We start from the raw sequence: 817,320 nt of genomic DNA, 5'->3' as shown, positions 1-817,320 counted from the left end.
CCTGCGGCCGGAGCAGTTCCCGACCGCTGAGCGCAAGGGCCCGTCCGGGTACCGACATGGCGCGCGCCTGGTGGGCCTGGCAGCGGCCCGAGCAGGCCGCCCACGCACTGCTGGACGCCTACCGGGCCAGCCCCGGCGAAGTTCACGACCGGCCAGCGATCCGCCGCATCGTCACCCAGCTCGCGGAACGGCACCCGCGCACCAGCGGCGTACGCGAACTGCACGCCGCAGTGACACGGATCATCTGACGCCCGTACGGTGGCACAGGCGCCCAGCCCCACAGGGCCCGGGGCGCTGCGCTTGAGCGCCTTCTGCGTCCAGCTCGGTCGGACGTGCTCCCGGCCGAGCAGCGGATCGAGTGGATGGAGAAGCTGACGAAGGTCCGGGCCGCGGCCCGGGCCAGTGTGACAACGCTCGAACACGTGGAAGCGCTGATCCCTGAAGGTCTGACCGGCCGGATCGGGTACGGGCGGGCCCTCGAGCGATCGGGCGCCCGCCCTCCTCGTTCGCCCTTCCTCGAAACAGGCCGCGGGCCCCGCCCTCCGGCAGCGCTGTCACCATCGCGATCACCCGGGATCGCAGCGCGCACAGGCGTGCTTGCCCAGGCAGGTGAGGCGGCGTGGGGTGCCGCAGCACCGCGGGGGTCCAGCCGTGAGCTTCATGAGTGCGTTGATGACGATCTGGACAGGACCTTCTTCGCGGAGCATCTGGTCGGCGGACTTGCCGTTGATGACGCGGTTGAGCATGTCCGGGGTGCAGCCGTTCAGCCGCAGCTGGGCCGCGATGCCGGGGCGCTACCGTCCGGCGATCTCGGCCCAGGCCCTGTCTTCTGCGGCCCGAGCCGCGAGCCTGGCCTGTTCCACGGCTTCTTGGCGGGTCTTCTCCGTGCGGGTGTGACGCCCTTCCCACGCAGGCGCAATGCCGTGTCAAGGGCGTCGATGCCCAGCAGCCTGATCCGAAAACGTCAGGAGAAGTGAAGGCGTCACCCGCTCACCGCCCAGGCACGTCAGACATGGCCCGACGGGTTCGCCGCGCACGGCTGGCAGATCGCGCGCCCCGACCACCGACACGCAGGCACCGACCCCCGGCAGCCACAAACGCGCGGCGCGCAATCGGGGAGCGGCGGGGCAGCAACCCTGGCCACCGGGGCAGCGGCGGCGGCACAGCGGTGATCGGCCGGCCGCAACAGAGTCGGGACACCACAGCGGCGAGAGACCGGACGGCGAGACAGCGACCGACACGCAGCCGGGCAGCGGCGGCCACCCGGCGGCGCACAACGGCCAGCGCTATAGCGACGCACGGCAACCCGACGGCGGGGCAGCAGGGCGGAGCGACCACCGCACCGCCCCCGCGGCACAGCGCGGCGCGACGGCGCGCCCGGCACACCGCGCCTGCTCGGTTACGCCGACGCGCGCAACCCCGACTCAGCACGCGGCGGTGCCATACGCCTCGTCGACGCTCCCCTCGACGAGGCCGTCGGCCGCCTCGTCGCACACATCCGACAGTTCCAGCCCGATCTCGTGATCGGACACGACGCCTTGGGCCAGCTGACCGGGCACCCGGACCACCGGCGCACCCACCAGATCACGCTCCTCACGGCGAGCGGCCGCTTCCCGCGCTGTTGTCCCGTGCCGACGCCGGGCGACGAGACCGCGTCCTCGCCACCGAGTACTTCACCCGTCTCGGCCTCACTCGCGGCGGCCCGGTCGCCTCAGCACTCACGGCCGGTCCACCCGGCCCTCGGTGAACCCGCTTCACGTCACGACCCACCCAGTGGCATCGGCCCGGGTCGATGAAGACGGACAAGGAGTCCCATGCCTAGTTCACCCCACCAATCCGGCCAGACAGATCCTCCCGCCACCCCGAGCAGCCCGCCAGGGAACAGGAACCCGACCGTCGATGCACCGGGTGCAGCCGTCGCGCTCAGGACCGGACGCTGCCAGTGCGAGTACATCGTGTACCAGGTGCAAGGGGCCCCGGATGGTCCGCACTTGTGTTCCTGTCGGCACGAGACACGGATCTCCGGCGGCCCCGCGGTCCTCTGGCTCGGCTTCCGCAAGGACGGGCTCACGTGGACCGGCCCCGGCGGCGAGCCGACGTGGTACGCGACCTGGCCTACTCTTCGCCGCGGATTCTGCCCGCGCTGCGGAACACACCTCGTGTCGGTCGCCGACGACTCACACATGATCACGGTCGCCGGCTTCAGCCTCGACGAGCGCAGCGGCACCGACCCCGTCGGACACTCCTTCCGCGACGAGGCGGCGCCGTGGATGACCATCACCCTCGATGACGCCCCGCTCGCTCCACAGCCCGCCTCCCCCTGACGCCTTCACACCGCCAACGGGAGACGCCACAGCTCGTCTTGCCCGCGCCGGCAGGGGCGGCGATGAGTACGCCGCAGTCGTCGAGGGTGGCGTCCGCGGCATGGAAGGAGGCGGTGTCGATCATGACTGTCGCCGGCCGCAGTACGGCGGAGCCCGTCTTCGCGCCCGCTGCCTGGCGCCCCTGGGCCAGCCGCTACCGGACGCCGACCGCGACCTGCTCCATGTACGTCTTCAGCGGTTCGAACCCCCATGCGGCCCGCAGCGTCTCGGCCTCTCCTGGGTGCGCAACGGGATAGAGAACGAGCGTGCCGTCGGGGCCTGGTGTCAGCTGGGTGCCGAAGATCAGTTGCTGTCCTCGGGCGATCCGTACCCGGTCCTCCAGCTGGGCTTCGTGTCGCGGGTCGGCGTCGCCTGCGGTCGCGAGCAGCTCAAGGCACTCCTGCTGGAGGTCGGGGTGCCGGTCGGCATGCTGTGCGAGCAGCGAGGCAGCCGCGGCGGCCTGCCGCCCGACCAGGGCCTCGCCCGGCCATCCGCGAGCGGCGATCAGCTCTCGCAGCGCAGCCTGTGTTCGCCTCGTTCCCTGTCAAGTCGTTGTGTTCAGCTCCAGGCGGTCGCCGCGGAGGCGGCATCGCGCTCGGATCTGATCACAGGAACGCCGTCAGCGACCTTGTGATGAAAGGGGCCGCTGACGGCGCTGTTGGGCGACGACCGGGTCGATGCCAGGTCGTGAACGGGATCTTGTGGAAGCTGTCCACCGGTACCGCCTGGCGTGACCTGCCCGAACGGTACGGGCCGTGGAAGACGGTCTACGAACGCTTCCGCCACTGGTCCGCCGACGGCACATGGGACCGGCTGCTGGCGCATGTCCAGCAGCACTCCGACGCCGTCGGGACCCTCGACTGGTCCATCGTCTGCGTGGACTCGACGACGGTGCGGGCACATCAGCATGCGGCGGGGTCCGAAAAGGGGGCCCTGGGAAGGTCTGCCATCTGACACCCCGAGCGCCTCAAGTTCGGCGACAAGCACGCCCACCTGGTCCTGGGCCGACACTCCGTCCTGCTGCCTCCCCGACTCGCCGTGCTCCTGCGGAACCTTGCCGAACAACCACTGCTGCGACCCCAGCTATCGCGAGTACACCCCGGCCCTCAATCGCTCCTCCGGGGCATGCGCCGCTGACCCCCCAGCCCGATCCTCGCCGACGTGACCGGGATGCACCGCCACACCGCAATCCGCTGGGTCGCCCACGCCCGACGCGAGGCCGCTCGAGCAGAGCACGAGGCCACCAAGCTGGAGAAGAAGGGGAAGGGTGCACGCTTACGCAGCAACCATCACGAAGCATCCAGATCATTATCAATCAGTGACATATCAGACACCAAGGCGCAGGCAGCGGCGGCGAAGTACTGCTCATCGGCACCATGCGCGAGGCCGAGGATGACGCCCTGGCTCAGGCCGACGAACAGCGCCCTGAGTGCGGTGGCCAGGCGTTGTGCCTGGTGCGGCGTTATGACGCTCCCGTTGTGCGACCTTCCCGTGAACAGCGCGATCAGGTGGTCCTCCTGCGATCGGATGGACTTGGCGAGTTGGGATCCCAGGTCTGGGTCGTGCAGGGCCATGTCCAGCAAGGTGATCTGGAGCGCCAGGCGAGAATGCGCATCGGGAGCGTCACAACTACGCCGGTAGTACCGGGCAAAGGCATTGACCGCTTCAAGCAGATCCAGCCCGGAGGGAACCGCCTGCTCTACCTCTTCGTAGTGCGGCCGCAGGTAGTCGGCAACCAAGGCGACCACCAGGCCGTTCTTGCTCCCGAACAGTGAGTAGATGGCGCCGGTGGTCAGGTCGGCCCGTTCGGCGATCTCCTCAAGCTTGGCCCCTTGCCCGTCTCGAGAGACTACCCGGAACGCAGCATCCAGCAAGGCGCGGCGGTTGCGTTCCTTGGCCTCTGCTCTCGTCATTCTCATAGAGCGATTATTGCCGTAATCTCGTTATTAGACCAGTCGGGACGAACTCAGGAAGGAACGCTCATGGCCCAGATCGTGACACCGCCAGCGACACGCCGGACAGTGGGGATCATCGCCGATGGCGTCTTCAAGGTGTTACTCGCTGCTGTCTACATCGTCGGAGCTGCCCCACTCGGTCGTCTGCTCGGCGTGCCCGCCTGGTTGATGGTTGCCTCTGGCGTGGCCTTGCTGATCGGTGGTGGGATCGAGATCGGATATGTACGAAGCCGCCCGGTGCGCACTTACACGCGGCTCATGGTTGCCTACGACAGCGGCTGGGTGCTGGCCGCCCTTGCCGGCCTCCTGATGGCGTGGCAGGGAAGCAGCGCCGGGGGTGAGGTGTGGATCGGGTACCAGACCGCCGCCCCCGTCGCGCTCGCCGCACTGCTGGTGGCCGCCAACCCCACGCAGACCGCCTAGGCGGTGTCTTCAAATGATCCTGTCTGGGATCGTGTGAAGGTTCCGCACCGGGACGGCCTGGCAGGGTGTCACCGAGCGGTGCGGACCGTGGGCCACGATGCGCACACGTTTCCGCAGGTGAGATGCGAGCGGAACGCATAGGGGTGACCGTTGATCACAGAACCCAGAGCACGTTGATCCGATCCAAGGCGTCATCGCGCGGGGACTGTGGGAAGCGACTCCCAAATCCGGCTGTGCCTCATGAACACACGCCGCAACGCCCAAAAGTGATCTTGCCGACGTGGGCACTCCTGTGACTTGCTGGTATCCGACAACCGTCTGTAGTGGGCGGAGAACGATCAAGGGCTGAGGCAGTCAGTGAACGATGAAGTGAAGAACGCTTACGACAACGCGATCGTGGCAGCGCTGCACGAGAATCGGCCGGTCATGCTCGTCCACGCCTCAAACGGTAGCTACCTGCGGCCCGTCGAGCTGAAGGGGGAGAGCCACGACAAGGGAGCAATGCTGGTTACCGCACTCGACTGTGCCACCAAGGAGGCGCAGGGCCATCTCTGGTACTTCACCCGTGGCGGCTCTTTCGGAGAGCGACCGCTGTACTTCATCGAGAGCGCCGCGGGCCAGGCGTCGCGCCCCGCCGGCGCGGGCGACGGCACGCCGGGGCCGCAGCGCCGGCGCATCACCGTCCACCAAGATGCCCCCAAGAGCGAGGCCGACGCCGTCCAGGTCGGCCTCCTCGACAAGGTCGGCGACAAGTGGCGCGGGAAGAACGGCGCTCCTGAGGACACCCAGCTCTGGATCGTCACGGTGACGCCGTGGGGCGGGATCACGTTCGTACCGATCACCCACCCCGACGCCATCCTGGGGTTCAAGGACCACGCGGTGACGGCCAACAGCGAAGTCCGTATCACCTATAACATGGCTGGGGACTTCACCGGGACGGCCATCAACGCGTTCTACCCACGGCTGCCCAACGAGTGGAACGTCCCGCAAAGCCACGTCTTCACGTGATCCGCTGCCACTGCCGCGTCACACCCGTCCCGAGCCAACGCCCGCACCGCCTGGAAGGCACCATCTACATTCCCGGGCTGTGAAGAAACTACTCGCGGCGTTGCGGACTCAGCGGCTGAGTGGGCGTGACCTGTGGGGATGTAAGGCGTTCACCGTCCATGAAGCGACTTGCACTCTCGATGACACTCGCAGCCACATGCACGGTCTCCCTGACAGGCGTCGCTCAGGGAGACGAGCCGCGCGCGGCTTCGGCAGCTCCGGCCGTGCAGGAGCTGGTGGGGCAGGGCACCGACGTCTGTCCCAGCAAGAGCCTGTGCCTGTACCAGGACCACGACCTGAACGCTCACAACAAAGACGGCAAAGTCTGGATCTTCCCCGTAGCCGAGGAGCGCCATGACTTCACTCTGGAAGGCCACGCCGCACAGAACCAGCCTTCCTCGGCCTACATGAACGTGTCCGATACCAAGTGGACTGCCTACCTGTTCGCCGACGAGCGATGCGGCTACGACGGGGACCGGAACCAGGAAGCCATTCAGTTCCTGGGGAGCCGACGCCTGGATGTGCTCCGAGATGTCAATGGCCGAGCGAAGCGGTATGGGTACTTCTACAGCAACGGCAGGTGGGACAAAGACAAGCGGTGGGGTATCACCGAGGAGACGCTGAACCTGAACGACCGGGCAGGATGCGTTACCACCGGAGCCTGGGACAACACGTACGCGATGCGTCCCTCGTACACAGGCAGTATGTGATCTTTCCGGCCTTGGCCCATCTTTCGTCGCGGCCCGCCGGGTTCGTCTGCGGGCCGCGACACTGCCGCCTTGAGGGTTGTCGTCCAATGTCACGCCCACATCAGGAGTGAGGCGAGCGTGACGGCTGCTTCGTAGGACTGGGCGGTCTTGTCATACCGGGTAGCGATGCCTCGCCACTGCTTCAAGCCGTTGAAGCAGCGTTCCACCACGTTGCGGTGCTTGTATGCCTCGCGGTCGAAGACCGGCGGGCGGCCTCCGCGGCTGCCTCGCCGAGCCCGGTTACGGACCTGGTCGGCCCGCTCGGGAATGGTGTGGGCGATGCCCCGGCGGCGGAGCCACGTGTGGATCGCCTTCGAGCTGTAGCCCTTGTCGCCCAGGACGTGATCAGGCCGTACCCTGGGCCGCCCGGGGCCGATCCGGGGCACCCGGACCGCTTCCATAACGGCGATGAACCGGGTGCAGTCGTTGGTGTTGCCGCCCGTCACGACGAAAGCGAGCGGACGGCCCCGCCCTTCACAGGCCAGGTGAATCTTGCTGGTCAGGCCGCCTCTGGACCGGCCGAGGGCCGGGTCGCGAAGCCCCCTTTTCGGGCCCCGGCCGCGTGCTGGTGAGCGCGGACGACCGTGGAGTCGACCGACACCAGCCACAAGGCCACCATCCCCGAACGCGTCGACCAGCTCGCCGGCCGCAAACGGCGTCGTGAACGACCTTGCGGGTTCGACAGGGCCGTCTACCGACGCCGCAACATCGTCGAACGCTGCTTCCACCGCCTCAAACAATGGCGCGGCATCGCCACCCGCTACGACAAGCGCCCCGACCGCTACCTCGCCGCCGTCACCCTCGCCGGCACACTCATCTGGCTCGACACATGATCGACAAGACGCTCCCTAGGGCGCTCGCACAGGGAAACCCACCCACCGACGGCGGGCCTGTGCGGGAGGACTGGGCGATGGCCACGACCGTCACCATGGCCTTCGCCGCCGGCGCCAACGGCCTGAACGTCGGCCTCGGGGCACCGACGCACGTCACGAACCCGGTGTTCGACGCGAAGCTGCCCGGCGCCTGGCTGGTCGACCTCTCCCACGTCGACCTGTCGAAGGTGAAGATCGCCACCAGAGCGGCCCGCCTGGCGAGAACGGCGGGCAGCTGCCGGCGGTGAAGCAGTCCGCTGAGACGGGCCTTTTTACGCGGGCTCCGAAGTCGCCGAACGGTAGCCACGCGATCCGGGAGAGGGGCCGACCTGGTGCACGACCTCGTCGCCGGCGGCGAGCTCGCCGAAGAGGAGATCCTTGACCCGGCCGTCGACTCCGCGGTGCTGACCGGTGTGCTGGCCCTGTACGGGGCGTGTACCTTGTCCGATCCGAGCACGGCGGCCGGAGTAGTGCCTGAACGCCGTCCACCACCTCGTACTCGCGATCACCCTGGCCAGCACTGACCTGGACCGATCGAGATCAGCGCTGCGCCGGGCGCCAGATCCGGCGGAGCGGGCAGGAGACATGCCGCAGCGGGAGGGGACCTACGGGCGGCGTAGTCCGCGGGGCGCGCCGGGGAGGCAGCAGCAGCGCGGATACGACCCGGGGAAGGGCCCGAAGCGCGGCCGAACAATGTGGTGGTCGGACGGCGGGCCCAGCGCGGCGACGGGGAGCCCGCCGGCGAGGCGGCGCGGGAGCGGCGGGTGAACGGCAGTCCGGAGTGCAGGCGCGGCCGGAGCGAGGCAGCGTCGCGGACTGGATGGGGAGGTGAGAGCTGCGCGTCGTGGCGGCACAGGCGATGGGCCGGACGAAGCCGCTCAGCAGCGAGGGCCCGACGGCGGGGCAGCGAGGGTGAACTCGGTGGCCGGAGCGCGGCTGTCGCGCGGACATCGGCGGCTGGCGATGCACCGGCAGCCGGCGGCGAGACCGGGCCCCGCCGGGACCGCGCCCGCGCCGCCCGGGTGTTGGCGCTCGGTACGCGGACCCGGCATCCCCATGTGGCGGCCCCCTTCTCGGTTTCGGCCCGCAGCCGGATGCCGGCGGACCGTGGTTGCCGCGGCCGTCACGCGGGCAGGGCCTCACAACTCAGGGTCGACGTGGACGAATGCGATGGCCGGCGTCTCGATCGCGACCAGGGCGTGTCGCGGCGGCCGCCGCGTTCCAGCCCGTGCCGATGCACGGCGTCTGGGAACTCGCACGCTGCCTCCGCCACCGGTCCGCGTGCTCTCCGTGCCGGGTCCTGCCCGGCGTAGCGGTGAGGACTGGCCCGGACGGTAGGCACGGCTGGTTGCACGAACCTGACCGGTGTGGGTCCGTAGAGCGGGACGTGCTACTCCTGTGGCCCGCCGGACGAGGGCACGTCTGCCGGTCGGCGGTATCTGCGATGTTCGGGCCTATCCCGCTCGGGTGCGACGGCCCGGCACGCAACACGGCATGAGTGTTGATCGTATAAGCAGCGTCGAACTGCACTCTTTCGGGGAAATGTTCGCATGCGGTCTGCCCGACTACCCTTGCATGAGTGGCACTTGGACTTCCCACATGGGAATTGTGTGCACGCGTTTGTCAGACGACGAGAAGGGTGAGGGGAATGGCGATGACGATCAAAAACGGTGTCTCGGCTGGCGAGATCATGGGTGTGACCTGGGTGAAGGCTCAGGCGAGCGTGGGGGCCGGTGAGTGTATCGAGGTGGCGGGCCTCCCCGAAGGCGGCGTGGCCGTGCGCAACTCCCGGGACCCGGAGGGCCCGGCGTTGATCTTCACGAAGGCGGAACTGAAGGCCTTCCTGGAGGGTGCGAAGGGCTCGGAGTTCGACCGTCTCGCCGTTTAGGGGCAACTGAAAGCTAAGCCTTGGTCATAATTTGTGCGGCGGGCATGCAAGCGGCATTCTGGGGGCAATTTTCTGCCTAGTGGTCCGGAGTTCGCATGCCCGCCGCCCGCAAGTCCCGCCTCGAGTCGGACGCCGACGTCATCCGCATACAGGCGTCGGACGAGCAGCGCCCCGCCGGCCGGCTGCTCGGTGATGAGCTGAGGTTCCACCGCGAGCGTCTCGGGTACACCCTGGCCGACGCCGCGCGGGTGATCCGGGCCTCGACCTCGAAGATCAGCCGTTTGGAGCGGGGGGAGAGCCCGGCCAAGCCGCGGGACGTCCATGACCTGGCCGTGTTCTACCGGCTGTCCCGGGAGCAGCAGGGTCAGCTCGACCAGCTGCTGGCGCAGGCGGGGAACGCCGACCTCTACGCGCAATTCGCCGATGTGACGCCCAACTTCCTCAAGCGCCTGATCCGCCTCGAGGGCACCGCCGAGAAGATCTCCGTCTTCGACCCACGTGTCGTGCCGGGGCTGCTGCAGATCGAGGACTACGCGCGGGCGCTGGTGTCGATGATGGAGCTCGGCGTCGCGCCCACTGACATCGAACGCATCGTCGCCCTGCGGATGAAGCGGCAGGTCATGCTCGACAAGGGTGTCCCCACCTTGGCCGCCCACATAAGCGAGGACGTGCTCTATCGGCCGTACGGTTCCGCGGACGTGATGGTGAAACAGATGGCGTTCCTCCTCAAGGCGACGCGGACCAACCGTGTCAATGTCCGTATCGTGCCCAAGGAGGCCATCATGCCTCCCTACCCCCTGTTCCACTTGACGTTCGGCGACCGCCAGGAGCTCGCCTACGTGGAACACCTCGACGGGGCGAACTACATCACGCAGAAGCCTCAGCTCGACAAGTACCGCCGACTGCTGGACAACGTCCGCGCGAGCGCGTACGACCGCGAGCAGAGCACCGCGGCGCTGGAGCAGGCGCTCGCCCACTGGGAGCGGCTGGCCGCCACGGACGGGCCGGCGTAGAGCTGCTGTGCGGGCCCGGGCCCGTTCCGTGGCGGCTTCACCGCGGTGTCATCCCGGAATGCGGGCGAGGCCGCCCCACTCCACCCAGTCCGTCGGCCTGAGGTGCATGGGGGGAGGCGCGGAGTCCGGTCGCCAGTCGATCACATCGACGAGCCCCGGGGGGTTCTCGATGTCCAGGCCGTCGAAGAAGCGTCGGACTTCGTGCTTCTCGCGGACCCGGCCCCATTTGCCGTTGGTCGCCACCGCCATCAGGTCGGTGACATCGCGGCGTACGACCGGGTCATCGCTCACCAGCTGGCAGATCACCATGTAGCTGCCGGCCGGAAGCTGTCTGGCGACGGTCTGGATCAGCCTGGCCGGGTCGTTCTCGTCGTCGGTGTCCGGCAGGCAGTGCAGGACGGACACGAACAGGGCTGCGATGGGCTCGTCCCAGTCGAGGAAGCCCTCGGTCGCCGCTCTGATGTCGCCCGTGCACCGCATGTCGTACCCGAGGACCTTGGTGTTGTCGTTGTCGTCCAAGAAGGTGCGGGCGTGGGCGAGGACCATGGGGTCGTCGTCGACGTAGACGACCTTGGCGTCCTTGTGGTGCCGCTGCGCGACTTCGTGCACGTTGTCCTGCGTCGGCAGCCCGGATCCGTGGTCGAGGAACTGGGTGATGCCTTTCTCTGCGGCCAGGAAGCGCACCACGCGTCTGAGGAAGTCCCTGTTGCTGCGGGCCAGCTGCTGGCTGCTGGGAGCGATCTTCAAGAGCTCGACGCAGGCGTCGCGGTCGACGTCGTAGTTCTCCGTCCCTCCCAGCAGCCAGTCGTACATGCGCGCGGCGCTGGCTTTGCTGGTGTCGATGACGTGAGTTTGGGGTTTCTCCCCGTAGGCCATACGCGCTCCCGTAAGCCCTGCGCGGGCTGGGTGTCGTGGACGTAGTGGGCTCATCCTAGGAGCGCTCCAAGCGGTCGGCTAGTCGCTCAATGGGACGTAGCCGACGAGCTGTTACACGCCACGCAGACGTGTGTGCCCCGGCGCACAACCCGTCTCACGGAGCGGTGTGCGCCGGGGCTCGGTTCAGCCTCCGCAGTGGCCCAGGAAGGTGCGCAGGTCACGCTCGGCGCCGCGCAGCAGGGCCCGTGCCTCGTGGTCAGTCAGGCCCATGAGCCCGGCGGCGTTGCCGACGGATAGCTGCAGGTGGTGATGCAGGAGCATCATGTCGGCCTGGTCTTCGCGCAAAAAGGCGTGGAACCTGCCCGCCCGGCCCGCAGCGCAGGCAGTCCGCTGGGCTGTCTCGGTGCGCAGGTCCCTCCACGCACGGGCGGCCGGGCGCTCGCCGCCGAGCACCGCGACCCACCGTGCGCCCAGGGCGTCGAAGACGACGTCGACGCAGCGCCGCGCCTCCACCTGGTCGTCGATACGCACCTGGGCGTAGCGCACGTAGGCGTCCCGGTTGGCTTCGCAGAAGGCCGCGAACTCCAGGCGGAACCGGGGCGGGCGTACCGCGTGGTGGCTGTGCCGCACCATGATCACCGATCCCCTTCCCGGGCGGCGAGCTGCGCGGCCCGCGCCTCCGCCCACAGACTCTCGAACGACGCCAGGTCCGCCCCCAGTACCGTCAGCACGTGGCTGACGACCGGCCAGTCGGGCACCGCCTGCCCGTCGAAGACCGCCCGGACCTCAGCCACGTCCCGGTCAGGCGGGCAGCTTGCGGCGAGATCCGGTAACCCGGCCGCGAGCCGCGCACCGCACAGCGCCGCACGGAGGCGCTCCGGGCTGTCACCCACGTCGCCCGGTGCCGGTTGGCCCCAGGCGTGCTGCCACAGCCACCGCAGCTCCTGCGGCTCGCCGCCCAAGGCGTGCGCCAGCATGTAGATGACCGACCACGGCGCGACCGTACGCCCTTCCAACACGGAGGTGAGGACGGGGAGGGGTAGGTCCGTGATGGAGGAGACGCGGCTCAGGCCGGCAGCCGAACGCTCATGCAGCGTGCGCAGGGCCGCGCCGAGGGCTTGTGCCGCACCGCACGATGCGGGCCCCGCAGGGCGCAGGATGAACTCACCGTCCGCGGGTGCGGGCGGTTCCCGGTAGGCCGGCCGAGCCGAGGGCAGGGGCACCCGTGCAGCGACCAGGCGGGAAGCGCGAACACCGCCCCACCGGGCCCGGGCCGATGCTTCGCTCAGGCGCGCCGCGGACGCCACCTCCTGCCAGTCCTGCCCCCGCTGACGAGCTGCGTCGACCGCCACGGCCGCCAGGCAGTCCGCGTCCTGGCACAGCCGTCCCGTCAGCTCCAGCACCTCCGGTAGGGGCAGCTCGGCGCCGGCGGTGTGCAGGTGCCGGGCGCGCGCGGACAAGTCGTGGCTGATCACGCGCCAGGCGTCCTTCGCCGGCCTGGAGGCTCGCCGGTCACGATCCCGTTGACGCTGTGCACGCTGCCGGCACGTCGTGTTGCAGTAGTCCCTGGGGCGTCCGCCCCGTTTCGATTGCTCGATGCCCTTCCCGCAGAAGGCGCACGGCGATGGTGCTGCCATCGAAGATCCCCTTTCGCCTGCCCCGGGGGTGGTCGCCCCACCGCTCCGGGGGCTTGAGCAGTCGCGGTCCCTGGTGGGTGCCGTACGCGTACGGCACCCACCAGGGGAGGTCCGGCGCTCAGCTCCGGCGCAGGTCCACGAACTCGCAGGTAGCTGCGGCGGGACCAGCCCACCACGCTCACCACCGTGAACCGGCGAGCAGCCACAGGCCGGAGGCGTCCGTCGCGACGGGCCGCACCCTGGTGACCAGGATGATGACGGTCACCAGGACGAGGACGACGATCAGCAGGCTCGCGCCCAGACGCAGGTCGAACAGCGCGGCGTTTCGGGTTTCACCATCACTCCGGGCAGGGATAATCCCGGGGGGAAGCACCGGGGAGTAAACGTCCACTCCCGGTTCTTTCCGTTGGTCACGTGCATTCCTTTCTGGGTTGTAGATGACCTGACAGGTGGCCCCGGGATGCACCCCGGGGCCACTTCCATGACAGCCCGCAGCGAGCCGGCCGTGATGGGGCACCCACAATATCGTCAGCCTGAGCCGTTCGCTCCACGATCCCAAGGCCTCCCCCCATGGGAAATGATCCCTCCATGCAAGGCGACCGAATTGTAGGATTCCTGGATCAGGTGACGCTCATTGGTGATCGATTTAGTATCTTTTTAGCCTTGGCTGGTCTGCTTTCTTTCTGACGCCACCCCTCGCGGCGGAGGTGAGGCGAGAAAACCGCAGGTCACACGGGGCTTCTGGGTGAGCGGGCGGCGGGACGGTAGTCCCACCTAAGAGGAAGGATCACTTCCACCCCCGCAGGCTCATGCATATGGGAAAAAAGCGAACTTGCGAAGGTGAATCGACCTCCCGATTCGCTACCACACCCCGAGGTGATCCCCCACAAAAAGCAGCTAATCAGGGGGGTGTGCGCTGTGAGGTCGAGGTAGACATCTTCGCTGGGCAAACGCCCGGCAGCCCGGATACCTGAAGACGGACAAACAAATCCAGTCGACGATGCACCACTAATTCGTTCATACGCCCGACGGCTGATCCACTCCGACACACGTACGAGTCCAGACTGGGTCATGGGCTTCAGCGTGCCCCAAGACGGCCCAGTGACAACGCCAGCCCACCACAGCCCAAGCTGGCCATCCAACAACGAGCGCGACGACGCCGCACTCGGCGGCGGCACGGCAAGGCCGCAGCGGCGCGGGCAGCGGAGCCCGTTCTTGGGCGCCAGCAGGTCCGCCGGCACGGCGCCGGGGACTGGACGGGGAGCCGGAGGCCGGCGCGCGACCCGGCAGCGCGGCGGTGGCCGGACGAGGCCGCTCGGCGGCGGGGGCCCGACGGCGAGGCGGCACGAAACAACTCGACGGCCGGCAGGCGGCCGGGAGCCCGACCGGGCGACGGACACGGGTCGGCGCTCGGCCGAATCTGCGCCGCCTTGCCAGCGGGGAGGTCACCGGCGGCGAGAGACGGCAGTCGGGCAGGCCCGCGGGCGGCGACCGGCAGCGCTGACCTGGCCGGTGGTGAACCTGCGCCGCGTGCTGGAGTTCTCCGTGGAAGCCGGGGTGCTCGACAGCGGGCGGCGGCCGGGCTGCCGGCGGCGCTGCGGGCGGTCTACTACCCGCAGCGCGCCTGTGGCAGTGCGGGCGGTGACCGCCGCCGCAGCGAGGGTGGTGTTCGCCGGGTGGCTGGAGGACCAGCAGCGCCGGGACCGGCACTTCGGCGACGCGAAGTGAGCACACCGAACGCGACGGCCGCACCGAGCGCCAGGAAGAGACCTTCACCGATCTGATCGCCGCACACAGCCGGGATCATCATCGGCCAGCGAGGCCGCGGGGCTCCGGTCGCGATCCTGCGCGGCATCTCGTACGAGGGCGGCGTGGCGGCGATGCTGTACCACAAACGGTGTCGATCATGACCGACACACGAGCGCGCAGCGCGGCGGAGCCGGGTCTCGCGCCGACCCCGGCCATCCTGACCTCGCCCTACTTGGCGCTGGCCGCGACCTGCTCGATGTACCTCTCCAGCGGCTTGAACCCCCACGCTGCCCGTAGCGCCTCGACCTCATCCGGGTTTGCCACAGGGTACGGGGCGAGGGTGCCGTCGGGGTTCTGTGTCAGCTGGGTGCCGAGGATCTGCTGCTGCCCTTGGGTGACCCGTACCCGGTCCTCCAGCAGAGTGCCGTGCTGCGGGTCGGCGTCGCCCGCGGTCACGGCAGCCGAGAGCAGTTCCAGGCACTCCTGCTGGAAGTCGGGCTGCCGGTCGGCATGCTGCGCGAGGAGCCACGCGGCCCCGGCGGCCTGTCGCCCGACCCTCGCCTCGCCCGGCCATCCACGCGCGGCGATCAGCTCTCGCAGCCAGGCTGTGTTCGCCTCGTCGACGGCCCGCCACCACTCCATCAGCTCCGGCGTCCGCTCGGCCGCCGGGATCAGCCGTACGGCCTGGTCCTCGTCCTGGCGCCGAAGTAGCTCCGCAGCCAAGTCCTCGTCGACCGCCGCCGGGGCCGCACGGCCACAACGCGGTCGATCGTCTCGAACAGCTCGCCAGCCAGTACCCGCGTGTCCTCGGGAAGGTTGAGCTGGTCGAGCGCGCTGCGCTCCACCCAGTGGACCGTGTGCTCGGGCGCCGCGTGCATGGCGAACGGCCGGTCGACGGCACCGACGACGATGTGGTCCCCGTGTACGTGGCGCCGATCGCAGCGGCTGTCTGCAGCTGCCGGCATCGACACCACATGCCACACCGACGCGGTCGCCGGATGCGGATACCCCTGGGGAAGCGGCGGCAGTAGGCGCACTCGGTGCCCCGTCTCCTCCAACACCTCCCGCGCCGCGGTCGCAAGCGCGTCCTCACCGTCCTCGGCGTGCCCACCGGGGACGAGTCCACCCCCGAGGCGAGGGTGTTCGATCACGCACAACCACCACTGCTGGCCGAACCGCGCGAAGGCGTAGCAACTCGCCGTCTCATGCACCACAGATCACTCATGCGCCCGATTCTCAGACCGATGGGCCGTCCACCGAACCGCTTCCGGACAGACTTGGTCGGCCGGGTGCGGCCCTTTGGGGGTAGGCACCGGAGCCGCATAACTGGGCCTGCGTCTCCTCGACCCCCGTGGGTGTCCTGCTGTCGGAAGGCCGGTGCCGACGGTAGGTATCCATCAGCCGATCAGGTCAGATGCGGTCCGCTTCGCTCAGGAATTCGCGGGCGCCGCGGAGACGGGTGCTCAGCTTCTGCTGGGTGGTGCGGCTGTCGAGCCGTACGTCGAGCCCGCCAGGTAGTCCCGTACCGGAGCGTCGCGCGGAGGGCAGCCGGCCCGGGTCGAGGCCGTCGCGGCGGGCGATGAGCTCGCCCAGCTCGTAGCGGCTCAGCGCGTCCGGGCCGGCGAGGTGGAACACGCCGGCGGCGTCGGATCGGGTGATCTCCCACAGGGCGGCGGCCAGGTCCTCCACGTGTACAGGGCAGCGGATGTCGTCGGTGAACAAGGCGCCCTGCCGGGTGCCGGCGGCCAGCGCGTGCACCAGCTGCTCGTGCTCGGACCGGCCGTGTCCGATGATCAATGAGGTACGGGCGACAACCGCGTCGGGGCACAGGAGACGTACGGCGGTCTCGGCAGCCGCCTTCGCGGCCCCGTACGGAGTGAGCGGGGCCGGAAGGCAGGACTCGTCGTAGCGGTCGCGGCCCGTCCCGGAGAAGATGGCGTCGCTGGAGACGTGCACCAAGCGGATGCCGCGGCGGGCCACGGCTTGGGCGAGTCGGATACCGCCTTCGGCGGTGACCGCCCAGTCCGCTCCGCCGCTCGTCGCGTTGATCACCACGGCCGGAGCCACCGTGTCGAGGACCTCCTCCAGGCGGAGCGGGGCGCGAAGGTCGAGGTGGTGCCAGGTCGCCCCGTCGTGGTCGCCGGGGCGGGAATGGAACGTAGCGGCCGGGGGCCGGCCTGCCGATGCCGCCTGGCATACGAGTTCGGTCCCCAGGAAGCCGCTGCCGCCGATGATCAGCACAGTCATGCCGCCTCACGCTACGGGCGGGGGCCCGCCGCCCAAGGCCATTTCGGCAGAACTCGCTGGTCTGCCGGCCGGGGAGACGCGAGCGGCGGACAATACCACCAGGGGCCTCCTCGCATACGTCCCCATTGTCGTCAAACAGCCCCTCACCGCCGGTCCCGGCACAACGGGCGGTTCGCCGCCGGGCTCTTCCGCCCGGGGGCCAGGGGATGGACGGGCCAGCCGTGGCTGGCGCACCAGCGGGCGATGGCGAGCGACTCAGCGACTGAACGGGAGGGAGCGGAGTCTCCTGCTGAGCTGCGGGAAAACCGCAGCTCAGCAGGCATATGACTCCACTATCAGCGACTGTACTTCCCTATATATGACGCACACGCGCACACGCATTACAGCTCATATACCCGGACCTTGAGTCGCTTCAGTCGCTGTCCCCAGGCTGCAAGGGCTCTGACCTGCACTTTTGATCAGCGACCGAAGACACGCGGAGTCGCTTCCCGTCGGTCGCTGCCTTGTCTGGGCAGCCAGCCGGTCACGAGGAAGTCCGCGCCGTCGAGCGCGGCGGCCGGATCGGTCGTCGCGGTCACCGTGTGGGGCAGTTCGACGTCCGGGAAGTACCCGGGGTTGCGGTGCGTGGTGTTGATCGCGTCGGCGATCTCGTCCCGGCGGGCGTGCATGGTCACGCCGGTGCCCGCGTCGGCCATGATCTTGCCCACGGCGGTGCCCCAGGAACCAGCGGAGAACACCGCCGTGCGGGCGTGGTGCTGGTTCACTGCGCGGGGTCTCCTTGCTGGGCACGGGTCTGTCGCCGGGCTTGCGGCGGGCACGGGCATCGTATCGGCCGCACCTGCTCCGGCCGGGTCTGCCTGGAGGCGCCGCAGGGTCAGCCGGACAGCTCGCCTTCCGCGGACCTTGGGGAGCATCCGGTGTGCCTCGCGGAGCATGTTCTCGGCCGGGCCTCGCCCAGCACGCGGCGCAGCTCGTCAGCGTGGGCGATCCACAGCTGGTGGAGCCGCTCCCACATCGCGGGCTCGCCGGGCCACTCGTCCAGGTGCTCCTGCGTCAGGCCGGCGGCGGCGACCTGATCGTGCCACGCCGGATCCGCGCCGCGCCGCAGCGCGCGGGTGACGACCAATCGGCCGCCCGGGGCCAGGACGCGGCCGAGCTCGCTCAGCGCCGCCGCACGGTCGGCCGCACCTCCCAGGGCGTCCACGCACACGATGCTGTGGGCACAGCCGTCAGGCAGGGTGGTGTGCTCCAGCTCCCGACGTGGAAGGCAGCGCGGTCGGAGGTCGAGACGAGGAAGTGAGCGCGGGGTGCGGTGGCCTGGGCGGCTACCACGGGTGAGAGGTGGAACCCGGCCAGGCGGACCGCGAGGGCTCGGGACAGCCACAGGCCGATGCCGCCGGCGCCGCATCCGGCGTCCACAAGGCGCTGCCCCGGACGCAGTCTCAGCCGCGCGGCCAGCAGCCGCAGCAGTGGTCAGTCGCAGGAGCTGGAGGCGGCGACCTCGGCCGGGTAGTCCTCGCCCATCGCCTGGGCGTACAGGCCGGCTACCAGGTTGGTGCGGGCCCGGGCAGCGTGGAAGGCGTCGTACTGAGCCGAACGCCCTTGCGTCGGCATGGGGGCCGGGCTGGTGGTGGGGTTCATCCGGGCATTGACCTTCCGGTCCGGGAGCGGGTGCCGGGGCAGACGACCTGCACGGCGTGGACGGGACAGTCCGGGACGAACAAGTCCAGCGCCACCGGCTCGTGAGCGGTGACCTGCTGGACGCCGCGGGCGATGCAGTCCGACTGTCCTCGATCGAATCGCTCTCCAGCTGGGTTTCTCTCAGCGGAATATGTGGAGATTCTCCTCAACCCACTGCCGGAACGGCCTGCCCGGGGAGTCGGTGACCCGTGAAACCGTGTCGCGCACTGCCAGCAGCTCGCTATTGACGTCCCCGCCCGTGATATCGAGCACCGCATCCGCGGCCTCCTCCCCGAAGACCGCGGCCATCTGAGCACGAGCCTCCCCCCGGCTGATCTCGATGAAGGGCACATCCCGCCCGAGTGCCGCCGCGATGGCCTCGACCTGCTGCCGGGCTGTCACCGGCTCCGGACCGGTCAGGGCATACGTCCGCTCTCGATGGCCGGGCTCGATCAGCGCAACCCGTGCCACCGTCGCGATGTCCGCCGGGTGGATCGTGGGCAGCCCGGTGTCCGCATACGGTGCGCGGACCGCCTCACCGCCGCGGATCGACGCCGCCCACATTAGGGCGTTCGAGGCGAACTGCGTCGGCCGCAGGATCGTCCAAGCCATGCCGCTGTCCTTGAGCAGCCGCTCGACCGCCAGGTTCTCGCTGGCGGGGCCCAGGTGCGGATGGGTCTGGACGGTAATGGACGACACCAGAACCACGTGCTCCACACCCGCCCGCCGGGCTGCCGCGAGGATGTCCGCGTCCGGGCCCATACGAGAGATGAGGAACAGCGAGCGCACCCCGTCCAGAGCGGGCTCCAACGACTCCGGCACCGCGAAGTCACCCTCAACGGCCTCGACCTCCTGGGGGAACGTCGCCCGTGAGGCGTCACGGGTGAACCCTTTCAGCGGCCCCGCACCGCATACGTGCAACTCCCTCACGAGTGCACTGCCAATGTTTCCGGTGGCTCCGGTCACGAGGATCATGAGCGCGTTCTCCCGCCGTCAGATGATCATCTTGAGGACACGCTAGAAGCTCAATCGCACTTCAGGTCAAGACGAACCCTGACCTTTCCCGCTGCCGGGCACACGCGCAAAGCCCGACGCTTGGCGCCGGGAACTGCGCGCAGACCCGGACACCAGGCCCCGTCACCCACCCGAGCCCCGCATCACGTCCCCGCTCGCCGACGCCACTCATCCCCTGGCCGGGGAAACTGCGCTACCGTGCCGTCGGCTGGACGCGCACCACCACCCGCCGCAGACCCGACGCCCACGCCGTCGGCCAGCGATCGGCCAAGGTCCTACGGGGCCCGCGCCGACGGCGGTATGACGACGCCGGCCGACGCCCTCGTCGAACTCCTGGTTACGCTCGCCCGCCGCCAGCACGATCACCGCGCGATCAACGCCTTCCGGCCTCGCCGGCGTCGCACGCACCGGACCGCTGCCCGCCGACCTGCACGAAATGGCCGTCTACTACCTCGCCAAGGCTCAGCGCGACCTCGGCGACTCCGCCGGCTCGCGCCAAGGTATGCGGCTCGTCGCCGACGGCCAAGGACGCCTGGCCCCAGCCGCCCAACGGGGCCTGGCTCACCTCGCCCGAGTCGCCGGCGACTTCCCCACCGCGTACGACGTGGCGCAGACCCTCGGCTGGGAAGGCCGCCCGCACCGCGTCGAGGGCGACGTCTTCTGGCCCCACGGCGGCATGGACCGCGCGGCCGCCGCCTACGCCACCGCCCGCAACCAAGCCGAGCTCGACGGTGAGGCCACCGTGAAGCGCCTTCGCCGCGAGGACGGCCGGGTGTGGCTGATGCCCCACAACTCGACGTACACCGCGCTTCTCTGGGGGCGAGGCTGTGTGCCGTGAGGTCTGTCTCACGTTGATGCAGCTCAGCGACCTGGTAGGTAGGTCTATACATCACGACATCTGTGGTGCTAGTGCCCTGGCAGGCAACGTTCGCGCCGTCGCGACGCCCGGCACTCCGAGAGCACGCACCGCAGGCCGCTCCTCGACGGGCGAACGGCGCCTGCCAGGGCACTAGGTCGTCGGGGTGATGGCGCCGAACGGCTCATAAGCAAGAACGTCCGAGTGAGTCGAGCCGGACCGTTCTTCGATGACGATGACCTCGATCGGATTTCCGTCCTCGTCACGGCCTACTCCGAGCGTGGCGCGGACCAGACCCGGCTCTTTTTCGCCGCGCAGCCGGGCTGCCTCCTGTTTCACCAGGGCTTGGACGCCCGCGTCGTCCGTGGCGGGAAGCCGCCGTGTTATCCACTTATCGGCGACCGTGTCGACGTGCGCAACCACAGCGACAATCTCGGTCAGCGACCGATCCCGCTCGATATCGGGGACCCGGTCGTCGATCGCCGCGCTGGGGATCGACGCGACCTGGTGTACGTAGTGGTCGCGTGCGGCGGCGGTGGTCCACAGCGATTGGAGGAACAGCGTCGGTTCTGTCGGTGCGTGCAGCACCGAGAACTGAATCAGCCCGTCAGACCAGGGCATCACCTCCAGTGCGCCGCGAGCGGCTTCGTCCGCCTTTGCCGCGGTGGGCAACCGCCACCAGCTGTCAATTCGGGCCTTGGCATCGTCATGGTGAGCGACAACGCGCGTCGGCCGCATCGCTCGGCCTTGGTTCTGGTGATCGGTCATGCTTCCACTCTGGGTGTTGAACATTTGTTGAAGGCAAGGCCTCGGTGGTGGGAGAGTGACGTCATGGCAGACACCAGGAATCCGACCGATGCGCCGCCGACCGCTGGTCCACCCGATGCTGGTTTGACCGTTGGCGACGTCGCTCGGGAGGCAGGGGTTGCCACTTCGGCAGTGCGCTTCTACGAGCGGTACGGCGTGATCCAGGCGGAACGAACCAGCGTCAACCACCGAGTTTTTGATCAGTCGGCGGCGTGTCGGATCAAGGTGGCCAAGTTGGCCCAGGGTGTCGGCTTGACCGTTCGTGAGATCGCGGAACTGCTCGCCGACCTGTCCTCTGATCCCCAGCCTGAGGACTGGGCCGGGATCGCTTGCGAACTGATGGACGAGGCTGAGCGTCGAGTGGCCGCACTGCGCAGCTGCCTGACGGAGATCGCCTCCGCCAGCAAGCTCTGCGAGGGTGTGGACCGGATGAGCTAGGAGCGTGGGTCAGTAACAGGCAACTGGTTGACGGGCTGTGAGCGGTGGGATCAGTTGCGGTCGTCCGCTCGGCCCTATGAGGCCGGGATGAGGTTCTGCCCGTCAGGTGGGAAAGATCGCGGAGCGCCAGCGGGTCGCCGCCGGGCGTTTGTGCGTGGCAGTGGTCAGCCTTGTTGGCGGAAGTCCAGCATGTGGAAGACCTTGTCGTAGCGGTGTTCGCCGACGGCGACGAAGTCGGTGAGACGGCCGTATTCCGTGAAGCCCAGCGAACGGTAGAGGTGCAGGGCATTGGTGTTGTCGCCACGGGCGTCCAGGGTGAGGACCTCGATACCCGCCTCCCGGGCGTCGGCGATCAAGGCAGCGGTCAGCGCCCGACCGACGCCACGACCATGGGCAGCAGCATCTACCGCGATCTTCTCCAGATCGGCGTGTGGCCGATGGGTCGGTCGGGCGTAGCGGAGCCAGTACCCCAACCCGACAAGCCGACGGTCGAGGTAAGCGGCACGCAGGGCCGCATCCCCGGCCTGCACCGCAGAGACGACGTCGCCGAGAAGTACCGCCACCTCATCCCGCGAGGGTGGTTCGACCCAGCCCAGCGCGGCGCCTCTACTGACCAGGTCCGCCAGGATCTGGTGGGCCGACTCCGCGAACCGGACCTCCAGCTCCGGATCGGAAGTCAGCTCCATGGCGTCAAGGATGGCGGGCGCAGTGGTCACACCGCTGGTCATGGCCGAATTCATGACATGCAGCCTAGGCCAGCCCCAAGGCCCAGCCGAGACCCCTCGCTCCAGCCGACCCGTTACTGACCCATGCTCCTAAAGCGTGTTGCAGAAGGTTGTGTTCAGGCTGGTCAGGGCCGGTTTTGGGGGTGGTCTGATCACGCGGCCAGGGCGAGGTTGTGCATGTGGGCGACGGCTTGGACGGCGCGGTGGAGCCCGTTGCCGCGCTGTCGGCAGTCGCGAAGAATCTTGTAGTGCTACTCATGACGACGCACCACGAACAGACCAACGGCGCCGCCACTTTACGGACACGACCTAGTGCTGTGACCGAGAAGGTTCGCCGGGAGGGTGCCGTGCACCCACGGCGTCACCTACTTCCACAGCTGCTACTCGGTCGGCGACGACAGCCTCTGGGAGTCAACCGACGCCGCAAGGGCATCGACCGACCTGGGCGGTGCTCACGAGCATTCACCAGACCCGCCCGGATAGCGCCCCGAGCTACGTGATCCTGGACAACCTGCCCGCCCACAAGAACTGGCGCATCCGCCGCTGGGCGCCTCCTCGGGTGGTGGCAAGTCCGTCACGATACGCAGCATCGGCGACATCCTCACCGCATGCGACGACGTCGTCGTCATCGACCTCGACCCGGGCGGCAACGGCCTGGAGCCCCTCGCTGAAGCGGTGGGCGTGCGGGTCGTCGGCCACGACCAGATGCACATCATCGAGGCCGTCCTTGAGAAGCTTCTGAAGATCGCCAAGGCGCGGGCGCTGCTGCTCGGCAAGCTCGGTATGGGCGGCAACTGGATGCCCTCCCGAAACTACCCGGCGATCGTCGCGCTCATCGACGAGTACCCGCAGCTGTCTCAGCGTGCGAAGGTCCTCGTCGTCGCGATCCTCCGCGTCGGCCGCAAGAGCCGGGTCCAGATCGGCCTCGGCGCGCAGGAAGCGACGAAGGACGCGATCGGTGCGGCCATCGCCGACAGCGTCGCGTTGAAGATCGTCGGCCCGTCGCGGCACCAGGACATCGTCCAGGTCTTCGGGGCCGGCGCGGGCGCGAACGGATGGCGGCCCGACCGGCTCCACCCCGCCCAAGGGGAAGACCCCGCCGACGCCGGCAAGGTCTACATCATGGGTGCCGGATCCACCGACCCGCTCATCCACAAGGTCATCGCCATGGGTGAAGACGAGGCCAAGCAGAGGGCCGCGGAGCGCGCTGCCGTCGGCCGGCCCTAAATCGACGCCGAGTCCCTGCACGCCGCGGGGGTCACCTTCGACGACCTCGACACGGTCCGGCCCCACGACGCGCTGCCCGAGCCGATCGAGCTCGCCCGAGCCGCTTTCACCGCGGCGGGCGACCCGGAGCGGATGACCACGGTCGACCTGTACGACGACGTCGCCGCGGCGTCCCCTGAACGGTGGGCGCCGGCCGCAGATGAGGAAGTCGACAAGGCCAGGGACCGCTACCTGGCCGCGCTGCGCAAGGCATGCGCCGACATCGCGCCGAAGGTCGACATGAAGACCCAGCAGTGGCGCGGAGGCCGCGGCTACTACCTCACCACCCTGATCGAGCTGACCGGCGAGGAAGCCCCTCAAGGGGTCTGAACCGCCGATCCGGGGGCGTGACGCTGCAGGTCAAGGCCGTGACGTACCCCGCGACGGGGGCGTGACAGGGCTGATCTGCCCGTGACGCGTCACGCCCCCGTCACGCCCACCCCCAACCCGCTGACCTGCGGCGTCACGGGTCGTCACGCGCCCCGTCACGCCCTATATGTCATAGAGGATCCAGAATCGAAGGAGCCCCGTCATGACCGTCTACGAGCCCACCCGATCCGGCCTCAAGCGCCTCCTCGCCGACATCCGCGAGGGCGTCACCTACTACACCGCGGCCGAGGCCCTCCACCCCGCAGGCGGCACCGAGACCGTCTACCGCGAGTGGCGCTTCGAGAAGCGGCGCCTCCTCGGCTGGTGTGTCATCGGCAGCAGCCGCTCCGCCGAGTACGTCCTCAGCAACGAGGGCGGCATCCACACCAGCCCCCCGGCCGGCGCCCGGCCCCTCTTCGACCGCGGCGGCGAGACGCATCTCCCTGACCCGCGGCGGGCCGTCCCCGAGGCGCGGCAGAAGGCCGGGGCCCGGCGATGACGGCCTACACCCGCACCCGGCCCGCGCCCGCCGTCCTTGACCTCGACGCCCGCCTCGCCCTCACCGAAGCGGCCATGGGTGTCCGCCTCGACGAGGCCGCGGTCGCCTTCGAGGTCAACACCGCCCACATCCCTAGTGAGGTTGTGTATCTGGCGACTGGGGATCTGCCTGGCGGCCCGACCTTCCCGACGGCGCCGGCCCCCGCCTTTGACACACCGATCGCCGACCTCCTCCAGCGCGCCCACACCCGGCTCCAGCGCGGCGGCTGGACCACCGGCCAGCAGCGCGACCCCCGCGGCGCCATGTGCCTCGTCGGAGCCATCCGCGCCGAAGACACCCGCGGCGACGCCGACCGGGCCTGCGCCTGGCTCCTCGACGTCATCCAGCAGCAGACGCCCGACGTTCCGACCGTCCCCGCCTGGAACGACCAGCAGACCAGCGCCAACAGCATCCTCCGCACCCTCGCCCGAGCCGCCCGGCTCGCCGCGGCGAACCACCGCTGAAAGGACCGCACCATGGGCTGGACCATCTCCCACAGCACCCCGCGCATCGCGCCCTCCTACACCGCTGCCGCCGCCTTCGCACAGCACGCCACCGACGTCCTGCCATCCCGCAAGTGGCGCGCTATCGCGCACCTCTTCGCCCCCCGCGGCGACGGCTACTTCGAGATCAGCCCGGTCGAAGCCGCCCGCATGGCGCCCGTCTTCCGCGAGGCGGCCCGGCACCGGCTCATGCCGCCCGACTGGGCCGACCTCGCCGGCCGCCTCGCCACCGCCGCCGACAACGCCGCCGACAACGCCGCCCGGCGTGGCGAGACCTGGGTGTGGAGCTGAACCGCGATCGATGCGCACAGCAACCGGTCCCGCCCCGCCGGGACAACGTCGGTGCGGGGCGGGACACGTGTTGGTGACAGATCATCCAAACAGCCCACATGAGCAAGGCCGCTGACGGTACGTTCGCCATCCCCCCCCCCACACACCACAGCCACCACCGTCGCCAGGGGACACCTTGACCCAGCCGCCGCCCGGCCACCAGCCATACCCGCCCCAGCAGCCCAACCCTCAGCAGCCCGGATGGGGCGCACCCCCGCCCCCGCCGAAGAAGTCGAGCACCGGGAAGATCGTCGGGTTCAGCTGCCTCGGCATCGTCGCCCTCATCATCGTGATCGGCGCCATCGGCGCAGCCCTCACCGGAAGCAGCGACACAGCCGATACGAGCAACAAGCCCGCCCCCGCGCCCAGCGCGTCCTCCGCCCCGGCCGAGAAGCCGTCACCTGAGAAGCCGCCGGCCGAGAAGCCCAAGGGGTCACAAGCCGACCAGTTCAAAGCCTTCGTCGCCAAGAACGGCACCGCCGCCGAGAAGAAGGCCGTCAAGCACGTGACGCGGGTGCAGGGCGCCGGCGAACAGAACAACCTCCTCGACACAGCCGAGATCCACACCGACTACACCGGCGGACTCCTCGGCCCCCACGGCGGCGACGGGAAGCTCCTCGCGTCCATCTTCGCCGAGTGGAAGGCCAGCAAGAACGGTCTCGTGACCGTGTACGACTCGGCGGGCGAAATCCTCGCCAACGGCAACTACTAGCCCGACCGCCACCCCGGCCCGACCAATGCCCCACGCGGGCAGCAAGACCGGCACGCCTGAAAACAGATGCCCCGCCACCGAGCGGGGCATCGCCACTCCCGACACACCCACACCATCCCTGGGGGGAACATGCACACCCGCGCCACCGCCGCACTCGCGGCACTCCTACTCGCCACACTCGCAGGCTGCGGCACCGAGCCCACCCCCGACAAGCAGGCAGCCGCTCCCCAGGCCAGCACCAGCGAAACGACGGGACGGAAACCGTCCCCGTCTGCTTCCACCCCCAGCAGCCCCCTTCCCCTCGGGACCCCCTGGAAATGGCACGGCCCGGCCACCGACGGCACCACCCCCACCAAGGGCTCTACCACCGCCCTCACCTACACCCAGCCCGTCGAAGACATGGACCCGCCCGGTGAAGGACTGGGCGTGAGCAACAAGGCCGTGTGGGCGCGCATCGAAGTCAAGGTCTGCAACGATGAAGGCGGGAGCATCAACGTCACCCAGTTCCCCTGGTCGCTCGCCTACGCAGATGGCGCCCAAGTCGAGGTGACCGGCCTGCACGGCGGCAACTTCCCCAAGCCGGAGTTCCCCACCAACGACAAACCCGTCAAGCCCGGCAACTGCGTCCGCGGCGGCATCATGTTCCCCGTCGAACCCGACCAGCGCCCCGAGCGAATCGTGTACCACCCGGACTCCATCGAGGAGCCGATCGAGTGGGCGGTACCGCCAAGCGGGGCAGCAGGCGACACCCGCAGCAAGCGATCCTCACAACAGGCGCGCGCTTACTCGTCACCCAGCTCCGGCTCCGGCACGACAGCTCGCGCCATCCAGCGGTCCGTGCCCACCGACTGACACGGTCGCAACGCCGGCCGCAGGCCCAGGATTGCGCACAACCGGGCCAGTTCCTGCTCGCACTCCTCCGGGCTGTCCGCTTGCACCGAGAACAGCGTCGCCATAGCAGCAGTCTCGTGGATAGGCCACGCCTATCGCAGAAGAACCCGTGATCGCTTGACGCTATTGGCTGGAATATGTCACAGTGCGTCCATCGGAACACACGTGTGTCCGCAGACCAACGAGCCCCCAGCTTCCGCCGGGGGCTCTCTGCATGTTCGGGGAGGCTCCATGCACCCGACCGAGCTCTACCCCGACGACCTCGTCTGCGAGCACGAAGCCGTGCAGGCCACCGGGGTGCCGGGCCCCGTTATCCGCCAGTGGGCTCGCCGCGGGAAGATCCAGCGCTTCGCCGGTGACCCGAAGCAGTACGCCGGCGCCGGGCACGAGTACAAGACCATGTACGCCCTCCCCGAGATACGCGAACACGCCAAGACTTACCGGCCGATGCCACAGCGCGCACGCCGCGCCGCCTAGGCGTCCCGCCCCCCATGGAGGTGCCTGTGCCGTTCGCACCTCCGACACGCTGCAGCCTGTCTGACTGTTTCGAGATCGCTACTGTGCGCGGACGATGCGACGGGCACCAGCCCGAGCCATGGAGGGGACGACCGTCTCCCCAAGAGCGCTATGGCATGAGCAGCGACACCGTGCGAGCGCTCAAGAGACGCGTGGCGCGACGGGACAACGGCTGCTGTTACGTCCGCGGAGGCGAGGATGCTGACGAGCTCGAGCACATCGTGCCTGTGAGCCAAGGCGGAGCTGCCCGGGATCTCGACAACCTCGGATTGATTCACTCGGATCCTTGCCATCGCGAGAAGACGGCCCGAGAAGCCGTCGAAGGAAGTCGGCGGGCACGGGAAAAGAAGATCCAAAAGGAAGACCGAAAAGGATGATCACGGCCGGGTAGGGGAGTCAAAATCCCGGCAGGAGATCATTTGGGGACCGCCGTCAAGAACAAGGTCGAGCTGTGCTTCACGCCGACGAACCCGTCCTGGGCGAACCCGATCGAGGCGCACTTCGGGCCGCGGCAGTTCACCCTCGCCAACTCCCACCACCCCAACCACACCGTCCGGACCCGGAAGTTGCACCGCTACCCGCGCTGACGCGGCCAGAACGCCCGGCACCCCGACGTTCTGGCCGCGCAATGTCGTGAACGCGCCCGCATCCGCGACGAGAAGGACATCCGCTGGCGTGGCAGACCCGCGGCCACCGCCGCCTGAATGACTACGGCACCGCCCGCACGGCCGCCCCGGCAGAGGCGACGTCCAGCCCGACAACGACTGACTCACCCTCCCAGCGACCGCGCTCCGAGACCGCCAGACCTATCAACGCCAGCTCTGCGGCCTGGTCCCGCAGGACGTACTGCTCACGACTCTCCTCACCCAGCCCATCCGGCTCGTTACGCTCCCAGGCCGCCACGGCGGCCTCAGCCACGGCCCTTGGCAACCGCACAGCGACCCGGCCGACCTGGGCCTGGACACACTCCCCGATCGCCGCAAGCACCTTCACGTCGTCTCGGTACCTCACGTACTGCTCTTGACTGTCCACATTGCGAGGCTACGCAGAGCTGATGGGTTCGTCACGACTGAATATCCCGGCCAACCTATGCGGTCACAGCACTAAGGCGTGTATCGAAAGTGCCTGGTGAGAATGGCGGAGAGCCCCATCTGTGATCCAGAATGATCGGATGGTCAGGCTTGAGACTTCCCGTTTGATCCTGCGCCGCTGGCGCGAGGAAGACGTTGCGCCCATGGCTGCCATCAACGCCGACCCCGAGGTCATGCGGTGGATCCGTGACGGCAGCATCCGTGACGAACAGCAGACTCGCGACGGGGTCCAGGCATGGGACAGCGAGTGGGAGTCACAGGGCTTCGGCCTGTTCGCCGTGGAGATCCGGTCCACTGGCGAGCTGGCCGGGTTCACCGGCCTTTCGGTGCCCGACTTCTTGCCGGAGGTACTGCCGGCGGTTGAGGTCGGCTGGCGGCTGGGACGTTCCCACTGGGGGCAGGGCCTGGCCACCGAGGCCGCTGCGGCCGCTGTACGGTTCGGGTTCGAAGAGCGAGGGCTGGAGCGGATCGTCAGCATCACTCAAGTAGGCAACGACGCCTCCGAACGGATCATGACCAAACTGGGGATGCATCCGGTCCGCGAGACCGTCAATCCCACCTGCGGTCGGCGAGTACGGGTGTACGAGTTGTCGTCGGACCAGTACGTCACAACCACTCGTTGATGGCGCCAACGAGGACGGCAGCCTCGCAGCGGACCGCGAGTTTGTCGTGCCTGGTGGCCACGGCCCGATGTCTCCGTGCGGACCCTCTCCTGTAACGGCCAAGACGCCTGCCATGATCGTCACCATGGGGACACACATCGCGACGGCCGGGGTGGCCGACTTCCATCAGGTCCTGACTGATCACCCCCGTTATTGGGGCGAACGCGACCTTCGGTCGCTACACCTTCTAGCACTGCTGCAGGAGTTCGGTTCCACCTGCTTGGTTGCCCGAGCCGAAGACGGAATCCGTGGGTACGTCTTCGGGTTCGTCACCCCAAACGGCACCGGGTACGCGCATCTGATCGCCACGCGGGACGACGCCCGTGGCACCGGTCTCGGGCGTCGTCTGTATACGGCGTTCGCCGAAGCAGCGGAACGTCACGGTGCACGGCAGCTGAAGGCGATCACATCAATCGAGAACACCGGCTCCATCGCCTTCCACCGCAGCCTCGGTTTCAACACGGAGATCGTCGACGACTACAACGGCCCCGGCCAGGCTATGGCCGTCTTCCACCGAGATCTGCCGCTCAACGTCTCCAGCCCTGACCAACCAGCCGTCACTGGTAATCGCTCCCCCGGCCGTTAGCTTCACCGACAGGCAACAGCGACGACGGCTGTCCCCTGGTGAACAGGGCCATCGAAGTTCAGGACCTTCTTTTAAGGGCTGTCCCGTAACTCAACGAAAGGACCAGCAGGACACCGTCGCAGAATCGACTTGTCCAATTCTGACCTGAATCGCGACCTCAACGGAGAACCGTCCAACCAGGGCAGACTGGACGCCAGCGAGCAGTCCCGGGAGTTACAGGACAGCCTTTAGCAGGGCGGCATGCAGGCGTGGCCAGACGCAGGCCTCGGTCCAGTCCCGCAGCCGACGCCAGGACGTCACACCTGAGCAGCCGCCCACGGTCTCTGCGGGGACATCGCACCACGCGACACCGGTCCGCAGCACGTACATGACGCCGGTGAGTGCTGCCCTTGTCGGGAACACGCAGCCGACCGGGGTAGCAGCGGCGCCGTTCGGGAGCGGGCGGCAGCAGCGGGGCTACACGCCCTCACAGGACGTCAGGAACAGGGTCAGCACGCATTCCTGACATCCTGCCGACAAGATCACTGAGCACAAGACCCGCGACTCAACTCACTGAAGCGACCAGTAGGGAGGCACGGGCCGTGGCACCCACCGCTGTTCGCGCCGCCGCCACGAATGCTGCGATCGCCGGGTGGGTGCCGCCGCCTGCGCGGAAGGCGACCTTCGAGCGGCGGAAGAGGGGCAGCCGGGTCAGGACCACGCCCTCGGGGGCGTGTGCGGTGGCCATCTCCGGTACGAATCCTGCGCCTTGGCCGATGGCGGCCAGTGCCAGGACCGTACGAAAGTCGTTGACCTGATGGCGGATGCGCGGCTGGAATCCGGCTGCCTGACAGGCGCGTACGGCCATCGCGTGACCGGTCGTGCCGTCCCGTGCCGTGATCCATGGGGACGTGGCCCACGGTCCGAGCAGCTCGGCCAGCGTTTCGCCGTGGGTGACGCGACCGGTGGCGGGAGCGCCGCCGGTGGCCAGGTACATCGGCTCTTCCAACAGGGGCACCTGGTCGACCGTGGTGTCCGGTGACGCGGGCACGAAGTCGTAGTCGTGGACGAGGGCCACGTCGAGTTCGCCGGCGCGTAGGCCGTCGGAGACCCGCGCCGAGTCGATCTCCTGCACCATCGGTTCCAGCGCGGGATGCCGCTGGGCCAGTTCGGCCAGCGTGGCGGGCACGATGGCGGGGCCGCCAGAGGGAAACGTCCCGATCCGCAGCGGCCCGCCGATGCCCTCGCGTGCCCCGGCCAGCTCGGAGACGGCCAGTTCGAGGCGTTCGAGGACGGCATTGGCGTGGGTGACGAGGGTGCGGCCCGCGGGGGTGAGCACCACCCGTCTGCCACTTCGTTCCAGCAGGGGTACGCCTGCCTCGCGCTCAAGCACGCTCAGCTGCTGGGAGACGGCCGAGGCGGTGAAGGTCAGCGCCTCGGCGACGGCCGCGATGGTGCCGCGTCGGTCCAGTTCGCGCAGCAGGTGGAGACGTCGGACATCGAGCATAAGGTGAGCTTACGCATAAGCGAAGAAATATGAACTGGATCTACTGAATCTGTGTCGGTCAGGGTGGACGTATGAACCCCGAAGCGAATCTCACCGGCCTGTTCGTCCCCTTGGTGACCCCGTTCACCGATGACCTGCGCCTCGCCCCGGACGCGCTCGCCTGCCTCGCCGGCGAGGCGCTGGCGGCCGGCGCTCGGGGACTCGTCGCCCTGGGCACCACCGCGGAGGCGGCCACGCTGACCACCGAGGAGAAGCAGGCGGTGGTCCGCATCTGCTCGGCCGCCTGCCGGGCACACGGAGCTCCGCTGATCGTCGGCGTCGGCACCAACGACACCGCCGCCGCCATCACGACGCTGCGGGAGCTCGCTCAGAGCGGTGACGTCACCGCGGCGCTGGTTCCCACGCCGCCCTACACCCGGCCCGGCGAGGCGGGAACGCTGGCGCACTTCACGGCACTCGCCGAACACGGGGGCCTGCCGCTGGTCGTCTACGACATCCCGTACCGCACCGGTCAGTCGCTCAGCACCGGCACTCTGAACGTGCTCGGGCACCTACCGGAGGTCGTCGGGGTCAAGTACGCGACCGGTGCGATCGACGCGGCCGCGATGGAACTGCTCGGCTCGTCGACACCGGACTTCGCGGTGCTCGGCGGCGATGACGCCGTCATCTCACCGCTGCTCGCGGCGGGCGCCCGCGGCGGCATCCTGGCGTCGGCCAATGTCCGCACCGCTGACTTCGCCGAGCTGATCTCGCTGTGGCAGCGCGACGCCACCGGACAGGCCCGCAGGCTGGGAACGGAGCTGGCCCGGCTGTCCGCCGCGCTCTTCGCCGAGCCGAACCCGACCGTGATCAAGGGGGTGCTGCACGCGCAGGGCCGTATCCCCAGCCCGGCCGTCCGGCTGCCGCTGCTGGCCGCCTCCGCTGATTCGGTCCGGCGAGCGGCGGACCTGTCCGCCACCAGGACCCACCAAGCCCACCAAACCCACCAAGGGACCGCGGCCTGAGAGAGACCCGCTCTCGTGCCACCACACTCCCCACATGGGCGAGCCGTCCAGGCGGCCAAGGCGGCGGGTCGATCCACAACGTGGACCTGTCAGCGGCTGATGAGATTGCGACGACGCCCGAATGAGATGTTGCTCGACGGATACCTGCAGACCCGTTGCGTCGAGCTGGCGGTTCACCTCGATGACCTCGCGCTCAGTGTCGACGCGCCATGCCGAGTGCCCGATGCTGCGCTCACCGTCGCGGTGGACGTGCTCGTTGCCGCCGCCCGGGACCGGTACGGCGACCAAGCCGCGCTGCATACGCTCGCCAAGCGTGAGCGCGACGAGGCCCCGCATCGGCAGGCGGTGGTAGGGGCGGCGTGATGATCACGGTGCCATCGTGGGACGGGGTCTGGCGTGGCCACAGTTCCGCCGGGTCGAACACCGAGAGAACGCTCGTCGGCGACAACTCAGGCTGGGTCTGGTGGGGGAAGCTCGTCGGCGAAGGGGGGCGGCCGGGCTCGGCCAGGTGAAGGCGAAGCGGTGGGAGGGTTCGTCGTACGTCACCGAGGCGCCGCAGGGGTCGAACCGGAAGCGACGGTGGATCCAGCCGTCGAGGGCGGCGAGGGCAGCGACCTCCGCGCGGAAGTCGGCGCCGGGGTGCGGGCAGTCAGGAAGGACATCGCTGCGGTTCCACGGCCCTGAGCAGGCATGCGCGGTCGTCTGCGCTGATCAGTCCTGCCGGAAGGGCCCCGTCCTCCAGCAACGCGCGCAGGGCGGAAGCGTGTGCGGCGAAGGCGGCCCTGCACCCTTCGCGTTCCGGGTGATCGGAGTCTTTCCCGAACAGCAGCACCCGGCGTTCGTCGTCGGCGTCGACGGACGAAGACAGCTCCGCGGCAACGGCCAAGAGGCCGACCAGGTCTGGCCGCACGGCGATGTCGGGGACGGCTGCCAGACGGATCAGGAAGGGTAGGGCGGCCGGCATCACGGCGCTCACGTGGAAGGTGCTGTTCATCAGGAGGTTCTCCAGCACAGGCAGGGTCTCGGGGCCGACTGCCTCATCCAGGAGACCGCGGAGCAGGGCCGGGACCCCCGCAGGGCACCCCGGAATTTTCGACCAGTCGACATCGGCGCAGCCCAGCAGCGCGGGGTGGTCGCATGCAGCCTGCTCCATCTCCGGATGTTCGCGGAGGAACCGAGCGACGGCAGCCTCTTTGACCGCCGTATCCATCACACACATCTCCATTGCCCTTGCTCTCACGACATCGCCCCGAACGGCGTCCGCGAGACTCTTCCCGGAGCTGGCGTCGAACGCAAGCACCAGACCGGTAGCTGCCACCTCCCGCCCTGAGGTAGTCGCGCCCCGGCCCGGCGCCAGATTCCGGGACAGTCCTTAGCCGGCTGCCGCCGCCGCTACGAGCGAGAAGCCGATCACTTTCTCGTCTTCACGAGCATCGCCTGCACCCTCATCTGCCACCGCAGACGCACCGATTGAGACGACTTCCAAAGGGCGGCGGTGTAGCCGGCGGGGCCCGACCCGATGACGACGACGTCCCGGACGCCGCCGCTCACCGCCGGTCACCTTCTCGCGTGTTGTCGGAGGGTCCGGTGTACAGCAGCAGGTTCCGGGACTCCGGGCCCGCGTCGCGCACGTGGTCCCGGGTGGCGACGGCCGTGAGCGCCTGGTCCAGTTCGACCGGCGTCGTGTCGGGGTGGCGGGCCAAGTGCACAGCCGCGGCGCCGGTCACCTCGGCGGTGGCCGCGGAGGTGCCGGTCAGCTTGACGTAGGAGCCGTCGCTGCGCGCGCCGGCGGTGGTGATGTCGGTGCCGGGTGCGAACAGGTGCACGCAGTAACCGTGGTTGGACCAGGCCGGGCGCCTGTCGTCGCGGCCGGTGGCGGCGACGGTGATGGCGGTGGTCTGTCGGGCAGGGGTCGTCTCGCAGGACTCGATCCCGTTGCCCGACGCGTCGCCGTTGCCCGCCGCGGCGGTGTAGGCGATGCCCTTGCCGGTCATCTGGTAGAGCTGGAGGTCGAGCACCGAACCCGGCTCGCCGGAGAAGCCGAGGTTGACGACGGAAGGGCCGTCGGCGTGGGCGGTGATCCAGTCGACCGCGGACATGATGTGTTCCAGCGTGCCGGTGCCGTCGCAGCCGAAGGCGCGCACCGACTGCACGGTGGCGCCCTTGGCGACGCCGGTCCACAGACCGGCGGCGATGGCCGCGGAGGCGGTCCCGTGGCCGTTACAGTCGCTTTCCCCGCCCGGGCGCCGCTCGATGGCGTCGTACGCACCGTGTGCCCGGCGGCCCCAGAACTCCCGGTGCGCGACACGGACCCCGGTGTCGACGACGTAGATGTCCACTCCCGTGCCGGTTCCGTGCGGCATGCGGTGGACGCCGTCAAGGGGCAGGTCGCGCTGATCCATGCGGTCCAGGCCCCATGAGGGCAGTGACAGCTGAATGCCGCCGAGCGCCGCCCGTGCGGTGCCCGTCCCCCGGACGGGCTGCTGCTTTCCTGCGACCCGGTAGACACGGTCACTGGTGATCGAGTCGACTCGGGGGTCCTTGTAGTAGGAGATCTTCTGTTCTTCGGTGAGCGAGACGGAGAATGCCTGGGAAGCGGCGGAGTACACCCGCCGCAGTTCGCCGCCGTGAGTGGCGATCATCTCCTGAGCCCGCCGGGTGACCGCCTCCTCGGTGGCCTCGGTGCCGTTGACCTCGATGATGTGGACGGTGGCGGCCAAGAACACGGACGGTGAGCGGTCGGCCGGGGTGGCGGACATGGCCGGGCCGGCGACGTTGCGGTCGACGGTGCGGCAGCGCTCGACGACGACCAGGGGAAACACCGGACCAGGACCCAGCCAGACCCAGGGTGGGGGGCCGCCGGAGGCATCGAGGCGGCCGACAGCACGCCGCACCCCGCTGCTACGGCCCCTGACGAACGGACGGAGAGCGAGGCATGAACTCTCATGTGTCGCACCCGAGCCGCCGAACCACCCCGAGAGGGGGTCCGAGGACCTGAAAACGGGCAAACGGGCCCATAATCGCTGCGGCGTGACACCCGTTCACGTGAGCGTGACACCGGTGCCACGCTCACGCTCCGTCGTCCTCGCCGGGGTAGTGCGTCTCGGTCCTCTGCCGTTGCACGTGGACGGTTTGTCACTGAAGTCGGATCGGGCCGCTGATCGGCCGGGTCAGGCGGGCTCGGGCGTGGCAGTGGGGCGGGCGTTCATCGCGGCCTCGGTGCTGGGGTAGGACGGCATGACGGTGCTCAGGCCGGTGAGATCGAGCATTCGGGACAGGCGGTCGGGGACTGCGGCCAGGGTCAGGGAGCCGTTTGCGGCCATCGTGCAGCGCATGACGCCGATCAGGGCGTTGAAGCCGGAGGAGTCGCAGAAGGTGACCCCGGTCAGGTCCAGTATCAGGTGCGGATGTCCTCGGGCGATGACGTCCAGTGCTCCTGTGCGGAGGGCAGGAGCGGTGTGTATGTCGATCTCTCCCCTGACGTGGAGGGCCGCCAGGTGTCCGTCGGTGTGGGTGGTGGTGAGGGTGAGGTCGTCGGTCACGGTCAGCGCTCCTGGTCGGCGCGGGCGGCGCCGGCGCCGGGCGTGGCCAGGGTGCGGGCCGTCGATGCGGCGGCCGTCTGGTCGGTGGCCGGTGCCAGGGGTACGGACAGCGCGAGCAGGGCGACGTCGTCACCGGTCCCGGTGGGCAGGTCCATGATGAGGGCGATGGTGTCTTCGATCAGGCGGCCGGCGTCCGGGGTGGTGCGGGTGGTGAGGAAGGCGGCCACGCCTTCCTCACCGAGCATGGTCCCGTCCGGCAGGCGGGCCTCGGTGAGCCCGTCGGTGTAGAGCAGCAGGCCGTGGCCCGGGGCGAGGTGGAAGGTGTGGGAGGCGAACCGGGCGCCTTCCAGTGCGCCCACGAGCATGCCCCCGCTGGGCCGTATCCCGTTCACCGCCATCGCGCCGTCATCCCCGTGCTGCAGGTGGAAGGCGGGAGGATGGCCTCCCATGGCCACGGTCACGGTGAAACCGCCGCCCGGGGCGGGCTGCAGGGTGCCGAAGACGCAGGTGCAGTACCGGCTGCCCATCGAGGGATCGAGGAGCAGGGCGCTGTTGAGGGCGTTGAGTACTTCGGTGGGATCGTCGTGGTGCTGGGCGGCTGCGCGCAGGGTGTAGCGGGTCAGCGAGGTGACGGCGGCGGCTTCGGCGCCCTTGCCGCACACGTCCCCGAGGAAGAACGCCCAGCGCTGTCCGCCCAGGGAGAAGACGTCGTAGAAGTCACCGCCGACGTCCCGGGGCGAGTCGGTCTGGTAGTGGCAGGCCAGCTCGAGCCCCGGAACCGTCGGCAGCGCGGGAGGCAACAGGGTGCGCTGGAGGGTGGTGGCGAACGCGGTGATCGCCTCCGTATCCCGCTCGGCCCGCGTCCGCGCCGCCTCCTCCGCCTTGCGGCGCTCCTGTTCCTCGCGTAGCAGCCGCAGGCCCGAAAGCCGCAACTCCATGGCGTCCAGAACCACCGCGGCCAGGTCGGCCAGGGTTTCGGTGTCGGCCTCGGTGATCAGACGCGGTGTGGTGTCCAGGATGTTGACTGTGCCCAGCCGGTGGCCGTCGGCGGTGATGATCGGCGCCGCCGCGTAGAACCGCACCCCCAAAGGACCGGTGACCAGCGGATTGGTGCGGGCGGTCGGATCGCTGAGGGTGTCGGGGATCACCAGCGCGTCATCGCGGAGGATCGCCGACCCGCACAGGCCAGGGTCCCGGCCGATCTGCGCGACCCCTTCCAGGCCGTGAACGGCCTTGAACCAGATCCGGTCGGCATCGACGATCGTCACGCTGGCCACGGGAACGTCGAACAGGCGGGCGGCCATCGCCGCGACCCGGTCGAAAGCCCCGTCGGGCGGAGTATCCAGGATGTCGTAGCGGCGCACCGCCTCCATCCGCGCCGCCTCCACCTCGGCCGGCGGTACCCGCCTCAGCCGCGGCTCACCCGGCGAAGCCTCGGGGGTACCTGACATCGCTCAGCTCCTGTCTACCGCGACGGAACCGGTCCCAGCGCCCAGTCCTCGACCACCGACCCTACGGCAGCAGCGAAACCCGCCTCTCCTCCTGGGCGACGAGATCCGCGAGGAGGGGCATCGGCCGCCTGTCCCCCGCTCAAGCACCGCAACCCGAACCTGCTCGGCCGCTGCAGCTTCACCGCCCGCGTCCCGGCCGCGGGCGCCCCGCGCCCGCGGCGCGACAGGGACGCGCCCGTGCTGGACGAGGACGACGACGGGAGCGGGCCGGACTGAGGGTCGCCGACCAGGGCGATGATGGGCTTGCGGGCCGTCTTGTGGCGGACTACGGCGGTCAGGCGCCCGCAACCAGCGTGCCGAGGGCCGTGCGCTGGTGGGTGACCGAGCGGCCTGTGCGGGTGGTCGTCGCCATGCCTGCCGATCTGAGCGCCGCCGCGTGGGACGAGGCCGTCGCGTTGCTGACGTGGAGGGCGCGGGCCAGGGACGTCGTGGTGTGAGGCTCGGCGAGGAGGCGCAGGGCGTCCAGCCGGGTGCGGCCCAGGACGGCGGCCAGGGCCTCGGCGGGGACGACCGGGCGCCCCGCGGTGGGCGGGAGCCCGGGACCGGCTGGGTATGTCAGGACCGCGGGATGGCCCGGGGTGTCCTGAAGAAGTGGGCCCGCCGGGTGGTGGAAGGTGGGCAGCAGAACCAGGCCGCGCCCGCCGAGGCACAGGTCGCGGTCCGGCGCTGCGCCGGGCCATTCCCACACGCCCTCACGGAGCCGGCTGCCCGGGCCAGGCCGGCCAGCGTGGCGGCCACGCCGTGTTCGGCGACGGTCAGGGCGTAGCGGGTGAACTCCCCACGGTGCAGATCCTGTACGACGGACCAGACCGGGGCGAGGACCGTCTCGTACGCGGCCTGCTGGGCGCGGTGCAGGGTGCGCCAGGCCGTCTCGTCGCCCGCGTGCAGGCCGCGGATCCAGCGAGGGGCGGGCACCTCCCCGTAGACCCGCTCCAGCTCGGAGCGGACGAGACCGGGGCTGTTGGCGGGGAGCTGTTCGAAGCCGTCGGCCATGGTGTCGCCGAGGACGTCGAGGAAGATGTTCTGGTCGGCCCGCCACAAGCACCGCTTGGAGCGACCTGCGGACGAGTGGAGCGACGACAGCTGGCAGCGCATCGGCCCGGCGGGCTGCCCGGCGAACTGACCTGGGAGGAGTTCACCGCGGCCTGCAGCGCGCGCCGGCCGAACATCACCAGCACCCGGCCGCTGGAGCTGATGCCCCGGTCCGGCGGCAGACTGTTCCTGCCGAGCCCCTACGTCGAACTTCTCGGCCGCTGGCGCGGCCGGGAGCCCGGGGCCGGGCCCGGACAGCCGGGCGGGCGGCGGCGGTGGACGGGGCCGGGCGGAAACCGCGCGTCGAAGCGACCGGCGCCTGTGCGAGCGGCCTGACGGACGCGACAGCACCGTCGACAGCAGGGTCGGGCGTCGACGGGGAAGGGTGACGTCGGCCGGCAGCCGGCGGAAGTTGAGCGCCGGCTGTTGGCGACGACGATCTCTTGGACGTCGGCGCGGAGCGCCTGGAGGCGGTTGTCGAGCAAGGGCTCGGCCTTGCCCGCCAGGGCGACGTGCAGCCGGAGGAAGATTTCGGGAGCCGGAGCGAACGACGTGCCAAGAGCGAAGCGACAGCACGTCGGCCGGACCGTTCGGGCAGCCGAAGGCCGGGGCCCCAGCCACGGACCGGGTCAGGCCGCCCCGGGGGCACGAGCAGGGCGCCGCGCGGCGGCGGCACGCAACGCCGGACGCAGCCGGAGGCCGGGGGCGGGCCGCGTCCGGACGCCGTGCGGGCGGCGCCGGAGCGGCGGCCCCCGGGGCGCGGCGGCCGGACGGAAAGCGGCAGGCGGCAGGCGGCAGGCGGCAGGCAGCAGACCGGCGGCACCACGGCAGGGGTCGGGGCGCGAGTGAGCACAGAGCCGGGGCGGCCCGGTACGGCACGGGTGGCGCCGGAACGGCGGTGGCGCGGCGGAAGGCCGCCGTGCCACCGCAGTGGATACCGGACTACCGGATCCAGCACAGCCCCGGAGGTTGGCCGCGTGCCGGTCAAGGTCCACCTCGGCGGCTGCGGGAAGAGCCGGAAGGCTCCCGGCCTCTCCGAGGCCACGGCGAGGCGGGCCCTGGCCGAGGGTGTCGCGGCTTGCCAGGTATGCCGGCCCGAGACCGAACGCGCCGATCCTCGACGCGGACTGGCCCCGGTGCACCCGGGGAATCGGCGCCGACGCGGGCGGGTAGCCCTACACGGCGGGGTGAAGGGGGAGGAGGCGCCATGAACTGTCAGCGGTGCGGCGCGCCGGCGCTTGAGCAGGGGGGCCGCTGGGTGTGCAGGGAGTTGTGCGGCTGGTCGTCGACGGCGCCTGCGCCCCGCGGCACAGATACGCTCGTCGGATGATGAGTAGCTGGCGGCCGGAGCCGGAGCCGGAGAGGGCCGCGCCCGTTACGCGCGCGCCCGAGATCACCACGACCGCGTGCAGGGAGTGCGGTGCGCAGGTGGCGGGGTTGAACGGCCGGTATGCGTGCGGGGTGTGCGGCTGGGTCAACCCGTGGTGGGAGGGCAGCAACACCTTGCCCGCCGCCGAGGAGGACCCCGACTACCCGGGGACCGCCCCGGCCTGACCTCGGCGCCGGGGGCGAGCCGGCCTTCCGTCCCGCGGCAGGCCCGCCGCCGCGGTTTCTTCGTCGGCGCCTTCTTCGGGCGCGGCATCTCGTGGACGGTCGCGCGCTCCTGTCTTGGCGGACGTCGGCGTCGTCACGGATGGCAGGGAGGACAGTACCTGGCTGGAAGGGGTCCGGTGTGACGTGGCCCCTGCCGCACCGACGCTGAGCGCTCCCGCCCTCAGACCCGACCTGCTCCTTGAGCATCGTCCCTGCGAGTGCTGTGGCGTGTGCGCAGTGCCTCATGCACGGAAGGGGCTACGGCCAGGATGGTGATGGCCTGGGTGATGTTCAGCATGCGGCTGATGAGTGGGGTCGGTGCGGCCAGGGTGAGCGTGGTGCCGCCCGCCTGGCTTCCGCGCCAGACTCCCAGGAGCATCGCCAGCCCGGAGGAGTCGAAGTGGTCGATGTGGGACAGGTCGAGCACGAGGTGACGGCAGGTGCTCTCCTCCAGCAGCGCCAGCAGCTGCGGGCGCAGCTCTGTGACCGTGTCGAAGGCGACGACGACCGGCAGCCGGGCCACGGACACGTCGCCGTGGCGCAACTGAACCGTCACCATGACGGGCCGTCCTCTCCTTGCCGAGGGTCACCTGCATGTCGCCGCTGCCCGGCCGGTGGGCAGACGGACTGAGATTGTCACCCGAGCCCCAGCCCCGTTTCCACTTCTCCCGGTCTCATGGGACTTGCGCGGCATGGTCGCCGCATGGGCTCATGGTGCCCAGGCGCGGGGGGGTCAGGGGGTGGTGCGGCCGGCGATGTTCCCGCCGGGGTCGTCGGCCAGCGCGATCACGGCGGTGACGCGCTTGCCGACCGGTTCCCGGCGCACTTCGTAGGCCTGGCTGACGGCAAGGGTGATCTCCAGGCCGTGGCGGCCCACTCGCTGAGGGTCGGTGGCGGCGACGTCCGGCAGGGCCGGGTCGCTGTCCCACACCGACACTCGTACCGCGCCGTCGCTGATCTGCAGATCGAGCATGACGGGGCCCGGTGCGTACTTCACCGCGTTGGTGACCAGCTCGCTGACCACCAGCTGCGTCATGCCCATCGCCCGCTCGGACACCGGCAGCCCGTACACGGCCTGCACCTCGGTCAGGAAGCCGGTCGCCAGATGCCGGGCCGCCCCGATACAGGAAGAGTCACCGTCGTAGGCGGCAGCCGCCGACAGCGAAGGGTTGTCCCCTGTTTTCTGTCCCTCGTCCCCCGCGGCCTGCTCCATACGCCCGCCCCGCCTCACATGATCATCACACGAAGTCCACGTTGTGTCCGCGAAGCATCGCACGGTCCCTTCCCTGCTGCCCCGCCCCAGGCGCTTCAGACCGGCCTGACACGGTTGACACCGCGCGGCGGCATGCGTTTGCGTGGACGACGGGCCTGGCAGCAGCGAGCGCCTCCCGAGGATCGGACGGAGACGGTATGAGCCAGGCCCTGCTTTCGGTCTCCCGGTACACCACCACCGCCAGTGGCGTGCACGTCGTCGCCCTGGCCGGGGACATCGACCACACCACAGCCGACACCTTCCACCGGGCCCTGACCGCACCGGACGGCTCCACGCCGCGCACGGTCCTCGACTTCCGCGACGTCACCTTCATGGACTCCAGCGGCGTCAACGTCCTCGTCGTCGCGAACAACGCCGCCCGCGCCCGCGGCGGATGGCTGCGCCTGGCCCACACCCCCACCCCCGTGCTCCAGCTCCTGCGCATCGTCGGCCTCGACGCCCTCCTCCCGCTGCACCCCACCCTCGAAGACGCCCTCGCACCCCGACCCGCCACCTGACCCCCGTTTCGGCACCCTGACCTCTCCCTGTCGGACACCGGGGCGTACTCCTCCTCGCGCAGCGCCGAGACCCGTACGTTCCTCGGCTCCAGCGACTGCTTCGCCTCACGGTGTCCCCGTTCGGTGAGCACCCACACCTGCCGCTGGCCGTCCTGGACCGATTCGATCCTCACCCGGCGGTGGCCTGAAGATCCAGGAGGTTGACCCGCGTCAGCTTGTCTTGCTGGTTGTCGGACCTGCGGCGACCCCTTGACTGCGGAGGCTGACCTGCGGGAACGCCCGGATCCTGGCGACGGGGCACGGAGAGGGTGATGGAGTGGGCTTCCGGGCCTGGTCAAGGGGCTGTCCCGGGGTCAGCCGTCCTTGAGGGCTGCCCGCGGCAGGCGTCCGCTGCGGGCCGCCGATGGCGTCAGCCCACGTCGGCCGCGCGTACCGGGTCTGGACGTGGCCCATGGGCGGCTTCGTGTCAGCCGTCCCGCTGGGTGACCGACCGGTCGCCCCGGCCGGCACGCCCTTCCCCGACACCGCGGAGCAGCTCACGGTTCGCTGGCATCCGCGGTCCACCGGACCTACGCGGAGGTGTCCGCCGCGGTCACCGAGGCGGTGGGGAGCCGGGGCGGCGGCAGGTCCGGATGGTGTGGCAGGCGACGTCGCAGGGGAGCGGGGAGCCACCAGTTCGCTGCGCCGGCCAGCTTCATCACGGCCGGGACGAGGAACGGGCGGATCACCACGGCGTCCAGGAGGACGGACGAGGCGACGGTGACGGCGATGACCTTCACCATGGTCACCTCCGTGGCCGCGAGCGCCAGGAGGACGACGAGGACCACCGCGGCGGAAGCGGTGAAGAGGGGCGCGGCGGCCTGGAGCCCCTCCGCGGTCGCGCGGGTCGTGTCACGGGTGCGGTGGTACGCCTCCGAGATGCGGGCGAGGAGCAGGATCTCGTAGTCCATCGACAGTCCGAAGGCGAGGAAGAAGGCGATCAGCGGCAGCATGAGGTCAGTGGTCCCGGTAGCGGTGAAGTCGCCGACCAGCCAGCGCAGGTGCCCTTGCTGGAAGATGAAGACCATCCCGCCGAAAGCCGCCGTCAGACTGAGGGCGTTGATGAGGAGGGCCTTCACGGGCAGGAACAGGCTGCGAGTGAAGACCAGCAGCAGGGCCAGTGTCCCGAGGACCACGGCGGAGAGCGCGCCGGGCAGCCGTTGGAGGACCACCGTGCGGGTGTCGAGGAACTCGGCGGTGACTCCGCCGGTGATGGCGGGCGCGGGGGCCGGCTGGGTGCGGATGCTCTGCAGCAGGTCGATGCCCTGGGGGCTGTAGGGCCGCGGTTCGGAGCTGATGGCCAGCCACGTGCCGCTCGACAGGGTGAACTGCCGCAGCCCTGTGCACGGGCTCTTGGGCGCCGGCGCGGCGGACGGCGTGCAGAGCGGGCCGAGAGGTTTCCCGTCCAGGTAGGTGCCCGTGGCGGTGCGCAGACCCTGCACCCCTGGCAGGCTGGAGAGCCGACGGGCGTAGGCGTCGAGGCGGGCGGCGCCGTCGCGGCCGGTCGGGTGCCAGTCGGGTAGGACGACATCGACTTCCGTCCCCACCTGCGGGAAGTCGGTGCGCAGGTCCTGCGCTGCCCTGACCACCGGGGAGTGAGCGGGGAGAGCCCGCTCGTCACTGAGGCTGAAGGCGACGTCCCGGAAGGGCAGCGCGAGCAGGAGCAGCAGTCCGCTCGTGAGGGCGAAGACAGCGAGGGGGCGGCGCATGACGGCGGTGGCCAGTGCGCGCCATCGGCCTGCGTTTCGGGCGGCGCGGCGCCGGCGAGCGAGGATGTCGCGGTTCGCCACGCGCTCGCCGAAGCAGGCGAGGGCAGCGGGGATGACGAGCAGGGACGCGACCGCCGCCAGCAGGACGACGCTGATGCCCGCGATGGCCAGGGAGCGCATGAGGGTGAGCGGGAACAGGAGGAGTCCCAGCAGGGAGGCGGCGACGACGGCTGCCGAGACGGCGACGGTCCGGCCGGCTGTGCGGAGGGCGTGGACGACGGCCTCGTCGTGTGAGAGGCCGGAGGTCCTTTCCTCGCGGTACCGGGCGACGACGAACAGGCTGTAGTCGACGGCCAGGGCGAGGCCGACGGCCGTGGTGAGGCTGAGGGCGAAGGCGGACACGGGTGTGACGGTGGCGATGGCGCGCAGGATCGCGGTGGCGCCGGTCACCGCCACGGCGCCGACGGCCAGCGGCAGAAGTGCCGCCGGGATGCTGCCGAACACCAGGATGAGCAGGACGAGGGTGGCCGGCATGGCCAGCAGCTCCGTGCGCAGCAGGTCCTGCTCACTGTGGAACTGCAGCGCTCGGGTGAAGGCGGCCTGGCCCGCTGCCTGGGTCTCCAAGGGGCCGTCGTGCTCGGCGGCCCGGGTGAGTACCCGCTCCGTGACGTCGAGCCGGGTCTGTCCGCCCTCCCCGAACCACAGGGCGACGAGGGCCGTCCGGCCGTCGGTGGAACGCAGCAGCGGATCGGGGGGCGGGGACGGCAGGTCCTCGGTCACCGGGTCGACCGGCCCCGTCCAGTACGAGTCGACGCCGGTGACGCCCGCTTCGTGCCGCAGGTCCTCGACGAGCCGGACGCCGGCGGCGCGCGCCGAGGCGTCGTCGACGGAGCCGGTGGTACGGGCGAGGAGCAGGAGGGGCGGCATGCCGCCGTGGGGTGCCTGGCCGAGCATGCCGCGTACACGGGCGGACGGGGTGTCCTCCGCGATCCAGCCGCCGGCGCCGAGGTGCGCCGAGACTCCGCTGGAGAGGAAGCCTGTCACGGCGACGAACAGGGCGGCGGCCGCCAGGACCAGCCGGCTGCGGCGTACGGCCCAACGGGCGAGCGCGGCCAGGGGGCCCGGGGGGTACGAGCGGTCTGGGTGCTGGGACTGCTCGCACCTCACGAGTGGCTCCTGCGGGGGGGGATGGACGCGTCGACGGGATCAGTTGCCGGACGGGATCACGCCGGGGGTTGGTAACCGAGCCGGATCAGGGCGCGCCTGGCGAGGTCGGTGATGCCCTGGGCGTTGAGGAACTCCAGCGTCGGCAGTTCGCAGCCCAGTCGGCGGCGGGCGGCGACGACGGCCTCGACGGCCATGAGGGAGTCCAGGCCGAGTTGGTCCAGCCGGCGGTCGCGGTCGAGGCGGGCCGGGTCGGTCTGCAGGATGTCGGCGAGGACCTGGGTGATGGCATCGGCCGCCAGGGTGAGGGCCTCGTCGGGGGTGGCGGCCGCGAGACGGTGGCGCAGGTGGTCGGGGCCGTCGTCCCGGGGCGTGTGGGCGGGGATGAGGCCGGCCAAGCGGGGCGTCTGCACGGCCGGCATCATGCTGCGGACGCGGGCCCAGTCGATGCGGGCGGCGGCGCTGACGTCGGTGTCCCGGGCGATTGCGTCCTCAAGGGCGGTGCAGGCTTCGCGGGGCGTGAGGTTGTCCAGGCCGAGTCGGGCGAGCATGTCGGTGATGCCGTGGCGGGCGGCGTAGCCGGTGTCACCGATGGCCCCCCAGGCCACGGTCGTCCCGGGCAGCCCCGTGCCGCGCCGGTTGCGGGTGAGCGCCTCGAGGTAGCCGTTGGCGGCGGTGTAGTTGGCCTGGTAGGCGTTGCCGAACCAGGTGGTCACGGACGAGCAGGCGGCGAAGAGGTGGAGGTCGCGGTCGCGGGTGAGGGCGTCCAGGTGTGCCGCACCGAGCATCTTGGGTGCCAGGGCGGTGCGGAGGCGCTCGTCGGTCAGATCGGCGAGCGGCGCGTCGTCCAGGGCCATCGCGGCGTGGAGCACGCCGCGCAGCGGGTGGGGGGAGGCGTCGACGGCGTCCAGTACCCGGCGCAGGTCGGCTTCGCGTGTGACGTCGGCCGTGTGGGCGGTCGCCTGGGCGCCGCGCTCCGCCAGGGCCCGGACGAGGTCCTCGGCGCCGGGGGTGTCGGCGCCCCTGCGGCCCAGGAGAGCGAGGTGGCGGGCGCCGCGGTCGACGAGGCGGTGTGCGAGGGCAGCTCCGAGGCCGCTGAGCCCGCCGGTGATCAGGTAGGTGGCGTCCGGGGACAGTCGCAGGGGTGGGTGGGACCTGTCGAGGGGCGGTGGCTCCTCGAAGGTGATGACGACCTTGCCGAGGTGGCGGGAGCGTTGCAGGGCGCGCAGGGCCTCACCGATCCGGGCTGCCGGGTAGGCCAGGTGCAGCAGTGGCCGGTAGGTGCCGTCCGTGATCCGTTGCGCCATCTCGTCGAAGCAGGTGCCGGCCTGGGACATGCGGCCGGAGATGAGCTGGTGGGCGTCGACGCCGAAGAAGGCGATGTTGTTGCCGAAGGGACGCAGGGCCAAGGGGGTCGAGGCGTAGATGTCGCGCTTGCCCAGTTCCACGAAGCGCCCGCCGGGCCGCAGCAGCTCCAGGCTGCGGCTGATGGCCTCGCCGGCGAGGGAGTTGAGGACGACGTCGACGCCCCGGCCGCCGGTGAGGTCGCGGACGTGCTCGGCGAATTCCAGGGTGCGGGAGTCGAAGACGTGAGGTACGCCGAGCATGTGCAGCAGGTCGCGCTTGGCGGGCGTCCCGGCGGTGGCGATGACGGTGGCACCGCGTGCCCGGGCGAGCTGGAGGGCGGCCAGGCCGATGCCCCCGGCGGCGCCGTGGACGAGGACGGTCTCGCCCGGCTGCAGGTGGGCGAGGCGTTCCAGGGCGTGGTGGACGGTGAAGTACACGACGGGCAGGGTGGCGGCTTCGGTGAACGACATCCCGTCGGGGACGGGGCCGACGAGGCGGGCGTTGACGGTCACATGCGAGCTGATGCTGCGGGGTGCGAGCGCGTAGACGCGGTCGCCCGGTGCGAGGTGGGTGACGGTCCTGCCGACGGCGGTGACGGTGCCGGCGCATTCGAGGCCCAGGGCGGGCCCGTCCGGCAGCGGTGTCTCCGCTCCCGGCGGCAGGAGACCCACGGCCAGCATGACGTCGCGGTAGTTGAGCGCCGCCGCTTCGACGGCGATGGTGACCTCGTCGTCGGCGGGGCGCTGCGGGCGGTCGGCCACCCAGGTGAGCCGGGGATGCAGCCCGGCGTCGTGCAGGCTCAGGGTGAAGGGCCCGGGGGCCGGGGCGTCGTGCGTGTCGGTGGCGGTCCGCAGGGCGACGGCGCGGGGGACGAAGCGTCCGCCACGGGTGAGGACGACCTCGTCCTCACCCGTGGGTCGGAGCAGTTCGGCCGCCAGGCGCCGGGCGTCGTCCGCGGGCCGCGGTCCGGCGTCGAGGGAGACGCGGCGGACGGCCAGGTGGGGGATCTCGTTGGCGAGGGAGCGCGTCGCGCCCCACAGCGCCGCGTCCTGCGGGACTCGGGGTTGCTCGGGGGCGGCGTGGATGCCGCTGGGACGCGTGACGATCCACAGGTCGACGGTGGTTCCGGCCGGCAGGTGCGAGGCGGTCCCGGCGAGGGCCCGTAGGAGGCCGAGACGAGTGACGGCCTGCTCGGTCGCCTCGGAGGGTCCGGTGTGGGGATCGCCGGCGTCGAAGACCAGGACGGTCTTCGGTGGCTGCTGGTCGCCCGCGAGCCGGTCCCAGTGCAGGGGGGCCTCGTCCAGATCGGTGAGGTGGACGTCCGCGCCCGTGCCGGTGAGGGTGTCGGCGAGGACGCGGGTCAGGTCGCTGTCAGGGCTTTCACCGGCGATCAGCCACCGGGTGTCCTGGTCATCGTGCGGCCCCGTCGGAGCGGGTGCGGTGGTGGTGGCCCGGTCGGTGCGGCGGGCGCAGAGCACGGAGTACTCGAGATCGGGCAGGGGTAGTTCGTGCCCGAGCTGGGCGACCTCGTCGAAGCCGCACTCCCGCAGCAGCGGGGCCCAGACATCAGCGGGGAGCAGTGGGGAGCCCTGCCGGAGTGCGGTGTCGGTGAAGTCCCAGAAGCCGTCGAGCGTCCCGAAGCAGGGCGCCAGCAGGCCGGGTTCGTGGGTCTCGTGGGCGAGGAGGTGCCCGCCGTCGGCGAGCAGGTGGGTGACGCGGGCGATCGTGGTGCGCAGGTCGCGGGTGGCGTGCAGGACGTTGGTGGCGATCACCACGTCGAAGGACGCCTCGCCGAAGCCCTGCTCGGCGGGGTCCTGGTTCAGGTCGAGGGTCCGGTAGTCGACGAAGTCGAACTCGGCGAAGCGGGCCTTGGCGGAGGGGAAGAAGCCGGCGGACAGGTCGGTGAAGGTGTAGGTGGTGCGTTCGGCCGGGAGATGGGGCAGCAGCAGGGCGGTACTGCTGCCGGTACCGGCCCCGACTTCCAGGATCCGCAGCGGCCGGTCGGCCGGCCAGGTGCGGACCTGCTCCCGCACCAGGGCGCGCAGCAACCGGTTGTGGAAGCGGGGCTGTGCGGCGTCGCTGTAGAAGTACTCGATCAGGTGGCGATCGGGTTCGTCGAAGAGCAGCGTCAGCGGATCGCGCTCGCCGCGCAGGACGTCGGCCAGGTGCAGGCAGCACCGGCCGAACAGGGAGATTTCGACGGCTTGGCCGGGGAAGTCCCGTACGAGCTGCTGGAACAGCTCCAGTGGCGGGGGGCCGTCCATGGCGGGGAGGTGCCAGCGGGCGGGCCGGTCGCCCTGGGGTGGTCGGGTCTGACGGATCACGCCGCGGGTGGCATGGGCGAGCAGTTCGGCCAGCCGGGCGTGCTGGGCCCGCATGCCGCCCGCCACCAGGTCGCCCGTGTCGAACTCCGTCTGTCCGGGCGGCAGGAGCCGAGCGAACGCATCGGCGATGAGACGGGCGCAGCACTCGCGGAGACGTTGCAGTCCGATCCCGTGGCCCTCTGCGCGCCAGGCGTCCTCCAGCCGGTCGCGGTGGGGCAGACACGCCTGGGCGAGGGCGGTCGGTGAGGGCAGGGGCGCCGGCCGGGCCGGGTCGGTGGTGCCGGGGGCGGCGCGCAGCACGTTGACGAGGTGCTGCACGGGTTCGGTCGGGGTGTTGCCCATGCGGCGCAGTCGGCAGCCGGTGAGTTCGAGGCAGACCTCGCCCTCGGTGTCGGACAGGGTGATGTCCCAACACAGTTCCTGCGGGCTGCTCTCGCGCAGGCGTACGTGGATCAGCCCGGTCTGCGGCGGGGTGTGCCACAGGCGCAGCGCTTCGGCGGCGACCGGGAGGAACGGCAGGTACTCGCCGTCGACGGTGGTCAGGCAGCCGCCTGCCTGCAGGGCGCCGTCGAGCAGCGCGGGGTGCACGTGGTAGCCGTCGGCGGGTTCGGTCAGGGTGTAGGAGGCGAGGACTTCCCCGTCCCCCAGGTGGAGGTCGGTGAGGACCTTGAAGGCGGGACCGTAGGTGAGACCGGCGCGGCGGGCGCGGGCGTAGTGCTCGGCGGCGTCCAGCCGGGTGTGCATGGGCGCGCGCAGGGCGGCGGGGTCGACGGACGCCGGGGCGGTGGCCAGCAGGCGCCGGACCCGGGCGCGGGCGTACGGCTGCCAGGGCAGGTCGTCGCCCGTGCGGGCGGCGATCTCCAGGGCCTGGTCGGGTTCGTGGTAGGAGACCTGCACGCGGACGTCGGCGGTGTCGTCGTCCCAGGGGATGTCGAGGGCGCGGGTGATGAGGAGGTGGTTCACCTCGACGGGGGCATCATGGACGAGCCGGCCGGCTGCGAGCGCCATCTCCAGGTAGGCCGCTGCGGGCATGACCACGGCGCCGGCGACCTGGTGGTCGGTCAGCCAGGGAAGTCGGGTGGGCTCCACCAGGTTGGACCAGGCGGCGTGTTGGACGGGGACGCGCGCCCCGAGCAGCGGGTGCTGGACGGGGGTGGTCTCGCCGGCGACGCGCAGCCACCACTGGGGGTCGCCGCGCCAGTGCCGTTCGCGCTGCCAGGGGTAGGCGGGCAGGCCCACGGTCCGGCCCGGCCGGGGGAAGAAGGCGTTCCAGTCGGCGCGGGCGCCGGCGGCCAGCAGTTGGGCGGCCGCGGTGTCGACGGCGGCGGGTCCGGGCACCGCGCGGGCGCAGGTGACCGCGGTCAGTGCCGGCCGTTCCAGGTCCTTGGTGGCCTTGCGGAGGTAGGGCCGCAGGACGGGATGGGGACCGATGTCGACGAAGGTGTCGTAGCCGTCGTCGAGCAGCGTGCGCAGCGCCGGCCCGAACAGCACGGGTTCCCGGACGTTACGCCACCAGTAGCGTGCTCCGAGGTCCTCGCCCGGGCAGATGGTGCCGGTCACCGTCGAGACGAACGGAATGCCGGTGGCGGTGGGGCGCAGCCCTTCCAGGGAGGAGATCAGCTCGTCCTGGATGGGCTCCATGGCGCGGCTGTGGAAGGCGTAGTCCAGATCCAGCATGCGGAAGAACACCGCGCGCAGCTCCAGGTCACGGCCCAGCGCGCGGAGGGCCTCCTCGGGGCCGCAGACGGTGACGTCCTGATCGCCGTTGACGGCGGCGATCTCCAGGGTGCCGGCGTAGGGGGCGAGTTCCTTGGCCGCCTCCTCCGCGGACAGGCCGATCGCGGCCATGCGCCCCCGGCCGCGGGTGGCGGCCTGGGCGCGGCTGCGTTCGGCGACCACGCGCGCGGCGGTGGGCAGGTCGAGGGCGCCGGCGACGTGGGCGGCGGCGATCTCGCCGACGCTGTGGCCCAGGACGGCGGCCGGGCGGATACCGCGGGCGCGCAGCAGTTCCACCAGGCCGATCTGGAAGGCGAAGAGCAGCGGCTGGGCGACCTCGGTGGCCTGGACGCGTTCGGGGTCGGCCGTGATCATCTCGTCACGCACCGACCAGCCCAGATGGGGGGCGAGGGCCTCGTCGACCCGGGTGAGGGCATCACGGAACACCGGCTCCTCACGCAGCAGGTCCGCGCCCATGCCGGCCCACTGCGAGCCGTTGCCGGCGAACGCGAACACCACCCGGCCGTCCGTCACCGCCTGACCGGTGGCGGTGGCGGCGGGCATCGGGAGCGCGCCCTCGGCAACGGCCGCGAGCGCCTCGGCTGCCGGGTGCGCACCGGAGGCGAGGACGACGGCCCGGTGCGGGTGGAGGGTCCGACGGCGGGCGGCGGTCCACGCGGCGTCGTAGAAACCCTCCGGGTCCTCCCCCCGCAACCGCTCGGCCATGTCGGCGGCCGCGGCCTCCAACGCCTCGGGGGTACGGGCGGAGACCACCACCGGCAGCGTGCCGTGGTGACGCGCGGGCGGGCCGGTGACAGGGGTCGCCGGTGCGGCGGCGAGGACCACGTGCGCGTTGGAGCCGCCGAAGCCGAAGGAGTTGACGCCGACCACCGGTCGCTCCCGGTCCAGGGGCCTGGCCTCGGTGCAGGGGTCGAGTCCCCAGCCGTCGAAGTCGATGCGGGGGCTCAGCGGCTCCGCGTGCAGCGTGGGCGGGATGTGGCGGTGGCGCAGGACGAGCAGGGCCTTGAGCAACCCGGCCATGCCGGAGGCGGCCTCCAGGTGACCGGTGCTGCTCTTGACCGATCCGATGGGCAGCGGCCCGGTGGTGCGGCGGCTGCCCAGGGCGCGCCCGATGGCGTCGCACTCGATCGGGTCGCCCACCGGGGTGCCTGTGCCGTGGGCCTCCAGGTAGGCGAGGTCGTCGCCCGTGACGCCGGCCTGGGCGTAGACCTGCTCCAGCAGTGACGCCTGCGCCTGGGCGCTGGGGAGGGCCAGTCCGGTGGTGCTGCCGTCGCTGTTGACGCCGCTGGCGAGGATCACTCCGTGGATGCGGTCGCCGTCGGCGAGGGCGTCGGCCAGGACCTTGAGCGCCACCACGCCGCCTCCCTCCGCGCGCACGTATCCGTCGGCCTCGGCCGAGAAGACGCGGCAGCGCCCGGTCGGCGACAGCATGGAGGCGGCGGAGAACCCGGCGAAGCCGAAGGGGCTGAGCAGGACGCTCACTCCGCCCGCGAGCGCCATCCGGGACCGGCCGGTCCGGAGGGTCTCGCACGCCTGGTGCAGGGCGGTCAGCGCCGAGGAGCAGGCCGTGTCCACCGTCATGCTCGGACCATGCCAGTCGAGGAGGTGGGAGACGCGGTTGGCGGCGTTGGTCGCCGCGAGACCTGCCATCGTGTACGCGTTGGGGGCGTCCGCGCCGGAGGCCTGCAGGTCGGCGTAGTCATGGCTCGACATGCCGACGAACACCGCCGTGTCGGAACCGGCGGTCGCGGCCTGGTCGATGCCGGCGTCGTCCAGGGCCTCGACAGCCATCTCCAGCAGCAACCTGTGCTGCGGGTCCATGCGCGCCGCCTCACGGGGCGAGATCCGCTGGAAGTAACCGGTGTCGAAACCGGTCACGTCCGCCAGGAACCCGCCTGCGGCCGTATAGCTCTTGTTGCTCTTGCGGCGCTTGGTGTCGACGAACCGGTCCGGGTCGAAACGGTCGGGCGGTACCGCGCCCACCAGGTCGCGCCCGTCCCGCAGCGCCTCCCACAGGGCGTCCGGGCCGCAGATGCCACCCGGCAGACGGCACGAGAGGCCCACGATCGCCACGGCCTGCATGTCGGGATCGGCGGGGGCCATGGTCACGGAGTTCTCCCGGTGCACGAAGAGGGTGGGGGCAGCAGCGCTGCGCGTGATGGCCGCTCGGCGGCGTGTTCCCGTCGCCGGAGCCTCCGCGATCTTAGGGAGTGGTGGCACAGCCCTTTGCGCCTGTTACTGCGTTCGGAGGAACGCGGTAGCTGGTGCCGACGCGTGACGAGGGGTTGCCGCAGGCGGATCACGGCGCTGCCGACCCCTATCTCCTCACCCTCAAGGATGAATATGCGGGGCCCCTCACCGGCCGCCACCTGCGGAGGGACCACATCGGGAGGTGGAGCTGCGTCAACACGCCACGCCCCCCTTCCCCTCAAGGGTCACGGAGGCCCGCCCGTCGGCCGGCCGCCGGTAGGGTCGCCGTCGTCTCGAAACCGTCCCGCAGAGCCCGCCCCCCGCACGTTCCGAGGCATCGCCTCAGTGTCGCGGCGGTGCTCACGAGCGCTCGGCCGGCCACGGCCGGCTCGATGGCGGGCCACGACCGAGACACCCTCGACGACGTTCCCGGAAGGTAGGCCATGAGCAGTTCACCGGTTGCCGCACCCGTCCGCAGCGATGTGACCGCGTGCGGCTGGTGGCGCCCGTGCACGGTGCAGCTCATCGGGGAGGTTCCGGACGGGCAGCGGGCACTGCGGGTGTTCCTGGACCGTCTGACCGCCTCGTTCGAGGACCAGGGGCACACCGTCCTCGACCGCTCCCACGGCGAGGTCGACCTGATGCTCATGTGCGGGCACATCCCGGACGGACCTCAGCCCCTGCGGGAGAGGATCCCCGAGACCTACCCCCCGTTGAGCGCGATGCTGCGCCAGCGCCACGGCCTGCGCCGCAACCCGCGCCACGTCGTGGCCGTGGTCGAGGTGCCCGAGCAGCTCAGCGCCCTGCCCCATGCGGAGGTCGTCGCGGCCGCCCGTACGGCCATGGGGAGGCTGGGCGCGGCCAAGGTCCTGTTCGTGTCGCGCGGTGACGCTCCCGGCCAGGTCCGTGAGGTGACCTTGTGCACGATGGAGGGCGGCCACCCCACCGAGGTGGACGGGATCGCCGACCGGGTGCGCGACCGGCTGGTCACCGCGGCATGCGCCCGACAGGTCGCCGAGGACTACGACACGGTCCGCGACGCCATCACCGCCGAGGCCTGGGAGGCCGGCGGGACCCCCGAGCGGCTGGCCGCCGCGGGTCGCCGGATGGGCGAGCTGGGCCTGTTGTCGCCGCCGTTGCGGGTGTCCGACTTCGTGTCGGAGCAGCTGGCCGACATGTACGAGATCTACATGGGGGTGCGGGGTTTCAGCGAAGGCATGCTGTTCGCCTTCGACCCCGAACTCGACTGCCTGGTGGTCAGCGCCTCGGGTTCCTGGGACGTCGACAAGCGGGCCTTGACGCGCGAGCAGGTCGTGGCCGTCGAACCGCGACTGGCCGACGGTCGACGCCTGCGCGTCCTGGCACCCAGCGGTGTGCTGCCGATGCAGCCCTCGGTGGAGACGTGGGAGGTCTGCGCCCTGATGGAGTCCTGCCCCACCGTCCGTGTCGCCAAGGACCCATCGGGTACGTGGGTGCTCGACCCGAACGGGGAACGCGAGGTTCCCCTCATCAGGGCGGGCGTTCACGCCCACGTCGGCGTCACCTCCAGCGACGACGCGGTGATCGAGACCGTGGAACCGGACCGCGAGGAGTTCCCTTACGGGTTCGGCTGCGGCACCGACCTGACCGTCGAGCTCGCCCGCAACACCGTGCGCCGCTCCCGCGCGGTCAACGACCCGGGCGACCCGCGCGCGTACGTCCGCTGGCCGCTGCTGTACCACGGCGAGATGGCCGTCGAACTGTGGAAGCCCGGCCTGCCCTCCCAGCCCTTCCAGGGCCTGCTCGACCTGTACGGCACGGCCGTGCGGTTCACTCCCGACGACGTGCCCCAGCCGGTATGAGCGGACACCGTCGCCGTCTCCGGCACCAGGACCCGCCATGCCCACAGCGGTGATCACGGGCGCCACGTCGGGCCTCGGACTCGCCTTCGCCACGCATCTGGCCAGGACCGGGCACGACCTGACGCTGGTCGCCCGTACCGAAGAGGACCTGGAGGACGCCGCTGCCGGGTTGCGGCGCCCCGGCCGCCGGGTCACCACCCTCGCCGCCGACCTGGCCACCGCCGCCGGCAGCCGCCGCCTCACCGACGGCCTGGCCGCAGACGTTCCGGACCTGCTGGTCAACAACGCCGGGATCGCTCTCGCGACGCCCTTCCCCACCGGGGACCTCGGTGCGGAGGAGGCCCTCCTGCGACTGAACATCGGCTGCGTGCTGCGCGCGACCCGCACCGTCCTGCCCGCCATGATGCGCCGCGGCTCCGGAGCCGTCGTCAACGTCGCGTCCGTCGCCGCTTACGGACCGACCTGGTTGGGCAGCACCTACCCGGCCAGCAAGTCCTGGGTACTCGCCTTCACCGAGTCCGTGGCCCGCTCCGCGCCGGTGAGGAGCAGTGGAGTACGGGTCATGGCCCTGCTGCCGGGCTACGTCCGTACGGCGTTCCACCGGCGGGCGGGACTGGAGGTCGGCCGCATCCCGCAGTGGATGTGGCTGAGCAGCGAACAGGTGGTCGCCGCCGCCCTCCGCGACCTGGCCGGAGGCCGCCTGATCAGCGTCCCGAGCCGCCGGTACCGGGCCTGCGCCTGGGGACTGCGCCACCTGCCGCGGTCCCTGACCACCGTGTTCAGCCTGGACCTCGGACGCGACCAGCCGGTGCCTCGCCCGGACGGTACAGCCCCCTCCGTGGACGCGGGGGTATGACCCTCCTCCCGACGGCTCGCCCCCACCGGGCTCAAGCGCGCCCCTCCCCCGCCCCCGCCACACCGCCCGGTCCGTGGATCGGCCGGGACCTCCTGCGCGGCAGCCGGGCGCTGCTCGCCCTGGCCGCCGCCGTGTCCCTGGCCTCGGCCGCCGCCTCTCTGGCCGGGCCGTGGCTGGCCATGGACGTGACGAGCGCCCTCACCCGGCGCGAGTCGATCACCGGACCCGCCGTGGGCATGAGCGTCGCCGTGCTGGGCGCGGCCGCGCTCCAGGCTCTGTGCGGATGGCTGCTGGCCACAGTGGGCGAACGCACCGTGCTGCGGCTGCGCCACCGGAGCGTGGACCACCTGCTGCGGCTACCCCTGCGTACGGTCCGCGAGGAGGGCGTCGGCAGTCTGACCGCCAAGGTCACCTCGGATGCCGCGCTGCTGCGCACAGTCGTCGAGACCGGTCTCGTCCACCTCCCCGTGGCGGTGATCGCCACCGCGGCCACGCTCACCGCCATGGCCGTCATCGACCCGGTGCTCACCCTGGTCGCCGCCGGCTCCTTCGGTCTGGCCGGCGCCTGCCTCGCCCTGATGACAGCCCGCATGAAGCACCTCGCGGGTGCCCAGCAGCGCGCCGTCGGGCGGCTCGCCCAAGGCCTCACCGCCCACCTCACGGCGCTCGTCACCGTCAAGGCCTGCCGTCACGAGGCCGCGGCCGGACGGAGCCTCGGACGGGCTGCGGCCGACGTGCGCTCCGCCTCTCTGCCCGTTTCCCGTCTCCACTGCCTCATCGGCCCCGTCGTCAGCCTCGGCCAGCAGGCCGCGGTCCTGGCCGTCGCCCTGGCCGCGGGACCGCGGATCGCGCGGGGCGAGCTGTCGCTGTCCGCCTTCAGCGGCTTCTTCCTCTACCTGCTGCACCTCTCTTCCCCCATCGCCGTCGCCGCCGTCGGCATCGGCCACCTGCAGACCGGTCTGGCCGCACGGGGCCGCTTCCAACGCCTCTTCGCCCTCCCGGCGGAAAGGGACGCACCCCGCCTGCCACCCGCCGCCCGACCGCCCCGCCCGGTGGCGGCGGTGGCATTCGAGGACGTCTCGTTCACCCACGCCGGGAACGGCCCCGTCCTGGACCGAGTGAGCTTCCGCGCCCCCGCCATCGGCCTGACCGCCCTCGTCGGCCCCTCAGGCGCGGGGAAGTCCACGGTGCTGGCACTGATCAACCGGCTCGTCGAGCCCGATCGGGGCGAAATCCGTGTCCTGGGGCGGCCCGCGGCCGACTGGCCGCTCGACGAGCTGCGCACACGCACCACCTATCTCGACCAGCAGTCCACCCTGGTGGAAGGCACGGTCCGCCAGAACCTTCGACTCGGCCTCATGCGACCGGTCGGTGACGAGGAGCTCATGGAGGCCCTGGAGGCGGTGGGCCTGCGCGAGACCGTCAGGTCCCTCCCCAGGTCCCTCGACACGCCGCTCGGCCGCGCCCTGGACCTCTCCGGTGGCCAACGCCAACGCCTCGCCGTGGCGCGCGTGCTGCTCACCGACAGCGAGATCGTGCTCCTCGACGAGCCGAACTCCCAGCTCGACAGCGCCAGTGAACGCCTCGTCACCCGAGCCGTCGAGCAGCTGGCCGCCACCCGCTGCGTCATCGTCGCCAGCCATCGGCTGTCCGCCGTGCGCGACGCCCGCCACGTCATCCTGCTCGACGGGGACGGAACAGTGGTCACCGGCGGCCATGAGCACCTGCTCGCCACCAGCGGCTCCTACAGGGCGCTCATCGCCGGTGGCGCCGCCACCCGCCGTTGAACGATGCCGGATACGCGGTGGAGCGGGAGACGCCTCACCGGGCCGTGCCGGCAGGCGCGGGTCCACCCTGCCGCGTGTCACCGGCGCCCCGGACCGCACAGCGCCACACGCCGCCGTCATGACCTCGACTTCGGCCGAGGCCGCCGAGGCACCGCTGGCCGTGGCCGCCGGCGAGGACAGCGACCGCGGTGACGGGCGTGGCGGGTCGGCCGGGGAAGGTCGTGGCCGCCTTCAGCGGCAACGGCTCGCAGTGGCCGGGCATGGGAGTCGACCTGCTGCGGGAGCCGGTGTCGGACTGCTAAGGCGTGTCTGATAATGATCACGTTGGGGAGACTTTCTCTGTGGAGGTCGACTGGCTGCCTGTGGGAGGGTCCTGCATGTGATCAGTCAGAATGGCGTCCGGGTCCGCGAGCTCGTACTCGAGGGCGGAGTTCGCCCTGCGGACGTCGTGCGTGTTCATCGCGAAGCTCTTCACGTGCTGCGTTCGAGCATCGACGCAGCCCACATCGATGCCTACAGCGATGACGCCTGGCCGCCCGAAGTCCTGGACTCGTATGAACGTGCCTTGTCACTGGCTCGGGAGGAGGTCCTGAGCGGTACCCGCTCCAGGCGCTCCGATCCCGGGATGGGGATCGACCTTGATGTCCGAGACGACGGGCACTTCAAGGTGCTGTCGGACTTGGCTCCCTACACGATCCACGCCGAAGGCTGGCTGGACGGTCGGCCGGTCTTCAGCGCCAGCGACTCGGGAACGGCCCTGTGGATCAAGGTAACGCAGGAACAGGAAGCAGCCCTTCTGTCCCGATTGGGTCAGCTGGGGATCCCATCGGGTGTGCTTGCCGTCCTGGCTCCCAGGCACTGAGCGCCTGCCACGCGGACTCGCGGAGCCGGAGGATCAGCGAGGCGAGGCGGAGTCACCTCTCGACGACGTTGCGGTGCTTGTACCCTTCCGCGTCGAAGGCGGGTGGTCGGCCGCCTCGGGAGCCCCGACGGAGCCGGTTGGCGACCTGGTCAGAGCGTTCAGGGATCGTAACGACGATGCCACGACGCCTGCACGAGGCACGGATCGCCCGGGGCTGACCCGGCGGTGGTGGCCGCCGCAGGAGACCAGCTCGTCCCCTACGCCCGGACGGCCATCACCGGCATCGCCGAAGGCCGCGCCTACTCGCAGCTGGGCTGGTGCAAGCGTGAGGACGCATATCCGGTCGGGGCAGCGCCTTGTACCGAGGAGGTCACTGGCGGACCGGGGTGGTGACGGTGACCTTCTCCGGGCCGCACCCGATGCGTTCGGCCTCGGCGGCGACGTACGCGGGCAGCAGTGTCCGGGTGAGGTCGAAAACGCCGTCGCTCGGGCGGTCCTTCTGTTCGATCAAGAAGATCACACGACCGGTCTGGCACGCGGCCGCGTACACGGCGCGCGTCTCGTTCACCGTGCCGTACCCCTTGGTCCCTCTGATGTGGGTGCCTCCGCGGAGCAGGTCGCGCGAGAACATCACGCTCAAGGCCGGATCGACCACGGTCGTCATGCGGACAGCGACGCCCAGGGTCTTGTAGCCCGCATCGCACACGCGCGCCGTCTCCGCGCTGCCACCGCTGACGCGCGTCCACGTCAGGTCCTCGCGGTACACGGTGGGCAGGGTGAGGCCCTTGACCCCGCAGAAGGACTGCGCAGTGGCGGCCTTCCGGTCGGTGAGCTCCGGGAGCCGGTCCGGCACCCGGTACGCCCCGGAGCACCCCATATCCCGCAAGACACCGTTCGCCGCGGCCACGACCGCGCGGGTCAGGGCGGCACGGTCCTCCCCCTGATGTCCAGAGTCGAAACCGGCCCTCCCCGTGCCGACGTCGACCACCGTCGGCGCGCGGGTGTCCCCCGCTGGGCCCGTGCAGCTCTCCGGGAGTGCCAGCCACGCCCGGGACGCCGAGGTCATTCCGGGCAGCCCCGCTCCCATGCCCACCATGTCGGCGGTGAGGAACTCCTCGGGCCACTGCCGGGCGTCGGAGCCGCGCAGCCCGTCCAGCGCGTGTACCCGCACGGTGAGCTGTTGCGCGGCCTCACCGTCGTCGTAGCCGGTGATGCGGCACTGCCCGTACGACAAGCCCAGATCAAGCGGGTCGTTCTCCAGGGCCTGTTCCTCGACCCTGGTCTCGCGACCACCGAACAGCTGCTCCATCGTCACGTCGTCGAAGGAGTCCCAGCAGGGAACGGCCGCGTGGCTCAGCACGGGCAGGGAGTCGGTGCGCCAAGCAACGGTCCCGGCGCCGAGGAGGGCGCCCGCGGTTCCGGCGGCGACGGCCGCACGGACTGTACGGCTCCGCAGCAGCCGCCTCAGGAAGGGCGGCCGAGCGGGGGCCTGGGCACCGCGATCCGCCTCGAGGCCCTCACCAGCAGCGCCGGCACCCTTCTCACGGCTGCCGCCGTCCATGCCGGACATCACGCCCCTCCCCCGGCCCCGCACCCGATGCGCTTGCTCACGGATGCGACGAAGTTCTCGAACACCTGCCGGTCGCCGGGGCGGCCGCGCCCTTGCAGTCCCGGCTCGACCCGCCCGTAGAAGACGGTGCGCCGGCCGTCGCAGACGGTACGCACGAGTCCCCTGTCGACGCCCTCGGGCAGCCCCTCGAACAGCGCCGCTATGCGCGGCTCACCCGCCATCACGAACTGCGCTGCCGGCTCGTCCTGCACCTGCCCTCTGACGGACCACACCGAGCAGGTCTGGAGGCGGTCACCGACCACACCCACCTGCTCCTCGTAGGAGGCCGTCTTGCCGAACTCGAAGACCAGACCGGGAATCCGGCACAACGGGGTACCGGCCAGCTCGTCCTTCCCGGCGACCTTCACCATGGGCGAGGACATGGCCGCGGGTGCGGCAGGTGCGCAGCCCGCTTCCCGCGCCGCGGTCCGGGCCGCGGCCAGCAGCATGCCTGCCACCTCGATCCGAGGGCCGATGTCGAAGCCGCCACCTCTGTCCCTCTCGGTGCGGATCGTCACCGCCGCAGGTCTGCCCTCGACGTCGCACGAGGAGGGCAGCACGAGCACGGCCCGGTCGCCGGCGGCGAATCCGGGGAGCTCGTCGGGCAGCGGGGAAGCGGAACCGTGGAGGTACCGGGCGATCCAAGCCTGGCGCTCGCGTGCCCCAGCGGGCACGGCTCCGTACTCCAGGACGAGCTTCCGATGGAACGTGGCGCGAACGTCCGTCGAAGCGACCTCGACCGTGCAGGTGCCGTGCGGCTCGTCGGCGGAAGGCGGAGCGGACTCCGTGGCCCGGCGCTCGGCCCCGGACCTCGCGAGCGCGCCCTCGCCCAGGAATTCCGGTCCGCTGTCCTGCTGCCAGGCACCCCAGCAGTAGGTGTCCCGGAAGGGCCCGCTGTCCGTGGCCCACAGTCCGAGCCCGGTGGCCGCCAGGGCCGCCGCCACCCCGGCCGCCATGAGCGCGGGCATCCTGGACTGCCGCCCCTGCGCCTTGCCGGCCATGCCGTTCCCCCTGCGAAACATCGGCATCAGTGCAAACACCCCGATGCTACGGCAGGGGACACGACCGGCCGCCGGTGCCTCCCGCCACCTCGCTACCCATCGACCGGCAGCGAACGCGCAGTCGGCAAGCCGTCCGCACCTCATAGCCCCTTCCCCCGCCAGTGTGCAAGGCATGCGCCGGGCAGCGGAGTTGACGCGGGCTCACCCGGCGCCAGGCCCGGCCGACTGCCCTACCTGCGCTGATGGCGCCGGCGCCGGCCTGCGCCGTGGCGCGCGCGGGGGTGTCCGGCCTGCCGACCAAGAGCTGGTCGCAGGACGGGCCGGTGCGACGACACCAGGCAGGGGCCGTGGACCCGTGCACCGCAGCAAGCACCATGGGAGGCGCTGCTCATGGGCGGCATTCTGCTGCAGGCGGCTGACACGGACATCGCCATGCCCGACAGGGCGGCGGCGCCGTCGGCGCCCCCCGCTCCCCCGCTCCCCCGGGCCGTCCAGCGCCGGAGGGCCGGACCTCCGCGTAGACCAGGGCCAGGGGCTTTTTCCGCACCGCTCGATAGGCGCACGCGCAACCGACCGGGCTCGTACACCTGCCAGCCGAGCGGGACGGACCGCCGGCGGACCTCCGGCGGCGGGCGCCTCAGTTCCCGGCTGCCACCGTCCCACCGCCCAGCCGCGCAGCCTTCGCCGGCGCCTGGTGGAAGCCGGCGAACGCGCTGACTCCCGCCCGTCCGCCCGACCCGGCCCGTCCGCGCGGTTCGCTTTCTGCGACGAACCCGAGGGCGACGTTGGGACCGGACCGCCCTGGGCGCGGTGCCCGGTCACCCCCGTGGCAGGCCGTCCGGCAGCGCCGCGTCTTGGGCCCCGTCTGCCGGGGCGGGGACCCGTACGGAGACGAGCCGCCGGACGTCGGCGGCTCGCCGGTGCCCGGAGCCGGAGCGCGACGCGTAGAGCTGTGATCCGTTGACGTCGTCGACGAGGAGGAGCAGGGTGGCCAGGCGGGTGGCGGGCTTGGGCAGGTCACCGCTACGCCTCGCACGGCAGCCCCCGCGGTACCGAGCCGAACCGCGTGCCGGAGCACCGGCGGATCTGCCGCGAGCCGACCTGGCGTGACCGGGCCGCGGGCCGGGGCGGGGGCCTGAGTGGACGGGCGCGTCGACGGCCGGGGTCCGGCGGTGCACCAGCGAAGGACGGCAGATCGCGGTGCGCCGTAGGGTACGGAGCGCACGCGAACCCCGCCCCGGGCTCAGTTCAGGCCCGCCGCGCCCATCGGGTGCTGTTTCTCGTCTTGCGCTGGGCGGTGTCAGGAGCCGTCGTAGTGGTCCCGGCTGCCGGACTTGGCCAGCCCTCGGCTGATCATGTAGCCGAAGGTGAGGATGACGATGTAGAGCCAGGCCTTGTCGGCCCGGAAGTAGTCGAGGTGGCCCTCCTCGGTGCCGACCAGCATGGAGGCGATCAGGACCGCGATCACGGAGGCGACGTAGACGAAGAACTCCGTCGTCTTCAGGGCCGACTTCGTCTCGGTCGACAGGCGCCGTGTCCCGTGTCCGGAAACGTCGGCACCGCCGCCGCGGCGACCAGGGGTACCGGCCGGGTTCGCACTGGTCATAGCAGGTTTCCCATCCGTTATGTGAAGTACGTAGTGCACTTCGCCGGGCTGAATCACGCCAAGATCGACGCAATCCACCTGAACGATTACCCACAAAACGGACAAATCAACGGCATATCGTGCTCACGGGATGCACCAGCTCGGTCGGGTTTCAGCGGCGGGTGCCTTCCCGCGCAGCGGCTCGGCTGACAGTACAGCCGCGGCAACGGACGGGCGGCGTGCCGCAGGCCGTCACCACCCGCACGAGCGTGGCAGCGCCGGACCACAGCCGCCTGCGGAACAGCAGGCCAGTAGCCGCGACGCGCTGGACGGAGACACCGGCGGGTGGGGGCAGGAGAGCGACGGCGGGCCCGGGCCCGCACGTGATGGTGGGAGCGGACCCGGAGTTCAAGCACACCGAGTGATCGGGCACATTCGGGGCAAGCGAACCGCGTGTCTGCTGCTGTTGCCCTCCTGATGTCGCATGTTCGTAGCGTGCTCCAGCACGCCGGATTCCGGCTCGTCGACGCGACTGACGACGAGACACCCGGTATGCGGGTCAGCAAGATCCCCTCCGGGGTGCTCGTACGCTGGACAGCACTCGGCGGGGCCTCGGAAATCTGTGGCTCGCCCTCCCCGGGCCGCTCCACGGGGTCGATCGTTCGTACCGCGGTCACAGCCGTACTGGCCGGCCACGGGTTGAGCGTCATGTCGACCGATGCGGCCGGTGATCTGATCGTCCTGCCCAGTGATCACATCCACTTTCACACCCCGTGAAGAGGCAGCCAGCCCGCCGATCCGGACGAGGCGAACACCGCGGTCGGGTGACCGCCCGGGCTGGGCACCGACCGGGCACACGACCATCGCCGCGGGCCCGCCGACGGTGTGGATCCGCGCTGGGCGGCGCGCTCCCGCCGGCACCCATCACCACCCGCGGCTGTGCCACTGTCGACACACGGCCGCGCCGACCCGCGCGTCGACACACACCCGCGGCGGGCAACCGAGCCGCCACCGCTCCCCCGCTCAACCGAGGTCCCCGTCACGGCACATGCCGTCGGGGCCCTCTCCGGCTACCCAAGGCCCCGCGTGGTGCGGCACATCACCGCAGTGTGCGCACGAAGTCGACGATCGCCTCGGTGGTGACTTCCGGTGCACTGAGCTGTGGGCAGTGCCCGGTGGCGTCGAGCGTGACGAGCGTGCTGCCATCGATGGCGGCATGCACATAAGCGCCCACCTCGCGCGGTGCGATCGCGTCCTGGGAGCACTCCAGGACCAGAGTGGGCACGCTCACCGTACGCAGGTCATCGCGGCTGTCGGAGAGGAACGTCGTGCGGGCGAAGACACGGGCGATCTCGGGGTCGGTGGCGCAGAAGCTGTTGGCCAGTTCCTCGCCGAGTTCCGGCCGGTCGGGGTTACCCATGATGACCGGGGCCATCGCAGCCGACCAGCCCAAGTAGTTGGCTTCCAGCGACTCGAGGAGTTCGTCGATGTCCGCGGCGCTGAACCCTCCCCGGTAGTCATCGTCGTCGATGTAGCACGGGGAGGGGCCCACCATCACCAGGGAACCGATGCGCTCGGGTGCGGCAGCAGCCGCGAGAACCCCGATCATGGCGCTGACCGAATGCCCGACGAACACCACATCGTGGAGATCCAGCTCTTCGCAGATCTCCACCACGTCCCTGGCATACCCGTCCAGGGAGGCATAGCGCTCCTCGCTCCATGCCGACAGGACGGAGCGGCCCGACCCGACATAGTCGAACAGCACTACCTGGAAGTGCTCCGCGAGCTCGGGTGCCACCAGGCGCCACATGTTCTGATCGCAGCCGAACCCGTGCGCGAGCATCAGCACCGGAGCGCCCGGACGCCCAGTCACCGTCACATTGTTCCTGCCACGTATGTCCATGCCGCCCATCCTCGCACCCGGCATGCCCTGCCCCCGGCCGACCTCTTCGAAGCCACCGATCCCACTCCGGCTGCGCACTGGTGCCACACCGGCGACGCCCAGCACAAGCGACAGGGGCGACGGACGGCGACGCCGGGTAGCGGCGTGGGCATGGCCGCGGCCCAGGCCGGCACGGGGGGGGGTACAGCACTCGGCCCGGACGGCGCCGCACTCGAAGCCTCCGCCTTCCAGGGCGACCGCTCCTACCTCACTACATGAAGATCGCAGACTGACACCCCCTCCACCCGCCCCCGAGCGGCGTCTGCCACTCCGGGGGCGCGGCGCGACCCGCGCACGGCCGCCACCGGGCCTCTCCGGCGCCAGGCCGTGAGCCGACACCCGGTCGTGTGGTGCCCGGGACGCGGGAGGGGGCCCGCGCGGTGTCCGGCGAGGGCCCCTCCCGTGGCCCCCGGTCGGGCCGTGACCGTCAGCCGGGTTCGTCCTTCTTGGGGGCGCGGTCCCCGCTGGGCCGGGGCGCCTCGTCGCGCGCGGGGCCGATACGGATCTCGAAGTCACCCGCGTACTTCTCGTGCCCCGCGATCACCGCGTCCTCGACGGCCTCCTCGGCCAGCTCGCCCCGGACGATCAGCGGGTCCTTGCGGAGGTCCTTCATCAGGGCCCAGCACATGCCGATCATCACCAGGACGAACGGGGCGGCGACCAGGATCGTCAGGTGTTGCAGGCCCGCGAGGGCGTCGCCCTTGCCCTCGCCGACGAGCAGCATCACGGCCGCGACGCCACCGGTCACCACGCCCCAGAAGACGACGACGAACCGGGCCGGTTCGAAGGTGCCCTTCTGGGAGAGGGTGCCCATGACGATGGACGCGGCGTCGGCGCCCGAGACGAAGAAGATGCCGACCAGGATCATCACGAGCAGGCTCATCACGCCGGCGATCGGGAACTCCTGGAGGACGCCGAAGAGCTGGGCCTCGGGTGTGGACGCGCCCCCGAGGTCTCCCCGCTCCCTCAGACGCATGGCCGTCCCGCCGAAGACGGCGAACCAGATCAGGCTGACGGTGCTGGGCACGAGGATGACGCCGCCGATGAACTGGCGGATGGTTCGCCCCCGGCTGATGCGGGCGATGAACATGCCCACGAACGGCGTCCAGGAGATCCACCAGGCCCAGTAGAAGACGGTCCAGCTGCTCAGCCAGTCGGCGACGTCACCGCCGCCGGTGGACGCCTCCGTACGACCGACCAGCGTGGGCAGCTCGTCGAAGTACGCGGCGAGCGAGGTGGGGATCAGGTCCAGGACCAGGATGGTGGGGCCGACGACGAAGACGAAGACGGCGAGGATCACGGCGAGGACCATGTTGGTGTTGGAGAGCCACTGGATGCCCTTCTCCACGCCGGAGACCGCGGAGAAGACGAAGCACACGGTCAGGACGCCGATGATGGTCACGAGCAGCCCGGTCCCGGCCTTGTCGAGCCAGCCCACCTCGTGCATGCCGCTGCCGATCTGGAGCGCGCCCAGCCCCAGGGAGGTGGCGGACCCGAAGAGCGTGGCGAAGATGGCGAGGATGTCGATCACCCGGCCGGGGACGCCGTCGGCGCGCCTCTGACCGATGAGGGGCACGAAGACGGCGCTGATGGTCTGCCGCCGCCGGCGCCGGAAGGTGCTGTACGCGATGGCGAGGCCGACCACGGCGTAGATGGCCCACGGGTGCAGGGTCCAGTGGAAGAGCGTGGTGGCGAGGGCCGTCTGCATGGCGTCCGCCGGGTCGGCGGGGTCGGTGCCCGGCGGCGGGGTGGTGTAGTGGGCGAGCGGCTCGCTGACGCCGTAGAACATCAGGCCGATGCCCATGCCGGCGCTGAACATCATGGCGACCCAGGAGACGGTGCTGAACTCGGGCTTCTCGTGCTCCTGCCCCAGCTGGATCCGTCCGTACCGGCTGATCGCGAGCCACAGCGCGAAGACGACGAAGCCCGAGGCGGCCAGGACGAACGCCCAGCCGCCGTTGTGCATGAGGCCGTTGAGCATGGAGTCGGAGACGCTCTCCAGCGTGTCGGTCGCCGTGGCGCCCCAGATCACGAAGCCCAGGGTGAGCACCGCCGTCACACCGAAGACGACCGGGTCGGTGACGGGCGCCTTGTCCTCGTGCGGGTGACGGCCGGGAAGGGCCGCCTTCACGGGTAGGCGCATCCTCTGCCCCGGTTTACGTTGCTCCTGAGACATAGGCGGCACCTTTCACGATCATGGCCGAATCTCGCTCTTGATACCCCCTATCACGTGGTTGATACCTGAGCCGGGATTCAACAGGCGTGGGGTCCACGTGCCTGAGGCGATACGCAGCGCGGATGGCGAGCGGCAGGGCACGAGCGCTCCGGCGGACTGCCGCAGCGGCACGAGGACACCGTCGTCGATCGCGCCCCCCGCACTCATGCCCCGGCCTCTGGCCAGGCGACCGTGCTCCCGCATCCCGGACGGCGGGGGGACCGACGGCCGGCCGGGGTACGAGCGGCGGCGCGGTGCGGCGCGCGGGCGAACGGTCCCCAGGCCGACTCTCGCCGAGCCCAGCGGACGGGTGAGCGGCCGGGACCGCTGGGAGCCGGTGAGCACGGCGGAAACGAGCAGCCGTATCCGGTACGACCCGAGCATCGGGCCGGCGGCCCGACGGCGACCCGAGCCGCGGCCACGGCGCCTGGCCGGCGGAGCCCGGACCCGGGGCCGGTCCGCGGCCCCGGCCGCCGGGTGGCGGGTGCCGACGGACGGGTGCCGGGTGGCGACGGACGGGTGCGCGGCAGGATGCGGGACCGCGGCCATGCAGGCCGACTCAGGCCGTGAGCCCCGCACGCCAGGTGCTCCCTCTGCAACCGGGGCGCCTTCCGAGGGCCGCGGGGGTCGGGGCGGCTGCCTTTCCGCGCCGCGCGCTGACCGGACCGCGACCGGGAGGGTGCCATCCGGATGGCACGGTCCGGATGCACCCTCCCGGACGGGGTCCGAGCCTGGGTCCATGGAGAAGGGGCCCAAGGTGGTGGTGCAGCCACCGGACAGCAGGGGGTTGCGCGCGATCAGCGTCGGCGGCACGACCGTCGGGAGCGCTTGGTCGCTGCGGGGGTTGCGGAAGGTCCTCCGCAGCGTCGGTCACCCGAAGGACCTGGACGTGCGGGACCGGAGGTTCGTCCAGTGGCGCGGCGGGGGCAGCGAGGTCTGGCCGGACCGTACGTGGCGGAGACGCATCGGTGGCGGGTTCCTGGTCATCGGTCTGCTCGGCTCCATGGTCCTGCTCGCGGTCATCGGCATCCCCGACGCCTTCGGAGCGCTGACCTTCGCGCAGCGAATGGCCGGCTTCGCGTTCGTCCTCTTCGGAGCCGTGGAGGGGGTGGCGGCACTGGCGGCCCTCGATTTCCGGGGCAAGCGCCGCTTCAGGTACACGGGAGCGGTCGTCCTCCTCGGGGTCCTCATCGCCCTGGCGACCCACTCGCTGCTGCTCTTCATGTGGTTCCAGGAAAGGGAGTACACCCCCTACCTACTGATGTACCTTCCGCTGTGGTTCTGGTCCGTCTGGGCGCTCCAGGCCCTCGTGCGGGAGGGGGCCTGGAAGGGCCTCCCCCACCCCCAGAGGTTCGCGGCCGGAGTCGCGGCCACGGCGCTCCTCGCCACGGTCAATCTGGCGTACTCCGCCGTCTACCAGCCCAGCGCCACCCCCGTCCTTCTCAGGCTCACGGCCCGCTTCGGGAAGCCGGTGCACGACCCGGTACGCCCGATCGTCCACCTGCCGGTGCGGCTCCACGCGAAGAACATCGGAAAGGTGGCGGCACGCGTCATCAACGACGAGTACTCCCTCTACGGGTACGCGGCGGAGTTCACCGCGAAGAGGAAGGGGGGCCTCAAGGAGCGGAGGGAGGCCCTGGAATTCGGTGAGGACGTGAGCCTCCACACCGGGGTGTCCGATGCGCGCACTCTCGGGGCCGGACGGTTCGTCGGTCCCGGCTCCTGGTTCGAGCCGGGTGACGAACACACCAAGGAGAGGGTGCTCCACCTGCCCGAGGACGCCGGGTACGACTGGCTGGAGGTCGCATTCGGCATGGAGATCATGAGGATGGATCGCGGGCGGATCGACGAGGAGTTCTACGTCCCCCACCATTCGTGGAAGAAGGAGGAGGGAACGCTGCACTGCCTTCCCGAGGTATGCGGGGACACCCTGATCCACCGCGGCAGGTTGCGCCACAACAACAACGTCCTCAACGTGACGCGCCGCCCTGTCTACGTCACCGCGAGCTGGACGCTGGATCCCGAGTGGTCGTACACGCACACGTTCCTTTCCTCCTCCCCCGATTTCACGCCCGAGGACGAGGCCGCCGCCGCGGCAGCCGACAAGGAGAGCGCGAGGGAGATCGAAAGGTACGGCATCTTCTACACCCACACGTCCGCGGTCACCCCCTTCAGGGCCCTCCTCGCACCGCGGGCGAAGCGTGGCTGACGTCGCGGGCCGTGCGGTCGTGCCGGGTCAGCGGCGGCAGGGCGGCGCGTACGGCAACGCCGTGGAGACGTACTCCTTCCAGCGCTCGGGGGTCATCGCGAACCGGGTGGCCGCGCAGACCACGGCCCGGGCGGCATCGGGGTCGGTCTGCCACAGGCGCAGCGTTCCGTCCTCCCCTCCGGAGATCAGCGTGCCGTCGTGCGGGGTGAACACCAGGGACCGGACGGTGCCCCGGTGTCCGCTCACCGGCGAGCCGTAGGCGGCGGTCCGGGTGGGATCGGCCGTGTCCCACAGGCGGATCTCCCCGATGGAGTTCCCCGCGGCGGCGAGCCGGCCGTCCGTCGAGAACCCGACGCTGTACACCGGCCCGCCGGCACGTGACGGGGCACCGGCGGCCACGGGTGACCGGGGGTCGGAGACGTCCCAGAACCGGACCAGGCTCTCGCCGCTGCCGGTCACGAGCAGGCGGCCGCGCGGGTCGGCGGCGAGTGCCATGACCATCTGCCCGCCGGCCGTGCCGCGTACCGGTACGGGTGCGGTCCCAGGTCCGGTCCTCCACACGCGCAACCTGCCGCTGACGGTGTCGCCCGTGTAGACGTGGCCGCTTGCCGGGGCCGCCGCGACAGCCCTCAGTGGGGGTGTGCGGGCGGCGAGGTGAGCGTTGTGGAGAGCGGCGGGGCGGGACGGGTCGGTGACGGCCCAAGCGCGCACACCGCCGTCGAACCCCCGCTCGTACCCCATTGCGGTGGCGATCAGGGTGTGCCCCTGAGCGTCGAAGACGAGGCCTCCGACCTGGTGGGGCAGCGCACCGGGTGCGTCGCTGACCCTCCGGGGGTGGGCCGGCGCCGCCACGTCCCACAGCCGTACGCGTCCGGCGACCTCACCGGTGGCCAGGACCGGCCGGTCCGAGGGCCCGGGGCGGAAGGACAGCGCGGACACCGTCCCGGGGGACTGCGGCAGGGTGCCGACGCGGGTGGGGCGGCGAGGGTCGGAGACGTCCCAGAGCGACACCCAGGCGCCGGACGCCGCCGCCAGGAGTCTCCCGTCACCGCTCAGCGCGACGGCGGCCACCCAGGCGCCGTGGTCCGTGACGACCAGGGTCCCCGGTATCCGCCACACCTGGATCCGGCCGTCCCCGCTGCCGCTGACCAGGGTCCGTCCGTCGGCATCGAAGGCGAGTTGGGTGAGGGTACTGGTGTGGCCGCGGAGCGTGGGGGCCACGGGGCGGGCGAAGGCGGGGGCCGCCACGTTCCACAGGTTGACGTCTCCGGAGTTCTCCCCGGTGGCGAGGAGGCGCCAGTCCGCGCTGAAGGCGAGGGCGGTCGCCTCGCTGCCGAGGATCAGGTGCTGGACCTGCTTCGGTTCGCCGGGGTCCGACGTGTCCCAGAGGTACACCTTGCGGTCGCTGGCCGCGCTGGCCATCAGGTTCCCTGTGGAGTTGAAGACCACCCGATTGACGATGGTGGTGTGGCCACCAAGGTTCCCTCCCAGTGCGGCCGGACGGGCCGGGTCGCTCACGTCCCACAGGCGCAGCAGGGAACTTCGGGGAGCGGTGCCGCCGCCGACCGCCAGGGTGGCGCCGACGGGGCTGAAGGCGACGGAGCCGACGTGCTGCCCGCGAAGCGACAGCACGGTGCTCACCCGCCGGGGTCGGCGGGGGTCGCCGACGTCCCACAGCTGCACGGTTCCCCGGGTGACCCCGTCGCGCTGGTCCTTCGTCCCCAGCGCCAGTGTGCGCCCGTCCGGGCTGAACGACAGGACGGGGACGGCACCGGCACCGGCCTGCGTCCAGGCGGACAGAGGCACGGGCCGCCGGGGGTCGGAGACGTCCACGAGCCGGAACGTCCCGTCCCCGGAGCCGACGGCCGCGAGGGCGCCCCGCGCGTCGTACGCCGCGGCGACCCGGATCCCCGGGCCCGGGGAGGCGGCGGTCCCCAGCACCTTCGCGGCGGCGTCCGGCTTGACGTCCCACAGCCGTACCCGGTCCGTGCCGGTGAGCAGGGTGCCGTCCTCGCGGAACGCCGTGGAGTGCACGATGCCGTGCGCGCCGGGCAGGGCCATCGGCAGGACGGTCCCCGATGCCCGGATGAGCCGGGTGCGCCCTTCGGGTGTGGGGCGCATCTCGTGGGCGACAAGGTCGAGTTGGGCGGCCAGCGCGGGGTCCGCGTCGCGCCGGCGGTCCGCTTCGGCGGCGACCCGGCTGAAGATGGCGTCGTTGCGCTGTCGGACGGCGAGTTCGCGCTGCTGCGAGGAGAAGACCGCCAGTGCCGAGGCGACGACGGCCAGGACGACGACGGTCACCACCGCGCCCTTCCGGACGAGTCGTGTCCGGCGCTCCTGGCGCCGGGATGCGGCGAGGAAGTCGGCGAGCAGCGGACCGACCTCTTCGGGGCCGGTGTCCTCCGCCCAGGCGGTAGCGGCCTCCAGCCGGCCGCCGGAGTAGAGCAGTCCCGCGTCCTGGCGCCCGCCGCGTTCCCAGGCCACAGCCGTCTCCTCCGCCGCCTGGCGGGTCAGCGCACCGCTGCCCGCCTCGGCGATCCAGCCGCGTAGCCGCGGCCAGGCCCGCAGCAGCGCCTCGTGGGTGATCTCCACGGTGGCCTCGCCGCGCTCCACCCCCTGGGTGAGCAGACGGGCGGCGGTGAACCGCTGGACGAGGTCGGGGAGGCGCTCCGGCCGGGACATCGCCAGGAGCAGGTCGGCGCGCGTACGGCGGCGCCGGCTCACCTCGCCGTTCTCACCGGTGCGGACCAGGGCGAGGAACATCTGCCGCACCACCTGGTGATCGGCGTCGTCCAACCTGGTGAATTCGTCTTCGGCGCTCGCCTGCACCGCTTCGGCGATACCGCCGGTGTCCTGGTAGCTGTCCACCGTGAGGGTGTCGTCGCGGCGCTGCTGCCAGGTGGCCCGCAGGGCGTGCGCGAGCAACGGCAGCCGACTCGTCTCGTACGACTGGCCGTCGACGCGCGTGGTGGCGCGCAGGTCGCGCACGATGACGTCGACCAGGCCCGGGGCGAGCTTCAGGCGGCTCCGCTCGGCCGGCCGGGTCATGGTCCTGCGCACCTCGTCCTCCGTCATCGGGCCGACGATGACCTGGCGGTGCACCAGTCCGTCGGCGAGGAAGGGGTGGGCGGCGCAGTCACCGTAGGCATCCGAGCGCAGCGCGTACACGACCACGGCGGCCGGCTCGTCACCGCCGGTGAGGCCGTGCAGCGCGTCGACGAAGCGGCGGCGGACGGCGGGGTCCGGGCAGAGGGTGAACAGTTCCTCCAGTTGGTCGACGACGAGGAGCAGCCGGGACCGGTGGTCGAGGGTGAGGCGGGCGCGGATCAGCGCGGACAGTGCTTCGCCGCCCTGCGACAGCGCCTCGTGGACGTCCGCCTCCTCCTCGTCCGTGAGTCGGGCGAGTGCCGACACGAGAGCGGCCAGCGGGGCATCGGACGGGGTGAAGAGGAGTTGGGGCCAGGCTTGCGAACCGGGTAAGCGCCCGTGAGCCACCGCGGGGAGCAGGCCGGCCCTCAGCAACGACGACTTGCCCGCCCCCGAAGGGGCGACGACCGCCAGCGGCAGACGGTCGGAGAGGCACTTCTCCAGGCGGTCCACGAGCCGGCCGACCAGCTTCTCGCGGCCGAAGAACCACGCCGAGTCCGTCATCTCGAACGGACGGAGGCCGGGGTAGGGGCACTCGTCGATCGACGAGGGGCCCGTGGTGCGCCCGTACTCCTCGGCAGCCGCGTGGAAATGGTCGTGGTGGACCACGACCACGTCCCCGAACGCCTGGTAGACGGCGCCGTGGCCCGAGGCCCAGGCCTGCAGCGTGACGTCACGCTCCGGACGCTGCGGGCGGCGCGGGCCGTGCGGGTCCGGAGCCGTCACCGGAAGCGTACGTTCAGGGTGTGGCCGGATTGGAAGACCTGGCCCTGGTCCCTGGCCTCGCCCCGCATCTCCACGTGGGTGGACCCGCCGTCGCCGGCCGGCCGGGCGTCGGCGTCGGCGTACTCGTCCCCACCGTTCTCTTCCGGGACCGCGGGCCCGGACGGTTCGGCGACGGCGGCGGCTCGGACGGACTCGGCGGACTCGGCGGACTCGGCGACGAGCCTCTCCAGGGCCTGCGCGGCCGCCGGTTCGACCATGAGCAGATAACGGAACCGCGCCTCCCAGGTGGTGACCAGCTCGGGGTCGGGCGCAGCCGGCCGTTCGTCCGACAGCAGTCGCGCCCGCGTCCGGTCGAGTTCCGCCGCCACCTGCTCGTCCGACGCCGCCGGCCGGTAGCGGCTCCACAGGTGGACGATCCCGGCGCGCGTCCGCTCCCAGGCGTCTGTGGCGACCGCGCTCACCATCGCAGCGGCCGCGGAGGCGGCCAGGGCCGCCAGGTGCTCATCCACGAGATACTCCCCGTCTTCGACTGCGACTGCCCGGACGCCTCAGGCCGGCGACGCCCGCGTCGGTACGACAACCCGACACGCCGTGCAGCCCTCCGGCAGCGGAATCGGACCCGCCCCACCGAACACGCGGTCCTTCCCCACCACGGTTCCCCGGCGGCCCCGTTCCTCCGGTGTTACCCCCTCCCCCGCACCTCACCCGTGGGGGCGCGCGACGGGAGGGCCGGCGGGGTGGCGTCGGCTGGTGGCGTCCGCCACCCGTGCGGCTCGTCCCGCACCGGGGCAGTGGATGCCGTCGGCAGCCGGTGAGCCGAGGATCACGTTCTTGAGGACGGGCGGCGTCCTTGAGCACGAAGAGCGGGTGTGGGTGAGGGAGGAGGCGATCCGGGACATCCGTTCTGAACGGCCGCGCCGGGCCGGCCCGCACGGCACGCGGCGCCGCCCCCGACCCGACCCGTCCGGGGCGGGGCCGGCGGGCGGCGACCGGGGTCACGCGGTGTGCGGGCAGGTGCCCCGGTACTCCGCGATCGACAAGCTCGGCCGCGGCAACGGGCACAGGAACCGCTCGTAGCGGGTGTCGTTGTCGATGAACCGCTTCAGCCAGCTGATGCTGTACTTCGCGATCGTCGTGTTCGACATGTTCGGCGTCAGGTGGTGGGCGTTGTTCAGCTCCAGGTACGCCCGATCCAGCGAGGACGGCAGGCTCTCGTAGAACGGTTCGGAGTGCGAGCGGACCGAGGCGACGGTGTCGCCGTCCGCTCCGACGATCAGGGTGGGCGTCCGGATCTCCGGCCAGTTCTTGTCCAGGTTCCACGCGGTGAGCGGGATGGCGGCCTTGAGCGAGGGCCGGTCCTTGGCCGCCTCCAGCGTGCCGCCGCCGCCCATCGAGTGGCCCATGACCCCGAGCCGCGTGCCGTCCACCCGGCTGCGGACGCTGCTGGTCTTCGTGAGGTAGTCGAGCGCGGCCAGCAACTGGTCGCCGCGGGAGGCCGGCTGGTCCGAGGTGGTGTTGGTGTCGATGGTGAACACCACGAAGCCCTGGGAGGCGAGCCGCGGCCCCAGCCAGGCGATCGAGGACTGGCGCGCGGTGTACCCCGGGGAGATCGCCACGGCGCCGAATGTGCCGTCGTCGGTGCTGGTCGGGTAGTAGATCGTGCCACCGCCGAACCCGGACACGCTGAACCGGGGGACCCTGGTCTCGGAGACGGCGTACGTGCCGCGCGTGGCCGTCACACTGGCCTCGGTGGGGGCCGGACCACGCTCGTAGGGGTTCTCGGCGGCGTTCGCGCCGCCGGTGAGCATGGTCGCCAGGCCGGCCAGCGCCGCCGCGGACGCGAGGGCACCCAGGATCGGGCCGCGGGACCGACGGCGGTGCCGCGCCGGACCGTTTCCCGGGGCGGGTGTGGACGACTGGGGAGTTGCCTGCATGAGCGGTTTCCTCTCGCCTCGTCCCCTGACGGCGGGTGCGCGGGCGGTCCCGGGAGCCGGTCGCCCAACGGCTGTCGACACGTGTCGTCGGCCGTGAACCGTGTCGTCGTGGAGGTCGAGGAGGACGGTGGTACGTGGATCGGGTAGGCGTCCGGGCCCTGTGGGACGGCAGGAGCGTGGGGCACTCCTGATGGGACGCCTGCGGCCGGTCCCCGGGGTCGCCCCGGGACGATCGGCCGGGCCCAGCGTAAGAGCGGGGACACTCCTGCGCATCGGTGGAACCACCAGTCTCACAGGTCACACTCAGCACGCTCACGGCCGCGGCCCGGGCCGCGTGCTTCTGCGCTGTTGAGCCACCCAATTCTCGCCAGGATGTCTTCAAACCGTCTGTTACGCTCCGGAAACGTAAGACAGGAAGCGGCAATGAACATGTACGACCAGACAGCCGACACGGGCGGCGACCGGGCCTCCCAGTTGTTCAAGGCTGCCGAGCGTGCTCGCCACGGCGGGCAGACCCACCGCGCTCTTGCCCTGCTCGTGGCCGCCCGCAGCACGGCCGGTGACAACGCGCCGCTGCGCGCCCGGGCCGAACTGCAGCGGGGCCTGCTCCTGTCGAGCGACGGCCCCGTGGCCGATGCCCACCAGACCCTGCTGCTCGCGGCCGAGTCGCTGGGGTCGCACGATGTGGAGGGCGCGGAGCAGGCCCTCGCGGCGGCGGCGGAAGCAGCCTGGGCCGCCGGCGACCTCACGGCCTACCTCCAGACGCTGGAGCGCCCCGCCGGACGCACCGCGGACGAGACGCCACCGGCCGAACGCCCCGAGGGTTCGGACGCCGCGGCGGCACCGTGGGGCGCCTTCCGGGCGGGCATGCGCCACATCGTGCTGCTCGACTTCGCCCGGGCGGCGCAGGAGTTGGAACCGCTGCTCGCGGCCGCGGCGCGCACACAGCAGCCGGACGCCCTGCTGTACGCGGGCCGCGCGGCGCTGGTGCTGGGCGACATCGCCGCCGCGCGGCGCCTGCTCGGCCGGGCCCTGGCGGCCGCCGGCGCCCAGGGCGTGTCCGGGCCGACCGCCCGCATCCTGGAGTTCCTGGCCTACGCCGAACTGCGCGCCGGCTTCCACCACCAGGCCCGTGCCCACGCCGAGGAAGGTCTGCGTGCCGCCCGCCGACTCGGTCAGCGCAACATCGGCGCCCAACACCACGCCCTGCTGGCACTGGTCTTCTCCCTGGTGGGCGCCGACTCCGCCACCGAACACCACGCCAAGGCCGCCCTGTCGGTCGCCCGGCCGCATGGGCTGCTCCAGGTGAGCACCATGGCGGAGTGGGCCCGCGCCCGTGCCGACCTGGGCCACGGCCGGGCCGAACAGGCCGCGACCCGTCTCGCGCCGCTGCTCCGACCGGGCCCCCGGCGCGGGCACTTCGGCCTGTGGATGCTCGCGGTGCCGTGCCTCGTGGAGGCGACGGTCCTGGCCGGACTGGACGAGGACGTCACCGACATGGTCGACCTGTACGCCGAGTGGGCCGCCCTGGGCGCCGATCCACAGGCCACGGCCCAACTGACCCGTCTCCGAGCCCTGACGGCCCGGGAAGAGGACTGCGACACTCTGTACCAGCGGGCTCTGGCGGAGCACGAGGCCGCCGACGGCCAGTTCGAGCACGCCCGCACGCTCCTGTCCTACGGCATGTGGCTGCGCCGCCGACGCAGACCCCTGGAGGCCCGGCGGCAACTGCGGGCCGCCCTGGTGGGCTTCGAGCGCTGCGGCGCCCTGCTGTGGGAGAAGCGAACACGGTCCGAGCTGCGGGCCGCCGGGGACAGCGCAGCCGGCGACGACGTCAGCGCTCTCGGGCGGCTGACTCCGCAACAACAGCGCGTGGCGGGCCTGGTGGCGTCGGGCGCCACGAACCGCGAAGTGGCCGCGCGACTGTCGCTCAGCCCTCGCACCGTGGACCACCACCTGCGCAACATCTTCAGCCAGCTGGGCGTCCGCTCACGGGTCGAGCTGGCACTGCTGATGAACGGCGACCGAACAGAACGGAGGGGCGGCGGGGGCGAGAACGCCTGACCGGGGCGGGAGCCGGGACGTCCGACCGGCAGGCGACAACACCTCATGGAACATGATCGCCGCAGATGGGGCCGCGCGGTCGGATGTTTCATGGGCTACCGCCCATGCAACACCCTCGCTGTTCGCGTTGTCGTCCCTTCGAGTCAGCGGAGGTCCTCGCCACCGACTCGCGCCTGTGGCCTGCCTGGCGGCTGGTGTGTGGCACGTTTCGCTCGTCTTGCGGTCCCACCCCGACTACGCCGGACAGGCGCGCGAGGAGCCCTTGCGGGCCGCGACGATGGCCGCAGGCGCGGCCACAGAGGCGAGGACGCCGCACAGAACGGCGAGGATCGGGTAGCTGGCGAAGGCGACGACGATGCCGGAGGCCAGGCCGCCGACGGCGCCCGCGATGGCGATGGCGACGTCGACCAGTCCCTGGACCTTGGCGCGGGTGGCCAGGGGCGTGCTGTCGGTGACGATCGCGGTGCCGGTGACCAGGCCGAAGCTCCAGCCGACGCCGAGCAGGACGAGGGCGAGGGCGATCAGGGGGAAGGAGTGGTCGGGCGCGAGGGCGGCGACTGCTCCCGCCGCGCACAGCGTGCCGGCCGTCACCACGCTCATCACCGTGGCGCCGAATCGGTCGACGAGGCGGCCGGCCAGGGGTGACGGCAGATACATGGAGCCCGTGTGCAAGGCGATGACCAGGCCGGACGCGGTGGTGCCGAAGCCGTGGGCGTGCATATGGACGGGGGTCATGGTCATCACGGCGACCATGACGAGCTGACTGAGGACCAGGACGACGACACCGACGAGCAGTCCGGGCCCGGGCCGGGAGGGGGAATCCGCCGGTGCGCTCTCGGCAGGAGGCGCGGGCAGGGTGCGGGCGAGCAGCAGCGGGTCAGGCCGCAGCCATACGAGGAGGGTGAGCCCAGCCAGCGTGAACGCGACCGTGGAGAGGAGGAACAGGCCGGCCGGCTCGGGCAGTCGGAGGGCGGTCGCGAGGTGCCCGGCGGGGGTGACGAGCAACGGTCCGGTGATGCCGCCGACGGTGGTGGCGACGATGACGGTGGAGGTGGCGCGGGCGCGCTGACGGGGTGCGGCGAGGTCGGCTCCCGCGTATCGGGCCTGGAGGTTGGACGTGGTGCCGGCGCCGTACAGGAACAGGGAGACGAACAGCAGGGCTGGGCTGCCGAGCGCGGCCGCGACGACGACACCGGCACCGCCGAGGGCGCCGGTGAGATACCCGGCGGCCAGTCCGGGGCGGCGGCCGAGGTACTGGGAGACGCGTCCGATGACGACGGCGGCGACGGCGGAGCCCGCGGTGAGCAGGGCGATGGGCAGTCCGGACAGCGAGGTGTCGTGGAGCATCTGCCCGGCCAGCAGCCCGGCGACGGTGACCCCGGCGGCGAGGCCGACACCGCTGAGGACCTGGGAGACGAGCAGCACGGTCAGGGTGCGCTTCTGCACCGCGGACATGGCGGGGGCGGGAGCGGTGACGGGCGGGGTGCGGGTGGGGGTGAGGGGCTGGTGGGCCATGTGTACGTACCTTCGGGACGCCGGGAGGCCGGGGGGCTACCGAGCGAGACGGTCGGTGGTCGTCAGGCGGCGGTCAGGGGTGCGCGGGACGGGAGAGCGCGGGCGAACTGGTCCGCGGTGCGGGCAAGTTGCCGTTCGACGTCGTCGTCGAGGATCACCGCGCCGTCCGGGGCGGTCGTGATGTGCCGGTCCAGGACGAACCGGCCCTGACAGACCTGGGCGCCGAGCGCGGTGAGGACCGGGCGCAGGGCGTAGTCGAGGGCGAGGACGTGGGCCGAGCTGCCGCCGGTGGCCAGGGGAAGCACCGGTTTCCCGGCGAACGCGTGCTGAGGCAGCAGGTCGAGGAAGGTCTTGAGCAGGCCGGAGTAGACGGCCTGGTAGATGGGGGTGGCCACGACGAGGGCGTCGGCCTCGGCCACCAGGCTCACGGCGCGGGCGAGCGACGCGTCGTGCGTGTCCGCGGCGAGCAGCGGTGCCGCGGGCAGTTCACGCAGGGCGAGCAGGTGGGTCCGGTGACCGCGGGCCCGCAGGCCCGCTGCGGTGTGCTCGGCGAGCAGGGCGGTACGGGAGGTACGGGACGGGCTGCCGGACAGGGCGAGGACGGTGGCCACGGGAACTCCTCGAAAACTCCCGGACAGGGAATCAGGGGACTTGGCGGTGAGGGGTGCGGGCGTTGGTGGGCGGCAGGCCCGCCCGTCCCGTGTCAGAGCGGGCTGTCGGGCATGCCGTAGGCGTCGGCGATCAGCTCGGTGGAGCGCAGCCGGGCCCGGACGGAGTGGCCGACGCTGCCGATCATGAGCTCGTCGGCGCCGGAGTCCCGCTGGACCTGGTTCAGGTGTCCGGTGACCTGCTCGGGGGTGCCGTGCGGGACGTGGTCCAGCCAGCTGTCGACGGCCTGGCGTTCCTGGGCGTCGTAGGTGTAGGCGTCCACTTCCTCGGGGGACGGCAGCAGATAGGACTTGCGCTGGAACATGCGGAGCATGGCGTGCGCGAGGGTGCCGGCCTGGCGGCGGGCCTCACGCTCGTCGTCGGATGCCGCGACGGTGAAGCTGACCAGCGCGTACGGCTCGGCCAGGGCCTCGGACGGAGTGAACCGCTCGCGGTACAGGCGCAGGGCGGCCACCACGTCGCGCGGGTTGAAGTGCGCGGCGAAGGCGAACGGCAGACCGAGCCGGGCGGCGAGCTGCGCCGAGTAACCGGACGAACCGAGCAGCCACACCGGCAGGCGGCCGGTGGGCGGGGCGACGCCGTTGAGCCGGTCCTGGGCGGGTCCCGGCACGGCGTACAGGCGGTCGGCGTAGGGGTGCCCGGCCGGGAAGTCGTCGCCGAGGAAGTGCAGCAGCTCGGCCACCTGCTGGGGGAAGTCCTCGGCGCCGCTCGCGCCGCGGCGCAGCGCGGCGGCAGTGGCGTGATCGGTGCCCGGGGCGCGGCCCAGGCCCAGGTCGATGCGGCCGGGGGCGAGGGCCTCCAGCATGCCGAACTGTTCCGCGACGACCAGCGGCGGATGGTTGGGCAGCATGATCCCGCCCGCGCCGAGCCGCAGCCTGCTGGTCTCCGCGGTGAGCCGGGACAGCAGGACGGGCGGGCTGGAGGTGGAGACGCCGGGCATGGCGTGGTGCTCGTTCGTCCAGTAGCGGGTGAAGCCGCGCCGGTCGGCGAGCCGGGCGAGTTCGATGCTGCCGGCCAACGCCTCCGCGGCGGTCTGGCCGGTGCCGGTCATGGCGGAGTCCAGTACGGACAGGGCGGCGGGGGCGGAGCCGTGGCGGGTGCCGCGGATCGGGTCGGTCACGGTGGTGCGGTCCTTGGGTGGTGTGGGAGGTGAGGGAGGGGCCGGACGCCGGCCGACAGCCGCGGCGGGTCCGCGTCGGCCGGCGCCCGTCCGTGTCCGGCGTGTGGGCCCGACGTGCGTGGGTCAGCCTCGGACGCCGAAGTCGACGCGGTCGGCGAGACCGGCGGCGGCGAAGGCGGCGACGAGCTCGTCGCGGCCCTCGGTGAAGTGGGCCCAGCTGTCGTAGTGGACGGGGACCACGCGGCCGGCATCGAGGATCTTCGCGGCCTGGGCGGCCTGGGCGCTGTCCAGGACGATCAGCCCGCCGTCGAAGACGTCAGGGAAGCGGGGTGCTCCGGCGAAGAGGAGGGCCGTGTCCACCGGGGCGAAGCGCTCGGCGATCTCCTTGACCGCGTCGAGGGACGCGTTGTCGCCGCTGACGTAGACGGTGGGCAGATCCTCGCCGGTCAGGACGAAGCCGACGACCTCGCCGCAGATCGGCTCGACCTCCTCGCGTTGGCCGGGGCCGTGGATGGCGGGCACGCCGGTCACGGTGACCGTGCCGGGCACGCCGTCCCGGCGATCGAGCTCGATCGACTGCCAGTCGGCGAGACCGGTGGCCGCCTGCCCGAGACGCTCCCCACCGCCGGGGGTGGTGAGCGTCAGAGGGACGTCGGCGAGCAGGGCCCGGCCGGAGGTGTCGAGGTTGTCGGCGTGCTCGTCGTGCGAGAGCAGGACCACGTCGACCCGGCCGAGATCGGCCGGGCTGCCGGCAGCCGCCGCCGTCTTGGTCAGCACGACGGCCGGTGCCTGGTGGTCGCCCGGGCCGTCGAAGGTCGGGTCGGTGAGAAAGCGCAGGCCGCCGTACTCGAAGAGGGCAGTCGGGCCGCCGAAGACGCGGACGGGGAACGGGGCGGTCTGCGGGGTCGGGGAAGACACGAAAAGAGTTCCTCACGGATAGATTGCACGTTAACCGTGACTCGACTGTAGGCATGTCTCACGGTTGGATGCAACCCGTACCATGAGAAGCATGGAAGAGTTCGTGACGGAAGAAGCCGCCCTGCCGTCGGCACCGGGCGAGGATGAGCACCCCGCCCTGGCCTTGGCCAACAGCGCCGTCGCGCTGCCCGGCGGGCACACGGCCGACCTCCTGGGCACCCCGGCGCGGGCCGAGCAGTGGCTGGCGCGGCGCGATCTCGCCCCGGCCGGCGCCGGCCTGGCGGAGGTGTGCGCGACGCAGCTGCGCTCGTTGCGCGAACAGGTCAGATCGCTACTGGCCTCCCGTGTCGCCGGGCAGCCCGCCCTGCCCGCCGCCGTCACGGCGATCAACGCCGCGATGACCCGCGTCCCGACCGCATCCCTGCTGCTCTGGGACGAGAAGAGGGGCCCCTACCGCGCCACACCCCACCCCACCACCGCGATCGTCGAGCACGCCCTGGCGGTCATCGCCACCGACGCCGCCGACCTGCTCACCGCCCCCGACGCCGCCCGCCTGACCGCCTGCGCCTCCCCTCCCTGCAACCGCTTCCTGCTCAAGCACGGCCGCCGCCAGTGGTGCTCCACCCGCTGCGGCGACCGCGCCCGCGCCGCCCGCGCCTACGCCCGGCGCACCGCGATGGAGTGACGACGCCACACCGCCGGCCCGACAGGACACGACAGCACCAGGCCCCCGGCGCAGCCGGGCCGCGCGGGCCACCACCTGACGTACACCTGGCCCGGCGGCCCGGACCGGGTCACGGCCACGGCCACGGCCACGGCCACGGCCACGGCCACGGCGAGGATCCGAGCCTCTGCCGCAGGGAGCCGTTGTCGTCGTGGTGGACGACCCCTTCGAAGCGCAACCGCAGCCCGTGCTTGTCCAGCAGCTCGGCCACGATCGCGTCGAGCTGTTCGCGGTGCTCCTTCGTCGGCGCCTGGAGGTGTGCGCCGCACCCGAGACCGACCAGGGGGAGAGCATGGAGAACACCGACCCGCAGCCCGCCGACAGCGACGACCAGGACCAGGACGACCGCGCGCTGAAGAAGGCCGTCGATGAGGAGGTCGATGTGCACGGCCGGTGCGCTGCGGCAGAGGCCCAGAAACTCACCAGGCGGGCCGGCCCCCTTCGTGCGCACGGCGTGCCGCTGCCGACGGTGGAGCAGTCCGCCGCGATGGACCTGGCGACCGTCGGCGAAGAGGTCGCGGCGCGGTGGCGGGACGACCGCAACCTGGGGGCGGGACCTGGCGGCCGGCGGCGAGCTCACCGCAGACGAAGTCCTCGATGAGGCGGTCGACTCCGCAGCGCTGACCGGGCTGCTGGCGTTGCAGGAGGCGCGCACCACATCCGATCCGAGCACGGTAGCGGAGTACGGCTCGAGCGCCGTCCCCCGCATGGCGCTCGCGGTCCCCCTCTTCGACTGCTGTCCGGCCGACTCGGGGGAGGCTGGGGCCCGGCACGGGCGGTGGACGCCGGAGGCAGGGCGGAGGGCAAGCGCGGCCGGTCCGCCTGGGCCGGGCGGGCCCGGAGACGGGTAGCCGTCGGCGGATGGAGGAACGGCGGACCGCGGGGAATCCGGCGATCGGCGCCGGGGCCGCGACGTTGGCGGCCAGGCAGCGGCCGGGCGGCGACCGGTCGCGGCGGGGCGCGGCGGGGCGCGTGCGCAGTGCATGGCGCGGCGACGGGCAGCCCCGCGGCGGCACGGCGCCGCGGTGGCGGCACGGCGCCTCGGACGGCAGGCGGGTCGGGTGCGGAGGGGCCGACGGCGGCTGCGGCCCGGAGGCGGCCAGGGGCGGACGCGGGAGGCCACCCGAGGGGGCCGGTGTCTTTCGCCGCCTCGTCCTCCCCGCAACCTCACGGTCATGGTGTTCGTCGGCGCACCGCTGTCAGCGGGGTGGGTGGTCGGTGCTGGGGCAGGTGGCTCCTGATCGGGGGAGGCGCAGGGTGGTCAGGTAGCGCTCGACGGCGGTCCGGACGCACGGGCTGCCCAGACGGAGGTGGACGGAGTGTCCGGCGCCTTCGTAGGTGAGCAGGCGGGCGCCGGGGAGCTGCGTCGTGGTGGAGCGGGCCTGGGTGAGGGGGGTGGAGACGTCGTAGCGGGCGTTGACGACCAGGGCGGGTGGAGCGCCTGCTGCCCGCAGGGGTTGCTGCGGGTAGGTGACGGGGGCAGGCCATCCGGCGCAGCGTGCGGCGCGTTCCAGGTGCATGCGGTTGCCGAAGACGCTGGGGGCGGCCTTCTTGCTGATGGCCCACATCCGGGCGGCCTGCCGGTGCGTGTCATTCCCGGTGTGCCAGTCGGCGCACAGCAGGGCGGTCTCCGCCTCCTCCGTGGCGGGCCCGGGGTCGCCGGGCAAGGCGGGCCAGGCCGGTCGGGTACGCGGCGGAGTGTGCAGGACGGTGTAGTCGTCCCATTCCTCGAACATCGCCGGCCATGAGGATTCGGAGGACTGCTGCAAGGAGAGGTTGCCCCATAGCAGCGCGTCGACGGACACGGGGCGTCCCTCGGCGTCGGCGAGTCGGTTCTCCTCCGCCGCGGTGAACAGCCGGCGGATCCCGGCGCTGATGGCACGGGGGCTGTGTCCGTGCTGTGCGCAGCTGGTGCTCGTCGCGCACCACTGGGCGGCGGCCTGGAAGGTCTCCTCCATCGCCGCGGCGGTGTCGCGGGTGAACGCGGCGGCGTCGAGGCTGTGGTCGAGGGTGCTGTCGAGCACCAGCGCCCGCAGTCGAGTCGGGTGGTACTGCGCGTAAGCCCCGCCGATCACCGTGCCGTAGGAGATGCCGAGGAAGCTGATGCGCGGTTCACCGAGGAAGGCGCGCACGGCGTCCACGTCCCGGGCCATGGCACGTGAGTCGACGTGGCCGAAGAGCCCGCCGCTGTGAGTGCGGCAGCTCGCGGCGAGCGCGCGGTTGTACGCCACACGGGTGCGGTGGGCGCGCTGGTCGACCAGTACCACCGGCATCTGATCGGCCATGGCGACCAGACGCGCACCACACTTGACGTGGACGTTGCGCGTGTTGAGGGCCACCAGGTCGAAGTGGTCGCGCAGGCGCTCCAGGGGACCGTCGTCCTCGTCCAGCAGTTCACCGACATCGTGCTCGCCGGGGCCGCCGTAGTTCACCACCAGCGTTCCCAGCCGCTGGGCCGGCCGCTTTGCGGGCTTGCGTGCGACGTCGAGGCGGATCGAGGGGCCGTCGGGTCTGCTCCAGTCCACCGGTACCCGCACCGTGGCGCACTGCGCCGTCCGCTTCGCGGGGCACGGTCGCCAGGCGTCTCCGTTCCCCGTGCCGAGCGCCGGTACGGTCCCCGCCGCCAGGCCGGCGCAGGCGAGCACAGCGGCAAGCAACCCTCTTTTTCGTGACACGTCACTCTCCCTGTTCGCGGTGATGTTGCGAACCTAGGGACGAAGCTCCGACGCCCTCGATGCGACACGGCGGCGACCCATATCTCATACGAGATGAGGGTGACTGCGAGCCACCGCCCATCGTCGGGTGTGATCGTGCAGAGTGGCCACGCAGCAGTCGGACGCGAGGACTGACGGGCGACACCTGCGCATCCCGTTCGCCAACCGCCTCCGCCACGTCGTCATCCAAGCCCACTGGATCACCGGATCACCTAATCACCTAATCACCGGCCGACGGAACCGGCGCACTTCGTCTGCTGCTGCGGCGGCGGCCCCGGAACGGAGAGGAGGGGGGGTGAGCGGCGCGCTGCACGGCCTGTGGCTTGTGCGGCTCGTCGTGGGTGATGAACCGGGCATGGCGCCAGGTATCGAAACGTACCCACTGGGGAGTGGCCGCGTCAGTCGCGTCGCTGCCAGGACCGTGGTGAGTGCACCGCTGGTCCTTTCACCGCTGGTACTCCACGACATCCAGGGAGTTCAGGGAGCAGCCCCACATCTTCTGCCCGGCCCACAGGGTCATCGGCACATGGGCCGAGGAGAACCCCTTGCTCCGCGGACTCGCCCGGCTGCACGCATCCGTCGATCAGCTGGCGTGTCGCGGTCAGGCAGGGGGGCGCCGCCTGGTGCCGCCGCCGCTGCCGTTCAGCGGGATCAGCGTCTCCAGATGAGCGCCTTTGACCCACGAGCCCAGCAGGTCGCGGTGCAGGGCCACGACGTCCTGGCGCAGTGCCAAGCCCAGCGCGGCCTTCGTGAACGTGCGGCAGGTGGTGACGAACAAGGCGACGTCCGCACCGTGCTCGAGACGGGCGGTACCGACGAACTTCTGCATGTCCTGCGAGGAGACGCTCCGGTGCGGCGCGTACTTCTTGCACTGGACGACCAGCTTGCGGCCGTCGGCCAGGTAGCCGACGACGTCCGCGCCCAGGTCGCCGCTCCTGCCGCTGACGACGACCTTCGTGCAGCCGTCCCGCCGGCACAGCTCCGCGATGTACGTCTCGAACTCCTGCCACGACAGGGCGTCGACCTCGGCCATGGACAACTCGCGCGCCCGGGCCTCCTCCTGGGCCCGCCATGCGCGGTCCCGGCCGACCGCACGGCGGTGCGCCCGCAGCAACGCCCAGCCGGCCCCGCCCAACACGGCTGCGGCGGCTACGGCCAGCAGGACGGGCCACACCATCGACCAGTTCGCGACGACCCACACCACTGCGGCCAGCGCCGCCACCACAGCCAGCCCTGCAGTTGCCTGCGGGTCCGCTTCTTCAAGCGCCGGCGCCGTCGACGTACCGCCATCGCTCCCCCGCTCCCCGGTCCCGTGATCCGCAGCGTGCGCGCGGACGGGCGCCGTCCGACCAGTTGCGCGTGCGGTGGGTCATCGGCCGGCCTGGGTGACGCTGCTCGCAAACTGCCCCAGGATGTTCACAATTCCCTGGCCGACCGGGGTGGGAGCGAGCAGAACGCCCAGCGCCAGGATGATGACGGCAGTGGTCCTCTCCTCGTTCCGACTGCGGGCCTGCGTACGACGCCGCAGCCGGAAGAAGACGATGACTGCGAGCAGCACGGACACGTTGATGGTCAGCAACCGCCCAGACCTCCCCAACCGATCGGCCGCCACAGGCGCGGGCGGCAGCCCGCCACCCCCGCGTTCTTGTGTAGCGAGGCGTGACTGATGTCGGAGGCGGGTTGCCGACGAATGGCACAAAGCCATCGGACCTGGCCGAATACCGCGCCGATCAGCTTGACCCTCAAGGCACCCGGGTGCTCAGGCGGGCCTCTGACGCCCTCATGGACGGCTGCCGGAACCGGCTCCGTCGACCGTGTACCGATCGGCAGCCGGTGGTGTTCAGCCTCGGTTGCGGGCTGGGCGCAGACATGCTCCTGCCGTACGAGACGTCGTTGCGTGCCGTCCACGACGAGCACGGTGTCCTTGGACGAAGCGCTTGTGGAGCCGGAGAGCGAGCGATGGCCCGAGGTGGTCGATGATGCGGTCCACCGCGGACTTCCCTGCCCCGAACCGCGGGGCGCGTGCCGCATCGTGAGACGCGCTCCCCAGTAAGCCGCGACCAGAAGGGCCAAGCTTCCGGCATACCCCCCCCGTGACGACTGTGATACGACCCGTCCGACCCCGCCACCGTGCTTACGGCGGCAAGCACTTCCGAGGGCCACCCAGCCCGACACGGGCTGCCTCCCGGTTCGAGGGACGCCGGCAAGGTAGCCAGCGGCGTGTGCTCCCTTCGTGCCTGGGGTCACGGACAGGAACACCCAAGCTGGTCCGGTGGAGGCGTGAGGAGTCCCCCCTCAGCATCACCGCCCTACCGGCCCGTGCATTGGGACGCGTCGCGATCGCACGTGCGGCCACGTACACAGGTGTGTCCGTTAGGGCACTCCCTGGACCGGGGCCAGACCCGCACGGCGATGACCTGCCCGAAGAGCCACACTTTGCGCGCCGGGCAAGCTTTCAGCGACCACGACCGCCCTCACCGACTACTGCGACGGCCGGTGACCGGATCCCACTCCCCCCGGTTCCACCTTGCCGGGCGACGGACGGAGAGGCGGCCGCGGCAATATACGGTCCGCAGCGGGTAGGCAGCGCGGCGGACGGTGGGGCGGCGGACGGCCGCACCACGAGCGTCCTGCGACGAACATGAGGGGCCCGGGGCGCGGGGGTGGGTGACTGGGGTCGGTGGCCGGGGAGTGGCACCCACTGAACGGGCTCGATGCAGTGGAGTGAGGCCCCTGGAGGGCGGCATATGTCCCCTCGACACGGCCGTGGACACGTGGACATGCGATGGGTGTGCATCGGAGTGGAGAAATAGCGTCGTCCCCGACGATGCCATGAACTGCCAGTCCGTCACGGTGCGCATCGCGTGCAGGCGGACCGCACCACATCATGGCCGCGCATCGGGTGCGCAGGGTGGACGTCATCGCGCGCGGGATGCGGGCTGTGCGGGGGGCCGGGATGGTGAAGCGCTTCGCGAGTGGTGCGATGCGCGGTGTGATCGCCCCACTGGCGACCGCGCCGCCCGTGAGAGGCACGATCGTGCCCCGAGCGGTGGGGCGCAGATCTTCCACGGGACGACCGGCGTCGTTTCCCTGCCCGCTTCCGGGGAGTGGTGGTCCTCGTGGCGCCCACACGGTCGCGCTCCAAGAGGTGTTCGACCCGTGGGTATCGGCCACGCACCGTATTCGGCGGACCGCGCAGGTGTTCAACTGAGTTCCTCGTCAGTCCCGCGGGCAACAGGCAGTCTGCCCATGCACCTCCACCACCGCCTGTACTGATCACCCCCACCCGGAAGGGACCCCGACACCGATCAGGCATCCGGGCTTCGAACGGACACGCCTGGCTCCGACGAAGGAGCGGTGGCGCCGCCCGGTACGCCTGCCTGCCCTGCCCATTCGACTCGACCTCGGCCGGCACACGATGTCCCGGGTCGGATCACGATCGACGGAAACGGACCGTATGACCACGCAACAGACCATCTCGCTTCTCGTCGGCCTCGCCGCCATGGTGCTCCTGGCGCGGCTGCTCGGCGCGCTGGCCCGCCGCCTGGGCCAGCCCGCGGTGATCGGCGAGGTTCTCGCCGGCATCGCACTGGGGCCGACCCTCTTCCACGGGGCGATCTCGGACGCACTCTTACCCACCGACATACGGCCTCTGCTCGGCGCACTCGCCGCGGTGGGGGTGGCCGTCTTCATGTTCATCGTCGGACTGGAGTGGGACGCGGCCCTGATCCGCGGAAGCGGAGCCATCGCCCCCAGCGTCTCGCTCAGCTCCATCCTGCTGCCCTTCGGGCTCGGCGCCGCCCTGGCCCTCTACCTCATGGAGGACCACGGCACCGGCAACAAGACGGCGTTCATGCTCTTCATGGGTATCGCCATGTCGATCACCGCTTTCCCGGTACTGGCCAGGATCCTGACCGACAGGGGCATGGCCCGTACACCCCTGGGCGTGGTCGCCCTGGCCTGCGCCTCCATCGACGACGTCCTCGCTTGGTTCCTGCTCGCCGCCGTGGTCGCCGTCAGCGGCTCGGCGGGCCCTGACGAGTGGCGGATCCTTCTGGCTGTCCCGTACCTGTTGGCCATGCTGTTCCTGCTGCGCCCCGCACTGCGCCGGATCGCGGACCGCCGCGGGTCGCTCCGGCTCACCCCGACCACCTTCGCCTGCATCCTCGCCGGCCTGCTGCTCTCCGCAGCCACCACCGAGTGGCTGGGCCTGCACTACATCTTCGGCGCGTTCCTCTTCGGCGTCGTCCTCCCCCGTAACGGCACGGAGCAGCTGCGCCGCGATGTGCACGATCGTCTCGGACAGATGAGCGGTACGTTGCTCCTGCCGGTGTTCTTCCTGGTCGCCGGCTTGAAGGTGGACCTCTCCGGGCTCGACGCCAGTGGGCTCGGGGACCTCGGGCTCATCCTGCTGGTGGCCGTGGGCGGCAAGTTCATCGGCGCGTTCGCCGCCGCCCGCCTGAACCGGATGCCGGTGCGCCAGTCAGCGGCACTGGCCACCTTGATGAACACCCGCGGCCTCACCGAACTCATCGTCCTCAACGTGGGCCTCCAACTCGGTTTCCTCAACCAGGAGTTGTACTCGCTCATGGTCGTCATGGCCGTGGTGACGACCGCGATGGCAGGTCCCCTGCTGACCTGGCTGCTGGGACGCCCCACCGACGCAGACCGCACCGACGCCGAGCCCCTCACGCCCGTCGAGGACTCCGGAGGCACCCACTCCCCCGAACACGCGAAGGGACACGCCCTATAGGAAACGGACCGCGCGGGGCGCCCTCACGTGTCCGACCGTCGTCGGCCGCAGCGGCAGCGCCTCGCCCGGAAGGGCCCCGCAGCCTCATCTCCAGCGCCCGCCTACCGCGTTGCCGACCCGGCCCGTCTCCGCCACCACGTCAGGAAGGGCGACCTGCTGGTCGGCCGCTCGGCGGCGTCAAGGCCGAGCCGGGCGACCACGGCTTCGGGCGGAGTCGGTGCCGGCCAGGAAGTCGGCGAAGGATGGTCGCTCCGGCCCTGGAGCCGGCGAAAGGGCCCCACCGGCGGGCCCTCAGTGTTCGTCACGTAGAGCGCGCCTGCGGTCGTGCAACACCAGCAGGATGGTCATCCCCATCACCGCTCCCAGGACGATGCCGGCCTCGCTGGTCAGTACCTGCGCCAGCGGGTACTCAGGAGAGGGCTGCGCGTCGGCGCGCGTGGAGGACAAGCTGTTGTAGGTGGCTTGGAGAAGAGCGTTCCCGATGAGATCCACGCCGCGGCCATGGGGAGCAGGAACCTCCGCGACCCGCGGCGGGTGGTCAGCACAAGCAGGCCCCACGCCCCCGCGAGGGCCCACGCGCCGGTGCTGAAAGACAGAAGGTGCCACCACATGTCACGTTCGTCGCGCAGGGCAGGGTCGATGCCGAGGGTGCCACCAGTCGCCCAGTACAGCTTGGTGACACCGAGAAGGATGCTGCCGGCGGCGACCAGCCCGGCGAGGCTGATCTGCAACTGCCGGGTGCTTCCCGGCCGCTCGGCGTAGTCGGTCGGGCCGCCAAGCGCCTCGGGCCACCGCGCCTTGGCGTACCCCGCCAGACCGAGCGGCAGACCGATGCCGATCCCGACGAGGGAGACCATGACGAGCATCTGTTCGTAGGCCCAGAGGTCGCCCGCGCCGGCCTGCTCGTCCCGGGCCATGGCGGCTGGGCCGAGCACCGGCGCCAGGAAGACCACGGGAACGAGCAGGCCGGTGCCCACCCATACGGGCAGGGCCACCAGCCATGCGGGCAGCCGCTCACCCCACGGCCTGCCGAACGCCATTGCCGACAAGACGGCCACCGCGGCGAGTAGCGCGGTGGCCGCGTTGATCGCGCGCCAACTGTTTTCACCCATCCGCTCGTGCGGAAGGAAGAGACCGAAGGTCCAGAAGATCTTGATCAGCAGGTACGGAGTGACCGCGACGACGACACCGTAGCCGCTGATGCGGCGCACTCTCAGCAGTGGTGACATGGCCGGCTCCTCAGCCGGAGCTTCGCCGCACGAGCCGGGGCGCATTGCATCGGTGTTCATGAGGTCCAACCTCCCGGCGATGCGGCCGGTTCGGATCCTCCCGCCGAACCATTCCGCTCCCTCTCACGGGGGAGGCACACGAGGAGGAGTCGTCCAGCGCTGTGACGGTGCGGGGCGCTCACGTGGACACCCCGCCCCCGCCCCCGGGAGCCCCCGAACCCGTCGATGTCCCGGCCGGCGCGGCCGGGCGGACGAGCGCATCGTCGGTGAGGCGGAGCCGGGTGCGCAGCGCGGTGTGGCCCGCATCGGTCACGGTGACCATCCGGGTCGTGCTCCGGCGCACCAGCCACGATGATTCCAGCGCGTGCCGGAAGAGCGCCGCGCCCACGGCGCCGGCCAGGTGCGGGCGCTGTTCCGTCCAGTCCAGACACGTACGGACATGAGGTCGCCAGGAGGCGTTCGGGCCGTCGTCGGCGATGCCGAGATCGCGCAGCCAGTCCCGGCCCGCGGTGGTGAGGGCCGGCCCGTAGTCCCAGGCCAGCAGACCGCGTTCCGTCGTCGCGTCGGTGATCGCCACAGCCGGCGCGCCCCCGAGATGGTCGTAACAGACGCGGGCCTGTGCCAGGGCGCGGCGACGGTTGGCGTCGGTCAGCGAGCGCACCGGGGCCGGCCGCGACCGGGCCCGGGCGGCCAGGTTCTCGATCATCTCGGCGGTGTCCGCGGTCGCCAGCCGCAGCAACCGATTCCGCCCCTGTCGCTCCTCGGCCAGGATGCCGCCCCGTACCAGCCGATCCAGGTGCGCGCTGGCGGTGGACCGTGCGACGCCCGCGGTACGTGCCAGCTCCGACGCGGTCCAGGCACGGCCGTCAAGCAACGCCAGACAGAACGCCGCGCGGGTACGGTCCGCCAAGAGCCCCGCGAACTCGGCGAGGTCGGGGCCGTCTGCGTAGGTTCCGTCGAAGCTGGTCACCCCTACAGTCTCGTCCGGCGACAGTTCGGCCGTCGACGAAGGGTCCGGATCCTAGGGTTGCCGTCCATGACGACAGCGACACGCACGCCCTCGCACATCGCGATAGCCCCGAGCATCCTCTACTTCGGTACCCCCGTCGCCCTGCTGACCACGGAGAACGAGGACGGCTCGGCCAACGTGGCCCCGGTCTCCTCCGTCTGGGCGCTCGGGCAGACCGTGGTGCTCGGCCTCGGTGCCGACAGCCGGACCGCAGCCAACCTGGCCACCCGGCCGGAACTCGTGATCAACCTGCCCTCTCCCGACCTGTGGGGCGCGGTGGAGCGGCTCGCCCCGCTCACCGGAGCGTCCCCTGTGCCCGCCGCCAAGCGGGCACGGGGTTACCGCTACGAGCCTGACAAGTTCACCGCGGCCGGCCTTACGCCCGCGCCGTCCGAGACGGTACGGGCTCCGCGCGTCGCCGAGTGCCCGCTCCAGCTCGAGGCGCGGGTCCGGCGCAGCTCACCGGACTCGCAGGGTCACTTCCTGATCGTGGAGTGTGCGGTGGCACGCGTCCACGCCGACCGGCGCATCGTCGTGCCCGGCACCCAGCACATCGACCCCACCCTCTGGAGCCCGCTCATCTTCAACTTCCGCCACTACCACGGCCTCGCCCCCGAACTGGGCCACTGCTTCACCTCGCAGACACCCACCGGGCGATGAGGAGGCGGGTACGACTCGAACCGCCCGTACGTCGAACCAACCCGTACACGCTGACCGGCAGGTTTCACCGGGAGCGTCCCCGGGCTGTCCTGTCAGGCGACCCGGTGCCTCAGGCAAGCCCATCAACGCCTGTCGTCCACGGAACGCGATGCCTCCCTCTGGGGCCCGCAGGCCTGACAACGCCCGTCCCTGTGTGTGGCACCAGCGCTGCGAATCATCCGAGGCAGCCCATACGGCTGGGGGCCTTGGATGGTCCGTGACCCCTCCAGGGGGCTCCTCCCTCCAGGGCCTCCAGCATCACCGTGGGATCAGTGCACGCTTGGCGGGATCATCGCGAGGGGGCGGGCCGGCCCGGGTCGCCGGCGGGGGTCATGCCGGGTCGCTCAAGGCGGCGTACCCCTGGCAAGGGCAGACGGGAGCCCCGAACCCGAGCGGTGCCAGCAGGCGGAGTGGTGGGCGGCGGCCGGGCCGGCTGCGGGCAGGAGGGCGGCGGCCGACCCCGACGCCTTGGCGGGCCGGGACCCTCTGTCGCGGGCGGCGGGACGGCGGGCGGCGGGACCCCGGGGCGGCGGGCGCTGGTACGGGCCCGCTGCCTTCGCAAGCTCCGGGTGGCGTGGCGTCCTGCCGTGACAGCGTGTGCCGGAACGCCCCGGTTCCCCTCCGGCAGCGCGGGGGGTCTGCGGCCATTGTTCGGAGAGGACGGCCGCCACCGGCCCCTGCTGCATCCGAGCGCCCGGCTGCCTCGGAGGCCGGGCGTGGCCTGTCGGCGCGTCACCGCCCGGCCTCCACGCGGACGTTGTCGGTGCGGGGCGGGAGTCACGCGCCCGGAACGTCCCGCCGGCGCCGGTGCCGGCGAGCCTGCACGCTGGGCGGGATCACGACCGTTCACACCAGCGGGGCTTCGCGCCCACGTCAGGGCGGGCGGACCCGGGGCACCTCCGCCCCCACCGGGACGCCGTCAGGCGGGGGCACGCCGACGTTCACGCCCCGAGGCGTTCACGGGTCTCCCGCGCCTGACGCAGGTAGGGCAGGGTGGCGGCCGGTTCGTCGCGGGCTATCTCCTCGAAGAGATCGCACGCTTCCCTGGCGGCGTCCCGTGCGAGCGCCGAGCGGTCCCCGGCGAGCAGACGGGCACGTGCCACTGCCTCCAGGGCGTGGGCGAGCAGGTCCCGGTGGGCGCGCCGCTCCCCGGCCGCCAGCGCGCGGGCGCTCTCCAGGGCCTCGTCGGTGAGCGCGGCCGCTTCCCGCGCGTGTCCGGCCTCGGCGAGGCGCAGGCCGTGCGTGGTGAGCAGGAAGGCCAGCGGGGAGCGCAGGATCGGGACGTGGTCGGCGTGCGGGCGGCAGAGGTCGACCGCCTCGGCGGTGCACCTGAGCGCTTCGGCGTGCCGCCGCGGGTCGGCCGCCAGCAGACGGCCGTGGCAGCCCAGGGCGCGGGCCAGCAGGAGTTCGTCCTCGAGGGTCGCGCGGTCGGCGAGGCCACGGCAGTGGACGACCGCTTCGCCGAGCACGTCGACGGAACCGTCCCGCTGCAGCTCGCCACCGACGAAGCCGTGCGTCACGAGCGCCTCCGCGGCGGCTCGCCGGCCCGCGAGCACCTGGTCCGCCGTCCTGTCGTCCGACCGCGCGTCGGCCGCCTCCCGGCCGATCCGCACCGCTTCGGCCCCCGTGTCCATCGCGGCGTCCGCGGCGCCCGCGTGGAAGAGCAGGAGCTGCGACTGGGCGAGCAGCCGCGCGAGCGCGGCCGCGTGAGCGTCGGGCGCGGCGGCGTACAGGGGCCTCAGTGCGCTGACGGCCTGACGTGTCACCCGCAGGGCGTGCGCGCGGTGACCGCTCCCCATCAGGCGGGCGCCGAGCACGGTCGCCGCCCGTACGGCCGCGAGTGCGGTGGTGGGGGTTCCCCGGCGCCGGTGGGCGGCGCGGCGGTGGCGGGCCGCTTCGGCGGCGGCCCTGAGCGCCGCGCGTTCCCGGCCGAGCAGCCACAGGTGATCGCCCTGGGCTTCCAGGTTCGCGGCCAGGGCCTCCTGGTGGCGCTCGGGGTCGTCCCGCGTGAGTCGACGGCCGATGACCACGGCGTCGTCCAGCTGCTCCGAGGCCCGTTCGCCGTGGCCCGTGCCGTGCAGGAGGGCGTTGGTGGCCGAGAGGGCGGAGACCAGGGTCTGCTCGTATCGCTGCGGCGCCTCGCGCGCCAGGGCCCGCAGGCGGTCCACGGCTTCGATGGCCGCGGTCGCGGCGTCCTCGTACCGGCCGAGGTCCACGAGGCACAGGTACTGCACGAGCCGGTTCCTCGCCAGTCCGTCCGCGTAGGCGCCGGAGCCGTTCGCCTCCAGCGCGGTGCCGAGGTCGACGGCCTCGTCGACGAGTTCGAGGGCGGTGGCGGGGTCGTCGAGTCGGTGCAGCAGCACGGCCAGGTTGTTCAGGCACATCGCGAGGTCGTGCGTGTGAGCGCCGGGATCGGCCGCCGCCAGGGACCGGTAGCGGGCCGCGGCTTCCTCCAGGAACGGCCTGGCCTCGTCGGGCCGGTCCGCGACGGTCAGGGTGTAGGCCAGGGTGACGAGGGCCATGGCGAGTTCGGACCGGAAGGCGGCGGGTTGCTGCGCGGCGAGTCGCCGGTAGCCGTCCACGGCCTCCTCGGCGGTCGCGATGGCACGGGTGTGCCGTTCGGCGGAGCTGAGCCGGTTGGCGAGGGAGTTGAGCGTGAGCACCAGCCGCGGACGGTGGCGGTCCGGATGGTCGTGCGCGAGGCGACGGAAGAGGCGTACGGACTCCTCGATCGCGTCGAGCGACTCGTCGGCCAGGCCGAGGTTGTCGAGGTCGATGGAGAGGTGGTTGAGGGTGGTGGCGAGGTCGGCGAGGTAGACGTCGGGGCGCGCCTCGGCGAGGACGCGGCGCATGGCGACGGACCTGCGTGACGCGGCCAGGGCTTCGCGGCGCAGGCCCATGAGCTGGGAGGCCGAGGAGAGCGTGGCGAGCGCGAGGGCGAGTGCGGGCCTGAAGGCGTCGGGGCGCGCCTCGACCAGCGTCTCGTGGAGGTCCACGGCGGCCCGCACGGCTTCGAGGGCTTCGGCGGGGCGGCCGGCGTCCAGCTGGTAGACGGCCTGGTTCTGGAGGGCGTCGGCCAGCAGGGGCGTGTACCGGTCGGGGTCGTGGACGGCCAGCCTCCGGCTGAGGGCGACGGCGCTGGTGATCGCGTGTACGGCGGCCTGGTGGTCGCCGAGGCTCCGCTCGGCCTCGGCCAGTGTGGTGAGCGCCTTGGCCCGGCGGTCGAGGGTCTCGGTTGCTTCCGCCGGTTCCACGAGGGCCAGGGCGTGGACGGCGGTGCGGGCGGAGCGGAGCGCGTCGTCACGACGGCCCAGCCGTACGAGGCTCAGGGCCCGGTTGCTGTGGCACGACCCCCACTCGGAGAGTCGTCGCGGATGCGGGGCGGGCAGGCCGCGCCACACGGCGATGGCCTCCTCGGCCGCATGGCGGGCTTCCTCGTGGCGGTCCATGTGCTCGAGGTGTTTGGACAGTTCGCGCAGGGCGACGGCGAGCCGGGCCAGCCGCTCGGGGTCGTCGCCGGCCTGTTCCCGGTGGACCTCGACGATCCTGTGGGCGAGGTGCAGGGCCCAGGGGGCGAGGTTGTAGGTGCTCGCGGGGAGGTGGTCGGCGAGCCGTTCCAGCTCCGGCAGGGGGACGTCCGGGTCGTCGCTGATCGCCGTGAGGGCGCGTACCAGCGGGTCGGGGGCCTCCACCTCGGTGGCCACGTCGATCGCGGGGCGTGCCAGGACGTCGCGGTGGCGGACGCACCAGCCGATCAGCTTCTCCTCGTCGAGGACGCCGCGCGCGCAGGCGCGGGTGACGAGGGTGAGGAACCGTGCCGCCTGCGCGGGGTCGGCGCCGGGCAGGAAGCCGTCGGCCAGTGCGGGCTCGTCCCTCAGTCCGGCGCCCACGAAGCGCTCGGCCAGCCGGTCGGGTCGCAGGTCTCCGACGATCCGGCCGCCCGTGACGGGGAGGGCGGCCTGGATCCAGTCGGACACCGCGCGGCGGCGGTCCTCGCTCTGGTCCCGCAGGAGCTCGACCCGGGTGAGGAGGCCGGCCATGTGCCGCCGGTCCCGCGCGCCGAGCGCGACGGCGGCGGTCATGGCGTGGAGCAGGGCTTCCTCGGAGAGCCCGGTCAGCGGGGCGTGCCCGTCGGCGACGTTCAGCCAGTGCCGTCGCTCGTGCGTCAGGAGTTGTTCCTCGACCGACGCCGTGTCGCCGGCGCGGTGCGCCACCGTGCCGCCCCCCGGGGCAGCGCGGCTGGTGGCGGCGTCGAGGAGGCCCACGAGGGCGGTCATCTGCAAGGTGAGCGGTGAGCCGAGACCGTCGTGGGCCGTGGGCGGCGCCAGGCGCTCGGCGAGGGTGCGCCAGGGGTGGTGCCGCCAGCCCGGCACGCGTGGGAGTGCCGAGGCGAACGCGCCGACGGCGTCCTCATAGGCGGTCGCCAGCGCGGTGGCGTCCGTCTCCTGCTCGGGCAGGGGCAGGTTGAGGGCTTGCGCCATGAGGGTCGACGCCGTCACGGAGGGGCGGCACACCCGGTCCGTCCACCACGCGTCGGAGCGGGCCAGGAGCAGGACCTTGACGTGGGCGTGGCGGTGGCGTGCGATCAGCTCCAGTACGGCCGCAGTGTCGGTGACGCGGGTGTCGGCCCCGTCGACCACGACCAGGAGTGGTACGGCCGGCGGGGGCAGGTCGCGGACGGCGTCCGCGCGTCCCTGGCCCAGCCGCAGCACGGCCCACTGCGGGGGCAGCGTCCGGCCGAACTCCAGGGCGAGACGGCTCTTGCCCCGGCCGCCCGGAGCGTGGAGCACGCACACGCCGGGTCCGGGCGTGCGGGACCAGGAACGCAGGGCGGCCAGTTCGCCGTCGCGGCCCCGGAAGGGCACCACTTCGCGGTCGGGCAGCAACAGCTCCGCGAGGGAGTGCGGGGCCTCCTCCGCGGTGCTGCCGTCCGGGTCGGTGAGGGCCGCGTACTCCACGGGTTCCGGTACGTGGTGCCCTCGAGCCCCGTACGCGTCGAGCGTCTCGCGGAAGCCCTTCGCCCGGAGGAGCACGGCGGCGGGTTCGGCCCGCAGTCGGGCAGGTGTGTGGCCGGGCAGGTCGGCTGTCACCACGGCGGTCAGAAGATCACCGCAGAGGACGGCGGCCCCCGACATACCGGCCCACGGTGACCCGTCGGCCTCCCGGACCCGCCCGGTGTTGCAGTCGATCTCGTACGTGCCGCCGATGAGACCGCTGCCGGGGCTGATGGTGCCGAACGCCTGCTCGACCTCGCCGGAGGGGTGCTCCGAGCGGGGGAAACCCCAGGCCCGGCACGGTACCGGGTCGCGCTCGGCGACGACCCGCCCCCAGCGCACCGGGCTCTCGGCCCCGCCGGACCAGTCGGCCGACTCGATGTGGACCAAGGCCGCGTCGACCCGTCCGCCCGCGTCCCCTGCGCCTACCGTCGACAGGGGGGCCTCCGGTTGGCCGCGCCACACGACCCGGGCCGCGTACCACTGTCCGGATCGGAGCGAGCGGAGCGAGGCGACCCGTAGAGGCTTGCCCACTCCGTGCACGGCGTGGGCGGCGGTCAGGACGAGGCGTGGCGAGATCTCGAATCCGGAAGCCCAACCCTGCCGGTGCGCCACGCGCACGACCCGGTTGCTGTCCACTCTTCCTCCACCAGGGGCGATGACGGCGGGCACGGCGTTCTTCGATCCGGGGTTCGACGGGGACGGCGTGGAGCTGAGGAGTGACGGCGGGTCCGCCCCGGACAGCAGGCACACCGATGGGACCCGTCGCGGGGTCAGCGGGCGCGCAGTTCCCCATCGCTCTCGGGCCGCGGGGCGATCTCGTCGTCGCCCGTCGCCGCGATCAGCAGCGGCCCGGCACCGTTCGCACCGCGCGGGGTGAGGGTGAAGTGGACCCGGTGGGTCCGGCCGCGGGCGACGCCGGCGTCCGTGTCCGCGGAGACCACCCAGGCGCGGAAGCCGGCCTTCACCCGGGCGTCCTGGCGCAGCTCGACCTGGAACTCCATCTCGATGGGGCCCACTTCGAAGGCGACGTCATGGCGGCCCCCCTCGGCGGCGGCCTCCAGCAGTTCGTCGCGCAGTGCGGCCACGGCTCTGGCGAGCTCGATCTCCATGCCAACCCCCCGTACCACGAAGCCCGGTAGCGTCGTCCCCGACGCCTGCCCCGACCACCAGGGCTCCCCGCGTGCGGCGGCCACGGCGTCCGGGCGTGCGTCCCCGACTGTAGCGACCGGGCGTGACCCCTGTCACAGACTTCGGCAACCTCTCCCGAGCGCCCCTCCCCCGCTCCCCGCGCCAGCGCCGTGACCGGCGACGTCATGATGCCCCCGTCACGGACGCGGTCCGACCGAGCCGCGCCGGGGCCCGGGCCGTGCCGGTCCCCGCGCCGCGGGCCCGGGCCGGCCCCCCGGGTGTCGGCGGGGCTACGCGCAGGAGGCCGGTGGGTGTTCGCCGTCCTCGCCCCGCAGGACGGCGAACACCCGGCCCGTGCGGTCCTCCGCGTACGCCACGGTGCACACGAGCTGCTGCACCGCGGCCGGTTCGAGCTCCAAAACGTCCAGGCCCGTACGCACCCGCAGCCTCCCCGGTTCGGCGGTCCGCGCGGTGCCGTCGTCCGGCCGGGTGGTGATCCGGAACCACGCGGTCTTCCGGGGCGTGGGCAGGGAGCGCAGTCCCGCGGCGCGCTCGTGCTCCAGCGGGCCGCGGAGCAGCATGGCGAGCGTCTTGTCGATGCCGATGCCGATCCGCCGCCGGACGAGGCCTCCTCGGCCGCCACTTCCCATCTCGGACGGGACGGGCACGTCCTCGATCGGGTGCTCGATCGGGCGGGCCACCGGCCGTACCTTGCCCTCCGGGCCAACGAAGAAGAGCAGGGTGCGGTCGTGCGCCGGCGGGAGCACCTCGACGGTGGCGGCTGGTGACGGAGCCCGCTTCGACGACGTCGGTCCGCTGGATCCCGCAGCCGGTGGCGCCGACCAGCGCCGCCCCGGCCCCGGCCAGCGCGAGGGCCCGTCTCATGCCGTGCCCTCCCCGGCCCTCAGCGGTCTCCCCACGACGAAGACGGCTTCGCCGCCCGGCCCGTTCACCGCCCGGACGGTACCGCCGCGGAGCCGTACGTTCTCCTGGGTGGTCGCCAGGCCCAGGCCGCTGCCGGTCGAGCGGCCGCGGGAGGGGTCCGCCTGGTGGAAGCGGTCGAAGACGTGCGGCAGGGAGTCCGGTGGGATGCCGGGGCCCCGGTCGGCGACCCCGGTGACGAGCCAGGTGCTCGCGTCATGGGCCCGGAACTCGGTGTACGGCCGCACGGTGACGGGCGGGCGGCCGTGGGCGGGGCGTTGCCGACCAGATCGGCGACGACCACGTCGAAGCGGCGTGTCCCGGCCGTCGGCCTGGTCGGCGCCGGTGGACAGGACGTGGTCGGCCGCGATCCGGGCGGCCCAGCGCCGAGCACCGTCCGCGCCTGCCGCGCGGCTCCCACGGACGGGCAGTCGGCCGGCGGCCTCCCGATGGGGTCGACCGCTTGGGTCCCGCCTTGGGACGGCGCGACGGCGGGCACTACCGGAGCGGGATGTCGACCCCGTGTTCGCTCAGGGGCCGCGGGCCGTGAATGCGCCGTTCGGCTCCGGTGATGGCCACGTCGTTGATGCTCGCCTCGCGGCGCCGCATGAGACCGCGAGCGTCGAACTCCCACAGTTCGTTGCCGTAGCTGCGCCACCACTGGCCCTCGGCGTCGTGCCACTCGTACTGGAACCGGACGGCGATCCGGTTCCCGTGGAACCCCCAAAGGCTCTTGCGCAGCGCGTAATCCCGTTCGCGCTCCCACTTCCGCGTGAGGAAGGCGACGATCTCCTCACGACCGGCAACGAACCTGTCCCGGTTCCGCCACATCGAGTCCGGGGTGTAGGCCGAGGCCACCCGTCGGGGATCGCGGGTGTTCCACGCGTCCTCAGCCGCCTGCACCTTCTGCAGCGCTGTCTCCTGCGTGAAGGGCGGGTAGGGCGGACGATCTTCCGGCACTGCTGCCCCCTCCTATTGAGAACGGTCGTTCTCCATCAACGCGGCCTACGATAGAGAACGACCGTTCTCAACGTCAAGGAGTTCCCGATGCCCGCCCCGATCACCGAGGAGCAGACCCGCCTCGACCGGCAAGCACTGCTCGACACAGCGGAGAGACTCTTCTACGAGCGAGGCGTCCAAGCGGTCGGCATGGACGAGGTCCGGGAAGCATCCGGACTGCCGTTGAAGCGGATCTACCGGCTCTTCGCCACGAAGGAGGATCTCGTCGTGGCGATGCTCCAACGCCGCGACCAGCAGTGGAGAGGGAACCTTGCCGCCCACGTGGAACGGTTCCCTGATCCTCGCGAGCGCGTGCTCGCGGTCTTCGACTGGCTTGCGGAGTGGTTCGCAGAGCCCGGCTTCCGCGGATGCGCCTGGGTCAACGTCCACGGCGAACTCGGGTCATCGTCCGAAGCAGTCCTGGCGGAGGTCCGGTCCCACAAGCAGGCGTTCCATGACCAGATCACGACGTGGGTCCACGCTGCCGGGGGGTCGGTGACCGAACCGGTGTTCCTGCTCGCCGAAGGGGCCATCGTCACCGCCGGCATCACCGGCGACCCGACCCCGGCCCGTCACGCGCGTACAGCCGTTGCGATGTTGCTCTGATGCGCCTTGCGGGCCTGGGGTTGTAACGCCAACAGGACACTGGGCGCAGCCAGTTGGGCAGCGACACGTTCGAGGCGCCCGGGCGCCGGACGAGACGGGTGGACGTGCGCGCGGGTGTGACCGGCCGGGCCGGGAGCGGCCTCGGTGTCGCTGCCGGACTCCGAACAGGCGGTCAGTGAGAAGGGCAGCATCGCTGCCACGGCCGCGGCGATCGCGGTACGGCGGATCCGCACGGTGTTCATTCGGGTTGCTCCTTGAGTTCGGTTCTCGGGTCCGGGGAGTGATGGGCGTTGCTGCCGGGACCGGCGTTCCTGGCCGGTCCCGCGTCTCAGGGGACGGTGACGAAGACGCTGTGCCAGCCGCTCGCCCCGTCGGGGACGGTCCGGGTGCGCCGCCCGGTCTGGACGGCTTCGGTGCCGTCGATGGCGCGGACGGTGATCGTGTGTCCGTCGGGGGTGGCCTTCCAGGGGAAGGACCACTGGCGCCAGGTGTCCACGGCGGCCTGGACGGCGAGGTCGGCGACCCCGCCGCCGCCACCGCGGTCGGTCTCACCCGGGAACCTGCCGCAGGGCCTGCGCAGCCCACCACCACTCCCCTGCTGTGTTGATGGCTCTACCCGACTGACAGGCGCCCAGCGGGGCCACAGGACGAAGGGCCCCAGCGCCTCCCACCGCGGGGCCCGGCACGGCAGGCGGCGCCGACGCTCGCCCGCCACGCCCTCCCGGATCGGCGTCCGCCGTCCGCCGTCCGGCGCTTCGGCGTCCGGTGCTCGCGAGCGCGGATCCGCTGGGCCGTGGCGGCCGCCCCCATCGGCTCGCCGGATCAGCGTGCCGGGCACGCCGTGTCGGTGCGACGAGGACGCCAGGTCCGCGACCGAACCGGACAGATTCGTTAGACAGACGAACAATTTCCTTACATAATTCTTAGGCATGGGAAAGACTTACGAACGCATCGACGGCCGGCTGCGCACCTTCATCGAGCAGCAGCCGATGTTCTTCACCGCTACCGCCCCGCTGGCCGGCGACGGTACGGTCAACCTCTCCCCCAAGGGCCTCAAGGGCTCCTTCGCCGTGCTCGACGAGGAGCGAGTCGCCTACCTCGACTTCGCCGGCAGCACGGCCGAGACCATCGCACACCTGCGGGAGAACGGCCGGATCACCGTGATGTGGTGCGCCTTCCAGGGGCCGCCCAACATCGTTCGGGTGCACGGCCGCGGCGAGCCCGTCTTCCGTGACGACCCGCGCTTCAAGGAACTGCTCACACACTTTCCGGACATCGACCCGACCCTGCACGGGCTGCGCGCGATCATCGTGGTGACGGCCGAACTCGTCCGTGACTCCTGCGGGTACGGGGTCCCCTTCATGTCGTACGACGAAGATCGCGATCTGCACGGCAAGCGCTTCTCGCGTGAGGACGACGCCTCGCTGAGCGCGTACTTCACCAGGAAGGACCACATCGCCCAGAGCATCGACGGCCTGCCCGGGCTGCCCCTCCCGCTGCCGCCCGGTGACTTCTGAGCCGGTTCTTCGCCCTTCGGCGGTGCCCTGGCCGTCGTACCTGCGGCCGGGACGCCGCCCTGGTGCCGACTGCGGGCCCACCGCCGGCCGCTCTTGCACCCGGTTTCCTGTCGGCCCCGCTCCACTGACGGCGGTTGATGTCGCGCCCGCCTGGGGAGCAGGCGCGACCGCTTCCGCGATGGCGGCCGACGAACGGAAGGCCTACAAGGCGAGTTCACGGATACCGAGCGGCCGGGCGCCGGCGCGGAGCGCGACGGCGGTGATCAGCTGACTGCCCGGCCGGTGTCGACCAGGTGGTCCGACAGCGGCGGACCGACCGCTGCCGTTGCGGAGTCAGGGTGAACCGGAGGGCAGGGAGCGGGGCACCGGCACCTCCACACCCTCGCCGCAGGCATCGACCGTGACCGCGATGCCGTCATCGCCGGCCTCATCCTGCCCCCTTGGACTCCGGCGTCGAAGGACACGTCAATCGGATCAAGATGCTGAAGCGCCAGATGTTCGACCGGGCCGGCTTCCAACTCCTCCGAAAGCGAGTCCTGCTGTCCTGACTCAAGCTGCGCCCGCGTGGCCTCGGTGCTACCCGACCCGCGCTCGCCGCCACTCCACTTCCTCGGCGGTCATCGGGGCCTGGATGCTGTACACGTCGCCGACCCGCAGATTGTCCGGCGTGCTGTACTCGCCGTAGGTGCCTATGACGGAGACGGCCACATGGGAATCGGGCTGCCAGAAAGTACGCAAATAAGGGACGTGCACCGGGATTTCCGGGATCTCCATCAGGGGGACGCCGCGCCGCACCAGAAGACGTTGCAGCTTTTCGAACCGAAGCCTGGGAGTGAACCGCCCGTACCGAGCACGAAGCGCGTCGTTGACGAGGGCGCGGTCCCGGTACGCGAGCCGGTGCACCTGCAGGGTGAAGTGGTGGCCCGACCAGGGATGGTCGGCCGAAGCGCGGTCCCAGTAGAACTCGGCGAGGCCGTAGTCACGGCACATGCTGCGGTCGCCGAAGGTGTTCTCAGCGAAGTCCGACCCAAGGACCCTGGTGACGTGGCCGGGAGAATCCGCAGGGCCCACGCCGAGCAAGGTACCGGTGGTGACGACGTCCACGTAGAAGGCCAGGGAATGCGGAGTCATGGCTGATCCTCGATGCGGTGTGGTGCAACGTGATGTGGGGGACGCCCCCACCGGGCGTGTCCGCCACCCGTGTCCACCTGCATGGGAACCGCCGGGCCCCGGTCGACCCGGTAAAGATCTTACTCCGCCCCCTGCCGCCTCCCGAATCGGTGTCAGAGGGCTGTCCGATCTCGCGGACGGAGCGGACGAGACGTGCGTGCCATGGGTGCGGCAGTCGGCCGGCGATCGCACCGCGACCACGTGATGGCGCCGGCGGCGTGCGGGGGCCGGGGTGGTCAGGTGAGGGCCGCTGCGGCTCAGTGCCGCCCGCCCGGTGTGGTTTCGTCCGGTCGGCTGCGCTTGCCGTGCCAGTCCAGTATCAGGACCGTGGCGTCGTCCCTGAGATTGCCGTGACAGGCGTCGAGCACGGCGGCGGTCAGGCTCCGGACGGCTTCTCGCGGATGCAGCGCACGGGTGTCGTGGACGGCCGCTGCCAGGTCGACGGCGGCGGCACCGCGCTCCTGCATGCCGTCGGTGAGCAGGACCAGGCGGTCCCCGGGGAGCAGTTGCAGCTCCTGCAGGCGGTAGGGAGCCGGCGCCTTCACACCGAAGGGCAGATTGACAGCGAGCTGGAGCTCTTCCACGGTGTTGTCGCGCAGCCGCAGCGGCCGGGGGTGGCCGGCGTTGACCAGTTCGCAGAGCCCTGTGTCGAGGTCGACGCACAGCAGCTGTCCGGTGGCCAGGCCGCGGCTGTGGTTCAGCATGGCCTGGTGGGCGTGGTGGGCTTGCTTGAGGGCGTCGCAGCCGCTGCGGCGGGCCCGGCGCAGGGCGCCGACCAGCAAGGTGGCAAGCAGGGCCGAGTTCGTGTCGTGGCCCATGGCGTCGGTGATGGACAGGTGCAGGGTGTCGCGGTCGAGGGTGTAGTCGTAGGTGTCGCCACCGATGTCGTCGGCCGGGATCAGCCCGGCGGCGAGGGTGAACTGGGGCGCCTCGCAGCAGGGGGCCGAGGGAAGCAGCTGGTGCTGGATCTCCGCGGCCAGGCTGGTCTCGGTGGTGCGTCGGCCCAGGTGGTACAGATCGGTGAAGCGGCGGTCCGTGACGATGATGTACGCCAGCGCGTGCGCCGCCTCGCGGACCTGCCGCAGCACGGTGTCGTCGGCGGACGGCAGGGTCAGCTCCAGCACCCCGATGCAGTCCCCGCGGTTGGTGACCGGCGTGATGACGCGCCGCCCGCCCTGACCGTCCGGTTCCACGTGTTGGCGCTGGCTCCGCAGAACGGCGTCGTAGACGCTGCCCTGCAGGTCGATCGGCGCGCCGAGGTCGGCGTCCTCGTCGCCGGCCGCGGCGAGGCGTACCAGCCGCTGGCCGATGAGGTCGACGAACAGGAAGGACACGCGCTCGGCACCGAACCGCTTCCCCAAGTCGTGTGCCACCACGTCGACGGACTCACCGGGCGGGGCCGCTTCCGCAGCGGCCAGCAACTCGCCCAGTTCCAGATCTCCACCCTCCACGACAACCTCCTATCGGCTGCCGAAACTCCTTCCCCGAGTCTCCGCGACATCACCTGATCTTCCCGTCTTGCCTGGTCAAGGCAGCGTGCGAGGTCGCGGCGAGCACATCCCGCGTCCGGCGGACAGCACCGGCGGGCGGCCGGACGGCCAGTGCGTCGGCAGCCGAGCGATGTGGCGGAAGCAGCAGGGCGACACACAGTGAGCGGTCCGGGGACGGCCCGATGAGCCCCGGCGAGACACGCGTAGCCGTCGGCGGTTCCGATGGTGGCGTGCAGAAGCTGCACCGGCAGGCCCGAGGCCGCCGCGCGCACGGGACGTGACGCGCGGACCGGCCGGGGCCCGGAGCCGAAGGACCCCTCGAAGCCGTCCACGACACCCGTGGGGAACCTCGATCGGGGCGTGGCGACCCTGATGGTGCGGTACGAGACCCGCGCGGGTTCCATGAAGGTGCCCGGGGCGGCCCACACGGAGAGCTCGGAGGACGGCAACGAGGTCAAGCTCGGAGTGCTGGTGAGCGACAGCAAGAGCAGACGCGGAAGGCTCAGCGGACGTGTCTACCCGGCGCTGCGGTCGATGCCGTACCCGTCTGGACCGGGGGTGCCCTGTCCCAGACCTCGACGGATCGCGATCTCCACGGGCGAGTAGGCGCCGTCGGCCCGCTCCAGTTCGTACGGCGCGGCCGGCATCAGCGGCGGCTGGGCCATGAGGCGCGGCCGCACGCCATGGTGTGGCTGCGCCGCGTGCACCAGGAACGGATGGCACAGGAAGACGTCGCCCGGGGACCCGGTGGCCAGGGCGAGTGGCCGGTGGTCGGACGCCGCCACCAGGTCGGGCGCGAGGTCCAGCCCGCTCGCCCCGTCCTCCCCGTACTCCTGCAGCACCTTCGGCACGTCGAGATGTGAGCCGACCCGGATCCGGGTCGGGGCGTCCCCCTCACCGACCTCGCTGAACAGGAACAACATCAGCAGCGCCCGGCCCCGGGAGCGCAGATTCGTGAAGTACCAGCTCTCGCCTTCCGGCAGATAGCTGCCCTCGATGTGCCAGCCCGCGTCGTCCGGCTCCTCCTCGTGCGGGAAGCGCAGCGGGAACGTGCCCAGTGAGTAGCGTGGCTCCCAGCGTCCCGCCCCGACGAGCAGGTCGTACGCTCGGTGCAGGGACGGGGAGTTGGGGGCGGCGGCGAACGGTCCCTGCGCCATGCCGGCGACCCAGTGCACGGGCTGCGTCCACGTCGCCGGATCGTCCGGGTCGCAGCCCGTCTCCCGCCACAGCAGCCGCGCGCAGTCCGCGGCCACGCGCGGCGCGACGGCGCCCTCCAACTTCACGAAGCCGTCGCCAAGGAAGCGGGATACCAAGGTCATGTCGTCCATGCCCCCATCGTGCGGCGACACCGGTCCCCCTCACCCGACACCGTCTGCACCGTCTTTGTCGGGTGTTCACCCGGGTCTTGGTGGTAGCGGGGCGCCAGACGCCGGGTCCGGGGCCGGGCGGCACCGACAAGCGGGGTGGCACAAGGCAGGGCGGACAGCGGCCGGGCCCACTGTGGCCGGGCAAGTAACCGGCGGCCCCGACGCCCCGGCGGGGGTGTCCTGTCAGCGCCCAGACGCCGGATCGAGTGACGGCACCGTCAACGCGTGACAGTGTGGGCCGCATGATCACAGAGGCCGACGGGCGACATCGAGAGCTGTTCCTTCGAGACGGCCTGGAGGCGGCAGACGTGGTGCTTGCCCACCGTGAGGCGCTTCGTGTCCTGAGGGATGACATCGAGACCGCCCACATCGACGCCTACAGCGACACAGCCTGGCCCTTGGAGGCGATACCCGCCTACGAGCGGCTCCTGTCGATGGCCCGGAGCGAGGTCGCCGCGGGCATACGGTCCGAGAACGACGATCCGATGGGGATCGACATCGATGTCCGTGACGACACACAGTTCGACGTGCTCCTGACGCTCGCGCCCTTCACCATTCACGCCGAGGCATGGCGGCAGGGCCGCGGGATCTTCAGCGCCAGCGACACGGGGACGGCCCTGTGGATCGCTGTCACGGCAGCACAGGAAGCGCGACTGCTGGCACGCCTCGACACCGCGGGTGTCGCCCGAAGCGTGTTCAGGACGCGACCGCGCAGGTGAGAACACGAGTCCTCCCCGTGGTCACGGCCTGGTCCCGGAACGTGGGCCGCGCACACGACAGGCCCGGCGGCGACACGGCGGCAGAAGCACGGGGGCCAGGGCTCAGCGCCCACGCGACCAGCGACATGGCACCAGCTTCGCAACAGCCACGACGGGCGCGCACGACGGGTGCGCCACGGTGCCAGGGCCCGGACACCGGCGGGTAGGCACGGCGGGGACTGCCACGCGAAGATCTCCGGACAGGCCACCCCGCCGTACAGCTCGGCGTGCCGGTCGACGCGGCGACAACGCGAAGCGCCCTGCCACCGCCTTGCTCGACGTCGACGCCGCCGACGGGAGCGTGCCTCATCGATGGACTGATCGGTGAAGCTCCGCCAGCTTGAAGGGCCTGGTCAGCGGGTGGCGCGACCTCGTTTCAGGGTGCTCGTGCCGGCCGTGGGCGGTAGTCCGTGGGCTGGATCGTCCGGCGGGGTGGTCGTGCCGATGAGTTCACCGTCCTCGAACGGTCTACTCAGCGACACGACCGTTCTCGACAGGAGTGCCATGTCCACCATCCAGCCAGTGATCGTGACTGCCGACCAGGATGTTCTGCTCGGCTTCTATACGAACTTGTTCGGCGCCGAGGAGATCTTCCGGGTACCGGAGGAAGGCCCGGCCTTCTACCTCGGCTTGCGCATCGGCGACACCGACCTCGGGCTGGTGGCCGAGGCGAACCCCGGTGCTGGGGCGGCGTCGCGGATCCTGCTCAGCATCGGTGTCGACGACGTCGACGAGACGCTCGGCCGGGTGGAGGCGCTGGGCGGTTCGGTCCGCAGCGGCCCGAACGACATGCCGTGGGGACAGCGCGTCGCCCACATCCAGGACCCCGACGGCAACCCGGTGAACCTGACCCAGCCGATCGCGGCCCGGTGACGCTGCTCCGGTGGCATGTGCTGATCGTGCGCTACCTGCGGTAGAGATCAATTGCCGGCCTCGGTGTTCGTCCCACCAGTACAAGGCCAACAGCATGGAGACCCGTGGCGGGTACAGCATCACCGTCGACCGCAACGCCTGGGACGCCCCGGTCGCCCTCGTCGGCTGACGACCGGCATGACGGCCTGGGTGGCGGCTGAAACGGGGGCGGTCCAGGGCGCCTGATCACGCCCGCTCTCCTGCGGTACGACCAGGTCGGGGCGTCCCCGCCTCCCACCCGAGCTCGCGGCCCTGCGCCGGCCCGCGGTCGTGCCCGGGGTGGAGAACGCCGCGCGGTTGCGGCGAAGGAACCGGTCCCCCGACCGGGGCCGGCGACTGGCGACTGGCACGCCGGTCCCGGTCGGGGGCTGCCGCCCGGCGCGGCAGCCCCGAAGGCTCCCGACGTGTGGCCGCGCCGCCGCGCTGGGCTCCCCCGACCGCGCGACGGACGATCTCCACACAGCGGCGGTGCGTGCGTCCGCCCTGGGCGGACGCACGCCAGGGCGGCGACCAGGCACGGCACCAGGGGGGCAGGCGGCCGCCGCAGCACGCCGATGCCGGCAGGGAGAGTCCCGGGCGGCGCGGATCCCACGCCGGTGGCCGGCGACCGACAGTCGCGAGGATGTTTGTTCGAGCCCAGACGGTGCAGACGTGAGCTAACACAGTCTTTATACCGAGAGACGGAGACACACCATGGGCATCATCGCGTGGATCATCATCGGCCTCCTCGCCGGCGCCATCGCCAAGGCCCTGATGCCGGGCAGGGACCCGGGCGGCATCATCATCACCATGCTCATCGGCATCGCCGGCGGCCTGCTCGGCGGCTGGCTCGGCAAGGTCATCTTCGGCGTCGACTCCATCGACGGGTTCTTCGACCTCTCCACCTGGATCGCCGCGATCATCGGCTCCGTCATCCTGCTCCTCGTCTACCGCCTCATCGTCGGCAACCGGCACTCGCACCGTCACGCATGAGCCGCTTAGGGCTCACTTCCCCCACAAACCCGGACGGCTCCCTCCCCCATCACGGGGGCGGGAGCCGTCAGCGCGTACAGGCCACCCGTGCCCATGCCCACGGTCGACCTCGGACCGGGTCGGCCCCTCCAGCGCGTCCGGCCGGGCCGGTGATGTGCCGCCCGTCCCGAGCGGGAACCCACCACCGCGGTTCCGCCGGGGCAGCCGGGCGTCGTGGTGAGCCGGGTGGTGGGTACCGGTCAGCGGGCCCCAGGCACTCTTGTGCTTTCCGTGTCCCTGGCGAACGATGACTCCATGCCTACGATCAGTGAACGATCCGTAGTCACAGCGGAGTCGAGCGTCCCGGCGTTCCTCGCACCGGCCCCTCCCCTGCCCTCCTCTCCGTCTGCGGGGTGTTTCCGCGCCGACGGGGGCAGCTGAGTGGGGCGGGACCAGGAGCGAGGGCTCCGGCCGCCGGCTGCCCCGACGGTCACCCCGTTGGCGACGGTGGGGCTCCTCGTCGACGGGCAGCCGCGGACGCTGTTGCTGAAGCTGGAGTCGTGGGGCGAACACGGCTCGGTGAAGGGCCGGACGGCGCAGGCGCTGTGGGCGGACGTCGCCGACCGGGTGACCCCGGAGGTGGGGCTGATCGAGTCGACGTCCGGCAACCTCGGGGTGGCGCTGGCCGCTGTCGCCGCGTCGCACCACGTGCCCTTCACCGCGGTCATGGACCTCCGCAGCAGCGCTGTGCTCGTCGAGGCGATCCGGGCTCACGGCGCCGATGTGGTGATGATCGACGAGCCGGACGGAGCGGGCGGCTACCTGCTGAGCCGGCTGTCGTACGTCGAGCAGCGGGTGCTCGCCGAGCCCCGGCTGGTCTGGCCCGACCAGTACCGCAATCCGGCCAGTCCGCGGGTGCACCGGGAGACGACGGCTCCCGAGCTGTGGGAACAGTCGTCGCGGCGCGCGATGAGCGTGGTCGTGGCGGTGTCCACGGGCGGGACACTCGCCGGATTCCGGGATTTCGCCCGCTCGGTACGGCCGGACTGGGAGCTGGTCGCGATGGACGTGGTGGGGTCCGCGGCATTGGGTGGCGCGGTCAGCGAACGTGTCCTGCCCGGCATCGGGGCGAGCCGGCCGTCGGAGTTCCTGCCGCACGGTCACCGGCCCACGGTGCGGGTCTCCGCGTCGGACGCCGTCCACGCCTGTCTCTGGCTGGAGGCGACCACCGGGTTGGGCGTGGGCGCCAGCTCCGGGGCCGCCATAGCCGCGGCCATGCGGCTGTTTCGCGCCGTGCCGGCCCGCGAGACGGTCGCCTGTCTGTGTCCCGACGGCGCGGACCGGTACCAGGGCACGATCTACGACCCGCGCTGGCGCAGGCGGCAGGCCCTCACGGGGCCGGATCCGTGCGAGGGGGCGGAGGTCCTGGAAGTGAGCTGTCCGCCGACCGGTGTGGAGGTGCGGAATCGATGAGCGTGCCGGGACTGGGAGACGACTGGTACGAGTCGGCCGGTGTGCGGGCGGGGCCGCGGCGCCTCCTGCGGGAGGAGTTGCACAGCGGGCGGCTCCTCTTCCCGCCCCATCTGGTGCCGTACGGGGACCATCCGCTGGTCGGTGCGCTGCCGCGGCACCGCAAGGACGCGCTCGTGGCACGTCACCTCTTCCAGTACCTGGAGTTCACCTCCCACTTCGAGACGCGCGTGGTCAACCGGGCGACCGAGCGGATCGCCGGGGGACGCTGCGGCGTGGACACGGCACGGTCCGTACGCCTGCAGGCCTACCGGATCTACTGCGACGAGGCGTACCACTCCCTCTACAGCCTGGACGCGGTGGACCAGATCGCCGCCGCCTGCGGTACCGCGCCGTTGCCCTACGACTTCCGGCCGTTCCTGCGGCGACTCGACGCGGCAGGTGAACAGCTGATGCCGGGGGAGCCGGGCCTGGCCCAGCTGCTGCAGGTCGTCGTCTTCGAGACTCTGATCACCGCGCTGCTGAACGACATCCCCCGGGACGGTCGCGTGCTGAGCCTCGTCCGCGACATCGTGCGCGACCATGCCAAGGACGAGGGCAGGCACCACGTCTTCTTCTCGCACTTCTTCGGCGAGCTGTGGATCCAGCAGGACGCCTCGGTGCGCGTACGCGCCGCCCGGTGCCTGCCGGAACTCGTCCGTCGCAGCCTGCTGCCCTACCTCGAACCGCTACGCCGGTCGCTCGTGGCCGCGGGTCTCACACCCGCCCAGGCGCAGGAGGTGCTGCACGACAGCTACCCGGACGACCGTGTGGACGCCGGCATCCGGGACACGGCCAGGCACACGCTTCGGCTCTTCGAGGACAACGGGGTCCTCGACGTGCCGGGCGCCAGGGATGCCTTCGCCGCCGCACGACTTGTGGACTGAGGGTTCCGGCCGCGTACGGCGACCACCGTCAGGCGCGTGTCCGTGCCGGGGCTCGACGGCGTGGGTCCGGCGGGCGGCCCCGAGAGACCGAAGGCTCCTGTGAGTGCTGTGAGGAGATGGACGATGAGGGAAGAGCTCCTGTTTCTCGACCGGCATGCCGTACGGGAGTGTGCCGCGCGGGTGGACCTGTGCGCCGTGACGGAGGAGGTCCTGCGGCGGCACGCCGAAGGCCGCACCGCCCTGCCCCCGGAGGGCTACCTGCCCTGGACCAACAGCGAGGGCGCGTACTGCCGGTCGCTCGCCATGCTGGGATCGATCGACGCCCAGGACGGCCACCTCGCGGCGTACGGGGTGAAGCTCATCAACGCGGCGACCAGCAATCCGGCGCGCGGACGGGAACGAGCGGCCGGGATCAGCATGCTGTTCGACCCGGAGACCGCGCGCCCCACGGTGCTGGCGGAGGCCGGCTGGCTGAGCGCGGCGCGCACCGCGGCCTACACCACGGTGAGCCTGCGTCACCTCGGGCCGGCGGAGTGGGACGCCCTGACGGTGATCGGATGCGGAACCCTGGCGCGGGCACACCTGGACCTCCTGACGGCGGCCTTCCCCGGCGTCGCCCAAGTGCATCTCCACGACCTGGACCGCACGCGGGCCCGGGACCTGGCCGGATGGACACACGAGCACCACCCGCGACTACGGGTGCGGGTGCACGAGGACACCGAGGAGGCGGTGCGCGCCGCGCCGGTGCTGCTGACGACCACGACGACCGACAAGGGGTACATCCCGGCGCACTGGCTTTCGCCCGGCACCTTCGTGGCGCACGTCTCCCTCGACGACCTTCTGCCCGACGTCTTCTCCACCGCGCAGGCCCTCTACGTCGACGATGTCTCACTCGTGGCGGAGAACCCGCGCCGTGTGCTGGGCCGCCTGATGGGCGAGGGGGCCGTCCTGCCCCCCTCGCCCGGCCCGTCATCCGGTGCGGGACGGGCCCTGGAGGGCACGCTGGGCCAGGTCCTCACGGGTGCCGTGCCGGCGGTACGGCCTTCGACGGGCCACGTGGTCAGCAACCCCTTCGGCATGTCCGTGCTCGACGTGGGCCTGCTGGCCCAGGTGCGACGGGTCGCCGAGGCCGAGGGCCGGGGACAGAGGTTGTCGCTCTTCTGAGTAGTCGTCCCGACGGGAGTGAAGGCACATGAAGGACTACCACGCACCGCCCCGGCCCCGCCCGGAGCACGGGCTGTTCTCCCTGTCCGAGCTCACGGACGCAGAGGTGGCGTCCCTGACGGCCCGCTCCGTGGAACTCTTCCACGACCAGCGTGCGCACGAGCGGCCCCTGGAGGGTGGCGCGGTGGGGGTGCTGTTCACCAAGACCTCCACCAGGACACGGACGGCCTTCACGGTGGGCGCGATCCGCCTGGGCGGGACGCCGATCGCCTACGGTCCGCACGACCTTCAGCTGAACACCGGGGAGTCGGTGCACGACACGGGCCGTGTCCTGGGATCCATGCTCGACCTGATCGCCGCCCGCACAGCCGCCCCCGTGGAGGAGATGAAGGACCTCTCCCGCTACGGCGGCATCCCGGTCGTCAACGCCATGAGCGCGCAGGAGCACCCCACCCAAGGGCTCTGTGACCTGGCGACCGTCATGCTCGCGCACGGTGACCTCAGGGGCGTCAAGGTGCTCTACGTGGGAGAGGGCAACAACTCCGCCGTGGCCCTGGCCCACGGACTGGCCACGGTGCCGGACGCACACCTGTGGTGCGCCACGCCCCGCGGCTACGAAGTGCCGGAGCGCGAACTGAGGGTCGCGGCGGCGCGGGCCGCCGCCGTCGGGGCGGTCATCGAGCAGGTCGACGACCCCGCGCTGGCCCCGCCCGACGTCGACTTCGTCTACACCACGCGCTGGCAGACCACCGGCACCAGCAAACCCGATCCGAACTGGCGCGAGACGTTCCGGTCCTTCCACGTCGACGACGTGCTGATGCGCCGCTTCCCGCAGGCGTCGTTCCTGCACGACCTGCCGGCCCACCGGGGCGACGAAGTGTCCGGCAGCGTCCTCGACGGCCCCCGTTCACTGGCCTGGACGCAGGCGGCCATGAAACTCCCCAGCGCCATGGCCGTTCTCGAATGGGCGATCGGCCGCACCGCCTGAGCGGCCACCCGCCCGCCCACCAGGAAAACCCACCGCATTCGGAAGGCCCTCATGCCGGACCTGACGCGCGTCAGCGGCTACACCCACCTCACCGACGCCGACCTCGTTCCACCCCCGTCAGACAGAATCTTCTTCGAACCCGCCGACACCGAGACCGGGGCCTGGGTCGGACACGACCTCGTCACGCCCGGCTGTGGAGTCCTCGACCTGGGGTCGGGCAGCGGCGCGGCGGCCGCGGCGATGTCCCGCTCCGGGGCCGGGCACGTCCACGGCATCGACGCGAGCGCCGACAGCGTCGCATGGGCGAACAAGCACCACGCGGTCGAGCGGCCCGGCGCCCGCGTCACCTTCGCCCGGGCCGACTTCTCGCTGCTGGACTCCCGGCGGCTACTGGCCACCGCGCCGCAGCCCCCGCCCCGGCCGCTGGTCGTGACCAGTAACCCTCCGTACGTGCCGATGGCCGAGGACGCGGAGGACAAGCGGTCCATCACCGCGGGCCCCGACGGCCTCAGGTGGGTACCCGAGATCATCGCGCACGCCCGCGCGCTCCGCTGCGACCTGGGACTCACCATCGGCAGCTACTCCAGTCCGGCCACAGCCGTGAGCATGCTGCGCGACGCGGGCTACCGCATCCGGACCGTCACCCTGTGCCCCCTCGAGCTCGGGGACTTCACCGTGCGGCACATGGAGCGCACGGCGACGCTCGAAGAGCGGGGAGAGGCCGTGCTGTGGCGCCGTGAGGAGGAGCGCCCCGCCTACTTCATCACCGGACTGGCCTGCCGCTGGACCGGGTCCGGCCGGGCCCGGACCACCGGGGCCCCGGACGAACTGACGGGCGCGGGGCTGATGGACCTCCTGCGTACCGCGGCACGCTCGGCCACGCCCCGGCTGGAGACCCTCGACGACGCGGGAGCGGACCTCTGGCCGGGGTCGGTGCGGGCGGTGGACCTGCCCGCAGCGGACCACCGCAACCACTGGTGAGAGCGCCCACCCGCGGTCCCAGCGGATCGGCCCCGCTCGACGCGGGTGCCGATCCGTCGCCTGGCGTGCCCCGGCGGTCGGAAGCGGGCACCGGCCGTCGGAAGCGGGCGGCCGTCAGAAGCGGGTACCGGCCGTGAGCAGGGAGCCCAGCGCCAGGGGACCGCCCCGTTCCCAGGCCGCCCGCTGCCTCGCGGCGCCCGTCCCCTCGGAGAGCAGCCGGGTGACCGCCCCGGCCACCCGGTCGAGGTCCCCGGCGTCCTTCAGCGCCGGAGCGACGTACTCCAGAAGTGTCGTGACGACGTCCGCGGCCGGTGCCGGCCGCAGGCGCACCGGATCGAACAGGGTCCCCGCCATGCCGTCGCGCGCGCCGTGCCACACGGCCGCCGACAGCAGCTCCTGGGGTACCGGCACGAGAGCCGAACCCTGTCGCACCTGGCCCACGAGGGTCGTCGTCAACGCCCTGACAAGGCCGGCGAACATCACCGCCTCCTCCGCGCCCACCTGTGTGTCCATGGCACGGATCTCGACCGTCGGGTAGCGGTCGGAGAGTCTCGCCTGCCAGTACAGCTGACCGCGGCCGCGGATCATCCCGGCCTCGATCAGTCCCGCCGTCCGCGCCCGGTAGTCCCGGGCGTCGGAGAACAACGGCGGCGGACCACTGACGGGCCACCGCCCGTACGCGATGGTGCGCCAGCTGGCGAACCCGGTGTCCCGTCCGTCCCACAGCGGCGAGTTGGCGGCCATGGCCGTCAGCGCCGGCAACCACGGGCGCAACCGGTTGAGCACCCCGACGCCCAGCTCCCGGTCCTCGACGCCCACGTGGACGTGCATGCCGTTGATCATGTGCTCATGGATCAGTGGCGGCGTGTCACCGGCCAGCTCCTCGTACGGCGGCCCCTCCGTCACCAGGACCGGGTCCGGCCCGCGGCACGGCCCCGCTCCGGTCGCCGCCACCCGGCATCCGGCCGCCGCCGCCGCTTCGCCGACCAGCCGGCGCATCCGTCCCAGGTGTTCGGCCACCTCGTCGAGTTCCCTGCACACCGGGGTGCCGATCTCGATCTGCGTCCGCAGCAGTTCGGGCGACAGGTCTCCCGGACCACTCCCCAGGAGCGTCCGGGCGCCCGACAGCACCCGGCTGTTCCGCGGCGCCGGGGAGAGGCTGTCCGCCTCGACCAGCAGGTACTCCTCCTCGACACCGAAGGTGGTCATCCGGCGCTCCGCCGAGGAGTCGGTCGCGGGCGAGCCGCCGGGCACCACTCGCCTCCACGATGCCGACCGTCCCGAACCGGAAGAGGTCTCCGCCTCACGTCTGGCCTCCCACGCCCGTTGTCATCGAGCCCATTCCTGCCCGCTGGGCACTGAGGCATTCCCGGCACGCCCACGATCCCCCGGACGACACCGCGACCGCGTGGCCGCCCGTCTTCCGGCACCCTGGCCGGCGGGCGTCCGGCCTCGGGCCGGCGGATGGGCGCCTGCCGGCCACGGCCGGCGGCACCGCCTCGCGTGAGGCCCGAGTGACGGCGCGCCCTGGCCGCGAGACGGCCTCGTCCGTCACCGCGCGGGGTCGTCCCTCTCAGCGGAAGTCCGCCGCGTGGTCCGCCGCCCACTCCCCGGAAGGACCGGGCCGGGGTGCCCGTGATGGCGCGCCGCCGACAGCGCCGTCGAGGCCGCAGGGCAGTCGCGGCGGGTTGCTGGGTGCGGTTGAAGGGGGCCCTCCGGTGAAGGGGGTCCATCCCATCCAGTCGGCGTGTCCGAAGCCCGGTGGCACGTCCGTGCCGGCCTCGGGAAGTGCTGCCGCTCCCGCGCACTACGCCAGGTCGGAGCTGCCTGAGCGGTACGGCAGGGCCCGGACGTGGTCGGGTGAGAGGTGCAGCTCGTAGGGCAGGCAGCAGTCGGAGCAGAGGGTCGCGACCAGTGTTCCGCAGGCGCAGACCTGGTTCAGTCCCCCATCGGGAGTAGCTCCGCAGCACGCCGCGGAGGCGTGCCGCGTCGTCAGCCCGCGGGAGTCATCCGGGTTGATGACGATATTGCCTCGCGGTCCCTGCGAGACCAGCGGCCGCCCGTCGATGTCGTGGAGAGTCCCCCGGCGTGGCATCACCGGGCCGGGTGCCTCGGCAACGGCGAGAGGCGGACCGTACGGTTCCGTCTCGATCGCGTAGCAGCCCGACGGCACGGTGGCCGGCGAGGGCCCCATCTCCTCCGTCTCCCACCATGGGTGGTACGGAGCCTCGGGTACCGCCAGCAGACGCTGCAGCGGCCCCGTCAGCGCAGCGCCGCAGGCGGCGCACGCGAACACGGTGGTCTCCGGTGCGGCCCGCTCGACCACGCCGGAGTCGGGTGCGGCGGCCTGCTCGCGGCCCAGCCGCAGACCGGCCTCATCCCACTGACGCTGATCCTCCATGGAGGGACCGTACTGACAGGCGCCGATCGTCCGGCAGCCGCCCCCGCCTCCCCCGAACCGGGACGGCGTGGAGCGGCCGGCCTCCGCATCCCTCACGCCCGGGCGGTCCGCCGGGTGGGCGGCGCGGAGGCCGGGTGACGGGCCCCGGTGGGGCGAGTCGGCCTACGGGCCGGGCGGCCGGAGACGGAGGTTCAGCGGGAGGTGTCGAGCACCAGCTTGCCGACCGTCCTGCGGGCGCGGAGGTCTTCGTGGGCACGCGCCGCCTCCGCGAGTGGGTAGACGCCACCGACCTGGGGCGTGAGGCGTCCGTCCGCGACCATCTCCAGCAGCTCGGACAACGGCTCGCGGAACATGCCGGGGCGGCCGATCGCGTGCATCAGCCAGAAGCCGACGACCGCACGGGAGCGGCCCATCAGCTGAGCGGCGTGGACCGGCTCCGGGGCCTGCCGGCCGGCCAGGCCGTAGGTGACGAGCCGGCCGAACGGCGCGAGGGCGGCGAGGGACTCCTCGAAGACCCGGCCGCCGGTCATCTCCAGGACCACGTCGACCTTCCTGCCTCCGTTGGCCTCCACCAGCCGGTCCTTCAGGCCGTCCCCGTCCGCGGCGACCGCGACGTCCGCGCCCAGGGCGAGGGCGAGGTCGCGCTTGTCCTGCGTGGAGGCGGTGGCGATGACACGTCCGGCGCCGAACGCCTTCGCGAGCTGGACGGCGAGGGAGCCGGTGCCCCCGGCGGCGGCGTGCACGACGACCGACTCGCCCGGGGCGACGCGTCCGCTCGTACGGAGCAGGTGCCAGGCGGTGAGGCCCTGCACGATCAGGGCCAGGGCCTGTGCGTCGCTCACCGACTCGGGAACGTCGATGGCCAGGTCCTCGCGGACCACCGCCTTCTCGGCGTAACCGCCGTTGCCGTCCGCGAGGGCGACGACCCTCCTGCCGTCCTCGGTACGGCCGACCACCTCTCCGCCCGGGATCATGGGGAGGGTGGAGCGGGACAGGTACGAGTCCTCGACCGCGTGCGTGTCCGCGTAGTTGACGCCGGCCGCCGAGACGTCGATCAGCAGGCGGCCGGGCTCCGGGCGGGGGTCGGGGACCTCCACCAGTCGCAGCACTTCCGGTCCGCCGAATTCGGTGACGTGTATCGCCCGCACAGTCGCTCCTCACTTCCCGGCATGCTCCGCGGTGCTCCGCGGAGCCCACGCCGCCACGCTCTCACCAGGCAAGAGACATTACCAACTGCTCAGTATGTGAACTGCGGCACACAGGTGGACCCATCGGGGTCCGGCACACCGGAGTGCAGCCGTCCGCTTACCGGTGTGCACACCACGAGCCGGGGTAGGCCGCCCTGCAGCGTTGCCCGATGGTCCTTTTCGGAAAGGGGAGACACACCATGACGAGGAAGAGCCCTGCCCGTCGGCTGCCGCCCGGCCCCGACCGTGACGAAGTCGCCGCCGACCTGAAGGAGAAGTACGACGCGGGTGCCTCCATCCGCGCGTTGGCCGAGGAGACCGGCCGCTCCTACGGAGCCGTGCACCGCCTCCTGGGAGAGGCCGGCGCCACCTTCCGCGCCCGCGGCGCCGCCACGCGCGAGAAGGCCGCGGCCTGAGCACCGCGCCGGACGTCCCGCCGGTACGCGGCGTGCCGCGTACCGGCGGGACGCCGCGGGCGCACCGGGAACCGGCGGGGCCCGTGCCGCCGGGCGCGGCACAGCGGGACACCGGGCGACCGGGGCGCACGGACCGGCGCGCCCGTCCCGCGCCACCTCCCGACGCAGACGGTCCCACGCGAATCGGCGGCGTGGGGTCGTCGGCCCGGGCGCGCGGGTCGGCGCGCCCCGGTCGCCCCTCGCCGTCGAGCCCGGTCAATAGGCGGTGGGCCAGCCGCCGCTCCAGCTCAGCAGGTTGAGGCCGAGCTTCGGCGCCCCGTTGTCCCTGCCGTCGTAGTAGTGGTAGACGAGCACGTCCCCGTCGGCGTCGGGCATGATGTCCTGGCCGCCGGGGCCGATCACGGATCCGTGTGACGCCATGACCACGGTGCCGCCGTCGTTGTTCATCGCGACGCCGTTGCGGTCGTAGTAGGGCCCGGTGGGCTTGGTGGCCCGGCCGACCTTGATCTTGTAGGTGGAGGCGGTACCGCTGCAACAGGTGTCATACGAGGCGAAGAGGTAGTAGTACCCGTTCCGCTTGACCACGGTCGGGCCCTCCACCGCCCTCGGCGCCGCGGAACGCGAGGCGAGCGAGTGGCGGGTGGTGTCCCCCGCGTACTGCTTGCCGGTCCCCGGGTCGAGTCGGATCATCTTGATCCCGCTCCAGTGGGAGCCGAACGCCAGCCACCACTTGCCGTCGTCATCGACGAACAGGTCCGGGTCGATCGCGTTGTAGTCGCTGGCGGCCGTGGAGGAGTAGACGATGCCCTGGTCCTTCCAACTGCCCGGCAGGCCGGTCGTGGAGGTGGCCAGGCCGATGGCGGAGACGTTGGAGCGGAAGCTGGAGACGGAGTAGTACATCAGGTACCGGCCGCCGTGATGGGACAGGTCGGGAGCCCACGGGTCGTTTTCGGCCGAGTAGCGCGACCACCAACCCGGCGGCGAGGCGAAGGCGTTGCCGTCGCGGCTGAAGGCGACACGGTCGGTGGAGGTGCGGACCTCCAGGTAACCGTGGGTGGAGTGGAGCAGATAACGCCCGTCGGGCGCACGGAACATGGTCGGATCGTGGACGACGACATCGCCCGTGACCCGCCCGGGACCGGGATAGGCGGACGCGCTCGACGGCACCAGGGCCAGCATGACGGCGGCGGGCAGGGCGAGGAACGAAGATCTGCGCAGAGTGCGGCTCACGCGCTTCTCCTTCTCGTGGGGATGAACATGCGACCTCCGTTCGGCATGGCGAATGGAGGTCGCGAGTTCGAACGGACGCTAGGAGGAAAGCGCTTGCGCGTCAACGCTTGGCGCAGACGCCCCCTGCGGGAAGTGGAGCCCCTGTCGCGTCACGCCCCACCTTTGGACTGCGCTCCCGTCCACGGCGCTGCCAGGCAGGGGTGGAGAGCGTCCGGACGCGTCACGGCCCGCACGAACACGGCGCACTCGCGACACCCTCGCCGCCGCCCCGAACCGGCGACCGGCGACCGGCGACCGGCGACCGGCGACCGGATGAGCCTGTTCGGGCGACCGGCCCCGCTGGGGTCATGAAGCCACCGCAACAGCCACACCCGAACCGGCAGTCGTGTCAAAGATGTTGACGCACCCGTGCCCTACCCCTACGGTCCGATCGACACGCCAGACGACGTTCGGTCTGCCGAACAGAAGGGGGAGTTCATGACTCCGCCCCTCGACAGACGCGGTTTCCTCCGGAGCGCCACGCTCGCCGCGGCCGCACCACTCGTGCCGTCCCTGCCCGCGAGTCCGGCGTCCGCCGCGTCCGGAACCGGCCTTCGCCCCGCTTTCGGCACCGGGGACAGTCGCGCCGGCGTCGCGTTGTCCGCTCCGTCCGCGTGGACGGTCAGACCCTTCCCCCTCACGAACGTGACCCTGAACGGCGGCGGTGTCTTCGCGGCCAAGCGCGATCTGATGCTCGACCACGGCCGCGGGTACGACGTCGACCGGCTGCTGCAGGTCTTCCGCGCCAACGCCGGGCTCTCCACCCGCGGTGCGGTCGCTCCCGGGGGGTGGGAAGGTCTCGACGGCGAGGCGAACGGAAACCTCCGCGGCCACTACACGGGCCACTTCCTCACCATGCTCTCCCAGGCGTACGCCGGCACCGGCGAGGCGGTCTACGCCGACCGGATCCGCACCATGGTCGGAGCCCTGGCCGAGGTCCGCGAGGCGCTGCGCCACGACCCGGTCGTGCTGAGCGTCCCGGGCAGGTTCGGTACGGCCGCCGAGAACGTCCGGGGCTCCCACCAGTATGTCGAGCTGCCCGGCGGTGTCCTCGGGTCCTCCCCGTCCCTGACCCTCTCCGCGTGGGTGAAGCCCACGCACGACGCCGACTGGGCCCGCGTCTTCGAGTTCGGCGACGACACCACCCGCTACCTCTACCTGGCCGTGCGCAACGCGAACGGCCACCCCCGCTTCGCCCTCACCACCAGCGGCCCCGCGGGCGAGCAGGGCGTCGACGGCACCGCCCCGCTGCCGCTGGACCGGTGGAGCCACCTCGCGGTCACGCTCACCGGCACCACCGCGACGCTCTATGTCGACGGCACCGCCGTCGGCCGGAACACCGCGACGACTCTCGATCCGGCGGCGCTCGGTACCCTCGCCCACCACTGGCTCGGCCGGTCGCACTACCCCGCCGACCCCGTGTTCGCCGGCGCGTTCGACCAGGTCGACATCTGGTCACGGGCCCTGTCAGCCGCCGAGGTCGCCGAACTGCGGGACGTACCGGCCGACCGGTCCTCCGCGGGCGCCGGCGACCTGGCCTCGTACCGCTTCGACGAGACGAGCGGATCCACCTTCGCGGACGCCTCGGGCCACGGCCGGGACGCCACCCTGCGCCGCACCTGGGGGGCGCCCAGCCACCCCGGTTTCCTCGCGGCGTACCCGGAGACGCAGTTCATCACCCTGGAGTCCATGACCACCGGTGACTACACCGTGGTGTGGGCGCCGTACTACACCGCCCACAAGATCCTTCGCGGGCTGCTCGACGCGCACCTCCACACGGGGGACGCCCGGGCGCTCGACCTCGCGGACGGCCTGTGCGACTGGATGTACTCACGGCTGTCCAGGCTGCCCGCCGCCACCCGGCAGCGCATGTGGAACATCTTCTCCAGCGGGGAGTTCGGCGGCATCGTCGAGGCGATCTGCGATCTGTACGCGGTCACCGGCAAGCCCCGGCACCTGGCGCTGGCCCGGCTGTTCGACCTCGACCGGCTCATCGACGCCTGCGCGGCGGGCGAGGACGTCCTGGACGGCCTGCACGCCAACCAGCACATCCCCGTTCTCACCGGGGCGGTCCGGCTGTACGACGAGACCGGCGAGGAACGGTACCTGGCCGCGGCGAAGAACTTCTGGCACATGATCGTCCCCACCCGGACGTACGGCATCGGCGGGACGAGTACCGCGGAGTTCTGGAAGGCCCGCGGGCTCATCGCCGCGACGCTCGGCGACACCAACGCCGAGACGTGCTGCGCGTACAACATGCTCAAGCTGAGCCGGTCGCTGTTCCTCCACGAGCAGGACCCGGCGTACATGGACTACTACGAGCGGGCCCTGCTCAACCAGGTCCTCGGCTCCAAGCAGGACCGGCCGGACGCGGAGAAGCCGCTCGTCACCTACTTCGTCGGACTGCGGCCCGGGCACGTGCGCGACTACACGCCCAAGGCGGGGACGACGTGCTGCGAGGGCACCGGAATGGAGAGCCACACCAAGTACCAGGACTCGGTGTACTTCGCGCGGCCCGACGGCGGCGCGCTCCACGTCAACCTCTACAGTGCGACGACCCTCACCTGGGCGGAGAACGGCGTCACCGTCACCCAGACGACGGACTACCCGAGGGAACAGGGTTCCACGATCACCGTACGCGGCCGCCGGCCCGCCACGTTCGACCTGCTGCTGCGGGTGCCCACCTGGGCCCGAAGCGGCTTCCGCGTGACCGTCAACGGCAGGGCGGCGCAGGGGACACCGGTTCCCGGCAGCTACTTCACGGTGTCCCGCACCTGGCGCGACGGTGACACCGTGCGGGTGTCCGTCCCCTTCTCGCTGCGCGTGGAGAAGGCACCGGACGACCCGACCGTCCAGACCCTGTTTCACGGCCCGGTCAACCTCGTGGCCCGCGACTCCCGGACGGACTTCCTCCGTCTCGCGCTCCACCGCAACACCGCGCTCTCCGGCAACCTGGCACCCGGCTTCACACCCGTGGACGGCAAGCCGCTCCACCACACCCTCGACGGCATCGAGTTCGCGCCCTTCTTCGAAGGGACGGAGCACCCGACCCACGCCTACTTCCGGCGCGTCGAGCCGCGGATCGTCTTCGGGGGCAGCGAGTCCGGCGTCGCCAATCCGGCCAGGGCCGACGGCACCACACTCCTCGACGAGATCTGGGCCGCCGCACCCTTCGCGACCAAGTCGGCCCTGGTGGGGCACGTGCGGATCACGGTGGGGGCCTGGGTGGCGGCGGGGCTGCTCGACCCGGCCGACGGCCGGAAGGTGGTGAGGACGGCCGAGAGGGCTTCCTACGTGGCCGGGTGACGAACGGCACGGGGCCGGGGCGGCTGTGCTGCGAAGGACGCGGATGTTAGCTTCCTTCCCGTGGGGGGACACCAGGACGACACCAAGGCTGCCTACGACGGGATCGTCGAGCTGTACGCGTCGATGTTCGCCGGCCGGCTGGAGACGCAGCCCTTCGCGCGGGCCATGATCACCACCTTCGCCGAGTTGGTGCGCGGGACGGGGAACCCGCGGGCGGCCGACGTCGGGTGCGGGCCCGGCCACCTGACGGCCATGCTGCGCGACCTGGGGCTGGACGCCTTCGGGCTCGACCTCTCCCCCGGCATGGTGGACCACGCCCGGCGGGCCCATCCGGCGCTGCGGTTCGACGAGGCGCGGATGGAGGCCCTGCCGGTCGAGGACGGCGCGCTCGGCGGCGTGCTGGCCCACTACTCGACGATCCACACCCCGCCCGGGGAACTGCCCGCGCTGCTCGCCGAGCAGGCGCGTGTCCTGGCACCGGGTGGCCTGCTCCTGGTCTCGTTCTTCGGGACCGAAGGACCGGATCCGGTCCGCTTCGACCACAAGGTGGCGCCCGCCTACAGCTGGCCGGCGGACCGGTTCGCCGAGCTGCTCGCCGGGGCCGGGCTCGTCACGTTCGCCCGGCTGCTCCACGACCCGGCCTCCGAGCGGGGCTTCCTCGACACCCACCTGCTGGCCCGCCGCCGCTGAAGGGTGCTCCCGCGGACGGTGGACGGCGGGCGCGGGAAGGCGCACCGTTGCACCGTACGGGAACGATTCAGTCCGAGCGGCCCCAGTGAAGTGCGGTGCCGATCCTTCCGTGCCGACGCCCGTCCGGGTCGGCGTGTCCTTCCTCGAAACCCCGGCCAGGAGGGCGGCCCGGCCGTCGCCGGCGTCCTCAGCGGCCGGGTCGAACCGTCCGGCCGCCTCCCCGTGAGCATGCCCCGGGAGCCGGGGGGCCAGCCATGGACGTACCTCGCTCCGCCGCTCGGCCACCGCGGGAATGCCGGGGCCTCGCTCATCGAGCGTCGGCGTTTCGGCCAGTCCCGCCCCGGCGCCGCCCTCTCGTGTCACAAGGGTCGGTGTATCGGGCACGAACGCGCATTCGCCTTGCATCGGGGTCTCCGCCACGTCCGAAAGACGTGTGTTCGACACGCGGAGCAGCGTCGTTGAGCTGGGCAACCGCTCACCGCGCCCTTTCGGAGGCCACCATGTACCCACCACCCCCTCTGCCGGCTCCTCTTCCTGCCGCTCCGCAGCCTGCGCCCGCCCGGCTCGCGGCGACCACGGCGGCGCCCCGGAGCGTCGTCGGCGCCCTCGCTCCGGTGCTTGCGGAGACGAGGTGGGCGGCATGACGAGCGGCGCGAACGATCCGCTGGCAGCCGCCGCGGAAGGTCCGTCGGCGTCCGAGCAGCTGCTGTTCGGGGGCGAGCTCACCTACGACTACGGGTGGGGCGCCCATGACGGTGCCTGGCTGAAGCTGGGATTGCTCTCGATGGCCGGTTCGCTCCCGAAGCAGGTGGCGGTGGCTGTCCGGCTGGCACGCGAGGCCGACCCGCGGGCGTTCACCACGGTCGCCGTGAGCGAGGTCGCCCGCGGCGTCACCCAGGCAGTGTCCCTGATCGCGGTCAACGCCCTCCTCGTCGAGCTGCTCGCCGCCGGGGACATCACGAGTCGGTTGCGCGCGGCGCTGCCGTCCCTCCTGCTGGTCGCGGTCCTCGCGGTCATCGGATCGGCGTGCGGGTCGGCCTCGGCCGCCGCCACGGGCATCCTGGAACCGAAGGCACAGCGGGTGGCGACCGAGCGGTACCTCGGCCTGGTGGCGCGGGTGGAGCTGGAGGCGATCGAGGACGACGCCTTCCACAAGCTGATGGACTCCGCCCAGTGGGGCGCGGACTCGGCCCGGCGGATGGTCGGTTACTGCATCGCCGTGGTCACCTCCGCCATCTCGCTGATCGCCGCGGCCGGCGTGCTCACCGTCCTGCACCCGGTCCTGCTGCCGCTGCTGGCGCTCATGGCCCTGCCGAGCGCGTGGGGTTCGCTGACCATGGCCCGGCACCGGTACATCAGCTGGCACCGCTTCGTCCAGCACGTACGGGCGGCCAAGCTGATCAGCCAGCTTCTGATCAACCAGCAGGCCGCGGCGGAGATCCGCGTCCATGACGCGGCCCCGTTCCTGCTGCGGCACTTCCGGCAGATGGCCGAGACCAGCGAGCGGGAGCAGACCAGGCTCGCGTGGACCGGCGCCCGCACCAACGTGATCGCGGACTCCGCACGCGGCGTCGCGACCGTCGCCACCTACGGCGCTCTCGGGCTGCTGTTGTGGCACGGACAGATGGGCCTCGCCGTCGCCGGCACGGCGGTACTCGCGATCCGTACCGGGGCGGCGAGCATCACCGACCTCGTCCTGCGCGTCACCGACGTCCAGGAGGAAGCCCTGTTCGTCGCAGACCTGGAGAAACTGTGCGAGGAAGCCACCCGGCGCGCCATCCCCACCGGCGGACTGGACGTCCCCGTGGACGCGGAGGAGATCAGGTTCGAGAAGGTGACCTTCACCTACCCGGGTGCCGACAAGCCGTCCCTGCTGGAGGTCGACCTGGCCATCCCCCGGGGCAGGACCGTGGCCCTGGTCGGGAGGAACGGCTCGGGCAAGTCGACCGTGGTCCGGCTGCTGAGCGGGGCCCGGCTCCCGGACTCCGGCCGGGTGCTGTGGGGCAGGGTGAGCACCGCGGAGGCCGACCGCGCGCAGGTCTTCGAGCGCGTCGCGATGGTCGCGCAGGACTTCTTCCGCTGGCCCTTCACCGCCCGGGTGAACATCGGCATCGGCCGCAGCAGCGCCGCGATGGACGACCGGAGCATCGAGGCGGCGGCGGCCTACGCGGGCGCCGACGAGGTCGTCAAGGGCCTCCCCCGGGGCCTGGACAGCCTGCTCACCCGCGGGTACAAGGGCGGCCAGGAGATCTCCGGCGGCCAGTGGCAGAAGCTCGGTCTTGCTCGCGCCCGGCGCCGCGACGGTGCCGTTCTGATCGTGGACGAGCCCACCAGCGCGCTCGATCCCGCCGCCGAGCAGCGGGTCTTCGACCAGATCCACCAGCTGGCCGGTTCCGGTCAGACCACGATCCTGATCACCCACCGCCTCCACAGCGTCCGGACCGCGGACCTCATCTACGTCCTGGACGAGGGCCGGGTCGTCGAGCACGGCACCTTCACCGAGCTCATGGACCCGACCACCGGCGTCGGCGTGTTCCGAGAGATGTACGAACTGCAGGCCCGTCAGTTCCTCACTCCTTCGCTGCCCACGCAGCCCACCCCGGCGGGAGCGACGCCGAGCAAGCCGACCGACGCCGTAGGTGAGGGGCGGACGCTGTCGTGACACCGTCCGTCCTGGAGACACGGACGTCCCTGGTGCGCTCCTGCTCGCGGGGGACCTCGGCACCTCACCCGCGTCGGTCGAGCCGGGCCCGGCAGGGGCCGCGACGCACAACGACCTCGCCACCGAGCCCGACGGGTCCCAGGGGTCCGTCGGGACCCACCCGGCCGGCACGGCACTGGGACCGGGACCGGGTCGACGCCGCGGCCCGGACCGGCGAGCACGCAGCCCTGTGCCGGATCCCGGTGGCCGCGGCCCGCCGCACCACGACCCAGGGCCGGCCCGTCGCCGCGCACGAGGGCCTGGCCACGACGGTGCCCCGGTACGTCCCGGACGCGGTGACGGCGGAGGGGCGGGCCGACCGGGCGCCGTCGGCAGGCCGTCGGGCGACTGCACCGGGGCTCCACGCGGTACGAGTTCGGGCCGCCTCGTCTCGGCCGGAGGGTGCGTACCACCAGCTTGGCCCGCCCCGTCCGCTTCGCCGACAGCCACCAGGCATGCGAGGCTGAGGCGGTCCGACTGCTTCCGGCGTATGCCCGCGGCGGAGTCCTGACAGGGGAGGCGGCCGTCACCCTGCCGCTCGGGCGCCGCCCCGATGGTGACGCGTGACCGGCGGGCCGGCGGCACACCGAGCCGCTCGACGTGCACCTGATCGCACGGCGCGAGGGCACGGCGGGGCCCGAGGTACTGCTCTCCCGGCGGGCCGGTGACGTCTACGCGGCAGGCTGCTGGCACCTTCCGTCCGGGCACCCCCTGGGCCGGGCGGGGCAAGGTCAACCCCTGCTGGGCGAGATCCCGGGCAACCCCTTGGAGGAAATCGGCTGGCCGGTGCGTGCGTCGAGCAGGACGCGGTCACCCACAGGGCGTTCCAATACCGCCGCCACCTGCTGCATCTTCGCCTGCTTGGTGCAGTCGCCGCGGCCTCCGCGCTCTTTGACGGAGGCCGACAGCACGACGCTGCCGCGTGTTTCCGGAACACCTACTGCGGGAGCGTCGTCGCACACGCCATGGAGCACGACGACGGTCACCGAGCGGCCGTCCGGGGAGATCCGGACGAGCTGGTCGAGTGCATGGCCGGGGATGTCACGGGCCGGCCCGATGGGTGGCCGCGGAGCTTCCGACGGGATGGCAGCGGCCAGCTTGAGGGGGGCGGCATAGCCCTCCAAAGTGAACAGCCAAGCCGGGACCATCGCCGGCCCGCGGGTGGTGGCCACACGCATCGCGCCCGGCTTCGCTCCGGTGACCGTCAGGTGCGGCTCTCCCCCCACACGGGTGGCAGCCAGGGACCAGTACGACTCCTCCACTCCCCTCAGCGGTCGGGTGAGCGACCCACCTGCGGCCCACGTCACCTGGCCATGCCTCGGCCAGGTGACGGGCAGCCTGCCGCCCAGGACGAAGCTCCGCTCCTCGAACGCCCGCCTATCCGCCGGGCTGCGCAGGCCGCCCAGCGGCAGCTGGGCTGTCTCACCCGTGGGGTGGTACCCGGCACGCCAGGCGGCGGCTGCGGTCGGCCCGTCCCAGGCTTCGGCAACCTGCCTGGCACGGTCCGCGAGCGCATCCGTGCCACCGGCAGCCGTCTTTTGGCCGTCACAACCGGAGACAGCTCCCAGGGCTACAGTCAAGACAACCCCGAGAAGCAGACCGACCAAGCACGACGCCCTGATGCGCATGTGACCTCCCGGTTGAGCGGAACGGCCGGCCGCCGGCCGCCGGCCGCCAAACGAGACTCGCTCACAGTCTCCGTGCGCGCAGTACGGCGGTCAGCATCGGGAGGGTGAACTCGCCGTCGGCGGTCTCCGGTCTGCTCGCGAGGAACGCGCGGCCCCGGCCGATCGTGGCCTCGCGTTCCCGTTCCGGCACGACCGGCATCCCAGTGCGCGTCGCGATGGTCGCGACGCGGGAGTCGGCGGTGGTCGAGCACCCGCGGGCCCCGCGCCGGCTCGAGCGCCCAGCGCGCCGCGGTCTGCGGCGCGTAGTCCGCGCGATGTTCGGCGTACGGCGGCCGCCGCTGTGCCGAACGACGAGCGGTAAAGCAGCCGTTCGTCCTCTTCCACGCGGTCACCCCAAGGGCGACCGCGCCGCGCTGCCACCCGCCCGCGCTGTCCGCTACGAGGACGAACGCCTCCACCGCCCCGCCGGACATCCGGCCCCGTCTTCCCCGCGCCGGCACGGAACACCTCGCAGCGCACCCGTTTCCGTTCACCGTGCGGCGGCGTTCACAGGGGGCGTTCCGGTGGTGGATGGCGGGGAGGACGGCATGCTGCAGGTCTCGGTCGAGGACACGGAGATCCGGCCCGGGAGGGCGCACCGGTGGCATCTCGTGCCGGTGTCCGGTGAGGGGTCGTCGGCCGTGCGGCGGCTGGCGGGCTACAACCAGGCGAAACACTTCACCGTCGCCCAGCACGCGCGCAGCGTGAACGAGCCGATCCGTTCCTATGTCGCCGCGACGTTCGAGGTCACCGAGCCGGTGGACCTGGACGCCCTCGGAGACGCCCTGCTGCATCTGGTCCGCCGCCACGAGGTGCTCCGCGCGTTCTACGAGCCGCTTGACGGGGACCTGTCCTGCGAGGTCCTCTCCCCCGGCGAGGTCGCCCTCAAGCACGTCGAGACGGACCAGCTGGAGACGTCGGCGCAGGTCGGCGCCCATCTGCACCAGGCGTTCCAGGAGGTCGAGACCCTCTCCTGGCCGCTGATCGCCATGGGCGCGGTGGTCCGGGACGACTCGGCCACGGTGTGGTTCTCGTGTGACCACCTGGTCACCGACGGGTTGTCCACGGCCATCGCGCTCGACGACATCGCCGGTGCCTACCGGGCTCTCACGGCCGGCGAGGCCCTCGCCCCGGTGGAGGCGGGCAGCTACCTGGAGTTCAGCCGGAACCAGCGCCGCGGGAACCAGGGCCTGCGCGCCGACGACCCGCGACTGGAGTACTGGCGGGACTTCACCGAGCGCGACGGCGGCCTGTTCCCCCGCTTCCCCCTCGATCTCGGCACCGTGCCCGGCCGCCTGTACGCGCCGGTCACCACCACCGAGCGGCTCCTGGACGCGCAGGGCGTCGAGGTGTTCGAGGCGGCGTGCGGGGCCCGCGGCGGGCGGCTGTCGACGGGGCTGCTCGCCGCGCTGGCCACCGCGGTGCGGGAGGAGGGCGGACCTGCGGTGTACCGGGGTCTCGTGCCGGTCAACGAACGCGGCAGGGGTGTCTACGAGCAGTCCGTGGGGTGGTTCGTCAATACCCTCCCCATCGAGTTCGCCGTGGGGAGGGTCGAGGGGTTCGCCGACACCCTGACCGCCGCCCAGACCGCCTTCGCGCGTATGCGGGCCCATGCGGGGGTGCACTTCGTACAGGCCTGGCGGCTGCTGGCCCCGGCCGAGTACGCCAGGCTGCACTACTGGCCACACGCGGTGAACTTCTACTCCTACATCGACTTCCGGCGCATGCCCGGCGCCGCGTACCACGGCGGGCAGCGGGCTCGCATGCACGTGTGGGTGTCCGGGTGCAACGGCATCCTCCACTGGTTCCACCGGGCCGAGGACGGTCTCCACGTCAACAGCATCCACGTCGACACCCCGCAGGCCCGCGTCACCCACGAGGCGCTGCTCCACACCCTCACCCGCACCGTCACCACGGTCTCTCAGTGACCTGTGGCTCTCGACGGCCGCTGCCCCGCCGGGCAGGCCGTGGGCGCCACGGTCTCCTCCCCCTCCGCTGCGACCGCCCGGGGTGACCGGCGGGAGTCGGGACGCGGCTACCGGGGTCCCGGCGCGAGGGAGCGGGCGGCAGGCCCTGCCCTGAGGGGCGGGCCTGCCGCAGGGCGCGGGGACTATCGGATGTGCGCCTTGACCTGGTCGTAGACCGTGCGGTCGGTGCGCAGCCCGCTGTGGTCGAGGCAGGCGGTGGTGGTGTTGACGGCTCCGTTGAGGGCGACGCTGCCCGCGGGGTTGATGACGCTGTCGCAGGGGGAGCCCCAGGTGGCGTAGCGGGGGGAGCCGGGGGTCTCGTCACCGGAGTTGAGGCTGTCGAGGAAGGCGGATCCCGGTCGCATTTCAACGCAGGGGGCGCCGCCGCACCAGCGCGCGGTCTCCGTGCCGTGGTTGGGTCCGGCCAGGGAGACCCACGCGTCGACCTCTGAAGCGCCGCCGAGGTTCTTCAGGTAGTAGCGGGAGGACAGGGCGCCCATGGAGTGGGTGACCACGTCCACCTTGGTGGCGCCCGTGGTGCGCAGGACGCGCGCGATCTCGTAGGCCAGTTGTTCGGCGGTGGTGGCGTTGGACTGTGTGGCGTCGTAGGTCCACGGATGGAGGTGGCCGGCCGGCCAGCCGTCCGCCCGGAAGCGGTCGGCCATGGTCCGCCAGGTGGAGCCGTCGGAGTTCCACCCGTGGACGAAGACGATCGGGTGGGGGCGGGCGGCCTGCTGTCGGCCGCCGACCGCCGACGCGGACGCGGGGGTCGGAAGGAGGGGCATGAGCGCGAGGAGGAGCGTGAACACGCTCCGCGACAGATTCCTGGTCACGCGCGGTTCATACCGCGCCGACGGCCGGAGCGACGGAGCCACACCCGTACGCTCACCCGTCCGGTAGCGAAGTGTCACCGCAGAAACGTGTCAGCTCGTCGAACGGAGGGCCTGCGGGCCTCGCGCGGTACGTCATCCGGGAGGGTCACCGTCGCGCCCCTGGACCGGGCAGGTCCCGTCGCGGGCGGGACTCCCCGGGGCCCGACCAGCCCGCCGCGCGGCTCGCGGTGCGGCGGTTCGACTCCGGCCGGCGGGGCGTGGAAGGCCGGGCGTACCCATGGGGCGCGTCATGGAGAAGCTGAGTACGCGCACTCATGTCCGACGCGGGTGACGGGGAGACACTCCGAGGCATGACGACGCTTCCACCCCCGGCCGAGGAGCTGCGGCTCCTCGACGCCGAGCTGTGGCACCTCGACGCCCGCCGTGCCGTCCTGCTCCGGCGCCGCGAGTGGCTGGTCCACACACTGCGCGCGGCTTCCGCCCAGCAGCAGGCCCAGGACCCCGGGGCCACGCCGTCGGCGTGGCCCGCCGGTGCCGGTACCGCCGCCCGCCGGCCGGAGACCGCGGCACCGAAGGTGCAGAACGTGCTGCTGCTCCTCGGCGGCACCCTGCTGACGATCGCCGCGATCGCCTTCACCCTGGTCAGCTGGGGGCAGATGGGGATCGCCGGGCGGGCGCTGGTGCTCGGCGCGGTGACGGTGGCGGCGCTGGGCGCGCCCGTGGCACTGCTGCGGCGCGGACTCGGCTCGACCGCCGAGGCGGTGGCGGGCCTCGGGATGGCGCTGACCGTTCTCGACGCGTACGCGCTGCACGAGGTCCTGCTCACCGGCACGGACGCTCTGCGGTTCGCGGCCGCCGCGGCGGCGGTCCTGGCCGGGACGTGGGTCGCGTACGGCGTGGGGGTGAGCGCGCTGGTGCCGCCCGCGCGGGAGGACGCGGCGCAGAAGGGCGCGGCGGGAGGAGGGGCGCGCCTCGTGCTCCGGCTCCCCCTTCCTCTCGCCGCGGCGACCGCGCAACTCCCCCCGCTTCTCTGGGCGCTCGCCATCGGCGCGGGGCCGCACACGCTGACGGCCGTGCTTCTGGTGGCCGCCGCCGCCGACACCGCTGTCGCACTGCGGGCGACACGACTGTCGGTACGGATCGTCGCCGTCGTCGGCGCGTGCGGCATGGGCGCCTCGGGTGTTCTCTCGGCCGGGTGGCTCTGCTGGCACGCCGCGGACCCGGGCTCCGCCGCACGGGCGGCGGCTCTGCTGGCCCTCGCCGCGACGATCGCCCTGGCCGCGGCCCGGTTCGTCCAGGAGCGGGACATCGCCGTCAACTCGGCCCTGGCCGGCGGTCTGTGCCTGGTCGCAGGGGTGGGCGGGGTGCTACGGGCCTCGGTACCCGGCCAGTGGACGGTGCCGGGATGCCTGGCCTGCGCGCTCGCCTTGGCGACGGTCGTACCGACGCGCCTGCCCGAGCCCGTGCGCCAAGGACTGGCGCGGGCTTCGCTGACCGTCCAGGGTCTCGCGGTGCTGTGGGCGGTGCCCCTGGTGGCCGGCACCCTCATCGGTCCGGCGGCCTGGGTGGGGCGGGTCTGGTCCGACGCGCCCCGGGGCACGCGGGCCACCGTGTTCGCCGAGGTGCCCTGGCCTCCGTACGCAGCCACCGTGCCGCTCGTTCTCGTCGTCGTGGCCGGTGTGCTGGCCCTGACCGGGCGCACAGCGGCCTGGCGCGCGGCGGCCACGACGGGCGCCCTCGTGCTGGGGTGGGCGACGGCGTTCGTGCTCCCCGCGGTGCTCGATTTCCCCTACCCTCACGGTCCTGTTCGGCGCGGCGGGTCTTGGCCGGGGACTCGGCCCGTTCGCGGCGCCCGCCTCGCTCGGGTACGCCACGGCCCTGGCGTGCGCGATCGGCACGTCCGCCGGCTGGCAGCCGCAGCACACCGCCCTGCTGGTCCTCGTCGTGCCCGGCGCCGCGGCAGTGGTCGCGGCACGTCTCGGCGGCTCGTCCGCTGTCGTTCCCGTCGAGGTCACCGGGGCTGTCGCGATGGTGCTCGCTGTCGTTCTCGCCGTGACCGATCCGCCGATGCTGGCCCTGGTGCTCTCGCTCGGTGCGGTCATCGCGGCGGGGACCGCGCTGCGGACGGAACGGCGAGCGGGCGGTCACGTGGCCGCCGTCCTGTTCGTGCCGGCCGCCTGGGTACGCCTGGCGGCCTGGGACGTCACCGCACCGGAGGCGTACACCCTGCCGGTGACCGGGGCCGCGCTGGTCGTCGGGTTCCTGCGCCGGCGCCGTGACCCGGCGCTGTCGTCCTGGGCGGCGTACGGTGCCGGACTGACCGTCACCCTGCTGCCGAGCCTGTTCGCCGCGTGGGAGGACCGGCACTGGCTGCGCCCCCTGGTGCTCGGCACGGCGGCGCTGGCCGTGACCCTGGTGGGCGCCCGGCACCGGCTCCAGGCACCGCTGGTCCTCGGCGGGAGCGTGCTCGCTCTGGTGGCGCTCCACGAACTCGCCCCGTACGTCGGCCAGGTCGTCGGTGCCCTCCCCCGGTGGGTGGCTCCCGCGCTCGCCGGTCTGCTGCTGCTCGCCCTGGGCGCCACCTACGAGCAGCGACTGCGCGACGCACGGCGAGTGCGTGAGGTGTTCGGGCGGTTCCACTAGGCGGAGCGTCCGCGCGGCCGGCTCATGGTCTCCCGACCATGCCCGACCACGCCCGGCCGCGCCCGGCCCCGCCGGCGAGGACCAGGCCGTGCGGCGACTGCCGCGCCGCGGTGACGGGTCGGGGACGCGGCGCCGCCCCCGGCGGACGGGCCGAGGGCGGCGACGCCCCCTAGCGCGCCACGCGGTAGCGGAGGTGGACGACTCCCGAGCCGAAGGTGCGGGTGTCGACGAGTTCGAGATCCACCCGGCGCTCGCGTCGGGGAAAGAACGGAGTGCCACCGCCGACCAGCACCGGGTGGACCACGGCCCGGTACTCGTCGATCAGCCCCGACGCGGCCGCCTCGGCGGCGAGAGTCGCGCCGCCGATCGCGATGTCGCCCTCGCCGGGCTCCGCGCGCAACCGCTCGATCTCCTCCGCCAGGTCGCCGGAGGCCAGGCGGGCATTGCCCTGCACCTCCGCCAGCGTGGTGGAGAACACCACCTTCGGGAGCGGCTTCCAGAGCGCGGCCCACTCGAGCATGGAGTCGTCGAGCGACGGGTCCTGGTCGGCGGTCTCCCAGTACAGCATCGTCTCGTACAGCCTTCGTCCCAGCAGGTGGACGCCGACCTCTCGGATCTCGTCGATCCAGAAGCGGAAGACCTCCTCGTCGGGCGCCGTCCAGTCGAACCCGCCGTCCGGCCCGACGATGTAGCCGTCAAGTGAGACGCCCATCGAATAGGTCACGCTGCGCATCGGAAGCCCTCCTCGGGAACGGGGTTCGACCCTACGGCCGCCGGACGCCGCCGACTCGTCGCGGCTCGCGGGATCCCTGAACCGAGGCGGTTCCCCCTGGGTCCGGCCGCCCCGACGCGCTCCGGCGGCGCGCTGGTGCGTCCGGCAGGTCGTGGTCGCCGCGCACCGTCCACCCGGTGCGACCGCGTGGGTGCGTGCGCGTCCGCAGCTCGGTGAGCGGCCCAGCCCGCACTCCAGGTGCTGCGGCGGGACGGTGCCCCGGCGCCGGGCAGCCGCCCGCCGCCGGGTGGTACCGCGGTGTCGGCCGGCCTGGCGGGCCGCCGCCGCGTCGCGGCTCCGTGCCGTCGAGGCGGCCCGCGCGGCGGACGCGGCCGCACGCGCCGATGCCCCCGCCGCGTCCCAGGCCGCCCGCCGGCCGGAGCCGCCGATTCCGTCCTCTGCCCGGGGCGGCGCAGCCGGGGCGGCCGCCGGTCGGACCGCCGCGGCCCGCGAGGCGGCTGGGGAGGCCCGGTCCGGCACGGCTCGGTCACCCGGCCGGTCGGGCACTGCCGAGGATGGGACCCTCAGCGTGGCGCGGCGAACACCGGCGGGTTCAGGCGGGCGAATCCTTCCTGCCGTTCGTAGGGGTAGTACGGGTACGGCGCCGTCCGATGGCTCGCCGCCTCGAGTTTCGCCAGGTGTTCGGGGGCGAGGGACCAGCCGACGGCACCGAGGTTCTGGCGCAGCTGCTGCTCGTTGCGGGCGCCGATGATGACCGAGGACACGGTCGGCCGCTGGAGCAGCCAGTTGATGGCGATCTGCGGCACGGCCTTGCCCGTCTCCTCTGCGACCTCTTCCAGCGCGTCGACCACGTCGTAGAGGTGTCCGTCGGCGACGGGCGGGCCGTAGTCGGCGGTGCGGTGCAGTCGGCTGCCGGGTGGGAGCGGTACGCCACGGCGGATCTTCCCGGTGAGGCGGCCCCAGCCGAGGGGGCTCCACACGATCGCGCCCAGGCCCTGGTCGCGGGCGAGCGGCATGAGTTCCCACTCGTAGTCGCGGCCGATGAGCGAGTAGTACACCTGGTGGGACACATAGCGGGGACGGCCGTGCTTCTCCGCGGCCGCGAGGGACTTCATCACCTGCCAGCCGGAGAAGTTGGAGACGCCGACGTAGCGCACCTTTCCCGCCTGTACGAGGGAGTCGAGGGTGGCCAGCACCTCTTCGACGGGTGTTCCGGCGTCGAAGGCGTGGAGCTGGAACAGGTCGAGGTAGTCGGTGCCCAGCCTGCGCAGGGCGTCCTCGCAGGCGGTGATGAGGCGGCTGCGGGAGGAGCCCGCGTCGCGCGGCCCGTCCCCCATGGGCAGGCCAGTCTTGGTCGAGAGGATCACCTGCTCCCGTCGGCCCTTGACCGCCTTCCCGAGAACCTCCTCGGAAGCACCGGCGGAGTAGACGTCGGCGGTGTCGAACATGGTGATTCCGGCGTCCAGGCAGATGTCCACCAGACGGCGTGCCTCCTGCGAGTCGGTCGTTCCCCACTCGCTGAAGAGGGGGCCTCGCCCGCCGAAGGTTCCGGCTCCGAAGCTCAGCGCCGGCACCATGAGCCCGGATGCGCCCAACCGCCTGTATTCCATGGGGACCTCTTCCACCGAGGGACAAGTTAACGGGTCTACAGTTTCTTTAACTGCCGCCAAGGTAGCAGCATCCGCCGACTAATGGAACTGGAGTGCCGTTATGCCTGAAGAAGCCGAGCCGGGCCGCGTACGACCCGGAGGCCGCACGGCCCGCGTACGGGAAGCGGTGCTGCGGGCGGCGGAAGACGCCCTGACCGAACTGGGCTTCAGCGGTCTGGACTTGGCCGACGTCGCCCGCCGTGCCGGCGTGGGCAAGACGACCGTCTACCGCCGCTGGGGAACGGCGGCGGGACTCGTGGCGGACCTCCTGTCCGACATGGCCGAGCAGTCCGCGCCACGCACCGAGACCGGCTCGCTGCTCGGTGACCTCAAGGCCAACGCCCGGCTGGTGCAGCGGACCTTGACGGACGCGCGGCAGGGACCGCTGTTCACGGCACTGATCGCTGCCGCCACCAGCGACGCGAGGACGGCCGCGGCTCTGCACCACTTCTACGACATCCGCGTCAGGGAGTGGGCCCCGTGCGTCCGGCAGGCCGTCGACCGGGGCGAGGTACCGGAGGGGACCGATGCCCACGAGGTGGTCCGCGCCGTCTCCGCCCCCCTCTACTACCGGCTGCTGATCAGCGGTGGCCGACTCGACGAAGCCGCTGCGGACCATGCCGCCGAAGCCACCGCGGCCGCGGCACGCGCCGGCGCGTACGTTCGGGACGGAACGGAGCCCGCGTAGCCCGCGAGGCGCGTCCCGGAGGGTCGGGCGGCCTGCGCGGATCGAGGGCGGCCCTGAGGTGGGGGCCGAGATCTCCGCGGCGGGGGAGGCGCGCCTCCGGGGTCGGCCGCGGCGCCGAAGGACCACGGCTGCGCGGTGGGGAGCCTCGGCCACCGAGACCCGGCCGCCGGCGGGGGCCTGCGCGAGGCCACCGACCGCGCCGCGGGGGCGGGGGCGACCGGCCCGGGCCGGGGGCGTCGACAACCCGACCCCCGCGCATGCGCCCCTCGGCCGGGTGAAGGCGAGGCCGGCCGACCCGGCGACGGGCCCGCGCGCCTTGTCGCCACTGCCCGGCAGGCCACCACCCCCACCCCGACCGACGGCGCCAGACGGTGGCGGGATGGAGCCACCGGCCTTCCCGCACCCGTCCGTCAGTCGGACGGCGGCCCGGCTTCGCCACGAGCACCGTCGGCCAGTCCGCGGACCTCGCTGGTGACCCTCTCCCACGCGGACGCGGGAACCTCGTGGCCGACCCCGGGCAGGAGGACCAGGCGCGCGCCGGGGATCCGGGAGGCGATGGCCTTACCGGCCGCGGGCTTGATGAGGGGGTCGTCCTCCCCGTGGAGGACGAGGGTGGGCCGCGATATGGCACTGATCTTCCCGCCGTGCCACTGGGCGCCGATCTGACGGCTCTGCGCCTGCCGGTCGTGTACGCCGCCGTCGACGTTGCGCACGGCGTTCTCCCGGGCCGCCGTCTCGTCGAAGGGTCGGTTCGGCGAGTTGAGGAGACGGGAGACGGCGACGGCGGCCGCGATGCTCCCTTCGGGGGTGTCGGGGAACCTCAGACCGGTGAACTTCGCCAGGGTCCCCAGTCGGATGTACCGCACGGCCCGCAGGCCCGAGGTGTCCCCGGGGACGGCGGCCATGGTCGTGAGCGTCCGAACGCGCTCCGGGTGCCGCAGCGCGACGCGCTGGGCGACGGCACCACCGAGGGAGACCCCCAGCAGATGTGCCGACGACCACCCCAGGGCGTCCATGACCGCGGCGGTGTCGTCCGCCATGTCCTCGGCGGTGTACGCCTCCCCGCGCCGGGCGAAGAGCGCGGAGACGGGGTTGCGGGCGACGGTTGACGGGAGGCGCGTCGACTCGCCGCCGTCGCGCTGGTCGTACCGGGCGACCGCGAAACCGCGTGCCGCCAGCATCCGGCACAGACCGTCGGGGAACCAGCGGCGGTTCGCGCCGAGCCCCATGACGAGCAGGAGCGGATCACCGTCGTCCGGCTCGGTCCACCGGTCGTACGCGAGCTGGACCGTGCCGTTCTCGGCCCAGCGGACCGGGCTCCACGGGCCGATCGATGACGAGGACATGGGGACCTCCCGTAACTGCGATCAGTGTTCGCAATTTAGTGTAGGGGAGGCACCACGAGGACGACCAGGACCGGTGCGAGACAGCCGCGGTACCGATGGGAGAGGTGGACGACGTGGCCGAGGAACGCGTGACCGTCTGGGAGCGCCCCGAACGCGGCACCCGCGGCCCCACGGCCGTGCACAGCCGTGCGGAACTGACCGCCGTCGCCGTCGAGTTGGCGGACAAAAGCGGCCTGGCGGCGGCGTCCATGCGTCGCGTGGCGACGGCGCTGGGCACGGGCCAGGCGTCCCTGTACCGCTACGTCTCCAGCCGCGAGGACCTCCTCGACCTCATGACGGACGCGGTGGTGGGCGAGGTCGACCTGGACGTCCCGCTGGGCGGCGGGCCCGTCGAGGACCTGCTCGCCCTCGCGTCACGCACCAAGGCGGTCCACCTGCGGCACCCCTGGCTGGTCGACGTCCCGCCGGAACCACTCCGACTGGGCCCGCGGGGGGTGGAGTACCTGGAGTACGCGCTGAAGGCGATGGCACCCACGCCCTTGCCGGGCCCGGCCAAGATGGAGGTCGTCGCCCTGATGAACGCCCTCGTCGCCCAGTTCGCCCGCTCGGAGATCCTGTCGAGCCGCGGACAGGCGAGCCGTCAGACGGCGCAGGCCGCCTTTCTGCGGCAGGCGGCCGGCCGAGGGAAGCACCCGCACCTCGCGGCGGCCATGGCCGATCACGCAGAGGCGGACGAGGCAGCCGAGCCGCAGGCCGTGTTCGAGCGGACGATGCGCCGGGTGCTCACCGGGCTCGTCGCCGGCTGAGGCGCCCGGTCACGCGTACGCGACGGCGCTCCGGACTTCCCCGTCGGACGGCTGCGGTTCGGGCCTGTCCGCCGTTGCGCCGACGGAGGCTCACGCCTTCCGGACGCCCGCCCGGCACGCCGGGTCGCCGTCAGCGGCTCCGGCCTGCGGCGGTCGCGGCGACCGTCATGCCCGCCCGCGCCCCCGGCCGGACGCCGGGGCGAGCGGGGTGAGCGGCCGGCTCCGCGGGGCCCGAGGGCCGCTGGGCCGGGCCTGTGCCCGAGCCCCGGTCTTCCGGAGGTTCGGACCATCTCGGCGAGACGGTGGCGGTGGCGGTGGCGCGAGCAGGACCCGTGCGCGGGGTGGGGCGCTGTCGGCCGGGGTGGCCGTGGTGGCCCTCGTGCCAGGGTGCGGCGGGGCGGAGGCCGGGGGCGCGGTCGTAAGACCCCACCGACGAGCCGGGCACACCCGCGGACGGCTGATCAGAGCACCGGCGGTCCCGCCTCGATGCGGCGCAGTACGGGAGGCAGGCGGTCCAGGTCGGGGCCGGTCTGGACCTGCCGCTCGTCCCACCAGGTGGCGCCGGCGTCGTGCAGCGGACCGATCACGTCCCTCGCCCTGGCCGCGTCCGGGGGCGTGGCACCGCCGAGCACGAACTCGAAGGGGCGCTCGTCCCCTGCCGTACGGTGCCGGCGCACATGGCCGACCAGATCCCGTACCTCGGCCACATCCGGTACGTGGCCGTGCCGGGCCGTCTCGAAGAGCGGGACCGCCCCGTCCCACCGCGCTGCCCGCCGCATGGGCGCGCGACGCGGCCAGAACCCGCCGATCCACACCGGCGGACGGGGCCGTTGCACGGTGGCAGGCAACAGCGTCACGTCCCGGACCTCGTAGTGCCGGCCGTGGTGGTTCACCGGCTCCCCGGACCAGAAACGGCTCAACAACTCCAGTCCCTCGTCCAGCCGCTCGGCCAGGACGCGTGGCTCGGCGGCGTCCCCGAAGCTGTGGTACTCGTCCTCGATCGGACCGCCCAGGCCGGCGGCGAAGACCACCCGGCCGCCGCTGAGGTGGTCCAGGGTGGCCACCTGGCGGGCGAGTTGCTGCGGTCGGTAGCGGGGGACCGGCGTCAGGAGGGTGCCCAGTCGGATCCGGGAGGTCGCCAGCGCGGCGGCGGTCAACAGCATCCAGGGGTCCGCGAAGGGGCGTCCCTGGTGTTGCCGGTGCAGTACGTGGTCCCAGACGAAGAGGCCGTCCCAGCCGGCCTGTTCGGCGGCGGCCGCCGCGGTCGCGACGTTACGGGGGTCGGCGAAGTCACCGAAGTTGGGGATGTTGACGGAGAAGCGCATCCCAGCAGGATGCGCAGCCGGCCGCGCAGGGACAATCGGATTCCCGGCCAGGTGGCTCCACGGCAGGCCGCCGCCCGGGAGCCGGGGACAGGGCAGGGTGCCGCGACCGACCGCCGTTCATCCGGGGCGGAGCCGGGGCCCGAGCCGCCCGGGAGCCGTCCGGTCGCTCACGGGGACGCCAGCGCGTGTCCGTGGGTGCCACCCGCGGGCCCGGAGCCCGCGGGTGGCGGTGGGTCAGCCCACCCGGCCGGCGGCGTCGCGGTGCCGGGCCACCGCCCGGCGCAGTGCGGCGTCCACGGCGGGCAGGACCTCGGCGATGTCCGTGTACTCCACGTATTCCACCGTTGCCACGGTGTGCAGCCCCTGGACCAGGAAGGTGTACTCCCGGCCCTTCTCCAGCAGCAGCACGATCGGCTTGTCGAACGCGCTGGCCCACCCGACCTCGATGTGGGTGCCCGGCGACGCCGGGTGGCCCGGCATCGCCACGAACACGTCCGCCTTGCGGATCTCGTCCTGGTCGATCCGCGTACAGACCTCCGGGCGCATCAACTCCGCGCCCCACGCCTCCCTGCGGTGGGCGTTGTGCACGGCGAGTCCCTGTGCCTCGAAGTGGTCGATGAGCACGGTGAAGGGCGCCTGCGCGTCCGAGGGCATCCGGCCGGTGAGCGGGTCCAGGAGCTGGATGAACGGTCCGGCCAGGAACAACGAGTCCACCCCGACCAGGTCCGGCGGTTCCGCCGCGGCGGACGGTGGAGTCGGGACCGGGAGGGAAGCGGCTGTGCTCGGAAGGGGGGTCGTGGTCGGTTCGGCGGTCATCGCGGGCCTCCGGGGCGTCGTCGGCTGTCTGGGGCGGTCGGTTGCGGGAGGATCCGGTTCAGCTCTTCACGAAGCACTGGATGTAGGCGTCGCCACTGGTTCCGTGGGTGTACTCCGTCGTGTCGTAGGCCGTGTACGGGTGCCGCACGACCCGGATCTCCCGGAAGTGCGGCAGGTACTGCCACCGCAGCTCGGGCTTCGTGCTGAAGAAGGGGATGAACACCCCGCCGGGCCGCAGGACCCGGACCACCTCGGGCATGGTCCGCCGCCACAGCGCCTCGTCCTTCCAGACCTCCATGTCCAGCGCCGGGTCGAAGAAGATGCCGTCGACGCTCTGCGAGGGCAGCTCGAAGATGCGCTGGAAGAAGTCGCCGCGCTCGATGCTCAGCGTGTCGGGCAGCTCCGGGTGGCGTTCCCGGAACAGCTCCTCCACCTCGTCGAACAGCTCCAGGACGCGGTGGCTTCGGGTGGCGGGGTTGGTGGCGATGCGGAGGGCCGACAACCCGAGGCCGAGACCGACCTCGTAGAAGTCCCGGCCGTACTCGCACAGCATGTCGGCGCCGGCCCACATCAGGTCGCGCTCCCAGGCCTGCATCGCCTGTTCGCCGCCGATGCTCAGCGTCACCTCGCCGTCCTGCTCGACGAGCTCGATGGCGGGCTTCGTCCCGGGGCCGGCGCCGGCCTCGGGCTTCGTGGCGTTCTCCATGACAGCACTCCTTCGCGTGGCGCGGTGGTGTGTGGACAAGGGGAGACGGGCCGGGCGGGGCGCGGATCACGCCCCGGCCGGTACGACGCCGAAGTGGCGCCGGGCCGTGGAGACGGCGAGGTCCTGCACGGCGAAGACGGTGAAGTAGTAGGCCTGCGGTGCCGTCTCGGGCCGGAAGGCGACCCGGAACGTCACGTCCTGGGGCTGCTCCCCCTTCGCCCGTACCTTCACCGTGGCGGGTTCCACCGTGGTGTCCTCGCGCAGATAGGTGGGCACGAACAGGCCCAGTCGCACGGGACCCGTGCGGGGCGCGGTGAGTTCGGCGCGTACGACCAGTTCACCGCCCTGTGCGGCCTCGTCGTCCGCGTGGGCGAGCAGGACGGGGGCGCCGGGCACCCGGAAGGTGACGTCACCGCACCGCATGCAGACCACGCAGAGCGTGTCGAGGATCTGCGGGAGCAGTCCGCGCCGGGTGAACTCCTGGGCGGGGCGCCCGCAGTGGCAGGTCACTTCGCGCACCTGCGGGTCGAGCCGACTGCGGTCGCCGAAGTGCGCGGGATAGTTCATGATCTCGTTCTCGGGATCGGCCGCCACCTGCTCGGCGATCGCGTGGTCGAGCGACTGGAGGTCCGCGGTCAGCGAGCCGTGGATCTCCTCGGCGGACTGGTCGGCGAGGTGGGTGGGGCGGGCCACCCACAGGTCGACCTTGCGGGCCAGCTTGGTGAGCCGGGGGCGCAGCGGGTGGCGCCCGGTGAGCAGCTCGGAGCCGAGCAGGGCGTTGAGCCGCTCCCCCACCGTGAGCAGCAGGGGGTCGGGCCGGTGGTCGGAGGGGACCGGGCCGGGCAGCGGCCGTGCCGGTGCGGCCGGGAGGCCGAAGCGCATGAACGCCGGGTACGGGTGCGAGCCGGCGAGGCTCGCGTTGAGGACGTCCACGGTGTCGGCGCCGTCGAGCGCGGCCCGCATCCAGGCGGTGTTCTCGGGCCGGTCGGAGTCGTGGACGGAGACCGCGGACGCCACGAGCCGGGCGGGGCCGTCCAGGGCGTTGAGCAGCAGCTGGTACTTGGGGTCGTACAGCGCGAGGTCGGCGAGCGGACCGCTGTTGCAGGCGCTGAGCACCACCTCCACCGCGCCCACCCGGTTCAGCGGGACCAGCTTGTCCTCCGGCTTGTAGCAGGGCAGGCCGTAGGAGCAACGCGGTCCGAGGAGGCCGGGCCGGGCCGGGGCCGCCTGGCTGAGACCGCAGATGGTGTACTCGCCCAGGTTGAGGCTGTCGTCCTTGCCGTGGCCCTGGAAGACGACGCGCCGCCAGGGGGTGTCGAGGATCTCGCCCTGGATGTCGGCGGCCGGCCGGTCGAAGTCGCGGTCGTCGAAGACCCGGACACCGGGCCGCCGGGGGGGCCGGTCGGTGTCGGTGAACAGCCCGACGGCGTCGACCTCCGGGGCGGCGGTGGCGTACTGCTTGGCGACGTTCCAGGCGACGGAGTCGCCGTCCCGCCCGCTGAGCAGGGTCAGGGCGTGCTCGGGGCCCCGGTAGGTGGACAGCAGCAGGTCGCGCACGGCGTCCAGGGTGAGCCGGTCGTACGCCCCGAGCAGCAGCACGGTGCCGGGGTGCCGGTCGCGGAAGGTCCGCGGATCGCCCATGTCGTCCTCGGTGAGCCAGGTACGGGCGAGCGGGCGCGCCAGTTCGAGGGTGCCGTCCGGGAGGTCCTTCGCGCCCAGGACGACACCGGTGTCGAGCGGGCGGGGCAGCGCGCTGCCCGCGTACAGCCGGGCGGCCAGGGCCATGCTCTCCGCCAGATCGGGCCGCCCTTCGACGGGTACGGGTACGGGCGTGCGGTCGGGCGCCCGCAGGAACGCCTCGACCGCGCCGGGCAGTTCCGCGTGGGCGACCGGGCGGAACGGTCCGGTGCCCGGCGGGGACAGGGAGCGCCCGTGCTGCCGTTGGTCGTTGGTGGCTGCGTTCATGAGGGGGTTACCTCGGGTTCCTGGGGGTCATCGGTGGGACGGGGGCCACTCGTCAGGGGCCGTGTGCGGGGGATGGTGGACCGGGGCTGCCGGGGCGGGCTCGACGTGTGGGAACCGGCCGGCGCCTGCCCGGGTGGGGCGCCGCTCCCCCGTCGCGGCGGGGAGCCGCTCCCCCGGGGCGGCGGGTGGTGTTCCGGCCCGGCCCGGGTGACACGGGCCGGGGGGCCGGCGGGCCCGATCCGCAGGGGTGGGGGCCCGTGTGCGGTGTTCCGACGGGGCGGGGGTCATGTGGTGTGCTCCGCCGTCTCGATGGCCTTCGTGCCCAGCAGCGTCCGGCAGGCGAAGGCCAGCGCCGCGCCGGCCAGCGCGGTCGCCAGGGCGACCGCGAACACCCCGCGCGGGCCGAGCGGTTCCATCAGCAGTCCGCCCACCTGCTGGCCCAGCGCGTCGCCCACGACGGTGGCCAGCGAGGCCCAGGTGAACGCCTCCGCCAGGAGCCGGCCGTCGGCGACCTGGCTGACCAGGGTCATCTCCCCCGCCGACACGAGCGCGATGGGCAGCCCGCCGACGGCCAGGGCGAGACCGAGGGTGAGGGGCGACGTGGCCAGCAGGGGCAGCCCGACGCCCAGCGCGAAGGCCAGCACCAACCACGGGAAGCGGCGGTGCACCGCCACCTCCGACGTCGACCGGCCCAGCAGCAGGGCCCCCAGGGCGCTGCCCACCCCCCAGCAGGCGTACACCACCCCGGTCCCCCCGGTCGATCCGTGCCGGTCGACGAAGGCCGGGATCGCGAGCGTCAGCAGCCCGACGGGTACGGCGCAGGTCGCCATGACGGCGGTCAGGACCGCCATCGCCGGTGTCCGCATCGGGCCCAGCCACGGGCGTCGGGTGCCGTGGGTGTCCGTCGGCTTCCTCTCCGGGACGCCGGACGGGAGGGGTGTCAGGGCCAGGCCCACGGCCCCGGCGCCGCCCATCGCGGCAACGGTGACGACGGCCGTCCCCGCCGACCCGGCGAGCATCAGCCCGGCGAGCATCAGCGGTGCCCCGATCACCAGTACTTCGGTGAGCAACGCCTCCCACAGGTAGGCGGTCTCCCGCTCCTCGTCCCGCAGCGGCAGCCGGGCCCACAGCGACCGCATCACCGCGTTGGCCGGCGGCAGGGCGATCCCGGCCGCGACGGCCGCGACGGGCTGCGCCCAGTCGCCGGGGCGGGTCGCCCACACCAGCAGCGCGAGCGCGGCGGGGTAGGCCACACCGGTGACGAGCAGCACCGCGCGCCGTCCCATGCGGTCCACCCGCCGCGCGACGAGCGGGCTGCCCACCGCCATCCCCAGGGTGTAGAGCGCGGCGACGAAGCCCGCCTGGGCGTAGCTGCCGCCCTGCTCACGGACCACGAGCACCATCGCCAGCGACATCAGGTAGACGGGCAGCCGGGACACCACGCTCCACCAGGCGGCCCCCGCCACGTGCGGGCGCGTCAGCAGGACGAGGAACTGGCGGGGCACACCGCTGGCCACGTGTTCGATCTCCTTCCGCGGCCATCGCCCCTCGGGCGCCGGCCGTTCGGCGTCCGGCCGCGGGCGCGGCCGTGTGGTCTTCGTTCTTGCGCTGTCGTCCCCCTGCGCCCGGCCTGGGGGGCCGTCGTCGTCGCGCCCGGGGTCTTCGGGGCCCGGATCTCGGGCCGGTGCGTTCGGGTCAGGGTCAGGGGGGCGCCGCCCCGGGTCGCGCGGCGTCCGGCTCCGGCACCGGATCGACCTCGATGCTGAAGGCCCGGAGTACTTCCCGCATGCGCTGTTCCACCTCGCTGACGGACGCTCCGGCGACGTGGACGTGTCCGGAGGCGTTGTGCGAGGCGCGGCGGCCGGTGACCGTCGCGCCGGCCTCGACCTTGAGAACGGCGTCGAGGACTCCGGGGATGCGCTTCAGCTCCTCGGCACCGGTCACGTGCCGGACCACGCCCGAGCGGGGAAGCGGCAGCAGCAGGTCGCCCACGCAGCGGCGGTGCCGGTAGCGCAGGTCGGGGCGGCGGCCGAGGTAGACGTCCAGGGTGGCGCCGAAGACGTCGAAGCCGTACGCGAGACCGTGGTTGGCGGTGATCTCACAGCCGGCCAGCCGGATCCCGATCTCGCCCATGCGGACCGTGTCGCCGTCCACGAAGAACTCGAGGTGGGCGTAGCCGTGGTCGATGCCCATGCCGCTCACGATGCGCTGGACCAGGTCCCGCACGTCGACGGGCGGCCCCTCCCCGTTCCCGACGCTGATGTTGGCGTTCATGGCACCGTCCACGATGTCCAGTGGCCGGCAGGGCATGGCGCTCGGCCAGGCGTCGAGCACCTCCCCGGCGTGGATGAGGGCGCACGCCTCCCATTCGATGCCGGCGAGGAACTCCTCCACCATCCACTCCCGCGCCGCGAAGTCGACCGCGGCGAGGTCGTCCGGGCCGTCCAGCCGGTGCGTGTCGACGCACGCGAAGGAGTCGACGGGTTTGAGGACGAGGGGCCAGCCGTGGCGTCCGGCGAAACCCATGACGTGCGAGGGGGCGCGCACGCGGGCGTAGCGGGCGGTGTCCAGCCCCAGTTGCCGGAACTTGTCCTTCATCGCCGCCTTGTCCCGCACCCACCGCACCTGCCGCGGTGTCAGGTGGGGCAGTCCGACGAGGCCGGCGAACCGCTGGGCGACGGCCTGGCGGGGTTCGGAGGGGTTGCAGAAGCGGGTCGGGCGTATGGGCAGCGAGTCGGCCCAGACGCGGTACCGGTGCGCCTCCTCCTCGAGCGGCACTCCCTCTCTCACCCAGAAGGCCGGCAGGTGCGCCGTCTCGCGCAGGTACTCCCGCGACAGGTCGCGCCGCAGCCCGGTGAAGCGGAGCAGTACCAGCCGGCCGTCCAGGGCCCGGGCCGCGTGGCGGGTGAAGGAGGACGCCCGGTCGTCGGCCATCAGCAGCGCCGGCGGCCGGCCGGCCGGCCGGTCGGGGACGCCGCTCACACCACCTCCAGGACCTGGCACACGGTCTTGGCGGCGACGATCTGCTCCTGTTCCGGCAGTTCGGGCGAGAGCGGTACGCACAGGGTGCGGTCCAGCAGATCGCGGGTGCGCGCGAACCCGTCGCGGCTCACGGCGAGCGGCCGGTCGGGCGCGTGGCTCCAGGGGAACCCGTCCGCGTACAGCGACCTGCGGGCCTTCAGCACGGGGTGGTCGGGGAGCAGGTACTTGTCGAGGGTCCAGTTGGCGATGCCCCGGGCGGTGAGCGCGTCGACGGCCGCGTCCCGCAGCTCCCGGCTCTCCCAGCGGAAGCGCAGGCTGACCTTCGCGTCACCGGCGGCCCGCGGCAGGACCCGCAGGTCCGGGCGGTCGGGCAGCAGCTCCATGGCGATGGCGTACATGCGCTCCAGACCGGCCAGCACCTCGTCGAGGTGGCGGAACTGCTGGGACTGCACGGCGGCCACCTCCTCGCTGGTGACGAAGTTCTCCCCGTAGTGGGCGTCCGCGTCCCACGTGGGGTAGCGACCGGGAACGCGCGCCGAACCGTGGTCGTGGTACGAACGCATCCTGGCCCATGCCTCGCGGTCACTGGTGACGATCAAGCCACCCTCACCCGACGTGAGCACCTTGTTGTGGTGGAAGCTGTACGTGCCCGCGTAGCCGGCCGTTCCGGCGTGCCGTCCGTCGGGCAGCCGCGCGCCGAGCGACTGGGCGCAGTCCTCGATCACGTACGGAACGTCCCGGGGGACGCGGGCCACGGTGCCCTCCATGTGGGCCACCACCACCCGCCGGGCGTCGGGGGGCAGCAGCGTGGGGTCCATGGAGAGGGACTCGTCCGCGTCGACGAGGACCGGGATCAGTCCGCAGGAGAGGACGGCGCCCGCCACGGCGACGAAGGTGACGGCGGGGACGTACACGACGTCCCCGATGGAGGGGCGGGTGGAGATCAGGCACAGGCGCAGTGCCTCGGTGCAGTTGTGCACCGCGAGGGCGTGGGCCGCGCCGAGGCGGTCGGCCACCGTCCGCTCCAGCCGGGAGGCCATGCTCTCGGACTCCGTCTGGTAGCGGAACAGCACCTTCTGCTCGACGACCTCGCGCAGTTCGCTCATGTCGGACCAGGCGAGGTAGTTGGCCCCGTAGGGCAGGAAGCGCTGACCGAGCCGTTTGTCGAGGGTCATCGCAGATCGCTCTCCCGGATCGGGTGCACCGAGCTGTCGACGACCATCTCCTGGCCGCGGTGGTTGCGCAGCAGCAGGCCGTCCGGTGTCTCGCTGTAGGAGGGCCTGGCGATGGGGATCTTGCCGATCCTGGTCGTCAGGACGTACTGCGGCACACCGAAGCCGGTGATGTGGCCCTGCAGTCCCTCCATGATCTCCCAGCCCTTCTCCACGGACGTCATGAAGTGGGAGACACCCGTGACGTTGTCGCAGTGGTAGAGGTAGTAGGGCCGCACCCGGACGCGCAGCAGTTCGGTCATGAGCCTGCGCATGGTCGCCACGTCGTCGTTGATGCCGCGCAGCAGGACCGTCTGGTTCCCCACCGGGATCCCGTGCCGCAGCAGGCGGTCCACCGCGGCGGCCGACTCCTCGGTGATCTCCTTGGGGTGGTTGAAGTGGGTGTTCAGCCAGACCGGGTGGTAGCGGGCGAGCATCTCGCACAGTCCGTCGGTGATCCGCTGCGGCAGCAGCACCGGGAAGCGGCTGCCGATGCGGATGATCTCGACGCTGGGGATGGCCCGCAACGCGGAGACGATCTCCTCCAGTTTGCCGTCCTGGTACGAGAGGGGGTCCCCGCCCGTCAGCAGGACGTCCCTGATCTCCGGGTGCTCCGCGATGTAGCGCAGGTCCTCGTCGTACGAACCGCCCTCGTCGTCACGGAAGTACGTGCCGTCGACGTCGGTCGTGTGGAACTTGCGGGTGCAGTGTCGGCAGTAGACCGGGCACGCCTCGGTGACCAGCATGATCACCCGGTCCGGGTACTTGTGCACCACGCGGTTGGTCTTGCGGTAGAACATGTCGCCGACCGGGTCGACCTCGGCGCCGGAGAACTCGGCGAGTTCCCCCATCGCGGGCACGGCCTGGCGCCGGACGGGGCACTCGGGGTCGTCGGGGTCCATCAGGGACGCGTAGTACGGCGTGATGCTCCAGCGGTACTTCCCCGCCGCCTTGACGATGGCCTCCTCCTCGTCGGGGCTGAGCCGGATCCACTGCCGGGCCTTCTCCGCGTTGGTGACACGCTTGCGCATGTGCCAGCGCCAGTCGCGCCACTGCTCGTCGGGGACGACGGGGCGGAAGGGCAGCGGACCTGCGTCCGGATCCGTGGCGGCGTCGGTCTCACCGGGGGTACGGGACATGGCGACTCCAGTGTCGACAGGGTGGGGCGGGGGTCGGGAAGCGCGGATCGCGCTCGCGCACGGGCAGGGGGACCGTTGGGGCTCGACGGGCGGGCTCCACGGCGTCGTCACGGGGTGGCGCGACGAGGTGCACGGCCGGGCCAATCCCGGCGGGGCGTCACGACGGCGGCGTCACGCGGGGCGTCACAGCGGGGCGAAGGAGAGCTGTCGCAGGGTGCGGGCGACGCGCTGGGCGCCGCGCAGGTCGTCCGGTGCGGCGGCGAGTTCCCGCCAGGGGTCGGCGGCCGGGTCCCGGGGCGCCGCCCACAGTTCCGGGTCGGCCGGGTCGTTGGCTTCCGGCAGGGACACCGCGCCGCGTGTCCGCTCGGCCAGGTCCCGCTGGACCGCGCCCAGCGGGGGCAGCAGGGTCAGGGGGGCGCGGCGCGCCTGGGCCAGGGTCAGCGCGGCCAGCGTGGGAGAGGCCAGGCACACGTCGGCGCGGGCGTGCAGCGCGTCCACGTCCGCCTCCGCTGCACGGTGGACGGTGATGCTCCCGGAGGTGCCGGCCGCCGCCGCGTCGGGGCCCAGGGCGGAGCGGACCAACGCTCCCGCGGTGTCGTGGACGATGTCGCAGTGGCCGGTGCGGCGTGCCGCCTCCCGGGCCAGGGCCACCATCGGGCCGTCCACGAAGGCCGCCGCCTCGGCCTCCGGCACGCCCCACAGCGACAGCAGCAGCAGCGTGCCCGCCCGGGTCCGGCCGCGGCTGAGACGGGTGGGGGCCAGCGTCCCCGTCGTGCGGACGTCGCGACCCGTCGGGCGTGGGCCGGGGAGCCACCCCGGCAGGTGCACCCGGTGCAGGGCACCGGCCGGCGCCTCGTCGGCCGGCGCCGCGCCGGGCTCGTGCCCGGAGCGCAGGTGCACCACGGGCACGCCGAGTGCGAGCAGCCGGCCGGTCGCGTCCCGGTCGTCACAGACGAGGGCCACGTCCGGCCGGGGTCCGTCGGGCTCGTGACCGGCGCGGGCGCCAGGTCCGGGGGCGCGGGTGAGACACAGATCACCGGTGTGGGCGGCGATCCGGCGCCCGGCCAGCAGGGAGTCGAGTGCGTCGTCCCGCGCCACCACCAGCAGGCGGTGGCGCGTCGCGGCCGGGACCTTCGGCGGGGTGGTGCTCATCGGTGCCTCCCTCCGTCTGCCTGTCGGGTCATCGGGTCGTCCGGGTGCCGGTCCCCCGGGCGTAGGGCGCCGGGCGGCCGGGCGCGGGGGTGGCGGGGCGCCGACGATCCGGCGGGTGGTCCCGCGTGGATGCTCGGGCCGGCGCAGGCCCGCCGGTTCAGTACTGCCAAGGGGTCGCCGTCCCGAGCCTGGCGACGTCGTCGCTGTAGCCTGCGGCGGTCGTGGAGCAGCCGGCGCACAGGTCCGGGCCGCGGTCGCGGAAGAAGTCGGCGTGCGCCCGGAACACCGGGGTGTCGAGACTGATCGCCCCGTTCTCGCGCAGCGGAGCACCTCCGACGTCACCGTCGGCCTCACGGTGCGGCAGGCAACTGCACGCGTACATCCGCTCGTTCCTGCCGTCGACGTAGATCACGTCGTCGACGACGTGGCACAGCGGTCGGGAGGCGCGTGGCGTCTGCGACTCGGTGAAGTACCGCTCCTGCTCCTCCGGCGTGTCGCCGTAGAAGCGCTTGCCCAGGGGCACGAGCCAGGTCTCGGGGTCGGCGTCGTACACCGGGTCGCACACCGCGCGGACCTCGTCCGGGTCGGGGTAGCGGATGGAACGGTCGAGCTTCAGTGCGGACAGTTCCCACTGCTTGACCCCGGCCTCGGTCAGCACGCGCTGGAGCTCCGGCATCTGGTCGTAGTTGTGCGGGCCCACCACGGTGTTGACACGGGGCAGCACACCGAGAGCCGCGGCCTCGCGCAACCCGCGCAGTCCGCTGTCGAACATCCCGGGGGAACGGCGGTAGACGTCGTGGGTGACGCCGGAGGACCCGTCGAGGCTGACGATGACCTGGGCGAGACCCGCCTCGGCGAGGGTACGGGCCATCTTCGGCAGCATGCTGCCGTTGGTGATCAGGGACATCCGCATCCCGGCCGCCGTTCCGGCGCGCACCAGTTCCACGACATCCGGGTGCATCAGCGGTTCCCCGCCGGTGAAGCGCACGTACCCCACCCCCGCGTCGCGCGCCTTGGGCAGCAGGTCGGTGAAGTCCTCCAGGGAGAACCGGAAGGTGTCGCGGGAGAGGGCGAACTCGCACATGAAACAGTCGGCGTTGCAGGCTTCCAGGATCCTGATGAAGAGATACCGCTGACGCTCGCGCATGGTACGGAACCTTCCGGGGGCGGCTCGGAGCTGCTGTGGTCTGTACGAGGGCGGTGCCCAGGGGCGGGGACCCGACGGTTCGCGCGGTGCAGCTGGGGACGCGGACCGGGTGGGAGGGTGACGGGGCCCCGGCTTCGACCGTGCGGTGGAGCGGTGGTGCCGACGCTCCACGGGTCGGACGGCCTGCGTGGTGCCGGACCGCGGCTCAGCTCACCGGCCGTGCCACCGGTCCCGGGCGAAGCGCCGCCGTGGCGGCGGCCGGTCCCCGGGGCGCGGTCGTCCGGCCCACCAGCGACAGCACGGCGTCGGCGACCTGGGCGGCGCCGCCGGTGCCGACCTGCGAGGCGAGCCCGCCCCAGCCCTGGTGCGTGCCGGCTGTGCGGAGGGCGCCCCGTATCGCGTCACGCAGCCGGCGGCGGGCCGCGTCCGCGCCGGGGCCCGTGGCCGTCTCCGCGATGCTCCCGTAGATCAGTGTCAGCGCGTGGTCCTCCCCTTCGGCCCGCAGGGCGAGCGCGTCGTCCTCGGCGAAGACGTCCTCGGGCCACCGGGTGCGGACGTCGGCCCCCACGGCCCGGCTGTGGAACCGGCCGTTGAACACCTGGCTGAGGTTCTGCGGCGGCAGGCACACGGTGGGCACGCCCATGCCGTCCGCCTCCAGCAGGGTGGTCAGGCCCGGAGAGGTGAGCAGGACGTCGGTCTCGGCGAGCCGGTCGAGGAACGCGCGGTGGGACAGCGGCCCGGCCGTCGTGCGGGGTGTGCCGGGCCGGCCGCCGGCGAGCCGGGCGCCCAGGTCGGAGGGTACGTTCCCCGCGATGTGCACCTCGCCGACCCCCTCGGCGGCCAGTGCCTCGACGGCCGCGGGCACCACGAGGCGCGGGTAATGCGACCAGTCGGCGAGCCTGGGGGCGCGCAGCCCGCCGAGGTTGATCAGGGCCTTGCGGTACGGGACGGCAGGAGGGCCCGCCGGTTCCCTCCGCGCCTCCGCCGGCGCGGCGGGCCTCTCCCCCGGGCCACGCGTCGCCGGCTCCGGCCCGGTCCGGCGCGGACGGCCCGACGGGGTGGCGACGATCGCGTCGACCCAGCGCAACGCCCGTACGGAGTCGAGCACGTCCCGGCACTCCGGCGGCAGTTCGACACAGCGCTGCGCGCAGTACACCGAGACGTCCAGGGGCAGGTCGCGACGGTCGCCGTCGGTCCAGAGGAACGGCAGGCTGTCCACGAACACCGTGGGCACCCCGGTCGCCTCCAACGCCATGGCCAGTGGCCCGTCGAGTACCACGAGCGCCGCTGCCACACGTTCGCTCCGGACGATTCGTCGCACGGTGTCGAAGGTGTCCCCGCCCGACTCCGGCAGGTCGTACCAGGTCTCCACGGGGTGCGCGGCGAGCAGCGGCCGGCCCAGGCCGGATCCGATGCCGACCAGCCGCAGGGGCCCGTCCGATCCCCGCTCGGCCAGCGCGGACAGGACGGCGCTCAGCTTCCCACTGCTGCCCCAGCCGAACTCCGCCCCGGCCAGGGCGATGGTCGTGGGCTCGGCCGCCCCCCGGAGGATCGCGCGGTCCGGGTCTCCGGCCGGCGACAGCAGATCAGCTACAGGATCCATCGGTCTTCCTCGACCTCCTTGAGAGCCGGATGAGCTGAATCGGGCGCTCCGGCATCCGGTGTAACGGTCACCTGCTTCGCGTGGTCGGGCAAGGAGGTGGTCATGACTTCGAGCCAGTCCTACGGACCGGCGGAGACGGCGGGGATCGGCGGGGATCCACGGTGCGTAGTGGACGCTCCCGCCCCATCGGAATACCCGGGGAAGCAGGGGAAGGAGGGAGTCGACGAACGCCTGCGGACGACCCGCGGAACGGGATCGATGGCCGGTATATGCCAGTGGCCAGCCACAGCAGGTCGTCCGAAACTCAACGACCTCCGCCGAATCCTGGCCGCCAAGCTGGCGCGAAGTGGTCAAAAAGGCGTGTGCCGGCTCCGTCCAGGGCAGCGGCAGCGGCGGCCGCGCGGACCGGTGCCGGCCCCCTCGGCACCGCCCGGACGCGGACCGACCGCGCGGTACGGCCGGGTCGGGCGCCGGCATCCGAGGTGGGCGGCACGCGCGGCGGAGGCAGGCAGCCACCGGGGGCACCCGCACCGGTCACTCCGCGGGTCGCAGCCCGGCACGCCGGCCGGTGGGACGGTGGGCGGGTGGGCCGGTGGGCGGGTGGGCCGGTGGGCCCGTGGGCCCGTGGGGAGGGAACGCCGGAGCCCCGGACGGCGGGGGCGCCGGCCGGGGCTCCGGTGTGGTGGTGGGTCAGTGGAACTGGGTGTAGGTGTTCCAGCCCGTGCCGAGGTTCGCGCGGGTGGCGAAGGGGTTGGCGGTGCCGGTGTGCGTGGCGGCGTAGCGGTACAGGGTGCCGCTCGGCGTGACCGCCAGCAGGTCGGCGCGGCCGTCACCGGTGAGGTCGCCCGCGCCGGCCAGGGCGTTGTAGGCGTTCCACCCGGAGCCGAGGCCGGTGCGGCCGGCGAAGCCGTAGCTCCGGCCGTCGCCGCGGTACAGGCACAGCGTGCCGCCCGAGCTGCGGGCGAGGAGGTCGCCCTTGCCGTCGCCCGTGAGCTCGCCGGGGCCGGTCAGGGCGTTGAACGCGTCCCAGCCGCCACCCAGCGAAGACGGGCCGTTGCCGTACTCGTAGGTGTACAGGTGGTCCAGGTAGACCTCGAGGGGGTCAGCGTGGCCGCTGACGTCCAGGGAGCCGGGGAAGTGGGCACGGGCGCCGGCCCAGCCGCCGACCTCGCCGATCTGGTCGCGGGCGGTGAGCGTTGCCGTTGTTGCGGGCGCCCGGCGGTGCGGGCTCAGGGCCCGCCCGGCGGGCCCGCTTCGGTGGTGCGTCCAGCTGCCCACGTGTATTCCATCTGGGTGGCGGTGCGACGGGCCAGCCGTTCGCCGAAGAGCCGGCTCACGATGTGCAGGCTGGCGTCGATGCCCGCGCTGATCCCGGCGGAGGTGACGATGTCGCCGTCGTCCAGCCATCGGACGTCGGTGCGCACCTGGATGTTCGGCCAGCGCCGGGCCAGTTCGTCCTGGTCTTCCCAGTGGGTCGCGGCCGGGCGGCCGTCCAGGGCTCCGGTGGAGGCCAGTAGGAAGGCCCCGGTGCAGACGCTGAACGTCAGCACGGAGGTCTTTCGGCGCCGGGCCAACCAGTCGATGACGTCCGCGTCCGCCTCGACCGCCGCGGTGACGCCGCCGGGGATCACCAGCACGTCGAAGGGGGGATCCTCGTCGAGGGTGTGATCCGCCGCGACCTTCAGCCCTCCGCGGCAGCGGACCGGGTGATCGGTCGCCGCGATCGTCAGCACGCGCAGGAGGGGTTCGTCGTCGGCGGTGCGGGCCAGCCGGCCGGCGGTGCTGAAGACCTCGAAGGGACCTCCCAGGTCGAGGACCTCGACCTCGTCGAAGACGAGCATCCCGAAAGTCAGCGGGACAGTGGTGTCTGTGGTGTTTGTGAGGTCTGGGTTCACTGGCTTCACCGGGTTCATGCGACAAGGGTCGGGCTTGACGGGCACCGCTCGACAGTGTCGGAAACGGCATGCACCGCTAGCATTCCGTCATGCGCCGTCACCGGATCGCCTGTCTGGCCTTCGATGGGATGCCCCCGTTCGAACTTGCCACAGTCGCGGAGGTTTTTGCGGTTGCCCGGCCGGAGCTGGACGTGGACTGGTGGTACCGGTTCGAGGTGTGCGCCGAGGCGCCCGGGCCCCACCGGGTCGTGGGCGGCTTCGACATCGTGGTGCACCACGGGCTGGACCGGCTCCGGCACGCCGACACCGTCATCGTCCCGGGGGTCGCGGACGTGCGCCGTCAGGTCTCCCCCGCCGTCCTGGACGCGCTGCGGGACGCGCACGCGCGAGGAGCGCGAGTGGTGTCCATCTGCAGCGGCGCGTTCGCTCTGGCCGCCGCCGGCCTGCTGGACGACAAGGAAGCGACCACGCACTGGCGGTATGCCCGTCTGCTGCAGGAACGCCATCCGGAGGTGACGGTCGACGCGTCGGTCCTCTACGTCGACCACGGATCCGTCATCACCGGCGCCGGCACTGCCGCCGGCATCGACGTCTGCCTGCACCTCATTCGCACCGACCACGGCGCCGACATCGCCACGCGCGTGGCCCGCCGCATGGTCGTGGCCTCGCACCGCGAAGGCGGCCAGGCCCAGTTCGCGGAGCATCCGGTGGACAAGGCACCGTCCGACGATCCGATCAGCAACGCCCTGCGGTACGCGCTGGACCACCTGCACCGGCGCCTCACCGTCGACGAACTGGCCGGCATCGCACACCTGTCCGTACGACAGTTCGAGCGTCGCTGCGTCGACACGGTCGGTCTGCCGCCAGGACGCTGGCTCACCCACCAACGGATCCGCACCGGCGCGACACTGCTGGAAACCGCGGACCATCCGATCGACACAGTGGCCGGCCTCGTGGGCCTGACCGTCGCAGGCTTCCGCCACCACTTCCGGGAGATCATGGGCGTCAGCCCCTCGGCCTACCGGCGCCAGTTCCCCGGCTGACCGGCCCCCCGAAGGCCGCGGCGACGCTCGCGGACACGACACCGTACGCGGGGGGAGCTGCCGGAGGCGGCGATGAGCAACCCCCGCCAGGGGAATCCGGGCGGCACCCGCGGCACGACCGTCCACGGGTCGTCCCCGCACCTGACGGCGCGACGCCCTCCCTCCGCACCGGGGGGACACCTGTGCGCCCACGATGAAGGTCGTGTCACCGGGGCCCTCCCAAATCCCGGTGTTCCTGGCGGACTTCGGGGAACCAGGGTGGTGTGCCGGTCCGACTACGGATCGGGTCTCAGGCTGATCGTCCCGAAGGAGTGGCAGATGACCACGCAGTACGGCAACCAGCCCACCGGACAGCAGCGCGCGGCGACCGGCAATGTGCTGAGCATCGTCGCGATCGTGCTCGGTGCGGTGGCTCTGATTTTCCTGCCGATCGTGTTCGGCGTGATCGGCCTGGTGCTGGCCATCATCGCCAAGGTCGTGAGGCACGAGCGACTCGCCACGGTCGCCCTCGTGGTCAGCGCCGTCGGACTGGTCGGCGGCATGATCCTCGGGGCCCTCGTCGTCAGCGCGTGAACGGAGCCCCGCACCGGGCCGCCTCGGCCGGTGCTCGGCCCCACCTGTGCGGTGGGCCGAGCACCGGCCGAGGCGGTTCCGCACGCGGCTCCCGACCCCGCGATGACAACCGACACAGCACGGCGGGCGGCGGGCGAACGGCCTGGCCGGTACGACGTCAACGTCGATCGTTCGCCGGCGCGGACGCGGCAGGCGCCGTCGCCCGCTTGGTCTCCGTCTGAGTCCTGTCTCGTCCCCGGGTCACCGCTGGAGGTCGGCGCAGCGTGCGCGTGGCCCGGGAACGACGGAGCCCCGCTCCGGAGCGGCCTCTTCCGCCGGTGCGTCCGTCCCGCGGGGGGCGATTCCCGGGCCCGAGTCCGGGTGCGGCCGGATGCCCGACCGAAGCGCCAGGGCGTCTTCGGTCACGCGCCATGACACCGCGGATCGAGCCCGGACGGCGGTCGGCGCCTAAGGTGCCTTCTTCACCCACGGCTTGACCCCGAGCTTTCCGGTGGTGCCGAGATCGAGGTTCGGGGTCACCGTGACGGGGTCGGCGCCGGCCTTCGCCCGGACGCGCACGTACGGCACGTTCACCGGCGCACCGGACTCGGTGGTGTTGCGCCACACCAGACTCGCGATCGCCGATTCGCCGGGGCCGAGCGTGACAGGCCGGGGCTGCCTGTCGGGCCCGGCACCGGTGGTGATCTCGCCGCTGCCCTGGAGGATCCTGACGCCGTCGACGGGCTTGCGGTCCTCGCCCAGGAGTTCCAGCAGCGGGTATCCCTCGACGGTGTACGGGCGCGTACCGCAGTTGTCGAGGTGCAGGCCCACGACCCGCAGTCCCATCGCCGCGTCGCCCTCGTCGGCGCTGACGCGGATCCCGGAGGAGGGGCATGAGCCTGCCTCGGCCGGTGCCTCACCCGCGGGGACCTTGGTCACTTCGAGCACCTTGGCCTGCGTCACCCGTGGCGTGGTGGGCGGCAGCACCCCGGCCCGGACCGTGCCGCGCACGGTCTTCCCGGGGCCGACGTCGCGCACGGTGGCCGTCTGGTTGGCCATGGCTCCACCGTCACGGCTCATGAAGGTGAAGACGATCGAGTAGGTCAGGGTCTCGGTGCCGTCGTTGGTGACCTCGTAGGCGGCGGAGACTCCCGAGTCGGCGGCGAGACTGTCGGCGGAGACGGTGAAGTCATCGGGCGTCGAGGGGGACGGCGAGGGGGAAGCCGGGGCGAGGGTCAACGAGGTGATGCGTACGCCGTCCTTGCCCGGATCGTCGACCTGCACGGACGACGGCGGCACGGCCGTACTTCCGCCCGAGTGCCCTGCGTCAGCGCGCTCCGTCCCGCAGGCCGTGAGCAGGAGGGCGATCGCGGCGAGGGACACGGGCAGGGGCGCGGTCGCGGAGAGGCCCTTGCGGGAAGAGGTCAGTCTGCTCATCCGGTCATCCCATCAGGACGCCGACGTACCACGCGTGGTGGGGGTCACAGCGGGGGTCACAGGGGTGTCACAAGCGGGGTGGGTAGCGCGGCGCCGAGCGGCCCGGGCAGCCCGGCACGACCCTGGGCGCCGCGGGCGCCGTCAAGGCGTTCGCCTTACCCGAGCAGTGCTCCCCGACCGGGCCCAGCTCCGCCTCGACTTGCAGCCACGCGACGTCGACGAGCAGATGCGGGCGTGGGTCATACAGCGCCTGGAGCGCAGTGGAGGCGGGGGCCGAGATGCGGGAGCGGAGTGCCTGGGGCGGCTGTCGACCCAGGCACCTCCCGACGGATCACCCCTGTCGGCTACGGCCGTGTGCCGAATCGGTCGACACCATGCGACTCGGCGACGCGCCGGGCCGCTCGGCGTCTTTCGGAACACACTGCACGCCACTGCCGAGCCAGGGAAAAGCGAGCGCGGAACACCAGCCGTTTCCAGGTGTACGCCGGCCTCGGCGAGACCGGCGCCACACTATGCGCGCGCACGCTCAGAGCGGCAGGCCCAGCCCACCCAGGAGGGCTCCGAGCTGCGGCACGACGCCATACACAGTGCCGGCCACAATGCCGACCACGCTGTCGACCAGACCACCGACGATGGGAAGACCCATGCCCCTACCTCCAGGTTCATTACTGCTTGGACGATTCAGCGGCAGATTATGCGGGTCGGGAAGGGTAGAAAGTGGAAAACGACCCCGAATCGGATGTCTTTTCAGCATTTCCCCCGGACAGGTCAACACGCACCGCATCCGGCCACCCGCCCTCCGCCCTGCCGGCCCCGCGACCGCATCGGGTCGGTCGCTCCTGAGCCGTGCCGCCCTGCCGCCTGCCCTGCCCGGCAGCCATGGTGACCGGTGCTCCCGCCAGGGGGCCCGACGAGCGCCCCGCCGTCGGCCGACGGCGACGCACCGCCACCGGGCCCGTCGACCGACTCCCCCGGCACCGGCGGCGCCGCTGACGCGCGAGGGGGCGGGACCCCGCGCGGGAGGTCCCGCCCCGCCCTCACCGCCTCACGCGGCAGTGGGCCGTGCGGCCGGGGTCAGAAGCGGTCCGGGGCGCGCTCCGGGAGCGGGGACCCGGGCAGCACGTCCCGCTCCTGGTTCCTGCGCGCCTCCGCGTTCGAGTCGGCCGTCGCCCGGCAGGTCACGTCCTTCGCCGGGAGCCTGCCGGTGAGCAGGTAGCCGGTGACCGTGCCGTCCGTGCAGGCGTTGCCGTTCGGGTAGACGCCATGGCCCTCGCCGCCGAGGACGGTGACCATCTTCGAGCCCTTCAGGACGGCGTGCAGGGCCTGGGCGCTCGGCAGCGGGGTCTGCGAGTCCCACTCGTTCTGGACGACCAGGGAGCGGACCTTGTTCCTCACCTTCGTCGCCGGTTCCACGGACCTGTCCCAGAACGCACAGGGCTTGATGCTGGACGCGAAGTCGCCGTAGAGCGGGTAGCGGCCCTTGTCCTCGATGGCGTCCCGCCGGTAGCTCTCGGGATCGCGGGACCACGCGGCAGAGTTGTCACCGCACACCACGGCCCAGAAGCTCGCCGTCATGTTGTCGGACGGCACCTCGGCGGCCTCCGTGGCGGTGCCGGCCGCCCCGGTTCCGGCGGATCCGGCGGATCCGGCGAGCACCGCGAGCCTCTCCGCGGAGGCGGGTTGGCCGGCCGCGGCCTTCCTGAGTTCCACGAAGGCCTCGCTGGCGTACTGCGGACTGAAGACCGCCTGGCGCATCCCGCTCCGGACGTCGTCTCCGGTGATCGACTGCCCGTCCATCTCGATGGGCTTCTCGTCGGCCTGCGCGACCAGGTCCCAGAAGGTCCGGTCGACCTTCTTCGGGGTGTCACCGAGGCCGTACTCCTCCGAACGCTCGGCGGCCCACGCGGTCCAGCGGTCGAACGCGGGCTCGGCGCCCTCCGCCCACCACTGGATCATCCCCCGCCAGGCACGCGCCGGATCGACCGCGCTGTCCAGCACGAACCGGTCGGCCCGGCCCGGGAAGAGCTGGGCGTAGACGGCTCCCAGGTACGTGCCGTACGAGTAACCCACGTACGAGATCTTCTTCTCACCGAGGACCGCCCGGAGCAGATCCATGTCCCGCGCGGTGTTGCGCGTGGTGATGTGCGGGAGCGTGCCGCCCGCCTTCTCCCTGCACTTGTCCGCCACGTCGCGCGCCCAGGCGACGTCCTTGCCGAACGTCTCCCGCTTGTACGGCCGCAGCCAGTTCTCCTCCTCCGGTTCCAGACCGCAGGAGACCGGGCTGCTCCGACCCACGCCGCGCGGGTCGAAGCCGATGAGGTCGTACTTCTGTCGTACGGACGCGGGAAGGCGATCCTGCATCCCCAGCGGCATGTGGAGCCCCGGACCCCCCGGGCCGCCGGGGTTGGAGAACAGGACACCGCGCCGCTTGTCGGGCGCGGTGCTCTTGATCCGGGATATGGCCATGTCGATCCGCTTGCCCCCGGGAGCCCGGTAGTCCAGCGGGACCTTGATCGTTGCGCACTCGAACTCCGCCGGGGAGTCGGCTTCGCACCGCTTCCAGCGCGGCTTCTGCTTCACGTACCGGTCCAGCGCGCCCTCGGCGGCGGCGGACGAGGAGACGGTCGACGGGGTGGCGGCCGGAGCGGCGGTGGCCGTCGACGTGGCGAGTGCGGGAGCCAGCGTCGCCGTCACACTCACGGCCAACAGGGGCGCGAGACGTCGTCTGCGCAAGGTGTCCATCCTTCCGGTCACATGTTCGGAAAGGAAGGATCTTTCAGGAACCGGCCACCCCTGCGGATCCCTCGCTGGGTTGCACCTCTCCTCCACCCTGGGGATGACACAACAGCCCTGTGTGGTCCTGGAGTTGTAGGGGCCTGAGCTGTCCTCGGCGACGGCCGGCACGCCGAGACGCTCGATCGTCCGAAGACGTCCCGGTGACCGTGCGGTGCTTCCTGGGCGGGGGGACGGATCCGGCGCCGCGGGTCGGCGATAGCGTGGAGTCGGGATCCGAGTGAGGAGGAGGACGCGTGCGGTTCGCTCTGGACGCACTGTTCGCCGGCGTGCCCGCGGAGCAGGTCGACGAGGCTCGTCGCTTCTACGCGTCGCGGGTGGCGGGCCGCGGCCCCGGCACCCTGGAGGAGCTCATCGAGGCACGAGCGAGGAGGACCGCTCCCCGGGCCGCCGATCCGCCCGCCGTGGAAGAGACGGTCGAAGCCGCGGAAGGGCGCGTACCCGTCAGGATCTTCACGCCCGTCGACGGTCCGCCGCGGGGCGTCTACCTGGATATCCACGGCGGCGGCTTCTTCATGGACTCGGCCGCGCATGGAGACGCACGCAACCGCGAGCTCGCCGACGCCCTGCGCCTCGCCGTCGTCAGCGTCGACTACCGGCTGGCGCCCGAGCACCCCTGGCCGGCGGCGCCCGACGACTGTGAAGCAGCGGCGCTCTGGCTCGTCCGGGAGGCCGACGCCCGCTTCGGAACGTCCCGGCTGGCGATCGGCGGGAGCTCCGCGGGGGCCACACTCGCCCTGGCGACCCTGCTCCGGCTCAGAGACAGGGGCGCCGTGGACCGATTCACCGGCGCCGCGCTCCAATTCGGCACCTATGACCTGAGCGCACGCACCCCGGCCGGTCGCCGCATCGCGGACGAGTACTTCCTCCAGGCCTACGCCGGCCATGTGGAAGACCGCACCGTCCCCGATGTCTCTCCCCTCTACGGCGACCTCGGCGGGCTCCCCCCGGTGCTGCTGATCGTCGGGAGCACGGACGTACTGCTGGAAGACAATCTGGCGCTGGCAGGCCGGTTGTCGGCGGCCGGCAATGACGTCGAGCTCCGGATCTACCCGGAGTCACCCCACGGCTTCACCGGCCACCCCACGGCGCTGGCCAGGACGGCGCTCGGCGACGTCGACTCCTGGCTGCGCGACCGCATCACGCGGTCGTAGGGACCTGCGAGCGGCGCCTGGTGCACAGCGGCCGGGCCGGCGCACCCGCGACCGCGCCGTCCGCTTCCGGCGGCTGAACGCCTCCGGCGGACCTCCGTCTTCGGCGGCACCGGTCACCGTCACCGTCGTCGCGACCCGGCGTTGCCTTCGTCCGAGCGGCAAGTCCCGCGTCGACGCCCACCACAAGCTCATCGACGTCTGGCTCCTCGCGCTCTGTACCGCTTGCGGGGAAAGGGTGAAGCTCACCGTCCTGGAGCGGACGCACGTGCGCTCCGTACGGCCCGAGCTGCTGGGCCGGCTGCACGACAACGACCCCGGCCTGACAGCAGAGCTCCTCCGGGGTCCGGTCGTGCGGCGCCGCAATCGCATCGCCCTCGACTGGGGCGACGCCTGGTGTCTCGACACCGGTGGGACGGAACACCCCGACCGCGAGGTGATCCTGGGCCGGAGCCGGTCGGCCGAGCGTCGGGGCGTCGGAGCCCGAAGGGGTCAGGCCGGAGTGCGCAGCCCCGCCAGGAGCCGGTCGAGCGCCTGCTCCGCGGCCTGCGGGTCCCCGCCCCGCGCGATCCAGAGCGCGGCCTCGTTCATCGCCCCCGAGAGCAGCCGGGTCAGGGGCTCCACCGGCTGGTCGGCGATGACGCCGGCTGCGGTGAGCGCCGTCAGCGCCTCCGCGAGGTGCCGGGCGGAGGACTCCTCGTCCAGGGCCCGCCACTCGTCCCAGCCCAGCACGGTCGGCGCGTCGACCAGCAGGATCCGCCGCACCGCAGGGTCGGACCCCGCGGCCAGGAAGGCCCGGCAGCCGGCCCTGAGCTGCTCCCAGAGGTCCTCGTGCCGCTCGGCTGCGGTCGCGACCCGCTCGCCCAGGTCCCGCTGGACCTCGGCGACGACGGCCCGGAAGAGGCCCGCCTTGCTGTCGAAGTGGTGGTAGGCGGCTCCTTTGGTCACCCCTGCGGCCCGCGCCACCTCGGCCAGCACCACGTGGTGGTACCCGTCGGCGGCGAACCGCCGCCGCCCTTCGGCCAGCAGCGCCTGCCGTGTGGCCGCCCGCTGCTCCGCCCGGTTGACCGCCATGGCGCGTACCGTCCCTTCCCTTTCACGTACCCGGGGTATGCTAACGTCACAATTCACATACCCCGGGTATGTGAAAGGAGCCGGAGGACCTCTGCGATGACGAACGAGCCCGAGACCGTGCCCACGACGACCACGCTCGGCGGCTTCTACCCGGTGCTCGCCACCCGGGACGTGGCGGCCTCCCGCGACTTCTACACCCGCCACTTCGGGTTCGAGGTGACGTTCGCGGCGGACTGGTACGTCAGCCTGCGCCGCCCCGACGCCCCGCACTACGAGCTGGCCCTCCTGGACCACGCCCACCCGACCGTCCCCGAGGGCCACCGGGTCGCGCTGCGGGGCGGCCTGCTGCTGAACTTCGAGGTCGGCGACGTGGACCGCGAGCACCAGCGGCTCGTGGCGGAGGCCGGCCTGACCGAGGTACTGCCCCTGCGTACGGAGGAGTTCGGCCAGCGCCACTTCATCGTCGCCGCCCCCGACGGTGTGCTGATCGACGTCATCACCGTCGTCCCACCCAGCGAGGAGTACGCCGCCCGGTACACCGGCGTCTGAGGTCCCGGGCGGGCTTTCGGACCGGAGCACCTGGCGGACCGGGGGCTGCGGCCTGCCGGGCTCGGGGCGCGCCTGCGCGTCGCCTCGCCGGGGCGCGTGTCGCCCGTCCGGGCCCCGTTCAGTCCTCGTCGCGGTGGGTGGGCCGGCCGTCGGTGAGCCCCCGGTAGTGCCGGTGCGGTGCCAGGCGCCAGGTCTCGTCGGCGGCGATCGCGTGCGTGATCCCTTCGCGGAGTCGCGGGAAGGACCTGCGCCCGCAGCACCGCGCGGGTGGCAGCACGTTCAGCGGCATCGACCGAGTGCACGTCCATCCGGAAGCCGACCGGATCCGGGTGGATGCCACGGCCGTGATCGCGGGGGTACGGAGCCACCCACGCTGCTCCCGGGACGGTGGTCCCGCTGTCGTGCCCGGTGAGGTACCGCAGGTCCGTGACGCGGGCCAGGCCGGTGCCGGGGCACTCGTGGATGTCGGTGGTGGTCAGTGGCCAGGCGCGGTGCCGGCGGTCTCCGATCGCGCGCGGGCATGGCAGGCAGGATGGCAGACGGTCGCGGCCGGTTCCGGGCGAGCGCCCGAGTAAGCTTACCGCCCCGCTGAGGGGCGGGATGCCCGCGGACGTGGAGGAGGCCCGCCGGAGCCCGGAGCGGTACGGACGTACGTCAGAGGTCGTCGCCGTCGCCCTCATAGTCGGCCTCGTCGGTGTCCTGGCCGGTCAGCGGGTCGACGCCGATGCCCGCGAGCAGCCAGTACGCGCCGCAGGCCGTGCGCCGCTCGTCCCGGACGTGCTCGGGGAGGAGCACGCCGCCGGTCCTGCCGGCCGGGTCGTCGAGCTCGAACAACGCCTCGTCCAGGCCCAGCCGCCCGATCAGCGGGCGGACCGTGGTGAGCAGCACCTCCTCGGGGCGCTCCGCCGCGGCCGGCGGCAGCACCACCATGAGCTCCACCAGGAACCCGCGGCGCAGCCCCGCCGGATCGGCCTGCTCGAACGTGACGCTCACGGGCGTCAGTTCGGCGACCAGCCCCAGGCACTCGCGCAGGGACGCGTCGGCCGTGGCCGCGTCCCGGGTGTTGAGGAACACCCGGGCCACGACGTCGGTCGGCTTGAACAACATCAGTGGGTCACCTTGCCGTCCCTGGAGATGTTGGCGTGGGAGTAGTCCTTGCCCTGGTTCTTGCTCCCGGCGAACGTCTCGAATCCCTTGCCCTTCGGGATCTGGACGTCCCACTCGTCCTTGCCGTCCTTGGCCCGGGTCCAGATGTTGCCGTACTTGTCCTCGAAGCCGCCGCCCCTGATCTGCGGGCGCTTCACGTCCCAGTCCTTGCGCGGGACGAAGGGCACGGGCCCGTTCGTGGGCAGACCGAACTTGTCCGCGGCCTGCACGTACCGCTTGTTCTGGTACATCTTCGCGGCGTCACCGGACAGCTTGTTCATCTTGGTGAGCGCGTCGTGCCACTGGTTCGGCGACAGGTGCTTCATGCTGTGCGCCGCCTTGCCGACCCAGTCGAGGTCGGTGGCGTGCTTGGCGAGGTTCTCGAACTTCTCCAGGTACTTCGCGAACTTCGCCGGCTTGGCGAGGGCGTCACCCGCGTACGGGATCAGCGCGGCGGCCGACAGGCCCGCGCCGGCGAAGTCACCGCGGAAGAGGCTGAGCAGGCCCGAGGCGCCGTCGCTGACGGGCGACGGGTCGAAGATGCCGGTGATGTCGAGCACCAGCGTCGCCTTGTCCGCGGCGGACAGTCCGCCCTCACCGCTCAGGTCGTCACCGTCACCGGGATAGTCCTGCTCACCGGTGCCGATCTCCGTGCCGTCGTCCTTCGTCGCCTCCTCGACGAGCTTCACCACGGCGATCAGGACCGCCTCGTACGCCGCCGCCGCGGCCTCGGCGGCGTCCTTGCCGGCGGCGATGGCGGCGGCAGCGGCACGGTCGGCCTGCTGGTAGGCGTAGTCGGCGGAGGCCGCCGCCCGCACGGCGGAGGCGGCCGCCTCGCTCGCGGACCGGCCGGCGGCGGCCGCCGCGTCGTTCGCCCGGTCGGCGGCGGCCCTGGCCTGACGGGCGGACTCGGCCGCCTGCTTGGCTGACGCGTCGGCCTGCTCGGCGGACCGGGCGGCGTCGGCGGCGTACACCTGGGCCGCGTCCGAGGCGTCCTTGGCCTGCCGGGCGTAGCCCTGCGCCGCCTCGGCGGCACCGCGTGCGTCCGCCGCGGCCTTGGCGCCCTCCGCGGCCTGCTGCTCGGCCTTGGCGGCGGACAGCGCCGCGTTGGCGACCAGACGCCGGACGGATGCCACGTGGACGGCCGTGTCGTAGTCCTTCTTCGCCGCCTTGTGCTGCGCGAACTGGACGAACTTGCGCAGCAGCGGCGGCGGGCCGGCGAGCGCGATCTCCGCGGCGGCCTTGGTGTGGGCGCCACCGCCGTTCATGATCCGCAGCGTCTCCGCGCGGTCGTCCTCCTCACGCGCCTTGTGCTGGCCGGTCTTGATGAAGTCCCGCAGCGCCTCGGTGGTTCCCGCGTCGATCGCGGCGCTGCCCTCGCGCCGTACGGCGGGCCCGCCGGTCTGCATGATCTCCAGCGTCCGCACGCGGTAGTCGTCGGCCATGACGGTGTGCTGACCGGTCTGCAGGAACTCCTTGACCCGCGCGTGGTCCCCGGCGAGTGCCGCCTCGGCGGCCGCCTTCATGGATGCGCCACCGGTCAGCAGCAGATGGGTCACCCGCGCGCGGTCGTCCTGCTCCTCGGCGACCTGACGGCCCGTCCGCACCCACGTCATGACGGCGGCGTCGCTGCCGGCGAGCGCCTCCTCCGCGGCCTTCCCGGTCCACGGACCGCTGTCCTTGGCGAGGTTCAGCGCCGCCTTGCGGGCCTTGGCCAGCGCGACGGCGGGCTCGGTCGAGGGCGCGGCGGCGTCGGCGAGGAGCTGCTTGGTCTCCGCGTCGCGTCGGGCGGCCTCGGCCTCGTCCCAGGCGACCTCCGCCTGCTGCGCCTCGTACTTCTTCTTCAGGTCCTCCGCGGCCTGTACGGCCTGGTCCTTGTCGGCCGCCAGTTCCGCGGCCTCGGTCTCGCGGGCGAGCTCCTCGGTCCTGCGGGCCTGGTCGGCGGCGGTCCTCGCCTCCTTTGCGGCGGCGAGGGACGCGTTGGCGTGGGCGGTGGCCTTGTTGGCCCAGTCGGCGGCCTGGCCCGCGTGCGCGGCGGCGTCCTCCGCCGCCGCGGCGGCGGCGTCGGCGTGCTTGGCCGCGCTGTCGGCGGCGGCGCGGGCCTCCTGCGCCGCGACGGCCGCCCGGGCGGCCAGCGACTCGGCGCGGTTGGCGGCGCTGTTCGCGATGGAGGCGGCGCGGCGGGCCTCGGCCGCGGCGGCGGCGGCCCGGCGGGCCTCGGCGCCCGCCGTCGCCGAGTGCGTTCCGGCCTCGGCGGCGGCAGCGGCGGCGGCAGCGGCGTTGGCGCCGGCACTGGCAGCGGCGCGGGCGGAGCCGACCGCCTGCCCGATCGCCTCGATCGCCTTCAGGACGGCGCCCGCCGCGGTGCGCGCGCCGGCGGCTGCCATACGGGCGTCCTGCGCGGCCTGGCGGGCGGCGGCGGCCTGCCCGGCGTCCTTCACGGCGGCGCTCGCCGAGTGGTAGGCGCGGGAGGCGGCCTGGCCGGCGGCGGCTGCGGCGGAGGCGGCGGCCGTGGCCGCGTTCGCCGCGATGCGGGCGGCCGAGGTGGCCTGGTTGGCCGCGCCGATGGCGGTACGGGCGGCCTGCGCGGCGCCCTGCGCGGCCTCGGCGGCCCGCCCGGCGGCCCGGCTGGCCTTCTTGGCGTCGTCCTTGGCGGCGGCGGTCTCCTCCGCCGCGCGCACGGCGGCCTTGCGTGCCTCCTCCGCGGCGGCCTGGGCCTTGGCGGACGCGTCCTTCGCCAGGTCGGTCTCCCGCTTGGCGCGCTTGCTCGCCTCGGCGGCGACCTCGGCGAGCTGGGTGACCGTCATGGTCTCCTGGTCGCGGGCGCGGGCGGCGTGCTGCCCGTTGTCCAGGAACTCCCGGACGTCGGCGGCGCTGCCCGACAGGGCCTCGCCGGCGGCCTGCCGGACGAGGGGGCCGCCCGTGTTCATGATCTGGATGGTGCGGAAGCGCTCGTCCTCCTCGCGGGCCTTGTGCTGCCCGGTGTTGAGGAAGGCGCCGAGCGCCTCGGGCGTGCCGACGTCGAGGGCCGCCTGTCCGGCGGCGCGCACGGCGCGGTCACCGGTGTTCATGACGCGCAGGACGTCGGCGCGCTGGTCGTGCTGGAACGGGTCGGGTATGCCCGACTCCAGGAACGCACGCAGGGCGGCGGGCGTCCCGCTCAGCGCCTGCTGCGCGGCACCGCGCACGCCGGGGCCCGCGGTGTTGAGCATCCGCAGGGCCGTCAGGCGGTCGTCCTCCTCGGCCGCGACGCGCATCGCGGTGTCCAGGAACTCCCGGACCTCGGCGTCCGTGCCGACGAGCGCCTGCTCCGCGGCGAGTCGGGTCGCCGGGCCCCCCTCCTGCCACGCTTCGACGACCTGGGCGCGGGCGCTCGGCGCCGGCTGGTCGGAGCCGGTCCGTGCGGGTGCCGCTTCCGCGGCCGCCGTGCCCAACACGCTCATGGCCACGGTGAGAGCCGTGGCCGCGAGCAGTGCCGGTCGCGAACGCCGTCTGTGCGGCGTGATGATCGGGTTCATGCCCCCTCTTCCCCTGGACTATCAGGGGGACACCGGTTCGCTGCCGCCCCCCTATGTCTACGGGGGAATGATCACACAAGTGACGGCGGAAAGAGGAGAACCGGGTCGCCGAGAAGGCCGCTCCGCCCCCTGCGGCGGCAGGCCGTTCCTCGGATGCCGGACCTGTCCTGATCCGCCCTTCACCGGGGCCGTGATCGGGTCCGCCGGTGGGCGTCTAGGGTCACGGTATGAGCAGAACGACGCCGCCGCGCCCGCTGGACATCGAGGCGCTCTTCCCGGAGCTGGCCGCACACCGCGGTACCACCACTCGGCTGCACCCGCGCCCCGGAGCACCCGACGTCACGGTCAGCTCCGTCGGCGGCCCGCTGCTGTGGCCGGCCGACGAACCGTGGCCGGTGTGCGGCGAGACGCACGGGCGCGGCCGCGGTCGACGGCCCGCGGACATCCACCGGTACCGCGAGGTCCTGGCGGAGGCCCTGGCACGCGACCCGGACTCCGGCCCGACCGAGGACGAGCGCCGTCTCCTCGACGAACTCGGCCGTGACCACGTCGTCGATCGGATCGGCGACACCGATCCGCTGCCGATGGTCGCCCTGGCCCAGCTCTACCGGCACGAGGTGCCCGATCTGCCCGCGGGGCCTGAGGGGTGCGATCTGCTGCAGGTGTTGTGCTGCCCCTTCGACCGGCACGGCCCCACCGGTCACGGCATGGCCCTGGAGTTGCGCTGGCGGCGGTCCGCGGAGGTCCGCGAGATCCTGACCGCGCCGCCGCAGCCCGAGGTCGTCGGCTATGAGGGCTACGTCGCCGAGCCGTGCGTCCTGCACCCGGAGCGGGTGACCACGTATCCGTTCGCCGGCGTACTGCCCGAGGAGTTGTGCGCGCGGCTCGACGCCTGGGAGGAGGAGGCCGAGGCGGCCGCGGAGGACGACACGGACGACACGGACGACACGGGCGGGCCGCCCGCCTACCAGTACGACCTGTCCATCCCGCCGGGTTGGCGCGCCGGCGGCTTCGCTTCCTGGCACGCGACCGACCCCTACCCGATGGACTGCACCGCCTGTGCGACGCCGATGGTCCTGCTGATCACGATCGACAGCTCCGAGTGGGACGGCGGCAGCAGGAGCTGGATCCCGGTCGAGGACCGGCCCCGCCAGGGCAGTCACCTGGAGTCGGCCACGCCCACCAAGGTGACGGTGGGCCGGTGGGGCGAATTGAACATCTTCGTCTGCCCGGCCGAGCCCACGCATCCCCACCGCTGGAGCATCCAGTAGTGGTTCGTGCCGCCCGTGCCCCACAGCGTTGTCGAAGATGCGTGGCGCGCACGCCTCGTCCCCGGCATCGCGCCATGTCCGAGGGCCGGCCCTTCGTACCCGGCGACGGGACGGGTACGGGCCCGTGCCCGGTGGCCGTGGCACCCTGCTCGCCTTCGCCGAGGGCTGGGACCGCGCGCCGTCCGGCGGCCCGACGACATCCCGGCGCGCGCTACGGCCGAACGGACGACACGGCACCTCACCCGGGTCGGACAGCAGCGGTGCGGGCGGCGGATGCCCCTTCCTGCGGGTCGCGCGGGTCGTGAGGGCGCCCTCGGCACCCTCGGCATCGGCCGGGGCGGCTGCGTGCCCGGCTCGGCGGTCCTCAAGTACGCGCGCCCGGCCGGTGGGCGCGGGACCGTGCACGAAGGGGCCCACTGGCCCGTGACCCCCGGGCGCCCGCCGTCGGGTCGCCCGTCCCCCGGGCCCGCACCCCGCACGCCTGGGGATCCGGGGGCTCCCGGCGGGACGGCGGTGGCCGGTGGGACGGCGGTGGCCGGTGGGGACGGCGGTGGCCGGTGGGGCTCGACCGAGCCGCTTCGCCCCATGGCGGCACGGCCCCCGGCGGTGACCGGGCGGGCGCCGGTACGAGCTGTGGCGCGCCTTCGGTGTGTCAGCGGGCGCGGCGGATCCGGATGGGGCCCCGGGCCCCGTTCGGCTCGACGGGACGGCCGCCCTGGGTGATCTCCACCTCGCCCGCCGTGACCAGCCGACGAGCCGCGCGGCGCGCCGGTTCCATGAGCGCGCGCCAGCCGTCGTCGTCGCCGTCGTACACCGCGCGTGCGGCGTCGGAGGGACAGATCGTCGCGGCCGTGCCACGACGCTCCAGCAGGTCCAGGATGGCTCGCTCCAGGCGCCGGTCCATCTGCCGCTCGATGTCCGTCATTCCGCCAGTATCGCCGTGGCCGGTCGCTCGGGGCGGACGGGACGAGGGCGGCGCCGCGCCGGCCGTCCCGTGCGCCGGGGTGTGCGGGGCCCGGGCCCCGCACACCGCCGTGGCCGCGCCGGATCGGCCCTCGACCCTGCTCGCAGCGTACGGAGACAGTGGGCCCGTCGGAGGCTCGTTCGATCACCTGGGGGGCGCCGCTCCGAATCACCGATCGGGGGGCGGCCGGCAGCGGACGCCCCTCCGGACATCTCTCCCCGCTTCCGGCCCGGTCCACGGCCGTACGCGGTCCCGGGGCGGGGAGTGCCGCTGACCGGTCCGCCGTGCGCACGCGAGGGCCACGGCCTGGCCACGGCCGGCGCGACACGACTCCCGACCGGCCCCGGTCGGGTGGGCTCTTCATCCGGTCCGGGAGCCAGGGCGATTGTCAGTGGTGGGTGAGACGGTAGGTCCATCGAGTTCGGAAAGAGGGGGAGTTGCCATGTCCGGAACCCAGAACTACATCAATCACGTCGCCCTTGTGCTGGATGCCAGTTCGTCGATGTCGCGTCTGAGCCACAAGGTCGTCGAAGTCGCCGACCAGCAAATCGCTTATCTCGCCCGTCGCTCCAGGGAACTGGACCAGGAAACGCGCGTCACGGTGTACGTCTTCGCCGACAAGGTGGAGTGCGTCATCTATGACAAGGACGTGCTGCGGATGCCGTCACTGAAGCAGTTGTACCGGGTCGGCGGGATGACGGCCCTCCTCGCGGCCGCCCTGAAGTCACAGCGGGAGCTGGCGCAGACCGCCCAACTGTACGGCGACCACAGCTTCCTGACGTTCGTCCTCACCGACGGCCAGGAGAACGCCAGCCACCGCTGCCCGGATTCCCCCACCAAGGACCCCCGTGAACTGGTGAGGGCCGTGTCCGAGATGATCGAGACGCAGGGGGTCAACTGGACGCTGGCCGTTCTCGTGCCGGACCAGATGGGCAAGCGGGAGGCCATGCAGTGCGGTTTCCCGAAGGACAACATCGCCATCTGGGACGCCACGAGCACCCAGGGCCTGGAGGAGGCCGGGCAGGTCATCCAGCAGGCCACCGAGAAATTCATGGTGGGCCGCACGAAGGGCATTCGGGGATCGCGGACGGTTTTCTCCACGGGCGCGGAGGCGGTCAACAAGGAAACCATCAGGGCGGCCGGCCTCACCCCGGTGAAGCCGTCCGCGTACCAGCTGATCCCGGTGACGCGTGACGCGGCGATACGGGACTGGGTCGTCGAAAGCGGACACACGTACCGTACCGGCGGCGCGTTCTACCAGCTGAGCAAGTCGGAGAAGATCCAGGCGCGGAAGCAAATCGCGGTATTGGAGAAGAAGACGGACCGGGTGTACACGGGAGACGAGGCCCGATCCCTGCTCCGCCTGCCGGACGTGGAAGTACGCATCAAGCCGGACCACAACGACGACTTCACCATCTTCGTGCAGAGCACGAGCGTGAACCGGAAGCTCGTCCCGAACACGCGGCTGCTGCTCATGCTCTGACCCGGCGTCCCGCCCTCGCTCCTGATCCGGGGACGAGGCCGCGCTGCCGGCTCGGGGCGGCGGCCCCCTGCGCCGTCGCCGTCCGCGTCCAACAACCCCGCCTGCTCTCACGGCACTTGGGCCGCGGGGTACAACCCTTTGCCGTGCCCCGCTGTCGAAGATCGTGAAGTAGCCGGATGACGGCTCATACGAGAGGAAGACTGATGGGATTTCTCGGCAGGTCCCTGCCGGCGGCGGCTCTCACGGCGGCCCTCGTCGGCGGCATGCCGGCCGCGGCGCCCGCGCACGCCGTGGTCGGGGGCAGCGAGGTGGGCGGTGAGGGTGACTGGATGGTGCAGGTCCACGTCACCCTCGCCGACGGCACGAAGCGCGTCTGCGGTGGCGCCGCCGTCGGCGGGAACCTCAAGGTGCTGACCTCGGCCGGGTGCGTGGCGGGGGCGAAGGAGATACGCGTCGCCTCCGGCATCACCCGCCTGGCGACGGACGCGGACTGGCCACCGCAGTACGAGGACGTGGCCATGCCCGGGTCCGAAGCGGAGCTGTCCTGGGTCCACCCGCAGTACGAACCGGCCACGGGGCGCAACGACGTCGCCCTGGTCAGCGCCCTCGGGCACATGAACACGCACGTCACCATCCGGCTGACGACCTCCGACGACACCGCCTCGTACGCGCCGGGCACCCCGGCGACCTTCCGGGGCTGGGGCAGTACCAGCGGTACCTCGTCGAAGCCCGCTCCGTCGGTGCGCGAGGCCACGCTGCCCCTGCGCGCGGACGAGGAGTGCGCCACCGCCCTCGGCGCCGCCTGGACCCCCGGCCGGATGGTGTGCGCGGGCGAGCCGGCGACCGGCGAGGACGCGGGCACCGTCGCGCCGTGCACGGGTGACGAGGGCGGCCCGCTGGTCGTCCGCGGCCGCCTGGTGGGCATCTACTCGCGCGGTACCGGCCCCGGGTGCACGTCCGAGGGCGGGCAGGCCGTGTTCACCAAGGTCAGCGCGTTCGTGGGCGAGCTCGCCCCGCGCATCCAGGCCACCAGTCTCGACGGCGATCCCCGGGCCGATCTCTTCGCCATGACCCCGGACGGCAAGGCGTACCACCACAACAGCACGGGCAGCGGCCTGTCCGCGCCGGTCCGGCAGCGGATCTCCTCGACGTACACCCGCTTCCGGCAGGCCGACCTCGACGGGGACGGCGCCCAGGACCACATCTTCCGCGACGCGGCGGGAGACCTCTACTGGCGCCACTGGGCAGTGGTCGAGATCGACCCGTGGGGTTACCCGGAGGCCCACGAGGAGTACGAGACGAAGCTGGGCTCCGGATTCGGCGCCATGCGCTCCCTCACGGTCCCCGGTGACCTGACCGGCGACGGCACGCCGGACATCGTCGCGGTCGATGCCGACGGCGTCCAGTGGGTCTACCCCTTCAAGGCCCCGTGGGGCGGACTGCTGCCCCGGATCAAGACGGGCACCGGCTGGGGCAGCCTGACCTCGTTCGGCAGCGGCGACTACACCGGTGACGGCAAGCCCGACCTCCTCACCCGCGACACCGACGGCAAGCTGTGGCTCTACCGGGGCACCGGCATCGCCGCCACGCCGTGGAAGAACCGCGTCCAGATCGGCACGGGCTGGAACTACACCGCCTACGCCGCGAGCGGCGACGTCGACGGCGACGCCAAGGCCGACTTCTTCGTCCGTGACTCCGCCGGGGACCTCTGGCTCTACAAGGGCACCGGCGACATCACGGCCCCGCTCAACAACCGCGTGAAGGTCGGCAGCGGCTGGAACGCGTACAGCCTCATCGGCTGAGAGCCGGTACACGCCGCTCCAACACCCTCCACCCTCGCGGGCACGGAACGAGGCCGCCGGCCGGACCCCTCGGCCGGCGGCCTCGCCGGTCGGGTGCCGCACTCGCTACCGGCAACCGCCCGGATCCACGCCGAATGGCCGCCGTGCCGTCGGTACCGGCCCGGGTCGCCCGCGGGGCCGGGCGAACGGCTTGCGGCTGCCCTGGCCGGCCCGTCGGGCCACCCGTCCCGGTGGCGGCCCCGCGGCCGGGGCGGGTCGGGACGCGCCGAAGGACACCGAGCCGGGGCTCGGTGTCCGTATCGGCTTGCCGGCCGTCGCCCGACCGGCTCACGTGCCGGCGGGATCAGCAGCGGACGTTGGTGCCGCCACCGACCAGGTAGCTGTTGTGGACCCAGCCGAGCTTCGTCGACGCGGTCCGCAGATACGTGAACCCGGCGGTCGTGCAGTGGTAGTCGACGTAGTTCGCCGTGGTGGCGCTGCCGGTGATCCCGCAGCTCCAGGCGGGTCCGGTGCGGAGGTAGACGTCCTGTGTGAAGTACTGCCCGTTCTGGCGCCTGTCACGGTCGAGGGCGGACACGCCGCAGGCGACGGCTTCCGCGGCGACCGCCGCGGGGGTGGTCGCCGCGAGGGTTCCCGCCGCGATGGCCACGGCGGCCAGGGGCATCAGGATCTGGCGAGTGCGAGGCATTCTCCGGTGTCCTCTCGGTCACGTTCCCGCCCCCGACAGGGGCGGCGGTCTCGCCCCGTCCGGGGCGACGGCAGGAGCGTGCCGGGCCGGGAGGAGCCGGAACAACAGGATCGCGCTGTCCCGGACGGGGGCGCCGCTGTCCGCCCTGCTCAGAGCGTGGTGCCGTGCCTGTCCCGGACACGTTCCAGGACGTCGGCCGGCGGGCCCGCCGTCGGACAGGTGGCTCCGCCTGACCGACGGGCCGTCCCGGCCCGGTGGGTGCGGTCCGTCCGCCGGGGCGGATCAGGGGGCGTGGGGGCCGCTCTTCACGAGCGTCCAGCTGCCGCCCTTCACCGCGTAGACCGACAGCCGGCGGTCGGTCGTGTCACCGTACTCGTCGAAGGCCACGCGACCCGTGACACCGTCAAACGCCACATCCGCCACGGCGTTCGCCGTCTTCGCCCGGGCGTCCCGGGCATCCCGGGGAAGGGTGCCGCCGTGGGCCGCCGCGACGGACTTCACCGCCTCGATGACGGCCCACGTCGCGTCGTACGCGTAGGGGCCGTACCAGTCGGCCGGTTCCGGGTACCCGGCCCGGCGGTACTGCGCGAGGAAGTCCTGTCCCCCTGCCAGGGCCTCGGCGGGCATCCCGATGTTGGTGGCGAGATCGCCCTCGGCCTTCGGGTTCGTCGCGATGAACTGCTGGTCGAAGACGCCGTCGCCGCCCATGAGGGGGATGCCGACGCCCGCCTGCTTGAGCAGCCGGGAGAGCGGCCCGGCGGTGGTGTGGTAGCCGCCGAAGTACACGGCCTCGGCGCCCGAGGCCCGCACCTTCGCGGCGAGTCCCGAGAAGGCGCTCTCCGCCGGGTCGACCCCTTCCGTGCCGACGACGGTCCCGCCCAGCTTCGTGAACTCGGCCCGGAAACCCGAGGTGAGGCCGGCGCCGTAGGCGCTGTTGTCGTCGATGACGAAGACCTTCTGCTTCCCCGCCTCGTGGAGGTACCGGGCGGCGAACGGGCCCTGGTCGACGTCCGTGGCGAGATTGCGGAAGTACGTCCTGTGCGGGCGGGACTCGGTGCCCTCGGCCCAGTGGGGGCCCAGCGTCAGCACGGGGTCGGTGTTGGCCGGTGACACGTTGACCAGGTTCGCCCGTGAGAGCGGTACCGCCATGGCGTGGGCGACGGCGGAGTTGACCGGGCCGACGACGCCCAGCACCCGCTCGTCGGCGATGAACTCCGTGGCGTTGGACCGGCCCTTGGCGGGCGTCGCCTCGTCGTCGAGAGCCTTGATCCGGAAGGTGACGCCGGGTACGTGCCGGGTCCGGTTGGCGTTCCTGACCGCCAGGTCGGCGGAGTTCCTGACCCCGAGGCCGAAGGAGGACAGCCCGCCGGTGAGTGGCGCGTCCACCCCGATCACCACGGTGACGGGCGGCGCCGCGGGGCCGCTGCCGGCCGCCCCACCGCCGCCGTCCGGGGCGTCGCGGTTGAGGGTCCAGGTCAGGAGCGAGCCGGCCGTGAGCGTGGCCGCGGCCACTCCCAGGACGGCGGAGCGCCGGGTGAGGGTACGCCGCCGGTCGGACGTCGTCTTGTCGGGGGCCTGTCGGCCCCTCCCGCCCAACGGGATCAGGTTTTCGGCGGGGGGCACGGGTGTGGCGGGGGTGCCCGGGGCGGTCGGGGCGGTCGATAGGTCCGGTGCGGGGTGACGGGGGGTGGCGGGGGTGGACGCGGGGTCCCAGGCCGTGGGCGTCGGCAGGAGTGGCGGGGGCGGTCGTTCCGCCTCCCGCCGCGTCGGGGTGGGGGCGTGCTCCGTCGGCGCGTCCGGTGCGGGTACTGGGGCGGGTGCCGGTGTGGGTTCCGGGGCCGGTACGGGTGCGGGTACCGGACCGTGTGCGGGGCCGGGGGCCGGTGTGGATTCCGGCGCCGGTACGGGTGCCGGGCGGGGCTCGGGCGGGGTCGGCTCGCTGGTGGCCTCCGCCCCGAGCCGCGAGGACCGGACCGCCGACGCCAGTAGTTCGGCGGCCTGGGTGGCGCCGGCGCGTTGCCGCGGGTCCTTGGTGAGGAGCGCGTCCAACGCGGGCGCCAGCGGGCCGGCGTGGGCCAGCGGCCGGTGAGGGCGGGTGAAGACGGCCACGGCGAGGGCGTGAAGCCCGTCGGCTTCGAACGGTGGGTGCCCCTCGACGGCGTGGTAGAGGGTGGCGCCGAGCGCCCACAGGTCGTTGGCCGGTGTCGGGCGCTTGCCCTCCAACTGCTCCGGCGGCATGTACTGCGGGGTGCCGATGACGATCCCGCTGTGGCTGAGCTTGGTCGTGGCGTCCGCGAGGTGGGCGATGCCGAAGTCGGTCAGGACGACGCGGTCCTTGGTCAGGAGGACGTTGTCGGGCTTGATGTCGCGGTGGATGATCCCCGCGTCGTGTGCCTCGGTCAGCGCGTCGAGCACGGCGGAGCCGATCTCCGCCACCCGCCGCACGGGCAGCCGTCCCTGTCGGCGGATGGCCGCGGCGAGGGACTCCCCACGGACGAACTCCATGACGATCACAGGGGCGCCGTGGTGCTCCACGACGTCGTGGATGGTGATGATCCCGGGGTGGCTGAGAGTGACCGCCGCGCGGGCCTCGCCGATGAAGCGCCCGAGCAGCGTGGCACGGTCGCCGTCGTCCAGGCCCGCCGGGAAGAGGATCTCCTTGACGGCGACCTCACGTCCGAAGAGTTGCTGGTCGACGCCCCGCCAGACCCGGCCCATGCCGCCCTGGCCGATGCGTTCGACGAGCTGGTACCGGCCGGCGATGAGTGCGGAGTTCTGCTCGGTCACGCGCACACTCTAGGTCCTGATCGGCTGATCGGGTGACGGAATGATGGCTTGATCCCGCACACCGGCTCGGCGACACGGTCCCCGTGTGCCGCGCACGGGGCGTGCCTCCGGCCGCCTGCCACCCCCCCCCTCCCCTGCACCCGCACCGGTGCCAGCGGGCTCGGCCACGGGCCGCGGCCGTTGGTGGAATCGGGCAGGGCCCTGCGGTGATGCAGTGGGGAAGCGCCCTGCGCTCGTCCCCGGACGATGGCGGCGGACCCGGTGTGCGTCGGCGGGTCATCCGCCGGGCTTCCTCGGGTCGGTCTTCGAGGATGACGACCCGGCAGGGGGTCGCGACCGGGGTGACCTGGTCGACGAGTTCGCGGGCACGGGCTCGACCGTCTCGACGACGGCTATCACCCCCCGCCTCCACCAGGGGCCGCGCCGCCGAGCCGGTCGGCACCGTTGCGGGGGCGTGGTCGAGGGCCCTGGTCGCCGTGCGGCGACCAGGGCCCCGGGGGTTCCAACACCATCCGCCGGTCGCCTACTGCCGTACCGGCGTTCTTGTTCCGCAGCTCCGCCTGGGAGGCCGGGCGTGCGGGGATCGCGGTTGCGTGACCGGGGACCACCTTCCCATCCGGGGTCTTGCGGTACCCGGGCGGTGCGGCTTCCTCGCCCGGGCGATCCAGATGGCGTCTGCCTCCTTCTTCTTTCTCTGCTTCGTGTTGCTGTACTGCGATACTGCTGACGACCCCGTGGGCCGCTCGGCCCGGCGGCCAGTGGCGGGACCCTGCTACCTCCCGGCCCCGTCACTCCGCCGCCGTGCCGCTTCTGCGGTGACTCGTCCGTGCGGCAGTTCGTCCCCTGCCGCCGTCACTCGATCTCGTTGCCTCGAGAAGAACACTAACCCGCCGCACAGGGAATGTCTACTCTGGCCAGTACAGGTTTTCTTCAGGGCCGAGCATGGCTTACCAGAAGTCTCCGGTGCCGGATACCTGCGCCGGCGGCAGCGTGGCGATCCGCAGAAGCCAGGGCGCGCCGAACCGCCGGTTGCCGACCTCCGTGATGAACAGCTACGGCGTATCCGAATGGCGGCTGCACCGTAGCCGTAGGTCGCGGCGCGAATCGCGCGCCCCCTCGACCACCTGGCGTCAGCCCCTTCGAGAGGCTGCCCGGTGCGGTCGCCCACCTCGACGTGCTGCCAGGAGCTGTCTTGTCGACCCGGGTCGGATCAGGGAGGGGTGTCCGGTGCGTACGATCGCGCGGCGGAGGAGCGAATCACGGGCGGAGCCATGGCGATCGACGACAACGCCGCCTGGATCCCCACGTCGTCGATGAGCTTCAGGGCCGTGTCGACGATCCGCCCGGCGTCCATCGGGGGCGCCCGCGCCGGTACGCGGGGGGCGGCGTCCGGCTCGCCCACCAGGCGGGGCTTCCGGGTACCGGCTGGGCCTCCGAAGACACGAAGCGGTCACCCTCTCGGCCGGGTCTGCTGCGGGCAGGCGGTCTGAGCAGCGGTTTCGGCCTGATCGTATCCGTCGTCCACCCGAGGCCGGCCCGCCGTGGGGTCACGCCGGGGTGGCGGGGCCCGGGGGCAGGTGCACGGTCATGACGAGGTGACAGGTCTCCGTGCCGGCGCCGCGGTAGGTGTGGGGCGCGTCGGCGTCGAACGTGGCCGTCTGTCCGGCTTCGACGGGGTGCTCGGTGCCGTCCACCACCAGGGTCATGCGGCCGGCGGTGACGCTGACGGTCTCGACGACCCCGGCCTGGTGGGGGTGACTGGGGTACTCCTCGCCGGGTTCCAGTCGCCAGCGCCAGACCTCGACGGGGGCCGGGCCCGAGGTCGTCAGCATGAGCCGGGCTTGACCACCTCGCGCGCCGGTCCACAGCGGCGTCACGGCGTCGGCGGTCACCACGCGGACGCGGCCCTCCGTCGGGCCTTCCATGAGCGCGGAGACGGAGACGCCGAGGGTGTCGGCCAGTCGGACCAGGGTGGCGAAGTTGGGGTTGCCCTGGGCCTTCTCCAAACCGACCAGGGCACCCTTGCTGACCTTTGCGCGGCGGCCGAGCTCGTCCAGGGACAGCCCGGCGCGGTGACGGGCCGCCCTGACGTTGTGCGCGAGCGTCCGCAGAGCTTGCTCCGCCTCGGCCATCCGATCGCCCTCCTCAGAGTGGACCACTTTGGTGTACCGCCCGGTCGTTTGGTTGACATAACCCGGTCGGTTCGCTGTACGGTCTGGTCGTTCGGTTGAATAGTAAGGGATGGATGTACCGTGATCGCTCTGCTGCTGGCCCTGGGCAGCTCCCTCGCCTACGGCTGTGCCGACTTCCTCGGTGGCCTCGGCGCCCGCAAGGCCCATGTGCTGCGGACCGTGATGATCGCGGCCCCGGCCTCCCTCGTGGTCGAGCTGCTGTTGTGGCCGTTCGTCGGGGCGTCGTTCAGCGCCGACACCCTCGCCTGGGGTGCCGCGTCCGGGGTCGCGTCGGCCGCCGCGTTCGCGCTGCTCTACCGGACCCTGGCGATCGGCCCCATGAACGTGCTGTCGCCCGTCACCGCCCTGGTGTCCGCCATGCTGCCCGTGGGCGTGGGACTGCTGCAGGGCGAGCACCTGGGCGCGGCCGGGCTGATCGGACTGCCGCTCGCCCTGGCCGCGGTCGTCCTGGTCAGCGCCGGTCACGGTGCCGGTTCGGCACGCCCCTCCCGTACGGCGCTCCTGCTGGCCCTGGGTGCGGGAGCCGCCATCGCCCTGCAGCTCGTCTGCCTGCACCAGGCGCCGTCCGACAGCGGGGTGGCGCCGCTGATCGTGGGCCGGGCCGTCTCCTCGGCGGTCACCCTCGCCGCCGCCGGGCTGCTGTACCGCAGGCTCGGCCCGGAGAAGCCGGCGTACGCGATGTCGGCGGCCGCGGGCGTGCTGGACTCGGTGGCGAACCTGCTGTTCCTGCTGGCCGCCCGCAGCGGCGACCTCGCCGTCGTCGCCGTGATCACCGCCCTCTACCCGGCCGGCACCGTCCTGCTCGCCCGTGGCGTACTCGCCGAGCGCATCCACCGCGGCCAGCTCGTCGGACTGGGCACCGCCGCGGTCGCCGTCAGTCTCCTCGCCCTGGCCTGACCACCCCCTCCCCCCGGTACGCACCGCGCGCCGGCGGCGCCGGCGGCGGTGCCCGGGCCTCGTCGGCCGCGGGAAGCTCTTACCGTCCGCTCCGTTCACCCCCGCCGCGCTCCGGCCACCCGTCCCGACCGCCGGCCCCGGCCTCCTCTCCGGCCTCCCGCCCGACCACCCGCTCCGCCCACCAGTCCCGCCCTTGCTCGCCACCCGCCCCGACACGTGAAACGGACCCGCCGGTGACCACCTTCCGCCTCACCCCCGCCGTCGCCGACGCCTTCCCCGACGCCCTCGTCGCCCTGGTCACGGCCGCCGGCCTGCGCGGCCGCGAGCCCTGGCCCGACACGGCCGTCGCCCTGGAGGGCCTGGAGCAGCAGCTCGCCGACGGCACCTGGCGACCCGCCGACGAGAGCGACCCCCGCATCGAGGCGTGGCACGCCGCCTACCGCTCGTTCGGCACCAACCCGCGCCGCGTCCGCCCCAGCGTCGACGCCCTCGGTCGGCGTCTGGCCAAGAAGGGCGTCCTGCCGCGCATCAACCCGGCCGTCGACTCGTACAACGCCGTCTCCGTCCGCCATGGCCTGCCCGCCGGTGCCTTCGACCTCGGCCACGTCACCGGAGACGTCGACATCCGGCACGCCGACGGGAGCGAGGAGTTCACCCCGCTCGGTGAACCCGACACGGTCGAGAACCCCAAGCCCGGCGAGATCGTCTACGCGGACGCCACCGGCGTCCTCACCCGCCACTGGAACCACCGTGACGCCCACCGCACCCGCGTCACCGAGGACTCCACCCTCGTGGTCTTCGCCCTCGAAACCCTCCGCGCCACCTACGACCGGCCTCTCCTGGAGAGCGCCGCCGACGAGCTGCGGCGCCTGCTCGACCCGCACGCCGCACGCACCACGGTGCACTACCTCGCCCCGACCCACCCGGAGGCCGACCTCTGATTCGGGGCACCGCCGCGGCCCACGTGCCGCCGGACGGCACGACACCCCTCCAGCCTCCTCGGAGTCGAGTCGAGTCGAGTCGAGTCGTGAAGGAATGGCGAATCTGAGAGCGCTCTCAGTCACATCTCTTGACGCCTTTTCCGAGCGGCACGAAAGTGAGCGGCACCCACCACCCCCACCCCCAGGAGTGCACGCATGGCGTCCCCCACGTCCTCCCGCTCGCTCTCCCGCCGCACCCTGCTCACCGCGACCGCGGCCACCGCCACGGCTCTCGCCCTCGGTCCGCGGGGCGGCGCGACGGCCTTTGCCGCACCGGCGACCTGCGAACTCGCCCTGGAGAACCGCTCCTTGCCCGGAACGGTCCGCGCCTACGTGACCGGCCGCGAGCAGGGCACCGGCCGCTGGGTGCTGCTGCGCCCGGGCGGCGGCGTCTACCGTCCCGAGTCCCCCGCCGCCCCGCTCACGCCGCTGCCCGTCGACTGCGCGATACCCCTCCGCCCGGCGGGCGCCGGCCCGGTCGTCCTGACGCTGCCCCAGATGTACGGCGCGCGGGTGTACTTCGTCCGTGACAACCGGCTCGACTTCTTCCTCAACCCCGGGCCCGCCCTCGTCGAGCCCGCCTTCGCCACGCCCGCCGACCCCAACTACGGCCGCGTCTGGTCCTTCGCCGAGTTCACGTTCAACCCGCAGCAGCTGTACGCCAACCTCAGTTACGTCGACCTGGTGACCGCTCTCCCCATCGGTCTGACCCTCACCGGCGACGCCACGCACACCGTCGCCCCGCTCCCGGCCGGCGCCCTCCAGCGGATCGCGGACGGACTCGTCGCCCAGACGGCGCGGGACGGCCAACCGTGGGAGAAGCTGGTCATCCGCGCCTCCGACGGCTCGGTCCTCCGGGTGATCTCCCCGCAGAACCTCATGGCGCCGTACTTCGACCGCCCCGACCGGATGCCGTTCCGCGACGCCCTCACCGGCTACATCGACCGCGTGTGGCAGAAGTACCGCACCACCGACCTGCGCATCGACCTCCAGGGCGGGCGCGGCGTCCGGGTGGGCCGGGTGAACGGGGACGTCCTCACCTTCACCGGTGGCCACACCTTCACCCGCCCCACGTCCAGGGACGTCTTCACCTGCAACCACGGCCCGTTCACCAACAACCCCGGCGACTCCGACGACCGCAAGGCGCTCCTCGCCTGCCTCGCCGCCGGCTTCAACCGGACGACCCTGCTCACCCATGCCGACCAGCCGAACGGCCCGGCCCCCTCGGACTACTACCGCGACCCGTCGACCAACCACTACGCGCGGGTCGTCCACGCCAACACGCCGATCGGCTACGCCTTCCCCTACGACGACGTCCGTCCGGACGGCCGGCCGGACGTCTCCGGTGCCGCGCACGACGGCAACCCGCGCCGCTTCACGGTGTCGGTCGGGTCGTGACCGGGCGGTGCCGGTCGGACCGGTACCGCCACCCCGTCGCCGGCCGGGCACGTCGGCCGCCGCCGCGACCCGCTCCACCGACCGGTCGGCACGCCGGGCGAGCCCGACCACGCCGGTCAGCCGCTCCACGGCCTGCGGCACCTCCCAGTCGTCGCGCCGCAGCCCGGCCAGTGCCGACGTCGGGGCGCCACGAGCAGGTCGGGGCGCCGGTCTCCAGCGACCGGACCAGAACGGCCCAGCCGGCCTCCGAGCGTTCCCGCTCCCTCCGCGCCGCGACAGTGGCCACCACCGCCTCCAGCGCCGCCTGACGCAGGCCGCCTCGCGCCTTTGTCCCCGGACCGGGCCGGGACGGCGCGCCACCGGCACCACCGCCGGGACGGCGCCCGTTCACCGCCGCCGCCGGGGCGGCGCGCCCGTCAGCACCCGCCGCAGTTGTGGTAGGTCACGTCCCAGTGGTTGCCCTCGTCGGCGTAGACGTTGCCGGAGCCGGACCGCCACTGGGGCGCGCCGTCGCCCGGACGCGTGCCGATGTAGGTGAACGTGTTCTTGATGTAGTTCCCGACGCAGGTGTACTTGCTGTAGTCGAGCTTGTAGCCGTTCCAGTGCGAGTAGGTGCCGCCGGCGTGGCCGGTCTCCGTGCCGCCGGTGATGTCGAGGGCGCAGCCGCTGGCGCTCTTCAGGGTCTGGGCGCCCTTGGCGGTGGCCAGGTTGAGCTGCTCGAACGACGTACAGGTGGGCTTGTTGCGGTCGGAGCAACCGCCGGACGACGACCACGTGATGCCGGACGAGCGGAACATCGAGGTCGCCGTGGCGTGACTGATCTTGGTGACGGCGTGGGCGTCGGTCGCGCCGCCGAGGACCCCGAAGCCCGGGGCGAAGACCGCCCCCAGGACCAGGGCGAGGGCGGTGAGCACGGAGCGGAGCCGCATGGGGTACCTCCTGCGAACGTGGATGCGGTGCGGGTGCCGGTGTGGATGCCGGGACGGGCGGTGCGCGAGCAGGTGGGGCAGACAGATGGTGCCGGAGCTCCCCGCGGGTACGCCAGAGGGCCTCGGGCACGCCGGCCGCCCGCGTGCGACCGCGGCAGGGATGCCACCGACCCTCCTCGGCTGGTGGCGCGACGACGGCGTTCACTCGTCCGGGCGGTCCTGCGGCCACCGGCGAACCGGGGTCCGCGCCGGTGTCGTCCCCGGAGACATGCGCACCGACGAGCAGCACATCGCCGTACCCGGGCGGCCCGCAGCGGCAAGGGGCCGCCATCGGCGCCACCACCCTGCGGCGCGGGCTTCCCAGGGTGCCGCCCCGACGAGCCGCTCGCCCCTCGCGTGACGTGGTTGATCATGAATTGACGCTCCTCACAGCGCTTCGCAGGCTGGGAGGGGGCATGGCGGAAGGAACGAAGGCCGTGACTGGTGGGCAGAGCGAACTACCCCGTCTGCTGACGGCGGCGGAGACGGCGGCGCCGGCGGACGCCATCGACGTGATCGCGGAGGACTTGAGCCGGCGTTTCCAGGCCACGGAGACCTCCTTCCTCATCGTGGACCTCACCGGGAAGGCGGTGGCACGGCTGTCCACCGCCGGGGCGGGAGGGAGTGGGCGGGAAGCGGAGCGGATCCCCCTGTTCGGCTCCGTCTACGAGCAGGTCATCCGTACCCAGCGGCTGTACTGGGAGTCGACCGGCCGAGGGCGGCGGGTGATCGTACCGGTCACCAACAGGGGGGACGCGATCGGACTGCTGGAACTGTTCCTGCCGGCCGACCCCGGCCAGGACGTCCTCGCCGCGGTCGGGGAGGCCGCGCACGCCCTCGCCTACATCGTGATCGCCAACGGGCGCTTCACCGACCTCTACACCTGGGGCAAACGCTCCAAGCCCCCCAGCTTGGCAGCGGAGATCCAGTACCAGCTGCTGCCGCCGTCACTGTCCTGCGAGGCGGCGCAGTTCACCCTCTGCGGGAACCTGGAGCCCTCCGAGAACCTCAGCGGTGACACCTTCGACTACACCCTGGACCGCGACACCCTGCACGTGTCGATCACCGACCCCATGGGCCACGACATCCGCGCCGCCCTGGCCGCCACGGTGCTGGTCGGCGCCCTGCGAGGGGCCCGCCGCGCCGGAGCGGACCTGATCGAGCAGGCCGACCTTGCGGACCGGGCCCTGTCCGAGCACGGCCACGGCCACGCCACCGGGCAACTGCTGCGCATCCATCTCCCCACCGGGCGCGCCCGGCTCGTCAACGCCGGTCACCCCTGGCCCCTGCGTCTGCGCGGGGGCACCGCGGTGGTGATCACCTGCGTGGTGGACCGCCCCTTCGGTCTGTCCGTGGTCGCGCCCCACCACTACCGCTACCGCGTGCAGGCCCTCGACCTGCGCCCCGGCGACCGACTGCTCATGATCACCGATGGCATGCTCGAACGCCACGGCGAGCGGGTCGACCTGCTCGCCCTGCTGGAACGCACCCGGCACCTGCACCCGAGGGAGGCCGCGCTGACGCTGACGTCCGCCGTCCGGGACGCCGCCGGCGGCCGGCTGGAGGACGACGCCACCGTGATGTGCCTGGACTGGCACGGCCCCCAGGAGACCCAGCGCCACGTCAGCTCCGGCGCGGACACCGGGCAGGCGTCGGCAGGCCGCCCACAGCAGCCCCTCTGACATCCGCCGTCCCCACGATGCTCGTCGGCTACCGGCACGACCTGATCGCTGACCGGGTCCGGCTGATCAACCGACTTCGCGAGGTCCTGGTTGGTATCTGCCCGGTCCTGGAACGGGCCTTCGAGTACCGCAAGCGCCCGGGTCTGATCGTGCTGACCGGCTACCAGACGCCGGCCGCCATCCGGCGGATAGGAGCGAAGCGACTGGCGGACTGGCTTGCCCGCCGCAACGTCCGAACCGCGGGTGTCTTCGCCGATCGTGCAGTGGAGGCCGCGATCTCACAGCACACGTCGCTGCCCGGCGAGGACCTGGCGGCGAAGCTCGTGAAGGGGCCTGCCCACCGCGTCCTCGAACCTGACGAGCGAATCAAGGAGAACGAGCAGGCCATCACCTCCCTGTTCCGCACCGACGAACGCGCCGAAATCATCGAGTCCCTCCCGGGCATGGGGCCGATCCTCGGAGCCGAGTTCCTTTCCATCGTCGGCGACATGACCTCGCACACAGACGGCGGCCACCTCGCCGCTCACGCGGGCCTCGCACCGGTCCCCCGGGACCCGGGGCGAAAGACCGGCAACCTGCACCGGCCCAAGCACGACAACCGACGCCTGCGCACATCTTCTCCATGTCGGCCCACATCTCGATGACTCTGCACAGGCCCTCCCGGGACTACTACCGCAAGAAGCGGAACGAGGGGCTGATCCATACCCAGGCCGTCCTGTCGCCGGCACGGCGCGGAGTCGACGTTCTCTGGGCCATGCTGCGGGACAAACACCACTTCAGCGCTGCCCCACCCGTGCCCGCAGCGGCTTGAGACGCGGCATGAAGACGCCCCGGCATCCAGTGATCCGGGGCGGTGTCAGAGTCGGGGTGAGGTGATCGATCGCATCCGTGCGGCTAGACTTCCCCGCCCGTCAAAGTGCCGGCCACGTCCACACCACCCATCTCATGGAAGATGGTTGGCAGTCCCAGGGCGCCGCACTGGTTGCCTGGGCTGCTGGCGGGCAAGGCGACACCGAGGCCGGTGATGATGCCGCCGTGCTGCTTCGTGGCACCACCGGCACGAGGGCCGCCGATGTTGGCGCAAGCGTTGTCGAAGGCAGCGTTGCCGAAGCCGATGATGGAGGTAGCGCTTGCGGGTGCAGCGATGCCGAGGGCGCTGCTGGCGGCGGTGAGCAGCGCCAGTGCGCCGGTGACGTGGATACGTGTCATGCACCGCCGACGCGTACCAGCACAGGTTGGACACGGGAGGCAGCCTCGTCCGACGCCTTGACACGGGGCATTGAGATGACCCGGGCGTGGGTTCAAAACCCGGTGCAGCCGGTCATGGACGTCTGGGAGCATGCCGCAATGCGTGACACCCTCGAACAGTTGGTCGTACGGCACACCCACCGCGTCCCCCTCCCCGCGCAGGCCGTCGGACGCGCCGTGTCCGCCACAGCCGCGGGCCCTGCCGGCCAGGGTGCCGTCGCGGCACGGCAGTTCGACGCCGCGCTGATGTCGGTGGGCTTCAAGCTGTCCGCGCGGGTCCTGGAGCACTTGTCGGGGCTGTCCGAGGGTACGGTCGTCGACACCGCCGTCCGTACCCTGCGCACGGTCCGTCAGATGGTCGGCGACCACGTCGAACACAACGTCTACTTCGTCGACTTCCCGGCCAACGTCCCCGACACCCTCGACTTCTGGCTGGGCTGCATCGCCGAGGCCCTCACCGACGACCGCGTGCGCGACAGCACCCTCGTCCGGCTGAGCGAGGGTGTGGTGGACCTGCTCACCCTGCCCTCGTACGGCCGTTACCGCCACACGTACGCCGAGGTGCTCGCCGCGCACGACGAGTTGGCCCCCGCCCTGGGCGACCGCACGACGGTGCTGCACCCGGGCGGTCCGTTGGAGGACGAGGTCACCGCGCTGTACCTCGCGCTGGCCGGGAGCAGCACCCCGCTCGGCGAGGACGCCCTGGGCGACCTGCGGTTCCTCGCCGGGCACTGCGCGGACGGGCCCCAGCCGGCGGCGATGCCCGTCCGCGAGAACCGCGCGCTCGTCAACCGGGCCCGGCTGGCGGTCGGCGCGGAGCCGCTGCTGGACACGGTCACCGACGTCCTCCGCCTGGCCTGCGCGCTGTCGGACGGTGACGTGACCCTCCGGGAGCCGACCCGGTTCCGCGCGCTGTCGCGGCCCGTGCGCCGAGCGCTGCTCGCGGGTCTGGACGCGGTCGTGGCGGCTTCCCCCGACAAGCTCGCCGACGTCACGGCGCACCGGGAGCCCTTCAAGCGTCTCGGGGAGCGCCTGCACCCGCACGAGTACCCGCGCTGGCCGCGCGCCGCCGACGTGTTCGCCGTCGCGCGCGGCGAGAAGGAAGCGCGGTCCTTCGACAGCCGGGTCGAGGAACTGCTCGGCGCGAACGACGTCCTGGGGGCGGTACGCCTGCTGAAGGCCGCGCCGGGCCGGTTGTTCCGGTCCGTGGACCGGCTGCTGCGCGTGGCCGCCGCCCAGGAGGAGCGTGACGCGGTGGTGGCCGCGGCCGAGGAGGTCGTGGGGCAGGTGTCGGGCCGGGTGGTGTTGTCGGTGCGGGAACACCTGCACAACCGCGCCGGGGTGACCGGGGAGCGCCGGGTCTTCGTGGGGCGGTCGGGTCGTGCCCGGGTCGCCCACGACGCCCGCCCGCCCGTACCGCCGGCGGAGCGCGAGCGCTTGACCGCCGCGCTCGACGACGAGGTGCGCCGCCGGCTCCCGGCCGTGGACCGGCTGCTCGTCGACCCCGACGTGCTCGACGTGGCCCTCCCCCTCAGCGGCAAGGCCACCACGTCCGGTCTGGGCGTCCTGCCCCGGGGCTCCCTCTCCCCCGTCGACGGCGAGCTGCTGCGCTTCTTCACGTACTGGAGGCAGACGGAACGCAGCACCGACTACGACTTGTCGGCGCTGATGCTGGACGCCGACTACGGGACCGTCGGCTGGCTCTCCTACACCAGGCTCACCGAGGTGGAGGGCGAGCACTCCGGGGACATCACGGACGCGCCCGACGGTGCCTCGGAGTTCATCAACCTGCGTCTGGGCGCCGTGCGCGGCGCGTTCGTCGTCCCCCAGGTGAACATCTTCTCGGGAGAGGGGTTCGAGGAGGCCGCGGAGTCGTTCTTCGGGTTCATGCTGCGGGACGCCGAGCAGGCGGGCCGCCCGTTCGAGCCGCGCACGGTGCGGATGAAGTCGGAGCTGCGCGGGACCGGCCGGGTCGCGCTGCCGCTCGTGTTCCTGCGGGGACCCGACGGCCGGTGGCGCGCGAAGTGGCTGCACCTGTACCTCGACGGCCACCCGGAGGCCAACCGGGTCGAGGGGAACAAGGCGTCGGTGGCGACGCTGCTGCGCGGCATCGTCGAACGCGACTACCTGACGGTCGGCTACCTCACCGGGCTGCTGGCCGAGAGCGGCACGACCGTGATCCGCTGGGACGGGACGGCCGTCCCGGACGGCCCCGTCACCTTCGTCGGCCTCGAACGGCCGGAGGGGTTGCACCCGGGGTCCCGGGTCATCACCCCCGGAAATCTCCGCGACGTGATCCCGGACTGACTGTTACCGTGGGCGGTGGCGAGGCCATGAAGGGGCTTCCTCCTCATTCCTCATGATCCAGTCCCTCCGCTTTCCTCGCCCTCGACTTCGGCCCTCCGGCACCGAACGGTGCCGGAGGGCCGCGTCGTCTCCCGGCCCGGCCGGTCGCTGCTCCCCGTCAGCGGCATCGGGCTCACGACGAGCGGAGCGACGGTGGCCACACCCAGTACGAGCGTGAGCCGACGGCCCCTCGGGACCATGCGGGGATGCCGGTCAGTCGAGGTAGTCCGCGCGCCCCTCGTCGTCGAGTGCGAAGGGGCCTTCGGGGATGACGCAGAATTCATTGCCCTCGGGGTCGGCCATCACCAGGAACCCGCCGCCGGCGTACTCGTCGAGTCGGCGCCCGCCGAGCGCCTCGACACGTTGCTGCTCCGCGGGCGGATCGGGTGAGGTGATGTCGAAGTGCATACGGTTCTTGACCGATTTGGGCTCGCCGGTTCGCTGGAAGCCCAGGCCCAGACCGTTCTCCCGCCGCAGCCACACATAGGGCCCCACACGTCCTACGACCGGCCTGCCGAGCAGCCCGGACCAGAACGCGGCAAGCCGCTCGGGGTCAGCGGCATCGACGATGAGGGTATGGATGCGCATGGGTGCGTCCGTCATGCCCTGATCCTCTCAGGCCACACAGGACCGCTCGGCGTCGCCAGCGCCCGCGCCGCGTACGGCCGCTGACGGCACGTCCGGCCGGCCGTCGAACCGCTGAGGGGCGTGAGGACCGGTACTGCAGCCGGAGTTCGGCGTGGGGACCAGCGGTGTCCCCGTCGTCAGTGGAGCCGGTCGAACGCTGCCGAGACAGAACGCCCGCACGCGGTTCGGCGGGTTCGGGAGGGCGCGGGCTCCGGCGTGTCACTCGTGACGGTTGCCCGCGCGTGCCGTGCGCCCGTGCCACCACCACGGTCGGGCATTCTGGCCGTATGCACGCCTATCGGGTCGCCACCACTCTGGCCGCGGCCACGCTCACGCTCGCGGGCTGCACCTCGGTCCAGGCCGACCACCCCGCACCCCCGCCGGTTCTCGCGGAGGTACCCGTCACCGACGGGCCCCCCGCGCCCATGCCGCCGGTCCCCGCCCCGGCTCCGGCCGCCGCGCGCGAGGAGCTCGCCGGCGCCGGCCGGACCCCCTCGCCCCTCCCCCGTCCGAAGGTCGCCCCGGCCGACGAGCCCGCCCCTCCGCAGGCCCGCGTCCAGCGGCCGCGGCCCCCGCGCGCGGACGCACCGGGACCGCGGCACGCCGCCGCGCCCCCTCCGCGGCCCGCCGTGGCACGGCCGGCCGCCCCGCGGGATCCGGCGGGCCGGAGTCGGCCCGAGCCCCGCAGCAGCGTCCCGATGCGTGAGTTGTGCACGGCGGCCCATGGCACCGTCGACCCGGCGATCGTGGCACTCTGCCGACGCAGCTACGGCTGACGGTCGCCCGGTCCGGCCCGGCGGGGCGGGAAGGCCCGGCGGGGCGGGAAGGCCCGCCGCGCCGGTCGGCGCGCCCGCCCGGCGGGCGGGGCGGGCGTCGGCACTGTGCTGCTCATGTGGCCGAGCGGGCAGCGAGGACGGTGTCGCCGCGCTTGCTGCGCGCCGTTCCGAAGACGAGGTCCCAGTAGGGGCAGCTCACGCCGAACCCGACGCTGTCGTCGCGGAAGTGGTGCTGCACCTGGAGGAGGAGCCGGCCGACTTCCTGCGCCGTCAGGCGGTGCTGCCGGCGACGACAGGAATTCCAGGTGGCCGACCTCGCCCTGGCCAGTCTCCTCGGCGGGGACCGCGCCGGTCCTCACCCCCAAGGGCAAGGCCCGTCCGGCCTCGGGCCCGTAGCGCCACGCCGCGAGGGGTACCGTCCTGCCGTCCCACAGCCGGCCCCGCACCAGCAGCGCCGCGTACCCGTGCACCAGCGTGCGCAAGGCCTTGCGCCGCACCGTCTTGCGCCGACGCGTCTTCCCGGGCAGCCCGAACTCCGATCACCACACGCACACCGGCCCGCGCGCGGACGACGGCTTGCCGGCACTGAGGGGCTACGGACACGGCCGTGACGGGCTGTCACCCCGGTCGATGCGTCCAACGATCAAGGGCCCCCGCGGCAACACCACCACGGCCCACGGTCGTCCGCCGCCGTGCGGGGACCGGTACGACAAGGCGGGCGGCGTACACGTCAGTCCGGACGCGGTGCACGACGGCCCGGACGCGGTGTGCGGTGGCCGGAGCGACGCGGGCGGGGTACGAGCGACGCGGACAGTGGCCGGAGCGACGCGGACGGTGGCCGGAGCGACGCGGACGGTGGCCGGAGCGACGCGGACGGTGGCCGGAGCGACGCGGGCGGGGTACGAGCGACGCGGGCGGGGTACGGCCGGCCGGTCTGCCCAGCCGGTGGCGGGACTCCCGGACGGGTCTCAGGGCCGCTCCGCGGTCAGGTAGCGCTGGATCGTCGGAGCGAGCCAGGCGATCAGCTCGTCGCGCCCCATCGTGGCCGCGGGCGGGAACCGCAGCACGTACCGGGCGAGCGCCATGCCGAGTATCTGCGAGGCCACGAGCGCGGCGCGGCGCGGGGCGTCCGCCGGGTCGGGGCAGACGCCGACCACCATCGGGCCCAGCTGGGCCTTGAAGATGTCGCGCATGCGCTCGGCACCCGCCTCGTTGGTGACACCGACGCGGAGCATGCCCGTCAGCACGTCATCGCTCTCCCACCGGTCGAGGAAGTGCGTGACGAGGACGGTGCCGACGTGCCGGGCGGGCACCGCGCCCAGGACCGGTATCCGCAGGTCGATGTCGGAGGCCGCGGCGAACAGCCCCTCCTTGTTGCCGTAGTAGCGCATGACCATCGACGGGTCGATGCCCGCGTCGCGGGCGATGGCCCGGATGGTGGCGCGCTCGTAGCCGTCGGCGGCGAACCGCTCGCGGGCCGCCTCCAGGATCGCGGCGCGGGTCGTGTCCGAGCGGCGTGTGGTGCGGCCGGAGGCGGGGGCGGCCGGCGAGGCGTCGGGGGCTTCTTGCTTCACGCCGACGAATGTAGGCCAACAGGTGTTGACGTGCCAGTCCCGGTCCGCCTAGCCTTGCCAACAAGCGTTGACCAACGGACGTTGGCCAACGGTCGTTGACTTGCTGGGTCGACTCGAGGAGGCAGGCATGACCAGGACCGGCACGGCCGATCAGCCGAACACCGACGTCGGTGCGCAGACGGACACGGACGTCGTCGTGGTGGGTGCGGGCCCCACCGGGCTCCTGCTCGCCGGCGACCTGGCCACCGCAGGGCTCCGCGTGACACTCGTGGAGCGCCGCCCCCGCACGACCGGCAACCTCACACGCGCCTTCGGCGTCCACGCCCGGACGCTGGAACTGCTCGACGCGCGCGGACTGGCGGACGAGCTCGTCGCAGGCGGCACGGCCCTCACCCGGCTGCGCCTGTTCGGCCGCCTGACGCTCGACCTCTCGCGGCTGCGTTCCCGATTCCCCTACCTCCTCGTCACACCGCAGTACGAGGTGGAACGCCTGCTGGAGCGCCGAGCCCGTGCCGCCGGAGTGGAGTTCCGTCACGACACGGCACTGCGCGCCCTGCGCCAGGACGCCGAGGGAGTCACCGCCGAACTCGCCCCTTCGGGGGACGTGGGGGCGGGCGGACGGCTGCGCGCACGCTACCTGGTCGGCACGGACGGCGTCCGCAGCACGGTCCGCGAGCTGGTGGGACTGCCGTTCCCCGGCCGCTCCGTGGTCCGTTCGCTCGTCCTGGCCGACGTCCGACTGACCCGACCGCCCGGGGACACACTGACCGTGGACGGCGCCGGCGACGCGTTCGTGTTCGTCGCCCCGTTCGGTGACGGCTGGTACCGGGTCATGGGCTGGGACCGCCGCCGCCCGATGCCGGACGACGCACCCGTCGACCTCGCCGAGATCCGCGGCATCGCGCGGCGGGCCTGCGGCTCGGACTTCGGGATGCACGACGCCCGCTGGACATCGCGCTTCCACAGCGACGAGCGGCAGGTCCCGACGTACCGCGTGGGCCGCGTCCTGCTCGCCGGGGACGCGGCCCACGTCCACTCGCCCGCCGGCGGCCAGGGGATGAACACCGGCCTCCAGGACGCCGCCAACCTCTCCTGGAAGCTCGCCGCCGTACTGCGCGGAGACCCGAGCGACCCCGAGGCGCTCCTCGACAGCTACCACGCCGAGCGGCACCCGGTCGGCACCGCCGTCGTCCGGGGCAGCGGGGCGGTCATCCGCCTCGCCATGGCCGGCACCCCCCTCCGGCGCGCCGCCCGGACGGCCGTGACGGGCCTCGTCACCACGGTCCGCCCCCTCTCCACCCGGGTGACGGAAATGCTCAGCGGGATCGGGGTGTCGTACGCCGCAGCCCGCGGGGCGCACCCCCTCGCCGGGCGGCGCGCCCCGGACCTCTCGCTCGCCGAGGGCCGCTTGTACGAGTTGTTGCGCGAGGGCGCCTTCGTCCTGGTCGCCCCGCAGGGCGACCGCCCGGCCTCCCCTGAGGTCACCGCCGCGGCCGGCAGGGTCGTTCGCGCCACGTGGGCACACCCGGATCGCCACGGCGCCCTGCTGGTCCGCCCCGACGGCTACATAGCCTGGGCGCGTGACTGAGGCGCGTCGGTCGAGACCGCGCCACGGCGCGTTGAGGACGCGTCAGGTCCCATCCGGGCCGGGTGGCCCGGTCGGGGCGGCCCGGTCGGGGCGGGTGGGGCCGCGGGAGGAGCGGTTGGCGGTCGGTCCGGGTCGCCGGGGCAGCGGGGGCGGGGTGCCCGGTCGGGCGCTGGTGGGGCCGCACGGGAGAGGGGTGGATCGGGGCGGTCCGTGGGCAGGGGTCGGGGCCCCGGGCGGCATGGGGCCCCGCCCCCTCCGGTCCGTCCGCGTCAAGCCGGCGTCCGCGTCTTGGCGGTGGCGGAGCCCGTGGCCGCGCCCGTGGCCGCGCCCGTCTGGGTCGCCCCCCGGGTGACCCGGTGGCGGCGGGTGGGCAGGCCGAGGGTGGGGTTGGCGACGCCCCAGACCGCGCCCTTGCAGACCAGTTCCTTGTACAGGGCGGCGAGCCGGCCGGTCAGGGCGGCGTTGACGGACCGGTCGTCGGCGGTGACGTACTGGATCAGGCCGTCGCTGCGGCCCAGGGAGATGCACTGGTTGAAGTAGCGGATGTGCCCGGTCGGCAGCTTGCCGCCGGTCAGGCGTGCCGCGATGGCGTCGGCGGCCTTCCACGCGGCCGGCGTGCCGGAGGCACAGGACATGCGCAGCGGCTTGTCGCCGGGGCCCATCGCCATGGCCGCGTCACCGACGGCGTACACGTCCGGGTGGGAGACCGACCGCATGGTGTCGTCGACCACGATCCGGCCCGTGCCGCTGACCTCCAGGGCGGTGGCCCGGGCGATCGGGTGGACCGCGAAGCCGGTGGTCCACACGGTCACCGCGGCGGGGACGGCCCGGCCGTCGGAGGTGCTGACGCGGTCCGCCTCGACACGGGTGACGGCCGCGTGCTCGTGCACGGTGATGCGGAGCTTGCCGAAGACCTTCCCCAGGTGCCCGCGGCCCTTGTCCGAGAGCCAGTCGCCGAGGCTGCCGCGGGTGACGAGGGCGACGGCGAGGTCCGGGCGGGCCTCGGCGATCTCCGTGGCCGCCTCCAGGCCGGTGAGACCGCCACCGACGACGACCACCGGCTGCCCTGCGTTCAGGCCGGCCAGCCGCTGGCGCAGGCGGAGTGCTCCGGGTCGGCTCGCGAGCTCGTAGGCGTGTTCGGCGACGCCGGGGACGCCCTGGTCGTCCCAGCCGCTGCCGAGGGCGTAGACGAGCGTGTCGTACGCCAGCGTCTCGGCGGCGCCGTCCACGCCGGTGACGGCGACGGTCCTGTGGTCGACGTCGACGCCGGTGACCCTGCCGAGCCTCGGCTCGACACCCGTGCCCGCGAACATCTCACCGAAGGGCCGGGGCGCCAGGTGCCGGCCGACCGCGAGCTGGTGCAGGCGGACGCGCTCGACGAAGTCGGGTTCGGCGTTGACGAGGGTGATGGCGACGTCGTCACGGTGGAGCCGCTTGGCGAGGCGGCCGGCCACGATGGCACCCATGTATCCGGCGCCGAGAACGATGATGCGGTGCTGCATGTCCATGCTCCTGTCTGCGGGGCCCGGCCCTGCTCTTGCGGGTTGCGCCCCTTGAACCGGGCAGCCGGCCGCTTCCTGACAGGAACGTGGTGTGAAGCGGCTCACATCGAGGTCGGGACGGCTCGCGGCGGGTCCGGAAGCACGCCCCGTACCGCGGTCAGAAGGCGTGGAAGAGGGGCTCCCCGCGGTCGGTCGCCGCCCACACCTCGGTGGCCCGCCGGAGCTTGTCCGGGTTGACCTGGTTGCGGAACGCGACGATGCCCTCCGCGGTGACCTCCAGGCAGATGACGCCGACGACCCGGCCGTCGAGGACGGCCACGATGGCGGGGCCGCCGTTGGCGGTCGTGGCGTGGATCCCGGGGGAGCCGCCGATGATGGCGCGCTTGGACTGCGCCGGCTTGAACAGGCCCCGCATGAACCTCGCGACCGCCAGGGCGCCGTCGATCGACCCGGCCCGGGCCGGGACCTTCCCGCCGCCGTCGCCGATCGAGAAGGTGTCGGCGGTGAGCAGCTTCACGAGCGGCTCGGTCCTCCCGCTGGTGGCGGCCGACAGGAACTCCTCGACGATCCGCCGGGCGGCGGCCTCGTCGACCGGGGTGCGGGACCTGCCGTCCGCGAGGTGCTTCCTGGCACGGTGGAAGACCTGCTGGCTGGCCGCCTCGGTGATGTCGAGGATCTGGGCGATGTCCCGGTGCGGGTAGTCGAAGGCGGCCCGCAGCACGTAGACCGCGCGCTCCTGGGGGGACAGCCGCTCCATGAGGGTGAGGACGGCGTACGAGACGGACTCGCGCTGTTCGGCGGTGTCGGCCGGGCCGAGCATCGGATCGCCGTCGAGGAGCGGTTCGGGGAGCCACTGGCCCACGTACGTCTCGCGGCGCGCGCGGGCCGAGGTCAGCTGGTTGAGGCAGAGGTTGGTGAGCACCTTCGTCAGCCAGGCCTCCGGAACCCCGACGCGCTCGACGTCGGCTGCCTGCCACCGCAGGAAGGTGTCCTGAACGGCGTCCTCGGCCTCGCTCGCGGAGCCGAGGAGGCGGTAGGCGATGGCCTGGAGGCGGGGCCTCGCGGCCTCGAACCGGTGCACGTCCTTCATGGTCAGCGGCATGGCCGGATCGTAGCGGGGCCACCGGCACGGTGGCGGGCGGGGCGAGGGCCGCACATCCGCCGACGAACGGACCGTCTCGTGGTTGAGATCAACTTCCCCCACGGCCTGCCCCCACACGACACGTTCGAGTACGACTTCGACGACGCCCTCAACGGGGTCGCGCCCAAGACGGGGATCTGCAGCGTCAGCCGCTGACCCCGGCGTCGGACCCCTGCCGTCGGGGTGGCCTTGCTCCCCGGGCGAGGGTGCTTGCTCGCCGAGTGGACGGTGGCCGTACCTCCGGTGCCAGGCCGGACCGTGTCGGGGCCGGACGCCCCGGCGCGGGCGTCCGCCCCCCGACCCCTCTCGCCCGACGAGGCGGCCGGGAGAGGACGGCGGGGGTGACGGTGTGCGCGGCCGTCCTCGCGTGCCCATCCCGCCCCCGGAGCGGCACGAGCCGGCGGGACGCCGACCGCGCCGGCGGGACGCGTTCCGTATGAGCGTCGTCCGGTTCCGTAGGACCGCCGTCCCCCTCATGGCGCGGCGACGGCCTCCGGGGCCCCGAGCGGCTCGTCACGGTTCCTCCCCGACCGGCCGGGCACGCCTCCACCCGCGCCGCCCGCTCGTACAACTCGTTCTTGGTGAGGCCCTCAAGGCCCTCCTCGCCGCCCCGCCGTCCGCCGCACTCCTCCTTCCCCCTCCCGGAGGCCGGTCCTCGTCAGCGGCCGGCGGGCCGCCGACGCGGCTCGCCCTCGGGCCTGCCCGGATGTGCGGACCCCCCGCCCTCGCCGATCCGCTCCGCCCACGGCCGCAGGTTCGGTGGGGGCGCCGCTCTCCGGCGGCGGGCGTCGACCGGCGCCGGCCGGGGCGCGCGGAGAGGCCGCCCCCAGCGGCGGCGGTCACGGACCGTCGCGGTCGGGTTCAACATTCGGACATAGATGTCCGATGAACGGATCAGACCTGGCGCATAACGGTCTTGTTTCGTTCGCTGGGATTTTCGAAGACTACTCCCGGTTATGTGATCTGCATCACTCAACACTCTGCGGCAGCCGTGGTAGAACTACGCAACTCCGCAGGTAGCACCACCCCTCGCCGCCACGCGGAGTGCCGGCAAGCACCGGCAGCACGACCAGGGTGATCACGTTCCGAGTCCGCGGAGCGCGGCCCCCAGGGTCGCCGATCGGACAACGGCGTTCGCTCAAAGACCGCACACCTTCCCGGCGCAACCTCCTCTGCGCCGGTACTGCGCCATCGAGGTAGCCCACCGTGTCACTCGACTCCATCACCACTTCCGTCGACGAAGCCGTCAGCGGATTCTTCGAGCCCATTGCCACCTGGCTCGGCGAGGTCGTCTTCTATTCCGTGCCCGTAGGCGGCACGGCACTCCCCCTCATCGTCGCCTGGCTGGTCGTCGCCGGCCTCGTCTTCACCGCCTGGTTCGGGCTGGTGCAGATCCGCAAGTTCAAACTCGCCGTCGACGTGGTGCGCGGGAAGTACGACGAGAAGGGTTCGACCGGCGAGGTCAACCACTTCCAGGCGCTGACCGCCGCCGTCTCCGGCACCGTGGGACTCGGCAACATCGCAGGTGTGGCGGTGGCCGTCTCCATCGGCGGCCCCGGCGCGACGTTCTGGATGATCCTGTGCGGCCTGCTCGGCATGGCCACCAAGTTCGTCGAGGTCACCCTGGGTGTGAAGTACCGCGAGGTCCACCCCGACGGCACCGTCTCCGGCGGCCCGATGCACTACCTGCCCAAGGGCCTGGCCGAGCGCTTCGGCAAGAACGGCAAGACCCTCGGCAAGGTGCTCGCCGTCATGGCGTCCTTCATGGTCCTGTTCTTCGGCCTCTTCGGCGGCAACCTCTTCCAGGTCAACCAGTCCTACGCCCAGCTCGTCTCCGTCACCGGCGGCGAGGACGGCCTGATGGGCTCGTCGGCCGGCGCGCTGTTCTTCGGCATCCTGGTCGCCGCGCTCGTGGGCATCGTCCTGCTCGGCGGCATCCGCTCCATCGCCAACGTGACCAGCAAGCTCGTCCCCGCCATGGCCGGCATCTACATCGCCGCCTGCCTGGTCGTCATCCTGGTGCACATCACGGCCGTCCCCGCCGCGATCGCCACCATCATCGAGGGCGCCTTCAACCCCCAGGGCGTCGCCGGCGGTGTCCTGGGCGCGCTGATCATCGGCTTCAAGCGGGCCGCGTTCTCCAACGAGGCCGGTCTCGGTTCCGCCCCCATCGCGCACTCCGCGGTCAAGACGAAGCACCCCGCCAGCGAGGGCTTGGTCGCCCTGCTGGAGCCCTTCATCGACACCGTCATCATCTGCACGATGACCGCGCTGACCATCGTCATCGCCAACCCGGCCAGTTGGGCCGAGGCCCGCGCGGGCGAGTCCATCGGCGGCGTCACCATCACCTCCGACGCCTTCGCCACGGTCATGCCCTGGTTCCCGTACATCCTCACCGTCGCGGTGATGCTGTTCGCCATCTCGACCGTGCTGACCTGGGGCTACTACTGCATGAAGGCCTGGGCGCACCTGTTCGGGCGCAGCCAGGCCAGTGAGATCACCTTCAAGGTCATCTACACGCTGTTCGCGGTCGCCGGCACCCTGCTGACGCTGCAGACCCTGATCGACATGGCCGACGCCGTGCTCTTCATGCTCGCCGTCATCAACATCATCGGTCTGTACCTCCTCGCCCCGGTCGTCAAGCGCGAGCTGAACTCCTTCCTGGAGTTCGTCCGGGCCCGCGACGCCGGTGAGATCACCGACGACACCCCGTCCGACGAGGACCAGGAGTCGGCGAAGGCCACTGTCTGACCGCCCCCGGCGGTCCGGCCCCGAGCGGGCCCGTGCACACCACGGCGTGGTGTGCACGGGCCCGCTCGTCGTGCCCGGGGAGCGGATTCCCGCAGGTGAAACGGGGTATGGCGGGAAAGAGACCGTCCGGTTAGGGTGTGAGGAACGCGTCAGCGCCGTGCCCGTGTCCAGGGCCCGCGGACGCGCGGTGTGCCGGGAAGTCTGGTCGGCGTCCTCAGGGCTCGTGTGCCCTCTCTCCCCCCGATTTCCCGGAGGTCCTTTTCATGGCCGACGCCCCGCGCGAGCGTTCCCCCTTCCTCGGACTCCTCCCCTTGCCGGAACGCATGGCCGTGGTCCAGGCGCTGAGGACGGAGACCGTCGGCGGCCTGGTCCTCCTGGCCGCCGCGCTCGTCGCCCTGGTGTGGGCGAACACCCCGTGGAGCGGGACCTACGAGCAGATACGCGACTTCCACTTCGGCATACCGGCCCTCGGCCTGGACCTGTCGGTGGAGCACTGGACGGCCGACGGGCTGCTCGCCCTCTTCTTCCTCGTCGCCGGTATCGAGCTCAAGCGCGAACTGGTCGTGGGAGAACTGCGCACCCCCGCCACCGCGGCCCTCCCCGTCATCGCCGCGCTCTGCGGGATGATCGTGCCCGCCGCCCTCTACGCCGTGACGGTCACGGCCGGCGGCGGCAGCATGGAGGGCTGGGCCGTCCCCATGGCCACCGACATCGCCTTCGCGCTCGCGGTGCTCGCCGTGCTCAGCACCCACCTGCCCGCCGCGCTGCGGGCCTTCCTGCTCACCCTGGCCGTCGTCGACGACCTCGGCGCGATCCTCATCATCGCGGTCTTCTTCACCGACGACCTGAACCTCGCCGCGCTCGGCGGGGCCTTCGCCTGCCTCCTCCTCTTCCACCTCCTCCAGCGCTTCCGCGTGCGCGGCTGGTGGTGGTACGTGCCGCTCGGCATCGTCACCTGGGCGCTGATGTACAACGGCGGTGTCCACGCCACCGTCGCCGGCGTCGCGATCGGGCTGATCCTGCGCACCACCCGCGACGAGGGCGAGACCGCCTCCCCGGCCGAGCGGACCTCCCACCTGCTCCACCCCGTCTCGGCGGGTGTGGTGGTACCCCTGTTCGCGCTCTTCGCGGCCGGTGTGGGGATCTCCGCCGGCGCCCTGGGAGAGGTCTTCACCCGGCCGGAACCGCTCGGTGTCGTCATCGGCCTGGTGGCCGGCAAGACCCTCGGCATCTTCGCCGGCACCTACCTGGCCGCCCGGTTCACCCGGGCGAAGCTCAACCCCGAGCTGGCGTGGGCGGACGTCCTCGCCCTCGCGGTCCTGGCCGGGATCGGCTTCACCGTCGCCCTGCTGATCGGTGAACTGGCCTTCCCCGACGAGGTCGTCTCCGAGCAGGTCAAGGCCGCCGTCCTCGTCGGCTCCGTGCTCGCCGCCGCCCTGGCGGCCCTCCTCATCAAGCGCCGCAACGCCGTCTACCGGCGCCTGTACGAGGAGGAGACCCGCGACGACGACCAGGACGGCATCCCGGACATCTACCAGCGGGCCGGCGCTGCGGAGCGCTGACCGACCGGACGACACGACCGTCCGCCCCCGCCCAGGGCCGGGTTGGCGGGGGCGGGGCGCCCGGGGCCGGGCGGGCGGGGTGGGTGGGGCCCGGCGGGGGTGCCCGGGGCGGGTGCGGGCCGGCCCGTGCCCGTGCCCGTGCCCGTGCCCGAGTTTCACGGGGGGTGACGTGTTCCTCCGCGGAACGCGCACGGATCATGATCCCCATGACGCACACTTCACGGCGCGGCCTGCTCACCCTCTTCGCGGCGTCGGCCGCCGCCCTTCCGCTGAGCGGCCTCGTCGCCACCCCGGCCCAGGCCGCCCCGCCCACACCCGCCCCCGTCGACCCCTTCCCCGGCCCGGCCGGCCTGACGTCGGCACGCTCCTCCGTGACGCTGCCGCCGCTCGACGCCTCCTACTTCGCCCCGGTGACCCTGGCGGCCCCGCTCACCGCCACGGTGCTCCCCGGCACCCCGGCCCGTACCGAGGTGACCTCCGGCGGCAAGCGCGTCGCCGTGCTGACCCGCGGCGCCCGGACCGTCGTCCTGCCCGGCCCGACGCGCACCTTCACCGAGAACAAGAAGCCGTTCGTGGACGACTTCGCGCGCACGCTGCCGGACACGTCCCTCCCGGTCGGGGACCGCCAGTACTGGGGCACGTCCTGGGGCGGCGGAAGATGGTCCGCCCTCGGCCCCGCCGACACCGACTACTCGGTCATACCGGGCACCGGAACCATCGCCCTGACCACGGATTACGCCAGCCGGCACGCCACCCTGCGCGATGACGAGATCACCGACGTCGACGTGCGGACCGTGGCCCGGTTCGACAAGGTGCCCACCGGCCAGGCCTGCTCGTACGCCCTGTCCTTCGGCTACCAGGACACCCACAACCACTACCGGGCCCGGCTGTCCTTCCTCACGTCCGGCGCGGTCGAGCTGCGCGTCGAGAAGGAGGTCGCCGACGCGGTCACCCAGCTGACGACGGCCGTCACCCTCGCCACGGGCGTGCCCGCGGGCACGGACTGGACGATCCGGGTACGCCGCCAGGGCAGCCGCATCCAGGTCAAGGCGTGGCGTTCCGCCTCCGCGGAGCCGTCCGCGTGGGCCGTGGACGTCACCGACGCGACCTTCGCCAAGGGACGCGTCGGGCTGCGCGCGCTCGCCAACCAGGGCTGCACCAACCTCCCCGTCAAGCTGCACGTCAGCCGGTTCGAGGTGAACGCGGCGAACTGGGCGACGCCGCCGAGCGTCACGCACGGGGAGTGGGTGCGGGTGCTCCCGGAGCCGTTCGACGGCACCTGGACCCCGGCGCTGGAGCAGACCATCCGCGGATGGGCCGGCTCCACGGTGCCGGACGTCCTCGCGTACGCGGCGATGTTCCTCGCCGGCGCCCCCGCGGTGACGAGCGGCGCCGGACCGGCCAAGGACAAGCAGGTCCTCGGCGCCGCCGGGTACGGCTACCTGGACCCGCAGGGTTACTGCTACGAGGGCGCCGACTTCCACGAGTACATGAACGTCGGCTGGACCTTCCCGGACGGCGCCCACACCGGCCCGTCCAGCAAGCAGGTCGGCAACCTCGACTGCTCCGGCTACACGCGCATGGTGTACGGCTACCACATGGGCGTCCCGATGGCCGCGGGCGCGGACACGTCCGGGACCCGCATCCCGCGCAAGTCCCGGGACATGGTCGAGTACGCGCCCGGCGTGCGCGTCGACCGGACCGGCGACGGCACGACCCCGCCCGCAGCGGCCCAGCTCCAGCCCGGCGACCTGGTGCTCTTCAACGCGGACTCGGGCGACGACAACGTGACGGTCACGGTCGACCACGTCGGCATCTACCTGGGCAAGGACGCGGCCGGGAAGCGGCGCTTCCTCTCCAGCCGCAAGACGGCCAACGGGCCCACCATGTCGGACCTGGGCGGCCCCTCGCTGCTGGACGGCACGGGAACCTACGCGAGGAAGCTGCACACCGTCCACCGCATCTGACGCCTCGCCCCTCCGGGGGCCCGGGCGGCCGACCTCACCCGCGTGGGCACCGGATCCTGGGGCGAGGCTTCCCCGGACCCTGGCCGGTCCGGTCCGGGGCCGGGGCCGGGGGGAGGGGCAGGCGCCGCCGCCGGCCCCCACCGCCCAAGCCCGGCCCGCGCCCCGGGTGCCGACCGGGGCCCCGACTGCCGCCCCCGCTCATCCGGCCGGGCGGGGGGCGGGGTGGAGGCCGAGGCGGTCCTCCTCGCCACCGGCCACCGTCCCGCTCCGCCCCACCTCGCCGGTCCCGACGGCGCCCTGGCCGCCGACCGGGCGTCCGCGGCACCGCGGAGGCATCACGGGTCGCGGTCCCACGGCCGGCGCTCGTCAGGCGGGAGTGGCAGCGCACCTGTCGTCGAGCGCGCTGCGCGGAGTGGGAGGGGACGCGGACCGCGTCACCCGGCGGCCGGCCGCCCGCCTCGTGCGCCGGTGACCGGTCCGGCCGTCGCCTCCCCGTGACGGGGTCCTCCGTGACCGGGTCCGCCCCGGGACGGTGCATCGAGCGGGGGCGGGGCGCCCGGGGACCCGGCGGTAGGCTCACCGTTCGTGAGTGTCGCGCGATCCGTCTCCCTGTTCGTCCTCGCCGCCCTGTTCGAGATCGGCGGCGCGTGGCTGGTGTGGCAGGGCATCCGGGAGCACAAGGGCTGGATCTGGATCGGTGCCGGCGTCCTGGCGCTGGGCCTCTACGGCGTGGTCGCCACCTGGCAGCACGACGACGACTTCGGCCGCGTGCTCGCCGCCTACGGTGGCGTCTTCGTCGCCGGGTCGATCGCGTGGGGCATGGTCGCCGACGGCTACCGCCCCGACCGCTACGACGTCACCGGCGCCCTGATCTGCCTCGCCGGGATGGCCGTGATCATGTACGCGCCCCGCGGCCACTGACCCGGTCCCGCCTTCCCCGCCAGGCCGGCGGCGGCGCCCCTGCCCGGACGCCGCCGACCACCACGGCCCCGTGACCGGTCACGGGGCCGTCGTCACCGCGTCCGCGGCGAACCTCCTCCGCCAGGCGAGCGCGACGTAGACCAGGCCGATGAGGACCGGGACCTCGATGAGCGGCCCGACGACGCCCGACAGGGCCTGGCCGGAGGTGACGCCGAAGGTGGCGATGGCGACCGCGATGGCCAGTTCGAAGTTGTTGCCGGCCGCGGTGAACGCCAGGGTCGTGGTGCGGTCGTAGGCCAGGCCCAGGCCCTTGCCGAGGAGGAAGGTGCCGAAGAACATGACGGCGAAGTACACCAGCAGCGGCAGCGCGATACGGGCGACGTCCAGCGGCTGGGAGGTGATGGTCCTGCCCTGCAGGGCGAACAGGATGACGATCGTGAACAGCAGCCCGTACAGCGCCCACGGCCCGATCTTCGGCAGGAACCTCGCCTCGTAGTCGGCACGGCCCATCGTCCGCTCGCCGACTCGGCGGGTGAGGAAGCCGCCCAGGAGCGGGACGCCGAGGAAGATGACCACGTTCAGGGCGATCTCCCCCATCGAGACGTCCAGGTGCTCGCCCGCGCCGAGGCCCAGCCAGCCGGGCAGCAGGTCGAGGTAGAACCAGCCCAGCAGGCCGAACGCGACGACCTGGAAGACGGAGTTGAGGGCCACCAGCACGGCGGCGGCCTCGCGGTCGCCGCAGGCGAGGTCGTTCCAGATGATCACCATGGCGATGCAGCGGGCCAGTCCGACGATGATCAGGCCGGTGCGGTACTCGGGCAGGTCCGGCAGGAAGATCCACGCCAGGGCGAACATGATCGCCGGGCCGAGGACCCAGTTGACGACCAGGGAGGAGATCATCAGCTTCCGGTCGCCGGTGACGGCGTCCAACCTGTCGTAGCGGACCTTCGCCAGGACCGGGTACATCATGATCAGCAGGCCGAGCGCGATCGGCAGGGAGACCCCGCCGACCTCCACCTTCGCCAGCGCGTCGTTCAGACCCGGAATCAGCCGACCGAGTCCGAGGCCGACCGCCATGGCCAGCAGGATCCACACCGCGAGGTAGCGGTCGAGGGTGGAGAGCTTCCTGACGATCGACTCGCCCCCGCCGCCGACCGGACCGGGGGCGGCGGGGGTGGTCTCGGTGGGGGTCACGGGCAGGCCCTCTTGTTCGCGGAGGCGGTACGGGCGGAGGCGGCCAGCTCGGCGAACTGCTCGGAGAGGCCGGCCAGGAGGTCGGGCTTGAGCCTGTAGTAGGTGAAGCGGCCGCAGGGCTCGGTCTCCACGAGGCCGGCCTCGCGCAGCACCTTCAGATGGTTGGACAGATTGGTCTGCTTGGCTCCGGTCTCCTCGACGAGGTGCGTCGTGCAGAGCGTCTCGCGCGCCAGCAGGGCCACGATCCGGAGGCGGAGGGGATCACCCAGCGCCCGAATCACATCAGGATCGACTGAAGTCAGCATGCGCTGATACTGTCACATCATCGTCCGCTGACACCAGCGGATGCTGAAGTCATCGGCGGCCGGTTCCGCCGTGCGACGGGAGAGAACGATCACCATGGCCGAGAAGCCGTCCGTCCTGTTCGTCTGCGTCCACAACGCCGGGCGCTCCCAGATGGCCGCCGCCTGGCTCGCCCACCTCGCCGGGGACCGGGTCGAGGTCCGCTCCGCCGGCTCCGCGCCGGGCGCCGCCGTCAATCCGGCCGCCGTCGCGGCGATGGCCGAGGTGGGGATCGATATCTCCGCCGAGGTCCCGAAGGTTCTCACCGTCGACGCGGTGAAGGCGTCCGACGTCTGCATCACCATGGGCTGCGGCGACACCTGCCCCGTCTTTCCGGGCAAGCGCTACCTGGACTGGCAGCTGGAGGACCCGGCCGGCCAGGGCGTCGAGGCGGTCCGCCCGATCCGCGACGAGATCAGGACCCTGGTCGAGCGGCTCATCGCCGAGATCGCCCCCGAGCCGACGGCCTGAACGACCCGCGCGGGCCGGCCGGCCCCCGGGGCGCGGTGCCGCTTGCCCCGTCTCGTCGGCCGCCACCACGCGTTCGTCCCACCGTGGGCGGTCGGCACCGCCGGGCGGCCACCCGGCGTCGGCGTGGACGCGCGGCGGACGCCGGCTGCGGACCCGCACGGACTCCGCCTGCGCCGGCGCCTTGCCCGTCGATGCCCGGAGGGCGGCCCTGCTCGCCGTCGCCGCTGACGGCGCGGGGCGCGAGCCCGAGGGCCGCGAGGTCCGGGCCGGGGCCGGGGCCGGGGCCGGGGCCGGGAAATTCGCTTCGGGTGGCGTGGGTGCGGGCCTATGGTGGCGCGGTGAAGACTCAGGTGATCATGATCAACGGTGGTTCCAGCTCGGGGAAGTCCGGGATCATCCGCTGTCTGCAGGCGGTCCTGCCCGATCCGTGGCTGGCCCTCGGGACGGACACCCTCGTCGAGGCGATGCCGGCGTCCCTGCAGACGTCGGAGGGCGGCATCGGTTTCGCCGCGGACGGCGAGGTGGTCGTCGGTCCGGAGTTCCGGAGGCTGGAGGCCGCGTGGATCGAGGGGGTCGCCGCGATGGCCCGCGCCGGCGCCCGGGTCGTCGTCGACGAGGTGTTCCTCGGCGGGGCGTCCTCGCAGCGGCGGTGGCTGGACGCCCTGGACGGGCTGCGGGTGCTGTGGGTCGGTGTCCGGTGCGACGCCGCGGTGGCCGCGGGCCGCGAGGTCGCCCGGGGCGACCGGACGGTCGGGATGGCCGCCACCCAGGCGGAGTCGGTCCACCGGGGCGTGAGGTACGACCTGGAAGTGGACTCCACCCACGCCGAGGCGATGGAGTGCGCGCGAGCCGTCGCCGCGCATGTCGTGTGACCCGCCGTCCGGCCCTGCGCTGCCGTGCTTCCCCTGCCGCGGGGCCGGGACGGGAGGCCGGGGCGATGGTGGCGCCCAGCGGGTACGGCGGGATCGGGCGGGCGTTGCCGCAGGGGGCAGGGCTGCGCATACGGGGGCCCATTCCACGACGTACGGGGGCGGTTCATGACGGTGGTGCGCGCGACGGCACCCGATGGTGCGGGTGGAGGACCTGCGCCGCTCGTACGGCTCCGGGCCCGCCGCCGTACACGCCCCGCGCGGGGTGTCCTTCGAGGTGGCGCGCGGTGAACTGGTCGCGCTGAAGGGCCGGTCCGGCTGGGGCGAGACGACGCCGCTCAACCTCGTGGGCGGTCTCGACACCCCGGACGGCGGCCGGACCACAGTGAACGGCACGGACCTCGCGGACCTGGGCGAGGCGGGGCTGTCGGAACTGCGGCGGGACCGGGTCGGCTTCGTCTTCCAGTCCTTCGGGCTGCTCCCGATCCTCACGGCCGCCGAGAACGTCGGCGTGTCGATGCGGCTGCGCCGGACCGACCCGGGCCGCACGCGAGGAGAGCGTGCGGCTGCTGCTGCATGGTGGGGCTCGCCGACCACGCCGAGCAGCGGCCGACGGGGCTGTCCGGCGGCCGGCAGCAGCGTGTCGCCATCGCGCGGGCGCTCGCCAACCGGCCGGCGCTGCTCCTCGCGGACGAGCCGACCGGCCAGCCGGACGCGGAGACGGGCCGCGCCCATGGTGGAGCTGTTGCGGGCCGTGGTCCGCGGCGAGGGTGTGACCGCGCTCGTGGCGACGCACGACGCGCAACTGCCGGACCTGGCGGACCGGGTGACTCCGGTACGGCCCCGTGCCGGCGGAACGTCAGCCTCCGCCCGCGGCCGCCGCCCCACCCCGCCGACCTGCGACGACACCCCGACACAATCAAGATCACAGATGTCCGTCCGCTCGGATACTCTGCATGGGCTCCACCGGCAGGGGACCTGCGGACGGCCCCCGGCCGACCCTCCCCGGCCGGCTCTGCCACCCGACTGACGAAAGAGGACACCCATGCTGCGTACCCGTCCACGACCCACGTGGATGGCCGTCGGCCTCGCCGCGGCGATAGGCGCCGGTCTGCTGTCGACCAACACCGCGAGCGCCGCCATCGGCACCCCCGACACGAGCGGCGCGTTCGCCCACACCGCCCAGGTCACCGTCGGCGACCCGTCCGACGCCCGCGGCTGCTCCGGCACGCTGGTGGCTGCACAGTGGCTGCTCACCTCCCAGAGCTGCTTCACCACCACGCCCGGCACCGGCATCACGCCCGGTCAGCCGGCGGAGGCGGTGAAGGTCACCGTGGGGGGTCAGGGCTTCACGGTCGCCGAGCTGTTCCCCCGCACCGACCGGGACGTCCTCCTGGCGCGGCTCGACCGCCCCGTCACCGGCGTGACCCCGGCCCGGCTCGCCGGCAGCGCCCCCGCGCCGGGCACGGCGCTCACCGCCGCCGGGCACGGCCGCACGAAGACCCTCTGGGTCCCGGACAAGGTTCACACGGCGGCCTTCACCACCACGTCCGCCTCGGCGACCGCCCTGGCCATCGAGGGCGGCCAGACCGGCGACGCCATCTGCCAGGGCGACGCCGGTGGCCCCGTGAGCAACGCCGCGGGCGAGGTCGTCGCCCTCTCCAGCCGCTCGTGGCGCGCCGGTTGCCTCGGCACCCCCGAGACGGAAACGCGCAGGAACGCCGAGGCCGCCCGCGTCGACGACCTCCGCCAGTGGGTCATGGACGTCCGCGCCGCGCAGCCCGGCTGGAAGTCCCGGAGCTTCGTCCAGACCGACCGGGGCGTCTTCCAGGGCGTCCGGCTCGCCGACGGCACCTGGACCGACTTCCGCGACGTGGAGGCGGAGGCCGGCAGCATCGGCGGCACCCTGGCGTCCGCCTCGGCCGTCGCCGCGGCGGGCATCGACCGTGACACCCACGTCCTCGCCATCGACGGTGCCGGAAAGCTGCGCCACGCCATCCGCAAGGCGGACGGCTCGTGGACCGCGTTCGGTGACGTCGGTGCCGTCGCCGGTGTCCTCGGCAACCTGAAGCAGGTGTCCGCCGTCTCCATCGGCCGCGAGCTGCACGTGGTCGCGCTCGCCGACGGCAAGGTCTTCCACACGCGCCGCGACGCCGACGGCCACTGGTCCCGGTTCGGCAACGTGCTCGGCGCCGCCGGCCCGCTCGGGACGGTGACGTCCGTCTCCACCGCCAGCGTCGGGGGTCAGCTCCAGACCGTCGCGGTCACCGGGGGCAAGCCGTACCACACCGTCCGCGACACCGCCGGGCAGTGGACCGCCTGGGGCGACATGACCAAGGCGGTGGGCGTCACCGGCCCCGTCTCCTCCGTCGCGATCGCCGGGGTGGGCACCGACGCGCACGTCGTCATCGCCACCGACAACGGCACGAAGCAGTACCACACCCTGCGCAGCGCCTCCGGCAGCTGGACCGTGTACGGCAGCCTCGCGGGCGTCCTGGGGACGGTCACCGCGAAGTCCGTCAGCGCCGCCCACGTCAACGGGGAGCTCCAGGTGGCCGCCGTGACCGCCGACGGCAAGCTCCTCCACACGACCCGGCACGCCGACCGCACCTGGGCCCCGGCCGTCCAGGTCGCCCTGACCGGCGCCACCGGGGCGCCGATCGGCCTGAGCATCACCGGCACCCTCTGATCCACATCCGACCGCCCGGCCGTACGGCGTCCCCACGCCGTACGGCCGGGCGGCTGCCGTACGGCTGCCCGGGCTGCTGTCGGGCGGCTGGGCGGTCCGTCAGACGAGGGTCGTCCAGTACAGCCAGAACCGCTGCAGCACGAGCACGCCGATGGCCAGGTACCAGGCGGTCAGCACCACGCCGTGGTAGCCGGCCACCGCACCCGCCGCCCGTAGCAGCCGCGGCGGCCCGCCCAGGTGCCCACCGGTGAGGGCGTGCAGGGCCGTGTACCAGAAGAGCGGGATCATCACCGCCCACACGACCATGCAGTAGGGACACAGCGCGCCGATCCGGTACAGGCTCTGGAAGACCAGCCAGTGCACGAAGACCACGCCGAGGACGACCCCGGCGGTGAGGCCCCACCACAGCGGGCGCGGCAGCGCGGCACCCGTCAGGAGCACCACCCCGATGGTGGTGACGACGGCGAACCCGCCGATCCCGAGCAGCGGGTTGGGGAACCCGAAGACCTCCGCCTGCGGCGTGCTCATCACGGACGCGCAGCTGAGGATGGGGTTGATGCTGCACGACGGGGTGTGGGAGGGGTCCTTCAGCAGGGCGATCTTCTCCACCGCCAGCGTGAACGCGGCCAGGAACCCGAGCGCGCCGCCGAGGGTGAGGACCACGGCGAGCATCCGCCGTCCCACGGCGCCGCCGCCCGCGGCCGTGGAGGCCGGGGCGGCGGCGGGCCGTGCGGTGACGGTCACTTGGCGAGTTCCGCGTCGATGGCTGCCCTGAAGTCGGCGAGCGACCCGATCTGCGGCCGGTGGCCGTTGACGAAGAAGGTCGGCGTGCCCTGGACGCCGAGCGCGATGCCGTCCCGGCGGTCCTTCTCGACGCGCTCGGCGGTGGCCGGGTCCTTCCAGTCGGCCTCGAACTTCTTCATGTCCAGGCCGAGTTCACGGGCGAAACCGCGGAACGTCTCCTCGTGCGACACCTGCTGGTCGCCCCAGCTCTCCTGGGTCTCGTACATCTTCTTGTACATCGCCTCGACCCGGCCCTGCCTGGCCGCGGCCTCCACCGTGCGGGCGGCCAGCTCGGCGTTGCGGTGGCTGGGTATGGGGAAGTACCGAATGACGAACGTCACGCGGCCCTTGTACTCCTCGCGCAACCGCTCCACGTCCGGGAACGCCGCCCGGCACGACTCGCACTCGAGGTCGAGGAACTCCACGACCGTCACCTTGCCGTCCTTCGCCGTCGACAGCCGGTGGCTGTCGGGGCGGACCAGCACCGACGCCGTGGCGGAGGGGGTCCCCTCACTCCCACCGGTCGTGGCCGGGGCCTCCGCGGAGACGTCCTGGGTCCGGTTGCCGGCCAGCAGCGCGCCGACGACCGCCAGGGCGACGGCGACCAGCGCCAGGGAGATCTTCAGGTTCTTCGTCATGACCTTCAACCGATGGGGTGGCAGGGACACGGGTGGTGCGCCTCCCGACCGGCGCCACGCGGCCCCGGCGGCGCACCGGCACACTAACGGACACGCGTGCGAGGCCCCCGCGCCGGGCCTTCGTGCGAGGCCCCCGCGCCGGGTCTTCGTGCGGGGATCCCGTCCGTCCGCCCGTCAGTTCGCCTCCTCGGCCCGTCCGTCCGCGTCGGCCCGTCGGCCGCACGAGCCGTCCGCGTCGTCGGTCCGTCGGCCGTCCGTGCGTCAGCGCCTCCGGCCGCCGCTCAGCTCCAGCCGCTCCCCCGGGAACCGCTCCCGGAAGCCGCGGTCGTGCGAGACCGCGACGACCGCCCCCGGGTACACCGCCAGCGCCGCCTCCAGGTCCTCGACCAGGTCGAGCGCGACGTGGTTGGTCGGCTCGTCGAGGACGAGCAGGGCCGCGGGCCGGGTGACCAGCCGCGCGAGCTGCAACCGGCGCTGCTGGCCCGCCGACAGCTCCGCGACCGGGACGTGCAGGTCCTCCTCGCGGAACAGGCCCAGCGTCAGCAGTCGTGCGGCGTGCTCCTCCAGCGGTCCGGGCCGGCCGGCCGCGAACGCCGCGACCAGCGGAAGCCGGGTGGAACGCGCGGGCAGCTCCTGGGGCAGGTACCCGGTCATGGCGGGGCGGCGCACCAGGCCCGTGTCGGGTTGCAGGTCGCCGGCGACGACCCGTAGCAACGTCGTCTTGCCCGCCCCGTTCGCGCCCGTGACCAGCAGGCGCTGCCCCGGCGCGATGGTCAGCAGCCCGTCCAGTCGCAGCCGCCCGGCGACCGTGACGCCGTCGAGCTCGGCGAGGGGCCGGCCGGCAGCGTGCGCGCCGCCGGCAGGCCGCCCGTCGCCTGCGGCGTCCCCGCCGCCGGCGGGATCCTCGCCGTGGGCGGACCGCTCGCCGGCGCCCGTCGTCAGGGCGGCGGTGAACCGCAGGGGCTCGGGCGGCGGTGGCACCGGGCCGCGGCGGAGGTGGGCCAGGCGTTCGCGGACCGCCCGGACCTGGCCGCCGAGCTTCGCCTCGTGCGAGCGACGGTGCTTGCCGAAGCCCTGCCGCGGGTCCCTGCCGGACGTGGCGAGGCGTCTCCCGGCGGCTTCGAGCAGTTCCTCGGCCCGGCACACCGCCTGGAGCCATTCCGCGTGCTCCTGCTCCGCGCGGCGCCGGGCCGCGGCCTTCGCGGCGCGGTAGCCGGCCCAGCCGTCGCCGTACCGGTGCACGGTGCGCGCGTCCCGGTCGACCTCGAGGATCGTGGTGGCGACGCGTTCCAGGAAGCCCCGGTCGTGGGTGACCGCGACCACCGTGCCGCGGTGGGCGCGCAGGTGTTCCTCCAGCCAGCGCACGGCCGTCGCGTCGAGGTGGTTCGTCGGCTCGTCGAGGAGCAACAGCTCCGGGGCGGCGGCCAGCACACAGGCGAGCGCGAGCCGTGACTGCTCTCCGCCGGAGAGCGAGCCGAGCACGCGGTCACGGGCGACGCCGGCGAGGCCTAGGCCGTGGAGGGCGGCGTCGACGCGGGCGTCCGCCTCGTACCCGCCGCGGTCCTCGTACGCGTCGAGCAGTTCGCCGTACGCGGTCAGCTCGTCGTCCGGCGCCTCGCCGAGGCGTTCCTCCGCCGCGCGCAACCGACGCTCCAGGTCGCGCAGGTCGGCGAGGGCGAGGTCGACGGCGTCCTGCACGGTGCGGTCGGGGGTGAGGTCGAGGGTCTGGGTGAGGTGCCCGGTGCCGCCGGGGAAGCGGACGGTGACCTCCCCCGCGTCCGGCTCCTCGGCCGCGGCGAGCAGCCGGAGCAGGGTGGACTTCCCAGAGCCGTTCTCGCCGACGACGGCGGCCTTCTCGCCGGGGCGGACGGTGAAGGAGACCTGGTCGAGGACGGTGCGGGTGCCGTAGGACTTGGTGATGTCCTTGACGGAGAGCTGTGCCACGGAGGCGGGCACGGCGGTGTGGGCGCGGTCGCGCATATGACTTTCCCTTGGGGGTGTGACGGGTCCACGGGCAGCAGGAACGGCGGCGTCGGCCGCGCCCGGACTCACACGAAGAAGAAGGAAGCCATGCGTCCCACGATAGCCGTGCGGGGCCGGGGCCGTCCTGGCGTTTTCGGGCGCCGCGGGTGGGGCCGCGGGCCGCGGGGTGCGCAACTCCCCTGGTGCCGGCCGGCGTTGTTGGCTATGTTCGGCTCCGGCACGCCTCGGCCGTCAGCCCGTACCGCCCGCGGTGACCCGACGGGCCCCACGGGCCCCGCCCCCCGGCGCGCCCCTGTCACCCGCCTCCCCGAGCCCCTCCCCCACCGTCCGCCCGGCGTACGGCTTCCGGTCCGCCCGCCGTGGCGCGGGAGCGCTCCCACCGGACAGCGAAAGGACACCCCGTGACCCTGCGAACACCCCTCCGCCGCCGCCTGGCCCCCTTGGCCGTACCGCTCGCCCTCGCCGCGGTCTGGCCCGGCCCCGCCGCCGCGGCCCCGGCGGCGTCCGGCCTGTACCTCGACCCGCACACGCAGGTGAGCACGTGGCTGGCGCAGAACCCCGGCGACGAGCGGGCGCCCCGCATCAAGGCGCACATCGCCGACGTTCCGCGGGCCACGTGGTTCGCCTCGTACGAGCCGCAGAGGGTCAGGGCCGACGTGCGGGCCGTGACCGGCGCGGCCGAGCAGGCCGGCCGGATTCCCGCCCTGGTCGCGTACATGATCCCCAACCGGGACTGCAACAGCCACTCCGCGGGCGGCGCCCCCGACCTGCCGCGGTACCAGGAGTGGATCACGCAGTTCGCCCAGGGGCTGGGCAGTGGCGAGGTCATCGTCCTGCTGGAGCCGGACGCCATCGTCCAGGCCACCCGCGGTGACCAGTGCCGGGGGGTCGACGTCCCGGCGCGGCTCGCCGCGCTGAAGCAGGCCGGCGCGACCATCAAGCGGACCGCGCCGAACGCCAGGGTCTACTACGACGCCGGGCACAGCGGCTGGCAGGTGGAGCCCCGGTACCTGCTGGAGGCGGGCGTGGCCCAGGGCGACGGCATCGTCACCAACGTCTCCAACTTCCGTACGACGGCGGACGAGACGGCCTACGGCAAGGCGCTGCTCGACCGGTTGGGCGCGCCCTCGCTCGGCCTCGTCGTCGACACCAGCCGCAACGGCAACGGCCCCCACCCGAGCGCCGAGTGGTGCAACCCGGAGGGTCGGGCGCTCGGCACCCGGCCCACCCTGACGACCGGTGACCCGCGGGTCCACGGCTACCTGTGGGTCAAGCAGCCCGGCGAGTCGGACGGCAGCTGCCGCGGGTACAAGCCGGCCGGCCAGTTCGACCCGGTCCTCGCCGACCAGCTCGTACGCAACGCGGCCGGCGGCCCCGGCCCCTCGGACCCGCAGCCGGAGCAGCCCGGCACCCGCGCCTGCGCGGCCGTGTACAAGCCCGGCTCGTCCTGGGGGACCGGCCACACCGCCGAGTTGGCCGTGACCAACGGCGGGGCCGCACTCGACGGATGGACGCTCTCCTGGACCTTCCCGGGTGGCCAGCGGATGACGCAGCACTGGAACATGACCGCCGTACAGGGCGGCGCCACCGTCACCGCCCGGCCGGTCGCGCACAACACCCGGCTGGACCGGGACCGGTCGGTGACCGTCGGGTACGCGGCCGACGGCGCTCCGGGCAAGCCGTCCGGGGTGACGCTCGACGGGACCTCCTGCACCGTCTCCTGACCCCGGCGGCGGGCGCGGGGCCATCCTGCCCCCGGCTGCGGGGGTGGGAGTGGGGCCGTCGGCGCCGGGGCGGCCCCGCGCCCCGGGGCGCGTCCGATGCGCGAGAGGCGTGCGGCGGTGTGCCGGCGGGGGGCCCGGCGGGCGGCTCCTCCCGCCCTGTCCCTCCCGCCGTGCCTCCCGCCCGTGGTCGTGGCCGGAGGAGGTGGCCGGAGGGACGGGACGGGAGGAGACTGGGACCGGGGGTACCCGCGCACGACCGGCGTGCGGGCTTCTCCACGGACGGGACGCTGCCGATGAGCGACCAGTGCCGCGACACGGACGGCCGGCGGATGCTGGCCGGCCTGTTGACCGCCAGCCATCTGATGCCCCTCGAACTGCTGCCGTCCAAGACCGCCGAGCACGCGGCGGCCGTGGGCTTCAGCCACGTGCTGATCTACCTCGGCGACCTCCAGCGGGAGGTGCTGCGGCTGCTGACCGGTGAGGGCCTCGACGCCGGGCGGGGGGCCGTGGGCGAGGAGAGCGAGCTGAAGATCGACGGCACCGTGGCGGGGCGCGCCTACCAGCACGGGGACATCCTGCCGGCGGGTCCGGCGGGCCAGGACGGGAACCACTGGTGGGTCCCCCTCCTGGACGGCACCGAGCGGCTGGGCGTGCTGCGGGTCACCACCGAACACGCCGACGCGCGCGCACGCGAGGACATGATCCTGCTCGCCGCGGTGATCGCCCTGATCATCGACAGCAAGCGGCGCAGCAGCGACTCCCACGCGCGGCTGACGCGGACCCAGCCGCTGAACATCGCCGCCGAGATGCAGTGGCACCTGATGCCGCCACGCAGCTACGCCGACGGCCGGGTGATGATCGCCGCCGCGATGGAGCCCGCCTACGCCATCAGCGGTGACGCCTACGACTACGCCACCGCGGGCCACGTGGTCCACCTGTCGATCCTGGACGCGATGGGCCACGACACCGCCGCCGGCCTGACCGCCCACCTGGCCATGGGTGCCTGCCGCAACGCGCGGCGTCAGGGCGCCGGGCTGGTCGAGATCTCGGAGCGGATCGAGGAGGCGCTGATCGAGCAGTACCACCAGCGGCGCTACGCCACCGGCATCCTCGCCGACCTCGACACCCGGAGCGGCGTGCTGACCTGGGTCAACCGGGGCCACCACCCGCCGGTGATCATCCGCGGCGGGCGCTGGGGCACCCACCTGAGCTGCCGCCCCGCGCACCCGATGGGCACCGACCTCGGCCTGCCCGTCACGCTGTGCCAGGACCAACTGGAGCCGGGAGACCGGCTCGTGCTGTACACCGACGGCATCACCGAGGCCCGGGGGGCCGGTGACCAGGAGTTCGGGCTGGGCCGCTTCACCGACTTCCTCGTCCGCCTCCACGCGGACGGCCTGCCGGTGCCCGAGACCCTGCGCCGCCTCGTCCACGCCGTGCTCGAGTACCACGACGGCCGGTTGCAGGACGACGCCACCGTGCTGTTCTGCGAATGGCTCGGTCCGGCGGCGCACCTCACCGACCGGGCAGCGGCCCTGGCCGGTCTGCCGTCCCGGGACCCCGCGGACCCAAGCGGTGCCGGCGGGAGCGCCGCGCCGTGAACGGGGACCCGCGGGTGACCGTCCGGGAGGCCGCGGACCACGCGGCCGTGGTCACGGTGGCCGGCGCCCTGGACCTCCACACGGCCGACGCCTTCCACGCGCGGGCCGCCGCCGCGATGGCCACCCACCGCCACCTGGTGCTGGACCTGACCCATCTCACCTTCTGCGACTCCTCCGGCCTCAGCACGCTGCTGCGCCTGCTCCGGCACGCCCGCACCGCCGACGCCGGCCTGGCACTGGCCGCCGTGCCCGCCCAGATGCGACGGTTGCTGGCCATCACCGGCGCGGACACCGTCTTCGCCCTGTACGACAGCCCGGCCGCAGCCCTGGCCGCCCACCACAGGACGGCCCGCCCCTGACGGACGGCGGCGGAACGGCCGCGGGCGGCCGTCCGATCCGCGCGCCGAGCCTCCGCCGGGGTGCGGTCGTGCGGCCCCCTCGAAGTCGTTTGGGCCGCCTGCGCGCCCCGTGGAAAGCTGGGCGCCGTGACGACGACGGACACGACCCGGGGCACGGGCAAGGAGCGGCTGCTGTACGGGTGCATGGGTCTCGGCGGGAGCTGGGACACCACCCCGTACGGCACGGCGGACATCGAGCAGGCCGAGGAGGCGGTCGCGGCGGCCCTCGACAGCGGCATCACGGTGTTCGACCACGCCGACATCTACCGGCACGGCAAGGCGGAGGCCGTGTTCGGCGAGGTGCTCGCCCGCGCGCCGGGGCTGCGGGAACGCATCGTCGTGCAGACCAAGTGCGGGATCCGGCTGGCGGACGGCGACCGGCCGGGGATGTACGACCTGCGGGGCGACACCATCGTCCGCCGGGTCGAGGAGAGCCTCGCCCGTCTGCGCACCGACGTCATCGACGTCCTGCTGCTCCACCGGCCGGATCCGCTGGCCGACCCGGAGGACGTGGCCCGCGCGCTGATGTCGCTGCACCGGCAGGGGCTGGTGCGGGCGTTCGGGGTGTCCAACATGAGCGCCGCCCAGATCGCCCTCCTGCAGGCGCACCTCGACGTCCCCCTGGTCGCCGACCAACTGGAGATGAGCCTGCGCAGCAGGGACTGGCTGGAGTCCGGAGTACTGGTGAACACCCCGCAGGCGGCGTCCGTCGGCTTCCCCCACGGGACGGTCGAGCACTGCCTCGCCCACGGGATCCGGCTGCAAGCCTGGGGCGCCCTCGCCCAGGGCCGCTTCACCGGCCGCCAGGAGACCGCCGCGGAGCACGCCACGGCGCGGCGCGTCGCCGCCCTCGCCGAGGCGAAGGGCACCACGCCGGAGACGATCCTCCTGTGGTGGCTGCAGCGGCACCCGGCACGTATCGCGCCGGTGGTCGGCAGCGCCCGCCCGGACCGCATCCGCGCGTGCGCCGACGCGGCGCGGCGCGAGCCGGACCTCACCCACGAGGAGTGGTACGGGCTCTGGCTCAGCGCCCGCGGCACCGCACTGCCGTAACGCCCGACCGGACGGGCGCGCGCCGTTCGGGCGCCGCTCGTGGGGGCGAGCCGGCCGGGCGGGGCACGCCGCCCGCCACCACCGCCCCCCACACCACCGTCCGCGCCCGTCGGCGCGCTCCTGCTCCGGGGGGCGGCCCGGGCCGCGGCGCCGTGCGGCGCGTCCGGCCCCGCGCGCCGGGTGCCCGTACGTCGCCGCGTCCGGTGAGCGGGCCCGGGCCGGGCCGACGGAGTGACCGGGACCGACGGGCCCGCGTGCGGGTGGTCGTGGTCCGTTCGCAGCAGTACGGCGTGCGGGCGCGGCCGGGACGGGGAACCGTGGGGGGCGTGCCGGCGGGGTGTCGGCCGTATCGGTCACAAGGAGCGAATGAGATGTCGGAACGCAATACCGGGCTTCGCAGCCTGCACGACCTGGGTCTCGCCGCGTGGTTCGGCGGCTCGCTGATGGGTGCGGTCGGCCTGAACGGCGCGGCCCGCAACGAGGGCGGGACGTGGCGGGACACCGCCCGGATCGCCAGTGCCGGGTGGGCGAAATGGACGCCGGTCAACGCCGCGGCGATCGCGGTCCACCTGGTCGGGGCCACCGGTCTGCTGGCGGCGAACGCCGACCGGGTCGCCACCCAGCGGGGCGTGGGCGCGTCCACCGTCGCCAAGACGCTGCTGACCGGCGCGGCCCTGGCCGCCACCGCGTACAGCCGTGTCCTGGGCAAGAAGATCGAGCTCGCCTCCTCCGACAGTCCCGAGGACGCGGAGAAGGCCGCCGACCACCCCGTCGACACCGACGAGGCGCAGCGCCGGCTGACCACCATGCAGTGGGTCATTCCCGCCCTCACCGGCGGCCTGCTCATCCTCAACGCCCTGCACGGCGAACAGCAGCGCCCCGAGGAGCAGGCGCGCGGCAGGTGGGAACGGGCCCGGTCGATGGTGCCGCCCATGCACATGGCGCACATGTCGCACATGGCGCACTGCGGGCGCCCGGCGGACTGACGCCGCCGTCCCGTCCGGTCCCGTCCGGCGCGGGACCCACACCAGGTGGGGACGACAACCTTCCCACCCCACAGAAGCGATTCGTTTCCATCCCTTCGGAGCGGTTACCCCACTGACATGGCACGGACACCAGAACCAGGGCACCACGGAGACGACACCCCCGGACGCCGCGACGGCGACGACCAGTACCGGGACCGGGACCGGCGGGGCGCCGTGCCCGACACCCCGCGGGAGTCGGACGGCATCGGCCCGGATCCGCAGGTGGAGCGCGACGCCCCCGACAACCCGACCGCCATGCCGAAGAGGTCGTGGCTCGCGGTGCTGAAGCGGACGGTCAAGGAGTTCACGGACGACGAGCTGACCGACCGGGCCGCGGCCCTGACGTACTACGGGGTCCTCTCCCTCTTCCCCGCCCTGCTGGTCCTGGTCTCCCTGCTGGGGATCGCGGGCAAGTCGGCCACCCAGCAGGTGATGGACAACCTGCAGAAGCTGGCCCCCGGACCCGCCAGGGACATCATCACGAACGCCGTGGAGCAACTGCAGGGCAGCGGCGGGACCGGCTCGTTCATGGCGATCGTCGGTCTGCTGCTGGCCGTGTGGTCGGCGTCCGGGTACATCGCCGCGTTCATCCGCTCCTCGAACGCCGTGTACGACATGCCCGAGGGCCGTCCCGTGTGGAAGGTGCTGCCCCTGCGCCTCGTCCTGACGGTGGTTTTGATGGTGCTGGCGGTCGTGAGCGCCCTGATCGTCGTCTTCACGGGCCCCCTCGCCCAGCGCGCGGGCTCGGCCCTCGGCGTGGGGGACACGGCGATGACGGTGTGGTCGATCGCGAAGTGGCCGGTCCTGGTCCTGCTGGTCACCATCATGATCGCGATCCTGTACTGGGCCGCTCCCAACGCCCAGGGCCGGGGGTTCAGGTGGATCACCCCCGGCAGCCTCCTCGCGCTGCTCCTGTGGATGATCGCCTCGGCCGGCTTCGCCCTGTACGTGGCGAACTTCGCCTCCTACAACAAGACCTACGGCACCCTCGCCGGTGTCATCGTCTTCCTGGTGTGGCTGTGGATCACCAACCTCGCGATCCTGCTGGGTCTGGAGTTCGACGCGGAGATGGCCCGTCAGCGCGCCATCGAAGGCGGCCACCCCAGGACGGAGGAGCCGTACGTGCAGCCACGCGACACGGCCAAGTGGACCGAGGAGGATCACCGGCGTCTCGACTGACCGCGCGGCGGTCCGCTCACACGCGCCCTCCCGGGGCCGTCCCGCTCGTCGGGGACGGCCCCGGGAGTCGTCCTGCGCGGAGGAGGCCGGGGCCGGCAGCCGACCTGTCCGGCGCGAGGGACGCGGCCGCCGACCCGCCCGGTGTGAGGGGACACGGGAGTCGGCCCTGCCCGGCGCCGGAGGGGCGGGAGCCGGTCCGCCCGACGGAACGGCCCCCGCGGCCGTCGCGGCCGATCCGCCCGGGTACGTGTGCTGGCCGCGGAGCCGGGCAACCGGCGCTCATGATGGATCTCACTGATGTGCGGGAGGGTGACCGCCGGCTCACCCGCCGCGCGGCCCACTGGACCTCGCCCCTGGCGCGGCGGGTACTGCCCGCCGTCGAGACGGCGGCGCAGCGCACCAAGCTGTGGTGGGCCGCGGCGGCGGTCATGTCGGCGGCCGGCGGCTACCGGGAGCGGAAGGCCGCGGTGGCCGGGCTGGCCGCCATGGGGCTGGCGGAGCTGGTGTCGAACGCCGTGTGCAAACAGCTCTACGAGCGGCGGCGACCTCCCGAGGAGCTGATCCCGCACGAGGACGTCCACGACCGGCCGGACAGCTCGTCGTTCCCCTCCGGGCACACCGCCGCCGCCGTCGGCTTCACCACCGGCGTCGCCCTCGTCCACCCGGCGTGGGGCGCCGTCTGCGCCGTCCCCGCCGCGGCGGTCGCGGTCCAGCGGGTCCACTCCGGCGCGCACTACCCGAGCGACGTCGCCGTCGGCGCCGTCATCGGACTGGCCGGCGGGTGGCTCGTCCACGAGGCCCCGTCGCTGTGGGTGCGCGCCAAGCTGTGAGCCGGGCGGCGCGGGCCCGCAGGGGTACGGCGTGACCCCCGGGACCACGGCGGAGCCCGGGGGATGACGGCGGACCCCGGGACCTGGCGGCGGGGGCCGCGACCGGTCCCCCGCTCCGGTCGCGGCCCCCGCCGCGCAGGCGGCACGAGGCGGGTTCAGGAGCCGCAGCAGCCACCCGCCGCCGGGGCCTCTTCGGCGGTGGGGGGCACGGTCGCGGACGCGTCGATCCGCACGAGCGGGGACTCGGGGGTGGCGCAGCAGCCGCCGTCGGTACCCGGCTGCGCGTCGGGGGCGTCGAAGAGCCCCGCGCCGCCGCAGACCCCGGTCTCGGGGAGGGTCAGCTCGACGCGGTCGGCTGCGTCCAGGTCGCCGGCGAGCGCGGCGGCCACGGAGCGGACCTGCTCGTGGCCGGTCATGGCGAGGAAGGTGGGGGCGCGGCCGTAGGACTTCATGCCGACCAGGTACACGCCCTGCTCGGGGTGGGAGAGCTCGCGGTGGCCGTGGGGGTGGACCGTGCCGCAGGAGTGCTGGTTGGGGTCGATCAGCGGGGCGAGCCGGACCGGGGCCTGGAGCCGCTCGTCGAGGTCGAGGCGGAGCTCGGACAGGAAGGACAGGTCCGGGCGGAACCCGGTGAGGGCGATCACCTCGTCGACCGGGTCCAGGCGGCGGCCGTCCTCGCCCACGAGGATTGGCCGGCCGTCCGCCGTCCGCTCGACGGCCCCGGTGCGGAAGCCCGTGACGGCGTCGGCGTGGCCGCGGTCGACGGCGGCCTTCGCGGCCAGGCCGAGGGCGCCGCGGGCAGGCAGCTGGTCGGCTTCGCCGCCGCCGAAGGTGGAGCCGGAGATGCCCCGCCGCAGGATCCACACCGCCTTCGTCCCGGCGCCGGCGTCCGACTCCGCGAGGTCGGCGAGGGAGGCGAGCGCGGTGAAGGCGGACGCGCCGGAGCCGATCACGGCGGTGCGCCGGCCCGCGTACCGGGCGCGGACGGCCGGGTCCCGAAAGTCGGGGACGCGGTAGGAGATCCGGTCGGCGGCCGCCTTCTCGCCGAGGGCGGGCAGACCGCTGCCGCCGGCCGGGGACGGTGTGCGCCAGGTGCCGGAGGCGTCGATGACGGCGCGGGCGGAGATCCGTTCCTCGCGGCCGTCGGCGCGGGTGACGTGGACGACGAAGGGCTGGACCTCGCGGTCGGCGTCGACGATGCGGTCACGGCCGGCGCGGGACACCCCGGTGACCGTCGCGCCGAGGTGCACCCGGTCGCCCAGGGCCTCGGCGAGCGGCAGGAGGTACCGCTCCACCCAGTCTCCGCCGGAGGGGTAGGTGGCCGGGTCGGGGCGGGTCCAGCCGGTCGGGGCGAGGAGCTTCTCGGCAACCGGGTCGACGACCTCGCCCCAGGAGGAGAACAGCCGGACGTGCGCCCACTCCCACACCGCCGACCCGGCGGCGGGACCGGCCTCCAAAACCAGGGGCTCGATGCCCCGGTCGACCAGATGGGCCGCGGCGGCCAGGCCGGTGGGCCCGGCTCCGATCACGACGACGGGCAGCTCGGCGGTGGCGGGCGCGTTCACGGCGACTCCTCTTGATTCGACGGACGTCAATGGCTTGCCCCGTCAGGATGGCAGCTGCATAGACAAGCGTCAACATAGACATGTGTCTATACAGGTGCGCTCAACCCTCTCTCCCGGCCCGGCAATCCCCCTCTGCTTCGACGCGTGTCAACATAGACACATGTCGAACACGAAGGTGCTGCCGCTGCTCGGAGCCGACGCCCCGGGTGCGGTGCCGTGCTGCCCGCCGCTGACCGAGCGCCCGATGACCGCCGAGGAGGCCGAGACGGCCGCGCGGATGTTCAAGGCGCTCGGCGACCCGGTCCGCCTGCGGCTCTTCTCCGCCGTCGCCTCCCACGAGGGCGGCGAGGCGTGCGTCTGCGACATCTCCGACGTCGGCGTCTCCCAGCCGACCGTCTCCCACCACCTGAAGAAGCTCAAGGACGCGGGTCTGCTCTCCTCCGAGCGGCGCGGCACCTGGGTCTACTACCGCGTCGAACCGTCGGTGCTCGCCGCGATGGGCAAGCTGCTGGCCCCGCCGACCGCGGCCTGACGACGACCGACGGACAGGGGAAGTACGTGACCACGCTGATCGTGCCGCTCACCGCCGAACACGCCGGCCAGGTCCTGGCGATCTACCAGGCGGGCATCGACGAGGGCGACGCCACCTTCGAGACCACCGCCCCCACCTGGGAGGCGTTCGACGCGACCAGGCCGCCCGAGCACCGCTTCGCCGCGCTCGACGGGAGCGGGACGGTGCTGGGTTGGGTCGCCGCGACGAAGGTCTCCGACCGGTGCGCCTACGCCGGCGTGGTCGAGCACTCCGTGTACGTCCACCCCGCCGCCCGCGGCCGGGGCGTCGCCTCCGCCCTGCTCGGCGCCCTCATCGACGCCACCGAGCGGGCCGGTATCTGGACGATCCAGTCCGGCGTCTTCCCCGAGAACAGCGCCAGCCTCGCCGTCCACCGCCGCGCGGGCTTCCGCGTGGTCGGCACCCGGGAACGCATCGGCCGCCACCACGGCGTCTGGCGCGACGTGACCCTCGTCGAACGCCGCAGCCCCGCCATCACCTAGGCGGGAGTCCGGGGGTCCGGGTGCCCCGACGTCCGGACGTCCGGAGGGGACCGCGCGGCCGGTCCCGTGCTCCGGTCGCGGGCCCGTCACCGGCCAGGACGCGAAGCGGGTCACGTCCGTCACGCGTGAGGCGCCCGTCCCGACCGCGCCACGCCCGTCGCCGTCACTCCTGGCGCAGGTGCGTCACCAGGTCGCGCGGGAGGCCGTGGGTGTCGTGGAGGTAGTGGAGGTCCTCCTCGTCGAGCGGGCCCCGGAAGCGGGGCCGGGCGAGGACCTGCCGGCCGCGTTCCAGGAGTCGGCGGAAGCGCCGCTCCTCCTCCAGGAGCGTCCGGGACACGAGGTCCGGGTCCGTGCCCTGCCGGAAGCGGTCCAGGGTGTGCCGGACCAGCTCGTCCGGCAGGTCGCCCAGGCTGCGCGACGGGTCGTCCCGCCACAGCACCGTCAGCACCCGCCGCACCAGGCGCCGCAGGACGTACCCACGGCCGGTGTGGGCCGGGCGGACCCCGTCGCCGAGCACGACGACGGCCGAGCGCAGATGGTCGCAGACGAGGCGGAGTGACCGCTCGTCGAGGGACGGCCACAGGGCCGGCACGGAGCGGCGCCAGGGGGCGAAGACGTCACTCTCGTGCACCGAGGACCGGCCCTGCAGGAGGGCGGCCAGTCGCTCCAGGCCGAGGCCGGTGTCGACGTTGCGCTGGGGCAGCGGTACGAGCGAGCCGTCGTCGAGTCGGCGGTGGCGCATCATCACGTGGTTCCACACCTCCACCCAGCGGTCGTCGCGGGTGGGCGTGGACTCGGGCGGGGTGTCGCCGGTCCACAGGAACATCTCCGAATCGGGACCGCACGGGCCGGTGGGTCCGTTGGACCACCAGTTGTCCTCCACGGTGAGTTCGACGGGGACGCCGAGGCCCTCCCACAGGTCGACGGAGGACGTGTCCGGTCCCACCCGGTCGTCACCGGCGTAGGCCGTGGCGTGCAGCATCGTCGGATCGATGCCGAGCCCCTCAGTGAACAGCTCGTACCCCCAGGCGAGGCTCTGGCGGCCCTCGTAGCCGCCCAGCGACCAGGTGCCGAGCATCTCGAAGACGGTCAGGTGGGTGGGGTCGCCGACCTCTTCCAGGTCGGTGGTGCGCAGGCAGCGCTGGACGTCGACCAGCCGCCTGCCCAGGGGATGGGGGCGTCCTTCCAGGTAGGGCGTGAGCGGATGCATGCCGGAGGTGGTGAACAGCACCGGGTCGCCGGGCGGCGGCAGCAGCGTCGAGCCGGTGACGCGGCGGTGGCCGCGCTCCTCGAAGTACTCGACGAACGTGCGGACGATCTGCTCGGTCTGCATGGGGTGGCTCCTTCGCGTCGCAGCGGGGAGGCGCCGGACAACGGAACCGCGCAGTCGTCGAAACCGGGGCGTCGAACGCCACGGGTCCACCGGCGGACCGTTTCCGGTCGCCGGTGGGACGGGGTTACGTCAGGCGGCGGCAACCGGCGAGCTGGTCGCTCGCGCGGTCGCGGTGGTGCTTCGGCCGGTGACGTTCATACGGGCCACGGTAACGCGCCCCGTCCGTCGGGGCAGCCGAATTTCCCGCCGGGCGGCCGGCTCGGCCCGCCGCCTCGTTCGACGAGTGACGGTCCGCGCCCCGGTGGCGGCGGGTGAACCGCGCCCCGGGGCGCGACGCGCACGGTGGACGGCACGACGGGGCAGCGCCCGGCGCCGCCGGATCGCCGGCGTGTCAGGCCCGTTCGCGGAGGTACGCCTCCAGTTCCGCGGCGCCGGTCAGCATCGCCCGCCCCCAGGCGGACAGCCGGCCGTGCCAGTCGGACAGCGTGCCCTCCAGCGGCTCCACTCCCCCGGCCGTCCGCACCCGGGCGATCAGCGGGGCGATCCGCTCCAGCGGGTAGCCGCCCCGCCTGAGTTGGTGGACCAGCCGGGCGTCCCGTACGTCGGCCTCGTCGTACACCCGGTACCCGGTCAGCGGGTCGCGGCGCGGGCGGACCAGTCCGACGCGCTCCCAGGTGCGCAGGGTCGCGGGCCGGATCCCGAGTCCGGCCGCGAGCGGTCCGATGAACGTGCCGCCCTGCCCGGCCGCCGCCGCGCCGGGCGGGGGTCCGCTGCCGCGCCCCAGGTCGCGCAGGGCGTCCTCCACGGCCCGCAGGGTCCGGCGGTCGTCGAGGAGCCGGGCGTGGCTCTCGTCGATGAGGTGGAACGCCTCCTCGGGCCGGTCCGCGTGGACCGCCCGCATGATCGACGCCGCCGTGCGGTGGCCGTGGCCGGGCACGAGCGCGAGGAACGCGCGCAGGGCCGCCGCGTGCAGCGGGGTGTAGGCGCGGTAGCCGCTCGGGGTGCGGTCGGCGGCCGGGAGGATGCCGGCCTCCTCGTAGTTCCTGACCGCCTGCGTCGACAGACCGTGCCCGCGCGCCAGGTCGACCGGCCGGAGCCGTCGATCACTTTGAAGGTTGCGCGTCATCATCCCCCCGTGCGTCGGCCCGGATGGCGAGAAAGTCTCCACCGAAGCTTCAACGATAGCGTTGAAGGCATGGTCACCGACATCACGGACACCGTCCACGCGGTCGACGCCGCCGCCGTCATGGCGCTGCTCCCGGCCCCACCGCGACTGCTCGCCCTGGGCGAGCCCACCCACGACGAGGAGGCCCTCCTCGACCTGCGCAACGACCTCTTCCGGCACCTCGTCGAGCGGGAGGGCTACGGCACCATCGCGATCGAGAGCGACTGCCTGAAGGGCCTGGTCGTCGACGACTACGTCACCGGGGGCGAGGGCACCCTCGACGCGGTCATGGAGCACGGCTTCAGCCACGGTTGGGGCGCCCACGCGGGCAATCGCGAGCTCGTGCGCTGGATGCGCGCCCACAACACCGGCCGACCCCCGTCCGAGCGGCTCCGCTTCGCCGGCTTCGACGGACCGCTGGAGATCACCGGCGCCGCGAGCCCCCGGCAGGCCCTCACCGCGCTCCACGACCACCTCTCGACCCGGGTGGACGCGGCCCTGCTGCCCTGCACCACAGCGACGCTCGACCGGCTGCTCGGCACCGACGACCGGTGGACGGATCCCGCCGCGATGACGGACCCGTCCCCCTCCGTGGGGCAGTCCGCCGAGGCCGGTCGGCTGCGGGTGCTCGCCGACGACCTGGTGGCGCTGCTCGACGCTCAGGCGCCGCACCTGCTCGCGGCGGGTTCGCGCGGCGACTGGGACCGGGCGCGCCTGTACGGGCGCACCGCCCTCGGACTGCTGCGCTACCACCACTGGATGGCCGACGCCTCATCCGCCCGCCTGACCCGGCTGGTGGGGGTGCGCGACCAGATGATGGCCGACAACCTCCTCGCCCTGGCCGCTCGGGGTCCGGCGCTCGTCCACGCGCACAACTCCCACCTCCAGCGGGCGAAGAGCTCGATGCGGATGGGCGGGATGCCGCTGGAGTGGTGGAGCGCGGGTGCGCTGGTGAACGCCCGGCTCGGCGAGGAGTACGCCGTCCTGGCCACGGCCCTCGGCACGCTGCGGCACCGGGGCGTCGACGCCCCGCCACCGGACACCGTCGAAGGGCTCCTGTACGCGCGGCCCGAGGAGCGGTGCCTCGTCGACGCGCCCCGGCTGGCCGCCGCCCTCGGTGACGTGCCTCTCGCGCCCCGCGTGTCTCCCTGGTTCGGCTACGCCCCGTTCGATCCGGCGCACCTGGCCGGCACCGACGGGCTCGTGTTCGTCAAGGACGTCGCGAGGGGCTGAGGGGGCCCACGGAGCGGGCGGTGGCGGACGTCCGACTTGATAGGCAAGTCGCCACTTGCCTATCGTGGCGGTCATGACGGAGGATGTGTTCAAGGCGCTGGCCGACCCCACTCGTCGGCGCATCCTCGACGAGCTGGTCGAGCGGGACGGCCAGACCCTGTTCGAGCTCTGCGCGCGACTGGTGACCGAACACGGCATCGGGCTGTCCCGCCAGGCGATCAGCCAGCACCTGGCCGTGCTGGAGGCGGCCGGCCTGGTCCTTCCCCGACGCGAGGGCCGCTACAAGTTCCACGACGTGAACACCGAACCCCTCGAGCACATCGTCAACCGGTGGCTCAGGCCCGATGCATCGGAGGACACCCCATGAGGATCCACCTGTCCAGCGTCTTCGTCGACGACCAGGAGAAGGCGGTGCGCTTCTACACCGACGTGCTCGGCTTCGTGCGGAAGCACGACGTCCCGATGGGCGAGGACCGCTGGCTGACCGTGGTCTCGCCGGAGGACCCCGAGGGGACCGAACTGCTCCTGGAGCCCTCCGGCCACCCCGCGGTGCAGCCGTACCAGACGGCACTGGTGGAGGACGGCATCCCGGCCACCTCCTTCGCCGTCGACGACGTGCGCGCCGAGTTCCACCGGCTGCGCGCCCTGGGGGTGCGCTTCACCCAGGAGCCGCTGGAGATGGGGCCGGTCACCACCGCCGTCCTCGACGACACCTGCGGCAACCTCATCCAGCTCGTCCACAGCGAGTAGGGCAGGACCCGCCCGGGCCCCCGGTACACGCCTCCCGGGGGTGGGGGCAACCCCACCCCCCTTCCGGCGGCCGGCCGGAGTGCCCCTCCCCGACGCCACATGATCGACTTCCCGTACCGGCAACACACGGGAGAGGACGGTCGGTTGAGGCTTCGCATCGGATACGCCGCGTGGATCGCGGGTGTCGTGCAGTTCTTCGTCATCCACGTCGTCGTCGAGTCCGCGTGGGCGCGACCGTACAGCTGGGCCCGGAACAACATCAGCGATCTCGGCAACGCGCACTGCGCCCTCCAGGCGGAGCCCGAGCCCCGGTACGTCTGCTCCCCCGAGCACGCCCTGATGAACGCCTCGTTCGTCACCCTGGGTGTCCTGCTCGTCATCGGCGCCGTCCTCACGTCCGGCCTGTGGCGCCGGGGCGTCGTCGGCGCGGTCGCCCGGTGCCTGCTCGCCGGCGCCGGTGCGGGCTTCGTCCTGGCCGGGCTGGCTCCCGCCGACATCGACGAGAACCAGCACCTCCTGGGTGCCCTCCTCATCATGGGCACCGGCAACATCGGGCTGGTGGTGGCCGGTTCCGGCCTGGCGGACGACGTCCCGCGCGCGCTGCGCCGGGTGACGGGCCTGCTGGGCGTCGTGGCGCTCGCCGCCTTCGGACTCTTCCTCTCCCACCGGTACCTCGGTCTGGGCATGGGCGGCATGGAGAGGGTCGCGGCGCTCCCGATCCTCCTGTGGTCGCTGGCCGTCGCCGTCCGCGGCATGCCGCGCCGGGCACCCCGAGCCGGCGACGGGCCCGCCATGGCGGCGGGCCGCACCCCCTAAGGGGTGCGGCCGTCACGGATCGGAGCCGCGGCGTCCGGGTGATGGGCTCCGGGACCCCGCGGGGCCCGGCGCTCCCCGAGGACGGCCCGGATGACGTGCCGGGCGTTGCGGGCCATGGCCGGGTTGGTCGTCCGGTAGTAGGGCAGCGCCACCAGTGCCTGCGCGAGCGTCCGCCCGCGGCCGCGGACCCAGGTCGCGTCGTCCACGCCGAGCTGCGCGCGGAAGACCTCCCGGGCGTCGGGTGGCAGGAGGTTCCACGCCGGGAACAGGTCGCACGCCGGATCGCCCGTCCCCGCGCACCCGAAGTCGATCACCGCGCTCAACCTGCCGCGGTGCACGAGCAGGTTGCCCGGCATCAGGTCGCCGTGCAGCCACACCGGTGGCCCGTCCCAGGCCGGGGCCCGCAGCGCCTCCTCCCACACGGCGGTCGCGGCGTCGCAGTCCACGCCCTCCCCCGGTGTGCGGCGCAGCTCCTCGATCGCCGCGCGGCTCTCCGCGTCCAGGGAGGAGACCGGGCCGCCGCGGTGGGCCCGCGGCCCGTCCGGCAACGTGAGGCTCCGCATGGCGGCCACGAACCCGGCGAGGTCCTCCGCCAGCCGCAAGGGCTCGGGCGGCGCCGCCTCGTCGGGGGGACCGCCCGGCAGCCACCGGTACACCGACCACGGCCACGGATACCCCTCCGCCGGCTCGCCCGCCCCGAGCACCTCCGGGACGGCGACGGGCAGCCGCGGCGCGAGCCGGGGCAGCCACTGCCGCTCCAGCTCCACGTCGCCGGCCGCGCCGGCCACCAGCGGCAGCCGTACGACCATGTCGTCGCCCAGCCGGTACATGGCGTTGACCGTGCCGCCGGAGGGGAACCGACGCACCGGCAGCCCCGCCCACCGGGGGAACCGCCCGGCGACCAGCCGCCGTACGAGGTCGTCGTCGATGGGGTGCTGGTCGGGGTGCATGCGCGCTGCGTCCATGGGACGCCATCCGACCGGCGGCGGGCGGTGGGCGTCCACCCCTTTTCCTGGCGGGCGGGGAGGGAGGACGCCAAAGGGCCGTCAGAGGTCCCACAGGAGGGCGTAGGCCGTCGGGATCAGGGCGTTGGTGGAGCCGTGGCGGCGGTTGCACACGGCGGCGAGCGCGCCGCCCCGGTCCGGTCGGAAGCCGAGGAAGGAGGTCTGGCCGGAGGTCGCGCCGCTGTGGAAGTACATCGTGCCCCCGTCGGCCGCCGGGTGCCGGAACCACGTCAGGGTGTGGGTGTGGCGGTGCCCGAACCCCCGGCGCAGTACCGGCCGGCGCACCTCGTGGAGCGCGGCGGCGAGGGGCGTGCCGTCGGGGGTGAGGTGCGCTTCGAGGAAGGTGAGCAGGTCGTGGGGGGTGGCCCGGACCGCGCCCGCCGCCTGGAAGCCGCCGATCCGCAGGGGTGGGGTGGGGGTCGTGCCGTCGGCGCGGTGCCCGGTGGCGTCGGTCTCGGGGCCGGCCGGCCGCAGCCCGGTCCCCGTGAGGTCCAGGGGGCGCAGGACGTGGCCGGTGACCAGCTCCTCCCAGGGGGTCGCCGTGGCGGCGGCGAGTGCGTGGCCGAGGACGGCGACGCCGAAGTTCGAGTACCGCCAGCGGGTGCCCGGCGCGTGGCGCGGACGGCTCCGCAGGAAGGCGCGGACGACCCTCCGGGAGGGGTAGCCGGCGTACGGGTCGGTCCCCCACCGGGGCAGGGCCTGGGCGTAGAAGTCGACGGGGAGCGGCGGCAGTCCGCTGGTGTGGGTGACGAGGTGGGTGAGGGTGATGGGGCCGCGGGGTCCGACGGTCGTGCCGCGCTCGGGGCGCAGACAGGAAGAGGCCGGGTCGGTCCCGTGCACCGCCCCGAGGTGGACGAGGTGGGCGAGCAGCAGTCCGGTGTACGGCTTGGACGCGGAGCCGAGTTCGTAACGCAGGCGGTCGCGCGGCGCGGGCGGCGGCGGCCCGGTGCCGCCGCAGCGGACCGTGCGGTGGCCGTGGCGGGAGAGGGCGAAGACGACGTCCGGGGCGTCGACCGCGCGCACGGCGTCGTCCAGCCGTGCGGCGTCGGTCTCCCGCGTCCTGGCGGCCGGGGCGCCGGGCGCCGGGTCGACGCTGGTCGACGCGGTCACGAGGGGGCCCCGTCGACCAGGGCGGTGAAGGCGCGCGAGGTGGCCAGTACGGAGGCGAACGCGGCGACCAGCGTGGAGTGGTAGACGATGTCGAACACGTCCTCCGGGTCGCCCTCGGGCATGCCGCCGATGGCGGGCATGGCGCCGTCGGGCTGCTGGGCCGCGGCGAACACCTCCCACGCGGCGGCGTCCAGCGTGGGGCGGGGCAGGCAGGCGTCCACGACGAGCAGCTCCCCGAGCAGGTCCCAGCGCTCCAGGTCGGCCCAGTCGTCGAGCCAGGCGGGCAGCCACAGGTCGAGGTAGCGGGCGATGTCCGGGGGGAGGCCGGCGGGGTTCTCGCCCCAGTCGGTCAGGTGGAAGACGGTGTGGGTGATGTCGTACCCGGTGCGGGTGACGACCGTCCACGGCTCCGGGGTGCGGGCGAGCCAGGTGCGGCCGGCCGCTTCGTCCTCGGGCACGGTCGGCGTGAGCCCGTAGCGGCGCTCGAAGGCGCTCAGGCACAGCCGGCGGACGGGGAGGAGTTCCGCGGCCTGCCAGCTGGCGAGGCGGTGGTTGACGCGGATCAGGCGGTCCAGCTCGGGCTGGGCGTAGCCGAGTTCCTTGAACGGCAGGTAGACCTCGAAGGGGATGGGCGAGAAGGGTTCGATCCGCTGGCCGCGGACCAGCATGCGGCCCCCGTCCAGGACGTCCCGCCAGGCGTGGTCGATGAGCTGGCGGGCGAGCGCGGCGTGGCGGGAGCCGGAGACGCCCTCCCGGAAGAGGACCTTGCAGATCACGGCGAGTTCCCCGACGGGTTTGAAGCGGTCGAGGAAGCCGGTCTCCGGGTCGACGTCCGGTTCGAGGCCGAACCCGTCACGGTGGGCGTGCAGCCACTCCAGCGCGCCCGTGCCGACCGATTGGATCAGACGGATCCCGCCCGGGCCCGTCATCCCGCCCGTGCCGGTCAGGCCGCCCGCGTCGGTGGTGCCGCTCATGCCGGTGCCTCCCGGAGGGTGTGCCGGTCGCCGCCGTGGGGGTGGCCGGTGCGGCGGGCCACGGTCAGGGTGGCGGCGAAGGCGGTCACCAGCGTCGAGTGGTAGCAGTTGACGAAGACGCGCGGGACGTCCTCACCGCGTGGCCCGCGGCCGACCTCCGGCAGGGCGCCGTCCCCGTCCTGCGCGGCGGCCAGTGCCGACCACGCGTCCTCGGTGACGTCCGGGGCGGGCGGGCTCGGCAGGCTCGCGGCGACGGCGAGCAGTTCGCCGCAGAGGTCCCAGTGCTGCGCCTCGACGCACGTGTCGAGCCAGGGCGGCAGCCAGGTGTGCAGGTAGGCGGCGATGTCGTCGGGGACGGTGTCGGGGTGGTGGCCCCAGTCCGTCAGGTGGAACACGACGTGCGTGAGGGTGTAGGCGGCGGACTTCTCGAAGAGCCACGGTTCGGGGAGGGCCCCGAGCCACGTGCGCCGCAGCGGCTCGTCCATCCGCCTGCGCGGTGCCAGCCCGGCGCGGTGCTCCGAGTTGAGGACGCCGAGCAGGCGGTTGGGCAGCAGCTCCGGCGTACGCCAGCCGCGGGTGCGCACGAGCAGGCCGATCAGTTCCTCGTACGGCGGGTGGCGCAGTCCCGCGTCGGCGAACGCCGCGTACACCTCGAGGGGGTACGTGGCGTTCGGCTCGAGGCGCTGGACGTCGAGGAAGAGGGCGCCGTCGCCGGCCTCGTGCCAGGCGTGGCGCACCAGGGCGGTCGCCGTCCCGTGGAGCGGCGAGCCCGGGGCCGTGCTGCGGCGGACGCAGGCGCACAGCTGGGCCAGTTCGCCGACGCGCTTCCACGAGGCGTTGGGGTCGGCATCCGGCTCCAGCGCGTGCGGCCCGAGGCGGAAGTCGGCGCGGTGGGCGGACAGCCAGCTCAGCGCGGCACCGGCCACTGCGGTCAGATCCGTCGGGCCGGCCTGGCCGGTCGGATCGGTCCGGCCGGTCGCGTGCGTCTCGTCCGTCGGCTCCGCCTCGCCTGCCGGACGTGTACGGCCCGGCCGGCCCGTCAGGTCTGTCGGGCCTCCGCGGGGCGGGCCCGCGGACGGCGGCGTCATCGGGCGTCTCCCCGGCCCTGCGCCCGCCCGTGCCGGGCGGCGTGGAGGTGCAGGGCCACGCGGGGGTCGTCGCCGCCCATCGCCGCGACGAACTCCAGCCCGGTGTCGAGCCCCAGCGTGTCCGGGACGTCGTCCAGGACCGACAGCCAGCGGCCCGCTCCGGCGGCCTGCAGCCAGCCCCGGCGGCGTACGGCACGGACGAAGCCGCGCGCGATGTCCACGGTCCGCCGGCCGGCGGCGCGAACCAGTGCGCTCTCCGCCGTCGATGGCGCGGTCGGCACGGACGACGCCTGGACAGCGGCCGGCACCGGGGGCGCCGCGAGGCCGGCGAGCAGCGCCAGCTGATGGGTGAGCGTCTGCCAGGGCAGGGTGTCCACCCATGCGGTGTCGGGTTCGTCGTCGTGCGGGACGATGGCCGCGGTGCTGAGGTCGCGCAGGGTGCGCGTCATCCCCCAGTGGGTCCAGCGCGAGGTGAGCGACGCGTCCGGGGCGGGCGGGAAGGCGATGACCGCCTTCTCGAAGAGTGCGAGGTCGTCGGGGTGTGGCGGGCTCGTGCCGAGGGTGCCGGGCAGCAGCGCGTCGGGGCCGAGGACGCGTACGGCCGCGAGCAGGAGGTCCTCGTCGCTGGTGACGGCCGCCGCCGTACCGGCGAACACCGCCGAGTGGTCTCCGCCCTCGAGGGCGGAGACCACCTGGGAAGCGAGGTCCTGCACAGCGCCTGCCAGGGGCGTCTGAGTGCCGGGACTCTCCATGCCGTTACCCGTCAGCGCTTCTTCGGACGGGGAGCAGGCGGTGACAGCAGCAGGCTGCCGGAGCCGCCCTTCAGGGCAAGTGCCGCGCATTCGCGGGTGTCACGGTAGAAGCCCTGGGCCTCGCCGGGGTTCAGTACCTGTTCGACCTCGGTGTCGAGCGCAGCCTTGACTTGCTCACGGGTCACGTTGTCCAGCGTCGCCATACCCCATCATCTCCTTTGGAGTGGGCATTCTTTCCTTGCACATCCAGCGCAGCACACACAGACCGACCTCGCAAATCACTCTTTGGGTGATTTGTCAATTAAAATAATGGCAAAGCGAGGTTTAGGTGCCTGGTTGTCACCGAACTCCCGGCGGGCGGATGCGCCGGGGAGCCCTCGCGCGCACAGTGGCGGAGAGGGCGTACCCCAACGGGCGCCGGCCCGGGGGCCGGTGCTCGTACGGCCGCCCTCGGCCCGGCGGAGGCGGCGGCACGCGGAGGCGGCACGCGGACCCATCGGCGTGACGTCGGCGGACCCCAAGGCCCCGTCTCCTGGGCCTGATTGACATCGCGGGCGCGTCAGTCGTCGTGATCTTGGTGTTGGTCATGGCGTACGGGGCGGTGGGAGGCTGGGGCCACCGCCGACCCCGGCGACGTGACCCGCGGCGAGAGGTGGCCCTCCATGCACGTCTTCCAGACGACGACCGGCCCGGTACGGGGCCTGCGGGCGTCCGCCGACGTCGTCGCCGTCCTCGGGATCCCGTACGCCGCGCCGCCGTTCGGCGCCGACCGCTTCCGGGCGCCGCGCCCGGCACGGCCGTGGACGGAGGTACGGGACTGCACCGCCTTCGGCCCGGTGGCCCCGCAGTCGGCCCGACTGCCCGGCGCCCCGGCGTGGTCACCCGGTGACGAGGACGTGCTCACCGTCAACGTCTGGACCCCGGCGCGCGTCGGCGGACGCCTGCCCGTGCTGGTGTGGATCCACGGCGGCGCGTACACCTTCGGCTCCTCGGCCCAACCCGACTTCGACGGCACCGCGCTGGCGCGTGCCGGCCTGGTGGTGGTCACCCTCAACTACCGGGTGGGTTTCGAGGGCTTCGGACACGTACCGGCCGACGAGCCGGACCACGCGGAGGCCGGCGGGCCGGGCGACGGGACGAACGCCCACCCGGACAACCGGGGCCTGCTCGACCAGGTCGCGGCCCTGCGCTGGGTGCGCGACAACATCGCCGCGTTCGGCGGCGATCCCGGAAACGTCACGGTCGCCGGCCAGTCCGCCGGCGCCACGTCCGTCGCCTGCCTGATGGTGATGGACCGGGCCCGGGGCCTGTTCCACCGGGCCATCGCGCACAGCGCCGCCAGCCCGTACGCCACCCCCGGCGTGGCCGCGGCGACGACCCGTGAGGTCGCCGCGGCCGCGGGGTGCGCCGCCACGGCCCGGGGCCTGGCCTCCACGAGCCCGCAGGCCCTGGTCGCCGCCTCGGACCGGGTCGTGGACGCCTACCGGAACGACCCGGCGTCCGGCTCACGCCACTACGACCCCGTGCTCTACGCGCCCGTCCTCGACGGCGACGTCCTGCCCACCGACCCCCTCGCGCGGCTGGCCGCCGGCGCGGCCCGCGACGTGGACCTGCTGGTGTGTCACACCACGGAGGAGTACTGGTTGCTCGACGCCGTCGGCAGCAGTGCCAAGGTCACCACCGACGAGCGACTCGCCCGTTTCGTCGAGGACTTCGGCCTCCCCGACGGCCTGGTCGCCGGCTACCGCGCGGCCATGCCCCACGCCCCGGTGCTCGACGTCTACCTCGCCGTCTTCGGCGACCTGCTGTTCGGCGAGTTCACCACCCGGCTCGCCGAACTGCACGCACGGGGCGGCGGCAGGGTGTTCCGGTCACGTTTCGACCGTCGGCGCCTCGAGCCGGACCGGGTGGTACGGGCCTGGCACTGCGCCGACATGCCGTTCGCCTTCGGCAATCTGGACTGTCCCCACCTGGAGTTCCTCATCGGCGGTCCACCGACCCCCGCCGACCGCGAACTGGCGGGTCGCATGGTGCGCGCCTGGGCCGACTTCGCCGCCACCGGGGAGCCGGGTTGGCCGCCGGCCGACGGGTCCCCCGCCCACGCCCACGTCTGGACCACCGACGGGACCCCGGCCGACGAGGTGCCCACCGGAGTGCGCGACCTGTGGGCCCGCGTCGACTTCCCGCTCCTGCGCCCGTGAACCGACGGCGGACACGGGCCCGGTGACCGGCTGCCAGGACGGCCGCACGGATCCGACCCCGGCCGCCAGGACGGCCGTACCGAGTCCGGTCGACGCGGCGGCCGGTCGGCCCTGCGGCCGACGGGCGCGGCGGTCGGACGGCATCGGCCGACCCTGCGTCCGGTCGGCTCGGCGGCCGGAGCGCCGGGGCCTGGCGTTCACACCGCCGTCACGCGGTGCGTGTGCGGAGCCGTCGCGTCGTCACCCACCGGGCGTACAGCAGGTGGGCGACGACCTCCGCGGTCAGGACCGCGACGACCTGCCAGGGCGCGAGGTGCCCCGCGACGCCGATGACCAGGAGCGGGACGCCGACGCCGGGCACCGCCCAGGTCGCCACGAGCAGGGGGCGACGGCCGAAGCGCAGGGCGATGCAGGCGTGTGCGGTGTGGTAGAGCGCCAGGCCCCCGGCGAGGGCGACCACCGCGCCGCGTGCGAGGTGCCCGTGCCCCTGCCCGGCCTCCTCCACGGCGGTGGCCAGACCGCCCGCCATGGCCACGACCCCCGCGGTGACGAAGAAGTGGAGGAAGGCGGTGACGTCCCGGGCGAGCGGGACGGCCCTGTCGCCCGCCGCCGCGCGCAACACGGTCTCCGCCGCCGCGGACCCGAAGTCGAAGTAGGACCACCACAGGGCGGCCAGCATGACGAAGCCGACGAGCGCCACCCACCCGCCGGCAGCGGTCCACTCGGTGTCCAGCGACCCGATCAGCCCGACGACCGACTCGCCGAACACGATGATCACGAAGAGCCCCACCCGCTCCACCAGGTGCCCCACGTGCAGTCGGCGCGGCAGCCCGGCACTCCGCTCCACGAACAGCACCCCGACCTCGGCCGCGAGCAGCACGCCCCAGATGACGAACCGCCACGGGGCCGGCACCAGGACCGACGCGGCCCAGCCGACGGCCGGGACGAGGCAGTACACCAGCGGCCGCCACCTGGGCACGAGCGCGTCGCCGGGGTGGATGGGCCGGGTGGTGGAGGGCCACCACAACCCGAGCAGGACGATGCGGGAGCCGGCGTAGCCGAGGGCGTACGCGGTGGAGCGTTCCCCCGTGGCCTCGGTGACGGCGACCGTCATGACCGCCAGGCTGAGCATGGCGGTGAGCATGAGGAGCCGACGGCGCGCGGTGTCGTCCTCGAAGAGGTTGGCGGCCACCGTGAGGTTGATCCACGCCCACCAGGGCGGCAAGTAGAGCGCCAGGAAGACCGCGAAGTCGGCCGGCCCGGGATCGCCGTGCAACGAGTGGGCGAGCTGGCCGGCCAAGGCCACGAACACGAGGTCGAAGAACAGCTCCAGCCACCCCGCGTGCCTGCTGTGCTCCACGCCTGGGGCAGTGGGGGGCGCGCCGCGACCAGCTCCATACCCTTCCATAACCTGACATACCACCACAGCGACCACCCGGCGGCCACCACCCCACCCCGGCCCACACCACGGTCGCGCCACCGGACGCGCCGACCGGAGCGCGCCTCCCGAGCGCCCCGTCGACCGACTTCCCCCCACCCCTCGGCCAACCCCGCTCCCACCGGGTGATGACGTCGCGACACCCGTACGGTGCGGTGGCGCCACGCCAGTCCTCGTTCACGTCTGCGACATCGGCCATGGATGTCCGCCCTTGATCGGGCGACGTGGCGCCCGCTGTCCGCCTGCGCCGAGCAGCCTGTCGACCATGCGGCGCGCACAGGCCGTCAGGCCTGTCGGCAGCAGGCAGCAGACCGGCTCATCGTCGGACTGCCCCGGAGGCGGGGACGACCACGGAGCCCGCTCGGCCGGCAGCACCATGGGGTGCGCGCCTTAGCGTCGGTCAAGGTGTCGTCGAGGCCGTGGGGGACGCATGGCGCCGTGCACCGGTGACGACGAGCGAGACGTTCTGCCCACCGAAGCCGAAGGAATTGCTGAGCACGGCCTTCTGGGGGGCGTCTCGTCGCTCTGCGACGACATCGAGATCGATGTCGGGATCGACGCCGACCGCGGTGAGGTTGCGGGTCGGCGGGATGACGCCGTGCTCCACGCTGAGGACGGCGATGAGTGCTTCGATCGCGCCGGCGGCACCGAAGAGATGACCGAGCGCCGCCTTGGGGGCTGTCACGGTGGCGCGGCCGAAGACCTCCCCGATCGCGTGCGCCTCGGCGACGTCGCCGACCGGAGTCCCGGTGGCATGGGCATTGATGTGGCTGATCTGCCCGGGAGTCAGACCGGCCTGCGCGAGGGCCTTCCGCATGGCCGAGATCTGACCGGAGCCGTCAGGAGCGGGCGCCGTGATGTGGTGGGCGTCGGCGGCGATGCCGGCGCCGGCGAGAACCGCGTGGACGCGCGCGCCCCGGGCGCCGGCGTGCTCGGCGCTTTCCAGCACCATGACAGCCGCGCCTTCACTGAGGACGAATCCGCTGCGGTCCGCGGCGAACGGCCGGGACGCGGAAGCGGGTTCGACGGTATGCCGCGACAGTGCTTTCGCCTGGGCGAAGCCGGCAACGGTGATCGGTGTGATCGCGGCCTCGGTCCCGCCCACGATCACCACGTCCGCCTCGCCGGCACGGATGAGACCGGCCCCCAGGGCGATCGCCTCTGCACCGGAAGAGCACGCCGAGACGGGCGTATGGACACCGGCCCGTGCACCGTATTCGATACTTATCAGCGCCGCCGCCGCATTGGGCATGAGCATGGGGACCGTGCGCGGCGAGACGCGCCGTGTCCCGGACGCCTCCAGTACGTCGTCCTCCTGCAACAGCGTCCGTACGCCCCCGATGCCCGTGCCGATCGCCGATGCGAGCCGGTCCGGTTCCACCTCCGGGGCCCCGGCGTCCGCCCACGCCTCGGCCGCTGCGGCCAAGGCCGCCTGCTGTGAGCGGTCGAGCCGCCTGGCCTGTGCCGGCGGCAGCGACTCGGCGGGGTCGATCGCCATCGTCCCCGCGACGGTGTCGGGGAGGCCGGCATCCTCGTGGCCTCGCAGGACGACCCCGCGGATGCCGGACTCGCCGGCAAGCAGGGCGTCCCAAGTGGACGCCACGTCCCCACCGAGGGGCGTGATCGCGCCGAGTCCGGTCACGACGACTTCAGTCCGGTGCATGCCTGAACCTTTCTTGTATGCGATACAAGCGAACGGGATTTTTGTATCACATACAATCGAGGCGTGGAAAAGAAGCGAACGGAAGCCCGATCGACGTCGGCTCGGTCACGGGACCGCGGTCGGGCGACGAGGCGCCGGCTGATCGAGGCGACTGCCCGGCTCTGCAAGGAGCGGCCCGGCGCCGAGGTGAGCGTCGCGGAGATCGCCAACGCGGCGGGCGCCTTCCCCAATCAGGTCACGTACTACTTCGGATCCAAGGACGCGCTCCTCGTGCACGCCGCCTTTCTGGGCCTGCTGCACGATGCCCGACGGATTGAGCGCATCGGTCGCCAAGCCCCGGACGCGGCGACATTTCGGCGCAACATCGCCCGCGCCGTACTGGCCATGCCCTCGCTTCCGTCAGTCACGCGAGCACTCGCCGCCGGGATCTCCAAGCCCGAACTCGCCCCCGTGGTCGACCGGCACCTCCAGCTGCTGTTCCGACAATCCGAGCGCTTCGTGAGCCAGCTCATCGACAGTCGCGGCTGGAGGGCCCGTCGACCGCTCAACGTGGAAGCCAGGACGTTCTGGAGCACCGCGCTCGGTGCAGTGCTTCTCGTCCGCGCCGGGGCGCACGGCACCGTCGGCGACCTCGACCTCGCGGGAACCTTGACCATCCACGACGAAGCCGATCCCGCTTAGCGCAGTCGAACAGGCCGGCGACGGCGTGCGCGGCTCACACCCGACGGTGGCCTCGTCACGGTCGGCATATGCGGCTTCGGTCCAGGTCCTGCGCGCAGGGGGTCACGAGGCCACCACGGTGGTGGAGACCTCGACCGGGATCGCCAGGCTGTTGGCCACGTAGCACTCGCGGTGGGCCCGCGCGGCCAGTTCCCGGACCTCGGTCTCGTCGGTCCCGGCGGCGACCTCGACGGTCACGTGCAGGTGGATCGCGGCCAGGCGGGTGGGCTCGGCGGCGAGGTCGAGGTGGCTGGTGGCCTCGTCGTCGTAGGCGAGCACGTCCACTCCGGCACGGGCGGCGGCGCCGAGGAACGACAGCATCTGGCAGGACGAGGCGGCCATGACCACGAGTTGCTCGGGGTTGAGCCGGTCGGCGTTGCCGCGGAAGGCCGGGTCGGCGCTCAGGTCGACCCGGGTGGTGGCCGGCGTGGCGACGGCGGTGTGGTCGCGCGAATAGGCGCGGACCCCGGCCGCGGTGGAGCCGTCCCAGTGCAGACGCGTGCGGTAGCTGTGGGTGTCCATGTCCGAACCGTAGGACCGGGACGCTTCGGCACCGGCCGAAGTGTCTTCGCCGTATCGTCACCTCCATGAGCCGAGACCGGGACTTCACGCGAGTGGGCAAGGCCCTCGCCGCTCCCGCGCGCTCCGTCTTCCTGAACCTGCTCATGGACGGGACCAGGCGGCCGGCCGGCGAGCTGGCGAAGGGGGCCGGGGTGAGCGCCTCGACCGCGTCGGAGCACCTGGCGGTGCTCGTCGACGCCGGCCTGGTGACCTGCGAGGCGCGGGGGCGGTGCCGCTACTACTCGCTCGCCGGCCCGCAGGTCGCCACCGCCCTGGAAGCGCTCGGCCTCCTGGCCGACCCGGCCCCCGTCTCCGGGTACCGACGCAGCCGTCAGACGCAGCACTTGGCCACGGCGCGGTTCTGCTACGACCACATCGCCGGCCGGCTCGGCGTCGCGCTGGCGGACACCTGGACACGCCAGGGGTGGCTGGCCGACCGAGGGTCGCTCGCGCTCACCGACGCCGGCGCCGACGGGCTGCGCGGGATCGGGGTGGACGTCGACGGCGCGGTGCGGGCCCGGCGCGCCACCACGCGGGCGTGCCCGGACTGGACGGAACGGCGGGCGCACCTGGCCGGCGCCCTGGGCGCCGAAGTCGGCAGACGGTTCCTCCAGGTGGGATGGGTGGTGCGGCACCGCTCCGGGCGGGGCCTCGACGTCACGGGGAGCGGCCACGACCTCCTCCGCGGGACCTGGGGAATCGACCTCACCCAGCAGGCTCCGCAACGGTGAGCGGGCGTCACCGCACGCCGGCCGACTGCTCGCCCGGGTCACCGCCGGGAGGCGGTCCCGACCAGTCGTCGCCCTCGACAAACTCCACGCGACGCCCGCGCCCACGGCACGCGCACGCGGCCGGCCCCCCGCCTCGGTGGAGGTGCCCGCCCACGGCGGTGCCTTCCAGCGGCGGACACGGCAGGTGCGTACGCGGCCGGGCGCCTACGAGGGCTCTTCCGGCGTGAATCGGTAGAGCTCCGGGACGGAGACCTTGATCGGCTCCTGGGTGGTCCGGGCGATCACGACCACGGCGGGTTCGTTCGGGTCCGGGTTCTCCTCCCGGTGCGGGACGAACGGGGGGACGAGGAAGAAGTCACCCGGCTCGGCGGCGAGTCGGACTTCCCGCGTGCCGTCGTGGTAGACGAACACGGGATGACCGCTGACCACGTAGATCCCTGCCTCGGAGTCGCCGTGGTGGTGGTTGTCCGTCGCGCTCAGCGGCGGGTTCTCCACCCTGCCCATCCACAGCCTCCTGGAGCCGACGGTACCGCCGCTGATGGCGGCGAAGCCGTCCAGTTCGTCGGAGCGGACGTGGTGGACCCGGTCGCCGAGCGGTGCCCCGTCAGCGGTGGGGGCGGTGTGCGGCGCGGTCCGGGCACTGCGGTGAACGGTCATCGCGTGACCTCCTGTCTGCCTGCGTGCGGCTTCTGACAGGTACCAGACTGCGGCGGGCGCCCGGGCTCCGTCACGTGCTGTTGCCGCAGCGGCACAAAGGACGGGAGCGGCGATCCCCCACGGGGCGGGACCGTCGGCGGTCACCGGTCCGGGGTCCGCCATTCGGGAGCGAGGACCGCCCAGATCTGTTTGTCGTGACGCACGCCCGCGTACGGCCACGCCTCACGCCGTACGCCTTCCAGTGTCATGCCGAGCCGTCGGGCCACGGCGGAGCTCCGGTCGTTGTCGGCCCGGCAGTGCCATTCGGCCCGGTGCAGGGACCGGGAGGTGAACGCCCAGTCCAGCAGCACGCCACACGCCCGCGTGACCAGGCCGTGGCCCTCGGCGGACGGCTCCAGCCAGCAGCCGATCTCACACGACCCGAGAGCGGTGTCGAAGTCGGTGAACATCACTCCCCCGACCAACACGTCGTCCCGCCGGATGCCGTACAGGCGGGCGCCGTCGGCGGCCTGACGTCCGGCGTACCGCTGCAGGGTGGCCCGTGCCCCGGCTTCGTCGTCGGTGACGAACCCGGCCCCGACCCACGGCCGGATGTGTTCACGGGCACGGTCCAGATGGTCGGCGAACTCCGCGGCGTGCCGGACCTCCAGCGGACCGAGGCGAGCACCGTCGCCCAGCGGCAGCGAGAACACGAGCACCTCCCCCTTCACATAACATGCGTTACGGAAATGTATCGTGTCGGCATGCCACGCACCAGGGGAGATCACGAGGCCCGTCGGCGCGACGTCTCCGCGGCGGTGTGGCAGGTGATGGCCACACGCGGCTTCGCCGGCCTGACCCTGCGCGCCGTCGCCACCGAGCTCGGCGCGACGACCGGCCTGCTCACGCACTACTTCCCCACCAAACGCGCCCTGGTGACCTACGCCCTCGACCTGCTCGAACAGCGGACCGGCTCCCGCCCGCGCCGCGGCACCGGTGAAGGTCTGGCCGCACTGAAGGACGCGCTGCTGGACATCCTGCCGCTGACCCCGGAGGCCACCGACGGCAACCGGATCTGGGTGTCCTCCTGGGACACCGCGCTCTCCAGCCCGGAGCTGAGCGCCGACTACGCCCGCAAGTACGCCCGGAGCCGCGACGGACTGCGCGACCGAGTGGCCGCGGCTCAGGAGCTCGGCGAGCTGCCCCCCGGCGATCCCGCACGCGTCGCGGCCGGCGCCCAGGCGTTCGTCCTCGGCCTGGTGGTGCAGGCCCTGTTCGACCCGGCGGCGTTCCCGCCGCGACGTCAGGTCGCACTCCTGGACGACTACCTGGCCGCCCTGGCCGCCCCCCGCCCCTCCGGCGGCGACCACGGGACCCAAGGCCCCTCCTGACGCGGGGACGGGGCGCGCCCGCGGCGGTGCACCGAAGGGGGGCCGTGGCGGTGAGGGGCGTCGGGCCACGGCGTACGGTGTGCGGGCCCCGGCACCCGCCCCAACAAGCAGGCATCCGGTGGCCCACCCGGCGCGGGAGGCGGGCAGTCGTCCCCACCGCGCTGGCGGAACGTTTCTCCTCAGCGTGGCGCGTCCCGGTTCACAAGCGCTCCTGGGCGATGTCGCCCTCGTCGGGTCCGTCGCCGCCGCGGGACTTCTTCCGGGCCTGGAGCAGGCGCAGGCGGTCCAGCCGGTTGATCACGGGCGAGGCGGTCACCCCGTGCAGGACCACGGAGGCCACCACCGTCGCGCTCACCACGGCCCACAGCGCGTCGGCCGGCACCCCGAAGCCGGAGTGGCCGAGCGCGTACGCCAGGTAGAACAGCGAGCCGACGCCGCGGACGCCGAAGAACGCCGTCACGACGCGTTCGCGCGGTCCCGCGGGGCTGCCCGGCTGGGCGACCCAGGCGGTGAGGGGGCGCACCACGAGCAGCAGGAGGAGGCCGACGACCACCCCCTGCCAGGTCAGGGCCGTCAGGGCGCCCTGCGCCACGAAGGCGCCCAGGAGGAAGAGGAGGGCCGCCGTGAGGAGCCGCTCGATCTGCTCGACGAAGTCGTGCAGCACCGTGTGGTAGCCGTGCGCGCGCTCGGCGGCGCGGATGCGGCAGGCGGTGACGAACACCGCGAGGAAGCCGTAGCCGTGGGCGAGCTCGGTGAGCCCGTAGGCGAAGAAGGTGGCGCCCAGGGCGACGAAGCCCTCCCGGTGCTCGGACAGCCGCATCGCGTGCCGGGAGGCGTGGAAGAACAGCCAGCCCAGGAGCTTGCCGACGGCGAGCCCCGCGAGCACGCCGACCGCGCACTTGTAGGCCACGTCGACGAGGAGCCACCGCCCGAACCAGTCGCTCACCGGCGTGGCCCCCGCGGCGGCCATCGCGATGGCCGCCATGACGACGGGGAAGGCGAGGCCGTCGTTGAGGCCGGCCTCGCTCGTCAGCGCGAAGCGCACCTCGTCCTCGTCGTGCTCGGACTCGGTGGGCGCGCCCACCCGGACCTCCGACGCGAGGACGGGGTCGGTCGGCGCGAGGACGGCCGCCACGAGCAGCGCGGCGGCCGGCTGCCAGCCGAGCAGCGCCCAGACGGCCAGTGCGGTCGCGGCGATCGTCAGGGGCATGGTGATACCGAGCAGCCGCCAGGAGGTGCGCCACGTCCGGCGGCCGAAGGGGCGGTTCAGGGCGAGCCCCGCACCCATCAGGGAGATGATCACGCACACTTCCGTGACGTGCTCGATCATCGCACGGTCGCGCACCGGGTCGATCTGCGGCATGGGGAGCGGCAGGAACTGGACGGCGAACCCGCACAGCAGGAACACCAGGGGCATGGAGAGCGGACGTCCGGCGACCAGCCGCGGCACGACCGCCGCCGCGAGCGCGCCCGCCCCGAGCAGGGTGAAGAGGAAATCAACCGAGGTCACCGCTCACGAATGCCCGCCAATGATCGATGGCACGCCGATCAGAGCTACGAATTCCGCTTCTGTCGTGGTGCGCCGCGTCGACGCGGCCGGTGTGCCCTTCCGGTACCGGCTCCGCCCCCTGGGGTCCCGCCGGCCCGTCCCGCCCCACGCCGGGGTCCGCGCCGGGGCCCGCGACCCGGGTGCCGGGTCGGGTCCGGCCCGGGGGCGGGTCGGGGCCGGGACAGGTCGGGGCCGGGTCCGGCCCGGGGGCGGGGTGGCCCGAGGTCGGGGGCGGGGGCTCACGCCCCGGTGCGAGGGCGTGGGCGGGTTCCGGAGGCGGTCCCGGCCGCAGCGCGGGAGAGTACGGCACCACCCGGGTGACGAGCCGCGTCCCACGACGATGATCCGACCGCGGCGGGGTAGGAGGACGGCGACCACCCCACCACTGCCACTGCCCCGAGGAGGCACAGGTGACCGACGACGCCTACTTGTTCCTGCTGGACGAGACCGCGACCCCGCTCGGTGTTCCGCCGGGCTCCGTCGGCGACCTCGCGTGTCTGGAGACCCCGGCCGTGCGGGCGTGGCTCGACGCGCACGGTGTCGCGGTGACCTCCCCGCGACTGCGCCTGGTGCCGCCGGAGGAGACGGCGGCCATCCCCGAGGGCGCGGAGCGCCTGCCGGTCCCCCTGGGCGACGAGGAGCTGAGCCGTCTGCGGCACGGCAACGCCCCGGAGTCCGTCGCCCGCCTGGAGGAACAGCTCCTCGCCTACCGGGAGTACACCGACGGGCGCGACGCCCTGCTCGGCCGGGCACTGGCAGCCGGAGTGCCCCTGGCGCGCATCGTGGAGCTGACCGGCGAGGAGCCCCGCACCGTCGCCGCGGCCGCCCGGTGAGCCGTAGGCGACACGACGAGCGGCGCGGCCCGGTTGAGCCGGGCGCGCGCCGCACGGTGGCAACGTGAGCGACATGGCCAAGACCGCACTGATCGTGATCGACATGATCAACACGTATGACCACAAGGACGCCGACCAGCTGCTCCCCTCCGCCCGGACCGTGGTGCCGGTCGTCACCGACCTGCTGCGCCGCGCCCGCGAGCGGGACGTCCCGGTCATCTACGTCAACGACAACTTCGGCGAGTGGCGCTCGCATCACGGAGAACTCCTCGACACGGCCCTGGCGGGGCCGCACGCGGACCTCGTCGAGCCGCTGCGGCCGGACGACTCGTCCCTCTTCGTCGTGAAGGCGCGCCACTCGATCTTCTTCGAGACCCCGTTGACGTATCTGCTGCACCAGCAGGGCATCGAACGGCTCGTGCTGTGCGGGCAGGTCACCGAGCAGTGCGTGCTGTACTCGTCCCTCGACGCGCACATCCGGCACTTCGAGGTGGTGGTCCCCCGCGACGCCGTCGCCCACATCCACGCGGACCTCGCCGACGCCGCCCTGCGCATGATGGAGCGCAACATGGGCGCGCGCGTGTGCGAGAGCCGCGAGCTCTGGGCCTGAGAGGACCGCGCGTGGACGCACCGGACCCGGGCCCGGCGGACCGCACGGACTCAGACCGGTGTACGCACGAAGACGCAGAACGGGTGGCCCGCCGGATCCGCGAGGACGTACAGCGGCTCGTCCGGGTCGTCATACCGGTCGAGCAGCAGTTCCGCGCCCAGGTCCTCCGCCCGCCGCCGCTGCCTGGTCAGCTCGGCCGCGTCCGGGACGGTGAGGTCGAGGTGGGCCTGCATCGGGACGTCGTGGGCGGGCCACGTCGTCCGGGGCAGGCGCTCGACCTGCTGGAAGGCGAGCTGGTTCACCCCGTCGGAGGTGCGCAGCACGAGCCAGTCGGGCTCGTCGGGTGCGCCGTCCGCGGGCGGTTCGTCGCCGGGGCGGTACGTCAACCCGAGCAGGCGCCGGTAGAACTCGGCCAGCTCCCGGGGCCTGGTCGTGTCGAGCACGGTGTGCAGCAGTTGGGGGTGCGACGTCATGGGCCTTCCTGGGGGTCTGTGGGTCGGCTCCTCACAGCCTTCCCGGATCAGGCCGGATGAGCCGCGCCCGTCGCCGTCACTTCCCCTCCCCTCTCCCCCGGCCCGTACCCTCCGCCGTCCCCGTCCCCGTCCCCGTCCCCGTCCCCGTCTCCGCCTCCGCCTCCGCCTCCACCGTGTCGTGCCGACCCCGCACGGCGGAGCGGAAGCCGAGGGGCGTGTGCCCGGTGCGGTGCTGGAAGAACTTGCCGAAGTTGGTGGGGCTGGAGAAGCCGAGCTGGGCGGCGATCCGGGCGACGGAGGCATCGCTGTGGGCGAGGACCCGTTTGGCCTCCAGCACCACCCGCCGGTCGACGAACTCCTTCGCGCCGAGCCCGGTTGCGGCGTACGCGGCCCGGGTGAGGGTCCGCGGCGAGTAGCCCAGCGCCCGGGCGTACTCCTCCACCCGCCGGCTGCGCGCGAAGTCCCGCTCGACCGCGTCCCGGAACCGCAGGAACGTCTCGTCGTGCTCCACGGCCGGCCCCGCTGCGGGCCGCGCGAGGTGGGACAGACGCAGGACGAGGACGGCGAGGAGGTGGCGCAGCGCGGCGGTGTGCGGTTCCAGCGGCATCCGTCCCAGGGCGTCGAACTCGTGCCGCAGGTGTTCGGCGGCCAGCCGCAGCGCCTCCGCGTCGCGGGGCGCCGGGGTGTGGACCGCCGCGCCGTACGGGTCGTCCAGGTGCGCGGCGGCGGCCGTGGCCGCGTCGAGGAAGTCCGTCTCGAAGAACACCACGGCGCCGTCGGTCCCCGTCATGTCGTGCCACTGCTGTACCTGACCGGGCCGCACCCACAGCCACGAGCCCGGTGGGACGGCGTGGTCCACGAAGTCCACCGCGTGGCGCAGGACGCCGACGGACGGTGCCAGCAGGTGGTGGAAGGCGGGGCGCTGCGGCGTCTCCAGGCTCCGCCGTGGCAGCCGGGCGGCCAACGCGGCGAGCGATCCCACCTCCACGCCGGACGGCACGCCGGCCGGAGCGACGAAGGGCACCTCCCTGATCCGCTCGGCGCCCCTGCCACCGCCCCTGTCCCCGCTCCGCGTCTGTCCCTTTTTTACCGTCATCAGTCCACAACCTACCCGGAGACCCCAGCAATGACCTCGTACGTTGAAGAAGGGCCGGAGAGCGCGCCATCGGGTGGAGTCCGATAAGGGCGACGCCGTGGCGCGGTCGTACCCCCCCCACGGACGTACCGGTGGGGCGATCCTGCCACGTGTTCGACGGAGCTCCCGTCACTCCCAGGAAGGAACAGTCGATGAAGATCGCGCTTTTCGGTGCCACCGGCATGGTCGGGAGCCGCATAGCGGCCGAGGCGGTGCGGCGCGGCCACGACGTCGTGGCGGTGTCACGCTCGGGCGCGTCGCCCGTGGCGGGCCCGGGCGTGACGGCCGTCGCCGCGGACGCGGGCTCCGTCGAGGCCGTCGCGACCGCCGTCGCGGGGGCGGACGTGGTGGCGTCGGCGCTCGCCCCGGTACGCGACGGCAGCGATCCTCGGGCCTCGTTCGCCGCACTGTACGACGCCTTCCTCGACGGCGTCCGGCAGGGCGGTGTACGCCGGGTGGTGATCGTCGGCGGCGCCGGCTCGCTGCTCGTCGAGCCGGGCACGGCCCTGGTGGACACGCCGGGCTTCCCGGTGGCGTACAAGGCCGAGGCGCAGGCCCACGCCGACCGGCTGGCCGCGCTGCGCGGGGTCACCGACCTGGACTGGACGTACGTGTCGCCGGCCGCGCAGATCGCCCCCGGGGAGCGGACAGGGGTGTTCCGTGTCGGCGGTGACGCGTTGCTGACCGACGCCGAGGGCAACAGCGCCATCAGCGCCGAGGACTACGCCGTCGCCTTCGTCGACGAGATCGAGCGGGGCGCACACCCGGGCACCCGGATCTCCGTCGCGTACTGAGCCGGCGGACGGCAGGGCCGCGCACGGACCGACCGCGCCCGGCCCTGCCCCCCGGACTCCCCGCAGGACGGGGGCGGATTCCGTCGACCGCTTCCTCCGGTCAGCACTCCGCAAGGGACGCCGTGCGCAAGGTCGTGTACTTCGTCGCCACCACCCTGGACGGCTTCCTCGCCTCCCCGGACGCGGACCACTCGATGTTCGTCGAGGGCGAGGACCACGGGGCCTGGGTCCTGGGTCCCGGGCCCTGGACCGGATGCCGGAGACGGTACCCACGGCGTACCGGCACCTGGTACCGGGCCCGGCGGAGACGGCGAACCGCCGGTTCGACACCGTCCTGATGGGCCGCGGCACCTACGAGCGGGGGCTGCGCGACGGAGCCACCAGCCCCTACCCGCACCTGCGCCAGTGCGTCACGTCCAGCAGCCCCGACAGCGTGTCCTCCTCTACGACTCGGCGTACGCACCGCAGCGATACGGCGTCGCCGAAGGCAGGATCCACGACAGCGGCGGCCCGGTCATGACGTACGCGAGACGCGACTGAGCCGGCCACCGCCCCGGGCGACGCAGGGCGACCCGTGTGGTCACGGCCCGGGAGGGCGCGGAGCCTGTCCGGTCCGGAACGGCAACCGGACCACTCCCGGCCCACGGCGGACCCGTTCAGGCTGTCGGCCTTCTGCCATCGTGGCCCCCTGTCACACCACGGGAGGTGCCACCGCGTCCCCCTTCAGGGCAGGAACGCGTAGAACGGGCCGTCAGGAGCGAGGTTGCTGGAGCACAACGTCACGTCCCGGCCCTTGAGATAGGCCAGCAACCATTCACTGAACGTCATCTCGTAGAGAGTCCAGGCCGGACTGTCGAACTCCTGAACCACGACGCGCCAGGGCGAAGAGGGGTCGTCGGGGACGCGAAGGAAGACCGCCTCACCCGTCGTGGCCGACGCCACCGGTATCAGCTCCCCGGGGTTCGGCCCCACCGGGCCCGGCAGGAACTCCGCCATGTCCTCCTCGCGCCACAGCTCGAGGTCCCCCCTGATGCTGTCGCCCAGGCTGTGCAGGAGGTGGCCGGCGGGGTGCGTCAGGTACAGCTGCCCGTTGATCTCGATCGAACCGTAGGCGTCCACGACGTCACGGAAGTCGGTGGGGAAGGCGATACCGAGTTCCCGCTCCAGCTCGATCCAGGGAGCCGGATCCGACCAGCCGAACCGGGGTTCGCCCAACAGGGCCGTGATCTCCGCAAGCGTTGCCACTCCTGGGGTCCTTCCGGAACGTCGGGCCGATGCCGTCACGGAGCCGACCGCAGGACGGGAGTCCCACCCGCGTGGTGGTGGTCCGGCGGTGAGGGAGGGTCACCCTATACGAGGACGACCTCACCGGCGCCGCCGCGCGTCACCGACCGGTCGGGGCGACGGGCTCCCGTGCCACGGGCCGTCCGGTGCGAGGGCGTCGAGCAGCGCGGGCAGCTGCGGTGGTTCCACCGGGTCGGCCAGCGTGGCCAGGTCCGGCCACGCGACCCAGGCGTGCGTGTCCAGGGCGGCCTGCTCGTCGGGGAGCAGACCGGTCCGCGTCAGGCGCGGGCGTTCGCCGGCGAACCGGGCGAGGAAGAAGTGCTCCGTCCCGACGTACCGCCTGCCGTTCCACCAGAGGTCCCTGTCGACGGGCACGGACCGGTCGAGGACGGCGGCCGGGTCGAGTCCGGTCTCCTCCGCCAGTTCGCGCCGTGCCGCCGTCAGCGGCGTCTCGCCGGGCTCGACGCCGCCGCCGGGCGGCTCCCACAGGTGCGCGCCGCCGAGGGGGTCGCGCCAGCGCAGCAGGAGGAGGCGCTGGGCGGCGTCCAGGCAGATGACCCGTGCGGCGGGCCGGTGCGTCGAGTCCATCCGGCCGACGGTAGGCGCCACCCAGGTCCTGATCAAGGCCGGGGCCCGTCGGCCCGGGCCTGGCCGGCGGCGGGACGATGGGCGGCGGGGACGGTGGGCGGCGGTGCCGTCAGACGCCGACCGCCTCCTCCATCTCCTCCTCGGCCTCCTCGGCCACCCCGGTCCGGTCGGCCCGGTTCACCGCCCCGGGCGTCTCGGGCGTCCCGGGCGCCCCGGCCGTCCCCGTCGGCCCAGTCGACTCCGCCTCCTCCGCGCGTCCCGGTGCGGCGCGGTCGACGGCCTCGTGGACGGGCCGGGCGGCGTGACGGGGCGTGGCGGCGTGGGCGCGGCGGGTCTCGGTGACGCCCGCGGCGACCGTCAGGGCGACGCCGGCGAGGAACCACAGCAGCAGGACGAGGACGTGCCCGCCGAGGTCGTGGCCGTCGAAGTACACGTGTGCGCGGGCGCCCTCGACGAAGCCGGCGCCGTTCCAGAAGGCGTGCAGCGAGGCGAAGAAGCCGGGCTGGAGTTCGGGCCGGTAGATGCCGCCGGAACTGGTGAAGTTGAGCATGACGAACAGCACCATGACGCCGAGGGTCGTCCACCGCTTGAGGTACGTGTGCAGGCCGACGCCGATGAGGAGGACGCCGGCGCCGTACAGCCACGCCATCGCCCACAGTCCGCCCAGCCCCCGGTCGACGAGGTGGAAGACGGGTCCGGCGAAGAGGGTGCCGACGAGGCTGACGACGAGCGACATGCCGGCGGCGAGGAGGGCGCGGACACGCATCGGCAGGACGGCTCCGGCGCCGCCGATGACGGCGACGGAGGCGTACGAGCCGATGCTGAGCGCGACGAGGAGGAAGAAGACGCCCTGGCCGGTGGGGTCGCCGTCGGAGACGGGCGCGACGTCCGTGACCTTGAGGGGGGCGTCCTGGGCGGCGGCCACCTTGGTGAAGACCTTCTCGACGGCCATGGCGGTCGTGTCGGACGAGGCACTGGCGACGAGCAGCTCGGGGTGGGCGCCGGGGACGTAGGCGCCGAAGCTGGACCGTTCGCGCAGGGCGGTCACGGCGTCGCCGCGGTCGGCCACGGTACGGACGTCGAGGGCGCCGGCGCCCTCGTCCTGGAGGGTCTGGGCGAGCACCTGGGCGGAGGGGCCGGAGCCGACGACGTCGACCCGCAGGTGGTCGGGGGCGGGGGCGTGGAAGGCGCCGAGGTAGGCGAGTCCCATGCCGACGCACATCAGCAGCGGGGTGAACAGGTGCCCGAGGACGTGGCGCAGCGCTCCCCGGGTGTTCGGTCCTGCGGACACTGGACCTCCATGGTTGGCTTTTACAACTAAAGGATCGTTGTACTATACAACTGAACCGATGCGCGTCGACCGACGGCGGGCCCGGCCGACGAGGGGTGCGGTGCACGATGGGCGACGACGCGCGTGAGACGTCCGTGGACGCCATCCAGCGGGAACTGACCGCCTTCGCCCGCCGCGCCCGGGCCGCGGCGGCCCGGCTCCACCCCGACCTGCCGCTCGTCTCGTACACGCTGCTCGCCCACATCCACGACCGGGCGGGGTGCAGCGCCACGGACCTGGCGGCCCACTACCTGCTGGACAAGTCGACGGTGAGCCGGCAGCTCGCCGGGCTGGAGCGGATCGGCCTGGTGGAACGCCGCACGGAGCCGGACGACCACCGCGTGCAGGTGCTGCACCCCACCGAGGAGGGGCGGCGCGTCCTGGCCGCCACGCAGGCCAGCCGGTTCGCCGCCTACGAGGAACGGCTCCGGGACTGGTCCGCCGAGGACCTCGCCCGGTTCGCCGCGTACCTCGTCCGGTACAACGCCGCCCTCACCTCCGACCCTCCGGACACCCCGCGCGGCTGACCGCCCGTGGGGTGACACGTCCCCCACCCGGGTCCCCTCGGCCGACCCGTACGGCAACCGCCGCGCGCAGGGGCCACGGTCACGCCCCTTCTCCTCGTATGCTGCGGCGGCACCTCCCGCCCGCGCCGCTCGCCGAGCGCCGGCGCGAGGCGGCACCCCCGGCCCCTCGTCGCGGCCGGTGACGCGGTGACAGGCGCGCCCGTGCGCGCCGGGACAGGTACGAGGTGAGGAGAAGGATGAGGCCGACGACATGGGGGGTGGCCGCCGTCACGGCGGCGCTGCTGACCGGCACCGTGCAGGCGGGCCCTGCCGGGGCGGCCTCGCTCCCCCTCTGCCCGACGGTGTTCGGGCACGGCGGTTACCCCACCGGCCCGAACTCCTGGGAGCGGGACCAGATCCGTCAGCCCAACCACCCGAGGGGCCTGGCGCAGCAGAAGGGCTGGGGCGCGAGCGGCGTCGAGGCCGACCTCCAGCTCACCAAGGACGGCGCCACGAGCGTGATGTGGCACAACACCACGACCAACGGGCTGACCGGCACGCGCAAGGCCATCACGGAACTGTCCTGGGAATCGGGGGCCGACCCGCTCAAGGGCCGTACGATCACGCGCGGGCCGTACACCGGGGAGACCGTCTACACCTTCCGCGAGTGGCTCGACAGCGCCGCGTCCCAGGGGATGATCCCGTTGGTGGAGCTGAAGGGCGAGGCGAGGCAGTCGCTGCTCCACACCGACCCGGCGATCCGCGAGGCCGGATGGGCGGAGGTCATCTCGCCCATGGTGGAGCGGGTCGGCTCGCAGCACATCATGATCTACACGCATGACGCGACGTTGAAGCCGGAGCTCGAACGGCGCGTCCTCGAGGCCGGTCTCGCCTCCTCGCTCACGGGCCACCCCTACTGGGTCGACGGGATCGGCTGGGAGGAGCCGCCCCCCGCGGCCTCCGGCAACCACGCCTCGTGGGAGCAGGAGTTGGCACTGCGCGGCTCGACGACCACGTCGGTGCGGATGGCCACGTCGTGGACGGCGGACTTCACCGCCTGGTTGAGCGAGAGATGTGTCTGACGTCCCGTCGACATCGGTCGCCCGGCCGGTAGGGCGGGGGCTCCGCGTCGGTGACGGCGTCGGCGAGGGCGGTCCGGCCGGGACGCGCCGCGGTCGCGGCCGTGGCACCGTGGTCCCATGACCATCGACGTGCGCCCGGCCACCGTGTTCGAGGACGTCCGGACCCTGGTCGGGCCCAAGTCACCGGACGCGAACGTCTGCTGGTGTCTGAGCTACCGCCTCCCGTCCAAGGCCAACAACGAGCTGCGCGGCCCGGCCCGCGGCGCGTACGTCGCCGAGCTCTGCCGCACCGCGCCCCCGCCGGGCGTGATCGCGTACGACGGTGACGAGCCGGTCGGCTGGGCCGCCGTGGCGCCGCGCTCCGCCACGTCCTTCGCCCGCAACCGCAAGATCCCGCACATCGACGACCTGCCGGTCTGGTCACTGTGGTGCGTCCGCGTCCGCCCGGGTCACCGGAAGCGCGGGATCTCGCACGCCCTCATCGCCGGTGCGGTCGACTTCGCCCGGGCCCAGGGCGCACCGGTCGTCGAGGCGTACCCGCTGGACAACGGCGGGGCCCGGGTCGACCTGACGATGGCGTACGCGGGGCTCCGCGCGAACTTCGAACGCGCCGGGTTCGTCCACGTCGCCGACACCACCTCGGTACTGGCCGGGCACCCGCGGGTCCTGATGCGCCGCGACCTGCGCTGAGGGATCGGCGGCAGGCCGGCGACTCCGGGCGACGCGGTACCGAGCCGGAGGGTCGCGGCCGGTCGGAGCCCTCCGGTCGGCGGGGTCCGTCCTGCCCCTCAGGCAGGACCGACCGGGAGCGAAGATCATCACTGAGGCCGATCATGCGGGTCCGCCGGAGCGTGATGCTGGGGACATGACACAAGATCCCGGCACGCTCGCCCAAGAGACCGCCGACCGACTCGCCGGGGACGGCGTCGGCGCGGTCGTGGCCGCGGTGGTGGGCGGCCACGCGGAGATCAGGGGCGCCGGACGCGTCGCGGTCGACCGGCCCGACACGCCCGGCGCGGACACCCTCTTCGAGATCGGCTCGGTGACGAAGGTGTTCACGGCGCTGTGCCTGGCGCGGCTCGCCGTGGCGGGCACCGTGGACCTGGACGAGCCGCTGGCCGCGCTCCTGCCCGAGGACGCGGTCGTGCCGTCACGCGGGGGCGCGGAAATCTCCCTGCGACACCTGGCGATGCACACCTCGGGGTTGCCGCGGCTGCCGAAGGGCATGTTCCTGCGGTCCCTGCTCCGCCCGGGTGCACCCGACCCGTACGCCGGCTGCACCGCCCGCGTCCTGCTGCGCGGTCTGGCGAGGACCCGGCTCGGCGCCCGGCCGGGAGAGCGCTTCCAGTACTCCAACCTCGGGGCCGGCCTGCTCGGGCTGGCCCTCGCCCGCCGGGCCGGCACCGACTACGCGTCGCTGGTGCGCCGGGAGATCTGCGCGCCCCTCGGCCTGGTGGACACCGTGGTGAACGTCGAGGGCGACCGGGCGGACCGCCTGGCCCAGGGGCACGACGGCGACCGGCGGCCCGCCCCGCCGTGGAACCTGGCCGACCTGGCCGGGGCGGGCGGACTGCGGTCGACGGCGACCGACCTGGTGGCCTTCGTCCGCGCGCAGTGGGACGGCCCGGCCGGGCCCCTCGCCGACGCCGTACGGCTCACCCGGGAGGTGGAGCACCCCACCGGCCCCTCCTCGTGGGCGCACCTCGGGTGGGTGGGCCACCGTCCGGACCCGGCCCGGGGCGGTCACGCGCAGATCTGGCACAACGGCGGCACCGGCGGCTTCTCCTCGTTCGTCGGCTTCGGCCCGGAGCAGCGGACGGCCGTCGTCGTCCTCGCCAACACCCGTACGTCGGTGGACGCCGCCGCCGCCCGCCTGCTCGCCACCCTCCAGAGGGAGCACGCCGCGCCGGCCCGGCCGTAGGGGCGGGCCGGCGCGGTTCCGGGGTGGCCGGTCGGTCGTGAGCTGGGCCCGTCGGTCGTGAGGTGACCGGCCGTGCGGCACCGGTCGGCCCGCGGCGACGGTGACACTCCGGCCTTGTGCCGGTACGGGACGTTCCGGCCATGCCGGGCCCGGTCCCCGGCCGGGGCGGCCCCCGACGCGGAACAGCGCCCCCGGGCCCGCGGAAACGGGGCAGCCCCCGGACCGAAAAGCCGGTCCGGGGGCTGCTGCCGCGCCCCTGGCGTCGTACGCCGCGCCCGCGTCACACCTCGCCGCGCCAGGCGCCCGTCGGGGTGCCCCGCCCCTCGATGAAGGACCGGAAGCGCTCCAGGTCACCGCTGACCTGCCGCTTGACGAAGCCCAGCTTGTCGCCGACCGTCTCCGCGACACCGCTGGGGTCGAAGTCCATCTGGAGCATCACCTTGGTGGTGGTGGCGTCGATGCGGTGGAAGGTGACGACTCCGGCCTGCCGCGCCTCGCCGTCCACCGTCGTCCAGGCCACCCGCTCGTCCGGAATCTGCTCGGTGATCTTGGCGTCGAAGGACCTCTCCACGCCGTTCACGTTGGTCGTCCAGTGGGTGAGGGTGTCGGAGAGCTGCTCGATCCGCTCCACGCCCTCCATGAACTGGGGGAACGTCTCGAACTGGGTCCACTGGTCATAGGCGGTGCGGACCGGGACCTTGACGGTGATGGATTCCTCGACCTGCGACATGGTGGCGTCTCGCCTTTCGCTCGTCGCCGCTCCCTGACGGGAGCCACGGGCTTGCCTCTTCCGGAGACGCCCGTATACCCCCGACCCGGACGGCCATGACGGGCGCCGGGGGAAACGGCCGCGCCGGCTCCGGGCGTCCGTGTGGCGCAGGGCCGCGCCACACGAACGGATGGACCCGCCCGCCCGGCCCGTACCCGCCTTCGGGCGGAGGAACGATGGCGGGGACCTGCCACCCAGGGGCGACGGGGCCGTGCCCGCCCCGCCACGACGAGGGGACACGCGGATGACCGACCGCGACGACCGCGACGACCGCGACGACCGCGACGACCGCGACGACCGCGACGACCGCGACGAGAGGATCGCCGAGTTCGGGAGGCTCGTCAACCTCTCCCCCCGGGAGTTGGAGGACTGGCTGGAACGGGACGAGTCCACGGCCGCGGGACAGCACCAGGACGGCGGCGAGAGCACCGGCCACGCCTCCGGCCGCCGCATCGTCGGGCTGCTGCGCACCTCCCCCTCCGAGCTGAGCGACGACGACGTCGCCCATATGCGCAAGGTCGTCGGCTACATCAAGCGGCACCTGGCCCAGCGCCCCTCGGGCGACGTCACGGACACCCGGTGGCGCCACTCCCTGATGAACTGGGGCCACGACCCGCTGAAGGACTCCTGACACCCGAGGGACCGGCGGCACCACGGGTGTGGCAGGGTCCGGGGTGACCGGCCCCGTCGCACGGACGGGCCGGCGCGTCGTCGTGGGCGAGGCCGTCGGAGGGGAATGTCGTGGCAGAGCCGTTTTCGGTGCCCGTCGTGGTGCGCGGCTACGAGACCGATACGCAGGGGCACCTGAACCAGTCCGTCTACCTGCAGTACGCGGAGCACGCCCGCTGGTCGCTGCTCCAGGAGGCGGGCATCCGGCAGGGCGACCTGCTGGGCAAGGGCCTCGGCCCGGTGGCCCTCGAAGTGACGGTGCGGTACCTGCGCGAACTGCGCGCGGGGGACGAGGTGCGGGTCTCGTGTGCCTTCCTGTGGGGCGCGGGCAAGACCTTCCGTATCGAGCAGACGATCCGGAAGGCCGACGGTACGGTCGCCGCCGAGGTGACCGGCGTCGGCGGGCTGATGGACCTGGACGCGCGCAGGCTGGTGGCGGACCCGCGCGAGCACTTCCGCGACCTCGCCGACCGCCCGCAGGTCATGGGCATCTGACCGGCCCGCAGGCGGGTCCGCGGAGCCGGGACGGGCGTGGAGCCGGGCCCGCGGTGGCGGGGCGGCGGTGGCGGGGCGGCGGCGGTGGACCACAGCGGAGATCCGGCTCCCCGCCCGTGAGCATGTCGGAGTCGATCCGACCGCCGGCCCGGCCCGCCCCGGAATCGGCCGCGCCCCCGGTCCGGGTCTCTCTCGCCGGCCCGTCGGGCGCTCCACACCGCGACGTTCGGGAGGCGGGGCGCCCTCGGTGCGCCGGCACGGCCGGTCGCCGACGTCGCCGGTGCCACCCCGGACCGACCCGCCCAAAGGCGGGCGAGGAGGGGCATCACCCCCGTTCTCCTTCCCGCGGGCGGTCCAGTCCGGACCGGTGCATTCGGGGCGGGCGGGTACACGCGTCGATGTGGGCGAATGACCGACGGTGAAGGAGAAGCGATGACCGACTCTTCGATGAAGGCTGTGGGCTGGGCCCGTTCCTTTCCCATCTCCGGTGGCGTGCGCGCCGGCAGGCAGTGGGCGCGCGAGCACCTCGAATCGCTGGGGTGGACGGAACAGGCGCCGGAGACGGTCGACGACGTGCTGCTCGCCGTCTCGGAACTCATCACCAACGCCCACGTCCACGCGCACAGCTCCGCGCAGGTGGTGCTGACGTGGGACAACCGGTGCCTGCACGTCAGCGTCCACGACGCGGCGGCCGAACTGCCCGCTCCGCGCGACCCCGACACCACCTCGCCGGGCGGTCGCGGACTCGCCCTCGTCGACGCCCTGTCCGACCACTGGCACACGCACCCCCAGAAGGACGGCAAGACCATCACGGCCTGCTTCACCCCGACCGGTTAGCGCTCCCCCGCCCTCCGGGACACCCGACCGGGTCACCCGGGAGGGTGGGCCGCCCCCGCCCGTCGCCATGGGGGACCCCCCTGCCGCCCACCAATGGTGATGCTGCCGGCGTGACCGACACACACATCCTCTCCCCGGACCCGGCAGGCCACCGCGCCCCGACAGGAGTCCCGGCACGGGCCCCGGCGCGCACCCGTGCCCGGGCCGGATCCGGGCCCGCGTCCCGCTCGCCGCCGCGCTCGGCGCCGTCGCCCTGCTGCCCCTGCTGCCGCCGGGCACCGCCACCGTCGGGGCCGCGCCCGCAGCCCACCGGGCGGCACCGCCGCGCACGCCGACGGCCGGGGAGGCGGGCATGGCCCGTCATCTGGACGCCATCCGCGACGACCCGCCGCGTCTGCGGGTCTTCTTCCGCCGCCTCCCCAAGGGCGCCGACCTGCACCACCACCTCGCCGGAGCGGTCCGCACCGAGCACCTGCTGCGCCTGGCCGCCGAGGACGGGCTGTGCGTCGACGCCACCATGACGGCCGTCCCCCCGCCCTGCGGCTCCGGCACCCGCCCCGCCTCCGACGCCCGCCGCGACCGCGCCTTCCACGACGCCGTCGTGCGGGCCTGGTCGATGCGGGACTTCCCGCCCGGAGGCGACGGCCACGACCACTTCTTCGCCACGTTCGGGAAGTTCGCCGAGGTCGCCCGGCGCCACCGCGGCAAGCAGCTCGCCCAGGTCGCGAACGAGGTCGTCGCGCAGAACCAGTTCGCGCTGGAGACGATGGTGGGCCCCGTGCCCGAGGGCGCGGAGGACCTCGCGGCCCGCACCGGCTGGGACGGTGACCCCGCCCGGACACACCGCCGGCTCCTCGCGGGCGGCGGACTGGACGCGCTGGTCACCGCGGCGTGCGCGGAGGCCGACGACGCCGACGCCGAGTTCCGCGCGGCGGCCCGCTGTACGACGGACCGGCCGGAACCGGGCTGCCGCCTGCCGGTCCGCTGTGTCTCCCACGTCCTGAGGGGCGGCCCGCCCGCGCTGGTGTTCACGCAGATGGCCCTGGGGATGCGCCTGGCCGAACGCGACCCGCGGTTCGTCGGGGTCAACCTCGTCCAGCCCGAGGACGGAGCCGTCGCCCTGCGCGACCACGACCTCCACATGAGGATGCTCGTCCACCTGCGCGCCGCCTACCCCGGGGCGCGCCTCCCCCTGCACGCCGGCGAACTGTGGCCGGGCCTGGTCCCGCCGCGCCACCTGCGGTCCCACATCCGGCAGGCCGTCACCGTCGCCCGCGCGGAACGGGTCGGCCACAGCGTCGGCCTCCGCCACGAGGACGACTGGCGGGACACCGCCCGTACCATGGCCGCGCGGGAGACCGCCGTGGAGGTCCCCTTCACCAGCAACGCCCAGATCCTCGGCGTACGCGGCGCGGACCACCCCTTCGAGACGTACCGCCGCTTCGGCGTGCCCGTCGTCCTCGCCACCGACGACCCGGGCGTCAGCCGTACCGACATCAGCGGCGAGTACCAGTACGCCGCCGAGGCGTACGACCTGTCCTACCCCGAACTGAAGGACCTGGCGCGCGCCTCCCTGGAGTACTCCTTCTTCTCCGGCGGGAGCCTCTGGTCGGGCAACCCCACCCGTCACGGCTACCACCGCGTCCGCGCCTGCCGTACCTCGTGGCCGGGCGCGGCACAGCCCGCGGTGGCATGCCGCGCCCTGCTCGCGGCGAGCCCCGAGGCGGCGATCCAGTGGCGCCAGGAGGCGGCCTTCCACCGCTTCGGGTCCCTCGTCGGCCACGGTGGGCCGGCCCCGGCCCTGTGAGGTGCGCCCGCCCCGTGCGGGGCCCGCACCTCCGCGGACGGCGCGGACTCGGCCCGGGTGCCGGCTCCCGTGAAGTTCCGGCGGGAGATTCGGCATGCTTGTTCGGAGTCGGGGTAGGCGCGCGACACTGGCCATCGATGAAGGGCTGCCCGTGCTCACACCTGCTCCCCAGTACCTGCGTACCCTGCTCGCCCGCTACGCGGACCTGCGCATCGCACAGAGCCGCGGCGAGAAGGGGCTCCAGCACCGCTTGGACGACGTCGTCTACACCCTGTGCGTCGCCACCGGCACCGCGTGCGTCGACGACGCCCTGGCGGCGGCGGACGCCATGCTGGCCTCGCGGGCGCTCGGGGTGGACCGCCCCGTCCTCGCGACGCAAGGCGCCGAGCTCGCGGCCTGATCCGGAGCTCGTCACGTCGCCCTCCACCCGCCCCCCGAACCGGCAGCGCCGGTATCGGCCGGGGCGGGTCGGCATGTACGGGGCCGGGGGTCGACCGGATCAGGTGCGGGGCCGGAGGGGGTCACGGCCCGGCCAGGCGGGTGACGGCCTGGGGGACGGGGTGGGGGCGGCGCCGGGGGCGGGCGGCAGGCCAGGCGGCCGGGGGCGGGCGTCAGGGCAGCGGGGCTGTGGGCCAAGCGGACCAGGCGGCCGGGCGGTCAGCCGAAGAGGCCGTCCGCGCCCGTCAGTTCCAGCAGGCGGTCGACGACCGGGCTGCTGGATCGGATGACGACGGTCTTGCCCTCTTCGAGGGCCTGGCACCGCAGGCCCAACAGGGCGTTGAGGCCCGAGCAGTCGACGAACCGCACGCCGTGCAGGTCGAGGTCGATGCCCTGGGCGGAGTTCCGCAGCGTCGCGCGCAGGTCGTCGCCGAGCCGCCGATCGGTGCTCAGGTCGAGCTCCCCGGCGACGGTGACCCGGACGCGCCGGCCCTCCGGCCGCACGTCGGCCGTCGCCAGTCGCGGTCCGGCACCCGCCGGCGGATCGGCGTTCACCGCCGGTCTGACCTTTTCCGCGGGCGCACGGTACGCATCCTCGGGCATGCCACGCCTCTCCCTCGCGTCCGTCTCCAGGCTTTCCCTCTTGCCCACAGACGTCAACAGATACACGAAATCCTATACGTGCTTTTGAATGCGTGAAGGCCACCTCGTTAAGGTAGGGGCATGGACGGAGTACCAGAGCCGCACACTGGATGGACTTTCCTGACCAACCACGCCCGGGTCCTTGCAGCCATCGCCGACGACCACACGAGCCGCATCCGTGACATCGCCGCGCACTGCCGCCTCACCGAGCGCGCGGTCCAGAAGATCATCGCGGACCTCGAACGGGACGGTTACCTCTCCCACACGCGTGAGGGGCGCAGCAACACCTACCGGATCGACCCGAACAGGGTCCTGCGCCACCCGGCCGAGGCCGGGCTCACCGTGGCCTCGCTCCTCTCCCTCCTCGTCCAGGACGAGAGCGACCGCGCCACCCCCGGCGCTCCGCGCCAACCGGCGACCCGCTGAGGCCGGGTACCGCCCGCGTCACACGGGGCGCCGTCGCGGGCGCCCGCCGTACGACGTGCTCCTCCCGTAGCCGGGGGCCTCACGGTCCGGGACATGAAGGCCGTGGCGTGACACGGCGTCCGCCATGCGGACGCCCACCTCGCGGCCTCCGGCCTGACCCCCGCTCACAGCACCGTCCTGCCGGGGCGCGAGGTCCTCGCCGACGCGGACGTACCGACCGGCGCGTGACCGGCACCGGTCGGTTGCCGCCGGCGGGTGGGAACCGGCGGACGGCCGGCGGCGTTCTCGTCCGTGAGCGGGTCGACCCCCCGCTCACGACGCGATGGACGGGGACGACGTGATCAGTGACAAGGCCAGGACGCTGTTCGAGGCACTGGACCTCGACCAGGACGGGATCCTGACCCGCGAAGAGGTGATCACCGCCCTGCGTGTGAGGGGGCCGTCCCTCGCCGCCTCCGGGGACCTGCCGTTCTGGGGGCTGGGAGACGCCGACGCTTCCTCCGCGCTCTTCGACACCGCCGACCAGAACGGCGACGCGGTACTGACCCTGGAGGAGTTCGCCGCGGTGGTCGACCGGCGTTTCGGCTGGCGCTGACGCCCGCTTGGACGGATCGGGACGTCTGAGGACGTCTCGGGCGGGGTGGGGCCCGGGGCGGCGCCGACGCCGCCGTACCGTGCGGGCGCGGCCCGCCGGTACACGGACGGCTCACCTGCCGAGGCACAGGGCGCGGTCGACGAGGTCGCGCCGCGCCTCCTCCTGGCGGGCCGCCGCGGCCGGGTCCGCCGGGCGGCTGTGGGCCGAGACGGTGACGGTGCGGCGGCCGTCCGCCGTGGTCGCGGCCAGGACGACGTAGCCGAAGCCGCTCCCCCCGTGCCCGAGGTGACTGCCGCCGCAGGACAGGGGGGTGGAGAAGACGCCCAGGCCGTCCCGCGTCCCGGCGGGGTGTCCGCTCCCCTCCGGCACGGGCACGGTGGTCCGCATCGCGGCGAGCGCGGCCGGCGTCAGCAACCGCCCGCCGGCGAGCGCGGCGAAGAAGCGGTTGAGCTCGTGCGCGGTGCCGGTCATGGAACCGTCCGCCCCGGTGTCGAAGGGACGGTAGGGGATCGTGGTGTCGACCAGGGGGCCGTCCTCGGCGAACTGCTGGTAGTCGGCCGCGTGCGGCTCCGGGAGGAAGGGCCAGACACCCGGGGTGTCCGTGCGGCGCAGGCCGAGCGGACGCAGGACGCGCTCGTGGACCTGCTGTTCCCAGGAACGGCCCGTGACCTTCCGGATGATCATTCCGGCGAGGACGTAGTTGGTGTTGGAGTACGCCCAGCCGGCGCCGGGCGCGAAGGCGGGCTCGTGGCGGACGGCCAGGGCGACGAGTTGCTCCGGTCGGTAGGAGCGCCACCGGTTGGCGTGGTACGTCCGGGCGCTCGGCTCGGGGAACACGTCGGCCGTGTAGTCGGGCAGGCCGCTGGTGTGCTGGAGCAGGTCACGGACGGTGATCTTCCGGCCGTCGTTGCCGGCCCCGGACACGACCCCCGGCAGCAGCTCCTCCACGGTCCGGTCGAGGGTGAGCCGCCCCTCGTCGACGAGTTGGAGCACGACGGTGGCGACGAAGGTCTTGGTGACGCTGCCGAGGCGCAGGTAGCCGTCCCGGGGGACGGGGCGGCGGCTGTGGAGGTCACCGACGCCGGAGCGGGCGGTGACCGCCCCCTCGGGGGTGTCGAGCCGGACGGACACGCCCGTGACCCCGGCGTCGCGCAGGGCGTCGGCGCCCTGCTGGACGGACCAGGCGGCGGGGGCGGGAGGCGAGGCGGCGGCCCTGGCGGCCGCGCCGGACGGCGGAACGGACAGGACGAGGGTCAGGACGGCGGCCGGGACGTGTGGACGGCGGAAGATCATGATCCGAGACTAGGAACGGCCCCTGTCGCCGGCCATCCGGACCACCCGCCGGAGGAGCGGGGGTTGCCCGGATGGACAGGGCGGTGGGCCGCGCCGGGCGCCGGTCGACCGGCAGGCGTCAGGCGACCGGCGACCGGCGGGCGTCAGAGCGTCGGGACGTCGGGGCGTCAGGCGACCGACGGCTGGAAGAAGCGTTCCGCCGAGGGTGACCGCGTGGCGGTCGGGGACGGGGGCCCGCCGCAGAACTCCGCCTCGATCACGTCGACGTAGAGCTTCCCGTCCGGCAGCCAGTCGCCGTTGACGTTGAACGTCAGCTGGTGCTCGCCGTCGACCGTGCCGACCATCGCGGACAGGGAGCCGTTGGTGCGGCCGCTCTTGCCCACCACCTCCACGCCGCAGGACAGCCGGGCGAACTCGACCCCCAGTCCGAAGCCCGTGCCGTCGTCCGTCGGGACCTCGTCGAGCATCCGCTCCAGCTGCGCCGGGGGCAGCAGCTCGCCGCGGAGCAGGGCGCGGTGGAAGCGGTTGAGGTCGCCGGTGGTGGAGATGACGTCCCCGGCGGCGCCCAGCCAGGTCATGTTCTGCTCGGTGGCGTCGTGGACCGGCGCGTCGGGGGCGCCCTGGTGCAAGCGGGAGTAGCCGACCGGGTGCGGCTTCGGCATCCTCGGCGACGTGCCGGGGAACGACGTGCCGCGCAGCTTCAGCGGCTTGATGATGCGGCGGGTGACCTCCTCGGCGTACGAGCGGCCCGTCGCCTTCTCGATGACCATCCCGGCGATCACGAAATTGGTGTTGGAGTAGACGGGCGCCCTGCGCGGGTCGGGATGCGGCGGGTACCGCAGGGCGATCGCCACCAGCTCCTGGGGCGTGTGGGTGTCGTACCGGTGCTCCGGGAAGCCGGGGCCGGCGGCGTCGTGGAGGAAGGCCTCGTCCCGCGTGTGGTTGGCGATGCCGCTGGTGTGGTCCAGGAGTTGGCGTAACGTCACCTCCGACCCGTCGTAGCCGTTGCCGTGCAGCAGGCCGGGCAGCCACTCCTCGACGGTGTCGTCCAGGCTCAGCCTGCCCTCCGCCTCCAGTCGGAGCAGGACGGTCGCGATGAACGTCTTGGTGATGCTGGCCCCGCGGAAGTGGTCGCGGGTCGTGCGCGGGCGGCCCGTGGCCGTGTCGGCGTGACCGGCCGTGGCGGACCACCGCCGGCCGCCGTCCCGTACCTCGGCTGCCGCCCCGGGCAGTCCGCCCTCCTCGACCAGCGCCTCCAGCGCCCGCCGGGTCGCTTCGTGACCGTGGCCCGAGGGCGCGGCGTGCGCGGTCGGCGCGAGCGTGGCGCACCCCACGACCACCGAAAGGGCCAGGGCTGACGAGGCGGTACGTACGGACCACTGCTTCATTGGGGCCTCCCCGGTCGCCGGGGGCAGGTCCTGCCCCCTGTGGGAGGAGGGACGCCGGGCGGGGACGACGTGGTTGATCCACCGGCGCGCGGAGCCCGGCACCGGCCACAGCCACGGCCGGCCCCGGTGGAGGGGAGCGGGGGCGATTCGTTCCGCCCTGCGGGTGGCTCCCGCCCCTCGGGCCCCGTGCGCGGCGGCCGGCTGCCCGGACCGGGCCGCGGCGGTACGGGCCGCCCGGGAGCGGCACGCACCGGGTGCGCCTGGCCGACGCGGCGGGGCAGGTGGCCGCCGCCATGGCCGCCGTCACCCCGCCCGGCATCCCCGTGCTCATGCCCGGTGAGGGCGCCGGCGCGCCCGACGGGCCGCTGCTGCGGTACCTCACCGCGCTGGAGGCGTTCGACCGCCGCTTCCCCGGTTTCCGCAGCGAGACGCACGGGGTGACCCTCGCCCCGGAGACCGGCGACTACCTCATCGAGTGCGTGCCTGCGGCCGACGGACCGGCAGGAGACGGACCCGGAGGCGCTGCTGCAGCAGACGCCGTGAGCCGACCGCCCGCCGGCAGGGCCGCCGCCGTCCCGGTCAGGGTGCGGCGGCGGCCGGCGACGCGGTGACGGCGTGCGCGAGTGACGGCTCGCGGCGGGTCCGCGACGCCCACCGGGCGGCGGGCCCGAGGGCGTACGACGCGGCCAGGAACAGGCCGCCGAGCAGCAGCCAGCCCGCCACGCCCCCTCCGATCAGCAGGGACGTCAGCACCAGCGGCCCGAGCGTGCGCGCGACGGTGACGCCCGTACCGAAGAAGCCCTGGTACTCACCGACACGTCCCGACGGTGCGAGGTCGAAGCCCAACTGCCAGGAGCCGGCCGACTGGAGCATCTCCGCGGCGACCAGCAGCACGGACCCGCCGACCAGGGCGGTCGTCGCGACCCAGGTCGGGCCGGCCGCCGAGACGGCGAAGACGGCGCACGTCAGGAGCGCGAGCACACCCGAGCGGCGCAGGGCGCGGGTGGCCGTGGCGAGGCCGGTGACCGAACGCGCGGCCCGGACCTGGAAGAGCACCACGGCACCGGTGTTGAGGACGAACAGCGCGGACACCAGCCACTCCGGGGCGTCGGTGCGCTCGGTGATCCACAAGGGTAGGCCGAGGCTGAGCAGCGGCATCCGCAGGAGCAGCACGGTGTTGAGGAGCGTGACGACGGCGTACGGCCGGTCGCGCAGCACGTCGAACCCCGCGCCCCCGGCGGAGGGGGCGGGCGCGACGGCCGGCAGCCGCAGCAGGAGGAGCGCGCAGAGCAGGAAGCCGAGGGCGTCGACGGCGAACACGCCGAGGTACGCCTCCCTGGTCCCGACGGCGAGCGCCGCCCCGCCGAGTCCGGCGCCGAGGGCGAGCCCGGCGTTGAGCGTCGCCTGCAGACGGGCGAGGGCGCCGGTGCGTTCGCCCGCCGGGACCAGTCCGGCGAGCAGCGCCTGCCGGGCGGCGGCGAGGCCGGACTGCGCGGTGGCGTAGAGGCAGGCGGCCGCGAGGAACGCCGGGAACCCCCGGACGAACAGGAACGACGCCACGGCGGCCCCGGTCGCCAGGGCGAGGAGGGCGGCCGTCCCGCGCGGGCCGCGGCGGTCGGCGACCCGGCCGAGCGGCACGCCGACGACCGAGCCGACCGCCCAGGCGAGGGTGAGGCCGAGACCGATGCGGGCGGGCGCGAGCCCGACGATGTGGGTGAAGTAGAGGGCGGAGGTGACGTAGTAGGCGCCGTCGCCCAGGGAGTTGGCCAACTGGGCGGCGGTGAGGGTCCGCTGGGGCCCCCGGGGCGGCAGGACGTTCGGCATGGCACGGACGGTACGCGGACGGTGGACCGCCTCCGTGGGACAAGGAGGCGCCGTCTTCCTGGGCCACTCGGGGCCGGCGGGGGCCACGTGGGGGCGAACCCCGACCCGACCGGCGAGGCACGCCCTAGGCTGGCCGTCATGGGGACGACGGGTGCGGAGGACGTCGACGCGGCGATCGGTCTCGCCACCGCCGCGCTGCGTGCGGTGGCGGACCGGGACTGGTCCGTCCCGGCCGCGCGGTCGGAGTGGAGCTGCCGCGACGTGGTGGTGCACCTCGCGCAGGACTTCGCGGGGTACGCCGCCCAGCTGGCGGGCCGTGTGGCGGAGGGGTACGTGCCGTTCGAGGTCGTGCCCGAGCCGGGTACCGCCCCGGACGGGCTGGTGCGCCTGGTGGAGGCGACGGGCGGGCTGCTGGCCGCGGCGGTGTTCCGGGCGCCACGGGACCTGCGCGCCTGGCACCCGTACGGCCACGCGGACGGTGACGGCTTCGCGGCGATGGGCGTCGTGGAGGCACTGGTGCACACCCGGGACGTCGTCGCGGCCCTGGGCGCCCCGGACTGGCGACCGCCTGGACCGTTGTGCGCCCGCGCGGTGGAGCGCCTCTTCCCGCAGGCGCCGCGCGACCGCGACCCGTGGCGGACGCTGCTGTGGGCCACCGGCCGCAGCGGGCTCGGCGATCTGCCGAGGCTGCGGGCCTGGCGCTGGTACGCCGACCCGATCCGCTCGGGTCGGCTCGTCCTGTGCGAGCTGTCACCGGACCTCGCCGCGGACCTGCACGGCGGCGGTGAGGGCGGTTTCGCCTGGGCGGCGGGAGGGCCCGCTGAGGGCACCCGGTTCGCCGGGGGCCTGGTCGAGCAGGCGCACGAGGCGGGCGCGTACCAGCCGGGCTGGGGCGTGTACGTCATCGTCCGCGCCTCCGACCGGCGCGCGGTGGGCGGCATCGGCTTCCACGCCGCGCCGGACGCGGACGGCGCGGTGGAGATCGGGTACGACGTCGTGGAGTCGGCGCGCGGCCGCGGCCACGCCACGGAGGCGCTGCGCGCGCTCGCCGCGTGGGCGTTCTCCCGACCGGAGGCGAGGGTGCTGCGCGCCACCGTGGAGCACGGCAACGTCGCCTCGCACACGGTCGTCGGGCGGGCCGGTTTCCGTCCGGTCGGCTCCGGCGACGGGAATGTCCGCTACGAACTGCGGCGCGGGGAGCTCCGACCGGGCTGACCAGGGCACCGGGGCGGCGGGGCGGCCGGGGCCCGCCCCGGCACCGGCCGCCCCGGCCCGGGACGCGTGCCGTACGGGCGCGGGGTTCCCGGGTGCCGGGCCTGATGCCGTCCGGGTGCCGCTCGGGTGCCGGGTGCCGGGTGCCGGGTGCCGGGTCCCGAGCGCCGGGTCCCGGGTGCCGGGTGCCGAGCGCCGGGTCCCGGGTGCCGGGTGCCGGGCCGGGCCGGGCGGCGCTGCGGGGCCGGGGCCGCTCGAGTGCCGCGCCGGGTGACCGGGCCGCGTGCGTCCGGGGGCCGGGGTCGGGCCGGGCGCCGGCCCCGGACGCACCGTTCCGCAGGGCCGGGACGTCTCTGCCCGTGCGTTCGCGACGCGTCTCGAACGCACCGGAACGGCCCGGCATGGCCCAGGAGGGGTGGGGTATCCGGTCGGGGACCCGAGCCGGCGCGGCCCCCCCCGGCCGTTCCGGGCACCTGGCCCCGCCACCCCTTCCTGTCCCGGTGGCGGGGCCACCTTCCGTCCCGTGCCCGCCGCCGGCTTCCCGCCGGGCACGGTCCGCCCGGTCCGCCGGGGCTCGCCGCTTTCCCCGGGAGCGGTCAGGACGTCTGCGGTTCCGCCCGGAGCAGGAGCATGGCGATGTCGTCGGTGTACCGGCCCGACCTCCAGGCGTGGCGGATCAGGCCGTCCACGACGAGGCCGGGGTCCTGGGAGGCGTGCGCGGCCAGGTACCGGGCGAGGTCGGCGGTGATGCGGTCGGGATCGGCGCCGGGGACCTCGATCAGCCCGTCGGTGTAGAGGGCGAGCGTCGTGCCGGGCGTGAGCAGCAGGTCGGTGACGGCGAAGGAGAGGTCGACGTCGACGCCGAGCAGCGGGGCCGGGTCGAGGGGCAGCGGTCCCGGCGGCCGGCCCGGCTGGTGCAGCAGCGGCGGTGGATGGCCCGCGCCCGCCAGGACGGCCCGTCCCCGGGCGAGGTCGATGTGCATGTAGAGGCAGGACACCAGCAGGTCGGTCTCCAGGTCGGCGAGGACGCGGTTCGTACGCGCGAGGACCTGGTCAGGCGCGGCGCCGGCGGTGGCGTGGATGGCCGTGCGTACCTGCCCCATGAGCGCCGCCGCGGCGACGTTGTGGCCCTGGACGTCGCCGATGACGGCCGCGACCGTGGTGGGGTCGATGCGGATGACGTCGTAGAAGTCGCCGCCGACGTTCATGCCGTGGCTCGCCGGGAGGTAGCGGGCGGCGATCCGCAGGCCCGCCACCGTGGGCAGGCTCCGCGGGAGCAGCGCCTGCTGGAGGCCGTGCGCGAGGTCGTGCACGGCGTCGTACAGGCGGGCGCGGTCCAGGGCTTGGGCGATCAGGCCGGCCAGCGAGGTGAGCACCGCCCGCTCGTCGGCGGTGAAGGGGCGCGGGTGGTCGTAGGAGAGGATGCAGCAGCCCACGGGGCGACCCGAGATGACGAGCGGGAGGAAGGCCCACGCCTGCTTGCCGCTGATCTTCGGGGCCCTCGGGTAGCCGCGCGCCATCTCCGCGGGGTCGGCGAAGAAGGAGGGGACGCCGGTGGCGAGGACGTCCCCGGCCGGGGTGAGGTCGGTGTCGAGCGGCAGCCCGTCGAGGCGGTCGATCACCTGGGGGTCGTAGCCGTGGTGGCCGGTGATCCGCAGCCGGCCGGCGTCGGCGGCGGACAGCACCAGACCGTCGGCGTCGAAGGCGGGCAGGATCTGCTGGGCGACGAGGTCGACGACGTCGCGGACGGCGACGGTCTCGGTCAGGGCGGCCGCCAGGTGCAGCAGCTGGTACAGCCGCCCGACCTGGGCGGCGCCCGGCGCCCCGGCACCGGCGGGGACGGCGCCGGGGGGCGCGGGGGTGGCGGTGCCGGCGGGCGCGGGAGTGGACGGTGCGGGCGGAGTCGTCCCGGGCGCGGTCGGCGCCGGCGCGTAACCGCCGGCGGGGGCCGGGCCAGGGGGCGCGGGCCCGGGGCCGTCGGGCGGGGTGGCGCGGGTGATGCGGACGCTGATGCCGCTCGCGTCCGGGTGGAGCTCGAAGCGCAGGTACGTGTCCGGAGGGCGCAGGGTGGTGAAGGCCACGGGGTCGCGGCTGATCACGGCGGTGCGGTAGTGGTCCTCGGCGAGGGGGGCGTCGAGCCAGGGCAGCGACTGCCAGGGGCGGGTGCCCCGCAGGCGGTCGGCCTCGCGGCCGAGGAGCGCCGCGGCGGTCGAGTCGAGGAAGGTGATCCTCCCCTCCAGGTCGAGCGCCACGGCCCCTTCCGGTAGGCGTTCGACGTAGTCGGCGGCGGCGTGGTGCGACGGGTCGGCCGCGCGGTCGGCGGTGACCGGGATGAGGCGGGGGCGGGTGGGCGCGGCGGCCGGGACGGGTGCCTGGTCGAGGGTGTGGGCGATGCGCCGGGCGGCGGCGGTGATGTGCCCCTGCTCGCGGCGCGTGGCGGCCTCCGGGTGGCTCGCCGGCCACAGCAGGAGCAGGGCGCCCCAGCAGCGGGCCCGGCCGGGCAGCGGGGCCGCCGCCAGCGCGAACCGGTACGGCAGGCCCGCGGCAGCGCGGGGGTAGGCGCGGGCCATGTCGTCCTGGGAGGCCACCCAGACCAGGCGGTCCTCCCGAACGGCGTCGGTGACGGGGAACGGGGCGGCTACGGCCATCCGGCTCCACGGCAGCGCCACCTCCGCGGGTACGCCGCACATCACCGCCAGGTGCAGCGCCTGGGCCGGCTCGTCGAGGAGATAGACGCCCCCGGCGGAGGCGCCGGTGCGCCGTACGGTGTCGGCGAGCGCCGTGTCGAGCCGGCCGGTGCCGACGGACTCCTCACCGCGCGGGGTCACCACGGCCCCCTGCGGCTCGGGCGGGGGGCCGGCACGTGGTGGCGCCCGGCGGGCCTCGCGGCCGGCCGGGGCGCAGTGGCATCCCGGCGACCCGTGCCGAACCCGGCGGGGACGTTCCCGGACCGGGCGGCGCACCCGTCACCCATACCAGGACAATACGCTCATCGCACGGGCTCTGCGTAGCGTCGCCCACCCGTGGCCCCGCCCCAGCGCCCAGCCGGCGGTCGACGGTCGACGGCCGGGTGGTGACGGGCCGCGCCCCGGTCCTGTCACCGCCCGACCGTCGCCCCGCCGCGACGCCACCACTCCCCCACGGCGGCGCCCCCGTCCGCGCGGAGCGACGATCGGGTCGCGCCGGCCGGATCGGACCCTGTCGGTCAGGGGTCGGTCAGGCCGTACCCGTCGTATCGGTCCGGTCGTCCGGTGGTGACGTGACGGCGCGGAACTCGACGGCGACGTCGTACAGGCCCGCGCTCGACGTGATGGGGGTCGTCGCGTCGTCACGCGCGGCTTCGGTGCGCTCCCTGAAGAGCGTGTCGGCGGTGGCCGCCTCCCACGCCTCCTGACTCTCCCAGTGCGCCACGTTGACCAGTTGGAAGCGGTTCTCCGACGAACGCGCCCGGTGGAGGCGGGAGTCGAGGAACCCTGGCTTGGCACTCATGAGCGCCGCCCGTTCCTCCCAGCGGGCGACGAAGGCATCGAGGTGCTCGGCTGTTATCTCGAAGACGTTGATGAACGTGACGGAAGTTCCCGGCGCGGTCACCGACGGGTTGTCTAAGGCCATGGGTCGACTCTATAGCCGCCCCGTACCACCGTGTCCGAGACCCCGAACGGCCCGTCGCAGCCCGCCCGTTCCCCGCGTCGGCGTACGGGGGGGGCGACGGGGCGACGGGGGCTGGTCCCCAGCATGATCGCCACAATGGGGTGGGGGTGACGGTGTGGCAGCGCCACCGGCCCCGGGTCCGCGGCCGTACGTCCGCCCCCGGCGCCGGCGCCCCTCCCTGACGACTTCTCCTGGAGGACCTGTGAAACCTCGGAAACTCCGCTGGCTCGTGCCGTTCCTCGCGGCACTGCTCGCGGTCGTGTCGCCGATGGCGCCCGCGCACGCGGCAGCCGCCGCCGACTGCGCCGGAACGGGGGTGGAACGCTTCGGCGCGGCCTCGGTCTCCGGGGCGATAGTCGGCGCCGTCGTGCACGAGGGGCGCGGCTACGTGGTGACGCGCGGTCAGACCCCGCCCATTCTGGCCGAGTACGACCTCGCGACGAAGAAGGTCGTGCGCCAGGTGCCCCTCACCGACTGGCCGGGCACCGTCGCCCCCGAGGGCGCGTGGGCCACCGTCGTCTCCGGCGGCAAGATCTACATCGGCACCTACCCGGCGCCGCTCCTCTACCGCTTCGACCCGGCGACGGGCAAGGCGCAGTACCTGAAGACGCTCGGTGGGGCGAGGGGCACCATCTGGAGCCTCGCCGCGGCACCGGACGGAACGATCTACGCCGGCACCAACCCCGACGGACGGGTGTGGGAGTACGACCCCGCCGACGGGGCTGCCAAGAGCTGGTCGCTCGCGACCGGCGAGCACCACGTGCGCGCCGTGGCCGCCGACGCGACCAACGTCTACGCCGGGCTCCTCGACACGAAGCAGCTGCTCGCCGTCAACCGGTCCACCGGCGCGGTGCGCGTGCTGGCACAGGGCGACACCGGGTTCTCCACGGTCTCCGTCGGTCGTACCCGGCTGCGCGCCGGCAGCGGCTCCACCCTGTACGACATGAAGACCGACGGCAGCGACGTGCGCAAAGTGTCGCTCGGCAGCAACTCCGCGGACTCGATCGGGGTGGCGCCGGACTACACCGCGTACATCTCCACCCGTCCCGCCGGTCACGTCTTCTCCTACCGCACCGGGGACGCGGCGCCGACGCTCGTGGGCACCGGCAAGCCGCAGGACGAGACCCGGCACCTCGCCGTCGACGGCACCACCCTCACCGGCTTCGCCGGCAGCGGCGGGGTGTGGACGATGGACCTGACGACCGGCAGGTCGGCGCACACCGACCTGGTCGCGGCCGGCCTCGCCGTGGGCGCCGAGCGCCCCCACTCCATCCTGCTCCACACCGACGGCACCGTGTGGGTGGGCGGCCACTTCGGGATCACCGTCCACGACCCGGCCGCCCGCACGTCGCGCGGCATCTGGGTGCCGGGCGAGCCGAAGGCCATGGCCCGCGTCGGCGACCGGGTCTACGCGGCCCTGTACCCCAGCGGCGAGATCCTGGAGATCGACCCGCGCGACGGCGACCGGGTGCGGTCCCTCGGCGCACTGGGACACGGGCAGCAGCGCCCCTGGGACATGGAGTACGACCCCACCACCGGCAAGCTGCTGGTCGCGTCCGTGCCGCCCGGCCCGAACCTGAAGGGCGCGCTGACCGTCATCGACCCCGTGGCGCGCACGATGAAGGTGTTCGTCGACGTCATCCGCGACCAGGGGCTGACCACGCTGAGCGCGGGCCCGAACGGCGTCGTGTACGTCGGCGGTGACGTCCTCGGCGGCGGTACGGCCGTCTCCACCCGGAGCACGGCCGCCGTCGCCGCCTTCGACCTGGCCACCGAGAAGGTGCTCTGGGAGACCGAGCCGCTGCCGGACAACCGGACGCTGCAGGACGTCAAGGTCCACGACGGCCTGCTGTACGGGGTCCTCAAGCGCAACGCCGGCTGGTTCGTCCTGGATCTGAGGACTCGTCAGGTGCTGCGCCACGGCACGCTGTCCGGCTACGGCGAGATCGAGGTCCACCAGGGCCAGGTGGTCGCCTCGACGTACTTCGGCGGCGGGAACGTCTTCCTGCTGGGCCCCGGCCTCGCGGAGCCCCGGAAGCTCGCGACGGGGCTCGGCGACGAGTGGCACACCGACCCGCAGCTGGCCTTCGAACCGGCCGGCTGGCACGCCTGGACGCTCGTCGGCCGCCAGCTCGCGCGCCTTCGCCTCGACCCGGCGTGCGCGCCGCCCCTGCTCACCTCCTGAGCGTGCGGTGCGGGGCCGCGTCCGCGCGGCCCCGCGGTGGCCCTCCCGGCCCCCGCCTCACGCCGGACCGGGCGGACCGGGCGGGACGGGGATGCCGGGCGGGACGGGGATGCCGGACGGGAAGCGGACGGTCAGCAGCGCCCGGTCGTCGGGCATGTCCGAGTCGTGCTGCTGGTGGAGGAGGAGGTCGCAGGTGCCCCGGGCGTCGAGACCGGCGGTCGTGCGGGCGGCCCGGGCGAGGCGTTCGAGCCCCACGTCGAGGCTCTCGCCGCGCCGTTCGATGAGGCCGTCGGTATAGAAGAGCAGCGTGGCGTCGGCCGGAATGGTGATCTCGGCCTGCGGGTACTCCGTGTACGGCACGGGGCCGAGCGGCGGGGCCAGCGCCCCCTCCAGGTACCGCGTGGTGCCGTCCGCGCCGATCAGCAGGGGCGGCGGATGGCCCGCCTTGGTGTAGCGCAGGGTACGGGTGGGACGGTGGTAGGCGGCGTAGCAGGCGGTCGCCATGCGGCCCTCGTGGTAGGTGCCGAGGAAGTCGTTGAGCTCCGCCATGATCGTCGGCGGGTGTTCGCCGTGGCGGCGGGCGATGCTGCGCAGCACGGTGTTGATCTGCGCCATCGCGGTGGCTTCGGCGATGCCGTGGCCGGCGACGTCGCCGATGGTGAAGCCGACGGTGTCGTCGTCGAGGAGGTGGACGTCGTACCAGTCCCCGCCGACGTCGACCATGTGCGTGCCGGGGGCGTAGCCGCTGGCGATATCGAGGTCGGGAACGTGCGGCAGGCGGGGCAGGAGGCTGCGCTGGAGCCGCTCGGCGAGGCGGTGCTCGTGCTCGAAGAGGCCCGCGCGGCGGACGGCCTGGGCGACCTGCTGGGCGATCGCGACGCTGTGCTCGACGTCGGGTTCGGCGTCGGGCGCGTAGTGGACGGCGAGGCTCCCCAGGTGGATGCCCTCCGTCTCCAGGGGGACGCGCCGTGCCGTCGCGGGCAACGGTGCGCGCGGCGAAGCGCCGGACCGCTCGTCGAGGTCGATCCAGGGCGTCGCCGGGTTCGGGAGGGTATCGGTGGGCCCCAGGGACGGCACGACACGCCGCACGTGGAGCTCCAGGGTCACCTCCACCGCGTCGAGCGCGGCCGGTGCGCACCGGTGGACCGCGTCGCAGACGTCGGTGAGGTTCCCGCTGGCCGCGAGTGCGGCGGTGAGCCGGTACAGGCGCTGCATGCGGGCGCGCGCCGCGGTCTCGGTGCGCAGCAGCCGGTCCCGCTCCTCGGCGATCGCGTGCCGGTAGGCCAGTTGCCGGTCCATGAGGCTGACCCGTTGGCTGAGGGCCACGAACCGGTCGCTGACGTCGAGGCGCACCAGGTGGATCTGGACCGCTGGTTCCTCGCCGCGCCACCAGGCGGCGCGGGCGCCGTGGCACCGCAGGCGCACGGGCGGGCCCTTGCCGTCGCGCACCGTCATGACACCGGGCAGCGGGGAGCCGCTGCGCAGCCACTGCCGGAGCCGCCCGGCCACCTCGTCGGCGTCGGTCACCAGCTCCAGCAGCTGTGCTCCGGGGCGCATGCCGTCGACCGTGCGGTGGGTCGCGGCGTTGGCGGCGAGGATCCGTCCCGAGGCGGTGCACACCATGACGGCGTGGGGCAGGGGCCGGGCGACGGCGTGGAAGACCGACAGGTCCATCTCATCCGCCCGTCGTCGTGGGGGCGGCCCCGCCGGTGCCGGTCGTTCCCGGTGCACCGGGCTCACTCGTCGCTCCCGGGTCACCGGTCGCGTGTGCCGCCGCACTGGACGCCCCGGGCCCACCGGCCGTCCCAGCCGCCCCAGGCGTCCCGGTGGTCCCAGTGGTTTCGGACGTCCCGGCCACCCCGGCCGCCCCAGGCACCCCGGCCATCCCGGCGTCGCCGTCCGCCGTGGGCGTCCGCGCGTCGCCGAAGTACTCGCGGCCGGGCTCGTCCAGCACGTCGAGGTCGGGACGCAGGTGCACGACCACGCGGCAGCCGGAGCTGCCGCGGGCGATGGTCTCCTCCAGCTCGACCCGCGCGTAACCGAGGTTCTGCGCGGCGATGGTGCCGAAGACGTTGGACGTCATCATGCACATGGACTCGCGACCGAGCACCTTCTCCGCGAAGGGGCAGCTGCGGCTGCCGAGGACGATCCTCTCGTCGTCCTGGGAGATGACGAAGAAGTCCCCCTTGATGCGCAGTTTGAGGTCGACCAGCACGTCGGCCACCTGCTCACGGGTGAGCCGCGGCGCCTCCAGGGCCCTGGTGTACGCCTCGTTGATCTGCGAACCGACCGACTGGCCGACCAGGCTGATGTAGCCCGACGCCTCCTCGAGCCCGACCACGGACTCCAGGGAACTGGCCAGTTCCCGGATGAGGCCACGCATGAACACGTCGCGGTCCAACGCGACGTCGAGTTCGTTCGCCGACTTCAGGGCCGCCCCCTTCCGTACGCAGTGGAGCACCGTGCGGCCTGCCGGCGCGTGCACGACTCCGGGCGCGGTCGCCCGGCGTTCGTGACCCCGTTCCTCCGAGCATAGGACGCCGATCACAGGTTGTTGACCCTCGCTTACACGACCGTCCGGACATGGGACAATGCCTCCCGCCGGTCCGGTGTCGACGCCCCGCGGCGCCTCGGACGGCGCCCGTTCCCACCGCCTCCACCACCGCGGGAGGCCGACGGCGGAGCCCTGGTCCGCGTGCGGCGGATGGGGCCGGAGCGGTAAATCAGCCGTGCTGGGAGTGCACTTCCGGGATGACCGCCGTCCCGGCCGCCGACCGGCCCTGGTACGGGGTGACGAGCCGGCCGGGCCGCACGTGCCACCACCGCGCGGGGCCGAGCCGGGTGAGCCGTACGGTGCCGCGTCCGCCGGGGGCGAGGAACGGCGCGTGACCCACCCGGAGACCGGCGATGTCCACGCCCGGCCCGCCGCCGGGAGTCGGTGGCCGATGCCCCGCATCGGCCGCAGAGCACCGGAGCCTGGCAGGGGGGCCCGACGCCGGCCCTCGCCGGCCGGAGCGTAAGGTAGGCCGGATGGCACCGTGTCTGGCCTCGTACCACCACCGGGAGCACCACGCCATTCCGCTCCAGCCGCATCGACCCGGCGGCGGACGGGGACTGCCGGACGGCGGGCGGGACGGGTCGCCGCCGCCGAGTTCCTCCCGGAGGCCGAGGCCGGCCGCCCGCTCGTCCCGGACGAGGCGTTCCCGGACCTAGTCCACCGTGGGCCCGTCAGCAGCAGCCGGGTCATCGGGTGCGGGAAGGAAGGCGGATCGCACCGGCCCGAGGACGTCCACGGGTTCATGGTGCTCTGCCACGTGGTGCGGCGGGGCGGCGGGGCGTGACGCAGCGGTGCCCCCTCCTCACGGCCGCGAGAAGGGGGACCTGCTCGCGGTCGTGGGGAGGGGGCACTCGGGGTGGGGCGGCGCGACGGCGGCCGGCGGGCGGTCGTCCGCGGGGAACCCCTGACGGACGCCTGCCCGGGTCAGGCGGCGTGACGGCCGTGACCGCGGGACCGTGCCGCGCCCGGCTCCCGCGAGTGGACGAGGCGCAGGTGACCGCGGCGGGCGTGCCGCGGCTGGGCGGGCGGTGCCGGCCGCGCCGACGGGTCCGGCGGAGCGAGGATGCGGTCCTCGTACCGACCGAGCAGCACGACGGCGAGGAGGAGGAAGGGCGGCAGCAGAATGCCAAGGACGAACACGGCGTCTCCCGGAAGGAAATGGGTGGTGTAGTCCGGGTTGCCGGGGTCCTCGCGACCATGGCCGCAAGTCTGTGAAGGTCTTGTGACCGAAACGGTGTCGGGGGTGGGCGCGTGGTCGATGCCCGCGCGCCCGGGGCGCACACCTCCCGTCACGTTCCACGGGGCGCCTTCGCGTGGCGCGGTGGGTAGTCCTGCGGGGTGAGACCCTCATGGATCGTTCAAAGCAGAAACGAATCGCCCTTCTGGGAGGCCCCCGCCCTCAGCGCGGGGCTGCCGCGCCCGCCCGTGAACACGGTGGCGGTGGACGTGCACCCGTGGGAACTGCGCCTGGGGGACGTCGTCCCCTTCTCCGACCACGTGGGGCGGCCCGTCATCGACATACGAGCGGTGAGCCTGGGCCAGCGGGCCCGGTGCCTGACGTTCGCGGACCTGCCGCCGGTGACCGTGCACGGCCGCATCCGCGTCTACCGCAGGTGTGAGCTCCGGGCCGCCTGACCCGGGCGTGCCCCCGGCCACGGACGCCGGGGGCACGGAAAGTGACCGGTGGCGCCCCCCGCGCCCCACCGGCCACGGTGCACCGGCCGAATGCCTGACCGCCCGACTGCCCGAAAGGACCGGACCGCCCTGACCGCCCGAACGGCCGGACCGCCCGAACGGCCCGGACCGCCCGCGCACCCGCGGCACCACCCCTCGCCAACCGGCCAACGGTCGGCGAAAACCGCGGCACAGGCAACGCGACGCGTCCCCATCGACTCTTGTTGGTCGTCAGACCGCCACTTTCACGATGGGACGCACGGTGGTTACGAGCAACGCGAGACGAGTGACCCTCGCCCTGACCGCGATAGGCGCCGTACTGGCGCCCACGACACCGGCTTTCGCCGCACCGGTTCCGCCCCCGGTGGACCTGCGGGCGGACGTGGACCGGGACGGCCGCGTCGACGTCACCGGGACGACCGACACGGCCGGCGAGGACGGGTGGACCGCCGACCGCGGCGCCGTGTTCCTCCCCAACATCGACGACGACACCAAGCGCTGCCCCACCGCCGGCCCCGGTGGCCGGCCCCTGTCCGACGCCGCGCTCGCCGCCTGCAACGACGCGGCCGACGCGGTCGTCAACGGCGGTGCCGACGCCACCGACCTGGCGCGGGTCCGCTCCGTACCCATGGCGAACCTCCCCGCGACCGCGACCGGCACCCTGACCCTCCGGGCCGGCGCCAAGAACACCCGGGTCTTCGTCAAGCGGGCCTCCGGGTGGATCCTCGTCACCGGCAAGACCCGGCTGACCGCCGCCGAGCTGCGCGCCGGGGTGGAGTTCGGCGTGGAGGCCACCGACGTCGTCCGCGACGCGAAGGCGTGGGGCGGGCGCGCCGTGCTCCGCCTGACGGTGACGGTGCCCGGCGGGCGGACCACGACCGACGACGTCACCCTGCGCGTCGCGCCGCTGCTGACCCACCACCACCTCCAGGCCGCCCAGCAGTTGATGGTGACCAAGGTGCCCGGCAAGGACGACTACGCGCGCCGCCAGCAGGCGTTCGTCGCCGGCCTGGCCCAGGAGGTGAAGTCCGCCGGGATCACCCCGCCGCTCCTCACGTTCGACAAGTACCAGGACGTGTGGGCGCAGGACTTCGTCGAACCCGGGTACGTGAGCATGCCCGCCGTCGACGGCCGGCGGCAGGTCATCCGCGTCATGCTGCGCTCGGCGCAGCCGGACCGGGAGTCGGGCCGCGAGCTGTTCGAGAAGCTGCGCGGCCGGGGCGTCGGTGTGGTGCAGGTGACCGGGGTCCGCGAGTCCGAGGAGTGGACCCTCAACTCCATGGGGAACCTCGAGACCGTCCCGCCGTACACCCACGGCGGTCGTTCCTTCCCCGCCGGGCGCATCATCATGGGCGAGCGCAAGGACTACGGCTCCAAGCCCGCGCAGGCCATGCGGACGCTGCTGGCCTCCCAGGGCATGCAGGACCCGCTGCTGCTGGACACCTCGTGGCTGCACGTCGGCCACGTCGACGAGTTCGTGCAGTTCCTGCCCGCCGACACCCCGCGCGGGTGGAAGATCGGCATCGCCGACCCCGAGGCGGGGCTGAGGCTGCTGCGTGACGCGCAGAAGGCCGGGCACGGCAAGGTGCGGATGTTCTCGGTGCCGGGGACGAAGGACACGCCCGCGCCCAAGGAGACCATCGACCAGGCCCTGGCCTCCCGGTGGCTCGTCGCGGACAACACCATGGCCGCCCAGCGGATCAGGGCCAACCTCGCGGTCCTGCAGCGCGAGACGGGTGTGACGGACGCCGAGGTCGTGCGCGTGCCGGCCCTGTACACGCGCGGCACCGAGGAGGCCGAGCGCGGGGACCGGGTCCCGCGGCTGACGCGGCTGGGCGCCGGCCAGGTGCCCGAGGCGGTCAGCGAGTACGGACAGCAGCGGGAGCTGACGCGCCGCACGGACCGCGCCGGTACCGCGGAGACCGTCATGACCAGCGCGTACGTGCCCGGCGCCGTCAACGGCATCCTGCTCGCCCGGGACCGCTACCTGGCACCGCGCCAGTGGGGCCCGGTCATCGGCGGCAAGGACGTCTTCACCGACGCGGTGACCGCCGCCTACACGACGGCGGGCATGCGGGTGTCGTACATCGACGACTGGTACACCTACCACCTCGGCATGGGCGAGGTGCACTGCGGCACCAACACGCTGCGCAGCACCGCCGACGCCTGGTGGAGGCGCTGACCGGGAAGGTGCGCGCCTCGGTCGGGTGACCGGGTGAGGGCCGCACGGCCCTCACCCGGTCACCCGGTTCCACCGGAGAGGGGTGGGGCGCCGACGGGACCTCGGCTACAGTCCGCCGGATGCCTCTTTCCCATGATGTCTCAGGTCAAGGCCCCGGTCCCGTCGTCGTCCTGCTGCACTCCTCGGTGTGCGACCGGCGCATGTGGGACCCGCAGGTGCCGGTGCTGACCGACGCCGGCTACCGGGTGGTTCGGTGCGACTTCCGCGGCTTCGGTGACTCCCCCGTCGCCGACGGCCCCTACGGCGACGCGGCGGACGTCGAAGTGCTGCTGGACCACTTGGGGGTCGAACGGGCCGCGCTGGTCGGGGCGTCGTACGGCGGGAAGGTCGCCCTGGAGGTCGCCGCGCACCGCCGCGACGCGGTGTCGGCGCTGGTGCTGCTCTGCTCCGCCCTGCCCGGCCACGAACCGGGAGCGGAACTGCTCGCCTTCGACGAGCGCGAGGAGGCCCTGTTCGAGGCCGGTGACCTCGCCGGGGCCGTGGAGCTCAACGTGGCGACGTGGCTCGGGCCGGAGGCGGACGACGACGTCCGGGGGCGGGTGCGGGCCATGCAGCGCCACGCGTTCGAGGTGCAGTCGGCCGCGGCGGAGGAGTTCTCCCCGGACAGGCGTGAGGTCGACCTGTCGCTGGTCGGGGCGCCGTGCCTGGCCGTCTCCGGAGCCCATGACCTGGCGGACTTCCGGGAGATCGCGCGGAGCGTGGCCGAGCGCGTCCCCGGCGCCCGCCACATGGAACTCCCCTGGGCCGGCCACCTGCCGGGCCTGGAGCGCCCGGCGGAGGTCGGCACGCTGCTGACCGACTTCCTCCGCGCGGCGGTGCCGGTCCACCACTGAGGCGTACGCGTCCACCGGGGCGCGCGGGTCTGACGCGTCCACCGGGTATGCGGGGCTGACGCGTCCACCGGGTGTGCGGATGTGCCGGGCGTGGAAGGGGGGTGGCCGAATCATGATGGGGCGGTGACACGGGCATTCGATGCCGTGGCTGCATCACCACCCCCAGGGAAGCGGATCGGCAAACCGCCGCTTCAAGGCGAGTGGTCGACGTTCCCGCGAGCTCCAGGAGTGCGGGCACCGCACCCGGGTGCCGCATCCCCACCGGGAGGACTCCCCCTCGCCGGACGACAGGGCGTCTAAGACCTCGGAGGGGCGGTCGGGGGCAGTTCGGGTACGAGACGGACGTCGTCCGGGTCGCGGAACGAGGCGATCAGGTCGGCCCTCCGGCGGCGTGCCCAGGCGGGACGCAGGGTGTGCAGCAGGGCGAACTGGCGCCGCCAGAGCGTCACGCGGAAGGGCTCCCCGTCCTGCGGCCGGCTCCGGGCCCACACGCCGGCGGCCTCGAAGGTGGCGTCCTGGAAGGCCCAGTAGAGCACGTCCTCGGGGTCGTGGGTGACGCGTTCCAGGACCTTCCGACCGCGCTCGTAGGCGAGGTAGCGCAGCTCGCCGTCGGCGCCGACCTCGATGAACGGGTAGGCCCCGTCGCGGGGCGTGAAGCCCGGCAGTCTGCCGGGCGCGATGCCGGCAAGCCGGCCCAGCCGGACCATCTCGTCCTCCAGGTACCCGCGGGTCGCCGCCCGCTCCTCGTCGGTCATGTCCGTCCACCTCGCCGCTCCCCCGCCGCGTGCGCGCAGGCCGTGTCCGTACCGACGGGCGGGTCGCGGCCAGCCTTCCCCGGACCGCGGCCGGGCCGCAACCTCGGCCGCGCCCGGCTGTGGCGGTACGGCGGCACGGAGTGCGCGGTACGGCGAGGCGCCCGGTCGGGCCGCGGAGGGGGTGCGGTCCGGCCGGGCGCGTGCCCGTCGTGCGTCGTGCGTCGTGCGTCGTCGGACGTCGGGCAACGGGCCTCCGTCGTCAGGCGTCCGAGCCGGACGCGTCGTCGTCCGCGTCGGCCGGGCGCGGGAAGTCCGTCGATCAGGCCGCCTTGCCCCGGCCCGCCGGGGCCGTCCCGGCGTCGACCCGCGTCTCCTTCCCGGCGCCGTCGGCGGTGCGGAGCTCGATGTCCCAGGTGCCGTCGTCGTCGAAGTCGACACCGGTCACCGTGGCACCGGCGTAGGCCCTGAGGGCCTCGGCCGTCGCCTGGGCGGCGTTCACCCCCGCCGAGCGCAGCGCGGCACGCTCGGCACGGTCGTCGTCCCGGTCACCCCGGTCGTCGGAGCGGTCGTCGAACCGGTCGTCGTCGGGCGTCACGGTGGCCTTCGCGGCGTCCACCCGCAGGTCGTGCTCGCGGTCGTCCTTGCCCAGTACCTCGACGTCCCAGTGGGTCCCGTCGTCGGCGGGCTCGACCGAGGCGACCACGCCGGGCGTGGACTTCAGCGCGGCGGCGATGGCCTGGGCGGCGGTGACGGGACCCGCCGGGGCCACCCGGTCGCCGTCGCGGTCGGCCTCGTCGTCCGTCTCGCCGTCCGCCTTGTCGTCCGCCTTGTCGTCCGCCTTGCCGTCGGCGGCGTCGTCGTCGCGGTCGGCCCGGTCCTCCGCCCTGTCCTCGTCGGCGTCGTCGGCTCCGTCACCGACGTGGTCGTCCACCACGGCCGCCGCCGTCCGCAGGGACGGCGTCGCGTCGCCGGTGGCCGCGGCCACCGCCGTGTACGTACCGCCGCCGACCAGGGCGGCCGCCGTCAGCGTGGCGATGACGAGATTGCGCTTCATGGGTGTTCCTCCTCCGTACCGACACGGTTCGTGCCGTTCGCCGATGACGTGGTCCACCCTGACCGCCGCACGCTGAAGGCAGCCTGAAGCCACCTGAAGGGTTCTTCAGCTCCGCTCTGCGACCCTGAACCCATGAGGTTGTTGATCGTGGAGGACGAGAAGCGGCTCGCGGCGTCACTCGCCGCGGGGCTGAGGGCCGAGGGCTACGCCGTGGATGTCGTCCACGACGGGCTGGAGGGGCTCCACCGTGCCTCCGAGGAGGCGTACGACCTCATGATCCTCGACATCATGCTCCCCGGCCTGAACGGCTACCGCGTCTGCGCGGCCCTGCGCGCCGCCGGCAACGACGTCCCCCTCCTGATGCTGACCGCCAAGGACGGCGAGTACGACGAGGCGGAGGGCCTGGACACCGGCGCGGACGACTACCTGACGAAGCCCTTCTCGTACGTGGTGCTCGTGGCCCGGGTCAAGGCACTGCTGCGCCGCCGGGGCCGGGGCGCGGCCCCGCCGGTGCTCAGCGTCGGGGACCTGCGCGTCGACACGGCCGCCCGCCGGGTCTTCCGCGGCGACGACGAGGTGGCGCTGACGGCCAAGGAGTTCGCCGTGCTCGAACAGCTGGCCGTGCGCCCGGGGGAGGTCGTCGGCAAGCCGGAGATCATGGCGCACGTGTGGGACTTCGCGTACGAGGGCGACCCGAACATCGTCGAGGTGTACGTCTCCGCCCTGCGCCGCAAGCTCGGCGCGCACCGCATCCAGACGGCTCGCGGTGCCGGATACCGGCTGGTGGCGGCGCCGTGAGGTCGGTACGCGCGCGGGCCGCGCTCGGTGCCACCCTCGTCGTGGCCGTCGCGCTGGTGGCGGTGGGCGTCGTCCTGCTCCAGGTGCTCCGCTCGAACCTGATCGGCCAGGCCGGCCTCCAGGCGGAGATCGCCGCGCGGGAGGTCGCCTCCCAGATCGCCCTGGACCGGCCGCTCGACCGGCTGGACCTCCCGGACGGCGACGAACGGCCGGTGCAGGTAGTCGAGGAGGGCGGCCGGGTGACGGCGGTGAGCGAGGGGCTGGAGGCGGTGACGGGAACGTCGAGCCGAACGGTCGCGCCCCTGCCCTCGTCGGCGTCCTCGCCCGGCGGCGGCCAGGACGACGGGGACGACACCGACGGCGGCGCCGACGGGAACGACGACGACGCGCCGGCACGCGGCGAGGTCAGCGCCGATCCGCCCCGCTTCACCTCCGGCAGCGCCACCGTCGAGGGGCGGGCGGCGGAGTACCGGTTCGCCGCGGTGGAGGTGACGTCCGGGGTCACCCAGCGCACCTACACCGTGTACGCGGGCGCGCCGCTCGCGGCGGAGCGCGACGCGGTGGGCACGGTACGGACCGCGATGCTGATCGGCCTGCCGGTGCTGCTCGCCGTGGTCGGCTCGGTGACGTGGCTGGTGACCCGCCGCGCCCTGCGGCCCGTCGAGGCGATCAGGAGCCAGATGGCCGCCATCACGGCGTCCGAGGACCTGTCGCACCGGGTGCCCGAGCCCGCGTCGCGGGACGAGGTGGCCCGGCTGGCCCGTACGACGAACGAGACGCTCGCGGCGCTGGAGGCGTCCGTGGAGCGGCAGCGCCGGTTCGTCGCGGACGCCTCGCACGAGTTGCGCAGCCCCATCGCGTCGCTGCGCACGCAGCTGGAGGTCGGCGCGGCCCACCCGGAACTACTCGACCTGGACGGGGCGGTGCAGGACACCCAGCGTCTCCAGCACCTCGCCGCCGACCTGCTGCTCCTGGCGAGGCTCGACGCGGGTGAGCGGCCGGCGGCGCGGCGGGTGGACATGGCGGAGCTGGTCCGGGAGGAGGTCGCGCGGCGCCACGGCGACCGCCTCCCCGTCACCGTGGCGGTGGACGGGGAGGGCTGCGAGGTGACCGGGTCGGCGGGGCAGTTGCGCAGGGTCGTCGCCAACCTGCTGGACAACGCCCAGCGGCACGCGACCGCCTCCGTGTCCGTGTCCGTGCGGGCCGCCGCCGGCCGGGTGGAGGTGGCGGTGTGCGACGACGGGGCGGGCGTCCCGGAGGCGGACATCGAGCGGATCTTCGAACGGTTCGTCCGGCTGGACGACGCCCGCACGCGGGACGAGGGCGGCGCCGGGCTCGGGCTGGCCATCGCGCGGGACGTGGCCGGGCGCCACGGCGGCACCCTCACGGTCGGCGCGGCGGAGGGCGGCGGTGCGCGGTTCCTCCTGTCCCTGCCCGGGGCGACCGGCACGGAGCCGGCCCCGACCGGTACGGGACCGGTCTGACGGGGCGGGCCGATCTGGGCGGCTCGTGCGCGGCCCGCGCCGCCCGGCCCGGCGCGGCCGGCGCGGCCTGGCGGAACTCGGCGGAGGCCCCGCCGAGGCCGGGCAGCCCTCGGCCTGGGTCGGCGCCGGCGGCGGGCCGGCGCGGCGGGGTCTCAGCCGTCGACGAAGGTGAGGCTGGTCGCGTCATAGCGGGTGCCCGCGACCCGATCGGTCGGGGCCGCGGCCTCGACCGCCGCGAGGTCCTCGGCGGACAGCTCGACGGTCAGGGCCGCGAGGTTCTCCTCCAGGTAGCGCTGCCGCCGGGTGCCGGGGATCGGCACCACGTCGTCGCCGCGGTGCTGCACCCAGGCCAGGGCGAGCTGACCGGCGGTCACCCCCTTCGCCGCGGCCAGTTCCTCCAGCCGCGCGACGATCGCGAGGTTCCGCTCGATGTTGCCATCGGCGAACCGCGGCTGGCCGCGTCGGATGTCCCCCTCCGCCAGCGTGTCGACCGAGCGGTAACGGCCGGTCAGGAAGCCGCGTCCGAGCGGCGAGAAGGGGACGAGCCCGATGCCGAGCTCCCGGCAGACCGGGGCGACCTCCGCCTCCGGGTCGCGGGTCCACAGCGACCACTCGCTCTGCAGCGCGGCGATGGGGTGCACGGCGTGGGCCCGGCGGAGGGTGACCGCCCCGGCCTCGGACAGCCCCAGATGGCGGACCTTCCCGGCGTGTACCAGCTCCGCCATGGCGCCGACCGTCTCCTCGATCGGCACCTGCGGGTCGACGCGGTGCAGGTAGTAGAGGTCGATGTGGTCGACGCCGAGCCGGCGCAGCGACGCCTCGCAGGCCTGCCGTACGTAGGCGGCGTCGCCACGGATGCGGGTGGGCTCGCCCAGGCGGTTGGCGAAGCCGAACTTCGTCGCCAGCACCACCTCGTCGCGGCGGCCGGCGACGGCCCGTCCGACCAGCTCCTCGTTGTGCCCGCCGCCGTAGAAGTCTGCGGTGTCCAGGAGGGTCACGCCGAGGTCGAGGGCGCGGTGGAGCGTCGCGATCGACTGCGCGTCGTCCGCGGTGCCGTAGCCGTGGCTCATGCCCATGCAGCCCAGGCCCTGGGCGGAGACCGCCAGGGCGCCCAGGTGGCGGGTGGGTACGTCGGTCATGCGGGTGCCTCCCGTGATCGGAATCCGTCCGCCGGTGACGCTAGGTGCTGGAGTGCACTCCAGGTCAACCGGCCGCCCGGCCGGGCGGCACACCGCCCAGGGGGTGTCCTGCCGGTCCGGTCGGATCACACGGCGCCCCCGCGAGGGAGCGCGCCGGGCGCGCGAGCCGACCTGTTCGGCGGGACACCCCAAGGGGGGCCGTCAGGGCGCTCAGCGGCGTACGGCGGGCTCGTCGAGGTGGGCGGCCGCCGTCCGCCAGGCAGCGGTCACGGCGCCCAGCGCCTGGGACGTACCGGTCGCGGCGTCGCCGGTCAGCGTGAGCGGCCGGCCGACGTGGACGTGCAGGCAGGGGCGGCGCAGTGGCGCGGTGACGAGGCCCGCGAGCTGCTTGGCGGCGCTTCCCGAGACGAGCCGCCGCGCCCCGGCCTGGCCGACGGGGACGACGGGCGCGCCGGTGCGCCGGGCGAGCCGGGAGAGGCCGCTGCGGAAGGCGCCGGGCGGGGCCTCGGCGGCGTCCGCGCGGCGCGGGAGGCCGCCCTCGGCGTAGAGGAGGACGACGCGCCCCCGGTCGAGGGCCGCCTCGGCCAGGTCGAGGGCCCGGGCGGCGCGCCGGTCGCCGCGGTGGACGGGGATGTGGCCCTCGCGGGCGAGGGCGCGGCCGAGCACGGGCACGCGCCACAGGCCGGCGGTCGCCATCACCACGGGCTGCACGCCGAGGTGGCGCAGGGCGGCGAGGACGACGGCGGGGTCGGCGAGCGACGTGTGGTTCGCGGCGACGATGCTGCCGGGCACCGGCTCCGCGCCGTCGTCCGCGGTGACCGAGAGGCGCCCGAAGGCGGGCACGAGGGCGTCGGCGAGGCGGCTGAGCAGCATGCGGGGCTCCCGGTGGCGTGGGCTGGTGATCGCCATCATGGGAGGCCGGGCGGCACGGGGCCTGAGCGCTCGTACTCGGGTGGGGCACGTCACCGTACCCAGGCGGACGGGCGGGAAGACGTCCCCTAGGGGGTGGTGCGGCGGGCGGTCTGCTCGCGGGCGGCGGCGAGGACGGCGTCGAGGAGGCCGGGGAAGAGGGCGTCCAGGTCGTCGCGGCGCAGGCCGTTCATCTTGGCCGTGCCCCGGTAGGTCTGGCGGATGACGCCGCACTCGCGCAGGACGCGGAAATGGTGCGTGGTGGTCGACTTGGAGACGGGCAGCTCCACGTGCGAGCAGGGCACCTCGGCGTCGGCCGCCGCCAGCTCGCGCACCACGCGCAGCCGCATCGGGTCGGAGAGCGCGTGGAGGACGCCTTCGAGGCGGATGTCGTCGCGCGGGGGGTGCGCGAGCTCGCGCGGGCCGGTCGCGGCGGTCACGGGTGTCACGGGGGCTCCAGACTCGTCGGGTCCCTCATTGTACGAAGGTCCTCGTAGTTTGACAGGTGGCGTACTACGAAGGTTATCGTACGAGCCGTCCATCGGTCCCCGTCCTTCCCGAGTGGAGTCCGCCGTGAGCGCACTGTTCGAGCCCCGCACCCTGCGGTCGCTGACCATCCCCAACCGCGTCTGGATGGCGCCGATGTGCCAGTACAGCGCCGAGCCCTCCGGCCCGCACGCGGGCGTCGCGAACGACTGGCACTTCGCCCACTACGCGGCCCGCGCCGCCGGCGGCACCGGCCTGATCCTGCTGGAGGCGACCGCGGTCTCCCCCGAGGGCCGCATCAGCCCGTACGACCTCGGCATCTGGAACGACACGCAGGTCGACGCGCTGCGCCGCATCACCGGCTTCCTCAAGGGGCAGGGCACGGTCCCGGGGGTGCAGATCGCGCACGCGGGACGCAAGGCGTCCACCGACCGCCCCTGGAAGGGCGGCGCCCCGCTCGGCCCCGACGCGCACGGCTGGCAGCCGGTCGCCCCGAGCCCGCTGGCGTTCGACGAGGGTCACCCGGTGCCGGACGAGCTGACGGAGGAGCAGATCGGCGCGGTGGTCGGGCAGTTCGCGGCGGCCGCCCGGCGGGCCCTCGACGCCGGCTTCGAGGTCGTCGAGATCCACGGTGCGCACGGCTACCTGATCGGCGAGTTCCTCTCCCCCCACAGCAACCACCGCACGGACGCGTACGGCGGCTCCTTCGACAACCGCGCCCGGTTCGCCCTGGAGGTCGTCGACGCGGTGCGCGAGGTGTGGCCCGAGGAACTGCCGCTCTTCTTCCGCGTCTCGGCCACCGACTGGCTGGAGGAGCGGGCGGGCTGGACCGCCGACGACACGGTGCGGTTCGCCGCGCTGCTGAAGGAGCACGGCGTGGACCTGCTCGACGTGTCGACGGGCGGCAACGCGCCGCGTGTGCGCATCCCGGTCGGGCCGGGCTACCAGGTGCCCTTCGCGGCGCGGGTGAAGGCGGAGACGGGCCTGCCGGTCGCCGCGGTCGGCCTGATCACGGAGCCCGGGCAGGCGGAGAAGATCGTCGCCAACGGCGAGGCCGACGCCGTCCTCCTCGGCCGCGAACTGCTGCGCAACCCGTCGTGGGCCCGGCACGCCGCCCGAGAACTCGGCGGCGACGTCCACGTCCCCGACCCGTACCACCGGTCGGTCTGAACCCCCGGGCGGGCGGCGGGCCCGGCAGACTGGGCGCGTGGACGACTACTCGCCGGTACACCGGGACCCCGCCCCCGACTCCTACGGACGCCTGCGCGTACGGACCGCCGACCTCGGTCCCGCGCGCTGGCTCACCCGCCACGACCCGTCAGGCGCGGGAGCCTTCGGGACCGTGGCGGGCGTCGCCGCCCCCGGCTTCGCCGCGTACGTCCGCGTCCTGCACCCCGCGTCCCTGGAGGAGCGGCCCGTGCGGTGGTCGACGGTGGCGGCGGCCCACGGGCGGCGGGTGGCGCCGACCTCGCGCTGGCACGAGCTGATCGGCATGGACGCCCTGTACCAGAACGCGTCCGTGTACGGCCTGCCCGGCGTGTGGGACGAGCACCCGGTGGAGGGCCCGACCCCGCCCGACGTGGCCCGCGCCCTCGTCCCGGTCCTCGCCCGCCACACCGGCACCCCCGACCACTGCTGGTACGGCCTGTGGAACGGCTACGGCCGCTGGGACTTCGACCACCTGCCGTTCTTCGAGAGGCCCTGCCGGGACGAAGTACTCCTCGGTGGCACGCTCGCCGACGCGGTGTCGCCGACGGACCTGGACCCGTTCGCCGAACTGCCGGACCTGTGGTGGCCGCAGGACCGCGCCTGGTGCCTGGGCGGCGACGTGGACCTGGTGAGCACATACGTCGGCGGGTCGGAGGCGCTGGTCGCCGAGGTGCTGGCGGCCCCCGGACTGGAGGCGCACCGGGTGCAGCCCGGCGACCCCGTCGGCTGAGCGGCCGGTACGCCCCCGTTGCGGCCGGTGTGGGGAGTCGCCGCCCCGGTGGAGCGACTCACTCGCGGGCCGGCCGGCCCCCCGGCGCCTGGAGGGACTCCGCGGTCTTGGCGGCCTCCGGGGCCACCGCGGCCTTCGGTGCCTCCGGGGCCTGGGAGTTCGCTGGGGCCTGGGAGTTCGTTGGGGGGTGTGGCTCGATGTCGTCCCCGGCCCCCGGGGCCGTCGCCCCGCGGCGGGGCGGGACCGGTTCCGGGAGCGTCCCGAAGAGCAGCGCTGCCGCGAGGGGCAGCAGGACCAACGGGCTCAGCGCCGTGGCGAGGGAGGTCGCGTCGGCGAGGGCCCCGACGAGCGGGGCGGTCAGTCCCCCGACGCTGACGGTGAGCCCCAGCGTGATGCCGGCGGCGGTGCCGACCCGGGACGGCAGGTAGTCCTGACCGAGCGTCACCTGCAGGGAGAACGGCACGTAGAGGCCGACGGAGGCCAGCGCCACGCACAGCAGGAGCACGGGGCCGGGCACGGTCACGATCCCGGCGACGGCGACGGCGGTGGCCAGGTACGACCAGCGGCAGACCGTCACACGGTCCCAGCGGTCGGCCAGTGCGCCGCCGAGGACCGAGCCCACCGCGCCGCCCAGGAACAGGACGAACAGCGCCGCCGTGCCGACCGCCGCGTCGCCGCCGGTGCGCTGCCGCGCGAGGAGCGGGACGAAGGTGCTCAGGCCGACGAAGACGACGGACCGGCAGACCACCGCCAGGGACAGCCGCAGGAAGGGTCCCGGCCGGTCGGGCCCGGCCGGGACCGCCGCGCCGGGCCGGGCGCGGTCGGCCTTCCGTACCGCGCGGATGGCGGGCAGGCACAGGACGCCGCCCACCAGGGCCGGCACCGCGAGCAGCGGCGACATGCGCAGCCCGCCGGCGGCCACGACGGCCGCCACCAGGAGGGGCGCGAGCGCGAACCCGACGTTGCCCCCGAGGGAGAACCAGGCCATCGCCCGGTGGCTGCCGCCCGCGGCCAGACGCGCGACGCGGGCGGACTCGGGGTGGTACGCCGCCACGCCCAGCCCGGACACCGCGACGAACAGCAGGGTGTGCGCGTACGAGCCGCCCACGCCGGCCAGGGCGATGCCGGCCCCGGCCAGGAGCGTGGCGACGGGCAGCAGCCAGGGCATCGCCCACCGGTCGGTGAGCAGCCCGAACAGCGGTTGGGCCACCGACGACAGCACGGACGCGGCGAGCACGACGCCGGACGCGGCGGCGTAGCCGTAGGCGTGCTCGGCGACGAAGTAGGGGACGAGCGAGGCCACGGCGCCCTGGTAGACGTCCACGCAGGCGTGCCCGACGGACAGCATGATGATCGGTTTGTTCCTCCGCACGGCCCCATCGTCCGCCGCCCGACCCCTGTCGCACTTCCGATAACCTGCCAGGCGATGACGCAGATCCGCCACCAGCCCGTCGCGCCGACCCGCGTGCAGAGCATGGCCACAGGAGCGGTGATCGACGCCCATCGGCACGACGACCACCAGATCGTCCACGCGGGGCGCGGGGTGCTGTCGGTGACGACGGACCGGGGCACGTGGGTGGCCCCCGCGACGCGCGCCATCTGGATACCGGGGGGCACCGTGCACGGCCATCAGGCGCACGGGTCGGTGGAGTTGCACCTCGTCGGCCTGCCGGTGACCGACAACCCGCTCGCGCTGTACGAACCGACCGTCCTCACCGTCGACCCGCTGCTGCGCGAGCTCCTCCTGGCGTACACCCGGCCCCCGCTCGACGACACCCCCGAACGGGCCAGGCTGCGCGCCGTCCTGCTGGACCGGTTGCGGGTCTCGCCGCAGCAGCCCCTGCACCTGCCGACCCCCACCTCGGCCCTCCTCGGGGCGGTCTGCGGGCTGCTGCGGGACGACCCCGCCGACCGGCGCACGCTGGTCGCGCTGGGCCGGGCGGTCGGCGCGAGCGACCGCACCCTGTCCCGGCTGTTCCGTGCGGACCTGGGCATGACCTTCCCCCAGTGGCGCACCCAACTGCGGCTGCACCGCGCGCTGGTGCTGCTGGCGCAGGGCGTCCCGGTGACCACGGTGGCGCACCGGTGCGGCTGGTCGTCCGCCAGCGCGTTCATCGACGTCTTCCGCCGCGTCTTCGGCCACACTCCCGGCGAGTACCGGGAGCGCCGGCCCCGCTGACGCCCGCGGGCGTCGCCCCCAGCGCCCACGCGGCTGCCCGTCCGGCCGCCGGAACGCCTGCGACAGGGCGGACTTCCCTACCGGAACGCCCTTTCGACTGCATTCCGGTCGAGACCGTTCCATTTCTCGGCACTATACAGGAAAGCGCATATCTACCCGGATAGCCAACTCGCTGACACGACGGGTACACGGGAGCGTACGGACCGTCACCGGAAAAGACCCACCCCCGGCTCTCCACAGGAAGATCGAACCCCGCCGCCCCGGCGCAGATCTCCGGCGACCCCGCCCCGCGCCGGGAAATACCGCAGCCACCTGCCCTTTTGACGCGACGACCCCCATCACCCCACCCGCCGCCGCCAGTTGGTCCGGTCCGGACCCTTGCGGGGACGGCGGCCCTTCTGTCAGATTCACCACAGCCGCACATGGCATGTACGCGACAGGTTTACCCGGCCGTCGCGTGCGCCCACTGCTGCATAAGTATGCAGTGCAGTCCTCATGAAGGACGCCTCCACCCCCACACAAGGGAGACGCACGTGCGAACAAGCAGACTGGTTCCGGCGCTCGCCGCCACCGCGATGGCCGTCCTCGGGCTCGCCGCCCCCACCGCCACCGCCCAGGTGCCGACGGTCGAGAGCGCGCCCGCCGCGGTGTCCGGGACCTCCGTCCAGCCGATCATCGGCGGCGGTTACGCGAACAACGCCCCGTGGGCGGCCCGCCTGTTCTCCAACGGCCGGCAGACCTGCAGCGCCTCGATCATCGCCCCGACCTGGATCCTCACCGCCAAGCACTGCGTGGGCGGCGGCGGGCTGTCCTTCCGCATCGGCAGCCTCGACCAGACCAGCGGCGGCACGGTCGCCAACGGCGTGAGTGTCTACAACCACGCCTCGTCGGACCTGTCCCTGGTGAAGCTCGACCGCTCCGTCTCGGGCACCTACGCCCGGCTCGGCCAGCCCGGCTCCGTGTCCGTCAACCAGACCGTGCAGGTGTACGGCTGGGGCGCGACGTCCCAGTGCGGCTCCGAGGCCAACTGCCAGTCGCAGTACCTCAAGGTCGCCAACGTCATCGTGAGCGGCGGGTGCCGCGACGCCTACAACGGCTCGGCCATCTGCGCCCGCCGCGGCGACGGCATCACGGCCGGCGGCGACTCCGGCGGCCCGATGATGGCGAACGGCGTGCAGGTCGGCGTCGCCTCCACCAGCGACCGGCAGACCACCACCGCGTACACGAACGTGACCGCGTACCGCTCCTGGATCCAGAGCATCGCCGGCGTCTGACCGGCCCCCCTCCCCCGCCGCGCCACGAGCCGCGCGCGACGGGGGAGGACACCGGGGCGGTGCGGGCCGGCGCGCTTCCCGGCGCGCCGGCCCGCACCGCCCTCGGCCGTGGTCGCCGCCTCCGTGTGCCGTGGTCACGCCTCTCGGTCGAGGCCACGGCACCGGTCAGCGGCCGGCGCCGACCGCCTCCCGCCCGTCCCGCTGGCGGGGCAGGGCCGGCAGCGCCGTCATGCTGACCGGCTCGCCGCCGGGCGCACCCCGCTGTTCCGCCCAGGACCGCAGCGCGGCCCGGCACGCGTGGTCCAGGTGGTGGAGACCGGAGAGGTCGAGCTCGACGCTGCGGTCGCGGGGCAGGGCCTCCAGCGTGTCGAGGATGCGGGGCAGCCGGAGGAAGGTCGCGTTCCCCGAGAGCCGGGCCCGTACGGGCCCGGTGCCCGCGTCCACGACGTCCAGCCTGACATGCGACGCGTCCCAGGCGGCCTTGGCGACGGAGAGCGCCAGGCCGATGAGAACTCCCTGGAACATGTCGATCGTCACGATGGCCACGGCCGTGACGACGAGGACGACCGCCTCGCCACGGTGCGAGCGCCACAGGGTGACCACGCCCCGGAAGGGAATCAGCTTCCACCCCGCGTGGACGAGGATGCCGGCGAGGGCCGCGAGCGGCACGAGCTCCAGGGTGGCCGGCAGCGCGGCGGCGAACACCAGCAGCCAGACGCCGTGCAGCACGCGGGACGCCTTGGTCCGCGCGCCCGCCTGCACGTTGGCGGAGCTGCGTACGATCACCGCGGTCAGCGGCAGCGCGCCGAGCAGGCCGCAGACGGTGTTGCCCGCCCCCTGCGCCATGAGCTCCTTGTCGTACGCGGTGCGCGGCCCGTCGTGCAGCCTGTCCACGGCGGCCGCGCTGAACAGCGATTCGGCGGAGGCGATGAGGGCGAAGGCGAGGACCGTGCCGACGAGGCCCGGTCCGGCCAGTTCGGCGAACGCGTCGAGCCCCGGGGGCTGGACGGCGTCCAGCAGGCCGTTCACCTCCACCGTGGCGACCGGCAGGTCCAGCGACCAGGTGAGGAACGCGGCGAGGACCACCGCCGCGAGCGCGCCCGGCACCGCGCGGACCCGGCCCGGCAGACGTCGCCACAGGACGATCAGGGCGACCGTTCCCGCGGCTATCGCGAAGGACACCAGGGCCGCCGGGCTGCGCACGACCTCGACGGCCGCGCCCGGCAGCCGGGCCACCTTCTCCAGACCGGAAGCCGGGGCGTCGACGCCGGCGGCGGCGTAGAGCTGGCCGGCGATGATGACGAGTCCGATGCCGGCCAGCATGCCCTCCACCACGGAGAGGGAGATGGCACGGAACCAACGACCCCACTTCAGCGCGCCCATGGCGATCTGGAGCAGTCCCGCCAGCAGGACGATGACACCGAGGACGGGCAGACCGTACGTGCGGACGGCATCGAAGACGAGCACGGTCAGTCCGGCGGCCGGCCCGGACACCTGGAGGCTGCTGCCGCGCATCAGCCCGGTGACGAGGCCGCCGACGATGCCGGTGATCAGGCCCAGTTCGGCGGGCACGCCGGAGGCGACGGCGACGCCGAGGCACAGGGGGAGGGCGACGAGGAACACCACCAGGGAGGCGGCGACGTCCTGCCGCAGGTGGGGGAAGCGGTCGCGCACGGTGCCCACCCCCCTCACAGGGACTCGAAGGTGTCGGTGGCCGCCCGGTGCTCGCGCACGGCGCCGGTGTGGACCTCGTAGTACCAGCCGCGCAGCGTGATCCGCCCCTCGCGCAGACGTCGGGCCACGCACGGGTACGAGCGGAGCCGCAGCAGCTGCGCCAGCACGTGGTTCTGCACGGGTCCCGCGACCGTCGGGTCGTCGTCCGCGCGGTGCCCGGCGGGTGCCGGCGCCGCGTGCGCGAGCCAGTCGCGGACGGCCGGGACGGTGCTCAGGTCGTCGCCGCGCACCAGGGCGCCGACCGCGCCACAGTGCGAGTGGCCGCAGACCACTACGTCCCGTACGCCGAGCACCTCGACGGCGTACTCGATGGTGGCCGCTTCACCGGAGGGCCGTCCCGTGCCGTACGGGGGCACGATGTTGCCCGCCGTGCGCAGTTCGAAGAGCTCACCCGGACGCGCTCCGGTGATCAGGGCGGGGACGACCCGGGAGTCCGAGCAGGTGATGAACAGGACGCCGGGCGACTGGCCTTCGGCGAGTCCGGCGAACTCCTCAGGGCGCTGTCCGAACGTGCGGGCGTTGTCGATGAGGGGTTGCATGGGTGATTCCTCCTGGCGCGCGCTGACGGCGCGTCGGGCTGACGGGGGGGATGTCGGGCGGGGGCGTCGGGGTGGACGCCATCCGGGACCGGGGTGGGAAGCGGGCGACCGGGGCGCGGGCCGTCACGCCGGGTCTCGACGAGTACGGCTGCGGACCACCACCTCCCTTCACGGGGAAGCGCTGCCGCGCTTACCCAAGGAAAGTTAAAGGCAAGGTCAATGAAGAGTAATGGCGCAGGTGGGGTCGGACTGTGAAGAGTTTCTGAACGGGTGGTGTTTTCGAATGGAAACAGCCAGAAGTCGACGGAAAACCGCCCCGCGCCCGAGGCGCAGAGGGGGCGCGGTCAGTGGCGCGGGAGGTCCCCGGCGCAGCCCCCGGGGTCATCGCCGCGCCGGAGCACCGGAGTCCGCCCCCGCTCCCGCTCCCGCGGCACGGCCCGGACGGCCGTCGGGGCGGCCCGGCGCGGACCGCCGCAGCCGGTCGCACACGGCCCGGACGATGGCCGGGGCGACGGTGGTCGCGGCCGCCTTCCAGGCGACGTTGGCGTTGACCTCGCAGATGTCGAACGCTCCGTCCGGCATGAAGAGCAGGTCCACGCCGGCCACGGTGAGCCCCAAGGTCCCGGCGGCACGGCACGCCAGGTCCTCCGCCTGCGGGTACCGCCCGGGGCAGGCCGTGGCCGTCCCGCCCCGGGCGAGGTTGGCCTTCAGCCGCCGCCCCGGGGCGGTGCGCACCTGGGACCAGACGGCGCGACCGTCCACCACGACGACCCGCAGGTCCCGGCCGTGGGAGGAGGCGCGGTACTCCTGGAAGAGGTAAGGCACCTCCTGCCGGAGGCAGCCGGAGAGGTCCTCCAGGGCATCACCGGTCGGAGCGAGGAAGACCCCGTCGCCGCGGTGGCCGCGCACCGACTTGACCACGCACGGCTCGAAGGGGCTGGCCGCCACGGCGGCGGCGAGCGGCGCGTCCGCGTAGGTGACGCTGTCCGGCACGGGCAGTCCGGCGGCGGCGAGTTGCTGGAGGTGCCAGAACTTGTTCACGCAGGACAGCACGGCGTCGATCGGGTTGAGCAGCAGCGCGCCCATGGCCCGCAGGTGCCGCAACAGGGTGATCTCGCGGTCCGCGCTGAGCCGGGGGGTGGGCAGCCGGGCGTAGACGACCTCCGGCGGATCCACATGGGTGCCGGTGAGGGTGCTCAGGGTGAGCCTCCCCGAGCGGACGCCCATGACGAGGGAGCCGGTGTGCACCACGGCGAAGCCGGCGCCCAGCGCCGCGTCCAGATGGGCGGTCAGCTCGCGGGTCACGTCATCCTGGTCGAGGCGGTCGCCCAGCAGCAGCCAGGCCCGCGCCCCGGTCGACGATCCGGACGGCGACCCGGTCGACGTCCTGGACGGCGACCCCGACGGGGGTGGCGCGGAGGGGGCACCGGCCGGACCGCCGGTCGGGGAAGCGCTCTGGGCGGGGGTGGGGATCGACACGGGAACTCCCTGGGGCATCCGGACACGGCCGACGTGCTCGTGCGACCCCAGCGACAACGATCACGGCACTACGCGGGTAACTGCGGTCCCGACGCCGCCCGGACCCGTCCCCACGCGGACATGTTCCGCCCTACATGGCGCCCACCGTCGCCACCATGACGACGACGCGGAACGCCTCGCAGGACACCACCCACCCCACGCCCCCCGCCCCACGCCCCCCTCCCCGACGGCGAGCACGGCGAGTTGCTGCGCGCGCTCGCCGAGCAGCGGGAGCTACTGCTGATCGCCATCCGCGGCGTCGACGACGAGCAGGCCGCCCGGCGGACCACGGTGAGCGAACCGGCACGGGGCGGGAGCGTGAAGCCCCTGGCGTCGGGCCACCGGGTGTGGACGCAGTTCACGGTCCGGGCGGACGGCGCGCTGCCGGACGGGATGCTCGACATGGACCAGTACCGGATGGCGGGCGGCGACACGCCGGCCGGGCTGGTGGAGGAGTACGCCGCCGCGGCCCGCGCGACGGGGGAGGCGGTCGCCGCGCTGCCGGACCCGGACTGCGCGGTGCCCCCGCCCCGGACCCCGGGGTCCCCGCCGGAGACCGTCCACCGGCCCGTGCGGCGGGTCCTGCTGCACCTGCTCCGAGAGACGGCCCACCACGCGGGCCACGCCGACATCATCCGCGAGGCGCTGGACGGCGCCGACACCACCGCCCAGCGCTGACCCCGTCCGTCCCCGGCGCACCCCGGTACGACGGCGCCGCCCGGGTCGTGCGACCCGGGCGGCGCCGTGCGGCATCGGGTCCCCGGCGCGGTCCGGCCGCGCCCGGGGACCTCGGCCGCGTCACTCCGCGACGACCTCCGGGACGTAGTCGTAGGCATCCGGGGCGAACGCCACGCCCGCCCACGCGGTCAGCCCGTCGCGCTGCCGCTCGTCCAACGGGTACACGTCGACCAGGGCGTCCACGGGCATGCCGACGAGCTCGGCCGGCGACGATGAGCGTGGTGCTCGCGGCGATGGCGCGGCTGGCCTGGGGGCGGGACGGGTCAGGTCAGGTCAGGTCAGGTCAGGTCAGGTCAGGTCAGGTCAGGTCAGGTCAGAAGGCGTAGCGGACGTCCAGCCACGGGGCCTCGGCGCCGATCAGAGCGCGCAGGGTGGTGAGGGACGCGGACTTGACGGTGTTGCGGTACCGGACGTTCCGGTCGCCGTTCTGGGAGACCTTGGGCTGCTGGAGGTCGGGGCGCCACAGCAGCTCTTCGGCGCGCGGGTGCCAGTCGAGGTTCACCTCGTGGAGGCGGTCGTTGTGGGTCAGCATGATGACCTCGGCCTTTGCCTGCTCCTTGACGCGTGTCGGCAGCACGTCGTCCAGCTGACGCAGCAGGTCGGCCCAGTCCTGCTCCCAGCCCGGCCGGACCACCACGGGCGACAGGTTGAAGTGGACCTCGTACCCGGCCTCGAGGAAGTCCGCCGCCGCGCCGATGCGCCGCTCGACGGGGCTCGTGCGGATGTCGAGCGTCCGGGAGTCGGCGTGGGGCATCAGCGAGAACCTGATGCGGGTGCGGCCCTGCGGATCCAGCTCCAGCAGGTCCGGGTTGACGAACTTGGTCGCGAAGGACGCCTTGGCGGTGGGCCAGCGGCGGAACGCCTCGACGAGGTCGGCGGTGTTGTCGCAGATCAGGTCGTCCACGGAGCAGTCGCCGTTCTCCCCGATGTCGTAGACCCACGCCCGCGGGTCGCACTGGTTCGGCTCGGGCTTCGTGCCCTGGGCGGCGACGTGGCGGCCGAGGTGGCGGACGACCTGCTCGACGTTGGTGAAGACCGTGATGGGGTTGGCGTACCCCTTGCGGCGCGGCACGTAGCAGTACGCGCACGCCATCGCGCACCCGTTGCTCAGCCCGGGGGCGATCCAGTCCGCCGACCGGCCGTTGGGGCGCGTGGTGAGGGAGGAGCGCTCGCCGAGGACGAGCGTCTGGCGCTTGACCCGCACCCACCGCTCCACGTTGCCCTCGTTGCCGTGGAGGTGGGGGATGCGCCAGTGCGAGTCCGTTTCCAGCACGCGGGCCTCGGGGAAGCGGGCGATGATCTGCCGGCCCCGGTGCGAGGCGGCCGCCGCGGGTTCGGCGTGGATCTCGGTCACGTCGAGCATCCGACGGGCCTCCGGCGAGTCCCGGAAGGCGCGGCGCCGCGCCGTTCCCGCGTCACCGGGCCGAGCGGCCGCCGCCAGCTCGTCGACGGAGAACAGTTCCTCCTGGCCGTCGTCCGCGCCGTTGGGGGGTTGCCGCATGACCACGGGGGAGCTCCGATGCCGGGGGGCGGAGGGCAGGACGCGCGGCCGCCGCCGCAGGGTCCGCCCGCGCTCGCACCGGGAATGGGCGAGCCACTCCCTACTGTACGAAATCGGACACGCTGACGGAGGGGCTCCGGCATCACCCGGGGCGTGGCGGGGAGCGGACGGAAGGGCGGCGCGGCGCTCCCCGGCGCCAGGCCCGGGGCGGGCCGGGAGCGCGCACCTGCGTGCTCTCCCCACTCCCCCGCTGCCCCGTACCCCTCCCGGCGCCCCTTCCCGTCCCGGGACGGGCGTGTCCCAGCAGGTCAGAGGGTCGGGATCCCGAGTTCGGTGAAGCGGCCGGGACCCGCTTGTCCGGCTTCCGGCGGGCTGCTCCCATGATGCTCACCGCCCCCAGCGGCCCGGATCGCCGGGCTTCAGCCCTGGACGGCGGCTCGCCCGAGCAGGGGCCTCCTCCTGGGAAGGCGCCCCCGCGGCGCCGGTGGCCGACCAGCCCGGCGCCGTCACGGACGGCAGCACACCCGCCTCACCGGCGGCCCGGCCACGGGGCCGGGCCGCCCCACCCATCCGTCCGGCCGGCAGTCGACCTGCCCGGAAGAAGGAGCACACCCATGAACGCAACCTCGCTCGCCCCGACCCACCGCGCCTCCGCCGAGGACCGTCCCACCCGCCCGGCCCGGCGTCTGCGCAGGCAAGAACGTGTCGGTGAACGTCCACACCAGGGGCCAGTACCACGTGCGCCGGCACAGAGGACTCGACCACCACCCCTTGTCCGCGTCCTGCGCTGCTCGTCGTCTTGAGCGGCGCTGCGGGGCGGCGCACGGAGCACGAAGGGCGTAGGAGTGGAAGCGTGCACCTCTCACCGCCGATCGAGCCGATGCCGGCCCGTCCCGCTACCGCCCTTCCGGCACCCGGGGCGAGGCCCATGCTATTCGAGCAGAAGGCCGACGGGTTCCATGTGCTTGTGTTCACCGGACCGCAGCCGTACCTCCAGTCCAGGCGCGGCGCCGATCTCGGCCCGGCCTTCCCGGAGCTCGTCCGGGCCGCGGCCGCCGCGGCGAGCGGCCGCGCGTCGTCGCTCGACGTCGAAGCAGTCCTCGACGCCGAGCTCGCCGTGTGGAGAGCGGACGGCCTCGACTTACCCACGCTGCAGGAACGGGCCCGGCGCCGGGGCGCCACGGCCGGGAAAGCGGCATCGGAGCGGCCGGCCCACCTGATCGTCTTCGACGTGCTCGAGATGTCCGGTGCTCAGGTCGGGAAACGAGGAAGCGCCCGGCCGGCAGATTCATGGCGCGTCGGCCGTGGTAGAAACAGTGACCGGTGGGTACCCAGGAGCGCGAACGTAAGGTGTACCGGCCGCTGCGGCGGGCCGGCCTCGAGGTGATCCCGAACGCCGTGCCGGACAGCACGATGCCGTTTGTCGGCGGATACCGTGCCGAGGACATCGTCGGCGGATTCTCCCACCGGTACGACACCCCGCGGCTCGTCGAGCGGCTCAATCAGGACTGGTACGACCTCGCCCGATCCTCGGGCCTTCTCGACCACCAGCGCGAGTTCCTCGTCCAGCTTCCACAGGGGACCCGGACGCACCAAGCGGCCCTGCGAGACCTGCACGGCGGTAGCCCCGCGCCCGCGGTCTGGACCCGGGTGCGGCTCCTGGACCGCTGGGACCTCATGGGCCGGGGCGCGGCATCGGCGTTCCTCGGTGTATTTGCGGGCCACCCGGGCTTCGCCATGATGGCGCTCGACGGCAGCGTGTACGTCCATGCCTCGACAGGCGAGATCGACGTCAATGTGCTCGCGGTGGGCCACCCGGACCGCTCGGAGAACGTCCTGCAGTATCTGGAATGGATCACGCTTCACGAAAGCCCCTACGTCAACCGCGAGTTCAGGCAGCGGATCGCGGTCTGGCTTGCGGGCCGCGCAGGGAGCCTCGACCCCTCAGACCGCTGACACGGAGCCCGTTGTCGAAGAGCTGAAACATCTCTGCCGCATCTCCGAACGACTCACGGAGCGCGGAGCCTTTGGACCAGAGAACCTGCGCGATCTTCAGGCCGTCGGCCGTCGCCCCGGCAAGATCGATGGCGCCTGCCGCGTCGGCCTCCGGGCAAACGCCCTGGCCACATATCCGGCGTGGGGAGGTAGAGCAGCGGCAGCACCTCGGCAAATCTTCGGCGACTTGGGCACCAAGGTGGCAGGACCGGAGGAGAACCGCTTGTGTTCGCCGGTGGTCCCGTCGACGCGCTTGTCGCTCACCCGCGGAGCCTTCACCTCGGTTGTTGATCGAGCCCGTGATCACGGCAGGGAAGGACCGGCACCGTTCGGTCAGCGGCCACCAGGGCGCCTACGCGATGCGGGAGATCGTGAACGCGATCCTCTACCAGGGTCGAACCGGCTGGCAGTGGGCCTGCCTCCCGCACGACCTGCCGCCGAAGAGCACGACGTACTACTACTTCGCCGCCTGGCGGGACGACGGGACTGACCAGGTCATCCACGAGCTCCTGCGCTGCCAGGTCCGTGAGCGGGCGCGCCGATCAGAGGACCCGACCCTGGTGGTGCTGGACACCCAGAGTGTCCACGCGGCCGCCGGGGTCCCCGCCGCCACGACTGGCCGGGATCCGGCGAAACGGGTGCCGGGCCGGAAGCGGGTGCCGGGCCGGAAGCGGGGCCTGGCCGTGGACGTGCTCGGCCTGGTCATCGCCGTCAACGTGCCGGCCGCGAGCGCGCACGACAACGCCGCGGGCATCGCCCTGCTGGAACAGGCCGCAGAGAACGCCGGCGGCACCGTCGAGAAGGCGCTGGTGGACCAGGGCTTCAAAACACAGGTCATTGCGCACGGCGACCGCCTGGGCATCGACGTCGAGATCGTCGAGCGCAACCCGCGGGAGACGGGGTTCGTCCCGCTGCGGAAGCGGTGGAGGGTGGAGCAGACCTACGGGATCCTGATTGCACCGACGCCTGGTCCGCGACTACGAGCACCGCCCTGCCTCCTCCGCCTCCTGGGTCCAGTGGGCGATGACCCACGTCATGGCCCGCCGCCTCACCGGTGCGAACACCCCGACCTGGCGCGAGGCGCAGGCGGTGAGCGCGTGAACATCCAGCCCCTGCTCGACGCGCTCGGCATCCAGGAGGACGCCGCCCGGACTCTGGCCGACGACCTCCGCACCCAGATCAGTGAACTGCAGACCCGGCTACGGGAGGCCGAAACCCACCTCGACCACCTCGCGATCACCCGGAAGGCCGCCTCCGCTCCCGCCACCGGCTCCCGGCCGTCCCGCCGGACCTGCCCGAGCACCCGGACTACCCCCGCATCCTCGGCGTCTTCAACGATGCGACCGGACCACTGCGGGCCCGGGACGTGTGCGAAGCACTCGGCCCCGAACTGCTGCCGCAGAACATCGAGGGCACCCGCGCCAAGCTGAAACGCCTGGTCACGCTCGACATCCTCACCGAGGTCGACGCCTGCGGCTTCATCAGGAAGCAGTGACCGCCGAGCACCGCGACCAGCAGCCCCACACCAGCCCGAATTCTGCTGTGTCTGTTCCCGCGGCCCGCACGACGCTAGCGTCGAGCCTCATGATCGTATGGCTCAACGGCACCCATGGCGCGGGCAAGACGACGACCAGTGCATTGGTGCAGCAGCTGATCCCGGATTCACGGGTGTTCGACGCCGAGAAGGTAGGCGAGACACTCATGGACATCACGCCGGGGCTGCCCGCGACGGACAACTTCCAGCACTGGCCGCCATGGCGGCCGCTCGTGGTCGAGACCGCCCGACGTGTTCTCGACTACACCGGCGGCACTCTGGTGATTCCCATGACCGTCCTGGTCGAGCAGTACTGGCACGAGATCAGCTCGGGCCTTGCTCAGCATGCCATTCCACTCCGGCACTTCGTCCTCCATGCCGACCAGGACACCCTCCGCGGACGCATCGCGGGCGACACCGTTCTTGGCCCCGACTCCCCATTCCGTCTCCAATACCTTGAGCCCTACGCCGAGGCGGCCCGCACGTGGCTACACGCCGAGGCCGAGGTCGTCGACACCACACACCTCACACCCGCCCAGGCCGCCCTGCAGATCGCAGAGGCCATCAAGAGTCGAGGAAGAACAAGCTGCCGGCGTCAAGCCCCGCAGGCACCATGAAGCCTGCCTAGGTGACAACCAGCGTGCTTCGGCTCAACCGGGCCAAGAGCTGTCCCGTGACTACGAGTCGTCCCGTAACTCCACGAGGCTGAAGGTCATACCATGTCAGGGTCAGTGCCGATGGCGCCGACCGAGCGAAGCGAACGCCCGAGGTCTCCGCTGAGGATGCGAGGGTGTCGCCGCCACCACCACAGGTCGGGTCCGGGCAACCTGTGGAACTGCTCGAGCGCCTGGCCGTCGTCGTCGACGGTCGCCGCCTCGTACCGGTCGTCCAAAGCTTTGCTCTGCGGGGTCCAGAGCTGCACGACGCCGGCGCGGCGACTCAAAGATCATTCACGGGACAGCCCTTGGTACTGCAGCCGCAGTTGCTGTGACCCGCGACTACCAGACCGATCGCTCAAGCCTGTTGACCCGCTGGAGCAAGTTGCTGCTACACAAGCTCGAACCTGACCGGCGCCACGGATGGTAGGGAGATTGTGTCGCCCTCAGCGAGACCTCGGGGGTCCTCGTGATCGACGGGCAGCACGATCAACATCGTGTGAGGCCGCGGCAGCCACCCAACGTCTTGAGGCGGATCGCAATACCCGATGTCGATCACCCGTACCAACTGCTCGGGAATACCCACGCCGCAGCTGTCGCCCGCAGATAGCGTCCAGGGGGCAGGATCGGTCTGGAAGAGGCTGAGCCGAGACTCGGAGGAGCCTTGCTTGCGCGGGATGGCGTACTGTCCGTTCCACCGGACTTCAGAGTCAGGATCGATCTGCTCCCATGGCCAGACGATGGACACGTTCCAGTCTGAGATCTCGACCACCCGTGTAGGGGTGAAGGCACAGCTGACACGCAGGATGTCGCCCACCTTGATCGTCTCGTCGTTCATGATCGCCCTGTCGCTCCCTGCCACGTGTGAACTGCACCGTAGCGCGCGGTTGGCGTGGAGCGGCTTCGTGCGGGAGCTGCGATGGGGTGAGAGATCACGGGCCTTAGACGTCATTTCAGTTGGCTAGTCGGCGGTGACATATGAGGGTCGCGGCGATGGCTGTGAAGGCGAGGAAGTGTTCCGGCTTGCGTTCGTAGCGGCGGTGGAGACGGCGGCAGCCGGACAGCCAGGACATGGTCCGCTCCACGACCCAGCGGTGCCGGCCCAGCCGCTGGGACGACTCGATGCCCTTGCGGGCAAGTCGGTGCCGGATGCCGCGGGAAGCGAGCCATCGCCGCAGGTTCTGGTAGTCGTAGCCCTTGTCACCGTGCAGCTTGCCGGGCCGCCGGCGTCGAGGGCCGCGACGCGAGCGGATGGGCGGGATGCCGCACACCAGCGGGATGAGGGCCTGGCTGTCGTGGAGATTGGCGGCGGAGATGCCGATCGACAGGGGCAGGCCCTGGCGGTCGACGATGAGGTGGATTTTCGATCCCTTCTTGCCACGGTCGGTCGGATTCGGTCCCGTCAGCTGCCCCCTTTGAGGGCCCGGACGCTGACCGAGTCGATCGCGCACCGCGACCAGTCCAGCTCACCCCGGGCACCGAGTTCATCCAGGACCAGGCGGTGAAGTTTGGCCCACACCCTGGCCTCGGTCCACTCGGTGAACCGGCGGAAGGCTGTCACGCCCGACAGTCCGAAGCCTGGTGGCAGTTGATTCCAGGTGCAGCCTGAGGTGGCCACGAAGATGATCGCGGCCAGCACCTCGCGGTCACCTCGCCGCCGGTGCCCACCACCCTGGGGGCGGACCGGCGCCGGCGGCACCACCCGCTGGAACAACGTCCACAGGTCTTCCGGCGCCATCCGCTCGACAAGCGCAGCAGTCATCACCCCAGACTGCCGCAAGATCATGCCAACTGAAATGACGTCTTAATACTGCAGCCACAGTTGTGGGGAAGCAGTGGCCACGGCGGCGGTAGTGGCTGAGGCGGGCTCGGTGCTGGTGACTGCGTCGTCAGCGTGACCAGTGCAGGATGTGTACGGCCTCGTGCCGGAGGCGTGGACGACCTTGGCCGGCAGGCGGCTGATCTCGCTCACACTCAGTCGGATCCGTCGTGGTTGCCTCCCCCTTTTTGGCCGGTGATGACCCGCAGCGCGGTCAGGTGGGCGACGGCCGCGAGGGCCAGGGTGATGTGCCCTCAGTCCCGTCCACGATCAACACGCTGTCGTCCGCGGCGAGATGCTCCACCACGAAGGACCGGACCTCGCAACGGACCGCGTCCGCGTCCCAGTCGGCCTGGTTCAACAACCGCTGCATGCAGTCCGGACACCGCTCGACGGCCTGCTCGGCGAGAGTCCAGCCTAGGGCGTATATCGAAAGTGGATCTTGGGGCGCGAATGATCACCGTTCATGGGTCGGGGAGATCTCACGGACGAGCAGTGGGCAGTGCTGGAGCCGCTGCTGCCGAAGGGCACGAAGGCGGGTCGGCCGCCCGTCTGGCCTCGGCGGCAGCTGATCGACGGCATACGGTTCCGGGTCCGGACCGGAGTTCCGTGGCGGGATGTGCCCACCGAGACGGGCTGTGGAGCCGGGTCTACGACCTGTTCCGCCGATGGCAGCGGAACGGCACCTGGCACCGCATCCTCAGCCGGCTCCAGTCCCTGGCCGATGCGAAAGGCGCGATCACGTGGGACCTGAGCGTCGACTCCACCGTGTGCCGCGCCCATCAGTACGCGGCAGGGGCACGCAAGCAGAGCGACCTGCAGAAGGAACCACCGGACGGCATCTTCACCGAGCCCGGAGATCACGGGCTGGGACGCTCGCGCGGCGGATTCACCACCGAACTCCGCCTGGCTGTCGAGCAGGGCCAGAAGCCCATGGCGATCGTGATCACGGCCGGGCAGCGCGGTGACTCACCGCAGTTCGAACCCGTACTGGCAAAGGTCCTCGTACCCCGCATCGGGCCGTGCCGGCCACGCGTCCGCCCCGATCGCGTGCGGGCTGACAAGGCGTACGCCTCCCGCAGAACCGCGCCTACCTACGCCACCGCGGGATCCGCTGCACCATCCCCGACAAGACCGACCAGGCACGCAACCGCCAGAAGCTCGGCTCCCGCGGTGGCCGACCACCGCGCTTCGACCCGGCCGACTACCGCGAGCGTCACGCGGTCGAGTGCGGAATCAACCGCCTCAAGAGGAACCGCGCCGTTGCCACGCGATACGACAAGCTCGCCGTCCGCTACGAGGCCACTGTCCTCGTAGCGGCCATCAACGAGTGGCTGTGACCTTCGGTCGTCACACGATGCGTTCCTTCTGTCCGGACTCCGGGAGCCCGGAGAAAGACATGGGCAGCTCTGGCTGGGCAGCGAGCGACCCAGCCAGGGCTACGGAGCCGTGTGCGATACCGTCTTGCTCGCCGGGCCACCTCAGCAAGACGCGGCAGCTGAATTTGAAATTCTGCCACTCGAAGTGCCGGTCGCGTACGCCACATGTTTTGTCGATGCCCCAGCAGGGCATGGAACACCCACAGAAACGCTAAAGCTGCCACCGACCGCGACGGTTGTCGTACTATTGTCTGCTGTCGATTGACCGCCATTCACAAATTGCGTTGTGGATGTAATGTTGATTGCGATTGTCTCGTCCCCCACGAAGTTATTACCGAAAACGCGAAGAGCGTTGAACGCTCCTGCAGTCAGCGTCAATTCGACGCCAACAGCGGCTTGTGCGGGCGTTCCACCGCCTCCCCCCGAGGTTCCACCGCCTCCCCCCGGATGGGGGCCCACGATGTGCAGGCTATCCAGTAGCTGGATGAGAGAGCGCGTGGAGATCGGAGCCGACAGGTCAAGGCGGCGACACAATTCGCGGACATTTCCATCGGGGTTATATTGCGGCAACACGCCTCTATCGCGAGCGCTATGGATTGCAGTTCGCAGTCTAGGCATGGCAATTTCCTCGTCAATTGTTCCCATTTGTCGCGTCTGTCGACACAGCAGATCGTTGATGCGAAGCGCTACTGCGGCCTTCGTTCACTCGAGTTCACATCTCAAGGAGCCGGCCTGTTGGGATGGTGGCCGGGTCAAGGGGATGCCAGCAAGTTAGATCCGGTCAGGCAAGGCCGACGAGGACGAGAACCAACCCTGTGCCCGATTCCAGGGGGGTCAGTGCTTTCCCGAGGACGGCGCCAAAGGCTGCGTCTCTGTCGACGGCGGCTATCGCATGACCTGGAGTCGAGGACGTCGTAAGGAGGTTGCCAACACGGATGGGCCGAGAAGAGGCATCCGCCTGGCACCAGACCTTGCCTGTGACAGCGACAGCCGATCGGCGAGCTCCTTCGCTTCCTTCGCGCGGGCGACGATCGAGGACGAGAGCCGGGGCGCGGTCCCCCGCGCCGGCGACGGCACCCGCCACGCTGGTGTCGTAGTCGTGTTTGCACGGCGCTAGCGACCCACCACTGTCCAGGACCACGACCGTGCCCGGGCCGATCTCGGCAGGGCCGCCTACTTGCTCAGAGACATCGAATTCTTCGGCTACATCTCCACCCGTCAGGATCAAGTCGCCGGTGACCTCAACGTCTCCCTGGAATACACCCGCCTTGCCCCCGCCCGGGTTGGTCAGAGCGACTGCGAATATGCCGTTGCGGCCCCTGGCGTATACGCCGGTGCCACCGTTGTCGTTGACGCCCGCCACGCCTGCCTTAGCGGCAATCTTGCCCACCCCAATGACGCCGTCTTCGGTATCGCTTACCCCGTAGACACCGTTCCCGGCTTTCCCTTCTCCCGCTACGCCGGTCCGCCCCCTGCCGTACAGGCCGTTTCCGCCGTGGTCGCTGACTCCGGCGACGCCGGATTTGGCGGCGGATTCGGTCAGTCCCAGAACACCGTCACCTCCCTTTCCGTGTCCCCACACACCGTTGAGGCCGCGGCCGTATAGTCCGTTGCCGCCGTTTTCGTCGACACCGGCAACGCCAGCCTTCCGGTGGCCTGACTGACTCCGAGAACTCCGTCATCCGTGTCGCTCGTTCCAAATACCTTCGCCATGACTGCTCCCCGTCCTGGTGTAGTTGGCTGGAATTGTCTACGCAGTTGTTGATTGTTGGGACCTGCGCTGTCGTCATGAGACAGCTCCGTCAAGTACTGCACCGCCTCGTGACCCACGGATAGGCGCAGGGAAATCGGTACCGGCATTCGTGAGCGGATAGGTTCCGCATAGGTCCGAATCTCACGGAGGTGAGTGGACGTGGCTGCGATACACCAGAAGCAGTAGATAATGTTGCCCAGCCTGAGCAGCGGCTGAAGATCGCAGCGAGAACGCAAGGGGGAGTTCCCCGAGAAGACGAGGCGGAGGGAGCCCTCAGCTATCGAGGGAGGGCGACCTGCGTCTAGTTCCAGACCGGCTGGCGAAGGGAACTGCCGCTTCCATGCACAAAGCCGGGAATGTGATGCATTTCCTGCTCCAATTCTCACCCCCTAAGCCCGGCAGGCGCAAGTTGGAAAGCCAAGGGTAACCGGGAGGAGCGGGTCCACGCAGGGCTGCGTCGTTCTCGCGAGGTGTCCTGGTTCCCCAGGTGCTGCCCAGGGTGGTCAGGGGTCAACTGTCGCCGCGTCCACACCTGCGGACGGCCCGGCTTGACGCCCCGCGGCAGCAGCGGCTCAAGCCGGGCCCACTGGCCATTCGTCAAAACCCCACGTCCCACGGGACCTGATCACCGACGAACAAGATCCACTTTCGCAACAGCCCCTAGTCCGCTTGGTTCGGATCTAGCGAGGCTTGTCATACTTCCCGAATGGAGATGCAAGCCGTGGAGGCGGCACGGCGTTGGCTGGCTCATCAGGGCGTCAGCCAGGTGCGCGACGGGTGGGTGAGCGACGAGAAGCCGGACGTGTTGCTCACAGCCAACCATGTGGCACATTCCTTGGCCGGCGATGTGTTTGCCGAAGACCTGGATGCAGCTGACCAGGTGCGGTTGGCCTTCGGGCTGCTGGATCTCCTTAACGAATACTGGGTCACGTGCGAGATCCGGTTCGCGAACGAAAGTGCGGAAGGCAGCCATCGCGGAAGTGGTGTGGTCCTCGAACCAGTCCACCCACAGCGAGTAGACGACGGCCTCGGCGTCCCGGTCCGCCTCCAACCGCAGACGGTAGCCGTCCCACAGCACGTCGGCCGGTAGGGCGATCGGAAGCCCTGGTCCGCCGAGCCCGTCGGGTTCTGGAGTGTTCGGGACCGGTGCGCTGGACGGTGAAGGAGCCGACGTACGGCACAGCCGTGCGGCTGCCCGTCCTGCACTCAGCCCTCTTCCGCGGTCTTCGGGCGAGCTTCCACGACGTCTACGGCGACCTGGAACCGGCTGCCGCACTGGCTCTCCTCCACCAGCTGAATCTCCCCACGAACACGCAGCACCTTGCTGAACTGCGCCATGTACTCGCCGCGGGGCACAAGAACCACTACCGCAGCCCCGGCGCCTGGGAGGATGCGGTTCGTTCCTGCTCATGAGTCGTGGGTCTGGCAGTCCAGAGAAGGATGCCACCGACGTAGAGTCCGGCTGTGTAGACGGTCGCCGTCCTTTCATGGCGAGTGGCGATGCCACGCCACTGCTTCCATCGGTTGATGCACCACTCGACGGTGTTGCGTTGCTTGTACGTCTCGCGGCCGAAGGCTGGTGGCCTGCCTCCCCGGCTCCCTCGACGCAAGCGGTGAGCGCGCTGGTCGGCCGGGACCGGGATGACCGTGCGGATGCCGCGCTTGCGCAGAGATGATGGCGGATGGCGCGGGCGGAGGTACGCCTTGTCGCCCAGGATCATGTCCGGGGTGGTGCGGGGTCGTCCAGCAGCGCGGGGAAGACGGAGACGAGCCATCACGTCGGTAACGACGGGCGCGTTCCCGGCCGGGCCGGGGGGTGAGGACGAAAGCCAAAGGACGGCATCGGCCGTCTGCCGCGTTGGAGGCATGGCGGCGCTGGTGGCAGTACCGCAGCTTCTGACTCAGGCTGCAGGCACTGAGCACGTTCGTCCGTACCCGGCTGTGCGCCTTCGGCAGTACGCCGACATGCCAGCGCGTGCGCGGCCTCCACCACCTGTTCCGGCACCTGCGGTGTGACCTCAGTAAGAAACAGCTCCATGACGCCGATGGTGTCGCCGACGTTCGTCAGTGGGGCCAGCACCCGCTGCCCCTGCCCGTCGTCCGGCACCCGCACGGTACGCAGGACCTCGTCGTAGACGCCGCTGTCGGAGAGGGGGATCCGCTCGGCGCGGTCTTCCGGAGGTGGCCGGCGGTGTCATGGGCCCGCAGCAAGCCCGGCCCAAGATGTCGGCATATCAGAAACGACACATACCCCGCGCGGACCCGGGTCCCGCAGGTTACGCGCGACGACGAGATCGAGGAGTCCACCGGCGCGGCAGCCTCCGTCGCCACCAGCACCTCAGCCAGCCCGATCCGGTCACGCGCCACACAGCCTCCAAGGTCGCGGGCCCTACCTCCCGCGAGACGACACATGTGGCGCGCTCGTGTGCGTGGGAAACTCTCACCCTGGCCCCTGCACCATGACCTGTGCCGAGGTGAACTGTGATCCCTCGGGAATGGATCTCGATGCTCCGGTGCTGTCGTAGGTGGATCAAGTCGGGGGCTGGACCCAGCTACCCCGGCTGCTGTTGCGTTTTTTGAGGGAGTGTCAGCAATGCCCGTTACACAGCCCGCTACCGAGCGTGTGCGCGTCTCCGCGGAGCACGACTGGTACGAGTCGGCCGGCATCTCGCTCGGCATTCGAGTCGGGAATTTGGTCTTCACATCGGGGCAGGCGCCCATTGACGCCCAGGGGGCCACGGTCGGCGCCGGGGATTTCGAGACGCAAGCTCGTCAGGCACTCGCGAATCTGTCGACGGTCCTGACGAACGCGGGCTCCAGCCTCGCCGACGTGGTCAAGGCGACTGTGTTCGTCACCGACATCGCACAGCAGGGCATCTTCGCCAAGCTGCGCGCGGAGCACTTCCCGGACAAGCCCCACCTCGCGGAGTCGTTCGTGGAGGTCTCCTCACTCGCCGACCCTGAGTGGATGATCGAGATCGAGGCAATCGGGCTCGTCCGGTGAACCTGAGCAATACGGACTCCTCGGTGGGGCAGGAGTCAAACCGTCGGCGTAGTGCTGCGACGGCCACCATGCCGTGAAAGATGTAGGTGTCGAACCCTGCCGGCCCACCGCCGGCGCTGCCACGGCGCCTACGGTGGGCCACTGCTCCCGGTACTCGGGGGGATAGTGTCCTTGATCTGCCGACGGCGCAAATAGCGACGATTGCGGCGTGATGGCTAAGAGTCGTCCCGTAATCCTGTAAGGCTGAGGGTCAGGCCGTGCCCGGGGCAGTGCCGATGGCGCCGGCCGAGCGAAGCGAACGCCCGAGGTCTCCGGTGAGGATGCGGGGGTGTCGCCGCCACCACCACAGGTCGGGGCCGGGGAGCCTGTGGAACTGGTCGAGTGCCATGCCGTCGTCGTCGATGGTCGCGGCCTTGTACCGGTCGTCCAGAGCTTTGATCTGTGGGGTCCAGAGCTGCACGATGTGGTCGTCCAGCAGGAGCCACGCCTCGTGCAGCCAGTTTCGGCAGTAGAGGTCGTTGGTGTACTCGTGGATGTAGTCGCCGTAGCCGCGCTCGATGTCGCTTGTCAGGGCGGCCCACGCATCCACCATTTCAGCGACCGTGAATGCCGTCCGCCAGCCGCGCTGGTGCAACAGTTCTCCGACCTCGGTTTCCGTAGCCACGGGTGGAGGTTCTCATGCCGAATCCGTCCGGGCGACTGAGTTGTGTCCAGCCAGAGGCAGGAGGGCCAAGATGAGACGATCTTGCCGTGGCCGGTGTGATCACGGCGTCGGAACCGTCCTGGATAGCCCCGTTCACCGGGCTGAAGCCGCGGCAGTTCGGCAAGCTGGTGACCGTGCTGCGCCGTGAGGGTGCGGACGCGGTCCGCACGGGCCGGCCGTGGAGCCTCCCGCTGGAGGACCGAGCCTTGCTGGTGGCCGCGTACTGGCGCACGAACCTCACCATGCGGCAGCCCGCGCCGCTGTTCGGGGTCTCGAAGTCGGCAGCGAGCCGGATCATCGACCACCTCGGGCCGATGCTCGCTCTCCAGCCCCGCAAGCGGTTCGCCAAGGACACCGTACTCATCGTGGACGGCACCCTGGTCCCCACCCGCGACCACACCATCGCCGAGCGGTCGGAGAACTACCGGTACTCCACCAACCACCAGATCGTCATCGACGCCGACACCCGCCTGGTCGTCGTGGTCGGCCGACCGCTCGCCGGGAACCGCAACGACTGCAAGGCATGGGAGGAATCCGGCGCCAAAGCAGCCGTCGGCGAGACCCTCACGATCGCCGACGGCGGCCACCCAGGCACCGGACTCGTCATCGCCCACCGCCGCAAGCACGGCCAGATCCGACTCCCGGACTCGAAAGAGGAACACAACAAGTCCCACAAGCAGGTCCGAGCCCGCGTCGAGCACGTATTCGCCCGGATGAAGACCGGGAAGACCCTCCCTGACTGCCGACTCAAGGGCGACGGCGTCCACCACGCCATGCTCGGCATCGCCCGCATGCCCAACCTCGCCCTCGCCGGACAGCCCTCAGGTCGTGTCCGCGGAGGGGATCGCTCATTGCTTGGTTCGTGGTGCGCCGGCATGAACAGACAGATGGGTCGCGGGCGTTGAACGCTCCGTTGCCGGCGGCGGGCCGGATGGGCAGGCCTGTGCGGGACCGGCGCCAGGTCGTCAACGGGATCTTGTGGAAGATGTCCACCGGGGCTACCTGGCGTGACCTGCCCGAACGCTGCGGGCCGTGGAAGACGGCCTACGAACGCTTCCGGCACTGGTCCGCCGACGGCACCGGGGACCGCCTCCTGGCCCACGTCCAGCAGCACTCCCACGCCGTCGGGCAGGTGGACCGGACCGGGGCGTCCCCGGACCCGCCCGACCGCGTCGTCACCGACAAGCCGGGTGGCCCGGGCTGCGTACGGCTGCTGCACGGTGCAGGCCGCGTCCTCTCGACGCGGGCGCGCAGGGAGCGTACGGGACTCGTTTCGCGTGACCGTCAGCTCGCCCGCCTCGTCGGGGTGACCAGCACCAGGGGGATCTTCCGGGTGGTCGCGGTGCGGTAGGCCGCGTACGAGGGCATCGCGTCCACCACCGCCGGCCACAGGCGGGCCGATTCTGACGCCGTGGCCGGGAAGGTGGCCCCGCCGACCTGGAGGGTGACCTCCGGGATGGCCAGCAGGTTCAGGTACCAGGAGGGGTGGCGGTCCGCGCCTGCGTTGGACGCCGTGAGGACGTACGCATCCCCATCCCGGACGTACGCCAGCGCCGTGCGGCGCAGCAGGCCGGACCTGCGGCCCCGGGTGGTCAGGAGCAGGTCGGCCACCCCGGGGCGGGGGTGGCCGCCGGTCTCCTCGAAGCGGCGGATGTGGTCAGCGACCCAGGGGGTCGGGTTGTCGTGGATCGTGTCGGTCATGCGGCGGACACTCCCGCGTGGGTCCGGTGCAGAGTCGGGAATTCGGCCTGGTCCAGCAGCGCGCGAGCGAAGTCCCCGTACGTGATCCGGCTGTCGGCGGCTGCCGGAGCGAGCACGTACCTGCCCGAGGGCTCGCCCTCATGGTCGAAGTCCCCCGCCGGGCTCAGTACCGCCCAGTCCAGCGCCTCCGGTGCGGCCGCCCGCAGGGCCTCGGTGCCGGCGCCATGGCCGACGTAGAACTCCCGCCACTCCTGTGGGTATCCGGGAGTATCCGTCAGCAAGTCGCCGGACGCGGTGGGCAGTACGGATGCCAGCCCGACCGACACCAGCCGCTTCACCCCGGCCGCCGGGAGCCCCTCCGCGAGGGCGCGGGCCACGGCTGGGAAGAACTCGCCGGGGGGCGCCCCGGGGTCGTACACGGCGACGATCGCCGCATCGTGCCCGACCGCGAGCCGTGCTACGGCCGCCGGGTCCGTCACGTTCCCCTCGGTCCGCCCGGCCGCCGTGACCTCGTGGCCCCGCCTGCGAGCCTCCGCCACGGCCGCCCGGCCGACCCGGCCGCCCGCGCCGAAGACGATGATTTTGCTGCTCTTTGCTTCCATGGGCAGGAGCGTAGGCCGAGGGCTGGTTTCCGACCGGATACCTCCCTACGGTGTGGATCATGACGAAGCCGCAGGCTGAACGGACCCCTTTGGATCCCGAGATGTTCGACCCCGTCTGCCCGTCCCCGCTGGTGCCGTTCCGCGTGGGCGACAAGTGGGCCGCGCTGATTCTGCGCTGCCTGCAGGACGGCCCGCGCCGATTCTCGGAGCTCAAGGTCCCGCTGCGTGGCGTCACAGCCAAGTCGCTGAGCCAGTCCCTGCGGAGGCTGCAACGGGACGGTTTCGTCGTACGGGAGGAGTACGAGGGCACGGAGCACCGTGTCGAGTACGCCCTGACCCCACTCGGCCGGGGCCTGCTGGGCCCGCTGGACGCAGCCTGCGAATGGACGCGGGAGCACTGGGACGAGCTGATCGACGCGCAGGAGGCAAGCCTTTCGGGGTCGGCTGATGTTCCAGCGCATCCTGTTCGTCCTGCATACCGTGATCGCATGGGACCACCTGCCGCACAAGCCGGGCTTCAGCTCGGGCATGACATGCCGGCGGCGCCTGGCCGAGTGGACTGAGGCCGGCGTGTGGCCCCGGCTTCGCGAAGCGGTTTCACCTTGGTCCGCCTCGTCCTGGTCGGCGAGGACGGGCGCGCCTGGACCCGGCCGACGAGGGATCGTCCTGACCGGCTTCCGCCCCGACCTGTCCTTCCTGGACGAGCTGCGCCTGGGCCTCGACGAACGCCCCAGGCGCCCGTCGAGCCAGTGCTGTGACCGGATTGGTTCGCCGCGTTGGTCGTTGCTTCCCGGCCTGCGATGCGCTCGGGTGGAATCGGCCTGGCCTGCCTGGACCTTCTGAGGACGGGAGACCGTCCCCGCCTGCTCAGTCGTCACGACGGGACTTCGTTGTCCAGGTGGCCACGGCTCGCTCGCGCAAGCTCGGGCAGCCCCTCACCTGCAGATTCTCCCAGGAGCAGGACGGGCCACTGTCGCAGCGCACAGGGCTCAGCCAGGCGCTCGCCAAGCTTGGCGTGTGGGAAGGCCCCGGGCGCCGAACTTCCGTGGCGGGCGGGCGCGTTGCGCAGTGCCATGGCCTGGAAGAAACGCGGTGTCGATCCGTGTTGCCTCCTGTGACGGACACCGTGATCCACAGCGCCTGCGAGGAGATATCGAGCATGACCGAGATCAGTACGGGCGACGGCCTGGTCACTTACATCAATGTCTTCACCGTCGCTCCCGAGAATCAGCAACGTCTCATCGAGCTGCTCCAGTACATGGCGCGGGAGGTCATGCCGAAGCAACCTGGCTATGTGCAAGCCAATATTCACCGGGGTCTTGAGGGCACTCGAGTGGCCAACTACAACCAGTGGCGCTCGCAAGCGGATCTGGCGGCCGCGCGCGAAGACGCCGACGTGCGGGCGTGCATGGAGCAAGTACTGAAGATCGCGACGCTCGACCTCGTACCGTACGAGGTCGTGTCGGTACACCGACCGTAGGTTCCTGGCCGGGAGGTTGTTCAGACTGCTGTTTGTGCTGTGGTCTGCCGCCCCAGCGGATGTTCCTCTCGCTGCGGATGCGGGCGCGTTCCTTGCCGGGCGGCGAGTACGCCGAGGTGGCGGGCGTCGGCGTTGCGCCGGCGCGGACGGCGGTGCAGGGCGCGAGCCTGCGCGGGATGGCTGCGGTAGGTGGGAGTGGGCCAGGGTGAACTGCCGCAGCGGGCCGACCTCGGCTTCACCCGCCAGACCTCTCAGGACGTCCCCCGCACGCCGGCCGGCCTTCCCGTCCACGCCACCTCGGTCCTCATCGGCGACGAGCACTACGACAACGAGCGCCTCGACAGCCGAACCCCTTGCGGGTTCCGCCGGCTGTGCCGGTCCCTTCTCGTTCTCGGGAGTCATCCGGGGCCGGCGGCGACCGGTACGGCGGCCTGAGGTCCGCTGACAGGCCCTGGCGCTGCTCCCCGGACGATGCCGGCAGGACGGGACCTGGCCGTCGGTCACTTCATCACCGACCGCCGCTGCTGAGGCTTGGGTACGACCCGCCGTATCGACGTCACAGGAGCCGGGCGAAGATCCGCGCCCCGTTGTGGAACGTGAGGGTGAGGCCTCTGACTGCCGGGGTCGCGTCCGGCCGGGTCGACCACCGCTCGATCGCCGCGACCTCCGGGCACTGCGCGCCCGCCAGCACGGCGGCGCGCCGGCTACCGGCTCGTCCGTGAAGGTGTCGCGCTTCGCCCCCTCGGGCAGCTGCCCGGTAAACTGCCACCTCGCCTCACGGCCACCGGCACCCGGCGTGATCCCGACACCGAACGGATGCCGGGTGTCGCCCGCCTCCGCCAAGGTGTGCACACGGGCGGCCCGGGGCCGGACGGTGGTGACGACGAACTCGGTGAAGCGGACAGGGCGCATGCGCTTGCCCTTCCGCGTGGGAGGGAGCGGCCAGTGCGCGAGGAGGGAGACCTCGACCCCGGCCCCCCGTACCCGGCTGCGGGCAGGAGGCCAGGGCGGGTGGAACCAGCACACCACCGAAGGCGGAAGGATCCGGGCCGCAACGGCCACCGGTGTGTACGGGAGCCGCCTGGCCGCCACCACGCCGGTGGGGTCCCGCTCCGGGCGCGAGGCACCGCCGGCCCGACCGCCGCCCGCCGGACGCACGGGGGTCCGGCGGGCGGTACGGGCCGTGGCTCACTCCTCGCCGTGCCCGAAGGGCGGGGCGCCGCCGCCCCCGCCGACCAGGTGGCGTTCCAGCCAGTCGGCCGCCGTCCGGCGGAAGAAGCGCCGGTTGTCCGCCCGTTGGAAGTCGTGCCCCTCGTCGCGGAGGGTCAGCAGCTCGGCGGGGATCCCGCGGTCGCGGGCCGCCCGGACGAACTGCTCGGACTCCCCCGGCGGCACGTTCGTGTCGTGCTCGCCGTGGACGGCCAGCACGGGCACGCGCAGGGCGTCGATCCGGTGGAGCGGGGAGAGCGACCGCAGCAGCTCGCGGTCCCGCTCGGGGTGGCCGTACTTGTGGGCGGCGGACTCGGCGATCCACGGCTCCGTCCCGGCGAAGAACGTCTGGAGGTCGGACATGCCGCACACGGCCACGCCCGTGCGGAACAGCTCCGGGTGCCAGACAAGGGACGCCATGACGAGGTAGCCACCGTACGAGCGGCCCATCACGCCCAGCCGTGCCGGGTCAGCGGGACCGGCGAGGACGGCGTGCGCGGCGCAGTCGGCGACGTCCTGGATCGCGGCGAACCGGCCGGTGCCGAGGTCGGCGTCGACGAAGGCCCGCCCGTGGCCCGACGAGCCGCGCACGTCCGGCGCGAACACGTCGACGCCACGGCCCAGCAGCTCGTGGTAGAGCGGGTCGAGGACGGGCCGCTCCTGCTCCTCCGGGCCGCCGTGCAGGTGGATCACGCAGGGGGCGGGCCGGGTGGGGCCGCGTCCGGGGGCGCGGTAGTACCAGCCGCTGAGCGGCGTCCCGTCGCGCGCGGTGAAGCGGTGCCGGACGGGGCGGGTGGGCCGGCGGCCGGGTGGTACCGCCTCCTCGTCACGCGACGACCACGGCGTCCGCAGCGGCTCCCCGGTGCCGGGCAGCCACCAGACGCCGGGGCGGCGCTGTGAGCCGCTGAGCGCGACCACGGCCGCGCCGCCCGTGCCGGCGGGCGCGACCCTGGTGGCGACCTCGTGGGGCAGGGCGACCCCGTGCCCGGCCGCCACCACGGTCCTCGGCCCGTCCGGATCACCGGGACCCTCCCACAGGTCCGGGGCGTCCGGGGTGGCCAGGCCGGCCAGGTCATTCGGGGCGTCCGACGGTTCCGGGGCGACCGGGACTTCCGGAGCGCCCAAGGTGTCCGGGGCCTCCGGCGCGTCCGCGAGCGGGCGGAACTCCAGGTCGCTCAGGCCGCCGTCGTTCCAGGCGAGGAAGGCGCCGCGACCCTCGGGGTCCACGGTGAGCAGCTCCAGGTCGACACCGTCGCGCTCGGCGGCCACCGACAGCCGGGTGACGCTCCCGTCGGGCGCCAGGTCGGCGGCGAGCAGGGCGGCGAACTCCCGGTCGGCGTCGCTGCGCAGCCACAGCCGCCGCCCGTCCGGTGAGAAGGCCCCGATCCACGGGTCCCCGTCGGCGACCGGCACGGCGGCCGCCGTGCCCAGGTCGGACAGGCGCACGACCACGGCCTCCCGCCGGTTGCGCGGGCCGCGCCGCAGGACGGCCAGCCGTCCGTCGCGGCTGACGTCGCAGATGCGCAGGGTGGCGGCCGTCCGCTCGACGGCGACCAGGACCGGCGCCGCCACGCCGTCCGGGTCCACGAGGTAGGCCGCGAGGCCGTTGCCCGCGCGCACCGTCGGCCCCTCGGGGCCCGGCCCGGTGGCCGTCCCCGTGAGCGTCCCGTCGAGCCGCGTCGTGTCGGAGAGCGTCCCGTCGAGGAGGACGCCGTCGCGGTACGCCCCGTCGCGGTACGCCCCGTCGAGGGCGGTCGCGTCGAGGAGGGCACCGTCCGCCGGTCGCGCGGCCGCTCCGGTGAACAGGTCGTCGTACCGCGCGTGGGTGGCCGGCCGGGACGCCGTCCCGTCGGGCAGGAGGACGGTCGGCGGCCGGACGGCGGGGGCGACGTCGCCGTGGTGCGCCCCGCCGAGGAGCACGGCGCGGCCGTCGCGCTCCCGCCACCCCGCCGGCAGTCCGACGGCGGACGGCTCGGCCGGTTCCGCCTCGCCCGGCGCGGACTCACCGGGGGCGTGCCCGGTCCCCTCCGCGGGGGCGGCGACCGTGACGGCCACGGCGGACCCGTCGTGGAGCCAGCACCCCAGGTAGGCGGAGGTACCGGGTTCTGCGCCCGCGAGGACGCGGCGCCCGGTGCCGTCGGGGCGTACGCACAGCACGCGGGAGTGCTCGCCGCCGCCCGGCCTGGTGGTGTAGGCGATCCACCGGCCGTCGGGCGACCACGCCACCTCCGACACGGGGTCCGGGCCGGCGTCGAGGAGGTGGGCCTCGCCGCCGTCGACCGGTCCGGTCCACAACTGGGGCACGCCGCCGCGGTCGCAGACGAACGCGACCTGTGCACCGTACGGGTCGGCCGACGGGTACCAGCAGCCGTGCGCCGTGAACCGCACCGGTTCGTCCCGGGCCCCCTCGGCCGGCGCCAGGAGGACGGTCGAGGGGGCGGCGACCGGGGCGTCCCCCTCGTCCCGCCGGGGACCGGTCAGTTGATGCCGTGCTTCTGCAGCCATAGCTCCAGCAACGCTACCTGCCACAGGCCGTTCGCTCCTCGCCTCGTACGGTGCTCCTCGGGCGCCGCCAGGAGCTCCGCCACGTACTCGTCCCGGAAGATGCCGCGCCCCTTGGCCGCGGGGGCCTCCAGCGCCTCGCGCACCCGCTCCAGGACCGGTCCGGCCATGTGCTTGATCGCGGGGACCGGGAAGTACCCCTTGGGCCGGTCCACGACCTCGGTCGGGAGCAGCTTGCGGCCGGCCTCCTTGAGCACGCCCTTGCCGTCGTGGGCGAGCTTCAGCTCGGGCGGGCAGGCCGCCGCGAGCTCGACCAGCTCGTGGTCGAGGAAGGGCACCCGGGCCTCGAGGCCCCAGTCCATGGTCATGTTGTCGACCCGCTTGACCGGGTCGTCGACGAGCATGACGTGGGTGTCCAGCCTGAGGGCCGCGTCCAGCGCGGTCTCGGCCCCGGGGGTGGCCATGTGCTCCCGGACGAACTGCATCGAGACGTCCTCGCCGGGGAGCATGTGGGGCTGCACGATGCGGGCGAGGTCGGCGTGCGTACGGTCGAAGTACGCCTCCGCGTACGCGTCGGCCGCGTCCGCCCGCACCGGCACGGCGAGGCGGGGGTACCAGTGGTAGCCGGCGAAGACCTCGTCGGCGCCCTGGCCGCTCTGCACCACCTTGACGTGCTCGGACACCTGCCGGGACAGCAGGTGGAAGGCGATCACGTCATGGCTCACCTGCGGTTCGGCCATGGCCGCGACGGCGGCGTCGAGCGCGCCCGACACCTCGGTGGACGGCACCATCAGCTCGTGGTGGTCGGTGGCGAACTCGCGGGCCATGAGTCGTGAGTAGTGGAACTCGTCGCCCTGCTCCCCGCCGGCCGACTCGAAGCCGACACTGAACGTGGCGAGGTCGCGCTGGCCCTCGTCGGCGAGGAGCGCCACGACCAGGCTGGAGTCGAGACCGCCGGAGAGCAGCACGCCTACGGGCACGTCGGCGACCATGCGGCGGCGGACGGCGACGCGCAGCGCCTCCAGCACGGCGTCCCGCCACTCGTCCGTGGTCATCCCGTCGTGCTCGGGGCGGCGGGTGTACGACGGCTGCCAGTAGTGGCGGTCGCGGTACGTGCCGTCCGTCTCGACCACGCGGACGGTGGCCGGGGGGAGCTTGGCCACGCCGTTGAGGATCGTGCGCGGTGCGGGGACGGTCGCGTGCCAGGTCAGGTACTGGTGGAGGGCGACCGGATCGATCGAGGTGTCCACCCCGCCGGCGGCGAGGAGGGCGGGCAGGGAGGAGGCGAACCGCAGCCGCCCGGGGCCGGGCGCCAGGTACAGCGGCTTGATGCCGAGCCGGTCCCTGCCGAGGACGACCTGCCCGGTGCGGTGGTCGACGAGGGCGAAGGCGAACATCCCGAGGAAGTGGTCGACGCACTGGACGCCCCACTCCAGGTACGCCTTGATCAGCACCTCCGTGTCCGAGGTGGACACGAAGCGGTGACCGAGGCCCTGCAGCTCCCGCCGCAGCTCCTGGTAGTTGTACAGGCAGCCGTTGAAGACGCCGGTCGCGGCGGCGTCGGAGCCGTCGGTCATCGGCTGGGCGCCCCGGTCGGACAGGTCGATGATCTTCAGCCGACGGTGGCCGAGGGCGACCGGGCCCTGGCTCCACAGGCCCTCGCCGTCGGGGCCGCGCGGGGCCAGGCGGTCGTTCATGCGCCGTACCGCGTCGACGTCGGGGCGGCCGCCGTCGAACCGTATCTCACCGCTCAGGCCGCACATCGCGTGTCACCCCCCGGGTGGAGCGCCTCGGCCGCCTCGTGGCCGGGCTGTCGTATGCCTCGGGCGGGCGGGCGACCCTGGGGTGTGGTATCGCCGGACATGCGGATCCTCCTTCTCGTGTGTTCCTCGTACATGGCGGCCCGGCCGGGTGGTCCGGGGGCCGTCGCGCGGGCGGGGTCAGCCGCCGATGGGCTCCACGGGGCCGCGGCGCAGACCCGCCCGGGCGGTCCTCGCGGAGGCCGGGACGTGGTCGCGGCGGCCGCCCGGGCCGCGGGTCAGCGCGATGAGCTCGTCCACGCAGGCGAGCAGGTCGTCCTGGGCGGCGGTGCGGCGCAGGCGGTGCGCGGCGCTGCCGTCGGCGAGGGCCTTCTCGCTCAGTTCCCGCACGGTCTCCCAGTCGCCGCACGCCTCCAGCTCCGGGCGGAGCCGGGCCAGCATGGTGCGGACGACGCGGGCGGCGGGGGCGGGACGGCGGGAGACCGGGTCGATCAGGTCGCCCTCCAGGCCGGAGCGCGCCGCCCGCCAGGTGGCCGCGCGCAGCCATTCGTGCCGGCCGCCGCAGCGCGCGGACGCGGTGCCGCCGGACTCGAAGCGGGTGGTCGCGCGCATCACCAGGGCCCGGAAGAGCGCGGCGATCAGGACGACCGTCTCGGCGCTCGGCGAGGAGTCGCAGACGCGGAGCTCCAGGGTGGGCTGGTGGTCGGAGGGCCGGAGGTCGTAGTAGATCATCCCGGGGTCGGTGACCACGCCGGAGTCGATCAGTTCGGCGACCGCGGCGTCGTAGGCGGCGGCGTCGGCGAAGCAGCCGGCGGGGCCGGCGGTGGGCCAGCGCTGCCAGAGCATGGTGCGCCAGCTCGCGTACCCGGTGTCCGCCCCGTCCCAGAAGGGGGAGCTGGCGGAGAGCGCCAGCAGGACGGGCGCCCAGGGCGAGATCATGCACATCATGCGGACCGCGGTGTCGCGGTCGGGGACGTCGACGTGCACGTGGGTGCCGCAGATGAGCTGTTCGTCGGCGATCTGCCGGTACTCGGAGACCATGTGCCGGTAGCGGCGGTCGGGTGTCACCCGGCCCGCGCCGGTGCCGGCGAAGGGCACGGTCCCGGCCGCCACGACCGCCAGGCCGTGGCCCGCGGCGTTGCCGCCGAGGCGTCCCCGGGACTCGATCAGGTCGGCCCACAGGGAGTCCATCGTGCTGTGCACGTCGCTGTTCGACTCGACGGTCGACTGCAGGAGCTCCGTGGTGTAGCGGCCCTTCGGCAGTCCCTGAAGCACGTCCCCGGCCCGTGGGACCAGCTTGCCGGTCTCCACCTCCAGGACATGGAACTCCTCTTCCACTCCCACATTGAGCGTCACCGTCACTCCTCCTGACCAGTGCGCGGCGTGACCCGCGCTCGCCCCAACCGGGTGCCCCGTAGCGCCGGCAACACGCCTGACCCATTTCGAAGCGGGCGACCGGGCGGGGTGGCGGCGGCGTCCGGGCGGGTCCCGGCCTCCCCCGGGACGCTGTCCCGGCGTCCCCTCCGACCTGGGGTGAGCCGCGTCTCACCCGGGCCGCGCGGCTTGTCTATGCAACAAGTTGCATAGAAGATCGGGGCATGGCGCTCGACCACGCGATCCTCGTCTCCCTGCTGGAGCAGCCGGGCTCCGGATACGAGCTGGCCCGGCGGTTCGACCGGTCCATCGGCCACTTCTGGACCGCGACGCACCAGCAGATCTACCGCGTCCTCAAGCGCATGGAGGGCGACGGCTGGGTCGACGTCCGGGACGTGCCCCAGCAGGGCCGCCCGGACAAGAAGGAGTACTCGGTCGCCGCCGCGGGGCGGGCCGCCCTCTCCGCGTGGCTGCGCGAACCGGTCGAACCCGAGAGCCTCCGCCACGACCTGGCCGTACGCATCCGCGGCGCCGCGTTCGACGACCCCGCCGCGCTCGTCCGGGAGGTCGAGCGGCACCGGCGCGCGCACGCCGACCGCCTCGCCCACTACCTCGCGGGAGAGGCACGCGACTTCCCGCCCCCGGACACCGCCGCGCCCGACGGCGCGGCGCCCGACGCGGGGCGCGAGCTGCAGCACGTCGTACTGCGGGGCGGCATCGCGTACGAGCGGATGACGATCGCCTGGCTCGACGACGTCCTCGCCACCCTGCGCCGCCTCACAGCCGCCGGTCCGACCACCGACGGTCCGAACGGCGACGGTCCGAACGGCGACGGCGCGGGCCCGGCCGGCGCGGGCCCGACCACCGACCGCCGGACCACCGACGGTCCGGCCGGCGGCGGCTGAGCCGCACGGTCCCGGACCCCTCCCCCCCGCCGGCGCAGCCGCGCACGCCCGCCCCCGCCGCCGGTCCGCACCCGCCGCCCCGGGCCGCGGCCCGCCCCGGCCCCGGCACCCACGACCACTCCACTCCGTTCCACTCGCGATCCACGCACCCTCACCAGGAAGGCGGACCCCATGGCCGACCCGCTGCTGTTCAACCCGCGCACCTACGACCCGGCGCACTTCGACCCCGAGACCCGCAGGCTGCTGCGGGCCACCGTCGACTGGTTCGAGAGCCGCGGCAAGCGCCGGATCATCGAGGACTACCGCTCGCGCGCGTGGCTGGGCGACTTCCTCGACTTCGCCGCGAAGGAGGGGCTCTTCGCGACCTTCCTCACTCCGGCCGGCGCCGCCGACGGCCACGCCGACAAGCGGTGGGACACCGCCCGCATCGCCGCCCTCAACGAGATCTTCGGCTTCTACGGCCTCGACTACTGGTACGCCTGGCAGGTCACGATCCTCGGCCTCGGCCCGGTCTGGCAGAGCGACAACGCCGCCGCCCGCGAGCGTGCCGCGCGGCTCCTCGCCGAGGGCGAGGTGTTCGCGTTCGGCCTGTCGGAGAAGAACCACGGCGCCGACATCTACTCCACCGACATGCTGCTGGAGCCCGACGGCGAGGGCGGTTTCCGGGCCACCGGCTCCAAGTACTACATCGGCAACGGCAACGCCGCCGGGCTCGTCTCCGTCTTCGGCCGCCGCACGGACGTCGAGGGCCCCGACGGGTACGTCTTCTTCGCCGCCGACAGCCGCCACCCGGCCTACCACCTGGTGAAGAACGTCGTCGACTCCTCCAAGTACGTCAGCGAGTTCCGCCTGGAGGACTACCCCGTCGCCGCCGAGGACGTCCTGCACACCGGCCGCGCCGCCTTCGACGCGGCCCTCAACACCGTCAACGTCGGCAAGTTCAACCTCTGCACCGCCTCCATCGGCATCTGCGAGCACGCGATGTACGAGGCCGTCACCCACGCCCACAACCGCATCCTGTACGGCCGCCCCGTCACCGCGTTCCCGCACGTGCGCCGCGAGCTGACCGACGCGTACGTCCGCCTCGTCGGCATGAAGCTGTTCAGCGACCGCGCCGTCGACTACTTCCGCTCGGCCGGCCCCGACGACCGCCGCTACCTCCTCTTCAACCCGATGACGAAGATGAAGGTGACCACGGAGGGCGAGAAGGTCATCGACCTGATGTGGGACGTGATCGCCGCCAAGGGCTTCGAGAAGGACAACTACTTCGCCCAGGCGGCGATCGAGATCCGCGGGTTGCCGAAGCTGGAGGGCACGGTCCACGTCAACCTCGCGCTCATCCTGAAGTTCCTGCGCAACCACCTCCTCGACCCGGCGGAGTACGCGCCCGTGCCGACCCGGCTCGACGCGGCCGACGACGACTTCCTCTTCCGCCAGGGCCCGGCCCGCGGCCTCGGCTCGGTGCGCTTCCACGACTGGCGCCCGGCCTTCGACGCGTACGCGCACCTGCCCAACGTGGGCCGTTTCCGCGAGCAGGCCGACGCCCTGTGCGCGTTCGTCACCACGGCCGCGCCCGACGAGGAGCAGAGCCGCGACCTCGATCTGCTCCTCGCCGTCGGCCAGCTCTTCGCGCTGGTCGTCCACGGCCAGCTGATCCTGGAGCAGGCGGGGCTGACCGGACTCGACGAGGACGTGCTGGACGAGCTGTTCGCCGTCCTCGTGCGGGACTTCTCCGCGCACGCCGTCGAACTGCACGGCAAGGACTCCGCCACCGAGGCCCAGCAGGTGTGGGCGCTGGGCGCCGTGCGGCGGCCGGTCGTCGACGAGGACCGCTCGGCCCGGGTCTGGCAGCGCGTCGAGGCACTGTCCGGCGCGTACGAGATGGCGCCGTAACCCCTCCCGGTGGGCGGCCGGACCCCTGGGTGGACCCCGGGTGGCCGGCCCCCCCTCCGCCGGGGTGGCCGCCCCATGTCGCCCGTCGGCGTGACCGGACAGGATCGGGGCATGGACATCACCCACCGCAAGCCGTCCAGGTCCCGTCTCGTCGTCGTGGCCCCCATGGTGGCCGCGGCCGTGGCCGCCGCCACGCTCCTGCCCGCCCCCGCCGCGACCGCCACGACCACCACCCCGGAGGCGACCACCACGTCGGCCGCGAGGACCGCGTCCGCGGTCGCCCGTGGGGGCGGTCGTGCCGCCGCGCCGGGGACGGTCGTGGCCGTCGAGGCCCGGGGCAGCATGACCGCGGCGGAGGTGTCGCTGAGCCTGCGGGACTCGGGCATCGACGCCTCACGGGTGCGGTACGGGGCGACCTGGTACCGCGTGCTGTACCGCACCACCGACAGCGCCGGCGCCCCCACCACGGCGAGCCAGCTCGTCGTCCTGCCGCACACCCGGCGCGCCTCCCTGCCGGTCGTGTCCTGGCTGCACGGCACCACCGTCCACCGCGACGAGGTCGCCTCCGTCAACCCCGCCTCCAACGACCGGCGGGCGGCGCTCCTCTTCGCCTCCACCGGACGGGCGGTCTCCGCTCCGGACTACGTCGGCCTCGGCAGGGGCGAGGGGTTCCACCCGTACGGCGATCCGGCCGCGACCGTCTCCGCCGCCGTGGACGGGCTGCGCGCCGCGCGCGCCCTCGCCCGGGGCACCGGCCGCGACCTGGTGCGCGAGGTGCAGATCAGCGGGTTCTCGCAGGGCGGCCCGGCGACGATGCTGGTGGGCCGGGCCCTACAAGAGGAGGGGCGCGACCCGTACTTCCGCGCGGGTGCGCTGGCCCCCGTGTCCGGCCCCTTCGAGCTGAGCGCCTTCGAGGCCGCGGCAGCCGACGACGCGGTCGACCACGCGCCCCTGTACCTCGCCTACTTCGCCACCGCCTGGAACCGCGTGTACGGCCTGTACGGCGCGCCCGCCGAGGCTTTCCGTGCCCCGTACGACCAGCGGATCGAGGAGCTCTTCGACGGCCGCCACAGCGCCCGGGACCTCATGGAGGCGCTGCCGGCCACCTCGCGCGAGCTGTTCACCCCCGCCTTCCTGGACCGGATCAGGAAGCCCGACGGCGAGCTCGCACGCAGGCTGCGGGTGCTTGACCGCACCTGCGACTGGCGGCCGGACGTCCCCGTGCACCTCTTCCACGGCAGCGGGGACCAGGACGTCGTCTTCGCGCACGCCCGGCACTGCGTCGCCCAACTGGAGCGGAACCGCGCCGATCACGTGCTCACCGATGTGGGGGCCGTCGATCACAACACCTCGGTGAAGCGGGCCCTGCCGCTGGTCGTCGACTTCTTCGACCGCCGGCGGTCCTGAGCCCGCCCGCCCCGCGGGTGCCGAAGGGCTGTCCCGTCACAGTTCCCTCGTCACACCTCTTTCGTCACACCTCCCTCGTCACACCTCCCCGCCCCAGGCGGCCGCGCACAGGGCGCGGTCGACCTCGTCCGCGTAGACGGCGGCCGCGAGCCACGACCGTGCGAAGTGACCGGTGTCCACCGGGAGCAGGCGGCCGAAGGGGTCGCGCCCGCGGTCGGCGGAGGCCGCGTGGAGCCGTTCGAGGAGGTCGGCCGCGGTGGCGAGCCCCTGCCGGCGCAGGTGCCGCGCGTCGGCGGCGGCGTCCCGGTCCAGCGCGAGCATCCGGCGGCCGCCCGAGACCGCCTGGTGCACGCGACGACGCAGGAGGTGCAGCGGGGACTGGTCGGCGACGGTATCGGGCACGGTCACCGCCGACCCGACCGGCGCGGTGGGCCCGTCGGGCGCGGTGGCTCCGGCCTGCCTGGGGGGCCCGGCCGGCATGGTGCGCCCGGCCTGCGTGGTGGGCCCCGTCGCGGCCGCCGGCGGGAGGTCCGCTCGCTGGAGCCGGTCGAGGCCCAGGTCGAGACGGGTCCCCGCCTCGGTGGGGTGCGTGGCCGCCAGGAGCCCGGCACGGGCGTGGGACGCCGGGACGAGGCGGGCGACCGCGCGCAGCGGCGTGCCCCGGGTCTCGGCGAGCAGGCGGAGGTTCTCCCGGTACGCGAGGTCGGGGTGGTCGTCGGCGGCGGTGAGGCGCACCGTCACGCCCCCGCAGGCGGCGAGGAGGCAGTCGCCGGCGGCCTCGCGGACCGTGCCGACGACGGAGAGGTCGAGGAAGAGCAGCCCGTGGCGCTCGCCGGCCAGGGCCCGCGCGACCTGTTCGGCGACCGGCACGGCCCACAGGCGGTCGAGCGGGTCCTCGTGCCACCCGGCGCCCCGGGCGCGTACGGCCCGGACGCCGAAACCGGCGCCGAGCCTGCCGTCCGCGGAGACGGTCGCCCCGGAGACCGCCAGACCCTCGCGGGAGAGCCGGCGGTGGGTGAGCGCCGTGTCGCCGAGGCGTACCGCGCGGTCGGCCGCGCCGGTGGCGCGCGCGGGACCGCCCGGCGCGACGTCCGACACCGTGTGAAGCCGACCCTCCGCATCCGTGGTCCAGGTGACGGCACCGGCGTAGCCGCTCGCCGTGACGACGGGCTCGCAGAACAGGCCGTAGAGGCGGAGGGACCCCTCGGGGGTGTAGGGCCGGCGGGCGGTGCCCCGCAGCTCCGCCAGCTCGGTCCCGGTGGCGTACGGCAGGCGGTGCGCGGTGGCGAGCAGGTCGCGGAACCGCCCGGCGAGGTCGGCCAGTCGGTACGCCGGATCCGCCGACCGCGCGGCGCGCAGGCCGTTGACGACGGCGACCGCCGTCGCGGCGGTGCGGGGCAGTCCGGTGAGGCGGGCGGCGTGGGCGGCGCGGAGCAGTTCCGCCTGGGCGACCGCGCCGGCGCCGTCGGTGCCGGTGTCGAGCACGGCGGCCGCCGCCCCCAGGACCGCCTCGGCGGCGGCGCGCTGTTCGGCGGTCGCGCGCGGGTCAGCGCCGGCGCCCGGGGCGTGGGGGCCCTCGGGGAGGGTGCGGCCGTCGGGCCCCGCGCGGCCGTCGGGTCGCGTGGAGTCGCCGGGCCGCGTGGAGTCGCCGCACCCGTCGGGCCGGTCGGGCGCGCTGGGGCGGGCCGGACCGTCCGGGCTGCCGGGCGCGTGGGGAGCGTCGGGTGCCGTGGATCCGAGGGGTCCGGTGCTCCCGTCACGGTCCGCGCCCGTGACGGGGTCCGCGTCGTGCCCCGTGTCGCCGTCGGCGATGGGCGCCGCCGAGGCCGCCGCGGCGCGGTGCAGACAGGCCGGCGCGAGGAGGCAGCCGCAGCGGATCGCCTCGGCGGTCGTCACCGTGCCGCCGGGAGCGTGCAGTTCGAGCTCCGTGTCGTCGTCGACGGCGATCCGGACGACGTCGCCGTCGCGTACGAACGGGCGGGCGGAGAGCTTCGCGATGCCGCCGTCCAGCCGCTTGCGCAGGCGGGGCGGGAGCGCGGCGACGAGTTCGGCGGTCACCTCGGGGGCGACGGCCGGCAGGTGCGGGCTCATGAGATCTTCTCCCCTACCCATTGGGCGAGTTCGAGCGGGCTGAGGGCGGCCACGGGCATGCCCGCGGCGACGAGCTGCGCCGCGACGCCCGTGGAGTAGCGGGGACGGCCGGAGTCGTCGAGGCTCGCGCAGCCGAGGACGTGGCAGCCCGCGCCGACCAGGGCGCGGACCTCGGCGAGGAGACCGCCCACGGGGTAGCCCTCCTCGAAGTCGCTCACCACCACGACGAGGGTGCGGGACGGCACGGTGACCAGCTCACGGGCGTGGCGCAACCCGGCGGCGATGTGGGTGCCGCCGCCCACGCTCACCTCCAGCAGGAGGGACAGCGGGTCGTGGACGTGGTCGGTGAGGTCGACGATTTGGGTGGAGAAGGCCAGGAAGTGCGTGGACAGGGTCGGCACCCCGGCCAGGACCGAGGCGGTGAGGGCGCTCCAGATCGTCGACGCCTCCATGGACCCGGACACGTCGGTGACGAGGACGAGCCGCCAGTCGGCGGCCCGCCGGGCGCGGGCGCGGAAGACCGGGCGCTCCGGGACGATCACGACCGTGCCGTCGGGGCCGGGGCGGGCCGTCGCGAGGTTGGCCCGCAGGGTGCGGGCCAGGTCGAGGCCGCCGCCCGGGCGACGGGAGGGGCGGGGCAGCGCCGTGCCGTGCAGGGCGGGCCGCAGACGGGTGGCCAGTTGCCGGGTGAGCTCGTCCACCAGGCGGCGCACCAGCGGGCGCAGCGCGGCCACCCGCGCCTCGGGCAGTCCGCCGGCGTGGCGCAGGACGGTGCGCAGCAGCTCGACGGAGGGGCGCACGCCGCGCGGGTCGAGTTCGGCGAGGACGTCCGCGCGGCCGGACGCGGCGGCCGCCGCGAGGACCTCCTCGCGCACGCCGGGACCGAACAGCGCCGCCAGCTCCCGCGACCACTCGCGCACCCCGGGGTACGGCGCCTCGCGGCCACCGCCGGGTCCGCCGGGACGGCCGCCCCGGCTGCCCTCGCCCCGCCCGGCGCCGTACAGCTCGTCGAGGGCGGTGGCGAGCGCGCCGGCCGCGGGCGGCAGCCGATCGGCACGGCGGCCCAGCACGAGCCGCCAGCGGTCTGCCGCGGCCAGCCGCCGCTCCCCCGCCGGGTCCGCCTGTTCCGCCCGTTCCGCCTGTTCCACCGGGAGCGCCAGGCCCGCCGGGAGCGCCGGGTTCCCCACGTGCGTGGCGGGCGCCGGGGCGTCGGCGTCGGCCTCCCCGTCGGTGCCGTGCCCCGCCGCCGGGGGCTCCGGCGCCGGCGGGGCTCCCCGTACGGCCGAGGCCCCGACCGCCGTGCCCCGCCCTGCCGGTACGCCCGGTGGGGTGGCTGCTTCCGGCGTCGTGCCGGTCCCGGGCGTCACCCCGGGCGGCGGTGGGGGCAGCAGCTCCAGCCGGTGCAGCGCGGCGCGGGCGGCGAGGTCCGCGCGGGTCCACAGCGCGAGGGCCGCGGGGTCGACGTCGCCGGTGTCGGCGACGCCCGCGCCGAGCCGCTCCTCGACGACGGCGAGCAACCGGTCGCGGGCGGCCGGGCTGAGGGTGTCGAACCCACCGCGCAGCGCGGGCAGGCGGGTGAGGAACTCCCCGTCGGGGAGATCGGCGACGCGGTCGAGCAGCGGCTCCAGCGCCACGGCGGCCGTCTCCAGCAGGGGGCCCGCCGCGGTCAGCAGCCCGGCGAGGCGCGCGGTGAGGGCCGAGCGCGACGGCGGGTCCCCGGCCGTGTCGACCCACGAGGCGGCGCGCGCGCCGAACCGCGCGGCCTCCTCGTGGCCGAGCAGGACCCGTACGGCGCCGGCCGCGCCGCGCATCAGCGGGGAGCCGTCGTCGGCGAGGCGCGCCAGGGCGGCGGCAGGCCGGACACCGCCCAGGAGATCGGCGCGGTGGGCGAGTTCGACCAGGGCGCGGGCGTCGGCGGGGTCCTCGGAGCCGGTGAGGCCGTCGATCTGGCGGACGGCGGCCGCGGTGAGCAGTTCCGTCGTCTCGGCCACCGTCCGCAGCCGGTCGTCGTCGGTGTCGAGACCGGGGACGTGCCCGGCGCGCACGCGGTCCATGAGGGACAGTCCGGCGAGCAGCTCCGGCAGCGTGGCCGCCGCGGGCAGGACCTCGGCGACCTCGGCGAGGCGTGCGTCGACGAGCGCGGGCAGGGCGCACCGCGCCGCCTGTTCGAGCCCGGCGAGGGCCTGCGCGGCCGTGGGTCCGCCGTCGGCGGCCTCGGCGCGGCGGCGTTCGCGCAGTACCCCCTCGGCGGCCTGCGCCGGCGTCACCCCGCGGGCCCCGGCGGCCGCGAGGACCGCCTCGGTGGCGGGCGTCCAGCGCACCTCCCACCGGGAGGTGAGGGCGTCGCCGCCTCCCGTACCGGCGACCTCGCGGGCCTCCGCGTACGGCACCCCGCACACGCCGAGCCGGTGCAGCAGCAGTTCCCGGCGGCGGTCGAGGTCGGAGCGGAGCGGGTCGAGTCGCAGGTCCACGGGGTCCGCCGCCCGGGTACCGGGGCCGGGCAGCCGCAGCTTGGCCACTTCGGCCTCGACCGCCGGCCCCAGGCCGCTGCGGGGCACGTCCGGCGCGAGGCGGCCGCAGCGGTCGCCGACGAGGACGCGCTCCATGGCGCGCGCCACGGCCCGGCCCCTGCCGTACGGCTCGCCCTGTGCGAGCACCGTCTGCACGGCCTCGACCAGTTCGCCACGGCCCGCGGCGGGCAGTCCGCGCAGCCGGGCGAGGTCGCCGGCCAGGCGGCTGATCTCGCGGGCGTCGACCGGGCCGGACGGGTGGCCCAGGGAGCGCAGTTCGGCGCAGATCCGCACCGCCGCCCGGAGCAGGGCGTCCTCCAGTGCGGCGGGGTCCTGGGCGGCCGTCAGGACGAGGTGCTGCCACTCGGGGTCGCGGATGCCCGCCGGGTATCCGGACCGCGCGTCGAGCAGGGCGTAGGTGTAGGGAATGAGCGACGTCGTCCACGTGGAGCCGCCACCACCCGTACCGCTCATGCCGTCCGCGCCGCCCTCACCGTCCGTACCACCCGCCCCGCCTCTCCCGGCCGCCGCACCGGCCGGGAGGGGCGCGGGGATGTCGTCGGGCGGTGCGAGAGCGGGGGTCAGCGCCGGGGCGTGGAAGGCGCCGACGACGGCGGCCGCCCGTTCGCCGTTGCCCGTGGCGGCGGCGAGGGCCGTACGCATCCACCGCTCCCGGCGCAGGTCCAGCGGGCTGATCCCGCCGGCCGCCGCGGAGTCCTGGCGCAGCGCCCAGCCGGTGAGGAGGGCGGCGCGGCGCAGTGCGTGCGGTGGGGAGCCGGGAGCGGCGGCCTCGACGAGGCGGTCCCACAGGTCGTCGCCGGGGCGGCCGGTGAGGCGGGCGCGCAGCGCGTCGTGGAGTCCCGGCGCGGTCCGGCCCGGTGCGGGGGCGGTGGCCGCCCGCCACGCCGGGTCGGCGAGCGGCAGGTCGCAGGCGACCACGGGGACGCCGTGCCGGGCGGCCCAGCGCACGGCGACCAGCTCGGGCGAGAAATCGGCGAACGGGTAGAAGGCGGGCGCGGCGCCGCCCTCGCCGGGGCCGCCCCGGCCACCGGGCACGGCGGCCAGGGCGACGGGGGCGCGCGTCCCCTCGTGGGCGAGCCATGGCAGCCACTCCCCCATCTCGGCGGGGAGTTCCACCAGCAGCACGTCCGGTGCGGCCTCCTCCAGCAGGGCGGGGACCACCGCGGCCAGGGAGGGCGCGTGGTGCCGGACGCCGATGAGGTAGGGGCCGGCCGGGTCGGTGAGGGCGGTGACGGCCTCGTCGGGGGAGAGGGTCACGGCCGTCAGCCCTCCAGGACGGCGCGCAGGTCCCACAGGGTGCGCCAGGTGGCGGAGCCCTGTTCGGCGCGGCGCCGCACGGGGCCGTCCCAGTAACCGAGCAGCCGGGCGGCGTCGGCGGGGTCGTCCTTGCGGACGACGCCCAGCAGGTGGCCGGGGAGGAGGCCGAGCACGTCCCGGTCGCCGGGGAAGTACGCGGCGGCGAGGCCGAGCGCCCCGGCGACGGAGACGGCCTCCGCGGTGCTCATGACGGTCGAAGGACGCTCCACCTCCCACCCCTCGGACGACCGGCCCTCCCGCAGGTCACGGAAGGCGGTGACGAGGGCCTCCAGCACGGTGTCGTCGACGTGGAAGGCCGCTCCGGCCCGCTCCACCACGGCCCGGGACTGCCGGCGGACCAGCGCGGTCTCCGCTTCGAGGTCGCCGATGGGGCCGACGGTCTCGAAGTTGAAGCGGCGCTTGAGGGCGGCGGACATCTCGGAGACGCCCTTGTCGCGGAGGTTGGCGGTGGCGATGACGTTGAAGCCGGGCGCGGCGTGGGCCAGGGCGTCGTCGGTGCCGGCGAGTTCGGGGACGGAGAGTCGCCGTTCCGACAGGAGGGACACCAGGGAGTCCTGCACCTCGGGCAGGCAGCGGGTGACCTCCTCGACCCGGGCGATGGCGCCGCGGCGCATCGCCGCGAGGACGGGCGAGGGGACGAGCGCCCGGTGGCTGGGGCCCTGGGCCAGGAGGAGGGCGTAGTTCCAGCCGTACCTGAGCTGGTCCTCGGTGGTGCCCGCGGTGCCCTGGACGACGAGCCCGCTGGTGCCGCAGACGGCGGCGGACAGCAGCTCGGACAGCATCGACTTGGCGGTGCCGGGCTCGCCGACGAGCAGCAGGCCGCGTTCCCCGGCGAGGGTGACGACGCACCGCTCGACGAGGGCGCGGTCACCGACGAACTTGCCCTCGACGGCGAGGCGGCGCGGAACGCCCTCGGGGGCCGGGGCGTCGTCGGGGAGCCGCAGCGTCCGCCCGTCGCTGCCCATGACGAAGGTGACGGCGGCGCGCGGGGTGAGCCGCCAGGCGGGCGGGCGCGGTCCGCTGTCGTAGGCGGCGAGGAAGGCCAGTTCCGTGGCGTACCGCTCCTCGGGCGGGACGATCTGCCGGGCGGCGCCGCCGGTGGTGGCGCGGGGGGTGGTGTCGGTGGTGCTCATCGGCGGCGGCCCTTCCGGGTGGCTCGGGTGGTCAGTTCTTCGAAGGCGGGGGCGTCACCGGCGCGTACGCGTTCCCAGGCGCGGGCGAACAGCTCCGGCACCGGCGTCAGGGGCACCGCGCGGGTCCGCTCCCGCACGGGGTACAGCCCCTCCTTCCAGGTCTCCAGGGGCAGCGCCGGGGCCTTCAGGTCGTGCCAGCCGCACGGCAGGAAGAGCGTGCGGCCGGCGCGGGCCCGCTTGGCCTCGACGACGAGGGCGGTCGCGGCGAGTTCGGCGCGGGCCTTCTTCGTCCGTGCGGGCCGCCAGCCGGTCCAGCGGGCGCAGGCGCGGTCCGTGGGGTCGGGCAGGGCGAGGAGCTGGAGGTACAGCGCCGCCGCGTCCTCGCTCAGTCCGTGGTGGGTGGCGACCTCGGTGACGAGCGCGGGCACGCTGACGGTCGGGTCCTGCGCGTGGCCGCCGTGGGGCGCGTCCACGGCACCGGCGGCGAGGGTGCGGGCCAGGTCGTCGCCGAGGACGGTCCGCAGGGCGTGCAGCCCGTCGGCGGCCCGGGCGCCGACCAGCCCTTCGAGCAGGCCGAGGACGGGGTCGTCAGGGCCGGTGAGGGCGGCCGGGCGCAGGAGTACGGCTTCGTTGTCGCCGTACCAGGGGCGCAGGACGAGGGCGTCGCCGACGGGCGTGAGGCCGCGGGCGCCGGCGCCGCCGACCGGCGGCAGTCCGTACGCCTTGCGGACCTGTACGGCCGTGGGCGTGCCCTTCTCCGTCCACGACAGGTGCAGGTCGAGGAGGAGTCCGGGGTCGGCGACGCGGGTGCGCAGGGCGGTGAGGCCCGCGGGCAGGGCGGCGCGCAGCGGGTGCCCGTACGGCAGGTGGTAGGCGAGTGCGGCCAGGGCGTGGACGGCTCGCGGCAGGTGGGACGCGCCGGGCAGGGCGGCGGGGTCGTCGGGCACGAGGTCGCCGTCGGCGTCGGGCCGCTGGACGGTGGTGCGGCTGAGCCACGGGGTGTGCCCGGGGTTCAGGACGGCCTCCGCCAGGTCGTTCGCCACGTCGGGGAGTTCGGCGGCGACCTCCTCCGGGAGGCGGACGCGGGAGCCGAGGCGCCCGGCCCAGAGGCGGGCGGCCGCGGCCGTGTCGGGTCCGGCTGTCCACAGTTCCTCGGGGTCGTCCGGGAGGAGGGCGGCGACGAGCGCGGACCGGTCGGCGGCTTCGACGGTGCCCAGCATGACCCGGCCGAGTTCGAACCGGCGGGGCTTGAGCCCGGTGGCGGCCTGCGTCCGCGCGTCGGCCTGGTGGGGCAGCGCGGCGAGGAGGACGGCGGCCTGCACGGGGCCGAGGCCGGGCGCGCACGCGTCGGTCAGGGCGGTGACGGCGTCGTCGTGCCAGGGGGCGGGGCCCTTGTCGCGGACCAGGCGGGCGACGGTGGCGAGCAGCTCTGCGGGGCAGTCCGGGGTCCGCTCGGTCTCCTCCCGCAGGGTGAAGTGGGCGACCGCGCCGAACGCGCCGGTCGGGTCGTGGTCGAGGGCGAGCCAGGACATCTGCCCGCGGCTGTCGTCGCGCCCCTGTGGGGCGAGGATCACCACGGTCCTGCCGTCCCGGCGCAGGACCTGCCCGGCGCGCTGCTGGTGGTCGTGCTTCTCGTCGAGCACGACTTCGCGGAGCCGGCCGGGGGGCGCGCCGAGGGGCCCCTCGGCGAGGGCGTCGAACAACAGGAGGAGCGCTTGGCGTTCGTCGTCGGGCAGGGTGGGTGAGGTGGCGCGGTAGGCCAGGGGGCGCAGGGCGGTGAGCAGGTGCGGCCAGCCGGCGCCCATGGTGGGGACGGTGCACGCCTCGCCGCGCCAGCCTCCGCCCAGGGCGTTGAGGCGTTCGGCGCCGGGCAGCGGTTTTCCGTCGGCGGGCTTGCCGGACAGGACGTGGTTGACGGCGTGGATCTGGCGCAGGATGCTCCAGCGCTTGCCGCTCCCCCACCAGAAGTGCCGGTGTTCGATGGCGACGCCCGCGGTGGCACGGCGGAGGGTCGCGTCGTCGCCGTGCTCGGGGCTGAGGTCGGCGAACATCTCGGTCGGCGTGGGCGGGGCCTGCCGGGCGGTGTCGGGCGTGACGAACGCCGTGGCCGCCTCCGCGTGACGGACCGCCGCGCGGACGACTGCCGTGACACCGGTGAGCAGCCGCTCGTCGGTGAGCGCGGGCAGGGCCTGCGACACGGTGAGCCGGGCGACGTCGTCGGCGGTCGGCCGGGTGGTGGTCACCCCGGTGGTGGTCGCCCCGGTGGTGGTCGCCCCGGTGATGGTCGCCCCGGTGGTGGCGGTCCCGGTGGTGGCGGTCCCGGTGGTGGCGGTCCCGGTGGTGGCGGCGCGGCCGGCCGTGGCCGCCGCGGCGGCCTCGGCACGGTGCTCCGCCAGCGCCCGCGCGGTCGTGCGCAGCAGCTCGGCCGCCTGTTCGTCGGTCAGGGCACGCAGGGCCAGGGAGCCCTGTTCGTCGCGGGGGCGCAGCGCGTGCCAGAAGGGGAGGGGCGGGACGTAGCGGGTGCCGGCGGCGAACTCCCCGCCCGCCCCACCCGGGGTGATGCGGCCGAGCTCGCCGGTGCCGGCGGTGCCGTCTCCCGGGAGGAGGGCGACGCCGCGCCGGGTGAGCACGGCGACGGGCGCGGCGCCGCCGGGCATGCGCAGGGCGCCGAGCGGTGTGGGGGCGGTGCCGTCGGGTCCGGCGGTGAGGGTGACGGTCCGGCCGTCGGGGGTGCCGGTGGTGGTGCGGGCGCCGCCGTCCTCGCCCTCGGCGCGGACCCACCGGCCGAGGACGGTGCCGTCGGTGCCGAAGGGGCTGCTCTCCAAGCCGGGCTGCATGGGCAGCAGTTCGCAGGCGTCCTGGAGGAGCCGTGCGCCGTCGCGGACGCCGGAACGCAGAAAGGCGGGGAGGGAGGCGCGGCCGTGAGTGCCGGTCGCGGGGTCGTACTCCAGCCACACGGCACGGCCCGACTGCCGGCCCTGGCGCCAGTACCCGGTGCCGTCGCCGAGGACGGGGCGGGTGGGCGGCAGGACGGTGTCACCGGCGTGCAGGGTCCGGCCGCCGGTCGCGCGGCCGCCGCCGGGCAGGGGCAGGGAGGGGGCGTCCGTGTCGTGGTGCCACCAGCGGGGCGCCGGGCGCTCGCCCCCGACGGTGAACACCTCGGTGGGCCGGTTCGACCAGTACCCGAGCTGCTTGTCCCCGTTCCACCACACGACGAGCAGTTCGCCGTCGGTGTAACGCAACGTGGGCCGCCGCCACCGGTCCCGGGGGCCGGGGATGCGCAGGTCGTGTTCGAGGAGCACCCCGTCGGGGCCGACCACGACGGCCAGGTCGCCGCGGCAGAGGATCAGCGCGGGCCACGCCTCCGTGACGTGGGTGGTGTCGTCGTGGCCGTTCTTCGGGGCCTGGGCGAGTCGCCGCACGGCGTCGTCGAGAGCGGACCAGCCCAGTTCGTCGAGGATGCCGGCGCGCAGGGTGCGGCCGAGGAGCGGCGCGGCCTCGTGGCGGGCGACGCGCGCGGTCGCCTCGGGGTTGACGCGCGCGGCGACGGGCCGGAACGGGCGGAGCCTGTCGAGGGCGGTGCGCGCGGCGGGCAGTCCCCGGGCGCCGTCGAGCGCGTCGGTCGCGTCGTCGAGCCAGTCGCGCAGGACGCCGGAGAGCACGGGGTGGGCGGCGACGCCGTCGAGGACGGCGGGGGTCGGCCGGCTCTCGCCGAGGGTGCTGACGGCGCGGTGGAGCAGGTCCCGGAAGCGGGGGTCGGCGCCGAGGGCGGTCAGGTCGCGCCGACCGGGGCCCTCGTCGGCGAGCCAGCCGTCGAGGGGCACGTGCGCGTCGGTGGGCGGGGTGGTGAGCGGAATGCCGGCGGCCACGCACAGGTCGAGCAGGTCCGGTTCGGCGCCGGAGCGCCAGCGGCCGGTGAAGAGGTCGACGGGGCGGCCGTCGGCGCGCAGCCGCGGCGCCATGCGGGCGACGAGGTCGAGGGTGGCCGAGGAGCGGCGGGAGGCGGCGGCGCCGTGCTTGCGGTGGGCGGCCCACCGGCCCAGCCACTCGGCGGCGGACACGCGGCCTTCGGTGCCTCCGGCGGGGTCGGCGGGGTCGGCGGCGGGGTCGGCGGCGGCGGGGTCGGCGCCACCTGCGCCGTCGGCTCCGTCGGCCTCACCGGTGAGGAGGGTGTCCGCGCCGGTCTCCGCCAGCAGCGCCAGCCACCACTCGTCGTCCTCGACGGCGCTGCCGAGCTCCCTGGGCAGGATCTCCAGCAGTCTGGCCCGCACCCCGGGGCGCTGCCCGGCGAGGACGGCCAGGGTGGGCCGGTAGGTGGTCCAGAAGGTGCGCGGGGCGCGGACGACGGCGGGTGAGGCGATCAGGTCGGCGACGAGGGCGCACTCCTCGGTGAGCCGGTGGAGCCCGGCCGCCTTGACGAGGGCGCGGGCGTCCTGCGGCAGCGAGGCGTACGGAGCCATGCCGGCGGCGCAGCGCTCGACGGCGAGCTGCCGGTACTGCGCCCACGCCTCGGCCGGTTCGAGGCGGCGGGCGAGGTCCTTGACGTGCTCTTTGAGGGCCTTGACCGTGAGCGCCCCGGCGAAGGCGAACTCCAGGAACACGGCCCGCTGCCGCTCCTCGTCGACGGCGAGGTTGTGCACCCGCTCCGCCTCGCGGGCCTTGCCGAAGAACGCGGAGGCGTAGGTGGTGTTCTCGTGCTGGAGGAAGATCCGGGCCGCCTGCTCGTAGAAGGTGGGCAGGAAGTGCGGGACGGTGCGGCCCAAGCGCTCGCCGAGGGCCTCGAAGCCCTGCTTGGCGGCGCCGGCGCGGGACTTCGCCTGCCGGGCGAGCCGCTCGACGTCCTTCACCAGAGCCAGGGCGTGCCGGCCGTTCGCGGGGTCGTTGACGAGGGCCCAGGCGGGGAAGCCGAGCGTCTCGCGGCGCACCTGGCCGACCTCCGGGGTCTCCGGTTCGCGGGCGAGACCCAGGAATTCCAGGGCGAGGTCCTCCGCCTCACCGAGCGTGCCCGGTACGAGGCGGACGACGCGCCGGTCGTCCAGCGCGGGGTGCGTGTACGTGCGCACGGTGAGCGTGTCGGCGTCCTCGCGGCTGCTGGTGCCGGGCGGCAGGACGGCGCCCGACTCCAGCAGGGCGGCCTCGGTGGTGTGGTCGTGGGTGCTCATGCGGCACGCTCCTCGTCCTCGATGTCGCGTCCCGCGTACAGCGCGGCCGCCATGCGCATTCCCTCGGACCAGGCGACGGGTCCGACCTCGCCGGTCCTCAGCGTCCGACCGGACCGGTCGCTCCAGGTGAGGGGGCCGGTCTCGGTCTCCTCGTAGCCGTCGTAGTCACCGATCCACACGCGGGCCTCGGTGAAGCGGCCATCCTCCAGCACGGGGCAGACGGCGTGCCCGCCCCGCACCCGGTAGCCGAGCTGGGTGGCCCGGCCGTGCAGGAAGCGCAACTCCTTGAAGACGCCGCCCGCGTACGTGTCGACGCTGCCGCTCCGCGCGTCGTGGTCGGCCGGCCGGTGCCACACCTCTCGGAAGAGCTGTCCGACGCGCTGCTCGACGCCGAGCTCGACGGCGAACTCGCGCAGGTCCTCCAGGTCCTCCAGGAGCACGGGGTGCGGGACCCGGACGAGTGCGGGGCTGACGCGCACCGTGTCGCCGTCGAGGTCGACCAGTCCGAGCCCGCGCCCGGGAGCGGCGTCCCGGAGGAACCCGGCCACCTCGCCGTCGTCCCCGGAGACGACGACGTCGCGCAGGGCCGTCTGCCAGGCCGGGTCGGGCCACACCCGCTCGATGACGGCGAGGGGCACGGGCAGCGAGCGCACCATCCAGCGCTCCACGTCGTCCTGGCACTGCCGCTCGTGCCGCTCCAGCCACTCGACGAGCTGCCGCAGGCCGACCACCGCCGGATCCTCGGCGATCTTGGCCGGTACGGACTTCAGCCGCCGTCCGGTCGCGTTGCGGCAGACGACCTTCCCGTCGTCGAGGGCGACTTCGTAGTCGCCCGCTGCCACCCACCCCATGCGTGCCTCCCCAGCACCGTGCTGATCTTTCGAACCGGAACGCTAGAGGACGCCACTGACAACGCCGCCCCACGGGGGTAGCTCCCACACCGCCCCCCGACCTGCGCTGACGGTGGGTCACCCGCTGGACGGGCGGCCGCCGGCATCCCCGGGTGCCCGGGATCCGCCGCGGAACCCCGGATCCGCGGCGGGGTGGCGCCGGCGAGGTCCTCTGTGCCGCCGCGCCCCGGCGCGCCACACTGGCCGCGTGCGAATCGTGATGATGACGGCGGGGTCGCGGGGCGACGTGGCGCCGTACACGGGTCTGGGTGCCGGCCTCGTACGGGCTGGGCACGAGGTGACGCTGGCCGCGCACGCGGTGTTCGAGCCGCTGGTGGCCGGTTCGGGGGTGCGGTTCCACCCGCTGCCGGTGGATCCGCGGGCCGAGCTGCACTCGGAGCGGGGCCGGCGGCTGCACGACGCGCGGACCGGCGCCGGGAAGCTGGTGCGGCTGGTGTCCATGGCGCGGGAGGCGGCCGACGACCTGACCGCCGCCCTGGTGGAGGCGTCGCGGGAGGCCGACGTCCTGCTGGTCGGTGGTGCGCTGGGGCCGCTCGGATACGCCATCGCCGAGGGCCTGTCGGTGCCCGCCGTGGGGCTGCACCTCCAGCCGCTGCACCCGACCGGGGAGTTCCCCGCGCCGATACTGGGGACGCGACCGCTGGGCACCTTGGGGAACCGGCTGAGCGGACGGGCCGTCACCACCTCGGTGGAGCTGGTCTTCGCCGGTTCCGTCCGCACGCTGCGCCGGCGGCACGGGCTCACGGCGGCCGGCCGGAAGCGCGGCACCCGGGCGGCACGGCCGGTGCTGCACGGCTACAGCGAGCTGGTCGTCCCCCGCCCCCGCGACTGGCCCGCCGGGCTGGACGTGGCCGGATACTGGTGGCCCCACGAGACCGGGCGGACGCTCCCGCGGGAGCTGGAGGACTTCCTCGCCGCCGGGCCCGCCCCGGTCTTCGTCGGCCTGGGCAGCGCCACCGTCCCCGACCCGGAGCGGGTGAGCCGCGAGGTCGTCGGCGCCCTGCGCGCGGCCGGGTTGCGCGGGGTCGTGCAGCAGGGATGGGCGGGTCTGGCCGCCGACGGCGAGGACATCCTGACCATCGGAGAGGTGCCCCACGCGCTGCTCTTCCCCCGGACGGCGGCCGTCGTCCATCACGCGGGGGCGGGTACGACCGGTGCCGTCCTACGGGCGGGGGTGCCGACCGTGCCGGTGCCGGTCCAGTTCGACGCGGCCTTCTGGGCGTCCCGGCTGACCGCGCTGGGCACCTCCCCGGGGGCCGTACCGCTGCGCCGCCTCACCGCGGGCACCCTCGGCGCGGCCCTGCGCCGGGCGACGGAGGACGACACGCACCGCGTGCGCGCCCGGGAGCTGGCCGCCCGCCTGGCCGCGGAGGACGGCGTGGCGCCGGTACTCGCCACGCTCGACCGCCTGGCGCGCTGACCGCTGCGCCGTGCCGCGTCCCCCGCACCCCAGCCCCCTGCCCGCGTGCCCGCGGACATCGGCGGCCACGGCATCGGACGGCGCACGCCCGAGGACCCGCACGTACCCGACCGGGGCCGTCCGGGACGCGGTTTCCCGCTCGGCCCCGGCCTGGTCCTCGCACTGGAGCCGACGTTCACGGCGGGCGGGCGCGACGGGTACCACACGGCCGACGACGGCTGGACGCTGCACACCGTCGACGGCGGCCGCGCCACCCACGTCGAGCACACCGTCGCCGCCACGGGCGACGGACCGCGCGTGCTCACCCTGCGCTGAGCCCGCCACCGGGCCGCGGGCGGACCGGCTCAGCCCGCGGCACCGGCGGGCTCGGGGAGCGGCACGGCCGTGGCCACGCCCGCCGCTACGGAGGCGGGCACGCCCGCGGGGGTGGAGGCGGGTGCGCCCGCGGGGGCGGGCACGGCCGGTGCGAGTTCGCGGCCGGGGCGCGTGCGGCAGTACTCGTCGCGGACCGTCCGGTAGCCGGGCACGCTGACGGTGCCCAGCAGCTGCGCCCACTGCGCGGCGTTCGTCTCGATCCTCCGGGCGACGCGGTCGCGGGCGGCCTGGTCGGGGGCGGCGGCGAGTTGGAGCGCGTGTTCCCACGCCTGGGCGCGCCAGGTGCGCAACAGCTGCCCGGCGGTGAGGCCGGCGATGGGGTTCCAGCGGTCGTCGGCGAGGGCGACGAGCGGGTCGTAACGGCGGGCGACGTCCTGGACGGCGGGCCCGTAGGCGCGGTCCAGGACGGCCTGGAAACGGTCGTAGTCGGTCTTGCGGGTGCCGCCGCCGGGGCGGGTGAGGCCCAGGGCGGCGAGGACGTACGGCATGTCCCGCTGGATGTGCGCGTTGGCTCCGAGGAGCACGTCCTGGCCGGCGTTGACGTCGGCCGTGCGGGCCGCCTCGAACGCCGCGTCCCAGGCGGCCGGGACGGGGCGCCCCGCGCGGTCGGCCTCGTGGGCGTCGAGGTACAGGTTGACGAAGGCGGTGTTGAGACTGCCGGCGAGCCATGACGGTTCGTCGAAGGTGCCGCCGTCGGCGACCGCCGTCTCCAGCGAGCGCTGCAGCTGGACGTAGATGGCGGGGAAGGGGGCGCGGTGGTCGCAGCCCAGCCGGTCCCGGACGTCCTCCAGGATGTGGCGCGCGTCCCGCACGCAGCCGAGGACCGGACCGTGACAGGACAGGTGCCCGGTCGGAGCGGCGACCGGCGGGGCCGCTGAAGCGGTGCCGCCGGTCAGGGCGATGACGCCCGCCATGGCGACGGCGGTGATCGTACGGACTCCGTGCGGCCGACGGCCCATGGGTCGCCCCTCCTCGTTTCCCCGGCGGTGGTGTCGCCTGCTGGAACGAGGCCGGAGGAGGGGCGGTTACGGTCGGTGGCCGGGTGGAGGCGGGGACCGCCGCGCGGCGGCGAAGCACCCGGGCGACGGACGGGCCACCGTGTGACCGCCGGCCGGGGGCTGGGTGAGGGGCCGTCAGCGGTGGTGGAGCAGTGCCTTCGAGATGACGACCTCCGACGGGGTGAGCGCGCGTTCGCCGTCCTCGACGTTCCACAGGGCGTTCTGCAGCAGGCGGCCCAGGGTCCAGCCGGCCGCGCGGCCGCGGTCCAGGGCGAGCAGGTCGGTGAGCAGGTCGAAGCGGCGGCGTACCGCGCGGGCGGGGTCCGTGGAGGCTGCGATCCGGTCCCAGCGGCTGTCGAGGGCGGGCCACAGGTCGAACCCGGGGTCGCCGGCGAGCGGCTCGGGGTCGATGGCGAGCCACGGCTCGCGCTCCCCCGCGAGGACGTTGCCGTAGTGGAGGTCCCAGTGCAGCAACCGGTCGCCGGGGTCACCGGCCAGCTCGGCGACCGCCGCCGCCCAGGTCCGCAGGAGCCGCCGGTCGGCCGCCTCGGCAAGGGCCCTCTCCGCGGCGGGTACGCGCTCCAGCATCGCGGCGGCGACGTCGCCCAGCCCGCGCAGGCCGGGCGGCGCGGGGACACGGACGAGTCGTGCGAGGAGCCCGCCGAGGACGCCGAGAGCGGTGTCGTCGTCCTCGACGGCCTCCAGGGTGCGGGTGTGGTCGAGCCGTTCCAGCAGCTGGGCGCCGGTGGCCGGGTCGTGGTCGTGCAGGCGGACCGCGCCGTCGCCGTCCCAGAGGCGCAGGCCGCTCACCGCGGCGGCGGCCTCCTCGCCCGGCGGCTGGAACTTCGCCACCGCCCGCGTCCCGTCGTGGCGCAGGACCACCGGCAGCACCAGGGACGCCTGCCCGGAGGCGGCCTCGCCGTCTGGGGAGGCGTCCCAGTGCTCCAGCGCCTCCGCCACCCGGCCGGGCAGCGCCGCGAGCCACGCCCGCCCCACCTCGCCGCCCTCGGCGTACGACGCGGTCAGCGTGTCGGGGACGCGGATGTCGGCGGGTGGACGCATCGGGGCTACCTCCGTCGGCTGCGGCCTGTGCCCCGCACGGTAGCCGCGGGCGGTGGGAGGGCCCACGGGTTTTCCGCCGACGGTACGGGACCGCCGCCCCTCCGCACGGCCGCCGGCCCCGCGCGGCCGCCGGGCCCCTCCGGCCGGTGCGGCCGCGCGGGGGCTCAGGACCCCGCGGACCTGCCCTGCTGACCGCCGGAGGGATCGCCCGACTGATCGCCGGACGGCCTCCCCGGGTCCGGTGGATCGTCCGGGGCGCCGTCGTCCGCACCGCCCGACGGCTCGCCCGCCTGCCTCCGCGCCCCTCCCGACCGATCGCCCGCGTCGGCGCCCGCCGGACCGCCCGGAACGTCACCCGCCGGTACGTGACCCGCCGGGCCGCCCGTCGGGCCGTTCGTCTGGTGGACGCCGTCGGGGTGGGCGCCGGGGCGGCCCACGGGGTGGGTGAGGGGCGTGGGCGACAGGTTGGAGCTCTCCTCCCCCGGCTCCAGCAGGGTGTCCGCGGCTCCCACGATCAGCGGGTCCGGCTCGCCGAGGAGCTGCTGGTCCTTGCGGTCGTAGTCGAAGCGCCACAGCAGGCTGCGCATCGCCTCGAGCCGGCCGCGCCGCTTGTCGTTGTTCTTGACGACCGTCCACGGGGCGTGGGTCGTGTCGGTGGCGCGGAACATCTCGACCTTGGCCGCCGTGTAGTCGTCCCAGCGGTCCAGCGACTCCAGATCCACCGGCGACAGCTTCCACTGGCGCACCGGGTCGACCTGCCGGATCGCGAACCGCGTCCGCTGTTCGGCCCGGGAGACGGAGAACCAGAACTTGACCAGCAGGATCCCGTCCTCGACGAGCATCCGCTCGAAGACGGGGCACTGCCGCAGGAACAGCTCGTACTGCTCGTCGGTGCAGAAGCCCATGACGCGCTCGACGCCGGCCCGGTTGTACCAGGACCGGTCGAAGAAGACGATCTCACCGGCGGCGGGCAGGTGCGCCACGTACCGCTGGAAGTACCACTGGCCGGCCTCCTTCTCGGTGGGCTTGTCCAGGGCGACCACTCGGGCGCCGCGCGGGTTGAGCCGCTCCATGAAGCGCTGGATGGTCCCGCCCTTGCCGGCCGCGTCGCGGCCCTCGCAGAGGACGACCATGCGCTGCCCGGTGTCCTTCACCCACCGCTGGAGCTTCAACATCTCGATCTGGAGGACGCGCTTGCGCCGCTCGTAGGCGCCGCGCCGGATCTTCGTCGCGTACGGGTAGTTCTCCCGCCAGGTCTCGATGGACGCACCGGAGCTGTCGAGCAGGATGGGCTGCTCCGGCCGGCTGGTGTCGACGGTCAGCCCGTCGAGCAGCTCCATCGACCGGTCCTGGTCTTCCTCGCTGTCGTTCACACTCCCCACCTTCCCCGGATCGCCGCGGAATCGCCCACGGACCTCCCCGGATGTGCCGCGACCGGCACCGGTGGCCGGTGGCCGGTGGCCGGTGGCCGGTGGCCACGAGCGCACGGGGCCCGGTACGCCACGAGCGCACGGGGCGGTTCCTCCGGAGTCGCGCCGACGGGTCCGTGTCGGGGCGGGGCGGGGGCGGGGTGATGCTCACCCGGCTACGCGAGGCCGCGCTGTCTCTGCCGGGGCCGCGGAGCAGGGCCCCGGTGCGGCCGTGTCGCGTTCGCAGGGGGCGGCGAGCGGCCGGCCGAGGTCGACGGGGACGGCTGGGTCCGCCTGCGCCTGTCCCCGGCCGGGGCGGACGGGATGCTCGCGGCGCAGCCGACCGCCGGGCGCCCGAGCGCGGCGGCGCACGGCTCGGTGTCCGGCTGCCGCTCGGGGACGTCGACGGCCCGCGGCGCGCCACCGGGTGCCATACGAGGGACATCGACGGCCGGCGGCTCGACCACTCGGTGTGTCGCGCCGTGGCCCCCACGGAGCGGCCGGGGGCGGCGGCCCGGCGCGCTGCGGCGGGCGAGGCGGCCGCGGGTGAGGTGGACGACCTGCCGAAGAGGGGCGGCCGATCCACGAAGCAAGCGCTGGTGAGTGCCGGCACCCCCACGCTCGCGCAGGTCGAGACCTGGCCGAGGACGACCTGCCGGCCCTGACACCCCTAGGGCGCGTGAGGGCGGTAGTGCTGGCCGGCGGCGGGGGGCTGGGGGGCCGTCGCGATCAGTCGGCCGAGGTCCCGGCGTATCCGCTCGGCCTCGCCGCGCACCTCCTGCGGGACGTCACCTCTCTCCGCGATGAGCCGGCTGTAGATCGGGGTCTCCTGGAACACAGGCTGACTCTGCTTTCTGGTAGGCCTCTACTGCTACTGCGAAAGGTGGGCGTGCACATGGCATGCCTGACGGCAGCTTAAAGGGAAGCGCTGACAGCGGGTCAGGGCAACGAGAGATAACGCACACCACCGCTTGCCGCTCCGTACGGGGCCCGCCCGCCCTCGCCGGATCGGCGCGGGCCGCACCCCGGTGACGGCCCCGGATGTCCCCGACCGTGTCGAGGTGTCCGCCGGGGCCCGCGGTGCCCGCGGCGGCGTCGGGCACCTTCCGGGCCGAACGGGCGGACGAGTGCCGGTACGCCGTACGCACGCGGGGGTTCCGGGTGTGACGGAACGGGCATGCCGTACGCGTCCCGGCCCTACGATGGTCGGCACGGCCCGCCGGTCGGGCCCTCGTACAACTCGGGAGGCCCCGTGACGACGCCCATGGACGCTGGGAAGTGGCCGCCGAGCTACCCCCCGAGGACGCCCCCGCCGCCGAAGCGGCCCGTCGAGCCGCCGCGGCCCGACCCGAAGGGGACCGCGGGCGACGCGGTGGCCACGCGTGCGCGGCTCCGCGCCAGGATCGCGAACCGCCGTGCCGGCAACTGGACGTACGACACCGCTCCGTGGGCCTCCTCCTCGTCCCCGTCGAAGGCCGGTGACGACGTGCTGGCCCGGCTCCGGGCGTGGGGCTACCACCTGTCGGACGACCACCCCGTCGTGGCCCTGACGGCGCGGATGGTGCGGGCCGCGGTGGCCGACGGGGGCCGTCGCGCGAGCGTCCACCTCGCCGACGAGGAGGAGGGCCGCCAGGTCGTCGTCCTCGTCCTCTCGCACCGCCCCGACCCGACGGCCGGCGACGCGGAACCCGACGACGGGGGGCTGCTCCAGGAACTCGCCGTCCTGGGGGCGGGTTCCTGCGGGACGGAGACGGACCGCGACGGCGGCGGCCGACGTCGTTGGGCGCTCGTCGCCCTCTGACCGGCCGCGCGCCGCCCGCGTCGTCCGCCCGCCCCCGCGAGACCTCTACGCCCGCGCGGGCAGCACGGCGGCCAGGGCGGCGAGCAGGGCGGGACGGTCGTGCGTGGCGACGGAGAGGTCCTCGCCGCCGCGCGTGGTGAGGACGACGATGTCCATGCCCAGCGGGACGCCCCAACCTCCGCCGACGAGGCGGGGCTCGCCCCGGTCCGCCGCGCGCAGCCCCGGCACCGGCGCGTCGATGGCCTGCGCGGAAGCCGCGTAGCGGGCCACCGCGCCCGGCGCCGGTTCCCGCAGCGCCGCCTGGACCGATGCGGGGTCGATGTCGGCCAGCGCGATCCGCTCACGGCCGACGCGCAGGACGCCCGCGTCCCCGTCGACGACGATGCGGTGGTAGATCGCCTTCGAAAGGGGCACCGCGAGGCACGGCAGGAGGACCATCAGGAAGGCGGCGGAGACGATCAGCCACAGCCCGAGGTCCTCAGGGAGGGTGTCGATGCCGAGGTTGACGACCATGGCGAGGTAGATGCCGACGGAGATGACCGTCCAGGTCTTGGGGAGTCGCTCTCGGTACACGCGGCGCCTTTCGTGCTCTGGGGGCGGGCGGTGGCCCGCGGGGCATGACGCGACCCTATGCGCGCCGCCCCGGGAACGGCAGCCCGCCCCGGCGGTGCCGAGGGCCGGCTGCGCGTGCCCCGCCGTTCGCGGGAGCGGCCCGGCCGCCGTCCGCCGGTCGTGCCGTGCGACGCCGACGCACCACCGCCGTCCGCTGCCCGCCGATCCCGTGGTGGCGGGTGCGGCGGGCAGCGGACGGCGGTGGTGGCGCGGGAGCCGGGCGCTGCCGGGGTGGTGGGCGCGGGGGTCAGGCGCGACCGGGGTGGTGTGCGTGGTGGGTGCGGCGGCGCGGGGCGCCGGCGTGGCGCGCGGCGCTGTACAGCCGCCAGGCCGCCGTACCGACCAGCGCGCCGGTGATCAGGGCGTACACGCCGATCACCTGGGCCACCGCGACCGCGCCGATGTCGGGCCGCAGCCAGAGCAGTACGCCGGCGACGACCGACGCCGCGCCGGCGAGGGCGAGCAGCCACTCGTGGCGCACCTCGCGGTGGAAGCGCACGGCCGCCCAGATCTCCGCGGCTCCGGTGACGACCGCCCACACGCCGACGAGGGCGGTGAGGGCCAGCGCGGTCACACCGGGCCAGGCCAGTGCCACCAGGCCGGTGGCGACGCCGAGCCCGCCGGCCAGGGCGTGGAGCGCGCGGTGCCGACGGTCGTCGTGCCGCCGGAAGGCGTCGACGAGCATGGCGATGCCGTCCACGAGTACGTAGGCACCGAACAGCAGTGCCAGGGCCACTACCGTCACGCCCGGCCACGTCACCGCCAGGAGCCCGAAGAGGAGCGCGGCCGCCGCCCTCAGGGCCAGCGTCCAGGTCAGTCGCCGAGTCGCCATTCGTGCACGTCCCTTCCGTCGGCCCGGTACCGCCCGGGCGTGTGCTGCCCCGCCTACCCGCGCACGGGCGGTGATCACCTGCCGGTCGGGGCGGCGTCATGTCCGGGTGCTCGCGTCGCGGCGCGTGTACGGGCGCGCTCCGCCCAGGTCTCGAGTCGTGGAAGGAGGGTGGGACGTCCTCGATGGATCCCCGGCCGGTCACCGAATGCCTCGGCCAGGGAGACGTCCCGGTGGTGCGCGGTCTCACCGGCCCGGAGCCGCCGCGTCCGGTACTCCCCCTGCTCACCGACGGCGTGGATGCCGGGCAGCGGTGCGGCCACGCCGTCGGGGTGGGGCGGGCGGTGTCCGACGACGGGCCGCGGCCGCCACCCTCCCGCTCGCGCGGTGAGCCGGATGACCCCGGCCCCGTTGGCGATCCGCCCGGTGCGCGCGGGCCGGGAGTCATCCGTGAACGGGGCCGGTCGCCCGTCGGTCAGCGCGTTCGTCGCGGCCTCGATGTCGGCCATGCCCTGGCGTTCGACGGGATCGCGGATCCAACGGCCCTCCTGCGCTTCTTCGGTGGCGGCGGACCACCACTCCCATGCGCCGTCGAGCCGGCTCGCGAAGCTCTCCGTGCCCCGGGTTGACACGCGGGGCACCGGCTCCCGGGCCCGAGCAGGCGTCAGGCCCCGCCACGACGGGGGAACCGTGGCGGGGCCTCGCTTCCCCGTCTGCCCGGGCGGCGCGGGAATACACCCGCTCCTTGCGCGTCGGCGGCAACACGGCCGGAACGCACCGCCGGACGGGCGTGTACCCGCGTCCTACCCACCGGCGGTCTCCCCCGCCGGCCCCTCCCCGGTCTCCCCCGGCGGCGTGGTCGGACGCGTGGTCAGGCGGCGTGGTCAGGTGAGTCCGCCGGGCCCTCCAGCTCCGCGAGCAGCTCCCTCGCCCCGGCCCGCGCCCGGGACACGTCCACGTCGTCGCAGACCACTTCGAGGCCGAGCGCGGTCATGCCTGTCCCGCCGGTCCCACCGATCCCGCCGGACAGGGAGTAGTACGACTGGTAGGAGAAGAAGCCGCGCAGTTCCTCCTCCGGGTCCCGGCCGACCCACAGCGTGGCGTACCGGGTCTCCTCCGTCGGTCCGGACGGCAGCGTCCGGCGGACCGTCTCCGAGAAGAGCAGGCGCCGTTCGTACGGGGCCGGCTCTGGCGGCAGGTCCAGCACCGCCCGGGCGAACTCCCGGACGTGCTCGGCACCGTCGAAGGCGAGGGTCTCGCTGAAGTCCGGCGTCCCGGCCAGGAGGATCCAGCGCCGCCCGCCGTCCGGAGCGGTCGGATCCGGCTCGTGGGCGACGGAGAGGACGGAAGGCTGCCGCCCCGCCGGCCCGTCCCGCCAGGCGTAGGTGAAGACCTGTTCGAAATACACCGTCCGCGCTCCCCCGGTACGTCACGTGCACCCCGCGACACGGGGCACCGGTCCGGGCCCGGACCGGGGTTCGGGTGGGTGGGAAACGGGCGGGGCGGCCGGATTCGAACCGGCGTCCTCCGAGATGTCGTCGCGGCGCACTACCTCTGTGCTACGACCCCGCCACGGCCCCGACCCTATCCCGGGCCACCACCTCCCTCGCACGGGTTTTCTCCGGGTGCCGGCGTCACTGTGGCCGTCGGCGGGTCGGGGGGAGGGAGGACGGTCGGGCGACGCGGGTGGGGCGAGGGCGGTCCGGCGCGGGGCAAAGGCGGGTCCGGGCGCGGAGGGGCAGTCAGGTGTGCGGGCGGGGGCGGTCGGTGGGTGGGGGTGGAGGTGGAGGCGGGGACGATCGGCGGGCGCGTGCGGGTGGGGCAGGGGGGTCGGGCGCGCGGGTGGCGTAGGGCGGGTGGCTCGTTCCGGTGCCGGTCGGCGGCGTGGCGACCCGCGCCGGGCGGGCCGGGGTAGGCGATGTCGTATGTGGTGGTTCCACCGGATGCACGGCTCCTTCCGCGGCTCTGCCGCCGGTCGCGGCTGGCGGCGCGGCAAGGACCTGGAGCTGATGCACCGGGCGACGGGCTTCGCCGCGCTCGGCCTGCTCACCCTCGTCCCCCTGCTGATCGTGGTGGCCGCGGCGGACCCGGCGAACGGCCAGGGCTTCGCCGAGTGGCTGGCGGAGGGGCTGGGGGTGGCCGAGGCGTCACGGGACGAGGTGGAGCGGCTCTTCGCGCCGCCCCGCACCGCGCTGGAGTCCACGACGGGCTTCGGTCTCGCCGCGCTCGCCGGCTTCGGCCTGACGTTCGGCGGCGTGGTGCAGACGGGGTACGAGAAGGTGTGGGGGCTGCCGGCGGCCCGCTGGCACACGATGTGGCGCCACCTCGTCTGGCTGGCGGCCCTGATCGGGTACCTGCTGCTCTCGTCGCACATCGCCGCCCGCCCGTCGGACGCCGGTGACCTGGCGTGGCGGGTCACGGTCGCCACGGTGAGCGCGTGGCTGTTCTTCTGGTGGTCGCAGCGCCTGCTGCTCGGCGGGCGGGTGCCGTGGGGGGCGTTGCTGCCGGGGGCGATCTCCACGGTGATCGGACTGGCCGGGCTGTGGGTCTTCTCCCACCTGGTGTTCTCCCCCCTGATCGCCTCGAACGCCGTCGCGTACGGCCCGGTCGGCACGGTGCTGGTCATCCAGTCGTGGCTGGTGGGCGTCGGCTTCGTCGTCTTCGGCGGGGCGCTCGTGGGACGGCTGCTGTACGAGGAGCGCTGGCTGCTGGGCCGCTGGGCGCGGCAGGCCGTGCGACGGGTGGTGCGCCGGGCCCCCGGCCGGTGAGCGGGCCGGGCGGGCGGGGCGGGCGGGAGGTGCCGGGGCCGGGCGGGCCGGGGCGGGGAGGTACGCGCAAGGCGGGGCGACGCACCCGTGCGGACGACCGCCCGCGGGGCGCGCTACGCGCCGGTGGCGGCGTCGGTGTCGGTGTCGGCGTCGGTGTCGGTGTCGGCGTCGGTGTCGGTGCCGTCGGTCTGCTCGATCCTGCGGCGCAGCACGTGCAGGCCCCTGCGGGCGTGGCTCTTCACCGTGCCGAGCGGCATGCCGGTGCGCCGGGCGATCTGCGTCTGCGTCAGGTCCTCGTAGAAGGCGAGGCGCAGGACCTGCCGCTGCCCCTTCGGCAGCCGGGACAGCTCGCCGGCGAGGACGACGCGGTCCAGTACGCCGTCGGCCGCGGCCTCCGCCTGTGGCGGCACGGACGGACCGGAGAGGCGGGCCGCGGCCTCGGCGAGCCGCAGGCGGCGGGTCCGGGCCGCGAGGGCATCGACGGTCTTGCGGCGGGTGATGCCGACGAGCCAGGCGCCGAGCGGGCCGCGCTCGGGCCGGAACCCGGCGCGCCCGCGCCAGGCGGCGACGAAGACCTGCTGGGTGACGTCCTCGGCCTCGCGCGCGTCACCCAGCGAGCGGGTGACCATCGCGTGGACGAGCGGGCTCCACCGGCGGTACATGGCGGCGAAGGCGGTCTCGTCCGACGCGAGGAGGCCACGGCCCAGCGCCAGTTCCTCGTCCCGCGTGGCCTCGTCCCGCGTCTCCTCGGCCCGCGCCTCCTCGACCGGGGGGAGCAGTCGGTCCGCCGGGCGCGTGATCGTGCTCATGGTCACTTTCCTCCAGCCTGGACGGCGTGCGCGGGGTGGCAAGGCGCCGTGCGGGAACGGGAGCACCGATGGGCCTGCGCGCCGGATCCTGCGCGTGCCCCCAGTGTCGGACGCACAAACGACGCGAGCAACGTGCGTCGCTTGTGCGTCGTATCTTGGCGCGGTGAGCGACGACGACCATGTGGACGACGGGCCGGGCGGCGGGCTGACCACCGGTGAGGTGGCGCGGCGCCTGGGCGTCGCGCCGACCACGGTGCGCTCCTGGGACCGCCGTTACGGGCTCGGTCCCGACGCGCACACCGGCGGGAGGCACCGCCGCTGGACGCCCGCGGACGTGGCCCGGTTGGAGCGGATGTGCGCCCTGACGGCGACCGGTCTGCCACCCGCCGAGGCGGCGCGGCTGGCGCGCGCGGGCACGCCGCCGCCGAAGACCGCGCCGCTGCCCGGCCCCGGTCCCCGGGCGGCCCGGCCGCGCGACCGGAACCGTACCGGCCTCCGGCTCGGTGGGGCCCGGCGGGAGTGCCGGGGCCTCGCCCGGGCGGCGCTGCGCCTCGACGCCGTGGCGCTGGACGGGCTCCTCTCCGCCGTCATCGCCGACCACGGCCTGGTGACCGCCTGGACCGAGGTGATCATGCCGACCCTCCAGGCGGTGGGGCGCAAGTGGGAGAGTTCGGGCGAGAAGTACGTGGAGGTCGAGCACTTCCTGTCCTGGCACGTCTCCGGCGCCCTGCGCCGCTGCGTCCCCGCCGCCCCGCCGGTTTCCCCCGCCCCACCGGCCCCCGGCGCCCCACCGGGCTCCGGTGACCGGCCCGGGGCGACCGTCCTGCTCGCCTGCGTCCCCGGGGAGAACCACACGCTGCCGCTGGAGGTGCTGACCGCCGCGCTCGCCGAACGCGGCGTCCCGGTACGGATGTTCGGGGCGGCCCTGCCCGTGGAGGCGCTGGTGGGGGCGGTGCGCAGGACCGGCCCGGCGGCCGTCGGCCTGTGGGCCCAGTCCCGTACGACCGCGAGCCGGCCCCTGGCGCAGCACGTCGCGGCGATGGAGTGGGGGGTGCGGGGCGCCCGCAGGCAGCCCGCCGTCCTGACGCTCGGCCCGGGCTGGGCCGGGGGGCAGGCGGTACCGGGGCTGCCGCGTCCGCCGGGACTGGCCGAGGCCCTGGCCGCGCTGGAGGCGGTCGTACCGGGCGACCCCCGGCAGGGCGTCACCCGATGAGGTCACCACCGTGGCGGCTCCTGGCATCGGCGCCCTTGGCGTGGTCCGCTGGACCGCCCTGCCGGGCCCGACCGGATCGGTAGGACGGCCCGGGGCCGGCCGCCGGTGGACGGAGGAGACGGATGACGAGGGAGCAGCGCAGTTCCGCGGACGACGTGGTCGTCGTCGGCGCCGGGCTCGCGGGACTCGCCTGCGCCCTGGACCTGTGCGGGGCGGGACGGCGCGTCACGCTGCTGGAGGCGTCGGACGGGGTGGGCGGTCGCATGCGCACCGACCGGCGCGACGGGTTCCTGCTGGACCGCGGGTTCCAGGTGTTCACGACCTCCTACCCGCAGGTGAGGCGCCGTCTGGCCCTGCGGGGGCTGCGGCTGCGGCCGTTCACCGCGGGCCTGGTCGCCCACACCTCCGCCGGGCCGGTCCGGCTCGTCGACCCCACCCGGCGCACGGCCCCGGCCCCCGGCGGCCCGCGGACCGGCGGTGCCCCGGGCGGGGTCGCCCCGTCCGCAGGTGCCCTGTCCGGCGGTGTCCTGACCGGCCGTGACCTCGCGGCGCTGGCCGCCCTCTCCGCGTACGACACCGTGCTGCCCGCCCGGGTGGTGAAGCGCCGGGCCGACCGCACCACCGCCGCCGCCCTGTCCCGGGCGGGCGTGTCACGGCGGGCCGTCGACGAGGTGCTGCGACCCTTCCTCGCGGGCGTCTTCCTGGAGGACCGGCTGGAGACCTCCGCCCGCTTCTTCCACCTGGTCCTGCGCAGCATGGCGCGCGGGACGCCGTGCCTGCCCGCCGACGGCGTCGGCGCCGTACCGGCGATGCTCGCGGCCGGGCTGCCCCAGGGGGTGGTGCGCCTGGAGACCCCCGTCGCCGCCCTCACCGACGGGGGCGTGCTCCTGACCGACGGCTCGGAACGGCCGGCCGGCCGCGTGGTCGTCGCCACCGACGCCCCCACGGCGGCCCGCCTCCTGCCCGGCCTGCGGATCCCGGGCGGCCGCACCGTCACGACCTACTACCACGCTGCCGACGTCCCGCCGTTGCGGGAACCGATCCTCATGGTGGACGCGACGCTGACGGTCCTCGGCACGTGCGTGCTCACCGAGGTCAGCCCCACGTACGCCCCGCCCGGTACGGCCCTGGTCTCCACCTCCGTGCTGGGCGGCGCGCCACCCGGCGGTGAGCCGGCCGTGCGGCGCCGCCTCGCCGAGCTGTACGGCACGGACACGGGCCCGTGGCGGCAGGTCGCCGTGTACACCGTCGAGGGGGCGCTCCCCGCGATGACGCCGCCGTGGCCGCTGAGCCGCACGACACGGTTCGCTCCGGGTCGGTACGTGGCCGGGGACCACCGGGCGACGGGGTCCGTGCAGGGCGCGCTCGCCTCGGGCACGCGGGCCGCGCGGGAGGTCCTGGCGGACCTGGCACGCGGATGACCGCCGCCCGGGACCACTCCGCCGCATCCGGCGGCGGGCGTCCGGCGGAAGAGGGGACGTCAGCGGGATCCGGGGCAGGGAGTGGGACATGGACTTCGACGGCGCGCGCGTGCGGACCGCCGGCGACCGGGGTGTCGCCGGCGGAGCGAGCGGTACCGAAGGGGCGGGCGCCGTGCTGACGGCGCGCCGAGCACCCGCCCCGGGCCCCGTCCGTATCACCTCTGCCGCCCGTATCACCCGCGTCGCCCGTACCATCTGTACCGCCGGCGCCTCCCGCGCCGGGGCGGGCCGGTGGCGAGCCGGGCGACCGCGGGCCCCGCGCCGCACCGCCGCGGCCCTCGCCGGACGGCGGGCCCGGTGAGCGGCCTGCGCGGCGCGCACGGCTCTCCGGCGAAGCCCGAGGGGGTCGTCATCGTGGGGGGCGGCGCCGCGGGGCTGAGCCTCGCGCACTGGCTGACGAAGACGGGCCGTACCCCCGTGACGGTGGTCGAGCCGCCCGACGGCCCGCTGCGCCCCGCCGAACGCACCTGGTGCTACTGGGACGAGGGGCCGGGCGCGTTCGAGGAGGCGGTACTCGCCTCCTGGCCCCTCCTGCGGATCCACGGCCGGGACGGCGGCGCCCTGACCGCCGACCCGGCGCCGCTGCGTTACCGCATGGTGCGCTCCACAGCCTTCGAGACACTGGTCCACGCCCGCCTCGCACACCACCCGGGGGCCCGCGTCGTCCGCGCGACCGCCCACACGGTGCGGGACGTGCCGGGCGGGGCGGAGGTCCGGTGCACGGCACCCGACGGGCGGGAGCTCACCCTGCGGGGCCGGTACGCCTTCGACTCCCGGCCGCCCCGGCGGCTGCCGCCCGCCCGTACGACGCTGCTCCAGCACTTCCGCGGCTGGTTCGTGCGCACCGCCGCCCCGCGCTTCGACCCGGACGTCGCCGACCTCATGGACTTCCGCGTGCCGCAGCCGCGCCACGGCCTGGCGTTCGGGTACGTCCTCCCCCTCGCCCCGGACCGCGCCCTCGTCGAGTACACGGAGTTCTCCCGCGCCCCGCTCGGCACCGCCGCCTACGAGGCCGCCCTGGGGCACTACACCCGCGAGGTGCTGGGGTTGGGCGCGCTGCGCGTGGAGACGGCCGAACAGGGCGTCATCCCCATGACCGACGGGCACTTCCCCCGCCGCGCCGGGGCCTCCGTCTTCCGCATCGGCACCGCCGGGGGCGCCACGCGCCCCGCGACCGGTTACACCTTCGCCACGGTGCAGCGGCAGAGCCGGGCCGTGGCGCGGGCGCTGGCCGAGGGGCGCGACCCCGTGCCGCGCCCCCACGGGCGCCGTGCCCTCGCCATGGACGCCGTGCTGCTGCGGGCGCTGGACGCCGGCCGCGTCGACGGGCCGGACTTCTTCACCGGGCTCTTCCGCGGCGTGCCGGCCGAGCGCCTGTTGCGCTTCCTCGACGGCGCCACCTCGCCCCGGGAGGAGTTCGGCATCGGGCTGCGCACCCCGATCGGGCCCATGCTCCGCACCGCCGCCGAACTGCCCTTCCTCCCCCGGCGCGCCGCCCCCGACGTGCCCTTCCCACCCCGCCGCACCGCCGTCCGACCGCCATCCGGAGAGAAGCCCCTATGACGCTCCTACGGGACCACGACCTCGCCACCGCCTTCGACCACGCCGCCCCCAGGTACGACCGTCTGACGGCCGCCAACCCCGGCTACCACGCCGACCTGCGCCGTTCCGCGCGGCGCCTGGGCCTGCCCGACGGGGGCGCCGGGCTGCGGGTCCTGGACCTCGGCTGCGGTACCGGCTCCTCGACGCGCGCCCTGCTCGCCACGGCGCCCCGCGCGCGGATCACGGCTGTCGACGCGTCGGCGGGCATGCTGGGCCGGGCGCTCGCCAAGTCGTGGCCGGACACCGTGCGGTTCCTGCGCCTGACCGCCGAGGAGGTGGCGGCGACCGCCCGTGAGGAGCCGTACGACGCGGTGTTCGCCGCCTACCTGTTCCGCAACGTGTCCGACCCCGACGCGGTCCTGACCTCCGTGCGCGCCCTGCTGCGCCCCGGCGGGCGCCTGGCGGTGCACGAGTACAGCCTCAGCGGCTCCCCCGTGCACCGGGCGCTGTGGAACGCGGTCTGCCGGGGGGTGATCATCCCCGCGGGCACCGTCACCGGCGACCGGGCGCTCTACCGCCACCTGTGGCGCAGCGTGCTCGACTTCGACACCGCCCCGGCCTTCGCGGCCCGCCTGGCCCGCGCCGGCTTCGGCGGCGTGCGCACGCTCCCGGTCGCCGGCTGGCAGACCGGGGTGGTCCACACGTTCCTCGCCGGCGGGGGCCGGCCCGGCGCGGCGGCCGCCCGATGAGCGCGGCCGCGGGGCGCGCCCCCGCCGCCCGCAGGGGCCGGGACCGCAGGGCGGAGGTGATCCTGCCCGCCCCCGCGCGGGAGCGCTGCGCCGGTGGTGGGCCGCGCGCCGCCGTCGTCGGCGGCGGCATCGCGGGCCTCGCCGCGGCGACGGCCCTCGCCGAACGCGGTGTCCGCGTCACGCTGTACGAGCGGGAGGACACCCTCGGCGGGCGGGTCCGGGGATGGCGCACCCGGCTGGCGGACGGCTCCGAGGTGACGATGAGCCGCGGCTTCCACGCCTTCTTCCGCCAGTACTACAACCTGCGCGGACTGTTGCGGCGGACCGATCCGGGGCTGTCCCGGCTGGTCGGACTGCCGGACTACCCGCTGCGCCACGCCCGGGGCGTGACGGACGGTTTCGCGCGGGTGCCGCGCACCCCGCCGTGGAGCGCGATCGGCTTCGCCGCCCTCAGCCCGACCTTCGGCGCGCGGGATCTCACCGCCCTGGACGCCCGGGCGGCGCTCCCGCTGTTCGACGTGCGGGTGCCCGAGGTGTACGAGCGGTTCGACGGCGTGCGGGCGACGGAGCTGCTGCGGCGGATCCGCTTCCCCGAGGCGGCCCGCCACCTGGCGTTCGAGGTGTTCTCCCGCAGCTTCTTCGCCGACCCGAGGGAGCTGTCGGCCGCCGAGCTGATGGTGATGTTCCACATTTACTTCCTCGGCTCCTCCGAGGGCCTGCTGTTCGACGTGCCCGACGAGCCGTACCCGCAGGCGCTGTGGGAACCCCTGGGCCGGTACCTGGAGGGACTCGGCGCCGAGGTGCGCACCGGCGCGCCGGTGCACGCCGTCCGCGCCGTCGACGGCGGCGGGTTCGTCGTGGAGGGCGCGGGGGCGGCCGACCGCCACGAGGCGGTGGTCCTCGCCCTGGACGGCGGCGGGCTGCGGCGGCTCGTGGCCGCCTCGCCCGGCCTCGGCGGGAACGCGTGGCGGGACGACGTCGCCGCGCTGCGCGACGCGCCGCCGTTCCTGGTGTCGCGGCTGTGGCTCGACCGGCCGGTGCGCCGGGACAGGCCGGGCTTCCTCGGGACGAGCGGCTACGGCGGCCTGGACAACGTCAGCGTCCTGGACCGCTGGGAGGGCGAGGCCGCGCGCTGGGCGGCGCGCACCGGCGGGTCGGTGGTGGAGCTGCACGCCTACGCCGTCGACCCGGCGGAGGAGCCGAAGGAGGTGCAGGACCGGCTCGTGGCCCGGCTGCACGAGGTCTACCCGGAGACGCGGGACGCGCGGGTCGTCGACGCCCGGCACGAGTGGCGGGCGGACTGCCCGATGTTCCCCGTCGGTACCTACCACCGCCGCCCGGAGGTCCGCGCGGGCCGGCCGGGCCTGGTGACGGCCGGTGACGCGGTCCGCTGCGCCCTGCCGGTCGCCCTGATGGAGCGGGCCGCGACCACGGGCTTCCTCGCGGCCAACGCGCTGCTCGCCGACTGGGGGGTGCGGGGCCAGGTGCTGTGGACCGTCCCGCGCGCGGGACGGTCCACAGTGCTGCGCGCCCTGGCCGCCCTGGCAGGACGCTCCTGACCTCACCCACCCGCTGCCGGCCGGGGGGCCGCGCGCGTCCGGGGCGCGGTCCCGCCCCGTCCCGGCGAAGCGGCGCTCGCTGACCCCGGGAGGCACCGGCGCTCACCCGGGCCGGGCCCCCGGGAGCGGCCCCTCCCTGGGAGCGCTCCGCCCTCCCCCGGAGCCGCCCGCCACCCGGCGGGCTCGTGCTCATCCCGGGAAGCGGCCCGTGCTGCGGAGGGTCCAGCGGCGTTCCGCGTAGGCCAGGTCGTCGCGCCACAGGCGGCCGGCGGCCCGGCGCACCAGGGGCCGCAGCAGCGGGGCGGTGGCGCGGGCCAGCGCGAAACCGCGGCGGTCGGAGGCGGCGACGACCGCCTCGACGACGGCGGTCCGCGGAACCGCCGACCCCTCGGGGGTGAGCGGCGTGGCGTGTGTCTCCACCACGGACGTCGCGCCCTCGCCCTCGGTGATGTGCATGACGACGGTGCGGGGTTCGGGCGCGGTGAACTCCGCCCGCACCGGCACGACCAGCCGGCCGGCGACGCGGAACGACACGTCGACGGCGAAGGCGTCCTCCCCCTCGCCCCGCGGGGTGTCCACCACGCGCAGGTCGACGAACGAGTACGGGTGGAACCAGGAGCCGTGCCACGGGTCGAGCCGGTTGGCGACCACGTCCTCCGGCTCGCACCGTCCGACGGCGGTGAACACCGCGTCCACGCCGACGCCGGGCGCCGGACGCACCGGGACGACGGGACGCTCCAGCGGCTCCTCGCCGCCCGCCCGGTCCAGCCGGACCCACACCAGCACCCCGTCGTCGTGGACCGGGTACGGCTCCCACCCGCCGGACGGCCCACCGTCCAGGGCGAGTCCGTGCCAGTGGCACACGAGCGTCCCGCACACGACGCGGCTGTCCCGCAGCGGGGCGCCGAGGTGCGGGCAGGCGCCCGGCCCGGCCCGCAGCTCCCCGGAGCGGGACCGCCACAGGACGACCTCGACACCGGCGACGGTCCTGCCGTAGGGGCGGCCGGGGTTGACGTCCCGTGAGGCGCCGACGACGAACCAGTTGCCCGAGGGCCGCGCCGAGGCGCGTTTCAGCGCGTCGGCGATGAGCGCGGGCTTCGCCTCCCGCCACGTGGGCCGCTGCTCCTCCCAGCCCGGTCCCCGGCGGATCCGCAGCGGTGACGTCCAGCGCGTCCCGTCCCTGCCTTCGCTCATCGGCCGCACCGCTCCCGTTCCGTCCGTCCTCCGTACGCCGGTGCCGCGGGGCGCGGCGCCACCCGGGCGCGTACCCGGGCGCCGACGATGTGCGCCAGTCCGGTGGCCGCGGCGGCCGCCCGGCGCCGGCGCGGCACCACCGAACGGCGGTGCAGCACCGCGTAGCCGTCCTCGGCGATGGCGTCGAGGATGCCGCCGTACAGCGTGCGGGCCGCGCGGATGCAGGGGCGCACCCGCGGGTCGAGCATGGCGATGCCGGGCTCCGCCTCGCGGTACACGGACCGGGTCAGCGCCTCGGCGGCGGTGAGCGCGGCGCGGATGCGGCGGTCGCGGCGCCCGGTGCGGCGGCTCCACTCCAGCAGCGGCCGGTCGACGCCGTGGGCGGCGAGCAGGTCCGCCGGCAGGTAGACGCGGTCGCGGTCCAGGTCCTCCCCCACGTCGCGGAGGAAGTTGGTGAGCTGGAACGCCACGCCGAGGGCCGCGGCGTGCGGCGCCGCCTCCTCGCGGGGGACGACGGTGCCGAGCACGGGCAGCATCTGCAGCCCGATCACCGCCGCCGACCCGTGCATGTACGACCGCAGGTCGGCGTAGGTGGGGTAGTCCGTGACGCTGAGGTCGCTGCGCATGGACGCCATGAAGTCGGCGAACAGCCGGTGGTCGATGCCGTACCGGTCGGCGGTGTCCGCCACGGCGCGGACCACCGGCTCGTCCCCGGCCCCGCCGCGCAGCCCGTGCGCGAGGTCGTCCTCCAGGTCGCGCAGCAGCCGGTCGCGTTCGTGCGGGGTGCGTCCGCGGTCGAGGTCGTCGACGATGTCGTCGGCCCACCGAGCGAAGCCGTACAGCGCGTGGACGGCGGAGCGGCGTTCGAGGGGGAGCAGCCGGGTGGCGAGGAAGTAGGTCCTGCCGTGGTGGGCGTTGAGTCGCCGGCACCGTGCGTACGCCGCGCGCAGAGCGGGGTCGGTGATCCCGGCGGCGTCCAGTTCACGACGGGTCATCGGCGCTGCCTTTCGGGGAGGGGGCGTCGGTGCGCGCGCGGGGTGCGGCGGGGGCGGGGGGACGCCGCGAGCCGGGCGCGGCGACCCCGGTCCCTGTTCCTGTTCCTGTTCCTGTTCCTGTGCTCGTACCGCTCCTCGTGCCGGTGCGGGTACGGCCCACGGCGGTGACTCCGGCGCCGGCGCGTGCTCCGGTTCCGGCTCCGGTGCGTGCTCCGGTGCGTGCTCCGGCCCGGGTGCGGGCGGGTTCTCCGGTGACACGTGCGGCGGCGAGCTTGCCGCTGACGAGCACGGTGGGGACGCCCACGCCCGGGGTGGTGCCGCACCCCGCGAGGACGACGTTGTCCCAGTCGCGCACGAGGTTGCGCGGCCGGAACGGGCCGGTCTGCGCGAAGGTGTGGGACACGGAGAACGGCGTGCCCGCCGCATGGCCCTGCGCGGTCCAGTCCAGCGGCGTGACCAGCAGTTCCCGTTCGACGGACGCGGCGAACCCGTCCAGCCCCCGCTTCTCCAGCTCGGCCACGAGGCTGTCGCGGTAACGCGGCCCCAGGTCGTGCCAGGACGCGGCGGCGGGGCCCGTGGTGGTGTTGGGGCAGGGGGCGAGGACGTAGTGCAGGTGGCGCCCTTCGGGGGCGAGGGACGGGTCGTGCGTCGTGGGCCGGGTGATCAGCAGCGACGGGTCGCTCATGAGCGTGCCGCGGCGCGTCAGCTCGTCGAAGGTGCCCTCCCAGGCGGCGCCGAAGGAGAGGGTGTGGTGCGCCAGATCGGGCCAGGTGCGGTCGGTGCCCGCGTGGAGGATCACCGCGGAGGGCGAGTGCCGCAGCCGTACCGGCCGCCGGGGCGCCCGCCCGAGGAGGCGGTGGGCGACGGGCAGGTCGGGGGTGAGGACCACGGCGTCGCAGGCGATGCGTTCCCCGGTCGACAGGTGGACGGCCCTCGCGCGCCCCGCCGAGCGTTCCAGCCGGGTCACCTCGGCCGACCAGTGGAAGCGGGCGCCCGCGTCGGCGGCGGCGTCGGCCATCGCCCGCGGCAGGGCGTGCATGCCGCCGCGGGGGAAGTACACGCCGGCGACGGTGTCCATGTAGGCGATGACGGCGTACGCGGCGAGGGCGCGGGCGGGGGCCACGCCCGCGTAGAGGGCCTGGAAGGAGAAGACCCGGCGCAGGCGCTCGTCGGAGAGGAAGGAGCCGATGCGCGGGGCCAGCCGCCCGAAACCGCCCAGCGCCGCCAGCCGGGCCAGGTCGGGGTGGAGCAGCTGGAAGGGCGAGTCGAAGTTCGCGTCGATGAAGCGGCGCATCTGCACCCGGTACAGGCGCTCCAGCCAGGTCCTGAGCCTGCGGTAGCCGTCGGCCTCGGCGGGCCCCGCGAAGCGCCGCACCTCCGCCTCCATGGCGTCGGCACCGGTGTGGACGTCCAGCGCGGAACCGTCGGCGAAGCGCGCCCGGTAGGCGGGGTGCAGAGGCAGCAGCTCGACGCGCCGGTACAGGCTGTCGCCGACGGCGGCGAACGCCTCGTCGGCCAGATCGGGCATGGTCAGCACGGTGGGTCCGGTGTCGACGCGGTAGCCGCCGAGCTCCTGCCGGCCCGCGCGGCCACCCGGTCCGGCGTCCCGCTCGACGACGGTCACCCGCCGGCCCGCGCCGAGCAGGTGCAGGGCGGCGGCGAGGCCGGACAGCCCCGCGCCCACCACGACGACGTGGTCGGTCGGTCCGGGCACGGTCCTCATGCGGTCCCCTCCGTGGGTGTCGCGCCGTTCGGTGCGTCGTTCCGTCGGTCGCCCGGTGGGTCGGTGCGTCGGCCGCCCGGTGGGTTTGTGCCTCGGTCGCCCGGTGGGTCGGTGCGTGCGTCATCGCGTGCGTCGTCCCCGGCCGGTACGGGGCCGACCGCCGCCTCCACCGACGCGGCGAAGTCGTCGCGCGCGCCGGCGTCGGCCCCGGAGGCGGCGAAGTGGCGCAGGCTCAGCGCCGCGAGCTCGCCGATGCGCCCCTCCACGGCGGCGCGGGCCCCGGTGCGCTCCATGGCGGCGCGTATCCGGGCGACCTCCTCGTCCGTGACGTCGCCGGCCGGGGGCCGCAGAGCGGCGACCGCCTCCTCGTCCCCGGAGGCCGCGGCGAGCGAGGCGGTCACGGCGAGGAGGTAGGTGAGCTTGCGGCCGCGCAGGTCCTCGCCGGCGGGCTTGCCGGTCACCGCGGGCTCCCCGAAGGCGCCGAGGAGGTCGTCGCGGAGCTGGAAGGCGAGGCCGGCGCACCGCCCGGCGGAGCGGAGCGCGTCCAGGACGGTGTCGTCCGCGCCGGCCAGCGTGCCACCGAGGGCGAGGGGGCGTTCGACGGTGTACAGGGCGCTCTTGAGCACGGCGATGACGACCGCCTCCCCCACACCGGACGCGCCGGTCGCCTGGGCGTGGATGTCGCGGTACTGCCCCGCGACCATCTCGCCGCGCATGGCCCGCCACTCGGCGTGCAGCCGCCGCGGGCGGGGGGTGGCGAGCGCGGTCTCGGCCAGCAGGTCGTCCGCCCAGGCCAGGGCCAGGTCACCGGCGAGTACGGCGGCCGCGGTCGAGAAGGCCCCCGGGGTGCCCCGCATGCGGCCCGTGTCGTGCAGCCGGGCGTACTCGGCCTGGACGGACGGGGCGCCGCGGCGCATCGGCGACCCGTCCATCACGTCGTCGTGGACGAGCGCGCAGGCCTGGAGCAGTTCGAGGGCGGCGCCGGTCCTCAGGACGGCCTCCGGGTCGCCGGTACCCCCGGCGGCGCGCCAACCACACCACAGGAACGCCGTCCGCAGCCGCTTCCCGCCCCGCTGCACGAACGCGGCGACACGGCCCGCGACGTCCCGGGCGTAGACGGGGTCCACCTCGCGCGCCTCGCGCAGCCGCCCGCGGAGGTGCTCCGCGAGGACCACCTCGACGGCTGCGGTGGCGTCGCGCGCCGTGCGGGGCGCGTCGCGCGCACCGCCGCTGCCGGGCCGGCCGTCGCCTCCGGGCGCGGTCGTCCGGATGCCGAGCATGCGCAACCCCCTTCGCTCTGACGTCGCCTGCACACCCCGTCCTTCCGTGTGCGGCACGGGAACGGATGCGCTCATCCCTGCCCGGTACGGTCCGGTGCCGGGGTACGGCTCACCGGGATGGCCGACAGGCGGGTTCCCCCGGCCGGTCAGTCGCCGGTGGGGCGGGGGTGCTCGCTGTCGGCCCGGCCGCCCGGTCCGAGCAGGCCCGTCGGCTCGAAGGGCTGCCGGGCGGCGAGGCGGGGCAGTTCCCTGCGGGACAGCGCCGTGACCACGGGCGGCATGGCGGCGCGGACGAGCTGGGTGGCCCGCAGCCAGGACGGCACGTAGACGGCGGCGCGGCGGCGTTCGATCGCGGTGACCAGCCGGCCGGCGACATGGGCGACGGGGTACACCTTGCGGGCCGGGCGGGGCATGTGGCCGCGCAGCTCGCGCAGGACGGCGTGCGCGTCGACGTCACGGACCATGTCGGTGTCGGTCCAGTTGATGTAGGCGATGCCGACGCCGACGCGGCGGTGCGCCACCTCGGCCCGCAGCGCGTGGGCGAACGACTCGACGCCGGCCTTGGAGGCGCAGTAGGCGCTCATCATGGGCGCGGCGCCGATGGACGCGAGGGAGGCGACCTGGAGGAAGTAGCCGCGGGTCTCGTACAGGGCGGGGAGGTGGACGCGTGCGGTGGCGGCGCTGCCGACCAGGTTCACCTCGATGACGCGCCGCCAGACGGCCGGGTCGGACTCGGCGAAGGGGCCGCCCTCGGCGATGCCCGCGTTCGCGACGACGACCGACGGGGGACCGAACCGCTCGGCGACCTCCGCGGCGACCCGCGCCATTCGGGCGTCGTCGGTGACGTCGACCTCCCAGCAGGACGCCTCGCCCGGCAGCCGGGCCCGTACCCGGGCGAGGGTCTCCTCCTCCCGTCCCAGGAGCGCCACCCGGGCACCGCGTTCGGACAGGAGGCGGGCGATGGCGGCGCCGAGGCCGCGCGCCGCTCCGGTGACGACGGCGGTCCGGCCGTACAGCGGACTCACCGGCACGGCCCCGGCGCCGCCCCTCACGCCGGGCCCCGCCGGGCCCGGTCGGCCGAGCCGCGCCGCGCGGCGGTGCGCCCGGTGCCGGCGCGGCCGTTGGCGGTTTCGCCGGTGGCGGTTCGGCCGGTGGGGGTGCGGGCCGCGGCGCTGTGGCTCGCGATGGTGCGGGCCGCGGCGGTGCGGTGGTCCATGGGGCGCCTCCTCCGACACGGCCGTGGGTGGCCGTCGTGTCGACGCTAGGCGCACCGCCGCGCCCCGGCTCGGGGCCGGGGGCCCATCGGGTGACGGGCCGGGGCGCCGTGACGCGGGGGCCGTTCAGCAGGCGGCGACGTACGCGACGTGGCCGTGCCGGCCGGTGTAGCCCTCGCCGATCGTGGTGGTGGTCCCGGGCTGTGTGGGGTGGCAGAGGCCCTCGGCGCCGTCCTCGTAGACGACCCTGACGTCCAGGCTCGTGGCGCAGTCGTTGGTGACCTGCGTGTAGCGCCAGCTCTGCCAGTGGGTCACGCACGGCGCGACGGGCTCGGAGGCGGCACGCTCGGCGGCCGCCGGAGTGGCCGCCGTGGCGGCGGGCGGGGCCAGGACGGTCGCCGCGGCCAGCAGGGCGCCGAGTCCCGCGCCGACCGCGGTCCGTGCCGCGCGAGCCGCCCGGGCGGTCCGTGCCGTGCGCCGGGTCTGGGCGTTCATGGGAGGGGTCCTCTCGGTCGGTGATGGTGACGGCCCCAGGCTAGGAGCCCGAAATGCACCCGCGTTAACGATGCGTAACGAGGCTGTAACACATAGTGCAATGGTGAAGCATCTGCGTTCCGCCGTTGCGCCGGCCCACCGGCGGCCCGGCCGGCCGTGTCCTGGGCGGAGGTGGGGCGTTGATCCCGGTATGACCAAGACCCAGCGTGTTCTCGCCGCCCTCGCCTTCGCCGCCGGGGCCTCCGCCCTGGCCGCGCCGGCCGCACACGCGGCCCTCGTGCCCGCCCCCGGCCCGCAGGGCCCCTCCCTGCTCAGCCAGGTCGACGACCTCGCGGTCAGCGGCATCGATCCCCAGTACCGCTCGCAGGTGCCGCGGATCACGGAGCAGTTCGGCGGCCTCGGCGGCATCCAGGAGCTCGGTCAGCTCCGCCAGGTCGTCGCCCCGGTGGCGCCGGCCCTGGGCCTGGTGCCCGGGATCGGCTGAGCCCGGCCCCCCGGTTCGCACCCCGCCCCCTCAGCCACCGCTCCGGGCGGGACGGCGAGACGCCCCGCGACACCCCGTCGCGGGGCGTCTCGCCGCCCGCCCCGCCCCGGCCGCCGCCCCCGCGGCGCTCCACCCGGCGGCCCGCCGCGCGCCGGGCGGGGCGGGCGGCGGCGTACCGCGAGCGGGACACACGTCGCGGCGCCGTGCGCGCGGGGCGCCCGGGGTGACGGTGCCGTCCGGTGAGCGGCGTGCCATCCGGTGCGGCGCGGCGCCATACGGCTGCGCGCGGCGCCATCCGGTGCGCCGGATGCCGTCCCGTACCGCCTCTCCGCCGTCTTCCGGCCGTCCCGGCCCTCCCCCGGGCGGGGCCCGGCGCTGCGGCACACGGCGGATCGGGGGCCGGAACCGCCCCCCGATGTGGCGGACGTCTCCCCATCGTCCCGAACACCCCGCGCTACGCTGTGCGGGTGACTCTTCTCGTGATGCGCCGCCACGTGGACTACGTGCGCGTCACGACCATGAGCTGTCTGCGCCAGGACTGACTTCCCCCCTCTCCACCTCTCTACCGGTCCTGCAGCGGACGCACGCTCTCCGGCACACCCACGCCGGCGCCTTCCGTACGCCGCGATCCCGCCAACATCGGGAAGCGGGGCCTCGTCACACTCGAAACGGAAGGCCACCATGCCGGCCATGACTGCCGCCACCACCCGCTCGCTGCCCGTCATCGACCTGTCCGCGGCGAACGACCCGGCGACCCGGGACGCGTTCCACCGCGACCTGCTCGCCGCGGCCCGCGACGTCGGTTTCCTCCACCTCACCGGTCACGGCGTCACCTCCGGAGAGACGGCCCGCCTGCTGGAGCTGACCAGGGCGTTCTTCGCCCTCCCGGAGGCCGACCGGCTGGCGCTGAGCAATCTGAACTCGCCCCACTTCCGCGGTTACACCCGCGTCGGGCACGAGCTCACCGGCGGCCGTTCCGACTGGCGCGACCAGCTGGACGTCGGCGCCGAGCGCCCGCCCGTCCCCGTGGGCCCGGACGACCCGGCGTACCTCTGGCTGGAGGGCCCCAACCAGTGGCCGTCGGCGCTGCCGGAGCTGCGCACGGCCGTCCTCGCCTGGCAGGACCGGCTCGCCGGGGTGGCCCACCGGCTGCTGCGCGAGCTGCTCACCGCCCTGGGCGCGCCGGCGGACTTCTTCGACGGGGCGTTCGCGGACCGGCCGCACCTGCACACGAAGCTCATCCGGTACCCCGGGTCGGCGCCGTCCGGGGCGGACCAGGGCGTCGGCGCGCACAAGGACTACGGCTTCCTGACCCTGCTCCTCCAGGACGAGGTCGGCGGCCTCCAGGTGCGCTCCGGCGACGGCTACCTGGACGTGCCGCCGCTGCCCGGCGCGTTCGTCGTGAACCTCGGCGAGCTGCTGGAGATAGCGACCGACGGGTACCTCTCGGCGACGGACCACCGGGTCGTCAGCCCGCCCGGCGCGGTGGAGCGGTTCTCCGTGCCGTTCTTCTACAACCCCCGCCTGGACGCGGTGATCGAGACGGTTCCCGGCGCCTACCTGGAGCACGCGCCGGGCGTCGCCCAGGACGGCGCCAACCCGCTGCACGCCGAGTACGGCCGCAACGAGCTGAAGGGGTGGGTGCGCGCCCACCCGGAGGTGGCCCGTCGCCACCACCCGGAGCTCGTGGCCGGCTGACCGCGCCGCCCGACCGCCCGCGCCCGCGTCCGGGCCGGGCGGTCCGCTTCACGCCGCCGGTGCGCCGCCCCGGGGGCGCGCCGGCTCGAAGCCGGCGAGCATCCGCTCCAGCGCCTCCTGGTCGGGCCCGACGAACGGGTCGGCCGCGGGTGCCTTGCCAAGGGTGTCCAGCATCCGCCCGGTGATGCCGACGGCGGGCGGCAGGTGCACGGACAGCACGGTCTCGGGGTCCATCTCGCGCAGCGGCCGGAGGCCGGCCAGGAACCCGTCACGGTCCACGATGTGCACCCACGGGCTGTCGACGGTCGCCCACAGCAGCTGCGCCCCCTCCAACTCGTCCGGGTCCAGCGCCCCGGCGTCCCCGCTGTCGGCCAGTTCGGAGGTCGGCATGGGGCCGCCGAAGCAGTCGGAGCTGAAGCAGGTGCGGGAGCGGTCGTCGTAGAAGCCGACGGTCGCCGGGTTGTCGAAGAGCGGCGGCCGGAAGGCGTACAGGGTGCGGTCGCCGACGTCGAGGGACTGTCCCGGGTTCAGCAGGAAGACGCGGCTCGTGGGCAGGGGCCGCTCGGTGGACATGATCCCCGCGCCGATGTACGTGGTGATGACGCGCGCGTCGGGGGCGGCTTCCAGCAGGTCGAAGAGCCCGCCGGTGTGGTCGCGGTCGGGGTGGGTGAGCCAGATCCAGCGCACGTCGACCGGATCCATCACGGAGCCCAGCCGGGTGAGGAAGTCACGGTCCGGGAGGCCGAGCCCGGTGTCGACGACCACGGGCTCGCGGGCGTGCAGGACGAAGGCGTTGACGGTGAGGAAGCCCATCCCGGGGACGGGGAGCGAGTCCCCGAGGACGGTGATGTCACGGCCGACCTTGTGCGTGGTCATGGCGGCGCTCCGTTGTGCCCCCCGGGGGGTGAGCGTTCGCGGCCGCGCGGGTCCTCCGGTACGTCCATCATCGCCCCGGCCGTGCCACCTCCGCACCCCGCGCGGGTCGCCGTTCCCGCGCCGTCCCCGTACCGCCCGGAAGAGGGTTCCGGCGCGCGGCGACGGCGTCGTCCGGGTGACGATGGGCTCCGGACGGCCACGAGGACGGCCGGGACGGCGTGAGCAAGGGCAGCGGGGGACAGCCGAGGACACCGAGGACACCGAGGACACCGAGGACACCGAGGAAAGGGGACACCGTGGGCAGCGACGCAGCGGCGGCACACGCGGGCGGCGGTACGGGCGGCGGGGCGGGGGGCGCGCCGGGCGGGGGCGCGCACGACGCGCCAGGCGCGGGGCCGGGTGGTGGGCGGGGCTCCGGGCGGTGGGCGTACATCGGTTCGTACACCTCGGGGGGTGGCCGCGGCATCACCGTCGCGGCCGTGGACCCCGCGGACGGGGCGCTGACCCCGGTCGCGGTGGTCGACACCGCGCCGAACCCGGCGTGGCTCGCCCTCGACCGGCGGGCCGGGGTGCTGTACGCGGTGAGCGAGACGGACCCGGGCGCGGTGACCGCCTTCCGGGCCGACGGGCCGCGGCTCACCCCGCTCGGCCCGCCGGTCGGGGTGGGCGGCGCCGCGCCGACCCACCTGGGGCTCACCGGCGGCAGACTGCTGACCGCGAACTACGCCTCCGGGAGTGTGAGCAGCCTGCCGCTCGCGTCCGACGGCGCCGTCGACGGGCCGCCCGTGGTCCTCGCGCACCACGGCTCCGGCCCGGACCCGGGCCGGCAGGAGGCGCCGCACGCCCATCAGGTCGTCGGGGTCCCGGGCGGCCGGTGGGTGCTCGGTGTGGACCTGGGCACGGACTCGGTGCGGGTCTGCGCGCCCGACCCGGACACCGGCGGGCTGCGGGTGCACGGGGAGACGGCGCTGCGGGCGGGTTCGGGGCCGCGGCACCTCGCCTTCCACCCGGACGGCGAGGTCGTCTACGTCCTGCACGAGCTGACACCGCAGCTGACGGTGTGCCGGTGGGACAGTGCGTCAGGAGTGCTGGAGCCACTCGCGGAAGTCGCCGTGGACACCGACCCGGCTCCGGAGGGCGGCCGGCTGCACCCGTCGGTCGTCAGCGTCGCGGCGGACGGGCGCTTCCTGTGGGTGGCGGTGCGCGGCAGCGACAGGCTGCTCACGCTCTCCCTGGAGGACGGGGCGGAGAAGCCCCGCGTCACGGGGAGCGTGGGCTGCGGCGGCGTCTGGCCGCGCGACGTGGTGCTCGACGCCCCGGGCCGCCGGCTGTACGTGGCCAACGAGTGGTCCGGCGACGTGACGTGGTTCGACGTGGACCCGCAGACCGGGACGCCACACCTGGCGGGCGCCCTGGAGGTGCCGGCCGCCGCCTGCGTCGTCCTCGACTGAGCGGCCCCCGCGCGGCGGGCACGGCAGGGGTGCCGGGACGCGTCGCCGTCCCGGCACCCCGCGCCGACGGTGTCCGTCAGCGCACGCGGCCGTAGTAGACCGCCTTGGACCAGATCCGCTCCTGCTTCACCACCGAACCGGCCTTCGGGGAGTGCCAGATCTTGTTGCTGCCGGCGTAGATGCCGACGTGGTAGACCCGCCCACCGGAGTGGAAGAACACCAGGTCGCCCTTCTGGCGGCCGGCGGCCGAGATGTGCCGGGTCTTGTTGTACTGCTGCTGCGCGGTGCGCGGCAGCGTCTTGCCGGCCTGCTTGTAGGCGTAGAGCGTGAGCCCGGAGCAGTCGAACCGCTTCGGGCCGACGGCGCCGTACTTGTACGGGGAGCCCTTCTTCGAGGCCGCCACGTTGAGCGCCTTGACGGCGGGCGCGGGAGCCGCGGCCTCCGCTTGCGGGGCGACACCGGGGGCCAGGAGCGAGCCGCAGACTGCGGCGATGGTGAGAGCCGAGACCGTACCGGTCCGGGACAGCACGGACGGGACATTCATCTGCGCGGTCATGCGCAACCCTTCGTCATCCGCCTGCGAAGGATGACCTGTCGGGTTCGGGCTGGCGAAGTTGCCCGGCCGCTGACGCGGCTTCACCCCAAGGGACGGCCGTGGTGCACACGTCCCGTACTGCTGGGTCCTCCACTCCTGCCGATTCACATACCGTCGACTCAGTCATCCGGGCAGCGGCAGGACTCGGCGTCCGCCCGGACCGCCCCGCCACGGCGGCGAGGGCTTGTCGTCGTCACGGATCTTGACCCATGTCGAGCCGAAAGTTCGAACAGATTCGGCTTTTTGTGAGACTCCTCACCGCGCACACCTTCCTGACATTCCGGGTGTTTCCGGGCGGGGCGAGGTGGCCTGAAACCCCCTGTGAACAGGGAGATTCGCGGCGGAATCACCCCTTCCGATTGCGGCCGTCCGCGCGGCGTCGCCGCAGCCTGCGATCTGGGTCTCGATGCACGGGTGAATACCGGTCACCCACGTGCGCCCCCGACCTCGTTCGATTCCAGCCGGTCCGTCGCTCCCCGGCACGGGACGCGGCCCGGGGCCGGTCGCATCGGAACGCCCCGCATCGGAACGCCCCGTACCGGAACGCCCGGCGCGTGCGCCTCCGTACGCTTCCGTGCCCCGGGAGCGGATCCCTCCCGCCTCCGATCGGGTTCAGCGTGAGGGCTGTACTCCGGGCATGAGAGCGATCCAGGTGTTCTCGCTCTCCTTCAGGACGTAGATCGGATCCGTCCTGCGCTGCCAGTCCAGGGGCACGACGTAGTAGCGGCCCGCGCGTTCGAGGAGGAGGCGCAGTCCCGTGTAGCGGTGGCGGTGCGGGAGGTCGGCGCCGAGGTGCTGGTAGGTGACCGCCGGTGAGGCGATGGCCAGCCGCTGGGTGCTCAGGACGACGACGGCGGGCCACCGGCGCACGGTGCGCGCACGGTCCCGGGCGTCCCGCTCACCGAGGTGCCCGGCCACGAGCGTGAGGGTCCAGAACAGCAGGAGCAGCGCGGCGAAGACCGGTACGGCCCTGCCCCACAGGCCCTCCGGGCGTCCGCCCCGCACGGTCGGGCTCTGCCCCAGCAGGAGGCCCACGGCGAGGGTGAGCGGCGCGACCCAGCCGTAGGGCTGGATCCGCTGCCACAGGACCAGCAGCACCAGACCGGCGACCGCGAACACCAGGTGGAGGCGCGCCAGCCACGCGAGGACCGTCGCGGCGGCCCTGACCGGCGGCCGCTCGCGAGCTCCGGCCCGCGCGAACAACAGGACCACCACCAGGACCGCGCCGACGGTCAGGACCTCCAGGCGGAGCAGGTGCAGGCTCTGCAGCGCCAGGTGGGAGAAGGCGAAGTCGAGGGACGCGGGCCCCAGGTGGAAGTACCCGTAGAAGCGTCCCGTGTAGATCGCGCCGAGGTAGAACATGAGGGCCGCGACGAGCGACGCCTGCGCCACGAGGGCCTTGACGAGCGCGGTGCCCGACGTGTCGCCGCCGCCCGCCCGGCCCTTGGCGAGGGGTTGCTCCGCCGGGGCCCCGCTCACGGGGCGTCGGGCGGGACTTCGACGCCGGGGCTCTCGGGACCGGGGGTCTTGGGCCCGGGGGTCTTCGGATCGGGGCTGACGATCGTCTGGGTGGGCGCGACCCCGGGGTCCGTCGTCGTCGCGCCCCGGTCAGTGGGCGGTTGCGGCACCTGGGGCACCTGGTAGTGGCCCGTCCGGCTCGCGTACGGCGACGACGGCGTACCCGGCGGCGTGGCGGTCGGCGACTCGGGCAGGAGGCTGCTCGACGGCGACGCCGGCGGGTCCCCCGGCTCGGCGGACGAACCGCAGGCGGCCGCTCCCCCGACACACACCAGAACCAGCACACCGGCACGGGCCGCGCGCCCGATCACCCTGTCGACCATGTGACCTCCCGAGTCGCCGGTGAGCGTAGCCCCGTCGGGCCCCCGCTCCCGCGCGCCCGGCGGCCGGGGCCCGGGCGCGCCCACCCGATCGGCCGTACACCCGGTACGGCGCCCCTGCCGGGCGCCCACCCCCGAGGGGCGCGTGCCCCGGGCGTCCGGACCGGCGATGGCGGTCGGGGGAACGCCGGTCGGTCGAGGACTCGCGGCCGACTGCCGCCGGCCTGGCGGCGGACGATCCGCGCCCGCACGTCCGAGCCGTCGGCGGGCGGGGTGGAGATGGGCGGGGTCCCCGCTCACCAGCGTCGGGCGCTGATGGGCGGGGTCCCCGCTCACCAGCGTCGGGCGCGGCAGTGCGGAGTGGAGCGCCGGCGGGCGCGAGCACCCCCTCCGACAGTCGGCGGATCGCCTCCCGGTCCGCCCTCCGCTCCCCCGGCGGGTATGCCGCGACCGCGTCGTCCTCGAGCCGCGACGCGGCCACACCGGAAGCGTCGCGCGTCGGACCGGCTCGTGGAGCCGTGCGCACCGGGGGCGTCGATCCTGCGCTCGTCGGCGTCCCGGCGGCGGTGCCGGGACCTCGGGTCGCGGCTGCTGACCGGCGAGCGGCTCGTCGCCGTGGCCCCGCCCGGGCACCCCCTCGGCCGAGCGGCGGCCGCGTCACCCTGCGTGACGCGGCCGCCCATCCGTGCGCTTGCATGCCCCCGGGCACCGGCCCGCGCGCGGTGGTCGACGACGCCGACACGCCGACGCTCGTCCGGCGTAACGCCCCCCGTCCCGCCGTCCGGGCCCTGCTGGACCCCACCCGCAGGGCGTTCGCCCCGTGGCCGCCGGCCACGGCGGCGGGACCGCCCGGCCGGCCGACATGGAAATCATCGATCCGGGAATGCGTCACCGGGTGTGATCGTTGATCCCCGGATGTACCGACCGATGACGACGTAAGGATCGACCGCCCGTGAGCAAGGTCCCCTCCCTCATCCTGAACAACGGTGTCTCCATGCCGCAGCTCGGCTTCGGCGTCTGGCAGGTCCCGGACGACGAGGCGGCGAGCGCCGTGGGCACCGCCCTGGAAGCCGGTTACCGGAGCGTCGACACCGCCGCGGTCTACGAGAACGAGCGCGGCACCGGGCAGGCCATCGCCTCCTCGGGCATCCCCCGCGAGGAGCTGTTCGTCACCACCAAGCTGTGGAACAGCGAGCAGGGCCACGACTCCACGCTCCGCGCCTTCGACGCCTCCCTGGAGCGGCTGGGCCTCGACTACGTGGACCTGTACCTCGTCCACTGGCCCGTGCCGGCGCTGGACGCGTACGTCGACACGTACAAGGCGTTCGAGAAGATCCTCGCCGACGGGCGCGCCCGCGCCATCGGCGTGTCGAACTTCCTGCCCGAACACCTGGAGCGGCTGATCGACGCCACCTCCGTGGTCCCGGCCGTCAACCAGATCGAGCTGCACCCGCAGCTCGCGCAGGCCGATTCCCGCGCCTTCCACGCCCGCCACGAGATCGCCACCGAGGCCTGGTCGCCGCTCGGGCAGGGCAAGGGCCTGCTGGAGGTGCCGGCCGTCGCCGCCATCGCCCGCAAGCACGGCCGCAGCCCGGCGCAGGTCGTGCTGCGCTGGCACCTGCAGCTCGGCAACGTCGTCATCCCGAAGTCCGTGACGCCGTCGCGCATCCGGGAGAACATCGACGTCTTCGACTTCGAGCTGGACGCCGAGGACATGGCGGCGTTCGCCGCCCTCGACGAGGGCAAGCGGCTCGGCCCCGACCCGGCCGAGTTCGACGTCCGCTGACCGGTTGAATCGCATGCGCCAGGGCGGGTCGGGGCCGTCTCGCACCCCGACCCGCCCTCCGCACGGCGCAGGAAGGGCCCCATGGACATGGACCGAGACCCCGGAGTGGAGCGGACCTCGAAGGAGGTCGCCGCGCTCGCGCCGCAGTGGACCCCCGTCTCCGAGCGGGCCGCGGTCGGACTGTGGCGGCTGCCCCGGGCGGCGGAGGCCGTGGAACGGGCGCTGGCCTCCGAGGACCCGGCCCTGCGCGAGCGGGGCTGGGTGATGGTGCGCGCCCGCGTCGCGGAGGAGATCGACTCCGGGCGCGACTGGACGCGGGAAGCCGCCCTGTGGCTCGCCCGGGGCTCGGCGTCCTGGGAGGAGTCGGCGCGGGTGACGGGCGACCTCTCCTGGCGGGCCCGGGCGGCGGGCCGCAGCGCCCTCCTCTTCCTCAGCGACGCGCATGTGGCGTCGGTCGACCCCGGCGACGCGTACGGCCGCGCGCTGTGGCACTGCTTCCTCACCACGCTCCGGTACGACTTCCGGTGCGCCGCCATCGAGGAGTTCTTCGGCCGCGGCCCCCGCGAGCTGCCGGACCTCGACCCGTACAGCGACGCGATGCGCGTCTTCGCCCTGCTGGGCCGCTCGCGCACCGAGGGCCTGCCGCTGCTGGACTCCGTCGTGGCCCGGGCGGGCGACGACGACAAGGTGGTCCACGCCCTGCTGCACGGCCTGTGGCTCGGGGAGGACCTGCCCGACCAGGCGGACCGCATGCTACGGCTGTTGGAGGCCCCGGCCTTCGCCGGGGGGCTCGGGCCCGAGGCGCTGTTCCGCAAGGCGGGGGCGCTGCGCCGGCTGCGCCGGTACGGCCCCGCCCTGCAGGCCGTCCAGGAGGCGATCGACGGCCTCGACCCGAGCGAGGTGGTCGTCCACGCCGACTGCGTGCGCGAGCGCTCCCTGATCCTGGCGGACCGGGACCTGTACGAGGCCGCCGGCGCCGGCGACCGCACCCCGGCCCGCTGACCGCGGGACGGCGTTCCGCCGACGAGGCGGCGACACGGGCGGGGGCGGTCCGGCCGTCATGCCGGGCCGCCCCCGCCCTCACGCGTCTCTTCCGCCCTCATGCGTCCTGCCGGCTCTCACGCGTCCTGCCGGCCCTCACGGCTCGCGGCGCATAGGCCCCCACGGGCGCCGCTGCGCCGCGACCTCCTCCTGGGCTTCCTCGATGACCGCGAGGTCGATCCAGCACACCGGCTCCACGTCCCGCACCAGCGGTTCGTTGTCCGGGCCCCGCCCCACCTCCCTGCCCCGCAGCGCCCAGGGGCGCACGTCGCCGTTGCGCTCCTGACGGAGGTGGCAGTAGTCGTAGAGGCGGCGCGCCACCCAGAGGCGGACGGCGCGGTCGCCCCACCACGCCTCGACCGCCAGGGGGTTCGCCGACAGGCCGGGCATGGTGATCCCGGTCAGGTGGTCGACGCTGCGGCTGCTCCTCATGTCCTCCGCGGGGCCTCGCGACCAGCGGACGTAGAGCGAGCCGTGCCGCTCCAGAAGCCCGGCCAGCTCCGTCAGGCTGCTCAGGTTCGGCAGCTCGGTCAGGCCGTCGGGCGCCGCCGTCACCGGCGACGGCGTTGCGGTCTCCTCCATATGGCTCACGCTCCTCGTGGTACGGGACGAACGCCGCGTACCCCGGCGGACCGGGGTCGATTCCCCCGCTGAGCTGGGTTGCTGCACTCCGTGCCGGGCCCCGGAGCGCCGGGCGCGGCCACCCGGGCGGGCGTGCCCGGGCCGGCCCCGGCCCCCGGCTCCTGGCCACCCGACCCCCGATGTCCGACTCCCGACTCCCGACGTCCGACGTCCGGCCCCAACTCCCGAATCCCGGCCGCACGACGTCCGACTCCCGCCTCCCGCCCGTCCGACGTCCGACGTCCGACGGGTCGACTCGGGCTTCCGGATCCCGGCGGGTCAGCGCTCGGGGCGGCGCGGCTTCGCGAACCGTGGGTGCCGGTCGAGCCGGCCCTACCGGGCGCGCGGCGCCGGGTCGACGGCGGTCCGCCCGTCGCCGACGGGCGTGGGCCTGGAGGCGAAGGGGTGGCCCTCCCCTTGGTGACGGGACGTGTCCCGGACCGCGAGAAGTCGACCGGGCCGGGGGGTGGCGTGTCGGGGTTCGCCCATTCGGCCGCGCCGTCCGCCGTCGGCGATGCGGGGGGTACCGGGCAGCGGTTAGCGTCGAAGGGCCCGCCGGTGGTGCGGCGGGCGGAACCCCAACCTGTTGTCGGAGCTTGGAGCTGCTTGTGGACAGGTCAGCGCTGGCGGAGGCCACGGCCCGCAAGGCGGCGGAACGCGGCGGCCGGGTGTCGGTCGACGAAGTGGGGCGGGTCCTGGAGGCCCTGTTCGGCACGGTCGCCGACGCGGGGACCCTCGCCGAGGCGCTCCGGCGCGACCGGACGGTCAGCCTCATGGGCTTCGGCAGCTTCCACCTCCAGGACGGCACGGCGGTACTGCGACCGGGCCAGGCCCTCAACGAGTACCTCAACGGCAGCCTGGACTGACACGCCCGCCGGGTGGCGCGTCGGAACGCGTCCGCCCGCCTCCGCCGCTGCGCGTGCCCGGCTCGGCGGCCGGGTGCGAGGCGGCCCGGGGCTCGGCGGCCCACGTGGTCCCGGCGGCGCGGACGGGTCACTCAGGCGGCGTCTGGAGCGGCGTCACCTGCAGGGCCTTCGCCACGCCGTGGAGGTTGGCCGCCATCGCGCGGCCGGTCTTGTGGGCCCAGTCGTGGCCCCGCTCGTCGTCCAGGTAGTCGGGTCCGGCCCCCGGACCGAGGTGCCAGTACGTCCACGCCTGCCCGGGGATCGTGTAGCCGATGTCGCCCAGCGCTCCGGCGATCTCGCTGACGACGTGGTGGGCGCCGTCCTCGTTCCCCGTGACGACGACGCCCGCCACGCGGTTGTAGGCGACGGGCCGCCCCTGGTCGTCCGTCTCCGACAGCATCGCGTCCATGCGTTCGAGGACCCGTTGGGCGAGGGACGACGGGCGGCCCAGCCAGGTCGGTGACGCCATGACGAGGATCTCCGAGCGGAGCAGCTGCTCGTGGACGGCCGGCCACGCGTCGCCGGGCCCGGCATCGGTGGTGACGCCTGGTTTGATGTCCAGGTCGACGGCCCGGACGAACTCCGTCCGCACCCCGTACGCCTCCAGCTGCTGCGCCACCACCCGGGCCAGCGCCTCGGTGTTGGAGGGTTCCGGCGAGGTCTTCAGCGTGCAGTTGATCACCAGTGCTCTCATTCCAGGGCCTTACCCCGCACGACGGGGAACGCCTCCTGCGGCGGCGCCGACCAGGTGACGCCGCACCCTCGCGGGACGGGGAGATCGCCGGAAGTCACCCGTCCGGTGGGCACCGGCGGATACGTTGCCCGGCATGGGAGACCCACAGAACCCTCAGACCTCTGCCACCTCACACCGCATACGGATCAAGCGCGTCTCGACGGCCGTCGCGGGGGCGGCGGCCCTCGTGGCCCTCAGCGTCGGCGCCGCCCTCGCGGCCGGCTCGGCCGAGGGACCCGCCCCCGCGGCCACCTCGACGTACACCACCCAGCCACCGAACGAGGAGCCCACGGAGGGCACCGGGAGCGGCGAAGGGACCGCCACCGGGACGGACGGGGGCGGCTCGGTCGGGGTGACCGAAGGAAGCGGATCGACGGACGGCGGATCGACGGACGGCGGATCCTCAGGCGGCTCCTCGGAGGGCGGTACCTCGGAGGGCGGTTCCTCGGAGGGCGGCTCGACGGACGGGTCGGGCGGCGGCGAGTGGCCGAACCCGACCGAGACCCCGATCGGCACCCCGCCGCCCACCAGCGGCCCCGGCCCGCACCCGTCCACCCCGCCGAACCTGGCGGAGATCGACCGGCGCCTCACCGAACTGAACCGGAAGGTGGACCAGTTGCCGACCAAGAAGGAGCTCGCGGACGCCCTGCGTGCCTTCGCGGACCAGCTGGACCAGCCTTCCTGACACCCCTTCACCCGGCCGTCGTCCGCCCGCCCGCCCCATGCCGTGCCGTGCGCGTATGTCGGGCGGGCGGGGTTCTGCCACGATGGGGGCATGGACGACGAGGTGATCCCGGTCCTGCGGGTGGCCGACGCCGACGCGGCGGTGCGCTGGTACGAGCGTCTGGGCTTCACCAGGCAGTGGGAGCACCGCTTCGAGCCGGGGTTCCCCGCCTTCGTCGAGGTCGCCCGCGGGCGGGTGCGGCTGTTCCTGTCGGAACACGCCGGGGACGCCCGCCCGGACACGCTCGTCTACCTGCGCCGGGACGATGTCGACGCCGTCGCGGCCGACTTCGGGCTGCCGGTCGGGGAGCTGCCGTGGGCGCGCGAGGTGGAACTGCGCGACCCTGACGGCAACCGCCTCCGCATCGGCACGCCCACGGACTGACGCTCGACCGCCCCGGCACCGCGCGCGACGGTACCGGGGCGCCGGCAGTCAGCGGCGCTTCTCCCGGGCGGCCTTCTCGGCCGTCCGTCCTTCGCGTGCGCCTGGTAGTGGCCGACGTCCAGGAAGTGCCGGATGTCGTCCGGGGTCCCGGCGAGCGCCTTCCGGGCGGCCGCCTTCGCGGTGATCCCGCCGGCCTGGGCGATCCGGGCGACCCGCGGCCGGTCGTCCTGGAACCGGGCCGTGTGCTGGCCCCGCGCCGTCGACACCTATCTGACGGCGTCACCCGCCGTCTTGACGCATCCCTGACGACGACCGCGCGCGCCCCGCGGTCCTCGGCGGCCAGGGGGCCGGAGCGGTGCGGCACGGGTGCCGTGCGGTGCGGAAGCGGCGCCGGCGGTGGTCAGTCGGCGGCGGGTGCGGGAACGGTGGCCGTCGCGGCCAGCCGGGCGAGGGCGGCGGCATCCGGGCCGCCTTCCTCGGCGCTGAACACGTGCATGACGAGGCCCGTCTCGCCGGGCGCCGCCGGGACGTGCAGCGTCTCGTAGTCCAGGGTCAGCATGCCGACCTCCGGGTGGCGCAGCCGCTTGCGTCCCGCGCCGCACATGACCACCTCTCCCCTCGCCCACAGCCGCCGGAAGTCGGCGCTCGACGCGGAGAGGTCGGCAGTGAGCGCGGCCAGCTCCGCGTCGTCCGGATAGCGCCCGGTGGAGACCCGCAGCTGCCCGACGGCCTCCAGAGCCCTGGCCTCCCAGTCGGGGAAGACCTCGCGGGAGGCGGGGTCCAGGAACAGGTACCGGGCGTTGTTGCGGTCACGGCGGCCCGGCTCGGCGAGCCCGCCCATCAGCGCGCCACCCAGGTCGTTCCACGCCACCACGTCGAGGCGGGGGTCGGTCACGAAGGCGGGCAGGCCGTGCAGCGCGTCGACGACCCGGCGCAGCAGGGCGCTGACCGGGGCGGTGGGGGCGGGCCCGCCGCGCCTGCCGGCGGCCAGGGTGGCGAGGTGCCGGCGTTCCGCGGCGTCGAGGCGCAGGGCCCGTGCGAGCGCGTCGAGCACCTCGGGCGACGGCTGGGTAGCGCGGCCCTGCTCCAAGCGGACGTAGTAGTCGACGCTGATGCCGGCGAGTTGTGCCAGCTCCTCGCGGCGCAGTCCGTGGACCCGCCGTCGCCGGCCGCCGGCGATCCCGACGTGCTCCGGCGCGACGCGGGCGCGCCGGGCACGCAGGAAGCCGCCGAGGGCCCGCCGGGGGTCGTCGGCAGCGCCGCCCGCCGCGGTGGCCGGGACGCCGCCGATGCCGGCACGGGGGCCGATGGCGTCCGTGGGGCCGATGGCGTCCGTGGGGCCGGTGACGTCCGTGGGATCGAGGTGGTCCACGCGCTCCATGTGCTCAAGTATGCGTGGCCCTGCCGGTACCAGGATCGCCGTTCCACCGGAGGAACAGGGCTCTGGCTGCCCGCGCGGGGCCGGGAGAACGTGTGCCCATGAACACGACCGATCCGCAGCAGCGCAAGAACGTCCTCGTCGTCACCGCCCACCCCGACCCCGGCTCCCTCACCGCCTCCCTGACCGGCTTCGCCGTCGAGCACCTGCGCGCCTCCGGGCACGAGGTGCGGGTGTCCGACCTGTACGCGATGAAGTGGAAGGCCGTGGTGGACGCCGACGACTTCCCCGACCACACGCCCGGGCGGCGGCTGGACGTGATGGGCGCGTCGGAACGGGCCACCCTGTCGGGCCGGTTGACGCCGGACGTCGTCGCCGAGCAGGAGAAGGTGCTCTGGTCGGACGCGGTGGTCCTGCAGTTCCCGCTGTGGTGGTTCTCGATGCCCGCCGTCCTGAAGGGCTGGTTCGACCGGGTCTTCTCGGCCGGGTTCGCCTACGGCCCCGCCGTACCGCCGCCCTACGGTGACGGCGCGGCGCTCGCCGGGCGGCGCGCGCTGGTGTCCGTGACGGCGGGGGCGCGGGAGGGCGCGTTCTCCGACCGGGGCATCCACGGGGCGCTGCCGCACGTCCTCCACCCGGTCCAGCACGGGCTGTTCTGGTTCACCGGCATGGCGCCGCTGGAGCCGTTCGCGGTCTACGGGGCGAACGAGCTGCCCGAGGAGGACTTCGCCCGGGCGCGCCAGGCGTACGCGGCGCGGCTCGACGGACTGTTCACGGAGGAGCCGGTCGCGTTCCGGTCGCTCTCCGGTGGGGAGTACGACCGCGGCATGCGGCTCCTGCCCGGCACCGAGACGCCGGGGACCACCGGCCTCGACCTGCACGTCCGCGGGGTGCGGGGCTGAGCGGGGCGGCGCCGGGCCCGGCGCCCGGACGACCGGCGGTACGCCCTCGGCCGATCAGCCGACCGGGAACGTGACCCCCGGGTCGGCGTGGGCGACGGGTCCGCCGAACCGGGTCGCGGCGCGCTCCACCGCCTGGCGGGGGGTGAGCGAGCGCCCCACGTGGGTGACGACGAGCCGCCGCGCCCCGGCCGCCGCGGCGGTGTCCCCCGCGTCCTCCGGCGTGTGGTGCACCTTCTCGGTGCCGGCGGGCGGCTCGGGTCCGTCGGCCTCGCAGAGCAACACGTCGCACCCGGCGGCCAGGCCGGTGAGGGCGGGGCAGGGCGCGGTGTCCCCGGAGTACACCAGCGACCGGCCCACCGCCTCCACGCGCAGCGCGAAGGCGGGGATCCCGTGGGCCACCGCCCTGCTGGTCAGCGTGAGCGCGCCGACGCGGACGCGGTGCCCGTCCCGCAACTCCTCGACGGCGAAGGCCGATTCGACGGGGCTGCGGGTGTCGGTGTGGGTGAGGAAGTGCGCGAGCCTGTCGGCCGTTCCGGGCGGGCCGTACAGCGGGATGGGGGCGGTGAGGCGGACGTCGGCGTAGAGGGCGCCGTAGTACGCGGTGAGCAGGTCAGCCGTGTGGTCGGCGTGCAGGTGGGAGATCCAGATCGCGTCCAGCTCGTCCAGGCGCAGGTGGCGCTGGAGCCGGGCGAGGGTGCCGGTGCCCGCGTCGACCCACACCCGGGCGCCGCCGCCGCGCACCAGGTAGCCCGAGCAGGCGTTGTCCACGGCCGGGTAGGGCGTCGCCGAGCCCAGCACCGTGAACCGCAACGGGTCGCCCGTCACCGCCGGGCTCCTCGGCGCGCCGCCCGGGGGGCGTCGGACGTGCGGGGTACGGGGGTCGGGCCGGGACGCACGGGGTGGCTCCTCCGGTGGTGCGGTGGTCCAAGATCGTGTGGTGAGGGTAGCTCCCGGGCCGTTGGGCGGGAAGCCGCGCGGGAAAGCCGTCCCACCGGGGGCAACCCTCCGGGGGTGCCGTCGGTCGTCCATGGTGCACGCGCGCCCCGGTGGCCGGGGCGCGCCAGGGGAGGAAGACCTACACATGCGCAAGTCCTTCAGACGCCTCGCCGGTTCCCTGGCGGGGATCGTCGCGGGCGGTCTGCTCGCGACCGCCGCCCTGCCCGCCGGAACGGCGCGGGCGGCGACCGGGGCGGACCGGTGTCCGACCGGGTACTTCTGCGGGTTCACGGGCACGTCGGGCGACGGCACCATGTTCAAGACGAAGACGAACATGCCGACGCTCGGCACCTGGGACGACCGGATCCGCTCCTACACCAACCGCGGTACGACGTTCGCCTGCCTCTACACGGAGCCGAACTACTCGGTGGTCGGCGACGACGCCTACTACTGGTCCGAGGCGCCGGGCGGCCCGGGCACGTACGCCTGGAGCACCGGGTTCGACCGGGAGATCAGTTCCGTCAAGTTCGTCAGGACGGAGCGGGAGTGCTCGCAGAACGCCTACCCGCAGTGGTACTCCGAGCCGGCGCCCGTGCCGGCCGGGTTCTCCGACCTCGACGGCAACGGCCGGTCCGACCTCCTCGTCCGGGACGCGGTCGGCCGCCTGTGGTTCCTGCCCGGTGACGGCTCCGGCCGGCTGGTCGGCTCCGGCTGGAACGCCCTGACGGCCCTCACCCGGCACGGCGACTTGTCCGGCGACGGCCGGGAGGACCTGCTCGCCCGGGACAAGGGCGGTGTCCTGTGGCTCTATCCGGGCCGCGGCAACGGCACGTTCGGGGCGCGCGCGTCCGTCGGGTCCGGTTGGAACGCCATGGCGGAGCTGCGGGCGGCGGGGGACCTGTCCGGCGACGGCCGCGCCGATCTGCTGGCCCGGGACAGGAACGGTGTCCTGTGGCTCTACCCCGGCCGCGGCAACGGCACCTTCGCGGCGCGCAAGAGCAACGGGTCCGGCTGGCACGCGATGAACCGCCTGGTGGGCACGGGCGACCTGACCCGGGACGGGCGCGCCGACCTGCTCGCCCGCGACACCGGCGGCCGCATGTGGCTCTACCCCGGGCGCGGCACCGGCACCTTCGCGGCCCGCACGCTGCTGGGCGGCGGTTGGGGCGCGATGCGCGACCTCGTCGGTGTCGGCTCGTACGACGGCGACGCCACGAACGACCTGGTGACCGTCACCGACGAGTCCTACCGGGGCGGCCACCCCGGCTGGCTGCTCGGTTACCGCGGAACCGGCGCCGGAACGTTCCAGCGCGCCGCGGAGCTGAACGGCGAGTGGTGGAGCCTCAACGGCGCCTACTGACGGCCCCCTGAGGGTCTCCTACCGGCACGCTTCCGCCCGGCGTCCGGTGCCCGGCGTCGGGTGCCCGGTACCCGGCGTCGGCGCTCGGCGTCGGGCGTCAGCGCTCGGCGCCGGGCCCCCCGCTCCCGTGCCCGACCGGGCCCGGGAGCGGGGCGGGGCGCGAATCCCGGGGCGCGGGCCGGGCCGCTCGCACGCCCCGCCGGACCCGGCCGGGTCGGGTCGGCGCGGAGCGGGTGAGCGGGTGAGCGAGACCGGTCGGTCCTAGGATCGTGCAGGGAGGCGGGGGCGTACGTGCCCCCGCACGTCACCGCCCGCCGCACCCGTACGACCGGAAGGCCACCGTCATGACCGACACCGTCACCGTGGGCGTCCTGGGTACCGGGATCATGGGTGCGGCGATGGCCCGCAACCTCGCCCGTGCCGGGCACGGCGTCCGCGTGTGGAACCGCACCCGGTCCAAGGCCGAGCCGCTGGCCGCCGACGGAGCGTACGTCGCCGACACGCCCGCCGAGGCCGTACGGGGGGCCGACGTGGTGCTCACCGTGCTCCACGACGGCGACGCCGTGGTGGAGGTGATGCGGCAGGCGGGGCCCGCGCTGCGGCGGGGGGCCGCCTGGGTCCAGTCGACGACCGCCGGCCTGGAGGCGGTCGGCGAGTTGGCGGAACTGGCGCACGCCCACGGTCTGGTGTTCTTCGACGCCCCGGTGCTCGGCACCCGTGAACCCGCGGAGGCGGGGCAGCTCGTCGTCCTCGCCGCCGGGCCCGTCGGGGCGCGCGGGGCGGTCACGCCCGTGTTCGACGCCGTCGGGACCCGCACGGTGTGGACCGGGGAGGACGCCGCGGAGGGCAGCGCCACCCGGCTCAAGCTCGTCACCAACAGCTGGGTGCTGGCCGTCACGCACGCGACGGGCGAGGTCCTCGCGCTCGCGCAGTCCCTCGGGGTGGACCCGCAGAGCTTCTTCGACACCGTCGCGGGCGGCCCGCTCGACATGGGTTACCTGCGGGCGAAGGCCGCTCTGGTGCTGGAGGACCGGCTGACGCCGCCGAGCTTCGCCGTGGCGACGGCCGCCAAGGACGCCGACCTCATCGTCCGGGCGGCCCGTCGCGGCGGCGTGCGCCTCGACCTGGCGGAGGCGGGCGCCGAACGGTTCCGCCGCGCGGCCGCGCAGGGCCACGCCGGCGAGGACATGGCGGCGTCCTACCACGCCAGCTTCGACGAGCCCCGCACGTCCTGACGGGCCGCTCCGCCGCCTCGCGGTCCCGCAGGCCGCCGGAATTCCCGGAAAGCCACCGCGATGACGTCCCCGGGGATACGCGAGGGAGCGTGTCGGCGGCCTTCGCCGTCGCCATCCGGTCATTCGCCGGTCGTTCGCCGACGTCTTTCCGACCATTCCGGCAGCGGTCCGTGCACGGACGTGTGGGAACGCGCCCGGGGGTTTCCCGGGCGCGTACACACACGTCGCCGCGCTCTCAGCAGGTGCCGCCCTTGTACCAGGCGTACCTGATCACGGAGGTGCTCCCCAGGTAGGTGCGGTTCGGCCCGACGCACTTGTCGAAACCGGAGGCGCCGTGCCTCTCGACGCGGATCCAGATCCAGCTGCCGTCACTCGTGCAGTGGTTGTAGTAGGCCCGGCCCGAGGCGGCGTCCGGGTCCCAGCCGCAGGCCAGGGCGCCGGAGGGGCGGCGCCGGCCACCGGGGCGGTGGCCAGGGCGCCGCCCACCGTGGCCGCGCCGAGCAGGCACGCCGCGGTGAGGGTGCGGAGGGTGGAGGAGATCCGTCGCATGTGTGTCCTCTTCTTCCTCGTCGTTTCCACGCGGGCACCGCACACGCATGACGTCCATTCGCCATCGCGCATTTCCGGTGCCGCTGGGTCCCTACGATGGCGCCGCCGCCACGGGGACGGCCATGGGGAGAAGTACGTATGGACAACCGGGGGAAGCATGACGGTTCTGCGGACGTGTGACTGGGAGAGGGTGCTCGACCTGGCGGTGGGGGTCCTGGAGGCCCGGACGCCTGACCACCTCTGGCGTTCGGTGGCGCGGGAGTTGCTGGTGGCGCTCGACGCGGGTGCGGTGGTGCTGTGGGACGGGCGGGAACCGGCGGGCGGGGCCGGGGTGGTCGTCCGGCGGCCGGCCGCGCCGGGGGGCACTCCGGGCGGGGTGTTCCGCGCGCCCCACGTGCTCGACGTCCCCCTGCCGGGCGCCGGCGGGCGTGCGTTCCTCGTCTACCGCGAGGGGCGTCCCTTCACGTCCCGCGACCGGCTGTACTGCGCGCGGGTGCGGCCGCTGCTGGCCGCGGCCGCCGGACGCTGCGCACCACCGGCGCACGCCGGGGCGACCGCCGCCCCGCCCGGCCGGACGACCGCCGCCACCCCACCCGGTCCGGCAGGCGGTACGGGACGCGCCCCGCTGACGGGTCGGGAGGTGACGGTGTTGCGGATGTTGTCGGAGGGACTGCCCGCGACGGCGATGGCGCGGCGGCTCGGCATCTCCGTGCGGACGGTCCACAAGCACCTGGGGAACCTGTACCGGAAGCTCGGCGCGGCCGACCGACTGGGCGCGGTGCTGCGGGCGCAGGAGGCGGGCCTCCTGACGCCCGCGCGGGCCGGGTGACGGTCCCCCGCCGGGCCGACCGGCCGGCCCCCCACCGGCGTCCACACGGACCCGGGTGCGGAGCCGCGGTCACACCCTGGTGGCCGGCCGGTAGGTGCAGACGTGGACGCCGGCGTCGCTGGTGGTGGTCGAGACGAGCTCCAGCGGGTGCTTGACGCCGTCGGTGGGGAAGATGGTCTTCCCGCCGCCGAGGACCACGGGCATGACCATCAGTCGGAGTTCGTCGACGAGACTCTCGTTCATGAGCGTCCGGACGAGCGTGGGGCTGCCCATGACGAGCAGGTCGCCGCCGGCGGCGCCGCGCAGGGCGCGGATGCGGGCGACGGCCTCGTCGCCCGGGATGCGCGTGGTGTTCTCCCACGAGAGGTCGTCGTCGGCCAGCGTGCGGGAGACGACGTACTTGGGGAGGGCGTTCATCCGGTCGGCGAACGGGTCGCCGGCCCGCTCGGGCCACGCGCCGGCCATGGCCCACCAGGTGCGGCGCCCGAAGAGCAGCGCGTCGGCCTTGGCGAGCGCCTCGTCGAAGGCGCCGCCCACCACGTCCGGGTCGAAGTACGCCTGCGTCCAACCACCGTGGGCGAAGCCGCCGTCGGTGTCCTCCTCCGGTCCGCCGGGCCCCTGCACGACGCCGTCCAGACTGATGAACTCGCTGATCACGATGCGCACGAGCCGCACTCCTTCTCTTCCGCCACGGGTGTACGACAGGGAAGACCGCCGCTCCCCGCGGGACTCATCGCCCCCACCCCACCACACCGTGTGAACTGCGGCACACCCGCCCCGGCCGGTGGCCGGACGTGGGTGCGCCGGATGCGCAGGTGCCGTGGACCGGATGCGGCACGGCCGGATGCCGGTGTGCGGGGTAAGGATGTGCGGCCGGGTCCGGATGTGCCGGGACGGGGTGGGCCGGGTCAGGATGAGCCGGGTCAGGGCGGGCCGGCGGGTACGACGGGCGCTGGGAGGGCCCGGCCGGTCACGGCGCCTGCCGGGCGGCCCGCCACTCGGGGGCGAGCACCGACCAGACCTCCTCGTCGTGCCGCGCCCCGCGGTATGGGTGGCTCTCGCGCAGTACGGCCTCGCGCGTCATGCCGAGCCGCCGGGCGACGGCGATGCTGGGCCCGTTGCCGGACGACACAACCCACTCGACGCGGTGGATGCCGCGTTCCTCGACGGCCCAGTCGACGAGCACGCGGACGGCGCGGGTCACCAGTCCCCTGCCGACCGCCGACGGCTCCAGCCAGCATCCCGCCTCGGCGCTGCCCTGCCGGACGTCGAACCGGCGGAAGATGACGGCGCCGACCAGTCGGCCGTCCGCCCATATCCCGCAGATGCGGCCGGTGTCGGCGGCCGTCTTCTCCGCGTACGCCTGGAGGAAGGCCCGGCTCGACGCGAGGTCGGTGACCACGTCCGGCAGTCCGTTGTGCCGCCCGATGAAATCCCGGCCCCGGTCCATGTGGGCCAGGAACTCCCCGGCCTGCCACGGTTCGAGCGGGCGCAGCTCGGCGCCGTCGTCACCCAGGGGTATCGCGAACATCATCGTCCTCCACGCAGTAGCCGGCCCACGGCGGAACGGATCCTCTCACGCGGGCCGGCGGCGGGGTGCCGGGATCAGTCCTCGACGGCGTCGAGGACGTTCCCGAGGTCGACGAACTTGAAGCCGGTGGCGTCGCGGTCGTTCTCGGCCGGGGTGTCGTCGCCGTCCTGGACGACGAGCAGGCCGCGGGGGTACTTGCGACCCAGCGGGGCGTTCAGCACGGCGGCGCCGTCGCACTCCTCGGAGCCGTCGACGGTCCGGGAGGCCGTGACGCGGAACCCGCCCTCGTACTCGTTGTCGTCGGACACCTCGCGGTCGTAGAGGACGAAGGTGTCGTCACCCTGGCTGGAGGTGAGCACGTAGCCGTCACCGTCCGGCTCGGTGAGCAGGGTCAGGCCCTCCACGTCGGCCGAGAGGTGCTCGCCTCCGTGGCCGGGATCGGCACCGGCGGGCCGGCACTCGTCGCTCTCCTCGTCGTACGCCGCGGGGACGCCGTACTCGCGGACCCGGTCCACCAGGACGGGCTGCCCCGTCAGGTCGGCGCGCAGGCGCCAGACGCCGACGTCCTCCTGGCCGGCGTACAGCGTGCCGTCGGCCGGGTCGACGACCATGCCCTCCACCTGCGGCAGTTCGCCGGGTTCGCCGCACGGGCGCCAGGTGGTGCCGTCGGGGAGGCGGAACGCGGAGGGCAGGTCGAGGGTGCGGACCTTGGTGTAGCCGACGGTGCCGCCGGGGCGGGCGACGAGCTCCAGCAGCGCCACGGTGGTGCGGTTGTTGCGGCTGGCGAGCGCGTACGAACGGCCGGTCACGGGGTCGGTCCAGGTGGCCAGGCCGTAGGCGGTGTCCTGGTCGTTGATCTCGTCCTGGGAGGTGGAGAAGATCGGGGCGGCGCCGGGGTCGGTGACGTCGGTGAGGGGGCCGGCCGGGTCGTCGCGGTCGATGCGGTAGACGCGCAGGCGGTCGTGGCCGCGGTCGCTGACGACGGCGAGGTCGGACCGGCGTCCGGCGAGGGAGGTGCCGAGGACCAGGTCCACGTTGTTGTACCGGCCGGGGGCGTCGTCGGGGGCGGTCGGCGGGGGCGCGGGGAGGGACTGGACCTGGCGGGCGTCGAGGTCGTAGACGCGCAGTCCGCCCTCCTTGGCCGTGGCGATGACCAGACTGCGGTCGGGTGCGGCCGCGTTGCGCCAGATCGCGGGGTCGTCGGCGTCGGCGTTGCCGCCCGGCTCGTCGTCGTACAGGGTGGCCGTCTCGGCCCTGGGCGTGACGCCGGGCAGGCCGGACGCGGCGGTGCTCGCGCCGGCGGGCACGGCCGTGGCGGCCACGGCCGTGCAGAGCAGCACGGTGGCCGTGAGGGCGGATCGGCGGAGGGACACGGGAATCTCCTCGTCGGGTGCGCGGGTGAACGTCCGCATGATCGTGGGACGGTGCCGAGGCGGCCGGGTGACGCGGCCCGGAACGCGGCCGGTCCGGGCCGCGAACAGGGTGTGACGGATCTGTTCGGCCGGCCGGACGGCGTACCCGGCACGCGGTCACGGTTCCGCCGCGCGGTCATGGCCACGGCACGCGGTCACGGCCACGGCACGCGGAACCCGCCTTCTCCCACCGGCGGGCCGGCGGAGGAAGGCGGGTTCGCGGCGGTGGCGTACGCCGGGGTCAGTCCCGTGCGGCGGCGGTGCGCGGGGCGAGCCCGGCCGCCGCGACGACGGCGCCGAGGACGCACAGCACGCCGGTGACGACGGCAGCGACGTGCAGCCCGCTCATGAACGCCTGGCCGCTGCCCTCCACGACCGCGGCCCGCAGCGCGGCCGGCATGTCGCCCGAGACGGGCGCGACGCCCATGGCGACGGCGTCCTTCGCCTCCGTCAGCCGCTCGGCGAGAGCCGGCGGTACGCCCGCCCCGGTGAGTTCCCGGCCGAGGACGGAGCCGACCCGGCCGCTGATGAGGGAGACCAGGACGGACGTGCCGAGCGCGCCGCCGATCTGCAGGGCGGTCGCCTGGAGACCGCCGGCGACGCCGCTGTCCTCGACGGGCGCCTGTCCGACGATCGCGTCGGAGGAGGCGGCCAGGACCATGCCGACGCCGAGGCCGAGGGCGACGAACGGCGGCCACATGGTGGCGTACGAGGAGGAGGTGTCCCAGGTGAGCATGGCGAAGGCCGCGGCGGCCTGGAGGAGCATGCCCAGCGGCATGGTCAGCCGGGGCCCGAAGCGTCCGGTCAGCGCGGCCCCCAGCGGGGAGGCCACGAGGGAGGCGAGGCTGAGCGGGAGCGTGCGCACACCGGCCTCGACGGGGGAGAAGCCGCGCACGTTCTGCAGGTAGAGCATCACGAAGAAGATCGCGCCCAGCAGGACGAAGAAGTTGAGCGCCGTGACGACCGTGCCCACGGTGAGGGAGCGGTTGCGGAAGAGCCGCATCGGCAGCAGCGGGTGCGCGATCCGCGTCTCGTACCAGCCGAACAGCACGAGGAGCAGCACGCCGGCGGCGAGGGCGCCGAGGGTCCCGCCCGAGGTCCAGCCCCAGGTCTCTCCCTTGACGACGCCGAACACCGCCGACAGCAGGCCCAGGGCGAGCAGGACGACGCCGGGGACGTCGAAGCGCCGAGCGCCGGCCGGGCTCTTGCTCTGCGGCAGGACGGCCGCGCCGACGAGCAGGGCGAGGAGGCCGATGGGGGCGTTGATGAAGAAGACGGACTCCCACGAGACGTGCTCGACGAGCAGCCCGCCGACGATGGGGCCGAGCGCCGTGGACACCGCGGAGACCATGGCCCAGATGCCGACGGCCATGCCGAACCGCCGGGGCGGGAAGACCGCCCGCAGCAGGCCGAGCGTGTTCGGCATGAGCAGCCCGCCGAAGAAGCCCTGTACCGCGCGGAAGAGGACGACGCCCTCGATCGACCCGGCCAGGCCGATCGCGACGGAGGCGAGCGTGAAGCCAGCGATGCCGACCATGTAGTACGTGCGCCGTCCGAAGCGGTCGCCGAGCTTGCCGCCGAGGATGAGGCTCGCCGCCAGGGCGAGCAGGTAGGCGTTGGTGACCCACTGGAGGTCGGCGGTGGAGGCGTCGAGGGCGCGGCCGATCTCCGGGTTGGCGATGGCGACGATGGCTCCGTCGAGCTGGACCATGAACAGGCCGAAGGCGACGGCGAGGAGGGTCAGCCAGGGGTTGGCGCGGCACCCCGCGGCGCCCTTGGCCCGTGGCGGGGCGGGGGCGGGCGTGGCGGGGGTGGCTACCGGTGTGGCGGGCATGGGGGTGTGACGTCCTGTCGAACTGGTGGGTGGGGTGGGGAGGTGACGCGCGCCGCGCCCGGGTCCGGGCAGGCCCCGCCACGCCTCCGCACCGCGGTACGTCGGCGTGGCGCCGCGTGGCGCCCTACCGCGGTGCGCGCCGGCACGCGGGTGCGGGCGGGCGCGGTGGCGGTACGGGTGGGCGGCGCGGGTGGCCGGGTGCGCGGCGGGTGCGCGGCGCGGGTGGCCGGTGTCGCCCGGCGCGGGGCCCGGCGGAGGGCCGGGGGCCTGGTGCGGCGGAGTGCCCCTCGGGGCCGGGATCGCCGTGGACCGGGTTCGGGGACCGGTTCCACGGCGGGCGGGTCCGCCGAGAGCGGGAGCGCGGGGCGGGCCCGGGCGCTCCGGGGCGCTATCGGGCCGCGGGGTGGAGGTGGCGCGCCAGCGACGTGAGGGCGCCGACGGCCGAACCGAGGGCGTCCATCTCACCGTCGGTCAGGAGGTGGAGCGCCCCGGCCAGATGGGCGCCGCGGAGCCGCCGGACCTCCGTCAGCTCCCGACGGGCCCGGGGAGTGGGGTACAGGTGCGCCACGCGCTTGTCGGCCGTGTCGCGCCGGCGCTCCAGCAGACCCGCGTCGGTCAGCTGGGAGACCAGGGCGCTGACGTTGTTCGGCCTCATGAGCAGGGCGTCCGCCGCCTCGCGCACGGTCGCGCCCTCGTGGCGGGCGACGTACCGCAGCAGCGCGAGCTGCCCCTCGGGCGGCTTGGGGTGCTCGAAGTCCTGGGCGACCCGGCGCTCCAGGGCGCGCTCCAGCGCAGGCAGGCACTCCGCCAGGGCGGCGGCCAGCCGTTCGGTGTCCTGCAGGGACGCGCGGGAGTGGGGCACCCCAGGAGAATAGGTCTGGAAGGATAGGTATGTCAACGTACCCACCTTGCGCACCGCCCCGGGCGAAGCGGCCGGACGACGGGACCCCACCCGCGCAGCCGTGCGGCCCTGCGGCCGTCGCGGCGTGGCCCCTGGACAGCGGAAAGGACCGCGTGGCACGCGGTCCCCTCGGCTTCGGTCACGGGCCGTCGCGGCCCGTCCGGTCGTTCGTCAGTCGCCGGGCCTGATCCGGCCGCGCCAGGACCCGGACTCGCCGCCCCGCGTCTCGATGTACTCCTTGAAGCGGCGCATGTCGCCCTTCACGCGGCGGTCGATCGTGCCGGTCAGGTCGGCCGCCTTCTCCACCATGCCGGTCGGCTCGACGTCCATGACGAGCTCGACGCGCGTGTGCGTGTCGTCCACCCGCTGGAAGCTGACCACGCCCTTCTGCTGCGTGTCGCCGCTCACCGTCCGCCAGGCGATGCGCTCGTCGGGGAGCTGGTCGATGATCTCCGTGTCGAACTCCCGCCGGACACCGCCGATCTTCGTGGTCCAGTGGTTGTGCTTGTCGTCGACCTGCCGGACCTCCTCGACGCCCTCCATGAAGTTCGGGAACTCCTCGAACTGCGTCCACTGGTTGTAGGCGGTGCGGACGGGCACCTCGACCTCGACGGTCTCCTTCACCTTGCTCATCAGTCGCTCCTCGTTCTCTCGTGACGGTGGCGCGGCGGTTCGGCCGCCGAGCTCGGCACGAAGGCCCGGGTACCCGCTGACGCCCGGACATGCACGCTCTCCCCGGATTTCCCCGTTCCCGTCCCGAGGGGACGCCTCGCGGACGCCCCCGGAACCCGGTCGCGGAGGTGCCGGATGAGGGTGCCGGACACGTGGTGGATAACCTGACCGACCGAACCCACCGCCCGTATCACCACGCGCCCCGGCACGCCCCGCCCCGCACACCCTCTCGCGCCCCGCACCCCCGTTCGCACCCCGGAAGACCGCCAGGAGAGCCGCCGTGACCGACGAGGAGTTCGCCGTGTTCTACGCGCAGGCCGTCCGGCGGCTCACCGGGCAGCTGTACGTGATGACCGGCGACTTCCACGAGGCGCAGGACGTCGTCCAGGAGGCGTTCGCCCGCGCCTGGGCGCAGCGGCACCGCATCGACGCCGACCGGGGGCCGGAGGCCTGGGTGCGGACGGTGGCCTGGCGGCTGGCCGTGAGCCGGTGGCGCCGGATCGTGCGCGGGCAGCGCGCGTGGCGACGCCGGGGCGACGCCACGGCCGGCGGCGAGCCCGACCCCGCGACGGTCGACCTCGCCGCCGCCCTGCGGCGCATGCCGGCCCGGCAGCGCCAGTGCGCCGCCCTGTACTACGTGTGCGACCTCACCGTCGAGCAGACAGCCGTCGAGACCGGCCTGTCGGCGGGAACCGTCAAGACCCACCTCTCCCGGGCGCGGGCCAAGCTCGCCCTGTACCTGAACGACCACGCCCCCGCCGTGGAGGACCGCGATGCCTGAGCACCACGACCGGCTGGCGGCCGAGCTGCGCCACGCCGCCCTGTCAGCGGCCGAACGGTCCCGTCCGGCCGACCTGCGGGACGTACGGGAGCGCGGCCTGGCCCTGCGGCGGCGGCGGGCCGTGACCGCCGGAGCGGGGGTGGCGTGCGGCGCCGCGGCGGTACTGCTCGCGGTGTGGGTCGGCCGCCCGGCCACCGAGCCGCCCGCGGCGCCGCGGCCCGTCCCCGCGCCGACCGCCTCCGCCACCCCGTCGCCCACGGCCGCCCCCTCCCCCTCCCCCTCCTCCACCCCGACGCGGCTGACCGCGTCCCCGGACACGAGCACCCCGCCCGGCCCGCCGCCGACGGCGACGGCGGTGACATCGACGCCCCCCGCGTCGACGTCCCGGGAGTGACCTGCGTCTCACCTGTCAACCGGGCCTGCGGCCCCGGGCGTATCCCCGGCATCGACCACCCCACCCCCCCTCGGGTCCGTACGGGACCCGCCGAAGGAGCCGATGCCGGTGCCGACCCCCACCCAGCGGTCCGCAGTCCTGTCCCGCCCCGCCCTCCCCACCGTCCCCGCGCAGGCGGGGACGCGTCCGCCGGCCGCGGTCCCGCCCGTCCCGCCCTGCCCGCCGGCACGGCGGAGACCCCCGGCCGGCCGGGGAGCCGTCCGGGCGGCGGTCGCGGTCGGCCTCGTGTACGCGGGCAGCCTGGCACTGCACCTGTGGCTGCTGGCCCTGTTGATCCCACCGGGGGGCGGCGGGGTCCGCGACCGGCTGCTCGCGTGGGACGCCCGGCACTTCGCGGACATAGCCGCACACGGCTACCCGGACGGGTTCAGCCACACCCCCGAGGGTGAACTCACGGGCAACGACCTGGCGTTCTTCCCGCTGTACCCCCTGCTCACCCGCGCCGTGGCGTCGCTCGCGGGCGTCGACACGGGAACGGCGGCGCTCGGCACCGCCCACCTCGCCGTGCTGGCCATGCTGGGTGCCGTACACGCCCTGCTGATCCGGCTGCACGGCGAGCGCACGGCGCTCGCCGGGATCGTGCTGCTCGCCGGCGCCCAGCCCATGGCGCTGACATTCTTCATGGGGTACAGCGAGGCGCTGTTCACGGCGCTGGCGGCGGGTGCCCTGCTGGCGGCGCACCGGCGTGCCTGGCTCACGGCGGGGTCCCTGACCCTGCTGTGCGGCCTGACCCGGCCGGTCGCCGCGGCCGTCGCCCTCGCGGTGGCGGTCGCGGCCGCACAGCACATGCTGCGGGCGCGCCGACCGGCCGCCCGTCCCGTCGCCGCGGTCGTGCTGGCCTGCGCCGGGGCCCCCGCCTACCTCGCCTGGGTCGGCGACCGGCTCGGGCGCATGGACGCGTGGTTCCTGATACAGGAGGCCGGCTGGGGCACGCGGTGGGACAACGGGGCGGCCTTCCTGCGCTTCCTGCGCGAGGTGCTGCCGCGAGAGGACGGCTGGGTGCCGGTGAGCACCGCCCTGCTCGTCCTGGCCCTGCTGGGGCTCACCGCGGCGGCGTGGCGGCGGGGCGCCTGGCCGCCGCTGCTGGTGTACGGCACGGCGGTCGTCGTGGTGACCCTCGGCCAGTCCAACTACTTCCACTGCAAGCTGCGGTTGCTCGTCCCGGCCCTCGTCTTCCTGCTGCCTCCCGCCCGCGCCCTGGCGGCGGCCCGGCCGCGCACGGCGGTGGCCGTCCTGGCGGGGGCGGTGCTCTTCGGCTCCTGGTACGGGGCGCACATGCTCACCGTGTGGCCGTACGCCATATGACGCGGCGCGCGGCGGCGCGCTACCCGTTCGGGCGGCGACCGCCGTCGGCGCCCGTTAGGGGACCGGCCTGCGGGGTACCTCTGCGCGGATCAGACGGTTCCACGCGGAGGGATCTCGTATGGAGATCGGTTACAAGTTGGCGGCGGAGGCGTACGGGCCCGGTGAGCTGGTGCGGCAGGCCGTGCTGGCCGAGGAGGCCGGGTTCGACTTCGTCGAGATCAGCGACCACTTCCACCCCTGGCTGGACAACCAGGGGCACTCGCCGTTCGCCTGGACGGTCCTGGGCACGATCGCGGCGAGGACCAGCAGGATCGGGCTCGCCACCGGCGTGACCTGCCCGACCATGCGCTACCACCCGGCGATCATCGCCCAGGCCGCCGCGACGCTCGCGCTGCTGTCGGACGGGCGGTTCGTGCTCGGCGTCGGCTCCGGTGAGCGGCTGAACGAGCACGTCGTCGGCGGGGGTTACCCGGCGGTGTCCGCCCGGCACGAGATGCTCCGGGAGGCCCTGGAGATCATCCGACTGCTGTGGAGCGGCGGCTACCGCTCGTACGAGGGGAAGCACCTCACCCTGGAGGATGCCCGCGTCTTCGACCTGCCCGACGCCCCGCCCCTCCTCGCCGTCGCGGCGAGCGGCCCGGCCTCCACGCGCGTGGCGGCCGAGCTCGGCGACGCCCTGTTCGCCACCGAGGCGAAGGCGGAGATCGTCCAGGGCTACCGGGACGCCGGCGGGTCCGGCCCCCGGTACGCGGAGGTGCCCATGGCATGGGCGCCGGACGAGCGCACCGCGGCGCGGGCCGCCCTGGAGACGTCCCGGTGGGCGGTGACGGGCTGGAAGGTGATGAGCGAGCTGCCGAACCCGGTGAACTTCGACGCCGCCACCACGACCGTGCGCGAGGAGGACATCCTCCAGGCCTTCGCGTGCGGCAACGACCCGGAGCGGTACACGGAGATGGCCCGGGGCTACGTCGACGCGGGCTTCGACCGGCTGGTGATGCAGAACGCCGGGCCCGACCCGGACGGGTTCATCGACTTCTACCGGCGGGAGCTCGACTCCCGCCTGCGCGCCCTGAAGCCCTCGGGCGGCGCGTAGCCACCAACCGGCCGCCGCATCCGCCGACGCGTCCCGGCTCGGGTGCGGCGGCGCCGGCTCCGTGGACCGAGGGGTCAGAAGGAGACGTCGATGTAGTCGATGTCCGTGAAGGCGACCTCCAGGTCGTCCGCGCGGCGGCCGCCGTCCTTGAAGTACACCTCCTGGAGGCCCTCCGCGACGATGGCGCGCAGCTGCCGGTCCGACTCGCCCCGCCGGCGCGCCTCGAACAGGCGGCTCGCGTAGGCGGGCGGGAGGTGGACGGTCAGGCGCCGCATGCGCCCGTCGTCGGTGGAGCCGATCGGCGCGGTGTAGCCGAAGCGGGCGCGGGTCTCCACGGTGATGCCGGTGGTGGCGGCGGCCTCGCGGCGGCGCCGGAGGCGGACCCGTGGCTGCCAGCGGCTGCGGACCTCGGCCTCCAGACGGTCGGCGATCTCCTTGGGGGGGTGCTTGCGCTCCCCCGTGCGGTAGCGCTCGACGGACCGCCGGGTGACGCCGAGCAGCTCGGCGACGGCCCGGGTCGTGCCGACCTTGCCGAGGAGGAAGTTGACCCGGGCCCGGGTCGACCGGGGCGGTTCGCGGGTGAACGCCTCCTCGTCGGCGCGCCGCAGGGCTTCGTCGATCTCCCCCATGTCACTCCCCCTCGTCCATGACGGCGTCGCCGCCCTTGATGTGGCGGGCGGGGTTGAGGTGCCGCTCCATCAGGTCGACCGCCCAGGCCATCTCCTGGGTTCCCTCGTGCTTGGCCAGTCCGGGCGAGGGGCCGAGCCGGAAACCGCCCGGCAGCGGTGAGCCGTCCGCCGCGCGCGGCAGCAGGTCGGTGGGGGCGGGGCCGGGTGAGGGGTAGACGACGCAGTCGGAGAGGACGGCCAGCGGGTACAGGCCGGCCGCCTTGGCCGTGTTCAGCATCTTGCGGTGCATGTTGACCCGCGCCTTGGCGATGACGGCGGCCCGGATGTCGGGGCGCCACGTGGGCCGGTCGAGCGCCGGCCAGCGCTCCCCGTCGCGGTAGTGGCGGCCCTGCGGGCGTTCGCGGAGCTTGCCGACGCCGCCCTTGACGGTGGACTTGACCGCGGAGAGGGCCATGGCGACCATGCGGTGCCGCTCGACCGCGGCGCGCAGGGCGTCGTCGTCCGCTGCGGCGAGGTCGGCCAGGTCGGCTGGGTCCGCCTGGAGGAGGGCGCTCGCCGTGGGCTGGTGCTCCCGGAGCGCGTCGCGGAGCCGGTCGGGCGCGGCGAGCGCGGCCTTGGCCGCCGCCAGCCCCCGCAGCCGGTCGAGGGCGGCGGGGTCGCCCGGGGCGACGGACCGCAGCAGCTGGTGGAGGGCGGTACGGGCCAGGAACCCGGCTTCGTCCAGGTCCTTGGTGATGCCGACGTCGGCGAGGGTGGCGGCGTAGGCGTCGCGCAGCCGGTCGTGCCAGGGGTCGAGGTAGGGGCCGGTCTCCCGGCGGACGAACGCCTTCAGCGGCGCGACCTCGTGGCCGAGTTCGACGGCGTAGGCGACGGTGGGCGTCGCGTACCAGGCGGGGCCTTCGGGGCGTTGCCCGTTCGGCGTGAACGGCGACGGGAGGCGGGGGTCCAGCTCGATGTGGGAGAGGTCCACGAGCCAGGCACCGGGGACCTTCTTGTCGAACGCCGGCCGGTCGACCTCCACCGGCCCGTCCAGGCCGACGACGAGGCGGGCCGACGCGGCGAGGAAGGCGGTGTTGAGGTCGAGGCCGACGGCCCAGGGCCGGAAGCACTCGTCGTCGGAGAGCGACCGCGGGTCGCGCACCCACTGGTACGCCTCCTCGTCGAGGAAGCCGCCGGTCCAGCCCCCGGCGACCGGGTGCTCGGCCGTGGCCTCCGGCGGTGCGGGGTCGACCCCGTGCTCGCCGAGGCTGCCTGGGTTCCGGCCCGGCACCCAGGCGCCCGTCGCCGCGTCCCGCACGGCGCGGGTGGGCGGGCGCAGGGCCGTCATGAGCTCCAGGCCCGAGACGGCCGTGGATCCGCGGGGGGTGATGACCCGCCGGGCGTAGACGCCGAGGACGCGGGCGAGTTGCGGCGGGGACAGTTCGGCGGCGGTCCCCCAGGCGCGCGGGTCCAGCGCGTCCCAGGGCAGGACCGCGAACTGGACGCACTGGCGGCGGGTGCCCTCGGCGCGGCGGTAGACACGCGCCCAGGGACCGAAGCCGCGCTGGGTGAGCCGCCACCCGGCCTCGGTGATCCCGCGGACGACCGGGTGGTCCTGCGGCAGGCGCAGGCTCCGCCGGGCCTCGGGCCCCTCCAGCCGGGGCGGGAGGCCCAACCGGACGGCCGCCGACTCGGTCAGCACGACGAGCGGGTCGGAGTCCTTGCCGTGCCGGTGCAGGCGGGGCGCGCCGACGCCGGACTCCGCCAGCGTCCACTCGACCAGCTCGGGGACGGTCCTGGCGGGGCAGTCCAGGACGAGCCCGCCGACGCAGTACGCCGTGCCGTCTCCGTCGAGCACCGCCAGGGGGCCGCTCGGGAAGTCCGCGTCGCCTGCCGGGGCGACGGCGGCGGCCGCCTCGGGCCGGGTGGATGCCGTGGCCCTGCGGGCCGGCCGGCGTGTTCCGGCCGGCGCGGTGGAGGGCGCCTGGCGGGAGGACGCGCCCGCGCCGGGGCCGGGTGCCGGCGGCAGGGCGGATGCCGACGGCACGGCGGGTACCGGCGGCACGGCGGGTACCGGCGGCACGGCGGGTACCGGCGGCACGGCGGCGTGCGGGGCGGCGGACGCGGCGTGCGGCAGGGCAGGCGCGGGGACGGGGGCGGGAGGTGTGGGGGGCGCGGTCTCCGGGGGGACGGAGGCGGGCGTGGGGACGGGCCCGGCGGACGCGGGATCCGCCGGGGGTTGCGAAGGGGCGGGCGCGGGCGGGTACTTGGCGGCCCACCCTTCGAGGACGCGGAGGTACGCCTGGAGGCGCGGGGGGCGCGGCTCGGAGCGGCCGTTCTCCCAGTTCTTCACCGTCTGCGTCGTCGACTTGAGGGCCTGCGCGAGACGGGCCTGCGTCACCCCCGCGGCCTCGCGCAGCCGGGCCCGCTCGGCGGGTGGCGGCAGGTGCGGCTCGCCGTCCAGCAGCGCGTCGACGGCCGCGAACAGCTCTTCCTCGGTGGGCATGGTCACCTCCGCCGCCACCCTAACAGGGCTTTATCCCTGCTTTTAGCGCCGGTTTTAGCCCGCACGGGTGTCGTCACCGGCCCGCGCCCGAAGAACCGGCCGGCAGCCGTCCCGGACGGCTGCCGCCGAGGGCAGCCGTGCCGTACCGGGCAGCGGCGGCGGCCGTCCCCGTCCTCGCCGGACCGTGGCACGACCGGCCCGCCCGGTCCGGCCGCCGGTCGACCGGTACGGCTACGGGACGAGGCGGACCTCCTGGGTGCCCAGCTCGTAGCGCGCGCCGACGATCGCCAGGCGGCCCGTGGCGGTCCGTTCCGCCAGGTCGTGTTCGGCGGCCAGTCGGGAGCGGACGAGGCGGACGTTGGCGGTGATCGTGGCGTCGACGCGGGCCGGGCCGGTCTGGGAGTGGTCGATCGCCGGGCGGATCTGCTCGGCCACGTACGCGATGTGGGCGGGCAGTTCGTCGCCCGTCTCGGCGGCGTGGACGGCGGCGGTCACGGCGCCGCACGAGGCGTGGCCCACCACCATGACGAGCGGGATGTCCAGCTCCAGGACCCCGTAGGCGATGCTGCCGAGGACCGCCTCGTCGAGCACGCACCCCGCCGAGCGGACGGTCATCAGGTCACCCAGACCCTGGTCGAAGACGAGCTCGGGCGGGACCCGCGAGTCGATGCAGCCGAGGACCAGCGCGAAGGGGTGCTGCCCGGAGACGGCCAGCAGCCGGTCGGTGCCCGCCTCGTGCGGGTGCGTCTGGTGGCGGGTGGCCCAGCGGTGGTTGCCGCGGCGCAGCTCGCGGAGGGCCGCCTGCGGGGTGGTGGGCCGGTGCGTGGGCCCGGCGGCGACGGCCGGTGAGGTGGAGAGGGCCGTTCCGGCACCGAGGGCGGCGCCTCCGGCGAGGACGGCCCGGAGCAGGGCGCGACGGGCGGTGTTCCCGGTGGCTATGTGCGTGGATGTCGAGGTCACGCCCGGCACCGTACGTCCGGGGGACGATGGCCTGTTCGAGCTTGGCGGTTCGTTGGGACGGGCTTGGGCGAATCCTGGCTCAGACCCCGCCGTCGGCGCGGTCGTGGGCCGTGGGGGTGGCGAGGGCGGCGACGAGGGCGGCCGCGTCCTCGCGGAAGAGGGCGCGGCCGAGGGCCGTCTGCCGGTCGCGGGCGGGGCCGTCGGGGACGAGGAGGTCGGCGGCGGCGAGCAGCGCGGGCAGGTCGGCCGCGGCGGTGGTGATCCCCTCCGCCGCCATGTGCCGCACCCCGTCGGCGCCATGGCCGGGGATGGGGCGGTAACCGACGACCGGCAGCCCGGCGGCGAGGGCCTGGACGGCGGTCTGCCCGGCGGCGTTGTCGACGAGGAGGCGGGCCGAGGCCATGAGGCCGGGCAGGTCGTCCGTCCAGCCGAGCGCCACGGCGCCCGGTACGCGCGCGGTACGGCGGCGCAGCCGCTCGTCGCGGCCGCACAGGACGACCGGGCGCAGACCGTGGCGGACGAGGGCACCGGCGGTGCGCGGCAGGGCCGAACCCACGCCCCAGGCGCCGGCCGACAGCAGGACCGTGGGACGGTCCGGGTCGGGCGGGCCGGTCGGCCGCCCCGGGGCACCGCCGTCGCCCGGGTCCGCCGCACCGGCCGGCCGGGAGGGGCCGCGCGGGTGCGACGGGCCGCCCGGGTCCGTCGGGCTGGCCGCCGGGGCCGGGGTGCCGGGGTGGAGCGGGCCGGCCGGATCGGCCGGGGCCGCCGTGACGCCCGCGTCGAAGGGCTGCCCGGCCGGGTGGAAGGCGGGCGGGACGACGGGCCCCGGGGCGAGGGTGCGGCGCCCCGCGCCGGTACGGGCCGCCGCCGCGGCCCCGTCGCTGACGCACAGGTACAGGTCGTTGCCCGGGTGGAGCCAGCCGCGGTGGACGGCGAAGTCCGTGACGTACACGGCGCTGGGTATCCGCAGCGCGCCCCGTTCGCGCATCCGGCCGGTGATCTGGGCGGCGAGGTGGAAGGTGGAGACCACGACGTCGGGCCGCAGGCGTTCGACGAGCGTGGCGAGGGGCCGCTCGGCCGACACGGCGAGGGGTGAGGTGTCGGCGTGCGGGACGGCCCGGGCGCCGTCCGGGCGGGGCGGGGGCGCGGCCAGGAAGACCCGGTAGATCGCCGTGTACAGGACGGGCGCACGGCGGACCGCCGTCCGGTAGAAGCCGCGCAGGGCGGGTCCGGTGCCGGGGGGCAGGAGGGCCAGCACGTCGTGGAGGTGCACGTCGTGGCCCCGGGCGCGCAGCCGGCGGGCCAGTTCGGCGGCGACGGTGTCGTGACCCGCGCCCATGCTCGCGCTCAGCACGAGACAGCGCCGTGTCATGGGGTCGCCTTCCGGTGGAAGGGGTCCGTACTCCCCTGCATGGTAGGGCCGGCGGGCGGCCGCGGCGGTCCCGGCGGGCCTGTTCGGGTGGTTCGCGGGCCCGCCCGACCGTCGCGGGGAGGTGGCCCGGGCACATACCGGGAGGCTGGGGGAGCTGAGCCGCAGCCGCACGAGTCCGGAGGTCTGGCATGGCGGAGACGAAACGGCCGGTCGTGCTCATCACGGGTGCGTCGTCGGGGATCGGTGAGGCGGTGGCCGAGCGGTTCGCCCGGGACGCCGGCCGGCGCTGGCGGCTGCTGCTCGCCGGGCGGGACGAGACCCGCCTCGGCGAGGTGGCGCGCCGTACCGGTGGCGTGGCGCTCCCGGGCGAGGACCTGGACGGGCTCGCCGGTGTGGAGCGACTGGCGGCGCGGGCGCTGGAGGTGGCGGGGCGGGTCGACGTGCTCGTCGCGTCCGCGGGGATCGGCTGGGCGGGCCCGTTCACGCGGACCCCGCCCGAGACCGTCGAGCGGCTGGTGGCGGTCAACCTGACGGGCGTGCTGCAGTTGGTGCGGCTCCTGCTGCCGGGGATGGTGGAGCGCGGGGTGGGGCGGGTGGTCCTCGTCAGTTCGATGGCGGGGTGCGCGGGGGTGGCGAACGAGGCGGTCTACGCGGCGACCAAGGGTGGGCTGCTGGCGTTCGCGGAGAGCCTGCGCTACGAGCTGGCCGGTACGCGCGTGGGGGTCACGTCGGTGATGCCGGGAGCCGTCGACACGCCGTTCTTCGCGCGCCGGGGCGTCCCGTACCACCGCACGCGGCCGCGTCCGGTGCCCGTCGGGCGGCTGGCCGAGCTGCTGTGGGGGGCGGTGGTCCGGGGGCGGGACGAGGTGTTCGCACCGCGGTGGCTGACGGTGCCGGCGCGTGTCCGGGGGGCCGCGCCGGGCTTCTTCCGGGCCATGGCCAAGCGGTTCGGCTGAGCCGCCGCGATGCTGGCCCTGTCGATCTGTCTGGCCCTGCTCGCGGCGGTGGGCAACGCCGCGGCCTCGGTGCTCCAGCGGCGCGCGGCGGCCGACGCCGGTCCGGTGGGCACGGCCGTGCGCGGGTGGTGGCCCGGGCTGCTGCGGCGGCGGGCGTGGGTGCTGGGATCCGTGGTGCTGGGCGTGTCGGGCGTCTTCCAGGCGCTGGCGCTGGCGACGGGGCCGCTCGCGGTGGTGCAGCCGGTGATGAGCACGGAGCTGCTGTTCACGCTGGTGCTGGGCGGGGTGGTGTTCCGGCGCAGCCCGGACCGGCGCACGTGGTGGGCGTTCGGGGCGATGGCCGCCGGGCTCGCCGCGTTCCTGGCGCTGGCCGAGCCGACGGGTGGGCGGTCCACGGTGCCGGCGGCGGACTGGCTGTGGGCCGGGGTGGCGATCGGCGCGGCCATGGTGGCGCTGGTGGTGGTGGCGCTGCGGCTGCCGTCCGCGCCCCGGGCCGCGGTACTGGGCACGGCCACGGCGATGGGGTTCTCCGTCACGGCGGCGCTGCTGAAGGACGCGCTGGGGCGGGTGCAGGACGGGATGGGCCTGCTGTTCGGGGCGTGGCAGCTGTACGTGGCCGTCGCGGTCGGTCTGACGAGCTTCCTGCTGCTGCAGGTGACGTTCCGGGCGGGGACGCTCGTGGCGTCGCAGCCTGCGCTGACGATGGGCGACGCGCTGCTGAGTGTGGTGCTCGGGGTCGTGCTGTTCGAGGAGCGGGTCACCGTGGGCGTACGCGGCGTCTTCGAGGCGGTCGCGGTCATCGTCCTGGTGGTGGCGTGCGTGGAGTTGGCGCGGTCGCCGCTGGTGACGGGCGGCGAGGACGGGAAAGGGTCGTGGTGACGGCGGTGGTGGCGGTGGGTCACGCGGGAGCGGAGGGTCCTGTGGACGTCGTACGTCACGCGGGAACGGTGGGGGTCGTACGGCACCCGGGGACGGTGGGGGCCATGGGAGCCGTATGGCAGGCGGGAGCGGTGGGGGCCGTGGCGGCGGCGGGCCTGGTCGCCTGGCACGTGGTGCCGGCGGCGGCGTGGCTGCCGGGGGTGCGCCGGAGGCTGTGGCCGGCGCTGGACGGGCAGGGTGATCCCGGCCGTGTCGCGCTGACGTTCGACGACGGGCCCGACCCGGTCACGACGCCGCTGTTCCTGCGGGCGCTGGACCGGTTGTCGGTGCGGGCGACGTTCTTCGTGCTGGGCGAGCGGTTGGCACGGGCGCCGGGCCTCGGGCGGGCGATCGTGGCGGAGGGGCACGAGTTGGCCGTGCACGGATGGCGGCACGACCGGCCGTGGACGCCCAGGCCGCTGCGCGATGTGCGCGACGTGGCCGGGGCGGCGGAGCTGGTCGCGGACGTGGCCGGGCGCCGGCCCCTCTGGTACCGGCCCCCGTACGGCGTGCTGACCGGTGGCCGGCGGGCGGCGGCGCGGGCGGCGGGGCTGCGCACGGTGCTGTGGTCGGCGTGGGGCCGCGACTGGACGGCCACCGCCACCCCGGACGGGGTGCGCGCCGAGGTGGCGCGCGGACTGCGGGGCGGGGCGACGGTCCTGCTGCACGACTCGGACGCGATGTGCGCGCCCGGCTCGTGGCGGGCGGCCCTGGACGCCCTGCCGGGCGTCGTGGCCGACTGCCGGGCGCGGGGACTCGTCGTGGGCCGGCTCGCCGAGCACGGCGTACGCGACGTACGCGACGTACGCGACGGCGGAGACGGCGGAGGCGGTCCGGCGGGGCGGGCCGGGGGCTGACCGTCCCGCCCCGGGACGCCCTAGTGCCGGTGGAAGGGGAGCCGGGGGCCGCGGGTGCACCACGAGTGGGGCGCGGGGTGCGGGTTCCAGTACCGGTCCCACTCGGCGCGGTACGCCCGGCGGTGGGGGTGCCCGGACGTCTGCTCGGTGGTGCCGTAGACGAGGGCGCCCAGTACGGCGGTGATGGCGGCGAGTTCCGCGCTCGTCGGTGAACCGTGAACTATTCGCAGGTGGTGGGGCATTGGTCCATCGTCCGACGGCGGGGCCGGCTCCGCATCCGCGCGCCGATCCGTCCCGCGGCGGGGGTGTCGGCGGCGGGTGCGGAGCGCCTCCGGAGGGGCGCCGGAGGGGGCTCGGACCGCGGGCGGGTGGCAGCCGGACGGGTGACGTCCCGGGGCGGCCCGTGGGCGCGTCGCCCCAGTCCCGCCTGTGTACCGGGGGTCCGCGGGGTGGTTAGCGGTGACGGCGCGGAGTTGCCTCGACGCGCGCCGTCGTCGCACCTCCCACATCCTTTGAGTGAACGCGAGCAACACGCGACGAAAGGGCTCGACATCATGGCCACGTTGTGCAGACCCGCGGTGTCCGTCCCCGAGCATGTGATCACCATGGAGGAGACGCTCGAACTGGCGCGGACCATCCATGCGGACCACCCCCAGCTCCCGCTGGCGCTGCGGTTGATGGAGAACACCGGGGTCCGCAAGCGGCACATCCTCCGCCCGATCGAGGAGACGCTGAAGCACCCGGGCTTCGAACACCGTAACTCGGTCTACGAGGCCGAGGCCAAGGCGCGGGTGCCCGCCGTGATACGGCGTGCACTGGAGGACGCGGAGCTGCGCGCCGCGGACATCGACGTGATCATCTACGTGTCGTGCACGGGCTTCATGATGCCCTCGCTCACGGCGTGGCTGATCAACACCATGGACTTCCGCAGTGACACCCGTCAGGTGCCCATCGCGCAGCTGGGCTGCGCGGCGGGCGGTGCGGCCATCAACCGGGCGCACGACTTCTGCACGGCCTACCCGGACAAGAACGCGCTGATCGTGGCGTGCGAGTTCTGCTCGCTCTGCTACCAGCCGACCGACCTGGGTGTCGGCAACCTGCTGTCGAACGGACTGTTCGGCGACGGGCTCGCCGCCGCCGTGATGCGCGGCAAGGGCGGCACGGGTGTCGAGCTGGAGCGCAACGGCTCGTACCTGGTGCCCGAGACGGTCGACTGGATCGCCTACGACGTCCGGGACACCGGCTTCCACTTCAAGCTGGACAAGCGGGTGCCGGGCACGATGGAGCCGCTGGCGCCGGCGCTGAAGCAGCTGGCGGGTCAGCACGGGTGGGACGCTTCCGACCTGGACTTCTACATCATCCACGCCGGCGGTCCGCGGATCCTGGACGACCTCAGCAAGTTCCTGGGGGTGGACCCGGAGGCGTTCCGCTTCAGCCGGGCCACGCTCACCGAGTACGGCAACATCGCCAGCGCCGTCGTCCTGGACGCGCTGCGGCGGCTCTTCGACGAGGGCGGCACCCCCGAGTCGGCACGTGGCCTGCTGGCGGGCTTCGGGCCCGGCATCACCGCGGAGATGTCGCTCGGCCGCTGGACGACGTCCGGCTCCTCGCCGGCCGCCGCCGTCGGCGCCCGGTCGAGGGTGGGAGCCGCCTCCGCGGCCGCCGTGGCGCCGAACGCCTTCATCGACGCGTACACGGACACCGAGGAGCCCGACCGTGCTGGATGAGACCACGACGACGTCCGTACCGGAGGCCGGCGCGGACGCGGTGGGCGCCGACCCCGAGCTGCCTCCCGTACGGCACTGGCCGGCGCTCGACCTGTCCGGGGTGGACTTCGACCCCGTGCTGGCCGGGCTGATGGAGGAGGGCCCGGTCACCCGCGTCAAGCTGCCGAACGGATCCGGCTGGGCGTGGCTGGTGACGCGGTACGACGACGTCCGCGCGGTGACGAACGACCCCCGCTTCAGCCGGAAGCTCGTCGTGGACAGCGATGTCACCCGGCTGGCGCCGCACTTCATCCCGGTGGACGGGGCGGTCGGGTTCGAGGACCCGCCGGACCACACGCGGCTGCGCCGCTCGGTGGCGCCCGCGTTCACCACCCGCGGTGTCGAGCGGCTGCGCGACCGGGCGCGGGAGATGCTCGACGAGCTGGTCGAGGGTGTGCTGCGGGACGGGCCCCCGGCCGACTTCACCGAGCGGCTCCTCGGGCCGTTCCCGCTGGCCGTGGTCTGCGAGCTGATGGGCGTGCCGGCCGAGGACCGGCCGCGCATGCACGAGTGGACCAACCTCATCCTCTCCTCGGCGCAGGGCGCGGAGCGCAGCCAGCGCGCCAAGGAGGAGATGTGCGGCTACTTCGCCGAGACGATGCGGCGGCGCCGCGGTACGGGCGGCGAGGACGTCATCGGGCTGCTGTCGGCGGCGGTCGAGGCCGGTGAGATCACCGAGTCGGAGTCGGTGGGCCTGTCGCTGCTGATCCAGATCGGCGGTGAAGCGGTCACGAACAACACCGGCAACATGCTCTTCATCCTGCTCACCCGTCCGGACCTGATGGACCGGCTGCGCGCCGATCCGGCGGGCCGGGGCCGGGCGATCGAGGAGCTGCTGCGCTACATCCCGCACCGCAGCGCGGTCGGGCTGTCGCGGATCGCCCTGGAGGACGTGACGGTCGCCGGGGCGCGGATCCGGGCGGGCGAGGCGGTGTACGTGTCGTACCTGGCGGCCAACCGGGACCCGGACGTGTTCCCCGACCCGGAGCGGCTGGACTTCGACCGGGCGCCGAACCCGCACGTGGCCTTCGGGCACGGACCGCACTTCTGCGTGGGCGCCATGCTGGCCCGGCTGGAGTCGGAACTGCTCGTGGACGCGCTCGCCGACCGGTTCCCGGGGCTGCGGCTCGCCGTGCCCGCCGGGGAGGTCCGCTTCCGGCGCGGGGCGCTGATCCGGGGGCCCGAGTCGATGCCGGTGGCGTGGGGATGAGCGCGCACGCACCCGACGGGCTGCTGGTGCCCACCGGCCACGGCCGGACGCTGGTGGCGCCCGCCCACGAGGTGACGTTCAAGGTCACCGGTGAGCACTCGCGTGCGGCGTCGAGCTTCGAGGTCGTCGTGCCCCCGGGGTTCGACGTCGGGGCCCACGTCCACGCGAACAGCGAGGAGCTGTTCTACGTGCTGGAGGGTGAGCTGGACGTGCTGGCCTTCGAGCCGCGTGTGCGCACCCGCGACGACTGGCGGAACTGGGAGTCCACGACCGGTCGCCGGACGGTGCGGGCGACGCCCGGCACGGTGATCGTGGTACCGCCCGGGTGCCCGCACGCCTTCGCCAACCGCACGGACCAGCCGGCGAAGATGTTCTTCCAGGCGTCCCCTCCCCCGGACCACGAGCGGTACTTCGAGGAGCTGCTCGACATCCTCGACGCGGGCGGCTCCCCGGACCACGCGGCGATCGCCGCGCTGCGCTCGCGGTACGACATCGAGCAGCTGACGCCCATGCGGCACGACGGGTACGGCACGTCGGCGCCGTGACCCGCGCGGTCGTGCACGGCCCGGGCCCCGGGCCGCCTTTCGAGGCGGCCCGGGGCCCTTCCCTTGTTTCGGCCCCTTCTCCGGCCGGACCCGTCACGGGCGGTGCTGTGCGCGGACCGCCCGGGAGCGCGTCGGTCGGGTCATGGCGTGGGGCGGTTGCGGCGGGCGCGCGAGCCGCCGCTGCGGCGTTCGCCCGTCGCGGCCATGGCGGCCCCCAGCAGCAGGGCCACGACACCGACGATGATGTTGTTCCAGATGGTGCGCGTGGTGTCGACGTTGCCTGCGACCAGCCACGGAGCGATGATCGTGAAGGCACCGATGGCCACGGCGCACCAGGCCATGGCGTGGGTCCGCTCATAGGCGGAGCCCAGGCCGCCCATGCACAGCGCATAGGCGACACCGAGGATCAGGTTGGTCACGGCGAGGGTCGTGAACCCGCTGAACCCCGCGATCCACGGGGATGCCGCGAGGTAGACGCCGGTGAGGAACGCCAGCGCCTCGATGGCCTGGCCGCGCGGCGTGCTGGTGGCTCGCTCGAACCGAGCGCGCATCTCTGCGACGTCGGGGTGTTGCTCGATGGTCGGGTGCGTGGTCATTGCGGGGCCCGCCTCCTAGAGAAGCCTTTATCTGCCCTTTACGACCATATAACCCCTCTTGCTCCATCCGGGTCAAATGGAACTTTTCCACCCCCTCACCGTCCCCACGCCCACCGGTTCACCGGGATGGCCACGGCGACGACACCTCCGCGGCGTGCCGTCGTTGATCAACCGCACGCCCAGCCGTGCGCGGTACCGCGACCCGCGAACCGGTCGCTGCCGACCACCCGAACGGAAGAGGTACGCCATGAACCTCCGCACCATCGCCCTGGCCGCGGCCGCGGGCGCGCTCGCCGCCACCGGCGCCGCGAGCGCCGCCCAGGCCGCCCCGTCCGCGCCGCACTCCCCCAACGCCACGGACGCGCCGGACACCGCGCGCGACGACGGTGTCGCCCTGGTGAAGAAGGACGCCCTGACCCCCTGGTCGCTCGTGGACTTCGCGCTCGAGCGGGAGGAGCGGACGGGCCGGGCGGGCTGAGGCGGGCTGAGGCGGGACAAGCCCGGGCGAGTCGGGCCGCGCACGCCGGGCGCTCGGGCGGGGCACGCCGGGGTGCGCCGGGGTGACGCGGAGCGCCGGAACGGCCCGGACAACGGCGAAACGCGGAAGTTACCGGTGCGTTTCGGACGTGTTGTGACTCACATTCCGCACCAATCCACGCATCGTGCACTGTTGAACCGGATGCGCGACCCCCGGTCAACCTGCGGTGACACAGCGCCACATGACGCACCGTAACACCCGGGGGCAGCGTTCGCGTCACTGCTTGAAAGCGAGACGGCACCTGAAAACCTTCACTGGATGTGCGTCAACGGGCTCGTATCGGCAGGCTGTTACCGACCCCGACCGATGGATTCGAAGGAAGAGTGATGACCATGACGCACAAGCGGAACCCGCTGCGCCGCACCGCCATACTCGGGCTGATCACGGCCGCGGCCATGACCGCGCTGGCCCCGGCCGCCGGCGCCGCGGAGGCGGGCGACACGGGCGAGTCGCGACTGTACGCACCGAGTGCCCTGGTCCTGACCGTGTCGGACGGCGAGGACGCCGCGACGGCGACCCCGCTCCGCGCGGTGACCCTCACCTGTATGCCGTCGCCGGGCGGCACCCATCCGGCCCCGCAGAAGGCGTGCGACACCCTGCGCGCCGTCGACGGCCGGTTCTCCGCCTTGCAGAGCGACAGCACGCGTGCCTGCGTCAAGATCTACGACCCGGTCGTCGTCACGGCCGAGGGCGTCTGGGAGGGCCGGCGTGTCCAGTTCGAGCGTACGTACGGCAACTCCTGCGTCCTGGGGGCGGAGGGCACCCCGGTCTTCGCCTTCTGAGCGCGACCGGCGCCGATCTCCCCGCGGCCCGCGTCGACACCGGCGGCAGCCTCCCCTTGCCACCGGTACGGCGCGGGCCGCTGCCGTGCGCGGGGCCCGCGACCGCCGTACGCCACGTCGGCGCCTCGCGGGCCGGTCGGCCCCGCCAGGGGCATAGTGAAGGGACGGGCGGGGTGCGGCAGCGCCCCGGGAGAGCGAGCCGTGGGGCCGTGAGCGATGGATCTCGACAGTGTCGCCGACGAGCTGTACGGGCTGCGGCCCGCCCAGTTCACCGCGGTCCGCGCGCAGCGCGCCGCCCAGGCCCGCACCGCCGGTGACCGCGGGCTCGCCGAGCGGATCGGGGCGCTGCGGCGTCCGACCCTGGCCGCCTGGGCGAGCAACCTCCTCGTCCGGGCGAAGCCGGAGGAGGTGCGGTCGCTCGTCGCGCTCGGCGACGGGCTGCGGCGGGCGCACCAGGAGCTGGACGGCGCCGGGTTGCGTGAGCTGGGCCGCCGGCAGCACGTCCTGGTGGCCGCGCTGGCCCGGGAGGCGCAGCGGCTGGCCGCCGAGGCGGGTGAGGCGGTGGGGGGCGCCGCCCGCGAACAGGTGGAGGCGACCCTGCACGCGGCGCTCGCGGATCCGGACGCTGCCGAGGAGTGGGCCGCCGGGCGGCTGAGCAAGGCGCTGAACGCACCGGTCGGGTTCGCCCCCGCCGGCTTCGGGACCCCGGGCGGTGGCGCTCCCTCGAGCGGCCGCGAGCGCGGGGGCGGTACGGCGGCCCGGGAACGTACGGCCGCCGCCCGTTCGGGAGCAGGCACGGCGGCGGGGCGGCGGCGCGCCCCGGCCGGGCCCGCGCCCCGGGAGGAAGAGCGGCGCGCCCGGGAGGAAGAGCTGCGAGCGCGGGAGGAGGAACGGCGGACGCGGGAGGAGGAGCGGCTGCGGGCCGAGGAGGCGCGGGCCGAGGAGGCGGCCGTCCTCGCCCAGCGCGAGGCCGAAGCACGGGAGGGCGACGCGGCCGCGGCCCGCGAGGAGGTGCGGGCGGCCGAACGGCGCGTACGGGAAGCGGACTCCGAGGTGGAGGAGCTGACGACCCGTCTGGGGGAGGCGCGTCAGCGGCGGGAGGCGGCGCGGGGCGCCGTGCGGGAGGCGCGGGAACACGTGCGGAACGCCGGACAGGCGGCCGAACGCGCCGGGATCCAGGCGCGGGAGGCCGCGGAACGGGCGCGGAGGGCGAAGCGGACGGCCGAGCGGCTGCGGTGAACCGCGAAGGAGGACCCGGCGGCTTCCCGTACGTCCGCGCCGCTGCTACGGGTGTCCCCAGCGACCGGCCCGGTCCACGGGCGCGTCCGCCACATCCGGCCCCGTGAGCGCCGCGGGCCCCCTCGGCAACATCCCCGCGCCCGCTCGCGCGGGGGCGGGTCGGCCGTGGGCGGCACGGTGGAGGTACCGGACCTTGATGCACAGCGCCCAGGGGTCGATCGGCTTCATCAGCAGGTCGGCCGCGCCCAGGCGCATCGCCGTGCGGGACAGCTGCGCGTCGACGCCCATGCCGGTCACCAGGATGACCGGGATGCGCCGCGTCTGCTCCACCCGCTGCATGTACCGCAGGACGTCGAGGCCGCTCACACCGGGCATGACCACGTCCAGGACCGTCACGGCGACACCGCCGCGCAGCACCGCCTTCAGCGCGGCGTCTCCGCTGGTGGCCGACTCCAGGGGATAGCCGAGCGGCGAGAGGGCGCTGTGCAGCGCGAACAGGTTGTCCTCACGGTCGTCGACCAGGAGGACCTTCTCCCCGGCGGGCATGGTCCCTCACCTCCGCTCCACGGGGCGGGCGGACGCGGACCGGCCCCCTCGCCCCAGGATGCCCAGGATGCCCCGGCCGGGGCCGCGGCGGCAGGGGGCCGAACGAGCCGCGGCCGGACGGCACCCCGTCGCGCGCCCCGACCGGGTCACGGGCGGTAGACCTCTCCGGGTTCGGGCGTGGCGGGGGCGAGGAGTTGCGGCACGGTGACGAAGGTGAAGCCGCGTTCCTTCAGCTCGTCGATGATGCCGGGTACGGCGGGGACGGTCCCGTCGTAGATGTCGTGCAGCAGGATGATGCCGTCCCTGTCGGCGCCCTTCAGGGTCCGTTCGCGGATCAGGTCGGAGTCGGTGGTGGCGTAGTCCTTCGCGGTGACGCTCCACAGGACCTGGGAGAGGCCGAGTTCGCGGCAGATCTCGGACACCGTCTCGTCGGTGCGGCCCTGCGGTGGTCGCATCAGGGTCGGCTTGCGGCCGGTGAGGCGCTCGACGGCGTCCTGGGTGCGCTGGAGTTCCTCGCGTATCTCGTGCGGCTCGATGTCGGTGAGGTCGGGGTGCGTCCAGGTGTGATTGGCGACCTCGTGCCCCTCGGCGGCGATGCGGCGGACGACGTCCGGGTAGCGGTCGACGTGCTTGCTGCCCAGGAGGAAGAACGTGGCGGGGACCTTCTTCGCCCTGAGGATGTCCAGCAGCTCCGGGGTGTCCTTGCCCGGCCCGGCGTCGAAGGTCAGGGCTATGCACCTGGCCTCCCGGCAGTCCACCGGGCGCGGGGCCTCCCCCTTGGCGTCGCCGCGCGCGTCGGCGGGGGCGACCGTGTCGACCGAACAGCCGCCTACGGCCAGGACGAGCGAGGCGACCGCGGCGAGGGCGGCGGTCCGGCGGCCACGGCGTGACGGGCGGGGGGAGCGCGTCGCGGACGACGTGAAGGGCGGCGGGAACGGCACGGTGCGGCTCTCCTTCGGGAGGGCGGGTCGGGGAGGCCCGGCGAGGGCCACGAGCTGCACTGTACACAGAGCGTATACACCGTATGTATACCGGGAGGGGGTGGAGAGTGTGAGCGGGATGGGTGGCTGCCGCCGGTTTCCCAGACCGTGGGGCCGCACTGGTGCCCGGCGGCCGGCACGGCGGACGGTGCACGGCTGGACGGACGGCACGGCGGACGGGACCGCCCTGGCCGCGCGGAGCGCACGCGGCCCCGCGCCGGCCCGTGGTGCGGGCGGCGCGGGGCCGGCGGATCCTCTGAGTGCGCGCGTTCCCTGCCGACGCGTCAGCGGGTCAGCGCGTCAGCAAGGCAGCTCTGTCAGCTCTGTCCTGTCAGCTCTGTCAGCTCTGTCAGCTCTGTCAGCGTGAGGCGAGCAGGAGGCGTGACTCCCGTTCGTGCTCTCCGGACACGTCCTGCGTGGAGCGGACCTCGAAGAGCCTGCCGAGGACCTTCACCACCTCGTCCACCGCGTGGCTGTCTCCGGTCAGCAGGGCCTCCACCGGGGTGTCGAGCCGCGGCATGTCGGAGGGGTCGCCCGAGTGTGCGGAGCTGTCGAACGTGGCCATCCACACGGTCGGCTCCGGTCCGGAACCCGCCGCCGCCGGCGCCACGTCCTCACAGCCGGCGAAGACCTGGTCCAGCACGCCGAAGATCGCCTCTGCCTCGGCGCGGCCGCAGTCGCTGAGCTGGACGGTGACGTCGCAGTCCGCGGGGTGACCCCCGGCGGCCCCGGCCCCCGTACCCCTGCCCTGGTCGCTTGCCATCTTCGTTCACCACGTCCTTCCGTCGGGTGCTGCGGGACGAGTACCCGTCTTCCCCATACCGCCACGGATGACGCCGGGCTGCCACTCTTGGCCTCGCGCGGGTGGCCACCGTGTGTTTGCGGGGGTGGCCTCCTGGTACCAGGGTGGGAACGACGGGGGGGGACACCGAGGAGAGGAAGGGCCATGCCCGCAGGTTCCAGCCCGAAGCGTGAACGCCAGTACGAGCACATCAAGGACAGCGCGCGCGACCGCGGCGAGAGCGAGAAGCGCGCCGAGGAGATCGCCGCGCGGACGGTCAACAAGGAGCGGGCCCGCAGCGGCGAGTCCAAGACCTCCGGCAGGACGTCGACGAAGGACATGTCGTCGTCGAAGCGCGGCGGTCAGCGCTCGCACAGCGGCGCCCAGGGCCCCACGTACGACCAGCTGTACGCCGAGGCCAGGAAGCGCGACATCCCGGGCCGGTCCTCCATGAACAAGTCGGAGTTGCAGCGCAAGCTCGGGAAGTGACCCGGAGCCGGACCGGCGGACGGTGTCACGCCGGCCCGGCGGACGGCGTCACGAGGCGGCCCCGCCGAACGGGCTGTCGTCCAGGTGGGCGAGGAGGTCGGCGGGGTCGTCGTAGATCGCGGTGGCGCCCGCGTCCGTGAGGTCCGCCCGCGGGATGCCCCCGCACAGCACGCCCACGCAGGTGACGCCCGCACGGGTGCCGGCCTTCATGTCCCAGACCGTGTCGCCGACGAACACCGCCCCTTCGGCCCCGGCCCCGGCCAGCCGCAGCGCGTGTCGCACCGGATCGGGCGCGGGCTTGCCCTCCTCCGTGTCGTCGGCGCTCGCGACGGCGGTGACGGCGTCGCCCGCGTCGATGGCCCGCAGCAGGGCGTCGAGCTCCGCGCCCCCGGCGGACGTGGCGAGGACGACGGTCCAGCCGCGTTCCGCGAGGGTCTCCAGGAGGCGGCCGGCGTCCCGGAAGGCGGGCAGCCGGTCCGAGTAGGTGCCGTACAGGGCGGTGTGCGCGGCGGTGACGGCCGCGTCGCCGCTCCTGTCCCGGTCCGGGTCGAGGAGGTGTTCGACCAGGTCCTCCGCCCCGAGGCCCACGGCGCGGTGGACGGCGTGCATGGGGACCTGGTGGCCTGCCTGACGGAACGCCTCCCACCAGGTGGTGACGTGCAGGTGGTTGGTGTCGGCGAGGGTTCCGTCGACGTCGAACACGGCGGCGCGGGTCATGGGGTTCCTTTCGGTGTGGTGGCTCTGGCGTGTTCCTGGCGCGGGCACCCCGCCCCCGGCCCCCGGCCCGGCGGGGTCGGGGGGCGCCAGGACACACGCCCGACGGGGCCGGGCTGACGAGGGCCGGGAACACGACGCAGATCCGGATGCCCGGCGACCGCGCGTACACGCCCGCCGCAGGCCACCGGCGCCGTGACGCGGGCCGGACGTGTCGGCCCGCGTGCTGCCGCACCCCATCGGCCCGCAGCCGGGGGCCGCCCCTCGTGGCCGCCCTCGGAACGGGGTGAGGGGCTCGCGGGGCCAGGGGCGAGGGGGATGAGGGGCGTGCGGGGCGCGGCGTCGGTGAGGGGCGCGATCCGTGGGTGAGGGGGCGGCGCGGGGCGGTTCGAGGGACGCGGGGCGGGTCGAGGATCGGGGGTCGGGGGACGCATCGGCCTGGCTCCCTTCGGCGCTGGAGGCCCGGGCGCGTCCCGGACGGTCGTACGAGCATCGCCGTGGGTCGGGCAGCGGTCACGTTCCGGGGGCGCGACACCCGGCGCGCGTCCTCCCGGTGCCGTAGCGCGGCCCGGTCGGGTCGGCGGAGGCCCCGTCGTACGGGGCCTCCGCGAGCCCCGGCGGGACTTTCCGGACGTCAGGGGTGGATTCGGCGCGCCCGGAGAGTTACCAAGGGACTGGCGGACCAACGTCGGGAGGCCGGCATGCGTGGCAGCGAGCGTGGCGACACGGGCAGCACGGGCGGAGCGGACGCGGCGGACGGGTCGGACGGCCCCGGCGGTCCGAGGACACCGGAGTACGCGGCACCCCGGGAGGTCGGACGCGCGGGGCCGGAACGGGCGAACGGCCAGCGCCGGGGCGGACGGGAGGCCGACCGCGGGCCCGGTCGGCACGAGACGCCCGAGGAGCGGGCCGACCGGCGCTGGGTCGAGCTGGTCCAGGAGATACGGGTGGCGCAGACGGGCGTGCAGATCCTTTTCGGCTTCCTGCTGACCGTGGTCTTCACCCCGCGCTTCGCCGATCTGCCCGACCTCGACCGCGCCGTCTACATCACCACGGTGGTCCTCGGCGCGGCGGCGACGGGAGCCCTGATCGGGCCGGTGTCGTTCCACCGGATCGTCTCTGGGCGCCGGCTCAAACCACACGCCGTGGTGTGGGCGTCACGGCTCACCTTCGTGGGTCTGGTGCTGCTGCTGGCGACGATGGTGTCGGCGCTCTTCCTGGTGCTGCGGGTGGCGACGCACGACTCGTTCGTGCCGTGGCTGGTGGCGGGGGTGGCGGCCTGGTACCTGCTGTGCTGGTTCGTGCTGCCCGCCTGGGCGCGGCACCGCTACACGACCGGGGACTGAGGGCCGGCCAGGATCCGGTCGACGGTGTCGGCCTGCGCGGCCGGCTTGTCGGGCCGGTGGCGCAGGACGCGGGCGAAGCGCAGGGTGATGCCGGCCGGGTAGCGCGAGGAGCGCTGGAGGCCGTCGTAGGCGATCTCGACGACCAGCTCGGGGCGTACGCGCACGGTCGTCCCGTCGTCGTCGACGGCCAGTTCGCGCAGCCGGTCGGTCTGCCAGCGCAACATGGTGTCCGTGAGGCCCTTGAAGGTCTTGCCGAGCATCACGAACGTCCCGTCGGCGGCACGGGCGCCGAGGTGCAGGTTGGACAGCAGGCCGGTGCGCCGGCCGTGCCCCCACTCGGCGGCGAGGACGACCAGGTCGACGGTGTGGACCGGTTTGACCTTGAGCCAGGAACGGCCGCGGCGCCCCGCGCTGTAGGGCGCGTCGAGCGCCTTGACCAGGACGCCTTCGTGGCCGCGCGCGAGGGTGTCGGCGAAGAACGCCTCGGCGGCGGCACGCTGGCCCGGGTCGGCCGGATCGGTGACGACGGTGCGGCGCACCCGCATCGGTTCGGGGACGAGGCGGGCGAGCTCGGCGTGCCGGTCCCGGCCGGGCAGGTCGAGGAGGACGGCTCCGTCGGCGGCGAGGACGTCGAAGAAGACGGGCGACACGGGCCGGGCGGCCGCGGCGGCGGCCACGTCGACGCGTGACCCGACGCGTGAGGCCGTCTCCTGGAACGGCACCGGCCGGCCCTCCCCGTCGAGGGCGATGACCTCGCCGTCCAGGACGAGGGCGTCGCCGGCGATGGCCCGGGCGGCCTCCCTGACCTCCGGCAGCCGGTCGGTGATCTCGTCGAGGGAGCGGGTGTAGATCCGCACGTCCTCGCCGGAGCGGTGCACCTGGACGCGGATGCCGTCGAGCTTCTCCTCCACGGCGCAGGGGCCGAGCGCGGCGAGCGCGTCGGCGACGCCCTTCGCGGTGTGCGCGAGCATCGGTTGCACCGGAGTGCCGACGCGCAGCCGGTACCTCTCCAGCGCGGCGGGGCCCTCGGCGAGGAGGGCCGTGGCGACGCGGGGCAGGGACCCGTCGAGCATCACGGCACGGCGCACGTCGGCGGCGGGGGCGTGGGCGGCCCGGGCGACCCCTTCCAGGGCGATGGCGTCCAGCGCTCCCTGGCGCACCTCGCCGGTGAGGAGACGCAGCAGGAACCGCTGCTCGGGGGCGGTGGCGGCGGCCATCAGCCCATGCACGAGCCGCTGCCGCTCGCCCTGCGAACCCGGGCCGGCGACCTGGGCGAGCGCGGTGAACGCGGCGTCGGTGTCGGCGATGGTGAGCGTGGCGTGCCCGGCGGCCGGGACCGGTTCCTTGAGGGTGCTCCAGCCGACGCCGATGCGGCCCTGGGGCAGGCGGCCCGCGAGGTAGGCGATGACGAGCGGCGCCTCCGCGGGCGGGGTCGCGGAGAACAGGTCGGCCAGGACGGCGATCTTCCGCGAGCGCGCCGAGGTGGCGGCGACCTGGTCGGACACGTCGGCGATTCGGGCCAGCAGCATGCGGCCATGGTGCCCGCCCCGCCCGCCTCCCGCACGCGGGAGGGCGGGCGGGAGGCGGGCGGGCCGTCCCGCACGCGGGCGGGGTGTGCGGCGGACGGTGCGGCACGGTGGTCGTCGCCCGGGTGACTTCGGCGCGTGGCGGCGGGTCAAGCCACAGGTCTCCTCTCCTTCACACAACTCCCCTACGCTTCGGCGGACTTCGAGGGGTCCACACAGGAAGCAGGGGACGACATGGGGACATTGGCGCGCACCGCCGGGGCGGCCGTGGCGGCGGGGATGCTGGTACTGGGCGCGGGTCCCGGCCCGGCCTCGGCCGTGGACGCGGGGCAGTTGTCGTACGGCGCGTCGACGTCGGTCGGGGTGCACAACGCGTACGAGAAGGGCAAGTTCCGGTACTTCGCGGACGCGCTCGACTCGGGCGCGGGGATGCTGGAGTTGGACGTGTGGACGAACGCGTTCGGCCGGTCGTGGAGGGTGTCGCACAGCAATCCTCTCGGGAACGACAACAACTGCGAGAACGCCGCCCACGCCGGCGAACTGCGCACGAAGGACCGCAACCAGGACCTCGGCGGCTGCCTCGCCGACATACGCGCCTGGCACGACGCCCATCCGGGGCACCGGCCCGTCCTGCTGAAGATCGAGTTGAAGGACGGCTTCGCGGGCCGCCTCGGGCGGGGGCCGGCCGCGCTGGACGCGCTGCTGACCGCCCGGCTGGGCGATGCCCTGTTCCGGCCCGCCGACCTGGTCCGCGGACATGCCGACCTCGACACGGCCGTCCGTGCCGACGGGTGGCCGTCCCGCGACCGGATGGCCGGCAAGTTCGTCGTCGAGCTGATCCCCGGCACGGTGGAGGAGGACAACCCGGCCGACTCCCTGTGGACGGACCGCGAGTACGCCACGCACCTGCGCGACCTGGCGGCGGCCGGACGGCTGCGGGAGGCCGGGGCCTTCCCGGCCGTGCACCGGGCGCAGTCGGGCGACCCGCGTGAGCGGTACGCGGACGCCGCGTTGCGGCCGTGGTTCGTCGTTTTCGACGGGGACGCGTCGGTGTACGCGAGCGGTTCGGTGGACACCTCCTGGTACGCCCGGCGGAACTACCTGGTCGTCATGACGGACGCGCACGGTGTGGCCCCGGCCATCGACGGCGTCCGTCCGACGGAGGCGCAGGCCCGCGACCGGATCGGCCTGTTGTCCGGGCGCCACGCGAGCGTGGTGTCGTCCGACTGGTACCCGCTGCCGGCGGTGCTGTCGTCGGTCGTCCCACGCGCCGGCGGCTAGCCGCTCGGCGGGCCCGCGACCGCCCGCGACCGCCCCCGGCCGAGCCGTGCCCGCAACGCCGCCCGCAGCCGACCGGCGCGGCGGCCCGCCGGCCCTGCCGGTGCCGGCCGCTGCCGACCGGGGTGGTCTTGCACCACGGCCCCCGACGACGGTCCGGTCTGTGACGCAAGCGGCGTCCCGGGCAGCATCCCGAGGGGAGACCCGTTCCGCGCTCCGGGCCGAGCGGCGACCGCCCGCGCCTCGGGGGGCGGGCCGGAGCGGCCGCTCGGGTCGGAGTCAAGGCCGGAGTCCAGGCTGGAGCCGAGGCCGGAAACTCGGCCGGGGCTCGGTCCCGGGCCTGGACCCGAATCGGAGTCGGAGACCGGGTCGGGAACCGGGTCGCTGCCTGGGCTGGAGCCGGGGCCGGGGGTCGAGTCCGGTCCTGTGCCTGGGCTGGAGCCGGGGCCGGGGGTCGAGTCCGGTCCTGTGCCTGTCCCAGGGGCCGCAGCCCAGGCGAGGTCCGCGCCTGGGCCCGGGCCCGGGGCCGGGGCGGCCACCGTGCCGTGTGCCGCCGGTGACGGTGGTGGAGTCGGGGCGCGACCGAGGTCAGGGCCCGGGTGCCAGGCCGGGGTGGCCGTCGGGCCGCGAAGGACCAGGTGCCGGGCCAGGGCCGGCGGGGCCGGGATCGGGGTGGAGGAGCGCGGCGTCGAGCCTCGCGCCGCCTGGAGGGCCTCCGTCAGAGCGAGGCGGAGCCGCTCCCCTTCGTGCCGATGCTCGGCGAGGAGCAGCCGGTCGGCGACGGCGCGGGCGGACGGCACCTCCGGGTGGCCGTACGGGGGCGGCGGGCGGAGCCGGTCGAGACGGGCCCGCTCGGACGGGTCGGGAACCACCTCGGCCAGCCGCTCCGCATCCAGGAACGAGGCGACGGCCGCCGCCACCGCCCACGCGTCCGGCGCCCGCGCCACCAGCAGCCGGAGACGTCGGGCCCGCCACCCGCACGGCCGGGCGTCCTCTCCGGCGCGGAGCCGGTCCGTCAGGTGCCGCGGCGCGCGACCGGTGAGCAGCTGCGGATGCTTCTCCGTCAACTGCCGCACCTCCCGAGCCAGGTACAGCCAGACGACCGCCCGGTAACGGTTGAGGTGGAAGGCGATCGGTGTGACGTGGCCTGTTCTCGCCAGTCTCGTGAAGCGGTCGGGCGAGATCCCGGCCGTTTCCGCCGCGCGCGCCGTGCCCGCCGTGCCGACCCGGTCGTGCAACCCGTCCGGGAAGTCCGGCTCGGCGCGCAGCCGGTCGATCTCCTCCCACGCCACCCGGGGGCGGCCCCCTCCGGCTGCCGCGAGGGAGCGGACCAGGCCCAGGTCGACCGCCGCCGCCATCTCGCCCCGCCCCAGCCCCAGTTCACGAGCCGCCCGCCCGCCCGTGACGGTGTCTCCGTCGCGCCCGCCGCTTACCGCCTGGTCGTCCCGCATCACGCCTCCGCCCGTCGATTACTCTCAGTGACGAGGTTAGTGCTGGGGAGCCTGCTGCGCCGGGCCTGTGGAAAACCGCCCGCGGACGGTGCTCGCGGGCGGTCGTCAGGGGATGTCGCGGGCGCTGGGGCGGCGGGTGGCCACGGAGAGGTGCTCACCGACGCGGTTCACCATGAGGGTCATCTCGTACGCGACGTGGCCGACGTCCGCCTCGGCCGTGCTGAGCACGCAGAGGCAGCTGCCCTCCCCCGCGGCCGTCACGAAGAGCAACGCGTCGTCGAACTCGACCATGGTCTGCCGGGCCCCGCCCACCCGGAAGTGGTGTCCGGCCCCGCGCGCGAGGCTGTGCAGGCCCGACGCGACCGCGGCGAGGTGCTCGGCGTCCTCCCGGACCAGAGCGCTGCTGACGGCGGTCACGAGCCCGTCGCTCGACAGGACGAGGGCGTGCCGTATGTGCGCGACGCGCTTGGTCAAGTCGTCCAGGAGCCAGTCGAGTTCCTTCTCGAGCGCCATGCTCGGTCCTCCCCGTTCCGCATGTCCCCGTTTTTCCCCGTTCCCGCGTAAGCCTTACCCACCGCGGAGGGCCCGGCAAGCACCCTCCAGGCCACCGGGTCACGGCACGGGGCCGAGGAACCGGGCGGCGTGGACGCGGGCCGCGTGCTCCACGAGCCGGACGAGAACCTCCTTGCCCGAGTCGCGGTCGCGGGCGTCGCACAGGACCACCGGAGTACCGCGGTCGAGGTCGAGCGCGGCCGCGACGTCATCGGCGCCGTGGGAGCGGGCGCCGGGGAAGCAGTTGACGGCGACGACGAACGGAACGCCCCGGCGCTCCAGGTGGTCCACGGCCGGGAAGCAGTCCTGGAGGCGGCGGGTGTCGGTGAGGACGACGGCCCCCAGGGCGCCCCGCGACAGCTCCTCCCACAGGAACGCGCCACGGTCCTGCCCGGGGGTGCCGAAGAGGTGGAGGGAGAGACCGGAGCGGAGGGTGACGCGGCCGAAGTCCATGACGAGCGTCGTGGTCCTCCCTTCCCCCGCCCCTCCGGGGCCTTCCCCGTCCGGCCCCGCCCCGGTGGACGGCTGCTCGGTGCGCAGCGGCCGGATCTCGCTGACCGCCCCGACGAGGGTGGTCTTGCCCGCGCCGAGGCCCCCGGTGACGAGGATCTTCAGGGGCAGGAGGTCAGAGTGCGCGGAGGCCATCGATCACTTCTCTCAGGGTGTGCTCGTCGGGCGGGCGCACGACCGGGGCGGGACGGTGGAGGGTGACGAGCCCGGCCCCGGAGAGGTCGCCGAGGAGCACCCGGACGGCGCCGACCGGCAGGCCCGCACCGGCGGCCAGGTCGGCGACGGACCTCGTACCGGCGCGGCAGAGGGCGAGGAGGGTGCGGTGCCGGGGGCCCAGCAGTCGTTCCCCGGCCCGGTCCGAGGGCGGTTCGGTCACGGCGGCCACCAGGGCGACGAGGTCGGGGCCGGCTGTCGGGCCGACGGACGGTTCGGCGGGCGGTTCGGCGGGGGCGCCCGTCAGCGCGTACGGGCGCACGAGAGGGCCGGCCTCGGTGTCGTACCAGCGCCCGCCCTGCGGCGGCGGGTCGGTCGGTGGGGGCGGGGCACCGGGTGTCGGTGGACCGGCCGGCACCGGCGGGGCGCCAGGCACCAGCGGATCGGTCGCCTCCGGTGGAACCCCCGGCAACGGTGGATCGGTCGCCTCCGGTGCGGCTCCCGGCAACCGTGGATCGGTCGCCTCCGGTGGGACCCCCGGCGGCAGGGGCGTGCCGTGGGGCAGCGGGGTGCCCGGCGGGCGGTGGGGCTGGTGGCCCGGGGCGCGGCGCCGGGCGGCGGGTCTCTCGGGGTCGCTCACGCGTGTCCTCCATCGCCGCGGTGGGTGGGTGGGTGGGTGGGTGGGTCGCGCAGCCGCCGGGAGGTCGCCGATGTGTGGCCGGATCCGGTGGCTCCATGGGTCCGGGACCGTAGCCCCGCGGGGGCGCACTCCCGGCGCACGGAGCGGATCTGACGGAACATGACGGGATCGCGCTCATATAGGACCGCTCCCGTCCGAACGAGTGCGTGGAACGCCCGGCACGGCGGCTGCGTCGGGGAGGCATTCGGCTGGGTCGTCCGGTACGGGATCATGGGCGCATGGACGACGACCACAGGCAGGTGCAGGAGTTCTTCACCCCTCGGGCGGCCGACTGGGAGCGTCGCTTCCCGGACGACGGCCCGGCCTACGCGGCGGCCGTCGCCGACCTCGGCCTCCGGCCGGGTGACGCTGTGCTGGACGCCGGCTGCGGCACCGGCCGCGCGCTGCCGGCGCTGCGGGAGGCGGTCGGTCCCTCGGGGACGGTCCTCGGCCTGGACCTGACGCCCGCGATGCTGCGGGAGGCGCTACGGGAGGGCCGGGACGGCAGCGCCGCGCTGCTCCTGGGGGACGTGGGCCGGCTCCCGCTGCGGGACGGGGCCCTGGACGCGGTGTTCGGCGCCGGTCTCGTCTCGCACCTGGCCCGGCCCGCCGATGACCTGCGGGAACTGGCGAGGGCGGTGCGGCCCGGCGGGCGGCTCGCGCTGTTCCACCCGGTCGGCCGGGCCGCGCTGGCCGCGCGCCACGGGCGCCCGCTCACCTCCGACGACCTGCGCGCGGAGCCCAATCTGCGTCCGCTGCTCACCGGTTCCGGCTGGCGGACGCTGTCGTACGTCGACGTGGACGCCCGCTTCCTGGTGCTGGCCGAGCGGACGGACTGACCCCCCTGCCCGGCGCGCGGCCCTCTTCTGCCGCGGCGGCCGCGAGCTTACGTTGGAGGTTCACGGACGGGCGCGGCGGACGGCGGCGCCGCGCGGGAAGGTGGGCCCCATGTTCAGCAGGCTGCGTACGCTCCTCCCGTCGGCCGCGCGGGCCGGGGGGCGGGGCGCGCCGGCGTCCGGTGGCGCGGGCGGCGCGGACGGTACGAGCGGTACGGGTGTGCCGCGGAAGCGGCAGCACAACATCTTCGAGGCCGCGGCCGTGTACGTGGCGGCGTGCGCCGAGGACGACGAGGACACCATGGACGAGGCGAGCGGCTGGGTGTCGCCGGAGGCCCTGTCGTTCGGAGTCGGCGAACTGGCCTGCCGTGCGGTGATAGCCCTCGCCCGGGAGCGGGACGAGTCGCCCGAGACGGTGACCCGTTCTCTCCTGGGCCTGCCGACGCCCTGAGCCCCGACGCCCACCACCTCCGCCCGCGTCCCGGCACCTCATCCGGTCGCTCGCGCGCCGGCCCACCGACCTGCCCGCTTGCGCCCGCCTCCGCACGCCCACGTACCGGCACCCGCACCCGCCCCGCCTGCCTGCCTGCCCGCCTGCCCGCCTGCCCGCCTGCCCGCCTGCCCGCCTGCCCGCCTGCCGCAGCGTGCGCCGTACGTCTCCTTCCCTCCCTCTCGACGGCTGGGTTACTCACTGGTTAGGGTGCGCCGACCGGGCCCTTTCCGACGGACGCGGGATCGCTACGGGGCTGCTACTGAAGGACGGAGGCCGCCGTGACCGGGACGACGGACGAGGAAGCGGGCGCCTCGGCGGGACGGGCGGACGGGTCCGCCGCGGGGGCGGGCGGCGCCGACGACCACCTGTACGTGCTGACCGCCGTACTGCTCACCCCGGCGCAGTTCCCGAGCGTCCTCGGCGACGACTACCCGCAGGCGTGCCGCGCCCTGGGGCTGGAGCCGTACGCGGAGGGCTACGGGCTGGTACTGGGGCAGGACGGCGAGGGGGCGCGCTGGACGGTCGCCGTGGACGACGTGTCCCTGGTCGCCGTCGCGATCGCCGCGTGGGACTGCGGAATGGAGTACGACCTGTCGCCGGGCGAGGACAGCGTCGTCGCGGCGCTGCCGGGGTGGCCGCTCGCGCTCGCCGTCTGCGCCCCCGGGGTCCCCGCTCCGCACGACCCGCGGCCGGAGCCCGGTGACCCGCCGCCGCTCGCACCGCCCGACGACTCGGTCTGGGGTCCCGCGCAGCGGCGGCTCGGCGCCGACGAGATCGCCCTTCAGTGGGCGGCCTGGCGCGAGCAGCTGGGCGGGGACGACTTCGCCCCGGCGGCAGGTCCCACCGGGACTGACGGGAACGGCAGGGCGGACGGCCCCACGGGAGGAGACCGGGACACCGGGGCGGAAGGACCGCGCGCGGACACGGCGGGGCCCGGCGGTGGCGGCGGGGGTCCGTACGCGGCCGTACGGCGCGTCCTGGACGAGGCGCGTGGCTACCTGGAGGATCCGCCGCCGCCCGGGCGGGTGCGGTCGACGTTCGCACCCGGCGGCGCGCGGACGCTGCGGGCGGACGGGCCCGGGTGGTCGCTGATCGCCCGGACCGACGACATCGCGTTCGTCCTGCTCGACGAGTACCCGGGTGAAGTGCTGCCCGTGGGCCGGGGCCCGCAGCTGCCGGGCCTCCTCGCCGGGCTCGACGCCATGGCCGTCCGCCCCGGCTGAGCGACCCGGCTGAGTACCCGGAGTCGTCCCGGCGTCCCCCCGCGCCCCGGCCCTCAGTCGGGTGCGGGCCGGGCGGGAAGGCACGGGCCCGGCCGGGTCGGCAGGCAGGGCCCGGCCGGGTCGGTCCGTCGGACACGGGCCGGGCGAGCCGGGCCGTCAGGCGGCGCGCAGTGGCTCGCCGACGGCGTGCAGGTGGCCCAGGGCCTGGCGGTAGGAGTCGACCGCGCCGGTCTCCGCGTAGGGGATGCCCAGGCTCCGGCAGTGGGCGCGTACCAGCGGCTGGGCGAGCCGGAGGTGGGGCCTCGGCATGCTGGGGAAGAGGTGGTGCTCGATCTGGTAGTTGAGGCCACCCAGCAGCCAGTCCGTCAGGGCGCTCCCGCGGATGTTCCGCGAGGTCAGGACCTGCCGGCGCAGATGGCCCCAGCGCTCGTCGTCGCCCGGCACCGCCATGCCCTTGTGGTTGGGCGCGAAGGCGAGGCCCAGGTGCAGACCCAGCAGCATCTGGTGGAGCAGCGCGAAGAGCAGGGCCCGGCCGGGGGGCATCGTGGCGAGCAGCAGCCCCGCGTACCCCGCGACGTGGGCGAGGAGGAGCCCGCCCTCGATGCCGCGTTCACCGCGCGTGCGGCGCGGGCCGTCCGCCGAGAACACTGCCCGGAAGCCGTACGCCTTGAGCGCGAACCCCTCCAGCGTGGTGAGGGGGAAGAACAGCCACGCCTGGTGCCGCGTCAGCCAGCCGCGCGGTCCGGTGCGGCCCACCGCCTGGTGGCGGTTGAAGACCAACACGTCCGGGGCGACGTCGGGGTCCTTGTCGACGTGGTTGGGGTGTGCGTGGTGGCGGTTGTGCTTGTCGTTCCACCACTCCTGGCTCATGCCGAGGAGGAGGTTGGCGTGGAGGAGCTGCAGCAGGTGGTTGGTACGGCGGCGGGCGGCGATCTGGGCGTGGCCGGCGTCGTGGGCCACGAACGCGGTACGCGCCGAGAGCACGGCCAGCGGGACGGCGAGCAGCAGGCTCCAGACCGAGCCGCCGAAAACGGCGAGGGCGGCGCCGACGGCGGCGAGCCCGGCGAGGTTGGCGGCGATGCCGAGGGCGTACCAGCCGGTCCGCCGTTCCAGCAGTCCCTGCTCCCGCACGACGCGGAGCAGGGGGCCGAACTCGCTGCCGCCCCGGCGCACGGGTCCCGGGGTCCGCGGCGCGGCGTCGTTCGGGACCCGGGGCGCGGGTGGGGACGGGGCGCGCTCCGCTGGGGCGGCGGTGAGTTGCGGCATGGCGGTCTCCGGTCTGTCTGCCGAGGTGTCGGCGCGGGGCGGGTGGGCGCGGATCGGGTCGCGGCGGCGTCGCCCTACGAACGTATGGGCGACGTGCGGCGCCGGACCATGGGGGCAGCACCCGACCCGGAGGGGGGCCGCCCTCCCCCACTCCCGATACTCGGTGCCGCCGTGGTGGCACCGATTCCCAGGCGCGTGACGTACCTCACCACCGGAACCATGCCTTCCACCCTTGCCTTCCTGTAGGTTCGGCCCTTCCGATCTGAGCTAGTCAAATTTGAGGACTACGTCAGCACCGTGCACTGGGACCCCACACTCACCGATCTGGCCCGCTGCTCCACCCTCTTCCTCCCCGCCGACCCCGCCCGTACCGGTCGCGTCGCCTTCTTGGTGCCCGACGACGGGCCGCTGCCCGCACCGTCGGGGCGCGGCTCCCTGGAGAAGGTCACGGTCGTCGACGACGACGCCCTCCCCCGGCGCGTCCCGGCTCGTTGCCTGCCCGTCGCGGACGCGCTGCCCCTGCTGGCCCGAGTCGGCGCCGGAGCCGTCGCCGAACCGTCGCCGTCCTGCGCCTTCTGGGGCGCCGCCGCGCTGCTCGCCCTGCGCGTCGCCGCACGCGGCCGGTTGCTGCCGGGCCTGAGCCCCGCCGGCCACGACGCCTGGCGGGCGGGGCCGCTCCCCGCCGACGACCTGGACCGGTTGCGGACGCTCGCCGCGTCGATGCCGCCCGCGGCCCACGCCCTGCCCGCCGGTACGGACGGCGACGGGGCGGTCCTGCTCCCCGAGCCGGAGACGCTGCTGCGGGCCTTCCTCGACGCGGTGGCCGACACACTGCCGCGCACGCCCGCCGCACCCCTCGCCACGGGCGGTGCGCCGTACGCGGCGGAGGAACCGCAGTACGTACCCGGCCTGCGCGACTGGGCCGCCGAGGTGGCGGCCGGGCACGACGCCGGGGTGCGGCTCTCCCTGCGCATCGAGGTCACCGGCCTCGACACGGACGGCGCGGCCCCCGATGGCCCGGCCACCGTCCGCGGGGCCTCGGACGACCCGGCCACCGCCGGCGCGTTCGCGGACGACACGGCCGGCGACGACCCGTCCGCCCACGACCCGTCCGGCGCCGACCCGTCCGCCGTCGGCACCGACCCCTACGAGACGGCCCGGGACACGACCGGGGACGCGCGGGCCGGGGCCGGGCACGCCGTCGCCGGGAGCACCGGGCACCGACCGGCGTTCCGCGCCGTGCCGCAGCTGCACAGCGTCGCCGAGGCCGCGCTGGTCGCGGACGCCTCCGACGTCTGGTCGGGCGCCGCCGGGACGGCCTTCGGCGCCTCGGCCCGCCGGGACGCGCTGCTCGCTCTGCGCCGCGCCGCCCGGGTCTGGCCCGCCCTGTCGCCGCTCCTGTCGGCCACCGTGCCCGACGCGCTCGAACTCGCCGACGAGGAGGTAGCGGAACTGCTGGGCGCCGCCGGGCGGGCGCTCGCGCACAACGGCGTGGAGGTGCACTGGCCCCGCGACCTGGCACGGTCGCTGACCACCCGCGCCGTGGTCGGACCTCCGCACGGCGGAGGCGAGGGCGACGGCCCCCCGTACGGACGCGAATCCGGGCTGCCGTCGCTCCTCTCCGCCGACGCCCTGCTCTCCTTCGACTGGCGCTTCGCCGTCGGCGACCGGCCCCTCGCCCGCGCCGAGCTGGACCGGCTCGCGGAGGCGGGCCGTCCCCTGGTCCGGCTGCGCGACCGGTGGGTTCTGGTCGACCCGGAGGAGGTACGGCGGGCCCGGGAGCGGCGCGACCGCAAGATCACGCCGGTGGAGGCGCTCGGAGCGGTGCTGACGGGCACCACGGAGGTGGACGGCCGCCGGGTCGGCGTCGAGGCGTCGGGCTGGTTGCGGGAACTGCGCGACCGTCTCGCCGACCCGGAGGGCGGCCACCAGGAGGTCGGGCAGCCCGCCGCGCTCACCGCGACGCTGCGCGACTACCAGCTGCGCGGGCTGAACTGGCTGCACCGCATGACGTCCCTCGGCCTCGGGGCCTGCCTCGCCGACGACATGGGCCTGGGCAAGACCGTCACGCTCATCGCGCTGCACCTGCACCGGCAGACCGAACCGGCCGCGGCCGGTCCGACGCTCGTCGTCTGCCCCACGTCGCTCATGGGCAACTGGCAGCGGGAGATCGAGCGGTTCGCCCCCGGCACGCCCGTACGCCGGTACCACGGCCCGGGCCGCGACCTGGAAGGCGTGGCCGACGGTTCGTTCGTCCTCACCACGTACGGCACGATGCGGCTGGACGCCGAGCGTCTCGCCCGCGCGGACTGGGGCATGGTCGTCGCCGACGAGGCCCAGCACGTGAAGAACCCGTACTCGGCCACCGCCCGCAGGCTGCGCGCCGTCGGCGGCCGCGCGCGGGTGGCGCTCACCGGCACGCCCGTGGAGAACAACCTGTCCGAGCTGTGGGCGATCCTCGACTGGACGACACCCGGACTGCTCGGCCGGCTCGGCACGTTCCGCGACCGCTACGCCCGGGCCGTCGAGGGCGGCGCCGACCCCGCGGCCGCCGAGCGCCTCGCCCGGCTGGTCCGCCCGTTCCTGCTGCGCCGCCGCAAGACGGACCCCGGGATCGCCCCGGAGCTGCCGCCCAAGACGGAGACGGACCGTGCGGTGGCGCTGACGACGGAACAGACGGCGCTGTACGAGGCGGTGGTCCGCGAGACGCTCGCCGCCATCGCCGCCGCGGACGGCATGGAGCGGCGCGGCCTCGTCGTCACCCTGCTGACCGCGCTGAAGCAGATCTGCAACCACCCGGCGCAGTACCTCAAGGAGGAGGACGCTCCGACGCTCGCGGACCGCTCGGGGAAGCTGGAGCTGCTCGACGAGCTTCTCGACACGATCCTGGCGGAGGACGGGAGCGTGCTCGTGTTCACCCAGTACGTGCGGATGGCCCGGCTGCTCCAGGACCATCTGGCCGCCCGGGGCGTACGGACGCAGCTCCTCCACGGTGGCACCCCGGTCGCGCGCCGCGAGGAGATGGTGCGCCGCTTCCAGGACGGCGAGGTACCGGTGTTCCTGCTGTCGCTGAAGGCGGCGGGAACGGGGCTGAACCTGACGCGGGCCGGGCACGTCGTGCACTACGACCGCTGGTGGAACCCCGCCGTGGAGGCGCAGGCCACGGACCGGGCGTACCGGATCGGGCAGACCCAGCCCGTACAGGTGCACCGGCTGGTCGCCGAGGGCACGGTCGAGGACCGCATCGCGGACATGCTGGCCCGCAAGCGGCGGCTGGCGGAGTCCGTACTGGGCGGCGCCGGCGAGGCGGCGCTCACCGAGCTGACCGACGCCGAACTGGCGGAGCTGGTCGAGCTGCGCGGCCCCGGCGGTGGTGCCGGAGCCGACACGGCCGCCCGCGGACACCCGGGCACGGGTCGCACGGGGCGTACGGGCAACCCGGGCACGGGCAGCACGGGCGTCGCGAGCGGCACAGGCGGAAGAAGTGACACGGGTGGGACCGGTGAAGCGGACGGGGCGCGTGGGGCGCACGTGACGGACGGGGGGCGTGGACGATGAACGGTGCCGATCACGGTGACGAGGCGACCTTCGCCGCGCTGCCACCCGCCCGCGGGCGGGGCTTCGCGGAGACGTGGTGGGGCCGGGCCTGGCTACGAACCCTGGAGGACTCGGCCCTCGACGGCCGGCAGTTGCGGCAGGGCCGGGCGCGGGCGCGGGCCGGAGCGGTCGGGGCCGTCACCGTCCGGCCCGGCCGGATCACCGCGGTGGTCACGGACCGGGACGGCACCGCCCACCGCGCCGACGTGCTCGTCCAGGAGCTGTCGGACGGGGACTGGCAACGGTTCGCGGCCACGGCGGCGGCCCGCGCCGGCCATGTCGCCGCGCTGCTCGACCGGGACGTGCCGCCGTACCTCGTCGAGGACGCGGCGGCGGTCGGCGTCGACCTGCTGCCGGGCATGGGCGACCTGGAGGCGGAGTGCGGCTGCGGCGCCTGGGACCACTGCCCGCACACGGCGGCCCTGTGCTACCAGGTGGCGCGGCTCCTCGACCGGGACCCCTTCGTGCTGCTCCTGGCGCGGGGGCGGGGTGAGCGGTGGCTGCTCGCGGAGCTGACCGCGGGCGGCACCGCGGCGGCCGGCGCCGACGCACGCGCCGGGGCCGGCAGCGGGGGGCCGGCGGGTGTCCGGGCGGACGAGGCGTTCGCGATGGGCGGCATCCTGCCCGCGCTCCCCGGGCCGCCGCCCGTACCGGAGGACGCCGGCGAACCGCCGTCCCTCGTCACGGGTGACGACAACACGGACGGCACCGGCGGCACGGACGGTACGGGCGGTTCCCCCGGTGCGGGCGGGGGCGGTACCGGCGGTGGCGCGGTGGATCCGGCGGCGCTGGAGGTGCTGGCCGCCGACGCGGCGGTACGGGCGCGGCGGATGCTGGCCGAGGCGCTGGGCGCGGTCCCTGCGGCACCGGCGGACGACCGGCCGCCGGACGTGCGCCGGGACGCCGTGCGGCTCGCCGCCACGACCGCGGCGGCCGTTCCCGCCGTGGTGGCGCGGCTCGCGGCGGGCACGGGACGGGACGCGGCGGACATGGCGGCGGCGGTACGGGCCTGGCGGCTCGGTGGTGCGGCCGGCCTCGCCGTCCTGGAGGAGGAGTGCACGCCGGCGCCGGACGTGCTGGCCCGCGCCGAGGCCCTGCTCGCGCGGGCCTGGGACGCCCCCGCCGGGGACAGCCCCGCCGTCGTCCCCTCCGGGGACAGCCCCGCCGGAGACCGCCCCACGGCGGACCGCCCCACCGGCCGCGCCGGGGGCGGTTCCACCTCGGGCGGCGCTGCCGGGAACGGTGACGGGCGACCCGCCCTGCGGTCGCTCGGCGGCGGGCGGTGGGAGGTGCCGGGGGCCGGCGCGCAGCTCCGTCTGGGGTGTGACGGCCGCTGGTGGCCCTACCGCCGGCTGGACGGCAGGTGGACGCCCGCCGGCCCGGCCGACCACGATCCGGGCGCGGTCCTGGCCGGGCTGCTGGAGGGGGACGACCTGGGATGACGGCGCCGGGGCGCGCGGGGTACGGCGGCGGCCCTCCGCGCCCGGGGCCGCACCGGGGCCCGTGCACCCGTGTCCGGGCCCGGCGCCCGGGGGCCGCCCGGCGCGGACGGACATCCCGACCGTACCGGGCGGTCCGTCACGGCCCCCGGCCCGGGGACGACTCCGGGAGGCGGCCCTCCGTCAGGCGGTCGTCGTGCCCCGCAGCCGTTCCGCGGCGTCGACGGTCTGCGCCAGCAGGGTGGCGATGGTCATGGGGCCGACACCGCCCGGCACCGGGGTGATCAGGCCGGCGCGCTCGGCGGCGGACGCGAAGTCGACGTCGCCGACGTTGCCCTCGTTGTAGCCCGCGTCGACCACGACGGCGCCGGGCTTGATGTCCGCGCCCGTGATGAACCGGGCCCGGCCGACCGCGGCGATGACGATGTCGGCCTCTCGCAGCACGGCCGACAGGTCGGCGGCGGGGGTGTGGGAGTGGCAGTAGGTGACCGTGGCGTTGCGGGCCAGCAGCAGCATCCCGGCGGGCTTGCCGAGGATCGCGCTGCGGCCGACGACGACGGCCCGCTTGCCGGTCGGGTCGACCCCGTACGCGTCGAGGAGTCGCATGATGCCGCCCGGCGTGCACGAGACGAAGCCCGGCAGACCGAAGCTCATGGACGCGAACGAGCTGGTGGTGACGCCGTCGACGTCCTTCTCGGGGGCGATCGCCTCGAACGCGGCCCGCTCGTCGATGTGCCGGCCGACCGGGTGCTGGAGCAGGATGCCGTCCACGCCGGGATCCTGCGACAGCGACCGCAACGTGGCGACCAGCTCCTCCGTCGTGGTGGTGGCGGGCAGTTCGACGTGACGGGAGCGGATGCCGGCCTTCTCGCAGCGGGCGCGCTTCATCTTCACGTACGTGACGGACGCGGGGTCCGCGCCGACGAGGACGGTGGCCAGGCACGGCGGGGTGCCGGTGCGGCGGGTGAGGTCGGCGGCGCGGGCGGCGGTCTCCTCGACGAGACGGCGGGCGAGGCCGCTGCCGTCCATGAGGCGGGCGCTTGCGGTCGTGGACACGGGTCCTCCTGGGCGTCGACAGAACGTGTGTGCTGATCGCCCAGGCGCGCGGCAGGTGGCGGTGTCCGCCGGGCCGCTCCCCGGTGGTACTCCACCCAAGCGCCAGTCACGGCCCGTCCCCACTGTACGGGAGGAGGGGGGCGCGCGGGGGCGCGGGCCGGGTTGTCGGCGCGCGGCGGGAGGACCACGATGGGCACCCGGCACGAAGGCCTCGACGGGGAGGGCGGGTTGAGCGACACGTGGACGGCCCTGGAGCCGGGTGCGGACCCCGTGCGGCGCGCGGGTGAGCTGCGCCGGGCGCATGAGGCGTTCGTCACGGCGACCGGCGGGGACGCGGCCGCGCCGAGGGCGGGCGGGGCCGGAGGGGCCGGGTCCGCCGGGGCGGGGGGCGTGCCGTTGCGGCCGGTCGTGGCGGAGTCGTGGTGGCGGTGCGCGCGGGCCCGGGTGAGTCCGGAGGGCGCCGCGAGCGTCGAGCTGGACGAGGAGGAGCTGGCGGCGTACCGGGCGGCGCACCCGCTGGCCGCGGTGATGCCGGTGGTCCGCGAGCTGACGGGGGCGTTCGCCACGGACGGGGAGCACCTGGTGGCGCTGTGCGACGCGTACGGGCGGTTGCTGTGGGTGGAGGGGCACCCGCGGACACTGCGGTCGGCGCGGCGGATGAACTTCGTACCGGGAGCGCGCTGGTCGGAGTCGGCGATGGGCACGAACGCGCCGGGCACCGCCCTCGCCGTCGACCGCCCGGTGCAGGTCTTCGCCGCCGAGCACTTCCGGCGCCCGGTCCAGGCGTGGACGTGCGCGGCCGCCCCGGTGCACGACCCGCGGACCGGGCGGCTGCTCGGCGCGGTGGACGTCACGGGCGGGGACCGGCTGGCGCACCCGCACAGTCTGGCGTTCGTCCAGGCGGTGGCGCGGGCGGCGGAGTCCCACCTCGCGCTGCGGGCACCGGCCCCGGCGCCCGACCGGGTGCGCCTGTGCGCGCTCGGCCGGGACGAGGCGCTGCTCACGGCGGGGGGACGCACGGTACGGCTGAGCCGACGCCACAGCGAGATCGTCGTGGTGCTGGCCGCACACCCACAGGGGCTGTGCGGGGACGAGCTGCTGACGGCGCTGTACGAGGACGGGGCCGTCACCCCGGTCACCCTGCGCGCCGAACTGTCGCGGCTGCGCGGCCTGTTGGGGCCGGAGCTGCTGCGCTCGCGGCCGTACCGGCTGGGGCCGCCGGTGGACGCGGACTTCGACGCCGTGGCGCGGCGGCTGTCGTCGGGCGCGGTGACGGCCGCCCTCGGCGCGTACGCGGGCCCGCTGCTGCCGGGGTCGTGGGCGCCGGGAGTGGCGCGGTTGCGGCGGCGGCTGGCGGACGGGCTGCGTGCGGCGCTCGTGGCGCGCGGGGACCCCGAGCTGCTGGCGGACTGGGCGCACAGCCCGTGGGGCGAGGACGACGTGGAGGTGTGGCGCGCCCTGTCGGCGGTGGTACCGGCGGAGCGGCGGCCGCAGGTACTGGCGCGGGTGCGGGCACTGGACGCGGAGTTGGCGGCGCCGGGGTGGGCGGCGCGGGGTCCTTCGCCGCGCGCAACGCGGTCGCAACGTCCCGCGCCGTAGCCTCACGGAAGGGAGCGCCGGCCGGACGGCGGCCGACGCTCCCGACACCGCCCGGTCCCGGCCGGTCGGTCGCCGCGCCGGCTCGCCGCCGCCGTCCCACCGGCCGGGCCACCGGGGCGACGAGGGCAACGAGCGGCGCCGCGCGGCGACAGGTCCACTGTCGGCCGGAGGTCCGCCGACCATCCCGGCCGCCACTCGGGGCCGGCGGGGTGCCGGTGGCTGGGCCGGATCAGCGGCGCGTACGGTCAGCGGCCGTCAGGGCATCCGGAAGACGCGCGCGGAAGGGCGCGGGAGGGACGCCCGCGCAACGGCCCCCGGTGACACCGGTGCGCGCCTGACGCCGCAGGACGACGGCGGGCAGGGGAGCGGGTGTCCGTCAGGGGGAGAGCACGGCGGTGAGCATCCGCCGGACGACCGGGGTCAGCTCGCTCGCGTCGGGCACCGGGCGGGTCGCGGCCATCGCGCCGGCGAGCCGGTCGTACAGCAGGCCGTCGGTCCAGGCGACGAGCAGGTCCGCGGCCGCCGCCGGGTCGGGAGCGCCGAGCGCCGCCAGCAGGGCGGCGGCCCTGGACCGTGCGGCGAGGCCGGCGGTCTGCAGGTCGGCGCGCAGTTCCGGTCGCCGGGTCGCCTCCAGGCTGAGTTCGAAGCGGGCGATCTGGCGGTCCCGCTCCACCGTCAGCCAGTGGTGCAGCAGCGCGGCCAGCGCCTCCGCGGCGGAATCCGGGTCCGGGCGCCCGTGCTCCGCTTCCCAACGGTCCACGTCGGCGACCGACAGTTCGGCCAGGCGGAGGTAGCAGGCGCTGATCAGAGCGCTGCGCGTGCGGAAGTAGTACGACGTGCTGCCGGCCGGCAGTCCCGCGGCGGCGTCGACCGCGCGGTGGGTCAGACCGCGCAGCCCGGCGGTGGCCACGGTGCTGATGGCGGCGTCGGCGATCAGGTCTCGGCGATCGGGGAGGGACACACCCTGCACTCTACAGGTGTAGAGTGCGCCTCATCGGCCTCTACACCTGTAGAGGCGACAGTGGACGAGTGGGGGAGGCAGTCGACATGGGTGTTCGTCATGCCGTCGTGGCCGGAGGCGGCATCGGGGGCCTGACCGCGGCGGTGGCCCTGAGCCGCCGCGGATGGCACGTCACCGTGTGCGAGCGGGCTCCCGCTCTGAGGGGCATCGGCGCCGGCATCGTGCTCGCCCCCAACGCACTGCGCGCGCTGGACTCGATCGGCCTGGGCGCCGAGGTGTGGACGGGGGACGCCCTGCCGGGCACGTTGGGGCTGCGCACACCCGACGGCACGTGGCTGAGCCGGTCGGACAGCGGCGCGATGTCCACCCGCTACGGGCTCCCCACGCGCGCCGTGCACCGCGGCTTCCTGATCGACCTCCTCGCCGCGGCCCTGCCGCCCGGCGTCGTACGCCTCGGCGTGTCGGTGACCGGTGTGGACGACGCCGGGGGCGGCGCGGTCGTGCGTACGTCCGCGGGCGAGCTGCGCGCCGACGTCGTACTGGCGGCCGACGGCCTGCGCAGCGTGCTCCGCGGCCGGCTCTTCCCCCGGCATCCCGGGCTGCGTCACGCCGGTGAGGCCGGATGGCGAGCGGTGCTGCCCGGTGCCGGTCCGCCCGCCCCGCAGGCGACCGAGACGTGGGGCCGAGGTGAGCGGTTCGGTGTCGTTCCCCTCGCCGACGGCCGGACCTACGTGTACGCCACCGCCGTCACCGGCCCCGGCGCGGAGCCGGCCGACCACCACGCGGAGCTCACCCGGCGCTTCGGCGCGTGGCACGATCCGATACCCGCGCTGCTGGAGCGGCTGGACCGGCGGAACCCCGACCCGGTCGGCATACTCCACCACGACTTCCACGAACTGGCCTCACCGCTGCCGCGGTTCCACGCCGGCCGGGTGGCCCTGCTCGGCGACGCCGCCCACGCGATGACGCCCAACATGGGCCAGGGCGGCTGCCAGGCCATCGAGGACGCGGTCGTCGTGGCGCATCTCCTCGCAGCCGGCCCCGACGTACCGGCCGCGCTCGCCGCGTACACGGAGGCCAGGCACCGGCGCACCACCCGTATCAGCCGCCGCTCCCGACACATCGGTGAACTCGCGCGGCTCTCCCACCCCCTCGCCGTGTCCCTCCGGAACCTCGCCGTACGAGCCACCCCGCGGGCGGTGATGTCGAGAGCCCTGGACACGGTCCTCGGCTGGCAACCACCCTCCGCCCCCGGCCCCGCCCCCGTCGACGTCGACGTCAACGTCAACGTCGACGTCAACACGCAGGTCAGCGTCAAGGAGCAGTCATGAACACCGCCGTCACCTCCCGCCTCCTCCCCCGGGCGGACTCCGTCCGGCCCTTCACGGTCGGTGCCTACGGATTCGTCTTCCTGGGCATCGGCCACCTCGCCCTCTCCGCCGTCGCGGCGGCGGCGACCGCGACACCGGAGCGGCGTGAGGTCGACACGGCCATGCGGGAGTCCACGTTCGCCCTGCTGGGTCTGGAACGCACGCTCCTCGACGTCTTCAACGGCATGAGCACCGCCATGGCCTTCTTCGCCATCGCCTGCGGCCTGCTGATCCTCGCCGCCGTCCGGCACACCCCCACCCTCGTCCAACACCGCACCGCCTTCGGCTGGATCGCCCTCGCGGTCTCCCTGGCCGTCCTGGCCGTGTCCGTTCTCCTGCTGCCTCCTCCGCCGATCGTCGTCCTCACCGTCAGCAGCTGCGCCTTCGCCGTGTCGTTGCGCAGGGCGGCCCCTTCCGCTCGCGGGGGCTCGGCGACGTGACACGGGCCGCCACGCCCGACTGAATGCGCGGGTCGCGGCGGGGGTGCGGGTGGCGGGCCGCCCACACCCCCGCCTCGTGCTGTGCGGGACGACCGCCCGCGGCGGGGCTGGCCGGTTCGGTCCGCCTCCGTCCGGGGGGCCGGACCGGGTGCCGGTCGGTGGTCGCCCGGCGGAAGGCCGACTCCGGGCGGGGCGTCAGGGGTGCGGGGGGACGCGCAGGGCGGCCAGGCGGTCGGCGAAGGGCGTCACCTCGTCCGCCGCGGGCGGGGGCCGGTGGCCGGTCATCAGGGCGGACAGTTCCGCGGCCGCCCGGTCGACGCGTTCGGCGAGCGCGGTGGTCCGGGTGTCGGTGCTCGCTCCCCAGTCCTCGGGGGCGGCGAAGACGGCGGTCGGTGCCACCGTGGCCCGCAGGTACGCGAAGAGCGGCCGGACCGCGTGTTCCAGGGCGAGGGAGTGGCGGGCGGTCCCGCCGGTCGCCGCGATCAGTACGGGCTTGCCCGCCAGCACGTCCCGGTCGACGACGTCGAAGAAGGACTTGAACAGGCCGCTGTAGGAGGCGCTGAAGACGGGCGTGACGGCGATCAGGCCGTCCGCCCGCGCCATGGTCCCGATCGTGTCGCGCAGTGCCGGGGGTGGGAAGCCGGTGACGAGGTTGTGGGCGATGTCCACGGCCAGCTCGCGCAGTTCGGCCGTCTCCACCTCGACCGGCCGCCCGGCGTCCGCCAGGTGGCGGCCGACGGCGGTGGCGAGCCGGTCGGCGAGGAGCCGCGTCGAGGACGGCACGCTCAGCCCGGCCGTGACGACCGCCAGGCGGGCCGGGTTCACCGCTGCTCCCCGGTGGCCCGGGCGACGCGGTCCGCGTGGGTGGGGGCCGCCGGGACGTCGGCCGGCCGACCGACCGCGAACTCCTTGCGCAGTACCGGCACGACCTCCTCGCCGAGGAGGTCCAGTTGCTCCAGCACGGTCTTCAGGGGCAGCCCGGCGTGGTCCATCAGGAACAGCTGGCGCTGGTAGTCCCCCACGACCTCCCGGAAGCCCAGGGTCCGTTCGATGACCTGCTGGGGGGAGCCCACGGTCAGCGGGGTCTGCTCGGTGAACTCCTCCAGGGACGGGCCGTGCCCGTACACGGGCGCGTCGTCGAAGTACGGCCGGAACTCGCGCACCGCGGCCTGGGAGTCGTGACGCATGAAGACCTGGCCGCCGAGGCCGACGACGGCCTGCTCGGGGGTGCCGTGACCGTAGTGCGCGTACCGCTGCCGGTACAGGTCGACCATCTTCTTCGTGTGTTCCTGGGGCCAGAAGATGTTGTTGTGGAAGAAGCCGTCGCCGTAGTACGCGGCCTGTTCGGCGATCTCGGGTGAGCGGATGGAGCCGTGCCAGACGAAGGGCGGCACCCCGTCGAGGGGACGCGGGGTGGACGTGAAGCCCTGGAGCGGTGTGCGGAAGCGGCCCTCCCAGTCGACGACGTCCTCCCGCCAGAGCCGGCGCAGCAGTGCGTAGTTCTCGACGGCCAGGGGGATGCCCTGGGTGATGTCCTGCCCGAACCAGGGGTAGACGGGGCCGGTGTTGCCGCGTCCCAGCATCAGGTCGACGCGCCCGTCGGCCAGGTGCTGGAGCATCGCGTAGTCCTCGGCGATCTTCACCGGGTCGTTGGTGGTGATCAGGGTCGTCGAGGTCGACAGGATGATGCGCTCGGTGCGCGCGGCGACGTACCCGAGCATGGTGGTGGGCGAGGAGGGCACGAACGGCGGATTGTGGTGCTCGCCCGTCGCGAAGACGTCCAGTCCCACCTCCTCCGCCTTGAGCGCGATGGTCACCATCGCCTTGATCCGCTCGTGCTCGGTGGGCGTCCGCCCCGAGATCGGGTCGGGCGTGACGTCACCCACCGTGAAGATGCCGAACTGCACAGGTTCCACCTTCGTCGTCCGTACGTGGTCGGTCGTGGGACGGCCCGTGGGACCGGTCGTGGAGCCGTCCGCCACCTCCCAGCATGCGCCCGTCGGCGCCGCCCGTGTCGGGGCGCGGGCGTCCCCCGTCCGGATCAGGTCCCTGTCCGGTGCGCTTGGCGGGAAATGGGTGTCGACCTCGGTGACAAGGGTCCGGAGCAGGGACTGCGGGCCGCCGGGCAGGGCCTCCGGGCCTCGGCCGGGCTCCCGGCCGGTGCGGCGGCGGCGGCGTCGCTGGGTGGGGTGGCCGGCCCGTCCGAGCGTCGGGACGGGCGGGAGCCGCGGGCCCCCGCCGCCCGGGGTCCGGGGCGGGCGGCGGGCCCGCGCCCACCAAGGCTCCGGGGAGGGCGGCCGGCCCCCGCCGGGACGCCCCACTTCGCGCGGCACCCCGCCGCCGCAGCCCCGGGCGGCGTGCTCCCGCCGGCCGGGGCTGCGGTGCTCCCGCCGGCCGGGGCTGCGGTGCTCCCGCCGGCGCCCCTGGGCGGCGGTGCTCCCGCCGGCGGGTCCCAGCGCCGGGGCCCGCCGCCCCGTAGCCGGGCGGCGGTGCCCGTCGCGGCCCCGTCACGCGGCCCGTGCCGGTCAGCGGCCGACGTACGCCGCGAGGTGTTCGCCGGTGAGGGTGGAGCGGGCGGCCACCAGGTCGGCCGGGCTGCCCTCGAAGACGACCCGGCCACCGTCGTGGCCGGCGCCGGGCCCGAGGTCGATGATCCAGTCGGCGTGGGCCATGACCGCCTGGTGGTGCTCGACGACGATGACCGACTTCCCCGCGTCGACGAGCCGGTCGAGCAGCCCCAGCAGCTGCGCCACGTCGGCGAGGTGCAGGCCGGCGGTCGGCTCGTCGAGGACGTAGACGCCACCCTTGTCGGCCATGTGCGTCGCCAGCTTGAGCCGCTGCCGCTCGCCGCCGGAGAGCGTGGTGAGCGGCTGGCCGAGGGTCAGGTAGCCGAGCCCGACGTCGGCGAGGCGGTCGAGGATCCGGTGCGCGGCCGGCGTGGCCGCGTCCCCGGAACCGAAGAACTCCTCGGCCTCCGCCACCGACATCGCCAGGACCTCGCTGATGTCACGGCCGCCGAGCCGGTACTCCAGCACCGACGTCTGGAACCGCCGGCCCTCGCAGTCCTCGCAGGGGGTGGCGACGCCCGCCATCATGGCCAGGTCGGTGTAGAGGACGCCGGCGCCGTTGCACGTCGGGCAGGCGCCCTCGGAGTTGGCGCTGAAAAGGGCCGGCTTCACCCCGTTGGCCTTGGCGAACGCCTTGCGGATCGGATCGAGCAGCCCGGTGTACGTCGCCGGGTTGCTCCGCCGCGAGCCGCGGATGGGGCTCTGGTCGACCGCCACCACGCCCGCGCCGGCGGGGAGGGAACCGTGCAGGAGGGAGCTCTTGCCGGACCCGGCGACCCCGGTGACGACGCACAGCACGCCGAGGGGGACGTCGACGTCGACGTCGCGCAGGTTGTGCGTGTTCGCGCCGCGGATCTCCAGCGTGCCGGTGGGCTCGCGCACGGTCTCCTTGAGGCCGGCCCGGTCGTCGTAGTGGCGCCCGGTGACGCTGCTGGCGGTCCGCAGCCCCTCGACGGTGCCCTGGAAACAGACGGTGCCGCCCGCCGTGCCGGCGCCGGGGCCGAGGTCGACGACGTGGTCGGCGATGGCGATGACCTCCGGCTTGTGCTCGACGACGAGCACGGTGTTGCCCTTGTCGCGCAGGCGCAGCAGCAGGTCGTTCATCCGCTGGATGTCGTGCGGGTGCAGGCCGATGGTCGGTTCGTCGAAGACGTACGTGACGTCGGTGAGGGAGGACCCGAGGTGGCGGACCATCTTCACGCGCTGCGCCTCACCGCCCGACAGGGTGCCCGACGGGCGGTCGAGCGACAGGTAGCCCAGCCCGATCTCCACGAACGAGTCGAGGGTGTGGCCCAGCTTGGCGAGGAGCGGCGCCACCGAGGGCTCGTCCACACCGCGGACCCACTCGGCCAGGTCCCGGATCTCCCTCGCGCAGGCGTCGGCGATGCTGATCCCCGCGACCCTCGACGCGCGGGCCCCCTCGCTGAGCCGGGTACCGTCGCACTCGGGGCAGGTGGTGAAGGTGACGGCCCGCTCCACGAACGCCCGGATGTGCGGCTGCATCGCCTCCTTGTCCTTCGACAGGAACGACTTCTGGATCTTGGGGATCAACCCCTCGTAGGTGAGGTTGACGCCGTTGACCTTGACCTTGGTCGGCTCGCGGTACAGGAAGTCCTGCATCTCCTTCTTCGTGTACGCGCGGATCGGCTTGTGCGGGTCGAGGAAGCCCGACTCGGCGTAGACGCCGACGGTCCACACGTTGTCGGACTTCCAGCCGGGGATGGTGAACGCGCCCTCGGCGATCGACTTGGAGTCGTCGTAGAGCTGGGTGAGGTCGATGTCGGAGACCGTCCCCCGGCCCTCGCAGCGCGTGCACATGCCGCCGGTGCGCTGGAAGGTCGCCTTCACCGCCTTCCTCGCACCGCGCTCCACGGTGATCGCGCCGCTCGCCCGAACCGAGGGGACGTTGAACGCGTACGCGCTGGGCGGGCCGATGTGCGGCTCGCCGAGGCGGCTGAAGAGGATGCGCAGCATCGCGTTGGCGTCGGTGACGGTGCCGACGGTGGAGCGGGGGTCGGCGCCGATGCGCTGCTGGTCGACGCTGATCACGGTGGTCAGCCCGTCGAGCACGTCGGCCTCCGGCCGCGCCGGGGTCGGCATGAAGCCCTGGACGAAGGCGCTGTAGGTCTCGTTGATGAGCCGCTGCGACTCCGCGGCGATCGTGTCGAAGACGAGGGAGCTCTTGCCGGAGCCGGAGACGCCGGTGAACACCGTCAGCCGTCTCTTCGGGATCTCGATGCTGACGTCCTTGAGGTTGTTCACGCGCGCGCCGTGCACGCGGATCACGTCGTGGCGGTCCGCGGCGTGCGGCGCGGCCGTGCGCGCGTCCGTCCTCGTGGCCTTGCTCATGGTGTCTCCCTCGGGGTGCGGGGCCGGACGGCCGTCTGCCCCGGCGCCACGCGAATCGGTCCTGCCTGCTGCGTGCGGTGGGGCCCCCGGCACCGGAGCGGTGGCGGGGGCGGGTCCGGCGCCCGCCCGGTCCGTACTGCCGGCGCGACGCCCGGCGGCCCGCCGTGTCCGGTGCCGCCGCGCGGCCCGCGGGCGGCGGTGTCGGGGTAGAAAGGCCGGGACGGTGGCTGGGGTGGCGGCCGGGTCGTCATGCGAGAGGAGAGGATCAGGTGACGGGTGCTGCCCACGGGGATCAGGGTAGGCGCGGCCGGGTGGTCCGTGCTTCTCCGTTTCTGATCGTTCCGGGTCGTCTCGCCGAGCCGTGGGGCGGCGCTCCCGTCGGGAGGAACGTACGCCCGCCGTCCGGGAGGGGATCTCCACGTGACCACCGACCGTTGTACCCGCGGAGAGAGCGTTCCGTGTACGCGCGACCGCGCCGCCCACGCGATGAGGAGGACCCCATGAACGCCGCCGGTGAACGACGGCAGCAGCTCGACGCGGCCAGCGTCCTCAATGCCAAGAGGACCCTCGTCCAGCTCCTCGGCCGCGCGGGGGTCTACGCCGGCGACGCCGAGGAACTGGTCGGGCTCGTCGAGGCCGGCGCGCTCTCCCTCGCGGGCGACGAGGTGGCGGACCTGGTGCGGAGCGCTCCGACGGAGAAGGGCCCGCTGTACGGGTCGGGCTGGCTCGACGGGGCACGAGCCGCCGCCGACCACCTCAGTGAGCTGGCCGAGCGGGCCCTGCGGGACGCCGTGGCCCGCGACTCCTCGGCCGCCTCGCAGGACGCCCGCACCCCCGTCGGGCGGATGGAGGTGGAGCGGGCCAAGGTGGCGGTCGTCCCCCTGTACCTGTCGTTCACCACCCCTTCCGACCTCGACCCCGAGGTGTCCGACCAGGTGCTCACCGCCGTCCTCGGCACCATGGGCTCCCGGCAGCGGGCCGGGTACGCGGGGCTGCTCGCGGAGTTCGCCGCCGAGCACCGGCAGCGGCTGGAGCGGCTGTTCGGGACGTACGGGCCCGGCAGCTCCGTCGCGGTCCACGGCCGCTACTCGCTCATCCACTCCCCCACCAGCGTCGCCGTCCTGGAACGCCTCGGTGCGGCGCCGTCCGCGCTGCGGGAGGAGTGGGACGCCGCCGAACTGCCGCCCGCCTGGCTGGAGGGGCTCGCGACGGCCTGGGGCTCCCCCGTCTGACCGCCGGCCACCGGCCGTCCCCGCGGGACGCGTTGGGCGGACCGGGGGGAGCGGGGCCGGATGCCGCACGGCCCGCCGCCGGTCGCCGGGCTACGCGCGCGCCCGCCGGCCGGCCCGGGCAAGGCGGGGTGCCCGCCGGTGCTTCGGCGCGGCGTCGGTGGCCCCGGTGGCGGCGGTTAGCCTGCACGGATGAGCGAGACGACTGGTGGCGGCCGCCGCGTCCTTCCCGCGCCGGCGCGGTCGGCCGTGCCCGACGACGGCGGGGGCGTAGACGTCGAGCCGTACGTCCTCCGGTGCCGCCGCCGCACGGGGCCGCCCCCGCCGCCCGAGCGGCAGGCGGTGACCCCGCGCCGCCCCGCCCGCGCGGTCGTCACGGCCGCCCGCCCGGAGTTTTCGACGTACGCCGGGGACCTCCCGGCGCTGTGCCGGTGAGCGGGCGGCCCGGCGGGGCGGCGCGGGCGGCCGCCGTCCATCTGGCGGGCGTCTGGTTCGTCGGGTGCGTGCTGACGGCGGTGCAGTTCCAGGCGGTGCTGGTCGCGCTCTTCGTCGGAGGGTGGGGTGCCTTCGTCGCGGTCCCGCTCGTCGTGGTGCCGCCGGCCGTGGCCCTGCTGGCGGTCATGGGCAGGACGGCCCGCGTCTTCGTGCCGCTCGTCCGGCGACCGCGCGGCCCGTGGCGGTGGGCCGCGGTGGTGTACGGCCTGGGCACAGCGGGCGTGGCCGCCGCCGTCGCGGCGAGCCTGTCCACCGGCGGGCGCGGCGGCCCGCTCGTCCTCCTCGCCGGAGGGACCTGTTACGCGCTGGCCGCGGCGTCCCTCGTGCCGGGCGCGCGGGCGCGGGCGGCGACGCTCGGGGCGGCGGCCCTGCTAGTGGCCGCCGGCGCGTACGCCGTGTGGGACGCGTCGCGACCCCCCACGCTCGACACCTGGCTCACCGCCCACCGCGTCGACCGGGACCTGCTGCGCCTCGGTGACACGCCCCCGGGCCACGCGTCGCGGGTCCTCGGCGCGAGCGGGGACGGGTTCGGCGTCGCGTACGAGCGGCCCGGGTCGCCGGGGCTGCACCTGGCGGTGGCCCGCGCCGGAGAGGACACCCGGCGGGTCGACGCGCGCGGCTGCCCCGTCCCGTACGGCGGTGTGGTGCGCTGCGGGGACGACGCCGGGGGGCGGCTGCTGGTGACGTACGAGGACGGCGACACCCGGCGGGAGCTGCGCCTGGAGCGGGAGGGGCTGGTGTACACGGTGTCCTTCCGTGGTGGCGCGGACGCCGAGCTGTCCGCCGCCCGGCACGTCCTGTCCACGCTCCGGCCCGCCACCGCCGCCGAGCTGGCCCCGCTGCGGGAGTTCGGGATGCCGCGCTGAACGGCGCGCGTCCACCGCGCCCTCCGGGACGGGTGGGGCCCCTCCGCGTCGTGCGGAGGGGCCCGTGCGCGCGGGGGGTGTGCGGGGTCAGGGCGTGGCGGCCGTGCCCCCGAAGGTCACCACGAGGCGGCCGTCGGCGGCGAACGACCAGGCGAGGGTGCCGCCGTACGCGGAGCAGCGGGGACCGTTGGCGCCGGTCCAGAACTGGTTGGAGCCGTCGGCGTCCCCGACGGTCTTGTCGTTCGTGCCGCCGCCGGTGCGGCAGGAGGTGTTGTTCCGGAACACCGAGGTGCCGGCGTCGAAGGAGAAGTTGCGCTGGGCGTTGTCGACGCTGACGTTGTCGGAGACGGTCATCGTGCCGGGGTTCCGGTTGTAGGTGAAGCCGTGCTTGCCGTTGCGGTAGGCGATGCTGCGGCGGACGACGTGGTCGACGGCGATGTCCTCGCCGCCCAGCTTGTAGCCGTTGCGGTCGCCGCTGGCGTTCTGGGTGCCGTCGGAGAGGGTGCCGTTGTGGAGGGCGAGGGAGTCCTCGACGGTGACCGCGCCGATGGGGCCGGTGTCGGTCTTGGTGTACAGGTCCCAGCCGTCGTCGATGTTGTTGTGGGCGACGGCGTGGCGGAAGACGTTGCCGGGGCCGACGGTCAGTTTGGCGGCGAAGCCGTCGGCGTCCTCGCCGTCGGAGTCGGCGTTGTCGTGCGACCGGGCGGTGAGGACGAGGTTGCGGGCGGGCCACTGCTCGCGGGGCGTGGTGGAGGCCGACCGCGAGAGCTGCAGCCCGGTGTCGCGGTTGAAGCGGGTCACGGTGCGCTCGATGACGTTGTCGCTGCCGCCGACGAAGATGCCGTTGTCCCCGGCGTGTTCGACGACGAGGCCGCGTACGTGCCAGTACGAGGCGTGCAGGGCGAGCCCGCGGTTGGCCGGGTCCTCGGCCATGGCCGCGAAGTTCAGCACCGGGGTCTCCCCCGGGTGGGCGAACAGTTCCGTGCGGTCGCCGGGCCTGCCGTCGGCGTCCGCCGGGATGGTGACCGTGCGGGCGGAGCGGTAGGTGCCGCCGCGCAGGTACACCGTGCCGCCGGGGGTGACGCGGGCGAGGGCGGAGGTGAGCGTCGTCGGGTCCGACAGCGTGCCGCTCGCGCCCTCGGTCCCGTCGGGCGCCGCGTACAGGACGGGGCCGGACGGCGGCGGGGTGGTGCCCGTGTCGGCGTCGAGGTGGTCGATGTTGGCGAGGCCGGCGGCGGTGGTGGGGCTCAGCCGGACGGTGTTGCCGCCCTGCCGCAGGGGGACGGTGAACGTGGCCGTCGTCCAGGTCGCCCAGGTGCCGGTGGGTCCGAAGGACGCCGAGGCGGCCGCTGCTCCGTTCACCGTGACGTCGGCGGGGCGTGCGGTGGTGGTGCCGTTGGCGAAGCGGACCGTCACCGCCGCGCTGCCGGCCTGCGGCGCGTCCACCGTGAACGTGACGGCCGCGCCCAGGGCGTTGCGTCCGTTGCAGAAGCCCGTGCCGGTGTGGCCGGTGTGGTCGGCGTCGATGGTGCCGTCGCAGACGGCGGGGGCGCGTTCCGCCTCCAGGCGGGTCGGCGCGGCGGTGGCGGCGGCGCCGGGCAGGGCGACGACGGCGCCGGCGGCCAGGGTGGCGCAGGCCAGTAACGACAGTGGGGATGTCGGTCTCATGGGGGTCCTCGTCTTCTCCGGGTCACCTGCGTGCGGGCAGGGGCGGGGCGGCTCGCGACTTCCGGATGGAAAGCGCTTGCTAAGCTAGGAGGGCCTTCATGAGCACGTCAATACTTGGGACCGGGTCGAAGCGTCCGTCCCACGCTCTTCACCCACGGAGCGGGGCCGCACGCGCGCGCACGCCCCAGTGACGCGGCTCCTTCTGAGGTGGTGGCGGCCTCGGCCCGGCGGGGGCGGCCCTGCCGTGCCGGCGGGCACGGCGCGGTGGCGGGCACGGCGTGTGGCGGGCACGGCGTGTGGCGACCTGGTACGGCGTGACGCCACAGGGCGCACTCGTACGGAAAGAGGGGCCGGGCAGGGGCCCGGGGCACCGCCCCGTGCGGCCGCCGGACCGGCCCACGGCGGGTCAGGAGACGGCACCCTCGGACCAGGCCCGCCGCAGGATCTCGTCGACGGTCCGGTCGACGGACTGGTGGGAGGTGTCGAGCCACAGCCCGATCGGGGGCGTGTCGACCCGGAGGATCCTGTCGAGGTCCTGCGGCTGCCAGTCGGGCCCGTAGCCGGTCTTCGAGCGCTGCTCCTCGCGCCGGGCCACGACCTCCGGGTCGGGCGCCAGCACGACGACGGCCAGCGGGCGGCTCCTGATCGTCCGGGTGATCTCGACCGGGTGCTCGCCGAGCAGGACGTCCTGGAGCACGACGGTGAAGCCGGCCTCGACGTAGGCGTCGGCGGACGCGGCGGCCAGCCGGTGGCGCAGCCGCAGCTGGGCGACGGCCTCCGGCGGGACCTCGGCCGTCATGTCCGCCCGGCCGCTGACGATCATGCGGCGGAACACGTCGCCGCGGAGGTGTACCGAGCGCGGCAGGCGCTCGGCGAGACCCTGGGCGACGGTGGACTTGCCCGCGGCCGAGATGCCCGAGACGACGATGACGCCGGGCGCCTCGCCGCCGGGGACGGGGGTCGGGCCGGTGTTGCCGGTCATGGACGGGGGGTCCTCTCTCGTGCACGGACGTGGGTGCGGCGCGCAGACGATGCCGGCCGGGCGGATCCGACTTCCTGCCGGGGGAGCCACTCCGCCCGGTGGTGCACGCCACGGCCGCCGCCCCCGGCCGGGACGCGTCGCCGGGTCACCGGCGTGCCGGTGCGGTCGTACCGGCCGGTGCGGTCGTACCGTCCGGTGCGGTCGTACCGTCCGGTGCCGCCGTGCGGCCGGGCCGCCGCGGCGCCCGTGTGCCGTTCCGGAGGACGCGAGCGCCGGGGCGTCGGCGCTCCCCGGCCCATCCGTCCAGGGTGTCGATCACGTGGGGGACGGTCAACAGGATTGACGCGCGCACCGCTCTTCCCCGGTCGGAACAGACCGGGTCGATCCACCGCGACGGCACCGGCGGGAAGCCCCGGAGGGCCTCGGCCGGCCCGGGTACCTCGGTGGGGTCGACGCGGGCCGCGTGCCGGACGACGTCGCCGCCGGCGCAGCTCGCGACCGGGTGGCACCGGCCGCGGGCCGGGGTGACGAGCAGCCCGGCGTCCGCGAGGTGCTCGGCCGCGAGTCGTACGGCCACCTCGGTGCAGCGCTCGACGTTCAGGGAGGCCAGCAGCCGGGTGGAGGCGTGGGCGAGGAACGTGGTCCGCTGCTGCTCGTGGTGGAGCGCCAGCCCGGCCAGGGACCGGTCGGTGTCGTCGACCAGCCACCACACGACGTCGCCGTCCGCACCGACGGTCGGGTGGGCCTCCAGGGAGACCGTCGTGGCAGCCCCTGACGGGGCGGCGCGCGACGCCGGGCCCGGCGCCGTCGTCCTGGCGGTGGGCGAGGCCACGGTGCGCGTCGGCGAGCCACGACGGCAGCGTGTCGTCGATCCAGGCACCGGCGACCGCCTCGGGGAAGAGCGCGGCGGCGCGTCTGCACCACACCGTCGGTGGAGTCGGCGACGAGTGCGGGGCAGGACGCGCTCATCCAGGAGGCGCCCACGGTGTGCGCGAGGTTGCGTCTCCGGGACGTGGTGTCCTCATGAGTGGTCATCACTGGAGACCCGGGGTCACGGGCCTCGTCACCTTCCGCCGGAAGCACAGGGCGTTTCACCATCCCGCAGAGGCGGCAGGGCCGGCAGGTGCTTCCGGGTGAAGGCCCGCCGGGCCCACGGCCGGCGGGACACCGCACAGCGGATGCAGCCCGCCGACCCGAAAAGCCACACAGGACTACTGGGCGTCATCGGCGGCGGACGGCTCGTGGCGCCCGCCGGGGAAGTCGCCCACCCCCGTGCGCCGCGGACGGAAGGGCTGCGACAATGCCGCGGTGAGCGAAGACCCGGAAGTCCTGACGACCGTGACCGGCGAGGTCCGTGTCGTGCGCGTCGCCGGCGAGTTCGACTTCGACACCGCCGAGCGACTCGTCCGCGCGTTCGACCCCCGGGAGGGGGGAGGCGCCACGGCCACCGTCCTCGACCTGTCGCAGGTGCGGTTCGCCGACTCGGCGTTCCTGCACGCCCTCCTCCAGGCGCGGGCGCGCCACCTGGAGGCCGGTGTGCCGCTCGTGCTGGCGCAGCCGGCCGCGTGCGTCGTCCGGCTGCTGGAGGTCACCGGTACAACCGGTTCCTTCACCCTCGCCGGCACGGTCACCGCCGCCGTCTCCGCGGCCCGTGGGGTGTCGAGTGACGGTCCGACGGAAGGATGAGCGTGTCCGGTCCGCCAAACCCGGGCAAACGGACATGAGCGATACGCGAGAGACGGTAGACCAGACGGTAGGGGTGAAGGAGGTGAACATGACGACCCACGACACGATGACCGGCCACACGCGGTGGCCGGCCACCGCGGCCGCGGCCCGTGACCAGGTGCGCCACCTCCTCGCCACCACCGGCCCGCCGCCGCCCGACAGGGTGGTCGACGACATCCTGCTGGTGACGTCCGAACTCGTCACGAACGCGCTGCGCCACGGAGGCGGCATCACCGCCTTCGCCGCCGTGCGTGACGCGGACACGGTCCACATCAGTGTGAGCGACCGTTCCCCGACACCGCCCACCACCATCACGCGCCACCACCCGGCCACCCCGGGCGGCTACGGCTGGCCCCTCATCCGGCGGCTCAGCACACGCGTCACCGTCGTGCCGTCCACCGACGGCAAGACGATCACCGCGGTCATCCGTTCGCACTGACGGCGCCGGGGCGGCCCTCCGCGTCCACGGAGAGCTGCCGCCCTCGCCGAGGCCCGGGACCGGGAGACCGGGCCGCGGACCCGCCGGGCGGGGCGCGATCACGGGCCGGAATGGCCCAGGTACTCCAGATAGGCGTGCAGCGCCGCCGAGGCGCGGAGCCGGCGGAGGCTGCGCCGGCTCAGGTCCCGCTCCCGCCGGTCCAGCTCCGCGCGGACGCGACCGGGGTCGCCCGTCGTCCGCAGCTCGTCCAGGACCGCGCGGACGGCGGCGAGCGGGTGGTGGCCCCGCCGGAGCAGCGCCACGACGTGGGCGGCGCGCAGCTCTCCCCCCGAGTAGACGCGGTACCCGGTGGCCGGGTCGCGGTCCGGCCTCAGCAGGCCCCGTTCCTCCCACAGGCGCAGCACCGGCGGGCGGACACCCACGGCACCCGCGACCTGACCGATGCGCAGACCGCGCCGGGACGGGGGCGGGGGCGGCGCCCCGTGCGTCAGGACCGTCTCCAGCGCGTCGCGTACGGCGGTCAGCTCGCCGCGCTCCAGGTCGAGTCGGGCGTGGCTCTCGTCGAGGGCCGCCAGGGCGGTGTCGAGGTCGCCCTCGTGGACGGCGCGCATGACGGCGCGGGCGGTCGCCCAGCCGTGGCCGGCCGCCATGTCCCGGGCGGCGGTGAGGGCCTGGGCGTGGGCGCCGGTGTAGACGCGGTAGCCGCTCTCGGTACGGCCGACGGGCGGCAGGACGCCCGCCGCCACGTAGTTGCGGAGCTGCTGGACCGAGACGCCCGCCGCGCGGGCGAGGTCGGCGGCCCGCCAGCGCCCTTCCCGGTCCCCGTCGTGCCGTCCCGTCGTCGACGCCGCCATCCCGCTCTCACCACCAGTTGAGACTTTCCGGATGATTCACCGCACCCACCAGGCGAGGCGGCCGTGAAAGCCTCTCATAGGACTTGAATGAAACAATGGAGACGGACGAGCGGCGGCCGGACGGCCGGGCTCGGTTGACCCGTGCATGGGAGGCGACACAGACGTGAAGTTCCTTCTCGAAGTCACCGTCGACGAGGGGAAGCCGGCCGAGGACAGGGCGCGCGAACTGGGCCGCGTGCTGCGGTACTGGGGCGGGAACCTGCACCACTACGCGTTGGAGCCCGGAGACGGTTCACCCGTTCACGACTCCGACTACCGGGAGGTGGGGCAGTGGCGCATCGTCGCCGGCGAAGCGGCCTGACCGCTCCCCCCGGCTGAGCACTCCCCCTCCGCGGCCCGAGCGCCCTCCTCCCCGCGCCCGGCCCTCCTCCGGTCGGCGCCCGCCATCATCCGATCGGTGGACCCCGGGTCGAGCGCATCGGCCGATGCCGCCCGGTCGCCCCGTGGGCGAACCTCGGACCATGCCGATGATCGAGGTACGGGACCTGCACAAGGCCTACGGGGGACGGAAGGCCGTCGACGGCGTGTCCTTCCACGTCGACGAGGGGGAGGTCTTCGGGATCCTGGGGCCGAACGGGGCGGGCAAGACCACCACCGTGGAGTGCGTGGCCGGACTGCGCGCCCCCGACGCCGGGTCCGTGCGGGTGGCGGGTTTCGACCCCGCCACCCGGCACGCGGACGTCACCCGCGTCCTGGGCGTGCAGCTCGCCGCCGGCCGGTCCGACGCGCCGCTCCGCGCGCGTGGAAGGGGCCGCCGGCTCCCCGCACGCCCCACCCGGCCACCGGCTCCTCGCGGCCCACCCTGGACCGGCCGGGCCGGCTGCGCCGGGCTCCCGCCGCGCCCCGGAGGGTTCAGACCGTCGCCGCGGCGGCGTCGCAGCCGGGGTGGCCCCAGCGCGTGCCGAGCTTCGCGATCGACTCCCCGGCGGCGTACGGCTTCCCGCAGGGACAGGTGCCGCGGAACTTCGCCTTGATGGTCCGCGCCCTGGACGCCGAAGCGCCCCCGCCCCCGGCCCCGCCGGCCCGGCGCGCGGCGGCGGGCTTGCGGCCGGCGGGCGCGCTGCGCTGCGGCGCCGGTACGGGCATGTCGACCGCGCCGAACGCGGTGCCCGCCGCCTGCTGGGCGATCGCCCCGTCGCTCGCGGCCTGGTCGGCGATGGCGTTGAGCAGGTCGCCGTCCTCGCGGTGGGCGGGGACGTAGCGGAACTCGACGTCCCGCTCGGCGAGGAGGGCGTCGATGCGCTGCACCAGCTCCTGGTTGGCGACGGGCTTGCCGGCCGCCGTCCGCCAGCCGTTGCGCTTCCAGTTGGGCAGCCACTGCGTCACGGCCTTCATGGCGTACTGCGAGTCCATGCGCACCTGGAGCGCGGTACCGGGGGCCACGGCCTCCAGGAGGCGCTCCAGCGCGGTCAGCTCCCCCACGTTGTTCGTGGCGCGGCCGAGGGGTCCGGCCTCCCAGCGTTCGGGGCGGCCCTCGGTGTCGGCGATGACCCACGCCCAGGCGGCGGGGCCGGGGTTCCCCTTGGCCGCCCCGTCGCAGGCGGCGATGATGCGATCAGACATCCCTCGATCATGCCCTACCGCGGAGGCGGTACCGACCGCCGGAGGGCCGGGCGGACCGCCCCGCCCCACCGCCCCGGCACACCCGCCACGACCGACATGACCGCCCTACGATGGTCCGGGGGGGGCGCGGCCGCCACCGGTGGTCGCCGACACCGAGCGAAAGGCAGGAGTCCGGTGAGCGCCACCCCCATCCCCCAGGACCACCCCCGCGTCACCCCCTACCTCGCCGTCGACGGGGCTGCGGCGGCGATCGACTTCTACCGCACGGTGCTCGGCGCCGAGGAGCGCATGCGGATGACCGGACCGGACGGCCGGGTCGGCCACGCCGAGCTGGTACTCGGCGACTCCGTGATCATGCTCGCGGACGAGTTCCCGGAGATGGGGTTCGTCGCCCCGGGCACGGTAGGCGGCTCCCCCGTGCTCCTGCACGTGTACGTGGAGGAGGTCGACGCCGTCTTCGCCGAGGCCCTCGCCCGGGGCGCGAGGGAACTGCGCGCTCCCAAGAACGAGTTCTACGGGGACCGGAGCGGGCAGTTCGAGGACCCGTTCGGCCACCGCTGGAGCGTGGCCACGCACGTGGAGGACGTCCCGGCGGAGGAGTTGGAGCGGCGCGCCGCGCGGGCCGCGGGCTCCGCGGGGGACGGCGCCTGAGACCCGCGGCCGGGACGGGCGGGCGCACGCGGCGCCCGTCGGCGGCGGCGGGGCCGGCGCCCATGACGCGGCGGGCGGCCGCCCGCCGCCTGAGTGATAGCGGGGGCGCCGGGTTGCTTCCGGGACGCCACGTGGGATCTGACCGGTGGGGCTTCGTCACCGACGTCGATCGAACAGCCACGGGCTACGGAGAGGACCGATCATGGGACACGGCGGGAACGTCATCCAGGAGCTGACCGCTGACCACCGCGAGGTGGACGAGCTCTTCGCCCGGATCCAGGCGATGCCGCCGGGCGACCCGGGGCGGCGCGAGCTGGCCGACGAGCTGACCAGGGAACTGGTCCGCCACGCCGTCGCGGAGGAGGAGCACCTGTACCCGACGGTGCGCCGCTACGTGGACGACGGCGACGACCTCGCCGACAAGGAGATCGCCGACCACGGCCGGATCGAGGGCCTGCTCAAGGACCTGGAGGACTGCCGGCCCGACGACGACCGCTTCGACGCCCTCGTCGACGAGCTGAAGGCGTCGGTCACCGCACACGTGGCCGACGAGGAGAACCACCTGTTCCCCCTCCTGGCGGAGTCCTGCTCCGGGGAGGCGCTCGACGTGCTGGGCGCGCGGGTCCGGGCCGCCAAGGAGAGCGCCCCGACCCGGCCCCACCCCGCCGCGCCCGACACACCGCCCGCCAACCGGCTCCTCGCGCCCGGCATGGGGATGGTGGACCGCGTGCGCGACGCCCTCAGCGGCCGCGGCCACCAACGGCAGGGCTGAACCGGCGGGCGGGTGGCGTGACGGGCGTCACCCGGCCCGGAGCGGTTTCCGTTTCCGACAAACCGGGCAACCGTGGCACATGTTTCTTGATCGAAAACACCTGGTCGACCGCACCGCACCGCTGCTGACGGCCGGTTACGCCTGGCTCCCCGACCGGATGCGCGCCGCGCCGGACGACGTGGTCCGCACACGACTCATGGGACGCCCCGCGCTCGCCGTGCGGGGCCCCGAGGCGGTCCGCTTCTTCTACGACGAACGCCACGTGCGGCGCGAGGGGGCGCTCCCGGGCCCGGTGCTCTCGACGCTCTTCGGGCACGGGGCGGTCCACACGCTGGACGGGGAGGCCCACCGCGTCCGCAAGGCGATGTTCCTCGCGCTGCTCACACCCCCCGAGCAGGTCGCGGACCTGGTGGAGCGGACCACCGCCGCCTGGGACGACGCCGTCGGGAGCTGGCGCGGCCGGCCGGACGGCGTGGTGCTGTTCGACGAGGCCGCCCGCGTGCTGACCGTCGGCGTCTGCGGCTGGGCCGGCGTGCCGCTCGGCTCGCGCGACCCGGCCGCGGTCTCCCGCGACCTGGTCTCCCTGGTCGACGGCTTCGCCACCATGGGGCCGCGGCACTGGCGCGCCCGCGCCGCGCGCCGGCGGTGCGAGGCGTGGATCGCCGGGCTCGTGGACGACGTGCGCGAGGGCCGGACGGAGGTGCCCGAGGGCAGCGCCGTCGACGTGGTGGCGCACCACGTCGACGCGGACGGCCGGCCCCTGGACGCGCGGACCGCCGCCGTCGAGGTGCTCAACATGCTCCGGCCGACCGTGGCCGTCGCCTGGTTCGTGACCTTCGCCGCCCACGCCCTGCACCGCCGGCCCTCCCACCGGGCGTGGCTGCGGGACGGCGACGCCGCCCGCACCGCCGCCTTCGCGCACGAGGTGCGCCGCTTCTACCCGTTCGCGCCGTTCACCGGCGGCCGGGCGGCCACCGACCTGTCGTGGCGGGGCGCGCACGTGCCGGCGGGGGGCCTCGTGGTGCTCGACCTGTACGGGCAGGACCACGACGACGCGCTCTGGACGGACCCGTACGTCTTCCGCCCGGAGCGGTTCCTGGAGCGGCCCGTCGAGCGGGACGAGCTGGTGCCGCAGGGCGGTGGGGACCCGTCGAGCGGCCACCGCTGCCCCGGTGAGGCCTTCACGATCGCCCTGCTCGAAGCGTTCGCCGTCCGCCTGGCCCGGCTGGAGTACACCGTCCCGGAACAGGACCTGCGGATCCCGCTGCGTCGCGTCCCGACCCGCCCGCGCAGCGGCTTCCGCATGGTCGTCCCCCCGGCGGCCGCCGGGTGAGGGGCCTGCCCTGACGCGGCCGCCGGGCACACCGGACCGCTCCGCCGCCCGCGAAGACGACGGGGTGGTCCTCCGGCCAGCCGATCCGGCGCGCACAGCGTCTCGACCGCCACGGTGATGTCCGCGATCGCTGTCGTTCCGCCTCGGGGACGCATCCCCTTCCGCCCTTTCCCCTCGGATTGCCCCGCGCTGCGGTCGCCAGGACCTCGTTGATGCCGGCTTCGAGACATGCGTGCTGATCACGGGCGTGGTCGCGTATGCCCGGTGCCCGGCGTCGACCCGTCCACTGGGCGCCGTCCGCGCTCCTCACTCGCCGCACTTGCGGGTGAGAGAGCGCTCGCGACCAGGGCTGAGGCACTGTGAGGCGTTGCTGCTCGCGTGGGGCAACGGTCGGCGGTGTGTCACTCCGCCGACACCCGCCGCCGAGCGCGCCGACGGCGCTCGGCGGCCGTACTGCCGAGCGCCGTGACAGCGGATCACAGGGGCGGGCGTGCCGGTGCCCGAGAGCTATCCGCCCAGGGGGGCCGTGCGGGATGCGGGCACCAGGTCCCACCACCAGGAGATGGACGCGATGTCCAGCGGCTCGGTGCTGTCGTCGGTCGGTCGGTCGGTGAACGCGTGGGGAAGGTCGGCGGGGTCGTCCGGCGTGGTGTAGCGCAGAGAGGTGATGCTCCAGTCCTGGGTGGCCCGGATGAAGGCGGCGAGGCTGCGCAGGTACTGCCGCATCTGCGGGCTCCCTTGGTCCTCGAGTTTCGCGCGCAGGCTCAGGAACAAGCACATCACGCGGTCCCGTTGGGCGACGGCCATGGTCAGCGCCGCCTCCGGGCTGAGGTCGTACTCGTGCATCAGTACGCGCACGCTGTTCAGGTAGTAGCCCGTCCCGCGGCTCTCCTTGTGGTGCGAGTAGATGTCGTTGTCCCACGTCGTGATGAACGACGTCATCTCGGCAGCAGCCCGCAGCGCCGGGCTGTCCCGCTCATGGGGCTGGAGCTCGTACCCGTGTCCCATCTCCAGGAACGGCTGCACGACGGAGGTCGCGCCGTCGTAGAGACGCATCAGCGCGTAGTCGTTCAGGGTGGGCACCCGGTTCGCGGCGCGCTGCTCGGCCTCCCAGACCACGGCGAAGAAGTATTCGCGCAGCGTGTCCACCCATCGCCCGACCTGCAAGGCCGTCCCGCAGCGGGACACCCGCAGGGTCAGGTCGCGCAGCCCCTCGGCCAGCGGGTCGCCGGCGAGCATCGGTGTGTGCGGGTTCTGGGCCACCCGCAGCAGGCGGTGCAACACCGCGGCCAACTCGTAGGGCTTGTCGGCCAGGTCGCCTTCCTCGCAGTAGCCGTCGTCCACGGCGAACAGCCAGATGACGAAGTCGGAGAGGACCGCGACGACGTCCTCCTGGCCTTCGGGGAGGATCCGCGAGGCGAAGGCCCCGATGTCCTGGGTGGCGAGCCTGCTCCGCCACTGCGGTGACCCGAGGTCGAACTGATCGGCCCAGGCCGCCGTCTGCTTGTCTATGGCGGCGTGGCTCGGGTGGATCGCGGACGGGATGGGTGCGTACGTCGGCGGAATCACCAGGGGTGAGGACACCCTGGTCCCCTTTCAGCTCGTTGGTACGCGGACGCGACTGCACACACGAACCATGGCCAGAGTCTTACGTTGAGTAATTGACTAGGCGCATCGTACTGATGGGAGGTCAGCTCTCCAAGGCCGGCCGCGGGGGCATTCCCCGAGTGATCGGATTGGGACCGGTCCCCCTCACCCTGGTTCACCAGGGCTCCCGCCCCGGTCCGCGCCCGTCTGGCGAGGACGGTGAGGGAGGCGCTTTCCACAGTCCGCCCTCCCCTTCGGTCCACCTGCACGGAGGCCGCCCCGCGGCGCTGCGGGCGCGGGCGTCGTACGCGACCGGGCCCGAACCACACACGCGGTTCGGGCCCGGCGCCGTCTCACCGTCGTCCGAGGAACCGCTGCCACCACGACCGGCGCGCCGGAGCCGTGGCGGCAGGCTCCGCAGCCGGTGAGGCGACCGCGGGCAGCGGCTGCGCGTGCGTCGGCGACTCCTGGGCCGCGGGCCTGCCGCGCCGGGGAGCGAACCGCACCGGCACACTGTTCAGACGGGTGGAGACCAGCGAGGTGCTGAAGTCGAGTTCCGACTCGGCCACGGCCAGGTCGAGGTCGGGCAGCCGCGTCAGCAGGGTGTCGATGGCGGTCTCGGAGATGGCACGGCCGATGTCCTGGCCGGGGCACTCGTGCGGCCCGGCGCTGAACGCCAGGTGGGACCGGTTGCCCGGCGCCGGGAGATGCAGGTCGGGCCGGATCTTCGGATCGGCGTTGCCGGCCGCCAGGCCCAGCAGCACCATGTCCCCGGCACGCACCAGCTGGCCACCGAGCTCGATGTCGCGCCGCGCGAACCGGAAGGCGCCGACCGACAGGGGCGGGGCGTCCCACATGACCTGCTCGAGCGCGTCGGGCAGGGTGAGGGACCCGCCCGACAGGCTCGCGCGGAAACGCCGGTCGGTCAGCACCATCAGCAGCGCGTTCGCCATCAGGTTGGTCGTGTTCTCGTGCGCGGCCACGATGGCGTGCCGCAGGTGCTCCATGACCTCCTGATCGCTCAGGTTCGACCCGTGGTCGAGGAAGTGGCTCGCGAGGTCGGGGCCGGGGTCGGCCTTCTTCCGCTCCACCAGATCCGACATGATCGACACGAGCAGGTCGTTGCTCTGCAGCGCCGTCTCGCTGCCCTTGACCATGTCCCGCACCGCAGCACCCAGTGGCAGGGCGTCGGATTCGCGCACCCCCATCTGACGAGCCATGACCAGGGCGGACAGCTTCTCGGCGAAGTCGGTGACGAGATCGGCGCGGCCGGTGTGCGCGAACGAGTCGATCAGCTGGTTCGCGTAACGCACCACGTAGCGGCGGATGGAGTGCCGGTCGATCTTCCCCAGGCTGTCCACCACGGCCTCGCGCAGCCGCGCGTGCTCCTGTCCGTCCGCGAAGACCAGCAGCGGCTGCCAGGCCGTGAGCGGCAACAGCGGGGAGTCCGGCGGCAGTCGCACGTTCCAGTTGCGCGAGTCGCACGACCACGACGCCGGCGTGCGCATGACGTCGAGGTTCTCCCGGTGCCCGAGCACGAACCAGGCCGGTACGTCACCGGGCAGCAGTACCGGCGCCACCTGGCCGTGCTCCCGGCGCATCCGTTCGTAGAGGGCATACGGTGTGGCGGCCTCCGGCCCGTACATCGGCTGCCGCGCGGCGCGCATGCCGGTGTGAGCGGGGCACTGCGGCGGGGGAGCATCGGCAGGTATCGCGGTGCCGTCTGTTGGTGTGGTCACAAGGCCCTCCGGAGGGGCGACTGCATACGGTCAACGACGCCCCGGCCCTACCACGACGCGGAATCGAGCAGTCCTCAGCAGGAGGGACGTGGGCAGCATAGCCGCCGTCACCCCACCGCACGCGCGCCCAGGGGGCGTTGACCAGGCACGGCGCTCTCGCGCCGGCAAGTCGGCCCATGGTGAGATGGCGACTGATCACCGAGAGCGCAACTCTGGTACGCGAGTGAGGAAATGCCGTGACAGATCACCGACCGGGTCCGACTTCGCCCCCGCGGGTTCCTGGGTCGATACCCCTGCTCGGGCACGCGCTGAGCCTGTGGCGCGACCCCCTGGGCTTCGTCACCTCGCTGCGCGCCCACGGCGACCTCGTCCGCGTCGACCTGGGGCTGATGCCGATCTACGTGGCCACCTCGCACGACCTCGTCCACGAGATCACCGTCGCCCAGGCCCGCAGCTTCGAGAAGGGCCGCTTCTTCGACCGGCTGCGGCCGCTGGCGGGAAACGGCCTGGCCAACGCCGACGGTGAGACCCACCGCCGCCACCGGCGGATGGTCCAGCCGATGTTCTCCGCGGACCGGATCGCCGACTACTCGGCCATGATGAGCCGCCAGGCCGAGGCCATGGCCGACTCCTGGACGCCGGGCCAAGTCGTCGACATCGAGCAGGCCATGGCCGACTACTCGATCGAGACCCTGGCCGCCACCCTCTTCAGCACGGACATCGGGCTGCCGGCCGTGGAGGCCGTACGCACCAACCTGCCCGTCCTCCTGAAGACCCTCCTCATGCGGGCCGTGTCACCGAAGGCGCTCGACCGGCTCCCGATCCGCGCCAACCGGGAATTCGACGCAGCCGCCGCCCGGTTGCGGGCCGTGATCGACGACGTCGTCGCACACGCCCGGACGACCGGCCCTCGCGACCGGTCCGACCTGCTCACCCTGCTCCTGGCCGCGCAGGACGCCGACAGCGGCACCGGACTGACCGACACCGAGGTCCGGGACGAACTGTCCACCATCATGTTCGCCGGCGCCGAAACCACGGCCACCGCCCTCGCCTGGGTCTTCCACGAGCTGGCGGGCCGACCCGATGCCGAGGAGCAGATCGCCGCGGAGGTCCGCGACGTGGTCGGCGACCGAGCGGTCACCGTCGCCGACGTGCCGCGCCTGCCCGCGATCCGACGGGCACTCGACGAGGTCCTGCGCCTGCACGGCGTCCCCCTGCTCATGCGGCGCACCACCGCACCGGTCCGCCTGGGCATCCACGAACTGCCCCCCGGCACCGAGGTCGCCTTCAGCCTCTACGCCCTGCACCGCGACCCCGCCGTCTACGAGCACCCCGACCTGTTCGACCCCGACCGGTGGCTCCCCGAGCGGCGCGCGGCCATCGCGCGGCACCAGTTCATCCCCTTCGGGGCCGGCAACCGCAAGTGCATCGCCGACCAGTTCGTCTGGACCGAGGCGACCATCGCCATCGCCACCGTCCTCCAGCGCTGGCGGCTCTCCCCCGCACCCGGCCACACCCCCAAGGAAGTCGCCTCCGCCGTGGTGCACGCCGATCGCCTCCCGATGGTCGTGCACCCTCGCGGCTGAGCGTCCGGCACGGTGAAGGCCGCCGCCGTCGCCGAGGCGGCGATCACCGGGACCACTCCCACTCTCGGCAGCGCAGCGCTGACGGAGCGCCGAGCGGTGCTCCAGGAAGCGCGACGACCGGGTCGTCCGAGTCTCATGGGCGTGTCCTCCGTCCCTCTCGGTGGTGGTCATCCGGCGGCACGGGCGGTGGTCCCCGCGACGGTCGTGGGGGCGGTGGTCGTGGGGGCGGTGGCTCCGGCGCTGGTGACTTCGGCGGCGGTCGCTTCGGGGACCGTGGCGGCCACGGGAGCGGTGGCGGCGACGGGCATGACGAGGGTGGTGAAGCTGCCCTGGTCGGCGGAGCGGACGACGACCGGCCGGTCGGGGGCGGTGATCTCCAGCAGCACGTCCGGCCCGACCCCGGCGTCGAGGGCCGGGAGGAGGGCCGCCGGGTCGAAGGCCACCTCCACCGGGTCGCCGTGGCCGACGGCCGGCAGCGCGGCGCCGGCCGTGCCCCGCCACACCGGCGTCAACCGCCCGGCCCCGGCGCGGAGCGTCAGGGGCGTGCCCGGAGCGGCCGCCCCGGCGACCGCGACCGCCGCGCGCAGAGCCGCCCGGTCCGTGACGACCCGGTGGGGCGCGGCGGGCAGCGCGTCCAGGACCGCGCGGTAGTCGGGGAAGGTCCCCTCGACGGTCGGCACGGGCAGGGACGCTCCACCGTCGACGAGCCGTACGCCCCGCCCGTCGGTCTCCAGGGACACCTCGGGCCGGCCCAGGGCCCAGGAGGCGAGTTGCCTCGCCCGCCCCTCGTCGATCAGGACCCGGCACGGAGCCCCCTCGACGCCGCGCGGACGCAGGGCGCGTACCGAGAGCCGGTAGCGGTCCGTCGCCACCAGCCGCACCTCGTCGTGGTCGAGCTCGACCAGGACGCAGCCCAGGACGGGGAACTCCTCGCGCCCGGACGCGGGGGCCGTCGCGGGGGCGACCTGCCGTACCGCGCTCGCCAGTTCCGCCCCGCCGAGCCGCGCGACGGTCCGGGTGACGCCGCCGGGCAGCGAGCGCAGGACGTCGTCGAGGAGCGACCGGGCCGCGTCGGCCGTGTCCCGCGCCTTCCTCGCGTGCTCGCGCAGGATCGTCCGGGCCTCCTCGGGGGTTCCGTCCAGAACCACGGCGGCGTCGGTCAGCGGCATCCCCGCCTCCCTCAGCCGCCGCATCAGCAGGGCCCGTTCCCGCTGGTGGGGGGCGTAGTACCGGTAGCCGGTCACCCGGTCCACGCGGGCCGGCGGGAGGACCCCGCAGTCGTCGTAGAAGCGCAGGGCGCTCGGGGCCAGCCCGACGCGGCGCGCGAAGGCGCCGATACCCATCAGCTCGTCGCTGTCGTCCATGCCGGCGATTGTGGGCGTTCAAGCGGCTTGAAGGTCAAACCGGTCCTGGGGCGGCCCCGGCCGCGCGGGGCGCGGCGCCCCGGAGCCGGCCCCGGCCGCCCGCCGGCGGACTCGCTCCCCCGCCCGGCGTCCCCCGCCCGCCGCCGCTATCCCGCCCGTCGTCCGCCGGCGGGCCCGCTCCCCGCCCGTCGTCCCCGCCCGGCGCCGCTCCTCGTGCCGGGGCTCAGTCGAGGGCCGCGAGCAGGGCCCGCTCCCGCTCGGGGCTCAGCCCGGCGCGCCGCTCGCGGTCCAGTCCCAGCTCGCGCTCCCAGCGGAGCGTGTCGGCGAGCAGCTCGGCCCGGGGCCGGTGCCGGAGCCCGGCCGCGCGGGCCGCCGCGCCGCCGCGGGCGGACCAGCCCTCCCACCCCGGCTCGACCATCCACATCGGCAGCGACTCGGCGCCCATGAACCCGGCGACGCCCTGCGCGACCAGCCACGCCGAGTCGGCGGTCACCACCGGGCCGGTGTGCCCGCCGAGGGTGCGGGACAGGTCGATCCACTCCCCGAGCGGGACGACCGGTCCGACCGCGTCGTACGTGCCCGTGGTGCCCTCCGCCGCCGCGTCGAGGAGCCAGCCGGCGAGGTCGCGGACGTCGACCACCTGCGTCGGCAGGGCGGGGTCGGCCGGTATGAGCAGCGGGCCCCGCGGGTCGCGCGCGGCGCGGGCCACCCAGTAGCCGGCCCGGTCGCTCCGGTCGCCGGGGCCGCCGATCAGGCCGGCGCGCGCGACGAGCAGACGGTCGCCGACCGCCGCGCGGGACGCCTGCTCGCAGGCGACCTTCGCCGCGCCGTACGACGACCGGTCGACCTCGTCGAGGTCGGTCGGGTCGAGCAGCGGCGCCGACTCGTCCGCGCCCGGCTCGGCGTGCGTGGCGTACGCGCTCACGGACGAGACGTACGTCCAGTGGCGGGCCCGGTCCCCGAGCGCGTCCAGCGCCCCGCGCACATGGCCCGGCTGCCAGGACACCTCGACGACGGCGTCCCAGGTACGGTCCGCCAGCGCCTGGTACGCGCCGGGCGCGCGCCGGTCCGCGGCCACCAGCGTCGCGCCCGGCGCCACCTCACCGCTCTCGCCGCGGGCCAGACACGTCACGCGGTGACCACGCTCGAGCGCCTGCCGCGACACCTCACGGCCCAGCCAGGCCGTCCCACCCAACACAAGGATCTCCATGACGCCACCCAAGCACCCCGGGGGCCGGGCGCCCAGACGGGTTCGCCACCGGCGGACGGCGCCTCGCCGTGGGGCTTCAGGGGAGGAACGGGGCGAGTTCCTCGCGCAGTCCGGGCCGGTCGGCGAAGTCGTCGGGGCCGGCGAACCGGTGGTCGGCGTAGTCGAAGCCCGGGGTGACGACCTCCGCCACCAGCGCGTGCGCGGCGTCGCCGGTGAGCCGGGAGCCCTTCCACACCTGCCCGGGGACGACGAGGAAGTGCCGCTCGCCGGCGCGCAGCGTGACCCTGTCGAGAGCGCCGTCCGGGGTGACGGTCACGTACTCGACGGGGCCGCCGTCGACGAGGAAGTGGAGGATGTCGCTGCGGTTGCGGTGCAGGCGCCCGAGCGGCTCGTCACGCGTGAGGAGGTAGTGGATCGCGGTCGCCGTGGGGCGCGGCCCGGCGGGCGTCGGCGCGGTGTGCGGGCTGGTGTAGATCCGCTGGAAGTACCCGCCCTCGGGGTGCGCCTCCAGCCCGAGGCGGCGTTTCCGGTCCGGCACGGTTCCCTCGCTCTCCTCGTCTTCCGGCCACCCTACGACCGGGACGACGCGCCGGGTGGGGACACTGCCGAGCCGCGTGCGGGGGTACGCCACCGCCGCGGCCGCCGCCCGACGCGCCTCGCCTCCCGGTCCGGCAGCGGTGGCGGTGGCGGTGGCGGTGGCCAGGGGCGACCGGGCCGGGTCGCCTGGCGGGGCCGCGCCCCGGGCGGCGATCCCTGGGGCCCGGCAGGGGGCGCCGTCGGCTTCCGTGGCCGGTGGGTGGGGGCGGCGCTACGGTGGAATTCCCCCCGTCGGACGGCTCCGTGGGAGCGAGGTCGCCATGGGCCGTACCACCCGGCCGCTCTTCGGGTCGCTCGCCGCGGCCCGGGTCACGCGCGTCGCGAGGGGCGCCGTACGGGCCGTGGGACGGGGTGTCCTCGTGGCGCGGGACGGGGTGCGGCTCGCGCGGGGCGCCCGGTACGACGCCCGTGGCCTGTCGCGGCGGCGGGCGCTCCTCGCCCGGGACCTCGCATCCGGCCGGATCGGGCGCGCCGAGTACACGTGGCGGGAGCGGGCGCTGCTGCGCCGGCTGGAGTGGATCCGCCGCTACTGGACCGGGGCCGGAACGGGTGGCCCACCCGCGCGGCGGACGGACCGGCGGATGAACCGGCGGATCGGGGGAAACCGGAGCGGTGAGGGGACGTCGCGCCCGCCGGACGTGGGTCGCGGCCCCGAAACGTGAGCAGGAGGTGTGGGACATGACCACTGGCAAGAAGGCCGAGAACGCCGCACAGAGCGCGAAGGGCAAGGCCAAGGAGGCCGCGGGCAGGGCCACGGGCAACGAGCGCCTGGAGGCCGAGGGGCGTGCGGACCAGGTCAAGGGCGACGCCAAGCAGGCCGGCGAGAAGCTGAAGGACACGTTCAAGCACTAGGGACGTTCCGACCCGGGCCGTGGGGGCCCGGGGGCCGACCGTCCGGACGGGGCGGCCCGTGGTGGTGACCCACCGCGGGCCGCCCCGTCCGCGTGGACGCGGGTCAGTCGCAGCAGCCCGGGGCGTCGCGGCCGCTCGTCGCGGCGTAGTACTGGAGGTCCTGTACCGCGACCTGCCGCCTCACCCGGTACGGCAGTTCCACCGCGGCCCGGGTCCGGCCGTCGCGGACGGCCTCCGCGGAGACGGTGCCCGGGCGCAGCGGCACCAGTACGGTCCGCACCCCGGCGGGCAGCCGGTGGGCGGAGGTGGCGGGGCCGACGGCGGCGCGGACGGTGGCCGGGCGGGTGAGGAAGGCCACGACCTCGACCGTGTCGCGGGGTGCGGCGCTGCTGCCGCGCGGCGCCATCAGCCGGTGCTGGCCGCCCGTGGGCGCGGCGCCGGCGAACTGGGTGCGCGAGGAGACGTACAGGGTGTCCCGGGTGATCCGCGGCCAGGCGCCCGTCTTGAACCGCGTCAGGTAGTACGCGCTGAGGTCCAGGTAGGCGTGACCGTTGTGCAGGGACGGCGCGAAGTGGGTGCCTTCGGAGTAGTCGTTCCAGGTGGTGAGTTGGACCCAGTCCGCGTCGCCCTCGATGGCGCGGTTCCAGGTGGCGCGCAGGGTGGCGGTGTTGCCGGCCTCGTCGTAGACGCCCTGGTTGGGGCGGGCGTCCTGGACGGAGACCGGCTCCATCCAGATCTTGCCCATGCCGTGGGCGCGCCGGGCGTCACGGCCGGGGTCGACCTGCCCGGTGTGGCTGCGGCTCCCCCAGTCGGAGAAGCCGTGGCTGATGGGGGCGAACGCGTCGTGGTGGGCGCCGTAGTCGAGGAAGAGCGGGACGAACGCGGTGCGGACGCCGTGCCGGGTGCGCAGGGTGTCGAGCACGCCCGCCCACCAGCCGGCGCCGCGGGCCTCGGCCTTGAACGGCGAGACGACGAGGCGGCCGTCGTCGAGTCGGTGCGCGGCGGGGTGCCTGCCCAGGTCTGCGAGGGCGTCGGCGAGCCGTCGGGGGTCGGTGGTGCGCAGGGACGCCATGTCCGGCATGAGCATGATCTTGAAGTCGGGGTCCACCGACCGGGCCGCGTCCATCAGGAGCCGGCAGCGTTCCCAGTTCCTGCCGGAGAGGGAGAGCAGGTCGAGGGTGAAGCCGTCGAGTCCCGCGGCCCGCGCCGTCCGGACCTCCTGCCGCAGGTTGGCGAGCTCCCAGTCGCCGGTCTTGGGCGGGACGGGTACGGGCCGGTCGCGCAGGAGCCCGCCGTAGGCGCTGTGCTTGCCGCGTTCCCCGTGCGGGGTGAGGTAGTTGCGGGTGTAGTAGTCCCGCCCTGCCTCCTGGTTGTCGAGGGAGAGCGGGTAGGGCGTGAAGTAGTGGGCGAAGACGAGTTTGCCGCGGGCGCGCAGGGCCGCGCGGTCCGGCAGGTCGAACGGGAGGGCGGGGGTCGGGTGCGCGGCGGCGCCGGATCGGCCCGGTCCTCCGGTGGCGCCGGTGTCGTCCGCGGCGCCGCGGTCGGGTGACGGCCCGCCGGTCGTGGGCCCGCGGTCGGTACGGGCCGGGGCCGTGGTCGGCGGGGCCGCCGGCGGTTCCGGCGCGGGGCGGGGCGCGGGCGGCGCGGTGGAGGCGACGCCCCCGCGCGCGGCGCCGTCCACGGCGTCACCGCCCTGGTGCAGGCCCCAGGCGCTGGCGAGCGTGGCGCCGGTGCCGGCCAGCAGTAAGCCGGCGACGACCGCGGTGACGGTCCGTCCCCGGCGGCGGGTCCGCCGGTGCCGGCTGCGGTGGGCCCCGCCGTGTCCGCCGTCTTCCGTCCTCATCGCGACCTCTCCCTCCGGGCGGCCGGTGTCGGAACGCCCGACAGAAGTAGAGCGGATCACCAAGATCCGGACAACTGTTCGTCAGGAACGGAGCGCGGGGCTCCGTTCCAGGCGGCGCGACCGTCCCCGGGGCGACAGGCGTCGCACACCCCCCTCCGGGTACGTTGATCGGGGTCGGGACGTCCGGTCCCGGCTTACGGGAGGAGAGTCAGGCCATGCGGAAGGCGGCGAGGGCCCGGAGCGTACTCAGTCGGCTGGACCGGGCGGTGTTCGCGCAGGTGGCGCAGCGCACCTGGCCCGCGGCCGAGCCCGTCCTCCCCCGGCTCAGCCGGAGCGCCGACCACGGGGTGCTGTGGTTCGGCGTCGCGGTCGGCATGTGGACCCTGGGCGGGGCGCGCGGGCGCCGGGCCGCGGTGCGGGGCGTGACGTCGCTCGCGCTCGCGTCGGCGACCGTGAACACCCTGGCGAAGGGGGCCGTGCGGCGCCGGCGCCCGCTGATCGACCGGGTGCCGGTCGCGCGCCGGCTGCCCCGCCAGCCGTTGACGACGTCCTTCCCGTCCGGACACTCGGCGTCCGCCGCGGCGTTCACGGCGGGGGTCGCGCTGGAGTCGCGCGGACTGGGCGCCGTGCTCGTGCCGGTCGCCGCGTCCGTCGCGTTCTCCCGGGTGTACACCGGGGTGCACTACCCCAGCGACGTCCTGGTGGGGATGGCGCTCGGGGTGGGCGCGGCCTTCGCGGTGCGCGGGATGGCCCCGACACGCGACCTGGTGGCGGTGCCGGCGCGCCCGCGCGCCGAGGTGCCCGCCCTGCCGGACGGGGACGGGCTGGTGGTCGTGGTGAACCCGTCGTCCGGCGCGCAGCCCCAGTTCGTGGACCCGGTGGCGCAGATCAGGGGGCAGCTGCCGAAGGCGGAGGTCGTGCTGTGCCGCGCCGGTACGGACTCCCTCACCGACCTGCTGGAGACGGCCGCGGCCGGGGCGGCCGCGCGGGGCGGGGTGTTCGGGGTGTGCGGCGGTGACGGCACGGTGAACGCGGCGGTGGCCCCCGCGCTGCGGCACGGCGTACCGCTGCTGGTGCTGCCCGGGGGGACGTTCAACCACTTCGCCGCCGACCTCGGCGTCGACACGGTGGCCGAGGGCTGCCAGGCGGTGGCCGAGGGGCACGCGGTCCGCGTCGACGTCGGGCGCGTGGTGCGCGACGGGGACACCGACGAGCCGGTGTACTTCCTCAACACCTTCAGCCTGGGCGTGTACCCGGAGCTGGTACGGCTGCGGGAGCGCTGGTCGCCCCGGATCGGCGGCCCGGCCGCCACGCTGCTGGGCGCCGCCCGGGTGCTGCGCACGGCGACGCCCCTGCGGGCCGAGGTGAACGGGCGGCGCCGGCCGATGTGGTTCCTGTTCGCCGGCAACGGCGCGTACCGCAGTGTGGGGCTCGCCCCGCTGCGCCGCCATGACCTGGCCGACGGGGTGCTCGACGTGCGCATCGCGCAGGCGGGCCGGCTGGCCCGGCCCCGGCTGCTGGCGACGGCGGCGGGCGGCCTCGCCCGGACCCGGCTGTACGCGGCCGCGCGCAGGACGTCGCTGCGGATCGGCGGGCTGCCGCCGCAGACCCCCATGGCGTACGACGGCGAGGTGGTGCCCGCGGCGCGCGAGCTCGTCCTCGACAAGCTGCCGGAGGCCCTGACCGTCTACCGGCCGCTCACGGACTGACGCCGTCGCCGTCCGCGGGTACCGGCCTGCGGGGCGCGCCGAGGACGCGTACGGCGTCGACGAGCAGGTCCCAGTAGGCGGCCACGTCCACGTCGACGCCGACGTGCGCGTTGGGCGGCGCCCCGGTCACGCCGTCGAGGTCGACGACGGTGGCCCCGCGCGTGTGGGTGCCGGTGAGTTCGACCGCCACGGGCGCGTGGACCAGCCGGACGAGCCCCGGGGTGATGACGTGGGCGACGGTGAGCGGATCGTGCAGGGGCGGGGCCGGGAAGCCGAACACCTCGCGGTAGGTGTCGCCGAAGTAGGTGAGCAGCTCGGTGCAGAGGTGGGCGAGGGGCGTGCCCAGGGCCCGGAAGCGGTCGACCACCTCGCCGGTGGCCAGCGCCCGGTGGCTGACGTTCAGTCCGATCATGGTGACGTGCAGTCCGCTGCCGAGGACGATGTCCGCCGCCTCCGGGTCGGCGAGGACGTTGAACTCCGCGGCGGGCGTGCGGTTGCCCCGACCGGTCGAGCCGCCCATGAAGACGATCCGCTCGATCCGGGCCGCCGCGTCCGGGTGGGTGAGCAGCAGGGTGGCGATGTTGGTGAGCGGGCCGGTCGGCACGAGCGTCACGGGCTCGGGGTGGGTGAGGAGGGTGTCGCGGAGGAACGTGACCGCGTCGCGGCCGTCGACGGGCACGGTCGGCGGGCCGAACCCCGGCCCGTCGAGGCCCGACTCGCCGTGGATGTCCGGTGCCACGATGCCGGGCCCGTGCAGCGGGCGGGCCAGGCCCGCGGCGACGGGCACGCCGTCGATGCCGGCGGCGGTGCACACGCGGCGGGCGTTGAGGGTGGTCTTCTCGACGGTCTGGTTCCCGGCCACGGTCGTGATGCCGAGGAGCCGGACGGCCGGATGGGCCGCGGCCAGCATGATGGCGAAGGCGTCGTCGTGCCCGGGGTCGCAGTCCAGGATGACGGGGATGGGCATGGGTCTCCTCTCCTGCGGCGGGCGCGGCCGGCGCCCGCCGCCCGTCCCCACCCTCCCCCGCCGCGGCCCGCCTGTCACGGCCGCCTCGGCCGACCGGCGCCGGCGGGCCGCCCGGGGGCCGGCCCGGGGGCACGGGCCCGCCGGAGTGACGGGCGCGGGGCCCTGTTCGAGGGCCTTGTGCGGGGCCCGGCTCGGAAGCCGGTGCGGGAGCTGTGCGGGGCCCGGCTCGGGAGCCGGTGCGGGGGCCGGCTCGGAAGCCGGTGCGGGAGCTGTGCGGGGCCCGGCTCGGGAGCCGGTGCGGGGGCCGGTACGGGGCCCGGCTCGGGAGCCGGCTCTGGGGCCGGTACGGGAGCCGGTGCGAGGCCCGGTGCAAGAGCGGTGCGGGGCCTCGTGCGGGGGCCGGTGCGGGACCGGATGATCGCGGGTAACGGTCCAGGGGTGTGGTGCGCCCCCTAGACTCCCGTGGATGAGCGGACGGGGTAAGCAGCAGCCGGATCGCGACGGGCGTACCGGCCCCGGCGACCAGCGACAGCGGCAGCGGCGGGGGAAGCGGTACCGGCGCGACGAGTTGGCCCGGGCGGCCGGGGTGAAGGAGCGCAACCTCCGCTACTACCAGGAGCGGGGGCTGCTGCCGCCGCCCGAGCGGGAGGGGCGGATCGCCTGGTACTCCGACGAGCACCTGGCGCGGCTGCGGCTCATCGACGACCTGCTGGGCCGGGGGTACTCGGTCAACGGCATCGGCGAGCTGCTGCGGGCGTGGGAGCAGGGCAGCGGTATCGCGGGGCTGCTGGGGCTGGAGCGGGTGATGTCGCACGGCTGGGTGAACGACGAGCCGGTCAGCCTGCCGATGTCGGCCCTCGCCGAGCTCTTCGGGACGGCGGGCACGGCCGACGACACCCGCCGGGCGGTCGAGCTCGGCTACCTGCGGATCGACGGGGAGACGGTGACGCACGTCAGCCGCCGGCTGCTGGACGCCACCTCCGCCGTGGTCCGGGAGGGCGTTCCGGTCTCGGAGATCCTGGACGTCGCGGCGTTCGTGCGGAGCCAGGCCGACGCGGTGGCGGGCCGGTTCGTGGACCTGTTCCGCCGGCACGTCATCGCGGGGCGGGAACTGGACGAGCTGACGCCGGACGACGTCCAGCGGGTCATCGACGCGGTGACGGCCCTGCGGCCGGTCGCCGGGGACGTGGTGGCCGCGGAGTTCTCCCGCGCGATGGCTGAGCGGATGGACGCGGAGATGTCGGGCTGGCTGCGCGGGGCGCACGGAACGCCGGCGGCGCAGGGGGCGGTGACGCCGGGGGCGCAGGGGGCGGTGACGGCCGAGGGGCCGGCGGAAGGTGCCGGGAAGGCGGCCGAGGCAGGTGGGGCGGCAGGGGCCGGAGGGGCGGAGGAGCCGCCCGTCGAGTAGGCCGAAAAGCGCCGTCCACCAACCTTGCCAATGGCCAATGGCACTCTTACATGCAACCCGTCGGTAACACCCGCGAGTACGGTCGGTGTCACGCCCCCGTCCCGCGGCCGCTCTCCGCTCACTCTCCCGCGCACCGCCGCGTACCCCCGGTGGCCCGTTCCGCGCCGGGCCCCCGGAGCCGCCTGACGGCACGTCACACCCACCGCGGCGACATCCCGCGTGTGCGCGTACCGACATCCGCGGCCGCACACCCCCGTGCGGCCGCGCACACCAGCAGAGGGGATCGTTCATGAGAAAGGCACCCCCGACGGACACGGACGAGGTCGTCGGCCGTATCCAGTGGAAGCGCTTCGCCGCCCTCTCCGCACCGGGCGTCGCCCTCACCGCCGCCCTGGGGGTCGCGCTGTCGAGCGGGGCCCTCGCGGCCTCGTTCGCCGTCTCCGGCCAGCAGTTCAAGGTGTCGGCCGACCGGCTGACCGGCGAGGGCTTCGCCCAGTACGGGAGCATCGACACCAACGCCCGCGGCGAGCTGTTGCCCGTCGCGGTCACCGCCATCCGCTCGGCGAAGCTGCACAGCCTGTGCCAGTCGGTCGTCACGTCCCTGCCGGTGGTGGGCGACATCTCCCTCAACCTCACCGCGGGGAAGACGACGCCCGTCACGGCCACCGACCTGTTCGTGGACGCGACGCAGCTGTCGGGCGACGCGGCCTTCACCAACATCGAGATCGGCCGCGACGCGTCCACCCTCGACAAGGGGCCCGACGGCGGCCAGGGCATGCAGGACCTCTTCGGCCAGCAGGCCGACGACATCAGCATCAGCGGACTGAAGCAGGTCGCCTGGGCGACGAACGCGGGCACGTTCAAGCTCGCCGGGCTCAACATGAAGGTCACCAAGGGCAAGAAGGAATGCTTCTGACATGCCGTCACCGGTGGATCGGACGGCGGGGCCGGACGGGGCGGAGCACACCGCCGCCCCGCCCGCGCCGCCCTCCCGGGAGCGCGTCGGCCTGAGGTACCGGTGGCGCCGCTGGCGCCGGAGCCGGCCCTTCTGGGGCGGGCTGGTCACCGCCCTCGCGGGGGCGGAGATCTGCGCGATCCCGCTGGCGCCGATGGAGGTGATGCTCCACCAGGGCATCGCCGGCGTCCCCTCCGTACTGCTCGGAATTGTCATGATCATGCTAGGCGTGTCGGTGTGGTGGTCCCCGCAGTACCGCTCGCTCGCGGGCGTCGTCACCACTCTGATCGCCGCGGCCGCCCTCGTCATGTCCAACCTGGGCGGCTTCCTCATCGGCACGATCCTCGGCATCGTCGGCGGCGCCATGACGTTCGCCTGGCAGCCCGTGGCCCCGTCCCCCCACTCCACCGGGACGGCGCCCCCGGCACCCGCGGCCACCACCGCCGACACCTGACCGGACACGGCGGTCATCCGCTCCGCGTGTCCGCACCACCGTGGTCACCCACGGGCTCCACCCCCTGTTCGGGCCCCCCACACCCGCACCCCCGTGACATCCCGTCACACCATCCCCGAAGGAGCACGCCAGATGGCAACCCTCACGATCCGCACGGCGCTCGCCCTGGGCACCGGCCTCGCCACGGCCACGGCGCTCGCCCTCGCCGGCACCACCTCCGCCGCGGCGCTCACCGCGCCGGCCGCGGCCGGCTCCACCACCGTCACCCCCGCCGGGCACGGCTTCGCCGCCTCGCTCAGCGGCAAGGCCACCCTCAAGGCGGGCGCGGTGACCGTCACCTGCTCCGTCTCCGCCTCCAGCGGCACGGTCCCCGCCGCCCCGGGCAACCACAACGCGGCCGGGCCGGTCACCAGCGCGATCACCCCGCCCACCTTCTCCTCCTGTACGACGAGCATGCCGGGCGTCAGCGCATCCGTCAGCACCAGCGGCGCCTGGACCGTGTCGATGCAGCACGGCTCGCCGATCGTGGCGTCCTTCACCGTGCCGACCGGCGGCCTGGTCGTCACCACCTCCGGCATCGCCAGCTGCACCGTCACCGCGGCCCCGACGGCGCCCGCCGCCACCAGCGGCACCTGGGCCAACGGCGCGCCGTCCTCGCTGGCGTTCTCCAACGCCCAGGTCCCCGTCAAGGTCGTGGGCGGCTTCGGCTGCCCGACCAGCGCGACGTCCTCGTCGTTCACCGCGAAGTACCTGGTGACCGACAAGACGGACCCGGCGCAGCAGATCACCGTCTCCGGCTGATCGACGGGCTGCGGGGCGGCATCGTCCGGCACGGCGCCGCCCCGCGTCCCGCTCCGCTCCACCGAGGTCCCGCCCACGACGCCCCGTGCGCCGCGGGCGGGACCTCGGCCGTCGGCGACCCGTGCTCCACCCCCGCCAGCGTCACGCTCCGGGAGCGCCCGCGCCGGTGGACGCGCCCTCGGGACGCGCGGGCGGCCGGCGGGGCGCGCGGATGGGCCGGATGGGCCGGTCGCGGCGGGGTACCCGGAAGGCCACGCACGACCCGACGGCCGGAGGACCCCCCGTGGAACCCACCGACTGGCTGCTGACCGCGACGGAACGCGGCAATCCGGCCGTCCGCCTGGACAGCCGGCGCGGCGAGGCCGCGTGGTCCACCGGCAACGACGTGCGCCCGCTCGTCCACGGCGCGGCGTACTTCGCGGAACTGCTCGCCGCGGTCCGTGCCCAGCGCGCCGGTGAACTGTGCCTCTTCACCGACTGGCGTGGCGACCCCGACGAGCGGCTGGACGGGGAGGGCAGCGGGATCGGGGCCGTCCTCGCCGACGCGGCGCGCCGTGGTGTGATCGTCAAGGGACTGGTGTGGCGCTCGCATCTGGACCGCTTCCGGTTCAGCGCGGAGCAGAACCGGCACCTGGGCGAGGTGATCGAGGCGGCCGGCGGCGAGTACCTCCTCGACATGCGGGTGCGCCCGGGCGGCTCGCACCACCAGAAGTACGTCGTCCTGCGGCACCCGGACCGCCCCGAGCGGGACGTCGCCTTCGTCGGCAGCACCGACCTGTGCCACAACCGGCGCGACGACGCCGAGCACCTGGGCGACCCGCAGGCGCTGCCCATCGCCGACGCGTACGGGCCGCACCCGCCGTGGCACGACATCCAGCTGGCGGTGCGCGGCCCGGCGGTCGGGGACGTGGAGGCGTGCTTCCGCGAGCGCTGGGACGACCCCGCACCCCTCACCCGCAGCCCCCTGTCCCGGCTGCGCGGGCTCCTCCGCCACGAGGACACCCGGGCCGACCCGCTGCCGCCCCAACTGCCCGACCCGCCGCCCCGCGGCACCCGCGCCGTGCAGGTGCTGCGCACCTACCCGCGGCGGCTGGTGCACGGATACGACTTCGCCCCCGACGGCGAGCGCAGCATCGCGCGCGCCTACCTCAAGGCGCTGCGCCGCGCCCGGTCGCTCATCTACCTGGAGGACCAGTACCTGTGGTCCACGGACGTGGTGCGGTGCTTCGCCGACGCCCTCCGCGCCCACCCCGGCCTGCGGCTGGTCGCCGTGGTCCCGTCCTTCCCCGAGTCCGACGGGCGGCTGGCGCTGCCGGCGAGCCTCGTCGGCCGGATCGCCGCGCTGGAGGGGCTGCGCCGGGCCGGCGGCGACCGGGTCGCCGTGTACGGGCTGGAGAACCACGCCGGGACGCCCGTGTACGTCCACGCGAAGGTCTGCGTGATCGATGACGTGTGGGCGGTCGTCGGCTCCGACAACGTCAACCTCCGCTCGTGGACCCACGACTCCGAACTCAGCTGCGCCGTCCTGGACGAGGCCGCCGACCCCCGTGAGCCGCGCGACCCTGGCGGTCTCGGCGACGGGGCGCGCCGCTACGCGCGGGAGCTGCGGCTGACCCTGGCGCGGGAGCACCTGGACCGCGCGGAGCCCGCCTCCCCGGACGCCCCGGAGCCGCTGTGCGACCCCGCCGAGACCTTCCGCGCCTTCGCCGCGTCCGCGGCCGCGCTGGACGACTGGCACGCCGGCGGCCGCCGCGGGCCGCGCCCGCCGGGCCGGCTGCGGACGTACCGGACCCCCCGGCTGTCACCGCTCGCGGCGGCGCTGTCCCGCCCGGCGTACCGGCTGCTCGTCGACCCGGACGGCCGCCCGGGGCGGCTGCGGCGACGCAACACCTACTGAGCGGGCCGGGGCGGGGCCCGATCCGCAGACCCGCACGACACTCGCAGGGCCTGAACGTGCCGCGCCGCCCGCCCGGCGGCCGCCACCGGGGCCGGCCGGCCCCCGGCGGCACCGGCGGGCGGACGCACGTCGGCCCGGCGGGCCCCCGGCAGTGGCCGGCGCGAGCGAACAACACGGCCGACCACCCTGCCCGGGACGGGCTCCGCCCCGGCCCGGACCGCTCCCCGTACGGCCCGGCCCGGGGTGGTGCGCCGGTGGTCCTGCCCGACGGGCCGGCGCACCGCGTGACCGCCGACGGCGTCCGTTCCCGGGCGGCGGCCTCCCGGGGCGTCGCCTGAGCGCCGGGCCTCTGCGGGACGGGCACCCGGCCCCCGTGGGGGTGGGTCTCCCCCCGCCCGGACGGGGCGGGCGCCGGGGGCGGGTCAGCTCGGGGCGGTCCCCGGGCGGGCCTCCGGGTCGCGGTCCGACGCGGGCCAGACGTAGTCGAGGTCGCCCGGGACACCGGGGAAGCACTCCGTGTAGTACCCGGGGTCCTTGCGGACCAGCGCCGACTGGTGGCTGCGGTGGAACAGCGGGTCGCCGAGCCAGGGCGGCACCTCCCCCGTCCGCGCCAGCTCGTCCTGACCGCGCACGGGCGTGTCGGGGCGCAGCTCGCCGTAGCCGGCGAGGAGCGAGTCGGCGCAGGTGTCGCGGTGGCCCCGCGCGGTCCAGACCTCGCACATCTCCAGGCCGTACCGGACCAGGGCCTCCTCGTAGCCGATCCACATCCGCACGGCCGGGTGCCGGCGCCATCCGTACCCGGGGACGGTCAGCCCGCGGAACACCTGGAGGGCCTCCACCCGCTGCTTGCCCAGGCGCCGGAGGTCCATCGCGCGGGCGGAGTCCTCGAACGACGGGTACGGCAGGAAGGTCTGCACGCACCCGTGTCTACCGCAGGCGTCCCCGCGCCGCACGTCCGCGCGCGCCGACGCCGGACCGCGACGGCCGCGCACGGCGCGAGCGCGGGCGGGGCAGCCGCCGGATCGTGACGGCGCACGCTGCGGGCCACCGCGGTGCAGGTGGCGGCGGGGGCTCGGGGCCGGATGGCGCACGCCCCCGAGCCGGGGCGTGGCCCAGGGGGGTGTGGGATGCTCGGAGGGTGGAAGACCCGCGTGTGCCGACGGACGACGACGCCTCCGACGTGGAGGCGCTCGCCCGGAAGGTGGCCAGGTTGCGCGCCCGCGTGGAGGAGCTGGAGGACACGCTGGCCACCGCCGCCGTCCACGAGCGTGCCAAGGGCGTGCTCATGGGGCGGGACGGGCTGTCGGCCAGGGCGGCCGGCGCCGAGCTCGCCCGCCGCGCCGGCGAGCGGGGCCGCACCGTCACCGACGAGTGCTGGAGCGTGCTGGGCGGCGGAGCCCGCCGGGGCTCCTCCCCCGCCCCACCGCTCGGGACCCTCCCGCGGGGGCGGGGCATCGCGGCCGGCCCCGCGGACACGGCCGGACCGACGGACACGGCCCGCGGACGGGTGACGGGGTCCGAGACGGGCCCGGCGGAGGCGACTGACGCCGGTGCCACCGCTCCGGACGCCGGTGTGGTGCAGGCGGTCCTCGACACCCTGCCGATGCCGGCGGTCCTGCTCACGCCCCTGTGGTCACCCGACGGCGATGTCGCGGACTACCGCATCGACGCGGCCGCCCCCGAGTCGGTGGACTCGGTCGGCCGGCGCGGCCGGGAGCTGCTGGGGCGGCGCGTCCTGGAGACCTACCCGACGGTCGCGGACACCGACCTGTGGCACGGCTACCGCGACGCGCTGCTGAGGGGCACGCCGTACGAGAGCGGGTCGTCCGGCTACGAGGAGGTCGCCGCCGGGCTGCCCGGCGAGTCGTCGTACACAGTGCGCGCCGTGCGCCTCGGCGGGCGGCTCGTCGTCTCCTGGGCCTGCCACGACCCGCTGGTCCGGGAGGCCCGCAGGCTGTACCAGATGGAGCACCTGGGCGACCTGGGCTGGGCCGAGTGGAACCTGCTCACCGGCGCGGCGACCTGGTCGGAGCAGGCGTACCGGATTCTCGGGCGCGACCCCGCCGACGGCCCGGTGGCCTGGGAGGAACTGGCCCTGCACGTCGTTCCGGAGGACGTCCCGCAGGTGACGGAGGCCGCCCGGTGCCTGCGCGAGGAGGCCCGCCCGCTGGACCGGACGTTCCGCATCGCGACCGGGTCAGGCGTGCGGCACGTGCGGTTCGTCGCGGAGGCCGTGACCGACCCCGCGGGCACGGCCATCGAGGTGCACGCCCTCTACCAGGACCTGACGGCGCAGCGCAGGGCCGAGCAGGCGCTGCTGGAGTCCGAGCGCGCCTTCCTCGTGCAGCAGGGCCTGCTGCAGGCCGAGCGCGCGCTGGCGAAGAGCCTGCAGGAGGCGCTGCTCCCCCGGCAGGAGCGGACGCTCACGGTCGCCGGACTGCGCACCGAGGTGTTCTACCTGCCGTCGGAGGAGGGGCTCAGCGTCGGCGGCGACTGGTACAGCGCGATCGGGCTGCCCGACGGCAGCGGCCTGTTCGTCGTCGGGGACGTGGCCGGACACGGCATCGGCGCGGTCGCGACCATGGCGCAGCTGCGGTTCGCCGCCAAGGGCATGATCGTGACGGGTTCGCCCCTGCCCGACGCCCTGGTGCGGCTCAACGCGCTGCTGATGCACGCGGCCGAGGGCCGCCACACCACCGCCACGATGATCCTCGCGCGCTACCAGCCGTGGGACCGGACCATGACGTGGGTGCAGGCCGGCCACCTGCCGCCGCTGCTCGTCCGGGACGGCACGGCCCGCTTCCTGGAACCGCCCGCCGGGATCATCCTGGGCGCGACCGCGGAGTGCTCGTACGAGGAACAGCGGTTCACGCTCCGGCCCGGTGACCATCTGCTGCTGTACACCGACGGGCTCGTCGAGCGGCCGGCGGAGGACATCGTCGAGGGCCTCGCCCGGCTCGCCGCCGTCGCGGCCGGGGCGGTGAACGACGAGGAGGGCGCCGAGCATCTGACCCTGCGGCTCACCGCTGACCTGTCGCCGACACGGCGCGACGACGTGTGCCTGCTCCACCTCAGCCCGCCCGGGACCGGCTGACCGTACGGGGCCCGAGGGTCGATCCCCTGGGCTCCGGACCGTCCGGGCGGGCCCGCCGCGTCACGCCGTGAGGAGCGAGTCGTCTTCGGGGCGGGCGCCGGGGAGCTGGTGGCGGGCGGCGACGAGCGCCGCGTCGACGTCCTTCGTCCCGGTGGAGACGCACAGCGTGTAGGCGACGTCGGCCAGCCGCTGCCGGACGGCCGGGGTGCCGTTGTGGGCGTCCAGTTTGCTGAGCGCGTCGTACTCCTCTATCAGCTTGGTCAGCACGGCGGGGTGGGCCATCAGCACGACTCGGCTCCTCTCGAACGGTCAGGGCGTCCGCTTACCCGGGCTTTCCCCGCCCACACGCGTGGGTCGCGCGTGTCGGGTGGGAGGAGCCGCCCGCCCGCGTCCTCGTGGTGCCGATGGGCCGGATGCGGCGGCGGGACGCGCGCGGGGGTGTCGGTGGCGGAGAGGCACAGCTCGATGACGGCGCGGAGGTCGGCCTGGCGTGCGCCTGCGCGGCCGGCCGGGGCCGGGCCGGCGGGGCGGGGCCGGCGGGGCGCCCGGGCCGGACGGGGTGGACCAGGGGGCGGTCGGGGCAGGGGACGGTCGGGGCAGGGGACGGTCGGGGCAGGGCGGTCGGGGCAGGGCGGTCGGGCAGCGGGCGGCAGGCCGGCCGGAGGTGAGGCGGAGGGTCCGGGGCGGCGGGCTCGGAGGCGACGGGGCGCCGGGGGCTGCCGTCGGTGGAGGGGGGTCGTTAGGCTCCGCCCGTCGGGGTGCCACGGGGCACCCGCGTCCCGCCGGAGGTGCCCGTGCCGCCGTTCGCCGTGACCCCCGGGGGGTTCCTCCTCGACGGGCGCCCCTTCCGCGTGCTCTCCGGCGCGTTGCACTACTTCCGCGTCCTGCCGCCCCAGTGGCCGCAGCGGCTGCGCGCGCTGCGCGCCATGGGCCTCAACACCGTGGAGACGTACGTCCCGTGGAACCTGCACGAGCCGCGCCCCGGGGAGTACGACTTCAGCGGCCCCGCCGACCTGGACGGCTTCCTGCGGGCGGTGCGCGACGAGGGGTTGTACGCGATCGTGCGCCCGTCCCCGTACGTCTGCGCCGAGTGGGACAACGGCGGGCTGCCCTGGTGGCTGGCGGCCGACCGCGACGTGCGGGCGCTGCGCTGCCGGGACCCGGCCTACCTGGCGCACGTGGACCGCTGGTACGACCGGCTGGTCCCGGTCCTCGCCGCACACCAGGTGACGCGCGGCGGCCACGTGCTGATGGCGCAGGTGGAGAACGAGTACGGGTCCTACGGCTCCGACACCGGCTACCTGGAGCACCTCGCGGCGGGTCTGCGGGCGCGCGGCGTCGACGTGCCGCTGTTCACCTCCGACGGGCCCGACGGGCCCCGTCTGACCGGCGGCACCCTTCCCGGTGTCCTGGCGACGGTGAACTTCGGCAGCCGGCCGCGCGAGGCGTTCGCGGCGCTGCGGCGGCTGAGGCCGCACGACCCGCCGCTGTGCATGGAGTTCTGGTGCGGCTGGTTCGACCACTGGGGCGAGGAGCACGTGGTGCGGGACGCCGGTGACGCCGCCGCCGCGCTGGCCGCGGTCCTGGAGTCGGGCGCCTCCGTCAACATCTACCTGGCGCACGGCGGGACGAACTTCTCCACCTGGGCGGGGGCCAACACCGCCGACCCGGCCACGGGCGCGGGCTACCAGCCGACCGTCACCTCGTACGACTACGACGCGCCCGTCGACGAACGGGGCGCGGTCACCGAGAAGTTCCGTGCCTTCCGCGACGTGCTGGCGGCGTACGCGGACGGCCCCCTGCCCGAGCCGGAACCGCCCGCCGCGCTGCTGCCACCGTCGCGGGTGGCGCTGTCCGGGGCCGTGGCGCTGCTCGACGTGCTGGACGCGCTGGCGGCCCCGCCGGTGACGGCCCCCGAGCCGCCGTTCTTCGAGGAACTGGGCGTCGCGCACGGGCTCGTGCTGTACGAGAGCCGCGTCCCCGGCCCCCGCGGCCCGTACCCGCTCTCGGTGCACGGGCTCGCCGACCGGGCGCACGTGCTCGTCGACGGGCGGCCCGCCGGGGTGCTGGAGCGGGACGCCGCCGAGTCGCTCGACGGCCTGGCCGTGCCCGCGGGCGGGTCGCGCCTGGCGCTGCTGGTGGAGTCGATGGGCCGGGTCAACTACGGCGTGGGGATCGGCGACCGCAAGGGCGTCCGCCGGGTGCTGCACGACCGGCAGCTGCTGCACGGCTGGACGGCGCGGGCGGTGGAGCTGGGGCACGGCACGCCGGAGCGGGTGCCGTGGGGGGCGCGGGCGGGCGGGTCGGAGGCGGTGGGGCCGGTCTTCCTGCGCGGGTCCCTGGAGGTCGCCGCACCGGCCGACGCGTATCTGGCCCTGCCGGGGCTGCGCAAGGGGTATCTGTGGGTGAACGGCTTCTGCCTGGGGCGGTACTGGCCCGAGCGGGGGCCCCAGCGGACGCTGTACCTGCCGTGGCCGCTGCTGCGGGCCGGGCGCAACGAGATCGCGGTGCTGGAGCTCGACGGGGCGGACGACCCGGCGGTCGAGGTCGGCCACACCCCGGACCCGGGCCGTCCCTGACGCACGGGCCCTCCGGGTCAGGGACGGCCCTGACGCACGGGCCCTGCCCGCCCCCGGCCCCGTCCGTCCACGGCCGGGGGCGGGCGGGGGCGGGCGGGGGCCGCCCGCCCGGATCGACACGGCGCGGGACCGGCCGTCACCCCGCCGCCGCCCGGCGTCGGTTACGGTCCGGGCATGGGCGTCGCCCCGGCGCCCGTGCCCCGCCGGAGCTTCGCGCAGGAGCGACACATGCCGACGACCCCGCCCACCCTGCCGACGACCGGGGCGTCCCGCCGCCGCCCGAGGACCCTCCTGGCGATGGACCCGCCGGTGCGGGACGCGCTGCTCGACGCCACGGCGCTGGACCGGCTGGCGGTCGTCGCGGAGACCGATCCGTCGCTCGTCGTCCGGGACTTCGCCGACCCGGCGCACGCGGGCGTGCTGGAGCGGACCGAGGCGCTGCTGACCGGCTGGGGCTGCCCGCCGCTGACCGCGGCGGCGCTGGAGCGGATGCCGCGGCTTCGCGCGGTCGTGCACGCGGGGGGATCGGTGAAGCACCACGTCACGGACGCGTGCTGGGAGCGGGGCCTCGTGGTCGCGTCGGCGGCCGCGGCCAACGCCCGGCCCGTCGCCGAGTACACCGTCGCCTCCATCCTCTTCGCGGGCAAGCGGGTGCTGGACGCTCGGCGCGCCTACCGGGAGCGGCGTGGTCCGGTCGACTCGCTCGCCCTGCTCTCCGGGGCGGGCAACCACCGGCGGACGGTCGGGGTCGTCGGGGCCTCCCGGATCGGGCGGCGCGTGATCGAGCTGCTGCGCCCCCACGATCTGGACCTGCTGCTGCACGACCCGTACCTCCCGGCCGGTGAGGCCGCCCGGCTCGGTGCGCGGCCGGTGTCCCTGGACACGCTGGTGCGCTCCAGTGACGTGGTGACGCTGCACGCGCCGGAGCTGCCGCGGACGCGTCACCTGTTCGACCGGGACAGGCTGGCGCTGCTGCGGGACGGGGCGACGCTCGTGAACACCGCGCGGGGCGCGCTGGTCGACACGGCCGCCCTGACGGCGGAGCTGGTGTCGGGGCGGCTGTACGCCGTCCTCGACGTGACCGAGCCGGAGGTGCTGCCCGCCGACTCCCCCCTGTACGACCTGCCGAACGTGCTGCTCACCCCGCACGTCGCCGGCTCCCTCGGCAACGAGCTCGGCCGCCTCGCGCACGCGGCGCTGGACGAGCTGGAGCGGTACGGGCGCGGGCTGCCGTTCGCCGAGCCGGTACGGGCGGAGGACCTGCGCCGCTCGGCGTGACGCCCGACCGCCGGTCACACGGCACGGAAAACCGCGTGCGGCCCGTACGGGGCGGCACCTACCCTGGCCACATGTCGACGCCCCGCATCTCCTAGCCGAGGACCCGCTTCCCCACCAGAAGTGTGTCCTCGATCTCTCACGGAGCGTCCACCCCATGATCACCGTTCGTGATGTCGTACTGCGCGCGGGCGCGCACACGCTGCTGTCCCACGTCTCCTTCACCGTCTCCCCCGGTGACCGCGTCGGCCTGGTCGGCCGCAACGGCGCGGGCAAGACCACCCTGATGACCGCCCTCGCCGGTCTGACCGCTCCCCCCGCCGGGACCGTCACCCGGACCGGCCCCGTCGGGTACCTCGCCCAGGACTCCCGTGCCGCCGACCCGGCCGTCACGGTCACCGACCGGATCCTTGCCGCCCGCGACCTCGACGGGGCCCTGCGCCGGCTGCGGGCCGCCGAGGCCGCCATGGCGGACGCCACCGGACCGGCCGCGCTGGAGCGGGCGATGCGCGCGTACGGTCGCGCCGAGGCGGGGTTCCAGGCGGGTGGCGGCTACGCCGCGGAGGCGGAGGCCGCCCGGGTCGCGGCCGGGTTGGGGCTGCCCGACCGGGTGCTCGGCGAGCCGGTCGGGGCGCTGTCCGGTGGGCAGCGCCGCCGGGTGGAGCTGGCCCGCGTCCTCTTCGGCGGGCACCGCGGCACGCTCCTGGTGGACGAGCCGACCAACCACCTCGACGCCGACTCCGTCGCCTGGTTGCGCGGCTTCCTCCGCGGCCACCAGGGCGGGCTGGTGCTGATCAGCCACGACACCTCGCTCCTCGCGGACGTCGTGAACCGGGTGTTTCACCTCGACGCCGACCGGGCCCGCGTCGACGTCCACAACACCGGCTGGGAGGCGTACCTCGCGCAGCGGGACGCCGACGCGCGGCGCCGCGCCCGGGAGCGGGCGAACGCCGAGCGCAAGGCCGCCGCGCTGCACGCCCAGGCGGACCGGATGAAGGCCCGGTCGTCCACCGCTGTCACGGCGCGGAGCATGGCGCGGCGCGCCGACCGGATGCTGGCCGCGCTGGAGCCGGCGCGGCGCGTCGAGAAGGTCGCCCGGATCCGCCTCCCCGAGCCCCTGCCGTGCGGGAGGACGCCGCTGGGAGCGGTCCGCCTGACGAAGGCGTACGGCGGGCGGACGGTCCTCGGGGGCGTGGACCTCGCCGTCGACCGGGGCAGCCGCCTGGTCGTCCTCGGCCCGAACGGCGCCGGGAAGACCACGCTGCTGCGGATCCTGGCGGGTGTGGAGGTGCCGGACGGGGGCCGGGTGGTGCGCGGGCACGGGTTGCGGCTGGGGTACTTCGCGCAGGAGCACGACACCCTCCTGTCGGGGCGCACCGTCCGGGACAACCTGGCCGCGGCGGCACCGCACCTGACGGACGGTGAGGTGCGCGGCGTGCTGGGCGCGTTCCTGTTCACCGGGGACGACGCGGACAAGCCGGCCGGGGTGCTGTCCGGGGGGGAGCGGACCCGGCTGGCCCTGGCCGGCCTGGTGCACTCGGGCGCCAACGTGCTGCTGCTCGACGAGCCGACGAACCACCTCGACCCCGCCTCGCGGGCCGAGGTCCTCGCCGCGGTCGGCTCCTACCCCGGCGCGCTCGTCATGGTCACGCACGACGAGGGGGCCCTCGACGCGCTCCGCCCGGACCGGGTCCTGCTCCTGCCGGACGGCGACGAGGACCTGTGGAGCGACGACCACCGCGAGCTGCTCGCCCTCACCTGATCGTCCCGGGGCCCGCCCCGGCCGACCGGGACGGGCCTACGGCAGGGCGACGCGGGGGCGGGGGCGGAACGGCAGGACCGCTCCGGCTACGTTCGGCGGGGAGGGTCGCGGCGGTGCCGGCCGGGGACGCCGTGCGGGTCGTGGTGGCGGCGCGGGTCGTGGTGGCGGCGCAACCGCCGGAGCCCAAACCGGACCAGGCCCGGGACCCACCACGCGCTCCACCGCCCCATGCGACTGACGAGCCGTCAGGAATCACCGGTCCACGCGGTGGCCGCCGGCCCGGCGGAGGGGTGGAGTTCGGCCGGAAACCGACCCCCGATCCGGCACGACGGCCGTATGCGCGCCACTACGGTGCGTCAGGACCATCCGCCCCACCTGAGGAGCACCGCGACGTGGACCGACTGCGCGCCTTCCTGTCCGCACTGGCCCTGACCCTCACCGCCCTGTCCGCGCCGGCGTCGCCCGCCGCCGCGGCACCTGCGCCCGCCGATCCCCGCGAGGAGCGTCCCGCCGCGTGCAGCGGGGAGTTCCAGGGGGACGCCCGGCTCGGCCCGAAGTACCTCCCGCGCCCACCCGAGAAGCCGGTCGGTCCGCTGCTCACCGGCTACCGGCGGACCGGAGGCATGTCGCCGAAGGCGTTCCTCGCCACGTACTGGAAGGAGGAGGGCCCGGACGGGCCGGCCGGGTGGAAGTACCCGCCCCACGACGGGTTCGCCGAGGTCAACGGTGAAGTGGACCGGCGCGTGGCGACGCTCCGCCCGGGTGATCGGCTGGACCGGTTCGGCTCCGAGTACGGCGCCTACCTCGCCCCGGCGGGTGACGCGTACGCCCGACGGGCCCTGCCGCCGCAGAGCCTGCACACCCGTGACGCGGCCTTCCCCTGCGACTACCGCGTGTACCGGGTCGAGCGGCCGTTCCCGGTGTGGCGCGGCGGCATCGCGCCCTGGTTCGGGCAGCCGGGCGGCGGACAGCAGATCAAACTGGACTCCGCGCTGCTGGACCCGGGACCGGGGCAGCGGCTGAACGTGCGGTGGCTGCTCGACCAGGGCTACCTGACCCCCGCCCGGCCGTGAGCTCCACCGCCCGGCCCCGGCCCCGCGGCACCACCCGACCATGGCACCGCCACCACCGGCCGTGGCGTCGGCCGGTGACCGGCGGGTGACTCCGGCGGCCACTTCGGTGGCGGTCGTACCCCCTGTCCCGCCTCGCCCCCGCCGAGCACCTGACGGGTCGACGACGGGGGCGGGTACCAGGAATCCCGCCCCCGTCGGCCCCCCCGGAGATGGAGGGGGCGGCCTCTCAGGCGGTGGCTCGCCGGCGCGGCCGGAGGGCCAGCAGCAGACCCACGACGACGAGCAGCAGGCCGCCGCCCGCGGCGCCGAGGCCGATGGCGAGGAGATCCCGGTCGATCGGCGGGTGGCTGATCCTGCTCGTGCCCGTCGGTGCGGCGAAGTGCTTCAACTCCCCCTGGTGGGGCCTCGGCGCGGTGTCGACGCCGGGCGGGTCGGCTGCCGCGCGGACCGCGGCCGCGGCATCGATCCGTCCGGCACCGACCAGGGGGTCGTGGCCGCCCGCGGGTGCCTGGGCGGTGCGCATGAGGATCGCGCGGGTCTGCGCCGGGGTCAGGTCCGGGTTCTCGGCGAGCATGAGCGCGGTCACGCCGGCGGCGAGAGCGGTGGCCGGCGAGGTGCCGCTGATCTTGCGATAACCCCCGCTCCTGGAGGCGCTGGTGATGTCCACGCCGGGGGCGGCGATGGTGTTGTGCGTGCGTACGGTGCTGAAGTCGGCGCGGGCACCACCGGGCTTCGTCGCGGCGACGGAGATGACCGTCGGGTAGCCGGCGGGGAAGTTGCCGTCGTTCAGCTCGTCACCGCTGTTGCCGGCCGAGGCGAGGATGGTCACGCCCTTCTGTACCGCGTGTGACGCGGCGGCCACTTCACCGCCGTCGAGGTCGGAGAACATGCCCCCGCCGAGCGACAGGGATATCACGTCGGCGCCGTTGGCCACCGCGTAGTCGATGCCCTTCGCGAGCGGACTGACGCCATCCTTGCTGCGCTCGAGCTTGACCTCGTCGCTGTCGTCGATGACGCGGGCGGTGATGATCCTCGCCTTCGGGGCGGCTTTGAGGACGCCGGAGACCATGGCGGTGCCGTGGATGCCGTAGCCCTCGTCGCCGGCGCGCAGGCCGTCGCTGTCGTAGAAGTCGGGGCCGATCTTCGCGATACGTCCCTTGAGCGCGGGGTGGTCAGGGTCGACGCCGCTGTCCAGCACCGCCACGGTGACGCCCTCGCCCTGGGTGGTCCGGTGGGCGGTGGCGAGGTCGAGCGCCGCCGACTCCCAGCCGGGCGGGGCGTTCTCGGCGGCTGCCGCGGCCGGGGCGCCCCACGAGAACGCCGTTCCCAGGAGGGAGACGAGGGCGGTGCCGGTGACGACGGTCGTGCGCACGAACCGGGTGCTGCTCATCGCGTCTCCCCCCGCCGCAGGTTGACGAGGTGGGAGACGAAGAGCTCGACGAGGTCCTGTGCGTCGGCGTGCCAGGACTCCCGGTCGATGTCGTTGTCCTCGCTGAACTCGCCCGGCAGTTCACCGGCCACGTGCCCGTCCGCCGAGCCGATGCTGGCTCCGACGGCGTACGGCATGTGCTCTCCGGGAACGGCCATCAGGTACGCGCCGTTGCGGTCCTTCCACCGGGCGGCGGCGGTCCCCGGTACCGCGTACGCGGCGACGGCCGCCTCGGTGGCACGGTTGTCCTGGTACACCTCGGCGACCTTCTCCTTCGGCCCTGTCTCGCGCGGCCCCTCGGGGAGGACGACGACGGCGAGGGTCGTCACCATGTTGGCGGTGGGGTCGACGTACGTGGCCCGCAGGACCGCCTTGCAGCCGTTGTCCTGGGCGGCCTTCAGGATGGCGCGAGTGAGGCCCTTGTCGCAGTCGGTCTCCGGTGAGATGCCCATGCGGTGCCACAGGGCCTTGTCCCGGTCGTACAAACCGCCCTCGTGGCCTCCGCGGCCACCGATCGTCAGCGGGAAGACCTCGTCGACCTGCTCGTCCCGCCACATGACGCTGCCGTACTCGTGATTCGTCAGCTCTTGGCGGGTGTTGTCGTAGGCGTGCGCGGTGAGCGCACCTCCGCCGAGGAGCAGCAGCACCCCGGACGCGCCGAGCACGGTGCCGAGGACCTTCCGGGCACGGCCACCGCGGGGAGCGCCGCCCTGGGGCGTCCACTGCGGCCCGCCGGGAGGCGGGCTGCCCGGCGGGGGGAAAGGGGCGGCCGGCATCCGATGCTGCGGGGCATACGGATCCGTGCTGCTCGGATGCGGGTGCGGGTGCGACGGGTAGGACATCTTCTTCTCTCCCACGGACATCAAGCGGTGGGAGCGGCCGTTCCCCCCGATGATCACATAAACGCACCGTCTCTTCGGGTGTCAAATGAGCCGCGGGCGTGGGCGTTCGGGCCGATCGGGCCCCGCCTCGGGCCGGACGGGCCGCCCCGCGCGCCCGCCCCGGTCGTCGTGCCGTCACGCGCAGCGCTCCCGCCGCCCGCCGCCCGCCGCCCGGAGTCGGGGTGGCGGGCGCGGTGTCGTTCAGTGCGTCGCGGGGTCGGCGGTCGGTCCGGCCGCGCGGGCCAGCAGTGTGGCGCGGTCGATGGCGTCGGTCCGCGTCGACGGCACCGTGCACGCGTGGGCGCCGGCCACGGTGCCGTACAGGGCGCACCTGCGGGGCGGTTCGCCGGTCAGCCTGCCGAAGAGGTAGCCGGCGGCGAAGGCGTCCCCCGCGCCGTTGGAGTCCACGACGGGCGCGGGGGGCGCCACGGCGGGGACGTGGGTGAGTTCGCCGTCGGCCAGCAGGTAGGCGCCGTCGGCCCCCGCCATGGCGACGACCTCGGTGGCCCTGCCGCGCGCGGCGATGTCGCGCAGGGTGCGTTCGGGGTCGTCGAGGGCGGTGGCGGAGACGAAGACGACGTCCGCCGCGAGGGCGAACGCCTCGTGGTACGGGTTCTCGCCGTCCCAGTCGTGCAGGTCGGTGGAGAGCGTGACCCCGGTCCGGCGCAGCGCGGGGAGGGCGAGGGCGCAGGGCTGGGTGATGGAGACGTGGACGTGGCGGCTCGCCGAGGCGAGGGCGGTGACGGTGTCCTCCGGCAGCCGGTCCGACTCCCCGCAACGGGTCGCGTCGTAGAGGGAGAGCCGCCGCCCGTCGGGACCGACGAGGTTGACGGCGCGCTTGGTCCCGGCGGCGAGGGGGACGGCGGTGAGGGGGATGCCCCGGTCCCGGTGGAGGGCGCGCACGAGGTCGCCCTCGGGGTCGTCGCCGAGGACGTCGAGGTGGTGGGTGCGCAGGCCCAGCGCGCTCAGCCCGAGCGCGACGAAGTCACCGGTCTGCCCGGCCCGGGTCTGGATCCCGGGCCGGATCAGGTGGCTGTCGGCGAGGGGCAGGGGCAGTTCGGGCACGTACACGATCGTGTCGACGCCCGCGCCGCCGAGGACGAGGACGTCGGTCTCCGGGGTGCTGCTCATGGGGTCCTTTCGGAGCCGCCGGGGCCGCCTGGGGGCACCGGGGCGCGGGGTGGTCAGAAGTTGCCGTAGTTGACCTGCCAGGTCGGCAGGCCCATGCGGCGCCACACGGCGACGACGCGGTCGCGGTCGTCGAGGGAGACGCGGACGGCGTAGCGGCCGCGGACGTGACGGTCGAACAGCTCCGCCTTCACCACGTCGTCGCGGCGGCCGTCACCGGCCGCGCGCATCCATAGCTCGTCGTACGGCACGTCGTGGTGGCGCAGCCACGCCTCCGTCTTCCCGCGGTGCTCCTCGCCGCGGCCCGACAGCAGCACGACGGCGTCGCCGTCGGCGCGGCGGAAGGAGCACAGGGCCTGGCGGACCGGGACGTTCAGCAGGTCCTCGTCGCAGCGGGTGAAGTCGTACGGGCCGCGCTCGCCGCGGAGGGCGAGCGTGCCGTCGATGTCGCACAGGACGGCCGACGGCAGCGCGGGGTCCGCGGCGTAAAGCCCGACGGGCGGCTGGTCGTTCATCCACTCCGCGGTCAGCCGCCAGCCGCCTCTGCGGGCGGTGGTGTGCTTCTCGGCGAGGATGCGGATGATCTCCTCGCCGACGGGGCGGGCGCGGACGGCGTCGCGCCGGACGCACTCCTCCACCGGCACGTCGGTGAGGTCGTGGACGACGAAGGTGGCGAGGCCGAGGACGGCGGCCTTGAGCCGCCGGGGTATGTGGGGCGTGAGGTGGGTGTTGTCGACGACGACGTCGAAGCCGTCCTCGACGGCCGCGCGGACCGCCGCGTCCTGCACCGCGAGGACGGTCTGCTCGTGCGCGCGGGACCGGCCGCGCTCCGGGTCGGGGACGTCGAGCATGGTCCGCAGGTCGTCGAGGTTCACCCGGCGCGTCCGGCCGCCGGACGCGGTCTGGATGCGACGCGCCTCGGTCGTCTTGCCGGAGGCGGGCAGCCCGGTCATGACGTGGACGACGGGCGGGGCGGGCGGTGCGGACACGGGGTCAGTTCTCCTCGTCGGTGGTGAACGGGTCGGACGCGTCCGGCCGGACGGAACGGTACGTCATGAGGACGGTGGGCCGGCCGTCGAGGCGCTGGAACAGGGCGGGGCGGACGGCGGGGTCCGGCACGGAGCTGACGGCGCGGGCGAACGCCGCGCGGTCGGCGGCGAGGTGGGCGACGGACCGGTACGCCTCGTCGATCGCCCGCTCCCGGTCCGTGACCTGCTTCTCGATCCGTGCGACGACATCGCGGACCCACGCGTCGAACTCGTCCGGGACCTGTTCGAGCAGGGCGTCCAGGGGCCGGCCGTCGGAGGCGGTGACGTACTCCGGCGGGCAGCCCAGCGCCTGTGCGACCTGCCGGGCCGGGATGCCGGCGAAGCGCTGGACGCCGTGGCCGCGCCAGACGTCCCGCTCCGTCACGCCGGTCAGGACCTTGTGGAGGCGTACGTACTCGGAGAGCTTGGCCTTCGCCCGCAGGCCCGACGCGAAGCGCAGGACGAACCCCTCCGCGTCCGTGCCGGTGGCCGGGGTGCCGTCGGGGTGCGTGGAGGATTCGGTGAGGGCGAGGAGTTCGGCGAGCGGCAGGGCGGGCCGCAGGGTGACGACCGAGCCCACGGGCCGCCAGGCGGGCGCGGCGTCGGCCAGGGGCGTCTCGGTGCCGTCGGGGCCGAACGCGGCGAGCAGCACCAGGTCCCGGCGGTCGCCGTAGTCGACGACGACGCGGTTCTCCGGGTACACGATCTCCGCGAGGTACGTCGTTCCGGGGCTGAGGGCGCGGGTGTCGCACCCGTCGAGACGGCGCTGCGCCCAGGTCGCCTGGGTGCTGACGAAGGACCCCTTGGAGGCGACGCGCCACCGGCCCGCGTAGTGGAAGACGACGGCGAGGCTGCCGTCGACCTTGTCGTACACCTCGAACGGCTCGTCCGGCAGCGGCGGCGCGTAGGGCTGTCCCGCGGTGTGCTCGCCGACGTTGAAGAACTTCGGCAGGGGCAGGGCGACGACCTCGCCCGTGGTGTCGTCGGCGACGAGGCCGCGGCAGCGGACGGTGACGCGGTTCCACACCCGCTCGTACTGCGCCGTCCGCGTGTAGGTGTACAGGGAGAGCGGCAGTTCGGGGTGGCGCTTGCGGGTGACGTGGCCGGCCTCGACGGCCGCTGCCAGGTCCTCCGGCGGTATCAGGGCGTCGAGCGTCGGGCGCGTCGGGCCGGTCATGGTGGTTCCCCCGTTTCGGTGATGCCGCATTCTCACCCGCCCGGGGGGTGCGGGGACAGCGAATTCGGCGGGCACCGCGCGCTCCGGGCACGGGCCCTGACGGGGCGGTGGCGGACGCGCGGGCTCCGGCGGGGGCGCCCTGGGGGCGCGCGGACGGCGTACGTTCACCGGATCGCCGCGGAGCCGGCCGGTTGGTCGTGGTGCGCGGGGGGCAACTCTTCCGGGACCCGAGTGAGTTGTCCCTACCTGTGGGGGTTCGTGATCGTGAGACGTCTGTGGTGGCGGTCCGGTGTGCTCGCCGCGTTGCTGGGGTGTGCGGTGACGGGGGCGGGGCTCGCCACTCCGCCGGCGGCCGGCGCGGCGACCGGTCCGGCGCGAGCCGGCGCGTCCCCGCTGCCGGGGGCCGCGCCGGGAGCGCGGGCCATCGCGGAGGGCGTGGCGTACCGGGTGCTGGACGTGCCCTCGCCGCGCGGCACCGCCCGCGTCCACCTGGTGTCGGTGGACCTGGGGGTGGCCCGGGTGTCGGCGGGGCTGCTGTACCCGGGCGTGGTGGCGTCGCGGGCGCGGCTGTCCGCGCTGGCGGACGGGGCGGGCGCGGTGGCCGGGCTGAACGGCGACTTCTTCAACCTCTCCGAGAGCCAGCATCCGGGGGTGACCCCGACGGGCGCGCCGGTCGGCCCCGCGGTGGCCGGCGGGGTGGCGCTCAAGGGGGCGGTGCCGCGCGGGCAGCGGTTCGGCCCGGCGCTTCCGCCGGGGACGAACACCCGCATGGTGCTGGGCGTCGACGCCCGGGGGCTGGCCAGGGTCGGCGAGCTGGCGTTGGCGGGGGAGGTGCGCACGCCGTCCGGGGTGCTGCCGCTCGGCGGGCTGAACCAGTACGCGCTGCCGGTCGGTTCGGTCGGGGTGTTCACCCGGCACTGGGGCGCGGTGTCCCGGCTGCGCGCCACCTGCGGCACGGACACCGACCGCGGCGCGCCGTGCAGCGCCGAGACGTACGAGGTGCGGTTGCGCGGCGGCAAGGTCACGGCGGTGTCCGACACTCCGGGTGCGGGCGCGGTCGCGGCGGGCACGCAGGTGCTGGTCGGGCGGGAGGCGGGCGCGCGGCGGCTGCGGGAGCTGGCGGTGGGCGACCGGGTGACGGTGACGCACCGGCTGGTGCCCTCGGGCGCGGACACCGGGTCCGCCTTCCGGTTCGCGGTGGGCGGGTTCCCGGTGCTGCGCGGCGGGAAGCCGCTGGCCGGGATGGACGCGGTGGCGGCCGCGGTGCGCTCGGCGGCGGGCGTCGCGGACGGCGGGCGGCGGCTGCTGCTCCTCGCGCTGGACGGCGGCGCGGCGTTCCGCTCGGGGCTGACGGTGGTGGAACTGGCGGGGCTGCTGGGCGACCTGGGCGCGTCGGACGGCGTCAACCTGGACGGTGGGGGGTCGTCCACGCTGGTGGCCCGGACCGGCGGGGCCACCGCGGTGCGGGTGCTGAACCACCCCAGCGGGGGCGCCGAGCGGCCGGTGCCGAACGGGATCGGGGTGTTCGTCAGACCATGACGGAGGGTCAGGCGGCCGGGCCGGTCCCGCGCCGGTGCGGGGCGGGACCGACAGGCAGTCCTACGGCTTGACGCTGCTGACCGCGTCGGCGGTGGCGGAGACACCGTCGTAGATGCTCGGCGCGAGGCTCGTCCCGGCGAGGAAGAAACCGAGCAGGGCGCAGACCACCGCGTGGGAGAGCTTCAGGCCGCCGCTGCGCAGGAAGACCACCGCCAGGATCAGCAGAAGCACCAAGACGGAGATGGATACGGCCATGTGTCGCCCTCCTCGGCCAGGTGCCGCACGGTGCGTACGGCGTTCGGCGGCCAGTCTGGCCCAGGCCGGGCGCCGGACAGCCGTACGGCGCGTCGGCCGAACGGGTAGGAATCGGCGGCGGCCCGTTACACGCCGACCGGGACGGCCGTCTCGTGGCGGGCGGCTCCGGTCAGTGCGTCCCAGTGCACGGTCCGGTCGCACCAACGGTCGAGGAGGACGTGGTCGTGGCCGACGGCGAGGAGCCCGGCCCGGTGTTCGCGCCGGTACTCCTCGACCACGGCGACCAGCGCCGCCGTCGTGGACGCGTCGAGCATGGCGGTCATCTCGTCGCACACGAGCCAGCGCGGCCGGAGCACCAGGGCGCGGGCGAGGCAGGCGCGTTGGAGCTGGCCGTCGCTGACCTCGTGGGGGCGGCGGGCGAGCAGGTCCTCGGTGAGCCCCACGCGGCGGGCCAGTTCGCCCGTGCGGGCGGCGGTCTCGGCGCGGCGGCCGGTGGCGCGCAGGGGTTCGGCGATCAGGTCGCGCAGGCGCAGCCGGGGGTCGGCGGAAAGGCGCGGCTGCTGGAAGACGACGCCGACGGCCGTGCGCAGGTCGCGCGGGGCGCGGTGGCGCCAGCCGCGCGCCCGCCGGCCGTCGAGGGTGACGTGGCCCGCGTCGGGGCGGTGCAGCAGGGCGGCGACGCGGGCGAGGGTCGACTTGCCGCAGCCGCTGGGCCCGAGCAGCCCGACGGCCTCGCCGGGGGCCACGGTGAGCGACACGTCGCGGAAGACGGGGTCGTCGGGGTCGTACCCGGCGGTGAGGCAAGTGAGTTCAAGCACGGGGGGCCTCCTCGGCGGCGTGGGGGCGCGGGGCGTGGTGGCAGGCGACGCCGTCCTCCAGGAGCGGTACCGCCCGGCAGGTGTCGCTGCGCAGGGGGCAGCGCGGGGCGAAGGCGCAGCCGTCGGGCAGGGCGTCGAGCTCGGGCGGCATGCCGGGGATCGGGGCGAAGTCCCGTTCCGGGAGGGCGGCGAGCAAGCCACGGGCGTACGGGTGGCGGGGACCGGGGGCGCCGAAGAAACGGTCCGCGGCGGTCAGTTCGACGACGCGGCCCGCGTACATGACGGCGACGCGGTCGGCGATCCGCTGGGCCGCCGCCAGGTCGTGGGTGATCAGGAGCAGGCCCCGGCCGGTGTCGGTGTGGCGCCGCAGTTCGTCCGCGGTGCGCTCGACCAGGTCGCGGTCGAGCCCGGTGGTCGGTTCGTCGGCGAGGAGGAGCGGCGCGTCGCCGACGAGGGCGAGGGCCGTGGCGGCACGCTGCGCCTGGCCGCCGGAGAGCTGGTGCGGGTAGTGGTCGAGCAGGTCGACGGGGAACGAGGCGCGCCCGGCGGCGGCCACGGCCGCGGGGCGCAGCTCCGCGCGCGGGGTGCCCGCCAGTTGGCGCAGGGTCTCCTCCAGCTGCGCGCGGACGGTCCGTACGGGGGTGAGGTGGGCCGCCGGGGACTGCGGGACGAGGCCGACGCGCCGGCCGCGGACGGCCCGGGCGAGGGTGCGCTCGTCGGCGGCGAGCAGGTCGATGCCGTCGACGACGGCCGTGCCGGCGGTCTGCGCGTTGCCGGGCAGCAGGCCGAGCAGGGCGGAGGCGAGGACGGACTTGCCGCAGCCGCTCTCGCCGACGAGTGCCAGGCACTCCCCCGCCGCGAGGTCGAAGCTCGCGTCGCTGACGGCGGCGACGTGGCGGCCGCCGCGCATCCGGAAGCGTACGGAGAGGTCCCGTACGGAGAGGACGGGGCTCACAGCATCAGCTCCGATCGGCGGCGGGGGTTGAGCCGCTCGCGCCAGGCACCGGCGAGGCCCGCGATGGCGAGCGTGGGGACGATGAGGAACAGCCCGGGGAAGAGCGTCGGCCACCAGTCTCCGGCGAGCAGCGAGCCGCGCGCCGTCTGCACGAGGTTGCCGAGGCTGGCCTGGTGGGCGGGGAGCCCCAGTCCGAGGAAGGACAGGGCGGACTCGTGCCACATGGCGTGGGGCACCATCAGCACCGCGGCGAGGCCGGCCTGCGGGAGGACCGCGGGCAGCAGGTGGCGGACGGTCACCCGCCACCGGGAGGCGCCGCCGGAGACGGCCGCGTCGACGTACGGGCGCGAGCGCAGCGACAGCACCTCGGAGCGGACGATCCGGGCGGTGGACAGCCAGTGCGTGAGCGCGACGGACACGATGACCGGCCACACGCCGGGGCGGAACATCGCCACGATGAAGATGCCGAGCAGCAGGTGCGGCACGGACGAGAAGGTGTCGACGAGCCGCATGACGAGCCGGTCGGTCCAGCCGCCGAAGGCGGCGGCGGCCGCGCCCACGGCCGTGCCGATGACGGTGGCGACGAGCGCGGCGACCAGGCCGACGAGGAGCGAGACGCGCAGGCCGTAGACACAGCGCAGCAGCAGGTCGCGGCCGACGTCGTCGGTGCCGAACGGGTGCGCGAACGACGGTGGCCGGAGCTTCAGCGACAGGTCGACGGCCTGCTGGTCGAGCTGGACCAGGGGCGGTACGAGCAGCACCGCGAGGACGACGGCCGCGACGATGACGGCGGACGTGGAGACGCGGACGGCGCGGGTGGAGCGGCGGGTGCGCCCGCGGGACGTCCAGACGGTGTCAGCCATCGAAGCCCACTCTCGGGTCGGCGAGTCCGTACAGCAGGTCGGAGAGGAGATTGCCGAGGAGGACCGCCGCCGTGGCGAGCACGGTCAGGGCGGCCAGCAGCGGGAAGTCGACCGAGGTGGCGGCCTGCACGGTGGCGGCGGCGATGCCGGGCCAGCTGAAGACGGACTCGACGAGCAGGGCGCCGGTGATGAGTTCGGGGACGCGCGAGCCGATGAGCGTGAGCATGGGCAGCATGCCGGAGCGCAGGGCGTGCTTCAGCAGCACCGTGCGCTCGTCGAGTCCGCGCGCGCGGGCGCCCCGTACGGGGTCCTCGTCGAGCGCGTCGGCGACGCCCTGGCGGACGTAGAGGAAGAACCAGGGCAGTTGCGAGAGGCCGAGGACGAGGGCGGGCAGCACCAGGTGCGAGGCGACCTGGCCGAAGGTGACGGTCTCGCTGGCCGTGTCGGTGAGCCCGCCGGCGGGCAGGACGCCCAGCTCCAGCGCGAAGAACCAGATGGCGAGCAGTCCGAGCCAGAAGGCGGGGGCGGCTTCGAGGGTGTACGCGGCGGAGCTGACGCACCGGTCGAGCCAGCCGCCGCGGCGGCGCGCGGCGAGGACGCCGAGCGCCGTGCCGAGGAGGACGGCGACGGCGAAGGCGGTGGCGGCGAGGAGCGCGGACCAGCCGATGCGTTCGGTGATGACGTCGGCGACGGGCTGGCGCATGACGCTGGAGTCGCCGAGGTCGCCGGTGACGGCGGAGGTGAGCCAGTCCCACCAGCGGGGCACGAGCGGCCGGTCGACGCCGAGGTTGGCGCGCAGCTGGTCGAGGTTCTCCTGGGAGGCGGTGAGTCCGGCGGTGCCGGCGTACGCCTTGACGGGGTCGAAGGGGGAGGCGGCGGCGACGGCGAACACGCCGAACGTCACGACGAGCAGGACGGGGACGGCGAACAGGGCCCGCCGTCCCGCCATCCGCGCCATCGCGCCCCAGGGGAGGCGTCGGGTCACTTGCCGGCGTCCTTGGGGGTCCAGTCCTCCACGTTCCACCACGGGCCGGAGGCGAGGCCGTGGTCGTGCGGCTCGACCTGGGTGGACAGGCCGTCCCAGCGGTCGTTCACCACGTACAGGTGGTCGATGTGGGTGAGGAAGGTGTAGCCGGGGTTCTTCACCAGTTCACGCTGGACGGTGTCGTAGGCGGCCTTGCGGGCGGCCTTGTCGTCGGTGGTGCGGCCGGCGTCGAGGGCCTTGTCGACGACCGGGTTGTCGTACCAGCCCATGTTGTTGAAGCCGTCGCCGGCGAGGGAGGACTTGAGCAGCAGGTACTGGTCGAAGTCCGGGTCGCCGGGCGAACCGCCGCCGGCGAGGACCGCGTCGGTCTTCATGCGCGGTTCGATGACCTCCCAGGTGCCGGCCTGGGTCTTGATCTCGATGCCGGCCTTCTTGGCGTCGGAGGCGTAGGCCAGGGCGTGGTCCTGACGGAGCTTGTCGCCGGAGAGGTACCAGAGGGGGAAGGTGGCGCGGACGCCGTTCTTGACGCGGACGCCGTCGGGGCCGGGCTTCCAGCCGGCGTCGTCGAGGATCTTCCGGGCCCCGGCGAGGTCGTGGGCGCGCTCGGTGCCCTTGGTGAACCACTCGCTGTCGGTGGGGACCGGGCCGTAGGCGGGCTTCCCGGCGCCTTCGAGGATCTTGTCGACCATGGCCCCGCGGTCGACGGCGACGTCGAGGGCGCGGCGGACGGCGAGGTCCCCGGTGACCTCGTTGTGCGTGGGCAGGGTCACCAGGCGGTAGTCGTAGGTGGTGGCCTCGTACGTCTTCCTGGCTCCGTCGCCCTTGAAGCCCTTGGCGAGGTTCGGGGGGAGGATCGCCCCGTCGAGGTCGCCGGAGCGCAGCCGGGTGGCGCGGACGTCGTCGTCCTTGATGATCGCCATGGTGAACTTCTTCACCTTCGGCGCGCCGCCCCAGTAGGCGGGGTTGGCCTTGAAGGTGATCTTCTCGCCCTTGGACCAGTCGGCGAGGACGTAGGGGCCGGTGCCGATCGGCTTGGTGGTGAAGGGGCCGCTGTTGACGTCCTGCTTGCCGGCGACGTGCTCGGGGGCGATGCCGAGGACGGTCCGCTCGGCGAAGGGCGCGTAGGGGTGGTCGAGGGTGAAGACGACGGTGTCGTCGCCGACGGCCCTGACGTCCTTCAGGGCGGCCAGCTCGGTCTTGGAGGCGTTGTTCGTCTTCTCGTCGAGGATCGTGCGGTAGGTGAAGACGACGTCCTTGGCCGTGAAGGGCGTGCCGTCGCTGAACTTCACCCCGGTGCGGAGCTTGTACGTGTACGTCAGGCCGTCCGCGCTGACCGTGGGCAGGGCGACCGCCAGGGCCGGCCTGAGCTTCATGTCACGGTCGAAGGCGAGGAGCCCGTCGAAGATCTTGGAGTTGCCGTCCTTGCCGTAGCCGAGGAGCGGGCTGAGCGTCTCGGGCTCGTAGGCGATGCCGACGACCGCGCTGTCCTTCGCCGCGGGGCCGGAAGCCCCGGCGCCGGGGTTCGAGCAGGCCGCCGCGGTGATGGCCAGGGTTCCGGCCAGCGTGGCGGCGGCCATGCCGCGTATGGATCGGGCGGTCATGGTTCCACACCCCTCGTGCTCTCGTGGAGTCGACTGTTGTTGCGAACGACTCGCAATTAAACAGTACGTAGAGGGGTGGGTTCCTCTTGTGGTCCTTACGTGGAGACCGGGGGGCCGGGCAGGTCCACGAGCCGGGCCAGCTCCTCCTTGTGTCGGCCGGCCGACCCGAGGGCGATCTGGTCGGCCTTGGCCCGCTTCAGATAGAGGTGGGCGGGGTGCTCCCAGGTCATCCCGATGCCGCCGTGCAGCTGGACGCACTCCTCGGCGGCGTGCACCGCGACGCGCGAGCAGTACGCCTGGGCGACGGCCACGGCGAGCGGCGCCTCGGGGCTCGCGGTGGCGAGGGCGTCGGCGGCGTTGCGGGCGGCGGCGCGGGCGCCGACCACCTCCAGCCACAGCTGGGCCATGCGGTGTTTGAGCGCCTGGAAGGATCCGACCGGCCGGTTGAACTGGTGGCGCTCGCGGGTGTACCGGACCGTCTCCTCCAGGCACCATTCCGCCACGCCCAGCTGCTCGGAGGCGAGCAGCCCGGCGCCCGCGAGCAGCCCGCGGCACACGGCGCCGCGCGCGCCGGCCGCGTCCGCGAGGCGCGTGCCGCCGGTTTCGGTGCTCACGGTGGCGAGCGGGCGGGTCAGGTCGAGCGGGGTCTGCGGGGTGACCTGGGCGTCCGCGGCGTCGACGGCGTACAGCCCGTCGGGGCGGACCACGAGCAGGACGTCGGCGTGGACGGCGTCCGCGACGCCGGTGACGGTACCGGAGCCCGCCGGCACGTGGTCGGGCCCGGCGGAGAGCGGTACGGCCAGCACGGCGACCTTGCGCCCGGCGGCCAGGTCGCCGAGCAGGTGGGCGGCGCCGGTGGTGGCGTCGCCGTCAGCGGCGGCGAGGAGCGTCTCGGTGGCGACGACGGCGCTGGTGAGGTACGGGACCGGCGTCACCGCGCGGCCCAGCTCCTCCAGGACGACGGCGGCCTCACGGTGGGAGGCGCCCTGCCCGCCGAACCCCTCGGGGACGAGCAGCCCGGCGGTGCCCATGTCGGCGGCGAGCGCCTTCCACAGCGCGGGGACCCCGCCGCCGTCCTCGACGCGGCCGGGCAGCTCCGCCGGGGCGGCGCGGTCGGCCACGAGGGCGCGGACGGCGGCCCGGAGGTCGGACTCGGTCTCGGAGTACAGCAGGTCCACCCGGTCCGTCCGGTCGGTCCCGTCCGTCCGGGCAGTCGGGTCCGTCCGGTCAGTCTGGTCCTTCATCGGGCGAGGTCCTTCCAGGCGACGTCCTTGTCGGTGCGCGGCTCGGAGGGCAGGCCGAGGACGCGTTCCGCGACGATGTTCAGCAGTACCTCGCTCGTGCCGCCCTCGATGGAGTTGCCCTTGGAGCGGAGGTAGCGGTAGCCGGCGTCGCGGCCCGTGAAGTCGACGCGCTCGGGGCGGCGCATCGTCCACTCCCCGTACAGCAGCCCCTCGTCACCGAGGAGCTCCACCTCCAGGCCGCTGATCTCCTGGTTGAGGCGGGCGAAGGCGAGCTTCATGGCGCTGCCCTCGGGACCGGGCTGGCCCAGGGCGAGCTGCTGGCGCAGCCGCTCGCCGGTCAGCCGGGCGACCTCCGACTCCACCCACAGGTCCAGCAGGCGCCGGTGGAGGTCGTGGCTGCGCAGTTCGGGGCGCTCGCGCCAGGTGCGCGAGACGGGGCCGATCATGCCGCCCTCGCGGGGGATCCGGGCGCCGCCGATGGTGACCCGCTCATTCATGAGGGTGGTCTGCGCGACCTTCCACCCCTCGCCGACCCCGCCGAGACGGTGGGCGTCCGGGATGCGCACGCCGGTGAGGAAGACCTCGTTGAACTCGGCCTCGCCGGTGATCTGGCGCAGCGGCCGCACCTCGACGCCCGGGTCGCTCATGTCGCAGAGGAAGTACGTGATCCCCCGGTGCTTGGGCGCGTCCGGGTCGGTGCGGGCGATGAGGATGGCCCAGCGCGCGACGTGGGCGCTGGACGTCCACACCTTCTGGCCGTCGACGACCCACGTGTCGCCGTCGCGGACGGCCCGCGTGCCGAGGGCGGCGAGGTCCGAGCCGGCACCGGGTTCGCTGAAGAGCTGGCACCAGACCTCCTCCCCCACCCACAGGGGGCGCAGGAAGCGGCGCTTCTGCTCCTCGGTGCCGTAGGCGAGGATCGTCGGCGCGGCCATGCCGAGGCCGATGCCGATGCGCCGCGGGTCGTTGTCGGGGGCGCCGGCGGCCGCGAGCTCGGCGTCCACCACGGCCTGGAGGGAGCGGGGCGCGCCCAGGCCGCCGAGCCCCTCCGGGTAGTGGACCCAGGCGAGGCCGGCGTCGAAGCGGGCACGGAGGAAGGCGGTGCGCTCGGTCGTGGCGGGCGGGTGCGCGGCGAGCAGCGCGCGCGTCCGGTCGCGCAGGGCGGTGGCGTCGGTCACCTGTCGGCTCCTTCCGGGAGCACCACGACGCGGCCCGTGGTCGTGCCGTCGGCGACGCGCTGCACGGCGGCGGGCGCGTCGGCGAAGGCAACCCGGTCGCTGACCAGCGGCTTGATCAGGCCCTTGGCCGCGAGGGTGGTGAGCGTGTCGTGGCAGCGGCGGACGGCTTCGGGGTCCTTCTGGTTGTACAGCCCCCAGTGCAGGCCCATGATCGAGTAGTTCTTGACCAGGGCGTGGTTGAGGGCGGGGGCGGGGATGTCGCCGCTGGCGAAGCCGACGACCACGATCCGGCCCTCGAAGGCCACACACCGGGCGGAGGCGGTGTACGCGTCGCCGCCGACCGGGTCGTAGACCACGTCGGCGCCGCGGCCGCCGGTGGCGTCCTTGACCGCCGCGACGACGTCCTCGCCGCGCCGGTCGACGACGGCGTCGCAGCCGAGCTCGCGGGCGACGGCGGCCTTCTCGGCGCCGCCCACGACGCCGATGACGCGCGCGCCGGCCGCCTTGCCGAGCTGGACGGCGGCACTGCCGACACCGCCCGCGGCGGCGTGGACGAGGAGCGTCTCCCCCTCGCGCAGCCCGGCGCGGCGGTGCAGCCCGAACCAGCCGGTCTGGTAGCCGATGTGCAGCGCGGCGGCCTCGGCGTCGTCGAGCGCCTCGGGCGCGGGGAGGACCGCGGACGCGTCGGCGACGGCGTACTCGGCGAAGCCGCCGTGGGGCAGCGCCGCCGTGGCGATCACGCGCCGGCCGTCCTCGGTGTCGGCGCAGACCTCCACGCCGGGGGTGAAGGGCAGCGGCGGGCGGACCTGGTACTGGCCGCGGCACAGGAGCGCGTCGGGGAAGTTGGTGTTCGCGGCCCGCACCCTCAGGAGCAACTGCCCGGGGCCGGGCGTGGGCCGGTCGGTCTCCTCGCGTCGCATCACCTCGCTCGGCTCGCCGTTCCGGTGCACGCGCCATGCCTGCATGGGGGCCTCCACAAAGAGTCGGGCAGTACCGCAGTGGCTCGCATACTAAGCGGTCGCTTGCCCGCGGGGGAACAGGGAGCCGCGGATTTCCGGCCACCCGCCCGGGACCGGATCCCCGGGAGCCGCGGGGGGACGGACGGGACACGAGAGGGGCCGGCCGAGGCCCCGACGGGCGGCCGGGAGCCGAGGGGGACACCCCGAGGCCCGGACGGCCGGCCGGGGGACGGTCGAGGCCGGACGGGACGGCCGGACCCCGCGTGGCCGTCCGGGGGACGGCCACCCGCACCTCAGCGCGGGAAGAGCTCGAAGGTGACGGCCGGGACGCCGCCGAACCGCTCGGACGCGGCCCGCGCGTGGCCCGTGAGGAAGGCGCGGCAGTACACCTCCGGATCCTCGTCCGTCAGCGCCTCGATGTACGTGCGGTGCTCCAGGAGGGAGCGGACCGCGCGTTCCATGCCCGGGGTCGCGTCGACCGCGTGGGTCGGCTCCGGGGAGCCCGCCACGGCCACCCAGCGCACCCCGTCCCATGGTTCCAGGCCCTGCTCGACGAGTTCGGGGAAGATCCAGCGGTTGCCCGCGTCGGCCGCCGCGTCCAGGGTGGCGCGGCCCACCGCGACGTGGTCGGGGGTGTTCCAGGCGACGCCGCCCCAGGTGTCGCGGTGGTTGAGGGTGACGACCAGCTCGGGCCGGTGGCGGCGGATCGCGGCCGCGATGTCCCGGCGCAGCGTGGTGCCGTACTCGACCACGCCGTCGCGGTGGTCGAGGAACTCGACCTGCGAGACGCCGACGACCCGCGCGCTCGCGCGCTGCTCGGCCTCGCGCAGTGGCGCGCAGACGTCCGGGGCGAGCGTGGCGATCCCCGCCTCGCCGCGCGTCGCGAGGACGTACACCACCTCCCGGCCCGCGTCGGTCCAGGCGGCGACGGCCGCGGAGCCGCCGTACTCCAGGTCGTCCGGGTGGGCGACGGCGACGAGGGCGCGCCGCCAGTCCTCGGGCATCGGCCGCAGCGGCCCCGCTTCCTGACGGGCCGTCGGCCCGCTCTCCTGATCACTCATGGGCGCAGGATAGGGCCGGGCGGTGACGGCGGAGGCGGCACGGGCCCGTGACGGCGCCCTGCCGAAAGCGCGGCGCCCCATGGGCGGCCGGGCGCGTCACACACCGGCCACCCCTCCCCCACCCACCGCACGCCCCGCACGCGCGGACGCGTCGTCGGTCCCGCCGGGCGGACGGGTCCTCGGCCCCGGCCCGCCGCCCGTCGGCCGCGACGAGCGGCGCCGTCCACCCGCGCGGACGCGCCGCGGACGGCGCCCGTATCACCCCGGGGCGCGCCGTCCGGCTCCCGGGCCGGTACCGGGCGTCCTCGCGTCGTCCCGCCCGGGCCGGGGCCGGCCGTCCGCGGGCGCGGCGCCGTGAGTCACCGTCAGACCTCGCCGCGGACCAGGGCCAGCAGCCGGTCCAGGACCCGGGCGCCGCCGGCCCGCACGCCGTCGTGCTCGTACTCGTCGGTCACCCAGGTGCGCAGGCCGCGGATGGTGCGGGCGGTCTCCAGGGAGTGGGCCGTGTCGACGTACAGGTCGTCGTGGTAGACGGCCGCGGCGGTCGGGACGGTGTTGGCGGCCAGGCGCCGCGCGTCGTAGAGGGCGGGCCAGTCGGTGCGGGCGGCGAGCAGCTCCGCCGTCTCGCGCAGCGGGATCAGGGCGGGGTCGGTGGTGAAGTGCCAGGGGTGGATCGTCTCACCGGTGAGGAGCAGCGGCGCGTCGCCGGCGAGCGCCGCCGCGGCGTCGAAGTCGGGGAATTCGGCGCGCACCCGCTCGGCGGCCCAGTCGGTCGGGGCCCGGCCGTCGGCGTAGATGGACTCGTGGAGCACGGCGTAGAGGGGCCGGGACGCGAAGGAGAGGTGGCCCCGCACGGCCTCCAGGAAGGGGTCGGACAGCTCGTGCCCGGCGGGGGTGCGGACGAAGGCGTCCTCCAGCAGGTAGTGGAGCTGGTCGCCGCCGTCGCCCACGCCGAGGAGGGCGCCGAGCGACTGGAACGCCTCGACGGTGAGCCGGTGCCCGCCGGGCAGCGCCGTGGGGTGCTCGACGAGGTGGGCGGCGATCCGCCGGGCCGCCTCGACGTCCTGCGGGTAGCGCTCGTAGTGGGCGAGGACCTTGCGCCGCATGCGCGGGTAGGCGGCGCGGTAGACCTCGTCGGCGGTGGCGTGCAGGGAGGGCAGGCCGCCGGTGACGAGCACCGCCGCCAGCCCCTCGGGGGCGGTGGAGAGGTAGTGGGTGGCGCAGAAGCCGCCGTAGCTCTGGCCGAGCACGGTCCACGGGGCGCCGCCGGTCAGTCGGCGGCGGACCAGTTCGCAGTCGCGGACGATCGCGTCGGCACGGAAGTGGGCGAGGTAGGCGGCCTGTTCGCGCGGGCCGCCGCGCAGCGGGAGGGTCCTGCGGTCGGCTGGCGTGGAGCGGCCGGTGCCGCGCTGGTCGAGGAGGAGGACGCGGTACTCGCGGACGGCGCGGCCCAGCCAGGCCGGGGCGCCGCTGAAGCGCCGGACCGCGCAGCCCGGGCCGCCCTCCAGGTACACCAGCCACGGCAGGTCGTCGACGCCCTGCCGCCCGGCCGCGACGACCTCACGCCCGTACAGCTCGATCCGCTCGCCGTCCGGTTCGGCGTGGTCGAGGGGGACGGTGAAGCGGTGGTCGGTGAGGACGACACCGGGCTGGCGGTACGTAATCAATGCTCCTCCTGGCAGGCGGTCGGTCACCGGTCGGCCGGTCGCGGGCCGCGGGCGCGGCGCGCCCCCGCCCGCACAGTGGACCACAGGGGTCCCCGGCGGCCGGGGGCGGGGCGGGGCGGGGCGGGGCGGATCAGCCGGTGGGGAAGTCGTCCGGGGTCCGGATCCGGTCACGGATCCAGACGCCCGCGGGCTTGAGGGAGTCCGTGCCGGTCCAGGGGCCGCCGGCGCCGCAGGTGCCGGGCTTGAAGACGGCTCCGGTGCGGTGGTCGTCGGAGAAGTTCCAGTTCACCCAGCTGATCTTCTTGGTGGCCATCAGGTCCAGGTAGCGCTGGGTCATCGCGAAGTCGTTGTCGCCCTCGCCGGCGTAGTTCTGGGTGCCGAACTCGGTGACGAAGACCGGCAGCCGGTCGGCGGCCCGGGACAGGGTGGCAAGGTACGCGTCGCGGTGCGACGTCGCGTAGAAGTGGAAGGTGTACATGATGTTGGAGGCGTTCACCGGGGCGGCCACGACCTCCGACTCGTCCGCGCCCTCCGAGACGCCGAACGACGACCAGGCGCGGGTGCCGACGAGGACGGGCGTGTTCGGGTCCTGCGCGCGGATGACCGGGATCAGCTGCTCGGCGTAGCTCTTGATCCGGGACCAGCTGACGCCGCTGGGCTCGTTGGCGATCTCGTACAGCAGGTTGGTCTTGCCGCGGTGGCGCTGGGCGATCTCCGTGAAGAAGGTCTTGGCGCGGCTGAGGTTATGGTGCGGGTCGCCCGGGTCGAGCATGTGCCAGTCGACGATGGCGTACATGCCGCGCGCGGTGGCCTGTTCGATGACGGAGTGGACGAGGTCGGTGTACTTGCGCGGGTCGGTCTCGTACCCGCCCTCCTGCACGTACATGGAGACCCGCAGGACGTCCGCCTTCCAGTCGGTGGCGAGGGCGTTCAGCGAGCCGGACGTGACGCACTGGCGGTACCACTGCAGGCCGTGCGTGGACATGCCGCGCAACTGCACCGGCCTGCCGTACCGGTTGCACAGCTTCGTGCCGCAGACCGCGAGTCGGCCGTTGATCGCGGCGGGGGTCGTGGCCGCCGCGGCGCCGTCCGCGGCGGGGGCGGTGGCGGCGGACTCGGTGGCTGCGACGGTCGCGCCGGCCGGTGCCGGCCGGGCGGCGGGGGCGGCGGGTGCGGTCGGCGCCGTGGTGAGTCCGAGGAGGAGGGTGGTGGCGAGGGCGCCGGCTGCGGCGCCGATGCCACGGGTCCAGGTCCGTGCCGATCTCATGGGATCTCCGATGTGGACGGGGCGGGGAGCGAGGACTGGAAGGAAACTTTCCTAACCAATGGGTAGCAGCTCCCGCGAGGGGGCCGCAAGGCCCTGCCGGACAGGTGGCCGCAGCACGTACGGTGGCGTCGTCCCGATCCGATGATCAAGGAGGTCGCCCGATCATGGCCCATTTCGACCTGCCCCTCGACGAGCTGCGCGCGTACCGGAGTTCGTCCCAGGAGCCCACCGACTTCGACGCCTTCTGGGCGGAGACGCTGGCGGAGGCGGGCAGTCACCCGCTCGACGCCCGGTTCGAGCCGGTCGCCACCGGTCTGACCACCGTGGAGGTGCACGACGTCACGTTCGCCGGCTTCGGCGGACACCCCGTCAAGGGCTGGCTCGTCCTCCCCGCCGCGGCCACCGGACCGCTGCCGGTGGTGGTGGAGTTCATCGGCTACGGCGGTGGGCGCGGCCTGCCCCACACCCATCTGCTGTGGGCGTCCGCCGGATTCGCGCACTTCGTCATGGACACCCGCGGGCAGGGCGGCACCTGGGCGGGCGGGGACACCCCGGACCCGGTGGGCAGCGCCCCGGCCGCGCCCGGCTTCATGACGCGGGGCGTCGAGGACCCGTCGACGTACTACTACCGACGGTTGTACACGGACGCGGTGCGGGCCGTGGCGGCCGCCCGGTCGCACCCGGGGGTGGACGCGACGCGCACGGCCGTCGCCGGCGCGAGCCAGGGCGGCGGCATCGCGCTGGCCGTGGCCGGGCTCGTGCCGGACCTGGCGGCGGTCGCGCCCGACGTGCCGTTCCTCTGCGACTTCCCTCGGGCGACGACGATCACCGACCGGAACCCGTACCGGGAGATAGGCGTGTACCTGAAGACGTACCGGGGCAGGGTCGAGCAGGTGGCGCGCACGCTCGCGTACTTCGACGGCGTGCACTTCGCCGCGCGGGCCACGGCGCCCGCGCTGTTCTCGGCCGCGCTGGAGGACCTGACCTGCCCGCCGTCGACGGTGTTCGCCGCGTTCAACGCGTACGCGCACGCCGACAAGAAGATCGAGGTGTACGCCTTCAACGACCACGAGGGCGGTGAGTCCTACCAGCAGGCCGCCCGACTGCGCTGGCTGCCGGCCCGGCTGGCGGCCTGACGCGGGCCTGGTGGTGGGGGCGGGGCCGGGCCGGGCCGCGGCGGGTGGGATGCCTGGGGGTGTCTTGTCGTACAGGTCGGATCAGGGAGCGGTGTCCGGTGCGTGCGCTCGCACGGCGGAGGAGGGAGTCGGCGCGGAGCGTCGGCGACCGACGACAGCGCGGCGTGGTCGCGCACCGGGCGCCGCGAGCCCGACCTGGCCGGCAGGACACCCCCTGGGGGCGGCGGCGGGCGCTGGATAGGCTGCCGGGGTGACCGGAGACGGGGGCGAGGTACTCGTCGGCCGCCGCGCGACGCGGCCCGACCGCGCCGGCCGTCCGGTGGGAAGGGCCAGTCAATGACCAGCGCACACCGTGGGGCGTCCTCGTCCCGCACCCCCGTCCGACTCGCCGCGCTGTGGGTGGGGGTGGTCTTCCTGCTCATCGGCGGCCTGGGCTTCGTCCCCGGCGTCACCAGCGGCTACGACACGCTGGCCTTCGCCGACCACGAGTCGGACGCCCGGCTCCTCGGCCTGCTCCACGTGTCGATCCTGCACAACGTCGTCCACCTGGTGTTCGGCGCCGTGGCGCTCGTCACGGCGCGGACACCCGGCAACGCCCGTCCGTTCCTCCTCGTCGGCGGCCTGGTCTACCTCGCGCTGTCGGTGTACGGGGTGATCATCGACCTGGACAGCGAGAGCGGCGTCGTGCCCGTCAACACCCCCGACACCTGGCTGCACTTCGCGTTCGGCGCCACGATGGTCGCCCTCGGGCTGCTGCTCCCCCGCCCCACCGAGAGCGAGGGAGGTCCCGGGCCCGGGCCCGGGACCGGGACCGGTGTCTGAGCGCCGGCCCCGGTCCGGTGTCGTCCGGGCGTCAGACGGCGGCGGGCAACTGCTGCCGTACGGCGACGGCGTCGACCCGCAGGGCGAACGGCACGACGTCGTCCACCGCCAGGGCGCGCGCCGCCGCCCCGTGGAGGCCGACCGTCGCGTCGAGGCGGAGGGCGACGGCGTGGACGGCGTCGCCGGTCTCCTCGTCCTGCAGCACGAACAGCAGGTGGCAGGTGTAGCCGGTGCCGTCCTCCGTCCCGCCGGAGAAGGACAGGTGGGCGCCGCGCTGCCCGCCCGGGCCGACGAAAGCTCCGGTGAGCGCCCGCTCGACCTTCCGCCAGAACTCCGGGTTGGTAGACGGCGCGGGCAGGGCCTGCCGTACGACCTCCGTCAGAGACAGGACCATGACACCGACCGGAGCGGTCTCCCGCAGCCCCCAGCCACGCACGGTCCGCACGGCCCCGCCGTGCGGGACGGCGGCCGCCGCGCGGCTGATCCGGCCGAAGTCGACACCGTCGTCGGTGCCGTCGTCCGTGTCGGTGCCGGTGTCGGTGCCGGCCGGGTGACCGGCGACCGCCTGCCGGAAGAGGCCCGCCAGGGCCTCCGCCTGCGCGATGTGGGAGGGACCGACCTCGAAGACGGGTAGGAAGGCCGCCTGCCCGGCGGCGCCGGACTCCGCCACGGCCACCTCGGGACCCTCCGCCACGGCCACGTCCGTGGTCCGCGCGGCGGTCTTCCCCGTGGTCTCCCCGGCGGTCTCCTCGACGGTGGGTTGGTCGGCCATGTGGCTGCTCCTCTGGCTGGAAAGGGTCGCGCCGCGCCGCGGGCCAGTATGCCGCCCCACCACCCGGCCTCCCACGGGGCCCCCGGCACGCGCCACCCGGCACTTCGGACCGGCGGACCGGTGGCCCGCCGAGGCGAACAGCCCGTCGTAGTCGAGCGCCGCGGGGGAGGCCGACTGCGTGTCGTAGACACCGATGAGCGGTGTCGTCCCCGGTGCCGAGACGGCGTCGGCCAGCCTGCGCCCGTACTGCAAGGGAACCTCCGGTGGTGTCCTCCCCGCGCTCATGTGCACATTTCGCGCCGAAGCTTCGCCGGTGGGCGCGGGCCACGCCGAACGGGCAGCACCCGGACGGGCGGACGCGGCGGCACCGCCACGGACCGCGCCGGGGCAGCACCGGACCGCCGCACGTCGGATCGGGCGCCGATCGGGGCCCGATCGGGGTCGGATCGGGGTCGGATCGGCCACATGATGGCCACATGACGGCCACTTCCCGCCACACTGCGCACGCGGGTTACCACTTTCCGATCATGGGGACAACCTGACCTGAACGGGTCCTGGCTGGTTATGATCGGCACCCCCACGCTTCATCGCAGCCGCACCGGTGGGTCCCGCAGCCCCTCCGCGGGCCGCACCGGTGCGGCGGCCGAACGTCCCCGCTGCCGCTCCCGAGGGCTGATGTCTCCCACCCGACCCGAGGGCGCGCGAGGCCCGTCGACCCGTCGTCGACGGCGCACCGTGCGCCTGCGCACCCTGCTCGTCCTGCTCGCCGTCGTGCCCACCGCCGCGATGGCCACCCTGGTCACCGTGACCGCCGACCGGCTGTTGGAGCAGTCCGCCCACCTGCGGTCCGACGTGCTGGCCGGTGAGCGGCTCGGGTTGCCGCTGCACGCGCTGATGACGGGCATGCAGGCGGAGCGCACGGCCGCCGCCGCCCGTTGGACCGATCCGTCCGCGCCCGCCGCCGGACTGCGCGCCCACCGGGCGGCCACGGACCGCGCCGCGGCCCGGTTCCGCAGCGCCGCCGCGTCCGCCGGAGGGGGTTCCGAGGAGGCCGATCGCCGACTCCGGGAGGTACTCGACGGCCTCGACGCACTGGGCGCCCAGCGCGAGCGCGCGGACTCGCGCACCGGCGGCCCCGACAGCACGGTCGCGTACTACGACGGCGTGATCGGCCAGATGATCCGCTTCTACCAGGACGCGTTCGGCCACACCGAGGACGGCGAGCTCACCAAGGAGAGCCAGGTCCTCGTCACGATGTTCTCCGCCTCCGAGATGCTGGCGCGGGAGGACACCCTCCTGGCGCTGGCGGGCCCGTCGCGGGAGTTGGAGACGACGCGCTTCGCGGAATTCGTCAACGCGGTCGGCGCGCACCGGTACCTGTACGACCGGTGGGTGGTCCCCCACCTGCCGCCCGCGGAGAGCGACCGCTACGCCCGGCTCGTCGGCTCGGAGGCGTGGCAGGCCAAGACCCGTGTGGAGAACCGTGTCCTCGCCGGCCACGAGGACCTGCCGTTCGGCGTGCGGCTGCCGCGGGAGGCGAAGGACTGGACGGCCGCCCACGCCCGGTGGTCCGACGACCTGACGGCCCTCGACGCCGCCCGCCTGCGCGGCCTGCTGGCCCACGGCGACGCCAAGGCGACGGACCTGGAGCGTGAGGTCACCCGGCTCGTCGCCGTCACCGGCGGGGCGCTGATCGCGGTCGTCACCGTCGTCACGGTCACCACCCGCTCCGTGCTGCGGCGGCTGCGGCTGCTGCACGACCGCACGGTGACCGTCGCCGAACGGACCCTCCCGGACGTCGTGGAGCGGCTGCGGCAGGGCAGACCGGTCGACGAGGACGCGCTGCCCCGGGTGCGCGGCGAGCGGGACGAGGTCGGGCGGGTCAGCGACGCGTTCGCCCGGGTCGTCGCGGTCTCCGTCGACGGGCAGCGTCAGCTCGCCGCGGAACGCGACGGCTTCGGCAGCTTCGCCGCGGGCATCGCCTCGCGTACCGGGAACCTGGTCAGTCGCCAGCTGGCCCTGACGGAGGAGCTGCAGGACGCGTTCGGCGGGGACCAGGCGCTGCTGGGCGGATTGATGCGCGCCGACCAGCTGACGGTGGGCATGCGGCGGCAGGTCGAGAATTTGCTGATCCTCGCGGGCGGTGAGGTCCCCGACCCCCATACCGAGCCGATGCGCGTCGCCGACCTGCTGCGCGAGGCCGCGGCGGAGGTCGAGGACTTCCGGCGGATCGACCGTCAGGCACTCGACGAGATCAGCGTGGAGGCTCGCGTCATCAGCCAGGTCAGCCATCTGCTGGCGGAGCTGCTGGACAACGCCACCCGCTTCTCCCCGCCTCGCTCCCGGGTGGTGATCCGGGCGGAGGTGGTCGCCGACGGTCTGTCGGTGGAGATCGAGGACCGCGGCCCGCGCGTGAGCGCCGAGCGGTACGCGGAGATGAACGCCCGCCTCCACTCGGCCCCGCCGTACGCCGTGCTCGCGCGAAACGCGCACCGGCTGGGCCTGTTCGTGGTGGGCCACCTCGCCCACCAGCTGGGCGCGACGGTGACGCTGCGTCGCTCGGTGTACGGCGGCACGGCGGCCGTGGTGCTCGTCCCGCGAGAGCTGCTCGTCCCGACCGGCCCCGAGACGGCGGACGGGGCGGTGGACGGGACGGTGGACGGGACGGCGGATCCGACCGCGGCCCCCGCCCGACTGCCGGCCCAGGCCCGTCCCCCGGCGCGCGGACCGGCCCCGGCGCCGGCTACGACCGAGCGGCGGCCGGACGACCGCGGCGAGACGTCGCGGCCGGCGTCGCGGCAGGGCGCGGCGCTGCCCGTGCGGCGGCGCAAGGACGCACCGCCTCCCGGCGGGGACGGGGACGGCGCCGCCCGCCCGCCCCTGCCGGAGCGCGTACCGCAGACGCACCTGGTCGAGCAGTTGCGCACGCCGCCCCCCGGGGACGGCGGCGCGGCCGCCCAGGAGACCGGGACGGGCCCGGGCACCGGCCACGACGGGGCGAGCCCCGAGGAAGTGGCCGACGCCTGGGCGGAGTACGAGGACGGGACCCGGAAAGTGGAAGAAGAGCTCCGACAGGATCAGCCATGACAACGACGAACGACATGATCTACAGCGTCCTGGACAACAACCTGAGCAGGATCGCCGGCATCGAGGGGGCGGTGCTCCTGTCCAACGACGGGATCATGCTCAGCGCCTACCTGCTGGACCGCGCGCAGGCCGAACGCATCGCGGCGGCGTCCTCCGGTGTCGCCGCGACGATGCGGGCGATATCCCGCGACGTCGACGGCGGACGGGTGATCCGGCAGCTGGTCGAGATGGACGAGCGGTACCTGTGCCTCGTCGGGTGCGGCGAGGGCAGCACGCTCGTCGTCGTCACCAACCGCAAGGCACGCCTCGGCGAGCTCGGCGGTGAGGCGGTGCGGACCGCGCAGGCGCTCGGCGAGTGGCTGGGCACGCCTGACCGCGCGCAGCCGCCGTCGTCGCCGCCCGCCCCGTAATGCCCGACGAGCCGCACCGCCGGGGCGGCCGCCGGCCGCGGCTGTACGCCGTCACCGACGGCCGTACGGCCGCGCCGCGGACCGCCCTGACGATGGACACCACCATCACGGCGGCGGTCGGCGGCGACGCCCCCGACGGGCTGCCCACGGAGTGGCGGCACGTCCTCGCCCTGTGCCCGGCACCGACCGGGCGGGCGGTCGCCGAGATCGCCGCCCGGATGGGGATGCGGCTGACGCCGATGACGCTGCTCCTCGGCGAGCTCGCGGACCGCGGGCTCGTCCACCACCGGCCGCCCCTGGAGGCGGCCGCGACCACCGACGTCCACCTGCTCATGAGAATCAGGGACAACCTTGCCCGGATGTGACACCGCCCCCGGCGGCCAGGAGCCGGCCCCCGTCAAGATCCTCGTCGCCGGCGGCTTCGGGGTCGGCAAGACCACCCTGGTCGAGGCGGTCTCCGAGATCGAGCCGCTGCGCACGGAGGAGCGCCTCACCGCCGCCGGCGTGGGCGTCGACGACCTCGACGGCATCGAGGCCAAGTCCGCGACGACCGTGGCGATGGACTTCGGCCGCATCACGCTCGACGACGCGGGCGTCGTCCTGTACCTGTTCGGCACGCCGGGCCAGGAGCGCTTCTGGTTCCTGTGGGACGACCTGCTGCACGGGGCGCTCGGCGCGATCGTCCTCGTGGACACCCGGCGGCTCGACCGGGGCTTCCCCGCGGTCGACTTCTTCGAGAGCCGCGGTCTGCCGTTCGTCGTCGGCGCGAACTGCTTCCACGGCCGGCAGCCGTACACCGCCGGGGAGATCAGGGCGGCGCTGCGCCTGCGCGACCCCGAGACGCCCGTCCTGCTGCTGGACGCGCGCGTCCGGGACGAGGTGCGCGCGACGCTGCTGTCCCTCCTCGACACGGTGATCGACCGGGCCCGGTCCGCCGCGCCCTCCTGACCGTCCGCTCCCCCGCTCCCCTGATCCTCCGTCTCCCGGGGGCCCAGCCCCTGGCCCCGGCCGGGGGCCGGCCCCCGGCCTCCCGGCCTCCCGGCCCCCGGCCGGGAGGCCGTCAGCGGCCGTCCCCCAGGCGCATCGCGAAGGTGACGGTGCTGCCGCCGGCCGGGCCGGGGGTGACGGTCAGCCGGTCGGTGATCAGCCGGGTCAGCCACAGCCCGCGGCCCGGGCAGGCGCCGCCGATCCCCGGAGCGAGCTCGGGGATGACGTCCTCGGTGAACCCCGGCCCCCGGTCCGAGACCCGGCATTCCAGCTCCCGCGCGGTCCGCGCGAGCACCAGGACCCCGGAACCGCCCGCGTGCCGCACGGCGTTGACCACGACGGCGTCCACCGCCACCACGAAGTCGCCACGCCGCGGCTCCGGCAGGCCCGCCTGCGCCGCGTGGCTCTCCACGAGCACCCGCAGCCGGGGGATGTCCGAGCCGCCGAACGGACACCGCAGCAGGATGTCCGCTCCCTCTCCGTTGCCGGGCACCGTCCCGGCCGTTTCCAGCGCCATCTGCCTATCCCGTCGTGTCCAGGACTGCCGGGTCCGCGCCCAGACGCCGCAGCAGCAGGGCGTGCCCCGGCGAGCAGCGGACCCGGACGGACCGGAGCGCCGGCGGGCCGGTGAGGGCGCGGACGAGCTCGGCCGCGCACTCGGGGCCGAGGTAGCCGGTGCGCCGCAGGTCGACCGTGGCGGGCCGGCCCCGCGGGAGGCCCCGCAGGGCGCCGTCCACGGCCCGCCGGAAGCAGTCGTACGTGGCGCTGTCCGCGTCGCCGATGACGCGCAGGACGCCCTCGCCGTACGGGCAGCGCAACCGGCCCAGCGCCGGGAGGAGGTTGCGGGGGTGGGCCCGGCACATCGCCTCCAGGACCGGCGCGGGGAAGCGGTCGCGTTCGTAGGCGCAGACCTCGCTGTAGAACCCGTCGGCGAAGAGGTGGCCGGCCCGGCGCTCGCGGTCCACCATCAGGTCGAGGTCCGCCCCGAGGTCCGCGACCCAGCCCATGTCGATGTACGTGCGCAGTCCGCGGTACCCCTCGGCGCGGGCGGCGCCGACCTCCTCGGTGATCCGCTGCCACTGGCGATCGGCGGTGAACCTCGGTGCGGGCAGGATCAGTTCGCGCATGCTGCTCATCTCCAGCTGCGCGCTCTCGAAGCCGGTGGCGACGAGCGGGCCGGGCGCGTCGCGCAGCCGCGTCCGCAGCTGCGTCTCGCTCAGGTGCGGGGGTCCGAACACGATGACCTTCTCCCCCCGCGCCAGTCCCGCCCACACGAAGGCCGTGAGGACGTCCCAGCCGGGGGTCTCCCGGTCGTAGCAGAGGAACGCGTGGTCCCCGGCTCCCATGTGCTGGACGGGCAGTGTCCCGGGGTGGCGCTCCTCGCCGGCGATCACGCCCACGTCACTCACCCCCGTGTAACCGTGGCATGGCTCTACGTTACCGAACGGGCCCCTGCTCAGAGGAGGGACAATGAGCACGTACGTCCGCCCACCGCGCCGACCGCGGCCCGCACCCGGGGCCACGGCTCGGCCCCGCACCCGCACACCCGCACACCCGCACGCCCGCACACCCGCACACCCGTTGGAGAACCACCGTCGTGCCGTCGCACATCCCGCACACCGACCGCCCCGACCTGAAGGCCGACTGCGCGAACTGCTTCGGGCTCTGCTGCGTGGCCCTGCCCTTCGCCCGCTCCGCCGACTTCGCCGCCGACAAGCCCGCCGGCACGCCCTGCGGCAACCTCCGGGACGACTTCCGCTGCGGCATCCACACCCGGCTGCGGGAGAGCGGGTACACCGGCTGCACCGTCTTCGACTGCCTGGGGGCCGGGCAGAAGGTGTCGCAGGTGACGTTCGGCGGCCGCGACTGGCGGGCCGAACCGGACACGGCCCGCACGATGTTCGCGGTGTTCCCGGTGGTGCGGCAGCTGCACGAGCTGCTGCGGTACGCGGCGGAGGCGCTGGACCTGCCGGCCGCCCGGCCCGTCCACCCGGAGCTGAGCCGGCTGCACGACCGGATCGACGCGCTGAGCCGCGGCGGCGCCGACGAGCTGTCGGCCCTCGACGTGGGGGCGCTGCGCGCCGAGGTCAACGTGCTGCTGCTGCGTGCCGGCGAGCTCGCCCGCGCGGAGGTGCCGGGGCGGCGCAGGGACCACCGGGGCGCGGACCTGATGGGCGCCCGCTTGCGGGGCGCCCGGTTGCGCGGTGCGAGCCTGCGCGGCGCCTACCTGATCGCCGCCGACCTCACGGGCGCCGACCTGCGCCGGGCGGACTTCATCGGCGCCGACCTGCGCGACGCCGATCTGTCGGGCGCGGACCTGACGGGCGCCCTGTTCCTCACCCAGGCGCAGCTGAACGCCGCCCGGGGCGACGGGGCGACGAGGATCCCCGACGCGCTGACCCGCCCGGCGCACTGGACGGCCCGGCCGGGGCGCGCCGCCCGCCGGTGACACGGACGGAGTAGTCGACGCCCCCCGTGCGGGTGCCGTCGCGCCCGGACGGGTGGTGCGCCGGGCGCCCCGCCCGCACCGGGTGCACGGTGGACCGGCAACCATCCACACGTGCACACATCAGGAGGGCGCCATGCCGCCAAGTCCGTTCTCGCGGTCGTGGACGGACCGGTCGAGGCCCGGGTACAAGGTGCGCTACGCGGTGCGGCACCCGGAGCGGGTCGTCCCATACGTGCGGCGCGCCGGGCGTGACCTGTGGCTGCGGCTGCGCAGCCGCGGCGATCACGTCGCCTACTACCGGGGGGTGATGGCGAGCGACACGGCCCGCAGCCCGGAGGCGGCCGTGGGCGGGGCGCCGTCGCGCGAACGGTGGCTGGCGATCGGCCGGATGCAGTTCGACTACCTGGTCGGGCACGGACTGCGGCCCGAGGACCGGATGCTGGAGATCGGGTGCGGCAACCTCCGGGCGGGCTGGCGCTTCATCCGGCACCTGGAGCCGGGCCACTACTACGGCATCGACATCTCCCCGGACATCCTGATCGAGGCGAAGCGGACGCTGGTGCGGTACGGGCTGCAGGACCGGATGCCGTACCTGACGCCGGTCGACGACCTGACGCTGGACTTCCTGCCGGACGCCCACTTCACGGTGGTGCACGCGCACAGCGTGTTCTCGCACTCGCCGCTGGAGGTCATCGACGAGTGCCTGGCGCACGTGGGGCGGGTGCTGGCGCCGGGCGGCTTCTTCGACTTCACCTTCGACCGGACCGAGGGCAGGGAACACCAGGTGCTGCGGGAGGACTTCTACTACCGGACCGAGACACTGGTGGGCCTGGCCCGCAAGCACGGTCTGCGGGCGCGGTTCATGGACGACTGGGAGCTCCTGCCGCACGGCCAGTCGAAGCTGCGCGTCACGGGCCCGGAGCCGGATCCGGCCGTCCCCTGACGGGCCCGGCCGCCCGGGGTGTCGCCCCGGGCGGCCGGTCCGCCACCTGGCGGGTGGGGTCAGTGGCCGAGGGCGCGGCACAGGCCGAGCCGGTCGGTGCCGAGCTTGGTGAACACGGCCGACAGCAGCTCCGAGACGGACTGTTCGTCGCTGCCCATCCGGTCGGCTATGGCGGTGTTGTCCAGACCCTCGGCGGCGTGCCGGGCGGCGGCCTCCTCCAGGATCGTGAGGGTGTCGCGTTCGGCGGGGAGCGGACGCCGGGGCCTCAGTCCGGCCGCGGCGAGCTGGCCGCGGGCCCGGGCGGCGAGCGAGTCCGCGCCGCAGGCGACGGCGGTCTCCATGCCGCGGTAGAGCTGCTGGGCGGCGAGGTCGAGGCTGCCGAGGGCGCGCAGCGCGGTGCCGTGGTCGATGAGGGCGTGCGCCAGCTCGTACGCCGCCGGCGACTGTTCGAGGTGGTCGACGGCCTCGCCCAGGAGGGCGACGCCGTTGATCGGCTCGCTGATCGCCGCGGCGACGCGCAGGGCCTGACCGACGGCGCTGGCCGTGCCGAACGCGCGGGCGCGGGCCACCGCCGCGTCGGCGTTCTTCCGGGCCTCCTCCGGGTGGCGGTCGGCGAGGGCGAGGGCCAGGTCGAGCTGCCAGGGGCTCCACGCGGGGTTGCGGGTGCCTCGCCGCTCCAGTCGCCGGCCGGCTGCGGTGAGTTGCTGGACGGCCTCGTCGGTCCTGCCGCGGGCCAGCAGCAGCTTGCCCCAGACGGCCTGCGGATCGGGATAGACCACGACCTTGGGGAAGTCGGCGCCGAAGCGGTACCGGGCGGCGACCCGCTGGGCCTCGTCGGCGCGGCCCCGGGCGAGGAGCGTCTCGATGAGGATGCCGACGGCGTACCACTGCGCGGGGATGCCGTGCCCGACGCGGTCGGCGATCTGCAGACCGCTGCGGACGAAGTCCTCGGCCTCCGCGAGCCGGCCGCGCCGGAAGCGGATGTAGCCGAGCAGGGTGTAGGCGAAGGAGAGGTGGGCGCCGCGCCAGCCCTTCGCCTCGAACTCGGCGATGCCGTCGTGGAAGAGCTCCTCGGCGCGGCCGGGCTGGTCGCAGTACATCAGGGTGAGCGCGACGACGGCCGGTACCTCGAACCCGAAGTCCTAATCGGTCCAGCTCATGCCGCCGCGCAGCGCCTGCTCGGCGTAGTCCAGGGAATGGGCCGCGGGCTCGGCGCGCATCACGACGTCCCAGGCGCGCAGGCCGAGGATGTGCCGCTCGGCGAGGTCGCGTCCGGTGAGGCGCTTGGCGAACGTGGTCAGCAGGCGGGAGCGGCCCGTCGAGTCGTGTTCGTCGACGTGCACGGCGTTCCACTTGAACTGCTCGGCCTGCATGCGCAGTCGGGTGCGGGAGCTGGTGGTGCGGCGGGCCTCCTCGGTGAGGAGTTCGGTGGCCTGCTGCATCTGACCCGTGTGGGCGAGGGCCTGGGCGAGCCGGTAGGTGACGGCCTCGCGCAGCTCCTGCTCGATCTTGGGTTCCTCCAGCGCGGCGCGCAGCTGGTTGACGGTGGTGGCCGGCTCGTGCGGGAGGTTGGCGGAGCCGAGCTCGAACAGGACCAGGGCGCGGTCCTCGACGTCCGGCGGTTCGCGCAGCGCGCGGGCGAGGTAGCGGCGTGCGGCGTCGGGCGCGCCGGCGGAGAAGCTGTCGCGGGCGGCGTGGCGCAGCTGCTGGACCACCCACGGGTCACCCTCGGGGTGCATCTCCAGCATGTGGCGGGCGGCTGCCGCGGCGCCGAGCCCCTCGTCGACGAGGGCCTGTGCGGCGACGCCGTGCATGCCGACGCGGACGCCCGGCGGAATCGACCGGTACACGGCGGTGGCGATGAGCGGGTGGTAGAACTCCACGACCCGCTCGTGGCGCAGGCTCGGCAGCACGGTCAGGATGCGGGCCGCCTGGAGCTGCTCGACGGCGTCGTCCAGCTGGGCCGTGCCGAGCGCGGCGACGGTACCGACGACGGTGGTCGGCACGCCGGTGCCGACGACCGCGGCGGCCCAGGCGAGCCGGACGGCGGACGGGCCGAGCTGTTCGAGCCGTTCTATGAGCCCGCTGCCCTTGACGGCCGAGGCGAGGTCGCGGAGCTGGGGGATGTTCTCCTCCCGCGGCGCGAGGCCGCGGTCGCGGCCCTTCGCGGCGAGCTCGACGACCTCGAAGGGGTTCCCGCCGGTGATCGCCCAGCACTCGCGGCAGAACAGCTCGTCCGCGCCCTCCCCGAGGGCGGAGCGGACGATCCGCGCCACCGCGCCGGAGGTGAGCGGGGCCAGTTCGTGCGAGCGGGAGCCGTGGCGCTGGGCGAGGGTGTGCAGGGGGACGGCGTCGGGCGGCAGCTCGTCGGGGCGGCAGGCGACGACGATGAGCATGCCCAGCTCCTCCGCGCGGACGGCGAAGGCGGTGAGCCAGGCCAGCGACTCGGAGTCGGCCCAGTGCGCGTCGTCGAGGACGAGGACGACGGGGCCGCTGCGGACGGAGAGGTTGGTGATCACCCAGTCCAGTCCGTCGCGGACGCCCTGCGGGTCGGGGTTGGCGCCGGCCTTCGGCGCGGACAGACCGGTGGCGGGCGCCACGATGTCGTACCAGTCGCCGAGGATCTGGCGCCGCTCCTCCTCCGCCATGGCGGCGAAGACCGGCTGGATCAGCTGGCGCATCACGTGGAACGGCACCTGCCGCTCCTGCTCGCCGCCGCGCGCCGACAGCACCGTGCAGCCGCGTTCGGCGGCGAGGTGGCGGAGCTGGGTGAGGAGCGTGGTCTTCCCGAGTCCCGCCGGCCCGGCGAACGCGAGGACGCCGCCCTGCCGCGTGGTGTGCGCCCCGGCGGCCGACGTGCCGCACAGACCGTCCAGCGCACGCCGGATCGCGCGGAGCTCCGAATCCCGCTCCAGCAGTGGCGCTTCCAGGAGCGGCGCGGTGTCCCGTTCCTGCTGTTCTCCGGCCGTTGTCATCACTTGCCCCCTCCAGCACGTGCGGCCGAGTGTAAGGGCAAGGCGACGGGTTGTTACGGCCGATGGCCCTTCTTTCCGGAACATCGCCACTCGATCGGGGTCGGCGGTGTATTCTCCGCTGACCCTTGCTCAGGGAGGGCGCGTCAGCGCCGCGGTACGGGCACCATGGGGAGCGCGTCGGGCAGGGGGATGCCGGCGGGGACCTCCTTCACGACGCTGCCGGGGACCGGGGCCAGACGCCACCGCGAGGCCACGCTCGCGACCGCGCTGAGGATCTCCGCGACGGCGAAGGCGTCGCCGATGCACTTGTGCTGGCCCGCGCCGAAGGGGATGAAGCTGTTGAGGCGCGGCAGCCGCGAGGGGTCGGCGTCGCTCCAGCGGTCGGCGTCGAACGTGGTCGGGTCGCGGAACAGCGCGGGGTCGCGGTGGAGCGCGTAGGGGCTGTACGCGATCTCGGCCCCGGCGGGGATGGCCACGCCGCCGAGGGTGACCGGGGTGAGCGTGCGGCGGGTGAAGAGCAGCGGCGAGTGGAGCCGCAGCGACTCCTCGAAGACGCTCCGGGTGTACGTCAGGGCGGCGAGGTCGTCGGGGCGCACGGGGCGGTCACCGACGACGGCGTCGACCTCGGCGTGGACGCGCTTCTCCACGTCGGGGTGGCGGGCCAGTTCGTGGAAGATCCACGACAGGGTGGTGGAGGCCGTCTCGGTGCCGCCGAACAGGATGGTGATGAGTTCGTCGCGCACCTGCTCGGCGCTCATCGTCTCGCCCGTCTCGGCGTCGGTGCTGGAGAGCAGCAGCGAGATGAGGTCGTCTTGGCCGCGGTCCTCGGGACCGTACTCGGCGACGACCTCGTCGATGATGGCGCGCAGGCGGGTGGCGGCCCCGTCGAAGCGCCGGTTGAGGGGGATGGGGAGCCGGTCGAACGCCTTGGGCATGACCGTGCGGACGAGCATGCCCTCCAGGATGATCGGGAACGACCGGTGCACCTCCCGCACGGCGGGCTGGTCGACGTCCCCGGAGAAGATCATGCCGGCGACGGCGGAGAGCGCGAACCGGCGCATCTCGCGGTCGACGCGGACCTCCGTGCCCGCGGACCAGGAGGAGGCCATGGCGTCCGCCTCGCGGCACATCAGCTCCGCGTACCGGCTGATGCGGTTGCGTTGGAACGCCGGCTGCATGAGCCGGCGTTGCTTGCGGTGGAACGCCCCGTCGGTGGTGGCGATGCCGTTGCCGAAGAGGGGGCGGAGCTTCTCGAAGATCCGGCCGCGCCCGTAGTCCTGCGCCTCGCCGACGAGGACGGTGTGGATGAGGTCGGGGTCCGTGAGGACGTGCAGGGGCCAGCCGCCGAGGTCGACGCGGACGACGGCCCCGGCGGGGCGCAGCGATTCGAGGAAGGCGATGGGGCCGCGCCACAGTTGGAGGGCGTGGCCGAGGACGGGCAGCCGTCCGGGCGCCATGGGGGCGACGGCGGTGGCGCCCGGCCGGGCGGGCCCCGGCCCGTCGGGGCCGGGTCGGGCCGGGCCGTCGGACCGCTCGGGTCCGTCGCTGGACGTGCGGTGGCTGGTACGGGCCACGGGCTTTCCCCTCATGCCGCGGAGAGCAGGTCCGGTCGGGTGTACGCGGCTTCGAGCCCGGCGGCGAACCGCTCGTCCCGGTAGCGCGTGCAGTCGTAACGCTGCCAGAGGTCGGCGCCGACCATCCAGTCCTCGTAGCTGCGGACGCAGCGGTCGGTGGCCGTGCGCGCGGCGGCGTCGGTCACGCCGAACCCCTCCAGCGCGCCGGGCAGGCGCCGGGCGGCGGCGAGGAAGTCCTCGACACGGGCGTGGACGCGCTCCTCCACGGCCCGTACGGCGTCGGTGAGGGTCAGGTCGTGCCAGGCGGCCAGCAGGGCGGCGAGGTTGTTGGTGTCCCCGCAGGAGTACTCCTTGGGCAGCGAGAACACGTCGTTGCCCCAGGAGATGACGTCGATGGCGCTCCAGGCGAGCTCCTGGAAGGCGGGGCTCCGGCGGATCTCGGCGGGGACCTCGATGCCCTGGTCGGCCTCGACCATGTCCATCATCGGCAGGAGTTGGGAGCTGTGCCGGCGGGTGAGGACGTACTCCTCGACGGTGGGCCGGTGGCCGGGGCGCCGGTTGGCCGCCTCCTCGTCCAGGGAGCGCAGCATGCGCGGCACGTGGACCCGGTAGCGGTCCTGGATCGAGGGGGGCATACCGGCCAGGATCCGGTCGCAGAGCTCGACGAAGGTGTCGAGCAGCGCGCTGTGCGGGGCCGCGCCCGGCCGGCCCGAACGCTCGCCCCGCACATGGCGGGCGATCGCGTCGGAGACCGGCTGCCAGGCGTCGAGGCGACCCTCCCTGATGAGCAGGTCGTGCTGGTCGTCGAGGACGAACGACCAGGCCATCCACTCGGAGAGCAGCACGATGCGCTCGTACGGCGCGCCGCGGTCGACCCGCGCCGTCAGGTGCCCGAAGCCGATGCCGGCGAACTGTTCCCAGGCACCGTCGATCAGCCCCCGGTCCACGGCCCAGGCGGTAGCCTCTGCGTTGGCGCGGTCTGCCGCCGGGTCCTTCGAGTTTTCAAATGGAAGATGAAATTCCGGAATCGTGAAAGAGTCGAGATGGGGCATCGATGTCCCTCCGAAGGAAATCCCGGTCCACCATTCTCCGCGCACGTGCCGTGCGGCCCGCGACCGGATTCGAGCTCGCGGCCGGGCTGTCACAACACCGTGGCAACCTCGCCGACTCCGGTAGTGGAGCGGCTCGATTCCCCCTCGCGCGAGAACGACGAGCCGCGCTTTGAAGCCATTCGCCTCCATTAACCCGTACCGCTAACTGCACTGTCAATATAATCCCACCCGGGGCCCGAAGTGTGCTATGAGCAAATGCGGGGCGCGTAATCGGAAAGGCATATGCAGGCGCGATATTTCGACCGTTCGGTGGCGATTCCAGGGGTGCGGGGACCGGCCCGGCGCCCGGCACACCCGGCGCGGCCCGCGGCCCGGCCGCCGGGGGGGCGCCCCGGTACGCCGGTGGCGTGACGACCCGCCCCGGTACGGTGAGGGACCACCGGCGCCCCGGGTCAGGAGGTCCGCAGATGTCCGTCGAGGAGACGTGGAGCATCGGCGAGCTCGCCGAGCGGGCGGGCGTCACCGTGAAGACCGTGCGCTACTACTCGGACCTCGGCCTGCTGCCGGAGGACGGTCGCAGCGCGGGCGGCCACCGGCGGTACGGGCCCGGGGCCCTCGACAGGCTGCGTCTGATCCGCTCGCTGCGCGGTCTCGACGTGCCGGTCGCGGACGTCGGCCGGGTCCTGGAGCGGGAGGGCGCGCTGGACGACGTCATCGCGGGGCACCTGCGGGACGTGGGCTCCCGCATGGTGGCGCTGCGCTGGCGGGAGGCGGCGCTGCGGCTGCTCCAGGAGAGCCCGGCCGAGGAACGGGCCGAACGGCTGTGCCTGGTGGGTTCGTTGGGCACCCCGCCCAGCACGGCACCGGTGGCGCGATTCCTCCGACGGGTCCTCCCGCCGCGGCTGCCCGCGCGACTGTTCTCGGCCATCTCCGACGCGGCGGTCCCGCAGCCGCCCGCGGAACCGACGCCCGCCCAGGTACTGGCCCTCGCGCGGCTCAACGCCCTCGCGGCGGACGGGACGGGCGCGGTCACCGTCTGCCGGACGGTGCCGGGTGATCCCGGCGGCGCCTGCCGGCCCGCCGTGCTGTACGAGGCCCTCGCCGAGGTGTACGCGGCGGCGGCGCCCGAACTGCGGGCGGCGCGGCAGCCGTCCGGCGGGGCGGTCGACGCCTTCGTGGCGGCCCACGCCGGGGCGCGCGGCCTCCGTGACACGCCCGCGTTCCGGCGGCGCCTCACCGTCTACCTCGACGAGCTCGCGCACCCGGGCGTCGACCGCTTCTGGCGGCTGACCGCGGAGCTGGCCGCGTCGCCCGAGCCGACGTTCGGCGCCACCGACGACTGGCTGCGGGCGGCGCTGGCGGCCGAGGTGACGGCGGCCGGCTGAGGCGGCCCGGCCCGACGGCAGGTCGTCGGCGGGGGCGAGCGGCGGGGCGGGTGGCCGGCGGGGGCGGGCGGTCCGTGAGGCGCGGTGGGGCCGACGGGGCGGCGGGGAGCCGGCGAGGACGTGCCCGTACCCCTCGACGGGGGCTGCCGCCGCCGCGGTGGGGGTGCCGTGTGGTGAGACCGCGTGCCGATTCGGCCCCTCTTTGCCGCACTTGGGCCGCCTATGTCCGTCCGGAGGGCGAACAACCGGTGGCGAAACGGTACTTCCCTTGACGTGCTCACATCTGAGATCTTGCGGCTCGACCACTTCTTCATCCCGGCCCGCCCGACGCCTCCCGTGTCGCCGGGCCTTCGGAGGACACATGCTTCCCCACATATCCGCCGGGCTCAGACGCTCGGCCGCCGCCGTCGCCCTCGGCGCGGCCGTCGCCCTCGCGGCACCCGCGGCCCCCGCCGCCGCCGCTCCGCAGGCCGCGGCGGCCACGCCGACCGCCGCGACGGCGCCCACCGGCGCCTGGGCCGCGGGAACCCGCGCCTACCTGGTGATCACCACGCCCGGCGACACCTCCGCGGTGCGCGCCGCCGTCGCCGGCAACGGCGGCACGGTCTTCGCGCACTACGACGCCATCGGCGTCGTCGTCGCGCACTCCGCCTCCGCGACGTTCGCCACGACGATGCGCGGCGTCAGCGGCGTCCAGCAGGTCGGCGCGACCCGCACGTCGGACGTGCCCGCCGACGCGTACGCGCCGGCCCTGCCGCCCACCCCCACGCAGAGCGCGACGACGCTCACCGAGTCGGACCGCTGGGACATGACCCAGATCAGGGCCGACCAGGCGTGGGCCGTCACCACCGGCTCCGCCACCGTGAAGGTCGGCGTCCTGGACACCGGCGTCGACGACCTGCACCAGGACATCGCCCCGAACTTCAACGCCGCCGACTCGGTCTCCTGCGCCTACGGCCGGGCGGACACGCGGGCCGGCGCGTGGCGCGACGTCGGCACCCACGGCACGCACGTGGCGGGCACCATCGCCGCCGCGAAGAACGGCAAGGGCGTCATCGGCGTCGCGCCGGGTGTGCGGATCTCCTCCGTCCGCATCGCGGAGCCCACGACGTCGATGTTCTTCGCCGAGAACACCATCTGCGGCTTCATGTGGGCGGGCGACCACGGCTTCCGGGTCACGAACAACAGCTACTACACCGACCCGTGGATGTTCAACTGCCCGGACGACGCCGACCAGGCCGCCATCATCGAGGGCGTCCGGCGCGCACAGGCGTACGCCGAGGGCAAGGGCTCCCTCCAGGTCGCCGCGGCGGGCAACTCGAACTACGACCTCGCCAACAAGACCACCGACACGTCGAGCCCCAACGACTCGACCCCGGTGAGCCGCAGGATCACCAACGCCTGCGTCGACATCCCCACCGAACTGCCGGGCGTCGTGACCGTCGCCGCCATGGGCCGCGGCAACGTGAAGGCCTCGTACTCGAACTTCGGCCGTGACGTCATCGACATCGCCGCGCCGGGCGGCGACGGCTCCAGCGGCGTCTACTCCACGCTGCCCGGCGGCAAGTACGGCAACATGAACGGCACGTCGATGGCCTCCCCGCACGTGGCCGGCGTCGCCGCGCTGCTGGCCAGCGTGAACCCGTCGTTCACCCCGGCCGACCTCCGGGCCCGCCTCGCCTCGCAGGCGACCGACACCGCCTGCCCGTCCGACAGCCGGTGCACGGGCACGACCGCGAAGAACGGCTTCTTCGGCGAGGGCCAGACCGACGCGCTGAAGGCCGTCGGCGGTTCGACGCCGACACCGGGCACGTACTTCGAGAACACCGCCGACGTCGCGATCACCGACAACGGCACGGTGGAGAGCCCGATCACCGTCACCGGCGTGAGCGGCAACGCCCCGGCCGCCCTCAAGGTCGGCGTGGACGTCAAGCACACCTACCGCGGCGACCTCGTCCTGTCGCTGGTCGCCCCGGACGGCACGGTGTACCCGCTGGAGGACTTCGCGAACGGCGACAGCGGCGACGACGTCGTCAAGACGTACACCGTGAACGCCTCGGCGGAGGTCGCCGCCGGTACGTGGAAGCTGCGCGTGCGCGACGTCGCCACGCAGGACTCCGGCCGGATCGACGCCTGGAACCTCACGTTCTGACCGGTTCCGCGCAACGCCCGTGACACCGGCCCCGCCGCATCCGGCGGGGCCGGTGTCACGGATCGTGGTGAGCTTCCCACGCCCCCGGCCCGTACTCACCGGTACCCACCGGTGGTCGACGAAGGGATCGGGAAGAAGCCATGGGACGACCGTTCGCCCTGCGGTACGCCGTGCCGGCCGGAGCCGGGGCCGGCACCGCCCCGCCGTACGCGTACGACGCCGCGCTCCAACTGAACGTCCTGCCCGACGGACGGCCCGCCGTGGCCGACCCGGAGGTGCTGCGGGCTGCCGGCACGACGACGTCGACGGCCGGCTCCCAGACGCACTTCGACGACTGACCGGCCGGCGTCCGCGATGACGGTACTGGTGCTGACGTGCGAGGAGGACGTCACGGCGGACCTCGTGGTCGCCGAACTGGGCGCTCTGGGCGTCCCCTTGGTGCGGTTCGACCCCGCCGACCTGCCGGGCCGGGTCGCGCTCTGCGCCGAGTACGCGCGCGGCGACTTCCGCGGCCACCTGTCGGTGGACGGGCGCCTGGTCGGCACGGCGGGGGTGCGCGGCGTGTGGGTGCGCAGACCGGGCACGCCCGCCGCGCGGGCGCCGGGGGCGTCCGCCTGGCTCACCGCCGAGGCCGGCCAGGCCCTGTACGGGATGCTGTCGTCCACGGCCGCCCGCTGGATGAACCACCCGGCCGCGGCCGAGCGGGCCCGGATCAAGCCGTGGCAGCTGCGGGTGGCGCACGGGAGCGGTTTCGCCGTGCCCCCGACCGTGGTGACGACGTTCCCCCGGGCGGCCGAGCAGTTCGCCGCCCGTCACCGGCGGGTGGTGGTGAAGACCCTGTCCGGGCCGCCGCGCGAGGAGCCGGGACTGCTCGTGCCGACCGCGCTGGTGGGGCCGGACGCGGACTTCGCCGCCGTCGCCGCCGCGCCGACCCTGCTCCAGCGGTACGTCCCCCGGCGGGCCGACGTGCGGCTGACCGCGGTGGGCGGGCGGCTGTTCGCCGCGCGCAAGCGGTCGGCGCCCGGCCAGGTGGACGGGCGGTACGGCGACAGCGGCCACGGCTGGGAGCCCGTGGCGGTGCCGGAGCGCATCGCGGGCGCCGTGCGCGCGTACACGGCGACGGCCCGGCTCGCCTACGGGGCCTTCGACTTCGCCGAGGACGAGGACGGCGTGTGGTGGTTCCTGGAGTGCAATCAGGGTGGCCAGTTCGGCTTCGTGGAGCTGGAGACGGGACTGCCCCTGGCACGGACCGTCGCGTCGTGGCTGGCCGGCCTGGACTCGGCGTGAACCGCGCCCGTACGGGCGGCCGGCCGCCTCGCGCGGGGTCGGCACCGGCGCGGAGGACGGGCGGCCGGCCGGCCGATGTGGGGGCCGGTGCGGGGACTGCCGGCGGCCGGCCGGGGTCGGCGGGCGCCGGTGAACGGGCGGGCGGCTCGGATCGGCGGGCGCCGGTGAACGGGCGGCCGGCGCACCCCGTAGGAGAGGACGCAGCCGCTCCACCGCACCGAGGAGGCCCCCACCGTGACACGCGTCCGTCTCGACTACCCGCGCCGGGGGCGCCGCGGCCCTTCACGGTTCGTGCCGTCGTGGCGGCAGTGGCTGGGCCTCGTGCTGCTGGGCCTGACGGCGGTAGCCGGGCTGGCCGGGTGGGTGTACGCGACGACCCCGATCCCCGACGTCAACGCCGAGGCGCGGTCCGAGGCCACCGTCTACTACTGGGCGGACGGCACTCAGATGGTGAGCGTCGGGCCGGTCAACCGGCAGAACGTCCCGCTGTCCGACGTCCCGCGACCGCTGCGCGACGCCGTCATCGCCACGGAGAACGCGACCTTCTACAGCGACCCCGGCTTCTCCGTGCGCGGCCTGGCCCGCGCCGTCGTCGCCACGGCCGGGGGCGGCGAACTGCAGGGCGGGTCGACGATCACCCAGCAGTACGTGAAGAACACGTACCTCACGCAGGAGCGGACGGCGTCCCGGAAGCTGCGCGAACTGTGCCTGTCGGTGAAGCTGTCGCGGACCCTGTCCAAGGACGAGATCCTCCAGGGGTACCTCAACACCAGCTGGTTCGGGCGCGGCGCGTACGGCGTGCAGGCCGCCGCCGTGGCCTACTACGGCACCGACGCGCGGAACCTCGACCCCTCCCGCGGCGCCCTGCTCGCCGCGCTGCTGAAGGGCGGTGACCTGTACGACCCGGCGCTGGGCGAGGCACACCGGCGGCGGGCGGAGGCGCGGTGGCGGTACGTGCTGGACCGTCAGGTGGAGCTCGGGCTGATGACGCGCGCGGAGCGGGCCGCCCACACCGTGTTCCCCGAGCCGCGGCCCAGGTCGGTGGCGAACGGCCTGGCGGGCCAGGTCGGTTACCTGGTCGACGCGGCCGACAAGGACCTGCGCAACCGGACGGGGCTCACCCCCGAGGCGCTCGGGCGCGGCGGGTACCGGATCCGCACGACCTTCGACCGGGCGGCGGTGGAGCGGCTGCGGCGGGCCGTCGACGACGCGGCCCCGGCCACGGCCACGGGGGTGACGGGTGGCGCGGACGGCGGGGCGCGGGGGGCGAACGGTGTGGTGCAGTTCGGCGCGGCGTCGGTGCGACCGGGTGACGGGGCGGTGCTGGCGCTGTACGGGGGCCCGGACGCGACCCGGCACTTCTCCAACAACGCCGACACGGCGGGCGTCCCCGCCGGATCCGCCTTCACGCCGTTCGTCGCGGCGGCCGCCCTGCAGCGGGGCCTGGTGGGCGAGGAAACGCCGCGCCGGGCCCTCGCGCTGCGCCGGGCGCTGGTCCGGGGTGACCCGGAGGTGTTCCTGCGGCTCGGGGAGGCGGTCGGGCCGGCCGGGGTGCGGGACGTCGCGGTCGGCGCGGGCCTGCTGCCGCGCAGCATGGCGCCGCTGGAGCCGGCGTTCGCGCTCGGCACGTCCACGCCGAGCGCGATCCGGATGGCCGGGGCGTACGCCACGTTCGCCTCCGGCGGGCGGCGCGCCGACCCGTACTCGGTGACCGCGGCGACGTACCGGGGCGTTCCTGTGGAGGGTCTGGAGCGGCCGCCCGCCCGGCAGGTGCTCGACCCGGGCGTCGCGCGGGAGGTGGCGCGCGGACTGCGTGACGTGGCGGTGGACGCGGTGGACCCGGGCACGCTGGGCGCCCTCGGGCCGATCGCGGCGGGCCGCACGGGGACCGGGGACCGGTCGCCCGCGGCGTGGTTCGTCGGTTACGGCGAGGAGCTGTCGACGGCGGTCACCGTCTTCCGCACCCGCCCGGACGGCGGGGGCCTGCTCCCGCTGACCGGAGGGGACGGTTCCGGCCCCGGGGGGCCGGGGTCCCTGGAGAGCACCGGTACGGAGGGCGCGGAAACGGAGACTTCCGACACGGGCGGTTCCGGCGGGCGTGTGGACGGGCCGGGTGCGGACGGTTCCGAGACGGGCGGTTCCGGCGGGCGTGCGGGCGGGCCCGCGGTGCGGGTGTGGTCGGCGTACATGGCCGCGAGCGCGTCGGCCGGCGGGGCCGGGGGCGGGGCGCGGGACGCGGGGTGAGTGGGGCGGACGGGCGCGGGTACTCCGGGACTGGCCAGGACCGTCGAGAGCCGGCACGGGAGGTACGCGTGCACACCAAGGGACTGGTCGTCGTGATCACCGGGGCGTCCAGCGGCATCGGCCGCGCGGTCGCCCTGGACTTCGCCCGGCGGGGCGCCTCGCTCGTGCTGGCCGCGCGGGGAACGGAGGCGCTGCAGGCGGTCGCGCGGGAGTGTCGTACGCACCGGGGGACGCGCGCGGTGGTCCAGCCGACGGACGTGTCCGACGCGGCGGCCGTGACGGCGCTCGCCCGGCGCGCGGTCGCCGAGTTCGGGCGCGTCGACGTGTGGGTGAGCGCCGCCGCGGTCGCCGTCTTCGGCGCCGTGGAGGACGTACCGCCCGAGGACGTGCGCCGGGTCCTGGACGTGAACGTCGTCGGGTGCGTGAACGCGGCGCGCGCCGCGCTGCCGCTCATGCGGGCGCAGGGCGCCGGCTGCCTGGTCGACGTGGCGTCGGTACTGGGCCTGACGGGTTCGCCGTACAACAGCGCGTACACGATGTCGAAGCACGCGCTGCGGGCGTTCGATGCCTGCCTGCGGCAGGAACTGCGCTTGGAGGGCGTGCGGGGCGTGCACGTGTGCACCGTGCTGCCGCCGACCGTCGACACGCCGTTCTTCCGGCACGTGGCCAACCGCAGCGGCCGCGAGGTGCGCGCGATGCCGCCGGTGTACACGCCGGAACGGGTCGCCCGGGCGGTCCGGGGCGCCGTGCGCAGGCCACGGGAGGAGGTGGTCGTGGGCTCGGCGGGACACGCGGTGCGGCTGGCCGCCGCGGTCGCGCCCGGCCCGCTGGGGCGGGCCCTCGCCGTCAAGGTGGACCGGACCCACTTCGTACGCGGTGGGAGCGCCCCGCAGAGCGCGGGCACCCTGTACGCGCCGCCGCCCGGGCCCGGCTCCACGCGGGACGGCTGGCACGGCGCGGGACGCACCGCGGGGCGGCGGCTCACCGGGGTGACCGCACTGGCCGCGGCGACCGCCGGGGCCGTCCGCCGGACGCGGCGGCGGTAGGCGCGGTCCACGGCGGTGGGCGCGCGGCCCACCGCCGCAGGCGCGGACGGGCCGGCGGGAGGCGCGGTCCGTCCTCGGGCGGGTCGTTCACGGGCGCCCCACGGCCGGGGCCGCGGCCCGCGTGCGGCGTCCGCCGCGGCCGGTCAGGCGTTGGGCCGCGGCCCGTCAGGTGTTCCGCCGCGGCCCGTCAGGAGGCGTTGTCCCGCCGACAGCAGGGTCGCGAACGGCGCGCCGCTCGCGTGCAAGGCGGCCCGCGCCGCGTTCGCGCCCGGCGCGCCGTGCACGCCTCCGCCCGGGTGGGCGGAGGCGGAGGCGAGGTACAGGCCCCGCACGGGGGTCTCGGGACGGCCGGTGCCGGGGACAGGGCGGAACACCAGCTGCTGGTGGAGCGCGGTCGTGCCACCGTTGACGGCGCCCCCGCGCAGGTTGGCGTCCAGGGCCTCCAGGGTGAGCGGGGTGAGCACCCGGCGGGCCCGTACCGTGCCGCGGAAGCCGGGCGCGAACCGCTCCACGACCGCCTCGATCCGGTCCGCCATGCGCTGTCCGTCGTCGGGTGTCCAGGCGCCGGTGATCCCGTCGGGCCCCGCGTCGCCGGTGATGGTGCGGGGCACGTGGGTGTACGCCCAGGCCGACTCGGTACCGGCGGGCGAGCGGGAGGGGTCGGCCGTGGTCATCTGGCCGAAGATGAGGAACGGCCGGTCGGGGACGAGGCCCATGGCGATCTGCGCGGCGAAGCGGGTCAGTTCGTCGACGCCGTCGGCGAGGTGGACCGTCCCGGCGCGTCCGGGCCCTTCGGTGGCCCAGGGCACGGGCCGGTCCAGGGCCCAGTCGACCTTCACCGTCGCGAAGTCCCACTGGAAGCGGCGCATGTCGTCGCGGACGCGGTCCGGCAGGTGCTCCCAGGCGACGAGCTCGCCGTAGAGGGCGGGCGCGGGCACGTCGGCGAGGACGGCCCGGCGTGCCGTGACGGTCTCGCCGTCGGCGGTGCGCACGCCGTGGGCCCGCCCGTCGCGGACGACGACTTCGGTGACGTGCCGTCCGCACCGCACGGTCACGCCGCGGTCGGCCAGGCGGCGGACCAGGGCGTCGGTGAGGGCGCCCGCGCCGCCGGTGGGGACGGGGAAGCCCACCGTCTGGCCGAGCATGCACATGAGCCAGCCGAAGCCGCCGCCGAGCGCCGTCTCCGGGGACAGGTCGGCGTGCAGGGCGTTCCCCGCGAGCAGCAGCCGCCCGCCGTCCCCGGCGAACGTCTCCTCGCCCATGCGCCGCGCGGGCAGCAGGGCGGTGCGCAGCAGGCGCAGCCCGTCAGGACCGCGCAGCCGGGCGGCGAGGCGCAGTCCGGACCGCACGGGCGGGAAGGGGGTGAACAGGGCGTCCAGCGCGTCGCCGCCCACCCGGTCCCACAGCGCGCACAGCTCCCGCCAGGCGTCGCCGTCACCGGGGGCGAAGCGCTCCAAGTCCTCGGCGGTGCGGTCCGGGTCGCGTTCCAGCACGGCGCAGCGCCCGTCCGTGAGCGGGTGGGCGACGACGGCCGGTGCGTGGCTCCAGGTCAGCCCGTACTCGTGCAGCCGCAGGCCCCGGATGACCGGGGAGGCGGCGGCGAGCGGGTAGAAGGAGCTGAACAGGTCGTTGACGTGGTCGGGGTGGACGCCGCGGTCGCTGCGGACGGCGCCGCCGGGCGCGTCCTGGGCTTCCAGGACGTCGACCGTCCAGCCCCGGTCGGCCAGGAGGTTGGCGGCGACAAGCCCGTTGGGCCCGGCTCCGATGACGACGGCGTCGGGCATGGGGGGTCCTTCCGCGCGGTGGTCCGGCGATTCGGGGGCGGGGCGGGGGCGGTCAGGCCGGTGCGGTCAGGCCGGTGCGGGGCGGGTCCCCTCGACGACCTCGGCGAGGCGGCGGAGCATGCGGCGGTGGCGGAGCTGGAGGAGCGCGTCGAAGACGGCGTTGTGGAGGCGCGCGCCGGGTCCCCGCAGGGGGTGCTCGTCGATGACGACCAGGGTCTCGTCGCCCCAGGGGGCGATCTCGATGGCGACGCGGGCGGTGCCGGTGGGTTCGCTCTTCACCTCCAGCTCCAGCCGGTGCGGCGGTTCCATCCTGCGGACGACCGTGGAGCCCGCGAACCGAGCGGGGCCGAGGGCGACGGTGTACCGCAGGGAGGAGCCGACCTCGGGCCAGTCGCCCTCCAGCGGCTCCGTGTCGTGCGTCCCGACGACCCACTCGCAGTACCTGTCCCGGTCGCTGAGCACGTCCCACACCGCTGCCGGCGGGCGCTTGATCACGTGCTGCCGTACGGCCATGCCTGGCTCCTCCGGGCGGTGGTCACCCGCGCGGGGCCGGGTGACCGAGCGTCGAAACGGACGCACCCCGGGTGTCCCGGAAGGCGGGTGATCAAACCCACCGCGCCGCCGACCCACCGGGTCGGCGGGGTAGCCGGGGTCGTGGGTACGGGGCCCCGGGGACCGGGTCGGGCGGGATACCGGCACGGCGGGTACCGACGCGGCGGGGGTGGGAGCGGGCGGCGTACCCACACCGGTGCGTACGCCGCCCGGGCCGGGCCCCGCCGGTCCGGGGTGACCAGCCCGGGGTGGCCGGCCCGGCGCCCCCTGTGAGGGAGTGGTCCCGGCATGCGGCCGGGACCACTCCCCGCGGCGGTCGTCGGCGCGGGGCCGGGCTCGCCCCGGTCAGCGCCCGAGGGCCCGCACGGCCGCGGCCGCCGCCTGGGCGACGAGCTCGTCGCGGCGTTCCGCGCCCTTCCGGTCGCGGCTGGACATGACGGCGATGACCAGGGGGGCGCGGCCGCCGGCCGGCCACACCACCGCGATGTCGTTGCGCCCGCCGTACCCGGCGGTGCCGCTCTTGTCGGCGACGGCCCAGCCGGCGGGCACCCCGGCGCGCACGAGGGTGGCGCCGGTGGTGTTGGTCGCCATCCACGTCCGCAGCTGCGCGCGCTCGGCGGGCTCCAGCGCGTCGCCGAGCAGGAAGGCCCGCAGGTCGCGGGCCATGGCGCGCGGGGTACTGGTGTCGCGGACGTCGCCCGGCCTGCCTTCGCTGAGGTCGGTCTCGCGACGGTCCATCTCGATCACGTCGTCCCCCAGGGCCTCCAGCTTCCGCTCCAGGCCGTCGGGGCCGCCGAGGGCGTCGAAGAGGAGGTTGGCCGCCGTGTTGTCGCTGTACCGCAGGGCGGCGGCGCACAGGTCCCGCAGGCTCATCCCGGTCCCGGTGGCGCCCTCGGTGACGGGCGAGTGGCCGACCAGGTCGTCCCGCGAGTAGCGGATCACCTCGTCGAGGCCGTCGAGTCCCCGTTCGCGCAGGAGGACGCCGACGGCCAGCGCCTTGAACGTCGAGGCGTACGCGAACCGGTCGTCGGCCCGGAAGGCGACCTCGCGCCCGGTGCCGGTGTCGACCGCGTGGACGCCGAGGCGCGCGTCGAACCGGCGCTGGAGGTCGCGGAACGCACGGTCGGCGGTGGCCGCGGCGGCGCCCGGTGATCCGGGGGCCGCGGACGTGCGGGCGGGGGCGGGTGTGGCGGCGGGGGCGTGATCGCCCGCCGCGCCCGGTCCGCACGCCGGGAGGAGGACGGCGAGGGCGAGGACGCCGGCCGCCCGGGCGGCGCCCGGGCGCGGGCGGGATCGGGGTGTCATCGGGTGGGCCTCCACGGGGTCGGGAGCGGCGTGAGAGCGGGTGCCGGGGCCGTCGCCCGGCGTCGTCCACCACTCTCCGCCCTGCGGCCCCCGCCCGTCCGAGGCGCGCCCGACCGGCGCCCGGCGGGGCACCGCGCCCGGTGCCTGCCCGGGCGTGGTCAGGAGCCCGCGCCGGGGCGGTCCCCGCGGTCCGGGCGGACCGACTCCTGGGCGGTCGGGCTGGGGGTGAGGGAGTCGGCGGCCTCGCCGTCGTCCTCGTCCGCCTGCCCGTCGTCGAGACGGAGTTCCGCCTCCTCGAACTCGTGCAGGACCTCGTCGGTGGCGGTTCGCGGCTGGTGCTCGTGCTTGTCCGTGGATTCCATGGGGTTCGTGTTCCTCGCGGTGCGCCGGCCCAATCCGCCCCGCTTGGAGACCCTGACGGAAGTCGTCGACCAGGTGGCCGTCGGCCTGCGTACTCATCGGTCGGGTCGTGGGGAAGCGTGAGCCGCCGCCGTGGACCATGTCGGACGAGAAGGGGTCCGGAGCCAGTACGAGCGGGCGGCGACAGCCAGCGCGGCTCCGTAGACGGCGAACGCGGTCATGCCGATCCAGGCGACCAGCAGCGCGTCGCTCGAGGAGTGGAAGTCGCCTCGCCGCATCGTCACCACGCCGGCCGTCGCCAGGGCCGCGTAGCCGACACCGAATACCCCGTACGGAACCAAGGTGGCGGCGCCTGTCAAGGCCGGGGCCAGAGGAAGCCAGCGGGGGACGCGGCGGCCGCGCAACCACAGCGTCCAGCGCGGGAAGACCTGGCCCCACGGACGGACCAGGCCCCACAGCAGGAAGGTGCCGAGCGCGGCCAGCAGCACGGTGGCGTCCAGGCCCCAGGACTCCAGGGCGAGCCATGGTCCCGACGCGCCGTTGCGCTTGGAGACGGCGAGCATTTCCTCGCAGGTCATCCCGGCGAAGGTGCCGCCGGACGCCCAGACGAGCTTCATCGCCGCGTAGGGGAGAAAGGCCGCCGTCCCGGCGCAGGCGGCGAGCTGGACCGGCCCGGAGGCGGCGGAAGGGGCCCGTACGACGGCCGCGTCGGGCGTGCGGCGGACGGACCGGGCACGGGCAGTGGCCGCGAGCAGCAGGGCCCCGGCCGCCGCCAGCGCGTGGTTCGCCGCGGCCACGCCGTTGTCCACCCCCTGACCGAACACCAGGGTGATGACGTCCATCAGCAGACCGAACGCGGCCATCCCGGCCGGCACGCAGAGCACCCACAGCAGCACCCGCCACGCAGGCCGCAGTCCGTACCGCGCCACCGCACCACAGGTCAGGGCCGACAGCGCCCCCACCCCCGCGACCCCCCAGCCCAGCGCCGAGGGTCCCGGGGCGCTGCCCAGGTAGAGCGGCGGCGTCCCGCTCACCGCGCAGGCCAGGCCGAAGCCGGCGTACACCACCGCCCACACCATCGTGGCCCGGCCCACCCAGCGCGGCCCCCGCGTGCGCCGCGGCGCCCTCGTCGTCCCTGTCCCACTGATCATGCATCGACCGTCGCATTGACCACGGCCGCGCGACGTCGACTGCTGGAACGAGCTCCCTCCGCCTGCCGGGTGAGCCCCTGCTACGCCTCAGGTGGGGCGGAAAGGTGGACACTTGAAGCATGGACGTCTGCGTGCCCGGGCTCGCGGGCGGGCGGGAGAGACTCGGCCGCGCGCTCTTCACCCGCGTCGCGGGACCCGAGGGCGAGGCCAACCGCGCACGGATCCACGGCACGCCGGGGCCGCGCTGGTTCGGTCCGGACCGCCCGGTGCGGACCGTCCACGGCGACGCCGCGATGTTCGTCGGCGGACTGCGGGCGCTGCTGCTCCAGTCCCTGCACCCGCTCGCCATGGCGGCGGTGGCGGCCCACTCCGGCTACCGGGGCGACCCGTGGGGGCGGCTCCAGCGCACCAGCACCTTCCTCGCGGTCACGACGTACGGCACGGCGCGGGACGCGCAGCGGGCGGTCGACCGGGTGCGGGCGGTGCACGAGGCGGTACGCGGGCGGACCGCCGGGGGCGCCGCCTACCACGCCGCGGACCCGCACCTGCTGGAGTGGGTCCACGTCGCCGAGGTGGACAGCTTCCTCACCGCGCACCAGTGCTACGGCGCCCACCCGCTGGACCCGGACGGCTGTGACGCGTACGTCGCCGACACGGCGCGCGTGGCGGCCGCGCTGGGCGTGCCGGACCCGCCGCGGAGTCGGGCGGCGCTGGCCGAGCGGATGGCCGCGTACCGGCCGGAGCTGACCGCTTCGGAGGAGGCGCGGGAGGCGGCCCGGTTCCTGCTCCTGCACCCGCCGCTGCCGTGGGCCGCCCGGGCGCCGTACGCGCTGCTGGCGGTGAACGCCGTGTCGCTCCTGCCGCCATGGGCGCGCGCACCGCTCGGCCTGCCGTCCCTGCCGCTGCTGGAGCGGACCGCCGTGCGCGCCTCGGGCCGGGCCGTGGTCGGGACGATCCGCTGGGCGCTGCCCCCGCGTCCACCCGCCGCCGACGTCGCCTGACCCACCGCTCGTGACCTGCGGCTCCGCGACCGGCGCTTTCCGAGCGGCGCCCTCCTGACCGGCGCGCGCTTCCCGACCGGTGCCCTCCTGGCCGGCGCGCGCTTCCCGACCGGTGCCTCTGACCGGCGGCTCGTGATCGACCGCCCATGAACGGCGGCTCGCGACCGGTGGCTCGCGACCGGTGGGCCGCTCAGCGGCCGCGCGTGAGGGTGCCGAGGACGCGGACGTGGGGGCGGTCGCCGTCCGCCGGGACGGTGATCTCGGCGCGCACCCCGTAGACGTCGGCGACGAGCGCCTCGGTCAGCACCTCGGCGGGCGTGCCGGCGGCCACGACCCGGCCGTGGGCGAGGACGGCGACCCGGTCGCAGTACATCGCCGCGAGGTTGAGGTCGTGCAGGGCGACGACGCTGGTGACGGGCAGTGCGGCGACGAGGTCCAGCAGGTCGAGCTGGTGCTGGATGTCGAGGTGGTTGGTCGGCTCGTCGAGGAGGAGCTCCCTCGGTTCCTGCGCGAGGGCCCGGGCGATCTGGACGCGCTGCCTCTCCCCGCCGGACAGGGTGTGCCACGACTGGTGCGCCCGGTCGGTGAGGCCGGTGCGTTCCAGAGCCGTCCGCACGGCCTCCTCGTCGGCGGGCACGGGCGGCGTCCAGGCGCGGCGGTGCGGGATGCGGCCGAGGCGGACGACGTCCGCGACGGTCAGCTCGACGAGGGTGTCCGACTGCTGCTCCACGACGGCGACGCGCCGGGCGACGTCCCTGCGGCGCAGGGCGGGCAGCGGCAGCCCGTCGAGGGTGACGACGCCCGAGGCGGGTGCGAGGACCCCGGCGAGCAGCCGCAGCAGCGTGGACTTGCCGGAGCCGTTGGGCCCGAGGAGCCCGGTGACGCCGCCGGGCTCGGGGCCGAGGCTGACGCCGTCGAGGATCAGCCGGCCCCCGGCGGTGCGGGTGACGCGGTCGGCGGCGAGGGTCACCGGGCGGCCCTCCGGGTCCGGTACAGCACGAGGACGAAGGCCGGTACGCCCAGCAGGGACGTCATGACGCCCACCGGCACCTCCTGGGGTTCGAGGACGGTGCGGGCGAGGGTGTCGATCCACACCAGGAAGACGGCCCCGCCCAGGGCGGTGGCGGGCAGCAGCCGGGCGTGCCCGGGGCCGACGAGGGCGCGGGCGGCGTGGGGCAGCACCAGGCCGACGAAGCCGATGGCGCCGGCCGAGCTGACCAGGGCGGCGGTGAGGAGCGCGGTGGCGCACAGCAGGACGAGGCGGGTGCGGCCGACGTGCACGCCGAGGGACGCCGCGGCGTCCTGCCCGAAGGCGAACGCGTCGAGGGTCCTGCCGTGGGCCAGACAGACGGCGAGGCACACGGCGAGGACGGCCGCGCACAGCCACACGTCGTCCCAGCCGGCGCCGCCGAGCGAGCCGAGCAGCCAGAACAGCACGCCGCGGGTGGTCTCGGCGTCGGCGGAGGTGACGACGACGAAGGAGGTCAGCGCGGAGAAGAGCTGCATCGCGGCGACACCGGAGAGGACGACCCGGTCGGTGGTGCCGCCCAGGACATGGCTCAGCAGCAACATCAGGGCGAAGGAGCAGACCGCGCCGGCGAAGGCACCCGCGGAGAGCGACAGCGCGCCGCCGCCCGCGCCGAGGACCACGACGAGCACGGCGCCGGTGGAGGCGCCGGAGGAGACGCCGAGGACGAAGGGGTCGGCGAGCGGGTTGCGCAGCAGCGACTGCATGACGGCGCCGCACACGGCGAGCCCGGCCCCGCACACCGCGGCCAGCAGGGTGCGGGGCAGCCGCAGGTTCCACACGATGCCGTCGCGGATCGGGGACAGCCCGGAGGGGGCGCCGCCGAGGTGCGAGGCGACGACGGACCACACGTCGGCGACGCCGAGGTCGGCGGGGCCGACGGTGATGGTGAGGGCGACGGAGACGGCGAGCACCGCGAACCCCGCCGCCGAGCGCAGCAGGGCGGCGGTCACCGGGACAGCCCGAACCTGCGGATCGCGGCGGCGACCTGCTCGATCCCCTCCACGGTGCGGATCGTCGGGTTCATGGCCTGGCCGCTGAGCAGCACGTACCGCTTGTGCCTGACGGCGTCCATGTTCCTGGTGACCGGGTTCGACTCCAGGAACGCGATCTTCTTGGTGGCGCTCTCCGCGGTCTGCGACCGGCGGGTGAGGTCGCCGATGACGAGCACGTCGGGGTCGCGATCGGCCACGGTCTCCCAACTGACCTGCGGCCACTCCTCCGTGGTGTCGTCGAGGACGTTCCTCGCGCCGAGCGTGCGGGTGATGACGCCGGGCGCACCGCAACAGCCAGCCATGTACGGGGACTCGGCGTTGGCGAACCAGTACATGAGGGTGACGTCCGACGCGTCGAGGCCCTTCTTCGCCGCGGCGGTGCGGGCGTCGAGCCGCTCGACGAGCTCCTCGCCGCGTTCCTCGACGCCGAAGACGCGGGCGAGGTCGCGCACCTCCCGGTGGATCGTCTCCATGGTGAGCGGAGCGGTGCGCACGCCGTCACCGCCGCCGGTGTTGTCCTTGCCCGCGCAGTCCGACGGGGAGAGGTACGTCGGCACGCCCAGCTTCTCGAACTGGTCGCGGGTGGCGACGCCACCATTGCCGAGGGTGGAGGCGAAGGAGGCGGCGACGAAGTCCGGTTCGGTGTCGAGGACCCGCTCGAACGAGGGGTTGTTCTCCGCCAGCCGCCGGACGCGGGCGTTCTCCTTCTCCAGCCCCTTCATCACCGGGTCGGTCCAGGTGGCGGTGCCGGCCATGCGGTCGGCGAGGCCGAGGGAGAGCAGCGTCTCCGTGGTGCCCTGGTTCAGGGACACGGCCCGGCGGGGACCGTCGCCGCGGACCTCCACCTCGCGCCCGCAGTTGTCGAGGGTGCGGGCCGCGCCGGAGGCGGACGCGGACGGGCCGGAGGCACCACCGGCGCATCCGGTGAGCAACAGGGCGCCGCAGAGCAGGGCGGCGGGCAGGCGGTGCTGGCGTGGCGGCAGGGGCACGGGGCGTCCTCGGTTCGTGGCCCATGCGCGGGGCCGTCCGTAACGGGCGCCAGCAGGTCTTCGGACTCGGGATCGACCGGACGCGGCGCCTTCCCGGGCCGGTCAGTGCCCAGTGGCTCGTGCTGCCGCGCCCGTCACCCTCACCGCTGCGCGTCAGTTCCGGATTCGCACCGGATTCCCTGACCCAGGTACCGCGGGTACTGAGTTCGACTGGCCACGGCAAGGTAACACGGTGGTCGCAGGCCGCAACCGGCCGGGCGGGCCCGCGGCCGGGCGGGGTGTCGACGGGCGTCGGTCGGCGTGCGTCGGCGTGCGTCGGCGGGACCCGGTGGGAGGCGGGCGCCGGCGGCCGGCGTCGGCGGGGGCGGGCGGGCCCCCGCGGGCGCCGGCGGGCGGGCGTGGGCGGGATCGGCGATCCGGGCGCGGCGGGCGTTGGCGGGCGGGGGCTCAGCGAGCCGGACACCGGCAGGCAGGTGTCAGCGGGTCGGATGCCTACGGCAGGTGTCAGCGGGTCGGATGCCTACGGCAGGTGTCAGCGGGCCGCGCGCCGGCGGGCGGGATCAGCCGGCGGACCGGGCGTAGTCGCCGAAGCCCGTCCAGTCCAGGGCGACGCAGGGCTCGTCCCCCAGCACCCAGGCGTCGTGGCCGGGCTCGACGGTGAAGAAGTCGCCGGGCCCCACCTCGGCGCTCTCACCGCCGCCGTCCATGACGATCCGCATCCGGCCGCTGACCACGTAGCCGGTGTGCGCCGCCTGGCAGCTGTCGGTACCGGCGAGCGGCCTGACGTGCTCGGTCCACCGCCAGCCGGGTTCGAAGACGGCACGCCCGACGGGACCCTGCCCCGTCGTGATCAGGTCCAGCCTGCCCTTGCCGTCCTCGAAGGGACGGGTCTCGTCGGCGGCGTCGAAGTTCCTGCAGACGATGGCTGTCATGGTGCGCCTCCCCGGGAGAGGGTCGGTCCCCGAGTCCTCCTCCAGGCTACGCCGCGCCGGTGCGTCAGGGGTGCTCCAGGTAGCGGGCGAGTGTGCCGCGGCTGCGGCGGAGGGCGTCGATGCGTGCGTCCGCGGCCGCCAGCTCGCCGTGCAGGACGTCCCGGATCTCGGCGCACCAGTCGAAGCCCAGGCCCGGCCCCTCACCCCGGGCGCAGGGCAGGACCGTGCGGATCACGTCCGTGGAGAGCCCGGCGGCGAGCAGCGCGCGCACCTGCCGGACGGTGGGCACGGCGCCCTCGTCGTAGTCGCGGTACCCGTTGCCGCGCCGGACCGAGGTGAGCAGCCCCTGCGCCTCGTAGTAGCGCAGCAGCCGCGTGGCGACGCCGGTACGCCGGGACAACTCCCCGATCAGCATGGCCCCCTGCCTTCCCCGCCTTGACCTTCGCACCAGTGTGAAGCCCTAACGTCGGTTCGGGGCGCGGGAATTCCACCGCCGGTCCCGCGCCCGCGCCACCTCCACCGCCACCGGCCCCTCTCCCCCACCTCACACCCCTCACGCACCAGGAGTGATCCATGACGTCCACGACCTCGTTCGCCGTGCACCGCGACGGCCGGGCCTCGACCGCAGCGGAGCTGGCGCCGCTCGCCTTCGCCGGGTACGCCCACTTCACCGCCGCCCAAGTGCGCGGCGGTCGGATCCGCGGCCTCGACCTCCATCTGGAACGGCTGCGGTCGGCTTCCCTTGAGCTGTTCGGCCGGGCGCTGCCCGACGCGACGGTCCGGTCCCACCTGCGGACCGCCCTGGAGGCGGGGCCCGCGGACGTCTCGCTGACCGCCACGGTCCACTCCCCGGCGGGCGAGTTCACCGTGGCCGACCCGGACGAGACACCCGCGCTGCTGGTCCGTACCGGGCCGCCGGCGCACGGACCCGCCGGCCCGCTGTCGCTGGAGCCGGTGACGCACGAGCGCTTCCTGCCGACGGTCAAGCACGTGGGCGAACCGGCCAAGACGCACCTGCTCCGTCGGGCCGCCGCACAGGGCTTCGACGACGCCGTGTTCCTCGACCGGCGGGGCCGGCTCAGCGAGGCGACGATCTGGAACCTGGCGTTCTGGGACGGCACGTCGGTGGTGTGGCCGGTGGCCGACATGCTCCACGGCACGACGATGGGCGTGCTGCGGCGCGCCCTGCGCCGGCTCGGCGTCCCGCAGCGCCGGCAGGAGGTCACCGCCGCCGACCTGCCCGCGCTGGCCGGGGCCGTCGTCATGAACTCGTGGACGCCGGGCGTCCCGGTCCACCGGATCGGCGCCGCGGAACTGCCGGCGGCCCCGTCCTTCGTGGACCTGCTCCACCGCGCGTACGCCTCCGAACCACCCACCGCCCCCTGACACCCGGACAACCGGGTCTTCCGGCTCGCCGGAGCGGGTGCGCGCCGGACGCGGCGGCCCGGTGGATCACCGAACCGCCACCCGAACCGCCACCCGGACGGCACCCCGTCCGCGCACGGCCGGGCACCGCGCACCGTGCATGGCGCCTCGTGCGGGCGCGGCCCCGGACGGGCCCGGGCGGGCGGCCTGTACGGCACCCGTGCGGGCCTGTACGGCGGGGTGTGCCGTGGGGCGCGTACGGCGGCCGGTGCCGACGGTCCGTGCGGCACCCCGTGTCGTCGGGGGGTTCTTGCGGCACCCGTGTCGGCGGGAGGACGGCGCCGCCCCCGACACCCACCGCTCCGGGGCGCCGAGTACCGGGCGGGTGCCGCGGACCCGTTCGAGCAGCCCGGGGCGCGCGGACCGCGCCCCGGCGCGTGCGCCGGGGCGACACTGGCGCGTGCGAGGAGCGCGCGGCAGGGCACGTACCGGTGTCCGTACATCCATCCGGGCGACGGTGGTGCGAAAACGCGGACGCCGGCGGGCCGCGGGTGGGAGCCTCACCGACTGACCAGCCGCCGTGCGGGCGGCGTCCGGAGAGGAGTTCCCCAGGTGACAGGCAGCAGTATGCGGGTCGGTGGACGGCGGGTCGCGGCCGTCCTGGCCATGGGCGGCGGGCTCATGCTCGGACCGGTGGTCCCGGTCCAGCCGGACTCGCCCGACGGGCTGGGACTGTCGGCACGCACCACCACCGCCGACCGCCTCACCGAGCCGGTGTCCGCAGCCGTGGGCACGGCGGAGGACCTCACCACCCTCACCCCGCCGGGTGGCGGGAGCGCCTGACGGACCGGCGTCGGTCACGGGCCTCGGGCGGCCGACTGCTTGGCGGTCCGTCAGGCGGCCGGACGGCGGCCCGTCAGCCGAGGTCCGCGAGGAGCCGGCGCGCCTGCCCGGCGGCGTACGGGTGCCCGGAGTCGACGGCCGTACCGAGCGCCGCCCGGGCCCCCTCGACGTCGCCGTGCGCGGTCAGCAGGAGACCGAGGTCGAGGGCGGCACGCGGGGCGAAGTCCCGGTGGCCGAAGTCGACGGCCCGCTGGTAGGCGGCCCGGGCGCCCTCGACGTCGCCCTGCTCCTTCAGCAGGAAGCCGAGGTTCGCGGCGGACATGGAGCGCACCTCGGGGTGGCCGGAGTCGATCGCCCACTGGTACGCCGCCCGTGCCTCCTCCGGGTGCCCCTGCCGCTTGAGGACGTAGCCGAGCGTGAAGGCGGCGCCCGGAGCCTCCTCGGGGTGGCCGGAGTCCATCGCCGCGCGCAGCGCCTCACGGGCGCCGCCCACGTCGCCCAGGTCGGCCAGCAGGTTGCCCAGCAGGGCGGCGGCCCGGGGAGCGGCGTCGGGGTGGCCGGAGTCGAGGGCCGCGCGGTAGGCGGCCCGTGCGCCGTCGGTGTCCCCGAGCCGGTGCAGGAGGGAGCCGAGGTTGGTGGCGGCCAGCGGGCCGGCGTCCGGATGGCCGGAGTCGACGGCGGCGCGGTAGGCGGTGACCGCGCCGTCGGGGTCGCCGTGGGTGGCCAGCAGGGCACCGAGGTTGGTCGCGGCCATCGCCGCGGGCCCGGGACACCCGGAGTCGACGGCCCGCTGGTAGGCGGCCCGGGCGCCCGCGACGTCCCCGTCCTTCTCCAGCCACATGCCGTGGCTCAGGTCGTAGCCGGCCTTCCGGTACGCGTCGCCGCCGTCGTCCATGTCCCCGCGCGTCCTTTCCCCGAGCCGGCGCCCGCGTCCGTTCACCATGCGTGCCACCGTCCGGCGCGCCACTGCTCGGGTGCCACCGTCCACGCGTGCCACCGCCCGCGTCGACGGACGCCGGCGATACCCGGCGGTGCGGGGCGGTGCAGACCGGCGTGCAGGCCGGCGTGCGGGCCGGTGGTGCGGCCGGTGGCGCGTTCCCGCGTGGGTGCGGGCCGGGCGGCGGCGATCATCCTGCCATGGAACCGGCCGCGGCCCCGTCGCGTCCTCGGCACCGGACCGCGGCCACCCGGACCGGGCGGACAGCCGGCAGGTGGACACGCTGCGCACCACCTCCAGCTGGTTCGACTGCTGGACGCGGGGCTCCCTGCACGCGGGCGGCGACCACACCTGGTACGGGACCACCGGTGACGACCGCGGAGCCTCCGGTTTCGTTCCCGCCTCGGCGGTGCACACGCCGCCCTCACTCGACGCCGACCCGTCCGCGCACGGCCTGCGCCGCTGCTGACCCCCGTACCGAAGGCAACCAACCCGGCTCGCCTTCGAGTTGAGCCGCCCGACCCACGGTTTTCGGACGTCAGGGAATTTCCGCGGAGCGTCGGGAACTCCCTCCGGTTCTCCCCCGACTCCTGAGATGGGGCCGTCGTCCGGCGGCCCCGACAGATGGGGGAGGGCCGAGGGTGTCAGAGCACCGTGCGGGTTCGGAAGCGCCCGGTCACATACCGGAACCCGGCGATCGCTGGCTCCTGGTGGCCGTGGCGGGCATGCTGTCGTTCGTGGCGATGCTCGACATGAACATCGTCAACATCGCCCTGGCGGCGATATCCGAGAGCCTGGACGTGTCGGCCGCGACGGCGCAGTGGGCCGTCCTCGGTTACCAACTACCGGTGGTGGCGCTGCTGCTGCCCGTCGGGCGGTGGCTCGACGGCGTGGGCACGCGGTCCGCGCTGCTCGTGTCGGCCGGTGGCTTCGCCCTCTGCAGCGCGCTGGCCGCCCTCGCCCCCTGGGCGTCCTGGCTGATCGCGGCGCGCATCGCCCAGGGGGCGTTCGGCGCCGTGCTGTTCGTGCTCATGCCGGTCCTGGCGATCCGCTCCGTACGGCCCGAGGCGCGCGGTCGGGCCATGAGCGTCCCGGCGACCCTCGGCCCGCTCGGCGCGGTGACCGGCCCGGCGGTGGGCGGACTGCTCCTGGACCACCTGGGCTGGCGGGCCGTGTTCCTGGTCAAGATCCCGTTCTGTCTGCTCGCGCTCTTCGTGGCGTGGCGGGCCATGCCGAAGGACGGGCGGCTGCGCGCGCTCGACCGCAGGGCGCTCGCCGACACGGTACTGGTCGCCTCCGGCGTGACGTTCCTCCTGCTGTCGCTGACCCTCGCCTACGACGACCGAGCGTGGCTGCTGCTCGCCCTCGCCGCGTTGCCGCCGCTGTGGTGGTGGGCACGTGGCCCGAGCGGCCGCCCCGTGACCGCCGCGATCAGCGCGTCCCGCTCCTACCCGGCGCACGGCGCCGTCCTGGCGCTCGCGGCGGCCTTCGCCGCCATGCACTACGTCACCGCCCTGCACCTCCAACGGGACAGCGGCTTCAGCGCCACCGCGACGGGACTGGCCCTGCTGGCGTTCCCGCTCGGCATGGGCGTGGCCGGGCCCGTCGGCGGACGCCTCGCCGACCGCTACGGCGCCCGGCCCGTGGCGGTCGTCGGCGCCTGCCTCACCGCCGCCGGGCTGCTCCTCCTCGTTCCCCTGGGCGACGGCTGGACCCTGCCGGACATGGCGTGGCGGCTGGCGCTGGCGGGCGTCGGCATGGGGCTCAACGGCGGCCCGACGCAGGCGCTCGTCATGAGCTCCGCCCCCCGGGAGCGGACCGCCACCATCGCGTCGACCATGCAGCTGTCGCGCAGCGCGGGCTTCACCGTGGGCCCGGCCCTGGCCACCGCGGCCTGGGGCCTGGCCGGCGCCGACGGCGGCGTCCGCGCCGGGCTCGTCCTGGCCGCCGTCGCCGCCTGCGCCGCCGTCCCCCTCATCTCCGTACGGGGAGGCCGATCCACCTCCGCACCCGATTCCGAGGCCGGTCCCAAGGCCGGCCCCGAGGGCGGTTCGCAGGCCGACCCGGCGTCCGGCGCGGCGCCCGCCGCGCGCCCCTGAACACCCGGTCCCCCACCCCCCGGTGTCCCGGCCCCTGCTGCCCGGCCGCCTCCGCCCCACGATCCCCGATGTTCCGATCCCACGAGTACCCCTGAACGCCCCAGAACCAGGAGTCACCCCCCATGTGTGGAATCACCGGCTACGTCTCCTTCCATCGCGACGCCCGGCGTGAGAGGCCCGTCATCGAGGCCATGACCGCCACCCTCACTCCCCGCGGGCCCGACGCGGGAGGTGTCTGGACCGGCGAGCACGCCGCCATCGGACACCGGCGCCTGGCCGTCATCGACATCGCCGGCGGCGTCCAGCCGATGCTGGACCGGCCGCAGGACCCGACCACCGTCCTCACCTACAGCGGCGAGGTCTACAACCACCACGAGCTCCGGGCGGAGCTGCGCGGCCTCGGCCACACCTTCCACACCCGCAGCGACACCGAGGTCGTGCTCCGCGCCTACGCCCAGTGGGGCGAGGGGATGGCCGACCACCTGGAGGGCATGTTCGCCTTCGGCATCTGGGACGAGCGCGAGCAGCGGCTGGTCCTGGTGCGTGACCGGCTCGGCGTCAAGCCGCTGTTCTGGGCCGCCGTCGACGGGGGCCTGGCCTTCGGGTCCGAGCCCAAGGCCCTCTTCGCCCACCCCGAGATCCGGCCCCGCGTCGACGCCGACGGCCTGCGGGAGGCGTACAGCCTGCTGTTCAACACCGGCCCCACCGTGTGGTCCGGCGTCCGGGAGGTCGAGCCGGGCGGGATCCTCGTCCTGGACCGGGGCGGCGTCCGCGAGCGCCGCTACTGGGAACTGCGGGCCCACCCGCACGGCGACGACCAGGACGCCACCGTCGAGCGCGTGCGCGAGCTGGTCGGCGCGGCCGCCCGCAGCCAGCTGGAGGCCGACGTCCCCCTGTGCAGCCTGATGTCCGGCGGTCTGGACTCCACCGTCCTCACCGGCCTCCTCGCCGACGAGCTGCGCCGGCGCGAGGGCGAGGACGCCCGCATCCGCTCGTACGCGGTCGACTACAGCGACCAGGCGGAGGAGTTCACCGGCGACGTGCTGCGCACCGGGCACGACACGCCGTTCGCCAACGAGGCGGGCGCGTTCATCGGGACCGACCACAGCACCGTGATCCTCGACCCGCGGGCGCTCCTCGACCCCGAGCACCGCAAGGCCGTCGTCGTCGCCCGGGACTCGCCGATCGGCGTGGGCGACATGGACACCTCGCTGTACCTGCTCTTCGGCGAGATCCGCAAGCACTCGACCGTGGCCCTCTCCGGTGAGGCGGCCGACGAGGTCTTCGGCGGCTACCCGTGGTTCCACAACCCGAAGGCGCTCGCCGCCGAGACCTTCCCCTGGCTGCTCGTCACCGGGGACGAGGCCGCGATGCCGATGAACCCGGACCTGCGCCTGGGCCTCACCGAGTTCCGCGAGAACACCTACCGCGCCGCCCTCGACGCCGTCCCGCACCTCGACGACGAGACGCCGGCCGAGCACCGCCAGCGCGTGATGCAGCACGTGTCGCTCACGCGGTGGCTGCGCCAGCTCCTGCACCGCAAGGACCGGCTGAGCATGGCGCAGGGCCTGGAGGTGCGCGTCCCGTACTGCGACCACCGCCTGGTGGAGTACGCGTTCACCACCCCCTGGTCGCTGAAGAGCTTCGACGGCCGGGAGAAGAGCCTGCTGAGGGCGGCGGGCGCCGGGTACGCGCCGGACTCGGTGCTGTACCGGCCGAAGAACCACTACCCGGCCACCCACCACCCCGACTACAACCGCGGCCTGCAGGCGATGGCCCGCGACGCCATGTCCCTGGAGCAGGTCCGCATGCTGGCCGACGAGCGGCTCGTCAAGCCGTGCCTCGACACCCCGGCCGAGCAGCTGGAGTGGGGCCACCGCCTGCGCCTGGAGCGGGTCGTGGACCTCGCCCTGTGGCTGGACCACTACAAGCCGGAACTCGCCCTCTGACGGGTTCCCCGGTCTCCGGTCGTGACCGCGCCCTCCCTCCCCGGGGGCGGTCACGACCGTGAGGAACACCTCCCGCCACCCCGGGGAGTGGTCGACGGCCCGGCGGGGAACTCCCGTTCGCCCCGGGACGTGTAGAGAACGGGGTGCTGGTCACGGCCCCCGGAGGCGACCAGACGGGGGGCCGGCGATGACCACCGCCGAGCACGAGAAGGCAGCGGACCACGGGAGCGGCGGCACGCACGCCCAGGACGGCGAGAGTGGTACCGGTGGTGCGGCAGGCGGCGCCGATGGTGAGGGAAGCGGCGTCGGCGGCGGGGAGGGCGGTACCGGCGGCGGAGCCGGCGCGGTGGCCGGGGGCGTCCCGGGCGCCCGGCGTCGGCGCGGGGGCGGGGCGCGGCGGCCGTGGTGGAAGGAGTTACCGGTCCTGATCGGTGTCGCCCTCCTCCTGTCGCTCGGGATCAAGACGTTCGGGGTGCAGCCCTTCTCCATCCCCTCGGGGTCGATGGAGAACACCCTGCGGGAGGACGACCGGGTCCTGGTGGACAAGTTCACCCCGTGGTTCGGCTGGACCCCGCAGCGGGGGCAGGTCGTGGTCTTCCGCGATCCCGGCGGCTGGCTCCCCGAGGAGCCGCGCGAGACGGACGGCGCCCTGGTGCACGGGGTACGGACGGCCCTGGGCTTCGTGGGGCTGACGGCCCCGCCGGACGAACGGAACCTGATCAAGCGGGTGATCGCCGTGGCGGGTGACACCGTGACGTGCGAGCGCGGCCGACCGCTGCGGGTCAACGGTGCCGCCCTCGACGAGCCGTACCTCCATCCGGGTGCCACGCCGTGTGACGACGCCCCCGTGGGCACGGTCACCGTGCCCGCCGGGCACCTGTGGGTGATGGGCGACCACCGCGACGACTCCCGGGACTCGCGCGCCCACGTCCACGGGCCGGGCGGCGGTTTCGTCCCCGTGGCGAACGTGGTGGGCCGGGCCTTCGCCGTCGCCTGGCCCGTCTCCCGCTGGTCCCCCCTTCCGGTACCCGACACGTTCACGGCGCCTGGCGCACCGCGCGGCTGACCGGTCGTCTCGGGTGCCCGGGTCGGGGCCGGCCGGCGGGGGCCGGACCCCGGGCCGGTTCCGGGCGGTGTACCGGGTGGGTCAGGACCTGCGGCGCTTCTTGTGCAGGGCGTCGGGGCGGTGCACCGCGGTGCGGCCGGACTTCTCGCTCTCCACCTCGTACTGCGGGTCGTCCTTCGAGGCGTCGACGGTGCGGCCCGACGCCTCCGTCCGCTTCGTGATCTTCTTTTTGACCTTGCCGGGGACGGTCTGTCCGTGGCTGCGCCAGGTGACCTCGTCGCCCTTGCTCAGGCCGTCGTCCCTCGCCATGGGCCTTCCTTCCGCGGGGTGCGCTCGGCGCGGGCCCGCGCCGGGTCCGCGTCCCCCAGCTTCCGCCGCTCCCCCGGCGTCCGCACCTCGGACGGGCGCGGGCCGGGGCGGGCACCTCACCGCGGCGGGACGGGTCCGGGGCGTCCCGCCGCGGTGCGGCCCACCGCGGCGGCGAGCTTGCGCAGGCGGCGCCAGTCGAGCGGGGGCTGTGCCTCGGGGACGCCGGGCCGGTGGCGCGGTACGCGGACCCGCAGCACGCCGGGCGCGGTCCGGCAGCGCACCGGGGAGGGCAGCACCAGGGCCTCGCCGTCGATCCCCCCTCGATTCCGGATGCGGTCCCGACCCCGGGCTCGGTCCCGGTCCCGGTCCCGGACCCTCGACCGACAGGGAAGCGCCTTCCGTCCGGACGAACCGGCCCCCTAGGATGATCACCGCCGAGGAACGCGGAGGTCCTGAGGACCGTCGACGGCGACACACACGGGGGAAGCAGACATGACTGCGCGGGTGAACGACGTGCCGTACGGCAGACGGACCAGGCACACCCTGTCCACGACGGTGGCGGTCCTGGTCGCCCTCTGCGCACTCACCACCGGATGCTCCTCCGAGGCCGAGGAATTGGGCGTCGCCTGGGACACCCCTGCGGACCGCAAGGCCGAAGAGCAGGGCAACGGGGCCTGGCTGTCCGGCGATACGCTGGTCCACAGCCGCTTCGACACGGTGCGCGGGTACGACGCCCGTACCGGCAGGCAGAGTTGGAAGTACGTGCCACCCGGCCGCTCGGCGGTCTGCCACGTCGCCGACGACACCGACAGCTCGGTCCTGGTCCTCACCCGCGACGGGGACGGCACTTCCGCCGCGGCCAAGGGCAAGCGATGCGCCGACGTCGTCGCGATCGACATGAACAACGGCCGCGAGATCTGGCACACCCCTCTTCCCGCCCTCGATCCCTGGGCGACCCGCCTACAGCCCTACACGGTGTCCGCCGGCGGCGGCATCGCCGTGCTCCTTCGGGGGGACGACCTGCAGGCCGTGGACGTGCGCACGGGGAAGGCCCGCTGGAAGGCGGCCCTGCCCAAGGGCTGCGTACCGGGTACGACCGCGGTGGCCGAGCGCCAGGTCGCCGCCCTCCTTGCGTGCGGCGGCACCGAGTACCTCTTGGGCGACAAGGTCCCGAGCGACGCCGAACTCTTCGTCGCCACCTTCGCTCCCGCCACCGGCGCGCTCCTGTGGTCCGCCCCCCTCGGGAACCGGAGCACTGTCCCCTGGGACGCTCGTGCGGACTTCGTCTCGGCCGACCCGGTGGTCGTAGCCGCCTCGGCATCGGGCGACTCCGACTCCGGAGCCTACTTCTCCTTCGGCAAGAACGGCCGCCCGAACCCGCCGATCGATTTCAGCGGTCCCTACGGCGAGATCGAGCGCTCCAGACGACTCACGGCGGCGGCGGACGACAGCAGGCTCTACGCCTTGCCCCTCCACCGAGTGAGGAACAGCCGTGTCGACCCCCACCGCCTCACCGCGTTCGACCTGGCCACCGGGGACCCGGTCTGGGGCGGCAGCGTGGACGACGACCGCCTCGACGGCGACACCGGCTACCACATCATTCCCCAGGACGGGAAAATCACCGTCCTCACCTCGCGTCACGAAACGTCCTTCTTCGGCGACCCCAGTTCCACGAACAGCCTGCGGGTCCTCGACGGCGCCACGGGCGAGCAGCGCGAAGTCCACAGCTTCCCCGAGGGGGACGATCCGGTGGACGCGCTCTTCGTGCACGAGGGTCGGCTCATCGGCGCCCGCTACAAGTCGTACGGGTCACGGAACAAGCCCTTCACGTCCTACGAACACCGCTGACCGTCGACCAGACAGCCGTCACCCTCAAACGGCGCTCCCGACAGCGACCTCCGCCACCCGGATGCCCTACGGCCCCGGGCGCCCCTCCCGGAACGGGGTTGATCTGGCCTTTCGAGGAAACCCGGGTGACGGGCACACCGCTGCCCGACCCGAGCAAGGAGGAGGCGACATGGGTGACGACCGGATGGCGGACGACGTCTACCAGCCCACCGGTACCAACGAGGAGCAGGAGGACGGTGCGCCGCTCGACCTCCAGGATGCTGTGGACGAGCGGACGTACGACGACATGCTGGACGAGGGGTACTCGCCCCCCGAGCGACCGCTCGGCGTCACCAAGCACGGGACGACGGCGGCCGAGCAGCGCGAGGGCGAGACGCTGGACCAGCGCCTGGAGCAGGAGGTCCCCGACGTGGCGCCGCAGCCGGGCGACGGTCTGGGGGACCTGCCGGGGGGCGACGGGGAGCTGGTGGACCCCGAGGCGGGCGGTGCGCGCGCCGGGCGGCTGACCGCGCCCGACGAGGGCGCGCGCCCGGACACCACCAAGGAGCTCATCGCCGAGGACCAGGGCATCGACGCGGGAGCCGCCGGCGCCGAGGAGGCCGCGATGCACATCGTGGAGGACGGCCCCGCCGTGGAGCCGGACGACGACCGCGCCCGCTGACCCGCCGGCCACATCGGCCCGTACGCCTGACGCCCGGGGCCGCCACGCACAGGGAGTGCGCGGCGGCCCCGGGCGTCTGGCGTCCCGCCGAGTGCGGTGATGCCCGGCGTGGTGGTGGTGGGGGTGCGGTGAGGCCCGTCGTGCACGTGCGTCTGCCGTACGGGTACGCGCCACGTACGTGCCGCGCGAGCCGGGTCAGGCGGGTCACGGCGGACGGGCGGCGCGGTCGGCGGTGGCGCCGCCGGACGGCGCGGGTGAGGGCCCAGGCGGCGCCCAGGCAGGCCGCCGCCACGGCGAACCTCCTGCCGGCCAGGGAGCCGACACCGGCGGGCAGCAGGTCGCGTGCCCGGTCCAAGGCGCTCAGCGGTACGCCGAGGAGGGCGTTGCCCGGGGGTCGGCGCGGCACGGCGGGGTGCGGCCGGGTGGGAGCGGTGCGGCGCACGGTCTCCCACGCCGAGCCGAGCCGGCGCAGCCTGGCCCGGTCGAGGAGTTCCTGCAAGCGGGGCAGGAGGAGGTCCTCCTCGTCGCGGATGTCCTGCCGGATCAGGGCGAACGCCTCGGCGGCGAGTTCGTCGTGGAGCGGGTCGTCCGCGCCGACCCGCTCCATCTCGGTGACGAGGTCGTTGATCCGTTGGTGCTCGTCCTCGACCCGCGCCGTCAGCGCCTCGCCGTCGGGTGCGAGGCGGCGCAGCGCGGGCCACAGCACGGTCTCCTCGGCGAAGGCGTGGCTGAAGGTGAGCTGGACGAGGTCGCGGAGGACGCGCTGCCGCTCGTCGGACGATCCGCCGCCCGATTCGTACCGTCGCATCAGGCGTTCCAGTTCGGCGTGGTCCCGGCGCTGACGCGCCAGGACGCTCGCCTCGCCGCCGAGCTGCTCGACGCTCTGCTCCGCGATCGACAGGGTCATGTACGGGTCACCTCGGTCGTCATCGTGTGTCGGTCCGGGAACGGCGGGTCAGGGCGACGCCCAGGGCGATCATGACGAGGCCGAGTACCAGGTGCAGCCAGTTGTCGGCGTTGTTGACCGGCACGAAGTTCGCGCTGCTGTCGTGGTCGATGATCAGCCCGTACAGCCACAGCACCAGGTAGATCACCCCTCCGCCGATCAGGTACGTGCGGGCGGTGGAGGCGGCGCGGGACATGAGGACGCCCGCGACGCCGAACAGCAGGTGCACGATGTTGTGCAGGACCGACACCTGGAAGACGCCCAGCAGCTTCGCGGTGGAGTCGTGCTCGGCGAACTTGAGCGAGTCGTAGTCCGTGGTGACGCCGGGGATGAACCCCAGGATGCCCACCAGCAGGAACACCGCCCCCATCAGAAGCGCGGCCTGCTGGACACGGGAGCGAGCCGTCATCGGCGCACGGTGCGTAGCCATCATGATCGAACCGCCTCTCTGCCGGGACTCCGCAGGGGCGCGGCGCCGCCCGGCGTTCAGGTCACCTCGCCGATTACCCCCCACGGACACGGCTAGGCCGCCTGCCCGGGATCGGATTCCGCTTCCGCCCCCGAAGACCTCGCCGGCCTGCTCTCCCGCGGTCCGCCGACCCTTCCGCCGAGCGGGTTTTGCCGGGCCCCGGCCGGCCCCGGTCCGGTTTGGGCCCCGTTTATCCCCGGTTCCGGTCCGGTGCGAAGAACCGGTGGCAGTTCATACCGATGGCTCGCCCGGATCCGGGTACGCGGAGGTGGAACGCAACCCAATCCATTCCATTTCGGGAGGATTCATGAGCGGCTTCGAAGAGCCAGGGCGCCGCGAGGACAGCGCGCCCCGCGCGGCAGCGCGTACGGCGCAGGACAAGGCGGTCGAAAGCGCCGGGTTGGTCGGCGACAAGGCCGCAGAGGTGGCCGGTACCGCGAAGGAGCAGGCTGCCGGTGTCGCTCACGAGGCCACGACGCAGGCGCGCGACGTCGTCGGAGAACTGCGGGGCCAGCTCCAGGAGCAGGCGCACACCCAGACCCGACGGCTCGCCGACAACGTGCGTCGGCTCGCTGACGAGCTGCGTGAGATGAGCGACCACGGCAAGCCGGACTCGGGCGTCGGCGGCGTGGTGCGGCAGATATCCGACGGCGGTCACCAGGTCGCCTCCCGTCTTGAGGAGCGCGGGCCCGACGGGCTCGTCGACGACCTGCGGGACTTCGCCCGGCGTCGGCCGGGGGTGTTCCTCGCCGGGGCCGCGCTGGCCGGCTTCGTCGTCGCCCGCGCCGGCAAGGGCGTCAGCGCCGCCGGCTCGTCGGCCTCCGGTGGACCGTCGGGGACGGCCGGTCCGACGGGGACCACCGGATCCTCGGGGGCCCTCCAGGAGACGCCGGCCCCGTACCCGCCGCCGCCCAGTGGCCTCGGGACGCCGACCGGATCGCCGCCGGTGACACCGACGACGCCGACCACACCCGCCCCTCCGCCCGTGGCACCGCCGGTCGTGCCCCCGGTCCCGCCGTCCTCCCCGAACACCCCCTACCCGGGTGAGGGGGGCCTGCGATGACCGCACTGTACGAGCACGACGACCGGTTGCGCGTCCGCGACCTCCAGCCGCCGCCCGCCACCGCGAGCGACACCTCGATCGGTGATCTGATCAGCGACATCAGCGCGGACGTGTCGCAGCTCGTCCGTGACGAGATCGAGCTGGCGAAGGCGGAGATCAAGGAGGAGTCCACCAAGGCCGGCAAGGCCATGGGCATGCTCGGTGGCGCCGGATACGCGGGCCACCTGGTGCTCCTCCTGGGCAGCCTCACGCTGATCTTCGCGCTGGGCAACGTGATGGACCTGGCGTGGGCCGCGCTGATCGTCACCGCCCTGTGGGCCGTGGTGGGCGCCGTGCTCTACACGACCGGCCGCAAGCGGATGCGCACCGTCAACCTCAAGCCCGAGCAGACCATGGAGAGCCTGAAGGAGGACGCCCGATGGGCGCGACACCCCAGGAACTGAGGACCGACGTCGAGTACCGCCGGGCCCACCTGGCCCGCAGCGTGGACCTGCTGGCCGACAAGGTGACCCCGGGCAGGGTCGTACGGCGCAAGGCGGGCTCGGCCCGCGACCGGTTCACCGGAGTGAAGGAGCGTGTGATGGGCACGACCCGCGACACCGCCGGCGGCATGGCGGAGTCCGCACACGGGATCGCCGACAGCGCGGGCCAGACGGCCGGAAGCGTCGCGCGGTCCGTGCAGGAGACCACGAGCCGGGCGGGCGAAGCCCTCCAGCAGGCTCCCGAGCAGGCCAGGCGGCAGACGCAGGGCAGCCCGCTCGCCGCGGGCCTCATCGCCTTCGGCGCCGGCATGCTCGCCGCGGCGCTGCTGCCGGCCACCAGCGCCGAGGAGCGCGTCGGACAGCAGCTGCGGGAACACTCCGACGAGCTGCTGGGGCCGGTGAAGCAGCAGGCCACCCAGGTCGCGCAGGAGGTCAAGGAGGAACTGCGCGAGCCCGTCACGCAGGCCGTGGAGTCCGTGAAGTCGACGGCGCAGGACGCCGTGGGGACGACCAAGGAGCAGGCGCAGACGGCCGGGCAGGACACCGCCCAGGGGCTGCGCCGGGCGGGTCAGGACACGGTCGCCGAGGTACGCGACCAGTCGGGGCGCTGATCGCGCCACACGGGAAAAGCGCCCGCGTTGCGGGAAGGGGTGCGGTGCCGGCGGATGGACGCCCGGCACCGCACTCTCTGTGTGGGTCCCCGTCCCGGGCCCGTCCGGGACGGGGACCCTCCGGCCCGCCGGACCGCCGTCCGGACCGGGGGGACGCTGCCCGGGCCGGGGCCACGTCGCACAAGGCGGGGGCGCACCCCGGCCCAGGCCCCCTGCCCGCGGCGCCCCGGCCCGGGGCCACGCCTCCCGGCCCGGGGCCACGCCTCCCCGGCCGGGGCGCACCATCGATCCGGGGCCGCACCCCCCGAGCCGGGGCCGCGCTCCCCGAGCCGGGGCCGCGCTCCCCGAGAGGCCACGCCCCCCGGGCCGGGGCCGCGCTCCCCGGCCGGGTCACGCCGCGTGGATCGAGGTCACCCGGTCCGCGTCACGTCGTCCGCGGTGGTGTCGTGGACCGGCCCACCCGGGCGCGAGGCGCGCCGGCGGGCGGCGGACACGCCGAGGACGACGCCGACGGCCAGCACGAGCAGACCCCGGGCCCACACCTCCCCCTCGATGCGGGTGGCGAGCACGACGCACGAGAGGGCGCCGAGCACCGGGAGGACGACCGGTGCGCGGAAGTGGCCCGGCGTGCCGGGATCGCGCCGCAGGACCAGGGCGGCGGTGTTCACCAGGAAGAAGACCACCAGCAGGAGCAGCACCAGGGTGGAGGCGAGGGTGGCGACGCCGCCCGTGAGCGCCAGCAGCATCGACAGGACGGTGGTGACGGTGATGGCCACCCACGGTGTGCGCCGGCGGGGCAGGACCCTGCCGAGCGGGGAGGGCAGCAGGCCGTCGCGGGCCATGCCGTACGCGAGGCGCGAGGACATGATGCCGGTGAGCAGCGCGCCGTTGGCGACGGCGACCAGCGCGATGGCGCTGAACAGCCACACCGGCACGCCGCCCGCCGCCTTGACCACTTCGAGCAGGGGGCCGCTGGACGTCGCCAGCGTGTCGGTCGGTACGGCGGCGGACGCGGCGATGCCGACCAGTACGTAGACGGCGCCGGCCGTGGCGAGTGCGCCGAACAGGGCGCGCGGGTAGGAGCGGCGCGGGTCCCGGGTCTCCTCGGCGACGTTGACGGACGTCTCGAAACCGGCGAAGGAGTAGTAGGCGAGGACCGCGCCGCTCAGCACGGACGCCACCGCGCCCTGCCCGTCCGTACCGAGCCGGGTGAGGCGGCCCGGATCGCCGTCGCCGCGCAGCAGGAGCCAGGCGCCGAGGGCGATGACGATCGCCAGGCCGCCCACCTCGATGAGCGTGGCGACGACGTTGGCGCGGGTGGACTCGCGGATGCCGCGGGCGTTGAGCAGGGCGAGGGCCGCCAGGAACAGCACGGCGACGACCGCGACCGGCACGGTGGCGAAGGCCGAGAGGTAGTCGCCGGCGAAGCCCCGGGCGAGCGCCGCGACGGAGACGATCCCCGCGGCCAGCATGCAGAACCCGGCGACGAAACCGGCGAAGGGCCCGTAGGCGCGGGTGACGTAGTGCGACGCCCCGCCGGCCCGCGGGTACTTCGTCGCGAGCTCGGCGTACGAGGCGGCGGTGAGCAGGGCGAGGCCCAGGGCGACGGCGAGCGGCACCCAGACGGCGCCGCCCGAGTCGGCGGCGACCTGGCCGATCAGGACGTAGACCCCGGCGCCGAGAACGTCACCCAGGATGAAGAAGTAGAGCAGGGGGGTGGTCAGGGCGCGTTCGAGCGGCTGCCCGTGATCATTGGTGGTGGACATGGGTGCCGTTTTCCCCGGCGCCACTCACGCCACGCAGGTCTGCCACGCAGGTCACGGGGACCCGGCCTGCCGGGGCCGTCCGCCCTCGGACGGCCTACGGACGGGCACCACGGACCGCAGCGAGCCGCGCGGACCGTTCCCCGCAGCGGCGGACGCCGTCGCGGTGTCGTCGGAACCGGGCCGGGAGCGGTCGTTGCGCTCCGGTGAACCGGGGTACCCGACGCCGGAAACGACCCGCCGCGCGCGGTCACGGCCCCGCCGGCGATCCGGCTGCCGGGCCCGCGGCCCGCGCGTCCCCCGGCTCCCGCCCCCCTGGAGGCAACGCATGAGCAGTACCAGGCACCGGCTCCTGACCGCCACGGCCGCCACGGCCGCCACGGCCGTCGGCGCGGCCTCGGTGGCGCTGTGGCGCCGGGTGGCCGCCCGGTCGGCGGACCGGACGGAAGGCGGCGACCGGTGGCTGACGGTCACCGTCAACCGGCCGCCCGAGGAGATCGACCCGGGTGACCCGCCGGAGCCCCTGCGGAAGTACGCGGACCGGATCGAGGTGCGCACCCGCCCGGCCCCCGGCGGGCGGGGCACGGAGCTGGCCGCGCGCCTGCGCGGGGGCACGCCGCCCGTGGCCACGTCCCCCGTGGCGAGGCTCGCGGGCGAGGACCCGCGCCAGGACGTGCGCCGGGCGCTGCGCGACGCGAAGGCCCTGCTGGAGGCGGGCGAGGTGCTGGAGCCCGACGCGCCGCCCACCACGCGGGACACACCGGGCGGACGCCTCGTCGGGCTGGTGACGCGCAGGTCGGGCGGGGAGGGAGTGCTGTGAAGGCGCTGTGCTGGGAAGGCGTGAACAAGCTGTCGGTGGAGCGGGTTCCCGACCCGGAACTGCGCAACGACCAGGACATGATCGTCCGGCTCGTCGCCGGGACGACGTGCGGGTCGGACCTGCACTTGATCGGCGGGTACATCCCGGCGATGCGGGCCGGGGACGTCATCGGCCACGAGTTCGTCGGCGAGGTCCTGGAGACGGGGCCCGGGGTGCGGCGGCACAAGGTGGGCGACCGGGTCGTCGTCTGCTCGTTCGTCGGCTGCGGCCGGTGCTGGTACTGCGCCAACGACCTGTGGTCCCTGTGCGACAACACCAACACCAACCCCGGTGTCGGGCAGGCCATGTTCGGCTACGAGTCGGCCGGCATCTTCGGCTACTCGCACGCCATGGGCGGACTGCGCGGCAGCCACGCCGAGTACGTGCGCGTCCCGTTCGCCGACTACGGGGCGTTCCCCGTGCCCGACGCGATCGACGACGTCAGCGCCCTGTTCGTGTCGGACTCCGCGCCCACGGGATGGATGGGCGCCCACCTCGGCGGGGTGAAGCCGGGCGACGTGGTGGCGGTGTGGGGGTGCGGCGCGGTCGGGCAGATGGCGGCCAGGGCTGCGGCCTTGCTGGGCGCCGAACGCGTCATCTCGATCGACCGGATCCCCGAGCGGCTGGCCATGGCGGAGCGGTACGCCGGCGCGGAGACGATCGACTACTCCACCACCGACGTCGCCGCCGAGTTGCGCGAGCGCACCGGTGGTCGCGGGCCCGACGTGTGCATCGAGGCGGTCGGCATGGAGGCCCACAGCACCGGACCCCTGCACGTGTACGACCAGGTCAAGCAGCAGCTTCGGCTCCAGACCGACCGGCCGACCGCCGTCCGGGAGGCCATCCACGCCTGCCGGAAGGGGGGAACCGTCTTCATCCTCGGTGTGTTCGCGGGCGCGGTCGACAAGTTTCCGCTCGGCGCGGTCGTCAACAAGGGACTCACCGTGCGGGGCGCGCAGATGCACGGCCAGCGGTACATCCCGATGCTCCTGGACCGCCTGGCGGCCGGCGAGCTGGACACGGCCCACCTGGCCACGCACACCGTGTCCCTCGACGAGGCGCCGATGGCCTACGACCTGTTCAAGAAGAAGACCGACGGCTGCGTCCGTGCCGTCATCCGCCCGTGAGGCGTCGCCGGAAGACGCCCGTCAGACCAGAGGAGTCCGTCGTGAACCAGCCTGAGAAGTCGCGGGACGAGAAGGCGTCGCCCCGGGAGCGCGTCCCCGGTGAGGAGGGCGTCACCCCGGAGGAGGAGCGGCGCGGGGAGCCCGCCCGGGAGCGGAAGGCGAGCGCGGCCCGGGACGCCGACGCCCCGACCGGGGGCACCCCGGAGGACCTGAACGTGGGCCCCTCGGCGTGACCCGACCACACACCCGCCCCCACCCGGCCCGGGCCGCCCGACACGGTCCGGGCCGGGCCGTGGCGCGTGCGGTGCGCTCAGCGCGCGAACCGGTCGGCCGGGACGGGCACGTCCGCGGCGGGGTCCGGTCGGAGGAGGCCGTCGGGGCAGGGGCCCAGGCCGAGCATGCCGAGCGCCGCCTCGGTGGTGAGCCGGTGCCAGGCTCCGGCGTCGCGCAGCATGGCGTGCCCGCCCCGCGGCATGGAGACGCCGACCGCGCCGGCGCCCGCCTGCCGCGACCGGCGCACCAGCTCCCAGGAGCCGCGGGCGGCGGTGACGCGGTCCCGCTCGTCGTGGAGGGCGACGACGTGCCGACCGCGCAGGTGCGCCACCGGCTCGCCGGGCGGACACCAGGGCGCGAGGGCGACGACGCCGCGCACGTACCGGTCACCCGCCAGGCGCAGGGCGGCCCGGCCGCCCATGGAGTGCCCGACGAGCACGACGGGTACCGGCCCGGCGCGCCGGTGCAGCTCCTCCAGGGCGCGGCGCGCGTCCTGGAGGGCGTCCTCGCGGGAGCCGTTCCAGCCGCGGTGGCGGTAGCGCACGCCGGCGACGGCGACGGCGTCCCCGCGCGTGGCGCGCAGGACGGCGGAGGCGAAGGGGCGCAGGCGCAGGGCGGGGAGGTCGAGCGGGCGCGGGGCGTCGAGCGCGTCGGCCCGCCCGCCGTGCAGGAACAGCACCGCCGCGGCCGCTTCCCCCGGCGCGCGCCGGACCACGAGCCGCCCGTCGTCGCCGTCACCGGTCGGCGCGCCGTCCACCATGGGTCCTCCCGCAGTCGTCGCCCCCGTCCCGGCGGGACCCTACCGGGACGGCCGGCGCCCGCCTCGCCCGGGGGGCGTCGCCCCGGCTCCGTACTCGCGCCCGCGTGGGTGGGCCGCGGGTGGGGGCGACTCCCCGCCCGCGGTGCACGGTGCGAGCGGGTACGGCGGCGGGCGCGACGTGGCGGGTAGGGCGGCGGGCACGACGTGAGCGGGCGGCCTGGGGCTGGCGCGGCGGCGGGCGCGGCCTGGGCGGGTACGGCGGCGGGCACGACGTGAGCGGGCGCGGCCGGAGCGGGCTGCCCGGCCGGGGCGGGCTGCCCGGCCGGGGCGGGCTGCCCGGTCGGGGCGGACGACGCGCAGAGGCGTCGGTTTCCAGCCGGATCGGCGTGATCCAGGGCATACCGCGCGGACCCGGTTGTTGCTACTTTGGGCGACTTGCCTGACGGGGCCCGCCCGCCACCTCTCCCCTCGCCTCTCGTCCCCTCTCGCTCTCCCCCTCGCCCCTCCCGTGTCACCGCACGTGCGCCGCCACCGACCCCCCAGGGAGACCCATGCGCCGCCGCCCGATACTTCCCGCACGGCCCGCCGCCTGGACGGGCGGCGCGCTCGCCGTCGGCGTCGGCGGGCTGTACGCCGCCGGGCTGTTCTTCGGCGGCGGTGAGATCGACGCGGGTACCACGATCGGAGGGGTGGAGGTCGGGGGGCTGACCCGGGCGGAGGCCGTCCGCACGGTGGAGCAGCAGCTGTCGGCACCCGCCTCGCGCCCCCTCGTCGTGCGGGTCGGTGACCGCGACGCCATGGTGGACCCCCGCCGGGCAGGGCTCTCCTTCGACGTCCCCCGCTCCGTCGATCAGGTCGCGCGCTCCGGCGCCGATCCGGTCGCGGTGATCGGCGGGCTCTTCCGCTCGGGTCGGCGGGTCGAGCCGGTGGTGCGGGTCGACGAGGACGAGGCCCGCGACGCCCTGACCGCCCTGGCGGGGTCGCTGGACCGGACGGTACGCGACGGCGCGGTGGTCTTCGACGGGGGCAGGGCCCGGGAGGTCCCCGCCCGCACCGGGTATGCCCTGGACGTCGACGCGGCGGTCGCCCCGCTGACGGACGCGTTCCCCGCGGAGAAGGCCGGGCCGGTGACGGTGCTGCCGAGCCGGCGGACCGACCCGAAGGTGACCGCGCAGGAGACGCGGCGGGCGATGGGCGAGTTCGCCCGCCCGGCCATGTCGGCGCCGGTCACCCTCACCCTGGCCGGCGAGCGTGTGACGATCACCCCGGCCGTCGTCGGCGCGCACCTGGAGATGCGGCCGGACGCCGCCGGCCGGCTGGTTCCCCGGCTCGACGGCAAGGGCCTGCTGGCCGCCCCCGAGGTGGCCCGCCCGGTCTCCGCCCTCACCGGCCCTCCCGAGAACGCCGTCCTGCGGCTCGACGGCGAGCGGGTCGTCGTGGCCGCCGACGGCAAGGTCGGCCGGCGGGTGACGCCCGGGGCGCTGAGCGGAGCGGTCCTGCCCCTGCTGACCCGGTCGGGCGCCGACGCCCGTACCGGTGAGCTGCCCGCGCGGGTCACGCGGCCGGCCGTGACCCGGGAGAACGCCTCCGAACTGGGCCTGAAGGAGGAGATGTCGTCCTTCACCGTGGGCTTCGAGCGGGCCGAGTACCGCACGAAGAACATCGGCCGGGCAGCGGAACTCATCGACGGCTCGGTGGTGCTGCCGGGCGAGACCTGGAGCCTCAACCGGACCGTCGGCGAGCGCACCGAGGCCAACGGGTTCACGGAGGGCGTCATCATCCTCGACGACAAGTACGCGAAGGCGGCCGGGGGCGGCGTCTCCACCGTGGCCACCACCGTCTTCAACGCGATGTTCTTCGCCGGACTGGAGCCCGTCGAGTACGGCGCGCACTCCTTCTACATCGAGCGCTACCCGGAGGGCCGCGAGGCGACGGTCGCGTGGGGCCACCTCGACCTCCGCTTCCGCAACGACTCGGGCCACGCGATGGCCATCCGCGCCAAGGCCACGGACACCTCCGTGACCGTCACCTTCCTCGGGACGAAGAAGTACGACGAGGTCAAGGCGGTGAAGGGGCCGCGCACCCGTGTGCAGCAGCCGGCGAAGAAGGTCAGCGCCGACGAGGCGTGCGTACCGCAGACCCCGCTGGAGGGCTTCGACGTGACCGTGGACCGGGTGTTCGTCCAGGACGGCCGGGAGGTCCGGCGCGAGCCGTTCCACACGCGCTACACGCCGCGGGACGAGGTCGTCTGCCAGGCGACGGAGGACCGGACGGCACCGGACGGCCGGGAGCCGGCGGCGCAGGACCGGTGAGGCGAGGGACCGTGGCGCGAGACCGGTGACGCCCGGCCGCCGACGGGCGGCCAACGGGCAGACGGGGCAGCCGGGGCGGCCACGCGCGGAACGGGACGGGAACGGGGACGGCGGCGGGGACGGCGCCCCCGGCCTCGGCCGGGGGCGCCGCGTGGGGGGTGGCGGGCCCCGTCAGCCGGTGAAGCCGGCGGTGATGGTGGTGAACTCCCAGTTCGGCCGGTCCCGGTTGACCGACCAGAAGGCCAGACGGCTGATGTGGTGGGCGTTCGCCCAGTCGCGGATCTGGGTCCAGATCCGGGGGGTGGTCACCTCTCCGGTGTCGCTGCTGCCGTTCATGCCGGAGATGCCGATGTGGGCGTAGGCCTGCGCGTCGCTCCAGCCGAAGACGGACACCAGCTTGTCCTTCAGGCCCTCGGTGGCGGTGACGGTGCTGCCGTACATGTCGGCTCCACCGCCGAAGTTGAACGGCATGATGGTGAAGTTGTCGATGTCCGCGTCGAGGGCGTGGGCGCGCTCGATGAGGCGGTCGCCCCAGGAGTTGGGGCCGCTGACGAGGGTCGGGAAGGTCAGGATCGTCCGCAGGCCGGGGTTGTTCCGCTTGACGATCTTCAGGGCGGTGAGGATGCGGTCCTGGACGGCGGCGTTCTCGAACTCGTCGGTGTTCTCGATGTCGACGTCGATCGCCTTCAGGCCGTAGGCGTCGATCACCTTCTGGTAGGCGCCGGCCAGGGCCTCGGGGGTGGAGCAGTTGGGGCCGAGCTTGTTGCCGCTCCAGCCGCCGATGGACGGGACGACGTCGCCGCCGGCCGCGCGGATCGCCCTGATGGTGGACTCGTCGACGCCGCCGGTGAGGGGGCGCTGGCCGTCCCACGCGGGGGTGCAGCCGTTCCGGGCGAGGATGAAGGCCATCGTGAACCACTTGGTGCCCGTGGCCCTCATGACCTCGGTGGCGTTCGGCGGGTCGCCCCAGCCGAGGTACAGGTAGGGCGAGGCCTGGACGAAGCGGGCGCCGCCGTCGCCGCCGCCCGTGGTGGTCACCGTCAGGGTGCCGCCGGCGGGACCGACCTGGTCCGCGGTGTCGCGGGCGCGGACGCTGTACTCGTACGTGGTGCCCGGCGAGAGCCCGGTGTCGGTGTGACCGGCGGCCGTGACCGTGGCGACCTTGGCGGAGCCCCGGTACACGTCGTAGTTCCTCACGCCCTTGTCGTCGGTGGCGGCCGTCCACCTGAGGGTCACCGCGGTGTCGGTGACGGTCCCGGCGGTGGGCGTGCCGGGGGCGGACGGCGGTGCGTCGCCGGGGGTGCCCGATCCGTCGCAGGGGGCGCCGTTCAGGGCGCAGCCGGTCGCGTCCGCGCCGCCGCTTCCGGTGCCGTTGAAGCCGAAGGAGACGCTGGCGCCAGGGGCGAGGGTGCCGTTGTACGAGGCGTTCCTCGCGGTCCATCGGGTGCCGGAGCCGGTGACGGTGGCGTCCCAGGCGGACGTGACGGAGGTGCCGGCGGGGAAGTCCCAGGAGACGGTCCAGCCGTCGATGGCGGTGGTGCCGGTGTTCTTGACGGTCCATTGGCCGGTGAAGCCGCCGCCCCAGTCCTGGGTCTTCCGGTACGTCGCCTGGGCGTCGGCGGCCTGTGCCGGAGCGGCGAGGCCGACCATGGCGGCGAGCGGGAGGACCAGGCAGGCGAGCAGCGCCGTGGCCCGTGTCCACGGGCGTCTGGCGGTGGGGGATCTCAAGGCGTCTCCCTCGAGTGTCGGTTCCGTAAGGGGTCCGGGCGGCGTGCCCGCGCGTGCGGCCGCCCGTCGTTCGTGGGGACCTGTTCCGTCGGACCCGTGGGGGTCCGACCCGTGCCGATCCGACCTGTCGGTGGTCCGACCTGTCGGTCGTGCCATGACACTCACACGGCAGGGAGGCTATTGGTATGAACCAATCCGGTCAATAGGTCTGGACCAATTAGGAGTTCCGCACGGCCGTTCCCTCCCTGGGCACGATGCGTCCGGGGGCGCCCACACAGGCGGCCTGACCACGTTCCTGGGCTCTGACCGAGATGCGCGCCAAAGGAACGACGGGATGATCTTGAAACCCGACGTCGACCTCACCCCGCTGCGCGAGCAGGACCTGACTGCCGCAGGTCTCCGCCACGCCGCCCGAACCGTGAGGCGAACCAGCTGGTGACGCCCTTCACGGGAGCGGGCCGGTATACCCCAGGATCCTGCTACGAGGGTCAGCCTCCAACACCGTGGCCTGGGCCGGTGATCCGATAGCGCCGCCGTGGGAACGGGGCTTGTGACGGTTCCTGTGAGCCCTCGCCGCATTTCAGAGGGACACCCGCGCTGTTCTGCCGGCGGCAGAACACCGGCCGGACCGGGCTCGACGATCACTACAGTCCAGGCTCATGACGACGATGACGACGCGTACGGTCGAGTACCCGGCCGACGGTTTGACGATGATCGGGCACCTCGCGCTCCCCACCGGCGTCGACCGCCGGCCCGCGGTGCTGCTCGGACCGGAGGGCATGGGGCTCAGCGACGTCGAGCGCCGCCGGGCCGATGCTCTCGCCGAGCTGGGATATGTAGCGCTGGCCTTCGACCTTCACGGCGGGCGCTATCTGGGTGACCCCGAGGAGATGCTGGCCCGTTGCCTGCCGCTGCTCGCCGACCCCGACCGGATGCGGCGCATCGGCCACGCGGCGCTCGACGTGTTGCGCACCGAACCGCGGACCGACCCCGAACGGATCGCCACCGTCGGCTACGGCACCGGGGGCGCGATCGGGCTGGAACTCGGGCGCGACGGCGTCAACCTGCACGCGATCGGGACAGTCAACGCGACTACCACGGGCCGACCGGGCGAGGCAGCGCGCATTCGCTGCCCGGTGTGGGCGGGGGTCGGGTCGGAAGACCCGATCATGTCGCCCGCGCAACGGACCGCGTTCACCGCCGAGATGCAGGCCGCGGGCGTCGACTGGCGCCTCACGGTCTACGGCGGAGCCCTGCACGGCTTCCACCACCCGCCGGTCGACCACCCCACGGTCCCCGGCGTCGGCTACCACCCACGGCACGCGCAGCGAGCCTGGCGCGACGTCGTCGACCTGCTCGCCGAGTGTCTGCCCGTGACGGAGGACCCGGGGGTATGACCCAGGCAAACACACTGGCGCCAGGACTGGTCGGCGTCGGGCACTGACAGTCTCCTCCCCTCAGGTCCGGACAGCGGAACTACATGCGAGCAGATGCTCGATCGCGGGACGTATGCACAACCGCCGCAGTAAGGTCGCCGGTTTCAGATCCCTTCCTGACCCGCCCACCCGCTTCGGTCGGCCGCCGCCGGCGACGCGGTCGTCTGCCAGGGCGACACGGGCGGCCCCGTCCTGCGCGAGACCGGTGGCGCGCCGCAACCGCCGGCCGTCGTCGGCAGGTCCTGGCAGGGCGGCTGCTCGGCGCCCCCGCGACGGAGACCCGGACGGACGCCTTCGCGAGCCGCGTCGACGTCCTGGCTCCGGGCGGGCAGGGGCTCAGCCGGTGTCGTCGTCGGGGCCGGGCGGCCAGGTCCAGTGCATGCCGTGGACGCCGGGGGTGCACTTCCCCGGGTACAGGTGGGCGGCCCGCGAGGCGTCGACGACGAGGCGGGCGACCTGCTCCTGCGGGGCGTCGGTCCGGCGCCGGTAGTACTTGTGGCACGTCGCCGGCACCGCTCCGGGGGCGAAGGAGACGTGCAACAGGTACTCACGCAGGTTGGTGCGGACGCGACGTTCGTAGAACGAGCTGGCGGCGGGCCCCGACGGGAAGTCGACGTCGTAGCGGACGACGGCGGTCTCGCCGCGCCGCAGGGGCCGCCCCAGCAGGATGTCGGCGACCACGCACCGCAGGGGACCTTCCGTCCGCACCGCGCCGAGCGCGCCGCAGTGGACGGTGAAGTCGAGCTCCGGCGGCACGCCCTCGTCGACCTGGTGCACGAGGGTCAGCCGGTCCGGGCCGTCGCAGATGGCGCGGAGCACCTGGGTGACGGACAGGCGGCGGATGCAGCGGTCCTCGGCCACGTGGACCGCCTCGTGGATGGAGAGCGGGGCGATGTCCCGGTTGAAGAGCGCGAACGCGGCGCCGAGGGCCCGCTCCACCTCGGAACCCGGGGCGAAGACGCGGCGCGAGGCGGTGACGTCCTGGCCGCTGGTGCGCGCCCTCCCCCGCGGCCGGTGGGGTTGGAGGAGTCCGACGAGGTGGCCGCGGGGTACGGCCAGGATCTCCTCCAGCTTCCGCACGGCCCGGAGGGACTGCGGGCGTTCGGGCAGGCTGCGGCCGCGCTGCCAGTGGCTGAGCGTGGCGGGGCTGATCCGTATGCCGCGCTCGGCCAGGCGGTCGCACACGCGCTGCAGGGGCAGACCGCGCTGGCGGAGGGCCTGCCGGAGCGCCGCGTCGAAGGTTGCCGGGGCGTCCGGGGGGTCGTCGGCGGGGAGGTGCGGCATGTGGCCTTCACGAGCGGGGCGGCGTGACGGAACCGCGGGAGGCACGGCGGGCGGCACGGGCGGGGTGTGGGGCGGGCGGTGGCGGGTGTCGGGGTGCGGTGTCGGGGACGGACCCGGTGGGGATCGGTGCGGGCCGGGTATGGCCGGTGAGGGGGAGGGTACGGGGGCGGCGCGCCGACGGACGCACCGCCCCCGCGGGTTCACTGGGTGTTCAGCGTGAGCCCGTAGTACCGCAGGGTGTCGTCGAGCGGCTGGAAGTAGGACGAGCCGGACCCGTACACGCCGCTGCACCGCTGGCCGGTGGGACCTCCGGAGGTCATGCCCTGTCCCTGGTCGCCCGAGATGTAGGCGCCGCCGCTGTCACCGCCCTCCGTGCAGACCGAGGAGCTGCCGAGGCCGGTCACGAGGGTCTGCACCCGCGTCCGGGGGTTGGTGTAGGTCACGGAGACGTTGTAGGAGGACACCGCACCGCACGTCCAGCCCGTGGTCGCGCCGGACTTGCACACCGTCGCGCCGCGCGGGGCGCGCTGGCTGCCCTTGACCGCGACGGGCCCGCCGTTGCCCCAGGTGCCGACGGACGTGGCGATCGCGTCGCCGGAGTCGACCCGGGCGGTGCCCATGTCGACGCTGTCGTACCCCTCGCGGTAGCGGGAGCGCTCGCCGACCGCGAACCGGTCGCCGTCGAGGTACAGGCCGGGCCCGCCGGCGACGCAGTGCCCCGCGGACACCAGGTGCTGACGGCCCTGGGAGTCGCGCGCCCCGAAGCCGACCGAGCACCAGGAGCCCGGGTCGTTGTTGATGTTCATGCGGCTGCCCGGGTACACGGTGGCCTGCGCTTCGAGGACGTCCTTGTCCTCCACCACGCGGACGGCGCTGCCGCCGTGACGGGCGGCCGCCGCGAGGAAGGCGCGGGCGGCGGCCTGGTTCCGGTCCGCGACCGTGACGGTGACGGTGTCGGAGGCGACGTCCACCTCCCACGAGGTCACGCCCTCGGGCACCTGCCGGGTGGCCTGTGCGTCGAGCGCGGCCTTGATCCGGTCGAGCGCGGCCTCGCCGCGCTCGGGTATGCGCGCCTGGAGGCCGGCGTTCCGCACGGCGCCCGCGGCGCGTCCGTCCGCGGCGTTGACGACGAGGCGGCCGGCGTCGTCGAAGAACGCCCCGTCGGCGCGCACTCCGGCGCGCTCCAGGCGGTCGAGGGTTTCCTGCTGGTCGGCCTGGCGGTCCAGGTGCCGGACCGCCGCCGTGTCGCTGACGCCGAGGGACTGCGCCAGCGCGTGCACCATCTGCGGCTGGTAGTGGCCGGGGGCCGGCTCGGGCCCGGTGGCCGCGTGCGCGCCCTGCATTCCGGTGGCGGCCAGGGCCGCGACGGCCAGGGCGGTGGTGAGCAGGCGGTTGCGCGAGAGGGTCATGGGGGTCCTTTGCGGAAGGAGAAGAACGGGCCGCATTGACGGAGGCATGACAAGAAAGCCCGTCCGGACGGCGGTCGACCGACACTCCGAGAGCCGGCCCCCCGCGCCCTGCGGCCCGGCGGCGCTGTGGGGGAAGCACCGCGGGCATGACTGTGCCCGGTACGCGCCATGGCCGACAACCCTCGGGTGACGGCCGGTTTTTAACAGATTTTCCGCTCTCTGTAATCCCACGGACCGCTTACGTGGCGCCGTCCGCTCCACAGGACCGCGTACCGGCCCCCGCCCGGCCCACCCTGCCCGCGGTACTGCGGTACGCGGCGGACCCCCTGTTCCGGACATGCGAAGTCGCCGCCAGGGAACGCACACCCTGACGGCGACTGATGTCCCGGCACCGCGACCGCGGCAGGCACCACCCCACGCCGACGTACCCAACGGCTCCGCGCGCCGGCCCACCCGACGCCTGCGGCCACCGGCCCGTCGGCCGGACCCGGGCACGGACCTCCACCTCGGGCACCGACCGGCCCGACGGCTCCGGACACCGGCCGGCCCGACGGCTCCGGACACCGGCCGGCCAGTCAACGCCGGGCGGCGACCCGCCCGTCGCCCCCGAGCGCCGGCCTCGCGCTCACCGGCTCCGTGCCCGCCGGCGGTGTCAGTCGACCCGGAGGACCAGCTTGCCGCGGGTGTGGCCCTCGCGGCTGATGCGCCAGGACTCGGCCGCCTCGGCCAGGGGGAGGACCTTCGCGACGGACACCGTGAGCCGCCCTTCGTCGGCGAGCGCGGCCAGCGCGGCCAGGCCGCCGGAGTCGGGCCGCACCCACACGTAGTGCCCGCCGTGCTCGGTGACCTCCGCTGCGACGATCGAGGCCAACCGCCCCGGATCGCCGAGCAGTTCCAGGGAGACGTCGACGGCGTCGCCACCGACGCAGTCGAGAACCGCGTCGACGCCGTCCGGGGCCACGGCGCGGACCCGATCGGCCAGGCCCTCGCCGTAGGTCACCGGCTCCGCACCCAGCCCCCGCAGGAAGTCGTGGTTGCCCTCCCCCGCGGTCCCGATCACGCGCACGCCCCGGGCGACGGCGATCTGGGCCGCCAGGGAGCCGACCCCGCCGGCGGCGGCGTGGACGAGCAGGGTGTCGCCGGGCCCCGCAGCGACGCGCTCCAGGGCCTGGTACGCCGTGAGTCCGGCGAGCGGCAGCCCGGCCGCCTGCTCCCAGTCGAGCGAGGCCGGCTTGCGGGCCAGCATGCGCACGTGCGCCGACACCTTCTCGGCGTAGGCGCCGAGCTGGGCCGTGTCCTTGCGGATGTACCCGAAGACCTCGTCCCCCACGGCGAACTCCTCGGCGTCGAACCCCACGCGTTCGACGACCCCGGCGACGTCCCATCCGGGAATCATCGGGAACCGGCTCTCCATGACGGGGTCCAGCAGGCCCTCCGCCACCTTCCAGTCCACCGGGTTGACCCCGGCGGCCTTCACGCGCACGAGCACTTCACCCGGCGCCACCTTGGGGTCGGGCTGGTCGGTCAGTTCGAGGTCCTGGGCCGTTCCATAGGTCTGCAGAGTCATCGCCTTCATGGCCCCCACGGTACATGCAGGCGCGGGATACCCGCTGGAGCAACTAGCGGGGGCGGTGTCGGGTCCTCCGTGCCGCCGCGGCGGCGCTCGGGCGGCTGCACCGCGAAGACCGAAGAAGACCGGGCCGGAGACGCGAGTGCCCGAACCCCCGGGAGTCATGCGTCCACTGGTCCGAAGACGCGCCGAGGGCCTTCGACTCCCCCGGCTGCAGCACGGCCTGTTCGCGCGCGTCGCATCGGCACACCCCCCGCCGTCGCCGATGGCAGGCCGGCAAACGACAAGCGGCAAGCGGCAAGCGGGTCCCCCCTTCGCCACGGGATCAGCATGGTGCCGCACGTCAGGGGTAAGCGGACGGCGGTGGTCAGGAAGCGGCCTCCCTCTCTCCGGTATGCCTGCGAGGAGCCAGCGTTGCCGTTCCCGTGCTACCGCCTCAGCAGCGACGACCTCGTGATCGAGATCGGCGACGTCGTCGACGCGCACGAGGAGGAGGCCGCCGAGCGGGAACTCCGTACCGTGGTCACGGGTTCCGGTGCCCGCACGGTGATCGTCGACGTACGGACGGCTCTCGTCACGGCCGCCCTGGTCGACGTGCTGGTACGGGTCCACCGGGCCGCTCGCGACCGGGGCACCGTGGTCTGCGTGGTGGCCCGCCGCCCGCTGGCCCGCAAGGTCTTCCGGGTGTCCCGCGTCTCCCGGACCCTGCTCGTGGCGGCCACGCTGTCCGGCGCCGCGGCCTTGACCCGCGGATGCCGTCCCGCCGCGGAGGAGCGTGACGAACGGAGCGGCCGGAACGCCGGCCGGTGAGCAGCTGATCCCCTCCCCAGCCTGGCTCCGTCCCGCCAGGCCGCGCGGGGCGCTGCCCGCGTTGGCGCACCCCGGTGGTCAGCGCGCGGGTGCCACACCCTCCGCGCTCCTCTCGCCGAGCCGCAGCCGAACCGACGACGGCCCTCCAAGGCAGGGCCCTCACGCCGGGTGTCCACCCGCGCGAGGACTGACGGGCTGACGTCGGACGCCGGACCGCCCACGCGCGACTCGACACAGGAAGGCGACCGGGGAAGACCTCGGTTCCCCGGCACGCACCACCCGTCCGATCTCCTGACCGGCTGGGCGCGGTCGAGGGATACTGGGCCCACAGGAGTGACCCGTGGGGGGACGATGTCCGAGGAGCGCGGCCGGGGGCGGAGGGACGGACACGCGCACGACGAGGTCCGTAACGAGATCTCCGGCGGGGTCTTCCTGGGCCCGGTGGTCCAGGGCCGGGACGTCACCGTACAACTGCCTCGGCCGGTCCCCGTGGCGCTGTCGGGCCTGCCCCCGGCCTCGGGCACCTTCACCGGGCGGGAGGCGGAGCTCACCGCTCTCCTCCGGGAGCTGGCGCCGGGCGTGCGGCAGCAGGCGGTCCTGGTGTCGGCGGTCGCCGGACTGGGAGGGGTCGGGAAGACGGAACTGGTCGTGCAGACCGCCAAGCGCGCGATGGACGAAGAGGGCTGGTTCCCCGGCGGCGTCCTCTTCATCGACATGCTCGGCTACGACGCCGAGAGCCCGCTCACTCCCGAGCACGCCCTCGACCACTTGCTGCGCGCCCTCGGCACACCGCCCGAAAGGATCCCACCCGACCTCCAGGGCCGCTCCCTCCTCTACCGCAGCACACTGTCCGCGCTCGCGGCGGCGGGCCGCCGCGTCCTGGTCGTGGTGGACAACGCCTCCAGCGAGGACCAGGTACGGCCGCTGCTCCCCTCCGACGGCGCCACCGCGACCCTGGTCACCTCCCGCGACAACCTGGACGTGGGTGCCCGCCTGCACGATCTGGCCGCCCTCGACGAGGCCGCCTCCGTGGAGCTGCTGGACCGAGCACTCCGTGCGGCTCGGGGCCCCGGCGACACCCGGGTAGCGGACGCACCGGACCACGCGGCCGTGACCGCCCGGCTGTGCGGGGGCCTGCCGCTGGCCCTGCGGATCATCGCCGCGCTGCTGGCCGACAGCCCCACCCGTCCCCTCGCGTCCCTGACCACCCTCCTGACGGAGCAGCACTCCCGCCTGGACCGACTGCGCCGCCGGGACCGCTCGGTGCGCGCCGCCTTCGACCTGTCCTACCGGCGCCTCTCCCCCCGCCACAGCCGGCTCCTGCGCCTGCTGCCGCTCAACCCGGGCCCGGACATCTCCACCGAGTCCGCCGCCCGGTTGGCGGGCGTCGCCCTGGCCGAGGCCGAGGAACTCCTCTTGGACCTCGCCGACACCCATCTCGTCGACCCGGGCCCCGCCTGGGGCCGTTGGCGCCTGCACGACCTGGTGCGCCTGTACGCCGCCGAACAGGGCCTCGCCCACGCCGTCGGCGACGACCGACATGCGGCCCAGACACGACTGCACCGGCACTACGTGGTCAGCTGCTGGGACGCGCGTTCCCGGATGTTCAGGCCGTACCGCCTCTTCCCCCGCTTCTCCGGTGCCTCGCGTTTCGCCTCTCCGGAGGACGCAGAGGCGTGGTTCGCCGCCGAACGCGTCAACCTGGTCAGCGTGATCACGGCTGACCCACCCCTCGGCCACCCATGGACATCCACGGTGCTCGCCTGGTTCCTCGCCGTCTATCTCAGCTGGGAACACCTCGGTGACGATCTACGCGCCATCACCGCGACGGTCCGGAACACCGCGGACCAGCCGGGGGGCTCCTCCCGAGCCGTCAGGCTCGCGTTGTTCGATCTCGGCTACGAACAACGCCGGATGGGCCTGTCGAACGCGGCGATCCACACCCTGCTGCACGCCGCGGCGCTCGCGCGCGACGCGGGCGAGCGCCGCACCGAAGCCCGGGTCCTGGACGAGATCCGCCACGCTCTGCACAAACTGGATGTGCGGTGGGCGACGCTCACCCCGGCGGCCCACCAAGCGATCGAGGAGTACGTCTTCGGCCACGTCACAGGCCTGGAGCCCCTGCACACCGACAGGGCCGACCCATGGGGATGCGGCTGCCGCGCGTGCTGGGAGCGGCTGCTGGCGCGAGCCCGGAGCCAGGGGCGCCCTCCCCGTCGGCCCGGATGAGGGAACGGTGTCCGGCGCGCGCGATCACAAGGCGGACGAGTGGAGTCATGGCGGAGCCGTGGCGACCGACGACATCGCCGCGTGGGGGCGCCTCCCGTGCCCGAAGGACATGAGGGAGCGCGGGCCAGGCGCCGCGAGCCCGACCCGACCGGACCCGAGCGGACGTCGAGCCGTCATCGAGTCGGTACGGTCTCGCGCCGCCGTGGTCGCGCGGATGAATTTTCTGCCGCCCCCCCCCGATTGACCCGTGGATCATGACTCCGAATGCACCCCGCCATGGGTCTTTCCGGGCCGTAGATTCATCTGTGTCAGCAGGGACCGCCGGTAAGAAGCCGGGGCCGGACATCCGGGAGGAACCATGAACACCAGCACGACCCAGCAGGCCGGCCCCGTCCTCGTCCGGGCGGAGACCGCCGAGTCCCTCCAGGACGGCGCGACGAGCCTGATCACGCTGCTCGCGGACGCGGGGGTGACGGGTGGGGCGCTCACCGCCAACAAGGCCACGTTCCGCGAGGGCTCTCCGGGGGCGCCCGCGCACTTCCACACCAAGGCCACCGAGATGTTCCTCGTCCTCGACGGCACGATGCGCGTCCTCGTGGACGACGAGATCCTGACCCTGCGCAAGGGCGACTTCCTGACCGTCCCTCCGACGGTGCCGCACGCCTTCGCGCCGGCCCCCGGCAGCGAAGCGGAGATGCTGGTGGTCTTCACCCCCGGTATGGACCGCTTCGACTACTACCGGCTGCTGGAGCGCGTCTACCGCGGCGAGGCCACCGTCCAGGACATCCGCGACAGTTCGCAGCTGTACGACAACCACTACTTCGAGAGCCCCGTGTGGTCGAAGGCGCTGGCCGAGCGCTGAGACCGCGTCCGGGCCGCCACCCGGCCCGGCGGCGGCCCGGCCGGCCCTCCCCCTCCGTGTGGCGGCGCCCCCGCCCGGGGGGCAGCACACTTCCGGTGTTCCCGGCCCCGGCCCCGCCGTAGGGAGCGGAGTGCGGCTCAGGCGTCGGGGAGGGGCGGCAGGGCCCGGCACAGCGCGTCGAGTGCGGGTCGGTAACGGTGCTCGGGCGGCGTGGCGTAGCCGACGACCAGCCCGTCCCGGTGTGGTTCGGGGGCGTCGGGGTGCCGGAAGTCCGCGAGGCCGTCGAGGGCGACGCCCCTCCGCGTGGCCGCCTTGACGGTGGCCGCCTCCGTGCCCGGCGGCAGACTCAGTACGGCGTGCAGTCCGGCCGCGACGCCGGTCACCGTGATGTGGGGGGCGTGCTCGGCCAGCGCCGCGACGAGCTGGTTGCGCCGGGCGCGGTAGCGCTGCCGCATACGGCGGACGTGCTTGTCGTACTGTCCCGATTCGATGAACTCCGCGAGGGCGAGCTGGTCGGTGACGCCCGTCCACGCCTCGCGCAGCCCCTTCGCCGCCAGTACGCCGTCGACCAGGTGCGGCGGCAGGACCAGCCAGCCGAGCCGGAGCGCCGGGGACAGGCTCTTGCTGACCGAGCCCAGGTACACGACGTGGTCGGGATCCAGTCCCTGCACGGCGCCCACGGGCTCGCGGTCGTAGCGGAACTCCCCGTCGTAGTCGTCCTCCAGCACCACCCCGCCCCGAGACCGTGCCCAGTCGACGGCCGCGGCACGGCGCGCCGCGTGCAGGGGGCCGCCGGTGGGGAACTGGTGGGCGGCGGTGAGCAGGACGGCACGCGCGCCGTGCCGCGACGAGGTGTCCGGGTGCGTCGCCAGCTGGTCGGTCCTGGCGCCCCTCGCGTCCAGCCCCAGGGGGATCGTGCGCACCGCGGCGTCGGTCAGGATAACGCGGTGGAAAGGGAGGCCGTACGGCTCGACGGCCAGGGGACCGGGCAGCACACCGCCCCCGAAGAGGAGACGCAGCCCGTGCGCGAACCCGGCGCAGACGACGATCTGCTCCGGCGAGGCGCACACACCACGCGCCCGGCCGAGGTATTCCGCCAGCGCGCGCCGCAGTTCGGGACGCCCCTGGGGATCCCCCGGGCCGAAGGCGTCGTGCGGTGCGCCGGTCATTGCCCGGCGGACCGCAGCGGCCCAGGCGGCCCGAGGGAAGGACGTCGCGTCGGGCTGCCCCTGCCGGAGGTCGTGGACGGCGCCCGACTCGCTGCCCCGGGCCCTCCGGGGGACGCGCTGCGCCTTGGCGGCGACGCGCTCGGCGACCCGGGTGCCGGAGCCCTGCCGGGCGGTCAGCCACCCTTCGGCGACCAGTTCGGCGTACGCGTCCGCCACGGTGTTGCGGGCCACTCCCAGGTCGACGGCGAGCGAGCGGTACGGCGGCAGCCGGGTCCCCGGCGCGAGCCGCCCGGTCCGCACCGCCTCGCGCAGGGCCGTCGCCACCGCCGCGCGGCGAGGCCCGGCCGGCGACAGTACGAGATGCACGTCCGAGCCCGTCTCGTGGGGGGAATCGACCCGGGACATCGGCACCGCACTGCACCCTTCTGCCGGTCGCTCGGCTGCCCAGGCTAATCCCCCGAGGAACGGCACAGCGCTCCGGCCTCCCCTCCGGGTCGGCTTCGCGGCCTGGCCGACGACGCCCTGCCGGAGATGCTCCTCTCCGTCGGATACCCACGGTCCCGTTCGCCCGTCCCGGCCGGACGGCACCGATCGGCCACGTCGACCTGGACCACCACGCCGGGGGCGGGCTGGTCGATGGCCGCGACGATGGCCCGGCTCCCGGACGAACAGGTCCGGGGGGCGCGCGGCGGACCCGGGACCGTCGTCTTCGAACCGGAGCTGGTCGTACGGGAATCCGCCTGAGGCGACCGGCGGGGGGGCCACCGGTCACCTCGACGCCGGTCGCTTCCGTGAACCTCCGGCCGTCGTGCGCGGATCGGCCGGTAGGAGCCCTCCCCCGGCCCTCCGTGCCGCCGGATCAGGCATGGGCCTGCCGGTGGGCGCGGATGATGTCGGCGTACCGGTGGCCGCTCGCCTTGACGGTGCGCCGCTGGGTCGCGTAGTCGACGTGGATCAGGCCGAAGCGCTTGTCGTAGCCGTAGGCCCATTCGAAGTTGTCCAGCAGAGACCAGGCGTAGTACCCGGCGAGCGGCGCCCCCTTGCGCACCGCACGGGCGCAGGCCGCCAGGTGCCGTTCCAGGTACCGGGCCCGCTCGGGGTCGTCGACGGTGCCGTCGGGGCGGACGGTGTCGGTGAATGCGGAGCCGTTCTCCGTGACGTACAGCCGGCGCACGCCGTAGTCGTCGGTCAGCCGCAGCAGGAACGCCTCCAGGCCGCCGGCGTCGATCTGCCAGTCCATGCCGGTGCGCGGCACGTCGGGCAGGCGGACCTCCCGGGCGTACGGGACGGGGCCGTGCGGATCGTCCGCCACGGTCACCGGGAAGTAGTAGTTGAGCCCGTGCCAGTCGAGGGGCGCGGCGATGGTCTCCGCGTCGCCGGGGCGTTCGGGCAGGTCGACGCCGTACAGCTCGCGCATGTCGGCGGGGAAGCCGCGGCCGTGGACGGGGTCGAGCCACCAGCGGTTGGTGTGGCCGTCCATGCGGGCGGCCGCCGCGACGTCCTCGGGCCGGGTGGAGGCGGCCGCGACGGTGGAGTGGTTGGTGACCAGGCCGACCTCGGCGCCCGGCGCCGCCGCGCGGATCGCCCGGGTGGCCAGTCCGTGTCCCAGGAGCAGGTGGTAGGAGGCCCGTACGGCGGCGGTCAGGTCGGTGAGGCCGGGGGCCATGCGGCCTTCCAGGTGGCCGATCCACCCGGAGCACAGGGGTTCGTTGAGGGTGGCCCACCGGGTGACCCGGTCGCCCAGCCGCCCGGCGGCGAGGGAGGCGTAGGCGGCGAGGTGTTCGGCCGTGTCGCGGGAGGTCCAGCCGCCGCGGTCCTGCAGGGCCTGGGGCAGGTCCCAGTGGTACAGGGTGACGTTGGGGGTGATCCCGGCGTCGAGGAGCCCGTCGACGAGCCGGTCGTAGAAGTCGAGGCCGGCCGCGTTGGCCGGGCCGTCACCTTCGGGTAGGACGCGCGGCCAGGCGATCGACATGCGGTAGGCGTCGGTGCCGAGCCGCCGCATGAGGGCGACGTCCTCGGGCCAGCGGTGGTAGTGGTCGCAGGCCACGTCGCCGTGGTCGCCGTTGTCGACCCTGCCCGGGGTGTGGGAGAAGGTGTCCCAGATCGACGCTCCCCGGCCGTCCTCGGTGGCGGCGCCCTCGATCTGGTAGGCGGACGTGGCCGTTCCCCAGGTGAAGTCGGGCGGGAAAGCGGCGAGGTCTATCGAATCGGACACAGAGGGCCTTCCTGGAGTGAGGGTGAGGGAAGCCATGTCGGCGGTCACTTGACGGCACCGGCGGTCAGGCCGGTGACGAGGTAGCGCTGGAGGAGCAGGAAGCCGGCGACGACGGGCAGGCTGACGACGAGGGAGGCGGCCATGACCTGGTTCCAGTACACGTCGTTCTGGGTGGCGTAGCCCTGGAGGCCGACGGCGAGGGTGCGCGTGGTGTCGTCGGTCATCACGGAGGCGAACAGGACCTCGCCCCACGCGGTCATGAAGGCGTAGACCGCGACCGCCACGATGCCGGGGACGGCCGCGGGCACGAGGACCCGGAAGAGCGCGCCGAGCGGGCCGCAGCCGTCCACCTTCGCCGCCTCGTCCAGGTCGCGCGGGACGGAGTCGAAGTAGCCGATCAGCATCCAGATGGAGAAGGGCAGCGAGAAGGTGAGGTAGGTGAGGACCAGACCGCCGCGGGAGCCGAACAGGGCGATGCCGGTGGCGTTGCCGATGTTGACGTAGATGAGGAACAGCGGCAGCAGGAAGAGGATGCCGGGGAACATCTGCGTCGACAGGACCGTCACCGTGAAGATCCGCCTGCCGCGGAAGGCGTACCGGCTGACCGCGTACGCCGCGAACACGGCGATCGTGACGGAGCAGACGGTCGCCGCCCCGGCCACGACCAGGGAGTTCACGAAGTAGTCGGCCAGGGGGACGGTTTCCCAGATGTCGACGTACGGGCGGACGGTGGGGTTCGAGGGGATCCACTGGAACGTGCCGGACACGTCCTCCAGCGGTTTGAGGGAGCTGGAGACCATGACGTACACCGGCAGCAGGACGAAGGCGGTGAGGAGCGTCAGGAAGATCCGCCGGCTCCACAGGAAGGACCGCGGGGCGGCCATCGGGGAGCGGACCGGCCGCCGGGGGTGGCTAGGCATCGGTGGCCTGCCTTCCTCGGGAGGTGAGCCAGAGGTAGCCGCCCGTGACGACGAGCAGGAACAGGAGCAGGAGGACCGACATGGCGGAGCCCGCGCCGAAGTTCCAGGTCTGGAACGAGGACTGGTGGATGTGCAGGGAGATGAGGTCGGCGGCCTCCGGCGCTGCCCGGCCGAACAGCACGAAGGGGGTGTTGAAGTCGTTGAAGGTCCACAGGAAGAGCACCAGGACGAGGACCTGGTTGACCGGGCGCAGCGACGGCAGGGTGATCCGGCGGATCTGCTGCCATGTCCCGGCCCCGTCGAGGGCGGCGGCTTCGTAGATCTCCCTGGGGATGTTCTGCAGCCCGGCCATGATGATCAGGAAGGCGAAGGGCCAGCCCTTCCACACCGACACCACGAGCAGCGTGACGAAGCTGTTGTCGCCGATCAGCCAGAACGGCGGACTGTCGGTGAGGCCCAGCCGGTCGTGCAGGACGTGGTTGATCAGTCCGTTGTCGCGCTGGAACATGAACGCCCAGGTGATGACCGCGGCGTAGACGGGCAGCGCGTACGGGACGAGGAAGACCGTGCGCAGGAAGCCCCGGCCGCGGAAGTCCTCCTGCAGGAAGACGGCGGCGGCCACCCCGAGCAGCCAGCACGAACCGACCGAGAGCAGGGTGAACAGGCAGGTGGTGAGGAAGGAGTTCAGGAGCGCCTCGCCCACGGGGGCGTGGAAGTCGACCGCGAGGGCGTAGTTGTCGAGTCCGGCCCAGGGAGCGGCGTCCCAAGCGCGGATGTGGAACTGGGTCAGTTCCTTGAAGCTCACGACGATGCCGATCACCATCGGCACCAGGTGGACGAGGAGTTCCAGGATCAGGGCGGGGAGCAGCAGGAGGTACGGCAGGCCGATGCGGCGCAGCCGCCCGGAGCGGCGCGTGCGCGGCGCCGCTCCGGGAGAGTCCTTCCGTGTTGTCCGCTCGCCCGCGCCGGGGGCAGCGGTGAGGGTCATCGAGGTGTCCGCACTCACTTCTTCGGCATCTGCTGCTGGGCCTTTTCGAGCTTGGCCCGCACCGATGCGGTGGTCACCGGCCGGCCGGCGGCGGCGTCGGCGAAGAGCTCCTTGACCGCGGTGCCGACGACCGTCTCGAACTGCGACTCCTCGGGGACCTGTGGGAGCGCGGCGGCGCTGGTGGCCAGGGTCTCGCGCAGGACGGCGAGTGCCGGGGTGGCGAAGGCCGGGTCCCGCTGGGCGGTCCTGACCGGCGGGATGGAGCCGTACGCCCGGTTGAGGATGACCTGCTCCTCGTCGCTGGTCATGAACTTCACGAACTTCTTGGCGCCGTCGATGTTCCTGGTGTTCTTGAAGACGGCCATGTTGATGCCGGCGACCATGGAGTTGGTGGCGGTTCCCGGGCCGGGTCTGCCGGACCGCACCGGGGCGGGCGCCACTCCCCACTCGTCCTCGTCCATGCCCTGGGCCGCGAAGGTGGCCGAGGCGGTCTGCCACAGGACCATCGCCGTCCTGTCCTTGGCGAAGTCGCTCAGGGACTGGTTCTGCGCGTACTCGGCGTTGCCCGGTGCGATGATCTTGTCCTTGGCCATCAGGTCGACGTACTGCTTCACCGCGGCCACGGCGCCGTCGGAGGTGAAGTCGGCCTTGCCGTCGGAGGTGAAGAAGTCGGCGCCGTGCTGCTTGCCGAGGACGAACACCTGGTGGATGTTGTTGGAGAGGTTGGACCCCTCGGCGCCGAGCCCCCACCCTCCGTTCCCGGAGAGCCTCTTGCCCGTCTCGACCAACTCCGCCCAGGTGGCGGGCGGCTTCCGGATGCCGGCGTCGGCGAACATCTTCTTGTTGTAGTAGAGCGCGTAGGCCATGGAGTACAGCGGTACGGCCGCCGGGTCCCGGCCCTGGACACCGGTGGAGCCGAGCGCGGAGTCCACGAAGCGGTCCTTGCCGCCGATCGCCTCGAAGTTCTCCGCGTCCCAGGGCAGCAGGGCGCCGCTGGACTGCAGGGAGGCGCTCCAGGTGTTGCCGATGTTGAGGACGTCGGGCCCCTGACCGGAGGTGGTCGCGGTGAGGATCCGGTTGAGGAGGTCCGACCAGGGCACGACCTCCAGCTTCACCTCGATGCCGGTCTCCTTCTCGAACTTGTCGAGTTCGGGCCGGAGGACCTTCTTGTCGACCTCCAGGCTGGCCCCCTGGTTCGTGGCCCAGTACGTGAGTGTTCCCGGCTGCTCGTTGGAGCCCTCCGAGCCGGACGAGCCCCCGCCGCAGGCGGCCGCGGTGAGAACGAGCGAGAGGGTGACGGCGCCGACGGCTGCGGCTCTGCTTCTGCGCATGACTCCAGGGGCCTTCCGGGGAGGTGGGCGGACTTCGCCTGCGGGAGGGATGCGACGCGAGTGATGTCCCGACTCGGATCCCGAGACGCTCTCGCGACTTAATTTAGGGTGTGAGTTAAACCCCAAGCGAAAGGCCCGTCAAGGCCTCGGTCACAGGCAAGTGGGCTGGGGGCCGGCGAGGTTGCCGTCGAAGGCCGCCGACGCGGCGTACACGTCATGCTCCTGGGGCCAGGCGGTGGCGGGCCTGCCCTGCGACAGCGCGGGGTCCGCCGTCCGGGCGGGCGGGGCGGCGAGGGCGAGCGTCGGCGCCACCAGCGCGCCGACGGTCAGCGGGGGGACGGTGGCGCGGCGGCGGGCCGGGGCGGGTGGCGCCTCCGCCGTCCGGGCGGGCGGGGCGGCGAGGGCGAGGGCGAGCGTCGACGCCACCAGCGCGCCGACGGTCAGCGGGGGGACGGTGGCGCGGCGGCGGGCCGGGGCGGGTGGCGAGAAGATCCGGACACGTCTCCCCCTGGCGGGTCGGGGTGCCGGGCGGCGGGGGCGCTCTCCGGGGGCCTCGCCGCCCGTCGGCGCCTGGTCGCGGCTGCGGTCCCGGCTCGGGACGGCGCGGTCGGCGTTCGGGCGGTGCCGGTGCGCACCGTCGGCTTCGGCCATCGGTGGTGGCCCCTCCGGGCCGGGTCGTGGGGATGACGCCCGGACCGGAGGGGAGTCGCGGCCGGTCCGCGCCGGGATCCCCCGGCCGGCCGGCGGACGGGGTGTCAGGGGAAGGAGACGAGGGTGGAGGGGACGGTCGAGGTGCCGGCGGGGACCGTGGACGCCCCGGTCTCGTTGATGACGTGGTGGTAGTGGCCCATACCGCCGAGGGACACCACCAGCAGGCTGTGGAACTTCACCCCCGGTTTGACCGGCGTCTTGAAGCCGTGGTCCTGGCGGATGGTCGGGTCCACGTTGTAGTTGCAGTAGCTGCCCAGGCCCCACGCCTCGTGGGTGTCCACCGAGTCGTCCACCCGGTAGGCGGCGTACCCCTTCGTGGTGCCGTTCTGGATGGCCGCCTGGTCGGGCGCGTCGTAGGCCTTCTCGTTCTGGTAGAAGATCGTCCGGCCGCGCTCTCCGTACCATTCGACGTCGTACTTGTTGAAGTGCTCCACGAACAGGCCGGTCGCGAGGACGTCGTCGCCGTTGACGCGGACGCCGTGGTCGGCGCGGTTGGTCTCCCAGCCGACGCCCTCGCCGTGGTCCGCGCGCCAGACCCAGGTGTGGTCGATGATCGTGTCGTCGCTGTTGACCACCATGCTGGTGGTGGCCTTGCCGGGGCCGGCGCCACCGATCCGGATGTAGACGTCCTGGACGGTGGTGGGGTTGGCCGCGTGGTCGGCGGCCGCCCCCTGCGGGCCGATCTCCAGCAGCGTGGGGGAGTTGACCGGTCCGGCGTCGATGAGGAACCCGGCGAGGCGCACACCGTCGACGTCCGCGACCTTCATCGCGGTCACGCCGTTGTCGGGGATGATCGTGGCCAGGCCGAGGCCGAGCACGATGGTGTTCGCGCGGTTGACGTTGACGGTCCGGTCGACGTGGTAGACGCCCGGGGTGAACAGCAGGTGCAGCCCCTGCTCCAGAGCGGCGTTCATGGTGGCGGCGGTCGCTCCCGGCTTGACGACGTAGAACCGGCTCAGCGGGATCGACTCGCCCTGCGGGGCGCCGTTCGCCCAGCTGGTGCCGCGGGCGTCGGTGCGCTTGGCGGGGGCGAAGACCTTGTACTCGCCCCCGTCCAGGTGCAGGAACGGCTTCTCGCGGGAGATGGGGGTGGTGGCCAGGGTGGTGTAGCGGGGCTCGGGGAAGCTCGTGGCCGGGGCGCCCTCGACGCCGGAGAAGACCTGGTTCCACACGGAGTTGGACCATCCGCCGATGGCGCTGTCGCGGGTGTACCACTGCTGCTGCGAGTAGTTCCCGATCTGCCCGTCGACCTTGGTGTCGGCGATGTAGCCGCCGCTGGCCCAGCCGTACCCGGCGGGGGCGAGGTTCAGACCGCCCTTGACGTGCATCCGACGGAACGACGCCGCCTGCGAGACGGCCCACCGGTTGGTGCCGCTCACCGGGTTCAGGGCCAGGTTCTCCGCGGCCCGCCAGAAGTTCTGCGTGGCGTTGCCGTGGAACCAGCCCGCGTCGACCGTCACGTCACCGTTGATGGTCGTGTCACCGGGCCGCAGCCCGAGGCCCGCGATCTGGGTGTAGAAGCCGATCTGCGCGTTCAGGCCGTGGTACGTGCCCGGCTTGAAGAGGAAGGCGTGCCGGCCGCTGCCGAACTGCGCCGACTCCTGCTGACGGAAGACCGCGTCCACCTTCGCCTGGATGCCGGGCGTCGACGGGTCGAAGACGTGGACGTTGGGGCCGAGGTCACCCCCGCCGGGCAGCTGCGGTCCACCGGTGCCGCTCTCGCCGTACACCTTGAACTCCCAGAGCGAGTAGCCGTACGGGGTGGCGCGGGCGGTGCCGTACACCCGTACGTAGCGGGCCTCGCCCGTCAGGGCGATGGTGTCCGTGCCGCCGTCACCGGTGGTGGTCTGGTGGGCCGTCGACCAGTCGGAGCCGTTGGTGGAGAGCTCGATGCGGTAGCCCTTCCCGTACGCCGCCTCCCAGTCCAGGACGACCTGGCTCACGCGGGTGGTGGCGCCGAGGTCGACGCGGATCCACTGCGGGTCGAAGTGGGCGCTGGACCAGCGGGTGCCGGCGTTGCCGTCGACGGCGGCGGCGGCCGGGGTGCCGCCGTGTTCCTGGCTGGAGGCCGTGACCGGCTTGCCCTGGGAGAGCAGGACGGGCGCGGCCTCGGCCTCCCGGGCGGGAACGAAGGCGAGAAGCGTGGCGGCGAGGGCGGTGACCACCACGCCGACGACACTCCGGCGGACGGATCCGCGCGGCGTCGGCGGCGCCACGGACGGTATGCCAACTGCGGGCATGGGGGGGCTCCTTGGGAGAGAACGACATGGGAGAGCGCTCCCCGGAACCCTGCCCGTGACGACACGGAGGGTCAAGGACTCTGTCACCACTTATCTTTTGACTTTCATTAAGGGGCAGTCGGCATCCCCGGCTTGTCGTTTCCCTCACCGCGCACCGCGGATGGCCGCCGCGCCCCGACTCCGGTGCGGCGCCGGAGCGGGGTCGGCGCGAACGGTGGTACGGGAATCCGGCGGGCGGCGGCCCGCCGTGTCACCGACGGCGGCTCGGCCCGGTCAGCGGGCGTCTCCGGTCGTCGACGACGTGATGATGTCCCCGTGCGCGAAGTCGCCCGGGGGAATGCCCGGGTGGTGGCTCTCGGGACGTGAGTGCGGGGCGGTGGCGCCCAGGGCGAGCCGGGAGACGATGCGGTAGCGGTCGCCCCGGTAGACCGAGTGGACGTACTCGACCGGATGGCCGGCGGTGTCGGTGGTCAGGCGCTCGATCAGCAGGGCGGGCGAGAGGACCGGCACGTCGAGCACGCCGGCTTCGGCCTCGTTGACGACGGTCGGCTCGATGGACTGCACCGCCTGGTCGACGTGGACCTGGTGGTGCTCGCGCAGATGGTCGTACAGGTCCCCCGCCTCCAGTTCCCGCGGACTCAGGGAGGGGACCAGGTCGGCGGGGATGTGCAGGTGCTCTATGGCGATCGGCGTCCCGTCGACCAGGCGCAGCCGGGCGATGTAGATCACTTCGGCAGCCGGGGAGACGCGCAGCTTGCGGCCGATGCGGGCGCCGGCACGGATGGTGTCCAGTCTCAGCAGTCTGCTGGACCAGGCGCCCCCGGCCCGGGGCACGGCGAAGGCGGCGTCGTCGGAGACGAGTTCCTGGGTGATCTTGGCGGGAGCGACGAACATGCCGCGGCCGTGTTCGCGTACGAGCTGCCCGGTGGCGACGAGTTCGTCGACCGCCGCCCGCAGGGTGGGCCGGGAGACCCCCAGCTCGGCGCTGAGCGTGCGCTCCGAGGGGATCGCGTCGCCGGGACGGCGCACCTCGATCAGGCCGAGGAGGAACTCCCTCACCCGCTCCCGCTTGAGTACGGCACCCGAGGAGCTGCTCTCCATGACTCCGGCCTCTCCGCCTCGCCGCCCACAACTGGTCCGCTGGTAAGGCCAGTCTAGCCGCTGACGGCCTTCGCACCTAGCCAAGTCCCTTTTGTTTTCAGGGGGTTGACGCCCACATTGGTCTATGCCACCTTCGAGCCACATCGTTGGCCAGTTGACCAACTGGTCAACTGTCTCTTGAGGTGAATCCAGTGAAGATCCGCTTCGTCCCCATCGCCGCGGCGCTCACGGCCGCTTGTGCGCTCACCGCCTGCGGTGCCTCGCCGCCCGGGTCCGGGCAGGCGTCCGGTCCCGACAGGCTGACCGTATGGATCATGAAGGACAGCGTCTCCGACGCCTACCTCCAGCGCTTCGAGAAGGACTTCGAGCGGCAGCACGAGGACACCGTCCTGGACATCCAGGTACAGGAGTGGGACGGCATCGGCGAGAAGATCACCGCCGCGCTTGCGAGCAAGGACTCCCCCGACGTGATCGAGGTGGGGAACACCCAGGTCGCGCAGTACGCGCAGAGCGGCGGCGTCCTCGACCTGAGTGACAAGGTCGGGGAACTGCGGGGCGGCGACTGGCTCCCCGGCCTGGCCGAGCCGGGGAAGATCGACGGCAGGCAGTACGGCGTCCCCTGGTACGCGGCCAACCGCGTCGTGATCTACAACAAGGACCTCTTCGCGAAGGCCGGGATCACCTCCCCGCCCCGGACCCGCGACGAGTGGCTGCGGATCACCGAACAGCTGAACCGGGGCACGGCGCAGGGCATCTACCTGCCCGGTCGGAACTGGTACACCCTCGCCGGCTTCATCTGGGAGGAGGGGGGAGAGCTGGCCGAGAAGGACGGCGACCGGTGGAGGGGCTCGCTCGACAGCCCGGAAGCCCTGCGGGGCATGGACTTCTACCGGCGGCTCCAGGCGTTGGGCAAGGGTCCCAGGGATGCCGACGAGGCCAAGCCGCCGCAGGCGGACGTCTTCGCCAAGGGCGACGTCGCGCAGATCATCGCCGTTCCCGGCGGCGCCAGGATCGTGGAACAGGCCAACCCCGCCCTCGCGGGGAAGCTGGGCTTCTTCCCCATCCCCGGCACTACGGCGGGCCGACCGGGAACCACCTTCACCGGCGGTTCGGATCTGATCATTCCCACCGCCTCGGCCCACCCCGACGCGGCGTACCAAGTGGTCAAGTCGCTCACCGGGGAGAAGTGGCAGAGGGATCTGGCCAGGACCATGAGCTACGTGCCCAACCGGACGTCGCTGGCCGGCGCCCTGGAGGACGACGAGGGCACCGCCGCCATGGCCGCGGCGGCCGCGCGGGGGCGCGCGACGCCCAACTCCCCGCAGTGGGCGGCCGTCGAGGCCACCAACCCGATCAAGGAGTACATGACCGCGGTGTTGACCGGCAGCGACCCGCGGAAGGCCGCGAAGGACGCCTCCGGCGCCATCAGCAGGACGCTGAACTCATGAGCGGCGCCCGGCCGGGGAAGAGCGCATGACGCGCCCCGCCGCCCGCCCCGGCACGGCGGCCGGCCCGGTCGCCACAGCGACGGCTCCCGCCTCCGGGCCTGCCCCGGGACCCACCCCGGCACCGGCGCCGGCACCCGTGCCGCCGGCCGGACGCCGACGCGCCGTTCCCGGCGCCCTGTGGCCCTACCTGCTCGTCGCACCCACGGTCGTCGGCATCGCCTTCCTCCTCGCCTACCCCCTCGTCCGCAATCTGCTGATCTCCCTCCAGCACTACGGGATGGCCGAACTGATCCGGGGAGGGGCGGACTTCGCCGGTCTGGACAACTACCGGGAGATCCTGCGCGACGGCGAGTTCTGGCAGGTCACCCGGCGCACGCTGGGGTGGACCGCGATCAACGTCGTCCTCATCATGGTGATCGGCACGGGCGTCGCGCTGATGCTCCAACGGCTGGGCAAGCGGATGCGGACCCTGGTCCTGAGCGGACTGGTGCTCGCCTGGGCCAGCCCCGTCATCGCCACGACCACCGTCTTCCAGTGGCTCTTCTCCTCCCGGCTGGGAGTGGTCAACTGGCTGCTGGCGCGCCTCGGGTTCGACTCCTTCCAGGACTACTCCTGGCTGGCGCACGGCCCGGCGGCCTTCACCGTCCTGGTCCTGCTCGTCGTGTGGCAGTCCGTGCCGTTCGTCGCCATCACCCTGCACTCCGCACTGACCACGGTCCCCACGGAGCTCTTCGAGTCGGCCCGCATCGACGGCGCGGGCGGCGGGCGCGTCTTCCGCTCGATCACCCTTCCCCTGCTCAGGCCGGTCTTCGGGCTCCTTTTGTGCCTCGAAGTCATCTGGGTCTTCCGGTGCTTCGCCCAGATCTGGGCCGTCACCGGGGGCGGTCCCGGCGGAGCGACCACCACCCTGCCGGTCTACTCCTACCAGGTGGCCCGGTCGCTGCACCGCTACGACCTCGGAGCCGCCGCGGCGACCCTCACGGTCCTGATCCTGATCGCCGTGCTGGTCCTCTACTTCCGTCAGATGTTCCGGCAGGAGGCCGAGCTGTGATCCCCGTCCCCGCGTCCATGTCCGGCTCGCTGCGGCGGCTGCCCCTGAACGCGGGCGCGCTGGTCGTCTTCGTTCTGTGCGTCTTTCCCGTGTACTGGATGGTCCTCACCGCCTTCAAGCCCACCCCCGACATCCAGGCCGAGACGCCCGTCTTCCTGCCCACCTCGCTGACGCTGGAGCACTTCTCCGCAGCGGTGAAAGCCGACGGGTTCTGGTCGTTCTGGCGCAACAGCCTCCTCGTCACCGCCGGCTGCGTGCTCCTGGCTCTCGCGGTCGCCCTCGGCTCGGCCTTCGCGGTGGCGCGGCTGCGCTGGAAGGGCCGCCGCGGCTTCGTCCTGATGGTGTTCATCGCGCAGGTCGCGCCCTGGGAGGCGCTCCTCATCCCGATGTACGTCATCGCACGCGACACCGACATGCTCGACCGGCTCCCCACCCTCACCCTCGTCTACTTCATGATCACCCTGCCGTTCACCATCGTCACCCTGCGCAGCTTCCTCACCGCGATACCCAGGGAACTGGAGGAAGCCGCCCAGGTGGACGGCTGCACCCGCGCCGCCGCGTTCCGCAGGGTCACCCTCCCCCTGCTCGCGCCCGGCCTGCTCGCCACCTCGCTCTTCGGGTTCATCACCGCCTGGAACGAGTTCGCCTTCGCCAACATGCTGATCATCAAGAACCAGGACGACCGCACGCTGCCGGTCTGGCTCTCCTCGTTCTCGAACGTCTTCGGCACCGACTGGGGCGCCACCATGGCCGCCTCCACGCTCTTCGCGCTGCCCGTCCTCATCCTCTTCCTGGTGCTCCAGCGCCGGGTCGCCGCCGGCCTGGCCGGCGGCGCGGTCAAGGGATAGGAGGCACCGTGTACCCGCCGACCGCGGTCCCCGGGCTCGTCCCGGGCCCCTCGAAACTCAGCCGGTCCCCCGGGAGCTTCACCCTCGACGACACCACGGCGATCCGCGCGACCCCGGGGGCCGGACCCGCGGCCGCCCTGTTGCGCACCCTGCTGGCGCCGGCGACCGGACTGCCGCTGCCCCTCGCCCCGGACGGCCGGATCGTCCTCGTCCTCGACCCCGGCCTCACCGGCCTCGGCGCGGAGGGCTACGGCCTGACCGTCAGCGGCGAAGCGGTGCTGCTCCGTGCCGCGGGCGCCGCCGGACTGCGGCACGGTGTCCAGACGATCCGGCAGCTCCTGCCCGTCGCCGCGCTCGGGGCGGGACCGGTACGCGGGGTGCGGTGGTCCGTCCCCGGCGTCGAGATCACGGACGTGCCCCGGTACGCCTGGCGCGGCGCGATGCTCGACGTGGCCCGCCACTTCCAGCCCGTCTCGTTCCTGCGGCGCTTCACCGACCTGCTCGCCCTGCACAAGCTCAACGTGCTGCACCTGCACCTGACGGACGACCAGGGCTGGCGGATGCCCGTCGCGGCGTACCCCCGGCTCACGGAGGTCGGCGGGATGCCGCACGGTGGCGCGTACGGCCGCGAGGAGTTGCGCGAACTGGTGGCGTACGCCGCCGACCGGGGCGTCACCGTCGTACCGGAGATCGAGATGCCGGGCCACGCGCGGGCCGCCCTGGCCGCCTACCCGCACCTCGGCAACTTCCCCGAGCGGCGACTGGACGTGTGGAAGAGCTGGGGAGTGTGCGACACCGTCCTCGGCGTCACCGACGACGTCCTCGACTTCTGCCGCGCCGTACTGGACGAGGTCATGGACCTCTTCCCCTCGCCCTACGTCCACGTCGGTGGCGACGAGTGCCCGACCACCGAATGGCACCGCTCGCCCGCGGCCCTGCGGCGCGTGGCCGACGAGGGGCTGGACGGCCCCGACGCGCTCCACGGGTGGTTCATGGAACGCATCGGGGACTTCCTGACCGGGCGCGGGAGGCAGCCGCTGGGGTGGACCGAGACCGGGCGCGACCTGCCCGGGTCCTTCACCGTGCTGGCCTGGCGCGACGAGGACCACGGACTGGCGGCGGCCGGCCGCGGCCAGTACGTGATCATGGCGCCGTACCGCTCCACGTACCTCGACTACCCGCAGTCCGCCCACCCCGACGAGCCGCCCGGCCAGTCGGGCGACGCGGTCGACCTGCCGGCCGTGTACGCCACCGACCCCGCGCCCGCCCACTGGGGGGCACCGGCCGCCGCGCGGGTGCTCGGCACCCAGGCGCAGCTGTGGACCGAGTACGTCGCCACCGCGGCGCACGCCGAGTACCTCGCCTTCCCCCGGCTGTGCGCACTGGCCGACACCGCCTGGTCCGGCGGCCACGACTGGCCCGGATTCCGGGCACGGCTGCACCACCACAGAACCCGGCTCGACGCTCTCGGAGTGCCGAGCCGCCCCTCCGCGATCCTTCGTCCCGAGAGGACCACCAGGTGACCAGCATCAGCACGAGCACGAAAGCGCGCACCACACGGATCCGCGCGGCCCTGGCCGCCGCCCTCGTGGCCGGCCTCGGCTGCGCCACCCTCCCGGCGGCACCCGCTGCCGCCGCCGGCGAGGCGCTGACCGTCCAGTACCGGCAGAGCGCCACGGGCAGCGACCAGGCCGAACCCTGGCTCAAGGCCGTCAACACCGGCACCGCCCCGGTCTCCCTCAGCCAGGTCAGGATCCGGTACTACTTCAAGGCCGACGCCGGCGCGTCGTACACCTTCGCCTGTTCCTGGGCGGTCAAGGGCTGCGGGAACATCACGGGGACCTTCGGCACCCTGGCCCGGCCGACCGCCACCGCCGACCGCTACCTGGAGATCGGTTTCACCGCCGGGGCCGGCACCCTCGCGCCCGGCGCGAGCACCGGCGACATGCAGCTGCGCTTCCACCGTTCGAACTGGCAGCCGCTGAACCAGAACGACGACTACTCCTTTGGGCCCGCCCAGACGGCGTACGGGAACTGGACCAAGGTCACCACCGGCGTCGGCGGTACGCCGGTGTGGGGGACGGCGCCCGAGGGCAACGACCCCGGGCCGGGTCCCGACCCGACCGATCCGCCGACCGGGGGCGCCACCCTCTTCGACGACTTCGACTACACCTCGCACACCGATCCGGCGATCGGCGCCCACGGCTGGAGCGTGCGGTCCAACGCGGGCGGTCCGGGGGTTCCGGGCGCGACCTGGGCGGCGCAGAACGTCACCTTCGCCAAGGAGGGGACCAACTCGATCATGAACCTGGAGACCTCGACCGCCGGCACACCCGAGTCGACGAAGCACACCGAAGTCCTCACCAAGGCGACGAAGTTCAAGAACGGGACCTACGCCGCCCGGGTGCGGTTCTCCGACGCGCCGAGGTCGGGGCCGGACGGCGACCGCGTCGTGCAGACGTTCTTCACCATCAACGACCTCAAAGCCCCGATGGCGGACGACTACGCCGAGTACGACTTCGAGTACCTGCCCAACGGCGGCTGGGGTGAGCCCGCCAACATCCTCTACACCACCTCGTGGGAGACCTACCGGCCCGACCCCTGGGAGGCCGTCAACCAGCACTCGGAGTCACGCACGAGTTACGCCGGCTGGCACGACCTCGTCCTCACCATCGACGACAGCTTCATCACCTACTACGTCGACGGCCGGGAGTTCGGCCGTCACGACGCCCGCTACCTGCCCGAGCGGCCGATGTCCATCAACTTCAACCAGTGGCTCATCGACCTCGCGGGCCAGACCGGCACCACTCCGCGCGCCTACGACCAGAAGGTGGACTACGTGCTGCACGTCAAGGACCGGGTCCTGACGCCGGCCCAGGTCGCCGCGAAGATCGCCGCCTACCGGGCGGCAGGCACCACCTTCGAGGACACGGTGCCCGCGAGCCGGTGACGGTCCGCGGCGGTCGGACCTCGCCGGTGCGTCCGCCCGCCGCGTCGGTCGGGCCGGTCGGTGCGGTCGGGCCGGTCGGTGCGGGCCGGTCGGTGCGGTCGGTGTGGGCACGCGGGGCCGGCACGGCAGGTGGGCGTGGCGCGGGCGCGATGTCCCGCGGCCGCCCGCCGGCCGGGGCACGCGGTCGGAACACCACGACACCCCTGCTCCTCAGCGCACCCTGCCCCGCGGTTTCAGCGCGACCGGCGGGAGTTCGGGGGCAGGCAGCCGGCCTCCGTCGTAGCCCTCCACCCGGCCGAAGCGGGTGCCCGTCATCCAGTCCGAACGGGCCTGCTCGATCTCCTGCTGGGTGCGGCCGACGAAGTTCCACCACATGATGATCTCCTCCGCGAACGGTTCGCCGCCCAGGAGCATCAGCGACGCGTCCGACCCGGCGCGCAGGGGCAGTTCGGTGCGGCCGCAGCCGAGGTAGAGCATCGAGCCGGGGAGGACCGGGACGCCGTCCACGTGCGTCTCGCCGGACATGGCCAGGACCGCGTACTCGAAGTCCGGGTCGAGGGGCAGCCGCGCCTCGGCGCCGCGGGCGAGGGTGAGGTCCGCGCCGACCAGCGGGGTGTACGTCGTGCCGGGCGACGTCGCGCCGTCGAGGGTGCCGAGGACGACGGTCGCGGTCAGTCCCGGCGCGGTGACGTGCGGGAGGTCGGCGTGGTGCTCGAAGTGGGGGTCGACGTGGCGGTGGCTGTCGGGTAGGGCCACCCAGAGCTGGGCGCCGTGCAGGTAGCGGGCGTGGGGGCGGGGGCTCTCCTCCGAGTGGGAGATCGCCCGGCCGGAGGTCATCAGGCCCAGCTCGCGGGGGCGGATGGTCTGGAGGCTGCCGGTGCTGTCGCGGTGCAGCACCTCCCCCTCGTGGAGCCAGCTGACCGTCTGCAGGCCGATGTGCGGGTGCGACGGTACCTGCATGCCGGGTCCGTCGGCGATGTCGTCGGGGCCGTAGTGGTCGACGAAGGCCCAGGCGCCGACCATGCGGCGGCCGAGGTTGGGCAGCAGCCGACGCACCTCGGTGGACTCGCCGAGCCGCACGCGGCGCGGGCTGAGGAGTTCCCTCACGGGCTCCGCGACGACGAAGCCCCTGCCGCCGCAGAGGGACGGCACGGCCTGACGGTCGAGATTGCTCATGGGGCCCAACCTAGGCGATGGGGGGCGGCGTGGCGCCTCTCCCCTCCGGGCAGGGGGAATAGCGACGACCCCGGGCACCGTTGTCGGGGGCACCGAAGCACCCCCGGAGAGGCGGACGGCATGAGCACGATCGAACTGACCAAGGAGAACTTCGACCAGGTGGTGTCGGACAACGACTTCGTCCTGATCGACTTCTGGGCGTCGTGGTGCGGCCCGTGCGTCCGGTTCGCCCCGGTGTACGAGAAGGCCTCGGAGCGCCACCCGGACCTGGTGTTCGCCAAGGTGGACACCGAGGCGGAGCAGGAGCTGGCGGCCGCGTTCGACATCCGGTCCATCCCCACGCTGATGATCGTGCGCGAGAACGTGGCCGTGTTCGCCCAGCCCGGGGCACTTCCCGAGGCCGTGCTGGAGGACGTGATCGGACAGGCGCGCGGGCTGGACATGGACGCGGTGCGGAAGTCGATCGACGAGGCCGCGTCGGCGGGTGGCGGCACGGGGGCCGCGGGCGGCGACCGGGCCGCCGGCGAGCCGGGGTCCGCGGGCGGCGGCGCCGAGGGCTGACGCCACCCGCGTGCGCCGGCCGGCTCCCCGCGCCGCGCGCCTCTCAGCGCTCCAGGACGACCGCGATCCCCTGGCCCACACCGATGCACAGCGCCGCCATGCCCGTGCCCGAGCCGGCCGCGGCCAACTGGTGGGCTACGGCGCCCGCGAGCCGGGCGCCGGAGGCCCCCAGCGGGTGGCCGATCGCGATGGCGCCGCCACGCGGGTTGACGACCGACGGGTCGAGGTCGGGCCACTCCGCGAGGCAGCCCAGCGCCTGGGCGGCGAACGCCTCGTTCAGCTCCAGCACCGCGAGGTCGTCGAAGGTGCGGCCGGCCTTGGTGAGGGCCCGCTGCACCGCCTCGACGGGGCCGAGCCCGAACAGCTGCGGTTCGATGCCGGTCACCGCCGACGCGCGGATGCGGGCGAGCGGCTCGCGGCCGCAGGCACGCAGACCGTCCTCGTCGACGAGGAGGAGCGCGGCGGCGCCGTCGTTGAGGGGTGAGGCGTTGCCGGCCGTCACCGTCCCGTCCGTGCGGAACGACGGCTTGAGCTTCGCCAGGGCCTCCATGGAGGTCGTGTCGCGGATGCTCTCGTCGCGGGGCAGGTCCACGCCGCCGTACGCGACGACCTCGCCGTCGTACAGGCCGTCCGCCCACGCCCGGGCCGCCTTGTGGTGGCTGGCGAGCGCGAAGGCGTCCTGCTGCTCGCGGGTCAGGGCGTGCTTGTCGGCGATGAGCTCGGCGCCCTCCCCGAGCGGGACGGTCCACTCGTCGGGCATGCGCGGGTTGGTCATGCGCCAGCCGAGGGTCGTGGAGTACATCTGCTGGTGCCCGGCGGGGAAGGCACGCTCGGGCTTGGGCACGACCCACGGGGCGCGGGACATCGACTCGACGCCGCCCGCGAGGACGACGGACGCGTCGCCCAGGGCGACGGCGCGGGCGGCCTGGACGACCGCCTCCAGGCCCGAGCCGCACAGGCGGTTGACGGTGACGCCGGGGACCGAGACGGGCAGGCCGGCAAGGAGCACCGCCATGCGGGCCACGTCGCGGTTGTCCTCGCCCGCGCCGTTGGCGTCGCCGAAGTAGACGTCGTCGATCCGACCCGGGTCGAGGTCCGGGGTGCGGTCGACCAGCGCGCGCACGACGTGCGCCGCGAGGTCGTCGGGGCGCACGGAGGAGAGGGCGCCACCGAACTTGCCGATCGGCGTGCGGACGGCGTCGACGATGTAGACGTCGCGGATGCTCATCGGGTCTCTCCCACGGCCTGGGGCCCGCATGCGGGCCCGCATGCGCGCGTACGTACGGTGAACACGCGTTCACTACCGACGGGGCGAGTCTCCGACCCGACGGCCGCCGGTGTCAACGGGCGCAGCCCGCGCGGGCCGCCGGCCCCGGCCCCGCAGCCGTCGCCGGCCGACTCCCCCACCGGCCCTCCCGCCGTCACCGGGCCGGCCCGCAGCCGTCGCCGGCCGGCCTCCGGTCGCCGTCACCGGCCCCGCCCGGCGTGCCCGCGCCGCCCCCGGCGCGGGCGCACCGCGCTCGTCAGTCGTCGCGCGGGTCCGCCACGCGCACCGACAGCCCGTAGTCCAGCTCGGACCCGTCGACGAGCAGCGCCTCGACGGCGCGGGTCTCCGGGTCGATGTCGGCGATCATGCCGCCGCCCGCGTAGCGCGGATAGCCGGAGGCACCGGTCTCCCCGGTGGCCTCGACCACCGCCGAGCGGATGGCGGCCTCGGCGAGGTGCGCGGCGTCGCGCCCCTCCGCCGGTCCGGGCACGATCAGGATCTCGAAGCGCTGCGGTCGTGTGTCCATGGTCATGACGCTAGAGGACGGACCGGGCCGCGCGCACGCGCGCGGCGCCCCCGGGCCGGGTCCCGTCCCGCCCGGACGGCCGGGCCGCCCCCGTGCCTCCCTGCCGGGACTGGCCGGGCCGGCCCCCGTACACCCCTGCCCGGACTGGCCGGGCCGCCCCCTACGTCCCCGTCCCGGCGGGGGCGGTCCGCACCCGTACGCCCCGACCGCGACCGCGCCTGCGGCCCGGGAGCGGTCGTCCGGTCGGTGTGGGTGGCGTACGAGGCGGGTGACGGCCGCGGCCGTCACCCGCCGGTGCCTGGCGGTGGCACGTGCCGACGATCGTTCACCGGGGCGCTCTTGTGCGGGCCCGCCGCGGTGGCTTAGGTGGGACGGTACGCCTTCGACAGGAGGAGCGACCATGCCGTCGATCGACGTCGGCGCCGGCGGGCCCCCGCTGGCCGAGGACGAGGCCGAGGACCTGCTGCGGTGCATCTGCTTCAAGACCGGTCCGCCCGGCACCGTCGGGGTGGAACTGGAGTGGTTCGTCCACGACGCGGACCACCCGCGCCTGACCGTCACACCCGACCGCCTGCGCGGCGCGTACGCCGCCCTGCGGGACCTGGGCCTCGGTTCGTCGGTCTCCCTCGAACCGGGCGGGCAGCTGGAGCTCAGCTCGCCGCCCGCCGCGTCCCTCACCGCCTGCGTCGCCACCGTCCAGGCCGACCTGTCGGCCGCGCGGGCCGCACTCGCCCGTCTCGGGCTCGTCCTCACCGGCTCCGGCACCGACCCCTGGCTGCCCACCCGCGAGCGGCTGCTGCGCGAGCCCCGCTACGACGCCATGGAGACCTACCTCGACCGCTGGGGCCCCGCCGGCCGGCACATGATGCGCGACTCGGCGTCGGTGCAGGTGTGCGTGGACACCGGGTACGAGGAGCCCGGCCCGCTCGGCTACCGACAGCGGTGGCGGCTGGCGCACCTGCTGGGCCCGGTCCTCGTCGCCTCGTTCGCCAACTCGCCGACGTTGCACGGCCGCCCCACGGGGCTGCGGTCCGTGCGGCAGTCGCTGTGGGCGGGCATCGACGCGGTCCGGGGACTGGCCCCGCCCCTCGGACGGGAACCCCGTTCGGCGTGGGCCGCCCACGTGCTGGACGCGCCGGTGATGTGCGTGCGCGCCGAGGAAGGCCCCTGGCTGGTACCGAGGGGGCTGACGTTCCGCCAGTGGCTGCGGTCCGCGGCGCCTCGGCCGCCGACGCGCGCCGACCTCGACTACCACCTGACGACCCTCTTCCCGCCGGTGCGGCCGCGCGGCACGCATCTGGAGCTGCGCATGCTGGACGCGCAACCGGGCGACGACGGATGGGTCGTGCCGCTGGCCGTCACGACGGCGCTGTTCGACGACCCGGCCGCGGCCGACGCGGCGTACCGGGCCCTGCTGCCGCTGACGGAGACGGCCGGGCCGCTGCGCCCGCCGGGTGACGCGCACTGGCGGGCGGCGATCCGCGACGGCCCGGACGCGGCCGCGCTGCACCGGGCGGCCGTGGTCTGCTTCGGTCTCGCCCTGGAGGCGCTGGCCCGCTCCGGCGCGCCGACGGCGGTGCTCGACGCGGTGGCCGGCTTCCACGAGCGGTTCGTGCTGCGTCGCCGTTGCCCCGCCGACGACCCACGGCCCGCCCCCGCGCCGGCCGCCGCCGCGACGGCCGCCGCCGCGGACCGTGCGACCCCGACGGCCCCGGCAGACCGTGCGACCCCGGCGGCCCCGGCCCCGACCGCCCCGGCAGACCGTGCGGCCGCGACGGCACCCGTGGCCCCCGCGGCCGCCGGGCCCGTTCCCGCTCCCCGATCCGGCCGGGACGCCGGCCCCGACCGCGTGGAGGACCTCCGCCCATGACCGCGCCCCCCTCCCCCGTCGCCGAGCCCGAGGCGCTCCGCCGGCGCGCGTACGACGCGCTGGCCGCCGCCCGGGAACGCACCGCGCGGCTCACCGACTGCGTCGACGACGGCGAACTGGCCGCTCAGCACTCACCGTTGATGTCCCCGCTCGTGTGGGATCTGGCGCACATTCCCAACCAGGAAGAGCAGTGGCTGCTGCGCGCCGTGGGCGGGCGGGCCGCGCTGCGGCCCGAGATCGACCCGCTGTACGACGCGTTCCGCCACCCCCGCGCGAGCCGCCCGTCGCTGCCGCTGCTGGCCCCGCGCGAGGCGCGCGCCTATGGGGCGGAGGTGCGCGACCGCGTGCTCGACGTCCTCGCGGCGGCCCGGCTGGAGGGCGACCCGCTACTGGACGCCGCGTTCGCCTTCGGCATGGTCGCCCAGCACGAGCAGCAGCACGACGAGACCATGCTGATCACCCACCAGCTCCGGCGCGGCCCGGCCGTGCTCACCGCGCCGGAGCCACCACGCCCGACCGACGGCGCGGCGTGCCTGCCGGCCGAAGTGCTCGTCCCGGGGGGCCCGTTCACGATGGGCACCTCGCACGACGAGGAGCCGTGGGCGCTCGACAACGAACGCCCCGCCCACGTGCGGGTCGTGCCGGACTTCCTGATCGACACCGTGCCGGTCACGTGCGGCGCCTACCGGGAGTTCGTCGACGACGGCGGCTACCGCGATCCCCGCTGGTGGGCGCCCGAGGGCTGGGAGCAGATCCGGCGGCACGACATCGGCGCGCCGCTGTTCTGGCGGCGCGACGGCGGGCGGTGGCTGCGCCGGCGCTTCGGCGTCGTGGAGGCGGTGCCGGACGACGAGCCGGTGGTCCACGTCAGCTGGTACGAGGCCGACGCGTACGCGCGCTGGGCCGGGCGGCGGCTGCCGACGGAGGCCGAGTGGGAGAAGGCCGCCCGGTACGACCCGGTGTCCGGCCGGTCGCGGCGCTACCCGTGGGGCGACGCCGAGCCGACCCCCGACCACGCCAACCTCGGGCAGCGGCACCTGCGGCCGGCACCCGCCGGTGCCTACCCGGCCGGGGCCTCGCCGCTCGGGGTGCGGCAGCTGATCGGCGACGTGTGGGAGTGGACGGGGAGCGACTTCCTGCCGTACCCGGGCTTCGTGGCGTTCCCGTACCGGGAGTACTCGGAAGTGTTCTTCGGGCCCGCGCACAAGGTGCTGCGGGGCGGGTCGTTCGCGGTGGCGCCGGTGGCGTGCCGGGGCACGTTCCGCAACTGGGACCTGCCGGTACGGCGGCAGATCTTCGCCGGTTTCCGCACGGCACGGGACGCGGGGTGAGCCGCTGATGTGCCGGCACATCGCCTGGGTGGGCGACGACGCGGTACCGCTCGGCGAGCTGCTCGTCGCGCCCCCGCACGGACTCCACCGGCAGTCGTGGGCACCGCGCCACCAGCGGCACGGGACGGTCAACGCCGACGGCTTCGGGGTCGGCTGGTACGCGCCGGGCGACCCGGTGCCGGGCCGCTACCGCAGGGCGGGGCCCGTGTGGGCGGACCGCTCGTTCGCGGACCTCGCCCGCGTGGTCCGCTCGGCGGCGGGACTGGCCGCCGTGCGGGACGCGACGCTGCCGGGCGCCGACGCCGAGGCCGCCGCGGCGCCGTTCGCCTCGGGGCCGTGGTTGTTCAGCCACAACGGGGCCGTGGCCGGCTGGCCCGGCTCGGTCGCGGCGCTCGCGGCCGGCCTGCCGCCCGCCGACCTGCTCGCCCTGGAGGCGCGCAACGACTCGGCCCTGCTGTGGGCGCTGGTGCTGCACCGGCTGCGGCGTGGCGACACGGCACCCGACGCCCTCACCGCAGTGGTGCGGGACGTGGCCGCGGCGGCACCCGGCTCCCGGCTGAACCTGCTCCTCGTCGACGGGACGACGGTCACCGCGACGGCGTGGGGCGACACGCTCTGGCACCTGGGCGGGGGTCCCGGCCGCCGCCGGCGCGCGGTCGTGGCGTCGGAGCCGTACGACGACGATCCCGCGTGGTGCGAGGCACCGGACCGGACGCTGGTGACCGCCACGGCGGACGGCGTGGCGCTCCGCTCCCTGGACCGCCCGCCGGACCGCTCCCGGGACACGCCGGCCGCCCCGGCCCGCGCCGCCTCCACGTCCTTCCGCCCGTCCCCTGCCCCGCACGCCGCGCGTGCGGCGCGGCAACCGCTCGAGGAGTACCCCGCGTGAGCCCGTTCCTGCTGACCCGCACCCTCCCCGAGGGCGCCACCGCCGCCGACCTGCGCGCCGACGTGCTGCACGGTCTGACCCGCACGCCGAAGGAGCTGCCGCCGAAGTGGTTCTACGACGCGCGCGGCAGCGAGCTGTTCGAGGAGATCACCCGGCTGCCCGAGTACTACCCGACCCGTACCGAGCGGGACATCCTGGTCGCGCGGGCGCCGGAGATCGCCGCGGCGACCCGGGCCCTGACCCTGGTGGAGCTGGGCTCGGGGTCGTCGGAGAAGACCCGGCACCTGCTGCGGGCGCTGCGACCGCGGCTCGCCGACTACGTGCCCGTCGACGTCAGCGAGTCGGCGCTGACCGGCGCGGCCGCGGCACTCACGGAGGAGCTGCCGGGGCTGCGCGTGCACGCCCTCGTCGCCGACTTCACCCGCGGCCTCGCCCTGCCGGGCACGCCGGGGCCGCGGCTGGTGGCCTTCCTGGGCGGCACCCTGGGCAATCTGCTGCCCGGGGAACGGGCCGGGTTCCTGCGGTCGGTGCGGTCGCTCCTGGAGCCGGGCGACGCGCTGCTCCTCGGCACGGACCTCGTCAAGGACGAGGCGACGCTGGTCGCGGCGTACGACGACGCGGCGGGGGTGACGGCGGAGTTCAACAAGAACGTGCTGGCGGTGCTCGCCCGGGAACTGGGCGCGGACGTCGACGCGGGCGACTTCGACCACGTGGCCGTGTGGGACCGGGAACGCGAGTGGGTGGAGATGCGGCTGCGGGCGCGGCGCGGGCTGACCGTGACGATCCCGGAGCTGGACCTCACCGTGCCGTTCGCGGCGGGTGAGGAGCTGCGGACGGAGGTGTCGGCGAAGTTCCGTCAGGAGGGGGTGGCGGCGGAACTGGCCGCGGCGGGGATGGAGTTGTCGCGGTGGTGGACCGATGAGCGGGGCTGGTTCGCGCTGTCGCTGGCGACCGTCGTCTGAGGCTCGGCCCGGACGCGGGGCACCTGCCCGGTGCGGGGCGGGTGCCCGGCGTCGCGGGGTGCGTGCCCGGTGCGGGGCACCTGCCCGGTGCGAGGCGGGTGCCCGGCGTCGCGGGGTGCGTGCCACACGTCGCGGGGTGCGTGCTTGATGTGGGACGCGTGCCCGACACCGGCCGCGCGCCCGGTGTCGTCCCCGGGCGCGGCCCGGCCCGTCACCGCCGTGTGCGCGGCGCGGGCCAGGGCGCGCCGGTCGGTGTGGAGCCCGGCCGGGAGGGGCGGCAGGAGCCGCAGTTCGGCGGTGAGGGCGCCCGCCGATACGACCCGCCACAGCGAGACGACGAGGGGGTCGTCGCCGACGAACGCGGCGGGTCCGAGCGGCCGGTAGGCGATCCGTACCGGCAGGACCGGGGCGCCCGCGTCGAGCGCCGCCTGGAAGGCCGCCGGGCGGAAGGCGCCGCGGGCCCGGCCGCACCAGGTGGAGCCCTCGGGGAAGACGACGACGCGGTGCCCCGCGCCGAGGGTGCGGGCCATGGCGCGGACGGCGCCCGGCAGGGTGCGCAGACGGTCGCGGTCGAGGAAGAGCGTGCCGCCGAGTGCGGCGACCGGGCCGAGCAGCGGCCAGTCCCGCACCTCCCGCTTGGCGACCATGCGGCCGGGCAGGACAGCGGCGAGCAGCGGTACGTCGAGCCAGGAAACGTGGTTGGCGACGACGAGGTGCGCGCCGGGCGGCGGGACCCCGATGACGCGGGTACGGACGCCGAACGAGCGGAGCACGGTACGGCACCACAGCCGGGCGAGCCGGTGCCGGGCGGCCGGGGCGAGGGGCGAGGCGAGCGGCGCGAGGACGAGCCCGGCGAGGACGGCGCCCACCCCGGCGAGCAGGCGCGAGACGGCGCGGAGGCGGCCGGCCGCCGGGTGGGCCGGGGTCGCGCAGCGGCGCGGGGTACAGGGCGAGGAGGGCAGCCAGGCGCTCATCACTCCGCGCCGAGGGCGAGGAAGTGGCGCAGGTAACGGGGGTTGGTGCGGCGCAGGGACAGCAGGACGTACAGGTCGGCGACGCCGAAGTCGGGGTCGTGGGCCGGAGCGCCGCACACCCAGGCGCCGAGGCGAAGGTAGCCGCGCAGCAGGGGCGGCAGATCGGTGCGGGCGGCGGGCCGGGCGGTGCCGGGGGCGGGGGTCCACAGCCGGTGCGGGGTGACCCAGTACTCCTCGGGCGCGAGGTGGCGGGCCCGGACGGCCTCCCAGGTGGCCGCGGCGAGGGCGCCGCCGTCGGCGAGCGGCAGGGAGCAGCAGCCGGCGAGCCAGTCGTGCCCGGCGCGGGTCATGTAGCGGGCGATGCCGGACCAGATGAGGGAGATGACCGCGCCGTCGCGGTGGGCGGGGTGGACGCAGGAGCGGCCGACCTCCACCAGGTCGTGGCGGATGGGCGCCAGCCGGGAGAGGTCGAACTCGCCGTCGGAGTAGAGGCGTCCGGCGATGCGGGCGCGCTCGGGCGGCAGGAGGCGGTACGTGCCGACGACCTCGCCGGTGGTCTCCTCGCGGACGAGGAGGTGGTCGCAGTAGGCGTCGAAGGCGTCGCTGTCGAGGCCGGGTTCGGGCCCGGCGAGGTGCGCGCCCAGCTCGCCGGCGAAGACGAGGTGCCGCAGCCGCTGGGCGGCCCGGACCTCTTCCTGCGTACGGGCGAGGGCTACGCGGTACCGGGGCCGGCCGGTGGCCTCGGCCGCGGCCCGGATCTCCGGGTGCTGCGGGCGGGCGGGGGACGACGGGGCCGGGAGGGCGGCGGGGGCCGGGAGGGCCGGGGCCGGGGTCGTCGTGGTCATGGGGGCTCCTTGGCCGGGGGCGGCGGGGGCGGGCCGCGGTCGTGCGGCGGGCCTCACCCCCTACTTGTGCCGTCACCGGCTGGCTTCGGCGTGTCCGCCCGGCGGAGCGGGGATGTGCGGCGGCTGAATGCCCGGTTCGCACCCGGCACCACGGTCCCGCGCGGGCCGGCGCCGGGGCCCGGGCAGGGGCCGGCCACTCGGCCCGGGCAGCGCCTGCCGCTCGGGATCGGGCAGGGACCTGCGCGGCGGATCCCGCCCGGCCTGCCGGCTCAGCCCGCCAGGGCGTCGGTGATCCGCGCGGACGCCGCGCGAGCGGCCGCCCTGGGGTCGCGCCCCTGGAGGACGGCCGTCATGTACGGCTTGATGGGGTTGTCTGCCTCGACGTCCGCCCAGTGCGGCGAGTTGGGCGTGGCTCGGCCCCGCGCGGCGCCCGCGGCCATGGCGGCGGTGGCCTCCTGGCCCTCGACGACGGACGCCAGGGACGTCTTGTTGGGGACGTAGTGCATGGTGCGGGCCAGGTCCGTCTGCCACTTCTCGCCGGCGAGCGCCTTGACCACGTCGATCCCGGCGGCCCGTTCGCCGGCGTTCACGGGGACGACCAGGACGGAGCCGCCGGTGAAGACGGCGCCCGGCTCCTTCGCCGTCCTGCCCGGCACCGGGAAGAAGCCGAGCCGGGCGGCGAGGGAGGGGTTGCGCTCCTCGATGGCGGCGGCCACGCCGGGCGTGGCGATGATCTGGGCGACCCGGCCGCGGGCGAAGACCTCGGCCTGGGGCGGGTTCTCCTCGTCGGCGTCGACCGGGCCGGAGCCGAGGGACTGGAGTGTCCGGTAGAAGTCCATGCCGCGGAGCGCGGCGGGCGAGTCGAGCGCGCCGACCCAGGCGCCGTCCTTCTCCACGGCGAGCTCGCCGCCCTCGTCCCAGACGAACCCGGCGAGGGTGTACCAGTCCTGGCCGGCGAGGTAGATGCCCTGGGCGCCGGTGCCGTTGACCTTCTCCGTGTCCTCCAGCCACTGCTCGCGGGTCTTGGGCGGCTCCTCCACGCCGGCCTGCCGGAAGAGGTCCTTGCGGTAGACGACGACCCGGTTGGCCGCGTACCAGGGAATCCCGTACTGGCTGCCGTCGATGCTGCCGGGCTCGGCGAGGCCGGGCAGCCACTCCTCGCGGCCGAGGTCGCGCACGGACTCCAGGGTCAGGTCGTACAGCCGCTCGCTGCCGGCGTACCGGGCCACCTGGGTGTTGCCGACCTCGATGGCGTCGGGGGCGTCGTCGCCGGCGAGCGCGGCGGTGACCTTCTTGCCGATGCCGGTCCACTCCTGGATGACGATCTCCAGGCGGACGTCGGGGTGCTCCCGCTCGTAGGCGGTGGTGAACCGCTGGAGGAACTCGTCGGAGGCGCTGCCCTTCATGAGCCAGACGGTGACGGTGCGGCTGCCGCCGTCCTGGCCGGGGACGAGACCGCAGCCGGTCAGGGCGAGGGCGGACACGAGCGCGGCGGGGCCGAGCGTGCGCTTCTTCACGTAGGTCACCTTTTGCGTTTTCTGCAGGGAGGACGGACCCGACGTGGGGGGAGCGAACGCGTTCGCAACGGGCGGATGGCTGGATTTTGGTATGTACCAATGGCCGGGTCAAGTCCCGGGGCGCCCGCCTCGCGGACCCGTCCGCCCTGGGGCACCGTGGAAGGGGCGCGCCACCGGGCGCGCGCAGCCGCCGAGGAGGAGACCGCCATGTCGCACCACACGTACCGCGTCACCGAGATCGTGGGCACCTCGCACGAGGGGCTGGACGCGGCGATCGGCAACGGCATCGCGCGGGCCGCGCAGACCCTGCACAACCTGGACTGGTTCGAGGTCACGGAGATCCGCGGGCACCTGGAGGACGGGCGCGTGGCGCACTACCAGGTCGGGATGAAGGTCGGTTTCCGGCTCGACGGTCCGGACGCCGGCGAGGCGTGACCCCGGCCCCGTCGCGTACGGCTCGCCACCCGTACGACGGGGCACGGACGCAGCCCGGGCGAGGCACCGACCCGGACGCGGCCCGGCCCAGGCGCGGCCGACCCGGACGCGGCCCGGCCCAGGCCCGGATCAGGCGCGGCGCAGGGCAAGCGCGGGCCGGACCAGGCGCGTGCAGCCGCGGACCGGATCAGGCGGGGCCCGGAAGAGCCCGGGTCAAGTACGGCGCGGATCAGGGCGGCCCGGATCAGGCGCGGGGCAGGCCCGGCCCGGATACAGGCCCGGGGCAGGTCCGGCCCGGATACAGGTCCGGATCAGGCGCGGCCCCGAACAGGCGCGCTCAGGTGCGGCCCTCCTTCTCCTGGGCCTGGCGCAGCGCGTCCGAGGCGAGCGCCCAGTCCGCGCGCACGACGCGGAACCCGGCCTTCGCGGCAGCGTCGCAGACCAACTCGTCGTCGTCGACGAGCATGCGCACCTCGCGGCTGCGGCCGATGCGGCGCAGCACCTCCAGCTTCGTCACCCTCGCCGGTCGCCGGTCGTCGTCGCGGCGCATGTGGAGGCGGCCCTCGGGCAGTCCGTGCAGGGCGAGCCAGTCCAGGCTGTCGCGGCGGCACCGCTCGGGCCGTCCGGTGAGGTAGCGGATCTCGCACTGCCGTGCCGCCTCCAGGCACAGGGCGACACCGGGCGGCAGGGGCGGATCCTGCGGGGCCGCGCCGAAGAAGCCGTCCCAGTCGCGCGGGGTGCGCTGCAGGAAGTGCTGGCGGTGCCTCGCGTCGGAGAGGGTGTTGTCCAGGTCGAACACGGCCAGGGGCCTGCTGTCGCTCGTCACCCCGTAAGCCTAGGCCGGGGACGGGGAATCACGGGGCGCGGGAGGTGTTGGACAAGGCGTGAGTCTCCCGGTCGTTGCCCCGCTCCCCGTCCGCCTCTCCGTCCTGGACCGCTCCCGGCTGTGGGAGGGCGGTGACGGGCCGCAGGCCCTGCGGGAGACCGTCCGCCTCGCCCGGTACGCGGAGGAGTTGGGGTACCACCGGTTCTGGGTGTCGGAGCACCATGGCGTGCCGGGGGTGGCCGGTTCGGCGCCGACCGTCCTGGCGGCCGCCGTGGCCGCGGCGACCTCGACCGTCCGGGTGGGGACCGGCGGGGTGATGCTCCCGAACCACCGTCCACTGGTGGTGGCGGAGCAGTTCGGGGTGCTGGAGTCGCTGTTCCCGGGCCGGATCGACATGGGGGTGGGCCGTTCGGTGGGGTTCACGGACGGGATCCGGCGGGCGCTCGGGCACGGCAAGGAGGAGGCGGACGGCTTCGCGGAGCAGCTGGACGAGCTGCTGGGCTGGTTCCGGGGCACGCAGACGGCGCACCCCGGGGTGCGGGCCCTGCCGGCGGAGGGGTTGCGCGTGCCGCCGTTCGTGCTGGCGACCGGCGAGGGGGCGCGGATCGCGGCCGCGGCGGGGCTGCCGCTGGTCGTGGGGGACCTGAAGGGGCGGGCGAAGGTCGTCGAGGCGATCGGCCGGTACCGTTCCGGTTTCCGTCCCTCGCCGTGGGCCGCGGAGCCGTACGTGGTGGTGGCGGGCACCATTGCGGTGGCCGGGACACGGGAGGAGGCGGCGCGGATGCTGCTGCCGGAGGCGTGGTCCCTCGCGCACGCGCGGACGCGCGGTGCGTTCCCGCCGCTGGCCCCGCCGGAGGCGGTGGAGGCCCGGGCCGTGTCGGCGCGGGAGCGGGAGTACCTCGCGTCGGGGCTGCGCGGGCACGTCCACGGTACGGAGGGGCAGGTGCGGGAGGCGCTGGAGGAGGTCGTGGCGCAGACCGGTGCGGACGAGTTGCTGGTGACGACGAGCACCTATGACCGGGAAGCGCTGCGGGACTCCTTCGGGAGGCTGGCGCGCCTGGCCGGGCTGCGACCGGGGCCGCCGCCCCGAGGGGAGGAGCGGGGCGGCGGCGCGTCGGGCACCCGGGACACCCCGTAGCGCCGCCCGACGGGTCGGGTGGCGCGCTCGGCCTACGGGGTGGCGGGGCCGTGCAGTTCCCAGTCCGGCTCGCCCGGCCCGGTCGCGAGGGTGGTGCGGCGGCTGCTGCTGGACATGAAGAGAACCCCCAAGTGAGTCCCGTGGTCAGGTGCACCGGGGCGGTGGTCGGCGACCCCGGCAGGCATATGCCTACCGGGGTCACGCGGAGAGGGGAAATCGGGTGGCCGGCGACGACTCGGATGCGGACAACTCACCACGAGCGGTACAGGGTTGAACGACATCGATCTTGTTGTCGGCGGCCTTCGCCGACGTGCGCCGGAGCGAAGTCCTCCGCGTGGGGCGACCACCGGGTGGAGATTCTTTCGCCCGGGCGCCGGCGCTGTGACGGGAGCCACAGCGTGAAGCTGGCCTTAAACCGCCCGGCGGCGGGCGGCGCGCAGCCACTCCTTGTTCATCGCCGAGATGGACGGCAGCGGGATGCCCTTGGGACAGACCGTGGCACACTCCCCCGCCAGCGTGCAGCCACCGAAGCCCTCGGCGTCCATCTGCGCCACCATGTCGAGGACGCGGGTCTCCCGCTCGGGCGCCCCCTGGGGCAGGACGTTGAGGTGGTTGACCTTCGCCGAGGTGAAGAGCATCGCCGAACCGTTGGGGCAGGCCGCGACGCAGGCGCCGCAGCCGATGCACTCGGCGTGCTCGAAGGCGGCGTCGGCGTCGGCCTTCGGGACGGGCGTGGCGTGCGCCTCCGGAGCGGAGCCGGTGGGGGCGCTGATGTAGCCGCCGGCCTGGATGATGCGGTCGAACGCGGACCGGTCGACCACGAGGTCCTTGACGACGGGGAAGGCGGCGGCCCGCCACGGCTCGATGTCGATGGTGGCGCCGTCCTGGAAGGCGCGCATGTGGAGCTGGCAGGTGGTGGTGCGTTCGGGGCCGTGGGCCTCGCCGTCGATGACCATGCTGCAGGCGCCGCAGATGCCTTCGCGGCAGTCGTGGTCGAAGGCGACGGGGTCCTCGCCGCGGAGGATGAGCTCCTCGTTGAGGGTGTCGAGCATCTCCAGGAACGACATGTCCCGCGAGACGCCGTCCACGTCGTAGGTGACCATGGTGCCGGGGGCGTCGGCGTTCTTCTGGCGCCAGACGCGCAGGGTGAGCCTCATGCGTAGCTCCGCTGGGTGGGGTGGACGTACTCGAAGACCAGGTCTTCCCGGTGCAGGATGGGGGCGGCGCCGGTGCCGCGGAACTCCCAGGCGGCCGCGTAGGAGAAGGCGTCGTCCTTGCGGGCGGCCTCGCCGTCCGGGGTCTGGGACTCCTCGCGGAAGTGGCCGCCGCAGGACTCGGTGCGGTGCAGCGCGTCGAGGCACATGAGCTCGGCGAGTTCCAGGTAGTCGACGATCCGGTTGGCCTTCTCCAGGGACTGGTTGAACTCCTCGCCGGTGCCCGGGACGCGGACGCGGCGCCAGAACTCCTCGCGGATGAGGGGGATCCGGTCGAGTGCCGTGCGCAGCCCCTCGTCGGTGCGGGCCATGCCGCAGTGCTCCCACATGAGTTCGCCGAGCTCCCGGTGGAAGGAGTCGGGGGTGCGGTCGCCGTCGACGGCGAGGATGCGGCGCAGCCGCTCCTCGGTCGTGCCCACGGCCTCGGCGACCGCCGGGTGGTCCGCGGTGAGCGGTTCGGGGCGCGGGGCGCGCGCCAGGTAGTCGTTGATGGTCGACGGCAGGACGAAGTAGCCGTCGGCGAGGCCCTGCATCAGCGCGGAGGCGCCGAGCCGGTTGGCGCCGTGGTCGGAGAAGTTGGCCTCGCCGATCGCGAACAGACCGGGGACGGTGGTCCGGAGGTCGTAGTCGACCCACAGGCCGCCCATCGTGTAGTGCACGGCGGGGTAGATCCGCATCGGCACCTCGTACGGGTCCTCGGCGGTGATCCGCTCGTACATGTCGAAGAGGTTGCCGTACTTCTCCTCCACCGCCCGGCGGCCCATGCGGCGGATGGCGTCGGCGAAGTCCAGGTAGACGCCCTGGCCGCCGGGGCCCACCCCCCTGCCCTCGTCGCAGACGTTCTTCGCGGCGCGGGAGGCGATGTCGCGGGGCACGAGGTTGCCGAAGGAGGGGTAGATCCGCTCCAGGTAGTAGTCGCGCTCGTCCTCGGGGATCTCGTGCGGCGGCCGGTCGTCGCCGCGCGCCTTCGGCACCCAGATCCGGCCGTCGTTGCGCAGGGACTCGCTCATCAGGGTCAGCTTCGACTGGTGCTCGCCGGTGCGCGGGATGCAGGTCGGGTGGATCTGGGTGAAGCAGGGGTTGGCGAAGTACGCGCCGCGCCGGTGCGCCCGCCAGACGGCGGTCGCGTTGGAGTTCATGGCGTTGGTGGAGAGGTAGAAGACGTTGCCGTAGCCGCCGGTGGCGAGGACGACGGCGTCCGCGAAGTGCGTCTCGATCCGGCCGGTGACCAGGTCGCGGGCGACGATGCCGCGGGCCCGCCCGTCGACGACGATCAGGTCGAGCATCTCGGTGCGCGGGTGCAACTCGACGTTCCCGGCGGCGATCTGCCGGGACAGGGCCTGGTAGGCGCCGAGGAGGAGCTGCTGGCCCGTCTGCCCGCGGGCGTAGAAGGTGCGGGAGACCTGCACGCCGCCGAAGGATCGGGTGTCGAGCAGTCCGCCGTACTCGCGGGCGAAGGGGACGCCCTGGGCGACGCACTGGTCGATGATCTCCACGGAGATCTGGGCGAGCCGGTGGACGTTGGACTCGCGGGCGCGGAAGTCGCCGCCCTTGACGGTGTCGTAGAAGAGGCGGTGGACCGAGTCGCCGTCGTTGCGGTAGTTCTTCGCGGCGTTGATGCCGCCCTGTGCGGCGATGGAGTGGGCGCGGCGCGGCGAGTCCTGGTAGCAGAACTGCACGACGCGGTAACCCTGTTCGGCGAGGGTCGCGCCGGCGGAGCCGCCGGCGAGGCCGGTGCCGACGACGATGACGGTGTGCTTGCGGCGATTGGCCGGGTTGACCAGCTTCGCCTCGAAGCGGCGCCGGTCCCAGCGCTCGGCGATGGGGCCCTCGGGGGCGCGGGTGTCGGCGATCGGCTCGCCGGTGGTGTAGGCGGTGTAGGCGCTCATGTCAGCTCACGACTCCGGTCATGACGGCGACGGGTACGGCGAGGAAGCCCGCCGTGAGGACCAGGGCGAGCGTGGTCGCGGCGGCCTTCAGGGCGCGGTCCCGGCGGGCCTTGCCGGCGCCGAGGGTCTGGGCGGCGCTCCAGAAGCCGTGCCGGACGTGCAGTCCGACGGCGAGCATGGCCACGATGTAGATCACGTTGCCGTACCAGGTGGAGAAGGTCGCCACGACGTTCTCGTAGGGGTGCCCGGGCTGGGCGTTCGCGTTGACGGTGAGGGTCGTGAGGTCCAGCAGGTGCCAGACGATGAACAGGGCGATGATCACGCCGCCCCAGCGCATGGTGCGGGTGGCGTAGCTCGCGCGCCGACGCCGGTGCACGTACCGGGTGGGGCGGGCCTTCCGGTCGAGCCGGCTGAGCTGGTACGCCGAGACGCCGTGGGCGACCACCGCGGTGAGCAGCACCACGCGGACGATCCACAGGCCCCACTCGTGGTGGAGGACGGGGGCGCCCATGGTGCGCAGCCAGTGGCCGTAGGCGTTGAACTCGTCGGGGCCGAAGAAGACCTTGAGGTTGCCCATGACGTGGGCGACGAGGTAGCCGAGGAGGATCAGGCCGCTGACGGCCATGACGGCCTTCTTGCCGACGGTCGATCCGAGGAGGGTGCGCCGGGGGGCGCGCGGGGACGGCGGTCGCCCGGCCGTGCCCGAGGAGTGCGTCCGCGTTGCCTGAGCCATACATGAGACGGTATGTCCGCCGTTCCGAGAGGTCCAAGACATGGTGCGGCTGAAGTCGATAGGTGTCGGCTATCGACCCCGCTTAGGCTGGGGTCATGCAGTTCCAGCAGCTCGTGTACTTCGTGGCCGTGGCCGAGACGCGGCACTTCACCCGGGCCGCCGAGCGCGTCCACGTCTCGCAGCCGTCGCTCTCGCAGCAGGTGCGCGCCCTGGAGAAGGAGCTGGGCGCCGAGCTGTTCAGCCGGGCCCGGGGCAACATCACCCTGACCGACGCGGGCGAGGCGCTGCTGCCGCTCGCGCGGCGCATCCTCGCCGACGCGGACACCGCCCGGCAGGAGGTGCAGGAGCTGGTGCGGCTTCGGCGCGGGCGGGTGCGGCTGGGCGCGACGCCGAGCCTGTGCACCGGGCTGCTGCCGGAGGTCCTGCGGGCCTTCCACGCGCTGTACCCGGGCGTCCGGCTCCTGATCGAGGAGGGCGGTTCGCACGACCTCGTGCGGGAGCTGGCGCGGGGCGCGCTCGACCTGGCGCTGGTCGTCCTGCCGCTGCCGACGCCGTCACCCGCGCTGACGACGGTGGAACTGCTCCGGGAGGACCTGGTGGTCGTCTCCTCGACGGCGGAACCGGCGCCGCGGCGGCCCGTGCGGATCCGGGACCTGGAGGGGCGCCCGATGGTCATGTTCCGGCACGGGTACGACCTGCGGGAGCTGACGGTGGCCGCCTGCCGGGCGGAGGGCTTCGAGCCGTCGTTCACCGTGGAGGGCGGCGAGATGGACGCCGTCCTGGGCTTCGTGCGGGCGGGGCTGGGCGTGGCGGTGGTGCCCAGCATGGTGGCCCGGGCGGGGCGCGACCTGCGGGTGACGGCGCTGGCGCCGCCGGGGCTGCGGCGGACCATCGCGCTGGCGCACCGCAGCGACGTCGCGCCGCCCCGGGCGGCCCGGGAGCTCCAGCAGGTGCTGCTCCAGTCGCTGCCGGGGCGCTGAACCGCCCGGCGGGGCCGGGTCGCCCGGACGGGTGCTGCCGGGTCGGCCGGACGGGACGGGTGGCCCGGCGGGTGCTGCCGGGTCGGCCGGACGGGACGGGTGGCCCGGCGGGTGCTGCCGGGTCGGCCGGACGGGACGGGCCGCCGGGGCGGCGGCGAACGGGCGGGCGGGTCGCCCCGGGCGGGTCGGGTCGTCTTGGGCGGTGGGCAGGGGCGAGGAGGGTGGCTGCCGGCCCCCGACGGGGGCCGGGCCGGGGTCACACGGCGTCCGCCAGGACCAGGCGGTGGATGCGGTCGGGAGCGCCCGGGCGGGCGTAGTACCAGCCCTGGGCCGTGTCGCAGCCCAGGGCGCGCAGCTGGTCGGCCTGGGCGGCCGTCTCCACGCCCTCCACGGTGACGGCGAGCTCCAGGCTGTGCGCCAGGGAGACGATGCCCTCGACGATCTTCAGGTCGACGGGGTCCGCCGGGTGCTGCTGCATGCCGCGGGTGAAGGAGCGGTCGAGCTTGAGGACGCTGACCGGCAGGCGGCGGAGGTTGGCGAGGTTGGAGTAGCCGGTGCCGAAGTCGTCGAGCGCTATGTCGACGCCCATCTCGGCCAGCTGCCGCAGCGGCTTGAGCAGGTCCTCGTCGGCGCCGATCAGGGCGGACTCGGTGACCTCCAGGCACAGGGCGCCGGGGGCGAGGCCGGAGCGCTCCAGCACGTCGACGATGTCGGTGACGAGCCCGGGGTGGTGGAGCTGGGTGGGCGAGAGGTTGACGTTGATCCGCAGCGGGCCGCCGTCGGCGTGGAGGTGTTCCCAGTACCTGGCCTGGCGCACCGCCTCCTGCAGGACCCAGCGCCCGAGCGGCACGATGAGCCCGGTGTGCTCGGCGAGCGGGATGAACCGGTCCGGGCCGAGCACGCCGTGCTGCGGGTGGCACCAGCGGACCAGCGCCTCCGCGCCGTGCACCGTGCCGTCGCCGAGGTGGACGAGCGGCTGGTACTCGATGAAGAACTCGCCCCGGTCCAGGGCCGCCGGGAGCGCGGTGGTCAGGCCGTGGCGGGTGATGGCGCGGGCGTCGGCCTCGGCGTCGGCGCGCTCATAGCGGTTGCCGCCCGCCGACTTGGCGCGGTACATGGTGATGTCGGCGCTGCGCAGCACGTCCGCGGAGCCGCGTTCGCCGGCGCAGCCCTCGACGATGCCGATGCTGCCGCGCACGGTGATCTCCCGCCCGTCCAGGCCGATCGGTGTGGACAGGGCGTTCAGGATGCGGCCGGCGAGCTCCTCGGTGTCCTGCGGGGAGACGTCCGGGCCGGTGGTGAGGGCCACGAACTCGTCGCCGCCCAGCCGGGCGACCATCTCGCCGGGCGCGGTGGCGCAGGACTCCAGCCGGTCGGCGACCTCGACGAGGAGCCGGTCGCCCGCCGCGTGACCGAGGCTGTCGTTGATGGCCTTGAAGCCGTCGAGGTCGAGGTAGCACAGGCCGAACCGGGTGCCGTCGCCGGCCGTCAGGGCCTTGTCGAGGCGCTCGAAGAACAGGCTGCGGTTGGGCAGCCCGGTGAGCGCGTCGTGGGTGGCCTCGTAGCGCAGGCGCAGGTTGAGCAGCCGCCGCTCGGTGGTGTCCTCCATCAGGGCCAGCTGGTACTGGGGGCGGCCCTCGGCGTCGCGGAGCAGGGAGACCGTCAGATTGGTCCACAGGGCGGTGCCGTCGGAGCGGTAGAACGGCTTCTCCACGCGGAAGTGGTCGCGTTCGCCGCGCACCAGCTCCCCGTAGAGCTTCCAGACGTGCGGGGCGTCCTCCGGGTGGACCCACTCGGTGACGTTGCGCCCCCTGACGAGGTGTTCGAGGCCGCCGAACATGCGGGTGAGTGCCTCGTTGACGTCGAGGACGTTGCCGTCGAGGTCGGCGATGCCGATGCCGATGGCCGCCTCCTGGAAGACGGCGCGGAAGCGGGCCTCGGTGGCGTGCAGGGCCTGTTCGGCGAACGCGCGGGCGGAGAGCGCCGAGCGGGCGATGGCCTCCTGTTCGACGAGGGTCCGCTCGCGCAGCGCGCGGGCGAACCCGGCGGCCAGGGCGTGCTGGAGGCGGGCGCAGCGGGCCCGCAGGTCGTCGGCGGGGATGTCGCCGGCGCCGCAGTACAGCACCAGGTAGGAGTCGACGACGCCGAGCGTGCGGCTGAGCGCGTCGGGGTCCGTGCAGTGCGCGGCGACCAGGGCGGTGCCGACGGCGTGGGCGGGCGCCGCGTCGAACGGCCTCGCGTGCAGGGCGGCGCTGAGCCGCCGCGCCAGCGGCAACAGGTGCTGTTCGAATTCGGTGCGGGTCATCGACGTGGCCGTGACCGGGAAGATGGCCCGGCTCCATATCGTCGCGAACCGCTGGAGTCTGTCCTCCAGGCCGTCCGGCTCCGCCGCGGAGCCGGACGCCTGCGCCGGCGTGCTCACCCCTTGCGCCCCACCCCGGCGAAGCCCGAGAAGGCGTACGGATCCTCCTGCTCGGGCGGGGTGTCGGGCCTCCAGTGCGGCATGGACACCAGGCCGGGTTCGACCATCTCGAACCCGTCGAAGAACCGGGTGACCTCGTCGCGGGAGCGCATCACGAGGGGATTGCGGATGTCGCGGTAGACACCGACGGTGCCGTCCGCCTGCGCCTCGGGGACCGGGATGCCCTCGAACGAGGCGTGGGTGAGGATGAGGAGGCTGCCGGGCGCCAGCGCCTCACGGAGCTCCTCGACCGCCTCGTAGGGCCGGTCGGCGTCCTCCAGGAAGTGCAGCACGGCGACGAGGAGCAGCGCCACCGGCCGGTCCAGGTCGAGCAGTCGGGTCACGGGCGAGCTGCGCAGCACGTCCTTCGGCTTGCGCAGGTCGGCGGCGGCGATGTCGACGCGCTCGTCGCCGTCGAGCACGGCCTTGCTGTGGGCCACGGCGACGGGGTCGTGGTCGACGTAGACGACCCGGGCGTCGGGGGCGGCGGCGAAGGCGACCTCGTGGACGTTGCCGAAGGTCGGTATGCCGGAGCCGATGTCGAGGAACTGGGTCACGCCCTCGCCGATCGCGTGGCGGACGGCGCGGCGCATGAACGCCCGGTTGGCCTGCATGATCTTGGGCAGTCCGGGCAGGAACTCCATCGCCCTGCGGGCGGCCTCGCGGTCGACTTCGAAGTTGTGGGAACCGCCCAGGTAGTAGTCGTAGATGCGGGACACGCTCGGCACCGACAGGTCGATGCCCGGCGGGGCCCAGGCGGGACGGTCCATCGAATCTCCAACAGTCGCCACGGTGATGAGGCCAGTTCCTGGCCGGTGTTCGAGCCGAGGCTACTGATCGCCCGCCGGGAGGGCGAGGGGAAACGGAAAAATGCGATCCGTTCTTCGTCACAGGCGGCGGTACGGGCGGGGCGCGCCTCGGGCGCGCGGAAAGACGGCCCGTCACTCCCGCGAGGGGAGGGAGTCGACGGGCCGCCCACCGGGCCGGAGTCGCTTGTGGGGGACTCTACTTGGGCGCTCCGACCAGCTTTCCGTCGGGCGAGACGGCGTACCAGGTGCCGCCCACGCCCTGACCGTTGGTGTCGCCGGGCTTCTTGTCGCCGGCGAAGGTGTAGAGCGGCCAGCAGTCGATGGTCTGCTGGCTCTTGCCGTCGGGCCGCTCGAACGTCACGTACCCCTTGGTGGTGACGCCCTCGGTGTCGGCCTTGGCGACGGGCTCGACGACCGGCCACTTCTCCAGGCACGCGCCGGTGCAGGCGGTCTTCATCGGCCAGGCCGAGTCCTTGGTGAACCGGTAGACGGTCCGGCCCTCGCCGTCGACGACGATCTCGCCGAGCTTCGGGTCGTCGCGGACGGAGAGCCCGGCGCGTTCGGCGGGTGCCTCCTCGCCGCCGGACGCGCTGCCGGACCCTTCGCCGGACCCGCCGCCGTACCCGTCGCCGGCACCGCCGTCCGCCGCGGCGTCCCCGCCGTCGCCCTCCCCCGCCGCCGGGCCCGGGGAGGCGCCCGCCGCGGCCTTCTTCCCGTCGGGTGCCGCCGCGTACCAGGTCCCGCCGACGCCGTGGCCGTTGGTGTCACCGGCCTTGGTGTCCTTGGCGTACCGGTACATCGGCCAGCCGTCGACGGTCAGCTGCTTGGTGCCGTCGGGCCGGGTGAGCGCGCCGAGCAGCGTGGAGTCGACACCCGCCGGGGCCTTCGCGCCCTCCGCCGAGACGACGGGCCACGCCGTGGCGCAGTCACCCTCGCAGGCGGACTTGGGCGGGTTGGCGGAGTCCCTGTCGAACCGGTAGAGGGTGCGGCCCTCGGCGTCGGTGAGGACGTCGCCGTTCGCCGTGCCCTTGCGGACGGCCAGCTGCCCGGCGGGCGTGGCGGCTGCCCCGGAGGACGCCGCGCCGGAGCCGTAGGCGCCGCCGTAGTCCTTCCCCCCGTATCCCGCGCCCTCGCCGGGGGCGCCCGCGGGGGCCGCGGCGCCCACGGACTGCCCGCCGATGCGGTCCCCCTCGTCCTGACCGCAGGCCGTCAGGGTCAGCAGGGCCGCCACCGCCGTCGCCGCGAGCGCCGTGTCGCGCCAGTTCCTCATCTCAGCTCCCGTCGTGTCGAGTTGCTCGCGGCGTCCGCCGTGCGCCGTTCACGGTCCTAGGTACGGACGCGGGGGCCGCAAGTGTTCAACGGCGACCCGAAGTTCCCGGTCGGCGGGCGCGCCCGACGGTGGCACGCACGTGCGAGCGAAACCTCCCATCAGGGGAACCGCCGCGCTCCGGCGGACGGTGACTCGTTGGTCTGATCATGCTCTTCGGCGTGTATGGATCCCTCGTCGCGCGGGCGGTGGCGGGCGCGGTGCTCGCCTGGCCGCTCGCGCTCTCCCCCGCCCTCGCGCCGTCGGCGGCGGCCGACAGCTGCGCCCACGCGTCGACCGGTCCCGGAGGGACCCACGCGGTGTCCGTCGCGGGCGGCTCGTCCTGTACGCCCCGCCCCACACCCCCCTGGCCGACACCGCGCCCGACGCCCTCCCCCAGCCCCTCGCCGCAACCGACGCCCAGCCCCTCCGCGCCGCGGCCGTCACCGCCCGCGCCGTCACCGCCCGCGCCGTCGCCCGCCCCGCGGCCGGAGCCGCCCGCCGTGAGCACGGCGCCGGCCCCCGCCCCGCCATCCGACCGTCCGGCGGCGCCCCCGCCGCCGCCCCCGCCCGCGCCCCCGGCGCCGTCACCGCCCGCCCGTCCGGCGCCAAAGCCCCCTTCGCCGGCTTCGCCCCCGGCGCCGACGGCCGCGCCAGCGCCCCCGGTCCCGTACCCGCTGCCCGCCTACCGGGCCGCCCAGCGCCCGAAGCCGAAGCGCGGGCCGTCGATGGTGTCGATGATGCTCCTGCTCACGGCGCCCGCCGTCTTCGCCGCCGCCGTCCTGCGGCCCCGCTCGCGCTGAGCCCCACGGCCGCCGCGCCGCCCCCACCGCCCCGCACCCCCGCACCCCCGCACCCCGAGACCGAGACCGAGAGAGAGTTCCCGTGTCGGAATGGCTTGTCCTGACCCTGGCGATGGCCGCCGCGTGCGCGGTCGTCCTCGTCATCGCCGTCATCAACAACCGCCGCATCGGCGAGGACGACGACCCGACCGAGACGCCGGACGTCATGGAGTACATGACGATGATGATCGGCGTGGTCTACGCGATCGTCCTCGGGCTGGCCATCGCCGGCGTCTGGGAGGGGCGCGGCACCGCGCAGGAGAGCGTCCGCCAGGAGGCGCAGGCCCTGCACGAGGTGAGCGTGCGTTCGGAGGTGTGGCCCGCCGACGTGCACCGGCGGATCCGGGCCGACGTGGAGGCGTACGTCCGGCACGTGGTGGGCCCGGAGTGGGAGGCCATGGCGGAGCACGGGGAGCTGACGGACGAGGGCACGCAGCTGCTGCACCAGGTGCGGCGCTCGGTCACCTCGTACCGGCCGGCCGACGCGCACCAGGCGCAGGCGTACCAGCCGCTGGTCGACCAGGTCGCCGCGGCGGACGACGCGCGCAGCGTCCGGGCGGACTCGGCGGGCGAGACCATGCCGGGCGTCGTGTGGTTCGGTCTGATCACCGGGGCGTTGGTCGCGGTGGGGCTGATCTTCGCGCTGCAGATCCGGCGGACGTTCCGGGAACTGCTGCTGGCGGGGTTGTACAGCGCCCTGATCGCCTTCCTGCTCTTCCTGATCTGGGTGATCGACGCCCCGTTCGGCCGGGGCGTGTCGGCCACCACGGAGCCGTTCCTGCGTGCCTTCCCGTACCTCGGCGGCTGAGCCGGCCCGCTCTGTGGGCCGTACGGGTGACCCATTGCCCCGTTCGCCCGACCGGACTCGCGGGTGTGGTAGTGGGCTCCTAGCGTTCCGGGCACAGAGGGTCATTTCGATGGTTCGCGGAAGTCCGTTCCGCAGTGCCCCTCGGGACCGGAGGACTCTTCATGCGCGCGATAGGTGCCGCTTCCGCCGCTCTGCTCGGAGCGGCGGCTCTCGCCCTCACCGCACCCCCAGCGGCCGCGGTGGATCCGTACGTCGTCTCCCCCTCGACCGTCAATCCGGGCGGCCGGGTCGTCCTCTCCGCGCCCGGCTGCGCGGGGACCGCCATCGCGTCGTCGGGCATCTTCGACGCCGTGTCCATCCCCGCGGGCGGCTCGGCGACGGCCACCGTGGACTGGGACGCCCGCCGGGGCGCCGCCTACACGGTCTCCTTCACCTGCGCCGGCGGTGCCCCCGGCACGGCGCGGCTGAGGGTCGCCGCGGGGACGACCAGCTCGACCGCCGCGCCGACCGTCACACGGACGGCGACGGTGACCCCGGCGCCGTCCGGTGTGCGGGGCGGCCTGGGCGGCAGCGTCGGCGGCTGGAACGCCGGCGAGCTGGCGGCCGGCACGGGCCTCGTGGTCGCCGCGGCGACCGGCGTGGTCTACGCGCTGCGCCGCAGGGCGGAGAGCCGCCGCCACTGAGCCCGCCCCACCGGCGTGGATCCCACCGCACGCCCGACGCCCCGAGTCCTGGCAGGGACTCGGGGCGTCGGGCGTGTTCGGCGCGGGGCGCGTTCGGCCGGCCGGGAGGGTTCGGCCGGTCAGGCCCGTCCGGCGCTCGGACGGCGACGGCGGATGAGGAACAGGCCGCCGCCGAGGGCCGCGCCGCCCGCGAGCACCGCGCCGACGGCCACCTCGGTCGAGGTGGGTGTCATCGAGCCGCCCAGGCCGCCCTCCGCGCCGCGCCCGCGGATGACCCGGAAGGTCCGGGTGACCACCCGGGAGCTGTCGCTGCACCGGACGGCCAGGTTGTACTGGCCCGGGGTGGCGTGGTCGTAGATCCGCGGGGTGGCCGCGGAGTGGCCCGAGTGGTTGACCGTGAGGGCCGTCTTCGGGAACGCGTTGGACGACACGGTGCCGCCGTGGCCGCACCCCATGGCGCTGACCGCCAGGCTGCCACCCTGGTGCACCTGGGTCGGGGAGACCGTGACGTTGGTCGGACCGTTGTTGGCGGCGGCGGTCGGAGCCGTGGCCCCGATCACCGCGCAGGCGGTGGCGGCCACCGCGAGGGCGCGTGAAGCACGCATCGTTGAACCTCCAGCGGAAGACGCCCCAAAGCGGTGCTCCGGGAGATCGACGGATGCGCCTTCCATGACGAACCCTCACCAGCGGGCGCGGTTCCCGCACGTCGGCGCTGCGCCACCCCGGTGAGGCGGCGCACCCGGCGGGCGGGTGAGGGTGGTGACCCCACCGCAGGTCACACACCGTCAGGGCGCCTCCACTGATGACCCGGATGGTTGATCACCCGTACGCCGCGCCGCCACCCGTTCGCACGCGCCAGGATCGCCGGGGGCGCGGGACCCGCTTACGGTGCCGGGAGAGGCCACGAAGGGAGAAGCATGGGCCTGGAGCGCAGAGGCATCGGGGACCGAAGTGCCTGGGACGTGATCAGGGGCCGCCAGCCCTGGGGCGCGCTGGCGCTCGTCATGCTGACCGGCCTCGCGATGATGCGGAACGGGGTCGACGCCTCCTCGGGGCCGCCGCAACCCGCCGCCGCCGCGACGTCGGGGGCCCGGCAGGTCGTGGCCGCGCCGACGCCGTCGGCCGGGCTGCGCCCGCTGGCGTACGCGCCGGCCTCCCGGGTGAGGATCGAGGCGCTGAAGGTGGACGCGCCCGTCATCGACGTGGGCCTGGACCAGGAGGGGTGGATCAGCGCGCCGCCACCGCAGGACCCGAACCTGGCGGGGTGGTACCAGAACGGCATCTCGCCCGGGCAGCGCGGCACGGCGGTCGTCGTCGGGCACGTCGACAACGAGTCCGGGCCCGCCGTCTTCTACCGCCTGGGCGCCCTCCGGCCCGGCCAGCGCGTCGAGGTGACCCGTTACGACGGCCGCGTGGCGGTCTTCCAGGTGTACGGCGTCGAGGTGTTCTCGAAGGACGACTTCCCCGGTGTGCGGGTGTACGGCGACACCGGCCACCCCGAGCTGCGGGTGATCACCTGCGGTGGCGGCTACTCGCGCGCGGGCGGCTACGACGGCAACGTCGTGGTCTTCGCCCGGATGGTCGCCACCCGCTGACCCGCTCCCCCGCCGAGCCCCCGGCCCCGCCCGGCCCCACCCGCCCGGCATCGGGCCCGTCCTTCCCAAGCCTGCGTCGGCCCCGTCCCGCGTCGGCCTGCCCCGGCCGTGTCCGGCATCGGCTCCAGTGGCCCGTTCCCGCCCCCCGCGGCCCGTTCCCGCCGCCGGCGGCGCGGGCACGGGCCGTGGCGCGCGCCGTGTGCATGGTCCGTGGCGGGGGCCGCGGGGCGGGTGCCCGCGGGCCGGCCGCGGGCACCGGCCGCCGGGGTCACCGGCGGGGGACCGTGATGTGGTAGCCCTCGTCCACGAGCCGCGGCAGGTAGGTGCGCAGCGCCCGCACGGTCTGCGAGCGGTCGCCGCCCGCGTCGTGGGAGAGCACGACGACGCCGGGCCCCGCGCCGTCCAGGACGCGGCGCACGATGGTCGACGTCCCCGGTTCCTTCCAGTCGAGGGTGTCGACGGTCCAGGCGAGCGGCTCCATGCCGAGTTCGGCGCCGATCTCGAAGGACAGCCGGTTCCAGGCGCCGAAGGGCGCGCGGTACCAGAGCGGGGCGGAGCCGAGCGTCCGTTCGATCACGTCGCTCGTGGAGCCGAGCTCCTGGCGGATGCGGGACGGCGGGAGCTTGGGGATCAGGGGGTGGGACCAGGAGTGGTTGCCGACGACGTGTCCGTCCTCGGCCATCCGCCGCAGCAGGTCGGGGTGGCGGACGGCCATCTCGCCGCAGACGAAGAACATCGCGCGCACGCCGTGGCGCCGCAGGGTGGTGAGGATGGCGGGGGTGTACCGGGGGTCCGGACCGTCATCGAAGGTCAGCACCATGGTGTTGCCGGTCCCGGAGACGCGCAGGAAGGGCCGTTGCCGCACGGGCGGCAGGGCCCGCCGGAAGCGCGGCGGCGCGTACGCCGTCATGGGCTGCAGCCGGTACGCCAAGGGGGCTTGGCGCGGCCCTGCCACGGGACCCGCGGCGGGTGCGGGGGCGGGCGTCCCCGCGGTGTGCGGGCGGGGTGGGGACGTGGGGCGCGCGGTGGGGGCGGGCGCGCCGGGCGGGGCCGCCCGGTCGACGGCGAACAGGCCGACGGTGGTGGTGGCGCCCAGGGCGGCGGCGATGCGCAGCACCATCCGCCGCCCGGAAGGCATCTGGTCCTTTTTCATGACCAATGCTCCGCACGGGCGACCCCTGGATCGGGTGTGCGACACCGGACGCGCGGGACGATTGCACCCGTTGGGACGAGCGGCGCCGGGGCCGGCGGGCGGGCCTACCGCCCGCGGACCAGGCCGTCGGCCGCGGCCCCGCGGCCGAGGACCGCGGCGCTGATCCGGTCGCGCAGCGGGACGAGGCCGGTGTCACCCGCGGCGATGGCGGCGGTCAGGTCGACGACGCGGTTGCTGCCGGTGTCGTACCACTGCGGGAGGTACTCGGCGCGGGTGACCTCCCAGCGGCGGCCGGGCGCGGCCGGCGGGGTGAAGGTGAAGCGGGCGATGGTGCCCTCGTTGCCGCGCGGGTCGTGGGCGCCCGAGTGGTCGACCATGGGGCCGGCGATCTGGTCGCCCATGCCGTAGACGATCCAGGTGCCGTTGACCTTCTCGTACGCCTGGGGGACGTGGGCGTGCGTGCCGAGGATGAGGTCGACGTCGGGGCGGCCGCCGGTGGTGGCGGCCGTGAGGGCGCGGCCGAGGGAGAGTTGCCGCCGGTCGGGGGCGGTCTGCCACTCGGTGCCCCAGTGGAGGCTGACGACGACGATGTCGGCGCCCGCCTCGCGGGCGGCGCGGGCGTCACTGAGGACGCGGCTCTCGTCGATGAGGTTGACGGACCACGGCCGGTCGGCGGGGACGGGGATGTCGTTGGTGCCGTAGGTGTAGGCGAGGTGCGCGACGTCGGCGCCGCCGGCCTTCAGGAGGGTGGGGGTGTTCGCCTCCTCGGCGGTGCGGGCGGACCCGGCGTAGCGGACGCCCGCCCGGTCGAGGTGGTCGAGGGTGCGGCGAATGCCGTCGGCGCCGTCATCGAGGGTGTGGTTGGAGGCGGTGGAGCAGGAGTCGTAGCCGGTGGCGCGCAGGGCGGCGGCGATCTCGGGCGGGGAGGTGAAGGCCGGGTAGCCGGCGAAGGGGCCGCCGTCCTCTCCGTAGACGGTCTCCATGTGGCAGATGGCCAGGTCGGCGCGGGAGATGACGGGCGCCACGCCGGCGAGCATGGGGCGGAAGTCGTAGCCGTCACCGCCCGCGTCGACGTTGGCCTGGCGGATGACCGAGTCGTGCGGCAGGACGTCGCCGGTGGCGGCGAGGGTGAACGGCCGGGTGGCGGGGCCGGGGCCGCCGGCGGAGGCGTGCACGGGCGGGGCGGGGGCGCTGGGCGGGCGGGGCTCCGTGCAGCCGGCCGCGGTCGCGGAGAGCAGGACGGTGGCCGCGACGGCCGCCGTCCGCCGGACGCGCAGTGTCATCGGTGTGCTCCCTGGGTCGGAAGGGACGGGTGAGCTCCCTGCATCCATCGAGGACATAGACACCAAGCGGTATGGCAATAGGAAAAATGTGGCACATTCACTGAATGGGGGTCATGTCCCTCCGCCGACCGTTCGCCGCACCATTCGCCGCTCGGTGCGACCGCTCGCCGCACGCCTCGGTGCGTCGCCTGTCCCCACGGCCCCCGATGCGCTCGGATACGGCTCTGGGTCCTGGAGCCGGCGGGAAGGGAAGTGAACGATGACGACGGCGACGACCACCACGGACGAGCGGGCCTTGGAGGAGCTGCAGCGGGAGCACGGCCCCGCGTTGCTGAACTACCTGCTCGGCCTCACCTACGGCGACCAGCAGCGCGCCGAGGACCTCCTCCAGGAGACGCTGGTCCGGGCGTGGCAGCATCCGGAGGCGTTCGAGGCGCCGTACGCGTCGATGCGGCCGTGGCTGTTCACCGTGGCGCGGCGGCTGGCCATCGACGCGCGGCGCTCCCGGCTGGCGCGCCCGACGGAGATCGGCGACGGGGTGCTGGCCTCCACGCCCGACCCGGCGGACGCCACCGAGTCGGCGGTGGCGGCGCTCGACGTGCGGGCGGCGGTGGCGGAGCTGAGCCCGGCCCACCGCGACGTGCTGGAGCGCATCTACTTCGACGGGCTGTCCGTCAGCGAGGCCGCGGAACGGCTCGGCATACCCGCCGGAACGGTCAAGTCGCGCTCGTACTACGCGCTGCGGGCCCTCGGGCGCTGTCTGCCGGGCTACAGCCGGGCGTTCCCCGCCACGGTGGGCGACGGCGCGACGGGGAACGGCGCGGTGGGGCGGGGCGGGCTGTCCCCCGCGGGTCGCGCCGGCGGCTGAGCCCGCCCGCCCCTGCGGGCGCACCGGATGTGTTCCTTCCCGCGCGTAACGGCACGGACGGGAACGTATGCGAAACCACACCGTCAAGTTGTGCAAAGAGCGGCCGCACGCCCCGCCTTTCGGTGGAGGCTCGTCTTTCAGGGGTGCGTGGCCGAGTTACGCGCGGAAGAACGTCCGGGAGAAGGTGGGAACGTTGCGGCCCGAGAGCACGAACGGCACCGGCGGGGGCGGTCTGGCCGTCCCGATGGATTGGCTGTGTGCCGAGTACCTGGCCGATGAGCTGCTGCGGACGGGCGGGCTGGTGGAGACCGGCTCCCTGGAGTACGTGGCGGGGCGCCGGACGCTCGCGCTGACGATCTACCTGAGCGACGGCGCGGCCCCCGAGGACCAGCTCGACGAGTGGCTGGACCGCACCTCGTACGACCATCCGTGGCAGGACTGGGTGCGCGCCCGGCTGGCCGAGCGGCGGGCGCGCGAGGGCGACGGCGAGCCGGGGGTGGTCCTGGCGCTGGAGACCTGGCGGCTGCTGGAGGAGACCCTGCTGCTCGCCGCCGACCTCGGCGCCCTGCCCGCGCCGCCCGCCACGGGGCTCGTGGTCGACGAGTCCGCGCAGGCGTGGCTGCCCTCCTGGCAGCTGGGCCTGCCACTGGGCCATCTGGCGCTGCACCTGTACTGAGCCGGACCGGCCGGGGCCGCGCGGTCCGGCCGGGGCCGGGGAGGCGCTGTTGCCCCCGGGCGTCCGTGCCGGTCATCCTGGTCGCGGCCGCCGGCCCCGCCGGCGTCCGCAGCGAGCGCGAGGACCGGACGGCTGGGGCGGGAGTGGTGGTCTGGATGGTCGCGATTCCCGTGCCGCGCGGGGTGACCGTGGGCGTCGAGGAGGAGTTCCTCCTCGTCGACGCGGTCGACGGCGCTCCCGTGGGCGGGTGCGACGACGTACTGGCCGCGGACCGGGCCCGGCCCCGGCCGGAGGGCGGCGGGGGCCGGGAGTTCCAGCGCGAGCTGCTACCGACCATGGTGGAGACCGCCACGGACGTCTGCACGGACCTCGCCCGGCTCCGTACGGAACTGGCCGCCGCGCGGGCGCGGCTGGACCGGGCGGCGCGCAAGGCGGGGCTGCGGCCGCTCGCCAGCGGTACCGCGCCCATGGCCGCCCCGGCCCGTACGGTCACGCCCACGCCGCACTACCGGCAGATGGCCCGGCTGTACGGACGGCTGACGGACGAGACCGAGACGTGCGGCTGCCACGTGCACGTCGGCGTACCGGACCGCGAGACGGCCGTCGCGGTCCTCGGCCACCTGCGGCCCTGGCTGCCGGTGCTGCTCGCGCTCTCCGCGAACTCGCCCTACCACCGGGGCGCGGACACCGGTCACGCCAGCTGGCGCACGCTCGTCCTGGCCCGCTGGCCGACCCACCAGATCCCGCCCCGCTTCACCTCCGCCGCGCACTACGACCGCACCGTCGCCGCCCTGCGCGGGACCGGCGTCCTGCCCGTCCGGGCGGCCAACGCGTACTGGCTGGCGCGCCCCTCCCACCACCTGCCGACCGTCGAGGTGCGCGTCGCGGACGTCACGCCGAGCGTCGACGAGGCGGTCCTGCAGGCCGGGCTGACCCGCGCGCTGGTCACCTCGGCCCTGGACGCCGTCGCCCGCGGCCGCCCGGCGCCGGACCCGCCCGACCACATGCTGGCCGCGGCCCTGTGGACGGCGGCCCGCCACGGGCTGCGCGGTCCGGCCGTCCACCCCGTGACCGGAGCGCGCGTCCCGGCCGCCGAGGCGGTGCGGGCGCTGCTCACCCGGGTGCGGCCGGCGCTGGAGGCGAGCGGGGACGCGCGGGAGGTGACCGCGCTGGTGGAGGCGGTGCTCGCCCACGGCACGGGCGCCGACCGGCAGCGCCGCCGCGCCGACCCCGCCACCCCGTGGACGGCGCTGTAGCACCCGACCCCGCCCGGCCCGCCCGACCCCGGCGGAGCCCGGCGGGAATGGCTCCTACGGGGCGTCGGGGTGGACGCCCGCCCGGTACTTGGGGATGCGGACGGTGACCTTCATGCCCGCGTCGACGCCCGTCTCGACGACGAGCCCGTAGTCGTCCCCGTACGCCTGGCGCAGCCGCTCGTCGACGTTGGGCAGACCGATCCCGGAGGCCCTCGGGCGTTCCCCGGCGAGGATGGCGCGCAGGACGGCGGGGTCCATGCCGACGCCGTCGTCCTCGATGGTCACGACGGCCTCGGCGCCCGCGTCCTGCGCCGCGATGGTGATCCGGCAGGTGGTGCGCGAGTCCTCCAGGCCGTGCTTGACGGCGTTCTCCACGAGCGGCTGGAGACACAGGAACGGCAGGGTGACCGGCAGCACCTCGGGGGCGATCTGCAGCGTCACCTGCAACCGGTCCCCGAAGCGGGCGCCGGCGAGGGCGAGGTACTGCTCGATGGAGCGCAGCTCGTCCGCGAGCCGCGTGAAGTCCCCGTGCCGGCGGAAGGAGTAGCGGGTGAAGTCGGCGAACTCCAGCAGCAGCTCCCGGGCCCGCTCGGGGTCGGTACGGACGAAGGACGCGATGGCGGCGAGCGAGTTGTAGACGAAGTGCGGGGAGATCTGGGCGCGCAGGGCACGGATCTCCGCCTCGATGAGCCGTGTCCGGGACAGGTCCAGCTCGGCCAGCTCCAGTTGGACGGAGACCCAGCGGGCCACCTCCGTCGCGGCGCGCACGAGGACGGCCGACTCGTGCGACCCGTAGGCGACGAGGGCGCCGGCCACGCCCTCCTCGCCGGTGAGCGGGGCGATGACCGCCCAGCGCAGGGGGCAGCCGGGGTCCTCGCACACGGCGCGCAGGCTCTGCCCGCGCCCGGTTTCGAGGACCTCGGCGACCCGCTCCATCACCTGGTCGGCGTGGTGGGCGCCGGAGCCGTCCCAGGCGAGCACGGCCGTGCGGTCGGTCAGGGCGAGGGCCTCGGTGCCGAGCAGGGGACGGAGCCTGCGGGCGGCCTTGCGGGCGGTGTCCTCCGTGAGTCCCGCCCGCAGCGGCGGCGCGGCGAGCGACGCGGTGTGCAGGGTGTGGAAGGTGGCGCGTTCGACGGGCGTGCCGAGGTCGAGGCGGTCGCGTCCGGCCCGCAGGGCGGCCAGCCGGCCGAGCGCGTAGCCGGCGGCCGTCAGCAGCGCCCCGCCGGCGGCGAGCGCGGCGAGGAGCGTCCCGGTCACCGGACGGCCCCCTCGGTCTCGGGGCGGCCGACGAGCCCTTCGGGCAGGTGCAGCCGGGCGAGGATCGCGGCGGTGCCGGGCGGGACGTGGCGGGGGGTGGCCAGCGAGACGCAGACCATGGTGACGAAGCCGAGCGGCACCGACCAGACGGCGGGCCAGGCCATCAGGGTGTGCGGCCAGCCGTCGGGGGCGAGCCCGGCGCGCGTCGCCATGACGGCGGTCAGCGCGGCGCCGCCGCCGGTGAGGAGACCGGCCACGGCTCCGGGCGGGGTGAGCCGGCGCCACCAGATGCCGAGGACGAGCAGTGGGCAGAACGACGACGCCGACACCGCGAAGGCGAGCCCCACCGCGTCGGCGACGGGCACGTTGCTGGCGACGGCGCCGAGCGCCAGCGGCACGGCCATCGCGAGCGGTGTGGCGAGGCGGAAGTGGCGTACGCCCCGGGAGGGCAGCACGTCCTGGGTGAGGACGCCCGCCACCGACATGGTCAGCCCGGAGGCCGTCGACAGGAAGGCGGCGAACGCGCCGCCCGCGAGGAGGGCGCCGAGCAGGTCGCCGGCCAGGCCGCCGACGACCCGGTCGGGCAGGACGAGCACGGCGGCGTCGGCGGCGCCGGTGAGGGCCAGTTCGGGCGCGTAGACGCGGCCGAGGGCTCCGTAGAGGGGCGGCAGCAGGTAGAACGCGCCGACCAGGCCGAGGACGACGAGGGTGGTGCGGCGGGCGGCCCGGCCGTGGGGGCTGGTGTAGAAGCGCACCGCCACGTGCGGCAGGCCCATGGTGCCGAGGAAGGTGGCGAGGATCAGGCCGTAGGTGGCGTACAGCTGCTGGCCGTCGCGGACGCCGGCGAGGGAGCGGGACCAGCCGAGCGGGTCGTCGCCGTCGGCGACCCGCTCGGGGACGTGGGCGCCGGGCGGGAAGCCCAGCGTGGTGCCGGCCTCGATGCGGTGCGTGCCGGCGGCGAGGGTGACCGGCCGCCCGTCGTGGACCACCGCGTCGACCGCGCCGGAGACGGTGACGGTCAGCGGGGCGTCGACGGCGACGCGGACGGTGTCGGCGAGGCGGACGGTGGTGTGTTCGCGCAGGACGGCGGGCGCGTCGAACCGGGCGCGCGGCGCGTCGTCGCCGATCCAGGCGGTGACGAGGAAGAGGGCGGGCACGAGGAGCGCCGTCAGCTTCAGCCAGTACTGGAACGCCTGGACGAAGGTGATGCTGCGCATGCCGCCCGCGGCGACGGCGCCCGTGACGACGACGGCGACGAGCAGACCGCCGACCCAGCCGGGCGCGCCGGTGACGATCTCCAGGGTGAGCCCCGCGCCCTGGAGCTGGGGCATCAGGTACAGCCAGCCGATACCGACGACGAAGAGGCTGGCCAGCCTCCTGACCAGGGTGGACTCCAGGCGGGCCTCGGCGAAGTCGGAGAGCGTGTACGCCCCCGAGCGGCGCAGCGGGGCGGCGACGAGCACGAGCAGGACGAGGTATCCGGCGGTGTAGCCGACCGGGTACCAGAGCATGTCGGGGCCCTGGAGGAGGACGAGCCCGGCTATGCCGAGGAAGGACGCGGCGGAGAGGTACTCGCCGCTGATGGCGGCGGCGTTGAGACCGGGGCCGACGGTCCGCGAGGCCACGTAGAAGTCGGACGTGGTGCGGGAGATGCGCAGGCCGAGGGAGCCGATGAGGACGGTGGCGAGGACGACGGCGGCGACCGCCGCCACCGCGTAGGTGTGGTTCACCGGTGTGCGTCACCTGCCTTCGACGAGGCCGGTGAAGTCGCGCTCGTTGCGCTCGGCCCGGTGCACGTACCAGCGGGCGACGAGCCACATCACGGGGTGGACGCCGACGCCGAGGGCGGCCCAGACGAACAGTCCCGGGGCCGGGGCGGCGCCGTGCGGGGCGAGCGCGCCGGGCAGCGCGAGGAGCAGCGGCAGGGAGCCGACGAGCAGGACGAGGGTGGCGAGCGCGCGCAGGGCCGCGCGGAGTTGGCTGCGCATGAGGGACCGGACGTAGGTGTGGCCGAGGGTGGTCTGCTCGCTGATCTCGGAGCGGGCGGGCGCGTGCCCCGGCGGCCGGCGTCCGGAGCGGGGCACTCCGGTGACGGTCTCGCGGCGGGGGCGCGGCGCGGGCTGCGGCTCTGGAGACATCGGTGTCCGGGGTCGGGAGTGGTGGGGCCCTGGTGGTGGGAGGGGTTCGGTCGGTGGAGTGTACGCAGACAACGGCCCGACGGGTAAGCGGATCGTCATACCGGCCGTCGGGGCGTGGCTCCCCCTCCGCGACCGGCCCCCGGGCACGGCCGCGGTCAGCCGCGGTCAGCCGCGGACGTGCCGGGCGAGGAGCTCGCGCAGTTGGCGGGCGTGGCGGCGGCTGACCGACAGCTCGGCGCTGCCCACCCGTACGGTGGTGGCGCCCCCGTCGAGCCGCAGCTCGTCGATCCGGCCGAGGGCGACCAGGTGGCTGCGGTGGATGCGGACGAAGCCGCGCGCCGCCCACCGCTCCTCCAGCGTGGACAGCGGGATGCGGACGAGGTGGCTGCCCCCGTCGGTGTGGAGGCGGGCGTAGTCGCCCTGCGCCTCGACGTACGCGATGTCGTCGACCGCGACGAAGCGGGTGACGCCCCCCAGTTCCACCGGGACGTGCTCGGCGACCGTGCCGGCGGGCGCGGGCTCGGAGAGGTCGCTGACCCGGCGGACGGCCTCCGCGAGGCGCTCCCTGCGGACCGGCTTGAGGACGTAGTCGACCGCCTTCAGGTCGAACGCCTGCACCGCGAAGCCCTCGTGGGCGGTGACGAACACGACGAGCGGCGGCCGGGCGAAGCCCGCGAGGAGCCGCGCCACGTCGAGGCCGGTCAGCCCCGCCATGTGGATGTCGAGGAAGACGACGTCGATGGCGTCGGGTCCGTCGGGGCCCGCCTCCAGGGCGCGGCCGATGCGCCGCAGCGCCTCCGTCGCGTCGGTGGCGCCCTCGGCGCTGCGGACGCGGGGGTCGGAGCGCAGCAGGTACAGCAGCTCCTCCAGGGCGGGCTTCTCGTCGTCGACGGCCAGTACGCGCAGCATGGGGCGGAGTGTAGGCGGGCGCCCGTTGAGCGAGAAGCGGCCGCGGTACGTACGGGTCGGCGCGGGGGCGGGGCGGGCGAGCACGGGAGCGAGGGGCGATGGCACGGCCGGAGCGGCACGACGCGGTGGGCGCCTTCGCGTTGGGCGCGTTGGAGCCGTACGACGCGCTGTGCTGCGCCGAGCACCTCACGCGGTGCGGGGCGTGCGCGGCGCGGCTGGCGGAGTTCGCCGAGGTGGCGCGGGCCCTGGCCCAGCTGACCGGCCGCGCGCCACTGGCCCCGCCGCCGCGCCGGGCGGCGCCCCGCGGCGCCCGGCCCGCAGCCGCGCGGTCGGTGGGCGTACGGCTGGTGGTGCTCCGCCCGCGCGGCGGACGGTCACGCGCGTGGCGCCCCACCACGTGGGGTGCGCCGGGCCGCCACGTGCGACGGTGGCTGGTGCGCGGCCGGGCCCCCGGGGCCTGACGGTCGGCACGACGGGCACGGGACGGCGGGCGGGCGCGGCACGGCGGGCGGCCGGCGCGGAGGTACGGCGGGCGGGTGGGCGCGGTACGGCGGGCGGCGCTCCCGTACGGCGGCAAGGCGGGCGGGCGGCGGGCGCGGCGGTAGGGCGGGTGGGCGCGGTACGGCGGGCGGCGCTCCCGTACGGCGGGCAAGGCGGGCGGGCGGCTACGGCGGGAGGCGCGGGCCGGTACGGGCAGGGCGGGCGCGGCACGGCGGGCGGCGGGCGCGGTACGGCACGGCGTGTGGCCGCTGTGGGGTGGTGGTACGGCGGACGGTGGCGGCGCCGGGCGGGTTGCGGGGCGCCCGCGGCGGACCGTGCCCCGCCGGGGGCCCGGGCCGGGTGCCGGGGGTTGCAGGTGGCGGGGAGGCGGGTGCCGGGGGCGCGGGGGCCCGGACGCGCGGTGGCGGCGGCTCGGGCGGCCTACTTCAGCAGGCGGGACAGGCGGCGGTCGGCCAGGGGCTTGCCACCCGTCTGGCAGGTCGGGCAGTACTGGAGCGAGGAGTCGCTGAACGAGACCTCGCGGATGGTGTCGCCGCACACCGGACAGGGCTCGCCGGTCCTCCCGTGCACGCGCAGCCCGCTCTTCTTCTCCGCCTTGAGCCTGCCCGCCTCGATGCCGCGGGAGCGGGTGACGGCGTCGGCGAGGGTGGTGCGCAGCGCCTCGTAGAGCGTGGTGACGTCGTCGTCGGTGAGGTGGTGGACCGGCTTGAAGGGCGACATGCGGGCGGCGTGCAGGATCTCGTCGCTGTAGGCGTTGCCGATGCCCGCCACGAGGCCCTGGTCGCGGAGGGCGCCCTTGACCTGCCGCCGCTCCCCCGCCAGGAGCGCGGCGAACGCGTCGCGGTCGAAGTCCCCGGCGAGCGGGTCGGGGCCGAGCCGGGCGACGCCGGGCACCTCGGCGGGGTCGCGGACGAGGTGCACGGCCAGCCGCTTGGTGGTGCCCGCTTCGGTCAGGTCGAAGCCGTCGCCGCCGCTCAGCGCGACGCGCAGCGCGAGCGGCCCCTTGCCCGGGCGGGGCGGGATGGTCGGCAGGTCGTCCCGCCACTGGAGCCAGCCGGCACGGGCGAGGTGGACGAGGAGGTGCAGGCCGCCCGCGGTGACGTCGAGGTACTTGCCGTGCCGGCCGACGGCGGTGACGGTGGCGCCGTCGAGGGCGTCGAGCGGCGGGTCGTACGTCTTCAGCACGCTGATCGCGACGGGCCGGACGCGGGCGATCTCCTTGCCGACCAGGTGGACGTCGAGGAACTCGCGGAGCGCTTCGACCTCGGGCAGTTCGGGCATGGTCCCAGCCTGCCGCAGGAGGGTGCGGCGCGCCTCACCGGACGCTCCGCGGGTGCACGGCCGACCCCGGCTCCGGCTCTCCCCTTCCCGGCACCCCCGGCCCCGGCACCCCGTCCCGGCACCTCCGGCCCGGGTGCTCACGCCCCCGGCCCCCGGCCCCCGTCCCGGGAACCCCCGTTCCCGACGCCCCGGCCCCGGCGCTCCCCCGCGCCGTCCCCGTTCCGGCGTCAGCCCTCCCTGGGCTGCCACGTCCCCGATCGGCGTCGCCCCGCCGTCCCCGGGTCCCGCCGCGCGCCGCCGCCGTCGCCGAACCGCTCCGGCAGGGCGAACTCGCACCAGACGCACTTCCCGCCGCCCCGCGACTCGACGCCCCACACGTCCGCCAGCTGGTCCACGAGCAGCAGGCCGCGGCCCGACACGCCCTCCGCACCGGTGTCCCGGCGGCGGGGCAGGGCGCTGGAGCGGTCCTCGACCTCGACGCGGAGCCGCCGCTCGGGGCCGGTGAGCATCCGCAGGGTGACGATGGCGCCGCCGTCGGTGTGCAGCAGGGCGTTGGTGACCAGTTCGTCGGCGGCCAGCTGGATCTCGTCGGCCCGCTCCCGGCCGCCCCAGGCGCGTACGGCGGCGTGGATCATGTGGCGGGCTGAGCGCAGCGCCTCGGGGTCGTTCTGGGCGACGTGCTGCTGGAGCCTGCCGCCGCTCTGCGGGGTGTAGCCGCCGCGGCGGCGCAGCAGCAGGATCGCCACGTCGTCGTCGCCGCCGCGCTCGTCGACCACGTCGCACAGGAGGTCGGCGAGGTTCTGGAGGTCGGCGGGCCCGTTGCGGACGAGGGCGGTGAGCCACTGCATGCCCTCGTCCAGGTCGGATCCGGGCTGCTCGACCAGGCCATCGGTGTACAGCACGAGGGTCTGCCCCGGGTCCAGTTCGATGACGCTCACGGGGTAGTCGAGCGCGCCGAACTCGGCGGACAGCCCCAGCGGCAGGGCACCCTGCACCGGCACCCGGCGGCAGCTGCCGTCGGCGTCCCTCAGCAGCGGGTCGACGTGACCCGCCCGTACGGCCTGCACGACGCCGGTGGCGAGGTCGACCTCCATGTAGGTGCAGGTGGCGAACCGGTCGGTGTCCAGGTCGCGGAGGAAGACCGAGGCGCGCGCCATGACGGTGGCCGGGGTGTGGCCCTCGGCGGCGTACGCGCGCAGGACGATGCGCAGCTGGCCCATGACGGCCGCCGCGTGCGTGTCGTGCCCCTGGACGTCGCCGATGACCGCGCCGACGCGGCCGCCGGGCAGCGGGATGACGTCGTACCAGTCGCCCCCGACGTCGCGGCCCAGGCGCGCTGCGCGGTAGCGGACGGCCACCTGCGCGCCGGGGATCTCCGGGATGCGCCGCGGGAGCATGGCCTGCTGGAGGCCCTCGGCGAGGTCGTGCTCCTGCTCGAAGAGCATGGCGCGCTGGAGGCTCTGGGCGATGCTGCTGCCAAGGGCGACGAGGACGTTGCGCTCGTCGGGCGTGAAGCCGTTCTTGTCGCTGTACAGCAGCCCCATGGCGCCGATCGGGCGGGCCTGGGCGATGAGCGGCAGGTACGCGGCGGACGTGATGCCGAGGTGGGTGATGTGGGGCCAGAGGACCGGGTACGAGGTGGCGAAGTCCTCGGGTGACTCGATGAAGCGGGGGGCGAGGGTCCGGACGACCTCGCTCATGGGGTACTCCTCGTCCACGCGCGTGTAGCGGGTGCCGGGGACGAAGGAGTCCTCGGGGCCGTCGGCGACGAGGTGGATGCGGCCGGCCTCCAGCAGGCCCATGACGACGCTGGTCGCGCCGAGGTGTTCCAGCCCCTGGGAGTCCTTGAGCACGTCGATGACGTCCTGGACGGTGCGGGCGTGGGCGAGCGCGGCGGTGGTGGACTCGACGACGCTGGTCTGGCGGCGGCGCTCGGCGTCGACCTCCAGCCGGGTGGTCGACTCGGCGAGCTCCTGTGTGGCGTCGCGGACGATGCCGATGATGCGGTGGGGCCGCCCGTTCGCGTCGCGCCGGATGAACCCCTGGGTGTGGGTCCAGCGCAGTCCGCCCTCGCGCGTGCGGATGCGGAAGTAGGCGCCGTAGTGGCTGCTGCCGTTCTTCAGGGCCTGCGCGACCATGCCGTCGAGGCGGACGGACTCGCTGGGCGGGACCCGCCGGCCGAGGCTCTCCGGTCTGCCGTCGTATTCGGCGGGGTCCGTCTGGAACACGTCGAGGGCGACCTCGTCCATGTGCATCAGACCGGTGTCGAGGTCCCAGTCGAAGCTGCCCATGCGGTTGAGGGACAGGCTCAGATCCGGGTGGGCGGGCCAGTCCTCGGGAAGCGACAGGGCATCCGCTGCCGGATCAACCATGGAGCCACTCTGCCATCATTTGTCGGTTTTATCGACCTCAGCGGAAGCCCGGGGCGGAGGGATCGTTCCTCCTGTTCCCGGCCGGTCGGCGGAGCCGGGACCCCACCTCAGTACGGCCCGTCGAGGACGTCGGGGCCAGACGGCGCGTCGGTCGGTCCCGCCTCGGGCTGCGGCGCGTCGGGCGGCACGTCCGGTGACACCTCCGGCACCTCGCCGACCCCGTCACCCGCCTCGTCGGGCGGGGCCTCCCCGTCGGGTGTGAAGCCGTCCGGCTCCGGGGCGTCGGGCACCGTACCGTCCGGTGGCGCGTCACCCTCACCGGCCGGCGGCGGGGGCGCCTCCGGGGTCCCGGGCGCCTCGGGCGCCTCAGGCGCGACCGGCGCCGGCGGGACAAACGGCCGTACGCCGGCCTCCGGCGACGTCCCGTCCGGCGCCGCGCCCTCCGGCACGGTGCCGTCGGACGGTGGGCCGTCGGCGACGTGGCGCTCGCGCGGCTCGTACGCCGGGGGCGTCTCGGGCTCGCGGTCACGCTCGCCGCGACTGCCGGTCGGGCGTTCGAGCCAGGTGTCGTTGAGGACGTTCACCAGGACGAGCCGGTCCAGGGCCTGCTGGGTGGGGCCGATGAGCACGACGCGGTCGGCGCGGTACCCGGGCCACGCCTGTCCGCGGTGGGCCGTCGGGCGCCGCGGGTCGGCCGGTGTGCGCAGCGGGTTGCCGCAGGCGCAGCGCACGCGGGGCGCCCCGTACCGGTCCACCAGCACGGCGCTGCCCGTCTGGAGCACGGCCTCGTACGGTACGGCCACGCCGTCCCGGTACCCGTGGCCGGTCACGCGGGTGTCGGCGCGCAGCATGACCGGCGTCAGGTCGCGCAGCCAGGTGCCGAGGCCGGCCGGTGTGACCCCGGCCGCCTGGGCGAAGGCGCGGGCCTTGGCCTTGTCGGCGGTGAGGAAGCGCGTCTGCTGCTCGACGTCGCAGCTGGGCAGCGAGTGGGTGCCCCCGTACAGACCGGGCGTCGCGCCGTCGACGGCGCGCAGCGGCTGTTCCGGGCCGGCGACCGCGGCCGAGGGACCGCCGGGGCCGCCGGGGCCGCCGGGCGTGGTGGACGCGGCGGGGGACGGCGAGCCGCCGGGGCTGACGTCCGCGGTGAGCGAGGTCGAGGCGGTGAAGGGGTCCGGGCCGGGCGCGGCGGCCTGCTGGAGGAGGGGGACGCGATCGGTGGCGAGTGGGACCCCGGGTGCGGGCGCGCCGCCGTCGTCGGCGCCGCAGCCGGCGGCGAGGAGTCCCGCGACGGCGACCGCGACGAGGGCGGCGGGTCGCCGCGGGCGCGCCGCGGGGGAACGGCGTGTGGGTGACGGCACATGCATCCCGCCCTTCCCAGGAGTCGACCGGACACGTTCCTCCATGTCTGCCGGACCGGCGGGCGGGCCGCAACCGGGGTGGGCCTCCCGTGGCCGGTCCACCCGCCACCCCCGGACTTGAACATGTTCAACCGCGACCACTAGGCTGACCCTGCTTGTTGAACACGTTCAAGTCCATGAGAGAGGGGTGGCGCGGTGACCGTCCTGGTGGACCTGGTCGTGGTCCTCGGCATGCTTGTGGTGGTCCCCCTGGGACTGCGCCTGGTGGCGGCGCCGGAGACGGCGCTCGCCTGCCGGCTGTGGCCGCTGTTCGCGGTCCCGGGCGCCGTCTCCCTGTGGTTGCCGCGCGGCGCGCCCGCCACGGCCCTCGCGGGCTGCTACGCGGCGGGCACCCTCCTCCTGGCGGTCGCCGCGACCCGCCGGCTGGCGCGGACCCGGTCCCTGGCGCCCGGCGAGGTGGCGCTGCTGACGGCCCTGGTGAGCCCGGCGGTCGCCGCGACCGCCCTGGTCGCCGAGCGCCTGGGCCACCCGCTCCTCGGGTTCGACCTGGCGATCCTCGACCTGACCGTGCCCCACTTCCACTTCGCCGGGTTCGCCGCCGCGCTCGTCGCCGGGCTGGTCCGGGCCGCCACCGGGGACCGTCCGCTGAGCGCCTTCGCGGCGCTGAGCGTCCCCCTCGGCACGCTCCTGGTCCTCCTGGGGTACTTCGTCGACGACTGGGCCGAGCTGGCGGGCGCCGTCGTTCTGACCGCCGGGATGTGGGCGGTGGGGCTGCTCACCTGGCGGGACGTGCGGGCCCGGGTCCGGGACCGGCTCACCGGCGCGCTGCTCGCCGTCTCCGCGGCCGTCCTCGTGGCGACCATGCTGCTGGCGCTGAGCTGGGCGCTCGGCGAGGCGACCGGGTGGCCGCACCCGAGCCTGGCGTGGATGGCGGCGACCCACGGCGTGGCCAACGCCCTGGGCTTCGCCCTCTGCTCGCTGCTGGCCTGGCGGCGCCTCGCCAGCGCCCCGGGACCCCAGCCCCGGACAGGTCACGACGCCCCGGGCCCCGAGCCCCGCCGCCCGGCCCGCGGCACGCACCCCCCGGCCCACCCGCCCTCCCCCGCCCCCGCCACCGCCACCGCGGCCCCGGATCCCCTGGAGGTCCCCGAATGACCCGGCTCATCCGCAGCACCGGCACCACCCCCGGCGGCCCGCCGCCCGGCCTCACCTACCCGGAGGTCGGCGCGACCGGGTTCGCCGTCCTCCCCGACGGCTACCACCACCTGCGCCACCGCGAGCCGATCGGCCGCGGCCGGGCCGCCTTCGAGGCGGCGGGCACCGCGGTCACCACCTGGCGGATGCACCGCGCGTCCGGCGCCCGGGTCCACACGGACGCGGTCCGCGCCGCGCCCGGCGTGCGCCTGCGGGTGGCGGTGGGCGCGGGTCGGTTCGCGTACGCCGTCCCGTGCGAGGTCGTCCGGACCGTGTCCGAGGAGCGGCGCGTCGGCTTCGCGTACGGCACGCTCGCCGGGCACCCCGAGTGCGGCGAGGAGGCGTTCGTCGTCGAGCTGGGCTCCGACGGGACGGTGTGGTTCGAGGTCACCGCCTTCAGCCGCCCGGCCCGTTGGTACACCCGTCTGGCGGGGCCGCTCGTACCGGTGGTCCAGCGGTGGTACGCGCGCCGCCTCGGCCGGACGCTGCGGAAGGTCACGCGCGGCTGACGCGGGAGGTCGCGCGCGGCTGACGCGGGAGGTCGCGCGCGGCTGACGCGGGAGGTCGCGCGCGGCTGATACTGGAGGGGATGGAGTGGTTCCCCTGGTTCGCCTCGTCCGACCACTGGCTGGGCCGCCTGGCCTTCCAGCGGGGCCTCGCCCTGGTCTACCTGGTGGCGTTCGTGTGCGCCGCCCTGCAGTTCCGGGCGCTCATCGGCGAGCGGGGCATGCTGCCGGTACCGGACTTCCTGCGGCGGGTGCCGGCGCGCCGGGCGCCGAGCCTCTTCCGGCTGCACTACTCGGACCGCTTCTTCGCGCTCTGCGCCTGGACCGGCGCGGCTCTCGCGCTGGCGCTGGCGGCCGGCGCGGGTGACGCGGTGCCGCTGGCCGTCGCGATGCTCCTGTGGGCGGTGCTGTGGGGGCTGTACCTGTCGATCGTCAACGTGGGCCAGACCTGGTACGGGTTCGGCTGGGAGTCCCTGCTGCTGGAGGCGGGCTTCCTGGCGGTCTTCCTCGGCAACGACCGCACCGCGCCCCCGGTCCTCCTCATGTGGCTGCTGCGCTGGCTGCTGTTCCGCGTCGAGTTCGGCGCGGGACTGATCAAACTGCGCGGCGACCGCTGCTGGCGCGACCTGACCTGCCTGTACCACCACCACGAGACGCAGCCCATGCCCGGCCCGCTCAGCTGGTTCTTCCACCACCTGCCGCGCCCGCTGCACAAGGTGGAGGCGGCGGCGAACCACGTCACGCAGTTGGCCGTCCCCGTGCTGCTGTTCACCCCGCAACCGGTGGCGACCGTCGCGGCCGGGCTCGTCGTCCTGACCCAGCTGTGGCTCGTCGCCTCCGGCAACTTCGCCTGGCTGAACTGGATCACCATCGTCCTGGCCCTCTCCGCCGTGGACGGCTCCCTCGTCGCCGCCCCGCCTCAGCTGCCCGCGCCGCCGCTCTGGTACGGCGTGCTGGTGATCGCCGTGACCGTGCTGGTCCTCGCGCTCAGCGTCCGCCCGGTGCGCAACCTCCTCTCGCGGCGCCAGGCGATGAACCGCTCCTTCGACCCCCTCCACCTCGTCAACACCTACGGCGCCTTCGGCACCGTCGGCCGCGTCCGGTACGAGATCGTGGTCGAGGGCACCGACGAGCCCACGGCCCGCGAGGGGACGGTGTGGCGGGAGTACGGGTTCCGCGGGAAGCCGGGCGACGTGCGGCGGCTGCCGCGCCAGTTCGCCCCGTACCACCTGCGGCTGGACTGGATGATGTGGTTCGCCGCGCTCTCCCCGGCGTACGCGGCCGGGTGGTTCGGCCCGTTCGTCGAGCGGCTCCTCGACGGGGACCGCGACACCCTGCGGCTGCTGCGCCACAACCCCTTCCCCGACGGCCCGCCGGCGCTGGTGCGGGCGCGCCTGTACCGCTACCGCTTCACCACCTGGCGCGAGTTGCGGACGACGGGCGCGTGGTGGCACCGCACGCTCGTGCGCGAGTACCTGCCGCCGACGCGGCTGGGGTCGCGGACGGGGAGCCGGCGCGGGCGCGCTCCGTGAAGCGCTGGTCAAAGCTGGTCGGGGAGGGCGGTGTCCGCTACCTTTCAGCGGCAGTGCGGCGGGCCGAGCGGATGCCGATGACGTTCGGCCCGCCCGTCTGCCCCCTCGGTGGCAGGCCCGTCCGGTCCGCTCTCCCGTGTCGGCGCCGGGCGGGACAGCCCCGTGCCCCCGCCGTCACGGGCGGGGGCACGGGGCTGCCGCGCTTCCGGTCCGCGGCCGCGTCGGTACCGGGCCCGGTCGACGCCGGGTGCGGCCGGTACCGGGGCCGGGACGGGTTGCCGTCGCTTGCCGGCTCGGTCGATGCCGGCTCAGTCGATGCCGGGCAGGATGTGCGGCTCCGCGAGGTCGTCCTCGTACCCCGCCAGGCGGATCGGTGCGGAGCGGGCCCACACCTCCAGGCTGCCGAGCTCATCCGACCGGGTGGACCGGGGGGACCGTTCGGGGAACCCCGCCGACGGTTCCCGCTTGGTCGTTTCTGGTGTCACCGCGCACTCCTTAGTGTCGCGAACCTATGGATCGTGTTCTGCCGTTCGGTCGCGGTGGCGCCGGTCTCCGGGGTGGGCCGCGACCTAGGTGGCAGGCCGGTCCCCAGGTCGGCCCGAGGGGTTTTCGTGGATCCCCGTCAGCCGACCGTTCGCCTCAGAGTAACCACATGAGCGCGCCTCCGCTCGATGGAACGCGTCACACCATCGACTTCCGGACAGAGCGACACGGAGTGCCCCGTTCGGGGCACTCCGTGTCGATGTCGCTCTGGGCCGTTCGGCCGGTCACCACTTGCCGGGCGCGTAGTCCTTCAGGAAGCAGCCGTACAGGTCCTCGCCGGCCTCACCGCGCACGACCGGGTCGTAGACCCGGGCGGCGCCGTCGACCAGGTCGAGCGGGGCGTGGAAGCCGGCCTCGGCGAGCCGCATCTTGTCGGGGTGCGGGCGCTCGTCGGTGATCCATCCGGTGTCGACGGCCGTCATCAGGATGCCGTCCGTCTCGAACATCTCCTGGGCGCTGGTGCGCGTCAGCATGTTGAGCGCGGCCTTCGCCATGTTGGTGTGCGGGTGGCCGGCGCCCTTGTAGCCGCGGCTGAAGACGCCCTCCATCGCCGAGACGTTCACCACGTACTTGCGGCGGGCCGGCGAGGCGGCCATCGCCGCGCGGAGGCGGCTGATCAGGATGAACGGCGCCGTGGAGTTGCACAGCTGGACCTCGAGCAGCTCGACCGGGTCGACGGCCTCGACGGTCTGGATCCAGCTGTTGACCGGCGCCAGGTCCGGCACGAGGCCGCCCGCGTCGATGGCGGTGCCCGCGGCGATCCGCTCCGGCGTCGCCGAGCCGCTGACGAGGGCCAGCTCCGTGACGTCCCGGGCGCTGAGGCCGTCGCCCCCGCGCGCCGAGGGCAGGGCGGCCACGCTGTCGACCGCGCCGCTGCCGAACGTGCCGATGACCTCGGAGGCGGGCAGCTCGCCCGCGGGCAGCGGCGCCGACTCGGCGCCGAGCAGCTCGCTGTACGCCCTGCGGGAGCGGCGGACGGTCTGGGCGGCGTTGTTGATCAGGATGTCCAGGGGGCCGGCCGCCGCGACGGAGTCGGCGAGGGCGACGACCTGCGCCGGGTCGCGCAGGTCGATCCCGACGACCTTCAGCCGGTGGATCCACTGGTCGCTGTCGGGCTGGGCCTTGAAGCGGCGGATCGCGTCGTTGGGGAACCGCGTCGTGACCGTGGTGTGCGCGCCGTCCCGCAGCAGGCGCAGTGCGATGTACATGCCGATCTTGGCGCGGCCGCCGGTGAGGAGCGCGCGGCGGCCCGTCAGGTCGGTGCGGGCGTCGCGGCGGGCCCGGTTCTCGGTCGCGCACGACGGGCACAGCTGGTGGTAGAACGCGTCGACCTGCACGTACCGGGTCTTGCAGATGTAGCAGGACCGGGGGCGCTGGAGAATGCCGGCGACCTCGCCCGCCGCGGACGAGCTGGGCAGCAGGCCCTGCGTCTCGTCGTCGATGCGCTCGGCGGAGCCGGTCGCGGTCGCCTCGGTCACCGCGCGGTCGTGGGCGGTCTTGGCGGCCCGGCGCTCCTGGCGGCGGCGCTGCTTGACCGAACGGTAGATGCCGGCCGTGGCCCGCCGCACGGTGATCGCGTCGGGGTGGTCGACGTCGAGCTCGTCCAGCTCCTCCAGCACGCTCAGGCAGACGGCCAGGCGCTCGGGGTCGATGCCCGGCCCGTACGCCTGGTTCTCTTCTGTCACCGTCATGGCCGCTGCCGTTCCTCGATCACTCGTTTGCCACGTCTCAAAAGGGGCACTCTACGGAGCCGACCGTCCCGCCGCCAAACCCGGGCCCCCCGCCGCGGTCCGTCGCGGGGGCCGGTCGAAGACGCAGTCGCCGCACAGTCCCCCACCGGGGCAGCGGTAGTACAGGCAGCAGGTGCGCCGCCGCAGCGCGGGCCCGTCGAGGACGCCGCCGAGATCGGGGTGGTCCAGCAGCCCCGCGGCCAGCTCCGCGGCGCGCCCGGCCACCTCCGGGCGACCGTGACGGCGGGCCCAACCCGTCAGCTCGCGCACGGCGCCGCCGAGCGCCGAGCCGGCGTTCCCCCACAGCAGCCGGGCGGAGACGGGCCCGGCGGCGCGCAGGGCCTCGCCGAGCGGGACCAGGTGCCCGTCCTGGACGACCTCCCGCAGCGCGGCGGGGGTACCGGGGCGGGTGGCGGTCCCGGCCCACCAGAGATCCTCGGGCGTGGAGCGCGCGGGGTCCCAGTGCAGGGAGGCGGGCGTCACGTCGGGCACGACGCCGTACAGGGCGGCGGAGCCCAGGGTCACCGACCAGAGCCGCGCCGCGAGCCCCAGCTGGGCGATGGACGCGGCGACCCGGTACTCGGGCGCCCCCAGCCGCTCGGCGACGCGCGCGACCCGGGCGACGAGCGGCGGCACCCCGCCACCGCCCTTGGGGCCGGCGGCGGGGGCGGCGGGAACCGGCGCGGTGGCCGGGACGGCCGGGGGGAGGGCGGGGGCCGCCGGGTCCCGCCGCGTGGCCGCGGTGGCGACGGGTGCCGCCGGGGCGGCGTAGGCGTCGGCGAGGGGGACGTACGTGCCGGGGGCCGGGGGCGCGGTGGGCAGGACGAAGAAGCCGCCCACGTCGCTCAGGGTCCGTAGTTCGACGGCCGTGAGCCGCCGTGCCTCCGCTGCCATCCCGTGCTCCTCCCCTGGCGTGCCGGACCGCCCGGCGGGGACCACGGTAGCGGCGCGCACCACGGCACCGTACGCCCGTACGGGACGCGGACCGCGCGACGGCCGTGCCGCGTACTCCCGTACGCGGCACGGCCGTTCTCGCTCACGTGGACCCGGCGGCCGCGTCGGGGCCGCTCGCCCCTACGGGGCCGCCGGAAACCTCACAGGGACACGCCGCCGCGGCGCAGATAGGCGAGGGGATCGACGTCGGAGCCGTATCCGGGGCCGGTGCGCACCTCGAAGTGGAGGTGCGGACCGCTGCTGTTGCCCGTGGAGCCCGAGCGGGCGATGCGCTGGCCGCTGCCGACGGTCTGCCCCTCCCGGACGGTGAGCGCGGACAGGTGGGCGTACTGGCTGTACTTGCCGTCGCCGTGCCGGATGACGACCTGGTAGCCGTACGCGCCCGCCCAGCCGGCGGAGACGACCCGGCCGGTCGCGACGGCCCTGACGGAGGTGCCGGTGGGCACCGGGAAGTCGACGCCGGTGTGGTAGCCGGAGGACCAGGCGGAGCCGGGCTTGCCGTAGGCGGTGCCCGGACTGGCGTCGACGGGGGAACTGAGCGTGCCGGTGCGGCTCTTGGCGACGACCGGCTTCGCCACGGCCTGCGGTCGGGGCTTCGCCTTGGGCTTCTGCGCCACCGGCCGGGGCGCGGGCTTCTGCGCCGTCGACTGCGGTCTCGGCCGGGGCTTCGGCCGCGCCGAGGGGGCCGCCCTGTCCGGGGCCTTCAGCGTGGGCCCGGCACCCCGCGCCGTGGGCTTCGTGCTCGGCGCCTCGGGCTTGCTGCCTGCCCGCGCCGACGGTTCGGTCCGCGTACCGCCCGGCGCGCCGCGCAGCGCCAGCCGCTGTCCGGGCATGATCAGGTCGGGGTCGTCCCCTATGACCGCGCGGTTCTGCGCGTACAGCCGCTGCCACCCGCCCTGGACGCGCTTCTGCGCGGCGATCCGCGACAGGGTGTCGCCGCGCGCGACCGTGTAGCTCTCGCGGCGCTGGTTCGGGATCGTGGTCGGTGTGGCGGCGAGCCGGTCGCGGCGGTCGGCGCGGCCGTCGGGGGTGACGTCGGGCTTCTCGCCGCCGCGCGTGAGCCCGGCCCGCTGGGAGCAGGTCGGCCAGGCGCGGGGGCCCTGTCCCTTGAGCACCTTCTCGGCGACGGCGATCTGCTGGTCCTTGGTGGCCAGGTCGGCACGGGGGGCGTAGCGGGTCCCGCCGTACGCCTGCCAGGTGGACTGGCTGAATTGGAGCCCGCCGTAGTAGCCGTTGCCGGTGTTGACCTGCCAGCGGTTGGTGGACTCGCAGGCGGCGACCTTCTCCCAGACGTCGACCGACGCGGCGTGTGCCGTGCCCGCGCCGATCAGCGGCAGCGCGATGCCCGCGCTGCCGACCGCGGTCAGTGAAGCGCGGTTGAGACGGCTCGGCTGGTGCCGGCGGTGTCGTCCCCGTACGGCCATGGGTGGTTCCCCCCTTGCACAGGTCAGCAGCCGCCCAAGCTAGGGGCGCGCGGCAAGCCGTGGCAAGGGGGCGCACAGGGCGCATGGGGCGCGGGCTGTCTCTCAAGTGGCCTCGTGGCACTACGGCGAGACGGACCGTCAGCACAGGGGCCCGTCCGGCCGTACGCCGACACCCGCACGTCGCGTACGTGCACCGCTCCCGTGGTGGGGTCACACGGGGGGGCGGCGGCGCCGGGCGGACCGTCACGCGCGGGACGGGTCCCGGCAGCGCGTCGGCGGCCCGGTCACGGGCGGGAGAGGGGTCCGGGGCCCGGGTCGGGCGACGGCACCGGGTCGGGGCCGGGGGGCTGGGGCACCGGGTCGGGCGTCGGGACCGGCCCGGGCGCCGGATGCGGCGGCGGGGTCGGTACGGGCCCGGGGCCGGGTGGCTCCGGTGCGGGCCCGGGCTGCGGTGCGGGCGCCGGGTCCGGCATGGGCGGCACGGGGTCGGGTCGGGGCTCGGTCATGGCCTCCCCCAGGGGGTCGTCGTCGCTCCCGGTCGGGGTTCTCGTGCTGCGCGTTCCCCCGCACGGCCGGACCATGCACGTCCGCCACGTCCCGGCCACGCGCCCGGCAGGTCCCGGCCACGCGCACGCTACGTGGTCACGCACCCGCCATGCCCGGGCCGCGCACCCGCCACGTCCCGGTCACGCGCCTGGCAGGTCCCGGCCACGCGCCGCCACGTCCCGGCCACGCGCCCGGCCCGTGGGCTGGGCGCCCACGCCGCGCGCCAGCCCTGTCGATCGGTCGACTGTCCGCGGCCGGCTGACCGATCGATCGGCTGTCCGTCCGGCCGGTCGCCTGGCCGCTCGGGCCCGGTCGGCTGCCGCCGGCTGTCCGGCCTGTCGGCCGGGCCGGGGCCCACCTGTCGCGGTGGGTCAGACCCGGGCGGCCGGTACGGCGTGGGGGCTGCGCGCGGTGTCCGTGCCCGGGACCGGGGCGGAGGCGTCGGAGCCGAGCTCGACGATGCGGTTCGCGGCGTCGACGTGGACGACGCGCGGCACCAGGGTCCGGGCCTCGGCGTCGTCGACCTGGGCGTAGCTGATGAGGATGACCAGGTCGCCGGGGTGCACCAGGTGCGCGGCGGCGCCGTTGATCCCGATGACACCGGAACCGCGCTCGCCCTCGATGACGTACGTCTCCAGGCGGGCGCCGTTGTCGATGTCGACGATGTGGACGAGCTCGCCGGGGAGGAGGTCGGCGGCGTCCATGAGGTCCGCGTCGATCGTGACGGAGCCGACGTAGTGCAGGTCGGCCTGGGTCACGGTCGCCCGGTGGATCTTGGACTTGAACATGGTGCGCATCATCGAGGTACTCCCGGACATAGGCTCCCTGCCTGCGTTCTTGCAGGTCAAGGGCGGTTTTCCTACCTTACAACGAGTCGCGTGTCGGGGCAGTGTCCCAGGTCTCTCAGGACTGACGCTGACCACTTGCCGACTGTTCGAACGCGTCGTGACGCGACTACACGGGAGAGCTGCGCCCGCCTTCCGGACCGCGACGACTGCACAAGCCTACGCAGCACCCCCGAAGGACGTCCGTGATGACTGTCACTCCGGCGGCCTGGGCGGCGGTCAGGAGCGCGGGCGGTCGGCCGAGGGCCGGCTACGCACCGCTATGGGGCAGCGGGCCCGGGCCCCTTCCACGTCGCCGCCATGACCATGGCTCGTCCGGTGACTCCCGGCGCGCCGGTCGGCCACCGGCGATTCCCTGACGGAGGCACGGGGCGAATGTCGGCGACAAGGGGAATCCAGCCGAAGCGAAGCGCGACAGTACGCCGCGATGGCCGACGCGTGCGTGCCCGGACCCGAGGTCCTGCACGCCCACCGGCAACACCACACAGCGCCTCCTGCCTCGCGATTCGTCGAATGCGCGTCGAAGGCAACAGAGTTGGGCGCCGATGATTGACAGATGGGAACCCCATGGGGACTCTACCTGTTGCAAGAGCATGGGAACGCTCCCAGAAGCGCGGCGCACGACGAGGGGAGGAAAGGCACCTCGCGGCGCTTCCGCGGTCTTCCCACCCCCCATCCGATGGGCAGGCAGGCGGGGCGAAGGGTTGCATCCGTGCGATTCACGGGTCGCCGGTGTCCACGGGCTCACCGTGTCTCCGCCGGCGAGGCCAGATCACATCGGTCATCACCACGGTCCCTTCCACACGCATGACCGGAGCGTCCTCCACCGTGCGCGACACCGACGTGACCAGCCCCACCACCTCGGTCGGCGTCACCGCCGCGGCGATCCCCGACGCCCCTCCCGACACCTACCCGAGCAGCGCTCCGCATCCCCCCACCAGGAGTCTTCATGACCATGCAACGGCGTTGTTTCCTGACCCTGAGCGCAGCCGGAGCAGCGGGCGTAGGCATGTCCCTGCTCGGCACGGGACATGCAGGTGCCACCGCGAGGGCCGGCGCCCCGACCCAGCGGTTCGCGGTCGGCGTGCGCCAGTACGCCTGGAGCCGCGGCAGCCGCCGGTGGACCACCTACGTCTACTACCCCGCCACCGGCGCCCCCGGTGGCTCCCCGGTCGCCAACGCCCCCGTCGCCCGGGGCGTCTTCCCGGTCTGCGAGTTCATGCACGGCTTCAGCAGCAGCCCGCAGAAGTCCCTGGCGGTGATCCGCCCTCTGGCCGAGGCGGGCTTCATCGTCCCCGCCCCCCACTTCGCCCACCTCAACGGCGGGGACGTCCACAACGGCAACCAGTCCAAGGACGTCTCCGAGGTCATCACCCGGACCCTGGCGCTGAACACGGCCGGGGACCCGCTGGCCGGCCACGTCAACACAGCGGTCGGAGTCGGCGTCTCCGGCCACTCGATGGGCGGCATGACCACCCATGGCCTGCTCACGGCCTGGCCGGACGCGCGGATCACCGCGGCGATCCCCATGTCGTGCGTGGACATGGGGAACCCGAGCCCGTCGGTCCGCGCCAAGGTCCTGTTCGTGCACGGCGACCGGGACGGCACCTGCCCGATCTCCTCCGCCCGTCAGGCCTATCGGGAACTGCCCGCCGCCAAGGCGTTCCTCACCTTCCGCGGCGCCGGCCACAGTGACTACTTCGGCGACTCCCGGACCGTCACCACATCCGTGGACTGGATGCGATGGAGCCTGTACGGCGACGACGCGGCCCGCGACCGCCTTCGCGCCGGCGCCACCTCCAGCACCACCACCTGGGAATCCGTGCTGGGCTGAGGAACGACCACGCATGGCCTGAGCGCGCGCGTTTCCCCTGATCGCGGCGCATCCGGGGCCGTGCAGGAGACGTGACCGCCCGCGGACTTACAACAGCGTGGCGCCCGGCCCTCGCTCGCAACAGAAGGTGCTTCACCGCTCCGATCACTTCCCGGAAGCGTGCGAGGTCTGCCGCGGCGTCCCGGACTGTGTACGTTCCCAGGATCTTGGGCGCGTGACCCGCGCCCCCGAACACCCGCCGGCCCCGGCCGCACGCACTCGGACCGACATGTCCACTCGGGGCCCGACACCCTCGAGAGAGGAAGAGAGGAAAGCGCATGGTTTCACCGGCAGAGAAGATCAGAGCCATGTTCCTTGCCGTCCTGTTGACGATTGCCGCATCTGCGTACGGTGCGGCGAATCAGGCATCGGCCGCCGACACCGTGGCACGGTCAAGCGCCTCGCAGATCGTGGCCGACATGGGCGCGGGCTGGAATCTGGGCAACCAGCTCGAAGCAACCACCAACGGATACCCCAGCGAAACGGCATGGGGCCAGCCGACCGTGACACAAGCCCTGATCGACAAAGTGCGGGCTGCCGGATTCAAAACGATCCGCATCCCCGTCTCCTACTTGGGACACATAGGACCCGGCCCGAATCACACGATTGACCCCTCCTGGCTGAACAGGATCCAACAGGTCGTCGACTACGGCTACAACAGGGGCCTGCATGTGATCATCAACATGCACGGCGACGGCTACAAGACCGTCAACGGTTCCTGGCTGATCTGCGACGCCCCCTCCCAAGCGGGGATCAAGGCCAAGTACCAGAAAACCTGGCAGCAGATCGCGAACAGGTTCAAGGACTACGACCAGCGCCTGATCCTGGAGTCCATGAACGAGGAGTTCGACGGGCAGTTCGGCCGCCCGACCCAACCGTGCTACTCGAACATCAACAGTTACAACCAGATCTTCGTGGACACCGTACGGAAGTCCGGTGGACACAACAGTTCCAGGTGGCTGCTCGTTCCCGGCTGGAACACCAACATCGATTACACCGCCGGGAATTACGGCTTCGCGGTCCCGTCCGACCAGTATCGGTCCCCTTCCATTCCCGCCGGTGAGCGGCGGATCATGATCTCCGTTCATCACTACAGCCCCTGGGACTTCGCCGGAGAGGAAACCGGCACCATCACACAGTGGGGGCGAGCCGCGACCAATCCGTCGAGAACGTCGTCCTGGGGACAGGAGGCCTATCTGGATTCGCAACTGAAAAAGATGTACGAAACATTCGTCACGAAGGGCTATCCGGTGGTCGTCGGCGAATACGGCGCGATCGACAAGTCATCGTTCGATTCATCGAACAACAGGTACCGCGCGGACTTCGCACGGGCCGTGGCGGCGACTGCCAAGAAGTACGGGGCAGCCCCCGTGTACTGGGACAATGGGGCGACTGAGCGGTACGGGTTCGGGCTGTTCGACCGGCGGTCCCTCACGGTGACTCAGCAGGGCATCATCGATGCCATCATGAGCGGCGTCGGCGCCCGTGTCGCCGGCTCGGCCCTTCCGTCGGGCGCGTAGCAGGACCGGGGACTCGACGGCGAGTACGCACCTCGCTGGGCGCGCGGTTCGGCCGGGGCGAGGAGACACACGCTGTGCGCTCTCACCAAGCCGCGCGCCGACCCCAGTATCACGTCTGCCGAGCGACAACACGGCGAGGGCGGACCGTCCCGCTCCGGGTCGGCTTCGCACCCCGAAGCTCCCGCCCCCGCACCCCGTGCCCTGGCGGGCTCGCCCGCCAGGGCACGGGGTGGTTCCGAGCGCGCCCGTCGTGCGGCGGGCGGCGCGCGGCGCCCGCCGAGGGCGGCCGGCGTGGGCGTCAGGCGGCGTCCGCCTCCCTCCCCGGGGCTTCGGCCGGGCCCTGCTCCGGCGCGCCCCCGCCAAGGGTGGACGCGAGGTGTACCCTCCTCAACTCGCCCGAGATGTGCAGCAGCTCGGCCACCTCGCAGTCCAGGTCGGGGCCGGCGGCATGCGCGGACGGATGCAGCACCAGCCCCTCGTCGCCCGGTCGCCCCCGTGATCTGCGCTCCACTGCCGTCCTGATCGCCACCGCCGCGGTGACCGCCTTGATCTCGTCCCTGCCCAGGCCCGCTCGCCGGGCGGAACGCGCCGCGCCGTCGACCGCTGTGGAGTCGGCGTAGGGCAGGAGGAAGAGCTGGCCGTCCCTGATCTCGATCACCCGGCGGTAGAGGCGGTATTCCAGTTCGGTGAGTTTCAACAGGTCGCGGATCCGATTGCGGGGTGGGAAGAGGGCGATTTCGGGGACGGTCCGGTGCATCGTCGCCCACAGGTGGTAAAGGCGGTGGTAGTTGACCAGATTGACGCACCAGCGGATCACGAGCGAGAGACGCGGACCCCAGCCGGGGAAGGTGAAACCGAGCATGGCGAGCAGGGCTCCGGCGTTCCCGAAGACGACGGAGACGTCGTCCCGGTGCGACAGGTCGAATCCGAGGCGCGGCCCGAAGAGGTTGATGATCCTGACCGCGCTGTAACCGAGGGTGAGCCAGGAACCTATCGAAAGGAACCGCAGGCCGCGCCTGAGGTGGACGTCTTGCGTCTCCTTCGCGTTCCGCCAGGCGGTACGGGCGATGAGCACCTCACCGCTCGTGTAGACGAACACGTAGAGCAGGAGGTAGGTGAAGTAGTAGGAAGAAGGGCCGTAATAGACGCTGAAGTCCCGCGGGCGCTGCACCGAGGGGTCGAGCTGGGCGAACAGCAGGGCCATCGCGATCAGGACGAGGGCGCACAGGACGATCCGCCTCCGGGCCCTCCGACGGGCCTCGGCGGGTGGGTGGATCCAGTACTGGAGAACGATCTGCTGGCCGAAGACGAGCCCTGTCACGCAGTTCCCCGCCAGCAGGGCGGCGATGTTGGGCGCGTCGAACAGGGCGTCCACCCTCACCCATACCGCGGGGATCAGAAGGGTGAAGCCGACGACGGAGAGCCCGAAGACGACGCAGAGGTAGCGGAGCGCCACGTCACCCCTGTCGTGGTACAGCGCGCGCAGCATGTACCCGAGCCCGACGGTGGCCGCGACGGCGCAGAACGCGTTCAGGACCGTGATCACGACGATGCCCGCCGGCGGAGCAGGGTCCTCTCGACTCGTCTGATCGCGTCGCGGACGGGTCCGCCGCCCCTGGAGGCCGTACTCGGGCAGCGCCTCGACCTGTACATGAGGAGGGAGGCGATGGTCTCGGCCTCCTGCTCCTCCACGACGTCGTAGCGGGTCCGGTGGAGGACCCGGGTGACCATGTCCGGCGACAGGTTGGGCATCAGGAGGGCGGACAACTCCGTGAGTTCCCCGCCGCACCGGTGGTCGCACAGGATGTGCCCGAGTTCATGCGCGACGACATGTTCCCTGTGCAGGGGTGTGGCACGACTGTCATGGAATATGTAATCGATTTTCCCGGTGGATATCCAGACCCCGCTGGGCGATCCCCCGGTGAAAGGAATCCCTTCCAGAACGATCGGCCGACCGGTATGTAACCCGACCTTTTCACAGAGCTTTTCCATGGGTAATGAATCGAAGCCATCGATACGGCGAACTATCTCTTCGCAACGGCGACGCAGGTTCATTCAAGCTCTTCCGTGGGGAGTGGACGCGGATTCTTCGGGGCGTTACCGTCTTCCTTGGAGAGACCTTCCAGGTCCCTGATGCGCTCGATGATGTCGCTGATCGAGTGCAGGCTTTCGGAGGAGAGACCGGCCGCTCGAAGCGCGATCCGCTGGACCCCCGCATCGCGGAGGGACACCAGCAGTTCGAGTTCGGCGTCGACCGCTTCGGTCACCTGGTCGTCGAAGAAGTAGGCAGGCGGCACGCCGAAGAACTTCGCCAGCGCGCTGATATGACGCAGCGTCGGATTGTTCCGCTGCCCGTTGCGCAAGAGCCAGATGTAACTGCTGGAGATGGAGACCCCGCTCGCGGTGATCGCGCGAGCCACCTCGTCGGTGCTGTACGGCCCCCGGCCCGGCGGCGCCACGACCTCGAAGAGGCGGTTGAGCCGATCAGCGAAAGTGGGAGTGGCGTCGGGCGCCGGTTCCGTCACGGTGCCCCCTCTCTCGTACCTCGACCCTGCCCACACGTCGGACTCCAGCATAGCTCTCCACCAGTGTGGAGATGATCATGATCAGCCTCTTACGCCAGTTGACACCCCGACTTGATCTCTCTTAGCGTGGGCCGCAGGCAGCCGGGAGTCCACCGGGTTTCGAGGCACCCGAGTACGAGGAGGGGGAAGCCCCGTCGCGCGGGTGGGGCCGTGCACCGCCGGTCGTCGCACGCTCCGCCACACGGGTGTACAAGCCGGCGCTCCCCACCCGGACGTCGCCGACCCGCCCGGCACTCGGCCCGAGGGTCCGCGGACCCACTCCCGCGGACGGGTCATCGCGCTGCCGCCCCACCGCCCACGTCGAGAGCACGGCGCCACCCCCGCACCTCTTCCACCGCATCCTCACGGAGGGCAACCATGCCGGACGTCGCGCAGTCGCCCGCGCACACCGACGAAGCCGAGCTGCGTCGGCTCAACCGGGCCACGGTCGAGCAGTACATGAACACCAAGGGTCAGGACCGGCTCAAGCGCCACCAGCTGTTCACGGAGGACGGCAAGGGCGGCCTGTGGACGAACGACACCGGGTCGCCGATCGTCATCAACGGCCGCGACCGGCTGGCGGAGCACGCCGTGTGGTCCCTCAAGTGCTTCCCGGACTGGGAGTGGTACAACATCGAGATCTTCGAGACCCAGGACCCGAACCGCTTCTGGGTCGAGTGCGACGGACGCGGCAAGATCCTCTTCGAGGGGTATCCCGAGGGGCACTACGCCAACCACTTCCTGCACGCGTTCGAACTGGAGAACGGGAAGATCAAGCTCCAGCGCGAGTTCATGAACCCGTTCGAGCAGCTGCGCGCGCTCGGCATCCCCGTCCCGCAGGTCAGGCGCGCCGGCATACCCACCTGACCGGCACGCCCCTTCGCACCTCTGGGAGACCACAGTGCAGGAAGTGCTGCGTGACATCCGTGCCCGCGAAGCGCTGCAACAACCCGAGTGGCCCGACGCGGCGGAAGCCGAAGGGGTCCGGGCGGAACTGGCCCGCCGCCCGGCGCTCGTACGGCCGGCCGACCTGAAGACGCTGCGGGGCTTCCTCGCCCGTGTCGCCGCGGGCGAGGCCCTGGTGGTGCAGGCCGGCGACTGCGCCGAGGACTTCGGCGAACGCGCGCCGGGCGACGTCGCGCGCAAGGCGGCCCTGCTGGACCTGCTCGCCGGAGTGCTGCGGATGAACACGGCCAAGCCGGTCGTCCGGGTCGGGCGCATCGCGGGCCAGTTCACCAAGCCCCGCTCCCGCCCCACCGAAACCCTGAACGGCCTGGAACTCCCCTCGTACCGGGGGCACATGGTGAACGGGCCCGAACCCGACCCCGAGGTCAGACGTGGCGACCCACGGCGCGTCCTGACGGGTTACGGGGTCGCGAGGGAGATCATGGGGCACCTCGGCTGGAGGACCGGGGCCACGGGCCACGACCTCATCGCCCCACTGGTGTGGACGAGCCACGAGGCCCTGCTCCTCGACTACGAGCTGCCCATGCTCCGGGAGGACGACGAGGGGCGCCTCTTCCTGGGCTCCACGCACTGGCCCTGGATCGGTGAGCGCACCCGGCGGGTCGACGGCGCCCACGTCGCCCTGCTGTCACGGGTGGGCAATCCGGTGGCGTGCAAGATCGGCCCCACGGTGACGCCGTCGGAACTGCTCGCCCTGTGCGCACGGTTGGACCCCCGGCGCGAGCCGGGCCGCCTCACCCTCATCGCGCGGATGGGAGCCGACCGCGTCGCCGAGCGCCTGCCGCCGCTCGTGGCGGCCGTGCGCTCGGCCGGCCACCCCGTCGTCTGGCTCACCGATCCCATGCACGGCAACACCGTGACGGCGCCGGGCGGGGCGAAGACGCGGCGGGTGAAGGCCATCGCCGAGGAGGTGGCCGGCTTCCAGGGCGCCGTGACCGCCGAGCGGGGAGTCTGCGGCGGGCTGCACCTCGAGACCACCCCCGACGACGTCACCGAATGTGTCTCCCGCGACGCCGACCTCGGGCGCGTGGGCGACAAGTACACGAGTCTGTGCGACCCCCGCCTGAACCCGCGTCAGGCCGTTGCCGTGCTGTCCGCCTGGAGTTCCTGACACGCCCCCGAGGAAGGTCATGCCTGGTATACCGCGGATCGACCCCTATCCTCTGCCGACCACGGGCGACCTGCCCGCCAACTCCGTGGACTGGACCCCCGACGCGAACCGCGCCGTCCTGCTCGTCCACGACATGCAGCGCTACTTCCTGGCCCCCCTGCCGTCCGGGATGCGCGGACAGCTGGTCCGGCGGGCCGCCGACCTGCGCCGGCAGTGCGTCGCACACGGCGTGCCCGTGGCCTACACGGCACAGCCCGGTGGCATGACCGAGCAGCAGCGCGGTCTGCTCAAGGACTTCTGGGGGCCCGGCATGCGTCCGGCGCCCGCCGACCGGCAGATCGTCGACGAGCTCGCACCCGCCGAGGGCGACTGGCTCCTCACCAAGTGGCGCTACAGCGCGTTCTTCGACTCCCCCCTGCTCGACCTGCTCCGCTCCAGCGGCCGGGACCAGCTGATCCTGTGCGGGGTCTACGCCCACGTGGGCGTCCTGATGACGGCCGTCGAGGCGTTCACCCACGACATCCAGCCCTTCCTGGTCGCCGACGCCGTCGCCGACTTCTCGGAACACCACCACCGGCTCGCGCTCGACTACACCGCCGGGCGCTGCGGGAAGGTCGTGACGGCGAAGGAGGTCTTCGGGTGAACGAGGACCTCCTGGACGACGTCCTGCGGGACCGGGCGCAGGCGTACGCGCTGCTGCACCGCCCGGAAGCAGCGGGCCGCGACGCTCTCGACGTGCTCGTCGGGCGGATGTCGACGCCCGCCTCCCTCGCCGACCTGCCCCTGGCGGAACCCGCGGTCCCCGCGCCCTCCACCCACGAACTGCTGGTGGTGGTCCCGTACCGGCAGATCACCGAGCGCGGGTACCCGGCCCCCGACGACGGGTCGCCCCTGCTCGCGCTGCGGGTCGGCGGGCAGCAGCGGCTGCCCCTCGCGGCCGTCCGGGCCCGCCTGCCCGACGTGCCCACGCCGCTGAGCGGGAGCCGCTTCGACGTGGACGACGCCGCCTACGAAGAGGTCGTCCGCTCCGTGATCGACGACGCGATCTCCACCGGCGAAGGGGCGAACTTCGTCATCAAGCGGTCGTTCGTCGCGGACATCACCGACTACGGGCCGCGCAGCGCGCTGTCCTTCTTCAACCGCCTGCTGCAGCGGGAGACGAGCGCCTACTGGACCTTCCTCATCCACACCGGTGAGCGGACCTTCGTGGGCGCCTCGCCCGAGCGGCACATCAGCGTCGACGGCGGCACGGCCGTGATGAACCCGATCAGCGGCACCTACCGCTACCCGGCCGGCGGCCCGGCCCTTCCGGACGTCCTGGACTTCCTCGCCGACCGCAAGGAGGCCGACGAGCTGTTCATGGTCGTCGACGAGGAGCTGAAGATGATGGCCCGGATCTGCGAGGAGGGCGGCCGGGTGAGCGGCCCGCACCTCAAGGAGATGGCCCACCTGGCCCACACGGAGTACTTCATCGAGGGCCGTACCGAGCTGGACGTGCGCGACATCCTGCGCGAGACGCTGTTCGCGCCGACCGTGACCGGATCACCGCTGGAGAGCGCCTGCCGCGTCATCGACCGCTTCGAGCCGCAGGGGCGGGGCTACTACAGCGGGGTCGCCGCGCTGATCGGGCGCGACGCCCGGGGGCGCCGCGCCCTGGACTCCGCCATCCTGATCCGGACGGCGGACATCGACGGCTCCGGCCGGGTCCGGATCGGGGTCGGCAGCACCCTGGTGCGCCACTCCGACCCGGCCTCCGAAGTGGTCGAGACCCGCGCCAAGGCGGCCGGGCTCGTATCGGCCCTGGAGGCCGGCGGCGGCGAACGCTTCGCCGGCCATCCGCGAGTCCGCGCCGAGCTGGAGCGGCGCAACGAGACCCTCGCCCGCTTCTGGCTGCGCGACACCGCCGACCACGCCGTGCGGAGCCCGGAGCTCACCGGCTGCCGCGTCCTGGTCGTCGACGCGGAGGACACCTTCACCGCGATGATCGCGCACCAGCTGCGCACGGTGGGGACCGAGGTGACGGTCCGCCGGTACGACCGGGACCACACCCTCGACGGGTACGACGTGGTGGTGATGGGCCCGGGCCCCGGCGACCCGACCGACGTCGCGCACCCCAAGATGGCGCACCTACACCGGACGGTGCGTGCGCTGCTGGAGCGCGGTCTGCCCTTCGTCGCCGTGTGCCTCAGCCACCAGGTGCTCGGCATGGCGCTGGGTTTCGAGGTCTCCCGGCTCCCTTCCCCGAGCCAGGGGCTGCAGAAGGAGATCGACCTGTTCGGCTCGCCCGAACGCGTCGGGTTCTACAACTCCTTCGCCGCCCGCAGTCAGGAGGACAAGCGGGAGGTCCACGGCGTCGGCGTGGTGGAGGTGAGCCGCGACCGCCGGACCGGGGAGGTGCACGCGCTGCGCGGCCCGCACTTCGTGTCCCTGCAGTTCCACGCCGAGTCCGTCCTCACCCACGGCGGGCCGCGCATCCTGGCCCGCGCCCTGCGCGACGCCCTCGGCCGCTGAACACACGGCACCCGTCAGGAGGATCCATGTACCCCTACGTCGTCGTCGACGCCTTCACCGACGAAGCACTCAAGGGCAATCCGGTGGCCGTCTACCTCGACGCCGACGGCCTCGACGCCGAGCGGATGCAGCGCATCGCCCGGGAGATGAACCTGTCCGAGACCACGTTCGTCCTGCCGCCCCGGCAGGGGGGTGACGCGCACGTCCGGGTCTTCACCCCGGTCAACGAACTGCCGTTCGCGGGGCATCCGCTGCTCGGCACGGCCATCGCCCTGGGCACCCGCCGCGGCGTGGACCGGCTGACGTTGGAGACCGCGATGGGCGTCATCCCCTTCGAACTGACCGTCCGCCAGGGGGTGGTGACCTCGGCGTGGATGCGGCAACCGGTCCCCGTCTGGGAGGAGTTCGACGAGGAGGACGCGCTCCTCGCCGCCCTGGGCGTGCGCGAGACCGCCCTGCCGGTGGAGATCTACCGCAACGGCCCCCGGCACGTACTGGTCGCCCTGGGCAGTGTCGAGGAACTGTCCGCGCTCGAACCCGACCACCGCGCGCTCGCCCGGTTTCCCGACATGGCCGCCAACTGCATCGCCGGGCAGGGCACGCGGTGGCGCAGCCGGATGTTCTCGCCGGCCTACGGCGTCGTGGAGGACGCCGCCACCGGGTCCGCCGCCGGCCCCATCGCGATCCACCTGGCGCGGCACGGCGTGGCCGGGTACGGCCGGGACGTCCGGATCGTGCAGGGGGCCGAGATGGGGCGGCCGTCGACGATGCACGCCCGGGCCGAGGGCGCGGGCGACGTCGTCACGTCCGTCACGGTGGGCGGTGACGGTGTCGTCGTCATCGACGGAACGCTCCACCTGTGATCCGCGGCGCGTCGCCGGGACGGCCGCACGTCCGCCCACCCCGACAGTCGGAGGTCCGTTGAACAGCACGAGGTCGGAATCCCTCACCGGGACCGTGGAACTCCCCTTCCCGGAGTACGTCGCACCCCCGCCCGACCCCCTCGCGCTGCTGGGCGGCTGGTTGGAGGAGGCCGAGGGACACCGGGTCCGCGAGCCGGGCGCGCTCGCCCTGGCCACGGCCGACGTCCGCGGCCGCACGTCCTCGCGCATCGTCGTGCTGAACCGGCTGACCCGCACGGGGCTGGTCTTCGCCACCCACCTGGGCAGCCGGAAGGGCAGGGAGCTGGAGAGCAACCCGTGGGCCTCCGGCGTGCTCTACTGGCGCGAGACCAGCCGGCAGGTCGTCGTCGCCGGCCCGGTGGAACGGCTGCCGGAGGCCGCGACCGAGGCGTTGTGGACCGCCCGTCCCCCCTTCACGCACGCCATGTCGACGGCGTCACGCCAGAGCGAGCCCCTGAACGGCCTCCAGGACGTCTCCGAACTGCGCGAACGGGCCGGGCGCCTGGCGGGCACCGGCCGGCCGCTGCCCCGGCCCCCGGCCTTCGTGGCGTACGAACTGCGCCCCGTCGAGATCGAGTTCTGGGCCAACGGCCGCGACCGGCTGCACGAGCGCCTGCGCTACGACCGCTCGGGATCGGGCTGGGCAGTCAGCCGACTCCAACCCTGACCCGTCCCCGTACCCAGCCGGGCGCCGGCCCGGTACGCCCACGACACGGAACGCGAGGAACTCATGCAGGACACCGGCCCCCCGTCCCTCCGATCGCTCCACTCCGGCTTCCGCTCCTCGGTGCGACAGCATCCGCACCGCGCCGCCCTGTCCCTCGGCGGCCGCCTCCACACCTACGCCGAACTCGACCACGTCGCCCGCCGGTGGGCCGCGGCCCTGCTGGAGGTGAGCGCCCGTCCACGACGCGTGGGCGTCCTCGGCCACCGCAGCCTCGTCACCTACGCCGGTTTCCTCGCGGCCCTGTACGCGGGTGCGGCGGCCGTGCCGCTCAACAGGAAGTACCCGGTGGCCCGCAACCAGGACGTCGTGGAGCGCTCCGACCTCGACGCCCTGCTCGTCGACGACGGCTCGCTCCCCCACGCCGCGCGGTTGCTGGGCGGTCTGCGGGACGCCCCGCCGGTCCTGTTGCCGGAGTCGGACGAGGTTCCCGCCGGGCTGGACCCCGGTCCGGGCGTCCTCACCCGCGGTGCCGTCGAGGGCCGGACGCCCTTGCCGGAGCCGTCGGTCACCGGTCCCGACGACACGGCGTACCTGCTGTTCACCTCGGGGTCGACCGGCCGTCCCAAGGGGGTGCCCGTCTCACACGCCAATGTGAGCGCGTTCCTGCGGGTGAACGCCGAGCGGTACGACTTCTCGCCCACGGACCGCTTCAGCAACACCTTCGACCAGACCTTCGACCTCTCCGTCTTCGACCTGTTCATGGCGTGGAGCAGCGGCGGCTGCCTGGTGCCGCTGGACGGCCCGGACCTCCGCGCGCCGCTGGACTTCATCCGTGACCAGGAGATCACCGTCTGGTTCTCGGTGCCCTCGCTCGCGGTGCTGCAGCACGGCAGCGGGACGTTGCTGCCCGACAGCCTGCCGTCGCTGCGGTGGAGCCTGTTCTGCGGGGAGGCGCTTCCGGCGTCGGTGGCCGCGGCCTGGCAGGCGGCGGCGCCGCGGTCGGTGGTGGAGAACCTCTACGGGCCGACGGAGGCCACCATCGCCTGTACGGTGCACCGCTGGGTCCCGCAGCGTTCCCCCGCCCTCTCCGCGAACGGCATCGTGCCGATCGGCAGGCCCTACCCGGGGATGGAGGCCGCCCTGCTGGACCCCGACGGGACCCCGGTGGCCGACGGCCGTGCGGGGGAGATCTGCCTGCGGGGGCCGCAGGTCTTCGAGGGCTACTGGCGGTCCCCGGAGCAGACCCGGCGCAGCTTCCACGAGCGCCCCGACGGCAGCTGGTACCGCACGGGCGACATCGGCCGCAGGACGGCGGACGGCACCCTTCTCTACGCCGGGCGGCTCGACTCGCAGGTGAAGGTCCTCGGCCACCGCGTCGAACTGGGCGAGGTGGAGGCGCACCTGCGCGACCAGGAGGGCGTGGACCAGGCCGTGGTCGTCGCCGTCCCCGGCGACGAGGAGGGGACGACGGTCCTGGCCGCGATCCTGTGCGGCACGGACGTGGACGTGGACGCGGTGGAGAAGGGCCTGCGCGACTCCGTACCCCCCTACATGATCCCGCTGACGTTCCACCTCGTGGACCGCCTCCCGCTCAACGCCAACGGGAAGGTCGACCGCGGAGCGCTCCGCGAGCGGGTGATGTCGGGGGAGCTCGAACCCTGCCCGCTGTGACCACCCCCGGCGTGGTGGGAGGCGCTCCCCCGGGTCACCGCACCCCTCCCCCGACGCCCCACCCCATCCGTCAACCTCCTTTTGAGAGAGGGCGTTCGTGATAGTCGACGACATCCACCTGGCAGGCATCGGCACGTACGTGCCGCCGCTCGTGCCCCTCGAAGAGGCGGTGCGCCAGGGCTGGTTCGCCCCCGGCGCGGCGGAGGAGTCCGGTCTGGTCTCCGTCGCCGTCGAAACCACCCTGTCCGCGCCGGACATGGCCGTGGCGGCCGCCCGGGAGGCCCTCGAACAGGCCGGGCACGAACCCGGCGACTTCGCGGCCCTGCTGCACAGCGGCGTCCACTACCAGGGCCCCGACAACTGGTCCGCGCCCCACTACGTGCTCCACCGCACGCTGGACCAGCCGATCCCGGCGTTCGGGATAGGGCACGGATGCCTGTCGGCGCTGACCTCGCTGCACCTGGCCGCCGGCCTGCTCCGGCCCGACGCCCCCGGTCGCCGGGCGCTGCTCGTCACGGCGGCGGACAACTTCTCCACCCCTCTGGTCGACCGGTGGAACGACTCCGAGCACGCGGTGTACGCGGACAGCGGCGTCGCGCTCGTGGTCTCCACCCGTGGCGGCTTCGCCCGTCTCAAGGCCGTCGGCTCCCGCTCGCTGCCCGAACTCGAAGGCGTCCACCGCGGCGACGAGCCCCTGCTGCCGCCGGCCCGGCACTCCGAGCACCCGATGCGGGTGGGGCCGCGGCTGCGGGCGTGGTCCGAGCGTTCGGGGGGCGGCCCGCTGGCCATGGTGGAAGCGGTGAACCGGTTCGGTGAACTGGTCGCCGAGCTCGCCGAGCTGACACTCGCCGAGGCCGGCGTCGGCTGGGACTCCGTCACCCGCGTCGCCCACACCGGCTTCAACGAGGACGCCCTGCACGCTCTGCTGCTCGACCCGCTCGGCGTGCCCGCCAAGCTCGGCACCTGGGACCACCTCAGGACCGTCGGCCACGCCAGCGTGGGCGACCACGTCCTGGGACTGGCCCACCTGTGGCGGACGGGCCAGGTCGGCGTGGGGGACCACGTGCTGCTCGTCGGGGCCACCGAGGGCATGGAGGCGGGTTGCGCGGTCGTCGAGATCACCGAAGCGGGCCCCCGCACCCCGCGCCCCGACACGGAACGGAGGAACCCCTGATGAGCGGTACGCGTCCGCAACCGCCCGCCGTGACGACCGACGAGGTGCGGGACTCCGTCGCCGCGGTCCTCGGTGTGCCGTCCGCGGAGATCGGTGACGACACCGACCTCGTCGGGCTCGGTCTCGACTCCCTCCGGATGATGCGGCTGAGCGGCCGGTGGCGGCGCAGTGGGCTGAAGGCCGACTTCGGCAGCCTGGCCGCCGAGCCCACCGTACGTGCCTGGGCACGGTGCCTGAGCCGCGCGGCCGCTGAGGCGGGGCCCGCCGGGGACGGCGGTCCGCAGCGGTGAGCGCCGGTCTGCGGACGCGGGTGCGCGGTGCGGTGCTCGCCCCGGGCGACGAGGGGTTCGACACCGGCCTCGCGGGGTTCCAGACGGCCTACCGGCACCGGCCGTCGCTGCTGGTGCGGGCCGCCGTCCCGCAGGACGTGACCGAAGCCGTGCGGCACGCCGCCGCCCATGCGCTGCCCATCGCGGTGCAGGCCACCGGGCACGGGTTGACGGTTCCCGCCGAGGGCGGCCTGCTGATCGACACCTCGGCCCTGTCCGGGGTCGTGGTGGACGCCCCCGCCCGCACCGCGCGGATCGCGGCCGGCACCCGGGTCGCCGAGGTCATCCACGCCGCCGCGCGGTACGGTCTCGCGCCGTTGAACGGCTCGTCCACGGACGTGGGCGTCGTCGGCTACGTCCTCGGCGGCGGGCTCGGCCTGCTGGCCCGCGCGTTCGGTTACGCGGCGGACCATGTGCGCTCCCTCGATGTCGTCACGCCGGACGGCCGGTCCCGGCGGGTGACGGCGGACAGCGACCCGGAGCTGTTCTGGGGCCTGCGGGGAGGCGGGGGCAACCTGGGTGTGGTGACCGGGATGGAGATCGGCCTGGTCCCGGTGAGCAGTCTGTACGGCGGCGACATCGCCTTCGACACCGAGCGGGTGCCGCACCTGCCGGAGGTCTACCGGCAGTGGACCATCGGGCTGCCCGACGCGCTGACCTCCTCGGTGTCCCTGGCTGCCTACCCCGACCTGCCCCTGGTGCCTGCCGGATTGCGGGGCCGCCGCGTCGCGCACGTGCGCGTCGCCCATCACGGGGACCCTCGCAGGGGGGCGGAGCTGGTCGCTCCGCTGCGTGCCGCCGGCCCCGCCCTGTCGGACACGGTCGCCGTCATGCCCTACACCGAGTGCGGGTCCATCCACAGCGATCCGCCGAGGCCGCACGCCTACGCCGGGGACAACGTCGTGCTGCGGGGGTTCGACGCGAAGGTGGCCGACGTCGTGCTGGAGGCCGCCCGTGCCGAGGCCCCAGGGCGCCGGGTGATCGACATCCGCCATCTGGGCGGGGCGCTACGGCGGGCCCCCGATCCGCCGAACGCGGTGGGGCACCGCGACGCGGACTGCCTCGTCCGGATCCTCTCGCCCCTGGCGGGCGCCGACCCCGGCCGGGCGCACGCGGCGCACCGCGCCCTGCTCGACGCGCTCGCCCCGTGGCGCGTCGGACGCTTCCCGAACTTCGTCTACGGGGGCCACCCGGGCGGGGCCGCCGACGAGCCGGTGGACGACCTGTGGGAACCGGCCGACCACCGCCGGCTGACGCGGTTGAAGGCCCGCGTCGACCCGGCCAACCTGCTGCGCCACAACCTCAACGTCCCGCCCGCCCCCGCGGAGAGGGGGTGATCTCCGTGGCCGAGGGTCCGGGGGAAGCCATCCGGTGGCCCCTGGTCGACCGGGACGCGGAGCTGGCGGAGATCGCGGCCCATGTCGGGCGCGGGCGGAGCGTCCTGGTCACCGGTCCGCCCGGCACCGGCACGTCCCGGTTGCTGCACGAGGCGTTCGCCGGCTGGCGCCGGGCGAACGCACGACCGGCCACGGTGACCTGGTCCGGCTGCTGCGGCAGTGCCCGCGTGGCCCGCAGGAGCGGCGGGCGCCCGGACGGCCGGCAGGGGGTACGACGCCCCGCGTCCTCGTCGTCGACGACGTGCACGCGCTGGACGCGGCGGCCTGCGACGCGCTGGCCTCCCTGGTCCGCGAGGGCCGGATCCGGCTGCTGGCCGGCGCGCCCTTCGGCGCTCCGCTGCCCGCCGCCCTCGCCGCGCTGTTCCGGGAGGGGGCGCTCGGCCCGGTCACGGCCCGGCCCTTCGACCAGGCCGGCACCACGCGGGCCCTGCGCGCCCGGCTGGGCAGCCAGGTCGCCACGGACACGGCGGCACGCCTGGGCGAACTCACCGGCGGCAATCCGCTGCTGCTCACGGAGCTGGTCGAGGCCTCGGCCGCCGACGGGACGCTGCGTCCGGCACAGGGCCTGTGGCACTGGCGGGGCCCCGCCCCGCGCCCGGCCGCCCGGGTGGTACGGGCCGTACGGAGGCTGCTGGGACCGCTGGACGCCGAGGAGCGGGAGCTGGTCGCCTTGCTCGCCCTGGGCGGTCCCCTCTCCGACGACCTGCCGCTCGTCGCCCGCTTGGCGGCCCCGGCGAAACGGCTGGACCGCCGCGCCGTCATCGCCGCCGAACCCGTCGGCCGGGGGACGCGGCTGCGCCTGTGCCAGCCCCTGTGCGGGGAGACGGTCCTGGCCGACTTGCCCGCGGGGACGGCGCGCGAGCTGCGCCGGCGGCTCGCCGACGCGTTGGAGGAGACCTGCGGCCCCGGCACCCAGCCCGCCGGCACCGCCGCGCTGCTGTCCGTCACCCTGCGCGTCGACGCCGGCCGGACCCCTTCGGCCGGCCGGTTGCGGACCGCCGCCGAAGTCGCCCTGCTGCGGCACGACTTCGCGACGGCCGAGCGGTACGCCCGGCTGGCGCTCGAAGAGGCGGTGCCCGCCCCGCGGGCCCCCCGGGCGCCGCGGGCCCCGCGTGCCCGGGACGTCGACGCCGCCTCGGCGCTGCTGCTGGGCCGGGCGCTGTCGGGGCAGGGCCGCGGCGCGGACGCCGAGGCGGTACTCGCCGCCGCGGACGGTCGTACCGCCGACATCCTCGCCGCGCGGGTCCGCAACCTCGCCTGGGAGCTGCGTCGTCCGGAGGCGGCCGCGGCGCTGGCGGAACGCGTGCCGGGCGGGACCGCCGGCGTGCTGCGCGCGGTGACCGGGCTGCTGAGGGACCGGGTGGACGAGGTGGCCGCGGCCGGCGAGGCCGCGCTGCGCGGGGCCGGCGGTGCGGGTACGGCGCAGGCGTGCGTGCCCGTGGCGGCGTTCGCCCGCGTCGAGACGGGCGGCGGCACCGCCGCCCTGGCGCTGCTGGAGCGCTGCCGCCAGGTGGAGGGCTGGCGCGACGAGGACCGGCACGCCTACCTCGCGGTGGGGGCGTACGCGGCGGTGGAGGCCGGCGACGACCACGGCGCCCGTCTCTTCCTGGACCGGATGCGCCGTACGGACGCCTCCTACGACCTGTGCCGCCGGGTCCGCGCCGACGTGACGCGGGCCCGCGCGCACCGCGCCCGGGGCCGGCTGCCCGAAGCGGTCGCGCTGCTGCGCCGGGCCGCCGCGGTGCGGGGCGGCCAGGACTGGTTCACCACGCGGCCCTGGGTCCTGGCCCAGCTCGCGGGCGCCCTGGCGGAGGCAGGGGACGTGTCCGAGGCGCTGCTCACCCTGGTCGAGGTGCGTCTCTCGGTACGGCAGGCGCCACGCTATCCGCTGGCGGACGACGGGGTGGCACTGGAGGAGGCAGGGGTGCTGGGCAGGGCCGGCGACCTGCCGGGGGCGATCCACCGTGCCGAGGAGGTGGCACGGCGCTCTGCCGCCGCGGGCCGGAGGGCCACGGCGCTGGCGGCACTGCACCTGCTGGCCCGGTTGGGCAGGGCCGAGGTGGCAGCGGGACGGCTGGCCGGCCTCGGTGACGCCCTCGCGTGCCCCTTGGGCGGGTTGCGTGCCGCGCACGTCCGCGCCCTGGCCCACCGGGACGCCGGGCTCCTCGACGACCTCGCGCGGCGCTGGGCGGCGCGCGGCCGGTTCCCGCTCGCGGCGGAGAGCGCGAGCCGGGCCCACGGGCTGTGGCGGGAGGCCGGCCGCAGCCGCGCCGCCCGGGCCTCGTCCGTCGCGTGCGGGGAGTTCCTCTCCCTGGCGGGCGGCGTGCCGCTGCCCGGGTGGGCGGCCTGCCCCGGCAGCGCGCCGCCCGCGGGCCGCGCCCGGCTGACCCCGCGGGAACACGAGGTGGCTTCGCTGGCGGCGGCGGGAATGACGAACGCCGACATCGCACGGCGTCTGACCGTCTCGGTCCGTACCGTCGAGAACCATCTGCACCGGGTGTACGGCAAGCTCGGCGTCACGTCGCGGTCGGGCCTGCACGAGCGCATCGACGCACCGGCGGGGAGTCCTCAACCGGTGCGGGAGTAGAGCGCGGCGAGGTCGGTGGCGGCCCGGGAGATCTCCCGGAGGGCCTCGGGCGGTCCGAGCACCTCGACGTCCGTGCCGAACTGCAGCAGCTGGCGGACCGCGGCCGGCACCGGGTACTCCAGCTCGACCGTCAGCCACGTGTCGCCGTCCGCCGCCCCGTCCCGGCCCTCCTCGCCCCTCCCGTCCCGCCGGTCGTCGCCCCTCCCGTCCCGGCCTTCCGCCGTACGCGCCGGCCCTCCCGCCGGCTCGGCCCGGGTCCCCGGCCCCGCGCCGGTCGGCAGGTCGCTTCCGGGCGGCGGGTTCCCACCCGTCATCAGTTCCTCCGCGTCCGGCGCTCCCTCACCGGCCACCCCGAGGAAGTGCGGACGGGTGATGCGGCGGAGCATGTCCAGGCGCCGCCGGCGTACCCGGGCCCGGACGACGGTCCCCTTGCCGCGGGACTCGACCCTCCGGCGCAGTTCCTCCCAGACGTCGACGAGTTCCACACCGTCACGGCGGCGGGCCGGCTCCGTGGTGACGGTGACGCCGCGAAGCCGGTCGGCGCGGAAGAGCCGGGGGCGCCCCTCGTGGTCGGCGACGAGGTACCACGTGCCGGCCTTGGAGACGAGGCCGTACGGGTCGACGCAGTAGACGTCGACCGTGGCGCGACCGCTGTGCCGGTAGGCGATCCGCAGGCGGCGGTCGGCGAGGACGGCGTCGTGCAGTTCGTCCAGCCCGGTCTGGTCGCGCTGCCCACCGAGCCAGCCGTCGGGGTCGATCAGCAGTCGCCGGCTCGTCAGCTCGGCGGCCGACCGGTGCGGCGCGGGCAGCGCGCTCATCATCTTGCGCAGCGCCGAGCCCAGCGCCCGGTCCAGCCCCAGCGCGGAGTGCGCGCTCTGCCCCACGAGGACGAACAGGGCGCGCGCCTCGTCCCGGGTCAGGCCCGTCATGTCCGTACGGAACCCGGGCACCAACCGGACGCCGCCGTGCCGTCCGCGCTCGGCGTAGACGGGGATCCCCGCCGCCGAGAGGGCCTCGACGTCCCGGTAGACGGTGCGCACCGAGACCTCCAGGCGCCGGGCCAGCTCCGTCGCGGGGACGAGCTGCCGCTGCTGGAGCAGCAGCAGGATGGAGAGGAGTCGGTCGAACTTCACCCTCCGAGTCTTTCCCATACCTGACGGCGGTTGTCAGGTTTCGGCCTCACGATGGTCCGCACCCGTACGAACCGAGGGAGAGATTCGTGAAGCACGCCGACATCCAGACGCTCGCCTCCCGGGTGGAGGGCCCGGTCCTGCTGCCCGGGGACGAGGGGTACGACGAGGAACGCACCGGGGCGAACCTCGCCGTCCGGCACGAGCCCGAGGTGATCGTCGGAGCGGCGCGGGCCGAGGACGTCCAGGAAGCGGTCCGCTTCGCCGCGGAGCACGGCCTGGCCGTCGCCGTGCAGTGCACCGGGCACGGCTACGCCGCCGCCGCGCGGGGCGGGTTGCTCGTCACCACGGGCCGCATGGCGGGTGTCGAGGTGGACCCGGACCAGCGCACGGTGACGGTCGAGGCGGGTGTCCGCTTCGAGCAGGTGATCCCCGCGGCGGCGCCGTACGGGCTGGCGCCGCTGAACGGTTCCGCGCCGCACGTGGGCGTCGTCTCCTACGTCCTCGGCGGCGGCGTGGGCCTGCTGGTGCGCACGTTCGGCTACGCCGCGGACCGGGTGCGCCGCCTGGAGCTGGTGACCGCGGACGGGGAGCTGCGCACGGTCACCGCGGACGGCGACCCGGATCTGTACTGGGCGGTGGTGGGCGGCCGCGACAACTTCGGGATCGTGACCCGGCTGGAAATGGACCTGGTCCCGGTGGACCGGGTGTACGGCGGCGGCTTCTTCTACGACGCCGAGGCCGCGCCCGGCGTCCTGACGGCCTACGTGCGGTGGGCCGAGGGCATGCCCCGGGAGATGAACTCCTCGGTCGCCCTGATCCCCATGCCGGACGACCCGGAGGTCCCCGAGCCGATGCGGGGCCGGCACGTCTACCACGTGCGGATCGCCTACACGGGCGGTGCGGAGGAGGGCGAGCGGCTGGTGGCCCCGCTGCGGGAGGCCGGACCGGTCCTGATGGAGGCGCTGCGGGACATGCCGTACACGGAGAGCGCCTCCATCCACGACGAGCCGCCGGCCCCGGTCCCCTTCCAGCGGGAGACCACGCTGCTGCGCGAGGTGGGCGACGACGTGGTGCGGACGCTGCTGGAGCACGCGGGCCCGCAGGCGCCGGTGCCGTGCGTGGTGGAGCTGCGGCACCTCGGCGGCGCCGTGTCCGCGCCGCCCGAGCGCCCGAACTCGGTGGCGCACCGGGACGCCCCCTACCTGCTGTCCGTCGTCACCCTGCTGTTCGGGATCACCGCCGAGGACACCCGCCCGCTGTACGAGAAGCTCTTCCACGCGCTCGGGCCCTTCTCGTCCGGCGCCACCCTGAACTTCCTCGGCTTCGGCGCGAACGCCGGCGAGGACCGGGTCCGCGCCGCCTACGCGCCGGCCGACCTGGAGCGTCTGGCGCGGCTGAAGGCCGTCCACGACCCGCAAAACCTCTTCCGCCTCAACTACAACGTCCCGCCGGCCGCCTCCGACGCGCCGCCGGCGCACTGACGGGGAGCGGACATGACCCGTCCCCCCGCCCCGACCCGCTTTCCCCCCGCCGACCGGCGCGGTGCCGTGCGCGGGCTGCGCCGGGTCCTCCTCCTGGACGCCGCCGGCATGGCCTGCGTCGGAGTCGGCTACCTGGCGGCGGCCGGTCCGCTCGGACGGCTGCTCGGCCCGGGTACGACGCTCGTGGTCGCGGTCGGCGCGGTGATGCTGGCGCTGGGCGTGGGCACCGCGGCCGTGGCACGGCCCGCCCGGATCTCCGTCGGGGCGGTGCGCGCGGTGATCGGCTGCGGCGTGCTGTGGATCCTGCTGAGCCTCGCGGCCCTGGGCTTCGCCTGGCTCGACCTCACCACCGCCGGCGTCGTGTGGACCTGGCTGCAGATCGCCCCGGTCGCGGTCTTCGCGTCCTGGCAGACCATCGAGCTGCGGTCGTCCCGGTCCGGCTAGGGGCCGTCTCGTCGGTCGGCAGGACACCGGTGGGGGGCGCCGTCCCGGGACGGCGCCCCCACCGCGTCCCGGCGTCGTGGCCGACCGGGTGAGGTCCACCGGGGACCGGCGCCTTCCCTCCGGGCCGGTGGAGGGGCGCCGCTCCCCGTCCGGCACCACTCATCCGCTCCGACGCCGCGCTCCCGCCGGCCGGGTGAGTACCCCCTGTCCGTCCGCGTCACCGGCCGCCGATGATCGGGGGCCGCGGTGCGCCGTCCCACCCTCCCTTCGAGGACCGGTGCGGCCGGCCGCGGCCGCCCGCCGGACGGAAACCCACCAGAGGAGGACGCGTGGCGCGTGATGAACTGTCGATCCTCGACCTGCCGCACGACGCCGGGCCGGACCCGGACGAGTTGGTACGGGCCGCGATGCGGTGGCACTTCAGCCCCGAGACCGGCTCGCCGTTCTGGCTGCGGCGGGCCGGGACCCTGGACTTCGACCCGCTGTCCGACGTCAAGGGCTACGACGACCTGGCCCTCTTCCCCAACGTGGCGAACGAGCTGCGCGACGTGCCGGCCGCGGACCTCGTGCCCCGCGGCTACGGCGAACGGCCCGACATCGTCGGCGTGTTCGAGAGCGGCGGCACGACCGGCGCCCCCAAGCGCGTGGTCTGCCCCGCCGACTGGCTGGCGAAGCTGGTCGACTGGAGCAACGCCAACCTCGACGTGCACGGCTTCCCCCGGGGCGCCGACTGGCTCGGCATCACCCCGTCGGGCCCCCACCTGGTCGGCGAGATCTTCCGCCGGTCGGCCCTCACCCACGGCCGGTACGGCTTCCAGGTCGACCTCGACCCGCGCTGGGTGAAGCGTCTCATCAAGGACGGCAGGGACGCCCACGCGGACGCCTACGCCGAGCACGTCGTCGACCAGGCCGCGCACATCCTGCGCACCCAGCCGATCGGGGTGATGACGGTGACGCCGCCGCTCCTGGCCCGCATCGCGCGGCGCGAGGAGCTCGTCGAACTGATCAACGAGAAGGTGCGGGCCATCCGCTGGGGTGGCACCCAGATGGACGGGGACACGGCCGAGTTCTACCGGACCGAGATCTTCCCCGGCGCGACGCTCTACGGCCACTACGGCAGCACGATGATCCTCGGCATCGCCGGTCAGCGCCACGGCACCGGGGCCGGGGGGCCGTGCGTCTTCGACACCTTCTCCCCCTACATCACCTTCCAGGTCGTGGACCCGGCCACCGGCGCGCCCGTCGCCTACGGCGAACGCGGCCGGGTCGTGATGCACCACGTCAGCAAGGCCCTGCTGCTCCCCGGCAACCTGGAACGGGACACCGCGGTGCGCGTTCGCGCGCCCGAGGGGCAGCCCGGCGACTCGGCGGCCGACATCGCCCCGGTGGAGCGGTTCGACGACGAGGTCGTCGTGGAGGGGGTCTACTGATGGGGCCCGCGACGCAGGAGGCGACGGTCCCCGTGATCGACGTGCTGGGGCCGACCGGGCCGTACCGCACGCAGCGGCGCCAGGAGATCCGCGGCGTCACCGGCGCCCTCCTGGCGGAGACGGGGCTGGCCCCCGAGGTGTACGTGCACCGCACCATGAAGACGTTGCGGGAGTCCGCGCCGCTGCCCGCCGCCGAGCGGGCCGCGGCCCTGGCCCGGGCCTCCGAACTCTTCGGGTCCGCGGTGCTCGGCGGCATGACGGTGCAGGAGTACGAACGGGCGGTCACCCGCGTGTCGGGCGTCCCGATCAGCGCGATCCGCACCGCCACCCGCACGCTCTGCGAGCGGATCGGCCATTCCTACCGCAGCGTCCAGCTCGCCCGGCCCGACGGCGCCGTACCCGACTGGCGCGACCCGCTGGCCCGCACGGGACAGGCGGTGTGGGCCCGCCGCGGCGACGTGCTCGCCGTACACGTGCCCGGCAACCACCCCGGTACGCACGGCTTCTGGCCCGAGGCGCTCGCCCTGGGCTACCGGGTCGCCGTGCGCCCCTCGCGCCGGGAGCCCTTCACCGCGCACCGACTGGTACTGGCCCTGCACGAGGCCGGGTTCGGCGGGGACCAGGTGGCCCTCCTGCCCTGTGGGCACGAGGCGGCGGAGGCCGTGGTGCGCGGCGCCGACCTGGCCTACGGCGGCGACGAGGTCATCCGGCGGTACGCCGACCATCCCGACGTGCTGTCCCTGAGGCCGGGCCGCTCGAAGATCCTGCTGACCGCCGACACCGACTGGCGTGAGCACCTGGAGATGATCGTCGACTCGGTCGCCCGCGGCGGTGGCACGGGCTGCGTCAACGCCACCGCGGTGCTCGTGGAGGGGGATCCGGCGCCGGTCGCCGCCGCCGTCGCCGAACGCCTGGCGGCGCTGCCCAGTCTGCCGCCGGAGGACGACAAGGCGTGTCTGCCGGTCCAGCGGGACGCCGCGGCCCGCGCCCTGGAACGCCATGTGCTGAAGCAGGCCGAGGGCACCAGGCCCTGGCTCGGGGGCACGGGGTTCGTCGACGAACTCGGCGACGGCAGCGCGGTGCTGCGTCCCGTGGTGCACCAGGTCGCCTCACCGGACATGCCGCAGGTGGGGGCGGAGGTGCCCTTCCCCTGCGTGTGGTTGGCGCCCTGGAGCCGGCGGGAGCACGGCGTGACGGCCCTGCGCGACACCCTCGTCCTCACGGCCGTCACCGGGGACGAGACCCTCGTCGACGCGCTGGTCGCCGAGCCCACCATCAGCAATGTGCACGTGGGGGGCCGGGCCACGCACTGGCACCGTCCCGGGCTGCCCCACGACGGTTACCTGGGGGAGTTCCTGATGCGGAGCAAGACCCTGGTCCGCGTCTGACCCCCCGGTCCACGGGGGCACCCGAGCAGCCGGTCACACGGGGGTGAGGGCGGCCCTCGCCAGGTCGAGGAACGCCTGGCCGGCCGGGCTCATGCCCCGCTCGGCCGACCACGCCAGAGCGATGCGGGCCCGGATGCGGGGGGAGACGATCTCCACGCCCCGCGTCCGGTCCCCGTGCCGTCGTGCGAACGGCGCGGGCAGCACCGCCGCTCCCAGCCCGCGCTCGGCCAACTGCACCAGCCGGTGCGGGTCGGCGGCCTCCATCGTGATCCGCATCGGGACGCCGCGGCTCTCGCACGCCTCTTCCAGCACGGCCCGCACCCCGGTCCCCCGGGGCAGGCAGATCAGCGGCCGCTCGCACAGCTCCGCCAGGGGGACGACGTCGCGTGCGGCGAGCGGGTCCTCCGGCACCACGCCGGCCACGACCGGTTCGTCGACCACGATCAGGTGGTGAAGTCCCGGCGGGGGCTTTGAGGCCACGCCGATCAGCGCGGCGTCCAGTTCCCCCGCGCGCAGGCCGGCCACGAGCCGGTCCGAGGACGCCTCCGACAGGTGGATCTCCACCTCCGGGTAGCTGCGGTGGAAGTCCGCCATCAGGTCGGCCACGGGCACCGTGGAACAGGACGTGACGACGCCCACGGACAGCCGGCCGCGCACGAGCCCGGCCAGTTCGTCCAGCGCCAGCCTGCCCCCCGAGACGGCGGAGAGCGCCGAGCGGGCGTACGGCAGCAGCGTGGTCCCGGCCTGGGTCGGCCGCACGGCGGGCCCCGACCGGTCCAGCAACGGCTGGCCCAGTTCCTGCTCCAGCCGCCGGATGTGCGTGCTCACACCGGGCTGGGCGACGTGCAGCCGCGCGGCGGCGCGGGTGAAACTCCGCTCCTCCACCACCGCGAGGAAGTACTCCAGCTGGCGCAGCTCCATACCGAATCATTCTAGGCGCCATGCGATCGCCGTATTGGCCCCGCCCCGAGCCTCCCGACCACGATGACCTTGCCGGCCGTCAGCGGACGCACCGTCACGTCGAGAAGGCAGGAGGGCAGTATGAGCGCGCACGAGGACGACGCCCGTGACCCGGCGGGCGCGGCCGACCTTGAACGTCTCGTGTCCGAGCTGTGGTGCGAGGCCCTCGGGCTGGACGACGTCGGTCCGTCGGACAACTTCTTCGACCTGGGCGGGCACTCCCTGCTGCTGCACGCCGTACGCGACCGGCTCCTGGCCCGTCTCGGCCGGGACGTGCCGCTCGTCGACCTGTTCCGGTACCCCACGGTCCGCGGGCTCGCCGCCCACCTCGCCGCCCCCGCGGGGACGGGTGGCGCCGGCGGCCCGGGCACCGGCCGTGAGACACCCGGAGGACGCCTCGCCGGGATCGGGCCCGCGCACGGAGGAGGGGTCTCCGCATCGTTCGCCAGGGGGGCCCGCAGGGACGAGGAGGATGAGGAATGGTGACGTACGACAGCCCCGGGAGTCACGGGAACGGCTCCGGGCAGCCCGTCGCGATCATCGGCATGGCCTGCCGCTTCCCGGGCGCGCAGGACCCGGAGGGCTTCTGGCGGAACCTGGTCGGCGGCGTGGAGTCCCTCACCCGCCGGGCCCCGGAGCCGGTGCCCGGCGACCGGGCCGACGGCACGAGCGAGTGGTACACGCCCGCACGCGGCCTGCTCGACGACCCCGAGTGGTTCGACGCCCGCCACTTCAACTACGCCCCGCGGGAGGCCCGCCTCATCAGCCCGCAGCACCGGCTGTTCCTGGAGTGCGCCGAGGAGGCCCTGGAGAGGGCCGGTCAGGATCCGTCGCGCAGCCGGCACGTCTTCGGCGTCTTCGGCGGGGGGACGGACATCGGCTACGCGCAGACGCTGCGCGAACGCCGTCAGGACCTGCCCTCGGTCACCGACTGGGAGATCCTCCTCGGTTCCGCCCCCGACTACCTCGTCTCCCGGGTCGCCTACAAGCTCGGGTTCACCGGGCCGGCCGTCACCGTCCAGACCGCCTGCTCCACCTCCCTGGTCGCCCTGCACACGGCGGTTCGCTCCCTGCTGGCGGGCGAGTGCGACGTCGCGCTGTCGGGCGGCGCGGCCGTCCACGTCCCGGCCAAGGAGAGCCAGTTCACCCCGGGCGGCATCATCTCCGCCCGGGGTGAGTGCCGCGCCTTCGACGCCGAGGCGGACGGGACGGTCGGCGGTGACGGGGTGGGCGTGGTCGTCCTCAAGCGGCTGGCGGACGCGCGGGCGGACGGCGACCCGGTGCTCGCCGTGGTGCGCGGCACCGCGGTCAACAACGACGGCGCCGACCGCGTCGGCTACACGGCCCCGAGCGTGGCGGGGCAGGCGGCGGTGATCCGCGCGGCCCAGCTCGCCGCGGGGGTCGACGCCGCGGGCATCGGGTACGTCGAGGCCCACGGCACCGCCACGCCGCTCGGCGACCCGATCGAACTGACCGCGCTGACCGAGGCGTTCCGTCAGGACACCGATCGAACCGGCTACTGCTGGATCGGTTCCGTGAAGACCAACATCGGCCACACCGACGCCGCCGCCGGGGCCGCCGGCCTCATCAAGACCGTCCTCGCGCTGCAGCACGGACAGGTGCCGCCGAGCCTCCACTTCGACAAGCCCAACCCGCAGTTCGACTTCGACGCCAGTCCCTTCCGGGTCGCCACCCACCCCGTGCCGTGGCCGGCGGACGGCGGGCCGCGGCGGGCGGGGGTCAGCGCGTTCGGTATCGGCGGCACCAACGCCCACGTCGTACTGGAGGAGGCTCCGCCGGAACGGCCCTCCGCGCCGCCCGCCGCCGCGGAGCAGCTGCTGGTGCTGTCCGCCGACACCCCCACGGCCCTGGAGGCGACCTCCCGGCGCCTCGCCGAGCGGTTGCGCTCCCTGGCGCCGGACGCGACCGGTCTCGCCGACGTCGCCTGGACCCTGCAGTCCGGGCGCCGCGAACGCGCCTGCCGGGCCTTCGCCGTGGTGCGCGGGGCGGAGGAGGCCGTCGCGGTCCTCGAAGGCCGGGACGGGGCGCGCCCCGTCGCCTCCACCGGGCGGCCCGCGCCTCGGGAGGTGGCCTTCCTCTTCTCAGGCGGCGGGGACCTTGCGCCGTCGCCCGACCGCTACCGGGCCGAACCCGCCTACCGCGAGGCCGTGGACGCGTGCCGCGACGCCGCCGGGCTCGGGGACGGCGCCGGGGACCTCCTGGACCGCGACGCCCCCCGAGGGGGGACGACCGCGCGGGTGGCCGCGTTCGCCCACGAGTACGCGCGGGCGATGGCCTGGATCCGTTGCGGCGTCCGGCCGCACGCCGTCCTCGGCGTCGGGGCGGGCGTGCTCGTCGCCGCCGCGGTCACCAGGGTCCTGACGGTCACCGACGCCGTCCGCCTCCTCACGGACCCCGCCCACGGCCGGACCGGTGAGGCGGCGCCCGCCCTGGAGGCGGCCCTCACCGCGGCCCTGTCCGGTCGCCTTCTGGGGCCGCCGCGGGTCCCGGTGCTCGCCGCCCCGCTCGGCCGCCCCTTCACCGACGAGGAGGCCGCGGACCCCGGTCAGTGGGCCCGCGCGGCCCTGCACACCGGCGGGGAACTCGCCGGCCGCGCGCTGTCGGCGCTGCTCACCGGCCGGGCGCGGGTCCTGCTGGACGCGTCCGCGGACGGTCCGCTGCTCGCCGCGGCCCGTACCCGCCCCGAGTACACCCCGGACCACCTGCTGCTCCCCGGCTCCCCGATGGGCGGCGGGCACGGATCCGACGATGTCGCCACCGCCCTCGACACCCTCGGCCGGCTGTGGCTGAGCGGCGCCGCGGTGCGCTGGCGGCACGTCCACGGTGCGCGGCCGCGCAGGATCCTGCCGTTGCCCCCGTATCCCTACGAGCGGGAGCGCCACCTGGTGGAGCCGGCCCGGGAGCCCGCCACCGCGGGCCCCACCGCCCCGGAGTCCGGCGGCCGCAGCTCCGTCACCCCGGACGCCGTCACCCCGGACGCCGCCGTCCCGGGCTCCGGCGACGCCGCCGGGGCGCCGGTGCCCGCGGGACGGCCGGACGCCGGCCGGCCCGAGGTCCTGCCCACCCTCCTCCGCCTGTACGCGGAGACCCTCGGCTTCTCCGAGGTCGCGCCCTCGGACAGCTTCTTCGACCTGGGCGGCGACTCGCTCGTCGCGGCCCGTCTCGTGGAGCGCGTCCGCGAGGTGTTCCCCGTGGACGTCGACGTGCTGTCGGTGTTCGAGGCGCCGGAGCCCGCCGAACTGGCAGCCACCGTCGAACGGCTCCTGGAGTCATGACGCCCCCCGAACCTCCCGCCCCGACATCGAGGTGCCCGATGCCCCGCCCCACCACAACGCCACGCTGGCTGGCCCGCCGCCGCGAAAGCACCGAGGCCGTGGCGAACGTCTACGTCTTCGCCCACGCGGGCGGCTCGGTCGGCGAGTACCTGATGTGGGCCGACGACCTGACCGACCTACGGGTGTGGGGCGTGCGGCTGCCCGGCAGGTCGGCCAGACTGGCCGAGCCCCCCTACCACCGACTCGAACCCCTGGTCGATGACCTGACGGCCCAGGTCTCCTTCGCCGGTCCGTCCGTCTTCCTCGGCCACAGCTTCGGGGCCCTCGTCGCCTACGAGACCGCCCGTGCCCTGCACCGGAAGGGCCGCGAGGGGCCCGGCCACCTGATCCTGTCGTCCTGCCCGCCCCCGCACGTCATCGGCACCGGCCGACGGGAGGCCCCCCTGGCCGGCCTGCCCGACGACGAGTTGCTCGCGGCGGTCGAGGAGCGCTGGGGTCCGCTGTCCGACCAGGTGCACGACGACCCCCGGCTGCGCAAGCTGGTGCTGGACCCCCTGCGCTGCGACTTGGGCGTCCTGGAGGCGTACGAGCACCGGCCCGGTCCGCGCCTCCCCGTCCCGGTGACCCTCCTGTGCGGGACCGAGGAGGCCGATCGGCTCTCGCTCGACGGCTGGTCCGACCACCTGGAGCACGTCACCGAGCGGCTGTGCCTGCCCGGCGGCCACTTCCACTTCCGCGCGGACCGCGCGCCACTCCTCGACGTCGTCCGGGACAGAGCCCGGTCCCTCGTCACCACCCAGCGGACGGGAGCACCCACGTGATGGACCACCTGGTCTTCGGCCGGCGCTGCGGGCTGCGGGTGTCCGCCTACGCGCTCGGCACCGTCAACTTCGGCTCCACGTGGGGAGGCGGCACCGACCTGGCCGAGGCGCGTGCCGTCGTCGACGGGTTCGCCGAGGCGGGCGGCACCCTGATCGACACGGCCGACTGCTACCAGGACGGCCAGGCCGAGACGTTCCTCGGCGAGATCCTGGCCGGCCGCCGCGACCACTTCACCCTGGCGACCAAGTACGCGTACGGCGTCAGCGCCGCCGACCGCGCCCTCCTGACCACCGGGAACTCCCGCAGCGCCATGATCCGCTCGCTGGAGGGCAGCCTGCGCCGGCTGAGGACCGACCACGTCGACCTGTACTGGGCGCACTTCCCCGACGATCTCACCCCGGTCGAGGAGATCGTCGCGGCGCTCGACGACCTCGTGCGCGCGGGGAAGATCCGCTACGCGGGACTGTCGAACTTCCCGGCATGGCGCACCGCGCGGGCCGTGACACTCGGCGAGGTCACGGGCCGGACGCCGGTGGTCGGCGTGCAGACCGAGTACAGCCTGATCGAGCGCACCGCCGACCGCGAGCTGCTGCCCATGGCCGAGGCCCTGGGGCTCGGAGTGACGTTGTGGGGGCCGCTCGGCGGGGGGCTGCTGACGGGGAAGTACCGCAACGGCTCCGAGGGCCGGCTCACCGACTGGCACGGCCGCGTCATCCGCACCGAGTCCGACGGCCACCGCACCGCCGTGCTCGACGAGGTGCTCTCGATCGCCAAGGAGGTGGGTGCCCCGCCCGGGCAGGTCGCCGTCGCCTGGCTCGACATCCGCGCCCGGCGGGCCGGGACGGCCCGGGTCACGGTCATCGGGCCGCGTACCACCGCCCAGCTCGACGACTACCTCGCGGCGCTCGACCTGGAACTCGACGACACGCACGTCCGGCGCCTGGACACCGTCAGCGCCGTCCCCCTCGGCTCTCCGCACGAGATCGCGCACAGCGCGCGCGACGCCCTGCTGGGCGGCGACGCCTCCCGTGTCCGCCCGCCCGCGCTCCGCGTCCCGTGACCGCGCCCACGCCCCCGGTCCCCCACGGGCCGGCGGCCGACCTGGCCGGGGTGTGGCGGCTGGTCTCCTTCGAGACCCTCGCCCCGGACGGCGGGCCGCGCCCGGGCCCGCTCGGGGAGTCCCCCGTCGGCCTGCTCTTCTACAGCGACACCGGGCACGTGGCCGTCCACATGATGCCCGCCGCGGGACCCCCCGAGTACCTCAGCTACGCGGGGACGTGGCACCGCGAGGGCGACCGGGTGGTCCACACCCTCACCGTCGCCGCCCGACCGGACTGGCTGAACAGCGTCCAGATCCGACTGCTGGAGCTGGACGGGAACCGGCTGACCCTCACGGGCGGCGCGCTGTCCACCGCCGAGAAGCGCGTCCTGGTGTGGGAGCGCGTCGGCCGCGACGCGCCGTGACCGTACCCCGGGCCCGGCCCGGATCCGCACACCGCACACCGCACACCGCACACCGCACACCGCACACCGATGGAGAGGGAGGCACACCATGGAACGACGTTCCGACCAGCCCCCGGGGGACGGGGCCGCGGGCGCCCCGAGCGTCGCCCGCATGTACGACTTCTATGTGGGGGGAGACCACAGCCATGATCCCGACCGCGAAGCCGCGAGCGAAGCGCTGCGGGCCCTGCCCGGCCTGGACATCGCCATCCGCGCCAACCGGGCCTTCCTGCGGCGCGCGGTGCGGCACGCCGCCGAGCGCGGCATCACCCAGTTCCTGGACATCGGTTCCGGCTACCTCGTCGACGGTCCCGGGAACATCCACGACGTGGCCCGGCGCGTCAGTCCCGACGCTCGCGTGGCGTACGTCGAGTTGGACCCCGAGGGGGTGGCGCACAACCGGGCCATCCTGGGGGACGACCCCGCCGCGGTCGCCGTGCGGGGGGACTTCCTCAAGCCGCACGACGTCCTCGCGGACCCGGACGTCCGGGCCCTCCTCGACTTCGACCAGCCGCTGGCGCTGACGCTCGCGGCCGTCCTCCACTTCATCGACGACAAGGACGACCCCCGGGGGAAGGTCGCCGAACTCCGCGACGCCATGGCCCCCGGCAGTGTCCTGATCGTGTCCCACGCCTACGTCCGGCCGGACGGCACGGGTACGACCTCCGACGCGATCCGGGGGGTGTACCAGGGCTTCGGCAGCAGCCTGCAGAACCGCGGCCCCGCCGAGACCGGCCGCTTCTTCGACGGTTTCACCCTGGTGGAGCCCGGCCTGACCGGAATGGCCGACTGGCGCCCCGACGAGGACACCGAGACGGACCACCCCATGACCCACAGCGGTGTGGTCGGCATGGGCGTCAAGGACTGACCACCCGACCTCCTCCCCCACTCGCAACGGCTCGCCCACCTCAAGGAGTCTTCCCCGATGCCTCACACACCCGACCCGGACCAGACCTCCGGCCACGACGTCATCGTCGTGGGCAACGGTGCCCTCGGCTCGTCCGCCGCCGTGGAACTGGCCCGCCGCGGCGCCTCGGTGGCCCTGATCGGCCGCACGCACCGCCCGTACGCCGCGTCGACGGCGGCCGGCGCCATGCTCGGCTGCTTCGGCGAGGTGACCACCGCGCTGGTGGACAACGAGTACGGCCGGCTCAAGTTCGACCTGGACCTCAAAGCGAAGGACATCTGGCCCGAGTGGCTGGAGGGCATCTCCGGCGGGGCGTCCGACGGCCGCGACATCCTCACCGCGACCGGCACCACCGTCCTGCTCAACAGCGTCGGCACGGCGGGCATCGACAGCGGGAACTTCCACGCGATCCGCTCGATGCTCGAAAAGCACGACGAGCCCTACGAAACGGTGGACCCGGCCGACGTCGCCTGGCTCGACCCCGACCCCAACTCCCGCCCCCTGCAGGCCCTGCACATCCCCTCCGAGCACGCCGTGGACTCCGGCCGCCTGCTGCTCCGGCTCGAACGCACGGCTCGGGACCTCGGCGTCACCCTCGTGGACGGCCACGCCACCTCCGTGATCAGCGAGGGCGGCCGGGCGCGCGGTGTGGTGCTGGAGAACGGCGAACGGCTCCTGGCCGGACAGGTGCTCCTGGCCGGCGGGGTCGGCACGCAGGACCTGGTGGACTCCGTACCGGCGCTCGGCGACTGCATCCCCCGGCTCGTCGCCGGCTACGGGGTCTCCGCCCTCGTCACCACCCAGGACGGGACGCAGCCCGACTCCGTGATCAGGACCCCCAACCGCGCCTTCGCGTGCGGCCTGCACATCGTGCCGCGCGGCGCGGGACGCGTCTACGTCGGCGCGACCAACATCGTCAGTCCGCGCCCGCTGGCCGACCCGGTGATGCGGGACATCCTGTTCCTGCTCGAATGCTCCCACCGCCAGACCCGCCGCAACCTGTGGACCAGCACGGTCGTCGGCGTGAACGTGGGCAACCGGCCCATCTCCCTCGACGGGTTCCCGCTGCTCGGGGAGACGCCCCTGAGCGGTCTGTGGATGATGACCGGCACCTACCGGGACGGGCTGTTCCTCTCCCCCCTGCTCGCCCAGGAGTTCGGCCGGCGGATGTCGGGCGAGACCCCGCGGTTGGACCTGGACCCCTTCACCCCCGAACGGCCGCCGCTGCAGGGCGTGTCACGGCGGGCCATCGTCGACACGACGGTGGAGCACACCCTGGCCACCGGGTACGAACAGCACTGGCAGGTCCCCACCGACTGGCAGGAGTTCTTCGACGTCGCCCTCAAGCCCGCCTACGACGCCTGGGCGGAGGAACTCGACCCGGAGTTCACCCCGCAGCCCGACCTGCTGGCCGCCTCCCGGACGGAGCCGCTGCTGACGAAGTGGCTGCGCGCCTACTACGAAAACTGCCGTGCCAGGTTCCCCCGGACGGCGCGGCGCCCGCGATCGGCCGGCGATCTGATCGACGACGCGGCCGGACTCCTCGCCGCGGCCCGGGTCCCGAAGCCGCGTGCCGACGCCCTGGCCCTCGCCGCGCACGCGATGCCCGGTCACGACCAGGACGGCGGCGCCGACGAGCCGCTGCCCGAGAAGGAGACCGAGGCGTTCCGGTCGCTGGTGGCCCGCCGCGCCGAACGGGAGCCGCTGGAGTACCTCCTCGGCCGGGTCCGTTTCTTCGACCTGGAGCTGGAGGTCGGCGAAGGCGCCTACATCCCCCGGAGGCGTACCGAGGCCATGGTCACCGAGGCTCTCGCCCGCTGCACCGCCGAGCGCCCCCGGGTGGTCGACCTGTGCACCGGCTCCGGGGCGGTCGCCCTGGCCGTCGGCGCCCTGCGCCCCGGCTCGACCGTCACCGGCGTGGACAACTCCGCCCCCGCCCTCCGGTGGGCCGAACGGAACCGGAGCGGCCTGGCCTCGCGCGTCGGCTCCGACGTCGACTTCGTCGAGGGCGACGTCACCGACGAGCGGCTCCTCGCGGACCTCGGCGGCCGCGTCGACCTGGTCACGGCCGTCCCGCCGAACGTACCCGACCGCGTCCAGCTCGTGCCGGAACTGTCGGACCACCAGCCCAGGGCCGCCCTCCGCGCCGGCTGGGACGGACTCGACACGGTGCGCTCGGTGGTCACGGCGGCGGCCCGCCTGCTCACCCCGGGCGGCGTGCTGGCGGTGGAGCACCACGACGCCCTCGCGGACGCCGTCGCCGACATCGTCCGCAGCGCCGGTTTCGAGTCGGTCACCAGCCACACCGACGGTGACGGGCACCCCCGGTTCCTGATCGCCCGCCGCGCGTCCGCCTGACATCGCGCCCTCGCCCGGGCAGAGTACTGCCCGGGCAGGCGCGCCGAGTTGACCAGCTCCGTCGCCCGCCCGGTCACGAACGCCACCCCCCGCCGGCGCGGCCCCGTGCCGCCCGGCCCCGCACGGAGGGAAAGACCCACTGATGCACGACACGTCCTTACGGGCGACGAAACGGGAGTGGGTCGGCCTGGCCGTGCTGACCCTTCCGTCGATGCTGGTCACGATGGACCTGACCCTGCTGCACCTGGCGGTTCCCCAGATCGGCGCGGACCTGGGCCCGAGCAGTTCCCAACTGCTGTGGATCACCGACATCTACGGGTTCGCGATCGCCGGTTTCCTCATCACGATGGGCACCCTGGGCGACCGGGTGGGACGTCGGCTCCTGCTGCTGCTCGGAGCCGCCGCCTTCGGCGTGGCGTCGGTGCTCACGGCGTACGCCCGGACGCCGGAGATGCTGATCGTCGCACGGGCCCTGCTGGGCGTGGCGGGAGCGAGCCTCGCACCCTCCACCCTGTCGCTGGTGCGCCACATGTTCCCGGTGCCCGCGCAGCGCACCACCGCCGTCACCGTCTGGTCGAGCAGCTTCATGCTCGGCGGGGCCCTGGGGCCCGTGGTGGGCGGGGTGCTCCTGCAGTACTTCTGGTGGGGCTCGGTCTTCCTGCTGGCCGTCCCGGTGATGGTCCTGCTGCTCGTGCTCGGGCCCCTCCTCCTGCCCGAGTACCGCAATCCGCAGGGCGGGCGCGTCGACTTCACCAGTTCGGTGCTGTCGATGGTCGCCGTGCTGGCCGTGATCTACGGTTTCAAGGAGATGGCCAAGCACGGTCCGGAGCCCGTCTCCGCCACGGCCGTCGTGGTCGGCGCGGTCGTCGGCTTCGTCTTCGTCCGGCGTCAACGCGGCCTGGCGCACCCCCTGCTCGACATCCGGCTGTTCGCCAACCGGGCCTTCAGCGCGTCGCTGATGACGCTGCTCGTGACCGTGATGTTCCTGATGGGCCTGCAGTTCCTCATCGCGCAGTTCCTGCAGAGCGCGTTGGGGCTCTCCCCGCTCCGCACCGGCATGTGGATCTTCCCTGCCGTGGTCGCCGGCATGATCGCCGCGCTGGCGGCCTCCACCCTCATGGGCAGGGTGCCCCCGGCCTACCTGTTCGGGGCGGGCATGGCGCTGGCGGCCGTGGGCTTCGCCGTCCTGTGGGGCGTGTCGGCGGACACCGGTCCCGGCCTCGTCCTGACGGCCTCCGTCCTCATGTTCGCCGGTCTGGCCCCGATCTCCGCCCTGGGCACCGACATGGTCGTCGGCAGCGCCCCGCCCGAACGCGCCGGGCCCTCGGCGGCCCTCTCGGAGACCTGTATCGAGTTCGGCGGCGCCCTCGGCATCGCGGTGGTGGGGAGCCTCGCCACCGTCGTCTACCGCGCCGGCATGGCCGACGCGTACCCCGGGGGAATGCCCGCCGGAGCGGCCGGCGCGGATGACACGCTGGCCGCGGCGCTGGAGGGCGCGGCGCGCCTCCCGGGAGAGGCGGGCACGGCCCTGGCGGACGCCGCTCGTGAGGCGTTCGCACGGGGCCTGCAGATCAACGCCTTCGTGGCCGCGCCCCTGATGCTCGCGTTGGCGGTGGGCGCCGTCCTGCTGCTGCGCGGAGTGAAGCCCGCGGCGCACGAGGAGCACGAGGAGCACGAGGAGGGTGCCGCTCCCGCCCCGGCGCACACCCCCGGAGCGGGGGCCCGGGACCACGCCCCGAGCGCCGGCGACGGCGTGTGACGGGAGGGCCGGGGAAGGCCGGCACCCCGCTTCCCGGAGCGCACCCCTCACCGCCGGGGTCGCCGGCCGTGGTCAGGGACTTCCGACGGGCCGATGGGGCGGGCCGCGTCCGCGGGCGGCGCCACGGGGCGCTGCCCGCGGACGCCTCCCCGCGGCGGACGGGGTACGCGGCTGCCGGACCCCGGACACGCCTTGCGGCGCCGTTCCCGTGGGGTGCGGCGCCGCATGGCGTGTCCGTCGGCCGCGAGCCCGCGCGCCGCGTCGCCGTTCCCGACCGGCGCCGGGTCGGCCGGCGGCGGTCCGCGGGGCGAACGGGGCGTCGTGGCGAGGGGCGGCGGCCTGCCGTCAGTCGACGGGGGCGACGCGGATCAGGTTGCCGTCCGGATCCGCGACGACGAACGTGCGCCCGAACACCTCGTCGCTCGGCCGGCTGACCACGCGGACGCCCTTCGCCTCCCACTGCTCGAACCGGCGGTCGATCGCTTCGGGGCCGCCGGGCAGCGTGAGACAGACCTCGCTGGTGCGCCGCGCCGCCGGCGTCAGGTCGTCGGTCCGCCCGCTCCAGAGCGCGAGCTCCGCACCCTCGCCCAGGCTGAAGGCGATGTACGCGGGCTGCTGGAAGGTCGGCTTGATCTCCAGGAGGTCCGCGTAGAAGTCGGCTGCCGCGGGCGCGTCGTTGACGTAGACGATGAAGACGATCGAGGGCGCCATCACTCACTCCTTGGGGGTGGGTCTCACGGGACGACTGGAGTGTGCCGCTCATTCCTGACAGGTTCCGTCATGTTTCCCGAGGCTTTCGATCTCCCGACCGTACGCGTCCGTCCCCTCCGTCCAGTCCCGTGCTCCCCGTGCGTCGCGTGCGCCCCGTGCGGAGGGATCCGGTTTCCGGCGGTGCGGGGCCGGACGCGGGGGCCGGTGGTCCCGGCTCCCGCGCGGTCCGCCCGCACGGTCACGGCCCGCACGCCGACCGCTCAGGCCCGGCCGCCGTCGCCTTGCTCGTGCCGTGAGGCCGCCTCCCCTACCGACCGCGGTGGGGCCCGGCGTGCGACCGGGGTCAGCACCACTCCGAGTTCTGCCGGTCGGCGGTGATCGACACCTCGAAGAGGCCCCCGTCCGCCTCGTCCACCGTCAGGTACGCGGTCGTGCCGTCCAGCTCCTTGGTGAGGCAGACGGACACGGGCTCACCGGCGACCGCTGCCCGTCGCCGCCAGCCGTCCGCCTCGGCCGCCTCGCGGTAGCGGCGCAGTGCGGCCTCCGCGGGGCCGCCGTAGCGGTACGTCCTCCCCGCCCACACGAAGAGGTCGTCGTCGTCACACCCCTCGTACGCGTCGACCCGCTCCGCTCCGCGCGCGGGCGCGGCCGCCAGCACCGTCTCGCGGGCCATCGTCCGGGCGAGGCGGTGCTCCGCCTCGCCGCATCCGTAGACGGTCACGAAGTACACCGCCGGCAGCGCCACCAGCAGCAGCGTCGGCACGGCCGTACCGACGCCCAGCCACACCCACCGCCTCGTCCTCACCCTCGTCACACTGCCGCAACCTAGCGCACGCCGCGGAGGGGCAGTCGACCAGCCCTGCCCGCCCTCTCCGGCCGCGGTGGCGGCGGCGGCGCGTGTGCGCACCCGAGGGCCCGAGGGGCCTGCGCGACGCCCGCGCGCCACCCGGCCCACCGATCGACTGATCGTCAGATTGGATTGACAATCGTTTTCATCTGGTGAATGCTGCTCACGCCCCGCGCCCCTCCGCACCGTCCTGCGGCCGTGTGGCGCGGGGTCCGTCACGTGAGCCCTGGGAGCAGCATGTCGATCTTCCGTAACCGTCGAGAGTTCCTCGCCCTGACCGGCGCGACCGCCGGCGGTCTGGCCCTGACCGCGTGCGGTGGCGATGGCGCGGGCTCCGGGGAGGGGGCCGCGGGTGGGGGCAAGGGGGAGCCCCGGCGCGGCGGCCGGTTCCGGGCCCTGTTCACCGGGGGCGGCGAGCAGGAGACCATCGATCCGCACGCGGAGGCCCTGGCCATCGACATGGCCCGCACCAAGGCCCTGTTCGACCGGCTCGTGGAGCTCGACGCCGGGATGAAGCCCGTGCCGCGCCTCGCCGAGAAGTGGGAGTCCAACGCCGACGCCACCGTATGGCGCTTCACCCTGCGCAAGGCGCTGTTCCACGACGGGAAGGCCCTCACCCCCGAGGACGTCCTCTTCACCTTCGCCCGCGTCCTCGACCCGAAGGCGACCGACCACTTCGCGCAGGGCATGCTCTCCGTCATCGACCTCGGCAAAAGCCGTGGCGTGGGCAAGAACGTCGTCGAGGTGGTGCTGAAGCGGCCCGCCGCCGAGTTCCCGGCCCTCCTCGGCACCCTGGGCACGGCCGTCGTCAGCGCCCGGTACGCCGACCCGGCCAAGCCCGTGGGGACGGGGGCGTTCCGGCTGACGTCGTTCCAGGCCGGCCGCTCCTTCGCCGCCACCCGCTTCGACGACCACTGGGACGGCGGCGCGTACGTCGACGAGCTGCGGATCCTGTCCGCCGACGCCGACGCCCGGGGCAACGCCCTGCGGGCCGGGGAGGCGGAGTTCGGCTACGAGATGACGCCGACCTTCGCCCGGACGGTCCAGGCAGACAGGGCCGTACGGATCCTGGCCGCCAAGGGCAGCACCGCCCACGCCCTCGTGATGAAGTGCGACCAGGAGCCCTTCGACGACCCCCGGGTCACCCTGGCCCTCAAGCTGCTCGCCGACCGCGAGAAGCTCGTGCGGGTCGTCCTCGCCGGCCAGGGCGTCGTCGGCAACGACATGTTCGGCAAGGGCTACCAGTACTACCCCGGCGACGTCCCCCAGCGCACGCGTGACGTCGACGAGGCGCGCGCCCTGCTCAAGAAGGCCGGTGCGCTCAACAGGACGCTGTCCATCTACACCTCGTCGGTGGCCAACGGCTTCGTGGAGGCCGCGACCCTCTTCGCCGAGCAGGCCGCCGACGCCGGCCTGCGGGTGAAGGTGACCACCGGGCCTTCGGAGACGTACTTCAAGGACCAGCTCGCCAAGGGCGTCATGGGCAGCCACCGCTCCGGTGCGATGACCATCCCCAACTACATCAACGACCGGCTGCTCAGCACGTCCGCGTTCAACGCCTCGGCGTGGCGCCGCAAGGACTTCGACGCGACGTTCGCCAAGGCCCAGTCCACCACCGACACGGCCGAACGCACCGCCCTGTACGGCGCCTTGCAGCGCACCGTCCACGACGAGGGCGGGCTGCTCGTGTGGGGCCACCCGGACTGGCTGAACGCCGTCTCGTCGCGGGTCCGCGGCATGGAGGCGGCCCCGCCCAACACCCTGCACTCCGCCCGCTTCGACAAGGTGTGGCTGGCCTGACGATGCGTGGGTACGCTCTGCAGCGGCTCGCCCTGGGCGTCGGCCAACTCGCGCTCCTCGCGGTGCTGGTCTTCGTCCTGACCGCCCTCCTGCCGGGTGACGCGGCCGACGTCCGCAACGACGAGGACGCCACCGACGCGCAGGTCGCGGCGTTGCGCGAGCAACTCGGCCTGGACCGGCCCGCGGTGGAACGGTTCACCGACTGGGCGGCGGGACTGGCGACCGGCGACCTCGGCACCTCCCTGGTCAGCGGCGGTCCGGTACGCGACATCCTCGCCGACACCGTGGGCACGACCCTGGTGCTCGGGGCGGTGACGCTCGCCGTCGTGCTGCCGCTCGCCCTGCTGCTCGGGGTCGTGTCCGGGCTGCGGGAGGGCGGGCGCCTGGACCGGGCCGTCTCCTCCGTCACCCTGGCGCTCAACGCCGTACCGGACTTCGTGCTGGCACTGCTGCTCGTCGCCGGCCTGTCCCTCAAGCTCGGTCTGCTGCCCGCCACATGGGTGGGCGTCGGGACGGCGGACCTGTTCGCCGAGCCGACGCTGCTGGTCCTGCCGGTCACGGTGGTGGCCGCCCGCATGGTGTGCCTGCTCTCCCGCCAGGTGCGCGCGGGCGTGGTCTCCGTGCTCGGCGCGGGGTACGTCGCCCAGGCCCGGCGCCTGGGCGTGCCCCGCCGGACGCTGCTGCTGCGCCACCTCCTGCCCAACGCGGCGATCCCCGGCATCCAGGAGCTGGCACGCGTGGGCGACAACCTCGTCGGCGGTGTGCTGATCGTCGAGGCGGTCTTCGCCGTACCGGGCGTGGCCACCGCCCTGGTGCGGGCGGTCGAGGCGCGGGACGTGCCCACCGTGCAGGGCCTCGCCCTGGTGGTCGCCGTCGCGGCGCTGCTGTTCAGCCTCGCGGCGGACCTGGTCTGCCATCGCCTCGTGCCACGGACGGAGGTCCTCCGGTGAAGCCGTCGAAACGGCGGCCCGGCCCCCTCGGCGCCCTCGGGGCGTCGCTCGGCGCCGTCCTCGTCGCCCTGCCCCTGGGCGTGGCCGTGCTGGGTCCGCTGTTCGCCGACGCTCCCGCCCCCGGGCTGGCCGCCCCGTACGCGGCGCGTGACGTCGAGCACCTCCTCGGGACGGACGCCCTGGGTCGCGACGTGCTGGCCCTGCTGCTCCACGGGGGGCGCAGCGCGCTCGGCATGGCCCTGGGCGCGGTCGCCCTCGCCTACCTGGTGGGCGGCCTGGCCGGGCTGCTGGCGGCGTCGGCCCGTCGGCGGTGGCTGGACGAGCTGCTGATCCGGCCCCTCGACGTGCTGCTCCCGCTGCCCACGCTCCTGGTGATCAGCGTGGTCGCGGTGGGCTGGCGGGGTTCCCCGGTCGCCATCGCGCTGGCGGTCGCCGCCGTGAACGTCCCGCCCGTGGCCCGGTTGGTCCGGGCGGCGGCGCTGGACGCGGCGAGCGGTCCCGTCGCCGAGGCCCTGCGGCTGCAGGGCGAGTCCTGGGCCCGCGTCCAGTTCGGCCTCGTCGCGCGGTCGGCGCTCGCCCCGGTCGCCGCCGACATCGGCACCCGGGTCACCCTCGCGGTGTTCCTTGTGGGTTCGGCGAACTTCCTCGGCCTCGGGCTGGACCCGACGGCGCCCGACTGGGCGGTGAGCATCGCGCGCGGGCGTGAGGGGCTGCTGCTCCAGCCGTGGGCCGTGCTGGCGCCGGCCGCGATGCTCGTCCTGTTCACCGTGGGGCTCAACCTGTTCGCCGACCGTCTGCTGGCCCGTTCCCGGCACCGTACGCAGGAGGCCGTCCGATGACCGCGATCGTCACCGTCCAGGAGGCCGTCCGATGACCGCGCTCGTCACCGTCCGCGGGTTGACCGCACACGCCGGGGGCTCGGTGCTGCTCGACGCGGCCGACTTCGACCTGGACGAGGGGCGCGTCACCGCGCTCGTCGGCCCGTCGGGCAGCGGCAAGACCACCGCGGCCCTTTCACTCCTGGGCGAGGCGGCACCGGGCGTGCGGCTGAGCGGCCGGGTCCGCGTCGGCGGTGCCACCGTCGTGGACGAGCGGGGGCCGACCGCGGAGGCGGCCTCGGTGCTCGGGCGCGTCGTCGCGTACATGCCCCAGCACCCGGGGAGCGCGCTGAACCCGGCGCGCCGCACGGGTTCGGTCCTCGCCGAGCTGGCGCGGCTGCACCGCCCGGAGACCGCGCCGCCGGTCGCGGTGGCCGAGGCCCTCCAGGCCGCCCAGCTCCCCCCGGGGCGGAACGTCGTACGGCGCTTCCCGCACCAGTTCTCCGGCGGGCAGCGCCAGCGCGTGGCGCTCGCCCAAACCCTGGTGTGCCGGCCCCGCGTCCTGGTCCTCGACGAGCCGAGCACCGGACTCGACACGGTGGCGCGGATGCGGCTGGCGGACGAACTGGCCTCGCTCACCCGCCGTGGGCTCGGCATCCTGCTGCTGAGCCACGACCACGACCTGGTACGGGCCCTCGCCCACCGGGTGGTCGTCCTGGGCCGGGGCCGGGTGACGGCCTCGGGCACGCCCGCGGAGGCCCTGCCCGCCCGGCCCAGACCGAAGACCGTACGCCACGTCCCCACGGCCCCCGACCGGCCTCCCGTCCTGGAGGTGCGCGGGCTCTCCGCGCACCTGCGCGGCCGCGGCCGCGATCCGGTCCTGCACTCCGTGGACCTGCGTCTGCCGGCCGGGGCGTGCGTGGGGGTCGCCGGACTGTCCGGCAGCGGCAAGACGACCCTGGCCCGCTGTGTGGCCGGCCTGCACGAACGGCACCGCGGAGACGTGCTCCTGGACGGTGTGGCCCTGCCCGTGCTGCGGCGGCGCACCCGCGAGCAGAAGCGGCGCGTGCAGTACGTGTGGCAGGAGGTGCGGGGTTCCTTCGACGAGCGGCACCCGATCGTCGAGCAGGTGGCCCGTACCGCCGTACGGCTCCGCGGCCTCGCGCCCGGCGACGCGCGCGCCGAGGCGCTGCGGCTGCTGGGCCGTCTGGGGCTCGACGGGGCGAGTGCCGCACGGCGGCCCGCCGGCCTGTCCGGCGGCGAGCTGCAGCGGGCGGCGCTGGCACGGGCGGTCATCGCGACGCCCGACGTCCTGGTCTGCGACGAGATCACCACGGCCCTGGACCCGGCCGCCACCGCGGCCGTCCTCGCCGAACTCGCGCGGCTGCGCGAGGAGCACGGCACCGCGCTCCTCTGGGTCAGCCACGACCTCGCGCTCCTCGCCGGCGTCGCCCACCACGTCGTCGTCATCGACGACGGCCACGTCGTCGAGACCGGCACGCCCGACGAGGTGCTGCGCGCGCCCCGGGCCACGCTCACCCGGCGGCTCGTCAACGCCATGGACCTCGGCACGGGGCGGGCGGACACGGGTCCGGCCGACACGGGTCAGCCCCACACTGGTGCGCCCCATGGGGTCCCGGCCCACATGGGCCCCGCGGACACGGACCCGGCCCACAGGGACCCGAGCGACACGGACCCGAGCGACACGGGCCTGACCGCGCCGACCGCATCCGGTGCCTGAGCACACGCACATCCCTTCCCATCCGACGACCACGGAGGACCCATGACCGACCGGACCGCAGCCGGCACCGCAGCCGGCACCGCAGCGTCCCGGACCGACGTCCGCGCCCTGCTGGACTCGCTGCCCGACACGCTGCCGGGGGACGAGATCCTCGCCCTGAACAGCGCCCAGTCCGACATCCACACCGAGCGGACGTACGACTACAACGGCTGGACGTTCACCCTGCCGCCGGGGGTCTTCAAGCCGGGCGACACCAGCCGCATCGTCCACGACCGCCTGCTGGACGGCACGATCCCCGTCACGGGCCGCTCGTACGCGGCGATGGGGGTGGGCCTGGGCGTCGAGGCCGTGATCGCCGGCACCCTGGGGGCGCGGGAGGTCTACGCGGTCGACGTCCACCCGGACAGCGTGGCCGCGGCCGCCGGGCACTACGCCCGGATCGTCGGGGACCGGTCGGACACCGTCTTCCGGCCGCTGGTGTCGAACCTCTTCGAGGAGTTCCCGGACTCCGCCCGGCTGGACGTCGTCACCTTCAACCCACCGGCGGTCTCCAAGCGGACGAGCGACGACCCGACGGTGGTGCGCAACGTCTGCGTGGGCGCCGAGATCGTCCTGCGCTTCTTCGACCAGATCGTGACCCGCGACCTGCTGGCGCCGGACGGCGAGATCCACCTGATCGTCTCCAACACCGCCGAGCTGAAGCGGATCGTCGCCCACGCCGTCGACGCCGGGTTCCGCCCCGTCGTGCTGCACCGCCAGACGTGGGAGGGCGACAACTGCCAGGCGTACCTGTTCAAGCTCATCCGGCACGACGCCGTCTGACGGGGAGGACAAGGACATGCACGAGCACATAGCCGAGGCGGTCAAGGAACCGGACGTGGTGGCGGTCCCACCGGGGGCGGTCTGTCTGCGGTTCGAGACGATGAAGCTGTACTCGGCACTCGGCGCGGTGCGCCACCTGCTGGAGACCGGGCAGGTGAAGCCCGGCGACACACTCGTCGACAGCTCCAGCGGCATCTACGCCCACGCGCTCGCCCTGGCCTGCCACCGGTACGGCCTGAACTGCCACGTCGTCGGCTCCACCACGGTGGACCGCACCCTGCGCGTCCAGTTGGAGATCCTCGGCGCCACCCTCGAACAGGTCCGGCCCTCCAAGAACCTGCGCCTGGACCAGAACCTCCGCGTCGAGCGGATCGGCGAGCTGCTGCGCGAGAACCCGCACTACCACTGGATGCGCCAGTACCACGACTCCATCCACTACCTCGGTTACCGCGACGTCGCCGACCTGATCCGCAAGGAGGTCCCCGAGGGCCCCCTGTCGCTGGTGGGGGGCGTCGGCACCGGCGCGTCCACCGGCGCCATCGCCACCTATCTGCGCGAGGCGGGCCGTGACGTGACGCTCGTCGGCGTCCAGCCGTTCGGCAGCGTCACCTTCGGCGCGGAGCACGTCTCCGACCCCGACATGATCATCGCCGGCATCGGCAGCTCCATCCCCTTCCACAACGTCCGGCACGACCTGTACGACCGCATCCACTGGGTCAACTTCGACTACGCCATGTCGGGCGCCGTCGAACTCCTGCGCGCCAGCGGCATCTTCGCCGGGCTGTCCGCCGGCGCCGCGTACCTCGCGACCCTCTGGGAGCGCGAACGCGACACCGACCGGACGTATGTCTTCCTCGCCGCCGACACCGGGCACCGTTACGTCGACAGCGCCTACGCCCACCACTCCGACGCCCGTGGGCTCGGCGCCATGCGGCCCCACGAGGTCACGACGCAGGACCAGCTCAGGCACCCGTGGTCGGCCATGGACTGGCCGCCGGCCGACAGCGCGCTGCTGCGTGGCGCGCCCGTCCTGGTGGCGGAGACGGCCTAGCGTCCGTCGCGGGGCGGAGCGGGCCAGTCCGCTTCCCCCACCGCCCGCGACCGACCGGAAGGTGCCCCCATGGTCCTCGACATGTCCCTCGACCAGCAGCTCACCCGCGGTGTCGTCGTCCTGCCGCGGCTCCTCGGGGCCGCGGAGACGACGGCCCTGGGCCAGGCGGCGGAGTCCGTCCTCGCCCGTGTGACCGGGCGGGCTTCGCACGGCACCACCGAGGTCACCGTGTGGCCGGACGGGCACCGGCTGGAGAGGGTGGACGGCACCACCGTCCACTGGGAGCCGCAGGCCCGTCCGCCCGTGGTGCGCAGCCTGTCACCCGTCACCCATCTGGACCCGGTGCTCGACGCCCTGTGGACCGACGACCGGATCACCGCGCCCATGCGGCGGATGGTGGGCAGCGCGCGGCTGGGCAGGTTCACGTCCAAGCTGAACTTCAAGCGGGCGGGCGTCGGTTCGGAGTTCCCCTGGCACCAGGACCATCCGTACTGGTACTGCTGCGCGGGCCCGGCCGCCCGGGACGTCGCCACCGCGGTGGTGTTCCTCGACGACGTCACGGCCGACAACGGCGCGCTCGTGCTCGTGCCCGGCAGCCACCTGGCCGGGCCCGCGCCGCGGGACCGGTCCGAACCCACCGGTCTGCTGGTCGACGTCGCGCGGACCGACGTGCGGGGCGCCGTGACCGTCGAGGCACCGGCCGGATCGGTGCTGATGTTCCCCGGTCTCGTCGTGCACCGCTCCGGGCCCAACCGGTCGGCCGCGGACAGGCGTTCGCTCCTGCTGTGCTTCCAGCCGGCCGGGCGGCCGGAGCTGTCCGACCTCCCCTACCGCGCCGAACGGCTGGCCGACCTGCCCTGACCCTCCTCCCCCTCGCCCCCTTCACGCACCACCCCTCGTGCGGCGCCGCCCCTGGTGCCGCACCCTCCACGGGGGCACCTCACCGGTGCCCCACCACACCCGTGTCCGCACACACCCGAGAAGGAACCGCCATGTCTCCCACACAGCCGCAGTCCGTACCGGAGCTCCAGCAGGCCGTCCTGGAGGGCGCCTTCGGGCCGCTCCCCGGTGAGCTGGCCGTCACCAGCGCCTTCTGGCTGCACCACACCACCCGACTCGCCGGCAGCCAGGTCACCTACCGCAACCACTACCTGCTGCTCCGCTCCGGCGACGCCTTCGGCGCCTGCTCCTTCGAAGCCGGCGAACTCCCCCCGGACTTCTGCGCCGAGGCCTCCGGCCACACCCTCGACACCCTCGTCCGGCACGAGTCGGCGCCGGTGCGCGTCGCCGCGCTCGACGCCTACCTCGGCCGCGTACGGCCGCACCGCGACGCGGCGGAGGCCGAGACCGTCACCCTGCCCACCGGTACGCCGGAGGAGCGGGCCCGGGCGCGGGACGCCGCGGTGGCCGGGCTCCTCGACATCGCCCCGGGGGCGAAGGTCGCGCTCATCGGCGTCGTCAACCCGCTCGTCGCGGCGATACGCGAGCAGGGCGGCGTGCCGCTGCCCTGCGACTTCAACCTGCGCACCACGAACTGGGGCGACCCGGTCACCGACGACATGGACCAGGTCCTGGACGCGGCCGACGCCGTGGTCGCCACCGGCATGACCCTCAGCAACGGCAGCTTCGACCGGATCCTCGAACACTGCCGCAAGCACGCCCTCCCCCTGGTGGTCTACGCCCAGACCGGCAGCGCCGTCGCCCGTGCCTTCCTCGGTGCCGGTGTGACCGCGCTGTCCGCCGAGCCCTTCCCGTTCTCGCAGTTCAGCGCCGACGCGACCGCGCTCTACCGGTACCGGGTGGGGCAGGCGTGAGCAGCGAGACCCAGGGCCCCGCAACCTCACCGTCGCCGACCACGGGGACGCGGCCGGAGCCGGCCGCCACCGCGGGCACGGGTTCCGGGGGCCACCCGGAAGCCGCGGTCCCGGAGGCCGCGGTCCCGGGGGCCGCGGCCGGGGCCGCCCCGGTTCCGTCGACCCCGGGTCCGGGGGCCGTGACGGACGTGACGACAGTGGCGGACAAGGCCGTCGCGGACGCGGCGGCCGTCCCCGGTGACCTGCGCATGGCCCGCGTCCTGTGGCCGTTCATGCTGGCCTCCGCCGTGGGTCTGGTGCCCTTCACCATCTACAGCACCTTCCTCGTCCCGATCGCCGACGATTCGGGGGGCGGCGTCGCGGCCCTGGGCCAGCTGCGCGGCCTCGGCGGCCTGGCCGCCCTCGCCGTGGGCACCGCGCTGGCCCCGCTGATCGACCGCGTCCGCCGGGAGTGGGCGGCCGCGGGCGGCCTCGCCGTGCTCGCGGTCTCGGCGGCACTCGGCGCGGGCGGCGACCTCCTCCTGCTGGCCGCCTTCTGCCTCCTCGTCGGCGCCGGTACGGCCGTCCTCAACCCGGCGCTGACCGCGGCCGCGGCCGACCGCTTCGACGACGACGCCGCCGCGGGCCGCGCGGCGACGCTCATCACCGCCACCCAGTCGCTGACCGCGCTCCTCGCCGCGCCGCTCGTGGCGCTGCCGGCGCTGCTGTGGGGCTGGCGGGGCGACCTGTGGGCCATCGCCGCGCTCTGCTCCGCACTGGCCCTGTACTTCCTGCTGCGCGGCCGGCGGACGCCCGCGCCCGGTGCGGAGGCGCGGGCCACCGACGAGGTGAAGCGGCCCGGCTACCTGGAGTCGTTCCGGCTCCTGGGCGCCCTGCCCGGCGTGGTGCCGCTGGTCCTGGTCGCCATGCTGCGCACGGCCGCGTTCATGGGGTACCTCGCCTATCTCGCCGCCTTCTACGACGAGCGGTTCGGGCTGGCGCCGGGACCGTTCGCGATGGTGTGGACGCTCAGCGGCACGTCGTTCTTCCTCGGGAACCTGTTCGCCGGACGGTTGCTGAGCGTCGAACGGGCGGGGATCTCGGGGGAACGGCTGATGACACTGGGGCTGGTGGTGGCGCTGGCCGCGCTGGTGGGCGTCTTCTTCGCCCGGTCTCTCTGGCTGGCCCTGCCGCTGACGGCGCTCGTCGGCGTGGGGCACGCGACGGTCGCGGCGTGCGTCACCACCCTGCTCGTACGGCGCTGCGGCCCCCTGCGCGGCACGGCGCTGAGCGTCAACGCCGCCGGGATGAGCTTCGGGGTGTTCGTCGGCGCGGGACTCGGCGGCGTGGGCCTGGCCCTCGGCGGCTTCCCGGGCACGGCGGCGGTCCTCGGCGGGCTGACCCTCGTGGCGCTCGTCCTCGCCCGTGTCGTCGCCCGGTCGCCCGCCACCTCCGGAGACTGAGGGGACCCGCGCACGCGGTGGCCTTCACGGCCCGGGGTCCACGGGGATCGCCGTGGACCCCGGGCCCGGACGGACAGGAACAGCGTCCAGCAGGGAGTCGGCCGTGACCGTCACAGCAACCGGCAGGAACCGGCGCACGACCCGTCAGCGCGTCGCCGTGGCGGCGGCGCTGGCGGAGCGCGCGGAGTTCGTGTCGGCCCAGGAACTGCACGGGCTGATGAGCGACTCGGGCGTCCGTGTCGGCCTCACCACCGTGTACCGCGCGCTGCAGGACCTGGAGCGCGCCGGCGGCGCCGACGTCGTACGCGACGACGCAGGCGAGCGGCTCTACCGCCACCGCCCCGGGGCCGGGCACCGTCACTACCTCGTGTGCCGCAGCTGCCGCCGCGACGAGCCCCTGGACACCGGCGTCATCGAGGAGTGGGTCGCCGCAGTCGTACGGTCGCGGGGCTTCGCGGAGGTCGAGCACACCCTGGAACTCACCGGGCTCTGCGCCGACTGCCGGAACGGCGGGGAGCACGGCGGAGGGAAGTCACCCCCGTCCCACGTGATCCCCTCCTGAACCGTTCGGACGGCGCCACTTCGGGGCGCCCGCCCGTCACCCGCACGTCGACGTCCCCGTGCCCCCGCCGTGAAGGGCGGGGGCACGGGGACGTGGCGCCGCGCACGGCCGAGGGGACGCGCACGGGACGGTTGGAGGTGGTGGCGCGGAGGCGGTCATCCCTGACGGCTGCGGGCCGCGCCCCGGCGCCGCGGGCCGAGGGAGCGGCGCGCGGCCGGAGTTCGACCGGGGAGGTCACACGGTGGGGCCGGGTCGGGCGGTGCCGTGGCTGCGACCACCGCCCGACCCGGGGTGCGTCAGCCCGACCGCGCGAGCGTGGACTGCTCGTGCTCGCAGGCCTCGTCGATCCCGTACGAGCCCCAGGAAGGGAACGGGTCGCTCGCGGGGAGGGCTTCGCCCTCCGCCGTCAGGCAGCTCGCCAGCGCCGCCTTGAGGGCCTCGGGCCGCAGGCCGGTACCGATGAAGACGAGCTCCTGGCCCTGGGCGGCGTCGCGGACGCCGGAGGGCTCGAAGCGCGCCACGGACCCCGCCTGCGACCACAGTCCGGTGATCAGGGGGCGGCTGGCGAGCCAGAAGAAGCCCTTGGAGCGCAAAATCTGCCCGAAGGCGCCACTGTCGAGCTCCTCGGTCACGAAGGTGAACAACCGGCCCGGGTGGAAGGGCCGGTCGGAGCGGAAGACGAGGCTGGAGATGCCGTACTCCTCGGTCTCCGGCACGTGGTCGCCGTTGAGCTCCATGACCCAGCCCGGGGCCTCCTGGGCGCGTTCCAGGTCGAACAGACCGGTTCCCAGGACCTGGTCGAGCGGCACCCGTCCGTGGACGGCGGTCACCACCCGGGCGGCGGGGTTCAGCCGGTTGAGGGCGGCGCGCAGCCGGAGCGCGTCGGCCGGCTCGACGAGGTCGAGCTTGTTGAGCACGAGGACGTCGGCGAACTCGATCTGGTCCATCAGCAGGTCGCTGACCGTCCGCTCGTCCTCCTCGTACTGGTCCAGCCCCCGCTCCACCAGGCCGTCGCCCCCGGCGAGTTCGGGCAGGAAGTTCGCCGCGTCGACCACGGTGACCATGGTGTCCAGGCGGGCCAGGTCGCCGAGGGTCGCGCCGTCGTCCCGGGGGAAGGCGAAGGTGGCCGCGACGGGCATGGGCTCGGAGATGCCGCTCGACTCGATGAGCAGGTGGTCGAAACGGCCTTCGCGGGCCAGCCGGTCCACTTCCTCCAGCAGGTCGTCGCGCAGGGTGCAGCAGATGCAGCCGTTGGTCATCTCGACCAGGCGCTCCTCGGTCCGCGACAGGGCGGCCTCGCCGCCGCGCACCAGCGCCGCGTCGATGTTGACCTCGCTCATGTCGTTGACGATCACCGCGACCCGCAGCCCGTCGCGGTTGCCGAGGACGTGGTTGAGCAGGGTCGTCTTGCCGGCGCCGAGGAAGCCCGAGAGCACGGTCACCGGCAGCCGGCGGTCGGTGGCACCCATCGCGCTCAGCCCTCGGGGCGCAGGAGACCGCGCTCGTACGCCTTCACCAGGCGCTGCGGCACCCGGTGGACCGTGCCGTCCACCGTCACCGGCACCAGCTGGGGCGTGACGGCCTTCCACTGGGCCCGGCGGTGACGCGTGTTGCTGCGGGACATCTTGCGCTTCGGTACGGCCATGACCAACTCCTCGAACAGGTGATGACCGAGACGCTATATGAAAATGGATCCCATTACCAAGTCGGTCGACGAGATGCCCGTGGCGCCTCAGCCGCAGCGGTCGGGGCCGGGACGGCACCCGCACCCGCCCTCCCCCGCGCCGACGACGGGGATGAGCGGGGAGGCGGCCGGGTCGTCCGGGGAGACGACCGGGGCGTGCGGGGAGACGACCGGGGCGCAGCAGCCCTCGCCCCGCCACGCGTTCCGGCCCTCCTTGACGGCGAGGGCGGCGATGACGAGGGCGGCGACGGGGTCGGCCCAGGACCACCCGAGCGTGGCGTTGAGGAGGAGCCCGGCCAGGAGGACGGCCGACAGGCAGGTGCAGAGCATGGTCTGCCTGGAGTCCGCCACGGCGGACGCGGAGCCGAGCGCACGGCCGGCCTTGCGCTGGGCGGTCGACAGGAACGGCATGACCGCCAAGGAGAGGGCGGCCAGGACGATGCCGGGAACGGAGCGCTCCGCCTCGCCGCCACCGGCCAGCGCCCGGACCGCGTCGACGGTCACGTAGGCGGCGAGCACGAAGAACGAGACGGCGATGACGCGCAGCGCGGTCCGCTCGCGCGCCTCGCGCAGCGCGTGGTCGCGAGCGGAGAACTGCCAGGCGACCGCGGCGGCGGAGGAGACCTCGACGATCGAGTCGAGGCCGAAGCCGATCAGGGCGGCGGAGGAGGCGAGGGCGCCGGCGGTGAGGGCGACGACCGCCTCGACGGCGTTGTAGGCGATGGTCCCGGCGACCAGGAGCCGTATGCGGCGCGCGAGTTCCTCACGCCGGGCCGGGGAGGGTCCGGGGGACACGGTCTCGGCGACCACGGTCAGCAGCAGCCCTTCTCGTCGGCGTCGCCACAGGTGCGGCCGGCCTCCACCGCCACCACGGCGGCGCGCAGGTCGTCCAGCGCGTGACCGAGGCGCTCGTCGGCGAGTTCGTAACGGGTGCGGCGGCCGTCGGGCAGGGCGACGACCAGGCCGCAGTCACGCAGGCAGGCCAGGTGGTTCGACAGCCGGGTCCGCGACACCCCGAGGGCGTCCGCCAGTTCGGCGGGGTACGCCGGGGCCTGGCGCAAGGCGAGCAGGACGCGGCAGCGAAGGGGATCGGCGAGCGCGCGGCCGAACCGGGCCAGCACCTCGATGTCGGAAGCGAGAGTGAGCACGACGAGAGAGTACAGGAGATCCTGAATTCAGGAAGACGTGAATCCAGCCACCGGTCCGGCCCCGGCGTGGGCACCGCGGTCGCGACCGGCGCGGCCGGACCGGCCGTCGGCGTCGCCGGCGGGACGGGCATGGCCGAAGTCGTCGACGAGGACGGTGACTTCTTCGAGGGCGAGGGGGGCGAGGGTGACGAGAATCGAGGCGGCCCCGCACGCGGCGGCCCGCATCCCTGATACCTTCTACAACAATGTAGAAGACGTGGTGGCCCGTGGGCCCGTCCCCCGTCCGGCCCGGGCCACCCCTACACACGAACGGAGTCCTCATGGCCCTGTGGGACCGCATCAAGGAGTCCGCATCGACGATGCAGACGCAGCTCACGGCGAAGAAGCACGAGCTCAAGAGCGGCGCCTTCCGCGACGCCTCCATGGCGATCTGCGCCCTGGTCGCCGCGGCCGACGGCACCATCGACCCGGCCGAGCGTCGCCGCGTCGCCGAACTGATCGCCGGCAACGAGGTGTTGCAGAACTTCCCGGCCGACGAGCTGCGGCGCCGCTTCGACGCCAACCTCGACAAGCTCACCGCCGACTTCGACTTCGGCAAGGTCAGCGTGCTCCAGGAGGTCGCCAAGGCGAAGAAGAAGCCCGCCGAGGCCCGCGCGGTCGTCCAGATCGGCATCATCATCGGCGGCGCCGACGGCGACTTCGACAAGACCGAGCAGGCGGTCGTACGGGAAGCCTGCCACGTACTGGAGCTGCCGCCGCACGAGTTCGACCTCTGACCCACCGGGGCCCCGCGCAGCGGCAGGGGCGCACGGCGAAGGGGCCTTCCACCCGAGTCCGGGGGGAAGGCCCCTTCGCCGTGCGTCAGAGCGGTGTGGCCGCCTTCAGGACGAAGAACAGCGTGACGGCCGAGTTCGCCGACGACAGCGCCGAGACCGTCGCCCCCGCGGCGGCGCCCCAGGCCGCCAGGCCCACGGTGGTGGAGGCGGGGTGCCAGACGCGCGCGGCGGGTGCCGGCGCCAGCAGCGCGGCCACCCGGCGCGGTACGGGTCCGGCCTCCGCGAAGCCCGCGAGCGTGGCGACGGGCGCACCGCGGGTGACGAGCGCCGCCTTGCCGATGGTCCGCGCCACCAGGCGCCGGTTGCCGACCTCCTCGGCGGCGTCCTCGTCCGCCCAGCGTTCCGCGGTGTAGCTCACGGCGGTGCGCAGCGGCCGCAGGAACGGGTTGGCCCGGGCGGCGAGCTGCACGGCCAGCAGGAAGCGGTGGTGCCGGCCCGCCAGGTGTGCCCGCTCGTGCGCGAACAGGGCGCGCCGCTCGGGCGAGCCGAGCCGGCCGAGCATCCCGGTGGTGACCACGACCCGGCCGCGCGGCCCACCGGGGAGGGCGTACGCGTAGGGCGCCGAGTCCCGCAGCACGGCCACGGACCGGTATGGCAGCGGCGCGAGGGCGCGCGCCGCCCGCCGGCGTACGCGGTGGTGGCGCCACACCGTCCTGGCGCACGCCGCGGTCACGGCCATCAGCGCGGGGATGGCCGCCTTGCCCGCGACCTCGTCGTACGGCAGCGCCGCGCGCACCTCGGGGTCGGACCAGCCGTCGGGGAGCGGGTTGCCCGGCAGCTGCGCGGTCCCGACCACCACGAGCAGCGCCAGGCACAGCGTGCTGCACACGGCCAGCACGCCGGCGACCCCCGCCAGGAGCCGGGTGGCCGCGCGCGGATGCAGGTGCTGCTCGGCGAGCCGGGCGATCGGCCAGGCGCTCAAGGGCAGGACGAGCGGCAGGAAGACGAAGACCCCCATGCCGTCAGTCTTCCCCCTCGTCGACCGCCTGGGCCAGCAGGTCGCGCAACACCTGCTCGTCACCCGGCGTGAGGGCGGTCACGAAGCTCGCCAGGACGGCCTCCCGGTCCTCCTCGGCGTCCAGCACCCTCCGCATCCGCAGGGCGGCCAGTCCCGCCTCGTCCGCGGTCGGCGTCCACGCGAAGGACCGGCCCGCCCGCTCCCGGGCGACCGCGCCCTTGCCGTGCAGACGCGTGAGGATGGTGATCACGGTGGTGTACGCGAGTCCACCGCCGAGCCGCTCCTGCACCCACCCGGCGTTCACGGGGCCGGGGGCGTCCCGCAGCGCGGCCAGCACCTGCGCCTCCAGCTCGCCCTGGCCACGGCGACGGGCCTGGTGGGGGGCACCACCCTCGTTCCGGTCCGCCACGCCGCCTCCTCCCGCTCCGCCCGCCCGGCACGCGCCACCGGGGTGGTTCATCGTACTGAGGGGTGGCGCGGTGGGGACGGGCGGCGGACCGTCGCGCGGCGCCTCCTCGTCGACCGCCCCCGTCCCCGTCCCGTGGCACGAGCCGCAGGTGACGTCCCCCCTCGCACGGGCATCACGACCGGTGGGCCACGGCCGGTGGGCCACGGCCGGTGGGCCACGGCCGGCGACCGCGGCCGGGATGCGCGACCACGGTCGGGACGCGGGTTCAGTCGAGTTCCGCGAACGCCTCCACGGCCTGGGTCTTGCCGGTGACGACGATGACGCCGCCCTTCTCGATGACCGTTACGGCGGTCGCGTAGGTGAAGGCCCGGGTAGCTCGTAGCGGCGGGTCCGCTCGCGCGGTGCGAGCGCCGACACGAGGGTGACCGGACCGAGCCGGCCGACGAACATCAGCAGGACCCGATCAGCTCGCCCGCCACGGGGGGTCCCAGGCCGACAACCCCACCGTGCCGGAGGCCGACACGGCTTCGAACAGCACCGGCTCCATCGGCGCGTCCACCACCACCAGCAGCGCCAGGGTGCGGCCATGACGAAGCCCACACCGAGCAGGGCGATCGTCAGCGCCTGGCGCAGCGCGTGCGGTGCGGTGCGGTGCGCCGCCCCATGACCGTCGGGTTGGGCCCGGCCCGCACCTCGGTGACCATGGCGGCGGCCAGGACGGCGAAGGTGCCGACCTTGATGCCGCCCGCCGTGCCGGCGCTGTCGCCGCCGATGAACATCAGGGTGCACGCCATGAGGAGCGTGGACGCCTCCATCGCACCGATGTGGACGGTGTTGGACCCGGACTTCCCTGCCGGGACCCAGCCGTTTCCGGCGGGGCGCCGGTCCCGCGTCGAGGATCCGTCAGAGCCGCGTCCGGGGCGGGCGCGTGCCGTCCGGCGGCGTCGTGGTGCCGCGGAGGTGCGGGGCGGCGGCCGCGGTGCGGCGGGCGTAGGCGCGGGCGGCTCGGGCGCGGTCGCCGCAGCGCACCGAGCACCAGTGGCGGCGGCCGTGGCGGAGCAGGTAGCGGTTGCAGGGGGTGGAGCCGCAGGCGGTGAGGCGGTCGGCGTCGGGGCCGGTCAGCAGGTCGGCGGTGTCGGCGGCGAGGACGGCGAGGGCGTGTTCGACGATCCGCGCGACCGGGTGGGCCGTCTCGCGGTACAGGCCGCGGTCCGGGTCCCAGCGGAGCAGGGAGGCGGCGGGGGCCCGGGTGAGCGCGTCGTTGAGGGCGGTCAGCGCGTCGGCGGGGGCGGGCCGGCCGGCGGCGTGGGCCGCGAGGAGGGCGCGGACGTGGTCGCGCAGGGAGCGCAGCAGGGAGGCGCAGAGCTCCTGCATGCCGGTGTCGACCGGGGCGAGTCCGCGGTCGACGAGCCACCGCTCGGCGCCCGCGGGTGTGTCGAGGAGGTCGAGGCGCTGCCCGCCGGGCAGCGTGACGGCGCTGTTGGCGAGGTCGAGCGCGGGGTACCGCTCGGCGCCGGGCGCGGACGGCAGCGGGTCGGCGATCACGGTCTCCTCCATGGGCCTCATGGTAGGGCTTGCGCTGATCCGTGAGAACACCTTACCGTACTCACGGATCAGCCTCCTACCATCCGTGAGGTTCTGAATGTCTTCTGCGACGAGTCCCACCGGCGAGCCGTTTCCCGTCCGCGTCCTGGGCGGCCCGACCGCGCTGTTCGAGTACGGCGGCCTGCGCTTCCTCACCGACCCGACGTTCGACGCGCCCGGCGAGTACGCGACGCCGGGCGGCCCGCGCCTGGTGAAGACGGCGCCCGCCGCCGCCGTCCCGGCCGACCTGGGCCGCGTCGACGTGGTCCTGCTCTCCCACGACGAGCACCCCGACAACCTCGACACCTCGGGCCGGGCCCTGCTCGCCGACGTGCCGCTCACCCTCACCACGCCCGGCGGCGGGGAGCGCCTGGGGGACGGTGCGAAGGGCCTGGCCGACTGGGAGTCGGTCGAGCTGGAACGCCCCGGCGGCGGCACGGTGACCGTCACCGGTGTGCCCGCCCTCCACGGCCCCGGGGAGCGCGACGAGGTCGAGGCGATCACGGGCCAGGTCGTCGGCTTCGTCCTCACCGGCGAGGGCCTCCCCACGGTCTACGTCAGCGGCGACAACGCCTCACTCGACCTGGTGAAGGAGATCGCGGCCCGGTTCGCGCCCGTGGACACCGCCGTCCTCTTCGCCGGGGCCCCGCGCTTCCCGGTCGTCTTCGGCGGCGAACCCATCGTCCTGGACAGCGCGCAGGCCGCCGAGGCCGCCGTCCTCCTCGGCGCGCGACGTGTCGTGCCCGTCCACTACGACAGCTGGGCGCACTTCACCGAGGGCCGCGACCGGCTCGTCGCGGCGTTCGGCGCCGCCGGCCTGGCCGACCGCCTGGACCTCGGCACCCGCGGCTGACGCAGCCGTACCCGCGGGCCGGCGTGACGGGGCGTCAGTGGACGCGCGCCCGGCGGGTGACGGCGTGGCGCACCAGTGCGGCGTTCCCGTCCACGTCCCGGCCCTCGGGGTCGGTGAGGGTGTCCTCCAGGCCGATGCGGGTCTGCAGGCCGAGGGCGAGTGCGCGGTCCAGGACGGACCAGGTGCACTCACCCTCGCCGTGCAGGAGGACGGGGACGTCGAGCCGCGCCCGCGCCAGTCGGTCCAGGATGTCGTCGGCCTCGGGAAGCGCCCGCTCGGTGGGGAGGTCGATCATCTCCACGAGGATGCGGTGGCAGGTGGCGGCGTGGGGGCCGTCGAGCAGGCGCTCGGCGTCCGCCGGCGACCACACGCCCGCCTCGACGCCGACACCGAGCTCCCCCAAGGCACGCGCCATGCGGTCGAAGCCCGGTTCGTCGAGGTTGAGCGACACGACGTCCGGGCGGTGCTCCGCGTCGGCCCACCCCGCCACGGCGGCCTCGCGTGCGGAGGCGTCCCCCTCGCACATCCACAGGCCGGTCGACACGCTGACCTCCAGTCCGGGGCAGGCCCGGCGGACCGCGCGTACGGCGTCCGAGACGACCGCCGCGTCCAGACTCTCCCTGCCGTGGCCGTCCCGGGGGTGCAGGTGTACGCCGGAGGCCCCGGCGGCGTGGGCGAGCCCGGCGTCCCGCGCCAGTTGCCGTGCCGTGAGGGGTACCGCCGGGTGGTCCCGCGTCGTGCGCCGACCGTTCAGACACGCTTGGATCATGCTCCGATCGTGCCACGGCTCCGCCGCCGCACCGCTCTTCCGGGCGGCGGGTCACCGGCGCGGCGCCGCACGGCGGCGGGGAGGGTCGCCCACCGCGGCCCGGGTGCGGCAGGTGCGCGGCGCTCAGGCGATCCACCCCCGCTCTGCGGCCCGTACCCCGGCCTGGAAGCGGCTGTTGGCGCCGAGGCGACCGGTGAGGTCGCTGATGATCCGGCGGGTCGTGCGGACCGACAGGCCGATGTGGCGGGAGATGACCTCGTCCAGCTGGCCGGCGGCCATCAGCCGCAGCACGGTCCGCTCCAGGTCGCTGAGTCCCACCGGTTTCGTGCGGGCGGCGTCCAGGGGGGTGGCCTGGTCCCAGTAGAGGTCGAAGAGGTGATTGAGGAGGTTGAGCAGCGGCAGGTCCCGGACGACCACCGCACCGCGCGCGGTGTTTCGCGCGTCCAGGGGGACTATGGCCGTCTTGCGGTCGTATATCAGGATGCGCGTGGGCAGGAGACTGGTCGTACGGACGTGGGCCCCCGCGTCGTGGATCTCCTTGAGGTAGCGGAAGGTGGCGGAGTGCGATCGTGCGGAGTCGAGGAAGAGGCTGCGGAGGGCGACTCCGCGGCCGAGTAACTCCTTGTCAAGGGGCAGGGCGGCACGGATGGCGTGCTCGCTCTGGGCCCCGCCCGGGGCCATCGAGTCGACGCTGGTGGCGGCGAGCGCGGCCAGTTCGCTGAGCGTGGCGCGGACGGTCTCGACCCCCTGGAGCACCTCCACCTGGCCGGCGTCGGACCGCAGGCGGCGGGCGTCCAGGTAGTCGGCGGTCAGGGCGGTGAGTGCCTCGCGGCGTTGCGCGACATCGAGACGTCGTCGTTCCAGTTGCCTCTCCTCCTCGCCCAGCAGGGCGTCGGCGGCGGCGTGCGGGCTGCGCGCGACCCAGGTCTCGTCGTCGACCTGTTCCAGCAGGCGCAGCTCGGTCAGCCGCTGCCTGCGCCGGCACACCTCGTCGGGTGCCACTCCCAACCGCCGGGCCAGTTCGGCCTCGCCGTTCTTGGGTCGTTGGATCTCGGCCCGGTAGAGCTCCACATCCACGCGATCCAGTCGGATGGTCATGCCTTCCCCTGTCCAGTAGTGGTCTGACCACTTCCTGTCACACGAAGCTGAGCATGCCCCAGGCGTATCCGGATAGCCGTCTGCTTGCCCGGATCGATGTGTGATGAAGGGGAACTAGATGGAACGGTCAACGGCCGCATGGGCCATCGCCGTGGTGACGGCCGGAGTGGTCCTGGTCGACTCCCCGGCGCCCGCGTCGGCGCAGTCGTCGGAGTCGGCGCCGACGGTCGTCCGCCAGGGCAACATATGGGACTTCGTCCCGCTGCGTGAGGGCTGAGACGTGCGGACTGACATCGTCGTGCAGGACGTCGCGTCCTTCCGGATCGACCCCGCCGTCCTGAGCCGCCCGCACCGCCGCACCTGGCTGGTCACCAGCCCGGCACAGCACCAGAAGCTCCTCAAGCGCGGCCGCGCCGACGTCTTCTCGAAGACGGCCGTACTGGAGGAGTTCACCGTCGACTCCCTCGCGGCGTGCGTGGAGGGGATGCGGGCCGACCTGCCCGGGGCGGACCGGGACGACGTGGCCCTGCTGTGCCACGACGAGTACTCCCTCGGGGTCGTCGCCGAGGTGCGCGCACGGCTCGGACTGGTGGGTGACGAGCCCGCACGGCTCGCACCGTTCACGAACAAGATCGCCATGAAGGAGGCGCTGCGGTCGGCCGGCATCGCCCTGCCGGCGCACCGCGAGTGGGACGCCGCCGCCCACCGCGACGATCCCGACGGGTACGTCGCCGCGCTGGAGGAGGCCCTCGGTTGGCCGATGTTCGTGAAACCGCTGGACGAGTCCGGCAGCGTGGGCGCCCGGCGGCTGGACGACGCCGCGGAGCTCCGGGCGTGGGCCGAGGAGGCCGGGTCGCGCCGGTTCGAGGTCGACGAGTTCCTGCGGGGCACCCTGTACCACGTGGACACCGCCGTCCAGGACGGCGAGATCGTGCACGCGGAGGCGAACGCCTACCTCCACCCCTGCTACGAGTACGTCGACGGCCGGGTGTGCGCGAGCCACACCCTCCCCGACGACCACCCGGCCCGTCCGTCCCTGCTGGAGTTCAACCGCCGCGTCCTCGACGCCCTGGCGGACAAGCCCCGCAACGGCGCCTACCACCACGAGATCTACCAACGGCCCGACGGCAGCCTGGTGTTCCTGGAGATCGCCGCACGGGCCCCGGCCGCGCTCGTGCCCTCCACGAGCCGGATCCGCTGGGGCCTGGACATCGAGGAGGCGCACTTCCGCCTGCAGCGGGGCGAGGGCCTGCCCGGCAGCAGGACCGAGGGGCCCCACGCGGCCTGGGTGTACTTCCCCAAGGCCGAGGGGCGCGTCTCCCGCCTGGACCGCGCGCGACTGCGCAGTGACCACCACTGGCAGTGGAACGTGGAGGTCGGTCAGACGACCTCCGCCCCGCAGGACATCCGTGACTTCGCCGCGAGCGTCCTGCTCTGGAACGACGACTTCGACACGCTCCGCCGCGACCTGGAGGTCCTCGACTCCCACACGGCCGTCATCACCGACTGACCCCCGCGCACCGCCGCCGACGGCGGGCCCCCCGCGGCTCGGCACACGCCGCGCCGGGCGGCCGGGAGCCACCGGACGGCCCGGGACCGGCCGACGTCCCGTCAGCGTGACGGGAGGCGGCACCGTACGGCCGACGCCACCGCACGGCACGGTCCGTCATCCGTGCCGGCCGGGCTCTGCGGCCGGCCGGTGTCCGGTTCCACCGGTGCACGCCGGTACCCGCGGCCCGCCGATTCCCACGGTCGGCCGGTCACCCCCCGTCCACCCCCGTCACCGCACGCCGTCACCATCCGGCCGGGTACGACCCTCGTCACCCCGGCCGGGTACGAGCGGCGTCCTCGCACGGCCGCGACCGCCGGCGCCCCCGGGACGCCCCGCGGCCGAACCCCGCCGCACCCTCCGCCGCCCGTCCACCCGTCCTGCCCGCCGAGTGCGGGTGCCGGCGCGGGCGCGGTGCCGGTGCGGCCCCTCTCCCTGGCCCCATCCCGCATCCACGGCCCCACGGCCGGACACCCTCACGCCCTCATGGAAGGACGCACCATGCAGCAGATCGAGTACGACTTCGTCTTCACCGACGCCGAGCGTGACGCGCTGCGGGCGGTGCTCACCGACATCGCCACCAGCCCGTACAGCGACTTCGACTCCTACGTCTCCGACATGACCCGGCTCCACCGCGACCAGCGGCTCGGCAGCAGGTTCACGGACTTCTGCGAGATGTCGATGCTGCGTGACTTCGCCGAGCGCCCGCTCGTCGTGATCGGCAACGCGCCCATCGACCTCGACCTGCCGAGGTTCGGCTCGGCCGACCCCGTACAGGAGAAGTACCGCCTGAAGAAGACGTTCGTGGCCGAGGGGTTCCTGGCCGCCTACGCCGTCCTCACGGGCACCGAGATCATCGGCCACCTCAGCGTCAACGGCGGTGACTTCTTCCACGACATCTACCCCAAGGAGTCGATGTTCGACACCCAGTCGCAGAAGACCCTCGGCACGCTGAAGTTCCACCGCGACTTCACCAACCACTTCGTCAGCCCCGACTTCGTCAACACGCTGACGCTCCGGGACACCCCGACCAACGAGGTGTACTCCACGTTCACGGTCACCGCCCACGCCCTGGAGGAGCTGAGCGACACGGACCGCGAGATCCTGGCGCAGCGGCGCTTCTACACGCCCTTCGACGACGTGTCGACCCGGGAGGGCAACCTCCTGGAGGGCCGGCGGGCCGAGGACCACGCCGTCCTCAGCGGCGACGAGGGCGCGCGGGTCTTCGAGGGGCGCACGCGCGGGCTGGACGAGGAGGCGCAGCAGGTCCTGGACCGGTTCGTCGCCGCGCTGCACTCCCGCAAGCGGATGCGCGTGTCCAAGCCGGGCGACTCGGTCACCTTCTCCAACCGGCACGTGATCCACGGGCGCGAGGTGCACGCGATCCACGACGTCGAGGGGCTCAAGCAGCGCTGGCTCCTGAAGACCCACAACGTCTACACCCGTCAGGCGTTCGAGGAGTTCTTCCTCGGCGACCGCTACGGCGTCGTCAACGGCTGACCGCATGATCATCGTCACCGGCGGTGGCCAGGGCATCGGTGCCGCCATCGCCCGCCGCGCGGCGGCGCTGGGACGACCGGTGTGCGTCAACTACCGGACCAGCGCCGCCGGCGCCGAACAGGTCGTACGGGACGTGCGGGAGGCGGGCGTCGAGGCGCTCGCCCTCCGGGCCGACGTCACCGAGGAGGACGAGGTGGTGCGGCTCTTCGCGACCGCCACGGACAAGCTCGGCCCGCTCAGCGCCGTCGTCAACAACGCCGGGGTCACCGGCGGTCTGGGCCGGGTGATCGACCTGGACGTCGGCCGGCTCGACACCGCCTACCGCGCCGTACTGCGCAGCGTGGTGCTGTGCACGCGGGAGGCGCTGCGGGCGATGGCCCTCAGCCGCGGCGGTCCCGGGGGCTGCGTCGTCAACATCTCCTCCACCGGCGCCCGTACCGGCGGTGGCGGCGAATGGGTCCACTACGCCGCTCTGAAGGCCGCCGTGAACGCCCACACCTGGGGCGCCGCCCAGGAGGCGGCGGCCGACGGCGTACGGATCAACGCCGTCGCCCCCGGGTTGATCCACACCGGACTGCACCAGGCCAACGGGGTCCCGGACCGCCCCGAACGTCTCAAGGCGACCGTGCCCATGGGTCGCATCGGCACCCCGGAGGAGGTCGCGGAGGCCGTGGTCTTCCTGCTCTCCCCGGCCGCCTCCTACATCACCGGGTCCGTCCTCGAGGTGGGCGGCGGCCGCTGAGCCCCGCCCCGCGCACGGGAAGAAGCCATCATGTCCACTGCACCCACCCGCATGCTCGAACCCCACACCCCCCTCTACCTGGACACGCCACCGCACGTCATCACCGAAGGCTCCGGCATCGAGGTCCGCGACGCCGAGGGCCGCTGGTACGTCGACGGTGTCGCCGGCCTGTGGAGCGTGACCCTCGGCTACAGCGAACCCCGCCTGGTACGGGCTGCCACGGAGCAGATGAACCGGCTGCCGTTCTACGGTTCGTTCAACCACCGCACCAACGACGTCGCGCTCGCCCTGGCAGCCGACGTCGCGGAGATCTCCCCGATACCGATGGGCCGGGTCTTCTTCGGCAACTCCGGCTCCGACGCGAACGACAGCGCCATCAAGTTCGCCCGCTACTACCACTGGGCCCAGGGCCGCCCGGAGCGCCGCAAGATCATCTCGCACCACTGCGGGTACCACGGCACCACCCTGGCCGCCGGCTCGGCCACCGGCCTGTCCCACATCCACCACGGCTTCGGGCTGGCCGGCGACGACTTCCTCTCGGCCCACTGCCCCGACCCGCTGCACCCGGCCTCGCGCGGCATGAGCGAGGAGGAGCAGGTCGACTGGCTCGTCCGGGACTTCGAGAACCTCGTCCTGGAGACCGGGCCCGAGACCGTCGCCGCCTTCATCTCCGAGCCGATCCTCGGCGCCGGCGGGCTCATCATCCCCCCGGCCGGGTACTTCGCCCGGATCCAGGAGGTTCTCGACCGCCACGGCATCCTGTTCATCGCCGACGAGGTCATCACCGGCTACGGCCGCACCGGGCAGATGTTCGCCACCACGGCCCTGGGGCTGCGCCCCGACATCATCACCAGCGCCAAGGGCCTGTCCTCCTCCTACCTGCCCATCTCCGCGACTCTGGTCGGCGAGCGGGTCAGCGAGGTCCTGGCCGAGGGGAGCCGGCAGATCGGCACCTTCGGGCACGGCTTCACCTACTCGGGCCACCCCGTGGCCGCCGCCGTGGCCCGCGAGACCCTGGCCATCGTGCGCGAGCGGGACATCCCCGGTCACGTGTGCGAGGTGGCCCCCCACCTGGCGCGGGGGCTGGAGAAGTTCCGCGGGGCGGAACTGGTCCGCGACGTGCGCCACTACGGTCTGCTCGGCGGGGTGCAGTTCGACCCGGAGCAGGCCGGCGCGGAGCCCGGTCGGCTGGGCCAGGAGGTCCTGGAGGCGGCGAAGCAGCGCGGTCTGCTGCTGCGGGCCATGGGCGACACCGTCGTCTTCGCGCCGCCGCTGATCATCACGCCCGGCCAGGTCGACGAGGTGCTGGAACGCTTCACCGCCGCCTACGACGACGTGCTCGCCTCCCGCCGTCGACAGGCAGCCTGACCCCAAGGAGCAGACCGATGGCCATTGGCATCCTCGCCACCGGCTCGTACCTGCCCGACCAGGTCGTCACCAACGACGACCTCGCCCGGACTGTGGACACCTCCGACGCCTGGGTGACCTCCCGCACCGGCATCCGGCAGCGCCGCCGCGCCCGGCCGGACCAGACGACCTCCGACCTGGGGCACCGGGCGGCGGTGGCCGCTCTCCACAACGGCGGCCTGACGGCGGACCAGGTGGACGCGCTGGTCGTCGCCACCAGTTCGCCCGACCGGATCCAGCCGTCCACCGCCTGCCACATCCACGCCAAACTGGGGCTGACCCAGGTGCCGGCCTTCGACGTCGGCGCGGTGTGCAGCGGCTTCGTCTACGCGGCCGCCACCGCCGCCGGGCTGATGGGGAGCTTCCCCCAGCACCGCCGCGTCATGGTGGTCGGCTGCGAGACGTACAGCCGGATCCTCGACTACGAGGACCGCGGCACCTGCGTCTTCTTCGGTGACGGCGCGGGCGCCGCCGTCCTCGGGCACGTCCCCGACGGCTACGGCGTCCTCGGCTGCGACCTGATCGCCGACAGCACCCAGCTGGACGTCGTCGGCGTCCCGGCGGGAGGCGCCACCGAGCCCGCGGACGCGCGCACCGTGCGGGAGCGGCGCCACTACTTCCACATGGACGGGCGCCGGGTGTGGAACTTCGCCACCCAGGCCGTCCCCCGCGTCGTCAAGGGCGCGCTCGCCTCGGCGGGACTCGACGTCGGCGACGTGGACGTCCTCGTCACCCACCAGGCCAACGCCCGGCTGATCGAGGAGTGCGCCACCCGGGCCGGCATCCCGCTGGACCGGATCCCGACCACCGTCGAGCGCTACGGCAACACCGCCGCCGCCTCGGTGCCCATCACCCTGGCCGAGGCGCACGCCGCGGGCCGCATCCGGCGCGGTGACGTCGTCGTGCTGGCCGCGGTGGGCGGGGGCATGACGGCGGGCGCGCTCGTCCTGCGCTGGTACTGACCGCCCCTTCCCCGTCCCGCCGCGCCGCCACCGACCGGCCGCACCCCGGCGGCCCCCGCGCGCACGGCCTCGCGACCGCCCTCACCCCGGCGCGCAGGGCGCGCACGTCACCCACGCCATGTACGTCGCCTACGCCACACACGTCATGTACGCCCCGCCGACCCGCCCACACGGTGCCCCGCGGCTCCGCGCCGGCACCGGTCACCCCGTCCAGCCACCCCGTCCGAGAGCCAGGAGAACCCTCACGTGACCGCACCCGTCATCACCTCGTCCACCCCCACCGGCCCGCTCCACCTGGAGGAGCCCGGGGGCGGGCGGGGGGAGCTCCCGCACGACCCGGGCTTCGCCGAGTTCGCCCGCACGCACATCGCCCCGCGCGCCGACGGCGCCTACCGGGCCGAGATCCTCGACCGCCTGTCCTGGCAGCGCCTGGCGGACCGCGGCCTGTGGCGCGTCGGCGTCCCCGAGCACCTCGGCGGTGTCGGGGGCACGTGGCGCGACCTGGCCGAGCGCATCGCCGACATCGCCCGCGAGGGCGACGACCTCGGTTTCGTCCTCTCCCTGATCGCCCACGCCGGCCTGGTGCGCGCCCTGGTCGAGCACGGCGGCGAGTACCACCACCGCACGGTCCTGCCGTCCCTGATGAAGGGTGCCGTCGGCGCGACCGCCCTCACCGAGCCGCACGGCGGGTCCGACGTGGCCCGCACGCGGACCACCGCCGTGCGCACCCCCGAGGGGTGGAGCCTGACCGGTCTGAAGGACCACATCACGAACGCGCCCGTCGCCGACCGGGCGCTCATCCTCGGCCGCGTGCCCGAGCTCGGCCGCCGCGACATCACCCTGTTCCTGGTGAACCTGCACAGCCCGGGCGTCCGGCGCGGCCCCGCCGAGGAGCTCTTCGGGCTGCGGACCAGTCCCACGGGCGCCATCCACCTGGAGGACGTCGCGCTGCCGGAGGGTGCCGTGCTGGGCGCGCCCGGCGAGGGGCTGCGCACCCTGTACGACATCATCAGCTTCGACCGCGCCCTGTACGGTCTCGTCGCCGCGGCCTTCCTGGAGCCGCGGCTCGACGAGGTGATCTCCTTCACGCGGCGGCGCGAGGCGTTCGGCCAGCCGATCCTGGAGCACCAGTACGTCCAGGGGCGCCTCACCGACATCCGCATCACCATCGAGGTCGCCCGGGCGACGGCGATGGCCGGCATCGAGGCGCTGGTCGCCGGCGACCCGGAGGCGTCCCTGCGCTGTTCGGTGGCGAAGCTGACCGGCTCCGAGGGCCTGGTCGAGGCCGCCCAGAACCTGATGCGCCTGCACGGCCACGCCGGTTACGAGCGCGGCCCGTTGACCCGCATCGTCCAGGACGCGCTGGGCACCCTTATCGCCGGGGGAACCACCGAGATGCAGCGCAAGAACATCCTCAACCAGATGTTGGCGCACCACAGGGGCTGACGGCGGTTCACCCATGCACCCCGCGTACGCGAACCGAACGAGGACCTGATGACCGCTACCCCCGTGGCGTCCGGCACCCGGCCGCCCACCCCCCTCGGACGCCCCTTCGTCTGGCTCTGGCACGCGTGCGCGGGCTCGAACCTGGCCGACGGCATCTACCAGGTCGCCCTGCCCGTCACCGCCGTCCACCTCGGCGGCGGTGCGGGCGGGGTGGCCCTGGTCGCGGCCATGTCGCGGGCCCCGTGGCTGGTCTTCGCGCTCTTCTCCGGCCTCCTCGTCGACCGGTGCGACGAGCGCCGGCTCATGCGGATCGTGAACAGCGGGCGCGTCGTCGTCCTCGGCACCACGGCGCTCTTACTGGCGCTCGGCCGGGCCGACATCGCCGTACTCGCCACGGCCGCGTTCCTCCTCGGCATCGGGGAGACGATCTTCGACACGGCGTTCCACACCACGACCCCCGGCCTGGTCGCGCCGGACCAGCTGGAACGCGCCAACTCGCGGCTGCAGGCCGCCGAGATCACCACCAACCAGATGGCCGGCCCGCCCCTCGGCGGCATCCTGCTCGGCCTGTCCGCCGGTCTGGCCTTCGGCGCCACCGCCCTGCTCTACCTCGCCACCGTCCTGGCGCTCCTGGCCCTGCCCGCCTCCGGGAAGACCACCCCGACCGCCCCGGACGCCCCGACCGCCCCGGACGCCCCGGGCACGCCGGGCGCTCCGGGGTCCCGGGGCGACGCCTCCGCTGCCGGGCGGCCCGGCATCATCACCGACATCCGCACCGGGCTGCGCTTCCTCGTCGGCAACCGCACCCTGTTCGTCTACGCCCTGGGCGTGGGCGCCCTGAACCTCGCCTGGGCCGCGGTCTACGCCGCGCTGCCCGTACTGGCCCTGCCGCCCGGCCCGTTGGGGCTGAGCAGCGCGTCGTACGGGTCCCTGCTGATGGTCGCGGGCGTCAGTGGCCTCGTCGTCGGGCTGCTGTCCGCCACCGCCATCGGCCGCCTGGGGGCGCGCCCCAGCATGGCGCTGGGGCTCGCGGGGATGGCCGTCGGCTTCCTCCTGCCGGGGCTGCGCCCCACGGTGGCCGTGCTCGGCGTCGGGCTGGGGTTCACCGGCCTGCTCATCCTGATCAACGTCGTCACCGTGTCGTACCGGCAGCGCACGGTCCCGCAGCACCTCCTGGGCCGGGTCACGTCGGCGTACCGGCTGATCGCCTTCGGCTGCCTGCCGGTGGGCTCCGCCCTGGCCGGTGTCATCGGCAGCCATTTCGGCCCCCGTCCGGTCCTGGTGCTCGCCGGCTGCGTCGTCTGCGCGGTGGCGATCCCCATGACCGTGTACACCCGACCGGCCACCGACGACACACCGGCGCACGCCGCCTGACGGCCCGTCACCACAGGGTGCCGCACCCCCCGCCGTACCGGCACGTCGGCACCGCGCCCGGCGCCGCACACTCCGACACCCCACTCGGCACATCGAACTTCGACCCCGAACTCCGAACTCCGCACTCCGACAGCGAGGGACAGCCATGACCAGCACGCCCGCCCGGACCGACACCACCGACCTCGCCTCCCTGATCGGCAGGAGCGCCGACGTCGTCCACCGGGTCACCGACAAGGACGCGGCCACCAACTGGGGCAACGACCTGCCCGTCCTCGCCACGCCCGTCCTCCTGTGGCTGAGCGAGATCGCCTCGATGAAGGTGATCGACCCGGCCGTCACCGACCAGGACATGACGGTGGGGCTGGCGCACGACTCGGCCCACCTCGCACCGACCCCGGTCGGCGAGGAGGTCACCGTCTCGGCGACCCTGACCGGGGTGGAGGGCCGCAAGCTGGTCTTCGACGTCGTCGCACGCGACGCGGCCGCCACCGTCCTCAGCGGGCGCCACACCCGGGCGGTCATCAACCGCGCGCGGTTCACGGAGAAGCTCGCCCCCCGTCTGCGGACCACCGACCGGAGCGCGTGAGGGTTCAGGCCGGCCGTCGCAGCCAGGAGTCGAGAGCCGCGTAGTCGACCTCCGTCAGCCCACGGCGGGGGTCGACCCGGTGCAGCAGGGCGGGTCCCGGGTGGTGGGCGGCGACCCAGGCCCGGTCGACCCCGGTGATCTCGTCGTCGACCCAGGCGAACGGACGGCCCGCCGCCCAGGAGACGAGGCCGCGGACCTTCCAGTGCAACCCGTCCCGCGCGTCCCGGTCATCGGCGTCCGACGGTTCGGGCCAGTGCACCACCGGCAGTTGCGCCAGGCCGATGAGCGGGGCGACGCACTCGTTCGCGTCGTCCGCCCAGGTCGTCGCCCAGACCACGTCACAGGACAGCGCCGCCAGCCGGGACCCGTGCGCCGGGTCGATCCGGGACAGCAGAGGATGCGCCCCGCAGCCCGGCACGTGCCCCGTCGGATGGGTGGGGTACTCGTGGGGCTCCGCCCCGAAGGGGATGAGAGGTCCGTCGACGTCGAGGAAGAGCAGCGGACGCTGCGGCGAGCCGGTCACAGCGGCACCTTATCGACCGGCGTGGAGGGGCTCGGCCGGCGCCCGCTCCCCCGTCCGCGCCCGCGCCGCCGGGATCGCGGACCGCCCGCGGCACGGACCGCCCGCGGCGTCACGTCCTCCCCACCGGCGGGGCGTCGGGCGGGTCCGGGGCGAAGGTGAGCGCTCCGGCGGGGCAGAGGGAGACGGCTTCCCGGGCGGCCGCCCCGGCCGACCCGGCCGCGACCACGGCGCGGGCACCCCGGGGCAAGGGGGAGAGCGGGCCCGTGCAGAGCGTCACGGAGTGGGCGACCGGGATCGCCTCGCAGTACCCGCGGCTGCGCACCCGCCTGGAGGCGCACCAGGGGGCCGACCCGGTGGAACTGTCGCGGGAGAAGTTCGCGTTCGGTGTGGAGGCCATCCTCGACGGCCTCGAAGCCCGTCTCCGCGACCGCGATCGGGACCGCGCCCCGGACCGGGACGGAGACCGGGAGCCGGACGGGGGCCGGGAGCCGGAGCCGGCCGCGGCCCCGGTCGCGATTCCGGATGCGGAGCGGGAGCCCGAGCCGCGTCCGGCGCGTTGACGCGGCCCCTCCCCGCCGGCGCGTCGACGCCCCTCCCCGCCATCGGGCCGGCGACGCCCTGCGGACCGCGCGCGGGGCGCGGGCCCGCCCCGCGGGGCGTGTTCCGGCGCCGCGTCAGGCGGAGCCGCCCCGGCCGCCGAAGCGTCCGGTGATCGAGGCGAGCTTCTGGCGGACGCCGCGGGTGACGAGGGCCGCGCCGTCGGGGTCCCGCAGGGTGGCCTTCGCCGTCTTCTTCCCCTGCTCGAACGGGACGTGCGGCGGGATCGGCGCGATGTCGGCGTCGACCCGGAACTCCAGGACGACGGGGCGGTCACTGCGCAGCGCCGCGTCCCAGGCGTTCCCGACCTCCTCGGGATCGTCGCAGTAGACGCCCTTGAGGCCGAGCAGTTCGGCGTAGCGGGCGTACGGCACGTCGGGGAGGTCCTGGGATCCGGGGAACTTCGGATCGCCGGTCAGTGCGCGCTGCTCCCACGTGACCTGGTTGAGGTCCTGGTTGTTGAAGACGCAGAAGATCAGAGGCGGTCCGCCCGCGAGCCGGTCCGCGTACCGCTTCACGGTGATCATCTCGTTCATGCCGTTCATCTGGAACGCGCCGTCCCCGATGATCGCGATCACGGGCCGGTCGGGGTGGGCGAAGCGCGCGGCGATGGCGTACGGCGTCGCGGGGCCCATCGTCGCGAGGGTGCCGGACAACGAGGCGTGCATGCCCTGGCGGAGGTCGAGGTGGCGCGCCCACCAGTTGGTGGCGGAACCGGAGTCCGCGGTCAGGAGGCAGCCGTCGGGCAGGCGCGCGGAGAGCTCCGCGATGACGGCCTGGGGGTTGATCCTGCCGTCGAAGGACTGCGCGGCGCGCCGGTCGCAGACGCGACGCCACTCCTCGACGCCCTCCTCGACCTTCTCGCGCCACCCGCGGTCCTCCTTGCGGCGGAGCAGCGGGATCAGCGCCCTCAGCGTCTCCGTCGCGTCACCGACGAGGTGGGCCTCCATGGGGTAGCGCATGCCGATCATCCGGCCGTCGATGTCGATCTCCACGCCGCGCGCCTGCCCCTCGTCCGGGAGCCACTCGGCGTACGGGAAGGACGTGCCCACCATCAGCAGCGTGTCGCAGCCACGAATCATGTCGTCGCTGGCCGTGCTGCCGAGCAGGCCGATCGGGCCGGTGACGTAGGGCAGGTCGTCGGGGAGCACCTCACGTCCCAGCAGGGCCTTGGCGACGCCGGCGCCGAGAAGTTCGGCGGTCTCCATGACCTCGGCCTCCGCACCGGCGGCGCCCTGACCGATGACCATGGCGACCTTGGAGCCCTCGTTGAGGACGTCGGCGGCCCTGCGCAGCTCCTCCTCGTCGGGCAGCACGCGCGGCCGGCTCCAGCCGATGCTGGAGAAGACGGAACCGTGCTCCTTCGGCGGGGAGGGCTGCGCGTCCTCCTCCTGCACGTCACCGGGGATGATGATCGTGGCCACCGAGCGGGTCGTCAGGGCCGTCTTGAAGGCCCGGTCCACGACGTGCCGCGCCTGCCCCGGGTGGACGATCATCTGGCAGTACTCCGAGACGTCCGCGAAGAGCCGCTCCAGGGCGATCTCCTGCTGGTACGAGGAGCCGAGGCTCATCCGCTTCTGCTGGCCGACGATCGCGACGACCGGCTGGTGGTCCAGCTTGGCGTCGTACAGGCCGTTGAGGAGGTGGATCGCCCCCGGTCCGGACGTGGCGATGCAGCAGCCCACCTCCGAGGTGAACTTGGCGTGACCGCACGCCATGAACGCCGCGGCCTCCTCGTGCCGCGCCTGGATGAACTCGGGGCCGGCCTCCGCGCGGTCGAAGGCGCCGAGGAGTCCGCTGATGCCGTCGCCCGGATACCCGTACACGCGCTCGACACCCCACCCGCGGACGCGTTCCAGTACGAAGTCGGCCACCGAGGTCATCGCTTCTCCTCCCGCACGCGGTCAGTCGTCCCGTCCGGGTCACCGCCACGGCACGGGGCAAACCAGCCCGCCCCGTGCCCGCCGCCCGCGACGCCACCTCTGCGTACTCCTAGTGCTGGGTCTGGGTCTGGGTGCGGTCGAGGGCCGGGTCCGGGCGTTCGCCGAGGTACTCCACCCAGGCCTTCTTGACGCAGGGGTAGTGGGTGGCCGCCTCCACCAGGTTCATGAAGTTGACGATGTTCGCCTCGAACCTCTCCCGGAGGGTCTCGTCCACGATGCGCCCGCCGCCGTCGAGCTGGGTGTGGGCGGCCGCGAGGGAGAACATGTCCGGGTAGACACGGGCTCCGAGGTGTTCCAGGGGAACGCGCAGGGCCCACAGTCCGCGGTTCCCGCCGGCCATCGACGGGGACGCGGACAGCAGCAGCCCCTGCAGTTCGTTGAACGGCTGCGGGCGGAACCGCGAGGTCCAGTCGATGAGGTTCTTCAGGACGCCGGGTACCGAGGCGTTGTACTCGGGCGACGCGATGATCAGCGCGTCCACCTCCAGCAGCCGCTCGCGGAAGCGCTCGGCGCCGGCCGGGATGCCGTGGGCGGCCTCGACGTCGGCGTCGTAGTCGGGCACCTCGAACTCCTTGACGGAGGCGAAGGCGGCCGCGGCCCCGTTGGCCCGGACGGTGGCGGCGGCCAGCTCGGCGAGCCTGGTGTTGAACGAGTCGGTACGGCGGGAGCCGGTCAGGACGAGGAAGGACAGTGGGCGGCGGGTGGGGGTGCTCATGAACCTGCCTTTCGGGCGGTACACCGGGCGGAGCGTCGGCCGAGGGGGCGGCCGGGCTGGCGCGGGGCGCGGCCGCGGTGGTGCCGCGCCCCGCCGTACCACTGTGCGCGGTACCGGGCGCGGTGCGCCGGGCGGCGCGGCCATACGGGCCACCGGGTCCCGTCCCCCCGGACCGATCGGCCCCCGGCGGACGTGCGCTACATTTTGCGTCGCCTTGACCACGATCACCCACGATCACTTCTGCCACGGGGAGCCGGCTCATCATGATCGACATCGTCAACGGACTCGGCCGGGCCTCCGCCTACGGCGGTCTCGGCCTGGTCCTGCTGATCCTCGGCATAGTCCTGGTCGACGTCCTGACGCCCGGCAACCTCCGCCGGCTCGTCTGGGAGCAGCGCAACCGCAACGGCGCCCTGCTCCTGAGTTCGGCGCTGCTCGGTGTCGGCGGCATCGTCTTCACCTCCATCTGGACGACGTACGACGACTTCGGCAAGGGGTTGGTGTCGACGGCCGTCTTCGGCCTCCTGGGTCTGGTGATGATGGCGCTGGCGTTCGTGGTCGTGGACGTCATCACGCCGGGCCGCCTGGGCGCGCTCCTGGTCGAGCCGGAGCCGCACCCGGCGGTGTGGGTGACGGCGTCCTGCAACATCGCGGTGTCCGCCATCGTCTCGGCGTCCATCGCCTGACCCGCGGGCGGCCCGGCCGCCGTCCGGCGTACCGTCCGCGGCGGCGTCCGGGCGGTCCGCCGTCCCGTCGCCGGTCGCCGGTCGCATGCCCGCCCGGCGCGGCCCGGCCGGCACACCCCGCCGGCAGGCCCGGCGCCGCCGGCACCACTCTCTCGTCCGCCCGCCCGCCGCCCCGCTGCCGCCGCCCGCCCCGCTGCCGCCGTCGTGGCGAGTGGCGGCGGCAGCGGGGCGGACGAGGCCGGCCGGGGGACGTGACGCGGCCGTCGGTCGCGCCGACGCGGCGTCAGTGCCGGGGGCGGCGACGCGGCGTCACGTGCCCGGGGCGGCGGGCTCCACTTCCAGGTAGCGGCGCCTGCGCGGCCCCCGGTAGAGCAGGGCCTCCCAGCCCAGCCGCTCCAGCGTCCGCGCGCACGCGGTCAGCGCGGCCTCCTCCTCCTGCGCGGCGCCACCGCCCGGCGGGCCCACCCACTCGACCCGCACCTGACCGGGCCGCTCCCCCGGCACGACCCGGTAGCCGGTCGCGGCGCGCGCCCCATCGGCGTCGAGCCCCGAGGGTGCGGTGCCGGCGGCCTCCAGGGCCAGGGCGACCGCCCGCACCGGCCGGCTGCGCTCCCAGGCGGCCGGCACCGCCTGCGGGTCGCCGCCCCCCGTGTGCGTCAGGCGCCGTATCTGGAGCAGCCCCTCGAACGCCACGCGTACCTCGGTGGCGCGCCGGCGGGCCGCGTCCGGGTCCCGTGCCGGGTCGGGCAGCGGCGGCCCGTCCCCCGTGGCGGCCTCGAACCCCGTGCCGCCCGCGTCGGTCACCTCAGCCTCCTGATGTCGCCGCGCACCCGGTAGAAGCCGCCGGACGCCGCGTGCAGCGCGTCCACCACGTACCGCGCGCCGGGCTCGCGTATGGCGCGCGGGAACTGGACGTTCCACGACGGCTCGTACCCCTCCGACACCACGTGCACGCGGACCCGCCCGCCGTTCTGGACGCACTCCACGACGACCGCGCCGGCGGGAGCCTGCGCCACCGACGCCACCGAGGTCGCGGCGGTCGCCGGGGCGTACGTCGGCAGGGTCGCGGCGAGCTTGACGTCCCTCGCGACCGGGACCGTGCCCTGCTGCGCCGCCGCGATGGCGGCCTCGCTCGCGTCCACGCACACCAGTGCGCCGTCCGTCGTCACCAGGTACAGCCGCTCGTCGCGGTACTGCATCGACAGGGCGGAGCCGCCGCCGGTGCCCAGCTTCCACAGGCGCGTGCCGTGCCGGTCGAAGCAGTACACGGACGACGAGCCGTCGCCGGCGAAGACGAAGCGCCCGCCGGGCGACGTCGCGCACGAGTACACCGCGCTGTCGCAGGCGTAGGTCGCCTCGATCCGCCCGTCGTCCTTCGCCAGGCGCTGGACCACGCGGTGCGCCGTCCCCGCGTACACCTCGGTGTCCTCCTGCCAGCCGAAGAGGACCCCGCCGCGGGTCGGCGTGTGCCACAGCTCGCCGCCGCCGTCGGGGGCGTAGGCGGTGACGCCGCGGTGGTGGCCGTGGTAGACGGCGCGGTCGTCGGCGCGGACCATCCAGGCGTGCTCACCCCGCCCGGCGCGGGCCCACTGGTGCTCGTCCTCGTGGTCGATGACGGTGAGGCGACCGCCCCGGTCCGAGACGTTGAGGACGCCCTCGTGGATGTCCAGCCAGAAGATGTCGACGTCGGCCGCGATGTCGTACGCCGCGAACGGCAGCTTCGACGACAGGTCGTACACACGGCCGTCGTCGCAGCCGGCGTAGATCCAGAAGTCGTCCGCCACCAGGCACTTCACGCCGTCGGGGAGGCTGAAGCGGGCGAGGACGCCACCGTCGTGGTCGAGGGTGTAGACGTCCCCGGCCTGGTTGCCCACCCAGCAGCGGTCGTCGTCGACGTGGATGCCGAACGCGGCCGAGCCCGTGCGGAACCGCCACAGCACCGGTGCGACCGCCCGCGCGGTGGACGGGGTCGAGGCGACCTGACGGCGGGTCACGGAACGGGGGGCGCGCCCGCCCCGCACGGCCGGCTCGTACCCCTTGCGGACCTTCTCACCGACCTTCTTCGCGGCGGCGGCCCTGGCCTTCTCCACTGTGGCGAACGTCGACGTCTGCACCTGACCGGCCGCGCCGATCCTCCCGTACCGCACCGTCACCACGAGCCCGTCGACGGTGACCTCGTAGAACTTGTGCGCGCCACCGCCGTCCTGCGACAGCTCCAGGTACGTCGTCGACGCCGTGGACACAGCGGACATGGCAGACCCCTCCCCAGGACGGTCCCCCCGGCCTTCCCGCGGGGTCCCACTGCTCGAAACGGTAGGCCGCGCCACTGACAGTCGCCCGGCCCCGGCTCCCGGACGGAGCACTCCGGCGGGCGCCCGGGCCCGCCGACGGCGACGATGGTGTCGTCGCCGGTGCGTCCGTCGACGGGGACGAGACCACGGCGGGAGCGGCCGGGCGGAGGAGGCGTGGAACATGCGTCTGCCGCGTACGCGCCGGGCCCGGGTCACGGCGTCGCTGACCGTCCTCGCGGTGCTGGCCACGGGGAGCGTCGTCATCGGCCGGACGGCGGGGTCGCCGCAGACCACCGCGCGCCCCGCCGGCACCGGAGCGCCGCGCGGCGCCCACCACCGGCCGTCGCGCCCGGCGATCGTGCCGCGCACGGCCTGGCACGCGGAGAGCGTGTCGACGGCGCCCGCCGCCCGGTACGCGCCGGCGGTGCGGGCCGCCGTCATCCACCACACGAGCACGCCGAACGACTACGACTGCGCGAGCGTGCCGGGGACGCTGCGCGGCCTGTACGCGGGCCACGCCCACGGCAGGCACTGGGACGACATCGGGTACAACTTCCTCGTCGACGCCTGCGGCACCATCTACGAGGGTCGGGCGGGCGGGGTGGACCGGGCGGTCATCGGCGCCCACACCAAGGGCTTCAACGAGGGCACGGTGGGCATCGCCGCCATCGGGACGTTCCCGGAGGGCACCCCGGTGCCCGAGCCGATGCTCGACGCCATCGCCCGGCTGGTCGCCTGGAAGCTCGACCCCGCGGGCCCCGATCCACGCGGCACGGTCAGCCTGGTCTCCACCAGCGACGAGTCCCGCTTCCCGGAGGGCACCAAGGCCGCGCTGCCGGTCGTCGGGGGCCACACGGACGGCTATCCGACGGGCTGCCCGGGAGCGGCCCTGTACGCGCGGCTCCCCGACATCAGCGCGCGGGCGGCCCGGCTGCAACGGCGCTGATCCACGCGTCGGCGAGCAGTTGGTGGCCGGCGGGCGTGGGGTGCACCCCGTCGTGGAGCCAGTGCGCGGCCGGGGCGCGCCGTGCCGCCTCGTCGAACACGGGTTGGAGGCGCACCGGTTCCACCCGGTGCGCGGCGGCAAGCTCGGCCACCACCTTCTGGCGGAGCAGCACCTGCGCGGCGAGGGCCTCGTCGAAGTCGGAGCCGGGGCCGCTGGGCAGCGAGAACGGCTCGCACAGCACGATCCGCACGTGGGGCAGGGCCTGACGGGTCCGGGTGAGGAGGGCGTCGTACGCCGTGTGGAAGCCCTGCGCGTCGATGTCGCCGCACTCGCCGTCCACGACGCGCCAGGCGTCGTTGACGCCGACGAGGATCGACAGGAGGTCGGGCGCGGGGTCGAGGGCGTCGGTCTGCCAGCGGGCTGCCAGCTCCGCGACCTTGTCGCCGGCCACACCCCGGTTGGTGAACCGCCAGCGGTGGCCGGGCGCCCGCGCGGTGGCGCGGGCGGCGACCAGGTGGACGTAGCCGTGGCCGAGGGCGGCGTTGACGTCCGCGTCCGCGCTCCGGTCGCGGCCGCCGTCCGTGACGGAGTCGCCCTGGAAGAGGATGTGCGAGCCGGCGGGGACGTGCAGGGGCATGCGGACTCCGGAAGCCGGGGGCCTGGGGGCCTGACCTGGATGGTTTCACTCGGAACCTATTTCCGCTCGGAGCGGTGGGCAAGACCCGGTGCCAGGGGCGCGCCCTTCCGAAAGTTTCGCGCCGGCGCGCCGGGTGCGTAGTGTCCGGCTGTTTTCTGTTGTCGCGCGCCCGCTGACGGGTCCCCTGACGACAGGACGACGGGAACACGACGGGCGAGGCGGGGCATGCACACGGACGGCGAGCACATACCGGAGCTGGTGAGCGCGGCACGGGCGGGTGACGGCCGCGCGCGCGAACGCCTCGTCGCGGACTACCTGCCGCTGGTCTACAACGTCGTCGGACGGGCCCTGGACGGGCACCCGGACGTCGACGACGTGGTGCAGGACACGATGTACCGGGCGCTGACCGGCCTGGCCGGGCTGCGCGAGCCGTCCCGGTTCCGCTCCTGGCTCGTCGCCATCGCGATGAACCAGGTGCGGCGCCGCTGGAGCGAGGGCCGCCAGGCGCCCGTCGCCTCGGCGGAGCGCCTCGCCGAGCGGCCCGACCCGGCGGGGGACTTCGTGGACCTGACGATCCTGCGGCTCGGCCTCTCGGGGCAGCGCCGTGAGGTCGCCGAGGCGACCCGGTGGCTCGACGAGGGCGACCGGGACCTGCTGGCCCTGTGGTGGCAGGAGGCCGCCGGGCAGCTCACGCGCGCGGAGCTGGCCGAGGCGCTGGGCGTACCCGCACGGCACGCGGCGGTGCGGGTGCAGCGGATGAGGACCCAGTTGGAGACGGGCCGGGTGGTGGTGCGCGCCCTGGCGGCGCGGCCGCGGTGCCGGGCGCTGGCACGGCTCACGGCGGACTGGGACGGGCGTCCGGCGCCGGTGTGGCGCAAGCGCGTGGCCCGGCACGCCCGGGGCTGCCGCGCCTGCGGGGGGCACCGGTCCGGTCTCGTCCCGGCCGAGGGTCTCCTGGCGGGACTCGCCCTGGTCGTCCCCCTGTCGGGGTACCCACTGGTCTCGGGCGCGGGCGCGGGCGCGGGTGTCGGTGAGGCGGCGTACGCCTCCTGGTGGGCCGCTCCGGACGCGGCAGGCACGGTGGGCGGAACGGTCGACGCGGCACCGGTACCGGTACCGCACGGGGCGCCGATACCGGACGGACCGCCCGTGCCGGACGGGGTCTCGTCCGTGGGCGGCGGTACGGGCGGGGCAGGAGTCCCGCCAGGGGGCGTCACGGGCGGCGGCCCTGCCGCCGGGGCGGCGCGATGGCGGCTGCCCGCCGCGGTGGGCGGCCTCGCCGTGGGCGGGGCGCTGCTGGCCGCGCTCTGGCCGGCGACGAGCGGGCCCCCCGCACCGGCCCCGCCGACGACCGCTCCCCTCACGACGGGGCCGGCCGCGCCGCGGACGCCCGCGTCCTCCCCCGCGCCGCCGCCCAGCCCCTCACCGACCGCGTCGCCCAGCCCGAGCGCCCCCTCCCCCACTCCGTCGGCGAGCCGCACACGATCCGCCGGACCGAGCACGGCGCAGCGGCTGACGGACCTGGTCAACGCCCGCCGCGCCGAGGTCGGGTGCGCGCCGCTGCGGCTGGACCCCCGGCTGACGGCCGCCGCACGGGCCCACGCGCGCGACATGGTCGACCGGGGCTACTTCGCGCACGCGGACCCCGAGGGCCGTAACGCGGACACGCGGATCGCGGGCGAGGGGTACGACGCCGGCGCGTGGGCCGAGAACCTGCACCGGGGCCCCCGCGATCCGGCGGTGGTGGTGGACGACTGGATGGACGGCGCGATGCACGAGGAGAACATGCTCGGCTGCCGGTACCGGGACACCGGGGTGGCCGCCGTGCCCGGCCCGCAGGGCACCGTCTGGGTGCAGACCCTGGCGGACCCGGCCTGACCCGCCGGTTCCGTCGCATCCCCCCCGGCGCCGAAGGGGGGTGTCCGGCTCCCCGTACGGCCGTCCCCCTCCGTCCCACCGGCCCTTCCGTCTCACCGGCCCTTCCGCCGCCAATATCCCTTTCCGCCCCTTCCGGCCTCGCCGTCCTACTTGGCGACGGCGAAGTCCTGTACCCACCAGGGGCCGTCGGAGCCGAGGTTCACGCCGACTCCGATGTCCCGGAACGCGCAGTTCAGGATGTTGTCGCGGTGCGTAGGGCTCCTCATCCAGCCCCGCACGGCGGTGTCGCCCCTGCGCGCGGGTGCGGTGGAAAACGGCCAAGCGGGATGCCGTGGTGGCCCCTACGGGTGGCTCCGGCGTGCGGGGCGCGGACCCCCGGGTGAGGCTGGACCCCGTGGCGCAGCTGATCACGATCGACGTGGGCGACGGCAGTGGCGGTGCCGCCGTCTTCGAGACCGAGGCCGGTCTGGTGCCGGTGGACACCGAGGGCGTCCCCGGCGAGGGGCTGACCGCCCGGGCCCGGGTGTCGTTCCAGGAGGCCCTGGAGCAGCTCGGGCCCACGCTGTCGAGCCTCTCGCGGACGCTCCGCGACATGGGTCCCGACGAGGCGGAGGTGGAGTTCGGCCTGAAGGTGGGCGGCGAGACCGGGGTGGTCGTCGCGAAGGGCACCGCGGGGGTGAACTTCGCCGTGCGCCTGGTCTGGCGGCGCGGCTGACCGTGCGCCGACAGCACGGGAGCGTCAGAAGGAAACGCTTCGTCGCCGTCGGGCGGGAGACGCACATGCGCGTGCTCCTGGTCCACCCCAGCGCCCTGATGTACTCGGAGATCTTCCTGCGACTCGAACCCCTGGGGCTGGAACGGATGGCCGCGGCGGTCCGGGACGCCGGTCACGACGTCCGCGTGGTGGACCTCCAGGTCCTGCCCCCTCCGTACTCGACGCGGAGCTGCGCTCGTTCGCGCCGGAGGCGCTGGGGATCTCCCTCGACTACCTGGCCGACATCCCGGAGGCGATCGACATCGCCCGGCGCGCGAAGGAGGCGTCCCCCGGGTGTTTCGTGTTCTTCGGCGGCCACAGCGTCTCGTTCATCGCCGAACACGTGCTGCGGCAGGCCGAGGGCGCCGTGGACGCGATCGTGCGCGGTGAGGGGGAGCCCGCGGTGCCGCCGCTGCTGGAGGCGGCCCGGGACGGCGGTCCGGGCGGCGTGCCGGGGGTCGTGTCGGGGGTCGTGTCGGGGGTCGTGTCGGCGGAGGCGCGCGGCCCCGCGCCGCGGCGGCCGGAGAGCCTGGACGACCCTCGTCCGGCACGTGACCTGACGCGCGGGCGGAACCGGTACTTCGTCGGCGAGCTGGACCCGTGCGCCTCCATCGAGTTCACCCGCGGCTGCCCCTGGGACTGCTCGTTCTGCTCGGCGTGGACGTTCTACGGGCGCAGCTACCGCGAGGCGTCACCGGAGGCGGCCGCCGCGGAGATGGCGCCGGTCCGCGAGCCCGACGTGTTCATCGTCGATGACGTGGCGTTCATCCGCCCGGAACACCACCGAGGCCCGCCAGCTGACGACCCGCGACCACCGGCTCTTCGACATCCAGCACGCGGTGGTGCCGACGAAGCTGCCGCTGGAGGAGTTCTACCGGGAGCTGGTGCGCACCCAGGCCGTCCTCGACCGCAAGCACCTGGGGCTGCGCCACGCCTTCGGCGCCATGGGCGTGCTCGGCCGGAACCCGCTGCGCGGTCAGACCGACTTCGCCCGGATGCCGGGGAAGTTCGGCCGGGTGTACAACGTGGACCGGCGGATGGCCGGCCACCGCAGGCCGGTGCGGTACGAGCTGCCGCTCCCCGAGCACCGGGCGACGCCGCCCCGGACGGCAGGAGCTCCTCATCCACACGCGCACCGCGACGCCGGCCCACCGCGCCGGCCCGCTCCGGAGGTGGACGGGGCCTGACCCGGCCCGGCGACCGCTCCGGGCCCGGCACGACCGCTCCGGAGGTGGGCGGTGTGCGCCACGGTCCGGCGGGCCGATCCGGGGTGAGCGGCACAAGGTCCGGCCCGGTGCGGGTGACCGCCGCACCACCTCGACGCGCGCGGGAGCGGCGTCCACACTGTCCGCATGGCACTGGAGATCGCCGTGTTCGGCGCGGGCAGCATCGGCTGCCACCTGGGCGGGGCGCTCGCCGCCGACTGCGGCGTGACGCTCGTGGGACGGCCGTCCGCGATGGACGCCGTACGGGAGCGGGGGCTCCTCCTGACGGGCGGCGGCCGTCCGGAGGCGCGGGTCGCGCCGGCGCGCCTGCGCACCTCCGCCGACCCGGCGGCCGTGGCCGGCGCCGACTACGTCCTGGTCACGGTCAAGTCGGGCGCGACGCGCGAGGCCGCCCGGGCGATCGGCCCCCACCTGGGCGCGGACACGGTGGTGGTGAGCTTCCAGAACGGGCTGCGCAACCCCGCGGAGCTGCGGGCCGCCCTGCCGGCGGGGACCGCCGTACTGGCCGGGATGGTGCCGTACAACGTGGTGCGCACCGGCCCCGCCTCCTTCCACCAGGGCACGGCCGGCGCGCTGATGGTGGACGATGTCACGGCCGCGCGTCCGCTGGTGGCGGCGCTGCGGCGGGCGGGTCTCGCGGTCGAGCCGCGCGGCGACATGCCGCGGGTCCAGCACGCCAAGCTGCTCATGAACCTGAACAACGCCGTGAACGCCCTCTCCGGTCTGCCCCTGCGCGAGCAGTTGGGCTCGCGCGCGTACCGCCGGTGTCTCGCCCTGTGCCAGGAGGAGGCGCTCGCGGTGTTCCGGGCGGAGGGGGTGGTGCCGGCGCGGCTGGGTCCCGTGCCGGCGTCGGTGACGCCCCGTCTCCTGCGGTGGCCGGACACGGTGTTCCGCAGGGTCGCCGCGGCGTCGCTGCGGGTGGACGCCCAGGCCAGGTCGTCGATGTGGGAGGACCTGGAGCGCGGCCGGCCCACGGAGATCGACTCGTTGCAGGGCGAGGTCGTCGCCCTCGCGGCCCGCCACGGGCTCGGCGCGCCGGTGAACGCCCGCCTCGCCGAACTGGTGCGCGAGGCGGAGGCGGAGGCCGTCGCCGGCCGGCCCCGCCGCTGGACGGGGGCGGAGCTGTACGCCGAGGTGGCGGCTGCGGCGCGGCGGGGTTAGCCGACGCGGGATCGCGGTGCCTGCCGCGCCGACGGGCGGACCGACGGGCTGGGCGGGCGGTCGCGGGGCGGACCTGCGGACGGTGCGGGCGGTCGCGGGCGGGCCGCGGGCGCGTACGCACGAGCGTGGCTCGGCGGGCGGCGGCTCGGCGGCTCGGCGCCTCCGGTCGGCGAGCGGGTTTTCCACAGGGGTTGCCGGTCGTCGGCCGTCCGCGAAAGGATCGATCAACAACGGACGTCGAGGAGGGGGAGCGATGAAGCCTCGTCTGGTGTTCGTCCACGGCATCGGCGGTCCCCGGGAGGCCGGCGCGGATCTGGACGAGTGGTTACGGGCCGCGGCCCACGGGGCTCGCGCGGCCGGGCACGGAAGCCGGCTGTCCGGTCTGACGGGTGGCTGGGCCGCCGACACCCGCTTCGCCTACTACGGCGACCTGTTCCGTACGGCGGGCTCCCAGGGCACGGGCTCGGCGGCGGGGTCGGCACGGCCGGGTGAGGACGAGGAACAGGCACTGGTCGCGGAGCTGCTGCTGGAGGCCGTCGACGAGCGGTTGACCGACCCCGCGTTGACGCCGACGGAGCTGAGGGTGCTGCGGCACGCCCGCGTGCAGCTCGCCCCTCCGGATGGCGCGCAGGGCGCGGGAGCCCCCGGCCGGCACGTCGTGAACGCGCTGACGAGCCTGCTGGCGCTGCCCGGACTGCGCGCGGGCGGCGGATGGTTGAGCGCCCGGCTCACGGCCGGGATGCTGGGCCAGGTGGCCCGCTACCTCAACCGCGGAGAGCCGGACGACGCCGGGGTGACGTTGGACGCCCGGGTCCGCCGCAGGGTCGCGGCGAGCCTGGACGCGGACGGGCCGACGGTCGTGGTCGCCCACTCGCTGGGCACGGTCGTCGCCCTGGAGACCCTCCACGGGCACCAGGGCCGGGTGCCGCTGCTCATCACACTGGGGTCGCCGCTCGGGGTGCGGACGGCGGTCCTGCCGCGCGTACGGCCCCAGCCCCTCGCCACCCCGGCGTGCGTGGACCGGTGGCTGAACTTCTGGGACCGGGACGACATCGTGGCCGCGCGTCCGGCCCTGGAGCGGTTCGTGCTGCCGAACGCCGCCGCGGCCCGCCCGGTGAGCGCCCGGGTCGACTCGGACGGCGCGTGGGTGCACCCGGCGGCGAAGTACCTGGCGCAGGCGGCCGTGGCGGGTCCGCTGATGGAGGCCCTGACCGCCGCCAGCGGATCATGACGGGCCCGCGCCACGCCCTGGTGATCGGGGCGCAGTGCCCGGACCTCGGCCTCCTGGACGGGCTGGAGGCGGCGGCGGGGGCGCTGCACGAGACGTTGACGGCGCCCTGGGTGGGCGCCTGCGAGAAGGACCCACCGGTCGCGGCGACGCTGCTGTGCGGGGAGGGGGTGGCGCGCGCGGACGTCGAAGCCGCGGTACGGGCGGCCGCCCTGGCCGCCGGGGAGGCGGGCGCGGTGCTGGTCGTGGCGCTGCTCGGCCACGGCATGGCCTCGGGGACGGGTCTGTGCTTCATGGCGAGCGACTCGCGCGCGGAGGCGCCGGTCACGGCGGTCGACGTCGGGTCGCTGCTGGCGCAGGTGCTGGAGACGCGGGGCCTCGCCGGGGTGATCGCCATCGTGGACACCTGCCACGCCGGCAACGCGGTACCGGATCTGAAGTCCGTCGCGAACGGCATCCGCCAGGGCGACACACGGCTGTCGCTCCTCATGGGGTCGGGCGCGGCCGAGGAGGCCTACGGTCTGCGGTTCAGCCGCACTCTGGTGAAGGTCCTCCAGGACGGGATCCCCGCGGCCGGTGAGACGCTGCCGCCGCACGCCGTCGTCGAGGCGGTCCGGGAGGACGGCGGCACGGCCGGGCAGGCCATCCTGCGGACCGAGTTCGACGGCGCGCTGTTCGCCCCGGCCGGGCTGTGGCTCGCGCGCAACGCCCGCCACGGCACGCACCCGGCGGGCGGGCTGCTGGGGCCGGTGGGCGCGGAGGAGCTGGCGCGGGCCGTCGGGGCCGTGGACGAGCCGCTCCCCGCGGGCCCGTTGACGACGGTGCAGGACCTGGAGGCGCTGCGGCGCGGGCTGGCCGCGGCCTCGCCGTCCCCGGCGCGGGCGTGGGCGCTCGACGTGGTGGACGGGCTGGGCGCCGCGGTCCGGACGGTCGGTCTGCTGGACGCCTGGCCCGGGGCGCCGCTCACCTCCGGCCTCCTGCGCAGGACGCTCGCCGCCGCCTGCCCCGGTCCCGTGGAGGCGCCGCCCGAGTCGTCGGGCAGGGAACTGCTGCGCGACGCGGTCGAGTACCTGCTGCTGCGGGCGCCGACCGCAGGCCAGCGGCGGACCCGGCCGCTCGCCGACTTCGTCGCCCTCCTCGCACACGAGACGCGCGTCGACCCCTCCACGCCCGCCATCCGCGGCTGGGCGGCGGCCCTCGGCGTGGGCATCGACCTCAACGACGCCTTCGAGCGGCTCGCCGACCGGACGCGGGCCATGCGGCTGCGGTTGGTGGTCAGTCTGCACGCCGCGGTCGGCGACGAGTGGCCGGAGTCCCTGGCGGTGTGGCTGCTCGACGGCGGGACGGTCCACGGCCGCGAGGAGTTCGCGTGCACCCCGGACCGTGCGGGCGTGGAACGGCAGGTGGGTGCCGCCCTGCGATGGGCGTCGCGGCTCGCGGCCGGCATGGACACACCGCTGCGCCGAGTCGAGGTCGCCGCGCCCGCGCCGCTCCTGGTGCAGTGGCGGCCCGAGGAGACCGACTTCGGGATGCGGCTGGGCGCCGAGTACGACGTCGTCCTGCGGTGGAGCGACCGCATCCAGCCGCCCGAGGACCGGTGGTGGATCAACGAACGCGCGCGCCGGACGTTGGACGCGCTGGAGAACTCCTCCGACGGCAGGCGCGTGGACTGGCTCGGCGAGAGCGACACCCGGCAGCCGCAGGAGTTGCAGGCCCGCCTCCGCAGCGAGCCGCGCACGCGCGCGGTGGCGCTGGAGTACCGGCCCCGGCACCTGGAGGCCCTGCTGGACCTGCTGCTGCAGTCGTCGCCCATCGTGCTGTGGCCGGACGACGAGACGCATCGCGTCCCCGTGGAGGCGCGGCGCTACCTGGACGCTTCCTGGCACCTGCTGCCGGGCGAGTTCTGCCGGGCGTACCGCGACCGGTGGAGCTGCCACGGCCGGGCCCCGGCGGCGGGGCGCGGGCACCTGGCCCCGCTGCGCACGGTGTGGGACGACCCGGAGTGGCTCGAGTTCTGCAGGTGGTTCGAACAGTCGGCGACGGATGGGGAGAGTCCCGCATGACCTGGCAGCCCTTCTACACGGGTACCGGCGAGCCGCCGGAGCGGCGGGTGGAGCTGTCCGCGCCGCCGCCCTGGCGGGAGTTCCCGCGCCGGTCCCTGCACCAGCAGTTCGTACCGCCGCAGGGGCTGGTGGAAGCGGTGAACGCCGCGCTGGTCCTGCGGCGCCCCCTGCTGGTGACGGGCCCGGCGGGCTCGGGCAAGTCGACGGTGATCGAGCAGGTCGCGGCCGAGCTGGACCTCGGCACGGTGCTGCGCTGGCACATCACCTCGCGCAGCGGCCTCACGGACGCCCTCTACCGGTACGACGCGCTGGGCCGGATCCACGCGCAGCGGCTGGAGGGCCCGGGAGGGAGCGACGACATCGGGCCCTTCCTGCGGATGGGTCCGCTGGGCACGGCGCTCCTGCCTTCGGACCGGCCGCGCGCGCTGCTCGTCGACGAGATCGACAAGAGCGACCTGGACCTGCCCAGCGACCTGCTGGACGTGCTGGAGCGGGGCGAGTTCGAGATCCCGGAGCTGGCCAGGTACGGCAGGGACGTGGTGGCCGTCCGGGAGTGGGGCGGCGAAGACCTGCACGAGGTGCGGCGCGGCCGGGTGCAGTGCACGGAATTCCCGTTCATCGTGATGACCAGCAACGGCGAGCGGGACTTCCCCGCCGCGTTCCTGCGCCGTTGCATCCGCTTCACGATGCCCATGCCCACGCCCGAGACCCTGCTCAGGGTCGTCGCCGCGCACCTCGGGGCCGACGCCGCGCGCTCGGAGGCGGCCGGGGAGCTGGTGGGGGCGTTCGTCGAGCGGTTGACGGCCGGCGAGGGCCTCGCCGTCGACCAGTTGCTGAACGCCGTGCACCTGCTGGCGGGGAGCGCCGCGCCGGACGAGGAGCGGCGGCAGGCCGTCGTGGACCTGCTGTTGCGCGAGCTGTCCCGTGTCTGACGCGCTGGCCCGGGTCCTGGCGGCCGTACGCGCCGCCGTCCCGGAGCTGGACCCGGCGGGCGGGGAGTCGCGTCCCGGGACGGGGCTGGACGGTACGGCGCTGGCCGAGGCGCTGTGGCTGGGCGCCCGCATGGCGCAGCGGCCCGCCGCTCCGCGGGCGCCGGACCGGCCGCCGCCGGACGTGCCGGAGGACGCTGAGCCGGTGGCGCGGGGCGTCACGCCGCCGCAGGACCCGCCGCGGCGGCACCCGACACCGCCGCCGGACCCGATCGTGCCGCGTGTGCCCGCGCCTCCCGCCGTGGGGGCGCGCCGCCTGCACGAGCGGCTGCCGGGGGCGGGCGCGCCGCTGCGCGGCCACGCCGTGGCCGCCCCGCGCGCCACCGGCCTGCCGCGCGCCCTGGAGGTGACGCGGGCGCTGCGGCCGTGGAAGCGTCCGTGGCCCGAGGGGCGGCGCGGCGCCCTGGACATCGACGCGACGGTGGACGGTTACGCCCGCAGCGGCGAGTTGCTGCCGGTCTTCTCGGCCGCGCCGGAGCGCTGGTTCGACCTCGCTCTGGTCGTCGACCGCTCCCCCCACATGCGGGTGTGGGAGGAGACCCTCGACGACTTCACCGCCGTCCTCGACCGGTTGGGAGCCTTCCGCACGCTGCAGGTGCGGGACCTGCTGTTCGACGCGGACGACCGGCCCACGGTGCCGGGCCAGCTGCGCCGCGCGGACGGCCGCAGGCTCGTGGTCGTCGTCTCGGACTGCATGGCGCCGGCGTGGCGGGCGCCGGCGGTGTGGCGGCTGTTGCGGGAGTGGGCGGCGACGACGCCCATGGCGCTGCTCAACCCCCTCCCCACGAAGCTGTGGCGCAGGGGCGGGCTGAACCTGCCCACGGTCCGGTTCACTCCCGCCGCGCCGGGTGCGCACCGCAGCCGCCTGCCGCACGAGCCGCCGCCGCTGCTCGCCTTCGCCGCCCCGGACGGCCCGCCCCCCGGCGGCCCGCAGGCGACCGACCGCACCCCGACCGGCTCCACGCCGCCCGGCCACGGCCACACCTCGCCCGGCCCCGCACCGACCGGCACGGAACCGGCCGACTCGGCACTGTGCGGCTCCGCGACGGACGGCTCCCCGACGGGCGGCGCGCGGGACGGCGGTGCACGGGACGGACTGGCCCCGGACGTCCCGGACGCCCCGCCATCGGGCGGTCCCGAGCCGGCGAGGACCGGGCCGTGGGAAGCCGCGCCGGGAGGCGGAGGGCGGGACACGGGGGCGTGGCTGCCCATCCCGGTGCTCTCGCTGTCACCTCACTCGCTGGACCGCTGGTCGCGGGCGGCGATGCGCGGTGCTCCCGAGGGCTGCACGGCCGTGCTCGTCCCTCCCGGCGGGCGCCCGCCGGGCCGACCGCGGCCACCGGCGACGCCGCTGCCCCCGGGGACGGCCGCCGAGCGGTTCCTGCGGACGGCGGCTCCGCGGGCCGTACGGCTGGCCGTGCTGTGCTCGCCGTTCGACCGGCTGAGCCTCCCCCTGCTGCACGTCATCCGCCGCGAGCTGGTGCCCGAGGCGACCACCGGGGACGTGGCGGAGGTCGTCACCAGTGGCCTGTTCACCCTGGAGGAGCCCGCCGGGGACGCCGGACCCCTGACCCTCGTGCTGCCGGACGGGGCACGGACGGTGCTGCGCGAGCGGCTTCCCGCGCACGAGGCGTGGCGCGTCCACCAGGCCCTGGACCGGTACGTCGCGTCGGGCGGCGACGGCCCGGCGCGGCTGCCGTCGGTCGCCCGCGACGCGTCCGGGCCTCGTGAACTGCCCGCCGGGCACGAGGCGTTCGCCCACGCCTCCCGCCAGACGCTCGAACTGCTCGGCCTCGACCTCCCCACCCGGCGGGAGCCGGAGCCGGGCGAGGACTTCGCACCGGCCGACGGGCCGGAGGAGGCCGGGGCATCGCTGCCACCCGGTCCCTCGCCCTTCGTCGGCCGCGCGGAGAACGTCCGGTACCTCGTCGAGCAGCTCAGCGCACCGAACGGCCGGGTCCACTGGGTGACCGCGCTCGTGGGGGCTCCGGGCGCCGGCCGGACGGCACTGGCCCTGCACGTGGCCCACCGGGTGCGGGCCCACTACCCGGACGGCCGGTACTACGTCGACCTGCGCGGTTCGAGCAGCCACCCCGTGCCGCCGGAAGCCGCACTGCACCGCCTCCTGACGGACCTGGGCGCTCCCCCCGAAGAGGGTCCGCACACCACCGGGGAACTGGCGGCGGCGCTGGCGTCCGCCCTCGCGGGCCGGCGGATCCTCCTCGTCCTCGACGACGCTCCCGACCCCGACCGGATCCGCGCGCTGCTCCCGACCGAGCCGGGGTGCTCGGTGATCGTCACGACCCGGGCGGCGCAGCCGCTGCCCGGCGTCCAGCTCACCCCGCTGCGCGACACGGAGGCCCACGCGCTGCTCACCGCCTTCGCCGGAGCGGCGGGGACGTCGGCGGCCGGCGGAGCGGGGGGCGCGGAGGGCGGTGGGCCGCCCCGGGAGCTGACCGAAGGCCGGTCGTGGTGGCCGGCGGCGCTCCGCGTCGTCGGCTCGTGGATCGCGTCGGGGTCGGCCCCGCCGCCGGCGGAGCTCGCCCGCCTGCTCCGCGCGGCCAGGCCCACCGGCACGCTCGCGCCACCGGCGGAGGAGCTGGACGCGGTCCTGCGCCTGCGGCTCGGGCACCTGCCCGCCGACGCGTCGGCGGCCCTGCGGCTGCTCGCCCGCGCGGAGACCGGGGTCTTCACCCTCGACGAGGCGTCCGCCCTCCTGGAAGGCGCCCCGAGACCTGAGGCGACGCTCAGCCGGCTGGTGGCGGAAGGGCTGCTGGAGCGTCCGGCTCCGGGGGTGTACCGCATGCCGCAGGTGGTGCACCACCATGTGCGGCGCACGTCCGGGCTCGGGCCGGAACCGGAGGCCGAGGAGGCCGCCACGCGTCTGCTGCGCCGCCACCTGGCCGCCGCGGCCGCCCTGTACGAGGAACGGCGGCCCGGCTCCACCCTGCCCGAGCGGCTCGACGTGGTCCCCCGGCGGATCGACCGGGAGGCGTACGACGTGTGGGTGTCCAACGCCCTGGCCTCGGCCGACCCCGTCGAAACGGCAGACGGTCACGCGTCACCCGACCCGCGCTGCCTCGCGGACCTGCTGCTCCTCCTCCAGGACGCCGGCGCGTCCACCCCGTACCGCTCCCGGTACGAGGCGGCCGCCGAGTCTGTCATGCGTACGGCGGCCGCCGTGGACCACACCGCCCACGACCGCGCCGGGCTCGCGCTCGCCCTCGCGCACCACGCCGCGGGCCGCCCACTCCGCGCCGCACGCGCCCTGGACGACCTCGGGCCGCGCGCCGGACGGGACGACCCGGCCACACGCGCGGCGGCGGCCTGGCTCGCCGGCAGCCTGGCGGCCGGACGGGCCGCGGAGAAGGAGGCGATGGGGCTCCTGGAGGAGGCCGTCGCCGCTTCCCGGGCCGACGACGACCGGTTCGCGCTCGCCGTGGGATGCCTGGCGCTGGCCCGGGTCCTCACCCGGCTCGGCTGGACGAGCAAGGCGGCCGGGCTGGCGCGGGAGGCCCTCGTCTGCTTCCCCGAACCGGGCCCGCATCCGTTGACCGAGGAGGCTCTGGTCTGCCTGGAGCAGGCGCTCGACAGGGCCGGCAGGTACGAGGAGGTCCTCGCCGCCCAGCGCCGGCTGCGGGACGCGCTGCGCACGCGCGGCGCGCCGCCGGCCGAGGAGGGCCGGCTGCTCACGCGGGTCGCCCGCGCCCTGCTGGCGCTCGGGCGCGCGCCCGAGGCCGAGGCCGCCGCGCGCGAGGCCCTCGCCCTCCTGGACGGGGCGGACGACACCCCCGACCGGGCCGAGGCCGACCGGCTCGTCGCGGAGGCGCGTGCCGGCCGGGGCGCCGAGGGCCGTACCACGTGGACCGTGGTGGCCGTGGCCGCGGAGGGTGGCGACGAGGTCGAGAAGCTGCGGATCCTGACGCCGGTCGTCGAGGCCCTGGAGGAGAGCGGCGTCCTCATGCCGCGGCACCGGCGCCGCTGGGAGGCCGACCGGGACGCCTGCCTGCTGTACGTGGACCCGGACGTCCCGCTCGACCAGTTGACGCGCGCGCTGGCCGACCGGCTGCCCGCGCGGTTGGAGGCGGACGGGGAGCGCCCGGCGGCGAGGCTGGCCGTGCACAGGGCCGCCACGGACGCGTCCGCGGGCGGGACGGCGTCGGCCCTCGACGTCCGGCTGACCCTGGCGATGCTCCGGTCGGCGGAGTTCCGCAAGGTCTCGGACAACTTCCCCTTCCACCCGACCTTCTGCATCTCCCCCGAGGTGTTCGGCCGACTCGCCACCCGGCCGGCCGGGGCCCGGGAAGAACGGTCCGCCGAGGCACAAGTACAAGCCCGCGACAGAGGGGCACGGGCCGCCGACGGCCTCGTGGCCGGCCGGTTCGTGCCGCGCGAGGTCACCGGCGCGACGGGCGAGGCGATGTGCGTCATCCTCACCCCGCACATCGACCTGTCGGCGTACGACGCGGAACTCCTCATGCTGGCCCGGGTCTTCAACGACCTGGACCCGGACGGCGGCAGGATCGCGGCGATCGTACGGGAGTGCCTGGACACGGCGTTGGAGCCGGAGACGACCGGGCGGTACGACCTCGCGGAGCTCGACGCCGAGGAGCGGGCGCTCATCGGGTCCCTGATGGAGCGGGAGCTGCGCCGTGCCTTCCCCGCGGCGACGCCCTTCCGGCTGAGGCTGTCGCTCGACGAGCCGAACTGGTCGTTCCGGGAGGCGGACCACGATGGCGTCTTCCTGGTGGTGCGGGCCGACGACGGACGTGCCCGCTGGTCGGCCGGCCTCCTGCGGATACGGCCCGGTATGACGGTGGCCCCGGTGCACCGCGGCGCGCCCTCACCGCTCACCCCGCAGGCCCGGCTGGCGGTGCTGTGGCTTCACCGCGGCGCGACGCTCCCGGAGAACGTGCTGCTCCGCATGGCCGACGCCGACCGCAGGGCGGTGCTGGCGGCCCCCTCCGCTACGGAGCGGACGGCGGAGCTGTTCCGTCGGGTGCGGGAGCGGCCCGTACCGGACGCGGCGCTGCGCGCGGTGACCCGACGGCACGACAGCGCGCGGCGGGTACGGGAGGCGGCGGCGGTGCTGCGCGACGAGGGGATCCTGGTCCTGGGTGGCAACCGCCGGGGCCGGGAGCTGGCCGCCGTACTGCGGTTGCCGGTACCGGACCCGCACGCCTATGTGAGCGTGCGCCTCACCCGGCGGCGCCCGCACCACACCGGCCCGTCGGTCGTGGCGGGGGGCGTGGCGTGGGTGGTGGCCGGGCCGGGTGACCCGGTGGAGCCCCTCCCCCAGGAACTCCCGAGCCCCCGCCGCCCCCGCTGACCCTCCGGTGATCGGCCCGGAGGCCGTACGGGGAACGGCGATATGACCCGGTCCACCCGCTGGGCCCGATCCGCCGACGCCCCGTCAGCGGGTGCGAACCGGACTGACGTCGTGTCCGCCGAAGCCGAAGGAGTCGGCCGGCGACGCCGTCCGGTCCCCCTCGCGCAGCCCCTCACGGACGAGGTCGAGGTCCACCCTCGGGTCGGGCTCCTCCAGGGTGCGGATCGGCGGATCGGCGGATCGGCGGGACGACGCCGCCCCGGAGGGCGAGCACACGTTTCGTGATCCGCTTTTGATCATGCCGGCCACCAGGCCGCGTACGCACGCGCCGACCGGCCATGGCCCCCGCCGAGGGTCCATGGGGACCCCTCCGGCAGCCGGCAGCCGGGATCGGCCCTACCGGGACCGGGTTCGCCACCTGGTCGGCTCGGGCCTGCCGGAACGACTCCGGTCCCGCGACCGACCGACCGGCCGTGTCGCGAAGCCGGCTTCCCCGCGGCAGGGCCGACGCCCTGCGCGCCTGCCCGAACGGGCGCGGCACGCAAAGCACTTCGTCCGTGCGCGCCTCGTCCGGTACGGTCGCGGGATCGATCGTTCTCATTGCCGGGGGCCCTCAGGTGCGCCGGGTCGTCTCCCCGGCGGTCCCCGGACTGGAGGCAGGTTTCGTCATGGCATGTCGTATCAGCGAACTCGTGCTCGGCTGTCGCGACCCCGAAGCGCTGGCGCGGTTCTGGTGCGAGGTCTTGGACTTCGTCGTGCTCGACCGCGAAGGGGACGACTGCTTCGAGATCGGGCCGCGCGAAGGGTTCGGCGGTCCGCAGCCGACGATCATCCTCAGCCGCAGGGACGAGCCGGAGAAGGGGAAGTCCCGGCTGCACATCGACGTCAACGCCACCGACCGCGATCAGGACGCCGAGCTCGAACGCCTGCTCAAGCTCGGTGCGCGCCGGGCCGACATCGGCCAGACGGGGGACGAGCAGTGGCATGTCCTGGCTGACCCCGAAGGCAATGAGTTCTGCCTGCTCAAGGCCCGTCTCGCCCCTCTCTGACGCACATCGGTCACAGCTCGGCCCCCAGGTACCCGGGGTCTGCCCGGACTCCGGCGTGACGGGCGTGTCGTGATCGCGAAGGGAGCGCCCGCCGTCGCCCGGCGAACCGCACCGGTGGTGAGCGGGACGACGGCGAACGCTTGACGTCGGGTACGGGGCGGGTGCGCCGGGCCGCCGGGCCTTCCCCATGGCCGTCATCGTGCTCAACGCCGCCGCCGCGTACGGGAGTCGCCGGGCCCGTACGGGTCCCCCGAGGGAGCCGGCCGGCCGACGCGCTCCCTTCTGTCAGTCCGTGACCTTCCGGGTGTTCCCGGCCCCCGCGCCGTTGCCACCGGCCGCGGCGCCGCCGTCCACCCTCGCCGTGCGCACCGCCCTGACCGACGGCGGCACGTCGCCCGGTTGCGCGGGGCGTGACGGGCGCGCCTCGTGCCGCACGCCCCTCCCACTCACCCCGAGCCCGCCAGGGGAGGAGCGCCTGATGCGTCCCGGACCGCCCAAACCGCCCCGACCTTCCCGGCGAGCCTGCACCGCCTTCTCGCGGTGACAGCCACCCTCCCGCCGGAGCTGCCGGTCGGGTCTCCGGCCGCTGCCCGGACCGCCGCCGACGCGGCGTACCCGGCGGCCGGGTTCGTGTCCCAGCACTTCCACAGCGGACACAGCGGCGTCGACATCGCCAACGCCGTCGGCCCCCGCTCCACGAAGAAGGACCTGCGGTCCACCGCCGGCTGCCCGCCGGGCACCCTGGCCGCCCGGACGCCGGGGCGGCGGGGCGGCTGGGGCGAGCGGCTCCTGAACGGCCCCCTACGACGGCTTCCATCTGTACGGCGGCAAGCTGCCCGCAGGGGTGTCAAGCCGTACGAACCGGTTGGTCACCGGCCGGTGCCGGTTCGGATTCGTGGGCTTCCGTGTCCGAGAGATCACGGTTACGGGTCTCCTTGGCGCAGCCGAGGGCGATGACGGTGAGCAGGACGGCGGCCATGACGTACAGGACGATCGGCGTGGCGCTGTCGTACTCGGCGAGCAGGGCGGTGGCGATGAGCGGGGCCGGGGCGCCGGCGGCCACGGACGAGAACTGTGCGCCGATCGACGCTCCGGAGTAGCGCATGCGGGTGGCGAACAGTTCGGAGAAGAAGGCCGCCTGTGGGGCGTACATCGCGCCGTGGAAGAGGAGCGCCACGGTGACGGCTGTGAGCATTGCCGCGAATGACTGCCGGTCGACCAGGGTGAAGAACGGGTGGATCCAGATTCCCGTGCCGAGGGCGCCAATAAGGTAGACGGGGCGTCGTCCGAGCTTGTCCGAGAGGGCACCCCACAAGGGGATGGTCACGAAGTGGACGGCGGATGCGATCAGGACGGCGTTGAGTGCGGCCTGTTTGCTCGTGCCGGCGTGTTCGGTCGCGTACACGAGGATGAATGCGGTGACGACGTAGTAGGAGATGTTCTCCGCCATGCGGGTGCCCATGGCGATGAGGACATCTCGCCAGTGGTCGCGCAGGACGGCGAGTATGGGCGGCTTCTCGCGGGGGGCTCGTTCGGCCTTGCGTCGTTCGGCTGCTGCGAGGGCGGCCTTGAACACGGGCGACTCGTCCACGGAGAGCCGGATCCACAGTCCGACGAGGACCAGCGCGCCGGACAGCAGGAACGGCACCCGCCACCCCCAGGAGTCGAACGCCGCGTCCGACAGCGTCGCCGTCAGCGTGGCGAGGACGCCTGTGGCCAGCAACTGCCCCGCCGGCGCCCCGGTCTGCGGCCACGAGGCCCAAAAGCCGCGCCGTCCGGCGTCTCCGTGCTCCGCCACCAGCAGCACCGCGCCGCCCCATTCGCCGCCCAGGGCGAATCCCTGGACCAGGCGCAGCGCGGTGAGCAGCAGGGGGGCGGCCGAGCCGACGGTGGCGTGGGTGGGGAGCAGACCGATCAGGAAGGTCGCGCCACCCATCATCAGCAGGCTGTACACCAGGAGTTTCTTGCGGCCCAACCGGTCGCCGAAGTGGCCGAAGACGAGGGCGCCGATGGGGCGGGCGACGAAGCCGACGGCGTAGGTCAGGAACGACAGGAGCGTACCGACCAGGGGATCGGAGTCGGGGAAGAAGAGCTTGTTGAACACGAGTGCGGCGGCCGCGCCGTAGAGGAAGAAGTCGTACCACTCGATGGTGGTGCCGATGAGGCTGGCGGCCACGATCTTCTTCAGGTCGCCGGGGGCCTGGGGCTGTGCTGAGGGTGGGGACGGCATGGGAAGCACCACTTTCGGGACGGTGGCTGACGTCGTGTGCGGTCTGGCACCAGAGTGGGATCCTTGGCCCGCCATCCGTTATGTGCGGGGCGAACACTGATCCTGCGGGGGTGTCCTCGCCGCAGCCATATCGGGTCGCGCGGGGCCTCTGCCGCACCGTGTGGCTGGGCAGTTCCCTGGGCGGGGGCGCGGGCCGGCCAGGCCACCCAGGTGCCGGCCGTCTACGCCGAACAACGCGGCGCCGACCACTACGGCATAACCGCCTTGCACGGCCCCGTCACCGCGTGGTTCCGCTTCCACCTCATGCGTGACGAGCAGGCGCGTGGCCTGTACTTCGGCCCCGACTGCACCTACTGCTCGTCCTCGTTCTGGTCGGTCTTCGAGCGCAACCCCCGTGCCAAGGCCGTCCCCGCACCCTGACCCCCCACCACCTGGCGGAGAGTCCGACACCGCCGCAGCCTGGCTGACCAGGTGCCGCGGCGCCTCTGCGGACCGGACCGCTCGACACTCCCGGACACCGGAAGGGTCGGGCACGGGCTGAACGACAGCCCTCACCGGCGTCCCGACCCGGATCCCGGGTCGGGACGCACCGTGACGTGTCGAAGGTGCGGGAGGAGCACCCGGGGGGACGGGGCGAACCGACCGGCCCTCGCGCCCGATCTGCCGGCGGCGCCCGGCGACCGGCCACTCATCCTCGCCACTGGTCCCCGGGCGACGTCTTCCTGTGCCATCCGTTCCTGGTGCGCGCGCCGCGACCACACCCTGGGTCACCGCCACGCTGTGTGGCCCCGCCGGCTCCTGTCGCCCCGAGGGAAACGGCCCCGCCGGCCCCGACGTGCAAGATCACCGCCGCCGGTGCCGCCCTTTCGGCCCAGCTCGGCGTGCTGCGCGCGCACGGTCCCTGCCGAGCCGGATCGTGATGGCCCGCCGACGCGGTGAAGGCAAGGTCTCCCACCGGTCGCCAGCCAGCCCCGAAACGATCAAAGGGCCGTTTCAGATCGCTCTGAAACGGCCCCTGACCTGCGACTCTTTCGAGTCGGGACGACAGGATTTGAACCTGCGACCCCTTGACCCCCAGTCAAGTGCGCTACCAAGCTGCGCCACGTCCCGGTGCGCTCGGTCCGACTCCCGCCGGGTGAGCACGCAAGAGAACATTACCCCACTCCGCCGACGGCTCGGACAGGGCCCGGCCGGACACGGGGGCCGCTCCTCACCGCGCCGCTCGCGAGCCTTGTACCGGACAGGGCCCGGCCGCGCGCGGGGGCCGCGGCACGCCACCGAGGGGGCCGTCGGCGGTGGACGGGTGTGGGACGGGCCGCCGGGGTGACAATGGGCGGATGGAGAGGGCTCGGAGGGACCGCGACGACGAGGGGCGCGCCCGCAGCGCCCGGCCCCGGGACGGCCTGGGGAGGCCGCTGCCGTACGGGGCGCCGGGAGTGGAGCGGCAGCCGGAGGGTGTGGTGCGCGCCCCGGAGGACAGCCTGCGGGAGGCCCAGCGGCTGCTGGACGCGGGCATGCCGTTCCACGCGCACGAGGTGCTGGAGGACGCGTGGAAGACGTGCGGCGACGAGGGCCGCGGGCCGGAACGTGAGCTGTGGCGCGGCTTGGCGCAGCTCGCGGTGGGTCTGACGCACGCCGCGCGGGGCAACACCGTCGGGGGCGTGCGGCTGCTGCTGCGCGGCGCGGACCGTATCGCCCCGTACGGGACCGGCGGGCGGGGGCCGCACGGTGTCGACACGGCCGGTCTGGCGCGGTGGGCCCGCGGGCTCGCGGAGCGGCTGACCGAGGGCGCCGGGGCGGAGGGAGGAGCGGTCACCGTCGACCCGGTCACCGAGGCACCACGGTTGACGGCGCACTGACTCGCCCCGGCCCGCGGCGCGCTGTCACCCCGCGCGGCGTGCGCCTCGGAGGCTGCCGCGCCGAGGACGGCGCCGCCCCCTGCCGTCGTGTGACCGTCACCGCGGCGTCGCCCGGCCCACGCGCCGCCTGACAGCCGCCGCCCGTGACACGTCAAGCCACCCGCCACCGCCACCCGCCACCACGGGCCGCGTCGGCACGCGCGGCGGACCCGGCGCGAGGGCGGGGCGGGGGCCCGACGGCGAGCGGGGCCGGGGGCCCGTGAGTGCGGTCACTCCGCGCCGAGCAGGTCCCGTAGGACGGAGGCATGGCTGCGCTCCGGTTCCCTGGCCGCGGTGAGGAGGGTGAGGGGGGCCCTGCCGTGCGAGCGCGCGGACCCGGTCCAGGGCCTCGGCGGGGTCCGGCTCGGCGAGCTCCGCCTCGTACCGGTGCCGGAACTCCCGGAACACCTCGTCGGGCGGGCCGTCGGCGGCGTGGAACCAGCGCCGCAGCTCCGTGGACGGGGTGAGGGACTTGGGCCACTCGTCGACGTGGGCGTCCGCTGTGGCCAGTCCGCGCGGCCAGAGCCGGTCGACCAGCACGCGCACGCCGTCATCGGGGTCCGGCGGCTCGTACACGCGGCGCAGGTGGACTCGGGGAGCGGTGCGCGTCATGCCTCCAGCCTGTCGTGATGGCCCGGTCCACGGCAACGCGCGGGCGTCTGCACGGACGAGTCAGCCGCCTCCCCCCTCCTCCCCCGGTCGTCCCCGGTCGCCCGGTCCACCCCGGTCGCCGTGCCGCCCTGCCCGCCCCGGTCGGCGGCACGTCCGCCGGAGGAGTTCCGCGCGTACCGGTGGTCCCAACCCCACCGGTACGCGCGGCCCCCGGCCGCGCCCCTGTCACCGAGGGCGCGGCACGCCCGGGCGGACGCCGCGGCGCACCACCGCCTCCGGCGCCACGCGGGGAGCGGGGGCCGGTGCGGTGGTGGTCGTGGCACGCCGGGGGCGCATTCGCCGGGCCGGCCCGGCGCAGGCGGTCACCCACGCGCCTGGGCCGGGGCACGGCCCGCGCCCCCTTCCGTCCGGTCCCGGGGCACCCACCGGCTGGGCCCCCGGGGGCAAGGCCCCCGCCACCCGGGGGCCGTCACCCGCCGGGGCGGGCGCGGGTCGGGGACCGGGCCCCGACACGCCTCCCGCCCCGGCTTGGTTCCCCGGTGCGGTGCGGTGGTGCGGCGCCGCCCCTGGCCGTCCGCACCACTGTCGCACCGGGGCGCCTCATGGACCCCCGCTCCCGGGCACCTCGGGGGGCCCCGGCTCCGGGCCGTCGTCTCACGGGGCCCGCCGGTGCCTCACGGCCCCGTCCCGGCACCTGACCGGCACTGGCCGGCCCCGGCCCGGGGCCGGGCCCACGGGCCCGCCGCCCGTGCGGAGCCACCGCTCGGCCCGTCCCACTCCCCCAGGCGTGACGTTTCTGCAGCCCTCCCGGCCGAGCCTCAGAGGCGCTGCCACAGGGCGGGCACGTTCGGCGGCTCCCAGCCCGCCTGGGCCTGGTGGGCCTGGAGGCAGCGGTACTTCGCGCCGCCGTACGTGACCTGGTCGCCGGCCGCGTAGACGGCCCCCTTGGCCCACGTGCCGCCCGGCTCCGGCTCCCCCGGGCCCGGCTCCTCCGGGTCCGGCTCACCGGGGCCCGTGGAGGTGGTGAGCGTCAGCCCGTACGTCTGCAGGATCGGGTTGACCGGCTGGTAGAAGGTGGTGCCGCCGGAGGTGCAGTTGCCCGAGCCGCCCGAGGTGACGCCCTGGGCCTGGCTGCCGGAGATGTACGAGCCGCCCGAGTCGCCGGGCTCGGCGCACACCGTGGTCCGGGTGACGCCGCTGACGGTGCCCTCGGGGTAGGTGACGCTCGTGTTGTGCTGCTGGATCGTGCCGCAGTGCCAGCCGGTGGTGGAGCCCGACCGGCAGATCGACGCGCCGACGACGGCCTGCGTGGAGCCGGTGACCTGCACGTTCTGGCCGGCCTGGCCCTTGACGTAGGGGGTCGAGAGCCAGTTCGTGTTGGTGGCCACCCAGGCCATGTCACGGCTGGGGAAGGTCGACGCCTGGAAGCTGCCCTGCGCGACCTGGTTGTAGCCGGTGGTGGCGGTGCCCGCCCGGCCGCAGTGGCCGGCCGTCGCGAAGCCGTGCTGGGTCCCCTTGGTGATGGCGAAGCCGACGGAGCAGCGCCCGCCGCCCATGTGGAACGCGTCGCCGCCGCGGATGTCGTACAGGGGCCGGGGCCGCTCGGCGGACGCCTCCACCCGGATGAGGGACCGGTCGACGCCGGACGCCTTGATGACCGCCTCGGCGGCGTCCCGCTTGACGGCCCGCACGGTGACCAGGTTGGTGCGGGGGTCCACGTACCAGACCGGCATGTCGAGGGTGCTGTTGCCCGTCGCGGCCCGGTCCAGGGCGGTCTTCGCGGCGTCCAGCTCGGCGAGGGTGTGCCGGACGACCTGCGCCTGCGCCCCCGCCTCGCGGATCACGGCGGCGTCGGCCCGGTCGGTGGTGGCCACGGTGAGGGTCGCGGACTCGGCGCCGCTGACCCACGCGCCCGCGTACCGGGTGCCGAGCGCGCCGCCGAGGCGGCCGGCGAGGGCACCGGCCTCGGCCTCGTTGACCAGGCGCCGCTGCGCCTGGGCCGCGGTCAGGCCGAGGTCGCGCTGCATCGCGGCGACCACGTCGGGGGACGGCTTGTCGGCGCCCATGCTCGCGGCCGCGGAGGGGGCGGTCGGCGGGGCGGGCTCGGCGGCCGCCACGCCCGGGAGGCCGGTGAGGACGAGCGCGCCGACGGCGGTGAGGGCGGCGGTACACGCGGCTCTGGCGTGTCTGTGGAGCATCAGGTGTTCTCCTCGGAATCGGTGGGGGTCCCGAAACCGTAGGTGTTGCCGAAAGCCCCTCAGAAGATGTCGTTTTTCCCTCTGTTCGGCGTTATGGAAGACGCCGAAGCCCGCCAGGCGGCGTAACTCCGGCTGCGCTCCGCCGCCGCGGCGTGGGCCGCGCGCGCCTGCGCGAGGACGGCGGGCGCCGCGTGCGCGGCGGGCGCGGCGGGGTGCCAGCCGATGAGGTGCCGCCAGACGAGCGGCGTGCCGGTGAGCGGCCGGGTGACCAGCCCCGTGGTGTCGGGGAAGGTGGCCCGGCAGAGGCCCACGGCCCGGGACCTGCACCAGGTGGACACAGGAGGCGGTCTCCGTCTCGTACACCCGGGTGGGGGTGAAGCCGGCGCGGGCGCAGGCGGCGTGGAAGCAGTCCGCGAAGCAGCCGTCGCCGGGTACGTCGGCCCAGGCGGCGCCGGCGAGGTCGGCGAGGTCGACCCGGTCGTGGGTGGCGAGCGGGTGCCCGGTCGGGAGCATCACGAAGACGGGGTCCGTGGCGATCTCCCGCCAGGCCAGGCGGTCGCTCTCGGGCGGGGCGCTGGTGCCGCAGGTGCCGATGAGGGCGTAGTCGAGGCGGCCGTCGGCGGTGCAGGCGGCGATCTCGCGCTCGGACCAGGAGGTGTGGGTGGTGACGGCGGCGCCCGGGTGCGCGGCGGCGAGCCGGTCGACCAGGGCGCCGAGAAGGGGGCCGTGCGTACCGCCCAGCCGGAAGCGGGCCTCGCCGGGGCCCCCGGCGGCGGCCCGGGCGAACCGCACGGCGTCCCGCTGGAGGTCGCTGACGGCGGGCAGGACGACCCTGGCCCGCTCCAGGACGAGCTCGCCGAGGGGCGTGGCCCGCACGCCGTGCCGGCCCCGTTCGAACAGCGCCCCTCCCAGCGTGCGTTCGATCCGTTTCAGCTGGGCGCTCAGGGCGGGCTGGGCGAGCCCGAGGGCGGTCGCGGCCTTGGTGAGACTGCCGGCGTCGGCGATCGCCCGGACCGTCTTCAGGTGCCGCAGCTCCAGGTCCATGAGGCGAGCTTCCCGGCAGCGCCCGGACGGGGCAAGACTCTGGTCCGGACCTTTCGCCCGGGGGCCCGGGAAGCGACCTGCGGGGCGGGAGATCACCGCGTGGGAGAGCCCCCACTGACGCCCGACTGAAGGGCCCCGGAACGGGTCCGGGGAAGCGCCGCGGAATCCGTGGCAGGGGGTCTGTCGAGAGGGGGTCGCCCACGAGATATCTTGATGTCGAGCAATGTTACAGACGTGGAGCGGAGCACCCGGTGACTGACTCGACCATCATCTACACCCACACTGACGAGGCCCCGGCCCTGGCGACGTACTCGTTCCTGCCCGTGGTCCAGGCGTACGCCTCGACGGCCGGCGTCAGCGTCGAGACCCGCGACATCTCGCTGGCGGGGCGCATCATCGCCTCCTTCCCGGAGCACCTCCAGGAGGGGCAGCGCATCGAGGACGCCCTGGCCGAGCTCGGTGAGCTCGCCAAGACGCCCGGCGCGAACATCATCAAGCTGCCGAACATCTCGGCGTCGATCCCCCAGCTGAAGGCCGCCGTCGCGGAGCTCCAGGAGCAGGGCTACGCGCTGCCCGACTACCCGGACGACCCGAAGACGGACGAGGAGCGCGAGATCCGCGCCCGCTACGACAAGATCAAGGGCAGCGCCGTCAACCCGGTGCTGCGCGAGGGCAACTCCGACCGCCGCGCCCCCACATCGGTGAAGAACTACGCCAAGGCGCACCCGCACCGCATGGGCGCCTGGACGGCCGACTCCAAGACGAACGTCGCGACGATGGGCGCCGACGACTTCCGCTCGACCGAGAAGTCCGCCGTGATCGCCGAGGACGGCACCCTCCGCATCGAGCTGGCCGGCCAGGACGGCACGACCACCGTGCTGCGCGAGTCCGTACCGGTCCTCGCGGGCGAGGTCGTCGACGCCTCCGTCATGCGCGCCGCGGCGCTCCGCGAGTTCCTCACGGCGCAGGTCGCCCGCGCCAAGGCGGAGGGCGTCCTGTTCTCCGTGCACCTGAAGGCCACGATGATGAAGGTCTCCGACCCGATCGTCTTCGGCCACGTGGTCCGCGCCTTCTTCCCGAAGACCTTCGAGGCGTACGGCGACGTCCTCGCCGGCGCCGGCCTGAGCCCGAACGACGGTCTCGGCAGCATCCTCAAGGGCCTCGACGCCCTCCCGCAGGGCGACGAGATCAAGGCGTCGTTCGACGCGGAGCTGGCCGAGGGCCCGGCCCTCGCCATGGTCGACTCGGACCGCGGCATCACCAACCTCCACGTCCCGAGCGACGTCATCGTCGACGCCTCCATGCCGGCCATGATCCGCACGTCCGGCCACATGTGGGGCCCGGACGGGCAGGAGGCCGACACCCTCGCCGTCCTCCCGGACAGCAGCTACTCCGGCGTCTACCAGGCCGTCATCGAGGACTGCCGCGCGAACGGCGCCTTCGACCCGTCGACGATGGGCTCCGTCCCGAACGTCGGCCTCATGGCGCAGAAGGCCGAGGAGTACGGCAGCCACGACAAGACCTTCGAGATCGCCGCCGAGGGCACGGTCCGCGTGGTCGACGGTGCCGGGCAGGTCGTGCTGGAGCAGGCCGTGAGCCGCGGTGACATCTTCCGCATGTGCCAGACGAAGGACGCGCCGATCCGGGACTGGGTGAAGCTCGCCGTCACGCGCGCCCGCGCCACCGGCGACCCGGCCGTGTTCTGGCTGGACGAGACCCGCGCCCACGACGCGCAGCTCATCGAGAAGGTCCGCGCGTACCTGCCGGAGCACGACACCGAGGGCCTGCAGATCGAGATCATGGCGCCGGTCGAGGCCACTCGCTTCTCCCTGGAGCGCCTGCGCCGCGGCGAGAACACCATCTCGGTCACCGGCAACGTCCTGCGCGACTACCTGACCGACCTGTTCCCGATCCTGGAGCTCGGCACGAGCGCCAAGATGCTGTCGGTCGTCCCGCTGATGAACGGCGGCGGCCTCTTCGAGACGGGCGCCGGCGGCTCCGCCCCGAAGCACGTCCAGCAGCTCGTCAAGGAGAACTACCTGCGCTGGGACAGCCTCGGCGAGTTCCTCGCCCTGGCCGTCAGCTTCGAGCACCTCGCGCAGGTCACGGGCAACGCCCGCGCCCAGGTCCTGGCCGACACGCTGGACCGCGCGACGGCGACGTTCCTCAACGAGGACAAGTCGCCGACCCGCCGCGTCGGCGGCATCGACAACCGTGGCAGCCACTTCTACCTGGCCCTGTACTGGGCGCAGGAGCTGGCGCGGCAGACCGACGACGCGCAGCTCGCGGAGGCGTTCGCGCCGCTGGCGAAGTCCCTCACCGAGCAGGAGGGCACCATCGTCGAGGAGCTGATCGCGGCGCAGGGCCGGCCGGCCGACATCGGCGGCTACTTCCGGCCCGACCCGGAGAAGGCCGCGACGGTCATGCGCCCGTCGCAGACCTTCAACGAGGCGCTGGCCACCCTGGCCTGACCCCGCCCAGCCCCGCCCGGAGGCCGTGCCGCACCACGCGGCACGGCCTCCGCCGCACCCCCCGGCCCGCCCACCGCCCGGCCCCGTCACGTCGCCATCCCGCGGCGGACACCGGCGCCCCGCGCGCCCCCGCCGCCCCTCCCGTCCGCACAGGGCGCCGAGGCGCCGGCCCGACGCCCCTGGGCGCCGTCGGGACACCCCGCGCGCCGGAGAGCGGGTGTCGGCCCTTCGACCGACACCCGGTACGCGCCCACCACCCTGCGAGGGCACGGGTCGATGCACCGCGCGCCCTCCGCCGCACGCTCCGTACCGGGGTGCCCGGCTCGGCCGCGGTACGCGCGTCCGCCATTCGGTCCCGGTTCGACGAACCCCGCTCGACGAACCCCGCTACCAGCCGGCGCGACCAGCGAGGGGGCGCCCCGTCCTCGGCCGATCGACGGGAACGAGCGCGGACGACGACACCACCCCCTCCCCCGCCCGCGGAGATCACCATCAGCGGGCAACAAGGCCGTGCATCCGGCTCCCGCAGCCCCCTCCCGGCGGATGTGCCGGCGGATTCAACGAGAGACCTGCAACCCACCCCGATGTCGGCGTCCGCGCTGGCCAAGGTCCTGCCCGTGAGCCGGCAGGCGATCGTCAAGCACCTGGAGGTGCTGCGCGAGGTCGGGTTGGTCGAGTCCGAGCGGCGCGGACGCCAGGTCGTCCACCTCGCCGTCGGCGCACGGCTCGGCGCGCTGGCCCGGGAACTCGACCCGGCCGCTCCTGGGAGACCCGCCTGCTGCGCGTCAAGCAACTGTCCGAGCACCCCGACCCCGACCCCGACCCCGAGGCGGCCGGCGGAGCGACGAGAGGACGAGGTCATGACTGAACGGGAGAACAGGACGGCCGACCGCGCGCCGACGTTGCCGGCGGTGTCCGACCGGGCCGCCTTCCAGGCTGAACTGGACGCGTTGCGGGTGCGGGAGAAGGCGCACACCCGGGAAGGCGACGCGATCGCCACGGCCCGACGGCAGCTGCCCATGGGCGAGGTGGCCGCCGACCTCGAACTGACCGGGCCGGACGGACCGGTCACCCTCCTCGAAGCGTTCGAGGGGCGCCGACAACTCATCGCCTACTACCTCATGTGGCGCCACGGCCACCCCGCGGCGGAGCAGTGGGAAGGCTGCACGTGGGTCACCACCCAGGTCGAGGAGCTGTCCTCCTCCACTCGCAGGACATCACCTAGTCATGGGCTGGGACGTCCCGTGGTACTCGGCGGTCCCCTCGTTGGACGCGCTCCTGGTCGGCCGCCACGTCGGCATGATTCACCTCGTGTGCCACCTACGGGACGGGACGGCGACCGCGTCTTCGAGACCTACTGGACGACCCTGCGCGGCGTGGAGGCCATGAACTACAGCTACGCGCTCATGGACCTCACCGTGTACGGACGTCAGGAGCTGTGGGAGGCCTCGCCCTCCGGCTGGCCCCGCGTCCAGGGAACTCCCGCCGATCACATCCGCCTGCGGAGCGACGGACACCCCATCCCCCAGTGGTCACGACTCGGGACCGGCCGCTCCGACGACCCCACCCCCGGCCCCTGACGCCCGAGCTCATCAAGGATGACGGCTCGTCAGCGACCCGCGTCAGACGATACGATCACCGACGCCCAGGACTCCGACCGCCTCGACCGTCGGCAACGGCTCGACGTCAGCGGTGGACGGGAGCCTCAGCCACCCCGGGTCGCGTGTCCCGATGAGCACGAACGGTGATCATGGAAGAGTCCCGTCTCGAACGTCTCGGCTGCCTCGCCGTGTGTGCCGGCGCCGGCGGCCTCGCGCTCGGCCTGGAGCAGGCCGGCTTCGACCCCGTGATGCTCCTGGACAACCGCGACGTCGCCTGCGAGACGCTGCGCGCGAACCGTCCCGAGTGGAAGGTCCTCGAAGCCGACCTGCTGGACTTCGACCCGGTGGACCATCAGGCGACCTATGACGTGGACCTCCTGGCCGCCGGTCTCCCCCGGGTCAAGGCGAACGCGGCCGTCGCTCGTGAGAACAGTGCGGAGGAAATCCGCGTCCTCGAAGCGACGATCATGCTTATGCACGGTGTGCAGCCACGGGCCCTGCTCATCGAGAACGTCCCCGACCTGGTCTCCAGGCCGGCGTACGAGCCGATCCGCGCCTACGTCGCCACCGAGCTCGAACACCTCGGATACCGGCACCGCTGGTTCGTGCTCAATGCCATGGACCACGGCGTGCCTCAGGACCGAAAGCAGGGGATCCTGGTGGCTTTCAAGGGCGACGCCATCGAGGACTTCACGACCCCGGTGCCCGCGGCCGAGCGCCCGCTCACCGTGGGTGAGGCGCTGGGTGCCTCCATGGGGGCGCGCGGCTGGCCCCACGCGGCCGATTGGGCCGCACAAGCCGACCGGGTCGCCCCGACGTTGGTGGGCGGCTCCTGGAACCGTGGCGGAGCCGACTTGGGACCGACGGGGTCGAAGCGTTCCTGGGCCCGCATGCGCGTGAACGGCGGGACCGTCGCCGACGCGCCCCCGGGGCCCGACTTCCCGTGGGACCTCTCGCTCGGCGTCAAGGGCATGGTGGCGCTGACCGTCGAGCAGGCGGCACGACTCCAGGGGTTTCCGGATGACTGGCGGTTCGCCGGCCGGAAGACGGCGCGTTACCGCCAGGCTGCCCATGCGTCACCGCCTCCGGTGGGCAGGGCACTCGGGCTCGCGATCCGGGCCGCTCTGGCACGCTGAGCGTCGATGCCCGCCCCGCCGGGCCGACGCCCGCGCCGCCCGACCGACCGGGGAGGGTGGCAGGCCGTTGCCCGCCTGCCACCCCTACGTCACCTCCCGGTGTTCACCGGGTGAGCAGGTGGGAGAAGAAGCCGATCGACGGGTCCTCCGGGGTGCCGACGAGGAGGGCACGGTCGAGGAGCCCGTTGTTGTGCTCGCAGCTGGTCTCCGGGAGCATCACGCAGGCGTGGCAGGCGGCCAGGTTGGTGCCGCCCGCACCGGACGTCTCGGTCTCGATGCACAGCGGGTCGGCAGAGCACCACTCGGCGCGGTGGACGGCCGAGCGCACGGCTTGGGCGAGGCGGTCGGTCTCGCCCTGGGCCACCAGGCCGCCGAGGCTCCCGGCGGAGTCACTGGTCGCCGTGTAGATCAACACGCCGGCCATCTCGTCACCCGCGTAGATCCGCTCGCGGAGCGAGGCGGCCGGATAACCGGAGTCCAGGCTCCACTCGTTGATCATGACGTGGGCGAGGGTGTGCAGCAGGGCCATGCGAGGGGTGGCGGGAGAGGGAGGTACCCGGGCCGGGTCGGAGGCCCGCTCGGCGAGGACCCGCTGGTGTCGGTGGCGGATGCGTTCCACGCGGGCGGCGACGGCGGGCAGCTCGGCCCAGGCGTCGATCCTCTCCTCGTCGAGCCGGAGGAAGACGCCTTCCCCATGGACCTCCATGGCGGGCAGCCAGCCGGTGGGAGCGAGGGACAGCTCCGCCTCGTGCCCCTCGGAGGAGGTCTCGGGGTCGATGACCCGTGTGAATGCCTTCAACGCGCGGACCTCGCGCAGCTTCTTCACCAACATCGGGGGGAGGAGGCCCAGGCCAGCCGGCAGTATTCCGTCGCCGCTCGGCGGCTCGCAGACGAACTGCTCGGTGTGGTGGCCGGAGTCCTCCGGGTTGCCCGTGCACAGCCGCTCGTACTCCAGGTCGCGCAGGGCCCGGTAGCGCTGCTCCTGGTCGAGGTCCGGGCCGTCCTCTCCGGTGGGGTCCTCGGCCTCCATCGCGGCGAGCAGTTCCCTGACCTGCTCGGGACTCACCGGTGACGGGGCCCCGTCGAAGATGTACTTCAGGTGGATCTCGATCTCGGCGAGGGTGGAGCAAGTGCGGAGCTTGTCCCAGTGCCGGTCCAGGGCGTGCACCCGTGTGTCGCTCCACGGCGGGATGGACAGCGCCGAGCGGAGCACCGGCTGCCACACCGAGGAAGAACCGCGCTGGAGGGTGCGGGGAGGCTGCGAGCAGAGAAGCTGGGGGGCGTCCTTCAGCCAGGGCCGCCTGCCCTCGCACCGGATGTTCAGGTCCTTGAGGGCGCCGCGCCGGAAGGACCCCTCCATGGATACTTCCGGCACACCGCAGGAGCAGGACAGGACCACCGATCGGAGCGAGGAGGTCCGTCCCGAGGAGCGCAGGCTCATCCGGCCGCCGCAGAACCCGGCTTCGCCGTCGCCACGTCGCCCCCGGTGCAGCCACTTCCAGTACGGGAAGTCGGCGATGTGCCCGTCCTCGCACGCCACGACGAAACGGGACGGCACCAGCGCCTCGGAGCACTCGGCGCACTCGTTCCGTCCGGGCGGCGAGTTGAACTTCCTCACGTGGTCGAGAGCGTGGCAGCCGGGGCAGTGGTGCCACAGGGGGAAGCGGCGTACGCGGATGCCGTCGCGGCTGTCGTCCCCGGAGGCGGGCGGGAGGCGGAACCGGTTCACGCCCAGTACACGGGCGAGGCGCGGCTCGTGGATCACCGGGGCCTCGTCGCGGCGCCACTGCCCGTCGGCGTCGTCGATGCCCGAGACGATGAACGACTCCTGCTCCACGGCGATCAGCGCGCCCACCCCGTATGTGGTGATGGCCTGGGCTCGGCGGACGGCGCCACGGCGGGGCAGGCTGCGGGCCGGTGCGGCGGAGCCGTCGGTGCCGCGCCGGCGGCGGGGCGGGGGCGGGGTCATCGGGATGCCTCCATGAACAGGGCGGACTCGGCGTCGACGTCGCGGAGGGACCACAGGGTCTCCCACGCTTCGACGTCCTCCATGGCGTCGTTGTAGGGCTTGAGCAGCGAGGGGACGCGGCGTCCGCGCTTCGGCTCGTAGTACAGGCCTCCGTGCGCCTCGGCCTCCTCATACCACCAGTCGACGAACTCGTCGAAGGCGGCGGCCACCCGAGACACCTCCTTCACCGCGGTCGCCTCGGGGGAGACGTTGCGCACCCGTTCGAGGATTCGCGGGCGGATCTCCGCCCTCAGCTCGTCCAGGAAGAGGTCGATGTTCCCCGCGGCCTCGTCGGCACGGGCGGCGGGGATCAGGATGCGGGCCAGGGCGACGATCACCGCGTGCAGGCCGCGGTCACGCGCGCGGGCCGAGAAAGGGGTGACCGAGGTGGACTCGACCTCGCGGTAGAGGGCGGAATGGAAGTGCTGGAAATTCTCGTAGTGGGAACGATCCCGGGAGCGGCCGGCGTTGAGCATCACCGCGACCAGGCCGGGGTGGGCACGGCCCACGCGGCTGGTGGCCTGGATGTATTCGGCGGTGGTCTGCGGCTGCCCCATGACGGCCATCAGGCCGAGCCGGTCGACGTCCACACCCACAGCGATCATGTTGGTGGCCAGGAGCACGTCCACCACGTCACCGCTCGGCAGCCGCCGCTCGATCTGCTTCAGGCGGGCGGGGATGTCGCTGGCGTCGACCCGGCTGGTCAGCTCGGAACAGCTTCCCACCGAGCGGGGCTCGCAGGCGTCACGGTCGGCCAGGTACTCCAGGTGGGCCACGACGTCGTCGTGGACCTGCAGTTCGGCCGCGGACAGCAGACGCAGACTGTTGAAGTAGCCGACGAGTGTCCAGTACGCGTCGCGGACCTCCTGCGTGGTGTCGGCGCGCATCGCCTGGTGGAGCAGAGTGGCGTAAGCGCGGACCAGCAGGGTGGACTGGCTGGTGCCGGGGGCGAGCAGGCCCACGTACCGGCGGGACGCCTTGTCGCGGGCCGGTGTCTCCACGGCGAACCAGGAGTCGCGGGAGTCCAGTCCGGCGGGCGGGAACTGCCGTACGTCACGGGAGAACAGGGCCTTGCCCTGATCGGCGGCGCGACGGATGGTCGCCGTCGAGGCGATCACCTTCGGGCGGTCGGCGAGCACGTCCACGGCCGTCTCGTACAGGCCGGTCAGGGTGCCCAGCGGGCCGGAGATCAGGTGCAGCTCGTCCTGCACGATCAGCTCCGGCGGCGGGGTGGAACCCTGCCGGTCGCGGTTGAAGAGTGCGGCGGTCTGCGGGCGCCATGGCATCGAGGCGAACTTGTCGACAGTGGCGATGACGAGCGTGGGCCGGGCACGGTACACGGTCTCGTCGACCAGGTGGACGGGCAGTCCGTCGGTGAACGCGCAGTCCTTGCCCGGGCAGCGCACGTCCATCCGGACGGCTTCCTCGTCGACCGCGTAGTGGTGGGCGTCGAGGGCGGTCCCGCACCAGGGGCAGGCATGGAGCTGGACCGGGTTCTCCTTCTGGAGCACCTTGCCGGCACGGGCCGCGCGGAGCTGCCGCGCGGTGACCTCCAGGGTGTTCGGGGTGGCGGAACGGCCCACCCACATACCGAGGGAGATCTCCTCGTGACCCAGTTCGGCGGGGTTCTCACGCCGCATCCGCTCCATGGCACAGATGAGGATCGCCGCGCGTTCGAACTGCTGGAGCGTGAGCAGGCGCAGCGTGTAGCGCATCAGGACGGTGACACCGCCGCCCGCCGCCCCGAGCCGCATCCGGCGCAGGAAGGTGGTCAGCGCGATCAGACCCAGGTACGCCTCGGTCTTGCCGCCGCCGGTGGGGAACCACAGCAGGTCCGACAGGTCCCGGTCAGGGTGCTCGGGGTCGTCCACCCCGGCCAGGCACAACAACACGAAGGCGATCTGGAAGGGGCGCCAGCGCGCCGCGGGAAGGTCCGGCTCGCCGACCCGGCCGCCCTTCACCCAGGCGCTCCGCGCGCGCTGGGTCGCCATTGCCCGGTTGGCCAGGCGGAAGGCCCGCATCAGGTCGGGCTTGTCGCGCAGCAGCGCGATTCCCCCGCGGATCCGCTCCAGGGCCTCGCCGCAGGATTCGACCTGGACGTTCGCGGCCTTCTCGTGCGGAGTGCCGGCGAGCGCGGCCGCCTCGACCCGTTTCCGGTCGATCCACCGTTCGTATCCCGCGGCCAGGCCCTCCAGGGCGCTGATCACCTCGGTGTCGGCCGCCGTGGCGAGGCCCAACATGGTGAGGGCGCGATCGTCGATCTCCGGGTTGGAGTCGGTGAGCAGCACCTCGTGCGTGGGCACGAACTCGGTGCGCACCTCCGTCACGCCCGCGCGTACCACTTCGGTGAGTCCGATCGGGGGCGGTGTCCAGTCCCACACCGCGGCGCAGCCGTGGCCGGTGGCGAAGGTGGGGGCGTGCCGGTGGAGCAGCCGGCCGGCCTCCAGCTCGGCGTCCACGGCGGACAGGCCGGTGGGACGCTCCACGAACGCGCTCGAACCATTGGCGGCCCGGACCGTCAGACCGGTCTGGAAGAGGGCGAAGGCATCTTGGAGTTCCCGCTCACCCACCTTCTGGATGTTGACCAGGGTGACCGTGACGGTGACCGTTCCCCTCTCGGGTGACGGGCGGCGCACGTGCACGTCCAGTCGGGCCGCGCCGTCGACGAGATCACGTGAGGCACCCCGCCCCGGGTACGTCACGTCGATCGTGGTGTCCGGCAGGTCCAGTTCCACCCGACGCCAGCGTTCCCGCTGGTCGGAGGTGGTACGGGCTTCGCTGCGGCGGGCGGGGACCCTGCGGCCCTCGGCGTCCTCCGGCTCGTACACGGCGGCGCGCGCCGACACCACGATCTCCCGGCACTCGGTGAGGTCGACGGCGAAGGTCAGACCGACCGTGGACGGGCGCCGGTCACCGGCGTTGGGACGCTCCCCGGCCGCCGCGGATTCCTCGGGGTCGTCCCTCCCGTTCACCGGCTCCTCGTCCAGGCCCTCCTCCTCGGCGGCGTCCTCACGGAGACGGAGGTCGGCCTCGGCATCGGCCGGGCGGGGGAAGAGCACACCCATGGGGTAGCGCGTGATCGGGGCGTCCTGGTCCAGCACCTCGGCGCGGTCCTCGGCGGAGGCGTCGACGTCGGGGCCCAGCAGCTCCCGGCGGAGCCGGGCCACCAGGTCCTCGCGGACCTCGTAGTGCGCTGCGTGCCGTCCTGCGTGGATGGTCATTCCTGCTCCTCCTCGGTTCCGGCGGACCGCCGGAACCGTCCGATTCCACTGATGCGGGGGGCGATCCACACCCCACGGTCACCCAGGCCCGCGTTGACCCCGGCGGCGGTGCTGCCCGCGACCGTTTCCAGGCAGTCGAGCCGCAGACCGGAGATCTCCTCCGGCCACTGGATCTCCCAGTCCGTGCCGACCTTCAGGACGGAGTACAGATCGCTCCTGAAGCGGTCGGAGGCGTCACCGATTTCCCGTCCCCCGTGCACCAGCGCGTAGCGAGGGCTCTGCTCGGGGCCCAGGGGGAGGGTGTCGCGCAGCCGGAACGTCACCGCGTCACCGGGCCGTACCCGCTCCAGCAGGTACGCCTGTGTGCCCGGGGCGTCGTCCGGGGCACCGGCCGGTTCCAGGGCGCAGACGTCGCCGGCCCGCACCTCGACGCCGTCGCGCCGCCACCTGTGCCGCACGTTCGGGACGCCTCGGTACCAGCGGCCGGTGGGCCGGTGCTTGAGCAGCGTCACGGTGTCGGGCGCGGCGACGCGGTACAAGTCCTCCCTGGCCCTGGTCATCGCCACGTAGAGGGCGCGCGTCTCGCCGGGCACGTCGAGTCCGGCGTTGCGGCGGCGCAGCTCGGCCATGGTCGGCGGGGTGAGCAGTACGACCCGGTCGAACTCCAGGCCCTTGGCCCGGTGCACCGTGGACACGGCCAGTCGGGCCGGCTGTGGGTCGGCCAGCTCGTCGGGGAAGCGCCGCTCCACCACCAGCCGGCGCAGCCGCGTCACGTCGAGCGTCCCCGGACCGCTGCCGCGCGCCGCCACCCGCAGGGCTCGCCACACCCGGTCGGCGTCGGTGCCTTCGGGCGACGGCATGCCGGCGAGCAGGTCGCGCAGCCGCTCCTCGGTGAGCGTGGTGGCCTGGGTACGGCGCAGCAGCTCGGCGACCCAGTACGGGACCGGCCGGTCCTGGAGCGAGCGCCGCAGGGCGTGCGGCACCCCGTGGGTGTGCAGCAGCTCGGAGACGAGGAGGGCCTGCCGGTTGTCGCGGGTGAGGATGGCGCAGGTGCCGGGGAACGACCGCAGGGAGTCCAGGGTGAACGAGTCGGTGAGCGAGCCCAGGCCGGGAACGTCGAGCAGCAGCTCGCGCAGCTCCCCGTGGAGTCGCTCGGCCGCGGCGTCCGCGCCCTCGCGCGCACTGCCGATGCCCTGCACGGCGGGGCCGAGCGGCAGCGCGGTGCGGGCTTCGGGGGTGACGGCCCGGAAGTTCCGCGTCAGGCGCAGCTCGACGAGGTCGTCGGCGTAGGAGGTGCGTACCCAGCGGAGGAAGAGGTCGGCGCGGTCGGCGTATTCGTCCGGGTCCTTGATCTGGAAGTCGTAGATGGCCTGGGCGGAGTCGCCGACCAGGGTGAATCCGCAGGAGTCCTGGAGCCGGTCGAGCAGCGACTCCACCATCTCGCGACGCGCCCCCACCAGATCCTGTACCTCGTCGACGATGACGTGGGCGGGCGGGCCGGACTCCAGGTTCTTCAACGCGCCCTTCTCGATCGCTTCGGTCGCCACCCGGATGCGGTCGTCGAAGGAGTGCACCGACCAGTCGGCATCGGGGTACGCCTGCACCAGCAGGGAGTAGGCCCACGAGTCGAAGGTCTGTACGCGGACCCTCCGGGCGTGTTCGCCGTGCCGGACGATCCGGTCCCGCAGCTCGCGGACGGCGGCCCGGGAGAAGCTGAGCACCAGCAGTTCGCCTGCCTCCAGGGCTTCGTCCGGGTCGGTGTGGCCGACGAGCGCGTCCATGCGGCGTACCAGCGTGTGGGTCTTGCCCGTGCCCGCCCCGGCCGTGACCAGCAGGCGAGTGTCCCATGACTGGTCCACGACGGCCTGCTGCTCGGGCGTGAGGAGGGGTCCGTCCTCGGGCAGGAGGGTCACTTCGTGCTCCACAGGTGCTCGAACTTGGTGAAGGCGAGGGCGGTGTCGAAGTTCCGGACGTTGTCGCGGACGTCGAGGATCAGGCACGTGTCCTTGCCGCCGTTGCGTGGGCCGCGCAGACCGCGTCCGATCATCTGCTGGTACACGTTGGGGCTGTACACGGGCCGGGCGACGACGACCGCGCGGGTGGCGGGGGCGTCGAAGCCCTGGGTGAGGACGCCGTAGTTGGTGAGCACCCGCACCCGGCCGTCGCGGAAGTCGCGGACACGGGCGCGCCGGTCGCTGTCGGAGGTGGTGGAGTCCACGGAGGAGGCGGAGATGCCGTGGTCCTTCAGCCGGGCGGCCAGGTACTTGGCGTGCTCCACCGACGTGGCGAACACGAGCACGGGCCAGTCGTCGGGCATGGACGCGATCTCGGCGACGATGCGGCGGCTGCGGTCGTGGTCGTCGGCCAGCCGCTGTTCGGCGGCCTTGGACAGCAGACTGAATTGTTCGGCGCTCTCCCGCTCCTGGCGGGACAGCTCGATGGTGCCGCCCGTCAGCTCGCGGTGCTCGACCTGCGCCAGCACACCCAGTTCCTGGAGGTGCCCGTAGGCGTCGTCCGAGGGGAAGACGCCCTCGTCCAGCCGACGCCCGCCGAACCGGTTGACCAGGCGGTGGGTCTCCTCCTCGTTGTGGCCGCGGAACGGGGTGGCGGTGAGCCCGAGCAGGTGCCGCTCGGTCCGGTGCTGGGTGAGACCGAGCAGTCCCAGGACGTCGGTGTAGCGGGGGCTGGTCGCCACGTGCGCCTCGTCCACCACGACCAGGGCGGCGTCCCGCAGCCAGGCGTACCGGTCGGTGTCCAGGCACACGTGGAGTTTGGCGTCCGTCGCGACGACGAGTTGCGGCCCGTCGGTCACGGGTGCCGCCTCGTTCGACGTCCAGAGCCTGTTGATCGTCAGCCGGGTCCGCGCACCGGCCTTGCTCCACACGAATTGCCAGCTCTGCACGGCCTGTTCGCACAGTTCCTCGGTCTGGGCGATCCACAGGATGGGGCCCTTCAGGTCGCCGGCCTGCTTGACCCAGCGGATGACGGCCTCAGCGGTGACACGGGTCTTGCCGGCGCCGGTGGGCAGCGACAGCATGGCGCGCTGCGGGGCCAGCCGGTCGAGCATCTCGAAGATGTTGAGGGCGAGTCGTTCCTGGTAGTCGTGGAGGCGTGGGAAGTCGCGGGGGCCCTCCACCGTCACACTCTGCTCGAGGGTCGGGGCCCGGTAGCCGGCGAAGGGGGCGGGCAGCCCGAGGTCGGCCACGAAGGACACCGCCGCAGAACCTCCGGTGTAGGAAGACGGAGCGCCCGGGAAGCGCTCCTGAATGTCGCGGGCGTGGGTCTTCAGCACGGTGTCGCCGTGCGCGTTGAACGCCATCTGGGCGATCCGACGCCCGGTGGGTGCCTGCCCGTCCAGCTCTTGGCGCTCGGCTTCCATCAGTCCGGCGGGAAGCCGGTCGCGCAGGGCCTCCGCGCCGATCAGCAGCTCCAGCTTGGCCGTCACGTCCTCGGCCTCGCGGATCGCCTTGAGCGCGGACCGCACCTTCTCGTCCTGCTCCTGGCGGATCTGGGCGTCCAGTACCGCGCGACACCCCGCCTCGCCCATCCGCAGGCCCAGCTCACGGTCCACGGCCCGGAGCATGTCGAGCCGGTCCAACGAGTCCAGCACCTTGATCACGTTGCCCTGGCGGGCGCTCTCCAGGGATTTCGCCCGGGCGCCGCGCGGGGTGCGGACGACTTCTTCCAGTGTGGAGCAGCGCAGCAGGGAGTACGTAGCGACGGAGGTTCCCATCCTCTGGCGGAGTGTGGGGAAGTCCTCGGACAAGGGCACCGCTTCCACGGTCGACTCGTGCCGGGTCTCTCGGCTGACGACGTCGTCGTGGCGCAGCATGCCCCACTGCTCGACCATGAGGTCGGCGGAACTCTGGTCCGGCATCAGCAGTGCCGGCACCCGCTCGGCCCGCAGCGAGCGGTATTCCTCCGGGTTCGCGGCGACGGCGATCTCACCGTCCTCCCGGGTGTCCCAGGCGTCACCGACCCGGCAGCGGGTCAGGGAGTCCTCGGGGAAGTCGATTCCCAAGCGCGTCAACAGGGCGTAGGTGGAGCCGACGAAGACGTCGTCCTCGCTCGCCTGGAGCTTCTCCAGGAGCTGCTCCCACTGCTGGGACCGGACCTTCTCGACGCTGTCCGCGAGTCCCAGTTTGCGGGCCTTCTCGATGCTGACGGAGGCCACCGGGAGGACGTCGCGGTAGGCGTCGAGTTGTGGGCCCACGGCCTCCTTGAGGGGCTTGAGACCCTGCGAGGTGGCGACCCGTCCGTACCGCGTCAGCATCCACCGGATAGGGGACTGGGCGGTCCTGCGCGTGCCGGTCTGCGCGCCGATCTGCAGGGTCCAGTTCTCGATCAGCGCATCGTCGGGGAGCGCCCGGAGAAAGGCGGCGCGGGCCTCGTCCGACAACCGGGGCAGCAGGTGCAGGGGTCCGCCGACGGGAGCACCCTCGAGCCTGGTCCGGGCGAGGGACGGCCGGCCGGCGCGGTCGTCGAGCGTGCGGCAGTACGCCTTGTGCACGGCCTCGCGGTACTCCTCGAACCAGGGCTCCGCCCCGGGCCTGTGGCCCGAGGTGGGGCGGTCGCGCAACCCCGACTCGCGGAGGAAGCCCACGTCGTCGGAGTGGAAGCGCACGTCCACCGCGACGCCGGGGTCGCTCTGCGCGGTGACGACGACACCGGGCAGCATGCAATCGCGCATGGTGCGGAAACGACCGTCCGCCGTGCGCACCTTCAGGGTGTCCATCGGCGCCTTCACCCTCTTGGTCACCTCATGGCCGACCACGGACGCACCCGCCCGGTGGAACAGCTCCCAGAACCGGTTCCACTCCTGCGGGCCGTACGCGTCGAAACCCTCGTCGAGGACGCTCACGAAGCGCCCCCGTACGTCGGCTTCCTGGATGCCGAGGGTGGTGAGGGCGGAGGAGAGCGACGGATCGTCGGACAGGGCCCGGTCCACGTAGACCAGCGATTCCCGCAGGCCGTCCTCCTCGGCACGCCGGTACACCACACCACCGCCCACCGGGGCGACCAGGCCGTGTTCCTCGGTGAGCACGATCCTCGCCCCACGGGCCTCGGTGGCGCAGGGGGCGTTCGACTCGATCATGTCGGCGACGATCCGGATCGCGGCGTCCGATGCCTTCGCGGACCCGTCGGAGACCAGCGCCTCCAGCCACTCGACGACTGAGGCCCGCTGCCGGCCCGCGGCGCCCAGGATGTGCTGGATCTTGCCCGATCGCAGGTCCGTCGCCTCGACCGAGGGGTGCACCCAGTCGCGTGGTCGTCCGGCGTACGCGTGCCAGGTCCGCAGCCAGCGGTTCTGCGAGGTGGTGTCGCGGCCCAGATCGGGATGGATGTTGAGTGCGTCGGGGGTGCGCAGGATCCCGTCCTGGTCCGGCAGCGACGGGCGCACCGCGGTGGCGGCCCAGATCTGCTCGGTGAGCAGCCGGTCGGCCCAGCTGATGACCTCGACGCCCTTGGTGCGGCCGGGCAGCAACGGGAGATAGGCGCCGGGATCCTCGGCGGGGGCCAGTTCGGGCAGCGACTCGACCACCAGGCGGGCCGCGACCTGGATCATCTCGACGTTGAACGGCGAGGAGTCCAGCAAGTTCTGCCGGTCCTCGTTGGTCTTCCAGGCACCGTTCAGGACGCCGCTGAGAGTCATTTCGTACTTGGTCGGGAAGAAAGACCAGAACCTGCCGCGGCCACGGGCATCGGCGGCGCTGAGCAGACCGGTCCGCTCGTCCGGGCGGTAGGCCGGAACGGCCCAGGCCACGTCGATGGACACCCTGTCGTGCAGCTCGCCGGCATCGCGGCGGGCGGTCTCGGTCGGCTCGTGCGTGTACGTGAAGACCCGCCACTGCGAGGTGGCAGGCGGCTTTCCGACGCGCTCCTCGTGGATCGTGCGCAGGGTGCCGTCCTGGGCGGCGTGGAGGGCCCGGCGGGCGATCGGGCGGGGCCGGCGGTCCTCCAGGACCACCTGGCCCACGTGCGGGGAGAACAGGTGGAAGCCGGACGGGAACTCCTCACGGGACTCGTGACTGGCCGTTCCCTGGTGCCCGTGCATGTCCTTGCCCAGCCGGTCGGCGGCGCCGGGCAGCAGGGGCAGGCGGACCACGGTGGTGGCCCACTGTGACAGCTCGTCCAGCACCGGGTCCCGGAGGCGCTCGGCCGCCGTGTCCAGCTCGCGGGCCATGCGCAGCACGGGCGCGTCGAATTCGTCACCGTGGCGCTCGCGTACGCCGGGCACGTTCCGGATCAACTCGTACGACCACGCCCGGTCGAAGCCGAAACTGCCGCTGCGGCTGAAGAACTCGGGAGCGTCGGTCACCACCAGGACCGACTTGACCCCCACGCCGAACCGGCCGATCTGACCGCCGCGCTTGCGGGACATGCTCATGCGCAGGATGGTCTCCGCGCCCTCGGCGGTCACCGGATTTCCCTGGTTGGCGCAGTACAGGTGGGTGTCGGTGAGCACGACGTGGATCCGCCCGCCGGGTTCTTCGCGGATCTCGTCGGCGGCGTTCTGGACCAGCTCGAAGAGCTGACGGTCGCCGTACCCGCCCTGGGTGATACGGCGCTCTCCGTTGGCGTGCTCGGGGATCAGGCCCGGGTCGATGCGGTAGGTCTCCAGGACGCGGAGGGACTGCTCGACGACGGTGCGGATCACGGGGGACTGCGGGTCGGCCACGAATGGATTCCACTTCGGGACGGTGGGGCGGGAGGGACGGGCGGACGGTGCTGTCTTCGGACGAGGTGCACGGTGCACGTGATGGTGATGACGCTCCGGCAAGCCGGTCGGGTTCCGGATCGGGCGGTCAAGGTGCCAGCCTCCACTCGGAGCCGATGGATCGTCAAAATGGCGCGTGCTTACGGCCGTTACGCGATCGGCCGCTCAACCTGGCGAAGTCGCGCAGGTGGCCGCACTGCGGCTCTTGCAAGAACACCGAGGTACCTGCGCTTTCACTGTGCGGAATGACGCGAGGGAGAGGTGCGAGGTGGTGCAGGGGCGGGAACGGAGCGCCTGCAGGCTCGCGAGGGCTCCGGAAAGAGACGGGAAAAGCGCACAACTGTGCCCCGGCAAAAGGCAGTTGTTGTTGCGTCGGGTGCAGCCGAGGTGGCACTCAACCACGAGCCACGGCCGGGACGCAAGAGACGTTCCACCGCCGATCCCGTTCACACCCAGGCGGACAGTTCAGGACAATTACCCGCGACCTGAGGGGAATTTCGGATTCCACTTCTGTGCGCCCTGACAGTGAACTTCGGTCGATCCCCAAGCTGTCAAAGAACTTTTGACAACAGAGCACGTCGTCAACAGCAGTGGGGTACGGTGGCGCTCACCGTCATGGACGAGGCAGGCGAGTGGAAGCGGGTGGGACGTGGAGGCGGCTGAGGACTTCGGCCCCTGGTTGGCGCGCCAGCTCAGGAACGCCAGGAAGAGCCAGACCGATCTGGCGGAGGAACTGGGCATGACCCGGGCTGCCGTATCGGCGTGGATCGTGGGCCGTTCGGTCCCCCGGGACGAGACGATCCGGCGTATCGCGGAGGTGCTGGAGACCGACCTGGAGACCATCCACACCCGCAGCGCCGATGCCCAAGTGGGTTTGCCCGTCTCCTGGTACCACCGGCCGGCCCACGCCGATGGCGGGCGCGAGTACGGCAACGCCGCCGCCTTCGCCTTCGAGGCCGACGTCTCGGTCCTCGCCCGCGAGACCACCCAGAACAGTCTCGACGCGCGCCTCGATCCGGCCGAGCCTGTCCGGATCCGCTACATCCTCCACGAGCTGACCGGTGAGGCCCTCGCCCGCTTCCGGGAGGCCATCGACTGGGAGCAACTCCTCCCCCACTACGAGGCCCTGACCGCCGACGACGGCCGGCAGGGCAAGGTCTCCCGCACGATCGCGGCCGGGCTGCGCGACATGTACCAGCACGACCGCCTGGTATTGCTCCGCGTCGACGATTACAACGCCACAGGTCTGACCGGCGGCGACTACGACAACGGGCTCTTCGCCGCAGTCGTCCGCCGGCAACTCGACAGTCACAAGAAGGACCCGGGGGCGGGTGGCTCCTACGGTCTGGGCAAGGCCACGCTCTGGGCCACCAGCCGGCTCGGCCTCGTACTGATCAACTCCACCCTTTCCGAACCCCACGAGGGCCGTACCGAGCGCCGTCTGATCGGCCGGCTCGACCTCCCTTGGCGCGAGGTCGGTGGTCGGGAGTTCGCGGGCCCGGCCTGGTTCGGGCGTCCCGACCCGGACGCCAGGACCGCCGACGTGGCCCGCTCGTGGTGGGCCGACGAGGAGACCGTCGACAACCTCCACCTCACCCGCGAGAGTGGGGCACCCGGCACCTCCTTCCTCATCGTCGGCGCCCATGACGTCGCCAGCCTGGCCCCGGTCACCGGCACGTTCGACGAGGAGGACACCACCCAGGACGACGACTCCGTCCACCGGATGCACGCCCGACTCGTCGACGCGCTCGGCCGCAACTTCTGGGCCGCGATGACCGGCGGCGGCGACCACAAGCCGTACCTGGAGGCGTCCGTCCGCACATACCGCAACGGCGAGGTCCTCATCGCCGAGGAACACGTGGACCCCTCACTCACCCAGCCCTCCCGCACCCGCGCCCTGCGCGCCTTCCTCGAGGGCGACACCGTCGACCGTCTGACCGCCCCCGGACAGGTCGCACGCGCCACCGTGGCGCTCAACGTGCCCCTGCGCGGCGGCCAGGTGCGCGGCGGGGTGCCCCACGAGGCGGTGCTCCTGGTCACCCACGCGGAGGACGCCGACGGCCGCCCCAACCGGCTCGTCTCCATGCGGGGCAACCGCATGACGGTCAAGGACAGCGCCGTCACCAACGTGCCGATCGGCACCAACCCTTTCCAGGCCATCCTCCTCACCGGCCGGGCCGCGGGTCAGGACGCACCGGGCGCCGAGGCCGCGGAGGAGTTCCTCCGCGCGTCCGAGCCTCCCGAGCACAACAAGTGGGGCCAGACCGAGGAGCTCCGCCTCAGTTACTCCCCCTCCGCGCACCGGCGCATCGCCGCCCTGACCACGGCCGCCAACAGCACGGTCCGCGACCTGGTCGCCGTGCCCCGGGCCAAGCGCCGCAACGGCGGCGAGGCCAAGATCGCAGGCCGGCTCAAGGTGGGCGGCGGTACGCAGAAGAAGGCGCGCCCCTCCGGGTCCGCGGCCCTGCCCGAGCTGGACAACGTGGACGCGCTGGTCGACGAGACCGGAGCCTGGTCGGTCACCGTCGACCTCCGGGTGTCGCCGGGCGTCGACACGGACCGACCGGTCACGCCGGTCGCCAAGTTCGACGTGCGCTCCGGCCCCCGTCCTCCCGCGCCCTGGAAGGACCTTGTCGCCGTCAGCGGCTGCGAGGTCGTCGACGGGGTCCTGCATCTCACCCCTGGCAGCCGCAAGGCCGTCTTCCGGGGCGTCACCGACGTGTCGCGCCACCCGGTCCGGGCCCAACTCACCGGGCTGGTCGTCGAAATCCGCACCGGGAAGGGGGAGCAGGCGTGAAGGTCTACCCCTACCGGCGGCTCACCGGCAACGTCTCCTGGCGCGTGGACAAGGCACAGCTCAAGGTCGAGGGCGAGCCCTGGGAGGATGTGGAGAGCAAGTACGTCTCCACCGTCGAGCGCGTCGTGGCCCTCGGACCGGACGAGGACCGCCCCGACTGGACGCAGGCCCGCCTCCACCTCTCCGCCGTCCTCCCCGCCAAGGCGATGGATCCCACAGGGCCCTGGCAGGACGTCGAAGTGGTCGCCGTGCTCACCGAGCGCGCCACCAATACCCGCACCGCCGTGGAGCTGTCCCCCGTCTCCGACGACGGCCGCACACGTACCGCCGAGCTGCACGTCCACCGATGCGACCTCCTCGACCGCGCCTCCCTCGCCCTCCACGTGGTGGCCACCGTGGACGGTGTCGCCGGGCGCGTGATCGCGACCGCCGACGCGGAGTGGTTCGTGGACGTCATCGAGGCGACCCCCTCTCTCGCCCGCGAACTCGATGTGAAGATGGTCGGGTTCGCCTCCGGGGCGGGCCGGCTCCAGCGCTTCAAGGAAGCCCCCTGGGTGGTCGACACGACCGGGCGGATCCCCGTCGTGCGCGTCAACACCGACTTCGACGGGTTGGGCGACCTGATCGGCGCGGACGGCGGGAACGGCGCGGAGAAGACCGTCCGGGAGGTCCTTCTCGCCCAGATGTGCTCCGAGGTCTGGACCGCCGTCTTCCACTCCGCCGTCGGCGACCTGGAGATCGAGGACGACGGCACGCCGCTCTTCCCGCACGGGTGGCAAGGCGACGTGCTGCGGGAGATGCTCCCCGACATGTACCCGGACCGCGAGCCGGAGGACGCCCTGCGCGAGGTCCACGCGGCCCGCACCGGAGCCTCCGCTACCGGATGGGGGGAGCTGCAGTCCCGCATCCACTTCGCCGCCTCACGACGCGCAGGCGTCCCCCGGGCGCTCTCCACCACCATCCGCGACCTGGAACGACTCACGCAGGGGGACGACGCATGACCGGCCGGCCCGATCACCTCCCGGAGCGCCTCGCGCTGCTGCCCAACGCCGAGGCGGTGGGGTTCCTCAGCGAAGGGCTGCTGACCGGCCGCGAGGACGTGCCGAGCATCAGGCTCAACCAGGTCACCGAACCGCTCTCGCACACCGACCGCCGCGGTGATCTGCTGCCCGTCCGGGACCTGGCCGAGGACGCCATGGCGTACTGCCGGCACGAAGACCTCAAGGTCACCCAGGCCGACGCCTGGCTCGCCCCCCGTCTCCACGCGGCCCTGCGGCTCACCCGCCGCGAGGCGGCCGACCCCGGCCTGTGGAACCACCTCGCCCTCGGCGTCGCCCCGGACTACGTGATCTGGCGGCACCTCCCCGATCCCCCGAAGGACGGGACGGTCGCCAGGGTGGCGACCGAGCGTTTCCGTGGGCCGTACCACAAGCAGGCCTTCGCCCGTCTCTGGTGGGCGGCCGAACTCTTCCGTGACGGCTCGGACTACGGCCCCGTCGTCACGGCGTGCGGCAACCAGGACATCCTCAACACCGCCCTGCGCATGTCCGTGATCAACCACCGCCCGACCGCCCAGGCGATCGTCCGACTGGTCACGAAAGGAGTGATCACCGGCGGACGTGAGGCGAACGCCCTGGCCGGAGCGGTCAACGCGTCCGCCGCGACGCTGATGTACGACGTGATCGCCCCCGACACGGACCGGGACTCCCGCCGACTGCTCGAGTGGATCGACGAGGGCGAGACCGCCCGTCAGGTGTCACGGACCGCGCTGCCGACCGGCCCCGACGAGGAACCGGCACCGGAAGCCTCCGTGGACACCCTTGTCGCCTACTTCGCCGACCTCTTCGCGGACGCGCCGGTCCGGGGACGCGAGGAGACGGAGGACGGCGCGGGAAGGGACTGACCCTCCGGCCTCGGGCAGTTGGGTCCACAACCGTCCGGAGCGCCGCAGCCCTCCTTGCGGAGGGTGGCGCGCTCCTCGTCGGCGGCATTGGGCCAGTCCTCCCGCAGCTTCTCCTCCGGCGGGAGCGGCAGCGCCAGCGCCGCCGCGAGCACGTGCATCCCGAACAGCGGGGGCACGGCATTGCCCACCTGCTGCGACTTGTCCCCTCCCGACCATGGGTAGTTGGGCGGGAAGGTCTGGAGGATGCCGGCCTCGGGGATGGTCATGCGGTCCGGCGTGTGTGGGGTACCGTCCGGGTGCCGGACGGCGTTACGGGAGACCTTTCCCGTCACGGTGAAGGAAGGCTGTGTGCTCGTGCGCACGCCGCGCTTCTTCGGATCACCGCCACTGCCGTAGTTCGACACGATCTCGAACGGCGGCTTCCTGCCGTCGGGCCTCCGCTCCGTTGCCGCGAGCACCTCCCCCATGGAGACCCAGGGCCTGGGCGGGGCCTCGGCTCCCTCCATGGGCAGTGCGGCCTGGACGGCCTGCGCCACGGCTTTCACGTCCTCGGGGCCACCCTGCTGCGGCTTGTGCGGGTTGTAGACGTGGTGGGTGCGGCGGGGCAGCGCAGGAGTGCCGTGCTCCTCGAGCCGCGCGATCAGGATCGTACGACGGCGGGTCTGGGGAACGCCGTATGCCTCGGTGGGCAGCGTCTTGACGTCGGCGACCTTGTAGCGCACCCGCGCCCCGCTCGCACGGGGCAGCCCGATCTGCAGGGCCTCCCTGTACACGTCCCAGAGAGCCTTGACCGCGGGCACCTGCTCCAAGACGATCACGTCGAAGGGGCGTCCCTCCCGGTTCGGGCACCCGAGGGCCTTGATCGCGTAACGGAGGGGTTCCAGGACCAGGGCGGTCCTGGGGTCGCTGCCCAGCTTCTCCAGCTGCTCGTCGACCTCTGCCTCGCCGGCACCGTTCACCAGGGCGCGGATGAGTTTCTTGACCTCGTCGAGGGCTTGGCGCCCCGCGCCACTGCCCGCCACCGAGTACGTCTGGCACGGCGGACCGCCGGCCAGTACGTTCAGCCCGCCGGGCAGTTCGTGGAACCTCTCCCGACGCACCGCGCTGACGTCCGCGTGCCACGTGGGGAGACCGGCCGCGTAGCGCGTCTCACAGGCGTCCTTGTCCCACTCGATGCCCAGCGAGGGCACGTCGAGCACGTGCGCGGCCACGTCGAGACCGCCCGGACCGGCGAAAAGGTCCAAGACATATGGATGCTCGAGGAATCGAGCGGCTGTATCCGAGCTGGTCATGTGGCGGAAGTTTAGCCTGCGGCAAGCGGTGTGACCTACGGGCCGGCGCTTCCGCCCCGCCACACCCGGAAGCGCGGCCGGCAGAGCGGAAAGGCACGATGAGACTCCGTCGATCTAGCCCGCTCTCCGTTCCCGTACCAGGGTGGCGATGCGCTTCGCGGCCTCGGTCGCGTCCTCGTGTTCCCAGACTCGGACCGACGCCCAGCCCGCCTCGGCCAGGCGGGCGTCGGTGTCCCTGTCGCGGGCCCGGTTCTTCTCGATCTTCTCCCGCCAGAACAGCGCGTTGTTCTTCGGCCACGTGGCGTGCTCGGGGCAGCCGTGCCAGAAGCAACCGTCGACGAAGACCGCGACGCGTGCCGGGCCGAAGAGGATGTCGGCCTCGCGGCGCACTCCCTTGAGCGGCCGGCGGTGGACCCGGTAACGGAGCCCCGCGGCGTGCAGGGTCTTGCGGAGGGCGATCTCGATGTCCGTGTCGCGGCTGCGCTGGCCGCTCATCCGGGAGCGGATCTTCGGAGTGGTCTCCAGAGCGGGCATGGCCCCATTCTGACGCCAGGGGAATGCGGCCGCGGCCTCGGCCCGGACATGCGTCAGGGCCATCGCATGATGGCCCTGATCCTCGGAATATCCGACATCGCTGTCGGGACGACAGGATTTGAACCTGCGACCCCTTGACCCCCAGATGTGCGGGTCGGGGGTATTTTCTGGATATAGCGGACTTAATCCGGGCGCAGAGCGTGCATCTACGCCTGCGCCGTTCGAGGTCGCGGACACTGTGTGGTCCCCAACTGGTCCCCAAGACGCACGCGCCTTCAGCGAGGCGCACCCAACCCTCTTCCGCCAGAGAGCCCTCGCAGCGCCACCACCGACGTTGCCGCCGATCGACTCGCCGGTGTGAATGGCGGACTCACGGAAGTGCGTGCAGCCTGCACTGGTCCCCAGTTCTGGTCCCCATGCAGTGCCCGTAGAGCGCGGCTCGAACTGACCCCGAGTTCGACGCAGTGGAGCCGTGGCCCTTCGTGAGCGGCACCGGCCGATGCTTGCCGGGGCAGGTCTACTTCGGTCCTGCGACAGACCGTTGCGGTTCCAAGCCGGTGAGTGATCTACTGCGGTCTCCGGAACGTCATGGGGGGACCATGCGAATAGCGAACCGCGCCATTCCTGTGACCGACATCGTGCGGCAGCAGGAGGACTGGAGCGCCGGTGACTCTGGCCCCTGCTGACGGCGGTCGGCGCAGCCGGCGCGGTTTTCTGTACCAGGACGCGGTGACGCTGCTGGACTGCCTGGACATGTTGGACGGTCACTGGACGGCGGTGTCCTGGGAGGATCTGGAGGACATCCTCTGTCACCGTGGGACCGAGCCGGTCTACCGGCAGGTGAAGACGATCGAAGGCGCAGGCAAGCGCCACAGCGTCGCGGATGTCTGTCGGCCCGACCCTACGAAGAAGCTCGAGAACAGAACGCCCGAGACGAGCTACCTCGGAAAGCTGTTCCTCGGAAAGTCACTCCCCGAGGGAACGCGCTTCACCCTGATCGTGAACGAGACACCGGCTCAGGACCTCTACGAATTCGCCTGCGAGCGGGGTGGTACGCGGGAGCCCGTCAGCGAGAAGACTAGGGACGCGGTCATCGAAAAGCTCGATGGCCTGATTCTCCCCGACGGCCGTGACGTGGGTTGGTGCGTTGACCGTCTGGACGTACTCGTCACAGCACGCACGAGTGAGCAAGTCGAGGACGAGGCCCGGAGACGCCTGGCTCCTCTCGTGAGGACGTACCTGGGGGAAGACCCCATCGTGACCGAGGTGGATGAGGTGCTGAAGTGGCTCGTCTCCGTGCACATCGGGCGTAGCGCCGCGGAGCTCCGCCCGAGGCGGCACACCGTGGAGGATTTCCGGGCCGCCTTCGAAGAAGCAATCCTGCGGGTCACTGGCCAGCGTCGCGACGGCGGCTTGGAGCGGCTGATGACCCTCCAGGAGAAGCTGCGGCCGGCTGGGGTGCCAGAGGCCGAGGCGGAGCGCCAGCACGAGGCCATGCTCGCGTTCCGCCGGACCCGGCGCGCCAGCCTGGGTAGCAAGCGGCAAGGCTACGACGTGCTGTCCGACAAGATCTTCGCGATTTGTCAGCTCACGGCAGCGAGGAGGCGGGCCGGTCGAATCGACGCCGGTCCACCTGCCTACCTAGCCACCATCGATGCCGTGTGCGAACTGCCGGAGGTCGTCGCTGGTGAAGTGCCGATCAACGAGGCCCTCGCTGTGCTGAGCGACATCACCGCTCGCTGCCAGAACAGGTACGAAGATGCCTCATAAGATCGGCGTCCAGGTCATTCCACCTGTCCACAGGGCATGGGATCCCGATGACTCCGTCGACTTCCACGCATCGCGTCTCCTGCTGCTCATCCACCTGTGCGGTGACAATCCTGGCCCTTACATCGAGGGGCGTACGAAGTTCGCGAAGCTCGACTTCTTCCTGCGCTATCCGGGCTTCCTTGAGCGGGCCCATGCGGCGCTTCCTCAAACGGCAGGGCAGCCGAGCGCATTCGTCGCCTCCGACGCGGCCGAGATCGAAGCCCCCATGATCCGCTACCGGTACGGCCCCTGGGACCACCGATACCGCCAGTTCTTGTCCTTTCTGACCGCTCGAAAACTCGTCACCGTAACCGTCAGCCACACGCCAGAGCGCGTGAAGCTGACATCAGCCGGCAAGGCCACCGCAGCCCGGCTCGCCGGCATGGAGCAGTTCGAACCCCTGGTCCGCCGTTGTGAGGCCATGCGAGGGAATCTGGCGGCGATGTCGGGCACAGACCTCAAGAACCTGATCTACGACCTGTTTCCCGACGAGATCACGAACGCGTCTTTCCACCAGGAGATCCGTCCATGAGCCAGCTCACGCGTTCAACAGATCGCGGCATCCGAATCTCCAAGGTCAGACTGGTCCATCAGAGCGGGGAGTTCGACGAGTACAACTTCGAGTCCGGGATGCTCAACATCCTCTATGGAGTACGCAACAGCTCGAAGTCAACCACCCTACGTGTCATCGACTACTGCCTTGGTGACAGAGATAACCCCGTCGGCGCCCTGGGGGCGGCCGTCGCCGACGAATACGTCGAAGTCAGTACAGAACTCCGGATCGACGGTCGCTCGTACACACTGTCCCGTTCCCTCACCCACGGCCGGATGAACAAGGTCGCGATCAACAACGAAGACGTTCTGGTTAGTGACTTCTCCGACTGGATCCTGGGCGAGCTGGGCTGGCCAAATCTGCATATCCCCCTCGGGCTCAACCCCGCGACGGCCACCCAGCTCACACCGCTGTCCTTCCGTAACACCCTGCGTCACATCCATCGAAACGAGGAGTCCTGGATCAGCTTCGCCAACAAGGAGCAGGAGTTCACTCGGCGCGCGGTCGTCAGCCAACTCCTGGGCTTTGCCCGCACGCGAACCGCTGATGCGAAGAAGGAGTTCGACCTCGCCCAGGCGAAGCGCCGCCTCGACGAAGCGCAGGCTGTGGACCGTGAAGTACAGGAGAGCACCGTGCAGGCCGTGGCTGCCGTTTCCGAGAGCCTGCAGCTACCACTGGCTCGCAGTTCCGCTCACGTAGCCGCCGCACGCCAGGAAGTGCTGACAGAGCTCGAAACGGTCCGCCGGCGGCGCCGTCAACTGACCACCGAGATCCAGAGCATCACCGAAGGAAGAAGCGCACCCACGGGCAACCCTGCGGGGTACGACCCCACACTCACGTCCGCCTACAGCGACGTGACGCGTCAGCTGAAGCAGGCCACTGAGGAGGTGGCAGCTCTGGCTGAGGTACTTGAAGAGCATCGCCGATCTGCTCGAACGGTGACCGCCGAGATCGGCCGCATGGAACGCCTCATCAGCTCCATCGGAGTCTTCGACACCCTGCCCGTGCGGCAATGCCCGGCCTGTGAGCAGGCGGTCGACCCGCACCGCCATCACGCTGAGGACTCCTGCTACGTATGCTTTCAGACCGTCGACGACGACAAGCGCAAACGTCGAGCGGAAATCGAGATCAGGTCACTGAGATCGGAGCTCGAAGACCTCGATGAGGTCACCGCCCGCACCGGCGACGACCTCGAATCCGCCCGCGCCCTCCAGGGCGAGCTTCAGAGTCGGCAGACCGAACTCGCTCAGCGACTCAACGAGGAGCGGGCTGCCCAGCTCGCACCCTTCGTCGCAACCTTGGAAGAGCTCTCCGCACAGATCGCGAGGCTAGAGCACAAACTGACCGCCTTCCCCGCCATCCAGGCGATCCTCGCGCGGCGCGACCAGGCCCGCCATGCCCTCGTGTTCGCACAGCACGCCGTTGACGAGCTGGGCAATCAGCTTCCGGCTTCGCAGACAACCGGCCGGTCGGCTGTGGACAGGTGTTCGGTATTCGCCGATCGGATGAACAGCTTTCTGTCCGAGTTCCAAGGCGATGTCTGGGTGAGGAGCGATGTGTCGATCAGGCACTCCGACCTCACCTTCTACGTCGGCACCAGGCCCTGGGATCAGGCTCTGGGAGCCGAAGCGAAGGTCCTGTTCTTCCTCGCGTACAGCTATGCAACCCTCTTCCTGGAGCGAGACCTGGACAGGGAATGTGCCTTCGCCGGCCTCCTCCTCCTCGACAATCCTTATCAGCAGGGAATCGACCAGAATGTCGTGCGGCGCGTACTGATGAAGCTGGCCGAGGCTGCCGAGGAAACCGGCACTCAGGTGATCAGCACGCAGGCCGTGACACCGCCCAAGGACCCTCGGAGGATCAGGGAGATCACTATGCCCACGGTGTACGCCGCACCCTAGGACAGGGTGCTGCCTGATCCTTCTACCGGTGAAGGAGCAGCCTCGCGGTCGCAATACCGGGGTTGAAGCATGATGCGGCCCGGTCCGGTTCCAGGATCCGCGCACCGACGAGGAGGCGTGGAGAAACCCCACTCGGCGGGGCGCCGCGAGCGGTGCCCCATGGCAGGCCCGGTGAAGTCAGCCGGCCAGGAAGGTGTTCGGTTCCCCTGACACTCGAGGGGCCGGCGCTCTACGCCGAGCACCTGCCCGATCGGTGGCAGCTCCTGATGGCCTGCAGTTCGTCGGTCACCTTCGCAATGCCTGCCGTCATTAGGGCTCGTACAGCGCTGACTTCCCGAGCGTCTTGCCACACATCCGTGACCGGCGGGACAAAGGGCACGACGTCCAGTCCATGGTCTGCGAACGAATCGGTGGCCAAGTAGCGCATCCCTCCAGTACCGCACAGGTAGCCGCGTGCTCCGGTGGCAACAGCCAGGTCGGCGAGCCGCTGCGAGCGCTCCGGCCGGGCCGGCAAGCGACTGCTGTGCAGGATGCTTCCCGTCCACCCCAGCAGTCTGAGCAACGCTCTCGTGGACTCCTCTGCGACCTCGGCCGTGCTCGCGGAGCCGTGGAACTTGCGGAGCACAGAGTCCAGCTCACGACGAATCAGCGGCCAGTCGGGATCTTCGCGTAGTACTGGGTCAGCATGTGCATAACGCGGCGGCGAGACCGGTCCGGGTCGACCACAACCGCGTCTCTCACGAGGGTCGACCGGCCATCGGGCAGGTGGGTCGGGATTGAGAGCCACTGATGCCGGGCCGGGTTGGACATGCTGCCGAGCCGGGCGCGGTGCTGGAAGTCGCGGCGGGCGAACTGGACGTCGTCGAGGACGATCCAGCAGTCCGCCGCGAAGAGCTTCGCGAGGGTGCTCAGCCGGGGGAAGAGGTTGGGCTGGTGGATCGCCACCAATCCCCCGGGGCTGCTTCACCTGCCGATGAGCCTGCTGGTGAAGCCGGCGCGGATGAGGTCTTCGTACGCGGTACGCACATTCTCCGGGACGTCCTGCTCGATCGCGAAGCCCTGCTTCGGGTACTCGATGATGCGCTGGAGGTCGCCGACGAGCATGTCGATGACGAGTGTCTCGTCGCCGATGCTCTTCAGGTAGTCGTCGAACTCCATCGGTTCGGAGGCGCACAGCACTTCGACCTCGGGCCACAGCTTGCGGGCGGTGGCGAAGGAGCGGCGCTCCATGTAGGGCTTGGAGACGAGGAGCACCGACTTCGGGGTGATGCCGGCGGAGGCGAGAAGCTGTCGGGACAATTCCACGTTCTGACCCGTGTTGCCGGCGTTCGGCTCGACGAGGATCGCGCTGTCCGGCACGCCGAGCGTGAGGGCGTGCTCGCGGAAATGGACCGCCTCGCCGCGGGGGAAGACCTTCGCGGTGGTGGGGCTGTTGCCGCCGGTGAACACCAGGGTGGGGAACAGCCCGGTCCGGTACAGCTCGGCGGAGAAGGCCGCGACGCCGAGGTCGTGGCTTCCGAGACCGATCGCAACGTCGACGGGACGCAGCTCGTGACCCATTTGGTGGTAGTCCCAGACCAGCTTGGCGTTGCGGATCTGCTCGTCGTTGATGGCCGGCTGGTTGTCGGTCACTCGCTCGTCTCCCTGGTCAACGTGGTGGAGGGCTGGCTGGCCCATCGGCCGTCCTCCGGATGTCCGTGATGCTGCGGAGTTGGTGGGTCAGGCCGTACTGAGCCGCCCGCTTGGCAGCGTCGTCGAGGACGCGTAACCCATCATCCAGGGTCGCGCGGTCGGACAGGAGGATGTGCCCGTACGCGGTGTCCAGTCGTACCCGCTGCATCGGCGCATCGGTGATGCCTGTGCTGCGGGCCACGTCGATGAGGCGAAGGGCCGCGTCGAGGTTGCCGGATCCACGGTGGGCGAGGGCGAGCTTCTGCTGTGCGACGGACCAGTCGTCCTGCTCGGCCAGGCCCTCGAACTCGCGGATGGCTTCCTCCATCACCCGGACCGCGTAGTCGTTGTTGCCGTCCTTGCTGAGGGCGGTTCCGACCCCCCAGGCGCGCACGGGCACGGTCTCGTGGGGATAACGTCGATCGCGAGGTCCTCGTACTGTCGAGCCGCAGTCTCCAGGGCACCGGACATCTCGGTGGCGACCGACAGGGAGAGGTCGAGCTGCGCCACACGACGCGGGGTGGCCAACTCGGTGTAGAGAGAACGGGCGGTGGTGTAGCCCCGCTGGGCGGAGAGTGGGCCGACGACCGCCCCCTGGTCGCGCTTGAGATCACCCTGCAGGGCGATGGAGCGGGCGAGGAGGTACGTGCCGCGTTCGTCCAAGTCCGAGGGCCGGTAGGTGGACGACCACCGCCGAAGCAGGTCGTCCGCGAAGGCGAAGTTCTGATGGGACAGTGCGACGACCGCGCGTTCGAGGTCGTCCGTCCAGGACTCGTACTCCCACGCCCGGGGCCCGGGGCCGGGGGATGGTGACGCGCGACGTACCGCCGGCCGATCCTGTCCCCTCTCCTGCGGTGAGCTTGGCGAGCTCCGTCTCCAAACGCACGTGGGTCGCGGCATCGGCCCGGGCCAGCGCGGTGTCGAGGATGGCTCCGGCACATGAGGCGACAAGAATCGAGACATGGAGGGATTCCTTGGGAGATCGGCCCAGTGCGCCCTTGGGCTCTGAACGTGTCCTTTGCCGGGATAGGGGCTGAAGCTCGGCGGGCACCAAGGCTGCGTTCCGGACCACCGCCAAGTAGCCGGTACGCACCACTGATGGTCCGCACGATGCCCGGTTTCGGAAACCGGGGATCGTCGGCTATATATCGGCCAGCGAAGGTCCCTCAGGCGCAGATGCTGTACGTGCGAACCGGCTCTTCCTCGCCGGTGTGCGTCAGGAGACCCGCGGCGACAAGCCGCGCGAGGCTCGCCTCGACCCTCCGCGGGGAAAGGCCGAGGTCTCGCGCAGCACGGGCGAGACGGGCCTTAGGGTGAGCGGCTACGTAGGCCAGGACGCGAGAATCCCGACGCAGGTCCTGCTGGAGCCGATCCTCCGCGAAGAGGCCGGCAGCGCACACGCACAGGCATAGTGCGGTGGCGAGTGCTCCCCGGTTCTCCTCAATGTGTGCTGTGACGGCATTCATCGCACCGACGGCAAAGAGGAGAGGCGACGTAATGTGAAGCGATCGAAGCATGGGTTTGGACAGAGCATCCTCCTCAGGGGTGTCGTAATCAACATGCGAGCCCCCTCGCGGAAGCGCCTGCTGATCGAGATGTTGTACGTTGACATCCCTCTGCGGGTTGTTCCAGTCCTTGCCGCACTTTTCCTGTCTGCCGTGAGCGATCTTGTGTCGCGTGACGATTAGCTGAAGCCGTACGCCGGCCGCAAGCGACCTCATGGGCGGGGCCGGATCAGAAAGAGCGGAAGATTACGGGCTCGCACTCCTGGCACACATCGGGTCCGTCCTCGCTGGAGAGGTGAGCCGCAGTAGGAACACGTGTCTAGTTCAGCGGAGCTGAAAGCGCTCGCGCAGCTGAAGCACAAGTAGCGGATGGGTTGCACATCATACGTCTGGGCTGGGGCGAAAAGACTGCCTCCGCCCTCATCCGGTTCTTTGGCTTCTCTCTTATGCACGGACGTGACCGCTGCAGCCCGGTGCTCATCAAGCGTTACGGCACCGGCCACCATGGCAATGTCCGGGCAACCGGCACACGGGCGTACCGGCTCCTCTTCTCCCTGCGATACGGAGAGGTACTTCGAGAGGCCGAGGATCGTCTCCGCGTAACGGAGAGCCGCACGTTCGGCATCCTCAGTGAAGTCGCAGAAGTGACAAGTGACGCTGGCGTCGCTGCCTACCACCAAGGTCCATCGATCACAGTCCGGGCACTGCACCGTGGCGCCTGGAGGGAGTGTGCGACTTAGTCGTTCAGTGCGCTTCCTGACGTAGGTCTTAATTTCTCCGACCTTTTCCTTGATCACCTCAAGTTGCCGACCGAGGTCCGCATCAACGTCGCGCTCCAGGTGCTGATGGATGAAGGCGAGTAGGAAATCAAGAACTTCGGCAGCCTGGGCTTCGATAGCGGGAGCCGCCTGGGTCAGACCGTCGTGCTGGAGTTGATTTCGGGTCTTTCCAAGTTTCCCGATGGCCTGACGACTTTCGGCATCCACCTCGATGTCGAGGACGTCGCGGAGGCGATCCAGGGCCTCTTCGGCGCCACAGCTGCGGGCTTGCTGGCTACTGCTCGTCGCCTTCTGGGGTTCCGCCCAGATCAGAGTCCGGTGCTCCTTGCCGAGCCGGGCCTTGAGGAGAACCTCGGTAGCAGCGTACAGGTGAAGGACGGCGTACTTGAGGTTGCGCGGCTGGGGCTCCGGCTGCACCGTGAGGTGCTCGACCACGCTGTAAAGATAGTCAATTCCATTGGCGACCGGGGGGAAGTGGACCTCTCGGGGGGCCGGCCGCTTTCGACTACTGGTCTCCGCCGTGTCCGCAGGTGGAAATGTCTTAGAAGAGTCGTCGCGGTACCCCAACCGCCGCGCCCGCTCAAGCAGCAGTCTGCGCTGCTTGATGGCGCCCTTAATATCGTGGTCCAGTAGCGCCATTGCGCGCCCGTGGAGGTAACCGAGATGCTGATGCGCTTCAGCCGGACCGCCCTGCATCAGGATCGGATAGTAGGGCTCGTCCTCTGAGTGGTTCTCGTACTCGCGCCTGATGTAAGCCACGATTTTTTCGATTTCGGCCCGCAGTTCGGCAGCGGCCGTGGTGTGGGTCTGCGGCTGCCGCTGGTTCACTGGTCTCCTAGGGAAGGCTCGGGATGGACCCTAATGGTCCGGATCGAAGGCGGATAGGTCGCTAGAGGATGTTCCAGGCGAGGTGTCCGTCCCGCCTTCTGAGTCCGTCGACCCGCCGCTGGATCTCACTCAAAGATCCGGGAGCATGTCTAACTTTCCGGGCGTTAGTGGTGATCATCCGCAGCTCTCGGATATCACGCAGAACCGGATAGTAGGCGCTTTTCTTGACGTCCCAGCCGTAGGCGTCCGCGAACGCTTGGTAGTGCGCTTGGCCGTAACCGAACCGCCGACAGTGGACTTCGACCGTGACGAGGTCCCATTCCGGCTGACCGCGGGCCACTGTGTCCCAGTCGCATAGGACCGCAGATCCGTCGGTGGTGTGCAGCGCGTTTCGGTGCTGTGGGTCGCCTTGTATCAGCCCGGGGGCAAGCGTGAATCGGACCTGCCTCAGTTCCGCTTCGAGTCGGTCCGCCTCCTGCTCCATGTAACGGAGAGCTGCGGCTGGGAGACACGTGACCGCGGTTAGAGAGCGGCGGATCGCACCGATGTTGTCGTGCTCAGCGAGTGCGATCGGAGGTGAGGGCAACGCGTGGAGCGCCTTCAGGGGGCCGGCCAGCTGCCCGGCCGCCAACGGGTGCTCTGGCTGCGGCAGGTAGGTCCACAAGGTGACAGCGTGCCCATCGACGATCAGCGGCTGATCGCCAGGATGAAGGGGGACGGTGGGAAAGCCTGCTTCGATGAGCCAGCGTACGAGGGCAACTGTGCGCACAACACTCTCAGGGTCCGTTCCCTTCCGCGCGATCTTGGCCACCACCTGTTCCTTCTCCAGCAGGAGAACGGCGTTGGTGTGGCCGCGCAGGAGACGCGCATCACGGCTGTCGAGGCCAGCCTTCGTACAGGCCCGCTCCAGCACCTGGTACATCTCGAACTCGTCGAACCCACCGGGGGCCGGCGTGATTGTCATGTCGCACAGGCTTACCGACAAGGGCCCGTCCTGTCACATCCGGCTGGCGGAAGCTCGATGATCTCAAGAAGCTCGCGTGCCGCTCGGCTGGTCCGTATCGCCGGCGGAAGGATCTCTACGACCTCACGGGCTCGTTCTTCCACGATGGGTGTGCGGTGGGCGGGGTCCATCCGCAGGAAAGTGGTGCCGGCCAGCTGGCACGCTTCGTCGGGGCTGCGGTCCCGCGCGTAGCAGATGGCCGCTTCAAGCCGGAGGAGCGCGGGGTCGATTCCTGTCTTGTCCTGGTAGAGGACGAGCGCCTGCTCCTGGACCTGGCGTGCTTCGCGCGTGTGCCCGAGAGCCGTGAGCGTCCCGCTTTTGTAGAGCAGGTAGCGGCGCTCCGGAAAGGCGAAGGCGTCGTCTGCCGAGGTCCCGCCGAACTGTTCGAAGACCTTCGTCGCGTAGCGCAATGCCGTTTCGGCTTCGGCATCGGCGCCCAGCTTGGCCAAGGCCCGCGCCTCTGCTGCAGCCGCGAAGGCGTGGGTGGCACTGGTCCGTGCTCGGCTGCTGATCACCCGGGCCTCGCGGCACAAATTGACCGCGTTGGCGATCGGACCGTAGTAGAAGGGCAGCATCGCGGCCTGAGCCCTGACGCGAGCTCGAAGCTCCGAGTTTCCGCTGTCGTCCGCCGCGGTACGCGCTGTGGCATACCAAGATCGCGACCGGGTGAGGTCGCCGAGCTTCATGAGCGCGTCGGCGGTCAGGGTGGCGAGCATCGCCGTCAGCTCCGAGAGCCGGACCTGGACGGCGGCCGGCTGCCGACATGCGGCCAGCCCCTCGACCTCCGCAAGGAGGTCGATAAGACGGGTGAGCATGAGGGCTGGCGAGGTGGAGATGTATTCCTGGCTCGCCCAGAGGACCATCTCGTCAATGTGATCCAGCTGGCTGGAGTTGACCGTCGCCGAGGCGAGGGTTCGGTCTACTGCACGCCGCGCGGCGTCGACCCTGTGTGAGAGGTGTTCGGCAGCCGTCGGGATCCGCTCACCGACTGCGGACGTGGGGATGACCTCGGCGCGCTGCCCATGCCGGTGCTCTGCCAGGAGGACAACTTCGGCGACGGCCTCGCTCTCGTCGAGACCTAGATCACCGGGCGAGCAACCGTAGAAGGCGGCGAGTACCAGCACGGTCGTGCGGAGCGGTTGATGTCCTCCCGTCTCCCAGAGCCGCAGCTGTTCCACGGTGACCCGCGGGGCCCTGTCCCAGTCAGAGACGAGCTCGCGGATCTGGTCCGCTGCCTCGGCAAGGGTGAGGCCCCTGGCCAGACGGCGGGCGCGCAAGCGGGAGACGGAGCAGTGCGCCTGAATCGTGCGGACGATCTCGTCGGTGGAGTGTCCGCGTTCGGCCCCGCTCTCGCGTAACCGCTTCGCACAGGACGGACCATGAGCTGCAGGACCACGTCGCATGAAGTCGTTCCCTTCGAACTCGCCCCCAGCGTAGTGACATGTCGAGCGCTCCGTGTCAAGAAAACGTGGCTCTGTCGAACGCGGCATTGGAAATACGTGAAGCATCTTGCAAGCCCGTCACGTTTACGCGAACCGTCACGGTTGCCGCCCTTGGTCCACGGGGGCAACTCTTGCCCTCCTCGGGCTCCCCGAGAACACACGCCGCTCGCCGGCCACGACACCTGACGGTCCTGGCCCGTGAGCTCGCGGGTGCCGCCACCGCGCTCCGCAGACCGGCCGGCGGCACCCGCCATCCAGGATTGGGGGTGCATTCAATGACGACGACTCGGAGAACCACGCGGTTCCTCGCCGCTCTGATCCACGGCGTCGAGGTGGAGCGGACTGCGATCCGGCTCACGAACTCGGAACAGGACGTGCCCCGGTCGCGGCATTTCCTCCGGGATCAGCTCAACGCTCGTGGGTTCACCCCTGAAGATGAGCTGACCGACCGCGTCCTCCTCGTGGCCAGCGAACTCGTCACCAACTCAGTGCTCCATGGCCGAACACGGGAGATGCACGAGCCAGAGATGATCGGGCTCGCGCTCTCCGTCAAGCCTGGAGAAGCCCTCGGCATCCTGGTGACCGACAACTCGCCCGATCCGCCCGTACAAATCGTCCGGCCCGCCACCATCGAGGATGGACGAGGTCTCCGGCTCGTCTCCGCGATCGCAGACCACTGGACCGCCGCCCCGGCCACCCACAACGGTGAGGTCGTCGGCAAGGGTGTCTGGGCCTTCTTCGTCTGGCCAGACGAGGCGAACCGTGAGTCCACGGCTCTCCACCACCGCACCCCCATGGAGGTGCGGTGATCATCGCCATCGGTGGTCGCCCGCGGACGGGGAAGTCGAAGCTGGCGAAGCATCTCGCGGTTGCTCTCGACGGCGTCCTGCTCGACCTCGCCCAACTTCGGAACGTACTGTTCCCGACGGCCCTCACCGCTTCGCGCGAACAGGCCGCCCGACTCTACGAGTGGCTGCTGCAGGCTGCCGTGTGGAATCTCCACCAGCGCCCCGCAGCCCCGGTGGTCCTCGACGCTCACCCACTCACGCACGCCCGGGATGTGTGCGCGCAGCCACCGGAGCCGGTCGCAACTCATTCGAGGACTCCCCTAACGGGGTCCTGGATCCGAAGATCGTGGTGGATACACGTCAGCCCATGGCCGACTGCGTCGCGGAGCTTCTTCACGAACTCGCCCTTGCCTCTGGAACCGAGCGCGCCTCGCACGCACCGCCCTTTCCAGCTGCCGTGACCGTCAGCTACGGCAAGCAAGCACCCCTGCTCGCTACACGGCGAACCGAATAGCGCCGTCCGCCGGCCATCAGTCCTCGCCCGAGGGCTGAGCCGTCCCGACCCTGCTCACGACGACGCCTGCCGTCGCCTCGTACGCCTGAGGAGCCCCCTATGGCACATGAGCACCTCCCCCGGACCCCTGGGCCTTCGCCGTCACACGACACCGTCGAGGTCTTTCTACCCAGCGCGCCGCCGTACGTCGGAATGTCGCGTCGGATCGCGGCCGGCGCCATGGAACGTTGGGGCGGCATCCCCCCGGAGGTGGCGGCCGACACGGTCCTCATCGTGTCGGAGCTGATGACGAACGCCGTCCAGCACGGGGGTGGAGCCGACAGCCCTCAGGCCGTGGGGCTGCGCATGGAGCACCGCGATGGCCAGCTGCTGGTCGAGGTGACCGACAACAGCTCGGAGCCGGCCAGACGCAAGGTCGCGAGGGAAACGGCGACGAACGGCAGAGGTCTTCACCTCGTGGAGAAGCTGGCCGCCGCGTGGGGTACCAGCAACACCAACCACACCACGTGGGCCCGCGTCTCGACCGAGCCGCAGGGGCCGACGTGCTGATCGCCCGCCGTGACTCGGCCACCTTGATCAGGCTGCGGGGTTCTCTCGCAAGGTCCGTGGCACGAGAGGGCATCGATGACGAACTGATCTCCGTCCTCAACGAGATTCTGGACGGCACGCTGCCGTCGTCGTCAGGCGATCGCGCCGTACGTCCGGGCCGCCGACTGCTCCGGCCGCGGCGGCCTCCGCGCGACGCCGAGCCGGTGCCGATCTCTCGGGAGGACGCAGCTCGGCTCCTTGTCCAGCTGCAGCGCGCCACCCCTCACGTGTTCGCCCTGGCCTCGCTGCGTCCGACCCTCGCCGCCGACATCGCTCGTCTGCGTGCCCTGCACGAAGCGCAGCCGAAGGACATGGAACTGCTCCAGTATCTACGGCTCTTCGCCTTGGCCCTGCTCGCCGTGCTCGATGAGGTGTGCGAGGACTAGCCGCCGATCGCCTCACGACCGGTCGGTGCTTCCGCCTCAAGCCCCTCCGCCGGGTGCACCGGCTACACGATCCCGGCAGGCGGCGTCGCATGGCCGACGCGCGGGCCCAGTCCCTGCCCCGCAGACGGCTTCATGACCATCGTCCTGGCACTCGCCTGCTGCTCCTGTCCCCATTACCGCGATCATTTCCGCTTCACCGTCTTCTCCAAGGACTTCTTCATGTGCAAACACCGGCCGACGTGCCCGAGCGCTGTGTCCCCCGACCGTGAGGCCGCTCGCCTCACCGTCCACCACCCCGAGCAGGGATGGAGTCTGCTGTGCAACGGGGTGCTGCTCTTCGAGGACACCGGCGAGCTGCTCCCCGACGGCAAGATCGTCGCCCCGCACCGCGTCCTGCCGCCGGCGGTGGCGGCATGATCAACATCCCCTCCCCCCGCACCTCCGCGGAAGACGTCCGCCCCGTACAGCGCGTCGGACGCATCGAGGACCTCGCCTATATGTCCGACCTGCGATCGGGCGCGCTGGTCGACCGGGACGGCACCATCAGCTGGATGTGCTGGCCGCGCTTCGACTCGCCGGCGCATTTCGCCGCGCTGCTGGGCACGGAGAAGCACGGTGTCTGGCGTGTCGGCCCCGCTAGGTCGAGCGAGCAGTCGCCCGCGCCGGCTGACCGGCGACGCTACATCGACGGCACCCTGGTCGTGGAGTCGTCCTGGATCACTTCCGACGGCACCGTCCAGCTCGTGGACTTCATGGCGGTCACAGACGACGACCTGCGTCTGGTCCGGATCGTCCGAGGCGTCAGCGGCCGGGTGCCGATGCGGTCCACGCTGCGGGCACGCCCCGGCTACGGTCGGCCCAGGCAGGCCCCCGGAGGGCCGCAGGTCCACGCATCCGGCCGGCTCTCCGTCGCCGACCAGGGCGACGGACGTCTCTGGCTCGACACGCAGACCCCGTGCCGTGTGGACGGTCCCGACATCGTTTCCGAGTTCACCGTGTCGGAAGGCGAGGAAGTCGCCTTCGTCCTGTCCTGGCGGCGCGGGCACGATGAACCGCCGCCGACGCCGGCCCCGGCCGGGCTGCTGACGACCACCCAGGACTTCTGGGTGGCCTGGGCGGGCCAGTCCACCTACTCGGGCCCGCACCGGGACGCGGTCGAGCGGTCGCTGATCACGCTGAAAGCCCTCCAGTACCAGCCGACCGGCGCCTTCGTGGCCGCGGCGACGACGTCCCTGCCGGAAGAGATCGGCGGCAACAGGCAGTGGGATTACCGGTTCTGCTGGCCTCGCGACTCCGCCCTGACCGTCGAGGCCCTGCTCTCCTGCGGATACAAGGAGGAAGCCAGGGCATGGGTCGGCTGGCTGAAGTCGGCGATCGCAGGCCGGCCGGAGACCATGCAGGCGATCTACCGGGTCGACGGCGGCAGGGAGATGCGCGAGACCGAGCTCGGCTGGCTGCCGGGCTTCGAGGGCTCAGTCCCCGTGCGTACGGGGAACGGCGCGGCCGGACAGCTCCAGTTGGACGTGTACGGCGAGATCGTCAGCGCCCTGTACGCGACGCAGGAACATGATCCCGGGCTCACGCCGGTCGTGGCCCCCCTCATCGTCGACCTGGTCGCGTGCCTGGAGCAGCTGTGGGAGCTGCCGGACGAGGGGATCTGGGAGGTCCGAGGTCCGCGCCGGCACTTCGTGCACTCCAAGGTGATGGCGTGGCTCGCGGTCGACCGGGCCGTCCGGCTCATCGAGGCCGGCCGCGCCGAGGGGCCCCTGGAGCGTTGGCAGGAGCTGCGCGACGCTATCCACCAGCAGGTCTGTGAGCGCGGGTACGACGAGGAGCGCAACACCTTCACCCAGTCGTACGGCTCGGCGGAGCTGGACGCCTCCCTGCTCCAGATCGTGACCTCCGGCTTCCTGCCTCCGGAGGACAAGCGGGTGATCGGCACGGTGGAGGCGGTTCAGCGCGAGCTGTCCACGCAGGGAGGGTTCCTACTGCGCTACCGCACCGACGGCCAGAAGCCGGGCGTCGACGGGCTCACCGGCGACGAGGGGACCTTCGTCATCTGCCTGGCCTGGCTGATCAAGGCGCTCGCCGCGATCGGCCGGGTGGACGAGGCCGAGATCCACCTAGGCGTTCTGCTGGGCATCCGCAGCGACCTCGGTCTCCTCGCCGAGGAGTGGGATCCCTACGCCAGCCGACAGCTCGGCAACTCCCCGCAGGCGTTTTCCCTCGTCGGAATCGTCGTGGCCGTTCTGGCCGTCACTGCAGCACGCAGAGCGAGCAACGGCCAGATCACCCCCAAGGCGGCCACGGTATGACGCACCTCACCCAAGACCACCGCCCGGCCCCCTCCGCCGTGCGCCGGCACACGACCCGCCCGCCCGTCCGCCGGGCCCGCCGCGATCCGCTCGTGCCGGCCGATTGGCAGGTCGAGGTACTCGTGCGCTGGCTGGCGGACGAAGTCCGCGCCGGGGTCTACGGAGCGGAGGGCGGCCTGCCCGAGACCGGCCTGGTGGCCCGCCTCTTCGAGATCGACTACCCGCTCGCCGACGAGGCCGTCCGGCAGCTCGCCGCCCAAGGCCACATTGCCCCCGACCGACAGAGCGCCGCGAGCGCCCTCGCGCCCCTGCGCGGCGGTAGCGCGCCCGTGGCTGTCCCGCACGGGGAAGCCCTCGTCCGCGAGCAGGTCGTGACCGCCGCGGCGGACGCGCTGCTGGTCTGGCGCCGGCACGAGGCCCGTACCCCCCGCGCGTTCGTCACACAGCAGGACCAACTGCGCTCCATCCTGCGGACGTTGTCCGGGGGGCTCCCGGGTGAGACCTCGCAGCACCCGAGCGTGGTCCTCGCTCGGGCCCGGTTCCTCGCCGTTGCTCCCGGTCCGTTCCCCGCCTGGGCCCGGCCCTGGCACATCGCCTGGCTCGGCCTGGCGGCCCTGGCCCTTCTGGAATCGCACCCCGAGCTACTCGCTGATCGGGAGCCCAAGGAGGGATTCGCGTTCGCGAGTCCACCGCCCGAGTGCCTGGCCTCTGGACGGCGCCTTACCGATGCCGCCGAGCGCGAGGCCGCCGGTGCGTGGCTGGCGGAGCACTACCAGGCCGGCGCCTCCATCCCCACCCTCGTCAAGGCCGCCCGCCGCTCGTACGGCTTGGTCCACTCCCTCCTGACCGAGGCCGGAATCGATTTCCGCCCCCGCGGCGGCCCGAACCGCTGCCGACAGAGCACCGAACCCACTGACAAGTTCCTGGAAACCACATGACCGAGATACACGAGACCGTCCCCCTGATCCCCTCGCTCCGCCGCGTCGCCGATCACCTCGTGCGCAACGCTTCCAACGCGGACATCGCCGCCGCCGAGGGGCTGTCAGCCTCGACGGTCCACGCGTACCTGAAGGACATCCGCCAGCACCTCGGCGTGCCTCCCCGAGCGAGCCGGGCCGTCATGGTTCACGCCCTGCTGGGCCGCGGTGAGGCGACGGCGCCGGATCCCGGGCGGTCGGCACCGGCGCTCACCACGGACGAGAAGCTGCTCTTACGTGCAATCGCTACAAAGTCCCGTAGAGCCGACATCGCCCTCGCCGCCCGGATCGCCCCCGCCGACCTGCCCACAAAGACGGAGGCACTCCTGTCCACGGCCGGCGCCACCGACACGGTGCACCTGATCGGTCTCGGCCACGCCTGGAGCCTCCTGGCGCCGCAGGGCGAGAGCCAGCTCCAGTCGACCTCGGCCAGCTCGACCCGTCCGGCACGACGGAACGCTCCGCCCGCCCAGCCCACCGACCGCACCCTCGCCACCCCACACCACGGTTGAGACAGGGGCGCGGCCTCGGGCGGCGGGCCGCAGTCCGCTCAGGACCTCCCCCTGACCGAGGCCGCCCCCGCTGCCACGGAGAGCGGTCGTCCCCCCGCACCGGCTGTTCGCCGAAGAGCAGCTGTCGCTCGCGACAGCCAATGCCACGGCCGCAGCTCCCGCGCTCCGGCCGCTCGGTGTCGGCGGTCCCGGCACCGGACCAGTCGCCTACGGCCGCGCCCCATCACCCACGCCTCACGCCACAAAGGACGCCCCGTGAAAAGCTGCTTCGCACGTCCCGCCCCACCGCCGATCGACGCCGGCACCTCGGGCGGGGCCCGGCAGCCGGCTCATCCCGACATCGCCCAGGACCTGGTCAGCCGCGTGATCGACGCGGAAAAGACGTGGAGAGCTCCCGCACTCCAGCGTGGCCCCATGGGGGACGCCGAGCCCGCCGCCCAGGACACGCATGCGCTGCGCCGGATCCTCGAACGGCTGGGCCGCTGGCCCGGGCGGTCACTGGTCGGGGACGCGGGGTGCGAGGCCGCAGTGGTGATCGCCCTCAACAGCGACGACCTCAACTTCCAGATCGCCCTGCTCCGTTTGCTCCACGCCGCCATGCGCCAGGGCGATGCCACCACCGCACAGTGGGCCCGCCTCTACGACCGGTGTCTGGTGAAAAGCGGCCAGCCGCAGAAGTACGGCACGCAGTACCGGCTGCACGACGGGCAGATCGAGATGTGCCCCGTGGACGCCCCCGAGGCTCTCGACACGCTCCGAGCCCGTGCCGGACTGCCTCCCCACCAGGACCGTCGCGCCGCTCTGGAGCGTCGCCACCTCCTGCCCGACCCGCCGACCGTGCTCCTGCGCGGCAGCCGCGCGGCTTGAAGGACGGGCCTCTCCCCCGGTGGTGCGCGGCCGGACGCCCCTCACCCTCAGCCGGTGCCCGCCGGGCGCGTTGCCAGATGCCGCCAACCTCTCTCACCGACCACCCTCTCTATCTCCCGGAGCGCCTTCTGTGACAGCGGCACCCCAGATCCACATCGGTCCACAGGGACTCGTAGGTGGCCGGGCCGTCAGGCGGTCCCTCGCCTGTCTGCTGACCGGCGAGGGCATTAGCTACGTGGGGTCAGCCGTCCACGCTGTCGGCCTGCCGGCCCTCGCCGTCCTCTCCCTGGAGGCCAACCCGGGACAGGTCGCCCTCCTTGCGTTCGCCGCGGAGATTCCGGCGTTGGTGGTCGCTCTGCCCGCAGGCGTGGTCGTGGACCGGTATCCGCTGAGGACCATCCTGTTCTCCACCGACCTGGCGGCGGCTGCCCTGGTGGGCGTCATCCCCGCAGCAGCCATCCTCGACCGGCTGTCGATGCCGCTCCTCTACGCCGTCGCCCTGGCCCTGGGCGTCCTGTCCACCCTGCACACGGCCGGGTCGATGGCCGCCGTCCCCCTCCTGGCAGAGCCCAAGCACCTTCACCGGGCCAACGCACGCTTCACCGCAGTAATCACCATCGCCGGCACCACTGGAACCGCCCTGGGCACCGTCCTCGTCGCGACGATCGGGGCGACCCGCGCGTTCGCCGCCGACGCCTTGTCGTACCTCGTCTCCGCCTGGTGCGCGGCCCGCATTCGCGCCTTGCCCTCCCACGAACATGCGCAGACCGGCAGGCGGCCGGCAACCCGGGAGATCCGCGAGGGCGTCGCCCACTCCGCGTCCCACCCGATACTCCGCCCCCTGTTCCAAGCCCTGACCGTAACCGGGATCGGCACCGGCCTGACCGCCACCCTCCTCTCGTACCACCTGCTGACCACCGTGCAGATCGGCGCGACCGGCCTCGGGGTGATCATGGCCGCAGGCAGCCTCGGTGGCCTCAGCGGAGCCCTCACGGCCCCCCGTCTCGTCCACCGCTACGGGACCGGCCGCGTGATCGCATGCGCGTGGACCGTGTACGCGCTGATGCAGATACCCCCGCTGGTCGCCCGCCCCGGCACCGCCTGGCTCGCCATCCTCGTCGTCAGCGGATACGGCCAGTGGGCAGCGGCCACGTGCGTGGGCACCACCCAGCGCTCAGTACAGCAGCGGACCACGCCTCCCCGACTCCGCGCTCGCGTCCAGCAGACCTCTCTCTGGCTGACCACCGGCACGCAGCCGCTGGCCGCCCTTGCCGCGGGGGCCCTCGCCACCGTCACCAGCGTCCGCACCGTCATGACCGCCGGCGTGATCGTCCTCCTCCTGTCCGCGTGGATGCTGTGGCGCTCCCCCGTTCGTCGCCTCACCGCCTTGGACGGAGGCGCTCAATGAACGACCGTTGGAGGCTCTCGCCGCGCGAAAGAGCGGCAACTCATGAGAAGTGGCTACGCGGCGGTGCCGTCCGTACGAATCGGGGCCGGCAGGACACGCAGGCGCTCCGCCAGCTCGGCGCCCGCACTGGTCGCTGCCGGGTCGAGGACCCGGGTGAGGCGGGCGAGACGCGTGCGGGCGGTGGCCCTCAGCCGCGCAGGCGGAATGAGGTCCAGGACGCCCAGTGCGCGGCCGGCCGCTTCCTCGGGGGCGTCGCGTGCTTCGGCAAGGGCGAGCACGAGGGTGGCCGCCACCCATCCCGGCGTGTGTTCGGGGGCTGCCGCGATGGACGTGCGGGCTACGTCGGCGGCCCGCTCGTAGCGCTCCAGGGTCAGGTGGGCCTCGGCGACGTGCAGACGGTGCTCGGCACGGTCGTATCCGAAGCGGCCCGGAATCTCGACGGCGGACCGCATGATCTCGTCGCTCTCGCTGATGACGTCATCCGCGCGGGACGCGTGCTCCAGTGCGGCGAGCGTCGGCAGCAGGGCCCAGCCCAGGAGCTGGGCGCGGCGCAGGCCGGCGGGGGCGTGCTGAAGGCCGTGCTCGGCGTGCCCGCGGGCGTGCTCCCAGTCGCGCCGGGCGGTGGCGACCATGGCCAGGGCTCCACTGGACCAGGCGGTGAGGGCCGCCTCGCCGGTGGACTCGCCGATGGCCCCTGCCAGGGTCAGGTGAGCGCGCGCCCCGGCGCGGTCGTCCAGGTGATAGGCGAGGTTTCCCAGGAGCGCCGACAGCCAGCCGACCTGTCGGCGCAGGCCACGGGCCGTCTCCCGGTCGGCGGCGGCGACCACCGTGGAAAGCAGGTTGCGGGTCGCTCGAACCTCGTCGTGGAGGGCGGACGGTGGGTGCTTGCTGTAGTTCAGGGCGTAGTGCTCCACGGCGGCCTCGGCCAGGGCGACGAGCGACGCAGATCCCTTGGGCGCGTCCAGGACGGCCCACTGCACGGATTCACGGATGGCGGGCAGCCCGCTCGCGGTCGTCATGGATTCCTTTCGGTCGATGCTCGGTTCCTCGCGCTGCCGCTGACCGTAGTGGAGTGGCAGCGGGGCTGCGCACGTACTGCACCACAGGTGGCGTGTCTCAAGCCCGAGTTGATCCGGCCGCGCCCCGTACGCCCGGGAAATCATGATTCTGTACTCGTCGCCGGGCTGCGCCTGCCCATGCTCGTACCGGCACAGCAGGGCCTGCGACAAGGCCGGCGGCAGCAGGTCGTCCGCCAGGTAGACCTGAGCGACCTCGCGGATTGCCTGTGCTCGGGACCATCCAAGGGCCAGGCGCCACGCCTCCAGCGCCGTGAGTTCGGGGATCGCGGCCCGGAGCACGGTGACGGTTCGCTCCTGGCTGTCGCCGTCTCGCTGACACTGAGCCCGCAGCCGGGTCGCTTCACGCTGGATCTCCGTACGACGCGCTCGCGATACCTTCCCCACCGTCCGCCCCCTCGTCGCTCGGCCACGCCCTCACCCCTCGGGATGCGGGCGGGCATTGACCGCAGCAGTCAATGTTCCTACAGCACACGGTCAATGACTGTGCATCAGCACGCGGCGCATCGTAGGAGTCAGCGCTCCAACTGCCCTGAGCGACACCACTTCGCCGGACCAGCCCATTGCCGCAGGCGGATCGTGCTGGCCGCGCTCGTCGGGACCCGTCCGCCGGCCGCGCGGGGACCGCCGGCGCCCCAGGAATCCGTACCGGAATTGGCGTCTCGCGAGCGAGGCGTCGAAGAGGGCCGCAGGCGCCCTCGCTCCCTCCGTCACGAGAAAGGGACTCCCGTGGAGACTGCCCCTGTTCCGCTGCCTTCCGGCAGGTTCACCATCGGCAAGACGTTCGACTTCGAGGCTGGTCACCGCCTCGCCAGCCTCCCGCCCGAGCACAAGTGCTCCCGGCAGCACGGCCACAGCTACGAGGTCGAGGTCGTGCTCTCCGCGTCCTCCCTCCAGGGGCCGGGATTCGTGACGGACTTCGGTGACCTCAGCCCGTTCAAGCAGTACCTCGACAGCGAACTCGACCACCACAACCTGTACGAAGTCCTCGACTTCGAGCCGACGTCCGAGTTGCTCGCGCAGTACCTGGCGGGCTGGTTCATCACGAACATGCCGTCGAGGATCGCCAGGCAGCTGACCGCCGTCCGCGTCCGCGAGACCCAGCGGAGCTGGGCCCAGTTCGACGTGGCCGCCACATGACCGGCACCGCAGCAACCGCACGCGAGCCGCTGGGGCAGCTGATCGTCGCCGAGCGCTTCGGTGTCGAGGTGCCCACCTTCCAGGGGGAGGGTCCAAGCTGTGGCCACCCGGCGATCTTCATCCGGCTGTCCCGCTGCAACCTGACCTGCGAGTCCTGCGACACGAAGGAGACGTGGGACTGGAGCCGGTTCAAGCCTCAGGAGGTCTCGACGCGCGAGTCCGTGCAGGATCTCGTGGCGTGGGTGAGGCCGTCTCCGGTCGAGCTCGTGGTCATCACGGGCGGGGAGCCGCTGCTCCAGCAGCGGAACCTGGTCCCCCTGGTGCGGCGGCTGCTGGATGAGGGCCGGCGGGTCGAGTTCGAGACCAACGGGACGGTCATGCCCGCCCCCGCGCTGCTGGTCGACGGTGTCCGGTTCAACGTGTCGCCGAAGCTGGCGAGCTTCGGGATGGACGAGGCCAAGAGCATCGTGCCGTCCGTGCTGCGGGCGTTCGCCGCCTCCGGACGGAGCGTGTTCAAGTTCGTCGCCTCCTCCGTCGCCGACATCGACCGGATCGCCGAGCTGGTGGACCGGCACGGGCTCGCGCCGGTGTGGGTGATGCCGGAGGGCACCACCGTCGAGGCGATCACGTCGACGACCCGGGTCCTCGCGGACGCGGTCGCCTCCAGGCACTGGCACCTCACCACCAGGCTCCACGTCGCAGCCTTCGCCGATCCCAAGGGCCGTTGACCTGGCACCCAGTCCATCCGGCCCCTCTTCTCCTGCGAAAGCGAGATCCAACATGACGAGTACCTCCGTCGCTCCGCCGACGCCGGCCGTACCCCGCCAGCCCGGGCCCGGCATCGACACCGACCGCGTCGCCGACCTCATCAGCCAGCTGCTCGTCGAGCTGGGCGAGGACCCGCAGCGGGATGGTCTGGCCGAGACGCCGAAGCGGGTCGCGGCCTGGTGGAACGACTTCCTCTCCCCGGACGCGCCGGCGGCCACCCGCTTCACCGAGTCGCACTTGTCCGGCCAGCTGGTCGTGGTGGGCGGCATGAGCGTCTGGTCGCTCTGCGAGCACCACATGATCCCCATGAACCTGCAGGTCGCAGTCGGCTACCTGGCGGAGGGCCAGGTGGTGGGGCTGTCCAAGTTCGGCCGCGTCGCCCGACACTTCGCCGGCAGGCTGCAGGTCCAGGAGCGCTACACGCGCCAGGTCGCCGAGCACCTCGCCGGGGTGATCGGCCGCGAGGACGTCGCGGTCGCCGTACGCGGGGTGCACCTGTGCATGAGCATGCGCGGCGTGCGGATGGAGGACGCCCGCACCACCACGGTGCACAAGGGCGGCCGGTTCCTCGCCGACCCGGTCCTCTCCCAGGACTTCCTCGCCCTCGCCGCCGGGCAGTGGGGAGCGCGGTGATGGCCAAGAGCATCGACTTCTCCGTGATCGCTCCGCCCGCCTACCTGCGCGCCTTCGTCGCTCAGGAGCCCGCCCGGGTCCACCACGTCGCCGCCCAGCGGGTCCTGGCGGACGCCTCCTACCGGGACTTCTTCGCGCGGGAGGCCGCACGCGGCGCCGAGATCATCGTCGACAACGGGCTCTTCGACCTCGGCTACGCCCTGCCCTCCGCCGACCTGGTGCAGGCCGCGCTCGCGGTGTCCGCGCGGGAGATCATCCTGCCGGACGTCATGCGGGATGGCGCTGCGACCTTGAAGGCCAGCGAACGGGCCGCGCGCGAGATCCGGGACCTGTCCGGCGACGCCTTCCGGCTGTGCGCGGTCCTGCACGCCGCCGATGACGAGGAGTGGCGGCGGACCTACGAGGCGTTCGTGAACAGCGGCTGGGCCGGGGCCATCGCTCTGCCGGCCTCGCGCCGTCCGGATCCGGACGGGCAGTTGTGCCGCAACCGCTGGCTGGCGACCGCCTACCTGGAAGAGCACGGTCTGGTCGATGACCTGATCGTCTACCGGCTGCTCGGCCTGGGCCGGACCGGGCACCTGGAACTCGTCGAGCAGCGCGAGCACGAGTGGATCTCCTCCGTGGACGGCGCGGCGCCGGTCATTCTCGGCGCGATGGGCATCGCCCTACGGCTCGAAGGCCCGTACGAGAAGCCCTCCACGCCGCGCATCGAGAACCTCGGCCCGATCGCTCCGGACCGGTTCGACCTGATCCGGCGGAACATCGCCGTCGTCCGTGCCGCGGCCGGCAGCAGCGTCACAATCGCCGAGGAGAACTGATGACCTCCCTGATCGCCGCCCCCGGGCTGCTGCGCGCGAGCCCGATCGACTTCCACGGGCACACCATGAGCCCCAGCCGTCTGCTGCGCTACCTGGAGATCAAGGTCCACGACCTCATCCAGGACAAGGACTGGGACAGCATCCGAGTGGTGGGCGGCTACGACCGCACCGCGGTGGTCTCTCGGTACGAAAAGACCGGGAAGCTGTTCAACATCGAGCGACCCACCGCGACCGTCCAGGGCCGGGACCTGGTCCTCCAGGCGTTCCCCGGCGCCGACTACGTCCAGCACTACGCGCTGACCATCGCCACCTATCTGGCCCTGACGGGACGCTCGGCGGACATCGTCACCTACCAACCGCCCGGGCAGGAGCAGTGCCGATCCGCTCTCGACACGCTCGCTCTGGACCTGGACGGCGATCTGGTGATCGTCGGCTGGGGCCTTCAGCACCTCGCCCCCACCAACGGGGTGTGGACCCGAGGGCATGGTTACGCCTGGCAGCGCGCGGAGATAGCCGGACGGCGCGTGGTCTACCTCGGGTTCCTCCACAGCATCTGGGGCGACGTCGCCGGACGGGTCGTCGAACGGCTGGCCGAGCTCGGCGCCGGCGACGTGGTCTACATCGGCAAGGTCGGCTCACTAGCCCCCGGGATCGAGCCGAACACCTGGCTGGCGACCGGCAACACCAGCCTGCTGCGCGGGTCGCTGGTCAGCTGGGACGACTTCTTCGGCGACTTCGCCGCCGCCCAAGGCGGCGTGCAGAGCGGCCTGCACGTCTCCTCGCCCTCGATCCTGCTGGAGGACCGCGACTGGCTGGCCCAGCACACCTCCTCGTACGCCTTCGTCGACCCGGAGATCGGCCCGATGGGGGCAGCCGCCCACACGGCGGGGATCCGGTTCGGATACCTCCACGTCATCTCCAACAACCTCACCGCGCAGTACCCCGCCGACCTGTCCAACGAGCGGCACGACGACGTCCTGCGCCGACGCGCCGTCCTCGTCGACCGGATCCGCACCATCATCACCCGCCGTCTGGCCGGCCACCCGGCCCGCTCCGTGGAAGGAACCCGATGACGACCAGCTCGACGACCACCCCCAATCCGGGACGGTTGATCACCTTCGTCGGGGGCGACGGCGCCGGCAAGTCCACCCTCGCCACCCGCCTGCACCAGGCCCTGACCGATGCCGGCCACGAGGCGATCCTCGTCGGCAAGCACACCACCGGCGTCCCGGACCCGGAGCTGGCCGCCTACCTCGACCGCCTCAACGAGCTGGTCTACCGGCGCGACGCCCGCGTCGCCCAGGTGTGCGGCGACCACTACTGGCTGCTGGCCCTGGCCTCCTGGTACACCCTGCAGGACCGGCTCGTGATCCGGCCCGCGCTCGCCGCCGGTACGCACGTGGTCCTCGACAACGCCCACCACAAGATCCTTGCGCGCTACGCGGTCAGCCCCGAGGTCCCCGCCCGCCTCGCCGAACGGGTCTTCGCCCACCTCGCCGAACCCGACCTGGTGTTCTTCCTAAACATCGACGCCCGCGAAGCCCTCGCCCGCAAGGGCTCGTTCACCTCTCTGGAAGCCGGCCACGCCGGCAACACAGACGAGGACTTCATCCGCTACCAGGACACCGTCCTGAACCAGATGCGCGAACAGGCGTCCTACAGCGACTGGTTGTGGCTCGACGTCGCGGGCCTGGACCGAGACGAGGTCTTCAAGACGGCCGCCGACGAACTGACCGACCGCCTGAACCTGACCGTCTGACCGACCCCACGCACTGATCCGCGAGGAACCACCATGGACCAGACTCTGCCCACCAGCGGCTCGTACGTATGCCATGGCATCACCTGGGCGAACGGGGCTCCCCGTCTCCTGCTGGCCCCACAGCCCGGCGAACCGCTCATTCACGCCGCGGTCATGGGCCGGCGTCTGGCCTATCAGGTGAACGGTGCCGGCCGGTGGTGCACCGGCCGGTACCGGTTCGCCGACCGCGTCCGCGTCGAAGCCGTCGCCTGCCCCCAGCAGTCCCCGGCCGAAACCGGCGGTCAGTGCGCCGCCTGCACCGCACGGGATGAGTTCCGCTTCGCCCACCAGTTCCACTCCGGCAGCCACGTCCCCGACGCCCTGGCCGCCTACATGGCCCAGCCGCACTGGCTGTACCTGGCGACTTTCGCCGACGGCACCACCAAGGTGGGCACCGCCGCCGAGCCCCGAAAGCGCTCCCGCCTCGACGAGCAGGGAGCCCTGGCGGCCACCTACCTGGCCAAAAGCCCCGACGGGCGCACGATCCGGTTCGCCGAGGACGCTCTCACCCGGCGCCTGGGCCTGACGCAGACGGTCCGGGCCGCGGCCAAGCTGAAGGCCCTGGCCGGCCTGCGTGACCTCGCCCGGGTCCGCGCCGCCCACCAGCAGCACCTCGCCCGGGCTGCCGAAGCCCTGGCCGAGATGAACATCCCGGCTCTCCTTGAACCGTGGACGCCACCTGCTGAAGGGGATCTGCTCCGCGCTCCCGACAGCGAGCGGACCTTGTACCCGCACGATCCACGCGAGGGCGAACACGGCCTGACGGTACTCGCCTGCACCGGCTCCCAGGTCCTGGCCACGCTCGACGGTGACGATCTGCCCTACCTGATCGACCTCGGCGTCCTCAAGGGCCACCGCATCACCCTCGGCTCACAGTTCTCCTCCCCGGCCGCCGCCGTGCAGCCCGCCCTCTTCTAACCGTTCCAAGGCCCGGCCGCGCTGCGCCCGCGGCCCCGATCCGTGAAACGAGGACCTCTTCACCATGGCACCCCAGGACGCTCTGACCGGCTGGGACGAGAACGACAACGCCGAGGCGTACGAAGCCTTCACCCGCACCCACCCCATGTACAACACCACCAGCCGCGACCTCGCCTGCCGCGCCGGGCTGGCCGACGCCGACCTGGTAGTGGACCTGTGCGGCGGAGCAGGGGCGACCGCCCGCGCGATCCTCGGCCTGGTCCCTGACCGGGCCCGGGTCGTCTCCGTGGACAGCTCCGGCACGATGCAGCGCGTCGGCCGCCGCACCTTGTCCGACCCCCGGCTGTCCTGGATCACCGCCCCGGCCGAGCAACTCGCCGAACACGTCCCGGCCGACGGCGTGGACGCGGTGGTGTGCAACTCGGCGATCTGGAAGACCGACACCCCGGCGGTCTTCTCCGCCGTCGCCCGTGTCCTGCGCCCCGGCGGCCGGTTCGTCTTCAATATCGGCGGCGGCTTCGCTGGCGTGCGCCACCCCGACGAGCACACCGTCCGGACCGGCCCGTCGCTGAACGCCCTCATCCTCCAGATCGCCGCCCGCGACCACGGATACACCCCGCCGTCCAAGACCACGGACGCGGCGCCGAAGCTGCCGCTGGAGACGGTCACCACCGAGCTGGCCGCCGCCGGCCTCGCCCTCGTCGAAACCGAGGTCACCGCCCAGCACGGCACCATGGCGGAGAAGAAAGCGTGGCTGTCCATCCCCGTCTTCGCGCGCCCGGCTGACGGCGCTCTCACCCACGCCCAGCGGATGAAGATCCTGGACGCGGCCTACCCCCTGACCGCGCCCGATGCCGTGACCGTGACGAGCTGGCTCGTCGTCGTCGCCCAGCAGCCCACGGGCACGCCGTGACCACGGCCGCCGCCTCCGCCGCCGACGGGAGCTACTGCGACCACACCAGCGTCGGAGTGCTCGTCTCCGGCCCGCAGGGGCTGCTGCTGTTCGAGCGGGCGACACCGCCGGCCGGTCTCGCACCGGTCGCCGGCCACATCGACCAGCACGGCAGCCCCCAACAGGCCGCCCGCAACGAAGTGGCCGAAGAGGTCGGCCTCACCGTCACCCACCTGCACCCGCTGCTGGCCCAGTGGCGCCCCAACCACTGCCGGCGCACGCCCGCCGGGCCCGTCGGACACCAGTGGTGGATCTTCCAGGCCGAGGTCTGCGGGGATCTCCGCCCCTCGGCCGAGGAAGTCCGCGCCCCGAGGTGGGTCCACCCCGACCAGCTCCAGCACGCCGCACTGCGCACCCTCCACTACGCCGAAGGCCACCTGAACAATACGGAGTTCGAACACCGGCCCGGCCTGGAACCGGTGTGGTGCCACTTCCTGCACGCCGTCAAGCTGATCACCCTGCCCTCGTCCGCCCTCGCCCGGATCGACACCGTCCTGTGAACGGCTATCGGGGTCACGGTTCAGCGGGCACGGGCCGCCGGGGCGGCGGCCAGCCGCCGGGCGTGCGCGCGGATTCGGTCCCGGTCCTCGGGAAACACACTCTGCCACTCCTCGTCCAGGCCGAACCACGCCGCCGGCTGCCCCGGCTCCGCCACGAGCGGCACCTGGGGATCGACGATCGCGGCGTAGGACAGGCCCAGCGTCGCAGACCAGTCGGACCGGTAGGCGCGCACCGCCACGGCGGCGGGCTCGGCCAGCAGCTCGGCCTGCAGACCAGTCTCCTCCAAGAGTTCGCGGGCGGCGGCCGTACGCGGCGTCTCACCCGGCTCCGCCTTGCCGCCGGGCGGCACCCATCCACGCACCCGGTGCTTGACCAGCAGCACGTGCTCGAAGGCGGGATCGGTCACCCACACCTCGGCCGCCAGCGGTTCCATCGGGTGCCGGCGTGCCTCCTCCAGCCAGGCCCGGGCCCCGTCGAACTCCAACGCGGCACGGCCGGCATCCGCGACAGCCTCGTCCACAACCATCTGAACAGCATCACCAAGACTCACCCGCACCACCCTAGGCCGACACCCCGCCCGTGCGGCGCAGGACCGGCCCGTCGAACGCCCGACCGCATCCGGCGAAGGCGTGCCGCCGGCCTGGAAGCAGACCGGCCGACCGTGGTGCCCTCTTCACGAAAGGAAGTCCGGTCATGACCCTCAGTACGGCGGCGGCAGGGGCGTGGGTGGTCCTCGGCGCCGTCCACCTCCTCAACCGCACCGCGCCGCGCCGGGCCGACGAGCCCCTCGTTCTCGTCCGGGTCGCCCCGCAGGAGGTGAGCCGGCCGAGCACCACCGTGGTCATCGGCTGGAACACCCTCGGTACCTGCTCCGCCGAAGCGCTCAGAGCCGACGGCACACAGATCGGCTCGGTCCGGATCGACGGTCAGGACCTGTTCCCCGACGCCATCGCCGGTGCCGCCCTGCGCGAGCTAATCGGCGCCAAAGCCGCCTTGGGCCTGGTGCCGCTGTGCTATCTGGCCGAACACCCCGGCGGGTATCACGTCTATGCGCAGATCAGGTTCCACCCCGAGGACGCCTGCTTCGTGCGCACCACCAGCGAGCCGGTCGGCCGCGGTCCGGTCGAGGCCCTTCGCTGGCTCGACCCGAGCCTGGCCGCGCACCACGCGGCGAGCACGGCCCTCAACAACCACCGTCGCTGCTTCCGCAAGCACTTCGAAGGCACCGAGCTGGAGTACAAGTACATCCTCGACCCGGCGCCCGACATCTGGGCCGCGGCCATGGAACTGCTCAAAGCCCTGCGCGACGGCGAACTGGAAGGCTGCCGGCCGGAGTACCGGGAGGAGTTCCAGGTCCACCACACCGAGAACCACCTCTTCGAGGTCACGGGCCCCGCATCTGAGGTCGGCTACGCCTCCTTCGTCCCCACGGTCACCGCCGGGCACGTGCTCAAGCGGAAGTGGTTCGCCGAGGACGCCTTCGCCCGCCGGGAGGAGCTGGTGTACGGCATCGACGTCACCCCCGACGGCTTCGAGGCGTACCTTCGTGGCGAACTGGGCCTTCAGGTACGGGCCATGCCGCCCTTCCAGCGCGTACGCTACGACATCCAGTGCGAGTCGATGCGCACCGGTCACGTCTACGGCATCTTCCTCGACCGCTGCGCCCTCCTCACGGACCCCACGGTGGTGCTCTCGCAGTGCGAGCTGGAGTACCTGCGCACCCGGGGCGTCCTCGACCAGGACCAGGACGAAGTACTCCGCGAAATGGAGCGCGTCAACGGCTGGCTCCGGAACTACGTCGCCGCTCGTGGCTGGGCGGCCGAGCACACCTTCCACTCCAAGCTGAGTTTCCTCCGCAACGCCGTGGCCGCCCAGCCGGGCCTGGTGACGGTGGGCTGCAAAGCTGGGCCCGCCGTTGACCCGTCCCCCATTCACACGCGACGGGAGATTCCCGTCCACGCGACCGTGCCGTCCGATCGCGGAGGAGCCTGATGCCTACCACCTCCGCCGTATCCACCGCGAGCCCGGCCTACTGGGAGCCGCTCTGGGCCGACGGCCGACGCTACCGGCAGCTGTGCGAGGCCGAGAAGCAGCTGATGGGCGAGCACCTCGGCCCCGGCGGAGGCCGCCCCGCCCTCGACATCGGCAGCGGCGATGGCAGTCTCGCCCGCCACCTCCACCACGAGCTCGGCTACCGCACGACCGGCGTTGACTGCTCCCCTAGCGCGGTCGCGGTCGCCACCGCCCACAACAGCGGCACCGGTCCGGCGCCGGCATGGCAGTGCCTGGACTTCACGACCGGTGACCTCGACACGCTGCGGGATCCGGCCTACGCCCTCATCACCTGCCGCCTGGTCTACCGGTGGATGGACGAGAAGGCCGGCTTCCTCGGCCGGGTCCGCCGCCTGCTCGCGCCCGGCGGGACCTTCTGGGTCGTCACCGAGAACGCCGGCCGCCGCACGACCACCGACCCGGCTCTCCTCGGCCTCGGCATCCAGCTGGCGGACGCCGAGCTGCTCGCGGCCGGCTGGTCCGTCGTACGCACCGCCGACCTCGACGTCCTGCGCTGCTTCGCCCTGCGCCCCTGATCATCCACCTGAACGGAAGGAAGTACTTCGTGCTGGACGTCGAGAAGGAAATCGGCGAGATCTGGACCGTCTACGGCCGTCATCAGCTCGGCCGCTCGTTCGACCTGCCTGAGCTGGGCGACTGGGCCTGGGACATCCCGCAGGCCGGACCCGGCATCGACGTGCTCGGCGAGGTCGCCGGCCTGCGCGTCCTGGACCTGGGAGCCGGAGTCGGCCGGCACGCCGCGCGTCTCGCCGCCCTCGGCGCCGACGTCACGGCCGTCGACGCCTCCCCCACCCAGCACCAGCGCGCCCTCGCCCGCTACCCCGACACCCCCGGGCTGCGCCTGGTGTGCGCCGACGCCGTCACCCACCTGCAGGAGGCCGACCCCTACGACCTCGTCTACTCGGTCAGCGGCGTGCCCTTCCTGGACCCGCACCGCCTGCTGCCCGCCCTGGCCAACGGCCTCAAACCTGGGAGGCGGCTGCTGTTCAGCGCGCTGCACACCAACTCGCACGGTCTCGGGCCGTCCGAGTCGGTCACCGCACGGCCCGAGATCCTGCGGCTGCCCGGCACGGACACGGAGCATCGGGTGCACATGTGGGTCCTCGAACCACGCCTATGGGAAGACCTCCTCGTCGACCATGGCCTCGTCGTCGACACGGTGACCACAATCAACTCCCCGCAGGCCGACCAGCCCCTGTCGTACCGGCTGTACGCGGCCCACCGCCCGGAACGAATCCCCAGCCGGCCCCGGACAACGGCGCCGCCCGCACCGCACGCGGCGCTGGGGGTCGGCATCATCGTGCATGGCCCGGACGGTGTCCTGCTGGGGCGCCACCGCCTCGGAACGTGGGAAGTGCCCGGTGGATCGGTGGAGCCCGGCGAGACCTTCGTCAAGGCCGTGATCCGGGAGCTCGCCGAGGAAACCGGGCTGATCGCCAGGCCCGACGACGTGCAGGTGCTCGGCACGCTTCTCGACCATGTAGGCGGCGTTCTCCGGCTCACGGTGCCCGCGCTGGTCACCCGTTGGTCCGGCACACCCCGGGAGCTGGAGAAAACCATCGGCTCGTGGCGGTTCTGGAGCCTCGACGCACTGCCCCAGCCTCTCTTCGAGCCCAGCAGCCAGTGCCTGACGGCCTGGAGGCAGGACCTCCCACTCGACCACACGCCCGCCGACTTCCAGCCCTACAACCACAACGCCCGTCACGACACCTGGCACACCGGCTGACCACCAGCTCACACGACAGCGCCTGCCCCGGCCAGCACGCGGGGCAGGCACAGCTGCGTTCGAGCTACTTTTGCTCGGGCTCCGTGCCGAGTTCCTTGCGGAGCTTCTCGTAAGGCACGCCGGCGATCTTCGCCCGCAGCGCCATCCCGGTGTCGTACGTCACCAGCTTCACCGGACCGGCCGCCAGCACGCTCAGCGCGAGCGCCCGGTCGACGATCTCATCGTCCTCGTCAGGCAGACGTACGTGCCCAGGAGGGTCCGGCAGGACCTTGACCTCCACGAACCCCAGCATCGCCTCGTCGGTCAGCAGTCGGTCCAGGACGGCAAGACCGTACCGAGCGCGCCACCGAGCCTGCGGGGATACCTTGCTCTCCTTCAACTGGTCCAGCTCGTCGACCACCATCATCGGCACGGCGATCCGAACCCCGCCGTGCTGGCCGGCGAGCTCCGAGAAGTCGGCGTCCTCCAGCTTCTCCTCGTGCTCAATGAAGAAGCTCGTGTCGAGCACCAGAGTCGACACCTTCTCCGGCCACTGGAGGATGGTGTCCCGGGTGGACTCGATGGCCCGCTCCAGGTCGGCGATCCGCTGCCGTACCTCCTGGTCGATCAGCGGGTTCGTCACCTTTGGCGCCAGCTGGCCGCCCAGATGGCCCGCGCCGTTCAGCAGGGCCCAGTAGATCGGGGTGAAGAACAGCGCCTCGATGTCCTTCGCCCGCACCTGGGAGCCGAGCAGCCGAGACTGCTCGTTCACCCACGTCAGGTACTTCAGGAGGTGTTCCTCGGCGCTGTTGTAGTTGCTCAGGTTGGTGGCCTGAGTGTGGGCTTCCCGTAGAAGCTGGTGCACGAGGTCCAGCCTGGCGCCGGGTATCGGTGTGACGATCATTCGCGGATCATGTCAGGGCTTGCCCGTCTCCGGCAGGGTTTTCCCGCTTCCCCATCTTCGGCCGGGCAAGCTGATGGGCTCCTCCGGTCGCGGGCGGCGATCGTGTTCGCGGCCTTGTTTGAGGCGATCATTTTGCCGACGTTCCGGCTGGTCATCGCTTCGCGCGGCACGTTGCTCTCCTCGGGAACAGCCGAGGGTGCTCAGTGCGCGAGCGCAAGGCGGCTGGCGTCGATGCGGGAAAAGACCAGGTCGGTCATCTCCTTCGGGACCGTGGCGCACCGGATGGGCGGCTGCGGCTGGCGCATGGCCCGGGGGTAACTGGCCGGGTCGTAGTCGTTGGTGAGCGTGTACGGGTGGAAGCCGTGCTCACGCAGGGTGGCGATGAGCGCAGCGGCGCTCTCGCCCTGCTTGGTCAGAAGCCGGGGGGTGACCTCGATGACGAGTTCGGCGTCGTCGCGCAGGTGCGGGAGCACGGGGGTGAGTCCGCGGACCGCGGCGGATTCGGCGCCTTCGACGTCGATCTTGATGACGCGCGCGGTGGCGAGGTCGGCCCGGCTTACCAGGTCGGCCAGGGACGCGGTGGGGACCTCGACGGTCGCGTGGACGTGGCGGGGGCGGACGGCGGTGGTGTGGCCCAGGTTGGAGGGGTCCTCCACGTACAGGACCACGACGCCGGTGGAGTCGGAGGCGGCGAAGCGGACGGTGCGGATGTTGGTGCGATGGTTGGCGGCGGCTACGGCGGCCAGGTCGTCGTGGAAGCGGGGGTGGGGTTCGATGGCGACGACCCGGCCGTGGGGCCCGACGGCGTGGGAGGCCAGGAGGCTGAAGGCGCCGCGGTGGGCGCCGACGTCGATGAAGGTGTCCCCGGGGCGGAGCCGGTCGCGCAGGAAGGCCGACAGGTTCGGCTCCCACTCGCCGAACAGGTACTGGAAGCGCTGGATGACGTCGCTGGTGGTGACGGGAACCGTGTCGCCGGACCGCAGCCGGACGGTGGCGTGGACGGGGTGGGTGCGCAGGTGCTCGTCGAGGAAGCGGTCGACGATCTGAGCCTTGCCGAGGGTGCCGGGGGCGTGGCGGACGTAGGCGCGCAGCGTGCGGGCGAGGGCGGAGGCGGGCACGGACGGCTCCTTCGGGTGGCGGCGGCCGGGATCGGAAGTCCGGCCCGGCCGGCGGTGGCAGACTGTCGGGAACGACGGCGAAGCTGAGGGGAGTTGATGGTGGTCGAGAGCGGGGCTCCGACGGTCTTCCTTCTGGTGGGTCTCACCGGCTCGGGGAAGACGACCTATGCCCAGCGGGTGCTGGAGCCTCGGGGTGCGGTGAGGCTGTCGGTGGACGAGGTGGTCTTCGAGCGGCACGGCCGGTACGGCGTCGACTACCCGGAGAACACCTACTTCGAGAAGGAGGCCCCGGTCGTCGCCGAGCTGCACGAGCGGCTGGCCGAGCTGGTCGCGGAGGGCCGGGACGTGGTGTGGGACCACGGGCTGTGGCCGCGCAAGGACCGCGAGGCGATGAAGGCGTTGGTGGAGTCGGCCGGCGGGCGTTGGCGGCTGCTGTACTTCCCGGTCGGGCGGGACGAGCTGCTGCGTCGGCTGGCGGAGCGCAACGCACGAGGGGACGCGAACGCGCTCGTCGTGACGCCGGAGGCGCTGGACGACTTCTTCGCGCGGTTCGAGGAGCCTCAGGGCGAGGGCGAGGAGATGGTGGAGCCCGGCTGGTTCTGAGGGGTGGGCGGGCGCCAGGCGGTGGTGATCGTGGCCGCTTCGGCGGCCCAGCCGTCGGGGAGGCGGTCGAGGGTGACGCGGCGGAAGGCGAGGCGGGGGTCGGAGACGTCGATGCGGCCGGAGTGCCGGTCGACGTGCTCCAGCAGGCGGGACGCCTCGCTGCGGACGGCCGGCGTGTGCTCGGCCCAGGCGCCGGAGGAGAACCGCTCGACGCGTCGGCGCAGGTCGTCCAGGACACCGGCACGCCACTTGAAGTGGTGCACGCACGCGAGCGTGTGCGGGTCCGGCTTGTGGCCAGAGGCCCGGTGGTTGCCGGAGGCCACGGTCACCGAGGAGTGGGCAAGGACGATCTTGCGCGGGTCGCCCTGGAGGAGGCGGTGGGTAAGGTGCCCGCCGAGCGGGAAGGCCCGCTCCAGCCCGGGGCCGGGGCGCCAGGAGGCGAGGCTGCCGTCGGCCGCGACGCGGTCGAGCATCAGCCCACCCACTACCTTCCGTCCGGTGTCCTCGGCCTGGCCGATCACGTCTTCCAGCGGGGCGGGGTAGGTCTGGAGCTCGTCGGCGTCGGCGATCAGGTGCCAGCCGGGTCCGGCCTTCTCGCGCAGGCCGTCGCGCAGCAGGGTGTTGGTGTGCTCGTGCCAGGGACCGGTGCTGACCTGGGTGGGGACGATGCCGAGGGCGTGGACGGCGGCGAGGAGCTGGTGGCGCTGGGCGTCGGGGACGTGGTCGGGGAAGTGGAAGGCGAGGAGGAACCGCTCGATGCCGAGCCGGCGGTAGTGGGCGGTCCAGGCGGCCAGCAGGGCGGGCTCGACGGGGCCGACGACCGCGACCAGGGGGGGGAGGGATGAACGTCATCGGCGGCACTCCTTGAGCAGGCGGGTGTAGGTGGTGGTGAGGAAGGCGGCCTGCTCGGCCGCCGGGTACAGGTCCAGCACCGACGGCGCCGAGGTGTCCGGCCGGGCGGGCGCGTCGGCCGAGAGCTTGTCCAGCGCTTCGGCGAGCGCGCCGGCGTCGCCGGCCGGGAATGACCAGACCCACGGTTGGTCGGCGAGCCGGGCGGTCAGGGCGGGGTCGTGTTCGGAGACGATCAGGGGAACGCCGAGGCGGGCGGCGTCCATGACGAGTCCCGACTCCTTGCCCACGCCCGGGTGGCGGGCGACGAGGGCCGCGTCGGCGGCGCCGTAGACGAGCCGCAGGATCTCGTCGGCGACCGGGCCGGGCACGGTGTGGAGGCGGACGTGGGGCAGCTGGTGCCAGCGGGCGAGGACGGTGTCGTCCAGCGGGGTGCCGCACACCAGGACGTGCAGCGGGGCGGTGAGGCAGGCGAGGGCGGCGTCGATGGTGGCGATGTCCTTGTACGGCCACCAGCCGCCGACCACGCACACTGCCGTCGCCTCGTCGGGGATGGCGAAGGCGGTACGGCCGCCGTCGCGCTGGGCCGTGGTCAGCCGCCGCCCGTCGTCGACCGCGAACGCCCGCACCTCGCCGGGCAGGGTCGGGAAGGCGGCGGTGATCTGGTCGCGGACGGCCGTGGTCGAGTACAGCGCGACCACCCTTTTCTCGCCCTGGCGGGCGAGCCGTCCCAGCCACCGTGCGGGACGGTCCTCGGTGGTGACCAGCTCGTGGACGAACCGCAGGTGCGGGGCGCCGCCGAGCAGGGCGGCCAGGCCGTGCAGGGCCTCGCTCGCGCTGAGGATCACCACCGCCGACGCCCGCGGGGCGAGGCGGCGCGCGGTCCGCAGACAGGCGGCCTCGGTCAGACACCGGACCAGGAGGGTGACCTGGTGCGGGAGCCGGCGCACCGCCCGGGGCCAGCGCCGGGAGGCGAAGGCCCGCCGGCCGGCCGTCGAGACGCGCTCCGCTGTCCGCGCGGCGGCCAGCAGGAACCGCGCCACCGCCCCGTCCGGGCCGGCCGCGATCCGGGCGCCGGAGCGGGCCAGCGGGCCCAGGCCCTCGTCCAGGCTGGCTGGGGCGACGACCAAGCTCGCCCCGGTGGCGGCGAGCGCGGTCAGCGTGTGCTGATGGTGCCCGCCGCCCCGGTGCGCGTACGGCTCGATCAGCACGAGCGGCCCCGGCACGGTGCTCATCCGGCGACCGCCTGCTCGTCGCGCAGCACGGCGAAGTGCTGCAGCAGCCAGGCCGGGTCGTTGATCGCCTCGAAGCGCTCAGGGTCGCGGCCGACGGCTTGGGCGAAGTCGAGCCCGTCGAGGGCGCCGGCCGCCGCGTAGGCGGCGAAGTCGCCGGTGCTGCTGGCCTTCCAGGCGTCGATCCGTTCCTGGGCGGAGGCGTCGGTCATGCCGTACTCGCTGCCGCGGGCGAGCATCGCGCACTCACGGAAGCCCGCCTTCCACGCGTGGAACGGCGACTGGTTGAACCGCGTGACGCCGGCGGTCTGCCGGCAGAACTCGACCCGGCCGGGCAGGGCGGCCAGCACGTCGACGGCCTGGCCCATCTCTCGCAGCGCCGTCCGGCGGATCAGCTTGAGCCCGCCGTAGCCGTAGACCAGGCCGTTGACCGGGTTGGCGGCCTGCCAGACCCTCATCGCCACTCCGTCGGCCAGCGGCTCCACCTCGCCGACGGAGAAGTCCTCGTCGATGGCGAAGTCGCCGTCGGAGAGGAAGAACTGCTCGGCGTCGACGAGCTCGGCGGTGAGCCGGTAGGCCCGCCGCATCCCGCGCACGCCGTGCAGGCGCTTGACCGGACGGCCCAGGACGTGGGTGAGGCGGGTGTGCAGGAGGTCGGCCTGGGGCTCGTCGTAGGAGAGCAGGACCGCGTCGAAGCCGGTCATCGGATCGCCTCCAGGTAGCGGGCGGCGACCGCGGCCGGGGTGAGGTCGGCGGTGGAGGCGTACGCGCGCTTGGCGTGGAGCAGGTAGAACTCCGGGTCCGTGGCGAGTCGGGTGGCGATCTGGGCGGCCTGTTCGTCGGACTCGAAGAGCAACTCCTCGTCGATGTGCTCGGCCAGCCAGCCGGTGCGCGGGGTGATCACGGGCAGGCCCATGGCCTGGCAGTCGATCACCGACATGGACCAGGGGCAGCCGGGGCGGAAGGGCGCGATGCCGAAGTGGGCGCCGGCCAGGATGTTGCGGTAGCGGACGCGGTCCCCGCGGTCGGAGGCGATGGTGACGCCGTCCGTGGTCGCCAGCTCCTCCAGGTGCCGCTCGGGGCTGGGGTCGAGACGGATGCGCTCGGGGCTGCGGATGCCGAACAGGTCCATCACCGTCAGCCGCACCGTGCCGCCGGCGACGAGACGGCGGGCCAGCTCGGTGAAGCGGGCGGTGCCGTAGTGGGCGTAGAGGCGGTGGTTGTAGATGCCGGTGGCCCGGCCGTCGGGCGGGGTGATGCCGGCCGGGTCGCGCACCAGCCGTACGTCCCTGGGGGCGGGGACGATGTGCAGCTTGTCGCCGAGGTCGACGCCTGTACGGCCGGCGGCTGCGGTGGTCCAGGAGGCGGCGGTGGAGGAGTGGACTAGGACGCGGTCGCAGGCCGCGAGGCCGGCGGCGAAGGCCAGCAGCACAGTCCGGCCCAGGCCCCGGTCGTCCATCGCCGGGTCCAGCTCCAAGACGCCGGTGTCGGTGAAGGAGAACGGCAGGTAGTGGCAGTAACCGACGACCGTCGCGTCCACCCCGGCCTCCAGGAGCGCGGCCCGGATCGCCGGGGCTGCCTCGACCTGGTTGGCCACCACCACCTCGGGCCGCCGCGCACGGAACAGGGCGACCAGAGCGTCCATCCCCGGGTCGAAGCGCGCCCGGTACTTCGTGGACGGCGAGACGGTGGGCTCGCAGGCGACCCGGGCGTCACCGACCGCGACCGGCGAGGCCACGGTCACCTCGGCCCCGGCGTCTGTCAGGGCCGGGGCGAGCAGGCCGGCGAAGGTGAAACCCGAATCGGCAGCCAGCTGGCTGGCGTTGGAGACGTTGAGCAGATACAGCAGGCGCATCGCCGCCGCCTTCCTCGTCGGGGCCCGAGGGGAGACTCGAACCGGTGAAGGAAGGAAACTGGCGACCGGGACCGTGACAGAATGATGAATCGAGATCACGCACGGTTCACTCATCTCATCCAGCATCCAGGCGGGGGCTTCGATGGACGCGCGAGACGATGCCCAGACGAGCGAGAAGGCCGCCGAGGACTTCGCGGCGACGGTCGCCCACTGGCGCGAGGTCCGGGGCCTCTCGAAGCGAGCGTTAGCCAAGAGGATGGGCTTCGACCCGTCCTACGTCAGCCACATCGAGTCGGGCCGACACAAGCCGACCGAGGACTTCGCCCCGCCGCGCCGAGGGGACCCTCGGCGCCGGCAAGGCCATCTGGAAGTGCTGGCTCGACTACGAGTCGCGCAAGGCCCGCACGGCCCCGTCCGATCCCGTACCGGCTCCCCGCCGACCGGAGCAGCCGTACGCGACCGGCTCGGCGATCGTCGTCGAACACGACGCCGCCCGCCTCGACTACGACGGCCGCCGCTACCGGCTCACGATGCGCCGGCTCCTGCGGAACACCGGCACCGAACCGATCACCCGCTACCTCATCCGCATCAGCGTCGACCGCTACCCCGGCGAGCCCAAACGCTCCAACGCCCACTACCGCGAACACCCGTTGACCTGGGACGAACTCGCCCTGACCGCGACCTGCCGCAGGGAAGAGATGCGCTGGCAGGCCAAGCACGACCGCGACGCCTTCAAGGAAGTCTGGCTACGCTTCGAGAACAACGAGGGCCGCTTCCCCCTCTACCCCGGCGAGTCGGTCTGGATCGAGTACACCTACTCGGTGGGCGAGGAGCAGTGGGGCCGCTGGTTCCAGCGCGCCGTCCGCCTGCCCACCGAGCACCTGGCAGTCGAACTCGCCTTCCCCGCCGCCCTCGACCCCGCCGTCTGGGGGACCGAAACCTCCATGACCGCCGAAGCCGCCCCCCTCAGGACAGCACCGGTCCAGCACGAGGAGAACGGGAAGCGGATCTTCTCTTGGAGCACCTCCACACCCGCCCTCCACGCCCGGTACCGTCTCGAATGGAGATTCCGGGACCGGCCCGAACGTGACATGAATCAAGGGGAGTTCAGGTGAGCCAGGTACGGCCCAGCGAGCAGATGCGCGACCTCGGAGTCGTACAGCGCGGAGCCCCCGTCCTCACCGAGCCGGCCCTCGCCTTCATCCTGTCGGCCGAACGCCAGGCAGCCGAGCAGACCGTCGAGCAGTTGTTCTCCGCCATGGAACGGATCCGCCGGGTCCACCCGTTCGCCAAGGGCATGGGGCTCGCGGCGCCGCAGATCGCGATCGGCCGGGCCGCCGCCGTCGTGCAGCCTCCCGAGCCCGCCGCTCCGCCAATCGTCCTGCTGAACCCCCGCATCACCGACCGTTCCATCGACGAGGACGAGCAGTACGAGGGCTGCCTCAGCTACTTCGACGTACGCGGCCTCGTGCCCCGGCCGCTGCGGATCACCGTGGAGACCACTACCCTCGAAGGCCAGACGGTGACCACGGTCTACGAGCGCGGGCTCGCGCGGCTGATCCACCACGAAATCGACCACCTCGACGGCCTGCTCTACACCGAGCGAATGAGGGCCGGCGTCGCCCCCATCCCCGTCGAGGAGTACCGCCAAACCGGTCGAGCATGGGCCTACGACCAGTAGCTGTCTGGGCAAAGACGGAGATCGCCTGCGATCGAGCAGCTGGCGGTGCCACTCCCCAGCGGTCGGGGCGGGCGGTGGCGTTCCGTACGGCGTGGGGCCCGCCGTCTTCCGCATCGGCACGGCCGATGCGCCCTCCGTGTAACCCCTCAACCAGGACCCCGTTCCCCGCCCCATGACACGGAACGCCGACGGCCAGCTCCAGCTGAATGGGGCTGGCCGTCGGCGGCACCACGGGCCTCGCTCAGATCTCGTCGGTCGGATCCCAGACGTACGGGAGACTCGGGTCCTGTTCGTGCAGGTCCCGAGCGATCTGCTCCAGGAAGTGGATCCTGTTCTTCAGCTGCGGCAGGAGCTCTTGGATTCGGTCCGACGCCTCCTTCGGGGCCGCCGGCAGGTTCGCGCGCACCAAGAGCTTCATTTCCTGGAACGCCTCGGGGTCGGTGGCGGCATGCGGGAGCTTGACGATCGCGGTGTACACCGCGACCTCGGAGACGCTCCACTCGCCGTCTTCTTCCTTGACGGCCCAGATGACCGACTGGGCAGAGGGTGACAGCGTCAACTGGCACTTCTCGCCCATGAGTCGGCTAAGAACCGGAAGAGGCACGGCGTCCTCGCCGGCGAGCGCGGCAGCGGCTTCGGCGGTGGGGACCGTGATCCGCCCGGTGATGGCGTGAGCGACGCGGCGGCGGGCGGCAGCCGTCGGTGGGGCCGGTGGATCCTGAACCTGCGGCTTCGCCCCCGAGGCACCGAGGGCGGTGTCCACGTCGCGGGCTTCTTCCTCGCCGTCCTCCTTCGCCCACCAGGTGATGACGACGAAGCGGTACTCGGGGAACGCCGCCGGGTAGAGGACGTGGCTGACGACGTCGATGGGCTCCCACCCCATGGCCGGGATGCTCATCCGGAAGATGTGTCCGTCCCGGTTCTCGGTCAGGTCGGTGCAGGTCTCCCAGATGTGCCTGACCTTCGGGTCCTTGCACACGTCACCGATGAGCTCCATGAGCTCGGCCGAGTCACCCCTACCGGCAAGGGCGAACTTCAACATCTTGACGTACTCGGTGGCGTGCCGGTTCCAGTCGTGGTACTGGGCACGGGCCTCCTGGGTCGTCAGGGCCCAGCGCATGAGGTTGGCGCCGGGTTCGAGCACCCAGGGCCACCACTCTGCCATCGCCGCGTTGTACCCGACGATGTTCCAGTTGGCGTCACACAGGTAGGTCGGGCTCGGCATCTGCTTGTCGATAAGCAGTCGAAGGCCGCTGCGGACTCGTGGGTCGACGGTTCCGCTGGCGTCCGCCGAGGTGGCCGTGTGCCCGAGGTTGTTGTAGAGCAGGAGCGCGTGATATTCATCGCGGTCGAGCTGCAGCAGCTCGGCCAGCTTGTCGCACTGGTCACGGTCGAGGCGGTTCCTGCCATCACCGCGCTCCAGGTCGCGCCACCAGCGTTCCGACCTTTCGACTGCGGTGGCACATTCTTCCTGCGTGACACGCCGCCCGCGCCGATGGCCGGCGACCTTGCGCCAGGACTTCAGCTGTCCGGCGAAACCCATGAGCTGCCCGGCCCACGGCGCCTGCGCGTCCTCCTTGGGGACCCGGCCAGCAGATGCAGCCTCCCGGCTGCTCCGCGCGACCTCGCCGGTCTCGTCCCCGGTACCCCCGTGATCCGGGAGGGGCTCTCTGGCGCCCATCCGCTTCTCCTCGCTCCTCTGGTGTCGCTTCCCTCGCGTAGAGGGCTTGCCGTTCCCCGAGTTGAGGCAACACAAAAGGGAGGGACCACGCTCTGCGCGCCGGCCCTCCCCTGCCTCCAATCCAGAATACGAGATCATTTTGAGAGCTTGGAATCGAGCCGTCGAGGTGCGGTGACCCAGGACACATTCCTACGGTTGCGTAGGTTGCGATCGACTCGCAATATCGCGGCGTTCAGTCCCGAAACGGACATAAAACCGGCAGGCGATTTCCGGTTCTGAAACCGGCAACTTATTGCCGGTTTTTTCTTCCACGCCGACACCCTGGCCTTCACATGTCCCTCGCAATCGGAACGCAGTGCTCCCACCTTGACGCATTTCCTTTATCGGACAGGGAAGTTACCCCTCACCGGGGCGTCGCGAGAGGACTAGACCAAGGCGTCTCTACGCGCGTAACTCAGGGGGAAACCGACGTTGACGTTGGTTCTTCCGGAAGGTTTAAATCCTGGTCATCAACAGGACAGCCCGGCGTGACGATCCCGCCGAGCGAGGCAGGGAGAGAGATCATCGGTGGTGACGCAGCAAGGGTGCGCGCTGGGAGAAGGACCAGCCATTCACCGGTTACCACCTCCGAACGAGGCGGCCTTTAACGGCCTCCAGTGCCAAGCATGGACTTGTGCGGGCGGTCTACGTATGTTCGTCGTCCCCGGGAGGCAACCCGGCGACGACGGAAGGGATACGTGAAACACCGCACAGAGAGAGCCTGAAAACGCTGCGGCGCCCGGGAGAGGCAACTCCCAGGCGCCGATCGCGAAGAGTCCTATCTCCAGCCGAGGCAACGGTGGAGAGACCGACCCGTCATCGCCGCGCCGGCCCTTCCCACGGGCAACACCGGCTGCGGCTGTACTACAGGGAGAGTTTTGCATGAGCACGGCCCTGCGCGAAAGCTGCCCTCCGGGGTCGGCGCCGCGGACCGCGCGACGGACACCGTCGTCCTGCTCCTTCCGGTCCGCCCGGAACGGGGTTGAGGTCTGATGGCCCGTATTCGCACCATCAAGCCGGAAGCGTTCGAGTCGGAGGACTTGGCGTCCGTGGACGTGACGGCGGTGTTGACCTTCATCGGCCTGCTGACCCACGCCGACGATGCAGGACGACATCGCGACCTGCCGGCCATCGTCGCCGGGCGGCTGTGGGCCCTTCGGCCTGACCACACTCCGGCTCACGTCGCCCATGATCTGGAGCAGCTGGCCGATCGGGGCTTGATCTGCCGGTACACCGGCTGCGACGGCAAGACGTGGTTGCACATCGTGACGTGGGACCGGCACCAGAAGATCAACCGCCCCTCGGCTTCCCGTCTCCCCCGCTGTCCCGTGCACGACGCGGCGAAGGCGTGCGGCGGGTGCGGGCGCACGCAGTGCCCGTCGCCGACCCGCTCGGACAACGGTCGCTCGGCGGCCCAGCCGTCCGCCGAGCCGCCGGCAGGCCCCTCGCCCGCGGGCGGCTCCGTGAACGCTCACGGAGTCCTCATCCGCTCGGCTGCGCCGGATTCCCCCGGCGATGCGGCCCGATCCACCGAAGTGATCGAAGCCACTCCGCCCGCGCTGCCGCACGTTACAGGCCGCGGTAAGAAAACCGCAGGTGACAGCGGTCCTGAGCGGAGCGAGGGTGTGACGGCCGCCACGTTCACGGAGGGCTCACGCACTGGATCTAGGATCTTGGATCCTGGATCTTCCCGTAGGGGGCGCGAGGCGCCCGCGCCCGGATCCTCTCCGGCGGACGTGCTGGATTCCGCCGACGCCGGCGAGTGGTCGGCGAAGCGGCTGATGGCCGAGTACCTGCGTGGATGCAGCCGCCGACCTCCGAGAAATTTCCTCGGTCACCTGGGCAGGGAGATCCGACAGCTGCTGGACGAAGGCTTCGAGCCGGACGCGCTGCGCCCCGCCCTAGAACGGCTGCGGACCAAGGGCCTGCATCCGAGCGTCCTGCCGAGCCTGGTCAACGAGGCGTTGAACGCGCTGCCGACCACACCGGTCGGCTCCGGCCCGTCCTCCGCCTCCGGCGCGGGCCCCTGGGCCGCCGCCTCCCCCGCGTACACGCCGTACCTGAACCCCACCGAGCCCACCGGTACCTTCGGAGTCGCCCTGTGATCCGCACGCGCCTCGACGACCCGCAGACGGCCGCCGACAACCCGGCGGTGGCCTGGATGCAGCGCAAGCTCGCCGAACGCGGCATCGCCCTCAACACCGCGACGCCCCTCGCCGACACCCCCGAGCCGATACCCGCGCTGGAAGCCGCCCAGGAGCGCATCCCGTACGAATACCGGGACGCCCAGGCCGAGCACCCGGCGGTCGCCCAGTGGGTGCGCGCCATCGCCGAGAGCGCCGTCGGCCACGCCGCCAGCCCCCTCGTCCCGCACTTCGGCTCCGCCGGCCAGCGAGAGATCACGCACGGCCGCAGCCTCCTGCTGTGGGGGCCCACGGGTGCCGGCAAGACGCACCAGGCGTATGGCGCGATCCGGGCCCTGACCGCCGCGGGGTGCGGCGTGCGGTGGCAGGCAACGACAGCCGCCGACCTCTACGGTGCGATGCGAGCCCGGGGCGGGCTCGATCCGGAGTACCTGCTGCGGCGGATCGTACGGGCGCCGCTGCTGCTCCTGGACGACCTCGGCGCGGCCAAGAGCAGCGAGTGGAACGAGGAGATCACCTTCCGCCTGCTCAACTGGCGCAGCGAGCACCGCCTGCCGACGATCATCACGACCAACCTGGCCCCCGTCCGCACCGAACGGATGGACCCCCGCCTGCCGGTTCTGCGTGACAAGGTCGGCGACCGCGTGCTCTCCCGCCTGTCCGGCATGTGCACCCCGGTCCACCTCGACGGTCCCGACCGCCGCTTCCGCGCCGCCGCCTGACGGCCCCCGCGCTTCACCCGCTTCCCGGCGCCCGGCACCGAGCTGGCCGCCGGCACCTGCCGGCGCGACCGCGCCGCTCCCGCCTGCCCGGCGGCCCCCTGGAGAACCACCCATGCGCCACATCACCACCAACAGCACGTTTAACACGAGCCTGCGCGGCATCGCCGACATCTCCTGGCATGCCCGCGGAGCCTGTCGCGATCTGGAGGCCGACGAGGCCGACCGCCTGTTCTTCTCCGCCCCGCGCGCCCACGCCGATATCGCCGAGGCCAAGACGATCTGCGGTACCTGCCCCGTACGCCAGGACTGCTTCACCCACGCCCTGGACAACGACATCCGCTGGGGCATGTGGGGCGGACTGACCGAGGCCGAGCGCCGGCCCTGGCACGCCAAGGTCGCCAAGCGCCTCGACTACACCCGGGTGCGCGCCGCGATCATGGGCCGGGACGTCCACCTCACCGCCGCCGAGCGCGACGCTGTCACTCGTCACGCCTACGTCCGCGGATGGGCCCCCGAGCGCCTGGCCTACGCATTCGGCATCGACCTGGACCACGCACGCGACCTGCTGCGAGACGCCGGCCACGCCATCGCGGACCGCGACCGGTACTGGACACCCCCCACCGAGGGCGACAGCGACACGGCCACCGCCACAGAGGAAACGTTCTGCCAAGTGCCGAGCCAGGCCCAGACCCACGGCCTGATCGAGGCACTGAAGAAGGCGGCATGACCTCCCGCCACCTCACCACCAACCTCACCATGACCCCGCGCCGAAAGGGAGCTGTTGACCGAGGAGACCACCGAGCAGATCGCCGACCGCTACGCCCTGGTCGCGGCCGGCACCGTGATCACCGTCCTCACCGTGGCGGGCTTCTGGCTCTCCTACGCCCACCTCGCCGAGGTCGCAGGGCGGCACGGACTGGCCAACTCCCCTATCCGGCAGTGGGCGTGGCCGGCGACGTTGGACGCGTTCATCGTCGCCGGAGAGCTCCTCATGCTGCGAGCCGGACTGCGCCGGGTGACGGACTGGTGGGCCGTCGGCGTGACCGTCACCGGATCCGTCGGCTCAATCGCCCTGAACGTCTTCGGCGTCAGCGGCACGGCCCCCGGTCCGGTCCCGCTCTTGGACTACGTGGTCGCTGCCGTCCCACCCACCGGGGCGATGCTGGCCTTCGGCGTGCTGATGCGGCAGATTCACCAGCGGGTCGCCCGGCCGCTCCCGGACACGGACGAAGCCGACCGTGAGGGCACACCGGAACCGGCGGTCCGGAATGCCGCTGACACGACGGCTGACCCAAACCACGCCGTCCCCGAACCCGGACCGGACCCGGACCGCGCCACCCCGGAACCCGGACCGGACCCGGACCACGCCACCCCCGAACCCGGACCGGACCCGGACCAGGACCCGGACCACACCGCCCCCGAACCCGGACCGAGCGGACGGACCAGCGCCCCCAGCGGTCCAGAGCGAAGCGGACCACGGCGTGGGCGTCCCGGACCGGCACGTCCACGGACGGTCCGGGCCAAGGTTCAGGCTGGCCGGCGGCCCCAATCCGGACCGCGCCGTCTGTCCGAAGACGAGGTCGTCGAGCTGGTCCTCCCTCATGTCCCCGAAGTACTGCGTGAAGACAACAACAAGCAGATCACCCGGGCGCAGCTCAGGACGATCATGCGTCGCCGGGGAATCACCCTCGGCAACGAGCACCTGGGTCCGGTCCTGGCTCGCGTGCGTGCCGCCACCGCCCCCTCTTCCTCTGAAGGAGCCGTTCGATGAAGACCTGCGACCGCTTCGAGCGGATGAAGAACGCGTACGAAACCGACCTCGCCGTCCTGAACGGCCACGCTGACCGACATGCGGGCACGAATCCCGCGAAGGCGAGCAGTCGAATCGCCAAGGGCGTGAAGCTGAACATGGCGCGGGCCCTGTCCAAGCACTACGCCCGGTGCAGGGTGTGCTGCTGATCCTCGTCTCCCCTGGTGGTGGCCCGGTCTTCGCCGGGCCACCCCCGTTCCCCGGGCTTCCGAGCTAAGAAGGAACCGATCGCCCTCATGTCCTCCGCAACTTCCCTCCCCGAACCGGACGGGACCCTGCCCAACACGTCGGCCGGCTCCCATGCCGACGACAGCCGTCAGCAGAGCGACAACTCGGTACCAGGCGGAGCAAGTTATCGGCCAAGACACTCTTCCCCGTCGGGGAAGCGCGTCCTGGCCAATCCCGCCCCGGAGGTGGCGGGAGCGGTCCAGCACCGGGGGGTGCTGGACCGTGAGGCTGCGACCGGGGGCGGATCGCAGCCGGAGAAGCTCTCGCGCCGCCGCAAGCGCCGTACCGCGAAGATCACTTCGCGCAAGCGCTCGCCGAAGACCGACGCCGCCAAGCGCGTCCATGTGTGCAGCGTCCGTCTCAACGACGACGAGAAGCATCGCCTCACCGAAGCTGCCGCTGCGGCCCGTACCAGCCTGCCGGCCTTCCTGGCACGCAGCGGCCTCGCCGCCGCCCGCGACGCGGACGGTGCCGCCGGCGCCATCGCCGGCGAGCGCGAGCTGATCTCCGAGATGTTCGCCGCCCGCCGGCACCTCGGGCACGTCGGCAACAACCTCAACCAGGTGGCGCGGGCCATCAACTCCGGCGACCGCCCCACCGAAGCGCACCTCGACGTCTTGCTCGCCGCCGTACGGCGTGCGACCGAGCGGGTCCAGGCCGCCACCGACAAGCTCCTCGAACACCGCTAGGAACATGGTCCCGAAGATCCACAAGCGCGGGAAGCGCACCATCGGCCTGCTCTACTACCTCTACGGGCCGGGCAAGGCCGAGGAACACGTCGACCCGCACCTCGTGGCCTCCTGGGACCACGCCGCCCCCGACCCGGGACGCGACCCCGAGGCCACGTACAAGCAGCTCCAGCAGCTGCTGGACCAGCCTCTGGCTCTCCTCGACGAGAAGCAGCGGGCGAAGAAGCATGTGTGGCACCTGTCCGTGCGCAACGGCCCGACCGACCGGATCCTGTCCGACGTCGAATGGGGCGACGTCGCCCGCCGAATGGTGGCCGCCGCCGGGATCGACGACCCTGGCCAGGGCGCGGGCTGCCGCTGGGTCGCCGTACGGCACGCCGACGACCACATCCACATCCTCGCCACCCTCGCCCGCGAAGACGGCTACCGGCCCGACCTCGACCGCGACGCCACCCGCGTACAGGCCGAAGCCCGCCTCCTGGAGCAGGAACTCGGACTACGCCGCCTCAAGCCCGGCGACGGCACCGCCGCCCAGCGCCCCACCAGCGCCGAACGACACAAGGCCGATCGCCAGGGCCGCGAGCGCACCGCCCGCGAAGAACTCCGCGAGACCGTACGGCGAGCCGTGGCCGGCGCCCAGGGCGAAGAGGAGTTCTTCGACCGGCTGGCCGCCGCCGGCCTCCTGGTGCAGAAGCGCGTCGCACCCTCCGGCGACCTCCTCGGCTACAAGGTCGCCCTGCCCGACGACCGCAACAAAGACGGCCAACCCGTGTACTACCCTGGCGCCCGCCTCGCCCCCGACCTGTCGCTGCCGCGCATCCGCGAACGTTGGTCCGGCGACGGCATCCGCGGGGGAACCATCCTCGAGTCCCCGAAGGTGGTCTCGACAGCTCCGTCTGCCGCACGCCGGCGGACGGCCGCAGCGACCTGGGAGGCGATCTTTGTCATCGAGCACGGCGAGGACGCCGTGGCCGCCGCGCACATCGCTGCGGCCGGCGAGGTCCTCGACGCGCTCGCCAAGACCTCGGCCGCCCACACCCGCCGCGAACTGAGAGAAGCCGCCTGGGAGTACGAGCGCGCCTCCCGCTCGCACGTACGCGCCGTACGCGGGCACGACCGGGCACTACGACGGGCAGCCCGTGACCTCATCCATGGCGGGCCGGCGCTCGGCCGCGGCGAGGACGGGGCGACCACAGCCATGGCCATCGACATGCTGTTCTTCCTGATCGTCGCCACCGCACACTGGCACGCGAAGAAGGACCACGCACAGCAGGCCGAAGCAGCCCGGCGAGCCGCCGAGCACCTGCGCCTCGCTTACCGCGCCGCCGCCGAACAACCGCTCGCGGTACTCCACCAGCGCGGCCGTCACCTCGCCCGCCCGCTGCTGCAGCGACAGGCCGGCACCGTGCGCACGGCCATCCCCGGACTGGCCGAGCAGGTCCTGGCCGAACCCGGCTGGCCAGCCCTCGCCGCAACGCTCGCCGATGCCGAGGCCACCGGCCACGACCCCGCCGCGCTGCTCGCCGACGCTGCCGAGCGCCGGGAACTGGGCACAGCCGAGTCGATCAGCGACGTCCTCGTGTGGCGACTGCGCCGCGCGGCAGACCTCCCCGCCGACGCCACCGGTACGCCACCCGCAGCCCGGACGGGCACCACGCCCTCGACCACGAGGGCCTCCGGACGGAGTCATCCCCGTCACCGTCGCCGGTAGAACCCTCACCCTCCTTGTCACCGCCATCACAGACGGCCCGGCCGCAGAACTCGGCCGGGCCGCCAGTGGGCGCTCGGACACGGGCAGCACCATATGGGAGAAAGAGCATGTTCAGCCCAACGTTTCTCGGCACCATCGCCGGGGCATTCCTCGTCCTTGCAAGCCTTGCGGAACTCGCAGCACGTGCGGTTCGCGGCCAGACCTCGGCCCCCGTCGGCCACGCACTCCTCGTGGTGGCCCTCTCCCTGGGGGCTGGCGCAGGAGTCACCTACGTCGCCGGGTGACGCAGATTCGCCCGTGTACGCTCCCCACCGCGCCCGCACGGTCGCGGAGACTGGTCTCCTCGTGCCCGTGACGACGGTCGTAAAGCTTCACGATTTTGAGAGTTGCCGCAGGTGGGGCCGCTGGGGCACCCTTCTTCGTCCGCCCGCAAGGTGGGGCAGCCGACGAAAGGGGAGGCCATATGTTCGGTCGGAGGAAGGCGAAGAAGGACCAGTCCCAGCTCGGGCCGGCCGGAGTGCCGTGGCTGAACCACCCGGCGCCGCAGTGGCCGGGCGAGCAGCAGCCCGTCCAGGAGGAGACCGGCTCGGTGGCGGCGATCGACGACCTTCCGCCGGCCGACCTGCGGCTCGATCTCGACAGGAACCGGTTCATGATCTGGCGGCGTCCGCTCGTGATCGACGGTGAGGTGCGCGCCTGCCCGACATGCGAGTCGTACCGGGACTTGGCGATCCTCGCGACCCAGGGAAGGGTCTGGCTGCGCTGCTCCGCCGGCCACGTCACGCCGGAGCCGCGCCTTGACATCGCCTGGTACAACCGCCACTGCGGCCCGACCGACGCGACCTTCGACACCCTGGAAGAAGGGCTCTCCGAGTACGGCCTCTGACGGAGGGCCGTCCACCACGCTCGCAATACCGCCTCGGACGTAGGCGGCCCCGGTCAACCAGTCCGTACGCACCAGGGAGCTGCATGCCCGTCCGTTCCACCGCCCTGCTCACTGCCAGCGCGCTCACCCTGCTGAGCCTGGCCGCCTGCACCTCGCCGTCGGGCACCACGAACCCTCCGGACACGGGTCCCTCCGTCGCCCCGTCGATGCGCACCTCGCCTGATGGAGGGGCGCTGTCGTCGGCGGAGCTCCAGGAACGGCTGCTGTCGGCAGCTGACCTGGGACCCGGCTACACCGCCCGCCGCACTGCCTCCCCAACGGACTCGCACAAGGCGTCCGTCCTGGACTGCGAGCCGCTGGAGCGCCTGGGCGACGATCCGTACGGCTCCTTCCCCGCTCAAGCGAAAGCCGTTCTGCACGGGGCGAACGGCAAGGTGACCGAGGAGCTGTACTCCGCTCGGCCTGCGGAACTGTCCGCCGGCATCCGCGAGATCATGAGCGCGATGACCGCATGCCCGACCTACCAACTCGCCATGGCGACCTCCGTGGTGGAAGTCAGCACGCGAACCGTGCCCGCTCCGCGCCGTGGCGAGGAACAATGGGCCCAGCTCGGCACCGTCCGCACGGGCAGCCGGTCCTCCACGGTGCAGCAGCTCGTCATCCGTGACGGCTCCGTCCTCCTCGTGCTCTCCGGCGCCCCCACCCAGGTCGCTCTCACTGCCGACACTGCCCTGGCCAAGGCCAAGGCCCGATGACCGCCGACCCACTCACTTGGAGGCCCCGTTGCCCGAAGATCCCACCGACGGCCATCCCGCTCAGGGCGGCAGCGACCCCCGCACCCAGCTGATCCAGGCGCTCCTCGCACTCGGATACGACCGCGACCAGATCCGCAACGCCCGCTTCGCCGGGCCGGGAGAGATCCGGATTCCTGAGAGCGCGGCGGCCACCTAGGCGTTCAAGGAACTGGCGTCCCTGGTGGGTGATGAGAACGCCCAGGCAGTGCGAGAGGCCGGTGCCCGCGCCGGGGCCGCACACCACGGTGACACCTTCGCCGCGAGGAACGAGCTCGTGTTCCCCACCCGTCCACGCCCTGGCGACCCGCCGACGCCTGGAACACCCAGGCGGAGCCGCTGACCTGGAGCGACCACAGAAATGGCTCGGGGCCAGGTCCATCGACCTGGCCCCGAGCCATTGGTGTGCTGGGATCTCCGAGCAGAGCTAGGCACCCGCAAGCGCCCGCAAGGAGGTGACAGGCCCCACGTCCGGACCTACCGCCAGGCGTGTCACACGGTGGGACGTACGAGCAGCTGCCCTTCGCTGCCCTGGGGCAGGGTGTGGCGCAGCACCGGGTCAGCGGAGGCCAGGGAGCCGGCGAACGCGGCGACGAGGTCGTGCGGCGTACTGGCGGAGAAGACCGCCGCCCACAGAAAGCCCCCGCCGATCCTCGGTTCGCACCACGCCTGCCACCCGGTCGGGTCGACGACGGGATCGAGAGCCAGCGGGTCGCCGTCCTGGATGCCGTCCACGGGCAGGACGTTCAGCGCCATGCCCGCGGTGAGCCGCGGGTCGGAGACGACCGCTCGGTTGTCGATGTCCCGGACCCAGCCGTGTTCGGCCAGCGCGTCGAAGACCATGTTCGGTCCGGCGAAGCCGTACGCGGGGTCGGGGCGGCACTCCAAGGCGAGCAGGAAGTCGGCGACCGCCTCGGGCGGCACCCCGGTGGAGAAGTAGGCCGTCCACTCCGCGAGGCCGGCCTCACTGGCTCGGGCGGACGCCGTCCAGGCAACCGGCACGTCGCCGAGCAGGATCGGCTCGTCGGCCAGCACCCACTGGGCCCACCGCAGTCCGTCCGGCGCGACGTACAGGACGGTGCTGCGCACCACCTGCCGGGCCTCCTCTGGTTCGTCGGGCTCACGGCGGCCCCGTACGAGGGTGAGGCCGATCCAGCCGGCGCCCGTCAGGTGCGAGGCGACGTGGTCGGCGAGAGCACCGTCGTCGCCGGCGAGATGGCGCGGGGTGACCCACCAGGCGGGCAAGGCAGGGAAGTCGGATGACTCGGCAGGGCCGGGCGGAATCAGAAGCGCTCCTTGTCGTCAGAGGTCACGGGGAGACGGCGCGCAGCCGTCGGCGAGGCCCCCTGGGCGGATCGACTGGAGGCATCCAGGCCAGGGCCTCGGCGACCGGACGCGGGAGGTAGCCGTACTGCACGGCGTCGGGGTCTTCGGAGAGGTACACCGTCGGGTGGCCGTCCAAGTCTGCTGCCACGAGGACGTCAGCAAGGCGGTGCGCCATCGGGCAGAAGGGATTGATGGCGAGACGGACAGGGACGTCGGGGTCCAAGGCGGCAAGGCGGCTGATCAGGTCACGGACAGTCATGTCGGATGCGGGCACGTTCACTCCTTGGGGGCCGAACAACACGGAGTTGCCGAGGGTGCGGACATCGCTGGGCCTGTGCAGTCGTCAGAGGCGTTCGGCGGTGGCCAGAACTTCCGAGACGGTCCGCGCGACCAAACGGGCCGGCGTATCGGGATCGAAGACGATCTTGTAGCCGGGCGTACGTGCGGTGCCGGTGACCGCGAGCACCCAGCCCTCGCGCTCGGCACCGGGCCGGCCGGCGGGAAAGTGGCCGAGGTAGAAACGGCCGTCGGCGGAGGCGATATGGGTGTCGGCCCGGTCGTCGACGATGAAGTGGAAGTCGCCGTTCGCGGCGGGGAAGGCGTCGATGACCTCGGTCGCTTGTCCCGGCCCCAGGAGCCAGTCGTGCAGCCTCAAGCGCTCGGTCGTTGTCCGGAATCCTGCGGAACTCAGCTCCACCGTCACGGCATCACCTCTCTCACCTTTTCCGGGTTCCCCGGAAGGGTCGTCTACGTTGACATGCCCCTGAAGCATGTACCAGTCATTTCGCGGTCTTTCCTGTCTGCCTGAGGCGAACTGCGTCTTCGACAACGGATGCGGGTCCCCAGACTTCGTGGGTAAGCCGCCTGATCGTTGGCCACTCGGCGGCCGAATGGTCTTAAGTTGCTTGGCCTCCCGGCTCCTGTCGGCGGGGGACACGCCACGGACGCCTGTAGCAGCAGGCTGAAAGCATGTGGTCGGCACAGCGAACTCACTGAAAATCAAGGGTGGCCGAAGTAGGGACTGGGCGCCCCGACCGGATAGAAGGCGGTGATGCGATAGCGCTGCTGGTTGCACCAGACGTCGAATCCCATGACCCACCGCTCGGCGAGGTCATCCACGGTGATCAATCTCGGGTCGGTGTCGGCTGTGGGCCGGTGAAGACGCATGGCTACGGGGACCGGGCATTCACCGAACAGGGAGTCGGCGTAGAAGGCCCTGGTTGTCTCCATGCGTCCCGCGGGCTCTCCAGTCGCGTGGGCTGGCACCAGCCGGAGGATGCCGTCCAGCTCGATCACCACGGTGCGGCAGCGTCCCTCGCCGACGCGAAACCGCTCCGGGGTCATCGAGGCACCGCCGAGTGGCCGGTGAGCGGGATGTCATAGCGCATCCACGAACGTATGGCCGACGCGGTATGAGGCCTACCGGAACCAAGAGCGCGGTATCCGTCAAAGGCCCAGCCAGTCACCTCCAGGAATCTGCCGTGGCCCGTGCTGATCTCCAGTTCCACGTTGAGGAATACAGGGCGTTTGGCCACCGCGAAGCCCTGCCAGGCGCGGTCCCAGCGGAAAAGCGTGCCGAACTCCGAGTCGTCCCACACCAGGAGACGGTCACCCGCGTGTGCGGCTCGGCCGTCGAGAATCCACAGGTCTGTGTGAGCTTCCCGACCAGCAACTTCGGCACGGGCAAGCGGATACGCCTGGACCTCTGCCCGCTTTCCACAGCGAAGAATGCAGTCGGCTCTGCGGTTCCCGATGGTGACCTCGGCGGCAACGCCCCAGTCCTTGATCTCTTTGTGCCATACGGACTCGGTCACAGGGCACCCGCGTATCGGAGGAGCTCTACGTCGTCGTGGTCCAAGCCGAGGGCCTCTGCTCCGACCTCGGCAATGTAGTCAGCGAGGTTGAAGATGCCGGGGATGCTGTCGATGCCGACGACAAGACGGTCGTATCGCTTGAAGAGGGCGAGGATGCGGTTTCCGCGGGCCCGATGTTCCTTGGCGCCTTGGGCGGATTCCTTGGCTGCACGCTCGAGCCGGTCGGCCTCCATGAAGTCGCGCTCTGCAAGAGGAGGGAGGACTTCCATGATGCGGTCGAGGTCTTCCAGCACGAGCTGCTGGGCGGTCTTCTCCGTCAGCTCGCCACCTGCACCGATCAGGACCTTCGCCACGACCGTCTCGTCGTCGGAACCGCCGCCTCGGAGGCCGGGAACCGAAGGACCGTCAGGTCCTGACGCTCCGGTTCCGCAGCTCGGGCCGGGGACGGTGGTTCCGCCCTGCTCTGGTCCGGCGGGGCCGGCGAGAGCGGCGATACGGAGTTCCTTGCAGACCTTGTTGAACGAGGTGGTGCACATCGTTTTCACCGCGCGGTCGAACACCGGACGGTACTCGGCAGAGAGCACCTCGATCTTTGACCGGACGACACCTTGCATCCGGGTGAGCTGCTCGGCTTCGCTCCCGCCCTGATGGATGCAGCGGAGGGCCTCACGGTCGAGGACGTCGCGCACGGTGTTGGAGTAGCGGCCAGCGGCATTGGGAATAGGCACGGTTTTCTACTTTCCAGAGAGGAGTCGGATCGTGCGGGGGCGCTTCTCCAGAACACGGTCAGCCCAGGAGACGACCGAGTCGCGGATGGACTCGACGGACTGCCACACGTCGGGGTCATCGATGTGGACGAAGTCGTCGGGACCCAGCAGGAGGATCTCTCTGCACTTATGGGCCAGGCCGAAATAGCGAATGGTCCAGTCGGCACGAGGGTCACGCTCGTCAGCGCCGATCAGTTCGTTGACCAGCTCTTCGTCCGGATTTGGCACCGGGCGCATTTGTTCGCGCACGTAGCGGGCGACCTCCTGGTCCTGGAGAACCTCACGCACGGCCGGTGCCCGCAGGATGGACAGGACGGCTTCCGGGGTCTTGGTCAACTCAGCGACTACAGCCGCTCGCACTCCTTCCCGGCCGAGCTGAGCGATGACCTCGCCCGGTGTCCCCATGCCGCAGGCCGCTCCGTCCGCCAGCCCCAGGGCCCGGCAGTACTCCCCGGCGTCCAGCACTGCCGGCCATCCCGCCCGCTCAGCGCTGGCCAGCCTCCCGAGCAACAGTCCGACACGATGCGCACGCTCGGCCGGGTCGGTGACGCAGGCCGTAACAACGCACTTCCACGGCACGTGGACGGAGGACGCGGTGAGACGTTCACGAAGCTCCCCGCCCGCCAGCGCAGTGACGCGCAGGTATCTCTCCAGAGTGTCGGCTGCATAGCCGAGTTGGCGTGCCAGCGGGCCCAGGGCACTGCTCATACCCAGGCTGGACTGTTCAGCGATCTCAGCACACACGTCACCGAGGCCGAAACGCGCTGCAAGCTGCACCCGCGACGCCTGGACGTCCTGCTCCGCGAACACTCTCGCCCGCTCTAGCTGATCATCGGTGTAGCCGGGGTCTGCTCTACCGCCCGGCTCGATCCACACGTTGTCCATGGCCGAGGACGGTAGAAGCCCACGCTGTCCGCCGCCTCCGCGAGCCACCCGAACAGCCGCCTAGTAGGCGGATCGAGGACCAAGATCTCGAAAGTGTGCCTTAAGGATGCCCGCCTCCGAAGTGCGGTTTGACCCAGCCCGTTCGGCGGCCCGAACCTTCCCTCGCGTGAAAATCCGATCGTCAGGAGAGGCAATGCGCAGCGCAGAGGAGCGACAGGAGTTGGGCGCGGGTTACCCGTCGTTCGTCGATGGGATCCCAGAGAGCGACTGGCCCCATCTCCGTCTCGACGGGGAAGATCAGCGGCTGATCCGGAGCAAACGGGGCGAGCACAACAGGCTAGGTTTCGCGGTGCAGCTGACGGTCCTGCGCTTCCTGGGCCGGTTCCAGACCGACCTGGAGAGGATCCCTGAGGACCTGGTGCTGCGCGTGGGCGAGCAGCTCGGCATCCCCGACCCTCTCGCCAAGATCAGCCTCTACGGAAAGAACGGCGACACCGTTCGAACCCACGCCCGAGAGATTAGGCAGGAATACGGCTGGTCTCCCTTCGCGGAGGGGGAACCCAAGCTCGTAGCCTGGTTGGAAGACCGGCTGAAATACACCACGGACGGGCCGAAGGCGATGACGCTCCAAGCGTTGGTCTGGCTTCGCGAGCACCGTGTCCTGCTCCCCAGCTACTCGACGCTGCGTGACCTGGTGGTGCTCTGCCGCAGTAGGGCCGAGGATGCCGTGTCGAAGGACCTCGTCGCCAAGCTGACCCAACAACAGGTCGGCATCACCGACTGGTTGATGGAGGTTCCCGCGAGCGAGCGCACGAGTCGTCTGGATCGGTTGCGTCGAGGTGTCGGAACGCCCTCGTGGGCGAACTTCGAGAAGGCGCTGTCACGCGCGGACGAGGTCCGCGGTCTCGG

At 73.8% G+C, this 817,320-nt stretch carries 714 protein-coding genes, 2 tRNA genes, 44 pseudogenes and 3 riboswitches (1 of these 763 only partly in view); of the genes and pseudogenes, 383 read left to right on the top strand and 377 right to left on the bottom strand.

The window, feature by feature from the left end:
* The 3 genes and pseudogenes from NRO40_RS30035 to NRO40_RS30025 all read left to right on the top strand — a co-directional run.
* Nucleotides 1-248: pseudogene (locus tag NRO40_RS30035) on the top strand (transcriptional regulator); the annotation flags it as partial.
* Between the two features lie 1,143 nt (nucleotides 249-1,391).
* Complete coding sequence (locus NRO40_RS30920; protein ID WP_408057102.1) at nucleotides 1,392-1,796, top strand: PIG-L deacetylase family protein; 405 nt, start codon at nucleotides 1,392-1,394, stop codon at nucleotides 1,794-1,796.
* Between the two features lie 18 nt (nucleotides 1,797-1,814).
* Nucleotides 1,815-2,324, top strand: a complete 510-nt coding sequence (locus NRO40_RS30025) for a GFA family protein (protein ID WP_079047393.1) — start codon at nucleotides 1,815-1,817, stop codon at nucleotides 2,322-2,324.
* 193 nt (nucleotides 2,325-2,517) lie between these two features.
* On the opposite strand, the gene NRO40_RS30915 is transcribed toward NRO40_RS30025, so the two are convergent.
* Entirely contained in the window at nucleotides 2,518-2,838 is a 321-nt protein-coding gene (locus NRO40_RS30915) for a DUF6624 domain-containing protein (RefSeq protein WP_408057101.1), read from the bottom strand.
* A gap of 176 nt (nucleotides 2,839-3,014) precedes the next feature.
* On the opposite strand from NRO40_RS30915, the pseudogene NRO40_RS30015 reads away from it, so the two are divergent.
* Nucleotides 3,015-3,290: pseudogene (locus NRO40_RS30015) on the top strand (transposase); the annotation flags it as partial.
* 362 nt (nucleotides 3,291-3,652) lie between these two features.
* Here the strand turns inward: NRO40_RS30015 and NRO40_RS30010 are convergent.
* Complete coding sequence (locus NRO40_RS30010) at nucleotides 3,653-4,276, bottom strand: TetR/AcrR family transcriptional regulator (protein ID WP_058944389.1); 624 nt, start codon at nucleotides 4,274-4,276, stop codon at nucleotides 3,653-3,655.
* Between the two features lie 69 nt (nucleotides 4,277-4,345).
* On the opposite strand from NRO40_RS30010, the gene NRO40_RS30005 reads away from it, so the two are divergent.
* The 3 genes from NRO40_RS30005 to NRO40_RS29995 all read left to right on the top strand — a co-directional run bounded on the left by NRO40_RS30005 (nucleotide 4,346) and on the right by NRO40_RS29995 (nucleotide 6,498).
* Nucleotides 4,346-4,741 (top strand): hypothetical protein, encoded by a 396-nt coding sequence (locus NRO40_RS30005; protein ID WP_058944388.1) that lies wholly within the window; start codon nucleotides 4,346-4,348, stop codon nucleotides 4,739-4,741.
* A gap of 357 nt (nucleotides 4,742-5,098) precedes the next feature.
* Nucleotides 5,099-5,749: a hypothetical protein gene (locus NRO40_RS30000; protein WP_232791033.1), complete on the top strand. Its 651-nt coding sequence runs from the start codon at nucleotides 5,099-5,101 to the stop codon at nucleotides 5,747-5,749.
* A gap of 158 nt (nucleotides 5,750-5,907) precedes the next feature.
* A complete protein-coding gene (locus NRO40_RS29995; protein WP_157901821.1) occupies nucleotides 5,908-6,498 on the top strand; it encodes a hypothetical protein in 591 nt (196 codons plus the stop codon).
* 89 nt (nucleotides 6,499-6,587) lie between these two features.
* On the opposite strand, the pseudogene NRO40_RS29990 reads toward NRO40_RS29995, so the two are convergent.
* A pseudogene (locus NRO40_RS29990) lies at nucleotides 6,588-7,132 on the bottom strand (IS5 family transposase); the annotation flags it as partial.
* Nucleotides 7,133-7,145: 13 nt separating this feature from the next.
* Here NRO40_RS29990 and NRO40_RS29985 point away from each other — a divergent pair.
* The 4 genes and pseudogenes from NRO40_RS29985 to NRO40_RS29970 all read left to right on the top strand — a co-directional run.
* Nucleotides 7,146-7,370: pseudogene (locus NRO40_RS29985) on the top strand (transposase); the annotation flags it as partial.
* 77 nt (nucleotides 7,371-7,447) lie between these two features.
* Nucleotides 7,448-7,657, top strand: a complete 210-nt coding sequence (locus NRO40_RS29980) for a hypothetical protein (protein ID WP_058941737.1) — start codon at nucleotides 7,448-7,450, stop codon at nucleotides 7,655-7,657.
* 1,400 nt (nucleotides 7,658-9,057) lie between these two features.
* On the top strand, nucleotides 9,058-9,297 hold the full coding sequence (locus tag NRO40_RS29975; RefSeq protein WP_058941736.1) for a DUF397 domain-containing protein: 240 nt from the start codon (nucleotides 9,058-9,060) through the stop codon (nucleotides 9,295-9,297).
* Nucleotides 9,298-9,392: 95 nt separating this feature from the next.
* Entirely contained in the window at nucleotides 9,393-10,310 is a 918-nt protein-coding gene (locus NRO40_RS29970; RefSeq protein ID WP_058941735.1) for a helix-turn-helix domain-containing protein, read from the top strand.
* 48 nt (nucleotides 10,311-10,358) lie between these two features.
* Here NRO40_RS29970 and NRO40_RS29965 read toward each other — a convergent pair whose 3' ends face one another.
* From NRO40_RS29965 to NRO40_RS29950, 4 genes are all read right to left on the bottom strand, one after another.
* Nucleotides 10,359-11,186, bottom strand: a complete 828-nt coding sequence (locus NRO40_RS29965) for an SAM-dependent methyltransferase (protein WP_058941734.1) — start codon at nucleotides 11,184-11,186, stop codon at nucleotides 10,359-10,361.
* Nucleotides 11,187-11,369: 183 nt separating this feature from the next.
* Nucleotides 11,370-11,825: a hypothetical protein gene (locus tag NRO40_RS29960; RefSeq protein ID WP_058941733.1), complete on the bottom strand. Its 456-nt coding sequence runs from the start codon at nucleotides 11,823-11,825 to the stop codon at nucleotides 11,370-11,372.
* Complete coding sequence (locus NRO40_RS29955) at nucleotides 11,822-12,661, bottom strand: hypothetical protein (RefSeq protein ID WP_058941732.1); 840 nt, start codon at nucleotides 12,659-12,661, stop codon at nucleotides 11,822-11,824. The genes NRO40_RS29960 and NRO40_RS29955 overlap by 4 nt, the downstream gene beginning before the upstream one ends.
* A gap of 340 nt (nucleotides 12,662-13,001) precedes the next feature.
* Nucleotides 13,002-13,214 carry a hypothetical protein gene (locus NRO40_RS29950; RefSeq protein WP_058941731.1) on the bottom strand — a complete coding sequence of 71 codons (213 nt, stop codon included), beginning with the start codon at nucleotides 13,212-13,214 and terminating at the stop codon, nucleotides 13,002-13,004.
* Between the two features lie 1,139 nt (nucleotides 13,215-14,353).
* On the opposite strand from NRO40_RS29950, the gene NRO40_RS29945 reads away from it, so the two are divergent.
* A complete protein-coding gene (locus tag NRO40_RS29945; protein WP_157901819.1) occupies nucleotides 14,354-14,551 on the top strand; it encodes a hypothetical protein in 198 nt (65 codons plus the stop codon).
* Nucleotides 14,552-14,800: 249 nt separating this feature from the next.
* Here NRO40_RS29945 and NRO40_RS29940 read toward each other — a convergent pair whose 3' ends face one another.
* The 9 genes and pseudogenes from NRO40_RS29940 to NRO40_RS29905 form a co-directional block, all read right to left on the bottom strand.
* A complete protein-coding gene (locus NRO40_RS29940) occupies nucleotides 14,801-15,295 on the bottom strand; it encodes a DUF6624 domain-containing protein (RefSeq protein WP_058941729.1) in 495 nt (164 codons plus the stop codon).
* Entirely contained in the window at nucleotides 15,244-15,537 is a 294-nt protein-coding gene (locus NRO40_RS30910) for a hypothetical protein (RefSeq protein WP_232791032.1), read from the bottom strand. The genes NRO40_RS29940 and NRO40_RS30910 overlap by 52 nt, the downstream gene beginning before the upstream one ends.
* A gap of 15 nt (nucleotides 15,538-15,552) precedes the next feature.
* Nucleotides 15,553-15,783 (bottom strand): annotated as a pseudogene (locus NRO40_RS30905) (NUDIX domain-containing protein); the annotation flags it as partial.
* Between the two features lie 199 nt (nucleotides 15,784-15,982).
* Nucleotides 15,983-16,819 (bottom strand): SDR family oxidoreductase, encoded by an 837-nt coding sequence (locus NRO40_RS29930; RefSeq protein ID WP_058941727.1) that lies wholly within the window; start codon nucleotides 16,817-16,819, stop codon nucleotides 15,983-15,985.
* A gap of 152 nt (nucleotides 16,820-16,971) precedes the next feature.
* A pseudogene (locus NRO40_RS29925) lies at nucleotides 16,972-17,142 on the bottom strand (bifunctional DNA primase/polymerase); the annotation flags it as partial.
* Nucleotides 17,143-17,319: 177 nt separating this feature from the next.
* Nucleotides 17,320-17,583 (bottom strand): annotated as a pseudogene (locus NRO40_RS29920) (NAD(P)H-dependent glycerol-3-phosphate dehydrogenase); the annotation flags it as partial.
* 110 nt (nucleotides 17,584-17,693) lie between these two features.
* Nucleotides 17,694-18,023, bottom strand: a complete 330-nt coding sequence (locus NRO40_RS29915) for a class I SAM-dependent methyltransferase (RefSeq protein ID WP_232791031.1) — start codon at nucleotides 18,021-18,023, stop codon at nucleotides 17,694-17,696.
* A 269-nt stretch (nucleotides 18,024-18,292) separates the two neighbouring features.
* Nucleotides 18,293-18,460, bottom strand: a complete 168-nt coding sequence (locus NRO40_RS29910) for a hypothetical protein (protein ID WP_232791030.1) — start codon at nucleotides 18,458-18,460, stop codon at nucleotides 18,293-18,295.
* A gap of 180 nt (nucleotides 18,461-18,640) precedes the next feature.
* A complete protein-coding gene (locus NRO40_RS29905; RefSeq protein WP_058941726.1) occupies nucleotides 18,641-19,474 on the bottom strand; it encodes an NAD(P)H-binding protein in 834 nt (277 codons plus the stop codon).
* A 757-nt stretch (nucleotides 19,475-20,231) separates the two neighbouring features.
* Here NRO40_RS29905 and NRO40_RS29900 point away from each other — a divergent pair.
* Nucleotides 20,232-20,315: pseudogene (locus NRO40_RS29900) on the top strand (LexA family protein); the annotation flags it as partial.
* Nucleotides 20,316-20,522: 207 nt separating this feature from the next.
* Here the strand turns inward: NRO40_RS29900 and NRO40_RS29895 are convergent.
* A complete protein-coding gene (locus tag NRO40_RS29895) occupies nucleotides 20,523-21,137 on the bottom strand; it encodes a hypothetical protein (protein ID WP_157901818.1) in 615 nt (204 codons plus the stop codon).
* A gap of 63 nt (nucleotides 21,138-21,200) precedes the next feature.
* On the opposite strand from NRO40_RS29895, the gene NRO40_RS29890 reads away from it, so the two are divergent.
* Complete coding sequence (locus NRO40_RS29890) at nucleotides 21,201-21,614, top strand: MerR family transcriptional regulator (protein WP_058941723.1); 414 nt, start codon at nucleotides 21,201-21,203, stop codon at nucleotides 21,612-21,614.
* 164 nt (nucleotides 21,615-21,778) lie between these two features.
* Here the strand turns inward: NRO40_RS29890 and NRO40_RS29885 are convergent, their stop codons facing one another.
* Both NRO40_RS29885 and NRO40_RS29880 read right to left on the bottom strand, forming a co-directional pair.
* Complete coding sequence (locus NRO40_RS29885; protein ID WP_058941722.1) at nucleotides 21,779-22,342, bottom strand: GNAT family N-acetyltransferase; 564 nt, start codon at nucleotides 22,340-22,342, stop codon at nucleotides 21,779-21,781.
* 149 nt (nucleotides 22,343-22,491) lie between these two features.
* Nucleotides 22,492-22,590, bottom strand: a pseudogene (locus NRO40_RS29880) (IS5/IS1182 family transposase); the annotation flags it as partial.
* Between the two features lie 97 nt (nucleotides 22,591-22,687).
* On the opposite strand from NRO40_RS29880, the pseudogene NRO40_RS29875 reads away from it, so the two are divergent.
* The 11 genes and pseudogenes from NRO40_RS29875 to NRO40_RS29825 form a co-directional block, all read left to right on the top strand.
* Nucleotides 22,688-22,889 (top strand): annotated as a pseudogene (locus NRO40_RS29875) (IS630 family transposase); the annotation flags it as partial.
* A 125-nt stretch (nucleotides 22,890-23,014) separates the two neighbouring features.
* Entirely contained in the window at nucleotides 23,015-23,566 is a 552-nt protein-coding gene (locus tag NRO40_RS29870) for a hypothetical protein (RefSeq protein WP_232791036.1), read from the top strand.
* 132 nt (nucleotides 23,567-23,698) lie between these two features.
* Complete coding sequence (locus tag NRO40_RS29865; RefSeq protein ID WP_232791029.1) at nucleotides 23,699-23,935, top strand: hypothetical protein; 237 nt, start codon at nucleotides 23,699-23,701, stop codon at nucleotides 23,933-23,935.
* A gap of 202 nt (nucleotides 23,936-24,137) precedes the next feature.
* Complete coding sequence (locus tag NRO40_RS29860; protein WP_058941721.1) at nucleotides 24,138-24,473, top strand: hypothetical protein; 336 nt, start codon at nucleotides 24,138-24,140, stop codon at nucleotides 24,471-24,473.
* Nucleotides 24,470-24,976, top strand: a complete 507-nt coding sequence (locus NRO40_RS29855; RefSeq protein ID WP_058941720.1) for a DUF6197 family protein — start codon at nucleotides 24,470-24,472, stop codon at nucleotides 24,974-24,976. Before NRO40_RS29860 ends, NRO40_RS29855 begins: the two co-directional genes overlap by 4 nt.
* 12 nt (nucleotides 24,977-24,988) lie before the next feature.
* Nucleotides 24,989-25,306, top strand: coding sequence for a DUF7739 domain-containing protein (locus tag NRO40_RS29850; RefSeq protein ID WP_058941719.1), 318 nt, complete (start codon nucleotides 24,989-24,991; stop codon nucleotides 25,304-25,306).
* 175 nt (nucleotides 25,307-25,481) lie between these two features.
* A complete protein-coding gene (locus NRO40_RS29845) occupies nucleotides 25,482-26,057 on the top strand; it encodes a hypothetical protein (RefSeq protein WP_232791028.1) in 576 nt (191 codons plus the stop codon).
* Between the two features lie 426 nt (nucleotides 26,058-26,483).
* The gene (locus tag NRO40_RS29840; protein WP_058941718.1) at nucleotides 26,484-26,909 is read left to right on the top strand and encodes a hypothetical protein; all 426 of its coding nucleotides are present in this window, start codon (nucleotides 26,484-26,486) and stop codon (nucleotides 26,907-26,909) included.
* 270 nt (nucleotides 26,910-27,179) lie between these two features.
* The gene (locus NRO40_RS29835) at nucleotides 27,180-27,425 is read left to right on the top strand and encodes a hypothetical protein (protein ID WP_058941717.1); all 246 of its coding nucleotides are present in this window, start codon (nucleotides 27,180-27,182) and stop codon (nucleotides 27,423-27,425) included.
* Between the two features lie 14 nt (nucleotides 27,426-27,439).
* Nucleotides 27,440-27,841, top strand: coding sequence for an HNH endonuclease (locus NRO40_RS30680; RefSeq protein ID WP_079046974.1), 402 nt, complete (start codon nucleotides 27,440-27,442; stop codon nucleotides 27,839-27,841).
* Between the two features lie 51 nt (nucleotides 27,842-27,892).
* Nucleotides 27,893-28,168: pseudogene (locus NRO40_RS29825) on the top strand (IS630 family transposase); the annotation flags it as partial.
* Nucleotides 28,169-28,172: 4 nt separating this feature from the next.
* On the opposite strand, the gene NRO40_RS29820 reads toward NRO40_RS29825, so the two are convergent.
* Entirely contained in the window at nucleotides 28,173-28,496 is a 324-nt protein-coding gene (locus tag NRO40_RS29820) for a hypothetical protein (RefSeq protein ID WP_058941716.1), read from the bottom strand.
* Nucleotides 28,497-28,635: 139 nt separating this feature from the next.
* Here NRO40_RS29820 and NRO40_RS29815 point away from each other — a divergent pair, with 139 nt between their 5' ends.
* Nucleotides 28,636-29,178 carry a GNAT family N-acetyltransferase gene (locus NRO40_RS29815; RefSeq protein WP_079046980.1) on the top strand — a complete coding sequence of 181 codons (543 nt, stop codon included), beginning with the start codon at nucleotides 28,636-28,638 and terminating at the stop codon, nucleotides 29,176-29,178.
* 112 nt (nucleotides 29,179-29,290) lie between these two features.
* A complete protein-coding gene (locus tag NRO40_RS29810; RefSeq protein ID WP_058941715.1) occupies nucleotides 29,291-29,803 on the top strand; it encodes a GNAT family N-acetyltransferase in 513 nt (170 codons plus the stop codon).
* Between the two features lie 228 nt (nucleotides 29,804-30,031).
* Here the strand turns inward: NRO40_RS29810 and NRO40_RS29805 are convergent.
* A pseudogene (locus NRO40_RS29805) lies at nucleotides 30,032-30,254 on the bottom strand (transposase); the annotation flags it as partial.
* Between the two features lie 93 nt (nucleotides 30,255-30,347).
* Complete coding sequence (locus NRO40_RS29800; protein WP_058941714.1) at nucleotides 30,348-31,289, bottom strand: LysR family transcriptional regulator; 942 nt, start codon at nucleotides 31,287-31,289, stop codon at nucleotides 30,348-30,350.
* Between the two features lie 71 nt (nucleotides 31,290-31,360).
* Here NRO40_RS29800 and dapA point away from each other — a divergent pair, with 71 nt between their 5' ends.
* Nucleotides 31,361-32,293 (top strand): 4-hydroxy-tetrahydrodipicolinate synthase, encoded by a 933-nt coding sequence (gene dapA, locus NRO40_RS29795; protein ID WP_058941713.1) that lies wholly within the window; start codon nucleotides 31,361-31,363, stop codon nucleotides 32,291-32,293.
* A 126-nt stretch (nucleotides 32,294-32,419) separates the two neighbouring features.
* On the top strand, nucleotides 32,420-32,656 hold the full coding sequence (locus NRO40_RS29790; protein WP_232791026.1) for a hypothetical protein: 237 nt from the start codon (nucleotides 32,420-32,422) through the stop codon (nucleotides 32,654-32,656).
* A gap of 286 nt (nucleotides 32,657-32,942) precedes the next feature.
* On the opposite strand, the gene NRO40_RS29785 is transcribed toward NRO40_RS29790, so the two are convergent.
* The 4 genes from NRO40_RS29785 to NRO40_RS29765 all read right to left on the bottom strand — a co-directional run bounded on the left by NRO40_RS29785 (nucleotide 32,943) and on the right by NRO40_RS29765 (nucleotide 37,286).
* Entirely contained in the window at nucleotides 32,943-33,593 is a 651-nt protein-coding gene (locus NRO40_RS29785) for a hypothetical protein (RefSeq protein ID WP_058941712.1), read from the bottom strand.
* A gap of 247 nt (nucleotides 33,594-33,840) precedes the next feature.
* Nucleotides 33,841-35,115 carry a S8 family peptidase gene (locus NRO40_RS29775; RefSeq protein WP_058941711.1) on the bottom strand — a complete coding sequence of 425 codons (1,275 nt, stop codon included), beginning with the start codon at nucleotides 35,113-35,115 and terminating at the stop codon, nucleotides 33,841-33,843.
* A gap of 348 nt (nucleotides 35,116-35,463) precedes the next feature.
* Nucleotides 35,464-35,835 (bottom strand): STAS domain-containing protein, encoded by a 372-nt coding sequence (locus NRO40_RS29770; protein WP_058941710.1) that lies wholly within the window; start codon nucleotides 35,833-35,835, stop codon nucleotides 35,464-35,466.
* A 2-nt stretch (nucleotides 35,836-35,837) separates the two neighbouring features.
* Nucleotides 35,838-37,286 (bottom strand): PP2C family protein-serine/threonine phosphatase, encoded by a 1,449-nt coding sequence (locus tag NRO40_RS29765; protein WP_257375555.1) that lies wholly within the window; start codon nucleotides 37,284-37,286, stop codon nucleotides 35,838-35,840.
* A 353-nt stretch (nucleotides 37,287-37,639) separates the two neighbouring features.
* Between NRO40_RS29765 and NRO40_RS30710 the strand changes: the two genes are divergently transcribed.
* Nucleotides 37,640-37,783 (top strand): hypothetical protein, encoded by a 144-nt coding sequence (locus NRO40_RS30710; protein WP_328517157.1) that lies wholly within the window; start codon nucleotides 37,640-37,642, stop codon nucleotides 37,781-37,783.
* Nucleotides 37,784-37,901: 118 nt separating this feature from the next.
* Here NRO40_RS30710 and NRO40_RS30705 read toward each other — a convergent pair whose 3' ends face one another.
* Nucleotides 37,902-38,441 (bottom strand): hypothetical protein, encoded by a 540-nt coding sequence (locus tag NRO40_RS30705; protein WP_328517156.1) that lies wholly within the window; start codon nucleotides 38,439-38,441, stop codon nucleotides 37,902-37,904.
* A gap of 449 nt (nucleotides 38,442-38,890) precedes the next feature.
* Between NRO40_RS30705 and NRO40_RS30900 the strand changes: the two genes are divergently transcribed.
* On the top strand, nucleotides 38,891-39,589 hold the full coding sequence (locus NRO40_RS30900) for a DUF6233 domain-containing protein (RefSeq protein ID WP_408057100.1): 699 nt from the start codon (nucleotides 38,891-38,893) through the stop codon (nucleotides 39,587-39,589).
* Between the two features lie 563 nt (nucleotides 39,590-40,152).
* Here the strand turns inward: NRO40_RS30900 and NRO40_RS29745 are convergent.
* Both NRO40_RS29745 and NRO40_RS29740 read right to left on the bottom strand, forming a co-directional pair.
* Entirely contained in the window at nucleotides 40,153-40,530 is a 378-nt protein-coding gene (locus NRO40_RS29745; protein WP_058941709.1) for an STAS domain-containing protein, read from the bottom strand.
* Nucleotides 40,531-40,704: 174 nt separating this feature from the next.
* The gene (locus NRO40_RS29740; protein ID WP_058941708.1) at nucleotides 40,705-41,184 is read right to left on the bottom strand and encodes an ATP-binding protein; all 480 of its coding nucleotides are present in this window, start codon (nucleotides 41,182-41,184) and stop codon (nucleotides 40,705-40,707) included.
* A 197-nt stretch (nucleotides 41,185-41,381) separates the two neighbouring features.
* Between NRO40_RS29740 and NRO40_RS29735 the strand changes: the two genes are divergently transcribed.
* Nucleotides 41,382-41,741 carry an STAS domain-containing protein gene (locus NRO40_RS29735; protein ID WP_058941707.1) on the top strand — a complete coding sequence of 120 codons (360 nt, stop codon included), beginning with the start codon at nucleotides 41,382-41,384 and terminating at the stop codon, nucleotides 41,739-41,741.
* Between the two features lie 569 nt (nucleotides 41,742-42,310).
* On the opposite strand, the gene NRO40_RS29730 is transcribed toward NRO40_RS29735, so the two are convergent.
* Together NRO40_RS29730 and NRO40_RS30675 are read right to left on the bottom strand one after the other, a co-directional pair.
* Complete coding sequence (locus NRO40_RS29730) at nucleotides 42,311-44,656, bottom strand: MMPL family transporter (RefSeq protein ID WP_058941706.1); 2,346 nt, start codon at nucleotides 44,654-44,656, stop codon at nucleotides 42,311-42,313.
* Nucleotides 44,657-44,712: 56 nt separating this feature from the next.
* On the bottom strand, nucleotides 44,713-52,164 hold the full coding sequence (locus tag NRO40_RS30675) for a type I polyketide synthase (protein ID WP_058941747.1): 7,452 nt from the start codon (nucleotides 52,162-52,164) through the stop codon (nucleotides 44,713-44,715).
* A gap of 530 nt (nucleotides 52,165-52,694) precedes the next feature.
* Between NRO40_RS30675 and NRO40_RS29715 the strand changes: the two genes are divergently transcribed.
* The 4 genes from NRO40_RS29715 (at nucleotide 52,695) to NRO40_RS29700 (ending at nucleotide 57,597) form a co-directional block, all read left to right on the top strand.
* Nucleotides 52,695-54,092, top strand: coding sequence for a hypothetical protein (locus NRO40_RS29715; protein ID WP_058941705.1), 1,398 nt, complete (start codon nucleotides 52,695-52,697; stop codon nucleotides 54,090-54,092).
* A gap of 37 nt (nucleotides 54,093-54,129) precedes the next feature.
* A complete protein-coding gene (locus NRO40_RS29710; protein ID WP_058941704.1) occupies nucleotides 54,130-54,948 on the top strand; it encodes an SDR family NAD(P)-dependent oxidoreductase in 819 nt (272 codons plus the stop codon).
* A complete protein-coding gene (locus NRO40_RS29705) occupies nucleotides 54,945-56,735 on the top strand; it encodes an ABC transporter ATP-binding protein (RefSeq protein WP_058941703.1) in 1,791 nt (596 codons plus the stop codon). Before NRO40_RS29710 ends, NRO40_RS29705 begins: the two co-directional genes overlap by 4 nt.
* Before the next feature lie 379 nt (nucleotides 56,736-57,114).
* Complete coding sequence (locus NRO40_RS29700; protein ID WP_157901817.1) at nucleotides 57,115-57,597, top strand: hypothetical protein; 483 nt, start codon at nucleotides 57,115-57,117, stop codon at nucleotides 57,595-57,597.
* A gap of 55 nt (nucleotides 57,598-57,652) precedes the next feature.
* Here the strand turns inward: NRO40_RS29700 and NRO40_RS30895 are convergent.
* The 4 genes and pseudogenes from NRO40_RS30895 to NRO40_RS29685 form a co-directional block, all read right to left on the bottom strand.
* Nucleotides 57,653-57,856: pseudogene (locus NRO40_RS30895) on the bottom strand (IS5/IS1182 family transposase); the annotation flags it as partial.
* A 111-nt stretch (nucleotides 57,857-57,967) separates the two neighbouring features.
* Nucleotides 57,968-59,167: a hypothetical protein gene (locus NRO40_RS29695; RefSeq protein WP_058941746.1), complete on the bottom strand. Its 1,200-nt coding sequence runs from the start codon at nucleotides 59,165-59,167 to the stop codon at nucleotides 57,968-57,970.
* Nucleotides 59,167-60,228 (bottom strand): hypothetical protein, encoded by a 1,062-nt coding sequence (locus tag NRO40_RS29690; protein WP_232791024.1) that lies wholly within the window; start codon nucleotides 60,226-60,228, stop codon nucleotides 59,167-59,169. Before NRO40_RS29690 ends, NRO40_RS29695 begins: the two co-directional genes overlap by 1 nt.
* Before the next feature lie 1,279 nt (nucleotides 60,229-61,507).
* Nucleotides 61,508-61,813, bottom strand: a complete 306-nt coding sequence (locus NRO40_RS29685; protein ID WP_058941701.1) for a hypothetical protein — start codon at nucleotides 61,811-61,813, stop codon at nucleotides 61,508-61,510.
* Between the two features lie 474 nt (nucleotides 61,814-62,287).
* Between NRO40_RS29685 and NRO40_RS29680 the strand changes: the two genes are divergently transcribed.
* Entirely contained in the window at nucleotides 62,288-62,569 is a 282-nt protein-coding gene (locus tag NRO40_RS29680) for a hypothetical protein (RefSeq protein WP_058941700.1), read from the top strand.
* Between the two features lie 322 nt (nucleotides 62,570-62,891).
* Here NRO40_RS29680 and NRO40_RS29675 read toward each other — a convergent pair whose 3' ends face one another.
* Nucleotides 62,892-63,695 carry an alpha/beta fold hydrolase gene (locus tag NRO40_RS29675; protein ID WP_058941744.1) on the bottom strand — a complete coding sequence of 268 codons (804 nt, stop codon included), beginning with the start codon at nucleotides 63,693-63,695 and terminating at the stop codon, nucleotides 62,892-62,894.
* 466 nt (nucleotides 63,696-64,161) lie between these two features.
* Complete coding sequence (locus NRO40_RS29670) at nucleotides 64,162-65,877, bottom strand: BCCT family transporter (RefSeq protein WP_107115055.1); 1,716 nt, start codon at nucleotides 65,875-65,877, stop codon at nucleotides 64,162-64,164.
* 811 nt (nucleotides 65,878-66,688) lie between these two features.
* Here NRO40_RS29670 and NRO40_RS29665 point away from each other — a divergent pair.
* Nucleotides 66,689-68,158: a hypothetical protein gene (locus NRO40_RS29665; protein WP_058941698.1), complete on the top strand. Its 1,470-nt coding sequence runs from the start codon at nucleotides 66,689-66,691 to the stop codon at nucleotides 68,156-68,158.
* A gap of 27 nt (nucleotides 68,159-68,185) precedes the next feature.
* Here NRO40_RS29665 and NRO40_RS29660 read toward each other — a convergent pair whose 3' ends face one another.
* The 3 genes from NRO40_RS29660 to bdeA all read right to left on the bottom strand — a co-directional run bounded on the left by NRO40_RS29660 (nucleotide 68,186) and on the right by bdeA (nucleotide 73,965).
* Complete coding sequence (locus NRO40_RS29660) at nucleotides 68,186-72,031, bottom strand: WD40 repeat domain-containing protein (RefSeq protein WP_058941697.1); 3,846 nt, start codon at nucleotides 72,029-72,031, stop codon at nucleotides 68,186-68,188.
* Entirely contained in the window at nucleotides 72,028-72,540 is a 513-nt protein-coding gene (locus tag NRO40_RS29655) for a hypothetical protein (RefSeq protein ID WP_058941696.1), read from the bottom strand. The genes NRO40_RS29660 and NRO40_RS29655 overlap by 4 nt, the downstream gene beginning before the upstream one ends.
* A gap of 486 nt (nucleotides 72,541-73,026) precedes the next feature.
* Nucleotides 73,027-73,965: a bis(hydroxyethyl) terephthalate hydrolase gene (gene bdeA / locus NRO40_RS29650; RefSeq protein ID WP_058941695.1), complete on the bottom strand. Its 939-nt coding sequence runs from the start codon at nucleotides 73,963-73,965 to the stop codon at nucleotides 73,027-73,029.
* 423 nt (nucleotides 73,966-74,388) lie between these two features.
* Between bdeA and NRO40_RS29645 the strand changes: the two genes are divergently transcribed.
* Nucleotides 74,389-76,029 (top strand): helix-turn-helix transcriptional regulator, encoded by a 1,641-nt coding sequence (locus NRO40_RS29645; protein WP_058941694.1) that lies wholly within the window; start codon nucleotides 74,389-74,391, stop codon nucleotides 76,027-76,029.
* A 234-nt stretch (nucleotides 76,030-76,263) separates the two neighbouring features.
* Here NRO40_RS29645 and NRO40_RS29640 read toward each other — a convergent pair whose 3' ends face one another.
* The 4 genes from NRO40_RS29640 to NRO40_RS29625 form a co-directional block, all read right to left on the bottom strand.
* A complete protein-coding gene (locus tag NRO40_RS29640) occupies nucleotides 76,264-77,544 on the bottom strand; it encodes an MFS transporter (protein WP_079046973.1) in 1,281 nt (426 codons plus the stop codon).
* 62 nt (nucleotides 77,545-77,606) lie between these two features.
* On the bottom strand, nucleotides 77,607-78,155 hold the full coding sequence (gene ssuE / locus NRO40_RS29635; RefSeq protein WP_058941693.1) for an NADPH-dependent FMN reductase: 549 nt from the start codon (nucleotides 78,153-78,155) through the stop codon (nucleotides 77,607-77,609).
* A 92-nt stretch (nucleotides 78,156-78,247) separates the two neighbouring features.
* Nucleotides 78,248-79,333 carry an LLM class flavin-dependent oxidoreductase gene (locus tag NRO40_RS29630; RefSeq protein ID WP_058941692.1) on the bottom strand — a complete coding sequence of 362 codons (1,086 nt, stop codon included), beginning with the start codon at nucleotides 79,331-79,333 and terminating at the stop codon, nucleotides 78,248-78,250.
* A 123-nt stretch (nucleotides 79,334-79,456) separates the two neighbouring features.
* A complete protein-coding gene (locus NRO40_RS29625) occupies nucleotides 79,457-80,251 on the bottom strand; it encodes an MBL fold metallo-hydrolase (RefSeq protein ID WP_058941691.1) in 795 nt (264 codons plus the stop codon).
* Between the two features lie 82 nt (nucleotides 80,252-80,333).
* Here NRO40_RS29625 and NRO40_RS29620 point away from each other — a divergent pair, with 82 nt between their 5' ends.
* Complete coding sequence (locus NRO40_RS29620) at nucleotides 80,334-80,936, top strand: CGNR zinc finger domain-containing protein (RefSeq protein WP_408057070.1); 603 nt, start codon at nucleotides 80,334-80,336, stop codon at nucleotides 80,934-80,936.
* A 109-nt stretch (nucleotides 80,937-81,045) separates the two neighbouring features.
* On the opposite strand, the gene NRO40_RS29615 is transcribed toward NRO40_RS29620, so the two are convergent.
* From NRO40_RS29615 to NRO40_RS29595, 5 genes and pseudogenes are all read right to left on the bottom strand, one after another.
* A complete protein-coding gene (locus tag NRO40_RS29615) occupies nucleotides 81,046-81,363 on the bottom strand; it encodes a hypothetical protein (protein ID WP_232791022.1) in 318 nt (105 codons plus the stop codon).
* An 811-nt stretch (nucleotides 81,364-82,174) separates the two neighbouring features.
* On the bottom strand, nucleotides 82,175-83,500 hold the full coding sequence (locus NRO40_RS29610) for an alpha/beta hydrolase (protein WP_157901816.1): 1,326 nt from the start codon (nucleotides 83,498-83,500) through the stop codon (nucleotides 82,175-82,177).
* Nucleotides 83,501-84,290: 790 nt separating this feature from the next.
* Nucleotides 84,291-84,911 carry a restriction endonuclease gene (locus NRO40_RS29605; protein WP_058941742.1) on the bottom strand — a complete coding sequence of 207 codons (621 nt, stop codon included), beginning with the start codon at nucleotides 84,909-84,911 and terminating at the stop codon, nucleotides 84,291-84,293.
* A gap of 147 nt (nucleotides 84,912-85,058) precedes the next feature.
* On the bottom strand, nucleotides 85,059-85,268 hold the full coding sequence (locus tag NRO40_RS29600) for a hypothetical protein (RefSeq protein WP_058941741.1): 210 nt from the start codon (nucleotides 85,266-85,268) through the stop codon (nucleotides 85,059-85,061).
* Nucleotides 85,269-85,585: 317 nt separating this feature from the next.
* Nucleotides 85,586-85,759 (bottom strand): annotated as a pseudogene (locus tag NRO40_RS29595) (IS5/IS1182 family transposase); the annotation flags it as partial.
* 1,387 nt (nucleotides 85,760-87,146) lie between these two features.
* Between NRO40_RS29595 and NRO40_RS29590 the strand changes: the two are divergent.
* Nucleotides 87,147-88,442 (top strand): cation:proton antiporter domain-containing protein, encoded by a 1,296-nt coding sequence (locus NRO40_RS29590; protein ID WP_079046858.1) that lies wholly within the window; start codon nucleotides 87,147-87,149, stop codon nucleotides 88,440-88,442.
* A 386-nt stretch (nucleotides 88,443-88,828) separates the two neighbouring features.
* Here NRO40_RS29590 and NRO40_RS29585 read toward each other — a convergent pair whose 3' ends face one another.
* A complete protein-coding gene (locus NRO40_RS29585) occupies nucleotides 88,829-89,731 on the bottom strand; it encodes a hypothetical protein (protein WP_198549274.1) in 903 nt (300 codons plus the stop codon).
* A 118-nt stretch (nucleotides 89,732-89,849) separates the two neighbouring features.
* The gene (locus tag NRO40_RS29580; protein ID WP_058940927.1) at nucleotides 89,850-90,641 is read right to left on the bottom strand and encodes an ArsR/SmtB family transcription factor; all 792 of its coding nucleotides are present in this window, start codon (nucleotides 90,639-90,641) and stop codon (nucleotides 89,850-89,852) included.
* A gap of 66 nt (nucleotides 90,642-90,707) precedes the next feature.
* Between NRO40_RS29580 and NRO40_RS29575 the strand changes: the two genes are divergently transcribed.
* Complete coding sequence (locus NRO40_RS29575) at nucleotides 90,708-91,340, top strand: flavin reductase family protein (protein WP_058940928.1); 633 nt, start codon at nucleotides 90,708-90,710, stop codon at nucleotides 91,338-91,340.
* A 980-nt stretch (nucleotides 91,341-92,320) separates the two neighbouring features.
* Here NRO40_RS29575 and NRO40_RS29570 read toward each other — a convergent pair.
* The 5 genes from NRO40_RS29570 to NRO40_RS29550 all read right to left on the bottom strand — a co-directional run bounded on the left by NRO40_RS29570 (nucleotide 92,321) and on the right by NRO40_RS29550 (nucleotide 99,385).
* Nucleotides 92,321-97,012 carry a tetratricopeptide repeat protein gene (locus tag NRO40_RS29570; protein ID WP_058940929.1) on the bottom strand — a complete coding sequence of 1,564 codons (4,692 nt, stop codon included), beginning with the start codon at nucleotides 97,010-97,012 and terminating at the stop codon, nucleotides 92,321-92,323.
* Nucleotides 97,013-97,146: 134 nt separating this feature from the next.
* Nucleotides 97,147-97,485 (bottom strand): trypco2 family protein, encoded by a 339-nt coding sequence (locus tag NRO40_RS29565; protein ID WP_058940930.1) that lies wholly within the window; start codon nucleotides 97,483-97,485, stop codon nucleotides 97,147-97,149.
* Between the two features lie 309 nt (nucleotides 97,486-97,794).
* Nucleotides 97,795-98,205, bottom strand: a complete 411-nt coding sequence (locus NRO40_RS29560) for a hypothetical protein (protein WP_157901793.1) — start codon at nucleotides 98,203-98,205, stop codon at nucleotides 97,795-97,797.
* 180 nt (nucleotides 98,206-98,385) lie between these two features.
* The gene (locus NRO40_RS29555; protein WP_058940932.1) at nucleotides 98,386-98,673 is read right to left on the bottom strand and encodes an ATP-binding protein; all 288 of its coding nucleotides are present in this window, start codon (nucleotides 98,671-98,673) and stop codon (nucleotides 98,386-98,388) included.
* Nucleotides 98,674-98,923: 250 nt separating this feature from the next.
* Entirely contained in the window at nucleotides 98,924-99,385 is a 462-nt protein-coding gene (locus NRO40_RS29550; protein WP_058940933.1) for a nuclear transport factor 2 family protein, read from the bottom strand.
* Between the two features lie 87 nt (nucleotides 99,386-99,472).
* On the opposite strand from NRO40_RS29550, the gene NRO40_RS29545 reads away from it, so the two are divergent.
* Nucleotides 99,473-100,030, top strand: a complete 558-nt coding sequence (locus tag NRO40_RS29545; RefSeq protein WP_058940934.1) for a TetR/AcrR family transcriptional regulator — start codon at nucleotides 99,473-99,475, stop codon at nucleotides 100,028-100,030.
* Here NRO40_RS29545 and NRO40_RS29540 read toward each other — a convergent pair.
* Both NRO40_RS29540 and NRO40_RS29535 read right to left on the bottom strand, forming a co-directional pair.
* Nucleotides 99,997-100,272 carry a hypothetical protein gene (locus tag NRO40_RS29540; RefSeq protein ID WP_157901794.1) on the bottom strand — a complete coding sequence of 92 codons (276 nt, stop codon included), beginning with the start codon at nucleotides 100,270-100,272 and terminating at the stop codon, nucleotides 99,997-99,999. The two genes, NRO40_RS29545 and NRO40_RS29540, sit on opposite strands and share 34 nt — an antisense overlap.
* Nucleotides 100,273-100,358: 86 nt before the next feature.
* Nucleotides 100,359-100,550: pseudogene (locus NRO40_RS29535) on the bottom strand (molybdopterin-binding oxidoreductase); the annotation flags it as partial.
* 409 nt (nucleotides 100,551-100,959) lie between these two features.
* On the opposite strand from NRO40_RS29535, the gene NRO40_RS29530 reads away from it, so the two are divergent.
* Together NRO40_RS29530 and NRO40_RS30975 are read left to right on the top strand one after the other, a co-directional pair.
* Complete coding sequence (locus tag NRO40_RS29530; RefSeq protein WP_058940935.1) at nucleotides 100,960-101,547, top strand: pyridoxamine 5'-phosphate oxidase family protein; 588 nt, start codon at nucleotides 100,960-100,962, stop codon at nucleotides 101,545-101,547.
* Between the two features lie 372 nt (nucleotides 101,548-101,919).
* Nucleotides 101,920-102,095, top strand: a pseudogene (locus tag NRO40_RS30975) (ISL3 family transposase); the annotation flags it as partial.
* Between the two features lie 28 nt (nucleotides 102,096-102,123).
* On the opposite strand, the gene NRO40_RS29525 reads toward NRO40_RS30975, so the two are convergent.
* The 3 genes from NRO40_RS29525 to NRO40_RS29515 all read right to left on the bottom strand — a co-directional run bounded on the left by NRO40_RS29525 (nucleotide 102,124) and on the right by NRO40_RS29515 (nucleotide 105,535).
* Nucleotides 102,124-102,678, bottom strand: a complete 555-nt coding sequence (locus NRO40_RS29525) for a hypothetical protein (RefSeq protein ID WP_198549277.1) — start codon at nucleotides 102,676-102,678, stop codon at nucleotides 102,124-102,126.
* A 296-nt stretch (nucleotides 102,679-102,974) separates the two neighbouring features.
* Nucleotides 102,975-104,168, bottom strand: a complete 1,194-nt coding sequence (locus tag NRO40_RS29520; RefSeq protein ID WP_257375554.1) for a PP2C family protein-serine/threonine phosphatase — start codon at nucleotides 104,166-104,168, stop codon at nucleotides 102,975-102,977.
* 554 nt (nucleotides 104,169-104,722) lie between these two features.
* Complete coding sequence (locus NRO40_RS29515) at nucleotides 104,723-105,535, bottom strand: phytanoyl-CoA dioxygenase family protein (RefSeq protein WP_058940936.1); 813 nt, start codon at nucleotides 105,533-105,535, stop codon at nucleotides 104,723-104,725.
* Between the two features lie 281 nt (nucleotides 105,536-105,816).
* Between NRO40_RS29515 and NRO40_RS29510 the strand changes: the two genes are divergently transcribed.
* The 9 genes and pseudogenes from NRO40_RS29510 to NRO40_RS29470 all read left to right on the top strand — a co-directional run bounded on the left by NRO40_RS29510 (nucleotide 105,817) and on the right by NRO40_RS29470 (nucleotide 113,724).
* Nucleotides 105,817-106,293 (top strand): hypothetical protein, encoded by a 477-nt coding sequence (locus tag NRO40_RS29510; protein ID WP_058940937.1) that lies wholly within the window; start codon nucleotides 105,817-105,819, stop codon nucleotides 106,291-106,293.
* A 543-nt stretch (nucleotides 106,294-106,836) separates the two neighbouring features.
* A complete protein-coding gene (locus NRO40_RS29505; RefSeq protein WP_058940938.1) occupies nucleotides 106,837-107,205 on the top strand; it encodes a VOC family protein in 369 nt (122 codons plus the stop codon).
* A 73-nt stretch (nucleotides 107,206-107,278) separates the two neighbouring features.
* Nucleotides 107,279-107,374, top strand: a pseudogene (locus NRO40_RS29500) (glycoside hydrolase domain-containing protein); the annotation flags it as partial.
* 563 nt (nucleotides 107,375-107,937) lie between these two features.
* A complete protein-coding gene (locus tag NRO40_RS29495; RefSeq protein ID WP_058940939.1) occupies nucleotides 107,938-108,216 on the top strand; it encodes a GlsB/YeaQ/YmgE family stress response membrane protein in 279 nt (92 codons plus the stop codon).
* A 477-nt stretch (nucleotides 108,217-108,693) separates the two neighbouring features.
* Nucleotides 108,694-109,668 (top strand): pyridoxal-phosphate dependent enzyme, encoded by a 975-nt coding sequence (locus NRO40_RS29490; protein WP_157901795.1) that lies wholly within the window; start codon nucleotides 108,694-108,696, stop codon nucleotides 109,666-109,668.
* Complete coding sequence (locus tag NRO40_RS29485) at nucleotides 109,665-110,591, top strand: diiron oxygenase (protein WP_058940941.1); 927 nt, start codon at nucleotides 109,665-109,667, stop codon at nucleotides 110,589-110,591. Before NRO40_RS29490 ends, NRO40_RS29485 begins: the two co-directional genes overlap by 4 nt.
* Nucleotides 110,592-110,714: 123 nt before the next feature.
* Nucleotides 110,715-111,755 carry an ornithine cyclodeaminase family protein gene (locus NRO40_RS29480; RefSeq protein WP_079046859.1) on the top strand — a complete coding sequence of 347 codons (1,041 nt, stop codon included), beginning with the start codon at nucleotides 110,715-110,717 and terminating at the stop codon, nucleotides 111,753-111,755.
* A gap of 28 nt (nucleotides 111,756-111,783) precedes the next feature.
* Nucleotides 111,784-112,743 (top strand): ornithine carbamoyltransferase, encoded by a 960-nt coding sequence (locus NRO40_RS29475; RefSeq protein ID WP_058940943.1) that lies wholly within the window; start codon nucleotides 111,784-111,786, stop codon nucleotides 112,741-112,743.
* A gap of 51 nt (nucleotides 112,744-112,794) precedes the next feature.
* Entirely contained in the window at nucleotides 112,795-113,724 is a 930-nt protein-coding gene (locus tag NRO40_RS29470) for a methyltransferase domain-containing protein (RefSeq protein ID WP_058940944.1), read from the top strand.
* A gap of 114 nt (nucleotides 113,725-113,838) precedes the next feature.
* Here NRO40_RS29470 and NRO40_RS29465 read toward each other — a convergent pair whose 3' ends face one another.
* From NRO40_RS29465 to NRO40_RS29455, 3 genes are all read right to left on the bottom strand, one after another.
* Complete coding sequence (locus NRO40_RS29465; protein WP_058941014.1) at nucleotides 113,839-114,933, bottom strand: carboxylate-amine ligase; 1,095 nt, start codon at nucleotides 114,931-114,933, stop codon at nucleotides 113,839-113,841.
* A gap of 598 nt (nucleotides 114,934-115,531) precedes the next feature.
* On the bottom strand, nucleotides 115,532-116,125 hold the full coding sequence (locus tag NRO40_RS29460) for a hypothetical protein (protein WP_157901796.1): 594 nt from the start codon (nucleotides 116,123-116,125) through the stop codon (nucleotides 115,532-115,534).
* A gap of 191 nt (nucleotides 116,126-116,316) precedes the next feature.
* Complete coding sequence (locus NRO40_RS29455) at nucleotides 116,317-117,273, bottom strand: quinone oxidoreductase family protein (protein ID WP_058940946.1); 957 nt, start codon at nucleotides 117,271-117,273, stop codon at nucleotides 116,317-116,319.
* A 239-nt stretch (nucleotides 117,274-117,512) separates the two neighbouring features.
* On the opposite strand from NRO40_RS29455, the gene NRO40_RS29450 reads away from it, so the two are divergent.
* On the top strand, nucleotides 117,513-117,728 hold the full coding sequence (locus NRO40_RS29450) for a helix-turn-helix domain-containing protein (RefSeq protein WP_058940947.1): 216 nt from the start codon (nucleotides 117,513-117,515) through the stop codon (nucleotides 117,726-117,728).
* Between the two features lie 255 nt (nucleotides 117,729-117,983).
* Here NRO40_RS29450 and NRO40_RS29445 read toward each other — a convergent pair whose 3' ends face one another.
* A complete protein-coding gene (locus tag NRO40_RS29445; RefSeq protein ID WP_079046868.1) occupies nucleotides 117,984-118,907 on the bottom strand; it encodes an arabinan endo-1,5-alpha-L-arabinosidase in 924 nt (307 codons plus the stop codon).
* Between the two features lie 528 nt (nucleotides 118,908-119,435).
* Here NRO40_RS29445 and NRO40_RS29440 point away from each other — a divergent pair.
* The 4 genes and pseudogenes from NRO40_RS29440 (at nucleotide 119,436) to NRO40_RS29425 (ending at nucleotide 125,655) form a co-directional block, all read left to right on the top strand.
* Nucleotides 119,436-122,303: a beta-L-arabinofuranosidase domain-containing protein gene (locus NRO40_RS29440; protein WP_058940949.1), complete on the top strand. Its 2,868-nt coding sequence runs from the start codon at nucleotides 119,436-119,438 to the stop codon at nucleotides 122,301-122,303.
* A 60-nt stretch (nucleotides 122,304-122,363) separates the two neighbouring features.
* Nucleotides 122,364-122,993, top strand: coding sequence for a class I SAM-dependent methyltransferase (locus tag NRO40_RS29435; RefSeq protein WP_058940950.1), 630 nt, complete (start codon nucleotides 122,364-122,366; stop codon nucleotides 122,991-122,993).
* 150 nt (nucleotides 122,994-123,143) lie between these two features.
* A pseudogene (locus NRO40_RS29430) lies at nucleotides 123,144-123,284 on the top strand (glycoside hydrolase family 3 C-terminal domain-containing protein); the annotation flags it as partial.
* A 349-nt stretch (nucleotides 123,285-123,633) separates the two neighbouring features.
* On the top strand, nucleotides 123,634-125,655 hold the full coding sequence (locus tag NRO40_RS29425; protein WP_058941015.1) for an ATP-binding cassette domain-containing protein: 2,022 nt from the start codon (nucleotides 123,634-123,636) through the stop codon (nucleotides 125,653-125,655).
* Nucleotides 125,656-126,425: 770 nt separating this feature from the next.
* Here the strand turns inward: NRO40_RS29425 and NRO40_RS30670 are convergent.
* Nucleotides 126,426-126,956, bottom strand: a complete 531-nt coding sequence (locus tag NRO40_RS30670; RefSeq protein WP_306674902.1) for a hypothetical protein — start codon at nucleotides 126,954-126,956, stop codon at nucleotides 126,426-126,428.
* 427 nt (nucleotides 126,957-127,383) lie between these two features.
* Nucleotides 127,384-127,512: a hypothetical protein gene (locus NRO40_RS29410; RefSeq protein ID WP_257375553.1), complete on the bottom strand. Its 129-nt coding sequence runs from the start codon at nucleotides 127,510-127,512 to the stop codon at nucleotides 127,384-127,386.
* A gap of 397 nt (nucleotides 127,513-127,909) precedes the next feature.
* Between NRO40_RS29410 and NRO40_RS29405 the strand changes: the two genes are divergently transcribed.
* On the top strand, nucleotides 127,910-129,289 hold the full coding sequence (locus NRO40_RS29405; RefSeq protein ID WP_058940951.1) for a condensation domain-containing protein: 1,380 nt from the start codon (nucleotides 127,910-127,912) through the stop codon (nucleotides 129,287-129,289).
* Nucleotides 129,290-129,471: 182 nt separating this feature from the next.
* Here the strand turns inward: NRO40_RS29405 and NRO40_RS29400 are convergent, their stop codons facing one another.
* The gene (locus NRO40_RS29400; protein ID WP_058941017.1) at nucleotides 129,472-130,113 is read right to left on the bottom strand and encodes an esterase/lipase family protein; all 642 of its coding nucleotides are present in this window, start codon (nucleotides 130,111-130,113) and stop codon (nucleotides 129,472-129,474) included.
* Nucleotides 130,114-130,511: 398 nt separating this feature from the next.
* On the opposite strand from NRO40_RS29400, the pseudogene NRO40_RS29395 reads away from it, so the two are divergent.
* Nucleotides 130,512-132,804, top strand: a pseudogene (locus NRO40_RS29395) (SCO7613 C-terminal domain-containing membrane protein).
* A gap of 169 nt (nucleotides 132,805-132,973) precedes the next feature.
* Here NRO40_RS29395 and NRO40_RS29390 read toward each other — a convergent pair.
* Both NRO40_RS29390 and NRO40_RS29385 read right to left on the bottom strand, forming a co-directional pair.
* Nucleotides 132,974-133,537: a dihydrofolate reductase family protein gene (locus NRO40_RS29390; RefSeq protein WP_058940952.1), complete on the bottom strand. Its 564-nt coding sequence runs from the start codon at nucleotides 133,535-133,537 to the stop codon at nucleotides 132,974-132,976.
* 563 nt (nucleotides 133,538-134,100) lie between these two features.
* Entirely contained in the window at nucleotides 134,101-135,147 is a 1,047-nt protein-coding gene (locus NRO40_RS29385) for an aldo/keto reductase (RefSeq protein WP_058940953.1), read from the bottom strand.
* A 100-nt stretch (nucleotides 135,148-135,247) separates the two neighbouring features.
* On the opposite strand from NRO40_RS29385, the gene NRO40_RS29380 reads away from it, so the two are divergent.
* Nucleotides 135,248-135,874, top strand: coding sequence for a TetR/AcrR family transcriptional regulator (locus NRO40_RS29380; protein WP_058940954.1), 627 nt, complete (start codon nucleotides 135,248-135,250; stop codon nucleotides 135,872-135,874).
* 410 nt (nucleotides 135,875-136,284) lie between these two features.
* Here NRO40_RS29380 and NRO40_RS29375 read toward each other — a convergent pair whose 3' ends face one another.
* Nucleotides 136,285-137,220 carry an alpha/beta fold hydrolase gene (locus tag NRO40_RS29375; RefSeq protein ID WP_058940955.1) on the bottom strand — a complete coding sequence of 312 codons (936 nt, stop codon included), beginning with the start codon at nucleotides 137,218-137,220 and terminating at the stop codon, nucleotides 136,285-136,287.
* A 95-nt stretch (nucleotides 137,221-137,315) separates the two neighbouring features.
* On the opposite strand from NRO40_RS29375, the gene NRO40_RS29370 reads away from it, so the two are divergent.
* On the top strand, nucleotides 137,316-138,026 hold the full coding sequence (locus NRO40_RS29370) for a TetR/AcrR family transcriptional regulator (protein WP_079046861.1): 711 nt from the start codon (nucleotides 137,316-137,318) through the stop codon (nucleotides 138,024-138,026).
* Between the two features lie 461 nt (nucleotides 138,027-138,487).
* Here the strand turns inward: NRO40_RS29370 and NRO40_RS29365 are convergent, their stop codons facing one another.
* The 13 genes from NRO40_RS29365 to NRO40_RS29305 all read right to left on the bottom strand — a co-directional run bounded on the left by NRO40_RS29365 (nucleotide 138,488) and on the right by NRO40_RS29305 (nucleotide 153,985).
* A complete protein-coding gene (locus NRO40_RS29365; protein WP_058940956.1) occupies nucleotides 138,488-139,351 on the bottom strand; it encodes an LLM class flavin-dependent oxidoreductase in 864 nt (287 codons plus the stop codon).
* Nucleotides 139,352-139,585: 234 nt separating this feature from the next.
* A complete protein-coding gene (locus NRO40_RS29360; RefSeq protein ID WP_157901797.1) occupies nucleotides 139,586-140,065 on the bottom strand; it encodes a nucleoside 2-deoxyribosyltransferase in 480 nt (159 codons plus the stop codon).
* 160 nt (nucleotides 140,066-140,225) lie between these two features.
* Nucleotides 140,226-140,873, bottom strand: coding sequence for a class I SAM-dependent methyltransferase (locus tag NRO40_RS29355; RefSeq protein ID WP_058940957.1), 648 nt, complete (start codon nucleotides 140,871-140,873; stop codon nucleotides 140,226-140,228).
* A gap of 66 nt (nucleotides 140,874-140,939) precedes the next feature.
* Nucleotides 140,940-142,838, bottom strand: coding sequence for a hypothetical protein (locus tag NRO40_RS29350; protein WP_058940958.1), 1,899 nt, complete (start codon nucleotides 142,836-142,838; stop codon nucleotides 140,940-140,942).
* Nucleotides 142,839-143,122: 284 nt separating this feature from the next.
* Nucleotides 143,123-144,355, bottom strand: coding sequence for an MFS transporter (locus tag NRO40_RS29345; protein WP_058940959.1), 1,233 nt, complete (start codon nucleotides 144,353-144,355; stop codon nucleotides 143,123-143,125).
* Nucleotides 144,356-144,539: 184 nt separating this feature from the next.
* Nucleotides 144,540-145,820 carry an ATP-grasp domain-containing protein gene (locus tag NRO40_RS29340; protein ID WP_232790977.1) on the bottom strand — a complete coding sequence of 427 codons (1,281 nt, stop codon included), beginning with the start codon at nucleotides 145,818-145,820 and terminating at the stop codon, nucleotides 144,540-144,542.
* Nucleotides 145,817-146,995, bottom strand: coding sequence for a DegT/DnrJ/EryC1/StrS family aminotransferase (locus NRO40_RS29335; RefSeq protein WP_058940960.1), 1,179 nt, complete (start codon nucleotides 146,993-146,995; stop codon nucleotides 145,817-145,819). Before NRO40_RS29335 ends, NRO40_RS29340 begins: the two co-directional genes overlap by 4 nt.
* Nucleotides 146,992-148,170, bottom strand: a complete 1,179-nt coding sequence (gene blsG, locus NRO40_RS29330) for an arginine 2,3-aminomutase (protein WP_058940961.1) — start codon at nucleotides 148,168-148,170, stop codon at nucleotides 146,992-146,994. Before blsG ends, NRO40_RS29335 begins: the two co-directional genes overlap by 4 nt.
* Before the next feature lie 183 nt (nucleotides 148,171-148,353).
* On the bottom strand, nucleotides 148,354-149,322 hold the full coding sequence (blsF, locus tag NRO40_RS29325; RefSeq protein ID WP_232790978.1) for a CGA synthase-related protein: 969 nt from the start codon (nucleotides 149,320-149,322) through the stop codon (nucleotides 148,354-148,356).
* 157 nt (nucleotides 149,323-149,479) lie between these two features.
* Nucleotides 149,480-150,469 carry a cytosylglucuronate decarboxylase gene (gene blsE, locus NRO40_RS29320; RefSeq protein WP_058940962.1) on the bottom strand — a complete coding sequence of 330 codons (990 nt, stop codon included), beginning with the start codon at nucleotides 150,467-150,469 and terminating at the stop codon, nucleotides 149,480-149,482.
* 205 nt (nucleotides 150,470-150,674) lie between these two features.
* Entirely contained in the window at nucleotides 150,675-152,072 is a 1,398-nt protein-coding gene (locus NRO40_RS29315; RefSeq protein ID WP_257375552.1) for a hydroxymethylcytosylglucuronate/cytosylglucuronate synthase, read from the bottom strand.
* 690 nt (nucleotides 152,073-152,762) lie between these two features.
* On the bottom strand, nucleotides 152,763-153,350 hold the full coding sequence (locus NRO40_RS29310; protein WP_058940964.1) for an FG-GAP repeat domain-containing protein: 588 nt from the start codon (nucleotides 153,348-153,350) through the stop codon (nucleotides 152,763-152,765).
* Nucleotides 153,302-153,985, bottom strand: a complete 684-nt coding sequence (locus NRO40_RS29305; protein ID WP_107115022.1) for a DJ-1/PfpI family protein — start codon at nucleotides 153,983-153,985, stop codon at nucleotides 153,302-153,304. The genes NRO40_RS29310 and NRO40_RS29305 overlap by 49 nt, the downstream gene beginning before the upstream one ends.
* 71 nt (nucleotides 153,986-154,056) lie before the next feature.
* Here NRO40_RS29305 and NRO40_RS29300 point away from each other — a divergent pair, with 71 nt between their 5' ends.
* Entirely contained in the window at nucleotides 154,057-155,010 is a 954-nt protein-coding gene (locus NRO40_RS29300) for a DJ-1/PfpI family protein (protein WP_058940966.1), read from the top strand.
* Nucleotides 155,011-155,328: 318 nt separating this feature from the next.
* Nucleotides 155,329-155,583: a hypothetical protein gene (locus tag NRO40_RS29295; RefSeq protein ID WP_058941022.1), complete on the top strand. Its 255-nt coding sequence runs from the start codon at nucleotides 155,329-155,331 to the stop codon at nucleotides 155,581-155,583.
* Nucleotides 155,584-156,030: 447 nt separating this feature from the next.
* Here NRO40_RS29295 and NRO40_RS29290 read toward each other — a convergent pair whose 3' ends face one another.
* Together NRO40_RS29290 and NRO40_RS29285 are read right to left on the bottom strand one after the other, a co-directional pair.
* Entirely contained in the window at nucleotides 156,031-156,999 is a 969-nt protein-coding gene (locus tag NRO40_RS29290; RefSeq protein ID WP_058940967.1) for a DUF4232 domain-containing protein, read from the bottom strand.
* A gap of 1,074 nt (nucleotides 157,000-158,073) precedes the next feature.
* The gene (locus NRO40_RS29285; protein WP_058940968.1) at nucleotides 158,074-159,741 is read right to left on the bottom strand and encodes an alpha/beta hydrolase; all 1,668 of its coding nucleotides are present in this window, start codon (nucleotides 159,739-159,741) and stop codon (nucleotides 158,074-158,076) included.
* 287 nt (nucleotides 159,742-160,028) lie between these two features.
* On the opposite strand from NRO40_RS29285, the gene NRO40_RS29280 reads away from it, so the two are divergent.
* Both NRO40_RS29280 and NRO40_RS29275 read left to right on the top strand, forming a co-directional pair.
* Nucleotides 160,029-160,946, top strand: coding sequence for an alpha/beta hydrolase (locus NRO40_RS29280; protein WP_058940969.1), 918 nt, complete (start codon nucleotides 160,029-160,031; stop codon nucleotides 160,944-160,946).
* Between the two features lie 73 nt (nucleotides 160,947-161,019).
* Nucleotides 161,020-161,412: pseudogene (locus tag NRO40_RS29275) on the top strand (DUF1062 domain-containing protein); the annotation flags it as partial.
* 23 nt (nucleotides 161,413-161,435) lie between these two features.
* Here the strand turns inward: NRO40_RS29275 and NRO40_RS29270 are convergent.
* Nucleotides 161,436-162,017 carry a TetR/AcrR family transcriptional regulator gene (locus NRO40_RS29270; protein ID WP_058940970.1) on the bottom strand — a complete coding sequence of 194 codons (582 nt, stop codon included), beginning with the start codon at nucleotides 162,015-162,017 and terminating at the stop codon, nucleotides 161,436-161,438.
* A gap of 96 nt (nucleotides 162,018-162,113) precedes the next feature.
* Between NRO40_RS29270 and NRO40_RS29265 the strand changes: the two genes are divergently transcribed.
* The gene (locus tag NRO40_RS29265; RefSeq protein WP_058940971.1) at nucleotides 162,114-162,566 is read left to right on the top strand and encodes a VOC family protein; all 453 of its coding nucleotides are present in this window, start codon (nucleotides 162,114-162,116) and stop codon (nucleotides 162,564-162,566) included.
* A 118-nt stretch (nucleotides 162,567-162,684) separates the two neighbouring features.
* Here the strand turns inward: NRO40_RS29265 and NRO40_RS29260 are convergent, their stop codons facing one another.
* From NRO40_RS29260 to NRO40_RS29250, 3 genes are all read right to left on the bottom strand, one after another.
* Nucleotides 162,685-162,855: a hypothetical protein gene (locus tag NRO40_RS29260; protein ID WP_232790979.1), complete on the bottom strand. Its 171-nt coding sequence runs from the start codon at nucleotides 162,853-162,855 to the stop codon at nucleotides 162,685-162,687.
* Nucleotides 162,856-163,220: 365 nt separating this feature from the next.
* Nucleotides 163,221-163,673 carry a hypothetical protein gene (locus NRO40_RS29255; RefSeq protein ID WP_058940972.1) on the bottom strand — a complete coding sequence of 151 codons (453 nt, stop codon included), beginning with the start codon at nucleotides 163,671-163,673 and terminating at the stop codon, nucleotides 163,221-163,223.
* Nucleotides 163,673-167,230, bottom strand: a complete 3,558-nt coding sequence (locus NRO40_RS29250) for a polymorphic toxin type 17 domain-containing protein (RefSeq protein ID WP_058940973.1) — start codon at nucleotides 167,228-167,230, stop codon at nucleotides 163,673-163,675. Before NRO40_RS29250 ends, NRO40_RS29255 begins: the two co-directional genes overlap by 1 nt.
* Before the next feature lie 227 nt (nucleotides 167,231-167,457).
* Between NRO40_RS29250 and NRO40_RS29245 the strand changes: the two genes are divergently transcribed.
* Complete coding sequence (locus NRO40_RS29245) at nucleotides 167,458-168,501, top strand: hypothetical protein (RefSeq protein ID WP_058940974.1); 1,044 nt, start codon at nucleotides 167,458-167,460, stop codon at nucleotides 168,499-168,501.
* A gap of 652 nt (nucleotides 168,502-169,153) precedes the next feature.
* Here the strand turns inward: NRO40_RS29245 and NRO40_RS29240 are convergent.
* The gene (locus NRO40_RS29240; RefSeq protein WP_058940975.1) at nucleotides 169,154-169,426 is read right to left on the bottom strand and encodes a DUF3253 domain-containing protein; all 273 of its coding nucleotides are present in this window, start codon (nucleotides 169,424-169,426) and stop codon (nucleotides 169,154-169,156) included.
* A 481-nt stretch (nucleotides 169,427-169,907) separates the two neighbouring features.
* Between NRO40_RS29240 and NRO40_RS29235 the strand changes: the two genes are divergently transcribed.
* Together NRO40_RS29235 and NRO40_RS29230 are read left to right on the top strand one after the other, a co-directional pair.
* Nucleotides 169,908-170,948 carry a vWA domain-containing protein gene (locus NRO40_RS29235; RefSeq protein WP_058940976.1) on the top strand — a complete coding sequence of 347 codons (1,041 nt, stop codon included), beginning with the start codon at nucleotides 169,908-169,910 and terminating at the stop codon, nucleotides 170,946-170,948.
* 203 nt (nucleotides 170,949-171,151) lie between these two features.
* On the top strand, nucleotides 171,152-172,750 hold the full coding sequence (locus NRO40_RS29230) for a trypsin-like serine protease (RefSeq protein ID WP_058940977.1): 1,599 nt from the start codon (nucleotides 171,152-171,154) through the stop codon (nucleotides 172,748-172,750).
* Between the two features lie 343 nt (nucleotides 172,751-173,093).
* Here the strand turns inward: NRO40_RS29230 and NRO40_RS29225 are convergent, their stop codons facing one another.
* The 4 genes from NRO40_RS29225 to NRO40_RS29200 form a co-directional block, all read right to left on the bottom strand.
* A complete protein-coding gene (locus tag NRO40_RS29225) occupies nucleotides 173,094-173,438 on the bottom strand; it encodes an SH3 domain-containing protein (protein ID WP_157901798.1) in 345 nt (114 codons plus the stop codon).
* Nucleotides 173,439-173,720: 282 nt separating this feature from the next.
* Entirely contained in the window at nucleotides 173,721-176,225 is a 2,505-nt protein-coding gene (locus NRO40_RS30665; protein WP_157901799.1) for a bifunctional serine/threonine-protein kinase/ABC transporter substrate-binding protein, read from the bottom strand.
* Nucleotides 176,226-177,435: 1,210 nt separating this feature from the next.
* Nucleotides 177,436-177,627, bottom strand: a complete 192-nt coding sequence (locus NRO40_RS29205; RefSeq protein ID WP_058940979.1) for a hypothetical protein — start codon at nucleotides 177,625-177,627, stop codon at nucleotides 177,436-177,438.
* A gap of 145 nt (nucleotides 177,628-177,772) precedes the next feature.
* Nucleotides 177,773-178,357: a helix-turn-helix domain-containing protein gene (locus NRO40_RS29200; protein ID WP_058940980.1), complete on the bottom strand. Its 585-nt coding sequence runs from the start codon at nucleotides 178,355-178,357 to the stop codon at nucleotides 177,773-177,775.
* Between the two features lie 120 nt (nucleotides 178,358-178,477).
* Here NRO40_RS29200 and NRO40_RS29195 point away from each other — a divergent pair, with 120 nt between their 5' ends.
* The 3 genes from NRO40_RS29195 to NRO40_RS29185 all read left to right on the top strand — a co-directional run bounded on the left by NRO40_RS29195 (nucleotide 178,478) and on the right by NRO40_RS29185 (nucleotide 181,692).
* Nucleotides 178,478-179,314 carry an EamA family transporter gene (locus tag NRO40_RS29195; RefSeq protein WP_058940981.1) on the top strand — a complete coding sequence of 279 codons (837 nt, stop codon included), beginning with the start codon at nucleotides 178,478-178,480 and terminating at the stop codon, nucleotides 179,312-179,314.
* A gap of 233 nt (nucleotides 179,315-179,547) precedes the next feature.
* A complete protein-coding gene (locus tag NRO40_RS29190; RefSeq protein WP_058940982.1) occupies nucleotides 179,548-180,255 on the top strand; it encodes a B3/B4 domain-containing protein in 708 nt (235 codons plus the stop codon).
* A gap of 195 nt (nucleotides 180,256-180,450) precedes the next feature.
* Nucleotides 180,451-181,692: a glycoside hydrolase family 64 protein gene (locus NRO40_RS29185; RefSeq protein ID WP_058940983.1), complete on the top strand. Its 1,242-nt coding sequence runs from the start codon at nucleotides 180,451-180,453 to the stop codon at nucleotides 181,690-181,692.
* A gap of 54 nt (nucleotides 181,693-181,746) precedes the next feature.
* On the opposite strand, the pseudogene NRO40_RS29180 reads toward NRO40_RS29185, so the two are convergent.
* A pseudogene (locus NRO40_RS29180) lies at nucleotides 181,747-182,014 on the bottom strand (AAA family ATPase); the annotation flags it as partial.
* A gap of 94 nt (nucleotides 182,015-182,108) precedes the next feature.
* Nucleotides 182,109-182,621, bottom strand: a complete 513-nt coding sequence (locus tag NRO40_RS29175) for a hypothetical protein (RefSeq protein WP_058940984.1) — start codon at nucleotides 182,619-182,621, stop codon at nucleotides 182,109-182,111.
* A gap of 455 nt (nucleotides 182,622-183,076) precedes the next feature.
* Here NRO40_RS29175 and NRO40_RS29170 point away from each other — a divergent pair, with 455 nt between their 5' ends.
* Nucleotides 183,077-184,342: a PP2C family protein-serine/threonine phosphatase gene (locus NRO40_RS29170; RefSeq protein ID WP_058940985.1), complete on the top strand. Its 1,266-nt coding sequence runs from the start codon at nucleotides 183,077-183,079 to the stop codon at nucleotides 184,340-184,342.
* 17 nt (nucleotides 184,343-184,359) lie between these two features.
* Nucleotides 184,360-185,153 (top strand): annotated as a pseudogene (locus NRO40_RS29165) (transposase); the annotation flags it as partial.
* Nucleotides 185,154-185,236: 83 nt separating this feature from the next.
* Here NRO40_RS29165 and NRO40_RS29160 read toward each other — a convergent pair.
* Nucleotides 185,237-185,551 carry a hypothetical protein gene (locus NRO40_RS29160; RefSeq protein WP_058940987.1) on the bottom strand — a complete coding sequence of 105 codons (315 nt, stop codon included), beginning with the start codon at nucleotides 185,549-185,551 and terminating at the stop codon, nucleotides 185,237-185,239.
* A gap of 138 nt (nucleotides 185,552-185,689) precedes the next feature.
* Between NRO40_RS29160 and NRO40_RS29155 the strand changes: the two genes are divergently transcribed.
* Nucleotides 185,690-187,897 carry a TerD family protein gene (locus NRO40_RS29155; protein ID WP_058940988.1) on the top strand — a complete coding sequence of 736 codons (2,208 nt, stop codon included), beginning with the start codon at nucleotides 185,690-185,692 and terminating at the stop codon, nucleotides 187,895-187,897.
* Nucleotides 187,898-188,149: 252 nt separating this feature from the next.
* On the opposite strand, the gene NRO40_RS29150 is transcribed toward NRO40_RS29155, so the two are convergent.
* The 3 genes from NRO40_RS29150 to NRO40_RS29135 form a co-directional block, all read right to left on the bottom strand.
* A complete protein-coding gene (locus NRO40_RS29150; RefSeq protein WP_058940989.1) occupies nucleotides 188,150-188,539 on the bottom strand; it encodes a VOC family protein in 390 nt (129 codons plus the stop codon).
* Between the two features lie 912 nt (nucleotides 188,540-189,451).
* On the bottom strand, nucleotides 189,452-189,577 hold the full coding sequence (locus tag NRO40_RS29140; RefSeq protein WP_257375551.1) for a hypothetical protein: 126 nt from the start codon (nucleotides 189,575-189,577) through the stop codon (nucleotides 189,452-189,454).
* A 730-nt stretch (nucleotides 189,578-190,307) separates the two neighbouring features.
* Nucleotides 190,308-190,913 carry a TetR/AcrR family transcriptional regulator gene (locus NRO40_RS29135; RefSeq protein WP_058940991.1) on the bottom strand — a complete coding sequence of 202 codons (606 nt, stop codon included), beginning with the start codon at nucleotides 190,911-190,913 and terminating at the stop codon, nucleotides 190,308-190,310.
* A 127-nt stretch (nucleotides 190,914-191,040) separates the two neighbouring features.
* Between NRO40_RS29135 and NRO40_RS29130 the strand changes: the two genes are divergently transcribed.
* Nucleotides 191,041-192,501: an FAD-dependent oxidoreductase gene (locus NRO40_RS29130; protein WP_058940992.1), complete on the top strand. Its 1,461-nt coding sequence runs from the start codon at nucleotides 191,041-191,043 to the stop codon at nucleotides 192,499-192,501.
* A 269-nt stretch (nucleotides 192,502-192,770) separates the two neighbouring features.
* Here NRO40_RS29130 and NRO40_RS29125 read toward each other — a convergent pair whose 3' ends face one another.
* Together NRO40_RS29125 and sigJ are read right to left on the bottom strand one after the other, a co-directional pair.
* Entirely contained in the window at nucleotides 192,771-194,003 is a 1,233-nt protein-coding gene (locus tag NRO40_RS29125) for an NAD(P)/FAD-dependent oxidoreductase (RefSeq protein WP_058941024.1), read from the bottom strand.
* Nucleotides 194,004-194,160: 157 nt separating this feature from the next.
* On the bottom strand, nucleotides 194,161-195,105 hold the full coding sequence (gene sigJ, locus NRO40_RS29120) for an RNA polymerase sigma factor SigJ (protein ID WP_058940993.1): 945 nt from the start codon (nucleotides 195,103-195,105) through the stop codon (nucleotides 194,161-194,163).
* 1,245 nt (nucleotides 195,106-196,350) lie between these two features.
* On the opposite strand from sigJ, the gene NRO40_RS29115 reads away from it, so the two are divergent.
* The 4 genes from NRO40_RS29115 to NRO40_RS29100 all read left to right on the top strand — a co-directional run bounded on the left by NRO40_RS29115 (nucleotide 196,351) and on the right by NRO40_RS29100 (nucleotide 202,345).
* Entirely contained in the window at nucleotides 196,351-197,895 is a 1,545-nt protein-coding gene (locus tag NRO40_RS29115) for an alanine/glycine:cation symporter family protein (RefSeq protein WP_257375550.1), read from the top strand.
* A gap of 263 nt (nucleotides 197,896-198,158) precedes the next feature.
* Nucleotides 198,159-199,457 carry a Na+/H+ antiporter NhaA gene (gene nhaA / locus NRO40_RS29110; protein WP_058940994.1) on the top strand — a complete coding sequence of 433 codons (1,299 nt, stop codon included), beginning with the start codon at nucleotides 198,159-198,161 and terminating at the stop codon, nucleotides 199,455-199,457.
* 206 nt (nucleotides 199,458-199,663) lie between these two features.
* Nucleotides 199,664-201,424 (top strand): NlpC/P60 family protein, encoded by a 1,761-nt coding sequence (locus NRO40_RS29105; RefSeq protein ID WP_058940995.1) that lies wholly within the window; start codon nucleotides 199,664-199,666, stop codon nucleotides 201,422-201,424.
* Nucleotides 201,425-202,009: 585 nt separating this feature from the next.
* The gene (locus NRO40_RS29100) at nucleotides 202,010-202,345 is read left to right on the top strand and encodes a YnfA family protein (RefSeq protein WP_058940996.1); all 336 of its coding nucleotides are present in this window, start codon (nucleotides 202,010-202,012) and stop codon (nucleotides 202,343-202,345) included.
* A gap of 78 nt (nucleotides 202,346-202,423) precedes the next feature.
* On the opposite strand, the gene arsB is transcribed toward NRO40_RS29100, so the two are convergent.
* Complete coding sequence (gene arsB, locus NRO40_RS29095; protein ID WP_058940997.1) at nucleotides 202,424-203,539, bottom strand: ACR3 family arsenite efflux transporter; 1,116 nt, start codon at nucleotides 203,537-203,539, stop codon at nucleotides 202,424-202,426.
* Nucleotides 203,536-203,844 (bottom strand): ArsR/SmtB family transcription factor, encoded by a 309-nt coding sequence (locus tag NRO40_RS29090; RefSeq protein ID WP_058940998.1) that lies wholly within the window; start codon nucleotides 203,842-203,844, stop codon nucleotides 203,536-203,538. The genes arsB and NRO40_RS29090 overlap by 4 nt, the downstream gene beginning before the upstream one ends.
* A 94-nt stretch (nucleotides 203,845-203,938) precedes the next feature.
* Between NRO40_RS29090 and NRO40_RS29085 the strand changes: the two genes are divergently transcribed.
* From NRO40_RS29085 to NRO40_RS29070, 4 genes and pseudogenes are all read left to right on the top strand, one after another.
* Nucleotides 203,939-204,352, top strand: a complete 414-nt coding sequence (locus tag NRO40_RS29085) for an arsenate reductase ArsC (RefSeq protein ID WP_058940999.1) — start codon at nucleotides 203,939-203,941, stop codon at nucleotides 204,350-204,352.
* 356 nt (nucleotides 204,353-204,708) lie between these two features.
* A complete protein-coding gene (cpt, locus tag NRO40_RS29080; protein WP_157901801.1) occupies nucleotides 204,709-205,224 on the top strand; it encodes a chloramphenicol phosphotransferase CPT in 516 nt (171 codons plus the stop codon).
* Between the two features lie 193 nt (nucleotides 205,225-205,417).
* Nucleotides 205,418-206,050 (top strand): annotated as a pseudogene (locus tag NRO40_RS29075) (ABC transporter ATP-binding protein); the annotation flags it as partial.
* A 216-nt stretch (nucleotides 206,051-206,266) separates the two neighbouring features.
* A complete protein-coding gene (locus NRO40_RS29070) occupies nucleotides 206,267-207,910 on the top strand; it encodes a S1 family peptidase (protein WP_079046865.1) in 1,644 nt (547 codons plus the stop codon).
* A 99-nt stretch (nucleotides 207,911-208,009) separates the two neighbouring features.
* On the opposite strand, the gene NRO40_RS29065 is transcribed toward NRO40_RS29070, so the two are convergent.
* From NRO40_RS29065 to NRO40_RS29055, 3 genes are all read right to left on the bottom strand, one after another.
* Complete coding sequence (locus NRO40_RS29065) at nucleotides 208,010-208,654, bottom strand: vitamin K epoxide reductase family protein (RefSeq protein ID WP_232790980.1); 645 nt, start codon at nucleotides 208,652-208,654, stop codon at nucleotides 208,010-208,012.
* On the bottom strand, nucleotides 208,651-209,331 hold the full coding sequence (locus NRO40_RS29060) for a DsbA family protein (RefSeq protein ID WP_079046870.1): 681 nt from the start codon (nucleotides 209,329-209,331) through the stop codon (nucleotides 208,651-208,653). The genes NRO40_RS29065 and NRO40_RS29060 overlap by 4 nt, the downstream gene beginning before the upstream one ends.
* A gap of 261 nt (nucleotides 209,332-209,592) precedes the next feature.
* Nucleotides 209,593-211,311 carry an ABC-F family ATP-binding cassette domain-containing protein gene (locus NRO40_RS29055; protein WP_058941003.1) on the bottom strand — a complete coding sequence of 573 codons (1,719 nt, stop codon included), beginning with the start codon at nucleotides 211,309-211,311 and terminating at the stop codon, nucleotides 209,593-209,595.
* A 404-nt stretch (nucleotides 211,312-211,715) separates the two neighbouring features.
* Here NRO40_RS29055 and NRO40_RS29050 point away from each other — a divergent pair, with 404 nt between their 5' ends.
* The 7 genes from NRO40_RS29050 (at nucleotide 211,716) to NRO40_RS29020 (ending at nucleotide 219,124) form a co-directional block, all read left to right on the top strand.
* The gene (locus tag NRO40_RS29050) at nucleotides 211,716-213,038 is read left to right on the top strand and encodes a glycoside hydrolase family 6 protein (protein ID WP_058941004.1); all 1,323 of its coding nucleotides are present in this window, start codon (nucleotides 211,716-211,718) and stop codon (nucleotides 213,036-213,038) included.
* A 293-nt stretch (nucleotides 213,039-213,331) separates the two neighbouring features.
* Nucleotides 213,332-214,639 (top strand): PP2C family protein-serine/threonine phosphatase, encoded by a 1,308-nt coding sequence (locus tag NRO40_RS29045; protein ID WP_058941005.1) that lies wholly within the window; start codon nucleotides 213,332-213,334, stop codon nucleotides 214,637-214,639.
* Nucleotides 214,636-214,998 (top strand): STAS domain-containing protein, encoded by a 363-nt coding sequence (locus NRO40_RS29040; RefSeq protein WP_058941006.1) that lies wholly within the window; start codon nucleotides 214,636-214,638, stop codon nucleotides 214,996-214,998. The genes NRO40_RS29045 and NRO40_RS29040 overlap by 4 nt, the downstream gene beginning before the upstream one ends.
* Before the next feature lie 126 nt (nucleotides 214,999-215,124).
* Nucleotides 215,125-216,090 carry an aldo/keto reductase gene (locus tag NRO40_RS29035; protein ID WP_232790981.1) on the top strand — a complete coding sequence of 322 codons (966 nt, stop codon included), beginning with the start codon at nucleotides 215,125-215,127 and terminating at the stop codon, nucleotides 216,088-216,090.
* 371 nt (nucleotides 216,091-216,461) lie between these two features.
* Nucleotides 216,462-217,076, top strand: a complete 615-nt coding sequence (locus tag NRO40_RS29030) for a hypothetical protein (protein WP_058941007.1) — start codon at nucleotides 216,462-216,464, stop codon at nucleotides 217,074-217,076.
* Nucleotides 217,077-217,193: 117 nt separating this feature from the next.
* Nucleotides 217,194-218,294 carry a YihY/virulence factor BrkB family protein gene (locus tag NRO40_RS29025; protein WP_058941008.1) on the top strand — a complete coding sequence of 367 codons (1,101 nt, stop codon included), beginning with the start codon at nucleotides 217,194-217,196 and terminating at the stop codon, nucleotides 218,292-218,294.
* 281 nt (nucleotides 218,295-218,575) lie between these two features.
* The gene (locus tag NRO40_RS29020; RefSeq protein ID WP_058941009.1) at nucleotides 218,576-219,124 is read left to right on the top strand and encodes a phosphatase PAP2 family protein; all 549 of its coding nucleotides are present in this window, start codon (nucleotides 218,576-218,578) and stop codon (nucleotides 219,122-219,124) included.
* Between the two features lie 155 nt (nucleotides 219,125-219,279).
* Here the strand turns inward: NRO40_RS29020 and NRO40_RS29015 are convergent, their stop codons facing one another.
* Nucleotides 219,280-220,689, bottom strand: a complete 1,410-nt coding sequence (locus tag NRO40_RS29015; protein ID WP_058941010.1) for an FAD-dependent oxidoreductase — start codon at nucleotides 220,687-220,689, stop codon at nucleotides 219,280-219,282.
* Nucleotides 220,690-220,849: 160 nt separating this feature from the next.
* Here NRO40_RS29015 and NRO40_RS29010 point away from each other — a divergent pair, with 160 nt between their 5' ends.
* Both NRO40_RS29010 and NRO40_RS29005 read left to right on the top strand, forming a co-directional pair.
* Entirely contained in the window at nucleotides 220,850-221,221 is a 372-nt protein-coding gene (locus NRO40_RS29010; protein ID WP_058941011.1) for an ArsR/SmtB family transcription factor, read from the top strand.
* Nucleotides 221,222-221,256: 35 nt separating this feature from the next.
* Nucleotides 221,257-221,742: a GNAT family N-acetyltransferase gene (locus NRO40_RS29005; RefSeq protein ID WP_198549278.1), complete on the top strand. Its 486-nt coding sequence runs from the start codon at nucleotides 221,257-221,259 to the stop codon at nucleotides 221,740-221,742.
* A 163-nt stretch (nucleotides 221,743-221,905) separates the two neighbouring features.
* Here the strand turns inward: NRO40_RS29005 and NRO40_RS29000 are convergent, their stop codons facing one another.
* Nucleotides 221,906-223,075, bottom strand: coding sequence for an alanine--tRNA ligase-related protein (locus NRO40_RS29000; RefSeq protein WP_257375549.1), 1,170 nt, complete (start codon nucleotides 223,073-223,075; stop codon nucleotides 221,906-221,908).
* Between the two features lie 391 nt (nucleotides 223,076-223,466).
* A complete protein-coding gene (locus tag NRO40_RS28995) occupies nucleotides 223,467-224,201 on the bottom strand; it encodes a TioE family transcriptional regulator (protein ID WP_058942000.1) in 735 nt (244 codons plus the stop codon).
* Nucleotides 224,202-224,270: 69 nt separating this feature from the next.
* Here NRO40_RS28995 and NRO40_RS28990 point away from each other — a divergent pair, with 69 nt between their 5' ends.
* The 4 genes from NRO40_RS28990 (at nucleotide 224,271) to NRO40_RS28975 (ending at nucleotide 227,039) form a co-directional block, all read left to right on the top strand.
* Nucleotides 224,271-225,473 carry an erythromycin esterase family protein gene (locus tag NRO40_RS28990; protein WP_058941941.1) on the top strand — a complete coding sequence of 401 codons (1,203 nt, stop codon included), beginning with the start codon at nucleotides 224,271-224,273 and terminating at the stop codon, nucleotides 225,471-225,473.
* A gap of 73 nt (nucleotides 225,474-225,546) precedes the next feature.
* Nucleotides 225,547-225,840: an ArsR/SmtB family transcription factor gene (locus tag NRO40_RS28985; RefSeq protein WP_058941942.1), complete on the top strand. Its 294-nt coding sequence runs from the start codon at nucleotides 225,547-225,549 to the stop codon at nucleotides 225,838-225,840.
* Nucleotides 225,837-226,223, top strand: coding sequence for a VOC family protein (locus NRO40_RS28980; protein WP_058941943.1), 387 nt, complete (start codon nucleotides 225,837-225,839; stop codon nucleotides 226,221-226,223). Before NRO40_RS28985 ends, NRO40_RS28980 begins: the two co-directional genes overlap by 4 nt.
* A gap of 144 nt (nucleotides 226,224-226,367) precedes the next feature.
* A complete protein-coding gene (locus NRO40_RS28975) occupies nucleotides 226,368-227,039 on the top strand; it encodes a DUF998 domain-containing protein (protein WP_157901825.1) in 672 nt (223 codons plus the stop codon).
* Here NRO40_RS28975 and NRO40_RS28970 read toward each other — a convergent pair.
* The 6 genes from NRO40_RS28970 to NRO40_RS28945 all read right to left on the bottom strand — a co-directional run bounded on the left by NRO40_RS28970 (nucleotide 227,036) and on the right by NRO40_RS28945 (nucleotide 232,170).
* Entirely contained in the window at nucleotides 227,036-227,989 is a 954-nt protein-coding gene (locus NRO40_RS28970; RefSeq protein WP_079047027.1) for an aminoglycoside phosphotransferase family protein, read from the bottom strand. The two genes, NRO40_RS28975 and NRO40_RS28970, sit on opposite strands and share 4 nt — an antisense overlap.
* Nucleotides 227,990-228,085: 96 nt before the next feature.
* Nucleotides 228,086-229,153 carry a serine hydrolase domain-containing protein gene (locus tag NRO40_RS28965; protein WP_079047017.1) on the bottom strand — a complete coding sequence of 356 codons (1,068 nt, stop codon included), beginning with the start codon at nucleotides 229,151-229,153 and terminating at the stop codon, nucleotides 228,086-228,088.
* The gene (locus tag NRO40_RS28960; protein WP_058942002.1) at nucleotides 229,150-230,082 is read right to left on the bottom strand and encodes a DUF6895 family protein; all 933 of its coding nucleotides are present in this window, start codon (nucleotides 230,080-230,082) and stop codon (nucleotides 229,150-229,152) included. Before NRO40_RS28960 ends, NRO40_RS28965 begins: the two co-directional genes overlap by 4 nt.
* A gap of 41 nt (nucleotides 230,083-230,123) precedes the next feature.
* Nucleotides 230,124-231,215 carry a DUF6895 family protein gene (locus tag NRO40_RS28955; protein WP_257375548.1) on the bottom strand — a complete coding sequence of 364 codons (1,092 nt, stop codon included), beginning with the start codon at nucleotides 231,213-231,215 and terminating at the stop codon, nucleotides 230,124-230,126.
* Nucleotides 231,212-231,967, bottom strand: a complete 756-nt coding sequence (locus tag NRO40_RS28950; RefSeq protein ID WP_058941945.1) for a hypothetical protein — start codon at nucleotides 231,965-231,967, stop codon at nucleotides 231,212-231,214. The genes NRO40_RS28955 and NRO40_RS28950 overlap by 4 nt, the downstream gene beginning before the upstream one ends.
* Nucleotides 231,968-231,978: 11 nt before the next feature.
* The gene (locus NRO40_RS28945) at nucleotides 231,979-232,170 is read right to left on the bottom strand and encodes a hypothetical protein (RefSeq protein ID WP_058941946.1); all 192 of its coding nucleotides are present in this window, start codon (nucleotides 232,168-232,170) and stop codon (nucleotides 231,979-231,981) included.
* Between the two features lie 459 nt (nucleotides 232,171-232,629).
* On the opposite strand from NRO40_RS28945, the gene NRO40_RS28940 reads away from it, so the two are divergent.
* The gene (locus NRO40_RS28940) at nucleotides 232,630-234,168 is read left to right on the top strand and encodes a carboxylesterase/lipase family protein (protein WP_058941947.1); all 1,539 of its coding nucleotides are present in this window, start codon (nucleotides 232,630-232,632) and stop codon (nucleotides 234,166-234,168) included.
* Nucleotides 234,169-234,376: 208 nt separating this feature from the next.
* Here the strand turns inward: NRO40_RS28940 and NRO40_RS28935 are convergent, their stop codons facing one another.
* Both NRO40_RS28935 and NRO40_RS28930 read right to left on the bottom strand, forming a co-directional pair.
* Entirely contained in the window at nucleotides 234,377-235,528 is a 1,152-nt protein-coding gene (locus NRO40_RS28935) for a low temperature requirement protein A (protein ID WP_058941948.1), read from the bottom strand.
* A gap of 478 nt (nucleotides 235,529-236,006) precedes the next feature.
* Nucleotides 236,007-237,269: a beta-ketoacyl-[acyl-carrier-protein] synthase family protein gene (locus NRO40_RS28930; RefSeq protein WP_058941949.1), complete on the bottom strand. Its 1,263-nt coding sequence runs from the start codon at nucleotides 237,267-237,269 to the stop codon at nucleotides 236,007-236,009.
* A gap of 63 nt (nucleotides 237,270-237,332) precedes the next feature.
* On the opposite strand from NRO40_RS28930, the gene NRO40_RS28925 reads away from it, so the two are divergent.
* Complete coding sequence (locus tag NRO40_RS28925; RefSeq protein WP_058941950.1) at nucleotides 237,333-237,950, top strand: TetR/AcrR family transcriptional regulator C-terminal domain-containing protein; 618 nt, start codon at nucleotides 237,333-237,335, stop codon at nucleotides 237,948-237,950.
* Nucleotides 237,951-238,052: 102 nt separating this feature from the next.
* Here NRO40_RS28925 and NRO40_RS28920 read toward each other — a convergent pair whose 3' ends face one another.
* The gene (locus NRO40_RS28920; RefSeq protein ID WP_058941951.1) at nucleotides 238,053-238,511 is read right to left on the bottom strand and encodes an OsmC family protein; all 459 of its coding nucleotides are present in this window, start codon (nucleotides 238,509-238,511) and stop codon (nucleotides 238,053-238,055) included.
* A gap of 65 nt (nucleotides 238,512-238,576) precedes the next feature.
* Between NRO40_RS28920 and NRO40_RS28915 the strand changes: the two genes are divergently transcribed.
* Nucleotides 238,577-239,281: an ArsR/SmtB family transcription factor gene (locus NRO40_RS28915; RefSeq protein ID WP_079047019.1), complete on the top strand. Its 705-nt coding sequence runs from the start codon at nucleotides 238,577-238,579 to the stop codon at nucleotides 239,279-239,281.
* A gap of 204 nt (nucleotides 239,282-239,485) precedes the next feature.
* On the opposite strand, the gene NRO40_RS28910 is transcribed toward NRO40_RS28915, so the two are convergent.
* Together NRO40_RS28910 and NRO40_RS28905 are read right to left on the bottom strand one after the other, a co-directional pair.
* Entirely contained in the window at nucleotides 239,486-239,938 is a 453-nt protein-coding gene (locus tag NRO40_RS28910) for a cupin domain-containing protein (RefSeq protein WP_058941952.1), read from the bottom strand.
* Nucleotides 239,939-240,078: 140 nt separating this feature from the next.
* Entirely contained in the window at nucleotides 240,079-240,630 is a 552-nt protein-coding gene (locus tag NRO40_RS28905) for a GNAT family N-acetyltransferase (protein WP_058942005.1), read from the bottom strand.
* A gap of 51 nt (nucleotides 240,631-240,681) precedes the next feature.
* On the opposite strand from NRO40_RS28905, the gene NRO40_RS28900 reads away from it, so the two are divergent.
* Nucleotides 240,682-241,308, top strand: a complete 627-nt coding sequence (locus NRO40_RS28900) for a TetR/AcrR family transcriptional regulator (protein ID WP_058941953.1) — start codon at nucleotides 240,682-240,684, stop codon at nucleotides 241,306-241,308.
* A gap of 199 nt (nucleotides 241,309-241,507) precedes the next feature.
* Here the strand turns inward: NRO40_RS28900 and NRO40_RS28895 are convergent, their stop codons facing one another.
* Nucleotides 241,508-242,818, bottom strand: a complete 1,311-nt coding sequence (locus tag NRO40_RS28895; RefSeq protein ID WP_058941954.1) for a cation:proton antiporter — start codon at nucleotides 242,816-242,818, stop codon at nucleotides 241,508-241,510.
* Nucleotides 242,819-243,267: 449 nt separating this feature from the next.
* On the opposite strand from NRO40_RS28895, the gene NRO40_RS28890 reads away from it, so the two are divergent.
* Both NRO40_RS28890 and NRO40_RS28885 read left to right on the top strand, forming a co-directional pair.
* Nucleotides 243,268-243,690: a DUF6003 family protein gene (locus NRO40_RS28890; RefSeq protein ID WP_058941955.1), complete on the top strand. Its 423-nt coding sequence runs from the start codon at nucleotides 243,268-243,270 to the stop codon at nucleotides 243,688-243,690.
* A 73-nt stretch (nucleotides 243,691-243,763) separates the two neighbouring features.
* A complete protein-coding gene (locus NRO40_RS28885; RefSeq protein WP_058941956.1) occupies nucleotides 243,764-244,300 on the top strand; it encodes an isochorismatase family cysteine hydrolase in 537 nt (178 codons plus the stop codon).
* A 50-nt stretch (nucleotides 244,301-244,350) separates the two neighbouring features.
* Here the strand turns inward: NRO40_RS28885 and NRO40_RS28880 are convergent, their stop codons facing one another.
* Nucleotides 244,351-244,773 carry a VOC family protein gene (locus NRO40_RS28880; protein ID WP_058941957.1) on the bottom strand — a complete coding sequence of 141 codons (423 nt, stop codon included), beginning with the start codon at nucleotides 244,771-244,773 and terminating at the stop codon, nucleotides 244,351-244,353.
* 76 nt (nucleotides 244,774-244,849) lie between these two features.
* A complete protein-coding gene (locus tag NRO40_RS28875) occupies nucleotides 244,850-245,869 on the bottom strand; it encodes a helix-turn-helix domain-containing protein (RefSeq protein WP_079047020.1) in 1,020 nt (339 codons plus the stop codon).
* A 191-nt stretch (nucleotides 245,870-246,060) separates the two neighbouring features.
* Between NRO40_RS28875 and NRO40_RS28870 the strand changes: the two genes are divergently transcribed.
* Nucleotides 246,061-246,702 carry an NAD(P)-dependent oxidoreductase gene (locus NRO40_RS28870; RefSeq protein ID WP_058941958.1) on the top strand — a complete coding sequence of 214 codons (642 nt, stop codon included), beginning with the start codon at nucleotides 246,061-246,063 and terminating at the stop codon, nucleotides 246,700-246,702.
* Nucleotides 246,703-246,955: 253 nt separating this feature from the next.
* On the top strand, nucleotides 246,956-247,222 hold the full coding sequence (locus NRO40_RS28865; protein WP_157901826.1) for a hypothetical protein: 267 nt from the start codon (nucleotides 246,956-246,958) through the stop codon (nucleotides 247,220-247,222).
* Nucleotides 247,223-247,425: 203 nt separating this feature from the next.
* On the opposite strand, the gene NRO40_RS28860 is transcribed toward NRO40_RS28865, so the two are convergent.
* From NRO40_RS28860 to NRO40_RS28850, 3 genes are all read right to left on the bottom strand, one after another.
* A complete protein-coding gene (locus tag NRO40_RS28860) occupies nucleotides 247,426-247,947 on the bottom strand; it encodes an SMI1/KNR4 family protein (RefSeq protein ID WP_058941960.1) in 522 nt (173 codons plus the stop codon).
* A 120-nt stretch (nucleotides 247,948-248,067) separates the two neighbouring features.
* Nucleotides 248,068-248,574, bottom strand: a complete 507-nt coding sequence (locus tag NRO40_RS28855) for an NUDIX hydrolase (RefSeq protein WP_058941961.1) — start codon at nucleotides 248,572-248,574, stop codon at nucleotides 248,068-248,070.
* A gap of 109 nt (nucleotides 248,575-248,683) precedes the next feature.
* Complete coding sequence (locus NRO40_RS28850) at nucleotides 248,684-249,865, bottom strand: hypothetical protein (protein ID WP_232791051.1); 1,182 nt, start codon at nucleotides 249,863-249,865, stop codon at nucleotides 248,684-248,686.
* 107 nt (nucleotides 249,866-249,972) lie between these two features.
* Here NRO40_RS28850 and NRO40_RS28845 point away from each other — a divergent pair, with 107 nt between their 5' ends.
* The 4 genes from NRO40_RS28845 (at nucleotide 249,973) to NRO40_RS28830 (ending at nucleotide 253,413) form a co-directional block, all read left to right on the top strand.
* A complete protein-coding gene (locus NRO40_RS28845) occupies nucleotides 249,973-250,431 on the top strand; it encodes a MarR family winged helix-turn-helix transcriptional regulator (protein ID WP_058941962.1) in 459 nt (152 codons plus the stop codon).
* 236 nt (nucleotides 250,432-250,667) lie between these two features.
* Nucleotides 250,668-251,492 (top strand): glycerophosphodiester phosphodiesterase family protein, encoded by an 825-nt coding sequence (locus NRO40_RS28840; protein ID WP_232791052.1) that lies wholly within the window; start codon nucleotides 250,668-250,670, stop codon nucleotides 251,490-251,492.
* A 117-nt stretch (nucleotides 251,493-251,609) separates the two neighbouring features.
* Nucleotides 251,610-252,182: a GNAT family N-acetyltransferase gene (locus tag NRO40_RS28835; protein WP_058941964.1), complete on the top strand. Its 573-nt coding sequence runs from the start codon at nucleotides 251,610-251,612 to the stop codon at nucleotides 252,180-252,182.
* Between the two features lie 175 nt (nucleotides 252,183-252,357).
* Entirely contained in the window at nucleotides 252,358-253,413 is a 1,056-nt protein-coding gene (locus NRO40_RS28830) for a serine hydrolase domain-containing protein (RefSeq protein ID WP_058941965.1), read from the top strand.
* Between the two features lie 280 nt (nucleotides 253,414-253,693).
* On the opposite strand, the gene NRO40_RS28825 is transcribed toward NRO40_RS28830, so the two are convergent.
* On the bottom strand, nucleotides 253,694-254,143 hold the full coding sequence (locus tag NRO40_RS28825; RefSeq protein WP_058941966.1) for an SRPBCC family protein: 450 nt from the start codon (nucleotides 254,141-254,143) through the stop codon (nucleotides 253,694-253,696).
* A gap of 283 nt (nucleotides 254,144-254,426) precedes the next feature.
* Between NRO40_RS28825 and NRO40_RS28820 the strand changes: the two genes are divergently transcribed.
* The 5 genes from NRO40_RS28820 (at nucleotide 254,427) to NRO40_RS28800 (ending at nucleotide 258,390) form a co-directional block, all read left to right on the top strand.
* On the top strand, nucleotides 254,427-254,813 hold the full coding sequence (locus NRO40_RS28820; protein ID WP_058941967.1) for a DUF3140 domain-containing protein: 387 nt from the start codon (nucleotides 254,427-254,429) through the stop codon (nucleotides 254,811-254,813).
* A 110-nt stretch (nucleotides 254,814-254,923) separates the two neighbouring features.
* Complete coding sequence (locus NRO40_RS28815) at nucleotides 254,924-255,346, top strand: acyl-CoA thioesterase (RefSeq protein ID WP_058941968.1); 423 nt, start codon at nucleotides 254,924-254,926, stop codon at nucleotides 255,344-255,346.
* Between the two features lie 432 nt (nucleotides 255,347-255,778).
* The gene (locus tag NRO40_RS28810; RefSeq protein WP_058941969.1) at nucleotides 255,779-256,183 is read left to right on the top strand and encodes an ATP-binding protein; all 405 of its coding nucleotides are present in this window, start codon (nucleotides 255,779-255,781) and stop codon (nucleotides 256,181-256,183) included.
* A gap of 352 nt (nucleotides 256,184-256,535) precedes the next feature.
* The gene (locus tag NRO40_RS28805; protein ID WP_107115075.1) at nucleotides 256,536-257,990 is read left to right on the top strand and encodes an adenosine deaminase; all 1,455 of its coding nucleotides are present in this window, start codon (nucleotides 256,536-256,538) and stop codon (nucleotides 257,988-257,990) included.
* Between the two features lie 151 nt (nucleotides 257,991-258,141).
* Entirely contained in the window at nucleotides 258,142-258,390 is a 249-nt protein-coding gene (locus tag NRO40_RS28800) for a DUF5133 domain-containing protein (protein WP_232791053.1), read from the top strand.
* A gap of 257 nt (nucleotides 258,391-258,647) precedes the next feature.
* On the opposite strand, the gene NRO40_RS28795 is transcribed toward NRO40_RS28800, so the two are convergent.
* The gene (locus tag NRO40_RS28795; RefSeq protein ID WP_232791054.1) at nucleotides 258,648-258,983 is read right to left on the bottom strand and encodes an STAS domain-containing protein; all 336 of its coding nucleotides are present in this window, start codon (nucleotides 258,981-258,983) and stop codon (nucleotides 258,648-258,650) included.
* Nucleotides 258,984-259,151: 168 nt separating this feature from the next.
* Here NRO40_RS28795 and NRO40_RS28790 point away from each other — a divergent pair, with 168 nt between their 5' ends.
* Nucleotides 259,152-259,496: a helix-turn-helix transcriptional regulator gene (locus NRO40_RS28790; protein WP_058941972.1), complete on the top strand. Its 345-nt coding sequence runs from the start codon at nucleotides 259,152-259,154 to the stop codon at nucleotides 259,494-259,496.
* A gap of 340 nt (nucleotides 259,497-259,836) precedes the next feature.
* Nucleotides 259,837-260,091, top strand: coding sequence for an EF-hand domain-containing protein (locus NRO40_RS28785; protein WP_058942007.1), 255 nt, complete (start codon nucleotides 259,837-259,839; stop codon nucleotides 260,089-260,091).
* 111 nt (nucleotides 260,092-260,202) lie between these two features.
* On the opposite strand, the gene NRO40_RS28780 is transcribed toward NRO40_RS28785, so the two are convergent.
* Together NRO40_RS28780 and NRO40_RS28775 are read right to left on the bottom strand one after the other, a co-directional pair.
* The gene (locus tag NRO40_RS28780) at nucleotides 260,203-261,384 is read right to left on the bottom strand and encodes a serine hydrolase domain-containing protein (protein ID WP_079047022.1); all 1,182 of its coding nucleotides are present in this window, start codon (nucleotides 261,382-261,384) and stop codon (nucleotides 260,203-260,205) included.
* A 167-nt stretch (nucleotides 261,385-261,551) separates the two neighbouring features.
* A complete protein-coding gene (locus NRO40_RS28775; protein ID WP_058941973.1) occupies nucleotides 261,552-262,772 on the bottom strand; it encodes a serine hydrolase domain-containing protein in 1,221 nt (406 codons plus the stop codon).
* Nucleotides 262,773-263,026: 254 nt separating this feature from the next.
* Here NRO40_RS28775 and NRO40_RS28770 point away from each other — a divergent pair, with 254 nt between their 5' ends.
* Complete coding sequence (locus NRO40_RS28770) at nucleotides 263,027-263,383, top strand: Orn/Lys/Arg family decarboxylase (protein ID WP_058941974.1); 357 nt, start codon at nucleotides 263,027-263,029, stop codon at nucleotides 263,381-263,383.
* Here the strand turns inward: NRO40_RS28770 and NRO40_RS28765 are convergent.
* A complete protein-coding gene (locus tag NRO40_RS28765) occupies nucleotides 263,352-264,596 on the bottom strand; it encodes an MFS transporter (RefSeq protein WP_058941975.1) in 1,245 nt (414 codons plus the stop codon). The genes NRO40_RS28770 and NRO40_RS28765 overlap by 32 nt on opposite strands.
* A gap of 138 nt (nucleotides 264,597-264,734) precedes the next feature.
* Here NRO40_RS28765 and NRO40_RS28760 point away from each other — a divergent pair, with 138 nt between their 5' ends.
* Nucleotides 264,735-265,811, top strand: coding sequence for a GNAT family N-acetyltransferase (locus NRO40_RS28760; RefSeq protein WP_058941976.1), 1,077 nt, complete (start codon nucleotides 264,735-264,737; stop codon nucleotides 265,809-265,811).
* 593 nt (nucleotides 265,812-266,404) lie between these two features.
* Here NRO40_RS28760 and NRO40_RS28755 read toward each other — a convergent pair.
* Nucleotides 266,405-268,636 (bottom strand): SpoIIE family protein phosphatase, encoded by a 2,232-nt coding sequence (locus tag NRO40_RS28755; protein ID WP_058942009.1) that lies wholly within the window; start codon nucleotides 268,634-268,636, stop codon nucleotides 266,405-266,407.
* Nucleotides 268,637-269,024: 388 nt separating this feature from the next.
* Nucleotides 269,025-269,420, bottom strand: coding sequence for an antibiotic biosynthesis monooxygenase family protein (locus NRO40_RS28750; protein ID WP_058941977.1), 396 nt, complete (start codon nucleotides 269,418-269,420; stop codon nucleotides 269,025-269,027).
* Nucleotides 269,421-269,661: 241 nt separating this feature from the next.
* Here NRO40_RS28750 and NRO40_RS28745 point away from each other — a divergent pair, with 241 nt between their 5' ends.
* Nucleotides 269,662-271,644, top strand: a complete 1,983-nt coding sequence (locus NRO40_RS28745; RefSeq protein WP_198549321.1) for an outer membrane protein assembly factor BamB family protein — start codon at nucleotides 269,662-269,664, stop codon at nucleotides 271,642-271,644.
* Nucleotides 271,645-271,701: 57 nt separating this feature from the next.
* Here NRO40_RS28745 and NRO40_RS28740 read toward each other — a convergent pair whose 3' ends face one another.
* From NRO40_RS28740 to NRO40_RS28725, 4 genes are all read right to left on the bottom strand, one after another.
* Nucleotides 271,702-273,318, bottom strand: coding sequence for a PP2C family protein-serine/threonine phosphatase (locus NRO40_RS28740; protein WP_058941979.1), 1,617 nt, complete (start codon nucleotides 273,316-273,318; stop codon nucleotides 271,702-271,704).
* A gap of 1 nt (nucleotide 273,319) precedes the next feature.
* Nucleotides 273,320-274,129, bottom strand: coding sequence for a methanogen output domain 1-containing protein (locus NRO40_RS28735; RefSeq protein ID WP_198549322.1), 810 nt, complete (start codon nucleotides 274,127-274,129; stop codon nucleotides 273,320-273,322).
* A 238-nt stretch (nucleotides 274,130-274,367) separates the two neighbouring features.
* Nucleotides 274,368-274,559, bottom strand: a complete 192-nt coding sequence (locus NRO40_RS28730; protein WP_058941980.1) for a hypothetical protein — start codon at nucleotides 274,557-274,559, stop codon at nucleotides 274,368-274,370.
* Nucleotides 274,560-275,125: 566 nt separating this feature from the next.
* A complete protein-coding gene (locus NRO40_RS28725) occupies nucleotides 275,126-275,341 on the bottom strand; it encodes a hypothetical protein (RefSeq protein WP_058941981.1) in 216 nt (71 codons plus the stop codon).
* A 300-nt stretch (nucleotides 275,342-275,641) separates the two neighbouring features.
* On the opposite strand from NRO40_RS28725, the gene NRO40_RS28720 reads away from it, so the two are divergent.
* The 3 genes from NRO40_RS28720 to NRO40_RS28710 all read left to right on the top strand — a co-directional run bounded on the left by NRO40_RS28720 (nucleotide 275,642) and on the right by NRO40_RS28710 (nucleotide 278,950).
* The gene (locus NRO40_RS28720; protein WP_058941982.1) at nucleotides 275,642-275,836 is read left to right on the top strand and encodes a hypothetical protein; all 195 of its coding nucleotides are present in this window, start codon (nucleotides 275,642-275,644) and stop codon (nucleotides 275,834-275,836) included.
* 289 nt (nucleotides 275,837-276,125) lie between these two features.
* Complete coding sequence (locus NRO40_RS28715) at nucleotides 276,126-278,057, top strand: protein-arginine deiminase domain-containing protein (protein ID WP_058941983.1); 1,932 nt, start codon at nucleotides 276,126-276,128, stop codon at nucleotides 278,055-278,057.
* A 119-nt stretch (nucleotides 278,058-278,176) separates the two neighbouring features.
* Nucleotides 278,177-278,950, top strand: a complete 774-nt coding sequence (locus NRO40_RS28710) for an alpha/beta fold hydrolase (RefSeq protein ID WP_058941984.1) — start codon at nucleotides 278,177-278,179, stop codon at nucleotides 278,948-278,950.
* 296 nt (nucleotides 278,951-279,246) lie between these two features.
* Here the strand turns inward: NRO40_RS28710 and NRO40_RS28705 are convergent, their stop codons facing one another.
* Both NRO40_RS28705 and NRO40_RS28700 read right to left on the bottom strand, forming a co-directional pair.
* Nucleotides 279,247-279,705: an Imm63 family immunity protein gene (locus tag NRO40_RS28705; protein ID WP_058941985.1), complete on the bottom strand. Its 459-nt coding sequence runs from the start codon at nucleotides 279,703-279,705 to the stop codon at nucleotides 279,247-279,249.
* Nucleotides 279,706-280,024: 319 nt separating this feature from the next.
* On the bottom strand, nucleotides 280,025-280,759 hold the full coding sequence (locus NRO40_RS28700) for a PepSY domain-containing protein (RefSeq protein WP_058941986.1): 735 nt from the start codon (nucleotides 280,757-280,759) through the stop codon (nucleotides 280,025-280,027).
* Nucleotides 280,760-280,891: 132 nt separating this feature from the next.
* On the opposite strand from NRO40_RS28700, the gene NRO40_RS28695 reads away from it, so the two are divergent.
* Together NRO40_RS28695 and NRO40_RS28690 are read left to right on the top strand one after the other, a co-directional pair.
* The gene (locus NRO40_RS28695; protein WP_058941987.1) at nucleotides 280,892-281,557 is read left to right on the top strand and encodes a response regulator transcription factor; all 666 of its coding nucleotides are present in this window, start codon (nucleotides 280,892-280,894) and stop codon (nucleotides 281,555-281,557) included.
* Nucleotides 281,554-283,041, top strand: a complete 1,488-nt coding sequence (locus NRO40_RS28690; protein ID WP_058941988.1) for a sensor histidine kinase — start codon at nucleotides 281,554-281,556, stop codon at nucleotides 283,039-283,041. Before NRO40_RS28695 ends, NRO40_RS28690 begins: the two co-directional genes overlap by 4 nt.
* A 152-nt stretch (nucleotides 283,042-283,193) precedes the next feature.
* On the opposite strand, the gene NRO40_RS28685 is transcribed toward NRO40_RS28690, so the two are convergent.
* From NRO40_RS28685 to NRO40_RS28675, 3 genes are all read right to left on the bottom strand, one after another.
* The gene (locus NRO40_RS28685) at nucleotides 283,194-284,180 is read right to left on the bottom strand and encodes an aldo/keto reductase (protein WP_058941989.1); all 987 of its coding nucleotides are present in this window, start codon (nucleotides 284,178-284,180) and stop codon (nucleotides 283,194-283,196) included.
* Nucleotides 284,181-284,390: 210 nt separating this feature from the next.
* Nucleotides 284,391-285,050, bottom strand: coding sequence for a lysophospholipid acyltransferase family protein (locus NRO40_RS28680; RefSeq protein ID WP_058942010.1), 660 nt, complete (start codon nucleotides 285,048-285,050; stop codon nucleotides 284,391-284,393).
* Nucleotides 285,051-285,178: 128 nt separating this feature from the next.
* Complete coding sequence (locus NRO40_RS28675; protein ID WP_107115076.1) at nucleotides 285,179-285,538, bottom strand: ArsR/SmtB family transcription factor; 360 nt, start codon at nucleotides 285,536-285,538, stop codon at nucleotides 285,179-285,181.
* A 124-nt stretch (nucleotides 285,539-285,662) separates the two neighbouring features.
* On the opposite strand from NRO40_RS28675, the gene NRO40_RS28670 reads away from it, so the two are divergent.
* Together NRO40_RS28670 and NRO40_RS28665 are read left to right on the top strand one after the other, a co-directional pair.
* A complete protein-coding gene (locus NRO40_RS28670; RefSeq protein ID WP_058942011.1) occupies nucleotides 285,663-286,745 on the top strand; it encodes an NADH:flavin oxidoreductase/NADH oxidase in 1,083 nt (360 codons plus the stop codon).
* 37 nt (nucleotides 286,746-286,782) lie between these two features.
* A complete protein-coding gene (locus tag NRO40_RS28665; RefSeq protein WP_058941991.1) occupies nucleotides 286,783-287,514 on the top strand; it encodes a hypothetical protein in 732 nt (243 codons plus the stop codon).
* Nucleotides 287,515-287,572: 58 nt separating this feature from the next.
* Here NRO40_RS28665 and NRO40_RS28660 read toward each other — a convergent pair whose 3' ends face one another.
* A complete protein-coding gene (locus tag NRO40_RS28660) occupies nucleotides 287,573-288,886 on the bottom strand; it encodes an MFS transporter (protein ID WP_079047024.1) in 1,314 nt (437 codons plus the stop codon).
* Between the two features lie 54 nt (nucleotides 288,887-288,940).
* Here NRO40_RS28660 and NRO40_RS28655 point away from each other — a divergent pair, with 54 nt between their 5' ends.
* Both NRO40_RS28655 and NRO40_RS28650 read left to right on the top strand, forming a co-directional pair.
* Nucleotides 288,941-289,693, top strand: coding sequence for a helix-turn-helix transcriptional regulator (locus tag NRO40_RS28655; RefSeq protein WP_058941992.1), 753 nt, complete (start codon nucleotides 288,941-288,943; stop codon nucleotides 289,691-289,693).
* 533 nt (nucleotides 289,694-290,226) lie between these two features.
* The gene (locus tag NRO40_RS28650; protein ID WP_058941993.1) at nucleotides 290,227-290,967 is read left to right on the top strand and encodes a S1 family peptidase; all 741 of its coding nucleotides are present in this window, start codon (nucleotides 290,227-290,229) and stop codon (nucleotides 290,965-290,967) included.
* Nucleotides 290,968-291,132: 165 nt separating this feature from the next.
* Here the strand turns inward: NRO40_RS28650 and NRO40_RS28645 are convergent, their stop codons facing one another.
* The 3 genes from NRO40_RS28645 to NRO40_RS28635 all read right to left on the bottom strand — a co-directional run bounded on the left by NRO40_RS28645 (nucleotide 291,133) and on the right by NRO40_RS28635 (nucleotide 294,719).
* Entirely contained in the window at nucleotides 291,133-292,641 is a 1,509-nt protein-coding gene (locus NRO40_RS28645; protein WP_107115078.1) for a SulP family inorganic anion transporter, read from the bottom strand.
* Nucleotides 292,642-292,655: 14 nt separating this feature from the next.
* Nucleotides 292,656-293,240: a carbonic anhydrase gene (locus NRO40_RS28640; protein ID WP_058941995.1), complete on the bottom strand. Its 585-nt coding sequence runs from the start codon at nucleotides 293,238-293,240 to the stop codon at nucleotides 292,656-292,658.
* Nucleotides 293,241-293,621: 381 nt separating this feature from the next.
* On the bottom strand, nucleotides 293,622-294,719 hold the full coding sequence (locus tag NRO40_RS28635) for a RimK family alpha-L-glutamate ligase (protein ID WP_058941996.1): 1,098 nt from the start codon (nucleotides 294,717-294,719) through the stop codon (nucleotides 293,622-293,624).
* Between the two features lie 243 nt (nucleotides 294,720-294,962).
* On the opposite strand from NRO40_RS28635, the gene NRO40_RS28630 reads away from it, so the two are divergent.
* Nucleotides 294,963-295,436, top strand: coding sequence for a mycothiol transferase (locus NRO40_RS28630; RefSeq protein WP_058941997.1), 474 nt, complete (start codon nucleotides 294,963-294,965; stop codon nucleotides 295,434-295,436).
* Between the two features lie 120 nt (nucleotides 295,437-295,556).
* Here NRO40_RS28630 and NRO40_RS28625 read toward each other — a convergent pair whose 3' ends face one another.
* Nucleotides 295,557-295,685 carry a hypothetical protein gene (locus NRO40_RS28625; protein WP_257375547.1) on the bottom strand — a complete coding sequence of 43 codons (129 nt, stop codon included), beginning with the start codon at nucleotides 295,683-295,685 and terminating at the stop codon, nucleotides 295,557-295,559.
* Between the two features lie 124 nt (nucleotides 295,686-295,809).
* Nucleotides 295,810-296,997 carry a spore photoproduct lyase family protein gene (locus NRO40_RS28620; RefSeq protein ID WP_058942012.1) on the bottom strand — a complete coding sequence of 396 codons (1,188 nt, stop codon included), beginning with the start codon at nucleotides 296,995-296,997 and terminating at the stop codon, nucleotides 295,810-295,812.
* An 880-nt stretch (nucleotides 296,998-297,877) separates the two neighbouring features.
* Between NRO40_RS28620 and NRO40_RS28615 the strand changes: the two genes are divergently transcribed.
* Together NRO40_RS28615 and NRO40_RS28610 are read left to right on the top strand one after the other, a co-directional pair.
* A complete protein-coding gene (locus NRO40_RS28615; protein ID WP_257375588.1) occupies nucleotides 297,878-298,384 on the top strand; it encodes an ATP-dependent DNA ligase in 507 nt (168 codons plus the stop codon).
* Nucleotides 298,321-298,953: a hypothetical protein gene (locus NRO40_RS28610; RefSeq protein WP_058941998.1), complete on the top strand. Its 633-nt coding sequence runs from the start codon at nucleotides 298,321-298,323 to the stop codon at nucleotides 298,951-298,953. The genes NRO40_RS28615 and NRO40_RS28610 overlap by 64 nt, the downstream gene beginning before the upstream one ends.
* 185 nt (nucleotides 298,954-299,138) lie before the next feature.
* Here NRO40_RS28610 and NRO40_RS30970 read toward each other — a convergent pair.
* Nucleotides 299,139-299,289, bottom strand: a pseudogene (locus NRO40_RS30970) (IS256 family transposase); the annotation flags it as partial.
* Here NRO40_RS30970 and NRO40_RS28605 point away from each other — a divergent pair.
* From NRO40_RS28605 to NRO40_RS28595, 3 genes and pseudogenes are all read left to right on the top strand, one after another.
* Nucleotides 299,277-300,093: pseudogene (locus NRO40_RS28605) on the top strand (IS5 family transposase). The pseudogenes NRO40_RS30970 and NRO40_RS28605 sit on opposite strands and share 13 nt — an antisense overlap.
* Before the next feature lie 265 nt (nucleotides 300,094-300,358).
* Nucleotides 300,359-300,487, top strand: a complete 129-nt coding sequence (locus tag NRO40_RS28600) for a hypothetical protein (RefSeq protein WP_257375546.1) — start codon at nucleotides 300,359-300,361, stop codon at nucleotides 300,485-300,487.
* An 89-nt stretch (nucleotides 300,488-300,576) separates the two neighbouring features.
* A complete protein-coding gene (locus NRO40_RS28595; RefSeq protein WP_058942013.1) occupies nucleotides 300,577-301,143 on the top strand; it encodes a P-loop NTPase family protein in 567 nt (188 codons plus the stop codon).
* 430 nt (nucleotides 301,144-301,573) lie between these two features.
* On the opposite strand, the gene NRO40_RS28590 is transcribed toward NRO40_RS28595, so the two are convergent.
* From NRO40_RS28590 to NRO40_RS30965, 3 genes and pseudogenes are all read right to left on the bottom strand, one after another.
* Nucleotides 301,574-302,020, bottom strand: a complete 447-nt coding sequence (locus NRO40_RS28590; RefSeq protein ID WP_157901827.1) for a hypothetical protein — start codon at nucleotides 302,018-302,020, stop codon at nucleotides 301,574-301,576.
* A gap of 115 nt (nucleotides 302,021-302,135) precedes the next feature.
* Nucleotides 302,136-302,944, bottom strand: a protein-coding gene (locus NRO40_RS28585) for an IS5 family transposase (RefSeq protein ID WP_107115276.1) whose coding sequence is annotated in 2 segments (ribosomal slippage) — nucleotides 302,136-302,594 and nucleotides 302,597-302,944 — 807 coding nt in all. Because the reading frame shifts where the segments join, the coding sequence is not laid out codon by codon here.
* 313 nt (nucleotides 302,945-303,257) lie between these two features.
* Nucleotides 303,258-303,419, bottom strand: a pseudogene (locus NRO40_RS30965) (IS701 family transposase); the annotation flags it as partial.
* Between the two features lie 48 nt (nucleotides 303,420-303,467).
* Between NRO40_RS30965 and NRO40_RS28575 the strand changes: the two are divergent.
* Nucleotides 303,468-304,341: pseudogene (locus NRO40_RS28575) on the top strand (IS5 family transposase).
* A gap of 820 nt (nucleotides 304,342-305,161) precedes the next feature.
* Here NRO40_RS28575 and NRO40_RS28570 read toward each other — a convergent pair.
* Entirely contained in the window at nucleotides 305,162-305,962 is an 801-nt protein-coding gene (locus NRO40_RS28570) for a hypothetical protein (protein WP_157901886.1), read from the bottom strand.
* An 877-nt stretch (nucleotides 305,963-306,839) separates the two neighbouring features.
* On the opposite strand from NRO40_RS28570, the gene NRO40_RS28565 reads away from it, so the two are divergent.
* Nucleotides 306,840-307,223 carry a hypothetical protein gene (locus tag NRO40_RS28565; protein ID WP_257375545.1) on the top strand — a complete coding sequence of 128 codons (384 nt, stop codon included), beginning with the start codon at nucleotides 306,840-306,842 and terminating at the stop codon, nucleotides 307,221-307,223.
* Between the two features lie 116 nt (nucleotides 307,224-307,339).
* On the opposite strand, the gene NRO40_RS28560 is transcribed toward NRO40_RS28565, so the two are convergent.
* Nucleotides 307,340-307,471 (bottom strand): hypothetical protein, encoded by a 132-nt coding sequence (locus NRO40_RS28560; protein ID WP_257375544.1) that lies wholly within the window; start codon nucleotides 307,469-307,471, stop codon nucleotides 307,340-307,342.
* 26 nt (nucleotides 307,472-307,497) lie between these two features.
* Complete coding sequence (locus NRO40_RS30890; RefSeq protein ID WP_157901888.1) at nucleotides 307,498-307,854, bottom strand: transposase; 357 nt, start codon at nucleotides 307,852-307,854, stop codon at nucleotides 307,498-307,500.
* A gap of 872 nt (nucleotides 307,855-308,726) precedes the next feature.
* On the opposite strand from NRO40_RS30890, the gene NRO40_RS28555 reads away from it, so the two are divergent.
* Nucleotides 308,727-309,137, top strand: a complete 411-nt coding sequence (locus tag NRO40_RS28555) for a RidA family protein (RefSeq protein ID WP_058942965.1) — start codon at nucleotides 308,727-308,729, stop codon at nucleotides 309,135-309,137.
* A 250-nt stretch (nucleotides 309,138-309,387) separates the two neighbouring features.
* On the opposite strand, the gene NRO40_RS28545 is transcribed toward NRO40_RS28555, so the two are convergent.
* Entirely contained in the window at nucleotides 309,388-309,801 is a 414-nt protein-coding gene (locus tag NRO40_RS28545; protein WP_058942966.1) for a hypothetical protein, read from the bottom strand.
* 86 nt (nucleotides 309,802-309,887) lie between these two features.
* Between NRO40_RS28545 and NRO40_RS28540 the strand changes: the two are divergent.
* Nucleotides 309,888-310,655, top strand: a pseudogene (locus NRO40_RS28540) (transposase); the annotation flags it as partial.
* 86 nt (nucleotides 310,656-310,741) lie between these two features.
* Nucleotides 310,742-310,984: pseudogene (locus NRO40_RS28535) on the top strand (transposase); the annotation flags it as partial.
* 140 nt (nucleotides 310,985-311,124) lie between these two features.
* On the opposite strand, the gene NRO40_RS28530 reads toward NRO40_RS28535, so the two are convergent.
* Nucleotides 311,125-311,541 (bottom strand): nitroreductase/quinone reductase family protein, encoded by a 417-nt coding sequence (locus tag NRO40_RS28530; protein WP_058942968.1) that lies wholly within the window; start codon nucleotides 311,539-311,541, stop codon nucleotides 311,125-311,127.
* On the bottom strand, nucleotides 311,538-312,143 hold the full coding sequence (locus NRO40_RS28525; protein WP_058942969.1) for an NAD(P)-dependent oxidoreductase: 606 nt from the start codon (nucleotides 312,141-312,143) through the stop codon (nucleotides 311,538-311,540). The genes NRO40_RS28530 and NRO40_RS28525 overlap by 4 nt, the downstream gene beginning before the upstream one ends.
* Before the next feature lie 59 nt (nucleotides 312,144-312,202).
* Here NRO40_RS28525 and NRO40_RS28520 point away from each other — a divergent pair.
* From NRO40_RS28520 to NRO40_RS28505, 4 genes and pseudogenes are all read left to right on the top strand, one after another.
* Nucleotides 312,203-312,535: pseudogene (locus NRO40_RS28520) on the top strand (winged helix-turn-helix transcriptional regulator); the annotation flags it as partial.
* Nucleotides 312,536-312,590: 55 nt separating this feature from the next.
* Nucleotides 312,591-312,668 (top strand): annotated as a pseudogene (locus NRO40_RS30885) (hypothetical protein); the annotation flags it as partial.
* 634 nt (nucleotides 312,669-313,302) lie between these two features.
* A complete protein-coding gene (locus NRO40_RS28510) occupies nucleotides 313,303-313,623 on the top strand; it encodes an antibiotic biosynthesis monooxygenase family protein (protein ID WP_079047184.1) in 321 nt (106 codons plus the stop codon).
* Nucleotides 313,624-313,812: 189 nt separating this feature from the next.
* Nucleotides 313,813-314,058: a hypothetical protein gene (locus NRO40_RS28505; RefSeq protein ID WP_257375543.1), complete on the top strand. Its 246-nt coding sequence runs from the start codon at nucleotides 313,813-313,815 to the stop codon at nucleotides 314,056-314,058.
* A gap of 753 nt (nucleotides 314,059-314,811) precedes the next feature.
* On the opposite strand, the gene NRO40_RS28500 is transcribed toward NRO40_RS28505, so the two are convergent.
* The 3 genes from NRO40_RS28500 to NRO40_RS28490 form a co-directional block, all read right to left on the bottom strand.
* A complete protein-coding gene (locus tag NRO40_RS28500) occupies nucleotides 314,812-317,337 on the bottom strand; it encodes a prolyl oligopeptidase family serine peptidase (RefSeq protein WP_058942972.1) in 2,526 nt (841 codons plus the stop codon).
* On the bottom strand, nucleotides 317,310-319,097 hold the full coding sequence (locus NRO40_RS28495) for an N-acetylglutaminylglutamine amidotransferase (RefSeq protein ID WP_058942973.1): 1,788 nt from the start codon (nucleotides 319,095-319,097) through the stop codon (nucleotides 317,310-317,312). Before NRO40_RS28495 ends, NRO40_RS28500 begins: the two co-directional genes overlap by 28 nt.
* A 177-nt stretch (nucleotides 319,098-319,274) precedes the next feature.
* On the bottom strand, nucleotides 319,275-320,450 hold the full coding sequence (locus NRO40_RS28490; protein ID WP_058942974.1) for a carboxylate-amine ligase: 1,176 nt from the start codon (nucleotides 320,448-320,450) through the stop codon (nucleotides 319,275-319,277).
* Nucleotides 320,451-320,692: 242 nt separating this feature from the next.
* On the opposite strand from NRO40_RS28490, the gene NRO40_RS28485 reads away from it, so the two are divergent.
* From NRO40_RS28485 to NRO40_RS28475, 3 genes are all read left to right on the top strand, one after another.
* On the top strand, nucleotides 320,693-321,373 hold the full coding sequence (locus NRO40_RS28485) for a PadR family transcriptional regulator (RefSeq protein ID WP_079047178.1): 681 nt from the start codon (nucleotides 320,693-320,695) through the stop codon (nucleotides 321,371-321,373).
* Between the two features lie 171 nt (nucleotides 321,374-321,544).
* Complete coding sequence (locus tag NRO40_RS28480; RefSeq protein ID WP_058942975.1) at nucleotides 321,545-323,266, top strand: acyl-CoA dehydrogenase family protein; 1,722 nt, start codon at nucleotides 321,545-321,547, stop codon at nucleotides 323,264-323,266.
* A gap of 111 nt (nucleotides 323,267-323,377) precedes the next feature.
* The gene (locus NRO40_RS28475) at nucleotides 323,378-324,673 is read left to right on the top strand and encodes an alpha/beta hydrolase family protein (RefSeq protein ID WP_306674895.1); all 1,296 of its coding nucleotides are present in this window, start codon (nucleotides 323,378-323,380) and stop codon (nucleotides 324,671-324,673) included.
* A gap of 78 nt (nucleotides 324,674-324,751) precedes the next feature.
* Here NRO40_RS28475 and NRO40_RS28470 read toward each other — a convergent pair whose 3' ends face one another.
* From NRO40_RS28470 to NRO40_RS28450, 5 genes are read right to left on the bottom strand one after another with little or no spacing between them, the layout of a single operon-like run.
* Nucleotides 324,752-326,764, bottom strand: a complete 2,013-nt coding sequence (locus NRO40_RS28470) for a hypothetical protein (RefSeq protein WP_058942976.1) — start codon at nucleotides 326,762-326,764, stop codon at nucleotides 324,752-324,754.
* Complete coding sequence (locus tag NRO40_RS28465) at nucleotides 326,761-330,552, bottom strand: vWA domain-containing protein (RefSeq protein WP_058942977.1); 3,792 nt, start codon at nucleotides 330,550-330,552, stop codon at nucleotides 326,761-326,763. Before NRO40_RS28465 ends, NRO40_RS28470 begins: the two co-directional genes overlap by 4 nt.
* A 5-nt stretch (nucleotides 330,553-330,557) precedes the next feature.
* Nucleotides 330,558-331,745 (bottom strand): ATP-binding protein, encoded by a 1,188-nt coding sequence (locus tag NRO40_RS28460; RefSeq protein ID WP_058942978.1) that lies wholly within the window; start codon nucleotides 331,743-331,745, stop codon nucleotides 330,558-330,560.
* Entirely contained in the window at nucleotides 331,742-336,907 is a 5,166-nt protein-coding gene (locus tag NRO40_RS28455) for a hypothetical protein (RefSeq protein ID WP_058942979.1), read from the bottom strand. The genes NRO40_RS28460 and NRO40_RS28455 overlap by 4 nt, the downstream gene beginning before the upstream one ends.
* Nucleotides 336,904-337,758, bottom strand: a complete 855-nt coding sequence (locus tag NRO40_RS28450) for a DUF4132 domain-containing protein (RefSeq protein ID WP_058942980.1) — start codon at nucleotides 337,756-337,758, stop codon at nucleotides 336,904-336,906. The genes NRO40_RS28455 and NRO40_RS28450 overlap by 4 nt, the downstream gene beginning before the upstream one ends.
* 262 nt (nucleotides 337,759-338,020) lie before the next feature.
* Here NRO40_RS28450 and NRO40_RS28445 point away from each other — a divergent pair, with 262 nt between their 5' ends.
* Entirely contained in the window at nucleotides 338,021-339,238 is a 1,218-nt protein-coding gene (locus NRO40_RS28445; RefSeq protein WP_058942995.1) for a glycosyltransferase, read from the top strand.
* A gap of 45 nt (nucleotides 339,239-339,283) precedes the next feature.
* Nucleotides 339,284-339,553: pseudogene (locus tag NRO40_RS28440) on the top strand (M24 family metallopeptidase); the annotation flags it as partial.
* A gap of 29 nt (nucleotides 339,554-339,582) precedes the next feature.
* Here NRO40_RS28440 and NRO40_RS28435 read toward each other — a convergent pair.
* The 4 genes and pseudogenes from NRO40_RS28435 to NRO40_RS28420 all read right to left on the bottom strand — a co-directional run bounded on the left by NRO40_RS28435 (nucleotide 339,583) and on the right by NRO40_RS28420 (nucleotide 343,920).
* Nucleotides 339,583-340,572: a DUF5995 family protein gene (locus tag NRO40_RS28435; protein ID WP_058942981.1), complete on the bottom strand. Its 990-nt coding sequence runs from the start codon at nucleotides 340,570-340,572 to the stop codon at nucleotides 339,583-339,585.
* Between the two features lie 174 nt (nucleotides 340,573-340,746).
* Complete coding sequence (locus NRO40_RS28430; RefSeq protein WP_058942982.1) at nucleotides 340,747-341,673, bottom strand: aminoglycoside phosphotransferase family protein; 927 nt, start codon at nucleotides 341,671-341,673, stop codon at nucleotides 340,747-340,749.
* 410 nt (nucleotides 341,674-342,083) lie between these two features.
* Nucleotides 342,084-343,013, bottom strand: a pseudogene (gene ppk2 / locus NRO40_RS28425) (polyphosphate kinase 2); the annotation flags it as partial.
* A gap of 739 nt (nucleotides 343,014-343,752) precedes the next feature.
* Entirely contained in the window at nucleotides 343,753-343,920 is a 168-nt protein-coding gene (locus tag NRO40_RS28420; RefSeq protein ID WP_198549372.1) for a hypothetical protein, read from the bottom strand.
* Nucleotides 343,921-344,334: 414 nt separating this feature from the next.
* Here NRO40_RS28420 and NRO40_RS28415 point away from each other — a divergent pair, with 414 nt between their 5' ends.
* The gene (locus NRO40_RS28415; protein ID WP_232791119.1) at nucleotides 344,335-344,883 is read left to right on the top strand and encodes a hypothetical protein; all 549 of its coding nucleotides are present in this window, start codon (nucleotides 344,335-344,337) and stop codon (nucleotides 344,881-344,883) included.
* Between the two features lie 45 nt (nucleotides 344,884-344,928).
* Here NRO40_RS28415 and NRO40_RS28410 read toward each other — a convergent pair whose 3' ends face one another.
* The 5 genes from NRO40_RS28410 to NRO40_RS28390 all read right to left on the bottom strand — a co-directional run bounded on the left by NRO40_RS28410 (nucleotide 344,929) and on the right by NRO40_RS28390 (nucleotide 347,895).
* Nucleotides 344,929-345,456, bottom strand: a complete 528-nt coding sequence (locus NRO40_RS28410) for a hypothetical protein (protein ID WP_058942984.1) — start codon at nucleotides 345,454-345,456, stop codon at nucleotides 344,929-344,931.
* Nucleotides 345,457-345,742: 286 nt separating this feature from the next.
* Entirely contained in the window at nucleotides 345,743-346,327 is a 585-nt protein-coding gene (locus NRO40_RS28405) for an HdeD family acid-resistance protein (protein ID WP_058942985.1), read from the bottom strand.
* A gap of 74 nt (nucleotides 346,328-346,401) precedes the next feature.
* Nucleotides 346,402-346,956 (bottom strand): hypothetical protein, encoded by a 555-nt coding sequence (locus tag NRO40_RS28400; protein WP_198549373.1) that lies wholly within the window; start codon nucleotides 346,954-346,956, stop codon nucleotides 346,402-346,404.
* A 239-nt stretch (nucleotides 346,957-347,195) separates the two neighbouring features.
* Entirely contained in the window at nucleotides 347,196-347,732 is a 537-nt protein-coding gene (locus NRO40_RS28395) for a hypothetical protein (RefSeq protein WP_058942986.1), read from the bottom strand.
* Between the two features lie 88 nt (nucleotides 347,733-347,820).
* Nucleotides 347,821-347,895: transfer RNA gene (locus tag NRO40_RS28390), tRNA-Ser, on the bottom strand.
* A 354-nt stretch (nucleotides 347,896-348,249) separates the two neighbouring features.
* Here NRO40_RS28390 and NRO40_RS28385 point away from each other — a divergent pair.
* Nucleotides 348,250-349,092 (top strand): ribonuclease BN, encoded by an 843-nt coding sequence (locus NRO40_RS28385; RefSeq protein WP_058942987.1) that lies wholly within the window; start codon nucleotides 348,250-348,252, stop codon nucleotides 349,090-349,092.
* Nucleotides 349,093-349,205: 113 nt separating this feature from the next.
* Here the strand turns inward: NRO40_RS28385 and NRO40_RS28380 are convergent, their stop codons facing one another.
* On the bottom strand, nucleotides 349,206-349,901 hold the full coding sequence (locus tag NRO40_RS28380; protein WP_058942988.1) for a sigma-70 family RNA polymerase sigma factor: 696 nt from the start codon (nucleotides 349,899-349,901) through the stop codon (nucleotides 349,206-349,208).
* 163 nt (nucleotides 349,902-350,064) lie between these two features.
* Here NRO40_RS28380 and NRO40_RS28375 point away from each other — a divergent pair, with 163 nt between their 5' ends.
* From NRO40_RS28375 to NRO40_RS28355, 5 genes are all read left to right on the top strand, one after another.
* Complete coding sequence (locus NRO40_RS28375) at nucleotides 350,065-351,114, top strand: MerR family transcriptional regulator (RefSeq protein ID WP_058942989.1); 1,050 nt, start codon at nucleotides 350,065-350,067, stop codon at nucleotides 351,112-351,114.
* A gap of 122 nt (nucleotides 351,115-351,236) precedes the next feature.
* Nucleotides 351,237-352,535 (top strand): NAD(P)/FAD-dependent oxidoreductase, encoded by a 1,299-nt coding sequence (locus NRO40_RS28370; protein ID WP_058942990.1) that lies wholly within the window; start codon nucleotides 351,237-351,239, stop codon nucleotides 352,533-352,535.
* 357 nt (nucleotides 352,536-352,892) lie between these two features.
* Entirely contained in the window at nucleotides 352,893-354,158 is a 1,266-nt protein-coding gene (locus NRO40_RS28365) for a lycopene cyclase family protein (RefSeq protein ID WP_079047182.1), read from the top strand.
* Entirely contained in the window at nucleotides 354,155-354,886 is a 732-nt protein-coding gene (locus NRO40_RS28360; RefSeq protein ID WP_058942992.1) for a methyltransferase, read from the top strand. The genes NRO40_RS28365 and NRO40_RS28360 overlap by 4 nt, the downstream gene beginning before the upstream one ends.
* Entirely contained in the window at nucleotides 354,883-356,445 is a 1,563-nt protein-coding gene (locus NRO40_RS28355; RefSeq protein ID WP_058942993.1) for an FAD-dependent oxidoreductase, read from the top strand. Before NRO40_RS28360 ends, NRO40_RS28355 begins: the two co-directional genes overlap by 4 nt.
* Before the next feature lie 189 nt (nucleotides 356,446-356,634).
* Here the strand turns inward: NRO40_RS28355 and NRO40_RS28350 are convergent, their stop codons facing one another.
* The 7 genes from NRO40_RS28350 to NRO40_RS28320 all read right to left on the bottom strand — a co-directional run bounded on the left by NRO40_RS28350 (nucleotide 356,635) and on the right by NRO40_RS28320 (nucleotide 363,346).
* Nucleotides 356,635-357,639, bottom strand: coding sequence for a DUF5914 domain-containing protein (locus tag NRO40_RS28350; RefSeq protein ID WP_058942998.1), 1,005 nt, complete (start codon nucleotides 357,637-357,639; stop codon nucleotides 356,635-356,637).
* Nucleotides 357,636-358,634 (bottom strand): phytoene/squalene synthase family protein, encoded by a 999-nt coding sequence (locus NRO40_RS28345; RefSeq protein ID WP_058942999.1) that lies wholly within the window; start codon nucleotides 358,632-358,634, stop codon nucleotides 357,636-357,638. The genes NRO40_RS28350 and NRO40_RS28345 overlap by 4 nt, the downstream gene beginning before the upstream one ends.
* Nucleotides 358,621-360,357, bottom strand: a complete 1,737-nt coding sequence (gene crtI / locus NRO40_RS28340) for a phytoene desaturase family protein (protein ID WP_232791120.1) — start codon at nucleotides 360,355-360,357, stop codon at nucleotides 358,621-358,623. The genes NRO40_RS28345 and crtI overlap by 14 nt, the downstream gene beginning before the upstream one ends.
* Entirely contained in the window at nucleotides 360,354-361,637 is a 1,284-nt protein-coding gene (locus NRO40_RS28335; protein ID WP_079047183.1) for a polyprenyl synthetase family protein, read from the bottom strand. Before NRO40_RS28335 ends, crtI begins: the two co-directional genes overlap by 4 nt.
* A 146-nt stretch (nucleotides 361,638-361,783) precedes the next feature.
* A complete protein-coding gene (locus tag NRO40_RS28330) occupies nucleotides 361,784-362,662 on the bottom strand; it encodes an SDR family oxidoreductase (RefSeq protein WP_408057069.1) in 879 nt (292 codons plus the stop codon).
* A gap of 23 nt (nucleotides 362,663-362,685) precedes the next feature.
* Nucleotides 362,686-362,853 carry a hypothetical protein gene (locus tag NRO40_RS28325; protein WP_157901889.1) on the bottom strand — a complete coding sequence of 56 codons (168 nt, stop codon included), beginning with the start codon at nucleotides 362,851-362,853 and terminating at the stop codon, nucleotides 362,686-362,688.
* Between the two features lie 124 nt (nucleotides 362,854-362,977).
* Nucleotides 362,978-363,346, bottom strand: a complete 369-nt coding sequence (locus NRO40_RS28320; protein ID WP_058943739.1) for a hypothetical protein — start codon at nucleotides 363,344-363,346, stop codon at nucleotides 362,978-362,980.
* A 190-nt stretch (nucleotides 363,347-363,536) separates the two neighbouring features.
* On the opposite strand from NRO40_RS28320, the gene NRO40_RS28315 reads away from it, so the two are divergent.
* On the top strand, nucleotides 363,537-363,830 hold the full coding sequence (locus NRO40_RS28315) for a hypothetical protein (protein WP_058943740.1): 294 nt from the start codon (nucleotides 363,537-363,539) through the stop codon (nucleotides 363,828-363,830).
* 690 nt (nucleotides 363,831-364,520) lie between these two features.
* On the top strand, nucleotides 364,521-365,528 hold the full coding sequence (locus tag NRO40_RS28310) for an isopenicillin N synthase family dioxygenase (RefSeq protein WP_257375542.1): 1,008 nt from the start codon (nucleotides 364,521-364,523) through the stop codon (nucleotides 365,526-365,528).
* Nucleotides 365,529-365,576: 48 nt separating this feature from the next.
* On the opposite strand, the gene NRO40_RS28305 is transcribed toward NRO40_RS28310, so the two are convergent.
* Entirely contained in the window at nucleotides 365,577-366,404 is an 828-nt protein-coding gene (locus tag NRO40_RS28305; RefSeq protein WP_058943741.1) for an MBL fold metallo-hydrolase, read from the bottom strand.
* Nucleotides 366,405-366,835: 431 nt separating this feature from the next.
* On the opposite strand from NRO40_RS28305, the gene NRO40_RS28300 reads away from it, so the two are divergent.
* Nucleotides 366,836-367,855, top strand: a complete 1,020-nt coding sequence (locus NRO40_RS28300) for a lactonase family protein (RefSeq protein WP_058943775.1) — start codon at nucleotides 366,836-366,838, stop codon at nucleotides 367,853-367,855.
* 76 nt (nucleotides 367,856-367,931) lie between these two features.
* On the opposite strand, the gene NRO40_RS28295 is transcribed toward NRO40_RS28300, so the two are convergent.
* From NRO40_RS28295 to NRO40_RS28285, 3 genes are all read right to left on the bottom strand, one after another.
* Nucleotides 367,932-368,411, bottom strand: a complete 480-nt coding sequence (locus tag NRO40_RS28295; RefSeq protein ID WP_058943742.1) for a C40 family peptidase — start codon at nucleotides 368,409-368,411, stop codon at nucleotides 367,932-367,934.
* Between the two features lie 3 nt (nucleotides 368,412-368,414).
* Nucleotides 368,415-368,577, bottom strand: a riboswitch (cyclic di-AMP (ydaO/yuaA leader).
* A 485-nt stretch (nucleotides 368,578-369,062) separates the two neighbouring features.
* On the bottom strand, nucleotides 369,063-369,929 hold the full coding sequence (locus NRO40_RS28290) for a hypothetical protein (protein WP_058943743.1): 867 nt from the start codon (nucleotides 369,927-369,929) through the stop codon (nucleotides 369,063-369,065).
* On the bottom strand, nucleotides 369,926-370,291 hold the full coding sequence (locus tag NRO40_RS28285) for a hypothetical protein (protein WP_058943744.1): 366 nt from the start codon (nucleotides 370,289-370,291) through the stop codon (nucleotides 369,926-369,928). Before NRO40_RS28285 ends, NRO40_RS28290 begins: the two co-directional genes overlap by 4 nt.
* 949 nt (nucleotides 370,292-371,240) lie before the next feature.
* On the opposite strand from NRO40_RS28285, the gene NRO40_RS28280 reads away from it, so the two are divergent.
* Together NRO40_RS28280 and NRO40_RS28275 are read left to right on the top strand one after the other, a co-directional pair.
* Complete coding sequence (locus NRO40_RS28280) at nucleotides 371,241-372,074, top strand: aldo/keto reductase (protein ID WP_058943745.1); 834 nt, start codon at nucleotides 371,241-371,243, stop codon at nucleotides 372,072-372,074.
* 81 nt (nucleotides 372,075-372,155) lie between these two features.
* Nucleotides 372,156-373,076 (top strand): hypothetical protein, encoded by a 921-nt coding sequence (locus NRO40_RS28275; protein ID WP_058943746.1) that lies wholly within the window; start codon nucleotides 372,156-372,158, stop codon nucleotides 373,074-373,076.
* Between the two features lie 135 nt (nucleotides 373,077-373,211).
* Here NRO40_RS28275 and NRO40_RS28270 read toward each other — a convergent pair whose 3' ends face one another.
* Nucleotides 373,212-373,697 carry a DUF6098 family protein gene (locus tag NRO40_RS28270; RefSeq protein ID WP_058943747.1) on the bottom strand — a complete coding sequence of 162 codons (486 nt, stop codon included), beginning with the start codon at nucleotides 373,695-373,697 and terminating at the stop codon, nucleotides 373,212-373,214.
* Nucleotides 373,698-374,344: 647 nt separating this feature from the next.
* Between NRO40_RS28270 and NRO40_RS28265 the strand changes: the two genes are divergently transcribed.
* Nucleotides 374,345-374,602, top strand: coding sequence for an HU family DNA-binding protein (locus NRO40_RS28265; protein WP_058943748.1), 258 nt, complete (start codon nucleotides 374,345-374,347; stop codon nucleotides 374,600-374,602).
* A 127-nt stretch (nucleotides 374,603-374,729) separates the two neighbouring features.
* On the opposite strand, the gene NRO40_RS28260 is transcribed toward NRO40_RS28265, so the two are convergent.
* Complete coding sequence (locus NRO40_RS28260; protein WP_058943749.1) at nucleotides 374,730-375,335, bottom strand: flavodoxin family protein; 606 nt, start codon at nucleotides 375,333-375,335, stop codon at nucleotides 374,730-374,732.
* Nucleotides 375,336-375,468: 133 nt separating this feature from the next.
* On the opposite strand from NRO40_RS28260, the gene NRO40_RS28255 reads away from it, so the two are divergent.
* On the top strand, nucleotides 375,469-376,059 hold the full coding sequence (locus tag NRO40_RS28255; RefSeq protein WP_058943750.1) for a hypothetical protein: 591 nt from the start codon (nucleotides 375,469-375,471) through the stop codon (nucleotides 376,057-376,059).
* 90 nt (nucleotides 376,060-376,149) lie between these two features.
* Nucleotides 376,150-376,482 carry a glyoxalase superfamily protein gene (locus tag NRO40_RS28250; protein WP_058943751.1) on the top strand — a complete coding sequence of 111 codons (333 nt, stop codon included), beginning with the start codon at nucleotides 376,150-376,152 and terminating at the stop codon, nucleotides 376,480-376,482.
* 155 nt (nucleotides 376,483-376,637) lie between these two features.
* Here NRO40_RS28250 and NRO40_RS30880 read toward each other — a convergent pair.
* Together NRO40_RS30880 and NRO40_RS28240 are read right to left on the bottom strand one after the other, a co-directional pair.
* A pseudogene (locus tag NRO40_RS30880) lies at nucleotides 376,638-376,748 on the bottom strand (hypothetical protein); the annotation flags it as partial.
* Between the two features lie 134 nt (nucleotides 376,749-376,882).
* Complete coding sequence (locus NRO40_RS28240; protein ID WP_079047304.1) at nucleotides 376,883-377,863, bottom strand: helix-turn-helix transcriptional regulator; 981 nt, start codon at nucleotides 377,861-377,863, stop codon at nucleotides 376,883-376,885.
* 98 nt (nucleotides 377,864-377,961) lie between these two features.
* Here NRO40_RS28240 and NRO40_RS28235 point away from each other — a divergent pair, with 98 nt between their 5' ends.
* Entirely contained in the window at nucleotides 377,962-378,762 is an 801-nt protein-coding gene (locus tag NRO40_RS28235; protein WP_058943752.1) for an NAD(P)H-dependent oxidoreductase, read from the top strand.
* A 54-nt stretch (nucleotides 378,763-378,816) separates the two neighbouring features.
* Here NRO40_RS28235 and NRO40_RS28230 read toward each other — a convergent pair whose 3' ends face one another.
* Nucleotides 378,817-379,587 carry an MBL fold metallo-hydrolase gene (locus NRO40_RS28230; RefSeq protein WP_058943753.1) on the bottom strand — a complete coding sequence of 257 codons (771 nt, stop codon included), beginning with the start codon at nucleotides 379,585-379,587 and terminating at the stop codon, nucleotides 378,817-378,819.
* A gap of 256 nt (nucleotides 379,588-379,843) precedes the next feature.
* On the opposite strand from NRO40_RS28230, the gene NRO40_RS28225 reads away from it, so the two are divergent.
* Complete coding sequence (locus tag NRO40_RS28225; RefSeq protein WP_058943754.1) at nucleotides 379,844-381,058, top strand: FG-GAP-like repeat-containing protein; 1,215 nt, start codon at nucleotides 379,844-379,846, stop codon at nucleotides 381,056-381,058.
* Nucleotides 381,059-381,402: 344 nt separating this feature from the next.
* A complete protein-coding gene (locus NRO40_RS28220) occupies nucleotides 381,403-382,293 on the top strand; it encodes an NAD(P)-dependent oxidoreductase (RefSeq protein WP_058943755.1) in 891 nt (296 codons plus the stop codon).
* 235 nt (nucleotides 382,294-382,528) lie between these two features.
* On the opposite strand, the gene NRO40_RS28215 is transcribed toward NRO40_RS28220, so the two are convergent.
* A complete protein-coding gene (locus tag NRO40_RS28215; RefSeq protein ID WP_257375540.1) occupies nucleotides 382,529-382,801 on the bottom strand; it encodes a DUF6355 family natural product biosynthesis protein in 273 nt (90 codons plus the stop codon).
* A 198-nt stretch (nucleotides 382,802-382,999) separates the two neighbouring features.
* On the opposite strand from NRO40_RS28215, the gene NRO40_RS28210 reads away from it, so the two are divergent.
* The gene (locus tag NRO40_RS28210; RefSeq protein ID WP_269803098.1) at nucleotides 383,000-383,671 is read left to right on the top strand and encodes a helix-turn-helix transcriptional regulator; all 672 of its coding nucleotides are present in this window, start codon (nucleotides 383,000-383,002) and stop codon (nucleotides 383,669-383,671) included.
* A gap of 69 nt (nucleotides 383,672-383,740) precedes the next feature.
* On the opposite strand, the gene NRO40_RS28205 is transcribed toward NRO40_RS28210, so the two are convergent.
* The 6 genes from NRO40_RS28205 to NRO40_RS28180 form a co-directional block, all read right to left on the bottom strand.
* Nucleotides 383,741-384,337, bottom strand: coding sequence for a dihydrofolate reductase family protein (locus NRO40_RS28205; RefSeq protein WP_058943777.1), 597 nt, complete (start codon nucleotides 384,335-384,337; stop codon nucleotides 383,741-383,743).
* Nucleotides 384,338-384,641: 304 nt separating this feature from the next.
* Nucleotides 384,642-385,202, bottom strand: a complete 561-nt coding sequence (locus tag NRO40_RS28200) for a GNAT family N-acetyltransferase (protein WP_058943758.1) — start codon at nucleotides 385,200-385,202, stop codon at nucleotides 384,642-384,644.
* 74 nt (nucleotides 385,203-385,276) lie between these two features.
* Nucleotides 385,277-386,575: a phytase gene (locus NRO40_RS28195; protein WP_232791178.1), complete on the bottom strand. Its 1,299-nt coding sequence runs from the start codon at nucleotides 386,573-386,575 to the stop codon at nucleotides 385,277-385,279.
* Between the two features lie 280 nt (nucleotides 386,576-386,855).
* The gene (locus tag NRO40_RS28190) at nucleotides 386,856-388,448 is read right to left on the bottom strand and encodes an MFS transporter (protein WP_058943760.1); all 1,593 of its coding nucleotides are present in this window, start codon (nucleotides 388,446-388,448) and stop codon (nucleotides 386,856-386,858) included.
* Nucleotides 388,449-388,836: 388 nt separating this feature from the next.
* On the bottom strand, nucleotides 388,837-389,310 hold the full coding sequence (locus tag NRO40_RS28185; RefSeq protein ID WP_058943761.1) for a MarR family winged helix-turn-helix transcriptional regulator: 474 nt from the start codon (nucleotides 389,308-389,310) through the stop codon (nucleotides 388,837-388,839).
* Between the two features lie 210 nt (nucleotides 389,311-389,520).
* The gene (locus NRO40_RS28180) at nucleotides 389,521-389,982 is read right to left on the bottom strand and encodes an SRPBCC family protein (RefSeq protein ID WP_058943762.1); all 462 of its coding nucleotides are present in this window, start codon (nucleotides 389,980-389,982) and stop codon (nucleotides 389,521-389,523) included.
* A gap of 319 nt (nucleotides 389,983-390,301) precedes the next feature.
* On the opposite strand from NRO40_RS28180, the gene NRO40_RS28175 reads away from it, so the two are divergent.
* The 4 genes from NRO40_RS28175 to NRO40_RS28160 all read left to right on the top strand — a co-directional run bounded on the left by NRO40_RS28175 (nucleotide 390,302) and on the right by NRO40_RS28160 (nucleotide 393,654).
* Entirely contained in the window at nucleotides 390,302-390,802 is a 501-nt protein-coding gene (locus NRO40_RS28175) for a SigE family RNA polymerase sigma factor (RefSeq protein WP_058943763.1), read from the top strand.
* A complete protein-coding gene (locus NRO40_RS28170; protein ID WP_058943764.1) occupies nucleotides 390,795-391,196 on the top strand; it encodes a hypothetical protein in 402 nt (133 codons plus the stop codon). Before NRO40_RS28175 ends, NRO40_RS28170 begins: the two co-directional genes overlap by 8 nt.
* Before the next feature lie 102 nt (nucleotides 391,197-391,298).
* Nucleotides 391,299-392,561, top strand: coding sequence for a hypothetical protein (locus NRO40_RS28165; RefSeq protein ID WP_408057068.1), 1,263 nt, complete (start codon nucleotides 391,299-391,301; stop codon nucleotides 392,559-392,561).
* A 118-nt stretch (nucleotides 392,562-392,679) separates the two neighbouring features.
* Nucleotides 392,680-393,654 carry a TIGR03557 family F420-dependent LLM class oxidoreductase gene (locus NRO40_RS28160; RefSeq protein WP_058943765.1) on the top strand — a complete coding sequence of 325 codons (975 nt, stop codon included), beginning with the start codon at nucleotides 392,680-392,682 and terminating at the stop codon, nucleotides 393,652-393,654.
* Between the two features lie 74 nt (nucleotides 393,655-393,728).
* Here NRO40_RS28160 and tpg read toward each other — a convergent pair whose 3' ends face one another.
* From tpg to NRO40_RS28140, 4 genes are all read right to left on the bottom strand, one after another.
* Nucleotides 393,729-394,283 carry a telomere-protecting terminal protein Tpg gene (tpg, locus tag NRO40_RS28155; RefSeq protein WP_058943766.1) on the bottom strand — a complete coding sequence of 185 codons (555 nt, stop codon included), beginning with the start codon at nucleotides 394,281-394,283 and terminating at the stop codon, nucleotides 393,729-393,731.
* 1 nt (nucleotide 394,284) lies between these two features.
* The gene (tap, locus tag NRO40_RS28150; protein WP_058943779.1) at nucleotides 394,285-396,768 is read right to left on the bottom strand and encodes a telomere-associated protein Tap; all 2,484 of its coding nucleotides are present in this window, start codon (nucleotides 396,766-396,768) and stop codon (nucleotides 394,285-394,287) included.
* 231 nt (nucleotides 396,769-396,999) lie between these two features.
* Nucleotides 397,000-397,728, bottom strand: coding sequence for a carbonic anhydrase (locus tag NRO40_RS28145; protein WP_198549415.1), 729 nt, complete (start codon nucleotides 397,726-397,728; stop codon nucleotides 397,000-397,002).
* Nucleotides 397,729-397,807: 79 nt separating this feature from the next.
* Nucleotides 397,808-399,100, bottom strand: a complete 1,293-nt coding sequence (locus NRO40_RS28140) for an MGDG synthase family glycosyltransferase (protein ID WP_058943768.1) — start codon at nucleotides 399,098-399,100, stop codon at nucleotides 397,808-397,810.
* 188 nt (nucleotides 399,101-399,288) lie between these two features.
* On the opposite strand from NRO40_RS28140, the gene NRO40_RS28135 reads away from it, so the two are divergent.
* The 3 genes from NRO40_RS28135 (at nucleotide 399,289) to NRO40_RS28125 (ending at nucleotide 401,831) form a co-directional block, all read left to right on the top strand.
* Nucleotides 399,289-400,056, top strand: coding sequence for an SDR family NAD(P)-dependent oxidoreductase (locus tag NRO40_RS28135; RefSeq protein WP_058943769.1), 768 nt, complete (start codon nucleotides 399,289-399,291; stop codon nucleotides 400,054-400,056).
* Nucleotides 400,057-400,065: 9 nt separating this feature from the next.
* The gene (locus NRO40_RS28130) at nucleotides 400,066-400,935 is read left to right on the top strand and encodes a DMT family transporter (protein ID WP_058943770.1); all 870 of its coding nucleotides are present in this window, start codon (nucleotides 400,066-400,068) and stop codon (nucleotides 400,933-400,935) included.
* A 104-nt stretch (nucleotides 400,936-401,039) separates the two neighbouring features.
* A complete protein-coding gene (locus NRO40_RS28125; protein WP_058943771.1) occupies nucleotides 401,040-401,831 on the top strand; it encodes a polysaccharide deacetylase family protein in 792 nt (263 codons plus the stop codon).
* A gap of 20 nt (nucleotides 401,832-401,851) precedes the next feature.
* Here NRO40_RS28125 and NRO40_RS28120 read toward each other — a convergent pair whose 3' ends face one another.
* Nucleotides 401,852-402,073 (bottom strand): acyl-CoA carboxylase subunit epsilon, encoded by a 222-nt coding sequence (locus tag NRO40_RS28120; RefSeq protein WP_058943772.1) that lies wholly within the window; start codon nucleotides 402,071-402,073, stop codon nucleotides 401,852-401,854.
* 312 nt (nucleotides 402,074-402,385) lie between these two features.
* On the opposite strand from NRO40_RS28120, the gene NRO40_RS28115 reads away from it, so the two are divergent.
* From NRO40_RS28115 to NRO40_RS28105, 3 genes are read left to right on the top strand one after another with little or no spacing between them, the layout of a single operon-like run.
* Nucleotides 402,386-403,558 carry a type III polyketide synthase gene (locus tag NRO40_RS28115; RefSeq protein ID WP_079047305.1) on the top strand — a complete coding sequence of 391 codons (1,173 nt, stop codon included), beginning with the start codon at nucleotides 402,386-402,388 and terminating at the stop codon, nucleotides 403,556-403,558.
* A 40-nt stretch (nucleotides 403,559-403,598) separates the two neighbouring features.
* Complete coding sequence (locus NRO40_RS28110) at nucleotides 403,599-404,807, top strand: cytochrome P450 (protein ID WP_058943780.1); 1,209 nt, start codon at nucleotides 403,599-403,601, stop codon at nucleotides 404,805-404,807.
* Entirely contained in the window at nucleotides 404,804-405,352 is a 549-nt protein-coding gene (locus tag NRO40_RS28105; protein WP_058943774.1) for a cupin domain-containing protein, read from the top strand. Before NRO40_RS28110 ends, NRO40_RS28105 begins: the two co-directional genes overlap by 4 nt.
* Nucleotides 405,353-405,492: 140 nt before the next feature.
* Here NRO40_RS28105 and NRO40_RS28100 read toward each other — a convergent pair whose 3' ends face one another.
* On the bottom strand, nucleotides 405,493-405,948 hold the full coding sequence (locus NRO40_RS28100; protein ID WP_058940555.1) for an SPW repeat protein: 456 nt from the start codon (nucleotides 405,946-405,948) through the stop codon (nucleotides 405,493-405,495).
* A gap of 247 nt (nucleotides 405,949-406,195) precedes the next feature.
* Here NRO40_RS28100 and NRO40_RS28095 point away from each other — a divergent pair, with 247 nt between their 5' ends.
* The 3 genes from NRO40_RS28095 to NRO40_RS28085 all read left to right on the top strand — a co-directional run bounded on the left by NRO40_RS28095 (nucleotide 406,196) and on the right by NRO40_RS28085 (nucleotide 408,507).
* Complete coding sequence (locus NRO40_RS28095; RefSeq protein ID WP_058940554.1) at nucleotides 406,196-406,426, top strand: hypothetical protein; 231 nt, start codon at nucleotides 406,196-406,198, stop codon at nucleotides 406,424-406,426.
* A gap of 392 nt (nucleotides 406,427-406,818) precedes the next feature.
* A complete protein-coding gene (locus NRO40_RS28090; RefSeq protein WP_058940574.1) occupies nucleotides 406,819-407,268 on the top strand; it encodes a subtilase-type protease inhibitor in 450 nt (149 codons plus the stop codon).
* 216 nt (nucleotides 407,269-407,484) lie between these two features.
* Nucleotides 407,485-408,507 (top strand): hypothetical protein, encoded by a 1,023-nt coding sequence (locus tag NRO40_RS28085; RefSeq protein WP_058940553.1) that lies wholly within the window; start codon nucleotides 407,485-407,487, stop codon nucleotides 408,505-408,507.
* A gap of 45 nt (nucleotides 408,508-408,552) precedes the next feature.
* Here NRO40_RS28085 and NRO40_RS28080 read toward each other — a convergent pair whose 3' ends face one another.
* From NRO40_RS28080 to NRO40_RS28070, 3 genes are all read right to left on the bottom strand, one after another.
* Complete coding sequence (locus tag NRO40_RS28080; protein WP_058940552.1) at nucleotides 408,553-409,053, bottom strand: response regulator; 501 nt, start codon at nucleotides 409,051-409,053, stop codon at nucleotides 408,553-408,555.
* Between the two features lie 146 nt (nucleotides 409,054-409,199).
* Nucleotides 409,200-409,994 (bottom strand): polysaccharide deacetylase family protein, encoded by a 795-nt coding sequence (locus NRO40_RS28075; protein ID WP_058940551.1) that lies wholly within the window; start codon nucleotides 409,992-409,994, stop codon nucleotides 409,200-409,202.
* 397 nt (nucleotides 409,995-410,391) lie between these two features.
* Nucleotides 410,392-410,796 (bottom strand): hypothetical protein, encoded by a 405-nt coding sequence (locus NRO40_RS28070; protein WP_058940550.1) that lies wholly within the window; start codon nucleotides 410,794-410,796, stop codon nucleotides 410,392-410,394.
* Between the two features lie 183 nt (nucleotides 410,797-410,979).
* Here NRO40_RS28070 and NRO40_RS28065 point away from each other — a divergent pair, with 183 nt between their 5' ends.
* Nucleotides 410,980-411,303 carry a hypothetical protein gene (locus NRO40_RS28065; RefSeq protein WP_058940549.1) on the top strand — a complete coding sequence of 108 codons (324 nt, stop codon included), beginning with the start codon at nucleotides 410,980-410,982 and terminating at the stop codon, nucleotides 411,301-411,303.
* A 48-nt stretch (nucleotides 411,304-411,351) separates the two neighbouring features.
* Here the strand turns inward: NRO40_RS28065 and NRO40_RS28060 are convergent, their stop codons facing one another.
* Nucleotides 411,352-412,020 (bottom strand): HAD family hydrolase, encoded by a 669-nt coding sequence (locus tag NRO40_RS28060; protein ID WP_058940548.1) that lies wholly within the window; start codon nucleotides 412,018-412,020, stop codon nucleotides 411,352-411,354.
* A 698-nt stretch (nucleotides 412,021-412,718) separates the two neighbouring features.
* Here NRO40_RS28060 and NRO40_RS28055 point away from each other — a divergent pair.
* The gene (locus tag NRO40_RS28055) at nucleotides 412,719-413,363 is read left to right on the top strand and encodes a DUF6328 family protein (RefSeq protein WP_306674892.1); all 645 of its coding nucleotides are present in this window, start codon (nucleotides 412,719-412,721) and stop codon (nucleotides 413,361-413,363) included.
* Here NRO40_RS28055 and NRO40_RS28050 read toward each other — a convergent pair.
* A complete protein-coding gene (locus NRO40_RS28050) occupies nucleotides 413,345-414,892 on the bottom strand; it encodes an ATP-dependent DNA ligase (RefSeq protein WP_058940547.1) in 1,548 nt (515 codons plus the stop codon). The genes NRO40_RS28055 and NRO40_RS28050 overlap by 19 nt on opposite strands.
* Before the next feature lie 231 nt (nucleotides 414,893-415,123).
* On the opposite strand from NRO40_RS28050, the gene NRO40_RS28045 reads away from it, so the two are divergent.
* Nucleotides 415,124-416,170, top strand: a complete 1,047-nt coding sequence (locus NRO40_RS28045) for a phosphatidylinositol-specific phospholipase C domain-containing protein (protein WP_058940546.1) — start codon at nucleotides 415,124-415,126, stop codon at nucleotides 416,168-416,170.
* On the opposite strand, the gene NRO40_RS28040 is transcribed toward NRO40_RS28045, so the two are convergent.
* The 4 genes from NRO40_RS28040 to NRO40_RS28025 form a co-directional block, all read right to left on the bottom strand.
* Nucleotides 416,167-417,618, bottom strand: a complete 1,452-nt coding sequence (locus NRO40_RS28040) for a DUF6397 family protein (RefSeq protein WP_058940545.1) — start codon at nucleotides 417,616-417,618, stop codon at nucleotides 416,167-416,169. The two genes, NRO40_RS28045 and NRO40_RS28040, sit on opposite strands and share 4 nt — an antisense overlap.
* Nucleotides 417,619-417,723: 105 nt before the next feature.
* Nucleotides 417,724-418,131 (bottom strand): roadblock/LC7 domain-containing protein, encoded by a 408-nt coding sequence (locus NRO40_RS28035; RefSeq protein WP_058940544.1) that lies wholly within the window; start codon nucleotides 418,129-418,131, stop codon nucleotides 417,724-417,726.
* A 99-nt stretch (nucleotides 418,132-418,230) separates the two neighbouring features.
* On the bottom strand, nucleotides 418,231-418,815 hold the full coding sequence (locus NRO40_RS28030) for a GTP-binding protein (RefSeq protein ID WP_058940543.1): 585 nt from the start codon (nucleotides 418,813-418,815) through the stop codon (nucleotides 418,231-418,233).
* The gene (locus NRO40_RS28025; protein WP_058940542.1) at nucleotides 418,796-419,251 is read right to left on the bottom strand and encodes a DUF742 domain-containing protein; all 456 of its coding nucleotides are present in this window, start codon (nucleotides 419,249-419,251) and stop codon (nucleotides 418,796-418,798) included. Before NRO40_RS28025 ends, NRO40_RS28030 begins: the two co-directional genes overlap by 20 nt.
* A 500-nt stretch (nucleotides 419,252-419,751) precedes the next feature.
* On the opposite strand from NRO40_RS28025, the gene NRO40_RS28020 reads away from it, so the two are divergent.
* The 3 genes from NRO40_RS28020 (at nucleotide 419,752) to NRO40_RS28010 (ending at nucleotide 422,064) form a co-directional block, all read left to right on the top strand.
* Complete coding sequence (locus NRO40_RS28020; protein WP_058940541.1) at nucleotides 419,752-420,351, top strand: class I SAM-dependent methyltransferase; 600 nt, start codon at nucleotides 419,752-419,754, stop codon at nucleotides 420,349-420,351.
* Nucleotides 420,352-420,460: 109 nt separating this feature from the next.
* Nucleotides 420,461-420,799, top strand: a complete 339-nt coding sequence (locus NRO40_RS28015; protein ID WP_058940540.1) for a hypothetical protein — start codon at nucleotides 420,461-420,463, stop codon at nucleotides 420,797-420,799.
* A gap of 320 nt (nucleotides 420,800-421,119) precedes the next feature.
* Nucleotides 421,120-422,064, top strand: coding sequence for a hypothetical protein (locus NRO40_RS28010; RefSeq protein WP_408057067.1), 945 nt, complete (start codon nucleotides 421,120-421,122; stop codon nucleotides 422,062-422,064).
* A gap of 156 nt (nucleotides 422,065-422,220) precedes the next feature.
* Here NRO40_RS28010 and NRO40_RS28005 read toward each other — a convergent pair whose 3' ends face one another.
* Complete coding sequence (locus tag NRO40_RS28005; RefSeq protein ID WP_058940539.1) at nucleotides 422,221-423,330, bottom strand: acyl-CoA desaturase; 1,110 nt, start codon at nucleotides 423,328-423,330, stop codon at nucleotides 422,221-422,223.
* Nucleotides 423,331-423,627: 297 nt separating this feature from the next.
* Between NRO40_RS28005 and NRO40_RS28000 the strand changes: the two genes are divergently transcribed.
* Nucleotides 423,628-426,888 carry a DEAD/DEAH box helicase gene (locus tag NRO40_RS28000; RefSeq protein WP_232790951.1) on the top strand — a complete coding sequence of 1,087 codons (3,261 nt, stop codon included), beginning with the start codon at nucleotides 423,628-423,630 and terminating at the stop codon, nucleotides 426,886-426,888.
* Nucleotides 426,885-428,369 (top strand): SWIM zinc finger family protein, encoded by a 1,485-nt coding sequence (locus NRO40_RS27995; protein ID WP_058940538.1) that lies wholly within the window; start codon nucleotides 426,885-426,887, stop codon nucleotides 428,367-428,369. Before NRO40_RS28000 ends, NRO40_RS27995 begins: the two co-directional genes overlap by 4 nt.
* A 180-nt stretch (nucleotides 428,370-428,549) precedes the next feature.
* On the opposite strand, the gene NRO40_RS27990 is transcribed toward NRO40_RS27995, so the two are convergent.
* On the bottom strand, nucleotides 428,550-429,395 hold the full coding sequence (locus tag NRO40_RS27990) for a bifunctional 5,10-methylenetetrahydrofolate dehydrogenase/5,10-methenyltetrahydrofolate cyclohydrolase (RefSeq protein ID WP_058940537.1): 846 nt from the start codon (nucleotides 429,393-429,395) through the stop codon (nucleotides 428,550-428,552).
* 58 nt (nucleotides 429,396-429,453) lie between these two features.
* A riboswitch (ZMP/ZTP riboswitch) is annotated at nucleotides 429,454-429,542 on the bottom strand.
* A gap of 69 nt (nucleotides 429,543-429,611) precedes the next feature.
* Between NRO40_RS27990 and NRO40_RS27985 the strand changes: the two genes are divergently transcribed.
* Nucleotides 429,612-431,021 (top strand): GAF domain-containing protein, encoded by a 1,410-nt coding sequence (locus NRO40_RS27985; protein ID WP_058940536.1) that lies wholly within the window; start codon nucleotides 429,612-429,614, stop codon nucleotides 431,019-431,021.
* Between the two features lie 376 nt (nucleotides 431,022-431,397).
* On the opposite strand, the gene NRO40_RS27980 is transcribed toward NRO40_RS27985, so the two are convergent.
* The gene (locus tag NRO40_RS27980; RefSeq protein ID WP_058940535.1) at nucleotides 431,398-431,982 is read right to left on the bottom strand and encodes a TetR/AcrR family transcriptional regulator; all 585 of its coding nucleotides are present in this window, start codon (nucleotides 431,980-431,982) and stop codon (nucleotides 431,398-431,400) included.
* Nucleotides 431,983-432,068: 86 nt separating this feature from the next.
* On the opposite strand from NRO40_RS27980, the gene NRO40_RS27975 reads away from it, so the two are divergent.
* Both NRO40_RS27975 and NRO40_RS27970 read left to right on the top strand, forming a co-directional pair.
* Nucleotides 432,069-433,313: an FAD-dependent monooxygenase gene (locus NRO40_RS27975; RefSeq protein ID WP_079046804.1), complete on the top strand. Its 1,245-nt coding sequence runs from the start codon at nucleotides 432,069-432,071 to the stop codon at nucleotides 433,311-433,313.
* The gene (locus NRO40_RS27970) at nucleotides 433,310-433,792 is read left to right on the top strand and encodes an LIC_13387 family protein (protein WP_058940534.1); all 483 of its coding nucleotides are present in this window, start codon (nucleotides 433,310-433,312) and stop codon (nucleotides 433,790-433,792) included. Before NRO40_RS27975 ends, NRO40_RS27970 begins: the two co-directional genes overlap by 4 nt.
* A gap of 195 nt (nucleotides 433,793-433,987) precedes the next feature.
* Here the strand turns inward: NRO40_RS27970 and NRO40_RS27965 are convergent, their stop codons facing one another.
* The 3 genes from NRO40_RS27965 to NRO40_RS27955 form a co-directional block, all read right to left on the bottom strand.
* Entirely contained in the window at nucleotides 433,988-434,617 is a 630-nt protein-coding gene (locus NRO40_RS27965; RefSeq protein ID WP_058940533.1) for an FMN reductase, read from the bottom strand.
* Nucleotides 434,614-435,699, bottom strand: a complete 1,086-nt coding sequence (locus NRO40_RS27960) for an LLM class flavin-dependent oxidoreductase (RefSeq protein WP_058940572.1) — start codon at nucleotides 435,697-435,699, stop codon at nucleotides 434,614-434,616. The genes NRO40_RS27965 and NRO40_RS27960 overlap by 4 nt, the downstream gene beginning before the upstream one ends.
* A 618-nt stretch (nucleotides 435,700-436,317) precedes the next feature.
* Nucleotides 436,318-438,708, bottom strand: a complete 2,391-nt coding sequence (locus NRO40_RS27955) for an ATP-binding cassette domain-containing protein (protein ID WP_058940532.1) — start codon at nucleotides 438,706-438,708, stop codon at nucleotides 436,318-436,320.
* A gap of 500 nt (nucleotides 438,709-439,208) precedes the next feature.
* Here NRO40_RS27955 and NRO40_RS27950 point away from each other — a divergent pair, with 500 nt between their 5' ends.
* The 3 genes from NRO40_RS27950 (at nucleotide 439,209) to NRO40_RS27940 (ending at nucleotide 441,298) form a co-directional block, all read left to right on the top strand.
* Nucleotides 439,209-439,940 carry a hypothetical protein gene (locus NRO40_RS27950; RefSeq protein WP_058940531.1) on the top strand — a complete coding sequence of 244 codons (732 nt, stop codon included), beginning with the start codon at nucleotides 439,209-439,211 and terminating at the stop codon, nucleotides 439,938-439,940.
* A gap of 189 nt (nucleotides 439,941-440,129) precedes the next feature.
* On the top strand, nucleotides 440,130-440,372 hold the full coding sequence (locus NRO40_RS27945; RefSeq protein WP_058940530.1) for a hypothetical protein: 243 nt from the start codon (nucleotides 440,130-440,132) through the stop codon (nucleotides 440,370-440,372).
* Nucleotides 440,369-441,298, top strand: a complete 930-nt coding sequence (locus NRO40_RS27940; protein ID WP_157901783.1) for a hypothetical protein — start codon at nucleotides 440,369-440,371, stop codon at nucleotides 441,296-441,298. The genes NRO40_RS27945 and NRO40_RS27940 overlap by 4 nt, the downstream gene beginning before the upstream one ends.
* An 87-nt stretch (nucleotides 441,299-441,385) precedes the next feature.
* Here the strand turns inward: NRO40_RS27940 and NRO40_RS27935 are convergent, their stop codons facing one another.
* The 3 genes from NRO40_RS27935 to NRO40_RS27925 form a co-directional block, all read right to left on the bottom strand.
* Nucleotides 441,386-442,966: a carbohydrate-binding protein gene (locus tag NRO40_RS27935; protein ID WP_058940528.1), complete on the bottom strand. Its 1,581-nt coding sequence runs from the start codon at nucleotides 442,964-442,966 to the stop codon at nucleotides 441,386-441,388.
* A 406-nt stretch (nucleotides 442,967-443,372) separates the two neighbouring features.
* The gene (locus NRO40_RS27930) at nucleotides 443,373-443,948 is read right to left on the bottom strand and encodes an AAA family ATPase (protein WP_058940527.1); all 576 of its coding nucleotides are present in this window, start codon (nucleotides 443,946-443,948) and stop codon (nucleotides 443,373-443,375) included.
* Nucleotides 443,949-444,093: 145 nt separating this feature from the next.
* Nucleotides 444,094-444,780, bottom strand: coding sequence for a hypothetical protein (locus tag NRO40_RS27925; RefSeq protein ID WP_058940526.1), 687 nt, complete (start codon nucleotides 444,778-444,780; stop codon nucleotides 444,094-444,096).
* Nucleotides 444,781-445,256: 476 nt separating this feature from the next.
* On the opposite strand from NRO40_RS27925, the gene NRO40_RS27920 reads away from it, so the two are divergent.
* Together NRO40_RS27920 and NRO40_RS27915 are read left to right on the top strand one after the other, a co-directional pair.
* Nucleotides 445,257-445,634: an STAS domain-containing protein gene (locus NRO40_RS27920; protein ID WP_058940525.1), complete on the top strand. Its 378-nt coding sequence runs from the start codon at nucleotides 445,257-445,259 to the stop codon at nucleotides 445,632-445,634.
* An 88-nt stretch (nucleotides 445,635-445,722) separates the two neighbouring features.
* Entirely contained in the window at nucleotides 445,723-446,112 is a 390-nt protein-coding gene (locus tag NRO40_RS27915; RefSeq protein WP_058940524.1) for an ATP-binding protein, read from the top strand.
* A 98-nt stretch (nucleotides 446,113-446,210) separates the two neighbouring features.
* Here NRO40_RS27915 and NRO40_RS27910 read toward each other — a convergent pair whose 3' ends face one another.
* Complete coding sequence (locus NRO40_RS27910) at nucleotides 446,211-446,966, bottom strand: MerR family DNA-binding transcriptional regulator (protein ID WP_058940523.1); 756 nt, start codon at nucleotides 446,964-446,966, stop codon at nucleotides 446,211-446,213.
* A 163-nt stretch (nucleotides 446,967-447,129) separates the two neighbouring features.
* Here NRO40_RS27910 and NRO40_RS27905 point away from each other — a divergent pair, with 163 nt between their 5' ends.
* Together NRO40_RS27905 and NRO40_RS27900 are read left to right on the top strand one after the other, a co-directional pair.
* A complete protein-coding gene (locus tag NRO40_RS27905) occupies nucleotides 447,130-447,327 on the top strand; it encodes a hypothetical protein (RefSeq protein WP_058940522.1) in 198 nt (65 codons plus the stop codon).
* Between the two features lie 160 nt (nucleotides 447,328-447,487).
* Nucleotides 447,488-447,733: pseudogene (locus NRO40_RS27900) on the top strand (ATP-binding cassette domain-containing protein); the annotation flags it as partial.
* Nucleotides 447,734-447,878: 145 nt separating this feature from the next.
* Here NRO40_RS27900 and NRO40_RS27895 read toward each other — a convergent pair.
* Nucleotides 447,879-448,589: a ribonuclease H family protein gene (locus tag NRO40_RS27895; RefSeq protein ID WP_058940521.1), complete on the bottom strand. Its 711-nt coding sequence runs from the start codon at nucleotides 448,587-448,589 to the stop codon at nucleotides 447,879-447,881.
* 174 nt (nucleotides 448,590-448,763) lie between these two features.
* On the opposite strand from NRO40_RS27895, the gene NRO40_RS27890 reads away from it, so the two are divergent.
* The 3 genes from NRO40_RS27890 to NRO40_RS27880 all read left to right on the top strand — a co-directional run bounded on the left by NRO40_RS27890 (nucleotide 448,764) and on the right by NRO40_RS27880 (nucleotide 451,345).
* Nucleotides 448,764-449,240 carry a VOC family protein gene (locus NRO40_RS27890; RefSeq protein ID WP_058940520.1) on the top strand — a complete coding sequence of 159 codons (477 nt, stop codon included), beginning with the start codon at nucleotides 448,764-448,766 and terminating at the stop codon, nucleotides 449,238-449,240.
* Between the two features lie 202 nt (nucleotides 449,241-449,442).
* On the top strand, nucleotides 449,443-450,012 hold the full coding sequence (locus tag NRO40_RS27885) for a hemerythrin domain-containing protein (protein WP_058940519.1): 570 nt from the start codon (nucleotides 449,443-449,445) through the stop codon (nucleotides 450,010-450,012).
* Nucleotides 450,013-450,091: 79 nt separating this feature from the next.
* Nucleotides 450,092-451,345: a cytochrome P450 gene (locus NRO40_RS27880; protein ID WP_058940518.1), complete on the top strand. Its 1,254-nt coding sequence runs from the start codon at nucleotides 450,092-450,094 to the stop codon at nucleotides 451,343-451,345.
* Nucleotides 451,346-451,852: 507 nt separating this feature from the next.
* On the opposite strand, the gene NRO40_RS27875 is transcribed toward NRO40_RS27880, so the two are convergent.
* Nucleotides 451,853-452,929, bottom strand: coding sequence for a selina-4(15),7(11)-diene synthase (locus NRO40_RS27875; RefSeq protein WP_198549250.1), 1,077 nt, complete (start codon nucleotides 452,927-452,929; stop codon nucleotides 451,853-451,855).
* Between the two features lie 356 nt (nucleotides 452,930-453,285).
* On the bottom strand, nucleotides 453,286-454,671 hold the full coding sequence (locus tag NRO40_RS27870) for a cytochrome P450 (protein ID WP_058940517.1): 1,386 nt from the start codon (nucleotides 454,669-454,671) through the stop codon (nucleotides 453,286-453,288).
* A gap of 236 nt (nucleotides 454,672-454,907) precedes the next feature.
* Between NRO40_RS27870 and NRO40_RS27865 the strand changes: the two genes are divergently transcribed.
* The gene (locus NRO40_RS27865; protein WP_079046802.1) at nucleotides 454,908-456,257 is read left to right on the top strand and encodes a cytochrome P450; all 1,350 of its coding nucleotides are present in this window, start codon (nucleotides 454,908-454,910) and stop codon (nucleotides 456,255-456,257) included.
* Nucleotides 456,258-456,424: 167 nt separating this feature from the next.
* Here NRO40_RS27865 and NRO40_RS27860 read toward each other — a convergent pair whose 3' ends face one another.
* The 3 genes from NRO40_RS27860 to NRO40_RS27850 form a co-directional block, all read right to left on the bottom strand.
* The gene (locus NRO40_RS27860) at nucleotides 456,425-457,621 is read right to left on the bottom strand and encodes a DNA polymerase III subunit beta family protein (RefSeq protein ID WP_079046801.1); all 1,197 of its coding nucleotides are present in this window, start codon (nucleotides 457,619-457,621) and stop codon (nucleotides 456,425-456,427) included.
* 223 nt (nucleotides 457,622-457,844) lie between these two features.
* Entirely contained in the window at nucleotides 457,845-458,831 is a 987-nt protein-coding gene (locus NRO40_RS27855; protein WP_058940516.1) for an NAD-dependent epimerase/dehydratase family protein, read from the bottom strand.
* A gap of 76 nt (nucleotides 458,832-458,907) precedes the next feature.
* The gene (locus NRO40_RS27850; protein ID WP_079046811.1) at nucleotides 458,908-459,369 is read right to left on the bottom strand and encodes a cupin domain-containing protein; all 462 of its coding nucleotides are present in this window, start codon (nucleotides 459,367-459,369) and stop codon (nucleotides 458,908-458,910) included.
* Nucleotides 459,370-459,688: 319 nt separating this feature from the next.
* Between NRO40_RS27850 and NRO40_RS27845 the strand changes: the two genes are divergently transcribed.
* Complete coding sequence (locus tag NRO40_RS27845) at nucleotides 459,689-460,090, top strand: hypothetical protein (protein ID WP_058940514.1); 402 nt, start codon at nucleotides 459,689-459,691, stop codon at nucleotides 460,088-460,090.
* Nucleotides 460,091-460,106: 16 nt separating this feature from the next.
* Nucleotides 460,107-460,280: a CsbD family protein gene (locus NRO40_RS27840; protein ID WP_079046800.1), complete on the top strand. Its 174-nt coding sequence runs from the start codon at nucleotides 460,107-460,109 to the stop codon at nucleotides 460,278-460,280.
* A 103-nt stretch (nucleotides 460,281-460,383) separates the two neighbouring features.
* On the opposite strand, the gene NRO40_RS27835 is transcribed toward NRO40_RS27840, so the two are convergent.
* Nucleotides 460,384-462,123: a glycoside hydrolase family 71 protein gene (locus NRO40_RS27835; RefSeq protein WP_058940513.1), complete on the bottom strand. Its 1,740-nt coding sequence runs from the start codon at nucleotides 462,121-462,123 to the stop codon at nucleotides 460,384-460,386.
* A gap of 215 nt (nucleotides 462,124-462,338) precedes the next feature.
* On the opposite strand from NRO40_RS27835, the gene NRO40_RS27830 reads away from it, so the two are divergent.
* A complete protein-coding gene (locus NRO40_RS27830) occupies nucleotides 462,339-463,832 on the top strand; it encodes a bifunctional phosphatase PAP2/diacylglycerol kinase family protein (protein WP_058940512.1) in 1,494 nt (497 codons plus the stop codon).
* Here NRO40_RS27830 and NRO40_RS27825 read toward each other — a convergent pair.
* Nucleotides 463,822-464,799, bottom strand: coding sequence for a nucleoside hydrolase (locus tag NRO40_RS27825; protein WP_058940511.1), 978 nt, complete (start codon nucleotides 464,797-464,799; stop codon nucleotides 463,822-463,824). The genes NRO40_RS27830 and NRO40_RS27825 overlap by 11 nt on opposite strands.
* A gap of 466 nt (nucleotides 464,800-465,265) precedes the next feature.
* On the opposite strand from NRO40_RS27825, the gene NRO40_RS27815 reads away from it, so the two are divergent.
* The 5 genes from NRO40_RS27815 to NRO40_RS27795 all read left to right on the top strand — a co-directional run bounded on the left by NRO40_RS27815 (nucleotide 465,266) and on the right by NRO40_RS27795 (nucleotide 470,314).
* Nucleotides 465,266-466,207, top strand: coding sequence for a MerR family transcriptional regulator (locus NRO40_RS27815; RefSeq protein ID WP_232790950.1), 942 nt, complete (start codon nucleotides 465,266-465,268; stop codon nucleotides 466,205-466,207).
* Nucleotides 466,208-466,496: 289 nt separating this feature from the next.
* On the top strand, nucleotides 466,497-467,123 hold the full coding sequence (locus NRO40_RS27810) for a DUF6230 family protein (protein ID WP_058940510.1): 627 nt from the start codon (nucleotides 466,497-466,499) through the stop codon (nucleotides 467,121-467,123).
* A 1-nt stretch (nucleotide 467,124) separates the two neighbouring features.
* Complete coding sequence (locus NRO40_RS27805; RefSeq protein ID WP_232790949.1) at nucleotides 467,125-467,616, top strand: DUF6114 domain-containing protein; 492 nt, start codon at nucleotides 467,125-467,127, stop codon at nucleotides 467,614-467,616.
* 132 nt (nucleotides 467,617-467,748) lie between these two features.
* On the top strand, nucleotides 467,749-468,417 hold the full coding sequence (locus NRO40_RS27800) for a hypothetical protein (RefSeq protein ID WP_058940509.1): 669 nt from the start codon (nucleotides 467,749-467,751) through the stop codon (nucleotides 468,415-468,417).
* Between the two features lie 283 nt (nucleotides 468,418-468,700).
* Nucleotides 468,701-470,314, top strand: a complete 1,614-nt coding sequence (locus NRO40_RS27795) for a phospholipase D family protein (protein ID WP_058940568.1) — start codon at nucleotides 468,701-468,703, stop codon at nucleotides 470,312-470,314.
* A 422-nt stretch (nucleotides 470,315-470,736) separates the two neighbouring features.
* Here the strand turns inward: NRO40_RS27795 and NRO40_RS27790 are convergent, their stop codons facing one another.
* On the bottom strand, nucleotides 470,737-471,231 hold the full coding sequence (locus NRO40_RS27790) for an MSMEG_6728 family protein (protein ID WP_058940507.1): 495 nt from the start codon (nucleotides 471,229-471,231) through the stop codon (nucleotides 470,737-470,739).
* Between the two features lie 221 nt (nucleotides 471,232-471,452).
* Between NRO40_RS27790 and NRO40_RS27785 the strand changes: the two genes are divergently transcribed.
* Nucleotides 471,453-473,408, top strand: coding sequence for a SpoIIE family protein phosphatase (locus NRO40_RS27785; protein WP_058940506.1), 1,956 nt, complete (start codon nucleotides 471,453-471,455; stop codon nucleotides 473,406-473,408).
* A gap of 60 nt (nucleotides 473,409-473,468) precedes the next feature.
* On the opposite strand, the gene NRO40_RS27780 is transcribed toward NRO40_RS27785, so the two are convergent.
* Nucleotides 473,469-473,696: a DUF5133 domain-containing protein gene (locus NRO40_RS27780; RefSeq protein ID WP_058940505.1), complete on the bottom strand. Its 228-nt coding sequence runs from the start codon at nucleotides 473,694-473,696 to the stop codon at nucleotides 473,469-473,471.
* Between the two features lie 506 nt (nucleotides 473,697-474,202).
* On the opposite strand from NRO40_RS27780, the gene NRO40_RS27775 reads away from it, so the two are divergent.
* The 4 genes from NRO40_RS27775 to NRO40_RS27760 all read left to right on the top strand — a co-directional run bounded on the left by NRO40_RS27775 (nucleotide 474,203) and on the right by NRO40_RS27760 (nucleotide 480,097).
* Entirely contained in the window at nucleotides 474,203-475,987 is a 1,785-nt protein-coding gene (locus tag NRO40_RS27775) for a glycoside hydrolase family 35 protein (protein ID WP_058940567.1), read from the top strand.
* Between the two features lie 228 nt (nucleotides 475,988-476,215).
* Nucleotides 476,216-477,265: a hydroxyacid dehydrogenase gene (locus NRO40_RS27770; protein ID WP_058940503.1), complete on the top strand. Its 1,050-nt coding sequence runs from the start codon at nucleotides 476,216-476,218 to the stop codon at nucleotides 477,263-477,265.
* Nucleotides 477,266-477,419: 154 nt separating this feature from the next.
* Nucleotides 477,420-479,024 carry an ABC-F family ATP-binding cassette domain-containing protein gene (locus NRO40_RS27765; protein WP_198549249.1) on the top strand — a complete coding sequence of 535 codons (1,605 nt, stop codon included), beginning with the start codon at nucleotides 477,420-477,422 and terminating at the stop codon, nucleotides 479,022-479,024.
* 392 nt (nucleotides 479,025-479,416) lie between these two features.
* Nucleotides 479,417-480,097, top strand: coding sequence for a TNT domain-containing protein (locus tag NRO40_RS27760; protein ID WP_058940502.1), 681 nt, complete (start codon nucleotides 479,417-479,419; stop codon nucleotides 480,095-480,097).
* 226 nt (nucleotides 480,098-480,323) lie between these two features.
* On the opposite strand, the gene NRO40_RS27755 is transcribed toward NRO40_RS27760, so the two are convergent.
* The 5 genes from NRO40_RS27755 to NRO40_RS27735 form a co-directional block, all read right to left on the bottom strand.
* On the bottom strand, nucleotides 480,324-481,487 hold the full coding sequence (locus tag NRO40_RS27755; protein WP_058940501.1) for a S8 family peptidase: 1,164 nt from the start codon (nucleotides 481,485-481,487) through the stop codon (nucleotides 480,324-480,326).
* The gene (locus NRO40_RS27750) at nucleotides 481,484-482,191 is read right to left on the bottom strand and encodes a hypothetical protein (protein WP_058940500.1); all 708 of its coding nucleotides are present in this window, start codon (nucleotides 482,189-482,191) and stop codon (nucleotides 481,484-481,486) included. The genes NRO40_RS27755 and NRO40_RS27750 overlap by 4 nt, the downstream gene beginning before the upstream one ends.
* 417 nt (nucleotides 482,192-482,608) lie before the next feature.
* Complete coding sequence (locus NRO40_RS27745; RefSeq protein ID WP_058940499.1) at nucleotides 482,609-483,538, bottom strand: adenosine kinase; 930 nt, start codon at nucleotides 483,536-483,538, stop codon at nucleotides 482,609-482,611.
* A 53-nt stretch (nucleotides 483,539-483,591) separates the two neighbouring features.
* On the bottom strand, nucleotides 483,592-484,524 hold the full coding sequence (locus tag NRO40_RS27740; protein ID WP_232790948.1) for a phosphatase domain-containing protein: 933 nt from the start codon (nucleotides 484,522-484,524) through the stop codon (nucleotides 483,592-483,594).
* 4 nt (nucleotides 484,525-484,528) lie between these two features.
* Nucleotides 484,529-485,740 (bottom strand): RNA ligase, encoded by a 1,212-nt coding sequence (locus tag NRO40_RS27735; RefSeq protein ID WP_058940498.1) that lies wholly within the window; start codon nucleotides 485,738-485,740, stop codon nucleotides 484,529-484,531.
* 306 nt (nucleotides 485,741-486,046) lie between these two features.
* Here NRO40_RS27735 and NRO40_RS27730 point away from each other — a divergent pair, with 306 nt between their 5' ends.
* A complete protein-coding gene (locus NRO40_RS27730) occupies nucleotides 486,047-487,279 on the top strand; it encodes a phosphodiester glycosidase family protein (protein WP_408057099.1) in 1,233 nt (410 codons plus the stop codon).
* Nucleotides 487,280-487,339: 60 nt separating this feature from the next.
* Here the strand turns inward: NRO40_RS27730 and NRO40_RS27725 are convergent, their stop codons facing one another.
* The 12 genes from NRO40_RS27725 to NRO40_RS27670 form a co-directional block, all read right to left on the bottom strand.
* A complete protein-coding gene (locus tag NRO40_RS27725; protein ID WP_058940496.1) occupies nucleotides 487,340-487,534 on the bottom strand; it encodes a hypothetical protein in 195 nt (64 codons plus the stop codon).
* A gap of 125 nt (nucleotides 487,535-487,659) precedes the next feature.
* Nucleotides 487,660-488,352, bottom strand: a complete 693-nt coding sequence (locus NRO40_RS27720; RefSeq protein ID WP_058940495.1) for an ABC transporter ATP-binding protein — start codon at nucleotides 488,350-488,352, stop codon at nucleotides 487,660-487,662.
* Nucleotides 488,345-489,262 carry an ABC transporter ATP-binding protein gene (locus NRO40_RS27715; protein ID WP_058940564.1) on the bottom strand — a complete coding sequence of 306 codons (918 nt, stop codon included), beginning with the start codon at nucleotides 489,260-489,262 and terminating at the stop codon, nucleotides 488,345-488,347. Before NRO40_RS27715 ends, NRO40_RS27720 begins: the two co-directional genes overlap by 8 nt.
* A gap of 41 nt (nucleotides 489,263-489,303) precedes the next feature.
* Nucleotides 489,304-490,170 carry an ABC transporter permease gene (locus NRO40_RS27710; RefSeq protein WP_058940494.1) on the bottom strand — a complete coding sequence of 289 codons (867 nt, stop codon included), beginning with the start codon at nucleotides 490,168-490,170 and terminating at the stop codon, nucleotides 489,304-489,306.
* Nucleotides 490,163-491,128: an ABC transporter permease gene (locus tag NRO40_RS27705; protein WP_198549252.1), complete on the bottom strand. Its 966-nt coding sequence runs from the start codon at nucleotides 491,126-491,128 to the stop codon at nucleotides 490,163-490,165. Before NRO40_RS27705 ends, NRO40_RS27710 begins: the two co-directional genes overlap by 8 nt.
* 23 nt (nucleotides 491,129-491,151) lie before the next feature.
* On the bottom strand, nucleotides 491,152-492,756 hold the full coding sequence (locus NRO40_RS27700) for an ABC transporter substrate-binding protein (protein WP_058940492.1): 1,605 nt from the start codon (nucleotides 492,754-492,756) through the stop codon (nucleotides 491,152-491,154).
* Between the two features lie 95 nt (nucleotides 492,757-492,851).
* Nucleotides 492,852-494,000, bottom strand: coding sequence for an acyl-CoA dehydrogenase family protein (locus NRO40_RS27695; RefSeq protein WP_058940491.1), 1,149 nt, complete (start codon nucleotides 493,998-494,000; stop codon nucleotides 492,852-492,854).
* The gene (locus tag NRO40_RS27690; RefSeq protein WP_058940490.1) at nucleotides 493,997-495,178 is read right to left on the bottom strand and encodes an acyl-CoA dehydrogenase family protein; all 1,182 of its coding nucleotides are present in this window, start codon (nucleotides 495,176-495,178) and stop codon (nucleotides 493,997-493,999) included. The genes NRO40_RS27695 and NRO40_RS27690 overlap by 4 nt, the downstream gene beginning before the upstream one ends.
* Nucleotides 495,175-496,143 carry an NADPH:quinone oxidoreductase family protein gene (locus tag NRO40_RS27685; protein WP_058940489.1) on the bottom strand — a complete coding sequence of 323 codons (969 nt, stop codon included), beginning with the start codon at nucleotides 496,141-496,143 and terminating at the stop codon, nucleotides 495,175-495,177. Before NRO40_RS27685 ends, NRO40_RS27690 begins: the two co-directional genes overlap by 4 nt.
* Nucleotides 496,144-496,430: 287 nt before the next feature.
* Nucleotides 496,431-497,198 carry a PIG-L deacetylase family protein gene (locus NRO40_RS27680; RefSeq protein ID WP_058940488.1) on the bottom strand — a complete coding sequence of 256 codons (768 nt, stop codon included), beginning with the start codon at nucleotides 497,196-497,198 and terminating at the stop codon, nucleotides 496,431-496,433.
* A 365-nt stretch (nucleotides 497,199-497,563) separates the two neighbouring features.
* Complete coding sequence (locus tag NRO40_RS27675) at nucleotides 497,564-498,865, bottom strand: alpha/beta fold hydrolase (protein ID WP_058940487.1); 1,302 nt, start codon at nucleotides 498,863-498,865, stop codon at nucleotides 497,564-497,566.
* A 130-nt stretch (nucleotides 498,866-498,995) separates the two neighbouring features.
* Nucleotides 498,996-500,132, bottom strand: a complete 1,137-nt coding sequence (locus NRO40_RS27670; RefSeq protein ID WP_058940486.1) for a glycoside hydrolase family 5 protein — start codon at nucleotides 500,130-500,132, stop codon at nucleotides 498,996-498,998.
* 164 nt (nucleotides 500,133-500,296) lie between these two features.
* Between NRO40_RS27670 and NRO40_RS27665 the strand changes: the two genes are divergently transcribed.
* Both NRO40_RS27665 and NRO40_RS27660 read left to right on the top strand, forming a co-directional pair.
* The gene (locus tag NRO40_RS27665; RefSeq protein ID WP_058940485.1) at nucleotides 500,297-501,268 is read left to right on the top strand and encodes an acetylxylan esterase; all 972 of its coding nucleotides are present in this window, start codon (nucleotides 500,297-500,299) and stop codon (nucleotides 501,266-501,268) included.
* Between the two features lie 336 nt (nucleotides 501,269-501,604).
* Entirely contained in the window at nucleotides 501,605-502,090 is a 486-nt protein-coding gene (locus NRO40_RS27660; RefSeq protein WP_058940484.1) for a DUF4383 domain-containing protein, read from the top strand.
* Nucleotides 502,091-502,121: 31 nt separating this feature from the next.
* On the opposite strand, the gene NRO40_RS27655 is transcribed toward NRO40_RS27660, so the two are convergent.
* Entirely contained in the window at nucleotides 502,122-502,862 is a 741-nt protein-coding gene (locus NRO40_RS27655; protein ID WP_058940483.1) for a hypothetical protein, read from the bottom strand.
* A 675-nt stretch (nucleotides 502,863-503,537) separates the two neighbouring features.
* Between NRO40_RS27655 and NRO40_RS27645 the strand changes: the two genes are divergently transcribed.
* The 4 genes from NRO40_RS27645 to NRO40_RS27630 are packed head-to-tail and all read left to right on the top strand — an operon-like array spanning nucleotide 503,538 to nucleotide 507,307.
* Complete coding sequence (locus NRO40_RS27645; RefSeq protein ID WP_058940482.1) at nucleotides 503,538-505,949, top strand: sensor histidine kinase; 2,412 nt, start codon at nucleotides 503,538-503,540, stop codon at nucleotides 505,947-505,949.
* Complete coding sequence (locus tag NRO40_RS27640; RefSeq protein WP_058940481.1) at nucleotides 505,946-506,359, top strand: roadblock/LC7 domain-containing protein; 414 nt, start codon at nucleotides 505,946-505,948, stop codon at nucleotides 506,357-506,359. Before NRO40_RS27645 ends, NRO40_RS27640 begins: the two co-directional genes overlap by 4 nt.
* Nucleotides 506,359-506,724 (top strand): DUF742 domain-containing protein, encoded by a 366-nt coding sequence (locus NRO40_RS27635; RefSeq protein ID WP_058940480.1) that lies wholly within the window; start codon nucleotides 506,359-506,361, stop codon nucleotides 506,722-506,724. Before NRO40_RS27640 ends, NRO40_RS27635 begins: the two co-directional genes overlap by 1 nt.
* On the top strand, nucleotides 506,711-507,307 hold the full coding sequence (locus NRO40_RS27630) for a GTP-binding protein (RefSeq protein WP_058940479.1): 597 nt from the start codon (nucleotides 506,711-506,713) through the stop codon (nucleotides 507,305-507,307). Before NRO40_RS27635 ends, NRO40_RS27630 begins: the two co-directional genes overlap by 14 nt.
* Before the next feature lie 112 nt (nucleotides 507,308-507,419).
* Here NRO40_RS27630 and NRO40_RS27625 read toward each other — a convergent pair whose 3' ends face one another.
* Both NRO40_RS27625 and NRO40_RS27620 read right to left on the bottom strand, forming a co-directional pair.
* Nucleotides 507,420-507,863 carry an ATP-binding protein gene (locus NRO40_RS27625; RefSeq protein ID WP_058940478.1) on the bottom strand — a complete coding sequence of 148 codons (444 nt, stop codon included), beginning with the start codon at nucleotides 507,861-507,863 and terminating at the stop codon, nucleotides 507,420-507,422.
* Nucleotides 507,864-507,867: 4 nt separating this feature from the next.
* Nucleotides 507,868-508,755, bottom strand: a complete 888-nt coding sequence (locus NRO40_RS27620; protein ID WP_157901781.1) for an MEDS domain-containing protein — start codon at nucleotides 508,753-508,755, stop codon at nucleotides 507,868-507,870.
* A 188-nt stretch (nucleotides 508,756-508,943) separates the two neighbouring features.
* Between NRO40_RS27620 and NRO40_RS27615 the strand changes: the two genes are divergently transcribed.
* Nucleotides 508,944-509,795, top strand: coding sequence for a pentapeptide repeat-containing protein (locus NRO40_RS27615; RefSeq protein WP_058940476.1), 852 nt, complete (start codon nucleotides 508,944-508,946; stop codon nucleotides 509,793-509,795).
* A 133-nt stretch (nucleotides 509,796-509,928) separates the two neighbouring features.
* On the top strand, nucleotides 509,929-510,738 hold the full coding sequence (locus NRO40_RS27610; protein WP_058940475.1) for a class I SAM-dependent methyltransferase: 810 nt from the start codon (nucleotides 509,929-509,931) through the stop codon (nucleotides 510,736-510,738).
* 59 nt (nucleotides 510,739-510,797) lie between these two features.
* Here NRO40_RS27610 and NRO40_RS30660 read toward each other — a convergent pair whose 3' ends face one another.
* From NRO40_RS30660 to NRO40_RS27595, 4 genes are all read right to left on the bottom strand, one after another.
* A complete protein-coding gene (locus NRO40_RS30660; RefSeq protein WP_306674891.1) occupies nucleotides 510,798-511,838 on the bottom strand; it encodes a tetratricopeptide repeat protein in 1,041 nt (346 codons plus the stop codon).
* A gap of 42 nt (nucleotides 511,839-511,880) precedes the next feature.
* Nucleotides 511,881-513,713, bottom strand: a complete 1,833-nt coding sequence (locus NRO40_RS30655; RefSeq protein ID WP_306674890.1) for an ATP-binding protein — start codon at nucleotides 513,711-513,713, stop codon at nucleotides 511,881-511,883.
* 143 nt (nucleotides 513,714-513,856) lie between these two features.
* Nucleotides 513,857-515,287 carry a cytochrome P450 gene (locus NRO40_RS27600; protein WP_232790947.1) on the bottom strand — a complete coding sequence of 477 codons (1,431 nt, stop codon included), beginning with the start codon at nucleotides 515,285-515,287 and terminating at the stop codon, nucleotides 513,857-513,859.
* An 11-nt stretch (nucleotides 515,288-515,298) separates the two neighbouring features.
* On the bottom strand, nucleotides 515,299-516,234 hold the full coding sequence (locus NRO40_RS27595) for a terpene synthase family protein (protein ID WP_232790946.1): 936 nt from the start codon (nucleotides 516,232-516,234) through the stop codon (nucleotides 515,299-515,301).
* 572 nt (nucleotides 516,235-516,806) lie between these two features.
* On the opposite strand from NRO40_RS27595, the gene NRO40_RS27590 reads away from it, so the two are divergent.
* The 6 genes from NRO40_RS27590 to NRO40_RS27565 all read left to right on the top strand — a co-directional run bounded on the left by NRO40_RS27590 (nucleotide 516,807) and on the right by NRO40_RS27565 (nucleotide 524,453).
* Entirely contained in the window at nucleotides 516,807-517,724 is a 918-nt protein-coding gene (locus NRO40_RS27590) for a MerR family transcriptional regulator (protein ID WP_058940473.1), read from the top strand.
* Between the two features lie 361 nt (nucleotides 517,725-518,085).
* Nucleotides 518,086-519,876 carry a S8 family peptidase gene (locus NRO40_RS27585; RefSeq protein WP_058940472.1) on the top strand — a complete coding sequence of 597 codons (1,791 nt, stop codon included), beginning with the start codon at nucleotides 518,086-518,088 and terminating at the stop codon, nucleotides 519,874-519,876.
* A 140-nt stretch (nucleotides 519,877-520,016) separates the two neighbouring features.
* Nucleotides 520,017-520,214 (top strand): putative ATP-grasp-modified RiPP, encoded by a 198-nt coding sequence (gene tgmA, locus NRO40_RS27580; protein WP_058940471.1) that lies wholly within the window; start codon nucleotides 520,017-520,019, stop codon nucleotides 520,212-520,214.
* 16 nt (nucleotides 520,215-520,230) lie between these two features.
* A complete protein-coding gene (tgmB, locus tag NRO40_RS27575; protein ID WP_058940470.1) occupies nucleotides 520,231-521,163 on the top strand; it encodes an ATP-grasp ribosomal peptide maturase in 933 nt (310 codons plus the stop codon).
* 234 nt (nucleotides 521,164-521,397) lie between these two features.
* Complete coding sequence (locus tag NRO40_RS27570; protein ID WP_079046796.1) at nucleotides 521,398-523,407, top strand: transglycosylase domain-containing protein; 2,010 nt, start codon at nucleotides 521,398-521,400, stop codon at nucleotides 523,405-523,407.
* A gap of 68 nt (nucleotides 523,408-523,475) precedes the next feature.
* On the top strand, nucleotides 523,476-524,453 hold the full coding sequence (locus NRO40_RS27565) for an SDR family oxidoreductase (RefSeq protein WP_058940469.1): 978 nt from the start codon (nucleotides 523,476-523,478) through the stop codon (nucleotides 524,451-524,453).
* A 143-nt stretch (nucleotides 524,454-524,596) separates the two neighbouring features.
* On the opposite strand, the gene NRO40_RS27560 is transcribed toward NRO40_RS27565, so the two are convergent.
* From NRO40_RS27560 to NRO40_RS27540, 5 genes are all read right to left on the bottom strand, one after another.
* Nucleotides 524,597-526,237, bottom strand: a complete 1,641-nt coding sequence (locus tag NRO40_RS27560; protein ID WP_058940468.1) for a phytoene desaturase family protein — start codon at nucleotides 526,235-526,237, stop codon at nucleotides 524,597-524,599.
* A 66-nt stretch (nucleotides 526,238-526,303) separates the two neighbouring features.
* Nucleotides 526,304-526,750: an SRPBCC family protein gene (locus NRO40_RS27555; RefSeq protein ID WP_058940467.1), complete on the bottom strand. Its 447-nt coding sequence runs from the start codon at nucleotides 526,748-526,750 to the stop codon at nucleotides 526,304-526,306.
* Nucleotides 526,751-527,134: 384 nt separating this feature from the next.
* Nucleotides 527,135-528,094 carry a class A beta-lactamase gene (bla, locus tag NRO40_RS27550; protein ID WP_058940466.1) on the bottom strand — a complete coding sequence of 320 codons (960 nt, stop codon included), beginning with the start codon at nucleotides 528,092-528,094 and terminating at the stop codon, nucleotides 527,135-527,137.
* A 158-nt stretch (nucleotides 528,095-528,252) separates the two neighbouring features.
* Complete coding sequence (locus tag NRO40_RS27545) at nucleotides 528,253-528,456, bottom strand: hypothetical protein (protein ID WP_058940465.1); 204 nt, start codon at nucleotides 528,454-528,456, stop codon at nucleotides 528,253-528,255.
* Between the two features lie 93 nt (nucleotides 528,457-528,549).
* Nucleotides 528,550-529,605 (bottom strand): hypothetical protein, encoded by a 1,056-nt coding sequence (locus NRO40_RS27540; RefSeq protein ID WP_232790945.1) that lies wholly within the window; start codon nucleotides 529,603-529,605, stop codon nucleotides 528,550-528,552.
* 119 nt (nucleotides 529,606-529,724) lie between these two features.
* Here NRO40_RS27540 and NRO40_RS27535 point away from each other — a divergent pair, with 119 nt between their 5' ends.
* A complete protein-coding gene (locus NRO40_RS27535; protein WP_058940464.1) occupies nucleotides 529,725-530,606 on the top strand; it encodes an oxygenase MpaB family protein in 882 nt (293 codons plus the stop codon).
* A 190-nt stretch (nucleotides 530,607-530,796) separates the two neighbouring features.
* Here the strand turns inward: NRO40_RS27535 and NRO40_RS27530 are convergent, their stop codons facing one another.
* From NRO40_RS27530 to NRO40_RS27510, 5 genes are all read right to left on the bottom strand, one after another.
* Nucleotides 530,797-531,576 carry an ABC transporter ATP-binding protein gene (locus NRO40_RS27530; protein ID WP_058940463.1) on the bottom strand — a complete coding sequence of 260 codons (780 nt, stop codon included), beginning with the start codon at nucleotides 531,574-531,576 and terminating at the stop codon, nucleotides 530,797-530,799.
* Nucleotides 531,573-532,586: a FecCD family ABC transporter permease gene (locus NRO40_RS27525; protein WP_058940462.1), complete on the bottom strand. Its 1,014-nt coding sequence runs from the start codon at nucleotides 532,584-532,586 to the stop codon at nucleotides 531,573-531,575. Before NRO40_RS27525 ends, NRO40_RS27530 begins: the two co-directional genes overlap by 4 nt.
* Nucleotides 532,583-533,611, bottom strand: a complete 1,029-nt coding sequence (locus NRO40_RS27520) for an ABC transporter substrate-binding protein (protein ID WP_198549251.1) — start codon at nucleotides 533,609-533,611, stop codon at nucleotides 532,583-532,585. The genes NRO40_RS27525 and NRO40_RS27520 overlap by 4 nt, the downstream gene beginning before the upstream one ends.
* A gap of 40 nt (nucleotides 533,612-533,651) precedes the next feature.
* Nucleotides 533,652-533,847, bottom strand: a riboswitch (cobalamin riboswitch).
* 330 nt (nucleotides 533,848-534,177) lie between these two features.
* Nucleotides 534,178-534,549 carry a cupin domain-containing protein gene (locus NRO40_RS27515; protein ID WP_058940460.1) on the bottom strand — a complete coding sequence of 124 codons (372 nt, stop codon included), beginning with the start codon at nucleotides 534,547-534,549 and terminating at the stop codon, nucleotides 534,178-534,180.
* A 64-nt stretch (nucleotides 534,550-534,613) separates the two neighbouring features.
* Nucleotides 534,614-534,964 (bottom strand): MerR family transcriptional regulator, encoded by a 351-nt coding sequence (locus NRO40_RS27510; RefSeq protein ID WP_058940459.1) that lies wholly within the window; start codon nucleotides 534,962-534,964, stop codon nucleotides 534,614-534,616.
* 158 nt (nucleotides 534,965-535,122) lie between these two features.
* On the opposite strand from NRO40_RS27510, the gene NRO40_RS27505 reads away from it, so the two are divergent.
* Together NRO40_RS27505 and NRO40_RS27500 are read left to right on the top strand one after the other, a co-directional pair.
* Nucleotides 535,123-535,935, top strand: a complete 813-nt coding sequence (locus NRO40_RS27505) for an aminotransferase class IV family protein (RefSeq protein WP_058940458.1) — start codon at nucleotides 535,123-535,125, stop codon at nucleotides 535,933-535,935.
* A 591-nt stretch (nucleotides 535,936-536,526) separates the two neighbouring features.
* On the top strand, nucleotides 536,527-536,757 hold the full coding sequence (locus NRO40_RS27500; protein WP_157901780.1) for a hypothetical protein: 231 nt from the start codon (nucleotides 536,527-536,529) through the stop codon (nucleotides 536,755-536,757).
* Between the two features lie 73 nt (nucleotides 536,758-536,830).
* Here NRO40_RS27500 and NRO40_RS27495 read toward each other — a convergent pair whose 3' ends face one another.
* Nucleotides 536,831-537,652, bottom strand: coding sequence for a tetratricopeptide repeat protein (locus NRO40_RS27495; RefSeq protein ID WP_058940456.1), 822 nt, complete (start codon nucleotides 537,650-537,652; stop codon nucleotides 536,831-536,833).
* 316 nt (nucleotides 537,653-537,968) lie between these two features.
* On the opposite strand from NRO40_RS27495, the gene NRO40_RS27490 reads away from it, so the two are divergent.
* The 4 genes from NRO40_RS27490 (at nucleotide 537,969) to lepB (ending at nucleotide 542,808) form a co-directional block, all read left to right on the top strand.
* Entirely contained in the window at nucleotides 537,969-538,163 is a 195-nt protein-coding gene (locus NRO40_RS27490; RefSeq protein WP_058940454.1) for a hypothetical protein, read from the top strand.
* 172 nt (nucleotides 538,164-538,335) lie between these two features.
* Nucleotides 538,336-539,793, top strand: a complete 1,458-nt coding sequence (locus tag NRO40_RS27485; RefSeq protein WP_232790944.1) for an MFS transporter — start codon at nucleotides 538,336-538,338, stop codon at nucleotides 539,791-539,793.
* 122 nt (nucleotides 539,794-539,915) lie between these two features.
* Nucleotides 539,916-541,742 (top strand): asparagine synthase (glutamine-hydrolyzing), encoded by a 1,827-nt coding sequence (asnB, locus tag NRO40_RS27480; protein WP_058940453.1) that lies wholly within the window; start codon nucleotides 539,916-539,918, stop codon nucleotides 541,740-541,742.
* Nucleotides 541,743-541,929: 187 nt separating this feature from the next.
* Nucleotides 541,930-542,808, top strand: coding sequence for a signal peptidase I (lepB, locus tag NRO40_RS27475; protein WP_058940452.1), 879 nt, complete (start codon nucleotides 541,930-541,932; stop codon nucleotides 542,806-542,808).
* A gap of 81 nt (nucleotides 542,809-542,889) precedes the next feature.
* Here lepB and NRO40_RS27470 read toward each other — a convergent pair whose 3' ends face one another.
* Nucleotides 542,890-543,117: a hypervirulence associated TUDOR domain-containing protein gene (locus NRO40_RS27470; RefSeq protein WP_058940451.1), complete on the bottom strand. Its 228-nt coding sequence runs from the start codon at nucleotides 543,115-543,117 to the stop codon at nucleotides 542,890-542,892.
* Nucleotides 543,118-543,266: 149 nt separating this feature from the next.
* Nucleotides 543,267-543,434, bottom strand: a pseudogene (locus NRO40_RS27465) (diacylglycerol kinase); the annotation flags it as partial.
* 175 nt (nucleotides 543,435-543,609) lie between these two features.
* On the opposite strand from NRO40_RS27465, the gene NRO40_RS27460 reads away from it, so the two are divergent.
* On the top strand, nucleotides 543,610-544,965 hold the full coding sequence (locus NRO40_RS27460; RefSeq protein WP_079046794.1) for an outer membrane protein assembly factor BamB family protein: 1,356 nt from the start codon (nucleotides 543,610-543,612) through the stop codon (nucleotides 544,963-544,965).
* Nucleotides 544,966-545,134: 169 nt separating this feature from the next.
* Nucleotides 545,135-545,626 (top strand): DUF5709 domain-containing protein, encoded by a 492-nt coding sequence (locus tag NRO40_RS27455; RefSeq protein WP_058940448.1) that lies wholly within the window; start codon nucleotides 545,135-545,137, stop codon nucleotides 545,624-545,626.
* Here NRO40_RS27455 and NRO40_RS27450 read toward each other — a convergent pair.
* Both NRO40_RS27450 and NRO40_RS27445 read right to left on the bottom strand, forming a co-directional pair.
* Entirely contained in the window at nucleotides 545,514-546,533 is a 1,020-nt protein-coding gene (locus NRO40_RS27450; protein ID WP_232790943.1) for a hemerythrin domain-containing protein, read from the bottom strand. The genes NRO40_RS27455 and NRO40_RS27450 overlap by 113 nt on opposite strands.
* Nucleotides 546,534-546,552: 19 nt before the next feature.
* Entirely contained in the window at nucleotides 546,553-546,981 is a 429-nt protein-coding gene (locus NRO40_RS27445; RefSeq protein ID WP_232790942.1) for a DUF4383 domain-containing protein, read from the bottom strand.
* A gap of 367 nt (nucleotides 546,982-547,348) precedes the next feature.
* Here NRO40_RS27445 and NRO40_RS27440 point away from each other — a divergent pair, with 367 nt between their 5' ends.
* Genes NRO40_RS27440 through NRO40_RS27430 form a run of 3 tightly spaced genes read left to right on the top strand, consistent with a single transcriptional unit; the run spans nucleotide 547,349 to nucleotide 549,197 of the window.
* Nucleotides 547,349-548,104 carry a hypothetical protein gene (locus NRO40_RS27440; RefSeq protein WP_058940447.1) on the top strand — a complete coding sequence of 252 codons (756 nt, stop codon included), beginning with the start codon at nucleotides 547,349-547,351 and terminating at the stop codon, nucleotides 548,102-548,104.
* Nucleotides 548,101-548,547 (top strand): phage holin family protein, encoded by a 447-nt coding sequence (locus NRO40_RS27435; protein ID WP_107114989.1) that lies wholly within the window; start codon nucleotides 548,101-548,103, stop codon nucleotides 548,545-548,547. Before NRO40_RS27440 ends, NRO40_RS27435 begins: the two co-directional genes overlap by 4 nt.
* Entirely contained in the window at nucleotides 548,523-549,197 is a 675-nt protein-coding gene (locus NRO40_RS27430) for a DUF3618 domain-containing protein (RefSeq protein ID WP_058940446.1), read from the top strand. The genes NRO40_RS27435 and NRO40_RS27430 overlap by 25 nt, the downstream gene beginning before the upstream one ends.
* A 410-nt stretch (nucleotides 549,198-549,607) precedes the next feature.
* Here NRO40_RS27430 and NRO40_RS27425 read toward each other — a convergent pair whose 3' ends face one another.
* Nucleotides 549,608-550,963 carry an APC family permease gene (locus NRO40_RS27425; RefSeq protein WP_058940445.1) on the bottom strand — a complete coding sequence of 452 codons (1,356 nt, stop codon included), beginning with the start codon at nucleotides 550,961-550,963 and terminating at the stop codon, nucleotides 549,608-549,610.
* A gap of 325 nt (nucleotides 550,964-551,288) precedes the next feature.
* Here NRO40_RS27425 and NRO40_RS27420 point away from each other — a divergent pair, with 325 nt between their 5' ends.
* The 3 genes from NRO40_RS27420 to NRO40_RS27410 are packed head-to-tail and all read left to right on the top strand — an operon-like array spanning nucleotide 551,289 to nucleotide 553,179.
* Entirely contained in the window at nucleotides 551,289-551,780 is a 492-nt protein-coding gene (locus NRO40_RS27420) for a hypothetical protein (protein WP_058940444.1), read from the top strand.
* Nucleotides 551,777-552,946 (top strand): zinc-dependent alcohol dehydrogenase, encoded by a 1,170-nt coding sequence (locus NRO40_RS27415; RefSeq protein ID WP_058940443.1) that lies wholly within the window; start codon nucleotides 551,777-551,779, stop codon nucleotides 552,944-552,946. Before NRO40_RS27420 ends, NRO40_RS27415 begins: the two co-directional genes overlap by 4 nt.
* Before the next feature lie 41 nt (nucleotides 552,947-552,987).
* On the top strand, nucleotides 552,988-553,179 hold the full coding sequence (locus NRO40_RS27410; protein ID WP_058940442.1) for a hypothetical protein: 192 nt from the start codon (nucleotides 552,988-552,990) through the stop codon (nucleotides 553,177-553,179).
* 77 nt (nucleotides 553,180-553,256) lie between these two features.
* Here NRO40_RS27410 and NRO40_RS27405 read toward each other — a convergent pair whose 3' ends face one another.
* Nucleotides 553,257-553,979, bottom strand: a complete 723-nt coding sequence (locus NRO40_RS27405) for an alpha/beta hydrolase (RefSeq protein WP_079046793.1) — start codon at nucleotides 553,977-553,979, stop codon at nucleotides 553,257-553,259.
* Nucleotides 553,980-554,530: 551 nt separating this feature from the next.
* Between NRO40_RS27405 and NRO40_RS27400 the strand changes: the two genes are divergently transcribed.
* Nucleotides 554,531-556,291, top strand: a complete 1,761-nt coding sequence (locus tag NRO40_RS27400) for a VanW family protein (protein ID WP_058940441.1) — start codon at nucleotides 554,531-554,533, stop codon at nucleotides 556,289-556,291.
* 171 nt (nucleotides 556,292-556,462) lie between these two features.
* On the opposite strand, the gene NRO40_RS27395 is transcribed toward NRO40_RS27400, so the two are convergent.
* Nucleotides 556,463-558,019: a cellulose binding domain-containing protein gene (locus NRO40_RS27395; RefSeq protein ID WP_232790941.1), complete on the bottom strand. Its 1,557-nt coding sequence runs from the start codon at nucleotides 558,017-558,019 to the stop codon at nucleotides 556,463-556,465.
* A 659-nt stretch (nucleotides 558,020-558,678) separates the two neighbouring features.
* Between NRO40_RS27395 and NRO40_RS27390 the strand changes: the two genes are divergently transcribed.
* Nucleotides 558,679-559,416, top strand: coding sequence for a dienelactone hydrolase family protein (locus NRO40_RS27390; protein WP_107114988.1), 738 nt, complete (start codon nucleotides 558,679-558,681; stop codon nucleotides 559,414-559,416).
* A gap of 375 nt (nucleotides 559,417-559,791) precedes the next feature.
* On the opposite strand, the gene NRO40_RS27385 is transcribed toward NRO40_RS27390, so the two are convergent.
* From NRO40_RS27385 to NRO40_RS27375, 3 genes are all read right to left on the bottom strand, one after another.
* Entirely contained in the window at nucleotides 559,792-560,739 is a 948-nt protein-coding gene (locus NRO40_RS27385; protein ID WP_058940440.1) for a helix-turn-helix domain-containing protein, read from the bottom strand.
* Between the two features lie 200 nt (nucleotides 560,740-560,939).
* On the bottom strand, nucleotides 560,940-562,148 hold the full coding sequence (locus NRO40_RS27380; RefSeq protein WP_058940439.1) for a S1 family peptidase: 1,209 nt from the start codon (nucleotides 562,146-562,148) through the stop codon (nucleotides 560,940-560,942).
* Between the two features lie 652 nt (nucleotides 562,149-562,800).
* Nucleotides 562,801-563,724: an NADP-dependent oxidoreductase gene (locus NRO40_RS27375; protein WP_058940438.1), complete on the bottom strand. Its 924-nt coding sequence runs from the start codon at nucleotides 563,722-563,724 to the stop codon at nucleotides 562,801-562,803.
* Nucleotides 563,725-564,132: 408 nt separating this feature from the next.
* Between NRO40_RS27375 and NRO40_RS27370 the strand changes: the two genes are divergently transcribed.
* The 3 genes from NRO40_RS27370 to NRO40_RS27360 all read left to right on the top strand — a co-directional run bounded on the left by NRO40_RS27370 (nucleotide 564,133) and on the right by NRO40_RS27360 (nucleotide 567,619).
* Entirely contained in the window at nucleotides 564,133-564,528 is a 396-nt protein-coding gene (locus tag NRO40_RS27370) for a hypothetical protein (RefSeq protein ID WP_058940437.1), read from the top strand.
* A 351-nt stretch (nucleotides 564,529-564,879) separates the two neighbouring features.
* On the top strand, nucleotides 564,880-566,757 hold the full coding sequence (locus NRO40_RS27365) for an ATP-binding protein (RefSeq protein ID WP_058940436.1): 1,878 nt from the start codon (nucleotides 564,880-564,882) through the stop codon (nucleotides 566,755-566,757).
* A 358-nt stretch (nucleotides 566,758-567,115) separates the two neighbouring features.
* Nucleotides 567,116-567,619, top strand: coding sequence for a cupin domain-containing protein (locus NRO40_RS27360; RefSeq protein ID WP_058940435.1), 504 nt, complete (start codon nucleotides 567,116-567,118; stop codon nucleotides 567,617-567,619).
* Between the two features lie 137 nt (nucleotides 567,620-567,756).
* Here the strand turns inward: NRO40_RS27360 and pdxR are convergent, their stop codons facing one another.
* The gene (pdxR, locus tag NRO40_RS27355; protein WP_257375539.1) at nucleotides 567,757-569,193 is read right to left on the bottom strand and encodes a MocR-like pyridoxine biosynthesis transcription factor PdxR; all 1,437 of its coding nucleotides are present in this window, start codon (nucleotides 569,191-569,193) and stop codon (nucleotides 567,757-567,759) included.
* Between the two features lie 231 nt (nucleotides 569,194-569,424).
* Here pdxR and NRO40_RS27350 point away from each other — a divergent pair.
* Nucleotides 569,425-569,532, top strand: a pseudogene (locus NRO40_RS27350) (LacI family transcriptional regulator); the annotation flags it as partial.
* 115 nt (nucleotides 569,533-569,647) lie between these two features.
* Here the strand turns inward: NRO40_RS27350 and NRO40_RS27345 are convergent.
* From NRO40_RS27345 to NRO40_RS27315, 7 genes are all read right to left on the bottom strand, one after another.
* The gene (locus NRO40_RS27345; RefSeq protein WP_058940558.1) at nucleotides 569,648-571,039 is read right to left on the bottom strand and encodes a GH1 family beta-glucosidase; all 1,392 of its coding nucleotides are present in this window, start codon (nucleotides 571,037-571,039) and stop codon (nucleotides 569,648-569,650) included.
* Between the two features lie 8 nt (nucleotides 571,040-571,047).
* On the bottom strand, nucleotides 571,048-571,887 hold the full coding sequence (locus tag NRO40_RS27340; RefSeq protein WP_058940433.1) for a carbohydrate ABC transporter permease: 840 nt from the start codon (nucleotides 571,885-571,887) through the stop codon (nucleotides 571,048-571,050).
* Nucleotides 571,888-571,915: 28 nt separating this feature from the next.
* The gene (locus NRO40_RS27335; RefSeq protein WP_058940432.1) at nucleotides 571,916-572,911 is read right to left on the bottom strand and encodes a carbohydrate ABC transporter permease; all 996 of its coding nucleotides are present in this window, start codon (nucleotides 572,909-572,911) and stop codon (nucleotides 571,916-571,918) included.
* A gap of 14 nt (nucleotides 572,912-572,925) precedes the next feature.
* On the bottom strand, nucleotides 572,926-574,242 hold the full coding sequence (locus NRO40_RS27330; RefSeq protein WP_058940431.1) for an ABC transporter substrate-binding protein: 1,317 nt from the start codon (nucleotides 574,240-574,242) through the stop codon (nucleotides 572,926-572,928).
* A gap of 150 nt (nucleotides 574,243-574,392) precedes the next feature.
* Complete coding sequence (locus NRO40_RS27325) at nucleotides 574,393-574,893, bottom strand: hypothetical protein (protein ID WP_058940430.1); 501 nt, start codon at nucleotides 574,891-574,893, stop codon at nucleotides 574,393-574,395.
* Between the two features lie 104 nt (nucleotides 574,894-574,997).
* A complete protein-coding gene (locus tag NRO40_RS27320; protein ID WP_058940429.1) occupies nucleotides 574,998-577,193 on the bottom strand; it encodes a discoidin domain-containing protein in 2,196 nt (731 codons plus the stop codon).
* A gap of 273 nt (nucleotides 577,194-577,466) precedes the next feature.
* Entirely contained in the window at nucleotides 577,467-578,294 is an 828-nt protein-coding gene (locus tag NRO40_RS27315) for a GntR family transcriptional regulator (protein ID WP_058940428.1), read from the bottom strand.
* Between the two features lie 191 nt (nucleotides 578,295-578,485).
* Between NRO40_RS27315 and NRO40_RS27310 the strand changes: the two genes are divergently transcribed.
* From NRO40_RS27310 to NRO40_RS27290, 5 genes are read left to right on the top strand one after another with little or no spacing between them, the layout of a single operon-like run.
* Nucleotides 578,486-579,742 (top strand): extracellular solute-binding protein, encoded by a 1,257-nt coding sequence (locus NRO40_RS27310; protein ID WP_058940427.1) that lies wholly within the window; start codon nucleotides 578,486-578,488, stop codon nucleotides 579,740-579,742.
* A gap of 25 nt (nucleotides 579,743-579,767) precedes the next feature.
* The gene (locus tag NRO40_RS27305) at nucleotides 579,768-580,793 is read left to right on the top strand and encodes a carbohydrate ABC transporter permease (protein WP_408057066.1); all 1,026 of its coding nucleotides are present in this window, start codon (nucleotides 579,768-579,770) and stop codon (nucleotides 580,791-580,793) included.
* A gap of 17 nt (nucleotides 580,794-580,810) precedes the next feature.
* Entirely contained in the window at nucleotides 580,811-581,641 is an 831-nt protein-coding gene (locus tag NRO40_RS27300; protein ID WP_058940556.1) for a carbohydrate ABC transporter permease, read from the top strand.
* An 8-nt stretch (nucleotides 581,642-581,649) separates the two neighbouring features.
* Entirely contained in the window at nucleotides 581,650-583,164 is a 1,515-nt protein-coding gene (locus NRO40_RS27295) for a beta-N-acetylhexosaminidase (protein WP_257375538.1), read from the top strand.
* Nucleotides 583,161-584,591, top strand: coding sequence for a cellulose binding domain-containing protein (locus NRO40_RS27290; RefSeq protein WP_408057065.1), 1,431 nt, complete (start codon nucleotides 583,161-583,163; stop codon nucleotides 584,589-584,591). The genes NRO40_RS27295 and NRO40_RS27290 overlap by 4 nt, the downstream gene beginning before the upstream one ends.
* 210 nt (nucleotides 584,592-584,801) lie before the next feature.
* Here the strand turns inward: NRO40_RS27290 and NRO40_RS27285 are convergent, their stop codons facing one another.
* Nucleotides 584,802-585,767 carry a pirin family protein gene (locus NRO40_RS27285; protein ID WP_058943878.1) on the bottom strand — a complete coding sequence of 322 codons (966 nt, stop codon included), beginning with the start codon at nucleotides 585,765-585,767 and terminating at the stop codon, nucleotides 584,802-584,804.
* A gap of 120 nt (nucleotides 585,768-585,887) precedes the next feature.
* Here NRO40_RS27285 and trxA point away from each other — a divergent pair, with 120 nt between their 5' ends.
* Entirely contained in the window at nucleotides 585,888-586,328 is a 441-nt protein-coding gene (gene trxA, locus NRO40_RS27280; RefSeq protein ID WP_058943879.1) for a thioredoxin, read from the top strand.
* Between the two features lie 43 nt (nucleotides 586,329-586,371).
* Here the strand turns inward: trxA and NRO40_RS27275 are convergent, their stop codons facing one another.
* Complete coding sequence (locus NRO40_RS27275) at nucleotides 586,372-587,556, bottom strand: thiolase family protein (protein WP_058943880.1); 1,185 nt, start codon at nucleotides 587,554-587,556, stop codon at nucleotides 586,372-586,374.
* Nucleotides 587,557-587,851: 295 nt separating this feature from the next.
* On the bottom strand, nucleotides 587,852-588,121 hold the full coding sequence (locus NRO40_RS27270; RefSeq protein ID WP_058943881.1) for a hypothetical protein: 270 nt from the start codon (nucleotides 588,119-588,121) through the stop codon (nucleotides 587,852-587,854).
* A gap of 400 nt (nucleotides 588,122-588,521) precedes the next feature.
* Here NRO40_RS27270 and egtA point away from each other — a divergent pair, with 400 nt between their 5' ends.
* From egtA to egtD, 4 genes are read left to right on the top strand one after another with little or no spacing between them, the layout of a single operon-like run.
* The gene (gene egtA, locus NRO40_RS27265; RefSeq protein ID WP_079047320.1) at nucleotides 588,522-589,991 is read left to right on the top strand and encodes an ergothioneine biosynthesis glutamate--cysteine ligase EgtA; all 1,470 of its coding nucleotides are present in this window, start codon (nucleotides 588,522-588,524) and stop codon (nucleotides 589,989-589,991) included.
* Nucleotides 589,988-591,322, top strand: a complete 1,335-nt coding sequence (gene egtB, locus NRO40_RS27260) for an ergothioneine biosynthesis protein EgtB (protein WP_058943882.1) — start codon at nucleotides 589,988-589,990, stop codon at nucleotides 591,320-591,322. The genes egtA and egtB overlap by 4 nt, the downstream gene beginning before the upstream one ends.
* Nucleotides 591,323-591,329: 7 nt before the next feature.
* Nucleotides 591,330-592,211: an ergothioneine biosynthesis protein EgtC gene (gene egtC, locus NRO40_RS27255; protein ID WP_058943883.1), complete on the top strand. Its 882-nt coding sequence runs from the start codon at nucleotides 591,330-591,332 to the stop codon at nucleotides 592,209-592,211.
* Nucleotides 592,208-593,173 carry an L-histidine N(alpha)-methyltransferase gene (gene egtD, locus NRO40_RS27250; protein WP_058943884.1) on the top strand — a complete coding sequence of 322 codons (966 nt, stop codon included), beginning with the start codon at nucleotides 592,208-592,210 and terminating at the stop codon, nucleotides 593,171-593,173. The genes egtC and egtD overlap by 4 nt, the downstream gene beginning before the upstream one ends.
* On the opposite strand, the gene NRO40_RS27245 is transcribed toward egtD, so the two are convergent.
* The 3 genes from NRO40_RS27245 to NRO40_RS27235 all read right to left on the bottom strand — a co-directional run bounded on the left by NRO40_RS27245 (nucleotide 593,068) and on the right by NRO40_RS27235 (nucleotide 596,509).
* The gene (locus NRO40_RS27245) at nucleotides 593,068-594,147 is read right to left on the bottom strand and encodes a lysophospholipid acyltransferase family protein (RefSeq protein WP_058943885.1); all 1,080 of its coding nucleotides are present in this window, start codon (nucleotides 594,145-594,147) and stop codon (nucleotides 593,068-593,070) included. The two genes, egtD and NRO40_RS27245, sit on opposite strands and share 106 nt — an antisense overlap.
* Entirely contained in the window at nucleotides 594,147-594,992 is an 846-nt protein-coding gene (locus NRO40_RS27240) for a GNAT family N-acetyltransferase (RefSeq protein ID WP_079047321.1), read from the bottom strand. Before NRO40_RS27240 ends, NRO40_RS27245 begins: the two co-directional genes overlap by 1 nt.
* 269 nt (nucleotides 594,993-595,261) lie before the next feature.
* Entirely contained in the window at nucleotides 595,262-596,509 is a 1,248-nt protein-coding gene (locus NRO40_RS27235) for an extracellular solute-binding protein (RefSeq protein WP_058943886.1), read from the bottom strand.
* 207 nt (nucleotides 596,510-596,716) lie between these two features.
* On the opposite strand from NRO40_RS27235, the gene NRO40_RS27230 reads away from it, so the two are divergent.
* On the top strand, nucleotides 596,717-596,944 hold the full coding sequence (locus NRO40_RS27230; protein WP_058943887.1) for a dodecin: 228 nt from the start codon (nucleotides 596,717-596,719) through the stop codon (nucleotides 596,942-596,944).
* Between the two features lie 337 nt (nucleotides 596,945-597,281).
* On the opposite strand, the gene NRO40_RS27225 is transcribed toward NRO40_RS27230, so the two are convergent.
* Nucleotides 597,282-597,770 carry a phosphatase domain-containing protein gene (locus NRO40_RS27225; protein ID WP_058943888.1) on the bottom strand — a complete coding sequence of 163 codons (489 nt, stop codon included), beginning with the start codon at nucleotides 597,768-597,770 and terminating at the stop codon, nucleotides 597,282-597,284.
* A gap of 58 nt (nucleotides 597,771-597,828) precedes the next feature.
* Between NRO40_RS27225 and NRO40_RS27220 the strand changes: the two genes are divergently transcribed.
* On the top strand, nucleotides 597,829-598,908 hold the full coding sequence (locus NRO40_RS27220; protein ID WP_058943889.1) for an MsnO8 family LLM class oxidoreductase: 1,080 nt from the start codon (nucleotides 597,829-597,831) through the stop codon (nucleotides 598,906-598,908).
* 410 nt (nucleotides 598,909-599,318) lie between these two features.
* Here NRO40_RS27220 and NRO40_RS27215 read toward each other — a convergent pair whose 3' ends face one another.
* Genes NRO40_RS27215 through NRO40_RS27205 form a run of 3 tightly spaced genes read right to left on the bottom strand, consistent with a single transcriptional unit; the run spans nucleotide 599,319 to nucleotide 602,744 of the window.
* Nucleotides 599,319-600,065, bottom strand: coding sequence for a succinate dehydrogenase/fumarate reductase iron-sulfur subunit (locus tag NRO40_RS27215; protein WP_058943890.1), 747 nt, complete (start codon nucleotides 600,063-600,065; stop codon nucleotides 599,319-599,321).
* Entirely contained in the window at nucleotides 600,062-602,011 is a 1,950-nt protein-coding gene (locus NRO40_RS27210; RefSeq protein WP_058943891.1) for a fumarate reductase/succinate dehydrogenase flavoprotein subunit, read from the bottom strand. Before NRO40_RS27210 ends, NRO40_RS27215 begins: the two co-directional genes overlap by 4 nt.
* 1 nt (nucleotide 602,012) lies before the next feature.
* The gene (locus NRO40_RS27205; protein WP_058943892.1) at nucleotides 602,013-602,744 is read right to left on the bottom strand and encodes a succinate dehydrogenase cytochrome b subunit; all 732 of its coding nucleotides are present in this window, start codon (nucleotides 602,742-602,744) and stop codon (nucleotides 602,013-602,015) included.
* 95 nt (nucleotides 602,745-602,839) lie between these two features.
* Here NRO40_RS27205 and NRO40_RS27200 point away from each other — a divergent pair, with 95 nt between their 5' ends.
* A complete protein-coding gene (locus NRO40_RS27200) occupies nucleotides 602,840-603,724 on the top strand; it encodes a LysR family transcriptional regulator (RefSeq protein ID WP_058943893.1) in 885 nt (294 codons plus the stop codon).
* 256 nt (nucleotides 603,725-603,980) lie between these two features.
* On the opposite strand, the gene NRO40_RS27195 is transcribed toward NRO40_RS27200, so the two are convergent.
* The 3 genes from NRO40_RS27195 to NRO40_RS27185 all read right to left on the bottom strand — a co-directional run bounded on the left by NRO40_RS27195 (nucleotide 603,981) and on the right by NRO40_RS27185 (nucleotide 608,264).
* Entirely contained in the window at nucleotides 603,981-606,146 is a 2,166-nt protein-coding gene (locus tag NRO40_RS27195) for a putative bifunctional diguanylate cyclase/phosphodiesterase (RefSeq protein ID WP_058943894.1), read from the bottom strand.
* Nucleotides 606,143-606,955, bottom strand: a complete 813-nt coding sequence (locus NRO40_RS27190; protein WP_058943895.1) for an SAM-dependent methyltransferase — start codon at nucleotides 606,953-606,955, stop codon at nucleotides 606,143-606,145. Before NRO40_RS27190 ends, NRO40_RS27195 begins: the two co-directional genes overlap by 4 nt.
* Nucleotides 606,956-607,190: 235 nt before the next feature.
* Nucleotides 607,191-608,264, bottom strand: coding sequence for an SCO0930 family lipoprotein (locus NRO40_RS27185; protein WP_058943896.1), 1,074 nt, complete (start codon nucleotides 608,262-608,264; stop codon nucleotides 607,191-607,193).
* Nucleotides 608,265-609,185: 921 nt separating this feature from the next.
* Here NRO40_RS27185 and NRO40_RS27180 point away from each other — a divergent pair.
* On the top strand, nucleotides 609,186-609,950 hold the full coding sequence (locus NRO40_RS27180) for a bestrophin-like domain (protein WP_058943897.1): 765 nt from the start codon (nucleotides 609,186-609,188) through the stop codon (nucleotides 609,948-609,950).
* Between the two features lie 161 nt (nucleotides 609,951-610,111).
* Nucleotides 610,112-610,633 (top strand): hypothetical protein, encoded by a 522-nt coding sequence (locus NRO40_RS27175; protein ID WP_058943898.1) that lies wholly within the window; start codon nucleotides 610,112-610,114, stop codon nucleotides 610,631-610,633.
* A 119-nt stretch (nucleotides 610,634-610,752) separates the two neighbouring features.
* On the opposite strand, the gene NRO40_RS27170 is transcribed toward NRO40_RS27175, so the two are convergent.
* Nucleotides 610,753-611,238, bottom strand: a complete 486-nt coding sequence (locus NRO40_RS27170) for a hypothetical protein (RefSeq protein ID WP_058943899.1) — start codon at nucleotides 611,236-611,238, stop codon at nucleotides 610,753-610,755.
* Between the two features lie 312 nt (nucleotides 611,239-611,550).
* Between NRO40_RS27170 and NRO40_RS27165 the strand changes: the two genes are divergently transcribed.
* The gene (locus tag NRO40_RS27165) at nucleotides 611,551-612,228 is read left to right on the top strand and encodes a class F sortase (protein WP_058943900.1); all 678 of its coding nucleotides are present in this window, start codon (nucleotides 611,551-611,553) and stop codon (nucleotides 612,226-612,228) included.
* 268 nt (nucleotides 612,229-612,496) lie between these two features.
* On the opposite strand, the gene NRO40_RS27160 is transcribed toward NRO40_RS27165, so the two are convergent.
* Together NRO40_RS27160 and NRO40_RS27155 are read right to left on the bottom strand one after the other, a co-directional pair.
* The gene (locus NRO40_RS27160; protein WP_058943901.1) at nucleotides 612,497-613,381 is read right to left on the bottom strand and encodes a polysaccharide deacetylase family protein; all 885 of its coding nucleotides are present in this window, start codon (nucleotides 613,379-613,381) and stop codon (nucleotides 612,497-612,499) included.
* Between the two features lie 104 nt (nucleotides 613,382-613,485).
* Complete coding sequence (locus NRO40_RS27155; RefSeq protein WP_058943902.1) at nucleotides 613,486-614,664, bottom strand: CapA family protein; 1,179 nt, start codon at nucleotides 614,662-614,664, stop codon at nucleotides 613,486-613,488.
* 259 nt (nucleotides 614,665-614,923) lie between these two features.
* Between NRO40_RS27155 and NRO40_RS27150 the strand changes: the two genes are divergently transcribed.
* The 3 genes from NRO40_RS27150 to NRO40_RS27140 all read left to right on the top strand — a co-directional run bounded on the left by NRO40_RS27150 (nucleotide 614,924) and on the right by NRO40_RS27140 (nucleotide 617,464).
* Nucleotides 614,924-615,532, top strand: coding sequence for a sigma-70 family RNA polymerase sigma factor (locus NRO40_RS27150; RefSeq protein ID WP_058943903.1), 609 nt, complete (start codon nucleotides 614,924-614,926; stop codon nucleotides 615,530-615,532).
* 193 nt (nucleotides 615,533-615,725) lie between these two features.
* Nucleotides 615,726-616,208 carry a hypothetical protein gene (locus NRO40_RS27145; protein WP_058943904.1) on the top strand — a complete coding sequence of 161 codons (483 nt, stop codon included), beginning with the start codon at nucleotides 615,726-615,728 and terminating at the stop codon, nucleotides 616,206-616,208.
* Between the two features lie 155 nt (nucleotides 616,209-616,363).
* Nucleotides 616,364-617,464, top strand: a complete 1,101-nt coding sequence (locus tag NRO40_RS27140; RefSeq protein WP_058943912.1) for a carboxylate-amine ligase — start codon at nucleotides 616,364-616,366, stop codon at nucleotides 617,462-617,464.
* Between the two features lie 54 nt (nucleotides 617,465-617,518).
* On the opposite strand, the gene NRO40_RS27135 is transcribed toward NRO40_RS27140, so the two are convergent.
* The 4 genes from NRO40_RS27135 to NRO40_RS27120 all read right to left on the bottom strand — a co-directional run bounded on the left by NRO40_RS27135 (nucleotide 617,519) and on the right by NRO40_RS27120 (nucleotide 621,768).
* A complete protein-coding gene (locus NRO40_RS27135; protein WP_058943905.1) occupies nucleotides 617,519-618,721 on the bottom strand; it encodes a sensor histidine kinase in 1,203 nt (400 codons plus the stop codon).
* Nucleotides 618,718-620,451 (bottom strand): sodium/solute symporter, encoded by a 1,734-nt coding sequence (locus NRO40_RS27130; protein ID WP_058943906.1) that lies wholly within the window; start codon nucleotides 620,449-620,451, stop codon nucleotides 618,718-618,720. The genes NRO40_RS27135 and NRO40_RS27130 overlap by 4 nt, the downstream gene beginning before the upstream one ends.
* Nucleotides 620,452-620,460: 9 nt before the next feature.
* Nucleotides 620,461-620,859: a hypothetical protein gene (locus NRO40_RS27125; RefSeq protein ID WP_058943907.1), complete on the bottom strand. Its 399-nt coding sequence runs from the start codon at nucleotides 620,857-620,859 to the stop codon at nucleotides 620,461-620,463.
* Between the two features lie 165 nt (nucleotides 620,860-621,024).
* Nucleotides 621,025-621,768 carry a LytR/AlgR family response regulator transcription factor gene (locus NRO40_RS27120; protein WP_058943908.1) on the bottom strand — a complete coding sequence of 248 codons (744 nt, stop codon included), beginning with the start codon at nucleotides 621,766-621,768 and terminating at the stop codon, nucleotides 621,025-621,027.
* A 98-nt stretch (nucleotides 621,769-621,866) separates the two neighbouring features.
* On the opposite strand from NRO40_RS27120, the gene NRO40_RS27115 reads away from it, so the two are divergent.
* The gene (locus tag NRO40_RS27115; protein WP_058943909.1) at nucleotides 621,867-622,229 is read left to right on the top strand and encodes an anti-sigma factor; all 363 of its coding nucleotides are present in this window, start codon (nucleotides 621,867-621,869) and stop codon (nucleotides 622,227-622,229) included.
* Between the two features lie 460 nt (nucleotides 622,230-622,689).
* On the opposite strand, the gene NRO40_RS27110 is transcribed toward NRO40_RS27115, so the two are convergent.
* The 3 genes from NRO40_RS27110 to NRO40_RS27100 form a co-directional block, all read right to left on the bottom strand.
* Nucleotides 622,690-623,550 (bottom strand): Fpg/Nei family DNA glycosylase, encoded by an 861-nt coding sequence (locus NRO40_RS27110; RefSeq protein ID WP_058941131.1) that lies wholly within the window; start codon nucleotides 623,548-623,550, stop codon nucleotides 622,690-622,692.
* A 227-nt stretch (nucleotides 623,551-623,777) separates the two neighbouring features.
* On the bottom strand, nucleotides 623,778-625,922 hold the full coding sequence (locus NRO40_RS27105; protein ID WP_079046880.1) for a SpoIIE family protein phosphatase: 2,145 nt from the start codon (nucleotides 625,920-625,922) through the stop codon (nucleotides 623,778-623,780).
* A 107-nt stretch (nucleotides 625,923-626,029) separates the two neighbouring features.
* Nucleotides 626,030-627,286: a DUF6777 domain-containing protein gene (locus NRO40_RS27100; RefSeq protein ID WP_058941132.1), complete on the bottom strand. Its 1,257-nt coding sequence runs from the start codon at nucleotides 627,284-627,286 to the stop codon at nucleotides 626,030-626,032.
* A 189-nt stretch (nucleotides 627,287-627,475) separates the two neighbouring features.
* On the opposite strand from NRO40_RS27100, the gene NRO40_RS27095 reads away from it, so the two are divergent.
* The 3 genes from NRO40_RS27095 (at nucleotide 627,476) to NRO40_RS27085 (ending at nucleotide 630,512) form a co-directional block, all read left to right on the top strand.
* Nucleotides 627,476-628,435 carry a YndJ family protein gene (locus NRO40_RS27095; RefSeq protein WP_079046881.1) on the top strand — a complete coding sequence of 320 codons (960 nt, stop codon included), beginning with the start codon at nucleotides 627,476-627,478 and terminating at the stop codon, nucleotides 628,433-628,435.
* Nucleotides 628,432-628,983 (top strand): DUF1990 family protein, encoded by a 552-nt coding sequence (locus NRO40_RS27090; RefSeq protein ID WP_058941133.1) that lies wholly within the window; start codon nucleotides 628,432-628,434, stop codon nucleotides 628,981-628,983. The genes NRO40_RS27095 and NRO40_RS27090 overlap by 4 nt, the downstream gene beginning before the upstream one ends.
* A gap of 80 nt (nucleotides 628,984-629,063) precedes the next feature.
* Nucleotides 629,064-630,512: a lipase maturation factor family protein gene (locus tag NRO40_RS27085; RefSeq protein ID WP_058941134.1), complete on the top strand. Its 1,449-nt coding sequence runs from the start codon at nucleotides 629,064-629,066 to the stop codon at nucleotides 630,510-630,512.
* A 308-nt stretch (nucleotides 630,513-630,820) separates the two neighbouring features.
* Here the strand turns inward: NRO40_RS27085 and NRO40_RS27080 are convergent, their stop codons facing one another.
* The 5 genes from NRO40_RS27080 to panD form a co-directional block, all read right to left on the bottom strand.
* Complete coding sequence (locus tag NRO40_RS27080; protein ID WP_198549282.1) at nucleotides 630,821-630,997, bottom strand: hypothetical protein; 177 nt, start codon at nucleotides 630,995-630,997, stop codon at nucleotides 630,821-630,823.
* 282 nt (nucleotides 630,998-631,279) lie between these two features.
* On the bottom strand, nucleotides 631,280-632,746 hold the full coding sequence (locus NRO40_RS27075; RefSeq protein WP_058941135.1) for an SDR family NAD(P)-dependent oxidoreductase: 1,467 nt from the start codon (nucleotides 632,744-632,746) through the stop codon (nucleotides 631,280-631,282).
* Nucleotides 632,747-632,797: 51 nt separating this feature from the next.
* On the bottom strand, nucleotides 632,798-633,679 hold the full coding sequence (locus tag NRO40_RS27070; protein ID WP_257375537.1) for a (2Fe-2S)-binding protein: 882 nt from the start codon (nucleotides 633,677-633,679) through the stop codon (nucleotides 632,798-632,800).
* A 200-nt stretch (nucleotides 633,680-633,879) separates the two neighbouring features.
* Nucleotides 633,880-635,163: a transglycosylase family protein gene (locus NRO40_RS27065; protein WP_058941136.1), complete on the bottom strand. Its 1,284-nt coding sequence runs from the start codon at nucleotides 635,161-635,163 to the stop codon at nucleotides 633,880-633,882.
* 917 nt (nucleotides 635,164-636,080) lie between these two features.
* Entirely contained in the window at nucleotides 636,081-636,509 is a 429-nt protein-coding gene (gene panD, locus NRO40_RS27060) for an aspartate 1-decarboxylase (RefSeq protein WP_058941137.1), read from the bottom strand.
* 994 nt (nucleotides 636,510-637,503) lie between these two features.
* On the opposite strand from panD, the gene NRO40_RS27055 reads away from it, so the two are divergent.
* Nucleotides 637,504-638,388 (top strand): alpha/beta hydrolase family protein, encoded by an 885-nt coding sequence (locus NRO40_RS27055; protein WP_058941139.1) that lies wholly within the window; start codon nucleotides 637,504-637,506, stop codon nucleotides 638,386-638,388.
* 347 nt (nucleotides 638,389-638,735) lie between these two features.
* Nucleotides 638,736-639,947 (top strand): glycoside hydrolase family 5 protein, encoded by a 1,212-nt coding sequence (locus NRO40_RS27050; protein WP_257375536.1) that lies wholly within the window; start codon nucleotides 638,736-638,738, stop codon nucleotides 639,945-639,947.
* A gap of 298 nt (nucleotides 639,948-640,245) precedes the next feature.
* Here NRO40_RS27050 and NRO40_RS27045 read toward each other — a convergent pair whose 3' ends face one another.
* From NRO40_RS27045 to NRO40_RS27035, 3 genes are all read right to left on the bottom strand, one after another.
* Nucleotides 640,246-641,493: an MAB_1171c family putative transporter gene (locus NRO40_RS27045; protein ID WP_058941140.1), complete on the bottom strand. Its 1,248-nt coding sequence runs from the start codon at nucleotides 641,491-641,493 to the stop codon at nucleotides 640,246-640,248.
* Nucleotides 641,490-641,714: a hypothetical protein gene (locus NRO40_RS27040; RefSeq protein ID WP_157901804.1), complete on the bottom strand. Its 225-nt coding sequence runs from the start codon at nucleotides 641,712-641,714 to the stop codon at nucleotides 641,490-641,492. Before NRO40_RS27040 ends, NRO40_RS27045 begins: the two co-directional genes overlap by 4 nt.
* Before the next feature lie 284 nt (nucleotides 641,715-641,998).
* Complete coding sequence (locus NRO40_RS27035) at nucleotides 641,999-642,472, bottom strand: helix-turn-helix domain-containing protein (protein WP_058941209.1); 474 nt, start codon at nucleotides 642,470-642,472, stop codon at nucleotides 641,999-642,001.
* A 417-nt stretch (nucleotides 642,473-642,889) separates the two neighbouring features.
* Between NRO40_RS27035 and NRO40_RS27030 the strand changes: the two genes are divergently transcribed.
* The 11 genes from NRO40_RS27030 to NRO40_RS26980 all read left to right on the top strand — a co-directional run bounded on the left by NRO40_RS27030 (nucleotide 642,890) and on the right by NRO40_RS26980 (nucleotide 655,826).
* Complete coding sequence (locus NRO40_RS27030; protein ID WP_058941142.1) at nucleotides 642,890-643,378, top strand: PhzA/PhzB family protein; 489 nt, start codon at nucleotides 642,890-642,892, stop codon at nucleotides 643,376-643,378.
* Nucleotides 643,379-643,412: 34 nt separating this feature from the next.
* Nucleotides 643,413-644,588: a 3-deoxy-7-phosphoheptulonate synthase gene (locus NRO40_RS27025; RefSeq protein WP_058941143.1), complete on the top strand. Its 1,176-nt coding sequence runs from the start codon at nucleotides 643,413-643,415 to the stop codon at nucleotides 644,586-644,588.
* Between the two features lie 19 nt (nucleotides 644,589-644,607).
* On the top strand, nucleotides 644,608-645,231 hold the full coding sequence (locus NRO40_RS27020; protein WP_058941144.1) for an isochorismatase family protein: 624 nt from the start codon (nucleotides 644,608-644,610) through the stop codon (nucleotides 645,229-645,231).
* On the top strand, nucleotides 645,228-647,099 hold the full coding sequence (locus tag NRO40_RS27015) for a chorismate-binding protein (protein ID WP_058941145.1): 1,872 nt from the start codon (nucleotides 645,228-645,230) through the stop codon (nucleotides 647,097-647,099). The genes NRO40_RS27020 and NRO40_RS27015 overlap by 4 nt, the downstream gene beginning before the upstream one ends.
* A gap of 26 nt (nucleotides 647,100-647,125) precedes the next feature.
* Nucleotides 647,126-647,962 carry a PhzF family phenazine biosynthesis protein gene (locus NRO40_RS27010; protein ID WP_058941146.1) on the top strand — a complete coding sequence of 279 codons (837 nt, stop codon included), beginning with the start codon at nucleotides 647,126-647,128 and terminating at the stop codon, nucleotides 647,960-647,962.
* A gap of 58 nt (nucleotides 647,963-648,020) precedes the next feature.
* Entirely contained in the window at nucleotides 648,021-648,668 is a 648-nt protein-coding gene (gene phzG / locus NRO40_RS27005; protein ID WP_058941147.1) for a phenazine biosynthesis FMN-dependent oxidase PhzG, read from the top strand.
* Nucleotides 648,669-648,731: 63 nt separating this feature from the next.
* Nucleotides 648,732-650,339: an amino acid adenylation domain-containing protein gene (locus NRO40_RS27000; RefSeq protein WP_058941148.1), complete on the top strand. Its 1,608-nt coding sequence runs from the start codon at nucleotides 648,732-648,734 to the stop codon at nucleotides 650,337-650,339.
* 97 nt (nucleotides 650,340-650,436) lie between these two features.
* Complete coding sequence (locus NRO40_RS26995; protein WP_058941149.1) at nucleotides 650,437-651,513, top strand: ketoacyl-ACP synthase III family protein; 1,077 nt, start codon at nucleotides 650,437-650,439, stop codon at nucleotides 651,511-651,513.
* Nucleotides 651,513-651,803, top strand: coding sequence for a phosphopantetheine-binding protein (locus NRO40_RS26990; RefSeq protein WP_058941150.1), 291 nt, complete (start codon nucleotides 651,513-651,515; stop codon nucleotides 651,801-651,803). Before NRO40_RS26995 ends, NRO40_RS26990 begins: the two co-directional genes overlap by 1 nt.
* Nucleotides 651,800-653,179, top strand: coding sequence for an FAD-binding oxidoreductase (locus NRO40_RS26985; RefSeq protein WP_058941151.1), 1,380 nt, complete (start codon nucleotides 651,800-651,802; stop codon nucleotides 653,177-653,179). The genes NRO40_RS26990 and NRO40_RS26985 overlap by 4 nt, the downstream gene beginning before the upstream one ends.
* Before the next feature lie 301 nt (nucleotides 653,180-653,480).
* Entirely contained in the window at nucleotides 653,481-655,826 is a 2,346-nt protein-coding gene (locus tag NRO40_RS26980; protein WP_257375535.1) for a helix-turn-helix transcriptional regulator, read from the top strand.
* Here the strand turns inward: NRO40_RS26980 and NRO40_RS26975 are convergent.
* Nucleotides 655,808-656,959 (bottom strand): helix-turn-helix transcriptional regulator, encoded by a 1,152-nt coding sequence (locus tag NRO40_RS26975; protein WP_058941153.1) that lies wholly within the window; start codon nucleotides 656,957-656,959, stop codon nucleotides 655,808-655,810. The two genes, NRO40_RS26980 and NRO40_RS26975, sit on opposite strands and share 19 nt — an antisense overlap.
* A gap of 86 nt (nucleotides 656,960-657,045) precedes the next feature.
* On the opposite strand from NRO40_RS26975, the gene NRO40_RS26970 reads away from it, so the two are divergent.
* The 4 genes from NRO40_RS26970 (at nucleotide 657,046) to NRO40_RS26955 (ending at nucleotide 661,702) form a co-directional block, all read left to right on the top strand.
* Nucleotides 657,046-658,440 (top strand): FAD-binding oxidoreductase, encoded by a 1,395-nt coding sequence (locus NRO40_RS26970; protein WP_058941154.1) that lies wholly within the window; start codon nucleotides 657,046-657,048, stop codon nucleotides 658,438-658,440.
* 12 nt (nucleotides 658,441-658,452) lie between these two features.
* On the top strand, nucleotides 658,453-658,884 hold the full coding sequence (locus tag NRO40_RS26965) for a hypothetical protein (RefSeq protein ID WP_058941155.1): 432 nt from the start codon (nucleotides 658,453-658,455) through the stop codon (nucleotides 658,882-658,884).
* 407 nt (nucleotides 658,885-659,291) lie between these two features.
* The gene (locus NRO40_RS26960; RefSeq protein WP_232790995.1) at nucleotides 659,292-660,314 is read left to right on the top strand and encodes an acyl-CoA synthetase family protein; all 1,023 of its coding nucleotides are present in this window, start codon (nucleotides 659,292-659,294) and stop codon (nucleotides 660,312-660,314) included.
* Entirely contained in the window at nucleotides 660,314-661,702 is a 1,389-nt protein-coding gene (locus tag NRO40_RS26955; RefSeq protein WP_058941157.1) for an aldehyde dehydrogenase family protein, read from the top strand. Before NRO40_RS26960 ends, NRO40_RS26955 begins: the two co-directional genes overlap by 1 nt.
* A 33-nt stretch (nucleotides 661,703-661,735) precedes the next feature.
* Here NRO40_RS26955 and NRO40_RS26950 read toward each other — a convergent pair whose 3' ends face one another.
* A complete protein-coding gene (locus NRO40_RS26950) occupies nucleotides 661,736-662,623 on the bottom strand; it encodes a LysR family transcriptional regulator (protein ID WP_058941158.1) in 888 nt (295 codons plus the stop codon).
* 120 nt (nucleotides 662,624-662,743) lie between these two features.
* On the opposite strand from NRO40_RS26950, the gene NRO40_RS26945 reads away from it, so the two are divergent.
* From NRO40_RS26945 to NRO40_RS26910, 8 genes are all read left to right on the top strand, one after another.
* Nucleotides 662,744-663,148, top strand: coding sequence for a phosphopantetheine-binding protein (locus NRO40_RS26945; protein WP_058941159.1), 405 nt, complete (start codon nucleotides 662,744-662,746; stop codon nucleotides 663,146-663,148).
* On the top strand, nucleotides 663,142-665,958 hold the full coding sequence (locus tag NRO40_RS26940) for a type I polyketide synthase (protein WP_058941160.1): 2,817 nt from the start codon (nucleotides 663,142-663,144) through the stop codon (nucleotides 665,956-665,958). Before NRO40_RS26945 ends, NRO40_RS26940 begins: the two co-directional genes overlap by 7 nt.
* 38 nt (nucleotides 665,959-665,996) lie before the next feature.
* Nucleotides 665,997-666,779 carry a thioesterase II family protein gene (locus tag NRO40_RS26935; RefSeq protein ID WP_157901806.1) on the top strand — a complete coding sequence of 261 codons (783 nt, stop codon included), beginning with the start codon at nucleotides 665,997-665,999 and terminating at the stop codon, nucleotides 666,777-666,779.
* Nucleotides 666,779-667,840, top strand: coding sequence for an aldo/keto reductase (locus tag NRO40_RS26930; protein ID WP_058941162.1), 1,062 nt, complete (start codon nucleotides 666,779-666,781; stop codon nucleotides 667,838-667,840). Before NRO40_RS26935 ends, NRO40_RS26930 begins: the two co-directional genes overlap by 1 nt.
* Entirely contained in the window at nucleotides 667,837-668,244 is a 408-nt protein-coding gene (locus NRO40_RS26925) for a lipocalin-like domain-containing protein (protein WP_058941163.1), read from the top strand. The genes NRO40_RS26930 and NRO40_RS26925 overlap by 4 nt, the downstream gene beginning before the upstream one ends.
* Nucleotides 668,245-668,332: 88 nt before the next feature.
* Nucleotides 668,333-669,151, top strand: a complete 819-nt coding sequence (locus NRO40_RS26920; RefSeq protein WP_058941164.1) for an SAM-dependent methyltransferase — start codon at nucleotides 668,333-668,335, stop codon at nucleotides 669,149-669,151.
* Between the two features lie 57 nt (nucleotides 669,152-669,208).
* Entirely contained in the window at nucleotides 669,209-671,548 is a 2,340-nt protein-coding gene (locus NRO40_RS26915; RefSeq protein ID WP_058941165.1) for an FAD-dependent oxidoreductase, read from the top strand.
* Nucleotides 671,549-671,690: 142 nt separating this feature from the next.
* Entirely contained in the window at nucleotides 671,691-673,307 is a 1,617-nt protein-coding gene (locus NRO40_RS26910; protein ID WP_079046887.1) for an MFS transporter, read from the top strand.
* A 345-nt stretch (nucleotides 673,308-673,652) separates the two neighbouring features.
* Here NRO40_RS26910 and NRO40_RS26905 read toward each other — a convergent pair whose 3' ends face one another.
* Entirely contained in the window at nucleotides 673,653-674,018 is a 366-nt protein-coding gene (locus NRO40_RS26905) for a VOC family protein (protein WP_058941166.1), read from the bottom strand.
* A gap of 343 nt (nucleotides 674,019-674,361) precedes the next feature.
* Complete coding sequence (locus NRO40_RS26900) at nucleotides 674,362-674,823, bottom strand: hypothetical protein (RefSeq protein WP_232790988.1); 462 nt, start codon at nucleotides 674,821-674,823, stop codon at nucleotides 674,362-674,364.
* Between the two features lie 279 nt (nucleotides 674,824-675,102).
* On the opposite strand from NRO40_RS26900, the gene NRO40_RS26895 reads away from it, so the two are divergent.
* From NRO40_RS26895 to NRO40_RS26850, 10 genes are all read left to right on the top strand, one after another.
* Entirely contained in the window at nucleotides 675,103-676,665 is a 1,563-nt protein-coding gene (locus NRO40_RS26895; protein WP_058941167.1) for an ABC transporter substrate-binding protein, read from the top strand.
* Nucleotides 676,666-676,667: 2 nt separating this feature from the next.
* A complete protein-coding gene (locus NRO40_RS26890; protein ID WP_058941168.1) occupies nucleotides 676,668-677,615 on the top strand; it encodes an ABC transporter permease in 948 nt (315 codons plus the stop codon).
* A complete protein-coding gene (locus NRO40_RS26885) occupies nucleotides 677,612-678,454 on the top strand; it encodes an ABC transporter permease (protein WP_058941169.1) in 843 nt (280 codons plus the stop codon). The genes NRO40_RS26890 and NRO40_RS26885 overlap by 4 nt, the downstream gene beginning before the upstream one ends.
* A gap of 31 nt (nucleotides 678,455-678,485) precedes the next feature.
* Nucleotides 678,486-680,174, top strand: a complete 1,689-nt coding sequence (locus tag NRO40_RS26880) for an ABC transporter ATP-binding protein (protein ID WP_079046888.1) — start codon at nucleotides 678,486-678,488, stop codon at nucleotides 680,172-680,174.
* Nucleotides 680,175-680,216: 42 nt separating this feature from the next.
* Complete coding sequence (locus NRO40_RS26875) at nucleotides 680,217-680,996, top strand: class I SAM-dependent methyltransferase (RefSeq protein WP_107115033.1); 780 nt, start codon at nucleotides 680,217-680,219, stop codon at nucleotides 680,994-680,996.
* 16 nt (nucleotides 680,997-681,012) lie between these two features.
* Nucleotides 681,013-682,047, top strand: a complete 1,035-nt coding sequence (locus NRO40_RS26870; protein WP_058941170.1) for a pyridoxal-phosphate dependent enzyme — start codon at nucleotides 681,013-681,015, stop codon at nucleotides 682,045-682,047.
* A gap of 69 nt (nucleotides 682,048-682,116) precedes the next feature.
* On the top strand, nucleotides 682,117-682,908 hold the full coding sequence (locus NRO40_RS26865; RefSeq protein WP_198549283.1) for a phytanoyl-CoA dioxygenase family protein: 792 nt from the start codon (nucleotides 682,117-682,119) through the stop codon (nucleotides 682,906-682,908).
* A gap of 131 nt (nucleotides 682,909-683,039) precedes the next feature.
* Nucleotides 683,040-683,861, top strand: coding sequence for a Rossmann-like domain-containing protein (locus NRO40_RS26860; protein WP_058941171.1), 822 nt, complete (start codon nucleotides 683,040-683,042; stop codon nucleotides 683,859-683,861).
* A 188-nt stretch (nucleotides 683,862-684,049) separates the two neighbouring features.
* Nucleotides 684,050-685,303: an MFS transporter gene (locus NRO40_RS26855; protein WP_232790989.1), complete on the top strand. Its 1,254-nt coding sequence runs from the start codon at nucleotides 684,050-684,052 to the stop codon at nucleotides 685,301-685,303.
* Between the two features lie 103 nt (nucleotides 685,304-685,406).
* Complete coding sequence (locus NRO40_RS26850) at nucleotides 685,407-685,865, top strand: Fur family transcriptional regulator (protein ID WP_058941172.1); 459 nt, start codon at nucleotides 685,407-685,409, stop codon at nucleotides 685,863-685,865.
* Between the two features lie 296 nt (nucleotides 685,866-686,161).
* On the opposite strand, the gene NRO40_RS26845 is transcribed toward NRO40_RS26850, so the two are convergent.
* From NRO40_RS26845 to NRO40_RS26830, 4 genes are all read right to left on the bottom strand, one after another.
* Nucleotides 686,162-687,334: a GTP-binding protein gene (locus NRO40_RS26845; RefSeq protein ID WP_058941173.1), complete on the bottom strand. Its 1,173-nt coding sequence runs from the start codon at nucleotides 687,332-687,334 to the stop codon at nucleotides 686,162-686,164.
* Between the two features lie 5 nt (nucleotides 687,335-687,339).
* Complete coding sequence (gene rpmF, locus NRO40_RS26840; protein ID WP_058941174.1) at nucleotides 687,340-687,510, bottom strand: 50S ribosomal protein L32; 171 nt, start codon at nucleotides 687,508-687,510, stop codon at nucleotides 687,340-687,342.
* 87 nt (nucleotides 687,511-687,597) lie between these two features.
* On the bottom strand, nucleotides 687,598-688,359 hold the full coding sequence (locus NRO40_RS26835; protein WP_058941175.1) for a cation transporter: 762 nt from the start codon (nucleotides 688,357-688,359) through the stop codon (nucleotides 687,598-687,600).
* Nucleotides 688,360-688,361: 2 nt separating this feature from the next.
* Nucleotides 688,362-688,697, bottom strand: a complete 336-nt coding sequence (locus NRO40_RS26830) for an ArsR/SmtB family transcription factor (RefSeq protein WP_058941176.1) — start codon at nucleotides 688,695-688,697, stop codon at nucleotides 688,362-688,364.
* Nucleotides 688,698-688,763: 66 nt separating this feature from the next.
* On the opposite strand from NRO40_RS26830, the gene NRO40_RS26825 reads away from it, so the two are divergent.
* Both NRO40_RS26825 and NRO40_RS26820 read left to right on the top strand, forming a co-directional pair.
* A complete protein-coding gene (locus NRO40_RS26825; RefSeq protein ID WP_269803086.1) occupies nucleotides 688,764-688,928 on the top strand; it encodes a hypothetical protein in 165 nt (54 codons plus the stop codon).
* Nucleotides 688,929-689,017: 89 nt separating this feature from the next.
* Nucleotides 689,018-689,473, top strand: coding sequence for a tellurite resistance TerB family protein (locus tag NRO40_RS26820; protein WP_058941177.1), 456 nt, complete (start codon nucleotides 689,018-689,020; stop codon nucleotides 689,471-689,473).
* Nucleotides 689,474-689,558: 85 nt separating this feature from the next.
* On the opposite strand, the gene NRO40_RS26815 is transcribed toward NRO40_RS26820, so the two are convergent.
* The 4 genes from NRO40_RS26815 to NRO40_RS26800 form a co-directional block, all read right to left on the bottom strand.
* Nucleotides 689,559-690,491 carry a M56 family metallopeptidase gene (locus NRO40_RS26815; RefSeq protein WP_058941178.1) on the bottom strand — a complete coding sequence of 311 codons (933 nt, stop codon included), beginning with the start codon at nucleotides 690,489-690,491 and terminating at the stop codon, nucleotides 689,559-689,561.
* 4 nt (nucleotides 690,492-690,495) lie between these two features.
* A complete protein-coding gene (locus NRO40_RS26810; protein ID WP_058941179.1) occupies nucleotides 690,496-690,900 on the bottom strand; it encodes a BlaI/MecI/CopY family transcriptional regulator in 405 nt (134 codons plus the stop codon).
* Between the two features lie 617 nt (nucleotides 690,901-691,517).
* Nucleotides 691,518-691,715, bottom strand: coding sequence for a hypothetical protein (locus NRO40_RS26805; RefSeq protein ID WP_058941180.1), 198 nt, complete (start codon nucleotides 691,713-691,715; stop codon nucleotides 691,518-691,520).
* Nucleotides 691,716-691,803: 88 nt separating this feature from the next.
* Nucleotides 691,804-692,466: a CGNR zinc finger domain-containing protein gene (locus tag NRO40_RS26800; RefSeq protein WP_079046890.1), complete on the bottom strand. Its 663-nt coding sequence runs from the start codon at nucleotides 692,464-692,466 to the stop codon at nucleotides 691,804-691,806.
* 76 nt (nucleotides 692,467-692,542) lie between these two features.
* On the opposite strand from NRO40_RS26800, the gene NRO40_RS26795 reads away from it, so the two are divergent.
* Nucleotides 692,543-693,337, top strand: a complete 795-nt coding sequence (locus NRO40_RS26795) for an MBL fold metallo-hydrolase (protein ID WP_058941181.1) — start codon at nucleotides 692,543-692,545, stop codon at nucleotides 693,335-693,337.
* A gap of 34 nt (nucleotides 693,338-693,371) precedes the next feature.
* Here NRO40_RS26795 and NRO40_RS26790 read toward each other — a convergent pair whose 3' ends face one another.
* Together NRO40_RS26790 and NRO40_RS26785 are read right to left on the bottom strand one after the other, a co-directional pair.
* Entirely contained in the window at nucleotides 693,372-694,106 is a 735-nt protein-coding gene (locus NRO40_RS26790) for a 3-keto-5-aminohexanoate cleavage protein (protein ID WP_058941182.1), read from the bottom strand.
* Nucleotides 694,107-694,229: 123 nt separating this feature from the next.
* Nucleotides 694,230-695,204, bottom strand: coding sequence for a helix-turn-helix domain-containing protein (locus tag NRO40_RS26785; RefSeq protein WP_257375534.1), 975 nt, complete (start codon nucleotides 695,202-695,204; stop codon nucleotides 694,230-694,232).
* A 118-nt stretch (nucleotides 695,205-695,322) separates the two neighbouring features.
* Between NRO40_RS26785 and NRO40_RS26780 the strand changes: the two genes are divergently transcribed.
* The 9 genes from NRO40_RS26780 to NRO40_RS26740 all read left to right on the top strand — a co-directional run bounded on the left by NRO40_RS26780 (nucleotide 695,323) and on the right by NRO40_RS26740 (nucleotide 704,770).
* The gene (locus tag NRO40_RS26780) at nucleotides 695,323-695,481 is read left to right on the top strand and encodes a hypothetical protein (RefSeq protein WP_157901807.1); all 159 of its coding nucleotides are present in this window, start codon (nucleotides 695,323-695,325) and stop codon (nucleotides 695,479-695,481) included.
* A 3-nt stretch (nucleotides 695,482-695,484) separates the two neighbouring features.
* Nucleotides 695,485-696,714 (top strand): ATP-grasp domain-containing protein, encoded by a 1,230-nt coding sequence (locus tag NRO40_RS26775; RefSeq protein ID WP_058941183.1) that lies wholly within the window; start codon nucleotides 695,485-695,487, stop codon nucleotides 696,712-696,714.
* Nucleotides 696,715-697,239: 525 nt separating this feature from the next.
* Nucleotides 697,240-698,253 carry a Fe(II)-2OG oxygenase family protein gene (locus NRO40_RS26770; protein WP_257375533.1) on the top strand — a complete coding sequence of 338 codons (1,014 nt, stop codon included), beginning with the start codon at nucleotides 697,240-697,242 and terminating at the stop codon, nucleotides 698,251-698,253.
* A 4-nt stretch (nucleotides 698,254-698,257) separates the two neighbouring features.
* Nucleotides 698,258-698,995, top strand: coding sequence for an SDR family oxidoreductase (locus NRO40_RS26765; RefSeq protein ID WP_058941185.1), 738 nt, complete (start codon nucleotides 698,258-698,260; stop codon nucleotides 698,993-698,995).
* 30 nt (nucleotides 698,996-699,025) lie between these two features.
* Nucleotides 699,026-700,363 carry an aminotransferase gene (locus NRO40_RS26760; protein ID WP_058941186.1) on the top strand — a complete coding sequence of 446 codons (1,338 nt, stop codon included), beginning with the start codon at nucleotides 699,026-699,028 and terminating at the stop codon, nucleotides 700,361-700,363.
* A gap of 17 nt (nucleotides 700,364-700,380) precedes the next feature.
* A complete protein-coding gene (locus NRO40_RS26755) occupies nucleotides 700,381-701,364 on the top strand; it encodes a 3-oxoacyl-ACP synthase III family protein (RefSeq protein ID WP_058941187.1) in 984 nt (327 codons plus the stop codon).
* A gap of 246 nt (nucleotides 701,365-701,610) precedes the next feature.
* Nucleotides 701,611-702,810, top strand: a complete 1,200-nt coding sequence (locus NRO40_RS26750) for an acyl-CoA dehydrogenase family protein (protein ID WP_232790992.1) — start codon at nucleotides 701,611-701,613, stop codon at nucleotides 702,808-702,810.
* Nucleotides 702,811-702,858: 48 nt separating this feature from the next.
* Nucleotides 702,859-704,184, top strand: a complete 1,326-nt coding sequence (locus tag NRO40_RS26745; RefSeq protein WP_058941188.1) for an MFS transporter — start codon at nucleotides 702,859-702,861, stop codon at nucleotides 704,182-704,184.
* A gap of 145 nt (nucleotides 704,185-704,329) precedes the next feature.
* Nucleotides 704,330-704,770 carry a thioesterase family protein gene (locus tag NRO40_RS26740; protein ID WP_058941189.1) on the top strand — a complete coding sequence of 147 codons (441 nt, stop codon included), beginning with the start codon at nucleotides 704,330-704,332 and terminating at the stop codon, nucleotides 704,768-704,770.
* A gap of 4 nt (nucleotides 704,771-704,774) precedes the next feature.
* Here NRO40_RS26740 and NRO40_RS26735 read toward each other — a convergent pair whose 3' ends face one another.
* On the bottom strand, nucleotides 704,775-705,293 hold the full coding sequence (locus tag NRO40_RS26735; protein WP_058941190.1) for an HAD domain-containing protein: 519 nt from the start codon (nucleotides 705,291-705,293) through the stop codon (nucleotides 704,775-704,777).
* Between the two features lie 263 nt (nucleotides 705,294-705,556).
* Here NRO40_RS26735 and NRO40_RS26730 point away from each other — a divergent pair, with 263 nt between their 5' ends.
* Nucleotides 705,557-705,853 carry a hypothetical protein gene (locus NRO40_RS26730; protein WP_058941191.1) on the top strand — a complete coding sequence of 99 codons (297 nt, stop codon included), beginning with the start codon at nucleotides 705,557-705,559 and terminating at the stop codon, nucleotides 705,851-705,853.
* A gap of 114 nt (nucleotides 705,854-705,967) precedes the next feature.
* Here NRO40_RS26730 and NRO40_RS26725 read toward each other — a convergent pair whose 3' ends face one another.
* Together NRO40_RS26725 and NRO40_RS26720 are read right to left on the bottom strand one after the other, a co-directional pair.
* Complete coding sequence (locus NRO40_RS26725) at nucleotides 705,968-707,773, bottom strand: thiamine pyrophosphate-requiring protein (RefSeq protein ID WP_058941192.1); 1,806 nt, start codon at nucleotides 707,771-707,773, stop codon at nucleotides 705,968-705,970.
* Between the two features lie 109 nt (nucleotides 707,774-707,882).
* On the bottom strand, nucleotides 707,883-708,548 hold the full coding sequence (locus NRO40_RS26720) for an NADPH-dependent FMN reductase (RefSeq protein WP_058941193.1): 666 nt from the start codon (nucleotides 708,546-708,548) through the stop codon (nucleotides 707,883-707,885).
* A 263-nt stretch (nucleotides 708,549-708,811) separates the two neighbouring features.
* Between NRO40_RS26720 and NRO40_RS26715 the strand changes: the two genes are divergently transcribed.
* Nucleotides 708,812-709,234: a DUF350 domain-containing protein gene (locus tag NRO40_RS26715; RefSeq protein WP_058941194.1), complete on the top strand. Its 423-nt coding sequence runs from the start codon at nucleotides 708,812-708,814 to the stop codon at nucleotides 709,232-709,234.
* Nucleotides 709,235-709,543: 309 nt separating this feature from the next.
* Here the strand turns inward: NRO40_RS26715 and NRO40_RS26710 are convergent, their stop codons facing one another.
* Nucleotides 709,544-710,038: a hypothetical protein gene (locus NRO40_RS26710; RefSeq protein WP_058941195.1), complete on the bottom strand. Its 495-nt coding sequence runs from the start codon at nucleotides 710,036-710,038 to the stop codon at nucleotides 709,544-709,546.
* Nucleotides 710,035-711,486, bottom strand: coding sequence for a WGR domain-containing protein (locus NRO40_RS26705; RefSeq protein WP_058941196.1), 1,452 nt, complete (start codon nucleotides 711,484-711,486; stop codon nucleotides 710,035-710,037). Before NRO40_RS26705 ends, NRO40_RS26710 begins: the two co-directional genes overlap by 4 nt.
* Before the next feature lie 220 nt (nucleotides 711,487-711,706).
* Here NRO40_RS26705 and NRO40_RS26700 point away from each other — a divergent pair, with 220 nt between their 5' ends.
* Complete coding sequence (locus tag NRO40_RS26700; protein ID WP_058941197.1) at nucleotides 711,707-712,471, top strand: peptidoglycan recognition protein family protein; 765 nt, start codon at nucleotides 711,707-711,709, stop codon at nucleotides 712,469-712,471.
* On the opposite strand, the gene NRO40_RS26695 is transcribed toward NRO40_RS26700, so the two are convergent.
* A complete protein-coding gene (locus NRO40_RS26695; protein WP_058941198.1) occupies nucleotides 712,437-713,108 on the bottom strand; it encodes an SGNH/GDSL hydrolase family protein in 672 nt (223 codons plus the stop codon). The genes NRO40_RS26700 and NRO40_RS26695 overlap by 35 nt on opposite strands.
* A 225-nt stretch (nucleotides 713,109-713,333) precedes the next feature.
* Here NRO40_RS26695 and NRO40_RS26690 point away from each other — a divergent pair, with 225 nt between their 5' ends.
* Complete coding sequence (locus NRO40_RS26690; protein WP_058941199.1) at nucleotides 713,334-714,986, top strand: sigma-70 family RNA polymerase sigma factor; 1,653 nt, start codon at nucleotides 713,334-713,336, stop codon at nucleotides 714,984-714,986.
* Between the two features lie 146 nt (nucleotides 714,987-715,132).
* On the opposite strand, the pseudogene NRO40_RS26685 reads toward NRO40_RS26690, so the two are convergent.
* Nucleotides 715,133-715,282, bottom strand: a pseudogene (locus tag NRO40_RS26685) (CAP domain-containing protein); the annotation flags it as partial.
* Between the two features lie 98 nt (nucleotides 715,283-715,380).
* Here NRO40_RS26685 and NRO40_RS26680 point away from each other — a divergent pair.
* From NRO40_RS26680 to NRO40_RS30650, 8 genes and pseudogenes are all read left to right on the top strand, one after another.
* Nucleotides 715,381-715,701: a CU044_2847 family protein gene (locus tag NRO40_RS26680; protein ID WP_107115039.1), complete on the top strand. Its 321-nt coding sequence runs from the start codon at nucleotides 715,381-715,383 to the stop codon at nucleotides 715,699-715,701.
* Between the two features lie 229 nt (nucleotides 715,702-715,930).
* Nucleotides 715,931-716,089 (top strand): annotated as a pseudogene (locus NRO40_RS30875) (hopanoid C-3 methylase HpnR); the annotation flags it as partial.
* Nucleotides 716,090-716,492: 403 nt separating this feature from the next.
* The gene (locus tag NRO40_RS30870) at nucleotides 716,493-716,927 is read left to right on the top strand and encodes a hypothetical protein (protein WP_408057063.1); all 435 of its coding nucleotides are present in this window, start codon (nucleotides 716,493-716,495) and stop codon (nucleotides 716,925-716,927) included.
* Between the two features lie 165 nt (nucleotides 716,928-717,092).
* On the top strand, nucleotides 717,093-718,127 hold the full coding sequence (locus NRO40_RS26670; protein WP_232790994.1) for a 2-dehydropantoate 2-reductase: 1,035 nt from the start codon (nucleotides 717,093-717,095) through the stop codon (nucleotides 718,125-718,127).
* Between the two features lie 253 nt (nucleotides 718,128-718,380).
* A complete protein-coding gene (locus NRO40_RS26665; RefSeq protein WP_058941200.1) occupies nucleotides 718,381-719,358 on the top strand; it encodes an alpha/beta hydrolase in 978 nt (325 codons plus the stop codon).
* A complete protein-coding gene (locus tag NRO40_RS26660; RefSeq protein ID WP_058941201.1) occupies nucleotides 719,355-721,418 on the top strand; it encodes a vWA-MoxR associated conflict system protein in 2,064 nt (687 codons plus the stop codon). The genes NRO40_RS26665 and NRO40_RS26660 overlap by 4 nt, the downstream gene beginning before the upstream one ends.
* Nucleotides 721,415-722,350, top strand: a complete 936-nt coding sequence (locus NRO40_RS26655) for an AAA family ATPase (protein ID WP_058941202.1) — start codon at nucleotides 721,415-721,417, stop codon at nucleotides 722,348-722,350. Before NRO40_RS26660 ends, NRO40_RS26655 begins: the two co-directional genes overlap by 4 nt.
* Nucleotides 722,343-727,736, top strand: coding sequence for a NaeI family type II restriction endonuclease (locus NRO40_RS30650; RefSeq protein ID WP_306674889.1), 5,394 nt, complete (start codon nucleotides 722,343-722,345; stop codon nucleotides 727,734-727,736). Before NRO40_RS26655 ends, NRO40_RS30650 begins: the two co-directional genes overlap by 8 nt.
* An 84-nt stretch (nucleotides 727,737-727,820) precedes the next feature.
* On the opposite strand, the gene NRO40_RS26640 is transcribed toward NRO40_RS30650, so the two are convergent.
* On the bottom strand, nucleotides 727,821-728,012 hold the full coding sequence (locus NRO40_RS26640; RefSeq protein ID WP_157901809.1) for a hypothetical protein: 192 nt from the start codon (nucleotides 728,010-728,012) through the stop codon (nucleotides 727,821-727,823).
* 392 nt (nucleotides 728,013-728,404) lie between these two features.
* On the opposite strand from NRO40_RS26640, the gene NRO40_RS26635 reads away from it, so the two are divergent.
* Nucleotides 728,405-728,785, top strand: coding sequence for a VOC family protein (locus NRO40_RS26635; RefSeq protein WP_058941216.1), 381 nt, complete (start codon nucleotides 728,405-728,407; stop codon nucleotides 728,783-728,785).
* Nucleotides 728,786-729,632: 847 nt separating this feature from the next.
* Here NRO40_RS26635 and NRO40_RS26630 read toward each other — a convergent pair.
* Nucleotides 729,633-731,015: an MFS transporter gene (locus NRO40_RS26630; RefSeq protein WP_058941205.1), complete on the bottom strand. Its 1,383-nt coding sequence runs from the start codon at nucleotides 731,013-731,015 to the stop codon at nucleotides 729,633-729,635.
* 210 nt (nucleotides 731,016-731,225) lie between these two features.
* On the opposite strand from NRO40_RS26630, the gene NRO40_RS26625 reads away from it, so the two are divergent.
* Nucleotides 731,226-731,435 carry a hypothetical protein gene (locus tag NRO40_RS26625; protein ID WP_058941206.1) on the top strand — a complete coding sequence of 70 codons (210 nt, stop codon included), beginning with the start codon at nucleotides 731,226-731,228 and terminating at the stop codon, nucleotides 731,433-731,435.
* 616 nt (nucleotides 731,436-732,051) lie between these two features.
* Here the strand turns inward: NRO40_RS26625 and NRO40_RS26620 are convergent.
* Nucleotides 732,052-732,125: transfer RNA gene (locus NRO40_RS26620), tRNA-Pro, on the bottom strand.
* Between the two features lie 227 nt (nucleotides 732,126-732,352).
* Between NRO40_RS26620 and NRO40_RS26615 the strand changes: the two genes are divergently transcribed.
* Nucleotides 732,353-732,874 carry a DUF309 domain-containing protein gene (locus NRO40_RS26615; RefSeq protein WP_058941207.1) on the top strand — a complete coding sequence of 174 codons (522 nt, stop codon included), beginning with the start codon at nucleotides 732,353-732,355 and terminating at the stop codon, nucleotides 732,872-732,874.
* A gap of 269 nt (nucleotides 732,875-733,143) precedes the next feature.
* Here the strand turns inward: NRO40_RS26615 and NRO40_RS26610 are convergent.
* The 3 genes and pseudogenes from NRO40_RS26610 to NRO40_RS26600 all read right to left on the bottom strand — a co-directional run.
* Nucleotides 733,144-733,525 (bottom strand): annotated as a pseudogene (locus NRO40_RS26610) (DUF488 domain-containing protein).
* Between the two features lie 818 nt (nucleotides 733,526-734,343).
* On the bottom strand, nucleotides 734,344-735,723 hold the full coding sequence (locus tag NRO40_RS26605) for a carbohydrate-binding protein (RefSeq protein ID WP_058941217.1): 1,380 nt from the start codon (nucleotides 735,721-735,723) through the stop codon (nucleotides 734,344-734,346).
* Between the two features lie 267 nt (nucleotides 735,724-735,990).
* Nucleotides 735,991-736,767 (bottom strand): annotated as a pseudogene (locus tag NRO40_RS26600) (LysR family transcriptional regulator); the annotation flags it as partial.
* Between the two features lie 251 nt (nucleotides 736,768-737,018).
* Here NRO40_RS26600 and NRO40_RS26595 point away from each other — a divergent pair.
* The 3 genes and pseudogenes from NRO40_RS26595 (at nucleotide 737,019) to NRO40_RS26585 (ending at nucleotide 741,975) form a co-directional block, all read left to right on the top strand.
* Entirely contained in the window at nucleotides 737,019-739,238 is a 2,220-nt protein-coding gene (locus NRO40_RS26595) for an NADP-dependent isocitrate dehydrogenase (RefSeq protein ID WP_058941208.1), read from the top strand.
* A gap of 860 nt (nucleotides 739,239-740,098) precedes the next feature.
* A pseudogene (locus NRO40_RS26590) lies at nucleotides 740,099-740,818 on the top strand (DUF899 family protein).
* Between the two features lie 170 nt (nucleotides 740,819-740,988).
* Nucleotides 740,989-741,975 carry a DNA cytosine methyltransferase gene (locus tag NRO40_RS26585; RefSeq protein ID WP_058945160.1) on the top strand — a complete coding sequence of 329 codons (987 nt, stop codon included), beginning with the start codon at nucleotides 740,989-740,991 and terminating at the stop codon, nucleotides 741,973-741,975.
* Nucleotides 741,976-742,078: 103 nt separating this feature from the next.
* Here NRO40_RS26585 and drmB read toward each other — a convergent pair whose 3' ends face one another.
* The 4 genes from drmB to NRO40_RS26565 are packed head-to-tail and all read right to left on the bottom strand — an operon-like array spanning nucleotide 742,079 to nucleotide 753,883.
* Nucleotides 742,079-743,944, bottom strand: a complete 1,866-nt coding sequence (drmB, locus tag NRO40_RS26580; RefSeq protein WP_058945156.1) for a DUF1998 domain-containing protein — start codon at nucleotides 743,942-743,944, stop codon at nucleotides 742,079-742,081.
* Complete coding sequence (locus NRO40_RS26575; RefSeq protein ID WP_058945157.1) at nucleotides 743,941-747,204, bottom strand: helicase-related protein; 3,264 nt, start codon at nucleotides 747,202-747,204, stop codon at nucleotides 743,941-743,943. The genes drmB and NRO40_RS26575 overlap by 4 nt, the downstream gene beginning before the upstream one ends.
* Nucleotides 747,201-749,129, bottom strand: a complete 1,929-nt coding sequence (locus NRO40_RS26570) for a UvrD-helicase domain-containing protein (RefSeq protein WP_058945158.1) — start codon at nucleotides 749,127-749,129, stop codon at nucleotides 747,201-747,203. Before NRO40_RS26570 ends, NRO40_RS26575 begins: the two co-directional genes overlap by 4 nt.
* On the bottom strand, nucleotides 749,114-753,883 hold the full coding sequence (locus NRO40_RS26565) for a sacsin N-terminal ATP-binding-like domain-containing protein (RefSeq protein ID WP_058945159.1): 4,770 nt from the start codon (nucleotides 753,881-753,883) through the stop codon (nucleotides 749,114-749,116). Before NRO40_RS26565 ends, NRO40_RS26570 begins: the two co-directional genes overlap by 16 nt.
* A gap of 688 nt (nucleotides 753,884-754,571) precedes the next feature.
* Between NRO40_RS26565 and NRO40_RS26560 the strand changes: the two genes are divergently transcribed.
* The 3 genes from NRO40_RS26560 to NRO40_RS26550 are packed head-to-tail and all read left to right on the top strand — an operon-like array spanning nucleotide 754,572 to nucleotide 758,622.
* Nucleotides 754,572-756,719 (top strand): helix-turn-helix domain-containing protein, encoded by a 2,148-nt coding sequence (locus NRO40_RS26560; protein WP_058945442.1) that lies wholly within the window; start codon nucleotides 754,572-754,574, stop codon nucleotides 756,717-756,719.
* A complete protein-coding gene (locus NRO40_RS26555) occupies nucleotides 756,716-757,720 on the top strand; it encodes a hypothetical protein (RefSeq protein ID WP_058945441.1) in 1,005 nt (334 codons plus the stop codon). Before NRO40_RS26560 ends, NRO40_RS26555 begins: the two co-directional genes overlap by 4 nt.
* Nucleotides 757,717-758,622: a DUF6339 family protein gene (locus NRO40_RS26550; RefSeq protein WP_058945440.1), complete on the top strand. Its 906-nt coding sequence runs from the start codon at nucleotides 757,717-757,719 to the stop codon at nucleotides 758,620-758,622. Before NRO40_RS26555 ends, NRO40_RS26550 begins: the two co-directional genes overlap by 4 nt.
* On the opposite strand, the gene NRO40_RS26545 is transcribed toward NRO40_RS26550, so the two are convergent.
* Entirely contained in the window at nucleotides 758,547-759,914 is a 1,368-nt protein-coding gene (locus tag NRO40_RS26545) for a DNA cytosine methyltransferase (RefSeq protein WP_058945439.1), read from the bottom strand. The genes NRO40_RS26550 and NRO40_RS26545 overlap by 76 nt on opposite strands.
* A gap of 114 nt (nucleotides 759,915-760,028) precedes the next feature.
* Nucleotides 760,029-760,448 carry a very short patch repair endonuclease gene (locus tag NRO40_RS26540; RefSeq protein ID WP_058945443.1) on the bottom strand — a complete coding sequence of 140 codons (420 nt, stop codon included), beginning with the start codon at nucleotides 760,446-760,448 and terminating at the stop codon, nucleotides 760,029-760,031.
* Nucleotides 760,449-761,114: 666 nt separating this feature from the next.
* Between NRO40_RS26540 and NRO40_RS26535 the strand changes: the two genes are divergently transcribed.
* Genes NRO40_RS26535 through NRO40_RS26525 form a run of 3 tightly spaced genes read left to right on the top strand, consistent with a single transcriptional unit; the run spans nucleotide 761,115 to nucleotide 764,711 of the window.
* Nucleotides 761,115-762,218: a DUF4297 domain-containing protein gene (locus NRO40_RS26535; RefSeq protein WP_257375532.1), complete on the top strand. Its 1,104-nt coding sequence runs from the start codon at nucleotides 761,115-761,117 to the stop codon at nucleotides 762,216-762,218.
* Nucleotides 762,208-762,789: a hypothetical protein gene (locus NRO40_RS26530; RefSeq protein ID WP_058945402.1), complete on the top strand. Its 582-nt coding sequence runs from the start codon at nucleotides 762,208-762,210 to the stop codon at nucleotides 762,787-762,789. The genes NRO40_RS26535 and NRO40_RS26530 overlap by 11 nt, the downstream gene beginning before the upstream one ends.
* Nucleotides 762,786-764,711, top strand: coding sequence for a coiled-coil domain-containing protein (locus NRO40_RS26525; protein WP_058945401.1), 1,926 nt, complete (start codon nucleotides 762,786-762,788; stop codon nucleotides 764,709-764,711). Before NRO40_RS26530 ends, NRO40_RS26525 begins: the two co-directional genes overlap by 4 nt.
* Nucleotides 764,712-764,940: 229 nt before the next feature.
* On the opposite strand, the gene NRO40_RS26520 is transcribed toward NRO40_RS26525, so the two are convergent.
* The 7 genes from NRO40_RS26520 to NRO40_RS26490 form a co-directional block, all read right to left on the bottom strand.
* A complete protein-coding gene (locus NRO40_RS26520; RefSeq protein ID WP_257375531.1) occupies nucleotides 764,941-765,336 on the bottom strand; it encodes a WbqC family protein in 396 nt (131 codons plus the stop codon).
* Nucleotides 765,337-765,356: 20 nt separating this feature from the next.
* Entirely contained in the window at nucleotides 765,357-765,656 is a 300-nt protein-coding gene (locus tag NRO40_RS26515; RefSeq protein ID WP_257375530.1) for a WbqC family protein, read from the bottom strand.
* A gap of 18 nt (nucleotides 765,657-765,674) precedes the next feature.
* On the bottom strand, nucleotides 765,675-766,343 hold the full coding sequence (locus NRO40_RS26510; protein WP_058945400.1) for a YdcF family protein: 669 nt from the start codon (nucleotides 766,341-766,343) through the stop codon (nucleotides 765,675-765,677).
* A gap of 16 nt (nucleotides 766,344-766,359) precedes the next feature.
* Complete coding sequence (locus tag NRO40_RS26505; RefSeq protein ID WP_257375529.1) at nucleotides 766,360-766,776, bottom strand: hypothetical protein; 417 nt, start codon at nucleotides 766,774-766,776, stop codon at nucleotides 766,360-766,362.
* 1,323 nt (nucleotides 766,777-768,099) lie between these two features.
* Nucleotides 768,100-769,494, bottom strand: coding sequence for a hypothetical protein (locus tag NRO40_RS26500; RefSeq protein WP_058945396.1), 1,395 nt, complete (start codon nucleotides 769,492-769,494; stop codon nucleotides 768,100-768,102).
* Between the two features lie 61 nt (nucleotides 769,495-769,555).
* On the bottom strand, nucleotides 769,556-770,458 hold the full coding sequence (locus NRO40_RS26495) for an aminoglycoside phosphotransferase family protein (RefSeq protein WP_257375528.1): 903 nt from the start codon (nucleotides 770,456-770,458) through the stop codon (nucleotides 769,556-769,558).
* Nucleotides 770,459-770,469: 11 nt separating this feature from the next.
* Nucleotides 770,470-771,774, bottom strand: coding sequence for a helix-turn-helix domain-containing protein (locus NRO40_RS26490; RefSeq protein ID WP_232791202.1), 1,305 nt, complete (start codon nucleotides 771,772-771,774; stop codon nucleotides 770,470-770,472).
* Between the two features lie 440 nt (nucleotides 771,775-772,214).
* Here NRO40_RS26490 and NRO40_RS26485 point away from each other — a divergent pair, with 440 nt between their 5' ends.
* The 9 genes from NRO40_RS26485 (at nucleotide 772,215) to NRO40_RS26445 (ending at nucleotide 780,294) form a co-directional block, all read left to right on the top strand.
* Nucleotides 772,215-772,748, top strand: a complete 534-nt coding sequence (locus NRO40_RS26485) for an ATP-binding protein (RefSeq protein ID WP_058944177.1) — start codon at nucleotides 772,215-772,217, stop codon at nucleotides 772,746-772,748.
* A 712-nt stretch (nucleotides 772,749-773,460) separates the two neighbouring features.
* A complete protein-coding gene (locus NRO40_RS26480; protein WP_232791203.1) occupies nucleotides 773,461-773,790 on the top strand; it encodes an ATP-binding protein in 330 nt (109 codons plus the stop codon).
* Nucleotides 773,784-774,215 carry a hypothetical protein gene (locus NRO40_RS26475; protein WP_058944179.1) on the top strand — a complete coding sequence of 144 codons (432 nt, stop codon included), beginning with the start codon at nucleotides 773,784-773,786 and terminating at the stop codon, nucleotides 774,213-774,215. Before NRO40_RS26480 ends, NRO40_RS26475 begins: the two co-directional genes overlap by 7 nt.
* A gap of 219 nt (nucleotides 774,216-774,434) precedes the next feature.
* A complete protein-coding gene (locus NRO40_RS26470; protein ID WP_058944203.1) occupies nucleotides 774,435-774,632 on the top strand; it encodes a DUF5999 family protein in 198 nt (65 codons plus the stop codon).
* Nucleotides 774,629-776,530 (top strand): glycoside hydrolase family 15 protein, encoded by a 1,902-nt coding sequence (locus NRO40_RS26465; RefSeq protein WP_058944180.1) that lies wholly within the window; start codon nucleotides 774,629-774,631, stop codon nucleotides 776,528-776,530. The genes NRO40_RS26470 and NRO40_RS26465 overlap by 4 nt, the downstream gene beginning before the upstream one ends.
* Nucleotides 776,527-777,468, top strand: a complete 942-nt coding sequence (locus NRO40_RS26460; RefSeq protein WP_198549429.1) for a helix-turn-helix domain-containing protein — start codon at nucleotides 776,527-776,529, stop codon at nucleotides 777,466-777,468. The genes NRO40_RS26465 and NRO40_RS26460 overlap by 4 nt, the downstream gene beginning before the upstream one ends.
* Nucleotides 777,465-778,019, top strand: coding sequence for a helix-turn-helix domain-containing protein (locus tag NRO40_RS26455; RefSeq protein WP_058944181.1), 555 nt, complete (start codon nucleotides 777,465-777,467; stop codon nucleotides 778,017-778,019). Before NRO40_RS26460 ends, NRO40_RS26455 begins: the two co-directional genes overlap by 4 nt.
* A 414-nt stretch (nucleotides 778,020-778,433) precedes the next feature.
* Entirely contained in the window at nucleotides 778,434-778,886 is a 453-nt protein-coding gene (locus NRO40_RS26450) for a DUF6624 domain-containing protein (protein WP_257375527.1), read from the top strand.
* Nucleotides 778,887-779,016: 130 nt separating this feature from the next.
* Nucleotides 779,017-780,294, top strand: coding sequence for an MFS transporter (locus NRO40_RS26445; RefSeq protein ID WP_232791204.1), 1,278 nt, complete (start codon nucleotides 779,017-779,019; stop codon nucleotides 780,292-780,294).
* Nucleotides 780,295-780,347: 53 nt separating this feature from the next.
* Here the strand turns inward: NRO40_RS26445 and NRO40_RS26440 are convergent, their stop codons facing one another.
* Nucleotides 780,348-781,313, bottom strand: coding sequence for a tetratricopeptide repeat protein (locus tag NRO40_RS26440; RefSeq protein ID WP_232791205.1), 966 nt, complete (start codon nucleotides 781,311-781,313; stop codon nucleotides 780,348-780,350).
* Between the two features lie 786 nt (nucleotides 781,314-782,099).
* Between NRO40_RS26440 and NRO40_RS26435 the strand changes: the two genes are divergently transcribed.
* The 9 genes from NRO40_RS26435 to NRO40_RS26395 all read left to right on the top strand — a co-directional run bounded on the left by NRO40_RS26435 (nucleotide 782,100) and on the right by NRO40_RS26395 (nucleotide 788,897).
* Complete coding sequence (locus NRO40_RS26435; protein WP_058944184.1) at nucleotides 782,100-782,510, top strand: 6-pyruvoyl trahydropterin synthase family protein; 411 nt, start codon at nucleotides 782,100-782,102, stop codon at nucleotides 782,508-782,510.
* Nucleotides 782,507-783,238 (top strand): 7-carboxy-7-deazaguanine synthase QueE, encoded by a 732-nt coding sequence (locus NRO40_RS26430; protein WP_058944185.1) that lies wholly within the window; start codon nucleotides 782,507-782,509, stop codon nucleotides 783,236-783,238. The genes NRO40_RS26435 and NRO40_RS26430 overlap by 4 nt, the downstream gene beginning before the upstream one ends.
* A gap of 52 nt (nucleotides 783,239-783,290) precedes the next feature.
* Entirely contained in the window at nucleotides 783,291-783,911 is a 621-nt protein-coding gene (gene folE / locus NRO40_RS26425) for a GTP cyclohydrolase I (protein WP_058944186.1), read from the top strand.
* Nucleotides 783,911-784,729: a hypothetical protein gene (locus tag NRO40_RS26420; protein ID WP_058944205.1), complete on the top strand. Its 819-nt coding sequence runs from the start codon at nucleotides 783,911-783,913 to the stop codon at nucleotides 784,727-784,729. The genes folE and NRO40_RS26420 overlap by 1 nt, the downstream gene beginning before the upstream one ends.
* Nucleotides 784,729-785,802, top strand: coding sequence for a hypothetical protein (locus NRO40_RS26415; protein WP_058944187.1), 1,074 nt, complete (start codon nucleotides 784,729-784,731; stop codon nucleotides 785,800-785,802). Before NRO40_RS26420 ends, NRO40_RS26415 begins: the two co-directional genes overlap by 1 nt.
* Complete coding sequence (locus tag NRO40_RS26410) at nucleotides 785,799-786,488, top strand: dTMP kinase (RefSeq protein ID WP_058944188.1); 690 nt, start codon at nucleotides 785,799-785,801, stop codon at nucleotides 786,486-786,488. Before NRO40_RS26415 ends, NRO40_RS26410 begins: the two co-directional genes overlap by 4 nt.
* Nucleotides 786,489-786,521: 33 nt before the next feature.
* A complete protein-coding gene (locus NRO40_RS26405; protein ID WP_058944189.1) occupies nucleotides 786,522-787,445 on the top strand; it encodes a DUF2797 domain-containing protein in 924 nt (307 codons plus the stop codon).
* 64 nt (nucleotides 787,446-787,509) lie between these two features.
* Nucleotides 787,510-788,358 carry a class I SAM-dependent methyltransferase gene (locus tag NRO40_RS26400; protein WP_058944190.1) on the top strand — a complete coding sequence of 283 codons (849 nt, stop codon included), beginning with the start codon at nucleotides 787,510-787,512 and terminating at the stop codon, nucleotides 788,356-788,358.
* The gene (locus NRO40_RS26395; protein ID WP_058944191.1) at nucleotides 788,355-788,897 is read left to right on the top strand and encodes an NUDIX hydrolase; all 543 of its coding nucleotides are present in this window, start codon (nucleotides 788,355-788,357) and stop codon (nucleotides 788,895-788,897) included. Before NRO40_RS26400 ends, NRO40_RS26395 begins: the two co-directional genes overlap by 4 nt.
* A gap of 20 nt (nucleotides 788,898-788,917) precedes the next feature.
* Here NRO40_RS26395 and NRO40_RS26390 read toward each other — a convergent pair whose 3' ends face one another.
* On the bottom strand, nucleotides 788,918-789,424 hold the full coding sequence (locus NRO40_RS26390) for an NUDIX domain-containing protein (RefSeq protein WP_107115191.1): 507 nt from the start codon (nucleotides 789,422-789,424) through the stop codon (nucleotides 788,918-788,920).
* Nucleotides 789,425-789,591: 167 nt separating this feature from the next.
* On the opposite strand from NRO40_RS26390, the gene NRO40_RS26385 reads away from it, so the two are divergent.
* From NRO40_RS26385 to NRO40_RS26375, 3 genes are read left to right on the top strand one after another with little or no spacing between them, the layout of a single operon-like run.
* Nucleotides 789,592-790,890 (top strand): hypothetical protein, encoded by a 1,299-nt coding sequence (locus NRO40_RS26385; RefSeq protein ID WP_232791206.1) that lies wholly within the window; start codon nucleotides 789,592-789,594, stop codon nucleotides 790,888-790,890.
* Complete coding sequence (locus NRO40_RS26380; protein ID WP_058944193.1) at nucleotides 790,890-791,486, top strand: class I SAM-dependent methyltransferase; 597 nt, start codon at nucleotides 790,890-790,892, stop codon at nucleotides 791,484-791,486. The genes NRO40_RS26385 and NRO40_RS26380 overlap by 1 nt, the downstream gene beginning before the upstream one ends.
* A 29-nt stretch (nucleotides 791,487-791,515) precedes the next feature.
* Nucleotides 791,516-792,697, top strand: a complete 1,182-nt coding sequence (locus NRO40_RS26375; protein ID WP_079047356.1) for a bifunctional class I SAM-dependent methyltransferase/NUDIX hydrolase — start codon at nucleotides 791,516-791,518, stop codon at nucleotides 792,695-792,697.
* Nucleotides 792,698-792,761: 64 nt separating this feature from the next.
* Here the strand turns inward: NRO40_RS26375 and NRO40_RS26370 are convergent, their stop codons facing one another.
* Both NRO40_RS26370 and NRO40_RS26365 read right to left on the bottom strand, forming a co-directional pair.
* Nucleotides 792,762-793,580 (bottom strand): PIN domain-containing protein, encoded by an 819-nt coding sequence (locus tag NRO40_RS26370; RefSeq protein WP_058944194.1) that lies wholly within the window; start codon nucleotides 793,578-793,580, stop codon nucleotides 792,762-792,764.
* A gap of 200 nt (nucleotides 793,581-793,780) precedes the next feature.
* Nucleotides 793,781-794,698, bottom strand: coding sequence for an FkbM family methyltransferase (locus NRO40_RS26365; RefSeq protein WP_058944195.1), 918 nt, complete (start codon nucleotides 794,696-794,698; stop codon nucleotides 793,781-793,783).
* A 96-nt stretch (nucleotides 794,699-794,794) separates the two neighbouring features.
* Between NRO40_RS26365 and NRO40_RS26360 the strand changes: the two genes are divergently transcribed.
* Entirely contained in the window at nucleotides 794,795-795,301 is a 507-nt protein-coding gene (locus NRO40_RS26360) for an AAA family ATPase (RefSeq protein ID WP_058944196.1), read from the top strand.
* Here NRO40_RS26360 and NRO40_RS26355 read toward each other — a convergent pair.
* The 5 genes and pseudogenes from NRO40_RS26355 to NRO40_RS26335 form a co-directional block, all read right to left on the bottom strand.
* Nucleotides 795,259-795,564 carry a hypothetical protein gene (locus NRO40_RS26355; protein WP_257375526.1) on the bottom strand — a complete coding sequence of 102 codons (306 nt, stop codon included), beginning with the start codon at nucleotides 795,562-795,564 and terminating at the stop codon, nucleotides 795,259-795,261. The genes NRO40_RS26360 and NRO40_RS26355 overlap by 43 nt on opposite strands.
* 330 nt (nucleotides 795,565-795,894) lie before the next feature.
* Nucleotides 795,895-796,059 (bottom strand): annotated as a pseudogene (locus NRO40_RS26350) (glycosyltransferase family 2 protein); the annotation flags it as partial.
* Between the two features lie 90 nt (nucleotides 796,060-796,149).
* On the bottom strand, nucleotides 796,150-797,385 hold the full coding sequence (locus tag NRO40_RS26345) for a glycosyltransferase family protein (RefSeq protein ID WP_257375525.1): 1,236 nt from the start codon (nucleotides 797,383-797,385) through the stop codon (nucleotides 796,150-796,152).
* Nucleotides 797,382-798,086, bottom strand: a complete 705-nt coding sequence (locus NRO40_RS26340) for a hypothetical protein (RefSeq protein WP_058944198.1) — start codon at nucleotides 798,084-798,086, stop codon at nucleotides 797,382-797,384. Before NRO40_RS26340 ends, NRO40_RS26345 begins: the two co-directional genes overlap by 4 nt.
* Nucleotides 798,083-799,237: a glycosyltransferase family protein gene (locus NRO40_RS26335; protein WP_058944199.1), complete on the bottom strand. Its 1,155-nt coding sequence runs from the start codon at nucleotides 799,235-799,237 to the stop codon at nucleotides 798,083-798,085. The genes NRO40_RS26340 and NRO40_RS26335 overlap by 4 nt, the downstream gene beginning before the upstream one ends.
* Nucleotides 799,238-799,379: 142 nt before the next feature.
* Here NRO40_RS26335 and NRO40_RS26330 point away from each other — a divergent pair.
* From NRO40_RS26330 to NRO40_RS26320, 3 genes and pseudogenes are all read left to right on the top strand, one after another.
* Nucleotides 799,380-799,508, top strand: a pseudogene (locus NRO40_RS26330) (helix-turn-helix domain-containing protein); the annotation flags it as partial.
* A 259-nt stretch (nucleotides 799,509-799,767) separates the two neighbouring features.
* Nucleotides 799,768-800,352 (top strand): hypothetical protein, encoded by a 585-nt coding sequence (locus NRO40_RS26325; RefSeq protein ID WP_232791209.1) that lies wholly within the window; start codon nucleotides 799,768-799,770, stop codon nucleotides 800,350-800,352.
* Nucleotides 800,349-800,918 (top strand): peptide deformylase, encoded by a 570-nt coding sequence (locus tag NRO40_RS26320; protein WP_058944200.1) that lies wholly within the window; start codon nucleotides 800,349-800,351, stop codon nucleotides 800,916-800,918. Before NRO40_RS26325 ends, NRO40_RS26320 begins: the two co-directional genes overlap by 4 nt.
* A 241-nt stretch (nucleotides 800,919-801,159) precedes the next feature.
* Here NRO40_RS26320 and NRO40_RS26315 read toward each other — a convergent pair whose 3' ends face one another.
* Nucleotides 801,160-802,599, bottom strand: a complete 1,440-nt coding sequence (locus tag NRO40_RS26315; RefSeq protein ID WP_257375524.1) for a helix-turn-helix transcriptional regulator — start codon at nucleotides 802,597-802,599, stop codon at nucleotides 801,160-801,162.
* Between the two features lie 1,031 nt (nucleotides 802,600-803,630).
* Between NRO40_RS26315 and NRO40_RS26310 the strand changes: the two genes are divergently transcribed.
* The 10 genes from NRO40_RS26310 to NRO40_RS26265 all read left to right on the top strand — a co-directional run bounded on the left by NRO40_RS26310 (nucleotide 803,631) and on the right by NRO40_RS26265 (nucleotide 811,779).
* The gene (locus NRO40_RS26310; RefSeq protein ID WP_232791279.1) at nucleotides 803,631-804,743 is read left to right on the top strand and encodes a hypothetical protein; all 1,113 of its coding nucleotides are present in this window, start codon (nucleotides 803,631-803,633) and stop codon (nucleotides 804,741-804,743) included.
* Nucleotides 804,743-805,504, top strand: a complete 762-nt coding sequence (locus NRO40_RS26305) for an ATP-binding protein (RefSeq protein ID WP_408057098.1) — start codon at nucleotides 804,743-804,745, stop codon at nucleotides 805,502-805,504. The genes NRO40_RS26310 and NRO40_RS26305 overlap by 1 nt, the downstream gene beginning before the upstream one ends.
* A gap of 112 nt (nucleotides 805,505-805,616) precedes the next feature.
* A complete protein-coding gene (locus tag NRO40_RS26300) occupies nucleotides 805,617-806,231 on the top strand; it encodes a WhiB family transcriptional regulator (RefSeq protein WP_079047525.1) in 615 nt (204 codons plus the stop codon).
* A 54-nt stretch (nucleotides 806,232-806,285) separates the two neighbouring features.
* Nucleotides 806,286-807,275, top strand: coding sequence for a DUF2637 domain-containing protein (locus NRO40_RS26295; protein ID WP_232791281.1), 990 nt, complete (start codon nucleotides 806,286-806,288; stop codon nucleotides 807,273-807,275).
* The gene (locus NRO40_RS26290; RefSeq protein ID WP_058945206.1) at nucleotides 807,272-807,463 is read left to right on the top strand and encodes a hypothetical protein; all 192 of its coding nucleotides are present in this window, start codon (nucleotides 807,272-807,274) and stop codon (nucleotides 807,461-807,463) included. Before NRO40_RS26295 ends, NRO40_RS26290 begins: the two co-directional genes overlap by 4 nt.
* 291 nt (nucleotides 807,464-807,754) lie before the next feature.
* Complete coding sequence (locus NRO40_RS26285; RefSeq protein ID WP_232791282.1) at nucleotides 807,755-808,231, top strand: plasmid mobilization protein; 477 nt, start codon at nucleotides 807,755-807,757, stop codon at nucleotides 808,229-808,231.
* Between the two features lie 4 nt (nucleotides 808,232-808,235).
* Nucleotides 808,236-809,942, top strand: a complete 1,707-nt coding sequence (locus NRO40_RS26280; RefSeq protein WP_058945208.1) for a relaxase family protein — start codon at nucleotides 808,236-808,238, stop codon at nucleotides 809,940-809,942.
* Between the two features lie 463 nt (nucleotides 809,943-810,405).
* Complete coding sequence (locus NRO40_RS26275) at nucleotides 810,406-810,828, top strand: hypothetical protein (protein WP_232791283.1); 423 nt, start codon at nucleotides 810,406-810,408, stop codon at nucleotides 810,826-810,828.
* 83 nt (nucleotides 810,829-810,911) lie between these two features.
* Complete coding sequence (locus NRO40_RS26270; protein ID WP_058945209.1) at nucleotides 810,912-811,583, top strand: hypothetical protein; 672 nt, start codon at nucleotides 810,912-810,914, stop codon at nucleotides 811,581-811,583.
* A gap of 28 nt (nucleotides 811,584-811,611) precedes the next feature.
* On the top strand, nucleotides 811,612-811,779 hold the full coding sequence (locus NRO40_RS26265) for a hypothetical protein (protein WP_157901954.1): 168 nt from the start codon (nucleotides 811,612-811,614) through the stop codon (nucleotides 811,777-811,779).
* A gap of 332 nt (nucleotides 811,780-812,111) precedes the next feature.
* Here the strand turns inward: NRO40_RS26265 and NRO40_RS26260 are convergent, their stop codons facing one another.
* The 7 genes from NRO40_RS26260 to NRO40_RS26230 all read right to left on the bottom strand — a co-directional run bounded on the left by NRO40_RS26260 (nucleotide 812,112) and on the right by NRO40_RS26230 (nucleotide 816,411).
* Nucleotides 812,112-812,864 carry a DUF317 domain-containing protein gene (locus tag NRO40_RS26260; protein WP_232791284.1) on the bottom strand — a complete coding sequence of 251 codons (753 nt, stop codon included), beginning with the start codon at nucleotides 812,862-812,864 and terminating at the stop codon, nucleotides 812,112-812,114.
* A 64-nt stretch (nucleotides 812,865-812,928) separates the two neighbouring features.
* On the bottom strand, nucleotides 812,929-813,219 hold the full coding sequence (locus NRO40_RS26255) for a hypothetical protein (RefSeq protein ID WP_058945212.1): 291 nt from the start codon (nucleotides 813,217-813,219) through the stop codon (nucleotides 812,929-812,931).
* A 69-nt stretch (nucleotides 813,220-813,288) separates the two neighbouring features.
* On the bottom strand, nucleotides 813,289-813,648 hold the full coding sequence (locus NRO40_RS26250) for a DUF317 domain-containing protein (RefSeq protein ID WP_058945213.1): 360 nt from the start codon (nucleotides 813,646-813,648) through the stop codon (nucleotides 813,289-813,291).
* Nucleotides 813,649-813,944: 296 nt separating this feature from the next.
* Entirely contained in the window at nucleotides 813,945-814,244 is a 300-nt protein-coding gene (locus NRO40_RS26245) for a hypothetical protein (RefSeq protein ID WP_157901955.1), read from the bottom strand.
* A gap of 41 nt (nucleotides 814,245-814,285) precedes the next feature.
* Nucleotides 814,286-814,759, bottom strand: a complete 474-nt coding sequence (locus tag NRO40_RS26240; protein ID WP_058945215.1) for a hypothetical protein — start codon at nucleotides 814,757-814,759, stop codon at nucleotides 814,286-814,288.
* Nucleotides 814,756-815,487 (bottom strand): hypothetical protein, encoded by a 732-nt coding sequence (locus tag NRO40_RS26235; RefSeq protein WP_257375523.1) that lies wholly within the window; start codon nucleotides 815,485-815,487, stop codon nucleotides 814,756-814,758. Before NRO40_RS26235 ends, NRO40_RS26240 begins: the two co-directional genes overlap by 4 nt.
* Nucleotides 815,488-815,493: 6 nt before the next feature.
* Complete coding sequence (locus tag NRO40_RS26230) at nucleotides 815,494-816,411, bottom strand: hypothetical protein (RefSeq protein ID WP_257375522.1); 918 nt, start codon at nucleotides 816,409-816,411, stop codon at nucleotides 815,494-815,496.
* Between the two features lie 193 nt (nucleotides 816,412-816,604).
* Here NRO40_RS26230 and NRO40_RS26225 point away from each other — a divergent pair, with 193 nt between their 5' ends.
* Nucleotides 816,605-817,320, top strand: the 5' end (the start) of a protein-coding gene (locus NRO40_RS26225) for a Tn3 family transposase (protein WP_058945450.1). It continues 2,311 nt past the right edge of the window; 716 of the gene's 3,027 nt are visible here — the first part of the coding sequence; it begins with the start codon at nucleotides 816,605-816,607; its stop codon lies beyond the right edge, outside the window.

The organism is Streptomyces changanensis (genome assembly GCF_024600715.1).
Taxonomy (GTDB): Bacteria; Actinomycetota; Actinomycetes; order Streptomycetales; family Streptomycetaceae; genus Streptomyces; species Streptomyces changanensis.
Note: the sequence above shows the minus strand (reverse complement) of the source record. Positions and strands in the feature narration are given on the sequence as shown.

What these genes read in the sequence shown, in the direction of transcription:
- NRO40_RS29460 (WP_157901796.1), bottom strand. Translation starts at nt 116,125, where the DNA reads ATGGAGGATCAGCGTCAGTGGGATGAGGCCGGTCTGCGGCTGGGCCGC.
- NRO40_RS27175 (WP_058943898.1), top strand. Translation starts at nt 610,112, where the DNA reads ATGCGCGCGATAGGTGCCGCTTCCGCCGCTCTGCTCGGAGCGGCGGCT.
- NRO40_RS27345 (WP_058940558.1), bottom strand. Translation starts at nt 571,039, where the DNA reads ATGGCTTCCCTCACCCTCACTCCAGGAAGGCCCTCTGTGTCCGATTCG.
- NRO40_RS27200 (WP_058943893.1), top strand. Translation starts at nt 602,840, where the DNA reads ATGCAGTTCCAGCAGCTCGTGTACTTCGTGGCCGTGGCCGAGACGCGG.
- NRO40_RS26950 (WP_058941158.1), bottom strand. Translation starts at nt 662,623, where the DNA reads ATGGAGCTGCGCCAGCTGGAGTACTTCCTCGCGGTGGTGGAGGAGCGG.
- NRO40_RS26230 (WP_257375522.1), bottom strand. Translation starts at nt 816,411, where the DNA reads ATGGACAACGTGTGGATCGAGCCGGGCGGTAGAGCAGACCCCGGCTAC.
- NRO40_RS29675 (WP_058941744.1), bottom strand. Translation starts at nt 63,695, where the DNA reads ATGGACATACGTGGCAGGAACAATGTGACGGTGACTGGGCGTCCGGGC.
- NRO40_RS28695 (WP_058941987.1), top strand. Translation starts at nt 280,892, where the DNA reads ATGAGGTTGTTGATCGTGGAGGACGAGAAGCGGCTCGCGGCGTCACTC.
- NRO40_RS27155 (WP_058943902.1), bottom strand. Translation starts at nt 614,664, where the DNA reads ATGACACTGCGCGTCCGGCGGACGGCGGCCGTCGCGGCCACCGTCCTG.
- NRO40_RS27315 (WP_058940428.1), bottom strand. Translation starts at nt 578,294, where the DNA reads ATGGAGAGCAGCTCCTCGGGTGCCGTACTCAAGCGGGAGCGGGTGAGG.
- NRO40_RS29525 (WP_198549277.1), bottom strand. Translation starts at nt 102,678, where the DNA reads ATGACTCCGCATTCCCTGGCCTTCTACGTGGACGTCGTCACCACCGGT.
- NRO40_RS28740 (WP_058941979.1), bottom strand. Translation starts at nt 273,318, where the DNA reads ATGGACCTGTCGGTCTTCCACGCCGTCGCCCGGCCCCTGCCCCACGCC.
- NRO40_RS28870 (WP_058941958.1), top strand. Translation starts at nt 246,061, where the DNA reads ATGAAGATCGCGCTTTTCGGTGCCACCGGCATGGTCGGGAGCCGCATA.
- NRO40_RS26370 (WP_058944194.1), bottom strand. Translation starts at nt 793,580, where the DNA reads ATGATCGTCACACCGATACCCGGCGCCAGGCTGGACCTCGTGCACCAG.
- NRO40_RS26935 (WP_157901806.1), top strand. Translation starts at nt 665,997, where the DNA reads ATGCCCCGCCCCACCACAACGCCACGCTGGCTGGCCCGCCGCCGCGAA.
- NRO40_RS29370 (WP_079046861.1), top strand. Translation starts at nt 137,316, where the DNA reads ATGGGAGAGGTGGACGACGTGGCCGAGGAACGCGTGACCGTCTGGGAG.
- blsF (WP_232790978.1), bottom strand. Translation starts at nt 149,322, where the DNA reads ATGAGCACCACCCCGCCGAAGGTCCCGGCCGCGACGCGCCACCGCCTG.
- NRO40_RS29300 (WP_058940966.1), top strand. Translation starts at nt 154,057, where the DNA reads ATGCGCCGTCACCGGATCGCCTGTCTGGCCTTCGATGGGATGCCCCCG.
- NRO40_RS28820 (WP_058941967.1), top strand. Translation starts at nt 254,427, where the DNA reads ATGACCGACCGCGACGACCGCGACGACCGCGACGACCGCGACGACCGC.
- NRO40_RS29485 (WP_058940941.1), top strand. Translation starts at nt 109,665, where the DNA reads ATGAGCGTGCCGGGACTGGGAGACGACTGGTACGAGTCGGCCGGTGTG.
- NRO40_RS26335 (WP_058944199.1), bottom strand. Translation starts at nt 799,237, where the DNA reads ATGCGCCTGCTGTATCTGCTCAACGTCTCCAACGCCAGCCAGCTGGCT.
- NRO40_RS26635 (WP_058941216.1), top strand. Translation starts at nt 728,405, where the DNA reads ATGGCATGTCGTATCAGCGAACTCGTGCTCGGCTGTCGCGACCCCGAA.
- NRO40_RS28220 (WP_058943755.1), top strand. Translation starts at nt 381,403, where the DNA reads ATGACCGACACCGTCACCGTGGGCGTCCTGGGTACCGGGATCATGGGT.
- NRO40_RS27990 (WP_058940537.1), bottom strand. Translation starts at nt 429,395, where the DNA reads ATGGACGGCAGCGGCCTCGCCCGCCGTCTCGTCGAGGAGACCGCCGCC.
- NRO40_RS27430 (WP_058940446.1), top strand. Translation starts at nt 548,523, where the DNA reads ATGGGCGCGACACCCCAGGAACTGAGGACCGACGTCGAGTACCGCCGG.
- NRO40_RS26815 (WP_058941178.1), bottom strand. Translation starts at nt 690,491, where the DNA reads ATGGGGGTCTTCGTCTTCCTGCCGCTCGTCCTGCCCTTGAGCGCCTGG.
- NRO40_RS26465 (WP_058944180.1), top strand. Translation starts at nt 774,629, where the DNA reads ATGATCAACATCCCCTCCCCCCGCACCTCCGCGGAAGACGTCCGCCCC.
- NRO40_RS27275 (WP_058943880.1), bottom strand. Translation starts at nt 587,556, where the DNA reads ATGAGCATCCGCGACGTCTACATCGTCGACGCCGTCCGCACGCCGATC.
- NRO40_RS27660 (WP_058940484.1), top strand. Translation starts at nt 501,605, where the DNA reads ATGACCAGCGCACACCGTGGGGCGTCCTCGTCCCGCACCCCCGTCCGA.
- NRO40_RS29810 (WP_058941715.1), top strand. Translation starts at nt 29,291, where the DNA reads ATGATCGTCACCATGGGGACACACATCGCGACGGCCGGGGTGGCCGAC.
- NRO40_RS26280 (WP_058945208.1), top strand. Translation starts at nt 808,236, where the DNA reads ATGGTCCCGAAGATCCACAAGCGCGGGAAGCGCACCATCGGCCTGCTC.
- NRO40_RS26670 (WP_232790994.1), top strand. Translation starts at nt 717,093, where the DNA reads ATGGCACTGGAGATCGCCGTGTTCGGCGCGGGCAGCATCGGCTGCCAC.
- NRO40_RS29565 (WP_058940930.1), bottom strand. Translation starts at nt 97,485, where the DNA reads ATGGAGATCGAGCTCGCCAGAGCCGTGGCCGCACTGCGCGACGAACTG.
- NRO40_RS26805 (WP_058941180.1), bottom strand. Translation starts at nt 691,715, where the DNA reads ATGGAGGCGTCCACGCTCCTCATGGCGTGCACCCTGATGTTCATCGGC.
- NRO40_RS29515 (WP_058940936.1), bottom strand. Translation starts at nt 105,535, where the DNA reads ATGGACGACATGACCTTGGTATCCCGCTTCCTTGGCGACGGCTTCGTG.
- crtI (WP_232791120.1), bottom strand. Translation starts at nt 360,357, where the DNA reads ATGAGGACCGTGCCCGGACCGACCGACCACGTCGTCGTGGTGGGCGCG.
- NRO40_RS28165 (WP_408057068.1), top strand. Translation starts at nt 391,299, where the DNA reads ATGCCGGTGCCGACCCCCACCCAGCGGTCCGCAGTCCTGTCCCGCCCC.
- NRO40_RS29290 (WP_058940967.1), bottom strand. Translation starts at nt 156,999, where the DNA reads ATGAGCAGACTGACCTCTTCCCGCAAGGGCCTCTCCGCGACCGCGCCC.
- NRO40_RS29800 (WP_058941714.1), bottom strand. Translation starts at nt 31,289, where the DNA reads ATGCTCGATGTCCGACGTCTCCACCTGCTGCGCGAACTGGACCGACGC.
- NRO40_RS26380 (WP_058944193.1), top strand. Translation starts at nt 790,890, where the DNA reads ATGCCTACCACCTCCGCCGTATCCACCGCGAGCCCGGCCTACTGGGAG.
- NRO40_RS28100 (WP_058940555.1), bottom strand. Translation starts at nt 405,948, where the DNA reads ATGACCACGCACCCGACCATCGAGCAACACCCCGACGTCGCAGAGATG.
- NRO40_RS26780 (WP_157901807.1), top strand. Translation starts at nt 695,323, where the DNA reads ATGGAACGGTCAACGGCCGCATGGGCCATCGCCGTGGTGACGGCCGGA.
- NRO40_RS28035 (WP_058940544.1), bottom strand. Translation starts at nt 418,131, where the DNA reads ATGGCGCTCGAGAAGGAACTCGACTGGCTCCTGGACGACTTGACCAAG.
- NRO40_RS28615 (WP_257375588.1), top strand. Translation starts at nt 297,878, where the DNA reads ATGCCGGCCCGTCCCGCTACCGCCCTTCCGGCACCCGGGGCGAGGCCC.
- NRO40_RS26875 (WP_107115033.1), top strand. Translation starts at nt 680,217, where the DNA reads ATGACCGACCGGACCGCAGCCGGCACCGCAGCCGGCACCGCAGCGTCC.
- NRO40_RS26705 (WP_058941196.1), bottom strand. Translation starts at nt 711,486, where the DNA reads ATGTCCGCTGTGTCCACGGCGTCGACGACGTACCTGGAGCTGTCGCAG.
- NRO40_RS29685 (WP_058941701.1), bottom strand. Translation starts at nt 61,813, where the DNA reads ATGACCAGTGCGAACCCGGCCGGTACCCCTGGTCGCCGCGGCGGCGGT.
- NRO40_RS29860 (WP_058941721.1), top strand. Translation starts at nt 24,138, where the DNA reads ATGACCGTCTACGAGCCCACCCGATCCGGCCTCAAGCGCCTCCTCGCC.
- NRO40_RS27160 (WP_058943901.1), bottom strand. Translation starts at nt 613,381, where the DNA reads ATGAAAAAGGACCAGATGCCTTCCGGGCGGCGGATGGTGCTGCGCATC.
- NRO40_RS27285 (WP_058943878.1), bottom strand. Translation starts at nt 585,767, where the DNA reads ATGAGCAATCTCGACCGTCAGGCCGTGCCGTCCCTCTGCGGCGGCAGG.
- NRO40_RS28920 (WP_058941951.1), bottom strand. Translation starts at nt 238,511, where the DNA reads ATGGACACCCACAGCTACCGCACGCGTCTGCACTGGGACGGCTCCACC.
- NRO40_RS27240 (WP_079047321.1), bottom strand. Translation starts at nt 594,992, where the DNA reads ATGACCACGACGACCCCGGCCCCGGCCCTCCCGGCCCCCGCCGCCCTC.
- NRO40_RS29835 (WP_058941717.1), top strand. Translation starts at nt 27,180, where the DNA reads ATGCACCCGACCGAGCTCTACCCCGACGACCTCGTCTGCGAGCACGAA.
- NRO40_RS29440 (WP_058940949.1), top strand. Translation starts at nt 119,436, where the DNA reads ATGACTCCGCCCCTCGACAGACGCGGTTTCCTCCGGAGCGCCACGCTC.
- NRO40_RS26715 (WP_058941194.1), top strand. Translation starts at nt 708,812, where the DNA reads ATGATCGACATCGTCAACGGACTCGGCCGGGCCTCCGCCTACGGCGGT.
- NRO40_RS28620 (WP_058942012.1), bottom strand. Translation starts at nt 296,997, where the DNA reads ATGCGGCAACCCCCCAACGGCGCGGACGACGGCCAGGAGGAACTGTTC.
- NRO40_RS27545 (WP_058940465.1), bottom strand. Translation starts at nt 528,456, where the DNA reads ATGGAATCCACGGACAAGCACGAGCACCAGCCGCGAACCGCCACCGAC.
- NRO40_RS29085 (WP_058940999.1), top strand. Translation starts at nt 203,939, where the DNA reads ATGGCCGAGAAGCCGTCCGTCCTGTTCGTCTGCGTCCACAACGCCGGG.
- NRO40_RS29250 (WP_058940973.1), bottom strand. Translation starts at nt 167,230, where the DNA reads ATGAACCCGATCATCACGCCGCACAGACGGCGTTCGCGACCGGCACTG.
- NRO40_RS29575 (WP_058940928.1), top strand. Translation starts at nt 90,708, where the DNA reads ATGACGACAGCGACACGCACGCCCTCGCACATCGCGATAGCCCCGAGC.
- NRO40_RS27975 (WP_079046804.1), top strand. Translation starts at nt 432,069, where the DNA reads ATGGGTGTTCGTCATGCCGTCGTGGCCGGAGGCGGCATCGGGGGCCTG.
- NRO40_RS28370 (WP_058942990.1), top strand. Translation starts at nt 351,237, where the DNA reads ATGACGAGGGAGCAGCGCAGTTCCGCGGACGACGTGGTCGTCGTCGGC.
- egtB (WP_058943882.1), top strand. Translation starts at nt 589,988, where the DNA reads ATGACCGCGCCCCCCTCCCCCGTCGCCGAGCCCGAGGCGCTCCGCCGG.
- NRO40_RS29160 (WP_058940987.1), bottom strand. Translation starts at nt 185,551, where the DNA reads ATGACACGTATCCACGTCACCGGCGCACTGGCGCTGCTCACCGCCGCC.
- NRO40_RS28085 (WP_058940553.1), top strand. Translation starts at nt 407,485, where the DNA reads ATGGATCTCGACAGTGTCGCCGACGAGCTGTACGGGCTGCGGCCCGCC.
- NRO40_RS27435 (WP_107114989.1), top strand. Translation starts at nt 548,101, where the DNA reads ATGACCGCACTGTACGAGCACGACGACCGGTTGCGCGTCCGCGACCTC.
- NRO40_RS27885 (WP_058940519.1), top strand. Translation starts at nt 449,443, where the DNA reads ATGGGACACGGCGGGAACGTCATCCAGGAGCTGACCGCTGACCACCGC.
- NRO40_RS29060 (WP_079046870.1), bottom strand. Translation starts at nt 209,331, where the DNA reads ATGACGAAGAACCTGAAGATCTCCCTGGCGCTGGTCGCCGTCGCCCTG.
- NRO40_RS28510 (WP_079047184.1), top strand. Translation starts at nt 313,303, where the DNA reads ATGACCGAGATCAGTACGGGCGACGGCCTGGTCACTTACATCAATGTC.
- NRO40_RS27755 (WP_058940501.1), bottom strand. Translation starts at nt 481,487, where the DNA reads ATGAGCAGCACCCGGTTCGTGCGCACGACCGTCGTCACCGGCACCGCC.
- NRO40_RS26660 (WP_058941201.1), top strand. Translation starts at nt 719,355, where the DNA reads ATGACGGGCCCGCGCCACGCCCTGGTGATCGGGGCGCAGTGCCCGGAC.
- NRO40_RS28710 (WP_058941984.1), top strand. Translation starts at nt 278,177, where the DNA reads ATGCCTCTTTCCCATGATGTCTCAGGTCAAGGCCCCGGTCCCGTCGTC.
- NRO40_RS27895 (WP_058940521.1), bottom strand. Translation starts at nt 448,589, where the DNA reads ATGTCTGATCGCATCATCGCCGCCTGCGACGGGGCGGCCAAGGGGAAC.
- NRO40_RS27120 (WP_058943908.1), bottom strand. Translation starts at nt 621,768, where the DNA reads ATGCTGCGCGTACTGGCCGTCGACGACGAGAAGCCCGCCCTGGAGGAG.
- NRO40_RS27625 (WP_058940478.1), bottom strand. Translation starts at nt 507,863, where the DNA reads ATGGCGCTGGAAACGGCCGGGACGGTGCCCGGCAACGGAGAGGGAGCG.
- NRO40_RS28130 (WP_058943770.1), top strand. Translation starts at nt 400,066, where the DNA reads ATGCTGGCCCTGTCGATCTGTCTGGCCCTGCTCGCGGCGGTGGGCAAC.
- NRO40_RS27695 (WP_058940491.1), bottom strand. Translation starts at nt 494,000, where the DNA reads ATGAAGGACCAGACTGACCGGACGGACCCGACTGCCCGGACGGACGGG.
- NRO40_RS27655 (WP_058940483.1), bottom strand. Translation starts at nt 502,862, where the DNA reads ATGGCCGACCAACCCACCGTCGAGGAGACCGCCGGGGAGACCACGGGG.
- NRO40_RS26695 (WP_058941198.1), bottom strand. Translation starts at nt 713,108, where the DNA reads ATGCCCCTGCACGTCCCCGCCGGCTCGCACATCCTCTTCCAGGGCGAC.
- NRO40_RS29970 (WP_058941735.1), top strand. Translation starts at nt 9,393, where the DNA reads ATGCCCGCCGCCCGCAAGTCCCGCCTCGAGTCGGACGCCGACGTCATC.
- NRO40_RS28700 (WP_058941986.1), bottom strand. Translation starts at nt 280,759, where the DNA reads ATGAAGCGCAATCTCGTCATCGCCACGCTGACGGCGGCCGCCCTGGTC.
- NRO40_RS28105 (WP_058943774.1), top strand. Translation starts at nt 404,804, where the DNA reads ATGAGCGCGCACGCACCCGACGGGCTGCTGGTGCCCACCGGCCACGGC.
- NRO40_RS29175 (WP_058940984.1), bottom strand. Translation starts at nt 182,621, where the DNA reads ATGCGGCTCCGCTCCGTGCTCACCGCCCTCGCCCTGGTCCTGGGGGCG.
- NRO40_RS28500 (WP_058942972.1), bottom strand. Translation starts at nt 317,337, where the DNA reads ATGGCTGCAGAAGCACGGCATCAACTGACCGGTCCCCGGCGGGACGAG.
- NRO40_RS28875 (WP_079047020.1), bottom strand. Translation starts at nt 245,869, where the DNA reads ATGACGGTAAAAAAGGGACAGACGCGGAGCGGGGACAGGGGCGGTGGC.
- NRO40_RS27360 (WP_058940435.1), top strand. Translation starts at nt 567,116, where the DNA reads ATGAACACCAGCACGACCCAGCAGGCCGGCCCCGTCCTCGTCCGGGCG.
- NRO40_RS26690 (WP_058941199.1), top strand. Translation starts at nt 713,334, where the DNA reads ATGCACACGGACGGCGAGCACATACCGGAGCTGGTGAGCGCGGCACGG.
- NRO40_RS27455 (WP_058940448.1), top strand. Translation starts at nt 545,135, where the DNA reads ATGGGTGACGACCGGATGGCGGACGACGTCTACCAGCCCACCGGTACC.
- NRO40_RS28940 (WP_058941947.1), top strand. Translation starts at nt 232,630, where the DNA reads ATGCACGTCTTCCAGACGACGACCGGCCCGGTACGGGGCCTGCGGGCG.
- NRO40_RS28885 (WP_058941956.1), top strand. Translation starts at nt 243,764, where the DNA reads ATGGCCAAGACCGCACTGATCGTGATCGACATGATCAACACGTATGAC.
- NRO40_RS26485 (WP_058944177.1), top strand. Translation starts at nt 772,215, where the DNA reads ATGACGACGACTCGGAGAACCACGCGGTTCCTCGCCGCTCTGATCCAC.
- NRO40_RS29930 (WP_058941727.1), bottom strand. Translation starts at nt 16,819, where the DNA reads ATGACTGTGCTGATCATCGGCGGCAGCGGCTTCCTGGGGACCGAACTC.
- NRO40_RS29000 (WP_257375549.1), bottom strand. Translation starts at nt 223,075, where the DNA reads ATGCAGACCGAGCAGATCGTCCGCACGTTCGTCGAGTACTTCGAGGAG.
- NRO40_RS29815 (WP_079046980.1), top strand. Translation starts at nt 28,636, where the DNA reads ATGGTCAGGCTTGAGACTTCCCGTTTGATCCTGCGCCGCTGGCGCGAG.
- NRO40_RS28445 (WP_058942995.1), top strand. Translation starts at nt 338,021, where the DNA reads ATGACGGCGGGGTCGCGGGGCGACGTGGCGCCGTACACGGGTCTGGGT.
- NRO40_RS29850 (WP_058941719.1), top strand. Translation starts at nt 24,989, where the DNA reads ATGGGCTGGACCATCTCCCACAGCACCCCGCGCATCGCGCCCTCCTAC.
- NRO40_RS29150 (WP_058940989.1), bottom strand. Translation starts at nt 188,539, where the DNA reads ATGACGGACGCACCCATGCGCATCCATACCCTCATCGTCGATGCCGCT.
- NRO40_RS28705 (WP_058941985.1), bottom strand. Translation starts at nt 279,705, where the DNA reads ATGACCGACGAGGAGCGGGCGGCGACCCGCGGGTACCTGGAGGACGAG.
- NRO40_RS28180 (WP_058943762.1), bottom strand. Translation starts at nt 389,982, where the DNA reads ATGAGCAAGGTGAAGGAGACCGTCGAGGTCGAGGTGCCCGTCCGCACC.
- panD (WP_058941137.1), bottom strand. Translation starts at nt 636,509, where the DNA reads ATGATGCGCACCATGTTCAAGTCCAAGATCCACCGGGCGACCGTGACC.
- NRO40_RS26800 (WP_079046890.1), bottom strand. Translation starts at nt 692,466, where the DNA reads ATGAGGCCCATGGAGGAGACCGTGATCGCCGACCCGCTGCCGTCCGCG.
- NRO40_RS29640 (WP_079046973.1), bottom strand. Translation starts at nt 77,544, where the DNA reads ATGGCCCACCAGCCCCTCACCCCCACCCGCACCCCGCCCGTCACCGCT.
- NRO40_RS29885 (WP_058941722.1), bottom strand. Translation starts at nt 22,342, where the DNA reads ATGACCAGCGGTGTGACCACTGCGCCCGCCATCCTTGACGCCATGGAG.
- NRO40_RS28955 (WP_257375548.1), bottom strand. Translation starts at nt 231,215, where the DNA reads ATGACGCCGCCGTCCGCGGGCCCGCCCCGCGGAGGCCCGACAGACCTG.
- NRO40_RS28045 (WP_058940546.1), top strand. Translation starts at nt 415,124, where the DNA reads ATGGGGACATTGGCGCGCACCGCCGGGGCGGCCGTGGCGGCGGGGATG.
- NRO40_RS28335 (WP_079047183.1), bottom strand. Translation starts at nt 361,637, where the DNA reads ATGCTCGGCATCCGGACGACCGCGCCCGGAGGCGACGGCCGGCCCGGC.
- NRO40_RS28625 (WP_257375547.1), bottom strand. Translation starts at nt 295,685, where the DNA reads ATGCCCGTGGACGCCCTGGTCGACGTGTACCCGTTGGACGAGCGGCAG.
- NRO40_RS27230 (WP_058943887.1), top strand. Translation starts at nt 596,717, where the DNA reads ATGTCGCACCACACGTACCGCGTCACCGAGATCGTGGGCACCTCGCAC.
- NRO40_RS26385 (WP_232791206.1), top strand. Translation starts at nt 789,592, where the DNA reads ATGACCCTCAGTACGGCGGCGGCAGGGGCGTGGGTGGTCCTCGGCGCC.
- NRO40_RS29980 (WP_058941737.1), top strand. Translation starts at nt 7,448, where the DNA reads ATGGCCACGACCGTCACCATGGCCTTCGCCGCCGGCGCCAACGGCCTG.
- NRO40_RS26300 (WP_079047525.1), top strand. Translation starts at nt 805,617, where the DNA reads ATGCGCCACATCACCACCAACAGCACGTTTAACACGAGCCTGCGCGGC.
- NRO40_RS28140 (WP_058943768.1), bottom strand. Translation starts at nt 399,100, where the DNA reads ATGACACGGCGCTGTCTCGTGCTGAGCGCGAGCATGGGCGCGGGTCAC.
- NRO40_RS28880 (WP_058941957.1), bottom strand. Translation starts at nt 244,773, where the DNA reads ATGACGTCGCACCCCCAACTGCTGCACACCGTGCTCGACACGACCAGG.
- NRO40_RS26340 (WP_058944198.1), bottom strand. Translation starts at nt 798,086, where the DNA reads ATGACCGGCTTCGACGCGGTCCTGCTCTCCTACGACGAGCCCCAGGCC.
- NRO40_RS28760 (WP_058941976.1), top strand. Translation starts at nt 264,735, where the DNA reads ATGGGGACGACGGGTGCGGAGGACGTCGACGCGGCGATCGGTCTCGCC.
- NRO40_RS29045 (WP_058941005.1), top strand. Translation starts at nt 213,332, where the DNA reads ATGAGCGACCAGTGCCGCGACACGGACGGCCGGCGGATGCTGGCCGGC.
- NRO40_RS29025 (WP_058941008.1), top strand. Translation starts at nt 217,194, where the DNA reads ATGGCACGGACACCAGAACCAGGGCACCACGGAGACGACACCCCCGGA.
- NRO40_RS28005 (WP_058940539.1), bottom strand. Translation starts at nt 423,330, where the DNA reads ATGCCGCAACTCACCGCCGCCCCAGCGGAGCGCGCCCCGTCCCCACCC.
- NRO40_RS28900 (WP_058941953.1), top strand. Translation starts at nt 240,682, where the DNA reads ATGCCACGCACCAGGGGAGATCACGAGGCCCGTCGGCGCGACGTCTCC.
- NRO40_RS26430 (WP_058944185.1), top strand. Translation starts at nt 782,507, where the DNA reads ATGACCGGCACCGCAGCAACCGCACGCGAGCCGCTGGGGCAGCTGATC.
- NRO40_RS29905 (WP_058941726.1), bottom strand. Translation starts at nt 19,474, where the DNA reads ATGATCCTCGTGACCGGAGCCACCGGAAACATTGGCAGTGCACTCGTG.
- NRO40_RS28115 (WP_079047305.1), top strand. Translation starts at nt 402,386, where the DNA reads ATGGCCACGTTGTGCAGACCCGCGGTGTCCGTCCCCGAGCATGTGATC.
- NRO40_RS26765 (WP_058941185.1), top strand. Translation starts at nt 698,258, where the DNA reads ATGATCATCGTCACCGGCGGTGGCCAGGGCATCGGTGCCGCCATCGCC.
- NRO40_RS27540 (WP_232790945.1), bottom strand. Translation starts at nt 529,605, where the DNA reads ATGATCAGTGGGACAGGGACGACGAGGGCGCCGCGGCGCACGCGGGGG.
- NRO40_RS28985 (WP_058941942.1), top strand. Translation starts at nt 225,547, where the DNA reads ATGACGGAGGATGTGTTCAAGGCGCTGGCCGACCCCACTCGTCGGCGC.
- NRO40_RS29470 (WP_058940944.1), top strand. Translation starts at nt 112,795, where the DNA reads ATGCCGGACCTGACGCGCGTCAGCGGCTACACCCACCTCACCGACGCC.
- NRO40_RS27830 (WP_058940512.1), top strand. Translation starts at nt 462,339, where the DNA reads ATGCGGAAGGCGGCGAGGGCCCGGAGCGTACTCAGTCGGCTGGACCGG.
- NRO40_RS27330 (WP_058940431.1), bottom strand. Translation starts at nt 574,242, where the DNA reads ATGCGCAGAAGCAGAGCCGCAGCCGTCGGCGCCGTCACCCTCTCGCTC.
- NRO40_RS26865 (WP_198549283.1), top strand. Translation starts at nt 682,117, where the DNA reads ATGGTCCTCGACATGTCCCTCGACCAGCAGCTCACCCGCGGTGTCGTC.
- NRO40_RS27915 (WP_058940524.1), top strand. Translation starts at nt 445,723, where the DNA reads ATGACGACCCACGACACGATGACCGGCCACACGCGGTGGCCGGCCACC.
- NRO40_RS26630 (WP_058941205.1), bottom strand. Translation starts at nt 731,015, where the DNA reads ATGCCGTCCCCACCCTCAGCACAGCCCCAGGCCCCCGGCGACCTGAAG.
- NRO40_RS29130 (WP_058940992.1), top strand. Translation starts at nt 191,041, where the DNA reads ATGACCAGGACCGGCACGGCCGATCAGCCGAACACCGACGTCGGTGCG.
- NRO40_RS27970 (WP_058940534.1), top strand. Translation starts at nt 433,310, where the DNA reads ATGAACACCGCCGTCACCTCCCGCCTCCTCCCCCGGGCGGACTCCGTC.
- NRO40_RS27445 (WP_232790942.1), bottom strand. Translation starts at nt 546,981, where the DNA reads ATGACGGCTCGCTCCCGTGTCCAGCAGGCCGCGCTTCTGATGGGGGCG.
- NRO40_RS27765 (WP_198549249.1), top strand. Translation starts at nt 477,420, where the DNA reads ATGATCACCGTTCGTGATGTCGTACTGCGCGCGGGCGCGCACACGCTG.
- NRO40_RS27995 (WP_058940538.1), top strand. Translation starts at nt 426,885, where the DNA reads ATGAACGGTGCCGATCACGGTGACGAGGCGACCTTCGCCGCGCTGCCA.
- NRO40_RS29545 (WP_058940934.1), top strand. Translation starts at nt 99,473, where the DNA reads ATGCCCGCCCCGATCACCGAGGAGCAGACCCGCCTCGACCGGCAAGCA.
- NRO40_RS30025 (WP_079047393.1), top strand. Translation starts at nt 1,815, where the DNA reads ATGCCTAGTTCACCCCACCAATCCGGCCAGACAGATCCTCCCGCCACC.
- NRO40_RS28160 (WP_058943765.1), top strand. Translation starts at nt 392,680, where the DNA reads ATGGAGATCGGTTACAAGTTGGCGGCGGAGGCGTACGGGCCCGGTGAG.
- NRO40_RS28960 (WP_058942002.1), bottom strand. Translation starts at nt 230,082, where the DNA reads ATGACGGGCCCGGGCGGGATCCGTCTGATCCAATCGGTCGGCACGGGC.
- NRO40_RS28530 (WP_058942968.1), bottom strand. Translation starts at nt 311,541, where the DNA reads ATGACCGACACGATCCACGACAACCCGACCCCCTGGGTCGCTGACCAC.
- NRO40_RS29170 (WP_058940985.1), top strand. Translation starts at nt 183,077, where the DNA reads ATGGCGGAAGGAACGAAGGCCGTGACTGGTGGGCAGAGCGAACTACCC.
- dapA (WP_058941713.1), top strand. Translation starts at nt 31,361, where the DNA reads ATGAACCCCGAAGCGAATCTCACCGGCCTGTTCGTCCCCTTGGTGACC.
- NRO40_RS29765 (WP_257375555.1), bottom strand. Translation starts at nt 37,286, where the DNA reads ATGTCAGGTACCCCCGAGGCTTCGCCGGGTGAGCCGCGGCTGAGGCGG.
- NRO40_RS30655 (WP_306674890.1), bottom strand. Translation starts at nt 513,713, where the DNA reads ATGACAACGGCCGGAGAACAGCAGGAACGGGACACCGCGCCGCTCCTG.
- NRO40_RS27715 (WP_058940564.1), bottom strand. Translation starts at nt 489,262, where the DNA reads ATGCGCGGCGGCCGCCACGTCGCCGCCGTCAGCGACGCGAGCTTCGAC.
- NRO40_RS28240 (WP_079047304.1), bottom strand. Translation starts at nt 377,863, where the DNA reads ATGGAGCGCGTGGACCACCTCGATCCCACGGACGTCACCGGCCCCACG.
- NRO40_RS27215 (WP_058943890.1), bottom strand. Translation starts at nt 600,065, where the DNA reads ATGAGGCTCACCCTGCGCGTCTGGCGCCAGAAGAACGCCGACGCCCCC.
- NRO40_RS28805 (WP_107115075.1), top strand. Translation starts at nt 256,536, where the DNA reads ATGGCCCGTCATCTGGACGCCATCCGCGACGACCCGCCGCGTCTGCGG.
- NRO40_RS28685 (WP_058941989.1), bottom strand. Translation starts at nt 284,180, where the DNA reads ATGACCGACGTACCCACCCGCCACCTGGGCGCCCTGGCGGTCTCCGCC.
- tpg (WP_058943766.1), bottom strand. Translation starts at nt 394,283, where the DNA reads ATGGGGGAGATCGACGAAGCCCTGCGGCGCGCCGACGAGGAGGCGTTC.
- lepB (WP_058940452.1), top strand. Translation starts at nt 541,930, where the DNA reads ATGACCACCGCCGAGCACGAGAAGGCAGCGGACCACGGGAGCGGCGGC.
- asnB (WP_058940453.1), top strand. Translation starts at nt 539,916, where the DNA reads ATGTGTGGAATCACCGGCTACGTCTCCTTCCATCGCGACGCCCGGCGT.
- NRO40_RS28565 (WP_257375545.1), top strand. Translation starts at nt 306,840, where the DNA reads ATGGAGATGCAAGCCGTGGAGGCGGCACGGCGTTGGCTGGCTCATCAG.
- NRO40_RS27185 (WP_058943896.1), bottom strand. Translation starts at nt 608,264, where the DNA reads ATGAGGAACTGGCGCGACACGGCGCTCGCGGCGACGGCGGTGGCGGCC.
- NRO40_RS27710 (WP_058940494.1), bottom strand. Translation starts at nt 490,170, where the DNA reads ATGGCTGACACCGTCTGGACGTCCCGCGGGCGCACCCGCCGCTCCACC.
- NRO40_RS27505 (WP_058940458.1), top strand. Translation starts at nt 535,123, where the DNA reads ATGACGTCCACGACCTCGTTCGCCGTGCACCGCGACGGCCGGGCCTCG.
- rpmF (WP_058941174.1), bottom strand. Translation starts at nt 687,510, where the DNA reads ATGGCCGTACCGAAGCGCAAGATGTCCCGCAGCAACACGCGTCACCGC.
- NRO40_RS28020 (WP_058940541.1), top strand. Translation starts at nt 419,752, where the DNA reads ATGGACGACGACCACAGGCAGGTGCAGGAGTTCTTCACCCCTCGGGCG.
- NRO40_RS28995 (WP_058942000.1), bottom strand. Translation starts at nt 224,201, where the DNA reads ATGACGCGCAACCTTCAAAGTGATCGACGGCTCCGGCCGGTCGACCTG.
- NRO40_RS29270 (WP_058940970.1), bottom strand. Translation starts at nt 162,017, where the DNA reads ATGGCGGTCAACCGGGCGGAGCAGCGGGCGGCCACACGGCAGGCGCTG.
- NRO40_RS29620 (WP_408057070.1), top strand. Translation starts at nt 80,334, where the DNA reads ATGAGAAGCATGGAAGAGTTCGTGACGGAAGAAGCCGCCCTGCCGTCG.
- folE (WP_058944186.1), top strand. Translation starts at nt 783,291, where the DNA reads ATGACGAGTACCTCCGTCGCTCCGCCGACGCCGGCCGTACCCCGCCAG.
- NRO40_RS26540 (WP_058945443.1), bottom strand. Translation starts at nt 760,448, where the DNA reads ATGCCCGCTCTGGAGACCACTCCGAAGATCCGCTCCCGGATGAGCGGC.
- NRO40_RS29740 (WP_058941708.1), bottom strand. Translation starts at nt 41,184, where the DNA reads ATGGAGCAGGCCGCGGGGGACGAGGGACAGAAAACAGGGGACAACCCT.
- egtC (WP_058943883.1), top strand. Translation starts at nt 591,330, where the DNA reads ATGTGCCGGCACATCGCCTGGGTGGGCGACGACGCGGTACCGCTCGGC.
- NRO40_RS28385 (WP_058942987.1), top strand. Translation starts at nt 348,250, where the DNA reads ATGTGGTGGTTCCACCGGATGCACGGCTCCTTCCGCGGCTCTGCCGCC.
- NRO40_RS28435 (WP_058942981.1), bottom strand. Translation starts at nt 340,572, where the DNA reads ATGGGCCGTCGGCCGCACGGAGTCCGTACGATCACCGCCGTCGCCATG.
- NRO40_RS29350 (WP_058940958.1), bottom strand. Translation starts at nt 142,838, where the DNA reads ATGAACGCAGCCACCAACGACCAACGGCAGCACGGGCGCTCCCTGTCC.
- NRO40_RS28560 (WP_257375544.1), bottom strand. Translation starts at nt 307,471, where the DNA reads ATGGCGCAGTTCAGCAAGGTGCTGCGTGTTCGTGGGGAGATTCAGCTG.
- NRO40_RS29405 (WP_058940951.1), top strand. Translation starts at nt 127,910, where the DNA reads ATGCTGCAGGTCTCGGTCGAGGACACGGAGATCCGGCCCGGGAGGGCG.
- NRO40_RS29355 (WP_058940957.1), bottom strand. Translation starts at nt 140,873, where the DNA reads ATGGAGAACGCCACGAAGCCCGAGGCCGGCGCCGGCCCCGGGACGAAG.
- NRO40_RS29890 (WP_058941723.1), top strand. Translation starts at nt 21,201, where the DNA reads ATGGCAGACACCAGGAATCCGACCGATGCGCCGCCGACCGCTGGTCCA.
- NRO40_RS28475 (WP_306674895.1), top strand. Translation starts at nt 323,378, where the DNA reads ATGGACATCACCCACCGCAAGCCGTCCAGGTCCCGTCTCGTCGTCGTG.
- NRO40_RS27140 (WP_058943912.1), top strand. Translation starts at nt 616,364, where the DNA reads ATGGTCGCGATTCCCGTGCCGCGCGGGGTGACCGTGGGCGTCGAGGAG.
- NRO40_RS27805 (WP_232790949.1), top strand. Translation starts at nt 467,125, where the DNA reads ATGCCGTCACCGGTGGATCGGACGGCGGGGCCGGACGGGGCGGAGCAC.
- NRO40_RS28275 (WP_058943746.1), top strand. Translation starts at nt 372,156, where the DNA reads ATGGACATGGACCGAGACCCCGGAGTGGAGCGGACCTCGAAGGAGGTC.
- NRO40_RS28970 (WP_079047027.1), bottom strand. Translation starts at nt 227,989, where the DNA reads ATGCACCCCGACCAGCACCCCATCGACGACGACCTCGTACGGCGGCTG.
- NRO40_RS28250 (WP_058943751.1), top strand. Translation starts at nt 376,150, where the DNA reads ATGGACGACGAGGTGATCCCGGTCCTGCGGGTGGCCGACGCCGACGCG.
- NRO40_RS28640 (WP_058941995.1), bottom strand. Translation starts at nt 293,240, where the DNA reads ATGCAACCCCTCATCGACAACGCCCGCACGTTCGGACAGCGCCCTGAG.
- NRO40_RS27825 (WP_058940511.1), bottom strand. Translation starts at nt 464,799, where the DNA reads ATGCCCATCCCCGTCATCCTGGACTGCGACCCCGGGCACGACGACGCC.
- NRO40_RS27950 (WP_058940531.1), top strand. Translation starts at nt 439,209, where the DNA reads ATGAACGCCGCCGGTGAACGACGGCAGCAGCTCGACGCGGCCAGCGTC.
- NRO40_RS29790 (WP_232791026.1), top strand. Translation starts at nt 32,420, where the DNA reads ATGTTGCTCGACGGATACCTGCAGACCCGTTGCGTCGAGCTGGCGGTT.
- NRO40_RS27205 (WP_058943892.1), bottom strand. Translation starts at nt 602,744, where the DNA reads ATGGCTCAGGCAACGCGGACGCACTCCTCGGGCACGGCCGGGCGACCG.
- NRO40_RS30870 (WP_408057063.1), top strand. Translation starts at nt 716,493, where the DNA reads ATGACGTGGCGTTCATCCGCCCGGAACACCACCGAGGCCCGCCAGCTG.
- NRO40_RS27125 (WP_058943907.1), bottom strand. Translation starts at nt 620,859, where the DNA reads ATGTCTCCAGAGCCGCAGCCCGCGCCGCGCCCCCGCCGCGAGACCGTC.
- NRO40_RS29695 (WP_058941746.1), bottom strand. Translation starts at nt 59,167, where the DNA reads ATGTCCGGCATGGACGGCGGCAGCCGTGAGAAGGGTGCCGGCGCTGCT.
- NRO40_RS26845 (WP_058941173.1), bottom strand. Translation starts at nt 687,334, where the DNA reads ATGGGTGCCACCGACCGCCGGCTGCCGGTGACCGTGCTCTCGGGCTTC.
- NRO40_RS29690 (WP_232791024.1), bottom strand. Translation starts at nt 60,228, where the DNA reads ATGTTTCGCAGGGGGAACGGCATGGCCGGCAAGGCGCAGGGGCGGCAG.
- NRO40_RS26360 (WP_058944196.1), top strand. Translation starts at nt 794,795, where the DNA reads ATGGTGGTCGAGAGCGGGGCTCCGACGGTCTTCCTTCTGGTGGGTCTC.
- NRO40_RS28950 (WP_058941945.1), bottom strand. Translation starts at nt 231,967, where the DNA reads ATGGAGAGTCCCGGCACTCAGACGCCCCTGGCAGGCGCTGTGCAGGAC.
- NRO40_RS27325 (WP_058940430.1), bottom strand. Translation starts at nt 574,893, where the DNA reads ATGGCCGAAGCCGACGGTGCGCACCGGCACCGCCCGAACGCCGACCGC.
- NRO40_RS27665 (WP_058940485.1), top strand. Translation starts at nt 500,297, where the DNA reads ATGGCCCATTTCGACCTGCCCCTCGACGAGCTGCGCGCGTACCGGAGT.
- tap (WP_058943779.1), bottom strand. Translation starts at nt 396,768, where the DNA reads ATGCCCACCGAGGAAGAGCTGTTCGCGGCCGTCGACGCGCTGCTGGAC.
- NRO40_RS27020 (WP_058941144.1), top strand. Translation starts at nt 644,608, where the DNA reads ATGCCTGGTATACCGCGGATCGACCCCTATCCTCTGCCGACCACGGGC.
- NRO40_RS26410 (WP_058944188.1), top strand. Translation starts at nt 785,799, where the DNA reads ATGACGACCAGCTCGACGACCACCCCCAATCCGGGACGGTTGATCACC.
- NRO40_RS29380 (WP_058940954.1), top strand. Translation starts at nt 135,248, where the DNA reads ATGCCTGAAGAAGCCGAGCCGGGCCGCGTACGACCCGGAGGCCGCACG.
- NRO40_RS28405 (WP_058942985.1), bottom strand. Translation starts at nt 346,327, where the DNA reads ATGGCGACTCGGCGACTGACCTGGACGCTGGCCCTGAGGGCGGCGGCC.
- NRO40_RS29480 (WP_079046859.1), top strand. Translation starts at nt 110,715, where the DNA reads ATGAGGGAAGAGCTCCTGTTTCTCGACCGGCATGCCGTACGGGAGTGT.
- NRO40_RS28055 (WP_306674892.1), top strand. Translation starts at nt 412,719, where the DNA reads ATGCGTGGCAGCGAGCGTGGCGACACGGGCAGCACGGGCGGAGCGGAC.
- NRO40_RS28310 (WP_257375542.1), top strand. Translation starts at nt 364,521, where the DNA reads ATGACTGCCGCCACCACCCGCTCGCTGCCCGTCATCGACCTGTCCGCG.
- pdxR (WP_257375539.1), bottom strand. Translation starts at nt 569,193, where the DNA reads ATGTCCCGGGTCGATTCCCCCCACGAGACGGGCTCGGACGTGCATCTC.
- NRO40_RS27495 (WP_058940456.1), bottom strand. Translation starts at nt 537,652, where the DNA reads ATGGACGACGGCGGCGACGCGTACCGGAAGGCCGGCTACGACCTGAGC.
- NRO40_RS28555 (WP_058942965.1), top strand. Translation starts at nt 308,727, where the DNA reads ATGCCCGTTACACAGCCCGCTACCGAGCGTGTGCGCGTCTCCGCGGAG.
- NRO40_RS30675 (WP_058941747.1), bottom strand. Translation starts at nt 52,164, where the DNA reads ATGGCCCCCGCCGATCCCGACATGCAGGCCGTGGCGATCGTGGGCCTC.
- NRO40_RS27390 (WP_107114988.1), top strand. Translation starts at nt 558,679, where the DNA reads ATGACGACGATGACGACGCGTACGGTCGAGTACCCGGCCGACGGTTTG.
- NRO40_RS27065 (WP_058941136.1), bottom strand. Translation starts at nt 635,163, where the DNA reads ATGGCCGTACGGGGACGACACCGCCGGCACCAGCCGAGCCGTCTCAAC.
- NRO40_RS29010 (WP_058941011.1), top strand. Translation starts at nt 220,850, where the DNA reads ATGTCGAACACGAAGGTGCTGCCGCTGCTCGGAGCCGACGCCCCGGGT.
- NRO40_RS27170 (WP_058943899.1), bottom strand. Translation starts at nt 611,238, where the DNA reads ATGCGTGCTTCACGCGCCCTCGCGGTGGCCGCCACCGCCTGCGCGGTG.
- NRO40_RS28270 (WP_058943747.1), bottom strand. Translation starts at nt 373,697, where the DNA reads ATGGAGGAGACCGCAACGCCGTCGCCGGTGACGGCGGCGCCCGACGGC.
- NRO40_RS28930 (WP_058941949.1), bottom strand. Translation starts at nt 237,269, where the DNA reads ATGCACCGGACTGAAGTCGTCGTGACCGGACTCGGCGCGATCACGCCC.
- NRO40_RS27910 (WP_058940523.1), bottom strand. Translation starts at nt 446,966, where the DNA reads ATGGCGGCGTCGACGACGGGACGGCACGACGGGGACCGGGAAGGGCGC.
- NRO40_RS28810 (WP_058941969.1), top strand. Translation starts at nt 255,779, where the DNA reads ATGACCGACTCTTCGATGAAGGCTGTGGGCTGGGCCCGTTCCTTTCCC.
- NRO40_RS26955 (WP_058941157.1), top strand. Translation starts at nt 660,314, where the DNA reads ATGGGGCCCGCGACGCAGGAGGCGACGGTCCCCGTGATCGACGTGCTG.
- NRO40_RS27880 (WP_058940518.1), top strand. Translation starts at nt 450,092, where the DNA reads ATGTTTCTTGATCGAAAACACCTGGTCGACCGCACCGCACCGCTGCTG.
- NRO40_RS29590 (WP_079046858.1), top strand. Translation starts at nt 87,147, where the DNA reads ATGACCACGCAACAGACCATCTCGCTTCTCGTCGGCCTCGCCGCCATG.
- NRO40_RS29715 (WP_058941705.1), top strand. Translation starts at nt 52,695, where the DNA reads ATGAGCAGTTCACCGGTTGCCGCACCCGTCCGCAGCGATGTGACCGCG.
- NRO40_RS28050 (WP_058940547.1), bottom strand. Translation starts at nt 414,892, where the DNA reads ATGCTGCTGGCCCGAATCGCCGACGTGTCCGACCAGGTCGCCGCCACC.
- NRO40_RS29335 (WP_058940960.1), bottom strand. Translation starts at nt 146,995, where the DNA reads ATGACCCTCGACAAACGGCTCGGTCAGCGCTTCCTGCCCTACGGGGCC.
- NRO40_RS26525 (WP_058945401.1), top strand. Translation starts at nt 762,786, where the DNA reads ATGAGCCAGCTCACGCGTTCAACAGATCGCGGCATCCGAATCTCCAAG.
- NRO40_RS27470 (WP_058940451.1), bottom strand. Translation starts at nt 543,117, where the DNA reads ATGGCGAGGGACGACGGCCTGAGCAAGGGCGACGAGGTCACCTGGCGC.
- NRO40_RS29260 (WP_232790979.1), bottom strand. Translation starts at nt 162,855, where the DNA reads ATGCCGCTGAACGTGCTGCCACCCGCGCGGTGCTGCGGGCGCAGGTCC.
- NRO40_RS29465 (WP_058941014.1), bottom strand. Translation starts at nt 114,933, where the DNA reads ATGACCACCTTCGGTGTCGAGGAGGAGTACCTGCTGGTCGAGGCGGAC.
- NRO40_RS27270 (WP_058943881.1), bottom strand. Translation starts at nt 588,121, where the DNA reads ATGGACACACGACCGCAGCGCTTCGAGATCCTGATCGTGCCCGGACCG.
- NRO40_RS26725 (WP_058941192.1), bottom strand. Translation starts at nt 707,773, where the DNA reads ATGACCTCGGTGGCCGACTTCGTACTGGAACGCGTCCGCGGGTGGGGT.
- NRO40_RS27935 (WP_058940528.1), bottom strand. Translation starts at nt 442,966, where the DNA reads ATGAGACCGACATCCCCACTGTCGTTACTGGCCTGCGCCACCCTGGCC.
- NRO40_RS26390 (WP_107115191.1), bottom strand. Translation starts at nt 789,424, where the DNA reads ATGGTTGTGGACGAGGCTGTCGCGGATGCCGGCCGTGCCGCGTTGGAG.
- NRO40_RS28455 (WP_058942979.1), bottom strand. Translation starts at nt 336,907, where the DNA reads ATGAGCACCCACGACCACACCACCGAGGCCGCCCTGCTGGAGTCGGGC.
- NRO40_RS28825 (WP_058941966.1), bottom strand. Translation starts at nt 254,143, where the DNA reads ATGTCGCAGGTCGAGGAATCCATCACCGTCAAGGTCCCGGTCCGCACC.
- NRO40_RS26820 (WP_058941177.1), top strand. Translation starts at nt 689,018, where the DNA reads ATGGCCCTGTGGGACCGCATCAAGGAGTCCGCATCGACGATGCAGACG.
- NRO40_RS29240 (WP_058940975.1), bottom strand. Translation starts at nt 169,426, where the DNA reads ATGACGGACATCGAGCGGCAGATGGACCGGCGCCTGGAGCGAGCCATC.
- NRO40_RS29645 (WP_058941694.1), top strand. Translation starts at nt 74,389, where the DNA reads ATGAACATGTACGACCAGACAGCCGACACGGGCGGCGACCGGGCCTCC.
- NRO40_RS28080 (WP_058940552.1), bottom strand. Translation starts at nt 409,053, where the DNA reads ATGCCCGCCGGGGAGAAGGTCCTCCTGGTCGACGACCGTGAGGACAAC.
- NRO40_RS28835 (WP_058941964.1), top strand. Translation starts at nt 251,610, where the DNA reads ATGACCATCGACGTGCGCCCGGCCACCGTGTTCGAGGACGTCCGGACC.
- NRO40_RS28095 (WP_058940554.1), top strand. Translation starts at nt 406,196, where the DNA reads ATGAACCTCCGCACCATCGCCCTGGCCGCGGCCGCGGGCGCGCTCGCC.
- NRO40_RS27070 (WP_257375537.1), bottom strand. Translation starts at nt 633,679, where the DNA reads ATGGCAGCGGAGGCACGGCGGCTCACGGCCGTCGAACTACGGACCCTG.
- NRO40_RS28945 (WP_058941946.1), bottom strand. Translation starts at nt 232,170, where the DNA reads ATGGCGACGCTGGACAACGTGACCCGTGAGCAAGTCAAGGCTGCGCTC.
- NRO40_RS27150 (WP_058943903.1), top strand. Translation starts at nt 614,924, where the DNA reads ATGACGACGGCGACGACCACCACGGACGAGCGGGCCTTGGAGGAGCTG.
- NRO40_RS27515 (WP_058940460.1), bottom strand. Translation starts at nt 534,549, where the DNA reads ATGACAGCCATCGTCTGCAGGAACTTCGACGCCGCCGACGAGACCCGT.
- NRO40_RS26790 (WP_058941182.1), bottom strand. Translation starts at nt 694,106, where the DNA reads ATGATCCAAGCGTGTCTGAACGGTCGGCGCACGACGCGGGACCACCCG.
- NRO40_RS27955 (WP_058940532.1), bottom strand. Translation starts at nt 438,708, where the DNA reads ATGAGCAAGGCCACGAGGACGGACGCGCGCACGGCCGCGCCGCACGCC.
- NRO40_RS29315 (WP_257375552.1), bottom strand. Translation starts at nt 152,072, where the DNA reads ATGGATCCTGTAGCTGATCTGCTGTCGCCGGCCGGAGACCCGGACCGC.
- NRO40_RS27680 (WP_058940488.1), bottom strand. Translation starts at nt 497,198, where the DNA reads ATGAGTGATCAGGAGAGCGGGCCGACGGCCCGTCAGGAAGCGGGGCCG.
- NRO40_RS27510 (WP_058940459.1), bottom strand. Translation starts at nt 534,964, where the DNA reads ATGCTGATCGGGGAGTTGTCCCGGCGTACCGGCGTCGCCACGCGGCTG.
- NRO40_RS29225 (WP_157901798.1), bottom strand. Translation starts at nt 173,438, where the DNA reads ATGCCTCGCACTCGCCAGATCCTGATGCCCCTGGCCGCCGTGGCCATC.
- NRO40_RS29425 (WP_058941015.1), top strand. Translation starts at nt 123,634, where the DNA reads ATGACGAGCGGCGCGAACGATCCGCTGGCAGCCGCCGCGGAAGGTCCG.
- NRO40_RS29670 (WP_107115055.1), bottom strand. Translation starts at nt 65,877, where the DNA reads ATGCGCCTACCCGTGAAGGCGGCCCTTCCCGGCCGTCACCCGCACGAG.
- NRO40_RS30680 (WP_079046974.1), top strand. Translation starts at nt 27,440, where the DNA reads ATGGAGGTGCCTGTGCCGTTCGCACCTCCGACACGCTGCAGCCTGTCT.
- NRO40_RS28525 (WP_058942969.1), bottom strand. Translation starts at nt 312,143, where the DNA reads ATGGAAGCAAAGAGCAGCAAAATCATCGTCTTCGGCGCGGGCGGCCGG.
- NRO40_RS26770 (WP_257375533.1), top strand. Translation starts at nt 697,240, where the DNA reads ATGGAAGGACGCACCATGCAGCAGATCGAGTACGACTTCGTCTTCACC.
- NRO40_RS28655 (WP_058941992.1), top strand. Translation starts at nt 288,941, where the DNA reads ATGACGCAGATCCGCCACCAGCCCGTCGCGCCGACCCGCGTGCAGAGC.
- NRO40_RS27190 (WP_058943895.1), bottom strand. Translation starts at nt 606,955, where the DNA reads ATGGACCGTCCCGCCTGGGCCCCGCCGGGCATCGACCTGTCGGTGCCG.
- NRO40_RS28285 (WP_058943744.1), bottom strand. Translation starts at nt 370,291, where the DNA reads ATGGTCGACAGGGTGATCGGGCGCGCGGCCCGTGCCGGTGTGCTGGTT.
- NRO40_RS29235 (WP_058940976.1), top strand. Translation starts at nt 169,908, where the DNA reads ATGTCCGGAACCCAGAACTACATCAATCACGTCGCCCTTGTGCTGGAT.
- NRO40_RS27115 (WP_058943909.1), top strand. Translation starts at nt 621,867, where the DNA reads ATGGCACGGCCGGAGCGGCACGACGCGGTGGGCGCCTTCGCGTTGGGC.
- NRO40_RS27300 (WP_058940556.1), top strand. Translation starts at nt 580,811, where the DNA reads ATGTCCGGCTCGCTGCGGCGGCTGCCCCTGAACGCGGGCGCGCTGGTC.
- NRO40_RS28485 (WP_079047178.1), top strand. Translation starts at nt 320,693, where the DNA reads ATGGCGCTCGACCACGCGATCCTCGTCTCCCTGCTGGAGCAGCCGGGC.
- NRO40_RS26455 (WP_058944181.1), top strand. Translation starts at nt 777,465, where the DNA reads ATGACCGAGATACACGAGACCGTCCCCCTGATCCCCTCGCTCCGCCGC.
- NRO40_RS28260 (WP_058943749.1), bottom strand. Translation starts at nt 375,335, where the DNA reads ATGAGAGCACTGGTGATCAACTGCACGCTGAAGACCTCGCCGGAACCC.
- NRO40_RS29965 (WP_058941734.1), bottom strand. Translation starts at nt 11,186, where the DNA reads ATGGCCTACGGGGAGAAACCCCAAACTCACGTCATCGACACCAGCAAA.
- NRO40_RS28030 (WP_058940543.1), bottom strand. Translation starts at nt 418,815, where the DNA reads ATGGCCTCCGCGCACTCTGACCTCCTGCCCCTGAAGATCCTCGTCACC.
- NRO40_RS27855 (WP_058940516.1), bottom strand. Translation starts at nt 458,831, where the DNA reads ATGGAGATCCTTGTGTTGGGTGGGACGGCCTGGCTGGGCCGTGAGGTG.
- NRO40_RS28320 (WP_058943739.1), bottom strand. Translation starts at nt 363,346, where the DNA reads ATGAACGCCCAGACCCGGCGCACGGCACGGACCGCCCGGGCGGCTCGC.
- NRO40_RS28190 (WP_058943760.1), bottom strand. Translation starts at nt 388,448, where the DNA reads ATGCCCGCCACACCGGTAGCCACCCCCGCCACGCCCGCCCCCGCCCCG.
- NRO40_RS29400 (WP_058941017.1), bottom strand. Translation starts at nt 130,113, where the DNA reads ATGCCCCTCCTTCCGACCCCCGCGTCCGCGTCGGCGGTCGGCGGCCGA.
- NRO40_RS29105 (WP_058940995.1), top strand. Translation starts at nt 199,664, where the DNA reads ATGACGCACACTTCACGGCGCGGCCTGCTCACCCTCTTCGCGGCGTCG.
- NRO40_RS27945 (WP_058940530.1), top strand. Translation starts at nt 440,130, where the DNA reads ATGAGCGAGACGACTGGTGGCGGCCGCCGCGTCCTTCCCGCGCCGGCG.
- NRO40_RS27860 (WP_079046801.1), bottom strand. Translation starts at nt 457,621, where the DNA reads ATGGACGACAGCGACGAGCTGATGGGTATCGGCGCCTTCGCGCGCCGC.
- NRO40_RS28355 (WP_058942993.1), top strand. Translation starts at nt 354,883, where the DNA reads ATGAGCGCGGCCGCGGGGCGCGCCCCCGCCGCCCGCAGGGGCCGGGAC.
- NRO40_RS28430 (WP_058942982.1), bottom strand. Translation starts at nt 341,673, where the DNA reads ATGCGTCCACCCGCCGACATCCGCGTCCCCGACACGCTGACCGCGTCG.
- NRO40_RS27365 (WP_058940436.1), top strand. Translation starts at nt 564,880, where the DNA reads ATGTCCGAGGAGCGCGGCCGGGGGCGGAGGGACGGACACGCGCACGAC.
- NRO40_RS26655 (WP_058941202.1), top strand. Translation starts at nt 721,415, where the DNA reads ATGACCTGGCAGCCCTTCTACACGGGTACCGGCGAGCCGCCGGAGCGG.
- NRO40_RS26325 (WP_232791209.1), top strand. Translation starts at nt 799,768, where the DNA reads ATGCGCCGGCTCCTGCGGAACACCGGCACCGAACCGATCACCCGCTAC.
- NRO40_RS26575 (WP_058945157.1), bottom strand. Translation starts at nt 747,204, where the DNA reads ATGACCATCCACGCAGGACGGCACGCAGCGCACTACGAGGTCCGCGAG.
- NRO40_RS28830 (WP_058941965.1), top strand. Translation starts at nt 252,358, where the DNA reads ATGACACAAGATCCCGGCACGCTCGCCCAAGAGACCGCCGACCGACTC.
- NRO40_RS27375 (WP_058940438.1), bottom strand. Translation starts at nt 563,724, where the DNA reads ATGAAGGCGATGACTCTGCAGACCTATGGAACGGCCCAGGACCTCGAA.
- NRO40_RS26345 (WP_257375525.1), bottom strand. Translation starts at nt 797,385, where the DNA reads ATGAGCACCGTGCCGGGGCCGCTCGTGCTGATCGAGCCGTACGCGCAC.
- tgmB (WP_058940470.1), top strand. Translation starts at nt 520,231, where the DNA reads ATGACGGTACTGGTGCTGACGTGCGAGGAGGACGTCACGGCGGACCTC.
- NRO40_RS27440 (WP_058940447.1), top strand. Translation starts at nt 547,349, where the DNA reads ATGAGCGGCTTCGAAGAGCCAGGGCGCCGCGAGGACAGCGCGCCCCGC.
- NRO40_RS26890 (WP_058941168.1), top strand. Translation starts at nt 676,668, where the DNA reads ATGCGTGGGTACGCTCTGCAGCGGCTCGCCCTGGGCGTCGGCCAACTC.
- NRO40_RS26315 (WP_257375524.1), bottom strand. Translation starts at nt 802,599, where the DNA reads ATGGGCGCCAGAGAGCCCCTCCCGGATCACGGGGGTACCGGGGACGAG.
- drmB (WP_058945156.1), bottom strand. Translation starts at nt 743,944, where the DNA reads ATGACCCCGCCCCCGCCCCGCCGCCGGCGCGGCACCGACGGCTCCGCC.
- NRO40_RS29710 (WP_058941704.1), top strand. Translation starts at nt 54,130, where the DNA reads ATGCCCACAGCGGTGATCACGGGCGCCACGTCGGGCCTCGGACTCGCC.
- NRO40_RS29995 (WP_157901821.1), top strand. Translation starts at nt 5,908, where the DNA reads ATGAAGCGACTTGCACTCTCGATGACACTCGCAGCCACATGCACGGTC.
- NRO40_RS29020 (WP_058941009.1), top strand. Translation starts at nt 218,576, where the DNA reads ATGATGGATCTCACTGATGTGCGGGAGGGTGACCGCCGGCTCACCCGC.
- NRO40_RS28480 (WP_058942975.1), top strand. Translation starts at nt 321,545, where the DNA reads ATGGCCGACCCGCTGCTGTTCAACCCGCGCACCTACGACCCGGCGCAC.
- NRO40_RS29200 (WP_058940980.1), bottom strand. Translation starts at nt 178,357, where the DNA reads ATGGCCGAGGCGGAGCAAGCTCTGCGGACGCTCGCGCACAACGTCAGG.
- NRO40_RS28295 (WP_058943742.1), bottom strand. Translation starts at nt 368,411, where the DNA reads ATGACCGCGCAGATGAATGTCCCGTCCGTGCTGTCCCGGACCGGTACG.
- NRO40_RS27050 (WP_257375536.1), top strand. Translation starts at nt 638,736, where the DNA reads ATGTTCCTTGCCGTCCTGTTGACGATTGCCGCATCTGCGTACGGTGCG.
- NRO40_RS26990 (WP_058941150.1), top strand. Translation starts at nt 651,513, where the DNA reads ATGAGCGGTACGCGTCCGCAACCGCCCGCCGTGACGACCGACGAGGTG.
- NRO40_RS26945 (WP_058941159.1), top strand. Translation starts at nt 662,744, where the DNA reads ATGAGCGCGCACGAGGACGACGCCCGTGACCCGGCGGGCGCGGCCGAC.
- NRO40_RS26760 (WP_058941186.1), top strand. Translation starts at nt 699,026, where the DNA reads ATGTCCACTGCACCCACCCGCATGCTCGAACCCCACACCCCCCTCTAC.
- NRO40_RS29295 (WP_058941022.1), top strand. Translation starts at nt 155,329, where the DNA reads ATGACCACGCAGTACGGCAACCAGCCCACCGGACAGCAGCGCGCGGCG.
- NRO40_RS30660 (WP_306674891.1), bottom strand. Translation starts at nt 511,838, where the DNA reads ATGTACTGCGACCAGCCCGGCCGCGCCGAGGAGCTCTTCCACGACGGC.
- NRO40_RS27210 (WP_058943891.1), bottom strand. Translation starts at nt 602,011, where the DNA reads ATGAGCGCCTACACCGCCTACACCACCGGCGAGCCGATCGCCGACACC.
- blsG (WP_058940961.1), bottom strand. Translation starts at nt 148,170, where the DNA reads ATGTCCCGTACCCCCGGTGAGACCGACGCCGCCACGGATCCGGACGCA.
- NRO40_RS29910 (WP_232791030.1), bottom strand. Translation starts at nt 18,460, where the DNA reads ATGAACCCCACCACCAGCCCGGCCCCCATGCCGACGCAAGGGCGTTCG.
- NRO40_RS28915 (WP_079047019.1), top strand. Translation starts at nt 238,577, where the DNA reads ATGAGCCGAGACCGGGACTTCACGCGAGTGGGCAAGGCCCTCGCCGCT.
- NRO40_RS28235 (WP_058943752.1), top strand. Translation starts at nt 377,962, where the DNA reads ATGAACACGACCGATCCGCAGCAGCGCAAGAACGTCCTCGTCGTCACC.
- NRO40_RS28715 (WP_058941983.1), top strand. Translation starts at nt 276,126, where the DNA reads ATGGGACGCACGGTGGTTACGAGCAACGCGAGACGAGTGACCCTCGCC.
- NRO40_RS28170 (WP_058943764.1), top strand. Translation starts at nt 390,795, where the DNA reads ATGCCTGAGCACCACGACCGGCTGGCGGCCGAGCTGCGCCACGCCGCC.
- NRO40_RS26940 (WP_058941160.1), top strand. Translation starts at nt 663,142, where the DNA reads ATGGTGACGTACGACAGCCCCGGGAGTCACGGGAACGGCTCCGGGCAG.
- NRO40_RS29125 (WP_058941024.1), bottom strand. Translation starts at nt 194,003, where the DNA reads ATGCAGCACCGCATCATCGTTCTCGGCGCCGGATACATGGGTGCCATC.
- NRO40_RS29705 (WP_058941703.1), top strand. Translation starts at nt 54,945, where the DNA reads ATGACCCTCCTCCCGACGGCTCGCCCCCACCGGGCTCAAGCGCGCCCC.
- NRO40_RS28980 (WP_058941943.1), top strand. Translation starts at nt 225,837, where the DNA reads ATGAGGATCCACCTGTCCAGCGTCTTCGTCGACGACCAGGAGAAGGCG.
- NRO40_RS27815 (WP_232790950.1), top strand. Translation starts at nt 465,266, where the DNA reads ATGAGCGGACGGGGTAAGCAGCAGCCGGATCGCGACGGGCGTACCGGC.
- NRO40_RS26740 (WP_058941189.1), top strand. Translation starts at nt 704,330, where the DNA reads ATGACCAGCACGCCCGCCCGGACCGACACCACCGACCTCGCCTCCCTG.
- blsE (WP_058940962.1), bottom strand. Translation starts at nt 150,469, where the DNA reads ATGCGCGAGCGTCAGCGGTATCTCTTCATCAGGATCCTGGAAGCCTGC.
- NRO40_RS30010 (WP_058944389.1), bottom strand. Translation starts at nt 4,276, where the DNA reads ATGACGAGAGCAGAGGCCAAGGAACGCAACCGCCGCGCCTTGCTGGAT.
- NRO40_RS29665 (WP_058941698.1), top strand. Translation starts at nt 66,689, where the DNA reads ATGGAGAAGGGGCCCAAGGTGGTGGTGCAGCCACCGGACAGCAGGGGG.
- NRO40_RS27930 (WP_058940527.1), bottom strand. Translation starts at nt 443,948, where the DNA reads ATGACCGGCAACACCGGCCCGACCCCCGTCCCCGGCGGCGAGGCGCCC.
- NRO40_RS28780 (WP_079047022.1), bottom strand. Translation starts at nt 261,384, where the DNA reads ATGATCTTCCGCCGTCCACACGTCCCGGCCGCCGTCCTGACCCTCGTC.
- NRO40_RS29245 (WP_058940974.1), top strand. Translation starts at nt 167,458, where the DNA reads ATGAGCAGAACGACGCCGCCGCGCCCGCTGGACATCGAGGCGCTCTTC.
- NRO40_RS27425 (WP_058940445.1), bottom strand. Translation starts at nt 550,963, where the DNA reads ATGTCCACCACCAATGATCACGGGCAGCCGCTCGAACGCGCCCTGACC.
- NRO40_RS29585 (WP_198549274.1), bottom strand. Translation starts at nt 89,731, where the DNA reads ATGAACACCGATGCAATGCGCCCCGGCTCGTGCGGCGAAGCTCCGGCT.
- sigJ (WP_058940993.1), bottom strand. Translation starts at nt 195,105, where the DNA reads ATGCCGCTGACCATGAAGGACGTGCACCGGTTCGAGGCCGCGAGGCCC.
- tgmA (WP_058940471.1), top strand. Translation starts at nt 520,017, where the DNA reads ATGGGACGACCGTTCGCCCTGCGGTACGCCGTGCCGGCCGGAGCCGGG.
- NRO40_RS28380 (WP_058942988.1), bottom strand. Translation starts at nt 349,901, where the DNA reads ATGAGCACGATCACGCGCCCGGCGGACCGACTGCTCCCCCCGGTCGAG.
- NRO40_RS28135 (WP_058943769.1), top strand. Translation starts at nt 399,289, where the DNA reads ATGGCGGAGACGAAACGGCCGGTCGTGCTCATCACGGGTGCGTCGTCG.
- NRO40_RS28125 (WP_058943771.1), top strand. Translation starts at nt 401,040, where the DNA reads ATGGGAGCCGTATGGCAGGCGGGAGCGGTGGGGGCCGTGGCGGCGGCG.
- NRO40_RS26785 (WP_257375534.1), bottom strand. Translation starts at nt 695,204, where the DNA reads ATGACCATCCGACTGGATCGCGTGGATGTGGAGCTCTACCGGGCCGAG.
- NRO40_RS26310 (WP_232791279.1), top strand. Translation starts at nt 803,631, where the DNA reads ATGGCCCGTATTCGCACCATCAAGCCGGAAGCGTTCGAGTCGGAGGAC.
- NRO40_RS28790 (WP_058941972.1), top strand. Translation starts at nt 259,152, where the DNA reads ATGGACGGAGTACCAGAGCCGCACACTGGATGGACTTTCCTGACCAAC.
- NRO40_RS29265 (WP_058940971.1), top strand. Translation starts at nt 162,114, where the DNA reads ATGACGAACGAGCCCGAGACCGTGCCCACGACGACCACGCTCGGCGGC.
- NRO40_RS27055 (WP_058941139.1), top strand. Translation starts at nt 637,504, where the DNA reads ATGACCATGCAACGGCGTTGTTTCCTGACCCTGAGCGCAGCCGGAGCA.
- NRO40_RS26895 (WP_058941167.1), top strand. Translation starts at nt 675,103, where the DNA reads ATGTCGATCTTCCGTAACCGTCGAGAGTTCCTCGCCCTGACCGGCGCG.
- NRO40_RS26415 (WP_058944187.1), top strand. Translation starts at nt 784,729, where the DNA reads ATGACCTCCCTGATCGCCGCCCCCGGGCTGCTGCGCGCGAGCCCGATC.
- NRO40_RS29745 (WP_058941709.1), bottom strand. Translation starts at nt 40,530, where the DNA reads ATGGTGACGGTTCAGTTGCGCCACGGCGACGTGTCCGTGGCCCGGCTG.
- NRO40_RS27560 (WP_058940468.1), bottom strand. Translation starts at nt 526,237, where the DNA reads ATGCCCGACGCCGTCGTCATCGGAGCCGGGCCCAACGGGCTTGTCGCC.
- NRO40_RS29530 (WP_058940935.1), top strand. Translation starts at nt 100,960, where the DNA reads ATGGGAAAGACTTACGAACGCATCGACGGCCGGCTGCGCACCTTCATC.
- NRO40_RS28350 (WP_058942998.1), bottom strand. Translation starts at nt 357,639, where the DNA reads ATGAGCGAAGGCAGGGACGGGACGCGCTGGACGTCACCGCTGCGGATC.
- NRO40_RS27305 (WP_408057066.1), top strand. Translation starts at nt 579,768, where the DNA reads ATGACGCGCCCCGCCGCCCGCCCCGGCACGGCGGCCGGCCCGGTCGCC.
- NRO40_RS28990 (WP_058941941.1), top strand. Translation starts at nt 224,271, where the DNA reads ATGGTCACCGACATCACGGACACCGTCCACGCGGTCGACGCCGCCGCC.
- NRO40_RS29285 (WP_058940968.1), bottom strand. Translation starts at nt 159,741, where the DNA reads ATGGACACCTTGCGCAGACGACGTCTCGCGCCCCTGTTGGCCGTGAGT.
- NRO40_RS29305 (WP_107115022.1), bottom strand. Translation starts at nt 153,985, where the DNA reads ATGAACCCGGTGAAGCCAGTGAACCCAGACCTCACAAACACCACAGAC.
- NRO40_RS26530 (WP_058945402.1), top strand. Translation starts at nt 762,208, where the DNA reads ATGCCTCATAAGATCGGCGTCCAGGTCATTCCACCTGTCCACAGGGCA.
- NRO40_RS28040 (WP_058940545.1), bottom strand. Translation starts at nt 417,618, where the DNA reads ATGCGGGACGACCAGGCGGTAAGCGGCGGGCGCGACGGAGACACCGTC.
- NRO40_RS28325 (WP_157901889.1), bottom strand. Translation starts at nt 362,853, where the DNA reads ATGGACCACCGCACCGCCGCGGCCCGCACCATCGCGAGCCACAGCGCC.
- NRO40_RS26795 (WP_058941181.1), top strand. Translation starts at nt 692,543, where the DNA reads ATGTCTTCTGCGACGAGTCCCACCGGCGAGCCGTTTCCCGTCCGCGTC.
- NRO40_RS27450 (WP_232790943.1), bottom strand. Translation starts at nt 546,533, where the DNA reads ATGACCCTGTCGATCGCGGAGCAGAGCGTCGAGCAGCTCGGCGGCGAG.
- NRO40_RS30705 (WP_328517156.1), bottom strand. Translation starts at nt 38,441, where the DNA reads ATGCGCTGCCAGCTGTCGTCGCTCCACTCGTCCGCAGGTCGCTCCAAG.
- NRO40_RS26700 (WP_058941197.1), top strand. Translation starts at nt 711,707, where the DNA reads ATGCGTCTGCCGCGTACGCGCCGGGCCCGGGTCACGGCGTCGCTGACC.
- NRO40_RS27385 (WP_058940440.1), bottom strand. Translation starts at nt 560,739, where the DNA reads ATGCCGCACCTCCCCGCCGACGACCCCCCGGACGCCCCGGCAACCTTC.
- NRO40_RS26930 (WP_058941162.1), top strand. Translation starts at nt 666,779, where the DNA reads ATGGACCACCTGGTCTTCGGCCGGCGCTGCGGGCTGCGGGTGTCCGCC.
- NRO40_RS26605 (WP_058941217.1), bottom strand. Translation starts at nt 735,723, where the DNA reads ATGCTCCACAGACACGCCAGAGCCGCGTGTACCGCCGCCCTCACCGCC.
- NRO40_RS29255 (WP_058940972.1), bottom strand. Translation starts at nt 163,673, where the DNA reads ATGTTGTTCAAGCCGACCGACGTCGTGGCCCGGGTGTTCCTCAACACC.
- NRO40_RS26615 (WP_058941207.1), top strand. Translation starts at nt 732,353, where the DNA reads ATGGAGAGGGCTCGGAGGGACCGCGACGACGAGGGGCGCGCCCGCAGC.
- NRO40_RS29230 (WP_058940977.1), top strand. Translation starts at nt 171,152, where the DNA reads ATGGGATTTCTCGGCAGGTCCCTGCCGGCGGCGGCTCTCACGGCGGCC.
- NRO40_RS28595 (WP_058942013.1), top strand. Translation starts at nt 300,577, where the DNA reads ATGATCGTATGGCTCAACGGCACCCATGGCGCGGGCAAGACGACGACC.
- NRO40_RS27320 (WP_058940429.1), bottom strand. Translation starts at nt 577,193, where the DNA reads ATGCCCGCAGTTGGCATACCGTCCGTGGCGCCGCCGACGCCGCGCGGA.
- NRO40_RS27670 (WP_058940486.1), bottom strand. Translation starts at nt 500,132, where the DNA reads ATGAGATCGGCACGGACCTGGACCCGTGGCATCGGCGCCGCAGCCGGC.
- NRO40_RS27590 (WP_058940473.1), top strand. Translation starts at nt 516,807, where the DNA reads ATGTCCGTCGAGGAGACGTGGAGCATCGGCGAGCTCGCCGAGCGGGCG.
- NRO40_RS29855 (WP_058941720.1), top strand. Translation starts at nt 24,470, where the DNA reads ATGACGGCCTACACCCGCACCCGGCCCGCGCCCGCCGTCCTTGACCTC.
- NRO40_RS29735 (WP_058941707.1), top strand. Translation starts at nt 41,382, where the DNA reads ATGAGCCAGGCCCTGCTTTCGGTCTCCCGGTACACCACCACCGCCAGT.
- NRO40_RS26720 (WP_058941193.1), bottom strand. Translation starts at nt 708,548, where the DNA reads ATGAGCACCCCCACCCGCCGCCCACTGTCCTTCCTCGTCCTGACCGGC.
- NRO40_RS26880 (WP_079046888.1), top strand. Translation starts at nt 678,486, where the DNA reads ATGACCGCGCTCGTCACCGTCCGCGGGTTGACCGCACACGCCGGGGGC.
- NRO40_RS26450 (WP_257375527.1), top strand. Translation starts at nt 778,434, where the DNA reads ATGGGGGACGCCGAGCCCGCCGCCCAGGACACGCATGCGCTGCGCCGG.
- NRO40_RS27725 (WP_058940496.1), bottom strand. Translation starts at nt 487,534, where the DNA reads ATGGCCGTATCCATCTCCGTCTTGGTGCTTCTGCTGATCCTGGCGGTG.
- NRO40_RS26915 (WP_058941165.1), top strand. Translation starts at nt 669,209, where the DNA reads ATGCCTCACACACCCGACCCGGACCAGACCTCCGGCCACGACGTCATC.
- NRO40_RS27705 (WP_198549252.1), bottom strand. Translation starts at nt 491,128, where the DNA reads ATGGCGCGGATGGCGGGACGGCGGGCCCTGTTCGCCGTCCCCGTCCTG.
- NRO40_RS30005 (WP_058944388.1), top strand. Translation starts at nt 4,346, where the DNA reads ATGGCCCAGATCGTGACACCGCCAGCGACACGCCGGACAGTGGGGATC.
- NRO40_RS28225 (WP_058943754.1), top strand. Translation starts at nt 379,844, where the DNA reads ATGCGCAAGTCCTTCAGACGCCTCGCCGGTTCCCTGGCGGGGATCGTC.
- NRO40_RS27075 (WP_058941135.1), bottom strand. Translation starts at nt 632,746, where the DNA reads ATGACGGTGACAGAAGAGAACCAGGCGTACGGGCCGGGCATCGACCCC.
- NRO40_RS27245 (WP_058943885.1), bottom strand. Translation starts at nt 594,147, where the DNA reads ATGAGCGCCTGGCTGCCCTCCTCGCCCTGTACCCCGCGCCGCTGCGCG.
- NRO40_RS26920 (WP_058941164.1), top strand. Translation starts at nt 668,333, where the DNA reads ATGGAACGACGTTCCGACCAGCCCCCGGGGGACGGGGCCGCGGGCGCC.
- NRO40_RS27420 (WP_058940444.1), top strand. Translation starts at nt 551,289, where the DNA reads ATGAGCAGTACCAGGCACCGGCTCCTGACCGCCACGGCCGCCACGGCC.
- NRO40_RS28200 (WP_058943758.1), bottom strand. Translation starts at nt 385,202, where the DNA reads ATGTTCGCGATACCCCTGGGTGACGACGGCGCCGAGCTGCGCCCGCTC.
- NRO40_RS28450 (WP_058942980.1), bottom strand. Translation starts at nt 337,758, where the DNA reads ATGGGGTGGGTGGCAGCGGGCGACTACGAAGTCGCCCTCGACGACGGG.
- NRO40_RS27340 (WP_058940433.1), bottom strand. Translation starts at nt 571,887, where the DNA reads ATGGCCGCCCCGCGGTCCTTCCTGTGGAGCCGGCGGATCTTCCTGACG.
- NRO40_RS29030 (WP_058941007.1), top strand. Translation starts at nt 216,462, where the DNA reads ATGTCGGAACGCAATACCGGGCTTCGCAGCCTGCACGACCTGGGTCTC.
- NRO40_RS29090 (WP_058940998.1), bottom strand. Translation starts at nt 203,844, where the DNA reads ATGCTGACTTCAGTCGATCCTGATGTGATTCGGGCGCTGGGTGATCCC.
- egtA (WP_079047320.1), top strand. Translation starts at nt 588,522, where the DNA reads ATGCCGTCGATCGACGTCGGCGCCGGCGGGCCCCCGCTGGCCGAGGAC.
- NRO40_RS29375 (WP_058940955.1), bottom strand. Translation starts at nt 137,220, where the DNA reads ATGTCCTCGTCATCGATCGGCCCGTGGAGCCCGGTCCGCTGGGCCGAG.
- NRO40_RS27400 (WP_058940441.1), top strand. Translation starts at nt 554,531, where the DNA reads ATGCGCCGCCGCCCGATACTTCCCGCACGGCCCGCCGCCTGGACGGGC.
- NRO40_RS26960 (WP_232790995.1), top strand. Translation starts at nt 659,292, where the DNA reads ATGCGGTGGCACTTCAGCCCCGAGACCGGCTCGCCGTTCTGGCTGCGG.
- NRO40_RS27810 (WP_058940510.1), top strand. Translation starts at nt 466,497, where the DNA reads ATGAGAAAGGCACCCCCGACGGACACGGACGAGGTCGTCGGCCGTATC.
- NRO40_RS27635 (WP_058940480.1), top strand. Translation starts at nt 506,359, where the DNA reads ATGCCCGACGAGCCGCACCGCCGGGGCGGCCGCCGGCCGCGGCTGTAC.
- NRO40_RS26910 (WP_079046887.1), top strand. Translation starts at nt 671,691, where the DNA reads ATGCACGACACGTCCTTACGGGCGACGAAACGGGAGTGGGTCGGCCTG.
- NRO40_RS27745 (WP_058940499.1), bottom strand. Translation starts at nt 483,538, where the DNA reads ATGAGCAGCACCCCGGAGACCGACGTCCTCGTCCTCGGCGGCGCGGGC.
- NRO40_RS27460 (WP_079046794.1), top strand. Translation starts at nt 543,610, where the DNA reads ATGACTGCGCGGGTGAACGACGTGCCGTACGGCAGACGGACCAGGCAC.
- NRO40_RS28590 (WP_157901827.1), bottom strand. Translation starts at nt 302,020, where the DNA reads ATGAACGACGAGACGATCAAGGTGGGCGACATCCTGCGTGTCAGCTGT.
- NRO40_RS27735 (WP_058940498.1), bottom strand. Translation starts at nt 485,740, where the DNA reads ATGACCGGCCCGACGCGCCCGACGCTCGACGCCCTGATACCGCCGGAG.
- NRO40_RS28015 (WP_058940540.1), top strand. Translation starts at nt 420,461, where the DNA reads ATGTTCAGCAGGCTGCGTACGCTCCTCCCGTCGGCCGCGCGGGCCGGG.
- NRO40_RS28065 (WP_058940549.1), top strand. Translation starts at nt 410,980, where the DNA reads ATGCCCGCAGGTTCCAGCCCGAAGCGTGAACGCCAGTACGAGCACATC.
- NRO40_RS26585 (WP_058945160.1), top strand. Translation starts at nt 740,989, where the DNA reads ATGGAAGAGTCCCGTCTCGAACGTCTCGGCTGCCTCGCCGTGTGTGCC.
- NRO40_RS28460 (WP_058942978.1), bottom strand. Translation starts at nt 331,745, where the DNA reads ATGAGCACCACCGACACCACCCCCCGCGCCACCACCGGCGGCGCCGCC.
- NRO40_RS28775 (WP_058941973.1), bottom strand. Translation starts at nt 262,772, where the DNA reads ATGAAGCAGTGGTCCGTACGTACCGCCTCGTCAGCCCTGGCCCTTTCG.
- NRO40_RS26905 (WP_058941166.1), bottom strand. Translation starts at nt 674,018, where the DNA reads ATGGCGCCCTCGATCGTCTTCATCGTCTACGTCAACGACGCGCCCGCG.
- NRO40_RS26860 (WP_058941171.1), top strand. Translation starts at nt 683,040, where the DNA reads ATGTCTCCCACACAGCCGCAGTCCGTACCGGAGCTCCAGCAGGCCGTC.
- NRO40_RS26275 (WP_232791283.1), top strand. Translation starts at nt 810,406, where the DNA reads ATGTTCGGTCGGAGGAAGGCGAAGAAGGACCAGTCCCAGCTCGGGCCG.
- NRO40_RS27000 (WP_058941148.1), top strand. Translation starts at nt 648,732, where the DNA reads ATGCAGGACACCGGCCCCCCGTCCCTCCGATCGCTCCACTCCGGCTTC.
- NRO40_RS28315 (WP_058943740.1), top strand. Translation starts at nt 363,537, where the DNA reads ATGACCAAGACCCAGCGTGTTCTCGCCGCCCTCGCCTTCGCCGCCGGG.
- NRO40_RS26400 (WP_058944190.1), top strand. Translation starts at nt 787,510, where the DNA reads ATGGCACCCCAGGACGCTCTGACCGGCTGGGACGAGAACGACAACGCC.
- NRO40_RS26665 (WP_058941200.1), top strand. Translation starts at nt 718,381, where the DNA reads ATGAAGCCTCGTCTGGTGTTCGTCCACGGCATCGGCGGTCCCCGGGAG.
- NRO40_RS26745 (WP_058941188.1), top strand. Translation starts at nt 702,859, where the DNA reads ATGACCGCTACCCCCGTGGCGTCCGGCACCCGGCCGCCCACCCCCCTC.
- NRO40_RS26550 (WP_058945440.1), top strand. Translation starts at nt 757,717, where the DNA reads ATGACCGGCCGGCCCGATCACCTCCCGGAGCGCCTCGCGCTGCTGCCC.
- NRO40_RS29185 (WP_058940983.1), top strand. Translation starts at nt 180,451, where the DNA reads ATGGCGTCCCCCACGTCCTCCCGCTCGCTCTCCCGCCGCACCCTGCTC.
- NRO40_RS28360 (WP_058942992.1), top strand. Translation starts at nt 354,155, where the DNA reads ATGACGCTCCTACGGGACCACGACCTCGCCACCGCCTTCGACCACGCC.
- NRO40_RS26495 (WP_257375528.1), bottom strand. Translation starts at nt 770,458, where the DNA reads ATGACAATCACGCCGGCCCCCGGTGGGTTCGACGAGTTCGAGATGTAC.
- NRO40_RS26420 (WP_058944205.1), top strand. Translation starts at nt 783,911, where the DNA reads ATGGCCAAGAGCATCGACTTCTCCGTGATCGCTCCGCCCGCCTACCTG.
- NRO40_RS29385 (WP_058940953.1), bottom strand. Translation starts at nt 135,147, where the DNA reads ATGGAATACAGGCGGTTGGGCGCATCCGGGCTCATGGTGCCGGCGCTG.
- NRO40_RS28750 (WP_058941977.1), bottom strand. Translation starts at nt 269,420, where the DNA reads ATGGCCTTAGACAACCCGTCGGTGACCGCGCCGGGAACTTCCGTCACG.
- NRO40_RS29055 (WP_058941003.1), bottom strand. Translation starts at nt 211,311, where the DNA reads ATGCGCGACCGCGCCCACACCGCCGTGCCCGCCTCCGTGGCACAGCTC.
- NRO40_RS27380 (WP_058940439.1), bottom strand. Translation starts at nt 562,148, where the DNA reads ATGACCCTCTCGCGCAACCGCCTGCTCACCACCGCCCTGGCCGTCGCG.
- NRO40_RS26460 (WP_198549429.1), top strand. Translation starts at nt 776,527, where the DNA reads ATGACGCACCTCACCCAAGACCACCGCCCGGCCCCCTCCGCCGTGCGC.
- NRO40_RS29865 (WP_232791029.1), top strand. Translation starts at nt 23,699, where the DNA reads ATGACCACGGTCGACCTGTACGACGACGTCGCCGCGGCGTCCCCTGAA.
- NRO40_RS29365 (WP_058940956.1), bottom strand. Translation starts at nt 139,351, where the DNA reads ATGCGCTTCTCCGTCAACATCCCCAACTTCGGTGACTTCGCCGACCCC.
- NRO40_RS27090 (WP_058941133.1), top strand. Translation starts at nt 628,432, where the DNA reads ATGACCCGGCTCATCCGCAGCACCGGCACCACCCCCGGCGGCCCGCCG.
- NRO40_RS28910 (WP_058941952.1), bottom strand. Translation starts at nt 239,938, where the DNA reads ATGACCGTTCACCGCAGTGCCCGGACCGCGCCGCACACCGCCCCCACC.
- NRO40_RS27100 (WP_058941132.1), bottom strand. Translation starts at nt 627,286, where the DNA reads ATGCATGTGCCGTCACCCACACGCCGTTCCCCCGCGGCGCGCCCGCGG.
- NRO40_RS28470 (WP_058942976.1), bottom strand. Translation starts at nt 326,764, where the DNA reads ATGAGCCCGCACCTGCCGGCCGTCGCCCCCGAGGTGACCGCCGAACTC.
- NRO40_RS30910 (WP_232791032.1), bottom strand. Translation starts at nt 15,537, where the DNA reads ATGCCGGCAGCTGCAGACAGCCGCTGCGATCGGCGCCACGTACACGGG.
- NRO40_RS26270 (WP_058945209.1), top strand. Translation starts at nt 810,912, where the DNA reads ATGCCCGTCCGTTCCACCGCCCTGCTCACTGCCAGCGCGCTCACCCTG.
- NRO40_RS26290 (WP_058945206.1), top strand. Translation starts at nt 807,272, where the DNA reads ATGAAGACCTGCGACCGCTTCGAGCGGATGAAGAACGCGTACGAAACC.
- NRO40_RS29155 (WP_058940988.1), top strand. Translation starts at nt 185,690, where the DNA reads ATGCGTGACACCCTCGAACAGTTGGTCGTACGGCACACCCACCGCGTC.
- NRO40_RS27030 (WP_058941142.1), top strand. Translation starts at nt 642,890, where the DNA reads ATGCCGGACGTCGCGCAGTCGCCCGCGCACACCGACGAAGCCGAGCTG.
- NRO40_RS27610 (WP_058940475.1), top strand. Translation starts at nt 509,929, where the DNA reads ATGCCGCCAAGTCCGTTCTCGCGGTCGTGGACGGACCGGTCGAGGCCC.
- NRO40_RS29895 (WP_157901818.1), bottom strand. Translation starts at nt 21,137, where the DNA reads ATGACCGATCACCAGAACCAAGGCCGAGCGATGCGGCCGACGCGCGTT.
- NRO40_RS26470 (WP_058944203.1), top strand. Translation starts at nt 774,435, where the DNA reads ATGTGCAAACACCGGCCGACGTGCCCGAGCGCTGTGTCCCCCGACCGT.
- NRO40_RS28255 (WP_058943750.1), top strand. Translation starts at nt 375,469, where the DNA reads ATGGGAGACCCACAGAACCCTCAGACCTCTGCCACCTCACACCGCATA.
- NRO40_RS28345 (WP_058942999.1), bottom strand. Translation starts at nt 358,634, where the DNA reads ATGACCCGTCGTGAACTGGACGCCGCCGGGATCACCGACCCCGCTCTG.
- NRO40_RS27835 (WP_058940513.1), bottom strand. Translation starts at nt 462,123, where the DNA reads ATGAGGACGGAAGACGGCGGACACGGCGGGGCCCACCGCAGCCGGCAC.
- NRO40_RS27585 (WP_058940472.1), top strand. Translation starts at nt 518,086, where the DNA reads ATGCTTCCCCACATATCCGCCGGGCTCAGACGCTCGGCCGCCGCCGTC.
- NRO40_RS27535 (WP_058940464.1), top strand. Translation starts at nt 529,725, where the DNA reads ATGGACGTCTGCGTGCCCGGGCTCGCGGGCGGGCGGGAGAGACTCGGC.
- NRO40_RS26965 (WP_058941155.1), top strand. Translation starts at nt 658,453, where the DNA reads ATGACCCGTCCCCCCGCCCCGACCCGCTTTCCCCCCGCCGACCGGCGC.
- NRO40_RS27110 (WP_058941131.1), bottom strand. Translation starts at nt 623,550, where the DNA reads ATGCCCGAACTGCCCGAGGTCGAAGCGCTCCGCGAGTTCCTCGACGTC.
- NRO40_RS28845 (WP_058941962.1), top strand. Translation starts at nt 249,973, where the DNA reads ATGGGCGACGACGCGCGTGAGACGTCCGTGGACGCCATCCAGCGGGAA.
- NRO40_RS28090 (WP_058940574.1), top strand. Translation starts at nt 406,819, where the DNA reads ATGACGCACAAGCGGAACCCGCTGCGCCGCACCGCCATACTCGGGCTG.
- NRO40_RS28060 (WP_058940548.1), bottom strand. Translation starts at nt 412,020, where the DNA reads ATGACCCGCGCCGCCGTGTTCGACGTCGACGGAACCCTCGCCGACACC.
- NRO40_RS29390 (WP_058940952.1), bottom strand. Translation starts at nt 133,537, where the DNA reads ATGCGCAGCGTGACCTATTCGATGGGCGTCTCACTTGACGGCTACATC.
- bdeA (WP_058941695.1), bottom strand. Translation starts at nt 73,965, where the DNA reads ATGCAGGCAACTCCCCAGTCGTCCACACCCGCCCCGGGAAACGGTCCG.
- NRO40_RS26870 (WP_058941170.1), top strand. Translation starts at nt 681,013, where the DNA reads ATGCACGAGCACATAGCCGAGGCGGTCAAGGAACCGGACGTGGTGGCG.
- NRO40_RS26545 (WP_058945439.1), bottom strand. Translation starts at nt 759,914, where the DNA reads ATGACCAGCTCGGATACAGCCGCTCGATTCCTCGAGCATCCATATGTC.
- NRO40_RS27010 (WP_058941146.1), top strand. Translation starts at nt 647,126, where the DNA reads ATGTACCCCTACGTCGTCGTCGACGCCTTCACCGACGAAGCACTCAAG.
- NRO40_RS28070 (WP_058940550.1), bottom strand. Translation starts at nt 410,796, where the DNA reads ATGGCAAGCGACCAGGGCAGGGGTACGGGGGCCGGGGCCGCCGGGGGT.
- nhaA (WP_058940994.1), top strand. Translation starts at nt 198,159, where the DNA reads ATGGCCGACGCCCCGCGCGAGCGTTCCCCCTTCCTCGGACTCCTCCCC.
- NRO40_RS27840 (WP_079046800.1), top strand. Translation starts at nt 460,107, where the DNA reads ATGACCACTGGCAAGAAGGCCGAGAACGCCGCACAGAGCGCGAAGGGC.
- NRO40_RS27700 (WP_058940492.1), bottom strand. Translation starts at nt 492,756, where the DNA reads ATGACCGCCCGATCCATACGCGGCATGGCCGCCGCCACGCTGGCCGGA.
- trxA (WP_058943879.1), top strand. Translation starts at nt 585,888, where the DNA reads ATGAGCACGATCGAACTGACCAAGGAGAACTTCGACCAGGTGGTGTCG.
- NRO40_RS29505 (WP_058940938.1), top strand. Translation starts at nt 106,837, where the DNA reads ATGTCCACCATCCAGCCAGTGATCGTGACTGCCGACCAGGATGTTCTG.
- NRO40_RS29450 (WP_058940947.1), top strand. Translation starts at nt 117,513, where the DNA reads ATGACGAGGAAGAGCCCTGCCCGTCGGCTGCCGCCCGGCCCCGACCGT.
- NRO40_RS29975 (WP_058941736.1), top strand. Translation starts at nt 9,058, where the DNA reads ATGGCGATGACGATCAAAAACGGTGTCTCGGCTGGCGAGATCATGGGT.
- NRO40_RS27985 (WP_058940536.1), top strand. Translation starts at nt 429,612, where the DNA reads ATGGGCACCCGGCACGAAGGCCTCGACGGGGAGGGCGGGTTGAGCGAC.
- NRO40_RS27165 (WP_058943900.1), top strand. Translation starts at nt 611,551, where the DNA reads ATGGGCCTGGAGCGCAGAGGCATCGGGGACCGAAGTGCCTGGGACGTG.
- NRO40_RS28855 (WP_058941961.1), bottom strand. Translation starts at nt 248,574, where the DNA reads ATGGACTCGACGCACCGGCCCGCCGCACGGGTCATCTGCCTGGACGCC.
- NRO40_RS26480 (WP_232791203.1), top strand. Translation starts at nt 773,461, where the DNA reads ATGGAACGTTGGGGCGGCATCCCCCCGGAGGTGGCGGCCGACACGGTC.
- NRO40_RS28840 (WP_232791052.1), top strand. Translation starts at nt 250,668, where the DNA reads ATGAGGCCGACGACATGGGGGGTGGCCGCCGTCACGGCGGCGCTGCTG.
- NRO40_RS28765 (WP_058941975.1), bottom strand. Translation starts at nt 264,596, where the DNA reads ATGCCGAACGTCCTGCCGCCCCGGGGGCCCCAGCGGACCCTCACCGCC.
- NRO40_RS27640 (WP_058940481.1), top strand. Translation starts at nt 505,946, where the DNA reads ATGACAACGACGAACGACATGATCTACAGCGTCCTGGACAACAACCTG.
- NRO40_RS28305 (WP_058943741.1), bottom strand. Translation starts at nt 366,404, where the DNA reads ATGACCACGCACAAGGTCGGCCGTGACATCACCGTCCTCGGGGACTCG.
- NRO40_RS28495 (WP_058942973.1), bottom strand. Translation starts at nt 319,097, where the DNA reads ATGTGCGGCCTGAGCGGTGAGATACGGTTCGACGGCGGCCGCCCCGAC.
- NRO40_RS27685 (WP_058940489.1), bottom strand. Translation starts at nt 496,143, where the DNA reads ATGCAGGCATGGCGCGTGCACCGGAACGGCGAGCCGAGCGAGGTGATG.
- NRO40_RS27555 (WP_058940467.1), bottom strand. Translation starts at nt 526,750, where the DNA reads ATGGCCGTACGGCAGCACGTGATCAAGCGCCCGCCGGCAGCGGTGTGG.
- NRO40_RS27645 (WP_058940482.1), top strand. Translation starts at nt 503,538, where the DNA reads ATGTCTCCCACCCGACCCGAGGGCGCGCGAGGCCCGTCGACCCGTCGT.
- NRO40_RS28210 (WP_269803098.1), top strand. Translation starts at nt 383,000, where the DNA reads ATGACGGTTCTGCGGACGTGTGACTGGGAGAGGGTGCTCGACCTGGCG.
- NRO40_RS28865 (WP_157901826.1), top strand. Translation starts at nt 246,956, where the DNA reads ATGCCGGAGACGGTACCCACGGCGTACCGGCACCTGGTACCGGGCCCG.
- NRO40_RS26405 (WP_058944189.1), top strand. Translation starts at nt 786,522, where the DNA reads ATGGACCAGACTCTGCCCACCAGCGGCTCGTACGTATGCCATGGCATC.
- bla (WP_058940466.1), bottom strand. Translation starts at nt 528,094, where the DNA reads ATGACACCCCGATCCCGCCCGCGCCCGGGCGCCGCCCGGGCGGCCGGC.
- NRO40_RS29510 (WP_058940937.1), top strand. Translation starts at nt 105,817, where the DNA reads ATGATCACAGAGGCCGACGGGCGACATCGAGAGCTGTTCCTTCGAGAC.
- NRO40_RS27845 (WP_058940514.1), top strand. Translation starts at nt 459,689, where the DNA reads ATGGGCCGTACCACCCGGCCGCTCTTCGGGTCGCTCGCCGCGGCCCGG.
- NRO40_RS27335 (WP_058940432.1), bottom strand. Translation starts at nt 572,911, where the DNA reads ATGACCCTCACCGCTGCCCCCGGCGCGGGCGAGCGGACAACACGGAAG.
- NRO40_RS26440 (WP_232791205.1), bottom strand. Translation starts at nt 781,313, where the DNA reads ATGACGACCGCGAGCGGGCTGCCCGCCATCCGTGAATCCGTGCAGTGG.
- NRO40_RS27085 (WP_058941134.1), top strand. Translation starts at nt 629,064, where the DNA reads ATGGAGTGGTTCCCCTGGTTCGCCTCGTCCGACCACTGGCTGGGCCGC.
- NRO40_RS30890 (WP_157901888.1), bottom strand. Translation starts at nt 307,854, where the DNA reads ATGATCCTGGGCGACAAGGCGTACCTCCGCCCGCGCCATCCGCCATCA.
- NRO40_RS27770 (WP_058940503.1), top strand. Translation starts at nt 476,216, where the DNA reads ATGCCGACGACCCCGCCCACCCTGCCGACGACCGGGGCGTCCCGCCGC.
- NRO40_RS27105 (WP_079046880.1), bottom strand. Translation starts at nt 625,922, where the DNA reads ATGGTTGATCCGGCAGCGGATGCCCTGTCGCTTCCCGAGGACTGGCCC.
- NRO40_RS27405 (WP_079046793.1), bottom strand. Translation starts at nt 553,979, where the DNA reads ATGGTGGACGGCGCGCCGACCGGTGACGGCGACGACGGGCGGCTCGTG.
- NRO40_RS28120 (WP_058943772.1), bottom strand. Translation starts at nt 402,073, where the DNA reads ATGCCCCACCACCTGCGAATAGTTCACGGTTCACCGACGAGCGCGGAA.
- NRO40_RS29540 (WP_157901794.1), bottom strand. Translation starts at nt 100,272, where the DNA reads ATGAACACCGTGCGGATCCGCCGTACCGCGATCGCCGCGGCCGTGGCA.
- NRO40_RS26755 (WP_058941187.1), top strand. Translation starts at nt 700,381, where the DNA reads ATGGCCATTGGCATCCTCGCCACCGGCTCGTACCTGCCCGACCAGGTC.
- NRO40_RS29475 (WP_058940943.1), top strand. Translation starts at nt 111,784, where the DNA reads ATGAAGGACTACCACGCACCGCCCCGGCCCCGCCCGGAGCACGGGCTG.
- NRO40_RS29495 (WP_058940939.1), top strand. Translation starts at nt 107,938, where the DNA reads ATGGGCATCATCGCGTGGATCATCATCGGCCTCCTCGCCGGCGCCATC.
- NRO40_RS29070 (WP_079046865.1), top strand. Translation starts at nt 206,267, where the DNA reads ATGCTGCGTACCCGTCCACGACCCACGTGGATGGCCGTCGGCCTCGCC.
- NRO40_RS29445 (WP_079046868.1), bottom strand. Translation starts at nt 118,907, where the DNA reads ATGCTGGCCCTGGTGCCGTCGAGCGCGTCCGCCTATCCCGGTCCCGGG.
- cpt (WP_157901801.1), top strand. Translation starts at nt 204,709, where the DNA reads ATGATCAACGGTGGTTCCAGCTCGGGGAAGTCCGGGATCATCCGCTGT.
- NRO40_RS27800 (WP_058940509.1), top strand. Translation starts at nt 467,749, where the DNA reads ATGGCAACCCTCACGATCCGCACGGCGCTCGCCCTGGGCACCGGCCTC.